At 60.5% G+C, this 918,454-nt stretch carries 837 protein-coding genes, 8 tRNA genes, 1 other RNA gene, 19 pseudogenes and 1 riboswitch (1 of these 866 cut by a window edge); of the genes and pseudogenes, 348 read left to right on the top strand and 517 right to left on the bottom strand.

Annotated elements, in window-relative coordinates; genetic code table 11:
• Positions 1 to 41: 41 nt before the first annotated feature.
• The 55 genes from J3P85_RS07965 to J3P85_RS07695 form a co-directional block, all read right to left on the bottom strand.
• Positions 42 to 833 (bottom strand): ParA family protein, encoded by a 792-nt coding sequence (locus tag J3P85_RS07965; RefSeq protein WP_053120309.1) that lies wholly within the window; start codon positions 831 to 833, stop codon positions 42 to 44.
• A 49-nt stretch (positions 834 to 882) separates the two neighbouring features.
• Positions 883 to 1,767 carry a flagellar motor protein MotD gene (gene motD / locus J3P85_RS07960; RefSeq protein ID WP_053120307.1) on the bottom strand — a complete coding sequence of 295 codons (885 nt, stop codon included), beginning with the start codon at positions 1,765 to 1,767 and terminating at the stop codon, positions 883 to 885.
• A gap of 15 nt (positions 1,768 to 1,782) precedes the next feature.
• Positions 1,783 to 2,523 carry a flagellar motor protein gene (locus J3P85_RS07955; protein ID WP_186728626.1) on the bottom strand — a complete coding sequence of 247 codons (741 nt, stop codon included), beginning with the start codon at positions 2,521 to 2,523 and terminating at the stop codon, positions 1,783 to 1,785.
• Positions 2,523 to 3,656: a protein-glutamate methylesterase/protein-glutamine glutaminase gene (locus J3P85_RS07950; protein WP_434705403.1), complete on the bottom strand. Its 1,134-nt coding sequence runs from the start codon at positions 3,654 to 3,656 to the stop codon at positions 2,523 to 2,525. The genes J3P85_RS07955 and J3P85_RS07950 overlap by 1 nt, the downstream gene beginning before the upstream one ends.
• Before the next feature lie 48 nt (positions 3,657 to 3,704).
• Positions 3,705 to 5,963: a chemotaxis protein CheA gene (locus tag J3P85_RS07945; protein WP_434705402.1), complete on the bottom strand. Its 2,259-nt coding sequence runs from the start codon at positions 5,961 to 5,963 to the stop codon at positions 3,705 to 3,707.
• A 28-nt stretch (positions 5,964 to 5,991) separates the two neighbouring features.
• Complete coding sequence (locus J3P85_RS07940; RefSeq protein ID WP_434705401.1) at positions 5,992 to 6,777, bottom strand: protein phosphatase CheZ; 786 nt, start codon at positions 6,775 to 6,777, stop codon at positions 5,992 to 5,994.
• An 18-nt stretch (positions 6,778 to 6,795) separates the two neighbouring features.
• Complete coding sequence (locus J3P85_RS07935; RefSeq protein WP_064378627.1) at positions 6,796 to 7,167, bottom strand: chemotaxis response regulator CheY; 372 nt, start codon at positions 7,165 to 7,167, stop codon at positions 6,796 to 6,798.
• A 166-nt stretch (positions 7,168 to 7,333) separates the two neighbouring features.
• Positions 7,334 to 8,077, bottom strand: coding sequence for an RNA polymerase sigma factor FliA (fliA, locus tag J3P85_RS07930; protein WP_014337177.1), 744 nt, complete (start codon positions 8,075 to 8,077; stop codon positions 7,334 to 7,336).
• Positions 8,074 to 8,904, bottom strand: a complete 831-nt coding sequence (gene fleN, locus J3P85_RS07925) for a flagellar synthesis regulator FleN (protein WP_003184001.1) — start codon at positions 8,902 to 8,904, stop codon at positions 8,074 to 8,076. Before fleN ends, fliA begins: the two co-directional genes overlap by 4 nt.
• A gap of 115 nt (positions 8,905 to 9,019) precedes the next feature.
• Positions 9,020 to 10,369 (bottom strand): flagellar biosynthesis protein FlhF, encoded by a 1,350-nt coding sequence (flhF, locus tag J3P85_RS07920; protein WP_434705400.1) that lies wholly within the window; start codon positions 10,367 to 10,369, stop codon positions 9,020 to 9,022.
• A gap of 11 nt (positions 10,370 to 10,380) precedes the next feature.
• Positions 10,381 to 12,510: a flagellar biosynthesis protein FlhA gene (flhA, locus tag J3P85_RS07915; protein ID WP_186704681.1), complete on the bottom strand. Its 2,130-nt coding sequence runs from the start codon at positions 12,508 to 12,510 to the stop codon at positions 10,381 to 10,383.
• 230 nt (positions 12,511 to 12,740) lie between these two features.
• Entirely contained in the window at positions 12,741 to 13,877 is a 1,137-nt protein-coding gene (gene flhB / locus J3P85_RS07910; protein WP_207966029.1) for a flagellar biosynthesis protein FlhB, read from the bottom strand.
• Between the two features lie 3 nt (positions 13,878 to 13,880).
• A complete protein-coding gene (fliR, locus tag J3P85_RS07905; protein WP_434705399.1) occupies positions 13,881 to 14,663 on the bottom strand; it encodes a flagellar biosynthetic protein FliR in 783 nt (260 codons plus the stop codon).
• 4 nt (positions 14,664 to 14,667) lie between these two features.
• The gene (fliQ, locus tag J3P85_RS07900) at positions 14,668 to 14,937 is read right to left on the bottom strand and encodes a flagellar biosynthesis protein FliQ (protein ID WP_434705397.1); all 270 of its coding nucleotides are present in this window, start codon (positions 14,935 to 14,937) and stop codon (positions 14,668 to 14,670) included.
• Positions 14,938 to 14,960: 23 nt separating this feature from the next.
• The gene (fliP, locus tag J3P85_RS07895; protein ID WP_186704677.1) at positions 14,961 to 15,710 is read right to left on the bottom strand and encodes a flagellar type III secretion system pore protein FliP; all 750 of its coding nucleotides are present in this window, start codon (positions 15,708 to 15,710) and stop codon (positions 14,961 to 14,963) included.
• Positions 15,710 to 16,147, bottom strand: coding sequence for a flagellar biosynthetic protein FliO (gene fliO / locus J3P85_RS07890; RefSeq protein ID WP_411386820.1), 438 nt, complete (start codon positions 16,145 to 16,147; stop codon positions 15,710 to 15,712). Before fliO ends, fliP begins: the two co-directional genes overlap by 1 nt.
• On the bottom strand, positions 16,148 to 16,606 hold the full coding sequence (gene fliN / locus J3P85_RS07885) for a flagellar motor switch protein FliN (RefSeq protein WP_053120289.1): 459 nt from the start codon (positions 16,604 to 16,606) through the stop codon (positions 16,148 to 16,150).
• 59 nt (positions 16,607 to 16,665) lie between these two features.
• Positions 16,666 to 17,634 carry a flagellar motor switch protein FliM gene (gene fliM, locus J3P85_RS07880; RefSeq protein ID WP_186704675.1) on the bottom strand — a complete coding sequence of 323 codons (969 nt, stop codon included), beginning with the start codon at positions 17,632 to 17,634 and terminating at the stop codon, positions 16,666 to 16,668.
• Positions 17,635 to 17,643: 9 nt separating this feature from the next.
• Positions 17,644 to 18,150, bottom strand: a complete 507-nt coding sequence (gene fliL, locus J3P85_RS07875) for a flagellar basal body-associated protein FliL (protein WP_186704674.1) — start codon at positions 18,148 to 18,150, stop codon at positions 17,644 to 17,646.
• Positions 18,151 to 18,379: 229 nt separating this feature from the next.
• Complete coding sequence (locus tag J3P85_RS07870) at positions 18,380 to 19,753, bottom strand: flagellar hook-length control protein FliK (RefSeq protein WP_434705395.1); 1,374 nt, start codon at positions 19,751 to 19,753, stop codon at positions 18,380 to 18,382.
• Between the two features lie 89 nt (positions 19,754 to 19,842).
• Positions 19,843 to 20,187, bottom strand: a complete 345-nt coding sequence (locus J3P85_RS07865) for an Hpt domain-containing protein (protein WP_186728619.1) — start codon at positions 20,185 to 20,187, stop codon at positions 19,843 to 19,845.
• Positions 20,188 to 20,218: 31 nt separating this feature from the next.
• Complete coding sequence (locus J3P85_RS07860) at positions 20,219 to 21,925, bottom strand: ATP-binding SpoIIE family protein phosphatase (protein WP_434705394.1); 1,707 nt, start codon at positions 21,923 to 21,925, stop codon at positions 20,219 to 20,221.
• Positions 21,926 to 21,930: 5 nt separating this feature from the next.
• Complete coding sequence (locus J3P85_RS07855; RefSeq protein WP_434705393.1) at positions 21,931 to 22,236, bottom strand: STAS domain-containing protein; 306 nt, start codon at positions 22,234 to 22,236, stop codon at positions 21,931 to 21,933.
• Between the two features lie 102 nt (positions 22,237 to 22,338).
• Positions 22,339 to 22,788, bottom strand: coding sequence for a flagellar export protein FliJ (gene fliJ / locus J3P85_RS07850; RefSeq protein ID WP_434705392.1), 450 nt, complete (start codon positions 22,786 to 22,788; stop codon positions 22,339 to 22,341).
• A gap of 6 nt (positions 22,789 to 22,794) precedes the next feature.
• Positions 22,795 to 24,153, bottom strand: coding sequence for a flagellar protein export ATPase FliI (gene fliI / locus J3P85_RS07845; RefSeq protein WP_434705391.1), 1,359 nt, complete (start codon positions 24,151 to 24,153; stop codon positions 22,795 to 22,797).
• Entirely contained in the window at positions 24,143 to 24,982 is an 840-nt protein-coding gene (fliH, locus tag J3P85_RS07840) for a flagellar assembly protein FliH (protein WP_434705390.1), read from the bottom strand. Before fliH ends, fliI begins: the two co-directional genes overlap by 11 nt.
• 7 nt (positions 24,983 to 24,989) lie before the next feature.
• Entirely contained in the window at positions 24,990 to 26,009 is a 1,020-nt protein-coding gene (fliG, locus tag J3P85_RS07835; RefSeq protein ID WP_003184041.1) for a flagellar motor switch protein FliG, read from the bottom strand.
• On the bottom strand, positions 26,002 to 27,786 hold the full coding sequence (fliF, locus tag J3P85_RS07830) for a flagellar basal-body MS-ring/collar protein FliF (protein ID WP_186704666.1): 1,785 nt from the start codon (positions 27,784 to 27,786) through the stop codon (positions 26,002 to 26,004). Before fliF ends, fliG begins: the two co-directional genes overlap by 8 nt.
• A 15-nt stretch (positions 27,787 to 27,801) precedes the next feature.
• Complete coding sequence (fliE, locus tag J3P85_RS07825) at positions 27,802 to 28,128, bottom strand: flagellar hook-basal body complex protein FliE (RefSeq protein ID WP_003199082.1); 327 nt, start codon at positions 28,126 to 28,128, stop codon at positions 27,802 to 27,804.
• A gap of 224 nt (positions 28,129 to 28,352) precedes the next feature.
• Positions 28,353 to 29,747, bottom strand: a complete 1,395-nt coding sequence (fleR, locus tag J3P85_RS07820; RefSeq protein WP_434705389.1) for a sigma-54-dependent response regulator transcription factor FleR — start codon at positions 29,745 to 29,747, stop codon at positions 28,353 to 28,355.
• Positions 29,748 to 29,752: 5 nt separating this feature from the next.
• Complete coding sequence (locus J3P85_RS07815; RefSeq protein ID WP_434705388.1) at positions 29,753 to 30,961, bottom strand: sensor histidine kinase; 1,209 nt, start codon at positions 30,959 to 30,961, stop codon at positions 29,753 to 29,755.
• A 110-nt stretch (positions 30,962 to 31,071) separates the two neighbouring features.
• Positions 31,072 to 32,547 (bottom strand): sigma-54 dependent transcriptional regulator, encoded by a 1,476-nt coding sequence (locus J3P85_RS07810; RefSeq protein WP_003199076.1) that lies wholly within the window; start codon positions 32,545 to 32,547, stop codon positions 31,072 to 31,074.
• 170 nt (positions 32,548 to 32,717) lie between these two features.
• Positions 32,718 to 33,014, bottom strand: coding sequence for a flagellar protein FliT (locus tag J3P85_RS07805; protein WP_411386816.1), 297 nt, complete (start codon positions 33,012 to 33,014; stop codon positions 32,718 to 32,720).
• A gap of 11 nt (positions 33,015 to 33,025) precedes the next feature.
• Positions 33,026 to 33,421 (bottom strand): flagellar export chaperone FliS, encoded by a 396-nt coding sequence (gene fliS, locus J3P85_RS07800; RefSeq protein WP_434601468.1) that lies wholly within the window; start codon positions 33,419 to 33,421, stop codon positions 33,026 to 33,028.
• A 133-nt stretch (positions 33,422 to 33,554) separates the two neighbouring features.
• Positions 33,555 to 34,985 (bottom strand): flagellar filament capping protein FliD, encoded by a 1,431-nt coding sequence (gene fliD, locus J3P85_RS07795; protein ID WP_434705387.1) that lies wholly within the window; start codon positions 34,983 to 34,985, stop codon positions 33,555 to 33,557.
• Between the two features lie 81 nt (positions 34,986 to 35,066).
• Positions 35,067 to 35,432 carry a flagellar protein FlaG gene (locus J3P85_RS07790; protein WP_411386814.1) on the bottom strand — a complete coding sequence of 122 codons (366 nt, stop codon included), beginning with the start codon at positions 35,430 to 35,432 and terminating at the stop codon, positions 35,067 to 35,069.
• A gap of 72 nt (positions 35,433 to 35,504) precedes the next feature.
• Entirely contained in the window at positions 35,505 to 36,353 is an 849-nt protein-coding gene (locus tag J3P85_RS07785; protein WP_411386813.1) for a flagellin domain-containing protein, read from the bottom strand.
• A gap of 278 nt (positions 36,354 to 36,631) precedes the next feature.
• Positions 36,632 to 37,558 (bottom strand): ketoacyl-ACP synthase III, encoded by a 927-nt coding sequence (locus J3P85_RS07780; RefSeq protein WP_411387478.1) that lies wholly within the window; start codon positions 37,556 to 37,558, stop codon positions 36,632 to 36,634.
• 461 nt (positions 37,559 to 38,019) lie between these two features.
• Complete coding sequence (locus J3P85_RS07775; RefSeq protein WP_434705386.1) at positions 38,020 to 40,914, bottom strand: TIGR00180 family glycosyltransferase; 2,895 nt, start codon at positions 40,912 to 40,914, stop codon at positions 38,020 to 38,022.
• Positions 40,915 to 40,976: 62 nt separating this feature from the next.
• Positions 40,977 to 44,564, bottom strand: a complete 3,588-nt coding sequence (locus tag J3P85_RS07770; RefSeq protein ID WP_434706336.1) for a glycosyltransferase — start codon at positions 44,562 to 44,564, stop codon at positions 40,977 to 40,979.
• Between the two features lie 109 nt (positions 44,565 to 44,673).
• Positions 44,674 to 46,239, bottom strand: coding sequence for a flagellar hook-associated protein 3 (locus J3P85_RS07765; RefSeq protein WP_434705385.1), 1,566 nt, complete (start codon positions 46,237 to 46,239; stop codon positions 44,674 to 44,676).
• Between the two features lie 13 nt (positions 46,240 to 46,252).
• A complete protein-coding gene (gene flgK, locus J3P85_RS07760; RefSeq protein WP_434705384.1) occupies positions 46,253 to 48,319 on the bottom strand; it encodes a flagellar hook-associated protein FlgK in 2,067 nt (688 codons plus the stop codon).
• Positions 48,320 to 48,329: 10 nt separating this feature from the next.
• A complete protein-coding gene (gene flgJ, locus J3P85_RS07755; RefSeq protein WP_434705383.1) occupies positions 48,330 to 49,637 on the bottom strand; it encodes a flagellar assembly peptidoglycan hydrolase FlgJ in 1,308 nt (435 codons plus the stop codon).
• An 11-nt stretch (positions 49,638 to 49,648) separates the two neighbouring features.
• Positions 49,649 to 50,722, bottom strand: coding sequence for a flagellar basal body P-ring protein FlgI (locus J3P85_RS07750; protein ID WP_207966038.1), 1,074 nt, complete (start codon positions 50,720 to 50,722; stop codon positions 49,649 to 49,651).
• 42 nt (positions 50,723 to 50,764) lie between these two features.
• Positions 50,765 to 51,460 (bottom strand): flagellar basal body L-ring protein FlgH, encoded by a 696-nt coding sequence (gene flgH / locus J3P85_RS07745; protein WP_186704643.1) that lies wholly within the window; start codon positions 51,458 to 51,460, stop codon positions 50,765 to 50,767.
• A gap of 67 nt (positions 51,461 to 51,527) precedes the next feature.
• Positions 51,528 to 52,313, bottom strand: coding sequence for a flagellar basal-body rod protein FlgG (flgG, locus tag J3P85_RS07740; protein ID WP_053120245.1), 786 nt, complete (start codon positions 52,311 to 52,313; stop codon positions 51,528 to 51,530).
• A gap of 49 nt (positions 52,314 to 52,362) precedes the next feature.
• Positions 52,363 to 53,100, bottom strand: coding sequence for a flagellar basal body rod protein FlgF (locus J3P85_RS07735; RefSeq protein ID WP_186704642.1), 738 nt, complete (start codon positions 53,098 to 53,100; stop codon positions 52,363 to 52,365).
• Between the two features lie 166 nt (positions 53,101 to 53,266).
• A complete protein-coding gene (gene rffA, locus J3P85_RS07730; protein ID WP_434705382.1) occupies positions 53,267 to 54,424 on the bottom strand; it encodes a dTDP-4-amino-4,6-dideoxygalactose transaminase in 1,158 nt (385 codons plus the stop codon).
• 51 nt (positions 54,425 to 54,475) lie between these two features.
• Positions 54,476 to 55,153 (bottom strand): metallophosphoesterase family protein, encoded by a 678-nt coding sequence (locus tag J3P85_RS07725; protein ID WP_434705381.1) that lies wholly within the window; start codon positions 55,151 to 55,153, stop codon positions 54,476 to 54,478.
• Complete coding sequence (locus J3P85_RS07720; RefSeq protein ID WP_434705380.1) at positions 55,134 to 56,111, bottom strand: ATP-grasp domain-containing protein; 978 nt, start codon at positions 56,109 to 56,111, stop codon at positions 55,134 to 55,136. The genes J3P85_RS07725 and J3P85_RS07720 overlap by 20 nt, the downstream gene beginning before the upstream one ends.
• Positions 56,108 to 56,956 (bottom strand): NAD-dependent epimerase/dehydratase family protein, encoded by an 849-nt coding sequence (locus tag J3P85_RS07715; protein ID WP_434705379.1) that lies wholly within the window; start codon positions 56,954 to 56,956, stop codon positions 56,108 to 56,110. The genes J3P85_RS07720 and J3P85_RS07715 overlap by 4 nt, the downstream gene beginning before the upstream one ends.
• Positions 56,953 to 57,681 (bottom strand): class I SAM-dependent methyltransferase, encoded by a 729-nt coding sequence (locus J3P85_RS07710; protein ID WP_434705378.1) that lies wholly within the window; start codon positions 57,679 to 57,681, stop codon positions 56,953 to 56,955. Before J3P85_RS07710 ends, J3P85_RS07715 begins: the two co-directional genes overlap by 4 nt.
• A 45-nt stretch (positions 57,682 to 57,726) precedes the next feature.
• Positions 57,727 to 61,269 (bottom strand): glycosyltransferase, encoded by a 3,543-nt coding sequence (locus J3P85_RS07705; protein WP_434705377.1) that lies wholly within the window; start codon positions 61,267 to 61,269, stop codon positions 57,727 to 57,729.
• Positions 61,270 to 61,321: 52 nt separating this feature from the next.
• A complete protein-coding gene (locus J3P85_RS07700) occupies positions 61,322 to 62,023 on the bottom strand; it encodes a WbqC family protein (RefSeq protein WP_411386802.1) in 702 nt (233 codons plus the stop codon).
• A gap of 125 nt (positions 62,024 to 62,148) precedes the next feature.
• Positions 62,149 to 63,708 carry a sigma-54-dependent transcriptional regulator gene (locus J3P85_RS07695; RefSeq protein WP_186704641.1) on the bottom strand — a complete coding sequence of 520 codons (1,560 nt, stop codon included), beginning with the start codon at positions 63,706 to 63,708 and terminating at the stop codon, positions 62,149 to 62,151.
• A 397-nt stretch (positions 63,709 to 64,105) separates the two neighbouring features.
• Between J3P85_RS07695 and phhA the strand changes: the two genes are divergently transcribed.
• The 3 genes from phhA to J3P85_RS07680 all read left to right on the top strand — a co-directional run bounded on the left by phhA (position 64,106) and on the right by J3P85_RS07680 (position 66,539).
• The gene (phhA, locus tag J3P85_RS07690; protein WP_186704640.1) at positions 64,106 to 64,891 is read left to right on the top strand and encodes a phenylalanine 4-monooxygenase; all 786 of its coding nucleotides are present in this window, start codon (positions 64,106 to 64,108) and stop codon (positions 64,889 to 64,891) included.
• 98 nt (positions 64,892 to 64,989) lie between these two features.
• Positions 64,990 to 65,346: a 4a-hydroxytetrahydrobiopterin dehydratase gene (locus J3P85_RS07685; RefSeq protein WP_003184087.1), complete on the top strand. Its 357-nt coding sequence runs from the start codon at positions 64,990 to 64,992 to the stop codon at positions 65,344 to 65,346.
• Positions 65,346 to 66,539, top strand: coding sequence for an amino acid aminotransferase (locus tag J3P85_RS07680; RefSeq protein WP_411386800.1), 1,194 nt, complete (start codon positions 65,346 to 65,348; stop codon positions 66,537 to 66,539). Before J3P85_RS07685 ends, J3P85_RS07680 begins: the two co-directional genes overlap by 1 nt.
• Before the next feature lie 196 nt (positions 66,540 to 66,735).
• On the opposite strand, the gene J3P85_RS07675 is transcribed toward J3P85_RS07680, so the two are convergent.
• On the bottom strand, positions 66,736 to 67,299 hold the full coding sequence (locus J3P85_RS07675) for an NAD(P)H nitroreductase (protein WP_434705375.1): 564 nt from the start codon (positions 67,297 to 67,299) through the stop codon (positions 66,736 to 66,738).
• 161 nt (positions 67,300 to 67,460) lie between these two features.
• Between J3P85_RS07675 and J3P85_RS07670 the strand changes: the two genes are divergently transcribed.
• Entirely contained in the window at positions 67,461 to 68,915 is a 1,455-nt protein-coding gene (locus tag J3P85_RS07670; RefSeq protein WP_434705374.1) for a TrkH family potassium uptake protein, read from the top strand.
• Here J3P85_RS07670 and J3P85_RS07665 read toward each other — a convergent pair.
• The gene (locus J3P85_RS07665) at positions 68,872 to 69,933 is read right to left on the bottom strand and encodes an AraC family transcriptional regulator (RefSeq protein ID WP_411386798.1); all 1,062 of its coding nucleotides are present in this window, start codon (positions 69,931 to 69,933) and stop codon (positions 68,872 to 68,874) included. The two genes, J3P85_RS07670 and J3P85_RS07665, sit on opposite strands and share 44 nt — an antisense overlap.
• 138 nt (positions 69,934 to 70,071) lie before the next feature.
• Here J3P85_RS07665 and J3P85_RS07660 point away from each other — a divergent pair, with 138 nt between their 5' ends.
• Positions 70,072 to 70,383: an Mpo1-like protein gene (locus J3P85_RS07660; protein WP_434705373.1), complete on the top strand. Its 312-nt coding sequence runs from the start codon at positions 70,072 to 70,074 to the stop codon at positions 70,381 to 70,383.
• Positions 70,384 to 70,395: 12 nt separating this feature from the next.
• Complete coding sequence (locus J3P85_RS07655) at positions 70,396 to 70,980, top strand: HD domain-containing protein (protein ID WP_434705372.1); 585 nt, start codon at positions 70,396 to 70,398, stop codon at positions 70,978 to 70,980.
• A 150-nt stretch (positions 70,981 to 71,130) separates the two neighbouring features.
• Here J3P85_RS07655 and J3P85_RS07650 read toward each other — a convergent pair whose 3' ends face one another.
• Positions 71,131 to 71,949 carry a UDP-2,3-diacylglucosamine diphosphatase gene (locus tag J3P85_RS07650; RefSeq protein WP_411386797.1) on the bottom strand — a complete coding sequence of 273 codons (819 nt, stop codon included), beginning with the start codon at positions 71,947 to 71,949 and terminating at the stop codon, positions 71,131 to 71,133.
• A gap of 134 nt (positions 71,950 to 72,083) precedes the next feature.
• Here J3P85_RS07650 and J3P85_RS07645 point away from each other — a divergent pair, with 134 nt between their 5' ends.
• Together J3P85_RS07645 and J3P85_RS07640 are read left to right on the top strand one after the other, a co-directional pair.
• On the top strand, positions 72,084 to 72,833 hold the full coding sequence (locus J3P85_RS07645; protein ID WP_434706335.1) for an AraC family transcriptional regulator: 750 nt from the start codon (positions 72,084 to 72,086) through the stop codon (positions 72,831 to 72,833).
• A gap of 233 nt (positions 72,834 to 73,066) precedes the next feature.
• Entirely contained in the window at positions 73,067 to 73,957 is an 891-nt protein-coding gene (locus tag J3P85_RS07640; RefSeq protein WP_434705371.1) for a DMT family transporter, read from the top strand.
• Here the strand turns inward: J3P85_RS07640 and J3P85_RS07635 are convergent.
• Positions 73,951 to 74,238 carry a SelT/SelW/SelH family protein gene (locus J3P85_RS07635; RefSeq protein WP_434705370.1) on the bottom strand — a complete coding sequence of 96 codons (288 nt, stop codon included), beginning with the start codon at positions 74,236 to 74,238 and terminating at the stop codon, positions 73,951 to 73,953. The genes J3P85_RS07640 and J3P85_RS07635 overlap by 7 nt on opposite strands.
• Before the next feature lie 71 nt (positions 74,239 to 74,309).
• Here J3P85_RS07635 and J3P85_RS07630 point away from each other — a divergent pair, with 71 nt between their 5' ends.
• A complete protein-coding gene (locus J3P85_RS07630; protein ID WP_434705369.1) occupies positions 74,310 to 76,499 on the top strand; it encodes a patatin-like phospholipase family protein in 2,190 nt (729 codons plus the stop codon).
• A gap of 436 nt (positions 76,500 to 76,935) precedes the next feature.
• On the opposite strand, the gene J3P85_RS07625 is transcribed toward J3P85_RS07630, so the two are convergent.
• The 3 genes from J3P85_RS07625 to recQ form a co-directional block, all read right to left on the bottom strand.
• A complete protein-coding gene (locus J3P85_RS07625; RefSeq protein ID WP_434705368.1) occupies positions 76,936 to 78,909 on the bottom strand; it encodes a FimV/HubP family polar landmark protein in 1,974 nt (657 codons plus the stop codon).
• A gap of 119 nt (positions 78,910 to 79,028) precedes the next feature.
• Positions 79,029 to 79,463, bottom strand: a complete 435-nt coding sequence (locus J3P85_RS07620) for a MarR family transcriptional regulator (RefSeq protein ID WP_003199001.1) — start codon at positions 79,461 to 79,463, stop codon at positions 79,029 to 79,031.
• A gap of 117 nt (positions 79,464 to 79,580) precedes the next feature.
• Positions 79,581 to 81,707, bottom strand: a complete 2,127-nt coding sequence (gene recQ / locus J3P85_RS07615) for a DNA helicase RecQ (RefSeq protein WP_434705367.1) — start codon at positions 81,705 to 81,707, stop codon at positions 79,581 to 79,583.
• 435 nt (positions 81,708 to 82,142) lie between these two features.
• Between recQ and J3P85_RS07610 the strand changes: the two genes are divergently transcribed.
• Both J3P85_RS07610 and J3P85_RS07605 read left to right on the top strand, forming a co-directional pair.
• A complete protein-coding gene (locus J3P85_RS07610) occupies positions 82,143 to 82,730 on the top strand; it encodes a YecA family protein (RefSeq protein ID WP_186704628.1) in 588 nt (195 codons plus the stop codon).
• Between the two features lie 8 nt (positions 82,731 to 82,738).
• Complete coding sequence (locus tag J3P85_RS07605; RefSeq protein WP_434705366.1) at positions 82,739 to 83,134, top strand: YbaN family protein; 396 nt, start codon at positions 82,739 to 82,741, stop codon at positions 83,132 to 83,134.
• Between the two features lie 249 nt (positions 83,135 to 83,383).
• Here J3P85_RS07605 and J3P85_RS07600 read toward each other — a convergent pair whose 3' ends face one another.
• Complete coding sequence (locus J3P85_RS07600; RefSeq protein ID WP_434705365.1) at positions 83,384 to 92,680, bottom strand: retention module-containing protein; 9,297 nt, start codon at positions 92,678 to 92,680, stop codon at positions 83,384 to 83,386.
• 453 nt (positions 92,681 to 93,133) lie between these two features.
• Between J3P85_RS07600 and J3P85_RS07595 the strand changes: the two genes are divergently transcribed.
• The 3 genes from J3P85_RS07595 to J3P85_RS07585 all read left to right on the top strand — a co-directional run bounded on the left by J3P85_RS07595 (position 93,134) and on the right by J3P85_RS07585 (position 98,231).
• Complete coding sequence (locus J3P85_RS07595; protein WP_434705364.1) at positions 93,134 to 94,492, top strand: TolC family outer membrane protein; 1,359 nt, start codon at positions 93,134 to 93,136, stop codon at positions 94,490 to 94,492.
• A 19-nt stretch (positions 94,493 to 94,511) separates the two neighbouring features.
• Entirely contained in the window at positions 94,512 to 96,671 is a 2,160-nt protein-coding gene (locus J3P85_RS07590; protein WP_434705363.1) for a type I secretion system permease/ATPase, read from the top strand.
• Positions 96,672 to 96,866: 195 nt separating this feature from the next.
• Positions 96,867 to 98,231, top strand: a complete 1,365-nt coding sequence (locus J3P85_RS07585; RefSeq protein WP_434705362.1) for an HlyD family type I secretion periplasmic adaptor subunit — start codon at positions 96,867 to 96,869, stop codon at positions 98,229 to 98,231.
• Positions 98,232 to 98,380: 149 nt separating this feature from the next.
• Here J3P85_RS07585 and J3P85_RS07580 read toward each other — a convergent pair whose 3' ends face one another.
• Positions 98,381 to 98,977: a tRNA-uridine aminocarboxypropyltransferase gene (locus J3P85_RS07580; RefSeq protein WP_434705361.1), complete on the bottom strand. Its 597-nt coding sequence runs from the start codon at positions 98,975 to 98,977 to the stop codon at positions 98,381 to 98,383.
• Positions 98,978 to 98,979: 2 nt separating this feature from the next.
• Entirely contained in the window at positions 98,980 to 99,873 is an 894-nt protein-coding gene (locus J3P85_RS07575) for a LysR family transcriptional regulator (RefSeq protein ID WP_434705360.1), read from the bottom strand.
• A 341-nt stretch (positions 99,874 to 100,214) separates the two neighbouring features.
• Between J3P85_RS07575 and speB the strand changes: the two genes are divergently transcribed.
• From speB to J3P85_RS07555, 4 genes are all read left to right on the top strand, one after another.
• A complete protein-coding gene (gene speB / locus J3P85_RS07570; protein WP_434705359.1) occupies positions 100,215 to 101,165 on the top strand; it encodes an agmatinase in 951 nt (316 codons plus the stop codon).
• Positions 101,166 to 101,174: 9 nt separating this feature from the next.
• Positions 101,175 to 101,582: a YybH family protein gene (locus J3P85_RS07565; RefSeq protein WP_434705358.1), complete on the top strand. Its 408-nt coding sequence runs from the start codon at positions 101,175 to 101,177 to the stop codon at positions 101,580 to 101,582.
• A 49-nt stretch (positions 101,583 to 101,631) separates the two neighbouring features.
• Positions 101,632 to 103,137, top strand: coding sequence for a purine-cytosine permease family protein (locus tag J3P85_RS07560; protein WP_434706334.1), 1,506 nt, complete (start codon positions 101,632 to 101,634; stop codon positions 103,135 to 103,137).
• Between the two features lie 190 nt (positions 103,138 to 103,327).
• Positions 103,328 to 104,716, top strand: a complete 1,389-nt coding sequence (locus J3P85_RS07555; protein WP_411386786.1) for a sodium:solute symporter — start codon at positions 103,328 to 103,330, stop codon at positions 104,714 to 104,716.
• A 288-nt stretch (positions 104,717 to 105,004) separates the two neighbouring features.
• On the opposite strand, the gene J3P85_RS07550 is transcribed toward J3P85_RS07555, so the two are convergent.
• Together J3P85_RS07550 and ptrR are read right to left on the bottom strand one after the other, a co-directional pair.
• The gene (locus J3P85_RS07550) at positions 105,005 to 105,133 is read right to left on the bottom strand and encodes a PA1414 family protein (RefSeq protein WP_003198971.1); all 129 of its coding nucleotides are present in this window, start codon (positions 105,131 to 105,133) and stop codon (positions 105,005 to 105,007) included.
• Between the two features lie 139 nt (positions 105,134 to 105,272).
• On the bottom strand, positions 105,273 to 106,166 hold the full coding sequence (gene ptrR / locus J3P85_RS07545; protein WP_434705356.1) for a putrescine utilization regulator PtrR: 894 nt from the start codon (positions 106,164 to 106,166) through the stop codon (positions 105,273 to 105,275).
• A 104-nt stretch (positions 106,167 to 106,270) separates the two neighbouring features.
• On the opposite strand from ptrR, the gene J3P85_RS07540 reads away from it, so the two are divergent.
• A complete protein-coding gene (locus J3P85_RS07540) occupies positions 106,271 to 107,443 on the top strand; it encodes an MFS transporter (RefSeq protein WP_434705355.1) in 1,173 nt (390 codons plus the stop codon).
• On the opposite strand, the gene J3P85_RS07535 is transcribed toward J3P85_RS07540, so the two are convergent.
• Both J3P85_RS07535 and J3P85_RS07530 read right to left on the bottom strand, forming a co-directional pair.
• Positions 107,444 to 108,898 carry an NCS1 family nucleobase:cation symporter-1 gene (locus J3P85_RS07535; protein WP_434705354.1) on the bottom strand — a complete coding sequence of 485 codons (1,455 nt, stop codon included), beginning with the start codon at positions 108,896 to 108,898 and terminating at the stop codon, positions 107,444 to 107,446.
• 426 nt (positions 108,899 to 109,324) lie between these two features.
• Positions 109,325 to 110,161 carry a CvfB family protein gene (locus tag J3P85_RS07530; RefSeq protein WP_186704614.1) on the bottom strand — a complete coding sequence of 279 codons (837 nt, stop codon included), beginning with the start codon at positions 110,159 to 110,161 and terminating at the stop codon, positions 109,325 to 109,327.
• Between the two features lie 339 nt (positions 110,162 to 110,500).
• Between J3P85_RS07530 and J3P85_RS07525 the strand changes: the two genes are divergently transcribed.
• The 3 genes from J3P85_RS07525 to J3P85_RS07515 all read left to right on the top strand — a co-directional run bounded on the left by J3P85_RS07525 (position 110,501) and on the right by J3P85_RS07515 (position 112,537).
• On the top strand, positions 110,501 to 110,689 hold the full coding sequence (locus J3P85_RS07525) for a hypothetical protein (protein ID WP_018607615.1): 189 nt from the start codon (positions 110,501 to 110,503) through the stop codon (positions 110,687 to 110,689).
• A 190-nt stretch (positions 110,690 to 110,879) separates the two neighbouring features.
• On the top strand, positions 110,880 to 111,590 hold the full coding sequence (locus tag J3P85_RS07520; RefSeq protein WP_250961995.1) for a TorF family putative porin: 711 nt from the start codon (positions 110,880 to 110,882) through the stop codon (positions 111,588 to 111,590).
• An 80-nt stretch (positions 111,591 to 111,670) separates the two neighbouring features.
• Positions 111,671 to 112,537, top strand: coding sequence for a DUF6279 family lipoprotein (locus J3P85_RS07515; protein WP_434705353.1), 867 nt, complete (start codon positions 111,671 to 111,673; stop codon positions 112,535 to 112,537).
• A 153-nt stretch (positions 112,538 to 112,690) separates the two neighbouring features.
• Here the strand turns inward: J3P85_RS07515 and J3P85_RS07510 are convergent, their stop codons facing one another.
• Complete coding sequence (locus J3P85_RS07510; protein ID WP_434705352.1) at positions 112,691 to 113,083, bottom strand: transcriptional regulator; 393 nt, start codon at positions 113,081 to 113,083, stop codon at positions 112,691 to 112,693.
• A gap of 185 nt (positions 113,084 to 113,268) precedes the next feature.
• Here J3P85_RS07510 and J3P85_RS07505 point away from each other — a divergent pair, with 185 nt between their 5' ends.
• Positions 113,269 to 114,000 (top strand): DUF899 domain-containing protein, encoded by a 732-nt coding sequence (locus J3P85_RS07505; protein WP_434705351.1) that lies wholly within the window; start codon positions 113,269 to 113,271, stop codon positions 113,998 to 114,000.
• 94 nt (positions 114,001 to 114,094) lie between these two features.
• Here J3P85_RS07505 and J3P85_RS07500 read toward each other — a convergent pair whose 3' ends face one another.
• Both J3P85_RS07500 and J3P85_RS07495 read right to left on the bottom strand, forming a co-directional pair.
• A complete protein-coding gene (locus tag J3P85_RS07500; protein WP_434706333.1) occupies positions 114,095 to 114,790 on the bottom strand; it encodes a LysR substrate-binding domain-containing protein in 696 nt (231 codons plus the stop codon).
• Positions 114,791 to 114,829: 39 nt separating this feature from the next.
• Positions 114,830 to 114,964 (bottom strand): annotated as a pseudogene (locus J3P85_RS07495) (LysR family transcriptional regulator); the annotation flags it as partial.
• A gap of 184 nt (positions 114,965 to 115,148) precedes the next feature.
• On the opposite strand from J3P85_RS07495, the gene aepX reads away from it, so the two are divergent.
• The 3 genes from aepX to J3P85_RS07480 all read left to right on the top strand — a co-directional run bounded on the left by aepX (position 115,149) and on the right by J3P85_RS07480 (position 118,087).
• A complete protein-coding gene (aepX, locus tag J3P85_RS07490) occupies positions 115,149 to 116,081 on the top strand; it encodes a phosphoenolpyruvate mutase (RefSeq protein ID WP_434705350.1) in 933 nt (310 codons plus the stop codon).
• Positions 116,082 to 116,134: 53 nt separating this feature from the next.
• Positions 116,135 to 117,277 (top strand): homocitrate synthase/isopropylmalate synthase family protein, encoded by a 1,143-nt coding sequence (locus J3P85_RS07485; RefSeq protein WP_434705349.1) that lies wholly within the window; start codon positions 116,135 to 116,137, stop codon positions 117,275 to 117,277.
• 84 nt (positions 117,278 to 117,361) lie between these two features.
• Positions 117,362 to 118,087, top strand: coding sequence for a sulfite exporter TauE/SafE family protein (locus tag J3P85_RS07480; RefSeq protein WP_434705348.1), 726 nt, complete (start codon positions 117,362 to 117,364; stop codon positions 118,085 to 118,087).
• 196 nt (positions 118,088 to 118,283) lie between these two features.
• Here J3P85_RS07480 and J3P85_RS07475 read toward each other — a convergent pair whose 3' ends face one another.
• Entirely contained in the window at positions 118,284 to 120,815 is a 2,532-nt protein-coding gene (locus J3P85_RS07475; RefSeq protein ID WP_434705347.1) for a sialidase family protein, read from the bottom strand.
• 319 nt (positions 120,816 to 121,134) lie between these two features.
• On the opposite strand from J3P85_RS07475, the gene J3P85_RS07470 reads away from it, so the two are divergent.
• Complete coding sequence (locus tag J3P85_RS07470; RefSeq protein ID WP_186704603.1) at positions 121,135 to 121,410, top strand: hypothetical protein; 276 nt, start codon at positions 121,135 to 121,137, stop codon at positions 121,408 to 121,410.
• Between the two features lie 245 nt (positions 121,411 to 121,655).
• On the opposite strand, the gene J3P85_RS07465 is transcribed toward J3P85_RS07470, so the two are convergent.
• Positions 121,656 to 123,002 (bottom strand): DEAD/DEAH box helicase, encoded by a 1,347-nt coding sequence (locus tag J3P85_RS07465; RefSeq protein ID WP_434705346.1) that lies wholly within the window; start codon positions 123,000 to 123,002, stop codon positions 121,656 to 121,658.
• Positions 123,003 to 123,195: 193 nt separating this feature from the next.
• On the opposite strand from J3P85_RS07465, the pseudogene J3P85_RS07460 reads away from it, so the two are divergent.
• The 9 genes and pseudogenes from J3P85_RS07460 to J3P85_RS07420 form a co-directional block, all read left to right on the top strand.
• Positions 123,196 to 123,900 (top strand): annotated as a pseudogene (locus J3P85_RS07460) (mechanosensitive ion channel domain-containing protein); the annotation flags it as partial.
• 1,836 nt (positions 123,901 to 125,736) lie between these two features.
• A complete protein-coding gene (locus J3P85_RS07455) occupies positions 125,737 to 127,071 on the top strand; it encodes a hypothetical protein (protein WP_434603135.1) in 1,335 nt (444 codons plus the stop codon).
• A 2-nt stretch (positions 127,072 to 127,073) separates the two neighbouring features.
• Entirely contained in the window at positions 127,074 to 128,966 is a 1,893-nt protein-coding gene (locus J3P85_RS07450; RefSeq protein WP_434705345.1) for a hypothetical protein, read from the top strand.
• Positions 128,963 to 130,933 carry a hypothetical protein gene (locus tag J3P85_RS07445; protein WP_434603133.1) on the top strand — a complete coding sequence of 657 codons (1,971 nt, stop codon included), beginning with the start codon at positions 128,963 to 128,965 and terminating at the stop codon, positions 130,931 to 130,933. Before J3P85_RS07450 ends, J3P85_RS07445 begins: the two co-directional genes overlap by 4 nt.
• An 8-nt stretch (positions 130,934 to 130,941) precedes the next feature.
• Positions 130,942 to 131,370, top strand: coding sequence for a hypothetical protein (locus tag J3P85_RS07440; protein ID WP_434603132.1), 429 nt, complete (start codon positions 130,942 to 130,944; stop codon positions 131,368 to 131,370).
• A 51-nt stretch (positions 131,371 to 131,421) separates the two neighbouring features.
• Complete coding sequence (locus J3P85_RS07435; RefSeq protein ID WP_434705344.1) at positions 131,422 to 131,610, top strand: hypothetical protein; 189 nt, start codon at positions 131,422 to 131,424, stop codon at positions 131,608 to 131,610.
• Between the two features lie 271 nt (positions 131,611 to 131,881).
• Positions 131,882 to 132,184 (top strand): hypothetical protein, encoded by a 303-nt coding sequence (locus tag J3P85_RS07430; RefSeq protein WP_434603131.1) that lies wholly within the window; start codon positions 131,882 to 131,884, stop codon positions 132,182 to 132,184.
• Between the two features lie 10 nt (positions 132,185 to 132,194).
• Positions 132,195 to 132,797, top strand: a complete 603-nt coding sequence (locus tag J3P85_RS07425; protein WP_434603130.1) for a hypothetical protein — start codon at positions 132,195 to 132,197, stop codon at positions 132,795 to 132,797.
• A 226-nt stretch (positions 132,798 to 133,023) separates the two neighbouring features.
• Positions 133,024 to 133,215 (top strand): hypothetical protein, encoded by a 192-nt coding sequence (locus tag J3P85_RS07420; RefSeq protein ID WP_008438077.1) that lies wholly within the window; start codon positions 133,024 to 133,026, stop codon positions 133,213 to 133,215.
• A 387-nt stretch (positions 133,216 to 133,602) separates the two neighbouring features.
• On the opposite strand, the gene J3P85_RS07415 is transcribed toward J3P85_RS07420, so the two are convergent.
• The 6 genes and pseudogenes from J3P85_RS07415 to J3P85_RS07390 all read right to left on the bottom strand — a co-directional run bounded on the left by J3P85_RS07415 (position 133,603) and on the right by J3P85_RS07390 (position 138,887).
• Positions 133,603 to 134,070, bottom strand: coding sequence for a hypothetical protein (locus J3P85_RS07415; protein ID WP_434603129.1), 468 nt, complete (start codon positions 134,068 to 134,070; stop codon positions 133,603 to 133,605).
• 55 nt (positions 134,071 to 134,125) lie between these two features.
• Positions 134,126 to 134,494, bottom strand: a complete 369-nt coding sequence (locus tag J3P85_RS07410; protein WP_122868601.1) for a histone-like nucleoid-structuring protein, MvaT/MvaU family — start codon at positions 134,492 to 134,494, stop codon at positions 134,126 to 134,128.
• A 76-nt stretch (positions 134,495 to 134,570) separates the two neighbouring features.
• A complete protein-coding gene (locus tag J3P85_RS07405; protein WP_434603128.1) occupies positions 134,571 to 134,972 on the bottom strand; it encodes a hypothetical protein in 402 nt (133 codons plus the stop codon).
• The gene (locus J3P85_RS07400; protein ID WP_434603127.1) at positions 134,965 to 135,498 is read right to left on the bottom strand and encodes a hypothetical protein; all 534 of its coding nucleotides are present in this window, start codon (positions 135,496 to 135,498) and stop codon (positions 134,965 to 134,967) included. Before J3P85_RS07400 ends, J3P85_RS07405 begins: the two co-directional genes overlap by 8 nt.
• 140 nt (positions 135,499 to 135,638) lie before the next feature.
• A pseudogene (locus J3P85_RS07395) lies at positions 135,639 to 135,911 on the bottom strand (restriction endonuclease); the annotation flags it as partial.
• Between the two features lie 231 nt (positions 135,912 to 136,142).
• On the bottom strand, positions 136,143 to 138,887 hold the full coding sequence (locus tag J3P85_RS07390) for a metallophosphoesterase (RefSeq protein WP_434603126.1): 2,745 nt from the start codon (positions 138,885 to 138,887) through the stop codon (positions 136,143 to 136,145).
• Positions 138,888 to 139,710: 823 nt separating this feature from the next.
• Here J3P85_RS07390 and J3P85_RS07385 point away from each other — a divergent pair.
• The 4 genes from J3P85_RS07385 to J3P85_RS07370 all read left to right on the top strand — a co-directional run bounded on the left by J3P85_RS07385 (position 139,711) and on the right by J3P85_RS07370 (position 144,471).
• The gene (locus J3P85_RS07385; RefSeq protein WP_434603125.1) at positions 139,711 to 140,640 is read left to right on the top strand and encodes a hypothetical protein; all 930 of its coding nucleotides are present in this window, start codon (positions 139,711 to 139,713) and stop codon (positions 140,638 to 140,640) included.
• A gap of 200 nt (positions 140,641 to 140,840) precedes the next feature.
• Entirely contained in the window at positions 140,841 to 142,052 is a 1,212-nt protein-coding gene (locus J3P85_RS07380; RefSeq protein WP_434603124.1) for an ABC-three component system protein, read from the top strand.
• Positions 142,049 to 142,534 carry a three component ABC system middle component gene (locus tag J3P85_RS07375; RefSeq protein WP_434603123.1) on the top strand — a complete coding sequence of 162 codons (486 nt, stop codon included), beginning with the start codon at positions 142,049 to 142,051 and terminating at the stop codon, positions 142,532 to 142,534. Before J3P85_RS07380 ends, J3P85_RS07375 begins: the two co-directional genes overlap by 4 nt.
• Positions 142,531 to 144,471, top strand: a complete 1,941-nt coding sequence (locus J3P85_RS07370; RefSeq protein ID WP_434603122.1) for a DUF3732 domain-containing protein — start codon at positions 142,531 to 142,533, stop codon at positions 144,469 to 144,471. The genes J3P85_RS07375 and J3P85_RS07370 overlap by 4 nt, the downstream gene beginning before the upstream one ends.
• A gap of 687 nt (positions 144,472 to 145,158) precedes the next feature.
• On the opposite strand, the gene J3P85_RS07365 is transcribed toward J3P85_RS07370, so the two are convergent.
• Both J3P85_RS07365 and J3P85_RS07360 read right to left on the bottom strand, forming a co-directional pair.
• On the bottom strand, positions 145,159 to 145,500 hold the full coding sequence (locus J3P85_RS07365) for a hypothetical protein (RefSeq protein WP_434603121.1): 342 nt from the start codon (positions 145,498 to 145,500) through the stop codon (positions 145,159 to 145,161).
• 16 nt (positions 145,501 to 145,516) lie between these two features.
• Positions 145,517 to 146,395 carry a hypothetical protein gene (locus J3P85_RS07360; protein WP_434603120.1) on the bottom strand — a complete coding sequence of 293 codons (879 nt, stop codon included), beginning with the start codon at positions 146,393 to 146,395 and terminating at the stop codon, positions 145,517 to 145,519.
• An 87-nt stretch (positions 146,396 to 146,482) separates the two neighbouring features.
• Between J3P85_RS07360 and J3P85_RS07355 the strand changes: the two genes are divergently transcribed.
• Entirely contained in the window at positions 146,483 to 147,562 is a 1,080-nt protein-coding gene (locus J3P85_RS07355; protein WP_434603119.1) for a helix-turn-helix transcriptional regulator, read from the top strand.
• A 391-nt stretch (positions 147,563 to 147,953) separates the two neighbouring features.
• Here the strand turns inward: J3P85_RS07355 and J3P85_RS07350 are convergent, their stop codons facing one another.
• Positions 147,954 to 148,166 carry a hypothetical protein gene (locus tag J3P85_RS07350; protein WP_434603118.1) on the bottom strand — a complete coding sequence of 71 codons (213 nt, stop codon included), beginning with the start codon at positions 148,164 to 148,166 and terminating at the stop codon, positions 147,954 to 147,956.
• 525 nt (positions 148,167 to 148,691) lie between these two features.
• On the opposite strand from J3P85_RS07350, the gene J3P85_RS07345 reads away from it, so the two are divergent.
• Positions 148,692 to 149,309 carry a hypothetical protein gene (locus J3P85_RS07345; protein ID WP_434603117.1) on the top strand — a complete coding sequence of 206 codons (618 nt, stop codon included), beginning with the start codon at positions 148,692 to 148,694 and terminating at the stop codon, positions 149,307 to 149,309.
• Between the two features lie 221 nt (positions 149,310 to 149,530).
• On the opposite strand, the gene J3P85_RS07340 is transcribed toward J3P85_RS07345, so the two are convergent.
• Entirely contained in the window at positions 149,531 to 150,535 is a 1,005-nt protein-coding gene (locus J3P85_RS07340; protein ID WP_434603116.1) for a metallophosphoesterase, read from the bottom strand.
• Between the two features lie 252 nt (positions 150,536 to 150,787).
• Between J3P85_RS07340 and J3P85_RS07335 the strand changes: the two genes are divergently transcribed.
• Positions 150,788 to 151,255: a hypothetical protein gene (locus J3P85_RS07335; protein WP_434603115.1), complete on the top strand. Its 468-nt coding sequence runs from the start codon at positions 150,788 to 150,790 to the stop codon at positions 151,253 to 151,255.
• Positions 151,256 to 151,461: 206 nt separating this feature from the next.
• On the opposite strand, the gene J3P85_RS07330 is transcribed toward J3P85_RS07335, so the two are convergent.
• The gene (locus J3P85_RS07330; protein ID WP_434603114.1) at positions 151,462 to 153,420 is read right to left on the bottom strand and encodes a hypothetical protein; all 1,959 of its coding nucleotides are present in this window, start codon (positions 153,418 to 153,420) and stop codon (positions 151,462 to 151,464) included.
• A 407-nt stretch (positions 153,421 to 153,827) separates the two neighbouring features.
• Between J3P85_RS07330 and J3P85_RS07325 the strand changes: the two genes are divergently transcribed.
• A complete protein-coding gene (locus J3P85_RS07325; RefSeq protein ID WP_434603113.1) occupies positions 153,828 to 154,136 on the top strand; it encodes a DUF7693 family protein in 309 nt (102 codons plus the stop codon).
• Here J3P85_RS07325 and J3P85_RS07320 read toward each other — a convergent pair.
• Entirely contained in the window at positions 154,108 to 154,926 is an 819-nt protein-coding gene (locus J3P85_RS07320) for a GIY-YIG nuclease family protein (protein WP_434705342.1), read from the bottom strand. The two genes, J3P85_RS07325 and J3P85_RS07320, sit on opposite strands and share 29 nt — an antisense overlap.
• Positions 154,927 to 154,956: 30 nt before the next feature.
• Complete coding sequence (locus J3P85_RS07315) at positions 154,957 to 155,154, bottom strand: hypothetical protein (RefSeq protein WP_434603111.1); 198 nt, start codon at positions 155,152 to 155,154, stop codon at positions 154,957 to 154,959.
• Positions 155,155 to 155,337: 183 nt separating this feature from the next.
• Between J3P85_RS07315 and J3P85_RS07310 the strand changes: the two are divergent.
• Positions 155,338 to 155,544 (top strand): annotated as a pseudogene (locus tag J3P85_RS07310) (DUF1206 domain-containing protein); the annotation flags it as partial.
• A gap of 33 nt (positions 155,545 to 155,577) precedes the next feature.
• On the opposite strand, the gene J3P85_RS07305 reads toward J3P85_RS07310, so the two are convergent.
• From J3P85_RS07305 to J3P85_RS07295, 3 genes are all read right to left on the bottom strand, one after another.
• Entirely contained in the window at positions 155,578 to 155,781 is a 204-nt protein-coding gene (locus J3P85_RS07305) for a hypothetical protein (protein WP_434603110.1), read from the bottom strand.
• A gap of 12 nt (positions 155,782 to 155,793) precedes the next feature.
• Complete coding sequence (locus tag J3P85_RS07300) at positions 155,794 to 156,201, bottom strand: hypothetical protein (protein WP_434603109.1); 408 nt, start codon at positions 156,199 to 156,201, stop codon at positions 155,794 to 155,796.
• Between the two features lie 226 nt (positions 156,202 to 156,427).
• On the bottom strand, positions 156,428 to 156,985 hold the full coding sequence (locus J3P85_RS07295) for a hypothetical protein (RefSeq protein ID WP_434705341.1): 558 nt from the start codon (positions 156,983 to 156,985) through the stop codon (positions 156,428 to 156,430).
• A 246-nt stretch (positions 156,986 to 157,231) separates the two neighbouring features.
• On the opposite strand from J3P85_RS07295, the gene J3P85_RS07290 reads away from it, so the two are divergent.
• The 3 genes and pseudogenes from J3P85_RS07290 to J3P85_RS07280 all read left to right on the top strand — a co-directional run bounded on the left by J3P85_RS07290 (position 157,232) and on the right by J3P85_RS07280 (position 159,037).
• Positions 157,232 to 157,702, top strand: a complete 471-nt coding sequence (locus tag J3P85_RS07290) for a helix-turn-helix domain-containing protein (RefSeq protein ID WP_434705340.1) — start codon at positions 157,232 to 157,234, stop codon at positions 157,700 to 157,702.
• Positions 157,703 to 157,885: 183 nt separating this feature from the next.
• Positions 157,886 to 158,494: pseudogene (locus J3P85_RS07285) on the top strand (histidine phosphatase family protein); the annotation flags it as partial.
• Positions 158,495 to 158,521: 27 nt separating this feature from the next.
• Positions 158,522 to 159,037 carry a DUF7693 family protein gene (locus J3P85_RS07280; protein WP_434605020.1) on the top strand — a complete coding sequence of 172 codons (516 nt, stop codon included), beginning with the start codon at positions 158,522 to 158,524 and terminating at the stop codon, positions 159,035 to 159,037.
• 201 nt (positions 159,038 to 159,238) lie between these two features.
• Here the strand turns inward: J3P85_RS07280 and J3P85_RS07275 are convergent, their stop codons facing one another.
• Positions 159,239 to 160,273, bottom strand: a complete 1,035-nt coding sequence (locus J3P85_RS07275) for a chemotaxis protein CheB (protein WP_434603105.1) — start codon at positions 160,271 to 160,273, stop codon at positions 159,239 to 159,241.
• 12 nt (positions 160,274 to 160,285) lie between these two features.
• On the opposite strand from J3P85_RS07275, the gene J3P85_RS07270 reads away from it, so the two are divergent.
• Both J3P85_RS07270 and J3P85_RS07265 read left to right on the top strand, forming a co-directional pair.
• Complete coding sequence (locus tag J3P85_RS07270; protein ID WP_434603103.1) at positions 160,286 to 160,540, top strand: AzlD domain-containing protein; 255 nt, start codon at positions 160,286 to 160,288, stop codon at positions 160,538 to 160,540.
• A gap of 162 nt (positions 160,541 to 160,702) precedes the next feature.
• Positions 160,703 to 160,912, top strand: a complete 210-nt coding sequence (locus tag J3P85_RS07265) for a hypothetical protein (RefSeq protein ID WP_434605018.1) — start codon at positions 160,703 to 160,705, stop codon at positions 160,910 to 160,912.
• A gap of 233 nt (positions 160,913 to 161,145) precedes the next feature.
• Here J3P85_RS07265 and J3P85_RS07260 read toward each other — a convergent pair whose 3' ends face one another.
• From J3P85_RS07260 to J3P85_RS07245, 4 genes and pseudogenes are all read right to left on the bottom strand, one after another.
• Positions 161,146 to 162,657 (bottom strand): sensor domain-containing diguanylate cyclase, encoded by a 1,512-nt coding sequence (locus J3P85_RS07260; protein ID WP_434605016.1) that lies wholly within the window; start codon positions 162,655 to 162,657, stop codon positions 161,146 to 161,148.
• A gap of 289 nt (positions 162,658 to 162,946) precedes the next feature.
• The gene (locus J3P85_RS07255; RefSeq protein WP_434705338.1) at positions 162,947 to 163,402 is read right to left on the bottom strand and encodes a hypothetical protein; all 456 of its coding nucleotides are present in this window, start codon (positions 163,400 to 163,402) and stop codon (positions 162,947 to 162,949) included.
• 188 nt (positions 163,403 to 163,590) lie between these two features.
• Positions 163,591 to 163,815, bottom strand: a complete 225-nt coding sequence (locus tag J3P85_RS07250) for a DUF2188 domain-containing protein (RefSeq protein ID WP_041478933.1) — start codon at positions 163,813 to 163,815, stop codon at positions 163,591 to 163,593.
• Positions 163,816 to 163,971: 156 nt separating this feature from the next.
• Positions 163,972 to 164,981, bottom strand: a pseudogene (locus tag J3P85_RS07245) (chemotaxis protein CheB).
• Between the two features lie 414 nt (positions 164,982 to 165,395).
• Here J3P85_RS07245 and J3P85_RS07240 point away from each other — a divergent pair.
• The 4 genes and pseudogenes from J3P85_RS07240 to J3P85_RS07225 all read left to right on the top strand — a co-directional run bounded on the left by J3P85_RS07240 (position 165,396) and on the right by J3P85_RS07225 (position 167,601).
• Positions 165,396 to 165,806: a response regulator gene (locus tag J3P85_RS07240; protein WP_434603101.1), complete on the top strand. Its 411-nt coding sequence runs from the start codon at positions 165,396 to 165,398 to the stop codon at positions 165,804 to 165,806.
• 163 nt (positions 165,807 to 165,969) lie between these two features.
• Entirely contained in the window at positions 165,970 to 166,197 is a 228-nt protein-coding gene (locus tag J3P85_RS07235; protein ID WP_434603100.1) for a DUF6555 family protein, read from the top strand.
• A gap of 151 nt (positions 166,198 to 166,348) precedes the next feature.
• Positions 166,349 to 167,041, top strand: a complete 693-nt coding sequence (locus J3P85_RS07230; protein ID WP_434605014.1) for a DUF421 domain-containing protein — start codon at positions 166,349 to 166,351, stop codon at positions 167,039 to 167,041.
• 228 nt (positions 167,042 to 167,269) lie between these two features.
• Positions 167,270 to 167,601, top strand: a pseudogene (locus tag J3P85_RS07225) (hypothetical protein).
• Between the two features lie 84 nt (positions 167,602 to 167,685).
• Here J3P85_RS07225 and J3P85_RS07220 read toward each other — a convergent pair.
• Entirely contained in the window at positions 167,686 to 168,396 is a 711-nt protein-coding gene (locus tag J3P85_RS07220) for an SOS response-associated peptidase family protein (protein ID WP_434603099.1), read from the bottom strand.
• A gap of 98 nt (positions 168,397 to 168,494) precedes the next feature.
• On the opposite strand from J3P85_RS07220, the gene J3P85_RS07215 reads away from it, so the two are divergent.
• The 5 genes from J3P85_RS07215 (at position 168,495) to J3P85_RS07195 (ending at position 172,935) form a co-directional block, all read left to right on the top strand.
• Positions 168,495 to 168,926 carry a LexA family protein gene (locus tag J3P85_RS07215; protein WP_434578001.1) on the top strand — a complete coding sequence of 144 codons (432 nt, stop codon included), beginning with the start codon at positions 168,495 to 168,497 and terminating at the stop codon, positions 168,924 to 168,926.
• Positions 168,913 to 170,193, top strand: coding sequence for a translesion error-prone DNA polymerase V subunit UmuC (gene umuC / locus J3P85_RS07210; protein ID WP_434603098.1), 1,281 nt, complete (start codon positions 168,913 to 168,915; stop codon positions 170,191 to 170,193). Before J3P85_RS07215 ends, umuC begins: the two co-directional genes overlap by 14 nt.
• A gap of 258 nt (positions 170,194 to 170,451) precedes the next feature.
• The gene (locus J3P85_RS07205) at positions 170,452 to 171,420 is read left to right on the top strand and encodes a hypothetical protein (protein WP_434603097.1); all 969 of its coding nucleotides are present in this window, start codon (positions 170,452 to 170,454) and stop codon (positions 171,418 to 171,420) included.
• 511 nt (positions 171,421 to 171,931) lie between these two features.
• Positions 171,932 to 172,318: a hypothetical protein gene (locus tag J3P85_RS07200; protein WP_434603096.1), complete on the top strand. Its 387-nt coding sequence runs from the start codon at positions 171,932 to 171,934 to the stop codon at positions 172,316 to 172,318.
• Between the two features lie 242 nt (positions 172,319 to 172,560).
• Positions 172,561 to 172,935 carry a hypothetical protein gene (locus tag J3P85_RS07195; RefSeq protein ID WP_434603095.1) on the top strand — a complete coding sequence of 125 codons (375 nt, stop codon included), beginning with the start codon at positions 172,561 to 172,563 and terminating at the stop codon, positions 172,933 to 172,935.
• A 184-nt stretch (positions 172,936 to 173,119) separates the two neighbouring features.
• Here J3P85_RS07195 and J3P85_RS07190 read toward each other — a convergent pair whose 3' ends face one another.
• The 6 genes from J3P85_RS07190 to J3P85_RS07165 form a co-directional block, all read right to left on the bottom strand.
• The gene (locus tag J3P85_RS07190) at positions 173,120 to 174,595 is read right to left on the bottom strand and encodes a hypothetical protein (RefSeq protein ID WP_434603094.1); all 1,476 of its coding nucleotides are present in this window, start codon (positions 174,593 to 174,595) and stop codon (positions 173,120 to 173,122) included.
• A gap of 226 nt (positions 174,596 to 174,821) precedes the next feature.
• Complete coding sequence (locus tag J3P85_RS07185; RefSeq protein WP_434603093.1) at positions 174,822 to 175,268, bottom strand: GNAT family N-acetyltransferase; 447 nt, start codon at positions 175,266 to 175,268, stop codon at positions 174,822 to 174,824.
• Positions 175,269 to 175,390: 122 nt separating this feature from the next.
• Positions 175,391 to 175,861, bottom strand: coding sequence for a hypothetical protein (locus J3P85_RS07180; RefSeq protein WP_434603092.1), 471 nt, complete (start codon positions 175,859 to 175,861; stop codon positions 175,391 to 175,393).
• A 214-nt stretch (positions 175,862 to 176,075) separates the two neighbouring features.
• Complete coding sequence (locus J3P85_RS07175; protein ID WP_434603091.1) at positions 176,076 to 176,543, bottom strand: hypothetical protein; 468 nt, start codon at positions 176,541 to 176,543, stop codon at positions 176,076 to 176,078.
• Between the two features lie 270 nt (positions 176,544 to 176,813).
• Positions 176,814 to 177,215, bottom strand: coding sequence for a GFA family protein (locus J3P85_RS07170; protein ID WP_434603090.1), 402 nt, complete (start codon positions 177,213 to 177,215; stop codon positions 176,814 to 176,816).
• 135 nt (positions 177,216 to 177,350) lie between these two features.
• Entirely contained in the window at positions 177,351 to 178,151 is an 801-nt protein-coding gene (locus tag J3P85_RS07165; RefSeq protein ID WP_434603089.1) for a GNAT family N-acetyltransferase, read from the bottom strand.
• 263 nt (positions 178,152 to 178,414) lie between these two features.
• Here J3P85_RS07165 and J3P85_RS07160 point away from each other — a divergent pair, with 263 nt between their 5' ends.
• Both J3P85_RS07160 and J3P85_RS07155 read left to right on the top strand, forming a co-directional pair.
• Positions 178,415 to 178,783: a hypothetical protein gene (locus J3P85_RS07160; protein WP_434603088.1), complete on the top strand. Its 369-nt coding sequence runs from the start codon at positions 178,415 to 178,417 to the stop codon at positions 178,781 to 178,783.
• A gap of 199 nt (positions 178,784 to 178,982) precedes the next feature.
• On the top strand, positions 178,983 to 179,909 hold the full coding sequence (locus tag J3P85_RS07155; RefSeq protein WP_434603087.1) for a hypothetical protein: 927 nt from the start codon (positions 178,983 to 178,985) through the stop codon (positions 179,907 to 179,909).
• Positions 179,910 to 180,127: 218 nt separating this feature from the next.
• Here J3P85_RS07155 and J3P85_RS07150 read toward each other — a convergent pair whose 3' ends face one another.
• The 3 genes from J3P85_RS07150 to J3P85_RS07140 form a co-directional block, all read right to left on the bottom strand.
• Entirely contained in the window at positions 180,128 to 180,406 is a 279-nt protein-coding gene (locus J3P85_RS07150) for a hypothetical protein (RefSeq protein WP_434603086.1), read from the bottom strand.
• 62 nt (positions 180,407 to 180,468) lie between these two features.
• Positions 180,469 to 180,852, bottom strand: a complete 384-nt coding sequence (locus J3P85_RS07145; protein WP_434603085.1) for a hypothetical protein — start codon at positions 180,850 to 180,852, stop codon at positions 180,469 to 180,471.
• Positions 180,853 to 181,432: 580 nt separating this feature from the next.
• Positions 181,433 to 181,825, bottom strand: coding sequence for a DUF6957 family protein (locus J3P85_RS07140; RefSeq protein WP_434603084.1), 393 nt, complete (start codon positions 181,823 to 181,825; stop codon positions 181,433 to 181,435).
• Positions 181,826 to 181,952: 127 nt separating this feature from the next.
• Here J3P85_RS07140 and J3P85_RS07135 point away from each other — a divergent pair, with 127 nt between their 5' ends.
• Both J3P85_RS07135 and J3P85_RS07130 read left to right on the top strand, forming a co-directional pair.
• On the top strand, positions 181,953 to 182,414 hold the full coding sequence (locus tag J3P85_RS07135; protein WP_122740274.1) for a helix-turn-helix domain-containing protein: 462 nt from the start codon (positions 181,953 to 181,955) through the stop codon (positions 182,412 to 182,414).
• 330 nt (positions 182,415 to 182,744) lie between these two features.
• Positions 182,745 to 183,344: pseudogene (locus tag J3P85_RS07130) on the top strand (mechanosensitive ion channel family protein); the annotation flags it as partial.
• Between the two features lie 148 nt (positions 183,345 to 183,492).
• Here the strand turns inward: J3P85_RS07130 and J3P85_RS07125 are convergent.
• The 4 genes from J3P85_RS07125 to J3P85_RS07110 all read right to left on the bottom strand — a co-directional run bounded on the left by J3P85_RS07125 (position 183,493) and on the right by J3P85_RS07110 (position 187,735).
• Positions 183,493 to 184,359 carry a carboxylate/amino acid/amine transporter gene (locus J3P85_RS07125; RefSeq protein ID WP_434705337.1) on the bottom strand — a complete coding sequence of 289 codons (867 nt, stop codon included), beginning with the start codon at positions 184,357 to 184,359 and terminating at the stop codon, positions 183,493 to 183,495.
• 142 nt (positions 184,360 to 184,501) lie between these two features.
• Complete coding sequence (locus J3P85_RS07120; protein ID WP_434705336.1) at positions 184,502 to 186,370, bottom strand: ATP-binding protein; 1,869 nt, start codon at positions 186,368 to 186,370, stop codon at positions 184,502 to 184,504.
• Positions 186,371 to 186,670: 300 nt separating this feature from the next.
• Positions 186,671 to 187,270: an FMN-dependent NADH-azoreductase gene (locus J3P85_RS07115; protein WP_122566133.1), complete on the bottom strand. Its 600-nt coding sequence runs from the start codon at positions 187,268 to 187,270 to the stop codon at positions 186,671 to 186,673.
• Positions 187,271 to 187,420: 150 nt separating this feature from the next.
• Positions 187,421 to 187,735 carry a 3-phosphoglycerate kinase gene (locus J3P85_RS07110; RefSeq protein ID WP_434705335.1) on the bottom strand — a complete coding sequence of 105 codons (315 nt, stop codon included), beginning with the start codon at positions 187,733 to 187,735 and terminating at the stop codon, positions 187,421 to 187,423.
• Between the two features lie 50 nt (positions 187,736 to 187,785).
• Between J3P85_RS07110 and J3P85_RS07105 the strand changes: the two genes are divergently transcribed.
• The 5 genes from J3P85_RS07105 (at position 187,786) to aqpZ (ending at position 193,105) form a co-directional block, all read left to right on the top strand.
• Positions 187,786 to 188,709 carry a LysR family transcriptional regulator gene (locus J3P85_RS07105; protein ID WP_434705334.1) on the top strand — a complete coding sequence of 308 codons (924 nt, stop codon included), beginning with the start codon at positions 187,786 to 187,788 and terminating at the stop codon, positions 188,707 to 188,709.
• A 14-nt stretch (positions 188,710 to 188,723) separates the two neighbouring features.
• Positions 188,724 to 189,527, top strand: coding sequence for an alpha/beta fold hydrolase (locus J3P85_RS07100; RefSeq protein WP_434705333.1), 804 nt, complete (start codon positions 188,724 to 188,726; stop codon positions 189,525 to 189,527).
• A 4-nt stretch (positions 189,528 to 189,531) separates the two neighbouring features.
• On the top strand, positions 189,532 to 190,095 hold the full coding sequence (locus J3P85_RS07095) for a peptidylprolyl isomerase (protein WP_186730631.1): 564 nt from the start codon (positions 189,532 to 189,534) through the stop codon (positions 190,093 to 190,095).
• 85 nt (positions 190,096 to 190,180) lie between these two features.
• On the top strand, positions 190,181 to 192,013 hold the full coding sequence (locus J3P85_RS07090) for an ABC transporter ATP-binding protein (RefSeq protein ID WP_186704596.1): 1,833 nt from the start codon (positions 190,181 to 190,183) through the stop codon (positions 192,011 to 192,013).
• Positions 192,014 to 192,415: 402 nt separating this feature from the next.
• The gene (gene aqpZ / locus J3P85_RS07085; RefSeq protein ID WP_434571762.1) at positions 192,416 to 193,105 is read left to right on the top strand and encodes an aquaporin Z; all 690 of its coding nucleotides are present in this window, start codon (positions 192,416 to 192,418) and stop codon (positions 193,103 to 193,105) included.
• A gap of 16 nt (positions 193,106 to 193,121) precedes the next feature.
• Here the strand turns inward: aqpZ and J3P85_RS07080 are convergent, their stop codons facing one another.
• The 7 genes from J3P85_RS07080 to aceK all read right to left on the bottom strand — a co-directional run bounded on the left by J3P85_RS07080 (position 193,122) and on the right by aceK (position 204,368).
• On the bottom strand, positions 193,122 to 194,246 hold the full coding sequence (locus tag J3P85_RS07080; RefSeq protein WP_434705332.1) for a GNAT family N-acetyltransferase: 1,125 nt from the start codon (positions 194,244 to 194,246) through the stop codon (positions 193,122 to 193,124).
• A gap of 139 nt (positions 194,247 to 194,385) precedes the next feature.
• Positions 194,386 to 195,696, bottom strand: coding sequence for an OprO/OprP family phosphate-selective porin (locus J3P85_RS07075; protein WP_053120140.1), 1,311 nt, complete (start codon positions 195,694 to 195,696; stop codon positions 194,386 to 194,388).
• 292 nt (positions 195,697 to 195,988) lie between these two features.
• Positions 195,989 to 196,225 carry an anti-sigma factor family protein gene (locus J3P85_RS07070; RefSeq protein ID WP_434705330.1) on the bottom strand — a complete coding sequence of 79 codons (237 nt, stop codon included), beginning with the start codon at positions 196,223 to 196,225 and terminating at the stop codon, positions 195,989 to 195,991.
• Positions 196,219 to 196,830 carry an RNA polymerase sigma factor gene (locus tag J3P85_RS07065; protein ID WP_434705329.1) on the bottom strand — a complete coding sequence of 204 codons (612 nt, stop codon included), beginning with the start codon at positions 196,828 to 196,830 and terminating at the stop codon, positions 196,219 to 196,221. The genes J3P85_RS07070 and J3P85_RS07065 overlap by 7 nt, the downstream gene beginning before the upstream one ends.
• A 181-nt stretch (positions 196,831 to 197,011) precedes the next feature.
• A complete protein-coding gene (locus J3P85_RS07060; protein ID WP_250965619.1) occupies positions 197,012 to 198,133 on the bottom strand; it encodes a beta-ketoacyl-ACP synthase III in 1,122 nt (373 codons plus the stop codon).
• Between the two features lie 339 nt (positions 198,134 to 198,472).
• Positions 198,473 to 202,384: an ATP-dependent RNA helicase HrpA gene (gene hrpA / locus J3P85_RS07055; RefSeq protein ID WP_434705328.1), complete on the bottom strand. Its 3,912-nt coding sequence runs from the start codon at positions 202,382 to 202,384 to the stop codon at positions 198,473 to 198,475.
• A gap of 262 nt (positions 202,385 to 202,646) precedes the next feature.
• A complete protein-coding gene (aceK, locus tag J3P85_RS07050; RefSeq protein ID WP_434705327.1) occupies positions 202,647 to 204,368 on the bottom strand; it encodes a bifunctional isocitrate dehydrogenase kinase/phosphatase in 1,722 nt (573 codons plus the stop codon).
• Positions 204,369 to 204,498: 130 nt separating this feature from the next.
• Here aceK and J3P85_RS07045 point away from each other — a divergent pair, with 130 nt between their 5' ends.
• Positions 204,499 to 205,407 (top strand): DMT family transporter, encoded by a 909-nt coding sequence (locus tag J3P85_RS07045; RefSeq protein WP_434705326.1) that lies wholly within the window; start codon positions 204,499 to 204,501, stop codon positions 205,405 to 205,407.
• A 104-nt stretch (positions 205,408 to 205,511) separates the two neighbouring features.
• Here the strand turns inward: J3P85_RS07045 and J3P85_RS07040 are convergent, their stop codons facing one another.
• The 3 genes from J3P85_RS07040 to cysK form a co-directional block, all read right to left on the bottom strand.
• Positions 205,512 to 206,375: a DMT family transporter gene (locus J3P85_RS07040; RefSeq protein ID WP_434705324.1), complete on the bottom strand. Its 864-nt coding sequence runs from the start codon at positions 206,373 to 206,375 to the stop codon at positions 205,512 to 205,514.
• A gap of 341 nt (positions 206,376 to 206,716) precedes the next feature.
• Positions 206,717 to 207,655, bottom strand: a complete 939-nt coding sequence (locus J3P85_RS07035) for an aspartyl/asparaginyl beta-hydroxylase domain-containing protein (RefSeq protein ID WP_434705323.1) — start codon at positions 207,653 to 207,655, stop codon at positions 206,717 to 206,719.
• A 361-nt stretch (positions 207,656 to 208,016) separates the two neighbouring features.
• Positions 208,017 to 208,991, bottom strand: coding sequence for a cysteine synthase A (gene cysK / locus J3P85_RS07030; protein WP_411386758.1), 975 nt, complete (start codon positions 208,989 to 208,991; stop codon positions 208,017 to 208,019).
• Positions 208,992 to 209,137: 146 nt separating this feature from the next.
• On the opposite strand from cysK, the gene J3P85_RS07025 reads away from it, so the two are divergent.
• The 3 genes from J3P85_RS07025 to J3P85_RS07015 all read left to right on the top strand — a co-directional run bounded on the left by J3P85_RS07025 (position 209,138) and on the right by J3P85_RS07015 (position 212,529).
• Complete coding sequence (locus J3P85_RS07025; protein ID WP_434705322.1) at positions 209,138 to 210,214, top strand: DUF748 domain-containing protein; 1,077 nt, start codon at positions 209,138 to 209,140, stop codon at positions 210,212 to 210,214.
• A gap of 256 nt (positions 210,215 to 210,470) precedes the next feature.
• Positions 210,471 to 211,316, top strand: a complete 846-nt coding sequence (locus tag J3P85_RS07020) for an AAA family ATPase (RefSeq protein WP_411386756.1) — start codon at positions 210,471 to 210,473, stop codon at positions 211,314 to 211,316.
• 34 nt (positions 211,317 to 211,350) lie between these two features.
• Positions 211,351 to 212,529, top strand: a complete 1,179-nt coding sequence (locus tag J3P85_RS07015; RefSeq protein ID WP_003198888.1) for a vWA domain-containing protein — start codon at positions 211,351 to 211,353, stop codon at positions 212,527 to 212,529.
• Positions 212,530 to 212,649: 120 nt separating this feature from the next.
• Here J3P85_RS07015 and J3P85_RS07010 read toward each other — a convergent pair whose 3' ends face one another.
• The 7 genes from J3P85_RS07010 to J3P85_RS06980 all read right to left on the bottom strand — a co-directional run bounded on the left by J3P85_RS07010 (position 212,650) and on the right by J3P85_RS06980 (position 218,529).
• Positions 212,650 to 213,570 carry a biotin-dependent carboxyltransferase family protein gene (locus J3P85_RS07010; RefSeq protein WP_434705321.1) on the bottom strand — a complete coding sequence of 307 codons (921 nt, stop codon included), beginning with the start codon at positions 213,568 to 213,570 and terminating at the stop codon, positions 212,650 to 212,652.
• The gene (pxpB, locus tag J3P85_RS07005) at positions 213,567 to 214,271 is read right to left on the bottom strand and encodes a 5-oxoprolinase subunit PxpB (protein ID WP_434705320.1); all 705 of its coding nucleotides are present in this window, start codon (positions 214,269 to 214,271) and stop codon (positions 213,567 to 213,569) included. The genes J3P85_RS07010 and pxpB overlap by 4 nt, the downstream gene beginning before the upstream one ends.
• Positions 214,268 to 215,020 (bottom strand): 5-oxoprolinase subunit PxpA, encoded by a 753-nt coding sequence (locus J3P85_RS07000; protein WP_434705319.1) that lies wholly within the window; start codon positions 215,018 to 215,020, stop codon positions 214,268 to 214,270. The genes pxpB and J3P85_RS07000 overlap by 4 nt, the downstream gene beginning before the upstream one ends.
• 77 nt (positions 215,021 to 215,097) lie before the next feature.
• Complete coding sequence (locus tag J3P85_RS06995) at positions 215,098 to 216,384, bottom strand: MFS transporter (RefSeq protein WP_060738732.1); 1,287 nt, start codon at positions 216,382 to 216,384, stop codon at positions 215,098 to 215,100.
• Between the two features lie 283 nt (positions 216,385 to 216,667).
• Positions 216,668 to 217,210, bottom strand: a complete 543-nt coding sequence (locus J3P85_RS06990) for a DUF2937 family protein (protein ID WP_003184238.1) — start codon at positions 217,208 to 217,210, stop codon at positions 216,668 to 216,670.
• A 12-nt stretch (positions 217,211 to 217,222) separates the two neighbouring features.
• Positions 217,223 to 217,999 (bottom strand): class II glutamine amidotransferase, encoded by a 777-nt coding sequence (locus J3P85_RS06985; RefSeq protein ID WP_411386751.1) that lies wholly within the window; start codon positions 217,997 to 217,999, stop codon positions 217,223 to 217,225.
• Between the two features lie 32 nt (positions 218,000 to 218,031).
• Entirely contained in the window at positions 218,032 to 218,529 is a 498-nt protein-coding gene (locus tag J3P85_RS06980; protein WP_250962775.1) for an MFS transporter, read from the bottom strand.
• A 135-nt stretch (positions 218,530 to 218,664) separates the two neighbouring features.
• Between J3P85_RS06980 and J3P85_RS06975 the strand changes: the two genes are divergently transcribed.
• Positions 218,665 to 220,719: a S9 family peptidase gene (locus J3P85_RS06975; protein ID WP_434705318.1), complete on the top strand. Its 2,055-nt coding sequence runs from the start codon at positions 218,665 to 218,667 to the stop codon at positions 220,717 to 220,719.
• A 219-nt stretch (positions 220,720 to 220,938) separates the two neighbouring features.
• Positions 220,939 to 221,412, top strand: a complete 474-nt coding sequence (locus tag J3P85_RS06970; RefSeq protein ID WP_014337065.1) for a cyclic nucleotide-binding domain-containing protein — start codon at positions 220,939 to 220,941, stop codon at positions 221,410 to 221,412.
• Positions 221,413 to 221,568: 156 nt separating this feature from the next.
• On the opposite strand, the gene J3P85_RS06965 is transcribed toward J3P85_RS06970, so the two are convergent.
• Positions 221,569 to 221,856: a hypothetical protein gene (locus J3P85_RS06965; RefSeq protein WP_207965389.1), complete on the bottom strand. Its 288-nt coding sequence runs from the start codon at positions 221,854 to 221,856 to the stop codon at positions 221,569 to 221,571.
• Positions 221,857 to 221,929: 73 nt separating this feature from the next.
• On the opposite strand from J3P85_RS06965, the gene J3P85_RS06960 reads away from it, so the two are divergent.
• The 4 genes from J3P85_RS06960 (at position 221,930) to J3P85_RS06945 (ending at position 224,168) form a co-directional block, all read left to right on the top strand.
• Entirely contained in the window at positions 221,930 to 222,616 is a 687-nt protein-coding gene (locus J3P85_RS06960) for a spermidine synthase (protein WP_434705317.1), read from the top strand.
• A gap of 48 nt (positions 222,617 to 222,664) precedes the next feature.
• Positions 222,665 to 223,039, top strand: coding sequence for a YajD family HNH nuclease (locus tag J3P85_RS06955; protein ID WP_003184246.1), 375 nt, complete (start codon positions 222,665 to 222,667; stop codon positions 223,037 to 223,039).
• 203 nt (positions 223,040 to 223,242) lie between these two features.
• Positions 223,243 to 223,713 (top strand): RNA methyltransferase, encoded by a 471-nt coding sequence (locus J3P85_RS06950; protein ID WP_186730578.1) that lies wholly within the window; start codon positions 223,243 to 223,245, stop codon positions 223,711 to 223,713.
• A 77-nt stretch (positions 223,714 to 223,790) separates the two neighbouring features.
• Entirely contained in the window at positions 223,791 to 224,168 is a 378-nt protein-coding gene (locus tag J3P85_RS06945) for a YgaP family membrane protein (protein ID WP_186704574.1), read from the top strand.
• A 122-nt stretch (positions 224,169 to 224,290) separates the two neighbouring features.
• Here J3P85_RS06945 and J3P85_RS06940 read toward each other — a convergent pair whose 3' ends face one another.
• Together J3P85_RS06940 and J3P85_RS06935 are read right to left on the bottom strand one after the other, a co-directional pair.
• A complete protein-coding gene (locus tag J3P85_RS06940) occupies positions 224,291 to 225,520 on the bottom strand; it encodes a hypothetical protein (protein ID WP_434705316.1) in 1,230 nt (409 codons plus the stop codon).
• A gap of 32 nt (positions 225,521 to 225,552) precedes the next feature.
• Entirely contained in the window at positions 225,553 to 226,002 is a 450-nt protein-coding gene (locus J3P85_RS06935; RefSeq protein ID WP_413794475.1) for a YcgN family cysteine cluster protein, read from the bottom strand.
• Positions 226,003 to 226,162: 160 nt separating this feature from the next.
• On the opposite strand from J3P85_RS06935, the gene J3P85_RS06930 reads away from it, so the two are divergent.
• Positions 226,163 to 226,756 carry a nitroreductase family protein gene (locus tag J3P85_RS06930; RefSeq protein ID WP_186704571.1) on the top strand — a complete coding sequence of 198 codons (594 nt, stop codon included), beginning with the start codon at positions 226,163 to 226,165 and terminating at the stop codon, positions 226,754 to 226,756.
• A gap of 191 nt (positions 226,757 to 226,947) precedes the next feature.
• Here J3P85_RS06930 and J3P85_RS06925 read toward each other — a convergent pair whose 3' ends face one another.
• The 6 genes from J3P85_RS06925 to J3P85_RS06900 all read right to left on the bottom strand — a co-directional run bounded on the left by J3P85_RS06925 (position 226,948) and on the right by J3P85_RS06900 (position 233,428).
• On the bottom strand, positions 226,948 to 227,880 hold the full coding sequence (locus J3P85_RS06925; protein ID WP_186704570.1) for a D-2-hydroxyacid dehydrogenase: 933 nt from the start codon (positions 227,878 to 227,880) through the stop codon (positions 226,948 to 226,950).
• A 123-nt stretch (positions 227,881 to 228,003) separates the two neighbouring features.
• The gene (locus tag J3P85_RS06920; protein WP_186704569.1) at positions 228,004 to 228,297 is read right to left on the bottom strand and encodes a YcgL domain-containing protein; all 294 of its coding nucleotides are present in this window, start codon (positions 228,295 to 228,297) and stop codon (positions 228,004 to 228,006) included.
• Positions 228,294 to 229,427: a ribonuclease D gene (gene rnd, locus J3P85_RS06915; protein WP_434705315.1), complete on the bottom strand. Its 1,134-nt coding sequence runs from the start codon at positions 229,425 to 229,427 to the stop codon at positions 228,294 to 228,296. Before rnd ends, J3P85_RS06920 begins: the two co-directional genes overlap by 4 nt.
• A gap of 121 nt (positions 229,428 to 229,548) precedes the next feature.
• Positions 229,549 to 230,190 carry a class I SAM-dependent methyltransferase gene (locus J3P85_RS06910; RefSeq protein WP_186704567.1) on the bottom strand — a complete coding sequence of 214 codons (642 nt, stop codon included), beginning with the start codon at positions 230,188 to 230,190 and terminating at the stop codon, positions 229,549 to 229,551.
• 68 nt (positions 230,191 to 230,258) lie between these two features.
• On the bottom strand, positions 230,259 to 231,908 hold the full coding sequence (locus J3P85_RS06905) for a phosphoethanolamine transferase (protein WP_434705314.1): 1,650 nt from the start codon (positions 231,906 to 231,908) through the stop codon (positions 230,259 to 230,261).
• A 152-nt stretch (positions 231,909 to 232,060) separates the two neighbouring features.
• Entirely contained in the window at positions 232,061 to 233,428 is a 1,368-nt protein-coding gene (locus tag J3P85_RS06900; RefSeq protein WP_434706332.1) for a glutamine synthetase family protein, read from the bottom strand.
• A 537-nt stretch (positions 233,429 to 233,965) separates the two neighbouring features.
• Between J3P85_RS06900 and J3P85_RS06895 the strand changes: the two genes are divergently transcribed.
• Complete coding sequence (locus J3P85_RS06895; protein WP_434705313.1) at positions 233,966 to 234,907, top strand: LysR substrate-binding domain-containing protein; 942 nt, start codon at positions 233,966 to 233,968, stop codon at positions 234,905 to 234,907.
• On the opposite strand, the gene J3P85_RS06890 is transcribed toward J3P85_RS06895, so the two are convergent.
• The 6 genes from J3P85_RS06890 to J3P85_RS06865 form a co-directional block, all read right to left on the bottom strand.
• On the bottom strand, positions 234,901 to 235,266 hold the full coding sequence (locus J3P85_RS06890; RefSeq protein ID WP_434705312.1) for a 5-carboxymethyl-2-hydroxymuconate Delta-isomerase: 366 nt from the start codon (positions 235,264 to 235,266) through the stop codon (positions 234,901 to 234,903). The two genes, J3P85_RS06895 and J3P85_RS06890, sit on opposite strands and share 7 nt — an antisense overlap.
• Positions 235,267 to 235,371: 105 nt before the next feature.
• Positions 235,372 to 236,295 (bottom strand): LysR family transcriptional regulator, encoded by a 924-nt coding sequence (locus J3P85_RS06885; RefSeq protein WP_186704563.1) that lies wholly within the window; start codon positions 236,293 to 236,295, stop codon positions 235,372 to 235,374.
• 299 nt (positions 236,296 to 236,594) lie between these two features.
• Entirely contained in the window at positions 236,595 to 238,679 is a 2,085-nt protein-coding gene (locus J3P85_RS06880) for a DUF6311 domain-containing protein (protein ID WP_434705311.1), read from the bottom strand.
• Complete coding sequence (locus tag J3P85_RS06875; RefSeq protein ID WP_434706331.1) at positions 238,676 to 239,011, bottom strand: GtrA family protein; 336 nt, start codon at positions 239,009 to 239,011, stop codon at positions 238,676 to 238,678. Before J3P85_RS06875 ends, J3P85_RS06880 begins: the two co-directional genes overlap by 4 nt.
• A 44-nt stretch (positions 239,012 to 239,055) precedes the next feature.
• Entirely contained in the window at positions 239,056 to 239,766 is a 711-nt protein-coding gene (locus J3P85_RS06870) for a class I SAM-dependent methyltransferase (protein WP_434705310.1), read from the bottom strand.
• Between the two features lie 2 nt (positions 239,767 to 239,768).
• Complete coding sequence (locus J3P85_RS06865; RefSeq protein WP_434705309.1) at positions 239,769 to 240,737, bottom strand: glycosyltransferase family 2 protein; 969 nt, start codon at positions 240,735 to 240,737, stop codon at positions 239,769 to 239,771.
• A gap of 303 nt (positions 240,738 to 241,040) precedes the next feature.
• Between J3P85_RS06865 and J3P85_RS06860 the strand changes: the two genes are divergently transcribed.
• From J3P85_RS06860 to J3P85_RS06850, 3 genes are all read left to right on the top strand, one after another.
• A complete protein-coding gene (locus J3P85_RS06860; protein ID WP_014337049.1) occupies positions 241,041 to 241,232 on the top strand; it encodes a YegP family protein in 192 nt (63 codons plus the stop codon).
• A gap of 215 nt (positions 241,233 to 241,447) precedes the next feature.
• Positions 241,448 to 242,254: an AraC family transcriptional regulator gene (locus J3P85_RS06855; protein WP_434705307.1), complete on the top strand. Its 807-nt coding sequence runs from the start codon at positions 241,448 to 241,450 to the stop codon at positions 242,252 to 242,254.
• A gap of 100 nt (positions 242,255 to 242,354) precedes the next feature.
• Positions 242,355 to 242,723, top strand: a complete 369-nt coding sequence (locus tag J3P85_RS06850) for a cupin domain-containing protein (protein WP_434705306.1) — start codon at positions 242,355 to 242,357, stop codon at positions 242,721 to 242,723.
• An 11-nt stretch (positions 242,724 to 242,734) separates the two neighbouring features.
• Here J3P85_RS06850 and J3P85_RS06845 read toward each other — a convergent pair whose 3' ends face one another.
• From J3P85_RS06845 to J3P85_RS06835, 3 genes and pseudogenes are all read right to left on the bottom strand, one after another.
• Entirely contained in the window at positions 242,735 to 243,430 is a 696-nt protein-coding gene (locus J3P85_RS06845; protein ID WP_434706330.1) for a phytanoyl-CoA dioxygenase family protein, read from the bottom strand.
• A 63-nt stretch (positions 243,431 to 243,493) separates the two neighbouring features.
• Positions 243,494 to 244,090 (bottom strand): annotated as a pseudogene (locus tag J3P85_RS06840) (methyl-accepting chemotaxis protein); the annotation flags it as partial.
• Between the two features lie 309 nt (positions 244,091 to 244,399).
• Positions 244,400 to 245,047, bottom strand: a pseudogene (locus J3P85_RS06835) (MCP four helix bundle domain-containing protein); the annotation flags it as partial.
• Between the two features lie 423 nt (positions 245,048 to 245,470).
• Between J3P85_RS06835 and J3P85_RS06830 the strand changes: the two are divergent.
• On the top strand, positions 245,471 to 245,737 hold the full coding sequence (locus J3P85_RS06830; protein ID WP_041475780.1) for a hypothetical protein: 267 nt from the start codon (positions 245,471 to 245,473) through the stop codon (positions 245,735 to 245,737).
• Between the two features lie 703 nt (positions 245,738 to 246,440).
• Here J3P85_RS06830 and J3P85_RS06825 read toward each other — a convergent pair.
• From J3P85_RS06825 to dapA, 8 genes and pseudogenes are all read right to left on the bottom strand, one after another.
• Complete coding sequence (locus tag J3P85_RS06825) at positions 246,441 to 246,950, bottom strand: type II toxin-antitoxin system YhaV family toxin (RefSeq protein ID WP_434705305.1); 510 nt, start codon at positions 246,948 to 246,950, stop codon at positions 246,441 to 246,443.
• A 2-nt stretch (positions 246,951 to 246,952) separates the two neighbouring features.
• Entirely contained in the window at positions 246,953 to 247,153 is a 201-nt protein-coding gene (locus tag J3P85_RS06820) for a hypothetical protein (protein ID WP_053182737.1), read from the bottom strand.
• 229 nt (positions 247,154 to 247,382) lie between these two features.
• Positions 247,383 to 247,509 (bottom strand): annotated as a pseudogene (locus J3P85_RS06815) (phage tail protein); the annotation flags it as partial.
• 77 nt (positions 247,510 to 247,586) lie between these two features.
• A tRNA-Ser gene (locus J3P85_RS06810) sits at positions 247,587 to 247,676 on the bottom strand.
• 83 nt (positions 247,677 to 247,759) lie between these two features.
• A complete protein-coding gene (gene purC / locus J3P85_RS06805) occupies positions 247,760 to 248,473 on the bottom strand; it encodes a phosphoribosylaminoimidazolesuccinocarboxamide synthase (RefSeq protein WP_030141208.1) in 714 nt (237 codons plus the stop codon).
• A gap of 27 nt (positions 248,474 to 248,500) precedes the next feature.
• On the bottom strand, positions 248,501 to 249,259 hold the full coding sequence (locus J3P85_RS06800) for an MBL fold metallo-hydrolase (RefSeq protein WP_434705304.1): 759 nt from the start codon (positions 249,257 to 249,259) through the stop codon (positions 248,501 to 248,503).
• A gap of 4 nt (positions 249,260 to 249,263) precedes the next feature.
• Positions 249,264 to 250,379: an outer membrane protein assembly factor BamC gene (bamC, locus tag J3P85_RS06795; RefSeq protein ID WP_186704553.1), complete on the bottom strand. Its 1,116-nt coding sequence runs from the start codon at positions 250,377 to 250,379 to the stop codon at positions 249,264 to 249,266.
• Positions 250,380 to 250,396: 17 nt separating this feature from the next.
• On the bottom strand, positions 250,397 to 251,275 hold the full coding sequence (gene dapA / locus J3P85_RS06790; protein ID WP_434705303.1) for a 4-hydroxy-tetrahydrodipicolinate synthase: 879 nt from the start codon (positions 251,273 to 251,275) through the stop codon (positions 250,397 to 250,399).
• 314 nt (positions 251,276 to 251,589) lie between these two features.
• On the opposite strand from dapA, the gene J3P85_RS06785 reads away from it, so the two are divergent.
• Together J3P85_RS06785 and J3P85_RS06780 are read left to right on the top strand one after the other, a co-directional pair.
• On the top strand, positions 251,590 to 252,150 hold the full coding sequence (locus tag J3P85_RS06785; protein ID WP_003184325.1) for a glycine cleavage system protein R: 561 nt from the start codon (positions 251,590 to 251,592) through the stop codon (positions 252,148 to 252,150).
• Positions 252,151 to 252,160: 10 nt separating this feature from the next.
• Complete coding sequence (locus J3P85_RS06780; RefSeq protein WP_207965327.1) at positions 252,161 to 252,634, top strand: peroxiredoxin; 474 nt, start codon at positions 252,161 to 252,163, stop codon at positions 252,632 to 252,634.
• A 137-nt stretch (positions 252,635 to 252,771) separates the two neighbouring features.
• Here the strand turns inward: J3P85_RS06780 and J3P85_RS06775 are convergent, their stop codons facing one another.
• Together J3P85_RS06775 and J3P85_RS06770 are read right to left on the bottom strand one after the other, a co-directional pair.
• Positions 252,772 to 253,842, bottom strand: a complete 1,071-nt coding sequence (locus J3P85_RS06775) for an AI-2E family transporter (protein WP_434705302.1) — start codon at positions 253,840 to 253,842, stop codon at positions 252,772 to 252,774.
• Positions 253,843 to 253,872: 30 nt separating this feature from the next.
• Positions 253,873 to 254,112, bottom strand: a complete 240-nt coding sequence (locus tag J3P85_RS06770; RefSeq protein WP_434705300.1) for a sulfurtransferase TusA family protein — start codon at positions 254,110 to 254,112, stop codon at positions 253,873 to 253,875.
• Between the two features lie 98 nt (positions 254,113 to 254,210).
• Between J3P85_RS06770 and J3P85_RS06765 the strand changes: the two genes are divergently transcribed.
• Complete coding sequence (locus J3P85_RS06765; RefSeq protein WP_186704549.1) at positions 254,211 to 255,644, top strand: M48 family metalloprotease; 1,434 nt, start codon at positions 254,211 to 254,213, stop codon at positions 255,642 to 255,644.
• A gap of 62 nt (positions 255,645 to 255,706) precedes the next feature.
• Here J3P85_RS06765 and J3P85_RS06760 read toward each other — a convergent pair whose 3' ends face one another.
• From J3P85_RS06760 to rpoE, 4 genes are all read right to left on the bottom strand, one after another.
• Positions 255,707 to 257,137, bottom strand: a complete 1,431-nt coding sequence (locus tag J3P85_RS06760; RefSeq protein WP_434705299.1) for a DegQ family serine endoprotease — start codon at positions 257,135 to 257,137, stop codon at positions 255,707 to 255,709.
• Between the two features lie 234 nt (positions 257,138 to 257,371).
• Entirely contained in the window at positions 257,372 to 258,319 is a 948-nt protein-coding gene (locus J3P85_RS06755; RefSeq protein WP_434705298.1) for a MucB/RseB C-terminal domain-containing protein, read from the bottom strand.
• 12 nt (positions 258,320 to 258,331) lie between these two features.
• Entirely contained in the window at positions 258,332 to 258,919 is a 588-nt protein-coding gene (locus tag J3P85_RS06750) for a sigma-E factor negative regulatory protein (protein ID WP_053120046.1), read from the bottom strand.
• A gap of 31 nt (positions 258,920 to 258,950) precedes the next feature.
• On the bottom strand, positions 258,951 to 259,532 hold the full coding sequence (gene rpoE, locus J3P85_RS06745) for an RNA polymerase sigma factor RpoE (protein WP_003172477.1): 582 nt from the start codon (positions 259,530 to 259,532) through the stop codon (positions 258,951 to 258,953).
• A 559-nt stretch (positions 259,533 to 260,091) separates the two neighbouring features.
• Here rpoE and nadB point away from each other — a divergent pair.
• Complete coding sequence (gene nadB / locus J3P85_RS06740) at positions 260,092 to 261,708, top strand: L-aspartate oxidase (protein ID WP_434705297.1); 1,617 nt, start codon at positions 260,092 to 260,094, stop codon at positions 261,706 to 261,708.
• Here nadB and J3P85_RS06735 read toward each other — a convergent pair.
• Both J3P85_RS06735 and J3P85_RS06730 read right to left on the bottom strand, forming a co-directional pair.
• The gene (locus J3P85_RS06735; protein ID WP_434705296.1) at positions 261,677 to 262,129 is read right to left on the bottom strand and encodes a protein YgfX; all 453 of its coding nucleotides are present in this window, start codon (positions 262,127 to 262,129) and stop codon (positions 261,677 to 261,679) included. The genes nadB and J3P85_RS06735 overlap by 32 nt on opposite strands.
• Complete coding sequence (locus J3P85_RS06730) at positions 262,113 to 262,367, bottom strand: succinate dehydrogenase assembly factor 2 (protein WP_003184348.1); 255 nt, start codon at positions 262,365 to 262,367, stop codon at positions 262,113 to 262,115. The genes J3P85_RS06735 and J3P85_RS06730 overlap by 17 nt, the downstream gene beginning before the upstream one ends.
• A 149-nt stretch (positions 262,368 to 262,516) precedes the next feature.
• Here J3P85_RS06730 and J3P85_RS06725 point away from each other — a divergent pair, with 149 nt between their 5' ends.
• Positions 262,517 to 263,458 carry a YgfZ/GcvT domain-containing protein gene (locus J3P85_RS06725; protein ID WP_434705295.1) on the top strand — a complete coding sequence of 314 codons (942 nt, stop codon included), beginning with the start codon at positions 262,517 to 262,519 and terminating at the stop codon, positions 263,456 to 263,458.
• A 35-nt stretch (positions 263,459 to 263,493) separates the two neighbouring features.
• Positions 263,494 to 264,315, top strand: coding sequence for an HDOD domain-containing protein (locus tag J3P85_RS06720; RefSeq protein WP_434705294.1), 822 nt, complete (start codon positions 263,494 to 263,496; stop codon positions 264,313 to 264,315).
• Between the two features lie 176 nt (positions 264,316 to 264,491).
• Here the strand turns inward: J3P85_RS06720 and J3P85_RS06715 are convergent, their stop codons facing one another.
• Both J3P85_RS06715 and J3P85_RS06710 read right to left on the bottom strand, forming a co-directional pair.
• Positions 264,492 to 265,877: a sensor histidine kinase gene (locus tag J3P85_RS06715; RefSeq protein ID WP_186704542.1), complete on the bottom strand. Its 1,386-nt coding sequence runs from the start codon at positions 265,875 to 265,877 to the stop codon at positions 264,492 to 264,494.
• Positions 265,870 to 266,541 carry a response regulator gene (locus J3P85_RS06710; protein ID WP_003198779.1) on the bottom strand — a complete coding sequence of 224 codons (672 nt, stop codon included), beginning with the start codon at positions 266,539 to 266,541 and terminating at the stop codon, positions 265,870 to 265,872. Before J3P85_RS06710 ends, J3P85_RS06715 begins: the two co-directional genes overlap by 8 nt.
• A 234-nt stretch (positions 266,542 to 266,775) precedes the next feature.
• Here J3P85_RS06710 and J3P85_RS06705 point away from each other — a divergent pair, with 234 nt between their 5' ends.
• The 5 genes from J3P85_RS06705 to J3P85_RS06685 all read left to right on the top strand — a co-directional run bounded on the left by J3P85_RS06705 (position 266,776) and on the right by J3P85_RS06685 (position 272,207).
• Positions 266,776 to 268,068 (top strand): OprD family porin, encoded by a 1,293-nt coding sequence (locus tag J3P85_RS06705; protein WP_434705293.1) that lies wholly within the window; start codon positions 266,776 to 266,778, stop codon positions 268,066 to 268,068.
• Between the two features lie 77 nt (positions 268,069 to 268,145).
• Entirely contained in the window at positions 268,146 to 269,138 is a 993-nt protein-coding gene (locus J3P85_RS06700) for a Bug family tripartite tricarboxylate transporter substrate binding protein (RefSeq protein ID WP_434705292.1), read from the top strand.
• A 55-nt stretch (positions 269,139 to 269,193) separates the two neighbouring features.
• Positions 269,194 to 269,655, top strand: coding sequence for a tripartite tricarboxylate transporter TctB family protein (locus tag J3P85_RS06695; RefSeq protein WP_434705290.1), 462 nt, complete (start codon positions 269,194 to 269,196; stop codon positions 269,653 to 269,655).
• Position 269,656: 1 nt separating this feature from the next.
• A complete protein-coding gene (locus J3P85_RS06690; RefSeq protein WP_434705289.1) occupies positions 269,657 to 271,171 on the top strand; it encodes a tripartite tricarboxylate transporter permease in 1,515 nt (504 codons plus the stop codon).
• On the top strand, positions 271,164 to 272,207 hold the full coding sequence (locus J3P85_RS06685; RefSeq protein WP_434705288.1) for an AbrB family transcriptional regulator: 1,044 nt from the start codon (positions 271,164 to 271,166) through the stop codon (positions 272,205 to 272,207). The genes J3P85_RS06690 and J3P85_RS06685 overlap by 8 nt, the downstream gene beginning before the upstream one ends.
• 108 nt (positions 272,208 to 272,315) lie before the next feature.
• Here J3P85_RS06685 and ung read toward each other — a convergent pair whose 3' ends face one another.
• A complete protein-coding gene (gene ung / locus J3P85_RS06680; protein ID WP_434705287.1) occupies positions 272,316 to 273,008 on the bottom strand; it encodes a uracil-DNA glycosylase in 693 nt (230 codons plus the stop codon).
• Positions 273,009 to 273,139: 131 nt separating this feature from the next.
• Between ung and J3P85_RS06675 the strand changes: the two genes are divergently transcribed.
• Positions 273,140 to 274,252, top strand: coding sequence for an enoyl-CoA hydratase/isomerase family protein (locus J3P85_RS06675; protein ID WP_434705286.1), 1,113 nt, complete (start codon positions 273,140 to 273,142; stop codon positions 274,250 to 274,252).
• A 181-nt stretch (positions 274,253 to 274,433) separates the two neighbouring features.
• Here the strand turns inward: J3P85_RS06675 and J3P85_RS06670 are convergent, their stop codons facing one another.
• A complete protein-coding gene (locus tag J3P85_RS06670) occupies positions 274,434 to 274,835 on the bottom strand; it encodes a hypothetical protein (protein ID WP_207965312.1) in 402 nt (133 codons plus the stop codon).
• 390 nt (positions 274,836 to 275,225) lie between these two features.
• Here J3P85_RS06670 and J3P85_RS06665 point away from each other — a divergent pair.
• The 5 genes and pseudogenes from J3P85_RS06665 to J3P85_RS06645 form a co-directional block, all read left to right on the top strand.
• Positions 275,226 to 275,831: pseudogene (locus J3P85_RS06665) on the top strand (GGDEF domain-containing protein); the annotation flags it as partial.
• Positions 275,824 to 276,042, top strand: coding sequence for a cysteine-rich CWC family protein (locus J3P85_RS06660; protein WP_434705285.1), 219 nt, complete (start codon positions 275,824 to 275,826; stop codon positions 276,040 to 276,042). The pseudogene J3P85_RS06665 and the gene J3P85_RS06660, both read left to right, overlap by 8 nt.
• Before the next feature lie 35 nt (positions 276,043 to 276,077).
• The gene (locus J3P85_RS06655; protein WP_434705284.1) at positions 276,078 to 276,770 is read left to right on the top strand and encodes a pseudouridine synthase; all 693 of its coding nucleotides are present in this window, start codon (positions 276,078 to 276,080) and stop codon (positions 276,768 to 276,770) included.
• Between the two features lie 310 nt (positions 276,771 to 277,080).
• A complete protein-coding gene (locus J3P85_RS06650; protein ID WP_434705283.1) occupies positions 277,081 to 277,965 on the top strand; it encodes an alpha/beta fold hydrolase in 885 nt (294 codons plus the stop codon).
• Between the two features lie 160 nt (positions 277,966 to 278,125).
• Positions 278,126 to 278,199: transfer RNA gene (locus J3P85_RS06645), tRNA-Gly, on the top strand.
• A gap of 509 nt (positions 278,200 to 278,708) precedes the next feature.
• Here J3P85_RS06645 and J3P85_RS06640 read toward each other — a convergent pair.
• From J3P85_RS06640 to J3P85_RS06630, 3 genes are all read right to left on the bottom strand, one after another.
• The gene (locus tag J3P85_RS06640; RefSeq protein WP_434705282.1) at positions 278,709 to 278,903 is read right to left on the bottom strand and encodes a hypothetical protein; all 195 of its coding nucleotides are present in this window, start codon (positions 278,901 to 278,903) and stop codon (positions 278,709 to 278,711) included.
• Positions 278,904 to 279,575: 672 nt separating this feature from the next.
• The gene (locus tag J3P85_RS06635; protein WP_434705281.1) at positions 279,576 to 283,949 is read right to left on the bottom strand and encodes a beta strand repeat-containing protein; all 4,374 of its coding nucleotides are present in this window, start codon (positions 283,947 to 283,949) and stop codon (positions 279,576 to 279,578) included.
• A gap of 484 nt (positions 283,950 to 284,433) precedes the next feature.
• Positions 284,434 to 284,907, bottom strand: coding sequence for an Lrp/AsnC family transcriptional regulator (locus J3P85_RS06630; protein ID WP_434705280.1), 474 nt, complete (start codon positions 284,905 to 284,907; stop codon positions 284,434 to 284,436).
• 145 nt (positions 284,908 to 285,052) lie between these two features.
• Here J3P85_RS06630 and J3P85_RS06625 point away from each other — a divergent pair, with 145 nt between their 5' ends.
• The 3 genes and pseudogenes from J3P85_RS06625 to J3P85_RS06615 all read left to right on the top strand — a co-directional run bounded on the left by J3P85_RS06625 (position 285,053) and on the right by J3P85_RS06615 (position 286,766).
• Positions 285,053 to 285,682, top strand: a complete 630-nt coding sequence (locus J3P85_RS06625; RefSeq protein ID WP_434705279.1) for a LysE family translocator — start codon at positions 285,053 to 285,055, stop codon at positions 285,680 to 285,682.
• A gap of 456 nt (positions 285,683 to 286,138) precedes the next feature.
• A pseudogene (locus J3P85_RS06620) lies at positions 286,139 to 286,315 on the top strand (type II toxin-antitoxin system HicA family toxin); the annotation flags it as partial.
• A 40-nt stretch (positions 286,316 to 286,355) separates the two neighbouring features.
• Entirely contained in the window at positions 286,356 to 286,766 is a 411-nt protein-coding gene (locus J3P85_RS06615; RefSeq protein ID WP_053119286.1) for a type II toxin-antitoxin system HicB family antitoxin, read from the top strand.
• Positions 286,767 to 286,901: 135 nt separating this feature from the next.
• Here J3P85_RS06615 and J3P85_RS06610 read toward each other — a convergent pair whose 3' ends face one another.
• Entirely contained in the window at positions 286,902 to 287,048 is a 147-nt protein-coding gene (locus J3P85_RS06610; protein WP_186704520.1) for a hypothetical protein, read from the bottom strand.
• Positions 287,049 to 287,225: 177 nt separating this feature from the next.
• On the opposite strand from J3P85_RS06610, the gene J3P85_RS06605 reads away from it, so the two are divergent.
• A complete protein-coding gene (locus J3P85_RS06605; protein WP_186704519.1) occupies positions 287,226 to 287,630 on the top strand; it encodes a low affinity iron permease family protein in 405 nt (134 codons plus the stop codon).
• Positions 287,631 to 287,675: 45 nt separating this feature from the next.
• On the opposite strand, the gene J3P85_RS06600 is transcribed toward J3P85_RS06605, so the two are convergent.
• The 3 genes from J3P85_RS06600 to J3P85_RS06590 all read right to left on the bottom strand — a co-directional run bounded on the left by J3P85_RS06600 (position 287,676) and on the right by J3P85_RS06590 (position 290,861).
• Positions 287,676 to 288,584 carry an SDR family oxidoreductase gene (locus J3P85_RS06600; RefSeq protein ID WP_207965300.1) on the bottom strand — a complete coding sequence of 303 codons (909 nt, stop codon included), beginning with the start codon at positions 288,582 to 288,584 and terminating at the stop codon, positions 287,676 to 287,678.
• A gap of 79 nt (positions 288,585 to 288,663) precedes the next feature.
• The gene (locus J3P85_RS06595; RefSeq protein ID WP_434705278.1) at positions 288,664 to 289,167 is read right to left on the bottom strand and encodes a DUF4142 domain-containing protein; all 504 of its coding nucleotides are present in this window, start codon (positions 289,165 to 289,167) and stop codon (positions 288,664 to 288,666) included.
• 344 nt (positions 289,168 to 289,511) lie between these two features.
• Entirely contained in the window at positions 289,512 to 290,861 is a 1,350-nt protein-coding gene (locus tag J3P85_RS06590) for a diguanylate cyclase domain-containing protein (protein ID WP_434576600.1), read from the bottom strand.
• 243 nt (positions 290,862 to 291,104) lie between these two features.
• Here J3P85_RS06590 and J3P85_RS06585 point away from each other — a divergent pair, with 243 nt between their 5' ends.
• Positions 291,105 to 291,344, top strand: coding sequence for a CopG family ribbon-helix-helix protein (locus tag J3P85_RS06585; RefSeq protein ID WP_434705277.1), 240 nt, complete (start codon positions 291,105 to 291,107; stop codon positions 291,342 to 291,344).
• Positions 291,334 to 291,618, top strand: coding sequence for a type II toxin-antitoxin system RelE/ParE family toxin (locus tag J3P85_RS06580; RefSeq protein WP_434705275.1), 285 nt, complete (start codon positions 291,334 to 291,336; stop codon positions 291,616 to 291,618). The genes J3P85_RS06585 and J3P85_RS06580 overlap by 11 nt, the downstream gene beginning before the upstream one ends.
• A gap of 27 nt (positions 291,619 to 291,645) precedes the next feature.
• Here J3P85_RS06580 and fos read toward each other — a convergent pair whose 3' ends face one another.
• Positions 291,646 to 292,062 carry a fosfomycin resistance glutathione transferase gene (gene fos, locus J3P85_RS06575; RefSeq protein ID WP_434705274.1) on the bottom strand — a complete coding sequence of 139 codons (417 nt, stop codon included), beginning with the start codon at positions 292,060 to 292,062 and terminating at the stop codon, positions 291,646 to 291,648.
• Between the two features lie 257 nt (positions 292,063 to 292,319).
• Here fos and J3P85_RS06570 point away from each other — a divergent pair, with 257 nt between their 5' ends.
• Positions 292,320 to 293,555, top strand: coding sequence for an aminotransferase class I/II-fold pyridoxal phosphate-dependent enzyme (locus J3P85_RS06570; RefSeq protein WP_434705273.1), 1,236 nt, complete (start codon positions 292,320 to 292,322; stop codon positions 293,553 to 293,555).
• Between the two features lie 13 nt (positions 293,556 to 293,568).
• Positions 293,569 to 294,732: an MFS transporter gene (locus J3P85_RS06565; protein WP_434705271.1), complete on the top strand. Its 1,164-nt coding sequence runs from the start codon at positions 293,569 to 293,571 to the stop codon at positions 294,730 to 294,732.
• Positions 294,733 to 294,773: 41 nt separating this feature from the next.
• Here J3P85_RS06565 and yiaY read toward each other — a convergent pair whose 3' ends face one another.
• A complete protein-coding gene (gene yiaY, locus J3P85_RS06560) occupies positions 294,774 to 295,922 on the bottom strand; it encodes an L-threonine dehydrogenase (protein ID WP_434705270.1) in 1,149 nt (382 codons plus the stop codon).
• 141 nt (positions 295,923 to 296,063) lie between these two features.
• On the opposite strand from yiaY, the gene J3P85_RS06555 reads away from it, so the two are divergent.
• Entirely contained in the window at positions 296,064 to 297,083 is a 1,020-nt protein-coding gene (locus J3P85_RS06555; RefSeq protein ID WP_434705269.1) for a DUF4917 family protein, read from the top strand.
• A 213-nt stretch (positions 297,084 to 297,296) separates the two neighbouring features.
• Here J3P85_RS06555 and J3P85_RS06550 read toward each other — a convergent pair whose 3' ends face one another.
• The 6 genes from J3P85_RS06550 to J3P85_RS06525 form a co-directional block, all read right to left on the bottom strand.
• Positions 297,297 to 297,641, bottom strand: coding sequence for a YegP family protein (locus tag J3P85_RS06550; protein WP_434705268.1), 345 nt, complete (start codon positions 297,639 to 297,641; stop codon positions 297,297 to 297,299).
• Between the two features lie 71 nt (positions 297,642 to 297,712).
• Complete coding sequence (locus J3P85_RS06545; protein ID WP_186704510.1) at positions 297,713 to 298,294, bottom strand: DJ-1/PfpI family protein; 582 nt, start codon at positions 298,292 to 298,294, stop codon at positions 297,713 to 297,715.
• 214 nt (positions 298,295 to 298,508) lie between these two features.
• Positions 298,509 to 299,726 carry a class I SAM-dependent methyltransferase gene (locus tag J3P85_RS06540; RefSeq protein ID WP_434705267.1) on the bottom strand — a complete coding sequence of 406 codons (1,218 nt, stop codon included), beginning with the start codon at positions 299,724 to 299,726 and terminating at the stop codon, positions 298,509 to 298,511.
• 335 nt (positions 299,727 to 300,061) lie between these two features.
• The gene (locus tag J3P85_RS06535; RefSeq protein WP_434705266.1) at positions 300,062 to 300,679 is read right to left on the bottom strand and encodes a TPM domain-containing protein; all 618 of its coding nucleotides are present in this window, start codon (positions 300,677 to 300,679) and stop codon (positions 300,062 to 300,064) included.
• Between the two features lie 28 nt (positions 300,680 to 300,707).
• On the bottom strand, positions 300,708 to 301,457 hold the full coding sequence (locus tag J3P85_RS06530; protein WP_434705265.1) for a TPM domain-containing protein: 750 nt from the start codon (positions 301,455 to 301,457) through the stop codon (positions 300,708 to 300,710).
• A gap of 136 nt (positions 301,458 to 301,593) precedes the next feature.
• Complete coding sequence (locus tag J3P85_RS06525; RefSeq protein WP_186704506.1) at positions 301,594 to 302,202, bottom strand: LemA family protein; 609 nt, start codon at positions 302,200 to 302,202, stop codon at positions 301,594 to 301,596.
• 250 nt (positions 302,203 to 302,452) lie between these two features.
• Between J3P85_RS06525 and bglX the strand changes: the two genes are divergently transcribed.
• Positions 302,453 to 304,744 (top strand): beta-glucosidase BglX, encoded by a 2,292-nt coding sequence (gene bglX / locus J3P85_RS06520; RefSeq protein ID WP_434705264.1) that lies wholly within the window; start codon positions 302,453 to 302,455, stop codon positions 304,742 to 304,744.
• A gap of 268 nt (positions 304,745 to 305,012) precedes the next feature.
• On the opposite strand, the gene J3P85_RS06515 is transcribed toward bglX, so the two are convergent.
• From J3P85_RS06515 to J3P85_RS06495, 5 genes are all read right to left on the bottom strand, one after another.
• Complete coding sequence (locus J3P85_RS06515) at positions 305,013 to 306,170, bottom strand: phospholipase D-like domain-containing protein (RefSeq protein ID WP_434705263.1); 1,158 nt, start codon at positions 306,168 to 306,170, stop codon at positions 305,013 to 305,015.
• Between the two features lies 1 nt (position 306,171).
• Positions 306,172 to 306,762: a YceI family protein gene (locus J3P85_RS06510; protein WP_434705262.1), complete on the bottom strand. Its 591-nt coding sequence runs from the start codon at positions 306,760 to 306,762 to the stop codon at positions 306,172 to 306,174.
• A gap of 232 nt (positions 306,763 to 306,994) precedes the next feature.
• On the bottom strand, positions 306,995 to 307,306 hold the full coding sequence (locus J3P85_RS06505; protein ID WP_434705261.1) for an amidase: 312 nt from the start codon (positions 307,304 to 307,306) through the stop codon (positions 306,995 to 306,997).
• Positions 307,303 to 308,397: a serine hydrolase domain-containing protein gene (locus J3P85_RS06500; RefSeq protein WP_434705260.1), complete on the bottom strand. Its 1,095-nt coding sequence runs from the start codon at positions 308,395 to 308,397 to the stop codon at positions 307,303 to 307,305. The genes J3P85_RS06505 and J3P85_RS06500 overlap by 4 nt, the downstream gene beginning before the upstream one ends.
• 185 nt (positions 308,398 to 308,582) lie before the next feature.
• A complete protein-coding gene (locus J3P85_RS06495) occupies positions 308,583 to 309,455 on the bottom strand; it encodes an acyl-CoA dehydrogenase (protein ID WP_434705259.1) in 873 nt (290 codons plus the stop codon).
• A gap of 146 nt (positions 309,456 to 309,601) precedes the next feature.
• Between J3P85_RS06495 and olsB the strand changes: the two genes are divergently transcribed.
• Positions 309,602 to 310,357 (top strand): L-ornithine N(alpha)-acyltransferase, encoded by a 756-nt coding sequence (gene olsB / locus J3P85_RS06490; protein WP_434705258.1) that lies wholly within the window; start codon positions 309,602 to 309,604, stop codon positions 310,355 to 310,357.
• Positions 310,357 to 311,151, top strand: a complete 795-nt coding sequence (locus tag J3P85_RS06485) for a lysophospholipid acyltransferase family protein (protein ID WP_434705257.1) — start codon at positions 310,357 to 310,359, stop codon at positions 311,149 to 311,151. Before olsB ends, J3P85_RS06485 begins: the two co-directional genes overlap by 1 nt.
• A 113-nt stretch (positions 311,152 to 311,264) precedes the next feature.
• Here J3P85_RS06485 and J3P85_RS06480 read toward each other — a convergent pair whose 3' ends face one another.
• Complete coding sequence (locus J3P85_RS06480) at positions 311,265 to 311,849, bottom strand: ACP phosphodiesterase (protein WP_250965516.1); 585 nt, start codon at positions 311,847 to 311,849, stop codon at positions 311,265 to 311,267.
• Positions 311,850 to 312,005: 156 nt separating this feature from the next.
• Between J3P85_RS06480 and J3P85_RS06475 the strand changes: the two genes are divergently transcribed.
• From J3P85_RS06475 to J3P85_RS06460, 4 genes are all read left to right on the top strand, one after another.
• Entirely contained in the window at positions 312,006 to 312,308 is a 303-nt protein-coding gene (locus J3P85_RS06475; RefSeq protein WP_434705255.1) for an ArsR/SmtB family transcription factor, read from the top strand.
• A 17-nt stretch (positions 312,309 to 312,325) separates the two neighbouring features.
• Complete coding sequence (locus J3P85_RS06470; protein ID WP_434705254.1) at positions 312,326 to 313,492, top strand: MFS transporter; 1,167 nt, start codon at positions 312,326 to 312,328, stop codon at positions 313,490 to 313,492.
• Positions 313,493 to 313,526: 34 nt separating this feature from the next.
• A complete protein-coding gene (locus J3P85_RS06465) occupies positions 313,527 to 314,576 on the top strand; it encodes an alkene reductase (protein WP_411386715.1) in 1,050 nt (349 codons plus the stop codon).
• Positions 314,577 to 314,739: 163 nt separating this feature from the next.
• Positions 314,740 to 315,366 carry a hypothetical protein gene (locus J3P85_RS06460; RefSeq protein ID WP_434705253.1) on the top strand — a complete coding sequence of 209 codons (627 nt, stop codon included), beginning with the start codon at positions 314,740 to 314,742 and terminating at the stop codon, positions 315,364 to 315,366.
• A gap of 371 nt (positions 315,367 to 315,737) precedes the next feature.
• Here the strand turns inward: J3P85_RS06460 and J3P85_RS06455 are convergent, their stop codons facing one another.
• Positions 315,738 to 316,370, bottom strand: a complete 633-nt coding sequence (locus tag J3P85_RS06455; protein ID WP_186704494.1) for a TetR family transcriptional regulator — start codon at positions 316,368 to 316,370, stop codon at positions 315,738 to 315,740.
• Between the two features lie 267 nt (positions 316,371 to 316,637).
• Here J3P85_RS06455 and J3P85_RS06450 point away from each other — a divergent pair, with 267 nt between their 5' ends.
• From J3P85_RS06450 to adeC, 3 genes are read left to right on the top strand one after another with little or no spacing between them, the layout of a single operon-like run.
• A complete protein-coding gene (locus J3P85_RS06450) occupies positions 316,638 to 317,795 on the top strand; it encodes an efflux RND transporter periplasmic adaptor subunit (protein WP_207967129.1) in 1,158 nt (385 codons plus the stop codon).
• A 3-nt stretch (positions 317,796 to 317,798) separates the two neighbouring features.
• Positions 317,799 to 320,963, top strand: coding sequence for an efflux RND transporter permease subunit EmhB (gene emhB, locus J3P85_RS06445; protein WP_434705251.1), 3,165 nt, complete (start codon positions 317,799 to 317,801; stop codon positions 320,961 to 320,963).
• Positions 320,960 to 322,417, top strand: a complete 1,458-nt coding sequence (adeC, locus tag J3P85_RS06440) for an AdeC/AdeK/OprM family multidrug efflux complex outer membrane factor (RefSeq protein WP_434705250.1) — start codon at positions 320,960 to 320,962, stop codon at positions 322,415 to 322,417. The genes emhB and adeC overlap by 4 nt, the downstream gene beginning before the upstream one ends.
• 211 nt (positions 322,418 to 322,628) lie before the next feature.
• On the opposite strand, the gene J3P85_RS06435 is transcribed toward adeC, so the two are convergent.
• Positions 322,629 to 322,973 carry a DUF6124 family protein gene (locus J3P85_RS06435; RefSeq protein ID WP_434705249.1) on the bottom strand — a complete coding sequence of 115 codons (345 nt, stop codon included), beginning with the start codon at positions 322,971 to 322,973 and terminating at the stop codon, positions 322,629 to 322,631.
• Positions 322,974 to 323,349: 376 nt separating this feature from the next.
• On the opposite strand from J3P85_RS06435, the gene J3P85_RS06430 reads away from it, so the two are divergent.
• Positions 323,350 to 323,514 carry a hypothetical protein gene (locus J3P85_RS06430; protein WP_434706453.1) on the top strand — a complete coding sequence of 55 codons (165 nt, stop codon included), beginning with the start codon at positions 323,350 to 323,352 and terminating at the stop codon, positions 323,512 to 323,514.
• A gap of 967 nt (positions 323,515 to 324,481) precedes the next feature.
• Positions 324,482 to 325,735, top strand: a complete 1,254-nt coding sequence (locus J3P85_RS06425; RefSeq protein WP_186704490.1) for an OprD family porin — start codon at positions 324,482 to 324,484, stop codon at positions 325,733 to 325,735.
• A gap of 370 nt (positions 325,736 to 326,105) precedes the next feature.
• Here the strand turns inward: J3P85_RS06425 and J3P85_RS06420 are convergent.
• The 12 genes and pseudogenes from J3P85_RS06420 to pcaR form a co-directional block, all read right to left on the bottom strand.
• Positions 326,106 to 326,412 (bottom strand): annotated as a pseudogene (locus J3P85_RS06420) (hypothetical protein); the annotation flags it as partial.
• Between the two features lie 338 nt (positions 326,413 to 326,750).
• The gene (gene pcaC, locus J3P85_RS06415; RefSeq protein WP_030142291.1) at positions 326,751 to 327,143 is read right to left on the bottom strand and encodes a 4-carboxymuconolactone decarboxylase; all 393 of its coding nucleotides are present in this window, start codon (positions 327,141 to 327,143) and stop codon (positions 326,751 to 326,753) included.
• 10 nt (positions 327,144 to 327,153) lie between these two features.
• On the bottom strand, positions 327,154 to 327,954 hold the full coding sequence (gene pcaD / locus J3P85_RS06410) for a 3-oxoadipate enol-lactonase (protein ID WP_434705248.1): 801 nt from the start codon (positions 327,952 to 327,954) through the stop codon (positions 327,154 to 327,156).
• A 12-nt stretch (positions 327,955 to 327,966) separates the two neighbouring features.
• Positions 327,967 to 329,331, bottom strand: coding sequence for a 3-carboxy-cis,cis-muconate cycloisomerase (locus J3P85_RS06405; RefSeq protein ID WP_434705247.1), 1,365 nt, complete (start codon positions 329,329 to 329,331; stop codon positions 327,967 to 327,969).
• A gap of 144 nt (positions 329,332 to 329,475) precedes the next feature.
• The gene (locus J3P85_RS06400; RefSeq protein ID WP_434705246.1) at positions 329,476 to 330,771 is read right to left on the bottom strand and encodes an MFS family transporter; all 1,296 of its coding nucleotides are present in this window, start codon (positions 330,769 to 330,771) and stop codon (positions 329,476 to 329,478) included.
• A 282-nt stretch (positions 330,772 to 331,053) separates the two neighbouring features.
• Entirely contained in the window at positions 331,054 to 331,620 is a 567-nt protein-coding gene (gene pcaG / locus J3P85_RS06395) for a protocatechuate 3,4-dioxygenase subunit alpha (RefSeq protein ID WP_186704485.1), read from the bottom strand.
• A gap of 1 nt (position 331,621) precedes the next feature.
• A complete protein-coding gene (gene pcaH / locus J3P85_RS06390; RefSeq protein ID WP_434705245.1) occupies positions 331,622 to 332,326 on the bottom strand; it encodes a protocatechuate 3,4-dioxygenase subunit beta in 705 nt (234 codons plus the stop codon).
• 38 nt (positions 332,327 to 332,364) lie between these two features.
• A complete protein-coding gene (pcaF, locus tag J3P85_RS06385; protein ID WP_434705244.1) occupies positions 332,365 to 333,570 on the bottom strand; it encodes a 3-oxoadipyl-CoA thiolase in 1,206 nt (401 codons plus the stop codon).
• Positions 333,567 to 334,346: a CoA-transferase subunit beta gene (locus J3P85_RS06380; protein ID WP_181290317.1), complete on the bottom strand. Its 780-nt coding sequence runs from the start codon at positions 334,344 to 334,346 to the stop codon at positions 333,567 to 333,569. Before J3P85_RS06380 ends, pcaF begins: the two co-directional genes overlap by 4 nt.
• On the bottom strand, positions 334,343 to 335,203 hold the full coding sequence (locus J3P85_RS06375; RefSeq protein ID WP_434705243.1) for a CoA transferase subunit A: 861 nt from the start codon (positions 335,201 to 335,203) through the stop codon (positions 334,343 to 334,345). Before J3P85_RS06375 ends, J3P85_RS06380 begins: the two co-directional genes overlap by 4 nt.
• Positions 335,204 to 335,515: 312 nt before the next feature.
• A complete protein-coding gene (locus J3P85_RS06370; RefSeq protein WP_434705242.1) occupies positions 335,516 to 336,862 on the bottom strand; it encodes an MFS transporter in 1,347 nt (448 codons plus the stop codon).
• Between the two features lie 140 nt (positions 336,863 to 337,002).
• On the bottom strand, positions 337,003 to 337,845 hold the full coding sequence (pcaR, locus tag J3P85_RS06365; protein ID WP_434705241.1) for a pca regulon transcriptional regulator PcaR: 843 nt from the start codon (positions 337,843 to 337,845) through the stop codon (positions 337,003 to 337,005).
• 568 nt (positions 337,846 to 338,413) lie between these two features.
• On the opposite strand from pcaR, the gene J3P85_RS06360 reads away from it, so the two are divergent.
• Together J3P85_RS06360 and J3P85_RS06355 are read left to right on the top strand one after the other, a co-directional pair.
• The gene (locus tag J3P85_RS06360; protein WP_003184509.1) at positions 338,414 to 338,614 is read left to right on the top strand and encodes a hypothetical protein; all 201 of its coding nucleotides are present in this window, start codon (positions 338,414 to 338,416) and stop codon (positions 338,612 to 338,614) included.
• 365 nt (positions 338,615 to 338,979) lie between these two features.
• The gene (locus tag J3P85_RS06355) at positions 338,980 to 340,455 is read left to right on the top strand and encodes an inorganic phosphate transporter (protein ID WP_186704480.1); all 1,476 of its coding nucleotides are present in this window, start codon (positions 338,980 to 338,982) and stop codon (positions 340,453 to 340,455) included.
• A 252-nt stretch (positions 340,456 to 340,707) separates the two neighbouring features.
• On the opposite strand, the gene ccoM is transcribed toward J3P85_RS06355, so the two are convergent.
• From ccoM to J3P85_RS06340, 3 genes are all read right to left on the bottom strand, one after another.
• Positions 340,708 to 340,824, bottom strand: a complete 117-nt coding sequence (gene ccoM / locus J3P85_RS06350) for a cytochrome c oxidase subunit CcoM (RefSeq protein ID WP_025212288.1) — start codon at positions 340,822 to 340,824, stop codon at positions 340,708 to 340,710.
• A gap of 144 nt (positions 340,825 to 340,968) precedes the next feature.
• On the bottom strand, positions 340,969 to 341,130 hold the full coding sequence (locus J3P85_RS06345) for a hypothetical protein (RefSeq protein WP_003184513.1): 162 nt from the start codon (positions 341,128 to 341,130) through the stop codon (positions 340,969 to 340,971).
• 95 nt (positions 341,131 to 341,225) lie between these two features.
• On the bottom strand, positions 341,226 to 341,567 hold the full coding sequence (locus J3P85_RS06340; RefSeq protein ID WP_434705240.1) for an aspartate-semialdehyde dehydrogenase: 342 nt from the start codon (positions 341,565 to 341,567) through the stop codon (positions 341,226 to 341,228).
• A 229-nt stretch (positions 341,568 to 341,796) separates the two neighbouring features.
• Between J3P85_RS06340 and rapA the strand changes: the two genes are divergently transcribed.
• The gene (gene rapA / locus J3P85_RS06335; RefSeq protein ID WP_434705239.1) at positions 341,797 to 344,643 is read left to right on the top strand and encodes an RNA polymerase-associated protein RapA; all 2,847 of its coding nucleotides are present in this window, start codon (positions 341,797 to 341,799) and stop codon (positions 344,641 to 344,643) included.
• Between the two features lie 985 nt (positions 344,644 to 345,628).
• Here rapA and J3P85_RS06330 read toward each other — a convergent pair.
• From J3P85_RS06330 to J3P85_RS06315, 4 genes are all read right to left on the bottom strand, one after another.
• Positions 345,629 to 346,471: a cache domain-containing protein gene (locus J3P85_RS06330; RefSeq protein WP_434705238.1), complete on the bottom strand. Its 843-nt coding sequence runs from the start codon at positions 346,469 to 346,471 to the stop codon at positions 345,629 to 345,631.
• A gap of 209 nt (positions 346,472 to 346,680) precedes the next feature.
• Entirely contained in the window at positions 346,681 to 347,562 is an 882-nt protein-coding gene (locus tag J3P85_RS06325) for an ATPase (RefSeq protein ID WP_434705237.1), read from the bottom strand.
• 106 nt (positions 347,563 to 347,668) lie between these two features.
• Positions 347,669 to 348,661, bottom strand: a complete 993-nt coding sequence (locus tag J3P85_RS06320) for an NAD-dependent epimerase/dehydratase family protein (protein ID WP_434705236.1) — start codon at positions 348,659 to 348,661, stop codon at positions 347,669 to 347,671.
• A 56-nt stretch (positions 348,662 to 348,717) separates the two neighbouring features.
• Positions 348,718 to 349,611 (bottom strand): LysR family transcriptional regulator ArgP, encoded by an 894-nt coding sequence (locus J3P85_RS06315; protein ID WP_434705235.1) that lies wholly within the window; start codon positions 349,609 to 349,611, stop codon positions 348,718 to 348,720.
• A gap of 96 nt (positions 349,612 to 349,707) precedes the next feature.
• Here J3P85_RS06315 and J3P85_RS06310 point away from each other — a divergent pair, with 96 nt between their 5' ends.
• The 4 genes from J3P85_RS06310 (at position 349,708) to J3P85_RS06295 (ending at position 354,965) form a co-directional block, all read left to right on the top strand.
• Positions 349,708 to 350,310: a LysE/ArgO family amino acid transporter gene (locus J3P85_RS06310; protein WP_434705234.1), complete on the top strand. Its 603-nt coding sequence runs from the start codon at positions 349,708 to 349,710 to the stop codon at positions 350,308 to 350,310.
• A gap of 176 nt (positions 350,311 to 350,486) precedes the next feature.
• Entirely contained in the window at positions 350,487 to 351,083 is a 597-nt protein-coding gene (locus J3P85_RS06305) for a superoxide dismutase (RefSeq protein WP_434705233.1), read from the top strand.
• Positions 351,084 to 351,378: 295 nt separating this feature from the next.
• On the top strand, positions 351,379 to 353,430 hold the full coding sequence (locus J3P85_RS06300; protein ID WP_186709167.1) for a putative bifunctional diguanylate cyclase/phosphodiesterase: 2,052 nt from the start codon (positions 351,379 to 351,381) through the stop codon (positions 353,428 to 353,430).
• A gap of 191 nt (positions 353,431 to 353,621) precedes the next feature.
• Positions 353,622 to 354,965: an imelysin family protein gene (locus J3P85_RS06295; RefSeq protein ID WP_434705231.1), complete on the top strand. Its 1,344-nt coding sequence runs from the start codon at positions 353,622 to 353,624 to the stop codon at positions 354,963 to 354,965.
• A gap of 215 nt (positions 354,966 to 355,180) precedes the next feature.
• Here the strand turns inward: J3P85_RS06295 and J3P85_RS06290 are convergent, their stop codons facing one another.
• The 4 genes and pseudogenes from J3P85_RS06290 to J3P85_RS06275 form a co-directional block, all read right to left on the bottom strand.
• A complete protein-coding gene (locus tag J3P85_RS06290; RefSeq protein ID WP_434705230.1) occupies positions 355,181 to 356,416 on the bottom strand; it encodes an RNA polymerase sigma factor in 1,236 nt (411 codons plus the stop codon).
• A pseudogene (locus tag J3P85_RS06285) lies at positions 356,416 to 356,553 on the bottom strand (SRPBCC domain-containing protein); the annotation flags it as partial. The pseudogene J3P85_RS06285 and the gene J3P85_RS06290, both read right to left, overlap by 1 nt.
• A 60-nt stretch (positions 356,554 to 356,613) precedes the next feature.
• Positions 356,614 to 356,958: a YciI family protein gene (locus tag J3P85_RS06280; RefSeq protein WP_186709173.1), complete on the bottom strand. Its 345-nt coding sequence runs from the start codon at positions 356,956 to 356,958 to the stop codon at positions 356,614 to 356,616.
• A 67-nt stretch (positions 356,959 to 357,025) separates the two neighbouring features.
• Positions 357,026 to 357,460, bottom strand: a complete 435-nt coding sequence (locus J3P85_RS06275; protein ID WP_186709181.1) for a YybH family protein — start codon at positions 357,458 to 357,460, stop codon at positions 357,026 to 357,028.
• Between the two features lie 142 nt (positions 357,461 to 357,602).
• Between J3P85_RS06275 and J3P85_RS06270 the strand changes: the two genes are divergently transcribed.
• Positions 357,603 to 358,088, top strand: coding sequence for a GNAT family N-acetyltransferase (locus J3P85_RS06270; RefSeq protein WP_434705229.1), 486 nt, complete (start codon positions 357,603 to 357,605; stop codon positions 358,086 to 358,088).
• Between the two features lie 135 nt (positions 358,089 to 358,223).
• On the opposite strand, the gene J3P85_RS06265 is transcribed toward J3P85_RS06270, so the two are convergent.
• Together J3P85_RS06265 and J3P85_RS06260 are read right to left on the bottom strand one after the other, a co-directional pair.
• The gene (locus J3P85_RS06265; protein WP_434705228.1) at positions 358,224 to 358,712 is read right to left on the bottom strand and encodes a GyrI-like domain-containing protein; all 489 of its coding nucleotides are present in this window, start codon (positions 358,710 to 358,712) and stop codon (positions 358,224 to 358,226) included.
• 80 nt (positions 358,713 to 358,792) lie between these two features.
• Entirely contained in the window at positions 358,793 to 359,455 is a 663-nt protein-coding gene (locus J3P85_RS06260; RefSeq protein WP_434705227.1) for a LysE family translocator, read from the bottom strand.
• A gap of 208 nt (positions 359,456 to 359,663) precedes the next feature.
• Here J3P85_RS06260 and alaC point away from each other — a divergent pair, with 208 nt between their 5' ends.
• Entirely contained in the window at positions 359,664 to 360,881 is a 1,218-nt protein-coding gene (gene alaC / locus J3P85_RS06255) for an alanine transaminase (RefSeq protein WP_434571924.1), read from the top strand.
• Positions 360,882 to 361,048: 167 nt separating this feature from the next.
• Here alaC and J3P85_RS06250 read toward each other — a convergent pair whose 3' ends face one another.
• Both J3P85_RS06250 and J3P85_RS06245 read right to left on the bottom strand, forming a co-directional pair.
• Positions 361,049 to 362,401, bottom strand: a complete 1,353-nt coding sequence (locus J3P85_RS06250; RefSeq protein ID WP_053182604.1) for a GntP family permease — start codon at positions 362,399 to 362,401, stop codon at positions 361,049 to 361,051.
• 91 nt (positions 362,402 to 362,492) lie between these two features.
• Entirely contained in the window at positions 362,493 to 363,026 is a 534-nt protein-coding gene (locus J3P85_RS06245; RefSeq protein WP_186613539.1) for a gluconokinase, read from the bottom strand.
• A gap of 216 nt (positions 363,027 to 363,242) precedes the next feature.
• Here J3P85_RS06245 and J3P85_RS06240 point away from each other — a divergent pair, with 216 nt between their 5' ends.
• The 3 genes from J3P85_RS06240 (at position 363,243) to J3P85_RS06230 (ending at position 365,701) form a co-directional block, all read left to right on the top strand.
• A complete protein-coding gene (locus J3P85_RS06240) occupies positions 363,243 to 364,274 on the top strand; it encodes a LacI family DNA-binding transcriptional regulator (RefSeq protein ID WP_186730497.1) in 1,032 nt (343 codons plus the stop codon).
• 162 nt (positions 364,275 to 364,436) lie between these two features.
• Positions 364,437 to 364,991 (top strand): hypothetical protein, encoded by a 555-nt coding sequence (locus J3P85_RS06235; protein WP_434705226.1) that lies wholly within the window; start codon positions 364,437 to 364,439, stop codon positions 364,989 to 364,991.
• A 290-nt stretch (positions 364,992 to 365,281) separates the two neighbouring features.
• Positions 365,282 to 365,701, top strand: a complete 420-nt coding sequence (locus J3P85_RS06230) for a GNAT family N-acetyltransferase (RefSeq protein ID WP_434705225.1) — start codon at positions 365,282 to 365,284, stop codon at positions 365,699 to 365,701.
• A gap of 109 nt (positions 365,702 to 365,810) precedes the next feature.
• Here J3P85_RS06230 and def read toward each other — a convergent pair whose 3' ends face one another.
• Positions 365,811 to 366,350, bottom strand: coding sequence for a peptide deformylase (gene def, locus J3P85_RS06225; protein ID WP_434705224.1), 540 nt, complete (start codon positions 366,348 to 366,350; stop codon positions 365,811 to 365,813).
• Complete coding sequence (locus J3P85_RS06220; RefSeq protein WP_207966961.1) at positions 366,347 to 367,297, bottom strand: YihY/virulence factor BrkB family protein; 951 nt, start codon at positions 367,295 to 367,297, stop codon at positions 366,347 to 366,349. The genes def and J3P85_RS06220 overlap by 4 nt, the downstream gene beginning before the upstream one ends.
• Before the next feature lie 247 nt (positions 367,298 to 367,544).
• Between J3P85_RS06220 and J3P85_RS06215 the strand changes: the two genes are divergently transcribed.
• Positions 367,545 to 367,922: a hypothetical protein gene (locus J3P85_RS06215; RefSeq protein ID WP_186709198.1), complete on the top strand. Its 378-nt coding sequence runs from the start codon at positions 367,545 to 367,547 to the stop codon at positions 367,920 to 367,922.
• Between the two features lie 219 nt (positions 367,923 to 368,141).
• On the opposite strand, the gene fadD1 is transcribed toward J3P85_RS06215, so the two are convergent.
• Both fadD1 and fadD2 read right to left on the bottom strand, forming a co-directional pair.
• Positions 368,142 to 369,833 (bottom strand): long-chain-fatty-acid--CoA ligase FadD1, encoded by a 1,692-nt coding sequence (fadD1, locus tag J3P85_RS06210; protein ID WP_411386697.1) that lies wholly within the window; start codon positions 369,831 to 369,833, stop codon positions 368,142 to 368,144.
• A 367-nt stretch (positions 369,834 to 370,200) separates the two neighbouring features.
• A complete protein-coding gene (gene fadD2, locus J3P85_RS06205; RefSeq protein ID WP_434705223.1) occupies positions 370,201 to 371,889 on the bottom strand; it encodes a long-chain-fatty-acid--CoA ligase FadD2 in 1,689 nt (562 codons plus the stop codon).
• A 224-nt stretch (positions 371,890 to 372,113) separates the two neighbouring features.
• Here fadD2 and J3P85_RS06200 point away from each other — a divergent pair, with 224 nt between their 5' ends.
• Positions 372,114 to 373,058, top strand: a complete 945-nt coding sequence (locus tag J3P85_RS06200; protein WP_434705222.1) for a lysophospholipase — start codon at positions 372,114 to 372,116, stop codon at positions 373,056 to 373,058.
• A 40-nt stretch (positions 373,059 to 373,098) separates the two neighbouring features.
• Positions 373,099 to 373,569: a MaoC family dehydratase gene (locus tag J3P85_RS06195; RefSeq protein ID WP_014336929.1), complete on the top strand. Its 471-nt coding sequence runs from the start codon at positions 373,099 to 373,101 to the stop codon at positions 373,567 to 373,569.
• Positions 373,570 to 373,769: 200 nt separating this feature from the next.
• Here the strand turns inward: J3P85_RS06195 and J3P85_RS06190 are convergent, their stop codons facing one another.
• From J3P85_RS06190 to J3P85_RS06175, 4 genes are all read right to left on the bottom strand, one after another.
• On the bottom strand, positions 373,770 to 374,633 hold the full coding sequence (locus J3P85_RS06190) for an efflux RND transporter periplasmic adaptor subunit (RefSeq protein ID WP_186730491.1): 864 nt from the start codon (positions 374,631 to 374,633) through the stop codon (positions 373,770 to 373,772).
• A gap of 9 nt (positions 374,634 to 374,642) precedes the next feature.
• Entirely contained in the window at positions 374,643 to 374,849 is a 207-nt protein-coding gene (locus J3P85_RS06185) for a DUF1656 domain-containing protein (RefSeq protein WP_053119123.1), read from the bottom strand.
• Positions 374,836 to 376,836: an FUSC family protein gene (locus J3P85_RS06180; RefSeq protein WP_434571937.1), complete on the bottom strand. Its 2,001-nt coding sequence runs from the start codon at positions 376,834 to 376,836 to the stop codon at positions 374,836 to 374,838. The genes J3P85_RS06185 and J3P85_RS06180 overlap by 14 nt, the downstream gene beginning before the upstream one ends.
• Positions 376,837 to 377,129: 293 nt before the next feature.
• On the bottom strand, positions 377,130 to 377,594 hold the full coding sequence (locus J3P85_RS06175; protein WP_186709209.1) for a PA2169 family four-helix-bundle protein: 465 nt from the start codon (positions 377,592 to 377,594) through the stop codon (positions 377,130 to 377,132).
• A gap of 206 nt (positions 377,595 to 377,800) precedes the next feature.
• On the opposite strand from J3P85_RS06175, the gene J3P85_RS06170 reads away from it, so the two are divergent.
• Positions 377,801 to 378,037 carry a DUF3820 family protein gene (locus J3P85_RS06170; protein WP_053119117.1) on the top strand — a complete coding sequence of 79 codons (237 nt, stop codon included), beginning with the start codon at positions 377,801 to 377,803 and terminating at the stop codon, positions 378,035 to 378,037.
• 15 nt (positions 378,038 to 378,052) lie between these two features.
• Positions 378,053 to 379,240 (top strand): aminotransferase class V-fold PLP-dependent enzyme, encoded by a 1,188-nt coding sequence (locus J3P85_RS06165; protein WP_434705221.1) that lies wholly within the window; start codon positions 378,053 to 378,055, stop codon positions 379,238 to 379,240.
• A gap of 112 nt (positions 379,241 to 379,352) precedes the next feature.
• Here J3P85_RS06165 and J3P85_RS06160 read toward each other — a convergent pair whose 3' ends face one another.
• Genes J3P85_RS06160 through zwf form a run of 3 tightly spaced genes read right to left on the bottom strand, consistent with a single transcriptional unit; the run spans position 379,353 to position 382,205 of the window.
• The gene (locus tag J3P85_RS06160) at positions 379,353 to 380,018 is read right to left on the bottom strand and encodes a bifunctional 4-hydroxy-2-oxoglutarate aldolase/2-dehydro-3-deoxy-phosphogluconate aldolase (protein ID WP_053119112.1); all 666 of its coding nucleotides are present in this window, start codon (positions 380,016 to 380,018) and stop codon (positions 379,353 to 379,355) included.
• Between the two features lie 17 nt (positions 380,019 to 380,035).
• Positions 380,036 to 380,749 carry a 6-phosphogluconolactonase gene (pgl, locus tag J3P85_RS06155; protein WP_434705220.1) on the bottom strand — a complete coding sequence of 238 codons (714 nt, stop codon included), beginning with the start codon at positions 380,747 to 380,749 and terminating at the stop codon, positions 380,036 to 380,038.
• Complete coding sequence (gene zwf / locus J3P85_RS06150; RefSeq protein ID WP_186709220.1) at positions 380,736 to 382,205, bottom strand: glucose-6-phosphate dehydrogenase; 1,470 nt, start codon at positions 382,203 to 382,205, stop codon at positions 380,736 to 380,738. The genes pgl and zwf overlap by 14 nt, the downstream gene beginning before the upstream one ends.
• Before the next feature lie 196 nt (positions 382,206 to 382,401).
• On the opposite strand from zwf, the gene J3P85_RS06145 reads away from it, so the two are divergent.
• A complete protein-coding gene (locus tag J3P85_RS06145) occupies positions 382,402 to 383,262 on the top strand; it encodes a MurR/RpiR family transcriptional regulator (RefSeq protein WP_170842276.1) in 861 nt (286 codons plus the stop codon).
• A 140-nt stretch (positions 383,263 to 383,402) separates the two neighbouring features.
• Here J3P85_RS06145 and J3P85_RS06140 read toward each other — a convergent pair whose 3' ends face one another.
• The 11 genes from J3P85_RS06140 to edd form a co-directional block, all read right to left on the bottom strand.
• Complete coding sequence (locus tag J3P85_RS06140) at positions 383,403 to 384,257, bottom strand: D-hexose-6-phosphate mutarotase (protein WP_434705218.1); 855 nt, start codon at positions 384,255 to 384,257, stop codon at positions 383,403 to 383,405.
• 275 nt (positions 384,258 to 384,532) lie between these two features.
• Positions 384,533 to 385,879 (bottom strand): carbohydrate porin, encoded by a 1,347-nt coding sequence (locus J3P85_RS06135; RefSeq protein WP_186709222.1) that lies wholly within the window; start codon positions 385,877 to 385,879, stop codon positions 384,533 to 384,535.
• A 227-nt stretch (positions 385,880 to 386,106) separates the two neighbouring features.
• A complete protein-coding gene (locus J3P85_RS06130; RefSeq protein WP_434705217.1) occupies positions 386,107 to 387,267 on the bottom strand; it encodes an ABC transporter ATP-binding protein in 1,161 nt (386 codons plus the stop codon).
• A 2-nt stretch (positions 387,268 to 387,269) separates the two neighbouring features.
• A complete protein-coding gene (locus tag J3P85_RS06125) occupies positions 387,270 to 388,115 on the bottom strand; it encodes a carbohydrate ABC transporter permease (protein WP_003198539.1) in 846 nt (281 codons plus the stop codon).
• Positions 388,108 to 389,016: a carbohydrate ABC transporter permease gene (locus J3P85_RS06120; protein ID WP_003198535.1), complete on the bottom strand. Its 909-nt coding sequence runs from the start codon at positions 389,014 to 389,016 to the stop codon at positions 388,108 to 388,110. The genes J3P85_RS06125 and J3P85_RS06120 overlap by 8 nt, the downstream gene beginning before the upstream one ends.
• A gap of 141 nt (positions 389,017 to 389,157) precedes the next feature.
• A complete protein-coding gene (locus tag J3P85_RS06115; RefSeq protein WP_434705216.1) occupies positions 389,158 to 390,459 on the bottom strand; it encodes an ABC transporter substrate-binding protein in 1,302 nt (433 codons plus the stop codon).
• A gap of 116 nt (positions 390,460 to 390,575) precedes the next feature.
• Complete coding sequence (locus J3P85_RS06110) at positions 390,576 to 391,835, bottom strand: AGE family epimerase/isomerase (RefSeq protein WP_434705215.1); 1,260 nt, start codon at positions 391,833 to 391,835, stop codon at positions 390,576 to 390,578.
• 238 nt (positions 391,836 to 392,073) lie between these two features.
• Positions 392,074 to 393,543, bottom strand: a complete 1,470-nt coding sequence (locus J3P85_RS06105; RefSeq protein ID WP_186709229.1) for an ATP-binding protein — start codon at positions 393,541 to 393,543, stop codon at positions 392,074 to 392,076.
• A complete protein-coding gene (locus tag J3P85_RS06100) occupies positions 393,533 to 394,264 on the bottom strand; it encodes a response regulator (protein WP_186709230.1) in 732 nt (243 codons plus the stop codon). The genes J3P85_RS06105 and J3P85_RS06100 overlap by 11 nt, the downstream gene beginning before the upstream one ends.
• 186 nt (positions 394,265 to 394,450) lie before the next feature.
• Positions 394,451 to 395,410: a glucokinase gene (locus J3P85_RS06095; protein ID WP_186709231.1), complete on the bottom strand. Its 960-nt coding sequence runs from the start codon at positions 395,408 to 395,410 to the stop codon at positions 394,451 to 394,453.
• Entirely contained in the window at positions 395,407 to 397,233 is a 1,827-nt protein-coding gene (edd, locus tag J3P85_RS06090; protein WP_186709232.1) for a phosphogluconate dehydratase, read from the bottom strand. The genes J3P85_RS06095 and edd overlap by 4 nt, the downstream gene beginning before the upstream one ends.
• A gap of 230 nt (positions 397,234 to 397,463) precedes the next feature.
• Here edd and gap point away from each other — a divergent pair, with 230 nt between their 5' ends.
• The 13 genes from gap (at position 397,464) to J3P85_RS06025 (ending at position 411,795) form a co-directional block, all read left to right on the top strand.
• Positions 397,464 to 398,465 (top strand): type I glyceraldehyde-3-phosphate dehydrogenase, encoded by a 1,002-nt coding sequence (gene gap, locus J3P85_RS06085; protein WP_003184623.1) that lies wholly within the window; start codon positions 397,464 to 397,466, stop codon positions 398,463 to 398,465.
• Between the two features lie 216 nt (positions 398,466 to 398,681).
• Positions 398,682 to 399,194 (top strand): RNA polymerase sigma factor, encoded by a 513-nt coding sequence (locus tag J3P85_RS06080; protein WP_053119086.1) that lies wholly within the window; start codon positions 398,682 to 398,684, stop codon positions 399,192 to 399,194.
• 129 nt (positions 399,195 to 399,323) lie between these two features.
• Entirely contained in the window at positions 399,324 to 400,229 is a 906-nt protein-coding gene (locus tag J3P85_RS06075; RefSeq protein WP_434706329.1) for a FecR family protein, read from the top strand.
• A 119-nt stretch (positions 400,230 to 400,348) separates the two neighbouring features.
• Positions 400,349 to 402,943, top strand: coding sequence for a TonB-dependent receptor (locus J3P85_RS06070; RefSeq protein ID WP_434705214.1), 2,595 nt, complete (start codon positions 400,349 to 400,351; stop codon positions 402,941 to 402,943).
• Between the two features lie 246 nt (positions 402,944 to 403,189).
• Positions 403,190 to 403,780 (top strand): biliverdin-producing heme oxygenase, encoded by a 591-nt coding sequence (locus J3P85_RS06065; protein WP_434705213.1) that lies wholly within the window; start codon positions 403,190 to 403,192, stop codon positions 403,778 to 403,780.
• Between the two features lie 163 nt (positions 403,781 to 403,943).
• On the top strand, positions 403,944 to 404,387 hold the full coding sequence (locus J3P85_RS06060; protein WP_434705212.1) for a YbaN family protein: 444 nt from the start codon (positions 403,944 to 403,946) through the stop codon (positions 404,385 to 404,387).
• Between the two features lie 35 nt (positions 404,388 to 404,422).
• The gene (locus tag J3P85_RS06055; RefSeq protein WP_434705210.1) at positions 404,423 to 405,769 is read left to right on the top strand and encodes a CoA transferase; all 1,347 of its coding nucleotides are present in this window, start codon (positions 404,423 to 404,425) and stop codon (positions 405,767 to 405,769) included.
• 268 nt (positions 405,770 to 406,037) lie between these two features.
• Positions 406,038 to 407,465, top strand: coding sequence for an arginine-ornithine antiporter (gene arcD, locus J3P85_RS06050; RefSeq protein ID WP_434705209.1), 1,428 nt, complete (start codon positions 406,038 to 406,040; stop codon positions 407,463 to 407,465).
• 31 nt (positions 407,466 to 407,496) lie between these two features.
• Positions 407,497 to 408,753, top strand: coding sequence for an arginine deiminase (gene arcA, locus J3P85_RS06045; protein WP_434705208.1), 1,257 nt, complete (start codon positions 407,497 to 407,499; stop codon positions 408,751 to 408,753).
• A gap of 70 nt (positions 408,754 to 408,823) precedes the next feature.
• Positions 408,824 to 409,834 carry an ornithine carbamoyltransferase gene (locus tag J3P85_RS06040; protein ID WP_434705207.1) on the top strand — a complete coding sequence of 337 codons (1,011 nt, stop codon included), beginning with the start codon at positions 408,824 to 408,826 and terminating at the stop codon, positions 409,832 to 409,834.
• Between the two features lie 139 nt (positions 409,835 to 409,973).
• On the top strand, positions 409,974 to 410,903 hold the full coding sequence (gene arcC, locus J3P85_RS06035; RefSeq protein WP_434571963.1) for a carbamate kinase: 930 nt from the start codon (positions 409,974 to 409,976) through the stop codon (positions 410,901 to 410,903).
• A gap of 64 nt (positions 410,904 to 410,967) precedes the next feature.
• Positions 410,968 to 411,327, top strand: a complete 360-nt coding sequence (locus tag J3P85_RS06030; protein WP_434705206.1) for a DUF5064 family protein — start codon at positions 410,968 to 410,970, stop codon at positions 411,325 to 411,327.
• Positions 411,328 to 411,618: 291 nt separating this feature from the next.
• On the top strand, positions 411,619 to 411,795 hold the full coding sequence (locus J3P85_RS06025) for a hypothetical protein (protein WP_162843733.1): 177 nt from the start codon (positions 411,619 to 411,621) through the stop codon (positions 411,793 to 411,795).
• Between the two features lie 7 nt (positions 411,796 to 411,802).
• Here J3P85_RS06025 and J3P85_RS06020 read toward each other — a convergent pair whose 3' ends face one another.
• Positions 411,803 to 412,696 carry a helix-turn-helix domain-containing protein gene (locus tag J3P85_RS06020; RefSeq protein ID WP_434705205.1) on the bottom strand — a complete coding sequence of 298 codons (894 nt, stop codon included), beginning with the start codon at positions 412,694 to 412,696 and terminating at the stop codon, positions 411,803 to 411,805.
• A gap of 175 nt (positions 412,697 to 412,871) precedes the next feature.
• On the opposite strand from J3P85_RS06020, the gene pobA reads away from it, so the two are divergent.
• Both pobA and J3P85_RS06010 read left to right on the top strand, forming a co-directional pair.
• Positions 412,872 to 414,062, top strand: a complete 1,191-nt coding sequence (gene pobA, locus J3P85_RS06015) for a 4-hydroxybenzoate 3-monooxygenase (RefSeq protein ID WP_434705204.1) — start codon at positions 412,872 to 412,874, stop codon at positions 414,060 to 414,062.
• Between the two features lie 132 nt (positions 414,063 to 414,194).
• Entirely contained in the window at positions 414,195 to 415,649 is a 1,455-nt protein-coding gene (locus J3P85_RS06010) for an MDR family MFS transporter (RefSeq protein WP_434706328.1), read from the top strand.
• Between the two features lie 138 nt (positions 415,650 to 415,787).
• On the opposite strand, the gene J3P85_RS06005 is transcribed toward J3P85_RS06010, so the two are convergent.
• Complete coding sequence (locus J3P85_RS06005) at positions 415,788 to 417,137, bottom strand: spinster family MFS transporter (protein WP_434705203.1); 1,350 nt, start codon at positions 417,135 to 417,137, stop codon at positions 415,788 to 415,790.
• Between the two features lie 289 nt (positions 417,138 to 417,426).
• On the opposite strand from J3P85_RS06005, the gene J3P85_RS06000 reads away from it, so the two are divergent.
• Positions 417,427 to 419,616 carry a putative bifunctional diguanylate cyclase/phosphodiesterase gene (locus J3P85_RS06000; protein WP_434706327.1) on the top strand — a complete coding sequence of 730 codons (2,190 nt, stop codon included), beginning with the start codon at positions 417,427 to 417,429 and terminating at the stop codon, positions 419,614 to 419,616.
• A 183-nt stretch (positions 419,617 to 419,799) separates the two neighbouring features.
• On the top strand, positions 419,800 to 421,977 hold the full coding sequence (locus tag J3P85_RS05995) for a hypothetical protein (RefSeq protein WP_186708465.1): 2,178 nt from the start codon (positions 419,800 to 419,802) through the stop codon (positions 421,975 to 421,977).
• Between the two features lie 285 nt (positions 421,978 to 422,262).
• On the opposite strand, the gene J3P85_RS05990 is transcribed toward J3P85_RS05995, so the two are convergent.
• Complete coding sequence (locus J3P85_RS05990; protein ID WP_053119051.1) at positions 422,263 to 422,568, bottom strand: DUF2288 domain-containing protein; 306 nt, start codon at positions 422,566 to 422,568, stop codon at positions 422,263 to 422,265.
• A gap of 30 nt (positions 422,569 to 422,598) precedes the next feature.
• On the opposite strand from J3P85_RS05990, the gene J3P85_RS05985 reads away from it, so the two are divergent.
• The 10 genes from J3P85_RS05985 (at position 422,599) to J3P85_RS05940 (ending at position 430,616) form a co-directional block, all read left to right on the top strand.
• Entirely contained in the window at positions 422,599 to 422,847 is a 249-nt protein-coding gene (locus J3P85_RS05985) for a hypothetical protein (protein WP_434705202.1), read from the top strand.
• A gap of 60 nt (positions 422,848 to 422,907) precedes the next feature.
• A complete protein-coding gene (locus tag J3P85_RS05980) occupies positions 422,908 to 424,035 on the top strand; it encodes a branched-chain amino acid ABC transporter substrate-binding protein (RefSeq protein ID WP_250963251.1) in 1,128 nt (375 codons plus the stop codon).
• A 230-nt stretch (positions 424,036 to 424,265) separates the two neighbouring features.
• The gene (livH, locus tag J3P85_RS05975; RefSeq protein ID WP_014336891.1) at positions 424,266 to 425,189 is read left to right on the top strand and encodes a high-affinity branched-chain amino acid ABC transporter permease LivH; all 924 of its coding nucleotides are present in this window, start codon (positions 424,266 to 424,268) and stop codon (positions 425,187 to 425,189) included.
• Positions 425,186 to 426,442 (top strand): high-affinity branched-chain amino acid ABC transporter permease LivM, encoded by a 1,257-nt coding sequence (locus J3P85_RS05970; RefSeq protein ID WP_186708461.1) that lies wholly within the window; start codon positions 425,186 to 425,188, stop codon positions 426,440 to 426,442. Before livH ends, J3P85_RS05970 begins: the two co-directional genes overlap by 4 nt.
• Positions 426,439 to 427,206: a high-affinity branched-chain amino acid ABC transporter ATP-binding protein LivG gene (gene livG, locus J3P85_RS05965; RefSeq protein WP_434705201.1), complete on the top strand. Its 768-nt coding sequence runs from the start codon at positions 426,439 to 426,441 to the stop codon at positions 427,204 to 427,206. The genes J3P85_RS05970 and livG overlap by 4 nt, the downstream gene beginning before the upstream one ends.
• The gene (locus tag J3P85_RS05960; protein WP_053119042.1) at positions 427,207 to 427,908 is read left to right on the top strand and encodes an ABC transporter ATP-binding protein; all 702 of its coding nucleotides are present in this window, start codon (positions 427,207 to 427,209) and stop codon (positions 427,906 to 427,908) included.
• Between the two features lie 276 nt (positions 427,909 to 428,184).
• Positions 428,185 to 428,490 (top strand): BufA1 family periplasmic bufferin-type metallophore, encoded by a 306-nt coding sequence (locus J3P85_RS05955; protein WP_250963254.1) that lies wholly within the window; start codon positions 428,185 to 428,187, stop codon positions 428,488 to 428,490.
• Positions 428,491 to 428,515: 25 nt separating this feature from the next.
• A complete protein-coding gene (bufB, locus tag J3P85_RS05950; RefSeq protein WP_434705200.1) occupies positions 428,516 to 429,385 on the top strand; it encodes an MNIO family bufferin maturase in 870 nt (289 codons plus the stop codon).
• Positions 429,382 to 430,140 (top strand): HvfC/BufC N-terminal domain-containing protein, encoded by a 759-nt coding sequence (locus tag J3P85_RS05945; RefSeq protein WP_434705199.1) that lies wholly within the window; start codon positions 429,382 to 429,384, stop codon positions 430,138 to 430,140. Before bufB ends, J3P85_RS05945 begins: the two co-directional genes overlap by 4 nt.
• The gene (locus tag J3P85_RS05940; RefSeq protein ID WP_434705198.1) at positions 430,137 to 430,616 is read left to right on the top strand and encodes a DoxX family protein; all 480 of its coding nucleotides are present in this window, start codon (positions 430,137 to 430,139) and stop codon (positions 430,614 to 430,616) included. Before J3P85_RS05945 ends, J3P85_RS05940 begins: the two co-directional genes overlap by 4 nt.
• Before the next feature lie 172 nt (positions 430,617 to 430,788).
• Here the strand turns inward: J3P85_RS05940 and J3P85_RS05935 are convergent, their stop codons facing one another.
• The gene (locus tag J3P85_RS05935; RefSeq protein WP_434705197.1) at positions 430,789 to 431,703 is read right to left on the bottom strand and encodes a LysR family transcriptional regulator; all 915 of its coding nucleotides are present in this window, start codon (positions 431,701 to 431,703) and stop codon (positions 430,789 to 430,791) included.
• A 104-nt stretch (positions 431,704 to 431,807) separates the two neighbouring features.
• Here J3P85_RS05935 and J3P85_RS05930 point away from each other — a divergent pair, with 104 nt between their 5' ends.
• On the top strand, positions 431,808 to 432,407 hold the full coding sequence (locus J3P85_RS05930) for a short chain dehydrogenase (RefSeq protein WP_434705195.1): 600 nt from the start codon (positions 431,808 to 431,810) through the stop codon (positions 432,405 to 432,407).
• Between the two features lie 31 nt (positions 432,408 to 432,438).
• Here the strand turns inward: J3P85_RS05930 and J3P85_RS05925 are convergent, their stop codons facing one another.
• Entirely contained in the window at positions 432,439 to 432,807 is a 369-nt protein-coding gene (locus tag J3P85_RS05925; protein ID WP_434705194.1) for a SecDF P1 head subdomain-containing protein, read from the bottom strand.
• Positions 432,808 to 432,983: 176 nt separating this feature from the next.
• On the opposite strand from J3P85_RS05925, the gene J3P85_RS05920 reads away from it, so the two are divergent.
• Positions 432,984 to 433,658 carry a COG3650 family protein gene (locus tag J3P85_RS05920; RefSeq protein ID WP_434706326.1) on the top strand — a complete coding sequence of 225 codons (675 nt, stop codon included), beginning with the start codon at positions 432,984 to 432,986 and terminating at the stop codon, positions 433,656 to 433,658.
• A gap of 73 nt (positions 433,659 to 433,731) precedes the next feature.
• Positions 433,732 to 435,345: an NAD(P)/FAD-dependent oxidoreductase gene (locus J3P85_RS05915; RefSeq protein ID WP_434705193.1), complete on the top strand. Its 1,614-nt coding sequence runs from the start codon at positions 433,732 to 433,734 to the stop codon at positions 435,343 to 435,345.
• Positions 435,346 to 435,514: 169 nt separating this feature from the next.
• Here the strand turns inward: J3P85_RS05915 and J3P85_RS05910 are convergent, their stop codons facing one another.
• On the bottom strand, positions 435,515 to 436,609 hold the full coding sequence (locus tag J3P85_RS05910) for a PLP-dependent cysteine synthase family protein (RefSeq protein ID WP_434705191.1): 1,095 nt from the start codon (positions 436,607 to 436,609) through the stop codon (positions 435,515 to 435,517).
• 267 nt (positions 436,610 to 436,876) lie between these two features.
• Here J3P85_RS05910 and nhaA point away from each other — a divergent pair, with 267 nt between their 5' ends.
• Entirely contained in the window at positions 436,877 to 438,061 is a 1,185-nt protein-coding gene (gene nhaA, locus J3P85_RS05905) for a Na+/H+ antiporter NhaA (protein WP_434705190.1), read from the top strand.
• A 963-nt stretch (positions 438,062 to 439,024) separates the two neighbouring features.
• Here the strand turns inward: nhaA and J3P85_RS05900 are convergent.
• Positions 439,025 to 439,489 carry a glycine zipper 2TM domain-containing protein gene (locus tag J3P85_RS05900; RefSeq protein ID WP_003184697.1) on the bottom strand — a complete coding sequence of 155 codons (465 nt, stop codon included), beginning with the start codon at positions 439,487 to 439,489 and terminating at the stop codon, positions 439,025 to 439,027.
• A gap of 170 nt (positions 439,490 to 439,659) precedes the next feature.
• Here J3P85_RS05900 and J3P85_RS05895 point away from each other — a divergent pair.
• Positions 439,660 to 439,940 (top strand): annotated as a pseudogene (locus J3P85_RS05895) (hypothetical protein).
• Here the strand turns inward: J3P85_RS05895 and pdxH are convergent.
• From pdxH to dinG, 4 genes are all read right to left on the bottom strand, one after another.
• A complete protein-coding gene (pdxH, locus tag J3P85_RS05890) occupies positions 439,888 to 440,535 on the bottom strand; it encodes a pyridoxamine 5'-phosphate oxidase (RefSeq protein ID WP_434705189.1) in 648 nt (215 codons plus the stop codon). The pseudogene J3P85_RS05895 and the gene pdxH overlap by 53 nt on opposite strands.
• A gap of 24 nt (positions 440,536 to 440,559) precedes the next feature.
• Positions 440,560 to 441,690, bottom strand: a complete 1,131-nt coding sequence (locus J3P85_RS05885; RefSeq protein WP_434705188.1) for an OmpA family protein — start codon at positions 441,688 to 441,690, stop codon at positions 440,560 to 440,562.
• A gap of 117 nt (positions 441,691 to 441,807) precedes the next feature.
• The gene (locus tag J3P85_RS05880) at positions 441,808 to 442,953 is read right to left on the bottom strand and encodes a serine hydrolase domain-containing protein (protein WP_434705187.1); all 1,146 of its coding nucleotides are present in this window, start codon (positions 442,951 to 442,953) and stop codon (positions 441,808 to 441,810) included.
• Between the two features lie 291 nt (positions 442,954 to 443,244).
• On the bottom strand, positions 443,245 to 445,389 hold the full coding sequence (gene dinG, locus J3P85_RS05875; protein WP_434705186.1) for an ATP-dependent DNA helicase DinG: 2,145 nt from the start codon (positions 445,387 to 445,389) through the stop codon (positions 443,245 to 443,247).
• A gap of 99 nt (positions 445,390 to 445,488) precedes the next feature.
• Here dinG and J3P85_RS05870 point away from each other — a divergent pair, with 99 nt between their 5' ends.
• On the top strand, positions 445,489 to 445,953 hold the full coding sequence (locus J3P85_RS05870) for a CopD family protein (RefSeq protein ID WP_434705185.1): 465 nt from the start codon (positions 445,489 to 445,491) through the stop codon (positions 445,951 to 445,953).
• A gap of 138 nt (positions 445,954 to 446,091) precedes the next feature.
• Here the strand turns inward: J3P85_RS05870 and J3P85_RS05865 are convergent, their stop codons facing one another.
• From J3P85_RS05865 to J3P85_RS05850, 4 genes are all read right to left on the bottom strand, one after another.
• Positions 446,092 to 446,850, bottom strand: coding sequence for a collagen-like protein (locus J3P85_RS05865; protein WP_434705184.1), 759 nt, complete (start codon positions 446,848 to 446,850; stop codon positions 446,092 to 446,094).
• The gene (locus J3P85_RS05860) at positions 446,843 to 447,115 is read right to left on the bottom strand and encodes a DUF1145 domain-containing protein (protein ID WP_186708429.1); all 273 of its coding nucleotides are present in this window, start codon (positions 447,113 to 447,115) and stop codon (positions 446,843 to 446,845) included. The genes J3P85_RS05865 and J3P85_RS05860 overlap by 8 nt, the downstream gene beginning before the upstream one ends.
• Before the next feature lie 146 nt (positions 447,116 to 447,261).
• Positions 447,262 to 447,987 (bottom strand): OmpA family protein, encoded by a 726-nt coding sequence (locus J3P85_RS05855; RefSeq protein WP_434705183.1) that lies wholly within the window; start codon positions 447,985 to 447,987, stop codon positions 447,262 to 447,264.
• A gap of 90 nt (positions 447,988 to 448,077) precedes the next feature.
• Entirely contained in the window at positions 448,078 to 448,773 is a 696-nt protein-coding gene (locus J3P85_RS05850) for an OmpA family protein (RefSeq protein ID WP_186708425.1), read from the bottom strand.
• Between the two features lie 191 nt (positions 448,774 to 448,964).
• Here J3P85_RS05850 and J3P85_RS05845 point away from each other — a divergent pair, with 191 nt between their 5' ends.
• The 4 genes from J3P85_RS05845 to J3P85_RS05830 all read left to right on the top strand — a co-directional run bounded on the left by J3P85_RS05845 (position 448,965) and on the right by J3P85_RS05830 (position 450,719).
• Positions 448,965 to 449,462, top strand: a complete 498-nt coding sequence (locus J3P85_RS05845; RefSeq protein WP_434705182.1) for a DUF6231 family protein — start codon at positions 448,965 to 448,967, stop codon at positions 449,460 to 449,462.
• A gap of 2 nt (positions 449,463 to 449,464) precedes the next feature.
• Positions 449,465 to 449,953 carry a YchJ family protein gene (locus tag J3P85_RS05840; protein WP_186708421.1) on the top strand — a complete coding sequence of 163 codons (489 nt, stop codon included), beginning with the start codon at positions 449,465 to 449,467 and terminating at the stop codon, positions 449,951 to 449,953.
• Between the two features lie 71 nt (positions 449,954 to 450,024).
• Positions 450,025 to 450,510, top strand: coding sequence for an LEA type 2 family protein (locus J3P85_RS05835; protein ID WP_434705181.1), 486 nt, complete (start codon positions 450,025 to 450,027; stop codon positions 450,508 to 450,510).
• 5 nt (positions 450,511 to 450,515) lie between these two features.
• Complete coding sequence (locus J3P85_RS05830) at positions 450,516 to 450,719, top strand: SEC-C metal-binding domain-containing protein (protein ID WP_434705180.1); 204 nt, start codon at positions 450,516 to 450,518, stop codon at positions 450,717 to 450,719.
• A gap of 154 nt (positions 450,720 to 450,873) precedes the next feature.
• Here the strand turns inward: J3P85_RS05830 and J3P85_RS05825 are convergent, their stop codons facing one another.
• On the bottom strand, positions 450,874 to 451,431 hold the full coding sequence (locus J3P85_RS05825) for a cysteine hydrolase family protein (protein ID WP_434706325.1): 558 nt from the start codon (positions 451,429 to 451,431) through the stop codon (positions 450,874 to 450,876).
• A 371-nt stretch (positions 451,432 to 451,802) separates the two neighbouring features.
• Here J3P85_RS05825 and J3P85_RS05820 point away from each other — a divergent pair, with 371 nt between their 5' ends.
• The 10 genes from J3P85_RS05820 to pdeM all read left to right on the top strand — a co-directional run bounded on the left by J3P85_RS05820 (position 451,803) and on the right by pdeM (position 465,227).
• Positions 451,803 to 454,253: a penicillin acylase family protein gene (locus J3P85_RS05820; RefSeq protein ID WP_434705179.1), complete on the top strand. Its 2,451-nt coding sequence runs from the start codon at positions 451,803 to 451,805 to the stop codon at positions 454,251 to 454,253.
• Between the two features lie 265 nt (positions 454,254 to 454,518).
• Positions 454,519 to 455,550: a ligase-associated DNA damage response exonuclease gene (locus J3P85_RS05815; RefSeq protein WP_434705178.1), complete on the top strand. Its 1,032-nt coding sequence runs from the start codon at positions 454,519 to 454,521 to the stop codon at positions 455,548 to 455,550.
• Positions 455,547 to 457,235, top strand: a complete 1,689-nt coding sequence (locus J3P85_RS05810) for an ATP-dependent DNA ligase (RefSeq protein ID WP_434705177.1) — start codon at positions 455,547 to 455,549, stop codon at positions 457,233 to 457,235. The genes J3P85_RS05815 and J3P85_RS05810 overlap by 4 nt, the downstream gene beginning before the upstream one ends.
• Positions 457,236 to 457,478: 243 nt before the next feature.
• Positions 457,479 to 458,261, top strand: coding sequence for a transporter substrate-binding domain-containing protein (locus tag J3P85_RS05805; RefSeq protein WP_434572005.1), 783 nt, complete (start codon positions 457,479 to 457,481; stop codon positions 458,259 to 458,261).
• Positions 458,262 to 458,318: 57 nt separating this feature from the next.
• A complete protein-coding gene (locus J3P85_RS05800; protein ID WP_053118993.1) occupies positions 458,319 to 459,047 on the top strand; it encodes an ABC transporter permease in 729 nt (242 codons plus the stop codon).
• The gene (locus J3P85_RS05795; RefSeq protein ID WP_053118991.1) at positions 459,044 to 459,754 is read left to right on the top strand and encodes an ABC transporter permease; all 711 of its coding nucleotides are present in this window, start codon (positions 459,044 to 459,046) and stop codon (positions 459,752 to 459,754) included. The genes J3P85_RS05800 and J3P85_RS05795 overlap by 4 nt, the downstream gene beginning before the upstream one ends.
• Positions 459,755 to 459,781: 27 nt before the next feature.
• Positions 459,782 to 460,900: a succinylglutamate desuccinylase/aspartoacylase family protein gene (locus J3P85_RS05790; protein ID WP_434705176.1), complete on the top strand. Its 1,119-nt coding sequence runs from the start codon at positions 459,782 to 459,784 to the stop codon at positions 460,898 to 460,900.
• 13 nt (positions 460,901 to 460,913) lie between these two features.
• A complete protein-coding gene (locus tag J3P85_RS05785) occupies positions 460,914 to 461,678 on the top strand; it encodes an ABC transporter ATP-binding protein (protein WP_186708405.1) in 765 nt (254 codons plus the stop codon).
• A gap of 406 nt (positions 461,679 to 462,084) precedes the next feature.
• Complete coding sequence (locus tag J3P85_RS05780; RefSeq protein ID WP_434705175.1) at positions 462,085 to 464,571, top strand: ligase-associated DNA damage response DEXH box helicase; 2,487 nt, start codon at positions 462,085 to 462,087, stop codon at positions 464,569 to 464,571.
• Positions 464,571 to 465,227, top strand: a complete 657-nt coding sequence (gene pdeM, locus J3P85_RS05775) for a ligase-associated DNA damage response endonuclease PdeM (RefSeq protein ID WP_434705174.1) — start codon at positions 464,571 to 464,573, stop codon at positions 465,225 to 465,227. Before J3P85_RS05780 ends, pdeM begins: the two co-directional genes overlap by 1 nt.
• A 34-nt stretch (positions 465,228 to 465,261) precedes the next feature.
• Here the strand turns inward: pdeM and J3P85_RS05770 are convergent, their stop codons facing one another.
• Positions 465,262 to 465,468: a hypothetical protein gene (locus J3P85_RS05770; protein ID WP_041022879.1), complete on the bottom strand. Its 207-nt coding sequence runs from the start codon at positions 465,466 to 465,468 to the stop codon at positions 465,262 to 465,264.
• A gap of 104 nt (positions 465,469 to 465,572) precedes the next feature.
• On the bottom strand, positions 465,573 to 466,139 hold the full coding sequence (gene dcd, locus J3P85_RS05765; protein ID WP_003184751.1) for a dCTP deaminase: 567 nt from the start codon (positions 466,137 to 466,139) through the stop codon (positions 465,573 to 465,575).
• A gap of 354 nt (positions 466,140 to 466,493) precedes the next feature.
• Here dcd and J3P85_RS05760 point away from each other — a divergent pair, with 354 nt between their 5' ends.
• Entirely contained in the window at positions 466,494 to 466,703 is a 210-nt protein-coding gene (locus J3P85_RS05760) for a cold-shock protein (protein ID WP_002554837.1), read from the top strand.
• Between the two features lie 193 nt (positions 466,704 to 466,896).
• Here the strand turns inward: J3P85_RS05760 and J3P85_RS05755 are convergent, their stop codons facing one another.
• Positions 466,897 to 467,904: a DUF481 domain-containing protein gene (locus J3P85_RS05755; RefSeq protein WP_434705173.1), complete on the bottom strand. Its 1,008-nt coding sequence runs from the start codon at positions 467,902 to 467,904 to the stop codon at positions 466,897 to 466,899.
• 157 nt (positions 467,905 to 468,061) lie between these two features.
• On the opposite strand from J3P85_RS05755, the gene J3P85_RS05750 reads away from it, so the two are divergent.
• The 4 genes from J3P85_RS05750 (at position 468,062) to J3P85_RS05735 (ending at position 472,835) form a co-directional block, all read left to right on the top strand.
• Positions 468,062 to 468,415: an MGMT family protein gene (locus J3P85_RS05750; protein WP_434705172.1), complete on the top strand. Its 354-nt coding sequence runs from the start codon at positions 468,062 to 468,064 to the stop codon at positions 468,413 to 468,415.
• Positions 468,416 to 468,459: 44 nt separating this feature from the next.
• On the top strand, positions 468,460 to 470,019 hold the full coding sequence (locus J3P85_RS05745; protein ID WP_186708395.1) for an AmpG family muropeptide MFS transporter: 1,560 nt from the start codon (positions 468,460 to 468,462) through the stop codon (positions 470,017 to 470,019).
• Positions 470,020 to 470,148: 129 nt separating this feature from the next.
• Entirely contained in the window at positions 470,149 to 471,864 is a 1,716-nt protein-coding gene (locus J3P85_RS05740; RefSeq protein ID WP_434705171.1) for a proline--tRNA ligase, read from the top strand.
• 17 nt (positions 471,865 to 471,881) lie between these two features.
• Positions 471,882 to 472,835, top strand: a complete 954-nt coding sequence (locus J3P85_RS05735) for a hypothetical protein (protein WP_434572017.1) — start codon at positions 471,882 to 471,884, stop codon at positions 472,833 to 472,835.
• Between the two features lie 179 nt (positions 472,836 to 473,014).
• Here the strand turns inward: J3P85_RS05735 and dinB are convergent, their stop codons facing one another.
• Complete coding sequence (gene dinB, locus J3P85_RS05730) at positions 473,015 to 474,076, bottom strand: DNA polymerase IV (protein ID WP_434705170.1); 1,062 nt, start codon at positions 474,074 to 474,076, stop codon at positions 473,015 to 473,017.
• A 281-nt stretch (positions 474,077 to 474,357) separates the two neighbouring features.
• On the opposite strand from dinB, the gene J3P85_RS05725 reads away from it, so the two are divergent.
• The 4 genes from J3P85_RS05725 to J3P85_RS05710 all read left to right on the top strand — a co-directional run bounded on the left by J3P85_RS05725 (position 474,358) and on the right by J3P85_RS05710 (position 478,827).
• Positions 474,358 to 474,434: transfer RNA gene (locus tag J3P85_RS05725), tRNA-Met, on the top strand.
• A gap of 232 nt (positions 474,435 to 474,666) precedes the next feature.
• Positions 474,667 to 474,743 (top strand) — tRNA-Met (locus tag J3P85_RS05720).
• Positions 474,744 to 474,895: 152 nt separating this feature from the next.
• The gene (gene mprF / locus J3P85_RS05715; RefSeq protein ID WP_434705169.1) at positions 474,896 to 477,538 is read left to right on the top strand and encodes a bifunctional lysylphosphatidylglycerol flippase/synthetase MprF; all 2,643 of its coding nucleotides are present in this window, start codon (positions 474,896 to 474,898) and stop codon (positions 477,536 to 477,538) included.
• Positions 477,538 to 478,827 (top strand): virulence factor family protein, encoded by a 1,290-nt coding sequence (locus tag J3P85_RS05710; protein ID WP_434705168.1) that lies wholly within the window; start codon positions 477,538 to 477,540, stop codon positions 478,825 to 478,827. The genes mprF and J3P85_RS05710 overlap by 1 nt, the downstream gene beginning before the upstream one ends.
• Positions 478,828 to 479,089: 262 nt before the next feature.
• Here J3P85_RS05710 and J3P85_RS05705 read toward each other — a convergent pair whose 3' ends face one another.
• The 3 genes from J3P85_RS05705 to J3P85_RS05695 form a co-directional block, all read right to left on the bottom strand.
• On the bottom strand, positions 479,090 to 479,377 hold the full coding sequence (locus tag J3P85_RS05705) for a type II toxin-antitoxin system RelE family toxin (protein WP_434705167.1): 288 nt from the start codon (positions 479,375 to 479,377) through the stop codon (positions 479,090 to 479,092).
• A gap of 11 nt (positions 479,378 to 479,388) precedes the next feature.
• On the bottom strand, positions 479,389 to 479,679 hold the full coding sequence (locus tag J3P85_RS05700) for a type II toxin-antitoxin system Phd/YefM family antitoxin (RefSeq protein WP_434705166.1): 291 nt from the start codon (positions 479,677 to 479,679) through the stop codon (positions 479,389 to 479,391).
• Between the two features lie 168 nt (positions 479,680 to 479,847).
• Positions 479,848 to 481,689, bottom strand: coding sequence for a potassium transporter Kup (locus J3P85_RS05695; RefSeq protein WP_434706324.1), 1,842 nt, complete (start codon positions 481,687 to 481,689; stop codon positions 479,848 to 479,850).
• A gap of 334 nt (positions 481,690 to 482,023) precedes the next feature.
• Between J3P85_RS05695 and rimO the strand changes: the two genes are divergently transcribed.
• From rimO to tsaA, 5 genes are all read left to right on the top strand, one after another.
• Positions 482,024 to 483,364 carry a 30S ribosomal protein S12 methylthiotransferase RimO gene (gene rimO, locus J3P85_RS05690; protein WP_434705165.1) on the top strand — a complete coding sequence of 447 codons (1,341 nt, stop codon included), beginning with the start codon at positions 482,024 to 482,026 and terminating at the stop codon, positions 483,362 to 483,364.
• Positions 483,365 to 483,603: 239 nt separating this feature from the next.
• The gene (locus tag J3P85_RS05685) at positions 483,604 to 484,077 is read left to right on the top strand and encodes a GNAT family N-acetyltransferase (RefSeq protein ID WP_053118959.1); all 474 of its coding nucleotides are present in this window, start codon (positions 483,604 to 483,606) and stop codon (positions 484,075 to 484,077) included.
• An 83-nt stretch (positions 484,078 to 484,160) separates the two neighbouring features.
• On the top strand, positions 484,161 to 484,871 hold the full coding sequence (locus J3P85_RS05680; RefSeq protein WP_212797327.1) for an rRNA pseudouridine synthase: 711 nt from the start codon (positions 484,161 to 484,163) through the stop codon (positions 484,869 to 484,871).
• 58 nt (positions 484,872 to 484,929) lie between these two features.
• On the top strand, positions 484,930 to 485,391 hold the full coding sequence (locus J3P85_RS05675) for a DUF1456 family protein (protein ID WP_053182473.1): 462 nt from the start codon (positions 484,930 to 484,932) through the stop codon (positions 485,389 to 485,391).
• A gap of 213 nt (positions 485,392 to 485,604) precedes the next feature.
• A complete protein-coding gene (gene tsaA, locus J3P85_RS05670) occupies positions 485,605 to 486,303 on the top strand; it encodes a tRNA (N6-threonylcarbamoyladenosine(37)-N6)-methyltransferase TrmO (RefSeq protein WP_434705164.1) in 699 nt (232 codons plus the stop codon).
• Between the two features lie 218 nt (positions 486,304 to 486,521).
• On the opposite strand, the gene fpr is transcribed toward tsaA, so the two are convergent.
• Positions 486,522 to 487,301 carry a ferredoxin-NADP reductase gene (gene fpr, locus J3P85_RS05665; protein ID WP_003184787.1) on the bottom strand — a complete coding sequence of 260 codons (780 nt, stop codon included), beginning with the start codon at positions 487,299 to 487,301 and terminating at the stop codon, positions 486,522 to 486,524.
• Between the two features lie 121 nt (positions 487,302 to 487,422).
• Between fpr and J3P85_RS05660 the strand changes: the two genes are divergently transcribed.
• Complete coding sequence (locus J3P85_RS05660; RefSeq protein WP_024617637.1) at positions 487,423 to 488,349, top strand: LysR family transcriptional regulator; 927 nt, start codon at positions 487,423 to 487,425, stop codon at positions 488,347 to 488,349.
• 4 nt (positions 488,350 to 488,353) lie between these two features.
• Here J3P85_RS05660 and J3P85_RS05655 read toward each other — a convergent pair whose 3' ends face one another.
• The 3 genes from J3P85_RS05655 to J3P85_RS05645 form a co-directional block, all read right to left on the bottom strand.
• Positions 488,354 to 488,716: a diacylglycerol kinase gene (locus J3P85_RS05655; RefSeq protein ID WP_053118952.1), complete on the bottom strand. Its 363-nt coding sequence runs from the start codon at positions 488,714 to 488,716 to the stop codon at positions 488,354 to 488,356.
• 72 nt (positions 488,717 to 488,788) lie between these two features.
• Positions 488,789 to 489,442 carry a response regulator transcription factor ErdR gene (gene erdR / locus J3P85_RS05650; RefSeq protein ID WP_186705557.1) on the bottom strand — a complete coding sequence of 218 codons (654 nt, stop codon included), beginning with the start codon at positions 489,440 to 489,442 and terminating at the stop codon, positions 488,789 to 488,791.
• 215 nt (positions 489,443 to 489,657) lie between these two features.
• Positions 489,658 to 490,404, bottom strand: coding sequence for a tRNA-uridine aminocarboxypropyltransferase (locus J3P85_RS05645; protein ID WP_434705163.1), 747 nt, complete (start codon positions 490,402 to 490,404; stop codon positions 489,658 to 489,660).
• Between the two features lie 184 nt (positions 490,405 to 490,588).
• Here J3P85_RS05645 and J3P85_RS05640 point away from each other — a divergent pair, with 184 nt between their 5' ends.
• Positions 490,589 to 491,011 (top strand): quorum-sensing-regulated virulence factor family protein, encoded by a 423-nt coding sequence (locus J3P85_RS05640; protein WP_003198359.1) that lies wholly within the window; start codon positions 490,589 to 490,591, stop codon positions 491,009 to 491,011.
• On the opposite strand, the gene J3P85_RS05635 is transcribed toward J3P85_RS05640, so the two are convergent.
• Positions 491,012 to 491,206: a hypothetical protein gene (locus J3P85_RS05635; protein ID WP_186705555.1), complete on the bottom strand. Its 195-nt coding sequence runs from the start codon at positions 491,204 to 491,206 to the stop codon at positions 491,012 to 491,014.
• A 451-nt stretch (positions 491,207 to 491,657) separates the two neighbouring features.
• Here J3P85_RS05635 and J3P85_RS05630 point away from each other — a divergent pair, with 451 nt between their 5' ends.
• Positions 491,658 to 492,776 (top strand): TIGR00730 family Rossman fold protein, encoded by a 1,119-nt coding sequence (locus J3P85_RS05630; protein WP_434705162.1) that lies wholly within the window; start codon positions 491,658 to 491,660, stop codon positions 492,774 to 492,776.
• Between the two features lie 44 nt (positions 492,777 to 492,820).
• Here J3P85_RS05630 and recX read toward each other — a convergent pair whose 3' ends face one another.
• The 23 genes from recX to J3P85_RS05515 form a co-directional block, all read right to left on the bottom strand.
• Positions 492,821 to 493,288: a recombination regulator RecX gene (gene recX, locus J3P85_RS05625; protein WP_411386647.1), complete on the bottom strand. Its 468-nt coding sequence runs from the start codon at positions 493,286 to 493,288 to the stop codon at positions 492,821 to 492,823.
• Positions 493,289 to 493,296: 8 nt separating this feature from the next.
• On the bottom strand, positions 493,297 to 494,349 hold the full coding sequence (recA, locus tag J3P85_RS05620; RefSeq protein ID WP_014336835.1) for a recombinase RecA: 1,053 nt from the start codon (positions 494,347 to 494,349) through the stop codon (positions 493,297 to 493,299).
• A gap of 83 nt (positions 494,350 to 494,432) precedes the next feature.
• Positions 494,433 to 494,933, bottom strand: a complete 501-nt coding sequence (locus J3P85_RS05615) for a CinA family protein (RefSeq protein WP_434705161.1) — start codon at positions 494,931 to 494,933, stop codon at positions 494,433 to 494,435.
• 71 nt (positions 494,934 to 495,004) lie between these two features.
• Complete coding sequence (locus tag J3P85_RS05610; RefSeq protein WP_434705160.1) at positions 495,005 to 495,541, bottom strand: lysis system i-spanin subunit Rz; 537 nt, start codon at positions 495,539 to 495,541, stop codon at positions 495,005 to 495,007.
• Entirely contained in the window at positions 495,523 to 496,086 is a 564-nt protein-coding gene (locus J3P85_RS05605) for a glycoside hydrolase family 19 protein (RefSeq protein WP_434705159.1), read from the bottom strand. Before J3P85_RS05605 ends, J3P85_RS05610 begins: the two co-directional genes overlap by 19 nt.
• A gap of 271 nt (positions 496,087 to 496,357) precedes the next feature.
• Positions 496,358 to 497,374: a phage late control D family protein gene (locus tag J3P85_RS05600; RefSeq protein WP_434705158.1), complete on the bottom strand. Its 1,017-nt coding sequence runs from the start codon at positions 497,372 to 497,374 to the stop codon at positions 496,358 to 496,360.
• Positions 497,375 to 497,383: 9 nt separating this feature from the next.
• Positions 497,384 to 497,596: a tail protein X gene (locus J3P85_RS05595; RefSeq protein WP_063322730.1), complete on the bottom strand. Its 213-nt coding sequence runs from the start codon at positions 497,594 to 497,596 to the stop codon at positions 497,384 to 497,386.
• A complete protein-coding gene (locus J3P85_RS05590; RefSeq protein WP_186705531.1) occupies positions 497,589 to 497,972 on the bottom strand; it encodes a phage tail protein in 384 nt (127 codons plus the stop codon). Before J3P85_RS05590 ends, J3P85_RS05595 begins: the two co-directional genes overlap by 8 nt.
• Positions 497,972 to 500,149, bottom strand: a complete 2,178-nt coding sequence (locus J3P85_RS05585) for a phage tail tape measure protein (RefSeq protein WP_434705157.1) — start codon at positions 500,147 to 500,149, stop codon at positions 497,972 to 497,974. Before J3P85_RS05585 ends, J3P85_RS05590 begins: the two co-directional genes overlap by 1 nt.
• 128 nt (positions 500,150 to 500,277) lie before the next feature.
• Positions 500,278 to 500,844: a phage tail assembly protein gene (locus tag J3P85_RS05580; protein ID WP_434705156.1), complete on the bottom strand. Its 567-nt coding sequence runs from the start codon at positions 500,842 to 500,844 to the stop codon at positions 500,278 to 500,280.
• 156 nt (positions 500,845 to 501,000) lie between these two features.
• Positions 501,001 to 501,507, bottom strand: a complete 507-nt coding sequence (locus tag J3P85_RS05575; protein ID WP_186705528.1) for a phage major tail tube protein — start codon at positions 501,505 to 501,507, stop codon at positions 501,001 to 501,003.
• Entirely contained in the window at positions 501,507 to 502,673 is a 1,167-nt protein-coding gene (locus J3P85_RS05570; protein ID WP_207965431.1) for a phage tail protein, read from the bottom strand. Before J3P85_RS05570 ends, J3P85_RS05575 begins: the two co-directional genes overlap by 1 nt.
• Positions 502,674 to 502,675: 2 nt before the next feature.
• Positions 502,676 to 502,885, bottom strand: a complete 210-nt coding sequence (locus J3P85_RS05565) for a hypothetical protein (RefSeq protein ID WP_434705155.1) — start codon at positions 502,883 to 502,885, stop codon at positions 502,676 to 502,678.
• Positions 502,886 to 502,975: 90 nt separating this feature from the next.
• Positions 502,976 to 503,401, bottom strand: a complete 426-nt coding sequence (locus tag J3P85_RS05560) for a tail fiber assembly protein (RefSeq protein WP_434705154.1) — start codon at positions 503,399 to 503,401, stop codon at positions 502,976 to 502,978.
• A gap of 10 nt (positions 503,402 to 503,411) precedes the next feature.
• Positions 503,412 to 504,962 carry a phage tail protein gene (locus J3P85_RS05555; RefSeq protein WP_434705153.1) on the bottom strand — a complete coding sequence of 517 codons (1,551 nt, stop codon included), beginning with the start codon at positions 504,960 to 504,962 and terminating at the stop codon, positions 503,412 to 503,414.
• Positions 504,963 to 505,598 (bottom strand): phage tail protein I, encoded by a 636-nt coding sequence (locus tag J3P85_RS05550; protein ID WP_434705151.1) that lies wholly within the window; start codon positions 505,596 to 505,598, stop codon positions 504,963 to 504,965.
• Positions 505,595 to 506,590 (bottom strand): baseplate J/gp47 family protein, encoded by a 996-nt coding sequence (locus tag J3P85_RS05545; RefSeq protein ID WP_434705150.1) that lies wholly within the window; start codon positions 506,588 to 506,590, stop codon positions 505,595 to 505,597. The genes J3P85_RS05550 and J3P85_RS05545 overlap by 4 nt, the downstream gene beginning before the upstream one ends.
• Positions 506,587 to 506,919, bottom strand: a complete 333-nt coding sequence (locus J3P85_RS05540; protein WP_207965436.1) for a phage baseplate protein — start codon at positions 506,917 to 506,919, stop codon at positions 506,587 to 506,589. Before J3P85_RS05540 ends, J3P85_RS05545 begins: the two co-directional genes overlap by 4 nt.
• Before the next feature lie 11 nt (positions 506,920 to 506,930).
• Positions 506,931 to 507,542, bottom strand: a complete 612-nt coding sequence (locus J3P85_RS05535) for a phage baseplate assembly protein V (RefSeq protein WP_411386620.1) — start codon at positions 507,540 to 507,542, stop codon at positions 506,931 to 506,933.
• 3 nt (positions 507,543 to 507,545) lie between these two features.
• Positions 507,546 to 508,058: a hypothetical protein gene (locus J3P85_RS05530; RefSeq protein WP_434705147.1), complete on the bottom strand. Its 513-nt coding sequence runs from the start codon at positions 508,056 to 508,058 to the stop codon at positions 507,546 to 507,548.
• A 36-nt stretch (positions 508,059 to 508,094) separates the two neighbouring features.
• A complete protein-coding gene (locus tag J3P85_RS05525; RefSeq protein WP_123342521.1) occupies positions 508,095 to 508,445 on the bottom strand; it encodes a phage holin family protein in 351 nt (116 codons plus the stop codon).
• A gap of 50 nt (positions 508,446 to 508,495) precedes the next feature.
• Positions 508,496 to 509,077: a DUF642 domain-containing protein gene (locus J3P85_RS05520; protein WP_434705146.1), complete on the bottom strand. Its 582-nt coding sequence runs from the start codon at positions 509,075 to 509,077 to the stop codon at positions 508,496 to 508,498.
• Between the two features lie 8 nt (positions 509,078 to 509,085).
• Positions 509,086 to 509,223: a Com family DNA-binding transcriptional regulator gene (locus tag J3P85_RS05515; protein WP_264083862.1), complete on the bottom strand. Its 138-nt coding sequence runs from the start codon at positions 509,221 to 509,223 to the stop codon at positions 509,086 to 509,088.
• On the opposite strand from J3P85_RS05515, the gene J3P85_RS05510 reads away from it, so the two are divergent.
• Positions 509,167 to 509,355, top strand: coding sequence for a hypothetical protein (locus J3P85_RS05510; RefSeq protein WP_434706452.1), 189 nt, complete (start codon positions 509,167 to 509,169; stop codon positions 509,353 to 509,355). The genes J3P85_RS05515 and J3P85_RS05510 overlap by 57 nt on opposite strands.
• A 375-nt stretch (positions 509,356 to 509,730) precedes the next feature.
• On the opposite strand, the gene J3P85_RS05505 is transcribed toward J3P85_RS05510, so the two are convergent.
• Positions 509,731 to 510,465, bottom strand: a complete 735-nt coding sequence (locus J3P85_RS05505; RefSeq protein ID WP_028237204.1) for a LexA family transcriptional regulator — start codon at positions 510,463 to 510,465, stop codon at positions 509,731 to 509,733.
• A gap of 556 nt (positions 510,466 to 511,021) precedes the next feature.
• Between J3P85_RS05505 and J3P85_RS05500 the strand changes: the two genes are divergently transcribed.
• From J3P85_RS05500 to fdxA, 3 genes are all read left to right on the top strand, one after another.
• On the top strand, positions 511,022 to 511,375 hold the full coding sequence (locus J3P85_RS05500; RefSeq protein WP_434705145.1) for a DUF6124 family protein: 354 nt from the start codon (positions 511,022 to 511,024) through the stop codon (positions 511,373 to 511,375).
• Between the two features lie 677 nt (positions 511,376 to 512,052).
• Complete coding sequence (mutS, locus tag J3P85_RS05495; RefSeq protein ID WP_434572064.1) at positions 512,053 to 514,620, top strand: DNA mismatch repair protein MutS; 2,568 nt, start codon at positions 512,053 to 512,055, stop codon at positions 514,618 to 514,620.
• A gap of 142 nt (positions 514,621 to 514,762) precedes the next feature.
• A complete protein-coding gene (gene fdxA / locus J3P85_RS05490) occupies positions 514,763 to 515,086 on the top strand; it encodes a ferredoxin FdxA (RefSeq protein WP_030139464.1) in 324 nt (107 codons plus the stop codon).
• Between the two features lie 1,216 nt (positions 515,087 to 516,302).
• On the opposite strand, the gene rpoS is transcribed toward fdxA, so the two are convergent.
• The 8 genes and pseudogenes from rpoS to J3P85_RS05450 all read right to left on the bottom strand — a co-directional run bounded on the left by rpoS (position 516,303) and on the right by J3P85_RS05450 (position 523,422).
• The gene (gene rpoS, locus J3P85_RS05485; protein WP_003198289.1) at positions 516,303 to 517,310 is read right to left on the bottom strand and encodes an RNA polymerase sigma factor RpoS; all 1,008 of its coding nucleotides are present in this window, start codon (positions 517,308 to 517,310) and stop codon (positions 516,303 to 516,305) included.
• Positions 517,311 to 517,416: 106 nt separating this feature from the next.
• Positions 517,417 to 518,262, bottom strand: coding sequence for a peptidoglycan DD-metalloendopeptidase family protein (locus tag J3P85_RS05480; protein WP_186705515.1), 846 nt, complete (start codon positions 518,260 to 518,262; stop codon positions 517,417 to 517,419).
• A 211-nt stretch (positions 518,263 to 518,473) separates the two neighbouring features.
• Positions 518,474 to 519,109: a protein-L-isoaspartate(D-aspartate) O-methyltransferase gene (locus J3P85_RS05475; RefSeq protein WP_170862085.1), complete on the bottom strand. Its 636-nt coding sequence runs from the start codon at positions 519,107 to 519,109 to the stop codon at positions 518,474 to 518,476.
• A 41-nt stretch (positions 519,110 to 519,150) separates the two neighbouring features.
• Complete coding sequence (gene surE, locus J3P85_RS05470; RefSeq protein ID WP_434705144.1) at positions 519,151 to 519,900, bottom strand: 5'/3'-nucleotidase SurE; 750 nt, start codon at positions 519,898 to 519,900, stop codon at positions 519,151 to 519,153.
• Positions 519,888 to 520,942 (bottom strand): annotated as a pseudogene (gene truD, locus J3P85_RS05465) (tRNA pseudouridine(13) synthase TruD). The gene surE and the pseudogene truD overlap by 13 nt, the downstream one beginning before the upstream one ends.
• Complete coding sequence (gene ispF, locus J3P85_RS05460; RefSeq protein WP_057451684.1) at positions 520,939 to 521,412, bottom strand: 2-C-methyl-D-erythritol 2,4-cyclodiphosphate synthase; 474 nt, start codon at positions 521,410 to 521,412, stop codon at positions 520,939 to 520,941. Before ispF ends, truD begins: the two are co-directional and overlap by 4 nt.
• 43 nt (positions 521,413 to 521,455) lie before the next feature.
• Complete coding sequence (fghA, locus tag J3P85_RS05455) at positions 521,456 to 522,301, bottom strand: S-formylglutathione hydrolase (protein ID WP_250965184.1); 846 nt, start codon at positions 522,299 to 522,301, stop codon at positions 521,456 to 521,458.
• 8 nt (positions 522,302 to 522,309) lie between these two features.
• Positions 522,310 to 523,422, bottom strand: coding sequence for an S-(hydroxymethyl)glutathione dehydrogenase/class III alcohol dehydrogenase (locus tag J3P85_RS05450; protein WP_060738985.1), 1,113 nt, complete (start codon positions 523,420 to 523,422; stop codon positions 522,310 to 522,312).
• Between the two features lie 107 nt (positions 523,423 to 523,529).
• Between J3P85_RS05450 and J3P85_RS05445 the strand changes: the two genes are divergently transcribed.
• Complete coding sequence (locus J3P85_RS05445; protein ID WP_434705142.1) at positions 523,530 to 524,426, top strand: LysR substrate-binding domain-containing protein; 897 nt, start codon at positions 523,530 to 523,532, stop codon at positions 524,424 to 524,426.
• 167 nt (positions 524,427 to 524,593) lie between these two features.
• Here the strand turns inward: J3P85_RS05445 and ispD are convergent, their stop codons facing one another.
• The 23 genes from ispD to rpsB all read right to left on the bottom strand — a co-directional run bounded on the left by ispD (position 524,594) and on the right by rpsB (position 550,909).
• Positions 524,594 to 525,301: a 2-C-methyl-D-erythritol 4-phosphate cytidylyltransferase gene (gene ispD / locus J3P85_RS05440; RefSeq protein ID WP_434705141.1), complete on the bottom strand. Its 708-nt coding sequence runs from the start codon at positions 525,299 to 525,301 to the stop codon at positions 524,594 to 524,596.
• Positions 525,298 to 525,576: a cell division protein FtsB gene (gene ftsB, locus J3P85_RS05435; protein ID WP_003184873.1), complete on the bottom strand. Its 279-nt coding sequence runs from the start codon at positions 525,574 to 525,576 to the stop codon at positions 525,298 to 525,300. Before ftsB ends, ispD begins: the two co-directional genes overlap by 4 nt.
• Before the next feature lie 171 nt (positions 525,577 to 525,747).
• On the bottom strand, positions 525,748 to 527,037 hold the full coding sequence (gene eno / locus J3P85_RS05430) for a phosphopyruvate hydratase (RefSeq protein ID WP_434705140.1): 1,290 nt from the start codon (positions 527,035 to 527,037) through the stop codon (positions 525,748 to 525,750).
• Between the two features lie 206 nt (positions 527,038 to 527,243).
• Positions 527,244 to 528,089 carry a 3-deoxy-8-phosphooctulonate synthase gene (kdsA, locus tag J3P85_RS05425; RefSeq protein WP_053118876.1) on the bottom strand — a complete coding sequence of 282 codons (846 nt, stop codon included), beginning with the start codon at positions 528,087 to 528,089 and terminating at the stop codon, positions 527,244 to 527,246.
• A 4-nt stretch (positions 528,090 to 528,093) separates the two neighbouring features.
• On the bottom strand, positions 528,094 to 529,725 hold the full coding sequence (locus tag J3P85_RS05420) for a CTP synthase (RefSeq protein ID WP_003184880.1): 1,632 nt from the start codon (positions 529,723 to 529,725) through the stop codon (positions 528,094 to 528,096).
• A 274-nt stretch (positions 529,726 to 529,999) separates the two neighbouring features.
• Positions 530,000 to 531,328, bottom strand: coding sequence for a tRNA lysidine(34) synthetase TilS (tilS, locus tag J3P85_RS05415; protein ID WP_434705138.1), 1,329 nt, complete (start codon positions 531,326 to 531,328; stop codon positions 530,000 to 530,002).
• A gap of 133 nt (positions 531,329 to 531,461) precedes the next feature.
• Positions 531,462 to 532,409, bottom strand: a complete 948-nt coding sequence (locus tag J3P85_RS05410; protein WP_434705136.1) for an acetyl-CoA carboxylase carboxyltransferase subunit alpha — start codon at positions 532,407 to 532,409, stop codon at positions 531,462 to 531,464.
• Between the two features lie 149 nt (positions 532,410 to 532,558).
• The gene (dnaE, locus tag J3P85_RS05405) at positions 532,559 to 536,080 is read right to left on the bottom strand and encodes a DNA polymerase III subunit alpha (RefSeq protein WP_250965426.1); all 3,522 of its coding nucleotides are present in this window, start codon (positions 536,078 to 536,080) and stop codon (positions 532,559 to 532,561) included.
• 195 nt (positions 536,081 to 536,275) lie between these two features.
• On the bottom strand, positions 536,276 to 536,929 hold the full coding sequence (rnhB, locus tag J3P85_RS05400; protein WP_434705135.1) for a ribonuclease HII: 654 nt from the start codon (positions 536,927 to 536,929) through the stop codon (positions 536,276 to 536,278).
• Entirely contained in the window at positions 536,926 to 538,056 is a 1,131-nt protein-coding gene (gene lpxB, locus J3P85_RS05395; RefSeq protein ID WP_434705134.1) for a lipid-A-disaccharide synthase, read from the bottom strand. The genes rnhB and lpxB overlap by 4 nt, the downstream gene beginning before the upstream one ends.
• Before the next feature lie 2 nt (positions 538,057 to 538,058).
• Positions 538,059 to 538,835 (bottom strand): acyl-ACP--UDP-N-acetylglucosamine O-acyltransferase, encoded by a 777-nt coding sequence (gene lpxA / locus J3P85_RS05390; protein ID WP_186705503.1) that lies wholly within the window; start codon positions 538,833 to 538,835, stop codon positions 538,059 to 538,061.
• Positions 538,832 to 539,272 carry a 3-hydroxyacyl-ACP dehydratase FabZ gene (gene fabZ / locus J3P85_RS05385; protein WP_003184897.1) on the bottom strand — a complete coding sequence of 147 codons (441 nt, stop codon included), beginning with the start codon at positions 539,270 to 539,272 and terminating at the stop codon, positions 538,832 to 538,834. Before fabZ ends, lpxA begins: the two co-directional genes overlap by 4 nt.
• 105 nt (positions 539,273 to 539,377) lie before the next feature.
• A complete protein-coding gene (gene lpxD / locus J3P85_RS05380; RefSeq protein ID WP_186705502.1) occupies positions 539,378 to 540,433 on the bottom strand; it encodes a UDP-3-O-(3-hydroxymyristoyl)glucosamine N-acyltransferase in 1,056 nt (351 codons plus the stop codon).
• A gap of 3 nt (positions 540,434 to 540,436) precedes the next feature.
• Positions 540,437 to 540,940 carry an OmpH family outer membrane protein gene (locus J3P85_RS05375; RefSeq protein ID WP_003184901.1) on the bottom strand — a complete coding sequence of 168 codons (504 nt, stop codon included), beginning with the start codon at positions 540,938 to 540,940 and terminating at the stop codon, positions 540,437 to 540,439.
• Positions 540,941 to 540,985: 45 nt separating this feature from the next.
• A complete protein-coding gene (bamA, locus tag J3P85_RS05370) occupies positions 540,986 to 543,361 on the bottom strand; it encodes an outer membrane protein assembly factor BamA (protein WP_434705133.1) in 2,376 nt (791 codons plus the stop codon).
• Between the two features lie 74 nt (positions 543,362 to 543,435).
• Complete coding sequence (rseP, locus tag J3P85_RS05365) at positions 543,436 to 544,788, bottom strand: sigma E protease regulator RseP (RefSeq protein ID WP_434705132.1); 1,353 nt, start codon at positions 544,786 to 544,788, stop codon at positions 543,436 to 543,438.
• A 52-nt stretch (positions 544,789 to 544,840) separates the two neighbouring features.
• The gene (gene ispC, locus J3P85_RS05360; protein ID WP_411386606.1) at positions 544,841 to 546,031 is read right to left on the bottom strand and encodes a 1-deoxy-D-xylulose-5-phosphate reductoisomerase; all 1,191 of its coding nucleotides are present in this window, start codon (positions 546,029 to 546,031) and stop codon (positions 544,841 to 544,843) included.
• Positions 546,028 to 546,834, bottom strand: coding sequence for a phosphatidate cytidylyltransferase (locus tag J3P85_RS05355; protein WP_186728923.1), 807 nt, complete (start codon positions 546,832 to 546,834; stop codon positions 546,028 to 546,030). Before J3P85_RS05355 ends, ispC begins: the two co-directional genes overlap by 4 nt.
• Entirely contained in the window at positions 546,834 to 547,589 is a 756-nt protein-coding gene (gene uppS, locus J3P85_RS05350; RefSeq protein WP_186705497.1) for a polyprenyl diphosphate synthase, read from the bottom strand. Before uppS ends, J3P85_RS05355 begins: the two co-directional genes overlap by 1 nt.
• A gap of 13 nt (positions 547,590 to 547,602) precedes the next feature.
• The gene (gene frr / locus J3P85_RS05345) at positions 547,603 to 548,160 is read right to left on the bottom strand and encodes a ribosome recycling factor (RefSeq protein WP_060739001.1); all 558 of its coding nucleotides are present in this window, start codon (positions 548,158 to 548,160) and stop codon (positions 547,603 to 547,605) included.
• Positions 548,157 to 548,900: a UMP kinase gene (gene pyrH, locus J3P85_RS05340; protein ID WP_186705496.1), complete on the bottom strand. Its 744-nt coding sequence runs from the start codon at positions 548,898 to 548,900 to the stop codon at positions 548,157 to 548,159. Before pyrH ends, frr begins: the two co-directional genes overlap by 4 nt.
• Positions 548,901 to 549,112: 212 nt before the next feature.
• Entirely contained in the window at positions 549,113 to 549,976 is an 864-nt protein-coding gene (gene tsf / locus J3P85_RS05335) for a translation elongation factor Ts (protein ID WP_024619613.1), read from the bottom strand.
• A 195-nt stretch (positions 549,977 to 550,171) separates the two neighbouring features.
• The gene (rpsB, locus tag J3P85_RS05330; protein WP_003198231.1) at positions 550,172 to 550,909 is read right to left on the bottom strand and encodes a 30S ribosomal protein S2; all 738 of its coding nucleotides are present in this window, start codon (positions 550,907 to 550,909) and stop codon (positions 550,172 to 550,174) included.
• 375 nt (positions 550,910 to 551,284) lie between these two features.
• On the opposite strand from rpsB, the gene map reads away from it, so the two are divergent.
• From map to J3P85_RS05305, 5 genes are all read left to right on the top strand, one after another.
• Entirely contained in the window at positions 551,285 to 552,067 is a 783-nt protein-coding gene (gene map / locus J3P85_RS05325; RefSeq protein WP_053118843.1) for a type I methionyl aminopeptidase, read from the top strand.
• Between the two features lie 53 nt (positions 552,068 to 552,120).
• On the top strand, positions 552,121 to 554,823 hold the full coding sequence (locus tag J3P85_RS05320; protein WP_411386605.1) for a [protein-PII] uridylyltransferase: 2,703 nt from the start codon (positions 552,121 to 552,123) through the stop codon (positions 554,821 to 554,823).
• 136 nt (positions 554,824 to 554,959) lie between these two features.
• Positions 554,960 to 556,159 (top strand): succinyldiaminopimelate transaminase, encoded by a 1,200-nt coding sequence (gene dapC, locus J3P85_RS05315; protein ID WP_181289171.1) that lies wholly within the window; start codon positions 554,960 to 554,962, stop codon positions 556,157 to 556,159.
• 158 nt (positions 556,160 to 556,317) lie between these two features.
• Positions 556,318 to 556,659, top strand: a complete 342-nt coding sequence (locus J3P85_RS05310) for a type II toxin-antitoxin system RelE/ParE family toxin (protein WP_434705131.1) — start codon at positions 556,318 to 556,320, stop codon at positions 556,657 to 556,659.
• A 10-nt stretch (positions 556,660 to 556,669) separates the two neighbouring features.
• Positions 556,670 to 556,972 (top strand): XRE family transcriptional regulator, encoded by a 303-nt coding sequence (locus tag J3P85_RS05305; protein ID WP_057448352.1) that lies wholly within the window; start codon positions 556,670 to 556,672, stop codon positions 556,970 to 556,972.
• A gap of 375 nt (positions 556,973 to 557,347) precedes the next feature.
• On the opposite strand, the gene J3P85_RS05300 is transcribed toward J3P85_RS05305, so the two are convergent.
• Positions 557,348 to 557,710, bottom strand: a complete 363-nt coding sequence (locus tag J3P85_RS05300) for a DUF6124 family protein (protein ID WP_434609816.1) — start codon at positions 557,708 to 557,710, stop codon at positions 557,348 to 557,350.
• Between the two features lie 605 nt (positions 557,711 to 558,315).
• Between J3P85_RS05300 and J3P85_RS05295 the strand changes: the two genes are divergently transcribed.
• From J3P85_RS05295 to J3P85_RS05275, 5 genes are all read left to right on the top strand, one after another.
• Entirely contained in the window at positions 558,316 to 558,711 is a 396-nt protein-coding gene (locus J3P85_RS05295) for a type II toxin-antitoxin system PemK/MazF family toxin (protein WP_434705130.1), read from the top strand.
• Between the two features lie 384 nt (positions 558,712 to 559,095).
• Positions 559,096 to 559,404, top strand: coding sequence for an arsenate reductase (locus tag J3P85_RS05290; RefSeq protein WP_250965972.1), 309 nt, complete (start codon positions 559,096 to 559,098; stop codon positions 559,402 to 559,404).
• Positions 559,405 to 559,436: 32 nt separating this feature from the next.
• Positions 559,437 to 560,471, top strand: a complete 1,035-nt coding sequence (dapD, locus tag J3P85_RS05285) for a 2,3,4,5-tetrahydropyridine-2,6-dicarboxylate N-succinyltransferase (RefSeq protein WP_186705492.1) — start codon at positions 559,437 to 559,439, stop codon at positions 560,469 to 560,471.
• Positions 560,472 to 560,647: 176 nt separating this feature from the next.
• On the top strand, positions 560,648 to 561,853 hold the full coding sequence (locus J3P85_RS05280; protein WP_434705129.1) for an aminotransferase class V-fold PLP-dependent enzyme: 1,206 nt from the start codon (positions 560,648 to 560,650) through the stop codon (positions 561,851 to 561,853).
• Complete coding sequence (locus J3P85_RS05275) at positions 561,850 to 562,254, top strand: SufE family protein (protein ID WP_434705128.1); 405 nt, start codon at positions 561,850 to 561,852, stop codon at positions 562,252 to 562,254. The genes J3P85_RS05280 and J3P85_RS05275 overlap by 4 nt, the downstream gene beginning before the upstream one ends.
• Before the next feature lie 126 nt (positions 562,255 to 562,380).
• On the opposite strand, the gene tcdA is transcribed toward J3P85_RS05275, so the two are convergent.
• Positions 562,381 to 563,199, bottom strand: coding sequence for a tRNA cyclic N6-threonylcarbamoyladenosine(37) synthase TcdA (gene tcdA / locus J3P85_RS05270; protein ID WP_434705127.1), 819 nt, complete (start codon positions 563,197 to 563,199; stop codon positions 562,381 to 562,383).
• 301 nt (positions 563,200 to 563,500) lie between these two features.
• Between tcdA and dapE the strand changes: the two genes are divergently transcribed.
• The 3 genes from dapE to J3P85_RS05255 all read left to right on the top strand — a co-directional run bounded on the left by dapE (position 563,501) and on the right by J3P85_RS05255 (position 565,918).
• Positions 563,501 to 564,652, top strand: a complete 1,152-nt coding sequence (dapE, locus tag J3P85_RS05265) for a succinyl-diaminopimelate desuccinylase (RefSeq protein WP_434705126.1) — start codon at positions 563,501 to 563,503, stop codon at positions 564,650 to 564,652.
• Positions 564,652 to 565,461: a putative RNA methyltransferase gene (locus J3P85_RS05260; RefSeq protein WP_434705125.1), complete on the top strand. Its 810-nt coding sequence runs from the start codon at positions 564,652 to 564,654 to the stop codon at positions 565,459 to 565,461. The genes dapE and J3P85_RS05260 overlap by 1 nt, the downstream gene beginning before the upstream one ends.
• 79 nt (positions 565,462 to 565,540) lie before the next feature.
• Positions 565,541 to 565,918 carry a hypothetical protein gene (locus tag J3P85_RS05255; protein ID WP_434705124.1) on the top strand — a complete coding sequence of 126 codons (378 nt, stop codon included), beginning with the start codon at positions 565,541 to 565,543 and terminating at the stop codon, positions 565,916 to 565,918.
• Between the two features lie 214 nt (positions 565,919 to 566,132).
• Here J3P85_RS05255 and J3P85_RS05250 read toward each other — a convergent pair whose 3' ends face one another.
• Entirely contained in the window at positions 566,133 to 566,342 is a 210-nt protein-coding gene (locus tag J3P85_RS05250) for a cold shock domain-containing protein (protein ID WP_207965472.1), read from the bottom strand.
• 250 nt (positions 566,343 to 566,592) lie between these two features.
• Here J3P85_RS05250 and plsB point away from each other — a divergent pair, with 250 nt between their 5' ends.
• From plsB to J3P85_RS05225, 5 genes are all read left to right on the top strand, one after another.
• Positions 566,593 to 569,091: a glycerol-3-phosphate 1-O-acyltransferase PlsB gene (gene plsB / locus J3P85_RS05245; protein ID WP_434705123.1), complete on the top strand. Its 2,499-nt coding sequence runs from the start codon at positions 566,593 to 566,595 to the stop codon at positions 569,089 to 569,091.
• A gap of 188 nt (positions 569,092 to 569,279) precedes the next feature.
• Complete coding sequence (locus J3P85_RS05240; protein WP_434705122.1) at positions 569,280 to 569,582, top strand: hypothetical protein; 303 nt, start codon at positions 569,280 to 569,282, stop codon at positions 569,580 to 569,582.
• A 163-nt stretch (positions 569,583 to 569,745) separates the two neighbouring features.
• A complete protein-coding gene (locus tag J3P85_RS05235) occupies positions 569,746 to 570,120 on the top strand; it encodes a hypothetical protein (RefSeq protein WP_434705121.1) in 375 nt (124 codons plus the stop codon).
• Between the two features lie 93 nt (positions 570,121 to 570,213).
• A complete protein-coding gene (locus J3P85_RS05230; protein WP_186705484.1) occupies positions 570,214 to 570,618 on the top strand; it encodes a YbaY family lipoprotein in 405 nt (134 codons plus the stop codon).
• Between the two features lie 30 nt (positions 570,619 to 570,648).
• Positions 570,649 to 571,338: a DUF4197 domain-containing protein gene (locus J3P85_RS05225; protein ID WP_434705120.1), complete on the top strand. Its 690-nt coding sequence runs from the start codon at positions 570,649 to 570,651 to the stop codon at positions 571,336 to 571,338.
• 195 nt (positions 571,339 to 571,533) lie between these two features.
• On the opposite strand, the gene J3P85_RS05220 is transcribed toward J3P85_RS05225, so the two are convergent.
• Both J3P85_RS05220 and J3P85_RS05215 read right to left on the bottom strand, forming a co-directional pair.
• Positions 571,534 to 574,599, bottom strand: coding sequence for an efflux RND transporter permease subunit (locus J3P85_RS05220; protein ID WP_434572114.1), 3,066 nt, complete (start codon positions 574,597 to 574,599; stop codon positions 571,534 to 571,536).
• 5 nt (positions 574,600 to 574,604) lie between these two features.
• Positions 574,605 to 575,705: an efflux RND transporter periplasmic adaptor subunit gene (locus tag J3P85_RS05215; protein WP_434705119.1), complete on the bottom strand. Its 1,101-nt coding sequence runs from the start codon at positions 575,703 to 575,705 to the stop codon at positions 574,605 to 574,607.
• A gap of 93 nt (positions 575,706 to 575,798) precedes the next feature.
• On the opposite strand from J3P85_RS05215, the gene J3P85_RS05210 reads away from it, so the two are divergent.
• Positions 575,799 to 576,434, top strand: a complete 636-nt coding sequence (locus tag J3P85_RS05210; protein WP_434705118.1) for a TetR/AcrR family transcriptional regulator — start codon at positions 575,799 to 575,801, stop codon at positions 576,432 to 576,434.
• A gap of 245 nt (positions 576,435 to 576,679) precedes the next feature.
• On the opposite strand, the gene J3P85_RS05205 is transcribed toward J3P85_RS05210, so the two are convergent.
• A complete protein-coding gene (locus J3P85_RS05205) occupies positions 576,680 to 577,462 on the bottom strand; it encodes a class I SAM-dependent methyltransferase (RefSeq protein ID WP_250963603.1) in 783 nt (260 codons plus the stop codon).
• Positions 577,463 to 577,571: 109 nt separating this feature from the next.
• Here J3P85_RS05205 and J3P85_RS05200 point away from each other — a divergent pair, with 109 nt between their 5' ends.
• Positions 577,572 to 578,192, top strand: coding sequence for an energy transducer TonB (locus tag J3P85_RS05200; RefSeq protein WP_434705117.1), 621 nt, complete (start codon positions 577,572 to 577,574; stop codon positions 578,190 to 578,192).
• Between the two features lies 1 nt (position 578,193).
• On the opposite strand, the gene J3P85_RS05195 is transcribed toward J3P85_RS05200, so the two are convergent.
• From J3P85_RS05195 to ppc, 7 genes are all read right to left on the bottom strand, one after another.
• Positions 578,194 to 578,892: an extensin-like domain-containing protein gene (locus tag J3P85_RS05195; RefSeq protein WP_411386593.1), complete on the bottom strand. Its 699-nt coding sequence runs from the start codon at positions 578,890 to 578,892 to the stop codon at positions 578,194 to 578,196.
• A gap of 16 nt (positions 578,893 to 578,908) precedes the next feature.
• Positions 578,909 to 579,730 (bottom strand): isocitrate lyase/PEP mutase family protein, encoded by an 822-nt coding sequence (locus J3P85_RS05190; protein ID WP_434705116.1) that lies wholly within the window; start codon positions 579,728 to 579,730, stop codon positions 578,909 to 578,911.
• 33 nt (positions 579,731 to 579,763) lie between these two features.
• Positions 579,764 to 580,624 carry a DUF72 domain-containing protein gene (locus tag J3P85_RS05185; protein WP_434705115.1) on the bottom strand — a complete coding sequence of 287 codons (861 nt, stop codon included), beginning with the start codon at positions 580,622 to 580,624 and terminating at the stop codon, positions 579,764 to 579,766.
• A complete protein-coding gene (locus J3P85_RS05180) occupies positions 580,624 to 580,932 on the bottom strand; it encodes a hypothetical protein (RefSeq protein WP_186705474.1) in 309 nt (102 codons plus the stop codon). Before J3P85_RS05180 ends, J3P85_RS05185 begins: the two co-directional genes overlap by 1 nt.
• A gap of 366 nt (positions 580,933 to 581,298) precedes the next feature.
• Positions 581,299 to 581,976, bottom strand: a complete 678-nt coding sequence (gene tsaB / locus J3P85_RS05175) for a tRNA (adenosine(37)-N6)-threonylcarbamoyltransferase complex dimerization subunit type 1 TsaB (protein WP_186705473.1) — start codon at positions 581,974 to 581,976, stop codon at positions 581,299 to 581,301.
• A gap of 94 nt (positions 581,977 to 582,070) precedes the next feature.
• A complete protein-coding gene (gene adk, locus J3P85_RS05170; RefSeq protein WP_072408226.1) occupies positions 582,071 to 582,718 on the bottom strand; it encodes an adenylate kinase in 648 nt (215 codons plus the stop codon).
• A 292-nt stretch (positions 582,719 to 583,010) separates the two neighbouring features.
• Positions 583,011 to 585,641, bottom strand: a complete 2,631-nt coding sequence (gene ppc / locus J3P85_RS05165) for a phosphoenolpyruvate carboxylase (protein ID WP_434705113.1) — start codon at positions 585,639 to 585,641, stop codon at positions 583,011 to 583,013.
• A gap of 180 nt (positions 585,642 to 585,821) precedes the next feature.
• Here ppc and J3P85_RS05160 point away from each other — a divergent pair, with 180 nt between their 5' ends.
• The 3 genes from J3P85_RS05160 to J3P85_RS05150 all read left to right on the top strand — a co-directional run bounded on the left by J3P85_RS05160 (position 585,822) and on the right by J3P85_RS05150 (position 587,705).
• Positions 585,822 to 586,166: a hypothetical protein gene (locus J3P85_RS05160; RefSeq protein ID WP_003198166.1), complete on the top strand. Its 345-nt coding sequence runs from the start codon at positions 585,822 to 585,824 to the stop codon at positions 586,164 to 586,166.
• A 285-nt stretch (positions 586,167 to 586,451) separates the two neighbouring features.
• Positions 586,452 to 586,865 carry a DUF4398 domain-containing protein gene (locus J3P85_RS05155; RefSeq protein ID WP_186705469.1) on the top strand — a complete coding sequence of 138 codons (414 nt, stop codon included), beginning with the start codon at positions 586,452 to 586,454 and terminating at the stop codon, positions 586,863 to 586,865.
• 51 nt (positions 586,866 to 586,916) lie between these two features.
• Positions 586,917 to 587,705 (top strand): OmpA family protein, encoded by a 789-nt coding sequence (locus tag J3P85_RS05150; protein WP_434706323.1) that lies wholly within the window; start codon positions 586,917 to 586,919, stop codon positions 587,703 to 587,705.
• A 184-nt stretch (positions 587,706 to 587,889) separates the two neighbouring features.
• On the opposite strand, the gene J3P85_RS05145 is transcribed toward J3P85_RS05150, so the two are convergent.
• The 15 genes from J3P85_RS05145 to J3P85_RS05075 all read right to left on the bottom strand — a co-directional run bounded on the left by J3P85_RS05145 (position 587,890) and on the right by J3P85_RS05075 (position 604,963).
• Positions 587,890 to 588,219, bottom strand: coding sequence for a hypothetical protein (locus J3P85_RS05145; RefSeq protein WP_434705112.1), 330 nt, complete (start codon positions 588,217 to 588,219; stop codon positions 587,890 to 587,892).
• Entirely contained in the window at positions 588,216 to 589,121 is a 906-nt protein-coding gene (locus J3P85_RS05140) for an alpha/beta hydrolase (protein ID WP_434705111.1), read from the bottom strand. The genes J3P85_RS05145 and J3P85_RS05140 overlap by 4 nt, the downstream gene beginning before the upstream one ends.
• Before the next feature lie 148 nt (positions 589,122 to 589,269).
• Complete coding sequence (locus tag J3P85_RS05135) at positions 589,270 to 590,547, bottom strand: flavohemoglobin expression-modulating QEGLA motif protein (protein ID WP_003185001.1); 1,278 nt, start codon at positions 590,545 to 590,547, stop codon at positions 589,270 to 589,272.
• 37 nt (positions 590,548 to 590,584) lie between these two features.
• Entirely contained in the window at positions 590,585 to 591,139 is a 555-nt protein-coding gene (locus tag J3P85_RS05130) for a hypothetical protein (protein WP_434705110.1), read from the bottom strand.
• Positions 591,140 to 591,290: 151 nt separating this feature from the next.
• Positions 591,291 to 592,007, bottom strand: a complete 717-nt coding sequence (locus tag J3P85_RS05125; RefSeq protein ID WP_053118752.1) for a TetR/AcrR family transcriptional regulator — start codon at positions 592,005 to 592,007, stop codon at positions 591,291 to 591,293.
• 101 nt (positions 592,008 to 592,108) lie between these two features.
• On the bottom strand, positions 592,109 to 593,611 hold the full coding sequence (lysS, locus tag J3P85_RS05120) for a lysine--tRNA ligase (protein ID WP_434705108.1): 1,503 nt from the start codon (positions 593,609 to 593,611) through the stop codon (positions 592,109 to 592,111).
• A 108-nt stretch (positions 593,612 to 593,719) separates the two neighbouring features.
• Positions 593,720 to 594,815 (bottom strand): peptide chain release factor 2 gene (gene prfB, locus J3P85_RS05115; protein WP_434705107.1). Its coding sequence is split into 2 segments (ribosomal slippage): positions 593,720 to 594,742 and positions 594,744 to 594,815, totalling 1,095 coding nucleotides; the frame shifts between segments, so codons are not numbered across the junction.
• A 263-nt stretch (positions 594,816 to 595,078) separates the two neighbouring features.
• Positions 595,079 to 596,080, bottom strand: a complete 1,002-nt coding sequence (locus tag J3P85_RS05110; protein WP_186705465.1) for a diguanylate cyclase domain-containing protein — start codon at positions 596,078 to 596,080, stop codon at positions 595,079 to 595,081.
• A gap of 45 nt (positions 596,081 to 596,125) precedes the next feature.
• Entirely contained in the window at positions 596,126 to 597,136 is a 1,011-nt protein-coding gene (locus tag J3P85_RS05105; RefSeq protein WP_434705105.1) for a chemotaxis response regulator protein-glutamate methylesterase, read from the bottom strand.
• Positions 597,133 to 599,397 carry a hybrid sensor histidine kinase/response regulator gene (locus tag J3P85_RS05100; protein ID WP_434705104.1) on the bottom strand — a complete coding sequence of 755 codons (2,265 nt, stop codon included), beginning with the start codon at positions 599,395 to 599,397 and terminating at the stop codon, positions 597,133 to 597,135. The genes J3P85_RS05105 and J3P85_RS05100 overlap by 4 nt, the downstream gene beginning before the upstream one ends.
• On the bottom strand, positions 599,394 to 600,065 hold the full coding sequence (locus tag J3P85_RS05095) for a chemotaxis protein CheW (protein WP_186705462.1): 672 nt from the start codon (positions 600,063 to 600,065) through the stop codon (positions 599,394 to 599,396). The genes J3P85_RS05100 and J3P85_RS05095 overlap by 4 nt, the downstream gene beginning before the upstream one ends.
• Entirely contained in the window at positions 600,062 to 601,327 is a 1,266-nt protein-coding gene (locus tag J3P85_RS05090; RefSeq protein ID WP_434705103.1) for a CheR family methyltransferase, read from the bottom strand. The genes J3P85_RS05095 and J3P85_RS05090 overlap by 4 nt, the downstream gene beginning before the upstream one ends.
• Positions 601,324 to 601,860, bottom strand: a complete 537-nt coding sequence (locus J3P85_RS05085; RefSeq protein WP_434705102.1) for a chemotaxis protein CheW — start codon at positions 601,858 to 601,860, stop codon at positions 601,324 to 601,326. The genes J3P85_RS05090 and J3P85_RS05085 overlap by 4 nt, the downstream gene beginning before the upstream one ends.
• Complete coding sequence (locus J3P85_RS05080; RefSeq protein WP_434705101.1) at positions 601,860 to 603,482, bottom strand: methyl-accepting chemotaxis protein; 1,623 nt, start codon at positions 603,480 to 603,482, stop codon at positions 601,860 to 601,862. Before J3P85_RS05080 ends, J3P85_RS05085 begins: the two co-directional genes overlap by 1 nt.
• A gap of 770 nt (positions 603,483 to 604,252) precedes the next feature.
• Positions 604,253 to 604,963, bottom strand: coding sequence for a tellurite resistance TerB family protein (locus tag J3P85_RS05075; RefSeq protein ID WP_207966541.1), 711 nt, complete (start codon positions 604,961 to 604,963; stop codon positions 604,253 to 604,255).
• A gap of 181 nt (positions 604,964 to 605,144) precedes the next feature.
• On the opposite strand from J3P85_RS05075, the gene J3P85_RS05070 reads away from it, so the two are divergent.
• The 9 genes from J3P85_RS05070 (at position 605,145) to J3P85_RS05030 (ending at position 614,243) form a co-directional block, all read left to right on the top strand.
• On the top strand, positions 605,145 to 606,059 hold the full coding sequence (locus J3P85_RS05070; RefSeq protein ID WP_186705457.1) for a LysR family transcriptional regulator: 915 nt from the start codon (positions 605,145 to 605,147) through the stop codon (positions 606,057 to 606,059).
• A 215-nt stretch (positions 606,060 to 606,274) separates the two neighbouring features.
• Positions 606,275 to 607,732 carry a gamma-aminobutyraldehyde dehydrogenase gene (locus J3P85_RS05065; RefSeq protein WP_186705456.1) on the top strand — a complete coding sequence of 486 codons (1,458 nt, stop codon included), beginning with the start codon at positions 606,275 to 606,277 and terminating at the stop codon, positions 607,730 to 607,732.
• A 90-nt stretch (positions 607,733 to 607,822) separates the two neighbouring features.
• Positions 607,823 to 608,974, top strand: coding sequence for a putative ABC transporter substrate-binding protein YdcS (ydcS, locus tag J3P85_RS05060; RefSeq protein ID WP_434705100.1), 1,152 nt, complete (start codon positions 607,823 to 607,825; stop codon positions 608,972 to 608,974).
• Between the two features lie 220 nt (positions 608,975 to 609,194).
• Complete coding sequence (locus J3P85_RS05055; RefSeq protein WP_434705099.1) at positions 609,195 to 610,232, top strand: ABC transporter ATP-binding protein; 1,038 nt, start codon at positions 609,195 to 609,197, stop codon at positions 610,230 to 610,232.
• 1 nt (position 610,233) lies between these two features.
• Positions 610,234 to 611,181 (top strand): ABC transporter permease, encoded by a 948-nt coding sequence (locus J3P85_RS05050; RefSeq protein WP_434705098.1) that lies wholly within the window; start codon positions 610,234 to 610,236, stop codon positions 611,179 to 611,181.
• Positions 611,171 to 611,989 (top strand): ABC transporter permease, encoded by an 819-nt coding sequence (locus J3P85_RS05045; protein ID WP_053118722.1) that lies wholly within the window; start codon positions 611,171 to 611,173, stop codon positions 611,987 to 611,989. The genes J3P85_RS05050 and J3P85_RS05045 overlap by 11 nt, the downstream gene beginning before the upstream one ends.
• Positions 611,990 to 612,146: 157 nt before the next feature.
• Complete coding sequence (locus J3P85_RS05040) at positions 612,147 to 613,571, top strand: gamma-aminobutyraldehyde dehydrogenase (protein ID WP_434705097.1); 1,425 nt, start codon at positions 612,147 to 612,149, stop codon at positions 613,569 to 613,571.
• A 146-nt stretch (positions 613,572 to 613,717) separates the two neighbouring features.
• Entirely contained in the window at positions 613,718 to 613,981 is a 264-nt protein-coding gene (locus tag J3P85_RS05035; protein WP_434705096.1) for a CopG family ribbon-helix-helix protein, read from the top strand.
• On the top strand, positions 613,944 to 614,243 hold the full coding sequence (locus J3P85_RS05030; RefSeq protein ID WP_434705095.1) for a type II toxin-antitoxin system RelE/ParE family toxin: 300 nt from the start codon (positions 613,944 to 613,946) through the stop codon (positions 614,241 to 614,243). Before J3P85_RS05035 ends, J3P85_RS05030 begins: the two co-directional genes overlap by 38 nt.
• 45 nt (positions 614,244 to 614,288) lie before the next feature.
• Here J3P85_RS05030 and J3P85_RS05025 read toward each other — a convergent pair whose 3' ends face one another.
• Complete coding sequence (locus J3P85_RS05025; RefSeq protein WP_411386575.1) at positions 614,289 to 614,474, bottom strand: hypothetical protein; 186 nt, start codon at positions 614,472 to 614,474, stop codon at positions 614,289 to 614,291.
• Positions 614,475 to 614,836: 362 nt separating this feature from the next.
• Here J3P85_RS05025 and J3P85_RS05020 point away from each other — a divergent pair, with 362 nt between their 5' ends.
• On the top strand, positions 614,837 to 616,465 hold the full coding sequence (locus tag J3P85_RS05020) for a glucan biosynthesis protein D (RefSeq protein ID WP_434705094.1): 1,629 nt from the start codon (positions 614,837 to 614,839) through the stop codon (positions 616,463 to 616,465).
• 206 nt (positions 616,466 to 616,671) lie between these two features.
• Here the strand turns inward: J3P85_RS05020 and J3P85_RS05015 are convergent, their stop codons facing one another.
• The 3 genes from J3P85_RS05015 to J3P85_RS05005 all read right to left on the bottom strand — a co-directional run bounded on the left by J3P85_RS05015 (position 616,672) and on the right by J3P85_RS05005 (position 620,545).
• Entirely contained in the window at positions 616,672 to 617,778 is a 1,107-nt protein-coding gene (locus tag J3P85_RS05015) for an NADH:flavin oxidoreductase/NADH oxidase (protein ID WP_434705093.1), read from the bottom strand.
• 357 nt (positions 617,779 to 618,135) lie between these two features.
• Positions 618,136 to 619,845, bottom strand: a complete 1,710-nt coding sequence (gene recJ, locus J3P85_RS05010) for a single-stranded-DNA-specific exonuclease RecJ (protein WP_434705092.1) — start codon at positions 619,843 to 619,845, stop codon at positions 618,136 to 618,138.
• A 157-nt stretch (positions 619,846 to 620,002) separates the two neighbouring features.
• A complete protein-coding gene (locus J3P85_RS05005) occupies positions 620,003 to 620,545 on the bottom strand; it encodes a YaeQ family protein (protein ID WP_434705091.1) in 543 nt (180 codons plus the stop codon).
• A 146-nt stretch (positions 620,546 to 620,691) separates the two neighbouring features.
• On the opposite strand from J3P85_RS05005, the gene J3P85_RS05000 reads away from it, so the two are divergent.
• Entirely contained in the window at positions 620,692 to 621,891 is a 1,200-nt protein-coding gene (locus tag J3P85_RS05000) for a CaiB/BaiF CoA transferase family protein (protein ID WP_434705090.1), read from the top strand.
• A gap of 334 nt (positions 621,892 to 622,225) precedes the next feature.
• Here the strand turns inward: J3P85_RS05000 and J3P85_RS04995 are convergent, their stop codons facing one another.
• The 12 genes from J3P85_RS04995 to ffh form a co-directional block, all read right to left on the bottom strand.
• Positions 622,226 to 622,390 (bottom strand): hypothetical protein, encoded by a 165-nt coding sequence (locus J3P85_RS04995; protein ID WP_434706451.1) that lies wholly within the window; start codon positions 622,388 to 622,390, stop codon positions 622,226 to 622,228.
• A 382-nt stretch (positions 622,391 to 622,772) separates the two neighbouring features.
• Positions 622,773 to 623,060, bottom strand: a complete 288-nt coding sequence (locus J3P85_RS04990; protein WP_434705089.1) for a DUF3509 domain-containing protein — start codon at positions 623,058 to 623,060, stop codon at positions 622,773 to 622,775.
• 162 nt (positions 623,061 to 623,222) lie between these two features.
• On the bottom strand, positions 623,223 to 624,611 hold the full coding sequence (locus J3P85_RS04985) for a transporter substrate-binding domain-containing protein (protein WP_434705088.1): 1,389 nt from the start codon (positions 624,609 to 624,611) through the stop codon (positions 623,223 to 623,225).
• Between the two features lie 120 nt (positions 624,612 to 624,731).
• Positions 624,732 to 626,141 carry a threonine synthase gene (gene thrC, locus J3P85_RS04980; protein WP_434572168.1) on the bottom strand — a complete coding sequence of 470 codons (1,410 nt, stop codon included), beginning with the start codon at positions 626,139 to 626,141 and terminating at the stop codon, positions 624,732 to 624,734.
• Positions 626,142 to 626,243: 102 nt separating this feature from the next.
• Positions 626,244 to 627,548 (bottom strand): homoserine dehydrogenase, encoded by a 1,305-nt coding sequence (locus tag J3P85_RS04975; RefSeq protein WP_207966395.1) that lies wholly within the window; start codon positions 627,546 to 627,548, stop codon positions 626,244 to 626,246.
• Between the two features lie 132 nt (positions 627,549 to 627,680).
• Entirely contained in the window at positions 627,681 to 628,412 is a 732-nt protein-coding gene (locus tag J3P85_RS04970) for a DsbC family protein (protein ID WP_434705087.1), read from the bottom strand.
• Between the two features lie 299 nt (positions 628,413 to 628,711).
• Positions 628,712 to 629,608, bottom strand: coding sequence for a site-specific tyrosine recombinase XerD (gene xerD / locus J3P85_RS04965; protein ID WP_207966394.1), 897 nt, complete (start codon positions 629,606 to 629,608; stop codon positions 628,712 to 628,714).
• Between the two features lie 132 nt (positions 629,609 to 629,740).
• Entirely contained in the window at positions 629,741 to 630,091 is a 351-nt protein-coding gene (gene rplS / locus J3P85_RS04960; protein ID WP_003175895.1) for a 50S ribosomal protein L19, read from the bottom strand.
• Positions 630,092 to 630,136: 45 nt separating this feature from the next.
• Complete coding sequence (trmD, locus tag J3P85_RS04955; RefSeq protein ID WP_170845966.1) at positions 630,137 to 630,910, bottom strand: tRNA (guanosine(37)-N1)-methyltransferase TrmD; 774 nt, start codon at positions 630,908 to 630,910, stop codon at positions 630,137 to 630,139.
• Positions 630,892 to 631,428 (bottom strand): ribosome maturation factor RimM, encoded by a 537-nt coding sequence (rimM, locus tag J3P85_RS04950; RefSeq protein ID WP_186705437.1) that lies wholly within the window; start codon positions 631,426 to 631,428, stop codon positions 630,892 to 630,894. The genes trmD and rimM overlap by 19 nt, the downstream gene beginning before the upstream one ends.
• Before the next feature lie 5 nt (positions 631,429 to 631,433).
• Complete coding sequence (gene rpsP / locus J3P85_RS04945) at positions 631,434 to 631,685, bottom strand: 30S ribosomal protein S16 (RefSeq protein ID WP_003198088.1); 252 nt, start codon at positions 631,683 to 631,685, stop codon at positions 631,434 to 631,436.
• Positions 631,686 to 631,936: 251 nt separating this feature from the next.
• On the bottom strand, positions 631,937 to 633,313 hold the full coding sequence (gene ffh / locus J3P85_RS04940; protein WP_003198085.1) for a signal recognition particle protein: 1,377 nt from the start codon (positions 633,311 to 633,313) through the stop codon (positions 631,937 to 631,939).
• Positions 633,314 to 633,509: 196 nt separating this feature from the next.
• Here ffh and J3P85_RS04935 point away from each other — a divergent pair, with 196 nt between their 5' ends.
• From J3P85_RS04935 to cmoB, 8 genes are all read left to right on the top strand, one after another.
• Positions 633,510 to 634,322 carry a cytochrome C assembly family protein gene (locus J3P85_RS04935; protein ID WP_053118690.1) on the top strand — a complete coding sequence of 271 codons (813 nt, stop codon included), beginning with the start codon at positions 633,510 to 633,512 and terminating at the stop codon, positions 634,320 to 634,322.
• 12 nt (positions 634,323 to 634,334) lie between these two features.
• Positions 634,335 to 635,576, top strand: coding sequence for an HlyC/CorC family transporter (locus J3P85_RS04930; protein WP_434705086.1), 1,242 nt, complete (start codon positions 634,335 to 634,337; stop codon positions 635,574 to 635,576).
• 422 nt (positions 635,577 to 635,998) lie between these two features.
• Positions 635,999 to 637,312, top strand: coding sequence for an MFS transporter (locus J3P85_RS04925; protein WP_434705085.1), 1,314 nt, complete (start codon positions 635,999 to 636,001; stop codon positions 637,310 to 637,312).
• Between the two features lie 210 nt (positions 637,313 to 637,522).
• Positions 637,523 to 639,937, top strand: coding sequence for an endopeptidase La (lon, locus tag J3P85_RS04920; protein ID WP_434572174.1), 2,415 nt, complete (start codon positions 637,523 to 637,525; stop codon positions 639,935 to 639,937).
• 208 nt (positions 639,938 to 640,145) lie between these two features.
• Positions 640,146 to 640,538, top strand: coding sequence for a protease inhibitor I42 family protein (locus J3P85_RS04915; protein ID WP_434705084.1), 393 nt, complete (start codon positions 640,146 to 640,148; stop codon positions 640,536 to 640,538).
• A gap of 2 nt (positions 640,539 to 640,540) precedes the next feature.
• A complete protein-coding gene (locus J3P85_RS04910) occupies positions 640,541 to 641,176 on the top strand; it encodes a lysoplasmalogenase (protein WP_434705083.1) in 636 nt (211 codons plus the stop codon).
• A 155-nt stretch (positions 641,177 to 641,331) separates the two neighbouring features.
• Complete coding sequence (cmoA, locus tag J3P85_RS04905) at positions 641,332 to 642,075, top strand: carboxy-S-adenosyl-L-methionine synthase CmoA (RefSeq protein WP_053118678.1); 744 nt, start codon at positions 641,332 to 641,334, stop codon at positions 642,073 to 642,075.
• Positions 642,072 to 643,028: a tRNA 5-methoxyuridine(34)/uridine 5-oxyacetic acid(34) synthase CmoB gene (gene cmoB / locus J3P85_RS04900; protein ID WP_434705082.1), complete on the top strand. Its 957-nt coding sequence runs from the start codon at positions 642,072 to 642,074 to the stop codon at positions 643,026 to 643,028. The genes cmoA and cmoB overlap by 4 nt, the downstream gene beginning before the upstream one ends.
• 198 nt (positions 643,029 to 643,226) lie before the next feature.
• Here cmoB and tadA read toward each other — a convergent pair whose 3' ends face one another.
• The 7 genes from tadA to treP all read right to left on the bottom strand — a co-directional run bounded on the left by tadA (position 643,227) and on the right by treP (position 652,770).
• A complete protein-coding gene (gene tadA, locus J3P85_RS04895; protein ID WP_186705431.1) occupies positions 643,227 to 643,724 on the bottom strand; it encodes a tRNA adenosine(34) deaminase TadA in 498 nt (165 codons plus the stop codon).
• Positions 643,724 to 645,100 (bottom strand): multicopper oxidase family protein, encoded by a 1,377-nt coding sequence (locus J3P85_RS04890; protein WP_434705081.1) that lies wholly within the window; start codon positions 645,098 to 645,100, stop codon positions 643,724 to 643,726. The genes tadA and J3P85_RS04890 overlap by 1 nt, the downstream gene beginning before the upstream one ends.
• A gap of 243 nt (positions 645,101 to 645,343) precedes the next feature.
• Complete coding sequence (locus J3P85_RS04885) at positions 645,344 to 645,634, bottom strand: PTS transporter subunit EIIB (RefSeq protein ID WP_434705080.1); 291 nt, start codon at positions 645,632 to 645,634, stop codon at positions 645,344 to 645,346.
• Between the two features lie 2 nt (positions 645,635 to 645,636).
• Positions 645,637 to 648,171: a phosphoenolpyruvate--protein phosphotransferase gene (gene ptsP, locus J3P85_RS04880; protein ID WP_434705079.1), complete on the bottom strand. Its 2,535-nt coding sequence runs from the start codon at positions 648,169 to 648,171 to the stop codon at positions 645,637 to 645,639.
• 71 nt (positions 648,172 to 648,242) lie between these two features.
• A complete protein-coding gene (locus J3P85_RS04875) occupies positions 648,243 to 649,466 on the bottom strand; it encodes a maltoporin (RefSeq protein WP_434705078.1) in 1,224 nt (407 codons plus the stop codon).
• Between the two features lie 142 nt (positions 649,467 to 649,608).
• Complete coding sequence (treC, locus tag J3P85_RS04870) at positions 649,609 to 651,255, bottom strand: alpha,alpha-phosphotrehalase (protein ID WP_434705077.1); 1,647 nt, start codon at positions 651,253 to 651,255, stop codon at positions 649,609 to 649,611.
• Between the two features lie 72 nt (positions 651,256 to 651,327).
• Complete coding sequence (treP, locus tag J3P85_RS04865) at positions 651,328 to 652,770, bottom strand: PTS system trehalose-specific EIIBC component (RefSeq protein ID WP_434705076.1); 1,443 nt, start codon at positions 652,768 to 652,770, stop codon at positions 651,328 to 651,330.
• A gap of 243 nt (positions 652,771 to 653,013) precedes the next feature.
• Between treP and treR the strand changes: the two genes are divergently transcribed.
• Positions 653,014 to 653,718, top strand: a complete 705-nt coding sequence (gene treR / locus J3P85_RS04860; RefSeq protein ID WP_411386556.1) for a trehalose operon repressor — start codon at positions 653,014 to 653,016, stop codon at positions 653,716 to 653,718.
• Positions 653,719 to 653,802: 84 nt separating this feature from the next.
• Here treR and J3P85_RS04855 read toward each other — a convergent pair whose 3' ends face one another.
• Positions 653,803 to 654,036: a hypothetical protein gene (locus J3P85_RS04855; RefSeq protein WP_434705075.1), complete on the bottom strand. Its 234-nt coding sequence runs from the start codon at positions 654,034 to 654,036 to the stop codon at positions 653,803 to 653,805.
• 427 nt (positions 654,037 to 654,463) lie between these two features.
• On the opposite strand from J3P85_RS04855, the pseudogene J3P85_RS04850 reads away from it, so the two are divergent.
• Positions 654,464 to 654,547: pseudogene (locus tag J3P85_RS04850) on the top strand (winged helix-turn-helix transcriptional regulator); the annotation flags it as partial.
• Positions 654,548 to 654,633: 86 nt separating this feature from the next.
• Here the strand turns inward: J3P85_RS04850 and guaA are convergent.
• The 4 genes from guaA to J3P85_RS04830 form a co-directional block, all read right to left on the bottom strand.
• Positions 654,634 to 656,211: a glutamine-hydrolyzing GMP synthase gene (gene guaA, locus J3P85_RS04845; RefSeq protein ID WP_045155136.1), complete on the bottom strand. Its 1,578-nt coding sequence runs from the start codon at positions 656,209 to 656,211 to the stop codon at positions 654,634 to 654,636.
• 79 nt (positions 656,212 to 656,290) lie between these two features.
• Positions 656,291 to 657,760, bottom strand: coding sequence for an IMP dehydrogenase (gene guaB, locus J3P85_RS04840; protein ID WP_186705413.1), 1,470 nt, complete (start codon positions 657,758 to 657,760; stop codon positions 656,291 to 656,293).
• Positions 657,761 to 658,003: 243 nt separating this feature from the next.
• Positions 658,004 to 658,552 carry a sugar ABC transporter ATPase gene (locus J3P85_RS04835; RefSeq protein WP_434705073.1) on the bottom strand — a complete coding sequence of 183 codons (549 nt, stop codon included), beginning with the start codon at positions 658,550 to 658,552 and terminating at the stop codon, positions 658,004 to 658,006.
• Positions 658,553 to 658,621: 69 nt separating this feature from the next.
• A complete protein-coding gene (locus J3P85_RS04830; protein WP_434705072.1) occupies positions 658,622 to 659,389 on the bottom strand; it encodes a sulfite exporter TauE/SafE family protein in 768 nt (255 codons plus the stop codon).
• Between the two features lie 219 nt (positions 659,390 to 659,608).
• On the opposite strand from J3P85_RS04830, the gene xseA reads away from it, so the two are divergent.
• The 3 genes from xseA (at position 659,609) to leuA (ending at position 663,957) form a co-directional block, all read left to right on the top strand.
• Positions 659,609 to 660,988, top strand: a complete 1,380-nt coding sequence (gene xseA, locus J3P85_RS04825; protein ID WP_030139579.1) for an exodeoxyribonuclease VII large subunit — start codon at positions 659,609 to 659,611, stop codon at positions 660,986 to 660,988.
• A gap of 3 nt (positions 660,989 to 660,991) precedes the next feature.
• Complete coding sequence (locus tag J3P85_RS04820; protein ID WP_434705071.1) at positions 660,992 to 661,813, top strand: peptidoglycan DD-metalloendopeptidase family protein; 822 nt, start codon at positions 660,992 to 660,994, stop codon at positions 661,811 to 661,813.
• 464 nt (positions 661,814 to 662,277) lie between these two features.
• Positions 662,278 to 663,957 carry a 2-isopropylmalate synthase gene (leuA, locus tag J3P85_RS04815; protein WP_053118643.1) on the top strand — a complete coding sequence of 560 codons (1,680 nt, stop codon included), beginning with the start codon at positions 662,278 to 662,280 and terminating at the stop codon, positions 663,955 to 663,957.
• Between the two features lie 191 nt (positions 663,958 to 664,148).
• On the opposite strand, the gene J3P85_RS04810 is transcribed toward leuA, so the two are convergent.
• From J3P85_RS04810 to trmJ, 22 genes are all read right to left on the bottom strand, one after another.
• Entirely contained in the window at positions 664,149 to 664,568 is a 420-nt protein-coding gene (locus J3P85_RS04810; protein ID WP_207966513.1) for a hypothetical protein, read from the bottom strand.
• Positions 664,569 to 664,631: 63 nt separating this feature from the next.
• Entirely contained in the window at positions 664,632 to 665,426 is a 795-nt protein-coding gene (locus tag J3P85_RS04805) for an amidohydrolase (RefSeq protein ID WP_434705070.1), read from the bottom strand.
• Positions 665,414 to 666,562 (bottom strand): pyridoxal phosphate-dependent aminotransferase, encoded by a 1,149-nt coding sequence (locus J3P85_RS04800; RefSeq protein ID WP_434705069.1) that lies wholly within the window; start codon positions 666,560 to 666,562, stop codon positions 665,414 to 665,416. The genes J3P85_RS04805 and J3P85_RS04800 overlap by 13 nt, the downstream gene beginning before the upstream one ends.
• 278 nt (positions 666,563 to 666,840) lie before the next feature.
• A complete protein-coding gene (der, locus tag J3P85_RS04795; RefSeq protein WP_003185121.1) occupies positions 666,841 to 668,313 on the bottom strand; it encodes a ribosome biogenesis GTPase Der in 1,473 nt (490 codons plus the stop codon).
• Positions 668,314 to 668,512: 199 nt separating this feature from the next.
• On the bottom strand, positions 668,513 to 669,664 hold the full coding sequence (gene bamB, locus J3P85_RS04790) for an outer membrane protein assembly factor BamB (RefSeq protein WP_122568804.1): 1,152 nt from the start codon (positions 669,662 to 669,664) through the stop codon (positions 668,513 to 668,515).
• Positions 669,657 to 670,298: a YfgM family protein gene (locus J3P85_RS04785; RefSeq protein ID WP_434705068.1), complete on the bottom strand. Its 642-nt coding sequence runs from the start codon at positions 670,296 to 670,298 to the stop codon at positions 669,657 to 669,659. The genes bamB and J3P85_RS04785 overlap by 8 nt, the downstream gene beginning before the upstream one ends.
• A gap of 40 nt (positions 670,299 to 670,338) precedes the next feature.
• Positions 670,339 to 671,628 carry a histidine--tRNA ligase gene (hisS, locus tag J3P85_RS04780; RefSeq protein ID WP_250964530.1) on the bottom strand — a complete coding sequence of 430 codons (1,290 nt, stop codon included), beginning with the start codon at positions 671,626 to 671,628 and terminating at the stop codon, positions 670,339 to 670,341.
• A gap of 22 nt (positions 671,629 to 671,650) precedes the next feature.
• Positions 671,651 to 672,760: a flavodoxin-dependent (E)-4-hydroxy-3-methylbut-2-enyl-diphosphate synthase gene (gene ispG, locus J3P85_RS04775; protein ID WP_003185136.1), complete on the bottom strand. Its 1,110-nt coding sequence runs from the start codon at positions 672,758 to 672,760 to the stop codon at positions 671,651 to 671,653.
• 3 nt (positions 672,761 to 672,763) lie between these two features.
• Positions 672,764 to 673,810, bottom strand: coding sequence for a RodZ domain-containing protein (locus J3P85_RS04770; protein ID WP_434705066.1), 1,047 nt, complete (start codon positions 673,808 to 673,810; stop codon positions 672,764 to 672,766).
• Entirely contained in the window at positions 673,810 to 674,568 is a 759-nt protein-coding gene (gene pilW, locus J3P85_RS04765) for a type IV pilus biogenesis/stability protein PilW (protein WP_053118628.1), read from the bottom strand. Before pilW ends, J3P85_RS04770 begins: the two co-directional genes overlap by 1 nt.
• 12 nt (positions 674,569 to 674,580) lie before the next feature.
• On the bottom strand, positions 674,581 to 675,729 hold the full coding sequence (gene rlmN / locus J3P85_RS04760) for a 23S rRNA (adenine(2503)-C(2))-methyltransferase RlmN (protein WP_434705065.1): 1,149 nt from the start codon (positions 675,727 to 675,729) through the stop codon (positions 674,581 to 674,583).
• 28 nt (positions 675,730 to 675,757) lie between these two features.
• The gene (gene ndk / locus J3P85_RS04755; RefSeq protein ID WP_003185145.1) at positions 675,758 to 676,183 is read right to left on the bottom strand and encodes a nucleoside-diphosphate kinase; all 426 of its coding nucleotides are present in this window, start codon (positions 676,181 to 676,183) and stop codon (positions 675,758 to 675,760) included.
• Between the two features lie 87 nt (positions 676,184 to 676,270).
• Entirely contained in the window at positions 676,271 to 676,471 is a 201-nt protein-coding gene (gene iscX / locus J3P85_RS04750) for a Fe-S cluster assembly protein IscX (protein ID WP_305498989.1), read from the bottom strand.
• A 13-nt stretch (positions 676,472 to 676,484) separates the two neighbouring features.
• On the bottom strand, positions 676,485 to 676,826 hold the full coding sequence (fdx, locus tag J3P85_RS04745; RefSeq protein ID WP_207966503.1) for an ISC system 2Fe-2S type ferredoxin: 342 nt from the start codon (positions 676,824 to 676,826) through the stop codon (positions 676,485 to 676,487).
• 3 nt (positions 676,827 to 676,829) lie between these two features.
• Entirely contained in the window at positions 676,830 to 678,692 is a 1,863-nt protein-coding gene (gene hscA / locus J3P85_RS04740; protein ID WP_434705064.1) for a Fe-S protein assembly chaperone HscA, read from the bottom strand.
• Between the two features lie 50 nt (positions 678,693 to 678,742).
• On the bottom strand, positions 678,743 to 679,264 hold the full coding sequence (gene hscB / locus J3P85_RS04735; protein WP_060739093.1) for a co-chaperone HscB: 522 nt from the start codon (positions 679,262 to 679,264) through the stop codon (positions 678,743 to 678,745).
• Between the two features lie 8 nt (positions 679,265 to 679,272).
• A complete protein-coding gene (gene iscA / locus J3P85_RS04730) occupies positions 679,273 to 679,596 on the bottom strand; it encodes an iron-sulfur cluster assembly protein IscA (RefSeq protein ID WP_003185155.1) in 324 nt (107 codons plus the stop codon).
• A gap of 25 nt (positions 679,597 to 679,621) precedes the next feature.
• On the bottom strand, positions 679,622 to 680,008 hold the full coding sequence (gene iscU, locus J3P85_RS04725) for a Fe-S cluster assembly scaffold IscU (protein WP_003185157.1): 387 nt from the start codon (positions 680,006 to 680,008) through the stop codon (positions 679,622 to 679,624).
• Positions 680,009 to 680,051: 43 nt separating this feature from the next.
• The gene (locus J3P85_RS04720) at positions 680,052 to 681,266 is read right to left on the bottom strand and encodes an IscS subfamily cysteine desulfurase (RefSeq protein ID WP_186705397.1); all 1,215 of its coding nucleotides are present in this window, start codon (positions 681,264 to 681,266) and stop codon (positions 680,052 to 680,054) included.
• Between the two features lie 50 nt (positions 681,267 to 681,316).
• Positions 681,317 to 681,808, bottom strand: a complete 492-nt coding sequence (gene iscR / locus J3P85_RS04715; protein WP_018611583.1) for a Fe-S cluster assembly transcriptional regulator IscR — start codon at positions 681,806 to 681,808, stop codon at positions 681,317 to 681,319.
• Positions 681,809 to 682,059: 251 nt separating this feature from the next.
• The gene (gene cysE / locus J3P85_RS04710; protein ID WP_186705396.1) at positions 682,060 to 682,836 is read right to left on the bottom strand and encodes a serine O-acetyltransferase; all 777 of its coding nucleotides are present in this window, start codon (positions 682,834 to 682,836) and stop codon (positions 682,060 to 682,062) included.
• A gap of 1 nt (position 682,837) precedes the next feature.
• Positions 682,838 to 683,608, bottom strand: coding sequence for a tRNA (cytosine(32)/uridine(32)-2'-O)-methyltransferase TrmJ (gene trmJ / locus J3P85_RS04705; protein ID WP_003185164.1), 771 nt, complete (start codon positions 683,606 to 683,608; stop codon positions 682,838 to 682,840).
• A gap of 144 nt (positions 683,609 to 683,752) precedes the next feature.
• On the opposite strand from trmJ, the gene suhB reads away from it, so the two are divergent.
• Positions 683,753 to 684,571 (top strand): type III secretion system regulator SuhB, encoded by an 819-nt coding sequence (gene suhB / locus J3P85_RS04700; RefSeq protein WP_003185165.1) that lies wholly within the window; start codon positions 683,753 to 683,755, stop codon positions 684,569 to 684,571.
• Positions 684,572 to 685,159: 588 nt separating this feature from the next.
• On the opposite strand, the gene J3P85_RS04695 is transcribed toward suhB, so the two are convergent.
• From J3P85_RS04695 to queA, 6 genes are all read right to left on the bottom strand, one after another.
• A complete protein-coding gene (locus J3P85_RS04695) occupies positions 685,160 to 685,708 on the bottom strand; it encodes a glycine zipper 2TM domain-containing protein (RefSeq protein WP_018607449.1) in 549 nt (182 codons plus the stop codon).
• A gap of 117 nt (positions 685,709 to 685,825) precedes the next feature.
• Positions 685,826 to 686,740 (bottom strand): protein translocase subunit SecF, encoded by a 915-nt coding sequence (gene secF, locus J3P85_RS04690; RefSeq protein ID WP_434705063.1) that lies wholly within the window; start codon positions 686,738 to 686,740, stop codon positions 685,826 to 685,828.
• A gap of 9 nt (positions 686,741 to 686,749) precedes the next feature.
• Positions 686,750 to 688,618, bottom strand: coding sequence for a protein translocase subunit SecD (gene secD, locus J3P85_RS04685; RefSeq protein WP_434705062.1), 1,869 nt, complete (start codon positions 688,616 to 688,618; stop codon positions 686,750 to 686,752).
• 63 nt (positions 688,619 to 688,681) lie between these two features.
• On the bottom strand, positions 688,682 to 689,017 hold the full coding sequence (gene yajC / locus J3P85_RS04680) for a preprotein translocase subunit YajC (protein ID WP_007982729.1): 336 nt from the start codon (positions 689,015 to 689,017) through the stop codon (positions 688,682 to 688,684).
• A gap of 43 nt (positions 689,018 to 689,060) precedes the next feature.
• On the bottom strand, positions 689,061 to 690,176 hold the full coding sequence (gene tgt / locus J3P85_RS04675) for a tRNA guanosine(34) transglycosylase Tgt (protein WP_212800693.1): 1,116 nt from the start codon (positions 690,174 to 690,176) through the stop codon (positions 689,061 to 689,063).
• Between the two features lie 14 nt (positions 690,177 to 690,190).
• On the bottom strand, positions 690,191 to 691,240 hold the full coding sequence (gene queA, locus J3P85_RS04670; protein WP_028237240.1) for a tRNA preQ1(34) S-adenosylmethionine ribosyltransferase-isomerase QueA: 1,050 nt from the start codon (positions 691,238 to 691,240) through the stop codon (positions 690,191 to 690,193).
• A 108-nt stretch (positions 691,241 to 691,348) separates the two neighbouring features.
• Here queA and J3P85_RS04665 point away from each other — a divergent pair.
• The 4 genes from J3P85_RS04665 to J3P85_RS04650 all read left to right on the top strand — a co-directional run bounded on the left by J3P85_RS04665 (position 691,349) and on the right by J3P85_RS04650 (position 693,268).
• Positions 691,349 to 691,433: transfer RNA gene (locus J3P85_RS04665), tRNA-Leu, on the top strand.
• Between the two features lie 304 nt (positions 691,434 to 691,737).
• Positions 691,738 to 692,067 carry a hypothetical protein gene (locus J3P85_RS04660; RefSeq protein WP_434705061.1) on the top strand — a complete coding sequence of 110 codons (330 nt, stop codon included), beginning with the start codon at positions 691,738 to 691,740 and terminating at the stop codon, positions 692,065 to 692,067.
• Between the two features lie 98 nt (positions 692,068 to 692,165).
• The gene (locus tag J3P85_RS04655) at positions 692,166 to 692,450 is read left to right on the top strand and encodes a hypothetical protein (RefSeq protein ID WP_434705060.1); all 285 of its coding nucleotides are present in this window, start codon (positions 692,166 to 692,168) and stop codon (positions 692,448 to 692,450) included.
• Positions 692,451 to 692,929: 479 nt separating this feature from the next.
• The gene (locus J3P85_RS04650) at positions 692,930 to 693,268 is read left to right on the top strand and encodes a colicin E1 family microcin immunity protein (RefSeq protein ID WP_434705059.1); all 339 of its coding nucleotides are present in this window, start codon (positions 692,930 to 692,932) and stop codon (positions 693,266 to 693,268) included.
• A gap of 21 nt (positions 693,269 to 693,289) precedes the next feature.
• Here J3P85_RS04650 and J3P85_RS04645 read toward each other — a convergent pair whose 3' ends face one another.
• Positions 693,290 to 694,828 carry a colicin-like pore-forming protein gene (locus J3P85_RS04645; protein WP_434705058.1) on the bottom strand — a complete coding sequence of 513 codons (1,539 nt, stop codon included), beginning with the start codon at positions 694,826 to 694,828 and terminating at the stop codon, positions 693,290 to 693,292.
• Between the two features lie 596 nt (positions 694,829 to 695,424).
• On the opposite strand from J3P85_RS04645, the gene J3P85_RS04640 reads away from it, so the two are divergent.
• The 5 genes from J3P85_RS04640 (at position 695,425) to J3P85_RS04620 (ending at position 699,918) form a co-directional block, all read left to right on the top strand.
• Complete coding sequence (locus J3P85_RS04640) at positions 695,425 to 695,712, top strand: barstar family protein (protein ID WP_434705057.1); 288 nt, start codon at positions 695,425 to 695,427, stop codon at positions 695,710 to 695,712.
• Positions 695,713 to 695,838: 126 nt separating this feature from the next.
• Complete coding sequence (locus J3P85_RS04635) at positions 695,839 to 696,507, top strand: DUF3885 domain-containing protein (protein WP_434705056.1); 669 nt, start codon at positions 695,839 to 695,841, stop codon at positions 696,505 to 696,507.
• A gap of 36 nt (positions 696,508 to 696,543) precedes the next feature.
• Positions 696,544 to 697,881 carry a hypothetical protein gene (locus J3P85_RS04630; protein WP_434705055.1) on the top strand — a complete coding sequence of 446 codons (1,338 nt, stop codon included), beginning with the start codon at positions 696,544 to 696,546 and terminating at the stop codon, positions 697,879 to 697,881.
• A gap of 301 nt (positions 697,882 to 698,182) precedes the next feature.
• A complete protein-coding gene (locus J3P85_RS04625; protein WP_434705054.1) occupies positions 698,183 to 698,989 on the top strand; it encodes a hypothetical protein in 807 nt (268 codons plus the stop codon).
• 50 nt (positions 698,990 to 699,039) lie between these two features.
• On the top strand, positions 699,040 to 699,918 hold the full coding sequence (locus J3P85_RS04620; RefSeq protein ID WP_434705053.1) for a hypothetical protein: 879 nt from the start codon (positions 699,040 to 699,042) through the stop codon (positions 699,916 to 699,918).
• Between the two features lie 524 nt (positions 699,919 to 700,442).
• Here J3P85_RS04620 and J3P85_RS04615 read toward each other — a convergent pair.
• Positions 700,443 to 702,041, bottom strand: coding sequence for a trypsin-like peptidase domain-containing protein (locus J3P85_RS04615; protein ID WP_434705052.1), 1,599 nt, complete (start codon positions 702,039 to 702,041; stop codon positions 700,443 to 700,445).
• A gap of 479 nt (positions 702,042 to 702,520) precedes the next feature.
• Positions 702,521 to 702,880, bottom strand: a complete 360-nt coding sequence (locus tag J3P85_RS04610) for a DUF6124 family protein (RefSeq protein ID WP_434705051.1) — start codon at positions 702,878 to 702,880, stop codon at positions 702,521 to 702,523.
• A gap of 491 nt (positions 702,881 to 703,371) precedes the next feature.
• Here J3P85_RS04610 and J3P85_RS04605 point away from each other — a divergent pair, with 491 nt between their 5' ends.
• The 8 genes from J3P85_RS04605 (at position 703,372) to J3P85_RS04570 (ending at position 706,629) form a co-directional block, all read left to right on the top strand.
• A complete protein-coding gene (locus J3P85_RS04605; protein WP_434705050.1) occupies positions 703,372 to 704,577 on the top strand; it encodes a colicin E3/pyocin S6 family cytotoxin in 1,206 nt (401 codons plus the stop codon).
• Positions 704,574 to 704,804: a DUF7683 domain-containing protein gene (locus J3P85_RS04600; protein ID WP_434705049.1), complete on the top strand. Its 231-nt coding sequence runs from the start codon at positions 704,574 to 704,576 to the stop codon at positions 704,802 to 704,804. Before J3P85_RS04605 ends, J3P85_RS04600 begins: the two co-directional genes overlap by 4 nt.
• 101 nt (positions 704,805 to 704,905) lie before the next feature.
• Positions 704,906 to 705,154, top strand: coding sequence for a pyocin S6 family toxin immunity protein (locus tag J3P85_RS04595; protein ID WP_434705048.1), 249 nt, complete (start codon positions 704,906 to 704,908; stop codon positions 705,152 to 705,154).
• 29 nt (positions 705,155 to 705,183) lie between these two features.
• Positions 705,184 to 705,438 (top strand): colicin E3-like toxin immunity protein, encoded by a 255-nt coding sequence (locus tag J3P85_RS04590; RefSeq protein ID WP_434705047.1) that lies wholly within the window; start codon positions 705,184 to 705,186, stop codon positions 705,436 to 705,438.
• Between the two features lie 91 nt (positions 705,439 to 705,529).
• A complete protein-coding gene (locus J3P85_RS04585; RefSeq protein ID WP_434705046.1) occupies positions 705,530 to 705,760 on the top strand; it encodes a DUF7683 domain-containing protein in 231 nt (76 codons plus the stop codon).
• Positions 705,761 to 705,831: 71 nt separating this feature from the next.
• Complete coding sequence (locus J3P85_RS04580; RefSeq protein WP_434705045.1) at positions 705,832 to 706,056, top strand: hypothetical protein; 225 nt, start codon at positions 705,832 to 705,834, stop codon at positions 706,054 to 706,056.
• Positions 706,057 to 706,087: 31 nt separating this feature from the next.
• Positions 706,088 to 706,366: a pyocin S6 family toxin immunity protein gene (locus tag J3P85_RS04575; protein WP_434705044.1), complete on the top strand. Its 279-nt coding sequence runs from the start codon at positions 706,088 to 706,090 to the stop codon at positions 706,364 to 706,366.
• 8 nt (positions 706,367 to 706,374) lie between these two features.
• Positions 706,375 to 706,629, top strand: a complete 255-nt coding sequence (locus tag J3P85_RS04570; RefSeq protein WP_434705043.1) for a colicin E3-like toxin immunity protein — start codon at positions 706,375 to 706,377, stop codon at positions 706,627 to 706,629.
• Between the two features lie 158 nt (positions 706,630 to 706,787).
• On the opposite strand, the gene J3P85_RS04565 is transcribed toward J3P85_RS04570, so the two are convergent.
• The 3 genes from J3P85_RS04565 to J3P85_RS04555 form a co-directional block, all read right to left on the bottom strand.
• A complete protein-coding gene (locus tag J3P85_RS04565; protein ID WP_058546889.1) occupies positions 706,788 to 707,018 on the bottom strand; it encodes a DUF6429 family protein in 231 nt (76 codons plus the stop codon).
• Positions 707,019 to 707,227: 209 nt separating this feature from the next.
• Positions 707,228 to 707,587: a DUF6124 family protein gene (locus J3P85_RS04560; RefSeq protein WP_434705041.1), complete on the bottom strand. Its 360-nt coding sequence runs from the start codon at positions 707,585 to 707,587 to the stop codon at positions 707,228 to 707,230.
• A gap of 509 nt (positions 707,588 to 708,096) precedes the next feature.
• Complete coding sequence (locus tag J3P85_RS04555) at positions 708,097 to 708,663, bottom strand: helix-turn-helix domain-containing protein (RefSeq protein ID WP_186705385.1); 567 nt, start codon at positions 708,661 to 708,663, stop codon at positions 708,097 to 708,099.
• A 151-nt stretch (positions 708,664 to 708,814) separates the two neighbouring features.
• On the opposite strand from J3P85_RS04555, the gene J3P85_RS04550 reads away from it, so the two are divergent.
• From J3P85_RS04550 to J3P85_RS04540, 3 genes are all read left to right on the top strand, one after another.
• Positions 708,815 to 709,597 carry an aldolase gene (locus J3P85_RS04550; RefSeq protein ID WP_434705040.1) on the top strand — a complete coding sequence of 261 codons (783 nt, stop codon included), beginning with the start codon at positions 708,815 to 708,817 and terminating at the stop codon, positions 709,595 to 709,597.
• 19 nt (positions 709,598 to 709,616) lie between these two features.
• Positions 709,617 to 710,504 carry a dihydrodipicolinate synthase family protein gene (locus J3P85_RS04545; RefSeq protein WP_411386527.1) on the top strand — a complete coding sequence of 296 codons (888 nt, stop codon included), beginning with the start codon at positions 709,617 to 709,619 and terminating at the stop codon, positions 710,502 to 710,504.
• 96 nt (positions 710,505 to 710,600) lie between these two features.
• A complete protein-coding gene (locus tag J3P85_RS04540) occupies positions 710,601 to 710,870 on the top strand; it encodes a Rho-binding antiterminator (protein ID WP_434705038.1) in 270 nt (89 codons plus the stop codon).
• Positions 710,871 to 711,061: 191 nt separating this feature from the next.
• Here J3P85_RS04540 and J3P85_RS04535 read toward each other — a convergent pair whose 3' ends face one another.
• From J3P85_RS04535 to J3P85_RS04525, 3 genes are all read right to left on the bottom strand, one after another.
• A complete protein-coding gene (locus tag J3P85_RS04535) occupies positions 711,062 to 711,547 on the bottom strand; it encodes a DUF2442 domain-containing protein (protein WP_434705037.1) in 486 nt (161 codons plus the stop codon).
• A gap of 3 nt (positions 711,548 to 711,550) precedes the next feature.
• A complete protein-coding gene (locus J3P85_RS04530; RefSeq protein ID WP_434705036.1) occupies positions 711,551 to 711,784 on the bottom strand; it encodes a DUF4160 domain-containing protein in 234 nt (77 codons plus the stop codon).
• A gap of 128 nt (positions 711,785 to 711,912) precedes the next feature.
• Entirely contained in the window at positions 711,913 to 712,191 is a 279-nt protein-coding gene (locus J3P85_RS04525; RefSeq protein WP_434705035.1) for a hypothetical protein, read from the bottom strand.
• Between the two features lie 311 nt (positions 712,192 to 712,502).
• On the opposite strand from J3P85_RS04525, the gene J3P85_RS04520 reads away from it, so the two are divergent.
• Positions 712,503 to 713,588, top strand: coding sequence for a diguanylate cyclase domain-containing protein (locus J3P85_RS04520; protein WP_434705034.1), 1,086 nt, complete (start codon positions 712,503 to 712,505; stop codon positions 713,586 to 713,588).
• Here the strand turns inward: J3P85_RS04520 and J3P85_RS04515 are convergent.
• From J3P85_RS04515 to J3P85_RS04495, 5 genes are all read right to left on the bottom strand, one after another.
• The gene (locus J3P85_RS04515; protein ID WP_434705032.1) at positions 713,572 to 715,923 is read right to left on the bottom strand and encodes a TonB-dependent receptor; all 2,352 of its coding nucleotides are present in this window, start codon (positions 715,921 to 715,923) and stop codon (positions 713,572 to 713,574) included. The genes J3P85_RS04520 and J3P85_RS04515 overlap by 17 nt on opposite strands.
• A gap of 1 nt (position 715,924) precedes the next feature.
• Positions 715,925 to 718,312 carry a 7TM-DISM domain-containing protein gene (locus J3P85_RS04510; RefSeq protein ID WP_434705031.1) on the bottom strand — a complete coding sequence of 796 codons (2,388 nt, stop codon included), beginning with the start codon at positions 718,310 to 718,312 and terminating at the stop codon, positions 715,925 to 715,927.
• Positions 718,312 to 719,148 (bottom strand): response regulator transcription factor, encoded by an 837-nt coding sequence (locus tag J3P85_RS04505; RefSeq protein ID WP_238349488.1) that lies wholly within the window; start codon positions 719,146 to 719,148, stop codon positions 718,312 to 718,314. The genes J3P85_RS04510 and J3P85_RS04505 overlap by 1 nt, the downstream gene beginning before the upstream one ends.
• Positions 719,149 to 719,934: 786 nt before the next feature.
• Positions 719,935 to 721,599, bottom strand: a complete 1,665-nt coding sequence (locus tag J3P85_RS04500; RefSeq protein WP_434705030.1) for a ShlB/FhaC/HecB family hemolysin secretion/activation protein — start codon at positions 721,597 to 721,599, stop codon at positions 719,935 to 719,937.
• A 101-nt stretch (positions 721,600 to 721,700) separates the two neighbouring features.
• Entirely contained in the window at positions 721,701 to 729,341 is a 7,641-nt protein-coding gene (locus J3P85_RS04495; protein ID WP_434705029.1) for a filamentous hemagglutinin N-terminal domain-containing protein, read from the bottom strand.
• Positions 729,342 to 729,632: 291 nt separating this feature from the next.
• On the opposite strand from J3P85_RS04495, the gene J3P85_RS04490 reads away from it, so the two are divergent.
• The gene (locus J3P85_RS04490) at positions 729,633 to 730,037 is read left to right on the top strand and encodes a DUF488 domain-containing protein (RefSeq protein WP_434705028.1); all 405 of its coding nucleotides are present in this window, start codon (positions 729,633 to 729,635) and stop codon (positions 730,035 to 730,037) included.
• A 331-nt stretch (positions 730,038 to 730,368) separates the two neighbouring features.
• The gene (locus tag J3P85_RS04485) at positions 730,369 to 731,874 is read left to right on the top strand and encodes a hypothetical protein (protein ID WP_434705026.1); all 1,506 of its coding nucleotides are present in this window, start codon (positions 730,369 to 730,371) and stop codon (positions 731,872 to 731,874) included.
• 178 nt (positions 731,875 to 732,052) lie between these two features.
• Here J3P85_RS04485 and J3P85_RS04480 read toward each other — a convergent pair whose 3' ends face one another.
• Complete coding sequence (locus tag J3P85_RS04480) at positions 732,053 to 732,598, bottom strand: DUF4256 domain-containing protein (RefSeq protein ID WP_434705025.1); 546 nt, start codon at positions 732,596 to 732,598, stop codon at positions 732,053 to 732,055.
• A 316-nt stretch (positions 732,599 to 732,914) separates the two neighbouring features.
• Here J3P85_RS04480 and J3P85_RS04475 point away from each other — a divergent pair, with 316 nt between their 5' ends.
• Positions 732,915 to 733,100, top strand: a complete 186-nt coding sequence (locus J3P85_RS04475) for a hypothetical protein (RefSeq protein ID WP_434705024.1) — start codon at positions 732,915 to 732,917, stop codon at positions 733,098 to 733,100.
• Positions 733,101 to 733,153: 53 nt separating this feature from the next.
• The gene (locus tag J3P85_RS04470; RefSeq protein ID WP_434705023.1) at positions 733,154 to 733,570 is read left to right on the top strand and encodes a VOC family protein; all 417 of its coding nucleotides are present in this window, start codon (positions 733,154 to 733,156) and stop codon (positions 733,568 to 733,570) included.
• Between the two features lie 408 nt (positions 733,571 to 733,978).
• Here J3P85_RS04470 and J3P85_RS04465 read toward each other — a convergent pair whose 3' ends face one another.
• Positions 733,979 to 734,692 (bottom strand): FadR/GntR family transcriptional regulator, encoded by a 714-nt coding sequence (locus J3P85_RS04465; RefSeq protein ID WP_434705021.1) that lies wholly within the window; start codon positions 734,690 to 734,692, stop codon positions 733,979 to 733,981.
• Positions 734,693 to 734,789: 97 nt separating this feature from the next.
• Between J3P85_RS04465 and J3P85_RS04460 the strand changes: the two genes are divergently transcribed.
• A complete protein-coding gene (locus J3P85_RS04460) occupies positions 734,790 to 735,533 on the top strand; it encodes a FadR/GntR family transcriptional regulator (protein ID WP_186708942.1) in 744 nt (247 codons plus the stop codon).
• Between the two features lie 157 nt (positions 735,534 to 735,690).
• Here J3P85_RS04460 and J3P85_RS04455 read toward each other — a convergent pair whose 3' ends face one another.
• From J3P85_RS04455 to J3P85_RS04425, 7 genes are all read right to left on the bottom strand, one after another.
• The gene (locus tag J3P85_RS04455) at positions 735,691 to 736,413 is read right to left on the bottom strand and encodes an oligogalacturonate-specific porin KdgM family protein (RefSeq protein WP_434705020.1); all 723 of its coding nucleotides are present in this window, start codon (positions 736,411 to 736,413) and stop codon (positions 735,691 to 735,693) included.
• A 130-nt stretch (positions 736,414 to 736,543) separates the two neighbouring features.
• Complete coding sequence (locus J3P85_RS04450; RefSeq protein WP_434705019.1) at positions 736,544 to 737,311, bottom strand: ABC transporter ATP-binding protein; 768 nt, start codon at positions 737,309 to 737,311, stop codon at positions 736,544 to 736,546.
• 10 nt (positions 737,312 to 737,321) lie between these two features.
• Positions 737,322 to 738,161 carry an ABC transporter ATP-binding protein gene (locus J3P85_RS04445; RefSeq protein WP_434572274.1) on the bottom strand — a complete coding sequence of 280 codons (840 nt, stop codon included), beginning with the start codon at positions 738,159 to 738,161 and terminating at the stop codon, positions 737,322 to 737,324.
• 10 nt (positions 738,162 to 738,171) lie between these two features.
• Positions 738,172 to 739,080 carry an ABC transporter permease gene (locus J3P85_RS04440; RefSeq protein WP_186708937.1) on the bottom strand — a complete coding sequence of 303 codons (909 nt, stop codon included), beginning with the start codon at positions 739,078 to 739,080 and terminating at the stop codon, positions 738,172 to 738,174.
• On the bottom strand, positions 739,080 to 740,117 hold the full coding sequence (locus J3P85_RS04435; protein WP_018614070.1) for an ABC transporter permease: 1,038 nt from the start codon (positions 740,115 to 740,117) through the stop codon (positions 739,080 to 739,082). The genes J3P85_RS04440 and J3P85_RS04435 overlap by 1 nt, the downstream gene beginning before the upstream one ends.
• Before the next feature lie 34 nt (positions 740,118 to 740,151).
• The gene (locus tag J3P85_RS04430; RefSeq protein ID WP_207963199.1) at positions 740,152 to 741,774 is read right to left on the bottom strand and encodes an ABC transporter substrate-binding protein; all 1,623 of its coding nucleotides are present in this window, start codon (positions 741,772 to 741,774) and stop codon (positions 740,152 to 740,154) included.
• Positions 741,775 to 741,845: 71 nt separating this feature from the next.
• A complete protein-coding gene (locus tag J3P85_RS04425) occupies positions 741,846 to 743,000 on the bottom strand; it encodes a mandelate racemase family protein (protein WP_434705017.1) in 1,155 nt (384 codons plus the stop codon).
• Positions 743,001 to 744,023: 1,023 nt separating this feature from the next.
• On the opposite strand from J3P85_RS04425, the gene J3P85_RS04420 reads away from it, so the two are divergent.
• From J3P85_RS04420 to J3P85_RS04400, 5 genes are all read left to right on the top strand, one after another.
• Positions 744,024 to 745,019, top strand: coding sequence for a TRAP transporter substrate-binding protein (locus J3P85_RS04420; protein WP_434705016.1), 996 nt, complete (start codon positions 744,024 to 744,026; stop codon positions 745,017 to 745,019).
• A gap of 66 nt (positions 745,020 to 745,085) precedes the next feature.
• Entirely contained in the window at positions 745,086 to 745,718 is a 633-nt protein-coding gene (locus J3P85_RS04415; protein ID WP_434705015.1) for a TRAP transporter small permease, read from the top strand.
• A complete protein-coding gene (gene dctM, locus J3P85_RS04410) occupies positions 745,715 to 746,998 on the top strand; it encodes a C4-dicarboxylate TRAP transporter large permease protein DctM (protein ID WP_434705014.1) in 1,284 nt (427 codons plus the stop codon). The genes J3P85_RS04415 and dctM overlap by 4 nt, the downstream gene beginning before the upstream one ends.
• A gap of 105 nt (positions 746,999 to 747,103) precedes the next feature.
• Complete coding sequence (locus J3P85_RS04405) at positions 747,104 to 748,099, top strand: TRAP transporter substrate-binding protein (protein WP_434705013.1); 996 nt, start codon at positions 747,104 to 747,106, stop codon at positions 748,097 to 748,099.
• Positions 748,100 to 748,367: 268 nt separating this feature from the next.
• Positions 748,368 to 750,275, top strand: a complete 1,908-nt coding sequence (locus J3P85_RS04400) for an alkaline phosphatase D family protein (RefSeq protein ID WP_434705012.1) — start codon at positions 748,368 to 748,370, stop codon at positions 750,273 to 750,275.
• Positions 750,276 to 750,461: 186 nt separating this feature from the next.
• On the opposite strand, the gene J3P85_RS04395 is transcribed toward J3P85_RS04400, so the two are convergent.
• The 6 genes from J3P85_RS04395 to J3P85_RS04370 form a co-directional block, all read right to left on the bottom strand.
• Positions 750,462 to 750,962 carry a methylated-DNA--[protein]-cysteine S-methyltransferase gene (locus J3P85_RS04395; protein ID WP_434705011.1) on the bottom strand — a complete coding sequence of 167 codons (501 nt, stop codon included), beginning with the start codon at positions 750,960 to 750,962 and terminating at the stop codon, positions 750,462 to 750,464.
• A gap of 173 nt (positions 750,963 to 751,135) precedes the next feature.
• Positions 751,136 to 753,868 carry a LuxR C-terminal-related transcriptional regulator gene (locus J3P85_RS04390; protein ID WP_434705010.1) on the bottom strand — a complete coding sequence of 911 codons (2,733 nt, stop codon included), beginning with the start codon at positions 753,866 to 753,868 and terminating at the stop codon, positions 751,136 to 751,138.
• 353 nt (positions 753,869 to 754,221) lie between these two features.
• Positions 754,222 to 755,586 carry a DUF1329 domain-containing protein gene (locus tag J3P85_RS04385; RefSeq protein WP_053118519.1) on the bottom strand — a complete coding sequence of 455 codons (1,365 nt, stop codon included), beginning with the start codon at positions 755,584 to 755,586 and terminating at the stop codon, positions 754,222 to 754,224.
• Between the two features lie 25 nt (positions 755,587 to 755,611).
• Positions 755,612 to 757,468: a DUF1302 domain-containing protein gene (locus J3P85_RS04380; protein ID WP_434705009.1), complete on the bottom strand. Its 1,857-nt coding sequence runs from the start codon at positions 757,466 to 757,468 to the stop codon at positions 755,612 to 755,614.
• Positions 757,469 to 757,799: 331 nt separating this feature from the next.
• Positions 757,800 to 759,482 (bottom strand): fatty acid--CoA ligase, encoded by a 1,683-nt coding sequence (locus J3P85_RS04375; RefSeq protein WP_186730424.1) that lies wholly within the window; start codon positions 759,480 to 759,482, stop codon positions 757,800 to 757,802.
• A gap of 154 nt (positions 759,483 to 759,636) precedes the next feature.
• Positions 759,637 to 760,266: a LysE family translocator gene (locus J3P85_RS04370; protein WP_186708896.1), complete on the bottom strand. Its 630-nt coding sequence runs from the start codon at positions 760,264 to 760,266 to the stop codon at positions 759,637 to 759,639.
• Positions 760,267 to 760,486: 220 nt separating this feature from the next.
• Here J3P85_RS04370 and J3P85_RS04365 point away from each other — a divergent pair, with 220 nt between their 5' ends.
• The 3 genes from J3P85_RS04365 to J3P85_RS04355 all read left to right on the top strand — a co-directional run bounded on the left by J3P85_RS04365 (position 760,487) and on the right by J3P85_RS04355 (position 763,330).
• Positions 760,487 to 761,452: a 2-hydroxyacid dehydrogenase gene (locus J3P85_RS04365; protein ID WP_434705008.1), complete on the top strand. Its 966-nt coding sequence runs from the start codon at positions 760,487 to 760,489 to the stop codon at positions 761,450 to 761,452.
• A 33-nt stretch (positions 761,453 to 761,485) separates the two neighbouring features.
• Entirely contained in the window at positions 761,486 to 762,484 is a 999-nt protein-coding gene (locus J3P85_RS04360; RefSeq protein WP_434705006.1) for a methyltransferase, read from the top strand.
• Positions 762,485 to 762,533: 49 nt separating this feature from the next.
• Positions 762,534 to 762,656: riboswitch (yybP-ykoY riboswitch) on the top strand.
• A gap of 89 nt (positions 762,657 to 762,745) precedes the next feature.
• Complete coding sequence (locus J3P85_RS04355; RefSeq protein ID WP_186708873.1) at positions 762,746 to 763,330, top strand: TMEM165/GDT1 family protein; 585 nt, start codon at positions 762,746 to 762,748, stop codon at positions 763,328 to 763,330.
• Between the two features lie 141 nt (positions 763,331 to 763,471).
• On the opposite strand, the gene J3P85_RS04350 is transcribed toward J3P85_RS04355, so the two are convergent.
• A complete protein-coding gene (locus J3P85_RS04350) occupies positions 763,472 to 764,287 on the bottom strand; it encodes a M48 family metallopeptidase (RefSeq protein ID WP_250964719.1) in 816 nt (271 codons plus the stop codon).
• 217 nt (positions 764,288 to 764,504) lie between these two features.
• On the opposite strand from J3P85_RS04350, the gene J3P85_RS04345 reads away from it, so the two are divergent.
• A complete protein-coding gene (locus J3P85_RS04345) occupies positions 764,505 to 766,643 on the top strand; it encodes a methyl-accepting chemotaxis protein (protein WP_434705005.1) in 2,139 nt (712 codons plus the stop codon).
• 481 nt (positions 766,644 to 767,124) lie between these two features.
• Here J3P85_RS04345 and hisC read toward each other — a convergent pair whose 3' ends face one another.
• The 10 genes from hisC to J3P85_RS04295 form a co-directional block, all read right to left on the bottom strand.
• Positions 767,125 to 768,177: a histidinol-phosphate transaminase gene (hisC, locus tag J3P85_RS04340; protein ID WP_434705004.1), complete on the bottom strand. Its 1,053-nt coding sequence runs from the start codon at positions 768,175 to 768,177 to the stop codon at positions 767,125 to 767,127.
• A gap of 1 nt (position 768,178) precedes the next feature.
• Entirely contained in the window at positions 768,179 to 769,516 is a 1,338-nt protein-coding gene (gene hisD, locus J3P85_RS04335; protein ID WP_092445446.1) for a histidinol dehydrogenase, read from the bottom strand.
• Positions 769,517 to 769,639: 123 nt separating this feature from the next.
• On the bottom strand, positions 769,640 to 770,275 hold the full coding sequence (gene hisG / locus J3P85_RS04330; RefSeq protein WP_053118502.1) for an ATP phosphoribosyltransferase: 636 nt from the start codon (positions 770,273 to 770,275) through the stop codon (positions 769,640 to 769,642).
• Between the two features lie 129 nt (positions 770,276 to 770,404).
• A complete protein-coding gene (gene murA / locus J3P85_RS04325) occupies positions 770,405 to 771,670 on the bottom strand; it encodes a UDP-N-acetylglucosamine 1-carboxyvinyltransferase (protein WP_186708857.1) in 1,266 nt (421 codons plus the stop codon).
• 22 nt (positions 771,671 to 771,692) lie between these two features.
• Positions 771,693 to 771,932, bottom strand: a complete 240-nt coding sequence (locus J3P85_RS04320; protein WP_007953556.1) for a BolA family protein — start codon at positions 771,930 to 771,932, stop codon at positions 771,693 to 771,695.
• Between the two features lie 115 nt (positions 771,933 to 772,047).
• Positions 772,048 to 772,353, bottom strand: coding sequence for an STAS domain-containing protein (locus J3P85_RS04315; RefSeq protein WP_434705003.1), 306 nt, complete (start codon positions 772,351 to 772,353; stop codon positions 772,048 to 772,050).
• Positions 772,354 to 772,361: 8 nt separating this feature from the next.
• The gene (locus J3P85_RS04310) at positions 772,362 to 773,015 is read right to left on the bottom strand and encodes an ABC transporter substrate-binding protein (RefSeq protein WP_186708837.1); all 654 of its coding nucleotides are present in this window, start codon (positions 773,013 to 773,015) and stop codon (positions 772,362 to 772,364) included.
• Between the two features lie 11 nt (positions 773,016 to 773,026).
• Positions 773,027 to 773,494, bottom strand: a complete 468-nt coding sequence (mlaD, locus tag J3P85_RS04305; protein WP_003178020.1) for an outer membrane lipid asymmetry maintenance protein MlaD — start codon at positions 773,492 to 773,494, stop codon at positions 773,027 to 773,029.
• Positions 773,494 to 774,291, bottom strand: coding sequence for a lipid asymmetry maintenance ABC transporter permease subunit MlaE (mlaE, locus tag J3P85_RS04300; RefSeq protein ID WP_186708834.1), 798 nt, complete (start codon positions 774,289 to 774,291; stop codon positions 773,494 to 773,496). Before mlaE ends, mlaD begins: the two co-directional genes overlap by 1 nt.
• The gene (locus J3P85_RS04295) at positions 774,291 to 775,100 is read right to left on the bottom strand and encodes an ATP-binding cassette domain-containing protein (RefSeq protein ID WP_092205009.1); all 810 of its coding nucleotides are present in this window, start codon (positions 775,098 to 775,100) and stop codon (positions 774,291 to 774,293) included. The genes mlaE and J3P85_RS04295 overlap by 1 nt, the downstream gene beginning before the upstream one ends.
• Positions 775,101 to 775,372: 272 nt before the next feature.
• On the opposite strand from J3P85_RS04295, the gene J3P85_RS04290 reads away from it, so the two are divergent.
• The 10 genes from J3P85_RS04290 (at position 775,373) to J3P85_RS04245 (ending at position 782,378) form a co-directional block, all read left to right on the top strand.
• Positions 775,373 to 776,347, top strand: coding sequence for a KpsF/GutQ family sugar-phosphate isomerase (locus J3P85_RS04290; RefSeq protein WP_186708801.1), 975 nt, complete (start codon positions 775,373 to 775,375; stop codon positions 776,345 to 776,347).
• On the top strand, positions 776,348 to 776,872 hold the full coding sequence (locus J3P85_RS04285; RefSeq protein WP_186708798.1) for a KdsC family phosphatase: 525 nt from the start codon (positions 776,348 to 776,350) through the stop codon (positions 776,870 to 776,872). It begins immediately after the preceding gene.
• Between the two features lie 7 nt (positions 776,873 to 776,879).
• Positions 776,880 to 777,449 (top strand): LPS export ABC transporter periplasmic protein LptC, encoded by a 570-nt coding sequence (gene lptC, locus J3P85_RS04280; RefSeq protein ID WP_186730417.1) that lies wholly within the window; start codon positions 776,880 to 776,882, stop codon positions 777,447 to 777,449.
• Positions 777,436 to 777,981, top strand: a complete 546-nt coding sequence (gene lptA / locus J3P85_RS04275) for a lipopolysaccharide transport periplasmic protein LptA (RefSeq protein ID WP_186708793.1) — start codon at positions 777,436 to 777,438, stop codon at positions 777,979 to 777,981. The genes lptC and lptA overlap by 14 nt, the downstream gene beginning before the upstream one ends.
• Entirely contained in the window at positions 777,981 to 778,706 is a 726-nt protein-coding gene (lptB, locus tag J3P85_RS04270) for an LPS export ABC transporter ATP-binding protein (RefSeq protein WP_018614004.1), read from the top strand. Before lptA ends, lptB begins: the two co-directional genes overlap by 1 nt.
• Before the next feature lie 164 nt (positions 778,707 to 778,870).
• Complete coding sequence (locus J3P85_RS04265) at positions 778,871 to 780,364, top strand: RNA polymerase factor sigma-54 (protein WP_186708766.1); 1,494 nt, start codon at positions 778,871 to 778,873, stop codon at positions 780,362 to 780,364.
• A 77-nt stretch (positions 780,365 to 780,441) separates the two neighbouring features.
• On the top strand, positions 780,442 to 780,750 hold the full coding sequence (hpf, locus tag J3P85_RS04260; protein ID WP_003178005.1) for a ribosome hibernation-promoting factor, HPF/YfiA family: 309 nt from the start codon (positions 780,442 to 780,444) through the stop codon (positions 780,748 to 780,750).
• Positions 780,751 to 780,762: 12 nt separating this feature from the next.
• Positions 780,763 to 781,227 carry a PTS IIA-like nitrogen regulatory protein PtsN gene (gene ptsN, locus J3P85_RS04255; RefSeq protein WP_434705002.1) on the top strand — a complete coding sequence of 155 codons (465 nt, stop codon included), beginning with the start codon at positions 780,763 to 780,765 and terminating at the stop codon, positions 781,225 to 781,227.
• Between the two features lie 2 nt (positions 781,228 to 781,229).
• Complete coding sequence (gene rapZ, locus J3P85_RS04250; RefSeq protein ID WP_003178001.1) at positions 781,230 to 782,087, top strand: RNase adapter RapZ; 858 nt, start codon at positions 781,230 to 781,232, stop codon at positions 782,085 to 782,087.
• A 15-nt stretch (positions 782,088 to 782,102) separates the two neighbouring features.
• Positions 782,103 to 782,378 carry an HPr family phosphocarrier protein gene (locus J3P85_RS04245; protein ID WP_434705001.1) on the top strand — a complete coding sequence of 92 codons (276 nt, stop codon included), beginning with the start codon at positions 782,103 to 782,105 and terminating at the stop codon, positions 782,376 to 782,378.
• A gap of 169 nt (positions 782,379 to 782,547) precedes the next feature.
• Here J3P85_RS04245 and J3P85_RS04240 read toward each other — a convergent pair whose 3' ends face one another.
• The 6 genes from J3P85_RS04240 to pmbA form a co-directional block, all read right to left on the bottom strand.
• On the bottom strand, positions 782,548 to 783,438 hold the full coding sequence (locus tag J3P85_RS04240) for a ZIP family metal transporter (protein ID WP_434705000.1): 891 nt from the start codon (positions 783,436 to 783,438) through the stop codon (positions 782,548 to 782,550).
• A 19-nt stretch (positions 783,439 to 783,457) separates the two neighbouring features.
• The gene (locus J3P85_RS04235) at positions 783,458 to 784,081 is read right to left on the bottom strand and encodes a superoxide dismutase (protein WP_434704999.1); all 624 of its coding nucleotides are present in this window, start codon (positions 784,079 to 784,081) and stop codon (positions 783,458 to 783,460) included.
• Between the two features lie 2 nt (positions 784,082 to 784,083).
• Positions 784,084 to 784,524 carry a hypothetical protein gene (locus J3P85_RS04230; RefSeq protein WP_434704998.1) on the bottom strand — a complete coding sequence of 147 codons (441 nt, stop codon included), beginning with the start codon at positions 784,522 to 784,524 and terminating at the stop codon, positions 784,084 to 784,086.
• 28 nt (positions 784,525 to 784,552) lie between these two features.
• Complete coding sequence (locus J3P85_RS04225; RefSeq protein ID WP_186730415.1) at positions 784,553 to 785,929, bottom strand: class II fumarate hydratase; 1,377 nt, start codon at positions 785,927 to 785,929, stop codon at positions 784,553 to 784,555.
• Positions 785,922 to 786,317 (bottom strand): hypothetical protein, encoded by a 396-nt coding sequence (locus J3P85_RS04220; protein WP_053118468.1) that lies wholly within the window; start codon positions 786,315 to 786,317, stop codon positions 785,922 to 785,924. The genes J3P85_RS04225 and J3P85_RS04220 overlap by 8 nt, the downstream gene beginning before the upstream one ends.
• 263 nt (positions 786,318 to 786,580) lie before the next feature.
• Entirely contained in the window at positions 786,581 to 787,927 is a 1,347-nt protein-coding gene (pmbA, locus tag J3P85_RS04215) for a metalloprotease PmbA (protein ID WP_434704997.1), read from the bottom strand.
• Positions 787,928 to 788,035: 108 nt separating this feature from the next.
• On the opposite strand from pmbA, the gene yjgA reads away from it, so the two are divergent.
• On the top strand, positions 788,036 to 788,560 hold the full coding sequence (gene yjgA, locus J3P85_RS04210; protein ID WP_014336624.1) for a ribosome biogenesis factor YjgA: 525 nt from the start codon (positions 788,036 to 788,038) through the stop codon (positions 788,558 to 788,560).
• Between the two features lie 153 nt (positions 788,561 to 788,713).
• On the opposite strand, the gene tldD is transcribed toward yjgA, so the two are convergent.
• From tldD to mreB, 8 genes are all read right to left on the bottom strand, one after another.
• Entirely contained in the window at positions 788,714 to 790,156 is a 1,443-nt protein-coding gene (tldD, locus tag J3P85_RS04205) for a metalloprotease TldD (protein WP_186710681.1), read from the bottom strand.
• A gap of 5 nt (positions 790,157 to 790,161) precedes the next feature.
• On the bottom strand, positions 790,162 to 791,025 hold the full coding sequence (locus J3P85_RS04200) for a carbon-nitrogen hydrolase family protein (RefSeq protein ID WP_186710679.1): 864 nt from the start codon (positions 791,023 to 791,025) through the stop codon (positions 790,162 to 790,164).
• Positions 791,026 to 791,164: 139 nt separating this feature from the next.
• Entirely contained in the window at positions 791,165 to 794,968 is a 3,804-nt protein-coding gene (locus tag J3P85_RS04195; protein WP_434704996.1) for a YhdP family protein, read from the bottom strand.
• Positions 794,969 to 795,028: 60 nt separating this feature from the next.
• On the bottom strand, positions 795,029 to 796,486 hold the full coding sequence (gene rng / locus J3P85_RS04190; RefSeq protein WP_053118461.1) for a ribonuclease G: 1,458 nt from the start codon (positions 796,484 to 796,486) through the stop codon (positions 795,029 to 795,031).
• 56 nt (positions 796,487 to 796,542) lie between these two features.
• Positions 796,543 to 797,139 carry a Maf family protein gene (locus J3P85_RS04185; RefSeq protein ID WP_250965722.1) on the bottom strand — a complete coding sequence of 199 codons (597 nt, stop codon included), beginning with the start codon at positions 797,137 to 797,139 and terminating at the stop codon, positions 796,543 to 796,545.
• A 163-nt stretch (positions 797,140 to 797,302) separates the two neighbouring features.
• Positions 797,303 to 797,791 carry a rod shape-determining protein MreD gene (mreD, locus tag J3P85_RS04180; protein ID WP_003197820.1) on the bottom strand — a complete coding sequence of 163 codons (489 nt, stop codon included), beginning with the start codon at positions 797,789 to 797,791 and terminating at the stop codon, positions 797,303 to 797,305.
• A complete protein-coding gene (gene mreC / locus J3P85_RS04175; protein ID WP_434572329.1) occupies positions 797,788 to 798,891 on the bottom strand; it encodes a rod shape-determining protein MreC in 1,104 nt (367 codons plus the stop codon). Before mreC ends, mreD begins: the two co-directional genes overlap by 4 nt.
• 171 nt (positions 798,892 to 799,062) lie before the next feature.
• Positions 799,063 to 800,100 (bottom strand): rod shape-determining protein MreB, encoded by a 1,038-nt coding sequence (gene mreB / locus J3P85_RS04170; protein WP_002555108.1) that lies wholly within the window; start codon positions 800,098 to 800,100, stop codon positions 799,063 to 799,065.
• Between the two features lie 214 nt (positions 800,101 to 800,314).
• Between mreB and gatC the strand changes: the two genes are divergently transcribed.
• The 6 genes from gatC (at position 800,315) to J3P85_RS04140 (ending at position 805,541) form a co-directional block, all read left to right on the top strand.
• A complete protein-coding gene (gene gatC / locus J3P85_RS04165) occupies positions 800,315 to 800,602 on the top strand; it encodes an Asp-tRNA(Asn)/Glu-tRNA(Gln) amidotransferase subunit GatC (RefSeq protein ID WP_039592252.1) in 288 nt (95 codons plus the stop codon).
• A gap of 16 nt (positions 800,603 to 800,618) precedes the next feature.
• A complete protein-coding gene (gene gatA, locus J3P85_RS04160) occupies positions 800,619 to 802,070 on the top strand; it encodes an Asp-tRNA(Asn)/Glu-tRNA(Gln) amidotransferase subunit GatA (protein WP_434704994.1) in 1,452 nt (483 codons plus the stop codon).
• Between the two features lie 10 nt (positions 802,071 to 802,080).
• Positions 802,081 to 803,526: an Asp-tRNA(Asn)/Glu-tRNA(Gln) amidotransferase subunit GatB gene (gene gatB, locus J3P85_RS04155; protein WP_186710671.1), complete on the top strand. Its 1,446-nt coding sequence runs from the start codon at positions 802,081 to 802,083 to the stop codon at positions 803,524 to 803,526.
• A gap of 149 nt (positions 803,527 to 803,675) precedes the next feature.
• Positions 803,676 to 804,053 carry a septal ring lytic transglycosylase RlpA family protein gene (locus J3P85_RS04150; protein ID WP_122568889.1) on the top strand — a complete coding sequence of 126 codons (378 nt, stop codon included), beginning with the start codon at positions 803,676 to 803,678 and terminating at the stop codon, positions 804,051 to 804,053.
• A gap of 49 nt (positions 804,054 to 804,102) precedes the next feature.
• Positions 804,103 to 805,164 (top strand): calcium/sodium antiporter, encoded by a 1,062-nt coding sequence (locus tag J3P85_RS04145; protein WP_434706322.1) that lies wholly within the window; start codon positions 804,103 to 804,105, stop codon positions 805,162 to 805,164.
• Positions 805,161 to 805,541 carry a carboxymuconolactone decarboxylase family protein gene (locus tag J3P85_RS04140; protein ID WP_434704993.1) on the top strand — a complete coding sequence of 127 codons (381 nt, stop codon included), beginning with the start codon at positions 805,161 to 805,163 and terminating at the stop codon, positions 805,539 to 805,541. Before J3P85_RS04145 ends, J3P85_RS04140 begins: the two co-directional genes overlap by 4 nt.
• 132 nt (positions 805,542 to 805,673) lie before the next feature.
• On the opposite strand, the gene J3P85_RS04135 is transcribed toward J3P85_RS04140, so the two are convergent.
• The 5 genes from J3P85_RS04135 to kdgD form a co-directional block, all read right to left on the bottom strand.
• Entirely contained in the window at positions 805,674 to 806,615 is a 942-nt protein-coding gene (locus J3P85_RS04135) for an AEC family transporter (protein WP_434704992.1), read from the bottom strand.
• A gap of 310 nt (positions 806,616 to 806,925) precedes the next feature.
• Positions 806,926 to 808,479: a galactarate dehydratase gene (garD, locus tag J3P85_RS04130; protein ID WP_186710803.1), complete on the bottom strand. Its 1,554-nt coding sequence runs from the start codon at positions 808,477 to 808,479 to the stop codon at positions 806,926 to 806,928.
• Positions 808,480 to 808,491: 12 nt separating this feature from the next.
• Positions 808,492 to 809,856 (bottom strand): MFS transporter, encoded by a 1,365-nt coding sequence (locus J3P85_RS04125; RefSeq protein ID WP_039592259.1) that lies wholly within the window; start codon positions 809,854 to 809,856, stop codon positions 808,492 to 808,494.
• 85 nt (positions 809,857 to 809,941) lie between these two features.
• Positions 809,942 to 811,387, bottom strand: a complete 1,446-nt coding sequence (locus J3P85_RS04120) for an aldehyde dehydrogenase family protein (RefSeq protein ID WP_434572335.1) — start codon at positions 811,385 to 811,387, stop codon at positions 809,942 to 809,944.
• Between the two features lie 129 nt (positions 811,388 to 811,516).
• Positions 811,517 to 812,428, bottom strand: coding sequence for a 5-dehydro-4-deoxyglucarate dehydratase (gene kdgD, locus J3P85_RS04115; protein WP_434704991.1), 912 nt, complete (start codon positions 812,426 to 812,428; stop codon positions 811,517 to 811,519).
• Between the two features lie 371 nt (positions 812,429 to 812,799).
• On the opposite strand from kdgD, the gene J3P85_RS04110 reads away from it, so the two are divergent.
• Positions 812,800 to 813,180: a hypothetical protein gene (locus J3P85_RS04110; protein ID WP_434704990.1), complete on the top strand. Its 381-nt coding sequence runs from the start codon at positions 812,800 to 812,802 to the stop codon at positions 813,178 to 813,180.
• Positions 813,181 to 813,394: 214 nt separating this feature from the next.
• Here J3P85_RS04110 and J3P85_RS04105 read toward each other — a convergent pair whose 3' ends face one another.
• From J3P85_RS04105 to J3P85_RS04090, 4 genes are all read right to left on the bottom strand, one after another.
• On the bottom strand, positions 813,395 to 814,141 hold the full coding sequence (locus J3P85_RS04105) for a FadR/GntR family transcriptional regulator (protein WP_323155981.1): 747 nt from the start codon (positions 814,139 to 814,141) through the stop codon (positions 813,395 to 813,397).
• A 278-nt stretch (positions 814,142 to 814,419) separates the two neighbouring features.
• On the bottom strand, positions 814,420 to 816,147 hold the full coding sequence (locus J3P85_RS04100; protein WP_434704989.1) for an ABC transporter ATP-binding protein/permease: 1,728 nt from the start codon (positions 816,145 to 816,147) through the stop codon (positions 814,420 to 814,422).
• A gap of 91 nt (positions 816,148 to 816,238) precedes the next feature.
• Positions 816,239 to 816,799: a response regulator transcription factor gene (locus J3P85_RS04095; RefSeq protein ID WP_003177957.1), complete on the bottom strand. Its 561-nt coding sequence runs from the start codon at positions 816,797 to 816,799 to the stop codon at positions 816,239 to 816,241.
• Positions 816,796 to 818,055: an ATP-binding protein gene (locus J3P85_RS04090; RefSeq protein WP_207963268.1), complete on the bottom strand. Its 1,260-nt coding sequence runs from the start codon at positions 818,053 to 818,055 to the stop codon at positions 816,796 to 816,798. Before J3P85_RS04090 ends, J3P85_RS04095 begins: the two co-directional genes overlap by 4 nt.
• A 343-nt stretch (positions 818,056 to 818,398) precedes the next feature.
• On the opposite strand from J3P85_RS04090, the gene J3P85_RS04085 reads away from it, so the two are divergent.
• Positions 818,399 to 819,115, top strand: a complete 717-nt coding sequence (locus J3P85_RS04085; RefSeq protein WP_434704987.1) for an SIMPL domain-containing protein — start codon at positions 818,399 to 818,401, stop codon at positions 819,113 to 819,115.
• A 200-nt stretch (positions 819,116 to 819,315) separates the two neighbouring features.
• On the opposite strand, the gene J3P85_RS04080 is transcribed toward J3P85_RS04085, so the two are convergent.
• On the bottom strand, positions 819,316 to 819,699 hold the full coding sequence (locus J3P85_RS04080; protein ID WP_186710780.1) for a DUF6124 family protein: 384 nt from the start codon (positions 819,697 to 819,699) through the stop codon (positions 819,316 to 819,318).
• 1,275 nt (positions 819,700 to 820,974) lie between these two features.
• Between J3P85_RS04080 and J3P85_RS04075 the strand changes: the two genes are divergently transcribed.
• The 9 genes from J3P85_RS04075 (at position 820,975) to J3P85_RS04035 (ending at position 833,660) form a co-directional block, all read left to right on the top strand.
• Complete coding sequence (locus tag J3P85_RS04075) at positions 820,975 to 822,576, top strand: ABC transporter substrate-binding protein (RefSeq protein ID WP_434704986.1); 1,602 nt, start codon at positions 820,975 to 820,977, stop codon at positions 822,574 to 822,576.
• A 255-nt stretch (positions 822,577 to 822,831) separates the two neighbouring features.
• Complete coding sequence (locus J3P85_RS04070; protein WP_434704985.1) at positions 822,832 to 824,457, top strand: ABC transporter substrate-binding protein; 1,626 nt, start codon at positions 822,832 to 822,834, stop codon at positions 824,455 to 824,457.
• A gap of 379 nt (positions 824,458 to 824,836) precedes the next feature.
• Entirely contained in the window at positions 824,837 to 826,438 is a 1,602-nt protein-coding gene (locus tag J3P85_RS04065; RefSeq protein ID WP_186706012.1) for an ABC transporter substrate-binding protein, read from the top strand.
• 169 nt (positions 826,439 to 826,607) lie between these two features.
• Entirely contained in the window at positions 826,608 to 828,023 is a 1,416-nt protein-coding gene (locus J3P85_RS04060; RefSeq protein ID WP_250964307.1) for an OprD family porin, read from the top strand.
• 74 nt (positions 828,024 to 828,097) lie between these two features.
• Complete coding sequence (locus J3P85_RS04055; RefSeq protein WP_434704984.1) at positions 828,098 to 829,693, top strand: ABC transporter substrate-binding protein; 1,596 nt, start codon at positions 828,098 to 828,100, stop codon at positions 829,691 to 829,693.
• Positions 829,694 to 829,768: 75 nt separating this feature from the next.
• Positions 829,769 to 830,779, top strand: coding sequence for an ABC transporter permease subunit (locus tag J3P85_RS04050; protein WP_053118417.1), 1,011 nt, complete (start codon positions 829,769 to 829,771; stop codon positions 830,777 to 830,779).
• 10 nt (positions 830,780 to 830,789) lie between these two features.
• A complete protein-coding gene (locus J3P85_RS04045) occupies positions 830,790 to 831,701 on the top strand; it encodes an ABC transporter permease subunit (RefSeq protein ID WP_249876174.1) in 912 nt (303 codons plus the stop codon).
• 10 nt (positions 831,702 to 831,711) lie between these two features.
• Positions 831,712 to 832,680, top strand: coding sequence for an ABC transporter ATP-binding protein (locus J3P85_RS04040; protein ID WP_434704983.1), 969 nt, complete (start codon positions 831,712 to 831,714; stop codon positions 832,678 to 832,680).
• On the top strand, positions 832,680 to 833,660 hold the full coding sequence (locus J3P85_RS04035) for a peptide ABC transporter ATP-binding protein (RefSeq protein WP_434704982.1): 981 nt from the start codon (positions 832,680 to 832,682) through the stop codon (positions 833,658 to 833,660). The genes J3P85_RS04040 and J3P85_RS04035 overlap by 1 nt, the downstream gene beginning before the upstream one ends.
• Before the next feature lie 215 nt (positions 833,661 to 833,875).
• Here J3P85_RS04035 and J3P85_RS04030 read toward each other — a convergent pair whose 3' ends face one another.
• A complete protein-coding gene (locus tag J3P85_RS04030) occupies positions 833,876 to 834,127 on the bottom strand; it encodes a hypothetical protein (protein ID WP_434561065.1) in 252 nt (83 codons plus the stop codon).
• 671 nt (positions 834,128 to 834,798) lie between these two features.
• On the opposite strand from J3P85_RS04030, the gene J3P85_RS04025 reads away from it, so the two are divergent.
• Positions 834,799 to 835,155, top strand: a complete 357-nt coding sequence (locus J3P85_RS04025; RefSeq protein WP_434704981.1) for a DUF6124 family protein — start codon at positions 834,799 to 834,801, stop codon at positions 835,153 to 835,155.
• A 101-nt stretch (positions 835,156 to 835,256) separates the two neighbouring features.
• Here the strand turns inward: J3P85_RS04025 and J3P85_RS04020 are convergent, their stop codons facing one another.
• Entirely contained in the window at positions 835,257 to 836,360 is a 1,104-nt protein-coding gene (locus tag J3P85_RS04020) for a hypothetical protein (protein WP_434704980.1), read from the bottom strand.
• 393 nt (positions 836,361 to 836,753) lie between these two features.
• On the opposite strand from J3P85_RS04020, the gene J3P85_RS04015 reads away from it, so the two are divergent.
• From J3P85_RS04015 to J3P85_RS04000, 4 genes are all read left to right on the top strand, one after another.
• The gene (locus tag J3P85_RS04015; protein WP_434704979.1) at positions 836,754 to 837,809 is read left to right on the top strand and encodes a hypothetical protein; all 1,056 of its coding nucleotides are present in this window, start codon (positions 836,754 to 836,756) and stop codon (positions 837,807 to 837,809) included.
• A gap of 35 nt (positions 837,810 to 837,844) precedes the next feature.
• Positions 837,845 to 838,834 (top strand): alpha-xenorhabdolysin family binary toxin subunit B, encoded by a 990-nt coding sequence (locus J3P85_RS04010; protein WP_434704978.1) that lies wholly within the window; start codon positions 837,845 to 837,847, stop codon positions 838,832 to 838,834.
• A 105-nt stretch (positions 838,835 to 838,939) separates the two neighbouring features.
• A complete protein-coding gene (locus tag J3P85_RS04005; protein WP_434704977.1) occupies positions 838,940 to 840,103 on the top strand; it encodes a hypothetical protein in 1,164 nt (387 codons plus the stop codon).
• Between the two features lie 68 nt (positions 840,104 to 840,171).
• Positions 840,172 to 840,726 (top strand): protein-tyrosine phosphatase family protein, encoded by a 555-nt coding sequence (locus J3P85_RS04000; RefSeq protein ID WP_434704976.1) that lies wholly within the window; start codon positions 840,172 to 840,174, stop codon positions 840,724 to 840,726.
• Positions 840,727 to 840,796: 70 nt separating this feature from the next.
• Here J3P85_RS04000 and J3P85_RS03995 read toward each other — a convergent pair whose 3' ends face one another.
• On the bottom strand, positions 840,797 to 842,380 hold the full coding sequence (locus tag J3P85_RS03995; protein WP_434704975.1) for a peptide chain release factor 3: 1,584 nt from the start codon (positions 842,378 to 842,380) through the stop codon (positions 840,797 to 840,799).
• Positions 842,381 to 842,712: 332 nt separating this feature from the next.
• On the opposite strand from J3P85_RS03995, the gene J3P85_RS03990 reads away from it, so the two are divergent.
• The 6 genes from J3P85_RS03990 (at position 842,713) to J3P85_RS03965 (ending at position 850,830) form a co-directional block, all read left to right on the top strand.
• Positions 842,713 to 843,429 (top strand): ABC transporter permease, encoded by a 717-nt coding sequence (locus J3P85_RS03990; RefSeq protein ID WP_186706004.1) that lies wholly within the window; start codon positions 842,713 to 842,715, stop codon positions 843,427 to 843,429.
• Between the two features lie 24 nt (positions 843,430 to 843,453).
• Positions 843,454 to 844,356 carry a glycine betaine ABC transporter substrate-binding protein gene (locus J3P85_RS03985; RefSeq protein ID WP_434704974.1) on the top strand — a complete coding sequence of 301 codons (903 nt, stop codon included), beginning with the start codon at positions 843,454 to 843,456 and terminating at the stop codon, positions 844,354 to 844,356.
• A gap of 15 nt (positions 844,357 to 844,371) precedes the next feature.
• Positions 844,372 to 845,025, top strand: a complete 654-nt coding sequence (locus tag J3P85_RS03980; protein ID WP_305496867.1) for an ABC transporter permease — start codon at positions 844,372 to 844,374, stop codon at positions 845,023 to 845,025.
• Positions 845,022 to 846,179, top strand: a complete 1,158-nt coding sequence (locus J3P85_RS03975) for an osmoprotectant ABC transporter ATP-binding protein OsmV (protein WP_434704973.1) — start codon at positions 845,022 to 845,024, stop codon at positions 846,177 to 846,179. The genes J3P85_RS03980 and J3P85_RS03975 overlap by 4 nt, the downstream gene beginning before the upstream one ends.
• Before the next feature lie 508 nt (positions 846,180 to 846,687).
• A complete protein-coding gene (locus J3P85_RS03970; protein WP_434704972.1) occupies positions 846,688 to 847,851 on the top strand; it encodes a type III PLP-dependent enzyme in 1,164 nt (387 codons plus the stop codon).
• A gap of 453 nt (positions 847,852 to 848,304) precedes the next feature.
• Positions 848,305 to 850,830: a PepSY domain-containing protein gene (locus J3P85_RS03965; protein WP_434706321.1), complete on the top strand. Its 2,526-nt coding sequence runs from the start codon at positions 848,305 to 848,307 to the stop codon at positions 850,828 to 850,830.
• 147 nt (positions 850,831 to 850,977) lie between these two features.
• On the opposite strand, the gene J3P85_RS03960 is transcribed toward J3P85_RS03965, so the two are convergent.
• From J3P85_RS03960 to ptsP (J3P85_RS03945), 4 genes are all read right to left on the bottom strand, one after another.
• Complete coding sequence (locus J3P85_RS03960) at positions 850,978 to 852,519, bottom strand: alkaline phosphatase D family protein (protein WP_434704971.1); 1,542 nt, start codon at positions 852,517 to 852,519, stop codon at positions 850,978 to 850,980.
• Between the two features lie 190 nt (positions 852,520 to 852,709).
• Complete coding sequence (locus tag J3P85_RS03955) at positions 852,710 to 854,455, bottom strand: PTS fructose-like transporter subunit IIB (RefSeq protein WP_186705999.1); 1,746 nt, start codon at positions 854,453 to 854,455, stop codon at positions 852,710 to 852,712.
• 13 nt (positions 854,456 to 854,468) lie between these two features.
• Complete coding sequence (gene pfkB, locus J3P85_RS03950) at positions 854,469 to 855,410, bottom strand: 1-phosphofructokinase (RefSeq protein ID WP_186705998.1); 942 nt, start codon at positions 855,408 to 855,410, stop codon at positions 854,469 to 854,471.
• On the bottom strand, positions 855,410 to 858,274 hold the full coding sequence (ptsP, locus tag J3P85_RS03945; protein ID WP_434704970.1) for a phosphoenolpyruvate--protein phosphotransferase: 2,865 nt from the start codon (positions 858,272 to 858,274) through the stop codon (positions 855,410 to 855,412). The genes pfkB and ptsP (J3P85_RS03945) overlap by 1 nt, the downstream gene beginning before the upstream one ends.
• 288 nt (positions 858,275 to 858,562) lie before the next feature.
• On the opposite strand from ptsP (J3P85_RS03945), the gene cra reads away from it, so the two are divergent.
• Positions 858,563 to 859,558, top strand: a complete 996-nt coding sequence (cra, locus tag J3P85_RS03940) for a catabolite repressor/activator (protein WP_411386475.1) — start codon at positions 858,563 to 858,565, stop codon at positions 859,556 to 859,558.
• 20 nt (positions 859,559 to 859,578) lie between these two features.
• Positions 859,579 to 860,355 (top strand): TatD family hydrolase, encoded by a 777-nt coding sequence (locus tag J3P85_RS03935; RefSeq protein ID WP_434704969.1) that lies wholly within the window; start codon positions 859,579 to 859,581, stop codon positions 860,353 to 860,355.
• A 122-nt stretch (positions 860,356 to 860,477) separates the two neighbouring features.
• Here J3P85_RS03935 and J3P85_RS03930 read toward each other — a convergent pair.
• The 4 genes and pseudogenes from J3P85_RS03930 to J3P85_RS03915 all read right to left on the bottom strand — a co-directional run.
• A pseudogene (locus J3P85_RS03930) lies at positions 860,478 to 861,050 on the bottom strand (methyl-accepting chemotaxis protein); the annotation flags it as partial.
• Between the two features lie 1,760 nt (positions 861,051 to 862,810).
• The gene (gene ampE / locus J3P85_RS03925) at positions 862,811 to 863,647 is read right to left on the bottom strand and encodes a regulatory signaling modulator protein AmpE (protein ID WP_186705993.1); all 837 of its coding nucleotides are present in this window, start codon (positions 863,645 to 863,647) and stop codon (positions 862,811 to 862,813) included.
• The gene (gene ampD / locus J3P85_RS03920; RefSeq protein WP_434704968.1) at positions 863,644 to 864,204 is read right to left on the bottom strand and encodes a 1,6-anhydro-N-acetylmuramyl-L-alanine amidase AmpD; all 561 of its coding nucleotides are present in this window, start codon (positions 864,202 to 864,204) and stop codon (positions 863,644 to 863,646) included. Before ampD ends, ampE begins: the two co-directional genes overlap by 4 nt.
• Before the next feature lie 64 nt (positions 864,205 to 864,268).
• Positions 864,269 to 866,482, bottom strand: coding sequence for a DUF1631 domain-containing protein (locus tag J3P85_RS03915; protein ID WP_434704967.1), 2,214 nt, complete (start codon positions 866,480 to 866,482; stop codon positions 864,269 to 864,271).
• Positions 866,483 to 866,707: 225 nt separating this feature from the next.
• Here J3P85_RS03915 and nadC point away from each other — a divergent pair, with 225 nt between their 5' ends.
• Positions 866,708 to 867,556: a carboxylating nicotinate-nucleotide diphosphorylase gene (gene nadC / locus J3P85_RS03910; RefSeq protein WP_250964030.1), complete on the top strand. Its 849-nt coding sequence runs from the start codon at positions 866,708 to 866,710 to the stop codon at positions 867,554 to 867,556.
• Between the two features lie 74 nt (positions 867,557 to 867,630).
• Here nadC and J3P85_RS03905 read toward each other — a convergent pair whose 3' ends face one another.
• Positions 867,631 to 867,936: a DUF6388 family protein gene (locus tag J3P85_RS03905; RefSeq protein WP_207963324.1), complete on the bottom strand. Its 306-nt coding sequence runs from the start codon at positions 867,934 to 867,936 to the stop codon at positions 867,631 to 867,633.
• Positions 867,937 to 868,288: 352 nt separating this feature from the next.
• Here J3P85_RS03905 and J3P85_RS03900 point away from each other — a divergent pair, with 352 nt between their 5' ends.
• Entirely contained in the window at positions 868,289 to 868,540 is a 252-nt protein-coding gene (locus J3P85_RS03900) for a type II toxin-antitoxin system HicA family toxin (protein WP_434704965.1), read from the top strand.
• A complete protein-coding gene (locus J3P85_RS03895) occupies positions 868,537 to 868,878 on the top strand; it encodes a type II toxin-antitoxin system HicB family antitoxin (RefSeq protein WP_053118365.1) in 342 nt (113 codons plus the stop codon). Before J3P85_RS03900 ends, J3P85_RS03895 begins: the two co-directional genes overlap by 4 nt.
• Before the next feature lie 22 nt (positions 868,879 to 868,900).
• On the opposite strand, the gene J3P85_RS03890 is transcribed toward J3P85_RS03895, so the two are convergent.
• From J3P85_RS03890 to rlmE, 16 genes are all read right to left on the bottom strand, one after another.
• Positions 868,901 to 868,973 (bottom strand) — tRNA-Thr (locus J3P85_RS03890).
• A gap of 126 nt (positions 868,974 to 869,099) precedes the next feature.
• Positions 869,100 to 871,205, bottom strand: a complete 2,106-nt coding sequence (gene pnp, locus J3P85_RS03885) for a polyribonucleotide nucleotidyltransferase (protein ID WP_207963326.1) — start codon at positions 871,203 to 871,205, stop codon at positions 869,100 to 869,102.
• A gap of 195 nt (positions 871,206 to 871,400) precedes the next feature.
• The gene (gene rpsO, locus J3P85_RS03880) at positions 871,401 to 871,670 is read right to left on the bottom strand and encodes a 30S ribosomal protein S15 (RefSeq protein ID WP_011332409.1); all 270 of its coding nucleotides are present in this window, start codon (positions 871,668 to 871,670) and stop codon (positions 871,401 to 871,403) included.
• 142 nt (positions 871,671 to 871,812) lie between these two features.
• The gene (gene truB, locus J3P85_RS03875) at positions 871,813 to 872,730 is read right to left on the bottom strand and encodes a tRNA pseudouridine(55) synthase TruB (RefSeq protein ID WP_250964026.1); all 918 of its coding nucleotides are present in this window, start codon (positions 872,728 to 872,730) and stop codon (positions 871,813 to 871,815) included.
• Positions 872,731 to 872,733: 3 nt separating this feature from the next.
• A complete protein-coding gene (gene rbfA, locus J3P85_RS03870) occupies positions 872,734 to 873,135 on the bottom strand; it encodes a 30S ribosome-binding factor RbfA (protein ID WP_053118363.1) in 402 nt (133 codons plus the stop codon).
• A 159-nt stretch (positions 873,136 to 873,294) separates the two neighbouring features.
• Positions 873,295 to 875,814, bottom strand: coding sequence for a translation initiation factor IF-2 (infB, locus tag J3P85_RS03865; protein WP_434704964.1), 2,520 nt, complete (start codon positions 875,812 to 875,814; stop codon positions 873,295 to 873,297).
• 27 nt (positions 875,815 to 875,841) lie between these two features.
• The gene (gene nusA / locus J3P85_RS03860; protein ID WP_003177868.1) at positions 875,842 to 877,323 is read right to left on the bottom strand and encodes a transcription termination factor NusA; all 1,482 of its coding nucleotides are present in this window, start codon (positions 877,321 to 877,323) and stop codon (positions 875,842 to 875,844) included.
• A gap of 59 nt (positions 877,324 to 877,382) precedes the next feature.
• On the bottom strand, positions 877,383 to 877,841 hold the full coding sequence (gene rimP, locus J3P85_RS03855; protein ID WP_053118762.1) for a ribosome maturation factor RimP: 459 nt from the start codon (positions 877,839 to 877,841) through the stop codon (positions 877,383 to 877,385).
• A 140-nt stretch (positions 877,842 to 877,981) separates the two neighbouring features.
• Positions 877,982 to 878,058, bottom strand: a tRNA-Met gene (locus J3P85_RS03850).
• A 97-nt stretch (positions 878,059 to 878,155) separates the two neighbouring features.
• Positions 878,156 to 878,241, bottom strand: a tRNA-Leu gene (locus J3P85_RS03845).
• A 21-nt stretch (positions 878,242 to 878,262) separates the two neighbouring features.
• Complete coding sequence (secG, locus tag J3P85_RS03840; protein ID WP_025211789.1) at positions 878,263 to 878,646, bottom strand: preprotein translocase subunit SecG; 384 nt, start codon at positions 878,644 to 878,646, stop codon at positions 878,263 to 878,265.
• 4 nt (positions 878,647 to 878,650) lie between these two features.
• A complete protein-coding gene (tpiA, locus tag J3P85_RS03835) occupies positions 878,651 to 879,406 on the bottom strand; it encodes a triose-phosphate isomerase (RefSeq protein WP_186705985.1) in 756 nt (251 codons plus the stop codon).
• 66 nt (positions 879,407 to 879,472) lie between these two features.
• Positions 879,473 to 880,810: a phosphoglucosamine mutase gene (gene glmM, locus J3P85_RS03830; protein WP_186705984.1), complete on the bottom strand. Its 1,338-nt coding sequence runs from the start codon at positions 880,808 to 880,810 to the stop codon at positions 879,473 to 879,475.
• 16 nt (positions 880,811 to 880,826) lie between these two features.
• On the bottom strand, positions 880,827 to 881,678 hold the full coding sequence (folP, locus tag J3P85_RS03825) for a dihydropteroate synthase (protein WP_434704963.1): 852 nt from the start codon (positions 881,676 to 881,678) through the stop codon (positions 880,827 to 880,829).
• An 8-nt stretch (positions 881,679 to 881,686) separates the two neighbouring features.
• The gene (ftsH, locus tag J3P85_RS03820) at positions 881,687 to 883,600 is read right to left on the bottom strand and encodes an ATP-dependent zinc metalloprotease FtsH (protein WP_053118351.1); all 1,914 of its coding nucleotides are present in this window, start codon (positions 883,598 to 883,600) and stop codon (positions 881,687 to 881,689) included.
• 200 nt (positions 883,601 to 883,800) lie between these two features.
• On the bottom strand, positions 883,801 to 884,433 hold the full coding sequence (gene rlmE / locus J3P85_RS03815) for a 23S rRNA (uridine(2552)-2'-O)-methyltransferase RlmE (protein WP_003177853.1): 633 nt from the start codon (positions 884,431 to 884,433) through the stop codon (positions 883,801 to 883,803).
• A 105-nt stretch (positions 884,434 to 884,538) separates the two neighbouring features.
• Between rlmE and J3P85_RS03810 the strand changes: the two genes are divergently transcribed.
• On the top strand, positions 884,539 to 884,847 hold the full coding sequence (locus J3P85_RS03810; RefSeq protein WP_003177852.1) for a YhbY family RNA-binding protein: 309 nt from the start codon (positions 884,539 to 884,541) through the stop codon (positions 884,845 to 884,847).
• A 9-nt stretch (positions 884,848 to 884,856) separates the two neighbouring features.
• Here J3P85_RS03810 and J3P85_RS03805 read toward each other — a convergent pair whose 3' ends face one another.
• From J3P85_RS03805 to grpE, 8 genes are all read right to left on the bottom strand, one after another.
• Positions 884,857 to 885,261: an MFS transporter gene (locus J3P85_RS03805; protein WP_207963335.1), complete on the bottom strand. Its 405-nt coding sequence runs from the start codon at positions 885,259 to 885,261 to the stop codon at positions 884,857 to 884,859.
• A 28-nt stretch (positions 885,262 to 885,289) separates the two neighbouring features.
• Entirely contained in the window at positions 885,290 to 885,766 is a 477-nt protein-coding gene (gene greA, locus J3P85_RS03800; protein WP_030139783.1) for a transcription elongation factor GreA, read from the bottom strand.
• 2 nt (positions 885,767 to 885,768) lie between these two features.
• Positions 885,769 to 888,990, bottom strand: a complete 3,222-nt coding sequence (gene carB / locus J3P85_RS03795) for a carbamoyl-phosphate synthase large subunit (RefSeq protein WP_186705982.1) — start codon at positions 888,988 to 888,990, stop codon at positions 885,769 to 885,771.
• A gap of 105 nt (positions 888,991 to 889,095) precedes the next feature.
• On the bottom strand, positions 889,096 to 890,232 hold the full coding sequence (gene carA / locus J3P85_RS03790; RefSeq protein WP_207963344.1) for a glutamine-hydrolyzing carbamoyl-phosphate synthase small subunit: 1,137 nt from the start codon (positions 890,230 to 890,232) through the stop codon (positions 889,096 to 889,098).
• A 255-nt stretch (positions 890,233 to 890,487) separates the two neighbouring features.
• Entirely contained in the window at positions 890,488 to 891,294 is an 807-nt protein-coding gene (gene dapB / locus J3P85_RS03785; protein ID WP_186705981.1) for a 4-hydroxy-tetrahydrodipicolinate reductase, read from the bottom strand.
• 9 nt (positions 891,295 to 891,303) lie between these two features.
• The gene (gene dnaJ, locus J3P85_RS03780) at positions 891,304 to 892,428 is read right to left on the bottom strand and encodes a molecular chaperone DnaJ (RefSeq protein WP_039592325.1); all 1,125 of its coding nucleotides are present in this window, start codon (positions 892,426 to 892,428) and stop codon (positions 891,304 to 891,306) included.
• A 321-nt stretch (positions 892,429 to 892,749) separates the two neighbouring features.
• A complete protein-coding gene (dnaK, locus tag J3P85_RS03775) occupies positions 892,750 to 894,666 on the bottom strand; it encodes a molecular chaperone DnaK (protein WP_014336568.1) in 1,917 nt (638 codons plus the stop codon).
• 101 nt (positions 894,667 to 894,767) lie between these two features.
• Positions 894,768 to 895,334, bottom strand: a complete 567-nt coding sequence (grpE, locus tag J3P85_RS03770; protein ID WP_186705980.1) for a nucleotide exchange factor GrpE — start codon at positions 895,332 to 895,334, stop codon at positions 894,768 to 894,770.
• A 243-nt stretch (positions 895,335 to 895,577) separates the two neighbouring features.
• On the opposite strand from grpE, the gene recN reads away from it, so the two are divergent.
• Positions 895,578 to 897,251, top strand: a complete 1,674-nt coding sequence (gene recN / locus J3P85_RS03765) for a DNA repair protein RecN (RefSeq protein WP_434704962.1) — start codon at positions 895,578 to 895,580, stop codon at positions 897,249 to 897,251.
• Positions 897,252 to 897,326: 75 nt separating this feature from the next.
• Here recN and fur read toward each other — a convergent pair whose 3' ends face one another.
• The gene (fur, locus tag J3P85_RS03760; RefSeq protein WP_003197684.1) at positions 897,327 to 897,731 is read right to left on the bottom strand and encodes a ferric iron uptake transcriptional regulator; all 405 of its coding nucleotides are present in this window, start codon (positions 897,729 to 897,731) and stop codon (positions 897,327 to 897,329) included.
• Between the two features lie 97 nt (positions 897,732 to 897,828).
• Between fur and J3P85_RS03755 the strand changes: the two genes are divergently transcribed.
• Positions 897,829 to 898,356 (top strand): outer membrane protein assembly factor BamE, encoded by a 528-nt coding sequence (locus J3P85_RS03755; RefSeq protein WP_014336565.1) that lies wholly within the window; start codon positions 897,829 to 897,831, stop codon positions 898,354 to 898,356.
• 60 nt (positions 898,357 to 898,416) lie between these two features.
• Here J3P85_RS03755 and J3P85_RS03750 read toward each other — a convergent pair whose 3' ends face one another.
• The 3 genes from J3P85_RS03750 to J3P85_RS03740 are packed head-to-tail and all read right to left on the bottom strand — an operon-like array spanning position 898,417 to position 900,570.
• Complete coding sequence (locus J3P85_RS03750; protein WP_434704961.1) at positions 898,417 to 898,719, bottom strand: RnfH family protein; 303 nt, start codon at positions 898,717 to 898,719, stop codon at positions 898,417 to 898,419.
• Positions 898,716 to 899,159 (bottom strand): type II toxin-antitoxin system RatA family toxin, encoded by a 444-nt coding sequence (locus J3P85_RS03745; RefSeq protein WP_434704960.1) that lies wholly within the window; start codon positions 899,157 to 899,159, stop codon positions 898,716 to 898,718. The genes J3P85_RS03750 and J3P85_RS03745 overlap by 4 nt, the downstream gene beginning before the upstream one ends.
• Positions 899,160 to 899,166: 7 nt before the next feature.
• Entirely contained in the window at positions 899,167 to 900,570 is a 1,404-nt protein-coding gene (locus tag J3P85_RS03740; RefSeq protein WP_434572422.1) for a sodium-dependent transporter, read from the bottom strand.
• 118 nt (positions 900,571 to 900,688) lie between these two features.
• On the opposite strand from J3P85_RS03740, the gene smpB reads away from it, so the two are divergent.
• Complete coding sequence (gene smpB / locus J3P85_RS03735) at positions 900,689 to 901,171, top strand: SsrA-binding protein SmpB (protein WP_042730880.1); 483 nt, start codon at positions 900,689 to 900,691, stop codon at positions 901,169 to 901,171.
• A gap of 120 nt (positions 901,172 to 901,291) precedes the next feature.
• Here smpB and J3P85_RS03730 read toward each other — a convergent pair whose 3' ends face one another.
• Positions 901,292 to 902,059, bottom strand: a complete 768-nt coding sequence (locus J3P85_RS03730) for an FCD domain-containing protein (RefSeq protein WP_434704958.1) — start codon at positions 902,057 to 902,059, stop codon at positions 901,292 to 901,294.
• A gap of 262 nt (positions 902,060 to 902,321) precedes the next feature.
• On the opposite strand from J3P85_RS03730, the gene J3P85_RS03725 reads away from it, so the two are divergent.
• The 7 genes from J3P85_RS03725 to ssrA all read left to right on the top strand — a co-directional run bounded on the left by J3P85_RS03725 (position 902,322) and on the right by ssrA (position 910,854).
• Complete coding sequence (locus J3P85_RS03725; RefSeq protein WP_434704957.1) at positions 902,322 to 904,016, top strand: lactate permease LctP family transporter; 1,695 nt, start codon at positions 902,322 to 902,324, stop codon at positions 904,014 to 904,016.
• 150 nt (positions 904,017 to 904,166) lie between these two features.
• Positions 904,167 to 904,991, top strand: coding sequence for a (Fe-S)-binding protein (locus J3P85_RS03720; protein WP_250964014.1), 825 nt, complete (start codon positions 904,167 to 904,169; stop codon positions 904,989 to 904,991).
• Positions 904,988 to 906,445: a LutB/LldF family L-lactate oxidation iron-sulfur protein gene (locus J3P85_RS03715; RefSeq protein ID WP_434704956.1), complete on the top strand. Its 1,458-nt coding sequence runs from the start codon at positions 904,988 to 904,990 to the stop codon at positions 906,443 to 906,445. The genes J3P85_RS03720 and J3P85_RS03715 overlap by 4 nt, the downstream gene beginning before the upstream one ends.
• Positions 906,442 to 907,113 carry a LutC/YkgG family protein gene (locus tag J3P85_RS03710; protein WP_434704955.1) on the top strand — a complete coding sequence of 224 codons (672 nt, stop codon included), beginning with the start codon at positions 906,442 to 906,444 and terminating at the stop codon, positions 907,111 to 907,113. The genes J3P85_RS03715 and J3P85_RS03710 overlap by 4 nt, the downstream gene beginning before the upstream one ends.
• Positions 907,110 to 909,977 carry an FAD-binding and (Fe-S)-binding domain-containing protein gene (locus J3P85_RS03705; RefSeq protein WP_434704954.1) on the top strand — a complete coding sequence of 956 codons (2,868 nt, stop codon included), beginning with the start codon at positions 907,110 to 907,112 and terminating at the stop codon, positions 909,975 to 909,977. Before J3P85_RS03710 ends, J3P85_RS03705 begins: the two co-directional genes overlap by 4 nt.
• A gap of 96 nt (positions 909,978 to 910,073) precedes the next feature.
• Positions 910,074 to 910,361 (top strand): hypothetical protein, encoded by a 288-nt coding sequence (locus J3P85_RS03700; protein WP_039592339.1) that lies wholly within the window; start codon positions 910,074 to 910,076, stop codon positions 910,359 to 910,361.
• A 96-nt stretch (positions 910,362 to 910,457) separates the two neighbouring features.
• Positions 910,458 to 910,854: a transfer-messenger RNA gene (gene ssrA, locus J3P85_RS03695) on the top strand.
• Positions 910,855 to 910,924: 70 nt separating this feature from the next.
• Here ssrA and J3P85_RS03690 read toward each other — a convergent pair.
• The 8 genes from J3P85_RS03690 to J3P85_RS03655 are packed head-to-tail and all read right to left on the bottom strand — an operon-like array spanning position 910,925 to position 916,205.
• A complete protein-coding gene (locus J3P85_RS03690; RefSeq protein WP_434704953.1) occupies positions 910,925 to 911,155 on the bottom strand; it encodes a helix-turn-helix domain-containing protein in 231 nt (76 codons plus the stop codon).
• A 43-nt stretch (positions 911,156 to 911,198) separates the two neighbouring features.
• The gene (locus J3P85_RS03685) at positions 911,199 to 911,567 is read right to left on the bottom strand and encodes a RidA family protein (RefSeq protein ID WP_434704952.1); all 369 of its coding nucleotides are present in this window, start codon (positions 911,565 to 911,567) and stop codon (positions 911,199 to 911,201) included.
• 26 nt (positions 911,568 to 911,593) lie between these two features.
• Positions 911,594 to 911,719, bottom strand: coding sequence for an FAD-dependent oxidoreductase (locus tag J3P85_RS03680; RefSeq protein ID WP_434704951.1), 126 nt, complete (start codon positions 911,717 to 911,719; stop codon positions 911,594 to 911,596).
• Positions 911,719 to 913,146 carry an amidase gene (locus J3P85_RS03675; protein WP_434704950.1) on the bottom strand — a complete coding sequence of 476 codons (1,428 nt, stop codon included), beginning with the start codon at positions 913,144 to 913,146 and terminating at the stop codon, positions 911,719 to 911,721. The genes J3P85_RS03680 and J3P85_RS03675 overlap by 1 nt, the downstream gene beginning before the upstream one ends.
• Positions 913,147 to 913,150: 4 nt before the next feature.
• Positions 913,151 to 913,834 carry an amino acid ABC transporter permease gene (locus J3P85_RS03670; RefSeq protein WP_250964005.1) on the bottom strand — a complete coding sequence of 228 codons (684 nt, stop codon included), beginning with the start codon at positions 913,832 to 913,834 and terminating at the stop codon, positions 913,151 to 913,153.
• Positions 913,831 to 914,487, bottom strand: a complete 657-nt coding sequence (locus J3P85_RS03665) for an amino acid ABC transporter permease (RefSeq protein WP_434704949.1) — start codon at positions 914,485 to 914,487, stop codon at positions 913,831 to 913,833. Before J3P85_RS03665 ends, J3P85_RS03670 begins: the two co-directional genes overlap by 4 nt.
• Complete coding sequence (locus tag J3P85_RS03660; RefSeq protein ID WP_238349454.1) at positions 914,487 to 915,275, bottom strand: amino acid ABC transporter ATP-binding protein; 789 nt, start codon at positions 915,273 to 915,275, stop codon at positions 914,487 to 914,489. The genes J3P85_RS03665 and J3P85_RS03660 overlap by 1 nt, the downstream gene beginning before the upstream one ends.
• Before the next feature lie 60 nt (positions 915,276 to 915,335).
• A complete protein-coding gene (locus tag J3P85_RS03655) occupies positions 915,336 to 916,205 on the bottom strand; it encodes a substrate-binding periplasmic protein (RefSeq protein ID WP_434572494.1) in 870 nt (289 codons plus the stop codon).
• 158 nt (positions 916,206 to 916,363) lie between these two features.
• Here J3P85_RS03655 and J3P85_RS03650 point away from each other — a divergent pair, with 158 nt between their 5' ends.
• Positions 916,364 to 917,392 (top strand): GlxA family transcriptional regulator, encoded by a 1,029-nt coding sequence (locus tag J3P85_RS03650; RefSeq protein WP_346343463.1) that lies wholly within the window; start codon positions 916,364 to 916,366, stop codon positions 917,390 to 917,392.
• A gap of 302 nt (positions 917,393 to 917,694) precedes the next feature.
• Here J3P85_RS03650 and dctA read toward each other — a convergent pair whose 3' ends face one another.
• A protein-coding gene (gene dctA / locus J3P85_RS03645) for a C4-dicarboxylate transporter DctA (protein ID WP_207963369.1) crosses the window boundary here: on the bottom strand, positions 917,695 to 918,454 show its 3' portion. Its footprint extends 548 nt past the window's final position; the window shows 760 of its 1,308 coding nt (coding positions 549-1,308); its start codon lies off the right edge, out of view; it ends in the stop codon at positions 917,695 to 917,697.

Genomic DNA, 918,454 nt, shown 5'->3' with positions numbered 1-918,454 from the left:
GCTCGCGAACGAACACGATGCCAGTGGAAAGCCTCGTCACCTTAAGCCACCTGCTGCGGAACAAGCTGTTGGGCCAGCAGGTGCTTGAGCAGCGCCCGGTAAGCCAGTACGCCACGGCTCTTGCCATCGAATTGCGAAGGGGTCACACCGGCACGGCTGGCATCGCGCAGGCGCGTATCAACGGGGATATAGCCTTGCCAGATGTCCTCCGGGTACATGTCCCGCAAGACGCGCAGGGTGCCCAGGGACGCCTGGGTGCGACGGTCGAACAGGGTCGGCACGATGTTGAAGGCCAGCGTCTGCTTGCGCGAACGATTGACCATCGCCAGGGTATTGACCATGCGCTCCAGGCCCTTGACCGCCAAATGCTCGGTCTGCACCGGGATCACCAACTGCTGGCTGGCCGCCAGGGCATTGACCATCAGCAAACCCAGCAACGGCGGGCTGTCGATGATCGCGTAATCGAAATCCTGCCACAGCTGCGCCAGACTCTTGGCGATCACCAGGCCCAGGCCACTCTGCCCAGGCGACTGTCGCTCCAGGGTCGCCAGCGCAGTGCTCGACGGCAACAGGGAAATCCGCTCGTCGCTGGTGGACAACAGCAACTGCCCCGGCAGGCCCTCGGGCACCACGCCCTTGTGCAGGAACAGGTCGTAGTTACTGTGCTCCAGGCTGTCGGGATCGTAGCCGAAATAACTGGTCATCGAGCCGTGGGGGTCCAGGTCGACGATGACCACGCGCTTGCCCGCCTCGGCCAGCAACCCGGCTAAAGCGATGGAAGATGTGGTCTTGCCCACACCACCTTTTTGATTGGCGACTGCCCAGACTCTCATTCGGATCGTTCCTCCCGGCCGAAACAGGCTCGACCGAGAAATAGCTCGGTTATAAAGCGGGTGACGGAGAATTGACGGCACTCTGTCTTCCCGGCGACTTGACCGGTGCCGGTGCAGTTTGTGTGCCAGCCCGCTTCAATGCCGCGTCCGGGGTTGCATTGGCCGTACCGGTACCGGTCAGGCTGCGACGCACATCGAGGTTGCGCGACACCACCAATATTACGCGACGGTTGCGCGCACGCCCTTCAGCAGTGGCGTTGTTGGCCACCGGCTGGAACTCGCCATACCCCACCGATGCCAAGCGCCCGGGATTGAGTCCCTGCATCGCCAGCATGCGCACGATGCTCGCCGAGCGGGCCGAGGACAGTTCCCAGTTGGTCGGATATTGCGCGGTACGGATCGGCTGGTCGTCGGTGAAGCCTTCGACGTGGATCGGGTTGTCGAACGGCTTGAGGATCGCCGCGACCTTATCGATGATGTTGAACGCCATGTCGCTGGGCATGGCGTCGCCACTGCCGAACAACAGGCTGGAATTGAGTTCGATCTCGACCCACAGCTCGTTGCCGCGCACGGTCATCTGGTTGGAGCTGATCAGATCGCCGAACGCCGCGCTGATGTCGTCGGCAATACTTTTCAACGGATCGCTACTGCCGGCGATACCGGCGTCGACCTGCTCGCTGTCCTTGACCAAGGGTTTGGCTGGCGTGGTGGTCTTGGGCCGTTCCTCGCCGATCGGAATGGGCTTGAGAGCGCGGTCGGAATCAGTGAAGACCCCGATCAACGCCTCGGAAATGACTTTGTACTTGCCTTCGTTGACTGACGAAATCGAATACATGACCACGAAAAAAGCGAACAGCAGCGTGATGAAGTCGGCGTAGGAAACCAGCCAGCGTTCATGGTTGACGTGTTCTTCACGATGCCTGCGACGTGCCATGCTCCATATCCCCCATCAGTCCATGAAGCCCTGGAGCTTCAATTCAATGGAGCGCGGGTTCTCACCCTCGGCGATCGACAGGATCCCTTCCAGCAGCATTTCGCGATAGCGCGACTGGCGCAACGCGATGGATTTGAGCTTGGCCGCAATTGGCAGCAACACCAGGTTGGCGCTCGCCACGCCGTAGATCGTCGCGACGAAGGCCACGGCGATGCCGCTGCCCAGTTGCGACGGATCGGCCAGGTTGCCCATTACATGGATCAGGCCCATCACCGCACCGATGATGCCAATGGTCGGCGCGTAGCCGCCCATGCTTTCGAAGACCTTGGCCGCCTCGATGTCGCGGCTTTCCTGGGTGTAGAAATCCACCTCCAGGATGCTGCGGATGGCTTCCGGCTCGGCACCGTCCACCAACAATTGCAGGCCTTTGCGCGAGTAGCTGTCGGGTTCGGCATCCGCCACCCCTTCCAGGCCCAGCAAGCCTTCCTTGCGAGCGGTCAGGCTCCAGTTCACCACGCGGTCGATGCCACCGGCCAGGTCGACACGGGGCGGGAACAGAATCCAGATCAGCACCTGCATGGCGCGCTTGAAAGCGCTCATGGGCGATTGCAACAGCGCCGCGCCAATGGTGCCGCCGATCACGATCAACGCCGCCGGACCGTTGGCCAGCGCGCCCAGATGACCGCCTTCCAGGTAATTGCCGCCAATGATGGCGACGAACGCCATGGTGATGCCAATCAGGCTGAGCACATCCATTACAGGCAGGCCTCGACCAGGTGTCGACCGATGTCATCCAATCCATACACCGCGTCGGCAAGATCAGCTTTCACGATCGCCATGGGCATGCCATAGATCACGCAACTGGCTTCGTCCTGGGCCCAGATCGCACTGCCGCCCTGCTTGAGCAGGCGCGCGCCTTCGCGACCGTCGGCGCCCATGCCGGTCAGCACCACTGCCAAAACTTTGTCGCCGTAGGACTTGGCGGCGGAACCGAAGGTAATGTCCACACAAGGCTTGTAGTTCAGACGCTCATCGCCCGGCAGGATTTTCACCGCGCCGCGGCCGTCGATCATCATCTGCTTGCCACCCGGTGCCAGCAACGCCAGGCCGGGACGCAGGATGTCGCCATCCTCGGCTTCCTTGACGCTGATGTTGCACAGCTTGTCCAAGCGCTCGGCAAATGCCTTGGTGAACGCCGCCGGCATGTGCTGGATCAGCACGATGGGGGCCGGGAAGTTGGCGGGCAACTGAGTCAGGACCCGTTGCAGCGCCACCGGGCCGCCGGTGGACGTGCCGATCGCTACCAGCTTGTAGGCTTTGCGCTTGGGTGCCGGCGACGATGCACTGGCAGGCGCCGAACGCGTCGGCGCAGGTGCCGGGGCGCTACGCACCGGTGCAGGATTGAAGCTGCTCGAAGCCGTCGGCGCAGGCACCGGGCTTGGCGCCGCCACCGGGGCGGGTGCCGGCGCGCTGTAGGCACTGACACGGCGATTGCTGCGGGAAATGCTGTGGACCTTTTCGCACAGCAACTGCCGGACCTTGTCCGGGTTGCGCGAAATGTCTTCGAAATTCTTCGGCAGGAAATCCACCGCCCCGGCGTCCAGCGCATCGAGGGTCACCCGGGCGCCTTCATGGGTCAGGGAGGAGAACATCAAGACCGGGGTCGGGCAGCGCTGCATGATATGCCGCACGGCCGTGATGCCGTCCATCATCGGCATCTCGTAGTCCATGGTGATCACGTCCGGCTTGAGTGCCAGGGCCTGATCGATCGCCTCTTTGCCGTTAGTCGCGGTACCGACGACCTGAATACTCGTGTCCGCTGAAAGAATTTCCGAGACGCGGCGACGGAAAAACCCCGAATCGTCCACCACCAGGACTTTAACTACCATAAACACTCCGTTAGACGAGACGCGGCCCTGGGCCACGCCCCTCCAGAATCAAATACGCCGGGCGGCGTAACGCTTGAGCATGCTCGGCACATCGAGAATCAACGCGATGCGGCCGTCGCCGGTGATGGTGGCGCCGGACATGCCCGGGGTGCCCTGGAGCATCTTGCCCAACGGCTTGATGACCACTTCTTCCTGGCCCACCAACTGGTCGACGACAAAGCCGATCCGCTGGGTGCCCACCGAAAGGATCACCACGTGGCCCTCGCCCTGCTCGACGTGAGCAGCGGAGCTGACCAGCCAGCGCTTGAGGTAGAACAGCGGCAGCGCCTTGTCCCGCACGATGACCACTTCCTGGCCGTCGACCACGTTGGTGCGCGACAGGTCGAGGTGGAAAATCTCGTTGACGTTGACCAACGGGAAGGCGAAGGCCTGGTTGCCCAGCATCACCATGAGCGTCGGCATGATCGCCAGGGTCAACGGGACCTTGATGACGATCTTCGAGCCCTGGCCCTTGGTCGAGTAGATATTGATCGAACCGTTGAGCTGGGAAATCTTGGTTTTCACCACGTCCATGCCCACGCCACGGCCCGACACGTCGGAGATCTCGGTCTTGGTCGAGAAGCCCGGGGCGAAGATCAGGTTGTAGCACTCGGTGTCGCTGAGGCGGTCGGCGGCATCCTTGTCCATCACACCGCGTTTCACCGCGATGGCACGCAGCACGTTCGGGTCCATGCCTTTGCCGTCATCGGAGATCGACAGCAGGATGTGGTCGCCCTCCTGCTCGGCGGCCAGGATCACCTTGCCGCTGCGGACCTTGCCCGAGGCTTCGCGTTCTTCCGGCGACTCGATGCCGTGGTCGACCGCGTTGCGCACCAAGTGGACCAGCGGGTCGGCCAGGGCCTCGACAAGGTTCTTGTCGAGGTCGGTCTCTTCACCCACCAGTTCCAGGTTGATTTCTTTCTTGAGCTGGCGAGCCAGGTCGCGAACCAGGCGCGGGAAGCGCCCGAAAACTTTCTTGATCGGCTGCATCCGCGTCTTCATGACCGCGGTCTGCAGGTCCGCCGTGACCACGTCGAGGTTCGACACGGCCTTGGACATGGCTTCGTCCTGGCTGTTGAGGCCCAGGCGCACCAGGCGGTTACGCACCAGCACCAGTTCGCCGACCATGTTCATGATCTCGTCCAGGCGCGCGGTGTCGACCCGAACGGTGGTCTCGGCTTCGCTGGCCGGTTTTTCCGCTGGCGCGGCCGCTGGAGCACGGGCTGGCGCCGGGGCGGCGGCAGCGGCAGGCTTGGCGGGCTCGGCCTTGGGTTCCGGTGCCTTGGCGGCGGGTTTGGGCGCGGCCTTGGCCGCCGGTGCGGCCGTCGTGGCGGCGGCAGGCGCGGCGGAAGCGGTACCGACCTCGCTGAACTTGCCCTTGCCGTGCAGCTCATCGAGCAGCGATTCGAATTCGTGGTCGCTGATCAGGTCGCTGCCTGCGGCAGCGGCAGCAGGTTTGGCCGGCGTCGGTGCCGAAGCGATGGCCGAATCCAGGGCGTCAACGGCAAAGGTGCCCTTGCCATGCAACTGGTCGAGCAAGGCTTCGAATTCGTCGTCGGTGATGTCCGAGCTGTCGCCCGCCGCTTTCGGGGCGGCCGGGGCTGCTGGCGGGACAACGGCATCTGGCGCGAACTGGCCCTTGCCGTGAAGCTGGTCGAGCAGCGACTCGAACTCGGCATCGGTGATTTCGTCGCTGCCAGCGCCATTGCTGGCTGGTGCAGCCGGCGCAACCTGAGCGGCCGGCGCCTCGGCCTGGGCCTTGACGGCACTCAGGGAGTCCAGCAACTGTTCGAATTCATTATCGGTGATGTCGCCCGATTCTTCGGCGACCGGTTCTTCAACCACTGCCTCGGCAACCGGCGCGGCTTCGTCAGCCGATTGCGGCTCGGCCAGGCGTGCCAGCGCGGCGAGCAGCTCGGGGGTGGCCGGGGTAATCGGCGAGCGCTCGCGCACTTCGCTGAACATGCTGTTGACCGCATCCAGCGCTTCGAGCACCACGTCCATCAATTCCGAATCAACGCGACGCTCACCCTTGCGCAGGATGTCGAACACGTTCTCGGCAATGTGACAGCACTCCACCAGCTCGTTGAGCTGGAGGAAGCCGGCGCCTCCTTTTACAGTGTGGAAACCGCGAAAAATTGCATTGAGCAGATCCGCATCATCAGGTCGGCTTTCCAGCTCGACCAGCTGTTCGGACAGTTGCTCTAGAATCTCGCCGGCCTCAACCAGGAAATCCTGAAGGATCTCTTCATCGGCGCCGAAGCTCATTAATGGCTGCTCCTAAAATAGGGCTAAATCAAAATCCAAGGCTGGACAGCAAATCGTCCACATCGTCCTGACCGGACATAACGTCTTCTCTTTTATCGGCATGAATTTGCGGACCTTCACCCTGAGAGAGATGTTTTTGTGGATCTTTTTCAGCAAGTATCGCTTCACGGTCGTGTTCGATGCCTGCAAAGCGGTCGACCTGGCTAGCCATCAGCACCAGTTTGAGCAGGTTGCTTTCCACTTCGGTGACCAGTTGGGTCACACGCTTGATCACCTGGCCGGTCAGGTCTTGATAGTCCTGGGCCAGCAGAATGTCGTTGAGGTTGCTGGCCACGGCGCGGTTTTCGCTGCTGCTGCGCGTCAGGAAACCGTCGACCCGACGGGCCAGCTCCCGAAATTCTTCAGCACCGATTTCGCGACGCATGAACCGGCCCCAGTCGGTGCTCAAGGCCTGGGCCTCTTCACTCAGGCCATTGACCAGCGGTGTTGCGCTTTCCACCAGGTCCATGGTGCGGTTGGCCGCGGCCTCGGTCAGCTTGACCACATAGCCCAGGCGCTCGGTGGCGTCGGTGATCTGCGAGACTTCCTCGGCCTGCGGCATGTGCGGGTCGATCTGGAAATTGACAATCGCGCTGTGCAGTTCACGCGTGAGCTTGCCCACTTCCTGATACAGACCACGGTCACGGGTCTGGTTGAGCTCATGGATCATTTGAACCGCATCGCCAAAGCGACCTTTTTCAAGGCTGTCGACCAGTTCGCGGGCATGTTTTTTCAGGGTCGATTCGAAATCGCCCATTGAAGATTCGTTGTCCATAGCTCCCCCGTGGCGCAGTTAACCGATGCGTTCGAAGATTTTTTCGATCTTCTCTTTCAACGCCTGGGCCGTGAAGGGCTTGACCACATAGCCGTTTACACCGGCCTGGGCCGCTTCGATGATCTGCTCGCGCTTGGCTTCGGCAGTCACCATCAGTACCGGGAGGTGCTTGAGTTTTTCGTCGGCGCGCACATGGCGCAGCAAGTCGATACCGGTCATGCCGGGCATGTTCCAGTCAGTCACCAGAAAGTCGATGCTCCCGCTGTTGAGGACCGGAATGGCTGTGACGCCATCATCCGCCTCGACCGTGTTGGTGAACCCAAGGTCACGCAACAGGTTTTTTATGATCCGCCGCATCGTTGAGAAGTCATCAACGATGAGGATTTTCATGTTCTTGTCCAATTCGACCTCCAAGCAGTCTTAAACGCGCCCAGCACCTGGACGCGCCATTTCAATCAATTCCGGCACAACACTCGACAACGGTCTGGAGCACAACGGATGGAAACTGACCCGGCAACGCCATGCAGTCCCGCTCGCAGTGTCCCCACACTGCCTGTCAGCGCGCTCGCCACTCCCCCAAACGGCCCCGCAAGCGGGCCGCGCACTGGCTGTGTAACTGGCTGACCCGAGATTCGCTGACCCCCAGGACCTCACCGATTTCCTTGAGGTTCAGCTCTTCGTCGTAGTACAGCGCCAAGACCAGTCGCTCACGTTCCGGCAAATTGGCAATCGCATCCGCCAGCGCGCTCTGGAAACGTTCATCTTCCAGGTCACGTGACGGCTCCATGTGAGCACTCGCGTTATCCTCATGCAGCCCTTCGTGCTCGCCGTCCTGCAAGAGGTCGTCGAAGCTGAACAGGCGACTGCCCAAGGTATCGTTCAAAATCCCGTAATAATCATCGAGACTCAACTGGAGTTCGGCCGCAACCTCGTGATCTTTAGCGTCACGCCCAGTTTTAGCTTCGATTGCCCGAATCGCGTCACTGACCATGCGGGTATTGCGGTGCACCGAACGCGGCGCCCAATCGCCCTTGCGGACTTCATCGAGCATCGCCCCACGAATGCGAATACCGGCATAGGTCTCGAAACTGGCGCCCTTGCTGGCGTCGTATTTGTTCGACACTTCAAGCAGGCCGATCATGCCGGCCTGGATCAAGTCCTCGACCTGGACACTGGCCGGCAACCGCGCCAGCAAGTGATAGGCAATACGCTTGACCAGTGGCGCATAACGCTCGATCAATTCGTATTGGGCGTCCCGTGCCGATTTTTTGTAGAGATGGTTGTAACCGCTGGCTGTCATAACACGGGCCCTGCTGTTTGTTGCACAAGACGCTCGACGAAAAACTCCAGATGCCCGCGGGGGTTGGCCGGCAGCGGCCAGGTATCGACCTTCTGGGCGATCGCCTTGAACGCCAGCGCGCATTTGGAACGTGGAAAGGCTTCATAAACGGCACGTTGCTTCTGGACGGCCTTGCGCACGCTTTCGTCGTAAGGCACTGCACCGACGTATTGTAGGGCGACGTCCAGGAAGCGATCGGTGACCTTCGTCAACTTGGCGAACAGGTTGCGTCCTTCCTGCGGGCTCTGGGCCATGTTGGCCAGGACGCGGAAGCGGTTCATGCCATAGTCGCGGTTAAGCAGTTTGATCAGGGCATAGGCGTCGGTGATGGACGTCGGTTCGTCGCAGACCACCAGCAGCACTTCCTGGGCGGCGCGCACGAAACTGACGACCGAGTCGCCGATGCCGGCCGCGGTGTCGATCACCAGCACATCGAGGTTGTCGCCGATGTCGCTGAACGCCTGGATCAGGCCCGCGTGCTGCGCCGGGGTCAGGTGAACCATGCTCTGGGTGCCGGAGGCAGCCGGCACGATGCGAATCCCGCCCGGCCCCTGCAACAGCACGTCGCGCAGTTCGCAACGGCCTTCGATCACGTCCGCCAGGGTGCGTTTGGGGGTAAGCCCCAGCAACACGTCGACGTTCGCCAGGCCCAGGTCGGCGTCCAGCAGCATGACCCGTCGGCCAAGCTCTGCCAGAGCCAGGGACAAGTTCACTGACACGTTAGTCTTCCCGACGCCACCTTTGCCGCCGGTCACCGCGATCACCTGTACGGGATGCATGCTGCCCATGTTCGTTCTTTACCTTGTCTTCTTAGACGGAGGCCACATTACTGGCTGCGCGTTCGCATACGGAACAATGCATGGCAGACCATCGATGTAGGTACAAAAAATATTCATGATTACCTCAGCCGACCTGCTTGGTCGGGCTGTGGTAGATGTCAGCGAACATGTCAGCCATGGCTTCTTCGCTGGGTTCTTCCTGCATTTGCACACTTACGGCACGACTGACCAGTTGATGACGGCGCGGCAGATGCAAATCATCCGGGATCCGCGGCCCATCGGTCAGGTAGGCCACCGGCAGTTCATGACCGATCGCCAGGCTCAACACCTCGCCCAGGCTTGCCGTTTCGTCCAGCTTAGTCAGGATGCAGCCGGCCAGCCCGCAGCGTTTGTAGCTGTGATATGCGGCGGTTAGAACCTGTTTTTGGCTGGTGGTTGCCAACACGAGATAATTTTTTGACTTGATACCGCGTCCGGCCAGGCTTTCGAGCTGCATGCGCAGGGCCGGATCGCTGGCTTGCAGGCCGGCGGTATCGATCAGCACGACGCGTTTGCGCAGCAGCGGCTCCAGCGCCTGGGCCAGGGATTGGCCCGGATCCACATGGGTCACCGACACATTGAGGATCCGGCCCAGGGTCTTGAGTTGTTCCTGGGCACCGATGCGGAAACTGTCCATGCTTACCAGGGCGATGCTCTGGGCACCGTACTTGAGTACATAACGGGCGGCGAGCTTGGCCAGGGTGGTGGTCTTGCCCATGCCGGCAGGACCGACCATGGCAATGACCCCGCCCTCTTCCAGCGGCTCGACTTCCGGCGTGGCAATCATGCGTGCCAGGTGCGCCAGCAACATGCGCCAGGCCTGGCGCGGCTCTTCGATACCATTGATCAGCGCCAGCAGGTCGCGGGACAACGGGCCGGACAGGCCGATGCGTTGCAGGCGACGCCACAGGTTGGCCTGGGCCGGACGGCTGCCTTGCAGCTGGTTCCAGGCCAGGGAGCCGAGCTGGACTTCCATCAGCTCGCGCAGGCTGTTGAGCTCGAAGCGCATCGAGTCCAGGGCGCGCGGGTCAACCCCACGGGCTGGCGCGGCAGGTGCCGGCTCTGGACGACGCGGTTCGGCCTGGACCTGTTCCATCAGCGGTTCGGCAGCGGTCAACGGCAGGCCGGCGGTCAGTGGCTGACCGGCGAACAATTGACGATTGGTGCCCGGCGCGCCTTCGCCTTCGCTGCTGCGCAGGCTCAGTTCGGCCTGGGCGCTGGCGATGCGCGATTGAGTCTTGCGCAGCTCATCTTCAAGTTCCATGTTCGGAACCCGTGGCGCCAGCGCCGACAATTTGTAATCCAGGGCCGCCGTCAGCTCGACACCGCCGGCGATACGACGGTTGCCAATGATGGCTGCTTCAGCGCCCAGCTCGTCACGAACCAGTTTCATGGCCTGACGCATGTCTGCGGCGAAAAAACGCTTCACTTGCATAAACCACTACCTCAGCCGTTGGGCCCTACTGTCGCAACGATGGTCACTTGCTTGTTGTCCGGTATTTCCTGGTACGCCAGCACATGCAGCCCCGGGACCGCGAGGCGTCCGAATCGCGAGAGCATCGCGCGAATCGGACCGGCCACCAGCAGGATCACCGGTTGGCCTTGCATCTCTTGCCGCTGGGCTGCCTCGATCAGCGAACGCTGCAGCTTCTCGGCCATGCTTGGCTCCAGCAGAACACCCTCTTCCGAGCCTTGTCCTGCCTTCTGCAGACTATTGAGCAATATCTGTTCCAACCTTGGCTCCAAGGTGATAACAGGCAGCTCAGACTCAGTGCCTACAATGCTTTGGACGATTGCACGGGATACGCCGACCCGAACCGCGGCCACCAGGGCGGCGGTATCTTGACTCTTGGACGCGTTGTTGGCGATGGCTTCGGCAATACTGCGTATGTCGCGCACAGGCACTTGCTCGGCCAACAACGCTTGCAGGACCTTGAGCAACTGCGACAACGAAACCACGCCCGGCACCAACTCTTCAGCCAGCTTCGGCGAGCCTTTGGCCAGTACTTGCAGGAGTTGCTGGACTTCTTCGTGGCCAATCAACTCGCTGGAGTGCTTGTACAGAATCTGGTTCAAGTGGGTCGCCACCACGGTACTGGCGTCCACCACGGTGTAGCCGAGGGACTGGGCCTGGGCCCGCTGACTGATTTCGATCCACACCGCCTCCAGGCCAAAAGCCGGATCCTTGGCGGTGATGCCGTTGAGGCTGCCGTAGACCTGGCCAGGGTTGATCGCCAGCTCGCGGTCGGGGTAGATCTCGGCTTCGGCCAGGATCACGCCCATCAGTGTCAGGCGATAGGCGCTCGGCGCCAGGTCGAGGTTGTCGCGGATGTGCACGGTGGGCATCAGGAAGCCCAGGTCCTGGGAGAGCTTCTTGCGCACCCCCTTGATCCGCGCGAGCAACTGGCCACCCTGGTTGCGGTCGACCAACGGAATCAGGCGATAACCGACTTCCAGGCCGATCATGTCGATCGGCGTCACGTCATCCCAGCCCAGCTCCTTGGTTTCCATGGCGCGGGCCGGCGACGGCAGCAGTTCCTGCTGGCGCTTGACCTCTTGCAGGGCCTGGACTTTCTGCACGTTCTGCTTCTTCCAGAACAGGTAGGCACCGCCAGCCGCCAGGGCCGCCATGCTCAGGAAGGAAAAATGCGGCATGCCAGGCACCAGGCCCATCACCGCCATCAGGCCGGCGGCAACAGCCAGGGCCTTGGGCGAGGCGAACATTTGGCGACTGATCTGCTTGCCCATGTCTTCGGAGCCCGAAGCACGGGTCACCATGATCGCGGCGGCTGTGGATAACAGCAGTGATGGCAATTGCGCCACCAAACCGTCACCGATGGTCAACAAGGCGTAGACCTTGCCGGCGTCACCGAAGGTCATGCCATGCTGGAAGATACCGACGGCCATGCCGCCGATCAGGTTGATGAACAGAATCAACAGGCCGGCGATGGCGTCACCGCGCACGAATTTGCTGGCACCGTCCATGGAGCCGTAGAACTCGGCTTCCTGGGCAACTTCCAGGCGACGCAGCTTGGCCTGGCTCTGGTCGATCAGGCCGGCGTTGAGGTCGGCGTCGATCGCCATTTGCTTGCCGGGCATCGCATCGAGGGTGAAACGTGCGCTCACCTCGGAAATCCGCCCGGCACCCTTGGTCACCACGACGAAGTTGATGATCATCAAGATCGCAAAAACCACGATACCGACCACATAGTTACCGCCGATCACCACCTCGCCGAAGGCCTGGATCACCTTACCGGCGGCGGCGTGGCCTTCTTGGCCATGAATCATCACCACCCGGGTGGACGCCACGTTCAGCGCCAGGCGCAACAGCGTGGCCACCAGCAGGATGGTCGGGAACACCGCGAAATCCAGCGGCCGCAGGGCGTAGACGCACACCAGCAGCACCACGATCGACAGGGCGATGTTGAACGTGAAGAACACGTCCAGCAGGAACGGCGGCACCGGCAGCATCATCATGGCGAGCATGACCAGCAGCAACAGCGGCACGCCCAGATTACCCCGGCTGAGGTCTACGACATTGCTGCGTGCAGAGCTGAGTAACTGAGAGCGATCCACCAAAATTCCCCGTTCCTGTGAAGCAAACTTTTGACGCCCGGAGGGGCGCAGACGGGGTATTGCAAGAAGCCTTCCAACTTTTGTCGGAGGCTGGAATAGAGCGGCTGACGCACATCCAACCCTGTGGGAGCGAGCTTGCTCGCGATGGCGATGGGTCAGTCTGTGCAAACGTTGACTGGAAGACCGCTATCGCGAGCAAGCTCGCTCCCACAGGTTTCACGCGTCGCAGGTCAGGAATCCCGCCGCAAATCCGGCGGAATAGGCAAATCCTTGAGCGGTTCGGGACGCTTGCCCTTGCCGGCGCGGTGCTGGCGGATCTGGTAGACGTAGGCCAATACCTGCGCAACAGCCAAATACAGCCCCCCCGGGATTTCCTGGTCGAGTTCGGTGGAGTAGTAGATTGATCGCGCCAACGCCGGGGATTCGAGCAGCATCACTTCATTGGCCACGGCGATCTCACGGATCTTCAGCGCCAGGAAGTCACTGCCCTTGGCCAGCAACACGGGAGCGTTGCCTTTTTCGGGGTCGTACTTGAGGGCGACGGCGTAGTGCGTCGGGTTGGTGATGACCACGTCGGCGTCGGGAATCGCCGCCATCATCCGCCGCTGGGAGACCTCGCGTTGCAACTGGCGGATCCGTTGCTTGACCTCCGGCTTGCCTTCCGCGTCCTTGTGCTCGTCGCGCACTTCCTGCTTGGTCATCAACAGCTTTTGCTTGCTCTGATAGAGCTGGATCGGTACGTCGATGGCAGCAATCAGGATCAAGCCGCAGGCCATCCACAATGTGCTCCAGCCGACTAATTGCACGCTGTGGATAATGGCCTGTTCCAGCGGTTCGTGAGCGATGCGCAGCAGATCGTCGATGTCGGCCTGCAACACCGTCAGCGCAACGAACAGAACCAGCAGGAACTTCCCGAATGCCTTGAGCAACTCCATCAGCGCCGTGGTGGAAAACATGCGCTTGAGGCCGGCGGCCGGGTTCATCCGGCTGAACTTGGGGGCCAGGCTTCCGGCGGCGAACAGCCAGCCGCCCAGGGATATCGGGCCGATCACCGCAGCCAGCAACAGGCAGATCAGGATCGGCTGCACCGCCAGGATCGCGATCTTGCCCGAGTGCAGCAGATGCTGGGCCATGGACCCCGGAGAGAGCAGTACTTCGCGCGGCAGGGAGAAATTCAGGCGCATGATTTCCAGCAGGTCCAAGGCCAACCCGCCGCCATAAATCAACAACCCACCCGCCCCGGCCAGCATCACCGCCAGCGTATTGAGTTCCTTGGAGCGGGCGATCTCGCCCTTTTCACGGGATTCGCGCAGGCGCTTTTCCGTGGGGTCTTCTGTCTTGTCCTGACCACTCTCGCTCTCGGCCATGGTTCAGCGCGCCTGTGCCATGTCACGTAAAAGCTGCAAGGCCTGAGTGGCCAGCGGCTGATACTGGTTGAGGATATCCCCCAGGCTGACCCAGAAGATCACCATTCCCAACACCAGGGTCATCGGAAAGCCAATGGAGAAAATATTCAATTGCGGCGCCGCTCGGGTCATCACGCCAAACGCGATGTTGACCACCAGCAACGCGGTGATCGCCGGCAATACCAGCACCATCGCGGCGCCCATGACCCAGCCGAGCTTGCCAGCAATTTCCCAGAAGTGATTGATCAGGAACGCACTGCCCACCGGCATGGTGGTAAAGCTCTCGGTCAAGACCTCGAACACCACCAGATGCCCGTTCATGGCGAGGAAGAGCAGTGTCACCAGCATCGTCAGGAGCTGGCCGATCACCGCGGTGTTGACGCCGTTGGTGGGGTCGATCATGGACGCGAAGGCCATGCCCATCTGGATCGAAATGATTTGCCCGGCCACCACAAAGGCCTGGAAGAACAGCTGCAGCGAGAACCCCATCAAGGCACCGATGAGAATCTGCTCGGCCACCAGCATCAGCGCGCTGAGGTCCAGGGCATTGACCGGCGGCATCGGTGGCAGCCCGGGCGCGATAACCACCGTGATCGCCAGGGCGAAGTACAAGCGCACCCGAGCCGGCACCAGTGTCGTGCCGAAGATCGGCATGCTCATCAGCACCGCGGTGACGCGAAACAGCGGCAGGATGAACGATGCCACCCACGTGCTGATCTGGGTGTCCGTCAGCTCGAGCATCGACATGGGGTCAGCCGATCAACTGCGGAATACTGCCGTACAACTGCAGGATGTATTCCATGAAGGTTTGTACCATCCAGGGGCCGGCGACGATCAACGTCACCAGCATCACCAGCAGGCGCGGCAGGAAGCTCAAGGTCTGTTCGTTGATCTGGGTCGCGGCCTGGAACATCGCCACCAGCAAGCCCACCACCAGGCTGGGGATCACTAGGATCGCAACCATCGAAGCCGTCAGCCAGAGCGCTTCACGAAACAGGTCTACCGCTACTTCAGGCGTCATATCGTCCTACCCGCACAAGAGGCCTAAACACCGCCGAAACTGCCCGCCAGGGTACCGATGATCAGCGCCCAGCCATCCACCAATACGAACAGCATGATCTTGAACGGCAGGGAAATGATCAGCGGCGAGAGCATCATCATACCCATGGCCATCAGTACGCTGGCGACCACCAGGTCGATGATCAGGAACGGGATGAAAATCATGAAACCGATCTGGAACGCGGTCTTCAGCTCGGACGTCACGAACGCCGGCACCAGGATGGTCAGCGGTGCCTGGTCGGCACTCGGGATGTCGGTGCGCTTGGACAGGCGCATGAACAATTCCAAGTCGCTGCTGCGAGTCTGGGCCAGCATGAAGTCCTTGATCGGCACCTGGGCCTTGGCCACGGCATCCTGGGCGCTGAGCTGTTCCGCCAGGTAAGGCTGCAGCGCATCCCGGTTCACCCGGTCGAACACGGGCGCCATGATGAACATGGTCAGGAACAGCGCCATGCCGGTGAGGATCTGGTTCGAGGGGGTCTGTTGCAGGCCCAGGGCCTGGCGCAGGATCGAAAAGACAATGATGATCCGGGTGAAGCTGGTCATCAGCATGACGAACGCCGGAATGAAACTCAGCGCGGTCATGATCAGCAAGATCTGCAAGCTGACCGAATATTCCTGGGCCCCTTCGGCGTTGGTTCCCAGGGTGATCGCCGGGATCGACAGCGGGTCCGCGGCGAACGCCAACGGTGCGGCCAGCATCAGGGCCAATGCCAACAGAATGCGCAACGGCATTACTTTTTATCCTTCTGGTCTTTCCCCAGCAGCTCCATGAGGCGCTGGGCAAATTCGGGGCTGGCCGACTCGGTGGAGGGTACCTGTACCGGCTCCTTGAGGACGTGCAACGCAGTGATGGTGCCCGGGCTCAGGCCCAGCAGGATCTGCTCGTTGCCGACCTGCACCAGCACCAGCCGGTCGCGCGGCCCGAGCGCACGGGAACCGACGATGTCGATGACCTGGCCCTTGCCCGCCGGCCCCGCCTGTTGCACGCGCCGCAACAACCAGGCGAGAAAGAAGATCAAGCCCAGCACCAGCAGCAAGCCAAGCACCAGTTGCGCCAGTTGCCCGGCGATACCCGTGCCCGACGCCGGCGCAACGGCCGCCGTGGCAACCGGTTCGGCCGCCAGCACACTCAAGGGCAGCATCGACGCTGCGGCGAGAAAACCTTTCACTCAGCGCAACTTCTTGATGCGTTCGCTCGGGCTGATCACGTCCGTCAGGCGAATGCCGAACTTCTCGTTGACCACCACCACTTCGCCATGGGCGATCAAGGTGCCGTTGACCAGCACGTCGAGCGGCTCGCCGGCCAGGCGGTCCAGCTCGATCACCGAGCCCTGGTTGAGCTGCAACAGGTTGCGGATATTGATATCGGTGCTGCCCACTTCCATGGAGATGGACACCGGAATGTCGAGGATCACGTCCAGGTTAGGCCCGTCCAGCGTCACCTGTTCATTGCTCTTGGGTACGCTGCCAAACTCTTCCATCGGCAGGCGGTTGGAGCCGTGGTTACCGCTATCGGCGGCCAGCAAGGCATCGATGTCAGCCTGCCCGGCATCGCCGGTTTCTTCCAGGGCCGCGGCCCATTCGTCGGCCAGCGCCTGGTCATCCTGGGTGTTCATATCGTTAGCCATCATTTGTCCTCGGCGGGCAAAAATCAGTTAGAAACGCAAACTTAAAAATTCGACACCGCTCAGCGGCGTTCGATCGGCTCGATCACCTGCAACGCCAGGTTGCCTTTGTGAGAGCCCATCTTGACCTTGAAGGCCGGTACGCCATTGGCGCGCATGATCATTTCGTCGGGCATCTCGACCGGAATGATGTCACCCGGCTGCATGTGCAAAATGTCCCGCAGGCGCAGTTGGCGCCGGGCGACCGTCGCGCCGATCGGCACATCGACGTCGAGCACGTCCTGGCGCAAGGCGTTGATCCAGCGTTCGTCCTGGTCGTCGAGGTCCGACTGGAAACCGGCGTCGAGCATTTCCCGCACCGGCTCGATCATCGAATACGGCATGGTCACGTGCAGGTCGCCGCCACCGCCATCGAGTTCGATGTGGAAGGTCGAGACCACGATGGCTTCGCTCGGCCCCACGATGTTGGCCATGGCCGGGTTCACTTCCGAGTTGATGTACTCGAAGTTCACTTCCATGATCGCCTGCCAGGCTTCCTTCAAATCGATGAAGGCCTGCTCCAGCACCATGCGCACCACTCGCAGCTCGGTCGGGGTGAATTCGCGACCTTCGATCTTGGCGTGACGACCGTCGCCGCCGAAGAAGTTGTCCACCAGCTTGAACACCAGCTTGGCGTCGAGGATGAACAACGCGGTGCCGCGCAACGGCTTGATCTTCACCAGGTTGAGGCTGGTGGGCACGTACAGGGAATGCACGTACTCGCCGAACTTCATCACCTGCACGCCACCCACGGCCACATCGGCCGAGCGACGCAGCATGTTGAACATACTGATGCGGGTGTACCGGGCGAAACGCTCGTTGATCATTTCCAGGGTCGGCATGCGTCCGCGAACGATGCGATCCTGGCTGGTCAGGTCGTAGCTTTTGACGCTGCCCGGTTCAGCAGCGTTTTCGGTCTGTACCAGACCGTCGTCGACACCATGCAACAGCGCATCGATTTCGTCCTGGGACAGCAGGTCCTGCACGGCCATGTCGTGTTCCTACTGCAATACGAAGTTAGTGAAGAGCAACTGTTCGATCACCACTTTGCCGAGCTCTTTCTGAGCCACTTCCTGCACGCTGGCCGTGGCTTTCTGGCGCAGCATTTCCTGGCCGACGGGGGTGGCCAGGGTGTCGAAACTCTGTCCGGAAAACAGCATCACCAAGTTGTTGCGAATCAGCGGCATGTGCACCCGAAGCGCTTCCAGGTCAGCCTGGTTGCGACCCTGCAAAGTGATGCTGACCTGCATGTAGCGTTGGCGACCGTTCACGGTGTAGTTGGCCACGAAGGCCGGTGCCATCGGTTCGAAAATCGCCGGCTGCTTGCCCACTGGCGCGACTTCGGCCGCTGCCGCCGCCGGCTTGCTTTGAGCGCTGTGCATGAAATACCAGGTTGCTCCCACGGACACGCCGATCGCCAGGAGCAAACCCACCACGATCATGATGATCAGCTTGAGTTTGCCTTTGGTTGCAGGGTCTTTTACAGCTGCTGCTTCGCTCTTCGCCATGCCAATAATCCGTCACTAATCGGGGTTTTCACTGTTGCACGGCAAGGCTGGAGCAAGTGTTATGCCAGAAGTGTCGGTACTCAGGATGACGGGCAGATGCGATCTACAGAACCCATGAAAACCAATGTGGGAGCGAGCCTGCTCGCGATAGCGGCGGGCCAGCCCCTGCAAGGGTGACTGACCATCCGCTATCGCGAGCAAGCTCGCTCCCACAGAGGGCATCAAAAGATCAGGCGTAGTAGTCGACCGCGCTGGTGCCAATGACGCTGGTCGTGCTGGCGGCCACTTCAGCGATGCTGGCCGCAGTGGCTTCATCCCCGGCATCCACCGGTCCACCGGAAGAGGTCGAACGCCCCGCCCGGGCTTGCTGCTGGGCTTGCTGCTCCTGGTTCTGCGAACCACGGGATTGGTCCGACACGCTGACGTCGACCTGGCCCATGCCCTGCTGGGCAAAACTGTCCCGCAGGCGATGCATCTGGCCTTCGAGGGCTTCGCGAACGCCGGAGTGGGCGCTCATGAAGGTGACCTGGGTCTGCTGGTCCGGCACCATGTTCACCCTGATATCCAGGCGCCCGAGTTCGGCGGGCTGCAATTGGATGTCGGCCGCCTTGAGATTGACGCTGGACAGGTACATCACCCGGTTCACCACCTCTTCGGTCCAACCGCTCTGGTTCATCGCGATAGGTTGGTTGATCGGCACCGCGTTGGCGGTTTTGGGCGTGGCGGCCTGGGTCAGTGCAGCCAGGCGGTTGGCGAAATCGTCTACGCGAGTGTCACTGGACGCGGCGCTCAAGTCCTTGAGACCCTCGCTGATCAAGCCGCCAAAGGCCTTGTCGCCACCCTGGCTGCCGGACTCGGTGCTGTTCTGGTCGGCTTGCACGCCGAGCATGCTGGCCATGCCGGCGGCGAAGGTCTGCGCCGAAGTCGGCTCGCCGTCGAGCGACGCCGGGGCAGCGCTCTTGGGCTGCGCCTGGCTGCTGGCGGAAACATGACCGCTCTGCTCCATCGCCAAGCGCAAGGCGGGCAATGCGTCGAGGGGATCGGCTTGTGGGTCGAAAGCTGGATCGACGACCGGAACCGCAGGTTGGGCCGGTGCGGCCAATGGGACAACCGGTGCCGCGACCGCGGTCGTTACCTGAGCCTCAGCCGTGACCACCACGGGGGCAGGTTCGGCCGGGGCTGTCGCGACCGGCACCGCCATGTCCGTCAGCGCGCCTGGGTCGAGGCTCGGATCGACCGGTGCCGCATCCGCCACCGGCGCTTGAGCCGCGTCGGCATCGTTATCGCTAGCCGCTTTGTCGTCGGTGCTGGCGGGTTTGTCCGCGGGCAAGGGTTTGCCGCTATCGGCAACCGTCGGTTCCGGGGCGGCAGGGGTTTCGTTGCCGGCGTCTTTTTTGACGGTGTTGTCAGCGGCCTTGTCGCGCGCCGGTTTCACCACGGGCTCAGGGGCCGCCGCGGCTTTGGCAGGCGCCTGCTTGGCGAAGACTTGAGCGAAGCTGGAGGCTCTATCCCCGAGGTCCGGGGCCGCTGCCGGTGAATTGACGGCGGCCTGGGGCTTGGCCTGGACGGAGGCCTGAAGCAATGAATTAGGGGTGACGGGCATAAAAAAGTCTCCGCTGCACTGGGATCATAGGTACAGTCGAGACTAGCCAATGCAAGGCACGGGCCAACGTTTTACCCGACCGTCAAATCTCAGCAGTGGAAGCCTTCACGCTCTTCCCGGCACAGCTTGCGGACATGGGCGAATTCGCTGTCGATTTCGTTGACCAGGTTTTCGATGCCGCCCAATGACGGCTGCTTGGCACGCTGTTCCAGCTCGCCGCACAACTCGGCCAGGCGAATGGCGCCCATGTTGCTGCTGCTGCCCTTGAAGCTGTGGGCGGTGGCGCTCAGTTTTTCAGCGTCCCGTGCCTCGTGCAGCACGCGCAGGCGAGCCTCGGAGTCGTTGAGAAACGTATCCAGCAACTCCGGATACCCCTCTTCCATGACTTCCTTCAACGTGCTAAGCACGTCGCGGTCCAGATGAATCTCGTTCACTTGTTCGCTCCCTGATCAAGAATGGCCCCAATTATGCCAGAGCCTCCCAGAAAAACTCCACGCGCGCACTACGACCATCGTCTGACCAACTGGCCTGGTAGCTCAGTTGGCGAACCAGGCTCACGCCGCGCCCCGACAACCGATCGCTGTCCACGGGCCGTGCCAGCACCCGGGCGACATCGAACCCTTCGCCACTGTCTTCGACTTCGATCGCCAGGCGACCGCCCTCGCCGTTTGGCGAAACGTGCAAGTGTACCCGCACGTAACCGTCACTCAACTCATCCAGGCGCGTATTGCGCTCCCTGTAGTAGCGGGCGAAACCCGCCGCATCACGCTTGAGACTCGAATCGAGGCCCAGCACCCCGTGATCCAGGGCATTGGAGTAGAGCTCCGACATGACGCTGTAAAGGGCGCCACTCTGCGCCCTGAGCCCATGTACCTCCAGCAGCAATTGCAACAGGTAGGGCATCGGGTTGAAGCGCTTGAGCGTCTGCGCACGGAACTCGAAGCTCACCGACCAATCCAGCGGGCTGGACTGGCCGCTATCGGAATAGACTGGTGGTGGCGGATTGAGTTGCGTCGGAGCGACCAGCCGCACCTCGACCATGCTGAAATCGTCACGGGCCTCACCACGAAAATCCAGCAGCGCCTGCTGGATATCCTCAAAAAGAAGGTCGGGCTCACGGTTGGCCGAAAACACCTGCTGCAACCGCTCCACGCCAAACGGCTGGTCGTCGCGGTCACTGGTCTCGATGACGCCATCGGACAGCAGGAATACCCGATCCCCCAGCGACATCGGGTGCACTTCGGTGCGGTCGTCGAACAACTGCGGGGTGAGCACGCCCAATGGCAAGTGCCGCGCCGGCAAAGGCGTGCGCACGCCGCTGAGGCTGTCATGCAGGTAACCATCGGGCATGCCGCCGTTCCAGATCTCCACCGTACAGCGCTGGAAGCTCAGGCATAACAGCGTCGCGCAGCAGAACATATCCACTGGCAGGATGCGTTTGAGCTTGGCATTCATCTCCCGCAGGATTTGCGCCAGCCCATAGCCCTTGGCCGTCATCCCGTAGAACACCTCCGCCAGGGGCATCGCGCCGACCGCCGCCGGCAAGCCGTGCCCGGTGAAATCCCCCAACAGGATGTGCATGTCGCCGGCCGGGTTGAACGCGGCCAGCAGCAGGTCGCCGTTGAACAAGGCGTAGGGTGATTGCAAATAACGGATGTTCGGCGCGCTCAGGCAACCGGAGTGGGCGATCTTGTCGAACACGGCCTTGGCGACCCGTTGTTCGTTGAGCAGATAATCATGGTGCCGGGCGATCTGGTCGCGCTGTTCCACCACCGTGGCCTGCAACCGGCGCAAGCGGTCCATGGCCTTGATCTTGGCCGTCAGGATCACTTGGTTGTAGGGTTTGGCCAGGAAATCGTCGCCACCTGCTTCCAGGCAACGGGCCAGGGCTTCGCTCTCAGTCAGCGAGGTGAGGAAAATGATCGGGACCAATTGGTCCCCGGCCAACTGTTTGATTTTCTGCGCAGCTTCGAAGCCGTCCATCACCGGCATCATCGCGTCCATCAGCACCAGGTGCGGACGCTGTTCCAGATAGACATCGACCGCTTCGGCGCCATCGGCCGCCGTGAGCACATGATGGCCCTGGCGGCGGACAATGGTCGACAGCAGCAGTCGATCAGCGGCGCTGTCTTCGGCAATCAGGACCGTCAGTGGCTCCGACGACGATTGCATGGCGATCAACTGATGTCGAACAGCTTGTCGAAATTGGAGATCGCGAGGATTTTCTTGACGTCGCTGCTGCTGTTGACGACCCGGATATCCGACTCGTCGCCACCGGCATGATCACGTAACAGCAAGAGCATGCCCAAGGCGGAACTGTCGAGATAGGTGGCCTTCTTCAAGTCCACCACAATGGACTCGGGCTTCTTATCAAGCCTCTCGTAAGACTCGCGAAATTCCTGGTGCCGGCCGAAATCGAATCGACCCTCAACCGAAATCGTCAATTTTTTCCCATCGTTAGATACTTCGGTAACGACTGACATGATCGGCTTCCTTGTCATGGACATACGTGTACAAGGTGTAGCATCTGGTAAAGGTCTGAGCAAGGTTTTGCCTCGATCATCCGACAAACTCCTGGCTTCTCATCAATAGGGATTCTCACGCGGCAGGCGCTGGGACAATTCATCGAGCAGTTTCTGTTCGCGCTTGTCTTCCAGTTGCCGCGCCTCATCGATATAGCGCTGCACCAGTTTGCGCAGCCCTTCGACTCGGGCGAATGCTTCTTGCCAGCTCTGGCGGGCCTTCTCCAGGTTGTTCTGGTGCCAGACCAGGCTTTGGCGCTGCTGATCGATGGCAGTGCCCAGTTGCGCAAGAAATCCTTGGTAACCCAACAACCACTGCCCCGACACCCCATGGGCGCCACGGGCGATCCACTGCTCCTGGTATTCGAGTCGAAAGTTCTCGAGGTCTGCCAGCTTGCCCTCGGCAACGGCCACTTGCCCCTGGAAATACGCCAGGCGCTGGACGGCGGTCTTCTCGGCCTTTTCCGCCATGTCCACCACGGGCGCCAGGCGTGCCGCACGACTCGTGGCCATGGTCGGTTATCCGCCAGCGACCGGAGCGAAAATCGTCTGCAGGTGCGCTTCGCTGGCACCCATGCCGATATTGTCGTTCAGGCTCTGGCGCAGATAAACGGCCATCGCCGGGTAAAGGTTGATGGCGGTGTCGGTCTCGCGATCGCCGCCGGGTACATAGGCGCCGACGCTGATCAGGTCACGGCTTTGCTGGTAGCGCGACCAATATTGCTTGAACTGCTGGGCACGCCTCATATGCTCGGCACTGATCACCGACGGCATGACCCGGCTGATGGACGCCTCGATGTCGATGGCCGGGTAATGCCCTTCTTCGGCCAGGCGCCTGGACAGCACGATGTGGCCGTCGAGTACGCCACGGGCCGAGTCGGCGATGGGGTCTTGCTGGTCGTCACCTTCTGACAGCACGGTATAGAACGCGGTGATGGAACCTCCGCCCTTTTCCGCGTTGCCGGCGCGCTCGACCAGTTTCGGCAGCTTGGCGAACACCGAAGGCGGATAACCCTTGGTGGCCGGCGGCTCGCCGATGGCCAGGGCGATTTCCCGCTGGGCCTGGGCGAAACGAGTGAGCGAATCCATCAGCAACAGGACGTTCTTGCCCTTGTCGCGGAAATACTCGGCGATACGGGTGCAATACATCGCCGCCCGCATACGCATCAGCGGTGCATCGTCCGCTGGCGAAGCCACCACGACCGAACGCTTGAGCCCTTCCTCGCCGAGGATGTGCTCGATGAATTCCTTGACCTCACGGCCCCGCTCGCCGATCAGCCCTACCACGATAATGTCGGCTTCGGTGAAGCGGGTCATCATGCCCAGCAGCACACTCTTACCTACGCCGGTACCGGCAAACAGGCCCAGGCGCTGGCCGCGACCGACCGTCAACAAACCGTTGATGCAACGGATGCCCACGTCCAGCGGCACGCTGATGGGGTCACGCTTGAGGGGGTTGATCGTCGGGCCGTCCATCGGCACCCAGTCTTCGGCCTTCATGCCGCCCTTGCCGTCCAAGGCCCGTCCGGCCCCGTCCAGCACGCGCCCGAGCATGCTCATGCCCATGGGCAGGCGACCGTTGTCGGCCAGGGGCACCACGCGCGCGCCGGGGGCGATGCCGGCGACACTGCCCACCGGCATCAAGAAGACCTTGCTGCCGGAGAAACCCATGACTTCGGCTTCGACCTGCACCGGATGGTAGCTGTCGTCGTTGATCACCATGCAGCGACTGCCCATGGCGGCACGCAGGCCCTCGGCTTCGAGGGTCAAGCCAACCATGCGCAGCAAGCGACCTTCCAGGATCGGCTGGCCGGCCAGCTCGCTGGCCTCGGCGTAGCTGCCCAGGCGCTTGCCGAAGCTGGTTCGCTCAAGGCGCATCGCGGCTGTCCAGTGCAGAAGTGTCCAATTCAGGCACGTCCAATCCCTCCTCGACCGTCGCCACGTCACCCTGGAATTCATCCGGCAACTCCAGGCTCAGGTCGGCGGCGGCCGGGTGCAGGGCCTGTTCGTGTAGCTGGTCGAACAATTTGGCCATGATCTGGCTGATGCGTGTTTCAACCGTGGCGTCGATGCGGCTGTGTTCGGTTTCCACCCGGCAACCGCCCGGCAGCAGTGTCGCATCCTCGACGATGCGCCAGGTTTCCTCATGGCGCTCGCGCAAGGCCTTGACCAGTTCGAAATCCTGGGGATTGATGTACAGCCGCACGTTGCCAACGCCCAACGGCAACAGCTTGAGCGCTTCACGCATGACCTGTTCGATCTGGGTCGAATCGATGGCCAGTTCGCGCTGGATCACTTGTTTGGCGATGTGTTGTACCAGACCCACCAGGGATTTCTCGATCTGGGTGTCCTGCTCGGCAATGGGGTCGAACAGGTTGAGCATCAGCGATTCCAACGCACGGAGCTTGGCCGTCAACGCCACGTCGGCTTCCTGGCGGACCTTGAGCGTGGTGCTGTGGAAGCCCTCCTTTTCGCCCACGGCGAAGCCTTCGTTATAGGCTTCCTGGCGAATGCTCTCGACTTCCTCGAGGGTCAGCGGCTGGACTTCTTCCAGCGGCACCTCCTCCATCTCCGGCAGTTCTTCCACCGGCTCCGGCTCAGGCTCGGGCACGTGGGGGTCGAAGCTGGGCAGCGACCAGACGTCGAAATTACTGACGTCTCGGCCGCGGATCAGGTCGCTGGGTGCTTCATCACTCTTGGCAGACATAACGACCTTAGATCATCTCTTCGCCGCCCTTGCCACCGAGAACGATCTCCCCGGCTTCGGCCATGCGGCGGGCGATGGTGAGGATTTCCTTCTGTGCGGTTTCCACGTCGCTGACGCGCACCGGGCCCTTGGCCTCGAGGTCGTCGCGCAACAGTTCGGCCGCCCGTTTGGACATGTTCTTGAAGATCTTTTCCTTGACGCCTTCGTCCGAACCCTTGAGGGCCAGCACCAGCACGTCGGACGACACTTCGCGCAACAGCGCCTGGATGCCACGGTCGTCGACATCGGACAGGTTGTTGAACACGAACATGAGGTCTTCGATCTGACCGGACAGGTCTTCGTCGACTTCGCGGATCGAGTCCATCAGCTGACCTTCGATCGAACTGTCGAGGAAGTTCATGATGTCCGCCGCGCGCTTGATGCCACCCAAGGTGGTGCGCGAGGCATTGGAGTTGCCCGAGAACTGCTTCTCGAGAATCTGGTTCAATTCTTTCAGGGCCGCCGGCTGCACGGTGTTGAGCGACGACACCCGCAGGATGATGTCCAGGCGCACCTTGTGATCGAAGTTGCCGAGCACTTCACCGGCCTGGTCCGGGTCGAGGTAAGCCACCACGATCGCCTGGATCTGCGGGTGCTCGTAACGGATCACGTCGGCAACCGCCCGCGGCTCCATCCACTTGAGGCTGTCCAGGCCGCTGGTGTTGCCACCCAACAGGATCCGGTCGATGAGGCCGTTGGCCTTGTCCTCGCCCAGTGCCTGGGTCAGCATCTTGCGCACGTAGTCGTCGGAACCGACGCCCAGGCTGGTCTGATCGCCGACGATGTCGACGAACTCGCTCATCACCTGCTCGACCTGCTCACGGTGCACGTTGCCCATTTGCGCCATGGCCACGCCCACGCGCTGGACCTCTTTGGGCCCCATGTGACGCAGCACTTGGGCGGCGTCGGTCGACCCCAGGGACAGCAGCAGGATCGCGGCTTTGTCGACCCGGGACAATTTGGCAACAGCGGCTCGATTATCACTCATCTGCGTTAATCCACTCTTTCACGACCTGGGCCACACGACCCGGGTCTTCTGCCACCAGACTCTTGATGGCGTTCAACTGAGCGTCGTAGCCTTCGCTCGGGCTTGGCAGCAGGATGCTCTGCGGCCCGCCGAGGCTGACGCGATCGTTGGCCAATTCGCCATCCAGGCCGCCCATGCCTCCCAGCTCGACATCGCCCAAGCCTGCCAACTGCTTGTTCTTGCCGCCACCGGTGATGTTGTTCAGCACCGGACGCAACACACCGAAGACCAGTATCAGGATGAACAACACACCCAATACTTGCTTGACCACATCCCAGAACCAGGGTTGCGAATAAAACGGAATGTCGGCGATTTCTTCACCGCGCTCCAGGGAGAACGGCACGTTGATCACACTGACACTGTCGCCACGGCTGGCGTCGAAACCGACCGCGTCCTGCACCAGGCGAGTGAAGCGCGCCAATTCGTCGGCGGTCCATGGCGCACGGCTGGTTTCGCCGTTGGCCGGGTTGACCTTGACCTGGTCGTCCACCACCACGGCGACCGACAGGCGATTCAAACGGCCCTGCTGCTGCTTGGTGTGGCTGATGGAACGGTCGAGTTCGAAGTTCTTGGTCGATTGCTGACGCTTGTCGGCCGGGTACGGCGCGAGCATCGGCTGGCCGGTGGCCGGATCCATGATTTGCTGGCCATTGGCATCGATCAGCGGCTGGCCTGGCTGCACCATGCCGGCGGCCGCCGTAGCACCACCGGTGGTTTGCGGCGCGCTGGCCGGCGACGGCGGCTGGTTGCTCAGGGCACCGGGCACGCCCTGCGGACCATTGCTGGCGGTACGCTGCTCGTTCACCGACTGCTCGCTGCGCAACGCCGGTTGATCCGGGTTGAACTGCTCGGAAGTCGATTCGACGGCGCTGAAATCCACATCCGCGGAGACTTCGGCCTTGTAGCGACCATTGCCCAGGATGGGTTGCAGAATGTTATGTACCCGCTGGGTGAACATGCCTTCCATGCGGCGGCTGTAGTCGTATTGCTTGCCGGCCATGGTCAGTTCGGAATTTTCCGCCTGGTCGGACAGCAGGTTGCCCTTCTGGTCGACCACGGTGATCTGCGACTTGCTCAGCTCGGGTACGCTGGTCGCCACCAGATTGATAATGGCAACGACCTGGCCTGGCTCAAGGGAGCGGCCGGAATACAGTTCGACCAATACCGAAGCACTCGGCTTGCGCTCATCGCGCACGAACACCGAGCTTTTCGGAATCGCCAGGTGCACACGTGCACCCTTGACGTTGTTCAGGCTGGAAATGGTCCGCGCCAGCTCACCTTCCAGGCCGCGACGATAACGGGTCGCTTCCATGAACTGGCTGGTGCCCAGGCCCTGGTCCTTGTCGAGGATTTCGAAACCGATGTTGCCGTCGGTCGGCGTCACGCCCGCGGCGGCGAGCTTGAGGCGCGCACGCGCGACATCGTCGGCCTTGACCAGCAAGGCGCCAGAGTTGGGTTCGACGGTGTAAGGAATGTCGGCAGAAGCCAGGGTTTCCATGACTTGCTTGGCATCCATGCCCTCCAGGCTGCCGTACAACGGACGGTAGTCTGGCTGCTGGGACCACAACACCACGGCGAAACCAATCGCCACGCTGGCAGCCAGGCCGACCAACAGGCCGACCTGACGCAGCATGGTCATCTCGGAGAGATTTTCCAGGAAGGACAGGCCGAACAACGGCGGTTTGCCGTCTACCGGAGTGGCCTTGGCTGGAACGTTATCAACGGCTGCTTCTGCCATGACTCAATAATTTCCTTAAACCGGCATCTGCATGATGTCTTGGTAGGCCTGAACCAGTTTGTTGCGAACCTGGGTCAGCGCCTGAAACGAGACACTGGCTTTCTGCGAGGAGATCATTACGTCCGTCAGGTCGACGCCACTTTTGCCAATCTCGAAAGCACTGGCCAACTGGTTCGAAGCCTGCTGGGTATCGTTCACTTTATTGACGGCCTGACCGAGCATGTCGGAAAAGCTGCTGCCACCCACCTGGGGGACCGCGACCGATTTAGGCTGGGCCATGGCGTCCATTTGCATGGCCCGCATGTCCAGCATCAACCGATTAAATTCAATACCTTGGCTCATGGTCTACTCTCTCTGGCGGCCCGCGTTTTTTTGACACTTACTCAGCGGGTACGTAGGTATTAGCAACAAGGGTGCCAGCTCCATGGCGATAGAAAACAAATGCGCGCACAGCCCCCCTGTGGGAGCGAGCTTGCTCGCGATAACCCCATCACATCCGACCTCGACTTGACTGACCCACCGCTATCGCGAGCAAGCTCGCTCCCACAGGGATTGCTGGTGCTTATTCAACTGGCGAACAGATAAGCCTCGACATCCATGCCGGCGTCGCGCATTTGCGCCAGCTTGTAGCGCAGGGTGCGTGGGCTGATGCCCAGGCGTTCGGCCGCCTCTTTGCGACGACCACGCTCGGCGCGCAGGGTATCGATGATCATCTGGAACTCGCGGCGCCGCAGGTCGTCTCCCAAAGCCCCCACCGAATCGCCCTCCATATCCACCGACGGCGCAGTGGTTGCGGCGGGGACCGGTGCCAGTGCCGGCAATGGCGCACAGGCCACCGGCCCGGCCAGGCAGAAATCCTCCGGTTGGATCAAACCACCTTGCTGCAGGATCAGGGCCCGCTGAATGGCGTTATCCAGCTCTCGGACATTGCCCGGCCACGGGTAGCCAACCAGACAGGCCCGGGCCTCGGCTGAAAGCCGCGCCGCCGCGTGCTTCATTTTATTGACGTGCTTGTTCAGCAGGCGCTCGGCCAGCGGCAGGATATCGGCGGTGCGCTCGCGCAACGGACGCCAGGCCAGCGGGAACACCGACAGACGGTAATAAAGGTCTTCACGGAAACGCCCCGCCGCCACTTCGCCAGCCAGGTCGCGGTTCGTGGTCGCCACCACGCGGATGTCCAGGCTGATGGGCTTGCGGGCACCGACCCGTTCCACTTCCCGCTCCTGCAACACCCGCAACAGCTTGGCTTGCAGGCCCAAGGGCATTTCGGAAATTTCATCGAGCAGGATCGTGCCACCGTCGGCCTGCTCGAACTTGCCGGCCTGGGCGGCAATGGCGCCAGTGAATGAGCCTTTTTCGTGGCCGAACAGCGTCGCCTCGAGCATGTTGTCAGGAATCGCCGCGCAATTGATGGCGATGAACGGTTCCCCGGCACGCCGGGATTGTTGATGGATGTAGCGGGCCAGTACTTCCTTGCCCGTACCGGATTCGCCGGAAATCAGCACCGTCGAATCGCTGCGAGCCACCCGCGCGGCCAATTCCAGCAGCTGCGCGCTGGCCGGTTCGATGGCCACCGGGCCTTCGCCCTCCACCGCCAGACTGCCCAAGGCATGACGTGCGACCAGATCCAGCAGCGCCTTGGGCTCGAACGGCTTGACCAGGTAATCCGCTGCGCCCTGGCGCATGGCATCCACCGCTCGCTCGACGGCCCCGTGGGCCGTCATCAGCAAGACCGGCAGTTGCGGCTGACGGGCGCGCAACAGACCAAGCAACTGATGACCATCCATGCCCGGCATGTTGACGTCACTGACCACCAGGCTGAACGCTTCCCGGCCGACCGCCAGCAGCGCTTCTTCCGCCGAACCGACGGCGGCGTAATCGTGCCCGGCCAGCACCAGCGTATCGGCCAGCGCCTCGCGCAGGGCCCGATCATCCTCAACCAGCAACACCTTGATCGCCATTGCGTTCACTCCACCCCCGGCGCGTTGGAAAAGAGCGGCAAGCACACCGTTGCGCAGGTGCCACGGCCCAGCCGCGAGCGCAGCTGCAATTCGCCCTGGTGGGCACGGGCCACGGCCTTGACCACGGTCAGGCCCAGGCCAGTGCCGGTGGTCTTGGTGGTAAAGAATGGCTCGCCCAGGCGCGCCAGCACGGCCGGCTCGATACCGCTGCCGTTGTCGCTGACCGACAGGCGCAAGGTGTTGTCTCGTGTGTATAAGTGCACTTTCAGTCGGACGTCACCGCCGCTGGCCTGGATCGCGTTTTCGATCAGGTTCAACACCGCCCCCACCAGCGTGTCGCGATTGCACAACACTTCGCCGGCATGGCTGTCGCACTGCCAGCGGATCGGCAATTGCTGCACATGGGTCAATGCCGCGGCTTGCAGCGATTGCAGCAAGGCCTTGGGGCTGACGCGGTCAGTCAACGGCAGCTCGCCGCGGGCGAACACCAGCATGTCGCGCACTTGGTGTTCCAACTCGTGCAGGCGCTCTTTCAAGCGCCCAGCAAAGCGTTGCTGGGTTTCCACTGGCAATTGCTGCTCGGTCAGATGACTGGCGTAAAGCAGCGCGGCGGACAGCGGCGTACGAATCTGGTGGGCCAGCGAGGCCACCATCCGCCCCAGGGAGGACAGGCGCTCATGGCGCGCCAATTGGTCTTGCAGGTGACGGGTTTCAGTCAAGTCGTTGAGCAGCACCAACTGTCCAGGCTCGGCATCCAGCGAGCGCGTCGAGATGGACAGGCGGCGACCGTCCTTGAGGGACACTTCATGGCCATCGTCTTCCCGGGGCGCAAAGCAGCGGGCGATAACGTGCCGCCACAGCTCGCCTTCCAACGGCAGGCCGAGCAATTCGCAGGCCGCCGGGTTGGCTTCGCGCACGAAACCGTGGGCATCGATGACGATGACGCCACCCGGCAAGAGGTCGAGGAGGTTTTGCAGCCGATTGGCCAGGCGTTCCTTTTCCGCCAGCTCCTGCATGCGCTGGGCGCTGACCACGGCCAGCTCACCCTTGAGTTCGGTGACCCGGGCTTCGAGCAGGCTGTAGGAATCGGTCAGTTGGCTGGACATCTGGTTGAACAGCGAAAATGCCTGCTCAAGTCCAAGCCGGCTCGCCTGTTCGGCGGACGACAGGTGTCCCGGCTCGGGGACAGGCGACATCTGGACGGCTTGGGTCATCGTGCTCTCTCGCTTGGCTGACCGTCAGTTAAACGGAACGTTGCGAGAGCTATAGCAATACCCGTGCCGAAAAAAAACCGCCTGAAAATCAGGCGGTTGGAAAACAGGCGTCAATCATCCGCCTGTTCATCTCCTTCGCGACGGCTCATGCCGTACTTGCGCATCTTCTCCACCAGGGTGGTACGGCGGATGCGCAGGCGTTCCGCCGCCCGGGCCACGATGCCGTTGGCATCGTCCAGGGCCTGCTGGATCAGCCCTTGTTCAAGGCCTCCCAGGTAATCCTTGAGGTCCAAGCCTTCGGGCGGCAACAAGGCATTGGCGGTGAAGTCCGGCGTGTGGCCGTTGATCGCCACCCGCTCTTCCAGGTCGCTGCGCAGGCTGTCGACCATTTGCTCGTCTTCGTCGTCGACGTAGCGGAATTTCTTCGGCAGTTCGTTCACGCCGATCACCCCGTACGGGTGCATGATCGCCATGCGCTCCACCAGGTTGGCCAACTCACGGACGTTGCCCGGCCAGCCATGGCGGCACAGGGACATGATCGCCGCCGAGTTGAAGCGGATCGAACCGCGCTTTTCGTGCTCCATGCGCGAGATCAGCTCGTTCATCAGCAACGGGATGTCTTCGACGCGCTCACGCAGTGGCGCCATCTCGATCGGGAAAACGTTGAGGCGGTAATAGAGATCTTCGCGGAAACTGCCGACCTCGATCATGCTTTCAAGGTTCTTGTGCGTGGCGGCAATGATGCGCACATCGACGCTCTGGGTCTTGTTGCTGCCCACGCGCTCGAAGGTGCGTTCCTGCAGGACGCGCAACAGCTTGACCTGCATCGGCAGCGGCATGTCGCCGATTTCGTCGAGAAACAGCGTACCGCCGTTGGCCAGTTCGAAACGTCCGGCGCGGCTGGTGATTGCACCCGTGAATGCACCCTTCTCATGACCGAACAGTTCGCTCTCCAGCAACTCGGCCGGAATCGCGCCACAGTTGACCGGCACGAACGGCGCTTCGCGGCGCTTGGAATGGTAATGCAGGTTGCGCGCAACCACTTCCTTGCCGGTGCCGGACTCGCCCAGGATCAGCACGCTGGCGTCCGTATCGGCGACCTGCTGCATCATCTGGCGTACATGCTGGATCGCCCGGCTGGTGCCGACGAGGCTGCGGAACAGGTTGGGTTCGCGATGCCGGCCGCGCTCGCGGGCCTGATCGTACATCTCGCGGTAAACCTGCGCGCGATGCAGCGAATCGAGCAGCTTGCTGTAGCTGGGCGGCATTTCGAGAGTGGAAAGTACCCGGCGACGCTGGTCCTCAGGCAAGTCAAGGGAAGAATTTTCGCCCATTAACAAAACCGGAAGGAACTCATCCCAGGTTGAGAGTGTCTTTAGCAAGCCCAAAAGCGTTGCGGGAGCATTTACGGTCCCGATAAGGACACAAATGACTTCACGACTGGACGACAATGAGCCGACGGCCTGCTGCCAGTCATGGCTTCCGCAGGGTAAATTTTCTTCGCCAAGAAAATTCAGGATCACCGCCAAGTCGCGGCGGCGGACGCTATCGTCATCGATCAGGAGAATTTTGGTTTCACGCCACATGCAATAGCAACTTCCCTAGTCAACCCAATGCCCAAAAATTAGGGGGCAAGCTAGACGCTTGCAGACTTGTTATGCCTGTAGACGCCTGAAATCTGTAAACAGTTACTAGTTAAGTCAAAAAACCGTGCACAGTCAAATTTATGGCGCAACGGATTCGGATTAACTGAGCATTAACCGAACAGATGGTAAACCTTTGCAGCGTTCTGTGCTTGATGGATCTGCTGCATCTCATCGACGATCGCCTGACGCTCTCCCGTCGCCGCCTCCAGCAATTGCCGATACACCCCCAGCAATTCCTCAAGATTGATCCGCAACGCCGCCTCGTCCACCTGAGGCTCACCCAGGACGTCTTCCATGCAGGAACGGCACGCCAGGTCCAATTGACCGATGGCCTCCCAGTTACGCTCGGCCAAGGCATCAACCAAGGCGTCACGGGTTTTTTCGATTCGCTGCAGGACAAGACTCATGAGAGCACTCCTTAGAATTGCGGACCAGGTGCGGCAATGGCGTCCCAGCCTTCCTTGACCGTGCGAAGCAGATCGGCGACTTCGTCGAGGATCTTCGGATCGGCCTTGACGTTGGCTTCGGCCAGACGCTTCATCATGTAAGCGTAAAGAGCATCTAATTCAGCGACCGACTCGGCCTGGTTTTCCAGGTCCAGGCCTTCACGCAAGCCTCCGACGATGCCGATGGCCTTGCTGATCAGAATGCCTCTGCTTGCAATATCCTTGCGCTCCAGGGCGCCCTTGGCCTGGGCGATACGGTCCAACCCGCCTTCCATGAGCATCTGCACAAGACGATGGGGACTGGCTTCGGAGGTTTGCGCCTGGGCGCCAATCTTCTGGTATTGGCGAAGGGCCAACATCGGATTCATGTTCTACCTCATCAAAAAACTTCGGTTCGTATAAACAGCGTATCGACGCTGCGCCAAAAAACTTTAGACCGAAAAGCCGAAAGCCCGGAGCGTTGTCAAAACGTTGCCGGGCTTTTTTTGCATCGGTGAAAAATCAGCTGTTTCTCTGTTGCGCCGTCATTGCCTCGAACATCGAAGTGATGTTGCTGGCAGTGGCCTTCAGCTTGCCGACCAGGGTGTCCATATCGTTGTACTTTTTAGTCAGCACAGCGGTCAGGGTCTCGACCCGACGATCCAGAGCCTCCTGATCGCTCTTCAGGCGGGTCTGGGTCCTGGTCAGCGTCGTGGTCCGCTGATCCAGGATACCACCCCTCTCGCTGAAGGGTTCGATCGCCTTGCCCATGCGCTCCAGCAGGCCGTTGGGGCCCGTGAACAACGTCTGGACTTCACCGCTGAGCTTTTTATCGCTCATCGCTGCGCTGAATTTGACGCCATCGAAGTTCAACGCACCCGTCTTTTGATCGGTGGTAACACCCAACTGGGCCAGCGACGTCAGCGCGTCGCCAGCGCCGGCTTCAGACAAGGGCGTTCGAATCGTCGCCAGCAGCGAGCGGGGCAACGCATCGCCGGTCAATTTTGCCGGCACCGTCAACTTCCCATCGGCATCGAGCGACGGCTTGGTCAGTGCGGTGATGCTATTGGCGACCGCGTTATAGGCATCGACGAATTTCTGGATCGAGGCCTTCAAGCCATCATTGTTCGGCGCCACGGTAACGGTTGAAGTGCCGCCGTCCGCTACTCCGAGCAGATTCAACGTCAGCCCGGAGATTGCCGTGCTGACTGTATTGCTCTTGCTGGTCAGCAGCATGCCATCGACTGTGAAGCTGGCATCTTTGGCCAGGGCACCGATGGCGCCCGCCGAAGAAGCCGTCAACGCAGTATTGTTGGCACCCACAACGTTCGTGCCATCGATCTCCAGCCCCGCAATACCACTCACCGAAATATCGGAGCCTGCGCCGGTCGTGGTCGAACCCAGCACCAGGCGCGAACCGAAGGAGTCGGTGATGATGTTCGCACTGACACCGGCCGCCTTGAGCGACGAGTCGGCGTTGATCGCGTCGCGAACCGATTGCAAGGTGGAGCCATCCGGCACATTGAGGTTGTAGTTGTTACCCCCCTGCGAGATGGTCATCGTACCCGTGGGAATGGCACTGGTCGTACCACCCGCGAAGGCCGCCGAAGTGACCTTGGACGCAGTGGCCAGGTTGGTGACTTTGATGGCGTAAGTGCCATTCACCGCCGTGTTACTGGCGGTAGCCGTGAGAACGCCGGGAGCTGAAGATGTCGCAGCAAAACCCGAGAATTGCGGGGTCGTTGTGCTGGACAAGTCCTTCATGGCGGTATTGAAAGCTGCCAACAACGACTTCAGGGTACCCACCCCGGAGATACTGTTGGTAGTCGTCGTCGTCGCTCGGGTGATCTGACCTTGCTTGGCGGCCTTGTCGGAATCGACCAGCGCCTTGACGATAGCGCCGGTATCAAGGCCGGAGCCTAGACCCAAGCCAGGTAGAATTGGACTTGCCATGTGGGACTCCCTTCAGTATGTCGCCGGCCTTTTGGCCTTTACACGCCCAAAAGAACATAACAACAAAATTCGTGCCGGTTGTCAGGCTTCGGCGCTGAACAACAAGCTGTTTGCATCATTCAAACTGTTGGCCAGTTTCAGGACTTCTTCGTTCGGAATCTGGCGAATCACTTCACCGGAACCACTGGCAATCACTTTGACCACTACTTTGCCTGAAGGCTCGTCAATAGAGAACTCCAGATTGCGCTTGACCGACTGGACGAACTTCTCGATTTCCTGAACGGCTTTCTTGAGTTTGTCCTGCTCGGCGGCAGCGTCTTTAGGTGCTTCCTTGACCGGGGTCACGGTAGCAACCTCGGCTCGAGGCTTCTCCACGGGCTTGTCGGCCACGGTAGGTGCCGGCTTCGCCGCTGGATAAGACAAGTTCAGCTTCACGCTCATATCCATGTCCATCACCTCTTGAACGGAAAAAGCGAGAGAGCACGCAAGCGCACTCCCCCGCTAAAACTCATCCGGCTATTACTGAAGCAGCTTCAGTACAGCGGATGGCAGTTGGTTGGCCTGGGCCAGAACCGAGGTAGACGCTTGCTGCAGAGTCTGCTGCTTGGTCAGTTGTGCAGTTTCAGCAGCGAAGTCGGTATCTTGTACGCGACCCAGTGCAGCACTGGCGTTTTCGTTGATGTTCTGCAGGTTGGAGATGGTGCTGGCGAAACGGTTTTGTGCAGCACCGAGGTCGGCACGAGCACTGTTGATGGTGTCGATGGCGCTGGTGATTGCGTCCATAGCCGACGCGAAGTTGGTTTCAGCAACAGCGCTGTCGGAACCAACGATGGTGATTGCCGAGTCAACACCCAGGGCTGCAGCGTCGAAGCTGGCGCTCAGAGTCAGAGAGATCTGGTTGTCAGCACCAGTGTTCGAGCCGACCTGGAAGGTCATGGTGCTGGCGGTACCGTCGAGCAGGTTCTTGCCGTTCAGGTTGGTGCTGTTGGCGATACGGGTCAGTTCGTCGCTCATCTGCGAGAACTCTTTGTTCAGAGCGATACGGTCATCTGCGCTGTTGCTATCGTTACGGGACTGGATGGCCAGTTCACGCATACGTTGCAGAATGTTGGTCTGCTCTTGCATCGCGCCTTCAGCGGTCTGCGCCATGGAGATACCGTCGTTGGCGTTTTTGATCGCCATGGTCTGACCGCGGATTTGCGAGGTCATACGGGTAGCGATCTGCAGGCCGGCGGCGTCGTCTTTGGCGCTGTTGATTTTCAGGCCGGAAGACAGGCGAGTCATCGAAGTGGAGAGAGCGTCGGAAGCACGGTTGAGGTTCTTCTGAACGTTCAGCGATGTGGTGTTGGTGTTTACTGTTAAAGCCATGACGAATTCCTCGTTGGTTGGGTACTGCGGCTTCCGGCCCTTGGCAACCGCCGGGGTGTGGCCTAGAGAACCTTCGTAATAGTTATCGTCGGATTAGGAACTTGCTTGAGGGCTTTTTTCAAAAAATTTGCTAGCAGACTGCCACCCCTTGCAAAACAAGGCTTTAGCGGCGAGTAAAAGCCCGAAAAATGGCGTCAAGAAAGCGCAGGAGAGAGGTGCGGGCAAAAAAATAGCGCCACAGGCCAGCCTGAAGCGCTATTGAGAAGAACGTGAATGGGTCAATCGCGATACAGAATCGCCGAGCCCCACGACAGGCCCACACCAAAACCACTGATTGCCACGCGCTTCCAGTCAGCATCCAGGACGTGCTTTTCCAGCAGCAGCGGAATGCTCGACGACACGGTATTGCCGGTCTCGACCATGTCCTTGATGAACTTCTCAGGCTCGCCCTCGAAACGCCGCGCCACGGCATCGACAATCGCCGCACTGCCCTGGTGGATGCAAAACGCATCGATGTCACTGGGTTGCAGCGACGACTCGGCCAGCAGTTCGTGCAAATGAGCCGGTACTTTCAGCAAAGCGAAGTTGAACACCTGGCGACCGTTCATGAAAAACACTCCGTCGCTGACCTTCAGGTGCGGCGCACCGGAACCGTCGGTGCCGAACTTGGCCTTGCCCAACTGCCAGCTGGCGTCTTCGGCCATCCAAGTGGCGGTGGCGGCATCGCCGAACAGCATGGTGGTATTGCGGTCCTCAGGGTCGACGATTTTCGAATACGGGTCGGCGGTGACCAGCAACCCGTTCTTCAGCCCTGCGGCCTCCATGAACCCTTTCAGGGCGTAGATGCCGTATACGTAGCCCGAGCAGCCCAGCGAGATATCGAACGCCGCCACATGGGTCGGCAGGCCGAGCTTGTCCTGCACGATGGCGGCCGTGTGCGGCAGCCCCTCTTCGTCACCGTTCTGAGTGACGACGATCAGCGCGTCGATGGATTCACGCGACAACTGCGGATTGTTGGCGAACAGTGCGTTCACTGCTTCGACACACAGGTCCGAGGTTTCCTGGTCAGCGTCTTTGCGCGGCAGGAACGCTGAACCAATCTTGCCGAGGATGAATTCCTCATCCTTCTCGAATTTGGCACCCTGAGCGTAGTTATCCACACCAGCGGTCGGCACATAACTCGCTATGCTTTTTATGCCAATCATCATGGCTTCCCGATCATGTACTGCGACTAGGTTCACCCCCAAAAGCTCAGGGGGCGCTTCAAAATGGTTGATTTCCAAGGGCGGACGCCTTGTCAGGCGAACGGACAGGCCTCCACTCCGGGGAATACAATACAGTGAAGATGCACTTTATGACCTATGCGTCACGCCGTTTTGTTCTGGAGGGGCATTTTTTCATGACAAACGAAGCCGTGTCATTTGCCACACGGGCATAGGACACCGGATAGAAAGGCTGGGATGGCGGTGCAATTGAGCGACAGTGCCGGTAGGTTTTCCTGCCGTACCCGGTCGAAAGCTGCAGAAGGCGCAATGGCCAGTCCGATTCACTGTGGCGAGGGAGCTTGCTCCCGCTTGAGCGCGAAGCGCTCACAAAAGGGGCTGTTTCACAGCCCAGCGGGAGCAAGCTCCCTCGCCACGGTTCATCTGCGAGGTTATGCAGCAGGTTAGTTCAGCAAGCCGGTCCAGGGTACGTTGCGCACCGGTCCCAGAGCGAAACCCGCGCCCTGCAACGCCAGGTTGCCGTTGTAGAACCGATCCTGGGCGAATGCCCCGGCCCACTTCTCACGCAGTGCCGTAAGCGCTTCAGGCGTACTCGCCAGCACACCGGGCTGGATCACCTGCACATGCGGTGTCCACACCGTCAAATAACCGGCCTGGTCAACTCTCAGGCAGAGGTCGACGTCACCCAGGGCATCGTCGAACAGTCCTGTATCAATGCCGTCAGCCGCTTCGAACAGTTGCTTGGAAATCATCAGGCAGGCGAAAGAAACCGCCGAACAGTTCTGCTCGACCACCAGCCTGTTCATGTAGCCCCTGGCGGTCTTCGGCTCGCCGATGAAGGCCGAGCCGACTTCGTCATTCAGACCCAGGATCAGGCCGGCCTGGGTGATGCGCCCATCACGTTCGACCAGCTTGGCGCCGACCACGCCCACTTCCGGACGCAACGCCTGATTGAGCAGCGATTCGATCCAGTTGACGTTGACCACTTCGCTGTCGGCTGCCAGTGTCACCAGATAGTCGCCCTTGGCCTCCTGGCTGGCAGCGTTGATCAAAGTCCCCGTCGCGACGCCCGCGTCGATATCCAATAACCGCACGCGACTGGCCTGGTGCCCCTGGCCATCGAGCCAGGTGCGCAGTACGGAATGGTTTTCCGTCCCGGTGGGGACCAGTACTTCGTAGCGCTGATATCGGGTGCGCTGCAGTACGCTGAGCAGGCAACGTTGTAGCGTCGTCAGATCGCCAATACTGTGGAGGATGATCGACACCTGGGGGCGCTCGGCAAAGCGGTAGTCGATTTTGTGCGTGCCCGGCACGACTGCACTCACGTCAGCTTGATAACCACGAACCGCCAGGTGACGCAGCAAGGTCTTGCGCTCGTCGGCATTGTCTTCCACCGGCGCCGCCTGGCAAGTCAGCAGAGGCTCATCCAAGTGGGCAAGCCCCTCCAGGCCGTCCTGCTCGATCAAACGCAACAGCAGGTCGAACTCCAGCGCATTTTTGAACTCGCGCGAATAACCGCCGAGCTTTACCAACGTCTCGCGGCGTACCAGCCAATGACGGGCCATCAAGGCCGGGGCGTTTTGCAGCAAGTCAAGGTTGAACCCTGGCCGGAAGACATCGGCCAGCGTCCCGTCGGGCTGGCGCTGGAACTCGTCCATTGCCACGGCCTGGCACTGCGGTGCGGCCAGCAGTTCCACACTCGCGCGAAACAGGCCGCTGGGTGTCAATTCATCGCCGGCCTCGACCATGACCATCCAATCGCAATCGCTTTGACTGACAACCTGATTGATTTTGTCGACGTAATTGCTTTCGTTGACTTTGACGAAATGCAGGACGCTTTGTGGCGTGGTCTCGCTCGGCAGGTCACCGGTGGTGAACACAACAATCTTGAACATCCGGCAATAGCCATTGATCACGCTGTCGAAGGTGGCCTGCATCTTGAAGATGTCGGCTTCCAGATCCAGGATCAAAATGCCAAACGTCGGCCCCCCGTTGCGAGCAGCCAGGTACTTCGACACTTTCTGGGCTTCACTGGCGCTCGGTTCACGCGCCTCGAGCCAGCGCAGCAATTGACCGGAGCGCGTGGCGTCGAACAACCTCGCGGTATTTTCAAATGCCGCTGCCTTGAGCCGTTGTTCCCAGGCCTGAATCATTTGCACGTAGCGCGTGTCACCCTTTGCCTGCATGACCTCATGCAGTTGCTTTACCAGATCCTGGTTGAAGGCATAGCTCAGGAAAGCCCTCGCCAGCTGTTGATCAAGCGGCTCGGCGCTGGTGTTGCGCTGGGGACGAGTCAGCTCCTTCTGCTTGAGCATGACGGCTTCGAGCTCCTTCAACTGCACCTGCCCGCTTGGCGCCGCATGAAGCAGGAATTCCAGCGCGGAGAGCACGTCAAAAAAAGACTGGTTATAGAACGGCAACTCAACGTATTGCGTCGGTTCGAAACGCCGAACCGGTTCGCCACGCCGCGAATCCCAGATCGACTCGAACAGTTTTCCGGGCTGCGGCACCGAACGCTCGTCCAGCTTCTTGACAATGGCCTTGGCCTGTTCCCGCGCCGTGGCGTCCGTGCCGAAGGCACTGGCCAAGGCCGTGGCAAAACGTTCCTGTTCAGCGACCGCACGCAAGTCCACGGAGCCAGGCGCCGTGGTGACCGAGCCCTGCGGCTTCGCCACGCGACTGCGCTCCTGCACACCATAGGGGACGTCCAGCAAGCGAACTCGTGCAGCGGCCACCAATCCATAGGAATGGCCGGCCTCCTGCAGCCGAGAATCAAAACCGCCGGGCAACGAAGCGTTGCTGTGCCGCAGGGTCTCGGTGCGGGTGACGGCATTCACCAGCGACGGGCAATCCTCGGCAAACACAGCCAGCCGGGCTTCGGCCGATAGGCCGGAATAATCCTCGCAGCCCTTGCGATCGAGCACGTAATAATCGACGCGGTCGGCATGGGCCTCGAATGCCAGGCTGTAGCCTTGGCAGGCACCGTATTCTGCGTGTGCTTCGAGGAAACTCACCGCTTGTTCGAGCGCTTGGGGCAGCAGGAAACTCTCGGCATCGGCAATCGCCAGGTAAGGCGTGGCGACTCGCTCGACAGCCTGGCGAACCTTGTCGCCGAAACCAATGGCCGTGGGCGCATACAAATATTGCACTTCAGGGAACGCTGCCGAGATATCCGCAGCGATCTGGCTCGATGAGTCGATCACCAGCACCGCGAACGAACTGTCGCGGTAGTGGCGCAACGCCCGCAGCAGGGCAGTCGACTGGTCATGAGCGAGCAGCACCAGGGTAAACCGTTCATTCAATGGCGCAGTCGATCCTGTTGGGGCATTGCTTTGCATATTCGTTCCTTAACGAGTGGGGGCTGCATCGGCGATACCGGGAGTTTCGCGGTTGAAACTCATCAATCCGGTAGCCAACCATTGGCCCAGTACTGCAGGTTATCGCCGCGCAAGATAAAGTCGCGCAGCACCACTTCACGTAATTCGTCGCCCATCCGGTAACTGGCAATCGGATCCGCCAGGTGCATGCGGATGGCCTCCAGCCATTCTTCGGTGCTGTTGGTGAGGACCCGGGTACAAGGCAGGTGCCCCCGGTAAGCCTCGGTATCCGAACAGATGACCGGATAGCCACACGCACCGTATTCCAGCAGGCGAAGGTTGCTTTTGCAGTCGTTGAATATATGAAATTCCAGCGGCGCCAAGGCCAGGTCGAGATTCAGGCTGGCCAGCTTCGCCGGATAATCCGCCAGGCTCACGCCTGGGTGAAACTCATGGATATAGGGCTTGAGCAAATCCGGACACATGCCGAAGAAAACCCATTCGACTTCGTCGGCCAATTCCCGAACGACATCGACAATAAGCTCCAGGTCGCCACGGTGGCTGGTGCCGCCCCCCCAACCGATACGCGGCTTGCTGGAGGTTGCACGCCGGCTTCTGAGTTGGTTCCACAGGCTGGCAGCCAGCATGTTCGGCACCACGCGGATATCGTGGTGCATGCTCGACAAGACGTCCGCCAGCGGATGGGTGGACACCACGACCCGATCACACAGGGCGATCCCTCGGCGCAACATGTCATCAAGGTTGTCCGGCATGTTGCGGCGGTGTTCGTTTTTTTCCGGGACCCGGGAGATGTAGTCATCCAATTCATAGATGCGCATGGCGTTGGAGTAAGTCTTGACTTGAGTGATGTCCTTGAACTTACTCACGTTATAGCGACCCTGAAGGATGACTACATCCGGTGACTGGCGCTCGATGTCGATGATCGAGGGCGTATCGTAGGCCACACGCCCCACGACTCGACCCGCCGCTTCCAGTTCGAACAACGGTTGGCTGACCCGGTAATGCCCCACCGCCGAGGTATTGACCGCCATCCCGAGGATCGAAGGGACGTTGCGGGTGATCAACGGATTCCAGCCGGTGCGGGGTCCGGGCTCAAGACTGAAGCTTTTCCCGGTCAGGCTCAGGTTACGGTTGTAGGCAGGATCGTTGGCGATCTTGGGCAACCAGCGCTGATAGAATGCCTCTTGTTCGTGCTCCAGCCGCTGCTTCCACGCAGGATCAGCACTGGTTTCCACGCCGGACGCGGACGCCAGCACGACATCACTGTGAGGCGTGGTGACGATCAGGTAGCCGTTTTTACCGACCTGCTGACAGAGCTCCAGCGAGTTGATCCGCTGTATCGTAATGCTCTGATCGAACCCGCCCACTTCCTCCAGAACCTGCTTGCGTATCAACAGGCAGTGATCACCGACGGCGCTCCAGTTCTGCACCGTCTGCAAGCGTTGCATGTAGCCGCCGGATGTCACCGATTCGTTGACGAAAGCCCTGCCCGCCAACCCACCCATTCCCATGATCACGCCGGAGTCGATGACTCGGCCTTGCAGGTTGAGTGTACGAGGGCCGACGATGCCGACCTCAGGACGTTGACCCTGATTGAGCAGTTCGTCCAGCCAGGCGGCCTCAAGCACGATGCAATTGGGGCTGAGCAACAACAGGTATTCGCCGCGGGCCTGTTGCGCGGCGAAGTTGCGGATCACCGCTTCGCTGGCACTTTCGGAATGCGCGAATATGCGCAACTTTTCACTGCCCAGCTCGGCCATTGCCCGCAGCCAATGCTGCAACTCGGCATCTTCACTGGCGTTATCGACAATGATGATTTCGTAGTGTGGATACGCAGTCGTACTGATCAGGCTGTTGACGCAACGCTCCAGCGCGCCCAGGCCATCCTTGACGCTGATGATGATCGACACCAGGGGGCGCTCGGCGAACAGGTATTCAATACGCGGAATCAACGCCAGCAGCGGCCCAGGGTGCAGCTGGTGCGGCACGCCAATACGCTGTAGATGAGCGCCAATCAATTCGGCGTTTTGCTCGATGACTTTCGGCAACGACAGCCATTGGGCGAACGAAAACGTCGACTCGACCTGGACTTCCGGAATGTGGCCAATGACCTGCGGCCCATCCGTTTCCACCAGCCGCCAGATCAAGTCATGGGGTGCCAGCTCGCCCAGGCTCGGATCGAATCCACCCGAGGCCAGGAATCGGGCACGCTCGAAAGCCAGTGTCCGACCGACATAGGGATAACCGCGCATCAGGTCGAGATTGAAGTCGGGCTTGAAGATCGGCTCCACCGCCTTGTCATCCACCAGCGCACCTTCATCGCTGTAGAGGCAGGCAGCAGCCGGCGAGCTGACAATCCGATCGGCCATGATCAGCAGCGCTGACTCGGTCAAGCGATCGCCGGCTCGCAGCAGGTAGAACCAGTCGGCACCGTCCAGTTGAGGCAACAGCCCGTTGAGCTGCTGCGCCCAGTCCGCCTGCAGGCCAAGGCGCAGGACGTGATTGTCCACAGCCTGGCGACCATTGGACAACAGCAGCACCGATTCGCAGGCATAGGCTTGGGCAGCGATACTCTGAAGGGTAATGTCCAACGCATAAGGATCGTCCTGCTCGTCGATGATGACGGGAACGATCTTCGGTCGATAAGCCCAGCGGGCGATCTGCCGGGACAAGACTTGCTTGCGCGATGGACTGAAACGGCGACAGGCCAACCACTGCGGGTAGAGGTCTGCGTAGCTCTCGATGTCAGTGCCGACTTGCGAGTTGATGATGCCCTGCCGATTCGCAATGACCGCGTAGGCGTTGAGTTCTTCCCATTCGGGCGCCCCAGGCTCCCTGGGCTGCCCCAGTGGCTGGTAACGCACCCAGCCACTGGCGGGCGCCGGATCGCCACTGCGCTGGGCGAGCATTTCCTTGAGCCAGGTCATCTCCACCGTGGCCGCTTCGAGCATCTTGGCCTGACGCGCCAGGCGATCCGGATGCAAGCGCTGGCCGCTTCCCTCGGCGAACAGTTGGACCAGGTGCCCCCGGCGCAACAGGCAGATGAACAAGGCAAAATCGAGGACCGCCTCGAAGCCTTCGCCAGGCCGCGCCAGCGCCGGCAACAAGGCCTCGACATCGGCGCGGCGCATCAACGCGCCACTCAAACCGCCGAGAAGTTGACGGGCGCTCTTTTCAAAATACGCCAGCATGTCGGTACCGTTGAACAACGCATCGAACTGCGTGATGCCAGTGTTTTCAAGGCGGACCGGCAAGGCATAGTTATCGACATCGATTAGATGATGCCTGTTGATCACCAGCGATACGTGCGCATGCTCCTGCAGGATGGCCGCCTGTTGACTGACGCAGAACGCCAGCAACTGGTCGTCATCGCACAGAAACTTGATGAACTCGCCCCGGGACTCTTCCAGACAGCGCAACAGGTTCTGCTGGAACCCCAGCCGAGTCGGGTTGCGCAGGTAACGCACCTCAACCTTGGCGTTCGCGCCAAGCTCCTGGACAATCTGCTCGATGCCATCGGTGCGGCAATCGTCGCAGATGACAATCTCCAGGTTCTCGTAGGTCTGCTCGAGCGCGCTTAGCAAGGCGAGGCGGAAAAAGCGTGGGCGGTACGCGGGGATGGCAATGCTGACAAGAGGAGCTGATTTCACACGCATGGCTCTCAACCGGTGGGCGCCAACTCGGGCGAGAGCAGGACGTCCTGAATCGTATTAGGAACGGGTCAGGGACCGCTTATAGCGTCACGGTCCCGGCCCTGGATCACACTTTGTTGAACAGGCCCAATTGAGCGATCTTGCTGAACGCCAACTGCGACGCTTGAAGCATAGTCTGCTGCAAAGTCAGGCGCGTCATCACTTCGGCCGGGTCGGAGTCACGTATCGCCGACTGGGTCTGCGAGTTGGCCAGGACAAAGCTCTGATTGGTATCGCTTTGGGTATCGAGCGACTGGCCGCGACCACCGACTGAACTCAGTGCACTGGTCAAGTGGTCGGTACCACTGGCCAGGTTGCCGATCGCCGAAGCCAGTGACGCATTCAGTTTCTGGATGGCGATGTTGTCGCCATTGGCCGGCGTATTCAAAGCAGTGCGCAACTGGTTGACGGTGTCCAGGATGTTCTGCGTCTCGTGGGTATTGACCGCGATGCTGAACTGATCGTTGGCCGCCGGCGCGCCATTGAGTGTGAAACTCACACCCGATGCGGTGGCGACGTTGCCTGCAAGGGTACCGCTGGAGACGGGTTTGCTGTCCGCGGTCAGTGGCGCGGCGTACAGGTCGAAGTCCGTGGCACTGGTAAACTTCAGTACTGCCGAGCTCGTCGGGAAGCTGGCGTGGTAGGCCGCCGGATCGGTAATTGCGCTGCCCGTGATTTGGGTCGCGGTGGTGTTGCCAGGGCTGCGAGCCGGTGTGAACGAATCAGGTTTGGCGGCCAGGGTGAAGGTATGGCCGGGCAAGATCGTGCCGGCAACATCACCCGCATGAAGGTTGACGTTCAAGGTCAAGTCGACGCCGCGAAAGCTCACGGTCTGGCCGGCCTGGCTGTTGGGATCAATAGTCCCGCCCTTGCTGGCTTCGGCAGTCACATCGTTGCCGCCCGAGTCGGTGATTTTCAACTGGGTGCCGCTGACGAATTCCACCGTGTACGGCTCGCCACTGCGGAACTGGCTGTTGTAACTGACGCTGGACGAGACTTGGCCGTTGGTCAGCACTACGCGACCATCATCCACCGCCGGCGCGGTCATGGTGACTTGGGTGCGACTGGTGTTGACCGCTTGCTGGAACACTTCCCAGCCAGTGCTGTTGGTGGCCATCGACATGGTGTCGCCAATCGGCAGGTCCAGGGTGACCTGGTCGCCGTTGTAGCTGTAGGTGCCGTCATCGTTGCGGGTGAACGGTACGACATCGCCCTTGGAGCCGGCAAAGATGTATTTGCCGTTTTCATCCTTGGTGTTCATCAGGCTCAGCAGTTGATCTTCGATCGAGCCCAATTCCGAGGCGACCGCTTGACGGTCTGCGTCGGTGTAGGCGGCGTTGCCGGCACTCACGGCCAATTCCTTGGCGCGCTGCAGCACGTTGCCGATGCTGGTCATGACCGCTTCGGTGGTGCCCAGGGTGGCCTTGATGGTGGTGACGTTGGCTTCGTACTGGGACAGCATCGAAGCCTGGTTGCCCAATTGGAGCAGACGCGAAGCACCCACCGGATCATCCGCGGCGGTGTTCACGCGCACCAGGCTGCTGGCTTCCTCGCTGGTCTTGACCACCTTGGCGAAGTTTTTCTGGTAGTTCGCAGCCGTGCTTTCGTAGAACTGAGAAGTAGAAATGCGCATGGGCTACGGCTCCTTAAAGACTGTTGATCAATGTGCTGAAGATTTGTTGCGCCGCCTTGATGATCTGCGAAGACGCGGTGTAGTACTGCTGGAACTTGACCAGGTTGCCGGTTTCTTCATCCAGGTCCACACCCGACAATGAGTCGCGGGCGTTCTTGGCATTGGCCAGGATCGCACCGGTAGCGGCGCTGTCGAGCTTGCCCTGGGCGGCCTTGGCGCCGACGCCTTCCACCAGTTTGCCGTAGGCGTCGTTCAGGGAAATGCCTTTGCTGGCGGAATCGGTGTCCACGGTCTTGGCGGTCTGCAAGCCGGCCAGGATGGTCCCGTTACGGTTGTCCAGGCTGCCGGGCTGGCTGAGGCTGATGTTGATACCTGAACCTTCGGACGGCGCCCCGGCGATGGACATGTCGAACGTGACGGTGCGCTGCACCGGCGGTACGGACGAATCCAGGATCGGGGCACCGGTGGCATCCTTGAGCGGAACGCTCAGGTTCAGCGTGTTGCTCTGGCCGGGCTTGATCGTGCCGCTACTGATCAAGCCGCCCTGGGCATCGAGCAGCCGGTAGGCCTGGCTGGTGCCATCAGTCGAGGTCGCGCCGAACACCACTTTGACCGGCATGGAATTCTTGATGCCGTTCTGGATGATGCTGGTGGTGGCTTCGTCGTAGATGTCCAGCTTCGTCGTCATGGTCGGCTGGCCGGTGGCCGGAATCGTCAGCGTGCCACTGCCGCCTGGCGTGATGGCGGCGCCCAGCGGGGCGGCAATCGCCAGCCGCTTGGAGTCGGTCATCTCGGTCTTGATGCTGCCCGCCGCGTTGCGGGTCGGGGTGATCTTGAACGAATCGCCGGCGGCCGCAGTGCCATTGGCGAAGGTCAGCGAGAAGCCATCGACGACCGGCGCTGGCGTGGTCGTCGTACTGAACGCGCCCAGAGAGGTGTTATCAGGCAGGCGCTGTACGGTGTAGTTGGTGCCGCTGGTGAAGGTGATCTTGTAGTCGTTGGTGGTCAGCTTGCCGGTGTCTTCGATGGACACGTTGAAGTTGCCGGAGCCTGCGCTGTTGCCCAGCGAGGCGACGCTGCGCTGGCTCATCTGCGCGGCGCTGTTGATGCTACTGAACAGGTTGGAACCAAACGCACCGTTCTTGTCGATGCCCGAAGCCTGGATGCTGTTCATCTGATCGGCAACCACCAGGGCCACGCGGCCCAGCTCGTTCATGGCCGGGTCGAGCACGGTGCTGCGGTAGCGCATCAGGCCACCGATCTCGCCACCGGTCATCACCTGGGTGAGGTCCATGACACTGGAGCCGCTGTTGAGCTGGATGCCGATGCGCCCCGGATCGTTCTTGTCCGGCACCGCTTCGAGTTTATTGGTGATGTTGCCCATCACCAGCGGCTGGCCGGAACCGAGGTAGATGTCCAGGCTGCTGCCGTTCTCGACGACTTGGGTGCCGGTGAAGGTCGACAGTTGACGAATGGTTTCGCTGCGCGCGTCGAGCAAATCGTTCGGCGCGCCTCCAGAATTGGAGACTTCGGCGATTTTCTTGTTCAACTGGGCGACGGTGGTGGCCAGGCTGTTGATCTGGTCGACCATGTTCGACAGGTTGCCGTTGATGTTGTCATTCTGCGCGGTCAACTGGCTGGCAACCGAATTGAAACGGTTGCTCAAGGCCTGGGCATCGCTGAGCAGCAACTGGCGGGACGCATCGTCGCCCGGCTTGGCGTTGACGTTCTGCACCGAGGCGAAGAATTTGGTCAGCGCGCCGTTGAGGCCGGTGCCACTGTCCGACAGCAGGGAGTCAAGCGGCGTGATCTGCCCCTGGTAGGCCGCCGCATCGCTGTTGAGCGAGGTGGTGGTTTTCAGTTGCGCTTCAAGATACGAGTTATACACCCGGCGCACATCGGCCAGGGTCGTGCCGGAACCGATGAACACGTTGCCGTACTGGTTCGACGCCTTGGTGGTCTGCACGGTCTGCTGACGCGAATACCCGGCGGTATCGACGTTGGCGATGTTGTTACCCGTGGTCACCAGTGCGGTCTGGCTTGCGGACAGACCCGACATCCCGATATTGAGCAAACTCATGGTTCAGACCTTATAAAGTCGTGGTGGCACCAGCCGATGCGTAGTTTTGGTAACTCGTCATCTGCCGGGCTATGTTCGAAATCTTGCTGGCGTAGTTCGGGTCGGTGGCGTAACCGGCCTTCTGCAACTCGCGTACAAATTGTTCCGGTTTATCGGCCGACTTCAGCACTTCTTGATAGCGGCTGTTGCTTTGCAGCAGATTGACCAAGTCATGGAAACTGTCGCGGTACGAGGCGTAGGAACGGAACTCGGCCGTCTCCTTGACCATCTCGCCATTGCGGAATTCGCTGGTGATCGCCCGCGCCGAATCGCCCTTCCAATTGGCGCTGGCCTTGATGCCGAACAGGTTGTGGCTGCTGCTGCCATCGGGTTGGCGCATGACCGATTTGCCCCAACCGGTTTCCAAGGCGGCCTGGGCCACCAGGTAACGTGGGTCGACACCGATGCGGTCGGCGGCTTCCTTGGCCATTGGCAGCATGGCATTGACGAATTCATCGGCATCGCGGAAGGCCTTGCGCGCTGGCGCCAGCGGTGGCTGGGCCACGGCGCGACCATAGACCTGCATGTCGCCTTTGGGCTCGGACGCCTTGAGCGCGGCCAACCAGTCGCCATTGGCCAGTTCGCCGGTGGCCGGCTTGACGGCGGCGATGGCACGATCCGGCAGCAGGTTCTGCGCAGGGGCATCGGCATTGGCCGCTGCCGAAGGCACCAGCCCGGCGAGCAGGCGGTCAGCCAGTTTCGGCGGCAGGGCCAGGCGCCGCTGGTTGAGCAGTTCCATGTCGTTACGGTGGACGCCCTCGGCCCCTTGCGGTGCATTCACGGCCCGCGAAGCCCACAACGGACGCTGGCCACTGGTACGCGACAACGGGCCGTCGGTAGGCAGGGTCCCGGCCGCCACTGGCGTCGGCACCGGTGCCTTGGCGACTGTGTCCTGCGCCTCTTGTTGCTTGGCAGCCGACAATGTCGCCGCCTCGCCGGACACCAATGGCTTGTTCTTCGACATCTGGCGCAACAGCACATCGGCCAGGCCGATACCACCGCCTTCGCGGGACATGGAAACGGCCAACTGCTGGTCGTACATTTCCTGGTATTGCTTGGCTTCCGGCGTGTTCATCGGATTGTCCTTGCCCAGGGCCTCGGTGGCCGAACGCATGGACTTGAGCATTTCGCCGAGGAACAGCGACTCGAATTCCTGCGCCACTTTGCGCAGGTTGCCTTCGCTGTTCTTGTCGCCGACCTTGAGCTGGTTCAGGCGATTCAGGTCCGAGTAGGACCCCGAATCCCCGCTGATCAAGGCGCCTTTGCGCATATCCACCATGACCGTTTTCCTTAAATCACGATCAGGTCGGCTTGCAACGCGCCGGCCTGCTTCAAGGCTTCAAGAATGGCCATCAAGTCGCCCGGCGCCGCGCCGACCTGGTTCACCGCCCGGACGATTTCATCCAGGGTCGTGCCCGGGCCGAACTTGAACATCGGCTTGGCTTCCTGTTCGGCATTGACTCGCGAACGCGGGACCACGGCGGTCTGGCCGTTGGACAATGGCCCCGGCTGGCTGACGATCGGATCTTCGGTGATGGTCACGGTCAGGCTGCCGTGGGTCACGGCGGCCGGCGAAACCTTGACGTTCTGGCCGATCACGATGGTGCCGGTACGGGAGTTGATGATGACTTTCGCCACCGCCTGGCCCGGATCGACTTCGAGGTTTTCCAGGATCGACAGGTAGTCGACGCGCTGGCTCGGATCCAGTGGCGCGGTGACGCGGATCGAACCGCCGTCGATGGCCTGGGCCACGCCTGGGCCGAGCATGTCGTTGATCTTGTCGACGATGCGCTTGGCCGTGGTGAAATCGGAACGGTTGAGGTTCAGTGTCAGGCTGTTGCCCTGGTTGAAACCGCTCGGTACCGCACGCTCCACCGACGCACCACCCGGGATGCGACCGGCCGACGGAACGTTGACGGTGATCTTCGAACCGTCGCGACCCTCGGCGTCAAAACCGCCCACCACCAGGTTGCCCTGGGCGATGGCGTAGACGTTGCCGTCGATCCCCTTGAGCGGCGTCAGCAACAAGGTGCCGCCGCGCAGGCTCTTGGAGTTACCGATGGACGATACGGTGATGTCCACCTGCTGGCCGGGCTTGGCGAACGCCGGCAGATCGGCACTGATCGACACCGCCGCGACGTTCTTCAACTGCACGTTGCCGGAGCCGGCCGGCACCTTGATGCCGAACTGCGACAGCATGTTGTTGAACGTCTGCAGGGTGAACGGGGTCTGGGTGGTCTGGTCACCGGTGCCGTTCAGGCCCACGACCAGGCCGTAGCCGATCAACTGGTTGGAACGCACGCCGGAAATGCTGGCGATGTCCTTCAGACGCTCGGCTTGAGCGGTGAAGGCTGCCGACATCATCAGGGCACCGATCAACAGCTGTTTAAGATTCAACTGGGCCACCTAGAAAGGGAACTTCGGGCTGAGGAAGAAACGGTCGAACCAACCTGGCTGACTCGCATCGGCAAAGGCACCAGTGCCCGAATAGGTGATGCGCGCATCGGCCACGCGGGTCGATGGGACAGTGTTGTCGGTGGAAATATCATCGGCGCGAACCATGCCGGCGATACGCACCAGCTCATCGCCCGTGTTGAGGGTCAGCCACTTCTCGCCGCGCACGGCGATGATGCCGTTGGGCAACACATCGGCGACGGTCACGGTGATCGAACCGGTCAGGCTGTTGCTCTGGCCGGACTGGCTGTCGCCTTTGCTCGATCGGTCGGAACCGTAGCCGGCATTGAGGCTCAGGTCGCCGCCACCGATCGGGTTGTTGGTGGTCAGGCTGGAGCCGAACAGCGAGGTCAGGCCGACGCTGGTCTCGCTGGTCTTGTCGATCTGCGAGTTGGCGTTCTTGCTGGCCTGGGTCCGCTCGTTCAGGGTGATGGTGATAATGTCACCGACCCGGAAGGCCTTGCGGTCGCTGTACAGGTTCTGCTCGAAGCCAGCCTGATAGATCGAGCCATTGTTGGCGGCAGCCGGCAACGGCGTACGCGGCAACACCGGAGCGTAATACGGGTCATTGGGCCGTGGCGTTGGCGCAACACAGCCCGCGAGTGCGGTAATCCCACTCAGTGCCAGAACAGATACGAAGCGTTTCATGACCCTACCTCTTGGTGTTGCAGGCGACCCTGGGGCCGCCCTGTCTACGTAATGACGGACGACGCGGTTACAGATTCTGCGTAACGAACGAGAGCATCTGGTCGGCGGTGGAGATCACCTTGGAGTTCATCTCGTAGGCGCGCTGGGTGGTGATCATGTTGACCATCTCCTCGACCGTGCTCACGTTGGAGGTTTCCAGGGTGTTCTGCAGCGTGGTACCGAAGCCGTTCAAGCCCGGGGTGCCGACTTGCGGCGCGCCACTGGCAGCGGTTTCCAGGAACAGGTTGTTGCCCACCGCTTGCAGGCCGGCCGGGTTGATGAAGTCGGCGGTCTGCAGGTTGCCGATAACCTGGGCGGCCGGGTTGCCTGCCACGGTGATGGACACGGTGCCGTCACGGCCCACGGTGAAGGTCTGGGCATCGTTCGGGATGACGATGGCCGGTTCCAGGGCGAAACCACTGGCGTTGACGATCTGGCCGTTGGAGTCGAGGTGGAAGGTACCGTCACGGGTGTAGGACGTGGTGCCGTCCGGCTGCAGGATCTGGAAGAAACCGCGACCGTCGATGGCCATGTCCAGCGGCTGCTCGGTGGTTTGCAGGCTGCCGGCGTTGAAGTTTTTCTGGGTGCCGACAATGCGCACACCAGTACCCACTTGCAGGCCCGACGGCAATTCGCTGTCCTGGGTCGATTGGGCGCCTGGCTGGCGTTTTACCTGGTAGAGCAAGTCCTGGAACTCGGCGCGATCACGTTTGAAACCCGTGGTCGAGACGTTCGCCAAGTTGTTGGAAATGGTGGAAAGGTTGGTGTCCTGGGCGGACAGACCTGTTTTGGCAACCCAAAGAGCCGGAAGCATTCGATTCTCCTCGTACGCCTGTTTTTCGGCGCGACGCTGTAATTAATAGTTAGATCTGCAAGACCCGAGCCATGGCTTCATCGCCTTCTTTGGCGGTGTTCATCATCTTGACGTGGAGCTCGAACTGCTTGGCCAAGGCCAGCACTGAAGTCATTTCATCCACGGCATTGACGTTGCTCGCCTCCTGGAACCCGGACACCAATTGCACGTTGCCGTCGATGGGCGCCGGCTGGCCGTCCTTGGTCCGGATCGAGCCGTCCAGGCCCTTGGTCATGGTCCTGAGGTCAGGGTTGACCAGCTTGATGCGGTCCACTTCCGCCATCACCCGAGGGCCTTCGCCCATGGCGCGGATGCTGATGGTGCCGTCCTGGCCGATTTCGATTTTCTGCTCGGGTGGCACGGCGATCGGACCGCCATTGCCCATCACCGGCATGCCGTTGCCGGCCCGCAGCACGCCCAGGGCGTCGACGTTGAGGCTGCCGGTGCGCACGTAGCTTTCACCGCCATCGGGGTTCTGCACGGCCATCCAGCCCGGCCCGCTGACCGCCACGTCCAGATCGCGACCGGTCTCGATCAGCGCACCCGGGGTGAAATCGGTGGCAGGACGCTCGGAGAGGGCAAACGCCCGCGCCGGAAAGCTGTCGCCGAACACCGGCATCGAGCGCGCCTGCTCCAGGTCTTTCTGAAAACCATTGGTGGAGATGTTCGCCAGGTTGTTGGCATGGGCCCGCTGCGCCAGTGCGTTCTGGCTGGCGCCGGTCATTGCCACATAAAGGTACTTGTCCACTGTCGTTCCTCTGCATGCCGGACGTTTGCCGCCCACTGCTGTGTTGCACAGCCTTAAGCAATTTGCAGACCAACTTTTTTCTGGCGGGCCCAGGCCTGGAAAACAAAGGGCCTGGGGGATTCAGAGAGCACCACTCAGTTGTATCGAAGTCGAAAAACCGGCGGAGTTATGCCGCTAGGTGGCAAGCCGCCAATGCACCGCCGAGCACATCGACCACCCGGTCTTGCTGATCGTTCGTCAAACCGAGCCATAGCGGCAATCGCAACAGACGCTCGGAATACCCGTCGGTTATTTCCATCGAGCCGTGCACACGCCCATACCGAATTCCGCCGGGCGACGAATGCAGCGGTACGTAGTGGAACACCGCGTAGATGGCGTGGCTCTTGAGTTTTTCAAGAACAACTTGGCGCGCGACACCAGGAGCCAGCAGCACGTAATACATGTGCGCATTGTGCTGGCAATTTTCAGGCACTATTGGACGACGCAACAATCCTTGCAGCTCAAGCTCTGCCAAAGCGCCATGGTAATGATCCCAGATTGCCAAGCGACGATTGGTGATGGACTGAGCCTCTTCCAACTGGGCCCAGAGGAAGGCTGCCGTAATTTCTCCGGGCAGGAACGAAGAACCCACTTCTTGCCAGGTGTATTTGTCCACCTCGCCCCTGAAGAATCGACTGCGATCGGTGCCTTTTTCGCGGATGATCTCGGCGCGCAATGCCATTGCAGGGTTATTGGCCAGCAAAGCCCCGCCCTCCCCCGAAATCACGTTCTTGGTTTCGTGGAAACTGAACGCCCCAAGGTCGCCGAGGCTGCCCAACGCCCGCCCCTTGTAAGTCGACATCACCCCTTGCGCAGCGTCTTCGACCACCGCCAGACCATGCTTGTGCGCAATCGCCAGGATCGTGTCCATCTCGCAGGCAACGCCGGCATAGTGAACGGGCACGATAGCTTTGGTCCGCGACGTGATTGCCGCCTCGATCAGACGTTCGTCCAGGTTCAAGGTATCAGGCCGTACATCGACGAAAACCGGCACCGCGCCACGCAGCACAAAAGCGTTGGCCGTGGAGACGAAGGTGAACGAAGGCAGGATGACTTCATCGCCAGGCTGGATATCCAGCAGCAAGGCGGCCATTTCCAGCGCAGCGGTACAGGAGTGGGTGAGCAGTGCCTTGTTGCAGCCCGTGTGCGACTCCAGCCAGCGGTGGCATTGCTTGGTGAACGGACCATCCCCGGCGAGCATGTTGCCGAACTTGGCCTGGGCAATGTAGTCCAGCTCCTTGCCGGTCATGTACGGGCGGTTGAAGAATATCGTTTCTTTGCTCATTGCGAACTTCCCTGGGCGGGCATGGTAGTGAGTAGCACACAGCAAAAAACCTCAAACCGCATTGATCCGCCCACCGATCTGACTGCCGATATCAAGGTTTTCGTAGAAATAAGGGGTAAAACCGGCGCTCTTCATGGCGAGCTGCGTTTCACCGATGTCGTATTCAACCCGGTGCAGGTTGAAGGCTTCGCCGTCCCAAGTGGCGAAAGCTGCCCGGGGATCACCGTCACGTGGCTGGCCGACTGAACCGGGATTGCAGTAGGCCTTGTCCTCGCCGCTCCACAGGTGCTGGACATGGGTATGACCCGATGCGAAATATTGGCCGGGCAACGGCGCAAAGTACGCCTGCGAGGGGCGCAGGTACTCGTCCAGCGGATCGTTCCAGCCACCGTGGACGATGCTCAGTCCATCCTCTGTGGAGCGCTCCGGGAGGGATCCCAACCAGGCCAGGTTCTGCGAGGTGATGATGCCCCGCTGATAGTCCAGGCAGGCATTGGCGCTATTGGAACGGGGGCAGCGCTCATTCCGGGCCAGGTACCAATCATGATTGCCCATCACGGAGAAGATGTTTCGCTCACGCAGGGCTTCGCAGCACTCATTGACTTGACTGTAATAACCGGCCGTATCACCCAGGCAGATAATCCGCGACACACCCAGCTCATCCAACTTGGCAAGCACTGTTCGAAGGGCGCTGTAATTGCCATGTACGTCAGAAATGATGCCGATCATAGACAATGAAATCCTCTATATAACGAACAGCGAAACCACTGCGAATGGTGGGCTGGGCCGGTGTCTTGCCATCGAGGTAAAAATCCAGGCACATGGCCGCCTCGTTGTAGCCGAATGCGCGACGCATTGAACTGGTCGAGGATATTCGCGGATTGATCTCCAGCAGGCTCCAGGAGCCATCGCTGCCACGACGGAATTGCAAGTTGGTCGGCCCCACCGGCTTGAAGGCGCGGCACAACCTGGCAACTGTTTCATCCAGCGAATCATCCTGATACACCCAAGCCTTGGCGGTGGCCCCGTCCGACGCCAGCTTGCGCTGGAAGGCGATGATCGGCCCCGTGCCGCCGCGCCCATCGCCGAACGCCGCCACGGTGAATTCATCGGCCGCGCTGCCAATGATGGGTTGGGCCATGAGGTAGTCACCGAGCAGGGCCGCGTGAGGCGTAAAGTCGCGCTCCTCGCGAACCCAGACCAACCCTTTGGAGGCATAGCTTCGCCGCGGCTTGAGCAGGAACGGCAGGCCCAAGGCCGCCTTGAGCGCGTGGAAATCCCCCGTCAGCAGGCTGGGAATACGACTGGCATCCCCCAGCGCCACCAGCGCCTGGTCCATCGCCCATTTGTCCCTGGAAAGTTCGATCAATTGCGGGTTGTTGAGCGCGACCTGGCAAGCAAATGTCGCCAACAACGCTCGGTTGTCCGACAGCCAATGGACATCCTGTTCGATGCCGGGAATCAGCAGGTCGACCTCGTGCCTGGCCAGCGTATCGCCCAGCCACTGAGCGTACCCCGGGTCAGCAGTCAAAGGAGCCTGCACGAATGCATCGCACCAACCGCGACCGACGGCATCGTCGTAGATATCGGTGCCGACCAGGCGAACAGAAGGGTCCGCCGCACGCAGCGACTTGAGCAGGCCGTAACCCATGATGGCGCCAACACCCGTCACCATGACGGTCTTCATGACAGGTTCTCCCGGTGCGCTCGCATCAGCTCAAAACCCCGGCGAATATCTATTCGCGGGGTGAAACCTATTTGTTCGTACAAGTCATGCCCACAGTCAAAGGAAGGCAGATCGGGAATATCGTTTTTTTCCGGCAGGAAGCGGACGTCCGACGGTTTGCCAAACGCCTCGAAGGCGGCCTGGGCAATTTCGGATAGACGAGGAGATTCGGGATGGCCGCAGTTATACAAGCCAGTGATGCCCTGTTCCGCCAGCCGCGCGCAGACCTCGGCAAGATCACTCAAGTGCAGGTAGTTGCGCCGGGGGTCGTTGCTGCCATAGAGCTCGACGGCCTGCCCCGCCTGCGCCTTGTCGGCGATGACGTATAACAGCGGTTGGTGAGTCCTGCACTGCTCCCCGCTGTCGTAGACCTGACTGATGCGCAGGACGCTCAACGCCATGCCCCGTTCCTGGCAATACAGGCTCGCCACTTCTTCGGCATGGCGCTTGGACAGCGAGTAGATGCCGAAGTAGGGATCCGTCGCCTGATGGCTGGCCCAACGCGACGACAGCAGAATGAAATGCCGCGCCCCGCATTGTTCGGCCAGGCGACAGGCAGCCAATGCACCGACACTGTTGACCTGTTCGGCGCGAATCAGATCATCTGGCTGGCCGCCGCCGAAATCGGCCGCGGCCAGCACGACCACGTCGAAGCGCTCGTCGCAGGCGCTGGGTTGCGGGCTATTCAAGTCAAAGGCAACATCGGCGTCCCGGCGTCCCGCCAATTTGACTGGGCCATAGCTCGACAACGCCCGGGCGACCGCCTTACCAATGACTGAAGTACTCCCTATGACCAGGCTTTTCATGACGGCGCGACTGTCGCTTCCAGCATCATTGCACAGCACAGTTCTGGATAATCGATGCCCACGGTACACATGGCCTGGATGATGTCCGGACTCAAGTTCAGCGTTTTCAATTGCCCGGTGGTAAAGGGTTTGAGAAATATGCCTTCTTTGCGCACCACCTGGAGCCCGGCGGTTTCAAGTTCCGCGGTCAGGGTCTGTAGCGAGTAGCTGCGTACATGACCCAGCTCAAGATCCGCGCCGCCCAGCGCCGCCATGTCGTCAAGCAGCCCGGCAGCATGACCGAATCGCCGATGCAGGGACTCGCCGTTGGGAACCGCCACGAAGCAACGACCACCAGGGGCCAGAAAACGCTTGAACCGTTGCAGTACGGTCTGTGGATCCTCGACATGCTCAAGAATAAAACCCATCACGATGAGATCGAAACGCTTGTCGGTGTCGAATGTCTCAAAATAACTTTCAACGATCTCGGCCGCATTATCCGGGTATCGAGCCTTGAACTGGGCAATCACCGATGCGGAACCATCGATGACCGTGTGCTCGCCAAAGAACTGCGAGAAGCGATGGGTGCTGAAGCCATGGCCAACACCAAGCTCCAGGAGGCTTTGCGCCTGGGTGCAGAGCGCCATGATGCGCTGGGGATACCAGTTGAGCATGATGTTGTTGTCATATGCATAGCCAAAGCTGTCGCTATAGGCAGCGACGAAGGTATCGAGATCGTTGCTCATGTCACATGTTCTCCGCTGAGCGACCAAGGTCATAATGAGTAGGGATCAATCGGCCAACCACGCCCGTCGCCAGGCGTCCAGGCGCTCGCCTTCGAGCAGCCACTGCGCCCGCACCGTCGACTGCAAGGTGTCCCCCAGCGTCGCGGAAGCTTCACGGTCCTCCAGGTGCAAGCGAATCGTCCGGATCCAGTCTTGCGCCTCGTTATTTACCCGTGACAGCGGCAATACCTCACCGCCGACAAAACCCGGCACCCGGCTGCAAATGACCGGATGGCCGCACGCGGCATGCTGCAGGACACGCAGGTCACCGGAGCAGGCATTGCCCAGGGTTTCAGCCATGGGTACCAGTGCAAGATCCAGATTCAAGGCTGCCATGGCCCCGGCCAACTGCTGCTGCGCGACAGCTGGGTGCAGCTCTTTCAGAAAAGGCTGAAGTGCCGCGGGGCAGTCGCCCAGCACCACCCAATCGACTTCGCCAGCGAACGCGGGCAGCACGTCGGCCAGCAGTTGAGCATCCTTGCCGCCCAGCCAGCCCAGCCGCGGTTTCGGCCCGATACGTCGCTTGCTTTGCACACGCCCCCAGGCGGCCGGCAGCAGGGTTTCCAGCACGCGGATGTCGTCGTGCTGACCTTGCAACAGTTCGGCCAGCGTCGGCGTGGGGACCAGCACCCGATCGGCCTGCATCATCCCGAACCGCAGGCGCTCCAGCAGCTCATCGACACCGTGATCGCCCTTCAACTCCATCTGCGGCAAATAACCGTCCAGGTCGTAGACCGTGAACGCCTTGGAAAACGCTCTAAGGCGGCTCAGAGCCAGTAGCCCGGCGTCATCCAGAGGGCGCTGCAATACCACGGTGGTTGGCGCCAGGCGCGCAATTTCCACCGGCGACAGCAAACTCGAAACAGCTGCGCCTTCGACCTGCCCTGCTTCCAGCAAGGTGCTGAATGGCTGAACCAGACGCGAATAAGCCCCCGCCTGCTGTTCAGTGACACAAACCAACACCCTCGGCACACTGCCTTGCAGCGGATACCAGCACAGGTCGGTGTTTTCCCGGACAAAACCCTCGCCGACGCGCAGCGAAAAGTTGGAGTTGTAGGCCGGGTCGCGAGCCAATTGCGGCAACCAACGCGCGTAGAAGGCATCCTCCTGCTCGCTAGTTGCCTGGGAATCTGACACAACGTCCATCAACAGACGTGCGTAAGGGGTCCAGACGTTCAGGTAACCCGCCTGCTGCAGCTTCAGGCACAGGTCGACATGGGTCCAGGGGGCCAGCAGTGGATCGGTATCGAAGCCATCGGCCTCAAGGAACAGCGCCCGACGCAGCATCAGGCATTCACCGCCCACTGCGGAGCAGTTTTGCTCAAGCCCAGACCGGCCCATGCCCTCCGATACCTGGGCTGACAAGCCCTCAAAGGCCCGACCGACGACCCCGCCCAACCCCAACACGAGGCTCGCCTGGCGTATCCGGCCCTGGCTATCCTGCAACGTGCCGCCCACGGCACCGACTTCCGGGCGCTGGGCGTGATTGAGCAACGCGTGCAGCCAACCCGGCTCAAGCACAGCGGTTTGCGCGTCGAGCCAGAGCAGATATTCACCGCGTGCCTCCTGCGCCGCCGCATTGCACATCGCCGCGCGTGACTGCCCCGGCATGAAACGCAACACCTGGAAACGACCTTCGCCCATCTGCTCGACCAGCCCCAGCCACTCCAGCAATGCGGGTTCATCGTTGCCCGGTTCGATCAGCAAGACCTCGAAGTCCACGGCGTCTGTCCGCATCAGCAGGCTTTCCAGGCAACGCTGGAAATTGGTCAACTGTCCTTCGAGGTAAATCAGAATACTGACCGAGGCCAGTCGCTCGTGACCGTAGTCAATACGATAGCGACCCGGCTCCTTTTCAAGGGCAATCGCTCGCGCCTGACCATAGCCACGTCCGTGCAGGTGCGCGTCAATGACCGAGCGCTCATCAGCACATTCCGACTGCCGAACTTCGTTGGCGATCAGCAGGGGCTCGCTGACATGACCAATGCTCGCCATCCCTTGCTCGCCGATCAGGCGCAGTTGGTAGGCCAACTCGAAGGCGCCACCGCAGCCATTATCAAAACCGCTCAAGCGCTCCAGCGCCTCCCGACGGTACATCCAGTGACGGGAAAGACTGGTCGGAAACGCCAAGAGCAAATCCAGGTTCAGGTCAGGCCGCAACGAAAGATTCGCCACCCCTCCCACCCGCAGCGCCTCGTCGGCGTATACCGCCAGGCAACTGTCTGGCGCATCGAGCAGATTCAGGGCCGTCATCAGCAACCCCGCAGCAGTAAACTCCTCCCCCGCCTCGACCAGCAGGAGCCAGTCGGTCTGGGTGCCCTCGACCAGGCCATTGATCGCTGCCGCAGGTTGCTTCGGGTCACACGCCAACCATTGAACGTTGGCTCGCCCCGGGTCAGCGTCACCCATCACACATACATGGATGCGCTGGTACAACTGTCGATCCAGGCTGTCCAGGGTGTGCGCCAGCGCCAACGGATTGCCGTCGTCGCGGACCAGGACAGTGAAACTCGGCGCCGCCGCGCTAGCCAAGCGCTCATTGATCAGACGCAATGGTTGCGCCAGCGGGTAGCGTTGGCGCAACCAATCGAGCACACCCAGACGGTTGCCGACCGCCTCACGCGCGGCAGTCGCCTGGGTTTTTGCAATAAATACGTCCAGCTGCTGCCAGAAAGCCGCCGTGCGCTCAACATAACGGGGCAAGGCGTCGCCGAGGCTTGCCCGGGCATGTTCCAACGGGTCCGGCTGGTCGAGCATGGCAAAACCGACGCTGCCGAAAAAACTGTTATCGAGCAGTGGCTGGTCGACGCCATGTCCTGGAATGAATATCACCGGACATCCGCACAGCACGGCCATGACGCAGGTCATCGACCACTCGTAGCTGTACATCACCTCGGCATTGCGCAGCAGCTCGGCCAGCTCAGGCAGGGCCAAGGGGTTGGCCATGCTCAGCAGGCGGACATCCGCTGGCAGTAGCGAGTAGTCGATCTGACCCAAGGGGTGACGGTTCTGGTAGAGATAGCTGCCCTTACGCACGGTGCCGGCGCCCACCGTCGAGAACATTTCGATATCGATCGCAGGCAGGCACAACAGGTCACCGTCAGGGTCGCCACGGTGCTCAGCGAGCCGGGCAGCGTAATAGAAAAACAAATCGGTGGGCGCGGCGTCCATGCTTTTCCCAGTGAGGAACCCCTCGAAATTCAGGAGAAAACGCGCCACGACCGGACAGTTGAGTGGATTGCCAGGGAATACCTCGGGATAAACCGCGATCGGCACCTTGCCCGCCGCCCTATGGCGCTGCTTGATCGCAGAACTGATCAAGGGCGTCTTGAGATCTGGATTGACCACTTCGGTGCTGCAGATGTAGGCCTCACGGCCACTGAGGTTGAGCATATGACAGAGGTAGTGCAGCGAGACGACGCCCGACGAGGATTCACGGTAAGCAGGCGCCAGGATGTAGTAGGGATGCTCGGGTTTGGCATACATCAGCCGTAGACGCGCCAACGCCTGTTCGAGCGAATGAGCGTCCAGCTGCGCAAGGTTCGACATCGGGTGAAATCTCCAGAATCAAGTCAAAAAGGGTGTCACTGGCAAGTCCCGCTCAGACAGCCCCTTTCTCCAGAAAAGCCGATGCATCCGCGCCGGTATTGAACAACAGGTCGATGACGCTGAGCGCATGCTGGAACTCGCCGTATAGCTGCGGATACTCGGGATAGCCGGCATAGCTCATGTACGACACCGCGATCCCCTTGGCGGCGAACGCCGCTTCGTCGAGGTAGTGACTGGCCGCGGGTCCAGAAAGGTACTCGTTGGCCCCGAGGGCCTGGCAGAGATGGATCAGGCGTTCATTCTTGCCCTCTGCGCGCCCCAATTCTTCGGAACGGTGGAGCGGCGTATGGATGCCCAGCAGGGGGCATAAGCCGGCGATGAACAAATGGTTGATGCGAGTCAGATCGGTGAGGTCGGCAGCCTGCTCGTAGAGCGCACGAATCGGCGCCTCCATCTGAGCGAAGCACGGTGCGCGCCGATAACTGCGCTCAATGGTCTTCCAGTGCGCAGCGGCCCAATCCGGGCTGGTCACCTGGACTTCGTTGATCAATTGTTCGAGACGGCCCTTGTTCTTGACCGGAATACTCAGCCAATGCTCACCCTGGGCGGTCTTGATCTTGTTGCGGTTGCGCCAGTCCCTCCGGGTGTACTGGACATCGTCAAACAGGACGAACGCATCGACGCTGCGGATCAGATCGAAATAGCCCTTCCAAGGGATGTAGTTCGACTGCACCACAGCTATTTTTTTTTGCATCCTGAGCCTCACGTACGCAGCCGAAACCGGGCCTCAGCCCTGTCAAAAAGTCGCCACCTACTCCGAATAAGCGGGGGGACAGCCACGATCTAGCAAATCCCATACCAGGGGAAAAACGCCCCCCGCTAAGGCTCCGTCTTGCCCACTTCATACTCACGCAACTTATTGGCAATGGTCGTATGGGAAACCCCCAGCCGCTTGCCCAGTTGCCGGCTGCTGGGATGTTCGGAATACAAGCGCTCCAGCACCGCCTTCTCGAAACGCCCAACGATCTCGTCCAACCCACCCTCAAGGGAGAAATCGCCAAGGGGCTGGCGCACGCCGTAGTCCGGCAGGCGGATGTGCTCGGCTTTCACCTTTCCGCCATCGCACAGGGAAACCGCCTGGAACAGCACGTTTTCCAACTGCCGGACGTTGCCCGGCCAATGGTAATGACTGAGGCGGTCCATGGCCGCCGGCGCCAGCTTGGGCAATGCACAGCCGATCTGGCGGCTGGCCTGGTCGAGGAAATGCTCCACCAGTGGCCCCAGGCCATCGAGGCATTCGCGCAGGGGTGGGATGTGTAGCGAAAGCACATTCAAGCGGTGGTACAAATCCTGACGGAATTCGCCTCGGGCGCAGAGTTCGGACAAGTCCACCTGGGTGGCGCAGATTACCCTGACGTCCAGGTACACCTCCTCATCGCTGCCGACACGCCGGAAGCAACCGTCCTGCAGGAAGCGCAGCAGTTTCACCTGCAGACGCGGGCTCATTTCCCCGACCCCGTCGAGGAACAGCGTTCCTCCGGCGGTCAGCTCCAACAGGCCGAGCTTGCCTTCGGCCCTCGCCCCTTCGAATGCACCGGGGCCGTAGCCGAACAGCTCGGTCTCGGCCATCGACTCCGGCAACCCGGCACAGTTGAGCGCCATCAAGGGCGACTGCCCGCGCGGGCTGGCCAGGTGACAAGCCCGGGCCAGGAGTTCCTTGCCCGTGCCGGTTTCGCCTTCAATTAATAGCGGCGCGTCCAGCGGAGCCATGCGCCGGGCCTCACGGACCACCGCAGCCATTACCTTCGAGCTCTGGAAAATACTGTCGAAGCCGCGCAGTTCCTGCTTGCGCACGTTGTAGATCCGTTCACCCACACGGTCGGCCCGATGCAACGTCAACACCGCACCGGCCATGGCTTCGCTGTCGTCGTGCTCCGATTGCAGTGGCGCGATGTCGGCCAGGAACACGTCGCCCTTGACCTTGACCCTCAGGCCGTTGATGCGCGACTGGTTGGCGCGCACCAGTTCCGGCAAGTCGAAATCCTCGGCGTAGCGTGACAAGGGAATCCCCGGCACCTCGTCGACCCGCACCCCGAGCAACTGCGCCGCCGCCCGGTTGGCCGCGACGATGGAACCTCCCATGTCGATGGACAGCACTGGAAACTCCAGGGCGCCGAGCAAGGCGTTGAGCTCCATGTGCCGACGCTCGCTGGGCATCAGGCCTACACGCTTGACGCCAAACACCCCGGCGATGCCTTCGAATTTCGGACGCAACGCCTGGAACTGGATGTTGATCAGGTTCGGGCAGTGCAGGTAGATCGCATTGCCGTGCTCGCCACCGACCTCGCCCCGGGCGACGTTGATGCCGTACTCCACCAACAGGTTGAGAATGTCCCGGAGGATGCCGATGCGATTCTGGCAATGGACTTTGATGCGCATGAAAGGACCCAGGTGCATATGAGATAGAAAAGCGCGCCATTCCAGCCCCTCTGTGGCGAGGGAGCTTGCTCCCGCTGGGCTGCGCAGCAGACCCAAAACAGGGGCCGCTTCGCGCCCCAGCGGGAGCAAGCTCCCTCGCCACAAAGTTTTTCGGCGTGGCAACACAAATAATCGTCAAGATTATGTGACAGATGTAGTCCGTTTCCCACCTGAAAATCCCGGAAAGATCATAGCGCCCGTCAATTCGTAACGAAAACTTTACGAATCGACCCGTCGTTCGCCCAATCCATCCTTGCCAAGCCGATGCGCACACCGCTGCTTCGGGTTATCTCTAATGCATCGCTCGACATAACAACAAACGCATCTTCCCCCTGAGGGAAATCAGCAGGAGAGCAGCATGAAGCAGACGCAATACGTGGCCCGCGAGCCCGATGCGCAAGGTTTTATCCACTACACCGCTGAAGAACACGCGGTGTGGAACACGCTGATCACCCGCCAGCTCAAAGTCATCGAAGGCCGTGCGTGCCAGGAATACCTGGACGGCATCGACAAGCTGGGCCTGCCCCACGACCGCATCCCACAACTGGACGAAGTCAACAAAGTGCTGGGCGAGACCACGGGCTGGCAAGTCGCCCGCGTGCCGGCGCTGATCCCTTTCCAGACCTTCTTCGAATTGCTTGCCAGCAAGCAGTTTCCGGTGGCGACCTTCATTCGTACCCGTGAAGAGCTGGATTACCTGCAAGAGCCGGACATTTTCCACGAGATCTTTGGCCACTGCCCGTTGCTGACCAACCCTTGGTTTGCCGAATTTACCCACACCTACGGCAAACTCGGCCTACAGGCTTCCAAGGAAGAACGCGTCTACCTGGCGCGCCTGTATTGGATGACCATCGAGTTCGGCCTGGTGCAGACCCCGCAGGGCCGGCGCATCTACGGCGGCGGCATCCTCTCCTCGCCCAAGGAAACCGTGTACTGCCTGTCCGACGAGCCTGAGCACCAGGCCTTCGATCCGTTGGAAGCCATGCGCACGCCGTATCGCATCGACATCCTGCAACCGGTGTATTTCGTGTTGCCGGAGCTCAAGCGTCTGTTCGACCTGGCCCACGAAGACATCATGGGCATGGTCAAGCGCGGTCGGGAACTGGGCCTGCACGCCCCGAAATTTCCGCCCAAAGCGGCGTGAACCGCGTCTTTTAATCCCAATTGAGTCTGTTGCACGACGCGGCTTTGCTTTAGCGTGGGTGCATCGACGTTTTCAACTATTCGATCCAGGAACACACCATGAACACTCTGAACCAAGCCCACTGCGAAGCCTGCCGCGCCGACGCCCCACAAGTCAGCGACGAAGAATTGCCGGTGTTGATCAAACAGATCCCGGACTGGAACATCGAAGTGCGCGACGGCGTCATGCAGCTGGAAAAAGTTTTCCTGTTCAAGAACTTCAAGCACGCCCTGGCATTCACCAACGCCGTTGGCGAGATCTCCGAGGCCGAAGGCCACCACCCAGGCCTGCTCACCGAGTGGGGCAAAGTCACCGTGACCTGGTGGAGCCACTCCATCAAGGGCCTGCACCGCAACGACTTCATCATGGCCGCCCGCACCGATGACGTGGCCAAGACCGCCGAGGGCCGCAAGTAATGCATTTCGACGCCATCGGCCGGGTACCCGGCGATCCGATCCTCGGCCTGATGGAGGCCTACGGGGCGGATAGCAACCCGAGCAAGTTCGACCTGGGCGTGGGCGTCTACAAGGATGCCCAAGGCCTGACGCCGATCCTTCAATCGGTGAAGCAGGCCGAGCAGCGACTGGTGGATCGCCAGGTCACCAAGACCTACATCGGCGGCCATGGCGACGCCGCGTTCGGCCAGTTGATCAATGAGTTGGTGCTGGGCGCCGACTCGTCGCTGATCAGCGCAAAACGCGCCGGCGCCACCCAGACACCCGGCGGCACCGGTGCCCTGCGCCTGAGCGCCGACTTCATCGCCCAGTGCCTGCCGGGCCGTGGTGTCTGGCTGAGCAACCCGACCTGGCCGATCCACGAGACCATTTTCGCCACGGCCGGGGTCAAGGTCAGTCATTACCCTTATGTGGGCGCCGATAACCGCTTGGATTTCGAGGCGATGCTGGCAACCCTGAACCAGGCGCCCAAAGGCGATGTGGTCTTGCTGCATGCCTGCTGCCACAACCCCACCGGGTTCGACCTGTCCCATGGGCAATGGCAGCAGCTGCTGGAAGTGGTGCGCAGCCGCGACCTGCTGCCACTGATCGACTTCGCCTACCAGGGTTTCGGCGATGGCTTGGAACAGGACGCCTGGGCGGTCCGGCTATTTGCCCAAGCGTTACCCGAAGTGCTGATCACCAGCTCCTGTTCGAAGAACTTCGGCCTGTACCGCGACCGCACGGGTGCATTGATCGTCTGCGCCCGGGACGGCGAAAAACTGATCGATATCCGCAGCCAATTGGCAAACATCGCCCGGAACCTGTGGTCGACGCCACCAGACCATGGCGCAGCCGTAGTGGCGACCATCCTCGGCAACCCGGAACTCAAAAGCCTGTGGGCCGATGAAGTCCAGGCCATGCGCCTGCGCATCGCGCAATTGCGCAGCGGTTTGCTGGAGGCCCTCGAACCCCATGGTCTGCGCGAGCGCTTCGCCCATATCGGCGTGCAACGCGGGATGTTTTCCTACACCGGCCTGACGCCGGAACAGGTCAAGCACCTGCGCGAACGCCACAGCGTCTACATGGTCGGCACCGGCCGGGCCAACGTGGCCGGTATCGATGCGACGCGCCTGGACTCGCTGGCCGAGGCGATTGCCGACGCGTGCAGGTAACACCACCGTAGGCTGTTGATTGTGTGGCGAGGGAGCTTGCTCCCGCTCGGCTGCGCAGCAGCCGTAAAAAGGCCTGGCGCGGTATGCCTGAGGGATAGCGCTGCTCCACCTGGGGCGGCTTCGCCGCCCAACGGGAGCAAGCTCCCTCGCCACGGTGGATCAAACCAGCCTCAAGTCATCCGCCGCCCTTGAGCCGTTATTGGCCCGTCCACTCCTGGACAAACTGCCCCACATCTTCCTGCGGTGCGGTACGCGCCTCTTTCTGCGGTGTGCCCAGGTAGAGGAAACCGATCACTTCCTCCCCATCTTCCAGGCCAAGCCCCCGGGCCACATGTGGCGAGTACGCCAGTTCGCCGGTGCGCCACACGCCACCAATCCCCTGGGCATACGCGGCCAGCAAGATGCCATGGGCCGCGCAGCCGGCCGCCAGCAATTGCTCTGATTTCGGGATTTTGAAATGGTCTTGCAGACGGGCGATCACCACCACGACCAGGGGCGCGCGCAATGGGCCATTGAGGGCCTTTTCCACGACGGCTTCGGGCACCAGCGGGTCATTGAACTTTGCCGCTTCGGCCAGCAGTTCGCCCATGCGATGCCGCGCCTGCCCTTCCACCGTCAGGAAGCGCCATGGCCGCAACTGGCCGTGATCCGGTGCCCGCATGGCCGCGGCGAACATCAGCTCGCGCTGTTCCGGCGTGGGTGCCGGCTCCACCAGGCGCGGGACGGAAACACGGTTGAGCAAAGCGTCGAGAGCCTGCATCGGCCACCTCCTGAAAAAATGTCCAGCTATTCTAGTGGCTGTGCGGCGAGTCCGTTAGCGCAAATTCCGTGGCCAGGCAGCCAGGCGCCGCCGAGTGCCGGTTTACAGGACGCTGGCCGCAGGTAGAATGGCGCCCTTCCCTTTCAGCCTGAGCGGACTTCATGGCGTTGCCGACCCTGCGAATCATCGGTTTCATCATCGGCATCTTCCTGATCACCCTAGCGATCTTCATGGTCGTGCCCATGGTCACGCTGATGATCTTCGAGCGCACTGGCGACCTGCCGTCGTTCCTCTGGTCGAGCATGATCACGTTCCTCGCCGGCCTGGCGCTGGTGCTTCCCGGGCGTCCGGAACACATCCACCTGCGGCCGCGGGACATGTACCTGCTGACCGTCAGCAGTTGGCTGGTGGTGTGTATCTTCGCTGCGCTGCCGTTCCTGCTGACCCAGCACATCAGCTATACGGATTCGTTCTTCGAAAGCATGTCGGGCATCACCGCCACCGGCGCCACCGTCCTGAGCGGCCTGGACAATATGTCGCCGGGCATCCTGATGTGGCGCTCGCTGCTGCACTGGCTCGGCGGTATCGGCTTCATCGGCATGGCGGTGGCGATCCTGCCCCTGCTGCGCATCGGTGGCATGCGGCTGTTCCAGACCGAGTCATCGGACCGCTCGGAAAAAGTCATGCCCCGCTCCCACATGGTGGCGCGATTGATCGTGGCGGCCTACGTGGGCATCACCATTATTGGCACCCTGGCGCTCTGGTGGGCCGGGATGAGCCTGTTCGATGCCATCAACCACTCGATGTCGGCGATTTCCACCGGCGGTTTTTCCACTTCTGACCTGTCCCTGGCCAAGTGGACCCAGCCGGCGGTGCACTGGGTCGCCATCGTCATCATGATCCTCGGCAGCCTGCCGTTTGCCCTGTACGTCTCGATGTTGCGGGGCAATCGCCGGGCGTTGATCAAGGACCAGCAGGTCCAGGGGCTGATTGGCGTGCTGTTGGTGACCTGGCTGGTGCTCGGCACCTGGTATTGGGCGACCACCGACCTGCATTGGCTGGACGCGCTGCGGCACGTGGCGCTGAACGTGACGTCCATCGTCACCACCACCGGCTTCGCCCTGGGCGACTACAGCCTGTGGGGCAATTTCTCGCTGATGCTGTTCTTCTACCTGGGGTTCGTCGGCGGTTGCTCGGGTTCGACGGCCGGCGGGATCAAGATCTTTCGCTTCCAGGTCGCCTACATCCTGCTGCGGGCCAACCTTAATCAACTGATCCATCCCCGTGCGGTGATCAAGCAAAAATACAACGGTCATCGCCTCGACGAGGAAATCGTCCGCTCGATCCTGACGTTCTCGTTCTTCTTCGCCATCACGATCTGCGTGATCGCCCTGCTGCTGTCGCTGTTGGGTGTGGAATGGATGACGGCGTTGACCGGTGCGGCCAGTACCGTGTCGGGCGTCGGCCCGGGGCTGGGGGAAACCATCGGGCCGGCCGGCAACTTCGCACCGCTGCCGGACGCCGCCAAGTGGATTCTGTCGGGGGGCATGCTGCTGGGCCGGCTGGAGATCATCACCGTGTTCGTGCTGTGTATCCCGGCGTTCTGGCGTCACTGACCGGTTCAGGCTGGCTCGCCAACCGCGCCCGATATTCGCCGGGCGTGGTGTCGAACCAGCGGCGAAAGGCCCGGAAAAAATTGCTCGGGTCGGCAAATCCCAACAGGTAGGCGATTTCCAGCAGCGTCATGCCCGGCTGTGCCAGGTACTGCTCGGCCAGCTCGCGGCGGGTGTCTTCCAGCAGGCTCTGGAAACTGGTGCCCTCTTCCTGCAAGCGCCGCTGCAAGGTGCGCTGGGACAGGTGCAGCGTCTGCGCTACCACGTCTCGCTTGGGTTCCCCCTGGGGCAACAACCGGCACAAGACTTGTCGTGCCTTGTGGGTCACGCGGCTTTCCGAGAAACGCGCGAGGTATTCCCCGGCAAACCGATCGTGAAGCTGCGCCATGGCTTCATTGGCCGTCGGCAACGGCGCCTCCATGTCGGCCCGTTCGAAGATCAGCGCGTCATAGGGCGCGCCGAACACCAGCGGCGCATGAAAAGCTCGGTGATAAGGCGCCGGGTCCGAGGGTTCGGCGCCCTGGAACAGCACCTTCACCGGATGCAGGGTGCGCCCGGTCAACCAGCTGCACAGGGCCAGCGCACAAGCCAGGGACGCTTCGGCGCTTTGGCGGGTCGGGGGCAGATGGTCGCCATGCACGGTCAGGATCAGCCCATAGCCGCCTTCCAACGGACGAAAACTCAAGTCGGCGCTTTCGGCGATGATCCGCTGGTACCGCACCAGCCGTTGGAAACCTTCCACCAGGGTGCGACTGGACATCAAGGCGTAGCCCGCCACATGGAACGAGGCCGGGCGCACCACCTTGCCCATGTTCAAGCCAATGGCCGGGTTGCCCGACAACTCCACCGCCCGTTGCCAGAGCCGCGTCATCGAGTCCTGGGGAAACCGTGCATCCGGATCGTCCAGCGCATCGAAATCCAGCCCCAATTGATTGAACAGCGCCCGACAATCCAGGCCGTCCATTTCCAACGCCTTGACAATCCCCATCGCCCAGCTTGAAGAAGTGGTTCGTTCGCTCATGACGTTTTACTTGCATGACGAGCCGCAGGGTACGGCTGGATTTGCGAAGGATACTAAAGTGGCGCTGATTGTCACTGGCCGTTGTAATTGATAGCTCTAGACTTAAATATCAAAACAATAACCACAGAGTCAGCCGTCGTGGAAAACGCCAAACGATTCAATACCTTCGCTGAGTTCTACCCGTATTACCTCAGCGAACACAGCAACAGCACCTGCCGACGATTGCATTTCATCGGCACCTCCCTGGTCATCGTGATTTTCGTCATGGCCCTCGTCGCAAGTAGCGGGTGGCTGTGGCTCGCCCTGCCGGTGGCCGGCTACGGCTTCGCCTGGGTCGGGCACTTCTTCTTCGAAAAAAACCGGCCCGCCACCTTCCAGCATCCGCTCTACAGCCTGCTCGGTGATTTCGTCATGTACCGCGACATGCTGCTGGGCAAGGTCGCGTTCTGATAAGGAGTGTCGATGAGCAACCACGCACGCTTTACCCACATGCAGGACGGCACGGCGCAAGATTGGGCGATCATCGCGGCCGACTTCAGCGCTTACGCGCGACAGTTGTCGGGCCGGATCCTGGCCCACTTAAGATTGCTGGACGGCGATTTCGGCGGGTTCCCGGTGGATCGCCTGACCCACTCCCTGCAAACCGCCACCCGTGCCTACCGTGACGGGCGCGATGAGGAATACGTAGTCTGCGCCCTGCTCCACGACATCGGCGACACCCTCGGCTCCTATAACCACCCGGATATCGCCGCGGCCATCCTCAAGCCCTTCGTCAGCGCCGAAAACCTGTGGATGGTGGAGAAGCACGGGATTTTCCAGGGCTATTACTTCTTCCATCACCTGGGCATGGACCGGTACCTGCGCGAGCAGTTTTTCGAACATCCGCAGTACCAGGCGACCATTGATTTCTGTGCGAAATACGACGCGGCGGCGTTCGATCCCGAGTACGACACATTGCCGTTGAGCTTCTTCGAGCCGATGCTGGAAAGGCTGTTTGCCGCGCCGAAGCAATCGATCTACAAGGCGGCGATGGCGGAGCAAGCCTGAATCCAACGGACGCAGGAAAACCCGTGGCGAGGGAGCTTGCTCCCGCTGGGCGCGAAGCGCCCCTCTTTTCCAGGGCTGCTGCGCAGCCAGCGGGAGCAAGCTCCCTCGCCACAAAAACACTATGTGGGCTTGCGAAACAGGCAGGCTGGCCTAGGCAGGCTCAGTCACTTTCAACTCAGCCTTGATCAACGCCTCCCGCGCCTGGGCGTCCGCCAACCGATACAACTCGATCGTCCCATCCCAATGCTCGATCAGCGCCGTGCAGGATTCGACCCAATCGCCACAATTGAGGTATTCCACCTCCCCCACCATCCGCATCTCGGCATGGTGGATATGCCCACAGACCACGCCATGCAATTCGCGCTTCACGCACTCGTGGGCGATGGCTTCTTCGAAGTCGCTGATGAAGCTGACCGCCGTCTTCACCTTGTGCTTGAGATACGCCGACAGCGACCAGTAACCGTAGCCATAACGGGCCCGCCAGTGGTTGAGCCAACGGTTCAGCGTGAGGGTGAATTCGTAGGCCGAGTCCCCGAGGAACGCCAGCCAACGGTGATAACGGGTGATGACATCGAACTGGTCGCCATGGATCACCAGCAGGTGCCGGCCATCGGCGGTGACGTGCACCGCTTCGTCCACCAACTGGATATTGCCCAGGATCAGCTTCGAATAGCGCCGCAGGAATTCGTCATGGTTGCCAGTGACGTAGATCACTTCGGTACCGCGCTTGCTCATCGTCAGCAAGCGGCGGATGACGTTGGTGTGGGCCTGGGGCCAATACATGCCACCGCGCAGCTTCCAGCCGTCGATGATGTCCCCCACCAGGTAGATCTTGTCGGCGTGGTAGCCCTTGAGAAACTGCGAGAGGTGCTCGGCCTGGCAGTCCCGGGTACCCAGGTGCACATCGGAGATCCACAGGGTGCGTACACGCTGCTTGCGGCTGGGTTTGGCGAGCTCGGCGCTGGTCATTGGGCAACCCTCTGATCGTTTTCGCCACTGTGCACCCCAGCGGTTAATGGCCTATGACAAACACAAGTCCATTGCATGACAGCGCCGGGCGTTGCCCCTCGGTGTATGCTGGCGGCCTGACACGGGAGACCGCGATGCGACCGATCCTCACGCTACGCCACTACAGCCACGACTTGATCGTCCACAGCCACGACCACGCGCAACTGGTGTTCGGGTTGTCCGGCGCGCTGGACTTCGAAGTCGAAGGTCGTGGCAGCCAGGTGGTGCAACAAAGTTTCGTGGTGGTACCTGCCGGAGCCCATCATGCCTGTGGCAGTCCCCAGGGCAGTCGCTGCCTGGTGCTGGATGTGCCCAGTGACGACTGGGTCGGGCAATGCCTGGGGGATCACGCCGACGCCAGCCGCCGCTTGCTCGATGACAGCGCTCGTCGGCCCCTGGATGCTGGGCAAAGCCAACTGGTCAGTTGGCTGGCGGGCAGCCCGGTGGACGATCCGGTGATCGCCCAGCAAGGCGCGGTGCTGCTCTTGGCGAGTCTCAATGGTGTTCACCAGGACACCCTCGGTGGCCGGCGCCTGCCCTACGCCGCGCTCAACGCCCACATCGACCAGAACGCGGCCTACCCGCTGCAAGTAGCGGACCTGGCGCGGGTCGCCGGCCTTTCCAGCGCCCGCCTGCATGCGCGTTTCATCGCCGAGTGCGGGCAAACCCCGATGGCGTACATCCGTAGCCGCCGCTTGCACCAGGCCGTGGCGTTGTTGCGGAAGTCGGACCTGCCCATCGGCGAGATCGCCCATCAGGTCGGCTACAGCTCCCAGAGTGCTTTCGCCGCGGCGGTGCTGCGGGAATTCGGCGCCACGCCGGGCAAGCTGCGGCATCAGCGCTAGGTTCGCGCTAAAAATCGCTAGGATCGCGACAGATATTGCCGCCTCACCCGCGCTTAAATACTCCAATCTGTGAGGGGAACAGTCCTGTGGGAGCGAGCTTGCTCGCGATAGCTATCTGTCGGTCAACTCCTGCATTGCCTGAACCACCGCTATCGTCGGATCGCCGCCCGGAGCAAGCTCGCTCCCACAGAAGAAGCTCATCAATTGCCCCACTGTCTGTTGAAAGGATCGAAATGACACCTCGTACCGCCCTCGGCGCCCTGCACATTGGCGCACTCATGTTTGGCCTGACCGGTGTCTTTGGCAAACTCGCCGCGGCCTCGCCGGCGGTCATCGTGTTCGGCCGCGCCGTCTTCGCCGTGCTGGCCCTGGCGGTGTTTGCCCGGTTCGCCAGCCGCAGCCGCTGGCAGAAACTGCGGGCCCAGGATAGTCGGCGATTGCTGCTGGGCGGCCTGTTGCTGGCCGGGCACTGGGTGAGCTTCTTCATCGCGGTGAAAGTGGCCGGCGTGGCGATCGCGACGTTGGGGTTCGCCAGTTTCCCGGCCTTCACGGTATTGCTCGAGGGGCTGATCTTCCGCGAGCGGATTCGCGCCAATGAAATCTGGCTGGTGGTGTTGGTGAGCCTCGGCCTGGTGCTGGTCACGCCGAGCTTCGACCTGGCAAGCGGTGCCACCACCGGCCTGCTCTGGGCCGTGGCTTCGGGGCTGCTGTTCTCCCTGTTGTCATTGACCAACCGTGCTGGTTCCGCCCATGTGCCGCCGGTACAGGCGGCGCTGTGCCAGAACGTGGTGGTCGGGTTGTGCCTGCTGCCGGTGGCCGCACCGCAATTGAGCGACGTTCGTCCCATCGACTGGTTGTGGATCGGCTTGCTCGGTGTGTTTTGCACCGGCCTGGCCCACAGCCTGTTCGTCGCCAGCCTGGCCGTGATCAAGGCCCGCACGGCGGCGGTGGTCTTCGCCATGGAGCCGGTCTACGGCATCGCCATGGCCTGGTGGCTGTTCGACGAGCGCCCGACGTTGCGCATGTTGCTGGGCGGCGTGGTGATCATCACGGCCATCGTGATCTCAAGCCAACTGGGCGGTTCGAAAAAACCCCGGGCGGAGACCCAAGCCGCGTCTCACTGAACCCGATCGTTGTGGCCCAGGTCCCGCTCCGGGTCGATCCGGTCGCGGACCCGCTGCTTGAGGACCTTGGCCTCGGGAAAACCGCCATCGGCCTTGCGCTCCCAGATCTGCGTACCGTCACAGCTGATGTGGAACACACCGCCGGTGCCCGGCACCAGGGACACTTTGCCCAGGTCGTCGCCAAAGGTGCTGAGCAGTTCCTGGGCCAGCCAGGCGGCACGCAGCAACCATTGGCACTGGGTGCAATAGGTAATGACGACTTCCGGTTTGTGTTCGTTCATGGCGGGTGGACTCCTGGGTGCTAAGGCGTCGTTATAATACCCGCCTTTGATCGCCCGCCCCGAGATTGACGATGCGCCGCCTCCTGCCCCTCCTGCTTCTGCTGCTGTTGCCCCTTTTCGTCCAGGCTGTCGAAGCACCGCGGCCGAAAATCGGCCTGGTATTGTCCGGCGGCGCGGCGCGGGGACTGGCCCACATCGGTGTGCTCAAGGCCTTGGAAGAGCAAGGCATCAAGATCGATGCCATTGCCGGCACCAGCATGGGCGCGGTGATCGGCGGGCTGTACGCCTCGGGCTACAAGATCGACGAACTGGAAAAACTCGCCCTGGGCATCGACTGGCAACAGGCCTTGTCCGACGCGCCGCCGCGCAAGGACGTGCCGTTCCGGCGCAAACAGGATGACCGGGATTTTCTGGTGAAGCAGAAACTGAGCTTTCGTGACGACGGCAGCCTCGGCCTGCCCTTGGGGGTGATCCAGGGCCAGAACCTGGCCCTGCTGCTTGAAAGCCTGCTGGCCCATGCCAGCGATACGCGGGACTTCGACAAACTGCCGATCCCGTTTCGCGCCGTCGCCACCGACATCGCCACGGGCGAAAAAGTCGTGTTCCGCAAAGGCCACCTGCCCAAGGTCATTCGCGCCAGCATGTCGATCCCGGCGGTGTTCGCCCCGGTGGAACTGGACGGCCGGCTGCTGGTGGACGGTGGCATGGCCGATAACATCCCGTTGGATGTGGCCCGGGAAATGGGCGTGGACATGGCCATTGTGGTTGACATCGGCACGCCGCTGCGCACCCGCAAGCAATTGGTCACGGTAGTCGATGTGCTGAACCAATCGACCACCCTGATGACCCGGCGCAACTCTGAAGAGCAACTGGCGACCCTGAAAAAAGACGACGTATTGATCCAACCGGCCCTGGCGAGCTTCGGCTCCACCGACTTCGGCCGTGCCCAGGAAATGATCGACGCCGGCTACCGCGCCACCCGCATACTCGACGCACGCCTGGCCCCTCTACGCCCGCCCGAGACACCCGACGCCGAACTCATGGCCGCGCGCACTCCCAGCGAGCGCACGCCGGTCATTACCGCCATTCGCGTGGAGAACGACTCGAAAGTCGGCGATGACGTGATTCGCTATTACATTCGCCAGCAGATTGGCGAGCCACTGGACCTGGGTCGCCTGCAGACCGACATGGGTACGCTGTACGGCCTGGATTACTTCGAGCAGGTGCAATACCGCGTGGTTCACAAAGGCCAGGACCGTACGCTGGTGATCAGCGCCCGGGGCCGACGGACCGGCACCGATTATCTGCGGCTGGGGCTGAGCCTGTCGGACGACATGCGCGGCGACAGCGCTTTCAACCTGGGGGCCAGTTATCGGGTCAACGGCATCAATCGCCTGGGTGCCGAATGGCTGACCCGGGCGCAGATCGGCGACAAGCAGGAGTTGTACAGCGAGTTCTACCAGCCATTGGATGTCGGCTCGCGCTACTTCATCGCCCCCTACGGGCAATTCGAATCGCGCAACGTGGAGTCCATCCTGGACAACGATCCGGTGGCCCAGTATCGCGTCGAGCGCTATGGCTTCGGGCTGAACGTGGGCCGCCAGATCGGCAACAGTGGTGAAATTCGCTTCGGTGTCGGCCAAGCCTGGGGCAAGGCCGATGTGCGCATCGGCGACCACGACCAGCCCAGCGAGAATTTCAACGAGGGTTTCTACGAGCTCAAGTATTCGTTCGACTCCCTGGACAGTGTGTATTTTCCCCATGAAGGGGAAGACATCGGCCTGAGCTGGCGCCAATACGAACCGGGGCTGGGCTCCGACCAACGTTACCGTCAATGGGAGTTCAAACTGGACAAGGCCCTGAGCAGAGGCCCGGACACCTTCATCCTGGGCGGGCGCTACGGCCGCACCCTGGACACCGCCGAGGTGGTGACATCCAGCTTTGTGCTCGGTGGCGCGCGGCAATTGTCGGGCTTTCGCGAAGATGGAGTGTCCGGCCAGAATATGAGCCTGATGCGTGCCGTGTATTACCGCCGCCTCACACCGCGGGCCTACCTGCCCTTGGACTTCCCGCTGTACATCGGTGGCTCGTTGGAGCGCGGCCGGGCCTGGAACAACGACAACGAGTTCGACAGCGGCTACATCAATGCCGCGAGCATCTTCCTCGGTTTCGATACGCCGCTGGGGCCACTGAATTTCAGCTATGGGTTCAACGACGACGATGAACAGGCGGTTTACCTGAACCTGGGGCAGACGTTTTGAGGGGATGGGTGTTTGCCTGGGTGGGATTGATCGCCTGACAGGCCGCTATCGCGAGCAAGCTCGCTCCCACGCTGGATTCGGGATGTAGGCGAAATCCTGTCCACCAAAGACCCCTGTGGGAGCAAGCTTGCTCGCGATAGCGGTGGGTCTGTGCCGGTGATGTTGGCTGTGCTGCCGCCTTCGCGAGCAAGCTCGCTCCCACACTGGATTCGGGATATACGCGAAATCCTGTCCACCAAAGACCCCTGTGGGAGCAAGCTTGCTCGCGATAGCGGTGGGTCTGTGCCGGTGATGTTGGCTGTGCTGCCGCCTTCGCGAGCAGGCTCGCTCCCACACTGGATTCGGGATATACGCGAAATCCCTGTCCACCCAAGATCCCCTGTGGGAGCGAGCTTGCTCGCGAAGGGACCGGTTGACTCGACATCCATTTACAACTTCAACGAATGCCCGCCAGCAGCACCCGAGCGGTTTCCTTGAGGGGTTCGTCGCCCTCTTCGAGCAACTCTTCAAGCAGGGTCACGGCGGTCTTCAGGTCGCCATCGTCGATGCAGTTCTGGGCCTGTTCCAGCTTGGCCGAATGCTCCGGGGGCTGGGGTTCGAGGGACAGGGTGTCCAGGGAAACAGGTTCAAGGGCCAGTGGCTCAAATTCCAGCGCCTGCTCTTCATCGGCAAAACCATCGAGGAAAGCATCGTCCAGCGACTCGGTTTCCAGGGGTGCTTCCCATTGCAGCTCCGGTTCGTCGAAACCTGAAAGCGACAAGCCCTCGGCCGGGTCGCTAGCAAGGGGGGCGACCGGTTTGTTTTCGGTGGAGGTCTCCTGGTCATCGGCAAGGTCCCAACTGGTTTCCATGGACAGCGCATCCAGGTCCAGCTCGAACTCATCACGCGGCGCCTGTTCAGGTTCAGGCTCAACTTCAGGCACCGGTGCCTGGGGTTCTGTCGGAGCCACTATCGGTGCGGTGATCGCGGCAACCTTGGGATAACGCCCACGAATGTCCTCCAGCGTCCCGGCATCGACCCCTTGTCCCAGCAAATGATTTTCCTGGGCCTGGAAACCGATGACATCGCCCTGCCTGCCCAGGACCTCCAGCAGTTTCAGGCCCAGGTCGGTGCGTTCAGGCTCCGCCAGCAACGCCGCGCGCAACAGCCCCGCAGCCTCGGTGAAACGGCCGTAGGTCAGGTAGATCCCGACGCCCTCCAGCACATCACCCAGGGGCGCATCGCCGTTATTGAACGTTGTCGCGGCTTCGGGGGGCTCCGTGTCGGGGATTGAGTCGAAGTTTTCGTCGCCCGCCTCCAGCATCGGCTCCGGACGCTCGGCCGTCGGCTCCAGCTCGGCCTGCTGCTGGCGCCGCCGAATGAACAGTAACAACGCCAACAACCCCAACAGGGCTACCAACCCGGCCACCCATGTCCAATTGATGCCCTCTGGCTCTGCAACCGGCTCAGTAACGGGGGGCACGTCCGGAGCCAGCTCCGAGGCAGGCTGCGCCGGTTGCGGTTGCGCCGACGCAACGGGGGCTGGAGCCGTCTCGGCCAGCCGGGCCTGCAATTCGCTGATCTGCTGGCGCTGCCCGGCAAGTTCCGCATCCTGGGCCTGGAGCCGCGCTTGCAGTTCCTCGATGGTCTTTTGTTGCTGCTGGTTTTGCAGCACGCTGGCCGCCAGTTGCTCATCGGACGCGGCAGAAGCCTGGCCAGCGGTGGTTGCAGCCGATGTCGGCAGCACGGCCGAATCGGGCAACAACAGGCGTTGACCGATGGAGAGCCGGTCGCTGCCGGGATTCAAGGCCTGGATCCCTTGCACCAGCTCATTGACCGACGCGTTACTGCCGGCGTCGTGCAGGCGCTGGGCAATGATCCATGGGTTGTCTCCCGGCACGACCGTATAGCGCTTGCCCTGTACCGCCGGGGGCGGTTTGATGGCCGGGGTGGCCTGGCTCGGCGCAGGCTGCGCAGCCGTGGAAGGCTCGTCACGTTCCGGCACGATACCCGGTGAGCCCGGAGGATCGAGCAGCACGGTGTATTCGCGCAGCAGGCGCCCATTGGGCTGATTAAGCTGCACCAGGAAATTAAGGAAAGGCTCCTCCACCGGTTTGTTGGAGGTCACTCGAATGAAACTGCGCTCCCCGCGCAAAAACGGCGTAAAGCGCAGATTATTGAGAAAAAACACCCGTTCCACGCCCGCACGACTGAAATCGTCCGGGCTCGCCAGGCTGGCCGACAGATCACCTTCACTGATCCCGGCCACATCGACCAGGGCGATATCGGCGCGCAACGGCTGGTTCAGGGCGGAATGGAGCGTGATCTCGCCAAGCCCCAGCGCTGACGCCAAGGCCGGAAACCCAAGGGCACCCACGACGATCGACACGTTGACCCAACTGCGCAACGTGGACTGCAAACTTTCAAGCATGGGCATCCCTTTCGATTACCAGAACCAACCTCGGCATAAACGCCCTCAATAGGAACGCTTACTACTGGTTATAGTTCGCTAACCGGCGAATCTCAAAAGTCTGACGCCAGGGATATGCCTCAGGATTTTTCCAGGTTGGCCAGGATCGTGCCATGGACCCGCATGCAGACGCGCATGTCGGCCTCGTCGACACCTTCGAACAGTTCCCGGCGCAATTGCGTGGCAATGGTTTCGATCTGTTCGATCAAGGGCAGGGCCGGTGCGCAGAGCACGATCTTCTTGGCCCGGCGGTCTTCTGCCACGGCCTGGCGCTGCACCAGCCCCTGGGTTTCCAGGCTGTCGAGCAAGCGGGCCAGGGTCGGGCCTTCGACCGCGACGCTCTGGGCCAATTCGCGCTGGGTCGGCGCCTGTTCGAAACGGGCCAAGTGCAGCAGCACCAGCCAGCGCGCCTGGGACAGGCCCAGCCCGGCCAGGCGACGGTCCAGTTCGGCACGCCAGCCTCGGGACATCTGCGCCAACTGCATGCCAAAACGGTGTTGATCGGTTAACGGCATAAAAAACTCATCAGATCTGAAATAGAGAAAAACTAATTATTAGTCAGCTAAGCATGAGCTTTGGATTCAAGCAAGGCTGGCCTTGTACTGAATCGTTAAAGGAGCGCAACTCACTGATCAGACTTCAAATTCCGACTGCAACGCAGCCCTGACGCAGTACAGCACACCTTCGGGCACCCGTCCGACAAACAACGCGGCAACTTCGGACACTGGCGGCAACTCGCCTTCGCCATCCAGGAACGCGTCCTGTACTTCGCCCATCAGTTCCTCGGGCAGATCCAGGGCCTGCTCCAGGGATAGCTGCTGTTTGCCAATGGCCTCGGCCAGCATCGTGTAGACGTTTTTTTCCGAGCATTGCAATTGCCCGGCGATCTGCACCGGGGTCATGCCGGCCCGAGCCAGGGTGATGAGCTCGTGGCGCACATCGGCCACCGCTTTCGGCGCTTCGGCTTCGCCGCCCAGCACCTGGAGGAAGGCCTCGCCATAACGCTCCAGCTTGCGCGCCCCCACACCGCTGACCCGGGCCATTTCCGCCAGGGAAGTGGGCTGGCTGCGGAGCATTTCCAGCAGCGTGGAGTCGGGGAAGATGACGTACGGCGGTACGCCGTGTTCCTCGGCCAGCTTGCGACGCAAGGCGCGCAAGGCTTCCCATTGATCGCGCTCTTCGCCACGGACCAGTTGGCTGGCCTGGCTCTTGCTGCTCTTGACCGCCGTTGCCGGCTTGAGGTCGCGGCGCAGTTCCAGGGTGACCTCGCCCTTGAGCAGGGGCCGGCAGGTTTCGGACAAACGCAAGCCGCCGTAGCCTTCCAGGTCGATGTCCGCCAGGCCGCGGGCCACCAGTTGCCGGAACAATGAGCGCCACTCGCCCTCGGTACGGGCCTTGCCCACGCCGAACACCGTCAGGTGCTGGTGGCCGAAGTTGCGGACCTTCTCGTTGTCCTTGCCCAGCAACACGTCCACCAGGTGCCCGACGCCATAACGCTGGCCGGTGCGGAAAATCGCCGACAAGGCCTGGCGGGCCGGTTCGGTGGCGTCCCAGGTTTCCACGCCATCGACACAGTTGTCGCAGTGCCCGCACGGCTGGGGCATGTCTTCGTCAAAATAGGCCAGCAACGTCTGGCGACGGCAGCGGGTTTCCTCGCACAGCGAGAGCATGGCGTCGAGCTTGTGCTGCTCCAGGCGCTTGTGCCGCTCATCGCCCTCGGAGTTCTGCAGCATCTGCTTGAGCATCACCACGTCTTGCAGGCCGTAGGCCATCCAGGCATCGGCCGGCAAGCCGTCACGGCCGGCGCGCCCGGTTTCCTGGTAGTACGCTTCAAGGGACTTGGGCAGGTCCAGGTGTGCGACAAAACGCACGTTGGGCTTGTCGATGCCCATGCCGAACGCCACGGTGGCCACCATGATCAGGCCTTCCTCGTTGAGGAAACGCTTCTGGTGATAGGCCCGCAGGTCGTTGGGCAGGCCGGCGTGATACGGCAACGCCGGGAACCCTTGTTCACACAGGAACGCCGCCACTTCGTCGACCTTCTTGCGCGACAGGCAATAGACAATGCCGGCATCGCTGCGGCGCTCGGCGAGGAACGCCAGCAACTGCTTGCGCGGCTGCTCCTTGGGCACGATGCGGTAGAAAATATTCGGACGGTCGAAACTCGACAGGAACCGCTCGGCATCCTGCAAATGCAGGCGCTCGACGATTTCCTCGCGGGTGCGCTTGTCGGCGGTGGCGGTCAGGGCGATGCGCGGCACGTCGGGGAACAGTTCCGCCAGTTGCCCCAACTGCAGGTATTCACGCCGGAAGTCATGACCCCACTGGGACACGCAGTGGGCCTCATCGATGGCGAACAGGGCGATTTCCAGGCTCTGCAGGAACGCCAGCATGCGTGGCTGCACCAGGCGTTCCGGGGCCAGGTACAACATCTTCACTTCGCCGCGCTTGATCCGCGTCGCCAGGTCTCGCTGTTGCTCGGCGCTGAGGGTGGAGTTCAGCGACGCGGCGGCGACACCCAGTTCCTCGAGGGTCGCGACCTGGTCGTCCATCAGCGCGATCAGCGGCGAAACCACCACCGCCAGGCCGTTGCGCAGCAGCGCCGGTACCTGGAAGCACAAGGATTTGCCGCCGCCGGTGGGCATGAGCACCAAGGCATCGCCACCGCTGGCCACGCGCTCAATAATGGCACCCTGGCGGCCACGGAAACTGTCGTAGCCGAAGATGTCCTTGAGGACGCGTTGAGCCTGTTCGAGCATAGAAACTCCAGAAATCACCAAAACATCCCTGCAAGGCTGGTTCAGAATCACAAACGCTGCACCGGCAAATCGTAAGTGCGCGTTTCGAACCGGCGGGACGCCGCAGGGCATCGCAAAACGCGGCAGTATACCCGAGGCCTTCGTTGCAAAGGGGGCTGCTGACAAGAGGTGCTAGCGGCTGGGATGCCCAACACATTGCTTCTGTTGCCACAATTCCCTGTGGGAGCGAGCTTGCTCGCGATAGCGGTGGGTCATTTAGAGAAGGTGCTGGATGTGCCCCCCTCATCGCGAGCAAGCTCGCTCCCACATTCGATCTGCGCTGCCTCCATCTGTGTCTACCCCTGACCTTCTGGAGGCAAATCCACCACGCGGCTGGCCTGGGCGCTCAAGAAGGCCTAGAATTCCCGCATTGTTTATTCCCCAAGGTAGCCCGTAATGTCCTTCGCTGAGCAACTGACCCGCCTGCAAGTCTTCCTCGACGCCGATGAGCTGCACGACGAAGCGCTGGACTACGTGGCCGCTCATGGCTACTTGACCGCCCTGTCCATCTGCGCAGAAACAGTGCCGGAGCGTGAGTGGATCGACGCCCTGTTCGCCGAAGAGCCGCATTACAGCGACGAAGCCCAGCGCGCCGAAATCGAAGCCACGCTGATTGGCCTCAAAGCCCACATCGCCCGCCAACTGGCTTCCGATGAAGAATTCGAGCTGCCGTGCGAACTGGACCTGGGCGATGACCCGGACGATTCGGAACTGCGAGGCTGGTGCATCGGCTTCATGGAAGGCGTGTTCCTGCGCGAAGCTGCCTGGTTCGAAACCGCCGAGGAAGAAGTCAGCGAAATGCTGTTGCCGATCATGGTCGGTTCCGGCCTGTTCGACGAGCAACCGGAGTTTTCCGACATCGCCGCCGACGCGAACCTGATGGACGACATGATCGTCCAGATCCCTGAAGCCCTCACCGCCTTGTACCTGCTGTGCAACGCCCCGGACGAGAAACCGGCGATCCTCAAGCCTCGCCACCACTGAGTGACCGGGTGCCCTCGCCCGTCGGCAACCGCCCGCTGATCCTGCGTTACGCTCTACTGGCCATCGGCTGGTTGAGCGTGGTGCTGGGGGTCATCGGCATTTTTATTCCCGTCCTGCCCACCACCCCCTTCCTGCTGCTGGCCGCGGCCTGCTTCGCTCGCAGTTCACCGCGCTTCTACCAATGGCTGGTAGGGCATCCCCGCCTCGGTCCGTGGATCAGCGACTACCTCAGCGGCAACGGCATTCCGCTCAAGGGCAAGGTCTATGCCATCGGGCTGATGTGGGCCAGCATCCTGTTGTCCTGCTATCTGGTGCCATTGCCATGGGCGCGCGGGTTCATGCTCACCAGCGCGGTGCTGGTGACGGTTTATATTCTCAGGCAGAAAACGCTGCGCAAACCCTGAATATCTAACGTGGCGAGGGAGCTTGCTCCCGCTGGGTGGCGAAGCCGCCCCTCTCAGGATTATTCAATCTCCCAGGCATTGCGCGTCAGGCCTTTTGCGGCTGCTGCGCAGCCGAGCGGGAGCAAGCTCCCTCGCCACAGGGGCCTGTGTGTCTTCAGGTAGCTGTGGGTCCCCATTTGTCTTTACTGAAATAAACAAAACCCGCCACATCCAAACCGGACATGGCGGGTTTTGTCGTTTCAGCTCACCTCACACCGTATCCACCTTCAACGAGTGATCATTCAACATCCCATTGATGATGGTCGCCGTGTCCGCACCGCCGATGATTCCCCCCGCGCCCGGCGTGACGCCGTAGTGACTGGCCAGGTTGACGCCGGCCAGGTCGATGGTCTGGTTCGGCGTGGCGCCGGCAAGGGCGCTGATGTCGATGCTAGTGGTAACCGATGCACCGCTGCCGCTGACGGAGAAATGCAGGTAGTCGTCCAGTGACGCCGCGCTGCCGTTCTCCCCTTGCAGCAGCTGGGACAGGTCGAGCTTGTCGACGCCGGGCGCGAAGTCGGTGATCACGTCGTGGCCGCTGTTGCCCGCCTGCCATTGGAAGGTATCGGCGCCGCTGCCGCCGGTCAGGGTGTTGTTGCCCTGGCCGCCGATCAGCAGGTCATCGCCGCCTGCGCCATTGAGCACGTCATGGCCCAACCCGCCGTCGATGCGATTGCTGGCACCGTCGCCGGTGAGGGTGTCGTTGAAGTTCGAGCCCACCAGGTTTTCAATGCCTGCCAACGTATCGGTGCCGGCGCCCAAGGTGTTCTGTGCCGCGAGCAGGCCCAGGTTCACCGTGACCGCCGAGGTGGCGTGGGCGTAGCTGGCGGTGTCGTGACCGCTGCCGCCATCGAGCAGGTCATTGCCCGCGCCACTGTAAAGCACGTCATCGCCCGCCCCACCCTGCAAGGTGTTGTTGCCCGAACCGGCACTGAGGGTGTCGTTGCCGCCCCCCGCATTGAGGACATCGTCGCCATTGCCGGCCAACAGCACATCGTCGCCACTGGTGCCCGTCAGGGTGTGGCCCGCCTGATAGCTGATGCCGACCGAGGCGCTGTCACTGCCGCCGTGGTTGTCGCTGGCGGTGTAGCTGCCGTGGAAATCCGCGGTCTTGTCCTGCGCCCCGGCATAGTCGACGGTCAGGGTCAGTTGATAGTTTTCCGCAGCGTTGGCGTTGCCGACGCCGGGATTGGCGATGTTGGTGACGTGGATCTGATAGTTGCCATCCGCTGCCGCGGTGAAAGATGCGCCGTCGTTGATTGCGATGAACGGTCCGCCGTTGAGCGAATACTCCATCGCAATGCGACCGGCCGAGAGGTTGTGGTCCAGGGTGAGGGTTTCGCCCTGTTTGAGGCTGATGTTGAGCCGGTCTTCGTCGTTGGCGTTGTTGTTGGAGACCATTCCCAGGGCACCGCTGACCACCAGCATCGCCGTCATGCTCGCGGTATTGGCAACGAAAGCACTGCGGTTGAGGTTGATCGACTGCACGTTGTTGCCGGTAAAGCTCGCCGTGCCGATGCTGCCGGTAAAGTCCGCGCCCTTGGCGAGCCAACCGGTATTGAAACTGGTGGGCGAAGCCGTGAGCGGATCGCCGTTGGCGTCGCTGTCGTTACCCAGCAGCAATTCACCCGGGATCACGATGTTGCCCGACAGCACGTTGGTGATGACGTTGTCATCGACAGCGATCGGCGGGCTGTTCGGAACGACTTTGATCACCAGGTTGGAGCTTGCCAGGTCACCGTCGTTATCGCTGACGGTGTAGCCGATATTCTCGGTGATCAAGGTATGGGTGACGGTCTGGGAGGTATAGCTGAACGCACCGGTATCCAGGTTGACCACCAGGGTGCCGTCGTGGTCGGTGGCGATGCTCAGTGTATTGGTGGCGGTATTGAAGGAGCCGTGGTTGAGCCCGCCGCTAGCGGTCAATGCACCGTGACCACCGTTGGCCGCCGGGTCGTAGTTGTACGTGGTGCCATCGACCACCAGGCTTTTGACAAACCCGCCATCGGCGCCGAACGAGCCGCCCTCGCCCAACAGGTTGCCGGTGACCGGTGCGCCTTGCACGGTGTCGGCGAGCACCGAGTTGAGCTGGTTCAGGTCAGTGACCACCACCGCGTTGGTGTTGGTGTGGGTGCTGCCGTCGTAGGCCAGCGGGTCGAGGTGGGCGTTGCTGACGCCACTGCCCAGGCCGATGGCGTAGTTCTTGATGCCGTTGGCGTCGAGGAAGGCTTTCCAGGCGGCTTCGTCCGTCGAGCCGATTGCGCCCAAGGTCGGCTTGCCGTCGGAGAAGAAATAGCCAACGTTCTGTGCGCCGGTCAGTTGGCCGGAAGTTGCGAACGCCGTCTGGGCCATGGCCACGGCCGCATCGTAATTGGTGTCACCGTGCGCCGTCAGCGCGGCGATCAGCGTCTTGGCCGTTGCCACGTCTACCCACACGGCGCTCTGGTCGGTGGCGCTGCCGCTGAAGGTCACGAGCTGGACTTTTACATCGCCCATGTCGTCGTATTTGTCGAGCAAGGCGCTGACCGCCTGCTTGGCCAGGTCCATCCGCGAGAGCCCCGACACGCCGGAGGGGTCTTTCATGCTGCCGGAGACGTCGAGCACGATCAGCAGGTTGGAATCGATCTCGGTCGCCGTGACCGAACGCTCGGACGCGACAGCCTTGGGCACGTCATCGACAATACTGACCACCAGGCTGCCGGTGGTGCTGTTGCCCAGGGCGTCCGTGGCCTGGTAGGTGAAGCTTTCACTCAGGGCATTCGGACCATCGTTGGCGTGGGGCGTGGTCGTGGCTGGCGCCGTCAGGGTGTAGGTGTAGGAACCGTCCGGCTGAAGCGACAGTTGACCGTAGGCACCGGTGGCGTTGCCCACCAGGGTGAAGGTGACGGCGCCGGTGGCTCCGCTGATCGAACCGACCAAGCTGCCGCTGGCGGTTTCACCGATGGCACTCGGCTCGCTGCCGGTGACGGTGCCGGGGGCCAGGTCCTGACCGTCCTGGTTCAGGTCGAGGGCTTGTTCATAGACGGTGATGTCGTGGTCGGTTTCTGCGACGAGGCAGCTGTTGTGTACATCAATGGTGACGGTCGTGGTGCTTTCATCGCCATCGGCGTCGCGCACGGTGTAGGTGAAGACATCGGTCGCGCCGGGTGCACCGACAGAGCCAGGGTTGCTGTGGTAGACCGCGTTGCCATTGGCGTCCAGGGTCAGGTAGCCGTAGGTGCCGTTGACCTGGGTGTTGAGGCCGCCGATGGCAGGGTTCGAGGTGTCGTTACCGGCGCGCACGCCGATGACTGCGCCGCCGTCGGCACTGAGTACATCGTTGTCCAGCACGTTGCCATTGACCGTCCCGCCCTCCACCACCGAGGCAGCGTCGCAGTGAGCCTTGGGCACGTCGTCGACAATATCGATGACGATGGTGCTGGTGACCGTGTTACCCAACGAGTCCGTGGCCTGATAGGTGAAGCTTTCGCTCAATACGTTCGGGCCATCGTTGGCGTGAGGCGTTGTCGTGGCCGGCGCCGTCAAGGTGTAGGTATAGGAACCGTCGGGCTGAAGCGACAGTTGGCCGTAGGCACCGGTGGCGTTGCCCACCAGGGTGAAGGTCACTGCGCCAACGGCGCCGCTGACCGAACCGACAAGGCTGCCGCTGGCGGTCTCGCTGGTGGCGCTCGGGGCGCTGCCGGTGACGGTGCCGGGGGCCAGGTCCTGGCCGTCCTGGTTCAGGTCGAGGGCTTTTTCGTAGACGCTGATTTCCTGGTCCGGTGTGGCGACGAGGCAGCTTTCGTGGACATCGATGGTGATGGTGGTGGTGCTTTCATCGCCATCGGCATCGCGCACGGTGTAGGTGAAGACATCGGTCGCGCCCGGGGCGCTGACGGTGTTCGGATTGCTGTGGTAGACCGCGTTACCGTTGGCGTCCAGGGTCAGGTAGCCGTAGGTGCCGTTGATGTGGGTGTTGAGGCCGCCGACGGCCGGGTCCGAGGTGTCGTTGCCGGCGCGCACACCGACCACCACGCCACCGTCCGCGCCTAGCACGTCGTTGTCCAGCACATTGCCGTTGACCGTGCCGCCCTCCAGCACCGAGGCAACATCGGCATGGGCGGTGGGCACGTCGTCGACGATGTCGATGACGATGGTGCTGGTGACGGTGTTACCCAACGAGTCCGTGGCCTGATAGGTGAAGCTTTCGCTCAATACGTTCGGGCCATCGTTGGCGTGAGGCGTTGTCGTGGCCGGCGCCGTCAAGGTGTAGGTATAGGAACCGTCGGGCTGAAGCGACAGTTGGCCGTAGGCACCGGTGGCGTTGCCCACCAGGGTGAAGGTCACTGCGCCAACGGCGCCGCTGACCGAACCGACAAGGCTGCCGCTGGCGGTCTCGCTGGTGGCGCTCGGAGCGCTGCCGGTGACTGTGCCGGGGGCCAGGTCCTGGCCGTCCTGGTTCAGGTCGAGGGCTTTTTCGTAGACGCTGATTTCCTGGTCCGGTGTGGCAACCAGGCAGACGTCATGGACATCGATGGTGATGGTGGTGGTGCTTTCATCGCCATCGGCATCACGTACGGTGTAGGTGAAGACATCGGTCGCGCCCGGGGCGCTGACGGTGTTCGGATTGCTGTGGTAGACGGCGTTGCCGTTGGCGTCCAGGGTCAGGTAGCCGTAGGTGCCGTTGATCTGGGTGTTCAAGCCGCCGATGGCCGGGGTCGAGGTATCGTTGCCGGCGCGCACGCCGATCACGGCACCACTGGCAGCCGGCCCGTCGGCACCACCTTCGTCATTATTCAGGACATTGCCACTGACCGTCCCGCCCTCATCCACCGAGGCGGAATCAGCATGCGCGGTCGGCTGATCGTCGACGATGTTTACGTCCAGGTTGCCGTTGGCCGTGGTGCCGTTGTCATCAGTGACGACGACTGCGAATTGCTCGCTAACGTTGTTGGCGCCGTTGGCGTTTGGATGGGCTTCATTGTCCAGAAGCGTGTAGTTGTAACTCACTACACCGGTAGCAGCGTTGAAGCCGGTGATCGTCAACGTATTGCCCAGCGCAGTCGTGATCGACTGTGGGAAACCAGCCGCTACGCCGTTGGTGACGACGTTGATCCCGCCTACGCTCAGGGTCTGCACGCCGTCCAACGCCGTCACGGTAAACGTACCGCTTTGGGTCAGGGCCGATGCATCCGGGCTGCTGCCGTCGCTGAGGTTTTTCTCCTGCAACGACAGCTCGCCGCCTTCGGTGTCGAGGCCGGTGATGATCACCGGGTCGTCGTTGTTGTGCACTTGCAAGACCAGGTTCGCGGTACTGGTGTCGCCGTCGGCGTCGGTCAGGGTGTAGGTGAATGTTTCGCTGCCATTGCCGCCGCCGTGCAAACCCTTGAAGTCGGCGTCGGCGGTGTTGAGGGTGTAGGTGTAGGAACCGTCGGCGTTGAGCACCAGGGTGCCGTAGGTACCGGTGAACGTGCCGGGGGTGATTGGGCCGGACGCCACAGGGTCCGCGCCTTGGGTGTCGTTGGTCAGCACGCTGCCGGTCAGGGTCAGGTTGGTTTCCGAGGCGGTACCGTTGCTGTCGTCCACGGCTTTGGGCACGTCATCGACGATGTTCACATCGAGGTTGCCGTTGGCCGTGGTGCCGTTGTCATCGGTGACGACGACCGCGAATTGCTCGCTAACGTTGTTGGCGCCGTTGGCGTTTGGATGGGCTTCATTGTCCAGAAGCGTGTAGCTGTAACTCACTACACCGGTAGCCGCGTTGAAACCGGTGATGGTCAGGGTGTTGCCCAGCGCAGTCGTGATCGACTGCGGGAAACCAGCCGCTACGCCATTGGTGACGACGTTGATCCCGCCCACGCTCAGGGTCTGCACACCGTCCAACGCCGTCACGGTGAAGGTGCCGCTTTGGGTCAGGGCCGATGCATCCGGGCTGCTGCCGTCGCTGAGGTTTTTCTCCTGCAACGACAGCTCGCCGCCTTCGGTGTCGAGGCCGGTGATGATCACCGGGTCGTCGTTGTTGTGGACCTGCAAGACCAGGTTCGCGGTGCTGGTGTCGCCATCCGCGTCGGTCAGGGTGTAGGTGAAGGTTTCGCTGCCATTGCCGCCGCCGTGCAAACCCTTGAAGTCGGCGTCCGCGGTGTTGAGGGTGTAGGTGTAGGAACCGTCGGCGTTGAGCACCAGGGTGCCGTAGGTACCGGTGAACGTGCCGGGGGTGATTGGGCCGGACGCCACAGGGTCCGCGCCTTGGGTGTCGTTGGTCAGCACGCTGCCGGTCAGGGTCAGGTTGGTTTCCGAGGCGGTACCGTTGCTGTCGTCCACGGCTTTGGGCACGTCATCGACGATGTTTACATCGAGATTGCCGTTGGCGGTGGTGCCGTTGTCATCGGTGACGACGACTGCGAACTGTTCGCTAACGTTGTTGGCGCCGTTGGCGTTTGGATGGGCTTCATTGTCCAGAAGCGTGTAGTTGTAACTCACTACACCGGTAGCAGCGTTGAAGCCGGTGATCGTCAACGTATTGCCCAGCGCAGTCGTGATCGACTGTGGGAAACCAGCCGCTACGCCGTTGGTGACGACGTTGATCCCGCCTACGCTCAGGGTCTGCACGCCGTCCAACGCCGTCACGGTAAACGTACCGCTTTGGGTCAGGGCCGATGCATCCGGGCTGCTGCCGTCGCTGAGGTTTTTCTCCTGCAACGACAGCTCGCCGCCTTCGGTGTCGAGGCCGGTGATGATCACCGGGTCGTCGTTGTTGTGCACTTGCAAGACCAGGTTCGCGGTACTGGTGTCGCCGTCGGCGTCGGTCAGGGTGTAGGTGAATGTTTCGCTGCCATTGCCGCCGCCGTGCAAACCCTTGAAGTCGGCGTCGGCGGTGTCGAGGGTGTAGGTGTAGGAACCGTCGGCGTTGAGCACCAGGGTGCCGTAGGTGCCGGTGAACGTGCCGGGGGTGATTGGGCCGGACGCCACAGGGTCCGCGCCTTGGGTGTCGTTGGTCAGCACGCTGCCGGTCAGGGTCAGGTTGGTTTCCGAGGCGGTACCGTTGCTGTCATCCACGGCTTTGGGCACGTCATCGACGATGTTCACATCGAGGTTGCCGTTGGCCGTGGTGCCGTTGTCATCGGTGACGACGACCGCGAATTGCTCGCTAACGTTGTTGGCGCCGTTGGCGTTTGGATGGGCTTCATTGTCCAGAAGCGTGTAGCTGTAACTCACTACACCGGTAGCCGCGTTGAAACCGGTGATGGTCAGGGTGTTGCCCAGCGCAGTCGTGATCGACTGTGGGAAACCGGCCGCTACGCCATTGGTGACGACGTTGATCCCGCCCACGCTCAGGGTCTGCACACCGTCCAACGCCGTCACGGTGAAGGTGCCGCTTTGGGTCAGGGCCGATGCATCCGGGCTGCTGCCGTCGCTGAGGTTTTTTTCCTGCAACGACAGCTCGCCGCCTTCGGTGTCGAGGCCGGTGATGATCACCGGGTCGTCGTTGTTGTGCACTTGCAAGACCAGGTTCGCGGTACTGGTGTCGCCATCCGCGTCGGTCAGGGTGTAGGTGAAGGTTTCGCTGCCATTGCCGCCGCCGTGCAAACCCTTGAAGTCGGCGTCCGCGGTGTTGAGGGTGTAGGTGTAGGAACCGTCGGCGTTGAGCACCAGGGTGCCGTAGGTGCCGGTGAACGTGCCGGGGGTGATTGGGCCGGACGCCACAGGGTCCGCGCCTTGGGTGTCGTTGGTCAGCACGCTGCCGGTCAGGGTCAGGTTGGTTTCCGAGGCGGTACCGTTGCTATCGTCCACGGCTTTGGGCAGGTCATCGACGATGTTTACGTCCAGGTTGCCGTTGGCCGTGGTGCCGTTGTCATCGGTGACGATGACTGCGAATTGCTCGCTAACGTTGTTGGCGCCGTTGGCGTTTGGATGGGCTTCATTGTCCAGAAGGGTGTAGCTGTAACTCACTACACCGGTAGCCGCGTTGAAACCGGTGATGGTCAGGGTGTTGCCCAGCGCGGTGGTAATCGATTGTGGGAAACCGGCCGCTACGCCGCCCGTCACCACATTGATCCCGCCCACGCTCAGGGTCTGCACACCGTCCAACGCCGTCACGGTGAAGGTGCCGCTTTGGGTCAGGGCCGATGCATCCGGGCTGCTGCCGTCGCTGAGGTTTTTCTCCTGCAACGACAGCTCGCCGCCTTCGGTGTCGAGGCCGGTGATGATCACCGGGTCGTCGTTGTTGTGGACCTGCAAGACCAGGTTCGCGGTGCTGGTGTCGCCGTCGGCGTCGGTCAGGGTGTAGGTGAAGGTTTCGGTGCCGCTGCCCCCGCCCTGCAACGCGACAAACTGCGGGTCGCTGGTGTGCAGGGTGTAGGTGTATGTGCCGTTGGGGTTGAGCATCAGGGTGCCGTAGGTGCCGGTGAACGTCCCGCCAATGATCGGTCCGCTGTCGGGGCCGGTGGGGATCCGGTCGGCGCCCTGATGGTCGTTGGGCAATACGTTGCCGGTGAGGCTGACCAGGGTTTCCGACGCCGTGTTGGCGTGGCTGTCATCGATCGCCTGGGGCACGTCATCGGTGATGTTGACGTCCAGGGTGCCAGTGGCCGTGTCGCCGTCGGTGTCGACCGCCACCACTGGGAACTGCTCGGTAATGTTGTTGGCACCGCCGCCGGCAGGATGCGTTTCATTGTCCGTCAGTGTGTAGGTGTAGCTGACCACTCCCGTAGCCGGGTTATAACCGGTGATGGTCAACGTGTTGCCCAGCGCCGACGTGATGGTTTGGGGGAAACCAGCGGGCACACCGCCGCTGATCACGTTGATGCCGCCGATGCTCAGGCTGTCCAGCCCGTCAGGCGCGGACACCGTGAACGTGCCATTTTGCACCAGCGCCCCCGGATTGCTGACCGAACCGTCGGCCAGATTGGCCTCGTTGGTGGTCAGTTCGCCGCCCTCGACAGTCACACCGTCGAGGGTCACGGGGTTGTCCGGGGTCTCAGGCACGACCGGTGGCACGGTCGCATCGTCGCCCGTGTTATCCGGGTCACCGGCCAAGCGCAGGTCTGGAAACTCAGGAATCCCGTTGAACCCGGCCGTCGGGAAACCAATCAACGGATCGACCTCCCCGCCCACCTCTTCCAGCAACACAAAACTGTGCCCACCCCCTACGCCACCCGGGTTGCCCCCTTCGGGTCCGGCAGCCGTGGCTTCACCGGTCTGCGTCGGGTCGGCACCGGCGGCGATGGCTTGCTGCAGCTTTTGCACATCGGTCAGTTGCGCGTCACTCGGTGCCACCGTGTCGGGCGTGTCGACATGAGGCGCAGGGTTGGCGAGCAGCTGCGGGGTCAGGGTCAGGTTGCTTTCGCGGCCCAGGGTCAACGCCTGGCCGTTTTGCAATTGGACAGCCACGGCCCCTTCGGCACCGGTGACCAAGTGTTCGCCGGCATAAAGCCGATCGCCTTCGACCAGTGGCCGCCGCAGGCCACCAGCCGTTTCCGCGAAAACTTGCCCGACCACTTTGCTGACGATACCGATGAGCGCTGCCATGTGCATTTCCTCCGTTGCCGACCGCAATCGGCACCTGTTTGGGTGAAGAATCCGTCCTCAGATTGGCGATCTGCAAAGCTGGAAAATCTGCCAGCTTTCCTGAAGGCAGAATGTGCTGGCAATTCGCCCAAACGACAAAAAACCGTCACCTATAACCGCCTCATCCATCGCCCTTTCGGCACTTCTTCACATCGCTTAAAAATCTGAATGGAACTTTTATTGACGCCTAAAATCCGTCAGAACCCGCAGATTCAAAGGCTTTCGCTTTGAACAATGTGCCGGTTTTTTACAAGCACATAAGTTTTTTTCGGAATAAACATTATGAGAAATTCTTCTTAGGTTTTGCGCAGGATGTTCTTAGCTGTGTTGTTACAAGGTTGAAACGGTTTTGATCTTAAATACGTCAATAAATTGGCGACAACGAAGCACTACAGACCTCAGGAGATGCACCCCATGCGCGTTCTAACCCCCCTCTGCAGCGCGGTTTTGCTGGCCATGGCCTGCTCTTCTCAGGCGCAGGCCATGTCCTTGACCGAAGCGATCCAGAGCACCATCGCGACTCACCCGGAATTGGCACAACGGGTGGACAGCCGCCTGTCGGCCAATGAAGACGTCAAAGTCGCCCGGGGGGGCTTTTTCCCGTCGGTGGATCTCAATGCCGGTTATGGCCGTGGCTACAGCGACAACACCAACACCCGGGCGCAGGGCAACCACCACACCAATATCCTGACCTACACCCAATCGGAACTGCGCCTGCGGCAGATGATCTTCGACGGGTTCAACACCGCCAATGAAGTGCAGCGCACCCAGGGCGTGGTCAATTCCCGGGCCTATTACGCCCAGGGCACCGCCCAGGATCTGGCACTGCGCACCATCGAGGTCTACCTGGAAGTGCTCAAGCGTCGCGAACTGGTGACCTTGGCCAAGAACAACCTGCAGGCGCACCTGCGGGTCAACGACCAGATCGGCCTGCGCACCGAGCGAGGGGTGGGCAGTACGGCCGACTCCGACCAGTCCAACGCCCGTCGGGCCCTGGCGGAAAACAACTTCGACACCGCCCAGGTCGACCTGGCGGACGCCGAGGCGAACTTCTACAGCGTGGTCGGGCGCATGCCCGATGAACTGGAAGCGCCCCCCTCGACCAAAGGCGAGCTACCCGCCGACCTGCGCGAAGCCCAGCAAAGCATGGTGGACAACAACCCGTACCTGAAATCGGCCCAGGCCGACATACAGTCAGCCGAAAGCCAATATGAAGTGGCAAAGTCGCCGTTCTATCCGCGCTTTGATGCCGAGGCAGCGCTGGGCGCCAACAACAACATCGGTGGCGAAGAAGGCCACGACAACAACTGGCGGCTGGGCGTGGTGATGAACTACAACCTGTTCCGCGGTGGCAGCGACAAGGCGCGGCTGGCGTCCAACGCCCACCAGATCAACCAGGCCATGGACATCCGCAACAACGCCCTGCGCCAGCTCAACGAAGACACGCGCCTGGCCTGGAACGCCATGCTCAACGCCCGCAAGCAGACCCCGACCGCCCGCGAATACGCCGACACCACCGCCCGTGTGCGCGCCGCCTACCAGGATCAGTTCGGCCTCGGCCAGCGCACCCTGCTCGACCTGCTCGACAGCGAAAACGAGTTGTACAACGCCAACCGTCGCTACACCGAAGTGCGTTACACCGAGGAATACTCGATGTACCGGGTGCTGGCGAACATGGGCCTGTTGTTGCAAAAACAACGGATCGTGCTGCCGGCCGATGCGGTCGCGCAGACCGAAGTCAAGAACCAGGCACGGTTGCCGGAACTGAAGTAATCCAGTGGGAGCGATCAATGTGACCAGCATGGAACCCGCACCCCCCGGCGCCGATCCGCGCCTGAACTTCGATGATCCGTTGCTGGACGGCCTGTTGATCCTCTGCAAACTCCATGGCGCGACGGCCAGTCGCGCCAGCCTCAGCGCCGGGCTTCCTATGGCGCACCAACGCTTGAGCCTGGACCTGCTGCCCCGCGCAGCGGCCCGGGCGGGCTTGCAGGCGCGGCTATTGCGGCGTGAGCTGGCGGACATCTCAGCCCTGAACCTGCCGGTGATGCTGATCCTGGCGGGGGGCCGCTGCGCCGTATTGCGGCGCTGGGGCGAGGATGGCAAGGCGCTGATCCTCCCCAGCGAAGCCGATGGCGGTGAACAATGGGTCGGCCGCGAGGAACTGACCACCGATTACAGCGGCCAGGCGCTATTCGCCCGGCCGCGCCATGAACTCGAAGACTTGCGCGCCCCGCTGGTGCCGAGGGTCGAGGCGTGGTTCCGCGACACCCTGAAACTGTCGCGCTGGCTGTACAGCGACGCGATCCTGGCGAGTTTCCTGATCAACCTGCTGGGCCTGATGGTGCCGCTGTTCGTGATGCAGACCTACGACCGCGTGGTGCCGAACCAGGCCACGTCGACCTTATGGGTGCTGGCCGTGGGGCTGCTGATCGGCACCGGTTTCGAACTGGTGCTGCGGGTGGTGCGCGCCCATCTGCTGGACACCGCCGGCAAGAAAACCGACGTGATTCTCTCCGCGACCCTGTTCGAACGCATCACTGGCATGGCGATGAAGGCCAAACCGGTGACCATCGGCGGCTTCGCCCAGAGCATCCACGACTTCCAGGGCCTGCGGGAATTCCTCACGGCGGTGACGCTCACCAGCCTGATCGACCTGCCCTTCGCCCTGCTGATGCTGGTGGTGATCGGCCTGCTGGGCGGCTGGCTGGTGGTGATTCCCGTGATCGCATTTCCGATCACCATTGTCTTCGCCATGATCATCCAGGCACGCCTGCGCGACACCGTGCAAAAAAGCCTGGCCCTCGGCGCCCAGCGCCAGGCCCTGCTGATCGAAACCCTCGGTGGCCTGGAAACCCTCAAGGCTTGCAGCGCGGAAAGCGAGCGCCAGCACCAATGGGAAAGCACCCACGGCGCCCTCACCCGCCTGGACAGCCATGCGCGCAACCTTTCGGCACTGGCGACCAACGGCACCTTGTTCCTGCAACAACTGGCGGGCATGGCAACCATCGTCGCCGGGGTCTACAGCATCATTGCCGGCAATCTCAGCGTCGGCGCGCTGGTGGCGACCTACATGCTCGGCAGCCGGGTGCTGGCCCCGCTCGGGCAGATCGCCGGGCTGATCACCCGCTACCAGCAAGCCCAGCTCACCATGCGCAGCACCGATGCCCTGATGGCCTTGCCCCAGGAGCGTGACGCCAAGCAGCGGCCCCTTGAGCGCACCCAATTGCAGGGCGCGCTGGACGTCAGCGGTGTGACGTTCCACTACAACGGCCAGAGCGCCCCGGCACTGGCCAATATCAGTTTCAGCCTCAAGCCCGGCGAACGGGTCGGGATCATCGGCCGCAGTGGTTCGGGCAAGAGCACCCTGGCGCGCCTGGTGATGGGTTTCTATGCACCGGAGGAAGGCCAGTTGCTGCTCGACGGCCTGGACCTGCGGCAACTGGACGTCGCCGACCTGCGCCAACAGATCGGCTACGTCGCCCATGACCTGCCGCTGCTGGCCGGCAGCCTGCGGGACAACCTCACCCTCGGTGCGCGCTACATCAGCGACGCGCGCATGCTGGAAGTGGCGGAACTGACGGGTGTCACCGAACTGGCGCGCCAGCATCCCCAAGGTTTCGACCGCCCGGTGGGCGAGCGCGGACAACTGCTGTCCGGCGGCCAGCGCCAGGCTGTGCTGCTGGCCCGGGCCTTGTTGCTCGACCCGCCGATCCTGCTGCTGGACGAACCCACCAGCGCCATGGACAACAGCAGCGAAGACGTCTTGCGGCAGAAGCTTTATACCCACGTGCAAGGCAAGACCGTGCTGCTGGTCACCCACCGCACCTCGATGCTGAGCCTGGTGGACCGCTTGGTGGTGCTGGATAACGGCCGGATCGTGGCAGACGGGCCGAAGGACGCGGTGATCGATGCGCTGCGCAAGGGACGGGTGGGCTCCGCGGCGGTATAGCTGCCAACACAACCACTGTGGCGAGGGAGCTTGCTCCCGCTGGGCTGCGAAGCAGCCCCAAGGCGATTCACCCGGTTGTGTCAGGCGGACCGCGCCGGCAGGTTTTACGACGGCTTCGCCGCCGAGCGGGAGCAAGCTCCCTCGCCACAAAAAGCAGCACCCAGCTCTTTTCACTTAACCAACGGGTACCGCCCCATGTCTGCTCAAACACCGGATTCAGCCGCCCGAAGCTACTTCGGCAGTTTCAGCAAAAGCGCCGAAAGCGAGTTCATGCCGGAAACTGCCGGCGCCACGCTGCAGGATTCGCCCCGTCGCTCGCGGGTCACCGTGTGGCTGGCCGCCGGGTTGATCGTCACCGGGTTGGCCTGGGCGAAGTTTGCGGTCTTGCAGGAAGTCACCACCGGCGAAGGCAAGGCGATTCCGTCGAGCAAGATCCAGGTGATCCAGAACCTGGAGGGCGGCATCGTCACCGAGATTTTCGTGCGCGAAGGCCAGATGGTAAACAAGGGCGACACCCTGCTGCGCCTCGACGATACGCGGTTCCTGTCGAACAAGGGCGAGAGCGAGGCTGATCGCTATGCCCTGACGGCCCAGGTCGAGCGCCTGTCGGCCGAAGCTGAAGGGCGGCCCTTCGCGCTCTCGGCAGAGGTCACCGCCAAGGCCCCGCAAGTGGCCGAGGACGAACGCTCGCTGTACGAACAACGCCAGCGACGCCTGGCCAGCGAACAACGGACCCTGACCGAACAACTGCGGCAGAAGACCCAGGAACTGGCGGAGTTTCGTTCCAAGCAAGGCCAGTTCAGCTCCGCCCTGGCCTTGCTGCAAGAAGAAATGAACATGTCCGCCCCGCTGGTGCGCACCGGGGCGGTATCGCCGGTGGAGATCCTGCGGCTCAAGCGCAGCGCGGTGGAAATCCGTGGCTCGCTCAATGCCACCACCCTGGCGATTCCCCGGGCCGAATCGGCGATCAACGAGATCAAGAGCAAGATCGACGAATCGGAACAGACCTTCCGTTCCGAGGCGGCCAAGGACCTCAACGAGAAACGCACCGAACTGTCGAAAATCACCGCCTCAAGCATCGCCATCGACGACCGCGTGACCCGCACCACCGTGGTCTCGCCGGTGCATGGGGTGATCAAGCAATTGAAGGTCAATACCATCGGCGGCGTGGTGCAGCCGGGCAACGACATGGTGGAAATCGTGCCCTTGGAAGACAACCTGCTGATCGAAGCCAAGGTCCGCCCCCAGGACGTGGCGTTCCTGCACCCAGGCCAGAAAGCCATGGTCAAGTTCAGCGCCTACGACTACACGATCTATGGCGGGCTCAGCGCCAAGCTCGAACTGATCGGTGCCGACACCATCACCGACGACAAGGGCAACAGCTTCTATTTGATCCAGGTGCGGACCGATAAAAACCACTTGGGTGGGGATGCAAAACCGTTGCTGATCATCCCGGGGATGGTGGCGACGGTGGACATCATCACCGGGGAGAAAAGTGTGTTGGATTACTTGCTCAAGCCGGTGTTGAAGGCGCGGACCGAGGCGATGCGCGAGCGGTAGGCTTTGGCTGGGATCTTCGGTGTCCGGGCTATCGCCATCGCGAGCAAGCTCGCTCCCACATTGGATTTGGGGTGACCACTAATCTTGTGTGCACTGGAGATCAACTGTGGGAGCGAGCTTGCTCGCGATGAGGCCGGCAACCACACCACCTATTTTTCAGCATGATTACGCCGAAACGTCTCCTCCCCCATCGCCACAATCTGCCCCTCGATCAACGCCTCGAACGGCCGCAGCAACGGCTCGAAACTCACCGGTGCCTCAAGCATTTGCAACGCCTGGACAATCGCCTCCACCGTCGACAACGCCCCCGGCCCCGGGGCCTTGCGCAAGCGATAACGGGACACGCCACCGTTAGCCAACGTCACCCTCGGCAACGCTGCCAGCAGCGGATTGAGGTGCAGCAGTTTTCTCGCCTTGCGCCAGGTGCCATCGGGAACGACCAACAGCAGCGGCTCATCGGACGGCCCGTAGGTTTGCAGCGGCTGCGCGTCGTCAGCGGGAAACAACAACCGCGCCTGATAACCCGGTGGGTTGAGCAACCGTGGCAGATCCTCGAACACCTCGCCCACGATCAGCTCGGCATTGCGCAGCCCCAACGCCGCCAGCCGGGCAGTGTTCAAGGCGTGGTTCACTTCGCTGGGATGTTGCAACAGCAAGACCCGGGTGCGGCTGTCGAGGTTGGGGATCAACGGGCACAGGCAATGGCTTTGCGGTCGTTGGCAGCGCGGGCATTGGATTCTGGACATGATCAGGCCTGGTTCAGTTGAGCTTTGAGCAAATCACGGAAGGTCTGGATCAGCGGCTCGCGGCTGCGGCCACGGCGCACGATCATCGAAAACGGCGCCTGATAACCGAAGGTCGCCGGCAACAGCACGCGCAAGTCGCCCTTGTCGACCCAAGCCTGGGCATAGTGCTCAGGCAAATAACCGACGTAGGCACCGGACAACACCAGGATCAACTGCGCTTCCATGCTCTCGACCGTCGCCGCACTGTGCTTGAAGCCATGGCGAGCCAGCTCGGCCTGGCTCCAGTAACCGCGTCCGACCATACGCTGCTGGGTGATGACCTGTTCGGGGATGCGCCGCTCGTTGAACAGCGGGTGGCGATTGCTGCAATACAACCAGTGCTGCTCGCGGTACAACGGCATGTAGACCAACCCGCTCATGCGCGTGGAAAACGCACCGATGGCCAGGTCCAGGCGGTTGTCCTGCACACCGAGTTGCAGCTCGTAAGGGCTGAGAACCGACAGGTGCAAATGCACCGCCGGATGCTCCTGGCTGTAGGCACCGATGGCTTCGGCGAACGGCAAGGCCGTGTCGCTCACTGTCGAGTCGATCACCCCCAGGTTCAGCGTGCCGCGCAGTTCCCCCTTGAGCGCGGCGGCGTACTGTTCGAAGCCTTCGAGCTCGCCCAGCAGGCGCAGGGTTTCCTGATGGAACAACTCGCCCTTGCTGGTCAGGCTGAACCCGCCCCGGCCGCGATGACAGAGCACCAGGCCCAGGGCCGATTCCAGCTGGCTCATATAAGTGCTGATGGCCGAGGTGGAGAGGTTGAGCTCGTGCTGGGCATTGGCGAACCCCTGGTGCCGGACCACGCTGACGAAAATGCGCAGCAGTTTCAGGTCGGGTAGAGCGTTGACCATGGGGGTGTCTCCGGATCACACATAGACAGAACTTGTCGCGCTTTTGTGGCGAGGGAGCTTGCTCCCGCTCGGCTGCGAAGCAGTCGTAAACCTGCCCACGCGATCTACCTGATACACCGAGGGGAATGGTTTTGGGGCTGCTTCGCAGCCCAGCGGGAGCAAGCTCCCTCGCCACAGGGGTAATCATTTGCCCCAGGATTGCGCTGCTGCGGAGTCTATCGCCCCACCCGCCATTAGTTTAGAAAAATCTGAACTAAGTATTTGCCGCCAGCGATTCTTCACCGCCACGGCTTTTCGCAGAATCGGCCCCTGATAAATAAAACAACGATGAGGCCCTACCCGTGGACAAGATTCTTCACCAACCACTGGGCGGCAACGAAATGCCGCGCTTCGGCGGCATCGCCACCATGATGCGACTTCCCCATTTGCAAACCGCTGCCGGCCTGGACGCTGCTTTCGTCGGCGTGCCGCTGGACATCGGCACCTCCCTGCGCGCCGGCACCCGTTTCGGGCCGCGAGAGATTCGCGCCGAATCCGTGATGATCCGCCCCTACAACATGGCCACCGGCGCTGCACCGTTCGACTCGCTGTCAGTGGCGGACATCGGTGACGTGGCGATCAACACCTTCAACCTGCTGGACGCGGTGCGGATTATCGAAGAGTCGTACCACAAGATCCTCGAACACAACGTCATCCCCCTGACCCTGGGCGGCGACCACACCATCACCCTGCCGATACTGCGAGCCATTCACAAGAAACACGGCAAGGTCGGCCTGGTGCACATCGACGCCCATGCCGATGTGAACGACCACATGTTCGGCGAGAAAATCGCCCACGGCACCACCTTCCGCCGCGCCGTGGAAGAAGGCCTGCTCGATTGCGACCGCGTGGTGCAGATCGGCCTGCGGGCCCAGGGCTACACCGCCGATGATTTCAACTGGAGCCGCCATCAGGGGTTTCGCGTGGTCCAGGCCGAAGAGTGCTGGCACAAATCCCTGGCACCGTTGATGGCCGAAGTGCGCGAGAAAGTCGGCGGCGGCCCGGTGTACCTGAGCTTCGACATCGACGGCATCGACCCGGCCTGGGCGCCCGGCACCGGCACCCCGGAAATCGGTGGCCTGACCACCATCCAGGCGATCGAAATCATCCGTGGCTGCCAGGGCCTCGACCTGGTCGGTTGCGATCTGGTAGAAGTCTCGCCGCCGTACGACACCACCGGCAACACCTCGCTGCTGGGCGCCAACCTGCTGTACGAGATGCTCTGCGTACTGCCTGGCGTGGTTCATCGCTGAGGCGCCGCCATGAGCCATCGAGACCAGGTTCTCAAGGCCGCCGCTGAGCTGGTGTCGGCCTTCGCCCGCAACGATCGCGAGGCTTATTTCAGTGCGTTCAGCACCGATGCGAGCTTCGTGTTCCACACCCTCGAACAGACTCTGCTGTCACGCGATGCCTACCGGGCGTTGTGGGACCGCTGGCGGTCCGAGGATGGCTTCGAGGTGCTGAGCTGCACCTCGAGCAACGCCTTCGTCAGCCTGCAAGGGGACGTGGCGATTTTCATCCATGACGTGGCCACCGAGCTGCGCATGCAAGGGGAGCTTCACATTAGCCAGGAGCGCGAAACCATTGTGTTTCGCCAAGAACAACAAGGCCTATGGCTGGCCTGTCATGAACATTTGTCCGCAATGCCGGAAGGGCTGCCACCCCCTTAGCCACAGGCGACATTCACAACCGATGAATGCGCCTCGATGATCGGAGCAGATCATGAATAACAATAACGATAAAAGCCTTACGCAAATTGAAACCAACGGGGTCGAACAGATCCCGGACCACGAACGCACCGCCGGCCCGGGCGACCTGTTTCGCCTGATCTTCGGCGGCGCCAATACGTTTGCCACCGCCGTGCTCGGCAGTTTTCCGGTGCTATTCGGCCTGTCGTTCCAGGCCGGGGTCTGGGCGATTGTGCTGGGCGTGTTGGTGGGTTCGATCATTCTCGCGCCGATGGGCCTGTTCGGTCCGCTCAACGGCACCAACAACGCGGTGTCATCCGGTGCGCACTTCGGCGTGCACGGACGAATCGTCGGCTCGTTCCTCTCGTTGCTGACCGCCATCGCGTTTTTCTCACTGTCGGTGTGGAGTTCGGGCGATGCATTGATCGGCGGCGCCAAGCGGCTGATCGGCGTGCCGGAAACCGACTTGAGCCTGGGCCTGGCCTACGGCCTGTTCGCCTTGCTGGTGTTGACCGTGTGCATCTACGGCTTCCGCTTCATGCTGTGGGTCAACCGCATCGCCGTGTGGGCCGCCAGCCTGCTGTTCCTGCTGGGCGTTTTCGCCTTCGCACCGACCTTTGACAGCCAGTTCGCCGGCACGGTCAGCCTTGGCCAGCCGGGCTTCTACGCCGCCTTCATCGGCGCGGCGCTGGTGGCCATGAGCAATCCGATTTCCTTCGGTGCGTTCCTCGGTGACTGGTCGCGCTATATCCCGCGCAACACGCCCAAGCGCCGCATCATGCTGGCAGTGATCGCGGCGCAACTGGCAACATTGATCCCGTTCCTGTTCGGCCTCGCCACCGCCACCATCGTGGCGATCAAGGCACCGGACTACATCGCGGCCAACAACTACGTGGGCGGGCTGCTGGCGGTGTCGCCGGGGTGGTTCTTCCTGCCGGTGTGCCTGATCGCAGTGATCGGCGGCATGTCCACCGGCACCACGTCGCTATATGGCACCGGGCTGGACATGTCCAGCGTGTTTCCACGGCTGCTGTCGCGGGTCAAGGCGACGCTGCTGATCGGCGTGCTGTCGATTGCCTTCATCTTCATCGGGCGCTTCGCGGCGAACCTGGTGCAGAGCGTGTCGACCTTCGCGGTGCTGATCATCACCTGCACCACACCCTGGATGGTGATCATGATCATCGGCCTGCTGGTGCGCCGCGGCTTCTATTGCCCGGACGACCTGCAAGTGTTCACCCGCGGCGAAACCGGCGGGCGCTACTGGTTCAGCCACGGCTGGAACTGGCGCGGCCTGGGGGCGTGGATCCCCAGCGCGCTGGTGGGGTTGTGCTTCGTCAACCTGCCAGGGCAGTTCGTCGGGCCGCTGGGGGAACTGGCCGGCGGGATCGACATCAGCCTGCCGGTGACCCTGGGCCTGGCCTCGGTGGTGTACCTGGCGTTGTTGGGGCTGTTTCCAGAGCCGGCGGCGGTGTATGGGCCGCAGGATCCGCGGGGCACAGCGCCGCTTGCTAAATCAGAGCTCCGGCAGACCGCCTGACTGAAAAATACCAGTGGCGAGGGAGCTTGCTCCCGCTGGGCTGCGCAGCAGCCCCCCAAGTTTCTGAACCGATAAGCGACGACTGCTGCGCAGTCGAGCGGGAGCAAGCTCCCTCGCCACAAAGACTCGTTCGCCAGGGACAGCAGCACTTCGTCCCGTACATAAAAAAGACAATCGGAGACACGCCATCATGGCTTTGGATTTAATCGTCGTTCTCATCTACGCCGCCGGCATGATCGCCCTCGGCTGGTACGGCATGCGCCGCGCCAAGACCCGTGACGACTACCTGGTCGCCGGGCGCAACCTCGGCCCGGGCTTCTACCTGGGCACCATGGCCGCCACCGTGCTGGGCGGCGCATCGACCATTGGCACCGTGCGCCTGGGCTACGTCCATGGCATTTCCGGATTCTGGCTGTGCGGCGCCATCGGCCTGGGCATCGTCGGCCTGAGCCTGTTCCTGGCCAAGCCGTTGCTCAAACTGAAGATCTACACCGTGACCCAAGTGCTGGAACGCCGCTACAACCCGGCCGCGCGCCAGGCCAGTGCGCTGATCATGCTGGTGTATGCGCTGATGATCGGCGCCACCTCGACCATCGCCATCGGCACCGTGATGCAGGTGCTGTTCGGCCTGCCGTTCTGGATGTCGATCCTGGTGGGCGGTGGTGTGGTGGTGCTGTATTCCACCATTGGCGGCATGTGGTCGCTGACCCTCACCGACATTGTGCAATTCCTGATCATGACCATTGGCCTGGTGTTCCTGCTGATGCCAATGTCCATCGGCGATGCCGGCGGCTGGGACGCGATGGTGGCGGCCTTGCCGGCCAGCTACTTCGATTTCACCGCGATTGGCTGGGACACCATCCTTACCTACTTCCTGATCTACTTTTTCGGCATCTTCATCGGCCAGGACATCTGGCAGCGGGTGTTCACCGCCCGCAGCGAAGGCGTGGCCAAAGTGGCCGGCACCGCCGCCGGCCTGTACTGCGTGCTGTACGGCCTGGCTGGGGCGCTGATCGGCATGGCGGCAAAGGTGCTGCTGCCGGATCTGGAAAACGTCAACAACGCATTCGCCAGCGTGGTGCAGACCAGCCTGCCCAATGGCATTCGTGGATTGGTGATCGCCGCGGCCCTGGCGGCCTTGATGTCCACCGCCGCAGCGGGCCTGCTCGCCGCGTCCACCACGGTGGTCCAGGACCTGCTGCCCCGCCTGCGTCATGGCCGTGAGAGCGGCAGCGGCGACGTCCACGAAAACCGCATCGCCACCCTGCTGATGGGGGCGGTGGTCCTGGTGATCGCCCTGGTGGTCAGCGACGTCATCAGCGCCCTCACCCTGGCCTACAACCTGTTGGTGGGCGGCATGCTGATCCCGCTGATCGGCGCCATCTACTGGAAACGCGCCACCACCGCTGGCGCGATCACCAGCATGTCGCTGGGCTTCTTGACCGCGCTGTTCTTCATGTTCAAGGATGGCCTGGATGCGAACACACCGATCTACTACAGCCTGAGCGTGGCGCTGGTGAGTTTCGTGCTGGTGAGCTTGCTGTCGCCCAGGTCGAACGTGGTGGCCAAGGCGGTTTGACCGAGCACTGGGACAGATTTCTTCAAGGGGCATGGCGTCGGTGGTCATGCCCCTTTTTGCAGCACATCCCCTGTGGCGAGGGAGCTTGCTCCCGCTGGACTGCGAAGCAGGCCCCGGCGTCCTGTCTGCCGCACTGCGGTGATGGATACATCTTGGGGCTGCTACGCAGCCCAGCGGGAGCAAGCTCCCTCGCCACAGGGGTTCGCGCCGCCAATAAAAAGATCGCAGTTCCGGGCCATCTCGATCGAGATGGTCCGGAACTGCGATCTCAGCAAATTCCTGGTGTATTTACCGGCGGCGCGGCTGGCGGCGGCGTTGCTCGTCATCGGTGCGGATCGGTACCGGTTGCATCGGCGGCTCGATCAGGCCAAGCGCGACACCCAAGTCGTGAAGCCAGTTCTGGATTTTCTCTTTCATCGTGGTGCCCCCTCAGGGTGGTGCGAGCGGCAGATTTCTGTGGCCCCTTCGCACTGATAATAGTCCGATGTGCTACGCAATGCTCGTCTCAGTTTGCAATGATCTGTTACTGAATTGATCCAAATCCACCTCCCGGAGTTCAAGCCGATTGCGCCGTGATCATTGGCGCTCGCGGCCACGCCTGTTGTTGCAATTCAATCCAGGCATTCAAGTTGGCCCCGACCATGCCTTTACGCCACATCAGCCAAGTGGTGGCGCTGGCAAACGGCTCGGCCAGCGGATGCACCGTCACCCGCTCGCGGCCCGGCAGGCTGGCCAGCATCGACTCGGACATCAACGCCACGCCGGATCCGGCGATCACACACGCCAGCATCCCCTGGTAAGACTCGATTTCCATCGCCCGGCCCATGGTCGCGTGATCATGGGCAAACCAGGCTTCCAAGCGCATCCGGTACGAGCAACCACGGCGGAACGTGAACACCGCGCGGCCCTGCACATCCAGCGCACTGCGCACCGGCGGGTGATCGGCCTCGGTGATCAGCACCAACCGTTCGTCGCACAGCGGCACGCCATCCAGCCCCGCCAGCTCCAGCGGGCCGTCTACCAACGCCGCATCGAGCCGATTGGTGAGCAGGCCTTCAAACAGTTCACCACTGGGCCCCGACTGCACTTGCAGGTTCACCGCTGGATACCTCCGGTGATACGCCGCCAGCAGGTCCGGCAAATGCGTCGCCGCCGTGCTGTACATCGTGCCCAGCAGGAAATCCCCGGCCGGCTGTCCGCCCTGCACCGCTGCGTGGGCTTCGTCGTGCAAGGCGAAGAGCTTGGCTGCATAGTCCAGCAGGACTTTTCCTGCCGGTGACAACTGCAAGCGCTGACGCTCTCTTAGGAAAAGGTCTACGCCCAACTGCTCTTCGAGCTGCTTAAGCCGGGTCGACAGGTTCGAGGGCACCCGGTGCAAGCGTTCCGCAGCCCGGGTAATCGAACCTTCCTCGGCCACGGCCTGGAAAATCCTTAACTGGCTGAACTCCACGACCCTCTCCAAAAAAGAACAAGTTACTCACTATTATTTATTTTTAATGAAAGTCAATCAGTCCTAGCCTGACGGTCATTCGCCCCGACACCCGGAGAACGACCATGTCACCTCTAATTCGCCTGCTTGGCAGTTTCATCGCGCTGATGATGGCCATGGGCATCGGCCGCTTCGCCCTCACACCGCAGTTACCTCATTTGATCGGCGAAGGTCAGGTCGACTTGACCGCCGCCGGTCTGATTGCCGCCGCCAACTACCTGGGTTATTTCCTCGGCGCCCTGGACGCCATGTTCGCCCGGCGCCCGGAACAGGTGCGGCGGCGGTTGCTTGGCGGCCTGTGGCTGTGCGTGCTGCTGACCCTGGCGTCGTTCTGGGCCTGGGGCTTCTGGCCGCACCTGGCATTGCGCTTCGGCACCGGCGTGGCGAGCGCCTGGGTGATGGTGATGATCACCGCCCTGAGCCAACCCTTGGCAGCGGCGACGGGACGGCCACGGCTCGGCGCACTGGTGTTTGCCGGCCCTGGGTTGGGGATTTTCCTGACAGGTTTGTTGGCGTTGGGCTCGAACCTGCTGGACCAGACCTCGGCAACCCTGTGGCTGGCGTACGCCGGCGTGGCGCTGGCGATGTTGCTGGTGATTTTGCCGATCCTGCCGCAACCCGCTGCGACTGCGATTGTTGCCGCGCCAGTCACCTCCTCGCCGAATCGTGGCATCGCTCGCCTGGGCGTGGTGTACGCCCTGTATGGCGTGGGCTACATCATTCCGGCCACGTTCCTGTCACAAATGGCCTCGGCGCAGTTCCACGGACAATGGCTGGCCGACCTGTTCTGGCCCTGCTTCGGCCTGGCCGCAGCCATCGGCGTGTTGCTGGTCAGCTTGCGGCGGCCGAACCCGAACAGCACCGGTCGCTGGCTGATCGGCACGCTCTGGCTGCAAGCCGCCGGGGTGTTTGCCTGTCTGCTGGGCAGTGGGCCGGGGCTGGCGCTGGGGGTGATCCTGTGTGGTGCGCCATTCCTGGCCTGCATGCAGCTGGTGATGCTGCACTCCCGGGAACTGGCCCCCCACGCCACCCAGCGCAACGCCGGCCTGCTGACCGCCTGCTTTGCCGTGGGCCAGCTCAGCGGACCGTTGCTGGCAGCGCTGAGCAGCCATTTCAGCGGCGGCCTGCAACCGGCGCTGATCATTGCCGGCAGCGGCCTGCTGTTGGCGGGCGGCCTGTTGCTGCGGCCCGCCAGCCAGGGCGCGGTAGGCCCTTGCGCCCAGACCGCCCTGCGTTGATCAGGCCTGGCCGGCCGGACTGAACGCTTTGCTCGATTGCGCGGCCGGTTCACGTCGCGCCAAGGCGAAATACAACACCCCGCCGAGGAAACAACCGGTGAACCAGGCGAAGTTGGCCATCGGTTGCAGCAGCGGCGTGAAGGTGATTGCCACACCCATCAAGGTCGCCGGGATCAGCGCCTTGACCGCGGTCCAGTTGATACCGCCGCTGTAGTAATAGCGTCCGCTCGGCCCGTCATTGAACAGCGCATCGACGTCGATCTGCTGTTTTTTGATCAGGTAGTAATCCACCAGCAGAATCCCGAACAGCGGGCCGATGAACGCGGCCAGCACGTCCAGGGTGTAGTGGATCACTTCGGGGTTGTTGAACAGGTTCCACGGCGTGATGAAAATCGACGCCACCGCCGCGATCATGCCACCGGCGCGCCAACTGATCTTGCTCGGCGCGACGTTGGCAAAGTCGAACGCCGGGGACACAAAGTTGGCGACAATGTTGATGCCAATGGTGGCGGTCACGAAGGCAAAGGCCCCCAGCAGGACGGCCACGTCGTTGTCGATGCGCGCCACGGTGGCAATCGGGTCGTGGAGCATTTCACCGAACACAGGCAAGGTTCCGGAAACAATCACCACGGTGACCAGGGAGAACGCCAGGAAATTCACCGGCAGCCCCCAGAAATTGCCCCGGCGCACGTCAGACATGCTCCGGCAGTAACGGCTGAAATCGCCGAAATTCAGCGTCGGGCCGGAAAAGTACGACACCACCAGGGCCGTCGCCACGATCACCTGGCCGAACGCTTGCCAGCCAGACAACGACTTTTCCGCCAGGGTGAAGCTGATATTGCTCCAACCGGCCTTCCACACGATCCAGCCGGCCAACAGGAACATCACCGCATACACCACCGGTCCGGCCCAGTCGATGAAACGCCGGATCGATTCCATGCCGGTCCAGAACACCAGCGCCTGGACGAACCACAGGCTGAGGAAACCGAACCAGCCCAGGTAGGACAAACCGGCAAAATGCGGCGTCGCGTAGACTTCCATCGAAGGAAAAAACCGCAGCACCACGATGATCAGCGCGCTGGACGCCAGGTACGTCTGAATCCCGTACCAGGCTACGGCGATCAAGCCGCGAATGACCGCTGGAATATTCGCCCCGAACACGCCGAACGCCAGCCTGCAAATGACGGGATAAGGCACTGCCGCCTGTTGGCTCGGCCTGGCGACCAGGTTGGCGATCAACTGCACGATGCAGATCCCGCCGAGCAACGCGATCAGCACCTGCCAACTCGCCAGGCCCAAGGCGAACAGGCTGGCGGCGAACACATAGCCGCCCACACTGTGCACATCACTCATCCAGAACGCGAAGATGTTGTACCAATTCCATTTCTGCGGCAGCGGGCCCAGGTCCTGGTTATAGAGGCGGGGGCTGTAGCCGTTGGGCAATTGCTCGGACATTGCGGGGCTCCTTTTGAGTACCGCCGTGCCCCCGTATCGACCTGCTCACCATACTGCGCACGGGAGCCGGCATGGTTTGTATACGCGTTGCTACGCAGAATGCGTGCCATAGGCGTGGAATGTGAGACAAACCGGGGTGTGTAGCGGGGATTAAGGTCGAGCAGGAGCAGGCATGCGCCCACGAACAGGGCGTGGACGCATGCTAAAGGTGCAGGAATTTGTATACAGAGATGAGCACCCGTGGCGAGGGAGCTTGCTCCCGCTGGGCTGCGAAGCAGCCCCAAAAGCGGTTGTATCACCACAGCATGTCAGGAAGAACGCCGGGGCCCGCTGCGCAGGCCAGCGGGAGCAAGCTCCCTCGCCACAAGGTCACAAGCCACTGGATCATTGATCACAAGGTTCACAAACCCAGGACACTGCGTTCGATCAGCTCAATTCAATGCGATCCGCATGAATGACAATCTGCCCATTCTTGTACAGCGCACCAATGGCCTTCTTGAAGTTGCCCTTGCTCACGCCGAACAGGCTGCTGATCAGCGCCGGGTCGCTCTTGTCGCTGACCGCCAGGGTGCCGTTGTTCTCACGCAACTTGGCGAGGATCTTCGCGTTGAGGCTGGTGGCGGCCTCCTGGCCAACGGGCTGCAGGCTCAGGCTGATCTTGCCGTCCGGACGGATTTCCTTGATGAAGCCCTTTTCCTGTTTGCCGGCGCGCATGAACTTGAAAATTTCATTCTTATGGATCAGGCCCCAGTGCTTGTTGTTGATGATCGCCTTGAACCCCATGTCGGTGGCTTCGGCGACCAGCAAATCCACTTCCTGGCCCGGCGTGTAGTTGGCCGGGGTCTTGTCCAGATAACGATCCAGGCGCGCCGTGGCGGTGATGCGGCGGGTATGCTTGTCGAGGTAGACGTGCACCACGCAGTATTCGCCGGCGGTCATCTGGCGCTTTTCTTCGGAATACGGCAGCAACAGGTCCTTGGGCAGGCCCCAGTCCAGGAACACGCCGATGCTGTTGATCTCAACCACTTTCAGGCTGGCGAACTCACCGACCTGAACCTTGGGTTTTTCCGTGGTAGCGATCAGTTTGTCGTCGCTGTCCAGATAAATGAAAACATTGAGCCAATCTTCATCTTCGCTGGGAATATCCTTGGGAATATATCGATTGGGCAGCAGGATTTCGCCGTCCGCACCGCCGTCCAGATATAAACCGAAGTTAGTGTGTTTAACCACTTGCAAACTGTTGTAGCGCCCGACTAAAGCCATTTCCAATACCCTCATTGCGTGGGCGGCATTCTACCCGGTTTTGCGGTGCGATTCGTGGCCGCCGGCACGGTTTGCCGACAAGGCCCGGCACAACCTTTGATTTTCCTGGGTTTTCCCCCCGGACACGGCCATTCGTCAGGCGAGCGGCGGTGCGTACCGCTTGCCATCGGCACATTATTTTTTGCACGGTTGTTATTTAAAACAGGGGCTTAGGGCAATAATTGGCGAATAATCGCGCATTATTCCCGTCACGCCGACGATAATTCAGAAGGATATTTGCCAAGCAATTGTCAAGTATTTCCTGTACGATGCCTGGCCCAATTAATTATCTACAGGTTAATGGCCGTCATGCGCGTAAAAGCATCCAACAGCAAAGCAAAGCCAGCTCCAGCCGTTGAAACCAGCGAGTCGATCAACGACCAGATCGCTGCGTTCCTCAAGTCCGGCGGCGAGATCCAGCAAATTGCCAAAGGCGTCAGCGGCCAGACATTCGGCCCGTCCAAGCAGATCAGCCTGGGCAAGAAGTAACCTGCGCGTCACCTGGTCCCAAAGCGCTTTGAGCTTCGAAGCGCTTGGACTGGAACCCTTCCCCGCCCCATCCATTTCCCAAAAATCGACGAACGGCCTTCGCTGCCGAGCATTCGCCGGTATGCTTGCACCTCTCTAGCCCAAGCGTTTCAGCTTAGTTCCTGCTCCTCGCTATTTCATGGAGTGAAGCATGCGCATTCCTATTGTCCTGCTGATGATCAGCCTACTGTCCTGTTCTCTCGCTCACGGGCAGGTTTTCCAGCGCGAACTCGGCGACTTCGACCTCAAGCTTGGCACCACCCCCAGCCGCAGCATGGCCCAGGGCCTGGTCACGCCGTCGAGCACCGGTTCGTTCCATGGCGGCCTTGACCTGAGCCACGACAGCGGTTGGTACGTCGGCCAGTGGTCACCCAGCGCCGGCCTATCCGCCGATCTTGAAGTCGATTCCTACATGGGTTTTAAACAACCCTTCGACCAGACCCTGGGCTACGAAGTCGGCCTGATCCACTACAGCTACCCCACCGTCGATACCCTCGACAGCCAGGCGTTCTACGGCGGCCTGACCGTACTAGGCAGCCGTTTCGGCGCGGCCCTGAGCAACGATCCGGACAAACAGAACAGCACACTGTTTGCCGACCTGGGCGGCAATGTGCCGTTCGGCATTGGCATCAGCGCCAAATACACCACCCACCAACTCAATACACCGGTCTCGGTCGAGAACGGTTCTGTAGGCAGTTTCAGCGACTGGTCACTGAAAATTTCCCGCCCCTGGATGGGCATCGACCTGGACCTGATCTACAGCGACTCAAGCCTCAGCGGCAGCAGCTGCTCGGCGTACTCCGGCCACAACAGCGAATGCGACAGCCTGCTGACCCTCAAGATGGCCCACCCTTTTTACTAAGCGTTACGCATTAATCAGCTGAACTGCTGCGCGCCTGCCATGCTCAAACAAAGCACTTACGCCTTTGCAAGGACTCGCTCATGTCGCGCTGGTTAACACGCACCGCCATGTTCATCGCCATGCTCTTCGTGCTCACCGCTTGCAGCCGCGTCGGGCTGGCGTACCGCAACCTCGACCTGATCATTCCCTGGACCCTCAACGACTATCTGGACATCAAGGGCGAGCAAAAAGACTGGTTCAACGAACGCCTCAAGGACCACCTGACTTGGCACTGCACCACCCAGCTGCCCGGCTACCTCGACTGGCTGGATCGCCTCAAGACCATGGTGCAGACCAACCAGGTCACTGACGAAGCGCTACAACAGCGCACCCGGGAAGCCAAGGCCGCCATCGCCGAAACCGCCCGGGCAATCACCCCCTCGGCCATCGAACTGCTGCAAGGCCTGAGCGACGACCAAGTTGCCGACATGGACGCTGCCTTCGTCAAGGACCAGCGTAAACGCCAGCAGCAATACCTCAAGCCGACGCTGCAGGAGCAGATCCAGCAACGCAGCGAACGCATGGTCAAACGCCTGGACGACTGGCTCGGCCCGCTCAACGATGCCCAGCGCCAACGGGTGATGGCCTGGTCCACTGCCCTCGGCGACCAGAACCAGCAATGGATCGCCAACCGCGCCCATTGGCAAAACCAGTTCAGCGAAGCCGTGGCCCAACGCCACAGCCCGGATTTCCCCAAACGCATCGAGCAGCTACTCGTCGACCGCGAAAGCCTCTGGACTCCAGCCTACCGCGAGGCCTTCAGCAAAACCGAAGCCCAAGCCCGCAGCCTGCTGGTGGACCTGATGGCCGAAAGCACCCCGCCCCAGCGCGAACAGCTGTTGAAGAAAATCGACGGGGTGAAGAAAGATTTCACTGACTTGAAGTGCCTGAAGGCAGCACGCTCTTAAAAATCACTGAGATCCTGTGGGAGACCCAATGTGGGAGCGAGCTTGCTCGCGATAGCGGCAGAACAGGCAACACATCTGCTGAATGTCAGACCGCTATCGCGAGCAAGCTCGCTCCCACAGGGTTCAGTGTCAGGCTGTCAGGCTGTCAGGCTGTCAGGCAATCTGCGCCTTCGAAGCCACTTCATCAAAGGTAAGCTCATCCAGCGCGTCTTCCTGCTCATCCAACACCTCGCGTGGATGATCATCGCCCGGAATGCTGCTGTCGATCAGGCTCAACAAACTTGAGCCACGGCGCGTCAGAATAAAATTCTCACCGTTGCCACCCTGATCCTCGGGCCGCGGCTCGATATAGCCACGCTCCAGCAGTAACTTTTCATACTCCCCGGCGACCGCTTTCAGATGATCGAGGTTCTCGATTTCCCCGCCTTCAGCCGCTTTCGCCGCCGCGTACTCCTCCGCATAAACCCGAGGAGCAAAGCTTTGGCCAGCGCCGTTCTGCACTTCGTGCAACAACCGTTCGATCAAGTCCCAGTTATAAGTCGTCATCCTGGTCCATCCTCTAAAGAGTGAGATGCCTACCTAGGTTGTGACCGAGGCGCCACGCCACCGTTCAGCCGGGTTGGCGGACGGGCCATCCCGCCAGCCGACCAACGGCCTGTCGAATTCACCCCAGGCCAAACGACCAATGAGTGAAGCGCCGACTTGAGCAACTGCCTACAGGAGAAATCACCATGAACGTAGAGAATCATCCAGTCGTCTCGCGGGAAGAATGGCTCGCCGCCCGTCGCCAGCACCTGGCCCACGAAAAAGCCTTCACCCGCGAACGGGACAAACTCAGCGCCGAACGCCGCGCCCTGCCCTGGGTAAAAATCGACAAACCCTACCGCTTCCAAGGCCCCCACGGCGAACTGAGCCTGGCCGACCTGTTCGGCGGCCGCAGCCAACTGATCATCTACCACTTCATGTTCGGCCCCGGCTGGACAGAAGGTTGCCAGGGCTGCTCCTTCCTCTCCGATCACATCGACGGTGCCAACCAACACCTGGCCCACCACGACGTGGCCGTGGTCGCCGTCTCCCGCGCGCCCTTCGCCGAATTCCAACCCTTCAAACGCCGCATGGGCTGGGCCTTCGACTGGGTGTCATCTGAAGGCTGCGACTTCAACTACGACTTCGGCGTCAGCTTCAAAACCGAAGACACCGCCGCCGGAAAAGCCACCTACAACTACGAAAAAAACGACACCACCGAAGGCGAACTCCCCGGCCTGAGCGTCTTCTATCGCAACGAAGCCGGCGACATCTTTCACACCTACTCCACCTACGCCCGCGGCCTCGACATATTGGTCGGCACTTACAACTACCTCGACCTGACGCCCAAGGGCCGCAACGAAGAGGAAATCATGGACTGGGTGCGGCATCACGATAAATACGAAGAGGCCAAGCCCCATGGCTGCTGCCACGGCTGATACGCCAACCCGCCCAGTCGAGCGCGAGCCCTGTGGCTAGGGAGCTTGCTCCCGCTCGACTGTGCAGCAGTCGCCTGTTTGTTATTCGAAACGACTATGAAGCCTGCCCACGAAGCCATTCCAGAAAGATCAGCACCGCTGTGTTTTCCTGGCGCGATCGCACGGCATAAGAATAATGGCCGGTCAGCACACGCTGCGGATCTACGAGAGACAGCAACCTTCGCTGCAACATAGTCGCTACAAAAATTTCCGGTACCACGACCACCCCGAGACCTTCAAGCGCAGCCTGAATCGCGAGGACTGTGTTATCGAACTCCAATGTCGGCTCAAGAAAAGATGACTGAATCTGATGATGTGCGCCCCATTGCGACCAAAGCGTAGGCCTGGAGCGTGCGCCTATCCGGGGAATTTCTTTGACGATTTCCGGGAGGCTGAACGGTGCTCCCGGAAGCAATCTCGGGCTGCCGACAAGAACGGACCACTCCTCCAGAAAAGGTTGATAAGCCAAGTCGCCCAGGTCTGCCGGATCACGGCGAATATGCAGATCGACTCTAGTCGACAGTGTGATCGGGCCACCGGAAGTCCCGAGTTGCACTTCAAGGCCCGCCTGCGCCTCGCTGAACGAAGCAAGGCGTGGCAGAAGCCAGTGCATCGCGAACGTCACACCCGCATCCACGCGTACCACCGCCTTATGACCACCACGACGCAGAAGGCTGACTTCCGCGGCGACGGAAGCCAGCTTATCACCCACCCGAGCCTGCAACTCCACGCCTTTGGGGGTGAGTTCCATTTGGTGCGCGCCACGTTCAAAAAGCCGGAACCCCAGGTATGACTCAAGGGCCTGGATCTGTCGACTGACTGCACCGGGGGTAACGCACAACTCGTGCGCGGCCTTACGAAGGCTGCCGCACTGGGCCACCGTGGCAAAAGCATAAAGTGCCGTTAAAGGGGGACGAGGGGACATGGTGGGCCGTTGAGTTTTTCTCAATGCAGCACGAAAAGAAGTCGATTGTGACACCGGCATGACATCGACAAGACTTGCTCATCGCCATAGGGGGCCACGCGGAACGCCATTCCCCGGAGGCGAAACGGCGCTGCCAACCGCACGCCCTGCAACCGAGTCATCGAATGCTTATCAGGAGCAAGGGATGGAAAAGTCACGAACGACGACCACTGAAAAGCGAAGAGCCCGTATTCGATCTGCTTTGCAAGAGAAGCGCTGCCTGCGTCTCCTCGAAGCCCACAGTCCGATTGCTGCGTTGCTTGCTGAGTCCATTGTTGTCACCGATTCCTTCGGCCGAGAGATTTCCTATGACGGCTTCTGGTCCAGCTCGCTGACGGATTCGACAGAACGCGGAAAGCCAGACACCGAAGTTTTAACTATCCATGATCGATTACTCAACATCAACGAAATATTTGAGGCTACCACCCTGCCGTTAGTTGCCGATGGCGATACGGGCGGGCTCGCCGAACACTTCGCCTTCCATGTTCGCTCCATGGAGCGCCTGGGGATTTCGGCGGTCGTGATCGAAGACAAGCGTGGCCTCAAGAGGAACTCTTTGCTGGGCATGGAAGTATTCCAGGAACAAGAGGACATCGAGTCCTTTTGCCGGAAAATCCGCATCGGTAAAGCCGCACAGATCACCCCGGACTTCATGGTGATCGCCAGGATCGAGAGCCTGATACTCGAGGCGGGGATGGAGGACGCCCTGAAACGTGCCCGTGCCTACGTCGAGGCAGGGGCCGACGGCGTAATGATCCATAGCCGGATGACTGATCCGGGTGAAGTCATGGAGTTCGCACAGACGTTCAAAGCAGAGCATGAAGAAGTGCCTCTGGTCTGCGTGCCAACAAGCTATTCACAAACATCTTTCGAAGATCTTCAGGCCGCCGGATTCAATGTCGTGATCTATGCCAACCACATGCTTCGATCGTCGTATCAGGCGATGCGGTCGGTGGCCGAAGGCATCCTGCGCCATGGGCGGTCCCTTGAGGTGGAAGGCAGCTGCCTGGATGTAAAGGAACTACTAAGCATCATTTCGTCGGGACTCGGCGAAACGACGCGAAGTTCATCTGCTTGACCATTGATAAAACCTTATTGCAAACGACATCGGTAATGACTGGGAGGTCCGTCATGCGAAATGACATTATCTTGGAAGACACGACTCTTAGAGACGGGGAGCAGGCACCGGGCGTAGCTTGGGCGCGGCCTCAAAAGTTGGAACTGTTGCGCGCCTTGATCGAGGCTGGAGTCCGCTGGATTGAGGTTGGAATCCCCAAGATGGGCGGCGATGAATTGTCGTTCGTGGCTCAAGCACGCGAATATGCCGATCAAGCCAGACTGATCGCTTGGAACAGAGGCCTGTACGACGATATAGAGCAGTCCATGGCGCTCGGATACGACGCGATCCACATTGGTCTGCCAACGTCGGACATTCATCTCCAATCCAGCGTCGGAAAGAGCCGTGAATGGGTATGCCAGCGGGCGGTCGAACTCATCAAGACTGCCAAGGATCGCGGGGTCTTTGTGTCCATCAGTGCCGAAGATGTCGGGCGGACCGAACTCCCTTTCCTGCAGGAGTACGCCGGTCGAGTCCACGAAGCCGGTGCTGACCGCCTCAGGCTATCCGACACGATCGGAATCCTGAACCCCGAATCTTATGCTGAGCGAGTCCGGGCCGCTAAACAGGCAGCCCCAATAGACTTGCAATGCCATTGCCATAATGACTTCGGTCTCGCAGTGGCTAATACCCTCGCAGGTTTGCAGGCGGGTGCCCGGTACTTCCATGTCTGTGTCAATGGTATTGGCGAACGCGCGGGCATGCCGGACCTGGCCCAGACTGTGCTCGCGTTAAAGCACCTATACGGGCACGACATCGGCGTGGACACGACTCAACTTCCAAGGCTGTCACGCCTGGTTTCCACACTGACGAAAACGGCCATCGAGCCGTGGCGACCGGTTGTAGGAGCAAACGTCTTTGCCCATGAATCAGGCATTCACTCCAACGGCACACTCAAGGATGCAAAGTCCTTTGAGCCCATTGCGCCGGAAGAGGTTGGCGGCCAACGGCGAATTGTGATCGGAAAGCATTCTGGAAGAGCCGCACTCGCTCACGTGCTGGGGCAACAAGGCGTGGATTATGACGAGAAGAGACTCAACGAACTCTTGGAGCATGTGCGTACCCTGTCCATCGCCAAAAGCGGCGAGGTACTGGCGGAGGAGCTGGTGAGCCTGTACCGCGACCTTCCTGAACAAGGGCGTTCGTTGCCAAACTGAACGCCATAAGGGGCCGGGCTTAGCTTTGTGACGCCAGAAGCGGCCATAGACGAACAAGGGGGTTTGCCATTGGGAAACGTTGGCGTGTACGAGGCAGTGTTGGTCGCCGCCGTTGCATTCTTTGCCTCCCTGATCGGAGGCGTTTCAGGCTTCGGCACGGGATTGATCCTGCCCATCGTACTGGTGCCCATTGTTGGTGTTGAGAATGTGATCCCCCTCATGGCGGTCGGCATGGTCCTGACCAACGGGAGCCGGGCATGGGCGTTTTGGCGGGCTGTCGAGTGGGCACACGTCAAGAGGCTATTGTATGGTGGCTTGCCCTGTTGCGCCTTGGGCGCTTACAGCTACACCTTGTTGTCCTCACGGTGGATTTACCTCCTGCTCAGTGGGGTCATGTTTTGCAGCATCGTGTTCCGACGGCTGCGTTCGTCATCCAACCACCGTCTTGGTCCCCTCGGAGAACGCATTTGCGGCGCGGGGTTTGGCCTGGTCAACGGGGCAATGACCGGGACGGGGCCGGTCCTCAGTACCATCCTCTTGTCGTCGGGGCTGTACGGGGCTCCGCTCATTGCGACCGACGCGGTCATCTCATTGACGATGGGACTGGTCAAGGTGGCAGTGTTCGGCGGATTCCAGCAGCTCGACGCCAAACTTTTGTTGGGAGGGCTTTTAATCGGTCTGGCAACGGTGCCCGGGGCGTTTGTCGCCCGTTATTTATTGCGTACTGTGACGCCGGGCGGGCATTCGATTTTAATGGAGGGCGTGGTGTTTATCGGTGCGGTTATGCTGCTGGTGCGGGGCTTCTACTGAAACTTGGCCTGGTTGGGGCTGCTACGCAGCCCAGCGGGAGCAAGCTCCCTCGCCACGAAGGCAGGGCCAAATTCAGGTTTGGACTTCAATAAAAAACCGGACTCAAAGTCCGGTTTTTTATTGATAGCGTGTTGCTTCTGCTTCACGCAGCAGAGCGGTCCCCTTTGCGACCTTCCCTACTCAAGGCGTTTGGCTGCTACTTGCCCGTACTCTCCACCACATCCTTATTCTGAAAACCCAAAGAGTATTTCAGGGCCCGTGCATTCATGGTTTTAGGATCCGGCAAGCCTACGGTTTCGGGGTTCGAAAAGCCGGTGGGGCGAGCGGAGCTACCGATATTGATGGCATCGAACAGGAAGCTGAAACCTTGCTTCAATTGGCTCTGGGCAATGCCGTGACACCCCATGCAACCGCCCATGGTCAGGGTGCTTTTCGTGCTGTGGTCATAATCGGGCACCCTGATGTTCAGGAAATCGCGAGTATTGGTCAGGACGCTGTCCTCTGGAATGGGAAATGAGTTGCTACCGCGAAACAGCTGGATCCCCGGCTGGCTGCTCTCGACCATGATATTGGCCAGGTAGTAATCCGGGTCCGTTTGCTCGCTCGACGGGATAGCCTGCACCCCTTTAAGTTTGTAATGCTTCCAGACCGAATTGGTGAATTCGCTGCTCCCGTTCATCAGCGCTTTGACCTGATCGTTGACCGCAGCGACTTCGTTAAAGACGGTTTGCGGTTGCACTACGGCAATCGGACCGGCCTGCCCCTCAGGTATCCCCTTGGTGCCGGAGTAGATTTGCGGATTAACGCTCGACTGTACGAAATCCTCCCTGGGCAGGGTAACCGTATGGGTTGTGTTGCCATCAGAGAAGGTCGCGACCGGTGGATTAGGCGCTACTGCTGAGGAGGAAGAGGGGGGATAGTCAATCTTGTTGTAGTTGGCGATGTAGTAGAGACCGGTCGGCTTGCCGTCAGGTAATGTCAAGGCATCTTCATGCTCGAACGTGGCGAAGATGAAGGTCGGGTAGTTGGGCGTCTTATGGATAATGTGCAAGGCGACCAAAGCGTAGTCTTCATTGTAGGCAACCGGATTAGCGTCGGTGCCCCGATAGGTCACCACAGTTGCCGTGTGGTAGCGCGATTGATTCGGTACTGGAATGTCTGCCAGCTTGCGCCATGCCGCCTTGACCTCCACCGCGCCGTCGGGCAGAACGATATTGGTCTTGGGATAGCTGGTCAGGCCCTTTGCATACTCGTAGATGACAGGATTCGCTTTGGCCTCAAACAGGATCTGACTGTCATTTGAAGGGGCATAGTCACCCCTTGCATCTGTTGTCGTCGCCGCATTTGGAGGATTCACCGGAAAAAATATGGCGTTCTGACCGATTTGAGTCGCTTCATCCAGATTGTTGTAATGACTAAAGGTAGCGCCTGAGGTCAAAGGTATACCCGACTTGATAAATTTGGTGTAGCTGTATTGCGGGTCAGAACCAAACGGACGCGTAGGTCCGCCTGCGCCGTTTTTATTGATTGCCGGAAACAACTCAGTACGGTGCGCGAAGGTTTGCCATAACAACGGGCTGGGAGATTTTGAGACTTTGCCCGAATCAGCAAAACTGCTGGCGGGATTGCCGACGCCGCGGTTAGCGGGCAATGGTGCCGCAGCCGTATTGTTGAGGGCGAAAAAGCTGCGCCAGGCGAACGTTGCGTAATCGGTATGGCTGAGGCCTGTGGCCAGATCGGCCGGCAGTTTCGGGTTGCGTGCGGTTAGATCGCTTGTGGTAATGGCGTAGGAAACGCCCAATCCCGAGGGAAAGGCGGAACGTCCGGAATAAGCGAAATAGGGCGCCCATTCAAGTCCATTGATTGAACCGGTTGGGCCGGTTGAACCGGTGGTATAAAAAATATTGGGGCCACTGCTGATGAACAAGCGCTCATTGACCATCACTGCACTGTTCAGGGAACTGCCAGGTATACCCCTCAGTCGCTGCTTCTCGCCCCAGCTACCACCCCGGTCATAAGTACGCTCGAACAGGCCGCCGTTAAAAAAAGTGTAATAAACCCTCAAAGCACCGTTGTAGACGACAGGTACCAGATTCACGATCGTGTCGGGACCTTCTTGGAATGCGGTTTTTTCCGGGCTCCATTTAAGGCCATCATAGGTCACGTAATAAGCAGCCTTACCACGGTTTTCATTATACAAAACGAACAACTGACCGTTATAGACGACAGGCTTGTTGCTCGCGGCCGTATGGACGGTCGGAACAAGGCTGACAGCAGGCGGCCAGCCGGTGCCATCCAAGGAGCTGATAGTATTTAAGCGACCTTGCGCATCGGCAAAGGTCAGTACCAGTCTTTGCTTGAATACGGTTGCCGAGACATCGGTCAAGATGCTGCCCACCGGGATGAATTTTGGAGCGGACCAGTTTTTCCCCTCTACTGAAGTGGAATAAAAGATTTTTTTCTGATCGTCTTGACTGGTCCAGAACATATAGAGCTGGCCCTTGAACGACTGCACCACCGGAACAGTGTATGTGGTTTTGAATGGCACAGTGGTCGTCGAAGAAGGTTTGCCGCTTGAGGCAGCTGGATCATCAAAGACATCGACGATAATTCCGCCACCTTGTAAGAGCGGCGTGGCGGTAATCAGTCTTTCCGCATAGGCCGATGAGAGCACAGATAAACCACACAGACACAACATCAACCGACCAAGTATCGTTCTAAGGCTCATAGGTTCATTCCTTGAGTGATTGACTACCTCAGGTCATACATATGCCTGGATAGTTATTCCATTTTTCTAAGACATGATCCGTACCGACAGCGAAGTGTCCAGGCTCAACCGTTTTTGTAGTCACCTCCGTTTTATTCATGGCTACGCATGGAGTGGGAAGCAGATGTGTAGCGGGCGCATCTTCCATGGTAGTCGACGGTTTAATATCAGCGAGGGGAACCTCAAAAAAGATCTCAAGTGACGTCGGCTTAGGGTGAACTTTCCACCCGACCCGGGCCTCAACCCATTACCTGCCCAACAAGGAATATGAGGCCCTGCCATGAAAACCCTCATCAAACTTACCCTCGCCGCCACCCTCACCTGCGCCCTGCCCGCCTGGGCCGCTTGTACACCTGAGGAGGCGACCATCAAGCGTGAACAACTGGCGGATAAAATCGCCAAGCTCACCGAACAGGATCCGTCCAAGGCCAAGGAGATGAATGACGAGTTGAAGGCTATGGATCTGGAAACATCCAGCAAGGAGGTGCCAGATAAGTGCCAATTGATCGATAAGCGCCTGCAGGAGCTGGAAGAGGCGCAGAGGAAAGCGGAGTGATCGCCGAGCGAGCACGGCCAGCTTTTGTGGCGAGGAAGCTTGCTCCCGCTGGGGTGCGAAGCGCCCCCAAACCTGAGCGTCAACATCAGGGCTGATAAACAAGTGACCCTCTCGGGGCTGCTGCGCAGCCCAGCGGGAGCAAGCTCCCTCGCCACAAGAGCCTGTGTTGGACGTAAGGCTGAGTAACCGCCCATAAAAAAACCGGACCCAAGGTCCGGCTCTTTTTAGCAAGCGCTAACGCAGCCTCACTCAGCCGCTGGCGCCTCTGGCTTGCGCCGCTTGAGCGGGGCCAAGCCGTCCTTGCTGACCAGCGACGGGGCGTCGGACTTCGGGCGATTGGCGGTCTTGCGTTTGGTCGGGCCCTTGGCGCCGGCTTTTTTCTTGTCGCCCTTGGCGTCGACCTTTTTCTTCTTCACGCCAACGGCCTTGCCCGACGCCTTGACCTTCTTCGGTCCGCCGTAAGTACCTTTGACTTCCTTGATGGTGCGGCGCTCGAAGCTCTGCTTGAGGTAGCGCTCAATGCTCGACATCAGGTTCCAGTCGCCGTGGCAGATCAGCGAGATCGCCAGGCCGTCGTTGCCGGCGCGGCCGGTACGACCGATGCGGTGCACGTATTCATCGCCACTGCGGGGCATGTCGAAGTTGATGACCATGTCCAGGCCATCCACGTCCAGGCCGCGGGCAGCGACGTCGGTCGCGACGAGGATCTTCACGCCGCCCTGCTTGAGGCGGTCGATGGCCAGCTTGCGGTCCTTCTGGTCCTTTTCGCCGTGCAGCACGAACGCCTTGTAATCCTGGGCAACGAGCCGGCCGTAGATGCGGTCGGCCATGGCCCGGGTGTTGGTGAACACGATGGCTTTTTCGTAGGTCTCGTTGGCCAGCAACCAGTTGACGATCTGCTCTTTGTGCTGGTTGTGGTCGGCGGTGATGATCTGCTGCCGGGTGGTGGAGTTCAGTTGGCTGACCGCGTTGAGCTGCAAGTGCTCGGGGTTGTTCAGCACCTTGGCGATCATTTCGCGCAGGCCCGAACCGCCGGTAGTCGCGGAGAACAGCATGGTCTGCTGGCGGTTGACGCACTCGTCCACCAGGCGCTGCACGTCTTCGGAAAAACCCATGTCCAGCATGCGGTCGGCTTCGTCCAGCACCAGCACTTCGACTTCCTTGAGGTCGAGATTGCCGGCGTTCAACTGCTCGATCATCCGCCCCGGCGTGCCGATCAGGATGTCCGGCACCTTGCGCAGCATGGCGGCCTGGACCTTGAAGTCTTCGCCGCCGGTGATCAGGCCGGACTTGATGAAGGTGAACTGCGAGAAGCGCTCCACTTCCTTCAAGGTCTGCTGGGCCAGTTCACGGGTCGGCAGCAGGATCAGGGTCTTGATGCTGACGCGGATCTTGGCCGGGCCGATCAGGCGGTTGAGGATCGGCAGCACGAACGCGGCGGTCTTGCCGCTGCCGGTTTGCGCCGTCACCCGCAGGTCACGCCCCTGGAGCGCGAGCGGAATAGCCGCTGCCTGCACCGGCGTTGGCTCGACAAATTTAAGCTCGGCCACGGCTTTGAGCAGGCGTTCGTGCAGGGCGAATTGGGAAAACACGGGTGCTACCTCGAAGAAATGCAAAAAAACAGCTGCATAGGGTAACGGTTTCGAGCGCGAAGGCCGAGTTTCTTTGTACAAACGGCGGTAAATCAGTGCTTTTTTATCAGCCGATATTGCATCAACGGTCACTTGAGCGGGCTTAAATGCTCTAATCGCCCCGTCGCGTCTCTATAGAAGAATCGTTTCGTCCATGGACATCAAACAACTCTGGGTCAACATTCAAGACCTCTGGGGTGCCCTTGACCAGCACCCGCTCCTGCATTCCAGCCTCGCCCTGATGTTGCTGCTGGTCATCGCCCTGGTGCTCGGACGCGTGGCGCGCTACCTGATCCTGCACGCCGCCAAGTTGCTTGGGCGCCAGCCAGCCTTGCATTGGGTCAACGACCTGCGCCAGAACAAGGTCTTTCATCGCCTGGCGCAAATGACGCCGTCACTGATCATTCAATCCGGCCTGCACCTGGTGCCGGAACTGAGCAAGACCAGCATGATTTTCCTGGGCAATGTGGCCCTGGCGTTCACCATCCTGTTCATGGTGCTGAGCCTCAGTGCCCTGCTCAGCGCCCTGCTGGACGTCTACGCACGCACCGAACACGCGCGGACTCGCTCGATCAAAGGCTACGTGCAACTGACGAAGATGGTGCTGTATGTGTTTGGCGCGATCATCATCGTCGCCACGCTGATCGACCGCTCGCCACTGTTGCTGCTGTCGGGCCTGGGTGCGATGTCGGCGGTGATCCTGTTGGTCTACAAGGACACCCTGCTGTCGTTCGTCGCCAGCGTGCAGTTGACCAGTAACGACATGCTGCGGGTCGGCGACTGGATCGAAATGCCCCAGGTCGGCGCCGACGGTGATGTAGTGGACATCACGTTGCACACGGTCAAGGTGCAGAATTACGCGTGAGTTGAAGCCAAAGTCGACGTATTGTGAGCTCGCAGCGATCTTGACAGCAACAGGTCTGCTCGAAGGGAACGCAAGCGTGGCAAACTGCGCCCTCTCCTCCTTACCTCAAGTCGTGCCAATCTCCCCTCCCCTCGTAAAACCACCTCGTTGAAGACTCTCCCCCGATGTCAGAACGGAAAACGCCAGAGTGATCTTCTGTACAGCTAACACGTGGGTGGGGTGTCGGAGCAGGAATAGCTACGCCATCGCGAGATGGGCGTCCCTGAATAAGTAGCAGTCCTGCCAAATAATTCGTCCATCCAACTATTCAATACCTGCGAGTCATAGATGATGGGGAGTGAGAGGAAAGGCTGGATGGTAAGAACCCGAGGGCTGCGTACGTTCAACTTTCTCAAGAAGAGTGACGCTTTGCCCTTTCATGCATCCAAAATGAGGTGGTGATCGCCCCTCGCCTGCGCATAGCTATACCACCCTAATTTTGAGTTTCTCTGGGTGCGTTTCGCTAAAAGTCATTCGCCCATAGACGACCGCCTGTTTCACATGAGTGGTGATATCTACATCACCTAGTGATCGACGCGAACGCAGGTCAGCAGCGCCTCCTTGAGGACAATGATCATCTGCATCCCCGCCCTCACACTTTGCCGGTCACTGCCTCTAGGCCTGAACAATTCCTGGACTCGACGCCTCGACGAAAATGCTAGCGCCACCTGCACCAGCCCTCTATGCCAAGGCTCGTGAAATGATACAGATGCGAGCACCCCACGCAGCTCGAGCGCACCTGCTAATGCCCCAGCGCCGCAACTGTCGATGTCGTCGGTTGAACCTCAACCAAACCCATATTCCGGGCCTGCCCCACCGTCATTCTGGGACGATTATGCACTTTAAACGTGGCCAAACTGGAACACGCCTTGGCTGAGCCACACTGCAAGCCTGTGATACTACAAGTCCGCATCAGCCATAGCCTCCGCCTTCCTTAGTAAGTTCACAGCGCCGCTCATTTCGTTAGGGCCAGGCGCAGCAGAGCCAGCGTCTCAGACCCACACACCGGCAAAACGGGCGTCAGCGAAGCCCTGTGGCCATGTTGGCAATCCTTGTCTACTTCGACAGCTACATGCCTGAGAAGCCGAAACCCAGCTCCTACCCCCCAGGTGCCAGCGTCCAGAGACAGACCAGTTACGTCCACTGCAACCGCCCTCAATCAAGTAGTCCACACGCGGTGGAGAGCGAAATTGAGCCCTCCGTGCGGACTGGAAGAGTGGCAAAAAATGCCTAGTTGGTGGGTTTCCTCGACCGTCCGTCGCTTTTCTGCAAAAAATATAAACTCCGTGTCAATTAACGAATAAAAGGCGCAATTGAGGGCGCCTGTGCCATTTTTTTAGTAATTAATTATTCGCAGTCAAAAATCCTCTGACATCAAGATCCACGCCGCCTAGACGGCAGACCAAGCAGACATGACAACCTGCCAGACACCTTGGACTGCGTTTATCGACATATTACAAAGAAGCTTCGTATCGACAGAACGCCTGTAAGCAACAAACATATTTTACAAAACGACAATTCTCAAAATCAAAAAAAACGCAGCTCCAGAGACGACGCTGCCTGCGGCTGAGCACCTCCATCCTCAAGCCAACTAAAACACATAAGAAAGGAAATCAAAAACCCATAACAATATATAAATAATTAAAACACCTCTTCGAAAGAAAATTGAAAAAACCACTCTTGCAAAACTTTTGACGTTAGTTAATCTTCTCAGCCACTGAAATAGAATCAGAGGTACAACTCTGGTAATTCCGCCCATATCTGACATCCAAGTGCGCCATGTATACAACTGTGGAATTGAAAGACCTAACCCCTTTCACCAAAAGCTACGAGCTCCCCATAAAGGCAATGGTCTCAGTTCCGGCTGAGCCTCCTTTATCTTACCCGGTGGAGTACAAAGACGAAGATTACATTCAAGGGATGAAGATTATTCTTCAACCTGATGGCACTCCGTGGGTAGAAGGGAATCTCTTCCTATTATGGCGAGCCAAGCAGTACCCCAAGCTCTCAGAAGGCACATTAGCCTCTGAAGCAGCAAACCTAAGAGACTTCATGAATGTGATGCTTGATCACAATCAAGACCACCTCGACTTTAAAGGCAGAGAATTTGAAAGGCCAACGTACATCTTTAAAGCACACTTCAAGCTAGCAATCGCCCGAAAGGAAACCGGCGCTGAAGGTGTGAACAACAAGATTCGCACCGTCATTCGTTACTATCGATGGCGAATTAAGTACCGGAATTTCATCCCCGCCAAGCCAGCCTGGAAAGAGAACATCATTTATGTCTCCCGCCTTGACAGGCATGGGATAACACGCTTCCGCGAGGTCGTCACTACTGACCTAACCTTCCCCACAAACAAGGAAGAGTCGAGTGACTTCATTTATGACGGAGGAAAGCTTCGCCCGTTGAATAAATTCGAACAGGATGCTGTAGTTGAAATACTTCTCCTGACAAGTAACGTAGAAATGATACTCGCCTTTATCTTGGCTCTCTTCTCAGGAATGAGAATTCAGACGGTACTAACAATACGTGTCGGAAACGTGCTTGAGGCTTCAGCAGATGATATCGCTACATACCCAATCTACGCAGGGGAAGGTTACCTCGTAGATACCAAATATGGTAAGCGGCAGAATATCCAGGTGCCGGGCTGGGTACATAATCGGCTTTTCACCTACCTTCAATCCGAACGCTACCAAAGCCGCAGAAATCAGGCACTGGAAAGGGATGAATCTGAGCAATATGTGTTTCTCAGCCGAACTGGCAAGCCCCTCTACGTGAGCGCGCTGGATAAAGATAAATATAAAAATCATGAGAAAGGTTCTGCAGTACGCAAGTTTATCAGCGAAACTATGTTGCCTCTGCTCAAAAAGCGCGGCCACGAATTTACTTTTAGCTTCCATGACCTAAGAGCCTCTTTTGGTATGAACCTCGTAGAAGAACGCAAAGCACTTCTTGATCAAGGTAAAATCGGATATTTGGAACTGATCGATTATGTTGCCAAGCGTCTGCATCATTCGAACCGTAAAACAACCATGAGTTACTTGGACTATCGGAGGATTAGCGAATTGGTGCACGAAGCCGACTCTGACTATCAGAAGCACATTATGGGTCTCCTGGAAAACTAAAAATGCCCTACCGGAGCCGCTGCGAGATCCGCTTGGACGCTCAGATCAACAATGCAACTTTGCTAGCTGACGCTCAACATGTGCTAGCAACAAATCCAATCGAATCAATCATTATTCGTTTCAATCACCGACATGCCTTTGATTTTGGGGCCTGGTGCTTCGCCAGCCGTACTGGCGCAAGAGCGTGGAAAGAAGTTGATCTATCGAGCCGCCTACCTAAGCGATTAGCCAACCTAAAAACACTCGCTAGCCACATAATCACTGCAAGTCTAACGTCAATAGCGCTCACTTCTGGTTACAGCGCTGTAAATGACTGGGCAGGCATGGCTAGTTGGTGCGAAGCCAACGGCTGGTTTAATTTCCTTGAATCGCCTGAGCTTTACTATGAGGCACTAGCGGAATTCACGGCGCACCTTAACAGCGACCATAGGGCATACAGAACACGCAAGCGCATACAAACAGCATGCAAAACGTTCGGGCAACAAATGTTTCCTGAAGAAGTTTACTTGCTCGCGAAAACTCCGTTAGTTCGACAACCTAGAAAGAAACAAACAAAAACGGCTGAACCTCCTAGTGAAGAGTCGGTGAAGCGTCACCTTCAAATATGCGAACCAGTATTCGTAGGTCTAACTGATCTTTTGTTAAAGAATGCTAATCTACCGTACGCGATAAAGTTGAATCAAGACTTCGCTTGGATTATGCCGGACATTAAATATCCAATAATAACAAGCAAAATTCTTTCAAAAGACGGTGCCCACTCCGCTGCTTCAGTGACCATTGATTATAGTGAGGGCAGGATGCGTACTCTAGAAGAGTACAAAGCCCGCTCCTCTAATTTCTGTACCAAAGCTCACAACAAGGCACTCAAGGCCTATGCCTCAAGGCTATCTGTAGCAAACTCTACAAAAGACAATGAATATCGCGTCAGATTGGGGCGGTACGCGCACAATTGCTTCGTAGCTATGTTTGTAGCAAATACGGGGATCAATGAGTCCCCACTGCGAGAACTGCCTTGGGATCCGAATTACGAAATCATCAAGGATGAAGAGATCGGCATGAGAACGCTCAAATTCCGGGCAAACAACAAAACTATTACTGTCAGGATCAAGGTCGAATTCATCAAGCATTTCAAGAAATTTGTTGAACTAAGAGGTTTTCTCTGCGAAGGAATTGACCATCCTTATCTTTTCATTGGATTCAACGGTAACAGCAAGTACAACTATAGAATCATGGACACCAATATCTTAAGTCGACTCAATGTAAGCTTGACCCGCCTAATTGACCCGGACGTGCCTTTCCTTAGCTACAATAACTACAGGAATTACAAAGATAACTATACGGCAAAAAATCACGGTCATGAAGCATCTAGGATCCTTCTAGGCCATAGCGAAAGAACCCAAAGAAAAAACTATTTAAAAGCGAACGAAAAAAACGCAGTTGATCAAATTGGCAAATTCAATGCAGTGGTCAATGAGTTTTTTAACAACCCACACCAATGCTCTACCCCTGTGGGCGGTTGTAATGGTGAGAGTTTCCCAAAGAAAAAAAACGACACTCAAATCACCTCCGAACCGAATTGCAAAAGCGAAGCAGGGTGTTTGAATTGCGTTCACCATAAAGTCCACGCAAATGATGAAGACGCCTGGAAGCTACTGAGCTTCGAATATGTTACCAAACAAATGATACATGCCAGTTCTAGCCTTGAACATTTCGAGAAGATACATGGCCCAACACTGCAGCAAATAGACCGAATTTTGAAAGAGATGCTATCCGTCAACCCTTCACTTCAGAAAAAGCTGGAAGACTTGCGAAAAGACGTCTACGACAGCAATAGCCTCACCAATTACTGGCAGCGCCACCTAGAGCGCTTGGTACGATTAAAGGTAGTATCATGAAAAACCTTCAACCCATTTATTCAGAACCAACATGTGCGCAAAGCGCTGATCAAAACAAAAGCATTACTGCTCATATTGGGATGAATCTCAACGACCTCAATGGTGATTGCATTATAAGCCACGACCAAAATGGCCAGCCAATCTTTCTAAAAAATCTGCACTGGGATTTTCCGCAACTGCGCTTAGTACCCACGGATTCCACCGACTTTAGCTTTGAGCAATTTATCAATTCAGCGAAATTTAACGCAAACAACTTAGAAACATCCCAACTACTGCTTGCCACCTACATATTCTCGTTGAGCCATGCTGGTCGAGAACTAAGAATCTCTACCATCTATCAATCCTACAAGGCGCTAAAAGCGATATCAAGGAGCGCCGACAAACGCAACATAACAATCCAAGAACTCATATCTTCCCCTAGCAACATTGAGTTTATTACGGAAATTGGCGAAAAATATGCATCTGCATTGTCTGTCGTGATTAGGGACTACCTGAAGCTTACTGATAACTCACTTAAACTAGAACCGCATCACAAGCTTTTTGAAGACTTCAAGAAAGCCCATAACGTGAGATGTACAGGCGGAAAGCAAACCCCTGTTATACCAAGCCGAATCCTTCATGCAAAGTATCATCAGTACAACAGCCTTATTCATGATTTTATCGAGAACTTCGAAAACATTCAGTCTCTGACCCATAAACTAGCAAGCGACCCTTGCTATGGCCGCGACGCCAGCAAGGCCAGCAGGTCGAAAAGTCGCCCCGAGTGCGGATTAGAGGCGGAAAAGCCCCGAACAAACTTCATTCAAGCTCTGATTGATCACGACCTTCAAGAGTATTCTAAAAGATACGGAATTTCTTGCGCCGCAAGAATTTGCACACATTTGCATGTCGCCCAACACAGCGCGAAGTGCCTTGTTCACATTTATACATTGGTCAGAGATCATGAAGCTAAATTACTAGAGGATGAATGCGTTCAACCCGCAGAGGGATGGAACTCTAAGGGATTATACATGATGGGAGTCTCAACAAAATTAACAGGTTCCGTTAAGGATACTGCTTGGATTGCAAACGAGCTTATTACTGAACCAATCAACGCTCTGAAGCTGATCAAAAGCATAATAACCCCATACGTCCCCGAAAACACGCCTGGAGCTGAATGCTTGATTTTGACACCTGCCTTTCTGCCATTCAGCCAAACCAAACCCGGAAAGACTGTTATACCCAGAAATTCTGCGAGATATGATAAATATCTACCTAAAATTCTCATTGAAGAAGCTGACATCCTTGAACTGGAAGCAATTGACCCACTTGCAGACTGGCGTTCAGATCCGAAATACAAGGTAGGTAAACCGTGGAAAATTGCCTCCCACCAATTCCGCAGAACCATGGCCGTATTTGGCGCCCAAAGCCAAGTGCTAGATATACCCGAGCTCAAAAGGCTCCTGACTCATCTTACCGAATCTATGAGCATCTACTACCAGCGCGGCTGTTCTGCAGGTGGGTACAACATGAAGCTGAAAAGCCCAGAGCTTGCAAAAGAATTTAAAAACGCCATGAATGACGCCCAGTGGATTTCGTACCTCAATGAAGTTTTGTATTCGACCGAGAAGCTACATGGTGGACATGGCGAACGCGTAACCCCGATGAGCAAAGCGAATGACCCTAACAGGATTATCTACCGACAAACTGCCGAAGAAACCATGCAGAAAGCGAAGAAAGGCCTTATTTCTTATCAACCAACCCCGCTGGGTGGGTGTGCAAGTAGCAAACCTTGCAACGAACGTGCACATGGTAATTTCGTCAATTGCTTCGGGTGCGCTAGTTCCGTACTCAAGGCGAGCAATGTTAAGTCCGTAATTGAGCACGCCCATATTGATCTCATGGATCTAGACCCAAAATCCTTCGAGTTCAGGATGGAGCAGCGAAACATCCAGGACTATGAAGTAATCCTCAGCCACTTAAACTAGACATATTTATGAAAACCAACATTAAAGGCGCAGGCCTAAAAGATCTTTATGATGCCCTACTCCGCCTGGTCGCCAGCACCCCGGAGCGCGTACCGAAAGGCACCAAGATCTCACGGAGCGCTGTCGCCCTTGAAGCCGGCAAAGACCCAAGCCTGATCAAAAGTGATCGTGAAATCTACGAGCATCTCATTAACGATATCGACCACTATGCAGCAGCTCAGAAAGAAAAAAACGATAGGAAAAAAGGACAAACGCAAGAACTGAAAGCCCGAATCGCACAGCTCCGTAGTGAATCCGAGCGTCTTGAGGAACTGTGGAAAGCCGCTCTAGCCCGTGAATTGTTTCTTCTCGATCAAATTGACGATTATGAGCAGCGGTGGAAAAAGCATACGAACATTATTGACTTTGTGCCTAACAGCTCGCTTGTCGACCACTGAAGCCAATACAGCGACACCTATTATAACCCCCCACGCTAATGGAGCAAGAAAATGGAAGACCACAAAGCACACACTATTCCACCTGCCGTTGTCATGAAGATGATCCGCTCACACTCTGTGCAGGTAATGACTGAGTATTATTCAAAGGGAAAGATTGGAGGATGCTTCAACAGTGCTCGGGCTCTTGAAGACCCCAATAAAGAATCAGCAAACTGCTTATTTTCAAAAGATCGCTCCTAAACTGAGCTGCCTTAACAGGCCGTTTTCTTGGGCGGGGATATTTGATCCCCGCTTGAAGGAATCAAAACTATGAGAATATTCGCAGTTTATGATTGAGCTGATTATTTCCAAGGCACTAATCATTGGGAGAAAAACAGCGCTCTCCTACCTTCACCTGGTCACTTGTCCCGGGCTGAAACCTAATTCACCGGCCTTTTACAAAAAAATCGCATCAGGCTCAAGGTTTTCTAAAACAAACCGTTTGTCATAGGTAAGCACCTTTTTTCGAGCAATGGCTTTGACCTCTTCGACAGATGACTTCGCACAGCGCCTGAACAGCGCCTTATCGTTCCCCTACACGATTATCGGCAACCGCCAACGGCGCACATGGCAGCGGCTGATCAGGCACATCGAATCCTCAGTCTGCACATCTGAATTCAACAAGGCGGCAGCCTATGCCGAGGGCTATGCGCATGCTTTGGCCGATAGCGGCCAGATTTATACCTCCACAGATCGGGATCTGCTGATCATTGCAACGGTGGATGCATGGCGATGCGCCCGTACTTATCCGAATACTTCGACCAACCTGAGCTAGCCAGGAAATCATGACTTCTATTTTTCAACGCTATGCCGACGACGAACCGTCTGAATTACGCATCCAGATGCCGCAGCGGGTTCTGGCTACAACCGTCAGTCATTACCCAATTGATGTTCTGGTAAGTCACTGGGAAATGTATCTGGTTGACTCCTCCTCCGCTCACGATAGGTTTCCATGGGCTGGACGATTTGTCATGGGTATGCCCGTACCCAAGTGGGCGCGCGGATTGGAGTGGAACGTAGGCCAGCAGGCTCGTTTTATTAGCGCTGTTTGGTCAGGGGCAGACTTGGGAAGCTACCTTACAAACGATTGGTGCGAGCCGGCGAGCACTGGCAGGGTATTGGCGGAGAACAGCGAGATTCTGGTCGATGGTCAGCAACGTCTGCACAGCCTGGAAGAGTATCTCCTCGACCGGCTGGCGATCCCTGATGCACAAGGGCAGCCGAGGATTTGGTCTGAGCTCGGCAACGGCGAAAGGAAACGCTTTCTGTCGACGATCTTTACCCACGCGAGGGTGTCTTCTGGCGATGAGGTAGCATTACGCAAAACGTATGATCTTTGCGCGCAGGGGGTTGTTCCTCGGTCATTTGAACAGCGCGCCTTGAGGTAGTATTCGACACTACGGTTGTCGTGGCATGCCCTAGCAGGGACGGCTGTCGTTAACCAAGCCCTGTCTACGACAGGTCTTGGCCCTCCGGGCTTCCATCCTCATGCCCTTTGACCCTCCTGGTCTGCGCGCTCCGCTTGCATGATGATCAAAGTCACCACCTAGCTTGGACATTCCCTGCGGCTACCACATACTAGCTTCCATCCATCGTGGAGTGAGGCTAGGCGAAATGGCATGGTCATTTTGGAAGGACAAACGCCCTGAATGGGTTCAAGCGGAAGAACGAGATTTCATCAAAGCTGCGAACGGCCTGAAGACACTGCAGGTGACACCACGAGGCGGCATGAGAATCGACCCGGAAGAACTCAGGGATCAGATCCTTGCAGCCCGTGAGTTATACAAAGACCTGGTTCACAAATAACGGTAGCGTGTAAGGCAACCTGCTTGCAGCCTCCGCCATTTAGCATGCTTTCAGAACGGCAAAAAAAGGTGACCGAGTAAGCTCGACTCACTGAAACCATGGCGCCCACGTCAGTGGCTTACCGTCCCGAGTCAACTGCGTGGCTTACCCACGCGGAGCTCACGCAGTCATTCGATTGAGCCGCACGCGCGATGGACTCCAGTGATCAATCCCACCTCTTTTTGATTCCCATCTCATGCCAAGTGCTGATCTCGTCGGAAGTCATCGCCTGGATATATCGATAACCCTGATCCCTGAAAAAGTCTACGTACTGATCTCTGCAACGCAGGTGCATCGACTTTTTGCCTAGCTCCTCGGCGATGGGCTCAACGTTAGCGATGAGTGCTGCTAGTTCACCGCTCTGAAAGAACGGATCGATTGCGATTGATCTGATGTGGATTCACGGCTATTGAGCTGCGCCAGCACCCGTTCTAGGAAACGGCGCTCTTCCCCATAGAAGAATGCAGAGGGTTCATGAACCGCCAAGTGCTTGATGTCCTCCTCCCATTCGCCGTACCAAGCGTCTGGTGTGTCGACATAGATACTAGGTCGGTCAGGGAATTGATCTCCGGTGATGTCGACGATCAGTCCATCGACTTCAAGCCAAGCATGTGAAGCGCCGTCCTTCATCCCGCAAACATAGAAGAATTCGCCAAGTCCTACGGTGTTCAAATAGTCGCCCATGAGCTCAGAAATGATTCCGCAGCATCCGCGTGGGAAACCTTGAATGTGCATGGGGACATCGTCGGTCTGTACGACCATCTCGACTGCCAACCTGAAGCTCGTTGCCAACTCAAGCGCTGCTGAACGAAGCATTTCCTATCCCCATAAAGAAGGGCCCGCAGGGCCCTCCATTTGTACTCAACAGATTTTACTGGGCCAGCCAGCTCTCGACCGTATCGGAGCCATGTTCGGCTTTCCATTCCTTCAGCACTTTGTGATTGCCACCCTTGGTCTCAACCACTTCACCTGAGTGAGGGTTCTTGTAAACCTTGACGGCGCGAGCCTTGCGGACACCCTTGGTCTCAGCGACTGCAGGAGCGCGGCGGCTAGAAGATTGCGGATCGAGAATCGCGACGATGTTGCGCAGGCTGTAGCCATACTCGCCCAGAAGATCGCGGAGCTTCTTCTCGAACTCGATCTCACGCTTCAGGCCATCATCGTTTTTCAGTGTTTCAAGCTCTGCCAATTGGGCAGCAAGCTGCTGTTCAAGCGCGCGGAATTCAGCGAGACGGGACATGTAAGACCTCAGGTAGTTAGTGACAGCAGTATAGTCAGCGCCATCAAAGGTAGACAATCGCAGGTGCGCCCGATGCTTAACGCTGACGCGCTCGTCTTGCAATCTTGTGGGCAGCCAAGTGCTGCATTTCAACCTGCCATTGAGCCAGGAATTTTTCCCAATCACGGGCGTATGGGGCATCGATCAGGCGCGTCGAGCCGATGCTCGCTTGAAGAAAACGCTCACGCCACGGCTGGGGAATACTGGCCTCGTCAACGATGTTGATACCGGAACTGTGGCGCTCAATCAGGACTGCTTTGCGGACAGCATCAATATCGAGATGTGGATGACTCTGGTTTAAGTCGACGCGCTCTTGGTCTTCAATATCGTCAAGCACATTCAAAATAGCGACAGCTTGTGGGTTGCCCGGCACCAGGTGCGAGAGTGTCCAGAGGGCTTTGCGCCTAACAGACTCAAGCGTACGAAGATCATCAGCCATGTTCAGCGCCTCGATTGGAACCGGCAGTCAGTCGACGATAAAGGTCGGCTAAGAGGCGAGCATCCAGCAGCGCGTGATGTGGAAGTTCCGGGAGCGTCACGTTGCCGATATCATCCGCTTCGAGATGCCTGAATAGCAGGATCAGGTTGGTTGGACGATTGGCAACGTTAGCTGGCCAACGATGATTTACGTAGGCCAATTGGCAGAAGAGATCCCAGTCCCAGTCCGGAGCGTCCGAGCAAATTTCGAGCGGGCCTTCAAGGTCGCTAAGGAAAGCGAGCAGTGAGGTTTGAGCTTCGACCAGGGGTTTCCCATGTTCAGGGAGGTTGAGCTGAGACAGGACGTTCTGGATCACGAAGTCGCTGCAGTCTGCCACTTGGTAGGTATCAGTGAGCTCGACGTAGAATTCGTGGCCGGCCTCGGACACGAGTGCCAGCGAAATCAACTTCGTGTCTCGGTTAAGCTGAGTGGATTCGCAGTCCAAAAATGCCTTCATCCCCTCCTCCCCTGTGAGTATCTGGTTCATGCGTGCCAGTGTACCTTTGGTAAAACGATCAAAGCCGGCTGGTTTCTTTTATGACTTTAACCGATTGCCCTAACGAGCCTACGCCTGCGCTCAAAGCAAGGGAGGCTTGCCAGGTACTACGCCAATCCATCTTCGGGCGACGCGCGATGGTTAGCCGTCTTTTTGGCTTCTTTCATGTCGTAGCCGATGGTTTGAAAAATCTCAACCAGAGAGGCTTCGAATTGAAACCCTTCCATGGCATCCACCAGCTACATGGTGATGAGCAGAACATGACCAAGGCAGACCTAAACGTTGAGCTGGCATCTTCAATCCAAGAGGGCAAGGTGTCGGCCAGGTCAGTGCGAATGTGGCCAGTCGTTTTTCTTGAGACATCCCAAGTAGGAAGAGTTGAAGACGATGGTCTGCAGTAGCTTGCGTCAGAATTAGGTAATCAGCCTGCTGCTAGCTTCGAAGTGTTGATGCGGGAAACGGTTCAAGGTATCGGCGAATTGTAGTAGCCCATGGGAGGTGAGACGGCGAGCTTTCCCTGAATCGAAATTCACAGACTCGCAATGCACTTAGAACCGCCGCTGAGAACTTAGCTTGGTGAACTGCGACAGGCTCACGAACAGCCCACCGCAGATCTTACTGTGACATGGAAAATCCTATCCCTCGCTTTTATTACGAGACAACGTTTCCAGCCCAGAAAATGTAAATTTGCCACGAGTTAGCACTGCATCTGTCACAGAGGGGTGTGCTCCGCCTTCTAATGCTGTTCGGACTCCGACACCTATAAGGTGAATCGCTTTAGCGAGGTCATATTCATTCGCGCGGCGTTTTTCAACCCTTGACCTGAATTCCCTAAATTCGCTGTTCAACTTTTGTGGGGCGAAAATCAATCTTATTGACATGACAGCGTGGTCTGCTTCTCTATAGGAACTGTCCAAGTAGGCGTTATATAGCTGCTTAAACCCTTTACCAAGGGTAGAAAGATAGCCCTTAACATCGTTAACTGCAGGTCGGCTCGGTGCACACTGATCGCTTAGTGCATAAGCCGAGAGAATCGTACTTTCCAGGAAGTTCCGACATTCTGACTCTGACACTGCCCAGTCATTATAATAAGGGCGATTTTCAGTTACTAAGTGCGCTTTCCGATACATCCTAACTGCATCCTGGGGTTCTTTAGCCACTCGATGCAGATAAGCAAGGTTCGTAATAACCCTCGGCTCGTTCGGTTCCGCCTCAAACACCGCCTGCGCAATCTCAACAGCGAGCAGCGGCCTATTGCTAGTGTAAAAATGCTCTGCGAGATCATATCGCCACGAATGCAGGCCTTTGATAAAGCCACCTTCCCGATGGGCAGCGAGCGCAGCTTTCACCAACTGCTTGAAATGCTCGGCTATATTCTCCAAATAGCCATTTTCAAGTACATTCACAATCGCTTTCGCGATATTTTTATGTCTCGTATAGACACAGGTCGAGGTAGTAGTCGCCGCTGCCTCCTGGCCAAGGGGACGAATAACCAACGCATGGAACTTTCCAATATCACATCCTAAAACTCCCGCCAATACTGGAATTGATAGATAATCCTGCCCTTCGGCATGCATGATTGAGATAAACGCCATTGCGTCTTTTAGGGTTCCACCAGAAGGAATGGCGATGGTTTCGAGCTTATCCAACATGGCTCTTGCATGATCAATCAGATCGCTTCCATGACGGACACCGAGAAGAGCGCCGAAGAACGCTCCTGAGTTCCCCCCTGAACTACTTTTCGCTTCAAGTTTCGCTAAATCCCGAAACCGCTCCGCTCTGTGCTTTGCTTCGGTGTTGGCAAGATCTCCAAGGCCCATATCACCGTGTAGAGACCAAGCATCGACAATCTTCGAGGCGTCATGCAAGCTCAATCCTGAAAGTTGTTCATGCTTAAAACTGCAGGCGGCCTTCCAAGCGAGTTTGTCTGCTCCGCACGCCAGCCAGTCTGAATCACGACTTCCGAGTAAAAAGGACACTTTTCCCTGAGCAAGCTCTACGTCACTTGACGCAAATGCGTGTACAGCCTTCGCAGCTTGATCTGCACCATCAAGCACAACTAACCATTTACCGTCAGCTAACAAAAATGGAGTTAGCTCTATGATATCAAATGGGCGGACATCATTTTTTCGCCGTAATATCGACCATTCAGGATCGTCTTTGATTATTTCAAACGCGGCCTGAAGCAATGCCGTGGTTTTACCTTCACACCCAGCTGCGGTTAGCAATGTGACAGTGCACAAATCGTTATCGGTCAGAGCTCTGAAGGGTGCCACGAGTCTGTCGACAATTTCTCGCCGTGGGATTGACCTAGAAAGCGCGGTCGACCAGTCGGGCACGGCACCGTCAAAAAAAGCTAGGGCGGACGCGGACTCTAATGCACCAAGATGCGGTTCTAAATCGACACCACGCACAATCTCCCAACCACCAGGTAACTGGCGCTCTGGCTGCATTGCTTTTCCAGAAGTCGGTTTGAGAGACGAGGGCAACCGATAATTCCACCACTCACCATCGCGGTGGGATTCAGAAAAAGGATCGGTATTCAAAGTCCAATTTTGATGATTTGTATTCCAATGATAGGACTGCAAACCGACCATACCCGTCGAAAAATCCGCTTTTCCCCACACTAGGCCGTTGCGCCACCTATCCCCCTCCCGGGCCTGGAAAGCGGCGCCTGATTGGATTGCCAAAAAAAAGTCACCATCCCCATAGCTGGGCTCGCTCCAAGCATCGTGGAGATGTCCATGCAGGTAAATGCAGTTCTGATGGGCCAGTAGAGATCTGATAGGTCGTTGCTGTTCCTTGGCAAACCAACTGATTGGGTGATGCCCCAACACTATCGTTAGCTCGCTCCCATCGACTTTACGCAAAGCTGTCTCTAAGAGTGGTTTGCCGAGAGTCAAAAAGCCCTCATCGTGCTCATCCCTAGATAGCCAGGCGGTATTCACCCCCACAACGCCTACATCAACACCGCGTAAGGTAACGCGCTCCGAAAATGCGCCTTGAGAGGCCGCAAATCCGTCTGCCCTATCTGTAACATCATGGTCGATGAAGCTTCGAAAGCGTTCCACGAGCATTTTTCTAGCGCCTGCACCATCGGTGGTAGGGTCAAAATAGCGTTCACGTAGCTTCCCAAATTCGACCCGATCAAAAGCGTGGTTCACCTTTCGATCAAGGTCATGATTACCAGGAACCATGAAAGTTCTAGAGTGAATATCTCCGCCGATCACTTCTTGCAACGGCTGCAAAAATTCATCGCAGAACTTTTCGTACTGCGAGGATGCCCCTTTGTCTGCTACATCTCCAGTTATGAAGACAAAATCCGGCGTGAAGCCGCTAGCTAGTTTATGACGTACGTGCTGGATGATTCGGGAGAACATTTCAGACTCCTCATAACCATCTTTGCCTGTGTGAAAGTCGGATAGGTGCAGCCAGCTGACAGTCGATGACACCGAATGAGCACTCCATTGCTGAGGATTGGTCGAAATGCCATTATCGGAGGCCGGCGGCGTTCAGTCTACAGGTCTGAGGTAAGTGAGTTGCGTAGGCAGCGCCGCATGAAAAAAGCCTCGTACGACCCTGTGGTTCTCAGAAAAATTACTGAACCAGAGCCGGCCCTCAGAAATGGGCCGACATTATGCTGGAAAGTTCATGATCGGTATCGAGAGGGTGGCGATCTCAATGATATCGGTTGAGGTCTGAGCTCATCCTGCATAGGCTTAATGACTCTGCTCAGAGTCGCATGGGCATTTGTCTGAGTGTGCTCAGCTGCAGATCAGACCTTGCGCCCAGGGCATTTGAACGTCGCAATACACGGTGTCGTTATCGTCTGGCGTACACATCGGACTCTCTCCATTAAACTTCATCAGCTCTGCATTCCATTGCGGCGATGTTTGTGCATGCCCCCCCTACGGGAAAAGTCTGTCGTAAACCGAGCATTGGCAATGCCTGCTTCTCAAACCTTTGGACTTCCATCCTGCACGCCATACCCTCCGCTTGCGACCGCCAAAGCGAACTCCACCCCATCATGATCAAAGCCTAAATTGTCGGAAGTTGAATCTCAAATTCTCCGCCTGCCCCCCCGATGCAAGTGCGTGTCGCGCCATGACCTAAACCATCGGCTAAGCTTGCGGATACAGAACTTGGAAGCCGGACTTAGGGCTGCAAGAAAACATAGACTATCTGCATAACCAGGTGATGCACATGGCAAAACAGCTTTCCCCTGCTGGGGTGATGGCGCTCAAAGAGGCGCTCTGTTCGGTGTACTGGTATAAATCGGAGCTCAGGGGATTTTTACATCTTTGTCTTTCCACGCCAGCCATCCTTAACCGGTTTCACTGGGACAACTACAAGCGCCAGATTGCCTCGGACGTGGTCGATTATTTGTGTGCTAATGCTGAACCCCATCTGGGTGATCTGACGAAGATTTGTTATGAGCTTTGTAGAATTACCGACTTCTCTCATCTTCAACGCTTGGAAGATGGCCACCAGAAAGTGGAAAAAGCTAGGAGTGCAGTCAACCAGCTCAGATCATTGGTAGAGCCACATCAGGACGTCAAAAAAGAACAGGACGAGATTAAGCGCAGGCAAGAAGTCGCCGCCAAAAAGCTCCGTGAAAACGCTGCTGTACGGCAGAAGCTCCAAGCCATAAACACACGATATCTGGCTCTGATTGGCTCTGACAATGCACAAACTCGCGGCTTCGAACTGGAGCGCGTAATGTATGAAGTGTTTGAACTGTTCGACCTTGACCCAAAGGCCTCGTTTAAAAATAAGGGAGAGCAAATCGACGGAGCCTTTTCGTTGGACGGAACTGAGTATTTGTTCGAGGCCAAATGGCAGAAAGGCCCAGTCAACAAGGGTGATCTCGCAATTTTCACCGACAAGGTGAGAACCAAGCTGGACAACACGTTAGGGATATTTCTATCGATCAACGGCTTTTCCTCGGATGGCGTTGCTGCACACCAGGCTGGAGGAGCGTCAATATTTCTGGTTGACGGAGGAGACCTAATGGCCGTGCTTGAGGAACGTATCGACTTTGTAAGTTTGCTGCTCAGGAAAAAGCGTCACGCAGCGCAGACCGGGCAAATTTATCTCAGTTACTACCAGATGGTTGCCTCTGGGGCTGTCTAGTCACATCTCGAAACGAGCCTTGATCATATCGATATGGCCCCCTAAATCCCGACTCTCGGGGTAGCTTCGAAAACGTCGAGGGAATCGACCAGCCTGAAATCATCGTTCAGTCTTTTCAGCCCCAAAATAGTGGCATTCTGTTACCATGCGTCGTGTTCGTCTGTAACGACCCCACTGAATTCAACAGGAGCCAAGGAACGGTGGCCGATTTATCAAGTGGTTCAACGGGGCACGAAGCCGGCGCTTCCGCGTTAGGCTTTTATTACCAAGCCCACTATGCCTTGCTGTCGCTGTTGCGACATTCCACGGATGATTCAGCAGTTTCCATCGAACGCCTCGATGACGTGCAATTGGAAGTGAATGGCCAGCACCTGCTCATTCAACTCAAGCATTCTCTCTCTAAACGCCCACCTCCCATTTCACTCAGCTCAACGGCGCTTTGGAAGACGATCAAGGCATGGATCGATACGCTGCCGAGTGTGTCTCTTGCGTCGACCAGATTCCATTTGATCGCTGTTGGGGTCATACCGGACGGCTCTCCTCTGCTTTCGTTGTGTGAAGGAAACACTGATCGACACTCGCTTCTCATGGCAATGACAGAAGAAGCACAACGAGTCGTTGACCGACGTACCACCTCCACCAAAACGCCCCTCCCCTATGTGGATCGAGCGCCAGGATGTGAAGCCTTTTTGGCGTTGAGTGATTCGAATCGTTTGAATTTGCTAAGGCAAATCGAGATATTCCCGAACAGCCCTGATATCACTCAGATCGAAGCCTTGATAGCTCAGCAGCTGAAATTGACACCTGTCGAGTACCGTCCCAGTGTGACAAAGAGACTTGTCGAATGGTGGGGACTTCAGGTTGTACATTCGCTGTGCGGTATGAGAGACCGAGCAATTTCGTTTACCGAATTGCAGCACATGTTGATGGAGATCGAAAGCGATCTGGTCGAGGACAACTTGTCGTGGGAGTTTGAGGACGCGATGTTTCCTCCTGGTCATTCGCCCCACCGCATGCTTGAACGGCAAATTGCTTTGGTCAATGGCAGTAAGGTCGACCTGAAACGCTCCACTCGAGATCAATGGCGAGCCCATGGACAGCGCTCGAGTTGGGTTTCCGATAACCCAAGTATGAAGCTCAAGGTCGCCAAATACGACTCCCGACTGATCGAATACTGGTCTGACCTGCATGAGCAGATGGCATTGGACTGCGAGGATAAAGATGAAGCGATCAAGCGAGAGAGTGGCCTCCAGCTTCTGAGGTGGGCTTATGACGAGGCGCCTAAGAACGTGGAACCGATCTCTACGCCGAGTCGCCACTTCTACATACGAGGCACCTACCAAACTCTCTCGATAGACCGTCGAGTGGGTTGGCACCCTGACTACATTAAACTTCTGGAGGATGAGTCTTGATAGTCGCTCACGACCTCTACGCTGAAACGAATCCTGCGTTCTGTGCCTATATCCTCGCGACCTTCACATCGGCGTACGAAGAGGAAAAATCTAGTAGTCCGGAGATGTTGCTCTGCTATGCAGCATTGCCGATTGCGCTGTCAGGAAATCTGGAAAAAACATTTCTGGGGACTAACCGCCTGACAGGGCTTCTTGAGTGGCTACAGAGAAATCCGGTCATCCAGATTGACCTCCGCGAACGCATCGATAGCTCGGCAGACATCGTTACTGAAGCCATCCAATATGGTTGTTTTTCGAAGCTCTTCAGTATCAATGAGCAAGGCCTTTTGTCAGCAGGGCCGAAGTCCACGAATAAGAGCGCGATCAATCGGCTCAGCTCTCGTAATTTGAATGCCTTCAAACGTGCCCGCTCACTGGGATATTGGATGGCAATGGCGGGAAGCACCCGCACTACACTCAACATGATGGGGTTGACCGTATGAATCGCTGGAACATTGCGAGCATCTTTTTCCTTGGGGAAGAAGGTCGACTGAGAACAATCACACTAGAGCCTGGCGTGAACATCATCACTGGCGCCTCCGGTACTGGAAAATCGACGCTGATCAAGGCTATCGATTACTGCTTAGGATCGAGCGAGTGCGAACTCGCGGCGTATGTGCGCCGTCACAGCATCGCGGTTGGAGTCAAATGGATCTCCGATAGCGCTGAAATGATCACGGGACGCATCATTCCACCACTCACTCAGAAGAGTAGTGGGAGTATGTTTGTCAGCACCGGCAGAGACCTACCGCTCCCTCGGAAGATCAGTGAGTTCGAAGGCGCTACCACGCTCAAGTCAGCGAGGGCACTCATTGAGCGAGCGTTTGGAATTGGGGATCTTGCTGGAGACTCGTATGAAGCTGGTGTGCAGCGCTGGAGAGCTTCAGTGCGCCACGCCACTGCCTATATGTTTGTGACCAAAGAAGTCATCAACAACGAGAAGGCGTTACTCCACGGCCTAGATCAGGCAGACGAAGCAAAGGGCATAATTGAAACGATGCCTTATTTTCTCCGTGTGGTAAACGAAGAGTCCGTGATCCATGAACGGAAGCTCCGTGAGCTGCGCCAACGGTATGACAGGGAAGAGCGCCGTCAACGTACCCAGAAAGCGACCGACAGTGAGTTCAGGACAGTGGCAATGCGGCTTTTGATGGATGCTCAGCGATGCGGCATGATCAGCGCTCTCCCGGACAGTCAAGCTACGGACGAAGAACTCAAGACCGCCCTTGTTGCAGCTCGCAGAAGCTCAGCCAGTCGCTCGGTCAATCCTGACGAAAACGAACTGCCAGCGTTATACGCTGAGCGGAAAAGGCTGCTGAACCTGTTGGATTATCAACGTCGCAGAGTACGCGCAACTCAGACCGCGCTAACTGAAATGGAGGAATTTAGAGGCACAGTACAGCGCCAATACGAAAAGCTGGAGATTTCAGAACACATCCGGAAGATCGGCGAAGTGTGCCCTGTTTGTGACTCGCCTTCCCAGAAGGGACGGTCAATAGCAGGTGCTTTGCAGGCCACCCTCCAGATCATCCGCTCAGAAAGTGTTGCTGTGGAAAGCGTAAAGCCACGACTCGTGGAGCATGACCAAGTGCTTCATGACGAGCTCAAAGGCATCAATGCCGATCTCAAGGCAGTGAACGAGCGGATCGCAACATGGGTGCGGCAAAATGAAGAAAATAAAAGGTTTGAGTCGGCTTCGACTTATCGGGCGAACCTGCTAGGAAAAGTCTCATTATTTCTTGAGCTCAGCCCTGCTGAACGGCCAGCCGCAGTTAGCCTTGATGTGCTGCGCTCTCAGATTGAAGAGCTGGAAGCGAAAGTCGACCATGCTGCCAGGAAGGTGCTATTGGATAGGGCTCAACGCAAGGTCTCGGAGAGAATGACGAAATCAATCGTTTATCTGCCGACCAAAGAGCCATGCGTTGATGTGGACATTGAATTTTATGCTCGTCCACCCGAGGTAGCGGTCATCGAACGTGGACAGAATGCCGTCCTGCGAATGATAGACCTAGGCTCCGATGAAAACTGCCTGGCTATTCATGTTGCCCTCACCTTTGCCTTGCAATCGTTCTTCAAGGACGTTGGAGCGCCAGTACCTGGCTTCCTGGCTTTCGATCAGATAAGCCGCCCCTACTACCCGACTCGTGGTGAAGATGAAACCTTCCTCACAGGTGAAGACGAAGAAATTCTCGCAATGCGCAAGCACATCAATTTTTTATTCAATGAAACGGCGGCTCAGAAGGATCTCCAGGTACTGCTGATCGAACACGCCTACTTCGCTGATGATCCCCGCTATGTGGGTGCGACAAGGGAACGATGGACTCGCACCTCTGGGAATGCATTGATCCCAATGGACTGGCCGCAGCGATCTGAGCAGTGAAAACAGTCGACTGAGTGCTGTTTCCGAAGATTTCCATTTTTAACTGCGGATAACGCAAAGGCGTTACTGGTACGTGCCTTCGTGAACCGAGCCTTGGAACGCCTGCGTCTCGGCCCTTCGGGCTTCCATACTGCACGCCGCGCGCCCCGCTTGCCCATATCGATCCGACATCGCGACCTACCGTGTACTTGAAAAAAAGTCTTCGGCACCTGCCCACGCGTACGGAGATCATCATCCGTTTTCAGTGCCTCGATTCCGACCGGTAGTCAGTCAGTCGACGATAAAGGGCCGCTATGATGCGAGCGTCTAGCCCCCTTGTTCGCATAGGAAGCCATCGTACCTCACAGCCGCGAAGGTGAACCTCCATACCGCGACCGCCCACGCGACCTCGAAATGCGGACGTCATTAGAGAGCTTAAAGCCATGGACTTTGACAAGACGGCCATCGCCGAAAAACTCGAGATCGCCGGGATGCGGTTCGCAGTAACTGGAACAATCGAGCCTTTACCACTGACAGCACGGGGCGCATAAACCGGAGGGAGGAGCCGGACAACCTTCGCCAGACTTATTGAACCGCCCTAAGCGGTTATTCTCTGAGCGTTTATCCCGGCAGTCCAAGGGCTGCTGAGCATGGACTGGAACCAGTTCGACCGGACGTTCCATACCCATCCCCTGCCTAGCCCTGACACTATTTCGTCCGGGCCCGAGCGATCATGGCATCCAGCTCAGCGAGTAGCTGATCGACATCTATTTCAACAAACTCTCCGGGGTTGAGGATCTGCTCAATCACCTCGGGACTGAAGTCTTTGAAAACCTCCTCCTCGCACGGGCCAACAACCCAAACACACTCCGCCTTAGTGTAAAACTGATGCAGTGCGCCGGATAATTGGAGCTCCCCCAGCGCAGCATCAAGCTCTCGACAAGATACGTGTGGTACCTGCTCGGCTATTCGGTTCCCCAACAAGGAGTGGGAAATGCCCGATCCAACCGATGCCAGGATCAGCGCCTCCAGATTAAGTTGGTCGTTCATTCCCCGATCCCCTCGCTCATCCGATTCGTTGGCCAAGGTCGTACCCGATCATGAAAAGGCCCATTTCAAGCTTACGAAGAGGATTCCCGAACCCCTCATGAAAGCGGCTCGCGCGCGCCAATGGATGAGCCAAGGCTTCGCTGAGCACCCAGCTCGCCCGCATATTCCAGAGTGCGTGGTGATGACCTCGTCGCAGCCGGGGAAATTTAAAGTCACACTCCAAACTCGGATCGCGGTTCTTAGGCGCAACAGTGTTCTGAGCCTCCTTTGCGGGCGCCCAAGGGAAACGAAGCCCGTCAGGGAGAGAGGTAAGTTTTCTGTCACCGCAGTATTTCATGACTAGCCAGCCCATAGCAGCAGCGACTCGGCTGTCGTAGATGATGAAATTCTCGCAGATCAGCGAATAGACCTTAGTCATGCCTGCATTGAAGCGCAGATCGCTGAAGAATTTAGGGCTATCCAGATCTCCATGTCGCAGAACCTCAGCAACCTGCTCGATCATCGCTGCCAAACCCACTCGATTCTCTTCAAGCCAGCGGTTGTTCTTAGCAGAAACACCACCCCAAGACATGGTGGCCTGGGTTCCCCGCAGCATCGAGTCGTCGCATGCAGCCGCGCTGAGGTCAGCGGCTAGAGCCTCAAGGGCTTTAGTGTTGCTATTACCACAACTGCCCGCACTTACATTGAGATGGGCCACCCCTGGGTGATTCCATTCGTACTGCTCAAAAGCGTCATGAAGACTGGAGAACTGCCAGATCTTGCGGGTCTGGCGGTTGGTGTAATGATGCTCTAAAGGCTTGTTAGACCCCAACTGATCAGCAAGCCATTCAATGAAAGCATTGACCTCAGCGCGGTCTTTGTAAGCTGGGTACTTCCGGTGCGAGACCTTAATCATGCGACGCTCCATTAAGTTCGGTGGGTTTTCTTGCTGGCAAAGTGATACTGACTCACAATAAGGACAGATTTTGTCTGTGAGTTCGCTATGGTTAATAAAATTTCCAAAGAAGATAGACGCAAGGCACTCTTAGGTATGCTGCTGCGGGAGCGTCGCTCCCTGCTTACCGAGGATCTGCACGCTCAGCTGACACATTGGATTGAACAGGTTCCCCACCTTAAAACCACATTGCGCGACCTGCAGACCCTTGCTTCGGAGGGACTGATCACCGGTGAAAAGCCAGTAGGTCAAAAATCCTACCGGTGGAAACTGCGAAAAGCTCGCTTAGATCTCGTACTGACACCCGCTGAATCGATGACGCTCGTAGCAATACTGCAGCATGCCGAGCGCTTCGGGTTCAAAGTGGTAACCGACCAGCTAGTGGAGCTTCGAGATTACGCGCTAGGGGTAATAAGCCGAAACTCAAAACACGACCTGATCGGCCAGGGCAGAATCACTACGGGCACTCGCTTCATCACCCTACTGCCTGGTGCTTACGATCCGGCGCACCTTGAGCTCATCCAAGCGGCCATGCTCGACGGTCAGTCGTTAGAGGTCGTCTATAAGCCACGCGATGTTGGTGATCTCGAATGCACATATATTTTGAGGCCTCTAGCGCTCTCCTTCCAAGACTCCAATGTCTATCTGTCGGCCTACGTCGAATCTGAGCAGTGGCCTGACGGTAAGATGCCGAAGCGGGATGCCCTGCGCGGGAAGTACAGCAGCAATGGGCCAGGCAAGCAGTGCGTGCTCATGCTTCATAGGATGGTTAACATCAAGACCTATTGGCAAGATACCCCTGAGCCAGAGGGATACAGCGTCGGCGCATTCGTAGTGCAGAGAGATCTAAATACCATTCATGAGGAGGCTCCTGTAGAGCTGAGGCTGCGTCTTGAAGCGAATCTCCTTAACCGCCTCACTGAAAACCAGCTAAATGAAACTCAAAAAATCGAACACACCTCTATCGGTACCATCTTGAAATGCTCAATTCAAGATACCCAAGGGCTGAGACTGTTTTTGCTTAGCAATGCAGACGAGATCGAAGTCCTAGAACCGCCTTACCTTCGCGACCACATCAAAAATTCATTGCGCCGGGCTTTGGAAATGTACGCAAGCGACAAGGTGTGATGGTGACTGTAGGTGTTCAGGTCTGGGATGAGGCCGACGCGAATCACATCGTGGCAAATGTAGATCGCTGGCACATCACGTTTTATAACGACTGCGACGCGCTCAGCTACCGCCAACATGCTCTAAGTCCGGATGGGCAGCTTGGCTGATCGGTTGGGTGCTGATCCGGTGGCGCTGCTGATCACACGGCAGGATCAGACGCATGAGTGGATGCTGAAGGCGCTTCAGCTGTTTCGGAGCGTGACCCCAATGGGGGTCGGCTGTCGTGAACCAAACCGCCAAAAGCGGACGTCTTGGTCATGCGGGCTTCCATCCTCACCCGCTAGTTTGCTGACAAGCTACCGCACCAAACTTGGCCGCTATTAATTAAAGCTCAACCTCCACAGTAATCCTATGTGCGCTTGATGCGATGCTGAAGGTATTTCATCGCTTCAGGACGAAAATCAATCTCGTGCACCCCTACCAGCTGATGGATCGTTCGCTCCTCGAAGCTTAACTCTGGATCGACCACCAACATGCGATCCGAGTCAAAGCCAATGACCCCGGCATCCATCAGTCTGTGAAGGGACGCAGTCAGGAGGATGCCATTGTAGGGATCAGTCAAGGCTGGATCATCCTCTTCACCAGCTTGGTTTTGTGCGTGCCCCTGCGGGGATGGCTGTCGTGAACCGAATCCTGTCTATCGACAGGGTTCGGCCCTCCGGGCTTCCGTCCTCATGCCTTCGAACGTCCTGGTCTGCGCGCTCCGCTTGCATAATGACTTAAGTCACTTCTCGGCTTAGACATTACTCGTAGCTCCTACATACTGCTTCCATCCAGTAAGTGGTGGAGTTAGCCCGATGTCATGGTCACTTTGGAAAGATAAACGTCCTGAATGGGTGCAGGCAGAGGAACGAGCGTTCATAAAGGCTGTGAACAGTTTGAGAACGCTACAGATAACTACGCGGGTCGGCATGAGAATCGACCCTGAAGAACTCAGAGACCAGATCCTTGCATCACCAGAACGGTACAAAGGGCTGGTGAAAAGATAGCGGTATCGGAGCAATTCCTTAGGGAAGCTGTTGCCTCAAGGGATTAGCACCTAGACTCTATCCAGCGTCCTATGGAAGGGGCAATTTCAGGAGAACACATGCGCATACTCATTAAATATCAAGATGGTGAAGGCTGCATTACCGAACGGGAAATCTCGGATTTGCAAAAGGAAACCGATATTCTCATTGGCGCGTTTTGCCACGCCCGTGATGAATGGCGATCATTCAATATAAATCGAATAATTCATGCGGTAGCTAAAAACACGGGAGAGTTGATTAACCCTTATAGGCTTGTGCCGGAGATGCGTGACGAGCAGTCTCTCGACTCGCTGACCTGGAAGTACCGACAGGCTATCAAATCGGTGAAATTTTTCTGTCTCACCACTCGAGGATTCGGTAAGCGCGAGCGCCCTCGGATCGTCGATTTCGTCAAAGACCTAGTGTATACGTCACAGCACTCCGAAGAAGATATCAGCGAGTGGGTCAACAACCTCTGGTGCGCAGACCTTTATCGATACCGCGATGGTGACGTTGATGAGTACAAAGGACTGCTAGAGCAAATCCCTTATTCACTGCTCGACCAATGTCGAGAGTGCGCGCTGAAGATAGTCGTGGGCTCAGGCCGAAAATCCGAAAACCCCGACTGGTTGCAGAGAATTGATGAAGAATTCAGTTCTCCCCCCGTAGTGCGAAACCCGATCAGTCCCGGGGTTTGACCTTGTCGAAGGAATGAATGATGAAGTTTTTACGGGACGCACGAACCCTTAAGATCAAAGCTGTCAGCTCCCTTCGTATCGGGATGCAGTCCCTTCAATAGCTTTGACGACGATGGCCGTATCACTACCGTGTTATTCCACCTTCAGCACGCCTGTGAAATGCTGCTGGTTTAGTGGCGAAAGCGTCCTGAGATCCATATTGTGAAGCCCAGAACAGCAAATCAGGCGCCGAAAAGCCTCTGAAGCAGCTGCTCCGTCTGCGTTCCACTGTACCTTGCCTTCAGCTCATCAAGCTTGGCACCTCTGCGCTCGCCGGTGAGTAAGCTTAGGCCGTGTAACGCGTTAATAAGCTTCTGAGATTCGGCGTCATCATCTCTCATGCTGATCCACGACGAGTTCGCCTGCTTGGCCAACGCTTCAGCCTTGCCGCTGAGCCTCTGCGATTCAATCAACCTGTTACCGCTTACCTCGGTCTTAAGCTGACTGAGGACTTGCTCTAGCTCCTGCAACTGCCCTGTGATGATCTCTGCACCATCAAGTGACACAGGGCGTCCCTCTACATAGATCACATCCTCCTGGATGCAGTAGATTGCTAATGGGCCATCCCCTCCTCCCGTGCAATCAAGCGCAAGAAAATTCCCCAATCTCAGCGGTTTCGGTATCCACGTATGTCCCGAGCACACTCTCCAGATGCCGGTAACACCATCACGATAATGCTTGATGATCCGTTCCCTGCCCCACAGAGCGATCTCTTCGATCTGAGCATTGTCTAGGCTGCCAACAAACTCCTGCCAAGAAATCCCTGCCGGCACATCGGCATGAACGACACCGACCAGGCCACGTGCGGACTGAATTTCTATGGCGGTCGGAAGACGTTCCAGCCTTTCGATCACCATTCCTTTCGACTCATCGGCGATGGTTGCCCACCAACCCGCACCGTGGGAGCTGTAGCGCGCTTGTGGATTCTCACGGTAAGCGTTGATCAACATTTGTTCGTGATTGCCCTGGACACAAAAGAACCAAGGTTCGCCGAGCAGCTTTAGGCCATCTAGCATCCCAGGCCCACGGTCGATCAGATCACCTACAGCAATGACCCGATCAACCGCACTGTCAAAGCCGAGCGCACGAAGACCCTTGTGCAGCTCCATGGTTTTGAAGTGGATATCACCAACTACAAAGTCACGACCAAGGTCGTTTTTGGGGAGGCGTAAAAGCGCCTGCTTCATTTTGGATCGGTACTCCGGAGCGTTTGCCGATGGGTTGATTGAGTAGCTTCATTGTACCCCCTTGTCAGCAGAATGAGCGCCGCCAACCTACCCTTCCACTACTTTTCGAGCTGTCGGCGGCAAGAATTGGCGGCCATGTGCTACTATTGAAATTGATAGATTTCCTCTGATCATCAGTTGTCGTAGGTAGTAAAGCTGGTACAAGCTTCAAACATTCAAAAACATCACTCTATACAACGACGGAACGTTTCGATGTCCTTTCTCGTGCCAATCTTGCTCGCCGTCCTGACCTTTCCTTTTCTGCAAAGCCGCCTTTGCAAGGGACATTACAGTTTCGCGAAAACCTATTTCGGATGGGGGCTTCTGGGGACAGTTGCACTGTCGCTCGGCATCTTCTGGCTGCTTGGCCCGATTTTCTTTCAACAGGATCACGGCAGAGGTGATAGGGCAATTTCGGTCACCTTCAGGATTTGGGTTCTCGTGACTTCGTTCTACATGATAGGCATCTGCATTGGTCTCAATCACATCCGAAAAAGAGACGATCGTCCGCTGTTGAACCTCTACATCATCATGCTCATCGTCTGCACTGCTTTATTGTTCCTATCCAGCTTGGCGGCAGCGCCCGTTTACTGGTTTATTTACGGAGTGACGGCCTTCATCGCATACAAAATGCGGACGAACCAAAATCTTGGGGAACCGCCCAAATCCTGGAATGACTGAAGGAAGCCAATGAGCCGTCTGTGTGCACGCGGATGAGCGCAATAGGTTGTATGCGTAGCGAGAGCTTATGGACTAGCAGTTGAATAATTGGAACTATAGCGATGAGAACAGGCCTGTGGCGGCGCAGTGCCAAACCTCTGTTGCCATGCTAAATCTGCTGACCTCACTGCTAGCAAGCTCGACACCCCACGGTCTTTGGCTGCAGGTCAGGTCAACAGATCTCCCCATTTACGCTGCAACGCTTGCTCGTCTGCCACTATCTGCTGGGTAAGCGCGGTGATCCATTCGGTTGCAAAGGTGTTCGCCTCCCGCAGCAGCGACATAATATCGTCGACCTGAAACTCACCTGGTTGTTGTACCGCCTCTGCTTCGGTAAGCATTTTCCGCACCATCATGTTCAAGTCTTGTTTGGAAACGACTTTGGCCAAGCCGTAGGCCATGGGAACCGATTCGCCTTCGACGTCTACCACTGCACCTGGCAACTCCAGATACTTTTCGCAAATCATCAAAAAACCCGTGAAGAAAGCTTCAAACACATTGTCGTGGCGTAATTGCTCCGGAATTTTGTGGTACGAGAAACCGTACATGAACGAAAGCGCAAAAAAGATGTGCGACTCCACATCGGCTTGGGGCTCGCCCGATAATTTATGCGCCTTGGTCAGTACAGCATTGAGGCATTGAATCGGCAGACTGAACAACAATACGTCGTCGGCATCGGTGAGTTCAGCTTGCAGGGCCTGCGAGATGCCGCGCATTTTGGCGATGGCGGTGGCGCCATCGGCCACTAATGATAATTGGTCATCGCCCAGCAAATTATCAAGCTGTTTGTCGAAACCAAGCATGGCCACCGATACTGGCGCTGCCAAATTTGGCTGGGGCTGGAGTTCTTCTTGCAGCAACTTGTCGAGGATCTTGTCGCGATTTTCCAGCACGAATTTGACGAACACATGCTCCTTAAGCGCCAGTCGCACAAAACCGGGCAAGAAGGCGTAAAGGATGCTAGCTAGCTTTTCGATGTTTTCATCGTTTCGCAAAGCCGCCATCGACGCTTCGCCGGTCTTCTCCTTCAAAAAAGGGATAATTCTCGATTTGTTTTGCTCAATGGCTCCGCCGACATAGCCAAGGAGTTTGTCCTTGGTGCCATTTTTGGCAGGCGCAGCTGCTTTTTCCGGCGTGATTTTTTCCGTCTGCGCAGTCACCGTGCGCACGGGTGCCTGCTGCAGAAAAACCTCAGGTTCAATGAATGTAAGCGATTCCACTTCATCGTTGGCGGTGTGGGCGGGCTCCACCGGCGCTGGTATTGCGGCGGGGGAACCGATCACTTCGCCAGCGCGCGCAGCTTTCAATTCCGCATTAATCGCGGAAAGGAATGGCCCGAGTTCCTTTTCGCCAGCCTGAGTTAGCGTGCCGATCTTGCGGCCATTGATATACAGGTCGCGCTTGATCAAATTAATAGTTTCAGCGTGGCGCCAGAAGAACAGCCGGGGCGAATCCATCAGTACCTTCAGGGCGAAGGTTTCGCGACCAAACAGCAGCCCTTCCTTTGCGCCGCCGAACAGCGTGTCATCGATCAATATCAGCACATCATCGGCGACCAGAGATCCGCCATAGGACTCGAGCGCACCTTGAAGTTTTTTCGGCGGGATGTTGGGTGTCACGAACACCCGCTCGGGCGCTAAGCGCTGCGCTGCAGCGACCATGCGCTGTATCACTTGCTGCACCTGCACATCGGAAAGCTCGGCTGGGCCGCCGACCACCACTTGGGCGCCCGCCCCGCCAGCACGAACCACTTCCCGCCATTCACTCAACAAAGAAAAAAAGTGCTGGAGGTTTTTTTTGTCCACCACGGACATGCTCGTGACGGCTTCGCCGTTAAGGTGGATTTTGGCGCCTTTTGCTTCCAGCTTTTCCACATCCTTGAACTCGAAAGGCTCCATGTCGGCAAATACTTCTTTGAAGCCAAAGAAATCCTCTGCGATCAACGCGCCTTCTTTTCCGCTACCAAACACCGTGTCGTCTATCAGAACCTTAATGCTAGCTGGGTCTTCATTTAGGCCATACGAATCCAGTGCATTATTCAGCAGCTTGAGTGGGATGTGCGGGGCGACGTAAATACGGTCGGCGCCCGAATAACGTTTGGCTGCAAGAAACTCCAGTAACAACATATGCGCACCTTAAATTCGGCCGCCAGCTCCGAGCAAGCAGGTTTAAAATGGGATCCAAAAGCATTTCTTAGCATGCTTTCGGCCGATCTACCGCAATCTTGAGGTCAAGTCTTGTCATACATACCACTTCACGTGCCCTGCTCGCGTGAGTGAGCATGTTTGAAAAAAGCCCCTCATGGTAATTTTCACGACATTTTTCTGAGCAATCCGGCCTTCGCTCCGGATCATGTCCAGAGTCGGATGGGCATTTGACTTCGTGAGTATGCCCAACATCTACGGCAGCTGACGGCCCCGCCCTAGGGGCATGTGAATGTCGCAGTACACTGTGTCGTCATCGTCCGTCATACCCATCGGATTTCTCCACTCAACCTGGTCGTTTTCCGCCGCGTCCGACTAGCGCGTTTTTTGTGCGTGCCCCTGCGGGGAATGGCTGTCGTGAACCGAGCCTTGGCAACCCGGCGTCTTGTCCCTCCAGGATTACATCCAAAACGTCGCGCGCTCCGCTTGCCATACCTATCAATCTCTACAACGATTGTGTTGAGCTCAATTACCGCGAAAAATGCAACAGTCCGGACGGCAGGCACTTACGATTTGATCTTGGAAACCGATTCGGAACAGATCCGGTTGCGCTGCTAACCTACGGCCCTGCGCCAACTTCAAGAGCTTGGAGCGTAACACCGGGTTTAGCTAGTTCCCATTCAGCCCAGCATCTCTAGTAAGCAGGCGCCTCTTCCATTCGCTCTCGAGCTGCATCATCTGCTTCTCGCCAGTGTTCTTATCCGCGATCTCCAAGATCGAGAAATAAAAGCCGTTGGTAAAAACACTGCCCTTTTCAGCTTCCAGTGCCTTGAGCCGCACATTCCCCCCATGCCCACCGTGAGCATAGGTTTCCCACCGTGCCCAAATGCCTCCCTCTCCCGTTGCGCTACCCACGTAGAGCATGTGGTGCTCACGATCTGAGATGAGGTAGACGCCGGCCACACTGCTCAAAGCAGACCGCCAAGAATCGATCTGTTCTTTTACAATGACCTTGAGTGTTCTGTGACTGATATCTACGGCCTTGAAGCCAGGGAAGTCGCCCACGGTCATTCGCTTGGCTCGAAGAGAATGCACCCGCATGTCATGCACAACCTTGTCGGCATAAACGTAAGCCTGACGTCCTGAACGAGCGTACTCAAGGATTAGCCGCCCCTCGAGTTCCTCAAACCCAGCGAGGTGGCGATAGGTATATTTCCACTTGGTTTTTGTGTCTGCGGGCCTCTTCGTAGGCACCAACTGGTCATACACACCGGCGAAAAGCCAACGCTTTGTGCCTGGCATCTGGATCAGGCTAATCAGATACTCACGGCTGAAGTTTTTGGCGTTTTGGTAGGACTGCCATTCATCAAAAGTGCCCGCGATGAATTCGTCGATTGGCTCCTCCACTTGGTTGAAACCAGCCAAATGGATCTTTGCTTTCCTGAGATCGAGGTCGCGCATGTAGTGTTGCAGGAGGGTTAGAAACACTTTGAGATTCCGTTCTGTTGAAGAGGACGTTTATGGCTGAATGCCTTTGATTTTTTCCAGCTTCATTTGGTATCCCTGGCCTGGCTGTGTAATCGTCTCAGTCTCGACCGTCTGAACGATTCGACCTTCCGCATCCTTGGTAACTGAGATGCTTTTGCTATAGGCAGTTTGCACGCAACCAGAAAGAGCAGTGATTGCCAACAGCAGGAGGGCAGCATTGAGTTTCATTGTGGATTCCGTTTCCAAATTTTGGGGTGGCAAGCTTACAAGTCGAAGTGGCCTAATGCCACCCCCTCACCCGAACGAGCTCCTCCATGAAAATTAGGTCTTAGAAAGTGCCTACAAATGCCCTGCTCCTAGCGGCCACCTACTTCAACACATGTTGAGCCAGCCCTGGCCTGCGCCAGAGGGTTGCTGGCAATTAACGGTTCTGCTTATCAAGCGATGGATCCACCTGGCATGAAGGAGGCTCTAGACGCGCTCCAGAATCTACCAGCCGGATGATTGATTTTGATGGTGATGGCATTAGGGTTGATTGCTTTCTCGGTTTACAGCTTCTCTGAAGCTATCTGGCGCAGGATCAACATGGACGTACCTGGAGTGCCGAGCAGGGACTGATTAGAAACGGAAGTTTCAGGGCCATGAGGAGCCTTACTCGCACCAAGGCCCCCACGTTGGCGGGTTGTCTACGATATCGATGGACATACTGAGCTCGTCTTGCATGTGCTCGAGGACTTTGTCGAGACGCGGATGAGCTTTCGATTCTCGCAGTGCATTTACTAATCCTAGGAGCTCTCGGCCCTGGGCTAGCGGCATCTGGATATCGCAGTATACCGTGTCATCCTCTTGTCCCATGCCCTCACCCGCTCAGTCTTTTTTAGATTTATTTCTTGCGGCCCTATGCTGCTCCAGATGCCGCATCTCTGCTTCCCAACTCGCCAGGAATTTATCCCAGTCTGCGGCGTATGGCCCATCAACCAATTTGGTCGATCCGATGCTTGCCTGGTGGAAACGTTCCCTCCAGGGCTGCGGAATAGTTTCCTCCAAAATGATGTCGATTCCGGAGTTATGACGCCTCACCGAGACAGAGTTACGAACCTCAATGAGCTCGAGTGGCTTATCGCTACAGGGGGTGTCGTATCGTTCTTGGACGTCGAGGCTATCAAGGATGGTGAGCAGTTCTGAGGCATTCGGATCACCAGGATGGAAGCTGGCAAGCGCCCACAGAACTCTTCGCCTAGTTCTCTCACGCTCGCGGAGTAAATCGCAGGTCATTTCAGCCTCCTTTTCACAAAGCTCGGCGGTGGTTATGGCGTTCCGCCTTCGGCGGATGGCTGGCGTGAACCGAGCCGTGGCAAGCCACGTCTCGGCCCTCCGGGCTTTCATCCAGCACACCTGCGCGCTCCGCTTGCATAATGCGTAGCGCGCCGGGATTTGCCTGAGTTCAGTTCCTAGCGAAATTGTGGGCCAAACATTTCGCTTTCCCCGCCAGCCGCGAACACTACTCCTTATGAAACTTGCTGAAGCGACTCGACAGAGTTGAAGGGGCAATAATTTCCCACGATTCCGGCCTCGAGGTGGCACTGAAAACTACCCAGGCACGCCAAAGAAAAAATAGTGCAACCAACCCTGCTTCAACTATCGTAACCACCGTAGCGTTATACATATAGCTTTGATCTTGCCCGAATAAGAAGATCAATGCGAATAAAGAAGGAAACCAGCCGATGAGAAATACCATGCAGAATGCGAGAGCGGCGGTGCCCGCCAAAATCATGGGCACCATGAGCCTAAAGGAAGTAGCGAACATTTTCTCGCCACTTTCTTTTTGAACACCATAAATCATACCAATATTTTTTTCTTTATTACTACTGTTCTTGAACATCCCATAAAATGTCACACTTTGGCCAACCTCTAATTCTTCGTAAATTTTATTGGTCAATGTCAAATTAGGAATGATCGATCCATCAATACTGATCTTGGCTTTGTAGCCACCCTTCATGGGTATAACTGATCGAACATAGTCGAGCTTTCCTGAAACCTTTACGCAATCAAACTTCATTACAACATTTACCTTGTATTCACGTAATAGAGTTCTGGGGCGGTTGAAATCAACAGCTTCCCCCAAATGTAAGCATTTCCCGGTAGCAGGGAGGTGCGTGCGGAACATCCTTCTGCGAGGAGCCTCTGGCATTTCCCTGCGGGTCGGCGTTACGCAGGTGATATCAACCAGCCACACCCGATGCTGAATATATTAGATGGAATGGGTTTTAGCAATGTGGCCTTATCCTCGCATTTGGAGATTCCAATGCTTGCTAGGGACTCACTTGCCGCTGTCCTGCGCGTTCTCAGACGCGCACGCGACCTGAAAGCAGAGGATTTTTCGACCGGCATCGACCCCACTCACGTGAACAACCTTGAAAACGGTAAAGTCAGCGTATCGCTTGAAACGCTCGAGTCCGTAGCAAAGATCCTTGACCTCCGAACCATCTCGTTGCTGGTGCTCGCCACAAGCCTTCGCGAAAAAATATCGCCTCAGGAGTTGCTAGCCGAAGTAAAAACGGAAGTACGCGAGTTTTCTTCGCCACGTTTTTTGGCCGATTTCGCAAGCCAAATCGAAAATGGCGAGTTGGTACGCAGGCCGTCGGGAGCTCAGGTTTCCCAGCAAAAATTGGCTGCTGTACGTGAATGCAAGGTTGCGGGCATGACTCAGCGTGAAACAGTGATGAGGCTCGGTTTACCTGCCTCCACTGTGCAACGTTACTGGCACAAGGAATAGCTTCCTCACCACAGTGCTGTCGGGATTCTCAGAGGCTCTCCACACCCACCAATCCTGACTTGCCCATGCAGACCACTGACCAAAGGGTTATCTTTGGGGCAACAATCCATTGACTCTACGTCATAAGCCGCCGACATCAGCAATGGATGGAACGCGCTACGTACCAGCCTGTGAGAATATTCGATGAAGCATGTCAGGCTAATCAGGCACGGTGAAAGCGCCGCCAACGCCGGCAAAGCCAGCCTGGATCACGCGAGCATCCCTCTTACGCCAAAGGGTGTCGAACAAGCGCGCCTAGTGGCAGGGTCATTCGTCCAGGCCCCAGATCTGATCGTTGCCTCGCCGTTCTCCCGAGCCCAAGCAACTGCAATGCAGACAGTGGCTGCTTTCTCTTCAGTACCATTTGAAATCTGGCCCATCCATGAATTCACCTACCTCAAACCTGCGCGGTGTACCAACACGACCGTTGCTCAGCGGCGAGGTTGGGTGGAAGAGTATTGGGTCAGTGAGGATCCAGCTTTCAGGGATGGTGATGGCGCAGAATCTTTCCTGGACTTTATATCTCGAGCCCAGTCTTTCCTGAATCGACTTGCAGATCATCCTGCTCATGACATTGCTGTGTTTTCGCATGGGCAACTCATCAATGCAGTGGCGTGGCTCATCGAGCGCAACCCACAGGAAATCGATGGCCGTGCGATGGCCGATTGGCGTGAGTATGAGATCGCTAACCACGTGCCCAATTGTGGTGAGTGCCTGCTTTCGAAAGATCCCGACGAAGCCGGTTGGAGAGTGAGCCGGTCAGCCCCTAAGGAATCACGAATGGATGCAACTTGGCGAGTATCAGGCAGAGCCTATCAAGTCGCTCGTGATCCTGAGCGCCTGCTCATTGAAGAGCGCGCCGAAGCTCTCTCAGCCGCAGGCTATCCGCTGCTAGGTGATGATCCGGCGATGTACGCTGAGCAAAGGCTGAAAGCTGCCAGAGAGGCAGCTCGTTCATCTCCGGTAGGTAGCGTTAGCGAAAACACTGCGGCTGAGCTATCCGCAAGAGAGGTATCCCAGGTACTGAGGGAGGCGATTTTCGGTCGCAGCGTCATGAGTAAGGTTGGTCATGAATCGTGGGACGAGATTTACGCCGGCCACTTCCAGATCAATGTAGACGGTTGGGAGATATCGATTTACAACGACTGTGATCAGCTCGACTACTGCGAACAATGCATCAGCCCTGATGGGCGGCGCTGGTCGTTTGACTCGGGGGATCGCTTTGGCACTGATCCAGTAGCACTGCTCAGCACATGGGAGCATCAGACACTAGAGCGGATGCTGAAGGAGTTGTGAGTCTGATTTAACGTATCGTTGCGTGCCCCTACTAGGGAACGGCTGTCTTGAACCAAGCCTTGGCGTAAACGCAAGCGTCTCGGCCTCCGCGCTTCCATCCTCACACCTGCGCGCTGCGCTTGCATGATTACCGCCGAGTTTGTGGTGATCAGCTAGCTATCGCGGCAAACTCGGCGAGATACGCTGAGGGTCTTGGTTCGGTTAGCTGCCGTTAGCGTCATCATGCCCGAATAAAGTCGGATCAAGCACTAGGCTACGCAATGACTCAAGGCGCCGTTCTGCAGCATCAGCTTGCTTGTAGAGCTCAGAAGCCTCATTGGGCGTACCTGCTGCTTTCGCCAGCTCGGCCATCTGGCGTAATAACATAATCCGCTCCTCCACTGCTCGCAAAGTGTCCCAAAGTCCGGTATCGATAGCGGCGTTGACCTCACAAATCAGCGACTTGATGGAAAACGCGTGACCGGTGTGGCAGCGAAACCTCACGATTGATCCTTCATGAATCTGTACCAAGACTCCGTGACAATCCGGGCAGGTGAACTTAGAAATTTTACCGAGATCCATGACGCCGGCTTCTAAACCGTTGCCGTTTATGGCAATGGTATTTTCGACTAGATGGCTTGTTGTTACTTCGCTCTGAGAGCGTTGAGCAGCCAGGGTGCCGACCACTTTGGCTAACTCACGTGCGATGGATTCAACCGAGCCAACTAAATCGATCTCAACGTGTTGTATGGCACTTTCAGGCATAGAGCTGAGCATCGCTTCTGAGGGACTCTGAACGTAGCTCAAGCCACCTCGATCTTTCACCGCCCAAAGCCCAGCGGTGCCATCATCAAGTGCGCCTGACAAGACTATGCCTATTACTCTGGCGCCATAGCTCACCGCCGCTGAACGAAATAACACGTCCACAGCAGGCCGAGCTCGGCATTCCTTTGGCCCGCGCGTCAAGCGTATACCTTCCACCGTCACCACCAGATGACGATCCGCGACGGCCACATAAACGGTGCCCGGCTCCAGACGCTCACCGTCTTGAGCCGCCTTGACTCGCATCCTAGTCACCCTTGAGAGGATGCTGTGAAGCACGCTTGGCTCGTGAGCGGGAATATGCAGCACCACGAGAAATGCAGCTGGCAAATCTGAAGGGAGATGTTCAAAGAACGACATAAGGGCTTGAACACCACCCGCAGAAGTACCTATAACCACAACGTTTCGTGCACTAGCATCCAATTTACCATTCACGATTATTTTCCTATGTTTAATCTAATAGCACGCAGGGAAGGCGTTTTCGTCATGTCCTTCGTGCCCATAAGCTACCGTATGCAACAATTCATCAGTGCGATGTCTGGCTCAATCCTGATAGCTGTCCTCACACCCTTGGCGGTTACAGGTGGCAATGGCGCCCGTCTCGCCTTGTTGACGACGGGCATCATAACGCTGGTTTCGAAAAAACCTTTGCCAGCGATTGCTGCGGGCATTGCCGTAGCGGCCCTATGGCGAAACCTTTGAGTTGGTTGTCGGCCCAGTTGCTGCGGCCTGGGCAGCCGCTTTTCCGTCGAGTTTCATTGACTTACCCGAACCGTATCAGCGGCCTGCCGTGGTTTGAGGGGTAACGCAATTCTTTAAGCTATCCGGTTGCTATGCTGTTCTTTTAGCCTGAGGGAAACGTGCATCGTGACTGAATATTCACTACCCGATATTTTGGAGAGAATGTACCAAAACCAGCTTGCCCTCGAGGCTGCCCTAATGGAGCTAACCCTCCATGTGGAAGCCCAGGGGCATACGGAAGTAGGCGACAACATCCGTGGTGCCCTGGAGACAATTGGCGAGAACGCCGGATATATCAAGCAAGGTCTAGCCCGCCTCAAAAAGCTTCCATGACCCAGCCGGTTTTTGATTTTGATCTCAAACGCGTTTCTCGCGCGCACTACATCACTGGCAAGGCTGCGATCAACTTGGTTCGGCTCCCTGTCGAGGGTTGAGGCCGGCTGCGTCTGCAATTAACCGTGAGGAAACCCATAGGCGCCTGAAGTCGCGTTTCTTGGACAACATGGTACAGCAACAGTCCAGCCAGCCGATAAAGTGGCCAAGCGCACCTGGGGAGAGAAAACGATCTAGCTTTCTACCCGATTCCTTCCTTTTGACTTCGCGGCGTAAAGTAAACGGTCAGCTTTGAGGAGAAAATCCTTGTAATTCTCATCCCCTGTATTGCAAGTAGAGATTACACCTGAGCTTATTGTGACTATGCCAAATGGGCTTGCTGAATGTTCAATTTTTGCGTCTAACAGGGAAAGTCTAATATTTTCTGCAACCATGACCGCACCTGCTAGTTCAGTGTCCGGAAGCAAAACTACGAACTCTTCCCCACCGTAGCGAGCAGCAATATCACCGGGTCTATTGACGTTGCCTGCAATAACGCTTGCTACGCGCACTAGGCACTCATCGCCGCTCAAATGACCGTAATGGTCATTATATTGTTTGAACAAATCTATATCCAAAAGAATTAAAGATAAGCTTGTCTGATTTCTCGTGGCACGCTTCCATTCCTTTGCCATAGCCAAGTCAAAACTTCTCCTATTAGCCAGAGAAGTGAGACCATCTGTATGGGCAATCACCTCTAGCTCTTTGCGGATTACTTTGAGCTCGCGCTCTGCAACAAGCAGTTGTTGGATCTGCCGATATAGCAAGCTGCCTAGAAATGCCAATGCCAATATGATCGAACCTACCAGTGCAACCGATTGGTAAACATATGACCACCAAGGAGCAAATACATGCTCGTACGACACTCCGGCTGCTGCGACGATAGGCAGCCCAGCCAAGCGACGATAGGCATAGATCCGCTCAACGCCATCGACAACGGATTTGAGAATTGCAGTACCGCTATCGCTCTGGGGTAAATACCGGCTAAAGATCTCACCTTTGGAAAGATTGGTCGTCATCAAAGCTGCGACTGTCGGGCGTCGGGCGAGTAGCTCGCCGTTATTGAGTGCGAGGAAAATTACTCCTTCGTCGTCAACGTCCACACGCTTGAAAAAGCTTTGAAAATAAGAAACCGGAACAGTGGCTAAAACAACCCCAGCGAAGGCTCCATCAGCTGTTTCAATACGCCGGCTGATAGGAATCACCATGTCGCCAGTCGTACGACTTTCAACTATGGAGCCTACGTGGATGGACTGGTCATCGTGCTCACGATGGTAAATGAAGTACGCTCTGTCGCTGTTGTTTTTAGTTTGCAAACCCTCAGAGAACGAATTGGCCATCCAGTTGCCTTGTGCATCGAAGATGAAAAGCCCCTGAATTCCTTCAATATCACTCACCTGTCGGGCCATCAGCTTCGCCAAGCGCTCTTGTTGATCGGGGCCAATCCCATCGTGCGCTACACGCTCAGCAAGATCTCGCAAGGTATTGTCGGCTTGCAGCATCGTGTCACGTGCCTGCTGTTCTGCGGCCAGGACAATGTTCGAAACAGTTATTTTGGCCGCGTCTACTCGCTCGCCGGACGACTTCACCATCTGCCAAGCGGTTGCGAGGATCAACGAAAAACAAACTAGAAGAATGAAACCTATCAGCGAAAGAGACAATGCTTTAGGTGTCAGCCTTGCTGATATCGGTAAGAAGAGCGTCATTTTTTCGTCGTCAAAATTTGCGGTGGGCTTAACAGAGCAATTTTCATACCGTAGATCTAAAGAAAGATCAAAGCATTCGCCCGCAGCTTCTGAGCGCCCCCGGAACGCGTCGAACATTGACAGAGCGCCCAAAATTCAATACCTGCGCCACCTTGTAAAACGCCTTAAGCACCCCTTCGACTGATGGTGCGAAAACTCACCTCCATTGGCTGGTAAAGATATTTGCAGCCAGTTGCGCAGCGCTCCCAATGCTCAATTGTGGCAGCGACGTTCGTGTGGGGTATATCAATCACTGCCACCCAAGCCTTGCCTGGATCTCGCGCCGGTAAGGTGTATCGATCTGGGAAGGCACTTTTCCGATGTAGTCGCGCGCATGCTCACGTGTTTCTCCGCATAAGCCGGCAAGATAGGCAATAGCGTCTTCGGCTGCGGGAACTAGCCCTTCAATGCCTCTAAACCTTGGAGGCAGTCCAGTCCAGATTACCGCGTCCAATTGGCGGTGGATTGCCCATTCAGCAATAACTCCCTCTGCCGTCGCACCGACCACGAAACTGCCGATGCCATCCTCCCGATCTTGAGGAACCCCCTCTCGAATTCTTAGGGCCTCGCGCGCGTCATCAAGGTTGTCCAGATCTAATACCGCCCAAAGCACTTTGCACCCGGGGGCGTTCGCACATATGGCTGTCGTAAGGTCTCCGTTATCACTGACTCGGGCGAACTCGATGGGCAACACCGGGCCGTCCATGAACCATTCGCTCGCAAGCGGTAGGGTGCCCGGTTTCCAAATCAACGACCCCCATCCTAGGCATGCAATTACCATGATCAGCACCTGTGTTTAAAACGAGCTCACTTGAAATGACCGGATACATCTAGGTTGGCTGCTTGCGCAGCAGTCCGGTGCAATGCGCACCGCCTCCATGACAGAGAATTGGTTCAGCCTTTTGTTTTCCTTGGATCCGCTGATCGAGGAAATGTACGTTCCTCTTGGATCGTGCCGTCCTCTTTGTGAATTTTGAGAGAGGCTGTTTTTCCTTGAAGAAATTCGCTCGCTATCTCGGTAATTTCTGCTTTGGTAGAGGCGGTCTTGGAGGCGCGTTGCGCGCCCTCTTTGACGAGTTCCCAAAGCTTTTCTGTTTTCTTGATGTGATAGTTATCCATTGGCTCACCTCTGATATGCCGTATCGATATCTGCTATTAGGTTGACCATTGGAGATCCAGAGAGTTTGAACGGATTGGCGGCACGCTGAATGCTCTCGGAAATCCGCTTCGGACGTTTTTAGGCGATACAACAACAAGATCCAATCGGCACGTTTCTCAAGCGGAACGTAACGAAGTAAGCAATGCTCGAAGGGTCGCCTTATGACCTTCGAGTCCTTCATTTACAAGTTCGTATTCTCGTAACGCGGCAAAGCGCCCGCCGTCTTTGCTGCTCTGCATGAGCCGACCAAGGAGCAACTGTTTTTCATGCAATGCTCTAATGGCGACCCACAGTGCCTCCTCAATCGTTTCATTCTGGGCATGAAATAACGCGGCGGCGGTGTAGGCATGACCGGTATGGCAGCGAAACCGTGGTGATGACGCGTCTATCTCCCACAGAGCGCCTCCGCATTCAGGACAGGACATGCCTGCGACTTGGCCGATCTCATCCAGCGCGTAGGAACCACCCTTACTGAAATCCTCGGCCAGATCATTCTCCGTAGCGAATGGCTCGATACGTTTTGACTCAGAAGGCGCTGTCGCTCCGGCTATGCGCTGATTGATGATCTGTACAACCCTCCTACCCAACTCAGTGAGCGGCAGGCATCCGTCAACACTTACATGAAGAAGAGCGCTCGTCGGCATTGAGGGCGCTTCGGCAGTCTCAGGGTCTTGTACGAAGGCAAGCCCGCCATAGGCCTTTATCGCCTGAAGCCCAACTACACCGTCATCAAGTTCGCCAGTCATCAACACCCCTATGGCATTGCTTCCGTAGCTGATGGCAGCCGATCTAAACATCGGATCAATCGCAGGTCGCGAGTGGTTTTCCTTGGCGCTCCGAACGACCTGAATAGCTCCTTTTTTGACAAGCAGATGTTTGTCCGGAGGCGCTATGTATACACGACCCATCTGTACCCGTTCTTCACTTACAGCGAAGCCGACGGGCAATGGGCTCGCTTGGGCAAGAAGGTTAGGAGAGCACTAGGTTGGTCTCCGATGTGCAGCGTGACAAAGACAGCCGCATTTAAATCAGACGGAAGCTCGGCAAGAAACGCACGCAATGCAGCGAGACCGCCGCTGGAAGTGCCGATGACGATGACTTGGTGGTTTTGGCTTTCCTGCTGCATGAATCGATCCTAGGTTGCTAGCTGTTGCATGCTCCAATTTGATCAACTGCCCCAGCTACTATGCGAATGAGTGCTTGTCTGTGTCTCGATGATGCGTTGACCCGCTTCATAGTTTCGATAGATACCTCGGGGGGAAGGTTCGAAAAAATGCGCACTGCTTGATCTAGGTCATGGGATTGCTGAGCAGCATCCTTAGCCCTTGGCACACAATTGGATCTTAATTCGGTGCCCACTCAGGCGACTAGAAAATCGAGGCGCCTAGCTCTCGTTCAATACGCTGCGAGGACGTCTGTAGGGGCACGACCTGAGTCGAGTGTCCCGTGTGCTCCAAGCGCTTTCACCGCACCCACGCTATTTATGCTTACACTCATGCAACCGTTCCGTTTGTTTGGTCGGTTTTGAGAGGAGGATTGTTTGAACGTAAATTGGGAAGGATTGCTGCCGATTCGCGGCGAGGTCATCGTGATTGAGGACGACCCAACTCTGCAGTCGCTCATGACCGATATCATGGATGAGATTGGCGCTAGGACTGTCTCGTTCGCTACGGCGGATGATGCCTTGACCTACCTGCTCGGAGCACATGGCGAATGCGTCTTAGTGATTGCCGATTATGGCGTCCCCGGACAAGTCCAAGGCATCGAATTCATAGAGATGGTCAAAGGCAGGTGGCCTCACATCGCTGCGATACTTACCTCGGGTTATCTGATCCAGGGCACCGCAGTGCCAGCTCAAACTATTTACCTGCACAAGCCTTGGTCACTGGATGAATTGGTGGCGGCAGTGGCGGAACTTTTGCAGCCCGGTAAACCGATTAGCAAACGCTGAGCCTGGCTTCGAAATCGTAAGGCCAGGCAGGACGGGGTTGGTGCTCAGCCCGTTAGGTCTGCAACACTACTGCTCATGAAAACAATTCGGCGCTGAAGCCCCTGATTTTTTTGAATTTTTCCCCGCTCGATGACTCCGTTAGCAAGAGCAGACGGAGTTACTCATGGAAAACAATCTATTCATCATCAACTACAAGCTTCATGGTGTGCCGAAGTCCTTCATCATCCGTAGCAAAGCGATGCAAAACGCCGATGCCTGGCACTGGGCTAGTTGCGATGCGGGCGTAGCACCCATTCCCAGACCTGGTCGCCCGCCACTGAAAATGGTGTCCAAACCTCAAGCCGAAAAATACGGCATTACCGATGTCACCTGGCGAGCCAGCTCAACGTAGCAGTGCGCTATATGGCGCGCGCCTTTGATAAAGCCGCTTCGCGTCGTAGCCCTACCGCAAAGTCGGTGGCCGGCTGAATACTCTGGCCAGTTATTGGAATCAAAGGCTGAATCGATCCGTCGGCTACTCTCACAATAAAATCGAGGTCATGATGTCGCCTTTTGATATCCAGCGGATGCTGATAGACGTATTTCCCTTAACGTTTTTGCTGGAGGTGGGTTTCCGGGCCACCTTCGCTTTTCTCGCAGTGTTTCTTTTTTTGAAATCCAGCGGACGACGAGGGATCAGACAGCTTTCACTCTTTGAGCTGGTCGTGATTTTGACATTGGGCTCCGCCGCAGGAGATGTGTCCTTCTATCATGACGTTCCGCTGCTGCCGGTCGCCGTAGTATTTCTCACGCTCCTGCTTCTCTACCGGCTTACCGTCTTAGTGATGACCAAGAGCAAAAGATTCGAAGCCTGGATGGATGGGCTTCCGGTAACCGTCATCCGTGACGGTCTCTATGAGCTCAAGTCTTTAGAAACGCTGAACATCTCATCCAACGAATTGTTGATGGAGTTACGACAGCAAGGTGTTGAACATCTCGGACAAGTAAGGCTCGGTCTCGTTGAGACCGACGGCGACATCAGCCTTTATTTTTTTGAGCAGAAAGATCTGCGCCCTGGGCTGTCCGTCCTACCATTAGAGCATCGTGCCGAGTTTGAAACCGCGCCTGCGTCGGCCCTGTATTGCTGCGCAAATTGCGGTTTCTCTCAGCAAATTGCGGAGGCCCAGCGGGCTGATTGTTCTCGGTGTAGTCATGACATCTGGTCAATTGCGCTCACAACACCGCGCTGTCGGTGACGACGCCCTCGGTTGGGCTACCGGGTACAGTGATGCTGTACGCCCGGTACGCCAGTGACCTAGCGGACGGGCTCATTACATTACTGTCTAAGGGGCAACTTTCGCGAGCCTGGAGGGAGTCTTGTCTTGAAATTGACCTGGGCAAGCGAAATCTCCTTCCGCTCCATAGCCCATCCTGATGTAAGCCTTCCTAAACTTGAGCTAATTGCTGCTCCATCGAGACGTTTTATGAAAGCTGATTTCACTGAAGTAGAAATGCGCCGAGCTTTGTTCGGTACGGCTAAGCCCGAAGAGGTTCTTGCACCTCCAGCACCGGAACCTGTGGCAGAAGTCGTCATCACCAACCCGATAGCTGTATCTGCAGCCAAGAAGAAGCCGGCGAAACCGTTCACGCCTAGGCTCAGGGTCACGCTTCGGGTTGGAAACGAATTCGAGGGACGATGCACGAGCTGATCCATGAGGCCGACACGCTGAGTTCGTTACTTGCTGAGCAAGATGCTGTGAGGGCTGCCAGGCAGAAGTACAGGTACGTGGAAGTGGTATCGGTTAAATCGATGTAACAAACGCGGCTGGGCTAATGAGGTAGCTGTCGATGTGCCTATACAGAACGTGAGGCCTCTGCAGGGCTACGGTGTCGCGTCTGCTCAATCATCGACATCAGAGGCCAAGGAAAGCGGCTGAATCAGATGCGAGCCCTGATTCCGAACATTTCCGACATCCTTACCAACCTTGTACCAATCAAAATCTGTAGCGGGCCTGCATTGCTCCATCGCTAGTTCACGAGCTCGCTCAGGTGAGGTATTCGGGTCGATCCATTCACGCGCATGCTCCGGCGATAAGACTAAGGGCTTGCGGTCGTGGATATCGACTATGCCTTCATCACTCGCGGCGGTAATGATGACAAAGCCGTCGCGATCATCCGGCTCCATACCTTCGTGCACCTCGGCCAGCCCTGCGAAGAACATCGGAATTTGCTCTTTCAGAGTAATGAAATACGGCTGCTTTTTCTTCGGATCTTCTTCGTCCTTTACCCATTCGAACCAGCCATTCGCCGGAGCAAGCACGCGTCCGTTTGGCCAGAGCTGATTGAAAAACTTACCGGTGATGACGCTCTCGACTCTGGCGTTTATCGGGTCGGGACGCTTACCCTTCGCCCAGAAGGGCGACCATCCCCATTTGACCTTGTCGACACTCAACCCCTCTCCCCCTGGCCGAATGATCTCTACCCGCGTCGCCGGCGCGACGTTGTATCGCTCAATGGGCCAAAGGTCATAGCCATTGATCACTAGCTGCTTTGGCGCAAGCTCCTTGAGGTAGTGATCCATCGATTCGTAGATCGAGTAGCGTCCGCACATGCTGTCACCCGTCGAATTGTCGTGCTTATGAGATTGACCGCAAGCGAACCAAATCGTTAACTGTATGTATATACAGTTTCCACTCTAAGGTTTGCATCATGAGCATCACCATTCTGGGCCCGCTGGCTACCGGCGGCGAGAAGCTGCCTCTGTACTCATTCAAGGTGCCTGCAGGCTTCCCTTCGCCCGCTGCTGATCACATCGAAAAGCACATTTCTCTAGATGAGCTCTTCGATATACGAGCTCCCCACGTCTACCTCGTGAGGATTGATGGCGACAGCATGCAGGGCGCGGGGATCTATTCGGGGGATATGGTGGTGGTTGATCGAAGCATAGATCCGATCAGTGGGGACATCGTCATAGCTGCCCTTAATTCTGAGCCATTGCTCAAGCGTCTGCATTTGCGCGACAACGCCGTAATACTTCTGTCGGAAAATCCCAAGTATCCGGCAAGGCACGTGATGGAAGGCGACGAACTCATGATTTGGGGTGTAGTGAAATACAGCGTCCGCGATCATGACAACACCTGAACCTGTCTTCGCCCTGATTGACTGCAACTCGTTTTACGCAAGCTGCGAGCGCGTCTTTAGACCCGACCTCGCTAAGACACCTATCGTGGTGCTGTCCAACAACGACGGCTGTGTGATTGCGCGTAGCTACGATGCAAAGCCTTTCGTGAAAATGGGTCAGCCGTACTTCCAGATCACAGACCATCTCCGCCGGCATGGTGTTGTAGCGTTCAGCAGTAACTACGCGCTGTACGGCGACATGAGCGAGCGCGTCATGACTATCATCGAATCGATGGTGCCAGCGCTTGAGGTCTATAGCATTGACGAAGCGTTTGCCGATCTGACTGGCATACAGGGTGATTTATCTGACTTTGGCCGAAGAATGCGATCCGTGCTTTTCAAGCGCACGGGCATCCCAGTCGGCGTAGGCATCGCTCACACCAAGACCTTGGCCAAGCTGGCGAACCATACAGCCAAGCGGCTACTGGATATTACCGGTGGTGTGGTGGATCTGTGCGATCCGTTCAAACGGGACTGGACGTTGCGCAACACCGATGTCGGCGAGGTCTGGGGTATCGGGAGGCGCATGAAGGCTCACCTGGAAACGATGGGCATCAAGACCGCGATGGACTTGGCAAAAGCCGACCCCTGGATGCTTCGCCAGAAATTCAGCGTGGTGATCGAGAAGACGGCTCGCGAACTCGCCGGCACTTCATGTTTGGAATTGGGTGAAGCTGATCCACCCAAGCAGGAGATTTGCTGCAGCAGGATGTTCGGCTCGCGGCTTACCGAGATTGAGCCAATTAAGGAAGCTGTCGCTACCTATACACAACGCGCGGCGGAAAAGCTTCGAGCACAAAACTCGCTATGCAAGAAGATCCGCGTGAGCATTAGGACAGGAATGTTTAATCCCGAGGAAGCGAAGTATGCGAACGGCGCCTTGGTGGAATTGCCGTACCCGACCAACGACGTGCGGCTCATGGCCAAGGCAGCAAACGAAGCGGTTAACCGTTTGTTCCGGCCTGGCTTCAAATACAGCAAAGCCGAAGTATTGCTGATGGATCTGCGACAGCCTGGCGAATTCACCGATGACCTGTTCGCACAATCTCAGCCGGTAATGGCGGATAAGGTGATGGGCGTGCTGGACGAGATTAATGGCCGCTGGGGAAAGGGAGTGGTGCGTTTAGCCAGCGTGCCTGTCGCCCCTGGTTGGGCAATGCGTCGGGAGCTGATGAGTCAGAGCTATACGACGAAGCTTGATCAGTTGTGGACGGTGAGAGCCAAGTAGCAACGACGCGATGGACATCTTCCGCCCTAAAAACGAGGCGCTTGAACCGCTGCTTACGGCCAGGAGCGGACATTCGTTTTTCTGACTGCCGTGAGGGCTGCATTACAGATTCACCCAGAACGGCCAGGCCCAAATTAACAGGTAGGCCTGCTTTCGCGCGTGACTCAAAAAAACTCTCCGATTCCGCTGACCAGATGGTGTTTTAACGTCTTCGCAAGGGTACTGTGAGCGGGATTTTCACTCGCTGAAGGAAGGGATATGAAAGTAGGGATTGCTGCGGCATTGATGAGTGCCACGATCGCTGTCTACGCAGACGATTTGAAGTCGTTCAAGTTCGACTCCGCACCAACGGCTGTCCAGGCAGGTGCTCCGCCGAGCTGCGGCTTTGAAAGCTTCAAGGCCCCAGCAGGGCTAACAGTCTATGCGGCGGGCGCCTATTCCGGGCGTGAGGTGCCCTTTCAGATTGACCAGAGCGGCCATCAGGCCACCCAATTCGACATTGCTGTCAACAGCCCTGACAAACCTGTGGCGTTAATACTCGGCGCCTATGAGCCGACGGTGTGGAATATCGGCTGGACTCAGGGCACTAACATCGTCGCTGTCTACGTGTCTGGCTATCACCGCCAAGCAGTGGCCGGACTCGATTCCAAGATACCCATTCTCAACAGCAGCTACCACAACAAAGGAGCATGCGGTTCTTCCTACGTGACCGCAGAAGCTAACGAATACCTGAATCCCTTATCCCGAAAATTGTTCGGTCAGCCCGTGACGATGGTTTATCCCGGCGACCAATCTGGCAAAATTTCGGTTGGTTTGCCCTTCGGCGCGGACGCGAGGCTCGTCACGTCTTCAACGGTGAGCCCCGAGTCCCTGCGCGATAAACAGGCGCCGCTGGCCGGCCAGGCGGGCATCGACGTAGCAGTGAAAAACGGCTCGCTACGGGCTGCCACAAGTGCTGATGCTCAGGCTTGGATTGATGCCAAGGTAGCGAGTAGCCCCAGGCGCGATGTTCCGCCCGTAGCCGGAGCAGTTGCAACGCGCCCGTCGCCGAGCGTTTACAAGGCCTACGTGATATTGAAAGCCTTCACCTTCCCGGCCGGATTGTACGGCGGCAACGCGGTCACGTTTTACGTACCCAAGGGCGTCCCCCTACCGAGCGGCCAACCGGGACATTCCGCAGTTTATGATTTCAATTCCCTGCGTTGCGAGGGCGCAATGTGTCGGTAGAATTGAGTCTTGCAGACGTTTACCTGGCTAATGGATCTTAACCGAATGCTTGGCGGTGAACCGCAAACGGCTGGCGCCTCAAACCTGTAGGCGTGCGGCAACATGTCCTGCACGTATCGGGCAGTAGTAACTGCCCGATCTCATTCGATTACTGAGTTAACATACGCAATCGCCTTACCCAGATAGTCAGTGAGATGTAAGCATCCAGCAAGTCACTTGTTCGATCCAAGTTATAGAGATAATGGTGTCAGATCAGGGCGCGATATCGTGTCTCAAGCAACGGCGCCAGGATGGTGTGTCGCTCGAATGGGTGCAAGGGTGTAGGCGACCAAGCCGATGAGCAGCCCTCTAAATGCTGGCTGTACGAAAGGATACAATCGACCCAAAGCGGACATTGCCTGTAGCTGAAGTCGACCGACCATGAATCCGTATTGCAGCATGGAACTGACGTGTGGCAGCGCTGTGCGGCCACTCTGTAAGCGCTATCTTCGCACCTAACCGGAAGAAGCTCATGATCATGGTGTTACCGAAGAACGAACTCAAGGAACTGTCGGTGAAAGCGGAAGCAGACGGTTTAACGCTGAGTGATCTTGTCCCCATTTGCGAAAGGTTCGCCGTTGCACCGCATGATGTGCTGAACGAGCTGTCCGTCGCGGTTGCGGAAGGCTATCTACAAGGATCTCTGCTCTATGATTTTTGCAACGGCGTTATGAACGGCATCATAAATGCTGTGGTTGAAGTAGGCATGACTAACGACATGCCTCAGCCCGCTTTCTCGCTTTACCAAGCATTCGATCAAGGTGAATGGTTCCGCAGTAACGACCCACCGGAAACTGACCCCAGTGAGAAATACACGAAGCCGGTGGTAGAGGAAATAATGCGTACCCTTAGAGACTAGCTTTCACTGATCGAGAGGTTTTCGCTCTTCGGCTGGAGGGTAGTGATCGAACGCCGCTTTTGGCCGAAAGCTGCCGATTACCGGTGGCAACAGGTCGGATTGGTGTAGTTCCCAAAGTAAATATCGGATCGCCTCGGAAGGGGAATATACAGAAAAATCCTCAAGGGACTGACACTCGGCGCCGATACCATCCTCATATTAATAACGCTCGATGGCCCAAGCCGTAAGCCCAAGGAAGCTCCATGCGCAAAACCCACCTCATTGCCGCTCTCATTTCCGTAATTCTTGCCGGATGTGCCTCAGCACCCTCTACGTCAACGGCCAAGATCGACTACAACCGCCAAAGCTACGATGGTACAAGATTCGAGAAACCGGGAGTGGATGTCTCCTCCCAGCAAGCCACCTTTAAAGCCGACATCGATAGCTGCGAAGCCGATGCCAGCCGAAACTATCAGGAGTCCATCGCTCGCAGTGCCCAACTGTCGCAACTGTACGGCCAAGCGCTGAGTCCTCAAGTATTTGCAAAAATGAAACGCCTTCAGGTAAGCGTGTGCATGGCGGGTGATAAAGCATCGTCGAGTAAGGGCAAGGGATGGACAGCTGTCCAGCCGGGTTAAAAGCGAGCACTGCCTCCGAGTCGGCATCATCGCGAGTGGTATTTAATTGTTGGCGCGAGTGGCAGCCATCGGCCAAAAGCTGTCGCTCCCCAGCACCTAAAATCGATGGTGCTGCAGCCACTGCCCCCCAGCACTTAAATGTAAGTTCGGAGGTTTACTGCTTGATCGACATTATGAATTAAACTTACTTTGCATTATGGAAAAGATTAATATAAATTGGATTTTTACTTCTACCGGAATCTGTCCAATCAACATTGAGCAGTGATAAAGCAATTTGCACCAGCACGAAGACAAATACCATTATCGAGTAGCGCCGCATCCAAATTAAACTTTTTACTTGCAGTTTTCCATTATTCAAGTCCCTACGCCTTTCTACGTCCTTTCGAAATGAAGAGACATGGGAGCGAATACCAGCTATTCGATTGCGCGTAAATTTTCGATATTTTTCTTCACACCAATGTAACCCCTCTTCAACAGCAGTCAATCTTTCCTCAATTACGTTCAGCTCTAGTCCTGCGTCCAGTAATTTTTTTAGATCGCGCTCTTCTTTTCTATTGCCACCTAGGAAAACAGGACTTACCTTGCTTGTGCACTTTTTGAATCGTGAATATATTTCTGTCAGGATTGCTATATAGCTATAATTGTCAGTCACTCCAATGAGCTTGAAATTATAACGATGGAAGCTTTCAGTTTCCAAGGTTACTTGGCTCTTCAAAAAAATTGCATCTAGTCCAAATTGACTCGGGACGTAGTTTTCTATGTACTCTTCTGATGATTCTTCACTCAGCGGACTTGTCAGAAACAGGCCTCTATCGCGTTCAATTACTACAATAGAGGTGCTGGCCTTCTCGTTTTCCAATGATGGAGAATCCTCAAAATAAGAACCTACATCTTCTCTGAAAAAATCGGCAACCTTCGAAAACTCATCAGCCTTTCTTTTTATGCCCCAAACTTCTAGCAGCGTTTGAATCGCTTGCTTAGCCTCAACTACTACTTCATTTGCCTTGCTATACAAAAAATCTTCAATTACAGATCGTCTGTCGTGATGCTCAGTTATTGCAAATTTTGGGGAGAACGGGTTGAAAGATTGAAATACTTCATATCGCTTAACATGGCGAACGTCAACATCAGAAACTAGCGAGTTAACAGACTCATCGAAGCTCACGTAAAGAGAAATATAGCAAGCCCCATTTCTTAACCTCAGAAGAGTTATATAACAGCTTTTAGGTAGTTGAGCCGCGATACTTACGCATCCAACCGAAAACATTGTTGCGCGATCAAAAGACACTAAACCTAGATTAATGTAACTGGCACCAATTAAATCTTTACTTTTTATCACCTTTTCGTGCATTGAACTGTAATTTCCTCCTGCGCGCGGCTGTCCACTCATCCACCTGTGAACTTTATCTAAATCCTCACGCCCAATTTCTGCAACAAAGCTTATACCTTTCCAAGAAACTTCACCTTCAAACATACTGGCAGTTAGAATGCGATTTTCTTTGCTATGAATCTCTCGCATTACCTCGCTGTCCTGCTCGCCATAATCCTTTCCAATAAACCGCAAAAGGCTAGGCGCGAGCCACGGGAACCTCAAAGAAAATATCAAAATCCAGCGCGTCAGCTTTATTTTCATCGCAAGCACGACCAGTTTGTCCTTCAATACAGTTCTCCTTAATTATCACACGCATCATTCTCTCCTTCCGGCCGACCGAATCCCCGCAGTCAGAACAATCTGTTTACTAATCGATTACTTTCACGTGTAGATAGTAGACAATTCAGCTTGGATGGTGAGCACTTTACGAAGACATGAGCAGCAGGTCTACTGTTTGCTTTTTGGCCGTTAGCTGTCGCTTGGGAACGCCCGCTATTGGCCGAAAGCTCCCGGGTCAGGGGTTGACCAGCTCCATGATGTGGGTGGCATGGGCGTCTTCTGTTCGCATGAAGCCGCAGCGCAGGTAAAACGCATCGCCTGCAGAAGTATCGGTAGAAAGACGCACCTTCTGAAAGCGAAGAGCGGCGTGTGCAACCAACGCCTTTACCAGCGCGTGACCGACATGTTGATTTCTTGCCGCAGGCGCCACGTACACTCGCCGTAGCCTTGCGGTATTGGTCTGATTAAAGGGATCAACTGATAGCCCTCCGATTCCTATCAATTGCTGGTTCGAATACGCTGCCATGAGACATTCACCGGGCGCGTTGAAGCGATTCTTTCCTGAATGCCATTCCGAAATCAGGCGCGTCAGAAATCTGAACCCTTCTGCAATTGCCTCTTTCTCCAAAGTAATAACTTCCGCCGGCAGGTGAGTGATGTGTTGAATTTCTATTGGTTTCATTCATCGTCCCTGATTAGGTGTGAATCCTTTTTGGCTGATCGAGGGCGCGTTGGGCGCGTACTGTGAGCGATGCGAGTGGCAGATACAGACCCAAGGCGGGCATCCACTCGTGACTATTGGGATCATGCGCCCACGTCATTTATCAGTTTGCGCCAGGCATCGCTTGCCTTCTGCTCCGAGGTAAAGACTTGTACTTTTGGATGCCAGAACTGCCCCTCAATTATGATGCATTCTAGGGTAGAGTCCTGAAACGTGAAGACATAATGGATGGCATCTTTTAGAAACCGCTGTCTATCGTGTAGCGGATGAATGGCGTTTCTCTGCTCAAGCTCTGCTAGCCAAGGCGAATTATCTATTCGATGAATTTGGTAATGCTCGAGGCCAAGTCCAATAAGCGGATGACCGCCCAAAGCTTCGTCGTTTGGTGAGCCGAACTGAATTTTTTTAACTAGGGGAAAATGGATTACAGCTATTTCTTCCCCAGCGGTGCAATACCGTAAACATAGCTGCGTGTCCGTGGCAAACACGATGGGTTCGGGCGACGTACTTGGCTGTGGCCAGGAGTCAAGCAGCACTACGGTTGCGAATGACATAGGGAAGCCTAGTGAAGAATAGGGGGCAAAACAGAGTGCGAGAGCGACGCGTTGTCGTCAAACGTTTCTGATCGCGATGGGCTACTTCTGGCCGAAAGCTGCCTTTTCTCAAGGGCAGTTTTCGACCCATTGCGGTCACTCGATCTGAGGCGATGAGCTGATGGCTTATACCAGTGAACTCTGAAGGCGACTGGATTGGACGAGATGATTTCTATCATTTAGTGGGGGGTGTTTCTGGAGCGGGCATGTCGAGTATTGATCGAATAAATGTGTCATCAGACCCGCCTTGAAGGGCATATATGTACCAACTGCCTAAAACTTTTCTATAGCCAACATGCAGGCCTATGACTTCGCCATCATCTCGTTCAACTAGATAGTTTCTATTCTCGAATACTCCGGCTCGTTTAACACTTGGGATGATGTGAACTTTGTACACGGAGTGCCCATCCAGCCAAGCCAGGTAGGCCTCTTGGCTTTTGGTTATTATTGTGGTTTCGTTTTTTTGCCACTTGTCGAAGTGACCGATAAACGCCTTGTCCCAGCAGTTGTTCTCAAAACGTGTCTCTATGCATTTTACATAGCTACTTTCCAAGGAATCTATGTTTGCTATCCGTGAGTTGGCGTAGGCCGTGGAGGTGGTTCCCAGCGCCATCGCAATGACCAAAATAAGGTTTTGCTTCATGTGTTGTTGCTCCTTACCCCAAAGCTCAATTTGAAACCATAATCCAATGATAACCCCGCTCCGAGTCAAAGATATCTGGGCCATCCGGCTCAGGCACCAGTTCGCAGAGCAATGAGAAGTCTGCCAGGGTGGAGGTCATGAGCCTGCCTTTGAGAGAAATTGGATGGCTAGTAATTTCGCACGCTCGGGAGATAGATGAATAGCGAGATTGAAGGGCCGCTTTTGGCCGTTTTCTGCCTATCGTGACCAGCTGAGATTGACTCAAAGCAGTCAGCCGACCTGGAAGCATAATTGGGATGGCGTGTACCAGTGGACTGCGGAGTCGACATGAACGTGTTTTTGCTTTTCAGGCATGAAGGGCGTGTCGAGCGTGCCCAGTGCTATCGAAATCCAGTCGGCAAACTCGCCTTGAGATCGTGACCAGAACAATGTCGAGCCACAGTGCGTGCAGAATTCGCGCAACACTGTCTCTGAGGATGTATAGATTTTGATGCTGGTGGCGCCGAAAAGTATCCGTAGTGCGTTACGGGGAACGCTGCCGTACGAAGCGAATGCTGCCCCGTGACCTTTGCGGCATTGGCGACAGTGACAATGGCTCACTGCTTTCGGTGTGGCGGATAGCTCGTAGCTGACGGCTGCGCATAAGCAGCGTCCTTGGTACACCTCTGTCATACGCTTTTCCAGTCATGCGAAAAACGTCAGCGTAACCGTCCCACTCTAACCAGTCGACCGACAGTTTCTGGCCGACTCCCGCCCATCGTGACGGCAGAGGTCGGCCAATAGCAGATGCTCCTTCATCGGCATACATCAACTATCTGCTAAGCGATATAGCGCTTGAAAGTGAGATGTCGCAAGCCCCGTGCGCTGCAAGTTACGGCGACTTTGCGAACTGGGAAGCGCAGTTGCGGCGATCACCAAACTGCCGTAATTCTTTGCTTGCTCTATGCGATGAGATATCAGGGCTCCATGATAGCCTAAGCCTCGTGCATCTTTTCGGGTGGCAGCCGTCCCGAGGTATGCAACTCCATTACAGGCGAGGTACATCAACGCTCCTGCAACTACATGTCCATCAGCTTTAAGGACGTAAATTTTCAGACGATCATTAGACAGTAGCCCTGCAAAACAGGCCTGGCGCAACTGACGATGCTCTGGCTTGGTATGAAATCCACCCGCATGAACAGCTGCGAACGCAGGAAGAGTGTGTGAGGTGGCTTCTTCGATCTCAAACGAGTGGTGGCTCAAGACTACGTCCTTGATGGCGCACGCGAGCTGCAGGTGCGTCCAACCTCTCAAGCGTTCTAGTCGCCTCCCGTCCACAGAAGCGAACTGCTCCAAGGACGAAGGCTTTCCAATGAGAGGCGTCACGGTTGAATATTCTGCTGAGCTCTTGAGCAAGCTCAAAAGTGGCTGGGGGCTACCGGTGATGTCGCCGTAGATGCGATTGAACATCGGGCTAGGCGACGCATTCACTTGAAAGCATGGAAAAGCTTCGTTGAAAAACACGCGAGCACCGAAAGGGTTTCCACTCACCCGCGACAAGCTCTCAACGCGGGAGCACAAATACTCGGCTTCTGCAGCCTCGATTGCGTGGGCCATTCCAACATCCATCTGCGTAATCCCTATCGAGTGGTTCCAAGGAAGGTAGCGATAAATCAGACAATACGCACCTGCAAAGCACCTGCGCGTAGCAGTACGTTTGCTTGCTCGCTTTAGATCTCAATGATCGGAGCTTCTCCGGTCATCTGGGACACGAGCATTATCTCTAAGCGTAGGTGCCCTGCCGGCGAGTACGAGCGCGGAAGATCAAGATGGCGATGGCTTTTAGCCTTGATGCCAGCTAGATTTGGAGCTTTCTAGAATCAAGGAAGGATATGAAAAAGCTCATCGCAGTTATGGGGATGTGTGTCGCACTCGGCGGCTGTGCTACGTCGCACTACACAGCGGGCCGAGACTTTCCATCGGCCAGCGTAGCGAGTATCACCAAGGGCAAAACCACAACCGCTGAGTTGAAGTCACTGTTCGGTGAGCCCTACGCCAAGAGCCCCGTCAGCGAGACTGACGAGAAGTGGATCTACACCTACACCAATGGCTCAGCCCATGCCCAAAGCTACGTGGTCACCATGAAGGTGACGACTACTGGCACTCAGAAAACGCTCGACGTCTTGATCCGTAATGACGTGGTCATCAACTACACGTTCAGCGAAGGCCCCGCTCCAGGCACTACCACTGCGACGAACTAAGTTCGCCACCTTGCCATTGGGCGACCCACCGGGCTCAGTACGTTGTTGATGGAGCAAGCTCATGGACAGAACATAATGCTTTCGTGGATGAGTCCGGAAACTCATGCTGCCGGGGAATCAGCGCCATGTGCTCAATTAATGGTGTTCGCAGCTCTGCAAACCTTGCACCTGCTCAAGCCGTCTGGACAAGGAGGAATAAATGGGAAGCAAAATCCCAGAGGCCAGGAATGCTTCTGGAGCAAAAATCAGTGCACTGCAGTATGAAAGCAGCCCCGTAGGACTGCTATCTTGCCCCTCCAATGGCTGCGCTGCGCGCCTTTCCTTCGTCAAGCGACACGACAGACGATATGCTACCAAAACGATTGAGGTGGCTCCCTGCTTCAGGCTGAAGAAGCAGTCCAGCCACGATCCGAACTGTAAATATAATCTTAGAGGCCAGCTTAGCGTCATCGCTAAAGAGTCATCTTCAGACCTATTTTCGGCTATCTCAGCATCGAAATTTGAATTTCGCCTTCACATACTGATCAAAGCACTGTGGGAGCTTGATGATACCGAAGTAGAGGCTAGGGCGCGCGGCTGGGGATCGCCGGAAGCGAAAAACAAAGCGTATGGAAATAAGGGCCGTCTTACCAACTATCTTAAAACGCTCGGTCAGATACTCGAACTGCGGGCATTATGTGAAGACAATGACGAGCTAAAAAATCTCGTCACGCTGAAATCCAAAGAAATTACCATCCCATGGAACAAGTTCTATTTCGATCACAGCAACCTCGGCGATTTCATTCGATGGTACGGTACAGATACCCTGACAATCCCGTTGGCTATCGCCGGGTATGTCCAAGACATCCGCCTTCCTAGCGATCGTTTCCCGTATCACGTAGCGGAGCTCACATCTCCCTTTGTTGAGTCAGACAAGGACGGTGTTGTCCGCAAACCGGTGCCTCAAGTCATTTTAAAGCAGTCCGCACTCGCCTCCCTGCTCAAGCGCCATCACGAATACATTTTTTTTGGGCAGTGGAAAGCGCGAGTTCGACAAACGAGGGGCCGTGAAGATGCCACTCAGACTTGGCTTTTTGAAAATATAGAAATGTACATCGATCAAGCGGATCATTTCATCGAGTGCTGACCAGGGCGTTACCCTGCCCAACGCATAAAACAATGCAAGCGGAGCGCGCATGCCACCGGCCGTAGGCGTGAGGATGGAAGCACGCGAGGGCCAAGACACGCAGTGGCTTGGTACACGACAGAGTCCCCGGAGAGGCACGCAATGAACTGTCAATGCCCGACTTAATCTCCAAAGCCGCACTCACTGGTAGTCCTCGACGGCTAATCAGAAACGCGAAATCACAAATCCTTCTTCTCTTCCGTCAGCTCAACGTCACCCAGTGACCCCAAGTGAATTCGTCGACAAGGTAGCTCTAGAAGGAGACCATGCTCAACAAGCATTCGAGGAACCTCCCAAAGCCCCCAGGTGACTTCCCAAGGTTCCGTGACATCAGACACGGCCTTGGCAACGAATGCGCCAAGGTCGAAATCTTGGGTCGCTACAAACGGCCCTTCCCGGCTGTACGACTCAAAGATACCGGACGCCACTGTGACGACCTCGCCTTTCTTCAGGAGCATGAAGCCACCTTGATCCCAAACTCACAACAGTAGGCCGAGACTCCCCCCTCCCGGGTGAAATATCACTGCAAGATCCGAGGGGTCGGATGGTATTGCCCTTTAGTAGCACGCAAAAAATCACGCAAGCTGGCGCGGCCATTTTGGCGCTGAAAAGTCGCCAAGACATAACGGCTATTTTCCGTTGTCATCACCCAAAACCTGCCTTCACGCTCGACTTTGATCACATCAGAAGTCCGAATCAGATGGCCGTCACCAAACCGCCCATATTGATCTTTACGCTTGTGGCCAAAAACAACACCGATTCCTGCGCGAGACCTGATGGAAACACCGCAGAGATAGGCGGTCACTGGCACATCAAAACCTTGTTCCTGGGCTTTGATTATTCGTTTGAGATCAAAATCTGTGTGGCGCTTTCCGTGGAAATTCACATCTATAGTGTCGAGCATCACTGCGCTCCGGTGCTATTCCGCAAGGCGTTATCAGGAATTCCGCACGGAACCAGACGCGTTGGTATCGTGCAAGATTGTTGGTAATTTTCAGACTGATCGAATCATGCTCGAGAGAAAGATCGGGCGAAGGTCTGTTAGCAAATCGATTTGAAAGTCTGGTCGGTGAGAGCTGTGGTAGAAAGCTCCTCCCTCAACCTCTATTAAGCAGACCTCAAAATCACCGTCGTAGCCGAGGGATACTTTAGTTACGCGCTCCATGTCCCACCCGGCACCTTTATTCATCCATGCGGGGGTCATGACCTGAACATCTGTTATCTCTCGTTCAGCGCTCTGAGTGACGAGCATGCTTTGCAACCTGTGCTCCCCCTCAATCATGTCAACGAATTCAGTGCTGCGACCTTGGTCAGTCAAGCGAACAGTAAGGTGATACCAGTGAGTTCTGAGAATCCGTGACACGCTATGCCAATGCGCAAGGCCTTCACCAAAGATCCCCGGGACGCCGATAAGATCTGAGTCTTGTGTTCTGAACATCAGGTGCCTCAATTTTCTGCGGACGCAAAGCAGCCCGGTCGGTAATTCAAAATAGAGAGAAAATCTCTTTGATGGTTGCTGACTTGCGATGTCCCGGCCCGAGAAGGACGTAGACGGAATTCCGAGTTTCGAACAGAAAGCCGTCGTTGAACGCAGTACCCATACTCGAGCGCACCCAATGGCCTGGCTCAAAACGCCTCTGTTCATCGTCGACAACTTTGTGGGCAAACATAAACATTGGCTGGCAGCCTGCGGCGGTTATCTTCGCTCGCTCTTCGTCGGTGACGATGGCGTCTAGGATGATCCACTCCTCGACGACGCAAAGGGGGAGATACTTGTAGTGTTTCCTGGCTGCGAGGATCACACGCTCAAGGTCTAACTCGGAGCCGGCCAGATCAACCCCCTCCCCCAGCAGTCCTTCGGATAGTGGGCTTCCCATCTCACAACCTCGCATTTAATTTCACATAAATTGCAGGCACAAAGACCTTGCCGCCACATTGAGGAGTATATTCGTTTGTTTGGCGATAGGCAAACGCGGCATACATCTTTGTTTTTGGGGACTTGTCATGTCGCTCCGCCAATCCTTTGCGGAAGTGCTCCAAACGCTGCGCCAAAGCAAAGGGAATACGCAGCGCTCCATGGCTTCCAGCCTGGATCAAACAACCATCAGCAAAGTGGAGAGCGGTAAGCACTCGGTGACCTTGGATATGAGCCAAAAATTGGCTTCGGCGCTTGATCTTGAGCTGACTGCGCTGATTGCTTTGACAGTTTCTCGCGACAGCAATCGCACACCTCGAGAACTCCTTCTCGCTGCTCTAGCCGAGATCGAAGCCCTCGGCTTGGCTGATATCAATCATCCCTCTGTACCTGAAAACAAGGTTCCGCCCAACGTCGCCTCGGCGCGGAGGAAATGGCAGGCAGTACAGGAACTGAAGGGAAAAGGGCTTACGCAAGGTGAGGCTGCTAAACAACTAAAAATGCCTGAATCTACATTGCGTCGTTTCTGGCATCAGGTATCGAAAGACTGATCATCAGCGCCGCATCGGACGACTCATTATCTCTGGTATCTATGACGACATTCAGGTGTGCAGATGCAATTTTTCGCCGATTTGCCACGAGATATGAAGGCCAAGGCTAGAGCCACGTAGGCCTGTCTTGCCTTAGTGATTTGCTGAATTTCTGGGAATTCCAATGGCGGCCATTGCTGAGAGGATGAGACGCGCCGGACATGCTACGCTTCGCGAGCATCGGTGGTTGTCCGTTTCTGCCTACAAAAATCCAGACAGCTTCATTTTCGCCCTAAGCCCGGTTTTACTGGGCTGTATGCTGTCCATATTCTAAGAAGCTCACTATTAGAAGGGTTCGACAAGACCATCGTCTCGATCCCCACCTGGCGCCTGATGTCCGAGTCGTTCAAGAATTGGCGCGGCATGCAGCAGTCTGGCGGGCGAAGGATCAAGCGCAGCCTGTTCATCGACGCGAGCGGCGTGCGTTTCCTGCATGACGAGGAGGAACAACGCCTGACCCAGGTCCGCCTGCTGACCGACTACATCAGCCGCAAGCAGGCCGAGCTCAAGGCCTGGAACGAGGCCCAGGGCAACGTCGCGGCGATGTCGGCCAACCGCCGGCGGATGACCAATCTCGGCACCTTCCGCGCCTATGCCCTGGCCTATTTGAAAAGCCACCCGGAGATCCAGCCGAACATGACCTGCATGGTCCGGCAGATGCAGACCACCGCCCAGGGCATCCCGCTGGAAATCTACTGCTTCACCCGCACCACCGCGTGGGCGGACTACGAGCGGATCCAGGGGGACATTTTCGATTACCTGCTGGCGGTGATGCCGGAGTTCGGATTGAACCTGTACCAGCAGCCGAGCGGCACGGACCTGCGCTCGGGGCTGCTGCCGGCGGTGCTGGGGGCGAGCCACCTGCCGGAGCCGCAGAAGCAGGTGCTCTAAAGCCAACCCCATTCCCCTGTGAGAGCAGGTGCTCTAAAGCCAACCCCATTCCCCTGTGGGAGCGAGCTTGCTCGCGATGGCGGTGCATCAGAAACATAGATGCTGACTGATACTCCGCCATCGCGAGCAAGCTCGCTCCCACAGGGGTTCAGTGTGAAGGCTGGGGTTTGCGTACTCCCAACCGACTGATCCACACCGCCATCAATATCACCGACCCACCCAGCATCAACCGCCCCAACGCCTCGTGCTGGTTCCAGATCAGCAGGTTCACCAACAGCCCCACCGGCACGTGCAGGTTGTTCATCACTGCCAGCGTCCCGCCGTTGACCAGGCACGCGCCCTTGTTCCACCAGTACAGCCCCAATGCGGTGGAAACCAGCCCGAGGAACACCAGTACACCCCATTGCAACGGGGCTTCGGGCCAGAAGTCTGGCTTGCCGAACAGCAGGAACGCCGGCAACGCCACCATCAGCGCACCGAGATAGAAATAGCCGAAACGCCGGTAATGCGGCAGGTCGCTCGGGTGACGGGCCACCAGGTGTTTGTAGAGCACCTGCCCGGCGGCATAGGTGAAGTTGGCCAGTTGCAGCAGCAAAAAACCCATGAAGAAATCCGGATTGATCCGGTCATAACGAATCACCGCCGCACCGGCCACGGCCACCAGCGCCGCGATCAGCGCCCAGGGATTGAAGCGACGGTTCAGCGCGTCTTCGATCAAGGTCACGTGCAGGGGCGTGAGAATGGTGAAAAGCAGCACTTCCGGCACGGTCAAGACCCGGAAGCTCAGGTACAGGCAAACGTAGGTCACACCAAACTGCAAGGCGCCAATCAACAGCATGCCGCGCATGAATGACGGCTCCACCTGGCGCCAGCGCGTCAGCGGGATGAACACCAGTCCCGCCAGCACCACGCGCACCAGCACCGCGAAATAACTGTCCACATGCCCGGCCAGGTACTCGCCGATCAGGCTGAAGGAAAACGCCTGGATCAAGGTCACAAACAGTAGATAGCCCATACCGCCCCTCGTTTCGAATGGCGGCGAAGATAGCGGTTTTGAACGGCGGGAGCGAGCTTACTTGCGATGGCGGAATGTCAGTCAGCATTTATATTTCTGACCCACCACCATCGCGAGCAAGCTTGCTCCCGCAGATCCCCCACTAACTTGGAGTTTCATCCACGACCCAAGGATTGGCCTGGCACTGGCGCCGATGGTTGGCAGCACGCTGAAGCACACGGGTCAACGCCTGAAAGTTCGCCGGTTTGGTCAGGATGTCGTCGGCACCCGCGGCCCTGAAACGTTCTATCTCGCTGGAAAAGGCGCTCGCGGTGAAGGCCACGATATAGCAGGTATCGCCCCCCGGGAGTTCACGGATGCCATGGATGGCCTCCAGTCCGTCCATGACGGGCATGTTGATGTCCATGAAAATGATCTCCGGCGTCGAAACCCTGCACTGATCGACCGCCTCTCGCCCGTTGGATGCCAAGTCGGGTACATAGCCCAACTCTTGTAGCATCGCCATGGCAACTTTCTGGCTCACTGGGTGATTTTCCACCAGCAGGATATCCAGCGGGTAATCCTCGGCAAAAGAGGCGTCGAAACTCACCGCGGCGCGATCGTTTCCGAGGGGTATTTCCGAGACTGAAAAAAGCGTTAGGGGAAGCGAGAAGCAAAACGTCGATCCAACCCCAGGCTGGCTGGTAAAGGACAAGGTCCCCTGCTGCGCCTCGATCAGTGTTTTGCAGATGGAAAGCCCCAGCCCACTCCCGGTAAAACCTTGGCTGACCGGCTCTTTAAACTGGGCAAAGGGCCTGAACAGACTGTTCTGCCGCTCAAGGGGAATGCCAATGCCGGTATCGCGGATGGAAAAGTCGAGCCGGGCTTGATGGCCGTGACCGATGGTGGAGACCGTGAGCGAGACCTCGCCGCTTTCGGTAAACTTGACGGCGTTGCCCAGCAAGTTGATCAATATTTGGCGAAGGCACTCGATATCGGTTTTGACCAAGGGCGGTACGTCCGCAGAGACCTTGGCCTCAAGGACGATTGGTTTACCCTGGATATTTTGTCGGATCATTTCAAGACTGGATGAAACCAGTGTTCTCACATCGAACACACAAGGCTTCAACTCAAGTTTGCCCGCTTCGATTTTTGCCAGATCGAGAATGTTATCAATAAGCGACAACAGTGTTCGCCCACTGCCATGAATCGTTTTTAACAGGCGGCGCTGCTCAGGATTCAGTTCGGACTTCGCCAGCAGCTCGGTCGCGCCGATGACGCCGTACATAGGGGTGCGAATTTCATGGCTCATGGTGGCCAGAAACCGGGTTTTAGAACGATCCGCCTCTTCGGCGGCATTTTTTGCCTGATTCAATACCTGTTCATTGACTCGCAGTTGCTGGACATGCGTACGCATGCGCAAAAGGATTAAAGCGAGAAATACCAAAATGGCCAGGATGATATGGTAGAGGGAGTCATGACTGAGTTGTTGGTAGTACTCCGCCAAGGTAATTTCCGCCCCGACAACGTACACCGTACCGTCTTGTGATTTCAGAGGTACAAAGACCGCGCGAAAATCCCCCCAATGATCCGAGTAATCAATCCAGGTTGGCTCGCTGCGTTTGAAACTGTCGAGTAAGGCTTGGCTGGCATCGGGATACGGATCGAAGAAGCGCACGAAATTCCCCGCTTGGATTTCTTCCTTCGATGCGCTGGAGCTGACCAGATAAGCCTCTCCACCTCGCTGGATCACGCTATAGACAAAAGCAGTGCCCATGGACTCGTTGAAGCTGGAGAGCCGCTCGATGGTATCCCAGTCTTGCGCCTGGGATTTGGAATGTTTATCGACCAGATTGTCATGGTAACGGTCGCCGAGGATGGCCGAAGCGCCCAGCGCGGCATGCAGCAATTTATTGTTGATATTGTCAGTAAGGACGCTTTGCGTCTCGACATAGAGATAGTAGATGTAGCCACTCGCCCCTAAGAGATAGGCCAGGAATAAGGCCCATGTTTTCCGTTTGACGTTGAACATATCACAGTCTCCCTACTGTAATTGCGCGCAGAAATTACCACAGCAGGCATCGAAAAATTTGCCAATCCGGGTGACGCTACGGCCTGATCATTTCAAGTGCTCAGGACTTGAAAGACCGTCCATCTTAAGGCCGTTTTTTCCATTTCCCCCCAAAAAAAAAGCCCGATCCCGCTAAAGCGTTCGATCGGGCTGATGCACTCAGGAGCATTCGCAGTGCAAAGGGAGGTTCGATGCGCAAAACGGTTTGAAGGGAAGCGCCAAGCCACTAGACCACCTGGCGATTATCCGAGGATTAACGGATCAGGCGACCTGGGACAGTTTGGCGTTGGCCTGATTCAACCCTTTCTCCTGGAAGTCGCCGCCCAGGTTCATGCCCTCGGCATGGATGAAGGTCACGTCGTGGATCCCGATGAAGCCCATGACCTGGCGCAGGTAGGGTTCCTGATGGTCGGTGCTGCCACCGGCGTGAATGCCGCCCCGGGCGGTGAGCACGAAGGCGCGCTTGTCGGCCAGCAGGCCTTGGGGACCGGTGGGGGTGTATTTGAACGTCACGCCGGCACGCAGCACGTGGTCGAGCCAGGCTTTCAGGGTGCTGGGAATGGCGAAGTTGTACATCGGTGCCGCCATGACCAGCACGTCGGCGGCCAACAGCTCATCGGTCAGTTGGTTAGAGCGTTCCAGCGAGGCGTTCTCAATGTCGTTGCGCTGCTCGGCCGGCTTCATCCAACCGCCCAGCAGATTGGCATCCAGGTGGGGCACCGGATTGATGGCCAGGTCACGAACGCTGATTTCGTCGGCCGGGTGCGCAGCTTTCCACTGGCTGATGAAGGTTTGGGTCAGTTGACGGGAAACCGAGTCTTGCTGGCGGGCACTGCTTTCGATGATCAGAACGCGGGACATGGCTTGTAGGCTCCATCTGAGAATGTTGTCAGTCGATGGAGTGAAGGTTAAACGTGAGCATATCGATGAAAAAGCGCAAATAACTGCTGTAATGCATCGATATTTTCGTTTATAAGCGGAGCAAGCAATATCAAATGCCCCGCTGCCGGCCTATTTCGGCTGACAGGTCAGCTTGATGCGCAGCTTGATGATGTTGCGGTTGAACTTGGCCGTGGCGTTCTTGAACTTGCCGGCGGCGACTTCGATCTTGCGGGTGCGCGGTGCCTCGGGACCGTTGCGGAACACGACGGTGCAGGCCGCGTCGGTACTGCCGTAGTTGTTGACCTGGATGGAACCGATGTCGGCATCGGTGTCATAGGCGGTGTAGTCGATGCTCAGGCCGTTGAGGTGTTTTTCCACATCGATCGGGTAGGCAAACGCGGTCAGTGGCAGCAAGGCCAGCACCGCACAACAGATTTTCTTCATTCGGCAGTCTCCACCAAGGGACCGCCAGCTTAGGACAAGAGGAGCTCGATATGAAAGCGCCCCGCGTGACCCTGGATCAATGGCGCACCCTGCAGGCGGTGGTCGACCACGGCGGTTTCGCCCAGGCCGCCGATGTGTTGCATCGCTCCCAGTCGTCAGTGAGCTACACCGTGGCCCGCATGCAGGATCAACTCGGCGTGCCGTTGCTGCGCATCGATGGGCGCAAGGCCGTGCTGACCGAAGCCGGCGGCGTGCTGCTGCGCCGTTCGCGGCAATTGGTGAAACAGGCCAGCCAACTGGAAGACCTGGCCCACCACATGGAGCAGGGCTGGGAAGCGGAAGTGCGCCTGGTGGTCGACGCGGCCTATCCCAACGCCCGCCTCGTTCGCGCCTTGACCGCGTTCATGCCGCAAAGCCGCGGTTGCCGGGTGCGGCTGCGGGAAGAAGTGTTGTCGGGTGTCGAAGAAGTGCTGCTCGAAGGCGTGGCCGACCTGGCCATCAGCGGTTTCAGCATTCCCGGCTACCTGGGGGCGGAATTGAGCGATGTGGAATTCATCGCGGTGGCCCACCCCGAGCATGCCCTGCACCGCCTCAATCGCGAACTTAACTTCCAGGACCTGGAAAGCCAGTTGCAAGTGGTCATTCGCGACTCCGGCCGCCAGCAACCCCGGGACGTCGGCTGGCTCGGCGCCGAACAACGCTGGACCGTGGGCAGCCTGGCCACCGCCGCGAGTTTTGTCGGCAGCGGCCTGGGTTTCGCCTGGCTGCCCCGGCACATGATCGAGCGGGAACTCAAGGAAGGCGTGCTCAAGCCTCTACCCTTGGAACAGGGAGGCAGCCGCAATTCGACCTTCTATCTTTTTTCAAACAAGGAAAAACCCCTGGGGCCGGCCACGCAAATCCTGATCGAACTGCTGCGCACCTTCGACACCGCGCCGCTGGATGCGCCATACGCCGCCCCTGAACAAGCCTGACAAGGACTTCGCCGATGGCCTATTTCGAGCACGAAGGTTGCAACCTGCACTACGAGGAATACGGCCACGGCGCGCCCGTGGTGCTGGTCCATGGGCTGGGCTCCAGCACTCAGGACTGGGAAAAGCAAATCCCGGTTCTGTCCGCCCACTACCGCCTGATCGTAATGGATGTGCGCGGCCACGGCCGTTCCGACAAGCCCCGCGAGCGCTACAGCATCGCCGGTTTCAGCGCCGACCTGAGCGCCCTGATCGAACATCTCGGCCTGGGTCCGGTGCATCTGGTGGGCTGGTCCATGGGCGGCATGATCTGTTTCCAATTGGCGGTCGATGAACCCGAACGGGTCAAGAGCCTGTGCATCGTCAACAGCGCGCCGCAGGTCAAAGTCCGCACGCCCGACGATTGCTGGCAGTGGTTCAAGCGCTGGAGCCTGATGCGCCTGCTCAGCCTGGAGACCATCGGCAAGGCCCTCGGTGCGAAGCTGTTCCCCAAACCTGAACAAACCGAGTTACGCCTGGAAATGGCCCGACGCTGGGCAAAGAACGACAAACGTGCTTATCTCGCCAGCTTCGATGCGATCGTAGGCTGGGGCGTCCAGGAACGACTTTCACAGGTCGCCTGTCCAACCCTCGTCATCTGCGCCGACCATGACTACACCCCGGTGGCGCTGAAAGAAGCCTATGTAAAGCATCTGCCCAACGCACGGCTGGTGGTCATCGCCGATTCACGGCACGCTACCCCGCTGGATCAACCCGAACGCTTCAACCAAACCCTGCTCGACTTTTTGACCGCAACCGATTCCACCACTCAGGATCACTGACCCCATGCTGAAAAAAATCGTCCTCGCCGCCGGCACCGTACTGTTCGCCGCCAACCTGATGGCCGCGACGCCCGCCAAGGCACCGCATGTATTGCTGGACACCACCAACGGCCAGATCGAAATCGAACTGGACCCGGTCAAGGCCCCCATCAGTACCAAGAACTTTCTTGAGTATGTGGACAGCGGCTTCTACACCAACACGATTTTCCACCGCGTGATCCCGGGCTTCATGGCCCAGGGCGGCGGCTTCACCCAGCAGATGCAGCAGAAAGACACCAAGGCGCCGATCAAGAACGAAGCCAGCAATGGCCTGCACAACGTGCGCGGCACCTTGTCGATGGCCCGCACCTCCAACCCGGATTCGGCCACCAGCCAGTTCTTCATCAACGTGGCCGACAACGCCTTCCTCGACCCGGGCCGTGACGCTGGCTACGCGGTGTTCGCCAAGGTGGTCAAGGGCATGGACGTGGTGGATATCATCGTCAACTCCCAGACCACCACCAAGCAAGGCATGCAAAACGTGCCGATCGACCCTGTGATCATCAAGTCGGCCAAGCGCATCGACTAAAACCCACAGGGCAAGCCTGAGCGGCGCCGGCGACCCCGCGCCGCTCACAGCAATATAAGGAGAGCCCTGCCCGGGCTATGTACCCATGGTTTACCGCCGTTTTGAGAAACTGATCGACATCTTTCGCGACGCCCCAACCTCGGCCCCGCCGGACCGCGTCCTGCCCTTCTACACGTATTACCTGAAACAGGTCTGGCCAAGCTTCGCCGCGTTGCTGGTAGTGGGCCTGATCGGTGCGCTGATCGAGGTGGCGCTGTTCAGCTACCTGAGCCGCATCATCGACCTGACCCAGGCAACGCCCAGCGCGGATTTCTTCAAGCTCCACGGCCTCGAACTGGCCTGGATGGCTGTTGTGGCCCTGGTTTTTCGGCCCATCTTCGTGGCCCTGCATGATTTGCTGGTGCACCAGACCCTGAGTCCCAGCATGACCAGCCTGATCCGCTGGCAGAACCACAGCTACGTGCTCAAGCAGAGCCTGAACTTTTTCCAGAACGATTTCGCCGGACGCATCGCCCAGCGCATCATGCAGACCGGCAACTCCCTGCGCGACTCGGCGGTGCAGGCCGTGGACGCGCTGTGGCACGTGCTGATCTACGCCATCAGCTCACTGGTGCTGTTCGCCGAAGCCGACTGGCGCCTGATGATTCCGCTGCTGATGTGGATCGCCTCGTACATCGGCGCACTTTATTACTTCGTGCCACGGGTCAAGGAACGCTCCGTGGTGTCCTCCGATGCCCGCTCCAAGCTCATGGGACGGATCGTCGACGGCTACACCAACATCACCACCCTGAAGCTGTTCGCCCACACCAATTTCGAACAGCAATACGCCCGCGAAGCCATCGAGGAGCAGACTGAAAAAGCCCAACTGGCCGGCCGCGTGGTGACCAGCATGGATGTGGTCATCACCACCATGAACGGGCTGCTGATCGTCGGCACCACGGCCCTGGCCCTGTGGTTGTGGACCCAGTCGCTGATCAGCGTCGGCGCCATTGCCCTGGCCACGGGCCTGGTGATTCGCATCGTCAACATGTCCGGCTGGATCATGTGGGTAGTCACCGGCATCTTCGAAAATATCGGCATGGTCCAGGACGGTTTGCAGACCATCTCCCAGCCCGTCAGCGTCACCGACCGCGACGAGGCCAAGCCGCTGGCGGTGGCCCAAGGCGAGGTGCGTTTCGAGCATGTGGACTTCCACTATGGCAAGAAAAGCGGGGTCATCGGCGACCTGAACCTGGTGATCAAGCCCGGCGAGAAAATCGGCCTGATCGGCCCGTCCGGCGCGGGTAAATCCACCTTGGTCAACCTGCTGCTGCGCCTCTACGACGTACAGGGCGGGCGCATCCTCATCGATGGCCAGAATATCGCCGAAGTCGGCCAGGAAAGCCTGCGCGAGCGCATCGGCATGATCACCCAGGACACGTCGCTGCTGCATCGTTCGATTCGCGACAACCTGCTCTACGGCAAGCCCGACGCCACCGATGCGCAACTCTGGGAAGCCGTGCACAAGGCCCGGGCCGATGAGTTCATCCCGTTGCTGTCGGACGCCGAAGGCCGCACCGGCTTCGATGCCCATGTGGGTGAGCGCGGTGTAAAACTGTCCGGTGGCCAGCGCCAGCGCATCGCTATCGCACGGGTGCTGCTCAAGGACGCGCCGATCCTGATCATGGACGAAGCGACGTCAGCGCTGGACTCGGAAGTCGAGGCCGCGATCCAGGAAAGCCTTGAAACCCTGATGCAAGGCAAGACCGTGATCGCCATCGCCCACCGCCTCTCCACCATCGCCCGGATGGACCGCTTGGTGGTGCTGGAAAATGGCCGCATCGCCGAGACCGGCAGCCATGCCGAGTTGCTGGCCCATGGCGGGTTGTATGCACGGCTGTGGCAGCATCAGACGGGTGGATTCGTGGGGATCGACTGATCTCTACCAGACACCACTGACCCTGTGGCGAGGGAGCTTGCTCCCGCTGGGGCGCGAAGCGCCCCCAAAATCTGAGTTCCAACACAATAAATACGTTGGACACCCAGCCTTATTGGGGCTGCTGCGCAGCCCAGCGGGAGCAAGCTCCCTCGCCACAGGGATCCGCTTTGAGTCCGCAATACTGAAAAATTCTGTCCAGGATCCATTTAGCCCACGCAGCCACCCCATACTCCCCGCCGACCACGGCCAAAACCGCCACAGTCCCTGACTCTGGCGGTTTTTTCATGCCGCTGGATTTGTCGATAAATCCTGCTGTACTCAGCCCAGGTTCTGGAGATGAACCTGTCGTAATGCTGCTGGGATGCATAACCGAATATCACGACTGTTTTTTCAAGGATGCTTATGTCTTTACTCAAACGTTCAACGACTGAGTTGTTGGGTACGTTCTGGCTGGTGCTGGGCGGCTGCGGCAGCGCGGTATTGGCCGCCTCCGGGATTGGCGTGCTGGGGGTGGCCCTGGCCTTCGGCTTGACGGTATTGACCATGGCGTTCGCCATCGGTCATATCTCGGGTTGCCATTTGAACCCGGCCGTTTCGCTGGGCTTGTACGTGGGGGGTCGGTTTCCAGCCAAGGAGCTGCCTGCCTACATCATCGCCCAAGTTATCGGCGGGGTGCTGGCCGCCGCGTTGATCTACTTCATCGCCAGCGGCAAGGAAGGTTTTGACCTGGCGGCGTCCGGCCTGGCCTCGAACGGTTACGGCGAGCATTCGCCCGGTGGGTATTCGATGGCGGCCGGTTTCGTCACCGAACTGGCAATGACGGCGATGTTCATCCTGATCATCCTCGGTGCCACCGATAAACGCGCGCCGGCCGGGCTAGCACCGATTGCCATCGGCCTGGCCCTGACGCTCATTCACCTGATCTCGATCCCAGTCACCAACACATCCGTCAACCCGGCCCGCAGCACCGGCCCGGCGCTGCTTGTCGGCGGCTGGGCCATCGAGCAACTGTGGTTGTTCTGGGTGGCACCGCTGTTGGGCGCCATCATCGGTGGTGTCTCGTACCGCTGGCTGGGCCAGGAAAACCGCTGAGTTATTCCCGCAAAAATCAGCACTGCCGATAAGGCAGTGCTGTTTTCGCTTCTTCGGCATACGCCAGCACGCTCTCCTGCTCCCTCATGAGGAAATCCGCCACTGCCGCCTTCAAGCCCGGGTGGCGCAGGTAATGCCACGAGCGAGTAATCACCGGCTCGAACCCGCGAATCAATTTGTGCTCACCCTGGGCACCGGCGTCAAAGCGCTGCAAACCGTGGGCAATCGCATAATCCATGCCTTGATAGAAACAGGTCTCGAAGTGCAGGCGGTCGAACTCTGCCAGGCAACCCCAGTACCGCCCGTAGAAACTGTCACCGCCCACCAGGCTGAACGCCATCGCCACCGGCCGTGAACCTTGCTTGGCCAATACCACGCGAATGGCCTCGGGCATGCGCTCGGCCAGCAAACTGAAGAATGTCCGGGTCAAGTAAGGCGCCTGCCGTCGTATCGCGTAGGTATTGGCATAACAGGCGTAGACAAAATCCCACTGCGCCTCGTCCAGTTGACCGCCTTCCAGCCACTCGAACTCAATGCCCTGCCCCGCCACCTGCTCGCGCTCCTTGCGCATCTGCTTGCGCTTGCGGGAACTGAGGGCATCGAGAAAATCCTGGAAGTCCCGATAACCGCGGTTTTGCCAGTGATATTGGCAGCCAATCCGCTGCAGCCAGCCTTCTTGCCCGGCAAGCGCCGCGTCGGTGAAGGCATCGGTGAAGTTGATATGAGCGCTGGAAAGCCCTTCGATTTCCAGGTATCCGGGCACGCTGCCCAGCAACTCCAGGCCGTCCTCCACCCGCGCCGCCAATAGCCGGGGGCCACTGACCGGGCTGAACGGCACCGCTGTCAGCAGCTTGGGGTAATAGTCGATGCCGGCGCGGGCGCAAGCGTCGGCCCAGCCGTGGTCGAACACATATTCACCGTAGGAATGCCACTTGCGGTAACTGGGCAAGGCCGCCAGCAGCCGACCGTCTTCAATGTGCAGCAAATGCTCGGCTTGCCAACCGGATTGCGGGCCCAGGCTGGCGCTGTCTTCCAATGTGCTCAGGAAGGCGTGGCGCAAGAAGGGTTGGTTGGCGGGCACCAATGCGTCCCACTCCAGAGGCGCGATGGCGGACAGGCTGTCCAAGACGTGAAGCGGCATGCGGTTCCTCGAGAGCCAAACGATGGATGGAACGAGTATCGCCGATCCTGACCGGGCGCACATAAAAAAACCCCGCCGGGGCGGGGTCGAAAGGAGCATTAACGGATGAAAGTGCAGCGGTGTATCAAGTCAAAACGTTTTAGAACACGTACTGGGCACGGACAACAAAACCGTCGCCATCGTCATCGCCATTGGCGTTGGTGACTTTGTCGGTCTTGGCCTTGACGTAGGCGCCGGTGATTTTCACCGCTTCGTTGGCGTACCAGTTCACGCCCAGGTTGTGCACCTTGGCTTCGGCATCGCCGACTTCACGGGTTGCCGAGGCAGTGGTGATGTTGTCGTCTTCGACGGTCATGCTGTCGAAGCGGTAGAACACTTCCCAGGCGCCGATGGATTTGTTCTGAGGCTTGATGGCGTCGAACTTGCCGACTTTATAGCCACGGGATTCACCGGTGATGGTGTAGGCACCCTGGACGTAGAAGCCGTGGCCTTTGAGGTCTTCGAAGGCGTCGCTGTCAGCCTTGGTCTTGCGGGAGATGTATTCACCCTGGATCGACGCTGGGCCCATCGCGAAAGCGGCTTCCAGGCCGAAGGCGGTGTCGGTGTCGTAGGAACCGGCCGGCGAGTTGTTGGCGCCGCCCAGGACCGGACGGTTACCGTTAGGGCCGGCATCGTTGCCGCCCAGGGTTTCAACGCCACGCATGCCCAAGCGGGAGCGGTAACGCGCGTCGAATGCGGTGTCCGAAACGTCGCGGGAGGCCACGTTCAAACCGAAGTGCAGCACGTTGCCGGCTTCGTGCATCGGGGCAAACACGAAGCGACCGTTGGCTTGCTTGATGCTGTTGCCGTCGGTGTCGTCGGTGTCTTTGCTGAATACACCGGCCGAGGCGTAGAACGAATCAGCGAAGGTGCTGGAAGCCTGGATGCCCAGACCGTTCTGATGGCCGTTGGCCCAGTCGATCAGGTCATAGGCGGCGTTACGCTCAGGCGCGGTTACCCACTTGGAACTGGTGGCTTTTTCCAGGCCGAAGTCGGGGTCGAAGCGACCGACTTTGATCGAAACGGGCTTGAAGCCGTTATAGGCCAGGGACGCTTCGTCGAAGTAGCCGTTATCGGAGTCGCCGCTGTTGTGGGCGAAATCGTAGTTGATGGTGTAGGCCCAATCCGTGTACAGCACACCCGACAGCTCCAGGAAGCCACGACGGATGTAAGCCGCATCGGCCTTGTCGCCATTGTCGGTGTAGATACCGTCGAACTGGCTGTAGTCAGCCTGCAAACGACCGCCGAGCTTGAAGCTGAACTCTTTGTCAGTGGTAGCGACCTCAAGGCCGCCCTTGGTTTTGACCACGATATCGGCGCCGTCGGTGGTGACGGTGCCGGCGAAAGCCTGGGCGGTTACTGCCATTGCCAGTGCGCTGGCGGCAACACCTGCGAAGTGCTTACGGATCATCGAAGAATTCCCCTGTTGGTAGTCTATGCGTTAGAAAACACGCGGAACTGGGCCCGCTGGTGTTGGGAGGGGATCTTGGCGGCCGGTTGTGTCAGGCGAGTTGCTATCACATAAAGATTTTATGACAGCGGAACTTTTTACTTCGAATGGGAATAACCAGTTCAACCATGGAGAACCTGTGGGAGCGAGCTTGCTCGCGATAGCGGTGGTTCAGTCGGCAGTGATTTGACTGATACACCGCTATCGCGAGCAAGCTCGCTCCCACAACGGGTCGGTGGGTGTATCGAGAGGTTCAGCGGCTGTTTTTGCGGCGTTCGGCGGCGAGTTTCTCGGCGAGGTGATCCAGGTCGGGAACCGGTGGCTGCGGCAGTTTTTTGAGGGTCGCCTGCATCAAGCGCATCTGGCGGATGAACCGTCGGCAATTGGGGCAGAACATCAAGTGATGGCGCACCAGCAGGCGTTCACGAAAACTCAGTTGTCCGTCGAGGTAGTCGCTGGAGCGGGCCACTTGTTCCTTGCAGGTCAGCATTCGCCGGTTTCCTCGAAATGTTCAACAGTCGCGAAGACCTTCAATCGGGCGCGATGCAACAGCACGCGTACATTGGAGAGCGAAATGTCCAAAAGATTACAGATTTCGTCCAACTCCAGGCCCTGTTGTTCCCGCAGGGTCAGCACGCTGCCTTGCAGTTCCGACAGGCTGAGCAAGGTGTGTTCCAGGCAATCACGTAATTCACCCTCGGTGAGCAGCGCTTCGGGCGTGTCCTGGTGCCAGGCGAACGGCGCCAGCAGCCAGTGGCCGTCAGCGGCGAAACGCTCATCGCCAAGGGTGCCGTGGGGCGCCGGAAGGTCGTCGAGCAACACTTCCCGCCGGTTCTGTTTGTAACGTCCCTTGGCGGCGTTGGCCGTGATGGTCAGCAGCCAGGTCTTGAGGCTGGAACGTCCCTGGAAACCATTGAGATTGCGCACCACCGACAGCCACGCGTCCTGCACCACTTCGTCGGCATGGCGGCTGCCGACGATGGCATAGGCCACGGCGCGCATAGGACTCTGGTAGGCGCTGACCAGTTCCTTGTAGGCCTGCTGCTCACCGGCCAGGAGGCGTTGGAGCAGGAGGGTGTCGTCGGTGACTGTCATTCAACATCCCAAGATCTGCTTGACTGCAATGCTTCTGTGGCGAGGGAGCTTGCTCCCGCTCGGTTGCGCAGCAACCGCAAGATATTGGGGGTCGCTTCGCAACCCAGCGGGAGCAAGCTCCCTCGCCACAAAAGCTTCCCCCACAGCAAGCGCCCTTGCCCAAAATCTGGACCAGACCAGATCAATGCTTACGCAAAATCACGCTGCCAATCGAATAACCGGCGCCAAACGAACTAAGGACAGCAACCGAACCGCTGGGCAGGTCGTCCTGGTAGGTGTGGAATGCAATCACCGAACCGGCCGAACTGGTGTTGGCGTAGCGGTCGAGAATCACCGGGGCTTCCGCTTCGGTGGCTTCGCGCCCCAGCAGTTTGCGCACGATCAGATGGTTCATGCTCAGGTTGGCCTGGTGCAGCCAGAAACGTTTCACATCGCCAACGCTCAACTGGTTCTCTTCCAGGTGGGCACCGATCAGTTCGGCCACCATCGGACAGACATCGCGGAACACCTTGCGGCCTTCCTGGACGAACAGTTTGTCGCGGCTGCCCATTCCCTCTTCCGCGGTGCGGTTGAGGAAGCCGAAGTTGTTGCGAATGTTGTTGGAGAACTTGGTCAGCAGCTTGGTACTGACCACGTCGAACTGGTACGGCGAGGTCGCCAGGTCGGCGCGTTCGATGATCACGGCAGTGGCCGCGTCGCCGAAGATGAAGTGGCTGTCGCGGTCACGGAAGTTCAGGTGGCCGGTGCACACTTCCGGGTTGACCATCAAGATCGCCCGGGCCTGGCCCAGTTGCACGCTGTTGGCCGCGGCCTGGATGCCGAAGGTTGCCGAGGAGCAGGCCACGTTCATGTCGAAACCGAACCCTTCGATGCCCAGGGCTTCCTGGACTTCGATGGCGATGGCCGGGTACGCACGCTGCAGGTTGGAGCAAGCGACGATCACCCCGTCGATGTCGGCGGCCGTACGGCCGGCGCGCTCCAGGGCCTGTTTGGCGGCGCCGACGGCCATTTCGCAGAGCACCGACCACTCATCGTTGGAGCGCTCGGGCAGGCGTGGGGTCATGCGTTGCGGATCGAGAATACCGTCCTTGTCCATGACAAAGCGGCTCTTGATGCCGGAAGCCTTTTCGATGAACGCGGCGTTGGATTCGGTCAAGGCCTCGACTTCACCACGCTCGATGGCAGCGGCGTTATCAGCGTTGAATTGGGCGACATAGGTATTGAAAGATTGCACCAGTTCTTCGTTGGAGATGCTGTTGGCCGGGGTGTACAGGCCGGTGCCGCTGATGACGACGTTATGCATGGGTCGTGTCTCTGATCTGTTCAGGCAGAAAGTATTGGCACCGACGTACCAACACGCAAAGGGACTTTTCCCATCCGGGGAAGCAGCCCTGGCATCGCTTTATTCCGATCCGCCCGTGGCATTGAAGCTCAAAACCACGGAACCGGCATTTATAGGCGCGAAGTTTGCCATAAACGCTGGGGTTTGGCCCATTCTCCATTCACTTCAACATCCTACCCTGTGGGAGCGAGCTTGCTCGCGATGGCGGTGTATTAGTCAACATCAATGCAGGCTGAACCACCGCTATCGCGAGCAAGCTCGCTCCCACAGGGCTTCACAGGGGGTTGATGGTGTGTGCCATCACCCCTCCACCAACCCCCACTGCTTGCCCAGGCGCTTGTCGGAAATCGGCACCTTGGTGCCCAACTGCTGGGCAAACAGTGACACCCGGTATTCCTCCAGCCACCAGCGGTACAGCTCCAATTGCGGGTCGCGCTTGCCTTCCTGGGTGTGTTTGCTGGCGCGGGCCTGGTATTGGGCCCAGAGGTTCGACAATTCGCCGCTCCAGACCCGGTCCTTCTGCACTTGGCTACCGAGCTTCTCGAAGCGTTGCTCGATGGCCTTGAGGTAGCGCGGCAGTTCCTTGAGCCATTGGTGCGGGGTTTCCCGCACGAAGCCTGGGTACACCAGGTGGCTGAGTTGCTGCTTGATGTCGTTCAGCGCCACGGCCTGGGCCAGGTCGATCTTGCCCTTGAAGCGTTTTTGCAGGCTGTGCCAGAGCTTGAGGATGTCCAGGGTCAACTTCGCCAGGCGTTCGGCGTGCTCGGTCCAGCCGCCGCGCTTGCGCTCGGCCAGGGCGGCCAGGGCGGCGCCGTCACGGGGCAGGCTCGCTTCACCTTCGAGCACGCAGCTGTCGAGGCTGGCCAGCAGAATGTCTTCCACCAGGCCGTCGATACGGCCCAAGTCGCGGTACAGCAGGCCAAGCTCCGTCAGCCCCGGCAACTTGCCACGCAGAAACTTGGCCGACTCGGCCAATTGTTGCATCAGCAAGCGCTGCAAGGCGCGGCGATGCTGGAATTCGGCTTCGGCTGGCGTCGGGAAACGCCCTTCCTTGACCACGCCGCCCTCTTCCACCAACGCCGGGTACACCGTCATCGACAGCCCGGCGATCTTCTGTTGAGTTTTCTCGGCCACCGGCGCGAAGACCTTCGCCTCCACCGGCGCCTGGCTTTTCGCTGTTTGTGGCACGGCCAAGGCCGCCTGGCTGGCCTCGGCAAAGCGTGCCGTCAGCTCGCCCAGGTCGCGGCCTTCGCCGAGGAACTTGCCCTGGCCGTCGACGATTTCCAGGTTCATGCGCAGGTGGCTTTCGACCTGCTGGGCCGCTTCGGCCCAGGCTTCGTCGCTGACCCGCGCCCCGGTCATGCGCAGCAGCTCACGGCCCAGGGCCTGCGGCAACGAGCCCTCGGCGAAGGTGATGCGCTGCAACGCCGCCTTGACGAAATCCGGCACCGGCACGAAGTTCTTGCGCAGGGCCTTGGGCAGGTTGCGCACCAGGGCGATGCACTTGGCCTCGATCATCCCCGGCACCAGCCATTCCAGGCGTTCCGGCGGCAGCATCGGCAGCAATGGCGCCGGAACCCGCAGCGTCACGCCGTCACGGGGATGGTTGGGCTCGAAGTGATAGCTCAGCGGCAAGGTCAGGTCACCGACGCGCAAGGTGTCGGGGTACTGCGTGGCGGTGACTTCGCTGGCTTCGCGGGCCAGCACGTCTTCCTCGCGCATGATCAGCAATTGCGGGTCTTTCTGGCTGTTGATCCGGTACCAACTGTCGAACGTCGCGGTCTGGTGGATCTCCGCCGGCAGGCGCGCGTCGTAGAACGCAAACAGGGTTTCTTCGTCGGCCAGGATGTCGCGGCGACGGGCCTTGGCTTCCAGCTCGTCGAGCTGCTCCAGCAAGCGGGTATTGGCCCCCAGGCACTTGGCCTTGGACTGGATCTCACCGCGCACGAGCGCTTCGCGGATGAACAGCTCACGGGACACCACCGGGTCCACCGGTCCGTAGTGCACCGGTCGGCGACCGACGACGATGAGCCCGAACAGCGTGATCTGCTCATAAGCCACCACTTGCCCGCGCTTCTTCTCCCAATGGGGTTCGAAGTGGTTTTTCTTGATCAGGTGCCCGGCCAGCGGCTCGATCCAGTCCGGTTCGATCTTGGCCACCATGCGCGCGTACAACTTGGTGGTTTCCACCAGCTCGGCGGTCATCAGCCACTGCGGACGCTTCTTGCCCAGGCCCGACGAGGGGTGGACCCAGAACCGCCGTTGGCGAGCGCCGAGGTAATCACCGTCCTCGGTTTTCTGGCCGATCTGGCTCAACAGCCCCGACAGCACCGCCTTGTGCAGTTTCGGGTAATCGGCCGGGTCTTTGTTGAGGCTCAACTGCATGTCGCGGCAGATCAGGCTCAACTGGCGATGGGAATCGCGCCACTCGCGCAGGCGCAGGTAGTTGAGGAAGTTCTTGCGACACCAGTTGCGCAGCGGGCTGGCGGTCAGGGCCTGGCGCTGCTCTTCGAAACCGCGCCACAGGTTGACCAGCCCGGCGAAGTCCGAGTCGACGTCCTTCCATTGGGCGTGGGCCTGGTCGGCCGCTTGTTGCCGTTCCGGCGGACGCTCGCGCGGGTCCTGGATCGACATGGCGCTGGCGACGATCAGCACTTCCTGGAGGCTGCCCAGCTTCGCCGCTTCCAGCAGCATGCGGCCCATGCGCGGGTCCACCGGCAGGCGCGCCAACTGCCGACCCAGTGGGGTCAGCTGACTGTTGCGGTCCACCGCCGAGAGTTCTTGCAGCAGGTTGAAACCGTCGCTGATGGCCTTGCCATCCGGCGGCTCGATGAACGGGAAATCGGTGATCTCGCCGAGGCGCAGGTGCAGCATCTGCAGGATCACCGCCGCCAGGTTGGTGCGCAGGATTTCGGGATCGGTGAATTCCGGCCGTCCAAGAAAATCTTCTTCGCTGTACAGCCGCACACAGATTCCCGGCTCGACCCGTCCGCAGCGTCCCTTGCGCTGGTTGGCGCTGGCCTGGGAAATGGCCTCGATGGGCAGGCGCTGGACCTTGGCCCGATAGCTGTAGCGGCTGATGCGTGCGGTACCGCTGTCGATCACGTAGCGGATGCCCGGCACGGTGAGCGAGGTTTCGGCGACGTTGGTCGCCAACACCACGCGACGGCCCGGGTGGGACTGGAAAATCCGCTGCTGTTCGGCCGGCGACAATCGCGCATACAACGGCAAGATCTCGGTGTGCTTGAGCTGGGCCTTGCGCAGCATTTCCGCGGCGTCGCGAATCTCCCGTTCGCCCGGCAGGAACACCAGCACATCCCCGGGGCTGCGGCGCTCGCTGCGCTCGTAGGCGGCGATTTCGTCGAGGGTGGCGAGGATAGCCTGGTCGACGGTCAAGTCGTCCTCGACCCGGTTGCCCTCCTCGTCCTGCTCCAGGGTCAGCGGGCGATACCAGGTTTCCACCGGGAAGGTACGGCCCGAGACTTCGACGATCGGCGCGTCATCGAAGTGCTTGGAAAAGCGCTCCAGGTCGATGGTCGCCGACGTGATGATGACTTTCAGGTCCGGGCGACGCGGCAGCAGGGTCTTGAGGTAGCCAAGCAGGAAGTCGATGTTCAGGCTGCGTTCGTGGGCTTCATCGACGATGATCGTGTCGTAGCGCTCGAGGTAGCGGTCATTCTGGGTCTCGGCCAGCAGAATGCCGTCGGTCATCAGCTTGATCAGGGTGTTGGCGTCGCTCTGGTCTTCGAAGCGCACCTGATAACCCACCAGCGCCCCCAACGGCGTGGCCAGTTCCTCGGCGACGCGGCTTGCTACGCTGCGGGCGGCGATCCGGCGCGGCTGGGTGTGGCCGATCAAGCCATGCTGGCCACGACCGATTTCCAGGCAGATCTTCGGCAACTGGGTGGTTTTGCCCGAGCCGGTCTCGCCCGCGATGATCAGCACCTGGTGCTTGAGCAGCGCTTGCTTGATTTCGTCGCGCTTGGCGGCGATCGGCAAATTATCGTCATAGCGGATCACCGGCAGGCTCGCCTTGCGCGCCAGCACCTGATCGCACGACGCCTGCATGCGCGCCACCCACTGGGCCAGCTTGGCCTCGTCGGGCTTCTTGCGCAGCTCGAGCAACTGCCGCCGCAACCGGTAACGGTCGGCGAGCATGGCGTGGTCGAGGTTCTTCAGCAGTTTGTCGATAGCGGGGGCTTGGTCAGTCATCAGGTACGCAAGGGTCGTCGGTTTGAGCAAGGGGGCGATTGTCGCAGATTTGCGGCTATTGCGCCGAGCACACAAAACAGCCCCACCGCCATACCCTTGTGGGAGCGAGCTTGCTCGCGATGGCGGTGTGTCAGTCGACATTCATGCTGGTTGGTCCACCGCTATCGCGAGCAAGCTCGCTCCCACAGGGGATTTTCGTCAAGGCTGCTTTTGTGGCGAGGGAGCTTGCTCCCTCGCCACAGGGTATTTCACTCGCCTGGCGTTATTCGCTGTCCAGGTCCTTGCGCCGATACGGGAACACATCGATCACCTTCCCCGCCCGGATCGCGTCCTGCAGGCCTTTCCAGTAGTCAGCGTTGTACAACTCGCCGTGCAACTGGTCGAACAGCTTGCGCTGCCCGGCGTCGGCGAACAGGAACGGCGGGAATTCTTCGGGGAAGACGTCCAGCGGGCCGATGGAATACCAGGGCTCGGAAGCCATTTCGTCTTCCGGTGTACGGGGCTGGGGGATGTGGCGGAAGTTGGCTTCGGTGAGGAAGCAGATTTCATCGTAGTCGTAGAACACCACACGGCCGTGGCGGGTCACGCCGAAGTTCTTGAGCAGCATGTCGCCGGGGAAGATATTGGCCGCCGCCAGTTGCTTGATCGCCAGGCCATAGTCTTCCAGCGCCTCGCGCACCTGGTCCGGGTTGGCGTTTTCCAGATAGAGGTTCAGCGGCGTCATCCGGCGTTCGGTCCAGCAGTGGCGAATCAGCACCGTCTCGCCTTCCACCGACACCGTGGACGGCGCCACTTCCAACAGTTCCTCCAGGCAGGCCGGCTCGAATTTGCTCAGGGGAAAGCGGAAATCGGCGAACTCCTGGGTATCGGCCATGCGCCCGACGCGGTCGACGCTTTTCACCAGTCGGTATTTTTCGATCACCGTGGCCCGGTCGACGTTTTTCGACGGCGAGAAGCGGTCCTTGATGATCTTGAACACAGTGTTGAAGCCCGGCAGGGTGAACACGCTCATGACCATCCCGCGCACGCCCGGCGCCATGATGAACTGGTCGTCGGTGTTCGCCAGGTGGTTGATCAGTGCCCGGTAGAACTCGGACTTGCCGTGCTTGTAGAAACCAATGGAGGTGTACAACTCGGCGATGTGCTTGCCCGGCAGGATGCGCTTGAGGAAGCCGATGAATTCCGCCGGCACCGGCACGTCCACCATGAAGTACGAACGGGTGAACGAGAAGATGATCGACACCTGCGCCTCGTCGGTGATCAGCGCATCGATCTGGATACCCCGGCCCTCGCGGTGCAACAGAGGGATCACCAGCGGCCATTGGTCGTCGCGGGTGTAGATCCGGCCCACCAGGTAGGCGCCCTTGTTGCGATAGAGCACCGAGGAAAACAACTCCACCGTCAGCTCCGGGTCCTTGCAGACCCAGTCCGGCAGGTTCTCGCGCAACTGCGCTTCGAGGCGCTGCAGGTCCCCCGGCAAATCGGCGTAGTCCTCGCTGAAACGGTAATCGGCGAAGACGCTCTCCAGCATCCGGTCCAACTGCCCCTGGGGCTTGTAGGTGCGCGTCTGGGCGGCGCGGGCCCGGCGCAGGCTGGGCCGGGTGGTGTGGATGAACATGGTGCCGTCGCTGATCAGGTCGTGGCTGAACAGCCCGCAGAAGATCGAGTTGTACCAGGTTTCCGACAGCTCATCGTCGAAGCGCAGGTCGATCAGGCTGATGTAGGCACTTTTGACCAGCGGCCAGCAGCCCACATCCATCAGGGTTTCGGCATCGAAGGCCTTGTGCAGCTTGGCGACGGTTTCGAAGACTTTTTCTTCATACAAGTTGATGCGCGCCGCCGAAGCCGCTTGGGCCTCCAGCCACCGGGCCTGCTCGAACCGGGCGCGAGCGCCATCGGTAATCTGCCGGAAATGCTCACGATAATCGTCGAAGCCGTCGAGGATCGAACGGGCGATTTCGATAGCGGGCCATGGCTGCGGCATAAGGTAAACCTCGGCGGGTCATGCTTGTTATTGGCGACTGAGCTTAGAGGCCAATCACGCGGCAACGCAACCATTGCCATCGGTATGCAAGGCGGCGACACTTGCCCCCCCATCAAGGAAGGAGTGGCTCGTGAACCTCGTCGATATCCTGCGTTTACTGTCATTGGCCGCCATCTGGGGCGCCAGTTTCCTGTTCATGCGCATTATCGCCCCCGTTATCGGCACGATTCCCACTGCGTTCTTCCGTGTGTCCATCGCCTTCGTCGGGCTGCTGGTGATCCTGGCCCTGATGCGCGTCGACTGGAATTTTCGCGGCAAGCTCAAAGTCGTGATGGTGCTGGGCCTGATCAACTCGGGCATTCCGGCCACGTTCTATTCGCTGGCGGCCCAGGTGCTGCCGGCCGGTTACTCGGCGATCTTCAATGCCACCACGCCGCTGATGGGGGTGTTGATCGGCGGTTTGTTCTTCAGCGAAAAACTCACCTTGGCCAAGGTCGGCGGGGTCTTCCTCGGGCTGCTCGGCGTGGGCATCCTGACCCGCGCCGGCCCGGTGGCGTTCGACCTGCAACTGTTGATGGGCGCCCTCGCCTGCCTGCTGGCCACGACCTGCTACGGCTTTGCCGGTTTCCTCACCCGGCGCTGGCTCGATCACCAAGGTGGCCTGGACAGCCGCCTTTCGGCCCTGGGCAGCATGTTCGGCGCCACGGTGTTCTTGCTGCCGCTGTTTGGCTACAGCGTCATCAGCCAGCCCCCGGCCAGTTGGGGTGGCTGGAGTGTCTGGTTGTCACTGCTGGGCCTGGGCCTGGTGTGCACCGCGCTGGCGTACATCCTTTATTTCCGTCTGCTCAGTTCCATCGGCCCGGTCAAGTCCATGACCGTGACATTCCTGATTCCGCCGTTCGGCGTGTTGTGGGGGGCGTTGTTGCTGGATGAGCCGTTGGGGATGGCGCATTTGTATGGTGGGGTGTTGATTGCGGCGGCGTTGTGGTTGGTGCTCAAGCCCGCAGCTGTTAAACCAGCTGAAGTGTCTGCCCGGTAGTACGCCATCGCGAGCAAGCTCGCTCCCACAGGGTTACGCGCAGACCTCTGTGGGAGCGAGCTTGCTCGCGATGGCGGTGGTTCAGGCAAACAAATAGCTAAGGGCTAGCGGCCCTTACGAAACACAAACACCAACCCCACGATGATCAGCACCATCCCCAGCAAGCTCAGCAACGCCAGCCGGTTGCCGAACACCAGGTAGTCCATGATCGCCGTCACCGCCGGCACCAGGTAGAACAGGCTGGTGACGTTCACCAGATTGCCCCGGGCAATCAAACGGTACAGCAGCAGCGTCGCCAGCACCGACACCACCAGTCCCATCCACAACACCGGCACAAAGAACCCCGTGCTGTATTCGAAATGGAACGGCTGGAACGGCACGAACACCGCGCACAGCACCAGCCCGGCCAGGTACTGCACCGGTAGCGTGCCCAGTGGGTTGTCGGTGATGCGCTTCTGCATGATGGAGCCGACCGTCATGCTGACCAGTGCCAGCAACCCGCACAGCATCCCCGCCAGGGACATGCCGGCCAGGCCGATGCCCTGGTACACCACCATGACCAACCCGACCAAGCCCAACACCAGGCCGAACATCCGCGACCAGGAACGTTGTCGCTCCATGAGCACCACCGTCAGGATCGGTTGCACGCCCATCAAGGTCGCCATGACCCCAGGCGTGACACTCATTTGCAGCGCCAGCAGATAAAAAATCTGATAGGCGCCCAGCAGCACCAGCCCGGTGATCACCGCGTACAGCATCGGCTTGCCGGTCTTGGGCAACTTCAACTTGAGCAACGGAATCAACAGCACCAGCGCGAACAGCGCGATGGCAAAACGGATCAGCAGAAAAGCGAAGGGTGAAGCGTGGGCCAGGCCCAGCTTGGAGAAGATCGCCCCGCTGCTCCACAGCAAAACGAACAGGCTCGTGGAAGCCGCCGCCAACAAGGCGTTTTTGGAAAGGAAAAACATGGATACCACCTGTAGTCAGGCAAAAAGCCAACTCAGCCGAAGCTGAAGTCCAGTAGTTTTTTTTCAGGCGGGCACAGGGGATGGCAACCGTTGCCGATCAGCCCTGAATGCCAACGCCCGGCGGTGATACGACGGCGTACACCGATGAGCTACGGACAGGTGGGGGGTATTGACCGATCTGCGCAGGCTGCTGGTTCCCACACGGCACGACGCCAGCGTTGAACGCTGGAACCACGACCGCGATGACAGGGGATGCAGGCATGAGCCGATCTCTTGGAGAGTGGGTTCGAAAACCCGAAGAGCGCTGACTATAACCAGCGCCCGATGGACTACGCAATGTTTTAAACGAACAACCAATAGCCAAGCGCCGTCAGCACCGCCACCGCCAACACCGGCCGCATCACCCGATAGGCCTTGGGATGCTTGCGTTTGAACTGCTTGACCCGACCGCTGATGCCGTCGCTGAACGACTTGCTCCAGGCATAGGCCTGGTTGATGCCACCGACGTGTTCATCGTCCAGGTTCTGTGGCGCGGTGGCACGGCCGAGGAACGCGCTGATGGTGCGGTTGAGGCGGGTCATCAGCCGACTTTTCAAGGGCCGCTCGACATCACAGAACAGGATCAGTCGGGTCTGCGGGGTTTCGTTCTTGACCCAGTGCACATAGGTTTCATCGAACATGACGTCTTCGCCGTCGCGCCAGGCATAGATCTGACCGTCGACGAAGATACGGCAGCCCTCGGAATTGGGGGTTGAGAGCCCCAGGTGATAACGCAACGAACCGGCGAAGGGGTCTCGGTGAGGGTTCAGATGGCTACCGCCGGGCAGCAAGGCAAACATCGCGCCGCGAACGCTGGGGATCCGACTGACCAGTTCGACCGTCCTCGGGCACAGCAACTCAGCCGACGGCAGCGGTTTGTCGTACCACTTGAGGTAGAAGCGCTTCCAACCCTTCTTGAAGAACGAACCGAAGCCCGCATCGTTGTTCTTCTCGGCGGCTCGAATGTAGCCATCGTCGAACAAGTGCATGGCTTCGTCGCGGATGACTTGCCAGTTGTCCTTGAGCACATCCAGTTCGGGAAATTGGCTGCGATCCAGGTAAGGCCTCGAGGGCACGCCGGAGAACAGGTACATCAAGGCGTTATAGGGGGCGAACAGCGCCGAGTGGTTGACGAACTGACGCAACACCGGCAGCCGCGCCTTACCACGCAAATGCACATAAAGCGTACTGCCCAGGAACAGCAGCAACACCGAGGCCTTGGCGACAAACGAAACGGTCACTTTTTTTAAACTCCTTGTCCAAAAACAACTGACGCAACGCCTACTGCCCGACGTAGTCGGGGGCCATGTTAAATATCCATGGCCCGGGTAAAAACCGTCTGACGGAAGATTCTCTGTTGAGTGAAACGCAATAAACACTTTTTAACAGGCGCCACCTGAACCTTGGCTGACGCATCGAACAATCATTCAACCTACCTGAGATCGCGTGCTCTTGTGGCGAGGGAGCTTGCTCCCGCTGGCGTGCGGAGCGCGCCCCCGGGATTTGGCGACCCGGGTTGAATCCGGGGCGCCTGCTGCGCAGTCGAGCGGGAGCAAGCTCCCTCGCCACACAAGCAGTGCTCGCCACCCATCCTGCCTGCGGTTACTGCTGAGTCTCCTGCTCGGTAAACAGATCACTGAACAACATGCTCGACAAATACCGCTCGCCCGAATCCGGCAGGATCACCACGATGGTCTTGCCCTGCATTTCCGGTTTTTCCGCCAGGCGCACGGCCACGGCCATCGCCGCGCCGCAGGAGATCCCGCAGAGGATGCCCTCCTCCTGCATCAAGCGCAGGGCCATGGCCTTGGACTCGTCGTCAGTGACGCGCTCGACCAGGTCGACGATGGACAGATCGAGGTTCTTCGGCACGAACCCGGCGCCGATCCCCTGGATCTTGTGGGGGCTGGGCTTGATTTCATCCCCCGCCATCGCCTGGGTGATCACCGGCGAAACTTCGGGCTCGACCGCCACCGACAGGATCGGCTTGCCACAGGTGTTCTTGATATACCGTGAAACCCCGGTAATGGTTCCGCCGGTGCCCACGCCCGCGACCAGCACGTCCACGGCGCCGTCGGTGTCGTTCCAGATTTCCGGGCCGGTGGTTTTTTCGTGGATCGCCGGGTTCGCCGGGTTATCGAACTGCTGCGGCATGAAATATTTGGACGGATCGCTGGCCAGGATCTCGGCGGCTTTCTCGATGGCGCCCTTCATGCCCTTCGCCGGTTCGGTGAGCACCAACTCCGCGCCCAGGGCCTTGAGCACCTTGCGCCGCTCGATGCTCATGGAGGCCGGCATGGTCAGCATCAGCTTGTAGCCACGGGCGGCGGCGACGAACGCCAGGCCGATCCCGGTGTTGCCCGAGGTCGGTTCGACAATGGTCATGCCCGGCTTGAGCTTGCCCGAGCTTTCAGCGTCCCAGATCATGTTTGCGCCGATCCGGCACTTGACCGAATACCCTGGGTTACGCCCCTCGATCTTGGCCAGGATGGTCACGCCGCGCGGCGCAATGCGGTTGATCTGTACCAGTGGCGTATTGCCGATGGAATGGGCGTTGTCAGCGAATATGCGGCTCATGGCTGGGTCCTTGATGGGGCGAAATTGAAGCCTTTAAAGGTATGCCTGTTGCCCATGGGCGTCCAGTTGCACCGAACGTTCCCGTTGTTGCGACAGTCAATGGCATTAGGAGGCGCTCCCCCAACAAACGCTGGAGACTGACAGACATGAAGCGTCGATACCGCTGGCCACTGTGGGTTTTCGCCACCCTCGTCGCGGTGCTGGTGGCCCTGCATTTCGCCCTGCCTTACCTGGTACGCGACTACCTGAACGATAAACTGGCCGACATGGGCGATTATCGCGGCCAGATCACTGACGTGGACCTGGCCCTGTGGCGCGGTGCCTACCGGATCAACGGTCTGGAAATCGTCAAGGTCGACGGCAAGGTCCCGGTGCCGTTCGTCAACGCCCCGCTGGTGGACCTGTCGGTGAGCTGGCACTCGCTGTGGTACGACCATGCGGTGGTGTCCGAGGTGGAGTTCACCCGCCCCGAAGTGAACTTCGTCGACGGCGGGGCCAACCGGCAGAACTCCCAGACCGGCCAGGGCACCAACTGGCGCGAGCAACTGAGCAAACTGTTGCCCATCACCTTCAACGAAGTGCGCATCAGGGAAGGCAAGGTCACCTTTCGCAACTTCAACTCCAAGCCCCCGGTCAACCTGCGGGCCACTGACGTCAATGCCAGCTTCTATAACCTGACCAACGTGGTCGACACCGAAGGCAAGCGCGACGCCCGCTTCGAAGGCAAGGCCCTGGTGGCCGAGCATGCGCCCCTGGAAATGCAGGCTACCTTCGACCCCTTGAGCGACTTCGAGGATTTCGATTTCCGCCTGCGGGCCAGGAACATCGAACTCAAGCGCCTCAACGATTTTGCCGCCGCCTATGGCAAGTTCGATTTCAATGCCGGCCACGGCGACCTGGTGATCGAGGCTGAAGCCGATAACGCCCGGCTCAGCGGCTACATCAAGCCATTGCTGCGGGATGTCGACGTATTCGACTGGCAGCAGGACGTGGAGAACCAGAACAAGAACATCTTCCGCTCGGTCTGGGAAGCGCTGGTCGGGACCGGCGAAACGGCCCTCAAGAACCAGCGCAAGAACCAGTTCGCCACCCGGGTGGAACTCAGCGGCAATGTTCACCAGCAGGACATCAGCGCCTTCGAAGCCTTCCTGCAGATCCTGCGCAACGGTTTCGTCCAGGCCTTCAATGCCCGTTATGAACAGCCACCGCCTTCGAAGGATTGAGATTTGCGGCTTTTAGTGGCGAGGGAGCTTGCTCCCGCTGGGCCGCGAAGCGGCCCTAAAAGCCTGCGAGCGCTGCGCACTCGAGCGGGAGCAAGCTCCCTCGCCACAAGACTGAGTCAACATGTGACGCCCCATTCAGAGACTGAATACAGCGTCTGCGTTCACAGTCGGCGCGGCCTCGCGTTATAGTCGGGCACGATATTTATTTCGCGCGCCCCGCCTCGCAGGGCCGGCGACACGTTCGAGGAAATTGCAGATGAAGTTCGAAGGCACCAGCGCCTACGTGGCCACCGATGACCTGAAACTGGCCGTGAACGCCGCCATCACCCTGGAGCGGCCGTTGCTGGTCAAGGGCGAACCAGGCACCGGCAAGACCATGCTGGCCGAGCAATTGGCCGAGTCCTTCGGCGCGCGCCTGATCACCTGGCACATCAAGTCCACCACCAAGGCCCACCAGGGCTTGTACGAGTACGACGCGGTCAGCCGCCTGCGGGACTCGCAGTTGGGCGTGGACAAGGTCAACGACGTGCGCAACTACCTGAAGAAGGGCAAGCTCTGGGAAGCCTTCGAGTCCGAGGAGCGGGTGATCCTGCTGATCGACGAAATCGACAAGGCCGACATCGAGTTCCCCAACGACCTGCTGCAAGAGCTCGACAAGATGGAGTTCTACGTCTACGAGACCGACGAAACCATCAAGGCCAAGCAGCGCCCGATCATCATCATTACCTCCAACAACGAAAAGGAACTGCCGGACGCCTTCCTGCGTCGCTGCTTCTTCCACTACATCGCCTTCCCCGACCGCGTCACCCTGCAGAAAATCGTCGACGTGCATTACCCGGACATCAAGAAGGACCTGGTCAGCGAAGCGCTGGACGTGTTCTTCGACGTGCGCAAGGTGCCGGGCCTGAAGAAAAAACCTTCCACCTCCGAACTGGTGGACTGGCTCAAGCTGCTGATGGCCGACAACATCGGCGAAGCGGTGCTGCGCGAGCGTGATCCGACCAAGGCCATTCCGCCGCTGGCCGGCGCCCTGGTGAAGAACGAACAGGACGTGCAACTGCTCGAGCGCCTGGCGTTCATGAGCCGTCGCGGCACCCGCTGATCCTCTTCGTTTAACAAGAGCGAGGGCGATTGCCATGCTGCTTAACCTGTTCAATGAGATGCGCGCCGCCAAGGTGCCCGTGTCGGTGCGTGAACTGCTGGACCTGATCAACGCGCTGAAACAGCGGGTGATCTTCGCTGACATGGACGAGTTCTATTACCTGTCCCGGGCGATCCTGGTGAAGGACGAACGGCATTTCGACAAGTTCGACCGGGCCTTCGCCGCCTACTTCAACGGCTTGGAGAAGCTCGACGATCACCTCCAGGCGCTGATTCCCGAAGACTGGTTGCGCAAGGAGTTCGAGCGTTCGCTGACCGACGAGGAACGCGCGCAGATCCAGTCCCTGGGTGGCCTGGACAAGCTGATCGAAGAATTCAAGAAACGCCTGGAAGAACAGAAGGAACGCCATGCCGGCGGCAACAAGTGGATCGGCACCGGCGGCACCAGCCCGTTCGGCTCCGGCGGTTTCAACCCCGAGGGCATTCGGGTCGGCGATGCCGGCAAGCGCCAGGGCAAGGCCGTGAAGGTCTGGGACCAGCGCGAATACAAGAACCTCGACGACCAGGTGGAATTGGGCACCCGCAACATCAAGATCGCCCTGCGTCGCCTGCGCAAGTTCGCCCGCCAGGGCGCGGCCGAAGAACTGGACATCGACGGCACCATCGATCACACCGCCCGGGATGCCGGCCTCTTGAACATCCAGATGCGCCCGGAGCGACGCAACACCGTCAAGCTGTTGCTGCTGTTCGACATCGGTGGCTCGATGGATGCCCACGTGAAAATCTGCGAAGAGCTGTTCTCGGCCTGCAAGACCGAGTTCAAGCACCTGGAGTATTTCTACTTCCACAACTTCGTCTACGAATCGGTGTGGAAGAACAACCTGCGCCGCACCTCGGAGCGCACCTCGACCCAGGATCTGCTGCACAAGTACGGTGCCGACTACAAAGTGATCTTCATCGGCGACGCCGCCATGGCGCCCTATGAAATCACCCAAGCCGGCGGCAGCGTCGAGCACTGGAACGAAGAAGCCGGTTATGTGTGGATGCAGCGCTTCATGGAGAAATACAAGAAACTCATCTGGATCAACCCGTACCCCAAGGACACCTGGGGCTACACCGCCTCGACCAACATCGTGCGCGAGTTGGTGGAGGACCGGATGTATCCGCTGACCTTGCGGGGGTTGGAGGAAGGGATGCGGTTTCTTTCCAAGTAAGATTTTTGGTGCCTTATTAGGGCCTCTTCGCGAGCAAGCTCGCTCCCACAAGGGATCTCCTGTGCGACACATATCCAGTGTGGGAGCGAGCTTGCTCCGGGCGGCGATCCGACGATGCTTTTAGCGGTTTAACAACCCCCGCATACACTCCACCTGCTGCCGATGCGCAACCTCCTGCACCACCGGCCGCAACCGCACCTGCGCCCCGGGCAGGCATTGCGCCAGCCGGGCCAGGGACAGCGGCGTCAACGCCCCCAGGCGTGGATAACCACCGATGGTTTGCCGGTCATTGAGCAACACGATCGGCTGGCCGTCCGGCGGCACCTGCACGGCACCGAGGGGAATGCCCTCGGAAATCATCGCCGGCCCCTGATATTCCAACGCCGTGCCCAGCAAGCGCATGCCCATGCGGTCGGCGCGACTGTCCAGCGTCCACGCAGTGTTGAACGCGTCGAACAGGCTGCGCCCACTGAACGCGCCATTCTGCGCACCGAGGATCAGGTCCAGCGGCTGCGCTTGCTGGAAATCCGGAATCCGCATGTGGGGCATGGGCCGCGGTGTCGCCGAGCCCGAATAGCTCAAGTGTTCACCGCGACTCAGCGCCCGCCCCCGCCCATCCAGGCCACCGAGTTCCTCGCGGACCACCGTTGCCCGGCTGCCCAGCACCGTCGGTGCGTTGAAACCACCGGGGGCCGCCAGGTAGGCCCGGGCACCCAGCACGGGCTGGGTGAGCGCCAGGACCTGGCCTTTGCGCAAGCTGAAGAAACGCCACGATGCCACGCCCTGGCCGTCTATCCGCGCGCCCAGGTCAGCCCCGGCCAGCGCCAGCACGCAATCCTCGTCGGCCACCACGGTAAAGCCGCCGAGGGTAATCTCCACCACCGCCGCGTCCAGGTCATTGCCCAGCATCCAATTGGCCCAGGCCATCGACAACCAATCCGCCGCGCCACCCTGGGTCACGCCCAGGTGTCTCACGCCGAAACGGCCGGCGTCCTGCAACAGGCACAGCGGCGTGCTGGCCTCGATCAACAACCGGCTCATGCCTGGGCCTCCAACGGTGTGTCGTCGCCACCCAGGGCGATGAATTCGGCGTGATCCACGGCGGCAAAACGTACCGTATCCCCCGGCTGCATCAGGCTGTAGCCGTCACGCTCACGATCGAACAGCTTGGCCGGGGTGCGCCCGATCAGGTTCCAACCGCCGGGCGAGACCACTGGATACGCCGCGGTCTGACGCTCGGCAATACCGACGCTGCCCGCTGCCACGCGCTTGCGTGGCGTGTCGAGGCGCGGTGCGGCCAGTTCTTCGTCCACCAGCCCCATGAAGGCGAAACCGGGGGCGAAGCCCAGGGCAAACACCTGGTACTCCCGTTCGCTGTGGCGGCGGATCACCTGGGCGACCGTCAAGCCGCTGCGGCTCGCCAACAGCTCAAGCTCCGGCCCGACGCTAAGGTCGTACCACACCGGCAGCACATGGCATTGGCCGGCCGAGCGGGCATCCGGTGAAAGGTTATGCAGCGCCTCGTCGATCAAATCGCGGGCCTGGACCGGGTTCAGGGCGAGCAAATCGTAGTGCACCATCAAGGTGGTGTAGGACGGCACCAGATCGATCAAACGCTCGGCAAACACCGCTCGCAGGCGCTCGCTGGCGGCGAGCATCCAGGGCATGTTGGCCTCGGCGATTTCATCGAACAGGCGCACCATCAGGCAGTCCACCGCCACCACTTCCACGCGTGGTTTCATGGCGCACTCTGCCGGTCCAGGGCTTCGCGGATGCGCTGCACGGCCGCCACGGAACTGGCGTTGTCGCCGTGCACGCACAAGGTATTGGCCATAAGGTGCAAGGCACTGCCGTCGCTGGCGGTCAATGCATCGCCACGGGCGATGGTCAGGGCCTGCCCGATGATGACCTCGGGATCGTGATGCACCGCCCCCGGTGCCTGTCGCGAAACCAGGCGACCGGCACTGTCATAGGCCCGATCGGCAAAGGCCTCGAACCACAGGGTCAGGCCGTACTCGTCGCCCAGGGCCTGGGCGGCGCTGTTGTCCCGGGTCGCCATGAGCATCAGCGGCAGTTGCCGGTCATAGGCCGCGACGGCCTGGATCACGGCGCGCAGTTGCACCGGGTTGGCCATCATGTCGTTGTACATCGCCCCGTGGGGCTTGACGTAGCTGACTCGCCCGCCCTGGGCCCGGCAGATGCCGTCGAGGGCGCCGATCTGGTAGTGCAGCAAGTCCTGCAGCTCCTGGGCGCCATAGGCCATGGAACGACGGCCGAAGCCCGCCAGGTCCTGATAGGCCGGGTGCGCGCCGATCCGCACGCCGTGGCTCAGGGCCAGGCTGACGGTCTTGCGCATGATGCTCGGGTCGCCGGCATGGAAGCCGCAGGCAATGTTGGCGCAATCGATGAAGGGCATCACCTCGGCGTCCAGACCCATGGTCCAGTTGCCGAAGCTTTCGCCGATATCGCAATTCAGTAGCAGGCGGTTCACGGTGAACGCTCCTGTAGGTTTTTTCTTCTTTGACTGTGGGGCCAAGCCATGGAGCCCAGGCCCCCACAGGGTATCAGTTACTCGGCTTCCAACTGCTTGCCTTGGGTTTCCGGCAGGCTCAGGGCCGCGAGGATCACCACGCCGTAGGACACCGCCGCGAACGCGCCGATACCCACGCTCAGCGGCACCTTCTGGCTCAAGATACCGATCAACAGCGGGAACAATGCCGCCACCGCCCGGCCAATGTTGTAGCAAAAGCCCTGGCCCGAACCGCGGATGCGCGTAGGAAACAGCTCGGTGAGGAACGAGCCCATGCCGCTGAACATCCCGGAAGCGAAAAAGCCCAGGGGAAAGCCCAACCACAGCATCACGTTATTGCTCACCGGCACCTGGGTGTACAGCAGGACGATGGTGAACGATCCGACAGCGTACAGAACGAAGTTCTTCTTTCGTCCCAGGATGTCCGACAGGTACGCGCTGATGACATAGCCCACGTAGGAACCGACGATCACCATCGCCAGGTAGCCACCGGTGCTCAATACACTCAAGCCCCGTTCATTCTTGAGAAACGTCGGCAGCCAGGACGTGATGGCGTAGTAGCCGCCCAGGGCACCGGTGGTCAGCAGCGAGGCACGCAGGGTGGTGAAGAGGATGCCAGGGGCAAAAATCTCGTAGAACTTCGCGGGATTTTCCGGCGTCAACCGGGCCTTGGTCTGGTTATAGACTTCCGGGTCCTTGACCAGCCGGCGAACGAAAATCACGAATACGGCCGGCACGATGCCGAGGATGAACAGTGCGCGCCAGGCATCTTCCGGCGGCAACACCGAGAACAGCAGCGCATACAGAATCGCCGTCATGCCCCAGCCCAGCGCCCAACCCGATTGCACCATGCCTACCGCCTTGCCGCGGTCCTTGGCACGGATCACCTCGCCCATCAGCACCGCACCGGCGGTCCACTCGCCGCCGAAGCCGAAGCCCATCAAGGTGCGGGCGATCAACAGCTGTTCATAGTTCTGGGCAAAGCCGCACAAAAAGGTGAAGAACGCGAACCACAGCACCGTCAGTTGCAAGGTGCGCACCCGACCAATCCGGTCCGAGAGAATACCCGCCACCCAGCCGCCAATGGCCGACGCGATCAAGGTGCTGGTGTGGATCAGGCCTGCCTGGCCGGTGGTGATGCCCCACATCGCGATCAGGGTCGGCACCACGAAACTGAGCATCTGGGTGTCCATGCCGTCCAGGGCGTAACCGATCTTGCAGCTCCAGAAGGTGCGACGTTCCTGCTGGTTGATGTTGCGATACCAATCGAACGGGCCAGAACGGGCCTGGGGTTGGGGGACGCCGAGCGTGTCGGGTGCACTCATGGTGGTTCTCCACGGTTTTATTGTTGTGAGTCTCGACGACGCTGACGTGGAGACCGTTGCCCCGATTCTTGAGCGCACGGCCGATCCCGTCCAACGAATAAAACCTTGGCTGGGTCATAAGAAAAATTTGATTGGGCAGCACATCACCCGCAAAGGCAGACCGCTTTTGTGGCGAGGGAGCTTGCTCCCGCTCGAGTGCGTAGCGCTCGCAAAATCTTGGGGCCGCTCCGCAGCCCAGCGGGAGCAAGCTCCCTCGCCACAGGAAGCTCACTGAACCATCGAGTCAGAGCCCGCGCAGGTCACGCTCTTCAATCGGCCGGCTCTGGCGCAGGCGCTTGCCGCCGAGCACCACCCAGTCGATCAGGCGGAACAGGCATTCCAGGCCGAACGACAGCAACATCGCGCCGCTGATGCCCCAGATCATCGCTTCGGGGGTCAGCAGGATCTGGTAGCTGTAGCCGTTCCAGGTTTCCTTGCGGATGTCCGGATCGGCGGCCAGCGCCACTTGCAGCAGGCGGATGTACCACGGGCCTTGCATCGCCTGGAATTGCTTGTCCAAGGCCTGCTGGCGCACGAGCAAGGTGTTCAGGCTGTCGGCGTCGCTGCGAAAGATCGGGTCTTCGCTGGCGCGGTAATGGGCCACCAGCGCCTGCATGTCACCCTTGAAAAATTGGTTGGCGGTGCCCTGGAAACCTTGCAGGCCGGTCTGCGCCTCGATCAGGTGAGCCTCGACCCGCTTGGCGTAATCATTGATGAACCCTGGCACCTGGACCCCAACCAACAGGCCCACCGCGAACAACACCAGCCGTAGATAACTGAGCAACATAGCGTGACGTCCTTATTCGGTCCGGCCCTGGCTGACGCATTCGCCGCGTCGCCACAGGCTCCATTGGCCCGGTTCGTAGCGGGTCCAGGTTTCGTTTTCGGTCAAGGGTTCGGTGGCGATCACCGTGACCACGTCGTTGGGTGTGGTTTCCGCCTGGAAATCGACAATCACGTCCACATCCTTGAGCCGCGCCGGGCCGAACGGCGCGCGACGGGTGATCTGGGCCAGTTTGGTCGAGCAATAGCAGAACAGCCAGTCGCCATCGCTGAGCAGGCAATTGAACACGCCTTTGCTGCGGTATTCGGTGCAGGCCTCGATCAACGACGGCAGCAACTGTTCCACTTCCACCGGTTCGGGGAAGGCCTGGCGCACGCGGTTGAGCAGATCGCAGAAAGCCGCTTCGCTGTCGGTGTCGCCCACCGGGCGGTAGAAGCTTGCGCCCGGCTGGAAATCGGCGAGTTGGCCGTTGTGGGCGAAACACCAGTTGCGGCCCCACAACTCACGCACGAACGGATGGGTGTTGGACAGGCAGACCTTGCCGACGTTGGCCTGACGGATATGCCCGATCACCACTTCGCTCTTGATCGGATAACGTTGCACCAGGTTCGCCACTTCCGATTCGCTGCTGGCGGCCGGGTCCTGGAACAGGCGCAGGCCACGGCCCTCGTAGAAGGCGATGCCCCAGCCGTCCCGGTGCGGCCCGGTCTTGCCGCCGCGCTGCATCAGCCCGGTGAAGCTGAACACGATGTCGGTCGGCACATTGGCGCTCATGCCCAGTAACTCACACATGCTCGAACTCTCGCTTCAAGGGGCAGGCCTGCTTACAGGCGCGGTTCGATACGCGAACGCTGGGGGTTGCTCGGCACGGGCGGGCGACCGTAACGGTCATCCCCGGCCACGCCGAATGGTGGTTCGTCCTCCGGCTCATCGGCCGCGGCGGCGGCTTTGGCGGCGGCAGCCCGTTCCTTGCGCGCGTTGGCGGCCCGCTCGATGGGGAAGCGGATCAGCACGATCACCAGGTAGAGGCCGAAGGCGATCATGCCGTACATGAGCAGGTCGGACGCCGCCCGCCAGGCGTTGTTGCCAACCTTGAACAAGATGTCCAGGGCGACAATGGCCAAGGCCGGGGCAACCTTGTCCTTCACCGGGTCGACGACGGTGGGGCTGAACAGCAACACCGCCATCAGCAAGCGCAGCGGTTCACGCAACCAGCGCCACATCCAGCGCGTCATGCGCATCCACACCAGCAGGCAGCCCAGGGCGGCGAAGGCGTAGAGGCCCCAGGCGATCAGATAGTCATTCTCGGTCATGGTGTCCATGGCAAGGCAGGCAAAGAGGCGCTTATAGTAACGGCTTTTCGCGCGTCAGGCTGCCCCGGCGTCTGGCGAATGGCCTGGGCGGTGGGTTCTGTCCAGGCCGCGTGTCCCTTTTCGTACAACGTTCGAGAGCCTTTCATGTCCCTATCTGCCCACGTTTCCAACGCCCCGATCGCCCGCAGGGACGCCGGTGTTGACCCGTACGCCTGGCTGCAGGAACGCGACACCGACGCCGTGCTCGACTACCTCAAGGCGGAAAACAGCTACCAGGAGGCGCAACTCGCCGATCAGGCCGAACTGCGCGAAACCCTGTTCCAGGAAATCAAGGGCCGGATCCTCGAGACCGACCTGTCGCTGCCCTCGCCCTGGGGCCCGTACCTGTATTACACCCGCACCACCGCCGGTGACGAATACCCACGCCATTACCGTTGCCCGCGCCCGGCTGACGACAGCCTGACCGTGGACGAGCGCCACGAACAACTGCTGCTGGACCCGAACGCGTTGGCCGGCGGCGGTTTCTTTGCCCTGGGCGCCTTCAGCATCAGCCCCGACCACCAGCGCCTGGCCTACAGCCTGGACACCACAGGCGACGAGATCTACACCCTGTTCGTGAAGGAATTGTCCAACGACAAGGTCAGCGAACTGTCCTTCGACAATTGCGACGGCAGCATGACCTGGGCCAACGACAGCCTGACGCTGTTTTTTGGCGAACTGGACGACACCCACCGCCCCCACAAACTCTGGCGCTATCGCCTGGACGGCACGGCCGCCGAGGAAGTGTTCCATGAGCCGGACGGACGTTTCTTCCTGCATTGCTACCGTTCGAGCTCGGAAAAGCAATTGATCCTGTCCCTCGGTAGCAAGACCACCAGCGAAGTCTGGGTATTGGACGCCGCGCAACCGCAACAGCCCTTCACCTGCCTGGCGCCACGCGTGGAAAACCACGAATACGACGTCGACCACGGCCTCCTCGATGGCCAATGGACCTGGTTGATCCGCAGTAACCGCGACGGGATCAACTTCGCCCTGTATCAGGCCGCCGACACCGGCGTGGCACCCACCGAGGCCGACTGGCAGAACCTGATCCCCCACAGCGACACGGTGATGATCGACGGCCTGAGCCTGAACGCCGGGGCCATGACCTTGAGCCTGCGCGAAGGCGGCCTGCCGATCATCGAGGTGCATCCCCAGGGCCTGCCGGCGTATCGGGTGCAACTGCCGGACGCGGCCTACAGCCTGCATGTGCAGAACAGCCTGGAATTCATTAGCGATCGCATCCGCCTGCGTTACGAGGCCTTGAACCGTCCGGCGCAGATCCGTCAGTTGGACCTGGCCAGCGGCGCCCAGGTGGTGCTCAAGCAAACCCCGGTGCTGGGGCCGTTCGATGCCGATGCCTATGTCAGCCAGCGGCTCTGGGCCACGGCGGCGGACGGCACCCAGGTGCCCATCAGCCTGGTGGTCAGGCGCGAAGACCTCGGCCGACCGGTGCCGCTGTACCTGTACGGCTACGGTGCCTATGGCGAAAGCCTCGACCCGTGGTTTTCCCATTCGCGGCTGAGCCTGCTCGACCGCGGCGTGGCGTTTGCCATCGCCCATGTACGGGGCGGCGGCGAGCTGGGGGAAGCCTGGTATCGCGCCGGCAAGCAGGAACATAAGCACAACACATTCGGCGACTTCATCGCCTGTGCCGAACATTTGATCGCCAACGGTTTCACCACCGCAGGGCAACTGGCGATCAGCGGCGGCAGTGCCGGTGGCCTGCTGATCGGCGCGGTGCTCAACCAACGCCCGGAGCTGTTCAAGGTGGCGATTGCCGAAGTGCCGTTCGTCGATGTGCTCAACACCATGCTCGATCCGGACCTGCCGCTGACGGTCACCGAATACGACGAATGGGGCAATCCAGAGGAGCCGGATGTTTATGATCGGATCCGGGCCTATGCCCCGTACGAAAACGTCAGCGCCCAGGCGTACCCGGCGCTGCTGGTGATCGCTGGCTACAACGACAGCCGCGTGCAGTACTGGGAAGCGGCCAAGTGGGTGGCGAAATTGCGCGCCACCAAGACCGACGACAACCCCCTGCTGCTCAAGACCGAACTGGGCGCCGGCCACGGCGGAATGAGCGGGCGCTACCAGGGATTACGTGACGTAGCGCTCGAATACGCATTTGTCTTGAAGGTTTTGGGGCGGGTCTGAGGAACTCTGTGGGATGGCCGGGTCTTAGCTGCATGCGCAAGGCTCAGACATGACGCTGTTCCAATGTGGGAGCGAGCTTGCTCGCGATGGCGCCCGTTCAGCCACATGGTTGTCGACTGATACGCCGCTATCGCGAGCAAGCTCGCTCCCACAGGGGTTCGCCTACACTCAAAACAATCCAAAAAACGCAGAAAACGACAAGAAAAAGACCGTGCCAACATGTCAGAACCGACCTTACTGAACAAAGAAATCCGCGACTGGCTGATGGACTGCGGCCTGTTCGACCAGTTGCTACCCGTAGACTTCGCCGCGGCGTCGGGCTATTTCAGCATCAGCGCCATCGCCGAGGGCGAAGCGATTTTCCGCGAAGGCGATGCCGGCAGCTTCATGTGCATCATCCACACCGGCCAGGTGGCCGTGCAGAAAACCGGCCCCGACGGCCAACCCGTGACCATCGCCACGCTGCGCAGCGGCCGGGCCTTCGGCGAAATGGCCGTGCTCGACGGCGAACGGCGCTCGGCCAGTTGCATCGCCGCCAGTGATTGCCAGTTGCTGAACCTGGGCAAGGACTCCTTGGAAAAAATGCTCAACGACGCCCCCAAGATCGCCGCCAAGATCATCCGCGCCCTCGCCGTCTCCCTGTCCAAGCGCCTGCGCATGGCCGATGGGCAGCTGTTGTCGCAGCAGGTCTGACCGCACCATTAAACCTAGCCGGAGCCCCCTGTGGGAGCGAGCTTGCTCCGGGCGGCGATCCGACGATAGCGTCAGTTCAGCCAGTATCAATGTTGACTGATACACCGCTATCGCGAGCAAGCTCGCTCCCACAGGTTATTTCGTCGTGTGGGCGTTCTACCCCCCCGGCGACTTGGCCTTCACCGGCTTCGGCTCCATGCCCGGTATCGGCTGGTCCTTGGGCGGCTTGGGCATTTCGATCGGCGGCAGCAAGGGTGGCCCACCATTTCCTGGGCCGGCCTTGGGCACGCCGTTAGGCGTGACCGGTGGATAGGGCATGGGCGTGGCAGTGCCCGGCGATCCGGGGATGCTCGGCGGGTTGACCGGGATCGTCGGTTGTTGAGCCTGGGCGCAACTTATTGAGAGCGCCGCCAGGGCAATGGCCGTTAGAATGATGCACTTCATCAATGGCTCCGTGGCTATTGTCTGCTTTAAGGCTAGTCGTTACCGCGCCGGTCTGCCCTCCTACGAGATCTCCATGAAACGTTTCGTTCTGCTCGACACCACGCCCATCCCTGACAACGGCGGTGCCCTGTGCCTGTTCGAGTACGGCGAAGACTTCGTCATCAAGATCCAGAGCGGTGACGGCGGGCAACTGATGAACACCCGCATGCACGGTTCCGAAGACGCCCTGGCCGAGATTCCTTGCCGCAAGGTCGCCGGTCGTCCCGGCTCGCGCGTGCTGATCGGCGGCCTCGGCATGGGCTTCACCCTCGCCTCGGCCCTCAAGCACCTGGGCAAGACCGCCGAAGTGGTGGTGGCCGAGCTGGTGCCCGGCGTGGTCGAGTGGAACCGTGGCCCCCTGGGTGAAAAGGCCGGGCGGCCGCTGGCGGACCCGCGCACGGTGATCCGCATGGAAGACGTGGCCAAGGTGCTGCAAGCCGAACCCCAGGGGTTCGACGCGATCATGCTCGATGTCGACAACGGCCCGGAAGGGTTGACCCAGAAAGCCAACAGTTGGCTGTATTCGGCCGGTGGCCTGGCCGCCTGCGCCAAGGCCCTGCGGCCCAAGGGCGTGCTGGCGGTATGGTCGGCCAGCGCTGACCGGCAGTTTTCCGACAAGCTGAAGAAAGCCGGCTTCAAGGCCGAAGAGGTGCAAGTGTTCGCCCATGGCAACAAAGGCACCCGCCACACCATCTGGATTGCCGAGAAGCTCAAGGGCTGAGCTAAACTCTGTCCAACCGTCATCAGTCTTTTCTACAAAGGTGAACCCATGAGTTCGTCAACGCCACCGTCCAATACCGCCAAGCTGGACCGCATCCTCGCCGATGCCCAGCGCGACCGCGAGATGGGCTACCGCGACAAAGCCCTGAAAATGTACCCCCATGTCTGTGGCCGCTGCGCCCGTGAGTTTTCCGGCAAGCGCCTGAGCGAACTGACCGTTCACCACCGCGACCACAACCATGACAACAACCCGCAGGACGGCTCCAACTGGGAACTGCTGTGCCTGTACTGCCACGACAACGAACACTCGCGCTACACCGACCAGCAATACTTCGGCGACGGCTCCCTGAGCACCCCGAAGATTGCCAAGGCGACCCACAACCCGTTCGCCGCGCTGGCTGGGTTGATGAAGAAAGACGAGTAATCGTCATCACCCAAGAATTTTTACAGGCTGCAAGGCCGTCATCGCGAGCAAGCTCGCTCCCACAGGGTTTTGTGAACGCCGAAATCCACTGTGGGAGCGAGCTTGCTCGCGATGGCAATCAAACAAACACCACACATCTCGAACCTGCCCCCCCTCCCCCATTCCCCGTATAATCGCGCCTTTTCCCCAAAGGCACCCCGCCCGTGGCCAACAAACGCTATAGCTGCATCGGTCTGTTCAACCCCAAGTCACCGGAAAACGTCGGTTCGGTCATGCGTGCCGCCGGTTGCTACGGCGTGGCGTCGGTGTTCTATACCGGCAAGCGCTATGAGCGCGCCGCCGACTTCGTCACCGACACCAAGAAAGTCCACTACGACATCCCGCTGATCGGCATCGACGACCTGAAGAAAATCCTGCCCCTGGGCTGTGTGCCGGTGGCCGTCGAGCTGGTGGAAGGTGCCCGCTCGCTGCCCGAATACACCCACCCGGACCGGGCGCTGTACATCTTCGGCCCGGAAGACGGCTCGCTGGACAAGGACATCCGCGATTGGTGCGAAGACGTGATCTATATCCCCACCAACGGCTGCATGAACCTGGCCGCCACCGTCAACGTCGTGTTGTACGACCGCATGGCCAAGGGCAACAACACCCGTTCAGGGCCGCAATTCCGCTGATCGGTGCGATATTCGATTGAACAAGGCAATCGCTCAGGCAGTCAGCTTTATACCAATCCCCACACTGGAGACAGATCATGAGCGATAACAATCCGTTCGAGCCGATTGAGCGCACCCCTTTCCAATCCCATCCGCCGCAAAACGTGCACGGCTGGGAGCGCATTGGCTCGTTGGCCGGCGGTGTGCTGATGATGGGCAAGGGTCTACGCCGTGGCGGGGTGATCGGGCTGGCTCAACTGGCGATCGGCGGCATGGCGTTGGCGCGGGGCATCACCGGGCATTGCTCGGCCAAGAGCCTGCTGGAAAAGAATCGCCAGAACCTGGACAACGCCCGCGCCCGCATCGAGCAGGCCGGTGAAGAGCTGAGCCGCCTGAAGGCCAACGCCGAGGCGGCGACTGGCACGGCTACGGTGACGGGGAATGATTCGTTGAATTCGCCGAAGGTTGGGCTCTGATTCTGTAGCGCTGCTGATGGCCCCTTCGCGAGCAAGCTCGCTCCCACACTGATCGAGTCGTACACAAACAGTGTGCCCACTGAAGATCCAATGTGGGAGCGAGCTTGCTCGCGATGGCGATGTCACTGAAGTAACTGGGTATCCAGCACAGTGGAAGCCCCACCCAAAACACTTTCACTGAGCTGTACAAACTCCTCGGTGTCGACGGTTTCCAGGCGCATCGCCCCCTGCAACACATCATCCAGCGAACGCTTGTTACGGGTCTTCAGGCGAATCTCGCGGTCCAGCTCCTGCAACAGCAATACCGCCTTGGCCACGGCCGCCGGGCTGATCTGCTCGCCGCGCAACGTGGTGACGCCCTTGCTGTCGTGGGCGAGCCGGTCGTTCAGGGTCTGGTAGCGCTCATCACTCAAGCCGCCAGCGCGGCGCAGCAGTTCGACCGCGTAATACTCGGTCAGCCCCTCGCTGATCCAATCGCTACGGTCCTGATCATTGACCCGGGCCAGTGCCTGCACCAACTCCCGCAACAACGGGCTGCTGCCCCGCTCGCTGACCAACGGCGGGCGGCTGTGCAGGTAAATCGAGTCATGGCCGGCCTGGGCGCCACGCCACAGCGGATCGCCGGCGCCGACAATCAGCAACTTGGCCGGATGGCGCGGCACCAGCGCTTGCACCTGCGGCCAAACGAACGTCAGCAGCGTCAGCACGTCCATCCGGCGCATGCCCTGGCCCCGGGGCGAGGCCACGGTCACTTCGGTTTCACCCAGGCGGGTACGGCGGCTCCCCAGTTTGCCGGCGAGCATCCAGCCCGTGGGACGGTCGAACAGGCGCGCGGGGTTGTCGATGCGAAAGCGCTGCTTGCCGATGCGCGGCCAAGGGGTCTCGATGCTTTTCCAGCCGTCAGGCAATTCAACCTCAAGACGCGCCACCAGTTCGATGCCGTCCTGCTGATCGAGCTTGGCCGACGGCACCAGATCATCGCCGCGCAGCAACGCCCAGGTCGGGGTCATGCGGGTTTCGAAGGTGGCGTTCTTGCGGGCATGGCTGATGCGCACGCGGTAGCTCAGGCTCGCCTTGTCCGCAGCCGGACGCCAGACACCTCGGGCCTCTTTGCCTGGAGTGAGCTGCCATTGGCCGTCGGCCTTGAAATCGCTGTAGCGACTGCCGTCGCCGAGGTCGAAATCCAGGCTGCGCACCGCTGACCCCCGGGCCAGGGTCAGGCGCACTTCGGCCTGGTCGCTCTGGGGCAACAGGTGCACGTGATAATCCAGGTCGACTTTCTGCGCCGCCCACAGCGGCCCGCACACTGCCAGCAACCCGGCCGCCAGTATCCGTTTCAATCCTGCAGCCATGGGTTCTCCCAGGTGGCGCGCCGCCCGGCGGTTCAGCCGGCGCGAAAAATCAGATGATCTTCCCAGTCGTCTTCCGGCACGCTGCCTTCGGCCAGCATACGTCCGGACTGGGAAATGCGTTCATGGTGCACGGCATCGCGATCGCCACAGACCAGGTGGTGCCACAACGGCAAGTCCTTGCCCTCGCTGACCAGGCGATAACCGCAGGTCGGCGGCAGCCATTTGAACTCGTCGGCCTTGCCCGGCGTGAGCTGGATGCAATCGGGCACGAACTCACGACGGTTGGGGTAGTCGGTGCACTGGCAGGTTTTCAGGTCCAGCAGTTTGCAGGCGATGCGGGTGTAGTAGACGCTGTTGTCATCTTCGTCTTCGAGCTTCTGCAGGCAGCACAGGCCACAGCCGTCGCACAGCGATTCCCATTCCTGGGGATCGAGCTGATCGAGGGTTTTGCGTATCCAGAACGGTTCGACTTTGGCGGCCATGGTTCGAGCATCAACATCAGGTGGTGAAAAGGCCGACAGTCTAGTGCCGGGGCCTCTTGAGGCCAAGCATTGGCGACTGTCGGTATACAGGGGCTTGTCAGGCCGGGCGGCGGGACGTAGGTTGCTTGATTGTCTTTCCACACTCGAGCCAGGTAAGCCCATGAGCGCCAACTCCCGCATTGCCGATTACGCGATCCACCCTCAGTTCATCGAACGCTGGTCGCCCCGCGCCTTTACCGGCGAAAGCATTGCCGAAGAAACCTTGCTGAGCTTCTTCGAAGCCGCACGCTGGGCCCCTTCGGCCTACAACTCCCAGCCTTGGCGTTTCCTGTATGCGCGGCGCGACACGCCGAACTGGGAGCGTTTCCTGGGCTTGCTCAACGAGTTCAACCGCGGCTGGGCCCAACACGCCTCGGCGCTGGTGATCATCGTCTCGAAAACCACCTTCGCGGTGCCCGGTGCCACCGAGGAAACCCCGGCGCAGAGCCACACCTTCGACACCGGCGCGGCCTGGGGCCACCTGGCGCTGCAAGCCAGCCTCAGCGGCTGGCACACCCATGGCATGGCCGGTTTCGACCAGGAACTGACCCGCAAGGAACTGAAGATCCCGCAAGGCTACGCCCTGCACGCCGCCGTGGCGATTGGCAAGCTGGGGGACAAATCGACCCTGGCCGAATACCTCCAGGCCCGCGAAGTCCCAAGCCCACGCCGGCCGCTGAGCGAACTGGTGGCAGAAGGCGACTTCACCCTGTAAGCAGCCCCTGTACGACTCGAAACCGAACCCGTGGCGAGGGAGCTTGCTCCCGCTCGGCTGCGCAGCAGTCGTGAAAACTTTCAGCCGTTGCCTGACACAGGTCGCTGAATGGTTTTTGGGGCCGCTTCGCAGCCCAGCGGGAGCAAGCTCCCTCGCCACGGTGGGTCACACACCTTGAGTAAAGTTGGGTTTCAATAGCCTCGGGCGAAATCCACTTCACCACGCAATGCCTCGCCCGCCTGATAGGCCCGCAGGTTATCCAGGAACAACTGCGCCATCATCGGTGGCGAGGTCGGCGCCGAACTGTGGCCGGTCAGCAGCAGGCCCCAGGCGGTCCAGAACGGATGGCGCTGCGGCAGCGGCTCCTGGCGGCAGACGTCGATCACCGCACCGGCCAGGTGCCCTTCCTTCAGGGCTTGCACCAGGTCCGCGTCCACAACTGCCACGCCGCGGCCAACGTTGATGAACAACCCGGTCGGCTTGAACTGCTTGAACAGCGCCGCGTCGTAGATGTCATGGGTCTCTGGCGTGTTGGGCAGCAGATTGATCACGTAATCCACCTCGCCCACCAGCCGCGGCAGATCCTTCAGTGCCCCGACCTCGATGAACGGCGCCATTTCCCTGGCTTCGCTGGCGATGCCGTACAGCTGCACGCCGAACGGCACCAGGAACTGCGCCACACGCTGGCCGATGTCCCCCGTCCCGACGATCAACACCTTGCGTCCAGCCAGGCCTTGGCCTTGGCGGTTGTCCCACTTGCGCTCGACCTGGCTGACCAACCGGGCCAGTACCTCGCGCTCATGGCCGAGCATGTAGGTCAGCACATACTCAGCCATCACCTGGCCAAAAATGCCCACGGCACGGGTCAGGCGGTAATCGCGGCTCAAGCCATCGGCCAGCAGCGGCGTGATGCCCGCCCAGGTCGATTGCAGCCAACGGGGCTGGTGGCCTTGACGCAACAGGGTGGCCAGCAGATCAGGCTGGCCGAGCCAGACCGGGCAATCGGTGGCCAGTCGCGACAGTTCGGCGGAATCGCCGCTGGTCAGCACTTCAATATCGGGTGCAGCCTGACGCAGAAGCTGGGCATACACCGCGTGATCGTGTTCGGCAATCAGAACGCGCATGAATCAAACCTTTCAAAAACAGTGCAGACGAGCGCCGACAGAGTGTCGCTCTATCCTTGCGATCGTCGTCAATAAATCATTCCGTTTTTCAAGAAGCGCCCAGGACAGGCGCCTCCAATACCATCAGACCGGGTCGTTGCGGCGCAACAACTCTTCGGGCAAATGCTCGATGTACTCGTCTTCGGCCGGTGGCATCTGCAAGTGATAGCCCTGGGTGTCGAGGTTTTCGAGCACTTTGTTGATGTCTTCCCGGGACAGCTCACGCTCGGGGCTCAGCACCAGGTCAAAGGCGTGGATCGCCTTGCCGAAGGCGGCCATCAATGGCTCGGGCACACGCTCCAAGGCATCGCTCTTGAGCACATACAGGTACATCTCGTTTTTCTTCGAGCTGCGGTAGATGGAGCAGATACGTTTCAAGGCTGTTCTCCGGCAGTGGCCAGGCTGTCGAGCAGCGCCTGGCCCATCAATTCGCGGCGCCAGCCACGCAGCGAATCGGGCAATTGGTAAGGACCCTCGGGAAAGCCGCTCTTGATCAGCGCCTCGAGGGTTTTCTTGCGCAGCATCAGCTCCGGGGCAATGCCCAGGCGCTCGGCTTCAGCCTGCCCCAACGCCCGCAGGCGCTTGACCAGGGCAGCGGCCTCGATGGGCAACGGTTCGGCCACGGCCGGCGGCCATTGCTCAGGCGGGACGCTGGCGGCGCGCTGGATCAGATCCAACAAAAACTGGCCGTCCTGGCGCACGGTACGTGGGTGCATGTCTTCGATTTTCGCCAGCGCGCCGAGGTTATCCGGCTGGGTGCGGGCCAGGGGCCACAGCGAATGTTCGCGAATGATGCGGTTGCGCGGCAGGTCACGGGCCCGCGCCTCACGTTCGCGCCAGGCGCACAGCTCGCGCAGCACGGCCAATTGGGCGCGGGACAGTTTCCAGGCCAGCTTGGCCTCGCGGTAGACCTCGTACGGGTCGACTTCGCGACGCAGGTTGGCCACCAGTTCGGCGCCATCCTCCAAGACCCAGCGGTATTTTTCGTCGGAAAGCTTCGGGCGCAGGTCTACGAAAACCTCCGCCAGATGCACCGCATCCTCTGCTGCATAGCTGATTTGCGTCTCGGACAGGGGCCGTTGCAACCAATCGGAACGGGTCTCGCCCTTGGGCAGCTCGATGCCCAGCACTTCCTGCACCAGTCGCGAATAACCCATGGAGAAACCCAGGTTCAGGTAGGCGGCAGCCAGTTGCGTATCGAACAGCGGCGCGGGCAGGCTACCGGTCAGGCGCAGCAGCACTTCAAGGTCTTCGCTGCAAGCGTGCAACACCTTGAGCACCGCCGGGTTTTCCAGCAGAGCGGCCAAGGGCTGCCAGTTGTCGATGGTCAAGGGGTCGATCAGGTAGGCACGCTTGCCGTCGCCAATCTGCAATAAGCCAGCAATGGGATAAAAGGTGTCGACCCGCATGAATTCGGTGTCGAGGGCGACGAATGGCAACTGCTGCCACTCGGCGCAAAACTGACCGAGGCTATCGTTGTCGCGAATCCAGTGAATATCGATGGCCACACGGCTCTCCCTTGAAGAATGGCGCGCAGTATATATCGCCGCTGGCGATTGCGAGCATCCGTAGAGCATCTGTCTGAGAGAAATCGCCTGCGAAAAAGCAAGAATAGTCCTACATCAAGAATTAACCGGTCTTACGCAATACATAAACACGCGTCAGCGCAAAACCGGGTAGGAAATCCTGGTACCAAAGCACGCTGAAACCCGCCTGGCGAAACTCGGCTTCGACATCGGCCTTGTCGGCCAGGCTGCGTTGCGGCACCTGGCCCCTCTTGAGACGCCCTTCGATTTTCACCGAAACGATCACCGTGTCGCGACTGACCCGATGAAACTCGCGCAACAGCACCAGGCGATGCTCGCTGGCGCTGAGGTGGCGAAACAGTTGCAAACAGAAAATACAATCCACTGCGTTGGCCGACAGCCCAAGGGTGAATGCCGAACTCGGAAAGGTCTTGACCCGCTGGAGCAACGTGTCGCCATGGTGGGTGAGCGCGTGTTCGAGCATGTCCGGCGACGGGTCCGCCGCCAGGATCACCCGGTTGGCATGCTCGGCCAGCACCGGCCAGAACCGCCCTGCCCCACAGGCCACGTCCAGCACCAACCCCGGCTCGCCCGCCACTTTCAAGGCATTGCGCACCATCTGTTCGTCGCGCCAGAACGCCAGGCGCAAGCGGCGAGGCGCCGGTCGACAGCAAACCTGCGCATGCTCCTGGTCATGCTGCCTGGCGAACTCAAGCTCAATGGTGGATGGGGGTAACCCGGACATACAAACGGCTCTTGGAAAAGGCTGGCTGACAGGTTAACCAACCCCGCGTGAAAAAAAGGTCCAGGCGTTCACTCCCGTGCCAGGACACCATCAATCACCGCGCCGCGACAATTGGCGAACAGGTCCAGGTCGCGGTTGTAGACCTGGCTGTTGACTTCCAGCAACCCGAGCATCGAATGAAACAGGTTGTCCTGGCTCAAGGGCTTTTCACGACTCAGTTGCAGGCAATGGGTGTCGACCGAAAAGGACTTCTGGTAGCTGTCGGAGAACCAGGCCAGCATCGCCACGTGTTTCTGTTGTTCCGGGGCGAGCATGTAGGGCGTGCCATGGAGAAACAGGTTGTACTCGCCCAGGGACTCGCCATGGTCCGACAGGTACAGCATGGCCGTGTCGACCTTGTCCTGGTTGGCCCGCAGCAGATCGATCAGGGTCGACAGCACATGATCGGTGTACACCAGCGTGTTGTCGTAGCCATTGACGATGCTCTCGCGGCTGCAATTGTTCAGCGCATTGCTTTCGCACACTGGGGTGAAATGCTCGTATTCCTTGGGGTAGCGCTTGAAGTATTCCGGCCCGTGGCTGCCCATCTGGTGCAGCACCAGTACCGTGTCCTTGTCGAGGGTGTCGATGAAATGCTGCAGCCCCTGGAGCAGGATCTCATCGCGGCACTCACTGTTGGCGCACAGCGCCGGGTCCTTGAGGTTGCTGACATCCTGCAACGTGACCCGGTCGCAGGTGCCCTTGCAGCCAGATTGATTGTCCCGCCAGATCACCTCCAGCCCGGCGCGCTTGAGCACATCCAGCAAGCCCTCCTCATTCCTGGCCTTGCTGGCGTCGTAGTTCTTGCGTCCCATGTTGGAGAACATGCAGGGCACCGACACGGCGGTCTCGGTGCCGCAGGAATGCACGTCGGTGAAGGCGATCAGGCCGGCCTCCTTGTCCAATGTCGGCGTGGTGTCGCGGTGATAACCGAGGATGCCGAAGTTCTCGGCCCGGGCACTCTCGCCCACCACCAGGACGGTCAGGGATTTGCGGCCATGGGTTTGCCAGGCCGGGTTGCGACTCGCGTCCTCGCCCAAGGTGATGAACGGCTGCTTGGCCGACGCGACCTGCTCACGCAAATACCCAAGCGAGGCACCGATGTAATTGCTCGGTACGACCATCAAGCGCAACTCGTGGTGGTTGCGAAACAGTGACGACAAACCTTGGTAGTTGACCAGGGCAACCACGCCGATCACCGCGGCCGAGGCCACGCCGACCAGTAACTTACTTAATAACTCCTTTGGCCAACGACGGTAGTTGATCGGGGTCTTGAACAACAACCAGCACGGCAAGACACCCAATAAGCCGATATAGACAAACAACTTCAACGACAACAGGTCACGGACTTCCGTGGCATTGGTTTCAGCGAAGTTGCGCAACATGCCGGCATCGATCAAGACGCCGTATTGGGCCATGAAATACGCCACGCCGGCGCTGATCAGGAACAACAGCATCAGCACCGGCTTGAGCAGCGGACGGAAGGCCACGAGCGTCAACACCAGGTTGAACGCACAGAAAATCATCAGGCCAAACGCCACGCACATCAGCAGGCCCCGAGCGTCCGTCGTCGTGATCGCCAGCAAGTGTTGCCAGAGCACGAGGTTGAAGCCCACTAACAAAAAGGCACTGGCGGCCAGCGTCACCCACTCGGGGCGCACGGCTTTAATAGTCAGCATGAGGATTGACGGCTTCCTGAAGTTGCTCTTTGAAAAAGAAGTGCCGCAGAAAACATGTGAAAAAAATGTTTTCTACGGCAACACAAACTTTAGGCAGCCCACCATCAATTTTTCGTGAAAAAGTTGCTGTTAAATAATTATTTAAGCGGCTGCTAAGCCTGATTCAGATACCAGCGCCAATCCTGCTCCCCGACTTCCCCCATGAACTGCCGGTATTCGGCGCGCTTGACCGCCAGATAAACACCCAGGAACGCCTCGCCAAACGCTCCCCGCGCCCAAGCCGAAGCTTCAAGGGCACGCAGGGTAGTGAGCCAGTCAGTGGGCAGCAGCTCGGTCGCCTGGGCGTAGCCGTTGCCTTCCACAGGTTTCCCGGGATCGCACTGTTCACGCAGGCCATGATGGATGCCCGCCAATATCGCTGCAGCCGCCAGGTAAGGGTTGGCATCGGCGCCGCAAATACGATGCTCGATGTGCCGCGAGAACGCCGGGCCGCCCGGTACCCTCAGGCTCACGGTGCGGTTGTCCACGCCCCAGGTGGCGGCCAGCGGTGCGTAGCTGTTGCTTTGGAAGCGCCGGTAGGAGTTGGCGTTCGGGCAAAACATCAACAACGAATCGAGCAAGGTATCGAGCATCCCGCCCACGGCATGGCGCAACAGTGGCGTACCGTCGCCGGCTTCACTGGCAAACAGGTTGTGGCCATCGCGGTCGGCCAGGCTGACATGCATGTGCAGGCCGGAGCCCGCCAAGTGCTCGAACGGCTTGGCCATGAAACACGCCTGCATGCCGTGCTTGTGGGCCACGCCCTTGACCAGTCGTTTGTAGCGCACCGCTTCATCCATGGCTTGCAAGGCATCGCTGCGGTGTTCAAGGGTGATCTCCACTTGTCCCGGGGCGTATTCGGAGATCGCGGTCCGCGCCGGAATGCCTTGTAGCTTGCACGCGGCGTACAGGTCGGCGAGGAACGGCTCGATCTGCTCCAGTTCACGCAAACCATAGACCTGGGTGGCGCCGGGTCGACCACCGTCAGTGTCCCGCGCCGGTTGCGGCCGGCCTTGGCTGTCGCGCTGCGCGTCCAGCAGATAAAACTCCAGCTCCGCCGCCATCACCGGATAAAAACCGTCGGCCTGCAGGGCTTCGATCACCTGGCTGAGCAGATAACGCGGATCGGCGATGGTCGCTGGCAGGCCTTCCTGGGGATGCATACTGACCTGCACCGCGGCCGTGGGAATCAACCGCCACGGCATGCGTTGCAAGCTGCCGCTGAGGGGATAGGCGCGGCAATCGATGTCGCCGACGTCCCACACCAGCCCGGAATTTTCCACATCATCGCCATTGAGGGTCAGCCCGAGAATCGTACTGGGCAGCGGCCGGCCGTTTTCATAGACCGCCAGCAACTCGTCCCGATGCAACAACTTGCCCCGGGGCACGCCGTTGTTATCGAGAATGAACAACTCGAACAACTCGATATCGGGGTTTTGCGCAAGGAACGCCTGGGCGTGTTGCTCGGGTGCGAAAGACATCTTGGCAAGGCTCATGAGAAAACTCGTATTTCCGTGTCGGACGGGCGACAACGCGCCGTCAGTCTGTGCTCGCCATTGAGCGAGCACCGTAGAGGTTCAACAGGAAAAACGAGTGTCCGGAGGACGCGCATGGCGACAATGCCAGAGCGCCCAAAAAGCCAGCTCGGAGGGCAGCGCACTAAGGGAGGGGGCCATGGCAGGCGTGCATCTGCCGACCGGATCGACTGCCGCGGATGGAGGGTATTGCACTGCCAGGGGCCAAGCGTCCATGAGCGCATCACAGGAAACACATCGGGCAAGCGTCCCACGGCACCTTGGGCGGTTAAACATGGATTTGATGAAGCTTGGATCACCGCTAACTAAACTTAAGCAAACGAGTTGGTTGTTGATCGACACGTCGTGTTCCCTACACTATCTGTCCCGTTCCCGACCATGAAAGCGCCTGCCCGGCATTCTCTTGGCACCATCGTTCCGTTAGGATCGTCAGCCTGGTTTGCGCAAGATCCGCGCAAGGAAGCAGAGTGAGAGACAGAACGGATGCTGAACAGTAACGCCCTCAGAAAGCTCGACATGCAGGACCTCATGGTGTTTAGCGCCGTGTACGAGCAAAGCAGTGTCACCGGTGTGTCAGAGGCCTTGTGCGTCAGCCAGTCAACCGTCAGTTATTGCCTCAAGAAGCTGCGAACCTGTTTCGAAGACGAGCTGTTTATCAACACCCGCACCGGCATGCGCCCCACGTGCAAGGCCGAGGGCATGTACAACCATGTGCGCGCCATTTTGCAAAGCATCAACCTTTGCCATGCCGGTCCGCCGACCTTTGATCCGACCCGGCAAGCCGTCACCTTCAACATCTGCGCACCAGAATATTTCGAACACCTGATCCTGCCGCAACTGCTGCAAGGCTTCGATTACGCCAATTTGCCGGTGGTGGTGAACGTGCACAAGCTTGAAGCCGACATTCCCGCCGAGGAATTACGCGACGGCAGCCTGGACTTGGTGATCTGCTTCGGCCCGAACGTTCACGGCGACCCTGCCGATTTCAGATCCCGGCAGTTGCTGGAGGAAGATTGGGTCTGCGTCGTGGACAAACGGGCGACGCCACTTGAGCCGCAACTGAGCCTTCAATCTTTCGTACAGCGCCGACACGTGTTTGCGACGCCTTGGGCGTCAGCGAGCAACAGGGTGGACGGCTGGCTGTCGCGGCAGGCCCATCACCGGCAAATCGCCGCGCGCGCCAACAGCTACAGTGCCGCGCTGAAGATGATCACCGGCACTGACTTCATCCTGACCCTGCCCCGGCGCATCCAGAAACTGCTGGCCAATGAGGCGATCTTCAATCACCACGAAGCGCCCAAGGGCTTGCCGGGGTTGACCTTGGACATGCAGTGGACCCAGGCCGCCGATCAGGACAGTGCCAACGCCTGGCTACGCGAACAGATCATCAAGGCCTGCGCCCACGCAACGCCTGCGCGTCATTGACCGATCAAAGCCTTGGCATAGGGCTCGCGGTCGATGTCGAGGATCTCAACGCACAATTGCACGCTGACTTCGGCCGGCCATGGCCCCAGGTCCTGGACCACCGCCAGCAGGCTTTCGGCCAATTGCTTCTTGATTTCCGGCGAACGGCCACTGAGCAGGGCCAGCTTCACGTGCACGAAACCCCGCTCACCCATCCCTGTACCCACCCGGAACGTCTCCAGTTTCACGGCCCGGCTCTTGATGTCGTGCTCGGCGGAAAATTGACCGGAAGCCACCAGCGCATTGTTCAGGCGCAGCAATGCGACTTCGGCCTTCAGTTCGGGCAGGTTGGCGGTGTACTCCATGTGCAGGTGAGGCATGTGTTCGACTCCGATTCGAAAAATATGACGAGGTGGTTTCAGCGGTCACAACCTTACCTCGACTTTATTCTTTGGGGCAGGACTTTGTTTCGCGGCAGGCCGGTGTCAAGGTTGTGCCAAGGGCCCGCGCTCGCCCATGAAGGCCTCCAACCGCGAGCGCAACCAGCGCTCGGCCGGGTCACTGTCGACATGGCTCAGCCAAACCATGGACAAGTCCAGGGTCGGGGTCTTGAAGGGAAAGGGTTCGTTGAACAATTGCCCCGAGGCCGCCATGGCGGCGGCGGTGTAGTCCGGCAGGCTGGCGATCAGGTCAGTACCGGCCAGCAGCGCCGGCAATGCGCTGTATTGCGGCACCGACAACACGACCTGGCGCTTGCGCCCGATCTCCGCCAGCCATTCGTCAGCGAACCCGGCGACATTCGCGGTATGGGACACCAGCACATGAGGCCGCGAGCAGTATTCGTCCAGGGTCAGCGGCGTGTCCGACGCATCGGCGCGCAACACGCGGGGTTGGATATGGCGCAACAGCTTGCGCTTGGCGTTGGCCGGCAGGCCGCGCGTCTGGCTGATGCCCACGGTAATGTCGCCCGATGCCAGTAAATCGGGGATGCGCCAGTAATCGACATGCTGGACCACAAACACGATTTGCGGCGCCTCTTGCCGCAGGCTGCTCAACAGGGGCGGCAACAGGCCGAACTCGACGTCGTCCGACAGGCCGATGCGGAATGTCATGGCGCTGTTGGCGGGATCGAAATCGTGGGTCAGGCTCAACGCCACCGACAGTGAATCGAGCGCCGGCGACAGGTGCTGGATGATTTCCTCGGCTCGGGCCGTCGGTTCCATGCGGTGGCCGACGCGAATGAACAGCGGGTCGTTGAACATCTTGCGCAGACGATTGAGGGCCGAGCTGATGGTCGGTTGGCCCAGGAACAGTTTTTCCGCCACCCGTGTCACGTTGCGCTCAAGCATCAACGTTTCGAACACCACCATCAGGTTGATGTCGGCCTTGCGCAATTCGTTGCGGTTCATCCATCGCCCCTCGATCCCTTGATGGGGTGCAGTGTAGGAACGCTGGGGGTTGTGCGTCTATGCGCTAAACGTCCAGTCGCCTGCGCAATATCGTCAAAGAGATTGAAGAGGCACCCTGCTTATCAGAAGAAGCACCCTGCTTTTGTGGCGAGGGAGCTTGCTCCCGCTGGGCCGGTCCGACGCTTCGGCGCAGCGGACCTGAAGCCAGACCCTTTGGTGTGTCAGGCAGAACGCATTCAGCTTTTTTGGGGCTGCTGCGCAGCCCAGCGGGAGCAAGCTCCCTCGCCACAGTGAAAGGTCTACTTCACGGTCAATGATTTCAACCCCAACGCCATGACGCGCTCGTCGCTCCCCAACCCCAGCGCCTTGGGACTGATGGCATCGGGCAAATGGAACCGCACCCGCACTCGCCCATCCGCCCCCATCGTTTCGCGAATGGCTGCCGTCAGAGGCAGTTCCAGCGTGTTGTCCTGCAGTCGGTTGAACTGCGTCGCCAGCGCCGCAACGCCGTTGATCGACACCTCCACCCGCTGGCGCGTGTGGGAGGGCTGCACGAACGCCGCGGCTTCGATCGAGATAGCACGCGCTTCTGGCGGTACGCGTAAAACAACCTCAGCCTCAGGCCCTTCCGACCAGGTGCCCCAATCCTCGACCTGCCCCCAGCCATCGGCCAACAGTGCATTGATTCGGCTGAATACTTGGCGCTCACCGAGCTTGACCTGCATGTCCAGTGTTTCATCGGCGAACGGTGGGCACTGGGCGCATGTCTTCCAGCCCGGCGCCAGCACCACCAGGCCATCGATACGAGTCAACAGGTCGGTCTGGCGATTGACGGTTTTCGCCGCCTGGAGCGCGGCGCCAGGGTCGAGGATGTACAGCGAATCCGCGGCGTACTGGCCGCTGGCAAGCATCTGCTCGGCGTGTCGCTGGGCTCGCTCGATCGCCCGGTCACTCATGCGTCCCAAGTACACGCCATCGGTTTCCAAGCCGTGCGTCAGGGCGTATTGGCTGGTCAGCAGCCAGTTGTCCGGCTGGTTCTGCGGCAACAACGTGCGGACTTTCGAATAATGACCGGCCGCACTGGCCCAGAACGGATCATTCAGGGGCGTAGGCCAACTCGAGGCCGCCGGCGTCATCCGGCTCTGGCGCAGGCCGGCCCATCCCGCGCGGGTATCCAGGACCTGCACCACCAGGGCCATGGCCAGCAGACACGCCGCCGCCCGGGGTTTGTTGCCGCGGATCACCAGGAAAACCACCGCAAAGATGATGGCGTAGAACACCGGCCAGAACATCCGACCGGCCGCGCGAAAGACGTTCGCCACAAGTTCAAGGGGTTTGGGCAGCCAGTAATGCACGTTCTGCATGCCGATGCCGAGATGGTTGGTCAGCGAAAACAACGTCAGCCCGATCAATGCCCACAGCAACAGGCGCCTGTGGCGCACGGCATTCACCAAACCGGTGTTGCCTTGCAGCAATGCCACGCCGGCGCAGATCGCCAGCATGAGGACGCCCAATCCCAGGTAATTGAAACCTTCGTAGTCCCCGGGGCCCTGGGGCATGTCGCGCAAGGTATAGGACCAGCCGCTAGGGTTGACCAGCGACATCACATTCAGGCGATACAACCCAAAACCGCCCGCCACGGTCCCGCCACCTACGCTGAAATAACCCGCCTGCCAACAACAGAACGCCACCAGCACAAACAAGCCGCCCAGCTCGATCAAGGCATCACGCCGGGACAACCGCCCCTTCATGGCCTGGCTGGCAAGGTCGGCCAGCCAGATCAACGCCACCATCGCCAACAGGTACGCATGCACCAGCGCGGTAGCGGCCAACAGCACGCCCCAGGCCAGCCGCCGTTTTTGCAAGCCGGGCCGCAGCGCCAGGTACAGGGCCGCCAGGATCAGGAAATGCCCGGACAGCGACAAGTGCCCGCCCATGCGCAGAAACATCGGCGGCGAAAACACAAATAGCCCAGTACCCAACAACCTGATCCACAGCGACGGCGTCAGCAGTCCGACGAGTTTCCAGGCGAACCAGGCTTGCAGGACGAAACAGGCCAGCAACCACAGGCCAAAATACTGGAACGTCTCGGGAAGCCAGGCATTAAAGGGTTTGAACAAGAACGCCAGCAACGGATTGGAGTCGGAAAAAATAATGCCGTTGCCCAACTCCAGACCATAGGAAGGGTTCATTCCCAACGGAAAGGTCCAGGGTGAACTGCGGAAAAACGCCCAGCCCATGTAATGGGTCGCCGCATCGCCCTCCCCCAGCCAGGCGATGTTGGTCGGGTCCAGCACCCGAGGGCCGATCACCAGCAGGAACGCCAGCGCGCCCAACAATATGGGCAACAAGGAAACCGGGAAACGCTGACTACGAAGGGTCATCGATACGTCCAGAAATTATGCAGGATGAAGGTGAACACCGGGATGATCAGCGCCACGGCCGCGATGCCCGCCAGGTAATCCAGGCCTACGCGCTGGGCCACCCAGGCCACCAGCATCGCCAGCCCCAACCCACCGATCGAGACCACCACGAAACGGCCGAGGGTCCGGCCATGCAAGCGGCTGGAAAAACTCCAGAGGGTGTTGATCAGATACGACACCACGGTCGCCACGACAAAGGCGAAACCATTGGCCAATGGCGGGTTGGCCAGGACCAGGTGCACAAACGACACGGCCGCCACCACGTGGACGCCAGTGACGAGCAGGCCGGTCATGGCAAAACGCAAGGCACGTCGCAGCAAGGGCGAGCGCGTCCAGGTCAAGGCTTCTGCGCCAGGCAGAACACCGTCAGGCCGGCTATGCGATTGGCCCCCATGAGTGGACGCTCCAGGCTGCACAATGCCCTCAACACGCCATTGACCAGCGGATGATGCCGCGCCAGCTGCGACTTGGCCGGTACTCCCGCAGCGTTGCGCTGCCACAGGCGCAGGCCGGCGGCAATGGGAAATACCAGGCCGAAGTAGTACGCACCTTGCTGGACCTGCAAACCCGCCTGCGCCACGACGCTCTCCAACTGCTTGAGGGTATAGCGGCGCTTGTGCTCGAGAAAATCGTCATGCCCGCTCCAGAGGAACTGGAACGCCGGCACGGTGATCAGGAAACGGCTGCCGGACGGCACTTTGTCGACATAGGCCTTGAGCAGGCCCACGTCATCATCCACGTGTTCCAGCACATCCATCAACAACACCAGGTCGGCGTCCAGCGTGTCGATGGCGCGTCGGTAGCGGACCGGTTTACCGGCGGTGCTGGCGTCGGAGTCGGCCGGGTAGCTGATGTCCACGCACCAGGCCTGGGCGGTTGCGGTATGGGTCAACAAGTGATGGGAAAAAAAGCCCGACCCGGCGCCCACGTCCAGCAGCGTACTGGCGGAGGTGCCCTTGAGCATGTGGAGCATGGCCCGCGCTTTCGACCGGTAGTACCAGTGCTGCTCGATATCGGGACCGAGGATGTCGGTTTCCTTGAGGTCCATGGTCAGTCCTTGGCGTCATAGATGCGCCGCACCAGGAAAACCGGTCGACGCTTGGATTCGATATAGGTGCGGCCCAGGTATTCACCCAACACGCCGATGCCGATCAGTTGCAACCCGCCCAAGAAGGTGACCGCGACCATCAGCGAGGCATAACCCGGCAGGTCGACCCCGGAAATCAAGGTCCGCAACACGATGAAAATGGCGAACGCAAAGGACACCAGCGAGACGCAAAGCCCCAGGTACGTCCAGATACGCAGCGGTTCGGTGCTGAAGCTGGTGATGCCTTCGAGGGCAAAATTCCACAAGCGCCAGCCATTGAACTTGCTTTCTCCGGCGCTGCGCTCAGGCCTGACGTAGTCCACGTAGGTGGTCCGGAACCCCACCCAGGCAAACAACCCTTTCATGAAGCGACGCGATTCCGGCAGGGTTAGCAAGGCATCGACCACGCAGCGATCCATCAAGCGAAAATCGCCGACATTTTCCGGCAGCTTGTGGTCGGCGATTTTGTTGTGCAGTCGGTAGAAGCCGTTGGCGGACACCTGTTTGGCCCAGGAGTCGGAGTCGCGATTGATTCGATGGCCCAGCACCACTTCGGCGCCGTTGCGCCAATGGGCGATCATTTCCAGGATCACTTCGGGAGGGTCTTGCAAATCGACGTCGATCGGCACCACCGCCTGGCCACGGGCGGCTTGCAGGCCGGCACTCAAGGCCGCCTCCTTGCCGAAATTGCGACTCAGGTCGACGATCCGGATGCGCGGGTCGGCCGTTTGTCGTTCCAGTAGCAGCACCAATGTATCGTCCGCGCTGCCGTCGTTGACGAACACCAGCTCCAGGCTCACCAGTGATTCATTGGCAAAGACCTGGTCGATCCGGGCCATGAACAAATCGATGGACTGGGCTTCGTTGTAGACCGGGATGACAAGCGAAAGCGTTAGACGACCTTGTAGATCCACTCCTGGATATTCAGTCACTTGATGGCTCTTTTTCTTATAGTGTTTTCAGTCCCTTCGGGCTTCCGGCCCTAGGCATCGAAACGTATTAAGCAGGACCAGGCAGGGCAACGCAAGGATCCAGCCCGAACTTCCAGCCGACCCTATGTTCGCAACATGACTTTCTTTATGGAAATGGTCAAATGCCCTGTCCAGGCTCATGCCCGGCAATATTTGATAACCAATGGAAACGATTTTCCCGTAGCCAAAACCACCCACTTGGCTAGGCTTGCAGCCACATGTCCAACGCATGTCTTGAGTGAATCAATCGCAGGGAGCGAACCGATGTACTTTGAAATCTATCGACAGACCCGAGGCACCCCGAGCACCGGAAAAGGCCAATGGCGCTGGCGCTTGAGGGCCGGCAACCACGAAACGATCGCCAGTGGCGAATCCTATGTGAACAAGAGTGACTGCCTTCATGTGATCGGGCTGATCAAGAATGTCCAGGGTGAGACGCCGGTAAAAGAGATCTGAACGGCGCTGAAAGAGATTGGCCTGGGCTCAACTCACTGGCTTGTTTGAATCATTGTGGCGAGGGAGCTTGCTCCCGCTGGGCTGCGAAGCAGCCCTTTTTTGTGAGCGCTTCGCACTCAAGCGGGAGCAAGCTCCCTCGCCACAAGGTTCATCATTTTTCTTGAGAGAACTGCGTTAGGTAGGGTATACGGGACAAAAGCAGGAGGCCCGGCGCAATGACTCGATCCATCCACAACCGCGACTGGCTGGTGCGAGCACCCGAATCGAGGAAAATGGAACGCATCGAGGCTTATTTCAGTGGCCATGGCTACAGCACCCATCGCCATGACACCTACGCCATCGGCATCACGCTTTCGGGTGTGCAGAGCTTCAACTATCGCCACAGCAAACGCCACAGCCAGCCCGGAGGCACCATTGTCCTGCACCCGGACGAGGTACACGATGGCGAAGCCGGGACGCGCGAGGGCTTTCGCTACCGGATGTTCTACATAGAACCGTCGATGATCCAGCACGTATTGGGAGGCAAGCCATTGCCTTTCATCGAAGGTGGATTGTCCAACGACCTTCGCCTCAACATCGCGACCCGCCGATTGTTGAACAGCCTGGATCACCCCCTCGACCCGCTGGAGGAAGAGGACGCCATCTACGACGTGGCCCAGGCGCTCGACCTTGCGGCGGGCAACCGCCGTGGACGGCGATTGATCGACTACCCGGCAGCGGAGCGTGCCCGCCTGTTCATTCACGATGCCCTCGACCAGGTCATCACCCTGGACGACCTGGTGCAGGCAAGCGGCAGGGATCGATGGAGCCTGTCCCGGGATTTCCGGGCGCTGTACGGCACCAGCCCCTATCGCTACATCACCCAGCGGCGCTTGCATGAAGCCCGGCGCCTGGCATTCCACGGAACGCCATTGAGCGAAGCGGCCCTGGCCTGTGGTTTTTTCGATCAGAGCCACATGACCCGGCTGCATACCCAGGCCTTTGGCATTTCACCGGCACGCTGGCTGAACATGCTGCGCTAAGGCATCGACTGCGCGCGGCAAAAAGCTGCACGATCATCCAATACGCACGTTGGCTCGAACAATAAAGTAGGACGCACCACCCACCCAGGAGCATGCCTCGATGACCCGCTATTGCCCCATCAGCTTCGCCCAGAAATACACCCTGTTCCAGGAACAGTGGACGCCAAAAGTCGTGGCCGAAATGAACGACTACCAATTCAAGCTCGCCCGGCTCGAAGGTGACTTCGTCTGGCACACCCATGCCGACACCGATGAAACCTTCATCGTGCTGGAAGGCGAGCTGCGTATCGACTTTCGCGATGGCGCGGTGACCCTTGGCCCAGGCGAGATGTACGTGGTCAAAAAAGGCGTCGAGCACAAGCCCAGCGCCGCGCAGGAAGTGAAACTGCTGTTGATCGAGCCTCGCGGCGTCATCAATACCGGCGAAGAAACCAATGAGCGAACGGCGGTCAATGATGTGTGGATCTGACTGAGCCCGCCTCAATCGTATTCAGCTTCCTGGTGATCACCCAGTAACCGCCGCTGGCGAGGTGTCGCCGCGGCCAGCACCTCGGGATTGAACTGCCAGTGCAGATAGGGTGAAAACTTCTGCGCGACCATCCGCCGGCCATAATGCACTTGGAGCATGTAGCGGGTGCGGTCGGCGGTGCGGTTGTCGCTGCCGGCGTGCCACAGTTCGCTGCGCAATATCAAGACATCGCCCGCCCGGCACAACACGGGCTGCGCGGAGCGCCCCTGCCATTGCGTTTCACCCGCTACCGGCGCCCGACCAGCCTTGTGGCTGCCAGGAATCACCTGGGTCGGGCTCAAGTCGGCGTCGATATCATCCAGGTAAAACTGTGCGGTGAACACCTGCATTGGCAGCTCGAAGGCCGGATCAGCCAACAGCGTGGGCGGCAATTTCATCGCCAGGTAATCCAGATGCAACGGCGCCCCTTTGAAACCCGGATGGCAGCGCCAGGCCGTCTGGCCGATAACATGACAGTCATCGCCAAGGGCCGCCTCGGCCAGTTCGATCACGCCGGCCACCTCCAGGAACGGCAGCCAGAACGGGTCGCGATTGAACACACATTTGTAATGATCGATGACACCGCTGTAGTCCCAATGCTGAGGCTTCAACTGGTCGATGGCATGGCGCAGGTTGGCAATCTGCGCGGCATCCAGTACGGCTGGCATCAGGACGAAACCGTCCTGATGCAACGCTCGCAGGCTATCGCCGATGGCCACAGCGCGCCTGCCTCAGGTGCGGAAGCGGCCGACCAGCCCAGCCAGGTTTTGCGACAGAGAGGAAAGCTGTCGGCTGGCATGCATGCTCTGGGCGGAATTGGCAGCCGCTTCGTTGGACAAGTCGCGGATATCGGAGATGTTGCGGGCGATCTCTTCGGTGACGCTGCTCTGCTCCTCGCAAGCACTGGCGATCTGCGCGGCCATGTCGTTGATCCGCTGGATCGAACCGCCGGTACCGCTGAGCACCTGGTCGACACCCGCTGCACGTTCGACACTGTCCCGGGCCTTGCTGCTGCCCACATGCATGGCTTGCACAGCCTTGGCGACACCGCTCTGCAAGCGCTCGATGCGAACCTGAATGTCTTTGGTCGAGTCCTGGGTGCGGGCCGCAAGCGCCCTCACCTCATCGGCCACCACGGCAAAACCACGGCCCTGTTCACCGGCCCGCGCCGCTTCGATGGCAGCGTTCAGCGCCAACAGGTTGGTTTGTTCGGCGATGCCACGGATCACTTCGAGCACGGCGCCGATACTGGACGTTTCCTGGGCCAATGCCTCGATCGTGCCCGAAGCGGTCTCCACTTCCTGGGCCAACTGGCGGATCGACTCGATGGTACTGCTGACCACCTGAGCGCCGTCACGAGACTGGCTGCTCGCCTCCTGCGCGGCGCCCGAGGCGCTCGCCGCGTTATGCGCCACTTCATGCACCGCAGCGCTCATCTGGGTGGCGGCGGTACTGACCTGATCGAGTGCCGCGTGCTCGCTGCTGATCAACCGGTCATTCGTCGAGGCCATGTCGGCCATGGCCCGCGCTGCGGAGTCGACCTCTCCGGTCACCCGCCCGACTTCGGCGATCAATGGTTGCAACTTGTCGAGAAAACGGTTGAAGGCACTGCCGAGTTGTCCCAGCTCATCGGCCGAACGTATCTCGAGACGCCCTTTCAAATCGCCACCGCCCTCGGCGATCTGCTCGACGCGGTGCAGCAAACGACGCATGGGGCTCAACACCACCAGCGGCAGGGCAACCAGCACAAGGACGCAACCGAGCAGGCCGATCAACAGGATCACACCCTGATGCACTCCGACTGTCTCACCGTTTTCAATCGCAGCGTCGCCTTCGCGATGGGACGCCGCATCTTCCAGCTCACCCAGCTTGTCGATGGAATCACGCATGGTTTCAAACAGGCGTTCACTGTCACCAAAACTCAGCGCACTGGCGCCCTGCGGATCGCCTACCGACAGTTCGAGGACCCGCCGCGAAACCTGCATCCATTTACCGAAGCTGTCGTTGAACTGACTGACCAACGCCTGCGCCTCGGCACCGGGCTGCATCGCGGCATATTTCTGCACACGGTCGTAAGCCTGCTTCGCATTTTCGCCATGGCTGGCGCTCAGCGCTTTCAGATGCTCGTTTGCATGACCATCCAACAAGCTGCGCTCGGCCACGAACGCCTGGTAGAGGTCGCGGTCGGCATTGAGCAGAAGGCTAATGGCCGGCAGATAACGTTTGGTCAATTGCGTACTGGATTCGGTCACCTGACTGATTCCACGCATCCCCGCGCCCCCCATCAGGACCAGCAACACAGCCAGGAACGCTATCGGGAGAGTGATTTTCCAGCGAAAGCCCAAGTCGGCGAAGAACCGCAGCATGGTGTCACTCCTTACACGGGGGGAATACCTGCCTATCGGCAGCCATGTCTTGAGCTATAGCCCATTAGTCTGATTGTCACAAAGGTTTTGGTCTGAAGGGCTGTGGTTATTCAGGATGCGGAAGGGAGTTGAGCTGGATAAAAAGGTACGGTTGGACGCAGTATCGCCGGGGAATTTTCTGACATTTTCCACTCACATAATTCAGGGAAGCTTCCTACGCATCGTCTGATTGATGATCTCTACAGAAAGGCCCTATAGTCCAAGCGCCGTTCGTAAGAGCGGCTTGGGTTTGGCGACTCGATTACAAATGGTAAGAAGGCCTTCAATCAAACGGAGTTTGAAATGAACAGATACATGGCTCTTACTAGTAACGCCGACGATCAACCCCTTTTCGTCGATACCTCCGCACCGTTGCACATCCTGCTCGACACGGCGGGCTATAGAATTCGCGCGGTTACCCAGCTTTTAGAGAACCTCGCCATGCGAGGGGATATTCCGAGTGACTCAGTAGTCCTCCAGGACTTTGCACAACTGTGCTGCATCTCCTTGAGGGATGGTTGTGACGTGCTCGATGTCATCGCCCGACGCTTGGACGCAGAGCCGGCCTAGAGGTGATACCAATCAGTTGAACAGCACAGCTGTGGGAGTAAAGCTTGCTCGCGATTGCGGTAAGCCAGCCGGTAACAATATTGGCGACTCGACCGATATCGCGAGCAAGCTTTGCTCCCACAGGATCTACGCCTAACTGACAGGCATCAGCCCTCAGGGTCCATCTTGTCGAAACGAGCATGGTTCGATAACACGAAACCTCCGGTTTGCCCGGACTCGATTAGTCACACAAGCTGATCAGCATGAATACACATACCTCGGAGACTCCGATGGCTACCAAAAAAATCAAGAAAACTCACAGGAAAGTCACTCACGAAGAGCTGACATTTCTTGACGTTCGACAAGCTGCACGTGATGGTCAGAACGTGTTCGATAAATTTGTGATCACTGGCAAGCTTGCTACTAAAAAGTAGTTCTGGATGCCAACCGTTAAATTCGCCCCCCTTTTGAAGAAGCAGAGAGCCGTAAATATTGCCGCACACCTTTTATAACTACGAAGTGTACGGCGAGATACCGGTCATCTTTGACAATAAAATCGTGATCTATCCCCCACGGCGCATCATAGGTCAGACGATCCCTGCCCCGAAACTCACGCTCGCGGTACTGTCGCGCAATCCATAACGCTACGCTCCCGTACGCCACAAAACCCCAGAAACGAAAAAGCCCAGCGGATACGCCAGGCTTTTATGGGGAACGGATGGTTTTATTCTTCCTTCGTTCCTGTCGTAGAATTTCCATATTCCAAGACGTCGCAAGCCGCGATGAGGTCGGTGTAGGAATTAGGCATTTTTCCGTTTAGGAGCATTGCAGTAAAAACTGCATACACATCATTTTTATCGCCATCCTTCCTCAACGTTCTCTCATCATTGAGCCACGCATAGATGATGGTCATCGGCGCCTCGGATCTGAATTGAAAAAACAGGCGATACCGTGGAGGTATCCCTTGCTTCTTCACCCGAAACCAGTGCTTAAAGTCACGCCCTAGCGTGTTCCCCTGACGATAGCAGGGGTGGGTCGGATCGGACGGAACATTGATTAGGATATTCGCGCTCACCGCATCGAAAAGCTTGTAGACCGGATGATGGTGAAAGCCTTCCGGGTCATTAGCCATCACCCTCTCAACAGCGACGGTAATTTCTTCGAGGCGCGCAATGAATAACGGGTGAGCATAAAGTGCCCACCCGTTTTCGATATGAATCGTGCTTTCAGTCACGCTTAGCCTTCTTGAAGCTCGCGACGACGATTATCGTCCGCCTGATTGCGAATTGCTTGAATTCGCTGCAGCAGGCCGCGAGGGATAGGCTGGATACCTTCAGGATTTTCCTTGATATCCCTGTCAAGCAGATCAAGGAACTCGATACCAGCTTGGATCTCCGCCTTTCTGTCGGTAAACGAGACGACATTGCCTTTAGACATGACTTCTCTCCATCGCTAATTTCCCTGCACTTTCAACAGGACATGGCCTGAACGCTTCATGGCGAGCATGGCCCTTACGGGGCATTTCCGTGCCCTCAGTAGGATCACTGTAGATCACTATGGTTCACGAGGAGTGCATTTAACACCATCAAAGCCGAATAAAGGAAGCGTGATGATGTAACAGATGGCGAAGCCTATGCAAATGACCAGACAAGACGAAAATGCAATATCAAGCGTCGACTTGCGTGCCTCTGTGCCCCAATACAAGTCTCGCACGATCAAGCCATGGACCACCGAATACACTTATTTTCTGACAGGCGGCCATATCAGTTGTGCAACAGAAAAGGCCAAGGCGGTGACGGGGCGGAGTCGAGGAAGATCCCCCAAATACAAAAAAGCCCCGAGGCGGTTAAGCGCTCAGGGCCTTTAAATATGGCGGAGAGATAGGGATTTGAACCCTAGGTACTGTCGCCAGTACAACGGATTTCGAATCCGTCCCGTTCGGCCACTCCGGCATCTCTCCAGTGGCGCGCATCATACCAGCACATTCGCCGGAAGCGAACCCCCGGGCGAAATTTTTTCCGTGCTATCAGATGCTTGCGTCGATTACAGCGGTACACCCAGGCGCTGGGCGACTTCTTCGTAGGCTTCGATGACGTCACCGAGGCCTTGGCGGAAGCGGTCCTTGTCCATTTTCTTCTTGGTGTCCTTGTCCCAGAGGCGGCAGCCGTCCGGGCTGAATTCGTCGCCCAGGACGATGGAGCCGTCGCTGAACACGCCGAATTCAAGCTTGAAGTCCACCAGCAGCAGGCCGGCGTCGTCGAACAGCTTGGTCAGCACGTCGTTGACCTTGAGGGACAATTCCTTCATGCGCGCCAGTTGCTCGGCGGTGCCCCAACCGAATGCCACGACGTGGGATTCGTTGATGAACGGGTCGCCCTTGGCGTCGTCCTTCAGGAACAGCTCGAAGGTGTAAGGGTTGAGCTTCATGCCCTCTTCCACGCCCAGGCGCTTGACCAGGCTGCCGGCGGCGTAGTTACGCACGACGCATTCGACCGGGATCATGTCCAGCTTCTTGACCAGGCATTCGTTGTCGCCCAGCAGCTTGTCGAACTGGGTCGGCACGCCGGCGGCTTCGAGCTTTTGCATGATGAAGGCGTTGAACTTGTTGTTCACCATGCCCTTGCGGTCCAGCTGTTCGATGCGCTTGCCGTCGAACGCCGAGGTGTCGTTGCGAAACAGCAGGATCAAGCGGTCAGCGTCGTCGGTCTTGTAAACCGACTTGGCTTTGCCGCGGTAGAGTTCTTCACGTTTTTCCATGATGGGCTCCGCTTGCTAAGTAGTGGGCTAGGCGATATGTCGCCAGTCGAGCCCTGAATCTTGATCGGCCAGTTGCAGCCAGTCCGGGTCGCACCCGAGGGTGTCGACAAAACATTGCCGGGCCAGCTGCGGCAGGTTGTTCTTGCTGCTCAGATGGGCCAGGACCAGGTGTTGCAGGCCTTGCCAGCCCAACTCGGCCACCAGGAACGCGGCCTGGTGGTTGTTCAAATGTCCGTGTTCCCCGCCGACCCGCTGCTTGAGAAAGTACGGGTAGTAACCACGGGCCAGCATGTCACGGCAGTGGTTGGACTCGATCATCAACGCATCGAGGTCCCGGTAACTGTCCATCACCCTGTCGCAATATGACCCCAGGTCGGTCAGCAAGCCGAAGCGCCGCTCGCCGTCGCTGAACACATACTGCGTTGGCTCCCGAGCGTCATGAGCCACGCTGACCACGCTGATGTCCAGGCCACCGATGCGCAGTTGCTCGCCACCGGCCACGAAACCGGCTGGCTCGATGGGCTTGCGCAGGCCTTCCAGCGTGCCACGGCTCAGGTACACCGGCACATTGTAGCGCCGAGACAGTAAACCCACGCCATGCACGTGGTCGGCATGTTCGTGGGTCACGAGTATCGCGCTCAGTTGCGCCGGGTGCACACCCAGGCGCAACAGGCGTTTCTCGGCTTCCCGCAGGGAGAAACCACAATCGACCAGCACATACGTGCCGGCGCTGGCGATCAGCGTGCCGTTGCCCTGGCTACCGCTGCCGAGAACGGCAAAACGCATCGGATCAGCCCAGGTTGTCCTGAATCACGCTCAACACCTTGCGGGCCACATCGGCCGGCGCAACGGTATTGATGTTTTTCTCGACGGTGACCTGAACGTTGTCGCCGACCTTGCTCAGGCGAACCTGATAACGCTCGGCGCGGGCTTCGACTTCTTCCTTGTCCGGCTTGCTGCCGAACAGGCCACTGAAGAAGCCAGGCTTCTCGTCTTTCCTCTCGGCCTTTTCAGCCAAGTTGATGTAGTACAGGCCCAGACTGCGATTGATGTCCTCAACGCGCCACTCGCCCTGCTCCAGCGCACGGCCAACGCTCGACCAGGCACGGTCCAGGTCGGAGCCGACGTTGAGCACCGGGTTGCCGCTGCCGTCTTCGTTCAGGCTGACGCGGCTCGGCGTGTCGTAGTCCCGGGTCGCCAGCATCGACACCGAACCGCCCTGCTCTGCGGTACGGCTCATGCTGGCAAGCATGTCGTCCACCAGCGCAGCGTCGAGGCCGGTATTGACCGAACGGTTGGTGAAGGCCACATCGGCGGTGCTGCCGGCGGGACGCTCGGCGCTGACCACGTAGATTTCACTGGTGTTGCGCTGCACGCCCGGCTCGATGCGCACCCGCACGCGGGTTTCGCTGTCGGCCGCGACACCGGCGGCGCTCAGGCGCTTGGCCATGGCGGCGGACAGTTCATCGGAACGCTGCCAGGTGGTGGTGAACTCGCCGGTTTGCGGGCGCTGTTCGTCCAGGCGGAAACCGTTGTCCTGGAAGAACTGGATCGCCACGGGCCAGACTTCGGCCGGTGGGTGCTGGCCCATGACCCAGCTGGAATCGCCACTCTTCTGCAGGGTGTAGTCGCTGGCATCGGCCACGGCCGACAGCGGCTGTGGACGCGGAACGATGTATTCGCCCTTGACGCTGTCGTCCGCGACGTTGCGCGGGATCGGCAGCAACGGATCCAGGCGCTTGGCGACGCTGACGTCTTGCGGCAGTTGCATCGGTGCAGTCTGTTGCGCTTGCAGGTAATCACTACCACGGTCGCGGAAGTAACCCTCCGGCCCCCAGATCCATCCGCAGCCGCTGGTGCTGGAGATAATCAAGGCAAGTGCGGAAAGTCCGGCCATTCGCTTCATGCGTTGTACTTCCTCAATTAAACCAGGACGCCGGACTGGCGCAGGGCCTGCCGCAGCGGTTCGTGACAGGGGGTGCTCAGCCAGGTCAGTGGCAGGCGGATGCCATCGTGCATCAAGCCCATTTCGACCAAGGCCCACTTCACCGGAATCGGGTTGGCCTCGATGAACAGGTCCTTGTGCAACGGCATCAGTTTTTCGTTGATGGCCCGTGCGGTCTCGGCGTCGCCCTTGAGCGCGGCCTCGCACAGGTCGGCCATTTCGCGCGGCGCGACGTTGGCAGTGACGGAGATGTTGCCCTTGCCACCCAGCAGGATCAGCTCGACCGCGGTCGGATCATCACCGGACAGCACGATGAAGTCCTTGCTCACGCCATCGAGGATGGCCTTGGCGCGCTTCATGTCGCCGGTGGCTTCCTTGATGCCGATGATGTTCGGCACGGTGGACAGGCGGATCACGGTCTCGGCCTGCATGTCGCAGGAGGTGCGGCCGGGAACGTTGTAGAGGATCTGCGGGATGTCGACGGCTTCGGCAATGTGCTTGAAGTGCTGGTACAAGCCTTCCTGGGTCGGCTTGTTGTAGTACGGGACGACCAGCAGGCAGGCGTCGGCACCGGCTTCCTTGGCGTTGCGGGTCAGCTCGACGGCTTCGCGGGTCGAGTTGGCGCCCGTGCCGGCGATGACCGGAATGCGCCCGGCAACCTGCTTGACCACGGCTTTGATCACGGCGATGTGTTCTTCTACATCAAGCGTTGCCGACTCGCCGGTGGTACCGACGGCGACAATGGCATGGGTGCCGTTCTCAAGGTGGAAGTCCACGAGTTTGCTGAGGCTGTCCCAGTCAAGACGCCCGTCTGCATCCATGGGTGTGACCAGAGCCACCATACTGCCCGCAATCATGAAACCGCTCCTGCCGGAAAAAGAGAGCGTAATGGTACTGGCGCCAAGATGCTTGTACAAGCGAACTACCATTCCCCTTGGCGTTGGTTTTCGCTACCCTTCAGGCTTTGATCGGTACCGACAAGCTCATACGCCGGTTTCCAGCCTCCGTTTTCGACGCCACAAGCCCCGATCCCGGGTTTGTCCTGGTGCATTCCTGTTGTCGCGGAATGCAGCACAACCCCGGGCACCAGGCTTGAGCCGTTCGTTTTCCCGGGCCGGGCGTCGTGTCGAGCGGCAAAGGTACCGACCGCTCATCGCTTTAGGAATGCTGCATGTCCACCCCCACAGTCCGCGAACAATTCCTTGTTATCAGTGCCCTCGGCGCCAACCCCATGGAGCTGACTAACGTCCTGTGCCGCGCCAGCCATGAAAATCGCTGCGCCGTCGTGACCTCACGCCTGACCCGTCATGGCGAATGCAGTGCACTCGTGCTCGAGATCTCCGGCAGCTGGGACGCCCTGGCGCGCCTGGAAGGCAGCCTGCCGGTGCTGGCCAAGAAGCATGCCTTTACCGTCAACGTGGTGCGCAGCGCCGCCCTGGAGAACCGTCCCCAGGCCCTGCCCTACGTGGCCTACGTGAGTTCGGCCTACCGTCCGGACATCATCAACGAGCTGTGCCAGTTCTTCATGGACCATCACGTCGAGCTGGAAAACCTGACCTGCGACACCTATCAGGCTCCGCAGACCGGCGGCACCATGCTCAACGCCACGTTCACCGTGACCCTGCCGGCCGGCACCCAGATCAGTTGGCTGCGCGATCAGTTCCTGGACTTCGCCGATGCGATGAACCTGGATGCCCTGATCGAGCCGTGGCGCCCACAAAACCCAATGTAAGGAAGCGTTCATGGCCGTTGCCGTCGACCAGCCGGTTACCGATTTCCAAGCGCCTGCCACCAGCGGGCAGACGATCAGCCTCGCCGCCCTCAAGGGCAAGCAGGTGGTGATCTACTTTTACCCCAAGGACAGCACCCCTGGCTGCACCACCGAAGGCCAGGGTTTTCGCGATCAATATGCACAGTTCCAAGCCGCCAACACTGAAGTGTTCGGCGTTTCCCGGGACAGTCTCAAGTCCCACGAGAACTTCAAGTGCAAACAGGAGTTCCCGTTCGAGCTGATCAGCGACAAGGACGAGGCCATCTGCCAGTTGTTCGACGTGATCAAGCTGAAAAAACTCTATGGCAAGGAATACCTGGGCGTTGATCGCAGCACCTTTCTGATCGACAAGGAGGGTGTGCTGCGCCAGGAATGGCGTGGCGTGAAAGTGCCGGGGCATGTGGATGCGGTGTTGGCGGCGGCCCAGGCCCTGAACAAGGCCTGAAATTTTCGCCGCCTGTACTGGCGCCATCGCGAGCAAGCTCGCTCCCACACTGGATGGGTGGTGTTAATCAAATCTCTGTGGGAGCGAGCTTGCTCGCGATGAGGCCGGTAGCCTCACCGACTAATTCAGATTGACCGCTACAACAACGGCGCCACCACCGGCTCCTTGCTCGGCCACGCATCCAGCACCGCCTTGAACAGCGTCGCCAGGGGAATCGCAAAGAACACCCCCCAGAACCCCCACAGCCCGCCAAACAGCAGCACCGCGCAGATGATCGCGACCGGGTGCAGGTTCACCGCCTCGGAGAACAGCAGCGGGACCAGCACGTTGCCGTCCAGGGTCTGGATGATCCCGTAGACCGCCATCAGGTAGATGAACTGATCGCTCCAGCCCCATTGGAACAGCGCAATCAAGGCCACCGGCACGGTCACCACCACCGTGCCGACGTAAGGCACCACCACCGAAATGCCCACCAGCAGCGCCAACAGCGCAGCGTAATTGAGCCCCATGGTCACGAAGCCGATGTAGGTCACGCCACCGCAGATGAAGATCTCGATGACTTTTCCGCGAATGTAATTGGCGATCTGCCGGTTCATCTCCTGAGCCACGCGGGTAATCAGCGCCCGCTCGCGCGGCAGGTAGCCGCGGACCCAACGCCCGATCATTTCCCGGTCCTTGAGGAAGAAAAACACCAGGATCGGCACCAGCACCAGGTAGATCATGATGTTGACCAGCAGCGGCAGGCTGGACAGCGAAAACGTCAGCGCCCATTGGCCGAACTTGCCAATTTCGCCGCGCACCACTTCGATGGTCTGCAGCACTTGCTCATCGGAGACCAGGTGCGGATAACGCTCGGGCAGCAGCAACAGCAAGGATTGCCATTTGACGAGCATGCCTGGCAATTCATTGAACAAGGTCACCAACTGGTGCCAGAGCAACGGCACGATCACCACGAGAAACACCACCAGCACACCCATGAACAGGGCGAACACCAGCCCCACTGCCGCGGTGCCGGGCAGCCGCAGACGCTCCAGCGTCGTGACCAGTCCCTGCATCAGGTACGCCAGCACCATCCCCGCCAGCACCGGCGCCAGCATGCCGCCCAACGTGAGCACGGCGGTAAAGGCCAGGAACAACAGCACTGCCAGGACCACCGCCTCTTCATCGGAGAAGTAACGCTGAATCCAGTCGCGTAACACTTTGAACATTAAAAATCCTTAAGGACGCTGTCGGTTTTTTCAGGCTTTTTTCAGCCAATAACGGTAGACGCCGCCTTCGTCTTCTTCACGCAGCAGCGTATGACCGGTCAATCGGGCGAAGGTGCGAAAGTCACGTTGCGAGCCCGCATCCGTGGCGATCACCTTGAGCACACTGCCGCTGGCCAGGCGATTGAGTTCCAGCTTGGCCTTGAGCAACGGCAACGGACAGTTCAGGCCGCTGGCGTCCAGTTCGGCATCGTGGGCTACAGCATCAGTCATGGGTTCGCTCCGCGGCAGGTCGTTGAGCGGCCTAGAATATCTGGTCCCGGGCCCGGTGTCCGGCTACAGTAGGGTCTTTGTCAACTAAGGCCTCGTGCATGACATTTCTGCGCCCCACCCTGCTGACGCTCGCTTGCCTGCTTGCCTCACCGGGCTTCGCCGACGACTTGCCGTCACTTGGCGATGCCAGTTCTGCCATCGTCTCGCCAGAACAGGAGCACCAATTGGGTCGCGCCTGGCTGGCCCTGCTGCGCAGCCAGGTTTCACAGCTCAACGATCCACAGCTCAAGGACTACGTCGAAACCAGCGTCTACAAGCTGGTGGAGACCAGCCAGGTCAACGACCGGCGCCTGGAATTCATCCTGATCAACAGCCCGCAGCTCAACGCCTTCGCCGCACCGGGCGGGATCGTCGGGGTCAACGGCGGCCTGTTCCTCAACGCCCAGACCGAAGGCGAATACGCCTCGGTCATGGCTCACGAACTGGCCCACTTGTCACAGCGCCACTTCGCCCGTGGCGTCGAAGCCCAGCAACGCATGCAAGTGCCGATGATGGCCGCACTGCTGGCCGGCATCGTGATTGCCGCCGCCGGTGGCGGTGACGCCGGGATCGCCGCCATCGCCGGGACCCAGGCCGCTGCCATCCAGGAACAACGGCGCTTCTCGCGCCAGAACGAACAGGAAGCCGACCGCATCGGCATCCAGAACCTGGAAAAGGCCGGCTACGATCCGCGGTCCATGCCCACCATGTTCGAGCGCCTGATGCGCCAGTATCGGTTCGACGCCAGGCCCCCGGAATTCCTGCTGACTCACCCGGTGACCGAATCGCGGATCGCCGACACCCGTAACCGCGCCGAACAGGCCAGGCCGGGCGGCATCGAGGACAGCGTGCGCTATCAATTGATTCGTGCACGGGTCCAACTGACCTATGAAGAAACCCCGGGCCTGGCCGCCAAGCGCTTCCGGGCACAACTGGACGAGAATCCGAAGAACGACGTGGCACGCTATGGCCTGGCGATCGCGCAGATCAAGGGCGGTCAGTTGAACGAAGCTCGGGAGAACCTCAAGCCGCTGCTGGCCAAATCACCCAACGAGATCATCTACAACCTCGCCCTGGTGGACCTGGACATCACCAGCAACAAACTGGCCGACGCTCAGTCCCGCGTCGACCGGATGCTGAGCCAGTACCCGGGCAATTATCCGCTCAACCAGGTCCGCGTCGACCTGCTGCTCAAGCAGAACCGTCCCGCCGACGCCGAGAAGGCCCTGGAAACCCTGCTCAAGTCGCGCCCGGACGATCCGGACGTCTGGTACATGGTGGCCGAGACCCGTGGGCTGTCCGGCAACATCATTGGCCTGCATCAGGCCCGTGCCGAGTACTTCGCCCTGGTGGGCGATTACCGCCAGGCCATCCAGCAACTGGACTTCGCCAAACGGCGCGCCGGCACCAACTTCCCTCTTTCGTCACGCATCGATGCGCGCCAGCGGGAACTCATGGAACAGGAGCGCATGGTCAAGGACATGATGGGCTGAGCATTGGCCAGGCAATAAAAAACCGCCTCTCTCGAGGCGGTTTTTTATGAGCCGCTAACCGGTCATTCGGCCAGCTTGAACGTGATGAAGCTCGCGCGCCCCTGGCGCAGGACCCGCATCGACACCGAACGATTCTTCGGCAATGCCTTGGCGATGTCGGTGAACTCCTTGGCCGAACCAATGGCCTGGTTGTTCAGGTGCGTGATGATGTCGCCCGGCTGAAGACCGATCAACGCGGCAGGACCGTCCTGCACTTCCTTGATCACTACACCGCCCTGCAGTTCCAGGGTGCGTTTCTGCTCTTCGGTCAGCTCGACCACGGCCACGCCCAGGCGGTTACTGCTGCGCTCGACGCCGGATTTTGGCAGCGAATCCAGTTCCTTGCCTTCTTCAGGAATGGCACCGACGGTCAGTTCGACGTTCTTGCGCTTGCCTTCGCGGATCACTTCCAGATCAGCCTTGGCGCCGGCCTTGAGAGCGCCCACCAGGTGCGGCAGGTCGGCGGACATGACGATCGGCTGGCCGTTCATGCTCAGGATCACGTCACCCACTTGCAGGCCGCCCTTGGCAGCCGGGCCACCTTCCTGGATCTGCGCCACCAGCGCACCGGCAGGTTTATCCAGCCCGAACGACTCGGCCAGATCCTTGTTCACTTCCTGGATCACCACGCCCAACCAGCCACGGCTGACCTTGCCTTCGCTTTTCAGCTGGTTGGACACGTCCATGGCCACGTCGATCGGAATGGCGAAGGACACGCCCATGAAGCCGCCCGAACGGGTATAGATCTGGGAGTTGATGCCGACCACTTCACCGTCGAGGTTGAACAGCGGGCCACCGGAGTTACCCGGGTTGATCGGCACGTCGGTCTGGATGAACGGCACGTAGTTTTCGTTCGGCAGGCTGCGACCGATGGCACTGACGATGCCCTGGGTCACGGTGTGGTCGAAGCCGAACGGCGAACCGATGGCCACCACCCATTGGCCGGCTTTCAGGTCCTGGGATTTGCCCAGCTTGAGCACCGGCAGGTCCTTGCCTTCGATTTTCAACAGCGCCACGTCGGAACGTGGGTCGGTGCCGATCAGCTTGGCCTTGAGCTCGCTACGGTCGGCCAGGCGCACCAGGATTTCGTCGGCGTCGGCGATCACATGGTTGTTGGTCAGGATGTAGCCATCAGGCGAAATGATGAACCCCGAGCCCAGGGATTGCGCTTCGCGCTGGCGGCCACCGCCGGGCGAGCGCGGCTGTTGCGGCATGCCGCGCTCGAAGAACTCCCGCAGCATGGGCGGCAAGCCTTCCAGGTCCGGCATCTGCGGGTCCGATACACGGCGATCCGGCAGCTTCTGGGTGGTGCTGATGTTCACCACGGCGGGTGAAGCCTGCTCGACCAGTTGCGTGAAATCGGGCAATTCCACCGCCACGGCAGGAACGGCCTGGCCGAGCACAAGCACGGTGGCAAAAATGGAGAGATAGGTTTTCAAGCGTGGTATCGACATACGGCTCCCGTTACGACGAGCATGGTTAAGCGATATGGAGCAAGGAATACCAGGGAAAGATACGCCGGTATTTTTGTTCCGGGAACAGACAAGGCCAGAGCCGAGCGGCTCTGACCTATAGAAAAAAAGCTGAGTTTTTGCAAATGAAAATGCTGACAGGAAGTTTCGGCATTTCGATCAAGCCCTGGCGTCATCGGCCTTTCGCGCAATCGAATCACCCGTGCAGCCAGCAGGTTATTGGGTCGCCGTGACGTCAGAGCGCATGGACAGCGCGATCCGTTCCGCCGTACCGATAGGAATTTCACCGACCACCGTGACCATCATTTCGCCCTGGGGCGTCGTCAGTCTGCGAGACACGGCCGCCGTCGGGCCGAGTTGAGTACGGGTATCGGTGGCGTTGGCACCGTTCAACGGCTCCAGGAACACCGAGAAGCGCGCCAGCCCGTCGTCATACATCAGGCTGCTGACCTGAACCTGGGAGTCCGGGTCCTTGCGTGCGGCACTGCTGGTCAGCTCGAAGCCGGGCGGCAGCCAGTCCGAGTGCCAGGCGGTTTTCGCCGCGACGGTCTTGCCGGGATCCTGCGTGACAGCCTTGCAATCGGCGCTGGCCTGCAAATCAGCGTCTGCGGGCGCGGCGAGATTCATGCGGGTGAACTGGAAGCGCTCGAGCAACTGGCCCTTGTCATTGAGTAACAAGGATTTGAGCGGCAGGCCGGTTTCTCTGTCCAGGTGCAGCTCGAAGCCATAGCGATGCTGGTCCTTGGGCGTCAGCGCAACGATGACCGTTTGACGTCCGGCCACACGTGACTTGCCAATGACTGCAAGGTCATACCAATTCTTGAGTTTTTGCGGATCGAGCGCACGTGAAGTGCTGTCCGGCGTATTGCCCAGCCCCGGGATCAAGGAGCCGCTTACGCATTGAGTATGTCCATCAATGCGCACGACTTCCTGTGCCGAGCCGTCGAGCTGGAGTAACCGCTCGCGGACCTTGCCATCCTGGACGCGATGCCAGATGTTATGGGTAGAAAAACTACCGTTGCGCTCGTAAACGAAAGTGCCCTGGAAGCTCTGCTGTTGCTCGGCTTGACTCAGGCGGTTCAACCAGTCCTGAGCCTCATCGGCATGGGCTGGAATTGCACACCAGCCACCAAGCAGAAGCGTGAATAGAGGTATGGCGCGCAATGGCTTTCCTTATTAACGGTTTTCCAGGCTGGCGGCACGGGCGTAAGGCAGCGCGCTTTCGGTACCTTTCAGGGCAGCTTGCTGGGCATGCTGACGCAGGTAGTTGGGCAGGCGCTGATCATGCCAGCCAGGCTGGCCTTGCAGAACACCGTTGGCCATTGGGCCTGCGGTTTCCGAACCTTCGCTGTAACCGGCCAATACCGCTGGGCCCTTGACCTGTGGAGCGGCCAAGCCAGGCTGGTTGGACTGCTGCGCCATCTGCACGCCGGCAATCTCATCCTGGTTGTACAGGCGTACACCCGCCAGTACAGCGACGGTGACCGACGCGGCTACCGCCAAGCGACCCAGGCTGCGCCATGGTCCGCGAGAAGCTTTTGCCGGTACGGCTTCGTCAGCCAATGCAGCAGAAACGGCTGCAGCGATGTCCAGGCGAGGAAGCAACAAGTCCTTGTGCATCACAGCCCGGGCGATCTGGTAACGAGCCCAGGTCTCACGTGTTTCAACATCGTCGAAGGCATTCAATACCCGACGTAATTCAAGTTCGTCCGCTTCGTTGTCCATAACTGCGGACAGCGATTCCTGCAGGGCTTCACGACTCATGGCGTTCCTCTCTTGGCTGTCGCCGCTGTCTCTAGTTTTCCTGCAACAACGGTTGCAGGGCTTTATCAATGGCCTCCCGAGCGCGGAAAATCCGGGAGCGCACGGTGCCCACAGGACATTGCATGACGCTCGCAATGTCTTCGTAACTCAGACCGTCGAACTCACGTAAAGTTAAAGCCGTACGCAAATCTTCAGGCAGTTGCTGGATGGTTCGATGGACGGTGCCTTCGATCTCATCCCGCAGCAACGCACGTTCCGGTGATTCGAGATCCTTGAGGCCATGATCGCCATCGTAGAACTCGGCATCTTCAGAACTTACATCGCTATCCGGCGGCCGACGGCCGCGTGAAACCAGATAGTTTTTCGCCGTGTTGATGGCGATGCGGTAAAGCCACGTATAAAACGCGCTGTCCCCGCGAAAATTACCAAGTGCGCGGTAGGCCTTGATGAAGGCTTCCTGAGCGACATCCTGCGCTTCATGGGTGTCGTGCACGAAACGCACGATCAACCCGAGAATTTTGTGCTGGTATTTCAGCACTAGCAGATCGAAAGCTCGCTTGTCGCCGCGTTGGACGCGCTCGACCAGCTGCTGATCCTCTTCCTGGGTTAGCATGAACACTCCTCGATAAGCTCGAAGGAGGCTTGCATTACTAATTGACCGGGCTTGCAAACATAGACTCGGGCTTTTCGCAAAAGTTCTCCCCCTTCCAAGCAAGTTTCCGACGCGCTCTGATCTCGGCACGCACGAAAAACGCAGCAGGAGATTCCCCGGCTGCGCGAATAATCTGTCGCCGGGCCTGTTGGCAGGGATTCCAATCGAAATCCTGCATCAACCCGACGCTGCTCCCTTTTGCAGACAACCGTCTATTGAACGTAGGCGCTTGGCAAAAGTTCCCGCTATTTCCAGCGTCGCAAATAGAATAATGGACGACCATGACGTGATAAACAGCGTTCTGTCTTCGAAACAGACGCCTTTGTCGGCCCAGAGCCAACCGGCTGATCCGACGAAGCGTGCCGCTTTTCTGTCACGCTGGTTTCACATTGCCATGAATGCCCGGCTATTGTGCCGATCCCCCCCTCTATATACTAGTGGGCTGCGTGGCTGCCCGACCCGTTGATGCGGTGTCTGGCGCCAACCCCGACCCGGGTCGCCTTGAGCGGAAACCATTCGAATGAGCCAACAGTTCCAACATGATGTTCTGGTAATCGGCAGCGGTGCCGCCGGATTGAGCCTGGCCCTGACCTTGCCTGCGCACTTGCGCATCGCAGTACTGAGCAAGGGCGACCTGGCCAACGGCTCGACCTTCTGGGCCCAAGGCGGCGTCGCCGCCGTGCTGGACGATACCGACACCATTGAATCCCACGTCGACGACACCCTCAACGCTGGCGGCGGCCTTTGCGATCCGCAAGCGGTGCGCTTCACGGTCGAGCACAGCCGGGAAGCCATCCAGTGGCTGATCGACCAGGGCGTGCCGTTTACCCGTGACGAACAATCGAGCACCGAAGACGGCGGTTTCGAGTTCCACCTGACCCGCGAAGGCGGCCACAGCCATCGGCGCATCATTCACGCAGCCGACGCCACGGGCGCGGCGATCTTCAAGACCCTGCTCGCCCAGGCGCGACAACGGCCGAACATCGAATTGCTGGAACAGCGCGTCGCGGTCGACCTGATCACCGAAAAACGCCTGGGCCTGGACGGTGATCGCTGCCTCGGCGCCTACGTGCTCAATCGCGGCACCGGTGAAGTCGACACCTATGGCGCGCGCTTCGTCATCCTGGCGTCCGGTGGTGCGGCGAAAGTCTACCTTTATACCAGCAACCCCGATGGCGCCTGCGGCGACGGCATCGCCATGGCCTGGCGCTCGGGTTGCCGGGTGGCGAACCTGGAGTTCAACCAGTTCCACCCCACCTGCCTCTATCACCCCCAGGCCAAGAGCTTCCTGGTGACCGAGGCCTTGCGTGGCGAAGGGGCTCATTTGAAACTCCCCAACGGCGAACGCTTCATGCAACGCTTCGACCCACGCGCCGAACTGGCACCACGGGACATCGTCGCCCGGGCCATCGACCATGAAATGAAGCGCCTGGGTATCGATTGCGTCTACCTGGACATTAGCCACAAGCCCGAAGCGTTCATCAAGAGCCACTTCCCGACGGTGTACGAGCGCTGCCTGGAATTCTCCATCGATATCACCAAGCAACCGATCCCGGTGGTGCCAGCGGCGCATTACACCTGCGGTGGCGTGATGGTCGACCAACGCGGCCGCACCGACGTGCCGGGCCTGTATGCCATTGGCGAAACCAGCTTCACCGGCCTGCACGGCGCCAACCGCATGGCCAGCAACTCGCTGCTGGAATGTTTCGTCTACGCCCGCTCGGCGGCGGCAGACATCCTCGAGCAATTGCCACAGATTGCCATTCCGGCCGCCCTGCCCTCGTGGGACGCCAGCCAGGTCACCGACTCGGACGAAGACGTGATCATCGCCCACAACTGGGACGAGCTGCGGCGCTTCATGTGGGACTACGTCGGCATCGTGCGCACCAACAAGCGCCTGCAACGGGCGCAGCACCGGGTGCGCTTGCTGCTGGATGAGATCGACGAGTTCTATAGCAACTACAAAGTCAGCCGCGATCTGATCGAGTTGCGCAACCTGGCCCAGGTGGCCGAACTGATGATTCGCTCGGCCATGGAGCGCAAGGAAAGCCGGGGGCTGCATTACACCCTCGACTACCCGAACCTGCTGCCCGAGGCGCTGGACACTATCCTGGTGCCGCCCACCTACGCCGACTGAACCTGAGCTGCACCCGCAGGCGCCGATGGACATCCGGCGCCAGCGCGTCGCGGGGCACGCACAGCGAGCGAACCCGCCGCTCGCCCTGCAGGCGAAAGCGCAGCACGATGATCATCGGCAGCGCCAGGCTATCGGGGCGCAATTGCACAGCCCGCCAGCCGTCGGCCCGGCTCCAGAGCTGCCAACCGGCGGCATTACGCCGCAACCCGCAAAAGGCCCGGCGATGGGTCAGCCATAAATGTCGAGGAATGACCCACGCGCCATGGGCCAGGCACACTACGACGCCAAGCGCCGCGCACCAGGACGGCACGGACAACAGGAACAACGAACCCAAGGCGAACACCTGGGCCAGCAGGTAAGCCGCCAGCAGTTGCCCGGAGGCCTGCCAGCGGCATTCGAAGCGATTACTTGGGCTGGACACGGTCCAGGATCATCCGGACCATGCGCTGCAACTCAGGATCTTCGGATTCGCTGCGCTCCATGAACCAGCCGAACATGTCCTGATCCTCGCATTCGAGCAAGCGGACGTAGCACGCACGGTCCACTTCATTGAGATGGGGATAAACCTCTTTCACGAACGGCACCAGCAACACGTCCAGCTCAAGCATGCCGCGGCGGCTGTGCCAGTAGAGGCGATTCAGTTCAACGTCTTCGACCATGGAGCGCTCCTCAAATAGAGCGCAAGTATACAGGCCCCGCCGTAGCGGAACAGACAGCTTTGGTCGGGCGCCATCGATCCTTTGTGAACTACCCATTTCAAGGGCGTCCCCTTATGATGTCTACCAGACTTTTTACCCTGCGATGACCCATGGCTGATTTCGCTTTTTTCTGCACCCTGTCCCACGAAGGCGTCCTCGCGGTCCGCGGCGTGGATGCCAGCAAATTCCTGCAAGGCCAATTGACCTGCAACCTCGACTACCTGAGCGACAGCCGGGCCAGCCTCGGCGCCCGCTGCACCCAGAAAGGCCGGATGCAATCGAGTTTCCGCATCCTGCTCGAAGGCGACGGCGTGTTGATGGCCATGGCCACCGAACTGCTCGAACCGCAACTGGCGGATCTGAAAAAATATGCCGTGTTCTCCAAATCCAAGCTCACCGACGAAAGCGCCGCCTGGGTTCGCTTCGGCCTGGAAAACGCCGACACGACCCTGGCCGGCCTGGGCCTGGAACTGCCGAGCGACACCGACAGCGTGGCGCGCCATGAAGCCTTGATCGCCATCCGTGTTTCCCCCGGCCGCGCCGAATTGTGGGCCCCCGCCGACCAGGCCCAGGCACTGCGCACCCGCCTGGGCGCCGAACTGGCCGAGGCGGACCTGAACCCGTGGCTGCTGGGTCAGATTCGCGCCGGGATCGGCCAGGTCATGCCGGCCACCCGCGAATTGTTCATTCCACAGATGCTCAACCTTCAAGCCGTCGGCGGCGTCAGTTTCAAGAAAGGCTGCTACACCGGCCAGGAAATCGTTGCCCGCATGCAATACCTGGGCAAGCTCAAGCGCCGCCTGTATCGCCTGCAACTGGACGCCAGCGAACTGCCAGAACCCGGCACGGCGCTGTTCTCCCCCACGCATGGCAGTTCCATCGGCGAAGTGGTGATTGCCGCCCGCGGCGAGGGAAACATTGAACTGCTGGCGGTTTTGCAGGCCGAAGCAGCAGAAGATGACAATGTGCACCTCGGTGCCTTGGAAGGCCCGCCCCTTCAATTGTTGGACCTGCCTTACGAACTGGACCGCGACCGCGAAATCCAGCGCTGATCGCAGTATTTGCCGCAGTACTCTAGAGAACCTAAATGAGCGATTTGGCGGATAAGGTCCAACGGGATTTGGTACAGGCCATCGATAACGACGACCTGGTTCTGCCAACATTACCGGAAGTGGCCATGCAGATTCGCCGGGCCGCCGAAGACCCGGAAATCAGCGTCAGCAACCTGAGCAAAGTGATCGGCCGCGATACGGCCCTCTCGGCACGCCTGATAAAAGTGGTCAACAGCCCGCTGTTGCGCGCCACCCAGGAAGTCACTGACCTGCACACGGCCATCACTCGACTGGGCGTCAACTACAGCAGCAACCTGGCCATCGGCCTGGTGATGGAGCAGATTTTCCACGCCCGCTCCGAGGTGGTGGAACTGAAGATGCGCGAAGTCTGGCGCAAGAGCCTGGAGATCGCCGGCGTCAGCTATGCGCTGTGTCGCGGCTACACCCAACTCAAGCCCGACCAGGCCGCGTTGGGTGGGCTGGTGCATCAGATCGGCGTGCTGCCGATCCTCACGTATGCACAAGACAATAATGAATTGCTGTCGGACCCGGTCAGCCTCAACCACGTCATCGAGACGATTCACCCGGTGCTGGGGGACAAGTTGCTCAGTGTCTGGGAATTTCCGGAGCGATTGGTGAGGCTGCCAGGGCTGTACCTGGATTTCAGCCGGGACTCCAAGCAAATCGATTATGTCGATCTGGTGCAGGTCGCTGCGCTGTACTGCTACAAGGACACCGACCACCCGCTGTCCAGGATCGACGTGTTCGGCGTCCCGGCCTTCAAGAAACTGGGCATCGACCCGGAAAACAAGGCCCGCTGCGCGGATATCGAAGAAGCGCGGTCGATGTTCTATTAGAAGGATCTGAAGCCACGAAGGCCTCTTGGCCATGCCGCTATTTTGCAGTCAGGCAGTTGCTTTTGTGGCGAGGGAGCTTGCTCCCGCTCGGTCGCGTAGCGGCCGCAAAAGCTTAGGGCTGCTTCGCAACCCAGCGGGAGCAAGCTCCCTCGCCACAGGGTTTGGCATCGCCAGGTTTATCCCGGGACAAAACTCACCCGCACCTTCAACCCACGCTCCTGCCCGTCGTGCAAGGTGATCTGCGCCAGATGCGCGCGGCAGATTTCGCCGACGATCGCCAACCCGAGCCCCGAGCCGGCCACTTGCTGGTTACGTCGATAGAACCGCTCGAACACCCGATCCCGCTCATGCAACGGAATGCCGGGACCATCGTCCTCGACTTCCAGCACCGCCGGCGCTGACACCCGCAGGATTACGTTGCCGCCCGACGGCGTGTGGGCCAGGGCGTTGTCCACCAGATTGCTCAACAGCTCGTTCAACAAGGTCGGCTCGCCCCGCAGCCATACCGGTTCGTCGGCTTCCAGGGCCAGCGCCACGCCTCGGGCATGGGCCAGCGGGGCCATGGCCATGCCCAGCTCACGGGCCAGCTGGCTCAAATCGAGCAACTGCGCGCCGCCTTCGGCAATGGCCCGGGCGCCATTTTCCACCCGCGCCAGGGACAGCAACTGGTTGGCCAGGTGGGTCAATCGATCGGTCCCCTGGGCCGCGGTTTCCAGGGTTTCCCGCCAGGTCACCGGCTCGCTGGCCCGCAAGCCCAGCTCCAGGCGCGCCTTGAGCGCGGCCAAGGGCGTGCGCAGTTCGTGGGCGGCATCGGCGATGAACTGCGCCTGACGTTCGAACTGCCCGCGCAGGCGCTCGGTGAAATGGTTGAGGGCCCGCACCAGCGGCCATAACTCGTGCTGCACCTCCACCAGCGGCAACGGCCGCAGATCGTCCGGCTGACGCTCCTCCACTGCCGTGCGCAAACGCTCCAGCGGGCGCAGCGCCGCGCTGACGGCGAACCACACCAACAGCAGCGCGCCCACGGCCAGCATGCCCAGGCGCAACAGCGTGTCGGCCATCAGGCTGCGGGCCATGCTGACCCGCGCCTCTTCGGTCTCGGCCACGCGAATCTCCGCCATGCCGTTCATGTTCGGCTCGCTCACGGCCTTGAGCAGGCTCACCACCCGCACGTTCTGCCCCTGGTATTGAGCGTTATAAAAACGCGCCAGGGCTGGGTAGTCGTCCGTGCGGGGCGTTCCGGGCGGCGGGCCGGGGAGGTTTTCGTAGCCGGAAATCAGCTTCTTGTCGATGTCGTTGACCTGGTAATAAATGCGTCCGGCACTGTCGTAGGCAAAGGTGTCCAGGGCCACGTAGGGCACATCCGCGCTGAGGCTGCCGTCGCGCTGGGACAGGCCAGCGGCGATGGTCCGGGCCGAGGCCAACAGCGTCCGGTCATAGGCGGTATCCGCCGCTTCGCGACCGTTCCAATAAGCGCTCAAACCGCTGGCGAGCATCAGCACCACCAGCAGCAAGGCCAGGTTGCGAAGCAACCGCCAGCGCAGGCTGTCGGGTTTATGCATTGCGATTTTCCAGCAGATAGCCCAAGCCGCGGAACGTCACGATCGCCACCGCATGGCCGTCGAGTTTCTTGCGCAGGCGGTGGACGTAGATTTCGATGGCGTCGGGGCTGGCCTCTTCGTCCAGTCCGAACACCTGGGCCGCCAGTTGCTCCTTGCTCATCACCCGCCCCGGCCGGGCAATCAACGCTTCCAGCACGGCTTGCTCGCGGGAGGTCAGGGTCAGCAGTTCGTCGTCGAGGGTAAAACGGCGGGTGTCCAGGTCGTAGACCAGCCCGCCGCAGCGCTGCTGGCGTTCTCCGCCCAGTACGCTGCGGCGCAGCAGGGCCTTGACCCGGGCCTCCAGCTCGGTGAGCTCGAATGGCTTGGCCAGGTAATCGTCGGCCCCCAGGTTGAGGCCATGGACACGGTCCTTGACGTCGCTGCGGGCGGTCAGCATCAGCACCGGCAACGTCTTGCCACGGGCCCGCAGACGCGCCAGCACCTCGAAACCGTCCATGCGCGGCAGCCCGACATCGAGGACCGCCACGGCGTATTCCTCGCTGCTCAAGGCCAGGTCGGCCGCGACGCCATCATGCAACACATCCACGGTCAAACCGGTGCTCTTGAGCGCCTGGGCAACGCTTTCGGCGAGCTGCAGATGGTCTTCGACGAGCAGGACACGCATGGGTTATTCCTCGATTCAGGGATGGCCGACACCATTCTTTGGCGCGGAGTTTACAGCCGCATCCGCCACTGTGAAGCCAAAAAACACGCTGAAAGCTTTTGAAAGGTTAGCGAAAGGTTGGGCCGTTAGAGTCCTCCCACGGACGGTTTCGGCTGTTCGTCGCGACGCACATCGCGAACGAAAAACGCCTCGAAGCGTTTTCGCCAAATAAGAACAATAAAGCGGAGTACCACCATGCTGTCCATGCAGCCCCAGGCCCCAGCGCCTGCTCGCCTTTCCCGCTTCAACAAGACCGCCCTGGCCAGTGCCGCCGCCCTCGCCGGCTTTTCGCCGATGAGCCAGGCTGCCTTCATCGAAGACAGTACGGCAACCTTCGAAACCCGCAACATGTATTTCAACCGCGACTTCCGCGACGGCACCAGCGCGCAGCAATCCAAGCGTGACGAATGGGCCCAGGGGTTCATGCTCAACCTGCAATCGGGCTACACCGACGGCACCGTAGGCTTCGGCATCGATGCATTGGGGATGCTCGGGGTCAAGCTCGATTCCAGCCCGGACCGTACCGGCACCGGCCTGTTGCCCACCCACGATGACGGCCGCGCCGCTGATGAATATTCCAAGCTGGGCCTGACCGGCAAGGTGAAAATCTCCGCCACCGAGCTGAAAATCGGCAGCTTGATTCCAGAGCTGCCCATCCTCAAGCCCAACGACGGGCGCATCCTGCCGCAAACCTTCGAAGGCGGCATGTTGACCTCCAACGAAATCAAGAACCTGACCTTCACCGGCGGACGCTTGAACAACGCCAAGGATCGCAACGACACCAACTACGAGGACATCGCCCTCAACAACAAGAACGGCCGCTTCACTGGCAGCGTGGCCGGCGAGCATTTCAGTTTCGGCGGCCTTGACTACAAGTTCACCGACAAGATCACCGGCCGTTATCACTTCGCCCAACTCAGCGAAGTCTACAACCAGCACTTTTTCGGCCTGGTCTCCTCCCACGCCGTCGGCCCCGGTACGTTCGGCACCGACCTGCGCCTGGCGATCAGCGACGACCAGGGCGCAGCCCGCGGCGGCAAGATCGACAACAAGTCCCTCAATGGCCTGGTGAGCTACGCTTTGAGCGGCCACAAGCTCAGCGCCGGTTACCAGCACATGTCCGGTGACAGTGCCTTCCCTTATGTCGATGGCAGCGACCCGTACCTGGTGAATTTCGTGCAGATCAACGACTTTGCCGAAGCCGACGAGCGTTCCTGGCAGGCGCGCTACGACTATGACTTCGGCAAGCTGGGGATCCCGGGGCTGAGCTTCATGAGCCGCTACATAAGTGGCGATAACATTTCGCTGCGCAACGGTGACAGCGGCAAGGAATGGGAACGCAACAGCGAGATCAAGTACGTCGTGCAAAGCGGCACGTTCAAGGACGTTGCCGTACGCCTGCGCAACGCGACCTACCGTTCCAACTATTCGGCTCGCGATGCCGATGAAATGCGCCTGCTGGTCAGCTACAGCGTCGCACTCTGGTAACCGACGGTCGCCGGGTCCACGAGGATCCGGCGCCACCCAACTGGCAACACACAACAACAACTCCTGTGGAGACAAAAATGAGCCTATCACTGCGTAAAGTAGCCCTGGCAGCCGGATGCCTGATGTTCGCCGGGCAATTGCTCGCCGCTGATCCATCCAAAGAGCCGAAGCGCCCGGAATGTATCGCCCCGGCCTCCCCCGGTGGCGGTTTCGACCTGACGTGCAAGCTGGCGCAAAGCGCGCTGGTCAACCAGAAGCTGCTGACCAAACCGATGCGCGTCACCTACATGCCCGGCGGTGTCGGCGCCGTGGCCTACAACGCAGTGGTCGCCCAGCGCCCGGCCGACGCCGGTACGCTGGTGGCCTGGTCCAGCGGCTCACTGCTGAACCTGGCCCAAGGCAAGTTCGGTCGTTTCGATGAAAGTGCCGTGCGCTGGCTGGCCGCCGTGGGCACCAGCTATGGCGCCATCGCCGTGAAAAGCGATTCGCCCTACAAGACCCTCGACGATCTGGTACAGGCCCTGAAGAAAGATCCAGGTTCGGTGGTGATCGGCTCCGGCGGCACCGTGGGTAGCCAGGACTGGATGCAAACCGCCCTCATCGCCAAGGCCGCCGGCATCAACCCTCGCGACCTGCGCTACGTGGCCCTCGAAGGCGGCGGCGAAATCGCCACCGCACTGCTTGGCGGGCACATCCAGGTAGGCAGTACGGATATTTCCGACTCCATGCCGCACATCCAGAGCGGTGACATGCGCCTGCTCGCGGTGTTTGCCGAGAAACGCATCGACGAGCCGGAAATGAAAGATATTCCGACCGCCGTGGAACAAGGCTACAACATCGTCTGGCCGGTGGTCCGCGGCTTCTACCTCGGGCCGAAGGTCAGCGATGAAGACTACGCCTGGTGGAAAGACGCCTTCGACAAGCTGCTGGCTTCCGAAGAGTTCGCCAAGCTGCGCGACCAGCGCGAACTGTTCCCGTTCGCCATGACCGGTCCGGAACTGGACACCTACGTGAAGAAGCAAGTGGCTGATTACAAGGTGCTGGCCAAAGAGTTCGGCCTGATCCAGTAATCCTCCCTGTTCTCGCGGCGGCGCCGGCACAACCGGCGCCGCCCAGGAGTTAGTCATGCTCACCATCCAACGTATTTTTGCCGCGGTGCTACTGCTGGTCTGTCTCGGCCTGGCGCTGATGGCCTGGCCGTATCAGGCCGCCTTTTCCTATGAACCGGTCGGCCCGCGCGCCTTTCCATTATTGATCCTGGGACTGATGGGCCTGGCGCTGCTGTACATGCTGTTTCGCCCTACGCCCGTCGTACACAGCGAGGACGACCCGCAACTGGACCGTGAAACCCTGCAGAAGATCGGCATCTGCGTCGCGCTGCTGCTGGTCTTCGCCGGGACCTTCGAACCCCTGGGCTTCATCGTCGCCAGCATCTTGGTCGGTGTGCCGATGGCGCGCCTGTATGGCGGTCGCTGGGTACCGAGCGTGGTGATCATCAGCCTGATGGCCATCGGTCTTTATCTGTTGTTCGACAAGCTGATGGACGTGCCGCTGCCCCTGGGCCTGCTCGACGTCCTGGAGAATTGATATGGATACCCTGAATTATCTCGGCCAGGGTTTTGGCGTTGCACTGACCCCCTACAACCTCGTCACGGCCCTGAGCGGCACCTTGATCGGCACCGTGGTCGGCCTGTTGCCGGGCCTGGGCCCGATCAACGGCGTGGCGCTGCTGATCCCGATCGCCTTCGCCCTGGGGCTGCCGCCGGAATCGGCGCTGATCCTGCTGGCGGCGGTGTACCTGGGGTGCGAATACGGCGGGCGCATCAGCTCGATCCTGCTCAACATCCCCGGTGAAGCCTCCACCGTGATGACCACCCTCGACGGCTACCCGATGGCCCGCCAAGGCCTGGCCGGGGTGGCGTTGTCGCTGTCGGCGTGGAGTTCGTTCATCGGCGCGCTCATCGCCACCTGCGGCATGGTGCTGTTCGCACCGTTGCTGGCCAAATGGGCGATTGCGTTCGGGCCGGCGGAATACTTCGTCCTGATGGTGTTCGCGATTGTCTGCCTCGGCGGCATGGCCGGCGATCGACCGCTCAAGACCTTCATCGCGGCGCTGATCGGCCTGTTCCTGTCCACTGTCGGGATCGATGCCAACAGCGGTGTCTACCGCTTCACCGGTGACAACATCCACCTGACCGACGGGATTCAGTTCGTCGTGCTGGTGTTGGGCTTGTTCTCCATCAGCGAGATCCTGTTGCTGCTGGAGAAAACCCACCGCGGCCAGGAAGCGGTGGAAGCCACCGGGCGGATGATGTTCAACCTCAAGGAAGCCGCCTCGGTGTTCTGGGTGAACATCCGCTGCGGCGTGCTGGGTTTCATCATGGGCGTATTGCCTGGCGCGGGCGCGACCCTGGCCAGTGCCGTGGCCTACATGACTGAAAAACGCATGGCCGGCGCCAGTGGCACGTTCGGCCAGGGCGACAAGCGTGGCCTCGCGGCGCCGGAAACCGCCATCGGCGGCGCAGCCTGCGGTGCGCTGGTGCCCATGCTGACCCTCGGCGTTCCCGGCTCGGGCACCACGGCGGTGATGATCGGCGCGCTGTCGCTGTACAACATCACCCCCGGCCCCCTGCTGTTCCAGCAACAGCCGGACATCGTCTGGGGCCTGATCGCCTCGTTGTTCGTCGCCAACATCATGCTGGTGATCCTCAACATCCCGATGATCCGCATCTTCACCCGCATCCTGGCCGTGCCAAACTGGGCGCTGGTACCGGTCATCGCGATCATCACCGGGATCGGCGTCTATGCGGTGCATGCCACCACGTTCGACCTGTTCCTGATGATCGGCATCGGCATCTTCGGCTACATCCTGCGCAAGTTGGATTTCCCACTGTCGCCGGTCTTGCTGGGCTTCATCCTCGGTGGGCTGATGGAGCAGAACCTGCGTCGTGCGTTGTCGATTTCCAACGGTGCGCTGGAGATCCTCTGGTCGAGCCCGATCACCTTCGGTTGCTGGATCCTGACGGCGATCATGTTGTTCCTGCCGCTGCTGCGCATCTGGCGTCGTCGCAGTGCCCAGCGTCGTGCCCTGGCCAATGTCTGAGGCAACAACCTTCAGACAATGGTGGGGAACACCGCTGGTCGGTCTGGCCGGCGGCTACCTGGCCAGCCTGATCGGCTGGCCTTTGCCCTGGATGGTCGGCTCGTTGCTGGCGATCATCCTGGTGCGCTGTCTTACGCCGTGGCAATTGATGGAAATCCCCGGCGGCCGCAAATGCGGCCAATGGGTGGTGGGCATCGGTATCGGCCTGCACTTTACGCCGGTGGTGATGGAGCAAGTCCTGAGCCACTTCGGCCTGATCTTCTTCGGCGCGCTGATCACCAGCGTGTCCAGCGTGGTGAGTGTCTGGCTGATGCGTCGCACCGGCGAGGACCGTGCCACCGCGTTCTTTTCGAGCATGCCGGGCGGTTCCGGCGAAATGGTTAACCTCGGCGCCCGCAACGGCGCGGACCTCAGCCGCGTTGCGGCGGGCCAGAGCCTGCGGGTGCTGGTGGTGGTGTTGTGTGTGCCGGCGGCCTTCAAGTACTTGTTGGGTGAAGGTACGCCGATGCAACACGCCACGACGGTGGACTGGCTGTGGCTGGCGATCCTGTTCCCGGCGGGCGCCCTGCTCGCCTGGGCCTGGGAGCGCTTGCGCCAACCCAATCCCTGGTTGTTCGGGCCGTTGCTAGTGAGCGCGGCGGTGAGTGTCGGCTGGGACCTGCACATTGGCCTGCCCGACGGCGCCAGCCAGCTTGGCCAATGGCTGATCGGCAGCGGGTTGGGTTGTCATTTCAACCGGCAGTTCTTTCGTCGGGCGCCATCGTTCATGGGCCGCACGTTGGTTGGCACGGTGTTGACGATGCTGATCGCCACACTGGCAGCCCTTGGCTTGAGCACCTTGACCCACCTGGATCTGCGTTCGTTGACGTTGGGGATGATGCCCGGCGGCATCGCGGAAATGAGCCTGACGGCGGAGACGCTGCAACTGTCGGTGCCATTGGTGACGGCGTTGCAGGTGATGCGGTTGTTGTTCGTGCTGTTCCTGGCGGAGCCGTTGTTCAGGTATTGGACGAGCAGGTCGGGTTCGGACTTGTAGACCGGTGGCCTTCATCGCGAGCAAGCTCGCTCCCACAGGGGGATTTGTATTGCCCTGGAACCCTGTGGGAGCGAGCTTGCTCGCGATGGGGTCTTTATTGCCAACCGTTTAAATCGGCGGCAACCGCCACTCGATCGGCTGCTCGCCATGCTGCTGGAGAAACTTGTTGGTCCGGCTGAAATGCCCGCAGCCGATGAAGCCTCGGTGGGCCGACAGCGGTGACGGGTGGACCGAGGTCAACACCAAATGCTTGGTCGTATCGATCAGTTTCTGCTTGCTCTGGGCATGGGCGCCCCAAAGCAGGAACACCAGGTTCGGCTGGTGTTCGCTGACCACTTCGATGACCCGGTCGGTAAAGTGTTGCCAACCTTTCTTGGCATGGGCGTTGGCATTGGCGCGCTCGACGGTCAGGGTCGTGTTGAGCAGCAACACACCCTGGTCGGCCCAGCTTTGCAGGTAACCGTGATTCGGGATGTCGATGTTCAAATCGCGCTTCAATTCCTTGTAGATGTTCACCAGCGACGGCGGCGTCGGCACGCCCGGTTGCACCGAGAAGCACAAGCCATGGGCCTGGCCTGGACCGTGATACGGATCCTGGCCGAGAATCACCACCTTGACCTTGTCCAGCGGCGTGGAATTGAGGGCATTGAAAATCAACGGTGCCGGTGGATAAATTTCCTTGCCGGCGGCGTATTCACTGCGCAAAAACTCGCGCAACTCCGCCATGTAGGGCTGGTCGAACTCGGCACGCAAGGCCTGCTTCCAGCTCGGTTCGAGTTTGATACGGTCGTCAGCAGTCATGGTTGCATCCGGTAAAAACAATGGGCGCACCCTAGGAAAGCCTACAGGGCTTGTCAATTGATCTGACGCAGAACCGGCACTTTCCCACGCAGCGGTCATACTGAACATTCAAATTTCTGATCGAGGTCACGATGAATCTGCACTTCGAAGAACTCACCGGCATCGACGGTGCCCGTATCGGCATCGCCACGCTGGATGCCGAAAAATCCCTGAACGCCCTGTCCCTGCCCATGATCAACGCCTTGCGTGATCGCCTCGATGCCTGGGCCCGAGAGCCGCAGGTCGTGTGTGTGCTGTTGCGTGGTAACGGCGCCAAGGCCTTCTGCGCCGGCGGCGAAGTGCGCAGCCTGGTGGAGGCCTGCCGCGCGCATCCCGGCGAAGTACCACCGCTGGCGGCGCAATTCTTCGCAGCGGAATACCGCTTGGACTTCAACCTGCACACCTACCCCAAACCCCTACTGTGCTGGGGCCACGGTTATGTACTGGGCGGCGGCATGGGGTTGCTGCAAGGCGCCAGTACCCGCATCGTCACGCCCAGCAGCCGCCTGGCGATGCCGGAGATCAGCATTGGCCTGTACCCGGATGTCGGCGCCAGCTGGTTCTTGTCGCGCCTGCCCGGCAAACTCGGGCTGTTTCTCGGCCTGACCGGCGCCCACATGAACGCCCGGGACGCCATCGACCTGGGCCTGGCCGACCGCTTTCTGCTGGACGAACAACAGGACGACTTGATCGAAGGCCTGCTGCAACTCAACTGGCAGGAACAGACCGAGATGCAGCTCAACAGCTTGCTCAAGGCCTTGCAACAGGAAGCCATCACCCAATTGCCCGAAGCCCAATGGCTGCCGCGGCGGCCAAAAATCGACGAGTGGCTGGATGTCAGTGATGTACGCTGCGCCTGGAAAGCCCTCAGCCTGTTGGTAGACCACCCCGATCCGCTGATCGCCCGGGCCGCCAAGACCATGAGCGAAGGCTCACCGCTGACCGCACATCTGGTTTGGGAGCAAATTGCCCGGGCCCGGCATTTGTCCTTGGCCGGTGTGTTCCGGATGGAATACACCTTGAGCCTCAACTGCTGCCGTCATCCTGAATTCAGCGAAGGCGTGCGGGCGCGTTTGATCGACAAGGACCACAAACCGCGCTGGCACTGGCCGGATATCAACCGTGTGCCTGAAGCAGCGGTCGAGGCGCACTTTCACAAGGTGTGGGAAGGACGGCATCCATTGGCGGACTTGTCCAATGAATAAGCAAGCCAGAAGGAGATCCCTGTGGGAGCGAGCTTGCTCGCGATAGGGTATGTCAGACACATGAATACTGGCTGACCTGACGCCATCGCGAGCAAGCTCGCTCCCACAAGTGGTATTCCGTCGAGGTTATCGCAGGCACAAAAAAGCGGCGCTTCATGCGCCGCTTTTTGCTGCCAGTCCATTACCGATGATTGCCCCGTCCATCATGACCCCGTCCCCGATGATCATGCCCACGGTCACGTCCGCCACGGCCACGACGGTCGTCGTTCCAGCCACCCCGATCGCGACCGTCCCAGCCGCCCCGGTGTGGATAAGGCCGGTACGCCGCTCGCGGTGGCGAGTAATGGCGTGGGCCATGTTGGTAGTAACGCGGTGCCGAGTAATAGCGCGGCGCCGGTTGGTAGTACCGCGGAGCGTAATAGCCGCGCGGTGCCGAATAGTAACTCCCGCCACCGCTGTAATAGACCGGTGCCGGTGAGGTGTAGACCTCGGAACGGTAGTAGCTCGAGTCTCCGTCGTAGTAGGGCACGCATGCCGAAAGAGTCAGGCCAAGAAACGCAATGAGCAGCAGTCGTCGATACATGGCGGCCTCCTGGACCGCGAATGGGCCACATCAGCGACGCTGATGGGCGGCAGTCAACGTTGTGTGACTGACACCTACTCAGACAGCAGAATTGGAATCTGGTGCGTTTGTGCAATAAGTTGAAACATGTGGCGCTTTGCCCAGTTTCGGCCACTATTTTGAATGCCCCCACAAACGTGGCAAATCCGAATGTCTTTTCCCACAAGGCCACTAAACTGATTTCATTGGGTCTGCGCCAAGGGAATCGCCATGTCGCTCCGTTCGCCGTTATATTCCCAGCGCAAGCCGCTCCTGGCCGTGGCGGCGCTGCTCGGTTCTGGTTTCCTGATCATTACGGTGCTGGGCTATTACGCCGCCCATGCCTCGGTACGCGATCACATCCTCAAGACGTTGTTCGTGAATCTACTGATCGGCGTGCTCGTGACGCTGACGGTCCTGGCCATCCTTTATCGGCTTATCAACAGTTACCAACAGCGCATTGACGCCCAGGCCACCCTCGACAGCCTGACCGAATTGCCGAACCGCCGTGGCTTCGACCTGCTGGCCGTGCAAGCCCTGCACGAAGCCCAGCGCGAACCCAAACCCTTGACGGCGCTGTTGGTGGAGCTGGACGACTTCAAGCAGCTGGACAGCACCCACGGTCATATCGCCACCGATCAACTGCTTACCGGCTTCGCTCGCAACCTGACGGAGAGCCTGCGGCATTCGGACATCGTGTGTCGTTGGAGCGCCGACGCCTTCGTCGTCCTGCTCAAGGACACCGATGGACAGACCGGTCTGAAAATCGCAGAGAAAATTCGTCAGCACATCGAAAAGCAGCGCTATTTCTGCAGTGGAAAGCAACTGCGGGTTACCGTCAGCCTCGGCCTCACCACGCTACAAGACGAAGACACCTTGCACAGCCTGCTGTCGCGGACCGATCATGCGCTGCAACGCGCCCGGCAAACCGGGTGCAACCGAACCTGTGTGGAAATGCCTCACTCCAGCTATGAATAAACCCGACCTTTGCCCGGCCTGCGGCGGCGCCAACGACTGCACGCTGGCCGACCCTCGAACCGCCGACCGGCCCTGCTGGTGCTACAGCGTAAGCATTGACCCGGCCGTGCTCGAAGCATTGCCGGCCGAGCTGCGGGATCAGTCCTGCCTGTGCCCGCATTGCGCGCAGGTCGACGCCCAGTTGCGCGCCAAGCCCCGGCCAATCGCGTAAGATGCCCGCCCTCCGCTGCCCTGTCTGAACTGCCCATGCGCGTCGACCGTTTCCTCAGCAATCTGCCGCGATTCAATCGCCAACAAGTGCGCCTGTTACTGGTGGAACGCCGAGTGCGAATCGACGGCCAGACCGTCAGCGATCCCCATGCCCCGGTACGTGAGTTCAGTCGCGTCGAAGTCGACGACGACGTGCTGCAAGCCGGTCGACCTACGCGCTACTTCATGCTGCACAAGCCCCCCGGCTGTGTCAGCGCCACGCGCGATCCGCAACACCCTACCGTGCTCGACTGGCTGGACGAACCGGACAAGGACGATCTGCATATCGCCGGGCGCCTGGATTTCAACACCACCGGGCTGATGCTGATCACCAATGATGGAACCTGGTCCCGACGCCTGACCCAACCGCAGACTAAACTGCCCAAGGTCTACTACGTCGAAACCGAGCAAACCATCACCGCCGACTACGCCGACACCTTCGCCCGAGGCATGTACTTCGCCTTCGAAGACCTCACCACCCAGCCGGCAGAACTGACACTGCTGGGGGAAAAGTCGGCGCGCTTGAGCATCGTGGAAGGGCGTTACCATCAGGTCAAACGCATGTTCGGCCACTTTGACAACAAGGTGCTGCGCCTGCACCGCGAGCGCATGGGGCCGCTGGTGTTGGACGCCCATCTAGCGCCTGGCCAATACCGGGCCTTGCGCCCTGAAGAAGTCCAGCTCATCTGAGCCCGCTACCGCTGGGCAGAAGTGTCGAACAATTTTCCGATAGGGACTTGCGCAACGGTCGCCCCCCTGCTTGAATCAAACCGTCGGCCGAAATGTGACCGACGAGTCACCTCATACCTCTAAGAAACTTTTTGCCGGCGGGAACCCTCAGGTTCCGCCTTATCCGCCCGGCAAACTGCCCGCCATAACAATACCCGTCGACCGGCTTTCATGGATCGACATGGGCCTTATCTTCCAGGCGTATGCCTACCTGTCACATTGCCCGTGCAATCTTATTGCGCGCATACCCGCTTGCCAGGAGTCTTATGACATGAGGCCAGAAATCGCTGTGCTGGATATACAGGGTCAGTATCGGGTTTACACGGAGTTCTATCGCGCAGACGCCGCACAAAAGACCATCATCCTGGTCAACGGCTCAATGGCCACCACCGCGTCGTTTGCACAGACCGCCAAAAACCTCTACCCGCAATTCAACGTCGTGCTGTACGACCAGCCCTACGCGGGCAAGTCAAAGGCCCACAATCGGCACGAGAAAATGCTGACGAAGGAGATCGAAGGGCAGATCCTCCTGGAACTGATCGACCACTTCGCCGCCGAGCACGTGCTGTCGTTTTCCTGGGGCGGCGCCGCCACGCTGAGCGCCCTGGCCCAGCGGCCACGACGCATCGAAAAAGCGGTGATCAGCTCATTCTCGCCGGTGCTCAATGCGCCGATGCGCGACTATCTGGAGCGTGGTGTGGACTACCTGAGCAGCCTGGACGGAGACCGTGTCGGCCACTTGGTCAACAGCACCATCGGCAAGCATCTGCCGCCGCTGTTCAAGCGCTTCAACTATCGCCATGTCAGCAGCCTGGCCGAGCACGAGTACGGGCAGATGCACTTCCACATCACCGATGTGCTCCACAGCGACCAGCAGTGCTATGTCAACGCGGCCAAGAAAATCAACGTGCCGGTGCTGTTCCTGAACGGCGAATGGGATGAATACACCTCGGCCGACGACGCCAGGCTGTTCGCCAACCACGTCGAGCACAGCACCTTCAGCACGCTGCAAGCCACCGGGCACTTCCTGGACATGGAACACAAAGCCGCCTGCCGCGACAGCCGCAACGCCCTGATGGGTTTCCTCACACCGGAACCCCACGAAAGCCGACCGCGCTACAGCTACGTGCAGGGCTACCATGCACTGGCCATCTGAAACCGAGTCCTGGCGAGCAAGCCCCTTTCCCACTTCAGCACAGGGGCTTGCCCGCCAACGACCGCTCTGGTTTGAGGCTCGCGTAGACGACTGGTCGCACACGATGCGAAGAAAAACTTCAAATCCGTGCCCACATCTGGTACAAAGTCAGCCGCTCTGAGCGGGTGTCGTATAATGGCATTACTCCAGCTTCCCAAGCTGATAACGAGGGTTCGATTCCCTTCACCCGCTCCAATCGAATTCTGGTCCCGCGTTGCGTGTTTTTGACGAGGGATTAAAAAAACCGGCTCTTGGTGGCCGGTTTTTTTTGGTCTGGTGTTTTGTGGGGTTTGCGTCCCCGACGGTCGCGCCGAGGATCCAGGGTGGCAAGCGTGCCGACCCAATCGAATTAGGCTATGCCGAAAAAGTATCTGAGCGACAGACAATCAAACATGTTTTGCGACAAAAGCGACGACGGCGAACAAGGTCAGGGCGAACGTAACCCCGATGCTGAATGGCAACAACATAACGCGGACTGTGGTCGGCGCCGGGCGTCTCATCTCCTCAGCTAACGCCTCTACTTCTTGATGCAATTGCTCGATGCTTGCTCGATAACTACGAGGTGTAGGCATGTTTCTTTCCCCTCTGAGGCCGCGGCCCTTGCTGAGTCTGTGAACCCTTTCGAACAATGTGAGCCGCGTGCGTGCAGAGCTCAAGTACCCGTAATGCAGGGAGAGCATTGGCTCATTGTGGCGAACCAGCGCTCAGATTTTAATTCCAAAACCCGCAACAGCGACAATGGCGGTCGCTACCCCTGTCCCTACTGCGTATGGGTACCAGAAGGCTTCGCTCTTCAGCTTCGTTTCTTCGGCCGTAAGCTTGCGAGTCTCCGCCAACAACTTTCGGGTTTCGATCAAAAGTTTATCGAGCTCTAAATTATCGAGGTCATTCCGAAGCATCGATCATTCTTCCAGGGTTTAAGCCATCGTCCTAACGTCGCTTACCGCGAAGCCGGCAAAATCCGTCGGACGTCAACCGCTCACTGCCAATCGTATGTTCGTTCGTGGAGTACTATTTCCTATCTGAGCAGTTGTGGATAGCGGGCGGCTGCCTCTTAGTTTGTAGGCAAAATCAGAGACCTGCGTACGACAGAGAATCAACTGCTTTTCGGTCAACTGATCGGTTTGTTGGCCCTTGTTTTTAGGTAGAGCCAATCCCGGAAATAACCCTGAGAAAAATGAGTCCCGTGGCGAGGGAGCTTGCTCCCGCTTGAGTGCGAAGCGCTCACGAGAGGGGCTGCTGCGCAGCCCAGCGGGAGCAAGCTCCCTCGCCACGTATGGCATGGCCCCGGGGGAGATTTGTAGGCAAAATCCGAAAACTGCGTAGGGGGTGCGCTTACTAGACCTTTCTGTGATCGATGACGTTGTGTAAGTCATTACGCCTAGACCGGAAGTTGGAGTTAGAAAAGAAGCCGAGAAAAAATAGATAGACAATCCCTTTGAGATTGGGAGCCGGCACGATTCCCACCTGACGGCAAAACAAAAAGCCCCGGCGCTTTTCGCAGCGGGGCTTTTTGTATCTTGGGCGCCTAATTGTGTCGTTCGTTGCTCAGCAAGAACGCTATCTGCTGCTTAGGAAAACAGATCATTGGCAAACTGGTTAACGCCCGACAGAGTGATGAGCTGCATATCGGCTGTCTGGATCTGGTCGATGGTGTCGTAACCGGCATACCAATCCTTGAGGCGCACACCTTCTTCCGGTGTCTGTCCTGGATCAAAGCTTGATCGGTGCAGATAAAGGTCATCGCCGATGCGATCAGCCAACAGTTCAGAACTGCTGATGTATGACAGAACCAATGTGTCGCCGCTGCTGATGCCGTCGTCCTGAATCGTCACTAACGTTGGAGTATTGACGGTGTAGGTATCGTCACCCTCACCACCGTTGGCAAAACCGTCGTTCTGCAATATCAGCCTGTCATCCCCCAGACCTCCCGACAGTGAAAAGTTCACGCCAGTACCGGTCAACAAGTCGTTGCCTTCCCCACCATCAGCCGTGCCATGTGCCACAGTGATAACGTCACCTCCGGCCTCACCGTAGGCTTGAGTACCCTCGTCGCTGGCAGCCGTGACGATGGTGTCGTTACCGTTGCCGCCATACAGGATGTCTGCCTGCGGCCCATTCGCCGAGCTAGCGACTTTGAAAGGCCCTATCGACGAAGTCAGCCCACCGTAGAGGTAATCATTGCCGTCCCCGCCGTCGATGACGTCGTTGCCCCATCCGCCCTCCAGATAATTGACACCTGTGTTTCCAACCAAGACATCGTTGAAGTGACTGCCCAACACATGTTCGATGTTGAGCAATACATCACCTTCGGCATCGCCACCTTGATTGATTTGAGTCTGCAAGTTGATCGAGACGCCTGTTGTGCTTGTAATATAAAAAGCACTGTCGAGACCTGCGCGACCATCGATTACATCGGCGCCGGCTCCACCGATGAAGATATCCTTCAGACCGGAGCCCGATAGCGTGTCGTTAAAATTGCTGCCTTGGAACATTTCAATGTTCGCGTAGGTATGACCAGCAGTCTCCCCTGTGTTAGAGCCATTGGTCAGGTCGATTGTCACCGCGCTGTCAGACTGTTCATAAGTGACTAGATCCACGCCACCCGCGCCATCCTGCATCATGGACGAACTACCGCCATAGAATATGTCGTTAAAATTCGACCCTCTGACCACCTCGATTCCGGTGTAGGTATCACCTGCCGCGATCCCACTATGCACACCCGTCTTGAGGTTGATGCTCATGGCTTCTTTGCTGTCGAGATAACCCGCGATGTCATGGCCGGCACCGCCAATGAACTGATCCGCGCCCGCGCCGCCGAACAGGGTGTCATTGCCCGAACCGCCGGTAATAATGTTGTCGCTGTCGTTGCCGTAACCGATAAATGCGCCAGTGCCAACGTAGGTCATGCGTTCGACGTTGGCCGCCAGCACCGTGCCGCTGGGATTGATCACCGACACGCGGACTTCATCGTCGCCGCCACCGGCCTGTTCGATGATGGTGGGAGTCTGGCCCATGTTGATGTTGTAGATGTCGTCGCCAGCCCCGCCTTCCAGCCGTACCGCTGTGGCGATGGTGTACGGACCTGCGGAGAGCACGTCGTTGTAGGCAGAGCCGATGACGGTTTCAATAGCCGTTAAGATGGTGCCCTCGGCATCTCCGCCCGTTCCTGCGGTGCCCGTCCCAAGGCGGACGTTGACGTTTACCCCGGCAGTCGAGCCCGAGTAGTCGACCGTGTCGACTCCGGCACCGCCGTCGAAATCAATACCGCTACCATCGCCCACGAACGTGTCGTTGAAGTTCGATCCCCTGATCGCCTCGATGTCGGTGTAGGTATCACCTGCCGCGATCCCGCTATGCACACCCGTCTTGAGGTTGATCGTCACCGCTTCCTTGCTGTCGGTATAACCCGTGATGTCATGGCCGGCACCGCCAATGAACTGATCCGCGCCCGCGCCGCCGAACAGGGTGTCGTTGCCCGAACCGCCGGTAATGATGTTGTCGCTGTCGTTGCCATAACCGATGAATGCACCTGTGCCAACGTAGGTCATGCGTTCGACGTTGGCCGCCAGCACCGTGCCGCTGGGATTGATCACCGACACGCGGACTTCATCGTCGCCGCCACCGGCCTGTTCGATGATGGTGGGAGTCTGGCCCATGTTGATGTTGTAGATGTCGTCGCCAGCCCCGCCTTCCAGCCGTACCGCTGTGGCGATGGTGTACGGACCTGCGGAAAGCACGTCGTTGTAGGCAGAGCCGATGACGGTTTCAATAGCCGTTAAGATGGTGCCCTCGGCATCTCCGCCCGTTCCTGCGGTGCCCGTCCCAAGGCGGACGTTGACGTTTACCCCGGCAGTCGAGCCCGAGTAGTCGACCGTGTCGACTCCGGCACCGCCGTCGAAATCAATACCGCTACCATCGCCCACGAACGTGTCGTTGAAGTTCGATCCCCTGATCGCCTCGATGTCGGTGTAGGTATCACCTGCCGCGATCCCGCTATGCACACCCGTCTTGAGGTTGATCGTCACCGCTTCCTTGCTGTCGGTATAACCCGCGATGTCATGGCCGGCACCGCCAATGAACTGATCCGCGCCCGCGCCGCCGAACAGGGTGTCGTTGCCCGAACCGCCGGTAATGATGTTGTCGCTGTCGTTGCCATAACCGATGAATGCACCTGTGCCAACGTAGGTCAGGCGCTCGACGTTGGCCGCCAGCACCGTGCCGCTGGGATTGATCACCGACACGCGGACTTCATCGTCGCCGCCACCGGCCTGTTCGATGATGGTGGGAGTCTGGCCCATGTTGATGTTGTAGATGTCGTCGCCAGCCCCGCCTTCCAGCCGTACCGCTGTGGCGATGGTGTACGGACCTGCGGAAAGCACGTCGTTGTAGGCAGAGCCGATGACGGTTTCAATAGCCGTTAAGATGGTGCCCTCGGCATCTCCGCCCGTTCCTGCGGTGCCCGTCCCAAGGCGGACGTTGACGTTTACCCCGGCAGTCGAGCCCGAGTAGTCGACCGTGTCGACTCCGGCACCGCCGTCGAAATCAATACCGCTACCATCGCCCACGAACGTGTCGTTGAAGTTCGATCCCCTGATCGCCTCGATGTCGGTGTAGGTATCACCTGCCGCGATCCCGCTATGCACACCCGTCTTGAGGTTGATCGTCACCGCTTCCTTGCTGTCGGTATAACCCGCGATGTCATGGCCGGCACCGCCAATGAACTGATCCGCGCCCGCGCCGCCGAACAGGGTGTCGTTGCCCGAACCGCCGGTAATGATGTTGTCGCTGTCGTTGCCATAACCGATGAATGCGCCGGTGCCAACGTAGGTCAGGCGCTCGACGTTGGCCGCCAGCACCGTGCCGCTGGGATTGATCACCGACACGCGGACTTCATCGTCGCCGCCACCGGCCTGTTCGATGATGGTGGGAGTCTGGCCCATGTTGATGTTGTAGATATCGTCGCCAGCCCCGCCTTCCAGCCGTACCGCTGTGGCGATGGTGTACGGACCTGCGGAGAGCACGTCGTTGTAGGCAGAGCCGATGACCGTTTCGATAGCCGTTAAAATAGTACCTTCGGCATCTCCGCCCGTTCCTGCGGTGCCCGTCCCGAGACGGACATTGACGTTTACCCCGGCAGTCGAGCCCGAGTAATCGACCGTGTCGACTCCGGCACCGCCGTCGAAATCAATACCGCTACCATCGCCCACGAACGTGTCGTTGAAGTTCGATCCCCTGATCGCCTCGATGTCGGTGTAGGTATCACCTGCCGCGATCCCGCTATGCACACCCGTCTTGAGGTTGATCGTCACCGCTTCCTTGCTGTCGGTATAACCCGCGATGTCATGGCCGGCACCGCCAATGAACTGATCCGCGCCCGCGCCACCGTACAGCGTGTCGTTACCCGAACCGCCGGTAATGATGTTGTCGCTGTCGTTGCCGTAACCGATGAATGCACCTGTGCCAACGTAGGTCATGCGTTCGACGTTGGCCGCCAGGACCGTGCCGCTGGGATTGATCACCGACACGCGGACTTCATCGTCGCCGCCACCGGCCTGTTCGATGATGGTGGGAGTCTGGCCCATGTTGATGTTGTAGATGTCGTCGCCAGCCCCGCCTTCCAGCCGTACCGCTGTGGCGATGGTGTACGGACCTGCGGAAAGCACGTCGTTGAAAGCAGAGCCTATGACGGTTTCGATACCAATGAGCGTATCCCCCTCTGCGTCGCCACCCCGTCCAACAAGTCCAGTGCCCTGGCGCAAATCGATACTGATACCTTCAGTAGATGCTGAATAGTCAACGGTATCTAAACCCGCACCGCCATCGATTTTGTCTGCGCCAGCAGTGCCCTTGATTACATCGTTCCCGCCCAGAGCGTTGATTTCATCATCCCCTGCGGTGCCAATCAGTGCGTCTGCGCCAGCTGTTCCATTAATAACTGCCATTTTTCTTCCTTGCTTTAAGGATGGTAGAGGAGGTCTCGTAAAATCAGTGTTTGTTTAGAAAACCGCAGCAAGAATTTCGGCTGTGGCCAGTAAAGCTTGAGCGGAGGTTTCGTCTAGACAATGGGGTAATTTAAGTGTCATTTATTAAATTTCAGGCACGACAAAACCGCCCGATGTGAAAAAACGGGACATGTTTGATTTCTTACGATCCATTGCGTGTAGGCGCAGCCGATCCATGCTGAGTTCCATCCAAAACGCCTCCCCTACTGGGAAGTTAACCGGGCATCGAACGTCCTTGCGTGATAGCACGACAACATCACCTTACACAAGAGTCTGATGCCTAGGGAGGGTAGCGTGCTGACGACTATCGCGAGACGTTGCGCAAACCCGACAGCAGGATCTTTACAGGGAAGAGAGACAATACGGCTTGGGAATAAATGAGCCCTGTGGCGAGGGAGCTTGCTCCCGCTTGAGCGCGGAGCGCTCAATTTGGCAAATGCCCCAACGGCAACGCCCCCGGCGTCTTCACCGTATTAATCGCAAAGTTACTCCGGATATCGCTGATCCCGGGCAACTTCAACAACTGTCCCGTGACAAAACGGTCATATGCCCGCAGGTCCGGCACCACGACTTGCAATAGAAAATCCGACTCGCCCGATACCAGGAACGCCGAGATCACTTCGGGCAATGCCGTCACTGCCTGGCGAAATGCTTCGGCTCGCTCGTCGTTGTGCCGTTCAACCTTGACGCCGACGAAGATCGTCAGCCCGAGGCCCACTTCGTCGCGGTCCAGGACGGCTTGGTAACCACGAATCACCCCCGCCTCTTCGAGCATCCGCACGCGGCGCAGGCAGGGTGACGGGGACAAGCCGATTTCTTCAGCCAGTTGCACGTTGCTCAGGCGCCCGTCGCGTTGCAGTGCGACGAGGATTTTGCGGTCGAAGGCGTCCAGTTTCATGACTTGGCATTTCCCGATTGAGTGACGCTGATGTTTGGCAGGTTATGCCAATTTCCGATGCTTTAGAAGCTGTCTTCGCAACCACCTGCCCTGCCCGTCAGCCATAGACTTGGCACTTGCGAATCGTTGATCAAAGGGGTGTGGCATGGCAGGGCTCGGGTTGTTTTTGATGGCGTTGACGGTGGCGTATCTGTTGCCCGGGCCGGACATGATCCTGCTGCTGCAAACCGGTGCCCGTCAGGGCAGGGGCGCGGCGTTGGCGACGGCGGTGGGCCTGGGAGTTGCCCGCGGGTGTCATGTGGGATTGGCGGCGCTAGGGCTTTCGGCCTTGTTCAAGACCGCGCCATGGACCTTCGATGTTGTGCGCCTGGCGGGTGCTGCCTACCTGTTATGGATTGGCTTTCAATGCCTGCGGACCACGTTGCTGCCGAACTTTGAAGGCGCCACTGTCGAGGTTGGAAAACGGCATTACTACGAGGCCATTCAACGCGGGCTGCTGACGAACCTGCTCAATCCCAAGGCCTTGCTGTTTTGCTCGGTGTTGTTACCGCAATTCATCGATCCACAGGCCGGGCCGGTGCTGGGGCAGTTCGCGATCCTGGGCGTGGTGCTGGTCGGCGTCGGCCTGCTGTTCGACTGCGCCTACGCGTTGGTCGGCGTCGCACTCGGGCGTTGGCTTCATCGCTCGCCTTCGGCACAGCGCGTACAACAGTGGGTGTTTGGGAGTCTTTTGATTGGGTTTGCGGTGCGGCTGACGTTTGTGCAGCAGTCATAGTTCCGGTGGATAAACTGATCGGGCTCGCGAGTGAGCGCCAGGCAAACTGAGCCGATATCCGGGGCTGCTTCGCAGACGAATGCGTCGGGTCAGCTTGCGATGATGTTGACTGTGCCGCCGCCATCGCGAGCAAGCTCGCTCCCACAGGTTTCGTTTATTTACTCAATGGCATTAGTCCAAAGTGGCCTGCCGGTTTTTTGCACTCTCCAGCAGCGGCTAAAGATCCAGGCTGCTTGCCCCAACGGAGCAAGCTCCCTCGTCACACACAAGCATTTTCGCCCGGTTTCACATCCCGAAATAAACCCGTCCTCCCCTCCGCCGCCCTTGCGCGCCGCCGCTTCTAGACTTTGTTGCAGCGACTGCGCGTGCCTGCCGAGGTCACCTTCGGTGGTTATAGTGTTGATCATTCATTTTCAGTAGGTATAGTACCTACCAAGCACACCACACGGAGGTGTTGTGAATAGCCGATTTTTGATAAGCCAGATCATTGCAGACGGTTGGTATCTGGTGCGGGTTCGAGGCAGTCACCATCACTTCAAGCACCCGACCAAACCGGGGTTGGTCACGGTTCCTCATCCGAAGAAGGACCTGCTCAAGAAAACGGCCATCAGTATTTTGCAACAGGCGCTGCTTCAGCCGGCCCGTTGCGCGACGTTCCCGGAGGACGATGAATATGCTTTATCCGATTGCGATTTCCATGGGTGATGACAAGCACGCCTGGGGTGTTGAAGTGCCGGATATTCCGGGGTGTTTTTCCGCAGGTGATGACCTGGACGAGGCCATGGCGATGGCGCGGGAGGCCATCGAGGGGCACTTTGAAATTCTGGCCGAAGACGGCTCGCCAATTCCACCGGCCAACACCGTCACCTTGCACGCCGCCAATCCGCAGTATGCCGGTTGCACCTGGGCATTGGTGGACATCGATGTGACCAAATACCTGGGCAAGGCGCAGAAACTCAACATCACGCTGCCCGGCTACCTGCTCAATCGTATCGATGAATATGTGTTGCACCATCCTGAAGAAAAGAGCCGCTCCGGCTTCCTGGCGTCGGCAGCGCTGAAGGTGTTGCAGCAAGGCCGGTGAACAATATTGACGACACACACATCTGTGGGAGCGAGCTTGCTCGCGATGGCGTCGAGTCAGCAATATCCTGAGTGCCTGACACACAGCCATCGCGAGCAAGCTCGCTCCCACAGTTTTTACATAGCCATGCCAGGGCTATTTATTTTCTGACTTGGACTCCTGCATCTGCACCGAAGACTTGGTGCCGTCAGTATTGTCCTTGGTCTCGTTATCCGAGTTGTCGAAGCAGCCGTGCAGGGCGAACAGGCAGCAGGCGAGGCAGAAAGTGCGGGCGAAATTCATGATGGACTCCGATGCTGGGGGGCTTTAAGGAGTGACCTGCGAGCGTGGCAATGGTTGCGACTGTCTTCGTGCCGGACGATGAACGTCGACGGATGTTTGCGATTGAAATGTAAGTAGAATTTTCGCCGACTCGTTGCTGTCACACCAGACAGGTGCATCCAATAAGGAAACACGGCAATGACGTTCGCAAAAATCGCGCAAAAGCTATCCCTTTGGGCCGGGAGTCCCAAAACCTTTCTAGGCGCCATCGTGTTGTTGTCGATCTGGGCCGCCAGCGGACCTTTCTTCGGCTTCAACGACACCTGGCAACTCATCATCAACACCTCGACCACCATCATCACCTTCCTGATGGTGTTCCTGATCCAGAACACCCAGAACCGCGATACGGACATCTTGCATTTGAAAGTGGATGAATTGCTGCGGGCGTCCAAGGACGCACAGAACGCAATGCTCGGCCTCGAGTCGCTGGACCTCAAGCAACTTGAGGCGCTGCGCAAGCGCTATCAAGACATGGGCAAGGACGAAGCCAAGGGCCTTGATGGCGTGGAACAAAAGAACAAGATCGACCTGAACCAGTGCTGATGCCTATGCGCGAGTGGCGCCAACCACTCGCGCATCTGTCAGGTATCAAGGCAACGGGTTACCGCCCGTTACGCCAAATACTTCCCCGGTGATGTAGCTCGACTCCTGCGATGCCAGCAGGACATAGAGCGGCGCGCACTCGGCCGGTTGGCCCGGGCGCTTCATCGGTACCTGGGAGCCAAAGGTGGGAATCTTTTCCCGAGGTTGACCGCCGCTCGGTTGCAGCACGGTCCAGATCGGCCCCGGTGCCACGGCATTGACCCGGATGCCCTTGCCAATGACCTGCCCAGCCAGCGCCTTGGTAAACGCTACGATGGCCGCTTTGGTGGTGGCGTAATCCAGCAAGGTCGCGGACGGGTCGTAGGATTGGATCGAGGCGGTATTGATAATGGTCGCTCCCGCCGGCATCAGCGGCACCGCAGCCTTGCAGATCCAGAACATCGCATAGATGTTGGTCTTCATGGTGTCGTCAAATTGCGCGGTGGTGATGTCGGCAATGTCTTTTTGCGCTTCCTGCTTACCGGCAACGTTTACCAGGATATCCAGCCCGTCGAGCTGTTGTTGCGCCATCTTGACCATTTGCACACAGAACGCTTCGTCCTTGAGGTCGCCAGGAATCGCAATCGCCTTGCGGCCCTCGGCCTCGATCAACTCGATGACTTGCCGGGCGTCGCGCTCTTCGCTGGGTAGATAATTGATCGCCACATCGGCACCTTCCCGGGCGTAGGCGATCGCCGCGGCGCGACCAATCCCCGAGTCACCACCGGTGACCAGCGCCTTGCGCCCCTCCAGGCGGCCGAAGCCTTGGTAACTTTTTTCGCCATGATCGGGTTGCGGCAGCATGTCCTGATCGATGCCAGGCGGCGATTGCGGTTGGTCGGGAAATTCCGGGCGCGGATATTGGGTCAGTGGGTTCTGCATCGCGTATTGGTTGGGTTCTCGGCGTGTGGACATCGAGGTTCTCCTTTTCGGCGGGCAAAATCTGCCGGGACGCTGACGCCCCGGTCCTGAATGTAAAACCAGATGCGGCAGGTCAACGGCTGGCCTGCAGCGCCCTGGCCATTTCGAGATGGGTCTGCAATTTAGGCAGGGTTTCGTCGGCGAAAGCCTTGATTTCCGGCACTTCGGTGGTCTGGGCTTCCTGCTGGATCTGCGCGATGGCCTCCTCGGTGGCCTTGATCTGGGTGGCGGCATACGCGGCCTCGAACGACTCGCCTTCCTGTACCTGCGGAATCAGCGTCTTGGCCTTGTCAGCCACTTCTTCCCGGGGGGCGACGGGCAAGTCGAGTTTCTTGGCAATCTTCGCCAGGTGTTGATTGGCGGTGGTGCGGTCGTTGATCACCATGATGGTGTAGTCCTTGACCTCCCTGGATTCGGCTTTTCCGTGGGCCATGCGACTGGTCTCGATGTCGGCCATGCCTTTGGCGGAAGCATCGTTGATGAATTCGGCAGGCGATTGGGCCCAGGCACTGTTGGCACCCAGGCCCATCAGCACGACGAGACTGGTGGTGCGAAATAAACTGGCCATACGGCTCATGATCGCGCCCTCCTCTGATAAAAGTTCTGGTGGGTTATCCACCTTGAATCAGAACCAACCCTGAATATTCAGCGAGACGTCCGACCCGGCTTTCGGCCAATTTCGGCTTTCGGCGGGTTTCGATCGACGGTCGTGATGGTGGTTCTCCCACTTTTGCGACCTGCTTCGGACACCTTCGTTCGATCATGGGCACTGTTTGTCGGATAAATACTGCTTGAACCAGGCATGGTTCAGCCCTCCGTATTCGTGAATGCCGGGCGCGCGGGCCCTGCCCTATATTCGAATGGGATGCAGGCTGAAGGTTTGAGAAAGCTGCGGGCGCCACGACGAACGGTGACGCATTTTCAGATGCCGAACGCCCGGTGATTGTGGCGTTTAGCGGCATACATCGCCTCGTCGGCGTGGCGGAACAGTGCAATGTCTTCAGTGCCATGGTCGGGAAAGCAGGCCACGCCGATGCTCGGTTCGATGCTCAAGCAATGCCCGTCCAGACGCAGCGGCTGGGCCAGCGCATGATGGATTTTGTCCTGCACGCGATGGGCATCCTCCAAGGCCTGGATGCTGTGCAACAGGACCACGAATTCATCTCCACCAATACGCGCCACGGTGTCGGTGTCGCGGATACAGCCCTTCAGGCGACTGGCCACCGCTTGCAGCAGCATGTCGCCCACGCCGTGGCCATAGGTGTCGTTGACCTGCTTGAAACGATCCAGGTCGATATACAGCAAGGCCATTCGCCCGGATGCAGCACGAGCGGCCGCCACTGCGCACTTGAACCGTTCACGGAGCAATTCGCGGTTGGGCACCTGGGTCAACTGATCGTACTGAGCCATGTGCTGCAACCGGGCGTGCAACTGCTTGCGCTCGATGGCGACGGTGATTTGTGCGCAAACGTATTGCAACAGCTCCTTGTCCTGTTCGGTGTAGCGTTCGTTGTCCGGCGCACTCTTGACGATCAGCGCGCCAATCGTGCCGCTCTGGGCGTTCAGCGGCACGCCCAGCCAGCATGGCGCGTCCGGTTGCGCCACCAAGTCGTCGAACCCCGCTGGCAACGCACTGCCACCGGGCGTCAGGAGGATCGGCTGGCCACTGCGAATCACCTCGGCACACAAACGCCCGGTGACCGTGCCCGGCAATTCGGGTTGCCCTTCCCGGTCATCGACGTGATAGGGGAAATTCAACTGTGAGCATTGTTCGTCATACAGCGCCACCGAGAAATTCAGCGCCGGCAGCCACTCGCCAATAATCAGGTGGATGCGCTTGAACAGCGCCAGCAAGTCAGCCGCGGCATGGGCCGCTTCGGAAATCGCATACAACGCCGCTTGCCGGGACTCGGCCTGCTTGCGTTCAGTGATGTCCCGGGCCACGGCAATGCGCAGTTGGTCCACCGGCGACCAGCGCGCCGACCACAGGATGTGCACCACCCGCCCGTCCTTGCGCAGGTAGCGGTTCTCGAAATTGAGCTTGGGCTCGCCCCCCATGATTTCCCGCGCCGCCTCGAGGGTCCGCTGGCGGTCGGCAGGGTGCACCAGATCGATCATCGGCTGGCCGATCAGCTCCTGCGGGGTGTAGCCGAAAATACGCTCGCAGGCGGCACTGACAAACACGAAACGCCCTTGACCGTCGACGGCACACACGGCGTCCAGCAGAAGGTCGATGTAGCTGGCCAGCGGCGCGGAACTTGAAGTGTCCATGGGGCTGGAGGTCATCCGGTAATGCAGCGGTGAGCGAAGCGGGGGATGGTCAGTTCGTGACGCCGACACAACCAGCGAAACCGACGCGGCCAATACCGATGAGGATAGCGCAGGCAATCAACCGTAGGGGATGAGCGTCGATATCGAGACGAACATTCACACAGACGATGAAGACCAACGGGGCTGGCGACTCTTTAAGAACGTGTAGTATGTTGTATTACAAACCACTACATCGAGACCATCATGTCCATCATGTCATTGCGATTGCCCGATGAAGTTGCCGAAACCCTAGCGGAATTGGCCAAGGCTACCGGGCGCAGCAAGTCATTCCTGGCAGTCGATGCGCTACGCGAATACCTGGCCCGTGAAGCCTGGCAGATCAAGGAAATCCAAGAAGCCTTGCATGAGGCAGATGCGGGTGATTTCGCCAGCCCCGAGGATATCGACGCGATTGCCGAAAAATGGATGAACAATGCAGGTTGAGTGGCTGCGTACTGCCCTCAAGAATCTGGACGACGAAGCCGCTTATATTGCGTTGGACAATCCAAAAGCAGCGGCGCACTTCGTCAAGGCAATCCTCACGAGCGTCGAGCAACTCGCCCAATTCCCGGCGTCCGGTCGTGAAGGCCGCCTGGCGGGAACCCGTGAATGGGTTGTCCCCGACCGTCCGTACCTGATTCCCTATCGCGTTCGCCACGGGCGCGTGCAAATCCTGCGACTGTTCCATACGCGACGGCTGCCGCCCAACGCCTGGTAGGCCACTCACTCGACTCGTCACGCCCCATCACGACTCCGTAAAAAACACCATGCCGGCATACGGTGCCTGCCGACAAGCCTTTAGCCGCGACGCGAGGTCACCCACATGGACCTCCAGCTTGTGCCCGTCAGGGTCGAGAAAGTAGAACGAATCCCCCTCGCTGCGGTTGTCTCGCCAAGACGACACCTGGGCCGCGTTCAGTCGCGCCACCAGCAGCGGGAGATGGCCGGCGCTGATGCTGAACGCGTAATGGGTGTAGTCCGCCGCCGGCTCGGGCCCGCGTAACGGGTCGAGAGACAGGCACAACCACAACCCCGGCAGCGACAAATACGCCCCGCTGTTCCATTTGGCCTCAAGACGCAGCTGCAAGAGCTCGCCATAAAAAGCCACACTGCGATCCAGATCGGTGACCGCAAGGGTCAGATGATTGAGGCCTGAGAGCATCGGCAAGCTACCTTCAGAAAAGAGTGATAACCCAGCGGGCTTGGGGCAAACCGAGGGTGCTCCCAGGCTCCGACATCACCGATGGATTCCCCGTCCAAGGTCCTAGGCAAAGTCCTACGCAGAAATCTCCAGTGACACTCAAGCACGCCGGAAACAGCCGATTCAAAGCCCTGCACAACAATCTGTAAAGTCTGGAAACACGCCGCAATCGAAACACCTCACGGACAGCACCACTCACCAAGGAATGTAAACGCACCATGAACCAGACGGCTCAGTCACCTCACTACTTCACCAACTACCGCAAACTCATTTCCCTTGCAGACCAGGATTGGCAAAGCACCGAAGCCGGGAAAATCTCAGGGCTGAATGTCGAGGTCAAGACACCCAACGTGCTGGTCGACCAATACGGTCGGGCTTTTCATCACTTCTGCACGACGTCCTACCTGGGCCTGGACTATCACCCTGCGTTGCTGGACGGTGCCATGACCGCCCTGTGGGAGGCTGGGACCCTGCGGGTCGCCAATTCAAGGAATCGCTGCAAGCTGGCGATACTGGACCAGTACGAAACCCAGTTGTCGGAGCTGTTTGGCGCCAGTTGCCTCAGCGCCCTGTCTTGCAGTGCGGCGAGCGCCGGGATCCTGCCGCTGCTGGCCAGCGGTGCATTCACGCAAAATCGTGCGCCCGTCATGGTGTTCGACAAACAGGCCCATTATTCGATGAACCACAGCAAGGCCGCCTGCGCCGACGAAACCCAGGTCATCACCTGCCCGCACAACGACATGGATTTCATCGAGGACGTGTGCAAGCGCCAGCGCGAGGTGGCGTATGTAGCCGACGGCGCCTACAGCATGGGCGGGATGGCGGACCTGGATAGCCTGATGTACCTCAAGCAGCGCTATGGCTTGTTTCTTTACCTGGACGATTCCCACGCCCTGTCTGCGGTCGGGGAATCCGGCGCCGGCCTGGTGCGTTCGCGCATCCCGGCGGTGGACGAGCGCACCCTGGTCGTCGCCTCGCTGGCCAAGTCATTCGGCGCCAGCGGCGGGCTGGTCATGTTTGGCAGTGAACGGCACAAGGCGCTGGTACAGCGTTACGGTGGGCCGAGCAATTGGTCCCAGAGCCTGAACGCAGCGGCCATCGGTGCCGGCATGGCTTCGATCCGCCTGCACCGCAGTCTGGAATTCAGCGCCTTGCAGGCGCGTTTGCAAGCTAATATCCGCCTCTTCGACAGCCTCGTGCGGACCGGACAGCGCGGCACTCCCATGGCGATCCGTATGGTGCCTTGCGGTGAAGCATCCCTGGCCAACAGCCTGGCGGTCGAATTGGCCGAACTGGGGTATTTCACCTCAGCGGTGTTTTTTCCCGTGGTGCCGCAAGGCAAGGCCGCCATTCGCATTACCCTGCGCGCCGACATGGAGCCTGACGTGATTCGCTCGTTTTGCGAAAAGATCACCGAACTGCTGCTGAACCACGGGCGTGACCTCCGCCCCTGAGACAGGACGCTTGATGAAGAACCGTACAACCCTGATCGTCACTTGCACCACCGTCTTCCTGGCACAACTGGGCATGAGCATCTATTTGCCGGCCCTGCCGGATATCGCCCGGGATATCGGTGCCGATGCGTCCCGGGTGTCCTGGGGCCTGTCGGTGTACTTGATCGGCATGGCGCTGCCCATGTTGCTGTGGGGCAGCCTGAGCCAGCGCCTGGGGCGCAAGCCGGTCTTGCTGGCGGCTTTGGGGTTGTATGGCCTGGGCAACCTGGCCTTGCCGCTGGGCACGACAATCGAGGCGTTCCTGATGCTCCGGTTGATCCAGGGCATCGGCGCCAGCGGTATCTCGGTGATGGCGCGGGTCCTGATTCGTGACAGCTTCAGCGGTGACCTGCTGGCCAAGGCCCTGTCCTGGATATCGATCGCCTTTGTGATTGCCCTCGGTATTGGCCAGTACCTGGGCTCGCTGATCCAGGCGGCTTTTGGCTGGGAGGCGATTTTCCAGGGATTGGGCGCCGTCAGCCTGGCCATGGCAGCGGCGGTGTCCAGGGCCCGTTTCCCGGTGCTGATACAGGCCAGCAACGGGCAATCGGCGTGGGGTATCTACGGACAGATATTCCGGCAGCGGGCGTTCCTGCTGCCGGCCTTGGCCGGTGGGCTGGGTTACGGCGTGATCGTCGCCTTCAATACCGCCGCGCCGCTGATCCTGCAGGAGAGCTTCCACTGGTCGGCCATTGAATATGGCTTGCTGGGCTGGCCGATCAGTGCGGCGTACCTGCTCGGGGCGCTGGCGGTGAACGCCTTTGTGCTGCGCACCGGTCAACGGCGAATGATGGGCTCGGGCATCGCGTTGGTGCTCGGCGGCAGCATGACCATGCTGGCGGGCAGCCTCACCCTGAGCGGCATCGCGTTGCTCTTCTGGCTGCCGTACTGCTTCGCGGTGTTCGGCCAGTCGTTGATCTACCCCATCAGCCTGTCCCTGGCCAATGAAGGCTCACCGGTGGCCGGCGCTTATGCCATGGCATTGAGCGGGTTCCTGCATCAATTGATGGCGTCGGTGATCGGCGCCATGGCCAGCCTGCTGTTGAGCCAGCAAGCCTGGCCGCTGGCGGCGTTGTGCGCACTGCTGGGGGCGGCGGCGATGCTCTGTGTGAGGTTCGTGCCACCCCGGGTCGCTTAGGCTTTGTACGAAAAGTGCCTGCGCGACTTTTCATACAAAGCCTAGAACGCGCTGCGGAAAATCTCTTCGATCTGCCGCTGGTCCGCCGCCCGAGGGTTGGTCAGGCCACACGCGTCTTTCAAGGCGTTGGCGGCCAGCACCGGAACGTCGTTGAGGCGCACGCCCAAATCACGCAAACCGGCCGGAATGTCCACGTCCTGGGCCAGGCTGCGGATCGCCGCAATAGCGTTCCGGGCCCCCTCCTCCGGACTGAAACCCCGTGTATCGGCGCCCATGGCATGGGCCACGTCGGTCAGGCGAGCGGCGCACACCGAGGCGTTGAAACTCTGTACATGGGGCAACAGCACGGCATTGCACACGCCGTGAGGCAAGTCGTAAAAACCACCCAGTTGATGCGCCATCGCGTGCACGAAACCCAACGACGCATTGTTGAACGCCATCCCCGCGAGAAATTGCGCATAGGCCATGTTTTCCCGCGCCGCCAGATCGGTGCCGTCGCGCACGGCCAGGCGTAGGTTGTTGCTGATCAGGGTAATGGCCTTCAGGGCGCAGGCATCGGTAATCGGCGTGGCGGCGGTGGAGACATAAGCCTCGATCGCGTGGGTCAGCGCATCCATGCCAGTGGCGGCCGTCAGGCCCTTGGGCATCGCCACCATCAACGCAGGGTCATTCACCGACATCAGCGGGGTCACGTTGCGATCGACAATCGCCATTTTCACGTGGCGGGTCTCGTCGGTGATGATGCAGAAACGGGTCATCTCGCTGGCGGTGCCCGCCGTGGTATTGATGGCGATCAGCGGCAGTTGCGGCTTGCTCGAACGGTCCACACCTTCATAGTCACGGATCTGTCCGCCGTTGGTGGCGCACAGGGCGATGCCCTTGGCGCAGTCGTGGGGTGAACCGCCGCCCAGGGACACGACGAAATCGCACTGGCTTTCCTTGAGCAAGCCCAGCCCGAGCTCGACATTGGCAATGCTCGGGTTGGGCTTGGCACCGTCGAAAATCACCGAGTCGACGTCCTGCAGCGCCAACAACTCGGCCACCTTGGTGGCGACGCCGGCCTTGGCCAGCCCCACGTCGGTGACGATCAGCCCCTTGCGAAAGCCGTAGTTGCGGATAGCGGTCATGGCCTCGTCGAGGCAACCCAGACCCATGATGTTCACGGCGGGGATGAAAAAAGTGCTGCTCATGGCACACGCTCCTGGAAGAGGCCGAATCGGCAGGGGCGTACAGGATTGACCGAGTAGTCACGACGTATCTTGATCTGGCTCAAGACTGGGTCGTGATAAAGTCGCGGCCTGCCTTTGCCACGTTTTGAGATGATCCTTGCGATGACCGATTTCCAGGAATACGACACCCGGCTCGAAGACTGGGAGGCCTTGCGCGCCGACACTGCCTTCAGCGGCCTGCTGCTGGGCAATGGCGCCAGCCGTGCGGTGTGGGACGATTTCGGCTATGACTCGCTGTTCGAAAATGCCCGCACCGTCGAGGAAAAACCCTTGAGCCCGTCGGAACTGAGCGTGTTCGACGCGATGCAGACCCGCAGCTTCGAACAGGTGCTCGGGGCGCTGAAAACCACCAGTCGGGTCAACAAGGCCCTGGCCGTCAGCTCCGCCGCCCCGCGTAACCGCTACTACGCAATCAAGGAAGCGCTGATCAACACCGTGCATGCGGTGCATATCCCGTGGCGGTTGGTGCAGCCATCGACCCTGGCGACAATCAATCAGGAACTGGGCCGCTACCGCACGGTGTTCACCACCAATTACGACTTGCTCAATTACTGGGCGATCCAGCATGGGGCCGAGACCATCAGCGATCTGTTCCGTGGCGATGACCACAGTTTCGACCTGAGCCAGGCGGGCGCGGACAAACCACGTCTGCTATACCTCCACGGCGGCCTGCACCTGGTGCGCAACCAGGACGGCACGGCGCGCAAACTCACGTCCACCGAAGGCACCTTGCTGGGTAGTTTCGCCATCAACAACACGATCAAGACCCTCGACGACGTGCCGCTGTTCGTCAATGAAGGTCCCAGCACCGACAAGCTCAAGACCATCCGCAGCAGCGATTACCTGTCGTTCTGCTACGACCAGTTGCTGCAGCATGGCGATAATCTGTGCCTGTTCGGCCATGCTCTCGGCGAGCAGGACCGGCACATTGTCCATGCCCTGCGCCTGGCCGCCCCGAAAACCGTGGCGGTTTCGATCTATCCGCGAAGCCAGGCGTTCATCCAGCATCAGAAGCGGCATTACGCCAAGGTGTTCGAAGGGCTGGACGTACAATTGCGCTTCTTCGATGCCAAGAGCCATCCGTTGGGCGATCCGAAATTGTCGGTGCCGGTGGAGGTTTAGCCTCGGACTACATGACCTGGAAACTCAATGCCAGGTCAGCGCATGACTGTGGCGAGGGAGCTTGCTCCCGCTCGGCTGCGCAGCAGTCGTCATTTTGTGAGCCTGCTGCCTGTTCTTGGAACCGATGGGGACCGCTTCGCGGTCCAGCGGGAGCAAGCTCCCTCGCCACAAAAGCCCACTCGTTACAGCAGGCTCGCTCCCATAGGGATGGGTTCAGAGCGCAGCCACCGTCTTGTCCTTGATGACCGTCGTCGGTCCATTGGACTTGACGCTGGCGATGCCTTTGTCCCGGGCTGCATCCGATGAATACGCCTCACTGCTGCCGATCACTTCGTGGTTGCCGGCCTTGAGGTTGAAGTACGGGTGGCCGTCCTTGGTGGTCTTGAGTTCATAGCGTTCGGCCAACGGGCTGTTTTTCTGCACCGAAGCGATGCCGCCGTCGGCGCCGCTGCGGGTGGTGTACAACTCGCTGGTCAGGATTGTCTCGGCGTTGGCCGCCTTGAGCACAAAACGAAACTGGCCACTGCTGCTTTTGCTGACTTCGTACCATCCGGACATGATTGTTCTCCAGGCAATGAGGACATGCCCCGAGAGTAAAGACCCGCTGCGCTTGTCCCGCCAGTCCGTTACTACAAAGTGATGGCCGTGCCCAGCAGGGTCAGGAACCCCGCCAGCCAGTTCGGGTGCGCAGGCCAGGCCGGTGCGGTCGCCAGGTTGCCCTGGACATGGCCTTGGGTCACAGGAATGTCCATATAGGTCCCGCCCGCCAGCCGGACTTCCGGGGCGCACGCCGGGTAGGCGCTGCATTCGCGCCCTTCGAGGATGCCCGCCGCCGCCAGCAATTGCGCACCGTGGCACACCGCGGCAATCGGCTTGCCCGCCAGATCGAAATCACGCACCAGTTGCAGGACGGCTTCGTTCAGGCGCAGGTATTCCGGCGCACGCCCACCCGGCACCAGCAGCGCGTCGTAGTCGGCGGCCTGGACGTTGGCGAAGTCATGGTTGAGGGCGAACAAGTGCCCCGGCTTTTCACTGTAGGTCTGGTCGCCTTCGAAATCGTGGATCGCCGTACGCACCGTTTGGCCCGCGGTTTTGTCCGGACACACGGCGTGCACGGTGTGGCCGATCATCTGCAAGGCCTGGAACGGCACCATGACTTCATAATCTTCGACGTAATCGCCGACCAGCATCAGGATTTTCTTGGCGGCCATGGGAAGGGCTCCTTTGGGAATGCGTGAGGGGTGGACGCATTAAAGGTAGCCCGGTACGTCGGTAGGTGAGGGATAAGCGCTGATAACCTGACGGACTGCACCTCTGCCCTTTGTGGGAGCGAGCTTGCTCGCGATTCAAGCGATACGGTGTTTCAGGCACACCGAGTTATCGTTTCATCGCGAGCAAGCTCGCTCTCACAGGAGGTCAGTGTTGTCAGGCGAGATAACCATCCGCCCGCAGCAGCGTTTCGAGACAGTGCTCGGTGATGTGGTAGAAGGCCTTGAGTTCGTCGATTTTTGCCAGCAGCTCGGTGGAGTCCGCCGGTTCGGCGCGTTTGACGGCCAGGATCATCTTGTTCTTGTTGGTGTGGTCCAGGGAGATGAACTCGAACACCTTGGTCTCGTAGCCACACGCTTCGAGGAACAGCGCCCGCAAGCTGTCAGTGACCATTTCCGCCTGCTGGCCCAGGTGCAGGCCGTATTGCAGCATCGGTTTGAGCAACGCCGGGCTCTGGATCTGCAGGCGGATCTGCTTGTGGCAGCACGGCGAGCACATGATGATCGAGGCGCCCGAGCGAATGCCCATGTGGATCGCGTAGTCGGTGGCGATATCGCAGGCGTGCAAGGCGATCATCACATCCACCGCGCTCGGCGCCACGCTGCGCACGTCACCGTGCTGGAAGCTCAGGCCCGGGTGCTCCAGGCGCGCGGCGGCTTCGTTGCACAGCTTGACCATGTCTTCGCGCAGCTCGACCCCCGTCACCACGCCCTCGGCCTGCAAGGTGTTGCGCAGGTAATCATGGATGGCGAAGGTCAGGTAGCCCTTGCCCGAACCGAAATCCGAGACCCGCACCGGTTTGTCCAAGGCCAGTGGCGAAGACGTCAGCGCATGACTGAAGACCTCGATGAACTTGTTGATCTGCTTCCACTTGCGCGACATCGCCGGAATCAGCTCGTGCTTGTGGTTGGTCACGCCCAGGTCAGCCAAAAATGGCCGGCTCAGGTCGAGGAAGCGATTTTTCTCACGGTTGTGCTCGGCAGACGGCACTTCCCGCAGTTGCTGGGGCTTGCTCTTGAATAGCGAGCTTTTGCCCTTCTTGCTGTACTCCAGCTGCGCCTCGTCGGTGACCGCCAGCAAATGCGCGTTCTTGAACGACGTCGGCAACAGCGCGGCGATGGTGTCCACGCCTTCGGCCAGTGGGAAATTCTTGGTGATGTCGCGGGTCTTGTAGCGGTAGACGAAGGACAGGCATGGCTGGCCCTTGACCGTCAGCTGCTTGATGATCAGTCGCTGGAGGTCCGCTTCGTCCCCCACGTACTTGGCCAACACCAGTTTGATGAAAGCGTTTTGTTCAAGGCTGGTGTGCAGCAGCTCGATGAATTGGGCGTGGTGATCCGGCGCGGGACGGGCTGGAGTTGCGGTGGCGGACATGAACAAGCGGCCTCGGGGCGAGCGGATCGGGAATGGCGGGTATTTTAGGGGGGATGGGCAGCGAGGGCACGGGGAATTTCCCCAGTGGTAGAAAATCCAGGCCCTTTTTACGAAGGCCCCGGCTTTTGCGGCTCACTGAGCTTTTTGTGGCTCACTGGGGCTTTTGTGGCTCACTGGGGCTTTTGTGGCGAGGGAGCTTGCTCCCGCTGGACCGCGAAGCGGTCCCCATCGGCTCCAAGGTCGGGCAACGAGCTCGCAAATCGACGACTGCTTCGCAGCCGAGCGGGAGCAAGCTCCCTCGCCACAAAAGCGGCTCTGGCCATGGTGATCGACAATCAGCTTAAAACCACCAACCGATTCGGCAGTTCATTGCGCTCCTGGGTCAGCGGCACGTGTTCCTTGAGCAATTCTCCGCAGGCTTCGATGCACGTCACGAAACCCTGCAAGGTCTGCCCCTGGCGAACCTGCTGGGTAAACGCTGCGACAATGGCGTCCCAGCAGGTGTTGTCCAGGTGCTTGGAGATGCCTTCATCGACGAGGATTTCCACATACCGCTCGGCCTCGCAGACGAAGATCAGCACGCCCGTGCTGCCCACGGTGTGGTGCAGGTTCTGTTCGAGGAATTGCCGGCGCGCCAAGTTGGAGGCCCGCCAGTGGCGCACGGAACGGGGAATCAGGTGCGTGGTGATCCTGGGGATGCGGAACACCAGGCACAACACGATGAAACTGACCCACTGCACCAGCAGCAGGCTGTGCACGGCCAGCCAGCCACTGAGGTAATGGACCACGCCGGGCACCACCAGGGCCAGCAGGCTGGCCCACAGCAGCGGGATATAGGCGTAGTCGTCGGCGCGGGCGGCCAGCACCGTGACCAGTTCGGCGTCGGTGTGCCGCTCGACCCGGGCGATGGCCTCGGCAACCTTGCGTTGTTCGTGTTCAGTCAGTAATGCCATGGTTAAAAGTGCCTGCTCATTATTATTATCACCAGCCGCCCGACGAACCGCCGCCCCCGAAACTGCCCCCGCCTCCGCTGAAGCCGCCCCCACCGCCTCCGCCGCCGAAGCCTCCGCCACCGTAACCGCCCGAGCCGCTGGAGCCTCCGCGTCCGGCCGGCAGGATACCGAGCGTCTGGCAGACTAATATCGTCAAAATAAACAGTATCACCAGGAAGATGAACAGCCCCGGGTGACGCTCGACAAAATCGCCCTGCTGCCCATCCGTAGTGTAGGCAGTCGCCGGCTCGTCCAGCGGGTTGCCGCCCAGCACCACCAGCATCGCCGCGACGCCGTCGCTGATGCCTTTGTTGAAGTTGCCCGTCTTGAAGGCCGGCGTGATCACCTGATGGATGATCACCGAACTCTGTGCGTCGGTCAGGCGATCCTCCAGGCCATAACCCACTTCGATGCGCAGTTTACGGTCATCCCGCGCGACGATCAGCAGCGCGCCGTTGTTTTTATCCTTCTGCCCGATGCCCCAATGGCGTCCCAGTCGATAGCCGAAGTCCTCGATACTGCTGCCCTGCAGGTCCGCCAGGGTCACGACGACCACCTGTTCGCCGGTCGCCTGTTCATGGGCCTTGAGCTGCGTGTCCAGTTGCGTGCGCACCGAAGGGTCGAGCATCTGGGCGGCATCCACCACTCGCCCGGTCAGCTCCGGAAACTTCAATTCGGCCTGGGCCATGATGGCAAACGCCCAGAGCACCAGCACCAGGCCAAACTTCAACACTCGCATCGCAACTCCTGTGTGGGAGCAAGCTGCTGTGGGAGCAAAGCTTGCTCGCGATGAAGGCACCTCGGTCTTTTCAATGACCGCGTTATCGTTCATCGCGAGCAAGCTTTGCTCCCACAGGCTCGCTCCCACAGTTTTTTCAGAACTTCACTTCAGGGGCTTTTTCAGCATTGGGGCTGGTGGCCTCGAAGGTTTCGCGGATCGGCAGGTCGCTGTACATCACGCTGTGCCACAGGCGTCCCGGGAACGTGCGGATCTCGGTGTTGTACTTCTGCACCGCCAGGATGAAGTCGCGGCGGGCCACGGCGATGCGGTTCTCGGTGCCTTCGAGCTGCGATTGCAACGCCAGGAAATTCTGGTTGGCCTTGAGGTCCGGATAACGCTCGACCACCACCATCAGCCGGCTCAATGCGCCGCTCAACTGGTCCTGGGCCTGCTGGAACTGCTTGAGTTTTTCCGGGTTGTCCAAGGTGCTGGCGTCCACCTGGATCGACGTGGCCTTGGCCCGCGCCTCGATCACTGCGGTCAGGGTGTCCTGCTCGTGCTGGGCGTAGCCCTTGACGGTTTCCACCAGGTTGGGAATCAGGTCGGCGCGGCGCTGGTACTGGTTCTGCACCTGACCCCAGGCGGCCTTGGCCTGTTCGTCCAGGGTCGGGATGTTGTTGATGCCGCAACCGGCCAACAACGTGGTGAGCAGCATCAGCGCCAGCATCGGCAGGCTGCGAAGGTGATTCAGTCGAGGATTCATCGGATATGGCGCTCCCTTGCATGACATAGGAAAACCCGGCCACCTATCCCGCCGACGTCTGGGGCATAATCTGCCGTCGCGCTGGATTGAAACGGGCCGATGGGCTAAAAGATGCGCAGTGCGAAACTAAGTTCAGCCCAATGGGTTCGAAAGTCTGTTGCATTTAACTGAACAACAATAGCCGCTCCTCACATTTTGGCTGACCGGCGTGTCCTGATCACCGCCCTTTAGGCTTGCGAGAAAATTATTCATGAAGAAGCTGTGTTTGCTGGGCCTGTTTGTCAGTCTGGCCAGTCACTCCGTATTAGCCGACAACCTGCCCGCCCCCATAGAGAACAAGGATGCGTTCATCAGTAACCTGATGAAGCAGATGACCCTCGAAGAGAAGATCGGCCAATTGCGCCTGATCAGCATCGGCCCGGAAATGCCCCGGGAGATGATTCGCAAGGAAATCGCCGCCGGCAACATCGGCGGCACGTTCAACTCCATCACCCGTGATGAGAACCGTCCGATGCAGGACGCGGCCATGCGCAGCCGGTTGAAGATCCCGATGTTCTTCGCCTATGACGTGATCCATGGCCACCGCACGATTTTCCCGATCCCCCTGGCCCTGGCTTCGAGCTGGGACATGGACGCCATCTACCACTCCGGTCGTATCGCAGCCAAGGAGGCGGCGGCCGACAGCATCGACATCACCTTCGCACCCATGGTCGATATTTCCCGCGACCCGCGCTGGGGCCGGACTTCAGAAGGCTTCGGCGAAGACACTTATCTTGTGTCGCGCATTGCCGGGGTGATGGTCAAGGCGTTCCAGGGCACCGGGGCCAACGCCGCCGACAGCATCATGGCCAGCGTCAAGCACTTCGCCCTGTATGGCGCCGTGGAAGGCGGTCGGGACTACAACACCGTGGACATGAGTCCGCTGAAAATGTACCAGGACTACCTGCCGCCCTACCGCGCCGCCATCGACGCCGGCGCCGGCGGGGTGATGGTCGCGCTGAACTCCATCAACGGCGTGCCGGCCACGGCCAACACCTGGCTGATGAACGACCTGTTGCGCAAGGAATGGGGCTTCAAGGGCCTGGCGGTCAGTGACCACGGCGCCATTTTCGAACTGATCAAGCACGGCGTCGCCAAGGACGGTCGCGAAGCGGCGAAGCTGGCGATCAAGGCCGGCATCGACATGAGCATGAACGACTCGCTCTACGGCAAGGAGTTGCCAGGGCTGCTGAAAGCTGGCGAGATCGAGCAGAGCGACATCGATAATGCGGTGCGCGAAGTGCTCGCGGCCAAGTACGACATGGGCCTGTTCAAGGACCCGTACCTGCGCATCGGCAAGGCCGAGGATGACCCCGCCGATGTCTACGCCGACAGCCGCATGCACCGCGCCGATGCCCGCGATGTGGCGCGCCGCAGCCTGGTCCTGCTGGAAAACCGCAACCAGACCCTGCCCCTGAAGAAAACCGCGAAGATCGCCCTGGTCGGTCCCTTGGCCAAGGCCCCCATCGACATGATGGGCAGTTGGGCTGCCGCCGGGCGCCCGGCGCTGTCGGTCACCCTGTTCGACGGCATGACCCGCGCGCTGGGGACCGAGTCGAAGCTGATCTATGCCCGTGGCGCCAACATCACCGGCGACAAGAAGGTCCTCGACTACCTGAACTTCCTCAACTTCGACGCCCCGGAAGTGGTGGATGACCCGCGCCCGGCCCAGGTACTGATCGATGAAGCGGTGAAGGCCGCTCAGTCCGCCGATGTGGTGGTGGCCGCCGTGGGTGAGTCCCGGGGCATGTCCCATGAATCGTCGAGCCGTACCGAACTGAACATCCCCGCCAGCCAACGCGAGCTGATCAAGGCCCTGAAGGCCACCGGCAAGCCTTTGGTGCTGGTGCTGATGAACGGCCGTCCACTGTCGTTGCTGGAAGAAAAGCAGCAGGCCGATGCGATCCTGGAAACCTGGTTCAGCGGCACCGAAGGCGGCAACGCCATCGCGGACGTGCTGTTCGGTGACTACAATCCGTCTGGCAAGCTGCCGATCACCTTCCCACGCTCGGTAGGGCAGATTCCGACCTACTACAACCACCTGAGCATCGGCCGGCCGTTCACGCCGGGCAAACCGGGCAACTACACCTCGCAGTATTTCGACGACACCACCGGCCCGCTCTACCCGTTCGGCTACGGCCTGAGCTACACCGAGTTCAGCCTGTCGGACATGGCGTTGTCATCGACCACGCTGAACAAGACCGGCAAGCTCGATGCCAGCGTGACGCTGGAAAACACCGGCAAGCGTGACGGCGAGACCGTGGTGCAGTTGTACATCCAGGACGTGACCGGTTCGATCATCCGCCCGGTGAAGGAGCTGAAGAACTTCCGCAAGGTGATGCTCAAGGCCGGCGAGAAAAAAGTCATCCACTTCACCATCACCGAAGACGACCTGAAGTTCTTCAATGCCCAGCTCAAGTACGCCGCGGAGCCAGGCAAGTTCAACGTGCAGATCGGCCTGGACTCCCAGGATGTGAAACAGCAGAGTTTTGAGTTGCTCTGACCTCCAGAACAACTCAATCCTCCCTGTGGGAGCGAGCTTGCTCGCGATAGCGGAGTATCAGTCGATATCGATGTGACTGATCCAACGCCTTCGCGAGCAAGCTCAGCTCCCACAGTTGGCTTTGTGGCAAACGCAATTTCTATGACCGCTGAAATTTACTGTGGGAGCGAGCTTGCTCGCGATAGCGGAGTGTCAGCTAAGCATATGGCGACTGACAGACAGCTATCGCGAGCAAGCTCGCTCCCACAGTTGTATCTGGGTGTTCGGACTAGCCCCGTCGATCCAGCAGATTCACCACCAACCGATCCACCCACCCCCACAGACGCTGCTTGAACCGCTTCCACAGCGGTCGGCGCTGCCAGGCGTCGAGGCTGACTTGCAGGCTCTGGGCGAAATCCCGCTCGAAACTGGCCGCCACGGCGCTGCCGAGCTTGGAGTCCAAGGCTTCGAGGTTGGCTTCCAGGTTGAAACGCAGGTTCCAGTGATCGAAATTGCAGGAGCCGATGCTGACCCAGTCATCCACCAGCACCATCTTCAAGTGCAGGAAACACGGCTGGTACTCGTAGATCTGCACACCCGCCCTGAGCAGTCGCGGGTAGTAACGGTGCCCGGCGTAGCGCACGGACGGGTGGTCGGTGCGTGGGCCGGTCAGTAGCAGGCGCACGTCGATGCCGCGGGCGGCGGCCTTGCGCAAGGAGCGGCGCACGTTCCAGGTCGGCAGGAAGTACGGCGTTGCCATCCAGATGCGTTTCTGGCCGCTGTTCAATGCCCGGGACAGCGATTGCAGGATGTCGCGATGCTGACGGGCGTCGGCATACGCCACCCGGCCCATGCCCTCGCCCACCGGCGGCACGCGAGGCAGGCGCGGCAAGCCGAAGTTGGACGCCGGTTTCCAGGCACGCCGATGGCGGTTGGCGAGCCACTGGCGATCGAACAGCAGTTGCCAGTCGAGCACCAGCGGGCCGACGATTTCCACCATCACTTCGTGCCACTCACTGCGGTCGTCGAGGGGGTTCCAGAATTCATCGGTCACCCCGGTGCCGCCGACCACGGCCAGGCGTTGGTCCACCAACAACAGCTTGCGATGATCCCGATACAGATTGCGCACCCAGCGCCGCCAGCTCAGGCGATTGTAGAAACGCAACTCCACCCCGGCCTCGGTCAGGCGCTTGCGCAGGGCCAGGGTAAACGCCAGGCTGCCGTAGTCATCGAACAGGCAGCGCACGCGAACGCCACGCTCGGCGGCCTGGACCAGTGCCTGGACCATTGCTTCGGCGCAGGCCCCCGCCTCCACCAGGTACAGTTCCAGCTCGACCTGTTCCCGGGCACGGGCGATTTCCACCAGCATGCGCGGAAAGAATTCCGGGCCGTCGACCAACAGCTCGAAGCGATTGCCTTCACGCCAGGGAAAGACCGGGCCGCTCATGTCAGCGCGCCGTGAAAATCAGCACCGCATTCACCGGCACCGACAAGCTGATGGCCGATAACCCGGCCAGGTTGCGCAGCTTTTCCAGGCCCGGCGCCAAATCGAAATCCGCCGCGTTGAGCACCACCGGCTCCAAGGTCACCACCTGGAAGCGACGCTCATCCAGGCGCGTCGCGAGCAACTCAACGGGATATTCATGCTGCTTGCCGTGCAGGTTCACCGTCAGCGGCAGGCGCAATTCCAGCTGTGCGCCGTTGGCCAGGTCCTGGATCGGCATCAGGTCGATCTTGGCGGTGACCGTGGCCTCGGCGAATTGCTTGATGTCGAACAGCTCGGCGCGCATGCGCTCATCCCGCAGGGGGATACCGCTGTTGATGGATTCGAGTTCCACTTCCAGGCGCGCCAAGCCGTCGGGCTGGACTTGGCCGTGCAGCACCAGGAAACGCTGGACCTCGGAGATGTTGCCGTTTTTGCTGCTGATAAACGACAGCCGCGACGACTCGCCGTCCAGGTACCAGTCGGCCTGGGCCGGCAGAGCTGCGCAGGCCAGCAGCAAGCTCGCGACCACGCGTGGGAAAAACCGCTTGAACATACACACTCGGAGGGTAGATAAACCTGTGGCGAACCTTAACCGGGCCGAGGGCGCTTGCAAACTGTCTGTTTCAGAACATCCCTGCTGCGCACATAACCTTTGTGGCGAGGGAGCTTGCTCCCGTTCGAGTGCGCAGCACTCGCCCCCCTGTCAACCACCGCGATCCTGGGGCTGCTTCGCAGCCCAGCGGGAGCAAGCTCCCTCGCCACAAAAGCCATCATCGAATCAACTTTCAGGGTTCCAACCGACACCCCTGCCGCTCCCCCAGCCATTGCGCGCTGCTGCTACGCCCCAACCCGCTGACGGTGATGCGTTTCGCGTCTGCGGTCTCGAGAAAATCGCTGGTGGGCACCGACTGCTTCACATAACCCCGGCAATACTCGGCCGGTTGCTCCATCACATAGCGACACGAGCAGTATTCCTTGGCGGTGTAGGCGCTGATGATGTCGGGAAAGGCCCGCAACGCCACCCGCTCCAGCCACATCCAACTGAACAGGGCGATGAGCACCGCCGACAGCAGGGTCAGCAACACGTTGCGCCTCATGGCTGCACCGTCCCGGCGAACGCCGCCATGGCCCGCTTGAGCAGTTCGTTATGGCGATAGCGGCCGTCGCGGTCGTCGCCGTAGCGCACGATCACCAGTTTAGCGCTGGGAATGACGTACAGCGCCTGGCCCCAATGGCCCAGGGCGGCGAAGGTGTCCGGCGGCGCGTCGGGCCAGGGGTGGATCGCCGGATCGGTGGCGCGGTTGAGCCACCAGTGCCCGCCCGGCACGGCTTCATCCTGGCCGGCCTGGAAGTGCACGAACGGTTCACGGCTGAACGCGACCCAAGCCTTGGGAATCAGCTGCCGTTCGCCCCAGCGGCCGTCCCGTTGCATCAACAAGCCGACACGCGCCAGGTCCCGCGCCGTCAGGTAGGCGTAGGACGACCCCACGAACGTACCGCTGGCGTCGGTTTCCCAGGTGGCATTGCGGATGCCCAAGGGTTCGAACAAAGCGGTCCAGGGGTAATCGGGATAACGTGCCGGGCCGACGATATTTTTCAGGGCCGCCGCCAACAGGTTGCTGTCACCGCTGGAATAACGGAACGCCTGCCCAGGCTGACTGAAGCTTTCATGCTGCGCGGTAAACGCCGCCATGTCATGACGCCCGCGGGTGTAGAGCATCGCCACCACCGATGACTTCAGCGGCGCGTATTCGTAGTCTTCCTGCCAGTCCAGGCCGGACGCCCAATGGAAAAGATCGGCCAGGGTCAGGCCCGGGTGTCGGTTCAGCGGCGGGTAGTACTTGGCGGCCGGATCGTCCAGGGCAAAGCGCTGTTCGCCATAGGCCACGCCGAACACTGTCGCCAGCAGGCTTTTGCTGATGGACCAGGTCAGGTGCGGGGTCTGGGCGGTGGTTGGTCCGGCGTAGCGTTCATAGACCAGCCGACCGTCCTGGATCACCAGCAGCGCATCGGTGCGGATGCCCTCGCGGCTCACATCGTCCCGGGGCGGGAAGGCGTATTGCGCCAAGGCTTCGATGGCCGGCCCGCTCGGCGTCGGGCCGCTTGGCCATTGCTCGCCGGGCCAGTCTTCGGCGTAGGCGCTCAGGTTGAGCAACAACAGCGGGATCAGGAACCAGCCTTTGGACATGCTTGGGGCTCGCAGGGTTGAACCTTCAGAGCCTATTCAGACTTGATGACAGTTTCGAGTGTTGTGCAGTCCCCCTGTGGGAGCGAGCTTGCTCGCGATAGCAGAGGGTCAGCTAAGCATATGGCGACTGACAGACAGCTATCGCGAGCAAGCTCGCTCCCACAGGTGGTTAGTGGTTTGAAGGGCTACCCCAACGCCTTGGCCAACCGCTTGGCCCGCGCCCCCGCGGCAATGTCCATCACGCCTTTATCCCGCGTCCACAGCTCGCGCCACGTCGCAGGTCCGCCGGCCAGGGCAGCGTTGAGTTCACCGTCGAGCCCGTGGAACTGGGCGAACAACCCGCCCAGCAGCACATGCCCGGCAGCACTCGAAGGGTTATGCCGACTCACCTCCGCACAGCCGGCGAGCAACGCCAGCAGGCGCAGTTGCAACGCCTGGGGCCAGGCGCACTCCTGCCCGACGCCATGCAACCAGGCCGTCATCGCGCTGAGCACATAAAGGTCTTCCAGGGTGCGGAACGGTTTGACGTAGGCGTCCCAGCCATCGCCCGCCAGCAATTCGCACAACGCGCCGTCGAGCAGCACGCGGCCATGGCTGATATCGGGCATCAGGCCCATGGCGGGCAGTTTCTCCAAGGTCACGCCGGGCTCGCCCGCGTAGGCCACCGCCAGGTTCAGCCGTGGCGTTTCACCGGGGGCTTCGCAGCGGGCGGCAATCAACAGCCATTCGGCGGCGTCGCCAGCGGTGACGAAATCCTTGCGTCCGCTCAGGCGCAAATCGTCGAGACGGGTGTGCATGTCCGCCGGCCGCACGCTGCGCTGCTCAGTGGCACACAGGGCGCCGAGGCTCTGCGGCGCGCTGGGCCAAAGCACTCGCAGTGCCGCCTGGTAGCCCACCAGGAACGCCAGCCCCGGCGTGGCCATCGACCGAGCCCCAAGCACGGCCAGCTCGAACGGCGTCACCGGCCCCAGGCGTTGCAGCAACGCGGCATAACCTTCGGCCAGGTCCGGATGGGCGGGCAAGCGCTCGCCGTGTTCGATCAGGGTGTGCCAGGGCATTGGGCGGACTCCTTGAGGGCTGTCATATAAGCATCACCAAAGCTTCATGGCGATGACACCGGGGCTACATAGCCTGACTTTGCACAACATGGCTGCATAAAGAAAGTCGACAGGCTGCAACTGAACAGCCCGCACGGAGATTCGCTATGACTCAGATCGCCCGCATCAGCGACACCGGCAATGAACGCCGCCTGCAAGCCGAACGCCTGGTCGGCGCCCACGCCTTGCAAGAAGCCCAGGCCCTGCGCTTCAACGTCTTCAGTGGCGAGTTCAACGCCAAGCTCAAAGGCGCGGAAATCGGTCTGGACATGGATGACTATGATGTTCACTGCGCCCACATCGGCGTACGCGACCTGAACACCGGCCGCCTCGTGGCGACCACTCGCCTGCTCGACCACCAGGCCGCCAGCAGCCTGGGCCGGTTCTACAGCGAAGAAGAATTCAGCCTCCACGGCCTGATCCACCTCAAGGGCCCGATCCTGGAAATCGGCCGTACCTGCGTCGACCCGGCCTACCGCAACGGTGGCACCATCGCGGTGCTCTGGGGCGAGCTGGCCGAAGTCCTGAACGAAGGCGGCTACAGCTACCTGATGGGCTGCGCGAGCATTCCGATGCAGGATGGCGGCATCCAGGCCCAGGCGATCATGCAGCGCCTGCGCGAACGCTACCTGTGCACCGAACACCTGCAAGCCGTGCCGAAAAAACCACTGCCGACCCTGGACGTGCCGTCCAACGTCATTGCCGAGATGCCACCGCTGCTCAAGGCCTACATGCGCCTGGGCGCGAAGATCTGCGGCGAGCCGTGCTGGGACGAGGATTTCCAGGTGGCCGATGTGTTCATCCTGCTCAAGCGCGACGAGCTCTGCCCGCGCTACGCCCGTCACTTCAAGGCAGCGGTGTGATGAGTCGGTTGCGGGTGTACGCGCGTATCGCGCGAGTCTTGCTGGTGGTGACGCTGGGGCTGAGCATGGCCAGCGTGTTCGGTTTGTTCGAACGCCTGGGGATCGCCAACTCCATGGTGCGTCGCCAGCGCTGGTCGCGGTTCTTCATGGCCCGGCTGAGCCATGCCCTGCCCTTTGCCGTCACCGTCCATGGTCAACTGCCGCAACGACCGATGCTCTGGGTCAGCAACCATGTGTCCTGGACCGACATCCCGCTGCTGGGCATGCTCACGCCACTGTCGTTCCTGTCCAAGGCCGAAGTGCGCACCTGGCCGGTCGCCGGCTGGCTGGCTGCCAAGGCCGGCAGCCTGTTTATCCGTCGCGGCTCGGGTGACAGCCAGCTGATCCGCAAACAGATGAGCCGCCACTTGGAACAGGCCCATCCGTTGCTGATGTTCCCGGAAGGCACCACCACCGACGGCCGTTCCCTGCGCACCTTCCACGGTCGCTTGTTGTCGGCGGCGATCGATGCCGATGTCGCCTTGCAACCGGTGGCGATTCGTTATCTGCGCAACGGCGAGCCGGATTCCCTGGCGCCGTTCATTGGCGATGATGATTTGCTGTCGCACCTGATGCGCCTGTTCGCCAATGATCGGGGCGAGGTGCACATCCACCTGCTGGAACCGATTGCCTGCCATGGCCAGGAACGCGCGGCCCTGGCCTTCCAGGCTCAGCAGGCGGTGCACAAGGCGTTGTTCGGCGCGATTCCCGAGAAACAGCCAGTGCCGGTGCGACCTGCGGCGATTGCGGCCTGACCCGATTTCTGCGGAGCATCCCCTGTGGGAGCGAGCTTGCTCGCGATAGCGGCTTAACATTCAGCCGATGTGCTGGCTGGTACACCGCTATCGCGAGCAAGCTCGCTCCCACATTAGTTTTGTGGCGTCGTCTGGTTCAACGCAAAATCCTGAAGCTGCGGATAGAACAACCGAAAGTCTTCGCTCAACGGCTCATAGAGCCTGATCAACTCCGGCATCGCCCCGGCCAGTTCCTCGGGACGGGACAGGCGGCGAGAAATGCCGCGCAGTACTTGCCCCAACACCTCGAATTCCTGATAAGACCCCAGCCAGTCATCCGCCGCCATGTGCGGGGCGATGTGCGCCAGGCGTCCTGGCAACTGCGGTTCGGTGCCGAGCACCTGGTACACCCGGGACGTGAAATCCAGCAGCGGCTCTTCGCCGTACAACGGCCAGTCCCGGGCCAGGCAATGATCAAAAAACACGTCGAGCACGATCCCGGCATAGCGCCGTCGCACCGTGGAAAAGCGCGACAGGGCGATGTCCACCAGCGGATGACGGTCGGTGTACATGTCGATGCGCCGATGCAAGGCAATCGCCGCTTCGATCCGCGGGTCATAGAGCCCTTGCAGCGGTCCCTTGACGAAGTCGCCGTAGAGGCTGCCGAGCAGTTGTTCCCGGCCGGGGCCGCCGAGGTGCAGGTGCGCGAGATAGTTCATGGCCCGCAGCTTAGCACTCCCGCGCCCATATCGTTATAACCCGATATAGCGATTTGTTCGGCATTCAGATCAAATCCATATTGGTATATCGCGAAGTAACGATTTAAGGTTCGTCCCATCGCGATATAGCGTTTTACTCACCCCGAGCCTGCCACCATGACCCTCGACCTCGACGAAATAATAAAAGCCCTGGCGCACCCAGTACGGCGAGACATCCTCAACTGGCTCAAAGACCCCAAGGTCCAGTTCCCCAACCAGTTGCACAACCATGAGTTCGGCATTTGCGCCGGGCAGATCGACCAGCGTTGCGGCCTGTCGCAATCCACGGTGTCTGCGCACTTGGCGGTGCTGCAACGGGCGGGGCTGATCACCAGCCAGAAGGTCGGTCAATGGCACTTCTTCAAACGCAACGAGGACGTGATCCAGCAGTTCCTCAAGCAAATGAGCCAAGAGCTCTGACCTGACAAGGACCCATCATGCCCCTTTCACTCCTGATCCTGGCCCTGAGCGCCTTCGCCATCGGCACCACCGAGTTCGTCATCATGGGCCTGTTGCCCGACGTGGCGGCCGACCTGGGCGTGTCGATTCCCGGCGCCGGCTGGCTGGTGACCGGCTACGCCCTGGGCGTGGCCATCGGTGCGCCGTTCATGGCCCTGGCCACCGCCCGGCTGCCGCGCAAGGCCGCCCTGGTGGCGTTGATGGGGATTTTCATCGTCGGCAACCTGCTCTGCGCCATCGCCAGCGACTATAACGTGCTGATGTTCGCCCGGGTCGTCACGGCCCTGTGCCACGGTGCGTTCTTCGGTATTGGCTCGGTAGTGGCCGCCGGCCTGGTGGCGCCCAACAAGCGCGCCTCGGCCGTGGCCTTGATGTTCACCGGCCTGACCCTGGCCAATGTGCTCGGCGTGCCGCTGGGCACCGCACTGGGCCAGGAAGCCGGCTGGCGTTCGACCTTCTGGGCGGTGACGGTTATCGGCGTGGTGGCATTGATCGGCCTGATCCGCTTCCTGCCGGCCAAGCGCGACGAAGAAAAACTCGACATGCGCTCGGAGCTGGTGGCGCTCAAAGGCGCCGGTCTGTGGCTGTCCCTGAGCATGACCGCGCTGTTCTCCGCGTCGGTGTTCACCCTCTTCACCTACGTCGCCCCGCTGTTGGGTGAAGTGACCGGCGTATCGCCCCGTGGCGTGACCTGGACTCTGGTGCTGATCGGCCTGGGCCTGACCTTGGGCAACATTATCGGCGGCAAGCTGGCGGACAAGAGCCTGGCAAACACCTTGATGGGCGTCTTCATCACCATGGCCGTGGTGTCCACCGTGCTGAGCTGGACCAGCGTGGCGCTGGTCCCCACTGAAATCACCCTGTTCCTCTGGGCCACCGCCTGCTTCGCCGCCGTGCCGGCCCTGCAAGTCAACGTGGTGACCTTCGGCAAGGATGCGCCCAACCTGGTCTCCACCCTGAACATCGGCGCCTTCAACGTCGGCAATGCCCTGGGCGCCTGGGTCGGCGGCAGCGTCATCGACCAAGGCCTGGGCCTGACTGCCGTACCCCTGGCCGCCGGCGCGCTGGCCGTGCTGGCGCTGCTGGTCACCCTGATCACTTTCCGCCAGGGCGGCAATGCCGACCTGGCCCCGGCAACTCGTTGACTGTTAACCCTTCCACTTTCGAGGTTGTATTTTCATGGCGACTATTTTCGACCCCATCAAACTCGGCGACATCGAGCTGAAGAACCGCATCATCATGGCCCCGCTCACCCGTTGCCGCGCCGATGCAGGCCGCGTGCCCAATGCGCTGATGGCCGAGTACTACGTGCAACGCGCCTCCGCTGGCCTGATCCTCAGCGAAGCGACCTCCGTCACGCCGATGGGCGTGGGCTACCCGGACACCCCGGGCATCTGGTCCAACGACCAGGTACGCGGCTGGTCCAACGTCACCAAGGCGATCCACGGCGCCGGCGGCAAGATCTTCCTGCAACTGTGGCACGTCGGCCGGATCTCCCATCCGTCTTACCTGAACGGCGAAACCCCGGTGGCACCCAGCGCGATCCAGCCCAAGGGCCACGTCAGCCTGGTCCGTCCGCTGGCCGACTACCCAACGCCGCGCGCACTGGAAACCGCTGAAATCGCCGATATCGTCGACGCCTACCGCGTCGGTGCCGAGAATGCCAAGGCCGCGGGTTTCGACGGCGTGGAGATCCACGGCGCCAACGGCTATCTGCTCGACCAGTTCCTGCAAAGCAGCACCAACCAGCGCACCGACAACTACGGCGGCTCCCTGGAAAACCGTGCCCGCCTGCTGCTGGAAGTGACCGACGCCGCCATCGAAGTCTGGGGCGCCGGCCGGGTTGGCGTGCACCTGGCGCCACGCGCCGACTCCCATGACATGGGTGACGAGAACCGCCTGGAAACCTTCAGCTACGTGGCTCGCGAACTCGGCAAGCGTGGCATCGCCTTCATCTGCTCCCGTGAGAAGGAGGGCGAAGACAGCATCGGCCCACAACTCAAGCAGGCTTTCGGCGGCCCGTACATCGCCAACGAACGCTTTACCAAAGAGAGCGCCAATGCCTGGCTGGCAGAAGGCAAGGCTGACGCCGTGGCCTTCGGCGTGCCGTTCATTGCCAACCCGGATCTGCCGGCACGCCTGCAAGCCGATGCGCCGCTGAACGAAGCGCATCCGGAGACCTTCTATGGCAAGGGGCCGGTGGGTTATATCGATTATCCAGTGATGTAAGTCGTAAAAAACAAAAGCCCTGCCTCGAAAGAGCCAGGGCTTTTTTATGTGCGCTAAATATCCCGTCAAACATCCAAACTTCTAAAGTCCCTTCAACCCTTCTTATTATCACCAGCAACAAGACAAAACGTCTTGCAATCACTCTCTTTGAAAAGGATTTCAAATGAACGCCGCCCCTGAAAACAGCCCACAGGCCGACAAAAGTATTTATGAAGTCTTCGCCGCTCAATTCAACTGGGCACCGTTGGCCGTGTTGTCCCAGTACCTCAGATCACTCGATACGCAAGAGTACATGTCGATGCTCACGGCGCTGATGGAGAAAGCGAGCCAGAATGACAAGATCAATAAGCAGATCCAGGCCTGGGAACAGGAACGCGTCGACCCGAACCGCACTCGTCTCGTCGTTAAATTGATCAATCATACCGACTTGGACTTTGAAGTCAGTGAACACAATCTGCATTCGAATGCGGACAGGCAGAACTTTTCAGCGATTCTTCCTTGGGATATCCAAGCGTTGAAGTTCGACCTTGCTTATAGCCGACGCCTGGGCAGTCGCAGTAAGGACATGTTCAAACACTTCATTGTGTTCGGCGATGAAGAGTTTGGCTTTCGCTTTGACTTCGGTTTGCGCGTCAATACGTCCTTCGGTGTTATTTCACCAACGCTGACACCCGTCCGGACCCACCAAGTAACCTCCATTGGAATGAGCCCGATCCAATGCACGACTCGAATCACTCGCACAGCCAATGAAGAACCTTATGGTTTTACCGTGGAACTCACGCTGAGCTGAAAAATGCAGCCTCGCCGGTAATGCTGTTCACTTAAGGCTTATCTGTGGCGAGGGAGCTTGCTCCCGCTTGAGTGCGAAGCGCTCACAAAATGGGGCCGCTACGCAGCCCAGCGGGAGCAAGCTCCCTCGCCACAGGTTCATCATTTGTCTTAAGTGAACAGAATTACCGTCTCGCCAAGGCAGTCTGGCGGAGTCTCTACTGACCTGTTCGGACAGCCTTGCCGAGCGAATTATTCCTACACGTTTACCAGCGCGAAACAAATTTCCTACAAAATTCGCCGCCAATTGCCTACCAACCGCGCCAACGTCGGTTTATAAAAGCACCCTTACGCGCTGTATTGACACAAACCGACGCAATTACGCATTTTGTTTCATTTGCGCAGGCTAGGGCTCAGGTGCAGCATGTCCAGCCCGATCTCCACCCAACGCTCGGCCTCACCCGCCAGGGCGAAGCTGTCGGGGGCCAGCAGCCACTGGTACAGGATGCCATCGATGTAGGCATGAATGGCGACTGCCGCCCTTTCCGGGTCCAGATCATCCGGCAACTGGCCACGCTTCATCGCATTGCGCAATGACAGGGCGATGCGCACATTGCAGTCGAGGCTGACCTCGCGTCGCTGCTGGCGCAAATCGCACATTTCATCGGTGAATTCACACTTATGGAACAGGATCTCATTAATGCGTCGGGTTTTCGGGTCCAGGGCCACTTGCTGGAACAACCGGACCAGCAGCTTGCGAATACAGCCCAGCGGGTCAAGCTCCTCTTCACTCTCACTGGCACGGGCCAACTCGTCGAGCGGCTCGTGCAGGGTATCGAGCATCGCCTGGAGCAAATCCGCCTTGTTGCTGAAATGCCAATAGATGGCCCCGCGCGTCACACCGGCCAGTGTCGCGATGTCAGCCAGGGTTGTACGCGCCACGCCACGCTCGAAAAAGGCCTTTTCGGCGGCTTCGAGGATCTGGCTGCGAGTCTCCTGGGCTTCCTCTTTGGTACGACGGACCATGGCAGTAAACACCTCAATCAGGATGCGGTCAGCAATGCGTAAGAATCAGCTGAATAAAATATGAGGCGACGTCCCTTGGAGCGCGTCGCCGATCTACGCTGGCCTTTGTCAGGCTTTTGTAAATCCGGATATTACGCAATTTGGCTGTTTACAAACAACCGTGTACGTAAGTATATTTCTTAGCATCCTACTAATTGAATTACTGCTGCTTTTTTACCTTTCCACCTTTCGAGTGCGCCCGTTGCGCGCCTGGACCCGAGGATTTCCATGCAATTCAAGCCAGCTGTTACTGCTCTGGTTACCGCCATCGCCCTGGCATCGCTGCTCAGCGGATGCAAAAAGGAAGAGGCTGCACCTGCTGCTCCCCCTCCTCAGGTCGGCGTCGTAACCCTCAAGACCCAGCCCTTCACCTTGACCTCGGAACTGCCGGGCCGCACCAGCGCGTTCCGCGTCGCGGAAGTACGGCCACAGGTCAACGGGATCATTCTCAAGCGCTTGTTCAAGGAAGGCGCCGACGTCAAGGCCGGCCAGCAGCTGTATCAGATCGATCCGGCTGTCTATGAAGCGACTCTCAAGAGCGCCGAGGCCAACCTGCGTTCCACCAAGTCGATTGCCGACCGCTACAAGCAACTGGTGGACGAACAGGCGGTGAGCCGCCAGGAATACGACACCGCCGTGGCCAATCGCCTGGAGTCGGAAGCCAACCTGCAGACAGCCCAGATCAACGTGCGCTACACCAAGGTCTATGCGCCGATTTCCGGTCGCATCGGTCGCTCCTCGGTGACCGAGGGTGCGCTGGTCAGTAACGGCCAGACCGACGCCCTGGCGACCATCCAGCAACTGGACCCGATCTACGTCGACGTGACGCAGAGCTCGGTCGAGCTGCTGCAACTGCGCCGCGAGCTGGAAAGCGGTCGTCTGCAAAAGGCCGGTGAGAACGCCGCCATGGTCAAGCTGACCCTGGAAGACGGCAGCCAGTATCCGCACGAAGGCAAGTTGGAGTTCTCCGAAGTCTCGGTTGACCAGACCACCGGTTCGGTGACCTTGCGCGCCGTGTTCCCCAACCCTGACCACACCCTGCTGCCGGGCATGTTCGTCCACGCCCAATTGCAGGCAGGTGTGAACAGCGCGGCGATCCTGGCACCGCAACAAGGCGTGACCCGCGACCTCAAGGGCATGCCGACCGCCATGGTCGTGGGCGCCGACAACAAAGTCGAACTGCGCCAGCTCAAGGCCAGCCGCACCGTCGGCAGCCAGTGGCTGATCGAAGACGGGCTCAAGGCTGGCGATCGCCTGATCACCGAAGGGTTGCAGTACGTACGGCCGGGGGTGGAAGTCAAAGCCACCGAAGCCACCAACGTCAACACCCAGAACCCGGCCCCCGCTCAGGCAGCTGATAAAGCAGCCGAAGGCAAAGGGGAGTAAACCATGTCGAAATTTTTTATCGACCGTCCGATTTTCGCCTGGGTGATCGCCCTGGTGATCATGCTGGTCGGGGCTTTATCGATCCTCAAGTTGCCGATCAACCAATACCCGAGCATCGCGCCACCGGCCATTGCGATCCAGGTGACCTACCCGGGCGCGTCCGCGCAAACCGTGCAGGACACCGTGGTGCAGGTGATCGAGCAGCAGCTCAACGGTATCGACAACCTGCGTTATGTATCGTCGGAAAGTAACTCCGACGGCAGCATGACCATCACCGCGACCTTCGAACAGGGCACCAGCTCCGATACCGCCCAGGTCCAGGTCCAGAACAAGTTGAACCTGGCCACCCCGCTGTTGCCGCAAGAAGTGCAGCAGCAGGGTATCCGCGTGACCAAGGCGGTGAAGAACTTCCTCATGGTCATCGGCGTGGTGTCGCGTGACGGCAGCATGACCAAGGACGACTTGGCCAACTACATCGTGTCCAACCTGCAAGACCCGATCTCGCGTACTGCGGGTGTCGGTGACTTCCAGGTCTTCGGTGCCCAGTACGCCATGCGGATCTGGCTCGACCCGGCCAAGTTGAACAACTTCAACCTGACCCCGGTGGACGTGAAAAATGCCATTGCCGCGCAAAACGTCCAGGTCTCGTCCGGCCAACTTGGCGGCTTGCCTGCCCTGCCCGGCCAGCAACTGAACGCCACCATCATCGGCAAGACCCGTCTGCAGACCGCCGAGCAGTTCAAGGCGATCCTGCTCAAGGTCAACCCGGACGGCTCGCAAGTGCGCGTCGGCGACGTCGCCGATGTGGGCCTGGGCGGTGAGAACTACAGTGTCAGCGCCCAGTTCAACGGCGCCCCGGCGTCGGGCCTGGCGGTCAAGCTGGCCACCGGCGCCAACGCCCTCGACACAGCCAAGGCTCTGCGCAAGACCATCGACGATCTCAAGCCGTTCTTCCCGCAAGGCGTGGAAGTGGTGTTCCCGTACGACACCACGCCGGTGGTGAGCGAGTCGATCAAGGGTGTGGTTGAAACCCTGGTCGAAGCGGTCGCGCTGGTGTTCCTGGTGATGTTCCTGTTCCTGCAGAACTTCCGCGCCACCATCATCACTACGATGACGGTGCCGGTGGTGTTGCTGGGTACGTTCGGCATCCTCGCGGCGGCCGGCTTCAGCATCAACACCCTGACCATGTTCGGCATGGTACTGGCCATCGGCTTGCTGGTGGACGATGCCATCGTCGTGGTGGAAAACGTCGAACGGGTGATGAGCGAAGAAGGCCTGTCACCCAAGGAAGCCACCAAGAAGTCCATGGGGCAGATCCAGGGTGCGTTGGTGGGTATCGCGCTGGTGCTGTCGGCGGTGCTGTTGCCGATGGCGTTCTTCAGCGGTTCCACCGGCGTGATCTACAAACAGTTCTCCATCACCATCGTCTCGGCCATGGCCTTGTCGGTCCTGGTGGCGTTGATCTTCACCCCGGCCCTGTGCGCCACCATGCTCAAGCCGATCCCCAAGGGTGAGCACGGCACACCGAAACGCGGCTTCTTCGGCTGGTTCAACCGCAATTTCGACCGTGGCGTTCGCAGCTACGAGCGTGGCGTTGGCAATATGCTCAAGCACAAGGCCCCGTACCTGCTGGCCTACGTGCTCATCGTGGTTGGCATGATCTGGCTGTTCACCCGCATCCCGACGGCGTTCCTGCCCGAAGAAGACCAGGGCGTGCTGTTCGCCCAGGTGCAGACCCCGGCCGGTTCCAGTGCCGAGCGCACCCAGGTGGTGGTGGACAAGATGCGTGAGTTCCTGCTGCGTCCAAGCAAGGACGGCGGCGAAGGCGATGCGGTGGCGTCGGTGTTCACGGTGACCGGCTTCAACTTCGCCGGTCGCGGCCAGAGCTCCGGCATGGCCTTCATCATGCTCAAGCCATGGGAGGAGCGTAACGCCGACAACAGCGTGTTCAAGCTCGCGGCCCGCGCCCAGCAGCACTTCTTCACGTTCCGTGACGCGATGGTGTTCGCCTTCGCCCCGCCGGCAGTGCTGGAACTGGGTAACGCCACCGGTTTCGACGTGTTCCTGCAGGACCGTGCCGGTATCGGCCACGACAAGCTGATGGAGGCCCGCAACCAGTTCCTGGGGATGGCTTCCCAGAGCAAGATCCTCTCCCAGGTGCGTCCGAACGGCCTGAACGACGAGCCGCAATACCAGCTGGAAATCGACGACGAGAAGGCCAGCGCGCTGGGCATCACCCTGTCGGACATCAACAACACCCTGTCGATTGCCTTGGGCAGTAGCTACGTGAACGACTTCATCGACCGTGGTCGGGTGAAGAAAGTGTACGTGCAGGGTCAACCCGGTGCCCGCATGAGCCCCGAGGACTTGCAGAAGTGGTACGTGCGCAACAGCGCCGGGACCATGGTGCCGTTCACGGCGTTCGCCAAGGGCGAGTGGGTCTATGGTTCGCCAAAACTGGCCCGCTACAACGGTGTGGAAGCGATGGAAATCCTCGGTGCCCCGGCCCCAGGCTACTCCACCGGTGAAGCCATGGCCGAAGTCGAAGCCATCGCCAAGAAGTTGCCGGCCGGTGTGGGTATTTCCTGGACGGGCCTGTCCTACGAGGAACGTCTGTCGGGCTCCCAGGCGCCGGCGTTGTATGCCTTGTCGCTGCTGATGGTGTTCCTGTGCCTCGCGGCGCTGTATGAAAGCTGGTCGATTCCGATCGCGGTCATGCTCGTGGTGCCCCTGGGGATCATCGGGGCGCTGATGGCGACCAGTCTGCGCGGCCTGTCCAACGACGTGTACTTCCAGGTGGGCTTGCTGACCACCATCGGCCTGGCGGCGAAAAACGCCATTCTGATCGTGGAGTTCGCCAAGGAACTCCACGAACAGGGCCGAACCCTGGTGGAAGCCGCCATCGAAGCCTGTAGGATGCGTCTGCGGCCGATCATCATGACGTCCCTGGCGTTCGTCCTCGGTGTGGTTCCGCTGGCGATTTCCACGGGTGCCGGTTCGGGCAGCCAACATGCCATCGGTACGGGTGTGATCGGCGGTATGCTCACCGCGACTATCCTGGCGATCTTCTGGGTGCCCTTGTTCTTCGTGACCGTGTCGTCGATGGGTCGTCGCAAAAATATCGACCAGGACAACACTCCTGAAACTTCCAAAGAGGCTGGCCAATGAGCAAGTCGCTACTCTCCCTGACCATCGCCGCCGTCGTGCTCAGCGGTTGCTCGCTGATCCCCGACTACCAGCGGCCCGACGCACCGGTTGCGGCGCAATACCCGCAAGGGCCGGCCTACGAGGCCGCCAAGGCGCCCGGCCAGGCCGCCGCCGAGCAAGGCTGGAAGCAGTTTTTCCATGACCCGGCGTTGCAACAGCTGATCCAGGTCGCCCTGGAAAACAACCGCGACCTGCGCGTCGCGGCGCTGAACATCGATGCCTACGCCGCGCAATACCGCATCCAGCGCGCGGACCTGTTCCCGGCGGTCTCGGCCACCGGCGCCGGCAACCGCCAGCGGGTACCGGCACGGGCTTCGCAGACCGGCGAAGCGGCGATCACCAGTTCCTACTCGGCGACCTTGGGCATCAGCGCCTATGAACTGGACCTGTTCGGTCGGGTTCGCAGCCTGAGCGAGCAAGCGCTGCAAAGCTACTTCGCCACCGAAGAAGCCCGGCGCAGCACCCAGATCAGCCTGGTGGCCAACGTCGCCAATGCCTACCTGACCTGGCAAGCCGACAAGGAACTGCTCAAGCTGACCCAGGAAACCCTCGGCGCCTACGAGCAAAGCTTCAAGCTGACTTCGCGCAGCGCCGAAGTCGGCGTGGCCTCGGCCCTGGACTTGAGCCAGGCGCGCACCGCCGTGGAAAACGCCCGCGTGCAACTGGCCCGCTACACTCGCCAAGTCGCCCAGGATGAGAACAGCCTGACCCTGCTGCTGGGCACCGGCCTGCCGGCCAACCTGAACGCGCAACCGTTGAGCGATGACCTGCTCAGCGAAGTACCGGCCGGGCTGCCATCGGACCTGCTGCAACGTCGTCCGGACATTCTCCAGGCCGAACGCAACCTGCTCGCCGCCAACGCCAACATCGGCGCCGCTCGGGCCGCGTTCTTCCCGAGCATCAGCCTGACGGCCAACGCCGGCACCCTGAGCCCGGACCTGTCCGGCCTGTTCAAGGGCGGTTCGGGCACCTGGAGCTTCGCGCCGCAGATCAACCTGCCGATCTTCAATGCCGGCAGCCTGCGAGCGAGCCTGGATTACGCGAAGATTCAGAAAGACATCAACGTCGCGCAGTACGAGAAGTCGATTCAGACCGCGTTCCAGGAAGTCTCCGACGGCCTGGCCGCACGCCAGACCTACAACGAGCAGTTGCAGGCCCAGACCGATTTCGTCGCCGCCAACCAGGACTACTACCGCCTGGCTGAGCGTCGCTACCGCATCGGCGTCGACAGCAACCTGACCTTCCTCGATGCCCAGCGCCAGTTGTTCAGCGCGCAGCAATCGCTGATCACCGACCGTCTTGCGCAACTGACCAGCGAGGTCAATTTGTACAAGGCACTGGGCGGTGGTTGGAATGCCGAGACGGGCAAGAACGAGCCGGTGGCGGAGAAAGCGCCGCCGATGAAACTGTTCTGATGTCTGAGTGTTGAAACACGAAGCCCACCGCAAGGTGGGCTTTTTGTTTGCGCACCTTTTAACGCTGGCCTATGTGGGAGCGAGCTTGCTCGCAATGATGGCGATGCGGTCTTTCAGGAACCGAGGCGCCTGTTTCGCGAGCAAGCTTTGCTCCCACAGCCCTGCGGGGCGATGCGATGCGACGTTTCGCTAAATCCCCTCGCCACACTGGTCAACGCGGGTCGACGATATCCAGTGCTCGATTGGCCAACAATTCACTCAAGTCAATCATCTGCGCCACGCCTAGCGCGACATACCGCCGCGAGCCTTCTAGATCGAACGCCAGGTCGTTGACCATGGCACTGGCGGAGGCCAGGGTTTCGCTGAGATTTGCCAGTAGGCACTCGGTGTCGAGGGTATCGATGACGGTGAACACCTGAGTTGAGGTTTGGGGTTTTGGATCAGGCTGGGTGCCCAGATGGTAATCGAGCGCTCGGTCCGCGGCTTCTTGGAGCTTTTCCGGATCGGGGTCGTTGTAGGGGAAGGTGGATTCTGAAGAAGGATGATGTCTTTTCATAGCGGCGCTCCTGTATCAATTGGAGCCCGAGACGTTGGGTCCGGGCGCTGGCGCCTAACGAATTCGGCGGGCTTGCAGTCCCGGTCGCTGAATTGACAGCGACACGAACAAGCTAGAGATATCGCTTCCGAGCGGCAACCTTAAAACCTCGTCGGAAAAATCGCCGCGTCTGTCAGACCGGCCACAAATCTTGTGGGAGCGAGCTTGCTCGCGATGGCGGCCTGTCAGTCGGCCAGGATGTTTTTGATTGAGTACATATCCATTTTCTCGGTAACGGCGACTTAGGGTTCCGCCCTGACGGCGGCTCACTTTTGAAGAGCGCAAAAGTAAGCAAAACGCTCCTGCCCCACCACTCAGTGCCTCGCCTAGGCTTGGCATGCCCGCACTCCGGCATTGCTCCGTGGGCCGCCGCGAAGGGCCATCCATGGCCCAGCGCGACTACCTCGGCATCCATGCCGAGGTGCCCACTGCGCAATGCCTGCGTGCGGCCATCGTGGTTAACGGGGCGCCTGAGATCAACGTCCACCGCGAGGCGGCCTAGTAGCCGACCTGGTTCTTGAGGAGACCGCGTTCCTCCTGTGGGAGCGGGCTTGCTCGCGAAGAGGTCGGCAAATTCCACATCGCCACCGACTGTGACACCCACACTTGGATTGAAGTAGAGCCGTCAGAACTTGGTCGGTTGTCAGGCCGCCTTCGCGAGCAAGCTCGCTCCCACAGTTGGGCCGAAGTACAGCTGCCAGAACCCGGTCGACTGTTAGGCCGCCTTCGCGAGCAAGCTCACTCCCACACTTGGATTGAAGTACAGCCGCCAGAGCCAGGTCGGCTGTCAGGCCGCCTCGCGAGCAAGCTTTGCTCCCACAGATCTGACGGGTGTACGACCGGGAGAGCCAGGTCGGCTACTAGGCCGCCTCGTGGTGGACGTTGATCTCCGCGCCCCATTAACCACGCTGGCCGAACGCAGGCATTGTGCAGTGGGCATCCCGGCATGGATGCCGGGATAGCCGCGCTGGGCCATGGATGGCCCTTCGCGGCGGCCCACGGAGCAATGCCGGAGTGAGGGCATGCCGAGCCCTAGCGAGGCACCGAGTGGTGGGGCAGGAGCGTTTTGCTTACTTTTGCGCTTCTCAAAAGTGAGCCGCCGTCAGGGCTGAACCCTAAGTAGCCGTTACCACGAAAACGGATATGTACCCAGTCGATAAGAGCAAAGCCAGCTGACAGACCGCCATCGCGAGCAAGCTCGCTCCCACAAGGCATTGCGACCATCCAATCGGCCGTTTTGCCGTTCGATAATCGCCCAAAACCCGCAAACGGCAATTGAACCGATCCCAGGCCGCCCTTCACCATCCCTCACACAAAACCAATAACAACAGGTTCGACGCCATGCCTCTGCGCCCCGCTCCGTCCGGCTGATCCTCGATCGTTTTAATCCTCCGGCTCCACCGCAATGTTCGTAACCCACGGTTGCGGCAACAACTCGCCTCGCCCACAAAAAACAAGAGACAACGCCCATGAAGCCCACACAGCACCTGTTCCCCAGCCTCATCGCCGTCGCCCTGGCCAGCACCGCCCTGCCCGTCCTGGCCGCGGAATCGGGATTCGTCGAAGATGCCAAGGCCACGCTGAACCTGCGCAACTTCTACCTCAACCGCAACTTCACCAACCCGAACAATGCCCAAGGCAAGGCTGAAGAGTGGACCCAGAGCTTCATTCTCGACGCCAAGTCCGGCTTCACCCAAGGCACGGTCGGTTTCGGCGTGGACGTACTGGGGATGTACTCGGTCAAGCTCGACGGCGGTCGTGGCACGGCAGGTACACAACTGCTGCCGGTACACGATGACGGTCGCCCCGCCGATGACTTCGGTCGCCTGGGCGTGGCCCTCAAGGCCAAGGTCTCGAAGACTGAGCTGAAGGTCGGTGAATGGATGCCGGTGTTGCCGATCCTGCGTTCCGACGACGGTCGTTCCCTGCCGCAAACCTTCCGCGGCGGCCAGGTCACCTCCACCGAAATCAACGGCCTGAGCCTCTACGGCGGCCAGTTCCGTGGCAACAGCCCGCGCAACGACGCGAGCATGGAAGACATGTCGATGAACGGCCGCGGCGCGTTCACCTCCGACCGTTTCAACTTCGGTGGCGGCGAATACGCCTTCAACGAAAAACGCACCCAGGTCGGCGTCTGGTACGCGGAACTGTCCGACATCTACCAACAGCAATATTTCAACCTGACCCACAGCCAGCCCATGGGCGACTGGACCCTGGGCGCCAACCTTGGTTACTTCACCGGTAAGGAAAACGGCAGTGCGCTGGCCGGCGACCTGGACAACAAAACCGCGTTCGCCATGCTCTCGGCCAAATACGGCGGCAACACCTTCTACGTCGGCCTGCAGAAAGTCGGCGGCGATGATGCCTGGATGCGCGTCAACGGCACCAGCGGCGGCACCCTGGCGAACGACAGCTACAACTCCAGCTACGACAACGCCAAGGAAAAATCCTGGCAAGTGCGCCATGACTTCAACTTCGCCGCTGTCGGCGTGCCGGGCCTGACCCTGATGAACCGCTACATCAGCGGCGACAACGTGCACACCGCCACCGTTGACGATGGCAAGGAATGGGGCCGCGAAAGTGAGCTGGCCTACACCGTGCAGAGCGGTGTGCTGAAGAGCCTGAATGTGAAATGGCGTAACTCGACGATGCGCCGGGATTACAGCACCAATGAATTCGATGAGAACCGGTTGATCGTCAGCTATCCGATTAGCCTACTGTAGAAGCCAAGCATAGAGGGAGGCTGCACCACCGAATCGCGAGCAGGCTCGCTCCCACAGGGGATTGGCGGTGGACGCAGATTCAATGGCCGCTGGAGATCAGTGTGGGAGCGAGCTTGCTCGCGATGGCGTCATCACATTCAACATCGATGCAAGCTGACCCACCGCTTTCGCGAGCAAGCTCGCTCCCACAGGGGATTGGCGGTGTACGCGAACTCAATGGCCGCTGGAGATCAGTGTGGGAGCGAGCCCGCTCGCGATGGCGTCATCACATTCAACATCGATGCAAGCTGACCCACCGCTTTCGCGAGCAAGCTCGCTCCCACAGGGGATTGGCGGTGTACGCAGATTCAATGGCCGCTGGAGATCAGTGTGGGAGCGAGCTTGCTCGCGATGGCGTCATCACATTCAACATCGATGCAAGCTGACCCCACCGCTTTCGCGAGCAAGCTCGCGCCCACAGGGGATTGGCGGTGTACGCAGATTCAATGGCCGCTGGAGATCAGCGTGGGAGCGAGCCTGCTCGCGATGGCGTCATCACATTCAACATCGATGCAAGCTGACCCACCGCTTTCGCGAGCAAGCTCGCTCCCACAGGGGATTGGCGGTGTACGCAGATTCAATGGCCGCTGGAGATCAGTGTGTGGGAGCGAGCTTGCTCGCGATGGCGTCATCACATTCAACATCGATGCAAGCTGACCCACCGCTTTCGCGAGCAAGCTCGCTCCCACAGGGGATTGGCGGTGTACGCAGATTCAATGGCCGCTGGAGATCAGTGTGGGAGCGAGCCTGCTCGCGATGACGTCATCACATTCAACATCGATGCAAGCTGACCCACCGCTTTCGCGAGCAAGCTCGCTCCCACAGGGGATTGGCGGTGTACGCAGATTCAATGGCCGCTGGAGATCAGTGTGTGGGAGCGAGCTTGCTCGCGATGGCGTCATCACATTCAACATCGATGCAAGCTGACCCACCGCTTTCGCGAGCAGGCTCGCTCCCACAGGAATCGAGGTATGTCTTAACCCCGCGATTCGACACCCAGTTCGTCCCAGACGGATTCGGCCAGGTGGAAGGTGGCATTGGCCGCCGGAATGCCGCAGTAAATGGCGCTCTGCATGATCACTTCCTTGATCTCGCTGCGGCTTACGCCATTGTTGGCGGCGGCGCGCAGGTGCAGCTTGAGTTCTTCGTTGCGGTTCATGCCGATCAGCATGGCGATAGTAATCAGGCTACGGGTATGGCGCGGCAGGCCCGGGCGGGTCCAGATGTCGCCCCAGGCGTGACGGGTGATCATCTCCTGGAATTCGCTGTTGAACTCGGTCAGGGCATTGAGGCTGCGATCGACGTGGGCATCGCCCAGCACCGCGCGGCGTACTTGCATGCCTTCGTCGTAACGTTGTTTCTCGTCCACAGGAAACTCCTCAGGTGCGGCCGGAATCAAGCAGGAAATCCAAGACCCGAGCGCTGAATGCAGCACCGGCCTGGACGTTGGACAGGTGCGCGGCAGGAAACTCGGCGTACTCGGCGCCATTGACGCGCTCTTGGATAAAGTGCCCACCCGACGGTGGCGTCACCGCATCTTCGGTGCCGGCGATCACCAGCAGCGGCACGCGAATCGATGACAACTGCTCGCGAAAATCGGCATCACGTACCGCCGCGCAGTTGGCGGCATAACCCTGGGGCGAGGTCGCGGCCAGCATGTCAGTGATTTTTTTCGCCGTCGCAGGCTGGGCCTTGGCAAAGTCGGGGGTAAACCAGCGGGCAATCGACGCATCGCGCAACGCCACCATCGCATCCTTGCCGTCACGCAGCACGGTTTCGATGCGCGGGTTCCACATCGACGGGTCGCCGATCTTGGCCGCGGTGTTGCACACCACCAGTTTGTGCAGGCGTTCACCGGCATTGATGCCCAGCCACTGACCGATCAAGCCCCCCATCGACAAGCCGCAGAAATGCACCTTGTCGATGTTCAACTGATCAAGCATTGCCAGCACATCGTGGCCCAGCTGTTCAATGCTGTAGGGGCCTTCGGTCACCAGCGACTGGCCATGACCACGGGTGTCGAAACGCAGCACGCGAAAATGTTCGCTGAAGGCCGGGATCTGCTCGTCCCACATGTGCAGGTCGGTGCCCAGGGAGTTGGAGAGCACCAGCACCGGGGCGTCTTGCGGCCCGTCCAATCGGTAGTTCAGATCGCCCTCGGCGAGTTTGACGAATCCCACAACAATCTCCTTTCAGGCATTCAAGGCAAGGTGTTCGGCCACGGCTCGGGCGACCCAGGTCTGGGCCTGGCCGAGGTAGTGGGCCGGGTCGAGCAGGTGGTCGAGCTCGGTCGCGGATAACTGCGCGTTGATCTGGGGTTCGTCTCCCAGCACCGCGCGCAAATGCCGCTGTTCGGCCACGGCGCGCTTGCAGCATTGCTCCAGCAGATGATGGGCGGTGTCACGGCCAACCCGCTGGGCCAGGACGATGCTCACCGCTTCGGCCAGCACCAACCCCTGGGTCAGTTCCAGGTTGCGGGCCATGCGCGCCGTGTCCACTTCCAGCCCTTCGGCCAGCAGTCGCGCCTGTTGCAAGGCGCCGGAGACCAGGCAGCAGATCTCCGGCAGGGTTTCCCATTCGGCGTGCCACAGGCCCAGGCTGCGCTCGTGCTCCTGAGGCATGGCGCTGAACAGCGTCGACAACAGGCCAGGCACGCGTGTCGCCGCGCCGATCAGCACCGCCGCGCCCACCGGGTTGCGCTTGTGCGGCATCGTCGACGAACCACCCTTGCCCGGTGCAGAAGGCTCGAACGCTTCGCCGGCCTCGGTCTGCATCAACAGGCTGATGTCGCGCCCCAATTTGCCCAGGCTGCCGGCGATCAACCCCAGCACCGCGCCGAACTCCACCAGGCGATCGCGCTGGGTGTGCCACGGTTGCTCAGGCAGGTTCAGTTGCAACTCGGCGGCCAGGGCTTCGGCGACCGGCAGCGCCTGTTCACCCAAGGCGGCGAGCGTTCCGGAGGCGCCGCCGAATTGCAGCACCAGCAAACGCGGCTTGAGTTCCCGCAAGCGCTGGCGACTGCGGGTGATCGCCCCCAGCCAACCGGCGATCTTCATGCCCAGGGTGACCGGGGTTGCGTGTTGCAACCAAGTGCGCCCGGCCAGCGGTGTGGCGGCGTAGCGCTCGGCTTGTCGGGCCAGGGTGGCGGCCAGCTGCGCCAGCTCTGCCTCGATCAAGTCCAACGCTCGGCGCAGTTGCAGCACCAATCCGCTGTCCATCACGTCCTGGCTGGTGGCGCCCAGGTGGACATAACGTTCAGCCTCGGCGCTCTGGGTGGCGATGTGTTTGCCGAGCGCCTTGACCAGCGGAATCGCCGAGTTGCCGGCACTGGCAATCGCTTCGCTCAACGCCGAAAAATCGTACAACTGGGCACGGCAGGCGTTCTCGATCGGCGCCACCGCGTCCTGGGGAATCACGCCCATTCGCGCTTGGGCCCGGGCCAATGCGGCCTCCACGTCCAGCATGGCCTGCACCCGCCCTGCATCGCAGAACACCTCGCGCATGTCGCGGGCGGTGAAGTAGGCATCGAACAGCTGATTGCCCGGTCGTTCGCTCATAAACAGTCCTTCGAAAAATGGATGCCTCTGGCCAGAGATTGCTCCCGCTTGAGTGCGAAGCACTCACAAGAGAGGACTGCTGCGCAGCCCAGCGGGAGCAAGCTCCCTCGCCACAATGAATCTAACAAGCCTTAGGTTCACCACTCACAGGTCATGGTGCAAATATGCCGGCTGCTTGGGCAGGCGCAGGCTGAACAGGAACGCCACCACCATCATCACCGTGACATACCAATAAAAGGCGTTTTCCATGCCTTGGGCCTTCAGGCTCAAGGCGACGTATTCGGCCGATCCGCCAAAAATCGCATTGGCCACCGCGTAAGCCAACCCTACTCCCAGTGCCCGCACTTCAGGTGGAAACATTTCGGCTTTCACCAGGCCGCTGATGGAGGTATAGAAACTGACGATCGCCAGCGCCAACGTAATCAGGACAAACGCCAGGAACGGGCTGCTGATGCTTTTGAGCGTCAGCAGGATCGGCACCGTGCACAACGCTCCCAGGCCACCGAACCAAAGCATGGAGTTACGCCGGCCGATCTTGTCCGCCAGCATGCCGAACAGCGGTTGCATACACATATAGAGGAACAGCGCGCCGGTCATGATGTAGCTGGCGGTCTTGGCATGCAGGCCCGCGGTGTTCACCAGGTATTTCTGCATGTAGGTGGTGAAGGTGTAAAAAATCAGCGAACCACCGGCGGTGTAGCCGAGCACGGTGATAAACGCCGCCTTGTGGTCGCGAAACAGCGCGGCGATGCTGCCGGCGTCCTTGTTCTCGCGCATTTCCTTGCTGCTGGTTTCTTTCAGGGAACGCCGCAGGAGCAGGGAAATCAACGCCGCCGCGGCGCCTACCACGAACGGAATCCGCCAACCGTAGGCACGCAGTTCGTCCTCGTTGAGAAACTGTTGCAGGACCACCACCAGCGACACCGCCAGCAGCTGCCCGCCAATCAGCGTCACGTACTGGAACGAGGCGAAGAAGCCGCGCTGACCTTTGAGGGCCACTTCGCTCATGTAGGTGGCGGTGGTGCCGTATTCGCCGCCCACCGACAGGCCTTGCAGCAAGCGCGCGAGCAACAGCAGCACCGGCGCCCAGACACCAATGTCCTTGTAGGTGGGCAGGCAGGCGATGAGCAACGAGCCGAAGCACATCATCAGCACCGAGATCATCATCGAATTCTTGCGCCCGTGGCGATCCGCCACCCGACCGAAAATCCAACCGCCGATGGGGCGCATCAGGAACCCGGCGGCGAACACACCGGCCGTGTTGACCAGTTGCACCGTCGGGTTGTCCGAGGGGAAGAACGCCGGCGCGAAATAAATCGCACAGAACGCATACACGTAGAAGTCGAACCATTCGACCAGGTTGCCGGATGAAGCACCGACGATGGCGAAGATGCGCTTGCTGCGTTCTTCACCGGTGTAGTGGCTGATTGGGATGGTCATGGGTTATTCACTCGTTGGGGCTGACGAAGTCTAGACACACTTCGTAAAACTCCCGTTCCACAAACAGTTTTTCAACCTGTAGTGCCTGTACTACCGCCATCGCGAGCAAGCTCGCTCCCACAGGGTTGCATCATCTCTGTGGCGAGGGAGCTTGCTCCCGCTGGCTTGCGCAGCAAGCCCAAGCTGACGACCCGGTGTATCAGGCCGGTCGTGGTAGCCGGGTTTGCGACTGCTTCGCAGCCGAGCGGGAGCAAGCTCCCTCGCCACAAGATCGCCCATCACTCAGTAATCGAAGAACACCGTCTCGGCATCCGTGCCCTGCAGGATCACGTTCCACTGATACACGCCCGACGCATCGGGCTTGGCGACGAGGGTGCCGCGGCGCTCCTCGGGGACGCAGGCCAGCAGCGGGTCAGCTTCGTTGGCCTGCTCGCCGTCAAAGTAGATGCGTGTCAGCAAATGCTTGACCAGCCCACGTGCGAACACCAGCACGACCAGATGCGGCGCCTGGGTCGTACCGCCCAGCCCTGGCACCGTGCCCGGCTTGATGGTGGTGAAGCGGAAGCGCCCTTCGGCGTCCACCGGCACTCGGCCGAAGCCTTCGAAGTGCGGGTCCAGGGGCTTGTCCTGGTCGTCTTCCGGGTGGGCGTATTTGCCGGCGGCGTTGGCCTGCCAGACTTCCAGCATCGCATCGTTGACGAACTGGCCATTACCGTCGACCACCTGCCCGGTGATCGCCACGCGTTGGCCAAGGGTTTGGGCAACGGTCAGGTCTTCGCGGTTCAGCCAGGTCAGGCCGATGTGGTAGTAAGGGCCAACGGTATGGGACGTGGTGGCGGTGAGCGTCATCTTATTTCTCCATCGGCGTGGCATCGCGGCCGCGCAAGACGATGTCCCAGCGGTAACCGAGGGCGTAGTGAGGGACGGTTTTTTCCAGGTCGAAACGGGCGATCAGGCGCTCCTTGGCGCGGGTGTCCGGCACGCAGTTGTAGATCGGGTCGTATTCCAGCAAGGGATCGCCCGGGAAATACATCTGCGTCACCAGGCGCGTCAGGATGCTCGGCCCGAACAGTGAGAAATGGATATGCGCCGGGCGCCAGGCGTTGTGATGGTTGCCCCACGGATAAGCGCCGGGCTTGATGGTCTGGAACTGATACCAGCCGTTGGCATCGGTCACGGTGCGACCGGTGCCGGTGAAGTTCGGGTCCAGCGGCGCGTCATGGTCGTCACGGTCATGGTTATAGCGGCCGGCGGCGTTGGCCTGCCAGATTTCCACCAGGATGCCGGGCACCGGCTCGCCGTGCTCATCCAGCACCCGCCCGTGAATAATGATCCGCTCCCCCAGTGGCTCGCCGGCATGCTGGGCGGTCAGGTCGTGGTCCTTTTCCTGCAAGCGGTCGGCGCCTACCGTCGGGCCGGTAATTTCCGACAGCGAATGGGGCAGGAACACCAACGGCTTGGACGGCGAGCGCAGGTTGGTGGACTGGTACGGCGGGTGCAGATACTCCGGCTGGGTGCCCGCTTGGGGGCGACGATAACCAGGCTTGTCAGTCATGAAGCATTCCTCGGTTTTCTTATTAGTAGAGCGACGCGTCAGACGCGTTCGATGGCCAATGCCAGACCCTGGCCGACACCGACGCACATGGTCGCCAGGCCTTTCTTGCCGCCGGTCTTTTCCAAATGGTGCAGCGCCGTCATCACCAAGCGTGCCCCGCTCATGCCCAGTGGATGGCCGAGGGCGATAGCGCCGCCGTTCGGGTTGACCTGCGGCGCATCGTCCGCCAGCCCCAAGTCCCGCAGCACCGCCAGGCCCTGGCTGGCAAAGGCTTCATTGAGTTCGATCACATCGAAATCCGCGACCGCCAGGCCCAGACGTTCAGTGAGCTTGCGCACTGCCGGCACCGGGCCAATGCCCATCACCCGTGGCGCGACGCCGGCGCTGGCCATGCCCAACACTTTGCCCCGAGGCGTCAGGCCATGTTTTTTCACCGCTTCGGCCGACGCCAGGATCAAGGCGGCCGCGCCGTCGTTGACACCCGAAGCGTTGCCGGCGGTGACGGTCTTGTCAGGGCCATTGACCGGTTTGAGTTTGCCCAGGGTTTCCAGCGTGGTGTCGGCGCGCGGGTGCTCGTCCTGTTCGACCACGGTTTCGCCTTTTTTATGAGTGATGCGCACCGGCACGATTTCTTCGGCGAAAAAACCTGCCGCCTGGGCCGCCGCCGTTCGCTGTTGGCTGCGCAAGGCGAAAGCGTCCTGGTCGGCGCGGGACACGGCGTAGTCATCGGCCACGTTATCGGCGGTCTGCGGCATCGCGTCCACGCCGTACTGGGCTTTCATCAATGGGTTGATGAAACGCCAGCCGATGGTGGTGTCTTCCAGCTTCATGTTGCGGGAAAACGCGGCGTCGGCCTTGCCCATCACGAACGGCGCCCGAGACATCGACTCCACGCCGCCAGCGATGGCCAGTTCCATCTCACCGCTGGCAATGGCGCGGAACGCGGTGCCGATGGCGTCCATGCCCGAGGCGCAAAGGCGATTGAGGGTCACGCCGGGAATGCTCTGCGGCAGGCCCGCCAACAGCAGCGCCATGCGCGCCACGTTGCGGTTGTCTTCACCGGCCTGGTTGGCACAGCCGAGGAACACCTCATCCACCGCATTCCAGTCCACCGATGGATTGCGTTCCATCAGCGCCTTGATCGGCACAGCGGCCAGGTCATCGGCGCGCACGGCAGACAAACCGCCGCCAAACCGACCGATCGGGGTTCGAATCGCATCACAGATATACACGTCGCGCATCAAGCTTCTCCCGGTGCCTGGCCGTGGGCCGCCGCGGTGCGAGCTTCCAAGTCGCGCAGTGCGCGCAGCTCCACTTCGGTCGGCTCGGCGGTGGTTTGCACCTGGTCGGCGAAACGGATCGCCCACCCGGTGGCCGCAATGACTTGCTCGCGGGTCACGCCGGGGTGCAGCGCGGTGACCACGAATTCATGGCTGCCGGCTTCCGGTTCCATGATGCACAAATCGGTGATGATGCCCACGGGCCCCGCTCCCGGCAGGCCAAGACGCTTGCGCGAATCACCGCCTTCGCCATGGCCCACCGAGGTGATGAAATCCAGCTTGTCGACAAACGAACGCGCCGACTGCTTGAGGATGATCAACACGCTTTTGGCGGAACCGGCGATTTCCGGCGCGCCACCGGCACCCGGCAAGCGGACTTTCGGCTGATGGTAGTCGCCCACCACCGTGGTGTTGATGTTGCCAAAACGGTCGACCTGGGCCGCGCCAAGGAAACCGACATCGATACGCCCGCCCTGCAGCCAGTAGCGAAAAATCTCACCGGTCGGTACGACAGTGTCCGCGGTTTCCGCCAGCTCACCGTCGCCGATGGACAGCGGCAGTACGCTGGGCTTGGCACCGATCGGACCCGATTCGTAGATCAGCACGACGTCCGGCGACGAGGTCAGCCGCGCCAGGTTGGCCGCTTTCGACGGCAGGCCGATGCCGACGAAGCACACGGCATTGTTCTTCAAGCGACGCGCCGCGGCGACGGTCATCATTTCGTTGGTGGAGTAGTTCATGGTTTCACCTGCGAAGCGGCTGCCAGCCGGGCCTGGAATTCACTGAAATCTCGAGTGCCGTGAATGTATTCGTTGATCCATGCGATAAAGGTCTCACGGTCCCGGGCGATCGGGTCCCACGCCTGGTAGAAACGGTTGTCACGCTCGGTGTAGCCGTGGGCGTAGGACGGATGGGCACCGCCGGGGACATGGCACACGGCGCTCAACGCCCAGGTCGGCAGCACGCAGGCGTTCATCGGCGCGTTCAGGTCGTCGACGATTTCTTCCACGGTGACGATGCAACGCTTGGCGGCCAGGGCAGCTTCTTTCTGCACACCGAGGATGCCCCATAACAACACGTTACCCTTGCGGTCGGCTTTCTGGGCATGGATCACCGTGACGTCCGGGCGCACCGAAGGCACCGCGGCCAAGACTTCACCGGTGAAGGGACAGGTCACGCTCTTGATCAGCGGGTTGACCTTCGGCAGGTCAGAACCGGCGTAGGCCCGCAACACTGCAAACGGCAGGCCGGAAGCGCCGGCGACGTAGGCATTGGCCAGGTCGGCGTGGCTGTGTTCCTCGATCTCCAGCGGGTGCGGCCATTGCTTCTCCACGGCATCGCGCAAGCGGTGCAACGACCCGACGCCAGGGTTGCCGCCCCAGGAGAAAATCAACTTGCGAGCACAACCGGCGCCGATCAACTGGTCATAGATCAGGTCAGGCGTCATGCGCACCAGGGTCAGATCTTTCTTGCCCTGACGAATGATTTCATGACCCGCCGCCGTAGGAATCAGGTGAGTGAAGCCTTCGAGCGCGACGGTATCGCCGTCATTGACGAATTGCTTCACCGCGTCGTGCAGCGAAAGGATTTCAGCCATGGGGCAGGCTCCCGTTATCCAGTAGACCGACATGAAGAAAAAGGCGCGAGGTTAAGCGCCGGAGTGACTGAAGATTAAGCTTCGGGATGACGGCAAAACAATCCGATAATCGACTGAGTGTTCGTTTATCGAACAGATTGTTGTTTGGCTATCGATTTGCCCTCACATCGAAAACAAGTGGAAACCGTGGCGAGGGAGCTTGCTCCCGCTGGGCTGCGTAGCAGCCCTAATATAGAGGGCCGCTTCGCGCCCCAGCGGGAGCAAGCTCCCTCGCCACAGGTGTGGACTCAGGGTTTCGTGCAGGTGAACAGCTCAGGTCGCATCCGCATGACTGACCATGCCCTTGATCACCACCGCCGTGGTCGCCAGGGCCGCAGGAATAACCAGCGCCGTCAGGACCTGTTCGAAGTTCCAGCCCAGCCCCAGCAGTGTGGCGCCCATCCAGGCGCCGAGGATCGCCCCGAAACGGCCGATGCCCAGCATCCACGAGACCCCGGTGGCCCGGCCCTGGGTCGGGTAGAAACGCGCCGCCAGGGAAGGCATCGCCGATTGCGCGCCGTTGACGCACATGCCGGCCACCAGCACCAGGGTGGCGAGCACGGTGATGTTGCCCAGGCTCTGCCCCACCGCGTAGGCAAACACCCCGGCCATCAGATAGAAAAGGCCGATGACCTTGTGTGGATTGAACCGGTCCATCGCCCAACCGACAAACACAGCGCTCAACACGCCGCCGAATTGGAACAACGCGCCGATAAACGCGGCCTGCTCCATGCTCGCGCCGCTGTCGCGCATCAAGGTCGGCAGCCAACTGGTCAACAGATAGACAATCACCAGGCCCATGAAATAGGTCAGCCACAGCAGCAAGGTGCCGGCGCTGTAGGTGCCGGAGAAAATCACCGCCAGCACGTTACGGGCTTTGACGGTTTTCTGTTCCGGTACGCTGAAGCTCGCCGCTTGGGCAACCGTGTGCGGCTCGATCGGCGCCAGGGTCTTGCGCACTTTGTCGGTGCCGCGGTTGTGCACCACCAGGTAACGCGCCGACTCCGGCAGCCAGAACAGCAACACGACCGCCAGGATCAACGGCAGCACCCCGCCGATCAGCAGCAGGCTGTGCCAACCGAAGGCCGGGATCAACTTGGCGGAGATGAACCCGCCGCCCGCCATGCCCAGGTTGAAGCCACAGAACATGCTCGTCACCAACAGCGATTTCTTGCGTTCCGGGGTGTACTCCGAGAGTAAGGTGGTGGCGTTCGGCATCCCGGCGCCCAAGCCCAGGCCGGTCAAGAACCGCAATACCAGCAATTGATCGACGTTGGTGCTGTAGGCCGAGGCCAGGCTGAACGCGCCGAACAGCACGACCGCGCCCACCAGTACGACTTTTCGCCCGAAGCGGTCAGCCAACGGCCCTGAACCCAGTGCGCCGAACACCATCCCGATCAGCGCGGCACTCATTACCGGGCCGAGGCTGGCGCGATCGATACCCCAATCCTGGGACAACGCTGGGGCGATGAAACCCATCGCGGCCGTATCGAGGCCGTCGAGGAATACAATCAGGAAACACAGAATCACCACCCGCCACTGATAACGCGATATGGGCTGGGTATTGATGAAGGACTGCACATCGAGGCAATTGCCTACGGAAGTCTGGGGCTGGTTCATTTTATTTTTATTCCAAGCGAAAACGCAGGCGGACGAACGGAGACCCGGCGACACACGCCGGATGACGCTGCGCGACATTAATGAGGCCGGGCAAACACCGTCAATTCATCGCCGCCGACTGTGTGCGTTTATCGAACAGCTTAAGTGAACAGCTGCGCGCTCAGGTCGCGACTGGCCCCCAGCAGGCCAGGCAGGAAGCGTTGCTCCAACTCGTTGCGGCTGACCCGCCCGGCATGGGTACTGACGTTTAGCGCGGCCACTACTTGACCGGAAGCGTCGTACACCGGTACGGCAATCGAACGCAGCCCCTGTTCCAGTTCCTGGTCGACGATGCACCAGCCCTGCTGCCGCACCTGTTGCAGGCACTCGAGCAACGCTTCAGGTGTGTGCAAGGTGCGGCTGGTCTTGGCCTGCAGGTCGGCGTGGTCGAGGTAGTCGCGCAACGACGCATCATCCAGGGCCGCCAGGAGAATCCTGCCCATGGAGGTGCAATAGGCTGGCAGGCGCCCGCCCACCGACAGGTCCACCGAAATCAGGCGCTGGGTGGTCGCGGAGCGGGCGATATAGAGAATGTCGTCGCCTTCGAGCGTGGCCATGTTGCAGGCTTCGTGCAGTTGCTCGCTCATGCGGTCCAGGTACGGCTGGGCAGAAACGGCCAAGGGTGTGGAAGACAGATAGGCGTGACCGAGGGTCAACACTTTGGGCAGCAGCGAATAGGTGCGCCCGTCCGTGGTGGCGTAGCCCAGCTTGATCAAGGTGTGCAGGCAACGCCTGACAGCGGCGCGGGGAATTTCCGTGCGATGGCTGATCTGGGCGATGGTCAGGTGCCGCTTGCGCTCCTGGAAGGCCTGGACCACGGCCAAGCCACGGGCCAGGGACGTCATGAAGTCGGGATCACCGGTCAGGGCCTGGATCCGCTTGGCCGGCGAGGCGACGATCGGTGGCGCGACAGAAGTGAAGGCATTGCGCATTTGGTCGTTCATGTCTGATCCTTCCCCGGGAATGACGGCTATTCAAGCGGCTGCCCGATGGGCAAGCAAGGGCCTCCGGCCGAGAGCGTTCGATTATCGAACCGCCGACCGATAATCGCAATCGGGTCCGCTATCGAATGGCTCCCGCTGCGAACACGTTTGAGTTAAGTTGCAGCAAACAATGACTCGAGTTTGGCGTGAAGGCGTGGGCAAATTGAACTTGTCGGCGTGAACGGCATCTGGATAGCGGTACTCGCCGACCTTCTTCACGCGGTGATACAAGTTGCACATACAAACATGAGTTCACACAACAACAGCACCTTTTAATTTTCCCGATAGTGTTATTCGGCTGGGCCGCTATAATGCAAAACAGTGACGGTACGGCCAATCGACCGTTCCCGTACGCAGGCGCCGTGGTCATTACCTGGTGCCCGAAGCGCCGTAAGGGTCGCTTCCCCTGTTTGGCAACAACGCGAAGCCCTGATGCTACGTCAGCTGTCAGCTCTGGTGCCGTGGCCGTCTGCATGTCCACATGCAGTGCGTATCACCAGATTCAACTTCAATTAATTTAGGTAAAACTGTGACGAAAGACGAACTGCGCGCGGAACTTGAGCGCCAGGAACAACGTTACAAGGAAGTTTACGGCGGGGAAGTCACCACCTACGCCGCGCAACCTGAACCGGAACGCAAACCCTGGCGTAAGCGCGCCACCGTTCAGGACCAGGCCTTCACCCAAGAACTCCAGAAAATGGAAAAGGAACTCAAAGCCGAAGAGCAGTGACGCTCAGCGCCCGAGGTTCCTGTGAAGAGGTTTCCGGCCGCCACCCAGGCTGGAATCCGTAGCGCACGCCCGCCATGAGCGGGCCGCCATCCGCTCCTGCCCGACGGTCCGGAAGGGTCATGGCCGACCTCCTTTTCAGAAATTTCATACAACCGCTCACGGCATCATTCAGCTTGCCGTGATTCTGGCCAAGTGTGCTTTGCGCCCCTGATTCAAAGGGTTACGCAACCCGCGGCAAACCTGGCGCTTGAGGCTGTCCTACAATTATTTTCGTTGAAGAATGTTACCGATGAGCAGGCAGTGCATCGATTACCGAGGTTTTCTGGCATAATCGCGCCCCCTTATGACCGGGTCAGAAAACCTTCATGATCGATTTATTCAGCGGACTGGATGCTTGGGTGCTTGTGAGCCTCTTGCTCGCCCTGGCTTTTGTCCTCGCCTTCGAGTTCATCAACGGCTTTCATGACACCGCTAACGCGGTTGCCACTGTTATCTACACCAAAGCCATGCCGCCCCACCTGGCGGTGTTCTTTTCCGGTGTGTTCAACTTTCTCGGCGTGTTGCTGGGCGGCGTGGGGGTGGCGTACGCCATCGTTCACCTGTTGCCCGTGGAGCTGCTGATCAATGTGAACACCGGACACGGGCTGGCCATGGTGTTTTCGCTGCTCGCAGCGGCCATCACCTGGAACCTGGGCACCTGGTACTTCGGTATCCCGGCATCCAGTTCCCACACATTGATCGGTTCGATCCTCGGCGTGGGCCTGGCCAACGCGCTGATCAACGATATCCCGTTGGCCGACGGGGTGAACTGGCAGAAGGCGATCGATATCGGCGCTTCCCTGGTGTTCTCGCCCATGGCCGGTTTCCTGATCGCCGCCCTGGTGCTGATCGGCCTGAAATGGTGGCGTCCGCTGTCGAAGATGCACAAGACGCCGGAACAGCGCCGCCAGATCGACGACAAGAAGCACCCGCCGTTCTGGAACCGCCTGGTGCTGGTGATCTCGGCCATGGCCGTCAGCTTTGTCCACGGCTCCAACGATGGCCAGAAAGGTATCGGCCTGATCATGCTGGTGCTGATCGGTATCGTGCCGGCGCAGTTCGTACTGGATCTGGGCAGCACCACCTACCAGATCGAGCGGACCCGTGACGCAACCTTGCACCTGAGCCAGTTCTACCAACGCAACCACGAGTCCCTGGGTGAATACCTGGCGCTGGGCAAAAGCGTGAACGGCGACCTGCCCGAGAAATTCCGCTGCAACCCGCAGCAGACCGAGCCGACCATCAATGCCCTGCTCGACACGCTCAAAGGCGTGGCGGACTACCATTCGCTGCCGTCGGAACGACGCATCGAGGTTCGTCGCTACCTGCTCTGCCTGGACGACACGGCGAAGAAGGTAGGCAAGTTGCCAGGCTTGGCAGCTCGCGAAAAAGATGACTTGAACAAGCTGCGCAAGGACCTGACCGCCACCACCGAGTACGCCCCGTTCTGGGTGATCCTGGCAGTCGCACTGGCACTGGGCCTGGGCACCATGGTCGGCTGGAAGCGTGTGGTGCTGACCATCGGCGAGAAGATCGGCAAACAAGGCATGACCTATGCGCAGGGTATGTCGGCGCAGATCACCACCGCGTGCATGATCGGCGCGGCGAATATCTTCAGCCTGCCGGTTTCCACTACTCACGTGCTGTCTTCCGGCGTGGCGGGCACCATGGTCGCTAACAAGAGCGGCCTGCAAGGCGGCACCGTACGCACCATCCTGCTGGCCTGGGTACTGACCCTGCCAGCGACGGTGGCGCTGTCGGCGGCGCTGTTCTGGCTGGCGTCCAAGGCCATCGGCAGCTGATTCCAGCGGCTCACAAAAAAGGTGCGACCCTTGCGGGTCGCACCTTTTTTTATGCCCGATCACCAGCCCCCTGTGGGAGCGAGCTTGCTCGCGATGGCGGTGGGTCAGTCAGCTATATATCTACAGGCATACCGCTATCGCGAGCAAGCTCGCTCCCACAATGGCTTTGTGTGGAACCGGGAAAATTTGCCAAAAAAAAGGGCGACCGAAGTCGCCCAAAATGCCTTGCGTGCCCGTTGTAGCCAGAAAGACCTACGGTTTTTTCCGCTTGTGTGCGTCTTTCCAGATGAATAATCCAAAACCTGCGAAAAACACGAACATGAGGCCGACCGTCAACACCCCGGCAAACACCACATTATCGAAAAACATGACTGGCCTCCTGGTCTTGCCCCTGTTGCGATGGGTTCAAGGTAACCAATCAGGCCTGGATGAAAATTGACCGGGGTCAATAACGCCCGCGACGGGGCATAAAGGTGGGGAAATAACTGATCTGCATCAATGGATCGAGGGGGTTCAGCGCTTTTTCGGCTTGTTCTTCGGCTTTTTCTTGGGCTTGCCCAACGGCATGGCCTGTTCGAAAGCCTGGCGGACTTCATTGAGGCGTTTTTCGTTGAGGTCGTGAACGCGCTTGGCGCGCTCGGCACTGAGGTCGATCAGCTTGTCGTCTTGGCTCATGGCGTGTGGGCATCGTGCAGTGAATTGCGGATGCGCCCATGATGCGGGCTGTTGGCGGCGTTGACCAGCCTGTGAATGCGGCCAGACACCCAGGATCAGATCTGGATATCGACCCACAGGCCTTGGCGCGGCTCTTCGTCGATCAGCGGCACCACCGGCACGGTATTGTCGGCGTTGAGTTCGGTACCCGGTACGGCCAGGTGCTCTTCAGGGTCTTCATCGGCCTCGCGGCGGCGGCGCTCGCGCTCCTGCTGGCGCTGCTGCTCCTCGCGCAACAGCAGCGCGGCCTCTTCCGGGTCGCGGTTTTGCAGGTCGATGGTGCTTTCGTTGGAGCTTTGCTGCACCGGGACCACGGGCGGTATGTCCGGTCGCTGGCGAACCGGATCCTGTTGAGCGGTGATGGGTACAACGCTCAAAGGGAGTATGGGTGGCAACATAAGGTTCTCCTGTCTTCAGGTTGTCGGCGGCTAAAGTGGCAGCTTGAACCGCCGGTCCAAAACTTGTGACCCAGTTGGCAATTGCGGCGATGACCAGGGCCGAGCTTGTTTGATCGCCGGGCAAGCATAAGTTCCGTGGCATCGCGACGAATCAGCGTACGTAAATCCTTTGGTATGAAGGATCCTTCCGTTAAGATAACCGGCTTTTTCAAGGCGGGAGTCAGGCAGCATGGCGCAGCAGTATCAACCGGGGCAACGCTGGATCAGTGACAGCGAAGCCGAGCTGGGTTTAGGCACCGTTCTGGCACAGGACGGCCGCTTGTTGACCGTGCTCTATCCGGCCACTGGCGACACTCGCCAGTACGCGCTACGGAATGCGCCACTTACCCGTGTACGGTTTTCGCCGGGCGATGTGATCACTCACTTCGAAGGCTGGAAAATGACCGTGCGCGAAGTCGATGACGTCGATGGGCTGCTGGTCTACCACGGTCTCAACGAGCAGAACGAAGTGGTCACCCTGCCCGAGACCCAACTGTCGAATTTTATCCAGTTCCGCCTGGCCAGCGACCGTCTGTTCGCCGGCCAGATCGACCCGCTGGCCTGGTTCTCCCTGCGCTATCACACCTTGGAACACACCAGCCGCCAGCTACAGTCTTCCCTGTGGGGCCTGGGTGGCGTACGTGCCCAGCCGATCGCCCACCAACTGCATATTGCCCGTGAAGTGGCCGACCGCATTGCGCCGCGGGTATTGCTGGCCGACGAAGTGGGCCTGGGCAAGACCATCGAAGCCGGCCTGGTCATCCATCGCCAGTTGCTGTCCGGCCGTGCCAACCGCGTCCTGATCCTGGTGCCGGAAAACCTCCAGCACCAGTGGCTGGTGGAAATGCGTCGGCGCTTCAACCTCCAGGTCGCGCTGTTCGACGAAGAGCGCTTCATCGAAAGCGATGCCAGCAACCCGTTCGAAGACACCCAATTGGCCCTGGTGGCGCTGGAGTGGCTGGTGGACGACGAAAAGGCCCAGGACGCGCTGTTCGCCGCCGGCTGGGACCTGCTGGTGGTCGACGAAGCCCATCACCTGGTGTGGCACGAAGACCAGGTTAGCCCGCAGTACGCCCTGGTCGAGCAGCTTGCCGAAACCATCCCGGGCGTGCTGCTGCTGACCGCGACCCCGGAACAACTGGGTCAGGACAGCCATTTCGCCCGCCTGCGCCTGCTGGACCCGAACCGTTTCCATGACCTCAAGGCCTTCCGCGCCGAGAGCGAAAATTATCGCCCGGTGGCCGAAGCCGTGCAGGAGCTGCTGGACAAAGGCCGCCTCTCGCCCGAAGCCCACAAGACCATCCAGGGTTTCCTGGGGAACGAAGGCGAAGCATTGCTGACCGCCGTCAATGATGGCGATGTCGAAGCCAGTGCCCGCCTGGTGCGTGAATTGCTGGATCGCCACGGTACCGGTCGCGTGCTGTTCCGCAACACCCGCGCCGCCGTGCAGGGCTTCCCCGAGCGCAAGCTGCACGCCTACCCGCTGCCGTGCCCGGCCGAGTACCTCGAACTGCCCTTGGGCGATCACCCCGAGCTGTACCCGGAAGTCAGCTTCCAGGCCCAGCCGGACGCCAGCGAAGAAGAACGCTGGTGGCGTTTCGACCCGCGGGTCGAATGGCTGATCGACACCCTGAAGATGCTCAAGCGCACCAAAGTGCTGGTGATCTGTGCCCACGCCGAAACCGCCATGGACCTGGAAGACGCCCTGCGCGTGCGCTCCGGCATCCCGGCCACGGTGTTCCACGAAGGCATGAATATCCTGGAGCGCGACCGCGCGGCGGCCTATTTCGCCGACGAAGAGTTTGGTGCCCAGGTACTGATCTGTTCGGAAATCGGCAGTGAGGGGCGCAACTTCCAGTTTGCCCATCATTTGGTGCTGTTCGATCTGCCGGCGCACCCGGACCTGCTGGAGCAACGTATCGGTCGTCTGGACCGGATCGGCCAGAAGCACACCATCGAGCTGCATGCGCCCTACCTGGAAACCAGCCCCCAGGCGCGGCTGTTCCAGTGGTATCACGAAGCCCTGAATGCCTTCCTCAACACCTGCCCGACCGGCAACGCCTTGCAGCACCAGTTCGGCCCGCGCCTGCTGCCCTTGCTGGAGGAGGCCGATGATGGCCAATGGCAGGCTCTGATCGACGAGGCCCGTACCGAACGCGAGCGCCTGGAGGCCGAGCTGCACACCGGTCGCGACCGTTTGCTGGAGCTCAACTCCGGCGGCGCCGGTGAAGGCGATGCGCTGGTGGAAGCCATTCTCGAGCAGGATGACCAGTTTGCCTTGCCGATCTACATGGAAACCCTGTTCGACGCCTTTGGTATCGACAGCGAAGACCATTCTGAAAACGCGCTGATCCTCAAGCCGAGCGAAAAAATGCTCGACGCCAGCTTCCCGCTGGGCGACGACGAGGGCGTGACCATCACCTATGACCGCAACCAGGCGCTGTCGCGCGAAGACATGCAGTTCATCACCTGGGAGCACCCGATGGTGCAAGGTGGCATGGACCTGGTGCTGTCCGGCTCCATGGGCAACACCGCCGTGGCGCTGATCAAGAACAAGGCGCTCAAGCCCGGCACCGTGTTGCTGGAGCTGCTCTACGTCAGTGAGGTGGTTGCGCCGCGCTCGCTGCAACTGGGCCGCTACCTGCCGCCGGCCGCCCTGCGCTGCCTGTTGGACGCCAACGGCAACGACCTGGCCGCCCGGGTCTCGTTCGAAACCCTGAACGACCAGCTCGAAAGCGTGCCGCGCGCCAGCGCCAACAAGTTCATCCAGGCCCAGCGCGACCAGCTCACGCCTCGTATCAATGCCGGCGAAGAGAAGATCGCCCCGCGTCACGCCGAGCGCGTGGCCGAGGCCCAGCGCCGCCTGGCGGCCGATACCGACGAGGAACTGGCACGCCTGACCGCCCTGCAAGCGGTCAACCCGACCGTGCGCGACAGCGAACTGGTGGCCCTGCGCCAACAGCGGGAGCAAGGCTTGGCGATGCTTGAGAAGGCGGCGTTGCGTTTGGAGGCGATTCGGGTGTTGGTGGCGGGCTGAGTTTGGCTGGGTCCCGATATAGGTTCCGCTGTGGTGCTTTTATCGGGTGTATATCCGTTTTTTCGGTAACGGCCGCTGGCGGTTCCGCTTTTACAGCGCCGCCGCGAGGCGGCCTGATAGCCGACCTGGTCAGGGTGATCGCGTTTCCCCTAATGTGGGAGCGAGCCTGCTCGCGAAGGCGGTGGGTCAGTTTGCGGTGATGTTGGATGTGCCGGCCTCTTCGCGAGCAGGCTCGCTCCCACAGGGGATTTTGGGTGTTCATGAGTTTTGTGTTCACTGCGGCCCATTGTGGGAGCGAGCTTGCTCGCGATAGCGGTGTGTCAGTTTGCGGTGATGTTGGATGGGCCGGCCTCTTCGCGAGCAGGCTCGCTCCCACAGGGGATCTTGGGTGTTCATGAGTTTTGTGTTCACTGCGGCCCATTGTGGGAGCGAGCTTGCTCGCGATAGCGGTGTGTCAGTTTGCGGTGATGTTGGATGGGCCGGCCTCTTCGCGAGCAAGCTCGCTCCCACAGGGGATCTTGGGTGTTCATGAGTTTTCTGTTCACTGCGGCCCATTGTGGGAGCGGACTTGCTCGCGATAGCGGTGGCTCAGCCAAATAAATGCAGGCATGTGCCCCGCTTTTGCTCTTGCTTTGGATCTTGATCTTGATCTTGATCTGAGCGCCCCGTTAACCACGATGGCCGAACGCAGGCATTGTGGAGTGGGCATCCCGGCATGGATGCCGGGATAGCCGCGCTGGGCCATGGATGGCCCTTCGCGGCGGCCCACGGAGCAATGCCGGAGAGAGGGCATGCCGAGCCTAAGCGAGGCACCGAGTGGTGGGGCAAAGCGCTTTTGGTTACTTTTGGCTGGTCCGGCTCCCGGCTCTTCCAAAAGTGACCCGCCGTAAGGGCGGAACCGCCAGTGGCCGTTACCTAAGAAACGGATATACACCCAAAACCCAAAACCCAAAACCCAGCCCCAGCCCCAGCCCCAGCCCCAGCCTCAAGGACTGTAATACCCCACCGCCACCAGAAAATGCCCAACCTTCTTCAGATAAGCATGCTTGTCCTCAACCTTCCCAGTCACCGGATTCTTCCAACGATACTCATACTCCCCCACATCCTGCTTGCCGATCATGGCCAGGATCGGCTCCCCCACCGGTTTGCCATCCGGATCCTTGACCTTGGCGAAGTCGGTATTGATCAAACGCAGGTTGGTGCCATGGCCCACATAGCGCCGGGTATCGAGGTCAACGACAAAGACATACAAATCATCCTGCAGATACCCGCCCTTCAGAGAGTTGACTGCCGTCAGCGTGGCTTTCTCGTTTTTCAGCAGGTCACTCGAGGCCTTGTCCAGCAGTGCCCGGGCCTGTTCGGCTGAAGCACGCGGCAAGTAATAACCGACGGCCAGGATTCGCTCACCAACACGCTGGAAATACACATGCTTGCGCTCGACCTTGCCGTCTGCCCAGTTCTGCCAACGGTACTCGGCTTGCTGAATGCCGCTGGCCTCGGGAGTTTTCAAGGCGTCCTTGAAGGCTTTGCGCAAATCCGGCCCCAGCACTTCGGACACGTCCCGCCCGATCAACGCCGAGGAAGGTCCGCCGCTGGCAAGCATCACACCCTGGGTATCGACCACGAACACATAACGATCCTTATCGACAAATTCCCCTTGGCGGCTGAAGGCGGCAAAGGCTTTGTCGCCATGGTCATGGTAATAGGCCAGGGCCTTTTCCAGCAGCGCCCGGGCCGCGTGGCCATCGTCCGCAGTGGCCGCCTGGGCCTGGGCCATCCCCAGCATGAGCATTGCGCCCAGCCAGGCCATCCTGTGAAAAAAACCCATGGGTGCGCCCCTCGTTCTTGTTGGTGTTTCAAGAGCGTAGACGGCGTGGGGTAATGTTGGAGTATTCAGGGGATTGCTGGGGAGTCGAGTCAGTGGGGATTGATATCGACTGAAATGGCGCTATCGCGAGCGAGCTTGCTCGCGATGGCGGCGGCACATTCAGAAGGATGCGCCGGGATGCTCCGCTATCGCGAACAAACGCCCACCGACTATTGAGCCCGAGCGCTGAGTTGCTGCTGCAAATGCTGGATCTGCGCTTGCAAGGTATTGATGTTGCGGGTGACCTGCCCGCGGAAGGCGTCGAACTCGGCGGTGTTGCTATTATCCTGCTGACTCTTGAGCACGATCACGTCCTGTTCCAGGCGCTCGATGGCAGAGTTGGAGGTGGCTCTTTTCAGGGCGGTGATGTCGGCACCGATGCTCTTGAGCTGGGCATCCAGGGCACCACCCTCGCCTTGATTCTTCAAGGCGGTCACTTCAGCGGCCAGCGCCTTGACCTGGGCTTGGAGCTCCTTGTTGGAAGCTTGCAGTTGAGTGTTGGTGTTCTGCTGGTCAGAAGCCTGGGCAATGAGCTGGGCCAGTTCCTTGTCCAGGTCGGCGGACGGACCGAACGTGGCTTGTTGCTGCCGGTACTGCTCCTGCAGCTTGCCGTCGAATTGCCGGGCCTGCTCCTGCAGCTTGTTGTCCAACTGTTTGATCTGCAATTTCAAGGCTTCACTGTCACTCATGACATTGGACTGCCCGGCGACCACCTTGCCGGAAATGTCCTGCAAGCGCCCCGCCGCATCTTCACTGATCCGGGCGAAGCTTTCCTGAGTCGCCACCAATTGCTGCTCCATCAGGGAGATCTGCTGGAAGCTCCACCAGGCCAGGAAACCGAACGCACACAGCAGCGCGCCGACCAATGCCCACAGCGGCCCGGTGCTGGGCCCCTTGACCTTGACCTTCGCCGCGGCGGCCGGCGCCGGGCGCGCTTGCACGTGGGGCGACTGGCGGTTGGGCAGGAAATCATCGTCATCGGGAATGTCGGCCCGCATCCGCAGGCTCGGTACATCATCGAAGTCGTCGTTGGCATCGTTACGCATGGGCATGGTTCGACCTTTGGGAAACCGGTAATGGCTTGATGCGGCGAGTATAACCCCGTCGCCCGCCGCACCGATTGACCCCGAACCGGGCACTCGGTTCATGGCGGGCCGATCAGCGGGCGTTTTGGACCGTCCACCAAGCGCAAAATTCATCCAGGGCCGTCCACAAGCTGACTTGCGGATCGTAATCGAGATAATGCCGGGCCCGGCTGATGTCCAGGGTGAAATTTTTGTTCATGACCTGCATGCCCAGGCGCGACAGCGTCGGTTCGGGGCGGCCCGGCCAAAGCTTGCAGACCCCTTCATTCAGGGCCGCGACGCCGTAAGCCAAGCCGTAGGAACGATAACGTCGGACCTGTGGGACTTCCATCTGGCGCATCACATAATTGACCACATCCCACAACGGGACCGGTGCGCCGTTGCTGATGTTGTAGGCCTTGCCCAAGGCGGAATCGGTAGCCAGCAGGCTGCTGAGCAACGCTTCGTTGAGGTTCTGCACGCTGGTGAAATCCACCTTGTTCAAGCCGTTGCCGACAATGGCCAGGCGCCCCTTGCGCTGCATTTTCAACAGGCGCGGGAAAATGCTCATATCACCGGCACCCGTCACGAAACGCGGGCGCAGGGCCAGCACTTCGAGGCCGAACTCCTGGGCGCCGAAGACTTTCTGCTCGGCCAGGTACTTGGTGGCGGCATAAGGATGCTTGAAGCGCTTGGGCACCTGTTCTTCGGTCAACCCGAGGTGGTCACGGCCATCAAAGTAAATGGACGGCGAGGACAGATGAACCAGGCGACGCACCTTCTGCTTGAGGCAGGCCTCGACGACATTTTCCGTGACCTGAACGTTGCCTTGGTGGAAATCCTGGTAGCGGCCCCACAGCCCAACGGAACCGGCGCAATGCACCACGGCCTCGACATCCAGGCACAGGTCGCGGGCCAGCAGCGGGTCGCTCAAGTCCCCTTGGACGAATTGCGCACCGCGCCGCACCAGGTGCTCCACACTCTCGGCCCGGCGACCGGTGACCCGCACATCCAGGCCCTGCTCCAGGGCGAAACGCGCAAAGCGCCCGCCAATGAAGCCGCTCGCGCCGGTGACCAAAATCTTCATGCATGCTCCTAAAAATCAGATTCGAGCTACAAGCCTCAAGCTTCAAGCCAAGGGCTTTAACCGACTGCTTGCAGCGTGCTGCTTGCCGCTGCGATCAGTCGCTCGGTCAATAAGCCGAGCAACTGCCCACCATTGCGCCAATGATGCCAGTACAGCGGCACATCGATCGGTTTATCTGCCAACAATTCCACCAGCACGCCTCGTTCCAGCTGTTCGCGCACTTGCAGCTCCGGCACCAGCCCCCAGCCCAGTCCCGCTTCAGCGAGACGGATGAAACCTTCGGACGAGGGGCACAGATGATGCTCGAAACCGCCCTCCACGCCCACGGACGCGAGGTAGCGGTGTTGCAGGAAATCATCCGGACCAAACACCAAGGCTGGCGTACGGGCCAGTCGATCGGCTCGCACGCCGTCGGGAAAATGCCGGGCGATGAAGGCCGGGCTGGCCAACGCCCGGTAACGCATCGCCCCCAGCAATACACTGCGGGCGCCCGCCACCGGGCGTTCGCTGGCGCAGACACAGGCCGCCACTTCACCGGCGCGCATGCGCTTGAGGCCAACGGTCTGGTCCTCCACCACCAAGTCGAGCAACAGGTGTTGGTCGGCGCAGAAATCGCCCACGGCAGCGGCCCACCAGGTCGCCAAACTGTCGGCGTTCAAGGCGATGCGCAGACGCTCCGGCAGGCCCTCTTCATCCAGCGCCGGCACCAGGCTTTGCAGGTCACGCTCGAGCAGCCGCACCTGTTGCACGTGGTTGAGCAGCCGACGGCCGATTTCCGTCGGCACCGGCGGCGTGGCCCGCACCAGGACGGGCTGGCCGGCACGCGCCTCCAGCAACTTGATTCGTTGGGAAATGGCCGACTGCGACAAACCCAGCACCTGGGCTGCGCGCTCGAAACCGGCCTGCTCGACCACGGCGGCCAGGGCAGAGAGCAATTTGTAGTCGAACATCAGTAATCCTAATGGGCAATCAGCAATATTGGTTTTTCTTATACAGCCCTTCCCGGGAAAATGACCAGCGACAGCAACTGACCGGGGGATAAAAAAATGTGGCAAAGCTATGTGAACGGGCTCGTGGTGGCCCTCGGGCTGATCATGGCCATCGGCGCCCAGAATGCGTTCGTATTGGCCCAGAGCCTACGCCGCGAGCATCACTTGCCGGTAGCGGCACTGTGCATTACCTGCGATGCCCTGTTGGTCGCCGCCGGGGTTTTCGGCCTGGCGACCTTGCTGGCCCAGAGTCCGTTGCTGCTGTCGATTGCCCGCTGGGGCGGTGCGGCGTTCCTGCTCTGGTACGCCAGCCAGGCCTTGCGCCGGGCCTGCTCGAAGCAGAGCCTGAAGCAAAGTGAGAACCACGCCGTACGCTCGCTGCGGGCGGTGTTGCTCAGCGCGCTGGCGGTGACGCTGCTCAACCCCCACGTCTACCTCGACACGGTGCTGCTGATCGGTTCCCTCGGCGCCCAGCAGAGCGTGCCCGGCGCCTACGTGATAGGGGCGGCCAGTGCCTCGCTGCTCTGGTTCCTCACCCTGGCCATCGGCGCGGCATGGCTGGCACCGTGGCTGGCCCGCCCAAGCACTTGGCGGATCCTGGACCTCTTGGTAGCGGTGATGATGTTTACCGTGGCGATGCAATTGATCGTCACCGGCTGATTATTCCAAACCGCTCTGGAACCTCTATTCCACACAGTTGTTGCGTGGTTATGCCGCACCCCCGGTGCTATGATCCGACTCCTGCGCCGCAAAGAGTACAAACTCCCCGGCGCTAGTCTGGCCGCCCGTGATCGGCCTTGCGCTCACCGCAACCTGACCTGATTAGGAGAATCACCATGGCTTTCGAATTGCCGCCGCTGCCCTATCCACACGATGCACTGCAGCCGCACATCTCCAAAGAGACTCTGGAATACCACCACGACAAGCACCACAACACCTATGTCGTGAACCTGAACAACCTGGTGCCTGGCACCGAGTTCGAAGGCAAGACCCTGGAAGAAATCGTCAAGACTTCCTCGGGCGGTATCTTCAACAACGCCGCTCAGGTCTGGAACCACACCTTCTACTGGAACTGCCTGTCGCCTAACGGCGGCGGCGCACCGACCGGCGCGCTGGCTGAAGCCATCAATGCAGCCTTCGGTTCGTTCGACAAGTTCAAGGAAGAGTTCAGCAAGACGTCCATCGGCACCTTCGGTTCCGGCTGGGGCTGGCTGGTGAAAAAGGCTGACGGTTCCCTGGCCCTGGCCAGCACCATCGGCGCCGGCAACCCACTGACCAACGGCGACACCCCGCTGTTGACCTGCGACGTGTGGGAACACGCCTACTACATCGACTACCGCAACGTTCGTCCGAAATACGTCGAAGCGTTCTGGAACCTGGTCAACTGGAAATTCGTCGCCGAGCAGTTCGAAGGTAAAGCCTTCACTGCCTAAGCTCGATGCCAGACCAAAGAAACCCGGCGCCATGCCGGGTTTTTTTTGCACGGCGAAAAATGATCGCAGACAAGACACCTCGCGTCTGGAATGCAAGAAAAAATCCCGGCGGGCCTCAAGTTGCGGTGCCTTTCAACCGACACAATGGTCGTAGAGCAATCACTCTGGAAAAAACGTATACCGGTCAGGTTTCAAGCGAAAACCCTTGTGTTTGATTGTCCCTTTGACTGACATCACAGGATTGCCAATACTCATGGCAACTTGACGCTACCCGCACGGAACAAGGAACCACTCTTTGAAGCTGGAACTCAAGAACAGCTTGTCTGTGAAGTTGCTCCGGGTCGTGCTCCTCTCGGCATTGATCGTTGGTGTGGTCTTGAGCTGCGCCCAGATCGTGTTCGATGCCTACAAAACCAACCAGGCCGTCGCCACTGACGCCCAACGTATCCTCGACATGTTCCGCGACCCTTCGACCCAGGCCGTCTACAGCCTGGACCGGGAAATGGGCATGCAGGTGATCGAGGGCCTGTTCCAGGACGAAGCCGTACGCATGGCTTCCATCGGCCACCCCCGCGAAACCATGCTCGCCGAAAAAGCCCGGCCCTTGAAGCACTCCGACAGCCGCTGGCTGACCGACCTGATCCTGGGCAAAGAGCGCACCTTCACCACGCAACTGGTGGGACGCGGGCCCTACAGCGAATATTACGGCGACCTGAGCATCACCCTCGACACTGCCACCTACGGCGAGGGTTTCATCGTCAGCTCGGTGATCATCTTTATCTCCGGGATGCTGCGGGCCCTGGCCATGGGCTTGGTGCTGTACCTGGTCTATCACTGGCTGCTGACCAAGCCGTTGTCGCGGATCATCGAGCACCTGACCGAAATCAACCCCGATCGCCCCAGCGCCCACAAGATCCCGCAGCTGCGCGGCCACGAACAAAACGAGCTGGGCCTATGGATAAACACGGCCAACCAACTGCTCGAATCCATCGAACGCAACACGCACCTGCGCCACGAAGCGGAAAACAGCCTGCTGCGCATGGCCCAGTACGACTTTCTCACCGGCCTGCCCAACCGCCAGCAACTGCAACAGCAACTGGACAAGATCCTGGTGGACGCCGGGCGCCTGCAACGTCGGGTGGCGGTGCTGTGTGTGGGGTTGGATGACTTCAAGGGCATCAACGAGCAGTTCAGCTATCAGACCGGCGACCAGTTGCTGCTGGCCCTGGCGGATCGGCTGCGGGCCCACAGCGGCCGGCTCGGTGCGCTGGCGCGATTGGGGGGCGACCAGTTCGCCCTGGTCCAAGCCGACATCGAGCAGCCCTACGAGGCCGCCGAGCTGGCCCAGAGCATCCTCGATGACCTGGAAGCGCCGTTCGCCATCGATGATCAGCAGATCCGCCTGCGGGCCACTATCGGCATCACCCTCTTCCCCGAAGACGGTGACAGCACCGAGAAACTGTTGCAGAAAGCCGAGCAGACCATGACCCTGGCCAAGAGCCGCTCGCGCAATCGCTACCAGTTCTACATCGCCAGCGTCGACAGCGAGATGCGCCGCCGTCGCGAACTGGAAAAAGACCTGCGCGAGGCCCTTGCCCGCGAGCAGTTCAGCCTGGTGTACCAACCGCAGATCAGCTACCGCGACCTGCGGATAGTAGGCACCGAAGCCTTGATTCGCTGGCACCATCCCGAGCACGGCCTGGTGCCGCCGGACTTGTTCATTCCCCTGGCCGAACAGAACGGCACCATCATCGCTATCGGCGAATGGGTGCTGGACCAGGCGTGCAGGCAATTGCGCGAATGGCACGACCAGGGTTTCCTCGACCTGCGCATGGCGGTCAACCTGTCGACGGTGCAACTGCACCACGCCGAGCTGCCGCGGGTGGTGAACAATCTCCTGCAGATGTACCGGCTGCCGCCGCGCAGCCTGGAACTGGAAGTCACCGAGACCGGCCTGATGGAAGACATCACCACCGCGGCCCAGCACTTGCTGAGCCTGCGCCGCTCCGGGGCACTGATTGCCATCGATGACTTCGGCACCGGCTATTCGTCCCTGAGCTACCTCAAGAGCCTGCCGCTGGACAAGATCAAGATCGACAAGAGCTTCGTCCAGGACCTGCTCGACGACGAGGACGACGCGACCATCGTCCGGGCCATCATCCAGTTGGGCAAGAGCCTGGGGATGCAGGTCATTGCCGAGGGCGTCGAGACGGTGGAGCAGGAGGCCTACATCATCGCCGAGGGCTGCCACGAAGGTCAGGGGTACTACTACAGCAAACCGCTGCCGGCGCGGGAGTTGGGCATTTACCTGAAGCAGGCCGAGCGCAGCAAGGTTTCCATTATCTGATTTCTTTCCCAAGCGCCTCGCTTCGCGGGAAAGCGCCTACAGACGCCGCCGAAAGGCGGTGATCTGCATCATTAAACAAGAAATATTTACAACCATAACCCTTTACACATAATGCAAATCTTTCGCATTATGTCGCAGTTTTTGCGCACCCTCGCGCCTGTCCCATCCATCACCGAAGCAGGATGTTCGCCATGATTCGTATGCCCCTGGCTACCGCCAGTCTGCTGGCCATCGCTATTTCCCTCGCCGGTTGCGGCGAAGGCAAAGACAAGGCCGCCGCGCCGCAAGCGCCAACGCCGGCCGCCAGCACCGCGGCACCGGTCGCCCCTGCTGCCGCTGGCAAAATCGACGAAGCCGCCGGCAAGGCTGTTGTCGCGCACTACGCCGACATCGTCTACGCCGTCTACAGCGATGCCGAATCCACGGCGAAAACCCTGCAAACCGCCGTCGACGCGTTCCTGGCCAAGCCGAACGCCGAGACCCTGAAAGCCGCGAAGACGGCCTGGGTCGCCGCACGCGTACCGTACCTGCAAAGCGAAGTGTTCCGCTTCGGCAACACCATCATCGACGACTGGGAAGGCCAATTGAACGCCTGGCCCCTGGACGAAGGCCTGATCGACTACGTCGACAAGTCCTACGAACACGCCTTGGGCAACCCGGGCGCCACCGCCAACATCATCGCCAACACCGAAGTCCAGGTTGGCGAAGACAAGGTCGACGTCAAGGACATCACCCCGGAAAAACTCGCCAGCCTGAACGAGCTGGGTGGTTCCGAGGCCAACGTCGCCACCGGCTACCACGCCATCGAATTCCTGCTGTGGGGCCAAGACCTCAACGGTACCGGTCCGGGCGCTGGCAATCGCCCAGCTTCGGATTACCTGGAAGGCGCCGGCGCCACCGGCGGCCACAATGACCGTCGTCGTGCCTACCTCAAGTCCGTGACCCAATTGCTGGTCAACGACCTGCAGGAAATGGTCGGCAACTGGAAACCGAACGTGGCCGACAACTACCGCGCCACCCTGGAAGCCGAGCCGGCCGAAAGCGGCCTGCGCAAGATGCTGTTCGGCATGGGCAGCCTGTCCCTGGGTGAACTGGCGGGCGAGCGCATGAAGGTGTCCCTGGAAGCCAACTCGCCAGAAGACGAGCAGGATTGCTTCAGCGACAACACCCACAACTCGCACTTCTACGATGCCAAGGGCGTGCGTAACGTGTACTTGGGCGAATACACCCGCGTCGACGGCACCAAGCTGACCGGCGCCAGCCTGTCGTCCCTGGTCGCCAAGGCCGACCCGGCCGCGGACACCGCGCTCAAGGCCGACCTGGCCGACACCGAGGCCAAGATCCAGGTCATGGTCGATCACGCCAACAAGGGTGAGCACTACGACCAACTGATCGCCGCCGGCAACACCGCTGGCAACCAGATCGTCCGCGACGCCATCGCCGCCCTGGTCAAGCAGACCGGTTCGATCGAACAGGCCGCGGGCAAACTGGGCATCAGCGACCTGAACCCGGACAGCGCTGATCACGAGTTCTGATCAACGCCGGCTGGCTGAGGATTAATGCAGCCAGCCACGCCGCAAAACCTGTGGGAGCGAGCTTGCTCGCGATAGGGGAATGTCAGTCGACATCGATGTTGGCTGATCCACCGCTATCGCGAGCAGGCTCGCTCCCACAGTGGTTTCTGGCGTTTCGAAAATGGAGGCCTGCCATCAGCTCCCACATATATGGAATCTTGTCTCTGGGTGGTTCATCACCGCAACCCGGCGAGCCTGGCTTCAATGAACCGCCGTTCCGGCAGTTGCTGCGTCAGTTCAAGCGCACGCCGGTAGGCGGCCCGCGCCTCCTCCACCTGCCCTAACTGCCGACAGAACTCCGCCCGTGCCGAATGGGCCAGGTGATAGTCCGTCAAATCGCCCCTGGCGAGTATTCCTTCAACCAGGCGCAGCCCTTCCTGGGGCCCGTCGCGCTTGGCCAGGGCGGCGGCTCGGTTGAGTTCGATCACCGGCGACGGCACGGCCCGCAGCAGCACATCATAGAGCCCGACGATCTGCGGCCAATCGGTCTCCTCGGCCGTCGGCGCTTCGGCATGCACCGCCGCTATCGCCGCTTGCAGGCAGTACGGCCCGAACCGCCGGGTCTTCAACGCGGCTTCCACCAACGCGCAGCCCTCGGCGATCAGCTCGGCATCCCACAAGGATCGGGACTGTTCATCCAGCAGGATCAGCTCACCGGTTGACGACGTTCGCGCCGGTCGCCGGGATTCGTGCAGCAGCATCAACGCCAGTAGCCCCATGACCTCGGCCTCGGGCAGCAACTCCATCAGCAGACGCCCGAGGCGGATGGCTTCGCGCGTCAGGTCTTCCCGGGTCAACTCGGCGCCCATCGACGCCGAATACCCTTCGTTGAACGCCAGGTAGATCACCCGCAGCACGCTGTCCAGACGCTCCGGTAGCTCCGCCCGGGACGGCACCTGGTAGGGGATCCTGGCGTCGCGGATTTTCGCCTTGGCCCGCACGATGCGCTGGGCAATGGCCGCCGGGGCGGCGAGGAATGCCCGGGCGATCTGCTCGGTGGTCAGGTCGCAGACTTCCCGCAGCGTCAGGGGCACCTGGGCATCCGCCGCCAGGGCCGGGTGGCAGCAGGTAAAAATCAGCCGCAGGCGATCGTCTTCCACGTCTTCGTCACTCCACTGGCCCTGTTCCAGTTCCTCGAGTTGGGCGATCAACATCGGTTGGGACGCGGCGAAACGCGCCCGCCGGCGCAAACTGTCGATGGCCTTGAAACGCCCCGCAGACACCAGCCAGGCCCGTGGATTGTCCGGCACGCCGTCGCGCTGCCAGCGCTCGACCGCAATGAAAAAGGCCTCGTGCAAGGCCTCTTCCGCCAGATCGAAGTCCCCCAGCAGGCGAATCAGCGTCGCCAGGATCCGTCGCGAGTCTTGCCGATAAACCTGCTCGACCCGCGCCTTGACCGTTTCGGCCGACATCAGTCGGGCATGCCTCGGGTAACCAGCGCTTCAAGCCGGTCCAGGCTCTCGCCCCACCCTTCATGGAAGCCCATGGCTTCGTGCGCCTGGCGATCCTCCTCGCTCCAGTGCAGCGCACGGGCGGTGTAACGGGTTTGGGATAACGCATGAGAGGCAGTTGTGTGGTTCATGAATGAAATCCTGTTTGTGCTTGTTATTCAGGGATTCAGTTGGCGTACCGGTCGCACTTCGACGCAGCCGACCCGGGCCGCCGGAATATTGCCGGCGACCTGGATGGCTTCGTTGAGGTCCTTGGCGTCGATCAAATAGAAGCCCGCCAGTTGCTCCTTGGTTTCGGCGAACGGGCCGTCGGTGATCGACAGCTTGCCGCCGCGCATGCGCACCGTGGTGGCGGTCTGTACCGACTCCAGGGCCTCGGCGGCCACCATGCGCCCGCTGCCCTGGATCGACTCGGCATAGGCCATGCACTCGGCGTCCTCCGGGCTGTCGGGCGAGTTGTGCAGCGTGTGTTCGTTGCTATACACCAGGCATAGGTACTTCATGGAAGGCTCCGTGATCGGACTGATCAACTATGGACGGCAGAATGACCCTCGGCAAAAAAACCGACGATCAGGGTTGCAGGTCGAACAGCGCCGTCCCGGCCATCGGATCGAACGGCGCGGACCAATGTTCATGGACGATCCGCCATTGTCCGGCAACACGCTGATAGCAGGCCGTCACGCGCATCCAGCAGGCTTGTTCCTCACCCTTTTCGTTGGTGCCGCCGCAATAGGCGAGCCAGTGGGCGAAGGCGATGTTATCGGCCGGGGTAATCTTGACCTGATGAAAGTCGAACTTGTGCGGGCCGGGGCACATTTCCATGCAGGCTTGCCAATGGGCCCGGTAAGCGGCCTTGCCCTTGAACTGCAAGGCCTGGATGGCATCGAACGAGACAATGTCCTCGTCATAGAGCGCCATGACCTTTTCAACGTCCTTGGTCATCACGGCCTGGCGATAGGTGTCGATCAGGGCCTGGATCTGGGTTTCAGTGGTTTGGGTATTCATGGTGATTCTCCGCAGTTTTTTTGTTGAAGACACCCTTGGTCGTTTGGAGAAACAGCGAATCGACAATCCAACAAAAATAATCCAAAGAAAAAAATTCGCTAGAATCCACGTCTCATTTAACCGGCAGACAATGGATGTTTTTGTGACCGTTCAGCTCGTCCCCTACGAAGACCTGACCCCGCGTCAACGCGAACAGGTTACCGCCATCGAAATCCACCCCGGACAGATCAAGTTCTCTGGCGATATCCATGGCGCCCTGCACATGCTCCTGTCCAAACCCGGCCCCGGGGTCAAAGGCTTTGCGCTATTGGCGCAGGAGGTGCCGGTGGCCTTCCTGCTGCTCAAGCGCCCACCGGTACTGCCGGCCTGGGCCAACGAACACAGCGCCACCCTGCATGCCTTGCAAGTCGACCACCGGGCCCAGGGCCAAGGTTATGGCAAGGCCTGCCTGCAGGCGCTGCCCGCCGTGGCGCGCGCCGCCTGGCCGGAGATCCGCGGGCTGGAGCTCTCGGTGGACGCCGACAACGACTCGGCCATCGGTCTGTACACGCGGATGGGCTGGGTCGACAGTGGCGAAGCCTACAAGGGCCGCATCGGTTATGAGCGGCGAATGGGGTTGGTGTTTTGACAAACAGACTCAACGATCAATAGGCGCCAAATGTGGGAGCGAGCTTGCTCGCGATGAGGGCATATCAGTCGACACCGACGTTGGCTGATCCGCCGCTATCGCGAGCAAGCTCGCTCCCACAGGGATCGCCAACGATCAGCTCGGCTTGAGCGGGATCCAGATCTCCAGGGTGCCTTGGCCGGTCCTGGGGTTGAAATCCTCGCTGTAGCGCTCGAACTCCGGCAACTCGGCCGCTTCGTGGCCGGAATGCGGCAGCCACTCATTCCAGATGTATTGGAACGTGTCCGGCAGCTGTTTCAACGGCCCCTTGTGTTCGAAGACCGCGTAATGCCCTGGCTGGATTTCGATCCAACGGTATTGCTCCGGCAGATCGTCGAGCCGGCTGATCTCCACGCCGGCGATGTATTCGAACCCACCCTTCCCGTCCGGGTTGCAACACACGCCGTAGGTCACTTCATCTTTCTGCCCTGGCACTTTGCCGAGCCAGGGCAGGAACTTTTCCCAGAGCAAAGGGATGTCTTGGGCGGTGTCCTCGGTAAACCGGGCACCAAAGCCGGCGATCAGCTGAAAACGTCCCTGCTCAAAGCGTGGTTCGGCTGTGTAATCGCGTTTGGGCTTTTCCATGCGGTAACACTCCAGCAAAACGTGAAGTCGGGCTTGGCAGTATAGAAGCCAAACCGAGATTGCCAGGGCCGTTTCGCTTGTCAGAAGCCAGGCACAGTGCCGGTGACGGCTTTACCTACAAACTCGTTGTAGCCAGAAACGATCACATACACTGCGAAATAGCAGAAGATCGCGGCGGATGCCCAATAGGAATAACGCAACAGTTTATCCCCCAACAGTTTGCCGCCCTGGGTCGCGGCCAGGCACAAGGCCGCGCACCACAGCAACCCGGCACAAAGAAAACCGCTGAGGAACAGCGCCGAGCTGAGCAACGTTCCGCCGCCCGAACGAGCGATCAGCGTGCCGCCCACCGCCGCGAACCAGAGGATGGCGCTGGGCGATGACATGGCCAGGAAAATCCCGCGAAAAAACTCCTGGCGCGAAGAGTTGCCCTGCACCTCGCCCACCTCGGCCAGCACGGTGCTGTGATAGATCGCCGAGTGGATCATCTTCGCCGCGAAATACAGCAACAGCACCGAACCACCGAGCCACAGCACCCAGCGCACCGCTTCGTATTGCAGCAGCACGGTCATGCCGGCCAGGGCCAGGACGGCGTAGACCAGGTCGCCCACGCAAGTGCCCAGGCCCAAGGCGAAACCCTGGAAATAGCCACGCTGCATCGCCAGGGTGATCATCGCGATATTGGCCACGCCAATGTCCAGGCACAGGGAAAGGCTCAGCAGGAAGCCGCTGGAAAATTCCATCATTCATTCCATCAGGATTGGGTGAGACAGGTTGAACATGCCGCGGCGACCATCGATGGCGCCGCAGCCAGGGCGACAGTGTCGTCGAAAATAGTTCGACGCGGCTACTGGACAATTCGACATCCGCCCGATTATCTTGCGCCGCAGGCCACCGCAGTGGCCAACGTCGCTCGGACGGTTCCGGGCGCTCACGTATCTCGAGGCAACAATGGCCGAACAAGGTTCGCCGCGCCGCTTTGCGCGCATCGATCGACTCCCCCCGTACGTATTCAATATCACTGCCGAGCTGAAGATGGCTGCGCGTCGGCGCGGCGAAGACATCATCGACTTGAGCATGGGTAACCCCGACGGCGCCACGCCCCCGCACATCGTGGAGAAACTGGTCACCGTCGCCCAGCGTGAAGACACCCACGGCTACTCCACGTCCAAAGGCATCCCACGCCTGCGCCGCGCCATTTCGCGCTGGTACAAGGACCGCTATGAAGTGGACATCGACCCGGAAAGCGAAGCCATCGTCACCATCGGTTCCAAGGAAGGCCTGGCACACCTGATGCTGGCCACCCTGGACCAGGGCGACACGGTGCTGGTGCCCAACCCCAGCTATCCGATCCACATCTACGGCGCGGTGATCGCCGGCGCCCAGGTGCGTTCGGTGCCGCTGGTGCCAGGGGTGGATTTCTTCGACGAACTGGAGCGGGCCATTCGCGGCTCGATTCCCAAGCCGAAGATGATGATCCTGGGCTTCCCCTCCAACCCCACCGCCCAATGCGTGGAGCTGGACTTCTTCGAACGGGTCATCGCCCTCGCCAAGCAGTACGACGTGCTGGTGATCCACGACCTGGCCTACGCCGACATCGTCTATGACGGCTGGAAAGCCCCGTCGATCATGCAGGTGCCCGGCGCGAAAGACATCGCGGTGGAGTTCTTCACCCTGTCCAAGAGCTACAACATGGCCGGCTGGCGCATCGGCTTCATGGTCGGCAACCCGGAACTGGTCAGCGCCCTGGCGCGGATCAAGAGCTACCACGACTACGGCACCTTCACCCCGCTGCAAGTGGCCGCCATCGCCGCTCTCGAAGGCGACCAGCAATGCGTGCGCGACATCGCCGAGCAGTACCGCCAGCGCCGCAATGTGCTGGTCAAGGGGTTGCATGAGCTGGGCTGGATGGTGGAAAACCCCAAGGCATCGATGTACGTCTGGGCGAAGATTCCCGACGCCTATGCGCACCTGGGCTCGCTGGAATTTGCCAAGAAGCTGTTGGCCGAAGCCAAGGTCTGCGTCTCGCCGGGGGTGGGGTTCGGGGAATATGGGGATGATCATGTGCGCTTTGCGCTGATCGAGAACCAGGACCGGATTCGCCAGGCTGTGCGGGGGATCCGTGGGATGTTTCGGGCGGATGGGTTGGTAAGCAAACCTAACGCCTGACACCCAACCAACGGTGGGAGTTTGCGCCTACCCTGGAACTGCTGATCACCAAAAACCAGTGTGGGAGCGAGCTTGCTCGCGATGGCGTCAGGTCAGTCGCATCAATGATGGCTGACACACCGCAATCGCGAGCAAGCTCGCTCCCACAGTTGGGTATTGCTTCAGGTTTAAATCACCAGCGACAACAGCAGGATAAAGATCAGCCCCACCACGGACAGGATGGTTTCCATCGCGGTCCAGGTCTTGAAGGTTTCGGCCACGGTCATGTTGAAGTACTGCTTGACCAGCCAGAAACCTGCGTCGTTCACGTGGGACAGGATCAACGAACCGGCACCGGTCGCCAGCACCAGCAGCTCACGGTTCACGCCCGGCATCATCCCCACCACCGGCACCACGATCCCGGCACCCGTAATGGTCGCCACAGTGGCCGAACCCGTCGCAATACGAATCACCGCCGCCACCAGCCACGCCAACAGTATCGGCGAAATCTGCGCACTGACCGCCATGTGGCCAATCACATCGCCCACGCCGCTGGTCACCAGCATCTGCTTGAAGCCACCACCGGCACCGATGATCAGGATGATCGCGGCAGTCGGGGCCAGGCTTGCGTCCAGCCATTTGAGCATCTGGCTGGAGCCGATGCCCTGCTTGTAGCCGAAGGTGTACAGCGACAGCAGCAACGCCAGCAGCAAGGCCGAGATCGGGTGGCCGATCATGTCCATCCAGACGCGGAAGAGATTACCGTCCGGCAGCGCTACGTCAGCAAAGGTCTTGAGCAACATCAGGAACACCGGCGACAGTACGGTGATCAGGGTGATGCTGAAGCTTGGCAGCTCGGCGGCGTTCGTCTCGCGGGCCAGTTGATCCACCAGTTCCTGGTTCGGATGGCCGGGGATGTGCTTGGCAATGAACGTACCGAAGATCGGGCCGGCAATGATGGCGGTCGGCAGTGCGACGATCAGGCCATAGAGAATGGTCTTGCCGATGTCAGCGCCAAAGATGCCGATCGCCAGCAGCGGACCCGGGTGCGGTGGCACCAGGCCGTGGACCGCGGAAAGGCCGGCCAGCAACGGGATACCGATCTTGATGATCGACACGCCGGTGCGGCGCGCCACGATGAACACCAGCGGGATCAGCAACACGAAGCCGATCTCGAAGAACAGCGGGATGCCCACCAGGAACGCTGCGAACATCATCGCCCACTGCACCTTGTCCTTGCCGAAGGCACGGATCAGGGTCTGGGCGATCTGATCGGCCCCGCCCGACTCGGCCATCATCTTGCCGAGCATCGTGCCCAGCGCCAGGATGATGCCGACAAAGCCGAGCACGCCACCGAAGCCGTCCTGGAACGCCTTGATGATGGTGCCGGTCGGCATGCCCGACGTCAGGCCGAGGAACGCGGCGGCGATAGTCAGTGCAATGAACGGGTGGAATTTGAACTTGGTGATGAGGACGATGAGTCCGATCACCGTGACCACTGCATCAAGCAGTAGGAACGTCTCGTGGGACATGCCGAACATGGGAGGTGTCTCCTGATTTGTTGTTGTTATTGAAGCAGTTATTTATGAGCCGTCGGGACAGCGCTATCTTTCTGACGCAAATTTTTGAAACTCAGCCGGCAAGCTTCAAACCGTGGGCCAACCACCAGACGTAAGCCTGGCGCGCCAGTTCGTCGATGCTGTGGCTGGACGCGTCCAGAGCCAGGGTCAGGGGCTCGCCGACAGGGGATTCAAGGGTGGCAAACTGGCTGTCGATCAGAGTCGACGGCATGAAATGACCGGGACGGTGGGAAACGCGGTCGGCGGCCACTTCGGGGGTCAATTCAAGGAATACGAAGCCCAGGCCGGGCAAGGCACTGCGCAGACGCTCGCGATAACTGTGCTTGAGGGCCGAGCAGGTCAGCACCGGGCGCTCACCCGTGGCGTCGACACGGCGCAACTCATCGCACAGGCTGTCGAGCCAGCCGGCACGGTCGTCGTCGTTCAAGGGAATACCGGCGCTCATCTTCTGGATGTTGGCCGCGGGGTGGAAGGTGTCGCCTTCGATGGCGGTGGCGCCGCTCAATTGGCACAGGGCCTGGCTGACGCATGTCTTGCCGCAACCGGCAACGCCCATGATGACCAGGGCGGTGATGGGATTGTTCATGTAACACCTCAGCGCGCAGACAGCGCTACCTTTGCCAGTTATGACACCGCAGCAAAAGCAGAAGTTGCCGACGCCTTCTTGTCATTTTTGTGGTTGCAGCATGTTCGTTCACGACGCGAGCGGACGGGAGATCAGGCAACCCCCGTTCACGCATTTGCAGCGGCGTCGAGACAGCGCTACCTTAGTGCCTTGATTTTTGTTTGGCAAGCCGCCCTGATGACCGCCCCTAAAAACGATAAGAATACTCGCACCACCGGTCGCCCCACGCTCAACGAAGTCGCACGCCTGGCCGGTGTCAGCCCCATCACCGCCTCCCGCGCCCTGCGCGGCGTCAGCACCGTTGCCTCGGAACTGGTGGAAAAAGTCCGCCAGGCCGCCGTGGAGCTCAACTACGTCGTCAATCCCGCTGCCCGCGCCCTGGCTTCGGCCCAGAGCCATTCGGTGGTGGTGTTGGTGCCGTCGTTGTCCAACCTGTTGTTCATCGACACCTTGGAAGCCATCCATCGGGTCCTGCGGCCCAAGGGTTTCGAAGTGGTGATCGGCAACTATCACTATTCCCGGGACGAGGAAGAAGACCTGTTGCGCAACTACATGGCCTATCAGCCACGGGGTTTGCTGCTGACCGGTTTCGACCGCACCGAAAGCGCCCGGCGGATGATCGAGGCCAGCAACATTCCCTGCGTGTACATGATGGAACTGGACCCCGGCGCCGGGCTCAACTGCGTTGGTTTTTCCCAGCTCAAGGCGGGGGAAACGGCGGCCGAGCACTTGATCTCCAAAGGCCGCAAGCGCCTGGCCTACATCGGCGCGCAGCTGGACCAACGCACCCTGCTGCGCGGCGAAGGCTTTCGTCGCGCCCTGCAGAAAGCCGGCTTGTATGACCCGGACCTGGAACTGCTGACCCCGCGCCCCTCCTCGGTGGGCCTGGGTGGCGAATTGTTCCTGCAATTGCTCGACAGCCACCCGGACGTCGATGCGATTTTCTTCGGCAACGACGACCTGGCCCACGGTGCCTTGTTCGAGGCCCTGCGCTGCGGCATCAAGATCCCCGAGCAGGTCTCGGTCTTGGGCTTCAACGACCTGCCCGCCTCGGCCCACATGGTGCCGCGCCTGAGCAGTATCAGCACCCCACGGGAAGCCATCGGCCGTCGCGCCGCCGAACAGATGCTGACGCTGATGGCCGGCAACCGCATCGCCCAGCCGGTGGTGGACATGGGCTTTGAGCTCAAGGTTCGCGAAAGCACCTGAGCGGCCCGGCACGAGGCGGTCGATCCCTGCCGACGAACGGCAAGGATTGGCCGCCCCGCTCGCAGCACGCCCGTCTAAAAGTCCTTGGCATAAGGTTCTCGCGGCAACGGCATGGGAATTGCTCCTGCCCCTCGCTCAGCCATTACCTACAAGGTGTTCATCATGTTGGTCAGTGCAAAACAGCAAGCGATGGTCTTGCCCCTCAAGCGCCCAGGCGAGGATCCCATCGCCGAAGCCGCCAGCGGCCTGCAAAGCGCCGCGTTGCAGGCGTTGCGCGATAACGTCCAGGCCCAGGCCAGCCAGGGCAGTGCCCAGGTCCAGGACGCCTTCACTCGACAAACCACGCAGCAGGTCAGCGCCGCCACCGCCATCAGCGACAAGGTGGACGAGGCATTCGCCAAGACCCGCGTACACTTGCAGACCGTTGCTTCGTCAGCGTCCGAAGAAACCACGACGCTTGGCGGCTCCGCGACGGCAGAATTCAAGGACTACATGAGCAAGACGCCCGAAGAGCGCCTGCGCGACAGCATCCTTGAAGAGATGGGCATTACCCAGGAAGAGTTGGAGGCGATGCCGCCCGAGAAGCAGATGGCCGTCAGTCAGGAGATTGCCCAGCGCATGCAGGACAAATCGGCGATGGCGCAAGTGGAAAAGGCCGAGGAAAGCCGCACGGGCGACAAAGCCTCGGCCACGGACATGTTTCTCGCCTCGCTTTGAGCTTCGGCACATGACGAAGGGGTTGAGCTGGGACGACCGCCCCAGCTCAAACTGAGGCCAACCGGGACGGTAGCGGCTCAATGACCGAACAGGTTCACCTTCTTGGCCTTCTTGTCGGCACGCTTTTCATCAGCACTCTTCGCCGGTTTTTTCTTTGCCGCTTTTTTTGAATCCATGCCTTTGGCCATGATACGTACTCCACTCATACGGGATGTGCAGTCAGGTATACACCTATCGCCGCACCCGCGTTCTTTTATAATCGCCTCCCCCTTTTGCCCCACGACCCTGCCATGTCCGAAATCCATTACACGCAACTCGACGAGCCGCTGTGGCCACTGATGAACAAGTTTTACCGCGCCCACCAATCTTCGATGAAAGCGGTGCGTGACGCACAATTGTGGGTGGCAAGGCGCGATGAGATTGTCGCCGCCCTGTGCCTGCGGCCCGTGTCGGGCGGGCATTGGTTGACCGGATTGTTCGTCGCCCCGACGTACCGCGTACAGGGCATTGGCGCGCGGTTGATCGCTGCGGCGGTGAAAGACCTGGATGAGCCGGTGTGGCTGTTCTGTCACCCGGACTTGCGTGGTTTTTATGAGCGACGTGGTTTCAGCTTCGATCCTGAACTGCCCTATGCCATGGCCGAGCGCCTGAGCCGGTATGCGCGCAGCAAGCCGATGATTGCGATGGGGTTGGCATCTGCAAAACCCTGAAGATCAACGCAGCCCACTGTGGGAGCGAGCTTGCTCGCGATGGCGTCAGGTCAGTTGCATCAAGGGTGGCTGACACACCGCCATCGCGAGCAAGCTCGCTCCCACAGAGTTAGTCGTCGGCCATGGGATCCAGGTCCGGAAACATCACCTCGGTAAAGCCGAACTTGCTGAAATCCGTGATGCGCGACGGGTACAACCGCCCGATCAGGTGATCGCATTCATGCTGCACCACCCGCGCATGGAAGCCCGACGCGTAGCGCACGATCGGCTCGCCCTTGGGGTCGAAGCCTTCGTAGCGGATGTCCTGGTAGCGATCCACCGCACCGCGCAGGCCCGGTACCGACAGGCAACCCTCAAAACCCTCTTCCATCTGCGGGCCCAACGGAGTGATCAATGGGTTGATCAGAATCGTCTGGGGCACCGCCTCGGCGTCGGGGTAACGCTCGCTGTGTTCGAAACCGAAGATCACCAGTTGCAAGTCGACACCGATCTGCGGCGCCGCCAGACCGACACCGCCGACGCTTTCCATGGTCTGGAACATGTCGTCGATCAATTGCCACAACTCAGGGCTGTCGAACAGGTCGTCGGGCACCGGTGGGGCGATACGCAGCAGGCGTTCGTCGCCCATTTTCAGGATTTCACGGATCATGGTCGGGCTTCGTCAGGGTGGGTGTGAGGGATGGAGTGGTCGCGCCCCAGGCCGGACACGTGCTGCTTTTCATGCTCGCCCGGGTTCTTTTCACCTGGATTCTTGCCCTCGGCGGACATGTGCTCGATTACCGCATTCATCTCCGCACCGAGCAGCAGCACCGCCGAAGAGATGTAGAAATACAGCAACAACACGATGATCGCGCCGATGCTGCCATACATGGCGTTGTAGTTGGCGAAGGTCTTGACGTAAAACGCAAAGCCCAGGGAGGCGATGATCCACACCACCACCGCCAGCACCGATCCCGGGGTGATGAAGCGAAACTCCTGCTTGACGTCGGGCATCACGTAATAGATCAGCGCCACGGCGACCATCAGCAAGAACACGATCACCGGCCAGCGCACAATCGTCCAGAGCGTGACGATGAACTCCTCCAGGCCGACCTGGGCCGCAATCCAGCCCATCACCTGCGGCCCGAGCACCATCAGCGCCGCGGCGGCCAGCAGCATGCCGGCGATGCCGACCGTGTAGAAGATCGACAGCGGAAAGCGCTTCCAGGCCGGACGGCCCTCGACCACGTCGTAGGCGGCGTTCATCGCGCTCATCATCAGCCGCACGCCCGCCGAAGCGGTCCACAAGGCGATGACGATACCCACCGACAACAAGCCGCCCTTGGATTGCTGGAGCTGGTCGATCACCGGGTTGACCTGTTCCAGGGCCTGGGGCGGCAGCACCAGTTCCGATTGCAGGCGCAGCCAGGAGAAGAAGTCCGGCAGGTGCAGGAAGCCGATCAATGCGATCAGAAAGAGAATGAAAGGGAACAGCGAAAACAGCATTTGGTAGGCCAAAGCCGAGGCGTAGGTCGACATCTCGTCGTCGAGAAACTCGGTCACGGTGCGCATCATCACACGATGCAAGGGTAAGCCTTTCAAGGCCGGGAACATCATGTGCGTCTCCTTTCGCCGCAAAAAGGGTTGGTCGCTTGGCGACTCAGGGGGCGTTGCCACAACAAAGTAGCCTGTTTGGCGACGTTGGATCAATTTCGTCTTTTCAGGCCCGACGCTGAGTTGACCGATGATTGCCAAGCCAAGTTTCATCGTTCGTACAGGCGGGGCTTTATGTTTACCCGGCAACCACCGAGAATGCCCCACGTATTCAGGCGGCGGCCTGAAGCTCCAACCCCGTAGGAACGTTATGAAACTCGATAAAAAGCAGGCCATCGCCCGCAGAAACCTTGAACTGGGCGGCGCCGTACTGGGCGTCAACAACTGCCACTTCAGCGAATTGAACCGCAACCGCAACATCTTCTGGTTCGATATCCCGGTGGCGCGCCTGGCCATCGGTCAGTACGAATGGATCCACCTGCTGCTGCACACGCCGGCCACCGATGAGCTGCTGCACCTGAAAGTGCCGACCGTGTTCCTGCGCGAAAAGATGGAAGGCCTGGAAGTGCGCAACCAGGGCAAACGCAAGGCAGCCCTGAGCCTGGAACTGAGTGCTGACAAGGACTCCTACCTGCAGGACATGCGGCCGGGTGGCACCAACCTGGATTTTGCGCAGTTCAGGTTGTAATGCTCCACATAGGTTGATTGCAGGGGAGCTCTTGTGGCGAGGGAGCTTGCTCCCGCTGGACGCGCAGCGGCCCCTTGCGGTGTGTCAGTGGGATCGGAGGGGGCTGCTGCGCAGCCCAGCGGGAGCAAGCTCCCTCGCCACAAAAAGCTGCCCCGCCTCGGGACATTCGCCGCACAATGAAAAGCCCCGCATCAGCGGGGCTTTTCATTGGCAACGGCCTTACTTCTTCAGCCCCAGCTTTCTAAGCTCTTCATCACGCAACTCACGGCGCAAAATCTTGCCCACGTTGGTGGTCGGCAAGGCATCGCGGAATTCCACGGCCTTGGGCACCTTGTAGCCGGTGACATTGGCGCGCATGTGCTCCATCACCTGTTCCTTGGTCAACGTGACACCCGGCCGTGCAACGATGAAGATCTTGATCGCCTCGCCAGACTTCTCGTCCGGGATGCCGATGGCCGCGCATTGCAGCACGCCCGGCAGGGTTGCCAGCACATCTTCCAGCTCGTTGGGGTACACGTTGAAACCGGAGATCAGGATCATGTCTTTCTTGCGATCGACGATGCGCATGTAGCCATCCGGCTGGATCAGCGCGATGTCACCGGTCTTGAGCCAGCCTTCGCTGTCGAGGATCTCATCGGTGGCTTCCTGGCGCTGCCAGTAGCCTTTCATGACCTGCGGGCCTTTCACGCACAACTCGCCGATTTCGCCCAACGGCTGTTCGACGCCCGCGTCATTGATCACCTTGCACAGCGTCGACGGCACGGGGATTCCGATGGTACCGACCTGGATGTGCTGGATCGGGTTGACCGTGGCCACCGGGCTGGTTTCGGTCATGCCGTAACCTTCGCAGATCGGGCAACCAGTGACCGCTTTCCAGCGCTCGGCTGCCGCGAGTTGCAGGGCCATGCCGCCGGACAGGGTGACTTTCAGGGCCGAGAAGTCCAGCTTGCGGAAGGCTTCGTTGTTGCACAGGGCCACGAACAGCGTATTGAGGCCGACGAAACCACTGAACTTCCACTTCGACAGTTCCTTGACCATCGCCGAGAGGTCACGCGGGTTGCTGATCAGGATGTTGTGGTTGCCGATCAGCATCATCGCCATGCAATGAAAGGTGAACGCATAAATGTGGTACAGCGGCAGTGGCGTGATCAGTACCTCACAACCTTCATTGAGGTTGGAGCCCATCAGCGCCTTGCACTGCAGCATGTTCGCCACCAGGTTGCGGTGGCTGAGCATCGCGCCCTTGGCCACGCCGGTGGTGCCACCGGTGTATTGCAGCACGGCCACATCGTCGCTGGAGGGGTTGGCTTCGTTCACGGGCTGGCCGTGGCCTTTGCTCAACACGTCGTTGAACTTCACGGCCTTGGGCAAGTGATAGGCCGGGACCATTTTCTTGACGTACTTGATCACGCTGTTGATCAACAGGCGCTTGAGTGGCGGTAGCAGGTCGGCGACTTCGGTGACGATGACGTGCTTGACGCCCGTCTTCGGCACCACGGTCTCGGCCAGGTGCGCCATGTTCGCCAGGCACACCAGCGCCTTGGCGCCGGAGTCATTGAACTGGTGCTCCATTTCCCGCGCGGTGTACAACGGGTTGGTGTTGACCACGATCAGCCCGGCGCGGATCGCACCGAACACGGCCACCGGGTACTGGAGAACGTTGGGCAGCTGCACGGCGATTCGATCGCCGGGCTGTAAATCGGTATGCTGTTGCAGGTACGCGGCAAACGCCCCGGACAACTCGTAGAGCTCACCGTAGGTGATCGTCTTGCCGAGGTTGCTGAACGCCGGCTTGTTGGCAAAGCGTTGGCAGGACTGCTTCAACACCGCCTGAATATTCGGATACTCGTCTGGATTGATGTCGGCAGCAATCCCAGCTGGGTACTTATCCTTCCAAAAGTCTTCGATCATGGAAGCCCACTCCTCAGCAACGCGAATTCTCACCGCATTTGATGCGATTATTATTGGTGTGTTTATTGGTGAATCTGGCTTGAATCAAGGCCGAGAAGTCACAAAAGCGCGCCGAGAGTAGCAGCTTTGCCGAGGGTCGCCTAGAGCCAAAAACAACCCCCGCAGTCATAAACATGACCCATGAATAGTCAATGGTCATTTTTAGAGTAAAAATTCCAAACCTCCACTGCATCGCCCTGAATACACAAAAAACCGTGGGAGCGAGCTTGCTCGCGATGACGGTGTATCAGCCAACATTTCTGTCACTGACCTACCGCTATCGCGAGCAAGCTCGCTCCCACAGGGTTTCTATTGGTCTTCCTTAAACTCAGGCGATATCCCGCAACTCCCGCCGCAGGATCTTGCCCACCGGCGTCATCGGCAACGATTCCCGCAAGACGATGTGTTTGGGAATCTTGTAGCCGGTGAAGTTCTCCTTGCAGTAGGCCTTGAGTTCTTCAAGGCTGACCCCGGTTTCCCGCGCCACCACGAACAACTTCACCGCCTCTCCCGAACGCTCGTCCGGCACGCCGATCACCGCGCAGTTGGCGACCTTGGGGTGGGCCATCACGACGTCTTCGATTTCGTTGGGGTACACGTTGAAACCCGAGACGATGATCATGTCCTTCTTGCGGTCAACGATGCGCACGAACCCGTCCGGGTCGATCACCGCGATGTCGCCGGACTTGAACCAGCCCTCGCTGTCCAGCACTTCGGCCGTGGCCTCGGGTTTGTTCCAGTAGCCTTTCATGATCTGCGGCCCCTTGATGCACAGCTCGCCACGCTCGCCCAGGGGTTGCTCGACGCCCTCGTCATCGATCACTTTCATCAGCGTACCCGGCACCGGCATTCCCACCGTGCCCAGGCGGGATTTACCGCCATAAGGATTGGCACTGGCCACCGGCGAGGTCTCGGTCAGGCCATACCCCTCGGTAATGCCGCAACCGGTGATCTGCTGCCAGCGCTCGGCAGTGGCCTTGATCAACGCGGTGCCGCCGGAGTTGGTGACCTTGAGGTGGGAAAAATCCAGGGTCTTGAAGTCCGGATGGTCCATCAGCGCCACGAACAGCGTGTTGAGCCCCAGCAATAACGAGAAACGCCAGTTCTTCAGCTCCTTGATGAAGCCACCGATGTCCCGCGGATTGGTGATCAGCACGTTGTGGTTGCCGGTCACCATCATGCACATGCAGTTCGCCGTGAACGCATAGATATGGTACAGCGGCAGCGGCGCGATCATGACCTCCTGGCCTTCGCGCAGCAGCGGCTGGCCGTCATCGCCGAGCTGTCCCAGGCACGCCCGGGCCTGTTGCATGTTGGCCACCAGGTTGCCGTGGGTCAGCATCGCCCCCTTTGCCAACCCGGTGGTGCCGCCGGTGTATTGCAGCACGGCAATGTCATCGAGGCTGACCTTCAACGGCTTGATGCCCTGGCCGCGTCCCAGGCGCAAGGCGCTCTTGAAGGAAATGGCCTGGGGCAGCGAATAGTCCGGGACCATTTTCTTGACCTTGCTCACCACCGTGTTGACCAGCCAGCCCTTGGCGGTGGGCATCAGGTCGCCCATCTTCGCTTCGATCAGGTATTGCAGGTCCGTGTCGGGCAACACCTCCTGGACTTTCTGCCCGAACATGTTCAGGTACACCAGCGCCCGGGCACCGGAGTCCTTGAACTGATGACGCATTTCCCGCGGGGTGTACAGCGGGTTGGTGTTGACCACGATCAGCCCGGCGCGCAACGCACCGAACACGGCGATCGGGTACTGCAGGATGTTGGGCATCTGCACCGCGATACGATCGCCCGGCGCCAGGTCGGTATGGGCTTGCAGGTAACCGGCGAAGGCTGCGCTGTGGCGCTCGAGCTCGGCGTACGTGAGGGTCACCCCCATGTTGCTGAACGCCGGGCGGTCGGCGAATTTCTTGCAGGAACGCTCGAACACCTCGACCACCGACTTGTAGGCCCCGAGGTCGACATCCAGGGGCACGCCGGCCGGGCGTTTGTCATTCCAGAAATCAGGCTGCATTGTTTTTGTCCTCTTTACCTGAGCATATCCGGGCCGCGTCTGTATCGCTTGCAGAGGCGGAGCTCCTGGGACACTAGCAGCTATGGCGAATCAGGCAAATATGGCAACCTGCGTCATAGATTGTGTGAATCTTCCTCCCATGGATCAGCCTGATCAGGCGAGACGCAGCGGATGCGCTATACAATGCAGCGACGCAGCGTCTGACTTTGTGCAAAGGAACCGCCATGATCCACCAAACGTTCTGGCTGACCGCGACCGACCACAGCCGCCTGTTCGTCAACCAGTGGCTGCCTGAAACCGCCCCGTTGGCGGTGGTCATGCTGGCCCATGGCATGGCCGAACACAGCGGCCGCTACGCCCGCCTGGCCCAGGCGCTGTGCGACGAAGGTTACGGAGTCTACGCGCTGGACCTGCGCGGCCATGGCAAGACCGGCGAAGAAGCGATCCTCGGCCACTTTGCCGACGAGGACGGCTGGGCCAAGGTCGTGGGCGACCTGGCCAGCCTCAACCATCACATCGGCCAGCAACATCCGGATACGCCTATTCTGCTACTGGGCCACAGCATGGGCAGCTACCTGGCCCAGGGTTACCTGCTGCATCACAGCGCCAGCCTGCACGGGGCGATTCTCAGCGGCTCGAACTTTCAACCGGTGGTGCTCTATCGCAGCGCTCGCCTGATCGCCCGCTTCGAACGCCGACGCCAGGGTGCGGCGGGGCGCAGCGCCCTGATCGAATGGCTGTCGTTCGGCAGTTTCAACAAGAAATTCAAACCGACGCGTACCCCCTTCGACTGGCTCAGCCGTGACCCGGTCGAAGTCGATAAATACATCCACGACCCCTTGTGCGGTTTCCGTTGCACCAATCAGCTTTGGGTCGACCTGCTCGGCGGCTTGCAGCAAATCAGCAAAGCGTCCAATCTCGCCCAGATCGATCCGGGCCTGCCCCTGCTGGTGATCGGCGGTGAATGTGATCCGGTGAGCGAAGGCAAGCGTCTGAAGGATCTGGCCGACGCCCTGCGCGACGCCGGCAGCCAACACCTGCAATTGACGATTTACCCGCAGGCCCGGCACGAATTGTTCAATGAAACCAACCGCGACGAAGTGACCGCCGACGTGCTGGCCTGGATCGCCCAGGCCTTGGACCACAAGCGGCCGCCACGCAGCGAGTAGGTTTGCGACGTTTTTCTTTACCCCACAGGATCTGAAACAGATGACCCAGGTTACCAACACCCCTTATGAAGCCCTCGAAATCGGCCAGACCGCCAGCTACAGCAAGACCGTCGAGGAACGCGACATCCAGCTGTTCGCGGCGATGTCGGGCGATCACAACCCGGTGCACCTGGACGCCGAATTCGCCGCGGCGAGCATGTTCAAGGAGCGCATCGCCCATGGCATGTTCAGCGGTGCGCTGATCAGCGCGGCGGTGGCGTGTGAGTTGCCTGGGCCGGGCACCATCTACATCGGCCAGCAGATGAGTTTCCAGAAACCGGTGAAAATCGGCGACACCCTGACCGTGCGCCTGGAAATCCTGGAAAAACTGCCGAAGTTCCGCGTGCGTATCGCCACCCGTGTGTTCAACCAGCGCGACGAGCTGGTCGTGGACGGCGAAGCCGAGATCCTCGCCCCGCGCAAGCAGCAGACCGTGACGTTGCCGACGTTGCCGGCGATTACTGTCGGTTGATCCACTGAAACGAACAGCCCCAGCGGACTGGATGAAGCAACACATCCTCTGTGGCGAGGGAGCTTGCTCCCGCTCGGCGGCGAAGCCGTCGTAAAAAAAGCGCCCGCGTTTGATCAGATCTAACGTGGGCGCCTTTTTGGGGGGCGCTTCGCGCCCCAGCGGGAGCAAGCTCCCTCGCCACAGGGAACGCAGCGCGGCGGTTATTGCGGGTCTTCCCGCACCTGCACGCTCGCCGTCATCCCGGCGCTCAGGTTCACGCCCTCAGGCACCTTGTCCAGCTTGATCCGCACCGGGATCCGCTGGGCCAGGCGCACCCAGTTGAAGGTCGGCTCGACCTCCGCCAGCAACTGCGCATCGGGGTTGGTGTTGCGGTCGGTAATGCCACGGCTGATGCTTTCGACATGCCCCTCCAGCGCATGACCGGCACTCATCAGCCAGACCTTGACCGGATCGCCCACACGAATCCTGGGCAACTTGGTCTCTTCGAAATAGGCCTGTACATAAAACGTCGAGTCGTCGATCAGCGCCATGACCGGCTGCCCGGCATTCACGTAGTTGCCTTCGGCCAGGCGCAGGTTGGTAATGTGGCCGCTGCGTGGGGCCAGGACCTGGCTGCGGGCCAGGTTGAGTTCGGCCACCTTGGCCTCGGCCTGGGCTTCGCGCAATTCGCCCCGGGCGATGCCGGCGTTGATCTGGGCGTTTTCCCGCAGTTCGGCACTGATGGCCTGGGGGCCCAAGGCGGCGCGGCGACTGGCTTCGTGTTCACGCAGACTCAACTGCTGCTGGCGTGTCTGGACCACGGCCCGGGCCTTCTCCAATGCCGCCTCGAAACGCTCGCGATCAATGCTCAACAGCAGGTCGCCAGCCTTGACCTGCTGGTTATCCACCGCCTTGAGCTCGCGCACCCACCCCGACACATCGGGGGCAATCACCACCACGTCGGCGCGGATCCGCGCATCGCGGGTCCAGGGCGTGAGCATGTAGTACTGCCACAGGTGAAAGCCGGCGAAGATCGCCACGGCCACCATGCACAGCGTGACGGCAACACGTACGGATGTACGCATGTTCAACTCCTATAGCGGCCCGAGGACCACGGTAATAACAGTCAGGACACAGACATACAGGGCGCAGTCGAACAAGGCTTCATGCCAGATCCAGCGCCCGGCCGGCACCAGGCTGAGCAACAGGCGCAACGCACCCGTCACCAGCAAGGCCAGCACCACATAAATCAGGAACGGGCTGAGCAACACCCCACCCATCGACCACTCACGCAAGCCCATGGCTGTGCTCCCGTCGTTCAGGTTCGTGCTGGCGGCACCAGGCGCGCCAGCTGTTTTGCAATTGCACCACCGCGCCTTGGGCCAGCTTCAGTGCGTCACCGGGCGGCTGGGCAGCCAGCACGTTCAGGAACTCGGCGCTCGCCGGGGCCAGCGCATCGGCCTGGTCACCGGCCGGGCCGCGTTCGAGTACCTGCTCCAGCGCTTCGAAATAACGGCGCTGCGCCCGGGTATCGGGCACTTGGGCGACGGCCAGGCTCAGGCGCAAATGCAGCAACTCATCGCCAATGTCCAAGCCAAGCAAACCATCATCCCAACGGCTGCGCGCCTGCACCGGCAATTCAGGGTAATGCCGCGCCAGCTGCAACAGCCGGTCGGCCATGCGCCCACCGAACCAGCTCTCGGCGCCACGCAGGCTGCGATGGGTCAGGCGCACCAGATCGTGGAGAGTCGCCGCCAGCAGGCGGCGGCTGTGCCAGGCCGGGTTGCGCAAAATCAGCAGATTGAAAGCCAGCACCGCCGCGCCCACGCCGATCATCATCGCCTGGGCGTTGTTGAAGAACGCCGCGACGTCGTATTTCATCGCATTAAGCGGCGAAATCAGCACCACGAAATGCAGGCAGAACGACGTCGCCGTGGCGAAGATCTGCGGCTTGGCCATGCCCAATGCGCCGAAAAACAACGGCACGCCCATGGCCATGCACAGCATTGCGAAACTGCTCCATTGCGGGAGTATGAGCTCGCCGATCACGAATGCCGTGGGCACGGCCAACAGGATACCCCGCAGAAAACTCATGCCGATCTGCGCGCCGTTTTCGCGACTGGCGAACAGGCTGCACACCACGCACGTCAGCAGCATCGCACCCGATGCGGCGGGCCAGGCGGTCGCCAGCCAGAAACAGGCAACGACCAGGAACGCCAGGGCGCTGCGAGCGCCGAAGACCATGGCCAGGGACAAGTCGCGATGGGGTGCCAGGGTGCGGGGTGGATCCGCCGCTTCCCTGCCCTCCTGCACCGCCGTCAAGGCGGCGCAGGCGGCCAGGGCGGTGTCGAGCAACAAGGCGAAGCGGGCCAGGCAGTAACTTTGCGCCGCGCTGAACTGCGGATCGTGGGACGCATCCCACACCCGGGGACGCAAGGCTTGGAGGGTCGCACTGTCGGCGTCGAGGGCTTGCTGCACCTCGTTCATCCATGGCTGGAGCGCCACGGTTTCCTCGGGGTCGAGCTGCTTCCACTGCCGCCGCACCGAGCGTGAAAGGCGCAACAGCATCAGCAACTTCTGGCTCAAGCCGCTGATGGCCCGGGCGCGCTGCCGGCCACGGCTGCCTTCGAACCAGGCATGTTCACGCTGGGCATCCACCGCGACAATCCTGCCCAGGATTTCCAGCAATCCTTTGCGGGCCTGGGCATCGCCGGCTAGGGTCGCACGGGCGGCCTGCATGCCGCTTTGCCACGCCGCCAGGGCCTGACCGGCCAATTGCCGCTCGACCCGCAACGGCCAGAGCAAGGCGCTGGCCGCCGTGGCGCAGACGATACCCAGGCTGATCTCGGTGCAGCGCGCCACCGCCTGATCGAACACACCCAGCGGATGGGAAAGGGCCGGCAAGGCAATGATCGCCACCGTGTAACCGGCCAACACGAATGAGTACGACCAGGCACTGCGCAGCAGCGTCGAGCAGGCCGTGCACAGGCCCAACCAGAGTGCCAACGCCAGCAGGAATAACCACGGTGCCTGGGCGAACAGGCCCATGAACACCACCGACATGACGGTGCCCACCAATGTGCCGAGCAATCGCGCCAAGCCCTTCTGCACCACCATCCCGGACAAGGGCTGGGCGACGATGAACGCGGTCATCAGCGCCCACGACGGCTGCTCCAGCCCCAAGCGCAAGGCCAGCCACAACGCCAACCCACCGCCGAGCACGGTCTTGATGGCGAACTGCAAGGCGAGGCGGTCGGGGGCGAACAAGGCCTGGATAGTAATGGGCACGCGGAAAACTCTTTGGGGGACGCCAGTAACAATAGATGCAATGCGGGGGATAGGCGATGCAATTATTAGCTAGCTATCTATCAGAGTCCAGAGCTGATTGTCGCCCCACCATGCGAAGGCTTTCGTGGCGAGGGAGCTTGCTCCCGCTGGGTTGCGCAGCGACCCTGATTTTGGGGCTGCTGCGCAGCCCAGCGGGAGCAAGCTCCCTCGCCACACGAGTGTTCACCTTAAATCTGGGTCGTCCCCACAAAAAACGCCAGCATGCTGGCGTTTTTTTGTGTGTGACGGGTTGTTTAGCTCGCGCGCGCCTGGTTACGCAGCGCCTTGACCTGGTCATGGTTGCGTTGCACACCGTGGTACTGACGCTCCACAAGGTCACGAATGCCCACCAGGTTGTGTTTGTTGATCTTCTCGATGGCTTCCTTGTACGCCTTCAGCGCGTGGTCTTCGCCGCGCTCGGCTTCGTTCAACACGGCTTCTTCATCCTTGCCGGTGAACATGGATTTTACATCTACCCAACGGCGATGCAGATCACCGGCGACGCTGGTGGAAGTTTCCGGATCGCCGCCCAAGGAACGAACCGCTGCTTGCAGCTCGGCCGCGGCGGTTGCGCAATCTGCGGCGCGCTTGACAAACAGAGCCTTGAGTTCGGGGTGCTTGATGTCTTCAGCGCAGGTCTTGAAGCCTTCCTGGCCATCCTTGCTGGTCTCGATCAGGTCGTTCAAGACAGAGATGGATTCTTTGTTGATGTCAGTCATTTTTCAGTTCCTTTGCTGGTGAATAAAAAACCTGCAAGGGATATTGCATCGGCCATGCCAGCCATCGATTCTAATAAAACAAGTTTAAAATCAATAAGTTACTAACAATCAGGAAATCTGTATCCGCGCGATTTGCATGATCTGTCATTTGGCCTGCATGCAGAATGCCTGTATTTTCGAGGCAGGTTTGAATCAAGACAATTGCCATGAATCCGGAAAAGCTCGAATTGCTCGTCACGCGCCAAATGCCCTTCGGAAAATACAAGGGCCGAATCCTCGCCGACCTGCCGGGTCAATACCTGAACTGGTTCGCTCGCGAGGGTTTCCCCAAGGGAGAGCTGGGCGGTTTGCTGGCCTTGATGCAGGAAATCGACCACAACGGCTTGTCCGACCTGCTGGACCCATTGCGCGCCAAACATGGCCTGCCCAAACCTCGCCATTGACTGACTGAGACCGCCATGCCCGAGAACACGCTGCGCGCCCACGATGAAGTTTTCTGGCGAACCTTCGTCGACCGCTACGACATCGACCCCGCCGGGCCGCTCAATCTGGAAAACGGCTACTTCGGGCGCATGTCCCGCACCGTGGTGGAGGAGTACCAGCGCAACATCGAATTCATCAACCGTGGCAATTCGGTGTACGTGCGCCAGCATTTCGACCTGGAACACGGCGAAGCCATTCGGCGGCAGGTGGCCCGGCTGATCCACGCGTCCCCCCAGAGCGTGGCCTTGGCTGGCAGCGCCGTGGATGCCCTGCAAACGTTGATTCGCAACTACAACGGCCTCAAGCCGGGCGATCAGGTGCTGATCTGCGATGTGGAGTATGCCTCGGTCAAAAGCGCCATGCGTTGGTTGGCCCGCCAGCGTGGCGTGGAAGTGATCGAAATTGTCCACCAGCACCCCGCCAGCTTCGAAAGCCTGGTGGGCACTTATCGCGAGGCGTTCATTCGCTATCCGCGCATCAAGCTGATGGCGCTGACCTACGTCAACCACCTCACCGGTTTGGTGATGCCGGTCCAGGCCATTGCCGAGAGCGCCCGGGAATTTGCCGTCGATATCATCCTCGACGGTGCCCACGCCCTGGGCCAGATCGATTTCGACCTGAAGAAGCTCGGGATCGAATTCGCCGGATTCAACCTGCAGAAGTGGATCGGCGGCCCGCTCTCCCAAGGCTTCCTGTACATCGCCCCACAGCGGTTGGCCGACATCGATCCGGACATGGACGAAGACAGCTACCCCGCCACTGACGTCCGCTCTCGCACGCCCCACAGCACGCCGAACATCCCGGCCTTGCTCACCCTGCCCCTGGTCTTCGAAGAACATCGGGCCCTGGGGGGTGCCTTGGCCAAGGGCGCGCGCCTCTGTTACCTGCGTGACTTGTGGGTGAACGCCGTTCGCGATGTACCGGGCATCGAAGTCATGACCCCGGATGACCGGCGCCTCTATTGCGGCATCACGGCGATGCGCTTCACCGCCCACACCGATCAACAGGCGATGGCTGATCGATTGCTCGATGAGCATGGGATCTTCACGGTGGTGCGCCAGACCAGCACCGGGCCGTGCATCCGCATTACTCCGGGTTTGATTACCTTGGCGAGTGATATCGAGCGGTTGACCCAGGCACTGATCCATCTGAGCCGTACCTAGATCCCTTGCCACAGGAAATCTTTGCCGGCATAAAAACCCAGGCAAAAAAAAACGGTGCGCCGACCAAGCGCACCGTAAAACCGTAGAACACCCAACGAGGTTCGGTAAAAAATCAGTCCAGCAGCGCCAAGGCCTCGGCGGTGCATTCCTGAATGCGGGCCCAGTCGCCGTTCTTGATCCACTCCGGATCGAGCATCCAGCTACCACCCACGCACATCACGTTTTTCAACGCCATGTAGCTCTTGATGTTGGCCGGGCTCACGCCGCCGGTGGGGCAGAATTTCACTTCGCCGAACGGGCCGCCCAAGGCCTTGATGGCCGCGACGCCGCCGCTGACTTCGGCCGGGAACAGTTTGAAGCGGCGATAGCCCAGGCCGTAGCCTTCCATGATCCCCGAGGCATTGCTGATGCCTGGCAACAACGGGATCGGGCTGTAGACGCTGGCTTCGAGCAGATCACGGGTAATGCCCGGGGTGACGATGAACTGCGAACCGGCAGCCTCGGCGGCGGCCAGCATGTGGCGGTCGAGCACCGTGCCGGCGCCGGTCACCAGTTCCGGACGCTGCTCGCGCAGCACCTGGATGGCCTTGAGGCCGTATTGGGAACGCAGCGTCACTTCCAGCGCCGTCAGGCCGCCGGCGGCCAGGGCATCGGCCAGCGGCAGGATGTCCTGTTCACGGGCGATGGTGATCACCGGCAGGATCCGCGCCTTGGCGCAGAGGCTGTCGATCAGGGCAACTTTGTCCGCCATGGAAACGGTCGGGGATGGGTTTGTCATAGCGGCTGATCCTTGGTTCATGGGCACCAGTAAATCTCTAACGTAGGTTGCAGAAACGCGCGGATCGGCATTTCGGCGACGTCGTCACCCGCCACCGCAGCGTTCAATGTGGTCAACTTCGATTGGCCGGAAATCGATAGCACTTTGTGTTGCGCCGAAGCCAGCAAGGCACGGCTCATGGTCAGGCGCTGGTGCGGTACGGTCGGCGCCAGCATCGGCCAGCAGCGGCGTGCGCCATTGGTGTCCAGGGCCTGGGCCAGGTTCGGACTGTCGGGGAACAGCGAGGCGGTGTGCCCGTCATCGCCCATGCCCAGTACCAACACGTCGATAGGCGGCAGCTCGGCCAGCAAACGGTCCGCCTGGTCGGCCGCCGCTTCCAGGTTGGCGCTGGCGCTGTAGAGGCTCAGCAACTGGGCCTTGGCCGCCGCGCCTTGCAGCAGGTAACGCTTGAGCAGGCCGGCGTTGCTGTCGGCGTGTTCAACCGGTACCCAGCGCTCGTCGGCCAGGCTGACCACCACTTTGGACCAGTCCAGCGCCTGCTTGGCCAGGTGCTGGAAAAATGCCACCGGGCTGCGGCCACCGGAGACCACCAGGGTCGCCGCACCGCGCGCGTCGATTGCGTCGCGCAACTGCTCGGCCACCTTCAGCGCCAGGCCTTCGGCCAGCAGCACCGGATTCTTGAATGCATGGGCGCTGACGCCCTGCGGCAGTTTCACATCAGATATCGCCATACCACGACCTCCCATCCCGCGTGATCAGTGCAATGGAGCTCATCGGCCCCCACGACCCGGCCGCATACGGCTTGGGCGCATCGCCGGACTTCTTCCACCCGGCGATCAACTGGTCACACCATGTCCACGCGGCTTCAATTTCATCTTTACGGACAAACAGGTTCTGATTGCCGTTCATGACTTCCAGCAACAACCGCTCGTAGGCATCGGGAATACGTGCGCTGCGATAGGTGTCGGAGAAGTTGAGTTGCAGCGGACCACTGCGCAATTGCATGCCCTTGTCCAGGCCCTGCTCCTTGGTCATCACCCGCAAGGAAATCCCTTCGTCCGGTTGCAGGCGGATGATCAGCTTGTTGCTGATCTGCAAGCGCTGCTCGGGGGCGAAGATGTAGTGGGACGGTTCCTTGAAGTGAATGACGATCTGCGACAGCTTCTGCGGCATGCGCTTGCCGGTACGCAGGTAAAACGGCACCCCAGCCCAACGCCAGTTACGGATGTCGGCGCGCAGGGCGACGAACGTCTCGGTGTCGCTCTGGGTGTTGGAATTGGGTTCTTCGAGGTAGCCAGGCACCGCCTTGCCTTCGCTGTGGCCGGCGATGTACTGGCCGCGCACCACCTGGGTGGTCAGGCCTTCCGGGCTGATCGGGGCCAAGGCCTTGAGCACCTTGACCTTCTCGTCGCGGATGCTGTCGGCGGACAAGTCGGCCGGAGGATCCATGGCGATCAGGCACAACAGCTGGAGCAGATGGTTCTGAATCATGTCCCGCAGTTGGCCGGCCTTGTCGAAATAGCCCCAGCGACCCTCGATACCGACCTTCTCGGCCACGGTGATCTCCACGTGGGAGATGTAGTTCTGGTTCCACTGGGTCTCGAACAGGCTGTTGGCGAACCGCAACGCGATCAGGTTCTGGACCGTTTCTTTGCCCAGGTAATGGTCGATGCGATAGGTACGGTTTTCCGGGAAGAACTGCGCCACGGCGTCGTTGACCTTGCGCGACGACTCCAGGTCCGAGCCAATCGGCTTTTCCAGGACGACGCGGGTGTTTTCGCTCAAGCCGACCTTCGCCAGGTTCTCGCAGATCGCTCCATACACCGCCGCCGGGGTGGCGAAATAGGCAATGACCTGCTGGGCCGAACCGGCCGCTTCGGCCAGGGCAACGTAATCGTCGGCCTTGAGGAAATCCACGTGCAGATAGGTCAAACGTGCCAGGAAGCGCTCGAGCACGGCCTCGTCCACGTCTTTTTCCCCCACGTAGCGACGCAGCTCGGCGGCAATGAATGCCAGGTGCTGCTGCTCGCCGCCGGGTTCACGGGCCAGCGCTATGATCCGCGTGTCCTCGTGCAACAGTTGAGCGCCATCGAGTTGATACAGGGCAGGAAAGAGCTTGCGCAGGGCCAGATCGCCCAACGCGCCGAACAAGGCAAAGGTGCACGGTTCAACCGTAATCGAAGGCATGATGTTTGTTCTTTTATCAAGTTAAACTACAAATACCTTTTTTCAAGGTATCACTCAAGGAAAAATGTAGTAATAACCACAACATTTTTCGAAAATACTGATTCCGAGTGGTGGTCCGCCGGAGCCATCAGTAGGATAGGCCACCGCAAAGGGTCGTATCAAAGACCCGTCTTCCTAGGAATCTTGTATGGACCGCGTGCGAAATCTACTGGAACAGATCCAGAGTCGCCTTGAAGACCTGAACAAGGCCGAACGCAAGGTGGCCGAGATCATCCTGCTCAACCCGCAGCAGGCCACCCGCTTCAGCATCGCCGCCCTCGCCCAGGCGGCTTCGGTCAGCGAACCGACCGTCAACCGCTTCTGCCGCTCGTTCGGCGTCAGCGGCTACCCGGAACTCAAACTGCAATTGGCCCAGAGCCTGGCCAGCGGCGCCGCTTATGTCAGCCGCGCAGTGGAAGCCGACGACAACCCTGAAGCCTATACCCGCAAGATCTTTGGCAGCGCCATTGCCTCATTGGACAGCGCCTGCCAGGCCCTTGATCCCAATTTGATCAGCCGCGCGGTGGACCTGCTGATCCAGGCCCGGCAGATCCACTTCTTCGGCCTCGGCGCCTCCGCCCCGGTGGCCCTGGATGCCCAGCACAAGTTCTTTCGCTTCAACCTGGCGGTGACCGCCCACGCCGACGTGCTGATGCAGCGCATGATCGCGTCGGTGGCCCATACCGGCGAACTGTTCGTGATCATTTCCTACACTGGCCGCACCCGCGAGCTGGTGGAAGTGGCACGCATCGCCCGGGAAAACGGTGCCTCGGTGCTGGGCCTGACCGCCGAAGGTTCGCCGCTGGCCAAGGCCAGCACCCTGAGCCTGAACATCCCCCTGCCCGAAGACACTGACATCTATATGCCGATGACCTCGCGGATCATCCAGCTCACCGTGCTGGACGTGCTCGCCACCGGCATGACCCTGCGCCGGGGCGTGGACTTCCAGCCGCACCTGCGCAAGATCAAGGAAAGCCTGAATGCCAGCCGGTATCCGGTGGGGGATGAGTTCAACTGATTCGGTCCAGAACTTCCGGGGCCTGACAGGCCGTCATCGCGAGCAAGCTCGCTCCCACAGAGGTTCTTTGGCGTTCACAAACCCCCTGTGGGAGCGAGCTTGCTCGCGATGGGGCCAGCCGCCATACCAAAGATCCTGAGCTAAGCCCCCACCCACGCCTGCAAACTCAAGTGCGCCCGCTCCCCCGGCGCCAGGCACAGGCTGTCGGTGCCGCCACTGGCCGCTTCGACACAGACAAACTCACTGACCTCATCCCAACTCACCCCCAACAGCGGCCGGGTGCCGGGATGCCAGACCACGGTGTCGGCGCTGTCACCGGTGTCGATGCACAATTCGCGCTGCCAGGCGTGGTCCTTGAGCTGCAATTCGCCTTCATGCTGGAACACCCGCTGGCAGCCGCCCTCGACCCGTAACTCGCCTTCCTGCTGGCAAGCTTCGCGGCTCAACTGGTCATAACCCTGGGCGCCTTCGAGCCCAGACAGCGCTACCTCGCCGACATCGCCAATACGCCAGTAAGCGTGCAAAGCCTGGCTCAACTGGCACGGCAGGCTGTCCTGGTGCTCGGTGCTCAAGCGCAGCTCCATGCGTTCACCCAGGTCGGCATGCAGGTCCACTTGCCAGTCGCACAGTTGCAGCTGCCAGTGCAGATGCACGCCCGCTTCATCACTGCGGCTGTCCAGCAGTTTCCAATCGATCAGCCGTGCCCAACCGTGGGACGGCCAGGCGTTTTCGCTGGGATGACGGCCATACCACGGCCAGCACACCGGCACCCCACCGCGTATCGCCCCGACTTGCGGCCACTTGGCCGCACACCACAACCAGGGCTTCTGGCCGCGCGGCTGGAAGTGCAGCAACTGCGCGCCCTGGCGACTGAACACCGCCTGGCACAACGGATGATCGATCACCAGCACATCGCGCTGCCGATAGCGCTCCCACGCGAATACCGGGCGCTCGCGCAAGGATCTGAAAAAGCGTTGTAGCGGATGCTCATGCATGGGCCGCGGTCCTGGAAATCATTCAATACTCAACATTGGTACGACGCTTTTTTGTGGCGAGGGAGCTTGCTCCCGCTCGGCTGCGAAGCAGTCGTAAACAAGGCAAACGCGGTCTGGCTGAAGCTCCGCAGTGAATGGTTTTGGGGTCGCTTCGCAACCCAGCGGGAGCAAGCTCCCTCGCCACAGGTTCTGTGCCAGCCACCTCACAAAAAAAAGCGGACAGCCTTGGCCGTCCGCAAATATGCGCACATAGAGAGGAGCTTATCGCAACAGCGTTAGAACACCGACTGAATTTTCAGGCCGGCCACCAGCGCGTTGTCGACTTCATCCACACCACCTGGGTGAGTGATGTATTGCAGGTTCGGACGCACGGTCAGCCAGTTGGTGACGTGGAAACCGTAGTTGATCTCGTAGTTGTACTCAGTGCTACGCAGTGGCGCGAACAGCGGATCGTCGTAGTCGGTGACACCGTTGGCGGCGTTGACCAGTTCGGAGTTTTTCTTCACGTCTTCGTTGACATGGATACGCGAGAAACCGATGCCGACATCGTCTTTTGGACGAGCATCGAATGGCCCCTTGTACACGAACATCAACGACTGGTAGTTGTCGACGACGTTGGTTTCCTTGTCGTGGAAAGTGGCGTTGGCGGCGATGTTCAGGCCGCGCGAAGCATCACCGTTGTGGCTGGTGAGCTGTTGTTGCACGACGAGCCAGTAGCCGTCCTTGCTGCTGTGGCTGCGATAGGCGTTACCGGTGGTCGCGGCGTCGTTGCCATCCTCGTCTTCACGGACGTCATCGGCCTTGGCTGTACTTTTGTAGTAACCAACACGGTATTCACCCGGCAGGTTATTGATCTTCGGCGACCAGACCAACTCGACCGGAATGAGGGTACCCTTGGTACCGCTGCCGCTGAGCTTGTAGCGGTTGTTGTTTTCCAGTTGCGAAGGGTTCTGGTTGTAGGCACCGATTTGCGCATAGAGCTCAGGCGTGAGGTTGTATTTGACGCGAATCGCCGCCTGCATGATCGGCCAGTTGTACCAGATGCCGGTCGCCCAGTTACCCGCTTGTGAACCGCAGAACGCCAGGTTCTGGAATTCGCACGGGAAGGTGTTGAAGTCTTCGCCTTCACCGAAATAACCGGCTTTGACATCCAGTTTGCTGTCGAAGTATTTCTGCTTGATCCACAACTGGGTCAGACGCGTGGTTTGCCCACGGCCCCAGACTTCCTGGGAAGAACTGAGGGTACCGGCGCGTGGATCACCGATGCGGTCGTTGGAGATGTTGCGACCGTCACGTCGGGTGAACTGGATCTTGGCTTCCGTATCGCCCCAGCCCGCCAGTTTCTCCAGGTCGAGCGCAACGCCCAGGCCAAACTGCTGGGACCAGCGCGCGGTCTTGTCATCGTTGTAGCCGCCGTGGAGATTGGCACCCATCTCACCGACGAAATCCGCCTTGATATCGATACCTTGCTCGATCAGCTTGGTCCTTTCACCGCCCCAGTCGCCCGTCATCCACTGCGAATCGGCGCTGAACGCGTCGGCTGCGTGTGCGCTACCGGCCAGCATCATCGCCGCAACGGCTGACAACTGGCAGATACGCTGGGCGTTTTTTTGCTTTTTCATCCCTACATCCTCGTCTTTATTTATTGTTATTAACTGTTTTTATCTAACGCGGTTTACAACGATTGCGATGGATGTCCCCATCCACCGCATACTCCTTTCCAGTGGGAGAGAGCTTTTGTGGGAGCTGAGCTTGCTCGCGATGAAAGCGCCTCGGTCTTTCGAATGACCGCGTTATCGTTCATCGCGAGCAAGCTTTGCTCCCACAAGCGCCCTCCCACACTCGTTCTTCACCGGCCTTTGAACTGCGCTACGTTGGCGCTTCGGGCATCGGTTTGCGGTTGGCCGGCCACGCCCAGGCGCTCGCCGGACTGGGCGTCGAACAGCAGCACTTTCGACGGATCGAATTGCAGCGTCAGGGTTTCCCCCGGCTGCGGTGCCACGTCCGGCGCCAGGCGGCAGCAGACCTTGGTGTCGTTAAGGTTGACGAATACCAGGGTGTCCGGCCCGGTAGGCTCGGTGACCTGGACTTCCGCGCGAATGGTCGGCAAACCATTGGGCTCGTTGCCGGCCAACGCGATCTGTTCCGGACGCATGCCAAGAATCACTTCGCGGTCTTCCAGGCCGGCGTCCTGCATGCCCAGCGGCAGCTCGCAACGGGCCTGGCCGCTGTCGAGCAGTGCCAGCAGGCGACCGTCCTTGCGTTGCAGGCGCAACGGGATGAAGTTCATCGGCGGCGAACCGATGAAGCTCGCCACGAACAGGTTGGCCGGGTTGGTGTAGATGTCTTTCGGCGTGCCGAACTGCTGGATGATCCCGTCCTTCATCACCGCCACTTTGTCGCCCAGGGTCATGGCTTCGATCTGGTCGTGGGTCACGTAGACCGTGGTGGTCTTCAGGCGCTGGTGCATCAGCTTCATTTCTGTGCGCATCTCGACCCGCAGCTTGGCGTCGAGGTTGGACAGCGGTTCGTCGAACAGGTAGATCTTCGGCCGCCGCGCCAGGGCCCGGCCCATGGCCACGCGCTGTTGCTGGCCGCCGGAAAGCTGGCCAGGCTTGCGATTGAGCAAGTGCTCGATCTGCAGCAGCTTGGCTACGCGGTTGACTTCTTCATCGATGTCCGACTGTTTCATCTTGCGGATTTTCAGGCCGAACTCGATGTTCTCGCGCACGCTCATGGTCGGGTACAGCGCGTAGGACTGGAACACCATGGCGATGTCGCGATCCTTCGGGCTCATGCCGCTGACATCCTGGTCACCGATCATGATGGCGCCGCCGGTGATGGTCTCCAGGCCGGCGATGCAGTTCATCAGCGTCGACTTGCCGCAACCCGAAGGGCCGACGAGGATCAGGAACTCACCGTCCTTGATCGACAACTCGATGTTCTTCAGGGTGTCCGGCAGGCCGGCACCATAGGTCTTGTTTACGTTGCGAAGTTCAAGCGTTGCCATGATTACCCCTTGACTGCGCCGGCCGTCAGGCCGCGCACGAAATACTTGCCTGCCACCACATAGACCAGCAGGGTCGGCAGCCCGGCGATCATCGCCGCTGCCATGTCCACGTTGTATTCCTTGGCCCCGGTACTGGTGTTGACCAGGTTGTTCAGCGCCACGGTGATGGGTTGCGAATCACCGCTGGAGAACACCACGCCGAACAGGAAGTCGTTCCAGATCTGCGTGAACTGCCAGATCAGGCAAACCATGATGATCGGGGTCGACATCGGCAGGATGATCCGCCGGAAAATGGTGAAGAAACCCGCACCGTCCAGTCGCGCCGCCTTCACCAGCGCATCGGGAATGCTGACGTAGTAGTTGCGGAAGAACAGCGTGGTGAATGCCAGGCCGTAGACCACGTGCACGAACACCAAACCGGTGGTGGTGCTGGCCAGGCCCATCTTGCCAAGGGTGAACGAGGCCGGCAGCAGGACGGTCTGGAACGGCAGGAAGCAGCCGAACAGCAACAGGCCGAAGAACAGCTGCGAACCGCGGAAGCGCCACATCGACAACACGTAGCCATTCAAGGCACCGATGGCGGTGGAGATCAGCACCGCCGGGACGGTGATCTTGATCGAGTTCCAGAAGTAGCCGTCGACCGTGGCCCAGGCCTTGACCCAACCGATGCCGCTGACCACGGTCGGCCAGCTCAGCAGGTTGCCGGTGCTGATGTCTTCCGGCGTCTTGAAGCTGGTCAACAGCATGACCACCAACGGCACCAGGTAAAGCAGCACGGCGAGGATCAGCACCGCGTAGATCGCGATGCGACTCAGGCTGATGGAAGGTTTGGCAGCGAGACTAGTCATGACGCTTGGTCCTCAGCTCGGAGTACAGGTAAGGCACGATGATTGCGAGGATCGCACCGAGCATCAGGATTGCACTGGCCGAGCCCATGCCCATCTGGCCGCGACTGAAGGTGAACGAATACATGAACATCGCAGGCAGGTCGGAGGAGTAACCCGGGCCACCGGCCGTCATCGCCGCCACCAGGTCGAAGCTCTTGATCGCGATGTGCGCCAGGATCATCACGGCGCTGAAGAACACCGGGCGCAGGCTCGGCAGCACCACTTTCCAATAGATGCGCGGCATGCTCGCGCCATCGATCTGTGCGGCACGGATGATCGATTGGTCGACACCTCGCAAGCCGGCCAGGAACATCGCCATGATGAAACCCGAGGCTTGCCACACCGCCGCGATAACCAGGCAGTACACCACGCGGTCCGGGTCGATCAGCCAATCCAGGCGGAAGCCTTCCCAGCCCCAGTCACGCAACAATTTGTCCAGGCCCATGCCCGGGTTGAGCAGCCATTTCCAGGCCGTACCGGTGACGATCATCGACAGCGCCATCGGGTACAGGTAAATGGTGCGGATGAAACCTTCGCGACGAATGCGCTGGTCCAGGAACACGGCCAGCAGTACGCCGATCACCAGGGTGATGCCAATGAACAGGCCGCCGAACAGCGCCAGGTTCTTGCTCGCCACCCACCAGCGGTCGTTGTCCATCAGCCGCGCATACTGCGCCAGGCCTGCCCATTTGTAGTTCGGCAGGAACGTCGAAGTGGTGAACGACAGGACGAACGTCCACAAGATATAGCCATAGAAGCCCACCAGAACGATGAACATGCTCGGCGCCAGCACCAGTTTCGGGAGCCAGCGCTGCAATGCATCGAACGGCGAGGCCTTGCTGAACACAGCAACAGAACTCATGGGAAGATCCAAAACAAGGTTACAAGGGTATCCCTCTGTGGGAGCGAGCTTGCTCGCGATGACGGTGTGTCAGTGACTCATCTGCTACCTGACACTCCGCTATCGCGAGCAAGCTCGCTCCCACAAGGGAAGCGGCGCTAATTACTTGGCTGACTGAACCGCTGCGCCCAATTTCTTGGCAGCATCGGCCGGGTCGGCTTTCGGGTCGTTGATGTAGTTGGTCACCACATCGAAGAACGCACCCTGTACCGCCAGCGTGGTCGCCATGTTGTGCGCCATGCTCGGCTGCAAGCCGCCGGACTTGGCGTCCGTCAGGAAGTCCTTGGCCGCGGTCTGGGCGCAGGAATCGAAACCGTACTTGGCCATGTCGCCCAGCATGTCGTTGCGCACCGGGATCGAGCCCTTGTTGATGCTGAAGACTTTCTGGAAGTTCTCACCCAGCACGACCTTGGCGATGTCCTGCTGGCCCGCCGCAGTGCCTGCGTCCTTCTGCTTGAACACCGCCAGGGAGTCGATGTTGTAGGTGAAGGCCTTGTCGGTGCCCGGGAAGGCCACGCACTCGTAGTCCTTGCCGGCGACTTTCTTCGCGGCGGTCCACTCGCTCTTGGCCCAGTCACCCATGATTTGCATGCCGGCCTTGCCGTTGATGACCTTGGCCGCTTCGAGGTTCCAGTCCTGGCCCTTGCCGTCGGCGTCCATGTAGGTCGCGACTTTCTTCAGCTCGGTCAGCGCGTTGACCATTTCCGGACCGGTCAGGGCCTTGTTGTCCAGGTCGACGAGGGCCTTCTTGTAGCCATCGGCCCCCATGACCGAGAGCACCACGGCTTCGAACACGGTGCTGTCCTGCCAAGGCTGGCCACCGTGGGCAAGCGCGATGAAACCCGCGGCCTTGAGCTTGTCGCCAGCCGCGTAGAATTCTTCAAGGGTGGTCGGGTTCTTGGTGATGCCGGCTTTCTTGAAGACTTCCGGGTTGATCCACAGCCAGTTGACGCGGTGGATGTTCACCGGCACGGCGACGTAGTCACCGTCGTACTTCACGGTATCGGAGACTTTCTTGTCGAGCAGGCTGTCCCACTTCTCGGCCTTGGCGACGTCCTCGAGGATGTCGGTGTCGAGCAGCCCGGTTGACGCCCACTCCTGGATGTCCGGGCCCTTGATCTGGGCGACACCCGGTGGGTTGCCGGCCACGGCCCGGCTCTTGAGTACGGTCATGGCAGTGGAACCACCACCGCCGGCGACGGCACCGTCCTTCCAGGTAAAGCCGTCTTTTTCTACCTGGGCCTTGAGCACATCGACCGCGGCTTTTTCGCCACCCGACGTCCACCAGTGGACGACTTCCACGGAACCTTTGGATTCGGCGGCAAGGGCAGTGACGGGAAATGCTGCGACGGGAAGCAGGGAAGCAAGAGAAATGACAGTAGCGAGGCGAGAAATCGCATTCATCTAGAATTACCTTTCTTGTTGTTATGCATGCAAGTCTGGAGCTTGCGCTGCATGGATTCTAATCAGAGGGAATCCCTTCGCAGGTAACGAAGGGACGTGCAAATGTCACGACATGGTTACACAGGCGCAGGGCTGGATAACCGCGCCAGGGCTGACGCCATGCTCGGTGCCAGGGGCAGGCGGGGAATCAGGACTGCCTGCCAGGCGTGATACAGGTCCGGCTTGCCCGGCCAGATATCGGCGCTGGGGTGGTTTTGCGGATCGAGTTCGTGGTGCCAACTGCCGTTGCAGCGATCGATGAAATACTTGTCACAGAACTCCCAGAAACGCCGATACCAGGCTTCGTATTTCGCCTCGTCGGTGCGCTTGAGCAAGGCGCTGGCCGCGGCCGCCGCTTCGGCGTGGACCCAATGCAGGCGGTGGCGAACCACGGCGCGGTTGTCCCAGTCCAGGGTATAGACAATGCCCGGCGCACCATCGACGTCCCAGCCGTGGCGGCAGTTCTGGTCGAAGAGTTTTTGCGCGTCCTGGGCCAGCCAACCCGGGGTCAGCATGCCGATCTGCACCCGCGCCGCTTCAAGGTGCAGCAACAACCGCGCCCATTCGAAACCGTGGCCGGGCGTGGTGCCGTAGGGGCGAAAACCATCGGCAGGATTGTCCTGGTTGTAGTCGCGCAGTGGCTGCCAATGGCGGTCGAAATGCTCCACCACCAAGTAGTCGTTGGCGGCGGCATGGTCATGGATCACCCGCTCGACGATACGCAGGGCGCGGGCCAGCCAACGCGGATCGTCGGTGGCATCGGCCAGGGCCAGGAAGGCTTCGGTGGCGTGCATGTTGCTGTTGGCGCCGCGATAGGCCTCTTCCTCGCGCCAGTCGCGGTTGAAGGATTCGCGCATGGCGCCCTCCTCCTCACACCAGAAATGCGCGTCGATGATCCGCACCGCTTCGTCCAGCAACGCAGGGGCGCCGGGACGCTGGGCCACCACCGCGGAACTGGCCGCCAGGGCGACGAAGGCATGCAGGTAGGCGGCTTTGCCGGTGCTGTCCGCATCGGGTTGCGACGTGGCGAACCAGCCACCGTGCTCGGCATCGCGCAAGGGACCATTGAGGGCCTGGATACCGTGGTCCACCAGCTCGGCGAAACCCGGCAAGCCCTGGATATGGGCCATGGCGAAGCTGTGGGTCATGCGCGCGGTGTTCATGGTTTCGGCCCGGGCATCGGCCGGAAGGCGCCCAAGCTCATCCAGGTTGCCAAAGCCGTCCGGCAGCTTCGAGGCCTTGGCGAACGCCAGCAGCCGCACGCCTTCATCGGCGAGCCAACGCTGGTGGGCAGGGGCGTTCAGCCAACTGCTGAAGGCCGGTTGGAAGGTGTCCATCGGAGTACCTTTTTGTTGTTTTGACGCAGGGAGTCTAAACAAGGGAGGGTGGGTGGCAGGTAACGAAAGGGGCGAGTTATGTCACCGAGCTGTGACATTTCTTGAGAGATGCGTTGAGGCGACTGGCGCCATCGTCGGAACGCCGCCCGGAGCAAGCTCGCTCCCACACTGGATCTTCGGCGTTCACAAAACCCCTGTGGGAGCGAGCTTGCTCGCGATGAACGATGACGCGGTCTAATCAATCCACACTACGAGGCAACTGCAAGGTCACCCGCAACCCCCCTTCACGCAAGTTCTGCAAGCTCACCTCGCCGCCATGGCTGTGGGCAATGTTGCGGGCGATGCCCAGGCCCAGGCCATAGCCCTGCTGTTGCCCGGCGAGGCGGAAATGCGGCTCGAAGACTTGCTCCAGGCGTTGTTCCGGCACACCCGGCCCTTCGTCGTCGACGTGCAGGATGAACGCGGTTTCATCGTCATCGATGTGCAGGTGGGCGTTCTGTCCGTATTTCAAGGCATTGTCGATCAGGTTGCCGATGCAGCGCTTGAGGGCCAGCGGCTTGCCGGGATACGGCGCCAGCGCCCGGCCATCCTGGGTCACCCGGCCATTGCCGTTGGGCGCCAGGTACGGCTCGACCAGGCAATCGAGCACATGATTGAGGTCCACCGGCTCGATGTTCTCGTGGATGTCGGTGTCCTTGACGCATTGCAGCGCGCCTTTGACCAGCAGCTCCAGTTCATCCAGGTCTCGGCCGAACTTGGCTTGCAGGTTTTCGTCCTCCAGCAGCTCGACCCGCAGCCGCAATCGGGTGATCGGTGTACGCAAGTCGTGGGAAATCGCGCTGAACAACTGGCTGCGCTCCGTCAGGTAACGGCTGATGCGTTCGCGCATGGCATTGAACGCCCGCCCCACTTCCACCACTTCGCTGCCGCCGCCCTCGGCCACCGGCTCCACCTCGGCGCCCAGGGACATGTCCCGCGCGGCTCGCGCCAATCGCTTGAGGGGCCGGCTCTGCCAGTGCACCAGCAAGCCGATGAACAGCAACAACAGACTGCTGGTGAGCACGATGAAACCGACCTGTTGCTTGGGCAGGTCTTGTTCTTCGAGGCTGGTGTACGGTTCGGGCAGCAGCGAGGCGATGTACAGCCACTCACCCGGTGCCATCTGGATCTGCGTGACCAGCACCGGTGGATTTACCGGCTCCAGGGTCAGGGCATAGTGGGCCCACGAACGAGGCAATTCATCGAGCTTGAGCCCGGCATTGAAAATCCGCAGGTCGTCGGGGCTGACGAACGTCACCGAAATGTCGGCGTTATGGCCCAAGGAGCGGCGCAGCACTTCATCCACGGCCGTGAGCACCGCCTGCTTGCGCGGCGTCACCGGCAGCACGTCCATGCCCAGGGGTTTGTCGTTGAGGGTGACGACGAACCGCGTGCCGCCCATGCTGCGCAACTGGTCCAGCACCAACGGCCGGTACGCCACGGGCAGCGAGCGCAAATAACTGACGCTGGCGGTCATCGAATGGGCCAGGCTGCGGGCGCTGGTGACCAGGCCTTCGAGCTGAGTCGCGCGCAATTGCGAAACCCAGATCAGGCTGGACAGGGTCTGGGCGAACAGCACCACGAGCAAGGTCAGCAGCAGCATCCGGCCCAGCAACGAGCGTGGCACCGGTACCCGCCGGGCAATTTTCTTGATCCCGTCAATGACCATTGCTGGCAACCACACTGGCCGCCAGCTGGTAACCGCTGCCCCGCACCGTACGAATCAGCCGCGGCGGCTTGTCGGTGTCCCGCAGGCGCTGGCGCAGGCGGCTGACCGCCATGTCGACGATCCGGTCCAGGGGCATCAGCTCACGGCCACGGGTCGCATTGCCAATGGTGTCGCGGTCGAGGATTTCCTGGGGATGGTCGAGAAACAACTTGAGCAAAGCGAAGTCGGCACCGGAGAGAATCACTTCTTCACCGTCGGTATGGAACAGCCGATGGCTGACCATGTCCAGTCGCCATTCATCGAAGGCCAGCACTTCGCCGCCGGCGCGTTCCTGGCCGAATTGCGCCCGGCGCAGCAGCGCCTTGATGCGCGCCTGCAGTTCACGCGGGCTGAAGGGTTTGCCCAGGTAATCATCGGCGCCCAGCTCAAGGCCGATGACCCGGTCGGCCTCGTCGGAACTGGCGGTGAGCATGATGATCGGCACATGCGCCTGGCGTGGATGTTGGCGAACCCAGCGGCAAAGGCTGAAGCCGTCTTCATCGGGCAGCATGACATCGAGGATCACCAGGTCGCTCGGTGCATCGTTCAACGCCTGGCGAAACCCGGCGCCGTCGGGCGTGGTCCGCACGTGGAAACCCGCACGACTGAGGTAGGTGTCCAGCAGCTCGCGAATCTCCTGGTCGTCGTCGACCAACAAAATCGATTTGTTTACTGAACTCACGGGCCTCGTCCTTGTTGTTTGGATGGGGGCGATTATGCCTGATGGACGGGTTCTACAAACACACTGCAAAACCTTGTGGGAGCGAGCTTGCTCGCGATAGCGGAGTGCCAGTCACCTGGATGTTGGCTGATACGCCGCTATCGCGAGCAAGCTCGCTCCCACAGGGGGTGGGGACATTTTCAAAACTTAAACAGCGGCGGATTGCTCCAACGCCACGCCCGCGCCCATCAGGCCGGAGTATGGCGCGGTCACCAGCCAGACCGGAATGCCCTTGAAATAATCGCTCATGCAACCCTTGTCGGCGAAGCACTTGGCGAAACCGCTTTCGAGGAAGAAATCGGCAAAGCGCGGGACCACGCCACCGACGATGTAGACGCCGCCGCGTCCGCCCAGCGTCAACACATTGTTGCCCGCCACGCGCCCCAGCCAGCGACAGAACTGCTCCAGCACTTCCAAGGCGATTGGGTCGCCGGCCAGGCCGGCTGCGGTGATGGATTCGGGGGTATCGAGCACTGGCACATGGCCGTCCACGGCGCAAATGGCCCGGTACACCCGAGGCAAACCGCTGCCGCTCAAAGCGGTTTCGGCGCTGACGTGGCCGATCTCGTTGTAGATGTGCTGCCACAACTGGGTTTCCCGCGGGCTGCTCATGGGCAGGTCGACATGGCCGCCCTCCCCCGGCAACGCGGCGAACCGGCCCTCACCCAGATCCAACAGCGTACCGACGCCCAGCCCGGTGCCCGGCCCGATCACCACCGCCGGGCGCATCGGCTCCGGGGTGCCTTCGCACACGACCCGGTATTCATCGGGACGCAAGCGAGTCATGCCCAGGGCCATGGCCGAGAAATCGTTGACCAGCAACAGCTTCTCCACCTGCAACCTTTCGCAGAACGCCAGGTTGCTCAGGCGCCAGTGATTGTTGGTAAAACGAAACTCATCGCCGCTCACCGGACCGGCCACCGACAGGCACACCGAACCGATGGCGCCCGGCTTCAGGCCCATGCCACTCAAGTAAACCTCGATGGCATCTTCCGGGCAGGCGTAATCCGCCGTGGCCAGCACCTGGATGTTTTCCAGGGTGTGATTTTTCCACAGCGCGAAGCGTGCGTTGGTCCCACCGATGTCACCGACCAAAGCCAGTTTCAATTAAGCGTCTCCAGGGCAGAAGTGAAGGCGCTGGCGCCCTGCTCCGCCGAGCTGAAGGCCATGCGCATGAAACCGAACAGCTCGCGACCGGTGCCGATGTTGTTGCCCAACAGGCCCTTGGCCGGCGTGCGCGCGGCAAATTCTTCGGCGTCCACCTTCAGTTCCAAGGTGCCTTTGACGCCATCGACACGGATGATATCGCCCTCCTGCACCCGGGCCAACGCACCACCGACATACGCTTCCGGGCTGACATGGATGGCCGCCGGGATTTTCCCGGATGCGCCGGACATGCGCCCGTCGGTCACCAGCGCCACTTTGAAGCCGCGATCCTGCAGCACACCGAGGAATGGCGTCATCTTGTGCAGCTCCGGCATGCCGTTGGAGCGCGGGCCCTGGAAGCGCATCACCGCGACAAAATCTTTCTCCAGCAGGCCGGCCTTGAAGGCGTCCGCCAGGTCTTGTTGGTCCTGGAAGACCATGGCCGGGGCCTCGACCACCTGGTTTTCCAAGGCCACGGCCGAGACTTTCATCACGCCGCGGCCGAGGTTGCCTTCCATCACCCGCAACCCGCCTTCTGGCGAGAAGGCGCGGGCCACCGGGCGCAGGATGTTTTCGTCGAGGCTTTCGATCGGTCCGTCGCGCCATACCAGCTCGCCGTCCTCAAGGAACGGCTCCTGGGTGTAGCGGCTCAAGCCGTGACCGAGCACGGTGTTGACGTTCTCGTGAAGCAAACCGGCTTCCAGCAACTCACGGATCAGGAACGACATGCCGCCCGCCGCCTGGAAGTGGTTGATGTCGGCCTTGCCGTTCGGGTAGACGTGGCTCAGGGTCGGCACCACCTCGGAGAGGTCGGCCATGTCCTGCCAGGTCAGCTGGATACCCGCCGCCATGGCAATGGCCGGCATGTGCAGGGTGTGGTTGGTGGAACCGCCGGTGGCATGCAGCGCGACGATGGAGTTGACCAGCGAGCGCTCGTCAACGATTTCGCCGATGGGCATGAAGTTGCCGCTCTGCTTGGTCAGGCGCGTCACCTGGAACGCCGCTTCACGGGTCAGGGCATCGCGCAGCGGCGTGTTCGGGTTGACGAACGAGGCGCCCGGCAAGTGCAGGCCCATCACTTCCATCAACAACTGGTTGGTGTTGGCGGTGCCGTAGAAGGTGCAGGTGCCGGGGCTGTGGTAGGACTTCATCTCCGATTCCAGCAGCTCTTCGCGGGTGGCCTTGCCTTCGGCGTAACGCTGGCGCACGTCGGCTTTTTCCTTGTTGGAAATGCCCGAGACCATCGGCCCGCCGGGCACGAAGATCGTCGGCAAGTGACCGAAGCGCAGCGCGCCCATCATCAGGCCCGGAACGATCTTGTCACAGATGCCGAGCATCAGTGCGCCGTCGAACATGTTGTGGGACAACGCCACCGCCGTGGACAGCGCGATCACTTCGCGGCTCGGCAGGCTCAGTTCCATCCCCGCCTCGCCCTGGGTCACGCCGTCGCACATCGCCGGCGTGCCACCGGCGAACTGGCCGACCGAGCCGATTTCGCGCAGGGCTTTCTTGATCTGTTCCGGGAAGGTTTCGTAAGGCTGGTGGGCCGAGAGCATGTCGTTATAGGACGACACGATGGCGATGTTGGCGGCGTTCATCATCCGCAGATGGTGCTTGTCTTCGGTGCCGCAACCGGCCACGCCATGAGCGAAGTTGGCGCATTGCAGCTTGCCGCGCATCGGACCGTCGCTGGCGGCACCACGGATCAATGCAAGGTAAGCCTCACGCGTGGCGCGGCTGCGGGCGATAAGCCGTTCGGTGACCTCAAGAACGCGGGGATGCATGTGTAGAACTCCAGGCTAACGGATGTGGCGACCTGATTGTCTATGCTGGTCAAAAGCCCGCTGCACGCAGTGTGAGAGGCGAGGCGACAGACGGTTTTTGACCATTCGGACCAGTTGATTCAGGTCACTCGTTGTAGATAAAACAAAATATTGCCACTAAAAAGGCTTGTTTTCTATTTTTATGCGAATAATCTTGTAATTCCAACAACAAATCGACGGCGGCGCAGTTAATGACTCTTCGAATCGCAATCAATGGTTTTGGCCGCATCGGCCGCAACGTCCTCCGTGCACTGTATACCCAAGGCTACCGTCGCGACCTGCAGATCGTCGCCATCAACGACCTGGGTGACAGTGCAATCAATGCCCATCTGCTCAAGTTCGACACCGTGCATGGCACCTTCGATGCCGACGTCCAGCACGATCACGAAAGCCTGACAGTCAATGGCGACCGCATCTCGGTCAGCGCCATCCGCAACCCGGCCGAACTGCCCTGGGCCGCCGAGAAAATCGACGTCGTGTTCGAATGCACCGGTCTGTTTACCGACCGTGCCAAGGCCGCCGCGCACATCAGCGCCGGCGCCCGCAAGGTGATCATCTCGGCCCCGGCCAAGGGCGCCGATGCCACGGTCGTGTATGGCGTGAACCATGACATCCTGCGTCAGTCCCACCAGATCATCTCCAACGCGTCGTGCACCACCAACTGCCTGGCCCCGGTGGCCCAGGTGCTGCACCGCGAGCTGGGCATCGAAAGCGGCCTGATGACCACTATCCATGCCTACACCAACGACCAGAACCTGACCGACGTCTACCACAGCGACCCGTACCGCGCCCGTTCGGCCACCCAGAACATGATCCCGAGCAAGACCGGCGCCGCCGAAGCGGTGGGCCTGGTGCTGCCGGAACTGGCCGGCAAGCTGACCGGCATGGCCGTGCGCGTACCGGTGATCAACGTCTCCCTGGTCGACCTCACCGTGCAGCTCAAGCGCGAAGCCTCGGCCGAAGAAGTCAACGAACTGCTGCGCCATGCCAGCCAGCATTCGAAGATCCTCGGCTACAACACCCTGCCGCTGGTCTCCAGCGATTTCAACCACAACCCGCTGTCGTCGATCTTCGACGCCAACCACACCAAGGCCAGCGGCAAGCTGCTCAAGGTGCTGGCCTGGTATGACAACGAATGGGGCTTCTCCAACCGCATGCTGGATAACTGCCTGGCGTTGTGTAATGCCGAGTAACTGCCACGGTAGTTCTTGAGCTTTTCTGTGGGCGCTTTTCTGTGGGAGCGAGCTTGCTCGCGAAAACGATGTATCAGCCAACATCAATGGCGACTGGCACTCCGTCATCGCGAGCAAGCTCGCTCCCACAGGGTTACAACATCGATGAAATGAAGGCTTGACCCGCCACGCAGATGATAAGCATTATCATCTGCTCGAACCGGATCGGGCCTTACCGTGAGTCAATCGCGCTTTCATCATGTCTTTCTCGCCCAGCGCACGCCGCTGCTACGCACTCTCGAGCGCATGGTCAGCAACCCCAGTACCGCCGAAGACCTGCTTCAGGAAACCTACCTGCGCGTCACCCGAGCATTGGCCGAACGTACGGTCGAGCACCTCGAACCCTTTGTTTTCCAGACCGCCCGCAACCTGGCGCTGGACCATCTGCGTGCCCGGCGCATCCAATCCCGAACGCTGTTGGACGACGTACCGCTGGAAGTCGTCCACAACGTCGTCGCCCCCCAGAGCAGTGCCGAGGACGCCGCCCATGCCCAGCAACTGCTCGAACGCCTGGACGTCAGCTTGCAAGCCCTGAGCCCGCGCCAACAGCAGATCTTCATCCTCAGCCGCCTGCATGGCCACAGTTACCAGGAAATCGCCGAACGGCTCGGAGTATCCCTGAGCACCGTGCAAAAGGAACTGAAGCTGATCATGGCGATCTGTGTGGGTGTGGCTGAACGCAACCTATGAACTTCACGCTGCGTACAGGCTTGCCTCCTACTGCCTGCGGCTTGTAGCTTGTGCGGGCCGCTAATAAGAGAACCCACCGTGACGGACTACTCCCCTTCTCCTGAGCCGACGCCGGAAACCGCCCATGCCATGGAGCAGGCGCTGGACTGGCTGATCCTGCTGGACAGCCCCAGCGCGGAACAGACGCGGCAGTTCCAGGCCTGGCTGGCGGCCGATCCACGTCACGGCGAGGCGTTTGCCCGGGCCCAGGCGATCTGGAACGGCCCGCAGGTGCTGGAAAGTGCCCGCCGGCTGGAAACCGCGCCCAAGGTCACCGCGCTGTCGCGCCTGCGTACTCACTGGAAACCCTTGGCCACCGCCGCCGTGCTGTTTCTTGGCCTGTTCAACTTCAGCGACCTGCCCCTGCATTTCCAGGCCGATCACCTGACCGTGGTCGGTGAGCGCCAGCGCCTGCAACTGGAGGACGGTTCCAAGGTCCTGCTCAACACCGACTCGGCTTTCTCCAGCACGTTCAACGAACAACGGCACGTGGCGCACCTGTACAAAGGCGAGGCCTTCTTCGAAGTCCCGGGCAACCGCACCCTGCCGCTGGAAATCGATGCCGGCCCGGTCACCGCCAGCGTCAGCGACACCACCTTCGCCGTGCGTTACCTCGACGGTGTGGCCCAGGTCCAGGTGCAGCGCGGCGATGTGGACCTGCGGGCCACCCGCAACGACACCCATGTGCGCTTGTCCGCCGGGCAAAGCATCCGCATCGGCCCCAACGGCTTCGACCGTCCGGTCCGGCTCGATGCCAGCACCGAGTTGGCCTGGGTCCAGGGTCGGCTGGTGTTCGAGAACCGGCCGCTGAGCCAGGTACTGGCCGAGCTGCGCCGCTACTACCCCGGCTGGATCATCAACAGCAACGAACAGTTGGCCAACGTCGCGGTGACCGGCAATTACCGCCTCGATCAGCCGCTGGACGTGGTCCGTTCCCTGGCCCACATCACCTCGGCGCGCCTACAGGAATTCCCGGCGGTGGTGATCCTGAACTAAATGAGAATTATTTTTACTCGATAGGCTTCGCTGGTTCGTCTCGTTATAGCCAATGCAATTGATTCGCATCTAGCCATGCGAATCTGCACCTATAACAGATGCGACACGGAGCGCTATCGATGTCCTCTCGCCTTACTTGCCGGTTTCTTGCCCCTTCTTGCACGCTGTCACTGCTCACCGCCGCCATCCTGATGGCCGGCACCGCGCCGCTCGCCCTGGCCGCCACCACCGTGCAGCCCCCTGCACGCAATATGGGCGACTACACCTTTGCCATCGCCCGGCAACCCCTGGTCTCGGCCCTGAATGCATTCACCGCAGTCACCGGCTGGCAGGTCGGCCTGCCGGCGGAACTGGCCGAAGGCGTCGCATCGCCAGGGGTGAACGGCTCGCTGCCGCCGGAAAAAGCCCTGGAACGCCTGCTGGCGGGGACCCAACTGAGCTATCGCAAGCTAGGCGACAACAGCATCGTCCTGGAAAAACGCAGCCGCGGCAGCGCACTGGAACTGCAACAGGTGACCATCAGCGCCACTCGCCAGGAACAGGACATCACCAGCGTACCGAGCACGGTCACCGTCCACGACCGCCAGGCGCTGGACCGCAACAACGTCAATACCCTCAAGGACCTGGTGCGCTATGAACCGGGCGTATCGGTGGGTGGTGCGGGCCAGCGCGGCGGCATCAGCGGCTACAACATCCGCGGCATCGACGGCAATCGGATCCTGACCCAGGTCGACGGCGTGGAAATACCCGGCGGGTTCTTCAACGGCCCCTATGCCAAGACCCAACGCAACTACGTCGACCCGGAAATCATCAAGCGCGTGGAAATCCTCCGCGGCCCGGCCTCGGTGCTGTACGGCAGCAATGCCATTGGCGGTGCCGTCAGCTACTTCACCCTCGATCCGGACGACATCATCAAGCCGGGCGAAGACGTCGGCGCGCGCCTGAAGACCGGCTACAGCTCCGCCGACGAGAGCTGGCTCAAGTCCGCCACCGTCGCCGGCCGTAGCGGCCCAGTCGATGGCTTGCTGCACTATAGCCAGCGTGACGGCCACGAAACCGAATCCTACGGCAGCCACAACGGCACCGGCCTGGACCGCACCGCCGCCAACCCTGAAGACGTGCGCACCTACAACGTGCTGGCCAAGCTCGGCTGGAACTATGGCGATGACGCACGCCTTGGCCTGGTCTACGAGAAATACAAGGACGACCGCGACAGCGACCTGAAAAGCGCCTATGGCGGCCCCTACGCCAACGGCCAGCCGGCGATTCCCGACTTCGTACTGCCCGGTGGCATGTACCAGTGGCGCACCGGCAACGACACCATCACCCGCGAGCGTTTCGGCCTGGAACACAGCTTCGCCCTCGACAGCCTGCTGGCCGATCACGTCAAGTGGAGCCTGAATCACCAGGTCGCCAAGACCGACCAGAGCACCGCCGAGTTCTATTTCCCGATCACCCGCCAGGTCCTGCGCACCCGGGAGACCCTCTACGAAGAAAAGCAGTGGGTCTTCGATGCGCAACTGGACAAGGCCTTCAGCGTCGCCGACACCGACCACGCCTTGACCTACGGCACCACCCTCAAGCAACAGAAAGTCACCGGCTCGCGTAGCGGCAATGGCGTGTGCCTGGCGGTCGGCGTCGGTTGCTCGGCGGTGGGCGCCATCAGCACCCGGGACGTGTTGGCAAAAGCCAGTGATTTCCCCGACCCGACCATCAACACCTACAGCCTGTTCGCCCAGGACCAGATCAGCTGGGACAAATGGACCTTCACCCCCGGCCTGCGCTACGACTACACCCGGCTCAAGCCGCACCTGACCGAGGAATTCCTCAGTACCGTGGACCCTACCGGCGGCGGTACAGTCAGCGGCAAGGACAAGACCTGGCATCGCGTCTCGCCCAAGTTCGGCGTGACCTACGCCCTGAGTGATGAGTACACCTGGTACGGCCAGTACGCCGAAGGTTTCCGCACCCCGACCGCCAAGGCTTTGTACGGTCGTTTCGACAACCCCGACGCCGGCTATAGCGTAGAACCCAACCCCGATCTGGAACCGGAAAAAAGCCAGGGCTACGAGACGGGCCTGCGTGGCCGTTTCGATTCCGGTTCGTTCGACGTGGCGGTGTTCTACAACAAGTACCGCGATTTCATCAACGAGGACGCCATCACCCCCGGCGACGACCAGTTGACCTTCCAGAGCAACAACATAAAGCACGCCACCATCAAGGGCGTCGAGGCCAAGGGGCGCCTGGACCTTGACGTGCTGGGCGCGCCAAAAGGCCTTTACACCCAGGGTTCGGTGGCCTACCTCTACGGTCGCAACAACGACACGGGCGAACCGCTCAACAGCATCAACCCGCTCACCGGCGTGTTCGGCCTGGGCTACGACCAGGAGCAGTTCGGCACCTTGCTCAGCTGGACCCTGGTCAAGAAAAAGGACCGCGTCGACGACAGCAACTTCAACTCCCCCGATGGCGTGAGCAGCCAATTCAAGACACCAGGCTTCGGTATCCTCGACCTGACGGGTTACTACAAGGTGACCGGCGACGTGACCGTCAGCGGCGGCCTCTACAACCTCACCGACAAGAAATACTGGCTGTGGGATGACGTGCGCGGCTACGACAGCGTCGGCGAAGCGGCCGTGCTGAGCCCCGCCAACCTCGATCGCCTGACGGCGCCCGGGCGTAACTTCGCGGTGAACCTGATCTGGGATATCTGATTCGGCTGCCCTGGCAAAGGTGTTCTGTTCGAACAGGAACAGGGTGCCCTTGTGGAGAGGGAGCTTGCTCCCGCTCGGTTGCGCAGCGACCGCAAGATCTTGGGGCTGCTGCGCAGCCCAGCGGGAGCAAGCTCCCTCGCCACAACTGGGTCCGGCTTTCCATCGCCCCCATTTCGATATTTTTATTGTGCAACAGCTCGCGATTCGTCTCGTCATCACGCGCCTGTTTTTCGAAGGAATTTTTTCATGACCACACAACGCCCCGCTTCGCGTTCCCAACGCCTGAACCAGATCACCCACGAGCCCCACGGCAAGCTCGACGCGCTGGTCAAGGCCCATGCCCCGTTCGACACCCCGGCCAGCTTTGCCCGTTTCGTCGTCGCCCAGTACCTGTTCCAGTCGGAACTGGTGGCGCTGTACAAGGACGCCGAACTGGCCGCCTTGATCCCCGACCTGCCAGCCCGCTGCCGTGCCGACGCAGCCAAGGCGGATCTCGCCGACCTGGACACCGAAGTCCCCGGGCCGGTGGCCGGTGCGGTGAAAAACCCGACCCAGGCCGAAGCCCTGGGCTGGCTGTTCGTCTCCGAAGGCTCCAAGCTCGGCGCCGCCTTCCTGATCAAGCGTGCCGTGGGCCTGGGGCTGAGCGAAACCTCCGGCGCCCGGCACCTGGCCGAACCCGCCGGCGGACGCGCCGAAGGCTGGAAAACCTTCACCCGCACCCTTGATGGCCTGGACTTCACCGAACAACAGGAAGCCGAGGCGGACAAAGGCGCACTGGATGCCTTTAACCGCTTCACGGTGCTGCTGGAAAAGGCTTACGCGACCGAATTGGCCTGATTCACACCACTCCCACAGGAGATTCACGGTGAATGCATAAAACCCGTGTGGGAGCGAGCTTGCTCGCGATGGCGTCAGATCAGTCGACCTACATGCGCCTGACACACCGCTATCGCGAGCAAGCTCGCTCCCACAAGGTAAAGTGCATGTTGGATATCAATAGATGAGCCGCACGCCCTCGAAACTCACCCAACTGCTCTTCGCCCTGCTCGCCTACACCAGCCTGGCCATCGGCCTGGTCGCCATCGTCGTGCCTGGCCTGCCGACCACCGAGTTCATTCTCTTGGCCGCCTGGGCCGCGACCCGCAGTTCGCCGCGCCTGAGCGCCTGGCTAGAGAACCATCGGCTGTTCGGGCCGATGCTGCACAACTGGCGCAACGGCAAGGTTATCCCGCGCCGGGCCAAGGTCGGTGCCAGCGCCAGCATGCTGCTGTGTGCCGGGCTGATGCTGGTGATGCTCGACCATGGCTGGCCGGTCTACCTGGCGCTCGCGGGCATGGGCCTGGGCAACCTGTGGATCTGGTCGCGACCGGAACAGGCACAGGGCGCTTGTGGCGAGGGAGCTTGCTCCCGCTGGGCCGCTAAGCGGCCCCCAACGGATTTTTGATCTATGCTCGCCCTCTGGTTCAGGAGGGGCTTTCGATGTCAGACCTACTCACGCCCATGCAAGCCGCGCTCGGCTTGCCCACGACCCCAATCACCTTCAGCGGCGAAGGCGCCCTGCCCTCGGCATTCGCCGTCACGGAGCTGGCCAGCGCCAGCATCGCCGTGGCCGGCCAGGCGACCGCCGCGCTCATCCACCATCACACCGGCCGCCAGCCCCCCGTCGAGGTCGACCGCCGCCTGGCATCGTTCTGGTTCGCCACTTCCCTGCGCCCCATCGGCTGGAGTGTGCCGCCGATGTGGGACCCGGTGGCCGGCGACTATGCCTGCGCCGACGGCTGGATTCGCCTGCACACCAACGCGCCGCATCATCGCCTGGCGGCGGAAAAAGTCCTCGGCACCTGCACCGACCGCACCGACATGGCGGCCAGGGTCGCCCGCTGGAGCAAGGCCGAGCTGGAGCAAGCCGTGGTCGACGCCGGCGGTTGCGCTGCCCAGATGCGTTCGTGGCAGGCCTGGCAAACTCACCCTCAAGGCATGGCGGTGAATGCCGAGCCGCTGGTGCATCTGAGTGAAACCACTGCAGAACAGCACAAACCCTGGCCTGGCGCCGTGACCCAGCCACTGGCGGGCCTCAAGGTCCTGGACCTGACCCGCGTACTGGCCGGCCCCGTCGCCAGCCGCTTCCTCGCCGGCCTCGGGGCCGACGTGCTGCGCATCGACCCGCCAACCTGGAACGAACCCGGCGTGGTCCCGGAAGTCACCCTGGGCAAACGCTGCGCCCGCCTCGACCTGCATCGAGCCGATGATCGCGCGGCGTTCGAGGCATTGCTCAAGGACACCGACCTCCTCCTGCACGGCTACCGTGCCGACGCTCTGGAACGCCTGGGCTACGGCGCCGAACAGCGCAGGAAACTGGCTCCGGGCCTGATCGACGTCAGCCTCAACGCCTACGGCTGGAGCGGCCCCTGGCAGAACCGGCGCGGCTTCGACAGCCTGGTGCAGATGAGCAGTGGCATTGCCGAAGCCGGCATGGCTTGGAAACACACCGACAAACCGACACCGCTGCCGGTCCAGGCCCTGGACCATGGGACGGGTTACCTGATGGCAGCCAGCGCGATTGTGCTGGTCTCCCGCCGCTTGGCCACCGGCCATGGCGGCTCGGCACGCTTGTCGCTGGCGCGTACGGCGAAGCTGTTGATCGAGGGCGGCGCTGGCGCTCAGGTTGCGTTGCGCCCTGAAGACGAGGCTGACCAGGGGCTGCTGGTGGAGCAGACGCCTTGGGGGCCGGCGCATCGTTTGCAGGTGCCGCTGAAGATCACCGGCACACCGTTGCAGTGGGCCTTGCCGGCCGCCGAGCTCGGGGCTCATCGCGCGCAGTGGTGACCGTCCGATCGCCATCGCGAGCAAGCTCGCTCCCACAGGGGATTTGGTTGACACGAAAACTGTGGGAGCGAGCTTGCTCGCGATGGCGATATATCAGATACGTCAATGATGGCTGACACAGCGCCCTCGTCGGATCGCCGCCCGGAGCAGGCTCGCTCCCACAGGTTTTGCATCCATCCCCTCGCACCGGCACTGACCCAGATCAGCTGCCGCGTCTTCCAACCGACTTAGGCTGTTGACTCTCTTCTCCTGCATTGGAGTCTCGCAAATGTCCGATACCCCCGGAAAACTTCGATTGGGCGCGTTGGTTGCATTGGTCGTCGGTTCAATGATCGGCGGGGGAATCTTTTCCCTGCCACAAAACATGGCAGCCAGTGCCGATGTCGGCGCGGTGCTGATCGGTTGGGCCATCACCGCCGTCGGCATGCTGACCCTGGCCTTCGTGTTCCAGACCCTGGCCAACCGCAAGCCCGACCTGGACGGCGGCGTGTATGCCTACGCCAAGGCCGGGTTCGGCGACTACATGGGTTTTTCGTCGGCCTGGGGCTACTGGATCAGTGCCTGGCTGGGCAACGTCGGTTACTTCGTGCTGCTGTTCAGCACCTTGGGCTACTTCTTCCCGATCTTTGGTGAGGGCAATACCGTCGCGGCGGTAATCGGCGCCTCCGTGCTGCTGTGGGCAGTGCATTTCCTGGTGCTGCGCGGCATCAAGGAAGCCGCGTTCATCAACCTGGTCACCACCGTCGCCAAGATCGTGCCGCTGGTGCTGTTCGTGCTGATCGCCCTGTTCGCTTTCAAGCTCGAGATCTTCACCCGGGACATCTGGGGCACGATGAACCCGGACCTGGGCAGCGTGATGAACCAGGTGCGCAAGATGATGCTGGTCACCGTGTGGGTGTTCATCGGCATCGAGGGCGCGAGCATTTTTTCCGCCCGGGCCGAGAAACGCAGCGACGTCGGCAAGGCCACCGTCATCGGTTTCATCACCGTGCTGCTGTTCCTGGTGCTGGTGAACGTGCTGTCCCTGGGCATCATGACCCAGCCTGAACTGGCGAAGTTGCAGAACCCGTCCATGGCCGCCGTGCTGGAACATGTCGTCGGGCATTGGGGTGCGATGCTGATCAGCGTCGGCCTGATCATCTCGCTGCTCGGCGCCCTGCTGTCCTGGGTATTGCTGTGCGCCGAGATCATGTTTGCCGCCGCCAAAGACCACACCATGCCCGAGTTCCTGCGCCGGGAGAACGCCAACCACGTACCGGCAAACGCCCTGTGGCTGACCAATGCGATGGTCCAGCTGTTTCTGGTCATCACCCTGTTCTCGGCCAGCACTTACCTGTCACTGATCTACCTCGCCACCTCGATGATCCTCGTGCCGTACCTCTGGTCGGCGGCCTACGCGCTGCTGCTGGCGGTGCGCGGCGAGACCTATGAAGGCTTCGCGGCCGAGCGGCGCAAGGACCTGGTCATCGGGGCCATCGCCCTGATCTATGCGGTGTGGCTGCTGTATGCCGGCGGCATCAAGTACCTGCTGCTCTCCGCCCTGCTCTACGCCCCCGGCGCGATCCTGTTCGCCAAGGCCAAGCGCGAGTTGGGCAAACCGATTTTCACCTCTGTCGAGAAGCTGATTTTCGCCGCGGTGGTCGCAGGCGCCCTCGTGGCCGCCTACGGGCTCTACGACGGCTTCCTTACCTTGTAGTTGACTGATTGTTTTAACGGGAGGATGTGTAATGACCACGGAAAAAGTGAAGTACGGCGTTCATTCCGAAGCCGGCAAACTGCGTAAAGTCATGGTCTGTTCCCCGGGCCTGGCCCACCAGCGGCTGACCCCGAACAACTGCGACGAGCTGCTGTTCGACGATGTGATCTGGGTCAACCAGGCCAAGCGCGACCATTTCGATTTCGTCACCAAGCTGCGCGAGCGTGATATCGACGTGCTGGAAATGCACAACCTGCTGACCGACATCGTCGCCATCCCCGAAGCCCTGGACTGGATCCTCCAGCGCAAGATCAGCGCCAACTCGGTGGGCCTGGGCTTGGTGAATGAAGTCGGTTCGTGGCTGCGCAGCCTGGAACCGCGCCACATCGCCGAGTTCCTCATCGGCGGCGTCTCGGCCGATGACCTGCCGGACAGCTTCGGTGGCAAGACTATCCAGATGTTCCGCGACTTTCTCGGGCACTCCAGCTTTATCCTGCCGCCGCTGCCCAATACCCAGTTCACCCGCGACACCACGTGCTGGATCTACGGCGGCGTAACCTTGAACCCGATGTACTGGCCGGCGCGCCGACAGGAAACCCTGCTGGCCAGCGCCATCTATAAATTCCATCCGGAGTTCACCCACGCGGACTTCCAAGTCTGGTACGGCGACCCGGACCAGGACCACGGCAACGCCACCCTTGAAGGCGGCGACGTCATGCCCATCGGCAACGGCGTGGTGTTGATCGGCATGGGCGAACGCTCGTCCCGCCAGGCCATCGGCCAGTTGGCACTGAACCTGTTCAAGCACAAGGCGGTGGAACGGGTGATTGTCGCCGGCTTGCCGAAATCCCGGGCCGCGATGCACCTGGACACCGTGTTCAGTTTCTGCGACCGCGACCTGGTCACGGTATTCCCCGAAGTGGTGAGCCAGATCGTCGCCTTCTCCCTGCGCCCTGACGAGAGCAAGCCCGGTGGCATCGACGTGCGCCGCGAGGACGGCAGCTTCCTCGACACCGTGGCCGCCGCCCTCAAGCTACCCGCGTTGCGAGTCGTGGAAACCGGCGGCAACAGCTTCGCCGCCGAACGCGAGCAATGGGACGACGGCAACAACGTCGTGGCGGTGGAACCGGGCGTGGTGATCGGCTACGACCGCAATACCTACACCAATACCCTGCTGCGCAAGGCCGGCGTGGAAGTCATCACCATCAGCGCCAGCGAACTGGGCCGGGGCCGGGGCGGTGGCCATTGCATGACCTGCCCGATCATCCGCGACCCGATCGATTACTGACTTCGAGCCGAGGCCGTTCCTTATCCAGAATCGGCCCCGGGGATAACCTACACCTGAGGAGATCCACACCATGGCGTTCAACATGCGCAACCGCAGCCTGCTGAGCCTGATGCACCACACCAACCGCGAGCTGCACTTCCTGCTGGACCTGTCCCGCGACCTCAAGCGTGCCAAGTACACCGGCACCGAACAGCCGCACCTCAAGGGCAAGAACATCGCGCTGATCTTCGAGAAAACCTCGACCCGCACCCGCTGCGCCTTCGAAGTCGCCGCCCACGACCAGGGCGCCCACGTCACCTACATCGACCCGGTGTCGTCGCAGATCGGCCACAAGGAAAGCATGAAAGACACCGCCCGGGTCCTGGGGCGGATGTTCGACGCCATCGAATACCGTGGCTTCGAGCAGGAGATCGTCGAGGAGTTGGCCACGTTCGCCGGGGTGCCGGTGTTCAACGGCCTGACCGCCGAATTCCACCCGACCCAAATGATCGCCGACACCCTGACCATGCGCGAACACAGCGACAAGCCGCTGCATGACATCAGCTACGCCTACCTGGGCGATGCCCGCTATAACATGGGCAATTCGTTGCTGATGATCGGCGCCAAGCTGGGCATGGACGTGCGCATCGGCGCGCCAAAAGCCCTGTGGCCGCACCAGGATTTCATCGACCAGTGCCAGGCCTTCGCCGCCGAAAGTGGCGCCCGCCTGACCATCACCGAAGACCCGAGGGAAGCCGTCAAGAGCGTGGACTTCATCCACACCGACATTTGGGTGTCCATGGGCGAGCCGGTTGAAGCCTGGGATGAGCGCATCGAGCAATTGCTGCCCTACCAGGTCAACGCGCAGATGATGAAGGCCTCGGGCAACCCACGGGTGAAATTCATGCACTGCCTGCCGGCGTTCCATAACAGTGAAACCAAGGTCGGCAAGGACATCGCCGCACGCTACCCGAACCTGGCCAACGGCGTGGAAGTGACCGAGGAGGTGTTCGAATCCCCGGCCAACATCGCCTTCGAGCAGGCGGAAAATCGCATGCACACCATCAAGGCGATCCTGGTGGCGGCGTTGGCGGATATCTAGAACCCACTGTGGGAGCGAGCTTGCTCGCGATGGCGAAGTGTCAGCTTGCATTGATGTTGGATGTGCCGCTGTCATCGCGAGCAAGCTCGCTCCCACAAGGGAATCAGGTTGTTCGATCCATTATTGAAAGGACAGCACCATGCGCATCGTCGTTGCCCTGGGCGGTAACGCCCTCCTGCGTCGGGGTGAACCCATGACCGCAGCCAATCAACGCAGCAACATCCGCACCGCGACCGAACAGATCGCCAAGATCCACCCCGGCAACCAACTGGTCATCGCCCACGGCAACGGCCCGCAAGTCGGCCTGCTGTCGCTGCAGGCGGCGGCCTACACCTCGGTCACGCCGTACCCGCTGGACGTGCTCGGCGCCGAAACCGAGGGCATGATCGGCTACATCATCGAACAGGAACTGGGCAATCTGCTGGATTTCGAAGTCCCCTTCGCCACGCTCCTGACCCAGGTTGAAGTGGACGCCAACGACCCCGCCTTCCAAACCCCCACCAAGCCCATCGGCCCGGTCTACAGCCGGGAAGAAGCACAGGCACTGGCCGCTGAAAAAGGCTGGGCCATCGCCCCGGACGGCGACAAGTTCCGTCGCGTGGTCGCCAGCCCCAGGCCCAAGCGCATCTTTGAAATCCGCCCGATCAAATGGTTGCTGGAAAAAGGCAGTATCGTGATCTGCGCCGGCGGTGGCGGCATCCCGACGATGTACGACGCCGACGGCAAGCTGCAAGGCGTGGAAGCGGTGATCGACAAGGACCTGTGCTCGGCGCTGCTGGCCGAACAGCTGGAAAGCGATCTGCTGGTGATCGCCACCGACGTCAACGCCGCGTTCATCGACTTTGGCAAGCCGACCCAGAAAGCCATCGCCCAGGCCCATCCCGACGAACTGGAACGGCTCGGCTTCGCCGCCGGTTCCATGGGGCCGAAGGTGCAGGCGGCCTGTGAATTCGCGCGCAACACCGGCAAGGTCGCGGTGATCGGGTCGCTGTCGGACATCGATGCTATCGTCCAGGGCACCGCCGGCACGCGCATCAGCACGGCGACGCCGGGCATTGTTTATCGCTAACGGGAAAACTTATGCGGCAGGCACGGTGTCTGCCGTTCTCCATGCCTTCGAAGGAGAGTCGTTTATGGCCACGTTCAAACCCGGTCACCTGCACATGGAACGCCATGCGCTGAACAAGGATGATTTCAGCTACAACCTGTGCATCGACTACAAGCTCGATCGGAATGACAAGGGCGAGACGGGCATGTCGTTCCAACTGCACGGCACGGTGGAAGAAAAAAGCGTGGACGAGACCTTTTTCCTGGCCAAGGACCAGGCCTTCGACTTCGCCCGCCATGCCACGCGCATCGCCCAGAAATACGGCCTGCCCAAGGCTGCCAGCATCGGTTCGATGCACAAGTACTACGACGAAATGTTCGAAGACGTGCGCCACCAACTGGACGTCAAGCCGGGCGACCCGATGAAGCCGGAGCACCTGGAATAACTGGCTGGGAAACGCTGCCATTCCTGACATGGAATGAACCTGTGGCGAGGGAGCTTGCTCCCGCTCGGTTGCGCAGCGACCGCAAGAGCTTGGGGCCGCTGCGCGGCCCAGCGGGAGCAAGCTCCCTCGCCACAATGAAGCAGGGCTTCAGCCTTGAGGCCTGGGCCCCAACAGGGGAATATCAGTGTTCTGAATATCGGCTTACACACAAGACCTGCCTGGCTGGCAACTCGCTATAGCTGACCTATGCTGAATACAGTACCCCCGGGTATTCGTTCAGAGGTCACCGCCATGAACATCAAAACAAGAAGACGCCTCGCCATTTTCGTCACTTGCGCCGCTACGCTTGCGCTGTATGGCACGGCGGCCTACCGGGTCGAGCAGGCCAGGCAACTGCCCCGTGAATATGCCAGCTGCAATTTCGAACGCTGCATCCCCCATAGCGCAACCCTGAACGCCCTGCGCTGAGGCGTGGTCAGTCGTCCTGTGGATCGGTCTTGAGCCGGTCCCGGAACGCCTTGGGCGAGATACCGACGCGTCGGCGGAACAGCCGGGTGAAGTTGGTCGGGTCGGAAAACCCGAGCAGTTCGGAAATTTCGTAGATGGTCATGCCGGTGTAGGTCAGCAGGCGCTTGGCTTCCAGCAACTGGCGCTCATGCATGATCTGCAACGCCGGTTGCCCCGCCAGTTCGCGACAGGTGCCGTTGAGGTGCGACACGGAAATGCCCAGGCGATGGGCCAGGTCTTCGACCTTGACGTGCTCGCGATAGGTTTCTTCCACCAACTGAATGAAACCGTTGAGGTACTCCCGGGCCCGTTGCGGGCGCTGGGCCTGGGTGTGGCGCTGCATCACCTGGCGGCTGACCCAGACCATGATCACGCTGACCAGCGCATGCATCAGCATTTCCCGGGCCGGTTGATGCCCCATGTACTCATTCTGCAAGGCGCTGAACAGGCTGTTGAGGTACTCGGCATTCTCCAGGGCCGGGTAGCTTTCGGCCTGGGCCAGCACATTGACCGAATGCCCCAGCTGCGCTTGCAGGTGCGTGACCAGCGGCGCCGCCAGCGTCACCACGTAACCTTCCACATCCTCGGAAAAACGAAAGCCATGGACCGACAGCGGCGGCAGGATCTGCACGGCCGGCTCGGTGAGTTGCGTGCGCCGGCCTTCGATTTCCAGTTCCGCCTGGCCCTTGAAGACAAACAACAACTGGCACAGGTCGGCGTGCCGATGGGGTTTGATTTCCCATTGATGCTCGCGGCTGCGCTTGGAGATGGTCTCGCAATGCAGCAGATCCGGCGTCGGCCATTCCTGGCTTTCACCGTAGAGCTTGAACACCGGGATCGAAGGCAGGTCAGGTTTTTTCATAACGTGGATCCGGGCCGGGGGTTGCGGGCGATAATCGCACCAATTGGCGAAAAGAACAGGTATCGGCTCAGTTTTCCCCTTCAACTGACAGGTCCGCAAGCGAAAAATGCAGGCACTCGGTCCATAACAATCAACACCGACCCTGGTCGCGTGCTTCGTGCGAGTCATAAGAACAATGAAAACCCTCAAGACCCAAGTCGCTATCATCGGCGCCGGCCCCTCTGGCCTGCTGCTCGGCCAGTTGTTGCACAACGCCGGGATCGACACTGTCATCCTCGAACGCCAGGCCCCAGACTATGTCTTGGGCCGCATCCGCGCCGGTGTGCTGGAGCAAGGCATGGTCGAGCTGCTGCGCCAGGCCGGCGTTGGCCAGCGCATGGACGCCGAAGGCCTGCCCCATGACGGCTTTGAACTGGTGCTCAACGATCGGCGGGTACACATCGACCTCAAGGGCCTGACCGGCGGTAAAAACGTCATGGTCTACGGCCAGACCGAAGTCACCCGTGACTTGATGGCCGCCCGCGAAGCCGCCGGCGCCCGCACGCTGTACCTGGCCAGCGACGCCCAGCCCCACGACATGCAAACCGAACACCCCTTCGTGACCTTCGAACATGAAGGGCAAGCCTGGCGCCTGGACTGCGACTACATTGCCGGTTGCGACGGTTTCCACGGCGTGGCCCGCCAGTCCATCCCAGCGGAAAAACTCAAGATCTTCGAACGCGTCTATCCGTTTGGCTGGCTCGGTGTACTGGCCGACACCCCGCCAGTCCACGAGGAGCTGGTCTATGCGCGGCACAACCGCGGTTTTGCCCTGTGCAGCATGCGCTCCAAGACCCGCACCCGTTATTACCTGCAAGTCCCCGCCGAGGAACACGTCGCCGACTGGCCGGACGAGCGCTTCTGGGGTGAACTGAAAAACCGCCTGCCCGCCGACCTGGCCGACGCCCTGGTGACCGGCCCCTCCATCGAAAAAAGCATCGCGCCCCTGCGCAGCTTCGTGGTCGAACCGATGCAGTATGGGCGGATGTTCCTGGTGGGCGACGCGGCCCACATCGTCCCACCGACGGGGGCCAAGGGCTTGAACCTGGCGGCCAGCGATGTCAGCACGCTGTTCAACATCCTGCTCAAGGTCTATCGCGACGGCCGTGTGGACTTGCTGGAACAATATTCGGCCATCTGCCTGCGACGCGTGTGGAAGGCCGAGCGGTTCTCCTGGTGGATGACGTCGATGCTGCACCGCTTCGACGACGACGCCTTCAACCAGCGCATCAGCGAAGCCGAACTGGAGTATTTCCTAGACTCCGAGGCCGGTCGAAAAACCATTGCGGAAAATTACGTCGGGCTTCCTTACGAGGCTATCGAATAGCCGCCTATCGACTTAAACTGCGGGCTTCGTCCCATTCGCCTCTTTGGCGCGACGCCCGCAGGTTCTGTCGTGACTCAGCTCAATACGCTCCAAGCCCCAAAACCGGCCATTCGCAGCGTACTGGTTGCCCTGATGCTGGCGATTTTCCTCGGTGCGCTGGACCAGACCATCGTCGCCGTCTCCATGCCGGCCATCTCCGCACAATTCGCCGACGTCAGCCTGCTGGCCTGGGTGATTTCCGGCTATATGGTCGCCATGACCGTGGCGGTGCCGATCTACGGCAAGCTCGGCGACCTTTATGGCCGCCGACCGCTGATGTTGTTCGGCATGGGCCTGTTCACCCTGGCCTCGCTGTTCTGTGGCCTGGCGCAAAACATGGAACAACTGGTACTGGCGCGAATTCTCCAGGGCATCGGCGCCGGCGGGATGATTTCGGTGAGCCAGGCGATCATCGGCGACATCATCCCGCCCCGGGAGCGGGGTCGCTACCAGGGGTATTTCAGCAGCATGTACGCGGTGGCCAGCGTGGCCGGGCCGGTGCTCGGTGGCTACATGACCGAATACCTGTCGTGGCGCTGGGTGTTCTGGGTCAACCTGCCACTGGGCCTCGTGGCCTGGTGGGTGGCCCGGCGCACCCTGGTCGGGCTGCCAGTACCGCAACGCACGCCGATCATCGATTACCTGGGCACCGTGTTGCTGATCATCGGCCTGACGGCATTGTTGCTGGGGATTACCCAGGTCGGCCAAGGCCATGCCTGGCACAGCCCTGAAGTGCTGGGGTTGCTGGGTTGCGCGGGGGTAGCGCTGGGGATGTTCGCCTGGCACGAGCGCCGGGCCCGGGAACCGTTGCTGCCGATGCACCTGTTCGCCAACCGCAGCGCGGTGCTGTGCTGGTGCACGGTGTTCTTCACCAGTTTCCAGGCGATTTCCCTGACGGTGCTGGTGCCGTTGCGCTTCCAGAGCGTGACCGGCGCCGGTGCCGACAGCGCCGCGTTGCACTTGTTGCCGCTTGCGATGGGGCTGCCCATTGGCGCGTATTTCGCCGGCCGCCGAACCTCGGTCACGGGGCGCTACAAGCCGATGATCCTCAGCGGCGCCCTGCTCTTTCCATTCGCGATCCTCGGCATGGCCTTCACCGCGCCTGACGCGTTCTGGCTCAGCAGCCTATTCATGCTGCTCAGCGGCATCGCCTCCGGCATGCAATTCCCCACCTCGCTGGTGGGTTCGCAAAACGCCGTGCAGCAACAGGACATCGGCGTCGCCACCAGCACCACCAACCTGTTCCGCTCCCTCGGCGGCGCGGTGGGCGTGGCCCTGATGTCGGCGTTGCTGCTGGCCTTGCTGCAGGATTCAAGCTTCGCCCAGCTCACCGGTTCGTCGCCGCTCGGCGAAGGGCATTCCGGCAACGTCTTGCTCGACGGTCTCAACGCTGCCCCGGGCGAGGCGCAGCATGCCTTGCGCCAGGCGTTGCAGGCGACGTTCCGGCATTTGCTGATGATCAGCGCGGCGGTGTCGCTGCTGGGGTTGGCCGCAGCGGTAGCGATGCCTGATCGCCTGTTGCGGGGGCGAGATGACAAGGCTGAGTAACCTGTAACACACCACCTCTGTGGCGAGGGAGCTTGCTCCCGCTGGGCCGCGAAGCGGCCCCAAAAATGGTGCGGTCGCTGCGCAACCGAGCGGGAGCAAGCTCCCTCGCCACAAAAGCATCGTTGTCACAAAATCTCACTAGGCTGTCGCCACCACCCCCTCCGGCACCACCACTGCACTCATCCCATCCTTCATCCGCTTGGCATCGCGCACGAAGCAGCGTGACGCCAGGAACAGGAACACCATGGTCAGGAGCAGTGCCACCGGGATCAGGTACATCGCGTCATGCAGGCCGATGGCCTTGAAGGCTTCGGTCATCTGCGGGGCGCCTGCGGTCGCCATGGCCGTGCGGGCGAAGTAGTCGGACAAGCCGCCCACCACCACCGGCCCCAGGCCGCCGCCGAGCAAATACAGCCCGGCAAAGTACAACGCCATCGCGGTGGCGCGCAGGCGCGGCTCCACCACGTCCTGGATCGCGGTGTAGACGCAGGTGTAAAAGTTATAGGCAAACAGCCAACCCACACTGAACACCACCACGAACACACCGATTTCTATACGCCCGGCATGCAGGGCCCACGCCGTGGTGACCGTCGAAATCGCCAGGCTGAACGCGGCAAACAGCAGGCGGCCGTTGGGCACGCGCTGGTGGATCTTGTCGGCGACCCAGCCGCCCAGGGTGAGCCCGAACAGGCCCGTCACGCCCACCATGATCCCGGTCGCCACGGCCGCCTCGTGCAGCGGCATCAGGAAATAACGCTGCAGCATCGGCACCAGGAATGAGTTGCAGGCATAGGTAGCGAAGTTGAAGCACAGCCCCGCCAGCACCAGCCAAAGAAAGGTCGGAATCGCCAGCACCCGGCGGACCGGCTTGTCGATCTTTTCCTGGGACACCTGCACGGTTTCCGCCGCGCCGCGCTTGGGCTCCTTGATGAAAAACATGAACACCGCCAGCACCAGCCCCGGCACCGCCGCGATGAAGAACGGCGCGCGCCAGCTGTCGAAGGCCTTGACCATCGCGCCGATGGTGAAAAACGCCAGCAGCAGCCCCAGCGGCAGCCCGAGCATGAAAATGCCCATGGCCCGCGCCCGACGATGGGCCGGGAACAGGTCGCCAATCAAAGAGTTGGCCGCCGGCGCGTAGCTGGCCTCGCCGATGCCGACGCCCATGCGCACCACCAGAAACGCCCAGAAACTGCCGACCAGGCCGTTCACCGCCGTCAGCCCGCTCCAAGCCGCAAGCCCCCAGCCCATCAATTTGCTGCGCGAACCGTTATCGGCCATGCGCCCCAGGGGCAAGCCGGCAATGGCATAAACGATGGTGAACGCGGTGCCGATGATGCCGATCTGGAAGTCGCTGAGGCTCCATTCCATGCGGATCGGCTCGATGATGATCGCCGGGATGGTACGGTCGAAGAAATTGAACAGGTTGGCCAGAAACAACAGGAACAGAATGCGCCAGGCATTCGCCGCTTGGGTCGAGTTCTGCATGGGTCCGTCTCTTTTTATTGTTTTGGGCTTCATTGCCAACGCGCTCGAGCCCGGAACCGACAATCTAGTCATGCCCGCCAGCGCTGTCTGTAACTATTCGCAGGGCTGATATCCATCCATGGCAGCAGTTATCTCCAACAATGTTTTTTCAAGCGTTCCAACCGCTATTTCCAACCCTGAAACCAAAATGCTACTACGCTACGTTGGATACCGTGCAACGCCACTGACATTACCCGTGCTGGCCAGTGCCCACCGCGAAGGCCGGGATTACCAAGGGATGGAACGAGCTATGGAGTGGCTTGGTTTACATTTCATGACCGAACTGCCCGCAAGCGGGCAGGTCATACTCGATTGCAGCCATAACCCTTTTCTGGTGTTACTGGCCTATCTGGTGGCCTGCACGGCCAGTTTCGCCACGCTGGATATGACCGAACGGGTCGGGAACGTGACAAAAGCCGCGTCCCGCCGGCTCTGGCGCTGGGTGGGCGCCGGCTGTCTGGCGGGCGGTATCTGGTCCATGCACTTCATCAGCATGTTGGCGTTCCAGGCACCGATTGAAATCCATTATCACCTGCCCACCACCCTGCTCTCGCTGTTATTCGCCCTGACCGCCTCGTGGCTGGCCATGCACACCCTCAGCCACCCTGAGCTGAAATTCCGGCAGTACCTGCAGGCCGCGGTGTGGATCGGCCTGGGCATTGCGATCATGCATTACGTGGGCATGGCAGCCCTGCGATCCAATGCGATGATCTACTACCAACCGGCCCTCTTCGCGCTCTCCGTCATCATCGCCATCGGTGCCAGCCTGGCCGCCCTGCTGATTGCCAGTCACCTGCGCGATGGCACCGGCATCGTCCATAAACAGCTCAAATACATTGCCAGCCTGGTGCTCGGGGCCGGCATCGTCAGCATGCATTTCACCGGCATGGCGGCGCTCAGCCTGGTGCTTCCCGAGGGCAACCTTCATTCGCTGTCCGGCGGCAACGATCACCAGCAAATCGGACTGACCGTCGCGCTGATAACGCTGCTGATCATCGGCAGCAGCATCAGTGCCGCACTGGCGGACAAGAAGCTGCAACACAAGGAGCACGATCTGCAGCGGGTCAACACCCTGGTCAGTGAACTGGATCAGGCACGTCTGTCGCTGCAACAGGTGGCCCACTACGACCCCTTGACCAATCTGCTCAACCGCCGCGGCTTCAACCAGGTCTTTGCCGAAAAGCTCATCGAGAACACCCGCAAAGGCGGCATGCTGGCGGTGATGTTTCTCGATATCGACCACTTCAAACGAATCAATGACAGCCTGGGCCATGATGCCGGCGATGAACTGCTCAAAGCCCTGGCCAGCTACATCAAGGCCTCGGTGCGCAGCCAGGATGACGTGGTGGCGCGTTTCGGAGGCGACGAATTCTGCCTGCTCACCAGCTTGCAGGACCGTGAAGAAGCGCGGCTGATGGCTCAGCGAATCATGTCCAAAATGAAAGAGCCCATCGAATTGTCCGGACGGCGCGTGGTCATGACCACCAGCATCGGCATCAGCCTGTTTCCGGAAGATGGCAAGACCTGCGAAGAACTGCTGAAGAATGCCGACCTGGCGCTGTACCAGTCCAAGGACAGCGGCCGTAACGGGCTGCATTTTTTCAGTCCACACCTTACAACCCGCGCCACTCTGGAACTGCAGCTCGAAGAAGAGTTGCGTTACGCCCTGCGCAAAGGCACCGGGTTGATGCTGTATTACCAACCGATCTATGACTTGAGAGTCGGTCGTGTTACCAAACTTGAAGCGCTGGTTCGCTGGCAGCACCCGGTACATGGATTGCTGACGCCGGATCGGTTCATTGGCATCGCGCAAGCCAACGACCTGATGACCGAACTGGACAACTGGGTGCTGCGCAAGGCCTGCGAAGACTTGGGCGCATTGTCCCACTGCGATTGCGCAACGCTCAGAATCGCCGTGAACTGCTCGCCCCTGAACCTGGCGCGAGAAGAACTGGCTGACGAAATCGAACACACCCTTCGCGTCAGCGGGGTGGCGCCACAGCGACTGGAATTGGAAGTGACCGAAAGCGCGCTGATGGGGGATCTTCCCAAGACCCTCATTTTGCTGCGGCAGATTCGAGCCCTTGGGGTCTCATTGTCGATCGACGACTTCGGCACCGGCTATTCATCCGTGTCCTACCTCAGGCGCCTGCCACTGGACACGTTGAAGATCGATCGTTCATTCATCCAGGACATTGCCACGACGCCCCAGGACATGGACATCGTCCAGGCCATTATCGTCATGGCCCATGCCCTGCATTTGCAGGTCGCCACCGATGGCGTCGAAACCTTCGAGCAGTATGACTTTCTCGAAGGCCATGGCTGTGACTTCATTCAAGGCTACCTGCTCAGCCGTCCGGTACCGCTGGCCGAAGTGCCGGCGGTGGTGACCGAAATCAATCAACGCACGCACATGAACAACGACACCGCCATCATTTAGCCTTCATTGATTAAAGAACAACGAATGTTGGCCGATTCAACATGATTGAAGGACTCCCCAGGGACGTTCAGGCCAGCCCTGACGCTGGGGCCACATTCGCGCAGCAGGAAGACGCGATCCCATTCCGTGATGACTCGATGACAGCTTGTCGCCGAGCCGACCACTACAGGCATACGGCGCACAATGACCTCAAAAAAAACAGCCACTGCGGTATCCGATCTGACCTTGAGCCCGGCCGCCAACGGCCCTGAAGTCTCGAAGCCGTCGCCCCCTCCGCGCCCTCTGTCGACCCAGCAGTACCTGTATTTCACCGAAACCAACACCGACCGTATCCTCGACAACCTCGATGGCCTGCGTGACACCGTGTTCCCGCGCCCACCGCACCTGGTGGACGACGAATTCGACCGTGCCCAGCAAGAGTTCCCGTCGGTGTGCCTGATCGGCCTGGGTCGCTGCGGCTCCAACATCGCCCTGGACGTGGCCGAGCTGGTGTACAACGCCCGCAAGTTCTACCTCAACGAGTTCAACGCCGAAGACAAAGGCTACAGCGACAAGGGCTACAGCCCCGCCCAGTGGATCCGCAACAACCTGCGCCTGGGCACCAGCAAGGCCAGCAAGCCGGTGTTCCTGGTGGAACCGCTGGTCATGCTCGGCGACCTGGACAAGGACATCGCCGGGCGCATCCGTTTCTCGCGCAAGGGCGAGAAAAGCGGCTTTTTGCGCGACTACAGCAAAATGAAAATCATGGACCTGTCGGAAGTCCACGCCGGTGGCGCCGGTAACGCGCCGATCCTCGGCCAGTACCTGGCCAAGATCATCCTGAACAAGGACACCCAGCGTTTCTCCAGCCCCGACTGGAAAATGATCCACTCGTACCTGATCGACAGCTGCGGCATCAAGGCCAACCAGTCGCGCCTGTATTTCTCGATCTTCAGCGCCGGCGGCGGTACCGGTTCGGGCATGGCCTCGGAGTTCGGCCTGGCCCAGCAGTACTCGTACATGAACAAGACGTTCGACACCAAGCCGATGGACGAGCACGACAGCAAGAGCGGTCATTCCTTCGTCTTCGAGCCGATCTTCACCAGCGGCATCTGCGTGCTGCCGAACATTTCCGACCATCGCAGCGAAATGTCCGAGGCCCTGCACATCAACGCCGGACGCCTGCTGTGCAAGTACCTGTCGGAAGAATGGGATTTCTCGTACAACTTCGCCAACGAAGACAGCAGCGAAGCCAGCGTCATGGGGCGCATTCGCCCGTGGAACGCGATGATGCTGATCTCCAACGACATCATGCGCTACGCCGAAGAAAGCGATGACGGCAACATCCAGAACATTGATGTCAATGCCATGGAGAAGCACGCCAACCAGTACATCTCCCAGCAGATCTTCAACATCCTGACAGCCCAGGCCGTCACCACCGACTACGACCAGAACTACTTCCGTCGCGCCGGCATCGACATCGGCGAAACCATTCGCCTGGACGCCAACGACCTGTTCATGAGCCTGGCCGGCCCGGTGGCGATTGCCTACGCCGAGTCTGTCGTCCCGGAAACCCCGGCACCGAGCGGCGACAAGTTCAAGGTGTTCGAGAAAGAGCCACCGCGCCTGAACATCGACGACCTGTTCTTCCGCTCCATCGACTTGCCGCACTTCAACAAAGTCACCCAGGCCATCGAAGGCATCAGCCTGTTGCCGATCGAATCCAAGCGCTACCGTGCCTCGTTGGAGCAGTACAAGAACTCCGGCTACGACGCCGCCGCGCTGCACGACCTGCACTTCTTCAAGAACTGCTCGTCGGTGGTGTCCATTGTCTCCTTGCCCAAGGACTACAAGCTGTCCTACATGGACCTTAACCGGCTCAAGACCCACCTCAACAGCCTGTTCCCCAATACCACCCTCAAGCGCTACGCGCTGGTGATCGGCGCCTCGGCCAACCTGTCGCTGACTACCCTGATCGCCAAGAGCCCGTGCCTGTCGGATGACTTCCTGACCCTGATCGTGGCGTTCATCAAGCGCTGCTTCGCCCGCACCCCGTACCGCTTCGACGAGACCCTGGACAACTCGATCCTGGACTTCATCATCAATGAAGACTTCGACGAAGCCCGCATCGACGAGCTGCTCAATGAGTTCGAGAACCCGGCGAAGATCCTCGACACCAACTGGTACGCGATCAAGCCGATGTATGAGAAGAAGTACCGTGAGCTGATCAACGATAAAGACAAGTTCGTCTCGATCAACGACATCCGCCTGTCCCGCGACTGCGTGAAGAAATCCATCAAGTACCTGCGCGAGATCTACCGTCACCGGATTGGCAAGACGAAGGTTATTTCCCTGAATAACCATACGGGCAGGTCGTATTGAGGCTGGCTTGAAACCGTTTCGCCCCAAATCGCGAGCAAGCTCGCTCCCACAGGTTTTGTGCACAGGCCCATTGTGGGAGCGAGCTTGCTCGCGATAGCGGTCTTGAATCTCTCCCCTTGAACAACATCCAGAAACAATTGAGCAGCCCAAAGGCTGCTCAATGAACTGTTCCCGTTACGTATACGTCACCCTCCCCTGTGGCGTTTCGCCACGGCAGGCTGACATCACGCTACTCACCTACACACTTTCAATCAGGCCAACGAGCGAACCAAATTGGTGCATCGATCAATTCGACGCCCTTTCCTGGATCATAATCCAGGGCGAAACCACCACCGCCCAGAGCTGCGGATCGCGCTCCAAAAAATCCAGCGCCCGCGTTTCAGACAGCTTGGCGAGCTGGTCGGCGGCCAGCCAGGCGGCGACTTTGGTACCTTCGTCCTGGGCAACGGCCTCGGCGGCGGCGATCAGATCCAGTGCCGGATCGACCCACAATAGGGCACCCTTGGCAAAGAACGGCTCCAGCTCTTTCCAGGTGATGGATGCGGTTTCACCAAGCAGCTTGGCATAGAGGGTGCTAGGTTCTTGATTCATGGGAATTGTCCGGAAAAGAAATCGGCGCGAATGATAACGTCGGTGGTCTGGCAGAAAAACCCGGTAGCAATTGCAGCACCGATTGAAAAGCGCAGGAAAGCCAAGGATTGCCGATTTGACCGGACAACCCCCGCCGCGAATCTGTCTTTTTCTTTCAATAAAGCGACACCCCCAGGTTTTGCCCCCAAGCGCCAGCTTCCCTTGCCAACAATCGGCGCTCTACACTGTACCGGTACAGTTGCCGGGGGCATTTTCCGCGAGGGTATCCAAGATATCTGACCCGGTTCTGCTGCTACGGCGCCAGGACTATAAAAACTACAACAGCATGAGTGGAGCACTATGACTAAGGCTACTAAGCAGATTTCCAAACTGTTTGCCGCTATGGTTCTGGCCGGGGTTGCCAGCCATTCGTTTGCCGCCGACACCATCAAGATCGGCATCGCCGGCCCGAAAACCGGCCCTGTAGCCCAATACGGCGACATGCAGTTCAGTGGCGCGAAAATGGCCATCGAACAGATCAACGCCAAGGGCGGCGTCGACGGCAAGCAACTGGTCGCCGTTGAATACGATGACGCCTGTGATCCAAAACAAGCGGTCGCGGTCGCGAACAAAGTCGTCAACGACGGCATCAAGTTCGTGGTCGGCCACCTGTGCTCCAGCTCCACCCAGCCCGCTTCCGACATCTACGAAGACGAAGGCGTGATCATGATCACTCCGGCGGCCACCAGCCCGGACATCACCGCTCGCGGCTACAAGATGATCTTCCGTACCATCGGCCTGGACAGCGCCCAAGGCCCTGCGGCCGGCAACTACATCGCCGACCACGTCAAGCCGAAGATCGTTGCGGTCCTGCACGACAAGCAGCAGTACGGTGAAGGCATCGCCAGCGCCGTGAAGAAAACCCTCGAAGGCAAAGGCGTGAAAGTGGCCGTCTTCGAAGGCGTGAACGCCGGCGACAAAGACTTCTCCTCGATGATCGCCAAGCTCAAGCAAGCCAACGTCGACTTCGTCTACTACGGCGGCTACCACCCGGAGCTGGGCCTGATCCTGCGTCAATCCCAGGAAAAAGGCCTGAAGGCCAAGTTCATGGGTCCGGAAGGCGTGGGTAACGACTCCATCTCGCAAATCGCCAAGGAATCTTCCGAAGGCCTGCTGGTGACCCTGCCGAAATCCTTCGACCAGGATCCGGCCAACGTCGCCCTGGCTGACGCGTTCAAGGCCAAGAAAGAAGACCCGAGCGGTCCGTTCGTATTCCCGTCCTACTCCGCTGTGACCGTGATCGCCGACGCGATCAAGGCTGCCAAGAGCGAAGACGCGACCAAAGTGGCTGAAGCCATCCACGCCGGCACCTTCAAGACACCTACCGGTGACTTGAGCTTCGACAAGAACGGCGACCTGAAGGACTTCAAGTTCGTGGTCTACGAGTGGCATTTCGGCAAACCTAAAACCGAAGCTTCGCCTCAGTAAGGCCTGGCCTGACTGACTGCCAATAAAGCCCACGGCGTGCCGTGGGCTTTGTTTTAAATGTATTGGGCTGCGCTGGCGTGATCCGCCAGTCTCCCCACCTGAAAATCTCAAAACCGTCATCAGCGGTTCGCTGGCAAACCTCGAGTCCGAAGTGGATGCAGATCCATGGGGCCCGGGCGGGAAAATGACTCCACCAGTGAAATGCGTATCAGGTTTTTAGGAGCGCTGTAATGCCTGACATCTATCACTTCTTCCAGCAGCTGGTTAACGGCCTGACCGTTGGCAGCACGTATGCCCTGATCGCCATCGGCTATACGATGGTCTACGGCATCATTGGAATGATCAACTTCGCCCATGGCGAGGTCTACATGATCGGCTCCTACGTGGCGTTCATCGCCATCGCCGGGCTGGCCATGATGGGACTCGACAGTGTCCCGCTGTTGATGACCGCGGCTTTCATCGCGAGCATCGTGGTCACCAGTTCCTATGGCTACAGCATCGAACGGATCGCCTACCGCCCCCTGCGCGGCAGCAACCGTCTGATCCCGTTGATTTCCGCCATCGGTATGTCGATCTTCCTGCAGAACACGGTACTGCTTTCGCAAGACTCCAAGGACAAATCCATTCCCAACCTGATCCCGGGCAACTTCGCCATCGGGCCAGGCGGGGCACATGAAGTGCTGATTTCCTACATGCAAATCGTGGTGTTCGTGGTGACCCTGGTCGCCATGCTCGGCCTCACGCTGTTCATCTCCCGTTCCCGTCTGGGCCGCGCCTGCCGCGCCTGTGCCGAGGACATCAAGATGGCCAACCTGCTGGGCATCAACACCAACAACATCATTGCCCTGACCTTTGTCATCGGTGCGGCCCTGGCCGCCATCGCCGCGGTGCTGTTGAGCATGCAATACGGCGTGATCAACCCCAACGCCGGCTTCCTCGTGGGCCTGAAAGCCTTCACCGCCGCGGTACTGGGCGGCATCGGCAGCATCCCCGGCGCCATGCTCGGCGGGCTGGTGCTGGGCGTGGCCGAAGCCTTTGGCGCCGACATCTTCGGCGACCAGTACAAGGACGTCGTGGCATTCGGCTTGTTGGTTCTGGTTCTGTTATTCCGGCCGACCGGCATCCTGGGCCGCCCGGAGGTTGAGAAAGTATGACTAGGCATCTCAAATCGGCGCTTTTCAGCGCCCTGCTGGTCTGGGCCGTGGCCTACCCGGTACTGGGTCTTAAACTGACCATCGTCGGCATCAACCTGGAAGTGCACGGCACCAGCCCGGCCATCCTGGCGACCATCGCCGTGTGCTCGCTGCTGATGTTCGTGCGCGTGTTGTTCAGCACGCAGATCAGCGCGGCGTGGAAGTCTTCGCCCGGCCTGCCGGTGATGCCGGCCAAGGCCAGCAACTTCCTGACCCTGCCGAGCACCCAGCGCTGGATCGTGCTGGGCTTGATCGTCGTGGCCCTGGTGTGGCCGTTCTTCGGTTCGCGCGGCGCGGTGGACATCGCCACGCTGATCCTGATCTACGTGATGCTGGGCCTGGGCCTGAACATCGTCGTAGGCCTGGCCGGCCTGCTGGACCTGGGTTACGTCGGTTTCTACGCCGTCGGAGCCTACAGCTACGCGCTGCTGTCCCATTACTTCGGCCTGAGCTTCTGGATCTGCCTGCCGATCGCCGGGATGATGGCCGCCACCTTCGGTTTCCTGCTGGGTTTCCCGGTCCTGCGCTTGCGTGGCGACTACCTGGCGATCGTGACCCTGGGTTTCGGTGAGATCATCCGTCTGTTCCTGCGCAACCTGACCGACATCACCGGTGGCCCGAACGGCATCAGCAACATCGAGAAACCGACGTTCTTCGGCCTGACCTTCGAACGTAAAGCCGCCGAAGGTCTGCAAACCTTCCACGAGTACTTCGGCCTGGAATACAGCTCGATCAACAAGGTGATCTTCCTCTACCTGGTTGCTCTGTTGCTGGCCCTGGCCGCGTTGTTCGTCATCAACCGCCTGCTGCGCATGCCGATCGGCCGTGCGTGGGAAGCGCTGCGTGAAGACGAAATCGCCTGCCGTGCCCTGGGTCTCAACCCCACCGTGATCAAACTGTCGGCCTTTACCCTCGGCGCTGCGTTCGCCGGTTTTGCCGGCAGCTTCTTCGCTGCTCGCCAGGGCCTGGTGACGCCGGAATCCTTCACCTTCATCGAGTCGGCGATCATCCTCGCCATCGTGGTGCTGGGCGGGATGGGCTCGCAACTGGGCGTGATCCTGGCGGCGATCGTGATGATCCTGCTGCCGGAAATGATGCGTGAATTCAGTGAATATCGCATGTTGATGTTCGGCGCCTTGATGGTGCTGATGATGATCTGGCGTCCTCAAGGTCTGCTGCCTATGCAACGCCCCCACATGGAGCTGCGCAAATGAGCCGCGAGATCCTGAAAGTCGAAAACCTGAGCATGCGCTTCGGCGGTTTGCTGGCGGTCAACGGCGTAGCCCTGACCGTGCAAGAGAAGCAAGTGGTTGCCCTCATCGGGCCGAACGGCGCGGGCAAGACCACCGTGTTCAACTGCCTGACCGGCTTCTACCAGCCAACTGGCGGCACCATCCTGTTGGACGGCGAGCCCATCCAGGGCCTGCCCGGTCACCACATCGCCCGCAAGGGCGTGGTGCGCACCTTCCAGAACGTGCGGCTGTTCAAGGACATGACGGCGGTCGAGAACCTGTTGATCGCCCAGCACCGTCACTTGAACACCAACTTCTTTGCCGGCCTGTTCAAGACCCCGGCGTTCCGCAAGAGCGAACGCGAGGCCATGGAATACGCCGCGTACTGGCTGGACAAGGTCAACCTCACCGAGTTTGCCAACCGTACCGCCGGGACCCTGGCCTACGGTCAGCAACGGCGCCTGGAAATCGCCCGCTGCATGATGACCCGCCCGCGGATCCTCATGCTCGACGAACCGGCCGCCGGCCTGAACCCGAAGGAAACCGAAGACCTGAAGGCGTTGATCGGCGTGCTGCGCGAGGAGCACAACGTCACCGTGCTGTTGATCGAGCACGACATGAAGCTGGTCATGAGCATTTCCGACCACATCGTCGTGATCAACCAGGGCACGCCCCTGGCCGACGGCACGCCGGAGCAGATCCGCGACAATCCTGAAGTGATCAAAGCCTACCTGGGGGAAGCGTAAATGCTGCAGTTCGAAAACGTTTCCACCTTCTATGGCAAGATCCAGGCCCTGCACAGCGTCAACGTCGAGGTCCGCCAGGGCGAAATCGTCACGCTGATCGGTGCCAACGGCGCCGGCAAATCAACGTTGTTGATGACGCTCTGCGGTTCGCCCCAGGCCCACAGCGGCAGCATCCGCTATATGGGTGAGGAGCTGGTGGGCCAGGACTCGGCGCAGATCATGCGCAAGAGCATCGCCGTGGTGCCTGAAGGCCGTCGGGTATTTGCCCGATTGACCGTGGAAGAAAACCTCGCCATGGGCGGTTTTTTCACTGACAAGGGCGACTATCAGGAACAGATGGACAAGGTCCTGCACCTTTTCCCACGCCTGAAAGAACGCTTTACCCAGCGCGGCGGCACCATGTCCGGCGGCGAACAGCAAATGCTCGCCATCGGCCGTGCGCTGATGAGCAAGCCCAAGCTGCTGCTGCTCGATGAGCCGTCCCTGGGCCTGGCACCGATCATCATCCAGCAGATCTTCGACATCATCGAACAGCTGCGCAAGGATGGCGTGACGGTGTTCCTGGTGGAGCAGAACGCCAACCAGGCGCTGAAAATCGCCGACCGGGCGTACGTGCTGGAGAACGGTCGCGTGGTGATGCAAGGCACCGGCGAAGCCTTGCTGACCGACCCGAAAGTGCGCGAGGCGTACTTGGGCGGTTAAGTCTGCGCAATGAAAAAAACGGCCTTCGGGCCGTTTTTTTTGCCCTTCGTAAAATGAGTGCCTTTGTGGCGAGGGAGCTTGCTCCCGCTCGGTTGCGCAGCGACCACAACACCTTGGGGCCGCTGCGCGGCCCAGCGGGAGCAAGCTCCCTCGCCACGGGTTTCGGGGTCACTCAAAAAAATCTTGCGTGCGCTGTAACACACCCCCACCTCCCCTCTCTAGTTCAGTAGACCGGCACTAACGCCGGTTCATTTCCCTGAAGACTGGAGAATCACCATGACTGCTTCGACCCGCACCCTGTCCGCCACCGCCCTGGTCCTGGCCCTGGGTTCTGCCCTGAGCATGACAGCCGTCTCGACCGTCCACGCAGCCGACGACACCATGGAAAAATGCTTCGGCGTTGCCCTAAAAGGCAAGAACGATTGCGCCGCCGGTGCCGGCACCACCTGCGCCGGCACGGCAAAAATGGACTATCAGGCCAACGCCTGGAAATCGGTGCCCAAAGGCACTTGCACCACCCTCGAAAGCAAAACTTCCCCGACCGGTTTCGGCCAGCTCGAAGCGTTCAAAGCCAAATCCTGATCGCATCTGCCTGAGGCCCGTCACCATGTTGAAGACCCCTTCCCTCGCCCTTGATAGCTGGCTGCCGCCCAGAGCGGGGCTGGGGCTCAAGAGCGAGCATTTTCGTGAAGTGCTCCAGACCCGACCGGATCTGGGCTTTTTCGAAGTGCACGCGGAAAACTACATGGTGGCGGGCGGGCCGCTTCATCACTTCCTGGGGCGGATACGCGAGCAGTACCCGCTGTCATTGCACGGTGTCGGCCTGTCGATCGGTGGGGAGGGGCCGCTGGATGTTGCGCATCTGCAGCGCCTGGCCGCATTGATCGAACGCTATCAGCCCCAGTCCTTTTCCGAACACCTGGCCTGGTCCAGCCACGGCCCGGTGTTCCTCAATGACCTGCTCCCATTGGCCTACGACGAAGCAACCCTCGACCGCGTCTGCCAGCACATCGATCAGGTCCAGAGCAGCCTCAAACGCGTGCTGTTGCTGGAAAACCCGGCCACCTACCTGGCCTTCGAAGCCTCGACCCTCGACGAGCCACACTTCATCAGCGAAGTGATCCGCCGTACCGGCTGCGGCCTGCTGCTGGATGTGAACAACGTCTACGTTTCGTGCATCAACCACTGCCGCGATCCCTTGGCCTACCTCGATGCCCTGCCCTTGCACGCGACCGGCGAAATTCACCTGGCCGGCTTTGCCGAAGACACCGACAGCCTCGGCGAGCGCCTGCTGATAGACGATCACGGCGCCCCCATCGACCACGCCGTCTGGCAACTGTATCTCAAGGTGCTGGAGCGGATCGGGCCGGTGGCCACTTTGATCGAGCGCGACAACTACGTTCCTGCGTGGGAGGTGCTGCTGGCCGAAGCGCGCCAGGCCGATCGGCTGTTGAACGCCGCAGGAGCGCGGTCATGAGCAACCAGCACGCATTCACCACTGCCCTGCTCGACCCGCGCAAAGCGTGTCCGCCCGGCTTGGTCAGCGCCAACGGCGCGGCCACGGAAAGCCGTTTCGCGGTGTACCGCAATAACGTGCTCGGTTCATTGATCAACGCCCTGGCCGACAACTATCCGGTGGTGGTGCATCTGGTGGGTGAGGAATTCTTTCGGGCCATGGCCGGGGTCTACGTCCAATCGACAGCGCCGCGAAGCCCGGTGATGAGCGACTACGGGGACGACTTTGCCGAGTTCATCAAACACTTCGAACCCGCCGCCAGCGTGCCGTACCTGACGGACGTCGCTCGCCTGGAGCGATTGCATCTACAAGCCTGGCATGCCGCCGACGCCGAGCCCATGGCGGAAGAACAAATTGTAAAGGCGCTGTCGTCCCCCACGCTGGCGGGGCACCTGAAGATTGGGCTTCACCCGTCACTGCACCTGTTGCAATCGCCCTTCGCCGTGGTGACGATCTGGGCCGCCCATCAGCACCAGACACCGGTGCCGTTCGAAGCCTTCCCCGCGCAAAACGCCTTGGTGCTGCGCCACGGCCTGGACGTGAAAGTGTTTGCGATCAGTCACGCTGCCCATGGCTTTATCACGGCCCTGCAACAGGGGGGGTCCCTGATTGCAGCCATCGAAGCCTCAAACGACCTCGACCTGGAACACACCCTGGCGGGCCTCATCCGTCACCAGGCCATCACTCACCTCCTCGCCGAACAGGTGTCTCCATGAACGCCCTGATTGCCGGTTTCATTCAATGGCTGGAGAAAACTCCCCACAGCCTGATCGCCTTCGTCGCACGTTTCTCGATTGCCGCGGTGTTCTGGAAATCCGGCCAGACCAAAATCGAAGGCCTGGCCATCGACCTGCTCGATGGCACCTTCCAGATCGGCCTGCCGCACCTGGCGGACTCGACCATTCCCCTGTTCAAAAGCGAATACGCCCTGCCGCTGCTGTCGCCGGAACTGGCCGCGTACCTGGCGGCCTCAGCCGAGCATGTATTCCCGGTCCTGATCCTGCTTGGCCTGGCGACACGCTTTTCGGCGCTGGCCTTGCTCGGCATGACCGTGACCATCCAGCTGTTCGTCTACCCGGATGCCTACCCGACCCATGGCACCTGGGCAGCAGTCTTGCTCTACCTGATGGCCCGTGGGCCGGGGCTGCTGTCGATCGATCACCTGATTGCCAAGCGCTACGCCCACGCCTGAACACAGATTCCCTGTGGAAGAACCCTGTGGGAGCGAGCTTGCTCGCGATAGGGTGGGTCAGCTTGCACAAATGCCGGATGGGCCACCTCCATCGCGAGCAAGCTCGCTCCCACAGGGGACCTGGACAGGTCGAAAAATCCAGGCATCCCACAGGGACTGACCAATGGCTGGTCTACCGCTGCAGTCGATCCAACGCTTCGCCGCTGCGCTTGAACCAGTCGATCAAGTAGTCGGCCAGCACCTGGGTGCGCTTGGGCAGGCCGCCCTGGTACGGGTGCACCAGGTACATCGGCATGCGCCGGGTCTGGTAATCGCGCAGCAGCCAATGCAGGCGTCCGTCAGCCAACTCTTCATGCAGCAGGTACGACGGCAGCCGGGCGATTCCGGCATCAGCCAGGGCGGCTTTTTTCAGCAGGCTGTAGTGATTGCTGGCGAACGGCCCCGAGACGCGGACCCTCAGCAGTTCGTGTTGCTGGTGGTAAAGCCATTCTTCCCGACCGCTGTAGTGGCTGTTGAGCAAGCAACGGTGCTCGGCCAGGGCCTGGGGTGTCTCAGGTGCGCCGTAACGCTCAAGGTAGGCCGGGCTGGCGCAGGTCATTTCGTGCCACGCCAGCACTGGCCGGGCCACCAGCCGGTCATCGATGGCAGCGTCGGAACGGATCGCCAGGTCGAAGCCATCACGGCTCAAGTCACGGTAACCGTTGTTGAGCTCCAGTTCGATCTGCACGTCGGGATAGGTGCGAGCGAACTCCGTCAACAAACCCTCGAAGAACGTTTCGCCCAACGAAACCGGCACCGTCATACGCACCGGCCCGGAGATGTCATCCTTCAACCGCGCCAATGCCTGACGCGCCCTTTCTACCTGCACCAACAATGCCTGGGCCTGGGGCAACAACGCCGCCCCTGCCGCCGTGAGGCTCAGGCGCCGAGTGGTGCGTTGCAGCAGCACCACTGAAAAGCGCTTCTCCAACAGGCTGATACGCTTGGACAACTGGCCCTTGCTGCACCCCAACTGCTGGGCCGCCAAGGTGAAACTGCCGGCCTCCATCAACACGGCAAATGCCGCCAGGTCATCCATTTCGCTCATTGGATTGTTTCCAAATGAAAACCAAAGGTTGCCTATTAGCATGATTATCAATGGAAAGAACCCCTCTAGACTGAAAACTCATTCAACCCATTGAGGAACAGCTCATGAAAATCCTGTTGATCGGCGCCAACGGCACCATCGGTTCGGCCATCGATAACGAACTGTCGCCCCGCCACGAAATCGTTCGGATCGGCCGCCACAGCGGTGAACTGCAAGTGGATATCAGCGACAGCGCCTCGATTCGCGCCCTGTTCGAGAAGACCGGCCGTTTCGATGCCTTGGTCTGCGCCGCCGGCAACGTCACCTTTGCGCCCCTGGCCGAGATGACCGAAGACAGCTTTGCCCTGGGTTTGAAAGACAAACTGATGGGCCAGGTCAACCTGCTGCTGATCGGCCGCGAATTCGCCAACGACGGCGCATCCTTCACCCTCACCAGCGGCGTGCTCAGCCACGATCCGATCAAGAGTGGTGCCTCGGCGGCCCTGGTCAACGGTGCCCTGGACAGCTTCGTGCGCGCTGCGGCAATCGAGTTGCCACGGGGCATGCGGGTCAATTCGGTGAGCCCGAACGTACTGCTGGAAGCCATGGATAAATATGCGCCGTACTTCCGTGGCTACAAGCCGGTTCCCGCAGCGGAGGTGGCATTGGCCTATGCGAAGAGTGTCGAAGGCTTGCAAACCGGCCGGACTTTTCATGTGGGCTGAGGAAGAATGTCCGGCGGCGCCCTGGTTGCAATCAGGGCGTCGATGGTTCCAATAATTTGGGTACCAACGAACGGGCAGCTTCGCGCGATATGCTCATTCTTGCGGCAGGACCATTGAGCACTTCTTGCACTATTGCCGTGCTCACCAGTACCCCATCGATAAAAAACCGCAAGCGTTGATGCATCGCTTCGCGAGTCGCCTGTGCCATGCGTTGTTGCCCTTGCGGGCTAAACGTGACCTCAAGCGACAAGTAGTCCGGATTGGGATCGTCCACTTGCTTGAGTGTCAGGACCATTGCCGAAAAATCCGTAGCGGATGAAAGTTTGATATCCGCCGCCAGGCACTGCAAGGCCGCCACCATCCCCAATGCTACGAACAACGCCTGTTTTGCTTTCGTCACGAGTCCACCTGCAAGCTGAAATTGCGCAAGACTAAGGCATCCCCTCGACGCCTTGGCGTTTGAAATGACACGGAATGTTGCCGAAACCACAGGATTGGACTGCCAAGTTGACGCCATGACCTTGTGATGAAGGTTCAGTCTGAGTAACGTGGCGGCACTTGTCTGGAGACCCAATGATGCGTGCCGCTCGTTCCCTGTTGTTTGTCGCTCTCCTCCCGCTTTTCGCCGGCTGCCAGTTGCTCGAAGCGCCGCGCCAGAGCGCGTTCCATGCCGGGCAAACGCGTATGCAAGGCGAACTGACGGCGGCGGATGGCAAGCTGATGTTCCAGCCCTGCCAGGAACAACGCCGCTACATCGTCAACGACGCCGGCGGCACCAGCGTCCTGCAACAAGCTGCATCCTTGGCCGACGATCATGGCAAATTGTTTGCCGACGTACGCGGTCGCATCGTTTCCAGCGCGGCGGCCGGTACCGACAGCCAGTTGGACGTCGAGCAGCTCTATCGCCTGGAACCGTCGGGGACCACATGCGATAACGCTGACTTCAAACGCATGATTCTGCGCGCAACGGGCCACAGCCCGGAATGGACCCTCACGGCCAGCGGCAAGGGCCTGGTACTGGATCGCGTAGGTCAGCCGCCACTGGCGGTGCCTTATGTCGAGGAACAGTTGGGCGATGGCCGCTTCAACCTCGGCACCGAAGCCAACGGCGAGAAAGTCGAACTCTGGGTGACACCGGCACGCTGTGTCGACAGCGCCAGCGGCAGCGTGCAGCACATGAGCGCCGAGTTGCGAGTCAACAACCAGGTCCAGCGCGGCTGCGCCTACTTCGGTGGCGCGCGCGACGACTGATTCACCGCTTTTGGCTTATAATCGCCGGTTCACGCCCTGGTGCAGTTGTGCATCCCGCGAACCGGACCCCGCCATGTTACGAATCACCGAACTCAAGCTGCCAATCGATCACCCCGAAGACGACCTGCGCCCTGCCATCCTGCAGCGCCTGGGCATCGCCAGCGATGACCTGCTCGACTTCACCTTGTTCAAGCGCAGCTACGACGCGCGCAAGAAATCCTCGGAACTGTGCTTCATCTACACCATCGACCTGACGGTGCGCGATGAAGCCAGCGTGCTGCGCAAGTTCGCCGATGACCGTAACGTCAACGAAGCGCCGGATGTCAGTTACAAAGTGGTGGGCCAGGCGCCGACCGACCTGAGCGAACGGCCGATCGTAGTCGGCTTCGGCCCGTGCGGGATCTTCGCCGCCCTGTTGCTGGCACAGATGGGTTTCAAGCCGATCATCCTCGAGCGTGGCCCGGAAGTGCGCCAGCGCACCAAGGACACTTGGGGCCTGTGGCGCAAAAGCGTGCTCAACCCCGAATCCAACGTGCAGTTCGGTGAAGGTGGCGCAGGGACGTTTTCGGACGGCAAGCTCTACAGCCAGATCAAAGATCCGAAATTCCTCGGTCGCAAGGTCCTGCACGAATTCGTCAAGGCCGGTGCACCGGAAGAAATCCTCTATGTCAGCAAACCGCACATCGGCACCTTCCGCCTGACAGGCGTGGTGGAAACCATGCGTGAGCAGATTCGCGCCCTGGGCGGTGAAGTGCGCTTCGGGCAGCGGGTTACCGATGTTCTGATCGAAGACGGTCAACTGGTTGGCGTCGAGCTGGCCAGCGGTGAGCAGATCCATTCGAAACATGTGATCCTCGCCCTCGGCCACAGCGCCCGGGACACGTTCCGCATGCTCCACGGTCGGGGCGTATACATGGAAGCCAAGCCGTTCTCGGTGGGTTTCCGCATCGAACACCCGCAATCGCTGATCGACAGTGCGCGCCTGGGCAAATACGCCGGCCATCCGAAACTCGGCGCCGCCGATTACAAGCTGGTGCACCACGCCAAGAATGGTCGTTCGGTGTACAGCTTCTGCATGTGCCCGGGCGGCACCGTGGTGGCGGCGACGTCCGAGCCGAACCGCGTCGTGACCAACGGTATGAGCCAGTATTCGCGCAATGAGCGCAACGCCAACTCTGGCATCGTCGTCGGTATTACCCCGGAAGTGGATTATCCAGGGGGCCCATTGGCCGGGATCGAATTGCAGGAACGCCTGGAATCCCATGCGTTCGTGCTCGGCGGCAGCAACTACGAGGCTCCGGCGCAACTGGTGGGCGACTTCATCGCCGGCAAGCCGTCTACGGCCCTGGGCAGCGTCGAACCTTCCTACAAGCCAGGGGTGTCCCTCGGTGACTTGGCCTTGGCCCTGCCGGATTTCGCCATCGAAGCTATCCGCGAGGCCCTGCCGGCGTTCGAGAAACAGATCCGCGGCTACTCGCTGCATGACGCCGTGCTGACCGGCATCGAAACCCGCACCTCATCGCCCCTGCGCATCACCCGCAACGAGTCGCTGCAGAGCCTGAACGTCAAGGGCCTGTTCCCGGCGGGTGAAGGCGCCGGTTACGCGGGCGGAATCCTGTCGGCGGGGGTGGACGGGATTCGGATTGCCGAGGCGGTGGCGCGGGATATGCTGGGGCTCGAGGGCTGAGGAGGCCAATGCTGTTCACTCAAGGCAGCGTCTTGCCTAGATAGACAGCATGACCCTGTGGGAGCGAGCTTGCTCGCGATGGCGGCCTGGCATTCAACACAGCTGTTGACTGATCCACCGCTATCGCGAGCAAGCTCGCTCCCACAAGGGATCTCGGGGGCTTTCAGATTCAGATATTCGCCCGCAACACACTCTCCGGCAGCGCCTCGCCCCGCTCCACACTCGCTGCCACGATGTCCATCAGCCCATTCAACTCATAGCCCTGGGCCTTGAGCCACACCGGGTCGTAATAGGTCGTGGCATAACGCTCGCCACCGTCACACAAGATCGCCACGATCGATCCCGACTCCCCGGCATCTGCCATCTGCCGGGCCGCCATGAGTGCGCCGATCAGGTTGGTACCGCTGGACCCACCGACCCGTCGTCCCAAGCGCTCGGCCAGGTAGTGCATGGCCGCCAGTGACAAGGCATCCGGAACCTTGACCATCGCATCGATGACTTTCGGCAGGAACGACGCCTCGACCCGCGGCCGGCCGATGCCCTCGATGCGTGAACCGCAGTCCAGGCGCAGGCTCGCGTCGCCACTGCGGTAGTAATCGAAGAACACGGAACGCTCGGCGTCGGCGCATAACACGCGGGTGCCGTGCTGGCGGTAACGGACATAACGTCCCAGGGTCGCCGTGGTGCCGCCGGTGCCAGGGCTGGAAATCAGCCAAGCGGGCTCCGGATGCCGCTCGAAGCGCATCTGCTGGAAGATCGATTCGGCAATGTTGTTATTGGCCCGCCAGTCCGTGGCGCGCTCGGCGTAGGTGAACTGGTCGATGAAGTGCCCATCATGCTCGCGGGCCAAGCGTTCGGATTCGGCGTAGATCTGCGTAGGGTCGTCCACCAGGTGGCTCTGACCGCCATAAAACGCGATCTGTGCGATCTTTTCCCTGGAGGTGGTCGCCGGCATCACCGCAATGAACGGCAGGCCCAGCAACCTGGCGAAGTAAGCCTCGGAAATCGCCGTCGAACCGCTGGAGGCCTCGATCACTGGCGCACCGGGCTTGAGCCAGCCGTTACACAACGCATAAAGAAACAGCGAGCGCGCCAGCCGATGCTTGAGGCTGCCGGTGGGATGGCTGGACTCATCCTTGAAATACAGTTCGATGCCCGGCAGGCCAGGCAGCGGCAGCGGAATCAAGTGGGTATCGGCGCTGCGCTGGAAGTCAGCCTCAATGATGCGGATCGCTTCGCGGGCCCACTGGCGATGGTCGTTCATGGTGTTTTCTCACTGATCGGTTCGACGCGGGGAAATCACGCGGTCGTGCAGGCAAGGGCTGGCGTTCGGAAAAACCAGACGCCAGCTTAGGAAAAAACCGACATCGCGCACAGGTACAGCTAAGGTCCAATATGGCCCGTAACTGCCGACTGTGTGGCGCAGGCCTTGTAACGACATATAACAAAAAAGAATATAACTTTTGTTTTAACAACTAACAGTACGGGTTAGGGTGTGCCATCTTTTTGATTCAATGAATGGAGAGCGATCGTGGCTCTACGCAATTCTCTGACACGTTTTTTTCAACTGGAAGCTGCCAGCGGCCTGCTGCTGATCGCTGCCGCCGTGCTGGCCCTGGTCATCAACAATTCGCCGCTGTCCTGGCTATACAACGGCCTGCTCGACACGCCGGTGGTCGCCCAAGTCGGCGCGCTGAAAATCGCCAAACCCTTGCTGCTGTGGATCAACGACGGCCTGATGGCGATGTTCTTCCTGCTCATCGGTCTCGAGGTCAAGCGTGAGGTCCTCGATGGGCAGTTGTCGAAACCTTCGCAAATCGTCCTGCCAGGGGCGGCGGCGATTGGCGGTATGGTGGTGCCCGCCCTGATCTATTGGTTTCTCAACCGCGACAATCCTCCCGCCCTCGCTGGCTGGGCGATTCCCACCGCCACCGACATCGCGTTCGCCCTCGGTGTGCTGGCCTTGCTTGGCAAGCGGGTGCCGGTGTCGCTCAAGCTGTTCCTGATGACCCTGGCGATCATCGACGACCTGGGCGCCATTATCATCATCGCCATCTTCTACTCCGGCGCCCTGTCGACCTTGTCGCTCATGCTGGCGGCCGCCTGCATCGCCGCGCTGGTGGCGATGAACCGGATGGGGGTGGTCAAGCTCGGGCCCTACATGGTCGTGGGCCTGATCCTCTGGATCTGCGTACTCAAGAGCGGTGTCCATGCCACCCTGGCCGGGGTAACCCTGGCGTTCTGCATCCCGCTGCGCACGAAAAACGCCGAGACCTCGCCGCTGCTGACCCTGGAACATGCCCTGCATCCCTGGGTGGCCTACGGCATCCTGCCGCTGTTCGCTTTCGCCAATGCTGGCCTGTCCCTGAGCGGCGTCACCGTCGAAAGCTTCACCCATCACGTGCCGATGGGTATCGCCATCGGCCTGCTGCTGGGCAAGGCCGTCGGCGTCTTCGGCCTGACCTGGCTGGCGGTGAAAATCGGCATCGCCAGCCTGCCCGCCGGGGCCAATTGGGGGCAGATCCTGGGGGTGGCGATCCTGTGTGGGATCGGGTTCACCATGAGCTTGTTCGTTGGCTCCCTCGCGTTCGAGCCGGGTGTGAGTGACTACGCCGGCATGGATCGGATGGGGATTCTTACGGGTTCGATATTGGCGGCGTTGCTGGGTTATGCGGTGACGGCGGCGGCTAGTCGTAAGCCTGCATTGCCAAGCTGATCTAGCTTTTTTAAAGCCATTCCGGACGGTGTGTATATCCGTTGCTGCGGTAACGGCCACTGGCGGTTCCGCTTTTACAGCGGGTCACTTTTGGAAAAGCGCCAAAAGTAACCAAAAGCGCTTTGCCCCACCACTCGGCACCTCGCTTAGGCTCGGTGTGCCCTCACTCCGGCATTGCTCCGTGGGCCCGCCGCGAAGGGCCATCCATGGCCCAGCGCGGCTAACCCGGCATCCATGCCGGGTTGCCCACTGCGCAATGCCTGCGTTCGGCCAGCGTGGTTTAACGGGGCGCCCAGATCAAGATCAAGATCAAGATCAAGATCAAGATCAAGATCAAGTCCAAAGCAAGAGCAAGAGCAAGAGCAAGAGCAAGAGCAAGCGGGGCATAGGCCGGCAGTTATGTGGCTGAGCCACCGCTATCGCGAGCAAGCTCGCTCCCACACTGGATCTGCGGTGAATACAAAACTCATGTCCGACACAGAACCACTGTGGGAGCGAGCTTGCTCGCGAAGAGGCCAGCCCATTCAACATCTTCATCGAATGTGACATCGTCTTCGCGAGCAGGCTCGCTCCCACATGCGATTTTCAGCAGACACAACATTCAATTCAACACAGGTCCTGTGTGGGAGCGGGCTTGCTCGCGAAGAGGCCTGTACATCCAACCTCATCATCGACTGTAACGCAGCCTTCGCGAGCAAGCCCGCTCCCACAGGAGAAACGCGGTCACCAGCATGAACCAGGTCGGCTATAAGGCCGCCTCGCTCGGCTTTTGATTTTGATCTGGGGCGCCCCGTTAACCACGCTGCCTTCGTGGCGTCTGAAAAAGCGACCCGCCGTAAGGCGAAACCCTAAGCCGCCGTTACCGCAGCAACGGAAATACACACCACCATTCAAAACAAAACCATAAAAAAACGGCGCCTTCCCTCCCAGGAATGAGCGCCGTTTTTTCTGACCTGACTCCGCTTAGTGCGATACGCGACTCGTGCCATCCACAGTGGAAATACGAACCCGCTCACCCACACGGAACACCTCGTTCTCCTGAACCTGCTGCACATACGCACGCATACTGCCGTCATCTTCACGCACAGTGATTTCCACACCCTGGGTACGGGTCAGGCCTTCTTCAGTGGCGGAACCGATCAGGCCACCGGCCACGGCACCGATCACAGCAGCGACGATGCTGCCACGGCCACCACCAATGGCGCTGCCGCCAACACCACCGACCACGGCACCCGCCGCACCGCCGATCGGGGTCTTGGTGCCTTCGATCTTGACCGGACGCAGGGATTCGATGGTCCCCATGCGAATCGTCTGCACGCGACGCGCTTCGTCACGGGAGTAGGAGTCACCGGTCAGGCTCGACTGACAGCCAGTGAGCAACATCGCCATCGTGGAAAAGGAAGCAACCAGCAAAACAGACTTACGCATAGCATCAACTCCAAAAGACAGGGATTCATTAAACTCCCCAGCTTGACGCCTGTCACGGCCTTGCCGGGATAAAATTGTTTTCATTCAGGTGGGATACAGGCGCACCGGAAAAATTCACCAAACAGTAGCGCCAATTTACGAAACCTGCGTCATCAACCCAGGGATTTTTCATGGATTATTTCATTATCGTCGTCACCACCGTGCCGGCTTGTACTTCCACGGCTGGCTGTACGTGCGGATCAAACGCTGGATGGACCGCGACCTGGCGCTGTCGTTGGCGGGGCAGGACGAGCAGAAAAAGACCTACATGCTGCAACAATTGACCCGCGCCCGAGAGCAAGGCATCAAGCGCAGGGACCTGCCGCAATGGTTGCAAACCGCTGCGGCAGGTTATCCCGTTAAGGCGCCAGGCGCTCGCGAGTCCAGTTCGCCCCTTGCAGGCGGTAGTTGAGGCGATCATGCAGGCGGCTCGGGCGGCCCTGCCAGAACTCGATGCGCTCGGGCAGCAAGCGGTAACCGCCCCAATGCTCCGGGCAATGGGGTTGGCTGTCACTGAAGCGTTGCTCGGTGGCCTTGAGCAAATCGTCCAACTCCCCGCGCCCTGAAATCACCCGGCTCTGGGGTGAAGCCCAGGCGCCGAGACGGCTGCCCAGCGGGCGAACCTGGTAATAGGCGTCCGACTCTTGCGCCGTGACCTTGACCACTTTGCCTTCGATGCGCACCTGGCGTTCCAGGGCCGGCCAGAAAAACGTCATGGCCGCGAACGGATTCGCGGCCAGTTGTTGGCCCTTGGCGCTGTCGTAGTTGGTGAAGAACGTAAAGCCCAGGGCATCCAGGCCCTTGAGCAGCAGGATCCGGCAATGCGGGCGCCCGTCTGCATCCACCGTCGCCAGGGTCATGGCGTTGGCCTCCACCGGGGCCTGTTCGGTTTTCACCGCGTCGGCGAACCATTGGTGGAACAATGCAAACGGCTCGGCCGGGGCTTGTGCCTCGGTCAAGCCGTCGCGGGTGTAGTCGCGGCGCATATCAGCCAGCGGTTGGGTCATGGCGCATTCCTTATGGTTAGCCCATCACTGCTTCGGAGTCTCGGCGGCCGCGACTTTCTTGGTATCGGTGGCGGCTTTGGCCAGTTGGGGTTTCTTCGCCGGGGTGGCGGGCTTGGCCGGGGCTTTCTTTGCAGGCGTCTTGGTCGCGGCTTTTTTGGCCGGCGCTTTCTTGGTCGAGGCTTTCTTGGTCGAGGCCACCGCTTTTTTAGCCGCAGGCGCAGGGGCCGGGGCAGCAGGCTTCACATCCTGGGCGGCAACCATGGTCACCGGGGCCGGCGCCGGCATGTTGTATTTGCTCAGCAGCGCAACCATGGTGTTGGCCGGCGTGACCAGCAGTTCCACACGACGGTTCAAAGCGCGACCCTCGACGCTGTCGTTGGCCGCACGTGGCGCCACTGCGCCCATGCCGCGCAGCATCAGGCGATCACGTTGCAGGCCGCTGAGGCGGAAAATCGCCGCCACGGACTGGGCACGCTCCTGGCTGAGCTTGAGGTTGGCCGGGGCAGCGCCCGAGGTATCGGCATGGCCGAGAATCAGCACGGCAGTCTTCGGATCGGCCTCGAGGATCTTCGCCACGCGGGTGAACGGGCCGAGCGTCACAGGCAACAGCATGGCCGGGCGGTCCGGGTTGAACGAGCCGTCCACGGGCGCGGTGACCACCAGCACGTTGTCGCGGCGCTCGAGTTCGAGCTTGCTGTCCTTGATGGCGGTGCGCAGCTTCGGCTCGTAGTCGTCGAGCCAGGCCTGGGTAACTTTCGGATCGGGCATCGGCACCGCCTTGGCGGTTTCCTGATCCTTGCCGCCGAACGGCCACCACCACTTGCCGTTGCTTTCGGCTTCGGCCTTGGCAACTGCAGTCTGCGCCTTGGCCTCAGGCTTGGCTTCAGCGTTTGCTTCGGCTTTTCTGGCGGCGTCTGCGGCGGTTTCCTCGGAAGAGAACGGCCACCACCAATTGCTGGCGCCCTCGGCCTTGGCTTGCGGTGCGACGGCGGCTGGCTTCAGGGGCGCCACTGGCGCCGCTTCCTTGGCCGCTACCTTGTCGGAAGAACCGAACGGCCACCAGCCACTGCCGCCCTCGGCATCATTTTGTGGGGTTTGTGCGCAACCGGTGATAGCGAAGCACAGCGCCAGAGCGAGGGTTTTATTCGATGACATTGGATATCCACAAAATGATCTAGATGAAAAAACAAGGCCATGTTTTGGCCGCATAAACAGACGCTTGGAAACTGAAAAGGACACGAGGTTCCTGTGTCCATGGCCTTCAATGGCGTTTTATAGACAAGTGGCAAGCACCCGCGCAAGGTTCTGCGCGCGCGGGTCCATCAACACGTAAGGCCCAAGCGTGTTGGTCACGAAGCCGAACGCGACATCATGTTCGGGATCGGCAAACCCGATCGAGCCTCCTGCCCCCGGATGACCGAACGCCCGTGGGCCGAGGCCGTACGTCGCATTCGGCACATCCGGCTGGTCAAGCATGCAGCCCAGGCCGAAACAGGTCTGAGTCAACAACGTCTTATCCTCGCCGAGGCTGTGCTGGCGAGTCAGTTCGTCGAGCATTTCACCTTCCAGCAGGCTGCCATCGAGCAGTCCCGCGTAGAACCCGGCCAGGCTACGGGCATTGCCGTGGCCGTTGGCCGCCGGTTGCTGCATGCGTCGCCATTCCGGTTTGTTGGTGCTGGTCATGATCGACGGCGGATTGATAAACGCCCGGGTGGTCATCGCCGTGGGCTCGCGCATCGTCACCTGCAACAGGCGCTGGGCCGCCGCATCGCCGACGTTGCCTTTGCCACGGGCGATGTGGGCCACGCGATGAAATTCCTCGTCGGCCAGGCCCACGTGAAAATCCAGGCCCAACGGCTTGGCGACGCGGGCCACGATGGACTCCCCCGGGCCTCGCCCGTCGGCCCGGCGCAACAACTCGCCCACCAGCCAGCCGTAAGTGATCGCGGCATAACCGTGGCCCTCGCCCGGCGTCCACCAAGGCGTTTCGGCCGCCAGGGCGTCGACCATGGTCTGCCAGTCATACAGCGCTTCGGGCGGCAATAGCTCACGCAGCGCCGGAAGTCCGGCCTGATGGCAGAGCAGTTGGCGCAGGGTAATACCAGCTTTGCCCGCCGCCGCGAACTCAGGCCAATAGCGGGCCACCGGGGCGTCCAGTTGCAACTTGCCTTCGGCCACCAGTTGCAAGGCGGTGACGGCGGTGAACGTCTTGGTGCAGGAGAACAGGTTGGCGATGGTGTCGCTGTGCCAGGCTTCATGGCTATCCTTGTCGGCGGTACCGGCCCACAGGTCGATCACCGTGCGCCCACCCACCTGGATGCACAACGCCGCGCCGCGCTCCTGGGGGTCATCGAACAATGCCGCGAACGCTTCACGCACCGCTTCGAACTGAAGCTCGTAATGACCTTGAATTTGCACCCGTAACTCCCTTGAAACAAACACTTTTAAGGTGGCTGGCATTGTTTCAGCCATTCAGGCTTTTGGGAACCGCCGCAAGACGGCTGACCGGACTGGTTCTGGCCTTTGTGGCGAGGGAGCTTGCTCCCGCTGGGGTGCGCAGCAGCCCTGTTCAGACCGCACGCCATAGGCCTGGCACACCGCTGTGCCAGGTTTGGGGCTGCTGCGCAGCCCAGCGGGAGCAAGCTCCCTCGCCACAAAAGCGCCCATTTGCCACAAAAGCGCCCTTGCCACAGCAGGTCATTGCACGTATCAGGAAATCTCTCGCCGAAACGGCGGCAATGCATTGAGGATCGCCTTGCCATAGCGCTGGGTCACCAGCCTGCGGTCGAGCAAGGTGATGGTGCCGCGGTCTTCTTCGGTGCGCAGCAAGCGGCCACATGCCTGGACCAGCTTCAGCGAAGCGTCCGGCACGGAGATTTCCATGAACGGATTGCCTCCGCGGGCTTCGATCCACTCGGCCAGCGCCGCCTCTACCGGATCGTCGGGAACCGAGAAGGGGATCTTAGCGATCACCACGTGCTCGCAATAGGCACCGGGCAAGTCCACGCCTTCAGCGAAGCTCGCCAGGCCGAACAACACGCTGGAATCGCCACCGTCGACTCGTGCCTTGTGCTTGTTCAGGGTTTCCTGCTTCGACAGGTTGCCCTGGATGAACACCTGCTTGCGCCAGTCACGGTCCAGGCCATCGAATACGTCCTGCATTTGCTTGCGCGAGGAAAACAGCACCAGCGTGCCCCGTGAGCCCTCCACCAGTTCCGGCAGGTCGCGGATGATCGCGGCCGTATGGCCGGCCGCATCCCGTGGGTCGGCCTTGAGGTCCGGCACCCGCAGCACACCGGCGTCGGCGTGGTGGAAGGGGCTTGGCACCACGGCGGTCACGGCTTTCTTCGGCAGGCCGGCGCGCATGCGGAAGCGGTCGAACGTGCCGAGGGCGGTCAGGGTGGCGGAGGTCACCAGCGCGCCGTAGGCCACGTTCCACAGGTTGCGCCGCAGCATTTCCGCCGCCAGGATCGGACTGGCATTGACCTCGATGTCGAACAGCGAACCGCTTTCGGCCAGGGTCAGCCACCGCGCCATCGGCGGGTTGTCTTCCGGGTCTTCGGCGGTGAAGGCCGTCCACAGTTCCCAATTGCCTTGAGAGCGGGACAGCAGGCTGCCGAACAGCGGATACCACTCCTCGGCCTGGTTGCTGGCGATACCAATGCTGACCTCGCCATCCATGCCTTCCTTGAGCAGGTCGGTCAGCCGCGTGAACAGATCCGTCAGGCGCGCGAAACCTTTCTTGAGCTCGATGCCCATTTCGCGCATGTGTTCAGGAATCACCCCGCCGACAAACCGGTGGCGTGGCCGCTCGCGGCCCTCGACGTCTTCGCCGGGCTTGAAATCGGCCACTTGCTCGCACGCGGTGAACATGAACTGCTGGTTCGTCTTGATTTCCCGCGCCAGCTCCGGCACCTGCTCGATGAACTTGCCCAGGTCGCCCGGCAGCGGATGCTGGGCCAACAGCTTGGTGAGGTTCTTGGCGGTGGTTTCCAGCCAATCGGCGGTGGAGCGCAGCCGGGTGTAATGGGCGAAATGACCGATGGCCTTGTCCGGCAGGTGATGGCCTTCGTCGAACACGTAGATCGTGTCGCGCGGGTCCGGCAGCACCGCACCGCCGCCCAGGGCCAGGTCGGCCAGGACCATGTCGTGGTTGGTGACAATGACGTCGACCTTGCCCATGCCTTCCCGGGCCTTGTAGAAGGCGCACTGGCCGAAGTTAGGGCAATGGCGGTTGGTGCACTGGCTATGGTCGGTCGTCAGGCGGGACCAGTCGGCGTCTTCCAAGGCCGTGGACCAGCTGTCGCGGTCGCCGTCCCATTTATTGCCGGCCAGCTTCTCGATCATGCTGGTGAACAGCTTCTGGCTGGCTTCATCCACCTCGATCTTGAAGCCTTCTTCTTCGAACAACTGGGCCGTGGCGGTCTGGGCGTGGCCTTCCTGGAGCAACATGTCGAGCTTGGACAGGCACATGTAGCGCCCGCGCCCCTTGGCCAGGGCGAACGTGAAGTTCAGCCCGCTGTTGCGCATCAGGTCGGGCAGGTCCTTGTAGACAATCTGCTCCTGCAGGGCGACGGTGGCCGTGGCGATCACCAGGCGTTTGCCAGCGGCCTTGGCAGTCGGAATCGCCGCCAGGCTGTAGGCCACGGTCTTGCCGGTACCGGTGCCGGCCTCCACCGCCACGATGGCAGGCTCGCCGCTGCGCCGGCCTTCGTCGTCGGTGTCGATGTCACCCAGGACTTTTGCCACTTCGGCAATCATCAGGCGCTGGCCATATCGCGGCTTGAGGCTCTTGGCTTCGAGAAAACGCGAATAGGCGCCCTGGATCGTGGTTTTGAGTTCGGTGCTGATCATGAATGGTCGGGCGCTAAAAACGCTGGATAAATTTTCAGTGGTTCGGATCGGCGGCTATCATACCCCGCTAATGAATCCTGCGCAGAACGGAGTAACCCAATGACACCCTTTGCCCTCGTCTACACCCTGCATTTACTGGCGGCCCTGATCTGGGTCGGCGGCATGTTCTTCGCCTGGATGATCCTGCGTCCCGCCGCAATGACGGCGCTAGAGGGCCCTGCCCGGCTCAAGTTATGGGTAGAAGTGTTTCAGCGTTTTTTCGTCTGGGTCTGGGTGGCGGTGGTGCTTTTGCCGATCAGCGGCGTCGGCCTGATCCATCTGCGCTTCGCCGGTTTCGAAACCGCGCCGCGTTATGTGCAGATAATGATGGGGCTGTACATAGTGATGACAGCACTGTTTATCCGCATCCAGGGCTTGCAACTGCCCGTTTTGCGTAACGCCGTAACGGCGCAGGACTGGCCGGCGGGTGCGGCGGTGCTCGGGAAAATCCGGCGGTTGGTGGGGATCAACTTGTTGATCGGGTTACTGGTGGTGGCGATCGGCGCGGCGCGGCCGATGTTCTGAAAATCACATAAAACCCTGTGGGAGCGAGCTTGCTCGCGATGACGGTGTATCAGGGGATACTTCATCGACTGAAACAACGCTATCGCGAGCAAGCTCGCTCCCACAGGTCTTTCAACAGGTCAGAAACGAGATGTTTCTTTAGAACCGCTGCACCGTCACCGTCCCCGCCGCTCCGGCAGGCCCGGGCTGGCCGTCGGCGCCAGGGCGACCGCTCTTGCCGCCATCCGCGGTATAGACCACGCAGCCCTTGGCCTTGCCGCCCGCCCCAGGCTTGCCGCCGTGTCCCGCCGGACCACCGGCACCGCCATCCACCGTGACCTTGATCTGCTCGGCAGGATAGGCCCGGGGCAGTTCGAGGCGCACCTGCGCACCGGCGGCGCCCGGCTGGCCATCGCTGCCATTGCTGCCGTCGGCACCGCGACCGGCCGAGCCCCAGGTGCAACCCGGTGCCTGGCCATTGGCACCGTCGAGCCCCACGTAACCCGGTGCACCGGTGCCGCCACGGGCGTCCACCGACAACAAGAGCCCATTCAACACCTTGAAACGCAGGTTGAGATCGCGCCCCGGCCGCGCGGCCTTGGTGTAGGTACCCGGTGCGCCCCGTGAAGTGATCTGGCTGCCCTCGGCCAATTCAGCCCGGGCCACTTTCATTTCCAATGCCTGCTGCGCCGGCACGATGGCGATCCGCGCTTCACGTCCCAGGTGCAATTGGTCGATGGACAACTCAGTGACATTGGACGGCACCAACAGCGTGCCGTAATCGGCCACTTCCAGGCGTTCCAGGGTCAGTGTGCTGGTGGTGTTGGGCAGGCGCATCAACGAATGGCTTTCGACCTGGAGCACCTGGGCCGAAGCCCACGGGCATACAAGTGCGGCAAGCAGACACAATTTACGCATGGGAAGCCTCTGGCGCGGTCGGGAGGGTTTGCAGATGGAAGATGCCGAACAGCAGCACTCTGAGGCGGTCACGGCCAGGGGCGGCGCGGCCACGGAAACTGGCCCGGAACAACAGCAGTTCCAGCACATGCAGCACCAGCAAAAAAGCACCGGCGAAATTGACCAGCAGATGCAGCGGATGGACGAACGGCACGACCAAATTGACCAGCACCACCAGCCAGAACAGCAGGGTCAGCAAGCGCCCCAGCCCCCAAAACACCTTCATACGCCACCCTGATGGAGAATTATTCTTTGCGCGCACAGTAACGGCTTGCGCGCCGGATAAGCCAGAGGGCCAGGCAAATTTAATCCAACCCGAGCCCCCGCCGACCGGATCGCCCTCCCGACGATCCGGCAGCTCTGGCCCGCAGCTCAGCGCTGGAGATGCAATTCGACCCGGCGATTCTGCGCGCGCCCTTCGTCGGTCTCATTGTCGGCCACCGGCTCGCTTTCGCCCTTGCCTTCGCTGGTGAGTTTGTCGGGGGCGAGTCCCTGGGTCAGCAAATACTCCACGACGCTACTGGCGCGACGTTCGGACAGCCCTTGGTTATAGGCATCGCTGCCGACGCTGTCGGTGTGACCCACTACCCGGATGCTGGCGACATTGGCATGGCTGAGCTTGCCCATCAGCCCATCGAGCTGGCTTCGAGCCTCTGCGGTGAGATCGGATTTGTCGAAATCGAACAGCACCTTGCCCGCGTCGTTGAGGGTAATGACCTCGCTAGTCGGCGCTTGCGGTTCGACCGGTGGCACGCTGGCCGGGTATTGCGGCACCGGGCAACCATGATGCTCGACCGGTGTATTGGCTGGGGTATCGGGACAACGGTCGCGGCGGTCGAACACGCCGTCATCGTCTTCATCGCCATCCTGGGCGTAGCAGATCAAGCCACCGCCCAGCAGCCCCAAGGCGGCGCCACCAGCGGCCCAACCGCTGCTTTCAATGGCCCCCAACCCGCCGCCGACAAGGCCGCCGATCAGGCTACAGATTGGCCAGGTGCGTTGATTGAGGGGTGCGCTGCCGTCGCTGTGAGTGGCGCAACCGGACAACAGACTGCTCGCCAGCAGCACCGGTAAGGCGGCCCTGATTAGAACGTTCATGGTGAAGGCTCCTGTGTCACCGGCCCATACCGGTCACACAGGAGTAAAGACCCGCATCCGCAACTCTACAAGCCGCGGATGCCAAGGGTTTCAACGGTTTATCTTGATCTCCGTGCGGCGGTTCATCGCGCGGCCGTCGGCGGTCTTGTTATCGGCCACCGGCTGGCTCTCACCGGCGCCGGACACCGAGACAAAACTGGACTGCGGCACGCCGTTTTCGACCAGGTATTTCACCACTGAATCGGCTCGCCGCTGCGACAGTTTCTGGTTGTACGCATCGCTGCCAACGCTGTCGGTGTGGCCGGTGACACTCAGTTGCGCGGTGGACGTTTCCTGCTTCAGGCGGGTGGCGACCGTACTCAGTACATCCTTGTCGGCTGGGGTCAGCGTGGCTTTGTTGAACTCAAAGTGCACATCGCGGATCACGATGGTTTCTTCCTTGACCACGACCGCTTCTTCGACCACCGGCGCCGGTGCGGGCGGCGGGCAACCGTCGGCATCGACCTGCACGCCCTTCGGTGTGCCCGGGCATTTGTCACGGCTGTCCGGCACGCCATCGCCGTCTTCGTCGCCGTCGCCCTTGACCCAGCAATAAGCTGCCGCCATGCCGCCAACGTACAACGCGCCGCCGCCAGCCCAGGAAGTGCTTTCTATGGCGCCCAATCCGGCGCCGATCGCGCCGCCGACGGCCGCACAGGTCGGCCAGTCGGTTTTTTGCAAACCTGCGCAACCAGTCAACACACTGGTTAGCAGAACCAGGGGTAACGCTGTCCGAACTATGCTCATCGGGATTCTCCTTGAGGGATCGGCTTGGCGCCGATTCAGGGGAGTAAAGACCCGACTTCGAATCTGCGCCAGCCTGAGCAATCGCGGGTTTTCGCCCCGTGTTTACGACGTTTGCGCACATTCCGGGACAAACCGCTCTAGGCCATGATGTCCGGGCAGGCTATCGTGGTGGTTCTGACTGAGGAACTTCGATGACCGTTGCCATTTCTTCGCGTACGCCCCAGCAAGCCCTGGCGGCCGTGCTTGACCGCTATGCCCCGCAAACACTGCTGCTGATCGGTGCCAGCGGCTTTCCCGCACTCGAAGCCTTCCGGCAGGCCCACCCCGACACCGAAGTGGTCCACGCCGGCCCCGGCGCGCTGCCGGCGGACGTGGCGGCGCGCCGTTTTGACCTGGCCCTGGCACTCGATTGCCTGGAGCATTTGCCCAAGCGCGAGGGCCTGAACCTGCTGGGCGGCATCCGCAATCTCAACGCCAGCCGCATCGCCGTGCTGGCCGACCTCACTGCCTGCGGCTGGCAAGAGACGGACTTTTTCTCCCTGGCGCTGCAAGCCAGTGAGCGATTCCAGCGTGACGATCAGGTGCTGACCCTGTTCACCTACGATCTGCTTGAATACAAACAAGTCCCCGACTGGCTCAACTCACGTTTCTGGGCCAACCCGGAAAACTTCGGAAAATATTGGTGGTAACCGTGAACACAAGCTCCCAATCACCCATTTGCCCCTGCGGCAGTGGCAATTCACTGGACGCCTGCTGCGGCCACTATCACGACGGTCACCCGGCGCCCTGCGCCGAAGCCTTGATGCGCTCGCGCTATAGCGCCTATGTGCTGGGCCTGGTGGATTACCTGGTTGCCACCACCCTGCCCGCCCAGCAGCAAGGCCTTGATCGCCAGTCGATCAGCGAGTGGAGCGCCAACAGCACCTGGTTGGGGCTGGAGGTGGAAAGCAGCGAAGTGTTCGGCGGTAAACCGGAACACGCCTTCGTCACGTTCACGGCGCGCTGGCACGATGGCCAGGGCGAGCATAGCCACCGGGAACAGTCCTCGTTCGTGCAGAACGACGGGCGCTGGTACTTCATCGACCCGACCGTGCCGGTGAAGACGGGACGCAACGACGATTGTCCGTGCGGCAGCGGGTATAAATTCAAGAAATGCTGCGCCGGTTACTTCAACCGCTGATTTTTCGGAAACGTCCGACGCCCGTCCATCGGCCCATAGGGCTAGACTGGGGATAAACCAGAGGCACGGACATGACCCTTCCATCCTTCTTGCTGCGCGTCACCTGCCTGTTGCTGTTCTTCGGGTTCGGCGGCTGTGCCTCCTGGCGAGGTGATGAAGCCGCTGAGCCCCAGGTGCACCTGGTCAAGGTCGAGGTGATCCGGGCCCGGCTGGTGGAACAGAGGTTCATGCTGCACTTTCGCGTCGACAACCCCGGCGACAGCGACCTGACCGTTCGTGGCCTGACCTACCGTGTCCACCTGGGCGAGCTGTTGCTGACCGAAGGCGAGCATGAACACTGGTTCACCGTGCGCCCCAGGCACAGCGCCTACTTCAAGGTGCCGGTGCGCACCAACCTGTGGCCCCAGGTGCGGGAAGTGGTGAAGCTGCTGGAGAAACCCCGGGAACAGATCCCCTATCGTCTGGAAGGTGAGCTGGAAACCGGATTATTCATCGCCCACTACGTGCACCTTGAGCGCAATGGCGTAATAATCGCCGCCGATTTAATTGCGGAGTAACCCCGATGACCCAGCAACCCCACGTTCACGGCCCTGATTGCAACCACGATCACGACCATCACCACGATCATGACCACGGCCATGTCCACGGCCCGAACTGCGGCCACGCCCACCAGGAGCCGGTACGCAACGCCCTGAAGGATGTCGGTCGCAACGACGCTTGCCCGTGTGGCAATGGCAAGAAATTCAAGAAGTGCCACGGGGCTTGAGGGGCTGGGCGAAGAAGTTTTTCGCCTGTTAGACCGTCATCGCGAGCAAGCTCGCTCCCACAGGGGATTTGCGGTGAGGCGATATTTAATGATCGCCGAAGAATCAATGTGGGAGCGAGCTCGCGATGAGGTCGGTACATTCACTGCATATGTATCAGCCCGCCTGCAGAATCCGCTCCACACCCACCACCGTCGCATACTCACCGTGCAAGTTGCCCAGGGACATGGCATGCACCTCGGCCGCCGAACGAGGATTGCCGAAGTAATCGGTCTTGTCGAAGGTATAGCAGGCGTCCTCGGCCACCCAAGTGTCGAACCCCAGGTTGCCGGCCGTGCGCGCCGTGGACTCCACCGAGTTGTGCGTCGCCACACCGACGATCACCAATTGCCCGATGCCGGCTTCGCGCAGGTCTTGCTCCAGGCGCGTGCCACTGAACGCATCCGGAACCTGTTTTTGCACCAGCCGTTCCCCGGCCATCGGCTCGAACCGCGGCTGGACCTCCACCCCCGATTGCCCCGGCCAGAACACCGAGTCCGGCGAACGGGACAAGTGATGAACGTGAATCACCGACCGCGCCGTGCGTCGCCAGAAGGCCAGCAGCTCCAGCATGCGCAGCTCGGCCTCGGGGTTGTTGCGAGGGCCGAGCCTGGGGTGAAGGATGCCTTTTTGTTGATCGATGAGGATCAGCGCCGCGTCGTGCTGTAGCTCCATGCCGGTATTCTCTTGCTCGTTCATTGAATGTTCCACACTTGAGCATCCCCTTGTCCAATAGGCAAGCCTCGAGCAAACGCGCTGACTTGTGGCGAGGGAGCTTGCTCCCGCTCGGTTGCGCAGCAATCGTAAAAACCTGCCAGCCGTATTTTCCTGGCACACCGTTTCGAATGGTTTTGGGGCTGCTACGCAGCCCAGCGGGAGCAAGCTCCCTCGCCACGGTTCACAGTCGTCCTGGGGTGAGCGGTACTTCCGGGCCGGGCTTTCATCGCTAAATCAACAAATAACCCTCGCCCCCGCTTGCGCGGCCCCCGCCTGCTCACTAACGTAGCGCCTTTATTGGTGCCACCCCCTCCCGCAGGAGCTTTGCCATGGCCTCGCCAGCCTCTATTTCCCTTATCCCCCGGCTCGGCGTTGCCGCCGCAGTGGCCAGTGTGCTCGGTTTGAGCGGATGCCAGACCTGGAATGCCCAGGACACTGTCCCGCCGACTTCCGGTGTGCAGCCGCTCAAGGGGCTGGCGCAGAACGTCTCGGTCCGGCGCAATGCCACAGGCATGCCGTTGATCGAAAGCAACAGCTTCCATGACGCCCTGTTCACCCTCGGCTACGTCCACGCCAGCGACCGCATTGCCCAGATGGTCACCCTGCGCCTGCTGGCCCAGGGGCGGTTGGCAGAGATGTCCGGCGCCGAACGGCTGGACGTCGACCGCTACATGCGCGCCGTCAACCTGAAGAAAAACGCCGACGAGCTGTACAAGGCGTCTTCGCCACGGCTCAAGCGTTTCTTTGAAGTCTATGCCCGCGGCGTCAACGCCTACCTGTTCCGCTACCGTGACAAGCTGCCGGCGGACCTGACCGCCACTGGCTACAAGCCTGAATACTGGAAGCCGGAAGATTCGGCGCTGATGTTCTGCCTGCTGAATTTCAGCCAGTCAGCCAACCTGCCGGAAGAAGTCGCCAGCCTGGTGCTGGCCCAGACCCTCAACAACGATAAGCTCGCCTGGCTGAGCCCATCCTATCCGGACGAGCAACTGCCCGTGACCGAGGCCGACAAGCTCCAGGGCCTGCGCCTCAACGGCCAGATCCCAGGCCTGAACGAAATCAGCAAGGCCACCGGCCAGTTGGCCGGGCTGAATCTGTTGGGCGCTGCGTCTGCAAGCAACTGGGCCATCGCGCCGCAACGCAGCCGCAGCGGCAAGAGCTTGTTGGCCAGCGACAGCCATGGGCCGCTGGGCATGCCGGGGCTGTGGAGTCCCGTACAGATCCGCGCGCCCAAGTACCAGGCGGCCGGGGTTTCCGTGGCGGGCATCCCAATGATCCTGGCCGGTTTCAACGGCAAGGTGGCCTGGAGCATGACCAGCGTGTTGGGAGACAACCAGGACCTGTTCCTGGAAAAAATCCGACGCCAGGGCAACAGCCTGTCCTACGAGGTCAACGGCAAATGGCAGCCGGTGATCGTGCGCAACGAAACCTACTTCATCAAAGGCCAGCGACCGATTCGTGAAGCCGTGTTCGAAACCCGCCATGGCCCGTTGCTCAACAGCGCCCAAGGGCCGGCCATGGCCAACGGCTTTGGCCTGGCCTTGCAGACACCCAGCTTCAGCGACGACAAGACCCTGGATGCCTTCTTCGACCTGTCCCGGGCACAGAACGTCGAGAAAGCCTCCGATGCCAGCCGGGAAATCCGCGCCATGGCGGTGAACCTGGTCTTTGCCGACGCCAGCCATATCGGCTGGCAAGTCACCGGTCGCTACCCGAACCGCCGCGAGGGCGAAGGCCTGTTGCCATCGCCAGGCTGGGACGGTCGCTACGATTGGGACGGTTACGCCGACCCGATGTTGCACCCCTACGATCAAGACCCGGCCCAGGGCTGGCTTGGCACGGCCAACCAACGGGTCATTCCCCACGGCTACGGCATGCAGTTGTCCAACTCCTGGGGCGCACCGGAGCGTGGCGAACGCATGGCCGAATTGGCCAGCGCGGGCAAGCACGACACCCGCAGCCTGACCGCCATGCAATACGACCAGAGCACGACGTTCGCGGCCAAGCTCAAGCGCGTCTTCGAAGCCCCGGGCATGGCCCAGCCGCTCAAACAGGCGATCGAAGCCTTGCCGGTGGCTGACCGGGCCAAGGCCCGCGAGGCCTATACCCGCTTGATGGCATTCGATGGCCGGCTCAGCCCGACCTCCGCCGACGCGGCGATCTATGGGCTGTTCCTGCAGGAAAGCATGAAGCAGATTTTCCTCGACGAGCTGGGCCCGGACAGCAGCGCGGCGTGGCAGGCGCTGGTCGCCAACGGCCAATTGTCCTACTCGGCCCAGGCCGATCATCTACTGGGGCGCGAAGACAGCCCATTCTGGGACGATGTGCGCACACCGCAGAAAGAAGACAAGGCCGTCATCCTCGCCCGCAGCCTGGCCGCCACCATCAGTGCCGGTGACAGCCAGTTGGGCGGTGACCACAAGGCCTGGCAGTGGGGCCAGTTGCATCGTTATACGTGGAAAAACAGCAACGGCCAGATCGTACGTGGCCCGCTACCGGCCGGCGGAGACAGCACCACGCTCAACACGGCGTCGTTTGCCTGGGGGCAGGATTTCGCCACCACCCTGGCGCCGGCCATGCGTTTTATCGTCGACTTCGGCCAGCCTGAACCGTTGATGATCCAGGACGGCACCGGCCAGTCCGGCAACCCGGTCAGCCCACACTATGCCAATGGCATCGATCCATGGATCAAGGGGCAATACCAGAATTTGCCGCTGCAATCGCAGAACTTCGATCGAGCCTACGGCAAGACGCGGTTGACCCTGGTGCCTGGCAAGTAACTGCAACCCCGGGCCTGGAGACAGGATTTGTGGCGAGGGAGCTTGCTCCCTCGCCACAGGTCCTGCGTTGTCTGGACTGAAGCCATCGCGAGCAAGCTCGCTCCCACAGGGGGTCGGTGTTGAATCCGGTATTCCGGTTCGATACAAATCCAGTGTGGGAGCGAGCTTGCTCGCGATGGCGCCCGTCCATCCCCCCCGAAAACCCGATAGAACTTCTCCCCCCGCCCTCGCCTCTACCTGACAAGCCCATCGCTCCGGTGACTGCATGGATCTTGTCATTGCCCGCCCCGAAGGCTTGTACTGCCCGCCCGGGGATTTCTACATCGACCCGTGGCGCGCGGTGGAACGCTCGGTCATCACCCACGCCCACGGCGACCATGCCCGCAGCGGCAACCAACACTACCTGGCGGCGGCACCTGGCGAAGGCATTCTGCGTTCCCGCCTGGGCCAGGACATCAACCTGCAAACCCTGCCCTACGGCGAACGCCTGCAACACCACGGCGTAACCTTGAGTTTCCACCCCGCCGGCCACGTCCTGGGCTCGGCCCAGGTGCGGCTGGAGTACCAAGGCGAGGTCTGGGTGGCGTCGGGGGACTACAAAGTCGAGCCTGACGGCACCTGCGCGCCGTTTGAACCGGTGAAGTGCCATACCTTCATCACCGAATCGACCTTCGGCCTGCCGATCTATCGTTGGCAACCCCAGGCGCAGGTCTTCGAGGAGATCAACCAGTGGTGGCGCGCAAACATTGCCGCCGGCCGGGCCAGCGTGTTGTTCTGTTATTCCTTCGGCAAGGCCCAGCGGATTCTTCACGGCATCGATGAAAGCCTCGGACCGATCCTCGCCCACGGCGCGGTGGAACCGCTGAACCGGGTCTATCGCGAGGCAGGCGTTCACCTGCCACCGACGCTCTACGCCGGCGATTTCAAAAAGAACGATCCAATCATGGGCCAGGCGCTGGTCATCGCCCCGCCCTCTGCCGGTGGCAGCAGCTGGATGCGCCGCTTCGGCGACTACAGCGACGCCTTCGCCAGTGGCTGGATGCGCCTGCGCGGTACGCGTCGGCGACGCGGCGTAGACCGAGGTTTCGTGCTGTCCGATCACGCCGACTGGCCTGGCCTGCTCTGGGCCATTGAACAGACCGGCGCCGAGCGGGTCATGGTCACCCACGGGTCGGTCGCCGTGTTGGTGCGCCACCTCTGCGAGCAAGGCCTCGACGCCCAGGGGTTCACCACGGAGTACGGCGACGATGAAGAAGACCTCGCCACGGCGGTCGACAGCGACGAGGCGGCGTCATGAAGGCCTTCGCCGAGCTGTACGCCGAACTGGACGCCACCACGTCCAGCAACGCCAAGCTTGCCGCCATGCAAGATTACTTCAGCAAGGCACCGCCGGAAGATGCCGCCTGGGCCGTGTATTTCCTCTCCGGTGGGCGTCCGCGGCAGTTGGTGCCGGTAAAAATCCTCCGGGATTTGGCGGTCCAGGTCTGCGGGTTGTCGCTCTGGCTGTTCGAGGAAAGTTATCAGGCCGTAGGCGACCTGGCCGAAACCATTTCGTTAGTCTTGCCTGAATCGCCCCACAGCTCCGATGAAGGCCTGGCGCTGTGGGTCGAGGAGAAACTGCTGCCGTTGCGCGGTGAATCGCCTGAAGTCCTGGCTGAACGGCTTCCGGCGCTATGGGCGCAGCTCGACCGACCGAGCCTGATGCTCTGCATCAAACTCATCACCGGCAGTTTCCGCGTCGGCGTGTCCAAGCTCTTGGTGACCCGGGCCCTGGCGAGCATGGCCGGGCTGGACAGCAAACGGGTGGCCCAGCGACTGGTGGGCTACACCGATCTGTCCCATCGCCCCACGGCGGCCAGCTACCTCAAGCTGATCGCCGCCGAATCCGACGATGAGCATGCCCAGCGCGGCGGCCAGCCTTATCCGTTTTTCCTCGCCCATGGGTTGTCCGCGCCCGTGGAGCAATTCGACGCGTTGCTGGGGCCCGCCAGTGACTGGCAGGTGGAGTGGAAATGGGATGGGATCCGCGCCCAGGTGATCAAGCGCGACGACCATTTGTGGGTCTGGTCCCGAGGCGAGGACTTGGTCACTGAACGTTTTCCGGAATTGCACTCATTGGCCCAGGCGCTGCCTGACGGCACGGTGATCGATGGTGAAATCGTGGTCTGGAAAGCCCCGCAGTCAGTCACCGAGGACGCCTTCGACCCCGACGCACCGCTGCAACCGGCAGTGCAACCCTTCGCCCTGTTGCAGCAGCGCATCGGGCGCAAGACCCTGGGCAAGAAAATCCTCGATGACGCCCCCGTGGTGGTGATGGCCTACGACCTGCTGGAATGGCAAGGCGAGGACTGGCGCAGCCGCCCCCAAGCCGAGCGGCGCGAACAACTGGAGGCGCTGATCGCCCGTCTCCACAGCCCGGTGTTGTTGCCCTCACCCATTGTCACCGGCCAGGACTGGCTCGACCTCGCCCGGCAGCGCGAAGCCTCTCGCAGCCTCGGTGTCGAAGGGATGATGCTCAAGGCCCGCAACGCGCTGTACGGCGTTGGCCGGACCAAGGACATGGGCGTGTGGTGGAAATGGAAGATCGACCCGTTCAGCGTCGACGCGGTGCTGATCTACGCCCAGCGCGGTCACGGTCGGCGCGCCAGCCTGTACAGCGACTACACCTTCGCGGTGTGGGACAACCCGCCGGGCAGTCGCGAACGCACCCTCGTGCCGTTCGCCAAGGCCTATTCAGGCCTGACCGATGCCGAGATGCGCCAGGTCGACAGCATCGTGCGCAAGACCACCGTGGAGAAGTTCGGCCCGGTGAGCAGCGTCACGCCCACCCTGGTGTTCGAACTGGGCTTCGAAGGCATCGCCCTGTCCAAGCGCCACAAGAGCGGGATCGCCGTGCGCTTTCCGCGAATGTTGCGCTGGCGCCAGGACAAGAGCGTCGACGAAGCCGACACATTGGCAACGCTCCAGGACCTGCTGAAATAACACCGCTCCCTCGCCACAAAAGTGCGGTGCCAACGAACAGCACGCTCCATCCCGGTGCGCTTTTTGATGTACGCTCAGCCTCGCGCACCATCGCGTTCCGTCTTTCGCCACCCGTGCTTTTAAAACACCTGTTCGGCACTATGGTGCGGAAATTGCTACCTTTATGCCGTCATACCGTTCAGACCTTCACCGGTAACAATCTTACGCGCCACAAGCGCTCAAATTGGTTTTAGGGACTCAATAATGAAAAAAGCACTGCTGACCCTTTCTGCACTGGCGTTGTGCATGGCCGCTGGCGTTGCCACGGCCAAGGAATACAAGGAACTGCGTTTTGGTGTCGACCCTTCCTACGCTCCGTTCGAGTCCAAGGCCGCCGACGGCAGCCTGGTGGGTTTCGACATCGACCTGGGCAATGCGATCTGCGAAGAGCTGAAGGTCAAATGCAAATGGGTTGAAAGCGATTTCGACGGCATGATCCCGGGCCTGAAGGCCAATAAATTCGACGGCGTGATCTCCTCCATGACCGTTACCCCGGCCCGTGAAAAGGCTATCGACTTCTCCAGCGAGCTGTTCTCCGGCCCAACGGCCTATGTCTTCAAGAAGGGCTCGGGCCTGAGCGAAGACGTTGCCTCGCTCAAAGGCAAGACCGTCGGCTACGAGCAAGGCACCATCCAGGAAGCCTACGCCAAGGCCGTGCTGGACAAGGCCGGCGTCAAGACCCAGGCCTATCAGAACCAGGACCAGGTTTATTCCGACCTGACCTCCGGCCGCCTCGACGCCGCGATCCAGGACATGCTCCAGGCTGAGCTGGGTTTCCTGAAGTCGCCAAAAGGCGAAGGCTATGAAGTCAGCAAGCCAGTGGACAGCGAACTCCTGCCATCCAAGACCGCCATCGGTATCAAGAAAGGTAACAAAGAGCTGAAGGCCCTTTTGGATAAAGGTATCAAAGCGTTACACGACGACGGCAAATACGCCGAGATCCAGAAAAAACACTTTGGCGATCTGAATCTGTACAGCGGCAAATAATGCGCGGCGCCCACCCGATCTCGGGTGGGCGTCTTTTTTCTGCCAAAGGCAACGTCCATGTTCGAACAATTCCTACAAAGTCTGGGGCTCTCGGCCTTCAGCCTGCAGGGCTTTGGCCCGCTGCTGATGCAAGGCACCTGGATGACCATCAAGCTGTCGGCCCTGTCCTTGCTGTTGAGCGTCCTGCTCGGCCTGCTGGGCGCCAGCGCCAAGCTGTCCCGCGTCAAACTGCTGCGAATCCCCGCCCAGCTCTACACCACGCTGATCCGCGGCGTGCCGGACCTGGTGCTGATGCTGTTGATTTTCTACAGCCTGCAAACCTGGCTGACCTCGTTTACCGACTTCATGGAATGGGAATACATCGAGATCAACCCATTCGGCGCCGGGGTGATTACCCTCGGCTTCATCTATGGCGCGTACTTCACCGAAACCTTTCGCGGCGCGATCCTCGCGGTCCCCCGCGGCCAGGTCGAAGCCGCCACCGCCTATGGCCTCAAGCGTGGCCAGCGCTTTCGCTACGTCGTCTTTCCACAAATGATGCGCTTTGCCTTGCCGGGTATCGGCAACAACTGGATGGTGATGCTCAAGGCCACCGCGCTGGTGTCGATCATCGGCCTGGCCGACCTGGTCAAGGCGGCCCAGGACGCGGGCAAGAGCACCTACCAGCTGTTTTACTTCCTGGTGCTGGCGGCATTGATCTACCTGCTGATCACCAGCGCGTCCAACTTCATCCTGCGCTGGCTTGAACGCCGCTACGCCGCCGGAGCCCGGGAGGCGGTGCGATGATCGAACTCCTGCAAGAATACTGGCGGCCGTTTCTCTACAGCGATGGTGTCAACATCACCGGCCTGGCGATGACCCTGTGGCTGCTCAGCGCCTCGCTGCTGATCGGCTTCGTGGTGTCGATCCCGCTGTCCATCGCCCGGGTTTCCCCCAAGTTCTACGTCCGCTGGCCCGTGCAGTTCTACACCTACCTGTTCCGGGGCACGCCGCTCTATATCCAACTGCTGATCTGCTACACCGGCATCTACAGCATCGAGGCGGTGCGCGCCCAACCCATGCTCGACAGCTTCTTTCGCGATGCGATGAACTGCACGATCCTGGCCTTCGCCTTGAACACCTGCGCCTACACCACGGAAATTTTCGCCGGGGCAATTCGCAGCATGAACCATGGCGAAGTGGAAGCGGCCAAGGCCTACGGCCTGACCGGTTGGAAACTGTATGCCTATGTGATCATGCCGTCGGCCCTGCGCCGCTCGCTGCCGTACTACAGCAACGAAGTCATCTTGATGCTGCACTCGACGACCGTGGCGTTCACCGCTACCGTTCCAGACGTGCTGAAAGTCGCCCGGGATGCCAACTCGGCGACGTTCCTGACGTTCCAGTCGTTCGGGATCGCCGCGTTGATCTACCTGACCGTCACCTTTGCGCTGGTAGGCCTCTTCCGCCTCGCCGAACGCCGATGGCTGGCCTTCCTCGGGCCGACCCACTAAGGCTTTTGTTCCAGGACACACACGCACATGCGCCATCAGATCCATGACCTGCTGGCCCCGGTACCGGGGACAGCGCGCAAGATCCACAGCTTCCACTTCGGCCCGGAAAACGCCGTCGGCAAAATCTACATCCAGGCGTCCCTGCACGCCGATGAACTGCCGGGCATGCTGGTCGCCTGGCACCTCAAGCAACGCCTGGCCGAGCTCGAGGCGTCGGGCCACCTGCGGCACGAGATCGTGCTGGTGCCCGTCGCCAACCCCATCGGCCTTGAACAAGTGCTGATGGACGTGCCCCTGGGCCGCTACGAAACCGAGAGCGGGCAGAACTTCAACCGCCGCTTCGTCGACCTGAGCGAGGAGATCGGCAACGAGATCCAGGACCTGCTCACCGACGATCCGCAGCACAACCTGATGCTGATCCGCACCAGCCTGCGCGATGCCCTCGCCCGGCAAACCCCAGGTACGCAATTGCAATCCCTGCGCCTGGCCCTGCAGCGACTGGCCTGCGACGCCGACATGGTGCTGGACCTGCATTGCGACTTCGAAGCCGTGGCCCACCTCTACACCACGCCCGAAGCCTGGCCCCAGGTCGAGCCGCTGGCCCGCTACATCGGTGCCGAAGCCAGCCTGCTGGCAACCGATTCGGGCGGCCAGTCGTTCGACGAATGCTTCACCCTGCTCTGGTGGCAGCTCAAGGAACGCTTCGGCGACCGCTTCGAGATTCCCTTGGGCAGCTTTTCGGTCACCGTGGAGTTGCGCGGCCAGGGCGACGTCAACCACGGCTTGGCGAGCCTCGACTGCCAGGCCTTGATCGAGTACTTGATCCGCTTCGGCGCCATCGACGGCGAACCGATGCCCATGCCCGAGCTGCCCTACCCGGCCACGCCGCTGGCCGCGGTCGAGCCGGTGGCGACGCCCGTGGGCGGGTTGCTGGTCTACAGCGCCTTGCCCGGCGAATACCTGGAGGCGGGGCAACTGATCGCGGAAATCATCGACCCGATCAACGATACCGTCACCCCCGTTCATTGCCGTAACGCCGGGCTGCTGTACGCCCGTTCGCTGCGCCGCATGGCCACGGCCGGCATGGTGATCGCCCATGTCGCCGGCACCGAGGCCTACCGCAGCGGCTACCTACTTTCGCCTTGAGGATGCATGCTCCATGTACAAACTGACCATCGAAGGCCTGCATAAAAGCTATGGCGAACATGAAGTACTCAAGGGCGTTTCGCTCAAGGCCAAGACCGGCGACGTCATCAGTCTCATCGGTGCCAGCGGCTCGGGCAAGAGTACCTTCCTGCGCTGCATCAATTTCCTGGAACAACCCAACGATGGCGCCATGACCCTGGACGGTCAGTCGATCCAGATGATCAAGGACCGCCACGGCATGCACGTGGCCGACGCCGACGAACTGCAACGTATCCGCACGCGCCTGGCCATGGTGTTCCAGCACTTCAACCTGTGGAGCCACATGACCGTGCTGGAAAACATCACCATGGCACCGCGCCGGGTGCTGGGGGTGAGCAAGCAGGAAGCCGACGACCGTGCCCGACGTTACCTCGACAAGGTCGGCCTGCCAGCGCGGGTCGCCGAGCAGTACCCGGCGTTCCTCTCCGGCGGCCAGCAACAGCGGGTGGCCATTGCCCGTGCACTGGCAATGGAACCGGAGGTGATGCTGTTCGACGAACCCACCTCGGCACTGGACCCGGAGTTGGTGGGCGAAGTGCTGAAAGTGATCCAGGGCCTGGCTGAAGAAGGCCGGACCATGATCATGGTGACCCACGAAATGAGCTTCGCCCGCAAGGTCTCGAACCAGGTGCTGTTCCTGCACCAGGGCCTGGTGGAAGAGGAAGGCGCGCCGGAAGACGTGCTGGGCAATCCCACCAGCGAACGGCTCAAGCAGTTTCTCAGTGGCAACCTGAAATAGACCTCGGCCTCCCCTGAAAAGGAGGCGCCAGGTGCCAATGCCTGTCAGTTTAGAAACAAACGGCATAAAACCTGTGGGAGCGAGCTTGCTCGCGATAGCGGCAGAGTCGCCAATATCTTAGTCGGCTGGCTTACCGCAATCGCGAGCAAGCTTTGCTCCCACAGGTTTGCTGCTTAACTGACTGGCATTCGGCGCCAGGCGCTGCCTTTGTGGCGAGGGAGCTTGCTCCCGCTGGAGGCGCAGCCTCCCCTTGCAGCGTGTCATCCAGATCCAGAGGGCCGCTTCGCAGCCCAGCGGGAGCAAGCTCCCTCGCCACAAAAGCACGCTTGCCCCGATGTCCTGGATAAAACCTTTCCCATCTCGCCGTGGTCACTGGAAGAAGACCTTCAGGGCGCACGCGGCAGGCATGGCGACATCCAACAATTTCGCGAAACAGTGGTTCGATGCCCGCGGCTGGAAGCCATTCGCCTTTCAAAAGCAGGTATGGGCCGCGGTCAAGCGTGGGGAGTCCGGGCTGTTGCATGCCAGCACCGGTGCCGGCAAGACCTACGCCGTGTGGTTTGCCGCCCTCAACCGTTTCGCCCGCCCGACACCGCCGCCGGACAAACCGCGCAAACGCAAGCCGCCGGCCGAACCGCTGACAGTCCTGTGGATCACGCCGATGCGCGCCTTGGCGGCCGACACCGGCAAAGCCCTCGAAGCGCCCCTGACAGACCTGCAACTGCCGTGGAGTGTCGGCCTGCGCACCGGCGACACCAGCCCCAGTGAACGCGCCCGCCAGGGCCGGCGCCTGCCCACCGCGCTGATCACCACGCCCGAAAGCCTGACCCTTATGCTCGCCCGAGCCGACGCGCACGCCGCCGTCTCGACCCTGCGCATGGTGGTCGTGGATGAATGGCACGAGTTGCTCGGCAACAAACGGGGCGTGCAACTGCAACTGGCCCTGGCGCGCTTGCGGCACTGGCACCCCGAACTCATCGTTTGGGGCGTGTCCGCAACCCTGGGCAACCAGGCCCACGCCGAACAGGTGTTGATCCCGCAAGGCAACGGCGCCAGCGTGCAGGGCGCCAACGGCAAGGCGCTGCTGGTCGACACGCTGCTGCCTCCGGCCCTCGAACGTTTCCCGTGGGCTGGGCACATCGGCCTGAAGATGCTGCCCAAGGTCGTCGCCGAAATCGACGCCAGTCGCAGTTGCCTGGTCTTCACCAATACCCGGGCGCAGTCGGAAATCTGGTATCAGGCCATCCTTGAAGCAAGGCCCGACTGGGCCGGGCTGATCGCCCTGCACCATAGCTCGCTGTCCCGCGACACCCGGGATTGGGTGGAGCGTGCGTTGAAGGACGGCCAGCTCAAGGCGGTGGTCTGCACGTCGAGCCTGGACCTGGGGGTGGATTTCCTGCCGGTGGAACGGGTACTGCAGATCGGCTCGGCCAAGGGTGTGGCGCGGCTGATGCAACGGGCCGGGCGCTCCGGCCACGCACCGGGGCGGACCTCACGGGTGACGCTGGTGCCGACCCACAGCCTGGAATTGATCGAAGCCGCTGCCGCCCAGGACGCGGTGGCCCAACGACGCATCGAACCTCGCCTGTCACCCCACAAACCGCTGGATGTCCTGGTGCAGCATCTGGTGAGCATGGCCCTGGGCGGCGGCTTCGTTCCCGACGAGCTGTTCGCGGAGGTGCGGGGGGCCTGGGCCTATCGCGACCTCAACCCGGCCGAATGGGCCTGGGCCCTGGCCTTTGTACGCCATGGCGGTTTGTCACTGACCGCCTACCCCGATTACCGACGGGTCGAGCCGGACGAACACGGGATCTGGCGAGTCCCCGATGCGCGCCTGGCCCGGCGCCACCGCATGAGCATCGGCACGATCGTCAGCGATGCCAGCCTGCAATTGAAGTTCTGGAGCAAGGGCGGCGGCGGCAAGACCCTGGGCAGCGTCGAGGAAGGTTTCATCGCTCGCCTGCGCCCCGGTGACGGTTTCCTGTTCGCCGGGCGGCTGCTGGAATTGGTCCGGGTCGAAGACATGACCGCCTACGTGCGACGCAGCCAGGCCAAAAAGGCCGCCGTGCCACGTTGGAACGGTGGGCGCATGCCGCTCTCCAGTGAACTGGCGGCCGCCGTCGTGGCCCGTTTGAGCGAAGCCGCCGCCGGCCGCTTTGAGGGGCCGGAAATGCAAGCGGTGCAGCCCTTGCTGACGACCCAGCAACGCTGGTCCGGTTTGCCCACGCAGCACACCCTGCTGGCCGAATCCCTCAAATCCCGGGAAGGCTGGCACCTGTTCCTCTACCCGTTTGCCGGGCGCCAGGTTCATCTGGGCCTGGCCAGCCTGCTGGCCTGGCGCGTCAGTCGGCAACAGCCGGTGACGTTTTCCATTGCGGTCAACGATTACGGCCTGGAACTGCTCAGCGCCACGGCAGTGGATTGGTCGCACCACCTGACCCCGGGCCTGCTGAGCGTCGATCACCTGCTGGCCGACGTGCTCGCAAGCTTGAACGCTGGGGAACTGGCCCTCAGGCGCTTTCGCGAAATCGCCCGGATCGCCGGGCTGGTCTTCGCCGGCTATCCCGGTGCGCCAAAAAGCACCCGGCAAGTCCAGGCCTCCAGTGGCTTGTTCTTCCAAGTGTTCAAGCAATACGACGCCGACAATCTCTTGCTGGCCCAGGCCGGGGAGGAAGTCTTGCGTGAGGAACTGGATATCAATCGTTTGGAGCAGACCTTGCAACGCCTCAATACCTTGAAGCTGGACCTGCACAGGATCAAGCGCCCCACCCCGCTCGGCTTCCCGCTGCTGGTGGAGCGGTTCCGGGAAAGCATGAGCTCGGAAAAACTCGCCGACCGCATCCGGCGGATGGTCAACGAGTTGGAAAAGACCGCCGATCGCGGTGACGCCTGATGCCTGCGCCTTATCCCGTCAACCTCGCTGGGGAAGAACTCTGGCTGCTTCCGGAAAAAGCCCTGTACTGGCCCGCCCAGGAAACCTTGATGGTGGCCGACGTTCATTTTGGCAAGGCCGCCGCCTATCGCAGCCTCGGACAACCGGTGCCCCACGGCACCACCGCCAACAACATCGCTGTGCTGGATGGGTTACTGGCCAGCCTGGCGTGTCGACAGCTGATTTTCCTCGGGGACTTTCTCCACGGCCCGGGTTCTCACGCGCCCGGCACCCTGAAGGCCCTTTCCGATTGGCGTGCGCGACATCCGCACCTGGCCATGACGCTGATTCGTGGCAACCATGACAAGCGCGCCGGCGACCCACCGCCGGAGCTGAATATTCGCGTCGTACCGGAGCCGCTGCTGCTGGGCCCGTTCGCCGTGCAACACGAGCCCACTCCGCACGCCAGCCGCCATGTGCTGGCCGGTCACGTACACCCGGTCTATCACCTGAGCGGCAAGGGCCGACAACGGCTGCGCCTGGCCTGTTTCCGCCTGGGTAGCGAGATCAGCCTGCTACCGGCCTTCGGTGCGTTCACGGGCGGTTATCGAGTCGATCAGGACAACGATTGCAGGATTTTTGTCATTGGCGATAACGAGATATGGCCTGTCAGTTGAAGCCCTTCGCCATCGCTGGCAGGCCATCGTTTCATCAGGCAACAGGCGCAGGAGGCGGCTCGTCCGGCAGGGTGGGTTCGCCGGGTTCGGTAGGCTGTTCGTTAGGTGTATCGGGATCGGGCTGGCCGGGGATGCCGCCCGCCGCTTCGGCAGGATGGGCCAGCAATGACCAAGCCATGACGCCGATCTGATTGGGCTCAAGCCTTGCCAGTTCGGCACTGATTCGCGGATCGATCTTCATAGAGCTACTCCTGAGCGAGGGCCCGCTGCGCTGACGCAAAAAAAAACGGGCAGTACACCCCATAGAGTGCCTGCCCGCCCAGGAATTCCAACAGCTCGTCAGATTCAGGTACGCGGTAGGGTCACGCCGCGCTGGCCCTGGTACTTGCCGCCACGGTCCTTGTAGGACACTTCGCATTCTTCGTCGGATTCAAGGAACAGCATCTGCGCCACGCCTTCGTTGGCGTAGATTTTCGCCGGCAGGGTCGTGGTGTTGGAGAATTCCAGGGTCACGTGGCCTTCCCACTCGGGTTCCAGCGGCGTGACGTTGACGATGATGCCGCAACGGGCATAGGTGCTCTTGCCCAGGCAGATGGTCAGCACATTGCGCGGAATGCGGAAGTACTCGACGGTGCGGGCCAGGGCGAAGGAGTTCGGCGGGATGATGCACACGTCGCTCTTGACGTCGACGAAGCTCTTCTCGTCGAAGTTCTTCGGGTCGACCGTGGCCGAGTTGATGTTGGTGAACACCTTGAATTCGTCGGCGCAGCGCACGTCGTAGCCGTAGCTGGAGACGCCGAAGGAGATCAGCCGGTCGGCGCCTTCGCCACGCATCTGGCGCTCGACGAAGGGCTCGATCATGCCGTGCTCTTGCGCCATGCGGCGAATCCACTTGTCCGATTTGATGCTCATGGCGGTTTCCTGAGATAGCGAGGTGGAAAAAATACGTCCGGCATCTTACCGGGGCGCGGGGCAGGGTTCAAAGCGCGTCACGCAAATCTCGCCGATCCACCTTGATTTCCGGGTCCTGCCGGCCATCGCCCGCGCCGTCAGTCACCAAATAAGAGAAACCTTCGCAAAGACCATTGGCACATTCTGGAAAAAGGGTTAAGGTGGCGCCACTGTGTTGCTTGTGTCACTGAGAATCTCTACACGATATGTTGAATTTCGATCCAACCATCTACAAGAATTTTTCCTGCTCTTTGCACTCAGTCTCGGCCAGGGTTCTTCCTGAGTCGCAGTTATCTTTGTTCAAGGAGTTACACCATGTCTAATCGCCAAACCGGTACCGTTAAGTGGTTCAACGATGAAAAAGGCTTCGGCTTCATCACCCCACAATCCGGTGACGACCTGTTCGTTCACTTCAAAGCTATCCAATCCGACGGCTTCAAAAGCCTGAAAGAAGGCCAACAGGTTTCTTTCATCGCTACCCGCGGTCAGAAAGGCATGCAAGCTGAAGAAGTTCAAGTTATCTAACTTGTCCTTGCTTTAGTAAAAGGCCCCGCCCTCAAAAGCGGGGCTTTTTTGTGCCTGTGTGTTTTGCAGGCACAAAAACTGTGGGAGCGAGCTTGCTCGCGATAGCGGCCGGTCAGTCAACAATGATGCTGCTGACCCACCGCAATCGCGAGCAAGCTCGCTCCCACAGGAGGGTTCGTTGATTAGCCTGGGATCACCAGGTCACGCCAAACCCCGCCGTGTAGCGCGTCTTGCTCAGGTCGCTGTCCTCGGTGCCCTCGATGACATCCTTCTCGGCCTTGAGATTGAGCGATGCCCAGTCGGTGACCTTGTAGCGAAGCCCCATCTCGGCGTCATAGGCGTACTCCGCCACGCCGGACAGCGGCTTGCCCACTTCGCCGTTGGTGAAGAACTCGACGCGCTTGCCGATCAGGTAGCGGTTGTAATCCCACTTCATCGCCACGGAGTAGAAGTTGTCCTTGCCGCCGTCGCGGTACTCATAGTCGGTGCGGTTGAGCAGCGAACCCAGGGAGAACGCCCCCAGTTCGTCATCCCAGAACTGGTAGCCCGGACCGGTACCCACTACGCGCTGGCGCGCCAGGTCTTCGACTTTGTCGCGTTTGTAATTCAGGCGACCTTGCCAGAACCATTTGTCGGTAATGAACCGGTCGAGGGAATACTCCAGGCGCCAGTTATCGGCGGACACGACGTCATCCTGGAATTCACGGTTGTATTCGCCTTCAGCAGTGTGCCGCCATCTGCCGTGGCGTGCCGAAGTCTTGAAATCAATGTCGTAATCGTCGGTATCGGCTTCCGCACGCTGGTAATCCAGCGCGGCATCGACATTGCCTTTCCACACCAGGTCCTCGACCACCGGCTTGGGCTTGAGGATCTGCTGGATACTGGCCAGCTCGACGGTCTTGGGCCCATCACCGTTGGCCAACGTAACCTTGCCATCCTCGGCCGCCTGCAGCGCCTTGGCTTTCTCGCCGGTGTAGGCATCCTGCTTGACCAGGAGTTGCTGGTCACTCTCCAGGGTCTTGACCTGTTTCCAGTCAATGGGAATCGCGCCGGCATAATCGGTCTGGATCAGCAACTTGCCGCCATCGAAAACGGTAATCTTGCCACTGAGTTTGTCCCCATTCTTCAACCAGACAGTGTCGGCGAGTAGGGGCATGGAGACGCTGGCAACAGCCAGGCAGAGCAGGGTTCTAGACAACATAAGCGATAAAGGGCTCAAGTTTGCAGTGAAAAGGCGGCATTATCCCCCAGGATGACACCTCAGCAAGGACTGACCTGTGTAGGACTGATGAGTTCATTTCTCAACCAGTCCTGTAGGAATTAATCTACAGACGGACACCCACCTCAGGAACCCCTACGTGACTGACACCCCAGCGGGCACCGAGAACGCCGCCCAGATCCGCCGCACCACCCTTTACCTGACCCTGGCACAGGTCCCGGAGGGCAAGGTCGTCACCTATGGCCAACTTGCCGAAATGGCCGGCCTGGGCCGCGCGGCGCGCTGGGTTGGAAGAACCCTCAGCCAATTGCCGGACGACACCAAGCTGCCTTGGCATCGGGTATTGGCGGCCGGTGGTCGGATCAGCCTGCCGGCGGGCAGCGCCTCGGGGGATGAACAGCGCGCACGCCTGCGCATGGAAGGAATCAGTGTCCTGAACAATCGTGTTGATATTCAGCGCCATGGCTGGCGCCCGGTAGAGCACAGCGGTTAGAGTGCGCGCTTTGTTTTCGCAATTTTTGAGGCAGACTCCAGCCCATGCCCCGTAAAACCTGGCGCGCCGCCCTCGCCGCCTATGCCAGTCCCTCGACGCTCGTGCTGTTGCTGCTTGGCTTCGCCGCCGGCTTGCCATACATGCTGGTGTTTTCCACGCTTTCAGTCTGGTTGCGCGAAGCCGGCGTGGCCCGCGAAACCATTGGCTACGCGAGCCTGATCGGCCTGGCGTATGCCTTTAAATGGGTCTGGTCGCCACTGCTCGACCAATGGCGCCTGCCGTTGCTGGGCAAACTGGGGCGCCGTCGTTCATGGCTGGTGCTCTCCCAGGCGCTGGTCATTCTCGGCCTGATCGGCATGGGCTTCTGCGACCCACAGAAACACCTGTCCTGGCTGATCGCCATCGCCGTGATCGTGGCCTTCGCCTCTGCGACGCAGGACATCGCCGTCGACGCCTACCGCCTGGAGATCGCCGACGACACCCGCCAGGCCGCCCTCGCTGCCAGCTACATGTCCGGCTACCGCATCGCCGCGCTGCTGGCCACCGCCGGCGCCCTGTTCTTCGCCGAAGGCTTTGGCTCCACCGGTTTCAGCTACAAACACTCGGCCTGGGCCGGCACCTACCTGTTGTTCGGCGTGCTGATGGTCCCGGCGCTCCTCACGTCCCTGTTCATGCGCGAGCCACCGGTACCCCTGCGCACCCAGTTGCAGGCCGGGCGCTACACGTTTGTCCATCAGTTGGCGTCGGTATTCGTACTGATCGTGCTGCTGGTCTCCGTCCCGGCGATGTTCACCCAACTCTTCAACACCGACTTCGCCAGCGTGCTGTTCGAGGGCGTCAGCCTGCTCGACCTGCTGCTCGAAGACCGCGCCTTCCTGCGGGCCATCCTCTATACCCTCCTGACCGCCCTGTGCCTGTCGGCCATGGGCCGGCGCGGACTGGCGCCAGTGCTGACGCCGATCAACGATTTCATCCTGCGTTATCGCTGGCAGGCCCTGCTGCTGCTCGGATTGATCGCAACCTACCGGATGTCCGACACGGTCATGGGCGTCATGGCCAACGTGTTCTACATCGACCAGGGGTTCACCAAGGACCAGATCGCCAGCGTCAGCAAGATTTTCGGGCTGATCATGACCCTCGTCGGCGCCGGCATGGGCGGCCTGTTGATCGTGCGTTTCGGCATCCTGCCCATCCTGTTCATCGGCGGTGTCGCCTCGGCCGCCACCAACATTCTTTTCCTGATGCTCACCGACATGGGCGCCAACCTGCAGATGTTGATTGTCACCATTTCCCTGGACAACTTCAGCTCCGGCCTGGCCACTTCGGCGTTCGTCGCCTACCTGTCGAGCCTGACCAACCTGAAATTCTCCGCCACCCAATACGCCTTGCTCAGCTCGATCATGCTGTTGTTGCCGCGTTTGATCGGTGGCTATTCGGGGGTGATGGTGGAGAAGTTCGGCTACCACAATTTCTTCCTGATCACCGCCCTGCTGGGCGTGCCGACCCTGTTGCTGATCGCCTTGCACTGGTTCCAGGAGAACCGCCGCCAGGACTCGGCACCCGCCGAGGAACCGGCGCCCACCCGCCCCGCGGAAGAGTCGTAGGAAACTTCAGAAAACACCGGGAAAACCGGTGTCCGCACCTGGCGACCGGCCACGCGCCTGTACGCCAGGGCATCTCGCCCGTACAATGCTCCGTCACTTCTCGTCATCAGCAACCGACAACGGCCAACCATGCGCACCAGTCAATTTTTGCTCGCCACACAAAAAGAAACGCCTTCCGATGCCGTCGTGATCAGCCATCAATTGATGCTGCGTGCCGGCATGATCCGCAAACTCGCCTCGGGCCTGTATACCTGGCTGCCGATGGGCCTGCGGGTCATGCGCAAGGTGGAAGCCATCGTTCGCGAAGAGATGGACGCCGCCGGGTCCCTGGAAGTGTTGATGCCGAGCACCCAGCCGGCCGAGCTGTGGCAGGAATCGGGGCGCTGGGAAGAATACGGCCCTGAGCTGCTGCGCATCAAAGACCGCCACGGTCGCGATTTCTGTGCAGGCCCGACCCACGAAGAAGTGATCACCGACCTGATGCGCAACGAGTTGAGCAGCTACAAGCAGCTGCCGATCAACCTGTATCAGATCCAGACCAAGTTCCGTGACGAGATCCGTCCACGCTTCGGCCTGATGCGCGGTCGCGAATTCATCATGAAGGATTCCTATTCCTTCCACGCCGACCTGGCCTCGCTGCAGGTCACCTATGACCGCATGCACCAGGCGTACTGCAACATCTTCACCCGCCTGGGCCTGAAATTCCGCCCGGTTGAAGCCGACAACGGTTCCATCGGCGGTGCCGGCTCCCACGAATTCCACGTGCTGGCCGAGTCCGGCGAAGACGACATCGTCTTCAGCAACGGCTCCGACTATGCCGCCAACATCGAGAAAGCCGAAGCCGTGCCACGGGAAACCTCCCGCGCCGCGCCAACTGAAGCGTTGCGCCTGGTGGACACGCCGAACGCCAAGACCATTGCCCAGTTGGTGGAAGGCTACAACCTGCCGATCGAGCGCACCATCAAGACCCTGATCGTACGGGCGGAAGAAGCCGGCAAGTTGATTGCCCTGATCGTCCGTGGCGACCACGAGCTGAATGAAATCAAGGCTGCCAACCAGCCAGGCGTTGCCAGCCCGTTGGTCATGGCCACCGACGCCGATCTGCGCGATGCCATCGGCGCCGGTGCCGGCTCCCTCGGCCCGTTGAACCTGCCACTGCCGATCATCATCGACCGTTCGGTAGAGTTGATGAGCGACTTCGCCATCGGCGCGAACATTGATGACAAGCACTACTTCGGCGTGAACTGGGAACGCGACCTCCCAGTTCCAACCGTCGCGGACCTGCGCAACGTCGTGGCCGGCGATCCAAGCCCGGACGGCAAGGGCACCCTGGAAATCAAGCGCGGCATCGAAGTCGGCCACATCTTCCAGCTGGGCGACAAGTACAGCAAGGCGATGAAATGCGAAGTGCTGGGCGAGAACGGCAAGCCGGTCACCCTGCAAATGGGCTGCTATGGCATCGGCGTTTCCCGCGTGGTGGCCGCTGCCATCGAGCAGAACAACGACGAGAAAGGCATCATCTGGAGCGACACGTTGGCGCCGTTCCAGGTGGCCCTGGTGCCACTGCGCTATGAAACCGACCTGGTACGTGAAGCCACCGACAAGCTCTACGCCGAACTGACGGCCGCCGGCTTCGAAGTGCTGCTGGACGACCGCGACAAGAAAACCAGCCCCGGCATCAAGTTCGCGGACATGGAACTGATCGGCATCCCCCATCGGATCGTCGTCAGTGACCGTGGCCTGGCCGAAGGCAACCTGGAATACAAGAGCCGCACCGAGGCCGAGCCGCAAGCGCTGCCGGTCGACGACGTGTTGTCGTTCCTCCAGGCCCGTATCCGCCGCTGACACCAGATAGAGACGTCATGTTCAAGCGAAACACCTTAGGCCTCGGTGGCGCCGCCCTGTGCGGCGCCCTGCTGGTCAGCGGCTGTGCCAACCAAATGTCGCAACGCAGCGAGCACGAAGAGCGGGTCGAGCGCAAATTGCTCGACCACAGCCTGCAAATCGACGTGGGCGAACCCAAGGTGCTCGACCTGCCGCAGCGTCGGGTGCGCATCAATGAGCAGAAGACCTTCGAAGTCACTGAGTTCGAGGTCACCCGCCATTATGATCGCTATACCCCGTACCAACCCTGGCGGGAGATCTACGAGATCCCCCTGGGCGCGGTGGCCGTCGTGGCCGGTGTCGGTGCGAACGTGGTCAATGTGTTCGCCCTCGGCAACCTGCCGGACACGGCGACCCGTGACTGGATCAGCTACGGTTTCGCCGGGCTCAACCCGTTCATGAACGTCCCTTCCCATGGCCGCGCCCAGCAGAACCTGGCGGGCATCGACGAAGTCCAGCGCGACAAGCGCACGGAACACTCGAGCCTGCCCTGGAGCGAACGCCCGGTGGAGGTCAAGGCCGCCCGGCAGACCTTCGAGCTGAGCACCGACCGTAACGGCGTGCTGCGCTTGAACCTGCTGGAAAGCCCGTTCGCCGAACAGGACCTGAGCCAGTTCGGCAAATTGCAGATCAGCGTGACGGATGCCCAGGACGAGGTGCACACCGACTCATCCCTGAGCATCAGCAGCACCTTGCGCAGCAAGCTGGTGGAAGCCCACGCGCTGATCTACGACGACCTGGAAGACGACGAGGTGAGCCAGTGGGTCCATCGGGTCAGGCGCCTGTCGGAGCTGGGACTTGAAGAGGAAGCCAGTGAACTGGAACAGAGCCTGATCGAACTGACGCGCAACGATCCGGAACTGCAGACCGAGTTCATGAAAGCCCTGACCAAGGATGGCGGACGGTTGGTGGCGGATCCGGGCGCTCACTGAGCCCAGCCTGGATGGAGCAATCTCTCTTGCTCCCGCTGGGCTGCGCAGCAGCCCTGAAACCTGCCACCTCGGTATGTCAGATACGTTGAGTAGCAGTTTTGGGTCCGCTACGCGGCCCAGCGGGAGCAAGCTCCCTCGCCACAAGAGCAAAAGGCATGGCCTTCATCAGCCAAGCGACATCACCGCTCAAACAACTCCAACTGCTCAAACCCACCCCGCAAGTCTTCCAGCCGCACCCCGATCCCCAATAACCGCACCGGCTTGCCGCCCCGGTTGAACGCCTGGGTCAACAACAGCTGGTAACTGCCCAAGTCCCGCCCTGCCCCGGCCTGCTCCAGCGTGGTCTGGGTGAAGTCGTGGAACTTCACTTTGACGAACGGTTTGCCCGGTCGATAACTGCTGTCGATCCGGGCCATGCGTCCCCTGAGGGTTTCCATCAGCTCCGGCAGTTTGTCGAGACAACTCACCAGGTCGGGCAAGTCGACATCGTAGGTATTCTCGACGCTGATGGACTGCCGTCGGCTGTCGTTGTGCACCAGACGCTCATCGATCCCACGAGCCAGGCTCCAGAGCCGCTCACCGAAACTGCCGAATTCGCGCACCAGTGCCAACTTGTCCCATTCACGCAACTGCAGGCAATCGACGATGCCGAGCCGGTTCAGCTTATCGGCAGTGACCTTGCCAACGCCGTGGAGCTTGCTGACCGGCAGGGCCGAGACAAAATCCTCGACCTGGTCCGGGGTGATGACAAACAACCCGTTGGGCTTTTTCCAGTCACTGGCGATCTTGGCCAGGAACTTGTTCGGCGCGACGCCGGCGGACACAGTGATGTGCAATTGATTGGATACACGCCGGCGGATGTCCTGGGCGATGCGGGTGGCGCTGCCGCCGAAATGGGCGCTGGCGGAGACGTCCAGGTAGGCCTCGTCCAGGGACAGCGGCTCAATCAGGTCAGTGTATTCGCTGAAAATCGTATGAATTTCCTTCGACGCTTCCCGATAGGCCTCCATCCGCGGCTTGACGATGGTGAGGTCCGGACAGAGCTTCAAGGCGTGGCCGGAAGACATGGCAGAGCGCACGCCGTAGGCCCGCGCTTCGTAGTTGCAGGTGGCAATCACACCCCGCCGATCCGCCGAGCCACCCACAGCCAAGGGCTTGCCGGCCAGCCGCGGATCATCGCGCATCTCGATAGCGGCATAAAAACAGTCACAGTCGACATGGATGATTTTACGTTGCGTCATAGCGGAACAGGGTGTGCGACGAATCGGGCCACCAGTATCGCACCGGCACCTGTATATAGCACCAGTAGTTTGAAAGATCCTTCGTTGAGGCCCGAAAACGCCTACACAAATTTACTTCTTCAATCGCAACGAACCGCCCAATAGAGCGCCAACCCTTGCCAGGCCTGCGTCACAGCGTTGTCACAATGCCTTTTCCAAGGCTAAGCGCTTGAAGCGGAACAGTTTTTTAGAACACCAGGCTTGACAGCTGCCCGATCCTCTGTAGAATGCCGCCACACAGACGCGGGATGGAGCAGTCTGGTAGCTCGTCGGGCTCATAACCCGAAGGTCGTCGGTTCAAATCCGGCTCCCGCAACCAAACATCAAGAAAGGCTACTCGAAAGAGTGGCCTTTTTTGTGCCTGCTCGTTTTTTGACCACACGATCAGAGAGACGCCGCCTACGACACCCCACGCGCCGCAGGTTGTAGGACAATTTTCTTTAGATTCCGAGCATTTAGCCACGCAAGGGACGGATCAGCGGTTTATTTCGCCCCTTCGCCTTTTAACGGTTGACACTCGGGCGTTCGCCTGTAGAATGCCGCCACACAGACGCGGGATGGAGCAGTCTGGTAGCTCGTCGGGCTCATAACCCGAAGGTCGTCGGTTCAAATCCGGCTCCCGCAACCAAATATCAAGAAAGGCTGCTCGAAAGAGTGGCCTTTTTTGTGCCTGATGAAAAAAGGCTTCATTACAAATATTTTGTAATTATTTTCTACCGCAGGGATTGGTAACTTCGCTGGTTAGCCCCATCCTGTCGCGCATAGCTCAAGAGGTGATTGATGCGCGCCCACTCGTCTGACCCGCAAGACTCCGTTACTGCGACACAACCGATCAAGGCCGAGCGACTGCGCTGGCTGGATCGGATCAGTCAGTACCGCCAGCCCATCGGTCTCGCCGTCACGCTGCTGCTATTTGCGATTGCATTGATTGCCTGCCGCCACTTGCTGAGCGAGCTCGATCTCTACGCCCTGCACGACTCGATTCTGGAAGTGCCCCGGCCTGCCCTGCTCGGCGCGATCGCCGCCACGGTCGTCGGCTTCATCCTTCTCCTGGGCTACGAATGGTCCGCCAGCCGCTATGCCGGTGTGACGCTGCCGCCACAAACCATGATCCTCGGTGGGTTCACTGCGTTCGCCATTGGCAATGCCATTGGTCTGTCGCTGCTGTCGGGGGGCTCGGTTCGCTACCGCCTGTATGCGCGCCATGGCCTCGGGGCTTCGGATGTCGCCCACATGACGCTCTTCGCCAGCCTGTCCTTGGGCTGTGCGTTGCCGCCGTTGGCCGCCCTGGCAACACTCAGCAACCTGCCCGCCGCGTCCGCCGCGCTGCATTTACCTGCCGCTTTGCTTGGGGCGATTTCCGTGGCCGTGCTGCTACTCACCAGCGCCTTGGCCATCGGCATCTACCGCCGGCGCCTGCCGGAGCAGCCCCATCGGGACAGCCTTCTGGTAAAGGCCGGGCGTCGCACCCTGCGCCTGCCGGGCCGGCGCCTGACCTTCCTGCAACTGGTGATTACCGCGCTGGATGTGGCCGCGGCCGCCACAGTGTTGTATCTGTTGCTGCCCGAGGCACCGCCGTTCGGCGCCTTCCTGCTGGTGTACCTGTTGGCGTTGGCCGCCGGGGTGCTCAGCCATGTGCCGGGCGGAGTCGGGGTATTCGAGGCGATCCTGCTGGCCGCGTTTGCCGACAAACTCGGCGCCGCCCCCTTAGCCGCGGCGCTGTTACTGTACCGCTTGATCTACGTGCTGCTGCCAATGCTGGTGGCCTGCGTGTTGCTGCTGATCAATGAGGCACAACGGCTGTTCCAGACGCGCCAGACCCTGCGGGCAGCCTCGGGGCTTGCCGCGCCAATCCTGGCGGTACTGGTGTTTCTCTCCGGTGTGGTGCTGCTGTTTTCCGGCGTGACACCGGAAATCGACACCCGCCTGGAGCACATCGGTTTCCTGATTCCCCATCGGCTGGTGGACGCTTCGCACTTCGGTGCCAGCCTGGTGGGCGTGTTGTGCCTGCTGCTCGCCCAGGGCCTGCGCCGTCGCCTGTCGGCCGCCTGGATGCTGACCACGGTTTTGCTGCTGGTGGGCGCCCTGCTCTCGCTGCTCAAGGGCTTCGACTGGGAGGAAGCCACGCTGCTGACGCTGACGGCGGCCTTGCTGGCTGTATTCCGGCGCTCCTTCTATCGTCCGAGCCGCCTGACCGAATTGCCCTTCTCCCCACTGTTCCTGATCGCCAGCCTCTGCGTGCTCGGCGCGTCGATCTGGTTGTTGCTTTTTGCCTACCAAGATGTGCCCTACAGCCATCAACTTTGGTGGCAGTTTACCCTCGATGCCGACGCCCCTCGCGGCTTGCGCTCCCTCTTGGGGGCTGCCGTGCTGTTGGTGGTGGTGTCCCTGACCTGGCTGCTGCGCACGGCACGGCCGGTGATCCATTTGCCGACGGCAGGAGAACTGGAACGGGCCAAAACGGTCCTCATGGCATCGTCGCAACCCGACGGCGGCCTGGCCCTGACCGGTGACAAGGCGCTGCTGTTCCACCCCAACGACGAGGCATTCCTGATGTATGCCCGCCGTGGTCGCAGCCTGGTGGCGTTGTATGACCCGATCGGCCCTACCCAGCAACGGGCCGAAATGATCTGGCAGTTCCGCGACCTGTGCGACATCCACCATGCCCGTCCCGTGTTCTATCAGGTGCGCGCCGAAAACCTGCCCTACTACATGGACATCGGCCTGACGGCCATCAAGTTGGGCGAGGAAGCACGGGTCGACCTCAAGCGTTTCGATCTCGAAGCCAAGGGCAAAGAGATGAAGGACTTGCGCTACACCTGGAACCGCGGCACCCGTGATGGCCTGTCGCTGGAGATCCACGAGCCGGGCCAGGCGCCGATGGACGAACTCAAGGTCATTTCCGACGCCTGGCTGACCGGCAAGAACGTGCGGGAAAAAGGTTTCTCCCTGGGGCGTTTCAGCGACGACTACCTCAAGCATTTCCGCATCGCGGTGATTCGTTTCGAGGGCCGGCCGGTGGCGTTCGCCAACCTGCTGGAAACCCACAGCCACGAACTGGCCAGCCTCGACCTGATGCGTGCCCACCCCGAGGCGCCGAAACTGACCATGGAATTCATGATGGTCGGCCTCATCCAACATTATAAAAACCATGACTACGCCCGCTTCAGCCTCGGCATGGTCCCGCTGTCGGGCTTGCAACCGCGGCGCGGCGCACCCTTGACCCAGCGCCTGGGTTCGATGGTGTTCCGCCGTGGCGAGCAGCTCTATAACTTCCAGGGGCTGCGCCGCTTCAAAGACAAATTCCAGCCTGACTGGGAACCTCGTTACATGGCCGTGCCCGCCGGACTCGATCCGCTGGTAGCGCTGGCCGATACTGCCGCCCTGATTGCGGGCGGCCTGACTGGATTGGTGAAACGCTGATGATGCAACGCTCCTGGCGATACGTAGTGGCCGCCCTGCTGGTGCTGGCGGTGATTCTCGGTGGCGGTTACTGGTACTGGAACCGCCCGGCCCCGCAACCCACCCTGGAACAACTGGCGCCCGCCGATGGCGCAGCACTGACCCGGGTCACCCCCGGCGCCAAGGTGCTCGCCCGGGTGCTGGTGGCGGTTAATGAGGACCAGAAGCTCAGCGACTCGCAATTGACGACCCTCAGCCGCAGCGGCTCGGCACAGATCGTCCAAGTGATCCTGCCCAAGGACTGCATGCTGCAAGGCCGTGCCCTGCAAGCCGGCCTGAGAGAACTGCAAGGCCCGGCCACATTGGTCAGCGGCATCGGCCCTGGCGCCGTGCTGGCCTGGCGTTGGCTGGCCGAGCAGAAGGACGACAAGGCCAAGGCCGTGTCGGTGGACCTGGCCCTGGAAAAACCCGGCTGCACCCACCTGTTGCCTAAAAGCGCAGCCCATGGTCATTGGCTGGTGGCCTGGAACGACAACCCCGACGACACCAGCGCCGGTTTCGTCAGGGATCAGAAAAACGCCGAAACAAGCATCAGCGACTACGACATCAACCTGCCGCAAGTGCTGAACAACGAACTGCGCAAGATCCTGGTGGGCGCCGATAAGGGCAAAGGTGGCCTGAGCATCCCAGTGGTGGAAGTGCCTGCCAGCCAGGCGCGGGATACCGTGACCCTGTTCCTCTCCGGAGACGGCGGCTGGCGTGACCTGGACCGCGATGTAGCCGATGAAATGGCCAAGATCGGCTACCCAGTGGTCGGCATCGACACCCTGCGCTACTACTGGCAGCACAAGAGCCCCGAGCAGAGCGCGGCGGACCTGACCGAGCTGATGCAACACTACCGGCAGATCTGGGGCACCAAGCGCTTCATCCTGACCGGCTACTCCTTCGGCGCCGACGTGTTGCCGGCGATCTACAACCGCCTGCCGGCCACCGAACAACAGCGGGTCGACGCAATCATCCTGCTGGCCTTCGCCCGCACCGGCAGCTTCGAGATTGAAGTCGAAGGCTGGCTCGGCAACGCCGGCACCGAAGCCGCCACCGGCCCGGAAATGGCCAAGCTGCCAGCCGAAAAAGTGGTATGCATCTACGGCGGCGAAGAAGCCGACGAAAGCGGCTGCACCGACAAGACCGCCGTAGGGGAAGCCATCAAGCTGCCTGGCGGCCACCACTTCGACGAAAACTACCCGGCCCTGGCCAAGCGCCTGATCGACGAGATCAACAAGCGCCAGAACAAGACAGCCGAACATTAAGCGGACACAAGCCTGACAAAAGCCCCGGCAGCCTTACGGTTGCCGGGGCTTTTTTGTGCCCGCCCGACAGCACACAGGGCCCTTGTGGGAGCAAGCTTGCTCCGGGCGGCGATCCGACGATGAGGCCAACACATCCAGTATCATCGATTCAGGCAGACCGCTATCGCGAGCAAGCTCGCTCCCACAAGGACTTCACTCTGGCATCAGCATTTGTGTCGCCCACAAAAAAGCCCCCATCACCACGAGACAATGAGGGCTTTGGTTAAAGACGACGCTCTGCCGCGTCGTACACTTCCTTATCCCGCCGAGCGCCAACGGCCACGATCAACACCTGAATCGCTTTCCCGTCGACCCTGTACACGATACGGGTGTCACCTGTTCGAATTCTTCGACATCCCGCCAGGCTGGCTCTGAGCGGCTTGCCGGTTTTGTCCGGTTCATCATTCATAATCCGCGCTTCGATGACATCGAGAATACGGTTTGCAGCCGCCGCACCCAACTGATCCAAATCGTCTTGAACCTCCGGATGGTAAATAACACCCCAAGCCATTCACCGCTCCTTCAGTCGTTTTTGGCGTACCGTGCCCGCATATCCCCATGGCTGATAGCCTTGGCCTGGTCGAAGCCGATCAGCCGCTCGCGAGCCGTCGCTTCGACGCGAAGGCTTTCCAGCTCATCGAGCAATTCCTGATAGGCATCGACGTTGATAATCACCGCTGCCGGTTCATTGTCCTTGAAAATGACCAGCCTTTCGGTTGCACGGCTCGATACTTCCTTGAGCTTCGCGCTGAACCCCCTGACCATTGCCGTAACGGATACTGCTTGATCAGCCCGCTCGAGTAACGCTGCCATGTCTTACCTCCTGCCGCATGAATACTGCATATCTTTATACATACCTTGATGCGTAAAGTGTTGCGCAACAATGTGTATAAATCAAGTTGGAACAGCTGTATTGAAAAGACGTCCCCACAAAAAAGCCCTCGCCGCCGCAAGGCAACGAGGGCTTGTTGTTTCCAGGTGCTACATCTCGACCTGCGTCCCCAGTTCGATCACCCGGTTCAACGGTAGATTGAAGAAGCGCAGGTTGCCGTTGGCGTTTTTCAACATGAAGGCGAACAACGACTCGCGCCAGCGGGCCATGCCTTCGAGCTTGGAGGCAATGACGGTTTCGCGGCTGAGGAAGTAGGTGGTGCGCATCGGGCTGAAATCCAAATCATCCAGATGACAGAGCTTGAGCGCCTCGGGCACGTCCGGCTCGTCAGTGAAACCGAAGTGCAGGATCACCCGGAAAAACCCTTCGCCGTAGGCGTCGACCTCAAAGCGCCGTTGCGGCGGTACCCGGGGAATGTCCTCGTACACCACCGTCAGCAGCACCACCTGCTCATGCAGCACCTGGTTGTGCAATAGATTGTGCAGCAGGGCGTGAGGCACGGCATCCGAACGCGCGGTCAGGAACACGGCTGTCCCTTGTACGCGGTGCGGGGGTTGCACGCGGATGCTGCTGATGAAGATCGGCAGTGGCAACGCCCCTTCGTCCAGGCGATCCACCAGCAGTTGCTTGCCGCGCTTCCAGGTGGTCATCAGCACGAACAAGGCAATACCGGCGATGACCGGAAACGCACCGCCCTGGATGATCTTCGGCACGTTGGCGGCGAAGTACAGACCGTCCACCAGCAGGAAACCGAACAACAACGGGACTGCCAGCAGCGGTGGCCATTTCCACAACAGCAAGATCACCGCGGACACCAGGATCGTGGTCATCAACATGGTACCGGTCACCGCCACGCCGTAGGCCGAAGCCAGCGCGCCGGACGATTCGAAGCCCAGCACCAGCAGCACCACGCCGACCATCAGCGACCAGTTCACCGCGCCGATGTAGATCTGGCCCTGCTCGGCGCTGGAGGTGTGCTGGATGTACATCCGCGGGATGTAACCGAGCTGGATCGCCTGGCGCGTCAGGGAGAACGCGCCGGAAATCACCGCTTGCGAAGCGATGACCGTGGCCAGGGTCGACAAGCCGACCAACGGCAGCAACGCCCAACTCGGCGCCAGCAGATAAAACGGGTTGCGTGCCGCTTCCGGGTCACCGAGCAGCAAGGCCCCTTGACCGAAATAGTTGAGCATCAGGCCCGGCAACACCAGGAGGAACCAGGCGCGGGCAATCGGTTTGCGGCCGAAGTGGCCCATGTCGGCATACAGCGCTTCGGCGCCGGTCAGTGCCAACACCACGGCCCCGAGAATCGCCACGCCCATGCCCGGATGGACCACAAAGAAGCGCACGGCCCAGGCCGGGTTCACCGCCTGCAACACTTCCGGATGCTGCACGATGCCGTACACCCCCAGGGCGCCGAGCACCAGGAACCAGGTCACCATGATCGGGCCGAACAGAATGCCGATCCGCGCGGTGCCGTGGCGCTGGATCAAAAACAACGCCACCAGCACCACCAGCGACAGGGGCACCACCCAGTGGTCGATGCCTTCGAATGCGAGGCCCAGGCCCTCGATCGCCGAAAGCACCGAGATCGCCGGGGTGATCATGCTGTCACCGTAGAACAGCGCCGCGCCGACCAAGCCGCAGATCACCAGGAATGTACGCAGCCGCGCCCTTCCCGCCGCCGCTCGCCGCGCCAGGGCGGTGAGCGCCATGATCCCGCCCTCGCCCTGGTTGTCGGCGCGCAGGACGAACATCATGTACTTGATCGACACGACCCAGATCAGCGACCAGAAAATCAGCGACAGGATCCCCAGCACCCCATCGTGATTGACTGGTACGCCATAGGCCCCGGAAAACACTTCCTTGAGGGTGTACAACGGGCTCGTGCCGATGTCGCCATAAACCACTCCGACCGCCGCGACCAGCATGCTCAGCGGCTTCGCTGCCGAATGTTCGGCACCTGCCACCTGACTACTTGCATGACCCATCCAACACTCCCGATTCCCAGACCTGTCTTCTTGAACGAAACACGATGCTTTGTTGAGGCAGCATGCGCTGTTTTACGTATTGTTACAGACGTTTTGTTGACTGTAGCAATCGCCAGAGCGCAAAGGCGCGAAGCATAGCGCAGCACTCGTCGTATTTCCCGGTATAAAGCTGGTCAAGCGCCTCGACCCTGGATAGAATTGCGCACTTTTTGATCAGAGGCGCGCCAGGCGCCCTGTCTCGACAAGAGACGATCCCCCTACACCGAGGTTAGACATGTCCACCACTACCGCGCCCGCCAATCCGAAGGTTGGCTTCGTATCCCTGGGTTGCCCAAAAGCTCTGGTCGACTCCGAGCGCATCCTGACCCAGTTGCGCATGGAAGGTTATGACGTCGTGTCCACGTACCAGGACGCCGACGTGGTGGTGGTCAACACCTGCGGCTTCATCGATTCGGCCAAGGCCGAGTCCCTGGAAGTGATCGGTGAAGCCATCAAGGAAAACGGCAAGGTTATCGTCACCGGCTGCATGGGCGTGGAAGAAGGCAACATCCGCAACGTGCACCCAAGCGTGCTGTCCGTGACCGGCCCGCAGCAGTACGAACAGGTGGTCAACGCCGTGCATGACGTGGTGCCGCCACGCCAGGACCACAACCCGCTGATCGACCTGGTGCCGCCACAAGGCATCAAGCTGACCCCGCGCCACTACGCCTACCTGAAGATTTCCGAAGGCTGCAACCACAGCTGCAGCTTCTGCATCATCCCGTCGATGCGCGGCAAGTTGGTAAGCCGTCCGGTGGGCGATGTCCTCGACGAGGCCCAGCGCCTGGTCAAGGCCGGCGTCAAGGAGCTGCTGGTGATCTCCCAGGACACCAGCGCCTACGGCGTCGACGTGAAATACCGCACCGGCTTCTGGAACGGCGCACCGGTGAAAACCCGCATGACCGAGCTGTGCGAAGCCCTCAGCACTCTCGGCGTCTGGGTCCGCCTGCATTACGTCTACCCGTATCCCCATGTCGACGAGCTGATCCCGCTGATGGCGGCTGGCAAGATCCTGCCGTACCTGGATATCCCGTTCCAGCACGCCAGCCCGAAAGTCCTCAAGGCCATGAAGCGCCCGGCGTTTGAAGACAAGACCCTGGCCCGGATCAAGAACTGGCGTGAAATCTGCCCGGACCTGATCATCCGCTCGACCTTCATCGTCGGCTTCCCCGGTGAAACCGAAGAAGACTTCCAGTACCTGCTGGATTGGCTGACCGAAGCCCAGCTCGACCGCGTCGGCTGCTTCCAGTACTCCCCTGTCGAAGGCGCACCGGCCAACGACCTGGACCTGGACGTGGTGCCGGACGACGTCAAGCAGGACCGTTGGGAGCGCTTCATGGCGCACCAGCAGGCCATCAGCTCGGCGCGCCTGCAAATGCGCGTCGGCCGTGAAATCGAAGTGCTGGTGGATGAAGTGGACGAGCAAGGCGCCGTGGGTCGCTGCTTCTTCGACGCGCCGGAAATCGACGGCAACGTCTTCATCGACAACGGCAGCAACCTCAAGCCAGGCGACAAGGTCTGGTGCAAGGTGACCGACGCCGATGAGTACGATTTGTGGGCTGAGCAGATCGGCTGATCCATTGAGTTTTTCAGGCCGCTGCAATACCTGTGGGGGGCCAAGCCTGCTCGCGATAGCGGTGCATCAGCCAGCATGAATGTTGGCTGACACGACGCCATCGCGAGCAAGCTCGGCTCCCACAGGTTCTTTCACAAGCCGAAAAATTGAAATGCCCCGCCCTTGTAACGAGATGCGGGGCTTTTTTACGGCTATCGTATGGAGAAACCCAGCACATCCAGCACAAGGAACTGATGGACATGCGCCAGCATTCGGTCATCCACACACCGAAACCGAGCGATTACCAGGAACTGACCCAGGTCTGGGAAGCGTCGGTGCGGGCCACCCATGACTTTCTGCCGGACAGCTACATCGAATTGCTGAAAAACCTGGTGCTCACTCGCTACCTGGATGCGGTGATGCTCATTTGCACCCGGGACGCACGGCAACGGATCACCGGTTTCGCCGGTGTCGCGGCGGGCAAGGTCGAGATGCTCTTTATCGACCCGCAACACCGTGGCCAGGGCCTGGGCAAGCTGTTGCTGCGCTACGCCATGGAACACCTGAACGCCGATCAACTGGACGTCAACGAACAGAACCCGCAAGCCTTGGGCTTTTACCTCAAGCAAGGCTTCGAAGTGGTCGGGCGCTCGGCAAAAGATGGCATGAACCAGCCCTACCCGCTGCTGCACATGCGCTACAAGCAGCCTGACCTGAAGGCGGGACGCGGCTAAAAGTTGCATGAGGCAAATGGACCCGCGATTAACCGGCGCCAGGCAGGTACAATGCCCACCCTCTTTTTGTTACGGCCCCCGTCATGACTGACCCGATTCGTCTCTCCAAACGCCTCATCGAACTCGTCGGCTGTTCCCGTCGGGAGGCTGAGCTGTTCATTGAGGGCGGCTGGGTCACCGTGGATGGCGAAGTGATCGACGAGCCGCAGTTCAAGGTGACGACCCAGAAAGTCGAACTCGATCCCGAGGCCAAGGCCACCGCGCCGGAGCCGGTGACGCTCCTGCTGAACGTCCCGGCTGGCATGGATGTAGACACCGCAATGGCTTCCCTCGGACCGCAGACCCTGAGCGAAGAACATCGCTTCGGCAAGCGCCCGCTCAAGGGGCATTTCCTGCGCCTGACCGCCAGCGCCGACCTGCAGGCCAACGCCAGCGGGCTGCTGGTGTTCACCCAGGACTGGAAGATCTTGCGCAAACTCACCGCCGACGCCGCCAAGATCGAGCAGGAATACGTGGTGGAAGTCGAAGGCGAAATGGTCGCCCATGGCCTCAATCGCCTGAACCATGGCTTGACCTACAAGGGCAAGGAGCTGCCGGCCGTCAAGGCCAGTTGGCAGAACGAGAACCGCCTGCGCTTTGCCATGAAGAACCCGCAGCCCGGCGTGATCGCGCTGTTTTGCCAGGCGGTCGGCCTCAAGGTCGTCGCCATTCGCCGCATCCGCATCGGCGGCGTGTCCATCGGCAAAGTGCCGCTGGGCCAGTGGCGCTACCTGTCTGCCAAAGAAAAATTCTAATTTCCCCGGCGCCGCACCGAACGCAGGCGCCCACTGCCGATTGATCAGGACCGCACACATGATTCACAACGACGTACTGCGCAGCGTGCGCTACATGCTCGACATCAGCGACAAGAAAGTCATCGAGATCATCAAGCTGGGCGGCCTCGACGTCTCCCTGGCGGACTTGGCGGGCTACCTCAAGAAAGACGAGGAAGAAGGCTTCGTGTTCTGCCCCGACGAGGTCATGGCGCATTTTCTCGATGGCCTGGTGATCTTCAAGCGCGGCAAGGACGAAAGCCGTCCGCCGCAGCCAATCGAAGTGCCGGTGACCAACAACATCATCCTCAAGAAACTGCGGGTGGCCTTCGAACTGAAGGAAGACGACATGCACGCCATCCTCAAGGCCGCCGAGTTCCCGGTGTCCAAGCCGGAACTGAGCGCGCTGTTCCGCAAGTTCGGCCACACCAACTACCGGCCGTGCGGTGACCAGTTGCTGCGCAACTTCCTCAAGGGCCTGACGCTGCGCGTTCGCGGCTGACTTCCCAGGCCTCCCGGGCCTTTGTGGCGAGGGAGCTTGCTCCCGCTGGGCTGCGAAGCGGCCCCCTGGTTTTGTCTGACACACTGCGAGGGGACGCTGCGCGTCCAGCGGGAGCAAGCTCCCTCGCCACAAAAGCGTCCTCGCCACAGAGAACAGTGCCAACCTGGTCCCTCGCGTTATGATGCCTTTTCAACCTCGCTTCGATCCCAACCCATGACCTACAGCGTCTCCCCCATCGGCTTCCTACGCTCCTGCTTCAAGGAGAAGTTCGCCATTCCCCGCCAACCGCAACTGGCGCCGGCCGCACGCGGTGTGCTGGAACTGGTGGCGCCGTTCGACCAGGGCGAGGCGGTGCAGGGCCTGGAGCAGGTCAGCCATGTCTGGCTGCTGTTTCTGTTCCACCAGGCCTTGGAAGACAAGCCACGCCTGAAAGTGCGGCCGCCACGCCTGGGTGGCAACAAGTCCATGGGTGTGTTCGCCACTCGCGCCACCCATCGCCCCAACGGCATCGGCCAGTCGGTGGTGAAGCTGGAACGGGTGGAAGCCGGACGCCTGTGGCTCTCGGGCATCGATTTGCTGGACGGCACCCCGGTGCTGGACATCAAGCCCTACGTGCCCTACGCCGACATCATCGGCTCGGCCACCAACAGCATCGCCAGCGCCGCGCCTGAGTTGATTCCGGTGCAATGGGCGGATACCGCCCTGCTTCAAGCCCATGAGCATGCCACGCGCCTGAAAGAACCCTTGGTGGAGTTGATTGAGCAATGTTTGGCCCAAGACCCACGCCCGGCGTACCAGGTTCCTACAGCCGAACGGGAATATGGTGCGCAGTTCTGGGATCTGGATGTGCGTTGGCATTACCCGGAGCCGGGGGTGATCCGGGTGCTGGAAGTCGTTCCGGCGGTTGGATAAAAGCCGGAAACAAAAAAGCCCGCGCGGCCTTCATCAGGCGGCGCGGGCTTTTTTATGGTCTGTCATTTGGACCGAGTCGCTACCATCGCGAGCAAGCTCGCTCCCACAGGGTTTTGTGTTGTGTCAGATCTCTCGAACAACACAAATCAACTGTGGGAGCGAGCTTGCTCCGGGCGGCGATCCGACGATGGCGATCTATCAGCCACCACAAATTCAACTTACTTTTCTACAAACGCCCGCTCGATCAGGTAGTCACCCGGCTCGCGCATACGCGGCGAAACGGTCAGGCCGAAGCTGTTGAGCACTTCGCTGGTCTCGTCGAGCATGCTCGGGCTGCCGCACAACATGGCGCGGTCGTCCTGCGGGTTGATCGGTGGCAGGCCGATGTCGCGGAACAGCTTGCCGCTGCGCATCAGGTCGGTCAGGCGGCCTTCGTTCTCGAACGGCTCGCGCGTCACGGTCGGGTAGTAGATCAGCTTGTCACGCAGGGCTTCGCCGAAGAACTCGTTCTGCGGCAAGTGCTCGGTGATGAACTCGCGATAGGCGACTTCATTGACGTAGCGCACGCCGTGGCACAGGATCACTTTTTCGAAACGCTCATAGGTTTCCGGATCCTGGATGACGCTCATGAACGGCGCCAGGCCAGTACCGGTGCTGAGCAGGTACAGATGCTTGCCAGGCTTGAGATCGTCCAGCACCAGCGTGCCGGTGGGTTTCTTGCTGATGATGATCTCGTCGCCTTCCTTCAGGTGCTGCAACTGGGAGGTCAGCGGACCATCGGGCACCTTGATGCTGAAGAATTCGAGATGCTCTTCCCAGTTCGGGCTGGCAATCGAGTAAGCGCGCATAAGCGGGCGGCCGTTGGGCTGTTGCAGGCCGATCATCACGAACTGACCGTTCTCGAAGCGCAGGCCCGGATCGCGGGTGCACTTGAAGCTGAACAGAGTGTCGTTCCAGTGATGAACACTGAGGACACGCTCGTGGTTCATGTTGCTCATGTACGGGGACTCCTGGGAATGATGCCTGCGCCGATAATCTGCGCAATTGCATCGCATTCTAATGGCGGCGACAATATCTGTTAAATGGATTATTAAGATAAGGGTTATCGGTTATATAGATATGCGATTTACTCTACGTCAACTTCAAGTCTTCGTCGCCGTCGCCCAGCAGGAAAGCGTGTCTCGCGCTGCGGGCCAGCTCAATCTGTCGCAGTCGGCGGCCAGCACCTCCATCACCGAACTGGAGCGGCAATCGAGCTGCCAGCTCTTCGACCGTGCCGGCAAACGCCTGAGCCTCAATGCCCTGGGCAAACAACTGCTGCCCCAGGCCGTGGCGCTGCTGGACCAGGCCAAGGAGATCGAAGACCTGCTCAATGGCAAATCCGGTTTCGGCTCACTGGCGGTCGGCGCGACACTGACCATCGGCAATTACCTGGCGACCTTGTTGATCGGCGGTTTCATGCAACGCCATCCGGAAAGCCAGGTGAAGCTGCATGTGCAGAACACTGCCAATATCGTGCACCAGGTTGCCCACTATGAAATTGATCTGGGTCTAATCGAAGGCGACTGCAGCCACCCGGACATCGAAGTGCAAAGCTGGGTCGAGGACGAACTGGTAGTGTTCTGTGCCCCTCAACACCCACTGGCCAAGCGCGGCCAGGCAACTATGGAGGAATTGACCCATGAAGCCTGGATTCTGCGGGAGCAGGGTTCGGGCACGCGACTGACCTTCGACCAAGCCATGCGCCACCACCGCAGCGCGTTGAATATCCGCCTGGAGCTGGAACACACCGAAGCCATCAAGCGCGCCGTGGAGTCCGGCCTGGGTATTGGCTGCATCTCCCGCCTGGCCTTGCGCGACGCCTTTCGCCGCGGCAGCCTCGTCGCGGTGGAAACCCCGGACATGGACCTGGCGCGGCAGTTCTATTTCATTTGGCACAAACAGAAGTACCAGACCTCGGCCATGCGCGAATTCCTCGAACTGTGCCGGGCCTTCACCGCCGGGGCCCAACGCAGCGACGAAATCGTGCTGCCGGCCATTGCCTGACCCGTTACAGCAGGATCAGGCCCCACACCAATGCGATCATCGTCAGGGCGACGAACTGGGCGGCGCTGCCCATGTCCTTGGCGTTTTTCGACAACGGGTGCAGCTCCAGGGAGATGCGGTCGATGGCTGCCTCCACCGCCGAGTTGAGCAACTCCACGATCAGTGCCAGCAGGCACACGGCAATCAGCAGCGCCTGTTCGACACGACTGACGTTCAGGAAGAACGACAACGGAATCAGGACGACGTTGAGCAGCACCAACTGACGGAAAGCCGCTTCGCCGACAAAAGCCGCGCGCAGCCCGTCCAAGGAATAGCCGGAGGCGTTGAGGATGCGTTTCAGGCCGGTCTGGCCTTTAAAAGGTGACATAGAGTGGGCAACTGATCGAAAAGGAGTGGAGAAACTAATTCAAACCCGGTCAAAAAAGCGTGAAGCAGCGCATTAGGCCTGCGGCGAAATTGACTCAAGTTGTTGCAGCAACAGGGCCGCCTGGGTCCGGGTGCGTACGTTCAGTTTACGAAAGATCGCCGTGACGTGGGCCTTGATGGTGGCCTCCGACACGTTCAGTTCATAGGCAATCTGCTTGTTCAGCAAGCCTTCGCAGACCATGGTCAACACCCGGAACTGCTGCGGTGTAAGGCTGGCCAGGCCCGCGCTGGCGGCCTTGGCTTCTTCGGACACGCTCACCGCTTCGAACGCCTGGGGTGGCCAGCAGACATCGCCGTCCAGGACCGCCTTCACGGCCTTTTGAATCATTTCAAGGGAACTGGACTTGGGTATGAAGCCACTGGCGCCGAACTCCCGGGCCTTGACCATCACCGAGGCTTCTTCCTGGGCCGAGACCATGACCACGGGGATCTGCGGATATTGGCCGCGCAACAGCACCAGCCCTGAAAAACCATAGGCACCAGGCATGTTCAGGTCCAGCAGCACCAGGTCCCAGTCGGCCTTGTCCGTCAGCCGGGCCTCCAGTTCCGCGATGCTGGCCACCTCCGTCAACCGGACAGCCGGGCCAAGGCCCAGGGTCACTGCCTGATGCAACGCGCTGCGAAAAAGCGGGTGGTCATCGGCAATCAGGATTTCGTATGTGGCCATTTTTCAAATGATCCTGTTTTTAATGGCAGGCCCGATGCATTCGCGCCTCGCCAAGACAACTCGAGACACCGCCCGGCGACGGCATCCACAGGGGCACGTTCAACGCCAAACATAGCGTTTCAAAACAGTGGGCGGCGCCCTGGTCGGCGCCAAGCATGCCCAGCGAAGCCAGGGTGGTCAAGCAGCACGGTCGCCCCTTTGTCCAGTATGGGCCACTATTGGGCCAATACTGCGTGCGGCCTACGGATGAAGGGTTGCAACTCGGCATGGGCCGGGGTCGACAGGTTCACCTCCCGCTGGCCCTTGGCGCCCAGGTAATGCTGGCTGAACACATCGAAATAGGCATCCAGGGCCGACGCGGCGTCGCTGTCCCCCGCCAACTCCAGGCACAACGCCGCCACCTCAGCGGTGCACAAGTGCTCGCTGCGGGTCGAACGGCGCAAGCGGTAGCGCGACAGTCTGTCGGGGAGCAGGCTCAGGATCGGCAGTCGGTCGAAATACGGGCTTTTACGGAAAATCTTCCGCGCCTCCGTCCAGGTCGCGTCCAGCAGGATGAACAGCGGACGCTTGGCGTCATCGAGTTCCACCGTATGGGTGACTCGCGATGGCTCGACATATTCGCCGGGGAACACCAGGTAAGGTTGCCATTGCGGATCGTTCAACAACGCCAGCAGTTGCTCATCGACCTCGGTGCGCGACCAGATGAACGCATGGTTGTCGCGTACCACATCGGCTATCAGCCAACCGGTATTGCTTGGCTTGAACACTTCCTTGTTGGTCATGATCAAACAAACCCCGGAACGGGTCTCGACGCTCGGACGCCAGGCGCACAGGCAATGGCTCTCGATCACACGGCAGGCGCTGCAACGGGGCGCGCGCCAGCCCCGGGCCTGAATCGGCTTGATGCCTTCATCGATGCGCTGGTCGCGCAGGCGGGCGACGGCGTTGGGGGCGTGGTTCATCGTGGGCAACGCCGGCGGACAGGAAAACTCGACACGAACAACACTCGGCAGGGCAATAAAGGCCGGCAGTCTACCAGAGCGCACGAACCTGTACCGTCCACACGGGCTCCCCTATAATCCCCGGCCACTGAACGCACAGTCATGTGATCGGTCGAACCACCAGTCACTGAACCAGGAGAGTTTCATGCTGCGCCTTATCGTCCCTACCGTTGCCGTTCTGCTGGCGACGTCCTTCAGCGCTCAGGCTGCCTCGCTGAAAGAACTCGAACTGAACAAGATGCTGCAGAACGTTGCCAAGGAAAGTAGCGTCGGCACGCCGCGGGCGATCAACGAAGACATTCTCGACCAAGGTTATACCGTCGAAGGCACCGAGCTGATCAACCACCTCAGCGTGCAGAGCAGCCATGCCCAGAAAATGCGCGCAGACCCCAAGGCCGTGTATTTCCAACTGGGTTCCACGGTGTGCACCAATCCGGGCTTTCGCAAGTTGATGGCCAAGGGCGCGACGATGCGCTATGAATTTACCGAGGTTAAGACCAACCGTCCGGTCGCGACCGAACGTTTCCAGGAATCGGATTGCCCGAAACCCGCCAAGACGAAGAAGTAATCAACCCGAGCTTGCGCGCCGCTGCTCATCGTCGGCGCGCAGTTCCGCCACCAGCGCCTGCAGATAGCGCGAGCGCCATGCTCGCCCGCCCAGCCGGCGACAGCATTCTTCCTCAAGACTCACCCGATTGGCCTGTGCCGATTCCAACAGCATCAAGTACAACTGCCTGTCGAGTTCCAGAGTCACCCTGGCCATCTCTCCCGCCTCCCTGCCCGATCCGCTTCAATCCATCACGTGGCACCCAGCCCTGGGCGTCAATTACGTTGGCACGCTTGTTATCAGTAAATCAGAGCGAAACGCAGTCGGCCGGCAATCTGACGAGCGGCGCGATATTGCCGTGCGCTTATCCAGCGGTTGCCAACGGTCACTTTTGAGCGCCATGATCAGGACAGCAAAGATCGGCTAGATTCAAAAGTATTCTTAGCAGTTGCACCGGGCAGAAAGAGCCTGTCCGGCCAACACTTTGGCGTGCTTGTTTTTATCAAAGGGAAAAACAGACCCCGTTGGATGGCTTGGTCGCCCTGCCAGACCGCGTCAAGCCAGGTCAGCCGCCAGCCGATGCCTGGGCTGACAACGACACACGGAGTGTCGTGGCCCGAACGAATCTCTCGTTCGGGCCGGGGTCCTGTTAAGAAGGAGAAGCTGAATGCCTTATAAACCGAATGACCTGCTCAATCGTCATTTTGAGAACCACGGCCACGACCTCACCCGCAAGGTCGAAGAACAACTCAACCTGGTATCCCCCGACAGCCCCAACCTCCCCATTTACCGCGACATGATCCTGACTGTGCTGCGCATGGCCCAGGAGGATCACAACCGCTGGAATGCCAAGATTACGCTGCAAGCCCTGAGGGAATTGGAACAGGCCTTTCGTACGCTCGAACAATTCAAGGGCCGGCGCAAGGTTACGGTCTTCGGCTCGGCCCGAACGCCCATCGAACATCCTCTGTACGGCCTGGCCCGAGAGTTGGGCGCTGCGCTGGCCCGCTCGGACATGATGGTCATCACCGGTGCCGGCGGTGGCATCATGGCTGCGGCCCATGAAGGCGCAGGGCGTGACCATAGCCTGGGATTCAATATCACCCTGCCTTTCGAACAGCACGCAAACCCGACCGTTGAAGGCACGTCGAATCTGTTGCCGTTCCACTTCTTCTTTACCCGCAAACTGTTTTTCGTCAAGGAGGCCGACGCACTGGTGCTCTGTCCCGGCGGTTTCGGCACGCTTGATGAGGCGCTGGAAGTCCTGACGCTGATCCAGACCGGTAAAAGCCCATTGGTACCGGTGGTCCTACTGGATGTTCCCGGAGGCAAGTTCTGGCAAGGCGCCCTGGATTTTATCCGCGAGCAGTTGGAGGAAAATCGCTACATCCTGCCCACAGACATGAAGCTCATGCGCCTGGTGTACAACGCCGAGGAGGCCGTGGAAGAGATCAACCAGTTCTACCGCAACTTCCATTCCAGTCGCTGGCTCAAGCACCAGTTTGTGATCCGCATGAATCACAAGCTAAGCGAACAGGCCGTGCAGCAGATGCAGGTGGATTTTGCCGACCTGTGCCTGAACGACTGTTTTCATCAACATGACTACAGCGGTGAAGAGCACGACGAGGCCCGATTCAGTCATCTGACACGGCTGACATTCGCCTTCAACGCTCGCAACCACGGTCGCTTGAGGGAGCTGGTGGATTACATCAACCTGCCGGAAAACTGGGCCCAGCCCACCCAGAAGACCCACCCCCTCACATGGGAGCCGATCAAGGTAACCTGAGCCATAAAAAAAGGCCCGCTATCGAAATAGCGGGCCGTTTTTATTCAATCATCCATACCGCGACCGCTGAACAAGCGGTTGATCATCTCCATGGAATACCCTCGGTACGCCAGGAAACGCCCCTGCTTGGCTCGCTCCCGTGCATCGATGGGCAAATGTCCTGAGAACTTGCGACGCCAGGTGTCCGTCAGTTGCTCCTGCCAATCGATACCGCTTTCGCGCAAGGCGAGTTCGATGTCCGGGCGTTGCAAGCCCCGTTGGCCCAGTTCCTCACGAATGCGTAAAGGACCATAGCCGGAGCGAGCACGATAAGCGACGAAGCTTTCCAGGTAACGGGACTCCGACAGCAAGCCCTCTTCAGTCAAGCGGTCGAGGGCTGTGTCGATCAGCTCATCGGTTGCGCCGCGCTGACGCAGTTTACGCGTCAGCTCGACCCGACCGTGCTCGCGTCTGGCGAGCAGGTCCATCGCGGTTCGCCGCACCGCGACGAGGGTATCGAGTACGACGGTCATCGGATCAATCAGATGTCGGCATCAGCCAGGTCGTCAACGGGCTCGCGATTAGCCACGGACTTGACGTCTGCCACCGGGCTCAACAGCTTGTCACGCAGCTGCTTCTCGAGGGCCGCGGCAACTTCCGGGTTATCCGCCAGGAACTTGGCCGAGTTGGCCTTGCCCTGACCGATCTTGGTGCCGTTGTAGGCGTACCAGGCGCCCGACTTCTCGACGAAACCGTGCAACACACCCAGGTCGATCATCTCGCCATTGAGGTAGATGCCCTTGCCGTAAAGAATCTGGAACTCGGCCTGACGGAACGGCGAAGCCACCTTGTTCTTCACGACCTTGACGCGGGTTTCGCTGCCGACCACTTCGTCACCTTCTTTCACCGCGCCGGTACGGCGGATGTCGAGGCGAACCGAGGCGTAGAACTTCAGTGCGTTACCACCGGTGGTGGTTTCCGGGCTGCCGAACATCACGCCGATCTTCATACGGATCTGGTTGATGAAGATCACCAGGCAGTTGGCGTTCTTGATGTTACCGGTGATTTTACGTAGGGCCTGGGACATCAGGCGAGCCTGGAGGCCCACGTGCATGTCGCCCATTTCACCTTCGATTTCAGCCTTTGGCACCAGTGCCGCCACGGAGTCGACGATGATCACGTCAACCGCATTGGAACGCACCAGCATGTCGGTGATTTCCAGGGCTTGTTCGCCGGTGTCCGGCTGGGAAACCAGCAGGTCGTCGACGTTGACACCCAGTTTGCCGGCGTATTCCGGGTCCAGGGCGTGTTCGGCATCGACGAAGGCGCAGGTCGCGCCGGCTTTTTGGGCCTGGGCGATCACCGACAAGGTCAGTGTGGTTTTACCGGACGATTCAGGACCGTAGATTTCAACGATTCGGCCTTTTGGCAGACCGCCAATGCCTAGCGCAATGTCCAGGCCCAGGGAGCCGGTGGAGATGGAAGGAATAGCCTGACGGTCCTGATCGCCCATACGCATTACGGCACCCTTGCCGAATTGACGTTCGATCTGACCCAAGGCCGCAGCCAAGGCTTTCTTCTTGTTGTCGTCCATTAAAGTCCTCACGTAATCAATAAGGCCTGGCGGCCAACACCTGTATAAGTAGCCAGTATTATTCCACAGCGATCCGGGATCGCCTACCCCTGATTTGAGATTTCTACGGCGGCATGTTGTAACAGCCCGTCTAGCGCGGCCCTCACCGTTTGTCGGCGGACCTCGTCGCGGTTGCCTGGGAAGAATTTCTGCTCGCTGTACACCGCCTCGCCGACCCTCCAGGCGATCCACACGGTACCCACCGGTTTGCTCGGCGAGCCCCCGTCCGGCCCGGCCACGCCGCTGACCGCCACGGCAAACCGCGCCAGGCTTTTGCGCTGGGCACCTAGCGCCATGGCCTCGACCACCTCGCGGCTGACCGCCCCCACCTTTTCGAACAACTCGGCGGGCACATCCAACTGCTGGCTCTTCTGACGATTGGAATAGGTGACATAACCGGCCTCGAACCAGGCCGAACTCCCGGGGATCCGCGTGATGGCCTCCGCAATCCCCCCGCCCGTACAGGACTCGGCTGTGGTCACATGGGCATTGAGCCGCTGCAGGCGCCTGCCCAGTTCCGCGGCCAGTTCGGTAATGTCGTCCATGGTGCTCTCCTGATTCCACGCAATTGGGGCCTACCGTACACGAGCGATCGAAGCTTGCAAGGCTCGCCAGACTACTGACCCAGGGCCCTGATGTAGGCCTGGCAAGCCTGCAATGCGATCAATCCGCGGTCACCGGTGTCGGTGATGGCGATAATTCGTTGAGCATGCGCCGGGTCAAGTCGGGCGCGTGGGGCGTCATGATCCACGCCGCTGGCGCGGGCGGCGGCAGGCACTGCACAATCGGCGGCAACATCGTCGGCGTCGAGGAGGACTGACAGCCGGACATCGGCAGTAGCAAGGCGATCGCGCAGGCGATCCTGGTCACGTTGGGCATCGCTCAAGGCTCGGTAATGGGTTTGTTCGCTGGCGGCGAGTTGTTGTTCCAGGGTGAGGCGTTTGTCTTGCTCGGCCTTTTGCTGCATCGCAGCCGCCTGGGTGATTTGATTCAGCGTTTCGGCCTGGGCCTGTGCGAGTCGGGCCAGTTGCTGACCGTAACGCCAGTCCTGGACCCGCCACGCAAGCAGCGCCGAACCGCCGGCCAGCAGCGCGAGTAACACGACAACGCCCAGGGCACGGGATGAAAAGGGCATCAGGTCGAAGGTTGGCACAACACCTCCTTCGCCCGCGCCCACAATTGCAGGCGGTCCTCCAGGCCGTTCAAACCGCCGTTGATACGGCGGGTGATGGTGTTGAACTGATCGCGGTCGGCCAATTCGTTCAAGCCGTTCTGCTCCCAGAACCAGGCGGCGGATTCGGCGGCCCATTGCGGCCGTTCAAGAAGCTCAGGCAAGGCCAGCAGGCGTTCATCGCCGAACAGGCCGAGGCTGCAATGCAGATAGTTGTCGTGGCCGGTAATCTGGATCAGCCCTCGGCCGCGATACTTTTGACCGTCACCGTCAGCCTGGGGCGAGTTGCCCAGGCGAACGGCCAGGGTTCCGGTATCGTATTTTCCAAGGTACTGCTCGCTGCCTAGCTCGCGCACATAACGCAATTGTCCCGACTCATGACCGACCTGGGCCAGGAACGCGGCCATTCGTTTGACGCTGATGATCCGATAGCGGTCCATGGCAGCGTTCAGGACCGGTGCAAAAACGCTGGCATTGGCGCCGGCGCTCGGGAGGATTTGCAGCAGTTGGGCTCGCGTGACGAGCATGGCATTCTCCTTGATTGTCCCAATGCTGGATCGGCTTCAGAAAAACTGCGTGAGGATCGGTGTGATCTTCATGGAGGAATTCCAGTTATTGAGAAGTTGCAGTCGAGGGAGACCTGTGGGAGCGAGCTTGCTCGCGATAGCGGTGGGTCAGTCGATATCAAAGTGACTGAGCTGACGCTATCGCGAGCAAGCTCGCTCCCACAGTGGTTTTTTCAGTGGCCACAAAAAATAGTTCGCCACAGAATCAAGCTCGCTCCCACAGGAAATGGGGTCAGGCCTTGGCGTCCAGGCAGGTTGCGTCAATGGTGCAGCGGTAGCTTTTTTCCCGGTCGCCGCTGGCGGTGACTTTGTCGATCGACCAGCGACCTCGCATGAAGTCCGGCCAGGACGGGTCCAACAGTACGATGCCCTCGGCGGACAGCCCCGGGTTACCAGGGCATTCGATCTTGACCTTGAGGGCTTCGCGCTCCATCCGCCGCACCTCGCCTTCGCCGGCGGCGCGGGCGTCGTCTGCGCTCTGAAAGCGTTGGCGCAGGGTCTTGAACGGCGCGATGCCGCTCTCCTCGACCTGCAGCTTGCCGGCCGCCGCATCCCACCAATGGGTCTTGCAGCCCTGGTACTTGGCTCGGGCGGTTTCATCGAACTTGGCCGAAATGAAGGCGTGGTCGCCCGGGCGATTATTGGTCGTCACCGACAGTTTCATCTCGGGCAGGACCTTGCCCGACAACGACTTCGCCTGGCCGCGCCGGGCCAGCACATACAGCTCGTTGACCGGCTTGGCGACGGCGTCATAACGATGGGCCAGCCGCGTGAGGAATCCCATGTCGGTTTCGTTGGACTGGTCAATGTGCTCGATTTTTATCAGCGACAGGTCCGGCGCCACACGGGGCGAAAACCCGTGCCTGGAAGTCAGCTGACGAAACAGCGCCCCCAGGGTCGTCGGACCATGGCTGACGGATCGGCGCTGCTTGAAGCCTGTCTGGTCCGCCGCGCTGAACGGCGCTGCCATCGCCACCAGCACCAGTTGCAGCGGAAACAGCAACGGCGTGCGCCGGGTGATGACGAACTCGCCTTTATCCACAAGCCCCGATTCCAGGTAACCGACCCGCAGGCCGATTTTCCCGCCCAGGCTGGGCAACCCTTCCAGACCGTCCAGGCTGATGGTGAGCGTCAGCTGATCGGACTCGATCCCCGCCGCATCGACATGCTCCCACTTGAGCAGGCGTTCGTTGAACAGCGCGGCGTTCGCGCCATAAATCTCCACCGCAGGCGTAAAACCCAATGCCATGTCGCCTCCTTAATCCCAGGCCGAAACCGGTGGGGTTGCCACGGGCTTGAGGTCCACTTCCGGCAAGACCACCCACACACCCGCCGGCAATACCGGGCCCCATTCAGCCAATCCGGGATTGAGACGCCAGAGCGCCTCCTCGACGATGTCGTCGCAACGTTCCAGCTCCCGATAGAGCAAGAGATTCACCGAATCACCGGCGATACTTCGAACCCTACGCATTGGCGAACTCCTTCAAATCAACCACCCAGCCCACCACCATCGCCGTGCCGTCATCAATGATTGCGGTCTGGGTTTCCGTGACATTGTTGATCTGCCACAGGCCCCAGTTGCGGCCGATGCCATCGACCAACGGCAGTGGGACGCGCTGCGCCTGCAAAGCGCGCAACTCATCGAGGCGATCCATGGCGGTGGCGTACATCGATTTGCCGGTGATCGTCAGCCCTTGCAGGCCTTGGCCGATCTGGCTGGACTTGGGCTTGCTGGTGAGGATGTCGATATTTTTCCAGCCGCCATCCGAGGTGTGTACCAACTGGTGGTACGCAAAATTTCTCGACAGGCCAAAGATGAAACTGCCGAGAGCCATTTGTTGACGCATCACGTACCTCCATCGGTCAGGGCCGCGTCACTGCGCATGGCCAGTGAGTTGGGCATGGATGTCAGGCCGAACTGGCCGGTGATCTGTTGTACCACCAGGTTCGCCAACTGGCTCGCACTGGCCTGGTCCTGGCCGTTGATGTAGATGTTGGCGGTCATGGTGTTTTGCTGGGTGGTTGCCTGGGTGCTGCCCAAGTCTTTGCTGACCTGTTCTGGCGCGGCGAGCCTGTCGACCGGGGCGACGAGTTTTTCCCCCAGAGACGCGCCGACATCGCTCCCCAGCCAGCCGCCCAGCAGGCCGCCAAGCACGCCTCCAATGGCAGTGCCTAGCACCGGCACGACACTCCCCAACGCAGCACCGGCTGCAGCGCCCGCAGCAGCGCCTGCCCAGCCGCCACCTGCGGCGCCCAGGCCTGCGCCCATCATCCGCTTGTCGCCGGTCAGCACTCCCTCGGCCACGTCAGCGACGGCACCAACGACTTTTAATGGGCCTGGCGCCCTGCGAGTCATCGAGCGTAACGAGGCGGTTGGCGCGAGTGAAAAACGCCCTGCGCTTCCCAGTGAGCCTCGTGCACTGACGCGTATTTTCGACCCTCTCGGGGATTCGGGACGCTGGTTGGCATTGCTTGTATCCAGCTTGCCCACCCGAGGATTTCTGAAATCTTCGGAGATCGCTTCACCCAATCGACCGGGAAGGTGCGGAGCGGCCCTACCCAACACCCGCTTGGCCACCTGACTGGAGATCTCATCCCCTACCGCCTTGAGCAGCACACCCACCAGCGGTTTGATCGCCGCGCCGATCAACACGATGGCCGCGGCGGCTTTGGGTGAGGACTCTGCCAATTCACTCATGCCATCGGCCAGCGAACCCAGCCCCTGAAATGAGCTATCCGCCGAAGGCATCAGCGCGTTTCCCGTGGCCAACGACAAACGCTCGTTGCGGGCGTTGAGGATATTCAGTTGGCCTTGATGGGTTTTCGACAGCGCCAATGCATCCTGCCGCACCGAACCGTCGTTGCCCAATTGTGAAGTGGCGTATTGGCCTGGATCTTTCACCTGTAGGAAGGCTGCGTTCACATCAGGCAGTTTCCGCGCCATGCGCAGCACGGCTTCATCGCCATTGTTGAATAACGTCGTGGCAAGGGCCGAGCGCCTTTCGGCCGGTTGCGCGTTCAAGGCCGCCAGCACCGTCATCACCGTGCCAGGCGCTGTGTCCTTGTCACGCAAGCCGCTCGCCACCGCCGTGGGTTCCAGGCCCAACTGTTTCCAGGCCGTTTGCTCGGTGGCGGAGACTTGGCCACCCTTGCCCAGGGCCGTCGTGAAGCTATCCAGCGCCACGCCGGCTTCCGCTTGTTTGGTCCCGGTATTGAGCAATGCCGCCGTCACCGCTGCGGCTTGGGCAGGGGCCAGGCCTACCGTCGTCGCAGCCGCACCGTCACGCTGCAAGACCGCGCCAATTTCAGCCGGTTTCGCACCATCGGGTAGCTTGCCCAACTGGTTGGTTGCATCCGCCAAGTCAAAGGCTTGAGCACCGCTGAGCTTCATGGAGATGCGCCAGTCGGCCAGCATCTCGGCAACCTCCATGGCCGGCCTCTTGGTCGCCGTCGCGATGACGGCGGCATCCGAGGCGAAACGCGACAGCTCCGACGGTCGGTCCGCGGCATTGGGCAAATCGTTGCCGATGCCTTTGCTGGCCGCCAGGCTTTGCATTCTCACCACTTCAACCGCCGTGGTGCCCCCGGCCGCCACCAGCTGAGCGGTGGCGACGTGCCGGGTTGACTCAGTTGTCTGTTCGATCTGGCGAGGGCTAAATCCGGTGACCTGCTTCAGATCGGCCATGGCCGAATCCATCGCTATCGCAGGTTTGAGCAGCGCCAGTGGTTCGATACCGCCACTGGACTTGCCCTTTTGCTCATTGGCCGACTCGCCCTTGGCGCCGGCGCCCATCGTTTGGGAGAACAAGCGTTGCGCCGAAAGCTTTACAGTCAGCGACTCGATCGCCGTAGTCAGCAGTCCGAGCTTGAGACCGAGCGTCTCCAAGGCCAGATCGAGGCTCGCCAGTTGATCCCTGGCGAACGCGCCTTGTGCCGACACGCCACTGGTGAGGCTGGTATTACCGAACGCCACCCCACTGTCATTGAAGGTTGCGTATTTGAGCGAATATCTATCGTCCGCCATCCCGCTCTACTCCTGTTTCACGCCAAGGCGAGTGATCGCGATGTCGTAGCGGCGCAAGGCCTTGCCGGCGTCCCACTCCAGGATTTCCGCCTCACTTACCGAGTAAATGAGCGGCACCACATCGAGGATCACTTCGATGTCGCGCTCCGAAAGAAGTCCGCCGGTTTGTTTAAAAAATCGTCGATGCGTACCTGCAGCTGGGTCCAGTCGGGCACAGTCAGGTGATCGAGGTCGGGGATCATCAGGCCAGTGCAATGGGCGGTGATGAACTCAGCGCGTTCCTTGGCCGTCTTCAGTTTTTTCATGGCCTTGGTGGCACGCAGCACCGGCATTTCCAGGGTCAACGAGGTCAGGCTGCGGCCCGCGACGTCGAACGGTTGCAGCAGCTGCACCTGGTCGGGGTCGACCTGTGGATCATCCAGAAAGTACGACGCCGGGCGGGTGGACATTTCGTGCACGTACTGGGCAATGCTCACGTAATCCGGGCGCTTGAGCTGGTCGAGTTCCTTGACCGACAGGCCGGTGGCCAGTTTGGCCAGCTCGAAGAACTGATCGTCTTCGTCATCGCCAGCGCGGGCCAGGGCCTCTTTTTGCGCGGCGTAGTACAGAGGCTTGAGTGGGAGCTGCTCGATCTGCGAGCCATCGTCACCGGTGATCGGCGACAGCAGCTCATGGGTAGGAGGCATCCAGGACATGGAATCAATTCCTTGGTGAAGCAGCGTGGACGAGCCACCTGTGGGAGCGGGCTTGCTCGCGAAAGCGGTGTGTCAGTCAACATTGCTGTTGAAGCTGATGGCCTCTTCGCGAGCAAGCTCGCTCCCACAGGGACTGCGTCTAGCCGGCTGGTTTGTTTAAGGCAGCAACACCGCACGGCGCGCATCGCCAAGAATGTCGACGCCGTTGAGCACGAACTTCTGGGTGCGCACGTCGATGTCGATCACCGGCACGCCGTTTTCCAGGCGGTTGTAAGTGCGGCAGGACAGCTCAAGATTGGTCTTGGGCTTCTCATTCATTTTCAGCGGGGTTTCCTCGAGGGATTTCAACTTGCCGCCCACCGTGTGATAGGTGAACCAGGTGTTGCCGTCCTGGTCCTGGCCGGCTTCACGCACGTTGAGCAGAATGTCCTCGCCCACCGTCACGCCCAGCGCCAGCATGACTTCCGGACCGAGGCCTTGCAGGGTCAGCTTGGCCGTCAGCACCTTGCCGCCCTTGGCCATTTCCTCGCCAATGAAACGGCCGCCACGCATCTCTTCCATGTCGAATTCGATTTTCGGCGGGGTGAAATCTTCCACGGTCGCCGACAACGGCAGGCCTTGCAGGGTGGCCGCGATGGCCTGTCTTACGCGGTTGGTAAACATTAGAGAACGTCCTCCAGGAACTGCTCGATGATTTCATCGCGGGCATTGAGTTGATAAATCATGTGTTCGTTCGGCGCGTAGCGGCCGTAGTCGATGACCACGTACCAAGTGCCGTTCTTGTACTTCTCGACGCTGTTCAATTCCGGGTGCAGGTACACGCTGCCGCCGGGAATGGTTTCGTCGGCCACCAGGGTTTGCAGCCAGTCATTGATGCGCTTGACCTCCTGGTCCATGAACGACTTGGTCAGGTTCTTGGCCATGGCTTTCTGGCCGGCCTTCACCAGCTTGCGGCTGATGGCATCTTCCAGGCCGACGTAGCTGATGAACTTACCGGTGATGGAACGGTTGCCCAGCAGCGAGAAGCCGCCAAGGATGGTCCGGGCGTAGTAGCTGACGCCGTAGCGGTTGAGCAGATCGCCTTCGGTGGAGGTGTCGAGGATGTTGTATTCGACGGTGCGCGAAACGTCCTCGGCGAAGGTCACCTGGTTGCCCGGGCTCTCCCACTGCTTGACCTTGGCAAGCGCGGCGATGGCCAGGCTCGACGGGGCCAGGAAGACGTTTTTCTTCGCGGCCTTGGAGTACACCGCCGGCATGTTGTGCACCACCAGGCAACGGTCGAAACCGAGGTCGGCGCCGCCCAGTTCCTGGCTGTAGGTCACCTGGTCGGCGACCGAGGCGTCCTTGCCATCGAGCACCACACGGGCCTTGATGCGCTTGCCAAACGAAGCGAATTCGCTGGCCACGGCCTTGGTGCCGGTGAAGCCCGGCGCGCCGATGATGGTCAGGTCTTCGGCCACGCCACTCAACGCGGCCAGGCCCAGCTTGCGCCCGGTCTGCGCCTCGATGCCGCCGATCACGTTGTTCTGCGTGTCGGCCAGGGTCGCGCCCTCTTCGACGATGACCACATAGACCGGCACCTTGACCACTTTGAGGATCTGGTAGACCGCCTGGAACAACGTACCCGCCTCGGCACCGGTCGGGTCCAGCTGGGCCTGGGTGGTGAAGCTGTTGATACGGAACGGGGTGTTTTTCGGAATCAGCGGGTTGGCATTCGGCGCGGTGCCGACCAGACCGATGACGTTGTCACCCAGGCCACCCATGGCCTCGGGAGATTCGGTGGCATTGACGGTAATGCCGTTGTGCTCGAAGTTCAAAACCTCAGCCATGGTTATTCAGCCTTTTTGGTGGTGGCCTTTTTGGCCGGGTTGGATGCAGGAGCCGGTTCGACGGCTTCGGTTTTTTTCAATGCCAGGCGACCGGCGCTGTGCAAGGCGTTTGCTTCGACGTCGAGCAGATCGAGTTCCTGGCCGACGGTCGACCAGTGCCCGCCTCCGGTGGGGAATGGGAGGAGCACGGTGTAGGTTTGGCGTAGTGCCATTTCTGTTTCTCCAGATATGAAAAAGCCCCTTTGAGGAAGGGGCTGTTGGGTTTTGGATGGGTAAGAAAACGCCCCGTCGGTGCGGGGCGTTTATTGGTGTTGCATAGCCAGCCAATCAGGCGTTGGCGGCCGATGGTCTATCAGTGGAAACTCGCCGGCCTGCGGCCAATTACGCAAGTCACGACGGTAGGTTTGCAGCGCCCCGTATTGATTGGCGGTCAGCGTAGTTACGGCGCCTTCCTCCAATTCGTCGCGGTGCCGCGTAACCATTTGATCCGTAGCTAATAGTTCACCATCGCGCCACACACGCTCTTGCTGCACCAGCTGAGCAAAGGTGGGCAACGGCGGGTCAATTAGCACCGGAAAGCCATCATCATCCCACGCAATAACCTTACCTTCCGACTGACCCGCCAGCAGCTCAGCATGTTTCTCACCGGAGACTTCAACCACGTCATCAGGCATCGACACGTGAATAGTTGCATCGTAGAAACCGCGAGTTGTTTTTGAAGCGAACATAGACTGCTCCTTAATAACCAATGGCCATGTACTTCCAGTTAGCAGCAATAGATCCCGAGCTTCTTACGTGGGTCACTCGTGCCGAAGTGCTGTCGCCGGAGAAGAACTCGGAAATCAATGGCGAGTTAGACGTATTGAGCTCAATCGTGCGAGACCCAGTGACACATAAAACTCCGTTCGGAAAAGCAATAGGGTATGACACAGCGGTCGATGTAACAGTGGTGGTACAGGTTGCACTCATCATGCCCCACTGAACAATCAAGCCGCTTGGTAACTTCTGATACCCATTAGCTGTCAACGCACCTCCAAAAACCGAGGCGTATTTAAGAGCCATAGCCCCACCACGCAAACGCCACGTCCCTGACACTTTCACGAACTCGGCGTTATCCCCCGTACCCAGAACGACCGTAGTCACTGCCATGAGCGGGGAAGCCAAAACGTCAGTGCCGGCCGCCAGGACAGTAACGGCAGGAGCCCCAGCGTTCACTACCTCGACCGTAGCGCCCTCAGCTACCCCGGTGGTCGGAGGCAACGTAATGTTGATCGGCGTAGCGGATGAGACGGATACAACGCCGCCAATGTACGACGCCCCGAGTGCGGTACTGACCGTAAGCGGGACAAAAACCGAATACTCGACACCCATCCGTTTTGCGAAGGCAGTACTCGCCAATCTGAGAGAGCTATCGAACTGGGGTGGTGTCGGCGCCGTTGGATTGCCCCCAAAGGCTGGCGACAACAAACGGGCATACCCTGCCGTAATGTCTTGGAACATCAGCGACGTCGTTCCCAATACGATCGAGCCATCAGTAATGAGCTGCCAGATCGTATCGGCAAGCGTAGCCCCCGTTTCCACGGAAACAATAAGCGCCGAGGTGACATCGGCATTCGAATCAGCATCCTTAGCCCGAATCCAAGCACCGTTCGCAACCACGTAGATACCGTTGTCTTTCGCCAAAGTCTGCGACTTGACAAGCACCCGGTCCCCAGCCACCACGGCAACGCCGTCGACGGTCTGCGCACCGCTCAGCACAATGTTTGCTGTCGTCGCCACCCGCACAGACTGTTTCCTGTCGAGCTTGGCAAGCTCATCAGCGACATAACTTGCGACCCATGCCCGCGTCGCCTTGACCACCGTATCGTCAATCAACAACGTCACCAGTTCCGCATTGCTGGTCTCGAAAATCGAACGGATATAAAACTCTTTCCCTGAGCCCGAAGTGGCCAACACTGGCTTGAACGACTCTGGATATTTGATGATCGCGTACAGAATCCCGGTATCGGTCCATAAGCCGGCTTCGCGCACATACCAACCGCCTACATCAGGCGGAATGGTCACCTCAGCCAGCAGCCAACTCGGGTTTTTTTCGTCCTGGAACAGCGCATTGAGTGGTCCACGCCAGACCTCGCGCTTGAGTGCGGTGGCGGTCGCCGCCGGGTTGTAGACAGCACCCCCGCCGTCACCGACGGAAATCTGCGACAGTTTGATCGGTAGGCCCGCTGCCTTGCAGGCGGTTTCGTAGGCAATCCCCGCGTCAGTGAGCAGGGTGTAGTAGTCGGCCATTTAGGACCCCTGTGGATAAATAGTGGAGGTTTCGACGGTGTAGAGCCCGGCAGCGGTGAAGGCTTGGCCCGAGGCTTCAAGGCCATCGATGACGGCGGGATAAACCGTGGTCAGTTCACCGCACAGCGTCGCGGCGCCGATAACGTGACGGCCGAAGGCACTCAAGCCGACGGAAACTGTCAAGGTGTCGCGCTCGCTTTTGGCGTCGGCCAGGCGACGATCGAGACGGGCGTCGATGGTTTCGCTGTAGGGCTGATCTGTGAACGCCCTGACGGAAAAACTATAGGGCGGGCCCGGTGGCGTTTGCTCATACCAAGCCCGCACTTCAGGCCTCAATCGCAGCCCCTTGGCGGCGTTTTCCAGCGCCGTTCGTGTACCGGCTTGTCGAGCGGTAGGCCAGGCGAGTTCGACCGTCAGGCGTTTTTCCGCCTCCGCCGCCTCGGAACTCCACTCCTTGACCCCACGATCCGCCGCCAGATAAGGCAGGAACGCCAATGTCGTTCCACGTGGATTCATCAATTCGGGAAACGGCGGATCGACGCGTTCCAGCAGCCGGGCAAACCCGAGATCCAGCGCCCGCTCCAGCGGTGAGCTGTTGACCGGCAGCAGGCCCGGGCGAGGTGTGTCGTCACTCATAATGTATCCACCTCGACCTCGACACCCGTGCAGTACGGCGCCTGGAAAGCCGTCGTCACAATCGGCGCAAGCGGTTCGAGAATCTGCAGCTGAACGGCGCCAGCGCTGTGCAGGGTGTAGTCAATCCAGCTCGGGTCCACTCGGCCTTCCAGGCGATGGCAGGCCTCGGCATAGTCCAGCAGTTGTTGTTGTGCGGCAGCCTGGGTCAGGCCCGAGTCAGGCCCGGGATTGATCTTCGCCACGACGCGGATTTTGTAAGGTTTGATTTGCGCGGCCTGCACGATGACCAAGTCCGTCTCGGGCCGTACATCCGGTCGGGCGAAGTGCTCGCGGACGCCGTCGAGCAACGCCTCGGACGGCGTTCCATTGCCGTCGCGGGACAGCACCGTGACCGTGACTTCGCCGGGCGCGGTACGGCGTCCGTTACCGTCCTTGATCTGGGCGGCGTAGCTGTCCGGGTCGAAGGTGTAGGTGACCGTCACCACACCCGCCGAGGCGTTCTCGACTTTTACGACGGGACGCTGCCCCAGGGTAAAAATCTCCCGCCGATACTGCATGCGCGAGCCAGCCGCCGGCGCATGGGGCGCCAGGTAGTAGCGCAACCGCGCATCGTCATCGCTCTCGTAGACCGGGGGGACGGGCGGGAATGCCGCCGGGTCGCCCGGGTCGAGCAATTGGCGTTCGAGCCCCATGTCCGCGAGGCGAGCGTCGAGATTGGTGCCGGTGGCCCACCACGCCAACATCTGCTTGATGCGGGCGTTGTATTTGCGTTCGTGGGTTTGCAGCCGGACACAGAACGCCTCGAGGGCCAGGGTCAACAGTTCGCTTTCGTTCTCGAGGCTGTCCACCAACTTGGCGGCGCTGGCGGGAGAGCGTGCGGCGACGTACTCGACCACGAAGGTCTTGAACTCGGCGAGCAAGTCCTCGAACGCTTCGACGGTGACGATGGCCGGTTCGGCCAGTTGGTTCTGGCCGGGTATCAACATGCTCATGTCACCACCTCGAATGTCTGCTTGCGGTTTTTCCAGGTGCCGGCGAAACGCAGCAGCAATCCGGCACCGTGCCGGCTGGCGACGATGACTTGGGGCTCGAAATCATCGATGCCGTTGTGGGGGTTGTAGAACGCTTGGGCCGCATGGCTCTGGGCGAGGATCAACAGATCGTCGCCGAGGTTCTGCCCCAGCAACTGGGTGAGTGCGCAGCCATACAACGGGCGCTTCTGGCGGGTGCCCAACGGCGTGGTCAAGGCACGGGTGGCGCGCTGCACGAACTGCAGCCAGTCGTCGACCGTGGCGCCGGTATTTCGATCGATTCCAATCATGAGGAAGTCTCTTATGCGGTACTGATGACGCGTCCCTGGTGATCCACCACCGGGCCGCTCAGGTGCACACCGGAGGCGTCGAGCCGAATGCCGACGGCGCCCAGTTTTAATTCGATGATTTGCGGCGTCATCACCAGACTCGATGGGCCAATGCTCAACTGGAGCGATTCACGGGAGCCGCTGAACGTCGCCGGGCCGTTCTTCCAATGCAGGACATGGCTGGCGTGGTCGTAGCCGTTTTCCGTGCCGTCTTGATAGAGGCGACGCGTCAGCGAGGCCTGTGTCGAGACGGGCGGGAACTGACCGCCATTAAGGCCAAACAACGCCACCGCCTGCCCACCGCTCTCGCCGCCGCCATGGTTGAGTAACAGGCATTGCTCGCCCACGGAGGGAATCCGCGACTCGCTCTGGGCGCCGGCGCTCGGGTTGAAAAAGCGGATCGCCGGAGTGAGCAGTCCGCCATGGCTGACTTTGCACGTGTTGCTGGCCGCATCGACTTCCTGGCAAACGCCAATGCGGCAGAAACTCTCCGCACGTCGATGCAAGTCTTCCAGCTCGGTTTCCATCTGCGCCAGGCGCTCGATGATCGGCCCCAGATGCATCCGTAACAGCGCATCAAACATGGCTTAGCCCTCAAGTGCGGTGTATTGGTCCGGGTCGTCGATGTTCGACACTTCCCAGGTGCGGGCAAACTTCGGGATGCCCAACGGGTCATCCAACAGCGTCGGGCCGAGGTACAAGGTTTGGCTGAAGGAAAGGGTCCAGGCGGTGTACGACCTTGTCGGGTTGATGAACGTGGATGGCAGGCCATCGATCTCCGTGGGCAAGTCGCATTGATCGCCCGACAGACCCCAGCGGTTATCCATCACCAAGTGCTTCAACTCAGCGGCCAAATCGCAGGCCTCCCATCCCGGAACGGCCATGACCACTTGCAGGGAAACCGTCAGGAGATGGGCGATACGCCCATTGTTGGCGCGGTGACCGGGCGCATCACGCTCGATGGCAATCAGTATCCAGGGTTGATCGTCGGTGCCATCGAACTCCTGAGGGCTGCCGACTTTCAAGGTGGGATAAGTGGTGCGCAGCGTCTGGGCAATGGCCGAGAACAACTGCGACGGTTTTTCGATAAGGGCAGACATTGATCGCCTCCTTGTGTAGGGATCAGCGCTGTCGATTCACGGCTGGTCGGGAGGAACGTCTCGCGGAGGGACTTCGCACACGCCGATCCGCTTGGCGACCCAGCGCTCGTAAAGACCGATGGCCACATCGGCACCGGCCATGGCGGTCAGGCAACCCAGGGCGCAAGCGCTCCAGATCGACATCCCGAGGGCGTACAACAGCATGGTTGCCGATACGCCGCAGACCACGCAGGCACCGGAGCGCAGAACCACGCGGCGCAGCAACGGCCAGCCACGGGCGCCCTCCTTGTCGGCGCGCCACATCTCGCCGGACACCCCGCCCACCAGGGCGAGCACGATGACCAGCCAGATCGGCATGTCCAGCAACGCTTGTTGCTCGTTTGTCATGTCAGGCTTCCTGGGGGGTGAGTGATGAACGTTTGGAGACAGGCGACGTTCTACAGTCGCTCAACGATGACGTTGTCGATGAAAGCGAAATTGACGTAAGGATTCTGTTCGTTGGAGAAGGCCAGGGTTGTTTGAGTGGTGGTCGCGGTAAAGTCCAGGGTCATGGTGGCCCATTCGACCACGCTGCCTCGGGCCGCAGGTGTGTTGAATGTTGTGGTTTGCCCGGCGACTTTAACCTGGACAACACCTTCCCCGGAGCGGTTGGCGTAAACCGAATTACCTGCGCTGAACGTCAAGCGATATTTTGCGCCGACCACCGTGGCGAAGTTCTGTTGAATCCCTCCTCCGTTGCTGTAAACGCTGTTAGCCAGATCGACAATCACCACACCTTCAGGCGCTACGGAACCACGGATCGAAGCGGCGACATTGAAGTACTCCGCCCCAGACAGGAACGTTGTCCAACCGGTGATGAAATCGGCCTGTCCCGTCGTATTCAATACACAACTGTCAGCGCAGCCCGGCTGTTCGAAGCTGCCGTTGATCAGAAGATTGGCCGCCGTGGCGTTACCCGTTGCGCTGAAAAAAGCGAAGGCCAGCAGGAATGGAGCCATGGTTTTTTTTAATGAGTTCATGGTGATACCTATTGAGTCGAATGATTGTTCGCGGAAGATTCCGCTCTCATGTCGCTCAAAGGCGATGGCTCGAGGCTCGCGGCCTTCACATGATTCAACGTCCCGCACCGGGAACACTTGATCTGGAGTTCGGTGTTCTCGCCCATGCGGGCCAGAAGTTTTTTACAGTGACCGCATCTGAAATCCTTCAGCATCAAAAGCCCTCCCATTGGCGGCGGTTTGAAGTGCCTCGCGGCACAGGCATTCCAAAAAGCCCGGTTGCCCAGGCTTTTCAGTAATGCGCTTGATCTTTCGGCGCGACTGGCGCGGTACGGATCCATTCAAATTGTTCCTCCGGCCGCGGTCCCTGCCCGCCGGATAACTGCTTCTGGTGCTTTACGCTGCACACCCGGGCCAGTTGCCAACCCTCTGAACCGTTAAGGCCGGTTCATCGCTGCCTGTTGATGGAACTAAAGAGCTTTGTTGCCAGCCGCTTTGTCGAGCGGCTTGGACACAGAATATGCATGGATGCATATACAGTCAATGCGTAAATGCATTTATTTATGCGTTCCGAATGCGCAAATGCATGAAGCCCTTGTAAATGCGAGGGGCGCAGGTTTCAGGAGGCGAAAAAAAACCCGCTCGGCGGCGGGTTTTATCTGACAGCGGAGGGGTTAACGGGCGTACATGCCCCACCAGAAGACGTGACCGAGGATGACGATTTGCTCGTCCTGCATTTCCTGGAACGTGTAGTCCTCATCCGGGTGTTCATCGCGATTGAAGCTACGCAGGCGGATGCCGGTGGGCAGGCGGTAAAGCTGCTTCACTCGCAGTTGGCCGTTGTGATTGATGGCGTAGAGGTCACCGTCGACGATGTCGCCGATCCCGCATTTGCCCGCATTCACCCCGACCGTGGCGCCGTCGCGCAGCACCGGCAACATGCTGTTGCCGCGCACCGTCACGCACTTGGCCTGGTCGAACTGCACACCGTTGTGGCGCAGGCTGCGCTTGCCGAACCGCAGGCTGGAGCGTTCGCTCTCCTCAATGACGAATCTTCCTGATCCAGCAGCCAATTCAACCTCACGCAGAAAAGGGACCGACACCTCATCTTCTTCGACGGGTGTTTCGTCGTCCCACAGGCTTATGTCCTTGAGTTCGGAATGCGGCTCGTCGCGGCGGGCATTGCCGACGGGCACAACGTCGGCGCGCCCGCGTAACTGGTCGGTGCTCACGGCAAAATATTCGGCGATCTTCGAGATGTGTTTATCCGAAGGGTCGACGATCTTGCCGCTGAGGATCCGCGAGAGGGTGGACTGAGGCACGCCGGTACGCCGGTGAAGCTCCGTGGGGGAGATCCCGTGCTGATCGAGCAATGCTCTTAATACGGTCGAAACGTTGCGTTTTTGCATAACGCGCATGATGCTTGTTCTTTTTGCAGAAGACAAATGCTGTTTTGCATAAATATGCAATATGTATGAGCTGTCGAGTGCAACGAGGCTGCGATCTTTCCCCAGACACTTGAGTCTCAAGCGAAAAATCAAAAGATCGCAGGCTTCGCCAGCTCCTACAAAAGCCAAACCCTCCTACCTGGGATTTGCCCCTACACGTCCCTAAGAAAAGACTTCAAGCCCGTCCTTCAAATATGCGACACAAGGCTACGTTTCCTTGCGCCTCTGCCTACAACTACGCCAGAATCCGCCGGCTTGTGCGCCTTGGGGGCCACCGGTACTTTTGATCCGGTCACTGCCCATCAGTGATCGGGTTTAGTAGCCCGGTATTTCCAAGATGTACATCGCTCCATCCAAGTCAGGTATTCCCATTCCTGCATTCGATGGTAGCTGTGCGCAGGGCGCCCTCGGGTGCGCCGGTTTCTTGGATCCCCGGTCTACTAACCTGCGTACAGCTGCCACCCATTTCGTTTAGTAGCGAATCGGTGATGGCTCCCACTTCGAGGATCCAAGCATCATGAGCAAGAACACTCCAAATCCCCCAGACGATCACGTCTCCCGCAGCCAATCGGCCAACGCCAAGAAACTCGACGACGCGGCCACCCGCGCCCTGGACTATTACCTCAAGCCGAAAACCGACAAGGAAACCGCTGACACGCCCGACACCCTTTTCGTCATCGCCCCCAACGTCGACGCCGAATGCCTGCTCGCCAACCTCAGCGAAACCCTGGCCTCGGCCAATGCCATGGTCAGTGACCTGGCATTCGACCTGAAAGGCTCGCGGCGGAATATCTTGCTGGGGGTTCAACAGATGATCGAGTTGAGCCAGTTGCTGGCGAACCGGGCGTTGGATGTGGTTGAGGTGAGGTAGCACTCATGATGCAAGCCAAGACCTAAGAGAAACCCGAGTCATCACTGTGGGAGCGAGCTTGCTCGCGATGGCGGTAGTCCAGTTACAATTAAGTTGTATTGGCAGCCGTCATCGCGAGCAAGCTCGCTCCCACAATTGGATCAGGGTACAGCCGGAGAAACAGGTCGGCTGTAAGGCCGCCTCGCGAGCAAGCTTTGCTTCCACAGATATGATGGATGTACGACCGGGAGAGCCAGGTCGGCTATCAGGCCGCCTCGGTTTTGTTTTTGATCTGGCGCGCCCCGTTAACCACGATGGCTGAACGGAGGTATTGCGCAGTGGGCAACCCGGCATGGATGCCGGGTTAGCCGCGCTGGGCCATGGATGGCCCTTCGCGGCGGGCCCACGGAGCAATGCCGGAGTGAGGGCATGCCGAGCCTAGGCGAGGCACCGAGTGGTGGGGCAAAAGCGCTTTGGTTACTTTCGCGCTTTTCGAAAGTGACCCGCCGTCAGGGCGGAACCATAAGCAGCCGTTACCCAAATAACGGATATACACCCCACCCCAAAAACCAGCTCACATATGGGTAGCACCAGACCGCCCATGTTAACCTTGCGCCCATCGCGGAAAAGCCGGGCCAATGCCCCTCCTTTTGCCCCACACCTTTCAACGAGCTTCCCTGACACCCATGAATACCGCCGTGAACGACCTGTCCTCCCACACGCCGATGATGCAGCAATACTGGCGCCTGAAGAACCAGCACCCCGATCAGCTGATGTTCTACCGCATGGGCGACTTCTACGAGATCTTCTACGAGGACGCGAAGAAAGCCGCCAAGCTATTGGACATCACCCTGACGGCGCGTGGGCAATCGGCGGGCATGGCGATACCGATGTGTGGGATTCCTTACCACGCGGCGGAAGGTTACCTGGCGAAGCTGGTCAAGCTCGGCGAATCCGTGGTGATCTGCGAGCAAGTCGGCGACCCGGCCACCAGCAAAGGGCCTGTCGAACGCCAAGTCGTGCGGATCATCACACCGGGTACAGTCAGTGACGAAGCCTTGCTGGATGAACGCCGGGACAACCTGATCGCCGCGGTGCTGGGCGATGAGCGCCTGTTCGGCCTGGCGGTCCTGGACATCACCAGTGGCAATTTCTCGGTGCTGGAAATCAAGGGCTGGGAAAACCTGCTGGCGGAGCTTGAGCGGGTCAATCCGGTCGAACTGTTGATTCCCGATGACTGGCCCAAAGACCTGCCAGCAGAAAAACGCCGTGGCGTACGTCGGCGGGCGCCGTGGGATTTCGAGCGCGACTCGGCGCTGAAAAGTCTCTGCCAGCAGTTTTCCACCCAGGACCTCAAGGGCTTCGGTTGCGAGAACCTGACCCTGGCCATCGGCGCGGCCGGTTGTCTGCTGGCCTACGCCAAGGAAACCCAGCGCACCGCCCTGCCCCACTTGCGCAGCCTGCGTCACGAGCGCCTGGATGACACCGTGGTGCTGGACGGCGCGAGCCGACGCAACCTGGAGCTGGACACCAACCTGGCCGGCGGGCGCGACAACACCTTGCAATCGGTGGTCGATCGCTGCCAGACCGCCATGGGCAGCCGCCTGCTGACCCGCTGGTTGAACCGTCCGCTGCGGGACCTGACGGTACTGACAGCGCGCCAGTCTTCCATTACTTGCCTGCTGGACCGCTATCGCTTCGAGCAGCTGCAACCGCAGCTCAAGGAAATCGGCGACATCGAGCGGATCCTCGCGCGTATTGGCCTGCGCAACGCCCGTCCCCGTGACTTGGCGCGCTTGCGCGATGCCCTCGGCGCGTTGCCTGAACTGCAGGTGGCGATGACCGACCTCGAAGCGCCGCACCTGCAACAACTGGCACAAACCACCAGCACCTACCCGGAGCTGGCCGCGCTGCTGGAAAAAGCCATTATCGACAACCCGCCGGCGGTGATCCGTGACGGTGGCGTGCTGAAAACCGGCTACGACGCCGAACTCGACGAGCTGCAAGCGCTGAGCGAGAACGCCGGCCAGTTCCTGATCGACCTCGAGGCCCGGGAAAAAGCCCGCACCGGACTGGCCAACCTCAAGGTCGGCTACAACCGAATTCACGGTTACTTCATCGAACTGCCAAGCAAACAGGCTGAGCAGGCCCCGGCCGACTACGTCCGCCGCCAGACCCTCAAGGGCGCCGAGCGTTTCATCACCCCGGAACTCAAGGCGTTTGAAGACAAGGCGCTGTCGGCCAAGAGTCGCGCCCTGGCCCGGGAAAAAATGCTCTACGAAGCGCTGCTCGAGGATCTGATCAGCCAATTGCCGCCCTTGCAGGACACCGCCGGCGCCTTGGCGGAACTGGATGTGCTGAGCAACCTGGCTGAACGGGCCTTGAACCTGGACCTCAACTGCCCACGCTTCGTCAGCGAACCATGCATGCGCATCAGCCAGGGTCGTCACCCAGTGGTCGAGCAAGTCCTGACCACGCCGTTCGTGGCCAACGACCTGAGCCTGGACGACAACACCCGCATGCTGGTGATCACCGGTCCGAACATGGGCGGTAAATCCACCTACATGCGCCAGACCGCGTTGATCGTGCTGCTGGCCCACATTGGCAGCTTCGTCCCGGCGGCCAGTTGCGAATTGTCCTTGGTGGACCGCATCTTTACCCGGATCGGCTCCAGTGATGACCTGGCCGGTGGGCGCTCGACATTCATGGTGGAAATGAGCGAAACCGCGAATATCCTGCACAACGCCACCGAACGCAGCCTGGTGCTGATGGACGAAGTCGGCCGCGGCACCAGCACCTTCGACGGCTTGTCCCTGGCCTGGGCCGCGGCCGAACGCCTCGCGCACCTGCGGGCCTATACGCTGTTCGCCACCCATTATTTCGAACTCACCGTATTGCCGGAAAGCCAGCCGCTGGTGGCCAACGTCCACCTCAACGCCACCGAGCACAACGAGCGCATCGTCTTCCTGCACCACGTGCTGCCCGGCCCGGCCAGCCAGAGCTACGGCTTGGCGGTGGCGCAACTGGCCGGCGTGCCGAGCGAAGTGATCAGCCGTGCCCGCGAGCACCTGAGCCGCCTGGAAACCACCAGCTTGCCCCACGAAGCACCACGCCCGACTAAAGGCAAACCGGCCGCGCCACAGCAAAGCGACCTGTTCGCCAGCCTGCCGCATCCGGTGCTCGATGAACTGGCCAAGCTCGATGTGGACGACCTGACGCCACGTCGGGCACTCGAATTGCTCTATACATTGAAAACACGGATCTAACGCACAGGCTTTCAAGCTGTTAGAATCTCGCGCGGTTTGGGATGCTGCGGGCTATTAGCCTGGTTCGCAGACTACCGCTCCCAAACCTCGCGACCCCGCCGTGAAGGGGCTTCGCGACAGCCGCCTGAGGAGAGAATTAGAAATGACCTTCGTCGTCACCGACAACTGCATCAAGTGCAAGTACACCGACTGCGTAGAAGTGTGTCCGGTGGACTGCTTTTACGAAGGCCCGAATTTCCTGGTCATTCACCCGGACGAGTGCATCGACTGCGCCCTGTGTGAACCGGAATGCCCGGCAAATGCCATTTTCTCGGAAGACGAAGTGCCGGCCGGCATGGAGAATTTCATCGAGCTGAACGCCGAGCTGGCGGACATCTGGCCGAACATCACCGAGAAGAAAGACGCCCTGCCAGACGCCGAAGAGTGGGATGGCAAGACTGGCAAGATCGCAGACCTCGAACGCTGATCATCCCTGCGTTCGTCGAAAAGGCCCCTTGCGGGCCTTTTTGCTTTTTCGGATTAAGAAATCGCAGGCAAAAAAAGGGGCGGTTTGACCCGCCCACATTTTTTCCCTAATCCCTTTAATCCTATTCATCGTCCTGATGAATCGCATCCTGCGATGTCCTTCCGTTCCCATCGTCCTTGACGGGTGTGTCTGTCCGTCGACACAGGGCTGATATTAGTGTCTTCCCAGGCGAGTGCAACGCGGGTGATACAGGTGGCTTGCTCGGTCACACTATGTTCACCAAATAATTTCCCTTATAAATCATATGAATACGAAAAGATCACGGCGTTTATAGCGGTCTGTCCCGGCGATGAGGAACCGATCGCTTACGCAACACTAGGCAAAAGCTTACAAGCTGAACCTATAAATGGAGCTGGGTTGGGGAAGCGACCCTCTGGAAACGCAGAAGCTTCGAACCTGTTGGTCTATCGTTTTACGAGGGAGGTTCATGGGTGGTGTGTATATCCGTTGCTGCGGTAACGGCCACTGGCGGTTCCGCTCTTACAGCGGGTCACTTTTGGAAGAGCGCCAAAAGTAACCAAAAGCGCTTTGCCCCACCACTCGGCACCTCGCTTAGGCTCGGTGTGCCCTCACTCCGGCATTGCTCCGTGGGCCGCCGCGAAGGGCCATCCATGGCCCAGCGCGGCTATCCCGGCATCCATGCCGGGATGCCCACTGCGCAATGCCTGCGTTCGGCCAGCGTGGTTTAACGGGGCGCCCAGATCAAGATCAAAATCCAAAGCAAGAGCAACGGCAACGGCAACGGCAACGGCAACGGCAACGGCAACGGCAACGGCATGAGCGGGGCACAGGCCGACATCTATGTGGCTGAGCCACCGCTATCGCGAGCAAGCTCGCTCCCACATTGGATCTACAGCAGACACAAAACCCATACACATCGCAAAACCTGTGGGAGCGAGCTTGCTCGCGATGGGGCCAGCACATTCAATTATCATCGACGGTAACGCCGGCTTCACGAGCAAGCCCGCTTCCACAGGGCGGACGCCGTCTCGCCAAGAACCAGGTTGGCTACAAGGCCACCTCGTTTTGAAACGAATGCCCCCCCAAACCCAAGCCCAAAAAAACGGCACTTCCCGTTTCTGGGAAGCACCGCTTTTTTCAAACTGCACAGCATCACCGCCAGTCAGGGCGCGTTTCTGCTGCACTTACCTCGGTGTTACTGAAACAACGACTCGCTCGACAAGCCGTTCTTCTCCAGGATCTCCCGCAAACGCTTGAGACCTTCAACCTGGATCTGCCTGACCCGCTCACGCGTCAACCCAATCTCCAGCCCGACATCTTCAAGCGTGCTGCTTTCGTGCCCCCGCAAGCCAAAGCGGCGAATCACCACTTCCCGTTGCTTGTCGGTCAACTCCGAGAGCCATTGGTCGATGCTCTGGGACAGGTCATCATCCTGAAGCAGTTCACACGGGTCAGTGGGCCGATCGTCCGTGAGGGTATCCAGCAAGGTTTTATCCGAGTCCGGCCCCAGGGAAACGTCTACCGAGGAAACCCGCTCGTTAAGCCCAAGCATGCGCTTGACCTCACCCACCGGTTTTTCCAGCAGGTTGGCGATTTCCTCAGGTGAAGGTTCATGATCGAGTTTCTGGGTCAACTCACGGGCGGCCCGCAGGTAGACGTTCAGTTCCTTGACCACATGAATCGGCAACCGGATCGTCCGGGTCTGGTTCATGATCGCCCGTTCGATGGTCTGGCGGATCCACCAGGTGGCGTAGGTCGAGAAACGGAAGCCGCGCTCAGGGTCGAATTTCTCGACGGCGCGAATCAGGCCCAGGTTGCCCTCTTCGATCAGGTCCAGCAGCGAAAGCCCGCGATTGACGTAGCGTCGGGCGATTTTCACCACCAGGCGCAGGTTGCTTTCAATCATGCGTTTTCGACCGGCCGGGTCACCACTTTGCGACAGCCGCGCAAAATGAACTTCTTCCTCGGGGGAGAGCAGTGGCGAGAAACCGATTTCGTTGAGGTACAGCTGAGTGGCGTCCAGCGCCCGGGTGTAATCGATGTACTTATGTTGTTTAAGTGAAGCGGAGTGTTTGGATTTGGCACGAACGGAAGGTGGAGTCGCCCCTTCATCATTCGACATCGAATCCATAGCGATGCCGGTCTCCATAAGGAGAACCTCATCGTCGATGTCAAACTCCGGCACTTCTTTACTGAGAGCCATTGTTATAGTCCTTTGGTGAGTTCGACCTCAAGCTCGAGCGACGCCTTTATCCTTGGCAACGCTGGAGCCTGTTCCCTCTACGTGACGGAACAGGCTGACAATCAAATCAACGACGTGGCAGGAATTGCAGCGGATCGACTGGTTTACCTTGCCGGCGAATCTCAAAATGCAGTTTCACCCGGTCTGTTCCCGTTGATCCCATTTCGGCAATTGTCTGTCCGACCTTGACCTGCTGCCCCTCCCGAACCAACAGCCTGCGGTTGTGACCGTAGGCACTGACGTAGGTATCGCTGTGTTTGATGATGACGAGTTCGCCGTAGCCCCTCAAACCACTCCCGGCGTACACAACCGTGCCATCAGACGCAGCTAAAACAGGCTGTCCCAAATCCCCGGCGATATCAATTCCTTTATTCAAACTACCGTTTGAAGAGAATTTTCCAATGAGAACGCCATTAGAAGGCCATCCCCAGCCTGTCGGGGCGGGGCCTGCGGGAGGCATCGGAGCGGGGGTCGGTTTGCTCGCGACGGACGGTACTACAGCCGTTCCAGCCCCCGCTGGCCGGCGGATGACCGTGGTTTTGCTCGACGACGAAGGCGTCGAACCCGATTGCGTCACCACCGCGGTAGGCGTTGAACCGCTACGGCCATCGAAACGAATCGTCTGACCGGGGTGAATCGTATAAGGCGCAGGAATGTTGTTCCGCGCCGCGAGGGCCTTGTAGTCCCAGCCGTAGCGAAAAGCGATGGAAAACAGCGTATCGCCGCGACGGACTACATATTGGCCGGTCGTTACCGTAGGACGTTGAGGTGTTGCGCTGTTGCGATCGACAACCCGGACATTGCTCGACGGCGTACTGGAACAACCGACCAGCAAAGTGCTCAAGACAAGGCCAGTCACCAGGCGCTGAAAGCTCGTGATACCCATACGCTGCGCAATGACTGTGAGACTCACCCGCCGCTCCCTTTGTGGTGGCTGAAAAATTGGAGGCTGCCTGTCCAGGCAGCGTTCATACAAATATAGCTGGCGACGACTGCGCCTCTATTAATGAAACGCAATTCACCACCGCACACGTTTGCTCGACGCCATTGGGCTCTGTTCAGCGAATCGATACCGCTGTGAGACACAGGCGTGGCCACGGAATTCAGCGTCTGTATATAAATGCTCAGGCCAACGGCCCATTGAGTAACGGCACAAACCGCACCGCCCCCAGGACGTGTCGCGAAAAACCGTGTTCCTCGCGCACGATCAGCATCAGTTGCTGAACCTCACCGGCGCCCACCGGGATGACCAGCCGTCCACCGGGGGCGAGCTGATCCAACAGGGCTTGAGGCACGTCGGTGGCAACGGCGGTGACGATGATGCCGTTGTACGGTGCCAAGGCCGGCCAACCTTCCCAGCCATCGCCCCAACGAAACACCACGTTGCGCAGGTTCAGTTCCACCAGGCGCTCCTTGGCGCGATCCTGCAGGACCTTGATCCGCTCCACGGAAAACACCCGTTCGACCAGTTGCGACAACACCGCCGTCTGGTAACCCGAACCGGTGCCGATCTCCATCACCTTGTCCAGCGGTCCCGCCTCCAGCAGCAACTCACTCATGCGAGCCACCATGTACGGCTGGGAAATGGTCTGGTTGTGGCCAATCGGCAACGCCGTGTCTTCATAGGCGCGATGGGCCAGGGCTTCATCGACGAACAGATGGCGCGGCGTGCGGCGGATCACCTCCAACACTTGGGCGTTGGACAGGCCTTCTTCGTAGAGACGCTGGATCAGTCGTTCACGGGTGCGCTGGGAGGTCATGCCGATTCCACGGCGCAGCATATCGTCTTGCTCACGAGCCATCAGCGCAGCCCCTCCAGCCAGCCATCGAGACTTCGGAAGGCGTCGTTGAAGGTACGGTCGAGTTGCAACGGCGTGATCGAGACATAACCTTGCATCACCGCATGGAAATCAGTGCCCGGCCCGCCATCCTCGGCATCGCCGGCGGCGGCGATCCAGTAACCGGCCTTGCCGCGCGGGTCGACGACGTGCATCGGTTTGGCGGCGCGGGCACGATGGCCCAGGCGCGTGAGTTGGATGCCACGGATGTGATCGAGCGGCAGGTTAGGGATGTTCACGTTCAGTACCGTGCGTGGCGGCAGGTCCAGCGCACCATGGGCTTCAACCAGTTTGCGGGCGAAGTAGGCGGCGGTCGGCAAGTTATCGACCTGCCGGGAAACGAACGAAAAGGCGAACGACGGCTTTTCCAGGAAGCGACCTTCCAGGGCAGCGGCAACCGTGCCGGAATACAACACGTCATCCCCCAGGTTGGCCCCCAGGTTGATGCCCGACGCCACCATGTCCGGCTCACGCTCCAGCAAGCCGTTGAGGCCCAGGTGCACGCAATCGGTCGGGGTGCCGTTGAGGCTGATGAAACCGTTGTCCAGATAGCAGGGATGCAAAGGACGGTCGAGCGTCAGCGAGCTGCTGGCGCCGCTTTTGTCCTGGTCCGGGGCGATGACCACGCACTCGGCAAAATCCGCCAGCGCAGCATAAAGCGCGGCAAGACCGGGTGCTGTCACCCCGTCGTCGTTAGAAATCAGAATACGCATGGGCTGTCCGTCTGCCCCACCGGCACCAGATCGACGAGTTCGCGCACCAAGACAGTGGCGAAACATCCGGCCGGCAGGACGAATTCCAGTTGCAGAATGTCAGGCTCGGGATAATGCCACGACAGCCCGCCAATGGGCAGTCGCAGGATGCGACGTTCGTGACTCATTCCCGCGTTTATCAACCAGTCGCGCAAATCCGCTTCGCCTTCGGCGATAGCCTGCTCCAACTCGAAGACCACGCCAGCGGCGGGCGAAGGTCCTTCGCCCCACTGCGGCCCGGTCGGGTGCAGGTCGAGAATGGCCAGGCGCGGATCGCTGCACTCAGCCTCACCAGCGGGGAAGAAACTGCGGCTGTCGGTGAAGGCGAGCAAGTCGCCTACCTGGGCACGCTGCCAGGTCCCGTCGGCGACCCGTGCCGCCAGCACCCGGTTGAACAGGAAACTGCGGGCGGTGGACAACAGCCGCGAGCGTACATTGCGCTGTTCCGGCAACGCCTTGCGCGCGGCCCAGGCACGGGCATCGACGACATTGCCGCCATCATGGCCGAAGCGCTGGGCGCCAAAATAATTGGGGATGCCCTGGCGGACAATCTGTTGCAGCCGCGCGTCGATCGCCGCCACGTCGCCCTTGAATTGAGTCAGGCGCAAGGTAAAGCCATTGGCCGAGTGCGCGCCGCGTTGCAGCTTGCGCCGATGGCGTGCGGTCTTGAGGATTTTCAGCGTGTCGTTCTCCGCCGCCGACAAGTCGGGATCGGCCTTGCCTGGCAATTGGACGCTGAACCATTGGCGAGTCAGGGCCTGACGGTCCTTGAGCCCGGCATAGCGGTGCGCAACGGCACGCCGGCGGCCTTGGCGATTCGACGGGCGGCCTCTTCGGTATTCAAGCCGCGTTTTTCAACCCAGATCCACAAGTGTTCGCCATCGCCGGTCAACGGGATGTCGAGCACTTCATCGACCTGGAAATCTTCAGCGCTGGCCTTGAGTACCGCGCTGCCCAACGACTCGCCGTAGGCCCGTGGCCCCAACAATTCCAGTTCGGTCATGGGCGCAGCAACAAGGCAACGGAGTGGACGGCAATGCCTTCTTCGCGACCGACGAAACCCAGCTTCTCGGTGGTGGTGGCTTTCACGTTCACTTGGTCCAACTCAACTTGAAGATCCTCGGCGATCAACTGGCGCATCGCCTCGATGTGCGGGGCCATTTTTGGGGCCTGGGCCACGATAGTGTTATCGACATTACCGACTTTCCAGCCCTTGGCGTGGATCAGCGCGACCACATGGCGCAACAGCACACGGCTATCGGCACCCTTGAATTGCGGGTCGGTGTCGGGGAAGTGCTTGCCGATGTCACCCAGGGCTGCGGCACCGAGCAGTGCATCGCTCAAGGCATGCAGCAGGACATCACCGTCAGAATGCGCGAGCAGCCCGAAGCCGTGTGCGATCCGCACGCCGCCCAGAGTAATGAAGTCGCCTTCAGCAAAACGGTGAACATCGTAGCCGTGGCCAATACGCATAAAAAAACGCCCCGATTTTTGTCAGGGCGTGATTCTACCTGCATTAGGCGTTTAGAGCGCGCGCATGATGCTGCAAGTGGTCGTCAATGAAGCTGGCGATGAAGAAGTAGCTGTGGTCATAGCCTGGTTGCAGGCGCAGCTCCAACGGATGATCGGCGGATTTGGCCGCCTGTTGCAACGCTTCGGGCTTGAGTTGGTTGGCCAGGAAATCATCGCGATCGCCCTGGTCTACCAGCAATGGCAGCTTCTCCTGCGCCTCGGCAATCAATGCACAGGCATCCCATTCCCGCCATTTCGAGCGGTCTTCTCCCAGGTAACGGGAGAAAGCCTTCTGGCCCCACGGGCAATCCATCGGGTTGTTGATCGGCGAAAAGGCCGACACCGAACGGTAACGCCCCGGGTTGCGCAAGGCGCAGACCAGCGCGCCGTGGCCGCCCATGGAGTGACCGCTGATGCCGCGTTTGTCCGAAGCCGGGAAATGCGCTTCGACCAGCGCCGGCAATTCCTGCACCACGTAGTCATGCATCCGATAGTGCCGCGCCCACGGATCCTGCGTGGCGTTCAGATAAAAACCCGCCCCCAGGCCGAAGTCCCAGGCATTGTCCGGATCGCCGGGCACGTCGGCGCCGCGGGGGCTGGTGTCCGGCGCGACAATGATCAGGCCCAGCTCGGCGGCCATGCGCTGGGCGCCGGCCTTTTGCATGAAATTCTCGTCGGTGCAGGTCAGCCCGGACAGCCAATACAGCACCGGCAACTTGCCGCCCTGCTCGGCTTGCGGCGGCAGGTACACGGCAAACACCATGTCACAACCCAGCACATCGGAACGGTGCCGGTAACGCTTGTGCCAGCCGCCGAAGCTTTTCTGGCAAGAGATGTTTTCCAGACTCATGACCGACCTCAGAAATGGATTACGGTACGGATGCTCTTGCCTTCATGCATCAGGTCGAACGCCTTGTTGATATCTTCCAGGCCCATGGTGTGGGTGATGAAGGTATCCAACGGGATCTCGCCCTTCTCGGCCATTTCCACGTAGCTTGGCAACTCGCTGCGACCACGCACGCCGCCAAAGGCCGAACCGCGCCAGACGCGCCCGGTTACCAACTGGAATGGACGGGTGGCGATTTCCTGGCCGGCCCCGGCCACGCCGATGATCACCGACTCGCCCCAACCTTTGTGGCAGCATTCCAGGGCGGCACGCATCAACTGGACATTGCCGATGCACTCGAAGGAAAAGTCCACGCCGCCGTCCGTCATGTCGACGATGACTTCCTGGATAGGTCGATCGAAGTCTTTCGGGTTGACGCAATCGGTGGCACCCAGTTGCTTGGCGATTTCGAACTTGGCCGGGTTGATGTCAATGGCAATGATGCGCGCGGCCTTGGCCTTCACGGCGCCGATCACGGCCGACAGGCCGATGCCGCCCAGGCCGAAGATCGCCACGGTGTCACCCGGCTTGACCTTGGCAGTGTTGAGCACCGCGCCGATGCCGGTGGTGACGCCACAACCCAGCAGGCAGACTTTTTCCAGCGGCGCTTCTTTTGGAATCTTGGCGACAGAGATTTCTGGCAGCACGGTATATTCAGAAAAGGTCGAGGTGCCCATGTAGTGGAAAATCGTCTCGCCCTTGTAGGAAAAGCGCGAGGTGCCGTCCGGCATCAGGCCTTTGCCCTGGGTGGCGCGAATCGCCTGGCAGAGGTTGGTCTTGCCCGACTTGCAGAACTTGCACTGGCCGCACTCCGGCGTGTACAGCGGGATCACATGGTCACCCACTGCCACCGAGGTCACGCCTTCGCCGATGGCTTCGACAATGGCACCGCCTTCATGGCCCAGGATCGACGGGAAGATTCCTTCGGGGTCAGCGCCCGACAAGGTGTAGGCGTCGGTATGGCAAACACCGGAAGCCACCACGCGCAACAGCACTTCGCCCGCCTTGGGCATGGCCACGTCGACTTCAACGATTTCCAGGGGTTTCTTGGCCTCGAAGGCAACGGCAGCGCGGGACTTGATCATCCGGATTCTCCAGCAAATAAAAACAAGACCGGGAGTGTAATCCTCCGCCGGACAATGAATAATCCAGCCAAAAGCAAAACATTATTGCTGTATAGGGATAATCCTGCATGTCTGATAACCGCTGGGAAGGCATCGACGAGTTTGTCGCCGTGGCCGAATGCAGCCAGTTCACCGCCGCCGCCGAACGCCTCGGGGTGTCGTCTTCCCATATCAGTCGACAAATCGTACGGCTTGAAGAGCGTCTACAGACGCGCTTGCTCTACCGCAGTACCCGCCGCGTGACGCTGACCGAAGCCGGACAAACCTTTTTGCAGCATTGCCAGCGCCTGCAGGACGGACGCGAGGAAGCACTGCGAGCCGTCGGCGACCTGACCAGTGAGCCCAAGGGCATGCTGCGCATGACCTGTGCCGTGGCCTATGGTGAGCGGTTTATCGTGCCGCTGGTGACGCGGTTCATGGGGCTTTATCCGCAGCTGCGGGTCGACATCGAGCTGAGCAATCGCCCGCTGGATCTGGTGCATGAAGGGCTGGACCTGGCGATTCGCCTTGGCCGCTTGCAGGACTCGCGCCTGGTCGCCACGCGTCTGGCACCGCGACGCATGTACCTGTGCGCCTCACCCTCTTACCTGGAACGCTACGGTCGCCCCCATAGCGTGTCGGAGCTGAGCCGCCACAATTGCCTGATCGGCAGCTCCGACCTCTGGCAACTTGAGCAGAACGGGCGGGAGTTTTCCCAGCGAGTCCAGGGAAACTGGCGCTGCAACAGTGGGCAAGCGGTGCTCGACGCGGCGCTGCAAGGGGTGGGGTTGTGCCAATTGCCGGACTATTACGTGCTGGAACATTTGCACAATGGTGCGTTGATCTCGCTGCTGGAGGCTCATCAGCCGCCGAATACGGCGGTGTGGGCGCTGTATCCGCAGCAGCGGCATCTGTCGCCGAAGGTGCGCAAGTTGGTGGATTATTTGAAGGGGGGGTTGGCTGAGCGGCCTGAATACCGGGGGTGATTAGGGTTCTTTGTTGCCTGGGGTGACGTCATCGCGAGCAAGCTCGCTCCCACAGTGGACCGGTGTGAACACACGTCCATCATTCGACGATAAACCCTGTGGGAGCGAGCTTGCTCGCGATGGCGCCGGCCCAGACGATGACGATCCAATGAGCAAACAGATCCAGCTTAACGCCGATTCACCCACCGCTGACGCAACCACTCCAGGTCTTCCGGCCGGGTGACCTTGATATTGTCCGAGCGCCCTTCAATCAACCGAGGCGCCTGCCCCGCCCATTCCATGGCAGAGGCTTCGTCGGTAATCACCGCATCCGCCACCAGGCTGTCGGCCAGGGCCCGATGCAAGGCACCGAGGCGGAACATCTGCGGCGTGTAGGCTTGCCAGATCACGCTGCGATCAACGGTTTCCAGCACACGGCCATGCTTGTCGACGCGCTTGAGGGTGTCGCGCGCCGGGACGGCCAGCAGGCCGCCAACCGGGTCGTTCGCCAACTCGCTAAGCAATGTGTCCAAGTCGTCCCGGGACAGGTTGGGCCGGGCGGCGTCGTGCACCAGCACCCAATCGAAATCATCGGCGCCCTGCTCGTGAAGATGCAACAAGGCATTGAGCACCGAATCCGAACGTTGCTCGCCACCGTCGACGCGCTGGATGCGTGTGTCGCTGGCACAGGCCAGGGTCGGCCAGTAAGGATCGTCGTGGGCAAGGCTGACCACCACACCCTTGACGGTGGGGTGATCGAGGAAACAGCCGAGGCTGTGTTCGAGAATTGTGCGTCCGCCCAACTGCAGGTATTGCTTGGGACGGTCGGCGGCCATCCGGGCACCAACGCCCGCGGCAGGAATCACGGCCCAGAAGGCTGGTAGACGAATGCTCATTGGGCCAACTGGTAGAGGGTTTCGCCCTCCTTGACCATGCCCAATTCATGGCGAGCCCGTTCTTCAACGGTCTCCATGCCTTTTTTCAACTCGGTCACTTCGGCGTCCATCACTCGATTACGCTCCAGCAACGCCTCGTTCTCAGCGTGTTGATCGGCAATTTGCTGAGTCAGGTCGGCCACTTGCGCCAGGCTGCCATTACCCACCCACAGGCGGTACTGCAGGCCGGCCAGCAACAGGAGCAAGACAAGAAACAACCAATTGGGACTGCGCATCGAATATCAGGTATCCAGTGAAAAAAGACCGCCATGCCAAACTTTGAAGCGTCTGATAGCACGAAGCCTGGAGAACCCAGGCTTGTGCTTGATAAGGCATCAGGTTAGAGGCAAAACCGCCGTCATGGCGACCTTTACGACCTAACCCGCTGTCTTTTTACCATTTACCGCTTAACCGCGAAACTCGGCGCGACCGTTGTACTTGGCCTTGCCATTCAACTGCTCTTCGATACGCAGCAGTTGGTTGTACTTGGAAACGCGGTCGGAGCGGCACAGCGAACCGGTCTTGATCTGGCCTGCCGCAGTACCCACGGCCAGGTCGGCAATGGTCGAATCTTCGGTTTCACCGGAGCGGTGGGAGATCACGGCGGTGTAGCCGGCAGCCTTGGCCATCTGGATGGCTTCCAGGGTTTCGGTCAGGGTGCCGATCTGGTTGAACTTGATCAGGATCGAGTTGGCGATCTTCTTGTCGATGCCTTCTTTCAGGATCTTGGTGTTGGTCACGAACAGGTCGTCACCCACCAGCTGGGTTTTCTCGCCGATCTTGTCGGTGAGGATTTTCCAGCCGGCCCAGTCGGACTCGTCCAGGCCGTCTTCGATGGAGATGATCGGGTAGCGTTCGGTCAGGCCCTTGAGGTAGTCGGCGAAACCTTCGGCGGTGAACACCTGGCCTTCGCCGGACAGGTTGTACTTGCCGTCTTCGTAGAACTCACTTGCGGCGCAGTCCAGGGCCAGGGTGACGTCGGTGCCCAGCTTGTAGCCGGCGTTGGCCACGGCTTCGGAGATCACTTTCAGCGCGTCTTCGTTGGACGCCAGGTTCGGTGCGAAACCGCCTTCGTCGCCAACGGCGGTGCTCAGGCCACGGGCTTTCAGCACGGCCTTGAGGTGATGGAAAATCTCGGTGCCCATGCGCAGGCCTTCGGAGAAGGTCTTGGCACCAACCGGCTGCACCATGAATTCCTGGATGTCGACGTTGTTATCGGCATGCTCGCCGCCGTTGATGATGTTCATCATCGGCACCGGCATCGAATAGACACCTGGAGTACCGTTGAGGTTGGCGATGTGCGCGTACAGCGGCAGGTCCTGGTCCTGGGCGGCAGCCTTGGCGGCGGCCAGGGACACGGCGAGGATTGCGTTGGCACCCAGGGTGGCTTTGTTCTCGGTACCGTCGAGCTTGATCATCGCGTGATCGAGGGCTTTCTGGTCGGCAGGGTCCATGCCCAGCAACAGTTCGCGGATCGGACCGTTGATGTTGGCAACGGCTTTGAGCACGCCCTTGCCCAGGTAACGGCTCTTGTCGCCATCACGCAGCTCCAGCGCTTCGCGCGAGCCAGTGGAAGCACCGGACGGCGCGCATGCGCTGCCGATGATGCCGTTGTCGAGAAGCACGTCCGCTTCAACAGTGGGGTTGCCACGGGAGTCGAGAACTTCACGACCTTTGATGTCGACGATTTTTGCCATTGTTGTAAACACTCCAAAGTTGACTAGAACGTTGCAGAAAACGTGCTCGCTCTCAGTTGCGATTCAGCCAAAAGAGACCGAATGGGAGCGCTTCGCGCTCCAGCGGGAGCAAGCTCCCTCGCCACAGCAAGCCATGCTCCCACAAGAGCAGTGCGGCCAGCAGGCCAGAGCGATAATCGAGCGGTACTTTACCGGAGAAAACCGCGTTACGCGGTTTCTATCGTCGGAAAACCCTTGACCAGCTCATCAAGCGACTTGAGCTGAGACAGGAAAGGTTCCAGCTTGTTCAAGCGCAAGGCACAAGGGCCGTCGCACTTGGCGTTGTCCGGATCGGGGTGGGCCTCGAGGAACAGCCCTGCCAGGGACTGGCTGATACCGGCCTTGGCCAGGTCGGTGACCTGGGCGCGACGACCGCCAGCGGAGTCGGAACGACCACCAGGCATCTGCAACGCATGGGTCACGTCGAAGAACACCGGGTACTCGAACTGCTTCATGATGCCGAAGCCGAGCATGTCCACCACCAAGTTGTTGTAGCCGAAGCTCGAACCACGCTCGCAGAGGATCAACTGGTCGTTGCCAGCCTCTTCGCACTTGCTCAGGATGTGTTTCATTTCCTGGGGCGCGAGGAACTGGGCCTTCTTGATATTGATCACCGCGCCGGTCTTGGCCATCGCGACCACCAGGTCGGTCTGGCGCGACAGGAAGGCCGGCAACTGGATGATGTCGCAGACCTCGGCGACGACCGCGGCCTGGGCAGGCTCGTGGACGTCGGTGATGATCGGCACGCCGAAGGCTTGCTTGATGTCCTGGAAGATTCGCATGCCTTCTTCCAGGCCCGGGCCACGGTAGGATGTCACGGACGAGCGGTTGGCCTTGTCGAAACTGGCCTTGAACACATAAGGGATCCCCAGTTTCTGGGTGACCTTCACGTACTCCTCGCAGACCTGCATCGCCATGTCGCGGCTTTCCAGTACGTTCATGCCGCCGAACAGCACCATGGGCTTGTCGTTGGCAATCTCGATATCGCCGACGCGGATGATTTTCTGGGCCATCGTCTTATGCCTTTTTCTGGTGTTGAGCCAAAGCGGCCTTCACGAAACCGCTGAACAACGGATGACCGTCCCGTGGCGTCGAGGTGAACTCGGGGTGGAACTGGCAGGCGACGAACCATGGATGGTCCGGGGACTCGACCACTTCCACCAGCGCGCCGTCACCGGAACGACCAGAAATCTTCAGGCCGGCCTCGATCAGTTGTGGCAGCAGGTTGTTGTTCACTTCGTAGCGATGACGGTGACGCTCGACGATCACATCCTTGGCGTAGCAATCGTGCACCTTGGAGCCGGCTTCGAGCAGGCACTCCTGGGCACCGAGACGCATGGTGCCGCCCAGGTCCGAGCTTTCGGTACGCACTTCCACGGCGCCGGTGGCATCTTCCCACTCGGTGATCAGGCCGACGACCGGATGGCCGCTGGCGCGATCGAATTCGGTGGAGTTGGCGTCTTTCCAGCCCAGCACGTTACGGGCGAACTCGATGACCGCCACTTGCATGCCCAGGCAGATCCCCAGGTAAGGCACCTTGTTTTCGCGAGCGTATTGCACGGCGGTGATCTTGCCTTCCACGCCCCGCAGGCCGAAGCCGCCCGGCACGAGGATCGCATCGGCGCCTTCGAGCAGGCCGGTGCCCTGGTTCTCGATGTCTTCGGAATCGATGTAGCGCAGGTTGACCTTGGTGCGGTTGCTGATACCGGCGTGACTCATCGCTTCGATCAGCGACTTATAGGCGTCCAGCAGCTCCATGTACTTGCCGACCATGGCGATGGTGACTTCGTGTTCCGGATTGAGCTTGGCATCGACCACGGCGTCCCACTCGGACAGGTCGGCGCCGGCACATTGCAGGCCGAAACGCTCGACGACGAAATCGTCCAGGCCTTGGGAATGCAGGATGCCCGGGATCTTGTAGATGGTGTCGGCGTCTTCCAGGCCGATGACCGCGCGCTCTTCGACGTTGGTGAACTGGGCGATCTTGCGGCGCGAAGAAATGTCGATCGGGTGATCGGAGCGGCAGATCAGCACGTCCGGCTGCAGGCCGATGGAACGCAGTTCCTTGACGGAATGCTGGGTAGGCTTGGTCTTGGTTTCGCCGGCGGTGGCGATGTACGGCACCAGTGTCAGGTGCATCAGCATCGCGCGCTTGGCGCCGATTTCGAAACGCAACTGGCGGATGGCTTCGAGGAACGGCTGGGACTCGATATCGCCCACGGTACCGCCGATTTCCACCATCGCCACGTCGGCGTCGCCGGCACCCTTGATGATGCGGCGCTTGATTTCGTCGGTGATGTGCGGGATCACCTGGATGGTCGCGCCCAGGTAGTCACCACGACGCTCCTTGCGCAGCACGTGTTCGTAGACACGGCCGGTGGTGAAGTTGTTGTTCTGGGTCATGGTCGTGCGGATGAACCGCTCGTAGTGGCCCAGGTCCAGGTCGGTCTCGGCGCCGTCGTGGGTGACGAACACTTCACCGTGCTGGAACGGGCTCATGGTGCCCGGGTCGACGTTGATGTACGGGTCCAGCTTGAGCATGGTGACCTTAAGTCCCCGCGCCTCCAGGATGGCCGCCAATGAAGCCGAGGCAATGCCTTTCCCCAATGAAGAAACAACACCGCCCGTGACGAATATGTAGCGCGTCATGAAAAACCCTAGAAGTCTGCGTTAAAGCGGTCCGAGCCGCCGGGGAAAGCGAAGGAAGGCCGAAGCCCCCGATCACCTGCATTAATCACAGTGCACCTTTCAAAAAAACCGCCGCGTTGGGACAGACCGGAAGTGAAATCACCGGTACGTTGCTCGCTACACATTTTTTGGAATCGCCCAGCAAAGACTGCTTGGTAATCGGCAACTCCTGCAATTCAGGCGAATCCACAGAAGTTGTATCAAGAAGGGAGCGTAGTCTACCGGAAAGCCCCTTTCAGCTCAAACCCAGATCTTGGTTTCCTGGCGTCCAGATCAATTGCCAACTGCCATCAGCCTGTGCATCGAGGCCGGCCAGGTTGGCCACCGCCAGCAATTGCTCGCCCTGATAGAGCAGCGGCAATCGGTCGCGAACGAACGCCGGCACGCCCTTTTCGTTGAGCAAACGCTTGAGATCACGATGACCACGGCCAGGTAGCACCATCACCTCGCCGCCTTGACGATAGCGCACGCTAAGCGCTCCCGCAGGCGGCTTGCCGTTGAGCAGCAGCTGACCATTGCCCGGCAAGCGCAGCACAACCGCCGGATCCGCCCAATCGACGGCGCCTGGCGGCGAAGACAGCCAGTGGTCGGATAACCACCAGACCCGCCCGCCGGCCCGGTGCAACTCACCACCGGCCAGGCGCCAGACTGGCCGGGCATCGTCCGCGGCATCGCGCAACGAATCCCAGCTCGCCCAGTGATCGCTGTCGGGCAGCAGGGTCAGCGGCGCCAGCCAGTGGCTCAAGGCATTGCGCTGACGGGCCGGCGACAACGCCCGCAAAGGCGCCAGCGCCAGGGATTGCAGCCCAAGCCAGTCGAACGCACACGGGGCCGCGGCCTGGGCCAGGTCGATGCGCGCCAAGTCGTCCAGCAAGCCTTGGGCCTCGCCCATATGCGTTGCGCTGCGAGACAGCGTTGAAGAGGCTTGCGGCCAGTGCTCGGCCAGCATCGGAAAAACCCGCTGGCGCAGGTAATTGCGCGCGTACCGGTGATCATCGTTGGACGGGTCGTCGATCCAGCTCAAGCCTTGCTGCGCCGCATAGGCTTCCAGTTCTACGCGGGACACATCGAGCAACGGCCGCAGCAGATGCCCCTGGCCTAATGGCCGCTGCCGTGGCATCGCCGCCAGCCCCCTCACTCCCGCCCCCCGCAGCAGGCGAAACAACAGGGTCTCTGCCTGATCATCACGATGTTGGGCGGTGAGCAGCACTTCATGGCTGCCGATCGCCGCGACGAAGGCGGCGTAACGCGCCTCACGGGCGGCGCGCTCGACACTGGCGCCGGGACGCACGCGTACATTCACCACGTCCAACGGCACGCCCAGGGCCGCACAGACCGAACGGCAATGTTCCGGCCACGCATCGGCCACAGCCTGAAGGCCGTGATGCACATGGATGGCGCTCAGCGCGGGCAAGGCGTGGTGTTGCGAAAGGGTCGCGAGCAGGTGCAACAGGACGGTGGAATCGAGGCCACCGGAGAAGGCGATGCGCCAGGCGGCGGCGTTGCGCCAGGGGGATAGCTGTGTGAGGAGCCGGGTTGGCAGATCAATCCTGGGCTGATTCATGGAAACTGGCCTTCACACAATCAAATGTGGGAGCGAGCTTGCTCGCGATGGCGGCGTATCAGTCAACTTATCGGTTGAATGTTAAACCGCTATCGCGAGCAAGCTCGCTCCCACACAGGGTACAGCGTTCGAATCAGAGACCGTAGCTCATCAACCGCTCATAGCGACGGGTCAGCAACGCGTCGTTGTCGAACTTCTTGAGCATCGACAGCTGCGAACTCAGCTCCGCACGGATCAGTGCAGCGGCTGCGGCTGGGTCGCGATGGGCGCCGCCCACTGGCTCGCTGATCACTTTATCAACGATGCCCAGCCCCTTGAGACGCTCGGCGGTAATGCCCATGGCTTCGGCGGCATCCGGCGCCTTCTCGGCGGTTTTCCACAGGATCGAGGCGCAGCCTTCCGGCGAGATCACCGCGTAAGTGGAGTATTGCAGCATGTTCAGCTGGTCGCAGACACCGATGGCCAACGCACCGCCGGAACCGCCCTCGCCAATCACGGTGGCAATGATCGGGGTTTTCAGGCGCGCCATGACGCGCAGGTTCCAGGCAATCGCTTCGCTCTGGTTGCGCTCTTCGGCATCAATGCCTGGGTAGGCACCCGGAGTGTCGATGAAGGTCAGGATCGGCATCTTGAAGCGCTCGGCCATTTCCATCAGGCGGCACGCCTTGCGGTAGCCTTCCGGACGCGGCATGCCGAAGTTGCGGCGTACCTTCTCACGCACTTCGCGACCTTTCTGATGACCGATGACCATCACCGGCTGGTCGTCCAGACGGGCAACGCCGCCGACGATCGCGGCGTCGTCGGAGAAGTGACGGTCGCCGTGCAGCTCATCGAACTCGGTGAAGATGTGGTCGATGTAGTCCAGGGTGTAGGGACGACGTGGGTGCCGCGCCAGGCGGGCAATCTGCCAACTGGTCAGCTTGCCGAAGATGTCTTCGGTCAGCGTGCGGCTTTTGTCCTGCAGACGAGAGATTTCATCGCCGATATTCAGCGAATTGTCATTACCGACCAAGCGCAACTCTTCGATCTTGGCTTGCAGGTCGGCGATCGGCTGTTCGAAATCTAGAAAATTCGGGTTCATAGGCGTCCGTCTTGGGTCGACGTCCAAGAGAGCTTGGGCCGGCCGGTTGTCTATTCGCGCCTACCTTAAGGGAGAGGCGCGTTCAGGTCGAGATTAAAAATTCGGGTCGAGATCAGGGGCTTTCCGGTTTCAACAGTGGCCCCTGGCCGTCAACGGTATTGGAGGAAGACGTTGTCTTTGCCGAACTGGTCACGCAAGGCTTGAATCAACGCATCCGCCGGATCGATCCGCCAGCCTTCGCCGAACTGCAGCACGGCCTTGGCATCGGGTCGTACGTACTCCATGGTGATCGGGCAAGCACCGCGATGGCGCTTGAACAACTCGCCCAACCAGCGTAGCTGATCGCCCTTCAGATCCTGGGTCTGCAACTTCAGGCGCAGGCTCTCGGCCAGGTTGGTGCGGGCATCTTCCATGCTCATCACCCGCTTGACCCGCAGCCGCAGGCCACCGGAGAAGTCATCGTTACTGACCTCGCCTTCCACCACCACCATCGCGTCGGTCTGCAACAACGACTGCGCCGAATGGAACGCATCGGCGAACAGTGACGCCTCGATACGCCCGGAGCGGTCGTCGAGGGTGATGAAACCCATCTTGTCGCCCTTTTTGTTCTTCATCACCCGCAGGGCGATGATCATGCCCGCGACGGTCTGGGTGTCGCGCGCTGGCTTGAGGTCAATGATGCGCTGGCGGGCGAAACGGCGGATCTCGCCTTCGTATTCATCGATCGGGTGACCCGTCAGGTACAGGCCCAGGGTGTCTTTTTCACCCTTGAGACGTTCCTTGAGCGTCAGCTCCTTGGCCTTGCGATGGTTGCCGTAGACATCGGCGTCCTCCTCGACGAACAGCCCGCCAAACAGGTCTGCGTGGCCGCTGTCGTGGGTGCGGGCGGTCTGCTCGGCGGCCTTGATCGCTTCTTCCATCGCCGCCAGCAACACCGCGCGGTTGCGGTCGATGTTGGCCTGGTAGGCCTTCGGCTCGTCGTGGAAGTAAGGGCCAAGCCGGTCCAGGGCGCCACTGCGGATCAAACCGTCGAGGGTGCGTTTGTTGATGCGCTTGAGGTCGACCCGCGCGCAGAAATCGAACAGGTCCTTGAACGGCCCATCCTGGCGCGCTTCGGTGATGGCTTCCACCGGCCCCTCGCCCACGCCCTTGATCGCGCCGAGGCCATAGATGATCCGGCCCTCGTCGTTCACTGTGAACTTGAACTCCGAAGCGTTCACGTCCGGCGCGTCGAGGCGCAGCTTCATGGTCCGCACTTCTTCGATCAAGGTCACGACCTTGTCGGTGTTGTGCATATCCGCCGACAGTACCGCCGCCATGAACGGCGCCGGGTAATGCGCTTTCAGCCACGCGGTCTGGTACGACACCAGGCCATAGGCGGCGGAGTGGGATTTGTTGAAACCGTAGCCGGCGAATTTTTCCACCAGGTCGAAAATGTTACCGGCCAGGTCAGGGTCGATGCCGTTGGTCGCGCAACCTTCAATGAAACCGCCGCGTTGCTTGGCCATTTCCTCGGGCTTTTTCTTACCCATGGCCCGGCGCAGCATATCCGCGCCGCCGAGGGTGTAACCGGCCATGACCTGGGCAATCTGCATCACCTGTTCCTGATACAGGATGATGCCGTAGGTCGGTGCCAGCACCGGTTTCAAGCCTTCGTACTGATAATCCGAGTGCGGGTAGGCCAGCTCGGCGCGACCGTGCTTACGGTTGATGAAGTCATCCACCATGCCCGATTGCAGAGGCCCCGGACGGAACAGGGCCACCAATGCGATCAAGTCTTCCAGGCAGTCGGGCTTGAGCTTTTTGATCAGCTCCTTCATGCCCCGGGATTCAAGCTGGAACACCGCCGTGGTTTCGGCTTTTTGCAGCAGGCTGTAGGTCGGTTTGTCATCCAGCGGGATGAAAGCAATGTCCAGCGGTTCTTCGCCGACCTTGGCCCGGTCGCGGTTGATGGTCTTCAGCGCCCAGTCAATGATCGTCAAGGTCCGCAGGCCGAGGAAGTCGAACTTCACCAGGCCTGCCGCCTCGACGTCGTCCTTGTCGAACTGGGTCACCAGGCCGTCGCCTTCTTCGTCGCAATAGATCGGCGAGAAGTCCGTCAGCTTCGTCGGCGCGATCACCACGCCACCGGCGTGCTTGCCGACGTTACGCACCACGCCTTCGAGCTTGCGGGCCATCTCCCAGATTTCCGCGGCCTCTTCGTCGACCTTGATGAAGTCCCGCAGGATTTCTTCCTGCTCGTAGGCTTTCTCCAGGGTCATGCCGACTTCGAACGGAATCATCTTCGACAGGCGATCCGCCAAACCGTAGGACTTGCCCTGCACCCGGGCCACGTCACGCACCACCGCCTTGGCGGCCATGGAACCGAAGGTGATGATCTGGCTCACCGCGTTGCGGCCGTACTTCTCGGCCACGTAGTCGATCACCCGGTCGCGACCGTCCATGCAGAAGTCGACGTCGAAGTCGGGCATGGAGACCCGTTCCGGGTTGAGGAAACGTTCGAACAGCAGGTCATATTCCAGCGGGTCGAGGTCGGTGATCTTCTGCACGTAGGCCACCAGGGACCCGGCACCCGATCCACGGCCAGGCCCCACCGGCACGCCGTTGTTCTTGGCCCACTGGATGAAGTCCATCACGATCAGGAAGTAACCGGGAAAGCCCATCTGGATGATGATATCCAGTTCGAAATTCAACCGATCGACATAGACCTGGCGCTTGGCTTCGTAGTCTTCGGTGGTGTCCTTGGGCAACAGGACGCTAAGGCGCTCTTCGAGACCGTCGAAGGACACCTTGCGGAAATATTCATCGATGGTCATGCCATCGGGAATCGGGAAGTTGGGCAGGAAGTGCTTGCCCAGCTTCACTTCGATGTTGCAGCGCTTGGCGATCTCGACGGTGTTTTCCAGCGCCTCGGGCAGGTCGCTGAACAACTCGGCCATTTCCTCGGCGCTCTTGAGGTATTGCTGATTGCTGTAGTTCTTTGACCGACGCGGGTCGTCGAGGGCGCGGCCCTCACCGATGCAAACCCGTGTTTCGTGGGCTTCGAAATCTTCCTGCTTGATGAACCGCACATCGTTGGTCGCCACCAGCGGCGCGCCGATCTTGTCGGCCAGGGCCACGGCGGCGTGCAGATGTTCTTCGTCATTGGGACGGTTGGTGCGCTGCACTTCGATGTAGAAGCGATCCGGGAACACCGCCATCCAGTCGCGGGCCAGGGTCTCGGCTTCCTCGGGGTTGCCGCTGAGCAGCGCCAGGCCGATTTCACCTTCCTTGGCCGCAGACAGCATGATCAGCCCTTCGCTGGCCTCGGCCACCCACTCGCGCTCGATGATGATCGAGCCGTTGCGCTGGCCGTCGATAAAGCCGCGGGAGATCAACTCGGTGAGGTTGCGATAACCGAGGGCGTTCATCACCAACAGGCTGATCCGGCTCAGCGGCGCGTCCGGGTCCTTGTTCGACAGCCACAGGTCGGCGCCACAGATCGGCTTGATCCCGGCGCCCATGGCAGCCTTGTAGAACTTGACCAGCGAGCACATGTTGTTCTGGTCGGTGACCGCCACGGCAGGCATGTTCATGCCCACCAGGGTCTTGACCAGGGGCTTGATCCGCACCAGACCGTCGACCAGGGAGTATTCAGTGTGCAGGCGTAGATGAACGAATGAAGCCGGCATAGTGATCCTGCGTTAAGTCATGAAAACAACAAGGCCCGGATTGTACCGGGCCTTGGGTAAAACATCAGCCAGCAACCCATTCTCTTGAGGATTGAACCCGTGGCGAGGGAGCTTGCTCCCGCTGGGCTGCGCAGCAGCCCCCTTCTTATGGGCGCTTCGCACCCAAGCGGGAGCAAGCTCCCTCGCCACGATGAATCAGGTGAACCCCTCGCTCACGATCAACCCATCCCGGGCTTCATAAGCCAGCCGCACCGGGGCGAACGAACGCCGATGAATGGGCGTTGGCCCAAGGCGCGCCAGGGCTTCGAGGTGCACGGGGGTCGGGTAGCCCTTGTGGCTGCCGATGCCGTAGCCCGGGTAGATCAACTCGAAGGCGCTCATTTCCCGGTCACGGCTGACCTTGGCCAGGATCGAGGCCGCGGCGATGGCCGGTACCTTGCCGTCGCCCTGGATGACCGCCTCGGCGCGCATCGACAGTTTCGGGCAGCGATTGCCATCGATCATCGCCAGCTTCGGCGTGATATGCAGCCCTTGCACGGCACGCTGCATGGCGAGCATGGTGGCGTGCAGGATATTGAGTTCATCGATTTCTTCGACTTCGGCCCGGGCGATGCACCAGCTCAGGGCCTTCTCGCAGATTTCGTCGTAGAGTTTTTCGCGACGAGCTTCCGTGAGTTTCTTCGAATCATTCAGGCCGAGGATTGGCCGCTTCGGGTCGAGAATCACCGCCGCCGTCACCACCGCGCCACACAAAGGGCCGCGCCCCACTTCATCGACACCGGCCACCAGCTCTTCCACTTCGGCGACCAGGTTGAAGTCCAGGCCCATCTGTAGCTTTACGTTGCTCATGGTTTTGCGCCAATCAGGGTCAGTACCGCGTCAGCCGCCTGGTTGGAGGCATCGCGACGCAGGGCACGATGGATTTCGTCAAAGCCCCGGGTCTGTTCCTCGCCGCCATCGATCAAGGGCAACAGCGTGGTGGCCAGCGCCTCGGCGGTCGCATCGTCTTGCAGCAGTTCCGGCACCAACAGACGCTGGGCCAGCAGGTTCGGCAAGGAGACGTAGGGGCTCTTGACCATGCGCTTGAGAATCCAGAATGTCAGCGGCGCCAGGCGATAGGCAACCACCATCGGGCGTTTGAACAGCAACGCCTCAAGGGTAGCCGTGCCGGAGGCAATCAACACGGCGTCACAGGCCGCCAGTGCGTCATGGGAGCGACCGTCGAGCAACGTCACCGGCAAATCGCGACCGTCCAACAGGGCTTCCAGTTGGACGCGACGCTGCGCACTGGCACACGGCAGGACAAACCGCACACCGGGGCGCAGCGCCAGGAGGCGTTCGGCGGCGTCGAAGAACAAGCCCCCCAGGCGACTCACTTCGCCGCCCCGGCTGCCGGGCATCAAGGCCACCAGCGGTCCTTCGGGCAGGCCCAACGCCTGGCGAGCGGCCTCGCGGTCGGCTTCCAGGGGAATGGTGTCGGCCAGGGTGTGCCCGACAAACCGCACCGGCACGCCCTTTTCTTCATAGAACCGGGCCTCGAACGGCAGCAGCGTCAGCATCAGGTCACAGCCTTCGCGGATCTTCAGCACGCGCTTCTGCCGCCAGGCCCAGACTGACGGGCTGACGTAGTGCACGGTCTTGATCCCGGCCTGACGCAACTTGAGCTCGATATTGAGGGTGAAATCCGGCGCATCGATGCCGATGAACACGTCCGGTTTTTCGTCGATCAGGGTCTGGATCAGCTTCTTGCGTCGAGCCAGCAGCTCACGCAGGCGACCGAGCACTTCCACCAGGCCCATCACCGACAGGCGCTCCATCGGAAAATAGGAGGCCAGGCCCTCGGCCTGCATCAACGGCCCGCCGACGCCAATGAATTCCACCGCGGGGTGCTGCGCCTTGAGCGCTCGCATCAGGCCCGCGCCCAGAATGTCACCGGAAGCCTCTCCCGCCACCAGTGCAACGCGCACGTTAGCCATGGTCAGCGAGTGATGCCGCGGGTCGAAGACTGGATGGAATCGCGGAAAATCGCGACTTCCGGGTGCTGTGCCGAAGCCTCAGCCAGTTCGGCGAGCGCCTGCTCGACGGTCAGGCCCTGGCGATACACCACCTTGTAGGCACGGCGCAGCGCGGTAATTGCCTCTTCGCTGAAACCCCGACGGCGCATGCCTTCGAAGTTCATGCTGCGGGCTTCGGCCGGATTGCCGAACACCGTGACATAGGCCGGGACATCCTTGCCGATGGCGGTGCCCATGCCAGAAAAGCTGTGGGCGCCGATATGGCAATACTGGTGCACCAGGGTGAACCCGGACAGGATTGCCCAATCGTCCACGTGCACATGGCCGGCCAACGCGGTGTTGTTGACCAGGATGCAATGGTTGCCAATCACGCTGTCGTGGCCGATGTGTGCGTAAGCCATGATCAGGTTGTGGTCGCCCAGGGTCGTTTCGGAACGGTCCTGGACAGTGCCACGGTGAATCGTCACGCCTTCGCGAATCACGTTGTGATCGCCAATGACCAGGCGGGTTTCTTCACCTTTGTACTTGAGATCGGGCGTGTCCTCGCCTACCGAGGAAAACTGGTAGATACGATTGTGACGACCAATCCGGGTCGGTCCCTTGAGAATTACGTGGGGACCGATCACCGTACCCTCGCCGATTTCCACACCTGCGCCGATAATCGACCACGGGCCGACCTCGACATCGGCGGCCAGGACGGCCGTCGGATCGATGATTGCGCGAGGGTCAATCAAACTCATAGTTTGCGTTCCGCACAGATGATTTCAGCGGAGCAGACTGGCTTGCCGTCGACCGAAGCCTGGCATTCGAACTTCCAGATCTGGCGCTTGCAACTGATGAACTTGGCTTCGAGGATCAATTGATCGCCCGGAGTGACCGGCTGGCGGAAGCGCAGCTTGTCGGAACCGACGAAGTAGTAGAGCGTTCCGTCGGCAGGCTTTACGTCGAGCATTTTGAAACCAAGGATCCCGGCAGCCTGGGCCATCGCCTCGATGATCAATACGCCCGGCATGATTGGATGCGCGGGGAAGTGACCATTGAAGAACGGCTCGTTGATGCTGACATTCTTATAGGCGCGAATGCGCTTGCCTTCAACGTCCAGGTCCACCACCCGATCCACCAGCAGGAACGGGTAACGGTGAGGCAGGTATTCGCGAATCTCGTTGATGTCCATCATTTCGGGGGGAAGCCTATGTAAAGATTGGGAGCGCACGAGTGACGCGCACTCCGCTAGCAAATCAAGATGCCCTAACGGCTGTGCACACTTGATATGGAAATGGTATCAGCCATCTGATGAAGCATTACCGCCAGGGGTCACGTCCCCTACACGCTTTTCCACCTGCTTGAGGCGCCGCGCGATGTCGTCGAGCTGGCGGATACGCGCCGCGCTCTTGCGCCATTCGGCTGCCGGCTGCATGGCTGTGCCGGAAGAATAGGCACCCGGCTCGGTAATCGAGTGGGTCACCATGGTCATCCCGGTCAGGAACACGTTGTCACAGATATCGATATGGCCCACCAGGCCTACGCCACCGGCGAGCATGCAGTGCTTGCCGATCTTGGTGCTGCCGGAGATGCCCACGCAGGCGGCCATGGCGGTGTGGTCACCGACCTGGACGTTGTGGGCGATCTGGATCTGGTTGTCGAGCTTGACGCCATTGCCAATGACCGTGTCGGCCAAGGCACCGCGGTCGATCGCCGTGTTGACGCCGATCTCCACGTCATCGCCAATGGTGACACCGCCGATCTGGGCGATCTTCTGCCAGATGCCCTTCTCGTTGGCAAAACCGAACCCTTCACCGCCCAGCACGGCACCGGACTGGATCACCACCCGCTTGCCGATGCGCACGTCGTGATACAGGGTGACCCGTGGTGCCAGCCAGCCGCCTTCGCCGATCTCGCTGCGCGCACCAATGACACAATGGGCACCCAGCGTGACGCCGGCACCGATTCGGGCCGCGCTTTCGATGACCACGAACGGGCCGACGCTGGCCGTGGGATCAACCACGGCATCTGCGGCGATCACTGCGCTGGGATGAATACCGGCGGCCGATGTCGGCTTGGGATCGAACAGATGGGAAATGCGGGCATACGCCAGGTACGGATCGGGCACGATCAAGGCATCGCCGGCAAACCCATCGGCATCGGCAGCCTTGAGCAACAACGCAGCCGCCCGGCAGTCAGCCAGATACTTGCGGTACTGGGGATTTGCCAGAAAGCTCAACTGAGCTGGGCCAGCCTCTTGCAAAGTGGCTAGCCCAGTAATTGCCTTCTCCGGGTCGCCACGCAGGGTGGCGCCGAGGAACTCGGCCAACTGGCCGAGCTTGATAGTCGCTGTCATGGATTACTTCAGCTGATTCATGCGCTCGATCACTTGGCGCGTGATGTCGTATTGAGGCTTGACATCGATCACTGCGCCACGCTCGAACACCAGGTCAAAACCACCTTTCTTGATGACTTCTTCCACAGCGCTGTCGAGTTTCGGCTTGAGTTGCTTGAGCATTTCGCGGTCGGCAACAGCTTTGGCTTCGTTCAGCTCCTTGGACTGGAACTGGAAGTCACGGGCCTTTTGCTTGAATTCCAGCTCCAGACGCTCGCGCTCACCCTGGGCCATCTTGTCGCCACCGGCGACCAGACGGTCCTGGATACCCTTGGCGCTGCTTTCCAGGCCCTTGAGCTTGGTCAGTTGCGGGCCGAATTTTTTCTCGGCATCCACGGCGTATTTCTTCGCCGCGTCGGATTCCAGCAAGGCCATCTGATAATTCAGCACGGCAATCTTCATGTCGGCAAAAGCCGGACCGGCAACCAGTACGGTCGCCAGGAGAACCAATTGAGTCAACTTACGCACGATGCACTCCTACAAAATCCATTGTCGTTATCTTGGGCCGGACGTTTAGAACGTCTGGCCGAGGGAGAATTGGAACACTTGGGTTTCAGCGTCATCCGGTTTCTTGATCGGCATCGCCAACGCGAAGCTCAAGGGACCCAGTGCGGTGACCCAGGTCACGCCCACACCGACGGAGCTGGCCAGGTTGCTGAGGCTGATGTCGTTGCACTTGGTGTCGGACTTGCTGCCGTTGGCGTTGGTGGTGTCGCTGCAACTTGAATCGAAAACGTTACCCACGTCCCAGAATACCGAGGTACGCAGGGAGCGCTGGTCCTTGACGAACGGCATCGGGAACAGGAGTTCGACGCCACCCTGGATCAGGACGTTGCCACCGAATGGCAGAGGATCCTGGTCCGGGTCACGAATGGTGCCTGGGTTGTTACCCTTGCTCGGCGTACTGCGTGGACCCAGGGTGCTGTCCTTGAAGCCACGTACCGAGTTGAAACCACCGGCGTAGTAGTTCTCGTAGAACGGCAGGCCTTCGGTCGAACCGTAGCCATCGCCATAGCCCAGCTCGGTGTGCAGGCGCATGGTGTAGTTGTCGGTCAACGGCTGGAACAACTGGCCGCGGTAGTCGAGCTTGAAGAACGACAAGTCGCTGCCAGGCGTGGTGGTTTCCAATACCAGGCTCTGGGAACGGCCACGGGTTGCCAACACACCCTTGTTCAAGGTCGACTCGGACCAACCAACAGATGCTTTGAAGTTCAGGTACTTGTCGCCTTCCTTGTTGACGAAATCGAAGATCTCGTCAACGGTGTAGCGGCCGGTGCTGATCTCGTCCTGCTGGGCGGTGAGGCCGAACGTAAGACGCGAAGTCTCGCTGATTGGATAACCTACGTTGACGCCGGCACCCAAGCTGTCTACGGCATAGCTGGAGACATCGGAATCGAGTTCGTCATAGTCGGTGGTGCGGTAGAAGGCGTTGTAGCCCAGGCTCACGCCGTCAGCGGTCCAGTAGGGGTCCACGAAACCGAAGTTGTAGCGGGTCTGGTATTCGCTGCGGGTCAAGCCGATGCTGACCTTGTTACCGGTACCCAGGAAGTTGTTCTGGGTGATCGAGCCACCGAGGATCAGGCCGGCGCTCTGGGCGAAACCGACGCTGGCGGTGATCGAACCGGAAGCCTGCTCTTCGACGCTGTAGTTCACATCGACCTGGTCATCGACGCCCGGCACGGCCGGCGTCTCGACGTTGACTTCCTTGAAGAAGCCCAGGCGCTCGAGACGGGTCTTGGACTGGTCGATCAGGTAGGTCGACGCCCAGCCACCTTCCATCTGGCGCATTTCACGGCGCAGCACTTCGTCCTCGGACTTGGTGTTGCCACGGAAGTTGATGCGGTTGACGTAGGCACGCTTGCCCGGGTCCACGGCGAAGGTGATGTCGACGGTATGGTCTTCATCGTGCGGCTGCGGCACGCCGCTGACGTTGGCGAAGGTGTAGCCCTCGTTACCCAGGCGGCGGGTGATCAGCTCGGACGTGGTGGTCATCAGCTTGCGCGAGAACACCTGGCCCTTCTGCACCAGCAGCAGCGACTTGACCTGGTCCTCGGGAACCTTCAGGTCACCGCTGAGCTTGACGTCACGAACGGTGTACTTCTCGCCTTCGTTGACGTTGACGGTGATGTAGACGTGCTTCTTGTCCGGGGTGATGGACACCTGGGTCGAAGCGATGTCCATGTTGATGTAGCCACGGTCCAGGTAGTAGGAACGCAGGCGCTCCAGGTCACCGGAAAGTTTTTCACGGGCGTACTTGTCGTCGTTCTTGAAGAACGACAGCCAGTTGGTGGTCTTGAGTTCGAACAGGTCAATCAGGTCTTCATCCGGGAAAACCGTGTTGCCCACCACGTTGATGTGCTGGATGGCCGCCACGGTGCCTTCGTTGATGTTGACCTTCAGGCCGACGCGGTTGCGCGGCTGCGGCACCACTTCGGTGTCGACGGTGGCCGAGTAGCGGCCCTGGGCGACGTACTGGCGTTGCAGCTCGTTACGCACACCTTCGAGGGTGGCGCGCTGGAAGATCTCGCCTTCGGCCAGTCCGGACTGCTTGAGGCCTTTCATCAGGTCTTCAGTGGAGATCGCCTTGTTGCCTTCGATCTCGATACTGGCGACCGACGGGCGCTCGACTACCGTGATGACCAGGACATTGCCGTCACGGCCCAGCTGGATATCTTGAAAGAAGCCGGTCTTGAACAGCGCACGCGTGGATTCCACCAGGCGCCGATCATCCGCCTGCTCGCCGACGTTCAACGGCAAGGCACCAAAGACGCTACCCGCGGAAACCCGCTGGAGGCCGTTGACGCGAATATCAGAGATAGTGAAGGACTCGGCGTGAACTTCGGCGATCATCAATACGGTGAGAACCGCAGTTAGCAGCAGACGTTTCATGAAGTCCTTTCTTATTCCAACTGGCAATAAACAAACTGCCGCAAAATGCGGCAGATTCGCAATTCAGCGAAGCGTTACAGACGACCCAGATCGTTGACGAGGGCAAGCAACATGACCCCGACCACCAAGCTGATACCGATCTGTATCCCCCAACCTTGCACCCGATCCGACAAGGGACGACCACGCGCCCACTCGATCAGATAAAACAGCAGATGCCCCCCATCCAGTACCGGGATGGGCAGCAAATTCAGAACCCCCAGGCTAATGCTCAGATAAGCAAGGAAATTCAGGAAATCAGCGACGCCCGACTGGGCAGAAGCGCCCGCCACTTTAGCAATGGTTATCGGTCCACTCAAGTTTTTTACCGAGAGCTCGCCGAACAACATTTTCTTGAGCGAGTCCAGCGTCAGGATGCTCATGGTCCAGGTACGACGCGCACCCTCGCCAATCGCCGCCACAGGGCCGAAACTGACCTCGCGGATCATTTCCGGTGGCCAGTCGACCGCCTTGACGCCCGCCCCCAGGTAACCGGTCGGCGCCTTGCTTTCGCCACGGGCGGCCAGGGTCACCGGGACGTCGATTGGAGCACCGTCGCGCTCGATGCGCAGCATAATCTTGGTATCAGGACGTACACGAACCGAATCGACCACCTGCTGCCAGTCGCTGACCGGCTGGCCATCGAGGGCCAGTAACCGATCGCCGGTCTTCAGGCCGGCAGCCTGGGCCGGGCCTTTCGGGTCGAGCTCGGCGAGAACCGGTGGCAACGCCGGACGCCAAGGCTTGATCCCCAGGGAACGGATCGGATCCGGCTCGTCGGCGCCCTTGAGCCAGTTGTCCAGGATCAGTTCGCGCGGCGAATCCACCGTGGAACCCTGCTCGCGCACCATTAACTGCAACGAACCGCTCTCACCCAGGCGACGTACCAGCTGCAGGTTGACCGCCGCCCAGCCCGATGTCTGCTCGCCATCGATCGCGACGATTTCCTGCCCGGCACCCAGCCCGGCACGAGCGGCAACGCTGCCAGCCTCTACGCCACCGATGACCGGACGCACCTGCTCGCTACCCAGCATCGCAAGGCCCCAGAAAAACACCAAGGCCAGCAGGAAGTTGGCAATCGGTCCCGCCGCGACGATGGCGATACGCTGACGGACGGTCTTGCGATTGAAGGATTGGTCGAGTTGATCGGCCGGGACTTCGCCTTCGCGCTCGTCGAGCATCTTGACGTAGCCGCCCAGCGGGATAGCCGCCACGACGAACTCGGTGCCTTGCTTGTCGTGCCAACGCAGCAATGGCATGCCAAAGCCCACGGAAAAACGCAGGACCTTGACGCCACAGCGACGCGCGACCCAGAAATGACCGAATTCGTGAAAGGTGACCAACACCCCCAGCGCAACCAGGGTGCCGACAATCATATAGAGCGCGCTCATCTGTTTTCTCCGCAATCCTGTCCAGGGCAACCCTGGCTAACGTATCGCAGCTTCAACGCCCGTGGCGCTGCAGCCATTGGCCCGCCAACTCACGAGCCCTGGCATCCGCCGTGAATACCGTATCGAGGTCCTCGACCGAAACCACGGCTTCGAGGTTCAAGACTTCCTCGATGATACTCGCGATCTCGAGATAACGGACACGTCCATCGAGAAACGCGGCAACGGCCACCTCATTGGCAGCGTTAAGCATGGCCGGTGCACTGTTGCCCGCCTCGGCCGCCTGGCGCGCCAGGCGCAGGCAGGGGAAGCGCTGCTCATCGGGCGCCTGGAAATCCAGGCGCGCGATGGCGAACAAATCCAGCGGCGCAACGCCCGAGTCGATGCGCTCCGGCCAGGCCAAGGCGTTGGCGATCGGCGTGCGCATGTCCGGGTTGCCCAACTGGGCCAGCACCGAACCGTCGACGTAGTCCACCAGGGAGTGAATCACGCTCTGGGGGTGAATCACCACCTCGACCTGCGCCGGCTTGGCATCGAACAGCCAGCAGGCCTCGATCAGCTCCAGCCCCTTGTTCATCATGCTGGCCGAATCCACCGAGATCTTGCGCCCCATGGACCAGTTCGGGTGCGCACAGGCCTGCTCGGGTGAAACATGCACCAATTCTTCCAGCGGCGTCTGCCGGAACGGACCACCGGAGGCCGTCAGCAAAATCCGCCGAACCCCTACCGCGCCGAGACCACGGGAAAAATCCTGCGGCATGCACTGAAAAATCGCATTGTGTTCGCTGTCGATGGGCAGCAACACCGAGCCGCTTTTGCGTACAGCCTGCATGAACAGCGCGCCGGACATCACCAGCGCTTCTTTATTGGCCAGCAGGATCTTCTTGCCGGCTTCCACCGCCGCCAGCGTCGGACGCAAGCCCGCCGCACCGACGATCGCCGCCATCACGGCGTCGACTTCGGGGTCGGAAGCCACTTGGCAGAGCCCCTCCTCCCCTACCAACACGCGGGTTTGCAAGCCGGCTGCGCGCAGATCGTCCTGCAACGCCCGCGCCACGCCAGCCTCAGGCACCACGGCAAACCGCGGGGTGTGGCGAATGCACAACGCCAGCAATTCACTCAGGCGCGTGAAGCCACTGAGGGCAAACACCTGGTAGCGCTCCGGATGCCGACCGATGACGTCAAGCGTACTCAGGCCAATCGAACCGGTCGCGCCAAGAACAGTGATCTGCTGGGGGCGACTCACGATGCCGCCATCCACAACAGCACCGCAAAGATCGGGATCGCCGCCGTCAGGCTGTCGATGCGATCCAGCACGCCACCGTGACCGGGCAACAGGTTACTGCTGTCCTTGATCCCGGATTGACGCTTGAACATGCTTTCGGTCAGGTCGCCGACCACCGACACAAATACGATCAGGGCCGCGCCAATAAGGCCCATGAACAGTTGCGCGACCGTCCAGTCCCGTACGAAGCCGACCACCGTGGTGATCACCAGGCTCAGGACCAGGCCACCATAGACCCCTTCCCAGCTCTTGCCGGGACTGACTTTCGGCGCCAGCTTGCGCTTGCCGAAGGCCTTGCCGGAGAAGTAGGCCCCGACATCAGCGCCCCAGACCAACACCATCACGGCCATGATCTGCCAGTTGCCCAGCGGACCTTGCTTGATCCAGATCAGACCCTGCCAGGCCGGCAGCAGGATCAACAGGCCGATGACCAGCTTGGTCGCCGCGTTGGCCCAGTGATGCGTGGTCCGTGGGTAGGTCAGGACCAGGAAGGTCGCCGTCGCCCACCACAGCACCGCAGCACCCAGCACCCAAGGCGCGAGGCCGGGCACGACGTACATGATGAACAGCATGGCCGCCACGGCCGCTGCGTAGGCCACCCGCGCCGACTGTGCAGGAAAACCCGCCAGCCGCGCCCACTCCCATGCGCCCAGGGTCACGACCAGCCCGATGAACAGCGCAAAACCGGCGCCTTCGAGCAGGAAGAAACCACCCAGTGCGATGGGCAACAGGATCAAGGCAGTGATGATTCGTTGTTTAAGCATTAAATCCGGGCTCCAGCTTCGATCTGCTCGCTCGTTTTACCGAAACGACGCTGACGGGAAGCGAAATCGGCCAATGCGGTGCGCATGGCTTCGTGTTTGAAGTCCGGCCAGAACAGGTCGGAGAAGTACAGCTCGGCATAAGCCAATTGCCAGAGCAGGAAGTTGCTGATGCGATGATCGCCACCGGTCCGGATGCACAGGTCCGGCAACGGCAGGTCACCGGTCGCCAGGCACGTCTGTAACAGTTCAGGGGTGATGTCTTCTGGACGCAAGTGCCCGGCCTGGACTTCCCGCGCCAGCCGCTGCGCAGCCTGGGCAATGTCCCATTGGCCACCATAGTTGGCGGCGATTTGCAGGACGAACCGATTGGCACCCGCCGTCGCGGCTTCGGCTTCACGCATCGCAGCCTGCAATTCAGGATGGAAGCGCGAGCGATCACCGATGATGCGCAAGCTGATCTTGTTATCGCTGAGGCGCTTGGCCTCGCGACGCAGGGCCTTGAGGAACAGGTCCATCAAGGCGCTGACTTCATCGGCCGGGCGCTGCCAGTTCTCGCTGGAGAAGGCGAACAGGGTCAGCACCTCGACCCCTGCCTCGGCGCACACCTCGATGACCGCACGAACAGCGTCGACCCCCGCCTTGTGCCCGGCGACGCCAGGCATAAAGCGTTTCTTGGCCCAGCGGTTGTTGCCGTCCATGATGATCGCCACGTGGCGCGGCACCGCGAACGGCACGGCCTGCTTGGTCTTTTCCATGAAAACGAGACCCTTATACGGCCATCAGGTCTTTTTCTTTCTCGTCCGTGGCCTTGGTGATCTGGGCCTCGGATTCCTTGGTCAGCTTATCGATATCAGCGATGGCACGACGCTCTTCGTCTTCACTGATTTCCTTATCCTTGACCAACTTCTTCAGCTCACCCAACGCGTCACGACGGATATTGCGCACAGCAACACGCGCATCTTCCGCTGCGCTACGGGCTTGCTTGGTGAAGCCTTTGCGCGTTTCCTCGGTGAGGGCCGGCATCGGGATCAGCAGCAGTTCCCCCAGGTTAGTTGGGTTGAGGTTCAGGCCGGCGCTCTGGATCGCCTTGTCTACGGCAGCGAGCATGTTGCGCTCGAAAGCCACGACCTGCAGGGTGCGCGAGTCTTTCACGGTGACGTTGGCAACGCTGCTCAGCGGTGTGTCAGTGCCGTAGTAAGGCACCATGACGCTGCCGAGGATGCTGGGGTGAGCCTTGCCGGTACGAATCTGGCCGAATGCGTGGTTCAGGGAGTCCAGGGATTTCTGCATGCGCTCTTGAGCGTCTTTTTTGATTTCATTGATCATTGTTGAGCTTCCTCGATCAGTGTTCCTTCGGCGCCGCCATGGACGATATTCAGCAGGGCGCCAGGCTTGTTCATGTTAAAGACGCGCAGCGGCATCTTGTGGTCGCGGCACAGGCAGATAGCCGTCAGGTCCATGACACCCAGCTTGCGATCCAGCACTTCATCGTAGGTCAGATGATCGAACTTCTCGGCATGCGGGTCCTTGAACGGGTCAGCGGTATACACGCCGTCGACCTTGGTTGCCTTGAGCACGACATCGGCATCGATCTCGATCGCTCTCAGGCAGGCGGCCGAATCCGTGGTGAAGAACGGATTACCGGTACCGGCGGCAAAAATCACCACTTCCTTGGAATTGAGGTGGCGCATGGCTTTGCGGCGGTCGTAGTGATCGGTCACGCCAACCATGGAAATGGCCGACATCACGATGGCCGAGATATTGGCACGCTCCAGCGCGTCGCGCATAGCCAGGGCGTTCATCACAGTGGCCAGCATGCCCATGTGGTCGCCCGTGACCCGGTCCATGCCGGCCGCGCTCAGCGCTGCGCCGCGGAACAGGTTGCCGCCGCCGATGACCAGGCCGACCTGAACGCCGATCCCGACCAGCTGGCCCACTTCCAGGGCCATGCGATCCAGCACTTTCGGATCGATCCCGAACTCTTCCGAGCCCATCAGGGCCTCGCCGCTAAGCTTGAGTAGAATGCGTTTATAGCGAGCCTGATAACCACTGCCCTGCTGAGCCATTGCGAATCTCTCCTGCGGCGTATTTTCAAAATTCTTTGCAGACTGTTTTCAGCCTGCGTTCACTCTAGCTTGACGCTGACACAGCGCCATCGGAACACGGCTTTGTAAGCCAGTTCCGACAGGAAACCAATATAAATCGGCATCCTCATCCAAAAAGAGGCTGCGCGCGTTAAGCGGGCAGCCTCTTCTGGGCGACAGTTATACAAACTGTCTTATTGCTTGCTGGCAGCCAGCTGAGCAGCCACTTCTTCAGCGAAGTTGTCTACTGGCTTCTCGATGCCTTCGCCCACTTTGAAGTAAGTGAAGGAAACGATTTCAGCGCCGCCTTTCTTGGCCAGTTCACCGACCTTGATTTCAGGGTTCTTGACGAACGCCTGCTCAACCAGACTGGCTTCAGCCAGGAACTTGGTGATACGACCGGCAACCATTTTTTCAACGATTTCGGCAGGCTTGCCTTTGATCTTGTCTTCGTTGAGCTGCATGAACACGGCTTTTTCGCGCTCGATGGCATCAGCGGAAACTTCCGACGGCAGCAGGAACTCAGGGTTGCTGGCAGCGACGTGCATTGCGATGTCCTTGGCCAGCTCGACGTTGCCGCCTTTGAGGGCCACAACAACACCGATCTTGTTGCCGTGCAGGTAAGAACCGACAACATCACCTTCAACACGAACCAGACGACGGATGTTGACGTTTTCGCCTACTTTGGCAACCAGGGCCTCACGAGCCGATTCCTGAGCGGCGATCAGCGGAGCTGCGTCGGTCAGTTTGTCGGCGAATGCTTTTTCGACGCTGGCGGCAACGAATGCCTTGAAGTCGTCTTGCAGGGCCAGGAAGTCAGTCTGCGAGTTGACTTCGATGATAACGGCAGCTTTACCGTCATCCTTGATACCGATAGCGCCTTCAGCGGCAATGTTGCCAGCTTTCTTGGCAGCCTTGATGGCGCCCGAAGCACGCATGTCATCAATGGCTTTTTCGATGTCGCCGCCAGCCTTGGTCAAGGCTTTCTTGCAATCCATCATGCCTTCGCCGGTACGCTCGCGCAGTTCTTTGACCAACGCTGCAGTAATCTCTGCCATTTCAAAATCCTCTTGGATAGGTTTTCAACCATTCCACCCGATCGAACGGGCGATCAATTCTTCCTGGAAAACCACTGCTTATAGGCCACGGCAGGTTACAAACAAGTCACTGCGCTGGCGGCAAATGGTTTTCGAGGTGGCAAAAAGGGGGCCAAGCCCCCTTTTTGCTTACTGAGTCAACGCCAGGGGCGTCGATTACTCAGCGGCTGCTGCCGGAGCTTCTTCAGCGAAGACTTCGGTGCCGCCGTTAACATTGTTGCGACCACGGATTACAGCGTCAGCCATCGAACCCATGTACAGCTGGATGGCGCGGATGGCGTCATCGTTGCCTGGGATGATGTAGTCAACGCCTTCCGGGCTGCTGTTGGTGTCGACAACGCCGATGACCGGGATACCGAGCTTGTTGGCTTCGGTGATCGCGATGCGCTCGTGGTCAACGTCGATCACGAACAGTGCGTCAGGCAGACCGCCCATGTCCTTGATACCGCCCAGGGAGCGGTCCAGCTTCTCAAGATCGCGAGTGCGCATCAGCGCTTCTTTCTTGGTCAGCTTGGCGAAAGTACCGTCTTCGGACTGGACTTCAAGGTCACGCAGACGCTTGATGGAAGCGCGAATGGTCTTGAAGTTGGTCAGCATGCCGCCCAACCAGCGGTGATCGACGTACGGCGAACCGCAACGTGCTGCTTCTTCAGCAACGATCTTGCCAGCGGAACGCTTGGTGCCGACGAACAGAATCTTGTTTTTGCCCTGGGCCAGGCGCTCTACGAAGGTCAGTGCTTCGTTGAACATCGGCAGGGTTTTTTCAAGGTTGATGATGTGGATCTTGTTACGCGCGCCGAAAATGTACTTGCCCATTTTCGGGTTCCAGTAACGGGTCTGGTGACCGAAGTGCACACCGGCCTTCAGCATATCGCGCATGTTGACTTGGGACATGATAGTTCCTTGATAAGTCGGGTTTGGCCTCCACGTATCCCAATGACCAACCAGCGGCTATATAAGCCGAAGGCACCCAGGTCATCGTGTCGACACGTGTGTGGATTTAAGCTTACGGGGTCATCCCCGGAAAGCGGCGCATTTTATACCACAGCAAGGGCGAAAACGGAACACGGATTCTGAAATCCCGGTGAAGCGCCCCTGCCAAAGCCCTTTCATGGGCCATGGATGCACACCCTTATAGAGAGAAGCGATGCATGTGGGCGCGGATTTGCGCTGATCGTCTGTTAGAATCGCCTCTTTCAGGGCCACGCGAGTCATCATCCGCCGCCCATTTCGTTTTGAACAGCGCCGTCGGGCGCAGAGAGAGCCTGTATGACCGTTACCCTCAAGACGCCCGAGGACATCGCCAAAATGCGTGTCGCCGGCAAACTCGCCGCCGAAGTGCTGGAGATGATCGCCGACTACGTCAAGCCGGGCGTGACCACCGAAGAGCTGGACCGCATCTGCCACGACTACATCGTCAACGAGCAGAAAGCCATCCCCGCCCCGCTCAACTATAAAGGCTTCCCGAAGTCGATCTGCACGTCGATCAACCACGTGGTCTGCCACGGCATCCCCAACGAAAAACCGTTGAAGGATGGCGACACCCTGAACATCGACGTCACCGTCATCAAGGACGGCTATCACGGCGACACCAGCCGCATGTTCCATGTCGGCAACGTACCGGAGTGGGCCCAGCGCCTGTCCAAGGTCACCCAGGAATGCATGTACATGGCCATCGAACTGGTGAAACCGGGCTGCCGCCTGGGCGACATCGGCGAAGTGATCCAGAAGCATGCGCAGAAGAACGGTTTCTCGGTGGTGCGCGAGTTCTGCGGCCACGGCATCGGCAAGGTGTTCCACGAAGAACCGCAGATCCTGCACTACGGCCGCGCCGGCACCGGCATGGAACTGCAGGCGGGCATGACCTTCACCATCGAGCCGATGATCAACCAGGGCCGCGCCGACACCAAGGTGCTGGGCGACGGCTGGACCGCCATCACCAAGGACCGCAAGTTGTCGGCCCAGTGGGAACACACCCTGCTGGTCACCGAGACCGGCTACGAAATCTTCACCCTGCGCAGCGATGACACCATCGCGCGCGTTTCCGCCTGATCCGTACCCAGCCTATAGATCCAACAGATATAGATAGAAAGGAAAGCCATTCAATGCCGCAGGTGGATCCCGAACTCTTCGACCGCGGCCAGTTCCAGGCTGAACTGGCCCTGAAGGCAAGCCCCATCTCGGCATTCAAGAAGGCCATCCGCCAGGCCCACGAAGTGCTCGACCAGCGCTTTCGCAATGGCCGGGACATTCGTCGGCTGATCGAGGACCGCGCCTGGTTTGTCGATAACATCCTGCAAAAGGCCTGGGAGCAGTTCGATTGGAGCGAGGATGCCGACATCGCCCTGGTGGCGGTGGGCGGCTATGGGCGCGGCGAGCTGCACCCCTACTCCGACATCGACCTGCTGATCCTGCTGGACAGCGCCGATCATGAAATTTTCCGCGACTCCATCGAGCGCTTCCTGACGCTGTTGTGGGACATCGGCCTGGAAGTCGGCCAAAGCGTGCGTTCGGTGCAGGAATGCGCCGACGAGGCCCGCGCCGACCTGACAGTGATCACCAACCTGATGGAAAGCCGCACCGTTGCCGGCCCCGAGCACCTGCGCCAGCGCATGCTCGATGTCACCAGCACGGCGCACATGTGGCCAAGCAAGGACTTTTTCCTGGCCAAGCACGCCGAGCAGAAGGCCCGTCACCACAAGTACAACGACACCGAATACAACCTGGAACCCAACGTCAAGGGCTCGCCCGGCGGGCTGCGGGACATCCAGACGATCCTGTGGGTCGCCCGCCGCCAGTACGGCACGCTGAACCTGCGCGCCCTGGCCGGGGAAGGTTTCCTGGTGGAAAGCGAAAACGCCTTGCTGGCCTCGTCCCAGGAATTCCTGTGGAAGGTCCGCTACGCCCTGCACATGCTCGCCGGGCGCTCCGAGGACCGCCTGCTGTTCGATCACCAGCGCTCCATCGCCGGACTGCTGGGTTTCGAGGGGCAGGACGCCAAGCAGTCCATCGAAAACTTCATGCAGCAGTACTACCGGGTAGTGATGAGCATCGCCCAGCTCAGCGAACTGATCATCCAGCACTTCGAGGAAGTCATCCTCGCCCCCGAGGATGAAGAACCGCCGCTGCCGATCAACTCACGTTTTCAGTTGCACGACGGCTACATCGAAGCGCGTAACGCCAACGTGTTTCGCCGCACGCCCTTCGCCATGCTCGAGATTTTCGTGCTCATGGCCCAGCAGCCGGAAATCAAGGGTGTACGCGCCGATACCATCCGCCTGCTGCGGGAAAACCGTCATCTGATCGATGAAGATTTCCGTCACGACATCCGCAACACCAGCCTGTTCATCGAGCTGTTCAAATGCAAGATCGGCGTGCACCGCAACCTGCGCCGGATGAACCGCTACGGGATCCTCGGGCGCTACCTGCCGGAGTTCGGCTTCATCGTCGGGCAGATGCAGCACGACCTGTTCCACATTTATACGGTCGATGCCCACACGTTGAACCTGATCAAGCACCTGCGTAAGTTGCAGTACACCCAGGTGTCGGAGAAATTCCCACTGGCCAGCAAGCTCATGGGCAAGCTGCCCAAGCCCGAGCTGATCTACATGGCCGGGCTGTACCACGACATCGGCAAGGGCCGCCAGGGCGATCACTCCGAGATCGGCGCGGTGGACGCCGAGGCGTTCTGCCAGCGCCATCAACTGCCCCTGTGGGACAGCCGGCTGATTGTCTGGCTGGTGCAGAACCATTTGGTGATGTCGACCACCGCCCAGCGCAAGGACTTGTCCGATCCGCAGGTCATCCATGACTTCGCCCAGACCGTTGGCGACGAAATCCGCCTGGATTATCTCTATGTGCTGACCGTCGCCGATATCAACGCCACCAATCCGACCCTGTGGAACTCCTGGCGCGCCAGCCTGTTGCGCCAGCTCTACACCGAGACCAAGCGGGCCTTGCGCCGCGGCCTGGAAAACCCGGTGGACCGCGAAGAGCAGATCCGTCGTACCCAAAGCGCAGCCCTGGACATCCTGGTCCGCGGCGGCACCGACCCGGACGATGTCGAGCAGCTCTGGTCGCAATTGGGCGATGATTACTTCCTGCGCCACACCGCCGGCGACGTGGCCTGGCATAGCGACGCGATCCTGCAGCAACCGGCCGATGGCGGGCCGCTGGTGCTGATCAAGGAAACCACCCAGCGTGAGTTCGAGGGCGGTACGCAGATCTTCATCTATGCCCCGGACCAGCACGACTTCTTCGCGGTGACGGTGGCGGCGATGGACCAGCTCAACCTCAACATTCATGACGCCCGGGTCATTACGTCCACCAGTCAATTCACCCTCGACACCTACATCGTGCTCGACACCGACGGCGACTCGATTGGCGACAACCCGGCGCGGGTCAAGCAGATTCGCGACGGTCTCACCGAGGCCCTGCGCAACCCGGCGGACTACCCGACCATCATCCAGCGCCGGGTGCCGCGCCAGCTCAAGCATTTCGCCTTTGCGCCCCAGGTGACGATCCACAACGACGCCCAGCGCCAGGTCACGGTGTTGGAACTCAGCGCGCCGGATCGCCCGGGCCTGCTGGCGCGGGTCGGCCATATCTTCCTGGAGTTCGACCTGTCGCTGCAAAACGCCAAGATCGCCACCCTCGGCGAACGGGTGGAAGACGTATTTTTCATTACCGACGCTCACAACCAGCCGTTGTCCGATCCGCAGCTGTGCAGCCGCTTGCAGGAAGCGATCGTGCAGCACTTGAGCGTCAACCAGGAACCTGATGCCCACCTGACACGCATCAGTATCTGAATCAACAAATTTCCCCCTGTGGGAGCGAGCTTGCTCGCGATGGCGTCGGAACATCCAGATTGATGTTGCCTGAGCCACCGCTATCGCGAGCAAGCTCGCTCCCACAAGGACCGCGCCCACATTGACGAGGCCCTCAATGAACAACGCTCTGAACCAGCTCCAGCCCTACCCGTTCGAAAAACTCCGCGCCCTGCTCGGCAGCGTCACGCCCAACCCGGACAAGCGCCCAATCGCTCTGTCCATCGGCGAGCCCAAGCATCGCTCGCCAAGCTTCGTGGCCGAGGCCCTGGCCAGCAATCTGGAAAAGATGGCCGTGTACCCGACTACCCTCGGCATCCCGGAGCTGCGCGAAGCCATCACTGGTTGGTGCGAGCGCCGCTTCAACGTGCCGAACGGCTGGCTCGACCCAGCGCGCCACGTGCTGCCGGTCAATGGCACCCGTGAGGCCCTGTTCGCCTTCACCCAGACCGTGGTCAACCGGGGCGACGATGCCTTGGTGGTCAGCCCGAACCCGTTCTACCAGATCTACGAAGGCGCGGCGTTCCTGGCCGGGGCCAAGCCACACTACTTGCCGTGCCTGGACGCGAACGGCTTCAACCCGGATTTCGATGCCGTTTCGCCGGACGTCTGGAAACGCTGCCAGATCCTGTTCCTGTGCTCTCCGGGCAACCCGACCGGTGCGCTGATCCCGGTGGACGTGCTGAAGAAGCTCATCGCCCTGGCTGACGAATATGACTTCGTCATCGCCTCGGACGAGTGCTACAGCGAATTGTATTTTGACGAACAGACCCCGCCGCCGGGGCTGCTCACCGCTTGCGTCGAACTCGGTCGCAAGGACTTCAAGCGCTGCGTGGTCTTCCACAGCCTCTCCAAGCGCTCCAACCTGCCAGGCCTGCGCTCCGGTTTCGTGGCCGGCGACGCGGACATCCTCAAGGGCTTCCTGCTGTATCGCACCTACCACGGCTGCGCGATGCCGGTCCAAACCCAACTGGCAAGCATTGCCGCGTGGAACGACGAAGTGCACGTGCGCGCCAACCGCGCGCTGTACCGTGAGAAATTCGACGCCGTGCTGGAAATCCTCAGCCCGGTGCTGGACGTGCAACGTCCCGATGGCAGCTTCTATCTGTGGCCGAACGTGGCGGGCGACGACGCAGCGTTTTGCCGTGACCTGTTCGAACAGGAGCACGTGACCGTCGTGCCGGGTTCGTACCTCTCCCGCGACGTGGACGGCGTCAACCCAGGCGCCGGCCGCGTGCGCATGGCCCTGGTCGCGCCATTGGCAGAATGCGTGGAAGCGGCGGAGCGGATCCGGGCGTTCATCCAGCGCCGGGGTTGATGGGTATCTCGATGTAAAGCGGACCGCTGTTGTGGCGAGGGAGCTTGCTCCCGCTGGGCTGCGTAGCAGCCCCAACAGCAGCATCCGCACCATCCCCCTGTACAAATCCTCAGTAATATCCGGGTTGCGCAATGCACCTATTTCGGTACACTCCGTTCATGGTTGATATTGCCCCCATACTGAACGTACGTTTCTTCCGCACCGACGCCGGGAATGAGCCCGTTGGCGAATGGCTGACTGACCTGCCTCGCGAGCATAGACGGATGATCGGGACTGACATCAAAACCGTTCAGATTGGTTGGCCTATAGGTATGCCGGTGGTTCGCAAGCTGGACACTGGGCTATGGGAGGTCAGGATTGACCTTGGAGATACCATCGCCCGCGTTCTCTTCACTGTGGTGGGCTCTGACATGGTTCTGCTCCACGCTTTCATAAAGAAAAGTCAGAAGACTCCAGCCACCGACATGGCAACCGCCAAGCAGCGCAAAGCAAGACTATGAGGCACAGCAAATGAACAAGCACATCGGATCTGATTTTGACGACTTCCTCGCCGAGCAAGGTATCGCCGAAGAAGTTTCCGCAGCTGCGCTCAAGCGCGTTATTGCCTGGCAGATTGCCGAAGCAATGAAGCTTCAGAAAGTGACCAAAAAGGCCTTGGCACAGCGGATGCACACCAGTCGCACTGCTGTTGATCGTGCGCTGGATCAGAACGATGCGGGAATGACGCTGGCTACACTTGCCAGCGCAGCGCGTGCGTTGGGTCAGAGGGTGGAAGTACGGTTGGTGCCTGAGCAGGAAGAAGCTCACGCATAAGCGCTGTTGCCTCAGCGCTGTTGTGGCGAGGGAGCTTGCTCCCGCTGGGCCGCGTAGCGGCCCCAAAGCAATCAACTCAATCTGCCTGACATATCGCGCTGCCCGGTTTCAGGGCCGCTTCGCAGCCCAGCGGGAGCAAGCTCCCTCGCCACAGGGGCTAGGTGTCGCCCCCCATATCTGTAAACACCACAAATACCCTGTGGGAGCGAGCTTGCTCGCGAAAGCGGTGGTTCAGCTTGCATTCATGTTGGATGGGCCTACGTCTTCGCGAGCAAGCTCGCTCCCACAGTGGGTAGGTGTTGTCACAACACCTGTGATCGACACCAAGTCCTGTGGGAGCAAAGCTTGCTCGCGATGAGGCCGGCACTTATTCCATCAAGTCCGAAGCTCTACCCGATCCAGGCACTTGTTCGCCAACAACATCCCCAACTCAATCATCTGCGCCACCCCCAACGCTACATGCCGTCGCGAGCCGTCCTGATCGAAGGCAAGGTCATTGAGCATCGCATTGGCCGAAGCCAGGGTTTCGCTGAGGTTGGCCAGCAACACTTCGGTGTCGATACCGTCAGCCACAGTGAATAACTGTACTGAAGGCTTGGGTTCTGACTTGCTGTCGTCATCAGGCTTGAGATATTGATCCAGCACACGGTCAGCTGCCTCTTGCAGCTTTTCGGGGGCGTAATCGCCGTAAGGGAAAGTGGAGGCTGGCTTTGGAGGATTAGGCGTATCTTTGATCATGTTATTGCTCCTAGAGAATTGGGAGCCGCCACCGAGTCTTCTCACGGACCGGAGGGTGGCAGCCGTACGCGGGGTGAGAATCCGAGACTCTAGGAATCCGGCCATGCCGAAGCATGCCCGCGCACGGCCGCCATAACATAATGCGCAGACGAAAAAGCGCCTGCACTTTATATGGTCGACGCCAGCGCGCCTAGAGGAGTTCGGATTCTCACGTCCGGCCGCTGAATTGGCAGCGACACCCAGAGGCTAGAGCCCTCGCTTCCGACGGACAACCTTAAAAACTTGTCGGAAACTTCGGCGCGTCTGACAGACGACAATCTGTCTGCTCAGACAAGAAAAGACATAAAACGTACCGCGAACGCCAAGTCTTTGATTTCGCTAACGTTGTACATCGACAGACCTCATTTAACCCTGTTACGAGGGTTCAAGCTGGCTTGAATTCGCTATCGCCGGTAGCCATAATCGACCCCGTCACCAGCGAGAGCTGGCAGGAGTCTGGGTCCCTCTCGGGGTTGACCCAGCGGCGCAGAAAGGGCGAAGCAAGCTCAACTGCGTGTCGATTGAAGCCGCCTTCGGGCGGCTTTGCTTTTTCATGAGGATAAGGAATGCCTCTTTATTACCATCCCAAGCAAGGTGATGTTCTTCTTTGCGACTTCACGCGGGGCTTTGTTGCGCCTGAAATGTTGAAAATCCGCAAGGTGGTAGTGATCTCCCCCACTGCCACACATAGTCGCAAGCTTTGTACCGTGGTACCGATTTCCTCCACAACGCCACAGACTCAGCAGGACTGGCATCACCTGCTCCGCACCAATCCCCTCCAGTCCGATGGCTACAAAGAACTGTGGGTAAAGTGCGACATGATCTATACCGTGAGTTTTGAACGTCTGGATAAGCTACACAGAAAGACTCGATCCAAGGGTCGAGAGTACTTTGTTCCTCGCCTGGGCTCTGAAGACATGCAAGGCGTGATCACCGGTGTGAAGGCTTACCTTCCGCTCTGACCCAGCCTCTAATGATCAACTCCAGATTTCACCTCGATCCGAACGCAATAAGCGTTACACATCCGGCAACAGCTCGCCGTTGAAGTGCCATATTAACCGCCTAGCATGGGTCTGGCCGTTGTAGCAATGTCGCAACGACTCCATGTGGGAGCGAGCTTGCTCGCGATAGCGGTGTATCAGCCGACATCAATGTTAGGTGTAAGACCGCCATCGCGAGCAAGCTCGCTCCCACAGGTTTTGCAGCGCATCAACCTGGGCCGCCGCGAAACCGTCCGGTCATGGCATAATCCTTCACCTTTTATTTCCAGCACCTGCAAAGGGGGCAGTTCCTTGACCGATTCAAGCAAAACGTTGCACCTTTTCGGCATCAAAGCCTGTGACACGATGAAAAAGGCGCGCACCTGGCTCGATGATCACGCTGTGCACTACGATTTTCATGACTACAAGAGCGCCGGCATCGACCGTGAGCACCTGACCCAATGGTGCGACGAGCATGGCTGGCAAGTGGTGTTGAACCGTGCCGGTACGACCTTTCGCAAACTCGACGACGAACGCAAAGCCGATCTCGACCAGACGAAAGCCATCGAACTGATGCTCGCCCAACCCTCGATGATCAAGCGCCCGGTGCTCGATCTCGGTGACCGAACCCTGATTGGCTTCAAGCCAGATATTTATGCGGCAGAGATCAAGTAAGCCTGCCCAGTCCATTTTGTAGAGGTAATTTCATGTCCACTACCCTGTTCAGCCTGGCCTTCGGCGTCGGCACCCAAAACCGTGAAGGCGCCTGGCTGGAGGTGTTCTACGCACAGCCGATGCTCAAGCCGTCGGCTGAGATCGTTGCCGCTATCGCGCCGATCCTGGGCTACAGCGAAGGCAACCAGGCCATCACCTTCACCACCGCCCAGGCCTCGCAGTTGGCTGAGGCACTCCGGAACGTCGATGCCGCGCAAGCCAAGCTGCTGACCCGCCTGGCCGAAAGCCACAAGCCACTGGTCGCCACCTTGTTGGCCGAAGATGCCCAACTGAGCTCCACGCCTGAGGCCTACCTCAAGCTGCACCTGCTGTCCCATCGCCTGGTCAAGCCCCACGGCCTGAACCTGGCCGGCATTTTCCCGCTGCTGCCGAACGTGGCCTGGACCAGCCAGGGCGCGATCGACCTGGCCGAACTGGCCGAGCACCAGCTCGAAGCCCGCCTGCGCGGCGAGCTGCTGGAAGTATTCTCGGTGGATAAATTCCCGAAAATGACCGACTACGTGGTCCCGGCCGGCGTGCGTATCGCCGATGCCGCGCGTCTGCGCCTGGGCGCCTATGTGGGCGAAGGCACCACCGTCATGCACGAAGGTTTCGTCAACTTCAACGCCGGCACCGAAGGCCCGGGCATGATCGAAGGCCGTGTCTCGGCGGGCGTGTTCGTCGGCAAAGGCTCGGACCTGGGCGGCGGTTGCTCGACCATGGGCACCCTGTCGGGCGGCGGCAACATTGTGATCAAGGTGGGCGAAGGCTGCCTGATCGGCGCCAACGCCGGCATCGGTATCCCGCTGGGCGACCGCAACACCGTGGAGTCGGGCCTGTACGTGACCGCCGGCACCAAAGTGAAGCTGCTGGACGAAAACAACCAGCTGGTGAAAGTGGTCAAGGCCCGCGACCTGGCCGGCCAGCCCGACCTGTTGTTCCGCCGCAACTCCGAAACCGGTGCAGTGGAATGCAAGACGCATAAGTCGGCCATCGAGCTGAACGAAGCATTGCACGCACACAACTAAGCTTCACTCCCTCACCTGTGGGGGCGAGCTTTTTTTGTGGGAGCGAGCTTGCTCGCGATGAACGATGACACGGTCTCGCTGTAAACCGTGTCGCTGCCATCGCGAGCAAGCTCGGCTCCCACAATAAAAAGCCAGCTCCCACAGGGTCCGGCGTAACTCCAGCAGGGCCCGAAAGCATGTTGATCCAATCCCCTTGGCGCGCCGACTTCCCGGCCATCGCCGCCCTGCAACGGCAAGGCCAGACCTACCTGGACAGCGCCGCCACCACGCAAAAACCCCAAGCTCTGCTGGACGCCCTGACGCACTATTACGCCAACGGCGCGGCCAACGTGCACCGTGCGCAACATCTGCCCGGAGCGCTGGCCACCCAGGCATTCGAAGACAGTCGCCTCAAGGTTTCGCAATGGCTCAACGCGAGGGACTGCGGACAGATCATTTTCACCCACGGCGCCACTTCGGCGTTGAACCTGCTCGCCTACGGACTGGAACATCTGTTCAACCCTGGCGATGAAATTGTTGTCAGCGCCCTGGAGCATCACGCCAACCTGTTGCCTTGGCAGCAACTGGCCGAGCGTCGCGCGTTGAAGCTGGTAGTGCTGCCGCTGGATGCCGATGGGGTGATCGATACCCATGCCGCCGCCGAGCTGATCGGGCCGCGCACGCGCTTGTTGGCCGTGAGCCAGTTATCCAACGTCCTCGGCACCTGGCAGCCATTGCCGGCATTGCTGGCGATGGCCAAGGCGCAAGATGCGCTGACGGTGATCGATGGCGCCCAGGGTGTCGTCCATGGCCGCCACGATGTGGAGGCACTGGGCTGCGATTTCTATGTATTTTCCAGTCACAAGCTGTACGGCCCCGAAGGCCTGGGGGCGTTGTTCGGTCGCACCGAAGCGCTCAGCAAACTGCGTCACTGGCAATTTGGCGGCGAAATGGTCCAGCAAGCCGATTACCACAGCGCCACCTTCCGCCCGGCGCCGCTGGGTTTCGAGGCCGGCACACCGCCCATCGCCAGCGTGATTGGCCTGGGGGCGACACTCGACTACCTGTCCGGTCTCGACGGGCAAGCGGTCATCGACCATGAAACAGCGTTGCACGACTATTTGATTAGCGGCCTGCTGGCGCGCAACGGCGTGCGCCTGGTCGGCAACCCACGCCTGGCCCTGGTCAGCTTCGTGGTCGAAGGTATCCACAACGCCGACCTGGCGCACCTGCTGACCGAGCAAGGCATCGCCGTGCGCGCCGGGCATCACTGCGCAATGCCGCTGTTCAAGCATTTGAAGCTGTCCGGGGCGATTCGGGTATCGCTGGCGCTGTACAACGACTCCGCCGATCTCGAACGTTTCTTCGAAGCCCTGGACCAGGCCTTGGAGATGCTGCGATGAGCCTGCCCGCCGACGCCCTCACCGCGTTGCAGATTTTCCAGGAAGCCTCCGGCTGGGAACAACGGGCCCGTCTGCTGATGCAATGGGGCGAACGCCTGCCGCCCCTGAGCGACGCCGACCAGTGCGAGGCCAACCTCGTCCACGGCTGTGAGAGCCAGGTGTGGTTGGTGGGTCGCTTGCACGACGGGCACTGGCAGTTTTCCGCCAGCAGCGATGCGCGGTTGATCCGGGGGTTGGTGGCGTTGTTGCTGGCGCGGGTCAATGGCTTGTCCGCTGACGAGTTGCAGCAGGTGGATTTGCCGGATTGGTTCAATCAGTTGGGGTTGTCGCGGCAGCTGTCGCCGTCGCGCAGCAATGGGTTGAATGCGGTGTTTAAGCGGATGCGCGAATTGACGGAATAACTGTGGCGAGGGAGCTTGCTCCCGCTTGAGTGCGAAGCGCTCATGAAAACGGGGACTGCTGCGCAGTCCAGCGGGAGCAAGCTCCCTCGCCACAGGTTCACCACTCCCTTAGTGAGCAGCGTTGCATTACTGCCCGGGCTTGACTCTGTCCGCCGGCCGTCGCACACCCGCCACAATCTTATCCACAGCCTTGGTCGCCGCGACCATGCCGAACGTCGCCGTGACCATCATCACCGCACCAAACCCACCCGCGCAGTCGAGCTTGACGCCGTCACCGACAAAACTCTTCTGCAAGCAAATGCTGCCGTCCGGCTTCGGGTAGCGCAGTTGTTCGGTAGAGAACACGCAAGGCACGCTGTAGTGGCGGGTCACGGTGCGGGAAAAGCCGTAGTCGCGGCGCAAGGTGGAGCGCACCTTGGAGGCCAGCGGATCGTTGAAGGTGCGGTTCAAGTCGCAGACCTGGATCAGTGTCGGGTCGATCTGTCCACCCGCGCCGCCGGTGGTGATGATCTGGATCTTGCGGCGCTTGCACCAGGCGATCAGCGCGGCCTTGGCGTTGACGCTGTCGATGCAGTCGATCACGCAATCGATGTTCGGCGTGATGTACTCGGCCATGGTGTCGCGGGTGACGAAGTCCGCCACCGCGTGCACCGTGCAGTCGGGGTTGATCCCGCGCAACCGCTCGGCCATGACCTCGACCTTGGGCTTGCCGACGGTGCTGTCCAGGGCGTGCAACTGACGGTTCGCGTTGCTCACGCAGACATCGTCCAGGTCGAACAGCGAAATCTCGCCCACGCCGCAACGGGCAACGGCTTCCGCCGCCCAGGAACCGACGCCGCCGACGCCGACAATCGCCACATGGGCCGCCCGCAGGCGCTCCAGGCCTTCGATGCCATACAAACGGGCGATACCGGCAAACCGTGGATCTTCTTTACTCATGACCATTACCCCAAAAACCGGCGCGCATTATAGGGCTTTGCCGTGGCAATTCGAGCCGTTCGCGAATCGAATCCCACCAATTTCCCCTTGTGGGAGCGAGCTTGCTCGCGATGGCGTCAGTCCAGTCAATAGAGTATCGACTGATCCACCGCCATCGCGAGCAAGCTCGCTCCCACAGGTTTTGTGTTCCACCTGTCCCCCGCCAGGGGCCCATGAGGGTCGTTTTGCTATAAGATAACCGCCATTTTGCGCGAGCCCGCCCGCGCCTGCACAAGCCTTGCGTTCACACTATATTCCCGGAGCTTTCATGACGGCCCACGCCGACCTCTCGCCGACCCTGCAACTCGCCTGCGACCTGATCCGCCGTCCGTCCGTGACGCCGGTGGATGCCGATTGCCAAAACATCATGATGCAGCGCCTGGGCGACGCCGGTTTCAAGCTTGAGCCGATGCGCATCGAGGATGTGGATAACTTCTGGGCCAGCCATGGCAAGCATGACGGCCCGGTGCTGTGCTTCGCCGGGCACACCGACGTGGTGCCGACCGGTCCGGTGCAGGCCTGGCAGCTCGACCCGTTCGATGCGGTCATCGACGAACAGGGCATGCTCTGCGGTCGTGGCGCGGCGGACATGAAAGGCAGCCTGGCGGCGATGGTCGTGGCGGCCGAGCGGTTCGTCGCCGACTACCCGGATCACAAGGGCTCGCTGACTTTCCTGATCACCAGCGATGAAGAAGGTCCGGCCCACCACGGCACCAAAGCCGTGGTCGAACGCCTCAAGGCCCGCCAGGAACGCCTGGACTGGTGCATCGTCGGCGAGCCGTCGAGTACCACGTTGGTGGGCGATGTGGTCAAGAATGGTCGTCGCGGCTCCCTCGGCGCGAAGCTGACCGTACGCGGCAAGCAAGGCCACGTGGCTTATCCACACCTGGCGAAGAACCCGATCCATCTGGCCGCGCCGGCCCTGGCTGAATTGGCCGCCGAGCACTGGGACCACGGCAACGATTTCTTCCCGCCGACCAGTTTCCAGATCTCCAACCTCAATTCCGGCACCGGTGCGACCAACGTGATCCCCGGTGACCTGGAGGCGGTGTTCAATTTCCGCTTCTCCACCGAATCCACCGTCGAAGGCCTGCAACAGCGCGTCGCCGATATCCTCGACAAGCATCAATTGGACTGGCACATCGACTGGGCCTTGTCCGGCCTGCCATTCCTCACCGAGCCAGGTGCCTTGCTGGACGCCGTGTCGTCGAGCATCAAGGACGTGACCGGACGCGAGACCAAGGCTTCCACCAGCGGCGGCACATCCGACGGTCGTTTCATCGCCACCATGGGCACGCAAGTGGTAGAACTGGGGCCGGTCAACGCGACCATCCACCAAGTCAATGAGCGTGTGCTGGCCGCCGATCTCGACGTGCTCACCGAGATCTACTACAAGACGCTGATCAAGTTGCTCGCCTGATGCTCGCCTGCCCGATCTGCAGTGAACCGCTGAACGCGGTGGACAACGGCGTGGTGTGCCCGGCCGGGCATCGGTTCGACCGTGCGCGGCAGGGTTACCTGAACCTGCTGCCGGTGCAGCACAAGAACAGCCGCGACCCTGGCGACAACCAGGCGATGGTCGAGGCTCGCCGCGACTTTCTCAACGCCGGGCATTACGCCCCGGTCGCCCGGCGCCTGGCCGAGCTGGCCGCCGAACGCGCGCCTGGGCGCTGGCTCGACATCGGTTGCGGCGAGGGTTACTACACCGCGCAAATTGCCGAAGCGCTGCCCAATGCCGATGGCTATGCCCTGGACATCTCTCGCGAAGCGGTCAAACGAGCCTGCAAGCGTAACCCGCAACTGACCTGGTTGATCGCCAGCATGGCCCGGGTGCCGCTGGCGGACGGCTGTTGCCAGTTCCTGGCCAGCGTTTTCAGCCCGCTGGACTGGCAGGAGGCCAAGCGTTTGCTCAGCCCCGGCGGCGGACTGATGAAAGTCGGCCCCACCGCCGGTCACCTGATGGAATTGCGCGAGCGTCTCTACGACGAAGTGCGCGAATACACCGACGACAAGCACCTGGCCCTGGTACCACCGGGCATGGCGCTGGATCACAGCGAAACCCTCGAATTCAAACTGGTGCTCGCCGATGGCCAGGACCGCGCCAACCTGCTGGCGATGACGCCCCATGGCTGGCGCGCCAGTGCCGAACGCCGTGCCAGCGTGATCGAGCAGGCCGAGCCGTTCGAAGTCACGGTGTCGATGCGCTACGATTATTTCATTCTTCAATAATGACCTTTAGGCCTCGGGCAATCGCCTGGGGCCAGTTAAATCCGCGAATGGATTTTTCAAGACCGCAGCGAGGACATCCATGCGCCAACCCGATATCGAGATTTACCTGAAGGACGCCGACGTCGACCACAAGGCCATTGCCCACTGGCTCAGCCAAGCCCTGGGGCCTTGCAGCGACTGGGTACAGAAAGGCCAGACCTACAAGTGCAAGGCCGGCAACATCCCGGTGACCTGGCTGCCCAAGGCCGTGGGCAAATGGAACAGCCTGTACCTGGAAAGCGACCAGACCCCGTGGGAAGACGACATCGCCTGCGCCCGCGCCGCCTTCGCCGCGCTGAACGTCGAAGTGCGCTGCGCGCCTGGCTCCTGGGTGGAAGAAGAAGGGGAAGAATCGGCGGACCGCTGGATTCGCATCAGCGCCGATGGGGAAGAAGAGATTACCTGGAAGACGGCGTAACGCTGACCTCAGCCCACCGAAGCCCCCTGTGGGAGCGAGCTTGCTCGCGATAGCGGTCTGCCTGAGACGGTGATGTTGAATGTAACGCCGTCATCGCGAGCAAGCTCGCTCCCACAGGGGATATGTGGTGGGCACGAATTATGTGGCACCCCATTCAAAACTGTGGGAGCAAGCTCGCTCCCACAATGGGTTTTGTATAGCTAGCAAATGCGGGTTACAACCCCACCACATCCTCAGCCTGCAAGCCCTTCTGCCCTTCCACCACCGCGTACTCGACCTGCTGGCCTTCAGTCAGTGAACGGTGGCCTTCGCCGCGAATCGCGCGGTAGTGCACGAATACATCCGCGCTGCCTTCACGCTGGATGAAGCCGTAACCCTTCGCGTCGTTGAACCACTTCACACTGCCGGTTTCCCGTGCTGCCATGATGCTCACTCCCATCTCTTATTATTAAGTCGGCTTTTCCCGCCCAACCGCAAAAGGCAAAGCCGTACGAACCCAAGCCACCGTCCGGCCGTCCATGGAGAAGGCCAGAGCAGTAACCGGCCGAGTATATGACACCCGGAAAAACTCTCAACTGACTTTACTTCGGCGCTTTTTTGCCGATTTTCGATGAATCCGGCACACTAGCGGGCCCGAGCAGCCGCTCGGTTTTATCCACTCATGCAGAAGCCGTATGACCCGCTCCCCGTTCCGCCGTCTTGTGTTTGGCACCCTGCGCCGACTGTTGTACCTCTGGGTTCGCTCCGAGACGATCAACCAGTCGTCCTTCACCCTCAACCTCGACCGCAGTCGTCCGGTGTTCTACGTCCTGCAAGATCCATCGCTCACCGACCTGGCGGTGCTCGACACCGAATGCACCAAGGCCGGCCTGCCCCGTCCGGTGCTGCCGGTCTCGGTGGGCAATCTGCTGGAGCCGGCGGCGTTTTTCTACCTGACGCCAGCGCCAGACTGGATCGGACGCCAGGACAAGCGCGGTGCGCCGCCCACCCTGACGCGGCTGGTCGACGCCCTGACCCACAACGCCGCCGAAGATGCACAGATCATCCCGGTCAGCGTGTTCTGGGGGCAATCGCCGGACAGCGAATCCAGCCCCTGGAAGCTCTTGTTTGCCGACAGTTGGGCCGTCACCGGGCGCCTGCGTCGCCTGCTGAGCATCATGATCCTGGGGCGCAAGACCCGCGTGCAATTCTCCGCGCCGATCCACCTGCGCGAATTGATCGAACACGACAAGGGCCACGAACGCACCGTGCGCATGGCCCAGCGGATCCTGCGGGTGCACTTCCGCAATCTGAAGGCGGCGGTCATCGGCCCCGACATCTCCCACCGACGCCACCTCGTCAAGGGCCTGTTGAACCAGCCGCTGGTCAAGCAGGCGATTGTCGAGGAAGCCGAGCGGGAAAAGATCTCCCCGGAAAAAGCCAAGGCCCAGGCCCTGCGCTACGGCAACGAGATCGCTTCGGACTACACCTACACCGCGATCCGTTTCCTGGAAGTGGTGCTGAGCTGGTTCTGGAACAAAATCTACGACGGCATCAAGGTCAACCACATCGAAGGCGTGCAGAACGTCGCCCAGGGCCACGAAGTCATCTATGTGCCGTGCCACCGCAGCCACATCGACTACCTGCTGCTGTCATACCTGCTGTTTCGCAACGGCCTGACGCCACCGCACATCGCTGCCGGCATCAACCTCAACATGCCGGTGATCGGCGGCCTGCTGCGCCGTGGCGGGGCGTTCTTCATGCGCCGCACCTTCAAGGGCAACCCACTCTACACCGCGGTGTTCAACGAATACCTGCATACGCTGTTCACCAAAGGCTTTCCGGTGGAATACTTCGTCGAGGGCGGTCGTTCGCGCACCGGGCGCATGCTGCAACCCAAGACCGGCATGCTCGCCATCACCCTGCGCAGCTTCCTGCGTTCGTCACGCATGCCCATCGTCTTCGTGCCGGTCTACATCGGTTATGAACGGGTACTGGAAGGCCGCACCTACCTGGGCGAACTGCGCGGGGCCAGCAAGAAAAAAGAATCGATCTTCGACATCTTCAAGGTCATCGGCGCCCTCAAGCAGCGCTTCGGCCAGGTGGCGGTGAACTTCGGCGAACCCATCAAGCTGGCGGAATTCCTCGACAGCGAACAACCGGATTGGCGCCAACAGGAATTGGGCCCGCAATTCAAACCGGCCTGGCTCAACGCGACCACCCACCGCCTCGGCGAACGCGTGGCCCGGCACCTGAACGAAGCCGCGGCCATCAACCCGGTCAACCTTGTCGCCCTGGCGCTGCTGTCCACCAGCCGCCTGGCCCTGGACGACCGCGCCATGGCCCGGGTGCTCGACCTGTACCTGGCGTTGTTGCGCAAAGTCCCGTACTCGCCCCACACCACCCTGCCCGAAGGCGATGGCCAAGCACTGATCAAGCACGTCAAGGGCATGGACCTGCTGTCGGAACAGAGCGATGCCCTAGGCAAGATTCTGTACCTGGACGAGCAGAACGCGGTGCTGATGACCTACTACCGCAACAACGTGCTGCACATCTTCGCCCTGCCGGCGTTGCTGGCGAGCTTCTTCCAGAGCAGCTCGCGCATGAGCCGCGAGCAGATCCTGCGCTACACCCATGCGTTGTACCCGTACCTGCAATCGGAGCTGTTCATTCGCTGGTCGCTGGAAGAACTGGACGGCGTGGTCGATCAGTGGCTCGACGCGTTCGTCGAACAGGGCCTGCTGCGTTTCGAAAACGACCTGTACCTGCGTCCGGCGCCAAGTTCGCGGCACTTCGTGCTGCTGACGTTGCTGTCGAAAAGCATCGCCCAGACCTTGCAGCGCTTCTACATGACCGTCTCGCTGCTGCTCAACAGCGGTCAAAACACCGTCAGCGCCGAAGAACTGGAAGACCTCTGCACCGTCATGGCCCAGCGCCTGTCGATCCTGCATGGCCTGAATGCGCCGGAGTTCTTCGACAAGAGCCTGTTCCGCCACTTTATCCAGACGATGCTCGACCTCGACGTGCTGCGCCGCGACGAGGCCGGCAAACTCAGCTACCACGAGCTGCTGGGGGAACTGGCCGAAGGTGCGGCCAAGCGCGTGCTGCCGGCGGAAATTCGCCTGTCGATCCGCCAGGTGGCGTTGCATCGCAGTGAAGACGCGGCGGAAGTTGCCGTCAGCCCCGACCTTTGAGGGATGCCGCTCACTCACCGTGAACCATGGAACGGTTCTGGTGAGTGAGTGGGTCAATCGCCAGGCCTACTCCGACGTTGCGCAGCGGCCAAAGTGACGTCAAACGAAGAAAGGACCTACAGAGAACTTTGGAGCAGCTCTCTAGGATGGGCTTACGTCAATCTCGACGTATTGAAAAGGAATTCAACATGAACCTGCATACCATCACCGCAACCATTCACCTGCCAGACGGCTATCAGCCCCCTGGAAATGGCAGCACTTACGTGACTCTCACAACGCCTTGTACATCCGCCGGTATCGGCTCTAACCAAGCGCCGAAAACGCCATGGATCGTCACCTTCACCGTTGACAGCGACGTTGCTGGCCCAGAGGAAGCGTTTACGGTGAGCGCGCGAATCGACGGATACGCTCCCACTTCCCTGTCTGCCGAGCATACCTTTACCTGGAATGGCGGCGATCAGGAAGTTGATGTCCAGCTTTCAGCACAATGACGGTAGCGAAGTGCAAGACAGCTGCATTCTTCCGATTAATTAATCCGACGCTACGTAACGGTGAAAGCGACACCGAACGAAGAAAACACCTACAGAAAACACTTGGATAGCAGTCCAGGATGGCTTCACGTCAATCTCGACGTATTGAAAAGGAATTCAGTTCATGAAACACGCAATCAACGTAACACTGCGTCTGCCAGACGATTATCAAGTCCCACAAACAGGCGCAGGGGATTATGCAATTTCCATCGAAAAAAAGACCGGTCTGCCAGGCACCTATCCTGCCATCAGCTCCAACGTATTTCCGGCGGGAACACCTCTGGTCTTTTCCTTCCACATCGTTCCCGGTTTCGACCCGGCTGTCCCAGGGGACGAGTTCTCGGTGAAGATGCAAATCAACCATGAAGGCACTGACCTTCTAGCCGATAACGAACACACCTTCATTTGGAATGGAGGCGAACAAGACGTTGAGATCGATCTGAGCCTGGCGCCCTCGTCGGCCAATGAAACTGATCGTTCGATCGCGTCCAACGTCTGAGTCGTTACGTTTCGGCTGGATTTTCAGTGCCGAATCCTCCAGATTCTCTTTGGCGCCAGCGTGTTGCTGGCGTCAAAGGAAAGGTACTTCCACATGAAAAAATGTCTTCTGCTTGCATTCACTTCACTGCTGGCCGCGTGCCAATCATCAACGCCACCCGCCGCCTCCGTCGCCAGCCTCGATGGCGAAGTCTTCTATCTGCAACGCATCGCCCTGCCGCCCAACGCCACCTTGAGCGTGAGCCTGCAGGACGTTTCCCTGGCCGACGCTCCCGCGGTGGTGCTCGATGAGCAGCGCGGCCCGGTCAAAGGCCAGGTCCCGTTGCCGTTCCACCTCAGTTATGATGCCAACCAGGTCAAGCCCGGCCATCGTTATGCCGTGAGCGCCCGCATCGAAGTGGACGGCCAGTTGATGTTCATCACCACTGAACAGCATACGGTCCAACTCGATGGCAAAGATCCGCAGCCGTTGAAGATTCGCGTCAACGCCGCACGCTGATTCCTTTTAAATTCCATCAAGGAAGCTGCCATGCTCCGCCCTACCCTTCGTTTCACCGGCCTGTGTGCCGGCCTGTTGATCTGCGCCAATGCCATGGCCCTGTCCCTGGGCGACCTGTCGCAACAAGATGCCACGGGTGGCCTCAAGGACGCCTTGACCCAAGGCGCGCAGGTGGCGGTCAAGCAACTCGGCACTCCCGGCGGCTTCAGCAACAACCCGGACGTGAAGATCGAACTGCCAGGCAAGCTGGGCAAAGTTGCCAGCAAGATGAAGGCCTTCGGCATGGGTGAGCAGGTCGATCAACTGGAAACCAGCATGAACCAGGCTGCTGAGGCGGCAGTGGTCCAGGCCCAGCCGATCCTGGTCAATGCCGTGAAGAACATGAGCGTAAGCGATGCCAAGGGCATCTTGAGCGGCGGCAACGACTCGGCCACGCAATACCTGAACAAGAGCAGCCGCGAGCAGATCCGCGCCAAGTTCCTGCCCATCGTCAAGCAAGCTACTGACAAGGTCGGCCTGGCCCAGCAATACAATGCCTTCGCCGGCCAGGCCGCCACTTTCGGCGTGCTGGATGCCAAGAGCGCCAACATCGAAAACTACGTGACCGAACAGGCGCTGGACGGGCTGTTCGACATGATCGGCAAGCAGGAAGCCACCATTCGCCAGAACCCGGCGGCGGCTGCGACCAGTTTGGCGAAGAAGGTGTTCGGTACGCTCTAAGCCCCCACCACAAAAATTAATAGCTGTGGGAGCAAGCTTGCTCGCGATGAGTACAGTCTCTATCTGAAAAACCACGATCCTGTGGCGAGGGAGCTTGCTCCCGCTGGGCTGCGCAGCGGCCCCAAGCTTTTGCGGTTGCTGCGCAACCGAGCGGGAGCAAGCTCCCTCGCCACAGGTTAGGTGTACACCTGTTGATCAGGTTTTCTTGACCCTGAACCACGCCGCATACAACGCCGGCAGGAACAACAGCGTCAACGCCGTGGCCACGATCAGGCCGCCCATGATCGCCACCGCCATCGGCCCGAAGAACAAGCTGCGCGACAGCGGGATCATCGCCAGCACCGCCGCCAGTGCGGTGAGCACGATGGGGCGGAAGCGCCGCACCGTGGCTTCGATGATCGCCTGCCAAGGTGCCAGCCCCGCCTTGATGTCCTGCTCGATCTGGTCCACCAGGATCACCGAGTTGCGCATGATCATCCCCGACAGCGCAATGGTGCCCAGCATGGCGACGAAGCCGAACGGCTGGCGGAACACCAGCAGGAACAGCGTGACGCCGATCAATCCCAGGGGCGCCGTAAGGAACACCATGGCCGTGCGTGAGAAGCTGCGCAGTTGCAGCATCAGCAGCGTCAGCACCACCACGATGAACAACGGCACACCGGCATTCACCGATTTCTGGCCACGGGCCGAATCCTCCACCGTACCGCCCACTTCCAGCAGGTAACCGTCCGGCAGTTCGGCGCGAATCGGGTCCAGGGTCGGGAAGATCTGTTGCACCAGGGTCGCCGGTTGTTCCTTGCCGTAGATATCGGCCCGCACGGTCACGCTCGGCAGCCGATTGCGGTGCCAGATCACGCCCTCCTCGAAACCGTATTCCAACGTCGCGATCTGCGACAAGGCAACACTCTTGCCGTTGTCGGTCGGCACCGCCAAGCTCGGCAGCAACGACAACTCGGTGCGCTCATGCACCGTACCGCGCAGCAGGATCTCGATCAGTTCGTTGTCTTCCCGGTACTGGCTGACGCTGGAGCCGGTGAGGGAACTGCGCAGGAAACTCGCCAGGTGGGTGGTGCTGACGCCCAGGGCCCGGGCGCGGTCCTGGTCAACGTTGAGGTACACCACCTTGCTCGGCTCCTCCCAGTCCAGGTGCACATTGACCACGTAGGGGTTTTCGCGAACTTTTGTCGCCACTTTCCGCGCCAAGGCCCGGACTTCCTCGATGTGTTCACCCGTGACGCGGAACTGCACCGGATAGCCGACCGGCGGGCCGTTTTCCAGGCGCGTGACTCGCGAGCGCAGGGTCGGGAATTGCTCGTTCAGGGTCGAAATCAACCAACTGCGCAACGGCTCGCGGTCTTCGATGGTCTTGGCCAGCACCACGAACTGGGCGAAGCTGGAAGCCGGCAACTGTTGATCCAGGGGCAAGTAGAAGCGCGGTGAACCGGTGCCGACGTAGGCCACGTAGTTGTCGATGCCGGCATGGTCCTTGAGCAGCGCTTCCAGGCGCTTGACCTGCTCGGCGGTATTGCTCAGGGAGGCGCCTTCCTGCAGTTTCAAGTCGACCATCAGTTCCAGCCGCCCCGATGCCGGGAAGAACTGCTGCGGCACGAAACGGAACAACGCCACCGAGCCGACAAACAACAGCACGGTCAGCAGGATGACGGTTTTGCGCCGACGCACACACCACTCCACCATCCGCCGGACACGCTGATAGAACGGCGTGCCGTAAGGGTCGGTCTGGCCGTCAGTCGTGCCATGTTTGGCCGCGTGAATTTTCGCCAGGTCCGGCAGGAGCTTTTCCCCCAGGTACGGCACGAACACCACGGCGGCCACCCAAGAGGCCAGCAATGCCAGTGTCACCACCTGGAAAATCGAACGGGTGTATTCGCCGGTGCCCGATTGCGCGGTGGCGATCGGCAGGAAGCCCGCCGCCGTGATCAACGTACCAGTGAGCATCGGGAATGCGGTGCTGGTCCAGGCGAAGCTGGCCGCCTTGATCCGGTCGAAGCCCTGCTCCATCTTGATCGCCATCATCTCCACCGCAATGATCGCGTCGTCCACCAGCAGCCCCAGGGCCAATACCAGCGCACCGAGGGAAATCTTGTGCAGGCCGATCCCCAGGTAATACATGGCGGCGAAGGTCATCGCCAACACCAGCGGAATCGCCAGGGCCACCACCATCCCGGTGCGCAACCCGAGGGAGAAGAAGCTCACCAGCAACACGATCGTCAGGGCTTCCACCAGCACCTGGACGAACTCACCGACCCCGGTTTTCACCGCCGCCGGCTGGTCCGACACCTTGTGCAATTGCATGCCGGCCGGCAGTGAGTTCTGGAGGCGAGCAAAGTCGACCTCAAGGGCCTTGCCCAGAATCAGGATATCCCCGCCTTGCTTCATCGCCACGGCCAGGCCAATGGCGTCCTCGCCCATGAAGCGCATGCGGGGCGCCGGCGGGTCGTTGAAACCGCGGCGCACATCCGCCAGGTCGCTGATACGGAACGTCCGGTCGCCGACCCGGATCGGGAAGTTGCGGATCTCTTCCACGGTCTGGAAATTCCCCGAGACCCGTAGCTGCAAACGCTCGCTGCCGGTTTCGAAGAAGCCGGCGGTGGAAACCGTGTTCTGCTCTTCAAGGGCCTGCTGGACCGCCGCCAAGGGCAGGCCGAGGGTCGCCAGCTTAACGTTCGACAACTCGATCCAGATCTTCTCGTCCTGCAAACCGATCAGTTCGACCTTGCCCACATCCTTGACCCGCTGCAGCTGGAGCTGAATGCGATCGGCGTAGTCCTTGAGCACGGCATAGTCGAAGCCTTCGCCAGTCAGCGCGTAGATATTGCCGAAGGTGGTGCCGAATTCATCGTTGAAGAACGGCCCCTGGACATCCGGCGGCAAGGTGTGGCGGATGTCGCCGATCTTCTTGCGCAACTGATACCACAGCTCGGGAATCTGCGCCGAATGCATGGAATCACGCGCCGCGAAAGTCACCTGGGATTCCCCCGGGCGGGAGAACGAGACGATCTTTTCGTAATCGCCGGTTTCCATCAGCTTCTTTTCGATACGCTCGGTGACTTGGCGCGACACTTCCTCGGCCGTCGCTCCCGGCCACACGGTGCGAATGACCATGGCCTTGAATGTGAACGGCGGGTCTTCGCTCTGGCCGAGCTTGGTGTAGGAAAGCGCCCCGACGATGGCCAGCAACAGCATCAGGAACAGTACGATCTGGCGGTTACGCAACGCCCATTCGGAAAGATTGAAACCCATTGGGACTACTCCTTGGCCGCCAGGTTGACCACGCGGTTGGAGCGATCCACCGGCCGCACCTGCTGGCCGTCGAGGAGCACATGTATGCCAGCCGCCACCACCCAGTCATTGGCGCTCAAGCCTTCGAGCACTGGCACGGTTTTTTCGCCGAAGGCACCCACGCGCACCGGGGCTTTCCTGACCGTGTTGTCCGGGTTGACGACCCAGACGTAGGTGGCGCCATTCTCGGCAGTGAGGGCTGATAGCGGCACTGACAGCGGCGCCTTTTCAGCCGTCTGGATGAACACCCGGGCACTTTGGCCCAGCTCCGCCGGAACACTGCCGGCGGTGAAGGCCACGCGGGCGGCGAAGGTGCGGGACTTGGGGTCGGCGGCCGGCGACAGCTCACGAATCCGCCCGCTGAAGCGCTGGTCAGGCTGGCTCCACAACTCGACCGACACCGGCTGGCCAATCTTGAACCGGCCAAAGCCCTGTTCCGGCAGGCTGATCAGCACTTCACGCTCGCCATCGGTGGCCAGGGTGAAAACGGTTTGCCCGGCCGAAACCACCTGCCCGACTTCCACCGAGCGCCGGGCCACCACGCCATCCTGGGGCGCACGCAGCACCGAATAGCTGGCCTGGTTGTTGGCGACATCAAACTCGGCCTTGATCTGCTTGAGCCGCGCGGTGCCGGAGCGGTAGAGGTTTTCGGCGTTGTCGTATTGGGAGCGGCTGACCATCTGCCGCTCCATCAAGGTCTTGTAGCGGTCACGTTCGGCGCGGACCAGGTTCAGGTTGGCCTCGGCGGCAGCAACCTGGGCACGGGTCGCTTCCAGTTGCAGGCGCACATCCTCGGGGTCGAGCTCGGCCAGCGATTGATTGGCCTTGACCCGCTGCCCCTCTTCCACCAGTCGTCGGCTCACCTTGCCGCCAATGCGAAAGGCCAGTTCAGGTTCGAAACGTGCCCGCACTTCGCCCGGGTAACTGTCCATCGCCTGGGCCGACGGCTCGGGTTTGACCACCATGGCAGGACGCACGGCGACGGGCACCGGCTCGTCGTGACCGCACGCAGACAATAAAAAAGCCAGGGCGACTGGCATGGCGAGGGGCAGGGCATAGCGGAACATGGCGAGTGACCTTTCGCTAATGGTGCTTGGAATAATTATACTGGCGAGTATGTTATTAATAGCAAACTCACCAGTCCAGTATTAAAGCGAAGAATGTCGAACAATCCTCCAACCCCCAGCGGTCCTGGCCGCCCCAAGGACCTGGCCAAGCGCCAGGCTATTCTCGACGCGGCGAAACGCCTGTTCCTGAGCATGGGGTATGCCAATACCAGCATGGACGCCGTCGCCACCGAGGCGGGCGTTTCGAAGCTGACGGTCTACAGCCATTTCAACGACAAGGAGACGCTGTTTTCCGCTGCCGTGATGGCCAAATGTGAAGAGCAGGTGCCATCGCTGTTTTACGAATGGCCTGACGGCGTTCCGATCGAACACGTGTTGCTGAACATTGCCCGCGGGTTCAATCAACTGATCAACAGCGATGAATCGTTGAACCTGCATCGCCTGATCATGGCCCTGGGCAGCCAGGACCCGAAGCTGTCGACGATTTTCTACGAAGCCGGTCCGCAACGGATGCTCTCAGGCATGGAGCGGCTGCTGACCAAGGTCAACCAGAGCGGCGCCCTGAGCATCGATAAACCGCGCAATGCCGCCGAGCATTTCTTCTGCCTGATCAAGGGCGCGGCGAATTTCCGCTTGTTGTCCGGCTGCGGCCCGGCCCCGGAACCCGAAGCCGCCGAGGCCCATGTGCAGGAAGTGGTGGGGTTGTTCATGCGGGCTTATCGGCCTTAGCCTTTCGCTGGCTGAAAGGGCCTCATCGCGAGCAAGCTCGCTCCCACAGGGTTTGATGAACACCACAGATCCAATGTGGGAGCGAGCCTGCTCGCGAAGGCGATGGCACAGCCAACATCACCGTCCCGGACAAACCGCTATCGCGAGCAGGCTCGCTCCCACAGTTGACCGGTGCGAACACATCTCCATCATTCGACGACAAACCCTGTGGGAGCGAGCTTGCTCGCGATGCAGGCAACTCGGTCTCAAGGCTTGAGCGCTTTCTTCGGATAGATGTCGTAGCGACTGGACTTGCCATCGAGCCCATGGCTCGGCTTCGGCCCTTCGATGCACGGGGCTTTGCGCGGGCGCTTGACCACCACTCGATGAGTCGCCAAGGCCAGGGCCGCGGCGAGCAGCGCCGGGGCGTCCGGGTCATCGCCCACCAGGGGCCGGAACAAGCGCATCTCCTTCTTCACCAGGGCGGTTTTCTCACGATGAGGGAACATCGGGTCCAGGTAGATCACCTGGGGCGGTTCGCCTTCCCAGTTGCGCATCACCTCGATGGCGTTGCCCTTGAGCAAGCGCATGCGCGCCACGATCGGCGCCACGTCGAAGTCTTCTGCGCCACGGGCCAGGCCATCCTCCAACAAGGCCGCGATCAGCGGCTGACGCTCGATCAAGCTCATTTCACAGCCCAGGCTGGCCAGCACAAACGCATCCTTGCCCAACCCGGCGGTGGCATCCAGCACCCGCGGGCGCACACCCTGGGCGATCCCGACTGCCTTGGCGATCATCTGGCCACTGCCGCCGCCGTACAACCGCCGATGGGCCGCCCCACCCTCGACGAAGTCCACGCGCACCGGCCCTGGCGCATCCGGGCCCAACTGCTGCAACTGCACCCCTTGCTCGCCAACCTGCAAGGCGAACTCGCCTTCGTCCCCTTGCAAAGGCAGGCCAAGCCGCTCGGCCCAGTGTTCGGCCTGCGGTTGGAAGGCCGGGGCCAGGGCCTCGACATGGATGCGGCAGGCCGCGGGTTGCTCACTCATGGAAGTTGTTCACTTATGGAAAACATGCTCAAAAAATTAAGGATCGGCAAAAACGGCCGATAACAACGGTGAACGGCATTTTGCCAGAGCTGAGCGTCGACCGAGAAAAATGTCAGACATTCAATCCACATCGATAGGCGTTATCTCTCCTTACGGCGATTACAGCCTGCGTAACACCCAAGCACTGAGCGGCGTCAGTCACTTGTGGCAGGATTTTTTTGCCCGAGCCCTGGCCGATCAACTGGGTGACAACGCACCGGCGCCTGGCAGCTACCAGCCAGAGCCCCTCGATGAGGCCGTTGAACCGACCCTCGGTGCCGAACTGCTGGCGCACATTGTCAGCCAGCGCACCTGCGAAGTGACCGAAACACAGGTCAAGCCGCCAGAACCGCTGTTCCTGCCCATCGCCGAATTCGAACTCGACCTGCTGGACAAACCTTTCCCGCCGTTCCCGCCAGAAGAAATCGTTGCCCAGCAACACCAGCAGACCTTCGAAAGCAACTGGGTCCGCCCACTCGTCCTCACCGCCGGCCAACCACTGCCGGAACCGGGCCCGGCGCCACAACCGCGCCCGTTGCACCTACCGATCGCCGAATTCGAACTCGAGCTGCTGGACAAGCCGTTCCCGCCGTTCCCGGAAGAGGAATTGGTGGCGCAGCAGAAACAACTGGACTTCGACACCCGCTGGGCACGTCCGATCGTGCTGCAGAACCTGCGCATCGCCGCTTAAATCAGCGACAGATCCACCATGGCCCCACATCCAGATGAAAATGGTTGCGGTGCGCCGCGTTGTAATCCGGGCTCAAGACCACACTGAACATATCGCAGGCGCCATCCCGTGCCTGACGCAAAAAGCGCGCATCGGCCGTGTCCTTGGGCCAGTCCCTGAGCACGCTGATCGTGCGCCCATCGGCCAGGCGAAACCCGGCGATGTCCAGCGCGCTGGCGGTGGCGTGCTGGCTGCGCGCCCCGCTCTCACGCCCGTACATGTTGCGACAGGCGAAACTGCCCAGGTGATCGACCCGCGTCACTTTCTGCCCGTAGACCGCCATTGCCGCCGGCTGCAACCCGTGACGCTCGAACAGCGCGAACGCCACCGCCAGCGGGCAACTGGCGAGGAAGCTGCTGCTCAACGCCACCTCACCGCCCTGCACCCTCAAGACATTGGTCAATGGGCATGTGGTATTGGCGCCACTGTCGGCCTGGCGCGCGGTGCGCAGCCCGGAGGTGGCGAGGGCCTGGTCGCACAGCTGCGGGTCGTTGCGCAGGGCCATGAGTTTGAAACGGGTGAGCAGGTTGGGCGCCAGATTGACGTCCAAAGGCGCCCAGGGATTCCATTGGGGCGGCAGCGCCACCCAGCCGCGCCATACCCCCAGCACGGCAAGGCCAATGAGCAGGGCCACGACCGCAAGCGCTTTCAAAAACCGCACGATATTGCCTCGGGCATCAACCCTTGAATAATTGGTTGGCCTGCTTGAACGGCATCGAGCGGCGCGTGAAGGTGAATGTGCCCTGCTCCTGGATCTCCTCGGCGGCGCGGAAGAACTCGCCATACGCGGCCAGGGCCAGCGCCGAGCCGACACTGATGCGCTTGACGCCCAGCTCGCTCAACTGCGCCACCGTCAGGTCCAGCGCCCCGGACATCAGCACGTTCACCGGTTTTGGCGCCACGGCCTGCACCACCGCGAGCACTTGTTCGGCGCTGCTCAGCCCCGGGGCGTACAACACGTCGGCTCCCGCGTCCGCGAAGGCCTTGAGGCGGCGAATGGTGTCGTCCAGGTCCGGATTGCCATGCAGGAAATTTTCCGCCCGAGCTGTCAGCAGGAAGGGAAACGGCAAGCTGCGCACGGCCTCGGCGGCGGCCTTGACCCGAGCTACCGCGTGGTCGAAGCAATAGATCGGGCTGTCTTCGCGCCCCGTGGCGTCCTCGATCGAACCACCCACCGCGCCGGCCTCCGCGGCTCGGAGCAGGCTGCGGGCGCAGTCCTCGGGGGCATCGGCAAAACCGTTTTCCAGGTCGACGGCCACCGGCAGGTCAGTGGCCGCGACAATCGCCCGCACGTTAGCCAGGGTGTCATCCAGGCCCAGCGCGCCATCGGGTCGGCCCAGGGAAAAGGCGTGGCCGGCACTGGTGGTCGCCAAGGCTTCAAAGCCGAGGCTGGCCAGCATCTTGGCCGAACCGGCATCCCACGGGTTGGGAATGACAAAAGCCCCTTCGCGTTCGTGCAAGGCCTTGAACGCCTGGGCTCGACGAATTTGCGCTTCCATGTAGTTCGCTCCTGAGCAGAGAGGGAGTGGGCCTCAGAGCAAACCCAGTTGCTCGGCGGCGGGCTCTCTATATAGCGCAGGCAGCGCCGGCAAGCCAGGCAAACGACTCATCAGGCGGCTGTGAAAATGCATCGCGAGTTTCGCCGCCTGGAAGTTGTCGGCAGTGTGCAGGAACATGTATGGCGTGCGTCCCTCTTCGATCCATACGGCGATTTTCTCCACCCACGGGGTCAGGAACGACTCGTTGGCCTCGACCACCGGATGACCGATGAAGCGCACCTGCGGACATTGAGTGAAAGCCGCCGGCCGCGTCGGCACCCGTGGCTTCTTGTATTGCGCATGAATCACCGAGGGATTGGTCGAGGCGCAGCTGAACAAGCCTCGCGGATCGAGACAGATACGTTCGACGCCTCGGTCGAGCAGCAAGCGGTTGAGCTGACGCTCGGCGTCACCCTTGGCAAAGAACTCATCGTGACGTACCTCTACAGCCAGAGGGCGCTGGAACGCGTCGATAAATGCCGCCAATTCCGGCATCCGATTGGGCGTGAACGCCTTCGACAACTGCAGCCAGAACGGCGAGACCCGCTCCCCCAAGGGGTTCAGCAACTGGACGAACGTTTCGGTGGCGGTCAGGTGATCGCGCAGGTCACCGCCGTGGCTGATATCACCGGGAATCTTGGCGGTGAAGCGAAAGTGCTCAGGCATGATCTCGGCCCAGCGCTGCACGGTGGTCGCAGACGGGCTGGCATAGAAGGTCGTATTGCCTTCCACGGCATTGAATACTTGGGAATAGAGATCGAGGAAATCGGTGCTTTTCGCATCCTGGGGATAAAGGTAATCGCGCCAGGCGTTTTCGCTCCAGGACGGACAGCCCAGGTAGTAAGGCAAGACCATCAGATGTAGAGATCGAGTCCCAGCACTTCCATATCCCAATCGACGAAACCGGCGGTGCTCAGGTAGCTCGCCAGGGCCGTGGAGACACTGCGGCTCATCGCACGGTGATAAAGCATGTCTTGCTGACGGGCGGGGAGATTGCTCAGGCGTTGCGCAGAGGCTTTGGCGGCGCGGGCGGCCAGTTGCTCTTCAGACGGAAATTCCACCTCGCCATCGATGTCATCGAAGTTTTCCGGCTCGCTGGCTTTACCCGCACGAGGCCGACGCTTGATGGGGTAGGACTGGGATGAAACGCCGTCTATACGCATGACAGAATGCTCGGTATCAATGATGGCAATTTAGCGGCACTTTCGCAGCCGCGCAAATGCGCAAGTGATAACTAGAACACATAAAGTCAAAAAGGTTTAAAAACGGGCGGAAAAAGTGACGACTGGCAAGATTGGGTGTGACTTTTGGGGACGTGAATGACTTTTGCGACAACACCGTTTTTTGGGGTGACCCCATGCTTTTGTGGCGAGGGAGCTTGCTCCCGCTGGGGCGCGAAGCGGCCCCGAAATATGATTCGCGCCTTATCTTGCCGGCCTGAAATCAATTTTCTGGGGGCCGCTTCGCAGCCCAGCGGGAGCAAGCTCCCTCGCCACAACGCTGCCCGCTCGAGAGCGGAGTGATGCTTTCTATCGCTCGGACTTGGGGGTTGCGACTTTGTCCCGCAAATATACTGGCTGCGCATCATCGGCTGGAATGGCCTCGCCGCGTTCCCAGGCGAAGCGTGCCAGGGCCAGCAGGTCCTCGGCATGGGGCAGCATCGAGGCGTCCTGGCCGATGAGGCTGACACCGATTCGCTCGCCATAGCCCCAACCAGTGCCGGCGCCGAACCAATCACCGCTGGCATCGCCCGGCAACGCCGCCGCTTCGGGCGGCAACACCGCCTCAGCACCGACCAGGCGCATCTCGCCGTCGGTTTCGCGATAGCAGCCCCAATACACCTCATCCATGCGCGCATCGATGGCCGCGGCAACTTGGCGAGCGCCCTGTTCGCGCAAGGCACGCTGGGCCAGCACCGCGAGGTTCGATACCGGCAACACCGGACGCTCCAGGGCAAATGCCAGCCCCTGCACCACACCGATGGCGATGCGCACGCCGGTAAACGCTCCTGGCCCACGGCCAAAGGCAATCGCGTCCACCGCCTGCAAGGTCGTGCCGGCATCGCTCAACAGTTTCTGAATCATCGGCAGCAGCTTCTGCGCATGCAGGCGCGGGATCACCTCGTAATGGCTCGTGACCTTGCCGTCGTGCAGCAAGGCAACGGAGCAAGCTTCAGTCGCGGTGTCCAGGGCCAGCAAGGTGCTCATCGATGTGTCCGTAAATCAGGTGGGAAAAAAGTGCGCCAGTATAAACAACTACGGCCCGCAAGCGGGCCGTAGTTGATGCAACTGATCAGGCTTTTCAGCTCAAGGCTGCAAGCACCTTGGCGGTGATCGCTTCAACCGAACCGACGCCTTCGATATGGCTGTATTTCGGCTTGCCATTGGCTGCCGACAGTTTCTGGTAGAAGTCCACCAGCGGCTTGGTCTGGGAATGGTAGACCGACAGGCGATGACGCACGGTTTCTTCGGTGTCGTCCTTGCGTTGCACCAGCTCTTCACCGGTCACGTCGTCCTTGCCTTCGGTTTTCGGCGGATTGTAGACGGTGTGGTAGACGCGGCCGGAAGGCTCGTGAACGCGACGACCGGCAATGCGCTGGACGATTTCCTCGTCCTCAACGGCAATCTCGACCACCGCATCCAGTTCGACACCGGCAGTCACCAGGGCTTCAGCCTGGGGAATGGTGCGCGGGAAGCCATCGAACAGGAAGCCATTGGCGCAGTCGGGTTGAGCGATGCGATCCTTGACCAGGGCGATGATCAGGTCATCCGACACCAGGCCGCCGGCATCCATGATGCTCTTGGCTTGAACGCCCAGAGGCGTGCCCGCCTTGACCGCGGCACGCAGCATGTCGCCGGTGGAGATTTGCGGGATACCGAATTTTTCGGTGATGAACTTTGCCTGAGTACCTTTACCGGCCCCGGGAGCTCCCAGCAGAATGACGCGCATCGATGTGCTCCTCAATTTTTTTATGTAAAACGCTCGGATTCGCCTCGCGGGGCCAATCTTCGAAAAAACTGGATCGTGACCGCCCAAACGGCCAAAGGCTGATCAAGATACACAGCAGGCCCGACCCACACAAGCCGCCGAAAGTCGGAGGAACCCGCGCCCGATACGACCTTCGGAGGGGGTGGCGAGCGTCGCAACCGGGCAACAAACTGTCGCCTGGTCGACCTGTCCCCGCCCCCGCCGAACAACGCCCGGGAACGCCGGGCGAGCCGTTTCGGTGCGCTGCCTGATCTTAGCCGGTATTGCGCAACCCGGCGGCAATCCCCGCCACAGACACCAGTAATGCCTGTTCCACGGGGCTGCCTTGGGCAACATCCTGCTGGCGTGAGCGCGCCAACAGTTCGGCCTGCAACAGGTGCAACGGGTCGAGGTAGGTGTTGCGCAGGCGGATGAATTCCAGCGTGGCTGGGCTATGTGCCAGTAGCTGCGACTGACCGGTCAAGCCAAGCACCACCGTGCAGGCCTGCGACAATAGGTCGCGTAAATGCGCACCCAAAGGCAGCAGCCCAGGTTCCACCAAACGCTCGTCGTAAGAGCGGGCGATATCGGCGTCGGCCTTGGCCAGCACCATCTCCAGCATGTCGATGCGGGTCCGGAAGAACGGCCATTGCTCGCGCATCTGCCCCAGCAACGCCCCTTCGCCGCGCTCCAGGGCCTTGCTCAGTGCGGTTTCCCAGCCGAGCCAGGCCGGCAACATCAGGCGGGTCTGGGTCCAGCCGAAGATCCACGGAATTGCCCGCAAGCTTTCGATGCCGCCGGCGCGACGCTTGGCCGGCCGGCTGCCCAGGGGCAGGCGCCCAAGTTCCTGCTCGGGGGTAGACTGGCGGAAGTACTCGACGAACTGCGGATTCTCCCGCACCACCGCGCGGTAGGCGCTGACGCCGTCGGCAGCCAATTCGTCCATCAGGTGTCGCCACTGGGGCGTGGGTGGCGGCGGTGGCAGCAACGTCGCTTCAAGCACCGCGGCGAGATACAGATTGAGGTTCTGTTCGGCGATGTCCGGCAGGCCGAATTTGAAACGAATCATTTCGCCCTGCTCGGTGGTGCGGAAGCGCCCGGCCACCGAACCCGGTGGTTGGGACAGGATCGCCGCGTGCGCCGGACCGCCACCACGGCCCACGGTGCCGCCACGGCCGTGGAACAACAGCAGTTCGACTTGCTGCTCGCGGCAGATGTCCACCAGCCGTTCCTGGGCCCGATACTGCGCCCAGGCCGCCGCCGTAGTCCCGGCGTCCTTGGCCGAATCGGAATAGCCGATCATCACTTCCTGAGGGCCCTGCAGCCGTGAACGATAGCCCGGCAGCAGCAACAGCCGCTCGATCACCGGCCCGGCGTTGTCCAGGTCGGCCAGGGTCTCGAACAGCGGCACCACCCGCATCGGCCGCAACACCCCGGCGTCCTTCAACAACAGTTGCACAGCGAGGACATCGGACGCCGCGCCGGCCATGGAGATCACGTAGGAACCCAGGGACGCCGCCGGCGCCGCGGCCACTTCCCGGCACGTCGCCAACACTTCCGCCGTGTCGGCCGAGGGCTTGAAATGGGCCGGCAGCAGTGGACGCCGGTTGTTCAGCTCCTCCAGCAAAAAGCTGATGCGCTGCTCCTCGTTCCAATCTTCATAACGGCCCAGGCCCAGGTAGTCGGTGATTTCCGTCATGGCGGCGGTATGGCGCGTCGAGTCCTGGCGCACATCGAGGCGCACCAGGAACAAGCCGAAGGTCACCGCCCGCCGCAGGCAATCGAGCAGCGGCCCATCGGCAATCACGCCCATGCCGCATTCGTGCAGGGAGTGGTAGCACAGCTCCAGGGGGTCCAGCAGTTCGCGGTTGTGCTGCAACACCTCGGCGCCCGGCGGCGTGGCGGCACTCAAGGAGGCGTGGGCCCAGTTGCGGGTGGCGCGCAGGCGTTCGCGCAGTTGCTTGAGCACGGCACGATACGGTTCGGCGCTGTCGCCGGCCTGGGCCCGCAAGGCCTCGCTGGCGTTTTGCATGGACAGTTCGGCCGCCAGTTGGTCGACGTCACGCAGGTACAGGTCCGCCGCCATCCACCGCGCCAACAACAGCACCTCGCGGGTCACGGCGGCGGTGACATTCGGGTTGCCGTCACGGTCGCCGCCCATCCACGAGGCAAAGCGGATCGGCGCGGCCTCCAGCGGCAGGCGCAGCCCGGTGGCGGCATGCAAGGCCTGGTCGGCCTTGCGCAGGTAATTGGGAATGGCGTGCCACAGCGAATGCTCGATCACCGCGAAGCCCCACTTGGCCTCGTCCACCGGGGTCGGCCGGGTGCGGCGGATTTCTTCGGTGTGCCAGGCTTCGGCGATCAAGCGTTGCAGGCGCTCGTGGATTTGCGCGCGCTCGGCGCTGGTCAGGTCGCGATGATCCTGGGCCGCCAGTTGCGCGGCGATGGCGTCGTATTTCTGGATCAGCGTACGGCGGGCCACTTCCGTGGGGTGAGCGGTGAGGACCAGTTCGATTTCCAGGCGTCCCAACTGCCGGGCCAGGGCCTCGGCGCCATGGCCTTCGGCCCGCAGCCGGGCAAGCAACTCAGGCAGGACCCGTGCCTCGAAAGGGGCCGGTTGCGATTCTTCGCGGCGATGGATCAGTTGGTACTGTTCGGCGATGTTGGCGAGGTTGAGGAATTGGTTGAACGCGCGCGCCACCGGCAGCAGTTCGTCCTCGCTCAGTTGATTGAGGCTGGCACTGAGTTCGGCATCCACGGAACCGCGTCGGTCAGCCTTGGCGCCCTTGCGGATCTGCTCGATCTTGTCGAGAAACGTGTCCCCGTACTGTTCGCGGATGGTATTGCCCAGCAGTTCGCCAAGCAGGTGGACATCCTCGCGCAAGCGGGCATCGATATCGGTCATCAGCATTTCTCCAGCAAAAAAGTCCGGACAGCTCTTGGATCAGAGAGTGCCGATGCCCGTCGCTTATGACAAGCGACGAAGGGACTTTAAACCTTGCACAACAAAGCTAGTCTCATGGGTAAGCCACACAACGGCTTGTCACTCACCGCGCCTGCCACGAGCTGGCTGATTGAGGTCATCATGAAAATTCGTGAACTTGCCCAGCATTGGGAAGAAAACGCCAAGGGCCGCCTGACCCAGACGGGCTACACGATCCATCTGGACGTCGAAGCCGCCGCACGCCTGGCTGCGATCTGCGACATGTACCCCAAGCGCCAGCCGGAGGAGCTGCTGGGCGAGCTGATCGGGGCCGCGTTGGAAGAGCTGGAAGCGAGCTTCCCCTACATCAAGGGTTCGCAAGTTGTCGCCACCGATGAGGAAGGTGACCCGCTGTATGAAGACGTAGGACCGACCCCACGATTCCTCGCCCTGTCGCGCCGGCATCTGCACGAACTTTCCTCGCAGAACGACAAATCCAAACACTGATTCCCTTCATTCCAGATTGCGGTTTTCCGGCGCGGGGCCTTTCCCACCTACGCCGGGAATACCGTTGCGCGCCTTGAAAGTTCAGCTTTTCTGTCGCTGACCGATCAGTCAGTAATTCTTTTGGCGAATGGCCATCCTCGCTGAACTTTTGAAAAACGCCTCGGGTCACACCGAGTAACCATACTGGAACGGTCGTTTAAATAAACGCGCCTTGGCGCCAACACCAAACCAGACGTCATGGCTTCGGTCCCAGCATGGATTTGTCGTTTTTTCAGGAGTTTTCCAATGGAGTTGAAGCCTATGAATACCTGCACTGCCAAACCCTCATCCAGTGGCCTGCGCGGCTTGAAGTTGGCTGCCCTGGCGATCGGTAGCAGCTTCATTCTCGCCGGTTGCGCCGGTAACCCACCTTCGGAGCAGTACGCGGTGACCCAGTCGGCGGTCAACAGCGCCGTCAGCGCCGGTGGTACCGAATTTGCCGCCGTGGAAATGAAATCGGCCCAGGACAAGCTCAAGCAAGCCGAAATCGCCATGCATGACGAGAACTACGAAGAAGCCAAGCGACTGGCCGAACAAGCCGAGTGGGATGCCCGCGTCGCCGAGCGCAAGGCCCAGGCCGCCAAGGCCGAACAAGCCCTCAAGGACTCTCAGAAAGGGGTTCAGGAACTGCGTCAGGAAGGCATGAACAAGGTTCAGTAAACCGTTCACGCCACGACGTACTTCTCATTGATAAAAGGACGACAGACTATGATGCACAAACACTTGATGATGCCCGCCCTGCTCGCTGCCTGCGTAGCCCTGGCCGCTTGCTCCCACGACCCGAACGCCAATCTTGAACAGGCGCGGACCAATTACAACGGCCTGCAAGCCGACCCGGCGGCGACCAAAGTGGCTGCCCTGGAAACCAAGGACGCGGCGGACTTCCTGGCCAAGGCCGACAAGGCCTACCTGGACCGGGAAGACGAAGCCAAGGTCGACCAACTGGCCTACCTGACCAACCAGCGCGTCGAAGTGGCCAAGCAGACCATCGCCCTGCGCAATGCCGAAGCCGAACTGAAAAACGCCGGCGACGAACGCGCCCGTGCCCTGCTCGAAGCGCGCAACGCGCAGATCAAGCAACTGCAAGACAGCCTCAACGCCAAGCAGACCGAACGCGGTACGCTGGTGACTTTCGGCGACGTGCTGTTCGCCACCAACAAGTCCGACCTGCGCACCAGCGGCATGACCAATGTGAGCAAACTGGCGCAGTTCCTCCAGGAAAACCCGGACCGCAAGGTGATCATCGAAGGCTACACCGACAGCACCGGCTCGGATTCCTACAACCAATCGCTGTCCGAACGCCGCGCCAGCTCGGTGCGTACCGCCCTGGTGAAAATGGGCGTGGACCCGGCTCGCATCGTGACCCAGGGCTATGGCAAGGAATTCCCGGTGGCGGACAACACCAGCGTCTCGGGCCGCGCCATGAACCGTCGCGTGGAAGTGACCATCTCCAACGACAACCAGCCAGTGGCCCCGCGCTCGACCATGAGCGCCAACTGATCGGCTGAGTGCAACTGAAAAGCCCCGCCTGGTTTCGTCAGGCGGGGCTTTTTCATGGCTGAAGATATTTGGCTGTACACAATCCCGTGGGAACGAGCTTGCTCGCGATGGCGGCGTGTCAGGCACTATTTATGCTGCTGAACCACCGCTATCGCGAGCAAGCTCGCTCCCACAGGGGATTGGATTACGGCTGCAGTTTTTGTGGTGTTTCCTGCCCCATGCACCGCACCGCGCGTTTCTTCTCGTTGATCAACACGCCGGTCAGGCCTTTCTGCTCGGTGTCGAACAGTACCAACACACCGTCGATGCACTGGGCGACTTGGGCGGCCGGCTCCAGGGACACTTTGTAGTCCTCGCCTGGCACGGTCTTGAGCATGGTGAACTGGTCGAGCAGCAACGCATCCTCGGGCTTGGCGAAATGCAGGTAGCCGTAGTACCACAGCACTGCGACGGTGCCCAGGATGCTGCAGATACCGGTGATGATCAGGGGGATGGCGTTACGTTCTTCGCTCATTGCGGGTTCTCTGGTGGTTCAACGGGTGATTTCGGGTAGTTCGGGACCTCCCCCAGGCGGCGCAGGCCGTCAAAGTGCCGGGTATCGTCGAGGTAGCGCAGCATCACGGTGCGCCACGTCGGGTCGGCGAAGGTCTGCACATGGCCGCCCCGTGTCAGCTGCAGGACCCGGGGCGGCGGCGCAGCTTGATACAAGCGGATGCCATTGGAAAGGGGCACGATGGGGTCGTCGAGGCTGTGGTAGATCAACTTCGGCACGCCGTTCAACTGCGCCACGGAGCTGATCGCGCTGTCACCGTCCGGCACCAGCCAGGACAACGGCACCTGGAACGGCCAGGTCAGCCACGAGGTACTCAGGGCAAAACGCCCGACGTCGCGATAGCTGGCGGGCACGCCATCGAGCACCAGGGCCTTGAGCTGCCGTTGGCGCTGGGGATGTTCGACCAGGTAATGCACCGCCAGCGCGCCGCCCAGGCTCTGTCCGAGCAGTACCAGCGGCTTGCCCTGGACCTCGGGCGCCTGGTCGAGCCATTGGAACGCGGCGTCGATGTCCTGGTAGATCGCCGGCAGGCTCGGCTCGCCTTCGGACACGCCATAACCTCGATAATCGACCATCAACACTTGGTAACCCTGCTCTGGCAACCACCAGCTCCCGCCCAAGTGCCACGCCAGGTTGCCGCCGTTGCCGTGCAAATGCAGGACCGTTCCCTTGACCTCCACGCCTGGTTTGACGGGCAGCCACCAGCCACGGAGCTTGAGATTGTCAGCGGTGGTCAGGGTGACGTCGCGGTACTCGAGTTTGGCCCGCTCCGGGGTAAACGGCAGGCCACGTTCAGGGTAGAACAACAGGGAGCTGCAACCGCCCAGGGCCAGCAGCAGGCAGATGATGCCGAGGGTTCGCATCCGGTGAAGCCTCGCAAAAAATCAGAAGTTATCCACAGCCCCTGTGGGAGCGAGCTTGCTCGCGATAGCGGTATGTCAGTCACAGCGGTGTTGACTGTCCTGGCGCTATCGCGAGCAAGCTCGCTCCCACAGGGGATGGGTGGTGTTGTTAAAGAATATTCGAATAATCCGCTTCGATCCGGTCCAGGCTCAGGTGGTTCAGGAAGTTGGAGAAACACATCCAGGCCGACAGGGCATTCATGTCGCGGAATTGCTCAGGCAAGTATTTAGGCGGCACCACCAGGCCTTCGTCCACCAACTGGCGCAACGTGCGCATGTCCTCCAGGGTGGTCTTGCCGCAGAACAGCAGCGGCACCTGCTCCAGCTTGCCTTTGCGCACGGCCAACTGAATGTAGTTGTAAACCATGATGAAGCCCTTGAGGTAGGACAAGTCTTTGGTGAATGGCAGCCCGGTGGGCACCGAGCCACGGAACACCCGACTGGCGTTGCCGTAGCTTTCGGCCATTTCAAAACCCTGCTCGCGGAAGAACTCGAAGACCTGCAGGAAATCGGCGCCCTCCTCCACCATATGAATGGCCCGGGTGCGGTTGGTGAGTTTGCGCAGGCGACTCGGGTAGGAGGCGAAGGTGATGATTTCCATCAGGATCGCCAGGCCTTCCTGGGTCACCGTGGACGAGGGCGGGCCCTTGGACAGGAAGGTGCAGATCGGCTGGTTCAAGCCGTTGAGGGTGGTGCCGACGTGCACCAGCCCTTCGTGGACCTCCAGCGCCCGTACGTCGCGCTCGTTGAACATCGCATCGGTGCGGATCTTGATGTAGTCGGCACCCGCCGCCGCGTCGGCGACGATGCCGTCGGACTCGAACACGCGGATGGTTTCCTCGGCTTCGCCGAACACCCGGTTGAGGCGATGCTGCAACAGGCTGACGGCTTCCTTGGCGCTGAGGACTTTCGGCTCGTCCTTGAGGTCGCCACGGCCATCGATGTTGTTCAGGTAGTCGGAGAGCATCAGGCCCAGGTCGGCCAGGGTCGGGTCGCCAGCGTGAAAAGCATCGGAGGCGGCGCCATAGAGCTCCTGGGAAATCAGCCCGAAATCCTCGGTGCCACGCGCTTCGAGCATGCGCACCACCATGCGGTATTCCTTGCACATGCGGCGCATGATCTGGCCCACCGGGTTGAACTGCCCCAGTTGGCGGGTGATGTCGCGCTCGATGTTCTGGAACTCCAGCTTCACTTTGCTGGAATCAAAAGACAGGGGCCGGTTGAGGTAATAGTCGCGATCCACCGCAGGCATTTCCTTGCCCTTGGCCTTGAGAAACCCCTTGCGGATGTTCTCGTCCCACTTCACCGCGTCGAGGATGCGAATCGGCGTTTGCGCCAGCACAATGCGATCGGACAAGGTGCGTATCGTCTGCTGGTAATCGTCCACCGAAAAACTCCTGTGAAAAAACGTCCGCTTGTTGCAATTATTGGGATTTGGCCAGTCGCTGGTAACGCACGGCTTCCGAGAACACATCGGAATTGGCCGGGTCGTCGAGGTAGCTGAAAACCTTGTTCATGTCGCTGTCCACCAACACACCGTCGCCCTCTTCGCTCTGGTTCGGCTGGCCACTGAGGATCTTCTGGCCGATGGCCTGGTTGATCTGCTCCAGGTCCAGGTTGTAGACCACCAGTTCCTGTTTATCGGTCAATTCGAAACCGGCGATCAGGAAATGTCCACCGTAGCGGGCCGGCACCTTGGCCGACAGGTACCAGCGACTGCCATGACGGGAGACGGTCAAGGGGATGGCTTCGCGCTCATGGGGCTGGGCCCTGAAGTAGCTGATGGCCTGGTAGCGGTGCTTGCCGACTTGCGTCAGTTCCAGGTTCAACGGTTCGCCCCAGGCATTGGTGCTGGTCCATTGGCCGAGCAGGCCCTCGGGCGCGGCTTCGCTGTTGGGTAACGGCGCCTTGAAGGACACCAGGCAACCACTGAGCAGCAGCAACGACACGGCCAGTACAACGGCAGGCCAGGCTTTCATTTGAACTCCCTATGGCACAGGTCGCTTTATCCCCTGTGGCGAGGGATCTTGCTCCCGCTTGAGTGCGCAGCGCTCACAAAAAAGGGGGCTGCTGCGCAGCCCAGCGGGAGCAAGCTCCCTCGCCACAAGGGCTGTGGTGTACCCATCTGGATCACACCGACGCCAATACCAGGTGCATGTAGCGGGTCAGGATGCCGAGCATGTCTTCATCCGCTACCGGCTCGGCGCCATTGAGCAAGCCCTGATATTCCATCCGTCCGATAATCGCCGTCAACACTTTGGCATCCTGTTGCGGTTCGCGGGAGCCTAAAACCTGGAAAAACTGACACGTGCCGTGCAGCAAAATCTGCTGGTGGGAACGCACCAACTCCGCCAGGCGTGGGTTGAGCAGGGCTTCCTGGCGAAAGGCCTGCTCGGCCATCAGGTACTCGCGACGGCTGTCCAGTTGATGCCGCACGTAGTCGGCGGTCATCCGCGCGATGTCGTCCGCCAGTTGCGAGCGCGACTGGGCGCTGCCGTCGCCATAGGCGACCATTTCCCGCAGAAGGCCTTCGTTGTTGGCCCACAGCTTGCCCATGAACGCCGCGCTGCGTTCCACATACTGGGCGAAGGTATCGGTGAGCAAATCGTCGATGTCCTTGAAATAGTACGTAGTGGCCGACAGCGGCACGCCCGCTTCGGCGGCCACCGCACGGTGACGCACCGCACGCACGCCATCGCGCACCACGATGCGCATGGCCGCGTCGAGAATCTCCTGGCGACGCTGCTCACTGCCCTGTCGGCTGGCCTTGCGGCCCTGGTACTGAACACTTTCAGCGACAGCCGTGGCGACGCCCGCTGCACCTTCTGAAGCCATTGCACGATTCACGACAGGTCTTCCTCGCTCTTTGAAAAAGTAACCAATTGATACGTTTGTACCAGACAGGCAATAAAAAGCCGCCCATCGAGGCGGCTTTTTATTTGAAACAATTACGCTTGGGGCCGCATGTGCGGGAAGAGGATCACGTCCCGGATCGACGGTGAGTTGGTCAACAACATCACCAGGCGATCGATGCCGATGCCTTCGCCAGCGGTCGGCGGCATGCCGTACTCCAGGGCGCGCACGAAGTCGGCATCGTAGTGCATGGCTTCGTCGTCGCCGGCATCCTTGTCGGCCACCTGGGCCATGAAACGCTCGGCCTGGTCTTCGGCATCGTTGAGCTCGGAGTAGGCGTTGGCGATTTCACGACCACCGATGAACAGCTCGAAACGGTCGGTCACGCTTGGGTTCTCGTCGTTGCGACGGGCCAACGGCGACACTTCGAACGGGTACTGGGTGATGAAGTGCGGCTGCTCCAGCTTGTGCTCGACCAGTTCTTCGAAAATCATCACTTGCAGCTTGCCCAGGCCTTCGAAGCCGAGCACCTTGGCGCCGGCCTTCTTGGCGATGGCGCGGGCCTTCTCGATGTCCTGCAGGTCGGCGGCGGTGATCTCGGGGTTGTACTTGAGGATCGAGTCGAACACCGACAGGCGCACGAACGGCTCGCCGAAGTGGAACACCTTGTCGCCGTACGGCACGTCGGTCGTCCCGAGAACAAGCTGCGCCAGCTCGCGGAACAGTTCCTCGGTCAGGTCCATGTTGTCTTCGTAGTCGGCGTAGGCCTGGTAGAACTCGAGCATGGTGAACTCGGGGTTGTGCCGGGTCGAAACGCCTTCGTTACGGAAGTTGCGGTTGATCTCGAAAACCTTCTCGAAGCCACCCACGACCAAGCGCTTGAGGTACAGCTCCGGCGCGATGCGCAGGAACATTTCCATGTCCAGGGCGTTGTGGTGGGTTTCGAACGGCTTGGCCGCCGCGCCGCCGGGGATGGTCTGCAGCATCGGCGTCTCGACTTCCAGGAAGTCACGCTTCATCAGGAAGCTGCGGATGTGGGCGATGACTTGCGAGCGGACGCGGAAGGTCTGGCGCACGTCTTCGTTGACGATCAGGTCGACGTAGCGCTGGCGATAGCGTTGCTCGGTGTCGGTCAGGCCGTGGTGCTTGTCCGGCAGCGGGCGCAGGGACTTGGTCAGCAGGCGCACGTTGGTCATCTCGACGTACAGGTCGCCCTTGCCGGAACGGGCCAGGGTGCCTTCGGCGGAGATGATGTCGCCCAGGTCCCAGGTCTTGACGGCGGCCAGGGTTTCTTCCGGCAGGGTCTTGCGGTTGACGTAGACCTGGATGCGCCCGGTCATGTCCTGGATCACCATGAACGAACCACGGTCGAGCATGATACGACCGGCCACCTTGACTGGAATCGCCGCCTCGGCCAGCTCTTCCTTGGTCTTGTCCGCATACTTCTTCTGCAGGACGTCGCAATACGCGTCGCGGCGGAAGTCGTTGGGGAAGGCCTGGCCCTTGGCGCGCTCGGCAGCAAGCTTTTCCTTGCGCAGGGCGATCAGGGAGTTTTCTTCCTGTTGCAGGGCTTGCGGGTCGAGTTCTAGGTCGCTCATGTCTTTAAGGATTCCATCACAGGTTCGTTGCCCCCGGCCCGGGCCGGAGTTTGCGGGCGAGCCGCGCTTTCTGTGCAAGCGTGGCCCGTCCGCCGCATGGGTGTCGCGTTACAGCCCTTGTTTGAGGCTGGCGATCAGGTATTCATCGATATCGCCGTCGAGCACCTTGTCGCAATCGCTGCGTTCGATGCTGGTCCGCAGGTCCTTGATCCGCGAGGCGTCGAGCACGTACGAACGGATCTGGTGACCCCAGCCGATGTCCGACTTGGTGTCTTCCAGGGCCTGGGACGCCGCGTTGCGCTTCTGCACTTCCTGCTCGTACAGGCGGGCCCGCAGCATCTTCATCGCGGTGTCTTTGTTGGCGTGCTGGGAACGTTCGTTCTGGCAACTGACCACGGTGTTGGTCGGTACGTGGGTAATCCGTACGGCCGAGTCGGTGGTGTTGACGTGCTGGCCACCGGCCCCGGAGGAACGGTAGGTGTCGATGCGCAGGTCCGCCGGGTTGATCTCGATTTCGATGTTGTCATCGATTTCCGGCGAAACGAACACGGCCGAGAACGAGGTGTGGCGACGGTTGCCGGAGTCGAACGGGCTCTTGCGCACCAGGCGGTGCACGCCGATCTCGGTCCGCAGCCAGCCAAAGGCGTATTCGCCCTTGATGTGCACGGTGGCGCCCTTGATCCCGGCGACTTCACCGGCCGACAGCTCCATGATGGTGGCGTCGAAACCGCGTTTGTCGGCCCAGCGCAGGTACATGCGCAGCAGGATGTTGGCCCAGTCCTGGGCTTCGGTGCCGCCGGAACCGGCCTGGATGTCCAGGTAGGCGTTGTTCATGTCCATCTCGCCGCTGAACATGCGACGGAATTCCAGCTTGGCGAGGTTCTCGTCCAGGCGGGTCAGCTCGGCGACGACATCGCCGACTGCGCCTTCGTCGTCCTCTTCGACGGCCATGTCCAGCAGGTCGCGGCAATCGGCCAGGCCGCTGGACAGCTCGTCCAGGGTCTCGACGATCTGCGCCAGCGCAGAACGCTCGCGGCCCAGTTCCTGGGCGTACGAAGGGTTGTTCCAGACACTCGGATCTTCAAGCTCGCGATTGACTTCGGTCAGGCGCTCATGCTTTTGATCGTAGTCAAAGATACCCCCGAATAGTTTCGGAGCGCTCGGACAGGTCCTTGATGGTGTTCAGGATCGGGTTGATTTCCATGGCGGGCAGCACTCGTTGGCGAACTTTTGAAAGCCGGCGAGTATAACGTAATCAAGCGCCAGCGGCAGCCCGCCTGGCGGCTTTAGGGGCAATGAACATTCAACACCACCCCCGTGGCGAGGGAGCTTGCTCCCGTTGGGCTGCGCAGCAGCCCCAAAACGGCTCCCTCAATCAAGCTGACACACCGAGCCAACGGGTTTCAGGGCCGCTGCGCAGCCCAACGGGAGCAAGCTCCCTCGCCACAAAAGCGCTCTCGCCAAGGCTTATTCAACCCCCACCCGATTACGCCCATTGTGCTTGGCCAGGTACAACCCCTTGTCCGCCGCCGAGATCAGTTGCCGGCTGTCGCCACCCTGCTGGGGGGTGAAGGTCGAGACGCCGATGCTAATGGTCAGGTTTTCACCGCCGTCGGGCGTGGCGTGGGGGATTTTCAGGGCGACGACGCTCTGGCGCAGTTTCTCGGCCATCAGCCGGGCGCCGCCTGGCGAAGTGCCGGGCAGCACCAGGGCGAACTCCTCGCCGCCGTAGCGGGCCGGCAGGTCGGACGGCCGACTGCACGCCTCGCGGATGGCCGTGGCGACCTTGCGCAGGGCTTCGTCGCCTTCCAAGTGGCCGAAGTTGTCGTTGTAGGACTTGAAGTAGTCCACGTCGATCATCAGCAGCGACAGTTGGCTCTGGTCGCGCATCGCCCGGCGCCATTCCAGTTCCAGGTACTCGTCGAAATGCCGACGGTTGGACAGCCCGGTCAGGCCGTCGGAGTTCATCAAGCGTTGCAGCACCAGGTTGGTGTCGAGCAATTGCTGCTGGCTGACCCGCAATGCGCGATAGGCCGCGTCGCGCTGCAACAGCATCATGTAGGAACGCGAGTGATAGCGGATGCGCGCCACCAGCTCGATGTTGTCCGGCAATTTGACCAGGTAGTCGTTGGCCCCGGCGGCGAACGCCGCGCTCTTGATCAGCGGGTCCTCCTTGGTGGACAGGACAATGATCGGGATATCGCGGGTGGACGGATGGTTACGGTACTCGCGCACCAGGCTCAGGCCGTCGAGGCCGGGCATCACCAGGTCCTGGAGAATCACCGTCGGCTTGATGCGCACCGCGTGGGCGATGGCCTGGTGGGGGTCGGAGCAGAAGTGGAAGTCGATATTGTCTTCCTCCGACAGCCCGCGCCGCACCGCCTCGCCGATCATCGCCTGGTCGTCGACGAGCAGGACCATGGCGGCGTTCTCATCGCGCTTGAATTCGTCGAGCTGCAAATCAGTCATGATGGCTTACCTGGGTACGGCCTGGGGCAAGGCTCGCGGGATTCTTCATGGGGTCACAATCTCCAACAGCCGTGGCGCAATGGCGTCCAGGGCAAGAATATGGACGGCGGCGTCGATGGCGGCCGCCGCTTTGGGCATGCCGTACACGGCGCTGCTGCGCTGGTCCTGGGCGATGGTCACATAGCCCTGCTGGCGCATGAGTCTAAGCCCTTGCGCACCGTCGCGGCCCATGCCGGTGAGCAATACGCCCACCGCGTCGCCGCTCCAGTACTGGGCGACACTTTCAAAAAACACGTCGATGGAGGGCCGGTAGATCTCGTTCACCGGCTCGGCGGTATAAGCCAGGGTACCGTCCTTCAACAGGCGCAGGTGATGGTTGGTCCCGGCCAGCAACACCGTGCCGCTTTGCGGCGTCTCGCCGTGGCGGGCCAGGCGCACCGTGTGGCCCGACACACTGCCCAGCCATTCGGCCATGCCCGCGGCGAACACCTCGTCCACATGCTGGACCAGCACGATCGCCGGGGCAAAGTCCCGCGGCAGGGCCTTGAGCAACACCTCCAGCGCCGCCGGCCCGCCCGCCGACGACCCGATGGCCACCAGGCTCTTGCGCGACACCGCCGCACGCTGGGCCGCCGGCGCGGGTCGCTCATGCTTGTTGCGCTCACCGATCAGCCAACCGATGTTGGTGATCTTGCGCAGCAGCGGCGCCGCCGCGTCCGCCGGGTTACCGACGCCCAGGGCCGGGGTATCGACCACATCCAGCGCGCCATGGCCCATGGCCTCGAACACCCGGTGGACATTCTGCTGGCTGTCTCCGGTCACAATCACGATAGCGCATGGGCTGTCGGCCATGATCCGCCGGGTAGCCTCCACGCCATCCATGATCGGCATGAACAGGTCCATCAGGATCAGGTCCGGGGTGTATTCGGCGCAGCGCTGCACCGCCTCGGCACCGTTGGCGGCGACCCAGACCAGTTGGTGCGCCGGCTCGAACGCCAGGGCGCGGCGCAGGGCCTCGACCGCCAGGGGCATGTCATTGACGATGGCGATCTTCAAGCGCGTGCCCCTCCGATCAATTCGACCACGGCGTCGAGCAAGGCGTCGTCGTGGAAACTCGCCTTGGCCAGATAATAGTCGGCGCCGGCGTCGAGGCCACGGCGGCGATCTTCTTCGCGGTCCTTGTAGGACACCACCATCACTGGCAGCGATTGCAAGCGGTTGTCGCGCCGCAACAGCGACACCAGTTCAATGCCGTCCATGCGTGGCATGTCGATGTCCGTGATCAACAAATCGAAATCCTCCGAGCGCAATGCATTCCAGCCATCCATGCCATCCACCGCCACTGCTACGTCATAGCCGCGACCCCGCAACAACTTGCGTTGCAGCTCGCGCACGGTCAGGGAATCGTCCACCACCAGGATCCGCTTGCGCGGGGCCTGGGCCTGGTTTTGCCGGGCGATGCGCTCCAGGCGCCCGGTATCGAGCAGCTTGTCCACCGACCGCAACAGGTCTTCGACATCGACAATCAACACCACCGAGCCATCGTCGAGCAAGGCCCCGGCGGAAATGTCCTGGACCTTGCCCAGGCGCTCGTCCAGGGGCAGGACCACCAGGGTGCGCTCGCCGATGAACCGCTCCACCGCCACGCCGTAGATCGTCTCGCGCTCGCGGATCACCACGACCTTGAGGGTCTGGCTGCCGTTCTGCGTCGATGGGCGATTGAGCAACTGGCTGGCGGCGACCAAGCCGATATGCCGGCCTTCGTGCCAGAAATGCTGGCGCCCCTCGACCTGGACGATGTCCTCCGGCGCCAGATCGCACATGCGTTCGATGTGGGCCAGGGGGAAGGCGTACGCTTCACCGCCGACCTCCACCACCAGGCTGCGCACCACCGACAGCGTCAGCGGCACCTCGAGATGGAAACGGCTGCCCTCGCCCGCCGTCTGCTCCAGCACCACCGCCCCGCGCAACTGCCGGACCATGTGCTGGACGGCGTCCAGGCCAACGCCGCGCCCGGACACTTCGGTGACTTTGTCGCGCAGGCTGAAACCGGGCAGGAACAGGAAGGTCAGCAGTTCCTCCTCGCTCAGGCTGGCGGCGGTTGGCTCAGGAGAAAGGCCGCGCTCGACGATGCTGCGGCGCACGCGTTCCAGGTCCACCCCGGCGCCATCGTCCGCCAGCTCCAAGACCAGCAGGCCGGCCTGATGAGAAGCACGCAGGCGGATCAGGCCTTCGGCGGGCTTGCCGGCCAGTACCCGTTGTTCCGGGGTTTCGATGCCGTGGTCCACGGCGTTGCGCAGCAAATGGGTCAGTGGCGCTTCGAGCTGTTCCAGCACATCGCGGTCGACCTGGGTTTTCTCGCCTTCGATTTCCAGGCGCACCTGTTTGCCCAGGCTGCGGCCCAGGTCACGGACCATGCGTGCCTGGCCTGATAGCACATCGGCGAACGGCCGCATGCGACAGGCCAGCGCTGTGTCGTACAACACCTGCGCCCGCTGGCTGGCCTGCCAGGCGAACTCATCCAGCTCGGCGGTTTTCTGCGCCAGCAACTGCTGGGTTTCGGCGAGCAAGCGGCGAGCATCGCCCAGGGCTTCCAGGGCTTGCAGGCTCAGGGCGTGGTCCTTGAGGTGCACGTTCAGCTCTTCAAGGGCGCGCAAGCCGGTGCCTTGCTGGCGCTTGAGCCGTTGCATCGCCGCCAGCCAAGGCTTGAGGCGCTGGGTCTCCACCAGGGACTTGCTCGACAGGTCGAGCAAGCTGTTGAGGCGTTCGGCCGTGACCCGCAAGACCCGCTCGCCGCCTTCGGTGACCCGTTTGCGCTTGGGGGCCGGCTCCGTTGCGGCGAGCGGTTCCGGCACGGACGGCTCGACGCTGACGGGTTCGACAAGCGTCTCGATTTTTGTCGGTACCGGCGCTGGCTGCTGCGCAGCGTTGGGATCGAGCAGGCGCCCCATCAACGCCACATAGGCGTCAATGTCCGGCGCGCCGACATTGTTGCCGGGGGTGGCGATGCGCGTCAGCAAGTCGGTGCCTTGCAGCAAGGCGTCGATGTGCTCGGCGCCCAGTACCAGGCGCCGCTCCTGGGCGCTGACCAGGCAATCTTCCATCACGTGGGCCACGCTAACCCCGGCATCCACCCCGACAATGCGCGCCGCGCCCTTGAGGGAATGCGCCGCGCGCATGCATGACTCAAGATACTCGGCCTGGGTCGGATCGCGCTCCAGGGCCAGCAGGCCGGTGCTCAGCACCTGGACCTGGGCTTCGGCTTCCAGGCTGAACAGTTCCAGCAGCGAGGCGTCGCGCATTTGGTCGGGGGTCATGACAGGCTCCGGGCCACGGCGGTCAGCAGCTGTTCTTCATCCAACCAACGCAAGCTGCGCCCCTTATACGGCAGCACGCCACGGGTGTACTTGCCCGCCGACGGCGAAGCGTTCGCCAAAATACGTTCATCGATGGCGTGGATGCCGTCCACCTCATCCACCGGCACCACCACCGGCCCGCCCTTGGCCGCGACGATCAACATGCGCGGCATGACCCGTGTACCGGCCACCGCCGCCGCGCCGGGCTCCAGGTCCAGCAGCTCCACCAACGACAGGCAGGCCACCAGCGCCCCGCGCACATTCGCCACGCCCAACAAGGCCCGTGAACGTTGGTGGGGCAACGAGTGAATCGGCTGCAACGGCGCCACTTCCACCAGGCTGCGCGTGGTCAGGCCCAGCCATTCCTCGCCGAGGCGGAACATCAGCAACGAGCGCGTAACCACATCGTTGTCCACCGGGGCCAGGGACAGATCCCGCTGATCCTGCGGCAAGGCATAACGGTCGAGCAGCCGAGTCGCGGCCGCCGAATACACCGAGCAATTGCGGCAATGGATATGCTCGACCAACAGCGGGCAGGATTTATCGCCATGCACGCCGATGCGGTTCCAGCAATCGTCGATGGCCTGGGCATCGTCATGGGTGATGGTGTAGGAAGCCGAACCGCTCATCGTTTGTGCTCACTGTCTGCCGTGCGCCCGCTGCGGGCGGCGCGTTCCTGCAACCGACGGGCTCCGGCCGCGTCTCCCTGGGAAGCCAGCAGCGCCGCCAGATGCACCAGGGCCTCGGCGTGTTGCGGTTCAAGATACAGCGCCTTGCGATAAAAACCCTGGGCTTGCAGCGCACTGCCGGCCATGTCGCTGAGCAGGCCCAACCAATAGAACACCTGGGCGTTCGGCGCGTGGCTGCGCAGGTATTCTTCACACGCCGCGCGGGCTTCGGCGCTTTTGCCGCCGTTGGCCAGGGCCGCGATATTGGCCAGCAAGCTCGCGGCGTCGCTGCTCTTGGGTGGGGCAATCGGTGTCACGCTCGCGGCAAACGGCCGCGGCCGAACCACCGGCGGGATGACGCGAGGCGGTGGCTGACGAATCGGTAGCGGCGGTGGTATCAAGGCCGGCAACGGTTGGGGCTCCGGCGCCCCCTGTCGACTGAAAGCGAACGATTGGGCAATCCCGATCGAGCGCATGCCCAGGCGCCCCAGCAGGCTGCCTTCGGCAGGGCCGATAAACAGCACGCCGTCCTGATGGGTCAAGCGCTTGAGCACCTCGAACACCTGCTGTTGGGTCGGCTGGTCGAAATAGATCAGCAGGTTGCGACAGAACACAAAGTCGTAGGGGGCCTCGTTCGCCAGCAAGGCCGGATCCAGCAGGTTGCCTACTTGCAAGCGCACCTGTTCGCGCACCCGTTCGCTGAGGCGGTAGCCTTCGTCTTCGGCGTCGAAGTGCCGCTCGCGAAAACCCAGGTCGGCGCCACGGAAGGAATTCCTACCGTAACGCGCATCCTTGGCCCGCGCCACCGACAGCGGGCTGACGTCCATGCCGTCCACCTTGAACTGATGGGCGCCCAAACCGGCATCGAGCAAGGCCATGGCGATGGAATACGGTTCTTCGCCGGTAGAGCACGGCAAGCTGAGGATGCGCAGCGCACGCAGGTGCTTGATCTCGGCCAGGCGCTTGACGGCCAGCCTGGCGAGGGTCGCAAAGGACTCGGGGTAGCGGAAGAACCACGTCTCCGGGACGATCACCGCTTCGATCAACGCCTGCTGTTCCGGGGCCGAATGCTGCAGGGCCTGCCAATACTCATCGGCGGTTCGCCCAGGCACGGCACTGATCCGTTGGCGCACGGCGCGCTCAATGATCGCGGTGCCGACGGAGGTCACATCGAGGCCGATGCGCTCCTTGAGAAAATCGAAAAACCGTTGGTCGTTGTTCATGGCGCTGCCTCGAGGTCGTCGAGGCTCAGCGGCGTAGCAGGAAACAGCAGCGCTCGAACGGATTCGTCGAGCAGGTCATTGACCCGCACCCATTGCAGCAACCCAAGGGCATCTTCGCGGACCGGCCCAAGGTACGGCGCCTGCCGATTGTCCAAGCCATAGGGTTTGAAATCGACCGGATCACAGCGCAGGGTGTCGGTCGCCTGTTCCAGGACCAATCCCAGCACTTGCCCGGTTTGTTGTGTATCGCCTTGATAATGCACCAGCACCAGACGCGTGCTGGTCCGGGGTTCGGCGCTCCGGCCGAACGTCAGGGCGCACAGGTCGATCACCGGCACCACGGTGCCGCGCCAGGCAAACACCCCCGCCACCCAGGATGGCGCCCGGGCGATCGGCTTGAGGGGCAGGCGCGGCAGCACTTCCACTACATCGGTGGCCTGCAGGGCGTAACGTTCGTTGCCGATGCAGAACACCAGGAACAACGTCTGGCGGGCCGTCGCTGCGACGCCACGCCGGGTCTCGAGTTCGCCCATCAGACTTTGAAACGCGAGACGCCGCTGCGCAGCCCCACGGCGACCTGGCTCAGCTCGTCGATGGCGGAGCTGGCCTGGCGCAGGGACTCCACGGTCTGGCTGCTGGCATCGCCCAGTTGCACCAGGGCGTGGTTGATCTGTTCGGCGCCGGTGGCCTGGGCCTGCATGCCTTCGTTGACCATCAACACCCGCGGCGCCAGAGCCTGGACCTGATGAATGATCTGCGACAGTTGCTCGCCGATCTGCTGCACTTCGGCCATGCCACGGCGCACTTCCTCGGAAAACTTGTCCATGCCCATCACACCGGCCGATACCGCGGATTGGATCTCGCGCACCATCTGTTCGATGTCATAGGTCGCCACGGCGGTCTGGTCGGCCAAGCGCCGTACTTCCGTGGCCACCACGGCGAAACCGCGCCCGTACTCACCGGCCTTCTCGGCCTCGATGGCGGCGTTGAGGGACAACAGGTTGGTCTGGTCGGCCACTTTGACGATGGTCACCACCACCTGGTTGATGTTGCCGGCCTTCTCGTTGAGGATCGCCAGCTTGGCGTTCACCAGGTCGGCGGCGCCCATCACCGAATGCATGGTTTCCTCCATGCGCGCCAAGCCTTGCTGGCCAGAGCCGGCGGCCACCGAAGCCTGGTCGGCGGCGGTGGAGACTTCGGTCATGGTGCGCACCAGGTCCCGGGAGGTGGCGGCGATTTCCCGGGACGTCGCGCCAATCTCGGTGGTGGTGGCGGCGGTTTCCGTGGCCGTGGCCTGCTGCTGGCGCGAGGTGGCGGCAATTTCGGTGACCGAGGTGGTGACCTGCACGGATGAGCGCTGGGCCTGGGATACCAGCGAGGTCAGTTCGGCCATCATGTCGTTGAAGCCGGTTTCCACGGCACCGAATTCGTCCTTGCGCGCCAGGTTCAGGCGTCCGCTCAGGTCGCCGCTGCGCATGATCTCGAGGATCTCGACGATGCGGTTCATCGGCCCCATGATCGCCCGCATCAGCAGCAGGCCACAGAGTACCGCGACGATCAGCGCGACCAGGAACGACAGGCCCATGGCGACCTTGGCCGCCGTCACCGCATCGCCAATGGTCAGGGTGGCGCTTTGTGCCAGCTCGCGATTGCGCTCGATGATCTGGTTCAAGTGTCCGCGACCGTCGAGCCACGCCGTCGTCAGTTCTGCGTTCAGCGCCAGCCGCGCCCCTTCGTAATCCTTGCGCTGGTACAGGTCCAGGACTTTCGCCAGGGCCTTATTGAAGTCCTGGTGGTTGACCTCGAACTCGTCGAAAGAGACTTGGTCGGCCGGGTCCTGGATCAGTTTTTGATAGTTCTGTATTTCTTCGCGCAAGTGCTGCTCGAAACCCTGGTAGCGAGCCTTGTCCTCGGCGGTGATTTCCCGATTCCCGGAAAGGCCGACGATTTGCTGGGTCAGGACGTAGCTGTCGACCCAGCCACCGCGGATCATCGAGCTGAAATACACCCCCGGAACCGCATCGGCCCGGACCTTTTCTCCGCTGTCCTGGATCTTCAGCAACCGTGAATACGAGACAACCACCATCAGCAGCATAATGGCGATGATCACCGCAAAACTCGCCAGGATGCGTTGGCGCAATGTCCAATTCTTCACAGTAAAACCTCAGGCACTTGAAAATGCTGGGGAGTATAGCCGAGGGCGGCGCGGCGTCTGTATGGCGGTGTGGGAGGATTTTGATTGAGCCGAGGCTCACCGGTACTTGAAGAAATGGAACCCGCCCCCGTGGGAGCGGGCTTGCTCGCGAAAGCGGAGTGTCAGCCAACCATGCTGCGACTGACCGGACGCCTTCGCGAGCAAGCTCGCTCCCACAAGGAATAGCGTTGGATACAAGATTGCCAGACACCACAAAACCACTGTGGGAGCGAGCTTGCTCGCGATAGCGGTGTGTCAGTCAACCATGCTGCGACTGACCGGACGCCTTCGCGAGCAAGCTCGCCCCCACAGGAAATAGTGTTGGATACAAGATTGCCAGACACCACAAAACCACTGTGGGAGCGAGCCTGCTCGCGAAAGCGGAGTGTCAGTCAACCATGCTGCGACTGACCGGACGCCTTCGCGAGCAAGCTCGCTCCCACAAGGAATAGCGTTGGATACAAGATTGCCAGACACCACAAAACCACTGTGGGAGCGAGCTTGCTCGCGATAGCGGTGTGTCAGTCAACCATGCTGCGACTGACCGGACGCCTTCGCGAGCAAGCTCGCTCCCACAGGAAATAGTGTTGGATACAAGATTGCCAGACACCACAAAACCACTGTGGGAGCGAGCCTGCTCGCGATAGCGGAGTGTCAGTCAACCATGCTGCGACTGACCGGACGCCTTCGCGAGCAGGCTCGCTCCCACAAGGAATAGCGTTGATGCTGCTTTATACAGTCGCCTGGCGCACCTGTTTTTCCAGTTCCGCCTTCAACCCTGGTTCCAGCTTGAGTTGGCGCGCCAGTTCATCGAGGTAGGACTTCTCCATGAAGTTTTCCTCGTCCACCAGCATCACGCTGGCGATGTACATTTCCGCGGCCATTTCCGGGGTGCTGGCGGCACGGGCGACGTCGGTGGGGTCCAAGGGTTTGTTGAGTTCTGCGTGCAGCCAATGTTGCAGCTCCTGGTCATTGTCGAGCTTGGTGAACTCGCCTTCGATCAATTGCCGCTCGCGCTCGTCCACATGGCCGTCGGCCTTGGCCGCCGCCACCAGTGCCTTGAGGATCGCCTGGCTGTGCTGCTCGACCTGCGCCGGAGGCACGCGATCGAGGGTCTGCGGTTCGGTTTTCGGCGCGTTGCCCTGCTGGGCCTGCCAGTTGCCATAGGCCTTGTAGGCGATCACGCCCAAGGCCGCCAGGCCACCATAGGCCAGGGCCTTGCCGCCAAAGTTGCGGGCTTTCTTGTTGCCCAGCAACAGGCCCATGGCCCCGGCGGCCAGTGCCCCGCCACCCGCGCCGGAAAGCATCCCGCCCAGGTTGCCGGAGCCGCCGAGCAAACCGCCCAGGCCACCGGACGACTTGCCCTGTGAACCGCCAGCCTTGTTCTGCAACATTTCCTGGCCGGACTTGAGAAGCTGATCAAGCAATCCACGGGTGTTCATTTGTTGCCTCCAGATGTTCGGGTCAACGTAAGGCCCCCAGCCTAGATCGAAAGTGCCCGACGCCGTTGGCGAGATTGCTTCCAGATGTTGCCTGACGCCGCCAGCGGTGCACGTTCCTTTCCTTCTAAAAAAACGATATACACTCCAGCACATCGATAAAGCCGCCCACCGGTACACGTCCATGATGACTCTGCGTCAGATCCGCCATTTCATCGCGGTGGCCGAAACCGGCTCCATCTCCGCCGCGGCGCAAACGGCGTTCATTTCCCAGTCCACCTTGACCCTGGCCATCCAGCAACTGGAGCAAGACATCGGCGTCAGCCTGTTCAACCGCCACGCCAAGGGCATGACCCTGACCCACCAGGGCCATCAATTCCTGCGCCAGGCCCACCTGATCCTGGCCACGGTCGACAACGCCAAGCGCAGCCTGCAACAAAGCACCGACCAGGTGGCTGGCCAAGTCACCATTGGCGTCACCAGCCTGGTCGCCGGTTATTACCTGGCGGACCTGCTGACCCGCTTCCAGCGTGCCTACCCCAACGTGGAGATCCGCGTGATGGAGGACGAGCGGCCGTACATCGAACATTTGCTGGTCAGCGGCGAAATCGACGTCGGCGTGCTGATCCTGTCCAACCTGGAGGATCGCCACGCCTTGCAGACCGAAGTCCTGACGCATTCGCCGCACCGTTTGTGGCTACCGGCGCAGCATCCCTTGCTGGAGCACGACAGCATCCACCTGGCCGATGTGGCCCGCGAGCCGCTGATCCAACTGAACGTCGACGAAATGGACCGCAACGCCCAGCGCCTGTGGCGCGGCGCCGGCCTGCAACCCAGGGTCACCCTGCGCACGGCCTCGACCGAAGCAGTGCGCAGCCTGGTGGCGGCGGGGTTGGGCGTGTCGATCCAGCCAGACATGACCTACCGCCCCTGGTCACTGGAAGGCGACATCATCGAAGCGCGACCGATTGCCGACCTCAACCAGACCCTCGACGTCGGCCTGGCCTGGCGCCGGGGCACGGCGCGACCGGCGTCGGTCGACCCGTTCCTGGCGGTGGCCCGGGAACAGCCTCATGGCGGACGCAAGCCATCTATTTAATCGAACGCAGCCTTGAGTATTTCGAATTTGTCGGGCTTGAGGCCGGGCACTAGTCTTGCTGCATCGCCACAATCCATTGTGTGAGAACAATCCATTGTGGGAGCGAGCTTGCTCGCGATAGCGGTGTGACAGGCGACATCGATTCGACTGATACACCGCTATCGCGAGCAAGCTCGCTCCCACAGGTTCTTTGTTTCAACTGAGACCTATAAAAAATGGCTGGCACGCAAACCCCGTTGTGCACCGCGTTGCTGATCGACGGGGAACTCGTTCCCGGTGAAGGCGTTGTCGAGCCGATCCTCAACCCGGCCACCGGCGAAGTCGTGGCTCACATCGCCGAGGCCAGTACCGAGCAGGTGGAAGCGGCGATTCTCGCCGCCCACCGCGCCTTCGACGGCTGGTCGCGCACCACGCCGCAGCAACGCTCGAACCTGCTGCTGGATATCGCCAGCGCCATCGAACAGAACGCCGATGAGCTGGCCCGCCTCGAAGCCCTGAACTGCGGCAAGCCGCTGCACCTGGCGCGCCAGGATGACCTGAGCGCCACGGTGGATGTCTTTCGTTTCTTCGCCGGCGCCGTACGCTGCCAGACCGGCCAGCTCAGTGGCGAATACCTGCCCGGCTATACCAGCATGGTGCGCCGCGACCCGATCGGCGTCGTGGCGTCCATCGCGCCGTGGAACTACCCGATCATGATGGCCGCCTGGAAAATCGCCCCGGCCCTGGCCGCTGGCAACACGTTGGTGTTCAAGCCGTCGGAACACACACCGCTGTCGATCCTGGCCTTGGCGCCGATGCTGGCCCGGCTCCTGCCACGGGGTGTGATCAATATCCTCTGCGGCGGTGGCGAAGGGGTGGGCAGCCATCTGGTCAGCCATCCGAAAGTGCGCATGGTTTCGCTGACGGGCGATATCGTCACCGGGCAGAAAATCCTCCAGGCGGCGGCAAAAACCCTCAAGCGCACACACCTGGAGCTGGGCGGCAAGGCGCCAGTGATCGTGTGCGACGACGCCGACATCCAGGCGGTGGTCGAAGGCGTGCGCACCTATGGCTATTACAACGCCGGCCAGGACTGCACGGCAGCGTGCCGGATCTACGCCCAGGGCGGAATTCACGACCGGCTGGTGGCCGAGCTCGGCGCGGCGGTCAGCAGCCTGCGCTTTGCCGGCAAGCGCGACGCCGACAATGAGATCGGCCCGCTGATCAGCACCCGCCAGCGCGACCGCGTGGCCAGTTTTGTCGAGCGCGCCCTCGGCCAGCCGCACATCGAGCGCATCACCGGTGCGGCGGTGCATTCCGGTGCTGGCTTCTATTACCAACCCACCCTGCTGGCCGGCTGCAAGCAAAGCGATGAAATCGTCCAGCGCGAGGTGTTCGGCCCGGTCGTCACCGTGACCCGCTTCGACGAACTCAGCCAGGCGGTGGAATGGGCCAATGATTCGGAATACGGCCTGGCGTCCTCGGTATGGACCCAGAACCTGGACAAGGCCATGCAGGTGGCGGCGCGGTTGCAATACGGCTGCACCTGGATCAACAGCCATTTCATGCTGGTCAGCGAAATGCCCCACGGCGGCCTGAAACGTTCCGGCTACGGTAAGGACCTGTCCAGCGATTCGCTCCAGGACTACAGCGTGGTGCGCCACATCATGGCCCGCCACGGCCAGCATCTATAGATAACAGCACTACTCTAATAACAGGCCAGCCATGGCGTTTCACCCTGTTCGAACACTGCCCCGACCATAATTAAAGCAAGAGGGATTTCCATGTACGCGCACAAGACCGCATTGCTCAGTGCACTCACCACGGCGCTGCTGACCAGCGTCAGCCTCCAGGCCGCCGAGCCGCTCAAGGCCGTCGGTGCCGGCGAGGGCCAGCTGGATATCGTCGCCTGGCCGGGTTACATCGAACGCGGCGAAAGCGACAAGGCCTACGACTGGGTCACGGGGTTCGAGAAGGAAACCGGCTGCAAGGTCAATGTGAAAACCGCCGCCACGTCCGATGAAATGGTCAGCCTGATGACCAAGGGCGGCTACGACCTGGTCACCGCCTCGGGCGACGCCTCGTTGCGGCTGATTGCCGGCAAGCGCGTGCAGCCGATCAACACTGCGCTGATCGCCAACTGGAAAAACCTCGACCCGCGCCTGAAAGATGCGCCGTGGTACGTGGTCAACCAGCAGACCTACGGCACCCCGTACCAATGGGGTCCCAATGTGCTGATGTACAACACCGAGGTGTTCAAGCAAGCGCCCACCAGTTGGAGCGTGCTGTTCAACGCCCAGGACTTGCCCGACGGCAAGCCGAACAAGGGGCGCGTGCAAGCCTACGATGGCCCGATCTACATCGCCGACGCGGCGCTGTACCTCAAGACCGCCAAGCCTGAGCTGGGCATCAAGGACCCGTACCAACTCGACGAAGCCCAGTACAAGGCCGTGCTGGAACTGCTTCGGGCCCAGCAGCCGTTGATCCACCGCTACTGGCACGACACCACGGTGCAGATGAGCGATTTCAAGAACGAAGGCGTGGTGGCGTCCGGCGCCTGGCCCTATCAGGTCAACGGCCTGATGAACGAGAAGCAACCGATCGCCTCGACCATCCCGAAAGAAGGCGCCACCGGCTGGGCCGACACGACGATGCTCCACGCCGAGGCCAAGCACCCCAACTGCGCGTACAAGTGGATGGACTGGTCACTGCAACCGAAAGTCCAGGGTGACGTGGCCGCGTGGTTCGGTTCGTTGCCAGCGGTGCCGGCGGCGTGCAAGGGCAGCGAACTGCTGGGCGCCGAAGGCTGCAAGACCAATGGCTTCGATCAATTCGACAAGATCGCCTTCTGGAAAACCCCACAGGCCGAGGGCGGCAAGTTCGTGCCGTACAGCCGCTGGACCCAGGATTACATTGCGATCATGGGTGGGCGTTAACCCCCAGCACATAAATGGGAGCGGCCCCTGTGGCGAGGGAGCTTGCTCCCGCTGGTGTGCGAAGCACGCCCAAAACGGACCGACGCGGTATTAGCTGATACACCGCATCGCCTGGTTTTGGGGCGGCTGCGCCACCCAGCGGGAGCAAGCTCCCTCGCCACGGGATCGCCTGCCAATCGTTGAGATTTCATACCTGCCCCGCTTTCTGGAGCCCCGCACCATGACGCTTGCAGTCCAGTTCACCCAGGTATCCCGGCAGTTCGGCGATGTAAAGGCCGTTGACCGGGTCTCCATCGACATCCAGGACGGCGAGTTCTTTTCCATGCTGGGCCCGTCCGGCTCGGGCAAGACCACCTGCCTGCGGCTGATCGCCGGGTTTGAACAACCCAGTGCCGGCTCGATCCGTATCCATGGCGAGGAAGCCACGGGGCTTGCGCCGTATCAGCGGGACGTCAACACGGTGTTCCAGGATTACGCCCTCTTCCCCCACATGAACGTGCGCGACAACGTTGCCTACGGCTTAAAGGTCAAAGGCGTCGCCAAGGCCGAGCGCATCCAGCGCGCCAACGAGGCCCTGGAGATGGTCGCCTTGGGCGGCTACGGCGAACGCAAGCCGGTGCAGCTCTCCGGCGGCCAGCGCCAACGGGTGGCCCTGGCCCGTGCACTGGTCAATCGCCCGCGGGTGTTGTTGCTCGATGAGCCCTTGGGCGCCCTGGACCTGAAGCTGCGTGAACAGATGCAGGGCGAGTTGAAGAAGCTGCAACGCCAGTTGGGCATCACCTTCATTTTCGTCACCCACGACCAGACCGAAGCGCTGTCGATGTCCGACCGCGTGGCGGTGTTCAACAAAGGCCGCATCGAACAAGTCGATACGCCACGCAACTTGTACATGAAACCGGCGACCACCTTCGTCGCCGAATTCGTCGGCACCTCCAACGTGATTCGTGGCGAATTGGCGCGGGAACTGAGCGGTTATCCACAGCCGTTCTCGATCCGTCCGGAACACGTGCGTTTCGCCGAGGGCCCGTTGGCCAGTGGTGAGGTCGAAGTCCACGGCCTGCTGCACGACATCCAGTACCAGGGCAGCGCCACACGCTATGAGCTGAAACTTGCCAACGGCCAGACCCTGAACCTCAGCCAGGCCAACACCCAGTGGCAGGACAACGCCGCCCCGCACCAGGCCGGCCAACAGCTGAGCGTTCGCTGGGCCCGTGAGGCGATGGTCACGCTGCACGACGCCGTCAGTGGCGAGGTGTGAGATGAACACCTTGGCCATCACCCAAACGCCTGCGCCCGGTTCGCCGCTGCGGCGTTTTTCCAACCTGCTGTACCGACGGCCCAACCTGTACCTGTCGCTGTTGCTGGTGCCGCCGCTGCTGTGGTTCGGCGCAATCTACCTTGGCTCGCTGCTGACCTTGCTGTGGCAGGGTTTCTACACCTTCGATGACTTCACCATGGCGGTCACGCCGGACCTGACCCTGGCGAACTTCACGGCGCTGTTCCAGCCGTCGAATTTCGACATCATCTGGCGCACCCTGAGCATGGCCATTGCGGTGTCCATCGCCAGCGCCATCGTCGCGTTCCCGATCGCCTACTACATGGCGCGCTACACCCGCGGCAAGACCAAGGCGTTTTTCTACATCGCGGTGATGCTGCCAATGTGGGCCAGCTACATCGTCAAGGCCTATGCCTGGACGCTGCTGCTGGCCAAGGGCGGCGTGGCGCAGTGGTTCGTCCAGCACCTGGGCCTGGGGCCGGTGCTGCAGTTCGTGCTGGGGATCCCGGGCGTGGGCGGCAGCACCTTGTCCACCTCACACCTGGGGCGTTTCCTGGTGTTCGTCTACATCTGGCTGCCGTTCATGATCCTGCCGATCCAGGCGTCCCTGGAGCGTCTGCCACCGTCGCTGCTACAGGCCTCGGCGGACTTGGGCGCCAGGCCGCGCCAGACGTTCATGCAAGTGATCCTGCCACTGTCGATCCCCGGCATTGCCGCCGGCTCGATCTTCACGTTCTCGCTGACCCTGGGGGACTTCATCGTGCCGCAACTGGTAGGCCCGCCGGGCTACTTCGTCGGCAGCATGGTCTACGCCCAGCAAGGCGCCATCGGCAACATGCCCATGGCCGCGGCGTTCACCCTGGTACCCATCGTGCTGATCGCGATCTATCTATCCGTCGTCAAGCGACTGGGGGCTTTCGATGCACTCTGACTCTCAAGACCGAGCCTCGTGGGGCTTGCGGATTGCGGCGTGGGGCGGATTGGTGTTCCTGCACTTTCCGATCCTGATCATCTTCCTCTACGCCTTCAATACTGAAGATGCGGCGTTCAGCTTTCCGCCCAAGGGCCTGACCCTGAAGTGGTTCAGCGTCGCCTTCTCACGCCCGGACGTGCTGGAGGCGATCAAGCTGTCGTTGCAGATCGCGGCCATCGCCACGCTGATCGCCATGGTGCTGGGCACCCTGGCCTCGGCGGCGCTGTACCGCCGCGATTTCTTCGGCAAACAGGGCATTTCGCTGATGCTGATCCTGCCAATTGCCTTGCCGGGGATCATCACCGGCATTGCACTGCTGGCGACCTTCAAGACCCTGGGCATCGAACCGGGGATGTTCACCATCGTCGTCGGCCATGCAACCTTCTGCGTGGTGATCGTCTACAACAACGTCATCGCCCGCCTGCGCCGTACTTCCCACAGCCTGATCGAGGCCTCGATGGACCTGGGCGCCGACGGCTGGCAGACCTTTCGCTACATCATCTTGCCTAACCTGGGGTCGGCCCTGCTGGCCGGTGGAATGCTGGCGTTTGCGCTGTCGTTCGACGAGATCATTGTCACCACCTTCACCGCCGGCCACGAACGCACCCTACCGCTGTGGCTGCTCAACCAGCTCAGCCGCCCACGCGACGTGCCGGTGACCAACGTGGTGGCGATGCTGGTGATGATGGTCACGATGCTGCCCATATTGGGCGCGTATTACCTGACCCGTGGGGGTGAGAGCGTGGCGGGGAGTGGTGGGAAGTAATCAACGGTGATCGCTCACTGCAGGAACCGCAATCCTGTGGGAGCGAGCTTGCTCGCGATGGCGGTGTGTCTGAAACGGTGATGTTGAATGTGCCGGCCTCATCGCGAGCGAGCTCGCTCCCACAGGGGATTTTGGAAACCTTCAAGAGGACATGGACATGCAAACCAAACTGCTTATCAACGGCCATCTGGTTAACGGCGAAGGCCCTGGCCAGGCGGTGTTCAACCCGGCGCTGGGCCGGGTGCTGGTGGAGATCAATGAAGCCAGCGAAGCCCAGGTCGATGCCGCCGTGCGTGCCGCCGACAGCGCCTTCGAAGCCTGGTCGCAAGTGCCGCCAAAGGACCGCTCCTTGTTGCTGCTCAAGCTGGCCGATGCCATCGAAGCCCACGGCGAGGAACTGGCGAAGCTGGAGTCGGATAACTGCGGCAAACCCTTCAGCGCCGCGCTGAACGACGAGATCCCGGCGATTGCCGACGTGTTCCGTTTCTTTGCCGGCGCCAGTCGCTGCATGAGCGGTTCGGCGGGCGGCGAATACCTGCCCGGGCACACCTCGATGATCCGTCGCGACCCGGTGGGGGTCATCGCCTCCATCGCGCCGTGGAACTACCCGCTGATGATGGTCGCCTGGAAAATCGCCCCGGCCCTGGCCGCCGGCAATACCGTGGTGCTCAAGCCGTCGGAGCAGACCCCATTGACGGCGTTGCGCCTGGCGGAACTGGCGTCGGAGATTTTCCCCGCTGGCGTGCTTAACGTGATCTTCGGCCGCGGGCAAACCGTCGGCAACCCGCTGGTCACTCACCCGAAAGTGCGCATGGTGTCGCTCACCGGCTCCATCGCCACCGGCTCGAACATCATTTCCAGCACGTCCGACAGCGTCAAGCGCATGCACATGGAACTGGGCGGGAAGGCCCCGGTGATCATCTTCGACGACGCCGACATTGACGCGGCCGTGGAAGGCATCCGCACCTTCGGTTTCTACAACGCCGGCCAGGACTGCACCGCCGCCTGCCGCATTTATGCCCAGCAAGGTATCTACGACCGGTTCGTCGAGAAACTCGGCGCCGCGGTGAAGAGCATCAAATACGGCCTGCAAACCGCACCAGACACCGAGATGGGCCCACTGATCACCGCCCAGCACCGCGACCGCGTGGCCGCTTTTGTCGAACGGGCCATCGCCCAGCCGCATATCCGCCTGATCACCGGTGGCAAGGCCGTGGACGGCAACGGGTTCTTCTTCGAACCGACGGTGCTGGCCGACGCCCAGCAGGATGACGAAATTGTCCGCCGGGAAGTCTTCGGGCCGGTGGTGTCCGTCACTCCGTTCCTCGACGAAGCGCAAGTGCTGGCCTGGGCCAACGATTCGGACTACGGCCTGGCCTCATCGGTATGGACTGCCGACATCGGCCGTGCCCATCGCCTGTCGGCACGCCTGCAATACGGCTGCACCTGGGTGAACACCCACTTCATGCTCGTCAGCGAAATGCCCCATGGCGGTCAGAAACGTTCCGGCTATGGCAAGGACATGTCCATGTATGGGCTGGAGGACTACACGGTGGTGCGGCATGTGATGTTCAAGCATTGACGGCAAGACAACGTTGGCAACACATGCCCACGCCTGCCCTGTGTTCGTCCTGCTAAGGTTTTCGTCGATCGGTGCACGCTCACCGGTTGACGGAAATCCTGGCAGCACCTAGGGTGTCTACAACGTATACACCTTGGAGATCAGTCATGGCCTCGCCCGTTTTGTCCTTTCGTGTGGAAGAAGGTCTGGCCCAACAGCTGGACTTGCTGGCCGCCGCCACCGACCGCGACCGTCAATATCACCTCAAGCGTGCACTGGTCCGATATGTGGAAGCCGAAGCCTGGCATCTGCAAGCCATCAGCGAAGGCATAGCCGATGCCGACGCTGGAAACCTGACCGATCTGGACGCCGTGAAGGCTAAGTGGGCAAAACGTGCCGAGCATCGTACTGACCGACAAAGCACAGAGTGACCTCGACTCGATCCACGAGCATTACCAAAGCGCTATCGGCGCGGAAGGCGCCGATGCTGTCATCAGCGCCATCCTGGAGACACTGCGCCAACTGCAACGCTTTCCCGGCTCGGGCCGTCCTTCGGTCGCTCCCGATATTCGAGAGCTGGTGCTGACCCGTTACCCATTCGTTGCCCCCTACCGGCTCATGCATGGGCAACTGCAGATCTTGCGAATACTGCACCAGCGCACCGAACGTCCGCAGGATTGGTCGGTGGAGTGATGTCGGCCGGTGCTCCCTGCCCCGGCCGCTCACCTGAGCCACACGTCAAAACCGCGAAACACTGCGCATCGCATCCACCAGGTAGCGCATGGCAATGCGGTCGTTTTCCGACAACTCCCGATAGCGCTCGACCAGTCTCAATTCTTCCAGGCTGAGCCGGCGTGTCCTGCGCCGGTGGGTCAGGCATGGAAAGATCCCCAGCATTTCGGTGATGCCCTGTATTTTTGTCATGAGTTGTCCTTCTTAACGTCGAGGTTGACCTGATAGCGCCGTCTGAAACCCGAGTTGGATCGTCCGTCACGCTAAAGAATAGAAAGGATTCAAAGCGTGAAAAGAGAGTTTTAGAGTAATTAGTCAAAAAATCAGGAAATCGGCATAAAAAAAGAAATAACTGTAAGAAAACTTAACCAGGCCACGCTTTCCTGTCTCTCCACGCCTGTATTTCCCCTATGATTTTGCGCCTCGGTGAACCGATCCAGCTCTCAGGCATCTGTTCTAACGTTCGTCGCGTTTGGCCAAAGGCATGTCCGAACTCCTTTATCAGTCGCTGTGGCCAGGATCGGCTCGGGGCTGTTTCGAGAAAGGTTGTATTTATGCATCGCAGGAATCTGCTCAAGGCCTCCATGGCCTTCGCCGCCTACACCGGGCTATCGGCCTCCGGGCTCATGGCCGCACGCGCCTGGGCTGCCGAACAGACTGCCGACGGCGAAGCCCGTCCCTTCGATTTCAACGGTTTGAAGGAACAGGCCAAGCGGCTGGCCGAGAGCCGCTACGTCGACACCAAGCAAGTCCTGCCACCGACCCTGGCCCAGATGTCGCCACTGCAGTTCAACGCCATCCAGTACGACGCCAACCATTCGTTATGGAATGATCTGGACGGGCGGCAACTGGATGCACAGTTCTTCCACGTGGGCATGGGCTTCAAGCAGCCGGTGCGCATGTACAGTGTCGACCCGAAGACACGCATGGCCCGTGAGGTGCACTTCCGTCCGGAACTGTTCAATTATGAGAAAACCACGGTCAACACCTCGCAATTGACGGGTGACCTGGGCTTCGCCGGCTTTCGCGTCTTCAAGGCGCCGGAGCTGGATCGGCACGACATCGTTTCGTTCCTGGGGGCCAGCTATTTCCGCGCGGTGGATGCCAGTGGCCAGTACGGGCTGTCGGCCCGCGGCTTGGCTATCGACACCTACGCCAAGAAGCGCGAGGAATTCCCGGACTTCACCAAGTTCTGGTTCGAGACCCCGGACAAGAACAGCACCCGCTTCGTGGTCTACGCCCTGCTCGACTCCCCCAGTGCCACCGGTGCCTATCGGTTCGACATCGATTGCCAGCCGACCCGGGTGGTGATGGAGATCGACGCCCACGTCAACGCCCGTACCGCCATCGAGCAACTGGGTATCGCCCCCATGACCAGCATGTTCAGCTGCGGCACCGTCGAGCGGCGCATGTGCGACACCATTCACCCGCAAATCCACGACTCCGACCGTCTGGCCATGTGGCGCGGCAACGGCGAGTGGGTTTGCCGTCCGTTGAACAACCCCGCCACCCTGCAATTCAATGCGTTCGCCGACAAGGACCCGAAAGGCTTCGGCCTGGTGCAGACCGATCACGACTTTGCCAGCTACCAGGACACCGTGGACTGGTACAGCAAGCGTCCGAGCCTGTGGGTCGAACCGACGACGGCCTGGGGCGAAGGCTCGGTAGACCTGCTGGAGATTCCGACTACCGGCGAAACCCTGGACAACATCGTCGCGTTCTGGACGCCGAAAAAACCGGTGGCCGCCGGTGACTCGCTGAACTATGGCTACAAGCTCTACTGGAGCGCCCTGCCGCCGGTCAGCACCGACCTGGCCCATGTCGACGCCACTCGTTCAGGCATGGGCGGCTTCATCGAAGGTTGGGCCCCGGGCGAGCATTACCCGACCGTCTGGGCACGCCGTTTCGCCGTGGACTTCAGCGGCGGTGGCCTCGACCAACTGCCGCCGGGCACCGGCATCGAACCGGTGGTGACCTGCTCCCACGGCGAGGTGAAGGACTTCAACGTGTTGGTGCTGGATGCGATCAAGGGCTATCGCATCACCTTCGATTGGTACCCGACCGACGACCGTGTGGACCCGGTGCAGATGCGCCTGTTCATTCGCAGCAAGGACCGGACCTTGAGCGAGACCTGGTTGTACCAGTACTTCCCGCCGGCGCCGGATAAGCGTAAGTATCCCTGATAGGTTCGGGTGTCTGGGCTGGCCCTATCGCGAGCAAGCTCGCTCCCACATCGAACCTTGTTGTGAACACTGTCTGCGCCACACAACAAATCCATTGTGGGAGCGAGCTTGCTCGCGATGAGGCCGGTACAAGCACCAAATTTTTTCAATCAGACAAACAAAAAGCCCCGGCCAACGACGACCGGGGCTTTTTGCTTTATCAGGCACTAGTCCCGCAAATCCGACTCATGAATCGGCTGGTCCCGATGGGTGGCCCGCTGGTATTGCGCCGGCCACGTGGCCTTGCGGCCGCCCAGGTCATCATCGGCATGCAGGGCCCAGTAAGGATCGCGCAACAATTCCCGGGCCAGGAAAATGATGTCGGCCTGGCAAGTGCGCAGGATGTGCTCGGCCTGGGCCGGTTCGGTGATCATGCCGACGGTGCCGGTGGCGATTTCCGACTCCTTGCGCACCCGCTCGGCAAAGCGTGTCTGGTAACCCGGGCCGGTGGGAATTTCCGCATTGGCGGCCGTGCCGCCCGATGACACATCGATCAGGTCCACCCCCAGCGCCCTGAAGCGCCGCGCCAGCTCCACGGTCTCATCCGGGTTCCAACCGTCCTCGACCCAATCGGTGGCAGAGACGCGAACGAAGACCGGCAGCTCTTCAGGCCATACCGCCCGGATCGCTTCGGTGACTTGCAGCACCAGCCGTATACGGTTTTCGAACGAGCCGCCGTATTGGTCGCGCCGCTGATTGCTCAACGGCGACAGGAATTGATGCAGCAGATAACCATGGGCCGCGTGGACCTCGACCACCTTGAAGCCGGCCGTGAGGGCGCGCTTGGCCGCCTCCACGAAGGCCTGGATCAGATCGGCGATCTGCCCTTCGTCCAACTGCACCGGCTGGGTGTGTTGCGGATCGAAGGCAATCGGCGACGGGCCGACCGGCACCCAGCCGCCGTCCGCCGGTTTGACGCTGCCATGCTTGCCCAGCCAGGGTCGCCAGGTGCTGGCCTTGCGTCCGGCATGGGCCAGTTGAATGCCCGGCACGGCGCCTTGGGCTGTGATGAACCGGGTGATGCGTTGCAGGGGTTCGATCTGTTCATCGTTCCACAGCCCCAGGTCCTGGGCGGTGATGCGACCGTCGGCGGTCACGGCGGTGGCTTCGGTGAACACCAGGCCGGCACCGCCCACGGCGCGGCTGCCCAAGTGCACCAGGTGCCAATCGTTGGCCAGGCCATCGGTGCTCGAATACTGGCACATCGGCGATACCGCGATGCGATTGGGCAGGGTCAATTGGCGAAGGGTATAGGGTTCCAGCAGCAGACTCATGGGGCACCTCTCGAATCAGTGGGCAGGCTCCAGGGTTCTGTTTGAACAGTCGACGAGTGACAAAAGGTACAACACCCGCCCCCGCGGGCAAAAAATTCGACAAGACGTCACAAGGGCTATCAAGCAGTGCTTAGAGCCTAGTCGACAACCCGCGAGGACGGAGGGTTCAGAACTTAAAAACCGACGGTGTGACACAACGCCGTTCGCTCAAGGCTGCTTGCATCGCGTGGCGAGGGAGCTTGCTCCCGCTGGGCTGCGAAGCGGCCCCCCTGAATTCCAGCCATCACATTGCAAGGGGACGCTGTCGCGTCCAGCGGGAGCAAGCTCCCTCGCCACAAAGGCTGATCGGCGTATCGCCTACCGCGGCTCGATATGGGCAATCATCAACTGCACCGTTTCCTGGCCGCGGAACTCGTTGAGGTCGAGCTTGTAGGCCAGCTCCACCCAGCGCACGGTAGGGTTGGGCCAGATCTCGCGGTCGATGCCGAAGGCAATGCCGTCGAGCTTCACCGAGCCGCATTCGCTCTTGAGGATGACCTTCAGGTGCCGTTCGCCCACCACGCGTTGCTCGACCAACTGGAACACGCCGTGGAACATCGGCTCCGGGAAATGCTGGCCCCAGGGACCTGCATGGCGCAGCGCCCGGGCCAGCTCCAGATGGAACTCCTCCACCGCCAGGGAGCCATCCGACAACAGCCGGCCGGTCAGGTCCTCTTCGCGTAATTGCCGACGCACTTCCGCGTCGAATGCTTCGGCGAACAATGGAAAATTCGCTTCCGGCAGCGTCAGCCCCGCCGCCATGGCGTGACCGCCGTACTTGCTGATCAGGGTCGGATGCTGCGCCGCCACCACGCTCAGCGCATCGCGGATGTGGAAGCCCGGCACCGAGCGACCTGAGCCCTTGAGCAAGCCGTCGCCGGCGTCGGCAAAGGCGATGGTCGGCCGGAAATAACGTTCTTTCATCCGCGAGGCGAGGATGCCGATCACCCCTTGGTGCCACTGCGGATCGAACAGGCACAAGCCGAATGGCATCGACTCCACCGGCAGGTCCTTGAGCTGGGCCAGGGCTTCACGCTGCATGCCTTGCTCGATGGATTTGCGGTCCTGGTTCATGCCGTCCAGTTGCGCCGCCATTTCCCGCGCCAGGGCCGGGTCGTCGGTGAGCAGGCATTCGATGCCCAGGCTCATGTCGTCCAGGCGCCCGGCCGCATTCAGACGCGGCCCGAGGATAAATCCGAGGTCAGTGGAAGTAATCCGCGCTGCGTCGCGCTTGGCCACTTCCAGGATCGCCTTGATGCCGGGCCGGGCGCGTCCGGCGCGAATCCGTTCCAAGCCCTGGTGCACCAGGATCCGGTTATTCGCGTCCAGCGGTACCACGTCGGCCACGCTGCCCAGGGCCACCAGGTCGAGCAATTCGCCAATGTTCGGCTGAGGGGTGCTGGTGTACCAGCCCAGGCTGCGCAGACGCGCCCGCAGCGCCATCAGCACATAAAAAATCACCCCGACACCGGCCAGGGCCTTGCTTGGGAACTCGCAGCCCGGCTGGTTCGGATTGACGATGGCGTCGGCCGCCGGCAGTTCGAGGCCCGGCAAGTGGTGGTCGGTGACCAGCACCCGAAGCCCCGCCGCTTTCGCCGCCGCCACGCCTTCCAAACTGGAAATGCCATTATCCACGGTGATCAGCAATTGCGGTTCGCGGGCCAGGGCGACTTCGACGATTTCCGGGGTCAGCCCATAGCCATATTCGAAGCGATTGGGCACCAGGTAATCGACATGGGCCGCACCCAGCAGGCGCAAGCCCAACATGCCCACGGTGCTGGCGGTCGCGCCATCGGCATCGAAATCCCCGACGATCAGGATCCGCTGGCGTTGCTCCAGCGCCGTCACCAGCAGATCCACTGCGGCGTCGATCCCCTTGAGCTGCTGGAACGGAATCAAGCGCGCCAGGCTCTTGTCCAGTTCGGCCTCGGACTGCACGCCGCGTGCTGCGTACAGGCGGGTCAGCAGGGGCGGCAGGTCACCGAGGAACGGTAGGGTGTCGGGCAGTTGGCGGGGTTCTATGCGCATGGGGGACGGACATTTCTCTACTTTTTGGTCCTGGACCGTGGCGAGGGAGCTTGCTCCCGCTGGGCTGCGTAGCGGCCCCCTTGATTGTGGGCGCTGCGCACCCAAGCGGGAGCAAGCTCCCTCGCCACAATGAGTTCACTCAATACCTGTCAATGGCTCAACCACGTTCGCCCAGCAACCATTGCAGCTGGACTTCATGCTGGCCACGGTCGTCGGTCACGAAAATCGTACCTTCGCTGATCATCACATCCCACTTGATCACCCGGGGCATGTCCTTGGCCAGGGTTTCGAGCACTTCCTGGGGCACGGCGGCGATGTTGACGTTCTTCAGGCTCTTGACCGCCGGGATCACCTTGCCTTCCCACACCCGCAGGCTGCCGTAGGCCAGCAGGCTGGTGCGCTCGGTCCGGCGCGAGCACCAGGTCAGGCGATCGGCATCCGGCTGACCGACTTCGATCCAGTGCAGCACCCGGTCATCCAGGCTTTTTTCCCACAGCGCAGGCTCATCGACGTCTGACAGACCACGACCAAACGCCAGCAGCTCGTTGTACCAGAACGCGTAGGCCAGCAGGCGCACGGTCATGCGCTCTTCGGTTTCCGAAGGGTGGCGGGCGATGGTCTGCTTCACACTCTCGTACACATTGCGGTCGAGGTCGGTGAGGTTCAGTTCAAACTTGTAGGTCGTGGACGGCTGGGCCATGAACGGGCTTCTTGATACGAGGAAAGGCGGCAAGTCTAACCGATGACACGGGCAATCCACGAATTGCCGACCATCAACCTGCGGCGACCGGCCCTGGCCTATGATAAAACGCTCTATCCGTTCTGCTTTGTCCTACAGGATCCGTCATGTCGCTTACTGCCAAACCCCTTGCCGGCGTCAAAGTCATCGAACTCGGCACTTTGATCGCCGGCCCCTTCGCCTCGCGAATCTGCGGCGAATTCGGTGCCGACGTCATCAAGGTCGAATCCCCCGATGGCGGTGATCCGCTGCGCAAATGGCGCAAGCTGTACGAAGGCACATCCTTGTGGTGGTTCGTCCAGGCACGCAACAAGAAGTCCCTGACCTTGAACCTCAAGCACCCCGAAGGCTTGGCGATCCTGAAAAAACTGATCGGAGAAGCCGACATCCTGATCGAGAATTTTCGCCCCGGCGTGTTGGAAAAGCTCGGCCTGGGCTGGGATGTGCTGCATGCACTGAACCCGAAGCTGGTGATGGTACGGCTTTCGGGCTTCGGCCAGACCGGGCCGATGAAAGACCAGCCGGGGTTTGGCGCGGTGGGCGAATCCATGGGCGGCCTGCGCTACATCACCGGCTTCGAAGACCGCCCGCCGGTGCGTACCGGGATCTCCATCGGCGACTCCATCGCCGCCCTGTGGGGCGTGATTGGCGCATTGATGGCCCTGCGTCACCGCGAGATCAACGGCGGAACCGGGCAAGTGGTGGACGTGGCTTTGTACGAGGCGATTTTCGCCATGATGGAAAGCATGGTGCCGGAGTTCGACGTGTTCGGTTTCATCCGCGAGCGCACCGGCAACATCATGCCCGGCATCACCCCCTCGTCCATCCACACCAGCGCCGACGGCAAGCACGTGCAGATCGGCGCCAACGGCGATGCGATCTTCAAGCGCTTCATGCAGATCATCGGCCGTGACGATCTGGCCAACGACCCGCAACTGGCCAGCAATGACGGCCGTGACAGCCGGCGCGATGAGCTCTACGGCGTCATCGATCGCTGGGTCAACGGGCTGCCGCTCGACAGCGTTATCGACCAACTGAACCAGGCCGGGGTACCGGCCAGCCGGATCTTCAGCGCCGAAGACATGTTCAGCGACCCGCAATTCCTGGCCCGTGAAATGTTCCTGCAGGCCAAGCTGCCGGACGGCAAGGCGTTCAAGATGCCAGGGATCGTACCGAAACTCTCCGACACCCCGGGCAGCTCCGAATGGGTCGGGCCGGCATTGGGTGAACACAATGCCCAGGTGCTCGGAGAACTGGGCTACGACGCGCAGCAGATCGCCAAGCTGCGCAGTGATGGCGCCATTTGACGCACCGCAGGAGGGCAGCCACTCAATCAAACTGTGGGAGCAAGCTTGCTCGCGATGGCGTCCGTCCAGTCGACTTTATGTTGGCTGGAATACCGCAATCGCGAGCAAGCTCGCTCCCACAATTGGATGGGAGTACGACTGGGAGAGCCAGGTCGGCTGTTAGGCCGCCTCGCGAGCAAGCTTTGCTCCCACAAGACCTGCTCAACAGATCTGACGGGTGTACGACCATGAGAGTCAGGTCGGCTGTCAGGCCGCCTCGCGAGCAAGCTTTGCTCCCACAGGCCCTGCTCAAACAGATCTGAGGGGTGTACGCCCGGGAGAGTCAGGTCGGCTGTTAGGCCGCCTCGCGGTGGACGTTGATCTCGGGCGCCCCGTTAACCACGATGGCCGAACGCAGGCATTGCGCAGTGGGCATCCCGGCATGGATGCCGGGATAGCCGCGCTGGGCCATGGATGGCCCTTCGCGGCGGCCCACGGAGCAATGCCGGAGTGAGGGCACACCGAGCCTTAGCGAGGTGCCGAGTGGTGGGGCAGAAGCGCTTTGGTTACTTTCGCGCTTTTCGAAAGTGACCCGCCGTCAGGGCGGAACCCTAAGTGGCCGTTACCGCAGCAATGGATATGTACTCGACCAACAAGGTCAGCCGTAAGGCCGCCATCGCGAGCAAGCTCGCTCCCACAAAAAACGCCAACGCCTGACAGAACGCGCTAAAACCACAAACACCAGGCAAAAAGAAACCCCGAGAAGTGGGGAGACGACTCGGGGTTAAACGTAACCAATCATGGTTAGTACAACAAGCGACAAGCACCGGAGCACAATGCTTGCTCTTGCTGGTAAAAGGTCTGACTCATCAGGACGTAGGAAGGTTCCCACAAAAACCCGGTCAATTCGCCGCGACCATGACCTTGTCGCGCGCCAGATTGCGCAATGCCGCAATCACACAGGGCTCAAGGCGACCCTCGGCAATCAGCACATCGCGATGCAGGCCATCGACCACGTCGGTCAACTGACGCTTGTCGGTCAATTGGGCCTGATTGAACACTCGCTCGACCATGATGCTCCCGTTGGCATTCCTCAGCGTCACCCGGCATTCGCCCTTGGCACCGGAGGGAGTCAGCGAGACCTGGTACGGGCTCAAGGCTTCATTCAGCAATAGGCTGATACTTTCCATTCGCTCACCCTTCAATAGTCCGAAACAACTGCATGTACACAGTCAATGACCGTGGGCCGCAGCAGAAAGTTCGTCAGCGCACCGAACCGGCACGCCTCAACCTGTTCAACCGAGCATGCGCGTCCAATATGACAGGCAAACAACAGCCTTCTCCGGGGGCCGTTAGGGGCTGACGGCCGGCACAGCCAAGCCCCTGTCGCAACGGCGCCACCGGCGCCCGACATCGGTCCAGCCCCCCAGAATCCCGCGCAAGTGCCCATCGGCCCCATAGAACGGCACCGACCAATGATAGATTTCCCGCAATACGCCGCTGAACATCAATTGCCGGTCGACGAACCGAGACTGGCCGGTGCGCAATTGCTCCATCACTTCCCCATGCAGCAGCTCGGCGGTGGCCGGCGGGAATGATGCCGAGTCGGTGAGCCGCGTGCCCCGCAGTTTTTCGAAGCGGGTCGCGAACTGCTCTTCATAGCTTTTGTTGCACATGATCAGGCGACCTTCCAGATCACGGATGAAAATCGGGTCGGGAATGGCATCCATCAAGGCCCGCTGGAGCATCAACTGATCCTTGAGGACCGCTTCGGCCTTGAGGCGTTGGTCGATCTGTATCTGCAAGCGGCGGTTCCACAGCAGGGACAAGAGACCAAAGACCACGACCACGGTCACACACCAGTAACCCCAACTGGATATCCGCGCCCAGATCGTAGGCGCCTGGGTTGGGGTCGTGCCGGCCATCCATTTCGAACGCAGCGCACGCATGTCCTCGGCTGGGAAAGCTTCCAGGGCCTTATTCAAGATACTCAACAGCACCGTCAAGTCCTTGCGCACCGCCAGGTAGTCCGGTTCCCACCTGCCCTCCAGGCCGCTGCCTACTTGCAACTGCCCGGCCGGATAGAGATGCATCCCGGTTTCATTTTCGATGGTGGCATAGGCTTCCCGGCTCTCTACCAGCGCCCGTGCCTCGGCATAGGTCTTGGTCGTATGCAATTTGATCGCCGGGTAATCACGCCGGATTTCCGCTTCCAATGCATGCCGTGCCGGCAATGCCAGGACCCTCCCTTCGAGTTGCTCCAGCGAATGGAGAGACGATTCCCCGTCACGGCCGACGAATACCCAACCGAAACCGCCGAATGCATGGCTGAAACTGAGGAAATCCCGACGCTCTTCATTCATCGCCAGAAGGGTGGTCATGTCGGCTTCGCCGTTTCCCAGCATCGTCAGCAACTCACCGGGAGAGAACGACTCCCGATGAACAAACTCAAGGCCGGTCATGTGCGTAATGCGCTGGAGAATATCGTGGTTCAGTCCGCTCCACTGCCCCAGTTCACTCTTGAACAGGTACAACGGAAACTGCATCGTGGCCACGATGACCCGGGGGTTCTCCTTGATCCATTTCAGTTCCTGCGCGTCCAGTACCGGCCGTTCGCCAGGGTTGCGCGGTGCCGCTTCGAAAGCCGCCAACGCCGCCGAGTTGCCTCCCTGCGCCCAGTACATCAGGGCCAGAACCATTACCCAGCCCAGGGCTGGCTTGCCTTTGATAAAAAACGACATCTGCATTTCCTTCGAGATGACTCGCCCATCCCTCCAAGGGCGAAAACCCGGCCAGTTTGGCATGCAGAAACAAGAAAGCCCGTCAGGAGACGGGCTTCAAAATGTGACAGATTCAAGCGGTCAGAGTGGCTTGCCGCGATTGCCATGCAGGCTGACAAAGGCCTGCACGGCTTTCAAGTCGTTGGGCAATACGGTGCATCGCTCATCTCGCTCAAACAAATCAGAAAGATGCGCAGGCAGTTCGAGCGCTTTTCCTACACCAGCTTTCTCCACCGCTTCCGGGAACTTGACCGGGTGAGCCGTGCCCAGGATCACCATCGGGATGTCCAGGCTGCGACGGCACTCACGAGCTGCCCTGACACCGATGGCCGTGTGCGGATCAAGCAACTCACCGCTCTGCTCGAACACCTCGGCGATGGTTTCGCAGGTCTGCTCATCGTCCACGGCCAGGGAGTCGAACAACTTGCGGGCTTCGGTCCAGCGCTCAGGCTCGACGCTGAAACCGCCGCCCTGCCGGAAGCTGTCCATCAGGCCGGCAATTGCCGCGCCGTTGCGACCGTGCAGGTCGAACAGCAGGCGTTCGAAGTTCGACGACACCATGATGTCCATCGAAGGCGACAGCGTGGCGTGCAGGGTTTCCTTGACGTACTGGTTGCCGCTCATGAAGCGGTGCAGGATGTCGTTGCGGTTGGTGGCGACGATCAATTGGTTGATCGGCAGCCCCATGTTGCGCGCCAGGTACCCGGCGAAGATATCGCCAAAGTTGCCGGTCGGCACCGAGAACGATACGGAACGCGCCGGACCGCCCAGCTGCAGGGCCGCATGGAAGTAATAGACGATCTGGGCCATGATCCGCGCCCAGTTGATCGAGTTCACCGCCACCAGCCGCGTGCCCTTGAGGAAGCTCTGGTCGGCGAAGCTGGCCTTGACCATTTCCTGGCAGTCATCGAAGTTGCCTTCGATGGCGATGTTGTGGATGTTATCGCCAAAAATGGTCGTCATCTGCCGACGCTGCACTTCCGAGACCCGGTTGTGCGGGTGCAGGATGAAAATGTCGACGTGCTCGCAATGCTTGCAGCCTTCGATGGCCGCCGAACCGGTGTCGCCAGAGGTGGCACCGACGATCACCACGCGCTCGCCGCGCTTTTGCAGCACGTAGTCCAGCAGGCGACCGAGCAGTTGCAGGGCGAAGTCCTTGAACGCCAGGGTCGGGCCGTGGAACAGCTCCATAACCCATTCGTTACCGTTGAGCTGACGCAGCGGCGCGATGGCGTTGTGGGAAAAGACGCCATAGGTCTCTTCCAGGATCTTCTTAAAATCGGCGTCCGGGATGCTGCCGGTGACAAACGGGCGCATGACCCGGAACGCCAGCTCGTGATACGGCAGGCCGGCCCAGGAAGCGATTTCTTCCTGGGTGAAACGCGGCAGGTTTTCCGGCACATAGAGACCGCCGTCCGTGGCCAGGCCGGCCAGGAGGACATCTTCGAAATTCAGGGCCGGTGCCTGGCCGCGGGTGCTGATATAGCGCATAGGGGCAAACCTTCGGTTTGAGCTGCGAGCTGTAAGCTACAAGCTGCCAGTAAAAGCGGATCTGCTTTGACTTGGAGCTTGCAGCTTGAAGCTTGTAGCTGCTTAGTTCAAATGTTCAACGCGGATACGGACCACCGGCCCAACGACACCCTGGAGCGCTTCCAGCGCCGCGATCGCGTCGTTGATGTTCTGCTCGACCACACGGTGGGTCAGCAGGATCATCGGCACCAGGCCGTCGTGTTCCTCGACTTCCTTCTGCATGATCGACTCGATGTTGATGCCGCGTTCCGAGAGGATACTCGCCACTTGGGCCAGCACACCCGGATGGTCCTTGGCCTGGATGCGCAGGTAGTAGGAGCTTTCGCACGCCTCGATCGGAAGAATCGGGTGAGCCGACAACGAGTCTGGCTGGAAGGCCAGGTGCGGCACACGATTTTCCGGGTCGGAGGTCATGGCGCGAACCACGTCCACCAGGTCGGCAATGACCGAAGAAGCCGTCGGTTCCATGCCCGCGCCAGCGCCGTAGAACAACGTCGAGCCAGAGGCATCGCCGTTGACCATCACCGCGTTCATCACGCCGTTGACGTTGGCGATCAGGCGGTCGGCCGGGATCAGCGTCGGGTGCACGCGCAACTCGATGCCGCTGGCGGTGCTGCGCGCCACGCCCAGGTGTTTGATGCGATAGCCCAGGGCTTCGGCGTAGTTCACGTCCGCGGTGGTCAGCTTGGTGATGCCCTCGGTGTAGGCCTTGTCGAACTGCAACGGAATACCGAATGCAATGGACGCCAGGATCGTCAGCTTGTGCGCGGCGTCGATGCCTTCCACGTCGAACGTCGGATCAGCCTCTGCGTAGCCCAGGGCCTGGGCTTCGGCGAGCACGTCTTCGAAGGTGCGACCCTTCTCGCGCATCTCGGTGAGGATGAAGTTACCGGTGCCGTTGATGATCCCCGCGACCCAGTTGATACGGTTGGCCGACAGGCCTTCGCGGATCGCCTTGATCACCGGGATGCCACCGGCCACGGCGGCTTCGAACGCCACGATCACACCCTTCTCGCGGGCCTTGGCGAAAATCTCATTACCGTGAACAGCGATAAGCGCCTTGTTCGCGGTGACCACATGCTTGCCATTCTCGATGGCCTTGAGTACCAACTCGCGGGCAACGGTATAGCCGCCCACCAGCTCTATGACGATGTCGATCTCAGGGTTCGTGGCCACTTCGAACACATCGTTGGTAATCGCAATACCGGTCGTCTGGAACTGAGGCTTTGGCGTGCGCATGGCAATTTGTGCCACTTCGATCCCACGCCCGGCACGACGAGAAATTTCCTCGGCGTTGCGCTGAAGTACGTTGAAGGTGCCGCCACCGACGGTACCTAACCCACAGATGCCTACTTTGACCGGATTCACTCTTGACTCCCCATGAAACGGCCGACGCAAGGTCGGCCGTGAAATACAGCCGCGAAGCAACGCGACTCTGTGTTTAACGGCCCGACGAACGTTTTCGCCGAGCCGTGATCTTCAAAAGCGGATCGCCCATGATCATTTCGCGCCCAGGGCCAGTTTGGCCACTTGTGGCGCTGGCTGGTAGCCCGGAATTACCTGACCATCGGCCAAAACAATCGCCGGCGTACCGTTCACCCCTATTGACTGTCCGAGGGCAAACTGCTTGGAAACCGGATTCTCGCACTGGGCGGCCTTGATTTCCTTGCCGTCGACCATCTTGTCAATGGCCGCTTTCTTGTCCTTGGAGCACCAGACCGCCTGCAACTGCTCATCACCCGGCGAGCCCAGGCCCTGGCGCGGGAATGCCACATAACGCACTTCGATGCCGCGCTTGTTCAATTCCGGCACTTCGGCGTGCAGCTTGTGGCAATACGGGCAGGTGGTGTCGGTAAACACGGTGATGTGGGACTTGGTTTCGCCGATGGCCGGATAAACCACGGTTTCAGCGACCGGAATGCCGTTGATCAACTTGGAAATGCCTTGGCGCTCGGTCAGCTCGGTGAGGTTGACCGGCTTGCCGTCCTTGAGCTCGAACAGGTTGCCCTGGACGATGTATTGGCCGTCGGCGCTGGCATAAAGCACGCGGCTGCCCTTGAGCTTGACCTCATACAGGCCGGCCATGGGACTGGCCGAAATGGTGTCGATCGGCACGTCGAGCTGAAGGTTTTCCAGGCTTTTGCGGATAGCCTTGTCGGCCGCGTCGTCGGCGATGGCAAAGGTACTGGCCAACGCAATGGCGGCGGCGGTGAACATCTGGATCAAACGCATGGGGACTCCTGAGGCGAACAAATGAGACGGGAAACACCGACCCGCAGATTCGGGTTCCAACCGCCCACTGTGCAAACCGACAAAGCCTACCACAGAAGGCTGGCGTGACCGAATGCCGCTGACGCACGACAACACACAACGAACAGTTATCAAAATCCTGTGGCGAGGGAGCTTGCTCCCGCTCGGCTGCGCAGCAGCCGCAAATGGAACTGTCTTTTTTTGAAAGCAGTGGCGTCTGTAACAGGGGCGCTTCGCGCCCAGCGGGAGCAAGCTCCCTCGCCACAAAAACGGAGCACCGTTCAGCCGCGGGGATGATGCTTGGCATGCAAGTCCTGCAACCGTGCCCGAGCCACATGGGTGTAGATCTGGGTGGTGGACAAGTCGCTATGGCCAAGCAGCATCTGCACCACCCGCAGGTCGGCGCCATGGTTGAGCAGGTGTGTGGCGAAGGCATGACGCAAGGTGTGGGGCGAGAGGGATTTGTTGATCCCGGCCACCTTGGCCTGGTGCTTGATGCGGTGCCAGAAGGTCTGGCGGGTCATCTGCTCGCCGCGCAGGCTGGGGAACAGCACATCGCTGGGACGCCCACCCAGCAGTTCATGACGGGCATCGCGCATGTAACGCTCGACCCAGACGATCGCTTCCTCACCCATCGGCACCAGGCGCTCCTTGCTGCCCTTACCCATCACCCGCAGCACACCCTGGCGCAGGTTGACTTGCTCCAGCGTCAAGCTGATCAGCTCGGTGACACGCAGGCCACAGGCGTACAAGACTTCCAGCATGGCCCGGTCGCGCTGGCCGATGGCCTCACTGAGGTCGGGCGCCGCCAACAACGCCTCCACATCGGCTTCCGACAGGGACTTGGGCAGCGGGCGCCCCAGCTGCGGCATTTCCACGCGCAAGGTCGGATCCACCGCGATGAGCTTTTCCCGCAGTAAATAGCGATAGAACCCACGCAAACCGGAGAGAAACCGTGCAGTCGAGCGCGGTTTGTAGTTCTGCTCCAGGCGCCACGCCAAGTGATCGAGGATCAACTCCCGGCCGGCATTGATCAGTTCCAGGTTATTTTCCTGCAACCAACCGTTAAACAGTGCCAAATCGCTGCGGTAGGCACCGCGGGTGTTATCGGACAGTCCCTTCTCCAGCCACAGGGCATCGAGAAACTGGTCTATCAACGGATGATCGATGGCAGGCATAAAGACTCTTGAAAGATGCGGGCACACACGGCATCGAAAATGGAAATGAAGCTATGCAGGGTGCTCAAAGCACAAATCGCAGGCAACAAAAAAGCAGCCCGCAGGCTGCTTTTTTTGCATCGGAAGCTGGACTTAAGCCAGTTTTTCCTTGATGCGAGCTGCTTTACCCGACAGGTCACGCAGGTAGTACAGCTTGGCTTTACGTACGTCACCGCGACGCTTGACAGCCATGCTGTCGATTTGCGGGCTGTAGGTCTGGAAAGTACGCTCTACGCCGACACCGTTGGAGATTTTACGAACGGTGAATGCACTGTTCACGCCACGGTTACGCTTGGCGATAACGACGCCTTCGAACGCTTGCAGACGGGAACGGTCGCCTTCCTTCACTTTCACCTGAACGACAATGGTGTCGCCCGGGGCAAAGGTAGGGATTTCTTTGGTCATCTGCTCTGCTTCGAGTGCAAGGATGATTTTGTTAGTCATGCTGTGCTCCTAAGGCAAGTCGTCGGACTCACCATCGATACGTTGTTAACTATCGTCCCGCTCGCGGATGTATTCCTCGAGCAGCTTCTTCTCTTCTCCAGAAAGCGAGCGGCTTTCCAGAAGATCGGCGCGTCGTTCATAGGTCCGACCAAGGGACTGCTGTAAACGCCAACGCCGGATGTGCGCGTGGTTGCCACTTAGCAACACGTCGGGAACACGCTGATCCGCATACACCTCCGGTCGGGTGTAGTGCGGGCAATCCAGCAGACCATCCGTAAAGGAATCTTCCTCGGCGGAATCTGCATGCCCTAAAGCTCCAGGCAGCAGTCGTGTAACCGCATCGATCAGGACCATCGCCGGCAGCTCGCCGCCAGACAGTACATAGTCGCCAATCGACCACTCTTCATCGACATGAGCTTCAATGAAACGCTCGTCAATGCCTTCATAACGGCCGGCAATCAGGATCAATGCATCCGAATTCGCCAGCTCGCGTACCGCCGACTGAGTCAGCTGGCGGCCTTGGGGCGACAGGTAGATCACCTTCGCACCCTCCCCGGCTGCCGTCCTGGCCTGAACCAGCGCATCTTCCAGGGGCTTGATCTTCATCACCATGCCCGGACCACCGCCAAACGGGCGATCGTCCACAGTGTGATGTCGATCCGTGGTGTAGTCCCGCGGATTCCAACAGGTGAGCTGCAACAGCTCCTGTTTCACCGCGCGGCTGGTTATGCCGTACTCGCTGATGGCGGAAAACATCTCGGGAAACAATGTGATGACTTCAACGCGCAAATTAGCCACGTTTAGAAATCCGCATCCCATTCCACCTTCATCTCGCCTGCGGCAAGGTCGACGGCCAACACGCATTGCTCGGTATAGGGCAACAGGCGTTCGCGATCATCCAGGCTGCCGACGCAAGGCTTGACCACCATGACATCGTTCGAACCGGTCTCGAGCAGGTGATCGATTTTCCCGAGCAATTGCCCGAGGTGGTCGATGACCTTCAGACCCACCAGCTGGTACCAGTAGTACTCGCCGTCGGTCAGTTCAGGGAACAGGTTGCGCGGCACGCAGATCTCATAACCGGCCAGAAGACGTGCTTCTTCACGATCATCGAGACCCTTGAGCTTTGCGACCAGGAACTTGTCGTTCCCGCGTCCGCTGACCAGCTCCACCTGTTTCACGCTACCTTCGCGCTTGAGCGTCCAGGTTTTGTACTCCAACAGGTTCTTGATCGGATCAGTAAAGGAATACACCTTCACTTCGCCGCGAACGCCATGTACAGAATAGATCTTGCCGACAACGATCAAATCACCGGCATCTTTTGGCGTCGCGTTCATATTGCTCAGGCCGCAGCCTTAGCCGATTCCTTCAACAACTGAGCAACGCGCTCAGAAGGTTGTGCACCAACGCTCAGCCAGTAGGCTACGCGCTCTTGGTTCACGGACAGACGAACTTCCTGACCACGGGCAACAGGGTTGAAGAAACCAACCTGCTCCTTGTGGGAACCGTCACGCGGGTTGCGGCTGTCGGTTACGGTCAGGTGGTAAAACGGGCGCTTTTTGGAGCCGCCAAGGGCAAGACGGATTGTTAGCATGTGAACATCGTTCCTGTAGTCGGTGCTGCAAATCTAAATGCACAGCGGGCATAGGTGCCCGAAAGGCCGCATATTCTAAGGAATATCCGGACTTTTGCAAATGTCTTTTTCCGGCGCCTGGCGCCATGCGATCAAGATTCGCCATAGAGCCGTCATGAAAAACGGCAGGTCAGCTCCCACGTAGCGCGGGTTTGCTGGAGATCCCCGCATCCGTGCGGGGCAACGCCGACATGACAGCCGGCGCAGATTCTTTACATTTTCGGCATGCCGCCGCCGGGCAACATACCGCCCATGCCGCGCATCATCTTGGCCATCCCGCCCTTGGCGGAGAATTTCTTCATCATTTTCTGCATCTGCTTGTGTTGCTTGATCAAGCGACCGATGTCCTGCACCTGGGTGCCGGAACCCATGGCGATACGGCGCTTGCGCGAACCGCTGATCAGCTCAGGGTCGCGGCGCTCGGCCGGGGTCATGGAGTTGATGATGGCTTCCATCTGCTTGAACTGCTTTTCAGCCGCGCCCTGGGCATTGCCCATCTGCGCCAGGTTCACGCCACCGATGTTCGGCAGTTTGTCCATGAGGCCGCCGAGGCCGCCCATGTTCTTCATTTGTTGCAGCTGGTCGCGGAAGTCTTCGAGGTCGAAGCCCTTGCCCTTCTTCAGCTTCTTGGCCAGTTTGTCGGCCTTGTCCTTGTCGAGGGTCTGCTCGGCCTGCTCGATCAGGCTGAGCACGTCGCCCATGCCGAGGATGCGCGAGGCGATACGCTCGGGGTGGAACGGCTCGAGCGCTTCGCTCTTCTCGCCCATACCGATGAACTTGATCGGCTTGCCAGTGATGGCACGCACCGACAGCGCGGCACCGCCACGGGCGTCACCATCGACCTTGGTCAGGATCACGCCGGTCAGCGGCAGCGCGTCACCGAACGCCTTGGCGGTGTTGGCCGCGTCCTGGCCGGTCATGGCATCGACCACGAACAGGGTTTCCACCGGGTTGATCGCGGCATGGAGCGCCTTGATCTCGCCCATCATCTCTTCATCGATGTGCAGGCGACCGGCGGTATCGACGATGACCACGTCGATGAATTTCAGTTTTGCTTCTTTAATAGCCGCCTGGGCGATGTCCACCGGCTTCTGGCTCAGGTCGGACGGGAAGAACGTCACGCCGATGTCGTTGGCCAGGGTTTCCAGCTGCTTGATCGCCGCCGGACGGTAGATGTCCGCCGACACCACCATCACCGACTTCTTCTTGCGCTCTTTAAGGAAGCGCGCCAGCTTGCCGGCTGTCGTGGTCTTGCCCGCGCCCTGCAGGCCGGCCATCAGCACCACCGCTGGCGGTACGGCGCTGAGGTTCAGGTCTTCGTTGGCGGCGCCCATCAGGCTTTCGAGCTCGGCCTGGACGATCTTCACGAACGCCTGGCCCGGCGTCAGGCTGCGCGACACTTCGGTGCCGACGGCGCGTTCCTTGACCGAATTGACGAAGTCCTTGACCACCGGCAGGGCGACGTCGGCTTCGAGCAACGCCATGCGCACTTCGCGCAGGGTGTCTTTGATGTTGTCCTCGGTCAGTTTCGCCTTGCCGGTGACATGGCGCAGCGTCTGCGAGAGACGGTCGGTTAGGTTTTCAAACATGCGCGATCCTTTCAGGCCCAGATGAGACCGGGATAATGGCGGCCCAGACCGTGAAAAATGTGCTCGGCGAGCCTGCGGCGTGGGCAGGTCGCGGATTATAGCGAAGAAGCGTGCGGCGTACACCTTGCAGTGGTCTTTCGTGTGGAGGGGGTTCTATGCCAAACTCAGCGCCTTTCGGGCTTGCCTAACAGGATTTATGCTCCCCTTGTCACCCAGCTTGCTTGCCACCCTCGCCGCCGCTTGCCTTTATGCCGCTGCGACTCTCTATCAAGGCACACGCCTGGCCACCGGCGCCAAGGCGAACAAACGCCTGCTGGTCACGCTTGGCGTGCTGGCCGTGCTCGGCCACGCGGCCAGCCTTTATACCCACCTGATGACGCCGATCGGCCTGGGCCTGGATTTCTTCAACGCCGCCAGCCTGATCGCCGTCGCCGTGATCGCCCTGACGCTGCTGGCCTGCTCGCGCATCCCGGTGGAGAACCTGTTGGTGCTGCTGTTCCCGCTGGGGCTGGCCACGGTGCTGCTGGCGCAGTTCGCGCCGTCGGGCACCGTGCAGATCATCGACGAAGAGCCAGGCATCCTCGCCCACATCCTGCTGTCGATCCTCGCCTACGGCCTGTTCACCATCGCCGTGTTCCAGGCCTTGTTGCTGCTGGTGCAGGATCACCAGCTCAAGCACAAGCACCCGTCCGGACTGATCCGCAACTTCCCGCCGCTGCAAACCATGGAAAGCCTGCTGTTCGGCTTCCTCTGGGCCGGCTGGACCCTGCTGTCGCTGTCGCTGATCTCCGGCTGGTTGTTCGTCGAGAACCTGTTCGCCCAGCACCTGGTACACAAGACCTTGCTGGCGTGCCTGGCGTGGGTCGTGTTCAGCGTGCTGCTGTGGGGCCGCAACCGCCTCGGCTGGCGTGGACACAAAGCGATTCGCTGGACCCTGGCCGGTTTCTGCCTGCTGATGCTGGCGTACTTCGGCAGCAAGCTGGTTCGTGAATACATCCTGCATATCTGACGGACGGCCCTGATGGATACGTTGCCCGTAGCGCCGTTGTTCGCCGTGCTGGTGGTGCTGATCCTCTGGTCGGCCCTGTTCACGGCCATCGAAGCCGCCCAGCAACACCTGCTGGCCCAGCGCACAGCCTCGCGCGCCAGTGACAGACCGCTGGCGGCGCTGACCTTCCCGCTGGCCAGCCTGATCCTGTGCAATACCCTTTGTCGCGCCCTGGCCGTGGTCATCGGCACGTTGCTGGCCATTTTTACCTGGCTGGAAAACGGCCCGTGGGTCGCCTGGCTCGGCACCAGCGCCGCCCTGCTGGTGTTCGCAGACTACCTGCCGCGTACCTTGGCCACCCGCCACCCCGACGCGGTGCTGGCATTGGGCAACACCTTGCTGGGCATACCGCTGAAGATCCTCTACCCGTTTGCCTGGCTGTTGAATGGCGCCAGCCAGTTGTTGCTGCGCCCCTTCGCTCGCAAGCCCGGCATGGTGCAGCAGAGCGACGACGAAATGCCCGCGCCACCGCGTAGCGAGCAGGAATCCGAGCACGGCAGCGGCCGGCTGCATCCGATTTCCGGCATCCACGCCCTGGACAACATCACCGTCAACGATATCCTCGTACCCCGTAGCGAGGTCGATGGGATCAACCTCGACGACCCCATCGGCGACATCATCGAACAGCTGCGCCTGAACCGCCGTACCCGCCTGCCGATGTTCCACAGCGACATCAACCAGGTCGAAGCGGTGCTCAACACCCGCCAGATCCGTCATTTGCTGGCGGACGCGAGCCTGACCAAGGAAGCGCTGCTGACGGCTTCCCACGAGCCTTACTTCGTGCCCGAAAGCACGCCACTGCAGCTGCAGCTGTTGAATTTCCACAAGCAGCAGCGGCGCCTGGGCATGGTGGTGGACGAATACGGTGAAGTGCTGGGTATTGTCACCCTGGAAGATATCCTCGAAGAAATCGTCGGCGAATTCGAGAGCGAGCACAGCCTCGACAATCCCCACGTTCATCCCCAGCCCGACGGCCGCCTGATGATCGATGGCGCGGCGTCGATCCGCGAATTGAACCGGACCCTGGGCTGGCACCTGCCTTGCGACGGCCCCAAGACCCTCAATGGGTTGGTGACCGAAGCCTTGGAAACCATTCCCGAAAGTCCGGTCTGCCTGAAGATCGGCCGTTATCGGCTGGAAATCATCGAGACCGTGGACAACCGCGTCAGCCAGGTGCTGGCGTGGCATAACAGCTCGGTGCCTGCTGTTTCCTGAATCCCTGTTTGGACCTGATAGCCCTTGTGGCGAGGGAGCTTGCTCCCGCTGGGCTGCGCAGCAGCCCCAAAGCAGCCCCCAACTTGCCAGACACACCGGGTGATCAGGTTTCAGGGCCGCTTCGCGCCCCAGCGGGAGCAAGCTCCCTCGCCACAAAAAGCTCGGCGCACGCCTCAATATTGTGTGCGGGCGCACTTGTTGATTCATTAGCCCCCTTCCTATACTCAACCCGCTTACCCAGCCCCGCCCGAACCCCGTGCCTACCCCGCACTTGGCTGGTTCCGGCCAGACCATCGGCAAGATCCGCAGCAACCCTGGGACTGTTCCTACCCGAAACAGCGACGGGATACCCGCCCACATCCCTGGGGGTTCGACCATAATAATTCGCTCCAACGGAGCACATGACTGTCAGGGATAACCGCATGACGACCGCTACCTGCAACGAGGCAGTGACTGCCCAGCCGACCAACTCGGCCACCCGCGTGGCGACCGCGAGCTTCATCGGCACCGCCATCGAGTTCTACGATTTCTACGTCTACGCCACGGCTGCGGCCCTGGTGATCGGGCCAGTGTTCTTTCCGCAAACCTCAGGCACGGCACAGATGCTGTCGTCCTTCCTGACGTTCGGCATCGCCTTCCTCGCCCGTCCGCTGGGTTCGGCGCTGTTCGGCCATTTCGGCGACCGGATCGGGCGCAAGTCCACACTGGTGGCGTCCCTGTTGTTGATGGGCGTGTGCACCACGCTCATCGGCGTGTTGCCCGGCTATGCCAGTATTGGCGCCTGGGCACCGATCCTGCTGTGCCTGCTGCGTTTCGGCCAAGGCCTGGGGTTGGGCGGCGAGTGGGGCGGCGCGGCGCTGCTTGCCACCGAGAACGCCCCTAAAGGCAAGCGTGCCTGGTTCGGCATGTTCCCCCAACTGGGGCCCTCCATCGGTTTCCTGGCGGCCAACGGCTTGTTCCTGACCCTGGCCATGAGCCTGGACGACGAGCAATTCCGTTCCTGGGGCTGGCGAATTCCGTTCCTGCTCAGCGCCGTGCTGGTGATCGTCGGCCTCTACGTGCGCCTCAAGCTCCATGAAACTCCGGTGTTCGCCAATGCCGTGGCCCGCCAGGAGCGAGTCAAGGTTCCGCTGGTCGAGCTGTTCAGCCAGTACTGGGCGCCAACGTTGCTGGGCGCGGCGGCGATGGTGGTGTGTTACGCGCTGTTCTACATCTCGACGGTATTTTCCCTGAGCTACGGCGTGTCCACCCTCGGCTACAGTCGCGAAACATTCCTGGGCCTGTTGTGCTTTGCCGTGCTGTTCATGGCCGCTGCGACCCCGTTGTCCGCCTGGGCCAGCGACCGCTACGGCCGCAAACCGATCCTGATCATTGGCGGCCTGCTGGCGATTGCCTCGGGCTTCCTCATGGAACCCTTGCTGACCCACGGTTCCACGGGCGGCGTGGCGCTATTCCTGTGCATCGAGCTGTTCCTGATGGGGGTGACCTTCGCCCCCATGGGTGCCTTGCTGCCGGAACTGTTTCCGACTCATGTGCGCTACACCGGCGCCTCGGCGGCCTACAACCTGGGCGGCATCGTCGGTGCCTCGGCCGCGCCATTCTTCGCCCAGAAACTGGTGGCGATGGGCGGCTTGAGTTACGTCGGGGGCTATGTTTCAGCGGCCGCGCTGCTCAGCGTCATCGCCGTGTTGTGCTTGAAGGAAACTCGCCATAACGACTTGAATCGGGTCGCCTGACGCGCCCCGCTCGTAGGAGCTGCCGAAGGCTGCGATCTTTTAAGCTTTCGCTTGAGACTCAAGCGTCGGGGGAAAGATCGCAGCCTCGCTTCGCTCGACAGCTCCTACGGACCGACGCCCGCCATGAAATAACCGTTAACAATCCCCCACCATTGAAACCACCCCCCACCTGCCCCATCTAAGACCCATACCCCATTGCGCAGGTGCCCCATGAGCGACCAGCACTCTACTGAAGCCACTCACGAATACGCTGACTCCGAACACGTCGAACACACATCCTCCGGTACCGGCCTGGCCCTGCCCGGCCAGAACCTGCCGGACAAGGTCTATATCATCCCCATCCACAATCGTCCCTTCTTCCCGGCCCAGGTGCTGCCGGTCATCGTCAACGAAGAACCGTGGGCCGAGACCCTGGAGCTGGTGGCCAAGTCCGAACATCATTCCCTGGCGCTGTTCTTCATGGACACACCCCAGGAAGACCCGCGTCATTTCGACACCTCGAAGCTGCCGCTGTACGGCACGCTGGTGAAGGTGCACCACGCCAGCCGGGAAGCCGGCAAATTGCAGTTTGTCGCCCAGGGCCTGACTCGCGTGCGCATCCGCACCTGGCTCAAGCACCATCGCCCACCGTACCTGGTGGAGGTCGAATACCCGCACCAGCCGAGCGAGCCGACCGACGAGGTCAAGGCCTACGGCATGGCGCTGATCAACGCGATCAAGGAACTGCTGCCGCTCAATCCGCTGTACAGCGAAGAGCTGAAGAACTACCTCAACCGCTTCAGCCCCAACGACCCTTCGCCACTCACCGACTTCGCCGCCGCACTCACCTCCGCCACCGGCAATGAGCTGCAGGAAGTGCTCGACTGCGTGCCCATGCTCAAGCGCATGGAAAAAGTGCTGCCGATGCTGCGCAAGGAAGTCGAAGTGGCGCGGTTGCAGAAAGAGATTTCCGCCGAGGTCAATAACAAGATCGGCGAACATCAGCGCCAGTTCTTTCTCAAGGAGCAGCTCAAGGTCATCCAGCAGGAACTGGGGCTGACCAAGGACGACCGCAGCGCCGACCTCGAACAGTTCGAGCAGCGGCTGGAAGGCAAGGTGTTGTCGGCCCAGGCGCAAAAGCGCATCGAAGAGGAGATGAACAAACTCTCGATCCTGGAAACCGGCTCGCCGGAATACGCCGTCACCCGCAATTACCTGGATTGGGCGACTTCGGTGCCGTGGGGCGTGTATGGCCAGGACAAGCTCGACCTCAAGCATGCGCGCAAGGTGCTCGACCAGCACCACGCCGGCCTGGACGACATCAAGGACCGCATCCTCGAATTCCTCGCCGTCGGTGCCTATAAAGGCGAGATCAGTGGTTCCATCGTGCTGCTGGTGGGCCCGCCGGGCGTGGGCAAGACCAGTGTCGGCAAATCCATCGCCGAGTCCCTGGGCCGACCGTTCTACCGCTTCAGTGTCGGCGGCATGCGCGATGAAGCCGAGATCAAGGGCCATCGGCGCACTTACATCGGTGCCCAGCCGGGCAAACTGGTGCAGGCGCTCAAGGATGTCGAAGTGATGAACCCGGTGATCATGCTCGACGAAATCGACAAGATGGGCCAGAGCTACCAGGGCGATCCGGCCTCGGCCTTGCTCGAGACCCTCGATCCGGAACAGAACGTCGAATTCCTCGACCACTATCTGGACATGCGCCTGGACCTGTCGAAAGTGCTCTTCGTGTGCACCGCCAACACCCTGGACTCGATCCCCGGGCCGCTGCTGGACCGGATGGAAGTGATTCGCCTGTCGGGCTACATCACCGAAGAAAAAGTCGCCATCGCCAAGCGCCACCTGTGGCCCAAGCAACTGGCCAAGGCCGGCGTGTCCAAGGGCAGCCTGAGCATCAACGACAGCGCCCTCAAGGCCCTGATCGACGGTTACGCCCGCGAGGCCGGGGTGCGCCAGCTGGAGAAACAGCTGGGCAAACTGGTGCGCAAGGCGGTGATGAAGCTGATCGAAGAGCCGAAAGCGGTGATCAAGCTCGGGCCGAAGGATCTTGAGGCATCCCTGGGCAAACCGGTGTTCCGCAACGAACAGGTACTGTCCGGCGTCGGGGTGATCACCGGCCTGGCCTGGACCAGCATGGGCGGCGCGACCTTGCCGATCGAAGCGACGCGCATCCACACCCTCAATCGCGGCTTCAAGCTGACCGGGCAACTGGGCGAGGTGATGAAGGAGTCGGCGGAAATCGCCCACAGCTACGTCAGTTCGCACCTGAAGCAATTTGGCGGCGATCCGAAGTTCTTCGACGAGGCCTTTGTTCACCTGCATGTGCCGGAAGGCGCCACGCCCAAGGACGGCCCGAGCGCCGGCGTCACCATGGCCAGCGCCTTGCTGTCCCTGGCTCGCAACCAGCCGCCGAAAAAAGGCGTGGCCATGACCGGCGAACTGACCCTCACCGGGCATGTCCTGCCCATTGGTGGCGTGCGTGAGAAAGTCATCGCGGCGCGCCGGCAGAAGATCAACGAACTGATCCTGCCGGAAGCCAACCGGGGCAACTTCGAAGAACTGCCGGACTACCTCAAGGAAGGTGTGACGGTTCACTTTGCCAAGCGGTTTGCGGATGTGGCGAAGGTGTTGTTCTGATGTTCCTGTAGCGGCTGGACTGGCCTCATCGCGAGCAAGCTCGCTCCCACAGGGTTCGGGGTGGATCGCAAATGCTGTGAACACCACAAATCCCCTGTGGGAGCGAGCTTGCTCGCGATGAGGCCTTAACAAACAACACATCCCCAGCTGACACACCCAGTAGCATCTTCGGTTATGCTCGCCGTTCGTCGTAAACGCCGGAGCCTTTATGTCCCTCACTCGCCTGCTCGTCCCCCTCAGCCTCGCGCTGCTGAGCGCCTGCGCCACGCAGACCAGCCACAACGTAACCGTGGAAAAACTGGGCCAGTGCCCGGTCAGGCTCAATAACGGACAGAACCTGATCCTGAGCCTGCCCAGCAACCCCAGCACCGGTTATCGCTGGGCGATCCAGGATTCAGCGGGAGGCGTGTTGAAAGGTTTGGGGCCGGAGGTCTATCGCAATCCGGAAGACGCCGGCATCGTTGGCGCCGCCGGTGTCTCGACCTGGCGCTTCCAGGCGTTCAACGCCGGTACCGGGCGCTTGCGCCTGACTTATCAACAGCCCTGGGCACCGGAAGTGCCGCCAGTGGAAACCTTTGACTGCGCCATCGCGGTGAACTGACCGTGGGTTGGCTGATCCTCGCACTGATGGGTGCGGCCACCTACCTGTACGGCCTGGCCATGCATGCCACGCTGCTGTGCCTGCTGGTCAAGCCCATGCCGGTGCTGGCCCTGCTCGGCTGGCTGCACGATGCGCCGCCCGGCGACTATCGACGCTGGATCAGCCTCGGGCTGATTTTTTCCCTGGTGGGCGATGTGCTGCTGGCCTGGCCGGGGGATCTGTTCGTTTTCGGCCTCGGCGCGTTTCTGTTGGCGCACCTGGCCTATCTGAAAGCCTACCTCAGCGACTGTCGCCGTCCGGCACTGCGGCCGTTGGCCCTGGCCTTGGGCATCGGCGCGGTGCTGTTGGGGATCCTGGTGTCGAGCGGTCTCGGGCCGTTACTGGTGCCGGTGGTGGTTTATGGTTTGGCCATCAGCGCCATGCTCTGGCGGGCGTTGGCACGCTTGGGCACCGATGTACCCAAGCGTTCGGCCTGGCTGGCCGCCGCCGGGGCGCTGGCCTTTGTGTTTTCCGACAGCCTGATCGGCATCAACCGGTTCGTGCAGCCCTTCCATGCCGCGCCTTACCTGATCATCATCAGTTACTGGCTGGGGCAATGGGGCATTACCGCGTCGGCGTTCCCGCAAAAACATCGTTAAACAGAGATCAAAATGTGGGAGCGAGCTTGCTCGCGATAGCGGTGGGTCAGTCAGCACTTTATCAACTGATTGTCCGCTATCGCGAGCAAGCTCGCTCCCACAGGTTTTTTGGTTAAAATGCCGGCCTTTTCATCACCCATGCCGCTGGAACCGCCGTGAGCAAAGACCCCGATCGTCTATTCGCCCAACCCCTGGCCCAAGTGCCGGACTTCGCCTTCAACGAGGACGTGGTGCGGGTGTTCCCGGACATGATCAAGCGTTCCGTGCCGGGTTACCCGACCATCGTCGAAAACCTCGGCGTGCTCGCCGCGCAATTCGCCCAGCCCAATAGCGTGCTCTACGACCTTGGCTCGTCCCTGGGCGCCGTGACCCAGGCCCTGCGCCGTCATGTGCGCACCGACGGTTGCCGGGTGATCGCGGTGGATAACTCGGCGGCGATGGTCGAACGCTGCCGTGAATACCTCAACGGCCAGGACTCGATGTTCCAAGAGCTGCTGCCGGTGGAAGTGATCGAAGGCGACATCCTCGCCCTGGCGTTCCAGCCGGCCTCGGTGGTGGCGCTGAATTTCACCCTGCAATTCATCGCGCCGGACCAACGCACCGCACTGTTGAGCCGCATTCGCCAGTCCCTGCTGCCAGGCGGCGCCCTGATCCTGTCGGAAAAGCTACGCTTCAACGACGCCGAGGAACACGCCCTGCTCACCGACCTGCACGTGGCGTTCAAGCGCGCCAACGGCTACAGCGAACTGGAAATTGCCCAGAAACGCAGCGCCATCGAAAACGTCATGAAGCCCGACAGCCTCGAAGAACACCGCGAGCGCCTCTTGGCGGCCGGGTTCTCGAAAGTCGTGCCGTGGTTCCAGTGTCTTAACTTCGCCTCGTTGATTGCCCTGCCATGATCGATTTGTCCCCCCTCGCCCGCCATCTGGCCGGCACGCCCCTGGCCGATTGGGCCACGACGCTGCAGACGCAACTCGACAGCAAGATGGAAAAGGGCCACGGCGACCTGGAGCGCTGGCAAAGCGCGCTCGATGCGCTGCCGGTCTTGCAACCCACCACCGTCGACCTGCTGAACGGCCTGACGCTCGACGCTGATTGCTCCGACGAAACCCGTGGGCAAATGCGTACCGCGCTAATGGGCCTGTCACCCTGGCGCAAAGGGCCGTTCGACCTGTTCGGCGTGCACGTGGACACTGAATGGCGCTCGGACTGGAAGTGGTCGCGGGTGGCGCCGCATTTGGATCTCAAGGGCAAGCGCATTCTCGATGTGGGCTGCGGCAACGGTTACTACATGTGGCGCATGCTCGGCGCCGGGGCCGACACGGTGATCGGCGTCGACCCCAACTGGCTGTTCTTCTGCCAGTTCCAGGCGGTGCAGCGCTACCTGTCACAGCCCAACGCCTGGCATCTGCCGTTCCCCTTCGAGGCCCTGCCAGCGGAACTGGAAGGCTTCGACACCGTGTTTTCCATGGGCGTGTTCTACCACCGCCGCTCGCCGATCGAACACTTGCTGGCCTTGAAGGATTGCCTGGTCAAGGGCGGTGAACTGGTGCTGGAAACCTTGGTGATCGAAGGCGACGAACATCAGGTGCTGGTGCCCGAAGACCGCTACGCGCAGATGCGCAACGTGTGGTTCCTGCCATCGGTCCCGGCCTTGGAACGCTGGCTGCGCCGCGCCGGGTTCAGCGATGTGCGTTGCGTGGACGTGAGCCTGACGACCGTCGAAGAACAGCGCAGCACCGAGTGGATGAAATATCAGTCCCTGAGCGACTTCCTCGACCCCGCCGACCACAGCAAGACCATCGAAGGGCTGCCAGCGCCGATGCGGGCGGTGATTGTGGCGCGTAAATAAATCGCCCGGGGCCTCTGTGGGAGAACAACCTGCTCACTTAAGGGCTGCCAATCATTGTGGCGAGGGAGCTTGCTCCCGCTCGGCTGCGCAGCAGTCGTAAAAGCTGCCAACCGATTTTTCCTGATGCACTGTGTTGAATGGTTTGGGGCTGCTGCGCAGCCCAGCGGGAGCAAGCTCCCTCGCCACAAGGGTATGTGTTCAACCTTGCGATTTGGCTCTTCGAGCCTTGAAGAATTCACTCAGCACCGTACTGCACTCCTCAGCCAACACCCCGCCCTCGAACAGCACCCGATGGTTCAGGAACCCCTGGCTGAAGAACTGCCCCTGGCTCTGCACGATGCCGGCCTTGGGCTCCAGGGCGCCATAGACGACCCGGGCGATGCGTGAATGGACGATCAGGCCGGCGCACATACTGCACGGTTCCAACGTCACGTACAGCGTGCTGCCGGGCAGGCGATAGTTGCTCACGGCCTGGGCGGCGGCGCGGATCGCGACCATTTCGGCGTGGGCGCTGGGGTCGTGACCGCTGATCGGGCAATTGAAGCCGCGCCCGATGATCTCACCGTCCTGCACCAGCACTGCGCCCACCGGCACTTCGCCCAGGGCGGCGCCTTGTGCGGCAAGGGCCAGGGCTTCGCGCATGAAGTCCTGGTCACGGCTGCGGTCGATGATCTTGGCGGGGCGAATCTGGCGCATCACGCCACCTCGATGGCGGCCATCAGGCCGGTTTCCATGTGGTCGATCACATGGCAGTGGAACATCCACACGCCTGGATTATCCGCCACCAGCGCCACCTGCGCCCGCTCGTTCTTGCCCAGCAGGTAGGTATCGGTGAAATACGGCACGACCTTGTGCCGGTTCGACGCAATCACCTTGAAGCTCATGCCGTGCAAATGGATCGGATGCTGGTACTGGGTCATGTTCTTCAATTCGAAAATGTAGCTCTGGCCTTTCTTCAGCGTGGCGATCGGCCGGTCGGCGCAGGTCTTGTCGGTGATGTCCCAGGCCTTGCCGTTGATTTGCCACAGGCTCGGCGGTTTGCCGTTGTCGACATTCACCGACACCGAGCCGACCCATTCGAAATTGAAGTTGAGTTTCTCGGCATTGGCCAGGTCCGGCTCGGCTACCGGATTGGGCGGCAATGCTGGCGGCCATGGAGTCGGCGCGTCATTGTTGGGCACCGAGCGCAACGTACCCAGGCGCACCGGGCCGTTGCGCAGCGATAACGCCTCGCCAGCCGGCGGTGCCTTGATCGCCAGGCAAATGCGCATGCCCGGGCCAAGCCAGTATTCCTTGCCCAACGGGCGCGGTTCGATGGGGTTGCCATCCAGCGCATAGATCTGCGCTTCAACACCGGGGATGTTGATGCGGTAAGTCAGGGTGTTATCAAGGTTGAGCAAACGCACCCGGGTGATCTGCCCGGCCGGCAGGTCGATCACCGCTTGTGGCACGCCGTTGATGGTCGACAGCCGCCCGGCCGTGCCGCCACGGGCCGCCTCGCGGGGAATGCTGAACGCGACAAACTCGCCCTGCTCATCCACATGCCAGCTCTTGAGGCTCAAGGTCTGCTCGTATTTGAAACCGGTGGGCTCGCGCTCTTCGATGATCAACGGCCCCACCAGCCCACGCCCGAGTTCTTCGCTGCTGTTGACGTGGGGGTGATACCAATAGCTGCCGGCGTCCGGCACACGGAATTTGTAATCGAAATACTCGCCCGGCAGCACCGGCAGTTGCGAGACATAGGGCACGCCGTCCATCTCCAGCGGCAGTCGAATCCCATGCCAGTGAATGGTGGTGGCGACCGGCAAGTGATTGATGAAGCGAACCCGCAACCATTCGCCCTGGCGCACCCGCAGCTCGGTGCCCGGCGCCGAGGGGCCAAACGCCCAGGCCTGGGTCTTGTGCCCGGCCACCAGCTCCACATCCAAAGGCGCGGCGATCAATTCATAGTCGTGACCGGCCTCGGCATCAGCCATCTTCCCCAGCCAATACCGCGACGCGCCGCCTGCACCCACACCAACGACAACAAGACCGGCCAGGCCACCGAGTATTTGGCGACGGGTAAAGGACATGAACGCAACCACCTATTGAATCCGTGCGAACCGTTGGGCCCGCAAAAGGCGAATACGATACACCCGCAGATGAGAAACGGTAAGGAAACCAAGATGAAAAAAACGTGTGGTGGTCATTTCCCGACAGAAGAATGAATCGAGCGCTCAGCGCTCGTCCCCCAGCGGGAGCAAGCGCCCTTGTGGCGAGGGAGCTTGCTCCCGCTGGGCCGGTCCGACGCTTCGGGCGCAGCAGCCCCCCGACAATTAGCCCGGCAGGCCTGTAATCAGATGCACCACGCCGTCGTCCAGCATCATCACCCCCGTCACACCGGCAACGCTCAACCCGGCCCGATCGATCCGCGCCACATCCCGCAGCTCCACCCGCAGCCGCGTCAAGGCCACGGCCTGATGAGACTTGAGGTTTTCCGCGCCGCCCAACGCGACAACGATGGCCGGCGCCAACTCATCGAACGCTGCCGGCCGCTTGGGCTCTTCTTCCGGGACCAGGTCCGGGGTCAAGGCTTTCCAGAACGCCTGTTGTAGTTTGTCGAACATGTTCAATGCTCCATGGCCAGGGTGGCCGGGTTGGCCGTGGATGAGTGAGTACGCAGGAGGTCACGCACCTGCTCTGCGCTGTCCTGGCCCAAGGCTTGTTGAGCGAGCGTGCGGCATTCCTTCAGATCCCATTCGCGCACGCAGGCCTTGATCGCTGGAATCAGCGGCACACTGACCGATAATTCGTCCACACCCAACCCCAACAACAGCGGCACCGCCAGGGGTTCCGAGGCCAGCGCGCCACATACTCCGACCCATTTGCCATGGGCGCGAGCGGCCTCGGCGGTACGGGCGATCAGGCGCAACACCGAGGGGTGCAGGCTGTCGGCCTGGCTGGCCAGGCGTGGATGGTCACGGTCCATGGCCAGGGTGTATTGAGTCAGGTCGTTGGTGCCGATGGAAAAGAAATCCACCTCAGGGGCAAACAGATCGGCCATCAGCGCCGCCGCCGGCACTTCGATCATGATGCCCAATTTCGGCGCCTGCTTGAGTCCCAACTGACGGACCTCTTCATCCAGCATTTGCCGCGCCAGGCGCAGCTCCGCCAGGTGCGTGACCATGGGCAGCATGATGTGCAACCGTGCCAGCCCCGAACAGGCGAGAATTGCCCGGAATTGTTCGCGCAATAGCTGTGGTCGCTCCAGGCACAAGCGAATGCCGCGCATGCCCAGGAATGGGTTGGCCTCACGAGCCATCGGCACGTAAGCCAGCGGCTTGTCCCCACCCACGTCGAGGGTGCGAACCACCAGGTTGCGCTCAGGTCCGAGAACCCGGGCGACGGCGCTGTACAGGGTCGCTTGCTCGTCGTGGCCAGGTGGGTGGGCGCGATCCAGGTAGAGCAGTTCGGAGCGCAACAGTCCCACACCTTCGCCGCCGAGGGCCATGGCCTGCTCCACGTCTCGCAGCGACCCGACATTGGCACTGACCTCGACTCGATGGCCGTCCAGGGTACGAGCCGCCAGGGCCGACTGTTCCAGGTCTCGCTGATGTCGCTGGCGCTGCCGCTCAGCCGCGACCTGGCGTTGCTCGATCAAGGCCTGATCCGGGTCCACGTGCAGTTCACCGCTATCAGCGTCCAGCAACACCCGAGTGCCGTTATCCAAGGCCAACACGCCTTGCGCCACGCCACACAACGAGGGCAGGCCCAGCGCACGGGCCAGGATCGCGACATGGCTGGTAGCGCCGCCGCCCACGGTGACAAACCCGGCGATGCGTGAGGTGTCGAGGCTGGCGGTCTGGGAGGGCGTCAATTGCTCGGCCACCAGAATCGCCTGTTCGGGCAAGTTCCAGGCGTTGTCCTGCACGCCCAGGATCAACTTGAGCACCCGCTGCCCGACATCGGCCAGGTCCGTTGCGCGCTCGGCCAGCAGAGCGCTGCCCAATTGCTGGAACAGCGCAGCGCTTGCCTCGGTGGCGGTTTTCCAGGCGAACGCCGCGCTCTTGCCCGCGGCGATCAAGGCTTGGGCCTGCTCCAGCAAGGTGGGGTCTTCGAGCAATTCTTGATGGGCACGAAAAATCTGCGCCTGGACACTGCCTGCCGCCTCGCCCTGTAATGCTTTCAAGGCTTGCGTCGCCTGCTCCAGTGCTTGATCCAGGGCCGCCTGCTCGGCCTCGATGCCGACGCCCGCCGCCTCGATGTCCAAGACCTGGGAAGCGATCTGGACCACTTCACCAAACGCCGAGCCGGGCGATGCGCAGACACCCCGCAGCCGGCCGGGCATCGACGGTTCGACGGCGGTGATCGGCTCCAGTGTTAGCGGCGCTTGCACTGTTTCGCCGCACCCTGACAGCAGCATTTGTTCCAGCGCTTCGATGGCCTGCCCAGCCTGGGCACCGGCGGCGCTGATCTGCACGCTGTCGCCCTTGGCCGTCTGCAACGCCATGATCGCCACCAGGGATTTGGCGTTGGCGCTGGCTTGCTGCTTATGCAGTTGGATATGGGCGTCGAAGCCCTTGGCCGCCTGGGCGAACACCGCGGCGGGACGGGCGTGCAGGCCACTTTCATTGGGCACGACCAGCCGCCGGGAAAACAGCACCGTGCCCGGCTGCGCCTCGTCGGCCGCTCCCTGCTCATCTGAGCGCACCTGCAACAGCGGCGCGCCGCTCTCGATGCAAGTGGCCTCGTCCACGAGCAGGCTGAAGGGTTCGCCACTGACCACCAGCATCAGCGTCAACAGACTGCGCGCGTGCAAGGCGATGTAGTCGGCATCAAAATCGATCAACGGCTGACCGGCCTCGACCCGTTGCCCCATGGTCACCCGCGAGGTAAACCCCTTGCCCGCCAGGTTGACCGTGTCCAGGCCGATATGCATCAGCACCTGGACACCATTGTCAGCGGTGATACTCACCGCATGGGCGCTGTCCTGGAGCGTGCCGACGACACCGGACAGCGGCGCGCAAAGGGTTTGCGAGGTCGGATCGATACAAATGCCATCCCCCACCACACGGCTGGAGAAAACCGGATCCGGCACGCTGTCCAAAGGCATCAAGACCCCGGACAGCGGTGCGAGCAATTGCAAGGATTGCGTTGTGTTCATGACTTCACCTGCTGCTGTCTGTTCTTTTTCGCATCGCGGGCACGCCGATCAGCGACCCGCGCCTGCACGGGTCATTTCCACCAGTATTCGACCTGCAGGCCCACGTTGGAACCATGCCGCGCCCCACCAAACGCACCGGTGTCGGACAGCGCCGAGCCGGCCGCCAACTCATTGGCTGCACGCTGGGCCGCCGCGTTCCAACTGGCGTAGGTGTAATAGAGCCGTATTTCCGGGCGCGCCCAGAATTCCGGGCCCTTGGGCGACCAGGTGGGGGCAAAGGTGAATTTGCTCAGCTTGCGTGTTCCATCGTTGGCCAGCACCTGGTCGTGGCCCAGTTCGGCCACCAGCTTGAACTGATCAGTGATGGCGTACGCCGGGCGAACCCCCAGTGACAGCCAGTCCTGGTCGGTGCCGTCGGGGCGGATGTCCTTCTGGTACACCGCCTGCACCTGCCCGCCGAAACGCGGCGTGACCTGCCAATCGAAAAACTCCACCAGACGATAGCTCTTGTTGCTGTCGTCCAGCCCGGTGTCGCCGGTATAACCCAGCCCAGTGCCGGGGCCCTCGCCGTATTGCAAGGCCAGTTTATTCTTGCCACCCAGAAAGTCCTGTTGCACATGCTGGGCGGTCAGGGCCCAACCGCGGTGGGCGTCACGACGGTTCGCCCGGTCGATGAAGCTCAAGCCAAATTCCAACTCGCCGCCAGGGTTGGTCCTGAAACCGGCGACGTTGAAGTCATGTCGGTTGACCGGGTCTTTCTGGTAGAGGTTGTCCTTGCGCGAGAAGGCGTAGCTGTATTTCAGCCCGCCGATCAGCACGTCCTCGATCCCGCCACCGGTGGCGCTCTGGTTCCAGTAGTAGAAATCCGAAATATGGATGTCGTTGCGTTTGTAATACCGCCGGCCGGCCCACAACGACCCGCCGTTCAGGCTGGGCATGTTCGACCATTGGGCATACATCTGCGGCATGCGCGCCGCGCCGTTTTCACCCTGGAAGGTCGGCGTGCGGTCGTAGCGGTTGTACAGCGACGCCATGCCGTCCACGCTCAACACCGAGCCATCGTCGAGGGTGAACAGGTCCTGGCGCAGCTCCAACTCCCCGTACTGCTCGCACTCGTTGCCCAACCGATATTTGGTCTGTGCCCCAGGCAATTGGAAACAGGATTGGGAACGGCCATTGGTCGCGCTGCCGACGCCACTGCGCAAATAACCGGAAAACTCCAGCGCCTGAACCGGGAACGGCAGGGCCAGGCAGATACAGGACGCGGCCAGGCCACGGTTTATTATTGTTTTCATACGCCTCTCCATTGTTTCTTATTGTTGTTTGCTCCATGACTTCCCCCTTGTTTGCCGTTTGGCCGGCGACAAAGGGCCCACGATGCGTCTGGCGCAACGTGTTCGCTTTCAGGCATTGCCTGGGTCAGGGGAAGTTTTCTATTCAGTCGCTCAGGTGCAGCACGAACGACTCGTAGGGCCGCAGGCGCAGCCGTCGGTATCGGTGTTCACCCGCTTCGTAGTTACCAATCACCCAGCGTTGTTTCGTCTCTTGGGTGAGGACCCCTTCGGGCAGTTCCACCTCGCAGTCGCCCCCATAAAAATGGCTGACCACCAGCAAGCGCTCACCCTGCCCTTCGCGCAGGTAGGCCCACACGTGGGGATGTTCGGGCAATAGCAAGCGATAGACGCCGTCCTGGATCAAGGCTTCGCTGCGGCGCAGGGCGATCAGCTCGCGGTAGTAATGCAGCACCGAGGTCGCGTCTTTTTGTTGTTGCTCGACGTTGATGAACGCGGCGTTGGCAGGCACGCCAATCCAGGGTTCGACCCGACTGAACCCCGCGTTCGGCCCGGCACTCCATTGCATTGGCGTGCGCCCGTTGTCACGGGACTTCTGCATGATTGGCGCCATGGCCTCGGCTTCGGAGACCCCGGCGTTGCGCTTGAGGCGATAGATGTTCAGAGTTTCCACATCGCGGTATTGCTCGATGTGATCGAAACCCGGATTGGTCATGCCCAGTTCTTCGCCTTGGTACACGAACGGCGTGCCCTGGAGAAAGTGCAACGCCGTGGCGAGCATCTTCGCCGAAGGCACGCGGTACTCACCGTCGTCACCAAACCGCGACACCACTCGCGGCTGGTCATGGTTACACCAGAACAGCGCATTCCAGCCGTCACCGGCCTGCATGCCGACCTGCCAGTCGGACAGGATGCGTTTGAGTTCGAGAAAATCGAAGTCGGCCCGCACCCACTTTTGCAGGTTCGGATAATCCACCTTCAGGTGATGGAAATTGAAGGTCATCGACAGTTCGCGGGAAGCCGGGCACGAATAACGAACACAGTGCTCGAGGCTGGTGGACGACATCTCGCCGACGTTGATCAGGTCGAAACCCTCGAACACTTCCCGGTGCATTTCCTGCAAGTAGCGATGCACGTTGGGGCCGTCGGTATAGAAACGCCGGCCGTCGGTGTGGTCGTCAGGAAAGTCGGCCGGCTTGGAAATCAGGTTGATCACATCGAGACGGAAGCCCCCCACGCCCTTGTCCCGCCAGAAACGCATCATCTTGAACACTTCGGCGCGGACCTGGGGGTTGTCCCAGTTCAAGTCGGCCTGGGTATGGTCGAACAGGTGCAGGTAATACTGTCCGGTCTGCGCTTCGTATTCCCAGGCCGAGCCACCGAACTTGGACTCCCAGGTGTTCGGCTGGTCCCGCCAGATATAAAAATCGCGGTACGGGTTGTCGAGGCTGCTGCGGGCGGCCTGGAACCAGGGGTGCTCGATGGAGGTGTGATTGACCACGATGTCGAGCATCAGCTTGATACCGCGCTTGCGCGCTTCAGCGATCAGCAATTCGCAATCGGCCATGGTGCCGTAGCTGGGGTCGATGGCGTAGTAGTCGCTGATGTCGTAGCCATTGTCCCGTTGCGGCGAACGCAGGAACGGCGTCAGCCACAGGTAGTCCACACCCAGCCAGTGCAAGTAGTCGAGCTTGTCCACCACCCCCAGCAAATCACCGGTGGCCTGGCCGCCATGGCTGTAGAAACTCTTGGGATAGATCTGGTAGATCACCGAACGTTGCCAGTCTTGCATGTGCGTTTCCTTCAGTCTGTTTGGTACTGGCCTTGCCGGCCTCATCGCGGGCGAGCCCGGCTCCCACAGGGCTTAGGCCACCCGATAGCCCGGCCGGACGATCTTCATGCTCAACGCGCAGGTCAGGGCAAAGGGCACGCTCATGGCGATGACCATGCCGACCACGAACATCGGTATGTAGTCCGGCACGATGGAAATGAACCCCGGCAGGCCTCCCACGCCAATCGCCGAGGCCTTGATCTTGTTCAGCGACAGGAAAATGCAGCCCAGGGCCGAGCCGGCCAGGGCGCAATAGAAGGGGAATTTGTAGCGCAGGTTGACCCCGAACATCGCTGGTTCGGTGATGCCGAAATAAGCGGAAATCGCCGAGGTGGACGCCATGCTCTTGTCCCGCGCATTGCGGGTCATGTAGAACACCGCCAGCGCCGCGCTGCCCTGGGCCAGGTTGGACATGACGATCATCGGCCAGATGAAAGTGCCGCCCTGGGTCGAGATCAATTGCAGGTCCACCGCCAGGAACATGTGGTGCATGCCGGTCACCACCAGCGGCGCATAAAGCAGGCCGAAGATCGCCCCGCCAATCACCGGTGCCAGGTCGAACAGCGCCACCATGCCTTCGGTGATCAGGATGCCCAGGTGGCGGGTGACCGGACCGATGATGGCGAGGGCCAGCACCCCGGTAATCACGATGGTGGTGATGGGGATCACGAGCAGTTGGATCGCGTTGGGCACCCTGGCCCGCAACCATCGCTCGATCACGCTCATGACATAGGCCGCCAGCAGGATGGGCAGGATCTGCCCCTGGTAGCCGACTTTCTCGATCTGGAACCAGCCGAAGATATCGAAATACGGCAGGCTCTGGCCGTCCAGTCCCGCCACGGCCTTGCCGTAGTTCCAGGCGTTGAGCAGGTCCGGGTGGACGAGCATCAGGCCCAGCACGATGCCAAGGATCTCACTGCCACCGAAACGCTTGGCCGCCGACCAGCCCACCAAGGCCGGGAGAAAGACGAAGGAGGTATTGGCCATGAGATTGATCAGGCTCCAGACGCCGTCCAGGTTCGGATAGGCATCGAGCAACGTCTGCCCGGCAATGAACATGCCCTTGGCGCCCAGCAGGTTGTTGACGCCCATCAGCAGGCCGGCGATCACCAGGGCGGGCAGGATGGGCATGAACACATCGGAGAGCACCCGCACCAGGCGTTGCATGCCGTTGCCCTTCTGCGCGCCCTGGCGCTTGACGTCGGCGATGGTCGCGGCGGCCAGGCCGGTCAGCTCGCGCAGGGCGGCGTAGACCTTTTCCACCTCGCCGGGGCCAATGACCACCTGGAACAGGCCACCGGTGAAAAACGAGCCCTTGACCAGGTCGATCTGGTTCAGCGTGGCACTGTCCACCCGGGCCGCGTCCTTGAGGGACAGGCGCAGGCGCGTCACGCAGTGGGCGGCCTGCTCGATATTGTCGACGCCACCCAAGCTGTGCAGCAGCTCGCTGGCGATTCTGGAGTAATCGTGGCTCATGCTTTTTTCTTCCGCGTCATTCTTGTTATTGAGAGTCGACAGCACGTGGAAGAGAAAGTACTCGTCTGTACGAGTTAAATCAACAACTCGTACAGACGAGTTGTGTTTTTGTTTATGATGAGCCCCCGAATGCCCCGGAAACGTCCTACGCTCCTGTGGTCAAACGGTGACAGCTGAATGGACAAATCCCCCACTTGGCCCGTAAGGTTCCGCCCCGGTGAACAGCGCGGTACAGAGCCCCCCATGAGCAAATACAACCAGATCTACAACGATCTGCTGACCAGCATTACCACCGAACGCCTGGAGCGAGGCGCCCGCCTGCCTTCGGAAACCGAATTGATGGACAGCTATCAGGCCAGTCGTGGCACGGTGCGCAAGGCCATCGAACAACTCCAGGAGCGCGGCTTCGCCCAGAAGATCCATGGCAAGGGCACCTTCGTGCTGTCCACCCAGCCCATCGAATTCCAGCTCGGCGGCATCGTCAGTTTCCAGGAGACCTACCCGCGCCTGGGCAATGACGTCAGTACCGAAGTGGTCGAGTTCAGCCAGTTACCGTTGGAAGGCGCGCTGCTCGAGCACATCAAGGCCCCCGCCGGCAGCCAGGTCACATGCATCAAGCGGGTCCGGCGAATCGACGGCAAGCGCGTGATCCTGGACATCAACCACTTCGTCAGCGACGTGATCCCCGGCCTGACCCGCGACATCGCCGTGCAGTCGATCTACGCCTTCATCGAACAGACCCTGCAACTGCAAATCGCCTACGCCCAGCGCACCATCGAAGCGGTCCGCTGCGGCAAGGACGACCAGCAGCACCTGGACCTCGAAGGCCAGAGTCATGTCATCGTGGTGAGTAACCAGACTTTTCTACAGGACGGCCGGCAGTTCGAGTACACCGAATCGCGGCATACGCTGGATAAGTTTTATTTTTCGGATGTGGCGCGGCGGTGAGGTCGGCGATGGCCGCTTGAGTGACGGATAGGGCATGCTGAAGGGGTTCAAACTATGTCGCCGTTTCCTTAGTTGCCCACTGCATCACGAATGCATCAGTTTGGCCGACGGCAGCGCCTGGCGAACGTCGCCCAGAGCGCTAAGCACTGCCTCAGCCGCATCGGGAGCATCACGAGTGAATTCAAGCGCCAGCCGCCCAGACTGACCAATGCCTACCAGCGCATCGTCGCAGCCAGCTTCACCCAATCGCTCGACCAGCTCTTCCGGGTCACGGTTATCTTCAGCAAGCTGGTATTTCAAGATAAAGGTATATTCCATTGTTCTGTTTCTCAGCATCGTTATGCGACAGCATTTCGCGAGGCGTGCCGGCGAAATTCCCGCGGGGCTTCGCCGTCCGATGATAAGCATTTCTCGGTGGCCGATGAGGCGGGGAATCGTAGCGAAAGGTGACTGAACCGCCAGGCGACATTCCCTAACAGGGAGCGAAGGACAAACGTGGGCAAGCCAGGGACAACGATAGGAAATTTGGCATGGATGGCACAGACCGCTTGGAACCGCCTCTATCCCTGTGGCGAGGGAGCTTGCTCCCGCTGGGATGCGCAGCAGTCCCAAACCCTCATCGCGGTGTGTCAGGTTGATCCTACCCGCTTGAATTAGGGGCGCTTCGCACCTCAGCGGGAGCAAGCTCCCTCGCCACGGTTGTGTGTTTGGCTGGCAATGACGCGAGCCTTTCAAGTCTCATCACGTCACTGACAAAGTGCTGATCCAGCAACTGAAGTATCTGGAAGCCGACCGCGTGCTGGCGCGGACCGACTACAAGGAGGTGCCGAACCCCAAAACGCCAAAAGCCCGCAATTAAGCGGGCTTCAGGCGGTGTTTCTTGCTAGTGGCTACCGGTCAGCGCCGGACGCCCCATCACTCCCACTCAATCGTCGCCGGCGGCTTGCTCGACACGTCATACGTCACGCGAGAAATGCCTTCGATTTCATTGATGATCCGCCCGGAAACGGTTTCCAGCAGCTCGTACGGCAGGTGAGCCCAGCGCGCGGTCATGAAGTCGATGGTTTCCACGGCGCGCAGGGCCACGACCCAGGCGTAGCGACGGCCATCGCCGACCACGCCCACGGATTTCACCGGTTGGAACACCACGAACGCCTGGCTGACCTTGTGGTACCAGTCGGCCTTGCGCAGTTCTTCGATGAAGATGTGGTCGGCGCGACGCAGCAGGTCGGCGTACTCCTTCTTCACTTCACCGAGGATCCGCACGCCCAGGCCCGGGCCCGGGAATGGGTGGCGGTAGACCATGTCGTACGGCAGGCCCAGTTCCAGGCCGAGGCGACGCACTTCGTCCTTGAACAGTTCGCGCAGCGGCTCGACCAGCTTGAGGTTCATCTCTTCCGGCAGGCCACCGACGTTGTGGTGGGACTTGATCACGTGGGCCTTGCCACTCTTGGCGCCGGCCGACTCGATCACGTCGGGGTAGATGGTGCCCTGGGCCAGGTACTTGATGTTGTCCAGCTTGCAGGATTCGGCATCGAACACGTCGATGAAGGTGCGGCCGATGATCTTGCGTTTCTTCTCCGGGTCGGACTCGCCGGCCAGGTTGTTCAGGAACTGCTCTTCGGCGTTGGCGCGGATCACCTTGACGCCCATGTTCTCGGCGAACATGGCCATCACTTGCTCGCCCTCGTGCAGGCGCAGCAGGCCGTTGTCAACGAACACGCAGGTCAGCTGGTCGCCGATGGCCTTGTGCAGCAGCGCGGCAACCACCGACGAGTCAACGCCGCCGGACAGGCCCAGCAGCACGTTGTCGGTGCCGACCTGGGCGCGGACCTGGGCGATGGCGTCTTCAGCGATCTTCGACGGGGTCCACAGGGCTTCGCACCCGCAGATGTCGAGGATAAAGCGCGACAGGATCCGGCCACCCTGCTTGGTGTGGGTCACTTCAGGGTGGAACTGCACGCCGTAGTAGCGGCGGTCATCGTTGAACATGCCGGCAATCGGGCAGCTCGGGGTGCTGGCCAGGATGTGGAAGTCTTCCGGCATCTTGGTGACCTTGTCACCGTGGCTCATCCACACGTCGAGGCCGAACAGGCCATCGGCGTCGACGTGGTCCTCGATACCGTCCAACAGGCGGCTCTTGCCGACCACGTCGACGCGGGCGTAACCGAACTCACGCAGGTCCGAACCTTCGACCTTGCCGCCCAGCTGTTCAGCCATGGTCTGCATGCCGTAGCAGATACCGAAGACCGGCACGCCCAGGTCGAACACGGCTTGCGGGCAGCGCGGGCTGTCGGCTTCGTGCACGGACTCGGGGCCGCCGGCGAGGATGACGCCTTTCGGAGCGAATTCGCGAATCGCTTCGTCATCCATGTCGAACGGATGCAGTTCGCAGTACACGCCGATCTCACGCACGCGGCGGGCGATCAGTTGGGTGTACTGGGAACCGAAGTCGAGGATCAGGATGCGGTGAGCGTGAATGTCGAGGGCCATGACTCATTCTCATGTAGTGAATCAGAAACAACTCGGGGCTGAATGAACAGCCCCGGTGATTAACGTTTTGCTGGAAGCCTTAACCTACACGGTAGTTCGGCGCTTCCTTGGTGATCTGCACATCGTGCACATGGGACTCGGCCATGCCGGCGCCGGTGATGCGCACGAATTCCGGCTTGGTGCGCATCTCTTCGATGTCGGCGCTGCCGGTGTAGCCCATGGAAGAACGCAGGCCGCCCATCAGTTGATGGATGATGGCGCTCAGGGTGCCTTTGTATGGCACGCGACCTTCGATACCTTCCGGCACCAGCTTCTCGGCACCCGCCGAGGAGTCCTGGAAGTAGCGGTCGGAAGAGCCCTGGGCCTGGGACATGGCGCCCAGCGAACCCATGCCGCGATAAGCCTTGTAGCTACGGCCCTGGAACAGCTCGATCTCGCCCGGCGCTTCTTCGGTACCGGCGAACATCGAACCCATCATCACGCAATAGGCACCGGCAACGATGGCCTTGGACAGGTCACCGGAGAAACGGATACCGCCGTCGGCGATCAACGGCACGCCAGTGCCTTCAAGGGCTGCGGCGACGTTGGCGATGGCGCTGATCTGCGGCACGCCGACACCCGCGACGATGCGGGTGGTGCAGATCGAGCCAGGGCCGATACCGACCTTGACGGCGTCGGCGCCGGCGTCGGCCAGGGCCTTGGCGGCTGCGCCGGTGGCGATGTTGCCGCCGATCACCTGCACGTCAGGGAAGTTCTGCTTGACCCAGCGAACGCGGTCGATCACGCCTTTGGAGTGACCATGGGCGGTGTCGACCACCACCACGTCTACGCCGGCATTGACCAGGGCGGCGACGCGGTCACCGGTGTCCTTGCCGGTGCCGACGGCGGCGCCGACGCGCAGGCGACCTTGGTCGTCCTTGCTCGCCAACGGGTAGGCCTTGGCTTTTTCGATGTCGTTGACGGTCATCATGCCCTTGAGGGCGAATTTGTCGTCGACAATCAGCACGCGCTCGATGCGGTGCTTGTGCAGCAACTCGCGGACGTCGTCCTTGCTGGTGCCTTCCTTGACCGTGACCAGGCGCTCTTTAGGCGTCATCACTTGGCGGACGGAAGCATCCAGGCGGTTCTCGAAACGCACGTCGCGGGAGGTGACGATGCCGACCAGGTCGCCATCGTGCAGCACCGGAACGCCGGAGATGTTGTGCATGCGGGTCAGTTCGAACAGATCCCGGACCGTGGCGTCAGCCTCGATGGTGATCGGATCCTTGACCACGCCAGCCTCGAACCGCTTGACCTTGCGCACTTCGGCGGCCTGCTGTTCGATGGTCATGTTCTTGTGGATGATACCGATACCGCCTTCCTGGGCCATGGCAATGGCCAGACGGGCTTCGGTCACGGTGTCCATGGCAGCGGAAACCAGGGGGATATTCAGTTCGATGCCACGGGTGAGACGGGTTTTGAGACTGACTTCGTTAGGCAGTACCTCGGAATAACCGGGCACTAGGAGAATGTCGTCGAAGGTCAGAGCTTCTTGGCTGATACGCAGCATCGCGGGGGCTCCCGAGCGGGAAAATGGAAGCGCGCCATTATACTCATGCACCCCGTCTGGCTCAATGTAAAACTCTGTCTATTATTGGCGGGGTGATTGACGGGCTAAAACCCTACCTCATTGCAACACACCCTCCTGTGGGAGCGAGCTTGCTCGCGATAGCGGTGGATCAGCCAGCAACCATGTTGAATGGGCCGCCGCCATCGCGAGCAAGCTCGCTCCCACATTGGCGCATTGGCGCTCTTACAACTCCACCTTCACCCAACTCACCGGCTGATCGAGCCAATCGGCGAATTCATCGATGAACGCCTGCTTGAACCCCGCTTCCAGCCAGTTATTGAAGATGAACCCCAGGTTGGAAAAGCCGCACGGCTGCAGGAACAGAAAGCCATTGATGTCATCTTCATGACCGCACTCGGGACAGGTGAAGTTGTCGGTACGCCCTGGCATCCAGTCTTCCAGGCTTTCGAACAGCGCTTCGCCAATCTCCCGGCGACACTCGGCGCAACCGGCCTCCTCAAGAAAGCCCTTGGCCGGCGTATAGATGCAGCGCTTGGTGATGATCTCCAGGCCATTGACCGGCTCGCCGAACGGCAGTGCGTCGGGATGCAGCACCACGTCGCGGGCACCGGGGGCGATGGCGTGGGCCATGCGACTGCCGGTGCGCCCGCAGGTGGTCAGTTGTTCTTCGACGATGTTCTTGCGCACCAGCCAGCGCACGATTGCCCGGGCCCGAGGCTCGTGGACCGGCAAAGTGGAAATTTTCGGGACGATGATGCTTTGCGAATTCATGGCGAGGCCTGGAGGTTTCCCTGGCGGTTCTTATAAAGGGCCGGCAGCTTAATCCCTGGCTGGGCCAGGTCAAGCACTCAGGTAGCGCCCGATCAAGGCGATACCGCTGGCGAGCACCAGCCAGGTGACCAGTCGCACGAACGCCTCGCGCGACAACTTCATGGTCAAGCGACGGCCCACCCACAACCCCAGCGCCATGGCCGGCAACAAACACAGCGCCAGTACCAACAAGGGTAGCTCGGCATACACCCCGGCGATGATAAACAAGCTCAAGCGCACCACGGTGCTGCAACTGATCAAGGCACTTTGCGTGGCACGAGCCGGGTCCTTGGGCAGGCGACTGTTCAGGTAGATCGCATACAAAAAGCCGCCACTGCCAAACAACGCCCCGAACATCCCGCCCACGGTGCCCATCGGAAACGCCCACGACGAAGACAACTGTGTCGGCCGGGTCTTTATCAACAGGCTATAGATGGCGTAGCTGCTGATGAACAGCCCCATCAATAGCAATAACAGGTCGGACTTGAGGTTGAGCAGGAAAATCACCCCCAGGGTGCAACCCAGCGCCATGCACGGCAGCAAGCGCAGCAGTTCCGGCCGGGAGACGTCACGGCGCGAGGGCAACAGGTTGCCGAAGGCCGCGACAAAATCGAGCAAGACCAGCAGCGGGACGATTTTCGACAGGGGCATGAACAACAGCAGGATCGGCGCCGCCACCAGCGCCGTGCCAAACCCGGCGATGCCGAACACGATGTAGGCCAGGACAATGGCCGAGGCGATCACCAGCCATTCCATCGGGGCAAATGCCCACTGGCCCAACCATGGGAGAAGATTCATCCGGCACTTCCTTGATGAGGAGAGCGGGGACTTTAGCCAGATGATGGGGGGACATCCAGCGTTTGTGGTGATCGGTCTGTCGCTATCGCGAGCAAGCTCGCTCCCACATTTGATCTTCGGTGCGACATGGATCCCCTGTGGGAGCGAGCTTGCTCGCGATGCAGACAACCCGGTCCAATTGTCTGCACACTATTGGCGAATCCCCTTATCATGCCGCCCATGATTAAAGATCCCTTTGCCCGACTGGGCCTGGACCGCGAAGTCCTGACTGTCAGCCAGCTCAACGGCCGCGCGCGGGTGTTGCTCGAAGACGTATTCAGCAACATCTGGGTCGAGGGCGAGATCTCCAACCTCGCCCGCCCCGCCTCCGGCCACGTGTACTTCACCCTCAAGGACAGCGGCGCCCAGGTGCGTTGCGCGCTGTTCCGGCAGAACGCCGCACGGGTGCGCCAGGCTCTGAAAGACGGCTTGGCGGTAAAAGTGCGGGGCAAGGTCTCGCTGTTCGAGGGCCGTGGCGACTATCAATTGATCCTCGACACCGTGGAGCCGGCTGGCGATGGCGCCCTGCGCCTGGCCTTCGATGCCCTGAAGGAAAAGCTCAGCGCCGAAGGCCTGTTCAGTGCCGAGCGCAAGGTGCCGCTGCCAGCCCATCCGCAACGTATCGGCATCATCAGCTCGCCCACCGGCGCGGTGATCCGCGACATCATCAGCGTGTTCCGCCGCCGCGCGCCGCAAATTTCCCTGACCTTGATTCCCACCGCCGTGCAAGGCCGCGAAGCCACCGCGCAAATCGTCCGCGCCCTGAAACTGGCCGATGCCCGCGGTTTCGATGCGCTGATCCTGGCCCGGGGCGGCGGTTCGCTGGAAGACTTGTGGTGCTTCAACGAAGAAGCCGTGGCCCGTGCGGTGGACGCCTGCGTCACGCCGATCGTCAGCGCCGTGGGCCATGAAACCGATGTCTCCATCAGTGACTTCGTCGCGGATGTCCGCGCCCCGACTCCCTCCGCCGCCGCCGAACTGCTGGCGCCGGATGCCGGCGACCTGGTGCGCCGAGTCGAAAGCCTGCATCGCCGACTGGTGATGCGCATGCGCGACCGGCTGATGCGCGATCAACTGCGCCTCGAAGGCCTTACCCGGCGCCTGCGTCATCCCGGTGAGCGTCTGCGCCAGCAGGCCCAGCGCCTCGACGACCTGGACATGCGCATGCGCCGGGCCTTCGAACGCAGCCTCAATACTCGCCGCGAACGGCTGATCCGCCTGGAAACCCGCCTGGCCGGGCAGCATCCGGGCCGCCAACTGGCGATGTTGCGCCAGCGCCTGGACAGCCTCGCCGAACGCCTGCCCCGGGCCATGCGCGAAGGGCTCAAGACGCGACGCGTGCAATTGCACAACCAGATGCAGACGCTGCACATCGTCAGCCCCCTGGCGACCCTCGGTCGCGGTTACAGCATCCTGCTCGACGAGCGCGGCCATGCGATCCGCAGCGCCGGGCAAACCCAGACCGGCCAGCGCCTGACCGCCAAGCTCGGCGAAGGCGAACTGCTGGTGCGGGTCGAAGACAATCACCTGACGCCGGTCACCCTTTCTTTACTGGATTGATTCATGCCGCGATATCTCGCCCCCTTGTTCTTGCTGTGCCTGACCGTCAACGCCTACGCCGACAGTTACATCACCCGCTTGCTGAACAAGCCGGTGCCCGGCGGTGTGGCCGTGGTGGACCTGGGCAGCGCGGCCCAGCCGCCGAAAGCCACTTACCAGGGCAAACCGGTGCTGGTGGTCAAGGAACAACAGAACTGGTTGGCGATTGTCGGCATTCCGCTGACGGTCCAGCCCGGCACCCAGCAGATCAGCAGCGCCGGCACTACCCAACCCTTCGTGGTCGGCTACAAGAAATACCCCGAGCAGCACATCACCCTGAAGAACAAGCGCCAGGTCAATCCGAACCCGGCGGATCTCAAGCGCATCGATGCCGAGCTGGCGGTGCAACTGAAGGCTTACCGCAGCTTCAGCCCGAACATCCCCAGCAACCTGTTGCTGGACAAACCGGTCAACGGTCCGTTGTCGAGCAAGTTCGGCGTGCGCCGTTTCTTCAACGGCGAAGAGCGCAACCCCCACGCCGGCCTGGACTTCGCCGTGCCCGCCGGCACGCCGATCAAGACCCCGGCCGCCGGCAAGGTGATCCTCACCGGCAATTACTTCTTCAATGGCAACACCGTATTCGTCGACCATGGCCAAGGCTTCATCAGCATGTTCTGCCACATGTCGAAGATCGACGTGAAGGTCGGCCAGCAACTGGCCCGGGGCACTGTGGTAGGCAAGGTCGGCGCCACCGGCCGGGCGACGGGGCCGCACATGCACTGGAACATCAGCTTGAATGATGCGCGGGTGGATCCGGCGATTTTTATCGGGGCGTTTCAACCCTGAGTGTTTGTGGTGAGGCTACTGGCCTCATCGCGAGCAAGCTCGCTCCCACATGGGGATCTCAGTGAACAACATTTGCAATCAACACAGATCCCCTGTGGGAGCGAGCTTGCTCGCGATGAAGGCAGTCGCATCACCGCCTCCTGCGGATTGCCAAGCTAAAAACATCGACGCAATTTCCAGGAACCTAATCCCGAACATGCGCGATTAAATCCCGCGAATCAGTTCCAAAACAGAACTTCTCCCAATTTTTTCCGACTGCTTGCAACCCCCCGTCCACGCGGTTAGGGTTGAAGGCATGAAAACCTCTCACACCCTCATCCAGCTTCGCCAGCACCGCAGCCTGTGCCTCGTCAGCGCACGACTGCCGGGCTGAATCGCGGCACCTCGTCCCGGCCGTAGAGCCACCCCCATTCGAACCACCGGCAGGCCGCCTTTTTCCGGCCACGACAATAAGGATTCCGCCCATGAGCATGCTCAAAGACCCGTCTTCGAAATACCGCGCCTTCCCGACCATCAACCTGCCGGATCGCACCTGGCCGTCGAAGACCATCACCGCCGCGCCGATCTGGTGCAGCTCCGACCTGCGCGACGGCAACCAGTCGCTGATCGAGCCGATGGACGCGGTCAAGAAGCTGCGCTTCTGGAAAACCCTGGTCGCGGTGGGCGTGAAGGAAATCGAAGCGTCGTTCCCGGCCGCCTCGCAGACCGACTTCGATTTCGTGCGCACCCTCATCGAGGAAGGTCACATCCCGGACGACACCACCATTCAGGTGCTGACCCAGGCCCGTGAAGACCTGATCGCCCGCACATTCGAATCCCTGCGTGGCGCGAAAAAAGCCATCGTGCATCTGTACAACGCCACCTGCCCGTCGTTCCGCCGCATCGTGTTCAACCAGGACAAGGAAGGCGTGAAGGAAATCGCGGTGAACGCGGCCAAGCTGTTCGTCAAATACGCCGCCCAGCAGCCGGAAACCCAGTGGCAATTCGAGTATTCACCAGAGACCTTCAGCGCCACCGAGCTGGAATTCGCCAAGGAAGTCTGCGACGCCGTGATCGAAGTGTGGAACCCGACTCCGGAGCGCAAGGTGATCCTCAACCTGCCGGCCACCGTGGAAGTCGCCACCCCGAACATCTACGCCGACCAGATCGAGTGGTTCCACCGCAACATCACCCGTCGTGACAGCGTGCTCATCAGCCTGCACACCCACAACGACCGTGGCACCGGCGTGGCCGCTACCGAGCTGGGCCTGATGGCCGGCGCCGACCGTGTCGAAGGCTGCCTGTTCGGCAACGGCGAACGCACCGGCAACGTCGACCTGGTGACCGTGGCGCTGAACCTCTACACCCAGGGCATCAACCCTGAGCTGGACTTCTCCGACATCGACGGCGTGCGCAAAGTGGTCGAGGAATGCAACCAGATCCCGGTGCACCCGCGTCATCCGTACGTCGGCGACTTGGTTCACACCGCGTTCTCGGGCTCGCACCAGGATGCGATCCGCAAAGGTTTTGCCCAGCAGAAATCGGACACGCTGTGGGAAGTGCCGTACCTGCCAATCGACCCGGCCGACATCGGTCGCAGCTACGAGGCAGTGATTCGTGTGAACAGCCAGTCGGGCAAGGGCGGCATCGCCTACCTGCTGGAGCAGGAATACGGCATCAGCCTGCCCCGCCGCATGCAGATCGAGTTCAGCCAGGTGGTGCAGCGCGAAACCGATCGCCTGGGCCTGGAAATGACCGCCCAGCAGATCCACGCCCTGCTGCAGCGTGAATACCTGCAAGCCAACACCCCGTATGCGCTGGTCAGCCATCGCCTGCAGGAAGAAAACGGCAACAGCGCCGTGGAAGTGGAAGTGGCGAGCAAGGGCCAGGGCGAGACCAACCTGCACTGGCGCGGCCGAGGCAACGGTGCCCTAGAAGCACTGGTGGCTGGCCTGCCGATTCCGGTGGAGATTATGGACTACAACGAACACGCCATCGGCGCCGGCACCAACGCCAAGGCGGCGGCGTACATCGAACTGCGAGTCAACGGCGAGCGTGCGGTGCATGGTGTGGGTATCGATGAGAACATCACCACCGCAAGCTTCAAGGCGCTGTTCAGTGCGCTGAACCGTTCGCTGAGCCAGCCAGAGGCCAAGGCGGCTTGATCCAAGGCTGAAATGCAAAAAGGCCCCGGGGTGTGAACCTCAGGGCCTTTTTTGTTTGGCTGATGGTTTTGTGCGGCCTGTCACGGCCTCATCGCGAGCAAGCTCGCTCCCACATTGGTATCTGTGTCCGCCTCAATTCCCCTGTGGGAGCGAGCTTGCTCGCGACGGCGGCCTGTCAGACAACCAAAATGTCAGGCATGGGTATCAATCGAAATAGTCATCGCCTGCAACAGCGCGGCCTGCAAGGTTTGCAAAGTCGCCTGGGTCGCCATGATCTGGGTCTGGATCGCCATGGTTTCCTGGGCTTTCTGCTCTTCATCGGCCCGGCTTTTTTGCACGCGGGCTAGCTGGGCTTGCTGCTCGGCCAGCAACTTCTGGGTCTGTTCGATCTGCTTCTTCAGTTGCTCGATGACATCGCCGGTGCCGCTGCTGCCACCCGCACCAGCGATATTCGCGCCGCTGGTGTCGACTGCCAGTTTCTTGTCTTTGTCTTCGCTGCTGTCAGTCGATGCCACTGGGCTGACTGCTTTTTCTTCTTCAGCCCCGCGGATGGAGACCTTTGGGGCCGACAATGGATAAGGGTTAACGGTGGTTGCGCTGATACTGGTCATAGGGACTCCTCCTTGGCTGACCCGTTATCGGCACCCGACAGCGTTTCTTGAGGCTGAATCGTTTCAATAAATGAATTCGAAGCGATCGGCATCCAGGTTCGCCGGAAACCGCGTGCGATACGCTGCCAGATCCGCCGCCTTCAAACACACCCTGAACAGGCCATCGGCTTCGCCAGCGCTGAGCAAGCTCTCACCCTGGAAATCCAGTACCTGGCTGTCCCCGGTGTAGGCGAAGCCCTTGCCATCGGTGCCCACACGGTTGACCGCCGCCACGTAGCACAGGTTTTCGATCGCCCGGGCCGGCAGCAGCCGATTCCAGTGCTGACGCCGCGCCCCGGGCCAGTTGGCGGTGTACAACAGCAGGTCGGTGTCCTCGGCATCACGGCTCCACGCCGGGAAGCGCAGGTCGTAGCAGATCAACGGCCGGATCCGCCAACCCTGGAGTTCGAACAGCACCTGCTGGTCACCCGGTGTGTAGTGGTTATGCTCGCCGGCCATGCGGAACAGATGGCGCTTGTCGTAATGCAGCACTTCACCGTCCGGCCGCACCCACAGCAAGCGATTGCGATGGCTGCCGTCGCTGGCCTGGATGATCACGCTACCGGTGATCACTGCGTCCAGTTTCGCCGCCTGCTCCTTGAGCCAACGGCTGGTGGGCCCGTGCTCAGGCTCCGCCAGGGTCTCGGACTCCATGGAGAAACCAGTGGTGAACATTTCCGGGAGGATGATCAGGTCAGCCCCGCGCGCCTGTTCGAGCAGCGCTTCGAAATGTTCCAGGTTGGCCTCGCGGTCATGCCAGGCCAAGGTGGTCTGGACCAGGGCAATGTCGAGGTCCGGCAACGCGCTCAAATCACGCATAGTTTTTCCGCCGCTTCGCGCAGCGTCTCCTCGCGTTTGGCAAAGCACAGGCGCACCAGACGCTGGCCTTGCGGTGGGTCCTGGTAGAAGACCGAGATCGGAATGGTCGCCACGCCGTGTTCGCGGGTCATCCACAGCGCCATGTCGACGTCATTCAGGTCCGGGCGGATCTGTGAGTAATCCACCAGTTGAAAATACGTGCCGGTTACGCGCTTGAAACTGAACCGCGACGGGGCCAGCAGATCGCAGAACAGGTCACGCTTGGCCTGGTAGAAGTCCGGCAGTTCGTCGACGTGTTCCGGATGCTCGGCCATGAAGTCCGCCAGGGCGTACTGCAACGGCGTCACGCCGCAGAAGCTGACGTACTGGTGCACCTTGCGCAGCTCCGTGGTCAGCGCCGCTGGCGCCACCACGTAGCCGGTTTTCCAGCCGGTGACGTGGTAGGTCTTGCCGAACGAACTGACGACGAAGGCGCGGCGGTACAGCTCTTCATGGGCCAGGACACTGGCATGGGCGACGCCATCGAATACCAAGTGCTCATAAACCTCGTCGCTGACCAGATAGATGTCGCGGTCGCGAATCAGCGCCGCCAATTGATCCAGTTCGGCGCGGCTGATCAGGGCGCCGCTGGGGTTGTGCGGCGAATTGAGGATGATCATGCGCGTACGCGGGCTCAAGGCCTCGCCGAGCTTCTCGAAGTCGATGGCGAAGTCATCCAGGCCCAATGGCACATGCACGCAACGCCCACCGGCCAATTGCACGGAAGGCTCGTAGCTGTCGTAGCTGGGGTCGAAGACGATCACTTCGTCACCGCTGTGGACCACCGCTGCAATGGCACAGAAAATCGCCTGGGTCGCGCCAGGGGTCACGGTGACTTCCAGGTCGGCATCGACATTGGCGCCATAGCTGCGGGCGATCTTCGCCGCGATCTGCTGGCGCAGCGCCGGCAGGCCGGTCATGGGTGAATATTGGTTGTGGCCTTGGGCGATGTGCCGACCGACCGCGTCGCGCAAGGCCTGCGGACCATCGAAATCGGGAAACCCCTGGGACAGGTTCAACGCGCCCGTCTGCGCGGCGAGCTGGGACATCTGGGTGAAAATCGTGATGCCGACGTTCGGCAACTTGCTGGTGATCATGGAGGGTCCCTGCTCTGCACCCGGCTCTGGCACGGCGCGGGAGAGCTCGAGGATAGCCCAATCGCCGGGCATGAAAAAGGGTGCCGCCAAGGGCACCCTTTTCTTGTCACCGAATCGCAGGAAAACTCTGTGGCGAGGGAGCTTGCTCCCGCTGGGCTGCGAAGCAGCCCCTGTGTTTCATCTGATGCACTGCGGTGGCAGGTACATCTTTGGGGCTGCTGCGCAGCCCAGCGGGAGCAAGCTCCCTCGCCACAACAGCGGTGCTGCGAAAGCCTGAGTCAGCGCTTGTCGCGGCGCTTCTTGTCGGCCTTCTTGTGGTGCGACATCAAGCGGCGCTTCTTGTTGACCTGGCGGTCGGTGAGCGTGTTCTTGTTGCCTTCGTACGGGTTCTCGCCGCCCTTGAACTCGATGCGGATCGGCGTGCCGACCAGCTTCAAGACACGACGGTAGGTGTTCTCCAGGTAGCGAACGTACGACTTGGGCACCTTCTCGATCTGGTTACCGTGGATCACGATAATCGGCGGGTTGGCACCGCCCAAGTGGGCGTAGCGCAGCTTGATCCGACGGTTGTTGACCATCGGTGGCGCGTGCTCGCCGACCGCATCTTCGAGGATCTGGGTCAGGCGGTTGGTCGGCCAGCGAGTGACCGCCGACTTGAACGAGTTCTGCACCGAAGCGTAGAGGTTGCCCACGCCCGTGCCGTGCAAGGCCGAGATGAAGTGGATGTCGGCGAAGTCGACGAAGAACAGCCGACGCTGGAGTTCGACTTTCACAAAGTCGCGCTCGCTCGGCGTCATGCCGTCCCACTTGTTGATCGCGATGACCAATGCACGACCGGCTTCCAGGGCGAAGCCCAGCAGGTTCAAGTCGTGGTCGACCACACCCTCGCGGGCGTCCATCACGAAGATCACCACGTTGGCGTCTTTGATCGCCTGCAGCGTCTTGACCACGGAGAACTTTTCAACTTCTTCGTGGATCTTGCCGCGCTTGCGCACACCGGCGGTGTCGATCAGCGTGTACTTCTCTTCGTTACGCTCGAAGGGAATGTAGATGCTGTCACGGGTGGTGCCGGGCTGGTCGTAGACGATGACCCGGTCTTCGCCGAGCATGCGGTTGACCAAGGTCGACTTGCCCACGTTCGGGCGGCCGATGATGGCGATCTTGATCCCGTCTTTTTCGCTCGGGCCCGGAATGCGCTTGGCTTCCTCGCCTTCGGCAACGATCTCTTCTTCGCCGTCTTCCGGCTCTTCGGCGTCGTCCTTGGGGAAACTCTCCAGGGCGATTTCCAGCATCTGGGTGATGCCGCGACCGTGGGCGCCGGCGATCGGGATCGCCTGGCCCATGCCCAACGGTGCGAACTCGGCGCGAGCCATGTCCGGGTCGATGTTGTCGACCTTGTTGGCGACCACGTAGGAACGCTTGTTACGCTTGCGCAAATGCTCGGCGATCATCTGGTCGGCGGCGGTAAAACCAGCCTTGGCGTCTACCAGGAACAGCACCACATCGGCTTCTTCGATGGCGAGCAGCGACTGCTCGGCCATTTTTTCGTCCATGCCGTGTTCATCACCGGAGATGCCGCCGGTGTCGACCAGAATATAGGTACGCCCTTGCCACTTGGCCTCACCGTATTGGCGATCACGGGTCAGACCGGACAAGTCGCCGACAATGGCGTCGCGAGTCCTGGTCAGGCGGTTGAACAAGGTGGACTTGCCGACGTTCGGTCGGCCCACCAGGGCGATTACGGGAACCATGCGGCTCTCCACTTCGTTATTTCAGAAAATACAAAAGCCGCTGCGAGGCAGCGGCTGGTGCTCGGGGGCCATTCTGTAGGAGCGAGCTTGCTCGCGATAGCGCTAGTCCAGTGACATGAGTGTCGACTGACCCAGCGTCTTCGCGAGCAAGCTCGCTCCCACAAAGTGAAGCCGCTTGGGAATTAACCCAAGCATAGTCTTACTTGATGGTCAGGGCTTCCAGTTTGCCGCTGTTGCCATACACATAGATCATGTTGCCCACCACCAGCGGACGGGCACGCAGGCCGTCGCTGTCGATGCGCTCACGGCCGACGAAACGACCGTCCACCTGGCTGAGCAGGTGCAGGTAACCTTCCAGGTCACCCACTGCGACGTAGCTGGAGAACACTTCCGGGGCCGACAGTTGACGACGGGCCAGGGAGTCGTTGCTCCACAATGCGGTGGTGGAACGCTCGTCAACGCCTTCGACGGTGCCCGAGGACAGGCTCACGTAGACGCTGCCAAAGCCCTGGGCGACACCGGCGTAGCTGGACGCATCTCGCTGCCACAGCGGACGACCGCTTTCCAGGTCCAGTGCCGCGACGCGACCCTGGTAGCTGGCGACGTACAGCGTACCGCCGGACAGCAGCAAGCCGCCGTCGATGTCGACCACACGCTCCAGTTCCGAACGACCTTGCGGGATCGCTACACGCTGTTCCCAGACCGGCACGCCGTTGGAAACATCCAGGGCCACCACTTTACCGGTCGACAAGCCAGCCACCGCCAGGCGGTTGGTAACGATCGGCGCACTGGTGCCACGCAGGGTCAGTACCGCCGGGGTGCTGTCATACAACCAGCGCTGGTTGCCAGTGGCGGCATCCAGGCCGATCAGACGGTCGTCCTGGGTCTGCACCACCACCACGTCGCCGTTGGTGGCGGGCGGTGCGAGCACTTCGCTGGTCACGCGGGCACGCCATTTCTCTTCACCGCTGCTCGCGTCCAGCGCGACGATCTCACCCTTGAGCGTGCCGATCATGACCAGGCCGTAACCCACGCCAACGGCGCCGGAAACAGGCAGTTCAAGGTCCTTTTCCCATTTGACGTCGCCGTTGGTGCGGTCCATCGCCATCACCACGCCGGTGACGTCGCCTGCATAGATGGTATCGCCGTCGATGGCCGGCACCAGCATGTTGTAGGTTTCACCCTGGCCATCGCCGATGGAACGGCTCCACTGCTTCTGCAGCACGACTTCTTCTTTGAAGTCGGTCAGTTCGGCCGGCGGCAGTTCTTTCTTGCTGTTGCTGCTGCAACCCGCGGCCAGAATGGCCAGGGCCAGCAATGCTGCATGTTTCCAACGAATCACGTCACGCATCCCCTTTGGCCAGGTCGTCCAGCTTGATTTGCAGGCCACCGACCGCGGCTTCATCCGACAGCGCAGCCTTGGCTTTTTGGTAGGCCGCATGGGCCTCATCGGCACGACCCAGCTGTACCAGCAGGTCGCCCTTGAGTTCTTCTCGGGTCGCCAGGAACGCCTTGTCGGCCTCGCCGTCGAGCAGCTTCAAGGCGTCTTCGGCCTTGTTCTGCGCCGCCAGCACCTGCGCCAGGCGCTGACGCGCCACTTCGCCCAGGGTCGGGTTGACCGGCTTGTCGACGATGGCTTTCAGCTCGGTGGCCGCGTCGTCCAGCTTGCCGCTGTCCACCGCCACCTTGGCCACGAACAGGCGACCGTATTGGGCGTAGGCAGTGCCGCCGAATTCCTTGTCCAGCTTGCCGGCCAGGTCGGCCACGCGGGCCGCGTCAGGCTTGCCGTCCGGAGTCAGGGTGGTTTCCAGCAATTGCTGGTAGAGCACCGAGGCGCCTTGCGACTGGTTGCTCTGGTATTTCTGGTAGGCCTGCCAGCCGAACACGATGACCAGCGCCAACAGGCCGCCAGTGACCAGCGGCTTGCCGTTGCGCGTCCACCAGTCCTTCAAATCCGCCAGCTGTTCATCTTCGGTACTCGACACCCCAATACTCCTCAATCGCTAAATCGGCTGTTTGACAGCTTCAACCCTGCACGACGCAGGTGGCCAGGTGCGCAGCAAGCGCATCCCAGGCAATGCTTTGTTGTTCGCCCTGGCCACGCAGGGGTTTGAAACCTACCACTTGTTGGGCCAGTTCGTCGTCACCGAGGATCAGTGCGTACAGCGCACCGCTCTTGTCGGCCTTCTTGAATTGGCTCTTGAAGCTGCCGGCGCCGGCGTTGATCTGCAGGCGCAGGTTGGGCAACTGGTCACGGATCCGCTCGCTCAGGGCCAGGGCGGCCAGTTCGGCGGCCTCGCCAAAGGCGCACAGGTAGACGTCGACCTGACGGGACAGCTCTTCGGGCACTTTATCCAGCGCCTCAAGCATCAGCACCAGACGCTCGATGCCCATGGCAAAGCCCACGCCCGGGGTCGGCTTGCCGCCCATCTGCTCCACCAGCCCGTCGTAGCGGCCACCGGCACAGACGGTGCCCTGGGCGCCGAGCTTGTCGGTGACCCACTCGAAGACGGTCTTGCTGTAGTAATCCAGGCCACGGACCAACTTGGGGTTGATCACGTAGGGAATGCCCACGGCGTCGAGGCGTGCCTTCAGCCCCTCGAAGTGCGCACGGGACTCGTCGTCGAGGTAGTCGGCCATTTTCGGCGCGTCCACCAGGATCGCTTGGGTCTCGGCGTTCTTGGTGTCGAGCACGCGCAGTGGATTGGTCTTCAGGCGGCGCTGGCTGTCTTCGTCCAGCTTGTCGAGGTGGGCGGACAGAAACTCCACCAACGCTTCACGATAGCGGCCACGGGACTCGCTGGTACCCAGGCTGTTGAGCTCGAGCTTGACCGCGTCACGCAGCCCCAGCTCGCCCCACAGGCGCCAGGTCATGACGATCAGCTCGGCGTCGATGTCCGGGCCGTCGAGGTTGAACACTTCGAGGCCGATCTGGTGGAACTGGCGGTAACGGCCTTTCTGCGGGCGCTCGTGACGGAACATCGGGCCGATGTACCAGAGTTTCTGCACCTGGCCGCCGCCGGTGATGCCGTGTTCGAGCACCGCCCGCACGCAGGCCGCCGTGCCTTCGGGGCGCAGGGTCAGGGAATCGCCGTTGCGGTCGTCGAAGGTGTACATCTCTTTTTCGACGATGTCGGTCACTTCACCGATGGAGCGCTTGAACAGCTCGGTGAACTCGACGATCGGCATGCGGATCTGCCGGTAACCGTAGTTATCCAGCAGGCGCGCCACGGTGCCCTCGAAATAGCGCCACAGGGGCGTCTGCTCGGGCAGGATGTCGTTCATGCCACGAATGGCTTGCAGAGACTTGCTCACGTGTATTCCTTAATCCTTCGACTTAACCGCGCGCGATGACCGCTGCGTCGGCTTCGACCTTTTCGGCCGCTTTCTGGCGAATCAGCCGTTCCAGCTCATCCACCAGATTGTCATTCGTCAGTTTCTGCGACGGCTTGCCGTCGATGTAAATCAGGTTCGGCGTACCGCCCGTCAGGCCGATATGGGCCTCCTTGGCTTCACCCGGCCCGTTGACCACGCAACCGATCACCGCGACATCCAGCGGCACCAGCAGGTCTTCAAGGCGCCCTTCCAGTTCGTTCATGGTCTTGACCACATCGAAGTTCTGCCGCGAGCAACTCGGGCAGGCGATGAAGTTGATGCCACGGGAACGCAGGTGCAGGGACTTGAGAATGTCGTAGCCGACTTTCACTTCCTCGACCGGGTCAGCCGCCAACGAGATGCGGATGGTATCGCCAATTCCTTCGGCGAGCAGCATACCGAGGCCGACGGCGGATTTCACCGTGCCCGAACGCAACCCACCGGCCTCGGTGATGCCCAGGTGCAGCGGCTGGACGATTTCCTTGGCCAGCAGACGGTAGGCTTCGACGGCCATGAACACGTCGGACGCCTTCACGCTGACCTTGAAGTCCTGGAAGTTCAGGCGTTCGAGGTGCTCTACATGGCGCAGCGCCGATTCCACCAGCGCCGCCGGGGTCGGTTCGCCGTATTTCTTTTGCAGGTCTTTTTCCAGGGAACCGGCGTTCACGCCGATACGGATCGGGATGCCCCGGTCGCGCGCGGCATCCACCACGGCACGCACACGGTCTTCGCGACCGATGTTGCCCGGGTTGATGCGCAGGCAATCGACGCCCAACTCGGCCACGCGCAAGGCAATGCGGTAGTCGAAGTGGATGTCGGCGACCAGGGGGACCTTGACCAGTTGCTTGATCTTGCCGAACGCCTCGGCGGCGTCCATGTCCGGCACCGATACCCGCACGATGTCGACACCTGCGGCTTCCAGGCGGTTGATCTGGGCGACCGTGGCGGCCACGTCATTGGTGTCGCTGTTGGTCATGCTCTGCACAGCGATTGGCGCATCGCCGCCCACGGGCACGTTACCGACCCAGATTTTCCGGGATTCGCGACGCTTGATTGGAGATTCGCCGTGCATGACTTATTGACCCAACTTCAGGCGAGCGGTCTCGCCACTGGTGAACGGAGCGATGTCGACTGGCTGGCCGTTGTAGCTGACCTGCGCGCCACGGGCATAACCCAGGCGTACGGCAAACGGCGGCCTGCCGTTGACGGCCGTGCTGTCGCCCTTGCGCTTCAGGCCACTGAACAGCACCTTGCCGTTGCCGTCGGTGATTTGCGTCCAGCAGTCGGCAGTGAACTGGATTTGTACCTGGCCGTCACCGGGTGCAGGCGCCGGGGCCGCTGGGGTTGCAGGAGCAGCCGGTACGCTCGGAGCCGCAACGGTTGGCGCTGGCGTGGCGGGAACCGGCGCTGGAGCCGCCGGTGCGGCGGGAGCAGCCGGCACGCTGCCAGCGTGGGCCGGCGCGGTCGGTGCGGCCGGCGCAGGAGCTGGCGCCGGAGCGGATGGCACGGTCGGCTCGGCGCCAGCGGTAGCATCGGCTTCGCCGTTATCCTGGCCTTGAGGCAACGCCAGGGCGGTTTCGCCTTCGGCCTGGCCTTCGACAACCGCCTGGTCTTCCGGCTCGTCCAATGGATGGATCTGGGTGGTGCCGTCAGCGCCCTCGACTTCGACGTGCTCGGGGTTCATGGCGACCGGCTCCTTGTTGCGCAAGGAAGCCTGGTCCTGCCACCAGACAAAACCGCCACCGATCACCGCAATCAGCAGCAACAGGCTGACGATTCGCAAAATAGTGTGGGAAACGCGAACCGGCTCCTCGATGCGCCCCAGGCTGTGCACGTTGCTGCCCTGGGCATCGGAACCGGTGTATTGATCGAATTGCTGGACCAGTACGGTCTGGTCCATGCCGAGAAGCTTGGCATAGGCGCGGATATAGCCGCGGGCGAAGGTGTGCCCAGGCAGTTTGTCGAACGCGCCCGCTTCCAGATTGCCCAGGGAAGCCACGGTGAGATTGAGCTTGAGGGCCACTTCGGCCAGCGACCAACCATTGCTTTCGCGGGCTTGACGCAGGGTCTCACCGGGATTTACGCGAGTCGCTGCTACAACTTCGGGATGCGCCGCTTTCATCATTGCTCCGACAGGTATTGCTGATATTCCGGCGTACCGGGATAGAGTCTTTTGAGTTGCAAGCCGTAGCTTGCAGCTTTGTCGCGATCTTCAAACACATGTGCCAGCCGAACGCCGAGCAATAGACTACGTGCATTTTGCTCACTCAGCAGGCTAAAACGCTCGTAGTAGTCACGCGCGGGCACATAATGCCTGTCTTCGTAGGACAACTCAGCCATTTCCAGCAGCGCCCGCGGTTGCTGGCGATTGAGCCGTAGCGCCTTTTCCAACTGCTGGCGGGCCAGGTCACGCTGGCCGAGCTGCGCGGCGGTCATGCCGAGGTTTTCGAACACCCGCGAACGCTCAGGGTAAAGGGTATCGGCGGCGGCCTGCTCGAAGCGCTCGTAGGCTTCCTTGTAGCGTTTCTGCTCGAAAAGAAAGCTGCCGTAGTTGTTCAGGATCCGTGCGTCTTGCGGCCGGCCAGACAGCGCCTTGCGAAAATGCTGGTCGGCCAGTTCCGGCTCCATCTCGGCCTGGAACACCAGGGCCAGGGCCGCGTTGGCATCCGGGTCGGAATCGTCCAGCTCCAGGGCTTTCTTGAGCGGTACCTTGGCCCGTTCGGTCATGCCCTGCTGCAGGTAGCCGATGCCCAGTTGCACATAGGCCACACGTGCCTCATCGCGCCCTTTGCTGGTCTTCATCGGGTTGTAGTCACCCGACAGGACGCAACCGGAACAAAGGCCGGCCAACAGCAAAACGAGCGCGAAGCGCAGGGACATAGAGATCCTCTCTTAGTGACTGTTCGCAGCGTTTTGCACCGCATCGTCCGCGGCGTTCAACTCACGCACGGCAATGTAGCGTTCGCTGCGACGGGTGCGATCCAGCACCTGTCCTACCAATTGGCCACAGGCGGCGTCGATGTCTTCGCCGCGGGTGGTGCGCACGGTGACGTTGAAGCCAGCGTGGTGAAGCTGATCCTGGAAGCGACGAATCGCGTTGTTGCTCGGACGCTCGTACCCGGAATGCGGGAACGGGTTGAACGGGATCAGGTTGATCTTGCACGGGATGTTCTTGAGCAGCTCGATCATCTCGACCGCATGTTCGACCTTGTCGTTCACATCCTTGAGCAGCGTGTACTCGATGGTCAGCACGCGCTTTTCGCCCAGGGACGACATGTAGCGCTGGCACGACTCGAGCAGCATCTTAAGCGGGTATTTCTTGTTGATCGGCACCAATTGGTTACGCAATGCGTCATTGGGTGCGTGTAGCGACAACGCCAGGGAGACGTCGATGTGCTTGGCCAGCTCATCGATCATCGGCACCACGCCGGAGGTGGACAGGGTCACGCGGCGCTTGGAAATGCCGTAGCCCAGGTCATCCATCATCAGGTGCATGGCGGAAACGACGTTGTCGAAGTTCAGCAGCGGCTCACCCATGCCCATCATCACCACGTTGGTGATGGCACGGTCGACGGTCGCCGGGACGCTGCCAAAGGATTTGTTGGCAATCCACACCTGGCCGATCACTTCGGCGGCGGTGAGGTTGCTATTGAAGCCTTGCTTGCCGGTGGAGCAGAAACTGCAATCCAGGGCACAGCCTGCCTGGGACGAAACGCACAAGGTGCCGCGCTTGCCCTGGGGAATGTAGACGGTCTCGACGCAGCTGCCGGACGCCACGCGCACCACCCACTTACGGGTGCCGTCGCTGGAGATGTCCTCGCTGACCACTTCGGGGCCGCGAATCTCGGCAACGGTCTTGAGCTTCTCGCGCAGGGCCTTGCCGACATTCGTCATGGCGTCGAAGTCGTCGACGCCAAAGTGGTGAATCCATTTCATCACCTGACCGGCACGGAAACGCTTCTCCCCGATCGAGTCGAAGAATTTCTCCATTTCCGGCTGGGTCAGCCCCAGCAGATTGGTTTTAACAGTCGATGTAGTCATGGATTCACCTTCACTCTTAAGCCAATGCTTAGCGAGCGGTTACTTCAGTAGCAGCGAAAAAGTAAGCGATTTCGCGAGCAGCGGCGGCTTCGGAGTCCGAACCGTGGACGGCGTTGGCGTCGATGGATTCAGCGAAGTCAGCACGGATGGTGCCGGCAGCAGCTTCTTTAGGGTTGGTAGCGCCCATCAGCTCACGGTTGCGAGCGATAGCGTTTTCGCCTTCCAGCACCTGAACGACAACCGGACCGGAAGTCATGAAGGCAACCAGCTCACCGAAGAAACCGCGCTCGCTGTGCTCAGCGTAGAAGCCTTCGGCTTCGGCTTTGGACAGTTGCTTCATTTTCGAAGCTACAACGCGCAGGCCAGCGTCTTCGAAGCGGGTAACGATCTTGCCGATCACGTTTTTAGCAACGGCGTCAGGCTTGATGATGGAGAAAGTACGTTGAACAGCCATGGTGTAACTCCAGAAACGGTAATTTGCGAAAAATTAAACCCGCGAATTATACGCGGGTTCTTAGGTATTGCCTAACCTGCGAGGCGATCAGTCCAATTCGGCGGCCCAGAGCTCCTGAACCGCTTCCAACACTTTCTCGCCGACTCGGCCAGAGGTGGCATCGAAGCCAGGCAGCTCCAGGATCATCTGCTGCAAACGGACGAAACCTACAGAGTATGGATCGAGACCCTCGTGGGCTTCAGCCAACTCTTCTGCGATGCGTTGTACATCATTCCAACCATAGCTCATGACAGTGTCACCATCAGTGCGGCGCTTCGGCCGCATGGTTAAGCGAATATTTCGGGATTTCGACGGTCAGGTCTTCGGTGCCGACGATGGCTTGGCAGCTCAGGCGCGATTGTGCCTCCAGCCCCCAGGCCCGATCGAGGAAGTCTTCTTCCAACTCGTCTGCCTCTTCCAGCGAATCGAAGCCCTCACGAATGATGCAATGGCACGTCGTGCAAGCACAGACGCCGCCACAGGCACTCTCTATCTCGATATGGTGCTCATGGGCCAGTTCGAGAATGGAAGTCCCGGGCTCGGCCTCCACGACCATGCCCTCCGGACAGAACTTCTCGTGGGGCAGAAAAATCACCTGCGGCATCAGTTATTCCTCGATTTCATTCAGGTTGCGCCCCGCCAGGGCGGCTTTCACCGTCGAGTCCAGGCGGCGGGCAGCAAAGGCATCGGTGACCTGCGACAGACGCTTGGTCTGCTGCTCGATGGCATAACCATCGGTGCCTTTCATCAATTCGGACAATTCCTGCATCTGCAGCTCGATGACCATGCGCTCTTCAGCGTCGAGCAACCGGTCGCCGTCGGCTTCAAGGGCACCTTGCACGGCTTCGATCAGGCGCTGGGCGTCGACCTGTTGCTCGCGCAGTACACGGGCGACCTTGTCGTCGCTGGCGTGCTGGAAGGAATCCTTGAGCATCTTGGCGATTTCGCCGTCGGTCAGGCCATAGGACGGCTTGACCTGGATGCTCGCCTCCACGCCCGAACCCAGTTCACGGGCAGAAACATTGAGCAAGCCGTCGGCGTCGACCTGGAAGGTCACGCGGATTTTCGCCGCACCGGCAACCATGGCCGGGATGCCGCGCAATTCGAAGCGGGCCAGGGAGCGGCAGTCGCTGATCAGTTCACGCTCGCCTTGCAGCACGTGGATCATCATGGCCGACTGGCCGTCTTTATAAGTGGTGAAGTCCTGGGCGCGGGCAACCGGGATGGTGGTGTTGCGTGGAATCACCTTCTCCATCAAGCCACCCATGGTTTCCAGCCCCAGGGACAACGGAATCACGTCGAGCAACAGCAATTCGCCGCCGTCACGCTTGTTGCCGGCCAGGGTATCGGCCTGGATCGCGGCGCCGATGGCCACCACCTGGTCCGGGTCGATTTCGGTCAGCGGCTGGCGGCCAAAGGCCTCGGCAACGGCGTCGCGAACCCGAGGCACGCGGGTCGAACCACCGACCATGACCACGGCCTTGACCTCTTCCAGCTCCACGCCGGAATCACGCACGGCCCGGCGGCAGGCCTTGAGGCTGCGGGCGACCATGGGTTCGATCAGGGCATCGAAGGCTTCGCGGGCCAGCGCGGCTTTCCACTCGCCATAAGCCACTTCAACGGTGGCGGCGTCGGTCAAGGCTTCCTTGGCGGCGCAGGCGGTTTGCAACAGGTGGCGTTGCGCACCCGGGTCGAGGTCGGCGGACAAGCCCGCCTGCTCGATGATCCAGCCAGCGATGGCATGGTCGAAGTCATCGCCGCCCAGGGCACTGTCGCCACCGGTGGCCAGGACTTCGAAGACACCGCCGGTCAGGCGCAGGATCGAAATATCGAACGTACCGCCGCCCAAATCGTAGATAGCGACCAGGCCTTCGGCATGCTGGTCCAGGCCATACGCGACCGCCGCAGCGGTCGGTTCGTTGAGCAGGCGCAGCACGTTCAGGCCGGCCAGCTTGGCCGCGTCCTTGGTGGCTTGGCGCTGGGCGTCGTCGAAATAGGCCGGGACGGTGATGACCGCACCCACCAGTTCACCACCCAACGCCGCTTCGGCGCGCTGGCGCAGGACCTTGAGGATATCGGCAGAAACCTCGACCGGGCTTTTCGGGCCCTGCACGGTTTCGATGAACGGCATGTGGGACTCGCCACCGACGAAGCGGTACGGCAGCTGGTCGCCCAATTGCTTGACGTCGGACAGGCCACGACCCATCAAGCGCTTGACCGAGACAATGGTGTTCAAGGGGTCGGTGGCGGCGGCCAGCTTGGCCGACTCGCCCACTTCGACGCGGTCGGCGTGATAACGCACGGCGGACGGCAGGATCACCCGCCCCTGCTCGTCGGCCAGCGGTTCGGAAAGACCGCTGCGCAAGGCAGCGACCAGGGAATTGGTGGTACCCAAGTCGATCCCGACAGCCAGGCGACGCTGGTGCGGTTGTGGACTTTGGCCGGGTTCGGCGATCTGCAGTAGGGCCATCGTAATCAGGACTTATCTGTAATCAGGCGTGCGACCGGAGCGGCACTGGGTTAATCGTCGAGGCGCTCTTCTAACTGGCGCACTTCGTAGGTGAGCTTGTCGAGGAACTGCATGCGCCGCATCAGGCGCTCGGCCTGTTCGCGTTGCGCGGCATCGTTCCAGCAGGCTGCGAAGCTTTCGTTCAGTGTTTGCTGGGCGTCCTTCAAGCGGCGCTTGAATACCGCGACACCGGCCAGGTCGGCGCTGTCCTGCAGGTCCTCGAGCTCTTCGCGCCATTGCATCTGCTGCAACAGAAACTCGGGATCATGGACCGTGACCTCCAGCGGCAACTCATGGCCGCTGATGGCGAGCAGGTAACGCGCGCGCTTGGCCGGGTGCTTGAGCGTCTGGTAAGCCTCGTTGAGGTTCGCCGACTGCTCGAGCGCCCGCCGCTGCTCCGCCTCGGAAGCATCGGCAAAGCGATCGGGATGGACGCCACGGGCCAGTTCAAGATAACGCGCGGACAACTGCTCGAGATCCAGCTGGAACGCCGGCTGCATCTGGAACAACGCAAAATGACAAGGAGTACCCACAAGCCGCCTCAGATGTTGAAGCTTTCGCCGCAGCCACATTCACCGCGCACGTTGGGGTTGTTGAACTTGAAGCCTTCGTTCAACCCTTCCTTGACGAAATCCAGCTCGGTGCCGTCCAGGTACGTCAGGCTTTTCGGGTCGATGATCACTTTCTGACCATGACTCTCGAACACCTGATCGTCTTCGCCCACTTCGTCGACGAATTCCAGTACATAGGCGAGGCCAGAACAGCCCGTGGTGCGAACACCCAGGCGGATACCCTCGCCCTTGCCGCGCCCCGCAAGGGAGCGCTGGATATGGTTAGCTGCCGCTTCTGTCATCTGGATAGCCATGGAAAACTCCTTACCGTAACGCGGATCAGATCAAGCCTTTCTTCTGCTTGTAATCGCGAACGGCGGCCTTGATGGCGTCTTCGGCGAGTACCGAGCAGTGGATCTTCACTGGCGGCAGGGCCAGTTCTTCGGCCAGCTGGGTGTTCTTGATGGTTTCGGCTTCATCAAGGGTCTTGCCCTTCATCCACTCGGTGGCCAGGGAGCTGGACGCGATGGCGGAACCGCAGCCATAGGTCTTGAACTTGGCATCTTCGATGATGCCTTGCTCGTTGACCTTGATCTGCAGGCGCATCACGTCGCCGCACGCCGGAGCGCCGACCATGCCGGTGCCGACATCAGGATCCTGCGCGTCCATCTTGCCGACGTTGCGCGGGTTCTCGTAGTGGTCGATGACCTTTTCGCTATATGCCATTTGCTTCAATCCTCATCAGTGGAGCCGCTCTGGTGGCGACTTCTCAGTGCGCCGCCCATTCGATTTTCGAGATGTCGACGCCGTCTTTGTACATGTCCCACAGCGGCGACAGAGCGCGCAGCTTGGTAACGGCCTCGCAGACTTTCTGCGCGGCGTAATCGATTTCTTCTTCGGTGGTGAAACGGCCGAAGGTGAAGCGGATCGAGCTGTGGGCCAGTTCGTCGTTGCGGCCCAGGGCGCGCAGTACGTACGAAGGCTCAAGCGACGCCGAGGTGCACGCCGAACCGGACGACACGGCCAGATCCTTGAGCGCCATGATCAGCGACTCGCCTTCAACGTAGTTGAAGCTCAGGTTCAGGTTGTGCGGTACGCGGGCGGTCAGGCTGCCGTTGACGTAGAGTTCTTCGAGATGCTCGACCTGCTTGAAGAAACGGTCGCTCAGGGCCTTGATGCGTACGTTCTCGGCGGCCATGTCTTCCTTGGCCACACGGAAGGCTTCGCCCATGCCGACGATCTGGTGGGTCGCCAAGGTGCCGGAACGCATGCCACGCTCGTGACCGCCGCCGTGCATGGTCGCTTCGAGGCGAACACGCGGCTTGCGGCTGACGTACAGCGCACCGATGCCTTTAGGACCGTAGGTCTTGTGGGCCGAGAACGACATCAGGTCGACTTTCAGCTTGGACAGGTCGATGTCGACCTTGCCGGTAGACTGCGCGCCGTCGACGTGGAACAGGACACCCTTGGAACGGGTCAGTTCGCCGATGGCGGCGATGTCGTTGACGGTGCCGATTTCGTTGTTCACGTGCATGATCGAGACCAGGATGGTGTCGTCGCGCAGGGCGGCTTCGATCATGGCCGGGGTGATGATGCCGTCTTCACCGGGCTCGATGTAGGTGACTTCGAAGCCTTCACGCTCCAGTTGGCGCATGGTGTCCAGGACAGCCTTGTGCTCGATCTTGGAGGTGATCAGGTGCTTGCCCTTGGTGTGGTAGAAATGCGCGACACCCTTGATTGCCAGGTTGTCGGATTCGGTGGCACCGGAGGTCCAGACGATTTCACGCGGGTCGGCGTTGACCAGGTCGGCGACCTGGCGACGGGCGTTTTCCACCGACTCTTCAGCCTTCCAGCCGAACACGTGGGAACGGGACGCCGGGTTGCCGAAGTTTCCGTCGACCAGCAGGCATTCACTCATTTTTTGCGCAACACGCGGATCAACCGGGGTGGTCGCTGAGTAATCAAGGTAAATCGGCAATTTCATGGACTCTCTCCTAAATCAGGCTGGCTGGCGTTCCGCGTGCTCTGCGGCGGTCATTCGACGGCGGACGCTTCAATCTTGTCCAGGTGCAGCGTCTTGCTATTGCAACGGCGCTGGTCCTGACGCTGGGCTACTTCTTGCACCTCACGGCGAGTTACAAGGTCAGCCAAGCTGATACCGCTTAGAAATTCGTGGATCTGCAGGCTGAGGTCGCACCACAAGTGGTGGGTCAGGCAAGTATCGCCGCCATGGCAGTCGCCAAGGCCCTGGCATTTGGTCGCATCGACCGATTCGTTCACTGCATCGATCACCTGGGCGACCTGGATGCCCTGCATGTCGCGCGACAGCTGGTAGCCGCCGCCGGGGCCGCGAACGCTGGAGACCAGGTTGCTACGGCGCAGCTTGGCGAACAGCTGTTCAAGGTAGGACAGGGAGATGCCCTGGCGCTCGGAGATATCGGCCAGGGACACCGGCCCGTGCTGCGCATGCAATGCCAGATCCAGCATCGCGGTCACGGCGTATCGGCCTTTTGTAGTCAGTCGCATGGACAATTACCACGGAGTTCGGAATGGGGGCGAGTATGCAATTCCCGAGTATTTAAGTCAAGTATAAGACCTAGTGCTTTACTCAGGTTTACCCGCGAAAGAGCGCGCGAATGATAGCAAAGGTAGGCGGCTAACGACCAGCTATACCGCGTTATCGTTCATCGCGAGCAAGCTCGCTCCCACAAGGGATCTGCGGGGCGGCAGGGATCCAATGTGGGAGCGAGCTTGCTCGCGATGAGGCCGGCAAGGTTTCAGCTGGCCTGGGTCTCATCCTTGTCTTTCACACACGCAAAGTCTTCCTCGCGCAGTTCAGGCAGGTCCTTGGCACAGTAATTACTGCCCAGGTCCTTCAGGGCGCCGCACATCCCCTCCAGGCGCCCATCGACGGCCTGCAGGTGATCGAGCAACTGGTTGATGGCGCGGGCGACCGGGTCGGGCATGTCTTCGCCGACACCGTAGGCGTCGAAGCCGATCTTCTCGGCCATGGCCTTGCGGCGGGCGTCCTGCTCGTCGTCGGACTTGACGATGATCCGCCCCGGAATGCCCACCACGGTCGCGCCCGGCGGCACGGCCTTGGTCACCACGGCGTTGGAGCCGACTTTCGCCCCCGCCCCGACCGTGAACGGCCCGAGCACCTTGGCGCCGGCACCGACCACCACGCCGTCTTCCAGGGTTGGGTGGCGCTTGCCTTTGTTCCAACTGGTGCCGCCGAGGGTCACGCCCTGGTAGAGCGTCACGTCGTCGCCGATTTCGGCGGTTTCACCGATGACGATGCCCATGCCATGGTCGATGAAGAAGCGGCGGCCGACCTTGGCACCCGGATGGATCTCGATCCCGGTCAGCCAGCGGCCGAAGTTCGAGACCAGCCGTGCCAACCACTTCCAGCCCATGCCCCACAAAGCGCCGGACAGGCGATGGATCCAGATGGCATGCATGCCCGGGTAGCAGGTCAGCACTTCAAAGGCATTGCGCGCCGCCGGGTCACGATGGAAAACACTTTGGATATCTTCACGCAAACGTTCGAACATTTTATTTCTTCCGCTTAATCAGCTCGCCACGGGCCGCTTTCTGGGTTTCCGTGAGGATGCCGCGCAATATATTCATCTCCGCCCGGCTCACCGAGCTTCGTCCGTACAACCGACGCAGGCGCGCCATCAAGTGCCGCGGCTTTTCCGGGTCGAGGAATTCGATGTCCACCAAGGTCTGCTCCAGGTGTTCAAAGAATCGTTCCAACTCGTCCATGGTCGCCAGTGTCTCACTGCGCGGCGACGTCACCTCGGTTTTTTCGACTTTGCTGGGCTTGCCTTCGGCTGCCAGCCAAGCCATGCGCACTTCATAGCTCAACACCTGCACCGCCGCCCCCAGGTTCAAGGAACTGAACTCGGGGTCGGAAGGGATATGCACGTGAAAGTGACATCGCTGCAGCTCGTCGTTGGTCAGGCCGGAGTCTTCACGGCCGAACACCAGGGCGATCTCGAAGCCTTGCGCGGCCTCCTCGACCACTTTGGTGCCGCATTCGCGGGGGTCGAGCAGCGGCCAGGGGATGCGGCGGTCGCGGGCGCTGGTGCCGAGCACCAGGTTGCAACCCACCAGGGCATCTTCCAGGGTGGCGACGACCTGGGCGTTGGCGAGGATGTCACCGGCGCCGGAGGCCCGGGCATCGGCTTCGTGATGGGGAAACAAGCGCGGCTCGACCAGCACCAGGCGCGACAGGCCCATGTTCTTCATGGCCCGCGCAGCTCCGCCGATGTTACCCGGATGGCTGGTATTGACCAGGACGACACGAATGTTCTGCAACAAGGGAGGCGCTCTCGAACACGATAAAGGGAGCAAATCTTACCTAAGCACCTACCGTTAAGCTATGAAAGCGAACACCAACCTTCTCCTGAGAAAACTTTCTGATAGAATGCGCGGCTTTCTTTAACAACCTTAGGTGACACATCCATGCAGCCCATGCTGAATATCGCGCTGCGCGCCGCCCGCAGCGCCAGTGAACTGATCTTCCGCTCCATCGAGCGCCTGGATACCATCAAGGTCGATGAAAAAGATGCCAAGGACTATGTGTCCGAGGTCGATCGCGCCGCCGAACAGAAAATCGTCGACGCCCTGCGCAAGGCTTACCCAAACCACTCCATCCTCGGTGAAGAGACCGGCATGCATGCCGGTACTGGCATCGAAGGCGAAGAGTACCTGTGGATCATCGATCCGCTGGACGGCACCACCAACTTCCTGCGCGGCATTCCTCACTTTGCTGTCAGCATCGCCTGCAAATACCGTGGTCGCCTGGAACACGCCGTCGTGCTGGACCCGGTTCGCCAGGAAGAATTCACCGCCAGCCGTGGCCGTGGCGCCCAACTGAACGGTCGTCGCCTGCGCGTCAGCGGCCGCACCAGCCTGGACGGCGCCCTGCTGGGTACCGGCTTCCCGTTCCGTGACGACCAGATGGACAACCTGGACAACTACCTGGGCATGTTCCGCGCCCTGGTCGGCCAGACCGCCGGCATCCGCCGCGCCGGCGCTGCGAGCCTGGACCTGGCTTATGTGGCGGCTGGCCGTTTCGATGCGTTCTGGGAGTCGGGCCTGTCCGAGTGGGACATGGCTGCGGGCGCCCTGTTGATCCAGGAAGCCGGTGGCTTGGTGAGCGACTTCACTGGCGGCCATGACTTCCTTGAGAAAGGCCACATCGTTGCTGGCAATACCAAATGCTTCAAGGCTGTGCTGACGGCTATCCAGCCGCACTTGCCGGCTTCGTTGAAGCGTTAAGTCGCTCGGCTAGAGAAAAGCACCTTTCGGGGTGCTTTTTTTATGCCTGCTTCACACCACCACTCAGCCCAGGGGCGGACATTGTGGCGAGGGAGCTTGCTCCCGCTCAGTTGCGCAGCGACCGCAAGATCTTGGGTCTGCTGCGCAGCCCAGCGGGAGCAAGCTCCCTCGCCACAATGGATTACACCTTGGACATGGATGCAGGCTGACCCGCCGCTTTCGCGAGCAAGCTCGCTCCCACAAGGAGATTTGGGGTAGGCATAAGATTTGTGCCCACCGCAGATCCAATGTGGGAGCGAGCTTGCTCGCGAAGAGGCCGGCACATTCAATATCGGTGCAAGCTGACCCACCGCTATCGCGAGCAAGCTCGCTCCCACAAGGAGATTTGGGGTAGTCATAAGATTTGTGCCCACCGGAGACCCAATGTGGGAGCGAGCTTGCTCGCGAAGAGGCCGGCACATTCAATATCGATGCAAGCTGACCCACCGCTTTCGCGAGCAAGCTCGCTCCCACAGAGGGGTCGGGGTGGCGCGTGAACTGTGGGCATGAAAAAAGCACCCCGAAGGGTGCTTTTTTATAGCGGTTGAATCACTGGGCCGGTTCGTTCTGACCCAGGATCAGTTGGCCTTCCTTGCTCACCGGGATCTGGTTGCCCGGGTCGCGGTCCATGCGGACTTTGCCTTCTTTGCCGTCAAGCATGTAGCGAACGTCGTAGCCCACAACCTTGTCGCTGATGTCATTGACCGTGTTGCAGCGAGTCTGGGTGGTGGTGTAGGTGTCGCGTTCCTGCATGCCTTCCTGGATCTTGTTACCGGCATAACCACCACCGGCCGCACCCGCCACGGTGGCGATCTTCTTGCCGTTGCCGCCGCCGATCTGGTTGCCCAACAGGCCACCGGCCACAGCGCCGAGCACGGTGCCGGCGATCTGGTGCTGGTCCTGGACGGGCTTCTGCCGAGTCACGGTGACGTCCTTGCACACTTCACGCGGGGTCTTGATCTGGGTCTTGACCGGCTCCACGGCCAATACTTGCGCATACTCAGGGCCACTTTTTACCAAGCTGTAGGTGGCGACCGCACCACCGGCTGTTACACCGACAGCACCCAATACCGCACCAACCAGCATCGACTTGTTCACTTGAACCTCCTGACCATCACAAGCGGAATAATCCGCGCTTCTCCCAGCCTTGGAGCATAAAAAAAGGCGCGAGTTCAACTCGCGCCTTTTCAGCGGTGACAGACGGAAAACCGAACCTTACGGACGGTCGTCCACCTCGGTGTCAGTGGCCGCGGGAGGAATCAGATCCTCGGAGCTCAGGTTCAGCCAGATCAACACCACGTTGGCGATGTAGATCGACGAGTAAGTACCCGCCATCACACCGATGAACAGCGCAATGGAGAAACCGAACAGGTTGTCGCCACCAAACACCAGCAGCGCGACAATCGCCAGCAAGGTGGAGATCGACGTCGCCATGGTCCGCAGCAGGGTCTGGGTGGTCGAGATGTTGATGTTCTCGACCAAGGACGCCTTGCGCAGCACACGGAAGTTTTCACGCACCCGGTCGAACACCACGATGGTGTCGTTGAGCGAGTAACCGATGATCGCCAGCACCGCCGCCAACACCGTCAAGTCGAAGGTGATCTGGAAAAACGACAGAATGCCCACGGTCACGATCACGTCGTGGATCAGCGAGACAATGGCGCCCACCGCGAACTTCCACTGGAAGCGGAAAGCCAGGTAGAGCATCACGCCGCCCAGGGCCAACAGCATGCCGAGGCCGCCCTGGTCGCGCAGCTCTTCACCCACTTGCGGGCCGACGAACTCTACGCGCTTGACCTGGGCCGGGCTGTCGCCGCCAGCCTTCTGCAAGGCTTCGGCTACCTGGTGACCCAGTTGCGGGTCTTCACCTGGCATGCGCACCAGCAAATCGGTGGTGGCGCCAAAGCTCTGCACGATGGCATCGGCATAGCCCGACGACGCCAGTTGCTCACGCACCTTGGTGACGTCGGCCGGACGCTCGTAGGTCAGCTCGATGAGCGTACCGCCGGTGAAGTCCAGGCCGTAGTTCAGGCCCTTGGTAGCCCAGCTGAACAACGCCAGGGCCGTAAGGAACAATGTGACGCCGAACGCAATGTTGCGAACGCCCATGAAGTTGATTGTACGTAACATGGCAGCCCCTTAAATCCACAACTTCTTGACGTCACGACCACCATAAATCAGGTTGACCATTGCACGGGTCACCATGATGGCTGTGAACATCGAGGTAAAGATCCCGAGGGACATGGTCACTGCGAAACCCTTGACCGGGCCGGTGCCCATGGCAAAGAGAATCCCGCCGACCAGCAACGTGGTCAGGTTGGAGTCGATAATCGCAGTGAATGCGCGGCCGAAGCCTTCGTTGATTGCCCGCTGGATCGACATGCCCGCGGCGATCTCTTCACGTATCCGCGAGAAGATCAGCACGTTGGCGTCCACCGCCATGCCCATGGTCAAGACGATACCGGCGATACCCGGCAGGGTCAGCGTGGCGCCCAGCAAGGACATCAGGGCCAGCAGCAGCACCATGTTCACCGCCAGCGCAACCGTGGCGATGATGCCGAAGAAGCGGTAGATGGCGATGATGAACAGCGACACGAACAACATGCCCCACAGGGATGCATCGACGCCCTTGGTGATGTTGTCGGCACCCAGGCTCGGGCCGATGGTGCGCTCTTCAGCGAAGTACATCGGCGCGGCCAGGCCACCGGCACGCAGCAGCAGGGCCAGCTCCGAGGATTCGCCCTGGCCGTTCAGGCCGGTGATGCGGAACTGGCTGCCCAGTGGCGACTGGATGGTCGCCAGGCTGATGATCTTCTTCTCTTCCTTGAAGGTCTGGACCGGTACGTCTTTCTCGACACCGTTGACCACTTGCTTGGTGTAGGTGGTGGTCGGCTTCTGCTCGATGAAGATCACCGCCATGCTGCGACCGACGTTGCTGCGCGTGGCGCGGCTCATCAGTTCGCCGCCATGACCGTCCAGGCGAATGTTAACCTGTGGACGACCCTGCTCGTCGAAGCCCGCCTGGGCGTCGGTTACCTGGTCACCGGTGATGATCAGGCCACGCTCGATCTGCGCCGCCGGACGACCACCTTCACGGAACTCGAAGCTCTCGGAAGTGGCCTTGGACGCACCCGGCTCAGCGGCCAGGCGGAATTCCAGGTTGGCGGTCTTGCCGAGGATACGCTTGGCTTCGGCAGTGTCCTGCACGCCCGGCAGCTCAACCACGATGCGGTTGGCGCCCTGGCGCTGCACGATCGGCTCGGCCACACCCAGCTCGTTGACGCGGTTACGCACCGTGGTCAAGTTCTGCTTGATGGAGTACTCGCGGATTTCCGCCAGCTTGGCCGGGGTCATCGCCAGACGCAGCACCGGTTGGCCATTGAGGTCGGCCGGTACAATGTCGAAATCGTTGAAATTCTTGCGCACCAGCGCACGGGCCTGTTCGCGGGCATCTTCATCGCTGAAGCCCAGCTGAATGGCACCTTCGAACTGCGGCAGGCTGCGATAACGCAGGCGCTCTTTGCGCAGCAGGCTCTTGACGTCGCCTTCGTAGACTTTCAGGCGTGCGTCGAGGGCTTTTTCCATGTCCACTTCCAGCAGGAAGTGCACACCACCGGACAAGTCCAGGCCCAGCTTCATTGGGTGGGCGCCAAGATTGCGCAGCCACTGCGGCGTGGTCTGGGCCAGGTTCAGGGCCACAACGTAATCGTCGCCCAACGCCTTGCGTACCACATCCTTGGCTGGCAGTTGGTCTTCAGCCTTGACCAGGCGCAACAGCCCGCCCTTGCCATTTTCGGCGATGGACGCAGCCTTTACATCGATATTGGACGCCTTGAGCGCAGCGCTCGCACGGTCCAGATCGGCCTGGGTGACCTGCAGCGCAGTGCTTGCGCCACTGACCTGAATGGCCGGGTCATCCGGGTATAGATTGGGAGCGGAATAAATCACACCGACCGCCAGCACCGCCAGGATCAGTAGGTATTTCCACAGAGGGTATTTGTTCAGCATCACGCCGCCCGCTTATGACGCGGGGCGCCTTGCGCGCCCCGTCGATTGAAAAGAAGTGGTTACTTAGATCGCTTTCAGCGTGCCTTTTGGCAGCGTGGCCGCGATGGCGCCCTTCTGGAACTTCATTTCAACAGTGTCGGACACTTCCAGTACCACGAAGTCATCAGCCACTTTAGTGATCTTGCCAGCGATGCCGCCGGTGGTGACCACTTCATCACCTTTTTGCAGGCTGCTGAGCAGGTTCTTCTGCTCTTTGGCGCGCTTGGCCTGTGGACGCCAGATCATCAGGTAGAAGATGACCAGGAAGCCGACCAGGAAAATCCACTCGAAACCACCGCCCATAGGGCCGGCAGCCGGTGCAGCCGCGTCAGCCATGGCGTTAGAGATAAAAAAGCTCATTTAGCACTCCAGTTGCAAGTATTGAATCTAGGGATCGGAAAACTCAGTCCAAAGGCGGAACAGGCAACCCGCGCTTGGCATAGAAGGCCTCGACAAAGGCGGCCAATGTACCCTGTTGGATAGCCTCGCGCAAACCAGCCATAAGCACCTGATAATGGCGCAAATTGTGGATGGTATTGAGCATACTGCCGAGCATTTCGCCGCACTTGTCCAAATGATGCAGATAAGCGCGGGAGAAGTTCTGGCAGGTATAGCAATCGCACGTCGGATCGAGCGGCGAATCATCATGGCGATGGAACGCGTTACGGATCTTCAGCACACCGGTGTCGATGAACAGATGCCCATTGCGGGCATTACGGGTTGGCATCACGCAATCGAACATGTCCACCCCGCGGCGCACACCCTCAACCAGATCTTCCGGTTTGCCAACGCCCATAAGGTAACGAGGTTTGTCAGCGGGCATCTCGCCCGGCAGGTAATCGAGCACCTTGATCATCTCGTGCTTCGGTTCGCCCACCGACAGGCCGCCAATCGCCAGGCCGTCGAAGCCAATCTTGTCCAGGCCTTCGAGGGAGCGCATGCGCAAGTCGCGGTGCATGCCGCCCTGGACGATGCCGAACAGCGCCGCGGTGTTTTCGCCATGGGCATTCTTCGAACGCTGGGCCCAGCGCAACGACAGCTCCATGGACACCCGCGCCACGTCTTCATCGGCCGGGTACGGCGTGCATTCGTCGAAGATCATCACGATGTCCGAGCCCAGGTCACGCTGCACCTGCATCGACTCTTCCGGCCCCATGAACACCTTGGAACCGTCCACCGGAGAAGCGAAGGTCACGCCCTCCTCCTTGATCTTGCGCATCGCACCGAGGCTGAACACCTGGAAGCCGCCGGAGTCGGTCAGGATCGGGCCTTTCCACTGCATGAAATCGTGCAGGTCGCCGTGGGCCTTGATCACTTCCATACCCGGGCGCAGCCACAGGTGGAAGGTATTGCCGAGAATGATCTCCGCACCCGTGGCGACGATGTCACGCGGCAGCATGCCCTTGACCGTGCCGTAGGTGCCCACCGGCATGAACGCAGGGGTTTCCACGGTTCCGCGGGGGAAGGTCAGGCGTCCGCGACGAGCCTTGCCATCGGTGGCAAGCAACTCGAAGGACATGCGACAGGTGCGACTCATACGGTTTCCTCGGGCCCGCGTGGCGCGGGGTTACGGGTGATGAACATCGCATCACCGTAGCTGAAAAAGCGGTACCCATGCTCGACGGCGGCCTTGTAGGCGGCCATGGCTTCGGGATAACCGGCGAACGCCGAAACCAGCATCAACAGCGTGGATTCAGGCAAATGAAAGTTGGTGACCAGGGCATCGACCACATGAAACGGCCGGCCCGGGTAGATAAAGATATCGGTGTCGCCACTGAACGGCTTGAGCACGCCATCGCGCGCCGCGCTTTCCAGAGACCGCACGCTGGTGGTCCCCACCGCCACCACCCGCCCACCGCGGGCGCGACAGGCCGCCACGGCATCGACCACGTCCTGGCTCACTTCGAGCCATTCGTTGTGCATGTGATGGTCTTCGATACGCTCCACGCGCACCGGCTGGAACGTCCCGGCGCCGACGTGCAGCGTCACGAACGCCGTCTCCACGCCCTTGGCCGCAATCGCCTCCAGCAACGGCTGATCAAAATGCAGCCCCGCCGTCGGCGCCGCCACCGCCCCCAGGCGCTCGGCGTACACCGTCTGATAACGCTCGCGGTCCGAACCTTCGTCCGGGCGGTCTATATAAGGAGGCAACGGCATGTGCCCGACACGATCGAGTAGCGGCAACACCTCTTCGGCGAATTCCAGCTCGAACAACGCATCATGCCGCGCCACCATCACCGCCTCACCGCCGCCGTCGATCAGAATCGACGAACCGGGCTTGGGCGACTTGCTCGACCGCACATGGGCCAGCACCCGATGACTGTCCAGCACCCGCTCCACCAGAATCTCCAGCTTGCCGCCGGAGGCCTTCTGGCCGAACAAACGCGCCGGAATGACCCGGGTATTGTTGAACACCATCAAATCGCCCGGGCGCAAATGCTCGAGCAAATCAGTGAATTGACGGTGAGCCATGGCACCGCTGACCCCGTCCAGGGTCAACAGTCGACTGGCGCGCCGCTCGGCCAGCGGGTGGCGAGCGATCAGCGAATCCGGGAGTTCGAAGGTAAAGTCAGCAACACGCATGATGGGGTTCGTCTAGCAGGGCCGGAAAGTCTAGCGGAAATATTAAAAATTCACCATGAAACGTGATTGACCAACGGTAGGCACCTCTCTATACTTCGCCGCCATTGAGCCCTGATGGCGGAATTGGTAGACGCGGCGGATTCAAAATCCGTTTTCGAAAGGAGTGGGAGTTCGAGTCTCCCTCGGGGCACCATCTTAAAGAAAGACCTTGAAATTCAAGGTCTTTTTTTTCGCCTGCAGGAAAGTGGTATTGCTGTGATCAACGCAGATCTCACCTGACGGCGATCCCTTTTGTGGTGAGGGGATTTATCCCCGCTGGGCTGCAAAGCAGCCCCAATTACCAAACCTGTGGCAAGGAAGAATCTGTGGCTAGTAGGAACCTGTGGCGAGGGAGCTTGCTCCCGCTTGAGCGCGAAGCGCTCACAAAAATGTCACTGCACCCACCGATGCTCCGAGTGGCCACACCCTCCCCACCCAGTCACAAAGGATTTCACCCCATGGAATTGCTGCTGGAAACGGTCGCTCTCTACTCCCTCAAACTGGCCTATGAGACAGAAGGCCACAGCCCGATCCTGCGGGATGATCCGTTGATGGGCAGTTGCGACCGGGAGATTTTTGAGTTGCTGATACGGCGGGGCGATGTGGCCGGGATTCAGAGCGAAATCAGTCGATGCCTGGATTTAGCGTTGGGGGCGATTGGTGGGGTGGATACAGTGCTGGGCCGAGAGCTGAATCGTTTGGCTGCGGATTTAAGCTCAGCGCAAAAGATGGACGACCTTCGCGCTCCGCTCATCGCGCTTAACGCTTATGTGAAAGATATTCTATAACCCCCAGCGCTCGTTCCCACGCTCCGCGTGGTAACGCATCCCGCGCCGCTCCGCGTTGCAGATTCAACAGGCAGAACACACTACTACGCAGGCAATCCATGGACGACATCATCGCAACGATAGGCAGTTGGCTAACCGAAACCCATGAAGCGAAACGGCGAATGATGAGCAACCTGGAGATGCTCTTCTGGATCGCCGTCGCGATCGTCGGCGCAATCGCCGCGAAGGATTACGCTGCAAAGCGTAAAGCTCTGATGACGCGAACGGAGCAGACCTTGCCGGAGAAGGACCTGATCGCTACGTCGTTGAGTGACGAACAGGGTCGTGCAGTTAAAAATATTGGCATCCTGCGGCGGGTGAGGGCGGATATACCGTTAGCCTGATTCGAGAGGCTGACGAGGAGCGCGCCGAGTCGTGTAGCGAGGTGATGCCGTCGCTGGAAAGGGTTGATGTTTATCTTAAAAGCTGTACGCCGTTTGTTTTGTCGGATTTCAAAGATTGAAAATGTCGTGCCTGTAGATTCATACCGTGCACTCAGCGACGAGTTTCGTGCTCCGATCACGCATTGGGATACATTTAGAAGAAATAGAGCATCGCTAAACCTACAATTCAACTATCTCCCTTTCTCGATGTATACCGCCTGCTGTGGACCAAGAGCATGAATACCGCCAGTTTGAGTCTTGTGACTGGCAGGATATCCCGGGTAGAATAGTGACACCATATAGACGCCGAAAGGAATTGATGCCTACCCTTAATAATTGCGTATTAAATATTATCTAATTCAGCATTCAATACTTGCGGACAACACCCCAAGCAAGACTTCAGAATAGAGCCGACCCCAACATGATTCTCGAGGCACTCCTTGAACAAAAAATATTACTTTAGCAACCTATTAATTTCACTCAGCTTACTCGCACTGAGCTTAATCGTTTGGCTTTACAAAGAGCCCATATACGAAACAGCAAACCTGTATTATCTAACCACATGTTTCTGCAGCGCCTTTCTTTTCCCCTTCTCCCGAAAGCTTATTGAAAATACATGCCTGCATTTTACAAACCGGGAATTCTGGACAACTGGCTTATTCACTGAAAGCCCTGGAAAGAACGGACTATATGTCATTTATTTTTTCATATGCATGATTACAGCAATACCTTTGGGAGGTAGCTTTTTAATATATCTTGGATTGAAGAGAGTGGTCTAAATAGACCACTCTCACTTGCTCTTATCGGCTCAAAACCGAATCAAGAGCATCATTGAACATTTTGACGCGCGCATCAGTAATAAACGCACTAACTAACGCCATAATGAGACCAAATGCAATAATACCTATAGGAGTGGTAACTGCTAGACCGAACGCAAATGCTATCAGTCCGGTCGCCGCTGCGCCGGCAAATAGGGTTTCAACTTTCAAAACCGTACTGTTCCAGTCACCCGTCTCATAGCCTTTTTTGATTTCGACGAGCAAATCCATGGCATCAATAGCTTTCCCCACGTACCCAAAAGCCTTACCAAAAATATTTAAGTTTTTTGCCAGCTCAGCCCTATCTAACGACTCAAGAGCGTTCGCAATTGCCGTCCGATCAGCGACACTAAATTTTTTGCTCAGACTATCCTTGTACTGATCGAACGCTCGTAAAGCTTCATCAGCGCTTCGAAGTACTTTGCCTTTCGCATCCTCAGACATCTGCTGAGCTAAAGCTGACATCTGTGTGCCGAATCGCTCACTAATATCTTTGTAAAAATCAGCAGTGAATTTAATAGCGCCCTTTAACTCATCATCTGCTTTGCTCTTCTCATCTGCCAACCGCTTAGCTTCAGCTTCTGCTTTGGCCTTCTCCTCTGCCAAACGCTTAGCTTCGGCTTCTGCTTTGGCCTTCTCCTCTGCCAAACGCTTAGCCTCGGCTTTGGCTTTCTCTTCCGCCAGCCGCTTAGCTTCGGCTTTAGCCTTCTCTTCCGCCAGCCGCTTAGCTTCGGCTTTGGCCTTCTCTTCCACCAGCCGCTTAGCTTCGGCTTTAGCCTTCTCTTCCGCCAGCCGCTTAGCTTCGGCTTTGGCCTTCTCTTCCACCAGCCGCTTAGCTTCGGCTTTAGCCTTCTCTTCCGCCAGCCGCTTAGCTTCGGCTTTGGCCTTATTTTCTGCCACTTGGGCTACGGCAATTTTCGTCGTGAAAGCTTTAGTTTTCGCGGTGAGAATTCTAATCTCCTCAGTTAAAACTTTAACATTGTAAGCCGCAGTACCAGCCGCGATAAAGAGATTATAGTATGCATCTTTATCACGATGAGAGTAACTTCCATTCACAAAGTCGACTCCGTTCTGCTTAAAGCCCTTACTTAAAAAAGCCCTTCCAAAAAAAGCACTGGATTTTACGGCATCATTCTTAATCTCAGCTTGCTTGGCCAGTAAAAGGGCGTCAATCGAAGCCTTTTTTTTCTTCAGTCCCTCTAGCGACTCATTAACATTTGATCCAGTGGTTGCGTTAATTTGCATTTCAAGACTGGCAGGAATATTTGGCACACTGGCTTTGTATACATCTTCAATTTTTTTTAAGGAGCCGGCAGCCACCACAAATATGGTCGTTCCCGCACTGTCATGATTTAGATTTATTCCCAGGTCACTAAGCTTAGTGACGGGTCCGACTCCCTTAACCCATGGTTGGGGTTTCGCAACATAACCACCACCTGGTATCGGTTTGGGCGGCTGCAGCGGCGGCGGGTTAGGTGTAATTATGATTGGGGGTAATTCCATGGTTCCGTTTGTAGACATCATGTTCTCCTAATATGAAATCACACTGTTGATTAGTGGGATATCAGTACTGTTAAGGTCTCTATCGAGACCTGCGGCTTCCGTGTCAGCGTTGCCCTCAGCCTGTTGGGGCTGGGAGCGAACAAGGCAAAAATACTGTACAAAAACACAGTCATGAAATCAACAAAAATATGCATTTATGCATATTTTGATGCAAAACCCAGCCTCCCAGACTCGCTTACTCCATCGGAATGCACCCCATGGAGCCACGAATTAGGCATTGAGTGATGTCATAAAGCCTCATGACCCTCTGGAAGGTTCAGGTGATGACAAGCTAGGTGTGGAAGCACCATAGGGGACGGGCCTCATCTGACCTTCTCAATTGGCTCGTATCCGACGTGGGTTTCCGTGGTGTCATCGACGAGGCGCACAGGCGATGTAGGGCTTCATGCTCCAGCGACCATGCTCAGAAATTTTTCCCGATATTCTGTGATCGGCACATGGCGGGTAAAAGAACCTCACATCTATTACTGCGATTAACGCTTTCCGTAATAACCTAGACAGTCATTCCCGCTTGCCAGATTGTTATAGCTGTCGAACGTTTCGAGGTTCGAACGATGCCCCGCCAACAGCTTGTGCAGATTGATCTAAACGAAGTGATGAGTGCCAACCAGCTCCATTCCACCCTGAGGGATGCGCTCGGCTTCCCCGGCTGGTACGGCTGTAACTGGGATGCCTTCTGGGACGCAATTACAGGATTAGTGGAAATGCCCGTGCACCTGAAAATTTCCGGGTGGGATGCGTTATCCAGGCGCCTACCCAAAGATGCTGAGCTCATGCAAAAGTGCCTCGAAGACCTGAGCCTTGAGTATCCATCGTTCGCGTCAACTGTAGAGTTCGACTGAACGCGAGAACGCGGCGACGGCTGGCGGTGCGACATTCAAGATCATCGACCCACTATCCGAGGCGTCGTAACATCCCATCGCACCACCCAAACCATGGAAACGGTTGAAGAGCGGCCAAGGACACACGTGAATCTACAAATCGAAATCGAACGAATCTTTGGCAACAACACGTTCGCCAGACCGCTGTTCTATTCCTATCCCGGCGGCCTGCGCTTTGAACTCTCCGAACCCGGCGGCGTGGTCGATCAGTTCCTAACCGCGCTCCGCAAAGCGACAAAAATCTGCAACGACATCTTCCACGGCGAAGACGAGCTTGTCGTGTGTCTGCGCGCCTACTCTGACGCAAGCCATTTCATCCACAGGCCAGAACTTCGCGCGCTGCGATCAGCCGGGATACTCATTCCCTCTGAGCGTTCAATCTGGCGCGAGGATGTAGCCGCTGACGAGTGGTACAGCGCAGATCAGCCAGAGTATTGGATTAATGTCGCCTTCAAACTCCCCATCTCCCGCCTTGAGACGTTGCTGTGGGGAGCCCTAGCCAAAGACCTCGCGCCGATCCAACCGCAATTCAACTGCATTTTGTATCTATTCAACCTGCCGCAGGGCGTTATGGTCTTTCCCTATGACGACAGAGGCATGGATGTCGTTGGCCCTAACGAAACGCTGCTCAGGCAGTTGTACTGCCAGCATCAAGAATATTTGCTGGACTACGACCGCGCAGAGATGGATAGCACATTTGCAACGGCCGCCCCTTCCCCACCTCCTGGCCCTTCAGGCAACAAGCGCTTCAAGTAACCAAGGAATGTCTACCGCATTGAAGGACTCAGATTGATGTCAATTTCCATAGGGACTTTCTTCTACCCTTACCTGAAGTTTCTCCACGGCGCAGCCTACAACCTGCACCAGATCCTGGAGGGGCTTGGCGTCGTCTCATCGACCTTCAACGGGCGTAACGACGCCGGGCATATCATCGGAACCTACTGGTCGCCCGACGAAGCAATGGTGAACACGCTTGGCTGTCTGATGATGCTGTCGCTGCTGCTGATCCCCTTGCTGGCAGCAGCCGCCTATACGGTGGGCAAGAAGCGTGGCGTGCTCATCTTCTTCGCGCTCTTGCTCCTACCGGGAGCGTTGAACTGCCTGGGCCTTTTTCCCAACATCAATTACCTGCCCATCCGTTACGCCATCAATGGCATTGGGAAACTGGGCAGCGAAATCGGGCTGATCCCCTTGTTGATGCTTTGCGCCATCACCGGATGGGCCGTCATGGTGCTTATCTATGACAATCTCAACCTCACCGAACGCTTCCGTCAGATATACGATCACTTCTGGTTTCCACTGGCATTAGTCGCCGCGGTGTTCTTCGTGGCGGACAACGGCGCCAATGAAGACACCGCATTGCTGAAGGAGGCGACAGCGAGCATCCAGGAGGCCAGCGCGTTCCTGCTGAGCCAGATCAAGCGCTACGATGATTACTGCAGGGCGAATGGCCTGGATAGCCTGAAGTCCTGCCAGTGGAGCAGCGATTCACAATGGACCTTTACCCACATCAAGGAAGGTGAAGCCAGCTACTTCATAGATTTCGCACCAAACGACTCCAAAGGGTTCTACGCCGCGACGAGAAGAACCATAAGCGACGAGGACGTGATCGCCATCCGCAAAGAGATCAACGACTACAACCTACGGTTGTGCCCCGTGAAGCACTTTTCGAATGGCATGTCGCGCTCATCGCCACTCTCCAGCACCTGCGAGTACGTCCCCCGTGGCTTTTGCTTGAACAATCCTGATGGCCCACCCGGCCTTGTGGACAACAATATCAGCAGTCACACCGTAGCCTTGGCCAGCGAATGCATCATTCCCTGGCTTGCGGGTGTCAAGCCCTCCTTGAAGCAGCAGATGGCGCTGGTCGGCCAGCATGACAAAGCCAAGAATCATCGTTGGTTGTATTTTCTTGCTGTTGCTGTGGCGGTGGGAGCGAAGGTGGCCTTGGCGACTACCAAGCTGTGCTTGATTGATGCGCGGCCTGTGGCTGATAGGCGTCGGGTTCTGAGGGTTGTACGGCAGAGGCTGGGGCAGTGCGTTCGTGTATTGAAGCGCATGCTGGTCGGTTTCGGCCGATTAACATGGTTCGCCGCTCTCCGGGTATCGAAGCTGCTTAAACGGGGATAGCACGGAGGGACTAGCTTCTACCGGTAGATACACTGGGGGCTGGGCGTTTTGTGCCAGGTCAATCTAGGAGCCAAAGGAGACGTACTGCACGGCATGATATGGAGCCTGCCTATTTCCTATTGCTGTTTCTCGCAATTTCTAAGGACCAAGAATGAAAGCATCGAGGCGAGATGCCGACTCTGCGCGGACTACGCTGGCAGATCGTGACCTTTATAGTCAACACGACCATAGCAATGGCCCAAAGCCATCGCCAATTCAATAAGTTTCTGGTATCTATCTGGATCCAATCTGGAGGCCTCCCATGGATACTGCTTTTTGCACCTTAAACAGAACCGAATACACTGGACCTCAATTTGCTGCGCTTCCCGACGCGCAACGAGCTCAGTACCGTCGTTATCTCGTTTGTGTCAAATGTGAAACCACCGCCTATTTCCGTAAGGAAGCTAAGAGCGGTCAAGGCCCATGTTTCGGAGCAAGGCCGCACACTAATTGCCCACTGGCAACACCGGAATCTGTCCGAGGCGTTGGCGGTGGCGGCGAACAGGATATCTTGCACAACCCTGGCACTCGGATCGTCATCGACGAGGCTCAGGGGGGCGGGCCGGTTGTTAATGGCGAGCCGGGCGGCAGGGGGGGAGCTGGAAGCAGCGGTGGAAGGTTCACTGGGACAGGCTCTCGTCAAAACGCTGTTTCGCATCGTCGACTTCGTCCTCTGCTCAAGAATCTGATTTACTCCGTAGCCTTCCGCACCTCAGATATTTATATAGAGTTGCCGGGACGAGGTGCCTGGCCCGCGCGTGATTTGTTCGTTAATTTTTCCGACGTCAGCAAATGCCGATCGCAGACGCTCTATGGCTTTTGGGGTGTTATATACGACACCGGTACCGGCTATGACGACTCATTATGGATAAATACTGGCGATCGTGAAGTTGTTAGTATTGTGATTGACCCTGCCTCCGTTAAGCCTTTCCTGACCCGTCACAAAATTACGGTCGGTGAGTTGGATGGCTCGCATATTTTGGTGTTTGGCACCATTTCAAAGTCTGGTAATGGCAAGCAATACATCAAACCTGCAAGCATAGAGCTGACAGCACTGAACGATGATTGATTTGAGGCTATTATCTCGCCTAGATGCGAGGCAATAGCCGGGTTAGGATTTTGCTAGTACCCTATAGCCCTAACCCCAAGCAATTAAAAAAATGGAGCAAAGAAAAAATTAAAAAAAATGGGATGAATCTATTTTCAACCGAAAAAAATTCAAAAAAACAAATCTGTCCCCATCAGGTTTATCCCCTTTCAGTTGCATTAGGAGTAAACATGTCAGGTGACAAATTACCAAGTGAGATAAAGACAAAGGCGATAGATTATGTCACATCCGGTACGAAGGCGGCTCTCGGAGCTTTGCCCTTTGCCGGCTCCCTTCTGGCCGAGGTCGCTAGTTCCATCATTCCAAACCAAAGAATTGATCGCATAGCTGACTTCGCATTCAAGCTACAAAAAAGAATTGAGCAGCTGGAAGAGGCGCAGGTGCGCTCGGAGCTTGGAGATGAGGAATTCACCGACCTGCTTGAAGAGTCCTTACGGCAAGCTTCGCGCGCCACCAGTGAGGCGCGTCGTCAGTATCTAGCATCCCTAGTAGCAAACAGTCTAAATTCGAACGCTATAGAACATGCCGAATCGAAGTATTTAATGCGTATCCTTGGCGAACTCAACGATGTTGAAGTACTCTGGCTTCGCTTCTTTAATGAGGCCACTATGGAGGGCGACAAGGAATTCCGCGAGCTTCACTCTGCAGTGTTTAAGTACAACGCAGCGCCCATAGGCTCAAGCCGAGAAGACCTCGATGCCCGTGCGCTTCAGGAGAGCTACAGGGACCACCTCACTCAACTTGGGCTCATCACCGAACATATCAGAAAAAAACGTGATGGAACGCCGGAGTACGATAAATTCACCGGAACGCCCGCTGTAAACTACCGAAAAACGAACACCCTCGGAAGGATGCTCCTTCGGAGTATAGGCATGATTGCCGATGAATAAGTCGGAGATAAAAAGAAAAGATTTATTTCCAGCAAATAAATCGCCCCTTTTTTAGCCCCCTAGCAGTAGCTGCCCCCTCACACCAACAGCCAAGCGTTACAGCTTAAATCTTGGCAGTACCAGCGTCAGAAATGTAACGCATCGCCTAGACCCAGTTAATAAAAAGAATAGATTTAAAAATCGATAAAATAAACCCATCCCGAACGACACTTACTTAACATAGCTGGCTAACATCCCGGATATGTTTTAAGCATATTTCTAAAAGCTTTACGCTACGTTGCAGCGATTGAATTATCCGCTGTTATTTTCTCTATATTGGCAACGTAGACTCACAAACAAAGATTCTTAATCACCACAGCTTTTATCGTGCTTTGGGGAGCTATAATTAAAACTATCTTGATAGGATATTTTTAACCTTGCGAATTTTAACACTTCACATGACAGCAAAAAAAAAAAAAAAAAAAACAACTGCATTTCAACAAAAAAGCGAAAAAATCTTGCCCAAACGAATAACCCCCCAAATTTTATTTTAAGCCATACTTCTCCTTAAGAAGATCAATGGAGTCTAGCACGTAAGAAAAATACAAGAACGCACTATGATCAACATAAATATCTTCGACTCCATCCGCATCCTTATTACCCTTTATTACAATACCTACCAAGGCGCCGTCGCCATTCAGCACAGGGCCTCCACTATTGCCTCCATATAACTCCTTATCTAAATAACCAATCATACTGCCCACCCCGTTGACCTGCCCTACAAGAGCAGTGCTATTTACCCAGGCACTTTTTGCTCCATCTTTAAACTTTGGAAACCCAAGAACAGTTAGTTTATCCCCAACACTCAAAGCCGGAGTTTCATTTTTATAATGAAACTCCTCAAATCGAACAGGTGCGTTTTTTATTTTTAAAATTGCAACGTCTACAGTCGGCGAAACATAGCAAACCAATGCCGTATATTTAGCGGTATCACAAGCACGATATACTTCAACCTCTGTGGCCTTTTCAGCCACATGAGCGCAAGTGACTAGTAGATTACCTGACACCATAAATCCTGAGCCTTGAGAAATAGTCTCATGATTATCAATAACCCAACAGCGTTTATTTACCCACTCCAAGTATTTCGCATTAAAAACTCCATTTTTCTTGCTAGAAAGCGGAGCCTTATTATCTAAATCCAACTGATTGAAACGCAGCGCCACCCGCTGGTAAACCTGCGAATCAAATCCAACTATGTTTTTTATATAAAGAACCCGACCATATATCACATTTTCGACAGCGCTTTTGGATTCTGGCTTTTCGATTAAATATCTGTCTTGAGCAGCCTTCAAGCCAAAAATTTCGATTGAGTGCATCATCGCACACGTTTCTCTTACAAACTCTCGAGGAACGTTTATTTTTCTGTTTACAACCAAGCCCGTCACTACCTGACGTTCAAATCTATCTTGCAAGCGGGTTTTAGAATCATTAATAAAAAATTTATTTGCCAAAATTATTTTTCGTAATTCGCTGCCAACATTTGCGTAATAATTTCCACCTTCCCCATCAAACTCGACGATTTCGGCTGCTGCGTGACTTTGCGGTGCATAAAATGAAAAAGTCATATCGTCAGCGTATCTAGAATAAGCCGCCCTGTGCATTACAGCCAAGCGACTTAACTGCCTATCCAACTTCCGACAAATCATATTAGACAAAACAGGAGAGGTAGGAGCGCCCTGAGGCAAGCTGCCATTTACTGTACACAAATGAGCAATCACCGATGCTACTGACTTTTCTAATGAATATGGCTTTGAAACCAAAAGACCCAGCACTCGAGGAAAAGTAATTGTATTAAAGAAATCCTTAAGATCAACATTGAATACATATTTTTTTCTAGTATGAGGCTTGGCATTTGTCGCTATCGACTTCTCACTAATGAAGCCATGCGCACATGCATGAGGGACAAACAACTCATCAAGTAATACAGCAATTTTTTTTTGAAGATTTTTAAGTTGCGGAAGCGGGGCATTGATCACCCGCTTGCCGCCGTTTTTCTTGACAATCTCAAAACATTGATAAAAATTCTTCTTACTGTAATCAGAGTCATAATAAAAATAAGCAATTTTCTTATAACTTGTGTCCAACACCGCAGCCAGTTGATCTATGCTAGTGCAGCTTTTGAGTCGAGAACTTGTCAAAGCCCACCCCTAGTTTACTTTACCGATTAGCGCTAAGTACATTGCAACCACTTTGGAGTAACCGTAGAGGGCAATAGCATGTAACATTGTTGACTCGGGTCGCATTTTAACAACCCCAATTTAACAAGGGGTGGGCGACGAGATCCTAGCACAGGCACAAGGCCACTACAACCACGAAAATTTCTTGCCTTCCTAAACAGTGGGCCACTTCGCAAAGCCCAAACCAGGATTAATATTTCTTTACTATCCACCAAGCGTGCGCTATCAGCGATAAATCAGAACGTGAGGGTGAGCGGACGAGTTACTTACCCCCGCCTATCCTCTCCATCCCATTTAGAACCAAAGGACCATATTTCATCCGCGTTAAATAAGGCCTTGCTTCGCAAGACCTTATTTGGTTGAAGAACAGTGGTTCTTCGCAAATCCTACCTCACCTCAACAATATCCAAAGCCCGATTAGCCAACAGCTCACTCACCTCAATCACCTGCAAAATCCCCATCGCAACACGCCGTCGCGAACCATCCAGATCAAATGCCAAATCACTGATCATCGCGTTCGCCGAAGCCAAGTTCTCATTGAGATTCGCAAGCAAACACTCAGAATCCACCCCCGGATCAATCCGAAAAATGGAGTCGGTCTTGTCAGACGTTTCGTTCTTAGGCTTGGGTTTCAGGTAGTAATCCAACGCTCGCGTGGCAGCGTCATCGATTTTCTTGTTGCGAGCAGACTGAGCACGGGAGACATGCTCGTTCGTATCAGGGGGATTCGGAGTATCTTTCGCCATTATCTTGTTTCCTGTAGTTGGAGCCATCACCCGCTCGCGACTAAACGATGGGAGGCAGCTGTACGCAGGTTAGTCGACCGGGGAAACAAGAAACCGGCGCGTCCGAGGACGCCCTGCGCACAGCCACCATCGAGTGCAGGATGGGAATCCCGACTGGATGACGCCTTGCACAACCTGTTTCACCCTGGGCGACTAAACCCGATCACTGATGAGCAGTGACAGGTCCCAAACTACCGACGCAATCCAAGGCGAACAAGCCGGCGGATTCTGGCGTAGTTGTAGGCAAAGGCGCAAGGCGACGTCGGCTCGCGAGTTGCGGTTGCCCAATGACTGACAGCGCCATCTGACGCTTCACATTGCTCCGGCCCTCAATAGCCAGCCCTACCTGCATTGAGGAAACCGGAACAACCACTTCAAGAATTGCCCTACATCGCGCCCCGCTCTTCCCGCGTTAGCGTCCGTCCTGCATTTCAGCGGACGAGATTCACTACGTGGCGACACGCAAAAAAGACATCCCCCAAGTCCGAAACCCGCCCGGCGGCGACGGGCATCACCTCACTTATCGGGACATGAGCGCCAGCGAGCTGGCCGAGCGCGACGCCCTTCAGCAGGCTTATGAAGCCATGCTTGCCCGGCAATCCGCCTACGAACAAGCGCGCTGGGCCACGGTGGATAACAAGCCGTTGTCCAGCGTTACCGGATGCGTGTTTGCCAAGAGCTGCAAGCTGCCCAACGGCATCATCGATTACAGCAACCCCAACGGCTACGTCCCGGCGGACCTGGTCAAGCAGTACGGCGATCTCATGTGGCTCGGCGGCCGGAGCGCCGACCCATCCGGCGCGATCCCTCTTGAGCGGATCGGCGCTGGCGCGGTTCCCGTTACCTTGGGCCGGCTCGCGCTGGGCGGTTCGGCAACGTCCGCGGCTGCCGCTGCGGGCAGCACCGTCGGCGCTGCGCTGCTGACCGGCATCGTCGCCCTGCTCTGGCCGTCCAATCTGGGAGACAGCGCGCTTTACAGCGAAGATCAGTTACGCGACCTCAAGCAGGCCCGCAGCCGCGTGCGCCTGAGCATCGAGCAGCAGGCCGATGGCAGTCTCAAGGGGTATGGCTTCTATACCGGCCAGCATCCCGATTGGGAAATGGTTGATGTTGTTCAGTTCACTCCGCGAGCCGATCAGTTCATCGCCGACCTGGGTGATGGCGTCGAACTGATCTGGACGCCGGCTACCAATCCAGCCGACACCCTCGGCATTCCCGCCTTGGAAGCTGCGCCCCAAGCACCGCCTATTTGGATCTATCCACCGACGCCGATGGCCGACAGCATCATCGTCGATCCGATCTATCCGCCGGAGTACAGAGATTTCATTCTGGTATTCCCGGCGGATTCGGGGGTTCGGCCGGTTTATGTTGTGGTCTCTGTCAGGCGAAGCGGTAACGCCGACCATGCCTACTACCCTGCCCCCTCTTCACTTCCAGCGTTCCCAGACGCAAAGTCTGCCCCATTAAAAACAGCTGTACGTGGGGGCGGTAAAAAACGCCGACGATGGAAAGATCGCTCAGGAAAGATTTATGAATGGGACTCGCGGCATGGCGCTGTTGAGATGTACACAAAACAAGGTCAACACCTTGGCGAATTCGATTCGGAAACGGGTGAACAAACAAAACCCGCAGACCCATCAAGGAGGGTAGAAAAATGAAACACGTTATTGAAATTTTCGATGCGACGTCCGAGGAATTGTTACAGAGCGTAGAAATTCCACAGTCGTATTCAGAGCAACTAGCCGAGCTGATGGGATGGACGCAACCTGACGATCCATATGACGGCTATGATCTTTTGCCGGACCAGATAAAAACGTTAGAGAAATGGACCCGCTGCACATTAAATGGCGACAACCGCATCATTCAAATTGTCTGCATTGAATAAATGCTGAGGGATATTCCAGAGAATACAACCACTTAACAGGTCGCCAAAAAAACTTGCCAAACCCGGCAGAACAACCCCACGACAATAAAAAAGGGAATACCATGCCAGGCTTCTCCATAACAGGTTTCTACCCAGATGACAAAAAGGACGATTCATTACAGTTTGAAATTTATATAGAGGACGCCGAACAAAAAGAAGCACTGGCGAAAATAACTGAAGCCAAACTCTTCAACGAAATTGAACCCGGAGAGTTGGAGATAACAGAGGAACAGCTCAGCAAAATAGAAAAAGCTCTAGATATAAAATTTCCTGACGGGCTGGAGTATTACATTGGAACTTGCGCCGACTAGCCCTCAACAGAAACCGGGAGAAAAATCGAATGGGACTAAAATTAAGTCTTGATTGGTACGACAAAAAAACCGAGCTGGGTGAAGGCGAAGAATATTCGACCGATTTGGTAGAGGACTTGTCGATAATCACCGCTTTGAATCTGGAAAGCGAACCAGAAATATATGACGGAGGCTTTGATGTACGCGCCGAATGGATACCAATCCTCCAGCCCTTTTTTGAGCACCCAATCGAACCTGAAGTATTCGACTATCAAATTGCATTCCGGTACAGAACCAATTGGTAAAAATCAGTGTTACATACGAGGCCAACATCCCGGAAAACCCGATAACTGGCGAGCAAGCTACACTCGATATTCCGACGAGAAAAGTAGAAAAATGAAGCCTACCGTTGAAATTTTTGACGTAACTACTGAAGAGTTGATAAAAACCATAGAAATCCCAATCTCCTATATGGACCAGTTGGCCGCACTTATGGGCTGGACAAAGTCTGAAGATTTTTGTTTTGTCTATGATCTGTTACCAGAGCAGATAGAGACAATAGAAGAGTGGACTCATATAACAATTCATGGCGGTAACCGAATCATTCAGATCGTTTGCCTTGGATAAAGCTGAGGCGAATCGACCGCTATTACGGACGCTCAAACCAAACCAGCGACCCCAACGAGGCGGATAGAACCATGAAGCATAAAATAATGGGTGCAATAGACGGCGACGACTTTGCCTCATACGAAAACACGCTCTGCATTGACACTCAGGCTCTTGCAAAAATAATGAACTGGACCAAAGAAGAAAGCTATTTTTACGATTATGCATTGAACACATCTCAAGTTGAAGCGTTGGAAAGATCGTGCTCAATAGAGCTACCGCGAAACCTGTTGCTTTATTTAACCAGCAGCAACTAATTAACCAAAAGACATCAAAAAGAGAAGCACCATGCGTTACTACTCAATAACAGGTTTCTATCCAGACGACAAGAAAGACGATTCACTGCAATTTGAGACTTGCATTAAAACCGCCGAGCAAAACGAAGCGCTAGCCCAGATAACTGAAGCAAAACCATTCAACGCTGTTGAACCAGGAGAGCTGGAGATAACGGAAGCACAACTCAAAAAAATAGAAAAAATTTTCGACATGAAACTCCCTGCCGGACTGGAATATTTCATCGGAACTCGTGCCGATGCTCCCTCAACCAAAACCAGATCACAAAGCTGAGAGAGCCAATGGGACTAAAACTAAGGCTTGAACGGTATAACAAGCAAACCGAATCCTACGAGGGTGAGGAGTATTCCGAAGACTTGGGTGATGACGGCTCTGTCATTGAAGCCCTAGGGATTCCAATCGAAAACAACATAAATAACGGAGGCTTTAATGTCCCACAAGAATGGATAAAAATTCTCCAACCTTATTTTGAGCATTCAATTGATTGGCCCACCTACGTCTATCAGGTCTCCTTCGATTATCGAGACAGATGGTAACCACGGACGGTCGCCAGCAAATTCGCCTCGATCAGTTACTGGCAATTACGCCACTGGATAACAACGCCGGGTTTGGCCGCGTTGTGGCGGGCGACGAATGATCACCGAACATGACATTAGCTGAGCCCCGGCGAGCGCTCACGATGCGACGCGCACCCTCAACTCTTCTTTCCAAACAACCGCTCGGCAATCTGTCGACCTCGCTCCAACCCTTCTTCCGTCAGCCAGATCGATTTGTTCTTGTTGACCGGATCGCTGATGAGGCCTTGTTCATGCAATCGGTTCATGACCTCGAAGTCGAAACCTTTCCAGGCATTGCCGCTGTCGGAGCTGAAGGCTGCCAGCAAGGCAAGCACCGCTTCTTCTATCAATCTGTCGTCGTATTCCATGGTCGCTGCTCCGCTCGTGTTCGCAGGTAGCGCCGATTTTACGCACCAGCGCTCCTTAAGTCTTATCCGGTCATCACCTCACCGGCTTGTTCCAGCGCCAACCGATTCCACACACGCTGCGGGTCAGCGGTGTGTTTACCGCCTAAGACAAGACGGCAGGAAAGGTCCAGCCGAGCAAGACCTTTCCCGTCTTGGGGCGAACCTGTCGACTACCTCACCTCAACAATATCCAAAGCCCGATTCGCCAACAGCTCACTCACCTCAATCACCTGCAAAATCCCCATCGCAACACGCCGCCTCGACCCATCCAAATCAAACGCCAAATCACTAATCATGGCATTCGCCGAAGCCAAATTCTCACTGAGATTCGCAAGCAAACACTCCGAATCCACCCCCGGATCAATCCGAAAAATGGAGTCGGTCTTGTCAGACGTTTCGCCCTTAGGCTTGGGTTTCAGATAAAAATCCAACGCTCGCGTAGCAGCGTCATCGATTTTCTTGTTGCGGGCAGACTGAGCACGGGAGACATGCTCGTTCGTATCAGGAGGATTCGGAGTCTCTTTTACCATCGTCTTGCTTCCTGTCATTGGAGCCATCACCCGCTCGCTGCTAAACGATGGGAGGCAGCTGTACGCAGGTTAGCAGACCGGGGAAACAAGAAACCGGCGCGTCCGGGGACGCCCTGCGCACAGCCACCATCAAGTGCAGGAGGGAGACTCCTGACTGGATGACGCCTTGCACAACCTGTTTCACCACGAGCTGCTAAACCCGATCACTGATGAGCAGTGACAGGTCCCAAACTACCGACGCAACCCCAGGCGCACAAGCCGGCGGATTCTGGCGTAGTTGTAGGCAAAGGCGCAAGGCGCTGTGGCTTGGCGGGCCTTGTCGCCAGTGTCTGTCGGTCTTTACTGACAGGACGTCACTCAACTGGTCCGAGCAGGTGTCCGATGCCGTTCAATTGAGGCTGTCGAAAGTTCTGTGGCAACGCGCTCATGGGAAGGGGCTGCTGCGCAGCCCAGCGGGAGCAAGCTCCCTCGCCACGGGGTTTGGTGTTTACCCAGTGAGCAACGTGGTGCTAGGCGTCTTCGCCTTTCTCTGCCGATTCAGCGCTGTGCACCACCACCAACAACTGCGCCTGAACATCACCCACCGAGCGCAGGCGATGGGGTTTTTGCGCATTGAAATGCAACGCATCGCCGCGATTCAACACGACGCGCTCGTTCATGAAGTCCACTTCCACCTGGCCTTCGTGAACGAACAGGAACTCCTCGCCCGTGTGTTCCTTGAACGCATGGTGCGCGGCGAATTCGGCCGGGGGGTAGAGAATGAAGGGCAGCAAGGTTCGCTCGGAAACCTGGTGAGCCAACACGGCGTATTCAGCGCTGCCAGGGTTCGCCGCCAGGGATTGGCGGTCTTCACAGCGCACCAGGCTGTAGCTGTCGAGCGAGACGTTTTCCTCGGAGAACAACTCCTCGACTTTCACGTTCAACGCCTTGGACAGCTTGAGCGCCGTGGCGATGGAGGGCGTGCTCAGACCCCGTTCCACCTTGGACAGGTAGCTCTTGGTCATCCCGGTTTTTTCAGCCAGGACGTCCAGCGTCACACCGAGTTTTTTTCTGAGCAATTTCAAGCGAATGGACATAGGTAACCCACATTTCCAGGGAAACGGACAATCTGCGATTGCAAATGACACTTTGTGTCATATAGTCTATTTAGTGTCATTAGCACCTCCATCCCACAGCTTCCATGACGCGGATCAAGAACGGTCAAAGAACGAATCAGGAAGAACTGACATGAGCAAGACACTGGCGACGCCCAAGGACCAATTGGTCCAGCATGCTGTAAACCAGATGCAGAAATCACTGCCGGATAATACGTGGACTGTGCGACAAAAGCTGGCCCTGACCTGTCGCATCTTGTTCGAGAACGGTCATGACTCCGGCCTCGCCGGGCAGATTACCGCGCGCGGGCCGCAACCTGGCACTTACTACACCCAACAACTGGGCCTGGGGTTTGACGAGATCACCGCCGGCAACCTGCTGTTGATCAACGAAGACCTTGAGGTCCTGGAAGGCCACGGCATTCCCAACCCGGCCAACCGGTTTCACACCTGGGTCTACCGGGCCCGGCCGGATGTGAATTGCATCATCCACACCCACCCGACCCACATCGCCGCGCTGTCGATGCTGGAGGTGCCGCTGCAGATTTCCCACATGGACCTCTGCCCGTTGTACGAAGACTGCGCGTTCCTGGAAGGCTGGCCGGGCGTGCCCGTGGGCAACGAGGAAGGCGAATTGATCGCCGGCGCCCTGGGTGACAAGCGAGCGATTCTGCTTTCCCACCACGGTCAATTGTCCACCGGCGAGACCGTGGAAGAAGCCTGCAACATCGCCCAATTGATCGAGCGCGCCGCGAAGCTGCAATTGCTCGCCATGGCCGCCGGCGAGGTGAAGCCGATCCTGCCGCACCTGGGCCGCGAAGCTAACGACTGGATCGCCCGTCCCAAGCGTCACGCGGCCGCCTTCAACTATTACGCCCGGCAGAACCTGCGCCAACACGCCGATTGCCTGAACTGAACCCAATAGGAGCGACGCCATGTCTACCCCCAACATCCACGGCATCATCGGTTACACCATCACGCCCTTCTCCGCCGACGGCCAAGGCTTGGACCTGGACGCATTGGGGCGGTCCATCGACCGCCTGATCGACAGCGGCGTGCATGCCATCGCGCCCTTGGGCAGCACCGGCGAAGGCGCTTACCTGAGCGACGCGGAGTGGGACCAGGTCAGCGAATTCAGCATCGCCCGCGTTGCCGGCCGGGTGCCGACCGTGGTCAGCGTGTCTGACTTGACCACCGCCAAAGCGGTGCGCCGCGCGCGTTTTGCCCAGGATCACGGCGCCGATGTGGTGATGGTCTTGCCGGCTTCCTATTGGAAACTGAGCGAGGCGGAAATCCTCAGGCACTACCAGACCATCGGCGCCAGCATCGATGTGCCGATCATGCTTTACAACAACCCGGCCACCAGCGGCATCGACATGTCCGTGGACTTGATCCTGCGAATTTTCAACGCGGTGGATAACGTCACCATGGTCAAGGAAAGCACCGGCGACATCCAGCGCATGCACAAGCTGCAACTGCTGGGCGAAGGCCAGGTGCCGTTCTACAACGGCTGCAACCCACTGGCGCTGGAAGCCTTCGCGGCCGGTGCCAAGGGCTGGTGCACCGCCGCGCCTAACCTTATCCCGCAACTCAATCTCGACCTGTACGCGGCCGTGTTGGCCAACGACCTGAGCAAAGCCCGGGCATTGTTTTATCGTCAATTGCCACTGTTGGATTTCATCCTCAAGGGCGGCTTGCCCGCTACCATCAAGGCGGGTCTGCGTACCCTCGGCCTGGAAGTCGGCGACCCGCGCTTGCCGGTGTTTCCGCTCGACGAGTCGGGGAATGACCGGTTGCAAGCGATGCTGAAGCAACTGCTCTGATTCGCCCTGCCCTGCGACCCGGCGGGTGGCGACTCAAAACGTCAACCTGTCGGTCGCTTCACTTGATTCTCAAACTGCAAAACGGCGAGGCGTGAGATGGACACCTATAAACCGCTGCACTGTGACCTGCACGACTACCTGGAGATTGCCTGCCTGTGCGGCTACACGCTGGACATCGAACTGACTGACGGCCAACGCGTGACGGCTCGGGCGATTACCACGCGGACCGCTTCCACGCGGGAAGAGTTTCTCGAAATCGAAACGGCGGAGGGCCGACGGGAGATTCGTCTTGACTGTTTATTGGCAATTACGCCGCTGAATGAGAATGCGAGGTTTGGGCGGGTTGTGTTGACGGTGGGTGACTAGGTTGGTCAGTGAATGGATCTGCTGACTGACGCACCGCTATCGCGAGCAAGCTCGCTCCCACAAGGGACTGTTGCGCCTGGGACTCAACGGGCATCCAGTTATTCCCGTGGCTAGGTAGCTTGCTCCTGCCGGGCTGCGCAGCAGCCCCAATCATTCAGGCAGTAAAGTAGTGGGGCAGAGGCTTTGTTTCATCAAGCTATTTGCGAGGTCCTTTTGCTCTCAGCTTTTGTCACTTTCTTGCCCTTGTGCTCAGACTCCCATCCTTTACAAGCCAGGGCCACATGCTTGGGAATCATTGAGGTCCCACTGCTGTAAGCGGTAATAGTGCGACGGGTAAAGCCCAGCTCCTGCGCGGCGGTGGTCAACGAGAGTTTGTTGGCAGCCATCCAGCGTTTGAAGGCCTGGGTCGGCATCACCTCACCGGCTTGCTCCAGCGCCAACCGATGCAAAGTGACGGCCGCCAGTTCCAAGTCATCCCCCCAGCTCACATCGAAGCCCCATTCTCCCACTTGGGCGGTGCCGAACAACGACAGGTCTTCCAGGGGCTTGAGCACCGGGAATTGTCGGATGTACTCCCGCAAGTCAACGTCGTAGCGCTTACCGTTGGCAAACTCCACCTGCAAGGCATGTTTGCCGGGGACAGGCTTCACGCTGCTGATTCTGGCTTTGCTGATCATGGGTCAGCTCCTCCGATTCTGTTCGTTCCACACACGCTGCAGGTCAGCCGTATGTTCTGCCGCCCACGCCAAGGCGGCTTTCAGGGATTTAGAGTTGGCCCCTTTACCAAGCACCTTGAGCCCGTCGATCTCTACCAGTGACTCACCATCGGGCGTTTGCACATGAAAATGCGGCGGCGCGTGATCGTCCGGGTAGATTTTTATTTTCCAGTTACGGTTGCTGTGTACGGTAGCCATGCCAGGCATGCTAGGGAATTTTTTTCTCTAGCACAAGGTCAGGCGTCAGATGCTGAGCGTGACCCCTTTTCCCGCTAAAGCGCGATTAGCAGTCATTCGTCACGGTGATTAATGATCAAGACTTTCCATCACCTTCTCCGAACAACCCCGGCCCCTTTCCGTACGCCAAATATCTCCAGAAGAAACGCCCACTCGAATTTTTTAGGCGCACGCACAAACGCATCAGCCACCTTATCGATTTCGGCTCTCGCTCCCTCTGCGCTGTCATAAGTCAGCGCGCAGAACGTTCCATCCGGAAAGAAGACGCTGTAATCATAACGAGGCCCCACCCAAACCCCATCTACCCATCGGCCGCCCACCGGGTTTTTGTTGATCACGCAGCCTTTGTAGTTCTCTACGAATTCCATATCGCACCTCACGAAATCAAGCACCCGTGATAGCGCGACGCGTTTCGAGCGAAATCTCGCGATATCGCCTTCAGCATACGGCCCTCGAAAATTCTTGCGCACCTGTAGAAAATGACAGTAATTAATAACAACTAGCCACAAGTACGCAGCCATTAATTCTGTTTGGCTATAAACCCTTCAAAAATTCTTTCCCATCCATCCCTTCCCGCAAAACTTCCATCCTCTCCAGCAAACGCCCCTCCCAATCCTCGTCTCGATAATGCCCGCTTCACTCACCCAAGCGCTGCAACCGAGCACCCCGTGTACCTCCCATGAACCTACGCACCTTCATTCGCAGCTATTGCCTCAACGCCAGGCTCGCCACGAATGCCCTGACCCGCCTGCACAAATCCCTCTGCTCCCTGGCCGCTTATCTGGCCCAGCAGGGCTTCGATTCCAACTTATGGCCCGCCACCCGTGACGAAGCCACGCTGGACAACCGCATCAACACCCTCTGCCCAGAGCTGGCCACCACCGTATTCAGCCACGCCCGCGAGGGCATCATCCTCGTCGACCCCTACGGTCGGGTCATCGCCGTCAACGAAGCCTTCACCCGCCTCACCGGTTACAGCCAGGAAGAGGTGCAGGGCCGCGAGTTGAATTCCCACCGCATGGTCCGCCGCCTCACCGCTTTTTACGCCCCCATGAAAAACGCCCTGGACTTCCACGGCCACTGGTCCGGCGAGATCCAAAGCAACCACAAGGACGGCCGGGAGATGACGTCGCGGATCAGCATCAGCGCGGTGCATGACCGGCACGGCAATGTTCAGCACTACGTGGCGCTGCTCGGCGACATGACGCAGATGAAGCAGCGCTTGCAGTTGCTTGAGCGGGATGCGCGGTATGACGCGCTCACGCAGTTGCCCAATCGGTTGTTGTTGGCCGAGCGGATGCGTCAGGCGTTGGGCAAGGCGCGGGTTCATCAGCAGAAAGTGGCGATTGCGTTTATTGACCTGGATGGGTTCAAGGCGTTGAACGACAGTTATGGGCATGACTGGGGGGATCGGGTGTTGCAGATTGTCGCGGCGCGGATCAATGCGACGTTGCGTGAGGGCGATACGTTGGCGCGCCTTGGGGGTGATGAGTTTGTCGCCGGGCTGGTGGGTTTGCATGCCGAGGAGGACAGCGAGCCGTTGCTCAAGCGGATGCTGGCGGCCGCGAATGCGCCGATTCTGATTGGTGCGCAAACGGTGGAGATTGCGGCGAGTATCGGGGTGGCGTTTTACCCTGAGCATGGGCAGGAGATCGATGGGTTGATCAGTAAGGCGGATCAGGCCATGTATCTGTCGAAGAAGGCCGGCGGTAATCGCTTGGCGTTTTGTCCGACGCGGTTTATTTCGCTCAATAGCGAAGCCTGACGGTGGTGCCGACGGTGCGTTCGCTGCCGGTCATGACGCCGTAGTCGCCGGCGCCGAGCAGTGAGTAGACGGCGGTGATGTAGTTGCGGTCGAACACATTGCGCACCCAGCCTTCCACTTCCCAGGCGCGGTCCTGGCTGCGCAGGCCCAGGCGCAGGTTGGTGAGGCCATAGCTGGGTTGATAGCTGCCTTCGCCGCCTTCGAGGGTGCCGTAGTAGCCGATGCGGAAGCTGTAGTCGATGCCGCTGAAGGCTTCCAGGCCGTAGGGCAGCGGGTGGGTGTGGTCGAGGCCGCTGCTGAGGTTCCATTCCGGGGCGTTGTAGAGGCGCTCGCCGCTCAGGTCGCAGGTCCATTGGCCCGAGGCCGGCGGGCACGGGGCGTTGGGGAAGCTGCGGTAGCGGGCGTCGCTCCAGGCCACGCCCAGGCGGCCGGTGAGTCGGGGCGTGAGTTGCCAGGCGGAATCGAGTTCGATGCCGCGCAGGCGGACTTTGCCGACGTTGATCAGGTTGTCCCGCAGGGGAGGCGCAAACAGCGAGGTGGGCGGGCTGTAGGTGAGCGCTTGGTAGTCGTCGACGTCGGTCTGGTAGACGGCGAGGTTGAGCAAGGCGCGCTGATCCCAGAACCGCGTCTTCATGCCCACTTCCAGGGACGTGGCGCGCTCCGGCTCGAAGGTCGGCGCGGTGAACGGGCCGATCACGTCGAAGTTGATGCCGCCGGCCTTGTAGCCTCGCGACCAACTGACGTAGCCCATCACCCCGTCGGTGAAGCGGTAGCTGGCGCTGAGCAGGCCGGAGACGTTGTCTTCTTTGATCGAGTCTTCGCGGTAGTACGCACGGCCGAGAGCGATGTCCCGCAGTAATTGCCCTCCCACCTGGAACACCGGAGGCAAACCGGTCAGCGGAGCGAGGTTGCTGACATCGCGGGAGACCCAGCCGTCCTTGCGCTCCTGGCTGTAGCGCAGGCCACCGGTGAATTCCAACGGGTCGATCGGGCGCCAGGAGAGCTGGCCGAAAATGGCGCGGCTGTCGCCCTTCTGCTCGCCGTCATATCGCTGCCGGGCGCCATCGAGCAACACCGAAGGCACCTGCCTCGGATCGGTGAGGCTGACGCCGAAGATTTTTTGCAGTGCCTCCAGTTGATCGCCGACGAACCAGGGCGCCGCGTCCTTGCCGTATTCGACGTTGATCTCGCGGTCGAGCTGTTGGCGCAGGTAATACAGGCCGGCAACATAGTCGACGGAAGAACCGGCCGTGCCGGACAGGCGCCATTCCTGGCTGAACTGTCGGTGGTCCAATGCGGCTTCGGATTGCATCACCGAGCGTGCGGTACTGTCGCCGTCGCGGTCGGCGCGGTAATCCCAGTCGCGATAGGCGGTGATGCTGGTCAAGCGCATCGCCTCGTCCAGGTCCCAATTCAACTCCAGCGACACGCCATTCTGCAGGGTTCGCGGATGGCCCGGGGCGTCGATTCGGGACTCGCGTTTGTAAGGATCAGGCTCCGCCAGTGGATAGCCGGCGAACTGGGCGCGCTTGCGGGTTTGCTCGCTGTAGTGATTGACCAGCAGGACGTTGCCGGCTTCGTTCTGCTCGGCGTAGTCGGCGATCAGGCGGGCGCTGAAGTCGCTGTTCGGTGTCCACAGCAATTGGCCGCGCAGGCCTTGGCTGTCGGAGTCGCCGAGGCGGCTGCCGTCTTGCAGGTTTTCCACGGCGCCTTCGCTGGCGCCGTCGAACACGTTGAGTCGCCCGGCCAGTACGTCGTCTTGCAGCGGCCCGGAAATCGTTCCGCGATATTCCCGCAGACCGCGCTCACCGTAAGTCGCTTCAAGATTGGCTTCGGGCTGGAACGTCGGTTGTTTGGTGATGATGTTCAACGCGCCGGCGGTGGTGTTCTTGCCGAACAAGGTACCTTGGGGCCCGCGCAGGACTTCGATGCGTTCGATGTCCATCAACTCGGTGAACGCCATGCCCTGGCGCGCCTGGTAAACACCGTCGACGTAGGTGCCGACGCTGCCTTCCAGGCCATCGTTGTAGGCGGTGGCGCCGAAGCCGCGCAGGCCGAAGCCGGCGTAACGGGCATCGTGACCGGAGACCACCAGGCCCGGAACCCGTTGCTGGATGTCTTGCAGTCGATGCAGGCCGGCTTCGTCCAGTTGATCGCCGTAGAGGACGTTGATCGGGATCGGCACGTCTTGCGGGTCTTCCTCGCGGCGGCGAGCGGTGACGGTGGTTTCGTCGAGCGTCAGGGCGCTGGGCGCCTCTTGCGCGGCATGGGCCGATGCCCAGGGCAACGCGAAGAGGCCGCCGAGCAAGAGCAGCCGATAACCCAGACCCGGCATGCTAGAACTCCCGGGCCATTTCGCGATGCTCCGTGTCCGGGCAAACCAGTGTATTGATCCGTGCCAGCAGTTCGCGGCTGTCGGCGGGCTTGAGCAGTACCGCGTCGAAGGCCAGGTCTTGTGGATAATTCTCCGGCCTGTGGGGCGGGACCGCTGAATACAGCATCACCGGTAGATCATGCTCACGGTCGCGCACGTGTCGCAGCAGTTCCCAACCGTCCATCCCGGGCATCATCTGGTCGCTGATCAGCAGGTCAATCGGTTGTTCGTCCAGACAGGCCAAGGCGTCTTCGCCAGTCGCCGCCATGCTCACGTCGAAACCGTAGCCGGCCAGCAGGTCGTAGAGCCATTCGCTGTTCTGCTCGATGTCGTCCACCAGCAGCACGTGTTTACCCTGGCCATCGAGCGGCGTGATGTTGTTGTCGACGATGCCGTTTTCCAGGTCGTGTTCCTGGGCGCATTTGAGTTGCAGGTGAAAACTGAAGTGGCTGCCCTGCCCGGTGGCCTGGGGTTCGAGGCGGCTGTCCATGCGTTCCAGCAGTTGCGTGACGATGGACAGGCCCAGCCCACTGCCCTCGAAGCGCTGGGCATTGCGGCCGCGGCGGAACGGTTGCAGCAGGTGTTCGAATTCTTGCGGGTCGATGCCGATGCCGGAGTCGATCACGCTGAAGCGCAGCTCCACGGTGTCGGCGCTCGCTCCTGGGCCCGCGCTCACTTCGAAACGGATCTGGCCGTTGCGGGTGAATTTCGCCGCGTTCGCCAAGAGATTCATGAGGATCTGCCGGAGGCGTTTGAAATCAGCCTCCACCAGCGGCGGCAGGTCATCCGCCAGCACGGCTTCAAACGTGTTGCCCTGGCGGGCGGCGAGAAAGCCTGCCTCGTCTGCGATCTCTTGCAGGAAGCCGTACAAATAGTCCGGGGCGAGGGTCAGTTGCATTTGCTCCAGTTCGCCACGGGAAAACTCGAGCATCTCGTCGATCAGTTCCAGTTGCTGGCGGGCGTTGCGCTCGATTGTCGCTTGATAGTCGCGGTTGGGCCCGGCGTGCAGCAGGCGCGCGTAGTCGATGATGCGCACCAGCGGCGAGCGCAGGTCGTGGCTGATGCGCGCCATCAACGCGCTGCGGGCCGCGAGGGATTCGCGCAGCTGTGACGTGCGCAGCGCCACGGTGCTTTCCAGGCGTTCGTGCTCGGCCTGGCGTTGTTGTTCGAGGGTGGACAGGGCGTGCTTTTCCCGGTGGCGGCTGCGGGCGACTTCCATGATCAAGGTGCACACCAGCAACGTCACGCCCGCCAGGGTGGACGATAGGCTGTATTTGCTTTCCGGCGATTGCCAGGGCAGTTGTTCCTGGGGGAAGAAAATCCGCATCAGCAGTTGCCCCACCAACAGGCCGGGCACCAGCCAGGCCATCCAGTGGTAGGCCAGCCGCCTGCGCCACGCCATGAACAAGGTGGGAAGCAGTGCGCCATAGAAACTCATCAGGGATATCTGGACGATCTGCGCGCCCTGGACTGGATCGACCTTGAGCCACCAAAGTCGGCCGATGACACAGCCCAACAGCGGCACCCAATAGCTCCAGCCAATGATCCTGGGCAGTTGGGATACCTGCAACAGCACGCGGAAATAAGCCAGGAACAATACGAACGAGAGCGCGCTGGCGCAGGTCAGCAGCTCCCGTGTCCAGCCCAGCGCCGAGGGCCAGTAGATCAAGTAACCGTTGAGGATGCAGGTCAGCAGGATATAGCTGAGTACCGCACCGGCATTCACCGTCAGGAGTGGGGAGCGCAGGATCCAGCCAACGATGAAGCCGAACGGCACGACCAGCAGGACAATGCCGAGGGAGAGCCCGTCGCTCAAATAGGTCTGTTGCTGACTGCGCAGCAGCGCCGGCTCGGACCACAGTTCCGGCTCCAACAGCATCTGGAAGTTGCTCGCCACCCGGACGAATACCGTGGTGCTCTCCCCCGCCGCCAGCGTGACCGGGAACGCCGGCTGACGCGCCGTAGGCTGGGGCCATTCGGCCGGGGGATAGGCGGCTCCGGCGTGGGCGACGCGCCCCGGTTGGTAGACACGAATGTCTTCCAGGCGCGGCGCCCCGACCACCAGCAAGCGCGAACACGCCACAGCGCCTGAGTTGGTCAGTTGTAATTTCAGCCAGAAGGCGGAGCGACTGTAACCCTGCGTCGGCCAGCTCGGGGTCGCGGCCTTGAAATCGGTGTCAGGCCGTTGGGCGATTTGTTCCAGGCTCAGGTGTGCCTGGGTGTCCTCGAAAATCTGCGCCACCGGCATCAGGTTCAGATAGTCGGCGCGGCAGATATCCACAGGCGCCGCACGCACCAGGCCTGTGGATATCAGCGTTATCGTCAGCAGTAGAAACTGTAGAAGCCGCATCAGGCGCGTCCGGCCGACTCGGTTTCGGCAATACCCAGGGCTTGCTGGCGAAACTGGCTGGGCGTCATGCCGATGCGCTGGCGGAAGGCGGTGGTGAAGTTGCAGGCGTTGCGAAAACCAACCAGTTCGGCGACGTCCTGCACGCTCATGGCGCTTTCGCAGAGCAAGTCCTGGCCGCGCCGCAATCGGGCGTCGCGAATGTAGGCGAACACGGTCATTCCCAGGTGCTCGCGAAAAATCGCGGTGAGGCGTTTTTCGTGGGTGCCGACTTTTTGCGCAAGCATGCCCAGGGACGGCATGTCGTCCAACTGGTTTTCTATCAGTCGCATCGCCGCGCGCAGCACGATCTCATCGCCTTGCGGCTCCGGATCGGCTGGGCTTTCATGGACGGCCGGTGGCGCGCGCCAGGTCAATTGCAGGTGGATCTTGATGCGCGCCAGCACTTCTTCGGGGGCGCAGGATTTGGGGATGTAGTCCACCGCGCCCACGGTCAGCCCTTCCAACCGTTCCAACGACGTGTTGGCCGAGGACAGGAACAGGATCGGGGTGTGCCGGGTGGCCGGTGCCTCGCGCAGTAGCCGGCACAGGCTGAAGCCGTCCATTTGTGGCATGTGCACGTCCAGGACGATAAGGTCCGGGCGCAGGGCCAGTGCCCGTTGATAACCCTGGTAGGCGTCGCTGGCCAGGGAAATGCGCCAGGGCTGTGTCTTCAAGAGAATGAGCGTGGCGCGGATGTCTTCGGGCACATCGTCGATCAGCAGAATATGCGGCAACAGCTCGGACGCCGCCACGCCCCCCGCCGTCGCTGCCTGCCTTTCGTATCGTCCGTTGTCCATTCGCCAGGTCTCTTGTTGTGTTTAGCCAGGTCACTGTCGCGAAATTGCCAGGCGAGGAAACACGTATCGGGCCGGCAACAAGTCGATATAACGGCAGGTAAGGCGAGAACTGAAGCTATCAAATTTTTGATGGGCGATAAACGGTCATGCCGACCGTGGCGCCCACTGATGCGGGACGATGCTGTTCATCGTGGCGAGGGAGCTTGCTCCCGCTGGGCTGCGAAGCGGCCCCAAAGCAGCGCACTCAATATGACTGATACACCGAGTTGCCTGGTTTGGGGGCTGCTGCGCAGCCCAACGGGAGCAAGCTCCCTCGCCACAGGTGGGTGGGCATGTGGCGGGGACAGGGAACAAGCGGTGGCTGCGCCTGGAAAAACCCAGGCGGGTGACCAATGCGGTTGATGCTGATGACCGTGGCGAGGGAGCTTGCTCCCGCTGGGCTGCGAAGCGGCCCCAAAGCAGCGCACCCAATATGACTGATACACCGAGTTGCCTGGTTTGGGGGGCTGCTGCGCAGCCCAGCGGGAGCAAGCTCCCTCGCCACAGGTGGATGGGCATGTGGCGGGGACAGGGAACAAGCGGTAGCTGCGCCTGGAAAAACCCAGGCGGGTGACCAATGCGGTAGATGCTGACGACCGTGGCGAGGGAGCTTGCTCCCGCTGGGCTGCGAAGCGGCCCCCAAACCAGGCAACTCGGTGTTTCAGGAAGATTGAGTCCACTGCATTGGGGCTGCTGCGCAGCCCAGCGGGAGCAAGCTCCCTCGCCACGGGTTTGTTGAGTCCTTGGTTAGAACTGGTAACCAATCTGAGCGAGCAACTGCGGGTTTTCCTGGCGCGTATCGCTCTGGGCTTCACCGCCAGAATGACGCCACGCCACCGTTGCGTCGAACGAGAGCGGGCCGTACTGGGCACGCAAACCCACACCGCCGCCGGAGATGCTGCGGGTGTTTTGCTCATCGGCCCACTCGTTGTGGTTGATGCGCACTTTGCCGGCATCCCAGAACAGGTAAGGCGTGAGCTTGTCGATCGGGTAGCGAAGTTCGATCTGGGTCAGCATGCCTTCGTCGCCCGAGGCTTCGCTTTGAGGATAGGCCCGCACGCCATCGATGCCACCGAGGCTGAAGTCTTCGGAAGAGTCGAGGTTGTCCTGGCTCCACTGCCCGAGGACACGGGCAAACAGCGTGAAGTTGGCGGGCAGCGCTTGCAGACGAGCGAGGTCGACGTTCACTTTGCTGAATTGGCCTTCGGTCTGGGCGGTCTGGCGGTCGCCCTCGCGCAGGGCCGAGTCCAGTTTCAGGTCACCGTAGGTCAGCGTCGCGCCGCCGTAGGTGATGCCGCCGCCGAACAAGGTGTCCCGTACGTCGAATTGCAAGCTGATGGGCAGCGAGTTGCTGCTTTTTTCAAAGCTCAGGCCCAGCACTTCGTATTTGTCCTCAAGCTCTTTGTGCTGGTATTGCCCGGCCAACATGAGGTTCGCCTGGTTGCTGCGAATGAGCGGATAACTCAAGCCAATGCTGCTGACCTCGGCGGTACCGGTCGCCCCCAGGTCGGCGAATTCCTCGCCCAGGTCGTAAGCGCTCTGGGCATAACCGACGTTGCCACGCAGGCCGGACGTGCCCAATGGCATCGAGTAGCCGAGGCTGCCGAAATACAGCTCCTCATCGGTGGCCATCACGGCGGCGCTGAGCTTGTCGCCGAGCATCATCGGGCTGTTCCAGTCACCTTGTACCGTCAGGCGATTGCGCCCCGAGTAGCGGTTGCCGTGGTTGTCCAGCGTGGCCTTGCCTTCGAAGGCCTTGGTTTTGCTCACTTGGGCATTGAGGTCGCCCGTACCGAGCTCGTCACCCGGGCGGATGACCGGACGAACCGCCACGCCCGGCAAGTCGGACAGCACCAAGATGCTGCGCTCCAGGCGGTCACGCTCGATCACATCGCCCGGCTTCAAGTCGTCCAGAAACGGCTGCGCCTGCTCGGCGAGTTTGGCATCGTCGTTGACGGCGGTGACTTTGCCATAACGGCCTTCGATCACGGCGATGGTCAGCTCGCCATTGGCCATGCGTTGGGCCGGCAAATAGGCGCGAGCAAACGGGTAGCCGTTCTCGCGGTAGTAAAGCGTGACCTGCCGGGCGATTTCCCGCAATTCGTCCAGATCGTGAGCCTTACCCACGGCTGGCGCGACGACGCGTTGCAGGCTGGCCTCGTCGATGCGGGTGTTGTCGGTGAAACGGACGGCGTTGAGCTGGACCTTGGCGCCGCCGACTTTTTCCTGGGCCGGTTGCGGTGCTTCAACATCCAGGCGAATGCTTTGCGGCAACTCCTGCTGGGGAATCGGCAGTTCCTGCAGGATACGGCCGGCGTCGGGGATCGGGCGTGTCGGCAGGGTCGCGGCCCAGGCCTGGGAAGTGGATAACAGCGCCAGACCAGCGGCGCAGGACATCAGTTTGTTATGCATTGAATAAGTCTCGAAGAATGCGGGTTGCCTGAGCCCATGGCCACGTCCGGGGGGACGCGGCCAAGGGACTCCTTCAAATGGAAAAAATGGATGTCAGGGGATCAGGGACGCATGGCCAGACCTGGACCTGGCAAGCGCACACCGCCGCGCACGACGAACACGGTCTGCGGCGGGTAGGCCGCGCAAGCGCCGCCCTCGGATACACCGCCATCGGCGCAGACATTCCCGGCCAGTTCCCGCTCGCTGTCGGCGCTCTCGGCCTGGGCCGCCGAATCGCCGTCGCCATTGCCAGCGCCGTTGCCACGTGTGCCGCCCTGGTCCACCAGCAACAGACCACCGTCCTCGACCCCGGCGCCGGACCAGTCAGCCGGTTTCGGCTGGGCCGGGTTGAGCTCCGGAGCATGGGGCGACGTCACCTGCGCGCCGACGCGTGTTGCATCGGCGACGCTCTGCCGGACGGCGTCGTAGTCAACGGACGGTGTCACGGTCAGATTGGCGTTCGCCGGGTTGCTCACGATCAGGTAACCCAGGTCGGCCAGCCCGCCGATGTTGATCAGGTGCGAGCCCGGGCCTTGGGTGCCTACCGAATACAACGGGTTGCCGAGCATCGGCTTGGTGTCGCCGTTCCACAGACCGCTGGCGTCATAACCGGCGATACCGCCGCCATTGAACGTGGTCTGGCCATCGAACGGCTTGGTCTGGGTGGTCGTGCCGTTGGTGGACACCACCAGGGTCGGTTGCTCGCGGTACACGGCATGAACGCCCGTGGTGCCCAGGGCCCGGCCGAAGTTGCTCTGCTGCTCGTCGCTGTTGTAGCGGAAATTGCCGCTGCCACTGCCGACCACATCCACCAGGCGGGTGCTGCCGGCGAGGCTGCCGGTGTAGATTACCGCCCGGCCGCCAGCGCCGGTGGAGACCGTCACCCCCGCGTCGGCCTTCACGTCGCCACCTGCGGCCACGCCCGCCGAAGCGGATTGACCGGCGTTGAGCACGATCGCGTCGGAAGCGTTGCTGGTGGTGCTGACGTTTTCGGTCAGGGTGATGTTGCCGGTGGTGGTCACCACCTGGACTTTGCCGGTGTTGCCGATGCCGACGATCTGATCCAGCTGGGTGCCGTCCAGTGCCGTTTCGGTCAGCCTGCCGACGGTGACGTCGCTGCGGTTGACGAAGCTGACGTCCTTCGCGCGGCTGGCGAGATCGCCGACCCAGTTGCTGGCGTTGCGCAGGTCGAAATCACCGCCCTTGAGCGCGAGACCATCGGCGATGATGTTGCCCTTGGCGTTCTGGGTGGTCTTGCCATCCACGTTAAGGAACACGTTGCCGCTGGTCGCCAGCCCTTCGTTGATCGCCAGGTTGCCGTTGGTGCCGATGCTCACGTCGCCGGTGTTGTTCACGCCGGTGGTGGTCTTGACCACGTTGCCGTTGCCGTCGGTTTCAGTCAGCGTGCCGACCTTGAGGTTGCCGGTGTTGTTGAAGGCGACCTTGCCTGCCTTGCTGGCGATATCGCCCACGATGTTGCCGTTGTTGCGCAACTCGAAGTCGCCGCCGTTGAGCGCCAGGCCATCAGCGGTGATGTTGCCGTTGCTATCCTGAGTGGTTTTGCCATCGACATTGAGGAACACATTGCCGCTGGTCGCCAACCCTTCGTTGATCGCCAGGTTGCCGTTGGTGCCGATGCTGACGTCACCAGTGTTTTTAACGCCGGTGGTGGTCTTGACCACGTTGCCGTTGCCATCGGTTTCGGTCAGCGTGCCGACCTTCAGGTTGCCGGTGTTGTTGAAGGCGACCTTGCCTGCCTTGCTGGCGATGTCACCCACGATGTTGCCGTTGTTGCGCAACTCGAAATCGCCGCCGTTCAGCGCCAGGCCGTCAGCGGTGATGTTGCCGTTGCTGTCCTGAGTGGTTTTGCCATCGACATTGAGGAACACATTGCCGCTGGTCGCCAGCCCTTCGTTGATCGCCAGGTTGCCGTTGGTGCCGATGCTGACATCACCGGTATTGTTCACGCCGGTGGTGGTCTTGATCAGATTGCCGTTGCCGTCGGTTTCAGTCAGCGTGCCGACCTTCAGGTTGCCGGTGTTGTTAAAGGCGACCTTGCCTGCCTTGCTGGCGATGTCACCCACGATGTTGCCGTTGTTGCGCAACTCGAAATCGCCGCCGTTGAGGGCTAGGCCATCGGCGGTGATATTGCCCTTGGCATTCTGGGTGGTCTTGCCGTCGACATTGAGGAACACGTTGCCGCTGGTCGCCAGTCCTTCGTTGATCGCCAGGTTGCCGTCGGTGCCGATGCTGACATCACCGGTATTGTTCACGCCGGTGGTGGTCTTGATCAGATTGCCGTTGCCGTCGGTTTCGGTCAGCGTGCCGACTTTCAAGTTGCCGGTGTTCTTGAAGGCGACCTTGCCTGCCTTGCTGGCGATGTCGCCCACAATGTTGCCGTTGTTGCGCAGCTCGAAATCGCCGCCGTTCAGAGCCAGGCCGTCAGCGCTGATGTTGCCCTTGGCGTTTTGGGTGGTCTTGCCATCGACGTTGAGGAACACGTTGCCGCTGGTTGCCAGCCCTTCGTTGATCGCCAGGTTGCCGTCGGTGCCGATGCTGACGTCGCCGGTGTTCTTCACGCCGGTGGTGGTCTTGATCACGTTGCCGTTGCCATCGGTTTCGGTCAGCGTGCCGACCTTCAGGTCGCCGGTGTTGTTGAACGCGACCTTGCCCGCCTCGCTGGCGATGTCACCCACGATGTTGCCGTTGTTGCGCAACTCGAAATCGCCGCCGTTCAGCGCCAAGCCGTCAGCGGTGATGTTGCCGTTGCTGTCCTGAGTGGTCTTGCCATCGACATTGAGGAACACGTTGCCGCTGGTTGCCAGCCCTTCGTTGATCGCCAGGTTGCCGTTGGTGCCGATGCTGACGTCGCCGGTGTTTTTAACGCCGGTGGTGGTCTTGAGCACGTTGCCGTTGCCGTCGGTTTCGGTCAGCGTGCCGACTTTCAGGTTGCCGGTGTTGTTGAACGCGACCTTGCCCGCTTCGCTGGCGATGTCGCCCACGATGTTGCCGTTGTTGCGCAGCTCGAATTCTCCGCCGTTGAGGGCCAGGCCGTCAGCGGTGATGTTGCCCTTGGCATCCTGAGTGGTCTTGCCATCGACATTGAGGAACACATTGCCGCTGGTCGCCAGCCCTTCGTTGATCGCCAGGTTGCCGTCGGTGCCGATGCTCACGTCGCCGGTGTTGTTCACCCCGGTAGTGGTCTTAACCACGTTGCCGTTGCCGTCGGTTTCGGTCAGCGTGCCGACCTTGAGGTCGCCGGTGTTGTTGAACGCGACCTTGCCCGCCTCGCTGGCAACGTCACCCACAATGTTGCCGTTGTTGCGCAACTCGAAGTCGCCGCCGTTCAGCGCCAAGCCGTCAGCGGTGATGTTGCCGTTGCCGTCCTGAGTGGTCTTGCCATCGACATTGAGGAACACATTGCCGCTGGTTGCCAGCCCTTCGTTGATCGCCAGGTTGCCGTTGGTGCCAATGCTCACGTCGCCGCTGTTGTTCACGCCGGTAATGGTCGTTTGCGTGCCGTCGGCATGGGTCGCGGTGAGCGAACCCACCTTGAGGTTGCCGCTGTTGTTGAACTGGACCTTGCCCGCCTCGCTGGCGATATCGCCGATTACGTTGCCGGTGTTGCCCAGCGCATAATTGCCGCCCAGCAGCACCAGGCCGCTGGCATCGAGCTTGGCCCCGGCATCGCCGGCCTGGGTGGTGTTGCCCGCCACTTCCAGGGTGATGATGTCGTCGGCACGGGTCTGGCCCTGATTGACATCATCCCGTGGACCATTTTCGATGGTGATGCCTTTCGCCAACGTCAGGTCATGATCGGTTTTCAGGGTGACCGCCTCATCGGAGGTAATCCCCACGGTGCCGTCCACGACGCCCACCGTCAGGTTGCCGTTGCCGGCGAATACCAGGCTGCCGACATCGGCAGCGATCACGCCCACGTCATGTCCCTTGCCCAGGTTGAAATCACCTTCGCCGCGCAGGGCCAATTCGTCTGCGGTAATGGTTGCGCCCGTAGCCTGGGTCGCCCCTTGGCCCGCGTCGACGCTCAGCGTCAGGCCCTTGCCGGTGGTGCCGTCTTCGTCGGTGCCTTCAGGATCCGCGAGGGTCAGATCGCCCAGCAGGTCCAGGACGCCGTTGGCGACCAGGGCCAGATCGTCCTTGAGTGTCGCGCCCTCGTCATCAACGGTGATGTTGCGGGTCTTGTCGTTACCGATGACGACCTTGTCGAAGCCATCCTGGATATTCGCCAGGTCAGCGTCGGACAGCACCAACGGATCGTTAGGCCCGGTCACTTCCGGGTCATCGCTGCCGCCCAGGTGGATATCCAGGCCAGGGGTCTTCTGCTGCAGGGTGAGACTGCCGCCACCGGTAACGCTCGCGGCGAGATCGATTTCGTCGGCGGTCAGGCTCGTATTGCCCTGGGTGGCCAATGCCTGGCCGACCGTAAGCGTGTCAGCGATAAGGTTCAGGTCGCCGGTCTGGGTCATGCCCGCAACCGGCACGCCTTGCGGGTTGGCCGGGGTCTGGCTGTCTGGAATGGTCACGACGCCGGCGGTCAGGTCATCGACATCGGCAAAGCTGACCGTGCCGGTGTCGCTGGCGATCGTATTGACGTCGTTGGCGGCGTTGTCCAGGTCATGAACGGCACCGTCACCCAACAGCACCAGGCCATCGGCGACGAGGGCGCCGCCGGCGGTCTGGTCGATCTTGCCGCCATTGCTTTGCAACGCCAGGACCGGAGCCGGTTTGTTGTCGTCATTGCCGGTGCCCGGTGCGTCCGCCACGGTCAGTTGGTCATTGATGTGGATATTGCCGGTGCCGGCATCGAGGATGAGGTTGTCGTTGATGCGGGTCGCTTCGATGATGCTGATGTCACCGGTCATGTCCGCGCCACCGATCTTGACCGAGGTGAAGCCATCGCCCAACGCGCCGATGTCGCTGCCGGTCAGTTCCAGCGCACCGGGCGCATCGCCGGTGCTGCCGCCCACGGCAATGTCTTTGCTCGGGGTGTTGGTCTCAAGGGCAATCGAGCCATTGCCGGTGACGCTGCCGGCGCCGCCGTTGAAGTTGATGTCGTCGGCCTTGATGGCCAGGTTGTTGTCGGTGCTGTTGAGGCTGCCGTTGAACGTGATGGAACTGCCTTGCAGGCCTTTGCTGCCCGAGGTATTGGTCTTGATGTTATCGACGTACAGCGAACCGCCGACCCGCTTGCCTGCGGTCTGGTCGAAACTGCCCGACACGAACACGAATTTGTAGGTGCCGGCCTTGTCAGCCGTGGCCGTATGGCTTTTCCAATCCACCGCGCCCGTACCGTTACCCGTTTCGTTCAGGATGATCTGGTATTCACCAGTATTGACGTTCAACAGATAGCCGAAGACGTCATAGGTATCGCCGCCGGCAACCGGTTTGTAATCGAAACTGACCGCTTCTCCCGCCGCCAGGGAAACCGTGCCTTCGCTGACGACCGAAGGACCCCGCATGATGCAGCCGGCGGGGGCGTTCTGGCAGTTGGAATCGTTCTCGGTACCCAGCAGCAGCGCAGCGCCGCCGTCCTTGCCCTGGCCAGCCGCGGCGACCGGTGTGAGGGGTTTGTAGTCCATGTTCCCCTGGTCGCCAGGCGAAACGCTCGGCGGATTGCCATTGGTTGGCGACGTGGTCGGCAACGTCGGGTCATCCGGCGAGACCACGCCGTCCACCACGGTGACGCCAGTGAAGAACTGGGCGATGGAGGTTTGCCACCCGACCAGGCCGTTTTCGAAGTCGGCGTTCAGGAACTGCGAGGTGCCCAGCTCGACGGCGCCGGTGTAGACCTGCTCGCCGGTGGTGAAGACTTTTGCGCCGTTGATAAAGGTCTTGCCGGCACCGCTGGTGGTCGCGTAAAGCGCGCCCAGCGCGCTGTTGCCGCCGACCATGTCGCTGAAGATGATCGAGCCCGAACCTGCGTCCACGCGCAGTTCGCGGTTGTTGGCCACCGCATCGGAATCCACCACGCCGGCAAACACGACGTTGCCGCCGTTGCTCTTCAAGCTGACGTCGGTGTTGAGGGCGATCTTGCCGTTGAGGATCAAGGCCAGGCTGTTGCCATTGCCGGCGCCACTGGCGTCGATGTCGCCGTTGAGGAAAATATTGCCGAAGACGTAGCGGCCTGTTCCGCCGTCGTTGTGCCCGGACTGCAAGGTCAGCGTCCGGTCGCCGCTGATGCTCGTCGGGGTGTAGTCGCCGTTCCAGTGGATGCTGTTGTCGGCCTTGATCGCGACATCGGTGCCGCCGGCCAGGGCCGTATCGATCGCGTTGAAGCCAACCGTGGCGTCTGTCCCATTGGCGCCGCCGGTCAACCCGCCGTTACCTGGCCCCACGGTGACGCTGTCCGGGTCGAGCAACCACAAGCCGCCCTTGCCGTTTTTGGCTGACGCATCGGCGGCCTTGCTCACCGCCAGCTTGGCGCCGCTGGTCTCGATCTTGCCGCCGTCGCCGCCCTTGGCGCCGCCGGTGGCTTTCAGCGTGCCGTCCACGCGGGTCACGCTGCCCGGTTTCTTGACGTCGGACCAGGCCACCACGGTACCGCCCTTGCCGTTATCGGTCGCCGATGCGTCGAGCACGGCACCGGCGGCGACGGTGGTCTGGCTGGCCTGTTTGATCGCAGGGTCCTTGCCTTGCCAGCTACCGCCCACATAAATCTCGCCGCCACCCTTGGCGCCAGTAGCGTCGAGTTCGGCGCCGCCCTTGATCGCCACGCGGTCGCCGGTCACGACGATCTTGCCGCCCTTGGCGGTGTCGGAAGACACATCGATGCGTCCGGCGACTTGCACATCACCGTGGTCGCCCATCAGCGTGACCACGCCGTTTTCACCGATATCCAGGGAGCGGGCTTCGATCAGACCGGTGTTGTTGATGACGGTGCTCGCCAGGGTTTCCGCCGCACGGGCGGTCAGCAGGATTCGGCCGGCATCGGCACGAATGGCACCGCCGTTTTCGATCAACGCCTGCAACGCGCCTTCTTGCACTTCCAGTTGCACCGGCCCGCCCAAGTCGAGGGTCACGACACGGCCTGCGCCCAGCAGTACATTGCCCTTGTGGGCGGTGATGTTGCCATCGTTGACGATTTTTGCCGCGATCAGGGCAATGGTGCCGCCTTGTGCTGCATTGATATTGCCCTGGTTGACCACCGATGCGGCGCTGTCGCCGCTGAAACGGTAATTGCCGGCGAGGAAATCTTCTGTGGATAAGTTGAGCGTAGAGGCCACCAGGCCGCCGACATCAACCTGCGCGCCGGGGGTAAACAGCACGCCGTTGGGGTTGACCAGGAAGACTTGGCCGTTGGCTTTCAGCGCGCCCTGGATCACCGACACATCCGAGCCCAGTACGCGGTTCAAAGCGACGGAATTGGCGCCAGGCTGGAAGAATTCAACGGTGTTGCCTTTGCCGATGGAAAAGCTCTGCCAGTCAATGGCGAGCTTATCGCTGCCCTGGTGAATGGCCATGTTGTTGCCATTGTGCTGAACACTGCCGCTACCCGCCACGATGTTGCCGCCGGAAGGCAATCCCCCCGCCGCAGCGACCGAGGCGAAGACGCCGCTGCCCACGCCGATGACGAGGCTCAGGGATGTGCGGCTTTTGTCTTTGCCATGGCTCTTGACCAACTCGGATGCCACCTGCCACGCGCCCATCACGGCATTCCAGACGACTCGGTACACTCTATTCATTTTTGTTCACTCATCCTTAATACGGCGGGTCGCGCCAGGCGGTTCGCTGTCGACAAATCAAATGGAAAAGCGCATCCGGACGGATTGCGGCTCGAAAATCCCACAGTGCTCCGCGCCATCATGTCGACGGATTACTGGGCGCGCTTTTGCTTGAGCGCCCAGGGCTTTTGATTGAAGGGATCCGATGAATCTTTTTTTAAGATGGGTGGGTGAAGAGCGGCGGATGGGTCCTGGTCGCCTCGTTGCGGGCGACCTATGCTGGGGCAGTCCCACTTCGACAGGCGAACCCTGATGATCCAATGCAAACGCGCCTATGAAACCGTCAGCGTCGAGGATGGCGTACGGGTTTTGGTGGACCGCTTGTGGCCGCGTAACTGTTCCAAGGACGCGCTGGCGATTGCAGAGTGGTTGGCGGAGGTTGGGCCTTCTCATGAGTTGCGCAAAGCGTTCAAGACGGGGGCGTTTTCGTTTGCCGAGTTCAGCGTGGCGTATCGGCGGGAACTGGCGGCGCGGCCGGAACATTGGTGGAAGCTGGTGGATGTGGCGCGGAGCGGGACGCTGACGTTGGTGTATGCGGCCAAGTCGACGGTTGAAAACAATGCGGTGGTGTTGGCGCAGTGGTTGGAAGATGAGCTGGAGAAACGGGCGGAGGGGAGTTCGTCGGTGTGTTATTTGTCTGAGTTTCCGGGGTTTTGAAGTGGGCTTGCTGTAACCCGTGGCGAGGGAGCTTGCTCCCGCTCGGCTGCGCAGCAGTCGTAAAACCTGCCGACTGTTTTTTCCTGTAGTACCGAGTTGAACGGTTTGGGGCCGCTGCGCAGCCCAGCGGGAGCAAGCTCCCTCGCCACGGTTGGTGGTTGTCCTTGTCACCTGTGGGAGCGAGCTTGCTCGCGATAGCGATAAACCAGACGCCATCGATGTTGCCCGGCCTGCCCCTATCGCGAGCAAGCTCGCTCCCACAGGGATGGTGATTGCCCTTTTGGGAGGGTGTGCAGCTAAGATGCGCAGAGAATCCAACAGGAAGACAGCCGTGACGCCATCGCCATTCGATCCATTGGTTCATATCGATTGGAAAACACCGGGCAGCGACGTGCTCGGGCTGTTGCAGCATTACTATCCCGACATCGGTGTGTTTGCCGGGCCGGGGTTCGAGGCGTTGTTGGATGAGCTGTCCAACGAGATGCCCGAGGTCTGCTTCGAGGCGCTGGCACCGGTATTGGCGGTTCAGGGGTATGACTTGTGGAACCTGGATGCCGGTGGCGATGATTATCGGCCGGTGGTTTTCCCCTCCGATCAACGCGAGGCGTTTGCCAGGCATTGGCAAAGCTCGCAGGGGGAGCCGAGGTTCACGGCGACGTTGATCGAGCCGCCTGCGGTGAAAGCGCGCAAACCGACCAAACCCAAGCGCGGCAAGGTGAAGTGGCTGCAGGAGGTCCATGACTACCCCGGCGACACCTATGTGCATGAGGACAACTACCGCAACGGTTGGGCCGCCATCACCGAGCAGGACGAAGACCAGTGGCTGTGCTTCCTGATCGATTACAACCAGTGGCCGCCCACCGAGCAGGACATGCTCGAACACCGCACCGATGGCGTGGACGGCGCGGACTTGCAGCTCATCGACGCCGATGCCCAGCGCAGCCTATGGAAACGTCGGATCGTGCGTGGCGATTACAGCAGGGACGACCGTTACCAATACGAAATTCGGCAAGGCAATGAGATCGCGGCGTTCGGCCCTGCCGGGGTGCAGTGGCCGGAATTTGAACAGCCCTGCGTGGTGGCGGATTCGGAGATATTCGAACGCCAGCGCCTCTACGAACCCGAGCATGTGACCCGGATCTGGCGGATCACGGCGGACAGCAGCGAGGTGATTTTCGAATACGCCGATGAACTGACGATCCTGCCCATCGGCCCTCGCCGCTTGCTGTTCATGCAGCACAACGGCCCGAAGTGCTGGGTCTGGCATCAAGACCCGCCGCACCAGGCCGTCGTCGCCAAACGGATGCCCGCTGAAGCCTACAAGTTGCGGGCATCCACCGCTTACCTCGGCGGGGATGAAGTTCTACTGTTTAGCGAAGGCGCGCGGCAGAACGCTGAGCATGCGGGTTATCAGGACACCGTGCTGCTGGCGTGGCGCTTCAACTTCATGACCGGGGCCAAGACCAAGGCGATGCTGGACGGTTTCGGCAGTGAACTGCGCCAGGACACGCGCCTGCTCGTCACCCAGCCCAAGCAAGTCATCACGTTGCGCACGTTTCATGGGCAACTGCATGTTTCGCGAGGGCATGGGGATTGGTGGGTGTGGACTTACCGCACCAATACCTTCGGCACCCACACACTGGCGTGGTTCTGGAATCAGGGCAGCAATGAGGTGGTGAAGCTGTCGACGAAGGATATTGCCCGGGTCAAGCCGCAGGTTCGTTATGTGCCGGGGCAGGATCGGTATCTGGCGTTCGAGACGGCGTTTGTGGCGCGGTTGCCGGCGTTTGGCGAGATGGTTGAGGCCAAGGGGAGTGAGGTTTTGGGTTTCCAGTAAGGCGATTTCGTTACATGGAGACACTTTCAAAGCATGGCGCTTTTGTGGCGAGGGAGCTTGCTCCCGCTCGGCTGCGCAGCAGTCGAAAACCCTGCCAACCGTGTCCTCCTGACGCCCCGCCGGGGGGGCTGCTGCGCAGCCCAGCGGGAGCAAGCTCCCTCGCCACAGGGGCAGGGGCTCAAACGCTCAACACGCCACGAAACCCACGCGCCGCGTAATACGACTGCACACCGTTGTGGTAGATGAACACCCGGCCATAGCGGTAGTCACCAAAAATCGCCCCATCGAGGGCGCGAAGCGCTGGAGGGGTTGCCAGCCAACTGGAGGTCTTGGCATCGAACTCACCGAGGGTTTGCAGGGCCCGATACTGGTCTTCCGTCAGCAGGGCGATGCCCATTTCTTCGGCCATTTCGATGGCGCTGCCTTTGGGTTTGTTCTCCTTGCGCGCATCCAGGGCCGCGCGGTCGTAGCAGAGGCTTCGGCGACCGGTTGGGCTTTCTTTGGCGCAATCGCAAAAGGTGACAGTGCCGGTCTTTGGGTCGAGGCCGATCACATCGGGTTCGCCGCCGGTGGCTTCCATGGCCTGGAGGGATTCCAAGGCTTTGGGGTTATTTTCGAGCCGGGCCTGGACGTCGGCCCAGGGGATGTCTGGGTGGCGGCTCGGGTTTTGTTCGAAGCGGGTTTTCAGGGTTTGGAGCAAGGTTTGTTGTTCTTGTTTTTTCATGGCGTAGAGTCCCTGGCTGGCCGATTGAATGCGCACGTTCTAATAGCCGTTTGCGGCGAAACTTCATCTTGGGTATCCCAATTTGATCTTGGCTACTGTCATCCCTGACAGTAGCTACGCAGCGCCTTGGGTGTTTAACCTGCAACAGCTTTCAAGCAAGCGTAACCATTCCTTGGGGGTTAACAAGACGCTCATGGGGACTAAGCAATCTAGCCGTACTCAATGGCCGTCGTGGTTTTTTTTCATGTGGCTGAGCGTGACCGCCCTACACGCGTTAGCAACAGAGAATTGCAACGTGAGGAAGGTCAACCAAGCGATGATTCTCGAACCCGGAGGCATCGCTCAAAAGGCATTGTCCGAACGGGAGTACAAAGAACGATTGGATTTGAAGACCGTCCGAGTCACCACGCCGGTAGAAACCCGGCATCCTGACAAATCCCGCCTCACCGTCGTGATCGATAATAGAAAACACAGGGAAGTGAAGCATATCTATTGCCAGTGAAGCGTCTAAGGTGAAGTCACCCATAGCGTCCCCACTGAGCACATGAGGCCTGTATGAAGCACTTCACGATTCAACGTATCGACCACATCGTCCTGCGCGTAAAAGACCTTGAGCGCAGCCTGGCTTTTTATACGTCGGTGCTCGGTTGCGAGCTCAAGAAGCGTCGGGACGATCTTGGCATGCTTCATCTGGGCACCGGTGTTTCGATGATTGACTTGGTGGCTGTCGACGGGCCTCTGGGTCGCCAGGGTGGGCCGGCGGCGGGTAAGCAGGGGCACAATGTCGATCACCTCTGCCTGCGTATCGAGCCGTTTGATGAACCCGCCCTTCTTGCGCATTTGGCTTCAGCTGGCCTGGAGGTTGAAAAAGCGCAGATGCGCTACGGCGCGGAGGGCAAGGGTTGGTCGATCTATTGCTTTGATCCGGATGGCAACCAGATCGAGTTGAAGGGGCCGGCGTTGGAGCCCTGAGCTTCAACTGGGTACTGCGATCAAAAACTGTGGGAGCAAAGCTTGCTCGCGAATTCGGTCGGTCTGGGCCGGTGATGTTGAATCTGCCGCCGTCTTCGCGAGCAGGCTCGCTCCCACAGGGGATCTCTGGCGGACGCCGAATTTGTGAACAGCCGCAATCAAAAACTGTGGGAGCGAGCCTGCTCGCGATGGCGGTCGGTCTGGGCCGGTGATGTTGAATCTGCCGCCGTCTTCGCGAGCAAGCTCGCTCCCACAGGGGGTCGGTGTTGGACGCAGCATTTGCAAACACCCGAGATTAAAAACTGTGGGAGCGAGCTTGCTCGCGATTGCGGTCTGTCTGGGCCGGTGATGCTGGATCTGCCGCCGTCTTCGCGAGCAGGCTCGCTCCCACAGGATCGGTGGTGGGGGTTATTGCGTTGTCAACTCCACCGCACCCTGGACCCGCTGCTGCATGTTGATCAAATGCAACCGCATCGACGCCCGCGCGGCTTCCCCGTCATGCCGCGCCAACGCCGCGTAGATCTGCTCCCGTTCACGCACTACCAACGCCCGATTTTCCCCCGTCACCGCCGGACCCGCCTGTTGCACGACAGCGATCAACGTATTGCCCACATGGGCCATGGCGTCGATGAAAAAGCTGTTGCCGGTGCACTGGGCGATTTGCCGGTGAAATTCGAAATCGATCCGGGCGCTTTCGTCATCCGTAGGGTCAACGGCATTCGATGCGTCGAGCACTTCGCGCATCGCCTGCAACTGCTCCGGCGTGGCGCGTTGGGCGGCGATGCCGGCGGCTTCCACTTCCAGGCTCAGGCGCAGTTCGATGACGGCCAGCGCATCGTAGGCGCCGCCCTTGACGTGTTTGCTGCCCTGGAAATCACCGGGGCGGGCGGTGTCCACCACGAAGGTGCCGATGCCGTGACGGGTTTCCACCAAGCCTTCGGCCTGGAGTCGCGACATGGCTTCGCGGACGACTGTCCGGCTGACGCCGCGTTCCTTGATGATGACTTGTTCGGTGGGTAACTTGCTGCCTGCGGGCAACTCGCCGGCCAGTATCTGCTGCGTCAGGTCGACCACCAGTTGCTGGGTCATGCTCAGGCGTCGATCGGGTGTGACACTGTCCATTGCACCTTTCCATTTAAGCCAGACGATCGCGGCATTATAGCCGCGACCTTGCGCCAAAACTCACTATAATGCCCGCTGATCACACTAGAGCACGCCGATGACGGATCAAGCGTTATCTCCATTGAACAAGCCACGCCGCCTCGCCGAAACCCTGGTCGACCGCTTTGCCCAGCGCATGCGCGACGGCATCCTCAAGTGCGGCGAAAAGCTCCCCACCGAAGTGCATATCATGGAGGCCGAAGGCGTCAGTCGTTCGGTGGTGCGTGAAGCGCTGTCGCGGTTGCAGGCGGCGGGGCTGGTGGAGACGCGCCATGGCGTCGGCACTTTTGTCCTCGACATGCCGGCACCAGAGGGCTTCACCTTGGGGCCAGCGACCATTGCGACGTTGTCGGATGTGCTCAACCTGTTGGAGTTTCGCCTGAGCCTGGAAGTCCAGGCTGCGGGCATGGCGGCCCAGCGCGCAACCCCCGAAGCCTTGGCGGAACTGGCCCAAGCGCTGGAGGCGTTGCTGCAAGGGCCGGAAAAGTCCGGCACCACCATCAATGCCGATTTCCAGTTCCATCTGAAAATCGCCAAGGCCGCCGGCAATTACTACCTGATCGATATCATGAAGCACCTGGGCACGAAGCTGATCCCACGTACTCGCATGAACTCCGCCTATTCCGGGCAAAGTGACCGCAGTGCTTATCTTCAGGGGATCAACGCCGAACACCAGCAGATCTTCGACGCCATCGCCAGCGGCAATGTCGACGCGGCGCGGGCGGCCATGTACCTGCACCTAAGCAACAGCCGCATGCGCTTGTGCGAAACCCAGCAGCGCCAAGCTTTCTACAACGAATAAGCGCCCATAGGCCCTGTGGCGAGGGAGCTTGCTCCCGCTTGGGCGCGAAGCGCCCACAAAGAAGGACTGCTGCGCAGCCCAGCGGGAGCAAGCTCCCTCGCCACAGGTTCATCTATTCCTTGAATCAGCAGTGCTGTCTGTAGGACCGCTCCACAACTCAGAAAAAGTTGTATTGAATACCCACCCGCAGGCGCAGTTGGCGATCATTGTCAACGGAGTTGACTTTGATATCACCCACTTCAAAGAACGGCGCCCAGCGTTTGTCCCACTTGTACTTGACCACGGCATTCTGCTCATAGTCATCGGTGCCGCCGTTATAACGGATGTAGTTGGCATCGAAATACGTCAGTTGATATTCATACGCCCACGGCCCTTGGTTGGCGTAGTTGATGTACACGTCGTAGCGATGGATCTTCTGGTCGTCCTGACCGTTGTCCGGTACGTCACGGTCGATCTTGTCGCGGTCGAGCTTGGAGGAATCGTAACGGTAGCGTCCGGCGATGCTCAGCTCCTTGGTGATCTTGTAGCCCAGGCGCATGCCCATCTTGTAGGTGGTGGATTCCTCGTCGCTTTCCATGGCGAACGAGGGCGTCAGTGTCCAGCGATCATCGATCTTGTGCTGGTAGTTGACGGTGAATTCATGGCCGCTGCCAACGGTGTTGTCGAAGGCGACGTCTTCGCGATCGCCAGCGGTCTTGTATTTGAGCTCACCTTCCAATCCCACTCCGTTGTCCAGCCGCATGCCGAACTTGGCGCGGTCGGCGTGCATGCGGGTCTGTTCCGCATACTGGTGGCGTACGTTGATATAACCGGTGTCGGCCACGGCAACAATGGAAGTGAACAAAGAAGCGAGGGACAGCGCGACGAGTGTCTTTTTCATGTTTTTATTCTTGTTAGTTGAATGATTTAGTTGGGTTGAACGCCAAATCACAGGCGAGCGCGTGCGCGGCATTGAAACCTGCGGTTCAACGTCTTCTTCGGGTTAAAACACGTGCTACGAAACAGTTACCTCAGACAGCGATAGGTATTCGCTGTATGTCGCGGCTGGCTTGCACCAGCAAACGGGTGTACGCATGGGTGGCGCCATCGCTCGCCAGCAGATGACTGTCGAGCGTCTCCACCACCCGGCCCTGCTGCATCACCGCCAGCCGATCGCACAGATGCGCCACCACCGCCAAGTCGTGGGTGACCATCAGGTAGGTCAACCCTTCCTGGCGGCGCAAGTCGGCCAGCAGGTTGAGGATCTCCGCCTGCACCGAGACGTCCAGCGCCGAGGTCGGCTCGTCCAGCAACAGCACCCGGGGACGCAAGATAAGCGCCCGGGCAATCGCCACCCGTTGGCGCTGACCACCGGACAACTGGTGCGGATAACGGAAGCGAAAGCTGTCGTTCAAGCCGACCTTGCGCAGGATCTCGCTGACCTTCTGGGCACGCCCGTCGATGCCATGGATGCGTAGCGGTTCCTGCAACGCGGCATCGATGGTGTAGCGCGGATGCAACGAGGCATACGGGTCCTGGAAAACCATTTGCACGGTGCGGTAGTGGTTCAGCGGCAGCTTGCGCGTCGCCGCCTGACCCGCGACGTGCAGCCGTCCCGTCCAGTGCTGGTACTGCCCGGCCAGGCAGCGCAATACGGTGGTCTTGCCCGAACCGGACTCCCCCACCAGGCCGAACGCCTCGCCTTCGGCCACGCTCAAATCGACGTCGTGCAATACCGCGTTCAGTGCCGCGCCGGTGCCAAAACTGAGGTTCAGGCCGGCTATTTCAATCATGCTCATGACAGGCTCCTCAAGCATTCAACCAGTGGGGGTCGCGCTGCAGCACCGGCAGCGTGGCGCGCCGATGGTCCAGGCTCGGCAGTGCGGCCAGCAGGCCTTGGGTGTAGGGGTGGGTGGCGTGATCCAGGTCGGCGGCGGCAATCGACTCGACCACGCGCCCGGCGTACATCACCAGCACGCGGTCACAGAAATGCCGCACCAGGTTCAGGTCGTGGCTGATGAAAATCAGCCCCAGGTCACGCTCGCTGACCAACTCCTCCAGCACGTTGAGCACCTGCCGGCGCACCGACACATCCAGCGCCGACGTGGGTTCGTCGGCGATGATCACCTGGGGATCGGTGATCACCATCATGGCGATCATGATCCGCTGGCCCATGCCGCCCGAAACCTCGTGGGGATACAGGTCATAAACCCGCCGGGGATCGCGAATGTGCACCTTGGCGAGCATGTCCAGCGCCCGCTCGCGGGCTTCGCGATGGGGCACCTTGTGATGGGCCAGGTACGCCTCGGCGATTTGCTCGCCGACCCGCACCACCGGGTTCAGCGAGTATTTGGGGTCTTGCATGATCATCGACATGCGTGCGCCGCGAATCGCCTGGATCTGCTTTTCGCTGGCGGCCAACAGGTCGATATCGGCGAAACGCAAGGTCTTGGCGGTGACCCGCGCCGTCGGCGGATGCAGGCGCAAAAGGCTACGGCCAACGGTGGATTTGCCCGAGCCGGACTCGCCGACAATGGCGAGCTTTTCCCGTCCCAGGTTGAACGACACATCACGCACCGCCAAGGAGGTTTTGCCAGCGTTGCGAAACTCAACGCACAAATCCTGTACCGCAAGTTTTATCTCAGTCATGGCCGGTTCCTCAGGATTGGCTGCGGGGGTCGAGGACGTCGCGCAAACCGTCGCCCAACAGGTTGAAGGCCAGGCTGACCAGCATGATCGCCGCACCAGGCGCCGCCACCAGCCACCAGCTTTCGAGCATGTAGCGGCGCCCGGTGGAGATCATCGCGCCCCACTCCGGCAACGGTGCCTGGGCGCCCAGGCCGAGAAAACCCAGGGCGGCGGCGGTGAGGATGATGCTCGCCATGTTCATGGTCAGGCGGATGATCACCGACGACAGGCACATCGGGATGATGTGGCGCAGGATGATCCGAGTGCTCGACGCGCCCTGGAGCTGCACCGCGACGACGAAGTCGGCGTTGCGCAGCGGCAGGGTTTCGGCGCGGGCGAGCCGGGCAATCGGCGGCCAGGCCGTGAGTGCGATGGCGATCACCGCATGCTCCAGGCCCGGGCCGAGGGCCGCGATGAAAGCCAGCGCCAGGACCAGGCTGGGGAACGAGATGAAGATGTCGGTGATGCGCATGAACAGGCTGTCGACCCAACCGCCGAAGTAACCGGAAACCGTGCCGACCAACAGGCCGATGGGGCCGACGATCACCGTCACCAGCAAGACGATGTACAGGGTGATGCGCGAGCCATACACCAACCGCGCGAACACATCGCGACCGTATTCGTCAGTGCCGAACCAGTGCGCGCTGCTGGGTGCCTGCAAGGCCCCGGCGAGGTTCTGCAACAGCGGGTCGTGGCCGGCGATCCACGGCGCGAAGACCGCGACCAGCATCAGGGTCGCGACGACGATCAGGCCGGCGAAGGTCATCGGGTTGCGCAGCAAAAACCGCAACAGGCGCAAGGTGCTGGCGACCATCGCCGCCGTGCTGGAAGCCGGCAACGTGGCGCTGCCGGGGGCGCTGGAAGCAAGGGGCAGGTTCATTAGCGAGTCCTCGGGTCGAAGATCTTGTACAGCGCATCGCTGATCAGGTTCAGCGTCACGAAGATGAGGCCGATCAACAGCACGCAGGCCATCACCGCGTTCATGTCGCCGAGCAACAAACTGCTCGTCAGGTACTGGCCGAAACCGGGCCAGGCGAACACGGTTTCGATCAGCACCGCGCCTTCCAGCAGGCCGCCGTAGGCCAGGGCGACGATGGTCAACAGCTGCACGCGGATGTTGCCGAAGGCATGGCCCCAGACGATGCGGCGCTGGGACAAGCCCTTGACCCGGGCAGTGATGATGTACTCCTGGGACAGCTGCTCGAGCATGAAGCTGCGGGTCATGCGGCTGATGTAGGCGACCGAGTTGAAGCTGAGGATCACCGCCGGCAGCAGGATGTGGCGCAGTGCGCTGCGAAAGGCCTCCCACTCGCCCGACCAGGCGGTGTCGATCAGCAACAGCCCGGTGTGCTTCGGGATCAATCCGTCATAGGCCAGGCCGATGCGCCCGACGCCGCCGGCCCAACCCAGCCAGGCGTAGAACACCAGGAAGGCCATCATGCCGATCCAGAAAATCGGCGTGGAGTAACCGAACAGGGTGATCAGCCGCGCGACATGGTCGCCGGCACGGCCCTGATGGGTCGCCGCGTAGACGCCCAGCGGCAGGCCCGCCAGCACACCGAACAGGATGGCGAGCGTGGCCAGTTCCAACGTAGCCGGGAAGACCCGGGCGATGTCAGTGATGACCGGGTTGCCGGTCAGCAAGGCCATGCCGAAGTCACCGTGCAGCAGGTCGCCTAGGTAAATCGCGAACTGGGTCCACAACGGCTTGTCCAGGCCCAGTTCCTTGTACACCTGGGCGTAGGCCGAGGCGTCGGCGTCCGGGCCGACGATGGCCAGCACCGGGTCCAGGGGCATCACCCGCCCAATAAAGAAAGTCAGCAGCAGCAACCCCAGCAGCGTCACCGCCACCGAGCCGCCGCGCCGGGTCGCCGAAGCGGCCCGGGTGGTCCAGATTGAAAAGGATGCAGTCGACATGTTCATTCCTGCCTTGGCCCTGTGGCCGTCGATTTCAGCGCTGCTTGTAGACGTCGCGTAGACGCGTGGTAGCGGCGGTGTGGCCGATGTAGTTGCGCACATCCGCGTGGATCACCACCTCGTCCACCATCTGCGAGACCGGCATGATCGCCCCGGCCTGTTGGTCGTAGAGGGTCTGGATCTGTGCATAGATTTCCCGCTGACGCTCGGGGTCACGCTCGCGCTCGGCCTGCTCGATCAGTTGATTGAGCTGCGGGTCGAAGAACGAGGTGCGCCAGCCCTGGAAGTTGCTCAGCTTGGCTTCGGTGCGGTTGTCCGGGTTGTACACCAGGGCCCGCAGGCTCGAATGGGGATGCCGCTCCGCCCCACCACCGCCACGACCGACGAGGATGTCGAACTGACGGTCGCGCATCGCCCCATAGATCTGGTTGCCGGTGCCGGTGATGATCGTCGCCTGGATCCCCGCCTGGGCCAGCGTCGCTTGCAGGCTGGTGGCGATGTTGATGAACGGCGGATCGGTCAATGAGCGAATCGTCACCTTGAAGCCTTCGGCATGCCCGGCCGCTGCCAACAGGCGCTTGGCCTCGGCCACGTCCAGGCGATAACCCGGGTCATCGAGGCGAGCCGGCAGTCCCAACTGCAAGGGCCGTTGGTTGATCACGCCGTAGTGCGGCATGACCACGTCGTTGATGCCCTGGTAGTCGATCAGCAGGCGGACGGCCTGGCGCACGCGGATGTCCTGGAACAGCGGTTGCTGCATGCTCATCGCCACGTAGTACAGCGTGCCGCGGGCGATGCTCTGGATGCGCACTTCATCGACCTTGCCCAAGGCCTTGATGTCAGTGGCCGCCATGCCGCGGGCGACGTCCAGGTCACCGCGCTCGACCATCAGGCGCAGGGCCTGGGACTCGGTCATGTTGCGCATGATCACCCGGCGCAACTTCGGCGCGCCGCGCCAATAGTCGTCATTGCGGCTCATCAGGATCACATCGTTGGCCCGCCAGATGTCGAGCTTGAACGCGCCGGACCCAGCCGTGTGGGTCGCCAGCCACGCCGCGCCCTGGTCGTCGCCGACCTGATGCTGCAAAGCGATGCTGCGATCGATGATGAAGGCGCTGGGTGAGGTCGCCAGGGTGTTGAGCACCAGCATCGGGTCGGTGACCCGTGGCAACTCCATCACAAAGGTGTGCGGCCCTTCGGCGCGCATCAGTTTGACCACGTTGTCGGCGGTGAAACCGTAGGCCTTCCAGGTGGAGGCCAGGGCGCGGTTGAGCGTGACGACGCGCTGCAACGACCAGGCGACGTCTTGGGCGGTCAGGGGCGCACCCGAGTGAAACCGTACGTCGTCGCGCAATTGGAAGGTCAGGCGCGTGCGGTCGGGGCTGATGTCCCAGGTTTTCGCCAGGGCCGGAATCAGCGTGTCCGGCTGCGCGGCGTCCTGCTCCAGGAGCATGTCATAGACGTTGGCGTTGACCTCCGCGACCTCCAGGCCCGTCGCCGCGGCAGGGTCCAGGGACAACAGGTTGATCATGCTCATGCCCACCACCAATTGGTCGGGGGGCGTTTCGCCTTGGGCCAGGCTGACGGGCACCTGCACTGCGCACAGGGCCACGGTGACACACAGCAGCCTGGTCAGGCGCTTGGGCCAGAGATTCATGGTTCAGTCCTTTCTTATATTTATAAAGACTTGTCGCCCGGGCCGTCATCGGCCTCAGGCGTGGAACAGGCTCAATGTCGGGACAAGGTGTTGGCCTCGATATACGCGAAGTTGATGTCCTCGCCCAAGCCCGGCCGGTCGGATAGATGCACAAAACCGTCGGCGTCCATGGGGTCGACGATGCTGTTGAGATGCGCCGGGACCTCCTCATAGTCAAGGAACGGGTGCAGCAGGCCGCGTTCGTACCAGCGGCAATTGCTGATCGCCCCGACCACCGCCAGGTTCGCCGCGCCATTGCCATGGACCTCGCAATCCATGCCGAACGACTCGGCCAGGTGTGCCACCTTCAGGCACGGCCCGATACCGCCGACCCCGGCCACGCCGGCGCGCAGGATGTCACAGGACTTCTGGGTCACCCAACTGGCGCGGCTGTGGAACTTGCCGGCGATGCTCTCCGGGCCCAACACCGGGATGTCCAGGTTGGCGGCCAGCCAGGCATAGGACTCCGCCGAGTCTTCCATCATGGGTTCTTCGAACCAGGCGAAATTCAGCTTCTGCAGTGCCTTGCCGATGGTCAGGGCGTCCATGCGGCTGTACCAGTGGTAACCGTCGAGCATCAGCGCGATGTCCGGGCCTACTGCCTCACGCACGGCGGCGCAGGCCTGGATGTCCATTTGCGGATTCGGCGCGAAGGAGATCGGTGGCATCCAGGTGTGCAACTTGATGGCCTTGTAGCCGCGCTGGACCAGCTTCTCGGCGAACTGGCCATACTCGTCCGGCGTCGACAAACCACCCGGCAAGTCATCGCCGCACATCGTCGAACCGTACGCCGGGACCTTGTCGCGATAACCGCCAATCAATTTATGCACCGGCAACTTGAGCTTGCGCCCGGCCAGGTCCCACAGCGCTTGTTCCACCAGCGCCAGCGCCCGGTCGGTGAACTGCCCGGCACTGCCCCGCTGCCAGTGCGCCAGGTCTTGCCAGATGCCTTCACGGTCCATCGGATCGCGGCCGATCAGCACTTTGCGCACGAAGGATTCGATGATGTGCGGACGAATCAACTCAGGCGGGCCAAAGGCATAACCCTCGGAGCCATCGTCGCAGCCGATTCGCAGCAAGGCCATCTTGATCATGACCTCATCGCCCGGATGGGCGTGACCGGCGCTGTCCTGGGCACGGCGCGACGGTGTGGAGAAGACTTCGACGTGAACGCCTGTGATTCGCATAGAGGGAGCACCCTGTTGTTATTGTTTATTTGTATGTCGTCATACAACATGTCGGATTATTCTGATGTTTCGCGTGAGCTGTCAACCCACAGAATCAATAAAAATAGGGAGAACAGAGGAATGACTAGCGAAAGGAGGTTATTTTTCTTGAGCGATATCCATAATGTCGTCATACCACAAGACAAAAAAGATACGACTCACTGCGGGCAGGCCACGATGGCGGGAGGATAAAAACCGTGGGAGCAAAGCTTGCTCGCGAAGGCGGTCTGTCAGGGTCGGTGATGTTGGCTGTGCCGACGTCTTCGCGAGCAGGCTCGCTCCCACAGGTTGGTCGGTGGTGGGCGCAGAACCCATGGGCTCCCGGGATCAACACTGTGGGAGCGAGCTTGCTCGCGAAGGCGGTCTGTCTGAGTCGGTGATGTTGGCTGTGCCACCGCTATCGCGAGCAAGCTCGCTCCCACAGGGTGGTCGGTGGTGGACGCAGAATTCGTGAACACCCGGGAGCAAAACTGTGGGAGCAAAGCTTGCTCGCGATGGCGGTCTGTCTGAGTCGGTGATGTTGGCTGTGCCGCCGTCTTCGCGAGCAGGCTCGCTCCCACAGGGTGGTCGGTGGTGGTCGCAGAATTCGTGGACACCCTGGGATCAAAAACTGTGGGAACGAGCCTGCTACAGACGTTCCAGGCCGAATGTTCTCCTACACACATAGCCTGGCAGCCCCCTTGCCCCATGGATGCACTGAGCACTGGCGTCAGATTGAAAGCCAGTAGCCATCACCGCTCCTTTATGGTTTCCTGCCCCAGGCACGGTTATTGACTGAAACCTGTCGAAATGACCCTTTGTGATGTTTCAGCCCGACGCAAGGAAGGCTCTAGCGCAACCTGTCGAGACGTACAGCCAAAGGACGGTTTTTCCCGTTAACCGCCCCCGACAAGTTGTTTTTCTGCCTAGACTCATCATTGTTCCGCCGTGCCGTGTTTTGAATGAGCCCGCACGAAAATACTAAAAACAAGAGGAAAGCCCGTAATGTTCAAACCTATCTGGAAAGCGCTCGCTTGCACGTTGGCCCTGAGTGCGATGAGCACGGCCATGGCGGCAGATCCGGTGGTGATCAAGTTCTCCCATGTGGTCGCCGAACAAACACCAAAAGGCCAAGGCGCACTGCTGTTCAAGAAGTTGGTGGAAGAACGGCTGCCAGGCAAAGTGAAGGTCGAGGTCTACCCCAACTCTTCACTGTTCGGCGACGGCAAGGAGATGGAGGCCTTGCTGTTGGGTGACGTGCAGATGATTGCGCCGTCGCTGGCCAAGTTCGAGCAGTACACCAAGACGGTGCAGTTGTTCGACTTGCCGTTTCTGTTTGATGACATTTCCGCCGTGGACCGCTTCCAGTTGAGCCCTGAAGGCCAGAAGCTGCTCAAGTCCATGGAAAGCAAGAACATTACCGGCCTGGCCTATTGGCACAACGGCATGAAGCAGTTGTCGGCAAACAAGCCGTTGCGTGAACCCAAGGATGCCCGTGGCTTGAAGTTCCGCGTACAGGCATCGGCCGTGCTGGAAGAGCAATTCAAGGCGGTGAACGCCAACCCACGCAAGATGAGCTTCGCCGAGGTGTACCAAGGTTTGCAGACCGGTGTGGTCAACGGTGCGGAAAACCCGTACTCGAACATCTACAGCCAGAAAATGCATGAAGTGCAAAAGTACATCACCGAGTCCAACCACGGTTTGCTCGACTACATGCTGATCACCAACACCAAGTTCTGGAGCGGCCTGCCGCCGGACATCCGCACTGAACTGGACAAGATCCTGGTAGAAGTCACCGCCCACGTGAACAAAGAGGCGGCGCAGCTGAACGAGCACGACAAACAACGCATCCTCGACGCCAAGACCACCGAGATCATCACCCTGACACCAGAAGAACGCGGCGCATGGCGCGACAAGATGAAACCGGTGTGGAAGAAGTTCGAAGGCGATATCGGCGCTGACCTGATCAAAGCCGCCGAAGCCTCCAACAAAGCCCAGTGATTGGTTGGCCGGTGCCGCCGCCCTGGCGGTGCCGGCCTGTCGTCCTCCCCACAGGAGATGTCATCCATGAACGCCCTTCGGCGCACCTGGGAACACTTCGAGGAAGCTTTCATCGCTTTCCTTCTGGCCGCCATGACGCTCGTCACGTTCGTCTACGTGGTACTCAATAATCTATACGCGGTTTTCTACAGCCTCGGCGACCATTGGCCCGCCGCCAGCGAGTCGATGTTCGCCATCGGCGACTCTGTCATGGGGATGGCCCAGGCGATGACCTGGAGTAGCTCGCTGACCAAGGCGCTGTTTGGCTGGCTGATTTTCTTCGGTCTTTCGTACGGTGTTCGCACCGCCGGGCACATCGGCGTCGATGCGCTGGTGAAGCTGGCGAGCAAACCGGTGCAGCGTTTCATTGGCGTCATCGCCTGCCTGTGCTGCCTCGCCTACGCCGGCCTGTTGGCGGTGGCGAGTTACGAATGGATCAACACCTTGATGATTGCCGAGATCGGCGCCGAGGACCTTGGCCATTTCGGCATCATGCAATGGCATATCGGGCTGATCGTACCGGTAGGGTTCGCGCTGGTATTCATTCGTTTCGCGGAAATTCTCGTGCGCATCCTGATGAATCGCCAGACCGGCCTGGGCCTGGCCGATGAAGCGGCCGAAGCCATCAAATTGACCGAGCACGAGGAAGACAAGCCATGACCATTGCCTTCCTGTTCATTGCACTGTTCGTGCTGATGTTTATCGGCGTGCCCATTGCCATTTCGTTGGGGCTGGCGGGATCGCTGACCATCATTTTCTTCAGCCCCGACTCGGTGCGTTCCCTGGCGATCAAGCTGTTCGAAACCTCCGAACACTACACGTTGCTGGCGATTCCGTTCTTCCTGCTGGCCGGTGCGTTCATGACCACGGGCGGCGTGGCGCGACGGTTGATCGACTTTGCCAATGCCTGCGTCGGGCATATCCGCGGGGGCCTGGCGATTGCGGCAGTGCTGGCTTGCATGCTGTTTGCGGCGTTGTCTGGTTCAAGTCCCGCGACGGTGGCAGCGGTGGGTTCCATCGCCATTGCCGGGATGGTGCGCTCGGGTTATCCACAGGCGTTTGGCGCCGGCATCGTGTGTAATGCCGGGACCCTGGGCATCCTGATTCCGCCGTCGATCGTGATGGTGGTGTATGCCGCGGCGACCGAAACCTCGGTGGGCAAGTTGTTCATGGCCGGCGTCATCCCGGGCTTGCTGTTGGGTTTGTTCCTGATGGTGGCGATCTACATCGTCGCCGTGAAGAAAAACCTGCCAGCCCTGCCCCGCGCCACGTTCCGCGAATGGTTGACCACCGCGCGCAAGGCCATCTGGGGCCTGTTGCTGATGTTCATCATCCTCGGCGGGATCTATTCCGGGATGTTCACCCCCACCGAAGCCGCAGCAGTGGCGGCGGTGTATTCGGCGTTCATCGCGCTGTTCGTCTACAAGGACCTCACGTTCCGCGAGACACCGAAGGTGCTGCTGGAGTCGGCCAAGCTGAGCATCATGCTGATGTTCATCATCGCCAACGCCATGCTGTTCGCCCACGTGCTGACCACCGAACAACTGCCGCAGCAAATCACCGCCTGGGTGATCGAGGCCGGGTTGACGCCGGTGACCTTCCTGTTGGTGGTGAACATCGTGCTGCTGATTGCCGGCGCGTTCATGGAGCCTTCGGCGATCATCCTGATCCTGGCGCCGATCCTGTTCCCCATCGCCATGAAGCTGGGCATCGACCCGATTCACTTGGGCATCATCATGGTGGTGAACCTGGAGATCGGTCTGATCACGCCGCCGGTGGGGCTGAACCTGTTCGTCACCTCGGCGGTGACCGGCATGTCCCTCCCCGCCACGATCCGTGCGGCGATGCCGTGGTTGATGATCCTGTTGGCGTTCCTGGTGCTGATTACCTATGTGCCGTGGATTTCCCTGGCACTGCCGAATTGGTTGGGGATGAGTTAAACCCGGCAAACACTCTGTGGCGGGCAAAGGATGATTTGCCTTGCCTCGGAGGTATCGGGCCGATCTGTCGGCCCTTTGCCTCCAGACAAAAAAAGGACCTCTTGAATGCTCAAACCTGTATGGAAAGCCCTCGCCTGCGCCCTGGCTTTCGGCGCGTGGGGAACGGTCATGGCGACCGAGCCGATCGTCATCAAGTTCTCCCACGTAGTAGGCGAACAAACGCCCAAGGGCCAGGGCGCGCTGATGTTCAAGAAGCTGGCGGAGGAGCGGTTGCCGGGGAAGGTGAAGGTCGAGGTGTACCCCAACTCCACGCTGTACGGCGATGACAAGGAGATGGAAGCCTTGCTCCTGGGGGAAATGCAGATCATTGCGCGGTCGCTGGCCAAGTTTGACCAGTACACCAGGGCCGTGCAGTTGTTCGACTTACCCTTTCTATTCGATGACATCGCCGCAGTGGACCGCTTCCAGCAGAGCCCCGAGGGCCAGAAGCTGCTCAAGTCCATGGAAAGCAAGAACATCACCGGCCTGGCCTATTGGCACAACGGCATGAAGCAACTGTCGGCCAACAAGCCATTGCGCACCCCCGAGGATGCCCGTGGCCTGACGTTCCGGATACAGACCTCCGCCGTATTGGAGGAGCAATTCAAGGCGGTGGGCGCCAAGGCGCAACCGATGATTTTCTCGGTGGTGTACCAGGGGCTGCGCACCGGCCTGGTCCATGGCACGGAAAATCCTTACTCGAACTTTTATAATCAGAAACTCAATGAAGTGCAGAAGTACGTCACCGAGTCCAACCACGGCATACTCGACTACATGTTGATCACCACGTCGGACTTCTGGAACGGCCTGCCGCCGGACATCCGCAGCGAACTGGAGAAGATCGTCGTCGAATCCACGGCCCATGCCAACCAGGAAGCGGAACGATTCAACCAGCAGGACAAGCAAAAAGTCCTGGACGCCAAGACCACCGAGATCATTGCCCTCACGCCCCAGGAACGCAGCGCCTGGCGCGACAAGATGAAACCGGTGTGGGCGAAGTTTGAAAAGGACATCGGGGCGGATTTGATCAAGGCGGCGCAGGCTTCCAACGTCGCTCAATAAGCCCGTGACAGGACTGTGGATAAATTGATGCCCTTGGCTCAACACTCTCTGTGGCGAGGGAGCTTGCTCCCGCTGGGCTGCGCAGCAGCCCCCAATGTTTGCCTGACACACCGTGGTGTCAGGTTTTGGGGGTGCTTCGCGCCCCAGCGGGAGCAAGCTCCCTCGCCACAAGAGCGCAATTCCCCCACTTCAAATCCAACCCTCCCCAGTTGCAAAGCACATTGCGCTATGATCCCCGCCTCTCCCTGAATAGAGGCTTTTTTCGCTAATGCTGTCGTCCACCCCAGACATCACCTCTACCCTCCCACCCGTCCTGGTCGGCCCGCTGTTACGGCGGCTGGAACCTGCGCGCCTGGTGATGTGGCTGGTGGGCACACGAGCGCTAGCGTTAACCCTGCGCATTGACGGGGTCGGCGACCTGACGCTGGATGCGTCGCGTTGCACCGTAGTGCCGGTGGGGCAACACGCTTTTGTGCACCTGATCGACGTGACGCTCGACACGCCCCTGCCCCAGGACGTAGCGATTGACTACGACCTGCTGGTAGAGGGCGCGCCCATCGCCGAATGGGCGCCGCACCTGTTGTATGACGGGGCACAGTGCCCGAACTTCATGTTGCATTCGCGCATCGAGCAATTGGTCCACGGTTCCTGCCGCAAACCCCACTACCCGGCCAACGACGGCCTGCTGTGTGTTGACCGATTGTTGGCGCAAGACCCGGCGCAACGCCCGGCGCTGTTGATGATGAGCGGCGACCAGGTCTATGCCGACGACGTCGCCGGCCCCATGCTGCGGGCGATTCATGGGCTGATCGAACGCCTGGGGCTGTTCGAGGAGCGCCTGGACGGCGCCGTGGTGGAAGACAGCGCCAAGCTCTACCAACACCCGGCCAGCTATTACCATCGGGCCGATTTGCTACCGGCCCTGGAAAGCAACGAAACCCTGCGCGAGCGCTTTTTTGGCGGGGCGCGCAAGCCGATCTTCACCAGCAGCAGCGCCGATAATCATCTGGTGACCTTCGCCGAGGTCATGGCGATGTACCTGCTGGTATGGTCGCCGGTGCCCTGGACACTGATCACTGTTCAACCGCCCGAACTGACCGTCGAACGGCGCCAGCGCTACGACCTGGAACAGCAACGCATCGATGCGTTCAAGACCGGGCTGGACGGCGTAGCGCGGGTGTTTGCGCACTTGTCGTGCCTGATGATTTTCGATGACCACGACATCACCGACGACTGGAATCTGTCCGCGCAGTGGGAAGAAACGGCCTACGGCCATCCGTTCTCCAAACGCATCATCGGCAACGCCTTGATCGCCTACATGCTCTGCCAGGGCTGGGGCAACAACCCGGATGCCTTTGCTGATGTGCTTGCGCAAACCCTGGCCCTGAGCGACACCGCCCGGGACCGCTACCTCGACAGCGCGCCACAGGACCAACTGATCGACACCCTGCTGGGTTTCCAGCGCTGGCATTACGTGCTGCCAAGCACGCCGGCCCTGGTGGTGCTCGACACCCGTACCCGCCGCTGGCGCAGCGAGAACAACCTCAAGCAACCTTCCGGCCTGCTGGACTGGGAAGCCCTGAGCGAGTTGCAACAGGATCTGCTGGATCACCCCTCGGCAATCATCGTCTCGCCGGCACCGATCTTCGGCGTGAAGCTGATCGAGACCGTGCAGCGGGTGTTCAGTTGGTGCGGTTTTCCGTTGTTGGTGGATGCGGAAAACTGGATGGCCCATCGCGGCGCCGCCCAGGTGATCCTGAATATTTTCCGACATTCGCGTACACCCGGTAACTACGTGGTGCTGTCGGGGGATGTGCATTATTCCTTCGTCTACGAGGTGCTGATCCCACACCGCAAGGGCGGCCCGCGCATTTGGCAGATCACCAGCAGCGGCATCAAGAATGAATTCCCACCGGTGCTGCTGGAATGGTTCGACCGCCTGAACCGCTGGCTCTACTCGCCGCGCTCGCCCCTGAACTGGTTCACCAAGCGCCGCAGCATGCGCATCGTCCCCCACACGCCGGAACACGCTGAAGCGGGCGAACGGTTGTGGAACAGCGCAGGCATCGGCCAGGTGTTCTTCAACGAACAGGGCCAGCCCGCGCAGATCTACCAGCACAACGCCAACGGCCTGCCGCCGACGCGTATGCGCCCTCCCAAATCTCCGTCAGCTTGAAACTCGTGAGAGCAAATGCAAAATTTCCAGTCACCTCACATCAACTGTGGGAGCGAGCTTGCTCGCGATAGCGGTGGGTCAGTTGCCGGTGATGCAGGCTGTGCCGAGGTCATCGCGAGCAAGCTCGCTCCCACAGTGGTTTGGGTCTGACTATAAATTTTGCATCCCCCCAATCCCTGTACCAGATCAGAACGGTAGCTGCAGGCTCTCCTGGCCTTCGAGGCTGAGCAGGAACTGTTTGGCTGCCAGGCCGCCAGCGAAGCCGGTGAGGCTGCCGGAACTGCCGATGACGCGGTGGCACGGGGCGATGATCGAGATAGGGTTGCGGCCATTGGCGGCGCCGACCGCCCGGACCGCTGTGGGCTGGCCGATCTGGAGGGCGATGTCGCGGTAGCTGCGGGTTTCACCGAAGGGGATGGTCAACAGGGCCTGCCAGACCCGGACCTGAAAGTCAGTGCCGGCAAAATCCAGTTCCAGCTCGAAACGACGGCGCTGGCCGGCGAAGTATTCCAGCAACTGACGTTCGGTTTCCTTGAGGACCGGATGCCGGGTGTCCTCTTCCAAAGGCCCCAGGCGCACCCGATTGAGCCGCTCGTTTTCCCACAGGATGGCCTCCAGCCTCGTCTCCCGGGCGACGAGGATCAGTTGGCCGACGGGGGATGGGATGGTTTTGTAGAGGGGCAACATCGAGGGATTCCTTGTCAAAGCCTTTGTGGCGAGGGAGCTTGCTCCCGCTGGGTTGCGAAGCGACCCTACACGTGGCACCGCGGTGTGTCAGATTATCAGTTGGGGGCTGCTTCGCAGCCCAGCGGGAGCAAGCTCCCTCGCCACGGGCGATCTCACCAGCCGCAATATCTTGCTCAACCCAACAACCCCAACGCTTTCGCCCGCGCCACCGCCTGGGTGCGGCGCTCGACCCCGAGTTTGCTGTTGATGTGGCTGGCGTGGGTCTTGACGGTGTGCAGGGAGATAAACAATTGCTCGCTGATCTCCTGGTTCGAACAGCCTTGGGCAATCAACTGCAACACCGCCCGTTCGCGACTGCTCAGGGTTTCGACAGGTGCCGCAGGGTCGACCGGTTGGACCACCGAGGGCAGGCGTTCGAGCAGATGTTCGCGCAGGGTGCTGGGCGGCGCGTTCAGCAGTTGTTCGCGCAGCCATTCACAGTGCTTGCCCAGCAACCACTCGAACGGCTGCAACACCCCACCGCTGGCGGCTTCGAAAGCCTGGGCCAGGGTGCGGCGGGCTTCGGGTTCGCGGCCGAGGCTCAACAGCAAGGCGACTTTCTGGTTGAGCGCCATCACGCTGAGCATCTGCCGGCCGGTTTGCTGGCCGTGCTCCAACAAGGCATTGAGCCGGCCTTCGGCGAGCATCGGTTGACCCCGGATGGATTCCAGCACCGCCTGTTGCAGTTCGACATGCAGGGGCAGTTGCGGGTGGAATTCCGGCGGCGCGGCGGCCCGCTCACCCGTGTAGGTCTGGCCCAGGCGGGCCAACCAGGCTTCAGCCAGGTCGGTACGGCCCTGGGCCAGCCAGAGTTCGCATTTGACCAGGGTAATCATCGCCAGGTAGTAGATCGGCGGAACATCCCAGATGTGCATCAGGCGCTCGGCTTCAGCCAGTTCGGCAAAAGCCCGGGCGAACTCGCCGCTGTAGCCTTCGATCCGCGCGACCACGCAGTGACCGATCAGCACGCTGATGTCGCGGCAGGCGCGGGCTTCGGTGAGGCCGGCCTGCAACCGCGCCAGGCCGGCCTGGGGCTGCAGGCGCAAGGTCAGCAGGAAACCTTCGTACATGATCAGTCGTGCCCGCACCGCATAAAGCCGCTGGGGCGATAATTTGTGCAAGCGTTGCAGGCCATGGTGCACTTCATCCAGTGCCCGCAGGATCTCTCCCCGCGCCTGCAGGACCCGGGCCCGATCGTAATGGGCCAAGGCCTCGAACAACGGATTGCCGACCCGCTGCGCCAGCTCCAGGGAGTCGCGGTTCAGGTTACGCGCGCGCCACAGGTCACCGTCGGCAATGGCCAGGTTCGACAAGGTGGACAGGCACATCAGCCGCTGGCCGTAGCGTTTTTGCGGCAAGCTCTCCAGGGCTTCGCTGCAATAACGCACGGTGGCCTCGCGATCGCCACGACCCCGGGCGACGATGCCGCTCAGGGCCAGCCATTGGGCGAGCATGGATTTTTGCGCAGTGGCCGAAGGGGCCGGCAGGAAACGACTCAAGTGCGCGGCCAGCTCTTCGGCGGCATCCAACTGGCAGGCCAACCCCAGCGCCCAACTGTAGAGCACGATCAGCCGCGGCGTGCTGATGAGCAGGCTGTCGGGCAGGTCCATTTTCCAGCGCAGCAACATGCCGACGTTCTGCTCGGCCAGCAGTTGTTCCTCCGAGAGGTTCTGCACCAGGTTCGCCGCCACATCCAGGTGGCCGGCCCGCAGCGCCTGCTCCACGGCTTCGTCGATCAGGCCCTGGGCGTTGAACCAGCGGCAGGCCCGCAAGTGCAGCGTCGCGGCCGGGACCATGGCCGGCGCGCTGGGACGACTGCGCAGCAGATCGGAAAACAGATGGTGGTAACGGTACCAATGGCCGTGCTCGTCCAAAGGCACCAGGAATACTTGATGGGACGCCAGGTAACGCAGGATCTCGGCGCTGTCATGGGCTTCGCGCACGGCGTCGCACAGCGCGCTGCAGAAGCGCTCCTGAGGGGCCGTGTCATAGAGAAAAGCCTGCACCTCGGCGGGCAGGCAATCGATGACTTCTTCGAGCAGGTAATCACGAATCATCCCTTCGCCGCCATTCAAGGCCTGGGGCAGCAGGCCTTCGGTGCCGGCTTCAGACGCCGCCAGCAACCAGAACCGCAGCCCCGCCACCCAACCTTCGCTGCGCTGGATGAGGTTTTCCAACGCCTCACCGCGCAACGAGCTGCTGTGATGCTGGAGCAGGGTCAAGGCTTCGTCATGGGTCAGGCGCAGGTCTTGTTCATTGAGTTCGAGCAATTGCCGCGACAGGCGCAGGCGCGCCAGGTGCCAGTCCGGACGCTGGCGGCTGGTGACAAGGACCAGCAGACCGTCGGGCAGGTGATTGAGGAAAAATTGCAGGCAGCGATCCAGCACCGGGCTTTGGGCCAGGTGGTAATCGTCCAGGACCAGCAACAAGGGGTTGCGCGGCGACAAGTGCATGGACAGTTCGTCCAGCAAGCCATCGAGCCATTCTTCGAAGGCAAAGGGCTGGTGGCGCTGGCGCATTTTCAGCAACCCCAGTGCCCGGCCACCCAGTTGCGGGAAAAAGGCCTGGAGCCCTTCGAGCAAACGTTCCAGGAAACGCCCGGGATCGTTGTCCCGGGCACTGAGCCCCAGCCAGAGACTTTGCCAATAGGCCGGCAGGCTCTGGCAGAACTCCACCGCCAGGGAGCTTTTACCAAACCCCGCCGGCGCACTGACCAACAACAACCTGCCCCCGAGCCCAGCGGCCAAACGCTGGCACAACCGCGGCCGCACGACATGGCCGTCGGGCAAGGGCGGGCGGTAGAAACGCCCGTCCTGTACCGCGATGGCTGCGCGGGCAGAATCCGGAAGTGAAGACAAATCAGTCATGGCCGGCTCTTGTTGGAATGCGGGTGGCGGCGTTGCAGATGTCCGCAGACTAGCGGTAAACGAGGAGGTATTGAAGGGAGTGCTACAAATGGCTACAAAAAGACTACACGTTGATGGCCGTGAAAAATCCAGGCAGCCGCCGCTCTTGTGGCGAGGGAGCTTGCTCCCGCTGGGGTGCGCAGCAGCCCCAAGGCCGCCCCGTTTGATCTGATGCCCCGAGTACTCCGCTTTGGGACTGCTTCGCAGTCCAGCGGGAGCAAGCTCCCTCGCCACAGGGGTTTTGTGTGGGTCAAAAAAAACGCCCCGAACCAGTCGGGGCGTTGTTTCGAGGATGCGGCCTCGGGTGGAGCGGTTTAGCGGATACCGTCCTGGCGCAATGCGTTCGGAGTGAAGTCGGCGGTGGTGGCGGTGAAGCCGAAGTCGTAGGCCGATTTCTCTTCGTTCTTCATGCCCAGCGCCAGGTAGCGGCCGGACTGCAGGTCGTAGAGAGTTTCCAGGGCGTACCACGGCACTTGCTTGTCGTAGTAGTTCTCGGCATGGGCCTCGGCCACGCGCCACAGTTGGCCACGACCGTCGTAGTGGTCGATCACCGCGGCTTGCCAGGTGTCTTCGTCGATGTAGAAGTCACGCTTGGCGTAGATGTGACGCTGGCCTTCCTTCAGGGTCGCAGTCACATGCCAGACACGACGCAGCTCGTAGCGAGTCAGGTCCTGGTTGATGTGGCCGGCCTTGATGATGTCGGCGTACTTGAGTTGCGGCGAATCGATCTTGTAGCTGTTGGCGGCGATGTACAGCTCTTTCTTGCCTTCCAGCTTCCAGTCGTAGCGATCCGGCGCGCCGTTGTACATGTCCAGGTTGTCGGAAGTACGCAGGCCGTCGGCGGCGGTACCCGGGCCGTCATAGGACACTTGCGGGGCACGGCGCACACGGCGCTGGCCAGCGTTGTAGACCCATGCCGAACGCGGTTCCTTCACTTGGTCGAGGGTTTCGTGCACCAGCAGCACGCCACCGGCCAGGCGCGCCGGCGCGGTCACTTGTTGCTTGAAGTAGAACAGGATGTTGCCCGGGTTGGCCGGATCGAAATCCTTCATCTTGTCGCGGAACACGAACTGGTCGCGGAAGTACACCAGGCTGTAGGAGCCGTTGGGCTGCGGGGTGGCCTGGGTGACCAGGCGCGTCACGCTGCCGCCGCGATAGCGGGTGATGTGGTTCCAGATCACTTCCACGCCGCTCTGGGGAATCGGGAACGGCACGGCCGTCTCGAAGTTCTCCAGGCCGTTGCCGCCAGACACCAGCTTGGTGTTGACCGCATTCTTCTTGATGGAGGCGAACACCTCGTCCGGCACGGTGGCGCCGCGATGGGTCGGGTAGACCGGCATCTTGAAGGTTTCCGGGTAGCGCTTGAACATCGCGTACTGGCCCGGGGCGAGTTTGGCCTTGTACTGCTCGACGTTCTGCGCGGTGATGGTGAACAGCGGTTTCTCAGTCGGGAACGGGTCGGCAAGGAAGCCCTTGCTGTCCACGGCACCGGCGTTCTTGGCCATGGGTTTCCAGGCCGAGATCGAGCCATCGGCATTGCCGGCCATCTCGGCGCCCATCGGCGTCAGGCTCTTGCCCAGTTTATCGGCCTCGGCCGCGGGTACCGCCGCCATGACGCTGGCGGCCAGCAGGGATAACCCCAGAACACCGGCCTGCATCAGATTCTTTGTTATTTTCATAGTGTGTCGTCCTGAAATACGGTGCTTAGAAGGTCACGCCGACGCTGAGCGCCAGGAAGTCGCGATCGTCCACGGTGCTGAAGTCGCCACCAAAGAAGTTGGTGTAGGCCAGGCTGGCGTTGTAGGTGTTCTGGTACTCGGCATCCAGCCCGAGGCTGACGGCTTTGCGGCCTTCTTCGAAGTTGCCGCCAGGGCCTGGCGAGTAGCCCTTGACGTCATGGGACCAGGCTACGTTGGGCTTGAGGTTCACGCCGGCGAACACGTCCGGGTATTCCCAGATGGCGCGCGCGCGGTAGCCCCAGGAGGTGGAGGTGGTGAAGCCGTCGTTGTTGCAGTTGCTGTTCACGTCGTTGATGGTCTGGCCGCCTCCCCCCGCAGTAGAGCCGTTGAGCGACTCACAGAAATCGTTGGGCAGTTTGCCCGGCCCGAACACCGGATCGCGACCATAACGCGCGTCGGATTTGCTTTCCAGGCCACCAACATGGGTCACCCCGATTTCACCGACCAGCGTCAGGCGGCTGGCGCCCATGACCTGATCCAGGAAGTGCGTGAATGTAGTCTGGAACTGAGTGACCTCTTTACGGCGATAGCCATGCAGGTCTTGGCCCGGCGTGCCCTGGAGCACCGATGCATCGCCAAAACCGGGAAGCGGCGTCACGCCAGCGAAGAGAATGTCAGTGGTGCTCAGTTGTACCGGTGCATTCGGACGATAGCTGATCTCACCGCTCCACGCCGTGCCGGTAGGCAGTGTCGTGGAGAAACTCAGGCCATAGAGACGGATATCTTCTGGGTACTCAACAAAGTAATTGGAGTTACCTGCCACGATCAGAGGGCGCAGTGCCGCGATTGGCCCCGCGGTGTAGAACTGCTGCGCAGCCCCCTGGGCACTGAAAATCGGCGCACGGCTGTGGTAGTTCATGAAGTAGGCACCGAACTCGGTGTCCAGCGGTTCGAACATGTATTTCAACGATGCGCCCCACTGGCCGCTGTCGCGAGCATCGCGGTCCGGGCCTCGACGTACCAGCACGCCTTCTTCGTTGATATCGACACCCTGGCCTTCCAATATCGGAAGAATGACGCCCGGCAGCGGAACGGACGAACGTTTGTTCAGCACCCGCAGATTGTCGGTACACCCATCGGCAATCACATCCGGCTGGGAGAAGAACGTGCCGCAGTTATCCACCACGGTCTGGTCCCATTCAATCTGGTAGAACGCCTCGGCCGACAGGTTGTCGGTCAGGCTCTGGGAGACGTAGAACATGTTCACCGGGATCAGGCCTTCCTTGACCTCGGCACCTGGGCGACGGAACGCGGACACGTCGACCGGGTTGATGGAGTTGATGCCGCCCTGGATGAAAGTACTTTCACCCCAACTGACTACCTGCTTGCCCAGGCGGACCGAGCCCGGCTGATCGGCAATGGCGTAGTTGTGGTAGACGAATGCGTCGAGGATCTGCCCGCCGGAAGACTTGGCGCCTTCCTTGCGGTTGCTGTCGCTGATGTCCTTGTACAGGCGGTGTTCGTCCTTGAGTTCGAAGTCGTACCAGTACTTGCCGCGCACGAATACGCCGGTATCGCCGTACTTCAGTTCCAGGTCATGGATGCCCTTGAAGATCTTCGAGAAGGTTTCCCCGCGCTTGAAATTCAGGTGGCCGTCATCGGAGGTCTGCGACAAACCCTTGCCGCCATTGTTGACGCCGATCAGGTCCTTGTTGGCGTTGGCCGTGGACCAGCTCGCGCCGACGGACAGGGACGAGTCGAACTGGCCTTCGATTTCACCGATGTTGAAACTGACGCCGAATGCAGGCCCGGCGAGCGAAGAGGCGAGACTGACCGCCAGAGGCAGTTTTGCCCGGCGCCAGAACGTGGTTGCTGAGGTCATCGACGCTACTCCATGTGCATTATTGTTATGGCAATGGACATTTCAAGAACACCTCGGCGGCAGGGAGCGGCAGCGTCCCGACATCCGTCGAAGTCGCATCGCCCTTTCGTGCGTGCGCCCCGTTCTTGAGAATCCGTGAGCGGACTATAGCCAGCAGGTAGTACGGCTTGATCCCTCTAAAGTGTGATTTGCAGCCCTCAACCACTCTGGAACAGTCCTTTCGCCAGGCCGACAGATGCCGGCACGGCAAGGATGGCTGAAATTTTCGGTTTGACAAGGCAAGCGCTTGCTTGGTGGGGCTGCCGTGCCCTTTCGGGCACGGCAAAAAGGCCTAGAGCGTGGACAGGAAGGTGCTGTTGTTGCGCTGCCATTCGGTGATGTCGACGCGGATGCGCTTCTTGTCGAGCTTGCCGACGCTGGTCTTGGGAATTTCCGTAACAAGGGCGATCTGGCTCGGGATCGCCCACTTGCTCAAGTGCCCCAGCTCGACGAACGGCTTGAGGTGTTCCTTGAGCTCGCGAGCCCCGATCTCATGCCCTTCGCGAATCACCAGCAAGGCAAACGGCCGCTCGCCCCACTGCGGATCGGGAATGCCGACCACTGCTACTTCGCGTACCGCCGCGTGACGGCTGATGAGGTCTTCCAGGTCCAGGGAGGAGATCCATTCGCCACCGGTCTTGATCACGTCCTTGATGCGGTCGCGGATGTCGATGAAGCCCATGTTGTCGAGTGTGGCGACGTCACCGGTGTGCAGCCAGCCGCCGGCCCAGAGCTCGGCGCCCTTCTGCGGCTCGTTGAAATAGCCTTCGGTGAGCCACGGCGCACGCAGCACCAGTTCGCCCTGGGTCTCGCCGTCGGCCGGCAGGAAATTCCCCTCGGTGTCGACGATCGCCGCCTCCACCAGTGGCCCCGGCACCCCGGCCTTGATCCGGTAGGTGGTGCGTTCGTCCTCGCTGCCGGCCATCAGTTCCGCGTTGAGGTGGGCGCAGGACACCAGCGGGCCGGTTTCCGACATGCCGTAGGCGGCCGTGAGCTGGATCCCCCGGGCCTTGGCCGCTTCGTACAGGCTGCGGTTCAGGGCGCTGCCGCCGATGACGATTTTCCAACCGCCGAAGTCGGTGTCCTGGGCGCCCTTGGCATTGAGGACCATTTGCAGGATGGTCGGCACGCAATGGGAAAAGGTCACCTTTTCCTTGCGCCACAGCTCGACCAGGAACTCCGGATCGTAGCGACCCGGGTAGACCTGCTTGAGCCCGAGCATGGTCGCCACGTAGGGCAGGCCCCAGGCGTGGACATGGAACATCGGCGTGATGGGCATGTACACGTCGTTGGTGCCCAGCAGCCGCACGCTGTCGATGGAGCCCATGATGGTCGCCACGCCCATGGTGTGCAGCACCAGTTGCCGATGGGTGAAGTACACGCCCTTGGGGTTGCCCGTGGTGCCGGTGGTGTAGAACGTGGTGGCGACGGAGTTCTCGTCGAAATCCTGGAAATCGTAGGTGGGGGCGGCGGCGGCCAGCAATTGTTCGTACTCGCCTACCAGGTTCGGCAGGTCGGCGGTTTTTTCCGGCAGGTCGGTCAGCAGCAGGGTCTTGTCCACCGTGGTGAGGTGCCCGGCAATCGCCTGGTACAAGCCGACGAACTCGCTGTTGACCAGCACGAAGCGGTCCTCGGCGTGGTTCATGGTGTAGACGATCTGCTCCGGTGACAGGCGCACGTTGATGGTGTGGATCACCGCGCCGATCATCGGGATCGCGAACATGCATTCCAGGTAGCGATGGCTGTCCCAGTCCATCACCGCCACGGTATCGCCGGCCTTGACCCCCGCCTCGGTCAACACGTTGGCCAGGCGCGCGACCCGCTCGATCAGCGTCGGATAGCTGTAGCGCAACTGGTCACGGTAGATGATCTCGCGGGTTTTCTCGTAACGCGTGCCGGACATCAGCAGCCGCTTGATCAGCAGCGGGTATTGATAGGCGCCTTCGGCGGGAGGAATAACGCGAGTCTGCAACATAAGAGTCCCTTTTCTGACTGCACGGTCTTGGCTGGAAGTAAGCACTCTAGAGCGCTTATACACGGATCAAATCAGCCAAAGGAATGATTTGATCCGCGCGTAGATACTAGCCTTGAGCCATGCCTGGGACTGTAGGAGCTGCCACAGAGCGGGATCAGTGCGACTCGGTAAACGCCAGCTTCACGCCAATGGCGACGAGCACCGCGCCCATGGTCCGGTCGAACCAGTGGCCCATGCGCGCGAAACCGGCGCGTACCCGTTGCTGGCTGAACAGCAGCGCCACCAGGCAGAACCAGACGGCCGTCGCCACCGCCAGGTACACGCCGTAACCGGCCTGGATCGCCAGCGGTGTATGCGGGTTGATCACCACGGTGAACAGCGACAGGAAAAACAGCGTCGCCTTGGGGTTCAGGCCGTTGGTGACAAAACCGGAAATGAACGCGCCGCGGGCGGTACGCTCACCGATCTCCTGGTGCAGGTTTTCCTCGGCCGGCTTGGCCGGTTGCGCCCGCAGTGCCTTGAAGCCGATGTACAGCAGGTACGCGGCGGCGGCCCACTTCAGCGCGTTGAACAGCACGATCGATTGCGACACGATCAGGCCGATGCCCAGCAACGAATAGCCCACATGCAGGAAAATCGCCGTGCCGACGCCCAGCGCCGTCCAGGTCCCGGCGCGCCGGCCATGGGTCACGCTTTCGCGCACCACCACGGCAAAATCCGGCCCGGGGCTGGCAACGGCCAGCAGGTGGATCAGGGCGACGGTGAGGAATTCGGTGAGGTACATGGTGGGGTTCCTTACGACATTCTTTTGTTGGATGACATCCCGTGGCGAGGGAGCTTGCTCCCGCTCGACTGCGCAGCAGTCGCTTGCCTTGTATCGAGGCCTGCTGCGCAGGCCAGCGGGAGCAAGCTCCCTCGCCACAGGTATACGCCGCCATGGCAGCATTCCATCTGATAGGCTCGCCACATTACGCCTTCGGTTCTTGACATAAAAGGTACAGCTGATGACGAACACCGCCCGCGCCGTTTTCCTCGACCATCCTTCCCTGGACCTCGGCGACCTGGACCTGGGCCCGCTGCGCAGCTGCTTCAGCGAACTGCAACTGTTCGCCCGGACCACGCCAGACCAGGTGACCGAGCGGCTCAAGGGCGCCACCGTGGCAATCACCAACAAAATCGTGATCGATGCCCAAGCGATGGCGGCCAGCCCGGACCTGAAGCTGATTTTGATCAGTGCCACCGGCACCAACAACGTCGACCTGGCGGCGGCCCGCCGCCACGGCATCACCGTGTGCAATTGCCAAGGCTACGGCACGCCATCGGTGGCCCAGCACACGATCATGTTGTTGCTGAACCTGGCGACGCGCCTGGCCGATTATCAAAAAGCGGTGGGTGAAGGTCGCTGGCAGCAGGCTTCGCAGTTCTGCCTGCTGGACTATCCGATTGTCGAACTGGAGGGCAAGACCCTGGGCCTGCTCGGCCATGGCGAGTTGGGCAGCGCCGTCGGGCGACTGGCCGAAGCCTTTGGCATGCGTGTGCTGCTGGGGCAGATCCCCGGGCGCCCTGCCCGCCCCGACCGCTTGCCGCTGGAGCAATTGCTGCCACACGTCGACGCCCTGACCCTGCACTGCCCACTTAACGAGCACACCCGCCACTTCATCGGCGCCCGCGAACTGGCATTGCTCAAGCCCGGTGCGTTCGTGGTCAACACCGCCCGTGGTGGCCTGATCGACGAGCAGGCGCTGGCCGAGGCCCTGCGCCGCGGTCACTTGGGTGGCGCGGCCACCGACGTGCTGAGCGTGGAACCGCCGGTCCAAGGCAATCCGCTGCTGGCCGGCGATATTCCACGCTTGATCGTCACCCCCCACAACGCCTGGGGCAGCCGCGAGGCGCGGCAACGGATCGTCGGCCAAATGAGCGAAAACGCCCAAGGCTTTTTCAGCGGTACAGCGCGGCGTGTCGTCAGTTGATAAACTGCCGCACTTTTTTTCAAGGAGCAGACCATGGATCCGCGCAGTGAAGTACTGCTTCGTCAGGCCGAGTTATTCCAGGGTTCGGTGTTGTTGGCCGGCCTGCCCGCCGACGACCTGCTCGGCCGTTTGCCCGAGGCCCATGGCTGGTGCTGGCATGCCGGCGATCAGGCCGCGCTGGATGCTCGTTTCCCCGAGCGCAGCCACTTTGGCGTGAACGTCCCCGAGCATGGGTTCGACACCGCCGTGGTATTCCTGCCCAAGGCCAAGGACCTGACCGATTACATCCTCAATGCCGTGGCGGCGCGCCTGGCTGGTCGTGAGGTGTACCTGGTGGGGGAAAAACGCAGCGGCATCGAAGGGGCGTCCAAGCAACTCAACCCGTTCGGCAAGCCGCGCAAGCTCGATAGCGCACGGCACTGCCAGCTGTGGCAGGTCACGGTCGCGAATGCGCCCGAGGTCAAGCCGCTGGAAAGCCTGGCCCAAACCTACGAACTGCCCCTGGCCGAAGGCCCGCTGACAGTCATCAGCCTGCCGGGGGTGTTCAGCCATGGCCGCCTGGATCGCGGCAGTGCGCTGCTGTTGGAACACCTGGATAAACTGCCCAGCGGGCATCTGCTGGACTTCGGCTGCGGTGCCGGGGTACTGGGGGCGGCGGTCAAGCGACGCTACCCGCACAATACCGTCACCCTGCTGGACGTGGACGCATTCGCTGCCGCCAGCAGTCGCCTGACCCTGGCCGCCAATGGCCTGGAGGCCGACGTGCTGACCGGTGATGGCATTGACGCCGCGCCGATGGGTTTGAGCGCGATCCTGAGCAACCCACCGTTCCATGTGGGCGTGCACACCGATTATCACGCCACGGAGAACCTGCTGCGAAAAGCGGCCAAACATCTGAAAAACGGCGGCGAACTTCGGCTGGTGGCCAATAGTTTCCTCAAGTACCAACCGTTGATCGAAGAGCATCTGGGCGTCTGCGCGATCAAGGCAGAAGGCCAGGGCTTTCGCATCTACCGGGCCAAGCGTGGCTGACATGTTTTAAGAAACAGCACTTGCCCAATCGGATTTGCCTAGGCAGAATCCGCTCCGTCCTAGGGGAGTAGTCTCCCGCGAGCGCCATGCTCGCCCGGCATACGTCAACATACTTGGTCAGCAGACCATGGCGTATGCGGCCCAAGCGTCCACGCAGATGGTCGCTGGGTTTGACAAGACCTATGACACGCACACCTTACCCGGGGCGGGAAGGCTGTACGTGTCATAGCCGTGTCGACCCGCCCCTTTAGGAATTCCCTGATGCTGGACTCACTCCTGGTACCCACGGCGATCGTTGCGCTGGCCGAAATCGGCGACAAGACGCAATTGCTCGCGCTCATCCTGGCGGCACGCTTTCGCAAACCCTGGCCGATCATCGCTGGCATCGTGGCCGCGACCCTGGCCAACCATGCGGCGGCCGGCGCGGTCGGCGCCTGGGTCAGCGGTTTTTTCTCCGACGCGGTCCTGCACTGGATACTGGCGGCCAGCTTTGCGGCCACGGCACTGTGGACCTTGGTCCCGGACAAACTGGACGATGAAGAAGCCAACACGGCCCGCAAGTTCGGACCGTTCCTGACCACGCTGATTGCGTTCTTCCTGGCGGAAATCGGTGACAAGACCCAGATCGCCACGGTGATGCTCGCCGCGCAATACCCGGAGCTGTGGTTGGTGATCATCGGCACCACCGTGGGCATGTTGATTGCCAACGTGCCGGTGGTCCTGGCGGGCAATTTCGCCGCCGAGAAGCTGCCCCTGACCCTGATCCGCCGCCTGGCCGCCTCGGCGTTCTTCGTCCTGGCGATCGTGGCGGTGTACAAGGCGATGCAGAGCAGTGGGTGGGTTTGAGGCTGTTGTGGCGAGGGAGCTTGCTCCCGCTCGGTTGCGCAGCGACCGCAAGCTTTTTGGGCCGCTTCGCCCGAGGCGTCGGACCGGCCCAGCGGGAGCAAGCTCCCTCGCCACAAAAACAGTTTCACCACATGACGGTGGTTACTTCTTGGCCTGCTGATACAGCGGCATCACCTTCGGAATCGCCGCCTGCAACGAAGCGATACGGCTGCTCGACGACGGGTGGGTGCTCATGAACTCCGGTGGCGCGCCTTCCGACGCCTTGGCCATCTTGTTCCACAAGGTGATCGCGGCGTTCGGGTTATAGCCGGCGCGGGCGGCCAGTTCGAGGCCGATCAGGTCGGCTTCGTTCTCGTTGCCACGGCTGTTGGGCAAGGTCATGCCGTAGTTGGCGACGGTGTCGGCCAAGGCCAGGCTGTCCTGGCCGAGGCCGAACAAGGCACCGGCGCCCTGCTTGGCCATTTCGATGCCGTAGGCCTTGGACATCGCTTCGCGCCCGTGCTCGCGCAGGGCGTGGGCGATTTCATGGCCGATGATCGCGGCGATTTCATCGTCGGTGAGCTTCAGCTTATTGATCAAGCCGGTGTAGAAAATGATTTTCCCACCAGGGCCGCAGCTGGCGTTGAGCTCGTCGCTCTTGATCAGGTTCACTTCCCAGTTCCATTGCGCCGAATCCGGACGGAACACCGGCGCCTGGGCGATCAGTCGACTGGAGATGGCCTGGACGCGCTTGGCATCGCTGCTGGTCTTGTCCAACACGCCCTGGGCACTCGCCTCGCCCATCGTCTTTTGATAGGACTGGGCATACATCTGGTTGACCTGGTCGGTCGACAGCATGCTGAACATGTACTGCTTGCGTTCCACACCCACGGCTCCGCCGCTGGTGGTATTGACCGACTGGCAACCGGCGAGCAGCAGCGCCGCGCTCAGAGCACTCACCATCAATGTCTTGTTCATGTAAAAGAAGCTCCCTGGAAACGTGGGCGTATCCTAGGCCTTGATTTGTATCGGCGCCAGATACACAACGAGGGGATTGCGGTTTTTTGGACAGAACCACCGCGCCCATTTGCGACACCCACCTAGCCAAAACAGTCACCCGACGAACAGCGCCTCATGCCGCGCCACAGAAACGCCGATAAAGATCCCAGACGTCATTTCCGCGTCCGGAGTCTTTATGAAATTCAGATCGATCCAGTTTTCCGTGGCCGCCCTGGCCGGTGCCATCGTGCTCAGCGTGGTCGGCGCCCTTGTGCTGTACGCGCTGTTTGCCGGCGCCCGCACCCAGGAGATGGTGCAACAGCGAACCAAGGCGCAGTTCGAGCAACTCATCGAACAACGCCTCAGTGCCCTGGCGCGCACCCAGGCCAGCCTGATCCAGCGGGAACTGGAAGCCCCGCTGTTGCTCGCCCGCGGCCTGGCCACCACGAATGCCTTGATGGGCATGAACGGCGCGGACGGCAACCCGCAACTGAAGGTGCCCCGCGAGCAGATGATCAGCCTGTTGCGCGAAACCGTCGTACGCAACCCGAAAATCCTCGGCGCCTACATCGCCTGGGAGCCGAATGCCATCGACCGCGACGACGCCAATTACGTGGACAGCCCGGTGCTGGGCATGGAAACCAACGGGCGTTTCCTGCCCTGGTGGTTTCGCAATCAGGACGGCTCCCTGGGCCTGGAAAAGCTCGCCGATGTGACCGATCAAAAACTGCTCTCCACCGGCATTCGCGCCAGTGAGTACTACCTGTGCTCCCAGGACAGCAAGAAAGCCTGCGTAATCGACCCGGCGCCCTACCGCGTCGGCAGCACGATGACCATGCTCGCCTCGTTCATCGAACCGATCATGATCGAGGGCAAGTTCCAGGGCATCGTCGGTGCCGACCTGTCGGTGAATTTCATCCAGGACATGCTCGTGGCCGCCGATGGCAAGCTGTACGACGGCGCCGGGGAAATGGCCTTGCTCTCAAGCAACAACCGGCTGGTGGCCTTCACCAAGGACCCGAGCAAACTCGGGGAAAAGGCCAGCGACCTGCTGGACGCCAACGAACTGGATAACCTGACCAAACTGGGCGTCGGCGAAGTGCGCTACGACATCGACGAAGCCCACGGGCATATCGAGGTGTACATGCCGTTCGGCATCGGCGAGACCAACGCCCGCTGGACGCTGATGTTGCAACTGCCGCTGAACGCGGTCATGGCCGACCTGCAAGCCTTGCAGCAAGACCTCGACCATCGGCGCCAGACCGACATCTTCGGCATGGCGATGGTGGGCCTGGTGATTGCCGGGATCGGTCTGCTGGTGATCTGGCTGGTGGGCCACGGCATCGCCCGGCCACTCAAGCAAATGGTGGCGATGCTCGATGACATCGCCCAGGGCGAAGGCGACCTGACCCGTCGCCTGGTGAGCGACCGCGCCGACGAGCTGGGCGCGATCGCCAGGGGCTTCAACACCTTCCTGAGCAAGCTGCAGGGCATGATCACCCAGGTGGTGACTTCGGTACAGAGTGTCAGCGATTCATCGGAGCACACCGCTGACATCGCGATCCGTACCAACCAAGGTGTGCATAAGCAGATGTCGGAGATCGATCAGGTCGCCACGGCCGTGCACGAAATGACCGCCACCGCCCAGGACGTGGCCCGCAACGCGACCCAGGCAGCCCAGGCCGCCAGTCATGCGGACCAAGCTGCCAGCCAGGGCATGCAGATCGTCCGGGACACTTCCACCTCCATTGGCGCCCTGGCCGTGGAAATCGGCAAGGCGGTGGGTGTGGTGCAGACCCTGGCCAAGGACAGCGAGAACATCAATGCGATCCTCACCGCCATCCGCGGGATCGCCGAGCAGACCAACCTGTTGGCCCTCAACGCAGCCATCGAAGCCGCCCGGGCCGGTGAACAGGGCCGTGGTTTCGCGGTGGTCGCCGATGAAGTGCGCAACCTGGCGCAGAAGACCCAGCAGGCGACTGAAGAAATCCAGGCAATGATCCAGCAACTGCAACAAGGCACCCGGGATGTGGTTCGGGTGATGGAAGACAGCCAGCATCGCACCGATGAAAGCGTGCAGCATGCGGCGAAAGCGGCCCAGGCCTTGGAAACGATTACCCAGGCGGTGTCGGTGATCAACGACATGAACACCCAGATCGCCAGCGCTGCCGAGGAACAGAGCGCCGTGGCCGACGATATCAACCGCAACGTGATCAACATCGGACAAGTGGCAAACGAAGTGGCCAGCGGTGCCGACGAATCCAGCGCGGCCAGCGCCGGGCTGACCAAACTGGCAGAGCAGCAGCGGCGGCTGATCAACCAGTTCAGGGTCTGATCCTAAGGCCCCATCGCGAGCAAGCTCGCTCCCACAGGGGGATTTGCGGCGGTATGCAGATCCTGTGTACACCACAAAACAACTGTGGGAGCGAGCTTGCTCGCGAAGGCGTCAGTTCAGCCAGCATCGAAGTGCCTGACACACCGCCTTCGCGAGCAAGCCCGCTCCCACAGGGGGATTTGCGGAGGAATGCAGATCCTGTGTACACCACAAAACAACTGTGGGAGCGAGCTTGCTCGCGAAAGCGTCAGTTCAGCCAGCATCAAAGTGCCTGACACTACGCCTTCGCGAGCAAGCTCGCTCCCACAAGGGGATTTGCGGGGGAATGCCAATCTTGTGTACACCACAAAACGACTGTGGGAGCAAAGCTTGCTCGCGATGGCGTCGGGTCAGCCAACATTTAAGTAACTGACACACCGCCTTCGCGAGCAAGCTTTGCTCCCACAGACTCCACAGACTTCCACAGGCTCAATGCAGGGTTTCAGAGTTCGCCGAGGGCTTCGATCAGGGCCTGGTTCTGCTCCGGCGTGCCGATGCTGATCCGCAGGAATTGGGCAATCCGCTCCTGCTTGAAGTGCCGCACGATCACACCCTGCTCCCGCAGTTTCGCCGCCAGCCCTGCCGCGTCGTGCCGGGGGTGGCGGGCGAAGATGAAGTTGGCCGCCGAGGGCAATACGTCGAAGCCCTTCGCTTCCAATTGATCCACCACCCACTCACGGTGTTCGATGACCAATCGGCAGGTCCGGTCGAAATGCTCGCGATCATCGAACGCCGCTGCGCCGCCGACATTCGCCAGGCGATCCAACGGGTAGGAGTTGAAGCTGTTCTTGATCCGCTCCAGCGCTTCGATCAGGTCCGGATGCCCCACCGCCAGGCCCACGCGCAGCCCCGCCAGCGAGCGGGACTTGGACAGGGTCTGGGTCACCAGCAGGTTCGGATAACGATCCACCAGGCTGATGGCCGTCTCGCCGCCGAAGTCGATATAGGCCTCGTCCACCACAACCACCGAATCCGGGCTGGCCTTGAGGATCTGCTCGACCGCCTCCAGCGCCAGCAGGCAGCCGGTCGGCGCGTTCGGGTTGGGAAAAATGATCCCGCCGTTGGGTTTGGCGTAGTCGGCCGGGTCGATCTGGAATTGCTCATCCAGCGGCACCGCCTCGAACTGAATACCGTACAGGCCGCAATACACCGGATAGAAGCTGTAGCTGATGTCCGGGAACAACAGCGGCTGGTCGTGTTGCAACAAACCGTGAAAAATGTGCGCCAGCACTTCATCCGAGCCGTTACCCAGGAACACCTGGTTGCCCTGCACGCCGTAATAGCGGGCCACGGCGCCTTTCAGCAGGTCGCTGTTGGGATCCGGATACAGGCGCAGATTGTCGTTCAGCTCGGCCTGCATCGCCGCTAGGGCCTTGGGCGATGGGCCGTAGGGGTTCTCGTTGGTGTTGAGCTTGACCAATCGGGTCAGTTTCGGCTGTTCACCCGGCACGTAGGGCACCAGGTTCTTGACGAACGGGCTCCAGAATTTACTCATTTCAGTTCCCCTGCCGTTCAACGGATGGCTCGTCAAGAATGCGGTACTCGGCGCTGCGGGCGTGGGCGCTCAGCGATTCGCCACGGGCCAGCACCGAAGCGGTCTTGCCCAGTTCGGAGGCACCCTGCTCGGAGCAGAAGATGATCGACGAACGTTTCTGGAAGTCATACACCCCCAGCGGCGACGAGAAGCGCGCGGTGCCGGACGTCGGCAATACGTGGTTAGGGCCTGCGCAATAGTCACCCAGGGCCTCGCTGGTGTGGCGGCCCATGAAGATCGCACCGGCGTGGCGGATCTGCGGCAACCAGGCCTGCGGGTCGGCGACCGACAATTCCAGGTGTTCCGGCGCGATGCGGTTGGCGACTTCGATGGCCTGCGCCATGTCATCGACTTTGATCAGTGCCCCACGGCCATTGATCGACGTGTTGATGATCTCGGCGCGGTCCATGGTCGGCAACAGCTTGTCGATGCTCGCGGCCACCTTGTCGAGAAACTCGGCGTCCGGGCTGACCAGGATCGCCTGGGCGTCTTCGTCGTGCTCGGCCTGGGAAAACAGGTCCATGGCGATCCAGTCCGGATCGGTCTGGCCGTCGCACACCACGAGGATTTCCGAAGGACCGGCGATCATGTCGATGCCAACCTGGCCAAACACGTGGCGCTTGGCGGTGGCGACATAGATGTTGCCCGGGCCGACCACCTTGTCCACCCGTGGCACGCTTTCGGTGCCATAGGCCAGCGCCGCCACGGCCTGGGCACCGCCGATGGTGAACACCCGGTCCACGCCAGCGATGCAAGCGGCGGCCAGCACCAACTCATTGATCTCACCCCGCGGGGTCGGGACGACCATGACCACTTCAGTCACACCGGCGACCTTGGCCGGGATGGCGTTCATCAGCACCGAGGACGGATAGGACGCCTTGCCCCCCGGCACGTACAGGCCGGCGCGGTCCAGCGGCGTGACTTTCTGGCCCAGCACCGTGCCGTCCGCTTCGGTGTAGCTCCAGGAGTCCTGTTTCTGCCTTTCGTGATAGTCACGGACCCGGGACGCGGCCTTTTCCAAGGCTTCGCGCTGGGGCACGGTGATCCGGGTCAGGGCCAGTTCCAAGCGCTCGCGCGGCAGGATCAGGTCGGCCATGGACGCCACTTGCAGGCCGTCGAATTTCTGGGTGAATTCCACCAGGGCGGCATCGCCACGCTCGCGCACGGCCTTGATGATGTCCAGCACCCGCTGATTGACCGAGTCGTCAGACACGCTTTCCCAGCTCAGCAGATGATCCAGATGATGTGCGAAATCCGGGTCGGCAGCGTTGAGTCGGCGAATCGAAGTGGGAGCGGTCATAGCGAGGGCCTCATTAATGGCAAATGCTCAGGCGCCCTAAGCTACCAGTCCATTCGCGTGGGCACCTGAGAAAATTGGCTATGACACGGATAGACGGGCGCGACTCAAGGTCGCGCAGGTGAATCAGCCGCGGTGTCGCGATTCCACTGCCTTGCGCAGGGTATCGATCAGAGCCTGGATACGAGCATGTTGCATTTTCATCGACGCCTTGTTGACGACCAGCCGGGAGGTGATGTCAGCGATGAAGTCCTGGGGTTCCAGGCCGTTGGCCCGCAGGGTGTTACCGGTGTCGACCACGTCGATGATCTTGTCCGCCAGGCCGATCAGCGGCGCCAGCTCCATCGAACCGTACAGCTTGATGATATCGACCTGGCGGCCCTGCTCGGCGTAATAACGCTTGGCAATGTTGACGAACTTGGTCGCCACCCGCAGACGCCCCTTGGGCTCCGGCGCGCCGACTTTACCGGCGGTCATCAGCTTGCAGCGGGCGATCCGCAGGTCCAGGGGCTCGTACAGGCCCTGGCCGCCGTATTCCATCAGCACGTCCTTGCCGGCGACGCCCAGGTCGGCGGCGCCATGTTCCACGTAGGTCGGCACGTCGGTGGCACGCACGATCAGCAAGCGCACGTCGGCCTGGGTCGTGGGGATGATCAGCTTGCGGCTCTTGTCCGGATTCTCGGTCGGCACGATGCCCGCTTCAGCCAGAAGCGGCAGGGTATCGTCAAGGATGCGGCCCTTGGACAGTGCGATGGTCAACATGGGAAACGTCAGTCCTTATCAAGGTACTCATGCCCGGTCGCAAGCGGCGCCGGACATACATCGAGGGCGCAACCACCCTCGACCTGAAACGAAATCAACGGGCACATCCGTGTGCCCCTGCAGCCGGAACTAGCCCGGCACGCGGCGGATCTTGGCGCCGAGCATCTGCAGTTTTTCTTCGATGCACTCGTAGCCACGGTCGATGTGGTAGATGCGGTCGATCAGGGTATCGCCTTCGGCAACCAGGGCCGAGATGACCAGGCTGGCCGAAGCCCGCAGGTCGGTGGCCATGACTGGCGCACCCTTGAGCTTCTCGGTGCCCGTGACGATGGCGGTGTTGCCTTCGACCTGGATCTTGGCGCCCATGCGGTGCAGTTCGTAGACGTGCATGAAGCGGTTTTCGAAGATCGTCTCGATCACCGCGCCGGTGCCTTCGGCAATGGCGTTGAGGGAGATGAACTGCGCCTGCATGTCGGTGGGGAACGCCGGGTACGGCGCGGTCCGCACGTTGACGGCCTTGGGCCGCTTGCCGTGCATGTTCACTTCGATCCAGTCTTCGCCGCAGGTGACTTCGGCACCGGCTTCCTTGAGTTTTTCCAGGACGGCTTCGAGGATGGTCGGATCGGTGTCCTTGACCTTGACGCGGCCACCGGTCACGGCAGCAGCCACCAGGTAAGTGCCGGTTTCGATCCGGTCCGGCATCACCTTGTAGGTAGCCGAATGCAGGCGCTCGACGCCATCGATGGTGATGGTGTCGGTGCCGGCGCCGCTGATCTTGGCACCCATGGCGATCAGGAAGTTCGCCAGGTCGACCACTTCAGGCTCGCGGGCGGCGTTCTGCAGCACGCTACGGCCCTTGGCCAGTGCGGCAGCCATCATGATGTTCTCGGTACCGGTCACGCTGACGGTGTCGAAGAAGAAGTGCGCACCGCGCAAGCCACCTTCCGGCGCCTTGGCCTTGATGTAGCCGCCTTCGACGTCGATCACCGCGCCCATGGCTTCCAGGCCACGGATGTGCAGGTCCACCGGACGCGAGCCGATGGCGCAACCGCCAGGCAAGGCGACTTCGGCCTCACCGAAACGAGCTACCATCGGCCCCAATACCAAAATCGACGCACGCATGGTTTTCACCAGTTCGTACGGGGCGATCAGGGTCTTGATGGTGCGTGGGTCGATCTCGACGCTGAGCTTCTCGTCGATCACCGGCTCGATGCCCATGCGGCCGAACAGCTCGATCATCGTGGTGATGTCGTGCAGGTGCGGCAGGTTGGCTACAGTCACAGGACCGTCGCACAGCAGGGTCGCGGCCAGGATTGGCAGGGCGGAGTTCTTTGCCCCGGAAATACGGATTTCGCCATCAAGACGAGCGCCGCCGGTAATAATCAGTTTATCCATAAGAATCTCGAGGCCCTTGGGCTCAGGTGCGCTCGGCCCAGGCCGCGCTGCTGAAAAATTTCATCGTGACCGCGTGGATGCTGCCATCGGCGATCCATGGGTTCAAATGGGCATAGATGCTCTGCTGACGCTTCACTGGACTCAACGCCGCCAGTTCATCGCTGATTACGTTCAGCTGGAAATTGCAGCCTTCGCCTTCAACCTCCACCTGCGTACCAGGCAGCTTTCCTTCAAGGAAGCTCTTCACTTCTACAGCCTGCATGCTCAACCTCAATCGGCGCCCTGTGCGCGCGGGTCGCACATCATACAAAAAAGCCCCGCGCCTGCGAACCCCGCGAAGCAGGACTCTGACAGAGGGGCTTTTCCAACAATGTGGGTCAGGGGTGCACCAACAGCTCGGTCAGTTCGCTGACCTGGGCTATTTCGCGCATATCTTCGGGCATCCCACGGATGCTCCACGCTTTGCCGGCCGCCTTGGCGTCCCGCATGAAACACAGCAGCAGCGACAAGCCGACACTGCTGGACTTCTGCACCGCCGAGCAGTCAATGACCACCTCGGCGCCGCCAATGGACTTGATCAGCGCCTGGCCCTGCTTGCGCAGGGCCGGCCCAGTGCGGTAATCCAGCACGCCGCTGAGCAGCAGCTCACCGGCCCCGCCCAGACGAACGGCCGATTCACTCACCGACTCGATCATTGTTCCTGCTTCTCTTTGGCTTCTTCGGTCACTTCCTTGGCCTTGGCGACTTCACCGGCCCAACCGTCGATGGTCTTGTCCAGGTCGTTGCCATTGCGTTGCATGGCGTCGGCGAACTGATCGCGGAACAGCTTGCCGATGTTGATGCCGTTGATGATCACGTTGCGCACCTTCCACTCGCCGTTGATCTTCTCCAGCGTGTACGACACCGGGTAGACCGCGCCGTTGTTGCCCTTGACCTGCATGTCGACGCTGGTGCGGGTGCCGCTTTCATCCTTGGCCGGGGAAACGGTGATGCCCTGGTTGTTGTACTCCAGCAAGGCATTGCCATAGAACTGCATCAGGCTGCGCTTGAAGTTCTCCTGGAAGCGGGTCATCTGCGCCGGGGTGGCCTTGCGCGAGTACTTGACGGTCATGATGCTCTTGGAGATGCCATCGGCGTCCACCACAGGGCCGACGATGCCGTTCAGCGCGTCATAGAACGCGCTGGGGTCCTGCTTGTATTTGTCTTTGTTGGCGGCAAGGTCCGCCAGCAACCGGGTGGTCGTGTCCTGGATGATGTCATGGGCCGAAGGCGCGGCCACGGCGTTGGCCATCAACGGCAGCGCCGCGAGCAGCACCAACAGGCTACGTCGCAAGATAGAGATCATTCAAAAGCTCCTCATTTGGCGTCTTTGCTAACGGTATTGAGCAGGAATTTACCGATCAGGTCCTCGAGCACCAGGGACGACTGCGTGTCGTGGATGACGCCACCGTCCTTGAGCACGGTGTCTTCCCCACCCACGCTGATGCCAATGTACTTCTCGCCCAGCAGCCCAGCCGTGAGGATAGATGCAGTGGAGTCAGTCGGCAGGTTGTCCACGCGCTTTTCCAACTGCAGCGTCACCCGACCGGTGAAATCCTCGCGGTTCAGATCGATTGCCGTGACCTTGCCGATGGTCACACCGGCCATGGTCACCTTGGCTCTGACCGTCAAACCGGCGATATTGTCAAAGTTGGCATAAAGTTTATAAGTATCGGTGCTTGCCGTCGGCGCCAGTCCACTGACCCGCAGGGCCAGCAGCAACAAAGCCAGGATGCCAGCCAGCAAGAAAAGGCCGACACCGATTTCCAGGGTGCGGTTTTGCATCAGAAATCTCCAAACATCAAGGCGGTCAGAATAAAGTCAAGGCCCAGGACCGCCAGCGAGGCGTACACCACGGTCTTGGTTGTGGCACGGCTGATCCCCTCTGAAGTGGGCTCACAGTCATAGCCTTGAAACACGGCGATCCAGGTCACGACGAACGCGAACACGGCACTTTTGATCACGCCATTGAGGACATCGTCGAGGAAGTCGACACTGTTCTGCATGTTCGACCAGTAGGAACCCTCATAGACCCCCAGCCAGTCGACGGCCACCCAGGAGCCGCCCCAGATCCCCACGACGCTGAAGATCATCGCCAGCACCGGCAGGGAAATGAAGCCGGCCCACAGGCGCGGGGCAACAATGTATTTGAGCGGGTCGACACCGATCATTTCCAGGCTGGACAGTTGCTCGGTGGACTTCATGTTACCGATTTCAGCCGTCAGCGCCGAACCGGCACGCCCGGCGAACAGCAGCGCGGTCACCACGGGGCCAAGCTCGCGCAGCAGCGTCAGGGCGACCATCTGCCCGACCGCCTGCTCCGAACCGTAGCTGGACAAAATGCTGAAGCCTTGCAGCGCCAGCACCATGCCGATGAAGATCCCGGAGACGACGATGATCACCAGGGACATCACGCCCACCGAGTGCAACTGCTTGACCAGCAGGCCAAAGCCGCCGCCCGTCGAGTTGCGACCGAGCAAGGCGTGCATCAAAAACAGCGAGGAACGGCCCAGCACCGCCACCACGTCGATGCCGGAGCGACCGAACAGGCGAATTCTTTCCAACAGTGATTTCTTGCGCATCAGCGCTTCCCCAGCAGATCGGTACGGTAATCCGTGGCCGGGAAATGGAACGCCACCGGCCCGTCCGGATCACCCTTCATGAATTGGCGAATGCGCGGGTTGTCCGAATCCGCCAGTTCCTGCGGCGTGCCCTGCCCCAGCACCTGCCCATCGCCGACCACATAGATGTAGTCGGCAATGCTCGCGGTTTCGGCCAAATCGTGGGAGACCACGATACTGGTGATGCCCAGCGCATCATTAAGCAGGCGGATCAGGCGCACGAGCACCCCCATGGCGATCGGATCCTGGCCGACGAAGGGCTCGTCGTACATGAGGATCTTCGGATCGAGGGCAATCGCCCGCGCCAGCGCGACACGACGCTTCATGCCGCCGGACAGCTCGTCCGGCATCAGGTCGATGGCGCCGCGCAGCCCGACGGCCTGCAATTTGAGCAGGACGATGTCGCGGATCATTTCTTCCGGCAGGTCGGTATGGACCCGCAGCGGGAACGCCACGTTCTCGAACACATCGAGGTCGGTGAACAGCGCGCCGCTCTGGAACAGCACCCCCATGTGCTTGCGCGCATCGAACAGGTCGCTGCGAGACAATTGGGGAAGATTCTGGCCATTGACCCAGACTTCGCCGGCACTGGGACGCAGCTGCGCGCCCATCAGCCGCAGCAGCGTGGTCTTGCCACACCCGGAGGGCCCCATGATGCCGGTGACCTTGCCCCGTGGTATGCGAATATCGATGTCATTGAAAATGCTGCGCGTCCCTCGCTTGAAGGACAGTCCCTTCAGCTCGACCGCGTAGGCGTTGTCGGCACTCATCTAAACTCCTTGCGATGCAGCCTCACATTCGAATGCCTTGGGCAGCCAACAAGCGTCGCTACCACCGGCAGCGAACCGGCGGCGAACTATATCACTGCAACAGCGAAGCGCCCAAGGCCAACGGCCCCGCCGTTAAGCCTGGCTTAAGGTAAAAAGTCTGATATTACGTCGAACCTTGCAGCCGCCAGCACAAAGCATGACGAACTTACGTGAGGGAATTGTTCATTGCCGCTATAATCGCCGCCTTTTCATCGGGCTATACGATTTCTGACATGAACCAATCCAGCGACCTGATTCAATCGGCACAACGTACCATCCGCCTCGAGCTTGAAGCCGTGCAAGGCTTGCTGGCCCATATCGACGCTGATTTCGTACGCGCCTGCGAGATGATTCTGGCCAGCAAGGGCCGCGTGGTCGTGGTCGGCATGGGCAAGTCCGGGCACATCGGCAACAAGATCGCCGCCACCCTCGCCAGCACCGGCACCACGGCCTTTTTTGTCCACCCGGCCGAGGCCAGCCACGGCGACATGGGCATGATCACCCGGGACGACGTCATCCTGGCCTTGTCCAACTCCGGCTCCACCAATGAAATCATCACGTTGCTGCCGTTGATCAAGCGCCTGGGCATCCAGTTGATCAGCATGACCGGCAACCCGGACTCGCCGCTGGCCAAGGCCGCCGAAGTGAACCTCAATGTCCATGTCGAACACGAAGCCTGCCCGCTGAACCTGGCGCCGACCTCCTCCACCACCGCAGCCCTGGTCATGGGCGACGCCCTGGCCGTGGCGCTGCTGGAGGCCCGGGGCTTCACCGCGGAAGACTTCGCCTTTTCCCATCCCGGTGGTGCCCTTGGCCGTCGCCTGCTGCTGAAAGTCGAAAACGTGATGCACGCCGGCCAGGCATTGCCACAGGTTGTGCGCGGCACGTTGCTCAAGGACGCGCTCATGGAGATGACCCGCAAGGGACTGGGCATGACGGTAGTGCTGGAAGCCGACGGCAAGCTCGCCGGGATCTTTACCGACGGCGACCTGCGCCGCACCCTGGACCGCGCCATCGACATCCACAGCGCGACCATCGAGCAAGTCATGACGCCCCACGGCAAGACCGCCCGTGCCGAGATGCTCGCCGCCGAGGCCTTGAAAATCATGGAAGACCATAAAATCAGTGCCCTGGTCGTCGTCGATGGCGAAGACCGTCCGGTGGGCGCCCTGAACATGCACGATTTGCTGCGCGCGGGAGTCATGTAAATGAACACAGACCTGTTGCAACGGGGCCAAGCCATCAAGCTGGCCGTGTTCGATGTGGACGGCGTGCTGACTGACGGTCGCCTGTATTTCCTCGAAGACGGCAGCGAGTTCAAGACCTTCAACACCCTCGACGGCCAGGGCATCAAGATGTTGATGGCCGCCGGCGTGCAGACCGCTATCATCAGTGGCCGAAAGACCCCGGTGGTCGAGCGGCGCGCGAAGAACCTCGGCATCCCGCACCTTTACCAGGGGCGCGAAGACAAACTGGTGGTGCTGGACGAGCTCTTGGGCCAACTCAACCTAAGCTATGAACAAGTGGCCTATCTCGGTGACGACCTGCCGGACCTGCCGGTGATTCGCCGGGTCGGCCTGGGCATGGCCGTCGCCAACGCGGCCAGTTTCGTGCGCGAGCACGCCCACGGAATCACCACGGCGCGAGGCGGCGAAGGTGCCGCCCGCGAATTCTGTGAACTGATCCTGCGCGCCCAGGGCCGTCTCGAAGCGGCCAACGCCGCGTACCTGTGAGCCATTTATGCTGAGCAAAAAGATTCGCACCGTTGTGGTGTTTGCCTGTATCGCGGCGATTTTCGCCGCGGTGGGCTATTGGAACATCAGCCCTGAACGGTTTCTCGACCAGCCTGCGGCCCAAGTCGAGGAAAAGATCGACTGGTACGCGACCAACACCCACACCCTGCAGTACCTGCCCGACGGCAAAGTGCAATATGAGATGACGTCCGACAAGGTCGACCACGTCAAGGCCACTGACATTACGCTGGTCACCAAGCCGGACTTGAACATATTCCGCGGCACCGATTTTCCCTGGCATGTGCAGAGCGAGCACGCCGAAGTCAATTCCGGTGGCACCGAAGTGGAACTGATCGACTCGGTACGCATCGCCCGGACCGACGAGAAGAACCGTGCGACCATCATCACCAGCACACGCATGACGGTATTCCCACAGCAAGAATATGCGCAGACCGAGCAACCCGTTAGAATCGACGGCGCCGGGGGTGTATCGACTGGCACGGGAATGAAGGCGTATTTGAAGGAAAGCAGGATACACCTGCTATCGAACGTAAGAGGACAGTATGAAGCTCGCTAAAACCCTCCCTATTTTGCTCAGTCTGGGCGCAGCACTGGGAAGCGCGAGCGCCTGGGCTCTTCCCACCGACCGCGACCAGCCTATCCGTATCCAGGCCGACGACGCGCAACTCGACGACAAGAATGGCGTCGCCACCTATAAAGGCGACGTGATCATCACCCAAGGCTCGATGAAGGTCACCGGCAACACCGTGACCATCACCCGCACCCAATCCGGCGATATCGACGTGGTGACCTCGGTGGGCAACCTGGCCTATTTCGAGCAGATGCAGACCGCGGGCGACACCAAGCCGGTACAAGGCTACGGGGTGACCATCCAGTACCACGCCTCCCAGGATCGCGTGGTTTTGATCGACCGTGCCAAGGTCGTCGACAAGGACAACAACGTCACCCAAGGCGAGAAAATCGTCTACGACACCAACAAGAAACTCGCCAGCGCCGGTCGCGCCACCGGCAGCAAGGTGACCGAGCAGCGTCCGCGGATCGACATGGTGATCCAGCCTAAAAAGAAAACCGAGCAGAAGGCCCAGTAATGGCAACTCTGAAAGCTCAGCACTTGGCCAAGAGCTACAAGAGCCGTCAAGTCGTGCGTGATGTCAGCCTGTCCATCGACAGCGGCCAGATCGTCGGCCTGCTCGGCCCCAATGGCGCGGGCAAGACCACTTGTTTCTACATGATCGTCGGCCTGGTCCAGGCCGATCAGGGTCGCGTATTGATCGACGACCTGGATGTCAGCCACCAGCCGATGCACGGCCGCGCGAAGGCCGGTATCGGCTATTTGCCGCAAGAAGCGTCGATCTTCCGCAAACTGTCGGTGGCCGACAACATCATGGCGATCCTCGAGACCCGCAAGGAACTCGACAAGGCCGGCCGTCGCCAGGAGCTGGAAAGCCTGTTGCAGGAATTCCACATCAGCCACATTCGCGACAACCTGGGCATGAGCCTGTCCGGTGGTGAACGGCGTCGTGTGGAAATCGCCCGCGCCCTGGCCACCGCGCCGAAATTCATCCTGCTCGACGAACCGTTCGCCGGCGTGGACCCGATCTCGGTGGGGGACATCAAGCAGATCATCCATCACCTCAAGGCCAAGGGCATCGGCGTGCTGATCACCGACCACAACGTACGCGAGACGCTGGATATCTGCGAAACCGCCTACATTGTCAATGACGGCCAGTTGATTGCCGAAGGTGACTCCGCTGCGATCCTGGCCAACGACCTGGTCAAGGAAGTGTACCTGGGCCATGAGTTCCGCCTGTAAGCACGCGTGTCTGGCGAATTGCCCGGGCGTCGTTTGATTTTATTATGGCGACGCTCTAGGCAAACACTTCAGTTTCAGGCATATAATTTGCTTAAGTTTGGCGCTTCGGCGCCCTGTAGTGGATGGCGCATGTGCGCCGGCGAATAAGGTGTTAAGCCCCTGCCATGAAACCATCGCTAGTCTTGAGAATGGGCCAGCAGCTGACGATGACACCGCAGCTGCAACAGGCCATCCGCCTGCTCCAATTGTCGACCCTGGACCTGCAACAGGAAATCCAGGAGGCCCTGGAGTCCAATCCGATGCTCGAACGCCAGGAAGAAGGCGACGACTTCGATAACACCGATCCGCTGGCCGACAACGTCGAGCAAAAGACCAACACCGAGATCCCGGAACCGTCCTACCAGGAAGCCGCCCCGACGGTGGACAACCTCGAGGAGGGCGAATGGAACGAACGCATTCCCAACGAGCTGCCCGTGGACACGGCCTGGGAAGACGTCTACCAGACCAGCGCCAGCAACCTGCCGAGCAGCGATGACGACGAGTGGGACTTCACCACCCGCACCTCTGCCGGCGAGAGCCTGCAAAGCCATCTGCTGTGGCAACTGAACCTGGCGCCGATGTCCGACACCGATCGCCTGATCGCCGTGACCCTGATCGATTGCATCAACAACCAGGGCTACCTGGACGAGACCCTCGAGGAAATCCTCGAAGCCTTCGACCCCGAGCTCGACATCGAGCTGGACGAGATCGAAGCCGTCCTCCATCGCATCCAGCAGTTCGAGCCGGCCGGCATCGGCGCTCGCAACCTGGGCGAGTGCCTGTTGCTGCAATTGCGCCAGCTGTCCGCCAAGACGCCGTGGCTGGCCGAAGCCAAGCGACTGGTCACCGATTACATCGACCTGCTGGGCGGTCGCGACTACAGCCAACTGATGCGCCGCATGAAGCTCAAGGAAGATGAGCTGCGCCAGGTCATCGAGCTGGTGCAGAGCCTCAACCCGCGCCCCGGCTCGCAGATCGAATCCACCGAGCCTGAGTACGTGGTGCCCGACGTGATCGTGCGCAAGCACAATGATCGCTGGCTGGTGGAGCTCAACCAGGAGTCGGTGCCCAAGCTGCGCGTCAACGCCCAGTACGCCGGCTTCGTCAAGCGTGCCGACACCAGCGCCGACAACACCTTCATGCGCAATCAGCTGCAGGAAGCCCGCTGGTTCATCAAGAGCCTGCAAAGCCGCAACGAAACATTGATGAAAGTTGCCACCCAGATCGTCGAGCATCAGCGCGGCTTCCTGGAGTACGGCGATGAAGCGATGAAACCCTTGGTCCTGCATGACATTGCCGAGGCCGTGGGCATGCACGAGTCGACGATTTCCCGGGTGACCACCCAGAAATTCATGCATACCCCCCGGGGCATCTATGAATTGAAATATTTTTTCTCCAGCCACGTCAGCACCTCCGAAGGCGGCGAATGCTCGTCCACGGCCATCCGCGCGATCATCAAAAAACTGGTGGCTGCGGAAAATCAGAAAAAGCCGTTGAGTGACAGCAAGATCGCTGGTTTACTGGAGGCACAAGGCATTCAGGTGGCCCGCCGTACCGTCGCCAAGTACCGTGAATCCCTCGGGATCGCGCCTTCGAGCGAACGCAAGCGGTTGATGTAACAAGGCCACGCCACAGCGTTCCAGTGGCAGGCATTTCTGCCTGCCGCTTTATGCACTGGCAACGAAGGAGAAGCTGTATGCAAGTCAACATCAGTGGACACCAACTGGAAGTGACCGAACCCCTGCGCACCTATATCGGCGAAAAACTCGACCGATTGGAGAGGCATTTCGACAAGATCACCAACGTGCAAGTCACGATGAACGTCGAGAAGCTGCTGCAGAAAATCGAAGCCACGCTGCATATTCCCGGCGGAGAAGTGGTTGCCAACGCAGAGCACACAGACATGTATGCCGCGATTGACCTGCTGACCGACAAGCTGGATCGCCAACTCAAAAAGCATAAGGAAAAGACCCAGAGCCTCCTCCAGGGCGCTACCGGTCGTTAACCCCCCCAATCCATGATCCGACTAGAAACCATCCTGACCCCCGGCCGTTCCCAAGTGAACGCGCCGGGCGGCAGTAAAAAGAAAGCCCTCGAACAAATTGCCAACCTGATCCACCGCGAGGTGCCTGATCTGGTGATGCAGGACGTCTTCGAGGCCCTGGTTGCCCGTGAAAAACTCGGTTCCACCGGTTTTGGCAACGGCATCGCCATTCCTCACTGCCGTCTCAAGGGGTGTGCCGCGCCGATCAGCGCATTGTTGCACCTTGAAGCCCCCATAGATTTCGACGCCATCGACGGCGCCCCGGTCGACCTGCTGTTTGTATTGCTGGTTCCGGAAGCGGCGACCGATGCGCACCTCGAGCTGCTGCGCCAGATTGCCAGCATGCTGGACCGCAAGGAAGTGCGCGAAAAACTGCGCAGCGCACCGAGTAACGAAGCTTTGTACCAGGTGGTCCTGGACGAGCAGAACGGTCATTAAACATGCGCATGATCATCGTCAGTGGCCGCTCCGGCTCCGGTAAAAGCACGGCCCTCAACGTGCTTGAGGACAGCGGCTACTATTGCATCGACAACCTGCCCGCCGGCCTGCTGCCGGAACTGGCCGAGCGCGCCCTGATCCACACGGAACTGGCGCAGCCGCTGGTGGCGGTGTCCATCGATGCGCGCAACCTGCCGAGCCACCTGTCGCGCTTCCCTGAACTGCTCGAGGAAGTGCGTAGCCGGCATATCCAGTGCGATGTGTTGTACCTGGATGCCGATGAGGAGACGCTGCTCAAGCGCTTTTCCGAAACCCGCCGGCGCCACCCCCTGAGCAACGCCAACCGCTCCCTGGCCGAAGCCATCGACGATGAAAGCCAATTGCTGGGGCCGATTGCCGACCTGGCCGACCTGAAGGTCAACACCACGCACCTGAACCTGTATCAGCTACGTGACACGATCAAGCTGCGCCTGCTGAACCAACCGGAGCCGGGCACGGCGTTTTTGGTGGAGTCGTTCGGCTTCAAGCGTGGCATGCCGGTGGATGCCGACCTGGTGTTCGATGTGCGCTGCCTGCCCAACCCCTATTGGAAACCGGAATTGCGCGAACAGTCCGGGCTTGACCAACCAGTGATCGACTACCTGGCCGCACAGCCGGACGTCGAGGAAATGTACCAGGACATCTCCAGCTACCTGCTCAAATGGCTACCCCGCTTTGCCGCGAGCAATCGCGCCTATGTCACGATCGCCATCGGCTGTACCGGCGGTCATCACCGCTCCGTCTACCTGACCGAACGCCTGGGTCAGCTCCTGCAACAATCCCTGAAGAATGTCCAGGTTCGCCACCGCGACCTCAGCTAAAGGATTCACATCGCGATGCCTGCTCGGGAAATTGAAATCATCAACAAGCTGGGTTTGCATGCCCGGGCGTCGGCAAAATTCGTCGGTGTGGCGGGTCAGTTTCCGGATACCACCATCAGGGTCGGGCGTACGCCCGAGACCACCGTCGACGGTAAAAGCATCATGGCGATGATGATGCTCGCCGCTGGCAAGGGCACCAGGATTCACCTGAGCACTGAAGGGGAGCAAGCGCAGGAAGCGATGGATGCGCTGGTGGCGCTGATCAACAACTACTTTGACGAAGGCGAGTAACCCCCCCAGGACTCGAGCCGAGCTTAGTTGTGGCGAGGGAGCTTGCTCCCGCTCGGCTGCGAAGCAGCCGTAAATCCACAGCAGGAAAACACAACGGGGCCTGCTTCGCAGGCCAGCGGGAGCAAGCTCCCTCGCCACAACAGCACAAACGCATGGCCCCTGGATTGCGTCAGGCCAACGCCGTATCCAACACCATCATCAGACAAAACCCCACCAGCAATCCCAGGCTCGCCAATTTCTCGTAACCATTGCGACGGGATTCGGGGATGACCTCATGGGTCACCACCAGCAGCATCGCCCCGGCCGCCAACGCCAGCCCCAGGGGCAAGAGCATCTCGGCCAGGCTCACCAACCAGGCGCACAACAGCGCGAACACGGGCTCGACCAGCCCGGACGCGGCGCCAATCAGGAACGCCTTCACCCGCGACATACCCGCCGCGGCCAGCACCAGCGCGATCACCAGCCCTTCGGGGACATCCTGCAGGGCGATGCCCATTGCCAAGCTGTCGGCATCGGGCATGCCGCCGCCTGCGGACACGCCCACCGCCATGCCTTCCGGAATGTTGTGGGCGATGATGGCGAACACGAACAACCAGATCCGCGGCGCAATGATCGGACGTCCTGGCGCTGCGACCAGCCGTTCGGGGCTGGCCGACACCTTGCGGTCCACCAGGTACAGCCCGAACGCTCCCGACATGATGCCAAAACAGATGAGACCGCTGGCTGCCCAAGGCGTGAGCCCCAGTTGCTCGGCCGCGGCAATGCCCGGCACGATCAGCGAAAACGCCGTGGCGGCGAGCATCACCCCAGCCCCGAAGCCTAGCAATGAATCGCTCACGGCCTGGGGCATGCGTCGAATGACCAGCACCGGCACGGCCCCCAGCGCGGTGCCCAAGGCGCACAACCCACCGCCTTGAAGCGCCCGCAACAGCTTGGGCTCCAGGTCCAGCCACGCCAGGCCCTGGGCCGCCAACAACGTCATGCCGGCCAACAGCAACAGCGACCCCAAGGCATAGCGGAACATCCGTCCGCCGCCAATCGCCAGTGTTTGAGTGTCCATGATCAGCCTTGGGTTGTGTTCATGAAGGACTCGAAGCCAGCGCTGCCTGATAGCGTCGGGCAACTTCAGGCCAATTGATCACGTTGTAGAAGGCGTTGATGTATTCCGGACGACGGTTCTGGTAGCGCAAGTAATAGGCGTGCTCCCAAACGTCGAGACCAAGAATCGGCGTGTTGCCATTCATCAACGGACTGTCCTGGTTGCCGCTGCTTTCCACCACCAGGGTCTTTTGCGGGGTCACGCTCAACCAGGCCCAGCCGCTGCCGAAACGGGTCAGTGCCGCTTTGGTGAAGGCTTCCTTGAAACGCTCGATGCCGCCCAGTTGCGCGTCGATCGCCGCCGCCAGGGCGCCCTCGGGCTGGCCGCCGCCCTGGGGCGTCATCACCTCCCAGAACAACGAATGGTTGGCGTGGCCACCGCCCTGGTTGATCACCGCAGCCTTCAGGTTTGGTGGCAACTGTTCCACGCTGGCCACCAGTTTTTCGACGGGCCATTCGGCGTATTCGGTGCCGTCCACCGCCGCGTTGAGGTTATTGATGTAGGTCTGGTGGTGCTTGGTGTAGTGGATTTCCATGGTTTGCGCATCGATGTGCGGTTCCAGGGCGTCGTAGGCGTAAGGCAATGCAGGCAAGGTAAAAGCCATGTTCAATGAACTCCATGATGAAGAGGGGCATAGCGCTGCCGGGGCGTGACGGCATTGCAGTGCAGCAGACGTTGGGTGCGCGGGTACTCACCGTGCTCGCTGATGAAATTCAGCAGTTCGACATAGGTCTTGTGGCTCTGGCGTTGTGCAGCGGCGCGCAAGGCTGGTGCCAGCCGTTCGTCCTGCATTGTCTGCAACAACCGCTGGTGGATCGCGCACAAGTATTCGGCGCTCTCCTCCGGCTGGTTCAAGCGCAGGTGAAGATCTGCCAGGTTGTGGTGGGAGACGACGCAGGCGGCCACGGCTTCGTCGGCGTCCGCCCAACGCTCGAACAACACTTGGGCCAGCGCCAGGGCTTGCAGGTAGGCTTCGCGGGCATCCACCAGCTCGCCTTGGATGAAACAGCGATTGGCCCGTTCGATCGTACGTTTCCAGTGTTCCATGATGAGTCCTCCACACAGGTGTCGGGGGTTACACGCCGCCAGCGGTGAGCTTCTCCGGGTCCAGCAGGACTTCGAGTTCGCTGCGCGTCAGGTCGGTGTGTTCCAGGGCGACATCGATGACCGGCCGGCCTTGCTGGTAAGCCTTCTTGGCGATTTCAGCGGCCTTCTGGTAACCGATGATCGGGTTCAGCGCGGTCACCAGGATCGGGTTGCGCGACAACGCTTCCTTGAGCCTGGCTTCGTTGACCTTGAACGTGGCGATGGCCTTGTCCGCCAGCAAGCGGCTGGCGCTGGACATCAGGGTGATGCTGCTCAGCAGGTTCTGGGCAATGATCGGCAGCATCACGTTCAATTCGAAATTGCCCGATTGACCGGCGATGGTGATCACCGTGTCGTTGCCGATCACCTGGGCCGCCACCATCGCGGTGGCTTCAGGAATGACCGGGTTGACCTTGCCGGGCATGATCGAGGAACCCGGTTGCAAGCCTTCCAGCTCGATTTCGCCCAGGCCTGCCAGCGGCCCGGAATTCATCCAGCGCAGGTCGTTGGCGATTTTCATCAGCGACACGGCCGTGGTCTTGAGCTGCCCGGAAACCGCCACGGCGGTGTCTTGGGAGCCGATCAAGGCGAACAGGTTCTTGCCTGGGGTGAATTGCACCTGGGTCAATTGCGTCAGTTGCTGGCTGAACAACTCGGCGAAGCGCGGATGGGCATTGACCCCCGTGCCCACCGCCGTCCCCCCCTGGGCCAGGGATTGCAGGCTCGGCAGCAGGTCTTGCAAGTGGCCGATATTGGCCTTGAGTTGCTGGGCCCAACCGTCGAGCACCTGGCTCAGGCGCACCGGCATGGCGTCCATCAGGTGGGTGCGGCCGGTCTTGATGAACGGGTGGACTTCTTTCGCCTTGCGCTCGATCACCTGCACCAGGTGCAACAGCGCCGGTAGCAGTTGCTCATGCAAGGCCAGCGCAGCGCTGACATGAATGCTGGTGGGAATGATGTCGTTGCTGCTCTGACCGCAGTTGACGTGGTCGTTCGGGTTGACCGTCTCTCCCAGCAGGCCGCTGGCGAGGGTGGCGATCACTTCGTTGGCGTTCATGTTGGAACTGGTGCCGGAGCCGGTCTGGAAGATATCCACCGGAAAATGATCCATGTAACGACCTTCGAGCAGTCCCAGGGCGGCATCGACGATGGCCTTGCCCTGGGCCGCGCTGATCTGCTCCAGTTCTACGTTGGCCCGGGCGGCCGCGGCCTTGGCCAGGATCAGGGCTCGGATGAATTGCGTCGGCATCCGCTGGCCGCTGACCGGGAAGTTTTCCACCGCACGCTGGGTCTGGGCGCCATAGAGAGCGTCCACCGGGACGTGCAACTCGCCCATGCTGTCGCGTTCGATACGGGTATTACTCATCGGGAGATCCTTGCACCAGTTCAATAAGGGGAATCGACGGCGCCAGGGCACAGGTGGCCAGCGCCCAGGCGTGACTCTGCCAACGCTTGAGGCGGCAGCGGCACAGTGATTGTCGTTCGAGGTCACGCAATGGTCGCCAGGCCTGGTCAAGGCAGAGGCTGCGCCAATGCCAGGGCAGCGCGACGTCCGAGGCGGTGTCGAGCAGCAAACGGAAGGCAGTTTCGGAAATCATCCACGGCGAGGTGGCGGTACAACACGCCAGGTAGCGGCCCTCGGCCAGGTAGTGCTCGATCAGCCGCGGCTCGTCCGGGTTCATCGCGCAACGGATCTGGCGACTCATCCAGCGCCAGCTTTCAAGGTAGGGTTGTTCGTGCAGGGCAGAACTCATGACCGGGGCTCACTCGGCGAATGAGATTCATTATTAGATGATAATAAGAAGCAACACAACCACGAGCGACACAAAAAATCATTGTGGCGAGGGAGCTTGCTCCCGCTCGGTTGCGTAGCGACCGCAAGATCTTGGGGCCTGCTGCGCAGTCCAGCGGGAGCAAGCTCCCTCGCCACAAAAGCGCTCTCGCCACAGGATCTTCGGGTACAAAAAAAGGCGTGTCACCCCTGTGGATGACGCGCCTTTTTTTACACGGTGAGGTGTTAGCTTCCCGCCACCATCATCCGCTCGATCAGCACCGAGCCGGTGCGAATGTTGCTGCGCAATTCCAGATCGTTGCCCACGGCCACGATCTGCTTGAACATGTCGCGCATGTTCCCGGCGATGGTCACTTCCTGGACCGGGAACTGGATCTCGCCGTTTTCGACCCAGAAACCCGCCGCGCCACGGGAATAATCCCCGGTGACCATGTTCAGGCCGTGGCCCATCAGTTCCGTCACCAGCAGGCCCCGGCCCATGCGACGCAGCAAGGCAGCCTGGTCTTCTTCGCCATGGGTCACGAACAGGTTATGCACGCCACCGGCATTGGCGGTGCTCGGCATGCCGAGCTTACGGCCCGAATAGGTGCCGAGGATATAGGACACCAGCTCGCCGTTTTCCACGAACGGCTTGGCATAGGTGGCCAGGCCATCGCCATCGAACGCCGAACTGCCCATGGCCTGCATCAGGTGCGGACGCTCGTCGATGGTCATCCATTCCGGGAACAGCTTCTGGCCCAGCGCGCCCTCGAGGAACGACGACTTGCGGTACAAGTTGCCGCCGGACACCGCCGACAGGAAGCTGCCGAACAGGCCACCGGCCAACTCGGCCGAAAACAGCACCGGCACTTCGCAGGTCGGCACCGGCCGCGCGCCCAGGCGGCTGGCCGCCCGTTGCGCGGCTTTGCGGCCGATGCTCACCGGGTCCGCCAGCAAGGTGCCCTGGCGGCTCACGTCGTACCAGTAGTCGCGCTGCATCTGGCCATTGGCTTCGGCGATCATCACGCAACTGAGGCTGTGACGGGTCGATGCATAACCGCCGATGAAACCGTGGCTGTTGCCGTAGACCCGGCAGCCCTGGTGGGTATTGAGCGTCGTGCCGTCGGCGTTCTTGATACGGCTGTCGGTCTCGAATGCCGCCGCTTCGCAACGCAGTGCCTGCTCGATGGCCTGCTCTGGGGTGATGTCCCAGGCGTGGAACAGGTCGAAATCCTTCAGTTCCTTGCACATCAGCGCAGCATCGGCCAGGCCCGAAGCTTCGTCTTCGGAGGTGTGCTGGGCAATCGCCAGCGCGGCGGCGACGGTTTCGCGAATGGCGTCCGGGCCGCTGGCCGAGGTGCTGGCCGAGCCCTTGCGCTGGCCCACGTACAAGGTGATGCCAAACCCCTGGTCGCGATTGAACTCGACGGTTTCCACCTCGCGCTGGCGCACCGACGTCGACAGGCCCTGCTCCAGGGACACCGCCACTTCGCACGCACTGGCACCCTGGCGCTTGGCCTCGGCGAGGATCTGCTCGACCTGTTCCTGCAGTGCCGGCAATGCTTGCGGGCCGACGCTTTGAACTGCACTCATGGTGTTCTCCACTCAAATTCTGTTTTCGGTGATGGCCATCGAGCGACCGGGCCGGACAAGCGGCCCCCGACTGGTTATCATGGCGGCGTTTCTTTGCGGACTGCCACCATGGTTGATTCTTACGACGACTCCCTCTACGAGGGTGAAAAAAGCAAATCCCAGGTCAAACGCGAGCTGCATGCTCTGGTTGACCTCGGCGAGCGCCTGACAACACTCAAGCCTGACTTGCTGGCCAAACTGCCTTTGACCGACGCCTTGCGCCGGGCCCTGGCCGATGCGCCCAAGCACACCGCGAATATCGCGCGTAAACGGCACCTGCAATTCATCGGCAAACTGATGCGCGACCAGGACACTGACGCCATCCTGGTGCTGCTCGATCAACTCGATGCCTCCACTCGGCAGTACAACGAACGCTTCCACAACCTGGAACGCTGGCGCGATCGCTTGATCGCAGGCGACGACGGTACCCTGGAAAAATTCGTCATCGACTACCCGGAGGCCGATCGCCAGCAATTGCGCTCCCTGATCCGTCAGGCCCAGCACGAACTGGCGCAGAACAAGCCACCGGCCTCGAGCCGTAAAATCTTCAAGTACATCCGTGAGCTGGACGAGACTCAACGCGGCCTGCGTTGAGTTTCACCCGCTTCACGCCCCTCCACAGGGTGACTGTTACCGTGGCGAGGGAGCTTGCTCCCGCTGGGCTACGCAGTAGCCCAAATGCGGTTGCTACGCAACCGAGCGGGAGCAAGCTCCCTCGCCACGACTCAAGCAAGTCCCCGATTGTCTTCAAGCGCCCGTGCCACCCACGGTAATCGCATCGATCTTCAGGGTCGGCTGGCCGACGCCCACCGGCACCGATTGCCCGTCCTTGCCGCACGTACCCACCCCGCTGTCCAGCGACAGGTCGTTACCCACCATCGACACCTTGCTCATCGCCTCCGGCCCGTTGCCGATCAGGGTCGCGCCCTTGACCGGTGCGGTGATCTTGCCGTCTTCGATCAGGTAGGCCTCGCTGGTGGAGAACACGAATTTGCCGCTGGTGATGTCCACTTGGCCACCGCCGAGGTTGGCGCAATAAATGCCTTTTTTCACCGAGGCGATGATCTCCGCCGGATCGCTCTGGCCACCCAGCATGTAGGTGTTGGTCATGCGCGGCATCGGCAGGTGTGCATAAGACTCACGGCGACCGTTGCCGGTGCGGGCCACACCCATCAATCGGGCGTTGAGCTTGTCCTGCATGTAGCCCTTGAGCACACCGTTTTCGATCAGCGTGGTGCATTCGGTCGGCGTGCCTTCATCGTCGACGCTCAGGGAGCCACGACGCCCGGCCAGGGTGCCGTCATCGACAATGGTGCAGAGCTTCGAGGCGACCATTTCCCCCATGCGCCCACTGTAGGCCGAGCTGCCCTTGCGGTTGAAGTCGCCTTCCAGGCCGTGGCCCACCGCTTCGTGCAGCAGCACGCCGGACCAGCCGGAGCCGAGCACCACGGGTAATGTACCGGCCGGGGCCGGGATGGCTTCGAGGTTGACCAACGCCTGGCGCAGCGCTTCGCGGGCATAGCCCATGGCGCGGTCTTCACTGAGGAAATAACGGTAGTCGGTGCGCCCGCCGCCGCCATGGCCGCCGCGCTCGCGACGGCCGTTCTGCTCGACGATCACGCTGACGTTGAAACGCACCAATGGCCGCACGTCCGCCGCCAGGCCACCGTCGGTGGAGGCCACCAGGATCCGTTCCCAGACCCCGGCCATGCTGACCGACACTTGCTGGATGCGTGGGTCGAGGGCGCGGGTGGCGACGTCGATGCGCTTGAGCAGCTCGACTTTTTCGGCGCGGCTCATGACTTCCAGTGGGTTGTCCGGCGCATAGAGCTGCGCCACGTCCTGGCTGCTGAATGCCTGGACCGTGCCGTTCTGCCCGGCCCGGGAGATCGAGCGGGCCGCACGGGCCGCTGCGCCGAGGGCTTCGAGGGTGATGGCGTTGCTGTAGGCAAAACCGGTTTTTTCGCCGGACTGGGCACGCACGCCCACGCCCTGGTCGAGGTTGAAACTGCCTTCCTTGACGATGCCGTCTTCCAGCGACCAGGACTCGGAGATCTGGCCTTGGAAATACAGGTCGGCGGCATCGATACCCGGGCCGGCCAGGTCGCCCAGCACGCCTTGCAGGCTTTCGAGGGTCACGCCGCCGGGGGCTAAAAGGTGTTCACTGACTGAGGACAACAACCCGCTCATATGTTTTACGCCTTGAATTCGTCGTCTTGGACAGGTCGCTGTCGAGCGCCCTGCGAGAAAAAGCGCCGATGGCTGGCCACCGGCATGCGCGCCCTGATGGACGCCTGTTCGCTGCTGTCGCGCTCGGCCACCAGCACGGCCTCGCCTTGATCCTGTTGCGCCAGCACGCGGCCCCACGGGTCGACAATCGCGGCATGGCCAAAGGTTTCCCGAGGCCCCGGATGTACGCCACCCTGGGCGGCCGCCAGCACATAGCACTGGGTCTCGATGGCCCGGGCGCGGATCAGCACGTCCCAATGGGCCGCGCCGGTCACCGCGGTAAACGCCGACGGTGCCGTGATCAGCTCGGCCCCGGCAGCGCGTAGTTCGCTGTAGAGCTCCGGAAACCGCAAGTCATAGCAAACCGTCAGACCAACGCGGCCGACGGGGGTATCGGCCACCACCACGTTGGCACCATAAGCATAGTCATCCGATTCCCGATAGCGCCCGCGATTGTCCGCCACGTCCACATCGAACAGGTGCAGCTTGTCGTAGCGCGCCACGATCTGGCCCTGGTCATCGACCAGCAACGAACAGGCATGGGACCGGCCCTCGGGCTGGTCCTTGGGTGGCAACGGCAGCGTACCGGCCACAATCCATAACTTGAGGTCACGGGCGGCCTGTTTCAACCAGGGCAGGATCGGTCCCTGACCAAAGGCTTCGGCGCGCCCGATGTCGGCCACGTCCCGCCGCCCCATCGCCGCGAAATTCTCCGGCAGCACCGCCAGCCTCGCACCGCCAGCGGCAGCCTGCTCCAGCAGCACCCGGGCACGGGCCAGGTTGGCGAGCACATCGCTTTGGCTGACCATTTGAATCACGGCGACTGGCATGGTGCTTCCCTCATTTTTTGCATCACTGCCCCTGTGGGAGCGAGCTTGCTCGCGATAGCGGTGTATCAGTCACATTTCCTTTGCTGACCCACCGCTATCGCGAGCAAGCTCGCTCCCACAGGGGTTATCTCATCGTCTATCAAAACGGCTTGTCAAAGGTGATCTTCGGCTCTTTCCACGGCCCCTTGACGTCGTATCTTACGCTGGCAAAGCGCGCCACGCGGTCACCGATCAGCTTGTCGATCAGAAACAGCGCCCCACCCACCGCCGGCGCGCCAACGATCAGCGCGGCAATCGGCAGGTTGTTGGTCACCGGAAGCGTCACCAACAGCTTGGCGTCGACCCGGTCGGCCACCATGTCCAGCGTGCCGTTGAGTTCCAGGTTGCTCGACGGCCCGGTCAGGGTAATGGGTTCGCGGGTCACGTACACCCCGTCGCTCGCCACCAGCAGCCCCTTGACCCGGTCGTAGCTCAAGCCCTTGCCGAACAGGTCGGAGAAGTCCAGGCGCAAGCGTCGACCGATGGAGTTGAAGTTCAGCAGGCCAAACACCCGTAACGCCCGGGCGCTGCCTTCGACTTCGACGAACTGGCCCTTGCTCAACGACGCGTCGAGGCTGCCGGAAAAGCGCTTGGTGGCGACCCAGGCTGGCGAGCCCGGCCAACGGCCATCGACATCCAGGCGGAACGCCTGGCTGGTCACGCTTGGCGCAAACCCCCAGCCCTTGAGCACATCGCCCAGGTTCTTGCCGCTGATCCGGCCCTTGTACCAACTGCTGGTGGAACCGGGCGCGCCTTCCCAGCCGCCACTGCCGTTCAACACCATGCCCTTGAGGCCCATGTCCAGGTTGTTCAGTGCGATGCCCTTGGCGGTCGGTCGCACTTTCAACGACCACGCGCCGATCAGATCGGGGCCCTGGAACAATTGGTCGATGGCGATATCCATGGCCGGGATCTTGCCGGGATCGACCGACGCCAGCGGGTCCGGCGCATTTTCATCCGCCTGGACCGTCGGGTCTGTGGCCGGCAGGCGAACGTAATCAAGCTTGATACCAATCGGTGCGGCCTTGGCGTCCGGCAAGTTGACGTTGCCCTTGGCCTGCTGGCTGGCGAGCTGCAGGGCCCAGGCGTCCGGCTTGCGGTCCAGTTGCACCGAGGCTTGGTCGAGGGTAGTGCCCATGGCCGTGAGTTTGCCGACGGTCAGGTCGACACTGCTGAGCAGTTGCTTGGCACTGCCGCCTGGATCGTGGCCGGCGTACTTGTTCACCAGGTCCTGCCAGGGGCTGACGTCCAGCTCCGACAACGTGCCACGCAGCCGCAGCCCCTTGGCGCCCGGCAACACCGCATCGCCGGCGCCCAGTAACAATTCGCCACGACCGTCAGCAATTTTCCCGCCTGGCGCGGCGTACGTGAAGCTGGCGAGGTCGCCATAGTCGGCCCAATAACGCCGCTCCGGCCCTTGCAGGGTCATGCGAAACACCGTGTCGCGCCCGGCATCGGCAGCCATGCCGAAGGGGGCCGGCAGGTCGACGGCCACGCCCTTGAGGCTGGAACTGACCGACAACTGGCTGTCGGCGCCGTCAAGGATCACTTGCAACTGGTAGGGCACGACGCCGGAGACCGGCAGCGGTTGGGTGACATTCAGCCAACTGGTGAGTTTCTTGACCTCCACTTGCCCAGACGCGGTGACCCGCGTATTGAGCGCACCAGCACGGCCCTCGGCGAAAATCTGCGCGGTCACGGGGCGGTCGAATGCCCGGGCACTGATGCCCTTGCCGCTCAGGCCCTTGTGGCTGTCGAAGCGGAAATCACCCTTGAGCTGGGTCAGCTCCAACGCCGGTTCGCTGAGTTTGAGCCGGGCCTTGTCGGTGGCGAAATCCACCTGGATCTTCGGCTGCTCGCCTTTGACCAGCGGGATATCGAGCTTCACGCTGCCGCTCAGGTCGCCCTCGCCTTCCCAGCCGGCGAACGTCTCGGCCGTACCGATGGGCGCGGTCTGGAGGATTTTCAGGCCGTCGCCCAGCCCGCCGGCGAACCCGCCGTCCAGCAGCAGATGGGAACTCTGCCCGGTCGGTACGTGGGGAATGTTCACCGAAATATCCTTGACCTGGGTATCGAGCAACTGCCCCTGGCTGGCAAAGATGCGCACGCCGCTGTCTTCGACGAAGACATCGCCGCTGACCTTGCTGACCGAAGGCCAGCCCGGCTGGAACGCCAGCTCGGCGTCATGCACCTTGAAAAACAGACTGATGCTGCGGTCCGCGTCCCCGGCACCTTTATTCAACGAGCCTTGGTACTGGAAAAAGCCCTCGTCCACCGCGCCCTTGACGATGGCCGTGCGCAGCCACTCATCCAGCGCCGGGCTGAGCACAGCCGGCAGGTACTTGGCGGTGTAGCGCCCATCGCCGTCCACCAGGCCTACCCGCAGGTCCATGTAGTCCTCCTGGCTATGGTCGAAATGCAGGCGGATCAGGAAGTCGCCGGCAATCCGGCCCTCCTCGCCCAGCACTTTCAGGTACGGCGCGATCAGGGTGAAGCCTTGCTTGTCGAGCTTCCAGGTCAGCCGGGCGTTGGCTTGCAGGTACTGCCAGGGCTTGGCGAAGATCGGGTCCAGGTGCAGGGAAAAGTCCTTGCTGTCCATGCGCAGCTCGCCGCCGCCCAGGTCGCCGCTCAGGCTCCCGGAGACGTTGCGCGCCGCCGGGGCGCCGCGATAGGCATTGAAACCGACAGTGTCCAGGTTGGTGGCGAAGCTGATTTTCTGGTCGCCGGTGTTCTGCGGCCGATAGTCCAACAGCACGTTGCGCAGGGCGCCGGTCACCTTGAGCCGGTCAATCGTCGTGGCCAGGCCTTCGGGCAAAGGCGCCAGGGCGTTGAGCAACGGCGTGAGCGGAGTCAGGTCCAGGCGATCGGCCTGCAGGTGCCAACGCTCCTCGGCCTGCTCGGTGGCGGCGCTTTGTTGCAGTTGCAGGTGCGATTCCCAGCGGGTTTCGCCCAGGTTCATCGCCAGGGAGTCGAAGGTCGCGGTGAACCCTTGGCTGCCGCGCTGGAAGTACGCGTTGAGGGCCAGGTTGTGGATCTGCACCGGCTTGCGCTCGCCATAGGCGCCGTCGAGCTGCGGCGCGTTCAGGCGCATGGCCGCGCTTTGCACCGTGCCCTCGCCCCAACTGAGCCAGAATTCGCCGCCGGCCTGGATCCGGGAAAAATTCCATTGCTGGGTCAGGCGCTTCGGCAGCCATTTGGACCAGTCGCTTTGCGGCAGGCTCAAGTAGGCGTCGGCCTGGCCATTCTTCCAGTCGCTGGCGCGCAGGCGAGTGCGCAGGTTGAACGCCACCGGCTGGCCGTCGGGCAGGGTCAGGCGTGCGTCCAGGCGCTGGCGGGTGGCGCCGGTGCGCAGGCTCAAGCCGACGTAGGTCAGGGTCAGTGGGGGTTGCTCGACGGGTTGCAAGGTCACCTGGCTATCGAGCACCGAGAGCCTTGAAACCATTTGCATGCGTTCGAGCAATTGCTGCGGATCGAGGGGCTGATCGTCCTTCACCGGCAGGCCTTCCAGGGCCCACTTGCCGTCGGCGCCCTCCTTGAGGCTGATCTTCAGGCCGCTGACTTCCAGGTGGGCGATGCGCACCTGCCGCGCCAACAAGCTGTCCCACAGGTCGGGCACGGCCCGCACCTGATCCAGGTGCAAGGCGTTGGGGCCCTCGCCAACCACCACGTCACGCGCCGCCACGATCGGCGCCAGGGCGTCCCAACTGCCCTCGAGACTGCCGATGTGCACGGGCATGCCCAGGGCCGCGCCGGCGCGGGTCTCGACCTCGGCGCGGTATTCGGCCACCAGCGGGACCAGCTCGCGACCGAGGCTGACGTACAACGCCAGCAGCACCAGCAGCAGCGCGCAAAGCCCCAAGCCCCAACGAGTCAGCGTCGCGATCAAGCGTGTCAGACGCTCCATGTCAGTGGGCTCCCCTGGCAAAGACAATCAAATCCGCGGGCCCGCCGCTTCCCAAGCTCTTCAGAGCAACACCACGTCGTATTGTTCCTGGGAGTACATGGTTTCGACCTGGAAGCGAATCGTGCGTCCGATAAATGCTTCCAGCTCCGCGACATTGCCTGACTCCTCATCGAGCAGACGGTCCACCACTTTCTGGTTCGCCAACACTCTATAACCGGTCGCCTGGTAGGCGCGCGCCTCCCGGAGGATTTCCCGGAAGATTTCGTAACACACGGTTTCCGGGGTCTTCAGCTTGCCGCGCCCCTGGCAACTGCTGCACGGCTCGCACAACACCTGCTCGAGGCTTTCGCGGGTACGCTTGCGGGTCATCTGCACCAGGCCCAGTTCGGTGATGCCGATGATGTTGGTCTTGGCGTGATCGCGTTCGAGTTGTTTTTCCAGGGTCCGCAGTACCTGGCGCTGATGCTCTTCATCTTCCATGTCGATGAAGTCGATGATGATGATCCCCCCCAGGTTGCGCAGGCGCAGTTGCCGGGCGATGGCCGTGGCGGCTTCCAGGTTGGTCTTGAAGATGGTTTCTTCCAGGTTGCGGTGGCCGACGAACGCCCCGGTGTTGACGTCGATGGTGCTCATGGCTTCGGCCGGATCGACCACCAGGTACCCGCCGGACTTGAGCGGCACCTTGCGCTCCAGGGCTTTCTGGATTTCGTCCTCGACGCCGTACAGATCGAAAATCGGCCGCTCGCCAGGGTAATGCTCGAGACGGTCGGCGATTTCCGGCATCAGTTCGGCGACGAACTGGGTGGTTTTCTGGAAGGTTTCCCGGGAATCGATGCGGATCTTCTCGATCTTGGGGCTGACCAGGTCACGCAAGGTCCGCAGCGCCAGGCCCAGGTCTTCGTAGATCACGCTGGGGGTGGCGATGGTCTTGATCTGCGCGGCGATCTGGTCCCAGAGCCTTCGCAGGTAGCGGATGTCCATGAGGATCTCATCGGCCCCGGCTCCTTCGGCGGCGGTGCGCAGGATGAAGCCACCGGTTTCCTTGATGCCCTCTTTTTCCACGCAGTCGCTGACCACCTGCTTGAGGCGCTCGCGCTCGGCTTCGTCTTCGATCTTCAGGGAAATGCCCACATGGGCAGTACGCGGCATGTACACCAGGTAGCGCGACGGGATCGACAGTTGCGTGGTAAGGCGCGCGCCCTTGGAGCCAATGGGGTCCTTGGTGACCTGCACCACCAGGCTCTGGCCTTCATGCACCAGCGCGCTGATGCTCTCCACGGCCGGCCCTTCGCGCATGGAGATTTCCGAGGCGTGGATAAACGCCGCGCGGTCCAGGCCGATGTCGACGAAGGCCGCCTGCATGCCCGGCAGCACCCGCACGACCTTACCCTTGTAGATGTTGCCGACGATGCCACGTTTTTGCGTGCGCTCGACGTGAACCTCTTGCAACACGCCGTTTTCAACCACCGCCACGCGCGATTCCATCGGCGTGATGTTGATCAGGATCTCTTCACTCATGGCAGGGTCTCGTTCAGGCATGTTCACGATAATGGCCGCATCAAGTCGGACGGCGCTCAGCGCACGCTCAAGGTTTGCCAACAGGGTATGCCGAAATGGCCCAGCAGTTCTGCGGTTTCGCACAGCGGCAGGCCGACCACGGCCGAATAACTGCCTTCCAGCCCGGCGACGAACACCGCGCCCAGCCCTTGGATACCATAGCTGCCCGCCTTGTCCCGGGGTTCGCCGCTGGCCCAGTAGGCCAGCGCTTGCTGTTCAGTGATGGGTCGGAAACGTACCCGGCTGCGCACCACCCGGGACTCGCAGCGCGAGCCGTCCAGCACGGCAATGGCGGTCAGCACCTCATGCTCGCGACCGGACAGGCCCAGCAGCATGGACAAGGCGTCGGCCTGGTCCATGGGCTTGCCGAGAATCCGCCCCTCCAGCACCACGGCGGTGTCCGCCCCGAGCACGCAGCCGTCCACACCGGGTTGCAGCGCACGTAGCCCAGCCTCGGCCTTGCCGCGCGCCAGGCGCTCGACATAGGCCGAGGGGGTTTCGTGATCCAGGGGAGTCTCGTCGATATCCGCACCGATGGCGGTAAAGGGCACGCCGATCTGCGTGAGCAGCTCACGCCGACGCGGCGAGCCTGAGGCGAGGTAAAGCGGTTTCATCAAGACATCTCCCTAACGCGACCGGCTTTTGTGGCGAGGAAGCTTGCTCCCGCTGGGCTGCGTAGCGGCCCCAATCCTACGGTCGCTACGCAACCGAGCGGGAGCAAGCTCCCTCGCCACAGGGATGTAAGTCATCAAAAAAAGTGTCGATATCCTGCGCGAATCAGTTGATTTTGAAACGCAGGCGCAGGCCACGCAAACCGAAGCTGACCCATGGCCAGAGCAAGGCGCTGACCAGGGCTGGCAAGACCAGCGCCAAGGTCGGCTGGCGATTGCCGGTCAGTGCGCTGAGCCACAGCTGCACCAGTTGCGCCAGGCCGAAGATCACCAGGATCACCAGGCATTGCTGCCACATGGGGAACATCCGCAGGCGTTGTTGCAGCGACAGCACCAGGAACGTGATCAGCGTCAGGATCAATGCGTTCTGCCCCAGCAACGTGCCGTAGAGCACGTCCTCGGCCAGGCCCAGGCACCAGGCGGTGACCATGCCGACCTTGTGGGGCAAGGCCAGCGCCCAGAAGGCCAGCAACAAGGCCAGCCACAGGGGACGCAGGATTTCCATGAACTGCGGCAGCGGCGAAACGCTGAGCAACAGGCCGATGGCGAAGGTCAGCCAGACCATCCAGCCGTTACCGGATTGGGTACTGCTCATTCTTCTCGTGCTCCCCTGGGCGCCGGTGAAGCGGCGGGTGTCGAGGCCGGTGGTCGAGCCGCAGGTCTGGCAGGCTGGGACGCCGGTGCGTGGGTGGCCGGCCTGGCGGGTGCCGCGGCAGGCGTGGCGGGCGCGGTCGACGGCGTGGTGGCCGGTGCGCTCGTAGCGGGTGTTGCCGCTTGAGGCTTGGGCACCGTGGCCGGCGCTGCGGGTGCAGGCGCGGGCGCAGCCGGCGTAACCGACTCGCCGCCCTGCCGGTCCTGGGCTTCCTGGGCCACGGCGGCGTCGTTGGCGCGCTCTTCGGGCGTACGGTTGTCGCTGAAAACCAGCAGCAGATAGCGGCTGCGATTCAATGCTGCCGTCGGCACCGCGCGGACGATCGCGAACGGCTGGCCGGAGTCATGGATGACTTCCTTGACCGTCGCCACCGGATACCCGGCCGGGAAACGCTGGCCGAGGCCGGAACTGACCAGCAGGTCGCCTTCCTTGATGTCGGCGGTGTCGGCTACGTGCCGCAGTTCCAGGCGTTCCGGGTTGCCGGTACCACTGGCAATCGCCCGCAGGCCGTTGCGGTTGACCTGTACGGGAATGCTGTGGGTAGTGTCGGTCAGCAGCAGCACCCGCGAGGTGTAGGGCATCAACTCCACCACCTGGCCCATCAGGCCCCGGGCATCGAGCACCGGCTGGCCGAGGACCACGCCGTCGCGCTCGCCTTTATTGATCAGGATGCGGTGGGTGAAGGGGTTGGGGTCCATGCCGATCAACTCGGCCACTTCGACCTTTTCGTTGACCAGCGCGGACGAGTTGAGCAACTCGCGCAGCCGCACGTTCTGCTCGGTGAGGGCCGCCAGTTTCTGCATGCGCCCCTGCAACAGCAGGTTTTCGGTCTTGAGTTTTTCGTTTTCGGCGACCAGTTCGGTCCGGCTGCCAAACTGGCTGGCGACACCTTGCCACAAGCGCTGCGGCAGGTCGGTGATCCAATAGGATTCCATCAACACCAGCGACATCTGGCTGCGTACAGGCTTGAGCAGCGTGAAGCGGGCATCGACCACCATCAGCGCGACCGATAGCACGGTCAGCACCAGCAGGCGCACGCCCAATGAGGGGCCTTTGGCGAAAAGCGGTTTAATAGGCCGCTCCTCCCAGGCAAATGTTTTCTTTATTCATACGGCATCAAACCGGCCTGGATACGAATGACAGAAGATAAACGCCAACGGGCAGCACTGCAAAGTGCTGCCCGGGCGCAAACAACATAGACCACTCAGCCAGACTTATTCGCTGGAGAGCAGGTCCATGGTGTGCTTGTCCATCATTTCCAGCGCACGGCCACCGCCGCGGGCAACGCAGGTCAACGGGTCTTCGGCAACGATCACCGGCAGGCCGGTTTCCTGGGCCAGCAGCTTGTCGAGGTCACGCAACAGCGCGCCACCACCGGTCAGCACCAGGCCGCGCTCGGCGATGTCCGAGGCCAGCTCCGGCGGCGACTGCTCCAGGGCGCTCTTGACGGCCTGGACGATGGTCGCCAACGACTCTTGCAGCGCTTCGAGCACTTCGTTGGAATTGAGGGTGAAGGCCCGTGGGACGCCTTCGGCCAGGTTGCGACCGCGTACGTCGACCTCACGGACTTCACCGCCCGGGTAGGCCGTGCCGATTTCCTGCTTGATGCGCTCGGCGGTGGATTCGCCGATCAGGCTGCCGTAGTTGCGACGCACATAGGTGATGATCGCTTCGTCGAAACGGTCGCCGCCCACTCGTACGGATTCGGCGTAGACCACACCGTTGAGGGAGATCAGCGCGATTTCAGTGGTACCGCCACCAATGTCGACGACCATCGAGCCGCGGGCTTCTTCCACCGGCAGGCCGGCACCGATGGCAGCGGCCATCGGTTCTTCGATCAGGAACACTTCGCGGGCACCGGCACCGAGGGCCGATTCACGGATGGCACGACGCTCTACCTGGGTGGACTTGCATGGCACGCAGATCAGCACACGAGGGCTGGGCTGCAGGAAACTGTTTTCGTGAACCTTGTTGATGAAGTACTGCAGCATCTTTTCGCAGACGCTGAAGTCGGCGATCACGCCGTCCTTCATGGGGCGAATGGCTGCGATGTTGCCCGGTGTACGGCCCAGCATGCGCTTGGCTTCCGTACCGACAGCCACGACACTCTTCTGGTTACCGTGGGTGCGGATGGCCACGACCGAGGGTTCATTCAGGACGATACCGCGCTCGCGCACGTAAATAAGGGTGTTGGCAGTGCCCAGGTCGATGGAAAGATCGCTGGAAAACATGCCACGCAGTTTCTTGAACATGGGAAAGGGACCCTAGGCAACGCGTGGGTAAAAAAGTGCGGCAAACTCTAACAACGACAGGGATTTTGGGCAAGGCGCCAATATGTTAAATTGGCCGCTTTTCTGTGCACCAAACACCGAGATCGCGGCCGTAGGACCGTAGAAATGCGGTAGTGTTCCGACAATCTAACACACGGACAGACTGCGTCCGTTTTGTTTTCCACTGGAGAATCCCATGGCGCTTGAACGCTCCGACGTGGAAAAAATCGCTCATCTGGCCTGTCTGGGCCTCAATGAAGCCGATCTTCCACACATCACTTCTGCCCTGAACAGCATTCTAGGGCTGGTCGACGAGATGCAGGCGGTCGATACCGACGGCATAGAACCGCTGGCCCACCCACTGGAAGCCAGTCAGCGCCTGCGCGCCGACGTCGTGACCGAGTCCAATAATCGCGAGGCCTACCAGTCCATCGCGCCAGCGGTCGAAAACGGCCTGTACCTGGTTCCGAAAGTCATCGACTAAAGGGAAAGAGCCTCTCATGCATCACATGACCCTGGCCGAGATCGCCCGCGGACTCGCCGATAAAAAGTTTTCCTCCGAAGAGCTGACCCAAGCCCTGCTGGCGCGCATCGCCCAGCTCGACCCGCAGCTCAACAGTTTCATCAGCCTCACCGAAGAACTGGCCCTGAGCCAGGCCAAGGCCGCCGACGCCCGGCGCGCCAACGGTGAGACCGGCGCCCTGCTCGGTGCGCCGATTGCCCACAAGGACTTGTTCTGCACCCAAGGCATCCGCACCAGCTGCGGCTCGAAGATGCTCGACAATTTCAAGGCCCCGTATGACGCCACCGTGGTCGCCAGGCTGGCCGCCGCCGGCACCGTGACCCTGGGCAAGACCAACATGGACGAATTCGCCATGGGCTCGGCCAACGAGTCGAGCTACTACGGCGCGGTGAAGAACCCGTGGAACCTGGAGCACGTACCGGGCGGCTCGTCCGGCGGTTCCGCCGCCGCCGTGGCCGCGCGCCTGTTGCCAGCCGCCACCGCCACCGACACCGGCGGCTCGATTCGCCAGCCGGCGGCGTTCACCAACCTCACCGGCCTGAAGCCGACCTACGGTCGCGTTTCGCGCTGGGGCATGATCGCCTACGCCTCCAGCCTCGACCAGGGCGGCCCACTGGCGCGCACCGCCGAAGACTGCGCGATCCTGCTGCAAGGCATGGCCGGCTTCGACCCGAACGACTCCACCAGCATCGATGAGCCCGTGCCGGACTACAGCGCCAGCCTCAACGGCTCGCTGCAGGGCCTGCGCATCGGCGTGCCGAAGGAATACTTCAGCGCCGGTCTCGACCCACGCATCGCCGAGCTGGTCCACAACAGCGTCAAGGAGCTGGAGAAGCTCGGCGCGGTCATCAAGGAAATCAGCCTGCCGAACATGCAGCACGCCATTCCGGCGTACTACGTGATCGCCCCGGCGGAAGCGTCCTCGAACCTGTCGCGTTTCGACGGCGTGCGCTTCGGCCATCGCTGCGAGAACCCGGAAAACCTGATCGACCTGTACAAGCGCTCCCGTGGCGAAGGCTTCGGTGCCGAAGTGCAGCGCCGAATCATGGTCGGCGCCTACGCGCTGTCCGCCGGCTACTACGATGCCTATTACCTCAAGGCGCAGAAAATCCGCCGCCTGGTGAAAAACGACTTCATGGCCGCCTTCAACGAGGTCGACATCATCCTCGGCCCGACCACGCCGAACCCGGCCTGGAAGCTCGGCGCCAAGAACAGCGACCCGGTCGCCGAGTACCTGGAAGACGTCTACACCATCACCGCCAACCTCGCCGGCTTGCCGGGCCTGTCCATGCCGGCCGGTTTCGTCGATGGCCTGCCGGTGGGCGTGCAGTTGCTCGCGCCGTATTTCCAGGAAGGCCGCCTGCTCAACGTGGCTCACCAGTATCAGTTGAACACTGACTGGCACACCCGCACCCCAACCGGCTTCTGAGGAGAAACACATGCAATGGGAAGTCGTGATCGGGCTGGAGATTCATACCCAGCTCACCACCCGGTCGAAAATCTTTTCCGGTAGCTCGACCACATTCGGTTCCGAGCCCAATACCCAGGCCAGCCTGGTGGACCTGGGCATGCCCGGCGTGCTGCCGGTGCTCAACGCCGAAGCGGTGCGCATGGCGGTGATGTTCGGCCTGGCGATTGACGCCGAGATCGGCCAGCACAACGTGTTCGCCCGCAAGAACTACTTCTACCCGGACCTGCCCAAGGGCTACCAGATCAGCCAGATGGAGCTGCCGATCGTCGGCAAGGGCCACCTGGACATCGCCTTGGAAGATGGCACGGTCAAGCGCGTCGGTATCACCCGGGCGCATCTGGAAGAAGACGCCGGCAAGAGCCTGCACGAAGAATTCAACGGTGCTACCGGCATCGACCTGAACCGTGCCGGCACACCGCTGCTGGAAATCGTCTCCGAGCCGGACATGCGCAGCGCCAAGGAAGCCGTGGCCTACGTCAAGGCGATCCATGCCCTGGTGCGCTACTTGGGCATCTGCGATGGCAACATGGCCGAAGGCTCGTTGCGCTGCGACTGCAACGTGTCGATCCGTCCGAAAGGCCAGGCCGAATTCGGCACCCGCTGCGAGATCAAGAACGTCAACTCGTTCCGCTTCATCGAGAAGGCGATCAACAGCGAGATCCAGCGCCAGATCGAACTGATCGAGGACGGCGGCAAGGTCATCCAGCAGACCCGCCTGTACGACCCGAACAAGGACGAGACCCGTCCGATGCGCAGCAAGGAAGAAGCCAACGACTACCGTTACTTCCCCGACCCGGACCTGCTGCCGGTGGTCATCGAGGATTCGTTCCTCAATGAAGTGCGCGCCACACTGCCGGAGTTGCCGCCGCAGAAACGCGAGCGCTTCCAGGCGCAGTTCGGTCTGTCGAGCTATGACGCCAACGTCCTGGCCACCAGCCGCGAACAGGCCGATTACTTCGAGAAAGTCGTGAGCATCGGTGGCGACGCCAAGCTGGCGGCCAACTGGGTAATGGTCGAGTTGGGCAGCCTGTTGAACAAGCAGGGCCTGGAAATCGACGAGTCGCCGGTCTCCGCCGAGCAATTGGGCGGCATGCTGGTGCGGATCAAGGACAACACCATTTCCGGCAAGATCGCCAAGATGGTGTTCGAAGCCATGGCCAATGGTGAAGGCAGCGCCGACGAGATCATCGAGAAGCGCGGCTTGAAGCAGGTCACCGACACCGGCGCGATTTCCGCCGTGCTCGATGAAATGCTCGCGGCCAACGCCGAGCAAGTCGAACAGTACCGCGCGGCAGACGAAGCCAAGCGCGGCAAGATGTTCGGCTTCTTCGTCGGCCAGGCCATGAAAGCCTCCAAGGGCAAGGCCAACCCGCAACAGGTCAACGAACTGCTCAAAAGCAAGCTCGAAGGCTGATGGCCATGGAGCCAGTCTTCCAATCTGGCTCAATCCCCTGTGGGAGCGAGCTTGCTCGCGATAGCGGCATCACAGTCAACCTAGATGTTGACTGTGATGGCCCCATCGCGAGCAAGCTCGCTCCCACATCTGTATTTGGACCCCCCCACATGAAGCGTCTCCTCGGCGCCTGCGCCCTGCTGTCCCTGCTGGCCGGTTGCGCCAGCCAGAGCGGGACGGTCGATCCACACGGCTACGACCAGACCGGCGTAGCTTCTTATTACGGCGCCCGGCACCATGGCAAGCGCACCGCCAGCGGCGAGCGTTTCAACCAGCATGGCCTGACCGCCGCCCATCGCCAGTTGCCGTTCGGCACCCGGGTGAAAGTCACCAACCTGAAAAACAACGACAGCGTCGTGGTCCGCATCAACGACCGCGGCCCGTATACTCGTGGCCGTTTGATCGACGTGTCCCGCGAAGCCGCCGAGCAACTGGGCATGTTGCGCAGCGGCACTGCCCGGGTGCGTGTGCAAGCCCTCGACGACTGATAGACGGAGCCCGGCCATTTCCCTACTCACCGCCCTACCGCTGCTCAGCCTGATCGAGTTGTTCGGCGCCCTGCTGTTGCTGATCGGCGGCGCCGAGCTGTTGGTGCGCGCCGCCGTGGGCCTGGCGGCACGCTTGCAGGTACGGCCGCTGATCATCGGCCTGACCGTCGTCGCGTTCGGCAGCAGCGCGCCACAAATGGCCGTCAGCCTGCAGGCGACCCTGGCGCAGAACGCCGACATCGCCGTGGGCAGTGTGATCGGCAGCAGCATCTTCAACATCCTCGTCACGCTGGGGCTGTCGGCGCTGATCATTCCGTTGCGCGTCTCGCGCCAACTGGTGCGCCTGGACATCCCGTTGATGATCGGCGCCAGCCTGCTGGTGTTCGTGCTGGCATTGAATGAGGAACTGACCCGCTTGGATGGCGCCTGGCTGTTGCTGGCCCTGGCGGTGTACCTCGGGCTGTTGCTGCGCCAGTCCCGGCATTCGGCGCGACCGCACCCGGTGGGGGGCGACGTGGCCCACATGTCCTGGGTCAAGAGTGTGCTGATGATTGCGGCGGGCCTGACCATGCTCATTTTCGCCGGCCACCTGTTGCTGGGTGCGGCGGTGGAAGTGGCGACGGACCTCGGGCTTTCGGAACGCATCATCGGCCTGACCATCGTCGCCGTCAGCACCTCGCTGCCGGAGCTCGCCACCTCGCTGATCGCCGCCCTGCGCGGCCAGCGGGACATTGCGGTGGGCAACGTGATCGGCAGCAACCTGTTCAACCTGCTGGGCGTGCTCGGTGTGACCGCCCTCACCGCGCCCACGCCACTGTCGGTGTCGCCGAACGCCCTGGACTTCGACCTGCCGGTGATGCTCGGCGTGGCGGTGCTGTGCCTGCCGGTGTTCTATTCCGGCTACCGCGTCACCCGCGCCGAAGGCCTGCTGTTCCTGGGCTTGTACACGGCCTATGGGCTGCACGTGGTCTCGTTCACCACCGGCATGCCCCTGGCCGGCCAACTGGAACGACTGATGCTGTTCTACGTGCTGCCGGCCCTGCTCGCGTTTTTGCTGTTCACCTCCCTGCGCGCCTGGCGCCGCCAACACCACAAGAGGGATTTGCCATGACCGACACTCCAAAGACCGGCCTCGACATGCGCCGCCAAGTGATGGGCGATGCGTTCGTCGACCGCGCCCTGGGCAACGCCACCGAGTTCACCCAGCCATTGCAGGACTTCGTCAATGAGCACGCCTGGGGCAGTGTCTGGAGCCGCGAAGGCCTGCCGCTGAAGACCCGCAGCCTGATCACCCTCGCCGCCCTCACCGCCCTCAAGTGCCCGCAGGAACTCAAGGGCCACGTGCGCGGCGCGCTGAACAATGGCTGCACCGTTGAGGAGATTCGCGAGGCATTGCTGCATTGCGCGGTGTACGCGGGCGTGCCGGCGGCAATCGATGCGTTTCGGGCGGCGCAGGAAGTGATCGATAGCTACCAGAAACCTCAGTGATCGTTAGATCGCTATCGTCGGATCGCCGCCCGGAGCAAGCTCGCTCCCACAGGGAATCGCGGTACAACCACAAGCCCCTGTGGGAGCGAGCTTGCTCGCGATTGGCCCTCAAGAACAGCGCAAAATCCAGGGCTAGATCCACCCACCCCACTGCAACACAAAGATCCCCAGGTTGGTGGTAATCGCCGCCATCAAGGTGGTAATGACGATGATCGCCGCCGCCAGTTCATGGTTGCCATCGGCCGCCCGGGCCATGACGAAGCTGGCCGCCGCGGTGGGGCTGCCGAAATACAGGAAGAGGATCCCCAGTTCCGCCCCGCGAAAGCCCCAGAGCCACGCACCGAGGGTGGTCACCAGCGGCAGGCCGACCATTTTCACCAGGCTCGAACTCAGGGCCATCTTGCCGCTCTTGCGCAGGGCCGCCAGGGACAGCGTGCCGCCGATGCAGATCAGCGCCAGGGGCAAGGTCATTTGCGACAGGTATTTGGCCGATGTCTCGAACCAGTTCGGCAGGCCGATCTGCCAATAGGCGAACGGCGCGGCGGCGATCACGCTGATGATCAGGGGGTTGCTGATCACGCTTTTGCAGATGCTCCACGGATCGGACTTGATCACCGGGCTGTAGACCGCCAGAACGATGGTCGACAAGGTGTTGTAGAACAGGATCACCAGCGCCGCGAGAATCGCCCCCAGGGAAATCCCGTAGTCGCCATACATGCTCGCCGCCAGCGCCAGGCCGATCACACCGTTGTTGCCGCGAAACGCTCCCTGTGTGTAGATGCCGCGGTCTTCGCGCGGGCAACGCCAGATGGCCCAGCCCCAGGCCATTGCAAAGCTCACCAGGGTGGCGATGGAGAAATAAATCAGCAGGTCAGGCTGCAACGCCGCGTGCAGGTCGGCGTGCAGGATGCCAAGGAACAACAGCGCCGGCATGGTGACGTTGAACACCAGGGACGAGGCGATGTGGATGAAGTTGTCGTTGATCCAGCCGATGCGCTTGAGCAGCGTCCCCAGAAACAGCATGGCGAACACCGGCGCGGTGACGTTCAGGGTTTCGAGGAAAATTGCCAGCATGCCGGGGACCTTGAGAAGGGTGTCGTTAGGTGGCTAATGATAAGCCACTCACGGCATTGGCGTCTGTTAGAGCCTCTTCGCGAGCAGGCTCGCTCCCACATTTGTCCTGCGTCGAACACAAATCACACTCACCCCATATCCCCTGTGGGAGCGAGCTTGCTCGCGAAGGCGCCGGGTCAGCTTGCATCAATGCTGAATGTACCTCCCCCATCGCGAGCAAGCTCGCTCCCACATTGGTTCTCCTGCGATCGCAAAACCCACACTCACCCCACATCCCTGTGGAGCGAGCTTGCTCGCGATCAGCGCCGGATCAGGTAATCGGCGCCGGGTTGAACAAGGTGATGTCGTTGTACAGCTTGTGCCGCTCGGCCCAGGTCTGTTTCTTGCCGCTGGCCACGTCCAGGTAGTAGTGAAACAGCTCCCAACCCAATTCCTCGATGGTCGCTCGTCCGGTGGCGATGCGGCCGGCGTCGATGTCGATCAGGTCCGGCCAGCGCTGGGCCAGTTCGGTACGGGTCGAGACTTTCACCACCGGTGCCATCGCCAAGCCGTACGGCGTGCCCCGGCCGGTGGTGAACACGTGCAGGTTCATCCCCGCCGCCAGTTGCAACGTGCCGCAGACAAAATCACTGGCCGGCGTAGCGCAGAAAATCAGGCCCTTTTGCTTGAAGCGCTCGCCTGGGCCAAGCACGCCGTTGATTGCGCTGCTGCCGGACTTGACGATCGAACCCAGGGACTTCTCGACAATGTTCGACAGCCCACCCTTCTTGTTGCCCGGCGTGGTGTTGGCACTGCGATCGGCTTCGCCCTTGGCCAGGTAACGGTCGTACCAGTCCATTTCCCTCACCAGCTCCTGGGCGACTTCCTCGGTTTGCGCCCGGGAGGTCAGCAGGTAGATCGCATCGCGTACTTCGGTGACTTCGGAAAACATCACCGTCGCACCGGCCCGCAGCAACAGGTCCGAGGCATAGCCCAGGGCCGGGTTGGCGGTGATACCGGAAAACGCATCGCTGCCGCCGCATTGCATGCCCAGGATCAGCTCCGAGGCGGGCACGGTTTCGCGGCGACGTTGGTCGAGTTTCTTCAGGCGGGTCTCGGCCAGTTCCATGATCTGTTCGATCATTTCGGTGAAGCCGTGACTGGAATCCTGCAAGCGATACAGCCACGGCTCGCTGAGGTCCACCGAGCTGTCGCCTTCATGCATCACCTGCCCGGCCTGCAATTTCTCGCAGCCCAGGCTGATCACCAGTGCCTCGCCCCCCAGGTTCGGGTTGCGCGCCAGGTTGCGCACGGTGCGAATCGGGATGTAGGCGTCGGTGGCGGTGATCGCCACGCCACAGCCATAGCTGTGGGTCAGCGCCACCACGTCATCGACGTTCGGGTACTTGGGCAGCAGTTCGTCCTTGATGCGCTTGACCGCATGGTCCAGCACACCGGTCACGCACTGCACCGTGGTGGTGATGCCCAGGATGTTGCGCGTGCCGACGGTGCCGTCGGCGTTGCGGTAACCCTCGAAGGTGTAGCCCTCCAGCGGCGCATCGGCCGCCGGCACGTCGGTGGACAGCGGCAAGCTGTCCAGCGGCGGCGCGGTGGGCATGCGCAACTGGTCTTCCTTGACCCAACTGCCACGAGGGATCGGTTGCAGCGCGTAGCCGATGACCTGGCCGTAGCGAATCACCTCGCCACCCTCGGGAATGTCCACCAAGGTGACTTTGTGGCTCTGCGGCACGAAGTCGACGGTGACCAGGCCGTCCGGGAATTCGGTCCCGGCCGGTACTCCCTGGTCGTTGACAACAATCACCACGTTATCGCGCTCGTGCAGGCGGATGTAACGGGGCGAATCGGCATGTTCAATCAGATTCATGGACGCCATTCCTCAGGATTTGGCTTCAGACAGGCTGGAGAGGTCGGCTTCCTTGGCCGCTGGCTCCTTGAGCACCACACGCTTGATCGGGCCCACGATGACCAGATAGCTGAACACCGCCATCAACGCGTTGCAACCGACGAACACCAGTGCCCATTTGAACGAGCCTGTGGAGCTGATGATGTAGCCGATGACAATCGGCGTGGTGATCGACGCCAAGTTGCCGAAGGTGTTGAACAGGCCGCCGCTCAAGCCGGCAATCTGTTTTGGCGAAGTGTCGGACACCACCGCCCAGCCCAACGCACCGACGCCTTTACCGAAGAACGCCAGGGCCATGAAGCCCACCACCATCCATTCGATGTCGACGTAGTTGCACGCCACGATGCTGCTCGACACCAGCAGGCCGGCGATGATCGGCGCCTTGCGGGCGAAGGTCAGCGAGTGGCCCTTGCGCAGCAGGTAGTCGGAAATCACCCCGCCCAGCACGCCGCCGATGAAGCCGCAGATCGCCGGCAAGGACGCGATGAAACCGGCCTTGAGGATGGTCATGCCGCGTTCCTGGACCAGGTACACCGGGAACCAGGTCAGGAAGAAGTAGGTGATGCCGTTGATGCAGTACTGGCCCAGGTACACGCCGAGCATCATGCGGTTGGTCAGCAGCTGGCGAATGTAGTCCCACTTCGGACCGTCGGCTTTCTTTTCCTTGCCCTTGTCCTGGTCCATATCGACCATCGCGCCGTTGGACGCGATGTGATTGAACTCGGCCTCGTTGATCATTGGGTGCTGACGCGGACTGTAGATCACTTTCAGCCAGACCAGCGAGAACACGATACCGATCACGCCCATCACGATGAACACGTGCTGCCAGCCGAAACGGTAAACGATCCAGCCCATCAGCGGTGCGAACAACACGGTGGCGAAATATTGCGCCGAGTTGAAGATCGCCGAAGCGGTGCCGCGTTCCGCGGTGGGGAACCAGGCGGCGACGATCCGGGCATTGCCCGGGAACGAAGGCGCTTCGGCCAGCCCGACCAGAAAGCGCAGCATGAACAGCGCAACCACGGCCGTGGACATGCCGAATTCACCGACATAACCCTGCAGCACGGTGAACAGCGACCAGGTGAAAATGCTCAAGGCATAGATTTTTTTCGACCCGAAACGGTCGAGCAGCCAGCCGCCAGGAATCTGCCCGGCCACGTAGGCCCAGCCGAAGGCGGAGAAGATATAACCGAGGGTGACGGCGTCGATGCCGAGGTCTTTTTGCAGGCTGGAACCAGCGATGGCGATGGTGGCACGGTCGGCGTAGTTGATCGTTGTCACCAAAAACAGCATGAGCAGGATCAAATAGCGGACGTGCGTCGGCTTGGTCTCTTGCATGTAATCTACTTCCACTATTTATTTTTATGCGGGAAATCAAATTGTACGGTCGGCGCCGGAGCCCGGCGCCGACCGGTGTTGCGTATTACGAGCCGATGTAGGAGGTCTTCACCACGGTGTAGAACTCTTGCGCGTAGCGGCCTTGCTCACGTGAACCGTAGGACGAACCTTTGCGCCCGCCGAACGGCACGTGGTAATCCACGCCGGCAGTGGGCAGGTTCACCATCACCATGCCTGCCTGGGAATGGCGCTTGAAGTGGTTGGCGTACTTCAGCGACGTGGTGGCAATACCGGCCGACAAACCGAACTCGGTGTCGTTGGCCATCGCCAATGCCGCCTCGTAGTCGGCCACGCGCACGACGTTGGCCACCGGGCCGAAGATCTCTTCGCGGCTGATGCGCATCGAGGCTTCGCTGTCGGCGAACAGGGTCGGTGCCAGGAAGTAACCTTCGGTGTCGCACGTCACCACACCGCCACCGCTGACCAGCCGCGCGCCTTCGCTTTGGCCGATGTCGATGTACTTCAAGTCCTGGTTGAGCTGGGCTTCGGAAACCACCGGGCCAATGTCAGTGCCGGCCTTCAACGCATGACCGACCTTGATCGATTGCATGCGCTCGGCCATGGCCGCGACGAACTTGTCGTGGATGCCGGCGGTGACGATCAGCCGACTCGACGCTGTGCAACGCTGGCCGGTGGAGTAGAACGCGCTCTGCACCGCCAGTTCGACGGCCTGCTTGAGGTCGGCGTCGTCGAGGATGATCTGCGGGTTCTTGCCGCCCATTTCCAACTGCACCTTGGCCTGGCGCGCCACGCAGTTGACCGCGATCTGCCGGCCTACGCCCACGGAACCGGTGAAGCTGATGCCGTCGACTTTCGGGCTGTTGACCAGGATGTCACCGACCACGCGGCCGCTGCCCATCACCAGGTTGAACGCACCGGCCGGGAAACCGGCACGGGAAATGATCTCGGCCAGGGCCCAGGCGCAGCCCGGTACCAATTCGGCGGGTTTGATCACCACGCAGTTGCCGTAGGCCAGGGCCGGGGCGATTTTCCACGCAGGAATGGCGATCGGGAAGTTCCACGGCGTGATCAGGCCGACCACGCCGAGGGCTTCGCGGGTCACTTCGACGTTGACGCCCGGGCGCACCGACGGCACGTAGTCGCCGGACAGGCGCAGGCATTCACCGGCGAAAAATTTGAAAATGTTGCCGGCGCGGGTCACTTCGCCGATGGCTTCGGGCAGGGTCTTGCCCTCTTCCCGGGCCAGCAGTTGGCCGAGCTCTTCACGGCGGGCGAGGATCTCGGTGCCGACTTTGTCCAGCGCATCATGGCGGGCCTGGATGCCCGAGGTCGACCAGGCCGGGAACGCGGCGCGGGCGGCTTCGATGGCGGCGTTGACTTGCGCTGCGTCAGCCTTGGCGTATTCACCGATGACATCGGACAGGTCAGACGGGTTGATGTTGGTGCAATAGTCAGCACCGGCCACCCACTCACCGTTGATGTAGTTATCGAAACGCTTTGCATCTGCCACGGAGCTTCTCCTCTCACAAAAGCTGTCTAGGAACGCGGTGCGTCCCTGGCTGCGTTTCCACGCGATGCGTGGAAACGATCAAGCCTTACGCAAAAAGCCGCTGATTGCTCAGCGGCCTTGTCGGGTCTGTTACTGCTTGCCTTGCTTGTCGATCAGCGCGGCCAGGGCTTCGTATTCTTCTGGCAGCAGGTCGGTCAGCGGCGTGCGCACAGGGCCGGCGTCATAGCCAACGATCTTCGCACCGGCCTTGACGATGCTCACCGCGTAACCGGCCTTGCGGTTGCGGATGTCCAGGTACGGCAGGAAGAAGTCGTCGATGATCTTGCCGACAATGGCGTGATCTTCGCGGGCAATGGCGTGGTAGAAGTCCATCGCGGTTTTCGGGATGAAGTTGAACACCGCCGAGGAATAGACCGGCACGCCCAGGGCCTTGTAGGCCGCAGCGTAGACTTCAGCGGTCGGCAGGCCGCCCAGGTAGCTGAAACGATCGCCGAGGCGACGACGGATCGACACCATCAGTTCGATATCGCCCAGGCCATCCTTGTAGCCGATCAGGTTCGGGCAGCGCTCGGCCAGTTGTTCCAGCTGAGTGGCGTTCAGGCGGCAAACGTTGCGGTTGTACACCACCACGCCGATTTTTACCGATTTGCACACGGCTTCAACGTGGGCGGCAACGCCGTCCTGGCTGGCTTCGGTCAGGTAGTGCGGCAGCAGCAACAGGCCCTTGGCGCCCAGGCGCTCGGCTTCTTGAGCGTATTCGATGGCCTGGCGGGTGGCACCGCCGACGCCGGCGAGGATTGGCACGCTGGTGGCGCAGGTATCGACGGCCGTCTTGATGACTTGGGAATACTCGCTGGCGGCCAGGGAGAAGAATTCACCGGTGCCGCCCGCTGCGAACAGTGCAGAGGCGCCGTACGGGGCCAGCCACTCAAGGCGCTTGATGTAGCTGTCGCGATTGAAATCGCCATTGGCAGTGAAATCGGTGACCGGGAACGACAGCAGGCCAGACGAGAGGATGGACTTCAGTTCTTGTGGATTCATTATTCGAACACCCTGGACGCAAATGTTGTGTTGTAGGAAACGGTTCAGCTTCATGTGAAGTTGTAGGTCATCGTACAACTTAAAATGTGAACGTCAACTGCATTTCGTCTTTTGTCGAGTGTCAGGGCTGGGGTGTTGGACGGGAACCCTTGTAAATCGGGGCTTTGGGTGTGATGGGGAGGCGGATGAAACTTATCGATTGAGAACCGGAGCCGCTCGTCGCCACTGTCAACTCTGCCAGTAGGCGCCGTTACGGCGAGGGGGCATAACCTAGGCATGGCTGTGCTGTGCACGGCCGTAGTCCCTTTCACAATCTTTTAAGTGAGTCGCCCGTACGCGACGCTCAGGGCCGCCTCATAGGGAGTGACATCATGACGACGTTTAAGAAGCCCGTGCTCGTGGGTGTGCCAGACTCAGATGCCGAGAAGGTCACGGTGTCATTGTCGAAAATGAAGACGTTAACCGTGCAGATTCCAAATGCAGAAAATTCACCAGAATCGACTGTCCATCTCACGGTGTCGATCCCTAAGCAGGTAGGCGCAGAACAATCCATGCTCGTTGAAAAGACTCCCGAGACTCACCCGAATAACTTCGAGACGCCTGAGTTACGCAAGGACGTGACACTGACATTTTCAAGCGACGAGCTGAAACAGTTCAAAGGCAAATCGGTTGAGCTGCGTTACACATTCGATTACACAAACGGATGGGACCCTGAAACATCCGCACCACAGATATTGGAGATCAAGGCGTAGCTCTGCATGCCTCTCAGACAGGCACAGAAATATGAGCTGGACACCATTTTCCTGTGGCGAGGGGATTCTCTGTGGCGAGGGAGCTTGCTCCCGCTCGGTTGCGCAGCAACCGCCATCGACCTGGGGCCGCTTCGCAGCCCAGCGGGAGCAAGCTCCCTCGCCACAAAAGCATCTTTGCCCCAACAGCATCTTTGCCAGCAGAGCAGTGTGCGATTCAGCCCTGCGCCTGGGCCTCTTCATGGGCCTGGCGCAACCGCTCGCGGCTGTTGGTCAGGTGCAACCGCATGGCCGCACGGGCGGCGTCGGAGTCCTGGCGGGCGATGGCTTCGTAGATTTCCTCGTGCTCACGGCTCAGGCGATCCATGTAGTGCTGGTGGTCGTCGTGGGCCAGGCGCGCCGAGTTCAGCCGGGTACGCGGGATGATGCTGGTGCCCAGGTGGGTCATGATGTCGGTGAAGTAGCGGTTGCCGGTGGACAGGGCGATTTCCAGGTGGAAGGCGAAGTCCGAGGCCACCGCGTCGCTGGCATGGGCGGCGCTTTCGTTCAAGGCGTCGAGGGCGGCACGCATCGCCGCCAGTTGCTCGTCGCTGCGACGCTGCGCCGCGAGCCCGGCGGATTCCACTTCCAGGCTGATGCGCAATTCCAGGATCGCCAACACGTCCCGCAAGGTAACCACGGTGGCCGGGTCGATGCGGAAACCGCTCGGGCTGGGCGTGTCCAGCACGAAGGTGCCGATGCCATGGCGAGTTTCCACCTGGCCGGCCGCCTGCAACCGGGAAATCGCCTCGCGCACCACGGTGCGGCTGACGCCATGGGCTTCCATGATCGCCGACTCGGTGGGCAATTTATCACCGCGCTTGAGCAGACCGTCGCGAATCTGCTCGGTCAGCACCGTCACCAGCTCCTGCGCCAGGCTGCGGCGCTTGCGGGGAAGGCGGGGTACGTCGATCGGGTTTTCCATTGTGTCTGTGTCTCGGCAAGCGGCTGAATGACAACATCATAGCGCAACGTGGTTGTACGATCACCGGGGGTGCAGTGGCGAGTCGGGTGCGGATACCGAGTCGCCTTCATCGCGAGCAAGCTCGCTCCCACATGGGATTGGTTGTAGACCTAAACACCCGGTTCACCCTAAACCCTTGTGGGAGCGAGCTTGCTCGCGATGGCGGCGGGTCAGTCACCGCAAAATTAACCGACCTACCGCTATCGCGAGCAAGCTCGCTCCCACAGGTTTTGGGGTGGTCAGGCGGTTACGGTGCGCTCCACCAGTTGGCCATTTTCGATACGCACATGTCGCGGATGGAACCGTTTCAAACTGCTTCGGTGACCAACGCTGACAATGCTCAGGCCCGGCAGCTGGTCGATAAGCGCCTGATACAGCGTCGCCTCGTCTTCTTCATCCATCGCCGAGGTCGCTTCGTCCATGTACAACCAAAGCGGTGCATAAAGCAATGCGCGGGCAAAGGCCAGGCGTTGTTGCTCGCCAGGCGAGAGCATGCGCTGCCAGTGGTTGCTTTCGTCCAGCCGCGGGATCAGGTGCGGCAGGCGGCAGGTTTCCAGCACCTGTGCATAACGTTCGTTGGGGTAGACATCGCCGGCCTGTGGATAACTCAATACTTCCCGCAGGCTGCCAATCGGCAGGTAGGGTTTTTGCGGCAGGAACAAGTAGCGCGCCGCCGGAAGCCGGATCGACCCGTGCCCCGCAGGCCACAAATGCCCCATCGCGCGCAACAGGGTGGATTTGCCGCTGCCGGAACGACCGCTGAGCATGACCCGCTCGCCAGGTTCCACATTCATATCGGCGTTGTCGAGCAGATGACGCCCGTCAGCCAGGTCCAGCCCGAGGTTGCGGACCGCCAACGCCTCGCCCTGGTTCTGCACATCGATGGCCGGCACGCGGTCTTCGTTGTCACTCATCGCCTGGCGGAAACTCAGCAGACGGTCACAGGTGGCGCGCCACGCGGCGAGGTTGGCGTAGGCGGTGATGAACCAACTGAAGTTCTCCTGCACGTTACCGAACGCGGAGTTGATCTGCATGAGCTCGCCCAGCTGGATCTTGCCCGCGAAATAACGCGGCGCGGCGACGATGAACGGGAAGATGATCGCGATCTGGCCGTAGCCGGACGTGAAGAACGTCAGGCGCTTGGACACGCGCATGATGTCCCAGAAGTTGTGCCAGACCAGGCCGAAACGACCGCTCAGGCGACGATTCTCATTGGGCTCGCCGCCATACAGCGCAATGCTCTCGGCGTTCTCGCGCACCCGCACCATGGAGAAACGCAGGTCGGCTTCGAAGCGTTGCTGGTTGTTGTTCAGGCCGATCAGGCGACGGCCGATCAGGTGCGTCAGCCAACTGCCCACCGCCGCATATACCAACGCGCACCAGAACATATAGCCAGGGATGGTGTAGCCGAACACTTCGATGCTGCCTGACACGCCCCACAAGATAATCGAGAACGACACCAGGCTGACGACCGTGCGAAGCAGCCCCAGGCCCAGTTCCAGTGTGTTGGAGGTGAAACTGTTGAGGTCTTCGGAAATCCGCTGGTCGGGGTTATCGGTATAGCCGCCCTGCTCCAGCCGGTAGTAATTCTTGTTGTTGAGCCAGCGGGCAAAATGCTGCTCGGTGAGCCAGGCCCGCCAGCGAATGGTGAGCATCTGCGTGAGGTACAAACGGTACACCGCGCCGAGGATCGCCACCGCCGCGATGCCGCAGAAATACAGGATCAACCGCCAGAATGCCGCAGTGTCCTTCTCTTGGAGGGCGTTATAGAAGTCCCTGTACCAACTGTTGACCCACACCGAGATTGCCACGCTGAACAACGACAGCGCGATGACGGCAATCAACAGCGTCCAGGCCTTGCCCTTCTCCTCACTGCGCCAGTACGGCGTGGTCATCTGCCAGACACGGCGGAAAAACTGGCCGCGCACCGCGTCATTGACCGCGGAATATTCAGCGTTCTGATTCATGGTTAAGGCTCATAGGAGAAAAAACTCGGGCCGATCATAAAGCAACGGCCCGATGTGTCGCGAGGGTGGACAGCATTTGTTCAGCGCAGGTTCAGCGACGCACAGGACGCTTTTGCAATTTGCGCTGCAAGGTCCGCCGATGCATGCCCAAGGCGCGGGCGGTGGCGGAGATATTGCCTTCGTGCTCGGTCAGCACGCGCTGGATGTGTTCCCATTGCAGGCGATCCACCGACATGGGGTTTTCCGGCACCAGGGTGTCGAGGTCGGCGTGTTCGGACAACAGCGCCGCCAGCACGTCATCGGCATCCGCAGGTTTGCACAGGTAGTTGCAAGCGCCGCGCTTGATGGCCTCGACCGCGGTGGCGATGCTCGAATAACCGGTGAGGATCACCACGCGCATCTCCGGGTCCAGCTCCAGCAGTTTGGGCAGCAGTACCAGGCCCGAATCGCCGTCCATCTTCAGGTCGAGGGCGGCGTAGTCCGGCAGGTCAGCCTGGGCGATGGTCAGGCCCTCCTCGGCAGAACCTGCAGTGCTCACGCGAAAACCGCGGCGGGACATGGCCCGGGCCATGACGCGGGTGAAGGTGGCGTCGTCATCCACCAGCAGCAGGTGCGGCAGTTCTTCGCCGTCGACTTGGATCTCGTCGCTCATGTTTCGTCTCCTCGGTCGGCATGGGGCAGGCGCAGCTCGGTGAGCGTGCCGCCTTCCTCATGGGGGTAGAGTTTCACCGAGCCGCCGGCGCGTGTCACGCTGGCTTTGCTCAAGAACAGGCCCAGGCCGAAACCCTTGCCCTTGGTCGTGAAAAACGGTTTGCCAATCTGCTCGGCAATCGCCAGCGGCACACCGGCGCCGTGGTCGCGGATACAGATCGTCAATTCATAGGCATCCCAATCCAATACCACTTCCAAACCTTCGGGGCAGGCGTCGGCGGCATTGTTCAACAGGTTCAGCAAGGCCTGGGTCAAATCCGGCGGCGGCGCCATGCGTGGCACCGTGCCCTTGCCCAGGCACTGGAAGCGATAACTGGCCTCCGGGCGCATCAAATGCCAGCGATTCAGGGCATCGTCGAGCCAGAAGGTGACCGCCTGCATGTCGATGTCCAGCCGGCGGTTGGCCTCGGCGGCACGCACCAGGTATTGCAGGGTTTCCTTGCAGAGCTTGACCTGGTCCTGCAACACGCTGAGGTCTTCCTGCAACGCCGGGTCTTTATGATCCTGGCGCATTTCCTTGAGCAGCACACTCATGGTCGCCAGCGGCGTGCCCAACTCATGGGCGGCACCGGCGGCCTGGGTCGCGACGGCCAACAGTTGTTCGTCCCGCAGGCCTTCTTCGCGGCGGATCGCCCGCAGCTCCTCCTGGCGACGCAGCTCCTCGGCCATGCGTGCGGCAAAAAACGTGATGACCGCCGCGGCCAGGGCGAAACTCAGCCACATGCCGTAGATCTGCAGGTTTTCCCGGGCGATGGGGAAGGTTTCCAGTGGATAGAAACGCGCCAGCAGCAAGGTGTACAGCGCCAGGGCGATGCCGGAAAGGATCAGCGAATACCGCCACGGCAATGTCACGGCGGCGATGGTCAGCGGCACCAGGTAATAGGAGACAAACGGATTGGTGGAGCCGCCGGAGAAATACAGCAGCGCACTGTGGATGAACAAATCGCAGGCCAGCTGTACGGCGTATTCCAACTCGGTCACCGGCCACGAGGCGCGCAGGCGAATCGCCGTCAGCGCGCACAGCACGCTGGAACAGACCAGGGTGATCGCCAGTTGCAGCCAGGGCAGCGGCAGCAGGTCGAACCAATAGGCGAGCCCCACGGAACCGGCCTGGGCCGCCAGGACCAGGATGCGGATGAATGTCAGGCGCCAGAGGTTCTGGCGAGAGGCGGAAGTCATTTGCAAAGGGGCGAGCATGAGCTCTCCTGATGAGCGCTCCAGGCGAATCGCACGGAGTATAACCAAGGCGCGGCGCGCAGCGGCAGATATGCGGCAAAGCGCCACAGCCCTAAAGCTACCTATACCCCCTGTGGCGAGGGAGCTTGCTCCCGCTGGATCGGTCCGACGCTTCGGGCGCAGCAGGCCCAAAAAGACTACGACTGCTGCGCAGCCGAGCGGGAGCAAGCTCCCTCGCCACAAAAGCCTCTCACCCGCAATCTGTATAGAAGTTGTAACTGTGCGAACCCAACCATAAACGCTAGAGTCTTATCGTTCACGCAGGCCCGGAACCAACCCCTGCGCATCATCCCAAGGAGCTTTCATGCACACGTTCAGTCGCCCCGCCGCCCTGCTCGCCCTCAGCCTCGGCACCGTCGCCAGCCTGCCGGCCCTGGCCGCCGATGAGCTGCACTACAACCAGATCTCCCTGCGCGCCGAAGCCAGCCAGGAAGTGGCCCGCGACCTGATGATCGTCACCCTCTACACCGAAGAACAGAACACCGACCCGGCCAAACTCGCCGCCGCCGTCAGCACCACCCTGAACAAAGCCATCGGCCAGGCCAAACAGGTCAAGGGCATCAACTTGAGCCAGGGCAGCCGCAACAGCTACCCGATCTACGACAACAAAGGTGGGAAAATCACCGGTTGGCGCGAACGCGCGGAACTGCGCCTGGAAAGCGCCGACTTCGCCGCCCTGTCCAAACTCACCGGCGAATTGCTCACCGACATGAAAATGGCCGGCATGGACTTCGCCATCGCCACCGCCACCCGCCAGACCAGCGAGGACGCCCTGCTCAAGGACGCCGTCAACGCCTTCAAGGCCCGCGCCCAACTGGCCACTGAAGCCTTGGGCGGCAAGGGTTATAAAATCGTCAACCTGAACTTCAACACCAACGGTTATCCACAACCGTACATGCGCCCGCAGATGATGATGAAAGCGGCGTCGATGGATGCCGAGTCGGTGACGCCTGAGGTGGAAGCGGGCACCAGCAAGGTGACGATGACGGCGGACGGGGCGATTGAGGTGTTGATGCAGTGATGATCGGCGGTGGTTCAGCCAGGCTCACTGACTGAACCACCGAAACCGAGCGACAAAATTCCCGTGGCGAGGGAGCTTGCTCCCGCTGGGCTGCGCAGCAGCCCCCAAACCTGACACCTCGGTGTATCAGATGGGTACAGTCGCCGCTGTTGGGGCCGCTTCGCGCCCCAGCGGGAGCAAGCTCCCTCGCCACAGGAGGATCACGGCGCCGGGCTGGCCGGTGCTTCAAGCTGATCCAACGCTTTATCCACCAACAACTGGCACAACTCCACCAACTGATGAATCCCCAACGCCACACTGCGCCGCGTGCCCTCCACTTCAAAGGCCAGGTCCTCGGCCATGGCTTTTATCGAGGCCAGGGTTTCGGAGGTGCTGGTCAGCAGTGTGTCGGCGTCGGCTTTGGCGGTGACGGAAAACAGGCTGTCGATGCGCTGATCGGTGCTTGGCTCTGGAGGTTTTGGGTTGAGGTAATGATTGAGGGCGCGCTCGGCGGCGGCGCGGTCTTTGAGCAGGTCTTCGATGGAATCGAAGCCGGAAAGGGGGTTGGTTTTGTTGAAGGGTGGGTCGGGGACTGACTTATCCATTTATTTGTACCTATTTTAGTGATGAGGACCATCACTTGCCGTTTCTCACTCGGCAAAGTGGTGGCAGCTGTGTGCAGGGGTGAGAAATCCGAGAATAGGTACTCGGCCAGACCGAAGCCTGCCCGCACACAGCCGCCATAACGCATCTACTACAGGCAGCGGATAAGCTGGCGGCAATTATGCAGGTACAGAGGCTGGATGCCTATTATTCGGGTTTCTCACGCCCGGTCGCTGAGTTGCAGCGACAAGAAAAAGGTTAGAGAGCCCACTTCCGAGCGGCAACCCTAAAAAGCTGTGGGATGTTTCGTTTCAGGACCGGTGATCCTTCCTACACAAATGAATGACTCATCACGCCTCTTGGCGCAGCAAACCCCGTGGCGAGGGAGCTTGCTCCCGCTGGGCTGCGCAGCAGCCCCCAAACCTGACGCCTCGGTACGTCAGATGGATGCAGTCGCTGCTGTCGGGGCCGCTTCGCGCCCCAGCGGGAGCAAGCTCCCTCGCCACGGGTTTGGTGGTCGGCGGGACATGGCATATTGCTTCGACCTCTGCTGGGTTCTTCTCAGAGCGGGGGTCGCACAATAGTTTTGACATTTCCAAAAACAGCACGAGAGCACTGTCCACGTTTTATGGAATGTGGACAGCGAAAGATTAGGCCTTCTTGAAAAGTCAAAATTTTTCTTAAGCATGAAATGAGCATCCTTCACGCCTAGGCTTTCAGGCCTTCTTCGCGAACAAACCCACACACAACTGATCGGGTACATTCGTGAGAGATAGGCCGGCTACTAGGCCGCCTTCGCGAGCAAGCTCGCTCCCACAATTGGACCGGAGCGCGACCGAGAGAGCCAGGTCGGCTATAAGGCCGCCTCGGCCCGGCTTTTGATCTGGGGGCCCCGTTAACCACGATGCCGGAGTGAGGGCACACCGAGCCTAAGCGAGGTGCCGAGTGGTGGGGCAAAGCGCTTTTGGTTACTTTTGGCTGGTCCGGCTCCCGGCTCTTCCAAAAGTGACCCGCCGTAAGGGCGGAACCCTAAGTAGCCGTTACCGCAGCAATGGATATGTACCCGATCAACAAGGCCAACTGGAAGGCCGCCATCGCGAGCAAGCTCGCTCCCACAGTTTGATCGGAGTACAGCAGGAAGAACCGGGCCGGCTATCAGGCCGCCTCGTCCAAAGCGCTATACCCAAACCCAACGGTCCCCCTCACTTTTCGATATTTCCACCACCCCCACCCGCAACGCTACTCTCCTGAAAACCTCACCACCCCCAAAGGATTTCATGGACAGAACCACCTTCAAACCCCTCCTGCTCGCCCTGGCACTGATCAGCAGCGCCCCAATGGCCCAAGCCGCCACCACTCTGGTCTACTGCTCCGAAGCCAGCCCCGCCGGGTTCGACCCCAGCCAATACACCAGCGGCACCGACTTCGACGCCTCGGCCGAAACCGTCTTCAACCGCCTCACCCAGTTCAAGCGCGGCGGCACCGAAGTCGAGCCAGGTTTGGCGACAAGTTGGGACGTATCCCCCGATGGCCTGGCCTACACGTTTCACCTGCGCGAAGGCGTGAAATTTCATACCACCGAGTTCTTCACCCCGAGCCGCGACTTCAACGCCGACGACGTGCTGTTCACCTTCCAACGCCTGCTTGACCCACAGCACCCGTTCCGCCAGGCCTACCCCACCGAATCGCCGTACTTCACCGACATGGGCCTGAACACCACGATTAAAAGCGTCGAGAAAATCGACGAGCACACCGTGCGTTTCAACCTGAACAACGTCGACGCCGCCTTCGTGCAAAACCTGGCGATGAGTTTCGCCTCCGTGCAGTCCGCCGAATACGCGGCGCAGTTGTTGAAGGAAGGCAAGGCCGGCGATCTCAACCAGAAACCCGTCGGCACCGGGCCATTCGTGTTCAAGCGTTACCAGAAAGACTCGCAGATCCGCTACGCCGCCAACACCGCGTACTGGAAACCCGAGGACGTGAAGCTCGACAACCTGATTTTCTCCATCACCCCGGATGCCGCCGTGCGCCTGCAAAAGCTCAAGCGCGGCGAATGCCAAGTCAGTGGCTACCCACGCCCGGCTGATATCGAGGTAATCGAACAGGATCCGAACCTGCAAGTGCTCAAGCAGCCGGGTTTCAACCTGGGCTTCCTCGCCTACAACGTCACACATCCGCCCCTGGACCAGCTCAAGGTCCGCCAGGCGCTGGACATGGCCATCGACAAGCCAGCGATCATCAAGGCCGTGTACCAGAGCGCCGGCCAACTGGCGCAGAACGCCTTGCCGCCGGCCCAATGGTCGTTCGACCCGGCCATCCAGGACGCGCCCCACGACGTGACCAAGGCCAAGGCGCTACTCAAGGAAGCCGGGGTTGCGCCGGGTACAACCATCGATTTATGGGCAATGACGGTGCAACGCGCGTCCAACCCCAACGCCCGGATGTCGGCGCAGATGATCCAGCAGGATTGGGCCAAGATCGGCATCAAGGCCAACATCGTCAGCTACGAATGGGGCGAGTACATCAAGCGTGCAAAAAATGGCGAACACGATGCGATGATTTACGGCTGGACCGGCGATAACGGTGACCCTGACAACTGGCTGGGAGTGCTGTACAGCTGCGCAGCGGTCAAGGGTAGCAACTACGCCAAGTGGTGCGACCCGACATATGACCGCTTGGTCCAGCAGGCCAAAGTCTCGACAGACCGCCAGCAACGGATCGATTTGTACCAACAAGCGCAGAAAATCCTCAAACAACAGGTGCCGATCACCCCGATCGCCAACTCCACCGTATTCCAACCGATAAACAGGCAAGTGGTGGATTTCAAACTCAGCCCATTCGGCCTCACACCCTTCTACGGCGTGGGTTTGAAGAGGTAAAACCCGCCCCCTCCCGGTGCGCCAAAGCCGCGCGGCGCACCGGGAAAGGGCGCCAATCGCCCCTAAAAAACGCGCGCAAACGATCAAATGCGTCAGAAGTTACACAGATGCGACATTAAGGTACGTTCGTGCCACTGTTTCAGACTTGAAACCGCTCTGGATCTTGCATTGGGTATGGGGCCTGCATAAGTATCCGCAGGACGACTCACGAGGTCGCCCTCAAATCCAAAAATGACAACAAATCATGAGGCCAACATGCTTAAACACGCGGTCATTCCGTTTTTAGTCGGTGCAGGCTTGTTAGCCAGCGCTCCCTTCGCTTCCGCCGCGACTAACCTGGTGTTCTGCTCCGAAGGCAGCCCGGCCGGCTTCGACCCTGGTCAGTACACCACCGGAACCGACTTCGACGCCTCTGCAGAGACCATGTTCAACCGCCTGACCCAGTTTGAGCGCGGCGGCACCGCCGTGATTCCTGGCCTGGCCACCAAGTGGGACATTTCCGAAGACGGCCTCACCTACACCTTCCATCTGCGTGAAGGCGTCAAGTTCCACACCACCCCGTACTTCAAGCCGACCCGCGAATTCAACGCCGACGACGTGCTGTTCACGTTCAACCGCATGATCAACAAGGACGACCCTTTCCGTAAGGCGTACCCGACCGAATTCCCGTACTTCACCGACATGGGGATGGACACCAACATCACCAAGATCGATAAAGTCGACGACCACACCGTCAAGTTCACCCTCAAAGATGTCGACGCTGCGTTCATCCAGAACCTGGCCATGAGCTTCGCCTCGATCCAGTCCGCCGAGTACGCTGCCCAACTGCTCAAGGATGGCAAGGCCCCGGACATCAACCAGAAGCCGGTCGGCACTGGCCCGTTCGTGTTCAAGAGCTACCAGAAAGACTCCAACATCCGCTACACCGGGAACAAGGACTACTGGAAGCCTGAAGACGTGAAGATCGACAACCTGATCTTCGCCATCACCACCGACCCGTCGGTGCGCATGCAGAAACTCAAGAAGAACGAATGCCAGATCACCCTCTTCCCACGCCCGGCCGACCTCAAGGCCCTGAAGGAAGACAAGGCACTGAAGATGCCCGACCAGGCGGGTTTCAACCTGGGCTACATCGCCTACAACGTGATGGACAAGATCAAGGGCAGCAACGAGCCGAACGTGTTGGCAGACCTGAAAGTCCGCCAGGCGTTGGACATGGCGGTCAACAAGCCGCAGATCATCGATTCGGTCTACCAGGGCGCCGGCCAGTTGGCTGTCAACGCCATGCCGCCAACCCAATGGTCGTACGACACCACCATCAAGGACGCCAAGTACGATCCTGAGAAAGCCAAGGCGCTGCTCAAGGAAGCCGGCGTCAAGGAAGGCACCAACATCACCTTGTGGGCGATGCCGGTACAGCGTCCATACAACCCGAACGCCAAGCTGATGGCCGAAATGCTGCAGTCCGACTGGAAGAAGATCGGCCTGAACGTCAACATCGTCAGCTACGAATGGGGCGAGTACATCAAGCGTTCCAAAGGTGGCGAGAACCAGGCCATGATCATTGGCTGGAGCGGCGACAACGGTGATCCGGACAACTGGCTCAACGTGCTGTTCGGCTGCGACTCGCTGGCCGGCAACAACTTCTCCAAATGGTGTGACAAGAAGTTCGACGGCCTCGTGAAAGAAGCCAAGCGCACCACCGACCAGGCCAAGCGCACCGAACTGTACAAACAGGCACAACACGTCCTCAAGGATGCCGTGCCGATGACACCTATCGCTCACTCGACGGTGTATCAACCCATGCGCGCCAACGTGCAGGACTTCAAGATCAGCCCATTTGGCTTGAACTCCTTCTACGGCGTCAGCGTCAGCAAATAAAGTGACCTGTGGCGAGGGAGCTTGCTCCCGCTGGGCTGCGTAGCAGCCCCTCTTGTGAGCGCGATGGTGTACTAACAACACCATCGCGAGCAGGGCTCGCTCCCACGGCATGCCGTTGCTTTAAGCCAAGACTCAGGAAATCGCCTACATCCAAAAGCACTGCGTACCACAGCAGTCGGTTTAGGACGTATCGCCTTTTCCCACGAGTCTTTCAGGTATTACGCATTTACCGCCCGGCCCACGGCTCATACCGTCGTCACCGGGGCGACTTGCCAGCCCTGCGGCCTCGCTACGCAATGGAATGAGCTCAGTGCGCCGACCTGTCCCCGGAAGGACACCGGTTCACTGTTAAAACACCCCGAACGAGAGAGGGAGCGTCATGCGCCATACCTTGGTTTTATCCGCATTGCTGGGCACCGGCCTGTTGGCCGCGACATCCGCCACCCAAGCCGCCGGCGGCAGCCTGGTGTTCTGTTCCGAAGGCAGCCCCGCCGGTTTCGACACCGCGCAATACACCACCGCCACTGATAACGATGCCGCCGAACCGCTGTACAACCGCCTGGCCGAGTTTGAAAAGGGCGCGACTAACGTCGTCCCGGGCCTGGCGACGAGCTGGGACATTTCCGAAGACGGCTTGAAGTACACCTTCCACCTGCGCGAAGGGGTGAAGTTTCACACAACCGACTACTTCACGCCGACCCGGGATTTCAACGCCGACGACGTGCTGTTCACTTTCAACCGCATGCTCGATCCGCAGCATCCGTTCCGCAAGGCCTACCCCACCGAGTTTCCGTACTTCAACGGCATGAGCCTGAACAAGAACATCGCCAAGGTGGAAGCGACCGGGCCGCTGACGGTAGTGATGACCCTCAACAGCGTGGACGCCGCGTTCATCCAGAACATCGCCATGAGCTTCGCCGCGATCCTGTCGGCCGAATACGCCGACCAACTGCTCAAGAGCGGCAAGCCGAGCGACATCAACCAGAAGCCGATCGGCACCGGGCCGTTCGAATTCAAGAGCTATCAGAAAGACTCCAACATCCGCTACGTCGCCAACGATAAGTACTGGGCGCCGGAACGGGTGAAACTGAAGAACCTGATTTTCTCCATCAACACCGACGCCTCGGTGCGGGTGCAGAAGCTCAAGGCCAACGAATGCCAGGTCACCCTGCATCCACGTCCGGCCGACGTGCCGGCCTTGAAGAACGACCCCAAGCTGCAACTGATCGAAAAACCTGGCTTCAACCTCGGTTACATCGCCTACAACACCCGCCACAAGCCGTTCGACCAGGTCGAAGTGCGCCAGGCCCTGGACATGGCAGTGAACAAGCAAGGCATTCTCAACGCCGTGTACCAGGGCGCAGGCCAACTGGCGCAGAACGCCATGCCGCCGACCCAATGGTCCTACGATGACACCATCAAGGACACGCCCTACAACCCGGAAAAAGCCAAGGAGCTGCTCAAGGCCGCCGGGGTCAAGGAAGGCACCGAAATCACCCTCTGGGCCATGCCCGTGCAACGCCCGTACAACCCCAACGCCAAGCTGATGGCCGAAATGCTCCAGGCCGACTGGGCGAAGATCGGCCTGAAAGTGAAGATCGTCAGCTACGAATGGGGCGAGTACATCAAGCGCACCAAGAACGGCGAGCACGACATCAGCCTGATCGGTTGGACCGGCGACAACGGTGATCCGGACAACTGGCTGGGCACGCTGTACAGCTGCGATGCCATTGGCGGCAACAACTACTCCATGTGGTGTGACCAGGATTACGACAAGCTGATCAAGCAGGCCAAGGTCGTCACCGACCGCGACCAGCGCACCGTGCTCTACAAACAGGCCCAGCAGTTGCTCAAGCAGCAAGTGCCGATCACCCCTGTTGCCCACTCGACGGTCAACCAGCCGCTGAGTGCCAAAGTCGAAGGGTTCAAAGTCAGCCCCTTCGGTCGCAACGTGTTCTCGGGCGTCAGCCTGAACCCATAACCGTCTAGTCGCACAGCGAGGGCTTCCCTGGAAGCCCTCACGCAGACGTCTTGCCTGAATTCGTCGATCAGGCGTGATGCAAACGTTTGCTAGCTGTGAATGAGTTGTAAACCGTTAGCCGAATCATCCAAAAGGATCGGCACAAAAAAAAGAAAAAGGAGCGTTACCGATGAAACTGAGCAGCACCGCGATACTGGCCTTGGCCATCAGCAGCATTACCGCAACGGCTTTCGCAGAATCCCAGAGCCAGGCGGTCACCCCGGTGACCCTCAAGACCACCAGCGAGCAAAGCGAAGCCAAGGGTTTCATCGACGGTCAATCCGTCACGGGTAGCACGCGCAACTGGTACGCCAACGAGCAATTCAAGCGCGGCACGAAACTCACCTATCGCAAGAACGGCGAAGCACGCGAGACCGACCGCCGGATCAACTGGCTGCAAGGCACCATCATCAAGTACAACTCGGGTTTCACTGAAGGCACCGTAGGCTTCAGCACCGAAGTGGCTGCCTACAACGCCATCGCCCTGGACCAGGACCGCAAGGACCTGGCGTCCAACAACGGCGGCGCACCGACCACCCGTCCTGGCGCCGGCAACAACCGTACCCTGACCCGCGAAGGCGGCGACGCCGTGGGCCAGTGGAGCAAACTGGGCCTGGCCAACCTCAAGGCCCGCGTGTCCAACACCACCCTGACCGCCGGTCGCCAGAACTTCAGCAGCCCGATGGTCGACGTGATCGGCAACCGTGCCCTGCCTTCCAGCTTCCAGGGTGTGAGCCTGCACAGCGAAGAGTTCGAAAACCTGGCGTTCGACATCGCCACCTTCGACCGCAACTCACCGCGTACCGAACAGAGCCAGCGCAAGTTCCGCTCCGAATACGGTGACAGCAGCGTCGAGACCGATCACGTCAACACCGCCGGTATCACCTACCAGCCACTGGCCAGCCTGAAGACCAGCCTGTGGGCGACCGAAGCCGAGGACATGTGGAACCAGTACTACTTCGGTGCCACCCATGAACTGGGCGACAGCTCGGTGCTGAGCCTGACCACCGGCCTGAACTACTACAAGACCGTGGATTCAGGCAAAAGCAAGCTGGGCGAGATCGACAACGACACCTACTCCCTGTCGTTCGGCCTGACGCACCAGGCCCATAGCCTGACGTTCTCGTACCAGGAAGTGAACGGTAACGAGTACTTCGACTACCTGCACGAAACCAACGGCATCTACCTGGCCAACTCCCTGCTGTCGGACTTCAACGGCCCGAACGAGAAATCCTTCCAGATCGCCTACGGCCTGAACATGGCTGAATACGGCGTGCCAGGCCTGAAGTTCAACATCTACCAGGCGCGCGGCTGGGGCATCGACGGTACGCACTACAACAGCACCGGTTATAGCGACGTGCGGGCCATGGACGGCGAGCACCACTATGAATACGGCGTCGGCGCGTCCTATGCCGTACAGAGCGGCCCTCTGAAAGCCACCGCGATCCGTGCGACCTACACCGCACACCGCGCCAGCGAAAACCAGGCCGACGGCAGCCTCAACGAGTTCCGCCTGGTCACCACCATTCCGTTCAACATTCTCTAAACTGCCACCGGGCGGTCGACTCACGAGGTCGTCCGCCCGGTCTTTTGCCATTACCCGATTGCAGAGGATTGACGATGAACATGATTCCCCTACGCGCCGCCATCGCCGCCGCGCTGCTGAGCGTTGCCGTTGGCGCCACGGCCAAGCCCCTGGTGGTTTGCACAGAAGCCAGTCCGGAAGGCTTCGACATGGTCCAGTACACGACTGCAGTCACCGCCGATGCCGTGGCGGAAACCATTTTCAATCGCCTGGCCGATTTCAAGCCCGGCACCACTGAAGTGATTCCGGCCCTGGCCGAATCCTGGGACATCAGTGACGACGGCCTGACGTACACCTTCCACCTGCGCAAGGGCGTCAAGTTCCACACCACCGACTATTTCAAGCCGACCCGCGACATGAACGCCGACGATGTGGTCTGGAGTTTCCAGCGCCAGCTGGACCCGAACCACCCTTGGCACAAACTGTCGAGCGTGGGTTTCCCGTACTTTGAAAGCATGGGCTTCAAGGAGCTGCTGAAAAACGTCGAGAAAGTCGACGAGCACACGGTCAAGTTCACCCTGACCCGCCGCGAAGCGCCGTTCCTGGCGGACATCGCCATGGCTTTCTCCTCGATCTACCCGGCCGAATACGCCGACCAATTGCTCAAGGCCGGCAAGGCCGGCGATCTCAACAGCAAGCCGATCGGCACCGGCCCGTTCGTGTTCCAGCGCTACAACAAGGACGCCCAGGTTCGCTTCAAGGCCAACCCGGACTACTTCCGTGGCAAGCCACCGGCCGATGCGCTGGTATTGGCCATCGCCACCGACAACAACGTGCGCATGCAGAAGCTCAAGACCAACGAGTGCCAGATCGCGCTGTACCCCAAACCCGATGACATCCCCAGCATCAAGAAAGACCCGAACCTGAAGGTCACCGAGCTGGACGCGATGACCGTCTCGTATACCGCGTTGAACACCAGCAAGAAGTACATGAGCGACGTGCGGGTGCGCAAAGCCATCGACCTGGCCTTCGACAAGGAAGCCTACGTCAACGCGCTGTTCGGCAAGGGCAACGCCACCGCGGCGGTCAACCCCTACCCGCCAACCCTGCTGGGTTTCAACCACGACCTGAAGAACCCGGCCCGTGACCTGGACAAGGCGCGCCAGTTGCTCAAGGAAGCCGGCGTGCCGGAAGGCACCGTGTTCACCCTGTTCACCCGCAACGGTGGCGGCCCGACCAACCCTAATCCGATGCTCGGCGCGCAAATGATGCAGGCCGACCTGGCAAAAGTCGGGATCAAGATCGACATCCGCGTGATGGAATGGGGCGAAATGCTCAAGCGCGCGAAAAACGGTGAGCACGACATGGTGTCCGCCGGATGGGCGGGCGACAACGGCGACCCGGATAACTTCCTGACGCCTATGCTCAGTTGCGAAGCCGCCAAGAACGGCGAAAACTACGCGCGCTGGTGCAACGAGAAATTCCAGGCGCTGCTCGACCAGGCACGCGCCACAGTGAACCCCGAGGAGCGCGCGAAGCTCTATGAGCAGGCCCAGGTGATTTTCAACCAGGACCAGCCATGGATCAGCATGGCCCACACCCGCATGTTCACGGCAATGCGCAAGAACGTAGAGGGCTACGTGATTAGCCCGCTCACCACCAACAACTTCGCCACCACCCAGGTGAAGTAGATAAGAAAACGCCCGGCATCCCTGATCCCAGAGATTGCCGGGCACGCCTAACCGGCTGATGAGGTACACCTGAAGATGTTTAGTTTTATTGCCCGCCGACTGGGATTACTGATCCCCACGTTCTTCGGCATCACCTTGCTGACCTTCGCGTTGATTCGCATGATCCCGGGCGACCCCGTGGAAGTGATGATGGGCGAACGTCGGGTCGATCCCGAAATGCATGCACAGGCAATGGAACGCCTTGGCCTGAACAAACCGCTGTATGCCCAATACCTGGACTACATCGGCAAACTGGCCCAGGGCGATCTCGGCGAATCGCTGCGCACCCGTGAAAGCGTCTGGACCGAGTTCAGCTCCCTGTTTCCCGCGACCCTGGAACTGTCCATGGCCGCCCTGTTGTTCGCCGGCATCCTGGGCCTGTTGGCCGGGGTGATCGCGGCACTCAAGCGAGGATCCCTGTTCGACCATGGGGTGATGGGCATCTCCCTGGCGGGGTATTCGATGCCGATCTTCTGGTGGGGCCTGATCCTGATCATGTTCTTCTCCGTGTCCCTGGGCTGGACGCCGGTGTCGGGACGGATCGACCTGCTCTACGACATCGAGCCGAAAACCGGCTTCATGCTGATCGACACGCTGCTGGCCGACGAACCGGGCGCGTTCCTCGATGCCCTGCATCACCTGATCCTGCCGGCCATCGTGCTGGGCACCATTCCGCTGGCGGTGATCGCCCGCATGACCCGTTCTTCGATGCTCGAAGTGCTGCGCGAAGACTACATCCGCACCGCCAAGGCCAAGGGCCTGTCGCCGTCGCGCGTGGTGTTCGTGCATGGCCTGCGCAACGCGCTGATCCCGGTGCTGACCGTGGTCGGCCTGCAAGTCGGCACGCTGCTGGCCGGTGCGGTCCTGACCGAAACGATCTTCTCCTGGCCGGGCATCGGCAAGTGGCTGATCGAAGCCATCGGCGCCCGGGACTATCCCGTGGTGCAGAACGGCATCCTGTTAATCGCCTGCCTGGTGATTCTGGTCAACTTCGTCGTGGACATCCTCTACGGCTTTGCCAACCCACGCATCCGTCACCAGCGCTGAGATCAAGACCATGAGTACTCCAACTACCGCGGTAGCAGTCGATCAAAGCCTGCTGTACCCGTCCCCGTACAAAGAATTCTGGCAAGCATTTTCCCGCAACAAGGGCGCCGTCGCCGGGCTGCTGTTCATGATCCTGATCGTGTTCTGCGCGATCTTCGCGCCGTGGGTCGCGCCTCATGACCCGAGCGAGCAATACCGCGATTTCCTGCTGACGCCGCCGGCGTGGCTTGAAGGCGGGCAGATGCAGTTTCTGCTGGGCACCGACGAACTGGGCCGCGACCTGCTGTCGCGCCTGATCCAGGGCTCGCGGCTGTCGTTGCTGATCGGCTTGTCGTCGGTGGTGATGTCGCTGATTCCGGGCATCCTGCTGGGGCTGTTCGCCGGGTTCTTCCCGCGCATCCTCGGCCCGACCATCATGCGCCTGATGGACATCATGCTCGCCCTGCCGTCGCTGCTGCTGGCCGTGGCGATCGTCGCCATCCTCGGCCCAGGCCTGATCAACACCGTGATCGCCATCGCCATCGTCTCGCTGCCGTCCTACGTGCGCCTGACCCGTGCCGCCGTGATGGGCGAACTGAACCGCGACTACGTGACCGCCGCCCGCCTGGCCGGCGCCGGCCTACCGCGCCTGATGTTCATCACCGTGCTGCCCAACTGCATGGCACCGCTGATCGTCCAGGCGACCTTGAGCTTTTCCTCGGCGATCCTCGACGCCGCCGCCCTGGGCTTCCTCGGCCTCGGCGTCCAGCCACCGACCCCTGAGTGGGGCACCATGCTGGCCTCGGCCCGCGACTACATCGAACGCGCCTGGTGGGTCGTGAGCCTGCCTGGCTTGACCATTTTGCTCAGCGTGCTGGCAATCAACCTGATGGGCGACGGCCTGCGCGATGCGCTGGACCCGAAACTCAAGAATGCCGCCTGAGGAGATTCCCATGTCACTGCTAGAAATCAAGAATCTCAACGTCCGCTTCGGCGACGCCACCGCCGTGCCGGTGGTCGACGGCCTGGACCTGAGCGTGGACAAAGGCGAAGTATTGGCGATCGTCGGCGAATCGGGCTCGGGTAAATCCGTGACCATGATGGCGCTGATGGGGCTGATCGAGCACCCCGGCATCGTCACCGCCGATGCACTGAACTTCGACGGCAAGAACATGCTCAAGCTGAGCAACCGCCAGCGCCGGCAAATCGTCGGCAAGGACCTGGCGATGGTGTTCCAGGACCCGATGACCGCGCTCAACCCCAGCTACACCGTAGGTTTCCAGATCGAAGAAGTGCTGCGCCTGCACCTGAAGATGTCCGGCAAGGCCGCCCGCAAGCGCGCCATCGAGCTGCTGGAAAAAGTCGAGATCCCCGGCGCCGCCAGCCGCATGGACGCCTACCCGCATCAATTGTCCGGCGGCATGAGCCAGCGCGTGGCGATTGCCATGGCGATTGCCGGCGAGCCGAAGCTGCTGATCGCAGACGAACCGACCACCGCCCTGGACGTGACCATCCAGGCGCAGATCATGGACCTGCTGCTGGCCCTGCAAAAAGAGCAGGACATGGGCCTGGTACTGATCACTCACGACTTGGCCGTCGTCGCTGAAACCGCCCAGCGCGTGTGCGTGATGTACGCCGGCCAAGCCGTGGAAGTGGGTAAGGTGCCGCAGCTGTTCGACATTCCGGCTCATCCGTACAGCGAAGCGCTGCTGGCGGCGATCCCCGAACACAGCATGGGCGCCGAGCGCCTGGCGACCTTGCCCGGCATCGTCCCCGGTCGCTACGACCGTCCGCAAGGTTGCCTGCTGTCGCCGCGCTGCCCGTACGTGCAGGACAACTGCCGTCAACAACGTCCAGGCCTCGATCCGAAATCCAACAGCCTCGCCCGCTGCTTCTACCCGTTGAACCAGGAGGTGGCGTGATGGCCGTCGTACTTACCGCCCGTGACCTGACCCGTCATTACGAAGTGTCCCGTGGCATGTTCAAGGGCCATGCGACCGTGCGCGCCCTCAACGGTGTGTCGTTCGAACTGGAAGCCGGCAAGACCCTGGCCGTGGTGGGCGAATCCGGTTGCGGCAAATCCACCCTCGCCCGGGCCCTGACGCTGATCGAAGAGCCGTCCGCCGGCTCCTTGAAGATCGCCGGCCAGGAAGTGGCCGGCGCCAACAAGGCCGAACGCAAGCAGCTGCGCAAAGACGTGCAGATGGTCTTCCAGAGCCCTTACGCGTCCCTCAACCCGCGGCAGAAAATCGGTGATCAACTGGCCGAGCCACTGCTTATCAACACCAACCTGTCGGCCACCGAGCGGCGCGAGAAAGTCCAGGCGATGATGAAGCAGGTGGGCTTGCGTCCCGAGCATTACCAGCGCTACCCGCACATGTTCTCCGGCGGCCAGCGCCAGCGCATCGCCCTGGCCCGCGCCATGATGCTGCAGCCCAAGGTGCTGGTGGCGGATGAGCCAACGTCGGCGCTGGACGTGTCGATCCAGGCCCAGGTGCTGAACCTGTTCATGGATCTGCAGCAGGAATTCAACACCGCCTACGTGTTCATTTCCCACAACCTGGCGGTGGTCCAGCACGTCGCCGACGACGTGATGGTGATGTACCTCGGCCGCCCGGTGGAAATGGGCCCCAACGAGTCCATCTACAGCCGCCCGCTGCACCCGTACACCCAGGCGCTGCTGTCGGCCACCCCGACCATCCACCCGGACCCGAACAAGCCGAAGATCAAGATCGTCGGCGAACTGCCCAACCCGCTCAACCCGCCGTCCGGCTGCGCGTTTCACAAGCGCTGCCCGTATGCCACCGAGCGTTGCAAGATTGAAGAACCGGCGTTGCGGCCGTTGGATAACCGGCTGGTGGCGTGTCACTACGCCGAGCGGTTCCTCGACGGTGCGGCGTGAGACTAAAAGGCTAAAAGGCTAAAAGGCAGCAAAGCACTTAAGGCAGAAAAGCCCTTGTGGCGAGGGAGCTTGCTCCCGCTGGACCGGTCCGACGCTTCGGGCGCAGCAGTCCCAAAAAAGGGCCGCTACGCGCCCCAGCGGGAGCAAGCTCCCTCGCCACGGGCAATAAAAAACCTCCAGTCCGATCAGGGCTGGAGGTTTTTTATGTCGGATATCTACGTCTGGCTATCGCCCTCCGCATCCTCGTCGTCATCCGGCGTGTCGATTGGCGAACCATCATCATCCTCGCCATCATCCGGATCACCTGCATCCGCATCGGTCGCGGCAAGCATCAACTCACCCTGCGCCACCGATCCGCTCGATGCATGTTTTTCATGCTCATCGCACTCAGCCCAGGCAACCGTTGAACCGAGGGACAGCATCACCAACACCTTCAACAAAAACATCATGCGTAGCAGCTTATTCATAACCCATTCCTTCTGTTCCGGATAAAGCCGGGGCCCGACGGCGCTCAAGAAAATCTAGTCCTGAACAGCCCGGTTCACCAGATAAGACGCCACCGAACCACCAGAAATGCCCCCGCACGACAGAATGGTTTCGAATAAGCGTTATCTCAAAACCAACTAACACCCAGAAATCCATGTGGGAGCGAGCCTGCTCGCGAAGAGGCCGGCACATCCAACATCCAGGCCAGCTGACCCACCGCTATCGCGAGCAAGCTTTGCTCCCGCAGGTTGGGTCCACAAGATTGGTGTGAAGACCCCGGTTCCTTTAACGGCAGGCATCGAGCCCTACAGACAAATACCCAGGCACACGGAGTGCTAGTCCCGAGGCTACATCGCCTTGCGCCTTTGCCTACAACTAAGCCAGAATCCGCCCGCTTGTGCGCCTGGGGGCGGGACTTTATGGTTACCGGGTCGCTGAAAATCAGCGGTCGGGTTTAGCGACCTGAACCATAGGCACGTAAGCAGCCATGCTTTATTGCGGGATTTCATCGCAATTACGTTATGGCGGCTGTATGTGGGAGACCTTCGGGTCTGCCGGGTGCCTATGTCCGGTTCGCTAACCTGCGTGCAGTCGCCACCATTCTGTTTAGCGACAGGTCTTGGCGGCTTCTATTCCCCATAGGAGCGTTACCATGTTCAAAGCCACACCCAAACCAGAATCAGACCCAACATCTTCCTACTCCAGCCTAGACCCGGAAAAATTCCACGAAGCCACCGAGCGGGTGCTCGATTATTACTTGAAGCCGGAACAGGCCAAACCCAAGAAAGAACCATCAGCGGGCCAGCTCTTCACCGTCGTGGAAGGAGTCGATAGCGAAAGCCTGCTCGCCAACCTCAGCGAAAACCTCGCCTCCGCCAACGCCATGATCAGCGACCTGGCATTCGACCTTGAAGGCTCTCGCCGGCAGGTTGCGATGGGTATTCTTCAGGTGATCGAGATGAGTGAATTGCTGGCGAATCGGGCGCTGGATATCGCTGATCCACGTTAGCCATTTGTCCCAAACCGAAAGGGCTAGCCGGCATTTGTAGACGGCTTAACAACAAGGCCGCCGGCTCGTCCTTCCTGCACCGCACCAGCTCTAGATATACGTCAGTAGGGGGTTGCCAATATGCTATCCAGCTCTTCGGCATTGCTTCGTGCAGACCGCCATTGCGCCGCGGCTGAATCAAGTGATTTTTCAATACGCTTTATCGGCGCGAAGGAAGTAACTTGAAGAACCCGACTCTGGGCACTTTGCATCACTTCCAAGGTAACCGTCCACAACGTCCTGAGTTGTCCGACTCCTTTATCAGCATTTGCCAAAGGCCAATCCAAACGCTCAACAGCATCATGGAAAGCTGAAAAATGCTGTGTTAATACCGCACCACTGCGCATTTTCAGCATTAAGGTTTCCAGGATATCTGCACTAGTTGAAGGCAGCCCCTGCAGAATCCTGTCGTAGTCGTCTTTGTAGTAATTGATCAGCCCCATGCTCGGAACTTTATTCTCCCGTATATATGACTGCTCCACCACTTCAGCAAATGCGGAGGTAACATTGTGCATGTGCCCCCGCACGATCAATCGATCATTCTCATCCATCGCCATGCGCGAAAGCTGCTCTTCCAACTCATGAATGGTATCCAGTTGAGTGATCCTGCGAAATGCAGTCTGAATACTATTCATAAGTTCAACTTTGAAACTCACGATATCATCCCTCAAATAGCCTCCTGTTACCTTTAAACTGTTGATTTTCTCAGACATTTCATCAATAGCCATTTTAATAGAAGGGATAATTGTAAGGTCCGCCTCGCCCAACGGAATCGACACCCCCTCCCATGCCTCCTCAGGTACTCCTTGGAGTTGAGCCGAAGAACTGTCGTATCCCGGCAGAGACTGGATTTGTTCAAGAATGGCAGCACTGGCCGTCGTAAAATAATCTGAGTATTCAAAAACCTCGGCGCACAAGGCCCGCATGCTTGCTTCGATTCCTGACCACCTTCCTGCATGGCTTAAAACAGCATTAATCAATGTCTCAACGCCCTGTTCATCCAAGGCGGTGCTGAGACCACACTGGCTCGACAGCGTAGTAAAACTCGTACTTCCTTTCATGTTGTCGTATTTCGCTCGGAGACGGGTTGAAAGGCTGATGTATTCTCTGACGACTCCAACTTCCCTGGCGGTAATAATGGATTCATATTGCGGCTGACTGGACATGATTTCCACCTCATAAAAGTTTTTTATCCGCCAGACACCATTAGGGGACTGGCTTATGCCGGGTTATAACCGTGGATCATGCCCCTGCCAACTGTAAACTTTGACAGTAGACATAACGAAAATTGTAAAAGCGGCGGTACAGCCACCAGATAGGCATAAACATTCCAGCCTTTATTTCGAAATGATCCTTTTACCTGTCATACCTTACAGTACCGCAAAAGTCTTCGTACTGCTTGAATCAGCCCCAGGCATCCCAGTTAATTAAGACCGCTATTTCTAATACGCTCCCAACACCTGCGACGCCTGATAGATGACGCTCATAAACGCTCAAAAGATGCAGTCTATGGACCGCACCACCATGAGATCACGCTACTCTTATTGAAGGAACTGAACATGGAATACGGAGCAGAATACCCAGCCCCTGTGGTAACCAGTGACGATGTTCGGGTTATTTCACGCTATGTCTCAGAAGGAAAACTCCTCCCGCTGACCGATGCGGGTGTTAAAAACCAAATTAATAACGCCCCCGACACACTCGTAACCGAACTCGTCGACCACTATAAAATCATCAACGATCATGCTAATTCGTGGGAAAAGGTTCAGGATGGCATGATCACTATCGGCTCCGTCTTGGTGGCCTTCTCCCAAGATATCCATGAATATGGAGACGAGGCGGTCGAGCTTGTTAAAGGCATGGAGGGCTATAAATCCAGAAAAATCAGCGAATTATCAGAAGACGAACTTAGCGGATTCCCGACCATATCACTTGACGGAGATGACGAGCGCCAGATGCCCACGCTGGAAAACACAGTGAACTATATCAGGGAATCAATTTCCGAAAAAAAACGAAAAAGCTCAGTAGCCCTAGCGGACCTTGACAGCTTTAAAAATACGCTTATCAACGTCATCGATCCATGGCTTGGAAGAATGATCCAGGCTTCAGGCCCCGACGCGCTGGACACAGAAATCTCAAACATCCGCCGTTCGCTGAACAGGCTTGCAGAGGACATTACGCAAACACAAGTAGAGCCAAGCTTTACGCACAAACTATTTGACTTCGCAGTTAAAATAAACCCAATCCTAGCACTGATGGAAGAAAACAAAAAACCAGGAAAACCCGGCGGAGAACTTATCAAGAAACGCGAAGAGTTACTTAACAAATTAGCAACAGACAACCAGCTTAAGGGCGTAATGCATAAGCTCTATATCGGCATAGGTTCTCTATATGACGTGGTAAACCCTGCCATTAAAGCCACCATGCAGCTCCATAGTCATTGGGAAAATATCCTATTACTTATCGACGACTCTTCGAACCAATTCAGAAACAATGCCAGCTACGCCTATCTCGGTCTCTTCGTGCGAAAATTGGAGGCTCTGTTAGCGGATTGGCGCAGCATTGAAAACAACTCTAACACAGTGATGAACGCCTTTCGGCTGAACATCCAATAATCCTAATCTCCAATTCCTCGTAAAGGTATATGACCATGAGCGCCAATGACATGATACTCGACGTCCCTGACCTAAGAGTCGTCAAGGACTGCCGAGAGGTTATTTATTATTATGCAAGAGTAAAACTCAGCCAAATCTACATCCCCGTGCTGCACAGTGATTTATCAGAACTGGCAAAAAATTTAAGCATCGTTGATCAGAACGCCAACGACGTTTTGCTCAAACTCAACAGTGCCATCGACACGACCGATATCGAAACTGCGTTGGTGGACCTGGACGAGTTGGAGGGCAGTGCATTAGACGACTACACACGCGATCTGGATGCGACGCTGAACGCAAAAAAAAATACACTTGTCGCTCTGCGCGACGAGCTTTACGGGCCCACTCATACTCTGCAAACGATGAGCTACACCAGCAACACCTATAGACTTCATGAACTCACAGACTCAAGAACAAACCTCCAAGCCATTGCAAAGGTGGAAAGAGAGGAGGATCACTATGATGTCATGCTGCAGAAAAAACAGTCCCTCGACTTGGCCATAGAAGCTTACGAATCAGTGTCCTTTATTGACAAGGCCTTGCCACTTTTAGATCAAGTTGAAAATATCGTGAAAGCAAGTGAGTCGCCGGCAACCTTTAAAAAGGAGCTGATCAAAGAGGGCGTGGAGGCGGCGAAAACCGTCTTAAAAATTATTGACGGCGACTTAAAGCATGACCAAATGCTAACAGCTCGCATTGAATTGATAAAAAAGATTAACGCGCGGAACGAACGTAACGATGATATCGACAGGCAACTCAAGTCAAACTTCGAAGAAACAAGTCAAATACAGGCGTTTGAGAAGCTGCGGCAGCCAAAGGCGGAGTATGTTGCGGAAGTCCAAAAGATCCACACGTCAATCCATACCTTTATCACGACAGTCTATGTGGGCCCTGGGGTAAAGGAAAATGCCAACCGCTTCGTAGAGCATGCCCGTGCACTCAAGGCTTACGCCAATAATCTTTCCCCAGTATGGCTCCGAGGCTAGTCGAACCTGTCGCGTGCCCCCGGCAGAGCGTTTTGGCGGCTGCCGTGGGTTCTGGCTCGACTAAGCATTAGGAATGCGAAACTAAAAACAATGGAGTTTTCGGCAATGGCCACATTAACTTTATTTTTCAATAGCGACTCTGACATCTACTTGACTCATGTCGGCATGGCGCACGGACTTGACCGAATCCACACCGAGCCAAGAATGCACGTACTAACAGAACTTTCAAGAGAAAGCGCATTTTTCTATAACCGCTATGCGTATACATATTTCGACGTTGATAATAGTTATCTAATGGCCTTTGAACGCTATCATGGCGATACCATGTGCATAAACGGCCCCGGAAGTGGTTACTTTCTAAGCGACGCTAAATTTATCGACCCGTCCTCTTCATTGAAACTGTCCGATGAACAATTTAACAAACACTGGACACGCAACACGCGACGCACATTAGATCTAATACTAGGTAAACCTCCTCAGGTGGAAGACTTACCTGTAGACGAGGCCAAGATGTTCGGTGAATATCCGAATGATTGGGTAATAAATAACTTTGACCTAGCGGCAAAAGTAAACCCAGCTAGAGCTCTACCGTCTTTCGACGCAATAAACTTGGTTGGTTGGGGGCGAGGGGCTGTGAGTTGCCATATGCTAGCGAATCACCTATCAGACAGCAGCCTGGCCTCCCTCCCCATCAATATTCTAGCCATTGATCCCATTATCGGTGGCGCTGTTAGCCCAGCGTTAGTACATACGACGCTGGGCGCAAACGTACAGGAATATGTGGGGTTTTATGCACGAGATGAGCGTTCCGCCAGCCTGCCGTGCATAGTTCCAAATACGGCCTCGAACACGCGCATACATATCTATCCAATAGCAGGTCGCCATACTACCTTGATAGGTAATCAAGCCGCAGATGGCGATAGCAAGCCAGGGACATTCTCTGAACCGGCTGACTTGATATATTATCTGGCGAGAAAATGCCTAAACCGATGGAACCCCTCACTTAGATTCCCCGACGCTAGCTATCCCGACTTGAGCGTTAATGGCGACCAAGTGCTCGCTAAAATAAAAAGCGAATATGATAATTATATCAACATGCGAAACACCACTTACTCACACCAAAGTCAAGAAGTTCATGGCGAGCGTGAAATCCTACTGGATGGGCAACTTACCAACTTCAAGTCTGCCCAAGGCACTCGCTTCACACCCAACCAAGGACTTGCAAAAGGACATATCGAGGAGATGTCCTACTTCCAAGATATCACCTGAACCCAACGGGATCTTCTAGTTTAACTATCCGCTCGGTAGCGGAATAGCACATTTGCCGGAGAACCAAAATGAAAAAAAGCGTGAGTAGCCTGGCCGACTATGTGAAAACACTATCCTCAGGCACAACCATAGTCTTCGAAAATTGGGTCACCTTTGATAAAAACGGTACCCGGGTATTCAGAAGCTCACAACCTTACTACGGCGGGAGCGATGACACACTTCAGAAATTCGACTCTCGGGCTATAGCGCTTCTAAAAATCTATAATATCAAGGGGATTCTCAGTTTAAACCATAAACTGTTATACGCTAACAGCAAGACGGCACTTGACAATGAACATATCGATTACCACCATCTTGCCGTTGAGGACTACTACCCCCCCACAACCCAACAGCTTCTATCTGGATGCAAAAAAATTGATGAGTTTTTGGGCAAAGGTAACGCTTTAGTTTACTGTGGATTTGGTCAGGGCAGAACTGGCACGATGATGACCGCTTATGACATATACAAGCTCCCCAAAGGCAGCCCAGCATCGAAATTAGATGACTTAATTGAAGCATCGACCGCAGAGACAGATGACCAGGAGAAAGTCCTGCGCGAGTTTTACAAAATGCAAAACCCCTGAAATACTGCGCGTTGGTTGAATGAGGGTGGTCTTAACGACCACCCTTTATACATATCCCAACGCTCAGCGCTTAATGATGCTCCCGCGTCGCGCGGAATTTCACGTCCGGCCAGCGCTCTTCCATCAACGCCAGGTTGACCCGGGTCGGCGCCAGGTAGGTCAAATGCCCACCGCCGTCCAGCGCAAGGTTTTCCACAGCCTTGTTGGAAAACTCCTCAAGCTTTTTCTTGTCGTCGCATTCAATCCAACGAGCGGAATACACGGTGATCGGCTCGTAGGAGCATTCGACCTTGTATTCCTCTTTCAAGCGGCTGGCGACGACGTCGAACTGCAGCACACCGACGGCACCGAGGATGATGTCGTTGCTGCGCTCCGGGAAGAACACCTGGGTGGCGCCCTCTTCGGCCAGTTGCTGCAAACCTTGGCGCAGTTGCTTGGACTTGAGCGGGTCCTTCAGGCGCACGCGGCGGAACAGTTCCGGGGCGAAGTGCGGAATGCCGGTGAAGCCCAGGGCTTCGCCTTCGGTGAAGGTGTCGCCGATCTGGATGGTGCCGTGGTTGTGCAGGCCGATGATGTCACCGGCGAAGGCCTCTTCCAGTTGCTCGCGCTCCGAGGAGAAGAACGTCAGGGCGTCGCCGATGCGCACGTCCTTGCCGGTGCGCACGTGGCGCATCTTCATGCCTTTTTCGTATTTGCCGGAGCAGATGCGCATGAAGGCGATGCGGTCGCGGTGCTTGGGGTCCATGTTCGCCTGGATCTTGAACACGAAGCCGGCGAACTTCTCTTCCACCGGCTCCACGGTGCGCTCGTTGGCGACACGGGCCAGCGGACGCGGGGCCCAATCGACCACGGCGTCGAGCACATGGTCCACGCCGAAGTTGCCCAGGGCGGTCCCGAAGAACACCGGGGTCAGTTGGCCGTCGAGGAATTCCTGCTGGTTGAACTCATGGCAGGCACCCTGCACCAGTTCCAGTTGCTCGACAAAACGATCGTACTCGTCGCCCAGGTGCGCGCGCGCCTCGTCGGAATCGAGCTTCTCGATGATCTTGACTTCGGTGCGCTCGTGCCCGTGACCGGCGGTGTAGACGATGATGTAGTCGTCGGCCAGGTGGTACACGCCCTTGAAGTCGCGGTAGCAACCGATCGGCCAGGTGATCGGCGCGGCCTTGATCTTCAGGACCGCTTCGATCTCGTCGAGCAATTCGATCGGGTCGCGAATGTCACGGTCGAGTTTGTTGATGAAGCTGACGATCGGCGTGTCCCGCAGACGGCAGACGTCCATCAGCGCAATGGTCCGTGGCTCGACGCCCTTACCGCCGTCGAGGACCATCAAGGCCGAGTCCACCGCGGTCAGGGTGCGGTAGGTGTCTTCGGAGAAGTCTTCGTGGCCCGGGGTGTCGAGCAGGTTGATCATGTGATCGCGATACGGGAACTGCATGACCGACGTGGTAATGGAAATACCCCGTTGTTTTTCCATTTCCATCCAGTCGGAGGTGGCATGGCGGTCGGACTTGCGGGATTTCACCGTGCCGGCCACCGCAATCGCCTTGCCCATCAGCAAGAGCTTTTCGGTGATGGTGGTCTTACCGGCATCGGGGTGGGAAATAATGGCGAAAGTGCGGCGTTTCGCGACTTCGGCGGCCTGTTTGGTCATGGGAAATCGCCTGGCAGGTGATTCAAAAAAGGGCGGCGATTATAGCTCAACTTGTGCCAGGAACCGAACCGTTGAGCATATCCGGGGTGGCCAAATGCTGCCCCGCATGGGAACCTTTTGCCCCGTGGAGGCGTCCACCTCCCTGATACGAGCAACCGTCAGGGCCTGAAAAATCAGCAAGTTAGCCTGACGAGGCTGCGCTCATGGCTCGCTTCGACGGTCGTTTTACCGGCCTCGAAAAGAGCTGCTTCTCGCGAACGTTTTCCCGGCAACCCGTGATGGTTTGCCGCCCGGGGAGGCGTGCGCCGACTGAAAGACAAAGGAGTCCGCCTGTGGCTATCCGCTATGGTAAAGGGCTTATCGGGGGTGCGGTCGTCGTCGCCCTCCTGGCCCTGTTGGTCCACTGGATCGGCATCGATACGATCCAACGCTACCGCGACGATCTGCTGTTCTACCTGCAAGCGCACCTGATGCTTGTACTGGCTTCCATGTTGGCGGCCCTGATGGTCGGCATCCCCGCCGGCATCGCCCTCAGCCGCCCCGGCATGGTCGGGCGTGCCGAACGCTTCATGCAAGTGTTCAACATCGGCAATACCGTGCCGCCCCTGGCCGTGCTGGCCATCGCCCTGGGCATCCTGGGCATCGGCAGCGGGCCCGCCATCTTCGCCCTGTTCCTCGCCTCGCTGCTGCCCATCGTGCGCAACACCTATGAAGGCCTGAAAAACGTCCAGGGCTCCCTCAAGGAAGCCGCCGTCGGCATCGGCATGACCCCACGCCAAGTGCTCTGGAAAGTCGAATTGCCCAACGCCGTGCCGATCATCGTCGGTGGCGTGCGCGTAGCGTTGGCGATCAACGTCGGCACCGCCCCGCTGGCTTTCCTGATCGGTGCCAACAGCCTCGGCAGCCTGATCTTCCCCGGCATTGCCTTGAACAACCAGCCGCAATTGTTGCTCGGCGCCGCCTGCACGGCGCTGCTGGCATTGCTGCTCGACGGTCTGGTGACACTCGCCAGCCGCCTCTGGCTGGAACGTGGCTTGCGCCCGTCCTGAGCCTGGCTGGATAAAGGAATCGTTATGAAGAAGTTGAGCTTGATCCTGGGCTGCCTGTTGCTGTTCGCAGGGTTTGCCCAAGCCGCAGAAAAACCGCTGATCCGCCTCGGCGCCCGGGTATTCACCGAGCAGACCTTGCTGGCGGAAATCACCGCCCAATACCTGCGCGACAAAGGTTACGACGCGCAAGTCACTGGCGGACTGGGCAGCAACCTGGCCCGCAGCGCCCATGAAACCGGACAGTTGGACTTGCTGTGGGAATACACCGGTGTGTCACTGGTTTCCTACAACCATGTCACCGAGAAACTCGACAGCGCCCAGTCCTACGCCCGGGTGAAAGAACTCGACGCGAAAAAAGGCCTGGTCTGGCTCGCACCGTCGAAATTCAGCAACACCTACGCCCTGGCCCTGCCGGAGAAAGTCGCGAAGAAATACCCGCAGATCAACTCCATCAGCCAGTTGAACACGGTGTTGCAGGCCGAGGCCGACGAGCACCATCTGGTGGCCCTGGACACCGAGTTCGCCAACCGCTCCGACGGTCTGGCCGGCATGGTCGAACAGTACGGCATGAACCTGACCCGCAAGAACATCCGGCAAATGGACGCGGGCCTGGTCTACACCGCCCTGCGCAACAGCCAGGTATTCGCCGGTTTGGTCTACACCACCGACGGGCGCCTGAATGCGTTCAAATTGAAGCTGCTGGAAGACGACAAGCATTACTTCCCCGACTACACCGCCGCTCCGGTGGTGCGCCAGGCATTCCTCGATACGCACCCGCAACTGGCCGCGCAGCTCAAGCCGCTGGCCGAGCTGTTTGATGACGCAACCATGCGCCAGCTCAACGCCCGGGTGGACGTCGATCACGAAAGCCCCTCGGCCGTCGCCGCCGATTTCCTGCGCCAGCATTCGCTGCTCTCAACCCAATGACCTGGAGGAAAAGCCATGGATTTTCTTGACGCCTTTTCCCATCTGGACTGGCCGCTGGTGCTGCACCTGACCTGGCAGCACATCACCCTGGTGGGCATCGCCGTGACCCTGGCGATAATCGTCGGCGTGCCGCTGGGCATTTTCATGACCCGCTTCCCGGCGCTTGCCGGCCCGTTGCAGGCCAGCGCCACGGTGCTGCTGACGATCCCGTCAATCGCGCTGTTCGGCCTGCTGTTGCCGTTCTACTCCAAGTTCGGCCAGGGCCTGGGGCCGATGCCGGCGATTACCGCGGTGTTTCTTTATTCACTGTTGCCGATCATGCGCAACACCTACCTGGCCCTGACCGGCGTCGAACCGGGCATCCGTGAAGCCGCCCGCGGCATCGGCATGACCTTCGGCCAACGCCTGCGCATGGTCGAACTGCCCATCGCCGTGCCGGTGATCCTGGCCGGCGTGCGCACCGCCGTGGTCATGAACATCGGCGTCATGACCATCGCCGCCACCATCGGCGCCGGTGGCCTGGGCGTGCTCATCCTCGCTTCCATCAGCCGCAGCGACATGTCGATGCTGATCGTCGGCGCCGTGCTGGTCAGCCTCCTGGCCATCTTCGCCGACCTGCTTCTGCAATGGCTGCAACGCTCGCTGACCCCAAAAGGATTACTGAAATGATCGAACTTCAAAACCTCAGCAAAACCTTCAAGAGCAACGGCAAGGATGTAAAAGCCGTGGACTCGGTGAACCTGACCGTCAACGAAGGCGAGATCTGCGTGTTCCTCGGGCCGTCGGGCTGTGGCAAGAGCACCACGCTGAAGATGATCAACCGGCTGATCCCGCCGACCTCGGGCAAGGTCTTGATCAACGGCGAAGACACCACCGGCCTCGATGAAGTGACCCTGCGCCGCAACATCGGCTACGTGATCCAGCAGATCGGCCTGTTCCCGAACATGACCATCGAGGAAAACATCACCGTGGTTCCGCGCCTGCTGGGTTGGGACAAGCAGAAATGCCACGACCGCGCCCGCGAACTGATGAGCATGATCAAACTCGAACCCAAGCAATACCTGCACCGCTACCCCCGTGAATTGTCCGGCGGCCAGCAACAACGAATCGGCGTGATCCGTGCCTTGGCGGCCGATGCGCCGCTGTTGCTGATGGACGAACCGTTCGGCGCCGTCGACCCGATCAACCGCGAGATGATCCAGAACGAGTTCTTCGAGATGCAACGGGCGCTGAACAAGACCGTGATCATGGTCAGCCACGATATCGACGAGGCCATCAAGCTGGGGGACAAGATCGCGATCTTCCGCGCCGGCAAGCTGGTGCAATGCGATCACCCGGACACGCTGCTGGCGCATCCGGCGGACGAGTTCGTCAGCAACTTCGTCGGCCAGGACAGCACGCTCAAGCGCCTGCTGCTGGTCAAGGCCGAAGACGCGGCGGACAATGCCCCGTCGGTCAGCCCCGAGACGCCGGTGAGCGAGGCGTTGGAGCTGATGGACGAACATGACCGGCGCTACGTGGTGGTCACCTGTGCCGAGAACAAGGCCCTGGGTTACGTCCGCCGTCGCGACCTGCACCGCCAGACCGGCACGTGCGGACAATACCTGCGCGAGTTCAACGCCACCGCTGCCTACGACGAACACCTGCGGATCCTGTTGTCACGCATGTACGAGTTCAATCGCTCGTGGCTGCCGGTGCTGGACGCCGAGCGGGTGTTCCTTGGCGAAGTGACCCAGGAATCGATTGCCGAGTACCTGAGCTCCGGTAAGTCTCGTGGGGGCAAGACCAGTATTGTGTCGCCGGCCGAGACAGCGTCCACCTGATCGAGCACCGCAGCCTTTGTTGCTGGCTTTTGTGGCTGCTCTTGTGGCGAGGGAGCTTGCTCCCGCTTGAGTGCGAAGCGCTCATCGCTTTTTTAGGGCGGCTTCGCCACCCAGCGGGAGCAAGCTCCCTCGCCACAAGAGCAAGCGCAACATTCAACAAGCTCGAAACCCGATCCAAGGGAACATCAACCTGTGACACCGGTCGGTTACATCATGAGCTGTCGCGGGCCGCACGACGGAGACGTGCAAAAACGCGACATTTTTAGTTGATCTCAGGCCCCTCACGCCCTAAAGTTCGCGCCGAACGTCCATGCTGGAAACGATCCATCCGGCTCAAGTACTGACGACGAGACAGCAAGGCCAAGGGAATCAAGCGTCCCATGGCCTTTTTGCTTTCGGCGACATGCCTTGGGAAGTAGGCGAACCAAAGTGGGGATACGGAGGACGTTCGCGAGGGTTGCACCCTCAAACCCATTGATCCTGATGTTTGCCAGTAGGAGTCCCAAGTATGTCGATCCAGGTCGAAGACTATTTCGCGCGCGAAACTTTCCAGAAAATGAAAGCGTTCGCCGACAAGCAGGAAACCCCGTTCGTGGTGATCGACACCGCGATGATCTCCCAGGCCTATGACGACCTGCGCGCCGGTTTCGAGTTCGCCAAGGTCTACTACGCCGTCAAGGCCAACCCGGCGGTGGAAATCATCGACCTGCTCAAGGGGAAAGGCTCGAACTTCGACATCGCCTCGATCTATGAGCTGGACAAGGTCATGAGCCGTGGCGTCGGCCCGGAGCAGATCAGCTACGGCAACACCATCAAGAAATCCCGTGACATCCGCTACTTCTACGAGAAGGGTGTGCGCCTGTACGCCACCGACTCCGAAGCCGACCTGCGCAACATCGCCAAGGCCGCGCCGGGCTCGAAGGTCTATGTGCGGATTCTCACCGAAGGCTCGACCACCGCTGACTGGCCGTTGTCGCGCAAGTTCGGCTGCCAGACCGACATGGCCATGGACCTGCTGATCCTGGCCCGCGACCTGGGCCTGGTGCCGTACGGCATTTCGTTCCACGTCGGCTCGCAACAGCGCGACATCAGCGTCTGGGACGCAGCCATCGCCAAGGTCAAGGTGATCTTCGAGCGTTTGAAGGAAGAAGACGGCATCGTCCTGAAGCTGATCAACATGGGTGGCGGCTTTCCGGCCAACTACATCACCCGCACCAACAGCCTGGAAACCTACGCCGAGGAAATCATCCGTTTCCTCAAGGAAGACTTCGGTGACGACCTGCCGGAAATCATCCTGGAGCCGGGCCGTTCGTTGATCGCCAACGCCGGGATCCTGGTCAGCGAAGTGGTGCTGGTGGCGCGTAAGTCCCGTACCGCTGTCGAGCGTTGGGTGTACACGGATGTGGGCAAGTTCTCCGGCCTGATCGAAACCATGGACGAAGCCATCAAGTTCCCGATCTGGACCGAGAAGAAAGGCGAGATGGAAGAAGTGGTCATCGCTGGCCCGACTTGCGACAGCGCCGACATCATGTATGAGAACTACAAGTACGGGTTGCCGTTGAACCTGGCCATTGGTGATCGCCTGTATTGGCTGTCGACCGGGGCCTATACCACCAGCTATAGCGCGGTGGAATTCAATGGCTTCCCGCCGCTGAAATCGTTCTACGTGTGATGCGTTTGGGCGCTTGAGCTCGTAGCTCTTGCCCTGTTGCGTAATAAAAAACGGCGCTTTTCAGAAATGGAAGGCGCCGTTTTTTTCCGCTCGTACTCCGATCCAATGGTGGGAGCGAGCTTGCTCGCGATGGCGGTGTCCCAGTCGGCGAAGATGTTGGATGTACCGGCCTCTTCGCGAGCAGGCTCGCTCCCACAGGGGATTGGGTGCACCTGGATTTTGTGTCTGCTGAAAATCCAATGTGGGAGCGAGCTTGCTCGCGAAGGCGGCGGCACATTCAGTATTTGATGCAAGCAGACCCACCGCCATCGCGAGCAAGCTCGCTCCCACAGGATTTCGTCGCCTGCCGTTCATGCAAATGATCGAGGCTTTTAGGTGTGTTTATGAATGCTTCTCGATAACACACGGCATAATGCACGCCGTGATGAACAGTAAATGAACAAGGCAGGCGACGTGTTGAAGAAAACCCTGTTCCAGTTGCACTGGTTTTTCGGCATCAGTGCCGGGCTGGTCCTGGCGTTGATGGGCGTTACCGGGGCGGTGGTGTCGTTCCAGGATGAAATCCTGCGGGCCTTGAACCCGCAGGTGCTGACGGTGGCGAAACAGCCGGCCGGCGTCCTGCCGCCCGCCGAACTGGTGGAACAGATCGAAGCCGCCGCCGGTAAGACCGTCGCCATGCTCTGGGTCGAGACCGACAGCGGCAACGCCGCGCGGGTGATCTTTGCGGCGCCCCCCGGGGAAAAACGCGGCGCCATGCGCTATTTCAACCCCTACACCGCACAGTTCATGGGTGAGGTGACCGGCCAGGATTTCTTCGGCCTGATGCTCAGGCTGCACCGCGTCCTGACCCTGGACGACGTGGGTCGGCAGATCACCGGCGCCTGCACGCTGATCCTGGTGTTCTTCTGCCTGTCCGGGTTGTACCTGCGCTGGCCGCGCCAGTGGAAAAACTGGCGCGCCTGGCTGACCCTCGATTGGCGAAAAAAAGGCCGCGGCTTCAATTGGGACCTGCACTCGGTGGCGGGCACCTGGTGCCTGGTGTTCTATCTACTGGCGGCACTCACCGGACTGACCTGGTCCTACGAGTGGTACAACAAAGGCGTGACCCGCCTGCTCTCCGATTCGCCGGAAGAGGAACGAGTGCGCAATCGCGGCCCGGCGCCGAGCGGTCCACTTCCCGTGGCTGATTATCGGGCCATGTGGAGCAGCATCTACAGCGCCGCCGGCCCGGGCCTGTCCGCCTACAACGTGCGCATGCCGCCGGTGGCCGGGCAACCGGCGACCGTGTTCTATCTGCTGGAAAATTCGCCCCACGACCGGGCACTGAACCAGCTCATCCTCGATCCGGCCACTGGCGTCGTCAGCCGGCACAGCCGCTACAGCGACAAGAGCCTCAAAGCGCAGTTGCTCACCAGCGTCTATGCCCTGCATATCGGTAGCTATTTTGGCTTGGTCGGGCGGATCCTGGTCACCGTGGCCGCACTGACCATGCCGTTGTTCTTCATCACCGGCTGGTTGCTGTACCTGGACCGTCGCCGCAAGCAGCGCCAGGCCAGGAACGCCCGCCAGGCCCTGAGCGCCAACCCGACCGATGCACCGGCCTGGCTGATCGGTTTCGCCAGCCAAAGCGGTTTCGCCGAGCGACTGGCCTGGCAGACCGCCGGCCAACTCCAGGCCGCCGGCTTGCCCGTGAACGTCCAGCCACTGGCCGGTGTTCGCGAGCAAGACCTGAACAATGCCACCCACGCGCTGTTTGTCGTCAGCACCTTTGGCGACGGCGAAGGCCCGGACAGCGCCCGCGGCTTCGAACGCAAGGTCTTGGGCCAAGCCTTGAGCCTGGAGCGCCTGCAGTATTCGGTGCTGGGCCTGGGCGACCGCCAATATGAACACTTCTGCGGCTTCGCCCGGCGACTGCACGCCTGGCTGGCGGAACACGGCGGCAAGACCCTGTTCGCGCCGGTGGAAGTCGACAGCGGCGACCCTTACGCCCTGCGTCACTGGCAACAACAACTGGCCGAACTGACCGGCCAGGCACCTACCGAAACCTGGCAGGCCCCCCGGTTCGAAAACTGGACGCTGGGCCAACGCACCCTGCTCAACCCCGACAGCAGCGGCTCGGGCGTGTACCTGCTGGGCCTCACCGCCCCCGGGCCGAGCAGTTGGCTGGCCGGTGACCTGGTGGAAATCCTGCCGCGCAATGACCTGTCGGCCATCGAACATTTCCTCGATGGCCTCGGCCTCGCCGGCCACGCGCGCGTACAGGTCGATGGCCTGCCCCAAAACCTCGACCAGGCCCTGGCGACCCGCCAGTTGCCGGAAAACCGCGCCCATCTGGTCGGCCTGCATGCCCAGGCCCTGGTGGATGCGCTGGCACCGCTGGCGATACGCGAATACTCCATCGCCTCGATCCCGGCCGACGGCGTGCTGGAGCTGATCGTGCGCCAGGAGCGCCACCCCGACGGCAGCCTGGGTGTGGGTTCCGGCTGGTTGACCGAGCATGCAGCGCTGGGTAGCGCCATCAGCCTGCGGCTGCGTCGCAACAGCAGCTTCCACCTACCGGCCCAGGGCGTGCCGATGATCCTGCTGGGCAACGGCACCGGCCTGGCGGGCCTGCGCAGCCTGCTCAAGGCGCGTGTCACCGAAGGCATGCAGCGCAACTGGCTGCTGTTTGGCGAACGCAACCGCGAGCACGATTTCCACTGCCGTGATGAGCTGCAGGAATGGGTGACCTCCGGCGACCTGGAACGCCTGGACCTGGCGTTCTCCCGGGATCAGAAGCAGAAGATCTACGTCCAGGACCGCCTGCGGGAATCGGCCGCGCTGCTCAAGCAATGGCTGGCCGACGGTGCTGTGATCTATGTCTGCGGCAGCTTGCAGGGCATGGCCTCCGGCGTGGACCACGTGCTCAACAGCGTGCTGGGGCGCGAGGCCGTGGAACGGCTGATCGAGCAGGGGCGGTATCGGCGGGATGTTTACTGACAGACACTTAACTTGAATTCACATTAAGCCCCCTGTGGGAGCGAGCTTGCTCGCGATGGCGGCGTGTCAGGCGTACCCGTGTCGACTAATACACCGCCATCGCGAGCAAGCTCGCTCCCACATGGGTTCTGTGTTGAGCCTCAGAACTCACACTGGCTGCAACTTCTTCTCGAACACCGCCACGCCCTCCAGATCCCGCAACACCACGCCCATTTCCCCGCTCTGCCCGTCGATGTTCACCTCGCCAAAGAACTGATACCCGGCGAATGGCGAGGTGTTCTGGGTCGCAGGGGCTTTCTGGAACACCACCTCCGGGCCGAAGGTCTTGTCCAGGGCGTTGGGCCCGAAGCTGCCGGCGTTCAATGGCCCGGCGACGAACTCCCAGAACGGTTCGAAATCCTGGAACGTGGCCTGTTCAGGGTGGTAGTGATGGGCGGCGCAATAGTGAACGTCGGCGGTGAGCCAGACGTAGTTGCGCACCTGATGCTTGCGCAGGTAACCGAGCAGTTCGGCGATTTCCACTTCGCGCCCCTGGGCCGCGCCCGGGTCACCATTGGCGACCGCTTCCCAGCGTGGCACGCCGGGGCTGACCTCGCCATCCGGCACACCGAGGCCGATGGGCATGTCGGCGGCGATGACTTTCCACTGGGCCTGGGACTGCTTCAACTCGCGCTTGAGCCAATTCAGTTGCTCACGCCCCAGGAACGGTTTGGCCGCGCCGAGGTTGGCGTCGTTGGCTTCGCGGTAGCTGCGCATGTCCAGCACGAACACATCCAGCAGCGGCCCGTAACCGAGCTTGCGGTAGATGCGTCCGCCGCCGTCGGCCTTCTGCCGGCGCATCGGTGCGTATTCCAGCCAGGCCTGGCGCGCACGCCCCACGAGGCTGTGGATATCCTTGGTCTGGTAGCGCTCGTCCAGTTGCTTGCCCGGCGACCAGTTGTTGACCACCTCATGGTCGTCCCACTGCCAGATCTGCGGCACCTCGGCGTTGAAACGGCGGACGTTTTCGTCCATCAGGTTGTAGCGATAGTTGCCACGATATTCATCCAGAGTTTCGGCGACCTTGCTCTTGGCTTCGGTGGTGAGGTTGCGCCAGATGCGACCGCCCTCCGTCGTCACCTGCGCGGGCACCGGGCCGTCAGCGTAGATGGTGTCGCCACTGTGGATAAAGAAATCCGGCAGGCGCAGGCGCATGGCTTCGTAGATGCGCATGCCGCCGATGTCCGGGTTGATGCCGAAGCCCTGGCCGACCGTGTCGCCGCTCCAGACAAACCGGATGTTGCGCTTGAACTGCGGCACGCTGCGCAGGTGGCCGAGCCAGGGTTCGCTGGCAACGCCGCTCTGGGCATCTTCGAAATGCACCCGGTAGAAAATCGCCTGGTCGCGGGGCAGCCCGGTGAGTTCGACCCGGGCGGTGAAATCGCTGCGGGCATCGACCATGGGTGAGACGAAGCGGCGGGGATTGCTGAACTTGCTGCGGGTGTCCCACTCCACCACCATCCGCGCCGGACGGTCGCTGCGGCTCCAGATCATCGCCCGGTCGCCCTGCAAATCGCCAGACTGCACACCGTCGGTGAGCACCGGCCGATCCTTGACCGAAGCCATCACCGCCGGCGCCAGCCCCGGCAACAACAACCCCGCCCCCACGGCTTGCATCACACGACGACGGCCCAGGTCGAATTCGCTCATGGTGTTCTCCCTTGAAATGGGAAAACTTAAGCATGGGAGTGTGAAGTGGGTGTGACAGGAATTTCATGCCCCCCAAAATCAACTGTGGGAGCGAGCTTGCTCGCGATGACAGGGTGTCAGGCAACCTATTGGTCGACTGATACACCGCCATCGCGAGCAAGCTCGCTCCCACAGGGAAGCCGGAGTGGGCTCAGGCCTTGGCCGGCTCCAACGCCATTTCCACCACCTCAGGTCGCTTGAGCAGCGCATACGCCACCGCCGTCAGCAGGCTCCCCGCCACGATCGCCAGCAGGTACAACAGCGCATGGTTGATGGCGTTGGGGATCAGCATCACGAACAGGCCGCCGTGGGGGGCCATGAGCTTGCAGCCGAAGTACATCGACAGCGCACCGGTCAGCGCGCCGCCGGCGATGCTGGCCGGGATCACCCGCAGCGGATCCTTGGCCGCGAACGGGATCGCACCTTCAGAGATAAAGCACAGCCCCAGCACCAGCGCCGCTTTGCCGGCCTCGCGTTCGGTCTGGGCGAATTTGCGCCGGGCGATGAAGGTGGCAATGCCCAGGCCGATGGGCGGCACCATGCCAGCGGCCATGGCCGCGGCCATCGGTGCATAACTCTGAGACGCCAGCAGCCCCACGGAAAAGGCATAGGCGGCCTTGTTGATCGGCCCGCCGAGGTCGACGCACATCATCGCCCCCAGCAACACGCCCAACAGGATCGCATTGGTGGTGCCCATGCTGTCGAGGAAGTGGGTCAGGGCTTCGAGCATGCCCGCCACCGGTTTGCCGACGATGTAGATCATCACCAGGCCGGTGAACAGGCTCGCCAGCAGCGGAATGATCAGGATCGGCTTGAGCGCTTCCAGGCTCTGGGGCAAGCGCGCGTAGCGATTGATCGCCTTGGCCGCGTAGCCGGCCAGGAACCCGGCGATGATCCCGCCAATGAAACCGGCGCCGAGGGTGCTCGCCAGCATCCCGCCGATCATGCCCGGGGCCAGGCCCGGACGGTCGGCGATGGAATAGGCGATGTAGCCGGCCAGCAGCGGCACCATCAATTTGAACGCGGTTTCGCCGCCGATTTGCATCAGCGCCGCCGCCAGGGTTCCCGGTTCCTTGAAGGCCTCGATGCCGAACACGAACGACAAAGCGATCATCAAACCACCGGCCACCACCATCGGCAGCATGAACGATACGCCGGTCAGCAGGTGCTTGTAGGCACCGCTTTTTTCCGCTTTCGCCGGTCCCGAAGCGGCGCCACTCGCCCCACTTTCCTGACGGCCTTCGGCCAAGGCTTTTTTCAGCGTGGCTTCGGCCTGTTTCAAGGCGATGCCGGTGCCACAACGATAAATTTTCTTGCCGGCAAAACGTTCGGTGGCGACTTCGATATCGGTCGCCAGCAGTACCACATCGGCCTCGGCGATCGCCTCGGGACTCAACGGATTACGCGCGCCCACCGAACCCTGGGTTTCGATCTTCAGGTCGTAACCCAAGCGCGCCGCCGCCTGCTGCAAGGCTTCGGCGGCCATGAAAGTGTGGGCCACGCCAGTCGGGCAAGCCGTGATCGCCACCAGGCGTGGAGCGCGCTCGGTCGGAGTCGCCGGTTCTTGCGCGAACACGTCGGCCTCGCCCAGGACCTCAGCTTCTTCGGCGCCACGACGCAGCACCGCATCAACATCCTGGAGGGCCAGGGCCGGCGTGCTGCGAAACACCCGCTTGCCAACGAACCGCGACAGGTCCACCGGGCCGCTGGCGACCAGCAACACCCACTCGGCCGCTTCGAGGGTCGCCGCCGACAACTGGCGCTCCGGATGGGCCGCATCATGGACTTCGACACTGGTGCTCCAACCCTGGCGCTGCGCCGCGGCGTCCAGCAGGCGGGCGCACAACACACTGGTAACCATGCCGTTCGGGCAGGCCGTCACAATGGCTAATTTCATCTTGCGAACCCTCTTATTGTTCTGTCAGGGGGCGCACGCGCACACCCTGTTCAAGCGACGCCAGCAACGCGGTGTCGTGGATGCCAAAACCGATCTGCGTGACGGCCATGGCAGCGATGGCCGTGGCGGTGCGCAGCGTCTGCTCCGGGGTGTCGGCACTGAGCAGGCCGTGCAGCATGCCCGCCAGCAGCGAATCGCCGGCGCCCACGGTGCTGGCAACCGTCACCTTGGGTGGCGACGCATGCAGCGCCGAACCGACACTGAACCAGTTCACGCCATCGGCTCCGTGGGAAATCACCACATGTTCGACACCCTGGGCATGCAGGCGCTGCGCCGCTTGCGCCTGGGCCGCTTCGCTGACCACCTCGCAACCCAGCGCGTCGGCCAGTTCCTCGGTGTTCGGCTTGATCAGCCACGGCCCCGCCGCCAGGGCGACGCGCAAGGCTTCGCCGCTGGTGTCGAGGGCCACGTTCAGGCCGAGTTTTTTCAGGCGCAGGATCAGCGCCTGCAACCACTGTGGGCTGACGCCACGGGGCAGGCTGCCGGCCACCACAACCACATCGTGGCCGGGAGCGATTTGCTCAAGGCGCGCCAGCAACGCTTGCTGCGCGGCTTCGTCGACCATCGGCCCCGGGCCATTGAGATCGGTGATACGTCCGTCCTGCTCGGCCAGCTTGATGTTGCTGCGAGTCTCGCCGGGGACACGGATAAAGGCGTCGACAAAACCACGCTGGGCAAACAGCGTCTCGAACACTTGGGCATTGTCTTCGCCCAAAAAACCACTGACCGTCAGCGTATGGCCAAGATCGGCCAGCACCTGGGCCACGTTCACGCCCTTGCCGGCGGCGTGGGCGTGCATGCCGTCGCTGCGGTTGACCTGGCCCGGCTCCAGGCGCGCCAACTCCACCGTGAGGTCGAGCGCCGGGTTGAGGGTCAGGGTAAGAATCTTCGCCATTACAGCGCCTCCACTAATGCGCGCACGTCATCGGCGCTGCCCACGGCCAAAGCCTCTTGGGCCAGGGTTTGTACTTGCGCCAGGCTCAATTCGCGGACCCGCGCCTTGACCTCGGCAATGCTGCGGGCCGAGACACTCAGTTCGTCCACACCCAGGCCCACCAGCACCGGCACCGCCAGCGGATCGGCCGCCAGCTCGCCACACACACCGACCCATTTGCCATGGGCATGGGCGGCGCGCACGGTGATGTCGATCAGTTGCAGCACGGCCGGGTGCAAGCCATCGGCCTGGGCCGACAGGGTCGGGTGACCGCGGTCGATCGCCAGGGTGTATTGCGTCAGGTCGTTGGTGCCGACGCTGAAGAAGTCGACTTCCTTGGCGAGCACCGGCGCCAGCAACGCGGCGGACGGCACTTCGATCATGATCCCCAGTTGCAGGTCTGCCACGGGGATTTCCCGGCGCAGGCGCTCGGTCATGTCCCGGGCCTGGCGCCACTCATCGACGCTGCCCACCATCGGGAACATGATCCGCAGCGGACGGCTGTCCGCCGAGCGCAACAAGGCCCGCAGTTGCGCTTCCATGACCTGCGGACGCTGCAATGTCAGGCGGATGCCACGCACGCCGAGGAACGGGTTTTCTTCTTTCGCGATCGGCCAGTACGGCAGCGGCTTGTCGCCGCCCACATCCAGCGTACGCACCACCAGCGGCCGTCCGGCCAGGCCATCGAGCACCTTGCGGTATTCGGCTTCCTGGGTCGCTTCGTCCGGCGCCTGGGTGTGAGCCATGAAGATCAGTTCGGTGCGCAACAGGCCAATGCCTTCGGCGCCCTGCTCCACCGCGCTGGCGACGCCGGCGCTTTCGCCAATGTTGGCGAACACTTCCACGGCATGACCGTCACGGGTCACCGCCGGTTCGTGACGCTGCTCGGCGGCGATCTTGAGGCGCTGTTCGCGGGTGTCGCGCTCTTCCTTGGCGCGCTGCAAAGTGGCGGTGTCCGGGTCCACGTGCAGGCGACCGCGCTGGCCATCCAGCAGCAACGATGTGCCCGGCGCCAGCAGCAACACCGCCGCACCGGCGCCCACCAGCGCCGGAATGCCCAGGGCGCGGGCGACAATGGCGCTGTGGGCGGTGGCGCCACCACGGGCGGTGAGGATCCCCGCCACGCGAGCCGGGTCCAGACGGGCGACATCGGACGGGCCGACTTCGTCCATCACCAGGATGTAGGGTTGTTCGGGTTCAGCCGGGGTTTCGATGCCGCACAGCTGCGCCAGCACTCGACGGCCAACGTCCCGCAGGTCGGCGGCACGTTCGGCCAGCAAGGCGTCCTGCAAGGCTTCCTGCTCTTTGGCGGCGGCTTCGATCACGCCCATCCACGCCGCTTGCGCACTCTCGCCCAGCTTCAAGCGGGTGTCGACTTCGTCGGTCAGTTCCGGGTCGTCGAGCATTTCCTGGTGGGTGATGAAAATCTCGCGGATGGCCTTGGCCTTGGCGCGTTCGATCAAGCCCTGGATATCGCGGCGCACCTGGTTCAAGGCGTTTTGCAGGCGCTCGCGCTCGATGGCCGCCGACTCACCGCGCATCGGATAATCGATGGCCTGCAACACTTGGATGTGGGCCGGGCCGATAGCGATGCCCGGGGCGGCGGCGACAGCCTGGATCAGGCTGCCGGCTTCGGGCGCCAACATGACGGTCGCGACTTCGGCCATTGCGGTTTCCCGCGGCGCACTCGGCGGCGGCAGCGGTTCGACTTCTTCGCCCAGGCCTTCTTCGATGGCCGCCAGCAGGGCGGGCAAGGCATCGGCGGCAATGCTCGGCTCGGCGATGAATTCCAGGACCTGGCCGCGACGGGCGCCCAGGCTCAGCAACTTGCTCAGGCTCTTGGCCGACACGGCGCTGTCCTGGCCGTCGACGATGCGCACGCGGATCTCGCCTTCGAAGCTTTTCGCCAATTGGGCGAGGATCTTCGCCGGACGTGCATGCAGACCATGGGCATTGGCCAGGCCGATGCGCGCGCTGGGCCAGTCGGCGGGTAATTCACCGCCGAGCACTTCCAGCACTTTGCGGCTGCTGGTGGCGCGGCCCAATTCGTGGCCGCGGCCTTCGATCAGCAGGGCGCAAAGCCTTTCCAGCAAGGCCTGGTGGGCCTCGCCGAGGCTGGCGAGGCAGAACAGACCGCTCAACGGTTGGCCCAGGTAACGGATGGGTTTGTCCGGGGTGACGAACGCCAGGCCCGGGCGCTTGACGGTCTGTTCGCTGTGCAGCCACCACAAGCCATCGCCCAGGGGCAGCGCATCGACTTGCTGCAACACGCCGGCAAAGCCGTTGCTCACGCAGTCGGCCTGGCGCAACAACCGAGCGCCGCGCCATACCAGTTCTTCAAAATCGTCAGCCGACACACCGAGGCCGATCATCTGGGCATCCAGGGCCAACTCCTGGGGCGCGCCTTGCAGCAGCTTCAGCAAGGCTTCGGCGGAACCGGCACGGCGCAGGGCCTGGCCCAGGTCCGTCTCGCCGAGGGCGCGGGTCAGCAGTTGCAGTAGGCGCAGGTGTTCGTCGGACTTGGCGGCAATGCCGATGGCCAGGTAGACAATCTGGCCGTCGCCCCAATCCACGCCTTCGGGGAATTGCAGCAGGCGCACGCCGGTGGAATAGACCAGGTCGCGGGTCTGCGGGGTGCCGTGGGGGATGGCAATACCTTGGCCAAGAAAGGTCGAACCCTGGGCTTCGCGAGCCTGCAAGCCGGCGAGGTAACCCTCGGCTACCAGGCCATCGGCCACCAGTTTGTCGGCGAGCAATTGCAGTGCAGCGTCTTTATCCACAGCCGTCTGCGCCATGGATATCTGCTCTAGAGTGAGCTCGAGCATGCTTTCTCCTTTTTGGCGTCCGGTTGGCGCCAGGTATTGTTTTGAATGAATCAGCTTAGCGTTGCAGGACAGCTTTCGGCGGTATCGCGGCAGAGCGGCCAAAAATTCTGCTAGCCTTGAAAATACGCTTGCTGAAACGTTTAATCTAGAAAGATTGGCACGTTACTCGATAATCTCTCATCCTTGAAGTGCAACTTGTCGTAAGCGCTTGGACGGTGACCGTCAGCTTGAATCGGGTAGGATGGCCCTTATCGTCGGGGCTAACTCGAAAAAACAAGGAAAACCGGGTTGAAACTCAGTGATATTGCCCAACTGGCCGGTGTGTCCGTGACCACCGCCAGTTATGTGATCAACGGCAAGGCCGAACAGCAACGCATCAGCAGCGCCACCGTCGAACGGGTGCGGGCGGTGGTCGAGGAACACGGCTTCACGCCTAACCCCCAGGCCGCCGGGCTGCGCAGCCGGCACACCCGGACCCTGGGCTTCATCCTGCCAGACCTGGAGAACCCCAGTTACGCCCGCATCGCCAAGTTGCTGGAACAAGGCGCACGGGCGCGGGGCTATCAGTTGCTGATCGCCAGTTCCGACGACGCGCCTGAGAGTGAACGGCAACTGTTGCAACTGTTCCGCGCCCGGCGCTGCGATGCACTGATCGTCGCCAGTTGCCTGCCGGCCGGCGACGACAGCTACCAGCAGTTGCAGGCCAAGGGCATTCCGATCATCGCCATCGACCGGGTGATGGAACCGGCGCGCTTCTGCTCGGTGATCAGCGACGACCGCCAGGCCAGCCTGCACCTGACACGCAGCCTGCTGGAGACCCACCCTCGGCAAATCGCCTTGATCAGCGCCCGTCCCGAGCTGAGCATCAGCCAGGAACGGGCCGCGGGCTTTCGCGAGGCCTTGGCCGGGTTCGAGGGCCAGGTGTTGATCGAACATGGCGAGTCGTTCAGCCGTGAGTGCGGCCGCCAGTTGATGGACGAAATGCTCACGCGCCTGGGGCATCTGCCGGATGCGTTGATCACCACATCCTACGTGCTGCTGCAGGGGGTGTTCGACGCCCTGCACGATTTCCCGCTCAAGGCGCGTCCGCTGCGCCTGGGCACGTTCGGTGACACGCAGTTGCTGGACTTCCTGCCGCTGCCGGTCAATGCCATGTCCCAGCAACATCAATTGATCGCCGACAAGGCCTTGGAACTGGCCTTGGCGGCCATCGAAAACGATGATTACCAGCCAGGCGTGCAGGCCATCGCGCGGACGTTCAAGCAGCGGATCCACCAGGGCTGACGTTTCTTCAGGATTGATGCATGGAGTTGATCGACACCCATACCCACCTGGACTTTCCGGACTTTGACGCGGATCGTCCGGCCCTGCTGGCCGAAAGCCGTGCCTTGGGCGTGCGGCAAATGGTGGTACTGGGCGTGTACCGGGACAATTGGCAACGGGTCTGGGACCTGGTGCAAAACGACCCGGACCTGCACGCCGCCTTGGGCCTGCACCCGGTGTACCTCGATCAGCACCAACCCGACGACCTGGCGCTGTTGCGCGAATGGCTGGGTCGCCTGGCCGGGCACCGTCAATTGTGTGCCGTGGGGGAAATCGGCCTGGATTACTACATCCCCACCCTGGACCGCGAACGCCAGCAGGCGTTGTTTGAAGCACAGTTGCAACTGGCCGTGGAGTTCGAACTGCCGGCGCTGATCCACGTACGCCGCAGCCACGCTGCCGTGATCGCTACCCTCAAGCGCATGGGCCCTTCACGGGCAGGCATCATCCACGCCTTCGCCGGCAGTTTTGAAGAGGCCCGCGAATACCTCAAGCTCGGCTTCAAGCTCGGCCTCGGCGGCGCCGCGACCTGGCCCCAGGCCCTGCGCATGCACCGGGTGCTGGCGAAACTGCCGCTGGACGCGGTGGTGCTGGAAACCGACTCCCCGGACATGGCCCCGGCGATGTTTCCTGGCCAACGCAACAGCCCGGCGCATTTGCCAGCGATTTGCGAGGCATTGGCGAGGATCATGGAGATCAGCCCGGAGCGATTGGCCGAGGCCAGCACGACCAATGCCCGCGAGCTGTTCAACTGGTAAAAAACCTGTGGGAGCGAGCTTGCTCGCGATGGCGGTGTATTAGCCAACATCTATGTCGGCTGACCTGACGCCATCGCGAGCAAGCTCGCTCCCACATTGGACCTGCGGTGAATCAGCGGCAATCACACCCGAAACGCATTGATCAACTGCTTGAGCTGCACCACCTGGGCGGACAACGCACGGCTGGCATCTTCGGTCTGGTGAGCGCCTTCGGCGGTGCGTTCGCCGGCGCGGTTGATCTCGACGATGTTCTGGTCGATGTCATGGGCCACGGCCGTCTGCTGTTCCACAGCGGCGGCGATCTGCTGGTTCTGGTCGACGATCATGCCGACCGCACCGAGGATATTTTCCAAGGCCTGCTGGACCTTTTCCGACTGGCCGACGGTGCCGCTGGCCATCTCGTGGCTAGTGCCCATCGCCTTGACCGCGGCACCAACACCGCCGTGCAGGCGGATGATCATCGCTTCGATTTCTTCGGTCGATTGCTGGGTCCGCTTGGCCAGGGTCCGGACTTCATCGGCCACCACCGCGAAACCACGCCCCTGCTCACCGGCCCGGGCGGCTTCGATGGCGGCATTGAGGGCCAGCAGGTTGGTCTGTTCGGCGATGCTCTTGATCACATCCAGCACGCGGCTGATGGCCTGGCTGTCGGTCGCCAGTTGGTTGATCACCTGCACCGACTGGTCGATCTCGCTGGCCAAGCGGGCGATGCTGCCCTGCTGGGACTCCACCAGCCCGCGCCCGCTGAGGGTTTCGTCGTTCACGCTGTGGGCGCTGCTCACCGCGGCGGCGGCACTGCGGGCCACTTCCTGGGCCGTGGCCGACATCTGGTTCATCGCCGTAGCTACCAGTTCGATCTGGCTGCGCTGGCCGGCGACAGCCTGGTTGCTCCGGGCCGATACCGTTTCCACCTGCCCGGCCTGGCGTTCAACTTCCGCGACGGTGCGGCCGACCTGTTCGATCAGGTCGTGGATCTTCGCCACCGTACCGTTGAACACCTCGCCCAATTCGCCCAGTTCATCCTGGCTGCGGGCGACGAAATTGACCGTCATGTCCCCCGCCGCCACCTTGTCCATCATCTGGCCCAGGTGCTGGAGGGTGGTGCGGGTCGACGCGTAGAAGCCGGCGTACAGGTAGAAAATCAACAGGAACACCGCCACCAGCGCCACGGCTTGCAGCACCATATGGCTGCGATTCTGCTCCAGGCGCTGTTGCAACTGCACACCGAGAAAATCCTGGGTCGCTTCGTTCAATTGATAGGTCTGCGCCATCAAGCCGCTGACCTGATCAAAGAATGCCGGCCACGGCGCATCGAGGGTGTCGGCCATCACCACCTGTTCCTCGATCAGTTCCGAGGCTTTTTTCAGGGTGCCTTTGCTGCCGTCGGCCTGGGTGGCAAGGGCTTGTCCAGCCGCTTTGCTGGAACCGAGGGCGTCCTGCAGTTTCAAGTCGTACTCACCCTGGAGCTTTTCGATCTGCCCCAGCAACTCATCGAAGCGGGTGCTCGACGCCGAATTGAGAAACCCCAGCCCCAACGAGGACGCACCCAGCGCCCGGCCTTCGCCGAGGATCTGGGTGACCTTGGGGGTGGTGCCGATGATCAGTTCGCTGAGCTGGCGGATGTCGCTCTGGTTGTCGCGGCTCAGCCCCGCCTGGCTGGCGATGATCTGGCTGAACATCTGGGCGCTGTTGAGCAATTTGCCGATCAACGCACTTTTGCTCTGCAGGGAGCTTTCGGCTTGCTGGGCCTTGAAAGCGCCGATCATCTCGTCGCGCTTGGCCTCGAAGGCACTGACCTGCTCGGGCTCGATGGCCATGGCGGTCATGCCTTGCAGGCGCGTGAGGACCTGTTGTTCCAGACTGCCAATCTTCGCCTCTACATCACCGGCCTTGCCGGACTGGCCCAGGCTGGCATTGATCTGCACCAGGTTGTTGAGGGTTTCCAGGTCCCGGCGCAGGGCCAGGCTGCTGCCCAGCAGGTCGAGGCTTTGCAGCTCCACTTGGGTGCCCTGGAATTCCCGATAGGAATCACGCACCAGAAAGAAGTTGGTCACCAGCATGGGCAGCAGGAACAGCACGCTGATCAGGCTGAACTTCATGCCGAAGCTCAGGCGGTTCATCAGCGCGACGGCGGGCCAGAGCAAACTCTTCACAAGGAAGTCTCCCGGTAGTGTTCTTATTGTTATGAGCACGCGCACGGAGACAGCAGAAAGCCACTATTCGGGCGCTGTCCCTGTATAGCCTAAATCGGCGGGGAGATTTGTAACTTAAGGTTAACGAGAGAGATGAACCACGAAAACACTGTGGCGAGGGAGCTTGCTCCCGCTGGCCTGCGAAGCAGGCCCCGGGGTTGCTCAGGCAGATCGCTTTGTCCGGGTTTGCGGCTGCTGCGCAGCCGAGCGGGAGCAAGCTCCCTCGCCACAAAAACGCCTGGCTACAACCTTGCTTACGTTGATCAGGCCAACACCGTCCACAACGCAAACCCGGCATACCAGAGCACCGCCGCACGCAGCAGCAATTCCCATAGGCGATCCAGGCTGTTGATGCCGTCCGGCCCGGCGACGGGCTTGGGGATCTCGCCAGCCACCAGGCCGACCTTGTCGATGAGGTCGGCGGCGCTGATGTTCCAGTTCAGCAGTTCATGCAGCATGACCCGGCTCACCGCAACAAAATTGCCCACCAGGGCGAAGCTCGCCGCCAGCAACCTCACCGGCACCCAATCGAAGGCATGGCGCATTTGCGCGGCCCGCTCGGCCACGCCGGGGTTCTGGCTGTGCTCGGCAGCCAGCGCCAGCAATCGATAGCTCAAGGCCGCGACCGGGCCCAACACGAAGTACCAGAAAATCACCGCGAAAAAGCTCTGGTAGGCCTGCCACAACAAATGGCCCTGGACTCGCTCCAGTAACTGCTCACCGTCATCGGCTTCAATGTCCAGGTCGCGCTTGGCCACATGAGCCGCCGCTTGCAGGTCTTCCCGACGCCAGGCGTCGCGAAACGGCCCGAGGGCGGCCAGCAAATCACCGCGCCCCAAGCTATAAATCACCACCAGCAAGTGCACCGGCAGCGCCAGCAAACCGTAGGCCACTGGCTCCAGCACCCACAAAAGCAACGCCAGCAGGGCCACGGGCAGCAGGACCATCGCCGTCAACACCAGCCAAGGCCGGTTGACCCACCGTGGGCTCGCCTCGAGTTTGTTCAGCTCGCGCAGCCAACCGCCGTCGCGCTGGACCCGCAGGCGCAAGGCCGAGAACTTCTCGATCCAGACGGCCAGCAGCAACACCAGAAAACTCATTGTCCTTCCCCTTCTGTCAGGGCCGCGCGATAGCGCTCCCAGTCGAATGCCGGTCCCGGATCGGTCTTGCGCCCTGGGGCGATGTCGCTGTGCCCGCAGATACGCTGCACGGTGATCGCCCTGAACGCCGCTTGCAACTGCCGGGTCAGGTCCACCAATGCGACATATTGCGCGTCGGTGAATGGCAGATCATCCGTGCCCTCCAGCTCGATGCCCAGGGAAAAATCGTTACAGGTCTCGCGCCCCTCGAAGCACGAGACGCCCGCATGCCACGCGCGATCCAGACAAGAGACAAACTGGGTCACGCTGCCGTCACGTTCGATCAGGAAATGTGCGGAGACGCGCAAGTCGGCGATACCGGCAAAGTAGGGATGTTCCGTGACATCCAGACGATTCTGGAAGAATTCCTGCACCTTGCCCGTGGCGAATTGTGCCGGTGGCAGGCTGATGTTGTGGATCACCAGCAGGGAGATTTCGCCTTCCGGGCGCGCATTGAAGTTGGGCGACGGGCAATGACGCACCCCCTCGCACCAACCGCTCGCGGAGTCCAACTGCATACAGGTTCCTTCGATGACGACGGTGAATGCCGTCAGTATGCCGTGATCGGGCCGGGCTGCGCGATCACTTGCCGCGATTGAGCTGGCGCAGATTGCCCAGCACCGACTCCAGCGCCCGGTCGAACAACAGGGTGTCGTCCAACAGCCGCGCCGCGCCCCGGCGGAACTCCAGGGCCAGGCTGGTGCGGCTGTGCTCCAGGACCTTGAGGCCAGTGCGATTGACGAAGACATATTTGCCGGTGGCCTCGATGATCGCCGCCAGCTTGCAACGCAGGGCATTGTCCTCGTCCTCCTGGAACTCGACCCAGCTCCCCAGGTGCAGTTGGTCGACCTGCAGCAGGCCGACGTCATCCGCCGGCAAATGCACCGCCACGCTCTCCCCCGCCGACTTTTGCGGTGCACGCAAAACAATTCTTTCCGACACCTCGACCATGGCCGGCGAATCGAGCGACTGGGCCTGTTCCGTTGCCTGGCCCATGCGTTCGAGCGCCTGCACATGGAGGACTTCCAGCTCACTGAAAAACTCGCTGGTGGCGAATGGGTCGAACGCCGAACGGCTCAGGCCTTCACGCAGGGCCTTGAGCAGTTCCGGCACCATCGCCAGCAGACGCAGGCCGGCATCGGGCTCGTCGTGAGGCTGGACGCTCCAGATCAATTGCTCCAGGGTCAGGACGTCAGCCTGCCACTCGGCGGAATACTTGCCGTGCTTGAAACAGGTCAGCAACAACACCTGGCTCCAGGCCTGCTGCACGAACTCCACCACAGCTTGTGGCAAGACTTTGCCCAGCATCACCTGGTTCAGCGCCCCTTCGACACGCTGGCGCGCCAGTTCGGCCTTGGCCCGACCTTCTTCGGCGTCGCGGATACGCTGTTCAAGCAACTCGCTGCGGCGCCGCTCGTCACTGGTGAAGGCGAGGAAATCGGCGAGCAGTTCGGAGAAAATCGCGGGGTCATCGACGAAGTCATTCAGCAGGCGCTGCACGACCTGCTCGATGCGCAAGTACAGGCTGTCACGCTGATGATCGTCGCAATCGCCCCAACCCATGGCCGCGGCCGCGATTTCGTTGAGCAGTCGCCGGGCCGGATGGTTACCGCGACTGAAAAAGCTCTTGTCCTGCACCGCGACCTTGAGCATCGGGATTTGCAGGCGACCGATCAGGGCCTTGAAGGAATCTGGGAGGTTATGGTCGTCGAGGATGAATTCGAACATCATCGAGATCAGGTTGATCACATCTTCATCAGCGCCGTCGACCACCCGGGACTTGCCACTCCTGACGCTGACCCGGGTCAGCAGTTGTTCGATCTGGCTACGCAGGTCGAACTCGTCCTGCACGGCAGGCGCCGGCACGTATTGCTGCAAATGCGAGAGCAGCCGCAGCAGGTCACGAGTAGAAATGGGCTGGGGCGGCACACTGGGTTCCAGGGTCGGCGCCACGCTGCCACGCACTTGCATCAATAGCTTCTGCAAGGCGGCGAACACTTCCTGGACGCTGTCGTCGACTTCGGCATCGCTGGGTTTGGCGGCGATTTCGGCGTTGGGCCTGGGGTTATCCTCGGGGCGATCCGAGACCCGACGCGCCGGCGTCACCTTGAGCTCCGGCAGGATCCCCGTGGCCGCCAGCAACTGATTGGCCTCGGTATAAAGCTGGTCGCACTCGCTGAGCACATAACGCTCGAACAGTTTGAGCAGGATCAGCTTGACCTTGATGCCCACGCCCAGGTTGCGCCCGGCCTGCAAGAACTTTTCGCACAGCAGTGCCGGGCTCAGGGGATTGTGCTGATTGCCCAGCGGTCGAGCCAGCAGCACGCCGAGCCGGGCCGTCAGTTGCTCCAGCGCCACGCCATCGCGCCTGAGCACCCGAGCGACCATGGCCTCGACCGCCAACTGCCGCTCCAGGTCGTCTTGGGAGCGCTGGGGTTGACCGTCCGACGCGAGGGTAGGCGCCAAGGTGGCGTGGGTCAGGTCGTACTGGGCCAGGCTGACGAAGGTCTCGAAGAACTGCTCGATGAATTCCCGCTCGATGCTTTTGCGCTTCAGGCGCAGGTCCCGCATGGCCTCGAAGTACAAGTTCTGCTCGACGTCATCGCGCGCCCGGTCGGCCATTTCGAACAAGGTGTCGTCAGCGTTATCGAACAGCCCCTGCAAGCCCAGGCGCAACTGCTGGGCGGCCTTGTCGCGAACCTGAAGCAGAATCACAGGCAGGCGGGCGAGCGGCGAGCGAGTCGCCTGATCGGTAGCCACCTTGTGCAAAGGCACTACATTCCCGTCGTTGTGCATCCTGGCCTCCTGAAACGGTTCTTCGGCTCATGACGTCAAAGCTATGGCGTCAATCGAAAGGCGGATTATGGGTAAAAGAACCCCGCCGCACCAGCGGTACTCTGTGACGCAGCTCGAAATACGGCGCAACTAGTGACCGAGGAAATGAGGAAATGTTGCGAGGACGCGACCAAATGCAGGTTTCGACACCCTATAATCCAGGCCACTTTGTTTGTGGAGCCCGTTATGCCGAATCTACGCCTCGCCGACCTGACCGCCGAAATCGAAGCCAACGTGCGCCGCGCGTTGCTTGAAGACGTCGGCAGCGGCGACATCACCGCGCAACTGATCCCCGCCGAACGCCTGGCCAAGGCCACCATCATCACCCGCGATGCGGCGATCATCAGTGGCACGGCCTGGGTCGATGCCGTGTTCCGGCAGCTGGATCCGCGTGTCGCGGTGCATTGGCAAGTGCGCGATGGCGACCGGGTCAGCCCCGACCAGGTGCTGTTCCACCTGGAAGGCCCGGCCCGTTCGCTGCTGACCGGCGAACGCAGCGCGCTGAACTTCCTGCAGATGCTGTCGGGCGTCGCCACCCGGGCCCGCTACCTGGCCGACTTTGTCGCCGGCACCCAAGTCAAGTTGCTGGACACCCGCAAGACCTTGCCTGGGCTGCGCCTGGCCCAGAAATACGCAGTCACCTGCGGCGGCTGCCATAACCACCGCATCGGCCTGTACGATGCCTTCCTGATCAAGGAAAACCACATCGCCGCTTGCGGCGGGATCGCCCAGGCCATCGCCGCTGCCCATAAGATCGCACCGGGCAAACCGGTGGAAGTCGAAGTGGAAAGCCTGGCGGAATTGAAAGAAGCGCTGGCGGCCGGTGCCGACATCATCATGCTCGACGAACTGAGCCTGGACGACATGCGTGAAGCCGTACGCCTCAATGGCGGCAAGGCGAAACTGGAAGCCAGCGGCGGGATCAACGAAAGCACGTTGCGCCCGATAGCCGAGACCGGGGTGGACTACATCTCGATCGGGGCGATGACCAAGGATGTGAAGGCGGTGGATCTGTCGATGCGCCTTAGTCTCTAAGTAGCTTCAAGCCTCAAGCTGCAAGCTTCAAGCCGCTCCGTGCTTGTCTTGCAGCTTGTAGCTTGTAGCTGCTTTTAAACTACAAGATTATTCATCTCGCAGTATTCATCCCATTCCACACCCAACACCTCGGCCGCTTCCTTGTGCAATGCAAGGCGCTGCACCTCGAATTCTTCAGGCGTGCTGGTGTACTTGAGCGTCAACTCCCAGGGTTGCAGCCCCTGGGCTTCGGCCTCGTCCTCGAATGCCCATTGGATCTGGTCTTTCTGATCGTCGGCGGACAAATCCTTGATCTCTTCCAGCAACTGGGGCGCATCCAGCACATATTTCTTCAGTGCTTCTTCGTGCCTGGCTTCCTGGGACAATGCTTTAACAGTCATGGCGTTCTCGTTGATCTGGGGAATGGAAGATGGATCTGGATCATCAAGGATCTCTCTGACGCAGGAAGCCGTTGGAAGCCCGGTTCACCTGGCCTTCAGAACCATTCGTGGATCATCTGAAAACAACGGTGTTGGTTTTGGGACAGGGGAATCCTAACAGAGACGCAAGCCAGTGCAACAACCGGAATCAATGGAGGAGCGCGGTATGTGCGCGGTTACAGTTTCTCGGTTCCATACCCCGAATTCACCCCGTATAAATTTCCATCTTCCTCATCCAGGTTTCGACGAACAGACGCCTTCACATTGACCACGCAAGGACATGCAACTATATTCAGTTGCATGAAAAGCATTCATGTCAAAGAATGAAAAACTTCTCGCAAAGCTACTCAACGGGCAAAGCGCATTCACTTGGTCGGAGCTTGTCACCCTGTTATGTCGGCTCGGCTATTCCCAATTAGAAGGATCGGGTAGTAGGGTCAAATTCGACAATGGAGACCCGAGTGCAATGATCAACCTGCACAAGCCACATCCCGGAAATGAGCTCAAAGCGTACATAAGACGTCAGATTATTGAGCAATTGAAAACAGGAGGCCTGATTCCATGAACTCCCAGCTGCAATACAAAGGCTATGTCGGCTCAATTGAAGCTAGTACCGAGGACAAGTGCTTGTTTGGAAAGCTCTTATTCATTAGGGCGCTGGTGAGTTATGAGGGACAAACGGTAGCTGAACTGGAAACGGCTTTTCGTGAGGCGGTAGATGATTATCTACAAACCTGCCAGCAGCTCGGGCAGAAGCCAGAAATCCCGTGCAAAGGATCGTTCAATGTTCGTATCGGCCACGATCTGCATCTAGCAGCCGCTTTGGCGGCTACTCGCCAAAATGTGTCGTTGAATGATCTGACACGCCAAGCACTGAACGAATACCTTCAGCACCACGCATAAAATCGCAGGCGAAAAAGCTTTTTGCCCGAGACAGGAATCGAACCTGCGACCTTCGCGTTACGAGTGCGCTGCTCTACCGACTGAGCTACACGGGCGGTGGCTAAAACTAGCACCGTCCCCCGTAGCCAGGCAACCTGCCTGGCGTTGGTTTTTCACCACACAGCAAAACGCCCCGAACCAGTCGGGGCGTTTGCTTGTTCAGCGGTTAGACGACGGGGTGATTAAACGCCCGATGCCTTGGCTGCCGCGACGTCCTTGATGGACAGCTTGATACGGCCGCGGTTGTCCACGTCCAGTACCAGCACTTCCACTTCCTGGCCTTCCTTCAGGATGTCGGTCACTTTCTCGACGCGAGCATCGCTCAGCATGGAGATGTGAACCAGACCGTCCTTGCCCGGCAGGATGTTGACGAACGCGCCGAAGTCGACGATGCGCTCAACCTTGCCGACGTAGATCTTGCCTATCTCGGCTTCCGCGGTGATGCCCAGGACGCGCTGGCGTGCTGCTTCTGCCGCTTCCTTGGTTTCGCCGAAGATCTTGATCGAACCGTCGTCTTCGATGTCGATCGAAGCCTTGGTTTCTTCGCAGATCGCACGGATGGTCGCGCCGCCTTTACCGATGACGTCACGGATTTTGTCGGTGTCGATTTTCATCGCGATCATGGTCGGAGCATTTTCCGACAGCTCGGTACGGGACTGACCGATGATCTGGTTCATCTGGCCGAGGATGTTCAGGCGCGCTTCCAGGGCTTGGCCCAGGGCGATTTCCATGATCTCTTCGGTGATGCCCTTGATCTTGATGTCCATCTGCAGTGCGGTGACGCCTTTGGCGGTACCGGCCACTTTGAAGTCCATGTCGCCCAGGTGGTCTTCGTCACCCAGGATGTCGGTCAGGACGGCGAACTTCTCGCCTTCTTTAACCAGACCCATGGCGATACCGGCCACCGGTGCCTTCATCGGCACACCAGCGTCCATCAGGGCCAGGGAAGCGCCGCAGACCGAAGCCATCGAGCTCGAACCATTGGATTCGGTGATTTCCGACACCACGCGAATGGTGTACGGGAACACGTCAGCGGCTGGCAGCATGGCCTGGACCGAACGACGGGCCAGACGGCCGTGACCGATTTCGCGACGACCGGCGCCACCCATGCGACCGCACTCGCCCACCGAGAACGGAGGGAAGTTGTAGTGCAGCATGAACGGGTCTTTCTTTTCGCCTTCCAGGGTGTCCAGCAGTTGCGCGTCACGGGCGGTGCCCAGTGTTGCAACGACCAGCGCCTGGGTCTCGCCACGGGTGAACAGTGCCGAACCGTGGGTCTTTGGCAGGACGCCGACTTCGATGTTCAGCGGACGAACGGTGCGGGTGTCGCGACCGTCGATACGCGGCTTGCCGTTGACGATGTTTTCGCGAACGGTGCGGTATTCGATTTCACCAAAAGCAGCCTTGACGTCGCTGGACGATGGCTGGCCTTCTTCGCCGGAGAACTTGGCAACGACCTGGTCTTTCAGCTCGCCCAGGCGTGCATAGCGGTCGGCCTTGATGGTGATGGTGTAGGCCTGGGAGATCGCGTCGCCGAACTCGGCACGGATCGCGCCCAGCAGCTCGGTGGCTTCTGGCTGGGGCGCCCAGGTCCAGGTTGGCTTGGCAGCTTCGGCGGCCAGTTCCTTGACGGCGTTGATCACCACCTGGAACTCGTCGTGGGCGAACAGCACGGCGCCCAGCATCTGGTCTTCGGTCAGTTCCTTGGCTTCGGATTCAACCATCAGCACGGCTTCGGAAGTACCGGCCACGACCATGTCCAGGCTCGACGCCTTCAACTGCTCGTAAGTCGGGTTCAGCAGGTAGCCGGTGCTTTCGTGGAACGCGACACGGGCAGCGCCGATCGGGCCATCGAAAGGAATGCCGGAGATGGCCAGGGCAGCCGAGGTACCGATCATCGCAGCGATGTCCGGATCGGTTTTCTTGCTGGTGGACACGACGGTGCAGACAACCTGCACTTCGTTCATGAAACCTTCTGGGAACAGCGGACGGATCGGACGGTCGATCAGTCGGGAAGTCAGGGTTTCCTTCTCGGAAGGACGGCCTTCGCGCTTGAAGAAACCGCCAGGGATCTTACCGGCAGCGTAAGTCTTTTCCTGGTAGTGAACAGACAGAGGGAAGAAGCCCTTGCCTGGATCGGCTTGCTTGGCACCGACAACGGTCACCAATACGCTGACGTCGTCGTCAACGGTGACCAGCACTGCGCCGGAGGCCTGACGGGCGATACGGCCAGTCTCGAGGGTAACGGTCGACTGACCGAACTGGAATTTTTTGATTACCGGGTTCACGGTGTCCTACCTTCTTTGTGGCTCTTGGGGAACTTGTCTTCTTGCGAAATTCTTGGGCAATGACGGGAATCGGCCCGACGCCTGTCCAGGGTAAAACGTGTATCCAGATAAAACTTGAGGCTGGGAGCCTGCCATGCGACAGCGGGAAACCCCACTGACGTACGACAGACCACCAACCTCTAGCGCAATCGCTGATTAGCGACGCAGACCCAGGCGAGCGATCAGAGCGCTGTAACGGCTCACGTCCTTGCCTTTCAGGTAGTCCAGCAGCTTGCGACGCTGGTTTACCATGCGGATCAGACCACGACGGGAGTGGTGATCTTTACCGTTGGCCTTGAAGTGACCTTGCAGTTTGTTGATGTTGGCGGTCAGCAGTGCAACTTGCACTTCTGGCGAACCAGTGTCACCAACAGCTTGCTGGTAGTCAGCTACGATTTGAGCTTTTTCTTGAACGTCGAGAGCCATGAGGCAATCCTTTTAGTCAGGAAACTGTTCCGAGGAACAGCTTCAACAGGCCAGGGACAAATCCCTGTATCTATAAATGAGTAGTGACCGTGCCTGTTAACAGCCACACTCGCCAACCCGCTGTTACGCAGGCTGGTTCCGGTCATTCCGACCGAATCAGTCGACGCGGCGCAATGCGCCCGTCTTCGCTCACTTCACCGATACCGATGAAGCGACCGTTGTGATCCTGTACCCGGACCATGCCGAACTTCGGCGCGTCCGGGGCACGTACCGGCTGGCCGTTGAGCCAGTAGAACGCGCTGTGTTCCGAGAACTGCAAGAGCGGCCAATCCAGCAGGCCGCTGTCCGATGGCATCAGGAAACGGTCGACCGCTTCGTTACCGCCTTCGGCATGCACCGCTTCAAGCTCTTCCAGCGTGACCGTCTGGGCCAACGTGAAAGGCCCGGCCTGGGTCCGTCGCAATTCTGCCACGTATGCGCCACAGCCGAGCTGCTCGCCAATATCCTCCACCAGGGTCCGGATATAGGTGCCCTTGCTGCAATCCACGGCCAGCCGCGCAGTATTACCGTCAAAGGCCAGCAATTCCAAGCGCGCAATAGTAACAGAACGCGGTTCGCGCTCCACTACTTCGCCTGCACGGGCCAGTTTATACAACGGCTGTCCATCGCGCTTCAAAGCGGAGTACATCGGCGGTATCTGGCTGATTTTCCCGCGAAATTTCGGCAACACCGCTTCGACATCCGCCTGACCAACGGTCACCGGGCGCTCCAGCAAAACCTCACCTTCGGCGTCCGCCGTGGTAGTCGTCTTGCCCAGTTGCGCCAGGGTTTCGTAACCCTTGTCGGAATCGAGCAGGTACTGGGAGAACTTGGTCGCCTCGCCAAAGCACAGTGGCAGCACGCCTGTGGCCAGCGGATCGAGGCTGCCGGTGTGCCCGGCCTTTTCGGCATTGAGCAGCCAGCGGACCTTTTGCAAGGCCGCGTTGGAGGTGAACCCCAGCGGCTTGTCGAGCAGGATGATACCGCTGACGTTACGACGGATACGTTTGACCTGAGCCACCGATTACTCCTTGGTGTCTTCAGGTTCAGCCGCAACCGGGTGCTGGCTGTCTTCCGCCACGGCGCGCTCGATCAGTGCCGACAGATGCGCACCCCGGGCAACGCTTTCGTCGTAATGGAAGTGCAACTGCGGGACGCTGCGCAGCTTCATCTCCCGAGCCAACTGCATACGCAGGAAGCCGGCGGCCGAGTTGAGCACCTTGATGCTCTGGGCGATTTCCTCAGCGCTGTCCTGGCCCATCACGGTGATGAAAATCTTGGCGTGACCGACGTCACGGCTGACTTCCACTGCAGTGATGGTGACCAGGCCGACGCGCGGGTCTTTGACTTCGCGACGGATCAGTTGGGCCAGCTCGCGCTGCATCTGATCGCCGATTCGTTGGGTACGGCTGTATTCTTTTGCCATGTCTTGTTACCTGTTACTGCCCCACGGTGAAACCCGTGAGGTCTGAAAGCGGCAAACGCCCGGCCTGGCAAAAGCCAGACCGGGCGTTGCGTTTAGAGTCCGCCAGCAAGGCAGCGCATGTTCATGCGGCTGCCCGGCGCGGCTCTTGAAGTGCGCGAGTTAGAGGCTGCGAGCAACCTGGACCTTCTCGAAGACTTCGATCTTGTCGCCAACCTTGACGTCGTTGTAGCTCTTGACGCCAATACCGCATTCCATGCCGGCACGCACTTCGGAAGCGTCATCCTTGAAGCGACGCAGGGATTCCAGCTCGCCTTCGAAGATCACGATGTCTTCACGCAGTACACGGATCGGACGGTTACGGTGAACGACACCTTCGATCACCATGCAACCGGCGATGGCACCGAACTTCGGCGAACGGAACACGTCGCGAACTTCGGCCACGCCCAGGATATTCTCCCGGACGTCGCTGCCCAGCATACCGGTCAACGCTTTCTTGACGTCTTCGATGATGTCGTAGATCACGTTGTAGTAACGCATATCCAGGCCTTCCTGCTCGACGATCTTGCGAGCGCCGGCATCGGCACGCACGTTGAAGCCGAACAGTACAGCGTTGGAAGCCAGTGCCAGGTTGGCATCGGACTCGGTGATACCACCGACACCACCACCGACCACACGCACTTGCACTTCGTCGTTACCCAGGCCATTCAAGGCGCCGTTCAACGCTTCCAGGGAACCACGGACGTCGGATTTGAGGACGATGTTGAGCGTCTTCTTCTCTTCCTGGCCCATGTTCTCGAAGATGTTTTCCAGCTTGCCGGCGTGAGCACGAGCCAGTTTGACTTCGCGGAACTTGCCTTGACGGAACAGAGCCACTTCACGGGCTTTCTTCTCGTCAGCCACAACGCTCATCTCGTCGCCAGCGTCCGGGGTACCGTCCAGGCCGAGGATCTCGACCGGGATAGCCGGACCGGCTTCCTTGATAGGCTTGCCGTTCTCGTCGAGCATGGCACGCACGCGGCCATAGTTCGAGCCGACCAGCACCATGTCGCCTTGACGCAGCGTACCGTCCTGGACCAGGACCGTTGCAACCGGGCCACGACCCTTGTCGAGGCGCGATTCAACCACAACACCACGGCCAGGTGCCGAAGGCGTAGCGGTCAGTTCGAGAACCTCGGCCTGCAGCAGAACGGCTTCGAGCAGTTCGTCAACGCCGGTACCCATCTTCGCCGATACCGGAACGAATGGAGTGTCGCCACCCCACTCTTCGGAGGTCACGCCGTGGACCGACAGTTCGCTGCGGATGCGATCGAGATCGGCGCCCGGCTTGTCGATCTTGTTCACCGCAACCACCAGCGGCACGCCAGCAGCCTTGGCATGCTGAACGGCTTCGATGGTTTGTGGCATCACACCGTCGTCCGCTGCAACCACCAGGATCACGATGTCGGTCGCCTTGGCGCCACGGGCACGCATCGCGGTAAACGCGGCGTGACCCGGGGTGTCGAGGAACGTCACCATGCCGCGGTCGGTTTCAACGTGGTATGCACCGATGTGCTGGGTAATACCACCCGCTTCACCGGCCGCCACCTTGGCACGACGAATGTAGTCGAGCAGGGACGTTTTACCGTGGTCGACGTGGCCCATGACGGTCACGACCGGAGCACGGGAAACCGCCTCGCCTTCGAACTTCAAGGACTCGGCCAGGGAATCTTCCAGGGCGGTGTCGCTGACCAGGGTCACTTTGTGGCCCAGCTCTTCAGCAACCAGTTGGGCAGTTTCCTGGTCCAGTACCTGGTTGATGGTGGCTGGCGTACCCAGCTTGAACATGAACTTGATGATTTCAGCAGCCTTGACCGACATCTGCTGGGCCAGATCGCCCACAGTGATGGTCTCGCCGATCTTCACTTCACGCACGACAGGGCCGGTAGGGCTCTGGAAACCGTGGGCGTTGCGTTTCTTCAGCTTGGCCTTGCCGCGACCGCCACGACGGAAGCCGTCGCTTTCTTCGTCGGTGGTACGTGGCGCAACACGAGGTGCTGGCGCCTTTTCCTTGACCGAAGCACGATGAGGCGCGTTCTTGCGCTCACCGTCGCCGCTGCCACGACGGTTGTCGTCGGCACGTGGCTTGTCCGGACGACGCTGTTCGTCGCGCTTGCGAGTGTCGGCTGGAGCCGGGGCAGCAGCCACGACTGGCGCCGCTTCGCGCACAGGTTCGGCGGCCGGGGCAACAGCCTCGACGGCTTCTACCGAAGCGGTTTGCGCAGCAGCAGGCTGGCGGCGCGCTTCTTCTTCGGCGCGACGCTTGGCTTCTTCTTCAGCCTTCTGGCGAGCAGCATTTTCTACTGCGCGACGTTCTTCCTGTTCGCGTTTGCGCTCGGCTTCGATTTCTTCCGGGCTGCGCTGTACGAAGACTTTCTTCTTGCGTACTTCAACGCTGATGCTTTTGCTACCGGCAACACGCAGGGTGCTGGTGGTTTTACGCTGCAGAGTGATCTTGCGCGGTTCTTCCACTTTTGCCTTGTGACTGCTCTTCAAGTGAGTCAGCAGGGACTGCTTTTCACTGTCGGTCACATGTTCCTCGGCGGCGGTGTGCGGCAGACCTGCCTCACGCATCTGCTGCAACAGGCGCTCTACCGGTGTTTTGACCTCATCGGCCAGTTGTTTCACCGTGACTTGCGTCATGCACTTCTCTCCTCAGGCCGCGCCTAATTACTCGAACCAGTGGGCTCGGGCGGCCATGATCAACTTGCCGGCACGATCATCGTCAATGCCGTCGATGTCGAGCAGATCGTCAATAGACTGCTCGGCCAGGTCTTCGCGGGTAATTACGCCGCGCACCGCCAGTTCCATCGCCAAATCCTTGTCCATGCCCTCAAGCGAGAGCAGGTCTTCGGCCGGATGGGCGTCTGCCAGCTTTTCCTCAGTAGCGATGGCTTTGGTCAACAAACGATCCTTGGCCCGAGCGCGAAGCTCGTTGACGATTTCCTCGTCAAAGCCGTCGATGTTGAGCATTTCCTCCACCGGTACGTAGGCAATCTCTTCCAGGCTGGTAAAGCCTTCGTCCACCAGCACCTGCGCCAGCTCTTCATCGACTTCAAGCTCTTCGATGAAGTTGCGCAGGATGTCGCCGGTTTCAGCTTGCTGCTTAGCCTGGATGTCCGATTCGGTCATCACGTTCAGGGTCCAGCCAGTCAATTGGCTCGCCAGACGCACGTTCTGACCACCGCGACCGATGGCCTGAGCCAGATTGTCTGCGCCAACGGCAATGTCCATGGCGTGGGCATCTTCGTCGACGATAATTGCCGCCACTTCAGCAGGCGACATGGCATTGATCACGAACTGAGCCGGGTTGTCGTCCCACAGGACGATGTCCACGCGCTCGCCGCCCAACTCGCCGGATACGGCCTGGACACGCGAACCACGCATGCCGATGCAGGCACCTTGTGGGTCGATACGCTTGTCCTTGGAGCGGACCGCGATCTTGGCGCGCGAACCCGGATCACGGGAAGCGGCCATGACTTCGATCAGGCCTTCAGCAATTTCCGGCACTTCGATGCGGAACAACTCGATCAGCATTTCCGGCGCTGTACGCGACAGGATCAGCTGCGGGCCCCGGTTCTCGGTGCGGATTTCCTTGAGCAGCGCACGCAAACGCACGCCAACCCGGAAAGTTTCGCGAGAAATGATGTCTTCGCGAGCCAGCAACGCTTCGGCGTTGTTGCCCAGGTCGACGATCACATTGTCGCGGGTGACTTTTTTCACGGTGCCGGAGATGATTTCCCCCAGGCGCTCGCGATAAGCGTCGACGACTTGCGCGCGCTCGGCTTCGCGAACCTTCTGCACAATGACCTGCTTGGCAGTCTGTGCAGCGATGCGACCGAATTCGATGGACTCGATTTTTTCTTCGACGACATCACCGACCTTGGCGCCCGGGTGCGTTTCCGCAACCTTGCTTGGCCAGGTTTCGATAGCTGGATCGTCCAGGTCGGCTTCCTCGACGACCGTCCAGCGACGGAAAGTCTCGTAGGCACCGGTGTGGCGATTGATCTCCACACGCAAATCAACTTCGTCTTCGAACCGCTTCTTGGTAGCAGTGGCCAGAGCCAGCTCCAGCGCTTCAAAAATAACGTTAGCCGGTACGCCCTTTTCATTGGATACCGACTCAACAACCAGCAGTACTTCTTTGCTCATCGTACGCCTCGCCTTTCGCAAGCCATTGGATCCGCGGGATCCGCAGTATCTGGCACGTATCAGTCAAAACTGGGAATAATGTTGGCCTTGTCGATCATATCGATCGGCAACAGGAACTCATGGTCATCTACCTGCACCACGACGTCCTGCTCTTCTACACCGCGCAGAAGGCCTTGGAAGTTGCGTCGACCTTCGAAAGGCGAGCGCAGCTTGATCTTCACTTGTTCACCGGCAAACAAAGCGAACTGTTCAAGTGTGAACAGGGGGCGCTCCATGCCAGGCGAGGAAACTTCAAGGGTGTATTCGGAGGTGATTGGATCTTCAACATCCAGTACACCGCTGATCTGACGGCTGACGATGGCGCAATCGTCCACCAACACGCCGCCTTCCTTATCGATATAAACGCGCAACAGTGAGTGGCGACCTTGAGCCGAAAACTCAATACCCCAGCATTCATAGCCAAGGGCCACGACCACCGGGGCCAACAAGGCCTGCAACTGTTCTAGCTTGCTCGACACCTGAACCCCCTCGTGCATGTTTGTGCATGCTGTGCAAATAAAAAAAAATGGGCGAATCGCCCATCCCTGAAACGCCGTCGAACAGCGGCGTTATAAAGTGTCCAGCTAACAAAAAGCCCCTTGGAAGGGGCCCCTGAAACTGGTTGCGGGAGCCGGATTTGAACCGACGACCTTCGGGTTATGAGCCCGACGAGCTACCAGACTGCTCCATCCCGCGACAAAGCTGGGGCGGAAGTATACGACCGATCCCTTACAGGGTCAATGTAACCCTTCCACCTACAAGAAAGCCCGCAATCGCGGGCTCTCCTGATAATTGGTACCGAGAAGGGGACTCGAACCCCTACACCCTATGGGCACAACCACCTCAAGGTTGCGTGTCTACCAATTCCACCACCTCGGCAATACAGCGTTTGAAACCTTCTTACTTCTGCTCTTGAGCTGGAGGCACGTCAGTCGCCGGGTTGGCCGACTTTTGCTCTTGAAGCACCGGGACATCATCAGAAGCCGGTTGTTGCTTTGGCGCTTCCAATACCGCTGGGTTTGGCAGACCTACTTGAGTCAGCTCGTGAGCTTTCTCTTTAGCAAAGTAACCTAACCCTAAGCTGGTTATGAAGAAACCGGCGGCAAGTATAGCAGTAAACTTACTGAGAAAGGTAGAGGAACCTTGGCTTCCGAACACAGTATTTGAAGCACCTGCACCGAAAGACGCACCAGCATCCGCACCTTTACCCTGCTGCAGCAATACGAGAGCAACTACGCCCAGTGCACCCAGCAGATGAAAAACGACTACGACTGTTTCCAGCATTTTTTCAGTTTCCCGCGGCGCGACAGATCGCACCGAACTCATCTGCATTCAGGGACGCTCCACCAATGAGCCCCCCATCGATATCCGGCATGCCGAACAGTTCGACCGCATTGGCCGCCTTCACGCTGCCGCCGTATAGAAGCCGCACACCTCGTGCCACTTCAGAATTCTCTGCCGCCAACTGCGCGCGGATGGCTGCGTGCACATCCTGCGCCTGTTGCGGCGAAGCAGTCAGCCCAGTGCCGATGGCCCAGACTGGCTCGTAAGCAATGATTGCCTTTGCAAAAGCACCGACACCCAGCTCCTCGATGATGCTGCCCAGCTGACGCTCGACAACCTCAAGGGTCTTGCCGGCCTCACGCTGCTCGCGGGTTTCCCCTATGCACAACACCGGAGTCAGGCCACAGGCCTGGGCCGCAGCAAATTTGCGGATCAAGGTCTTGTCCTGCTCGCCCATGATCTGGCGACGCTCGGAGTGCCCGACCAGGACCAGGGAACAACCTGCATCCACCAATTGACTCGGTGCAATCTCACCGGTCAACGCACCTTGCATGGCTTCCATCGCAGAGTTCTGCGCGCCGACCGAAATCGACTTGCCCTTCAAGCCATCAATCACTTGATTGATATACAAGCAAGGCGGGAAAACCGCGACATCAACACCGCTTGGCAAGGCCAGATGACGAAGGCCATTGATCAGCTCAGCGACGCTGGCGCGGGTACCGTGCATCTTCCAGTTACCAGCTACCATAGGGCGACGCATGCTGTACCTCGTCGGTCAAAGTGGGCGCAGATGTTACCCAACGGATTCATGACTGGCAAGCCGAATTCAGGCAGAAACTTCAGTAACCAGTTTTGCCAGCTCTTCGGCATAACCGCGAACTTGCGCTTCATCCTCGCCTTCGACCATGACACGCACCAACGGCTCTGTGCCGGACTTGCGCAACAACACGCGTCCACGCCCCGCCATCGCTTGCGTTACACGCTCACTGGCCTGCTTGACCTTCGCATGCTCAAGAGGGTTTACACCGCCACCGAAACGCACATTTATCAACACTTGCGGGCATTTGCGCAACGCCTGGCGCGATTGTGCGAGCCCCTCGTTGCGCGCCTTGAGTGCCATCAGCACCTGCAAGGCAGCGATGATCGCATCGCCGGTGGTGGTGTGGTCGAAGCACACGATGTGGCCGGAGTTCTCGCCCCCGATCACCCAGTTGCGCTCCAGCAACTCCGAGATCACGTAGCGGTCGCCCACATTGGCGCGCACGAAGGGGATATCCAGGTCCGCCAGGGCCAGTTCCAGCCCAAGGTTACTCATCAACGTGCCGACCACACCGCCCTGCAGCTTGCCGCGCCCATGCAGGTCACGGGCAATGATGAAGAGCAGTTCGTCACCATCGACAACCGTACCCGTGTGATCGACCATCAGGACCCGATCACCGTCGCCATCGAAGGCGATGCCCAGATCAGCCTGCTCGGCCAGCACCGCAGCCTGCAACGCCTCGGTATGGGTGGAACCACAGTTGTGGTTGATGTTCAGGCCATTGGGCTGGGCGGACAGCACCACCACTTCGGCGCCCAACTCGCGAAAGACACTCGGCGCGACTTTATAGGTGGCGCCATGGGCACAATCGACGACGATCTTGAGGCCGGAAAAGCTGGTTCCGGTCGGCACGCTGCCTTTGCAGAACTCGATGTAGCGACCCGACGCATCGTTGATCCGCGATACCTTGCCGATCTTGCTCGACTCGACCACCGTCATCGGGGTGTCCAGCAGCTCTTCGATCATCAGCTCAATATCATCCGGCAGCTTGGTACCCTGACCGGAGAAGAACTTGATGCCGTTGTCATCATGGGGGTTGTGCGAGGCACTGATCACGATGCCTGCCTGGCCTTGGAACGTACGGGTCAGGTAGGCGATGGCTGGCGTCGGCATCGGGCCGAGCAGCATCACATCGGCGCCCGCCGATGTCAGGCCGGCCTCGAGGGCCGACTCGAACATGTAGCCGGAAATACGCGTGTCCTTACCGACCAGCACCTTGCAGGCGCCCATCTTGCGGAACGCCATGCCTGCCGCCCAGCCGAGCTTGAGCATGAAATCAGGGGTAATGGGGTATTCGCCGACCCGACCACGAATACCGTCGGTGCCAAAATATTTCTTGCTCATAAGTGCTCCGTCATTCTTATTCGGCTGAATCCACAGCTGCGATCATCCGCACGACATCCATCGTTTCGGCCACATCGTGCACGCGCAATATGCGTGCACCTTTACCAAGGGCCAAGGCCGCCAAGGCGAGGCCGCCATACAGGCGCTCGCCCACCGGGCGACCCAGGGCGTTGCCTATCATGCTCTTTCGCGAGACCCCGACCAACAGGGGCCGACCCAGGGCATGCAAGGCTTCCATATGTTTGAACAGGCTCAGGTTGTGCGCCAGTGTCTTGGCAAAGCCGAACCCGGGATCAAGAATGATCCGCTCGGCAGGGATGCCCACGGCAGCACACTGGTCCAGACGCGCCACGAGGAACTCACCCACTTCCCGGGTGACGTCATCATAGTACGGGTCGTTCTGCATGGTCCCCGGCTCGCCGAGCATATGCATCAGGCACACCGGCAACCCCGTGTCCGCCGCAGCATCCAAGGCACCATCGCGCTGCAAGGATCGAACATCATTGATCAGGCCCGCCCCCAGCCGTGCAGTTTCGCGCATGACCGCAGGCGTGGATGTATCGACCGAGATAATGACATCGAGCTCGCGATGGATGCGCTCGACAATCGGCGCCACCCGCTCCAATTCCTCGGTAGGCGAGACCGCCCGCGCACCCGGCCGGGTCGATTCGCCCCCCACATCGATCAGTGTTGCACCGGCGGCCACCATGGCCTCGGCATGCCGCAGCGCAGCATCGAGCTGGCTGAATCGACCACCATCGGAAAAAGAATCAGGGGTGACATTGAGAATGCCCATGACATGTGCATGGGCCAAATCAAGAACCCGGTTGCCGCAAGGCAACCGGGTCGAGGACTGAACAGAAGTCATTTCAAGCCTTAGACATCAGCGGCCGGGCCGCCAATCGGTGTTTCCGGACGCTCACCTTGTACCGCTGGTGGCGTGCCGGAAGTACCGGTACCGCCGCCCGACCAGTCACGCGGTTCACGAGGCTCGCGACCCGCCATGATGTCGTCGATCTGCTCGGCATCGATGGTTTCATACTTCATCAGGGCATCGGCCATGGCATCGAGCTTGTCACGGTTGTCCGTGAGAATCTGCCGGGCAGTGCCATAACACTGGTCGATGATGCTGCGCACTTCGGAGTCGATGAGCTTGGCCGTCTCGCCGGAGAAGCTTGCATGCTGGCCACCGCCACCACGACCGAGAAACACCTCGCCCTCTTCTTCAGCGTACATCAGCGGGCCCAACTTCTCGGACAGGCCCCACTTGGTGACCATGTTCCGGGCGATCTGGCTGGCGCGCATGATGTCGTTGGACGCCCCCGTGGTCACACCGTCGAAGCCCAGCGTCATCTCTTCAGCGATACGGCCGCCGTACAACGAACAGATCTGGCTGATCAATGCGCGCTTGGACAGGCTGTAGCGATCCTCTTCCGGCAGGAACATGGTCACGCCCAGGGCACGACCGCGCGGAATGATCGAGACTTTGTAGACCGGATCATGCTCGGGCACGACACGACCGACGATCGCGTGGCCCGCCTCGTGATACGCGGTGTTCTGCTTTTCTTTCTCCGACATGACCATGGATTTGCGCTCTGCGCCCATCATGATCTTGTCCTTGGCCAGCTCGAATTCCTTCATTTCCACGACGCGCTTGCCAGTGCGAGCAGCAAAGAGCGACGCTTCGTTGACCAGGTTCGCCAGGTCAGCACCGGAAAAGCCCGGTGTACCACGCGCGATGACGGCCGGAGCGACGTCGTCACCCATTGGCACCTTGCGCATATGGACCTTGAGAATCTGCTCGCGACCACGAATGTCCGGCAGCCCCACCACGACCTGGCGGTCGAAACGACCTGGACGCAGCAGCGCAGGGTCAAGTACGTCAGGACGGTTGGTGGCGGCAATCACAATGATGCCGTCGTTCATTTCGAAACCGTCCATCTCCACCAGTAACTGGTTGAGGGTCTGTTCGCGTTCGTCGTGACCGCCACCCATGCCGGCGCCACGATGGCGACCGACGGCGTCGATTTCGTCGATGAAGATGATGCACGGCGCGTGTTTCTTGGCCTGCTCGAACATGTCGCGGACACGACTGGCGCCCACGCCGACGAACATTTCGACGAAGTCAGAACCGGAAATCGTGAAGAACGGCACCTTGGCTTCACCGGCAATTGCCTTGGCCAGCAAGGTTTTACCGGTACCGGGCGGGCCGACCATCAGCACGCCACGAGGAATACGACCGCCCAGGCGCTGGAACTTGCCCGGATCGCGCAGGAATTCGACCAGCTCGCCGACTTCTTCCTTGGCTTCGTCGCAACCTGCGACGTCGGCCAAGGTGGTTTTCACCTGGTCTTCGGAAAGCAGCCGGGCCTTGCTCTTGCCAAAGCTCATCGGCCCGCCCTTGCCTCCACCGCCGCCCTGCATCTGGCGCATGAAGAACATGAACACGGCGATGATCACCAGGATCGGGAAGCTGGCGACCAGGAGCTGGGTCCAGATGCTTTGCTGCTCAGGCTGCTTGCCTTCGACCACGACATGGTTGTCCACCAGGTCGCCGATCAGGCCATTGTCCTGGATTGCCGGACGAATGGTCTTGAAGCTGTCGCCATCGGTGCGCTTGCCGGTAATCACATAGCCATCAACGGCTACACGCTCGACCTTGCCATCCTTGACCTGCTGGATGAAGTCGGAATAGTTGAGGGTCTGCGGCTCGTTAGGACTGGAGAAGTTGTTCATCACGGTCACCAGGACAGCGGCGATGATCAACCACAGGATCAGATTCTTTGCCATATCGTTCAATTAACTACCCTCTGAAGCAAGCTCCGCTACTGGCGCGCGCTTCGCATGATATTCACCGGCCTAACTTACTACATTACCTACGACTCTGGCAGGCGCCGTCTGTAACCCTTTGTGAAACACTTTCTACACATTATTCGCTAATGCTCACGGGACGAAATACGAAAAACCTATCGCCCCGGTCGAAAAACTCCTTATTCCTCACTGCGACCGCGGAAACCACGGCCCAGCAGGTACTGCTCACGGGAGCGATCACGCGATGATTTCGGCTTGCGCGTCGTGACCTTCTCGAACTGCTTGCGCACGCTCTTGTGATATTCGTCGAAGCCTTCACCCTGGAAGACCTTGATCAGAAAATCACCACCTGGCTTCAACACCCGAGTCGCAAGATCCAGTGCCAACTCGCACAGGAACATCGATCGCGGCATATCAACAGATGCCAATCCACTCATATTGGGGGCCATATCGGAAATCACAAGGTCCACCTCGTTTTTTCCAACCGCTTCAAGGATCTGCGCCAGTACGGCGTCCTCGGTAAAGTCGCCCTGAATGAAGGTCACATCCGGGATGCTGTCCATTTCCAGGATATCGGAAGCGATCAGTGTGCCTTGCCCACCAATCAGACGACTGGTCACTTGGGACCAGCCACCCGGGGCGGCGCCCAAGTCGATCACGCTCATGCCTGGACGGATCAAACGGTCTCTTTCCTGAATCTCCAGCAGCTTGTAGCTGGCACGGGAACGGTACCCGTCCTTTTGCGCCATTTTCACGAATGGGTCGTTGAAATGCTCTTGCAGCCATTTAAGACTTGTCTTGGAACGGGCCACGGGCCACCTCAAAAATAAAACGGGTCGTGATTAAGTGGGCGGTCCCGGACTTGCTCGGGTAAACTGGCCGCCGCTTTTTACAAGATCAGACGCAGGGGTCAGATTATGCCGCTCACTCAAGAGCAGAAGAAACAATACAAATCCATTGGCCACCATCTGAAACCGGTTTTGACTGTGGCTGACAACGGTTTGACTGAAGGTGTACTCGCCGAACTGGAACGCGCCTTGGGCGATCACGAGCTGATCAAGATCAAGCTCAACATCCTCGATCGCGAAGCCCGCCTGGCTGCCGTTGCCGAACTGTGCAAGACCGGCAAGGCAGACCTGGTGCAGGTCATCGGCAAGATGGCGCTGATTTATCGCAAGAACTTCAGCGTCAACAAGCAACTGTCGAACGTTCACCGCTTCAAGTGATGCCAAGGGTCAAGGGTGTGCCTCGCACACCCTGCCGCTCCACCCGGGAACCGGCTGCAACACCAGCACCAAACCGGAAAAGCCCAGCACCAGGTAACTGAATACCTGCCACTGGCTCGCATCCGGCCAGCCGAGATGCACGGCAAAGAACATCCCGCACGCGTACAACGACATGAGCAACAATTGCCCACGAATGTCGCGCCATAGGCTGGCAAGGCCCTCGGCCTGAACCAGCACCAAAGCCTGAAACATCACGCACGCCGCGGAAAACGCCACCAGCAGCGCCGTCAGCATGCCGGCGATTTCATCGATGAGCAGCGGTGCCAGGCCGACTCGACCCAGCACCGGCAGCAAACCAATGTGCAACAACCAGATGCCGCCCACCCATAACATCTGGGTGAGCTGCCAGATCATGGCGCCGGCTCGCAGCGGGCGCCTACGTTCAGATGTGACGGACTTCGACAATCTCATACTCGATGACACCGCCCGGCGTCTTCACCGCCACCACATCACCCTCTTCCTTGGCAATCAAGGCGCGAGCAATGGGTGAACCGACGGAAATCTTGCCGAGCTTGATGTCTGCCTCGTCCTCGCCAACGATCTGGTAGGTCACGCTTTCATCGGTCTCGACGTTGGCGATCTCCACCGTAGTGCCAAAAATGACCTTGCCGGTGTGCGGAATCGTCGTGACATCGATGATCACCGCATTCTGCATGCGGCCTTCGATGTCACGGACACGCGCCTCGACCATCCCCTGCTCCTCTCGGGCAGCGTGGTATTCGGCGTTTTCCTTCAGGTCGCCCAGCTCACGCGCTTCACCGATAGCCTGGCTCAAGCGCGGGCGCTCGACCTTGGTCAGGAAAGCGTGTTCTTCTTCCAGAGCCTTCGCGCCCTGAACAGTCATCGGGTACTTGGTTATGCTCATGCCTTCAATCCTGCATGTAGATCCTGCAAGCGACGCACGGTCTTCTCGGGACCGAACTTGAGCGCTTCGCAGATCGCTTCGCCCGCAGCAATGGTCGTGGTGCAGTAGATCTTGTGCTGCAGCGCATTGCGACGAATGGAATAGGAATCGGCGATCGATTGACGACCTTCGGTGGTGTTGATGATCAGCGTGACTTCGTCATTCTTGATCATGTCGACCACGTGCGGACGGCCCTCGGTCACCTTGTTCACGCGGCGCACTTTCAGGCCCGCCGCTTCGATCAGCTTGGCAGTACCGGCAGTGGCAACCACTTCGAAGCCCAAGTTGATCAGATCACGGGCTACGCCTGCAACCAGTGGCTTGTCGTCATCACGCACACTGATGAACGCCGTGCCGCCAGTCGGCAACACTTCGCTGGCGCCCATCTGGGCCTTGGCGAAGGCTTCACCGAAGGTATCGCCCACGCCCATCACTTCACCGGTGGACTTCATCTCTGGGCCGAGGATCGGGTCCACGCCAGGGAACTTGGCGAACGGGAACACCGCCTCTTTCACACTGTAGAAGTTCGGGATGATTTCCTTGGTGAAGTTCAGCTCTTTCAGGGTTTTGCCAGCCATGACGCGCGCCGCGATCATCGCCAGGGAAACACCGATGCACTTGGAAACGAACGGCACGGTACGGGAAGCGCGTGGGTTGACTTCGATGACGTAGATATCTTCGCCTTGCAAGGCCAGTTGCACGTTCATCAGGCCGATGACACCCAGCTCCAGGGCCATTTTCTTGACCTGTTCGCGCATCTCGTCCTGGATGTGCGCCGGCAGCGAGTACGGCGGCAGCGAACAGGCGGAGTCACCGGAGTGAACACCGGCCTGCTCGATGTGCTGCATGATCGCGCCGATCACCACGTCCTTGCCGTCGCTGACCGCATCCACGTCCATCTCGATGGCGCAGTTGAGGAAGTGGTCCAGCAGCACTGGGCTGTCGTTGGACACCTGGACCGCTTCGCGCAGGTAGCGCTTGAGCTCGTCTTCTTGATAGACGATTTCCATTGCACGACCGCCCAGTACGTAGGACGGACGCACCACCAGCGGATAACCGATCTTGGCGGCGGCACGAATCGCTTCGTCTTCGCTACGCACGGTGGCGTTTGGCGGCTGGCGCAGGTTCAGACGCTCGACCATCTGCTGGAAGCGCTCACGGTCTTCGGCGCGGTCGATGGCATCCGGGCTGGTGCCGATGATCGGCACGCCGGCGGCTTCAAGGGCGCGAGCCAGTTTCAGTGGGGTCTGGCCGCCGTACTGGACGATTACGCCTTTTGGCTTCTCGACGCGGACGATTTCCAGCACGTCTTCCAGGGTCACTGGCTCGAAGTACAGGCGATCGGAGGTGTCGTAGTCGGTGGACACGGTTTCCGGGTTGCAGTTGACCATGATGGTTTCGTAACCGTCGTCACGCAGGGCCAGTGCCGCGTGTACGCAGCAGTAGTCGAACTCGATGCCCTGGCCGATCCGGTTAGGACCGCCACCCAGGATCATGATCTTGTCCCGGGTCGATGGTGCGGCTTCGCACTCTTCTTCGTACGTGGAGTACAGGTAGGCGGTGTCGGTGGCGAACTCGGCCGCGCAGGTGTCGACGCGCTTGTAGACCGGGAACACTTCCAGCTTGTGACGATGGGCACGCAGGCTCTTCTCGGTCACACCCAGCAGCTTGGCCAGGCGCATGTCGGAGAAGCCTTTGCGCTTGAGGCGGAACATCGTGTCGCGGTTGATGCTGGACATGCCCAGGGTCTTGACCTTCTCTTCTTCCTTGATCAGATCTTCGATCTGGACCAGGAACCAAGGGTCGATCATGTTCATGCCGAAGATCTGCTCGACGGTCATGCCGGCGCGGAAGGCATCGGCCACGTACCAGATACGCTCGGCACCCGGCACGGTCAGCTCGCGCTTGAGCACGCTCATGCTTTCCGGGTCGTTCAGATCCAGCTTCGGATCGAGGCCACAGACACCCACTTCCAGGCCGCGAAGGGCTTTCTGCAGGGATTCCTGGAAGGTCCGGCCGATGGCCATGACTTCACCGACCGACTTCATCTGGGTGGTCAGGCGGGCATCGGCCTTGGCGAACTTCTCGAAGGCGAAGCGTGGCAGCTTGGTGACAACGTAGTCGATGGACGGTTCGAAGGACGCCGGGGTCTTGCCACCGGTGATGTCGTTCGACAGCTCGTCCAGGGTGTAGCCTACGGCCAGCTTGGCGGCGACCTTGGCGATCGGGAAACCGGTGGCCTTGGAGGCCAGGGCCGACGAACGGGATACCCGTGGGTTCATCTCGATGACCACCATGCGACCGGTGTTCGGGCAGATGCCGAACTGGACGTTGGAGCCGCCGGTTTCCACGCCGATCTCGCGCAGTACCGCCAAGGAGGCGTTACGCAGGATCTGGTATTCCTTGTCGGTCAGGGTCTGGGCCGGCGCAACGGTGATCGAGTCGCCGGTATGCACGCCCATCGGGTCGAAGTTCTCGATGGAGCAGACGATGATGCAGTTGTCCTTTTTGTCGCGGACAACTTCCATTTCGTATTCTTTCCAGCCGATCAGGGATTCGTCGATCAGCAGTTCCTTGGTCGGCGACAAGTCGAGACCACGGGCGCAGATTTCTTCGAATTCTTCACGGTTGTAGGCGATGCCACCACCGGTGCCGCCCATGGTGAAGGACGGACGGATGATGCACGGGAAGCCGAGGCGTTCCAGGACGGCGTTGGCCTCTTCCATGCTGTGGGCGATGCCCGAGCGTGGGCAGTCCAGGCCGATGGATTTCATCGCCTTGTCGAAGCGCGAACGGTCCTCGGCCTTGTCGATGGTGTCGGCGTTGGCGCCGATCATTTCCACACCGAACTTCTCCAGGACGCCTTCGCGCTCCAGGTCCAGGGCGCAGTTCAACGCGGTCTGGCCACCCATGGTCGGCAGCAGCGCGTCCGGGCGCTCCTTCTCGATGATCTTGGCGACAGTCTGCCACTTGATCGGCTCGATGTAGGTGGCGTCGGCCATGGCCGGGTCGGTCATGATGGTGGCCGGGTTGGAGTTCACCAGGATGACGCGGTAGCCCTCTTCGCGCAGGGCTTTGCAGGCCTGGGCGCCGGAGTAATCGAATTCGCAAGCCTGGCCGATCACGATCGGGCCAGCGCCGAGAATCAGGATGCTTTTTATGTCTGTACGTTTTGGCATGGGTTTGTCACTCAAATCCGCAGGTCAGTCGGCTAGGCCGTCGAACAATCTTTGAAGCGCCCGAGGGGGCCACCGTGTTCGGGGCCGCCCTCGGGCTTCGCGCGGTCAGCGTCGCTTGGCCATCTCGTTGATGAAGCGATCGAACAGCGGCGCCACATCGTTCGGGCCCGGGCTCGCTTCAGGGTGGCCCTGGAAGCTGAACGCGCTCTTGTCGGTACGCTCGATACCTTGCAGCGTGCCATCGAACAGCGATTTGTGGATCGCGCGAACGTTGGCCGGCAGGGTCGCTTCATCCACCGCGAAACCGTGGTTCTGGCTGGTGATCATCACCACGCCGGTGTCCAGGTCCTGGACCGGGTGGTTCGCACCGTGGTGACCGTGGCCCATTTTCAGGGTCTTGGCGCCCGAAGCGAGGGCCAGCAACTGGTGACCGAGGCAGATACCGAATACCGGGGTCTCGGTTTCCAGCACGTCCTTGATTGCCTGGATCGCGTAGTCGCAAGGCTCCGGGTCACCCGGGCCGTTGGACAGGAACACGCCGTCGGGCTTGAGGGCCAGGACGTCGGCGGCCGGGGTTTGCGCCGGCACCACGGTGACGCGGCAGCCACGCTCGACCAGCATGCGCAGGATGTTCAGCTTGACGCCGTAGTCGTACGCCACCACGTGGTACGGCAGCTCGGAAGCCTCGATCGTCGCGTGACTGTCGGTCTTCAGGTCCCAGACCGTGGAGCGCCATTCGTATTGTTTCTGGGTGCTGACGACTTTCGCCAGGTCCATGCCCTTGAGGCCAGGAAAGCCCTGGGCAGCGGCGATGGCGGCTTCTTCGGAAATGTTGTCGCCGGCCATGATGCAGCCGTTCTGCGCGCCTTTTTCCCGAAGGATGCGGGTCAGGCGGCGGGTGTCGATACCGGCGATCGCCACGACGTTGTTGGCTTTCAGGTAGTCGGACAGGGACATCGTGTTACGCCAGTTGCTCGCTACCAGCGGCAAGTCACGGATGACCAGGCCGGCGGACCAGACACGATCGGACTCAGCGTCTTCCGGCGTGGTGCCGGTGTTGCCGATGTGCGGGTAAGTCAGGGTAACGATTTGCTGGGCGTAGGAAGGATCGGTAAGAATTTCCTGATAGCCGGTCATTGCGGTGTTAAACACCACCTCACCAACGGTCTGACCGTCGGCTCCAATGGCTTCACCGCGAAAAATGCTGCCATCAGCAAGGGCGAGTATGGCTGGCTTAGTCAAGAAGACCTCCCGTAAATAAAGCCTGAAAGGGCGATCGCAGGTTGTAAAAAAGCGGAGTGACGTATGGACACGTCACCCCGCTTGTTCACTGAATTATTCTGCGCGCTTTTAGTGGACACACTAAAGCTGTAGCTTACAGAAAAAGGGTTTTTTGGTCCACCGCTAATGAGCCTTAAAGGCAGGGGAATGCGACAGGCCGTCGCGAAGCGGTGTAAAACGGGGCGCAGTATAACCTGAACCCCGCTCTTAATGGCATCAACGCAGGTCGAGAACGTCCTGCATGTCGTACAAACCAGGCTCGCGGCCGTCCAACCACAGCGCGGCACGTACCGCGCCCTTGGCGAAAGTCATCCGGCTCGAAGCCTTGTGGGTGATCTCCAGGCGCTCGCCTTCAGTGGCGAACAGCACGGTGTGGTCGCCCACCACATCACCACCGCGCACCGTGGCGAAACCGATGGTGTCGCGCTCACGGGCACCGGTGTGCCCTTCACGCCCATACACGGCGACCTTCTGCAGATCACGCCCCAGCGCATCGGCAATCACTTCACCCATGCGCAAGGCTGTCCCCGACGGCGCGTCGATCTTGTGCCGGTGATGAGCCTCGATGATTTCGATATCGGCATCGTCGCCCAAGACCCGGGCCGTCAGATCCAGCAGTTTGAGCGACAGGTTCACGCCCACGCTGAAGTTCGCCGCGAATACGATCGGGATGTCCTTGCCGGCATCGGCTAACAATTGCTTCTGCGTCGCATCCAGCCCGGTCGTGCCGATCACCATGGCCTTGCCATGCTTGCGGCAGATCGCCAGGTTTTTCAGCATCACCTCCGGCAGGGTGAAGTCGATGAGCACGTCGAACTCGTCGAGCACCTTCTCCAGGCCGCCGGACATCGGTACGCCGATACGCCCCAACGAGGCCAGCTCGCCAGCATCGGCGCCGACCAGCGTACTGTCGGGCCGAACGATGGCCGCCGTGAGGCCGGAGAGCGGTGAGCGCTGCTGCACCGCCTCGACCAGCGCCTTGCCCATGCGCCCCGCAGCGCCCATCACAGCTATACGTCGCATGCGAACTCCTTACAGGTCGCCGAAGAAGCGCTTCACGCCTTCGAACCAACCGGTGGTTTTCGGTGAGTGGCTATTGTCATCGGCCAGGGAGTTGCGGAACTCTTCCAACAGTTCACGCTGACGACGCCCCAGGTTGACCGGCGTTTCCACCGCCACGCGACACATCAGGTCGCCTGCACCACCGCCACGCACTGGCGCGACGCCTTTGCCACGGATCCGGAACTGCTTGCCGGTCTGCGTGCCTTCGGGGATTTTCAGCTTGACGCGACCGTCGAGGGTCGGGATTTCAAGCTCGCCACCCAAGGCCGCATCGACGAAGCTGATCGGCACTTCGCAGAACAGATGCTTGCCGTCGCGCTGGAAAATCGCGTGCTCACGGACGTTGATGACCACGTACAAGTCGCCAGTCGGGCCACCCTGGGCACCCGCCTCGCCTTCGCCGGACAGGCGAATGCGATCACCGGTGTCGACACCGGCCGGCACCTTGACCGACAGCGTCTTGTACTCTTCGACACGCCCTTCGCCATGGCAGGAGTCGCACGGATCGGAAATGATCTTGCCTTGGCCATGGCAACGCGGGCAGGTCTGTTGGACCGAGAAAAAGCCCTGCTGCATGCGAACCTGGCCAATGCCGCCGCAGGTCGGGCAGGTCACGGGCGAGGAGCCCTTCTTGGCACCCGAGCCATCACACGGCTTGCAATTGACCAGTGTCGGCACGCGGATATTGACGGTGGTACCGCGCACCGCTTCTTCCAGATTCAGCTCCAGCGTGTAGCGCAAGTCACTGCCACGCTGGGCGCCACCACGGGCACCGCCGCGACCGCCGCCGAAGAAATCGCTGAACACATCGCCGAAAATATCGGAGAAGTTCTGGCCGCCGAAACCGGCACCGCCGCCACCCATGCTCGGGTCGACACCGGCATGCCCATACTGGTCGTAGGCCGCGCGCTTACTGGAATCGGACAGGACTTCGTAAGCCTCGTTGGCTTCCTTGAACATCTCTTCCGACGCTTTATCGCCGGGATTACGGTCCGGGTGGTGCTTCATCGCCAAGCGACGATAAGCCTTCTTCAGCTCCGCCTCGCTGGCTCCCCGCTCGACACCCAATACTTCGTAAAAATCACGCTTCGCCATTAGTCTTTGCACTCTTATAGGACGTCCGGCAAACCTCTCCTGAACCTTGCCAAACTCGTTGAGCCCCAATGCAGGCCCGGACCCAACTCACGTCAATTCAACGATCCTGGTCGTAAACTTTCAGCCAGGTACCCGGCCAAAACGCGGCGTCCATCGCCGGAAAGCAGGAGCATTCCCGAACACGCCGCCAGCACCCGAGCTTTGTCGCATGCTGTAAAAAATTCGTTGCCTCCAGACACGCCAACGCGGGAGCAAGCTCCCGCGCGGCGACATCCTACCAGCCACCGCACAAACGCAGTCAACCGGCCGACCAACAAGCGATTACTTGTGGTCTTTCACTTCTTCGAACTCGGCGTCGACGACGTCGTCGGCTTTCTCGGCCGATTCGCCCTGCGCAGCCGCGCCTTCGGCAGGCTGGGCCTGTTCGGCGTACATCTTCTGAGCCACAGGCGCGGAGACCTTCGACAGCTCCTCGATCTTCGCCTCGATGGCCGCCTTGTCGTCGCCTTTCACAGCGGCTTCCAGGGCAACCACGGCCGCTTCGATGGCGGTTTTCTCTTCTGCGGTCACTTTCTCGCCAGCATCGGCGATCATCTTGCGAGTCGAATGCACCAGGGCATCGCCTTGGTTACGGGCGCTGGCCAGTTCTTCGAACTTGCGGTCTTCCTCGGCGTTGACTTCAGCGTCGCGAACCATCTGCTGAATTTCTTCCTCGGACAGGCCGGAGTTGGCCTTGATCACGATCGACTGGGTCTTGCCGGTGGCCTTGTCTTTCGCACCAACGTGCAGGATGCCGTTGGCGTCGATGTCGAAGGTCACTTCGATTTGCGGCACGCCACGTGGTGCTGGCGGGATCTCGGCCAGGTCGAACTTGCCCAGGGACTTGTTCTGGGCAGCCTGCTTGCGCTCACCTTGCAGCACGTGAATGGTCACGGCGCCCTGGTTGTCGTCGGCCGTCGAGAACACTTGGGATTTCTTGGTAGGAATCGTGGTGTTTTTCTCGATCAGCGCGGTCATCACGCCACCCATGGTTTCGATACCCAGGGTCAGCGGGCTGACGTCGAGCAGCAGAACGTCCTTCACGTCACCGGCCAGAACGGCGCCCTGGATGGCAGCACCCATGGCAACGGCTTCGTCCGGGTTCACGTCCTTACGGGCTTCTTTGCCGAAGAAGTCGGTCACCAGCTTCTGGACCAGCGGCATACGGGTCTGACCGCCGACCAGGATCACGTCATTGATCGAGCCAACGTCGATACCGGCGTCTTTCATGGCAATGCGGCAAGGTTCGATGGTGCGCTGAACCAGGTCTTCCACCAGCGCTTCGAGCTTGGCGCGGGAGATTTTTACGTTCAGGTGCTTAGGACCGGTGGCGTCTGCGGTGATGTACGGCAGGTTCACGTCGGTCGACTGGCTCGAGGACAGTTCGATCTTGGCTTTTTCAGCGGCTTCTTTCAGGCGCTGCATCGCCAGCGGGTCACCCTTGAGGTTCATGCCGCTTTCTTTCTTGAATTCGTCGACGAGGTAGTCGATCAGGCGGATGTCGAAGTCCTCACCACCGAGGAACGTGTCACCGTTGGTTGCCAGCACTTCGAACTGGTGCTCGCCGTCGACTTCAGCGATTTCGATCACGGAAACGTCGAAGGTACCGCCACCCAGGTCGTAAACGATCACGGTGTGATCGCCCTTGGCCTTGTCCATGCCGTAGGCCAGAGCGGCCGCGGTTGGTTCGTTGATGATACGTTTGACGTCCAGACCCGCGATGCGGCCGGCGTCTTTGGTCGCCTGGCGCTGGCTGTCGTTGAAATAGGCAGGGACCGTGATGACCGCCTCGGTCACCGCTTCGCCGAGGTAGTCTTCGGCGGTTTTCTTCATTTTCTTGAGGATCTCGGCCGAGATCTGTGGCGGCGCCATTTTCTGGCCGTTCACTTCAACCCAGGCGTCGCCGTTGTCAGCCTTGGCGATTTTGTAAGGCACCATCTTGATGTCTTTCTGAACGACTTCTTCGTCGAACTTGCGACCGATCAGACGCTTCACCGCGTACAGGGTGTTATGCGGATTGGTCACTGCCTGACGCTTGGCCGACTGGCCAACCAGAATCTCGCCATCATTGGCGTACGCGATGATCGACGGCGTGGTACGCGCGCCTTCAGCGTTTTCAATAACTTTGGCCTTGCCGTTTTCCAGCACGGAGACGCACGAGTTGGTGGTCCCCAGGTCGATGCCGATAATCTTGCCCATGTTAACTCTCCCGGAACTTGGATTTTGTTGCCGCAGCAGTGGTGGCTAACTGCGGTAGCACTTAAACGCTTGACTTATAGATGGGGCCGCTGCGCCCGATTTCAAGCCTGCTCATCGATAGAAGGCGAAACCGGTGCCGGCGCCTTGCTGACCACGACCATGGCCGGACGCAGCAGGCGGCCGTTGAGCAGGTAGCCTTTCTGGAAAACCTTCAGGACGCTGTTTGGCTCGACGTCAGCACTTTCCTGCATCGCCATGGCCTGGTGATGCTCGGCGTTGAAGGGCTCGCCATGGGGATCCAGGGCTTCGAGCTGATAACGCTTGAGGGTGTCCTGGAACATTTTCAGGGTCAGCTCGATGCCTTCGCGCATCGGACGGATGTTTTCGTCATCCGGATTGGACAGCTCCAGGCCGCGCTCCAGGCTGTCGATGATCGGCAGCAGGTCGCCGGCGAAACGCTCCAGGGCGAATTTATGAGCCTTTTCTACATCTTGCTCGGCGCGACGGCGGACATTCTGCAGGTCGGCGGCTACACGCAACGCCTGGTCCTGCGCACCGGCCAGTTGCTCTTCGAGCACTTGTACACGTGCCGACAGGTCTTCACCGGAATCCTGGGAAGCCTGATTGGCGTCTAGATTTTGCGTGTCCTGCGTCTGTTCGTCAGCCATAGAGATTTCTCCTTTCAACTTCGTCCGCGAGCTCGACTCGCGCTTCTGCCCCGGTATATGGGGCCGGGTTTTCCAGCTTCAAGGGTCATCTGACGAATTAACCTTACAAAAAACAGCCGCATAATCATTCCGTGCCGCGCTAAGAAAATCATTTTCCCAAGCAAATCGAGCTAAGCAAGGGCATTGTCAGGCCGAAACAAAACACTGTATAAATAACCAGACCTAAAGCCCGGGAGCGGCCTTATGCTGGTGCACCTGTCCGTACATAACTACGCCATCGTCGAACACCTCGACCTCGAACTTGATCGAGGCATGAGCGTGATCACCGGTGAAACCGGCGCGGGCAAGTCGATCATGCTCGACGCCCTGGGCCTGACCCTGGGCGACCGCGCCGACAGTGGCGTGGTGCGTCCCGGAGCGGACAAGGCCGACATCCTGGCGACATTCGACCTGGTCGATATCCCCGAGGCCAGCGCCTGGCTGGCCGAACGCGACCTGGACACCGATGGCCTGTGCATCCTGCGCCGGGTCATCACCGCCGAAGGCCGCTCCCGAGGCTACATCAACGGCACGCCCTGCCCGCTGGGCGACCTCAAGGCCCTCGGCGAGTTGCTGATCGACATTCACAGCCAGCACGAACACCAATCCCTGCTCAAGACCGACACCCATCGTCGCCTGCTCGATGAATACGCCGGCGCCACCGACCTGGCCCGGCAGGTCCAACTGGCCGCCCAGCGTTGGCGCCAGACCCGGCAGGAACTGGATCGCCTCTCCAATTCAGGCGATGAACAGCGTGCCCGTCACCAGCTATTGAGCTACCAGCTCGAAGAACTGGAGAACCTGGCCCTGGGTGAACATGAACTGGAAGAACTGGAGCAGGAACACAAGAACCTGACCAACGCCGAAACCCTGCTGGGCATCTGCCGCCAGGTGGTCGAGCAATGCAGCGAGAGCGATTCGGGCAACGTGCTCAATGCGCTGACGGCGAGCCTGAACCGGCTATCCAGCGTGAACAATTCGGTGGGCGCCCTGAGCGAAGCGACCAATCTGCTGACGAGCGCCCAGATCCAGGTCGAGGAAGCCGTTGGGGAACTGAATCGCTTCCTCGATCATTTCGACGCCGACCCGGCACGCCTGCAATACCTGGAAGAGCGCCTGGACACTATCTATACACTGGCGCGCAAGCACCGCATCCAGCCAACCGAGGTTGCCGAACTCCAACAGAGGTTGCTGGAAGAACTCGAGACCCTGAACGCCAACGATGAGTCCATCGAGCGCCTCGGGGACGAATTGGCTTCCTACGCCCGTCATTATCAGGAAAAGGCCAAGGAGCTCAGCGAGCTGCGACGCCAAGCCGCGACAGGGCTGGCCAGTGCCGTGGAGCAGGAAATCCAGCGCCTGGGCATGCCGGGTGGACGCTTCACCATCGAATTGCGCCCCAACGCCGGCGACGAACTCCAACCCAATGGGTTGGAACAGGTGGAATTGCTGGTCAGCGCCAACCCCGGGCAACCACTCAAGGGCCTGGCCAAAGTAGCCTCCGGCGGTGAATTGTCACGAATCAGCCTGGCTATCCAGGTCATCACCGCGCAGACCTCCCGCGTACCGACGCTAGTGTTCGACGAAGTGGACGTGGGCATCGGTGGCCCGACAGCGGAAATTGTCGGCCAATTGCTCCGCCGACTGGGCGAACGTGGCCAGGTGTTGACCGTCACTCACCTGCCCCAGGTCGCCGCCCAAGGGCACCAGCATTTATTTGTGCACAAGGTGCGTGGCGAGGATGCGACTCGCACCGCCGTGTCGAAGCTCAACAAAAACGAGCGTGTAGAAGAAGTGGCACGAATGCTGGGCGGGATCGACCTCACCAAGGAATCCCTGGCCCACGCGAAAAAAATGGTCGTTACCGCGAAAAACTGAGAACGGCAGAAAGCACGAAGGCGACCCTGGGGTCGCCTTCGTTCGTTTCGCGAACCGTAAGTCCGCGCGACATGCTTACTTTTTCTTGCGTACGTACAGCACAAGATTGTGATCAACCATCTCGAAGCCATACTTGTCGACGATTGCTTTCTGCAGCCGCTCGATTTCTTCGTCGAAGAATTCGATGACTTCACTGGTCTCGACGTTGACCATATGGTCGTGATGCTTGCCGTCGTCCAGTTCGAAGACCGCATGGCCTCCGTCGAAGTTGTGTCGCACCACAAGGCCAGCTGCCTCGAACTGGGTCAGGACACGGTAAACCGTGGCCAGACCGACGTCCTCACCAGCCTCCATCAGCGCCTTGTAGACATCCTCGGCGCTCATGTGGCGTTGCTCGGCGGAATCGAGCATTTGTAGAATCTTGACCCGTGGCAGGGTCACTTTGAGGCCGGCTTTGCGTAGTTCGCTATTTTCAACCATGGTCAGCTTTCTCGCGATGCTGCTTCGCAGCTTCTCTTAATGCGGGTATGATCGGCGTTTACGTTGTCCCAGCCAAGATAGTGGAAGTCGCCCACCGATGCAAAACACCAAGCTCTTGCTAACCAGTTTCACCTTTGTGGGACTGCTCGCACTCGCCGGTTGTTCATTCCCCGGGGTTTACAAAATCGACATCCAGCAGGGCAATGTCGTCACGCAGGACATGATAGACCAGTTACGCCCGGGAATGACCCGCCGGCAAGTACGGTTTATCATGGGTAACCCTCTGCTGACCGACACGTTCCATGCCGATCGCTGGGATTATCTGTACAGCTTGCAGCCAGGCGGCGGTGAGCGCCAGCAGGAACGCATCAGCGTCATCTTCAGCCCTGACGACCAACTCGTCAGCCTGTCGGGCGATTTCATGCCTGGCGTGAGCCGCGACGAGGCCATCATGGGCAAGGACAGCGGCACCACCGTGACCGACCCGGCCCAGAATGCCGAACAGCCGAAACCGGAAAAACCGGTCAAGCCAGGCTCGTTGCTGGACCAGATCCAGAAGGACGTGGACAACGTCGAGACCGTACCTGTCCCGACTCCGGAGCCTCTGGATACGTCGCCGCAATAAGCCGCGACAAGAAAAAAACCCGGCATGCCGGGTTTTTTCTTGTCTGCGATTCCAGCCAGGTTACTGCTCCGATTGTCGCGCCTGGGCAGCCTTGGCCGCGCGCAGGCGGCGAATTTCCTTCGGATCAGCCAATAAAGGTCGATAAATCTCCAATCGATCGGCCGCTTGCACCACTTGGTTATCCACATCGGCAACCACCTTGCCAAAAATCCCCACCGGGCAAGTTGTAAGATCCAGCTCTGGGAATACATCGGTAATCCCCGACGCCACCAGCGCTGCGCGAACACTGGTGCCTTCCTGCACCCTGCATGTGCGCAAGACCTGGCGATCCACCGAGGCATACACCACTTCTATCTCGATCAACGCTTGAGCTCTGCGTTCTGCTTGGCGCGCTGACAGAACGCATCGACCAGGGTATTGGCAGCCTGATTGAACAGCGGTCCCAATGTCGCTCGCACCAACGGGCCGGCATAGTCAAATGAAAGGTCCAGGCTGATCTTGCAGGCTTTCTCGCCAAGCGGCTTGAACACCCATACACCGTGGAGCTGGCTGAATGGCCCTTCTTCAAGGTTCATTTCGATGGACTGGCCAGGCACCAAGGTATTCCGAGTAACAAAATGCTGGCTCAGGCCGCCCTTGGCGACGCTGAGGCTGGCGCGCATATGGGTTTCGGAGCTCTCGAGCACCTCGGCAGACGAGCACCAAGGCAGGAATTCCGGATAACTCGCCACATCATTGACCAAGTCGTAAAGCGCCTGCGCCGGGTAGGGCAGCAAGGCCGAGCGTTGAATATGTGTCGTCATGTAAGCGTCACTTCCACAGCTGGGCGGCAAACACTACGAGAATGCCAATGGGCGCCACATAGCGCATCAAGAACAGGCTCAAGGCGAACAATACAGGACTGCGCAGCGACAACTCATCACGCACGGCTTCACGCCCCATGATCCACCCTGCAAACACCACGAAACACAGACCTCCCAGTGGAAGCATGATCCGAGATGTGAAGAAATCAATCACGCCAAAGAAATCCAGCCCTCCGGTTGCTCCCCACTGGTAGAGACGGAACAGCCCGTCTTCGTTCACGAAAAACTTCGCCTGCTTCCATATATTGAAGGAAAACACCGTGCCCAAGCCCACGAACCAGCAAGTGAAAGCCAGCCAGAACGTGACCCAGGCGCGGCTCAAGCGGGTGCGCTCAACCAGATAGGCCACCATGGGCTCAAGCAGAGAGATGGCCGAACTCCAGGCGGCAATCGCCACCAGGACAAAAAACACCACGCCCATGACTTGGCCGAACGCCATGCTCCCGAAAGCAAATGGCAGGCTGACGAACATCAGCCCCGGCCCTTCGCTGGGGTTCAGGCCGGCAGCAAACACAATCGGAAACAATGCCACCCCCGCCAGCAGCGACACGAAGGTATCCAGCAGCGCAACACCAACGACAGTCCTGGTCAGCGACGCATTTTTCGGCATGTAGGCGCCGTAGATCATGATCGAACCGACCCCGACACTGAGGGAAAAGAATGCGTGCCCCATGGCCGGCAGCAAGCCATCCATGACTTTTTCCGGCTTGAAGTCGAACATGAAATGCACGCCTTCCATGAAGTGCCCGGTCGTCATGCTGTAGCCCAGCAGGACCAGGATCATCACGAAAAGCAAGGGCATCATGATCCGCAGGCTGCGCTCAAGCCCTGCCACCACGCCTCGGGCAATCACCACGGCGGAAAGCACCATGAAGAGCGTGTGCCAAAGCGTGAGCCTCCAAGGGTCGGCGATCACATTGCCGAAGTAAGCGCCGACCTGATCAGGCGTCGCGCCCTGGAAATCGCCTCGCCCCATGTCGATGATGTAGTCCAGCGACCAGCCACCGACCACGCTATAGAAGGACAAGATCAACAGTGCCGTGATCATCCCGGCGAACGCACCCCAGGACCACTTCGGCGAGTGTCCGGCCTCCACGGCCAACACCTTCAGCGCGTTGGCCGGACTTTGCCGGGCGCGACGGCCAATCAGTGTCTCCGCCAGCATGACTGGCGCGCCGATCAGGGCGATACATGCCAGGAACATCAATACGAAGGCACCGCCACCGTAGACGCCGACCATGTATGGAAACTTCCAGATACTACCCAGCCCCACGGCAGAACCGGTCGCCGCGAATATGAAGACCCAGCGGCTAGCCCAACTGCCGTGGACAGAAACCTTGTCTGTCGACATCGTGATCACGCCCAAGCGTTCAAAAAAGAGGCCGCATTGTCCGGGATTCACTCAACGTGCTCAAGCACGCAGCTTCACCGTAGCCGACACGCACGCAACTGCCTATAATGCCGCCCCTATGGCTAAACAGAAGAAACACCCCACAGGGACCATCGCGCAAAACAAAAAGGCGCGACACGATTACTTCATCGAACAACGTTTCGAGGCTGGCATGGTCCTGGCCGGCTGGGAAGTAAAGAGCTTGCGTGCCGGCAAGGCGCAACTGGTCGACAGTTATGTCTTGCTCAAGGACGGCGAAGCGTGGCTGCTGGGCAGTCATATCACGCCGCTGACCACCGCCAGCACCCATGTCATCGCCGATCCCGTGCGCTCGCGCAAGCTGCTGCTCAACAAGCGCGAGCTGGAAAAGCTCTTCGCCTCCGTGCAGCAGAAGGGCTACACCTGCGTCTGCACGTCGTTGTACTGGAGCAAGCACTTGATCAAGTGCGAAATTGCCCTGGGCAAGGGCAAGAAGGAGTACGACAAGCGCGATACCGAGCGCGAACGCGATGCCGGCCGCGAGCTGCAGCGCGCGGTGCGCAACAAGGGCAAGGAAGACTAGCCCGGAATCAACTGTGGGAGCGAGCTTGCTCGCGATGATGACGGCGATGCATCCAACATTGTTGGATCAGGCAGACCGCCATCGCGAGCAAGCTCGCTCCCACAGGGTTCGCCGGCACGATCAGATTCCCTTGCGCCGCTCCGCCCGCGCCATACGCTGTACTTCCTGACGCACCTCTTCCAAGACTTCCTGCACATACAAGATATGTCGGCTGGAGATTTCCCGCGCCTGTTCGGCATGCCCGTCCATAATGGCCTGGTACAACTCCCGATGCTGGCTGATCAGCATGTCGCGGGTCTCGCTGCGCTGCTTGTACATGCCACCGATATTGGTGACGACGTTGCGCTTGAGCAGGTCGAACAAGCCGCGAATGGTGTGCAGCAGTACCGCATTATGACTGGCCTCGGCGATCGCCAGGTGGAACCGGGCATCCGCCGCGCCCTCCTCCGCCCGACTGACCTCGTCGTGGCGCGAGTAACAATCCTGCAGTTCGCCAAACGCCGCCGTCAGCCGCTCGCGATCCACTTCCGTGGCCCGCAGTGCCGCGTAATAAGCGCAGGAAGCCTCCAGCGTGTGACGGAACTCCAGCAAATCGCGCTGTGCTTCGGGGTTGCTTTCCAACAGTTGCAACAGCGGATCACTGAACGTCGAGCCCAGCGACTCCACCACATAGTTGCCGCCGCCCTGGCGACTGATCAACAAGCCTTTGGCCGTCAGCTTCTGGATCGCTTCACGCAATGAAGGGCGTGATACACCGAACTGCTCGGCCAGGGTCCGCTCGGCGGGCAGCCGCTCACCCGACTTCAGCGTGCCCTCAAGGATCATGCCTTCAAGCCGCTCGACAATATCGTCAGACAAACGGCGCTGACGAATCTGATCAAACCCCATAACTCAATTCTCCACGATCCCGACGGCTCGCCGGGCTCTCTATTCTGGCCCATCCGGGCCGTGCTCACACCCACCAAAAGCTATTTGTTCGAACGGATCAGATGCGTTCTGCACCGCTTATTCGACGAAAGTTTCAGGGCGGCAAATTGACACACGACAACCAAGGCTTTTACCCTAGCCGACAGCGCTTGTAAATTGGTATTACCAATTGTCCAAATCGCTGACCAGTGCCTGACCAACAACAATTAGGGGCCCACCCATTATGCAAACCTGGCAACAGCTCTACAGCCCGCTCGGCAGCCTCGGCTTGTCCGCACTTGCGGCCGTTATTCCCATCGTGTTTTTCTTCCTGGCCCTGGCGGTGTTTCGCCTCAAGGGGCATGTGGCCGGCAGCATCACCTTGGCCCTGGCGATTGCCGTGGCGATTTTCGCGTTCAACATGCCCGCAGACATGGCCTTCGCCGCCGCCGGCTATGGCTTTGCCTATGGCCTGTGGCCCATTGCCTGGATCATCGTCGCCGCGGTGTTTCTCTACAAACTGACCGTCAAGAGCGGCCAGTTCGAAGTGATTCGCAGCTCGGTGCTGTCGATTACCGATGACCAACGCCTGCAAGTGCTGTTGATCGGTTTCTGCTTTGGCGCATTCCTGGAAGGTGCTGCGGGCTTCGGTGCACCGGTGGCGATCACTGCCGCCCTCCTGGTCGGCCTGGGCTTCAACCCTTTGTATGCCGCGGGCCTGTGCCTGATCGCCAACACCGCCCCCGTGGCGTTCGGCGCGCTGGGCATCCCGATTATCGTGGCCGGCCAGGTCACCGGCATCGACGCGTTCAAGATCGGCGCCATGACCGGTCGCCAATTGCCCTTGCTGTCGTTGTTCGTGCCGTTCTGGCTGGTGTTCATGATGGACGGCCTGCGCGGCGTGCGGGAAACCTGGCCAGCAGCGCTGGTGGCCGGCTTGAGCTTTGCCATCACCCAATACTTCACCTCCAACTTCATCGGCCCGGAACTGCCGGACATCACCTCCGCCCTGGCCAGCCTGATTTCCCTGACGCTGTTCCTGAAAATCTGGCAGCCCAAGCGCACCGCCGGCGCCCAGATTGCCGGCACCACCGCCAGCGCAACGGTCACCGCCAACGCCGGCGGTTTCGGCCAACCGCGCAGCACCGTGGCGTCGCCCTACAGCCTGGGAGAAATCATCAAGGCGTGGTCACCGTTCCTGATCCTGACCGTCTTGGTGACGATCTGGACCCTCAAGCCGTTCAAGGCCATGTTCGCCGCCGGCGGCTCGATGTACGGCTGGGTGTTCAACTTCGCCATCCCGCACCTGGACCAGATGGTGATCAAGGTCGCGCCCATCGTGATCAATCCCACCGCCATCCCGGCCGTGTACAAGCTGGATCCGATTTCTGCCACCGGCACGGCGATTTTCTTCTCCGCACTGATCTCGATGCTGGTACTGAAGATCAACCTCAAAACTGGTCTTACCACTTTTAAAGAGACGCTTTTCGAGCTGCGCTGGCCGATCCTGTCCATCGGCATGGTGCTGGCGTTCGCCTTCGTCACCAACTATTCGGGCATGTCGTCGACCATGGCCCTGGTGCTGGCAGGCACGGGCGCGGCGTTCCCGTTCTTCTCGCCGTTCCTGGGTTGGCTGGGCGTGTTCCTGACCGGCTCCGATACCTCATCCAACGCGCTGTTCAGCTCGCTGCAAGCCACCACCGCGCACCAGATCGGCGTCAGCGACACCTTGCTCGTCGCGGCCAACACCAGCGGCGGCGTGACCGGCAAGATGATTTCGCCACAATCGATCGCGGTGGCCTGCGCCGCGACCGGGCTGGTGGGCAAGGAATCGGATCTGTTCCGTTTCACCCTCAAACACAGCCTATTCTTTGCAACGATTGTCGGCTTGATCACGTTGGCCCAGGCCTACTGGTTTACCGGCATGCTGGTTCATTAAGTCCTACACGCAACACTGGAAAAACCGACGCCGAACCGTGATTCGGCGTCTGCTATTCACAACCGGGTCTGCAAGGCTGCTGAAAGATTTCCTGGCTATATTCAGCAGCCTCAGCGGACGGATAACCGGGACCACCCGGAGACACGCCTGATGAGCGAGCTTTTTTACAACGCCGTACCGAACGCGACCCGTGTCGCCCCGCCCTTGCCCGAGCCTCGGCAGTACCCCAGCGAGAAACCGCGTCGGGTCTATCTGTTCGGCACGTGCGTGGTGGACCTGTTCTATCCCGAAGCCGGAATGGATGCGATTCATCTGCTGGAGCGCGAAGGGATCCGGGTGGATTACCCGCAGGGGCAAAGTTGCTGTGGCCAACCGGCCTACACCTCGGGCTACACCGAGCAGGCGCGGACGGTGGCCCGGGCGCAACTGGCCTTGTTTGCCGAAGATTATCCGGTGGTGGTGCCCTCGGGCTCCTGTGCCGGCATGCTGCGCGAGCATTATGCCGACCTGTTCAAGGACGAACCGGAAACGCTCAAGCAGGTCCAGGCCCTGGCGGCCCGGACCTATGAACTGGCCGAGTTCCTGCTGTTTGTCTGCAAGGTGCAGTTGAACGACAACGGCGAGCCGGTGAAGGTCGCGCTGCATACGTCCTGCTCGGCACGGCGTGAAATGAATACCCACCTACACGGTCGCGCGTTGTTGGCGCAGCTGCGCAATGTGGAGCGAGTCGAACACAGCCACGAAAGCGAATGCTGCGGCTTTGGTGGGACCTTTAGCGTTCGCATGCCGGATATTTCCGGTGCGATGGTGGCCGACAAGACCCGAGCGTTGAAGGAATCCGGCGCGCACCAGGTCGTCAGCGCCGATTGCGGCTGTTTGATGAACATCAACGGCGCGCTGGAAAAGCAGCAAGAAGCGTTACGCGGCCAGCACCTGGCGAGTTTCCTCCGCCAGCGCATCGGAGGTGTCGCATGAGCACGCCGACGCTGATCCCGACCGTTGAGGTGCAGGAAGATTTTCGTGCCCGAGCCCACAAGGCCCTGGACGACACGCAACTGCGAAACAACTTTCGCAGTGCGATGGATTCACTGATGACCAAGCGGGCAACGTCCTTCAACGATGCCCACGAAAGAGAACACCTGCGGGTGCTGGGCAATGCCGTCCGCGCCCGTGCGTTATCCAAGCTGCCCGACCTGCTCGAGCAACTTGAAACCAACCTGACCCGCAACGGTGTGAACGTGCACTGGGCGGAAACGGTGGACGAAGCCAACGGCATCGTCCTTTCGATCATCCGCGCTCACGAGGCGCGGCAAGTGATCAAGGGCAAATCGATGGTCAGCGAAGAGATGGAGATGAACCATTTCCTCGAGGCTCGGGACATTGAATGTCTCGAATCCGACATGGGGGAATACATCGTCCAACTCGACCACGAGAAGCCTTCACACATCATTATGCCGGCGATCCACAAGAATGCCGGTCAGGTCGCGTCCTTGTTCCACGACAAACTCGGCGTGGAGTACACCAAGGACGTTGACCAACTCATTCAGATCGGCCGCAGGGTCCTGCGGCAGAAGTTCTTCGAGGCCGACGTCGGCGTCTCCGGCGTCAACTTCGCCGTCGCCGAAACCGGCACGCTGCTGCTGGTGGAAAACGAAGGCAACGGGCGGATGTCCACCACCGTGCCACCGGTGCACATTGCCGTGACCGGCATCGAAAAGGTTGTCGAGAACCTGCGTGATGTCGTGCCGCTGCTCTCGCTGCTGACCCGCTCCGCCCTCGGCCAGCCCATCACGACCTACGTCAACATGATCTCCGGGCCACGCAAGGCCGATGAACTGGACGGCCCCCAGGAAGTCCACCTGGTCCTGCTGGACAACGGTCGCAGCCAGGCGTTTGCCGACAGTGAATTGCGCCAGACCCTGAACTGCATTCGCTGCGGCGCTTGTATGAATCATTGCCCGGTGTACACCCGAATCGGCGGTCATGCCTACGGCGAGGTTTACCCGGGGCCTATCGGAAAAATCATCACGCCGCACATGGTCGGCCTGGCCAAGGTGCCCGACCACCCGAGCGCCTCTTCGCTGTGCGGTGCCTGCGGCGAAGTGTGCCCGGTGAAGATTCCAATCCCGGCGTTGCTGCGGCGGCTGCGGGAAGAAAACGTCAAGGCGCCAGACAGCCCTAACCAAGTGATGCGTGGCCAGGGCAGCAAATACTCGCCCAAGGAACGGTTCATCTGGAATGCCTGGGCCTGGCTCAACAGCTCGCCGCGGCTGTATCGGCTGTTCGGCTTCCTCGCCACGCGCCTGCGCGCCCTGACGCCTCGAAACGTCGGCCCGTGGACCCAGAACCACAGCGCCCCCAAACCCGCCGCCCGCTCATTGCATGACCTGGCCCGCGAACACCTGAACCAGCAGGGAGACCGCCGATGAGTGCCAAGGACAATATCCTCGCCAAGCTGCGTAAAAGCCTGACGGGCGCCACCCCGGTTGCCGACAACTTCGATGTCGACCTGGTGACGCAAACCTATCGCTATGCGCCCGAGGAACGTATCGCGCAATTGCGCAAGCTGATGGAGGCGGTGCACACCGAAATCCACCTGACCTCAGCAGAGAGCTGGCCGGCCCTGCTCGCGCAACTGCTGCGCGACCGTCAACTGCCGAGCCTGCTCATCGCGCCGACAACCGCACATGGGGAAAAAATCATACAGTTCTGGGCGAACAATCCGGACCTGCCAACCCTCAAGGCCTACGACCGCCCGGTGGAAGAATGGAAAGCCGAGCTGTTCAACGACACCCCGGCCAGCCTCACCGGAACCCTCGGGGCCATCGCTGCCACCGGTAGCCTGATTCTCTGGCCGACGCGGGAAGAGCCGCGACTGATGAGCCTGGTGCCTCCGGTGCATTTCGCCCTGCTCAAGGCCAGCGAGATCCGCGACAACTTCTATGAAGTACAACAGGAATTCGAATGGGCCCAAGGCATGCCCACCAACGCCCTGCTGGTATCGGGCCCGTCGAAAACTGCCGACATCGAACAAGTCCTGGCCTACGGCGCCCATGGTCCGAAGGATCTGGTGGTTTTGATTCTGGAGGACCAATGACCCTTCCAGCCTCTTTCCTACACGACGTTGAACGACTGATCCCGCAGAAACGCCGTTTCGACGACCCGCTGTCGACCTTGGCCTTCGGCACCGACGCCAGTTTCTATCGGCTGATTCCGAAACTGGTGGTACGCGTCGAATCCGAAGATGAAGTGATTGCCCTGCTGAAACTGGCCCAACGGGACCAGGTCCCGGTCACGTTCCGCGCCGCCGGCACCAGCCTGTCCGGCCAAGCCATCAGCGACTCGGTGCTGATTGTGCTAGGGGATAACTGGAACGGGCGCGAGATTCGCGAACAAGGGACGCAGATTCGTTTGCAGCCTGGCGTGATCGGCGCCCAGGCCAACGCCTGGCTGGCGCCGTTCGGGCGCAAGATCGGCCCGGATCCGGCGTCGATCAACGCCTGCAAAATCGGCGGCATCGTCGCCAACAACGCCAGCGGCATGTGCTGCGGCACGGCGCAGAACACCTATCACACCCTGGCCGGCATTCGCTTGGTCCTGGCCGATGGCACGCGCCTGGATACTGAAGACGACAGCAGCGTGGCGGCTTTTCGTACAAGCCACGGCGACCTGCTGGAACGCCTGGCCACCCTTGGCCGCGAGACCCGCGCCAATACTGAGCTGGCAGCGCGAATCCGGCATAAATATCGTCTGAAAAATACCACCGGCCTGTCACTCAATGCCCTGGTGGATTTTGACGAGCCTGTGGATATCTTGAGCCACCTGCTGGTGGGCTCCGAAGGCATCCTCGGTTTCATCAGTGCGGTGACCTACAACACCGTCATCGACCATCCGAACAAGGCTTCGGCCCTGATCGTATTCCCGGATGTGGAAACCTGCTGCAACGCCGTCACCGTGCTGAAAAGCCAGCCGGTATCGGCCGTCGAACTGCTGGACCGCCGCAGCCTGCGCTCGGTTCAGGACAAACCGGGCATGCCGGATTTCGTACAGCATCTGTCGATCAATGCCTGCGCCTTGTTGATCGAATCCCGCGCGGCTTCTTCGTCGTTACTACAAGAACAGCTGGCCCGGATCATGGCCTCCCTGGCCGGTTTCCCGGTGGAAAAACAGGTCGACTTTACCGAAGACCCACGGGAAAACGCCCGGCTCTGGGCGATCCGCAAAGACACCTTCCCCGCCGTCGGTGCGGTCCGCAAAACCGGGACCACGGTCATCATCGAAGACGTGACCTTTCCGGTCGAGCAACTGGCCATCGGCGTCAACCGTCTGATCGAACTGTTCGACAAACATCACTACGACGAAGCGATCCTTTTCGGACACGCGCTGGAAGGCAATCTGCACTTTGTCTTCACCCAAGGCTTCAACAGCGCCGAAGAAGTCGCACGCTACCAGGCGTTCATGGATGACGTGGCGCAGTTGGTGGCGGTGGAATTCGGCGGCTCGCTCAAAGCCGAACACGGCACCGGGCGCAACATGGCGCCGTTCGTCGAGCTGGAATGGGGCAGCGATGCCTACCAATTGATGTGGCAGCTCAAACGCCTGCTCGACCCTAACGGCATTCTCAACCCGGACGTGGTGCTCAGCGAAGATCCGCTGATTCATCTCAAGCACCTCAAACCACTGCCGGCCGCCGATGAGATTGTGGACAAGTGCATCGAGTGCGGTTTTTGCGAACCGGTCTGTCCTTCCAAGGACCTGACCTTGAGCCCGCGCCAGCGCATCGTGATCTGGCGCGATATCCAAGCGAAGAAACGCGCCGGCACCGACACCACCGAACTGGAACGTGCCTACCAATACCAGGGCATCGACACCTGCGCCGCCACGGGCCTGTGTGCACAACGTTGTCCGGTAGGCATCAATACCGGCGAGCTGGTGAAAAAGCTGCGCAGCCGCGACGCGACGCAGACGAAAACTGCCAACTGGATTGAAGGAAATTTCGCCACCACACTGCAAGGCGCGCGCTTCGCCCTGCACGTCGCCAACGGCGCACGCATGCTGCTGGGCGCGCCCCGCCTGGCGAAACTGTCGGCCTCGTTGACACGCCTGTCCAAGGGCCAGGTGCCACAGTGGACCCACGCCATGCCTCAGCCGGAAAAGGCCATTCGTTTCAGCCCCGCCGTGTCGGACGAGCGTCCGAGGGTGGTTTACCTGGCGGCGTGCGCATCGCGAGTCATGGGCCCGGCGGCGGGAGACAACGAGCAAATGTCGCTGTACGACAAGACTCGCGGCCTGCTGGAAAAGGCCGGTTATCAGGTAGTCTTTCCCGACAATGTAAACAGTCTCTGCTGCGGCCAACCCTTTGCGTCCAAAGGCTACACCGAGCAGGCCGAACACAAGCGCCAAGAACTGATCGGCGCCTTGCTGCACGCCAGTCGCGGCGGGCTCGACCCGATCTACTGTGACACCAGCCCTTGCACGCTACGGCTGGTCCAGGACTTGGGTGACGTGCGCCTGGACCTGTATGACCCGGTGCGTTTCATCCGTACTCACTTGATGGACCGTCTCGATTTCACCCCCCAGGAGGCGCCCATTGCGGTGCACATCACGTGCAGTACCCAGCACCTCGGCGAAAGCCAGGCGCTGATCGATCTGGCGCGCCAATGCAGCAAACAAGTGGTGATTCCGGAAGGTATCCATTGCTGTGGTTTTGCCGGCGACAAGGGCTTTACCACCCCCGAACTCAACGCCCACTCGCTGCGAAGCCTCAAGGACGCGGTTCAATATTGCACCGAGGGCATTTCCACCAGCCGCACGTGTGAGATTGGTCTGACGCATCATGGGGAAATCGACTACCACGGCTTGGTCTATCTGGTCGACCGTGTCACCCGCCCCAAGCCCGCCAACGGTGAAGGCCTTGCGATAGGGCTCGAAGAAAAATCGAATTCCTGCGCTTCGCTGTAGTCACTTGAATAGGCCCGGCTCCGCTGGGCCACCTACTGACTCGGCCCGGCCGCGACTGTCCAGCGGCACCGAGACCCTACGTTCAAGGAGATACACATGAAGCGCACCGCACTTGCTGGCTTGTTCATTTCCGCTGCGATGTTGGCCTCTCCGGTGTTTGCAGGAAGCCAGGATGACCTTTGCAAAATCAACCTGCAAAAGATCAGCGACGCCAAAGTCAGCACCGAGCAAATGAGCGAAGGTCTAAAGACCGACATCGATGCCACCGTCGGACAAGCCAAGGCTGAGCACGCCAAAGGCACCAAAGAAGGCACCGAAAATTGCATCTCGTTGACCAATCAGGCGATCCAGAAGCTGCAGAACAACGCCAAAGGCGACCAGTAGAATCACCGCAGGCCAACCTTCGGGTTGGCCTCGGACATGGATTGGCGTACACTGCACGTGCCTGCCGCTCCAACAGACTCACGGAGCGACAGGTTCGGGGCCGTTTAGGATTCGACGCCGGTTGCGAAACTCTAGGTGCATGCCGAGTTGGTAACAGAACTCGTAAATCCACTGTTGCAACTTCTATAGTTGCCAATGACGAAAACTACGGCCAGGAATTCGCTATCGCTGCGTAAGCAGCCTTAGATCCTGAGCTTCTGGTACCTTCGGGTCCAGCAATCACGAGGGGATGTCCGTAAACCCAAAGTGATTGTCATATAGAACGGAATCGCCGTGCAGTACGTTGTGGACGAATCGGCTAAAACTTACACAACTCGCCCAAAGCACCCTGCCCGTCGGGTCGCTGAGGGTTAACTTAATAGACACGGCTACGCATGTAGTACCGACAGCGGAGTACTGGCGGACGGGGGTTCAAATCCCCCCGGCTCCACCAACTCGACAAAAAAGACGTCCATGGACGTCTTTTTTTGTGCCTGGAATTCACGGTTCGACGTAATTAAACCTCAGACGGCTTGAAGGTCTCGCAACGCCTCAGGGTGCTGGCTCGCGACCCGCAGAAGGGTCTGTGCCGCACCGGCAGGTCGCCGACGACCCAGCTCCCAATCCTGCAACGTACGCAGGCTGACTCCCAGCAGCTCTGCAAGTGCACTTTGAGATACACCGACTTTAGCCCTGGCCTCAGCCGCAGCCGAAAGCGTCACCTCGGTTGTGCGTGCCGCCTTGCCAGCTTTCATTTGGCGTACCGAAGCCAATCAGGCGATGAACGCCCCAACCTTCTCAAACACCAGAAACAGGTTTCACCGCTATAACCATAATCTCCACCAGCACCTCAGGCCGCGCCAGGCACGCCTGAACAGTGGCCCGTGCCGGAGCGCTATCCGCTGGCAGCCAGGCGTCCCACACCGCATTCATCGGCGCGAAATCACGATCAATGTCCTTGAGCCAGATCTGTGCGCTCAAAAGCTTGCCCTTGTCGCTGCCCGCCAGTGACAACAAGGCTTCGATCTTGGCCAGCACCTGCCGCGTCTGCTCTTCGATGCCAAGGTGTAGATCCGTGGGCACCTGGCCGGAGAGGTAAAGCAGATCGCCGTGACTGACCACACCGGACATCCGCGCGTTGCTCTGAAAACGTTGAATCGTTGCCATCGGGTTTACTCCGTGAATTGAGAAAGTTAAGGCGCTGCGCTAGCAGAGCGGGATCGGCCGGCGCTTGCAACGATGACGTTATGACCGGCCTTGTGTAAAAGCCAGGCACTGCTCAAGCCAACGATACCAGCTCCGACGACACAGATTTCCATTACGCCACCACCCTGTCCGACAGGTCCCAACCCACCGGCCGCCGCTGGTGCCAATCACTGACTTGCTGGTAGGCATGGGCGATCCGCAGGACCAAGGGTTCGGCGAAAGCACGCCCGACGATCTGCATCGAGACCGGCATACGTTGCTCGTCAAAGCCCACCGGCAGCGCCACTGAACAGAGATTGAGCAGGTTGGCGAAACGGCCGAGCAAGGCCAGCGGCGTGCCGTACTCATCGACCTGACTCAGCGGCACGCTGCCAATGGCGTTGGTCGGAAACGCACAGGCATCGACGTTGGACATGGCTTCGTCCATGGCTTGGCGGGCAACACGTCGCTGGTTGTGCAAATCGATATAAGCCGCCGCGTCGATGGCGCGCCCGCTCAGCACTCGACGCTGCACATGAGGATCGAAGCGCAGATCATCGCGTTCGAACAGGCTACCAAGGCTGGCGTAGCCTTCGGCACTCATGAGGCCACCGGCGACGCGCATGCACTGCTCCAGGGAAGTCGGTAGCGGCTGTTCGACCAAATGCATGCCCAGTGCGGCCAATTGCTCAAGCCCCTGGTCATAGGCTGCCAATACGCCAGGCGCGATGTGTACGCGTTCGGCCTGTGGCAGCACCCAGACGCGCAGACCGGCCACCGGAAGATTCAAGCCTGCCGCGGTACTGAAGACTGGCGACTTGGCCGAGACCGAATCCATCGGGTCCGGTCCCAGCAGCGCGTCAAGCATCCACGCGGCGTCTTCGACGGTGTGCGTAATCGGTCCTACCGAATCCAGCGATGGACACAACTCAATCAAACCGTGACGGCTCACCAACCCACGCGTGGTTTTCAACCCAACCAAACCACACATACCCGCCGGAATCCGCACCGAGCCGCCGGTGTCGGTGCCCAATGCCGCGCTTGCCAATCCGCCGGCCACGGCCACCGCGGAACCACTGCTGGACCCGCCTGGAGCACGATGCACGTCGCAGTCCCATGGATTCCACGGCGTGCCCATCACGGCATTGGTGCCCCACCCCCCGAAAGCAAACTCTACGGTGTGGGTCTTGCCCATGATGATCGCCCCGGCGCGCTCCAGTCGCTGGACTGCCGTGGCGGTGAGCCGCGAGATACGCGGCTGCTGTGCCAGCGAACCACCGGTGATGGCCTTGCCTTCGATTTCGAACAAATCCTTGATCGCCACCGGAATGCCATGCAATGGCCCCAGGTTGACACCGGCAGCTCGCTGCCGATCGGCCGCGATGGCGGCACCGAGCGCGCGCTGGGGATAGGCTTCGACATAAGCATTGAGTTGACCGTTGAAACGCTCGATCCGCTCCAGTTGCGCGCCAACCAGGGACTCGCTCGTGAGCGCTCCGGAGGCCAGCGCTTGCTGTAACTGGCCAATGCTGTGGGAAGCGGTTCGATCCTTGATGTTCATGTGTTCAGCCTCGAATGGTTTTGCGTCCGCGAGAAAATCGTACTTCCAGTACTCGCGATAACAGAGAAAGAGGGAAAGCGATGACGAAATAGAACAACCCCACCAGCAGGAAAATATGCATCGGCAAAAAGGATTCGGACGCGATGGCCCGGGCTGCCAGCATCAACTCATCGGTGGCGATCAGGGCGCACAGGGAGCTGTCTTTCAGAATCGACACGTAGGCATTGAGCAACGGCGGCAACATGCCGCGAATGGCTTGGGGAAAGATCACCGAGGTGAAGGCTTGCAACGGCGTCAGGCCGGTAGCGATGGCCGCCTCACGCTGGCCGCGATGCAAGGAGTCCAGTCCACCGCGCAGGATTTCTGCGACGTAGGCCGAGCCCTGCAAACCCAAACCGATGGCGCCGGCCCAGTAACCCGACAGCGTCAGCCCGAGGCTGGGCAAGGTGAAGTACAGCGCCAGCAGCAACGCCAGGAGCGGCACCGCACGCATCCCCTGGATGAAGAACACCGCCAGACGCTTGAGCAATATGCTGGGGCTCTTCATCGCCCAGGCCAGTAACGCGCCCAACACCGCCGCCAGGGCGAAGCCTGTCAGGGACAGCTCGGCGCTGACTCGCGCGCCGAGTAGCAGGCGCGCGAACCAATCGCTCCAGTATTCCGGGTATTGTTGGAAAAAACCGATCATCGCGCCGCCCTCAGATGACGTTCAAGTCGGATGAATCCCACGCCAATTGGCAGGATCATCGCCGCATAGATGCACATCACCGCCAGATAAATCAGCGAGGTCTGGAACGTGGAGGTCACAAGATTGCGGGCAAGGAACATGATTTCCGGCACGGCAATGGCCGAGGCGACGGACGTGTCCTTGATCAGTTGCGTGACATAGTTGGCGTAAGCCGGCAACGCAACGCGCAGGGCCTGGGGCAAGAGGATGTAGCGCAAAATTTGCAGACGGTGCAAGCCAACGGCCTGTCCGGCTTCATGCTGGCCGACGTGCAGCGATTGCAAGCCGGCTCGGAAAGTATCGGCCAGCACTGCGCTGCCCACCAGGCTCAAACCGACGATGGCCGCCAACCACGCGGGCAAGTTGATTCCCAGATAGGACAGCCCGAAGTAGATCAGGAACAGGTGCGCCAGCGCAGGCACGTTGCGCATCCATTCGATGAAACAGGCAATGGCGCCGTGCACCAGTCGCGATCGGCTGAACGTCAGCAAAACCGCCAGTATCAAACCGCCCGCACTGGCCAGCACCAAGGTGCAGAGGGCGATTTCCAACGCGTTCATTGCGCCTTTCAACAGCAAGGGCAACAGTCCGAGGAAAGCTTGCAGATTCACCATCAGGCGCTCTCCACAGCCATGCGCCCCAGAAAACTGCGGGTGCGTTCGTGACGAGGGTTGTCGATGACTTGCGCCGACGGCCCCTGTTCGACAATGCGCCCGCCGTCCATGAAGATCACCCGATCCGCCACATCGCGAGCAAACCTCACTTCATGGGTGACCATGATCATGCTGCGGCCCTCTTCCGCCAGCTCGCGAATCACGGCCAACACTTCGCCGACCAACTCGGGATCCAACGCCGAGGTCGGTTCGTCGAACAGGATCACTTTCGGTTGCTGGGCCAAAGCCCGGGCGATGGCGACCCGCTGTTGCTGACCACCCGACAACTGTTCGGGATAAGACTCGGCCTTGTGCCGCAGATGGACTTTTTCCAACATCGCGTCGGCCAATTCATACGCCTGCTTGCGCGGCATGCCTTGGGCCTTGATGGGACCGAGCGCGACGTTATCGCGCACGTTCAAGTGCGGCCAGAGATAGAACAACTGGAACACCATGGCGATCTCGCGGCGCTGCGGCGCCATCTCCCGGTCACTCATCAGGCGCAAACGCTTGCCGTCCTTGACCTGCCCGATCAGCTCATCCCCCAGCCAGATCTCGCCGCTGGTGGGTTTTTCCAGGTAATTGATGCAACGCAGGCAGGTGGACTTTCCAGAACCGCTTGGGCCAATCAATGACAGGGTCTCACCGGGCTTCAACTCCAGGCTGATGCCCTTGAGCACTTCCAGATCGCCATAGTTCTTGTGTAATTCGTGCACGCGCAGCAACGCGGTGTCAGACGGGCTCGACATCTTGGCTAACCTCTTTTTGTTGTAGGCATGGCGATGAGTCCGGCGCATCGCCGCACACACTTATTTGCAGCCAGGCAGCGTCCAGTCCGCTGGGCGATCGACGCCCAAGCGCAGGTCCTTGCCTTCGGGCATGAACCAGACATCCTGGGTCAGGCCGTAGCGAGCGCCGACCTTGCGCATCTCACAGTTTTTCCAGAGCGTCTGAATCTGCGCATTAACCGCCGTCACCAGTTCCGGACTGGCCTTGTTGAAGCCGAACACCACCTGGCCCAAGCCAGTCAGCAATGGGAAATTCGGATCGTTGTCGACAAAGGCGTTGAAACGCAGGTGCCATTGCTCATTGCGGGAAATGGCGTATTGCATGACCGGTGGATCGCCGATCACCGCATCGATCCGTCCGGCGAGCAGATCGCGAACGGCCGCATCAGACGTGTCGTACAGGGCGACTTGCAGGCCATCGATCTTGCGCATCTCGGGGATGAACGAAAAACCGGTGATGGTGCCGACTTTCTTGCCTTGCAAATCCTTGAGGCTGTTCCAGTTGGTCTTGTCTGTCTGGGTGATACCGTTCTTGAAGTAGTGAATAGGATCGCTCAAGGCCATGATTTTCGAGCGTTGCTCGGTCCAGCCCATGGTGCCGGCCATGACATCCACTCGCTTGGACTGCACCGAGGCAATCGTCCCTGACCATTCCATCAATGCCGGTTTGACCTTAAGGCCCAGCTTTTCGGAAATTTGTTGAAGAATTTCACCGTCATAGCCGACCATCCGACTATCTTGATACCCTGTTCCTGGCATATCACCACTGAAGGCGATGGTCAGGCTTCCCGGCTCTACTGTCTCCAATGCGAACACCGGTGCCGTGGCCAGCACGGACACCAGAAAACCGGCACAGATAGCGGAAAAACGCTGGACTTTGGACGTCTTCATCGGATGCTCCTCGATAGTTTTTATTGTGGCAGCAGAACGTTTCGCATCGGTCCATCGTAGTGGGCCCGGCGGTATAACTGGTTGGACGCTTTGCACGAATGATTGAACATTTGCGACATTCTGGCGGCACAGAGCCCGTGGCACCCCAGGAAAGCCTCGTGGACGAGCTCGATCATGGGCAGGCGCGTCATCCACCCATGCGCCGCGGCACCGCCGAGCTGTCTATTGGCATCATGTTGTGGCCACGTTTCCCCTTGCTGTCACTGTCAGGGCTGACCGATGCGTTGCGGCATGCCGCCGATACAGGAGATCAAAGCCGCCCCATACGCTGCCAATGGAAAGTACTGGGCACTCCCGGGCAAAGAGTCATTTCCAGTAGCGGACTGGACGTACCGATCGACAGTGAACTCGCTGACCCGAAGCGTTTCGACTACATCGTGGTGATTGGTGGATTGCTCGACTCCATCGAGGCGGTGCCGAAAACCTATCCCGCGTTCCTCCACCAGGCCGCAGCGGCACAGGTGCCGTTGATCGGCCTGTGCACCGGCAGTTTCGTGCTCGCGCGACATGGCCTGATGGAGGGGCGAACGGCGTGTGTCCACGCCTATCATGGCGACGACTGGAAGCGACTGTTTCCCTCGTTGCGCTTTGTCATCAACAGAGACTTTCTGATCGACCGGGACCGGATCACCTGCGCGGGCGGTGTGTCAGTCATCGAACTGGCGCTTCATCTGATCGGCCTGCACTGCGGACCGGATCGTGCGGGCAAGGTTGTGCATCAGATGACGGTGGCAAAGAACACGTCCAGCAGTTTCGTCGACCGACGCAAGGCCCTCGGGTACGCCAGTTCATCCAATCGTCGGTTGCACGAAGCCGTGATGTTGATGGAGAAACACATGGCCCAACCCCTGGATATCGAGGCCATTGCGCATCTGGTCGGCACCAGCAAACGGCAATTGGAACGCCTGTTTGTCGCTGAAACCAACAACAGCCCGGCCCAGTTCTACCGACAGGTCCGACTCCGGTTCGGCAGATGGTTGCTGGTGAGTTCCGACCGCCAGATTAGCGAGATCGCCTTTGAATGTGGCTTCGCCGATGCACCACATTTTATTCGGCACTTTCAGAGCATGTTTGGCATGTCACCCGGGAAGTTACGCAAGGCCCTGATGCAGCAGGATGGGAAATAACGCGGCAACGAACAACGTCATCCATAGAGCTCAGGCTCGATCGGACAGTTACCGGATTTCAGTCTTAAGTAATGCCAGTCAGTTAAGTGGAATACCACGGGCGAACACAACCCGTGGCGAGGGAGCTCGCTCCCGCTGGGCTGCGTAGCGGCCCCAAAACAGGGCCGCTACGCGACCCAGCGGGAGCAAGCTCCCTCGCCACGGGGTTACTGCCCGGCTTTATTTCGCTTAACAAGGATGTCTTTTTTGTGCCTGAAATCCAGGCAATCAAAGCTTCAGCACGACCGGGCAAGCGATGCTGATTATTTCTGCGCAGCCAACGCCCTACGCGCCGCCTTTTCATTCTTCATGGCCGCGATTTCCCGCTCACACGCATCCACATCGAAAGAATTGTCCCACTTGGCAATGGCGAGGGTGCCGATGCCATTGCCGATCAGGTTGGTCACCGCCCGCGCTTCGTTCAGGAAACGGTCAATGCCCAGGAGCAGGACCAGGCCGACCAGCGGAATGGAGTGGATGGTGGTCAGCGTTGCCGCAAGGGTGACGAACCCGGCCCCCGCCACACCCGCCGAACCTTTCGAAGTCAGGAGGAAGACGCCCAACAGAATCATCTGATCCATAAACGTCAGCGGTGTGTTGGTGGCCTGGGCGATGAAGATCGCAGCCATGGTCAGATAGATGCAGGTGCCATCGGCATTGAAGGTGTAGCCCGTCGGCAGCACCATCCCCACCACCGACTTCTTGCAGCCCAGTTTTTCCAACTTGACCATCATCCGCGGCAGCACAGCCTCGGTCGAGCAAGTCCCGAGGGTAATCAGAATTTCGTCCTTGAAGTAACGGAGAAACTGCAGCAGCGGCATGCCTGACCATCGAGCAACGGTGCCCAGCACGACCACAATGAACACCAGGGTAGTGACGTAGAGCGCTACCAGCAGTTGGCCGAGGGACAGTAGCGTACCGATGCCATACTTGCCGATCGTGAACGCCATGCCCGCACCAGCGCCTATCGGAGCCAGCCGCATGACCATGGCCACAATCTTGAACAGCCCTTGCAGAAACAGA

It is taken from the genome of Pseudomonas sp. Z1-12, assembly GCF_051132015.1.
Lineage (GTDB): Bacteria > Pseudomonadota > Gammaproteobacteria > Pseudomonadales > Pseudomonadaceae > Aquipseudomonas > Aquipseudomonas zanjanensis.
Note: the sequence above shows the minus strand (reverse complement) of the source record. Positions and strands in the feature narration are given on the sequence as shown.

Bases quoted from the DNA above. Each gene is read 5' to 3' on its own strand.
- J3P85_RS05940 (WP_434705198.1), top strand. From the start codon at position 430,137: ATGAACGCCCTGATTGCCGGTTTCATTCAATGGCTGGAGAAAACTCCC.
- J3P85_RS06965 (WP_207965389.1), bottom strand. From the start codon at position 221,856: ATGAAGTGCATCATTCTAACGGCCATTGCCCTGGCGGCGCTCTCAATA.
- dapC (WP_181289171.1), top strand. From the start codon at position 554,960: ATGAACAACGCTCTGAACCAGCTCCAGCCCTACCCGTTCGAAAAACTC.
- J3P85_RS06765 (WP_186704549.1), top strand. From the start codon at position 254,211: ATGACATTTCTGCGCCCCACCCTGCTGACGCTCGCTTGCCTGCTTGCC.
- J3P85_RS07620 (WP_003199001.1), bottom strand. From the start codon at position 79,463: ATGCCGTTAACCGATCAACACCGTTTTGGCATGCAGTTGGCGCAGATG.
- ppc (WP_434705113.1), bottom strand. From the start codon at position 585,641: ATGACCGATATCGATGCCCGCTTGCGCGAGGATGTCCACCTGCTTGGC.
- J3P85_RS04515 (WP_434705032.1), bottom strand. From the start codon at position 715,923: ATGCCGGGTCTGGGTTATCGGCTGCTCTTGCTCGGCGGCCTCTTCGCG.
- J3P85_RS04050 (WP_053118417.1), top strand. From the start codon at position 829,769: ATGTTTAGTTTTATTGCCCGCCGACTGGGATTACTGATCCCCACGTTC.
- pdxH (WP_434705189.1), bottom strand. From the start codon at position 440,535: ATGACCCAACCGCTGGCTGATATGCGCCGCGACTACACCCGCGACGGC.
- recX (WP_411386647.1), bottom strand. From the start codon at position 493,288: ATGACCGTCGTACTCGATACCCTCGTCGCGGTGCGGCGAACCGCGATG.
- J3P85_RS07555 (WP_411386786.1), top strand. From the start codon at position 103,328: ATGGCTTTGGATTTAATCGTCGTTCTCATCTACGCCGCCGGCATGATC.
- J3P85_RS05780 (WP_434705175.1), top strand. From the start codon at position 462,085: ATGGCGACATCCAACAATTTCGCGAAACAGTGGTTCGATGCCCGCGGC.
- J3P85_RS04810 (WP_207966513.1), bottom strand. From the start codon at position 664,568: ATGACCAGTATCAGCGCAACCACCGTTAACCCTTATCCATTGTCGGCC.
- J3P85_RS05595 (WP_063322730.1), bottom strand. From the start codon at position 497,596: ATGCGTAGGGTTCGAAGTATCGCCGGTGATTCGGTGAATCTCTTGCTC.
- J3P85_RS06605 (WP_186704519.1), top strand. From the start codon at position 287,226: ATGACGTTCGCAAAAATCGCGCAAAAGCTATCCCTTTGGGCCGGGAGT.
- J3P85_RS06200 (WP_434705222.1), top strand. From the start codon at position 372,114: ATGATCCACCAAACGTTCTGGCTGACCGCGACCGACCACAGCCGCCTG.
- J3P85_RS06235 (WP_434705226.1), top strand. From the start codon at position 364,437: ATGTTGGTCAGTGCAAAACAGCAAGCGATGGTCTTGCCCCTCAAGCGC.
- J3P85_RS06850 (WP_434705306.1), top strand. From the start codon at position 242,355: ATGACCCGCTATTGCCCCATCAGCTTCGCCCAGAAATACACCCTGTTC.
- J3P85_RS04855 (WP_434705075.1), bottom strand. From the start codon at position 654,036: ATGGAATATACCTTTATCTTGAAATACCAGCTTGCTGAAGATAACCGT.
- J3P85_RS06635 (WP_434705281.1), bottom strand. From the start codon at position 283,949: ATGGCAGTTATTAATGGAACAGCTGGCGCAGACGCACTGATTGGCACC.
- J3P85_RS07625 (WP_434705368.1), bottom strand. From the start codon at position 78,909: ATGCTTGAAAGTTTGCAGTCCACGTTGCGCAGTTGGGTCAACGTGTCG.
- J3P85_RS04395 (WP_434705011.1), bottom strand. From the start codon at position 750,962: ATGTTGCCCCTCTACAAAACCATCCCATCCCCCGTCGGCCAACTGATC.
- J3P85_RS07370 (WP_434603122.1), top strand. From the start codon at position 142,531: ATGAATCGCTGGAACATTGCGAGCATCTTTTTCCTTGGGGAAGAAGGT.
- hisG (WP_053118502.1), bottom strand. From the start codon at position 770,275: ATGTTGACCATCGCACTGTCCAAGGGCCGCATCCTTGACGATACCCTG.
- J3P85_RS06295 (WP_434705231.1), top strand. From the start codon at position 353,622: ATGATTCGTATGCCCCTGGCTACCGCCAGTCTGCTGGCCATCGCTATT.
- frr (WP_060739001.1), bottom strand. From the start codon at position 548,160: ATGATCAATGAAATCAAAAAAGACGCTCAAGAGCGCATGCAGAAATCC.
- J3P85_RS04460 (WP_186708942.1), top strand. From the start codon at position 734,790: ATGACGGATCAAGCGTTATCTCCATTGAACAAGCCACGCCGCCTCGCC.
- J3P85_RS06315 (WP_434705235.1), bottom strand. From the start codon at position 349,611: ATGTTCGACTACAAATTGCTCTCTGCCCTGGCCGCCGTGGTCGAGCAG.
- J3P85_RS04540 (WP_434705038.1), top strand. From the start codon at position 710,601: ATGGACACCTATAAACCGCTGCACTGTGACCTGCACGACTACCTGGAG.
- bufB (WP_434705200.1), top strand. From the start codon at position 428,516: ATGTTGAAGACCCCTTCCCTCGCCCTTGATAGCTGGCTGCCGCCCAGA.
- aqpZ (WP_434571762.1), top strand. From the start codon at position 192,416: ATGTCTTTACTCAAACGTTCAACGACTGAGTTGTTGGGTACGTTCTGG.
- J3P85_RS06990 (WP_003184238.1), bottom strand. From the start codon at position 217,210: ATGTTGCTCAGTTATCTACGGCTGGTGTTGTTCGCGGTGGGCCTGTTG.
- secG (WP_025211789.1), bottom strand. From the start codon at position 878,646: ATGCTGGAAACAGTCGTAGTCGTTTTTCATCTGCTGGGTGCACTGGGC.
- J3P85_RS06715 (WP_186704542.1), bottom strand. From the start codon at position 265,877: ATGCATAAACCCGACAGCCTGCGCTGGCGGTTGCTTCGCAACCTGGCC.
- gatC (WP_039592252.1), top strand. From the start codon at position 800,315: ATGGCGCTTGAACGCTCCGACGTGGAAAAAATCGCTCATCTGGCCTGT.
- J3P85_RS06535 (WP_434705266.1), bottom strand. From the start codon at position 300,679: ATGGCATTACTGACTGAACACGAACAACGCAAGGTTGCCGAGGCCATC.
- J3P85_RS05275 (WP_434705128.1), top strand. From the start codon at position 561,850: ATGAGCCTGCCCGCCGACGCCCTCACCGCGTTGCAGATTTTCCAGGAA.
- J3P85_RS06830 (WP_041475780.1), top strand. From the start codon at position 245,471: ATGAACAGATACATGGCTCTTACTAGTAACGCCGACGATCAACCCCTT.
- emhB (WP_434705251.1), top strand. From the start codon at position 317,799: ATGTCGAAATTTTTTATCGACCGTCCGATTTTCGCCTGGGTGATCGCC.
- J3P85_RS04200 (WP_186710679.1), bottom strand. From the start codon at position 791,025: ATGCCAGTCGCCGTGATTCAAATGGTCAGCCAAAGCGATGTGCTCGCC.
- J3P85_RS05580 (WP_434705156.1), bottom strand. From the start codon at position 500,844: ATGTCCTGGATGCCTCCTACCCATGAGCTGCTGTCGCCGATCACCGGT.
- J3P85_RS04475 (WP_434705024.1), top strand. From the start codon at position 732,915: ATGATTCTCGAACCCGGAGGCATCGCTCAAAAGGCATTGTCCGAACGG.
- flgJ (WP_434705383.1), bottom strand. From the start codon at position 49,637: ATGGTGGATATGCGCAAAGGCGCCTTGATCAGCGGGGATTCGGGGTCC.
- J3P85_RS05590 (WP_186705531.1), bottom strand. From the start codon at position 497,972: ATGCGTCAACAAATGGCTCTCGGCAGTTTCATCTTTGGCCTGTCGAGA.
- J3P85_RS06820 (WP_053182737.1), bottom strand. From the start codon at position 247,153: ATGTCTAAAGGCAATGTCGTCTCGTTTACCGACAGAAAGGCGGAGATC.
- J3P85_RS06465 (WP_411386715.1), top strand. From the start codon at position 313,527: ATGGCGACTATTTTCGACCCCATCAAACTCGGCGACATCGAGCTGAAG.
- J3P85_RS07505 (WP_434705351.1), top strand. From the start codon at position 113,269: ATGAACGTAGAGAATCATCCAGTCGTCTCGCGGGAAGAATGGCTCGCC.
- J3P85_RS06340 (WP_434705240.1), bottom strand. From the start codon at position 341,567: ATGTTGCCACCCATACTCCCTTTGAGCGTTGTACCCATCACCGCTCAA.
- J3P85_RS07680 (WP_411386800.1), top strand. From the start codon at position 65,346: ATGCATTTCGACGCCATCGGCCGGGTACCCGGCGATCCGATCCTCGGC.
- rplS (WP_003175895.1), bottom strand. From the start codon at position 630,091: ATGACTAACAAAATCATCCTTGCACTCGAAGCAGAGCAGATGACCAAA.
- J3P85_RS04520 (WP_434705034.1), top strand. From the start codon at position 712,503: ATGAACCTACGCACCTTCATTCGCAGCTATTGCCTCAACGCCAGGCTC.
- J3P85_RS05290 (WP_250965972.1), top strand. From the start codon at position 559,096: ATGAAAAAGGCGCGCACCTGGCTCGATGATCACGCTGTGCACTACGAT.
- fliP (WP_186704677.1), bottom strand. From the start codon at position 15,710: ATGCCGTTGCGCATTCTGTTGGCATTGGCCCTGATGCTGGCCGCACCG.
- J3P85_RS06625 (WP_434705279.1), top strand. From the start codon at position 285,053: ATGGCAGGGCTCGGGTTGTTTTTGATGGCGTTGACGGTGGCGTATCTG.
- J3P85_RS07475 (WP_434705347.1), bottom strand. From the start codon at position 120,815: ATGAGCCTTAGAACGATACTTGGTCGGTTGATGTTGTGTCTGTGTGGT.
- J3P85_RS05920 (WP_434706326.1), top strand. From the start codon at position 432,984: ATGCGTGCCGCTCGTTCCCTGTTGTTTGTCGCTCTCCTCCCGCTTTTC.
- nadC (WP_250964030.1), top strand. From the start codon at position 866,708: ATGCCGAATCTACGCCTCGCCGACCTGACCGCCGAAATCGAAGCCAAC.
- J3P85_RS04370 (WP_186708896.1), bottom strand. From the start codon at position 760,266: ATGTACCTCACCGAATTCCTCACCGTCGCCCTGATCCACCTGCTGGCC.
- trmD (WP_170845966.1), bottom strand. From the start codon at position 630,910: ATGGGATGCGGATTTCTAAACGTGGCTAATTTGCGCGTTGAAGTCATC.
- J3P85_RS06480 (WP_250965516.1), bottom strand. From the start codon at position 311,849: ATGAACTATCTCGCGCACCTGCACCTCGGCGGCCCCGGCCGGGAACAA.
- J3P85_RS05280 (WP_434705129.1), top strand. From the start codon at position 560,648: ATGTTGATCCAATCCCCTTGGCGCGCCGACTTCCCGGCCATCGCCGCC.
- J3P85_RS06430 (WP_434706453.1), top strand. From the start codon at position 323,350: ATGCCCGCACTCCGGCATTGCTCCGTGGGCCGCCGCGAAGGGCCATCC.
- J3P85_RS06240 (WP_186730497.1), top strand. From the start codon at position 363,243: ATGACCGCCCCTAAAAACGATAAGAATACTCGCACCACCGGTCGCCCC.
- J3P85_RS04045 (WP_249876174.1), top strand. From the start codon at position 830,790: ATGAGTACTCCAACTACCGCGGTAGCAGTCGATCAAAGCCTGCTGTAC.
- flgK (WP_434705384.1), bottom strand. From the start codon at position 48,319: ATGAGTTTGCTCAATATCGGGATGTCGGGTCTGTCCGCAAGCCAGACC.
- J3P85_RS04440 (WP_186708937.1), bottom strand. From the start codon at position 739,080: ATGAACCTGCCCCTTGCTTCCAGCGCCCCCGGCAGCGCCACGTTGCCG.
- J3P85_RS05785 (WP_186708405.1), top strand. From the start codon at position 460,914: ATGTACAAACTGACCATCGAAGGCCTGCATAAAAGCTATGGCGAACAT.
- yiaY (WP_434705270.1), bottom strand. From the start codon at position 295,922: ATGAGCAGCACTTTTTTCATCCCCGCCGTGAACATCATGGGTCTGGGT.
- J3P85_RS07520 (WP_250961995.1), top strand. From the start codon at position 110,880: ATGCGCATTCCTATTGTCCTGCTGATGATCAGCCTACTGTCCTGTTCT.
- J3P85_RS07095 (WP_186730631.1), top strand. From the start codon at position 189,532: ATGCTGAAAAAAATCGTCCTCGCCGCCGGCACCGTACTGTTCGCCGCC.
- J3P85_RS06025 (WP_162843733.1), top strand. From the start codon at position 411,619: ATGAACATCAAAACAAGAAGACGCCTCGCCATTTTCGTCACTTGCGCC.
- J3P85_RS04110 (WP_434704990.1), top strand. From the start codon at position 812,800: ATGACGACGTTTAAGAAGCCCGTGCTCGTGGGTGTGCCAGACTCAGAT.
- J3P85_RS05070 (WP_186705457.1), top strand. From the start codon at position 605,145: ATGATGACTCTGCGTCAGATCCGCCATTTCATCGCGGTGGCCGAAACC.
- dapB (WP_186705981.1), bottom strand. From the start codon at position 891,294: ATGCGACGTATAGCTGTGATGGGCGCTGCGGGGCGCATGGGCAAGGCG.
- J3P85_RS04025 (WP_434704981.1), top strand. From the start codon at position 834,799: ATGTTCAAAGCCACACCCAAACCAGAATCAGACCCAACATCTTCCTAC.
- J3P85_RS04375 (WP_186730424.1), bottom strand. From the start codon at position 759,482: ATGTTGCAGACTCGCGTTATTCCTCCCGCCGAAGGCGCCTATCAATAC.
- pcaR (WP_434705241.1), bottom strand. From the start codon at position 337,845: ATGAACGACCAAATGCGCAATGCCTTCACTTCTGTCGCGCCACCGATC.
- J3P85_RS07710 (WP_434705378.1), bottom strand. From the start codon at position 57,681: ATGAGCAACGATCTCGATACCTTCGTCGCTGCCTATAGCGACAGCTTT.
- J3P85_RS04140 (WP_434704993.1), top strand. From the start codon at position 805,161: ATGACCGACACTCCAAAGACCGGCCTCGACATGCGCCGCCAAGTGATG.
- J3P85_RS04435 (WP_018614070.1), bottom strand. From the start codon at position 740,117: ATGTCGACTGCATCCTTTTCAATCTGGACCACCCGGGCCGCTTCGGCG.
- J3P85_RS04595 (WP_434705048.1), top strand. From the start codon at position 704,906: ATGCCAGGCTTCTCCATAACAGGTTTCTACCCAGATGACAAAAAGGAC.
- J3P85_RS06775 (WP_434705302.1), bottom strand. From the start codon at position 253,842: ATGTTCAAAGTGTTACGCGACTGGATTCAGCGTTACTTCTCCGATGAA.
- J3P85_RS04355 (WP_186708873.1), top strand. From the start codon at position 762,746: ATGCTGGACTCACTCCTGGTACCCACGGCGATCGTTGCGCTGGCCGAA.
- J3P85_RS05180 (WP_186705474.1), bottom strand. From the start codon at position 580,932: ATGCGTATAGACGGCGTTTCATCCCAGTCCTACCCCATCAAGCGTCGG.
- J3P85_RS05955 (WP_250963254.1), top strand. From the start codon at position 428,185: ATGACTGCTTCGACCCGCACCCTGTCCGCCACCGCCCTGGTCCTGGCC.
- J3P85_RS04660 (WP_434705061.1), top strand. From the start codon at position 691,738: ATGGAATTGCTGCTGGAAACGGTCGCTCTCTACTCCCTCAAACTGGCC.
- J3P85_RS06460 (WP_434705253.1), top strand. From the start codon at position 314,740: ATGAACGCCGCCCCTGAAAACAGCCCACAGGCCGACAAAAGTATTTAT.
- J3P85_RS07345 (WP_434603117.1), top strand. From the start codon at position 148,692: ATGCGCATACTCATTAAATATCAAGATGGTGAAGGCTGCATTACCGAA.
- J3P85_RS04585 (WP_434705046.1), top strand. From the start codon at position 705,530: ATGAAGCCTACCGTTGAAATTTTTGACGTAACTACTGAAGAGTTGATA.
- J3P85_RS05570 (WP_207965431.1), bottom strand. From the start codon at position 502,673: ATGGCTGAGGTTTTGAACTTCGAGCACAACGGCATTACCGTCAATGCC.
- J3P85_RS05810 (WP_434705177.1), top strand. From the start codon at position 455,547: ATGAAGGCCTTCGCCGAGCTGTACGCCGAACTGGACGCCACCACGTCC.
- J3P85_RS06980 (WP_250962775.1), bottom strand. From the start codon at position 218,529: ATGGACACCATGACCGAGAATGACTATCTGATCGCCTGGGGCCTCTAC.
- J3P85_RS04185 (WP_250965722.1), bottom strand. From the start codon at position 797,139: ATGAAACCGCTTTACCTCGCCTCAGGCTCGCCGCGTCGGCGTGAGCTG.
- J3P85_RS04090 (WP_207963268.1), bottom strand. From the start codon at position 818,055: ATGCTCGCCCCTTTGCAAATGACTTCCGCCTCTCGCCAGAACCTCTGG.
- J3P85_RS04575 (WP_434705044.1), top strand. From the start codon at position 706,088: ATGCGTTACTACTCAATAACAGGTTTCTATCCAGACGACAAGAAAGAC.
- J3P85_RS04625 (WP_434705054.1), top strand. From the start codon at position 698,183: ATGGATACTGCTTTTTGCACCTTAAACAGAACCGAATACACTGGACCT.
- J3P85_RS04295 (WP_092205009.1), bottom strand. From the start codon at position 775,100: ATGAGTGCCGACAACGCCTACGCGGTCGAGCTGAAGGGACTGTCCTTC.
- hisD (WP_092445446.1), bottom strand. From the start codon at position 769,516: ATGACCGCTCCCACTTCGATTCGCCGACTCAACGCTGCCGACCCGGAT.
- J3P85_RS04645 (WP_434705058.1), bottom strand. From the start codon at position 694,828: ATGTCTACAAACGGAACCATGGAATTACCCCCAATCATAATTACACCT.
- rseP (WP_434705132.1), bottom strand. From the start codon at position 544,788: ATGAGCGCGCTCTATATGATTGTCGGCACCCTGGTTGCGCTGGGGGTG.
- J3P85_RS07015 (WP_003198888.1), top strand. From the start codon at position 211,351: ATGCTGCTTAACCTGTTCAATGAGATGCGCGCCGCCAAGGTGCCCGTG.
- dapE (WP_434705126.1), top strand. From the start codon at position 563,501: ATGACGGCCCACGCCGACCTCTCGCCGACCCTGCAACTCGCCTGCGAC.
- J3P85_RS06405 (WP_434705247.1), bottom strand. From the start codon at position 329,331: ATGAGCGAACGACCGGGCAATCAGCTGTTCGATGCCTACTTCACCGCC.
- lon (WP_434572174.1), top strand. From the start codon at position 637,523: ATGAGCGACCAGCACTCTACTGAAGCCACTCACGAATACGCTGACTCC.
- J3P85_RS04095 (WP_003177957.1), bottom strand. From the start codon at position 816,799: ATGAGCGACGAGATCCAAGTCGACGGCGAAGAACTGCCGCACCTGCTG.
- J3P85_RS05910 (WP_434705191.1), bottom strand. From the start codon at position 436,609: ATGAACGACCATCGCCAGTGGGCCCGCGAAGCGATCCGCATCATTGAG.
- J3P85_RS05185 (WP_434705115.1), bottom strand. From the start codon at position 580,624: ATGGTCTTGCCTTACTACCTGGGCTGTCCGTCCTGGAGCGAAAACGCC.
- J3P85_RS07655 (WP_434705372.1), top strand. From the start codon at position 70,396: ATGAGCAACCACGCACGCTTTACCCACATGCAGGACGGCACGGCGCAA.
- J3P85_RS06970 (WP_014337065.1), top strand. From the start codon at position 220,939: ATGTCAGAACCGACCTTACTGAACAAAGAAATCCGCGACTGGCTGATG.
- J3P85_RS04555 (WP_186705385.1), bottom strand. From the start codon at position 708,663: ATGTCCATTCGCTTGAAATTGCTCAGAAAAAAACTCGGTGTGACGCTG.
- J3P85_RS04405 (WP_434705013.1), top strand. From the start codon at position 747,104: ATGCTCAAACCTGTATGGAAAGCCCTCGCCTGCGCCCTGGCTTTCGGC.
- rimM (WP_186705437.1), bottom strand. From the start codon at position 631,428: ATGAACGCGACGCCAAAAGATGCCGGTGATTTGATCGTTGTCGGCAAG.
- J3P85_RS07195 (WP_434603095.1), top strand. From the start codon at position 172,561: ATGCGCAAAACCCACCTCATTGCCGCTCTCATTTCCGTAATTCTTGCC.
- J3P85_RS06955 (WP_003184246.1), top strand. From the start codon at position 222,665: ATGAGTTCGTCAACGCCACCGTCCAATACCGCCAAGCTGGACCGCATC.
- J3P85_RS03655 (WP_434572494.1), bottom strand. From the start codon at position 916,205: ATGAAGACGTCCAAAGTCCAGCGTTTTTCCGCTATCTGTGCCGGTTTT.
- J3P85_RS05815 (WP_434705178.1), top strand. From the start codon at position 454,519: ATGGATCTTGTCATTGCCCGCCCCGAAGGCTTGTACTGCCCGCCCGGG.
- J3P85_RS04055 (WP_434704984.1), top strand. From the start codon at position 828,098: ATGAACATGATTCCCCTACGCGCCGCCATCGCCGCCGCGCTGCTGAGC.
- J3P85_RS04425 (WP_434705017.1), bottom strand. From the start codon at position 743,000: ATGCGAATCACAGGCGTTCACGTCGAAGTCTTCTCCACACCGTCGCGC.
- J3P85_RS04990 (WP_434705089.1), bottom strand. From the start codon at position 623,060: ATGGAAAGTATCAGCCTATTGCTGAATGAAGCCTTGAGCCCGTACCAG.
- J3P85_RS04805 (WP_434705070.1), bottom strand. From the start codon at position 665,426: ATGCGTGATTTGAGCGCGTTGCCGGACCTCGACATTGCCCTGGTCCAG.
- hpf (WP_003178005.1), top strand. From the start codon at position 780,442: ATGCAAGTCAACATCAGTGGACACCAACTGGAAGTGACCGAACCCCTG.
- leuA (WP_053118643.1), top strand. From the start codon at position 662,278: ATGAGCATGCTCAAAGACCCGTCTTCGAAATACCGCGCCTTCCCGACC.
- fur (WP_003197684.1), bottom strand. From the start codon at position 897,731: ATGGTTGAAAATAGCGAACTACGCAAAGCCGGCCTCAAAGTGACCCTG.
- J3P85_RS05155 (WP_186705469.1), top strand. From the start codon at position 586,452: ATGGAGTTGAAGCCTATGAATACCTGCACTGCCAAACCCTCATCCAGT.
- J3P85_RS05575 (WP_186705528.1), bottom strand. From the start codon at position 501,507: ATGTTTACCAACCGCGTAAGACAGGCCATCGCGGCCACCCTGCAAGGC.
- fleR (WP_434705389.1), bottom strand. From the start codon at position 29,747: ATGGCGATCAAGGTGTTGCTGGTTGAGGATGATCGGGCCCTGCGCGAG.
- J3P85_RS06195 (WP_014336929.1), top strand. From the start codon at position 373,099: ATGACCCAGGTTACCAACACCCCTTATGAAGCCCTCGAAATCGGCCAG.
- J3P85_RS06930 (WP_186704571.1), top strand. From the start codon at position 226,163: ATGAGCGCCAACTCCCGCATTGCCGATTACGCGATCCACCCTCAGTTC.
- pmbA (WP_434704997.1), bottom strand. From the start codon at position 787,927: ATGAGTGCAGTTCAAAGCGTCGGCCCGCAAGCATTGCCGGCACTGCAG.
- folP (WP_434704963.1), bottom strand. From the start codon at position 881,678: ATGACTTCTGTTCAGTCCTCGACCCGGTTGCCTTGCGGCAACCGGGTT.
- J3P85_RS07635 (WP_434705370.1), bottom strand. From the start codon at position 74,238: ATGAACGAACACAAACCGGAAGTCGTCATTACCTATTGCACCCAGTGC.
- J3P85_RS07060 (WP_250965619.1), bottom strand. From the start codon at position 198,133: ATGCATAACGTCGTCATCAGCGGCACCGGCCTGTACACCCCGGCCAAC.
- arcC (WP_434571963.1), top strand. From the start codon at position 409,974: ATGCGCATCGTCGTTGCCCTGGGCGGTAACGCCCTCCTGCGTCGGGGT.
- J3P85_RS04640 (WP_434705057.1), top strand. From the start codon at position 695,425: ATGCCCCGCCAACAGCTTGTGCAGATTGATCTAAACGAAGTGATGAGT.
- flhF (WP_434705400.1), bottom strand. From the start codon at position 10,369: ATGCAAGTGAAGCGTTTTTTCGCCGCAGACATGCGTCAGGCCATGAAA.
- lpxA (WP_186705503.1), bottom strand. From the start codon at position 538,835: ATGAGTTTGATTGACCCTCGCGCAATCATCGATCCGACGGCCGTCCTG.
- J3P85_RS07725 (WP_434705381.1), bottom strand. From the start codon at position 55,153: ATGATCGGCATCATTTCTGACGTACATGGCAATTACAGCGCCCTTCGA.
- ndk (WP_003185145.1), bottom strand. From the start codon at position 676,183: ATGGCTGTTCAACGTACTTTCTCCATCATCAAGCCTGACGCCGTTGCT.
- J3P85_RS07585 (WP_434705362.1), top strand. From the start codon at position 96,867: ATGTCTGCTCAAACACCGGATTCAGCCGCCCGAAGCTACTTCGGCAGT.
- fliE (WP_003199082.1), bottom strand. From the start codon at position 28,128: ATGAGCCAAGGTATTGAATTTAATCGGTTGATGCTGGACATGCGGGCC.
- J3P85_RS04015 (WP_434704979.1), top strand. From the start codon at position 836,754: ATGGAATACGGAGCAGAATACCCAGCCCCTGTGGTAACCAGTGACGAT.
- J3P85_RS06450 (WP_207967129.1), top strand. From the start codon at position 316,638: ATGCAATTCAAGCCAGCTGTTACTGCTCTGGTTACCGCCATCGCCCTG.
- dinG (WP_434705186.1), bottom strand. From the start codon at position 445,389: ATGATCAGCACCGAACTCAAAACCACGATCCAGGGCGCCTATTCGCGT.
- J3P85_RS07330 (WP_434603114.1), bottom strand. From the start codon at position 153,420: ATGTTGTTACTGGAGTTTCTTGCAGCCAAACGTTATTCGGGCGCCGAC.
- J3P85_RS06690 (WP_434705289.1), top strand. From the start codon at position 269,657: ATGGATACCCTGAATTATCTCGGCCAGGGTTTTGGCGTTGCACTGACC.
- J3P85_RS03680 (WP_434704951.1), bottom strand. From the start codon at position 911,719: ATGGAAATCTGTGTCGTCGGAGCTGGTATCGTTGGCTTGAGCAGTGCC.
- J3P85_RS06780 (WP_207965327.1), top strand. From the start codon at position 252,161: ATGGCCGTTGCCGTCGACCAGCCGGTTACCGATTTCCAAGCGCCTGCC.
- adk (WP_072408226.1), bottom strand. From the start codon at position 582,718: ATGCGCGTCATTCTGCTGGGAGCTCCCGGGGCCGGTAAAGGTACTCAG.
- J3P85_RS07360 (WP_434603120.1), bottom strand. From the start codon at position 146,395: ATGATTAAGGTCTCGCACCGGAAGTACCCAGCTTACAAAGACCGCGCT.
- kdgD (WP_434704991.1), bottom strand. From the start codon at position 812,428: ATGAATCCACAAGAACTGAAGTCCATCCTCTCGTCTGGCCTGCTGTCG.
- J3P85_RS06610 (WP_186704520.1), bottom strand. From the start codon at position 287,048: ATGAATTTCGCCCGCACTTTCTGCCTCGCCTGCTGCCTGTTCGCCCTG.
- J3P85_RS06400 (WP_434705246.1), bottom strand. From the start codon at position 330,771: ATGACCATCCCAATCAGCCACTACACCGGTGAAGAACGCAGCAAGCGC.
- J3P85_RS04800 (WP_434705069.1), bottom strand. From the start codon at position 666,562: ATGATCACCAGCAAGTTGCCGAACGTCGGCATCACGATTTTCACCCAG.
- queA (WP_028237240.1), bottom strand. From the start codon at position 691,240: ATGCGTGTTGCTGACTTTACCTTCGAACTCCCGGATTCGCTGATCGCT.
- J3P85_RS05300 (WP_434609816.1), bottom strand. From the start codon at position 557,710: ATGATCAAAGATACGCCTAATCCTCCAAAGCCAGCCTCCACTTTCCCT.
- J3P85_RS05215 (WP_434705119.1), bottom strand. From the start codon at position 575,705: ATGTTCCGCTATGCCCTGCCCCTCGCCATGCCAGTCGCCCTGGCTTTT.
- dcd (WP_003184751.1), bottom strand. From the start codon at position 466,139: ATGAGCATCAAATCGGACAAGTGGATTCGCCGCATGGCGCAAGAGCAC.
- J3P85_RS06585 (WP_434705277.1), top strand. From the start codon at position 291,105: ATGTCCATCATGTCATTGCGATTGCCCGATGAAGTTGCCGAAACCCTA.
- J3P85_RS06800 (WP_434705304.1), bottom strand. From the start codon at position 249,259: ATGCGTTTTGCCGTTCTCGGCAGCGGTAGCCAGGGCAACGGCACGCTG.
- tcdA (WP_434705127.1), bottom strand. From the start codon at position 563,199: ATGGTCATGAGTAAAGAAGATCCACGGTTTGCCGGTATCGCCCGTTTG.
- fliM (WP_186704675.1), bottom strand. From the start codon at position 17,634: ATGGCCGTGCAGGACCTGCTGTCCCAGGACGAAATCGATGCGCTGTTG.
- J3P85_RS06675 (WP_434705286.1), top strand. From the start codon at position 273,140: ATGAATCTGCACTTCGAAGAACTCACCGGCATCGACGGTGCCCGTATC.
- J3P85_RS07215 (WP_434578001.1), top strand. From the start codon at position 168,495: ATGAGCATCACCATTCTGGGCCCGCTGGCTACCGGCGGCGAGAAGCTG.
- J3P85_RS05200 (WP_434705117.1), top strand. From the start codon at position 577,572: ATGTCAGACATTCAATCCACATCGATAGGCGTTATCTCTCCTTACGGC.
- J3P85_RS05760 (WP_002554837.1), top strand. From the start codon at position 466,494: ATGTCTAATCGCCAAACCGGTACCGTTAAGTGGTTCAACGATGAAAAA.
- J3P85_RS04230 (WP_434704998.1), bottom strand. From the start codon at position 784,524: ATGGAACACTGGAAACGTACGATCGAACGGGCCAATCGCTGTTTCATC.
- J3P85_RS04310 (WP_186708837.1), bottom strand. From the start codon at position 773,015: ATGATCTCTATCTTGCGACGTAGCCTGTTGGTGCTGCTCGCGGCGCTG.
- J3P85_RS04035 (WP_434704982.1), top strand. From the start codon at position 832,680: ATGGCCGTCGTACTTACCGCCCGTGACCTGACCCGTCATTACGAAGTG.
- J3P85_RS05935 (WP_434705197.1), bottom strand. From the start codon at position 431,703: ATGAGCGAAATGGATGACCTGGCGGCATTTGCCGTGTTGATGGAGGCC.
- J3P85_RS04930 (WP_434705086.1), top strand. From the start codon at position 634,335: ATGGATACGTTGCCCGTAGCGCCGTTGTTCGCCGTGCTGGTGGTGCTG.
- J3P85_RS06555 (WP_434705269.1), top strand. From the start codon at position 296,064: ATGACCGATTTCCAGGAATACGACACCCGGCTCGAAGACTGGGAGGCC.
- rapZ (WP_003178001.1), top strand. From the start codon at position 781,230: ATGCGCATGATCATCGTCAGTGGCCGCTCCGGCTCCGGTAAAAGCACG.
- motD (WP_053120307.1), bottom strand. From the start codon at position 1,767: ATGGCACGTCGCAGGCATCGTGAAGAACACGTCAACCATGAACGCTGG.
- J3P85_RS06005 (WP_434705203.1), bottom strand. From the start codon at position 417,137: ATGCAGAACTCGACCCAAGCGGCGAATGCCTGGCGCATTCTGTTCCTG.
- J3P85_RS05770 (WP_041022879.1), bottom strand. From the start codon at position 465,468: ATGAAGATCGATCCGCGAATCAGTGCCGAACTGGCAAGGCTTGAGCCC.
- J3P85_RS06660 (WP_434705285.1), top strand. From the start codon at position 275,824: ATGAATAAACCCGACCTTTGCCCGGCCTGCGGCGGCGCCAACGACTGC.
- J3P85_RS05835 (WP_434705181.1), top strand. From the start codon at position 450,025: ATGACCCTTCCATCCTTCTTGCTGCGCGTCACCTGCCTGTTGCTGTTC.
- J3P85_RS07685 (WP_003184087.1), top strand. From the start codon at position 64,990: ATGAACACTCTGAACCAAGCCCACTGCGAAGCCTGCCGCGCCGACGCC.
- J3P85_RS06530 (WP_434705265.1), bottom strand. From the start codon at position 301,457: ATGCGAGTGTTGAAGTTTGGCCTGGTGCTGGTGCTCTGGGCGTTTGCC.
- surE (WP_434705144.1), bottom strand. From the start codon at position 519,900: ATGCGTATTCTGATTTCTAACGACGACGGGGTGACAGCACCCGGTCTT.
- ccoM (WP_025212288.1), bottom strand. From the start codon at position 340,824: ATGTTTTTCGATAATGTGGTGTTTGCCGGGGTGTTGACGGTCGGCCTC.
- J3P85_RS07950 (WP_434705403.1), bottom strand. From the start codon at position 3,656: ATGGTAGTTAAAGTCCTGGTGGTGGACGATTCGGGGTTTTTCCGTCGC.
- cmoB (WP_434705082.1), top strand. From the start codon at position 642,072: ATGATCGATTTGTCCCCCCTCGCCCGCCATCTGGCCGGCACGCCCCTG.
- J3P85_RS05045 (WP_053118722.1), top strand. From the start codon at position 611,171: ATGCACTCTGACTCTCAAGACCGAGCCTCGTGGGGCTTGCGGATTGCG.
- J3P85_RS05705 (WP_434705167.1), bottom strand. From the start codon at position 479,377: ATGGCTTGGGGTGTTATTTACCATCCGGAGGTTCAAGACGATTTGGAT.
- J3P85_RS07280 (WP_434605020.1), top strand. From the start codon at position 158,522: ATGGATGCAACTTGGCGAGTATCAGGCAGAGCCTATCAAGTCGCTCGT.
- J3P85_RS06590 (WP_434576600.1), bottom strand. From the start codon at position 290,861: ATGGACACTTCAAGTTCCGCGCCGCTGGCCAGCTACATCGACCTTCTG.
- J3P85_RS06875 (WP_434706331.1), bottom strand. From the start codon at position 239,011: ATGACCGGCCTGCTCGTCACTGGCGTCCACGTGGTGGCGGCCGTGTCG.
- J3P85_RS06060 (WP_434705212.1), top strand. From the start codon at position 403,944: ATGAGCCGCACGCCCTCGAAACTCACCCAACTGCTCTTCGCCCTGCTC.
- J3P85_RS04005 (WP_434704977.1), top strand. From the start codon at position 838,940: ATGGCCACATTAACTTTATTTTTCAATAGCGACTCTGACATCTACTTG.
- J3P85_RS05980 (WP_250963251.1), top strand. From the start codon at position 422,908: ATGACTAAGGCTACTAAGCAGATTTCCAAACTGTTTGCCGCTATGGTT.
- J3P85_RS06455 (WP_186704494.1), bottom strand. From the start codon at position 316,370: ATGGTCCGTCGTACCAAAGAGGAAGCCCAGGAGACTCGCAGCCAGATC.
- J3P85_RS07315 (WP_434603111.1), bottom strand. From the start codon at position 155,154: ATGAAACTCAATGCTGCCCTCCTGCTGTTGGCAATCACTGCTCTTTCT.
- J3P85_RS07855 (WP_434705393.1), bottom strand. From the start codon at position 22,236: ATGTCAGTCGTTACCGAAGTATCTAACGATGGGAAAAAATTGACGATT.
- J3P85_RS04820 (WP_434705071.1), top strand. From the start codon at position 660,992: ATGCCGCGATATCTCGCCCCCTTGTTCTTGCTGTGCCTGACCGTCAAC.
- map (WP_053118843.1), top strand. From the start codon at position 551,285: ATGACCGTTACCCTCAAGACGCCCGAGGACATCGCCAAAATGCGTGTC.
- J3P85_RS05680 (WP_212797327.1), top strand. From the start codon at position 484,161: ATGACTGACCCGATTCGTCTCTCCAAACGCCTCATCGAACTCGTCGGC.
- rpsP (WP_003198088.1), bottom strand. From the start codon at position 631,685: ATGCTAACAATCCGTCTTGCCCTTGGCGGCTCCAAAAAGCGCCCGTTT.
- J3P85_RS05735 (WP_434572017.1), top strand. From the start codon at position 471,882: ATGTTCAAGCGAAACACCTTAGGCCTCGGTGGCGCCGCCCTGTGCGGC.
- J3P85_RS04525 (WP_434705035.1), bottom strand. From the start codon at position 712,191: ATGGAATTCGTAGAGAACTACAAAGGCTGCGTGATCAACAAAAACCCG.
- J3P85_RS05025 (WP_411386575.1), bottom strand. From the start codon at position 614,474: ATGACAAAAATACAGGGCATCACCGAAATGCTGGGGATCTTTCCATGC.
- J3P85_RS03935 (WP_434704969.1), top strand. From the start codon at position 859,579: ATGGAGTTGATCGACACCCATACCCACCTGGACTTTCCGGACTTTGAC.
- J3P85_RS04545 (WP_411386527.1), top strand. From the start codon at position 709,617: ATGTCTACCCCCAACATCCACGGCATCATCGGTTACACCATCACGCCC.
- J3P85_RS05320 (WP_411386605.1), top strand. From the start codon at position 552,121: ATGCCGCAGGTGGATCCCGAACTCTTCGACCGCGGCCAGTTCCAGGCT.
- tilS (WP_434705138.1), bottom strand. From the start codon at position 531,328: ATGAATCAGCCCAGGATTGATCTGCCAACCCGGCTCCTCACACAGCTA.
- ampE (WP_186705993.1), bottom strand. From the start codon at position 863,647: ATGAGTTTTCTGGTGTTGCTGCTGGCCGTCTGGATCGAGAAGTTCTCG.
- J3P85_RS04835 (WP_434705073.1), bottom strand. From the start codon at position 658,552: ATGAATTCGCAAAGCATCATCGTCCCGAAAATTTCCACTTTGCCGGTC.
- J3P85_RS05505 (WP_028237204.1), bottom strand. From the start codon at position 510,465: ATGCAAAAACGCAACGTTTCGACCGTATTAAGAGCATTGCTCGATCAG.
- J3P85_RS07705 (WP_434705377.1), bottom strand. From the start codon at position 61,269: ATGTCGAACCTTGCGCAGCTGGACGCTCATTCGCTCGAACAGGCGTTG.
- J3P85_RS07335 (WP_434603115.1), top strand. From the start codon at position 150,788: ATGTCCTTTCTCGTGCCAATCTTGCTCGCCGTCCTGACCTTTCCTTTT.
- J3P85_RS03805 (WP_207963335.1), bottom strand. From the start codon at position 885,261: ATGATCTGGCAGCTCACCCAGATGTTATGGGTGGGCGGCATCTGGTTG.
- J3P85_RS05355 (WP_186728923.1), bottom strand. From the start codon at position 546,834: ATGCTTAAACAACGAATCATCACTGCCTTGATCCTGTTGCCCATCGCA.
- J3P85_RS05225 (WP_434705120.1), top strand. From the start codon at position 570,649: ATGCTCCGCCCTACCCTTCGTTTCACCGGCCTGTGTGCCGGCCTGTTG.
- J3P85_RS07260 (WP_434605016.1), bottom strand. From the start codon at position 162,657: ATGACGCTCTTCTTACCGATATCAGCAAGGCTGACACCTAAAGCATTG.
- mlaE (WP_186708834.1), bottom strand. From the start codon at position 774,291: ATGCGCAAGAAATCACTGTTGGAAAGAATTCGCCTGTTCGGTCGCTCC.
- gap (WP_003184623.1), top strand. From the start codon at position 397,464: ATGACTCTTCGAATCGCAATCAATGGTTTTGGCCGCATCGGCCGCAAC.
- J3P85_RS06370 (WP_434705242.1), bottom strand. From the start codon at position 336,862: ATGAACCAGCCCCAGACTTCCGTAGGCAATTGCCTCGATGTGCAGTCC.
- J3P85_RS07390 (WP_434603126.1), bottom strand. From the start codon at position 138,887: ATGTTCTCCCGAATCATCCAGCACGTACGTCATAAACTAGCTAGCGGC.
- iscU (WP_003185157.1), bottom strand. From the start codon at position 680,008: ATGGCATATAGCGAAAAGGTCATCGACCACTACGAGAACCCGCGCAAC.
- J3P85_RS03960 (WP_434704971.1), bottom strand. From the start codon at position 852,519: ATGAGCGAATTCGACCTGGGCCGTCGTCGTGTGATGCAAGCCGTGGGG.
- J3P85_RS04490 (WP_434705028.1), top strand. From the start codon at position 729,633: ATGATCCAATGCAAACGCGCCTATGAAACCGTCAGCGTCGAGGATGGC.
- J3P85_RS05630 (WP_434705162.1), top strand. From the start codon at position 491,658: ATGCCTTATAAACCGAATGACCTGCTCAATCGTCATTTTGAGAACCAC.
- fliL (WP_186704674.1), bottom strand. From the start codon at position 18,150: ATGGCGAAGAGCGAAGCAGCAGCTGTAAAAGACCCTGCAACCAAAGGC.
- J3P85_RS05295 (WP_434705130.1), top strand. From the start codon at position 558,316: ATGCCTCTTTATTACCATCCCAAGCAAGGTGATGTTCTTCTTTGCGAC.
- J3P85_RS05100 (WP_434705104.1), bottom strand. From the start codon at position 599,397: ATGACCCCCGACCAAATGCGCGACGCCTCGCTGCTGGAACTGTTCAGC.
- J3P85_RS07295 (WP_434705341.1), bottom strand. From the start codon at position 156,985: ATGAAGTTTGATTGCGTAAAGGTTTCAGGAAAGCTCGACTATGTTCGA.
- rpoS (WP_003198289.1), bottom strand. From the start codon at position 517,310: ATGGCTCTCAGTAAAGAAGTGCCGGAGTTTGACATCGACGATGAGGTT.
- J3P85_RS04935 (WP_053118690.1), top strand. From the start codon at position 633,510: ATGCTCCCCTTGTCACCCAGCTTGCTTGCCACCCTCGCCGCCGCTTGC.
- J3P85_RS05410 (WP_434705136.1), bottom strand. From the start codon at position 532,409: ATGAACCCGAATTTTCTAGATTTCGAACAGCCGATCGCCGACCTGCAA.
- J3P85_RS05190 (WP_434705116.1), bottom strand. From the start codon at position 579,730: ATGGAAGCGCAAATTCGTCGAGCCCAGGCGTTCAAGGCCTTGCACGAA.
- grpE (WP_186705980.1), bottom strand. From the start codon at position 895,334: ATGGCTGACGAACAGACGCAGGACACGCAAAATCTAGACGCCAATCAG.
- J3P85_RS07750 (WP_207966038.1), bottom strand. From the start codon at position 50,722: ATGATGTCGGCAGCCTTCACCGCTCAAGCCGAGCGTCTGAAGGACATC.
- J3P85_RS04345 (WP_434705005.1), top strand. From the start codon at position 764,505: ATGAAATTCAGATCGATCCAGTTTTCCGTGGCCGCCCTGGCCGGTGCC.
- treR (WP_411386556.1), top strand. From the start codon at position 653,014: ATGAGCAAATACAACCAGATCTACAACGATCTGCTGACCAGCATTACC.
- J3P85_RS03710 (WP_434704955.1), top strand. From the start codon at position 906,442: ATGAGTGCCAAGGACAATATCCTCGCCAAGCTGCGTAAAAGCCTGACG.
- J3P85_RS06310 (WP_434705234.1), top strand. From the start codon at position 349,708: ATGTGGCAAAGCTATGTGAACGGGCTCGTGGTGGCCCTCGGGCTGATC.
- J3P85_RS04365 (WP_434705008.1), top strand. From the start codon at position 760,487: ATGACGAACACCGCCCGCGCCGTTTTCCTCGACCATCCTTCCCTGGAC.
- J3P85_RS05205 (WP_250963603.1), bottom strand. From the start codon at position 577,462: ATGAGTGAGCAACCCGCGGCCTGCCGCATCCATGTCGAGGCCCTGGCC.
- J3P85_RS03955 (WP_186705999.1), bottom strand. From the start codon at position 854,455: ATGAAATTAGCCATTGTGACGGCCTGCCCGAACGGCATGGTTACCAGT.
- J3P85_RS03675 (WP_434704950.1), bottom strand. From the start codon at position 913,146: ATGAACATCAAGGATCGAACCGCTTCCCACAGCATTGGCCAGTTACAG.
- J3P85_RS06135 (WP_186709222.1), bottom strand. From the start codon at position 385,879: ATGAAAAAGCAAAAAAACGCCCAGCGTATCTGCCAGTTGTCAGCCGTT.
- xerD (WP_207966394.1), bottom strand. From the start codon at position 629,608: ATGCCTGCCATCGATCATCCGTTGATAGACCAGTTTCTCGATGCCCTG.
- J3P85_RS06910 (WP_186704567.1), bottom strand. From the start codon at position 230,190: ATGTCCGGGTTACCCCCATCCACCATTGAGCTTGAGTTCGCCAGGCAG.
- plsB (WP_434705123.1), top strand. From the start codon at position 566,593: ATGACCCGCTCCCCGTTCCGCCGTCTTGTGTTTGGCACCCTGCGCCGA.
- J3P85_RS06010 (WP_434706328.1), top strand. From the start codon at position 414,195: ATGCTGGCGATTTTCCTCGGTGCGCTGGACCAGACCATCGTCGCCGTC.
- J3P85_RS04100 (WP_434704989.1), bottom strand. From the start codon at position 816,147: ATGAATCAGAACGCTGAATATTCCGCGGTCAATGACGCGGTGCGCGGC.
- J3P85_RS05740 (WP_434705171.1), top strand. From the start codon at position 470,149: ATGCGCACCAGTCAATTTTTGCTCGCCACACAAAAAGAAACGCCTTCC.
- fleN (WP_003184001.1), bottom strand. From the start codon at position 8,904: ATGGGCAGCATGCATCCCGTACAGGTGATCGCGGTGACCGGCGGCAAA.
- J3P85_RS05800 (WP_053118993.1), top strand. From the start codon at position 458,319: ATGTTCGAACAATTCCTACAAAGTCTGGGGCTCTCGGCCTTCAGCCTG.
- kdsA (WP_053118876.1), bottom strand. From the start codon at position 528,089: ATGGCCCAGAAAATCATCCGCGTCGGCGATATCGAGATTGCCAACGAC.
- eno (WP_434705140.1), bottom strand. From the start codon at position 527,037: ATGGCAAAAATCGTCGACATCAAAGGTCGTGAAGTTCTCGACTCCCGT.
- bglX (WP_434705264.1), top strand. From the start codon at position 302,453: ATGAAGAAGCTGTGTTTGCTGGGCCTGTTTGTCAGTCTGGCCAGTCAC.
- J3P85_RS07080 (WP_434705332.1), bottom strand. From the start codon at position 194,246: ATGCCGCTTCACGTCTTGGACAGCCTGTCCGCCATCGCGCCTCTGGAG.
- J3P85_RS03755 (WP_014336565.1), top strand. From the start codon at position 897,829: ATGCAAAACACCAAGCTCTTGCTAACCAGTTTCACCTTTGTGGGACTG.
- J3P85_RS05685 (WP_053118959.1), top strand. From the start codon at position 483,604: ATGCGCCAGCATTCGGTCATCCACACACCGAAACCGAGCGATTACCAG.
- J3P85_RS05645 (WP_434705163.1), bottom strand. From the start codon at position 490,404: ATGAACCACGCCCCCAACGCCGTCGCCCGCCTGCGCGACCAGCGCATC.
- J3P85_RS05745 (WP_186708395.1), top strand. From the start codon at position 468,460: ATGCCCCGTAAAACCTGGCGCGCCGCCCTCGCCGCCTATGCCAGTCCC.
- J3P85_RS07160 (WP_434603088.1), top strand. From the start codon at position 178,415: ATGAAAAAGCTCATCGCAGTTATGGGGATGTGTGTCGCACTCGGCGGC.
- dapA (WP_434705303.1), bottom strand. From the start codon at position 251,275: ATGATTGCGGGCAGTATGGTGGCTCTGGTCACACCCATGGATGCAGAC.
- J3P85_RS06170 (WP_053119117.1), top strand. From the start codon at position 377,801: ATGAATCCGGAAAAGCTCGAATTGCTCGTCACGCGCCAAATGCCCTTC.
- mreB (WP_002555108.1), bottom strand. From the start codon at position 800,100: ATGTTCAAGAAACTGCGTGGCATGTTTTCCAGCGATCTTTCCATCGAC.
- J3P85_RS04830 (WP_434705072.1), bottom strand. From the start codon at position 659,389: ATGAATCTTCTCCCATGGTTGGGCCAGTGGGCATTTGCCCCGATGGAA.
- tgt (WP_212800693.1), bottom strand. From the start codon at position 690,176: ATGTCCTTCGAGTTGCTTGCCACCGATGGCAAGGCTCGTCGCGGACGC.
- J3P85_RS05150 (WP_434706323.1), top strand. From the start codon at position 586,917: ATGCACAAACACTTGATGATGCCCGCCCTGCTCGCTGCCTGCGTAGCC.
- J3P85_RS07790 (WP_411386814.1), bottom strand. From the start codon at position 35,432: ATGGATATGAGCGTGAAGCTGAACTTGTCTTATCCAGCGGCGAAGCCG.
- lysS (WP_434705108.1), bottom strand. From the start codon at position 593,611: ATGAGCGACCTAGAACTCGACCCGCAAGCCCTGCAACAGGAAGAAAAC.
- J3P85_RS03705 (WP_434704954.1), top strand. From the start codon at position 907,110: ATGACCCTTCCAGCCTCTTTCCTACACGACGTTGAACGACTGATCCCG.
- J3P85_RS04970 (WP_434705087.1), bottom strand. From the start codon at position 628,412: ATGCGTTTGATCCAGATGTTCACCGCCGCCGCCATTGCGTTGGCCAGT.
- J3P85_RS03900 (WP_434704965.1), top strand. From the start codon at position 868,289: ATGTCAAAGAATGAAAAACTTCTCGCAAAGCTACTCAACGGGCAAAGC.
- J3P85_RS06700 (WP_434705292.1), top strand. From the start codon at position 268,146: ATGAGCCTATCACTGCGTAAAGTAGCCCTGGCAGCCGGATGCCTGATG.
- J3P85_RS07025 (WP_434705322.1), top strand. From the start codon at position 209,138: ATGAAGCGTCGATACCGCTGGCCACTGTGGGTTTTCGCCACCCTCGTC.
- J3P85_RS03660 (WP_238349454.1), bottom strand. From the start codon at position 915,275: ATGTCGAGCCCGTCTGACACCGCGTTGCTGCGCGTGCACGAATTACAC.
- J3P85_RS06345 (WP_003184513.1), bottom strand. From the start codon at position 341,130: ATGAGCCAAGACGACAAGCTGATCGACCTCAGTGCCGAGCGCGCCAAG.
- fos (WP_434705274.1), bottom strand. From the start codon at position 292,062: ATGCTCTCAGGCCTCAATCATCTGACCCTTGCGGTCACCGATCTGGAT.
- J3P85_RS06670 (WP_207965312.1), bottom strand. From the start codon at position 274,835: ATGTATCGACGACTGCTGCTCATTGCGTTTCTTGGCCTGACTCTTTCG.
- J3P85_RS06245 (WP_186613539.1), bottom strand. From the start codon at position 363,026: ATGAACAATCCCATCACCGCCCTGGTCATCATGGGCGTTGCCGGTTGC.
- J3P85_RS04530 (WP_434705036.1), bottom strand. From the start codon at position 711,784: ATGGCTACCGTACACAGCAACCGTAACTGGAAAATAAAAATCTACCCG.
- J3P85_RS04195 (WP_434704996.1), bottom strand. From the start codon at position 794,968: ATGGAGCGTCTGACACGCTTGATCGCGACGCTGACTCGTTGGGGCTTG.
- J3P85_RS05515 (WP_264083862.1), bottom strand. From the start codon at position 509,223: ATGGGCGAGAACACCGAACTCCAGATCAAGTGTTCCCGGTGCGGGACG.
- J3P85_RS06165 (WP_434705221.1), top strand. From the start codon at position 378,053: ATGCCCGAGAACACGCTGCGCGCCCACGATGAAGTTTTCTGGCGAACC.
- J3P85_RS04590 (WP_434705047.1), top strand. From the start codon at position 705,184: ATGGGACTAAAATTAAGTCTTGATTGGTACGACAAAAAAACCGAGCTG.
- J3P85_RS06845 (WP_434706330.1), bottom strand. From the start codon at position 243,430: ATGCCAGCCGTACTGGATGCCGCGCAGATTGCCAACCTGCGCCATGCC.
- J3P85_RS07775 (WP_434705386.1), bottom strand. From the start codon at position 40,914: ATGCAAAGCAATGCCCCAACAGGATCGACTGCGCCATTGAATGAACGG.
- J3P85_RS04060 (WP_250964307.1), top strand. From the start codon at position 826,608: ATGAAACTGAGCAGCACCGCGATACTGGCCTTGGCCATCAGCAGCATT.
- fdx (WP_207966503.1), bottom strand. From the start codon at position 676,826: ATGCCGCAGGTGATTTTTCTGCCCCACGAGAAGTTCTGTCCGGAGGGC.
- J3P85_RS07205 (WP_434603097.1), top strand. From the start codon at position 170,452: ATGAAAGTAGGGATTGCTGCGGCATTGATGAGTGCCACGATCGCTGTC.
- J3P85_RS03975 (WP_434704973.1), top strand. From the start codon at position 845,022: ATGATCGAACTTCAAAACCTCAGCAAAACCTTCAAGAGCAACGGCAAG.
- adeC (WP_434705250.1), top strand. From the start codon at position 320,960: ATGAGCAAGTCGCTACTCTCCCTGACCATCGCCGCCGTCGTGCTCAGC.
- bamB (WP_122568804.1), bottom strand. From the start codon at position 669,664: ATGCGTGACGTGATTCGTTGGAAACATGCAGCATTGCTGGCCCTGGCC.
- J3P85_RS06725 (WP_434705295.1), top strand. From the start codon at position 262,517: ATGGCTGATTTCGCTTTTTTCTGCACCCTGTCCCACGAAGGCGTCCTC.
- fliD (WP_434705387.1), bottom strand. From the start codon at position 34,985: ATGGCAAGTCCAATTCTACCTGGCTTGGGTCTAGGCTCCGGCCTTGAT.
- J3P85_RS06505 (WP_434705261.1), bottom strand. From the start codon at position 307,306: ATGAGGCGCAACGTGTTGCTGACCCTGCTGTCGGCGGTGCTCATCGCC.
- edd (WP_186709232.1), bottom strand. From the start codon at position 397,233: ATGCATCCCCGCGTTCTTGAGGTCACCGAACGGCTTATCGCCCGCAGC.
- J3P85_RS06325 (WP_434705237.1), bottom strand. From the start codon at position 347,562: ATGCCCATGCGTAACGATGCCAACGACGACTTCGATGATGTACCGAGC.
- J3P85_RS07700 (WP_411386802.1), bottom strand. From the start codon at position 62,023: ATGCAAAAAAAAATAGCTGTGGTGCAGTCGAACTACATCCCTTGGAAG.
- J3P85_RS07400 (WP_434603127.1), bottom strand. From the start codon at position 135,498: ATGAACCAGATACTCACAGGGGAGGAGGGGATGAAGGCATTTTTGGAC.
- J3P85_RS05655 (WP_053118952.1), bottom strand. From the start codon at position 488,716: ATGTCACCTTTTAAAGGCCAGACCGGCCTGAAACGCATCCTCAACGCC.
- J3P85_RS04285 (WP_186708798.1), top strand. From the start codon at position 776,348: ATGAACACAGACCTGTTGCAACGGGGCCAAGCCATCAAGCTGGCCGTG.
- J3P85_RS06030 (WP_434705206.1), top strand. From the start codon at position 410,968: ATGGCCACGTTCAAACCCGGTCACCTGCACATGGAACGCCATGCGCTG.
- J3P85_RS05250 (WP_207965472.1), bottom strand. From the start codon at position 566,342: ATGGCAGCACGGGAAACCGGCAGTGTGAAGTGGTTCAACGACGCGAAG.
- J3P85_RS05710 (WP_434705168.1), top strand. From the start codon at position 477,538: ATGATGCAACGCTCCTGGCGATACGTAGTGGCCGCCCTGCTGGTGCTG.
- J3P85_RS05450 (WP_060738985.1), bottom strand. From the start codon at position 523,422: ATGATCAAGTCCCGCGCTGCCGTTGCCTTCGAGGCCAAGAAACCCCTG.
- J3P85_RS04320 (WP_007953556.1), bottom strand. From the start codon at position 771,932: ATGCAGGCTGTAGAAGTGAAGAGCTTCCTTGAAGGAAAGCTGCCTGGT.
- J3P85_RS05550 (WP_434705151.1), bottom strand. From the start codon at position 505,598: ATGAGTGACGACACACCTCGCCCGGGCCTGCTGCCGGTCAACAGCTCA.
- J3P85_RS07110 (WP_434705335.1), bottom strand. From the start codon at position 187,735: ATGAAGAAAATCTGTTGTGCGGTGCTGGCCTTGCTGCCACTGACCGCG.
- rnhB (WP_434705135.1), bottom strand. From the start codon at position 536,929: ATGAGCAACGTAAAGCTACAGATGGGCCTGGACTTCAACCTGGTCGCC.
- J3P85_RS06580 (WP_434705275.1), top strand. From the start codon at position 291,334: ATGCAGGTTGAGTGGCTGCGTACTGCCCTCAAGAATCTGGACGACGAA.
- J3P85_RS07070 (WP_434705330.1), bottom strand. From the start codon at position 196,225: ATGCTGACCTGCAAGGAACAAGTGGCCCGCTCCAGCGACTACCTCGAC.
- J3P85_RS06570 (WP_434705273.1), top strand. From the start codon at position 292,320: ATGAACCAGACGGCTCAGTCACCTCACTACTTCACCAACTACCGCAAA.
- J3P85_RS03915 (WP_434704967.1), bottom strand. From the start codon at position 866,482: ATGCACAACGACGGGAATGTAGTGCCTTTGCACAAGGTGGCTACCGAT.
- J3P85_RS07200 (WP_434603096.1), top strand. From the start codon at position 171,932: ATGATCATGGTGTTACCGAAGAACGAACTCAAGGAACTGTCGGTGAAA.
- J3P85_RS07430 (WP_434603131.1), top strand. From the start codon at position 131,882: ATGGCTTTGACCTCTTCGACAGATGACTTCGCACAGCGCCTGAACAGC.
- lptB (WP_018614004.1), top strand. From the start codon at position 777,981: ATGGCAACTCTGAAAGCTCAGCACTTGGCCAAGAGCTACAAGAGCCGT.
- lpxD (WP_186705502.1), bottom strand. From the start codon at position 540,433: ATGACAGCGACTATCAAGCTCGGCCAGTTGGCCGAGTTCCTCGGCGCC.
- glmM (WP_186705984.1), bottom strand. From the start codon at position 880,810: ATGAGCAAGAAATATTTTGGCACCGACGGTATTCGTGGTCGGGTCGGC.
- J3P85_RS03895 (WP_053118365.1), top strand. From the start codon at position 868,537: ATGAACTCCCAGCTGCAATACAAAGGCTATGTCGGCTCAATTGAAGCT.
- J3P85_RS05140 (WP_434705111.1), bottom strand. From the start codon at position 589,121: ATGCGAACCCTCGGCATCATCTGCCTGCTGCTGGCCCTGGGCGGTTGC.
- J3P85_RS05870 (WP_434705185.1), top strand. From the start codon at position 445,489: ATGACACCCTTTGCCCTCGTCTACACCCTGCATTTACTGGCGGCCCTG.
- J3P85_RS05525 (WP_123342521.1), bottom strand. From the start codon at position 508,445: ATGACAAACGAGCAACAAGCGTTGCTGGACATGCCGATCTGGCTGGTC.
- rpoE (WP_003172477.1), bottom strand. From the start codon at position 259,532: ATGCTAACCCAGGAAGAGGATCAGCAGCTGGTCGAGCGCGTCCAACGC.
- J3P85_RS04105 (WP_323155981.1), bottom strand. From the start codon at position 814,141: ATGGAAAACCCGATCGACGTACCCCGCCTTCCCCGCAAGCGCCGCAGC.
- J3P85_RS07100 (WP_434705333.1), top strand. From the start codon at position 188,724: ATGGCCTATTTCGAGCACGAAGGTTGCAACCTGCACTACGAGGAATAC.
- secF (WP_434705063.1), bottom strand. From the start codon at position 686,740: ATGTTACGTACAATCAACTTCATGGGCGTTCGCAACATTGCGTTCGGC.
- thrC (WP_434572168.1), bottom strand. From the start codon at position 626,141: ATGCGCTATATCAGCACCCGCGGCCAGGCACCGGCCCTGAATTTCGAA.
- J3P85_RS07435 (WP_434705344.1), top strand. From the start codon at position 131,422: ATGGAAGACCACAAAGCACACACTATTCCACCTGCCGTTGTCATGAAG.
- recA (WP_014336835.1), bottom strand. From the start codon at position 494,349: ATGGACGACAACAAGAAGAAAGCCTTGGCTGCGGCCTTGGGTCAGATC.
- J3P85_RS05085 (WP_434705102.1), bottom strand. From the start codon at position 601,860: ATGGGCGAACTCGAGACCCGGCGTGGCGTCGCAGCGACGGCCCGCCAG.
- J3P85_RS06900 (WP_434706332.1), bottom strand. From the start codon at position 233,428: ATGTCTTTCGCACCCGAGCAACACGCCCAGGCGTTCCTTGCGCAAAAC.
- J3P85_RS07470 (WP_186704603.1), top strand. From the start codon at position 121,135: ATGAAAACCCTCATCAAACTTACCCTCGCCGCCACCCTCACCTGCGCC.
- J3P85_RS06040 (WP_434705207.1), top strand. From the start codon at position 408,824: ATGGCGTTCAACATGCGCAACCGCAGCCTGCTGAGCCTGATGCACCAC.
- J3P85_RS04070 (WP_434704985.1), top strand. From the start codon at position 822,832: ATGCTTAAACACGCGGTCATTCCGTTTTTAGTCGGTGCAGGCTTGTTA.
- J3P85_RS04550 (WP_434705040.1), top strand. From the start codon at position 708,815: ATGAGCAAGACACTGGCGACGCCCAAGGACCAATTGGTCCAGCATGCT.
- J3P85_RS06630 (WP_434705280.1), bottom strand. From the start codon at position 284,907: ATGAAACTGGACGCCTTCGACCGCAAAATCCTCGTCGCACTGCAACGC.
- J3P85_RS03970 (WP_434704972.1), top strand. From the start codon at position 846,688: ATGTCGATCCAGGTCGAAGACTATTTCGCGCGCGAAACTTTCCAGAAA.
- J3P85_RS07425 (WP_434603130.1), top strand. From the start codon at position 132,195: ATGACTTCTATTTTTCAACGCTATGCCGACGACGAACCGTCTGAATTA.
- bamC (WP_186704553.1), bottom strand. From the start codon at position 250,379: ATGAAGCGAATGGCCGGACTTTCCGCACTTGCCTTGATTATCTCCAGC.
- J3P85_RS04570 (WP_434705043.1), top strand. From the start codon at position 706,375: ATGGGACTAAAACTAAGGCTTGAACGGTATAACAAGCAAACCGAATCC.
- J3P85_RS05790 (WP_434705176.1), top strand. From the start codon at position 459,782: ATGCGCCATCAGATCCATGACCTGCTGGCCCCGGTACCGGGGACAGCG.
- J3P85_RS07185 (WP_434603093.1), bottom strand. From the start codon at position 175,268: ATGAAACCAATAGAAATTCAACACATCACTCACCTGCCGGCGGAAGTT.
- fliJ (WP_434705392.1), bottom strand. From the start codon at position 22,788: ATGGCCACGAGTCGTGCGGCACGCCTGGCGCCCGTGGTGGACATGGCG.
- pcaG (WP_186704485.1), bottom strand. From the start codon at position 331,620: ATGACGCTCACCGCCACCACGTCCCATACCGTTGGCCCTTACTACCAC.
- J3P85_RS04495 (WP_434705029.1), bottom strand. From the start codon at position 729,341: ATGAATAGAGTGTACCGAGTCGTCTGGAATGCCGTGATGGGCGCGTGG.
- rffA (WP_434705382.1), bottom strand. From the start codon at position 54,424: ATGAGCAAAGAAACGATATTCTTCAACCGCCCGTACATGACCGGCAAG.
- J3P85_RS04010 (WP_434704978.1), top strand. From the start codon at position 837,845: ATGAGCGCCAATGACATGATACTCGACGTCCCTGACCTAAGAGTCGTC.
- J3P85_RS07440 (WP_434603132.1), top strand. From the start codon at position 130,942: ATGAAAACCAACATTAAAGGCGCAGGCCTAAAAGATCTTTATGATGCC.
- J3P85_RS05510 (WP_434706452.1), top strand. From the start codon at position 509,167: ATGATTCAACGTCCCGCACCGGGAACACTTGATCTGGAGTTCGGTGTT.
- J3P85_RS07805 (WP_411386816.1), bottom strand. From the start codon at position 33,014: ATGAGTCTTGTCCTGCAGCGAATCGAAAAAACCCGTGACGCCTTGGTT.
- J3P85_RS05230 (WP_186705484.1), top strand. From the start codon at position 570,214: ATGAAAAAATGTCTTCTGCTTGCATTCACTTCACTGCTGGCCGCGTGC.
- ffh (WP_003198085.1), bottom strand. From the start codon at position 633,313: ATGTTTGAAAACCTAACCGACCGTCTCTCGCAGACGCTGCGCCATGTC.
- J3P85_RS05755 (WP_434705173.1), bottom strand. From the start codon at position 467,904: ATGTTGTCTAGAACCCTGCTCTGCCTGGCTGTTGCCAGCGTCTCCATG.
- fghA (WP_250965184.1), bottom strand. From the start codon at position 522,301: ATGAGTCTGGAAAACATCTCTTGCCAGAAAAGCTTCGGCGGCTGGCAC.
- J3P85_RS03740 (WP_434572422.1), bottom strand. From the start codon at position 900,570: ATGTCGACAGACAAGGTTTCTGTCCACGGCAGTTGGGCTAGCCGCTGG.
- tsaA (WP_434705164.1), top strand. From the start codon at position 485,605: ATGACCTACAGCGTCTCCCCCATCGGCTTCCTACGCTCCTGCTTCAAG.
- J3P85_RS07575 (WP_434705360.1), bottom strand. From the start codon at position 99,873: ATGGTCAACGCTCTACCCGACCTGAAACTGCTGCGCATTTTCGTCAGC.
- J3P85_RS03905 (WP_207963324.1), bottom strand. From the start codon at position 867,936: ATGACTGTTAAAGCATTGTCCCAGGAAGCCAGGCACGAAGAAGCACTG.
- fliQ (WP_434705397.1), bottom strand. From the start codon at position 14,937: ATGACGCCTGAAGTAGCGGTAGACCTGTTTCGTGAAGCGCTCTGGCTG.
- J3P85_RS05585 (WP_434705157.1), bottom strand. From the start codon at position 500,149: ATGGCGGACGATAGATATTCGCTCAAATACGCAACCTTCAATGACAGT.
- J3P85_RS06175 (WP_186709209.1), bottom strand. From the start codon at position 377,594: ATGACTGACATCAACAAAGAATCCATCTCTGTCTTGAACGACCTGATC.
- mprF (WP_434705169.1), top strand. From the start codon at position 474,896: ATGCGCGCCCACTCGTCTGACCCGCAAGACTCCGTTACTGCGACACAA.
- fliI (WP_434705391.1), bottom strand. From the start codon at position 24,153: ATGCGCCTTGAGCGAACCAGCTTCGGCAAGCGCCTGGGCAGCTACGCC.
- J3P85_RS05945 (WP_434705199.1), top strand. From the start codon at position 429,382: ATGAGCAACCAGCACGCATTCACCACTGCCCTGCTCGACCCGCGCAAA.
- bamA (WP_434705133.1), bottom strand. From the start codon at position 543,361: ATGAAACGTCTGCTGCTAACTGCGGTTCTCACCGTATTGATGATCGCC.
- pdeM (WP_434705174.1), top strand. From the start codon at position 464,571: ATGCCTGCGCCTTATCCCGTCAACCTCGCTGGGGAAGAACTCTGGCTG.
- J3P85_RS07355 (WP_434603119.1), top strand. From the start codon at position 146,483: ATGGTTAATAAAATTTCCAAAGAAGATAGACGCAAGGCACTCTTAGGT.
- pfkB (WP_186705998.1), bottom strand. From the start codon at position 855,410: ATGGCGAAGATTCTTACCCTGACCCTCAACCCGGCGCTCGACCTCACG.
- J3P85_RS06650 (WP_434705283.1), top strand. From the start codon at position 277,081: ATGAGGCCAGAAATCGCTGTGCTGGATATACAGGGTCAGTATCGGGTT.
- dnaJ (WP_039592325.1), bottom strand. From the start codon at position 892,428: ATGGCGAAGCGTGATTTTTACGAAGTATTGGGTGTCGAGCGGGGAGCC.
- J3P85_RS06185 (WP_053119123.1), bottom strand. From the start codon at position 374,849: ATGGGCTTGCGTGAGTGGTCGATGGGTGGGGTGTTGCTCAGCCCGTTC.
- J3P85_RS03700 (WP_039592339.1), top strand. From the start codon at position 910,074: ATGAAGCGCACCGCACTTGCTGGCTTGTTCATTTCCGCTGCGATGTTG.
- J3P85_RS06515 (WP_434705263.1), bottom strand. From the start codon at position 306,170: ATGAGCGGCCCGGTCTTTCCCTGGCGTGAAGGCAATCGCTTCGAGCTG.
- J3P85_RS04925 (WP_434705085.1), top strand. From the start codon at position 635,999: ATGACGACCGCTACCTGCAACGAGGCAGTGACTGCCCAGCCGACCAAC.
- J3P85_RS05855 (WP_434705183.1), bottom strand. From the start codon at position 447,987: ATGAACGTTCTAATCAGGGCCGCCTTACCGGTGCTGCTGGCGAGCAGT.
- J3P85_RS07065 (WP_434705329.1), bottom strand. From the start codon at position 196,830: ATGACAGTCACCGACGACACCCTCCTGCTCCAACGCCTCCTGGCCGGT.
- J3P85_RS07935 (WP_064378627.1), bottom strand. From the start codon at position 7,167: ATGAAAATCCTCATCGTTGATGACTTCTCAACGATGCGGCGGATCATA.
- J3P85_RS07595 (WP_434705364.1), top strand. From the start codon at position 93,134: ATGCGCGTTCTAACCCCCCTCTGCAGCGCGGTTTTGCTGGCCATGGCC.
- infB (WP_434704964.1), bottom strand. From the start codon at position 875,814: ATGACGCAAGTCACGGTGAAACAACTGGCCGATGAGGTCAAAACACCG.
- fdxA (WP_030139464.1), top strand. From the start codon at position 514,763: ATGACCTTCGTCGTCACCGACAACTGCATCAAGTGCAAGTACACCGAC.
- J3P85_RS06870 (WP_434705310.1), bottom strand. From the start codon at position 239,766: ATGGACCTCAAGGAAACCGACATCCTCGGTCCCGATATCGAGCAGCAC.
- J3P85_RS07105 (WP_434705334.1), top strand. From the start codon at position 187,786: ATGAAAGCGCCCCGCGTGACCCTGGATCAATGGCGCACCCTGCAGGCG.
- J3P85_RS05545 (WP_434705150.1), bottom strand. From the start codon at position 506,590: ATGAGCATGTTGATACCCGGCCAGAACCAACTGGCCGAACCGGCCATC.
- J3P85_RS04020 (WP_434704980.1), bottom strand. From the start codon at position 836,360: ATGTCCAGTCAGCCGCAATATGAATCCATTATTACCGCCAGGGAAGTT.
- J3P85_RS06925 (WP_186704570.1), bottom strand. From the start codon at position 227,880: ATGCGCGTTCTGATTGCCGAACACGATCACGCGGTGTATGCCCAGCTT.
- J3P85_RS06075 (WP_434706329.1), top strand. From the start codon at position 399,324: ATGGAGCAGGCGCTGGACTGGCTGATCCTGCTGGACAGCCCCAGCGCG.
- J3P85_RS04265 (WP_186708766.1), top strand. From the start codon at position 778,871: ATGAAACCATCGCTAGTCTTGAGAATGGGCCAGCAGCTGACGATGACA.
- J3P85_RS07965 (WP_053120309.1), bottom strand. From the start codon at position 833: ATGAGAGTCTGGGCAGTCGCCAATCAAAAAGGTGGTGTGGGCAAGACC.
- olsB (WP_434705258.1), top strand. From the start codon at position 309,602: ATGACTCAGATCGCCCGCATCAGCGACACCGGCAATGAACGCCGCCTG.
- J3P85_RS05055 (WP_434705099.1), top strand. From the start codon at position 609,195: ATGACGCTTGCAGTCCAGTTCACCCAGGTATCCCGGCAGTTCGGCGAT.
- J3P85_RS04350 (WP_250964719.1), bottom strand. From the start codon at position 764,287: ATGAACAAGACATTGATGGTGAGTGCTCTGAGCGCGGCGCTGCTGCTC.
- J3P85_RS06655 (WP_434705284.1), top strand. From the start codon at position 276,078: ATGCGCGTCGACCGTTTCCTCAGCAATCTGCCGCGATTCAATCGCCAA.
- ispG (WP_003185136.1), bottom strand. From the start codon at position 672,760: ATGCACGGCGAATCTCCAATCAAGCGTCGCGAATCCCGGAAAATCTGG.
- rimO (WP_434705165.1), top strand. From the start codon at position 482,024: ATGTCCACCACTACCGCGCCCGCCAATCCGAAGGTTGGCTTCGTATCC.
- J3P85_RS07125 (WP_434705337.1), bottom strand. From the start codon at position 184,359: ATGGGCTATCTACTGTTTGTGACCTTGATCCAGGCGTTTTCCTTCAGC.
- J3P85_RS06525 (WP_186704506.1), bottom strand. From the start codon at position 302,202: ATGAATCCTCGACTGAATCACCTTCGCAGCCTGCCGATGCTGGCGCTG.
- J3P85_RS06720 (WP_434705294.1), top strand. From the start codon at position 263,494: ATGAGCGATTTGGCGGATAAGGTCCAACGGGATTTGGTACAGGCCATC.
- J3P85_RS05640 (WP_003198359.1), top strand. From the start codon at position 490,589: ATGCTGCGCCTTATCGTCCCTACCGTTGCCGTTCTGCTGGCGACGTCC.
- J3P85_RS06730 (WP_003184348.1), bottom strand. From the start codon at position 262,367: ATGGTCGAAGACGTTGAACTGAATCGCCTCTACTGGCACAGCCGCCGC.
- J3P85_RS06545 (WP_186704510.1), bottom strand. From the start codon at position 298,294: ATGGCCGCCAAGAAAATCCTGATGCTGGTCGGCGATTACGTCGAAGAT.
- J3P85_RS06380 (WP_181290317.1), bottom strand. From the start codon at position 334,346: ATGAACTACTCCACCAACGAAATGATGACCGTCGCCGCGGCGCGTCGC.
- cysE (WP_186705396.1), bottom strand. From the start codon at position 682,836: ATGTTCGAACGTTTGCGTGAAGATATCCAAAGTGTTTTCCATCGTGAC.
- J3P85_RS07180 (WP_434603092.1), bottom strand. From the start codon at position 175,861: ATGTCATTCGCAACCGTAGTGCTGCTTGACTCCTGGCCACAGCCAAGT.
- livH (WP_014336891.1), top strand. From the start codon at position 424,266: ATGCCTGACATCTATCACTTCTTCCAGCAGCTGGTTAACGGCCTGACC.
- J3P85_RS07255 (WP_434705338.1), bottom strand. From the start codon at position 163,402: ATGGACGGCCCGGTGTTGCCCATCGAGTTCGCCCGAGTCAGTGATAAC.
- xseA (WP_030139579.1), top strand. From the start codon at position 659,609: ATGATTAAAGATCCCTTTGCCCGACTGGGCCTGGACCGCGAAGTCCTG.
- ptsP (WP_434704970.1), bottom strand. From the start codon at position 858,274: ATGCTCGAGCTCACTCTAGAGCAGATATCCATGGCGCAGACGGCTGTG.
- J3P85_RS04400 (WP_434705012.1), top strand. From the start codon at position 748,368: ATGCTGTCGTCCACCCCAGACATCACCTCTACCCTCCCACCCGTCCTG.
- J3P85_RS07530 (WP_186704614.1), bottom strand. From the start codon at position 110,161: ATGGCTTTAGTCGGGCGCTACAACAGTTTGCAAGTGGTTAAACACACT.
- fliA (WP_014337177.1), bottom strand. From the start codon at position 8,077: ATGACAGCCAGCGGTTACAACCATCTCTACAAAAAATCGGCACGGGAC.
- iscA (WP_003185155.1), bottom strand. From the start codon at position 679,596: ATGGCTATCCAGATGACAGAAGCGGCAGCTAACCATATCCAGCGCTCC.
- J3P85_RS07410 (WP_122868601.1), bottom strand. From the start codon at position 134,494: ATGTCCCGTCTCGCTGAATTCCGCGCGCTTGAACAGCAGCTTGCTGCC.
- J3P85_RS04390 (WP_434705010.1), bottom strand. From the start codon at position 753,868: ATGACTGATTTGTCTTCACTTCCGGATTCTGCCCGCGCAGCCATCGCG.
- J3P85_RS03730 (WP_434704958.1), bottom strand. From the start codon at position 902,059: ATGGGGTTTGATCAGATTCGTCAGCGCCGTTTGTCTGACGATATTGTC.
- J3P85_RS05600 (WP_434705158.1), bottom strand. From the start codon at position 497,374: ATGGCATTGGGTTTTACGCCTGCGGTGGAGATTTATGGCGCGAACGCC.
- J3P85_RS04235 (WP_434704999.1), bottom strand. From the start codon at position 784,081: ATGGCTTTTACCTTGCCTGCATTGCCTTACGCCTACGACGCCCTGGAA.
- J3P85_RS06975 (WP_434705318.1), top strand. From the start codon at position 218,665: ATGTCCCTATCTGCCCACGTTTCCAACGCCCCGATCGCCCGCAGGGAC.
- J3P85_RS07220 (WP_434603099.1), bottom strand. From the start codon at position 168,396: ATGTGCGGACGCTACTCGATCTACGAATCGATGGATCACTACCTCAAG.
- J3P85_RS05420 (WP_003184880.1), bottom strand. From the start codon at position 529,725: ATGACGCGCTACATATTCGTCACGGGCGGTGTTGTTTCTTCATTGGGG.
- J3P85_RS04480 (WP_434705025.1), bottom strand. From the start codon at position 732,598: ATGAAAAAACAAGAACAACAAACCTTGCTCCAAACCCTGAAAACCCGC.
- J3P85_RS04455 (WP_434705020.1), bottom strand. From the start codon at position 736,413: ATGAAAAAGACACTCGTCGCGCTGTCCCTCGCTTCTTTGTTCACTTCC.
- J3P85_RS07290 (WP_434705340.1), top strand. From the start codon at position 157,232: ATGCTTGCTAGGGACTCACTTGCCGCTGTCCTGCGCGTTCTCAGACGC.
- J3P85_RS07305 (WP_434603110.1), bottom strand. From the start codon at position 155,781: ATGGGACAAGAGGATGACACGGTATACTGCGATATCCAGATGCCGCTA.
- J3P85_RS04885 (WP_434705080.1), bottom strand. From the start codon at position 645,634: ATGTTCGACAAACTACAACAGGCGTTCTGGAAAGCCTTGACCCCGGAC.
- J3P85_RS06070 (WP_434705214.1), top strand. From the start codon at position 400,349: ATGTCCTCTCGCCTTACTTGCCGGTTTCTTGCCCCTTCTTGCACGCTG.
- J3P85_RS06705 (WP_434705293.1), top strand. From the start codon at position 266,776: ATGCTGTCCATGCAGCCCCAGGCCCCAGCGCCTGCTCGCCTTTCCCGC.
- J3P85_RS04655 (WP_434705060.1), top strand. From the start codon at position 692,166: ATGGACGACATCATCGCAACGATAGGCAGTTGGCTAACCGAAACCCAT.
- lptC (WP_186730417.1), top strand. From the start codon at position 776,880: ATGCTGAGCAAAAAGATTCGCACCGTTGTGGTGTTTGCCTGTATCGCG.
- J3P85_RS07645 (WP_434706335.1), top strand. From the start codon at position 72,084: ATGCGACCGATCCTCACGCTACGCCACTACAGCCACGACTTGATCGTC.
- J3P85_RS05475 (WP_170862085.1), bottom strand. From the start codon at position 519,109: ATGACCTCCCAGCGCACCCGTGAACGACTGATCCAGCGTCTCTACGAA.
- J3P85_RS06595 (WP_434705278.1), bottom strand. From the start codon at position 289,167: ATGAGCCGTATGGCCAGTTTATTTCGCACCACCAGTCTCGTCGTGCTG.
- J3P85_RS07540 (WP_434705355.1), top strand. From the start codon at position 106,271: ATGTCACCTCTAATTCGCCTGCTTGGCAGTTTCATCGCGCTGATGATG.
- J3P85_RS06125 (WP_003198539.1), bottom strand. From the start codon at position 388,115: ATGACTAGTCTCGCTGCCAAACCTTCCATCAGCCTGAGTCGCATCGCG.
- J3P85_RS05530 (WP_434705147.1), bottom strand. From the start codon at position 508,058: ATGTCTGCCCTTATCGAAAAACCGTCGCAGTTGTTCTCGGCCATTGCC.
- J3P85_RS04505 (WP_238349488.1), bottom strand. From the start codon at position 719,148: ATGGACAACGGACGATACGAAAGGCAGGCAGCGACGGCGGGGGGCGTG.
- murA (WP_186708857.1), bottom strand. From the start codon at position 771,670: ATGGATAAACTGATTATTACCGGCGGCGCTCGTCTTGATGGCGAAATC.
- J3P85_RS03995 (WP_434704975.1), bottom strand. From the start codon at position 842,380: ATGACCAAACAGGCCGCCGAAGTCGCGAAACGCCGCACTTTCGCCATT.
- J3P85_RS07630 (WP_434705369.1), top strand. From the start codon at position 74,310: ATGCGCCGCCTCCTGCCCCTCCTGCTTCTGCTGCTGTTGCCCCTTTTC.
- ptsP (WP_434705079.1), bottom strand. From the start codon at position 648,171: ATGAACACAACGCAATCCTTGCAATTGCTCGCACCGCTGTCCGGGGTC.
- ydcS (WP_434705100.1), top strand. From the start codon at position 607,823: ATGTACGCGCACAAGACCGCATTGCTCAGTGCACTCACCACGGCGCTG.
- J3P85_RS07485 (WP_434705349.1), top strand. From the start codon at position 116,135: ATGCGAAATGACATTATCTTGGAAGACACGACTCTTAGAGACGGGGAG.
- phhA (WP_186704640.1), top strand. From the start codon at position 64,106: ATGAAGCAGACGCAATACGTGGCCCGCGAGCCCGATGCGCAAGGTTTT.
- J3P85_RS07090 (WP_186704596.1), top strand. From the start codon at position 190,181: ATGGTTTACCGCCGTTTTGAGAAACTGATCGACATCTTTCGCGACGCC.
- tsaB (WP_186705473.1), bottom strand. From the start codon at position 581,976: ATGAGCACCTTGCTGGCCCTGGACACCGCGACTGAAGCTTGCTCCGTT.
- J3P85_RS07120 (WP_434705336.1), bottom strand. From the start codon at position 186,370: ATGTTCAACGTCAAACGGAAAACATGGGCCTTATTCCTGGCCTATCTC.
- arcD (WP_434705209.1), top strand. From the start codon at position 406,038: ATGTCCGATACCCCCGGAAAACTTCGATTGGGCGCGTTGGTTGCATTG.
- flgG (WP_053120245.1), bottom strand. From the start codon at position 52,313: ATGCTTCCGGCTCTTTGGGTTGCCAAAACAGGTCTGTCCGCCCAGGAC.
- J3P85_RS06710 (WP_003198779.1), bottom strand. From the start codon at position 266,541: ATGCGTGTCCTGCTCGTCGAAGACCATCTGCAGCTCGCCGAAAGCGTT.
- J3P85_RS05445 (WP_434705142.1), top strand. From the start codon at position 523,530: ATGTCTGATAACCGCTGGGAAGGCATCGACGAGTTTGTCGCCGTGGCC.
- J3P85_RS04720 (WP_186705397.1), bottom strand. From the start codon at position 681,266: ATGAAATTGCCGATTTACCTTGATTACTCAGCGACCACCCCGGTTGAT.
- J3P85_RS05560 (WP_434705154.1), bottom strand. From the start codon at position 503,401: ATGTTCGCTTCAAAAACAACTCGCGGTTTCTACGATGCAACTATTCAC.
- J3P85_RS05695 (WP_434706324.1), bottom strand. From the start codon at position 481,689: ATGCTGGTCGCGGCGGTCGGAGTGGTTTATGGCGACATCGGCACGAGC.
- J3P85_RS06120 (WP_003198535.1), bottom strand. From the start codon at position 389,016: ATGAGTTCTGTTGCTGTGTTCAGCAAGGCCTCGCCGTTCGATGCATTG.
- J3P85_RS04875 (WP_434705078.1), bottom strand. From the start codon at position 649,466: ATGAAAACAATAATAAACCGTGGCCTGGCCGCGTCCTGTATCTGCCTG.
- J3P85_RS07405 (WP_434603128.1), bottom strand. From the start codon at position 134,972: ATGGCTGATGATCTTCGTACGCTTGAGTCTGTTAGGCGCAAAGCCCTC.
- J3P85_RS06475 (WP_434705255.1), top strand. From the start codon at position 312,006: ATGACCCTCGACCTCGACGAAATAATAAAAGCCCTGGCGCACCCAGTA.
- J3P85_RS07365 (WP_434603121.1), bottom strand. From the start codon at position 145,500: ATGAACGACCAACTTAATCTGGAGGCGCTGATCCTGGCATCGGTTGGA.
- J3P85_RS07175 (WP_434603091.1), bottom strand. From the start codon at position 176,543: ATGAAGCAAAACCTTATTTTGGTCATTGCGATGGCGCTGGGAACCACC.
- J3P85_RS07600 (WP_434705365.1), bottom strand. From the start codon at position 92,680: ATGGCAGCGCTCATCGGTATCGTCAGCAAAGTGGTCGGGCAAGTTTTC.
- J3P85_RS04385 (WP_053118519.1), bottom strand. From the start codon at position 755,586: ATGAAAATAACAAAGAATCTGATGCAGGCCGGTGTTCTGGGGTTATCC.
- lptA (WP_186708793.1), top strand. From the start codon at position 777,436: ATGAAGCTCGCTAAAACCCTCCCTATTTTGCTCAGTCTGGGCGCAGCA.
- J3P85_RS06330 (WP_434705238.1), bottom strand. From the start codon at position 346,471: ATGGGTTTTTTTCACAGGATGGCCTGGCTGGGCGCAATGCTCATGCTG.
- uppS (WP_186705497.1), bottom strand. From the start codon at position 547,589: ATGGAAAAGACCAAGCAGGCCGTGCCGTTCGCGGTGCCGCGCCACGTG.
- J3P85_RS05535 (WP_411386620.1), bottom strand. From the start codon at position 507,542: ATGTTTGATGCGCTGTTACGGATGCATCTGGGGCCGATCATCGAGCGC.
- J3P85_RS04000 (WP_434704976.1), top strand. From the start codon at position 840,172: ATGAAAAAAAGCGTGAGTAGCCTGGCCGACTATGTGAAAACACTATCC.
- J3P85_RS04915 (WP_434705084.1), top strand. From the start codon at position 640,146: ATGTCCCTCACTCGCCTGCTCGTCCCCCTCAGCCTCGCGCTGCTGAGC.
- J3P85_RS05110 (WP_186705465.1), bottom strand. From the start codon at position 596,080: ATGACTGATTTGCAGCTCGACGAATTCAAGCGCGATGAGAACGCCGCC.
- J3P85_RS04430 (WP_207963199.1), bottom strand. From the start codon at position 741,774: ATGAATCTCTGGCCCAAGCGCCTGACCAGGCTGCTGTGTGTCACCGTG.
- J3P85_RS04030 (WP_434561065.1), bottom strand. From the start codon at position 834,127: ATGAATAAGCTGCTACGCATGATGTTTTTGTTGAAGGTGTTGGTGATG.
- J3P85_RS06000 (WP_434706327.1), top strand. From the start codon at position 417,427: ATGGAGTGGCTTGGTTTACATTTCATGACCGAACTGCCCGCAAGCGGG.
- J3P85_RS05160 (WP_003198166.1), top strand. From the start codon at position 585,822: ATGAAAATTCGTGAACTTGCCCAGCATTGGGAAGAAAACGCCAAGGGC.
- J3P85_RS06230 (WP_434705225.1), top strand. From the start codon at position 365,282: ATGTCCGAAATCCATTACACGCAACTCGACGAGCCGCTGTGGCCACTG.
- J3P85_RS05995 (WP_186708465.1), top strand. From the start codon at position 419,800: ATGACCTCAAAAAAAACAGCCACTGCGGTATCCGATCTGACCTTGAGC.
- iscX (WP_305498989.1), bottom strand. From the start codon at position 676,471: ATGAGCTATGGTTGGAATGATGTACAACGCATCGCAGAAGAGTTGGCT.
- J3P85_RS05845 (WP_434705182.1), top strand. From the start codon at position 448,965: ATGACCGTTGCCATTTCTTCGCGTACGCCCCAGCAAGCCCTGGCGGCC.
- J3P85_RS05235 (WP_434705121.1), top strand. From the start codon at position 569,746: ATGAAACACGCAATCAACGTAACACTGCGTCTGCCAGACGATTATCAA.
- J3P85_RS04535 (WP_434705037.1), bottom strand. From the start codon at position 711,547: ATGATCAGCAAAGCCAGAATCAGCAGCGTGAAGCCTGTCCCCGGCAAA.
- J3P85_RS05095 (WP_186705462.1), bottom strand. From the start codon at position 600,065: ATGAGCGGTTCGGCTTCCTACACCATCACCCATGACGATGCCCAGGCC.
- tpiA (WP_186705985.1), bottom strand. From the start codon at position 879,406: ATGCGTCGCCCTATGGTAGCTGGTAACTGGAAGATGCACGGTACCCGC.
- alaC (WP_434571924.1), top strand. From the start codon at position 359,664: ATGGCCGAACAAGGTTCGCCGCGCCGCTTTGCGCGCATCGATCGACTC.
- J3P85_RS06160 (WP_053119112.1), bottom strand. From the start codon at position 380,018: ATGACAAACCCATCCCCGACCGTTTCCATGGCGGACAAAGTTGCCCTG.
- J3P85_RS06140 (WP_434705218.1), bottom strand. From the start codon at position 384,257: ATGCATGAGCATCCGCTACAACGCTTTTTCAGATCCTTGCGCGAGCGC.
- rapA (WP_434705239.1), top strand. From the start codon at position 341,797: ATGGCGCAGCAGTATCAACCGGGGCAACGCTGGATCAGTGACAGCGAA.
- J3P85_RS06960 (WP_434705317.1), top strand. From the start codon at position 221,930: ATGAAACGTTTCGTTCTGCTCGACACCACGCCCATCCCTGACAACGGC.
- zwf (WP_186709220.1), bottom strand. From the start codon at position 382,205: ATGCCTTCGATTACGGTTGAACCGTGCACCTTTGCCTTGTTCGGCGCG.
- J3P85_RS03690 (WP_434704953.1), bottom strand. From the start codon at position 911,155: ATGAAAGCTGGCAAGGCGGCACGCACAACCGAGGTGACGCTTTCGGCT.
- fliN (WP_053120289.1), bottom strand. From the start codon at position 16,606: ATGGCTAACGATATGAACACCCAGGATGACCAGGCGCTGGCCGACGAA.
- ampD (WP_434704968.1), bottom strand. From the start codon at position 864,204: ATGCAGTTGGACTCCGCGAGCGGTTGGTGCGAGGGGGTGCGTCATTGC.
- ftsH (WP_053118351.1), bottom strand. From the start codon at position 883,600: ATGGCAAAGAATCTGATCCTGTGGTTGATCATCGCCGCTGTCCTGGTG.
- rpsO (WP_011332409.1), bottom strand. From the start codon at position 871,670: ATGGCTCTCGACGTTCAAGAAAAAGCTCAAATCGTAGCTGACTACCAG.
- J3P85_RS07715 (WP_434705379.1), bottom strand. From the start codon at position 56,956: ATGAAAAGCCTGGTCATAGGGAGTACTTCAGTCATTGGTAAGGCGGTC.
- J3P85_RS07500 (WP_434706333.1), bottom strand. From the start codon at position 114,790: ATGGAACTCACCCCCAAAGGCGTGGAGTTGCAGGCTCGGGTGGGTGAT.
- fadD1 (WP_411386697.1), bottom strand. From the start codon at position 369,833: ATGATCGAAGACTTTTGGAAGGATAAGTACCCAGCTGGGATTGCTGCC.
- dapD (WP_186705492.1), top strand. From the start codon at position 559,437: ATGTCCACTACCCTGTTCAGCCTGGCCTTCGGCGTCGGCACCCAAAAC.
- J3P85_RS07525 (WP_018607615.1), top strand. From the start codon at position 110,501: ATGGCCGTCATGCGCGTAAAAGCATCCAACAGCAAAGCAAAGCCAGCT.
- J3P85_RS06510 (WP_434705262.1), bottom strand. From the start codon at position 306,762: ATGTTCAAGCGGTTTTTCCCACGCGTGGTCGCGAGCTTGCTGCTGGCC.
- J3P85_RS06020 (WP_434705205.1), bottom strand. From the start codon at position 412,696: ATGAAAAAACCTGACCTGCCTTCGATCCCGGTGTTCAAGCTCTACGGT.
- J3P85_RS07870 (WP_434705395.1), bottom strand. From the start codon at position 19,753: ATGCCCGTCACCCCTAATTCATTGCTTCAGGCCTCCGTCCAGGCCAAG.
- J3P85_RS05255 (WP_434705124.1), top strand. From the start codon at position 565,541: ATGCGCCAACCCGATATCGAGATTTACCTGAAGGACGCCGACGTCGAC.
- J3P85_RS05795 (WP_053118991.1), top strand. From the start codon at position 459,044: ATGATCGAACTCCTGCAAGAATACTGGCGGCCGTTTCTCTACAGCGAT.
- J3P85_RS06895 (WP_434705313.1), top strand. From the start codon at position 233,966: ATGCTGAACAGTAACGCCCTCAGAAAGCTCGACATGCAGGACCTCATG.
- J3P85_RS06550 (WP_434705268.1), bottom strand. From the start codon at position 297,641: ATGTCCGGATGGTACGAAGTCAGCAAAAGCAGCAGTGGCCAGTTTCGT.
- ispF (WP_057451684.1), bottom strand. From the start codon at position 521,412: ATGCGTATTGGCCACGGCTACGATGTTCACCGTTTTGCTGAAGGCGAC.
- J3P85_RS06265 (WP_434705228.1), bottom strand. From the start codon at position 358,712: ATGGAAAAGCCCAAACGCGATTACACAGCCGAACCACGCTTTGAGCAG.
- nusA (WP_003177868.1), bottom strand. From the start codon at position 877,323: ATGAGCAAAGAAGTACTGCTGGTTGTTGAGTCGGTATCCAATGAAAAG.
- J3P85_RS07695 (WP_186704641.1), bottom strand. From the start codon at position 63,708: ATGCGCATCAAAGTCCATTGCCAGAATCGCATCGGCATCCTCCGGGAC.
- J3P85_RS05130 (WP_434705110.1), bottom strand. From the start codon at position 591,139: ATGAAAGCCTGGCCTGCCGTTGTACTGGCCGTGTCGTTGCTGCTGCTC.
- J3P85_RS06260 (WP_434705227.1), bottom strand. From the start codon at position 359,455: ATGGAATTTTCCAGCGGCTTCCTGCTGAGCCTTTCCCTGTGCCTGGAC.
- J3P85_RS06110 (WP_434705215.1), bottom strand. From the start codon at position 391,835: ATGGACACCTTCCAACCGGCCTTCAGCAGTTGGCTGAACGCCCCTGCC.
- J3P85_RS07955 (WP_186728626.1), bottom strand. From the start codon at position 2,523: ATGGATGTGCTCAGCCTGATTGGCATCACCATGGCGTTCGTCGCCATC.
- J3P85_RS06945 (WP_186704574.1), top strand. From the start codon at position 223,791: ATGAGCGATAACAATCCGTTCGAGCCGATTGAGCGCACCCCTTTCCAA.
- J3P85_RS07150 (WP_434603086.1), bottom strand. From the start codon at position 180,406: ATGCTCCTGAAGAAAGGCGAGGTCGTCACAGTGGCGTCCGGTATCTTT.
- iscR (WP_018611583.1), bottom strand. From the start codon at position 681,808: ATGCGACTGACTACAAAAGGCCGATACGCCGTGACCGCGATGCTGGAT.
- J3P85_RS06065 (WP_434705213.1), top strand. From the start codon at position 403,190: ATGACCACACAACGCCCCGCTTCGCGTTCCCAACGCCTGAACCAGATC.
- J3P85_RS03715 (WP_434704956.1), top strand. From the start codon at position 904,988: ATGAGCACGCCGACGCTGATCCCGACCGTTGAGGTGCAGGAAGATTTT.
- J3P85_RS06470 (WP_434705254.1), top strand. From the start codon at position 312,326: ATGCCCCTTTCACTCCTGATCCTGGCCCTGAGCGCCTTCGCCATCGGC.
- J3P85_RS04445 (WP_434572274.1), bottom strand. From the start codon at position 738,161: ATGACTGAGATAAAACTTGCGGTACAGGATTTGTGCGTTGAGTTTCGC.
- J3P85_RS06770 (WP_434705300.1), bottom strand. From the start codon at position 254,112: ATGACTGATGCTGTAGCCCACGATGCCGAACTGGACGCCAGCGGCCTG.
- J3P85_RS05990 (WP_053119051.1), bottom strand. From the start codon at position 422,568: ATGAATCAAGAACCTAGCACCCTCTATGCCAAGCTGCTTGGTGAAACC.
- livG (WP_434705201.1), top strand. From the start codon at position 426,439: ATGAGCCGCGAGATCCTGAAAGTCGAAAACCTGAGCATGCGCTTCGGC.
- J3P85_RS05885 (WP_434705188.1), bottom strand. From the start codon at position 441,690: ATGTCATCGAATAAAACCCTCGCTCTGGCGCTGTGCTTCGCTATCACC.
- J3P85_RS05210 (WP_434705118.1), top strand. From the start codon at position 575,799: ATGTCGAACAATCCTCCAACCCCCAGCGGTCCTGGCCGCCCCAAGGAC.
- J3P85_RS05960 (WP_053119042.1), top strand. From the start codon at position 427,207: ATGCTGCAGTTCGAAAACGTTTCCACCTTCTATGGCAAGATCCAGGCC.
- J3P85_RS06320 (WP_434705236.1), bottom strand. From the start codon at position 348,661: ATGAAGATTTTGGTCACCGGCGCGAGCGGCTTCATTGGCGGGCGCTTT.
- flgH (WP_186704643.1), bottom strand. From the start codon at position 51,460: ATGAAACGCTTCGTATCTGTTCTGGCACTGAGTGGGATTACCGCACTC.
- J3P85_RS05035 (WP_434705096.1), top strand. From the start codon at position 613,718: ATGGCCTCGCCCGTTTTGTCCTTTCGTGTGGAAGAAGGTCTGGCCCAA.
- J3P85_RS06995 (WP_060738732.1), bottom strand. From the start codon at position 216,384: ATGAGTGCACCCGACACGCTCGGCGTCCCCCAACCCCAGGCCCGTTCT.
- ispD (WP_434705141.1), bottom strand. From the start codon at position 525,301: ATGAGCATTCGTCTACCAGCCTTCTGGGCCGTGATTCCTGCCGCGGGC.
- treC (WP_434705077.1), bottom strand. From the start codon at position 651,255: ATGCAAGACTGGCAACGTTCGGTGATCTACCAGATCTATCCCAAGAGT.
- J3P85_RS03665 (WP_434704949.1), bottom strand. From the start codon at position 914,487: ATGGTGAATCTGCAAGCTTTCCTCGGACTGTTGCCCTTGCTGTTGAAA.
- J3P85_RS06190 (WP_186730491.1), bottom strand. From the start codon at position 374,633: ATGCGTACATCCGTACGTGTTGCCGTCACGCTGTGCATGGTGGCCGTG.
- J3P85_RS05615 (WP_434705161.1), bottom strand. From the start codon at position 494,933: ATGGACGACATTACCGAACTGGCCGCGGAACTGGGCAGGCGCCTGCAG.
- J3P85_RS05605 (WP_434705159.1), bottom strand. From the start codon at position 496,086: ATGCTCGTCACGCGAGCCCAACTGCTGCAAATCCTCCCGAGCGCCGGC.
- J3P85_RS04225 (WP_186730415.1), bottom strand. From the start codon at position 785,929: ATGAGTAATACCCGTATCGAACGCGACAGCATGGGCGAGTTGCACGTC.
- J3P85_RS06495 (WP_434705259.1), bottom strand. From the start codon at position 309,455: ATGCCCTGGCACACCCTGATCGAACACGGCGAGCGCTTGCCCGCCCAT.
- fliF (WP_186704666.1), bottom strand. From the start codon at position 27,786: ATGGCAGAAGCAGCCGTTGATAACGTTCCAGCCAAGGCCACTCCGGTA.
- hrpA (WP_434705328.1), bottom strand. From the start codon at position 202,384: ATGACTGACCAAGCCCCCGCTATCGACAAACTGCTGAAGAACCTCGAC.
- gatB (WP_186710671.1), top strand. From the start codon at position 802,081: ATGCAATGGGAAGTCGTGATCGGGCTGGAGATTCATACCCAGCTCACC.
- J3P85_RS04075 (WP_434704986.1), top strand. From the start codon at position 820,975: ATGGACAGAACCACCTTCAAACCCCTCCTGCTCGCCCTGGCACTGATC.
- rlmN (WP_434705065.1), bottom strand. From the start codon at position 675,729: ATGACTACATCGACTGTTAAAACCAATCTGCTGGGGCTGACCCAGCCG.
- nadB (WP_434705297.1), top strand. From the start codon at position 260,092: ATGAGCCAACAGTTCCAACATGATGTTCTGGTAATCGGCAGCGGTGCC.
- J3P85_RS07510 (WP_434705352.1), bottom strand. From the start codon at position 113,083: ATGACGACTTATAACTGGGACTTGATCGAACGGTTGTTGCACGAAGTG.
- J3P85_RS06695 (WP_434705290.1), top strand. From the start codon at position 269,194: ATGCTCACCATCCAACGTATTTTTGCCGCGGTGCTACTGCTGGTCTGT.
- J3P85_RS05805 (WP_434572005.1), top strand. From the start codon at position 457,479: ATGAAAAAAGCACTGCTGACCCTTTCTGCACTGGCGTTGTGCATGGCC.
- J3P85_RS05540 (WP_207965436.1), bottom strand. From the start codon at position 506,919: ATGATTGGAATCGATCGAAATACCGGCGCCACGGTCGACGACTGGCTG.
- yajC (WP_007982729.1), bottom strand. From the start codon at position 689,017: ATGAGCTTTTTTATCTCTAACGCCATGGCTGACGCGGCTGCACCGGCT.
- aceK (WP_434705327.1), bottom strand. From the start codon at position 204,368: ATGCCGCAGCCATGGCCCGCTATCGAAATCGCCCGTTCGATCCTCGAC.
- J3P85_RS04360 (WP_434705006.1), top strand. From the start codon at position 761,486: ATGGATCCGCGCAGTGAAGTACTGCTTCGTCAGGCCGAGTTATTCCAG.
- hisC (WP_434705004.1), bottom strand. From the start codon at position 768,177: ATGAGTAAATTCTGGAGCCCGTTCGTCAAGAACCTGGTGCCCTACGTG.
- J3P85_RS07450 (WP_434705345.1), top strand. From the start codon at position 127,074: ATGCCCTACCGGAGCCGCTGCGAGATCCGCTTGGACGCTCAGATCAAC.
- J3P85_RS06565 (WP_434705271.1), top strand. From the start codon at position 293,569: ATGAAGAACCGTACAACCCTGATCGTCACTTGCACCACCGTCTTCCTG.
- J3P85_RS04135 (WP_434704992.1), bottom strand. From the start codon at position 806,615: ATGCTGGCAATTTTCCTCGAAACCCTGAACGTCACCGCGCCGGTGTTC.
- fadD2 (WP_434705223.1), bottom strand. From the start codon at position 371,889: ATGCAGCCTGATTTCTGGAATGACAAACGCCCGGCCGGCGTGCCCCTG.
- recQ (WP_434705367.1), bottom strand. From the start codon at position 81,707: ATGCTCGAACAGGCTCAACGCGTCCTCAAGGACATCTTCGGCTACGAC.
- arcA (WP_434705208.1), top strand. From the start codon at position 407,497: ATGACCACGGAAAAAGTGAAGTACGGCGTTCATTCCGAAGCCGGCAAA.
- J3P85_RS07815 (WP_434705388.1), bottom strand. From the start codon at position 30,961: ATGACCCAAGCCGTCCAGATGTCGCCTGTCCCCGAGCCGGGACACCTG.
- J3P85_RS05020 (WP_434705094.1), top strand. From the start codon at position 614,837: ATGCATCGCAGGAATCTGCTCAAGGCCTCCATGGCCTTCGCCGCCTAC.
- J3P85_RS04500 (WP_434705030.1), bottom strand. From the start codon at position 721,599: ATGCATAACAAACTGATGTCCTGCGCCGCTGGTCTGGCGCTGTTATCC.
- J3P85_RS06860 (WP_014337049.1), top strand. From the start codon at position 241,041: ATGTACTTTGAAATCTATCGACAGACCCGAGGCACCCCGAGCACCGGA.
- pgl (WP_434705220.1), bottom strand. From the start codon at position 380,749: ATGGCGATATCTGATGTGAAACTGCCGCAGGGCGTCAGCGCCCATGCA.
- dctM (WP_434705014.1), top strand. From the start codon at position 745,715: ATGACCATTGCCTTCCTGTTCATTGCACTGTTCGTGCTGATGTTTATC.
- pyrH (WP_186705496.1), bottom strand. From the start codon at position 548,900: ATGGCTCAGCAGGGCAGTGGTTATCAGGCTCGCTATAAACGCATTCTA.
- guaA (WP_045155136.1), bottom strand. From the start codon at position 656,211: ATGGCCCTCGACATTCACGCTCACCGCATCCTGATCCTCGACTTCGGT.
- J3P85_RS05660 (WP_024617637.1), top strand. From the start codon at position 487,423: ATGCGATTTACTCTACGTCAACTTCAAGTCTTCGTCGCCGTCGCCCAG.
- J3P85_RS07340 (WP_434603116.1), bottom strand. From the start codon at position 150,535: ATGAAGCAGGCGCTTTTACGCCTCCCCAAAAACGACCTTGGTCGTGAC.
- J3P85_RS05305 (WP_057448352.1), top strand. From the start codon at position 556,670: ATGAACAAGCACATCGGATCTGATTTTGACGACTTCCTCGCCGAGCAA.
- J3P85_RS06640 (WP_434705282.1), bottom strand. From the start codon at position 278,903: ATGCTTCGGAATGACCTCGATAATTTAGAGCTCGATAAACTTTTGATC.
- garD (WP_186710803.1), bottom strand. From the start codon at position 808,479: ATGAATCTGATTGAACATGCCGATTCGCCCCGTTACATCCGCCTGCAC.
- J3P85_RS06375 (WP_434705243.1), bottom strand. From the start codon at position 335,203: ATGGCTGAAATCCTTTCGCTGCACGACGCGGTGAAGCAATTCGTCAAT.
- J3P85_RS05050 (WP_434705098.1), top strand. From the start codon at position 610,234: ATGAACACCTTGGCCATCACCCAAACGCCTGCGCCCGGTTCGCCGCTG.
- fliS (WP_434601468.1), bottom strand. From the start codon at position 33,421: ATGAATCCGATGTTGGCCCTTCGCCAATACCAGAAGATTGGCGCCCAG.
- fliG (WP_003184041.1), bottom strand. From the start codon at position 26,009: ATGAGTGATAATCGAGCCGCTGTTGCCAAATTGTCCCGGGTCGACAAA.
- J3P85_RS06600 (WP_207965300.1), bottom strand. From the start codon at position 288,584: ATGTCCACACGCCGAGAACCCAACCAATACGCGATGCAGAACCCACTG.
- J3P85_RS05040 (WP_434705097.1), top strand. From the start codon at position 612,147: ATGCAAACCAAACTGCTTATCAACGGCCATCTGGTTAACGGCGAAGGC.
- J3P85_RS05220 (WP_434572114.1), bottom strand. From the start codon at position 574,599: ATGGGTTTCAATCTTTCCGAATGGGCGTTGCGTAACCGCCAGATCGTA.
- J3P85_RS03720 (WP_250964014.1), top strand. From the start codon at position 904,167: ATGAGCGAGCTTTTTTACAACGCCGTACCGAACGCGACCCGTGTCGCC.
- J3P85_RS04220 (WP_053118468.1), bottom strand. From the start codon at position 786,317: ATGAGTTCTGCCCTGCACGAACAACCCTACCTTGAAAGCTGGCGCTGG.
- J3P85_RS07165 (WP_434603089.1), bottom strand. From the start codon at position 178,151: ATGGATGTTGGAATGGCCCACGCAATCGAGGCTGCAGAAGCCGAGTAT.
- J3P85_RS07300 (WP_434603109.1), bottom strand. From the start codon at position 156,201: ATGACCTGCGATTTACTCCGCGAGCGTGAGAGAACTAGGCGAAGAGTT.
- J3P85_RS04125 (WP_039592259.1), bottom strand. From the start codon at position 809,856: ATGCAAGAGACCAAGCCGACGCACGTCCGCTATTTGATCCTGCTCATG.
- J3P85_RS07445 (WP_434603133.1), top strand. From the start codon at position 128,963: ATGAAAAACCTTCAACCCATTTATTCAGAACCAACATGTGCGCAAAGC.
- J3P85_RS06275 (WP_186709181.1), bottom strand. From the start codon at position 357,460: ATGAATACCCAAACCACTGAAACCCAGATCCAGGCCCTGATCGACACC.
- ftsB (WP_003184873.1), bottom strand. From the start codon at position 525,576: ATGCGCAGTCCCAATTGGTTGTTTCTTGTCTTGCTCCTGTTGCTGGCC.
- pxpB (WP_434705320.1), bottom strand. From the start codon at position 214,271: ATGAAACCACGCGTGGAAGTGGTGGCGGTGGACTGCCTGATGGTGCGC.
- guaB (WP_186705413.1), bottom strand. From the start codon at position 657,760: ATGCTGCGTATCAGCCAAGAAGCTCTGACCTTCGACGACATTCTCCTA.
- J3P85_RS04890 (WP_434705081.1), bottom strand. From the start codon at position 645,100: ATGTCCTTTACCCGTCGCCAAATACTCGGTGGCCTGGCCGGTCTTGTT.
- J3P85_RS05900 (WP_003184697.1), bottom strand. From the start codon at position 439,489: ATGCGTAAGTCTGTTTTGCTGGTTGCTTCCTTTTCCACGATGGCGATG.
- J3P85_RS07145 (WP_434603085.1), bottom strand. From the start codon at position 180,852: ATGCTCGACACTATAGATGTGAATTTCCACGGAAAGCGCCACACAGAT.
- J3P85_RS06220 (WP_207966961.1), bottom strand. From the start codon at position 367,297: ATGATGTTCCCGGCCTTGAAAGGCTTACCCTTGCATCGTGTGATGATG.
- J3P85_RS07155 (WP_434603087.1), top strand. From the start codon at position 178,983: ATGGGAAGCAAAATCCCAGAGGCCAGGAATGCTTCTGGAGCAAAAATC.
- J3P85_RS03985 (WP_434704974.1), top strand. From the start codon at position 843,454: ATGAAGAAGTTGAGCTTGATCCTGGGCTGCCTGTTGCTGTTCGCAGGG.
- J3P85_RS07810 (WP_003199076.1), bottom strand. From the start codon at position 32,547: ATGTGGCGTGAAACCAAAATTCTCCTGATCGATGACGATAGCGTCCGC.
- secD (WP_434705062.1), bottom strand. From the start codon at position 688,618: ATGCTGAACAAATACCCTCTGTGGAAATACCTACTGATCCTGGCGGTG.
- J3P85_RS05635 (WP_186705555.1), bottom strand. From the start codon at position 491,206: ATGGCCAGGGTGACTCTGGAACTCGACAGGCAGTTGTACTTGATGCTG.
- J3P85_RS05830 (WP_434705180.1), top strand. From the start codon at position 450,516: ATGACCCAGCAACCCCACGTTCACGGCCCTGATTGCAACCACGATCAC.
- J3P85_RS07385 (WP_434603125.1), top strand. From the start codon at position 139,711: ATGGCAAAACAGCTTTCCCCTGCTGGGGTGATGGCGCTCAAAGAGGCG.
- purC (WP_030141208.1), bottom strand. From the start codon at position 248,473: ATGGAAAAACGTGAAGAACTCTACCGCGGCAAAGCCAAGTCGGTTTAC.
- J3P85_RS06290 (WP_434705230.1), bottom strand. From the start codon at position 356,416: ATGTCGGCCGAAACGGTCAAGGCGCGGGTCGAGCAGGTTTATCGGCAA.
- pcaH (WP_434705245.1), bottom strand. From the start codon at position 332,326: ATGACTGACAAGCCTGGTTATCGTCGCCCCCAAGCGGGCACCCAGCCG.
- J3P85_RS04580 (WP_434705045.1), top strand. From the start codon at position 705,832: ATGAAGCATAAAATAATGGGTGCAATAGACGGCGACGACTTTGCCTCA.
- hscA (WP_434705064.1), bottom strand. From the start codon at position 678,692: ATGGCCCTACTGCAGATCGCCGAACCCGGCCAAAGTCCACAACCGCAC.
- J3P85_RS06935 (WP_413794475.1), bottom strand. From the start codon at position 226,002: ATGGCCGCCAAAGTCGAACCGTTCTGGATACGCAAAACCCTCGATCAG.
- J3P85_RS07550 (WP_003198971.1), bottom strand. From the start codon at position 105,133: ATGAAAGAGAAAATCCAGAACTGGCTTCACGACTTGGGTGTCGCGCTT.
- J3P85_RS07075 (WP_053120140.1), bottom strand. From the start codon at position 195,696: ATGATCCGTAAGCACTTCGCAGGTGTTGCCGCCAGCGCACTGGCAATG.
- J3P85_RS06485 (WP_434705257.1), top strand. From the start codon at position 310,357: ATGAGTCGGTTGCGGGTGTACGCGCGTATCGCGCGAGTCTTGCTGGTG.
- rbfA (WP_053118363.1), bottom strand. From the start codon at position 873,135: ATGGCAAAAGAATACAGCCGTACCCAACGAATCGGCGATCAGATGCAG.
- J3P85_RS05000 (WP_434705090.1), top strand. From the start codon at position 620,692: ATGTCGCTTACTGCCAAACCCCTTGCCGGCGTCAAAGTCATCGAACTC.
- gatA (WP_434704994.1), top strand. From the start codon at position 800,619: ATGCATCACATGACCCTGGCCGAGATCGCCCGCGGACTCGCCGATAAA.
- J3P85_RS06885 (WP_186704563.1), bottom strand. From the start codon at position 236,295: ATGAACCGCAACGAATTGCGCAAGGCCGACATCAACCTGATGGTGGTG.
- J3P85_RS04420 (WP_434705016.1), top strand. From the start codon at position 744,024: ATGTTCAAACCTATCTGGAAAGCGCTCGCTTGCACGTTGGCCCTGAGT.
- J3P85_RS05240 (WP_434705122.1), top strand. From the start codon at position 569,280: ATGAACCTGCATACCATCACCGCAACCATTCACCTGCCAGACGGCTAT.
- mlaD (WP_003178020.1), bottom strand. From the start codon at position 773,494: ATGCAAAACCGCACCCTGGAAATCGGTGTCGGCCTTTTCTTGCTGGCT.
- erdR (WP_186705557.1), bottom strand. From the start codon at position 489,442: ATGGCCACATACGAAATCCTGATTGCCGATGACCACCCGCTTTTTCGC.
- J3P85_RS07640 (WP_434705371.1), top strand. From the start codon at position 73,067: ATGACACCTCGTACCGCCCTCGGCGCCCTGCACATTGGCGCACTCATG.
- J3P85_RS04240 (WP_434705000.1), bottom strand. From the start codon at position 783,438: ATGGACACTCAAACACTGGCGATTGGCGGCGGACGGATGTTCCGCTAT.
- J3P85_RS05825 (WP_434706325.1), bottom strand. From the start codon at position 451,431: ATGGAGCTACAGCACGACGCGGCGCTGATCCTCATCGATCAACAAAAA.
- J3P85_RS05565 (WP_434705155.1), bottom strand. From the start codon at position 502,885: ATGGCACTACGCCAAACCTACACCGTGCTCCTCCCATTCCCCACCGGA.
- J3P85_RS07250 (WP_041478933.1), bottom strand. From the start codon at position 163,815: ATGGATAACTATCACATCAAGAAAACAGAAAAGCTTTGGGAACTCGTC.
- J3P85_RS06435 (WP_434705249.1), bottom strand. From the start codon at position 322,973: ATGAAAAGACATCATCCTTCTTCAGAATCCACCTTCCCCTACAACGAC.
- J3P85_RS03685 (WP_434704952.1), bottom strand. From the start codon at position 911,567: ATGGCAACGATTCAACGTTTTCAGAGCAACGCGCGGATGTCCGGTGTG.
- J3P85_RS06750 (WP_053120046.1), bottom strand. From the start codon at position 258,919: ATGAGTCGTGAAGCCCTGCAGGAATCGCTGTCCGCAGTTATGGACAAC.
- dinB (WP_434705170.1), bottom strand. From the start codon at position 474,076: ATGACGCAACGTAAAATCATCCATGTCGACTGTGACTGTTTTTATGCC.
- J3P85_RS07135 (WP_122740274.1), top strand. From the start codon at position 181,953: ATGTCGCTCCGCCAATCCTTTGCGGAAGTGCTCCAAACGCTGCGCCAA.
- lpxB (WP_434705134.1), bottom strand. From the start codon at position 538,056: ATGGCTAACGTGCGCGTTGCACTGGTGGCGGGAGAGGCTTCCGGTGAC.
- J3P85_RS07535 (WP_434705354.1), bottom strand. From the start codon at position 108,898: ATGTCCGAGCAATTGCCCAACGGCTACAGCCCCCGCCTCTATAACCAG.
- J3P85_RS05310 (WP_434705131.1), top strand. From the start codon at position 556,318: ATGGTTGATATTGCCCCCATACTGAACGTACGTTTCTTCCGCACCGAC.
- J3P85_RS06985 (WP_411386751.1), bottom strand. From the start codon at position 217,999: ATGTGTGAGTTACTGGGCATGAGCGCCAATGTGCCGACCGACATCGTG.
- J3P85_RS04770 (WP_434705066.1), bottom strand. From the start codon at position 673,810: ATGAAAGCGGCGCATCCCGAAGTTGTAGCAGCGACTCGCGTAAATCCC.
- mreD (WP_003197820.1), bottom strand. From the start codon at position 797,791: ATGAGCAGTACCCAATCCGGTAACGGCTGGATGGTCTGGCTGACCTTC.
- J3P85_RS03980 (WP_305496867.1), top strand. From the start codon at position 844,372: ATGGATTTTCTTGACGCCTTTTCCCATCTGGACTGGCCGCTGGTGCTG.
- J3P85_RS06305 (WP_434705233.1), top strand. From the start codon at position 350,487: ATGGCTTTCGAATTGCCGCCGCTGCCCTATCCACACGATGCACTGCAG.
- pobA (WP_434705204.1), top strand. From the start codon at position 412,872: ATGAAAACCCTCAAGACCCAAGTCGCTATCATCGGCGCCGGCCCCTCT.
- J3P85_RS07675 (WP_434705375.1), bottom strand. From the start codon at position 67,299: ATGCAGGCTCTCGACGCTTTGCTCAACCGTGTTTCCGTCCCGCGCCTG.
- J3P85_RS04600 (WP_434705049.1), top strand. From the start codon at position 704,574: ATGAAACACGTTATTGAAATTTTCGATGCGACGTCCGAGGAATTGTTA.
- J3P85_RS07945 (WP_434705402.1), bottom strand. From the start codon at position 5,963: ATGAGCTTCGGCGCCGATGAAGAGATCCTTCAGGATTTCCTGGTTGAG.
- tldD (WP_186710681.1), bottom strand. From the start codon at position 790,156: ATGAGCGGGTTGTTGTCCTCAGTCAGTGAACACCTTTTAGCCCCCGGC.
- J3P85_RS06105 (WP_186709229.1), bottom strand. From the start codon at position 393,543: ATGGTCATTGACGGGATCAAGAAAATTGCCCGGCGGGTACCGGTGCCA.
- fliR (WP_434705399.1), bottom strand. From the start codon at position 14,663: ATGTCGATGCTCGAGCTGACGGACACCCAGATCAGCACGTGGGTGGCA.
- J3P85_RS04040 (WP_434704983.1), top strand. From the start codon at position 831,712: ATGTCACTGCTAGAAATCAAGAATCTCAACGTCCGCTTCGGCGACGCC.
- J3P85_RS05065 (WP_186705456.1), top strand. From the start codon at position 606,275: ATGGCTGGCACGCAAACCCCGTTGTGCACCGCGTTGCTGATCGACGGG.
- J3P85_RS07785 (WP_411386813.1), bottom strand. From the start codon at position 36,353: ATGGCTTTAACAGTAAACACCAACACCACATCGCTGAACGTTCAGAAG.
- J3P85_RS07270 (WP_434603103.1), top strand. From the start codon at position 160,286: ATGTTTAATCTAATAGCACGCAGGGAAGGCGTTTTCGTCATGTCCTTC.
- fliH (WP_434705390.1), bottom strand. From the start codon at position 24,982: ATGTCTGCCAAGAGTGATGAAGCACCCAGCGACCTGATCCGCGGCCGA.
- J3P85_RS04565 (WP_058546889.1), bottom strand. From the start codon at position 707,018: ATGGAATACGACGACAGATTGATAGAAGAAGCGGTGCTTGCCTTGCTG.
- J3P85_RS06760 (WP_434705299.1), bottom strand. From the start codon at position 257,137: ATGTCGATACCACGCTTGAAAACCTATCTCTCCATTTTTGCCACCGTG.
- J3P85_RS05820 (WP_434705179.1), top strand. From the start codon at position 451,803: ATGGCCTCGCCAGCCTCTATTTCCCTTATCCCCCGGCTCGGCGTTGCC.
- J3P85_RS04290 (WP_186708801.1), top strand. From the start codon at position 775,373: ATGAACCAATCCAGCGACCTGATTCAATCGGCACAACGTACCATCCGC.
- J3P85_RS07230 (WP_434605014.1), top strand. From the start codon at position 166,349: ATGTCGCCTTTTGATATCCAGCGGATGCTGATAGACGTATTTCCCTTA.
- J3P85_RS07020 (WP_411386756.1), top strand. From the start codon at position 210,471: ATGAAGTTCGAAGGCACCAGCGCCTACGTGGCCACCGATGACCTGAAA.
- carB (WP_186705982.1), bottom strand. From the start codon at position 888,990: ATGCCAAAACGTACAGACATAAAAAGCATCCTGATTCTCGGCGCTGGC.
- J3P85_RS06615 (WP_053119286.1), top strand. From the start codon at position 286,356: ATGCTTTATCCGATTGCGATTTCCATGGGTGATGACAAGCACGCCTGG.
- J3P85_RS07765 (WP_434705385.1), bottom strand. From the start codon at position 46,239: ATGCGCATTTCTACTTCTCAGTTCTACGAAAGCACGGCTGCGAACTAC.
- J3P85_RS07515 (WP_434705353.1), top strand. From the start codon at position 111,671: ATGTCGCGCTGGTTAACACGCACCGCCATGTTCATCGCCATGCTCTTC.
- J3P85_RS04465 (WP_434705021.1), bottom strand. From the start codon at position 734,692: ATGGACAGTGTCACACCCGATCGACGCCTGAGCATGACCCAGCAACTG.
- ptsN (WP_434705002.1), top strand. From the start codon at position 780,763: ATGATCCGACTAGAAACCATCCTGACCCCCGGCCGTTCCCAAGTGAAC.
- J3P85_RS06685 (WP_434705288.1), top strand. From the start codon at position 271,164: ATGTCTGAGGCAACAACCTTCAGACAATGGTGGGGAACACCGCTGGTC.
- J3P85_RS07565 (WP_434705358.1), top strand. From the start codon at position 101,175: ATGAGCCATCGAGACCAGGTTCTCAAGGCCGCCGCTGAGCTGGTGTCG.
- J3P85_RS04065 (WP_186706012.1), top strand. From the start codon at position 824,837: ATGCGCCATACCTTGGTTTTATCCGCATTGCTGGGCACCGGCCTGTTG.
- flhB (WP_207966029.1), bottom strand. From the start codon at position 13,877: ATGGCCGAGAGCGAGAGTGGTCAGGACAAGACAGAAGACCCCACGGAA.
- J3P85_RS05260 (WP_434705125.1), top strand. From the start codon at position 564,652: ATGCTCGCCTGCCCGATCTGCAGTGAACCGCTGAACGCGGTGGACAAC.
- J3P85_RS04415 (WP_434705015.1), top strand. From the start codon at position 745,086: ATGAACGCCCTTCGGCGCACCTGGGAACACTTCGAGGAAGCTTTCATC.
- dnaK (WP_014336568.1), bottom strand. From the start codon at position 894,666: ATGGGCAAGATTATCGGCATCGACCTGGGGACCACCAACTCGTGCGTC.
- J3P85_RS06855 (WP_434705307.1), top strand. From the start codon at position 241,448: ATGACTCGATCCATCCACAACCGCGACTGGCTGGTGCGAGCACCCGAA.
- J3P85_RS07780 (WP_411387478.1), bottom strand. From the start codon at position 37,558: ATGATTGGCATAAAAAGCATAGCGAGTTATGTGCCGACCGCTGGTGTG.
- cysK (WP_411386758.1), bottom strand. From the start codon at position 208,991: ATGAGCCGCATATTCGCTGACAACGCCCATTCCATCGGCAATACGCCA.
- J3P85_RS07010 (WP_434705321.1), bottom strand. From the start codon at position 213,570: ATGAGCCGGTTGTTGATCGAGGCCAGCACGCCGCTGTGCCTGTTGCAG.
- J3P85_RS07720 (WP_434705380.1), bottom strand. From the start codon at position 56,111: ATGAAGACCGTCATGGTGACGGGTGTTGGCGCCATCATGGGTTACGGC.
- J3P85_RS05005 (WP_434705091.1), bottom strand. From the start codon at position 620,545: ATGGCCCAGCCGTCCACGACCTACAAGTTTGAACTGAACCTCACCGAC.
- J3P85_RS05865 (WP_434705184.1), bottom strand. From the start codon at position 446,850: ATGCGTAAATTGTGTCTGCTTGCCGCACTTGTATGCCCGTGGGCTTCG.
- J3P85_RS03810 (WP_003177852.1), top strand. From the start codon at position 884,539: ATGCCGCTCACTCAAGAGCAGAAGAAACAATACAAATCCATTGGCCAC.
- J3P85_RS04510 (WP_434705031.1), bottom strand. From the start codon at position 718,312: ATGCGGCTTCTACAGTTTCTACTGCTGACGATAACGCTGATATCCACA.
- J3P85_RS07860 (WP_434705394.1), bottom strand. From the start codon at position 21,925: ATGCAATCGTCGTCGGAGCCACTGACGGTCCTGATTGCCGAAGACAGC.
- def (WP_434705224.1), bottom strand. From the start codon at position 366,350: ATGATCCGTGAAATCCTGAAAATGGGCGACGAACGCCTGCTGCGTATC.
- pilW (WP_053118628.1), bottom strand. From the start codon at position 674,568: ATGTCCCTGCGCTTCGCGCTCGTTTTGCTGTTGGCCGGCCTTTGTTCC.
- J3P85_RS07665 (WP_411386798.1), bottom strand. From the start codon at position 69,933: ATGAGCGAACGAACCACTTCTTCAAGCTGGGCGATGGGGATTGTCAAG.
- J3P85_RS07580 (WP_434705361.1), bottom strand. From the start codon at position 98,977: ATGTCCAGAATCCAATGCCCGCGCTGCCAACGACCGCAAAGCCATTGC.
- J3P85_RS07940 (WP_434705401.1), bottom strand. From the start codon at position 6,777: ATGGACAACGAATCTTCAATGGGCGATTTCGAATCGACCCTGAAAAAA.
- J3P85_RS06940 (WP_434705316.1), bottom strand. From the start codon at position 225,520: ATGGCTGCAGGATTGAAACGGATACTGGCGGCCGGGTTGCTGGCAGTG.
- tsf (WP_024619613.1), bottom strand. From the start codon at position 549,976: ATGGCAGAGATTACTGCAGCGTTGGTCAAAGAACTGCGCGAGCGTACC.
- J3P85_RS06215 (WP_186709198.1), top strand. From the start codon at position 367,545: ATGAAACTCGATAAAAAGCAGGCCATCGCCCGCAGAAACCTTGAACTG.
- umuC (WP_434603098.1), top strand. From the start codon at position 168,913: ATGACAACACCTGAACCTGTCTTCGCCCTGATTGACTGCAACTCGTTT.
- treP (WP_434705076.1), bottom strand. From the start codon at position 652,770: ATGAGCCACGATTACTCCAGAATCGCCAGCGAGCTGCTGCACAGCTTG.
- J3P85_RS04450 (WP_434705019.1), bottom strand. From the start codon at position 737,311: ATGAGCATGATTGAAATAGCCGGCCTGAACCTCAGTTTTGGCACCGGC.
- J3P85_RS06785 (WP_003184325.1), top strand. From the start codon at position 251,590: ATGTCCACCCCCACAGTCCGCGAACAATTCCTTGTTATCAGTGCCCTC.
- J3P85_RS06130 (WP_434705217.1), bottom strand. From the start codon at position 387,267: ATGGCAACGCTTGAACTTCGCAACGTAAACAAGACCTATGGTGCCGGC.
- J3P85_RS07610 (WP_186704628.1), top strand. From the start codon at position 82,143: ATGTCCTTCGCTGAGCAACTGACCCGCCTGCAAGTCTTCCTCGACGCC.
- der (WP_003185121.1), bottom strand. From the start codon at position 668,313: ATGGTTCCCGTAATCGCCCTGGTGGGCCGACCGAACGTCGGCAAGTCC.
- J3P85_RS06880 (WP_434705311.1), bottom strand. From the start codon at position 238,679: ATGACCCTTCGTAGTCAGCGTTTCCCGGTTTCCTTGTTGCCCATATTG.
- J3P85_RS06115 (WP_434705216.1), bottom strand. From the start codon at position 390,459: ATGAATGCGATTTCTCGCCTCGCTACTGTCATTTCTCTTGCTTCCCTG.
- dnaE (WP_250965426.1), bottom strand. From the start codon at position 536,080: ATGCCGGCTTCATTCGTTCATCTACGCCTGCACACTGAATACTCCCTG.
- J3P85_RS07170 (WP_434603090.1), bottom strand. From the start codon at position 177,215: ATGACAGAGGTGTACCAAGGACGCTGCTTATGCGCAGCCGTCAGCTAC.
- rng (WP_053118461.1), bottom strand. From the start codon at position 796,486: ATGAGTGAAGAGATCCTGATCAACATCACGCCGATGGAATCGCGCGTG.
- J3P85_RS05090 (WP_434705103.1), bottom strand. From the start codon at position 601,327: ATGAACAACGACCAACGGTTTTTCGATTTTCTCAAGGAGCGCATCGGC.
- J3P85_RS07235 (WP_434603100.1), top strand. From the start codon at position 165,970: ATGGAAAACAATCTATTCATCATCAACTACAAGCTTCATGGTGTGCCG.
- J3P85_RS04150 (WP_122568889.1), top strand. From the start codon at position 803,676: ATGAAGCGTCTCCTCGGCGCCTGCGCCCTGCTGTCCCTGCTGGCCGGT.
- J3P85_RS05015 (WP_434705093.1), bottom strand. From the start codon at position 617,778: ATGAGTCTGCTGCTGGAACCCTATACCCTTCGCCAATTGACCCTGCCC.
- J3P85_RS06905 (WP_434705314.1), bottom strand. From the start codon at position 231,908: ATGCTGACTATTAAAGCCGTGCGCCCCGAGTGGGTGACGCTGGCCGCC.
- J3P85_RS07140 (WP_434603084.1), bottom strand. From the start codon at position 181,825: ATGGGAAGCCCACTATCCGAAGGACTGCTGGGGGAGGGGGTTGATCTG.
- J3P85_RS05700 (WP_434705166.1), bottom strand. From the start codon at position 479,679: ATGGCAGCGTTACTCGAGCGGGCTGATCAAGCAGTATCCGTTACGGCA.
- J3P85_RS05970 (WP_186708461.1), top strand. From the start codon at position 425,186: ATGACTAGGCATCTCAAATCGGCGCTTTTCAGCGCCCTGCTGGTCTGG.
- J3P85_RS07040 (WP_434705324.1), bottom strand. From the start codon at position 206,375: ATGTTTTTCCTTTCCAAAAACGCCTTGTTGGCGGCGGCTTCCACGAGC.
- J3P85_RS07115 (WP_122566133.1), bottom strand. From the start codon at position 187,270: ATGTCCCGCGTTCTGATCATCGAAAGCAGTGCCCGCCAGCAAGACTCG.
- J3P85_RS04245 (WP_434705001.1), top strand. From the start codon at position 782,103: ATGCCTGCTCGGGAAATTGAAATCATCAACAAGCTGGGTTTGCATGCC.
- J3P85_RS06355 (WP_186704480.1), top strand. From the start codon at position 338,980: ATGATCGATTTATTCAGCGGACTGGATGCTTGGGTGCTTGTGAGCCTC.
- J3P85_RS04470 (WP_434705023.1), top strand. From the start codon at position 733,154: ATGAAGCACTTCACGATTCAACGTATCGACCACATCGTCCTGCGCGTA.
- ung (WP_434705287.1), bottom strand. From the start codon at position 273,008: ATGACTGCTGACGACCGTATCAAACTCGAACCGAGCTGGAAGCAGGCC.
- J3P85_RS05850 (WP_186708425.1), bottom strand. From the start codon at position 448,773: ATGAGCATAGTTCGGACAGCGTTACCCCTGGTTCTGCTAACCAGTGTG.
- recJ (WP_434705092.1), bottom strand. From the start codon at position 619,845: ATGCGCATAGAACCCCGCCAACTGCCCGACACCCTACCGTTCCTCGGT.
- yjgA (WP_014336624.1), top strand. From the start codon at position 788,036: ATGGTTGATTCTTACGACGACTCCCTCTACGAGGGTGAAAAAAGCAAA.
- J3P85_RS05860 (WP_186708429.1), bottom strand. From the start codon at position 447,115: ATGAAGGTGTTTTGGGGGCTGGGGCGCTTGCTGACCCTGCTGTTCTGG.
- J3P85_RS06425 (WP_186704490.1), top strand. From the start codon at position 324,482: ATGAAGCCCACACAGCACCTGTTCCCCAGCCTCATCGCCGTCGCCCTG.
- J3P85_RS04985 (WP_434705088.1), bottom strand. From the start codon at position 624,611: ATGTCGTTTTTTATCAAAGGCAAGCCAGCCCTGGGCTGGGTAATGGTT.
- J3P85_RS05985 (WP_434705202.1), top strand. From the start codon at position 422,599: ATGATAACGTCGGTGGTCTGGCAGAAAAACCCGGTAGCAATTGCAGCA.
- J3P85_RS05520 (WP_434705146.1), bottom strand. From the start codon at position 509,077: ATGAACTCATTAAAAAAAACCATGGCTCCATTCCTGCTGGCCTTCGCT.
- J3P85_RS03725 (WP_434704957.1), top strand. From the start codon at position 902,322: ATGCAAACCTGGCAACAGCTCTACAGCCCGCTCGGCAGCCTCGGCTTG.
- J3P85_RS06055 (WP_434705210.1), top strand. From the start codon at position 404,423: ATGTCAGACCTACTCACGCCCATGCAAGCCGCGCTCGGCTTGCCCACG.
- fpr (WP_003184787.1), bottom strand. From the start codon at position 487,301: ATGAGCAACATGAACCACGAGCGTGTCCTCAGTGTTCATCACTGGAAC.
- J3P85_RS03745 (WP_434704960.1), bottom strand. From the start codon at position 899,159: ATGACGACACATATTCAACGCTCGGCCTTGCTGCCCTACCCGGCGCAG.
- J3P85_RS04080 (WP_186710780.1), bottom strand. From the start codon at position 819,699: ATGGATAAGTCAGTCCCCGACCCACCCTTCAACAAAACCAACCCCCTT.
- J3P85_RS04560 (WP_434705041.1), bottom strand. From the start codon at position 707,587: ATGGTAAAAGAGACTCCGAATCCTCCTGATACGAACGAGCATGTCTCC.
- J3P85_RS05075 (WP_207966541.1), bottom strand. From the start codon at position 604,963: ATGAACACCCGTGGATTGCTTGATCAGCTTCTCAAGTCCGGCCAGGAA.
- smpB (WP_042730880.1), top strand. From the start codon at position 900,689: ATGGCTAAACAGAAGAAACACCCCACAGGGACCATCGCGCAAAACAAA.
- J3P85_RS06250 (WP_053182604.1), bottom strand. From the start codon at position 362,401: ATGTTCGGCATGTCCCACGAGACGTTCCTACTGCTTGATGCAGTGGTC.
- J3P85_RS05500 (WP_434705145.1), top strand. From the start codon at position 511,022: ATGAGCAAGAACACTCCAAATCCCCCAGACGATCACGTCTCCCGCAGC.
- tadA (WP_186705431.1), bottom strand. From the start codon at position 643,724: ATGCGCCAGATTCGCCCCGCCAAGATCATCGACCGCAGCCGTGACCAG.
- J3P85_RS04380 (WP_434705009.1), bottom strand. From the start codon at position 757,468: ATGACCTCAGCAACCACGTTCTGGCGCCGGGCAAAACTGCCTCTGGCG.
- recN (WP_434704962.1), top strand. From the start codon at position 895,578: ATGCTGGTGCACCTGTCCGTACATAACTACGCCATCGTCGAACACCTC.
- J3P85_RS03670 (WP_250964005.1), bottom strand. From the start codon at position 913,834: ATGATCGGTTTTTTCCAACAATACCCGGAATACTGGAGCGATTGGTTC.
- suhB (WP_003185165.1), top strand. From the start codon at position 683,753: ATGCAGCCCATGCTGAATATCGCGCTGCGCGCCGCCCGCAGCGCCAGT.
- fabZ (WP_003184897.1), bottom strand. From the start codon at position 539,272: ATGATGGACATCAACGAGATTCGCGAATACCTGCCTCACCGTTACCCG.
- J3P85_RS05915 (WP_434705193.1), top strand. From the start codon at position 433,732: ATGTTACGAATCACCGAACTCAAGCTGCCAATCGATCACCCCGAAGAC.
- J3P85_RS04085 (WP_434704987.1), top strand. From the start codon at position 818,399: ATGCACACGTTCAGTCGCCCCGCCGCCCTGCTCGCCCTCAGCCTCGGC.
- J3P85_RS06280 (WP_186709173.1), bottom strand. From the start codon at position 356,958: ATGAAGTACCTATGCCTGGTGTATAGCAACGAACACACGCTGCACAAC.
- rpsB (WP_003198231.1), bottom strand. From the start codon at position 550,909: ATGTCCCAAGTCAACATGCGCGATATGCTGAAGGCCGGTGTGCACTTC.
- J3P85_RS05930 (WP_434705195.1), top strand. From the start codon at position 431,808: ATGAAAATCCTGTTGATCGGCGCCAACGGCACCATCGGTTCGGCCATC.
- aepX (WP_434705350.1), top strand. From the start codon at position 115,149: ATGGAAAAGTCACGAACGACGACCACTGAAAAGCGAAGAGCCCGTATT.
- J3P85_RS07670 (WP_434705374.1), top strand. From the start codon at position 67,461: ATGGCGTTGCCGACCCTGCGAATCATCGGTTTCATCATCGGCATCTTC.
- J3P85_RS07650 (WP_411386797.1), bottom strand. From the start codon at position 71,949: ATGACCAGCGCCGAGCTCGCCAAACCCAGCCGCAAGCAGCGTGTACGC.
- J3P85_RS06540 (WP_434705267.1), bottom strand. From the start codon at position 299,726: ATGTCCGCCACCGCAACTCCAGCCCGTCCCGCGCCGGATCACCACGCC.
- J3P85_RS06500 (WP_434705260.1), bottom strand. From the start codon at position 308,397: ATGTCCAAAGGCTGGTTCCTGATCCCGCTGTTGTTGCTCAACCTGAGC.
- J3P85_RS07420 (WP_008438077.1), top strand. From the start codon at position 133,024: ATGGCATGGTCATTTTGGAAGGACAAACGCCCTGAATGGGTTCAAGCG.
- J3P85_RS07415 (WP_434603129.1), bottom strand. From the start codon at position 134,070: ATGCTTCGTTCAGCAGCGCTTGAGTTGGCAACGAGCTTCAGGTTGGCA.
- J3P85_RS04630 (WP_434705055.1), top strand. From the start codon at position 696,544: ATGTCAATTTCCATAGGGACTTTCTTCTACCCTTACCTGAAGTTTCTC.
- J3P85_RS05145 (WP_434705112.1), bottom strand. From the start codon at position 588,219: ATGAGCGAAGAACGTAACGCCATCCCCCTGATCATCACCGGTATCTGC.
- J3P85_RS05555 (WP_434705153.1), bottom strand. From the start codon at position 504,962: ATGGCCGACTACTACACCCTGCTCACTGACGCGGGGATTGCCTACGAA.
- J3P85_RS06890 (WP_434705312.1), bottom strand. From the start codon at position 235,266: ATGCCTCACCTGCACATGGAGTACACCGCCAACCTGCCCGAACTGAAG.
- J3P85_RS05675 (WP_053182473.1), top strand. From the start codon at position 484,930: ATGATTCACAACGACGTACTGCGCAGCGTGCGCTACATGCTCGACATC.
- J3P85_RS04610 (WP_434705051.1), bottom strand. From the start codon at position 702,880: ATGGCGAAAGATACTCCGAATCCCCCTGATACGAACGAGCATGTCTCC.